General features: G+C 52.7%; 864 protein-coding genes, 3 tRNA genes, 3 rRNA genes, 2 other RNA genes, 5 pseudogenes and 2 riboswitches (1 of these 879 running past the window's edge). Of the genes and pseudogenes, 374 read left to right on the top strand and 503 right to left on the bottom strand.

What is annotated here, in order from left to right:
- On the top strand, positions 1-573 hold the 3' portion of the coding sequence (locus DDY07_RS23230; protein WP_020485763.1) for a PHB depolymerase family esterase. Its footprint begins 312 nt before the window's first position; the window shows 573 of its 885 coding nt (coding positions 313-885); its start codon lies off the left edge, out of view; its stop codon occupies positions 571-573.
- Between the two features lie 49 nt (positions 574-622).
- On the opposite strand, the gene DDY07_RS23225 is transcribed toward DDY07_RS23230, so the two are convergent.
- From DDY07_RS23225 to DDY07_RS23210, 4 genes are all read right to left on the bottom strand, one after another.
- Positions 623-970, bottom strand: a complete 348-nt coding sequence (locus DDY07_RS23225; protein ID WP_171697622.1) for an Error-prone, lesion bypass DNA polymerase V (UmuC) — start codon at positions 968-970, stop codon at positions 623-625.
- A gap of 254 nt (positions 971-1,224) precedes the next feature.
- Positions 1,225-3,024 (bottom strand): hypothetical protein, encoded by a 1,800-nt coding sequence (locus DDY07_RS23220; RefSeq protein WP_020485760.1) that lies wholly within the window; start codon positions 3,022-3,024, stop codon positions 1,225-1,227.
- A gap of 388 nt (positions 3,025-3,412) precedes the next feature.
- Positions 3,413-3,595, bottom strand: a complete 183-nt coding sequence (locus DDY07_RS23215; protein ID WP_020485759.1) for a hypothetical protein — start codon at positions 3,593-3,595, stop codon at positions 3,413-3,415.
- 147 nt (positions 3,596-3,742) lie between these two features.
- Positions 3,743-4,360: a recombinase family protein gene (locus DDY07_RS23210; RefSeq protein WP_020485758.1), complete on the bottom strand. Its 618-nt coding sequence runs from the start codon at positions 4,358-4,360 to the stop codon at positions 3,743-3,745.
- Between the two features lie 395 nt (positions 4,361-4,755).
- Here DDY07_RS23210 and DDY07_RS23205 point away from each other — a divergent pair, with 395 nt between their 5' ends.
- From DDY07_RS23205 to DDY07_RS23160, 10 genes are all read left to right on the top strand, one after another.
- Positions 4,756-5,073, top strand: a complete 318-nt coding sequence (locus DDY07_RS23205) for a hypothetical protein (protein WP_171697621.1) — start codon at positions 4,756-4,758, stop codon at positions 5,071-5,073.
- A 179-nt stretch (positions 5,074-5,252) separates the two neighbouring features.
- Positions 5,253-5,729 carry a NifB/NifX family molybdenum-iron cluster-binding protein gene (locus DDY07_RS23200; protein WP_171697620.1) on the top strand — a complete coding sequence of 159 codons (477 nt, stop codon included), beginning with the start codon at positions 5,253-5,255 and terminating at the stop codon, positions 5,727-5,729.
- Positions 5,730-6,056: 327 nt separating this feature from the next.
- The gene (locus DDY07_RS23195) at positions 6,057-7,508 is read left to right on the top strand and encodes a sensor histidine kinase KdpD (RefSeq protein WP_171697619.1); all 1,452 of its coding nucleotides are present in this window, start codon (positions 6,057-6,059) and stop codon (positions 7,506-7,508) included.
- Between the two features lie 5 nt (positions 7,509-7,513).
- Positions 7,514-8,089, top strand: coding sequence for a hypothetical protein (locus DDY07_RS23190; RefSeq protein WP_171697618.1), 576 nt, complete (start codon positions 7,514-7,516; stop codon positions 8,087-8,089).
- 5 nt (positions 8,090-8,094) lie between these two features.
- A complete protein-coding gene (locus DDY07_RS23185) occupies positions 8,095-9,681 on the top strand; it encodes a HAMP domain-containing sensor histidine kinase (protein WP_171697617.1) in 1,587 nt (528 codons plus the stop codon).
- Between the two features lie 13 nt (positions 9,682-9,694).
- On the top strand, positions 9,695-10,423 hold the full coding sequence (locus DDY07_RS23180) for a response regulator transcription factor (RefSeq protein WP_225892914.1): 729 nt from the start codon (positions 9,695-9,697) through the stop codon (positions 10,421-10,423).
- 121 nt (positions 10,424-10,544) lie between these two features.
- Positions 10,545-11,237 carry a leucyl/phenylalanyl-tRNA--protein transferase gene (gene aat / locus DDY07_RS23175; protein ID WP_171697616.1) on the top strand — a complete coding sequence of 231 codons (693 nt, stop codon included), beginning with the start codon at positions 10,545-10,547 and terminating at the stop codon, positions 11,235-11,237.
- Positions 11,234-11,956, top strand: coding sequence for an arginyltransferase (locus DDY07_RS23170; RefSeq protein WP_171697615.1), 723 nt, complete (start codon positions 11,234-11,236; stop codon positions 11,954-11,956). Before aat ends, DDY07_RS23170 begins: the two co-directional genes overlap by 4 nt.
- A gap of 3 nt (positions 11,957-11,959) precedes the next feature.
- Entirely contained in the window at positions 11,960-12,526 is a 567-nt protein-coding gene (gene yeiP, locus DDY07_RS23165) for an elongation factor P-like protein YeiP (protein ID WP_171697614.1), read from the top strand.
- Positions 12,527-12,994: 468 nt separating this feature from the next.
- Positions 12,995-15,583, top strand: a complete 2,589-nt coding sequence (locus DDY07_RS23160) for a hypothetical protein (RefSeq protein WP_171697613.1) — start codon at positions 12,995-12,997, stop codon at positions 15,581-15,583.
- A 133-nt stretch (positions 15,584-15,716) separates the two neighbouring features.
- Here the strand turns inward: DDY07_RS23160 and DDY07_RS23155 are convergent, their stop codons facing one another.
- Together DDY07_RS23155 and DDY07_RS23150 are read right to left on the bottom strand one after the other, a co-directional pair.
- Positions 15,717-16,013 carry a type II toxin-antitoxin system RelE/ParE family toxin gene (locus tag DDY07_RS23155; protein WP_171697612.1) on the bottom strand — a complete coding sequence of 99 codons (297 nt, stop codon included), beginning with the start codon at positions 16,011-16,013 and terminating at the stop codon, positions 15,717-15,719.
- Complete coding sequence (locus DDY07_RS23150; protein ID WP_171697611.1) at positions 16,013-16,261, bottom strand: type II toxin-antitoxin system ParD family antitoxin; 249 nt, start codon at positions 16,259-16,261, stop codon at positions 16,013-16,015. Before DDY07_RS23150 ends, DDY07_RS23155 begins: the two co-directional genes overlap by 1 nt.
- Before the next feature lie 373 nt (positions 16,262-16,634).
- On the opposite strand from DDY07_RS23150, the gene DDY07_RS23145 reads away from it, so the two are divergent.
- From DDY07_RS23145 to DDY07_RS23135, 3 genes are read left to right on the top strand one after another with little or no spacing between them, the layout of a single operon-like run.
- On the top strand, positions 16,635-17,360 hold the full coding sequence (locus DDY07_RS23145) for an ABC transporter ATP-binding protein (protein WP_171697610.1): 726 nt from the start codon (positions 16,635-16,637) through the stop codon (positions 17,358-17,360).
- Positions 17,357-18,769, top strand: a complete 1,413-nt coding sequence (locus DDY07_RS23140; protein ID WP_171697609.1) for a DUF3526 domain-containing protein — start codon at positions 17,357-17,359, stop codon at positions 18,767-18,769. The genes DDY07_RS23145 and DDY07_RS23140 overlap by 4 nt, the downstream gene beginning before the upstream one ends.
- A complete protein-coding gene (locus DDY07_RS23135) occupies positions 18,766-20,151 on the top strand; it encodes a DUF3526 domain-containing protein (protein WP_171697608.1) in 1,386 nt (461 codons plus the stop codon). Before DDY07_RS23140 ends, DDY07_RS23135 begins: the two co-directional genes overlap by 4 nt.
- 62 nt (positions 20,152-20,213) lie before the next feature.
- Here DDY07_RS23135 and DDY07_RS23130 read toward each other — a convergent pair whose 3' ends face one another.
- Positions 20,214-20,423, bottom strand: a complete 210-nt coding sequence (locus DDY07_RS23130; RefSeq protein ID WP_033159049.1) for a hypothetical protein — start codon at positions 20,421-20,423, stop codon at positions 20,214-20,216.
- Positions 20,424-20,783: 360 nt separating this feature from the next.
- Here DDY07_RS23130 and DDY07_RS23125 point away from each other — a divergent pair, with 360 nt between their 5' ends.
- From DDY07_RS23125 to waaC, 3 genes are read left to right on the top strand one after another with little or no spacing between them, the layout of a single operon-like run.
- On the top strand, positions 20,784-21,710 hold the full coding sequence (locus DDY07_RS23125) for a branched-chain amino acid transaminase (RefSeq protein ID WP_171697607.1): 927 nt from the start codon (positions 20,784-20,786) through the stop codon (positions 21,708-21,710).
- Positions 21,711-22,790, top strand: coding sequence for a lipopolysaccharide heptosyltransferase II (gene waaF / locus DDY07_RS23120; protein ID WP_171697606.1), 1,080 nt, complete (start codon positions 21,711-21,713; stop codon positions 22,788-22,790). It abuts the gene before it with no gap.
- Between the two features lie 3 nt (positions 22,791-22,793).
- Positions 22,794-23,804 (top strand): lipopolysaccharide heptosyltransferase I, encoded by a 1,011-nt coding sequence (waaC, locus tag DDY07_RS23115; protein WP_171697605.1) that lies wholly within the window; start codon positions 22,794-22,796, stop codon positions 23,802-23,804.
- A 12-nt stretch (positions 23,805-23,816) separates the two neighbouring features.
- Here waaC and DDY07_RS23110 read toward each other — a convergent pair whose 3' ends face one another.
- Both DDY07_RS23110 and DDY07_RS23105 read right to left on the bottom strand, forming a co-directional pair.
- Positions 23,817-24,335 (bottom strand): DUF3391 domain-containing protein, encoded by a 519-nt coding sequence (locus DDY07_RS23110; protein ID WP_171697604.1) that lies wholly within the window; start codon positions 24,333-24,335, stop codon positions 23,817-23,819.
- A gap of 45 nt (positions 24,336-24,380) precedes the next feature.
- A complete protein-coding gene (locus tag DDY07_RS23105; protein WP_171697603.1) occupies positions 24,381-25,604 on the bottom strand; it encodes an HD-GYP domain-containing protein in 1,224 nt (407 codons plus the stop codon).
- Positions 25,605-26,294: 690 nt separating this feature from the next.
- Here DDY07_RS23105 and DDY07_RS23100 point away from each other — a divergent pair.
- The 5 genes from DDY07_RS23100 to DDY07_RS23080 all read left to right on the top strand — a co-directional run bounded on the left by DDY07_RS23100 (position 26,295) and on the right by DDY07_RS23080 (position 35,618).
- A complete protein-coding gene (locus DDY07_RS23100; RefSeq protein ID WP_171697602.1) occupies positions 26,295-27,761 on the top strand; it encodes a hypothetical protein in 1,467 nt (488 codons plus the stop codon).
- Between the two features lie 62 nt (positions 27,762-27,823).
- Positions 27,824-28,099, top strand: a complete 276-nt coding sequence (locus DDY07_RS23095; RefSeq protein ID WP_033159054.1) for a cupin domain-containing protein — start codon at positions 27,824-27,826, stop codon at positions 28,097-28,099.
- 120 nt (positions 28,100-28,219) lie between these two features.
- Entirely contained in the window at positions 28,220-29,422 is a 1,203-nt protein-coding gene (locus DDY07_RS23090) for an MdtA/MuxA family multidrug efflux RND transporter periplasmic adaptor subunit (RefSeq protein ID WP_171697877.1), read from the top strand.
- A 2-nt stretch (positions 29,423-29,424) separates the two neighbouring features.
- Complete coding sequence (locus tag DDY07_RS23085) at positions 29,425-32,547, top strand: MdtB/MuxB family multidrug efflux RND transporter permease subunit (RefSeq protein ID WP_171697601.1); 3,123 nt, start codon at positions 29,425-29,427, stop codon at positions 32,545-32,547.
- On the top strand, positions 32,544-35,618 hold the full coding sequence (locus DDY07_RS23080; protein ID WP_171697600.1) for a multidrug efflux RND transporter permease subunit: 3,075 nt from the start codon (positions 32,544-32,546) through the stop codon (positions 35,616-35,618). Before DDY07_RS23085 ends, DDY07_RS23080 begins: the two co-directional genes overlap by 4 nt.
- Here DDY07_RS23080 and DDY07_RS23075 read toward each other — a convergent pair.
- From DDY07_RS23075 to DDY07_RS23065, 3 genes are all read right to left on the bottom strand, one after another.
- A complete protein-coding gene (locus tag DDY07_RS23075) occupies positions 35,605-38,484 on the bottom strand; it encodes an EAL domain-containing protein (RefSeq protein ID WP_171697599.1) in 2,880 nt (959 codons plus the stop codon). The genes DDY07_RS23080 and DDY07_RS23075 overlap by 14 nt on opposite strands.
- Positions 38,485-38,499: 15 nt before the next feature.
- The gene (locus DDY07_RS23070; protein ID WP_033159058.1) at positions 38,500-38,976 is read right to left on the bottom strand and encodes a type IV pilin protein; all 477 of its coding nucleotides are present in this window, start codon (positions 38,974-38,976) and stop codon (positions 38,500-38,502) included.
- A 157-nt stretch (positions 38,977-39,133) separates the two neighbouring features.
- Positions 39,134-40,459 carry an HD-GYP domain-containing protein gene (locus tag DDY07_RS23065; protein WP_171697598.1) on the bottom strand — a complete coding sequence of 442 codons (1,326 nt, stop codon included), beginning with the start codon at positions 40,457-40,459 and terminating at the stop codon, positions 39,134-39,136.
- Between the two features lie 477 nt (positions 40,460-40,936).
- Here DDY07_RS23065 and nifH point away from each other — a divergent pair, with 477 nt between their 5' ends.
- From nifH to DDY07_RS23015, 10 genes are all read left to right on the top strand, one after another.
- Positions 40,937-41,815 carry a nitrogenase iron protein gene (gene nifH, locus DDY07_RS23060; protein WP_033159060.1) on the top strand — a complete coding sequence of 293 codons (879 nt, stop codon included), beginning with the start codon at positions 40,937-40,939 and terminating at the stop codon, positions 41,813-41,815.
- Between the two features lie 103 nt (positions 41,816-41,918).
- The gene (gene nifD, locus DDY07_RS23055) at positions 41,919-43,400 is read left to right on the top strand and encodes a nitrogenase molybdenum-iron protein alpha chain (RefSeq protein ID WP_171697597.1); all 1,482 of its coding nucleotides are present in this window, start codon (positions 41,919-41,921) and stop codon (positions 43,398-43,400) included.
- A 149-nt stretch (positions 43,401-43,549) separates the two neighbouring features.
- A complete protein-coding gene (gene nifK, locus DDY07_RS23050; RefSeq protein ID WP_171697596.1) occupies positions 43,550-45,121 on the top strand; it encodes a nitrogenase molybdenum-iron protein subunit beta in 1,572 nt (523 codons plus the stop codon).
- A 98-nt stretch (positions 45,122-45,219) separates the two neighbouring features.
- Entirely contained in the window at positions 45,220-45,441 is a 222-nt protein-coding gene (nifT, locus tag DDY07_RS23045; RefSeq protein ID WP_020483288.1) for a putative nitrogen fixation protein NifT, read from the top strand.
- Between the two features lie 4 nt (positions 45,442-45,445).
- The gene (locus DDY07_RS23040) at positions 45,446-45,646 is read left to right on the top strand and encodes a 4Fe-4S binding protein (protein WP_020483289.1); all 201 of its coding nucleotides are present in this window, start codon (positions 45,446-45,448) and stop codon (positions 45,644-45,646) included.
- 4 nt (positions 45,647-45,650) lie between these two features.
- On the top strand, positions 45,651-46,343 hold the full coding sequence (gene nifX / locus DDY07_RS23035; RefSeq protein ID WP_033159064.1) for a nitrogen fixation protein NifX: 693 nt from the start codon (positions 45,651-45,653) through the stop codon (positions 46,341-46,343).
- 2 nt (positions 46,344-46,345) lie between these two features.
- The gene (locus tag DDY07_RS23030) at positions 46,346-46,612 is read left to right on the top strand and encodes a DUF6129 family protein (protein WP_026603355.1); all 267 of its coding nucleotides are present in this window, start codon (positions 46,346-46,348) and stop codon (positions 46,610-46,612) included.
- A 9-nt stretch (positions 46,613-46,621) separates the two neighbouring features.
- Positions 46,622-47,386 (top strand): 4Fe4S-binding leucine-rich repeat protein, encoded by a 765-nt coding sequence (locus tag DDY07_RS23025; RefSeq protein WP_171697595.1) that lies wholly within the window; start codon positions 46,622-46,624, stop codon positions 47,384-47,386.
- Positions 47,379-48,341: a hypothetical protein gene (locus tag DDY07_RS23020; RefSeq protein ID WP_171697594.1), complete on the top strand. Its 963-nt coding sequence runs from the start codon at positions 47,379-47,381 to the stop codon at positions 48,339-48,341. Before DDY07_RS23025 ends, DDY07_RS23020 begins: the two co-directional genes overlap by 8 nt.
- 34 nt (positions 48,342-48,375) lie before the next feature.
- Entirely contained in the window at positions 48,376-48,624 is a 249-nt protein-coding gene (locus DDY07_RS23015; RefSeq protein WP_171697593.1) for a hypothetical protein, read from the top strand.
- Positions 48,625-48,791: 167 nt separating this feature from the next.
- On the opposite strand, the gene DDY07_RS23010 is transcribed toward DDY07_RS23015, so the two are convergent.
- The 8 genes from DDY07_RS23010 to DDY07_RS22975 form a co-directional block, all read right to left on the bottom strand.
- Positions 48,792-49,163, bottom strand: a complete 372-nt coding sequence (locus tag DDY07_RS23010) for a hypothetical protein (RefSeq protein ID WP_171697592.1) — start codon at positions 49,161-49,163, stop codon at positions 48,792-48,794.
- 49 nt (positions 49,164-49,212) lie between these two features.
- The gene (locus DDY07_RS23005) at positions 49,213-49,584 is read right to left on the bottom strand and encodes a hypothetical protein (RefSeq protein ID WP_171697591.1); all 372 of its coding nucleotides are present in this window, start codon (positions 49,582-49,584) and stop codon (positions 49,213-49,215) included.
- Between the two features lie 795 nt (positions 49,585-50,379).
- Positions 50,380-51,909 carry a hypothetical protein gene (locus DDY07_RS23000; protein ID WP_171697590.1) on the bottom strand — a complete coding sequence of 510 codons (1,530 nt, stop codon included), beginning with the start codon at positions 51,907-51,909 and terminating at the stop codon, positions 50,380-50,382.
- 162 nt (positions 51,910-52,071) lie between these two features.
- The gene (locus tag DDY07_RS22995) at positions 52,072-52,908 is read right to left on the bottom strand and encodes an HDOD domain-containing protein (RefSeq protein ID WP_033159069.1); all 837 of its coding nucleotides are present in this window, start codon (positions 52,906-52,908) and stop codon (positions 52,072-52,074) included.
- A 22-nt stretch (positions 52,909-52,930) separates the two neighbouring features.
- Positions 52,931-54,829 carry a GspE/PulE family protein gene (locus tag DDY07_RS22990; RefSeq protein WP_033159070.1) on the bottom strand — a complete coding sequence of 633 codons (1,899 nt, stop codon included), beginning with the start codon at positions 54,827-54,829 and terminating at the stop codon, positions 52,931-52,933.
- Positions 54,830-55,055: 226 nt separating this feature from the next.
- A non-coding RNA gene (gene ssrS / locus DDY07_RS22985) (6S RNA) lies at positions 55,056-55,235 on the bottom strand.
- Positions 55,236-55,258: 23 nt separating this feature from the next.
- Complete coding sequence (locus tag DDY07_RS22980) at positions 55,259-55,558, bottom strand: cell division protein ZapA (protein WP_101054117.1); 300 nt, start codon at positions 55,556-55,558, stop codon at positions 55,259-55,261.
- Entirely contained in the window at positions 55,555-55,782 is a 228-nt protein-coding gene (locus DDY07_RS22975; protein ID WP_033159102.1) for a TIGR02449 family protein, read from the bottom strand. Before DDY07_RS22975 ends, DDY07_RS22980 begins: the two co-directional genes overlap by 4 nt.
- Before the next feature lie 103 nt (positions 55,783-55,885).
- Between DDY07_RS22975 and DDY07_RS22970 the strand changes: the two genes are divergently transcribed.
- From DDY07_RS22970 to ubiH, 5 genes are read left to right on the top strand one after another with little or no spacing between them, the layout of a single operon-like run.
- Complete coding sequence (locus DDY07_RS22970; protein ID WP_033159072.1) at positions 55,886-56,413, top strand: UPF0149 family protein; 528 nt, start codon at positions 55,886-55,888, stop codon at positions 56,411-56,413.
- A gap of 16 nt (positions 56,414-56,429) precedes the next feature.
- A complete protein-coding gene (gene pepP, locus DDY07_RS22965; protein ID WP_171697589.1) occupies positions 56,430-57,740 on the top strand; it encodes a Xaa-Pro aminopeptidase in 1,311 nt (436 codons plus the stop codon).
- Between the two features lie 19 nt (positions 57,741-57,759).
- A complete protein-coding gene (locus tag DDY07_RS22960) occupies positions 57,760-58,029 on the top strand; it encodes a DUF4160 domain-containing protein (RefSeq protein ID WP_171697588.1) in 270 nt (89 codons plus the stop codon).
- 12 nt (positions 58,030-58,041) lie between these two features.
- Positions 58,042-58,278 carry a DUF2442 domain-containing protein gene (locus DDY07_RS22955; RefSeq protein WP_101054125.1) on the top strand — a complete coding sequence of 79 codons (237 nt, stop codon included), beginning with the start codon at positions 58,042-58,044 and terminating at the stop codon, positions 58,276-58,278.
- A 5-nt stretch (positions 58,279-58,283) separates the two neighbouring features.
- The gene (ubiH, locus tag DDY07_RS22950) at positions 58,284-59,498 is read left to right on the top strand and encodes a 2-octaprenyl-6-methoxyphenyl hydroxylase (protein ID WP_171697587.1); all 1,215 of its coding nucleotides are present in this window, start codon (positions 58,284-58,286) and stop codon (positions 59,496-59,498) included.
- Between the two features lie 17 nt (positions 59,499-59,515).
- On the opposite strand, the gene DDY07_RS22945 is transcribed toward ubiH, so the two are convergent.
- From DDY07_RS22945 to DDY07_RS22900, 10 genes are all read right to left on the bottom strand, one after another.
- On the bottom strand, positions 59,516-59,671 hold the full coding sequence (locus DDY07_RS22945) for a hypothetical protein (RefSeq protein WP_171697586.1): 156 nt from the start codon (positions 59,669-59,671) through the stop codon (positions 59,516-59,518).
- A gap of 366 nt (positions 59,672-60,037) precedes the next feature.
- Positions 60,038-60,574: a GNAT family N-acetyltransferase gene (locus DDY07_RS22940; protein ID WP_171697585.1), complete on the bottom strand. Its 537-nt coding sequence runs from the start codon at positions 60,572-60,574 to the stop codon at positions 60,038-60,040.
- Positions 60,575-60,715: 141 nt separating this feature from the next.
- The gene (locus tag DDY07_RS22935; RefSeq protein ID WP_171697584.1) at positions 60,716-61,297 is read right to left on the bottom strand and encodes a cohesin domain-containing protein; all 582 of its coding nucleotides are present in this window, start codon (positions 61,295-61,297) and stop codon (positions 60,716-60,718) included.
- A gap of 118 nt (positions 61,298-61,415) precedes the next feature.
- Positions 61,416-63,194, bottom strand: a complete 1,779-nt coding sequence (locus DDY07_RS22930) for a hypothetical protein (RefSeq protein ID WP_171697583.1) — start codon at positions 63,192-63,194, stop codon at positions 61,416-61,418.
- Positions 63,194-64,054 carry a hypothetical protein gene (locus tag DDY07_RS22925; RefSeq protein WP_171697582.1) on the bottom strand — a complete coding sequence of 287 codons (861 nt, stop codon included), beginning with the start codon at positions 64,052-64,054 and terminating at the stop codon, positions 63,194-63,196. Before DDY07_RS22925 ends, DDY07_RS22930 begins: the two co-directional genes overlap by 1 nt.
- Positions 64,051-64,893 carry a hypothetical protein gene (locus DDY07_RS22920; RefSeq protein WP_171697581.1) on the bottom strand — a complete coding sequence of 281 codons (843 nt, stop codon included), beginning with the start codon at positions 64,891-64,893 and terminating at the stop codon, positions 64,051-64,053. The genes DDY07_RS22925 and DDY07_RS22920 overlap by 4 nt, the downstream gene beginning before the upstream one ends.
- Positions 64,894-65,048: 155 nt before the next feature.
- Positions 65,049-65,837 (bottom strand): hypothetical protein, encoded by a 789-nt coding sequence (locus tag DDY07_RS22915; protein ID WP_171697580.1) that lies wholly within the window; start codon positions 65,835-65,837, stop codon positions 65,049-65,051.
- Positions 65,838-65,909: 72 nt separating this feature from the next.
- A riboswitch (cyclic di-GMP riboswitch) is annotated at positions 65,910-65,988 on the bottom strand.
- A 78-nt stretch (positions 65,989-66,066) separates the two neighbouring features.
- Positions 66,067-68,601 (bottom strand): TonB-dependent receptor, encoded by a 2,535-nt coding sequence (locus DDY07_RS22910; protein ID WP_253734583.1) that lies wholly within the window; start codon positions 68,599-68,601, stop codon positions 66,067-66,069.
- Between the two features lie 301 nt (positions 68,602-68,902).
- On the bottom strand, positions 68,903-70,054 hold the full coding sequence (locus DDY07_RS22905) for a FecR domain-containing protein (RefSeq protein WP_171697578.1): 1,152 nt from the start codon (positions 70,052-70,054) through the stop codon (positions 68,903-68,905).
- Between the two features lie 137 nt (positions 70,055-70,191).
- On the bottom strand, positions 70,192-70,710 hold the full coding sequence (locus tag DDY07_RS22900; protein ID WP_171697577.1) for a sigma-70 family RNA polymerase sigma factor: 519 nt from the start codon (positions 70,708-70,710) through the stop codon (positions 70,192-70,194).
- A gap of 332 nt (positions 70,711-71,042) precedes the next feature.
- On the opposite strand from DDY07_RS22900, the gene DDY07_RS22895 reads away from it, so the two are divergent.
- The 4 genes from DDY07_RS22895 to DDY07_RS22880 all read left to right on the top strand — a co-directional run bounded on the left by DDY07_RS22895 (position 71,043) and on the right by DDY07_RS22880 (position 76,102).
- Positions 71,043-72,743: a glycosyl hydrolase family 17 protein gene (locus tag DDY07_RS22895; protein WP_171697576.1), complete on the top strand. Its 1,701-nt coding sequence runs from the start codon at positions 71,043-71,045 to the stop codon at positions 72,741-72,743.
- Positions 72,744-72,842: 99 nt separating this feature from the next.
- Positions 72,843-73,640, top strand: a complete 798-nt coding sequence (locus DDY07_RS22890) for a transglutaminase family protein (protein WP_171697575.1) — start codon at positions 72,843-72,845, stop codon at positions 73,638-73,640.
- An 89-nt stretch (positions 73,641-73,729) separates the two neighbouring features.
- Positions 73,730-75,040, top strand: a complete 1,311-nt coding sequence (locus DDY07_RS22885) for a hemolysin family protein (protein ID WP_033159087.1) — start codon at positions 73,730-73,732, stop codon at positions 75,038-75,040.
- Positions 75,041-75,172: 132 nt separating this feature from the next.
- Positions 75,173-76,102: a 2OG-Fe(II) oxygenase gene (locus tag DDY07_RS22880; protein WP_253734582.1), complete on the top strand. Its 930-nt coding sequence runs from the start codon at positions 75,173-75,175 to the stop codon at positions 76,100-76,102.
- A 57-nt stretch (positions 76,103-76,159) separates the two neighbouring features.
- Here the strand turns inward: DDY07_RS22880 and DDY07_RS22875 are convergent, their stop codons facing one another.
- The 12 genes from DDY07_RS22875 to nifV form a co-directional block, all read right to left on the bottom strand.
- The gene (locus tag DDY07_RS22875; protein ID WP_101054168.1) at positions 76,160-76,600 is read right to left on the bottom strand and encodes a SoxR reducing system RseC family protein; all 441 of its coding nucleotides are present in this window, start codon (positions 76,598-76,600) and stop codon (positions 76,160-76,162) included.
- A 10-nt stretch (positions 76,601-76,610) separates the two neighbouring features.
- The gene (locus DDY07_RS22870) at positions 76,611-77,141 is read right to left on the bottom strand and encodes a flavodoxin (protein WP_020483339.1); all 531 of its coding nucleotides are present in this window, start codon (positions 77,139-77,141) and stop codon (positions 76,611-76,613) included.
- A gap of 24 nt (positions 77,142-77,165) precedes the next feature.
- Positions 77,166-77,783, bottom strand: coding sequence for a Grx4 family monothiol glutaredoxin (gene grxD, locus DDY07_RS22865; RefSeq protein ID WP_033159089.1), 618 nt, complete (start codon positions 77,781-77,783; stop codon positions 77,166-77,168).
- Positions 77,784-77,857: 74 nt separating this feature from the next.
- Complete coding sequence (gene clpX, locus DDY07_RS22860; RefSeq protein WP_101054171.1) at positions 77,858-79,159, bottom strand: ATP-dependent Clp protease ATP-binding subunit ClpX; 1,302 nt, start codon at positions 79,157-79,159, stop codon at positions 77,858-77,860.
- A 1-nt stretch (position 79,160) separates the two neighbouring features.
- Positions 79,161-80,012 carry a nitrogen fixation protein NifM gene (nifM, locus tag DDY07_RS22855; RefSeq protein ID WP_367650901.1) on the bottom strand — a complete coding sequence of 284 codons (852 nt, stop codon included), beginning with the start codon at positions 80,010-80,012 and terminating at the stop codon, positions 79,161-79,163.
- A 2-nt stretch (positions 80,013-80,014) separates the two neighbouring features.
- On the bottom strand, positions 80,015-80,491 hold the full coding sequence (locus tag DDY07_RS22850; protein WP_033159092.1) for a nitrogen fixation protein NifZ: 477 nt from the start codon (positions 80,489-80,491) through the stop codon (positions 80,015-80,017).
- On the bottom strand, positions 80,488-80,802 hold the full coding sequence (nifW, locus tag DDY07_RS22845; protein ID WP_033159105.1) for a nitrogenase-stabilizing/protective protein NifW: 315 nt from the start codon (positions 80,800-80,802) through the stop codon (positions 80,488-80,490). The genes DDY07_RS22850 and nifW overlap by 4 nt, the downstream gene beginning before the upstream one ends.
- 5 nt (positions 80,803-80,807) lie before the next feature.
- Positions 80,808-80,930, bottom strand: coding sequence for a hypothetical protein (locus DDY07_RS24365; RefSeq protein ID WP_256438917.1), 123 nt, complete (start codon positions 80,928-80,930; stop codon positions 80,808-80,810).
- A gap of 74 nt (positions 80,931-81,004) precedes the next feature.
- Positions 81,005-81,544: a hypothetical protein gene (locus tag DDY07_RS22840; RefSeq protein ID WP_084153507.1), complete on the bottom strand. Its 540-nt coding sequence runs from the start codon at positions 81,542-81,544 to the stop codon at positions 81,005-81,007.
- Positions 81,544-82,320 carry a serine O-acetyltransferase gene (gene cysE / locus DDY07_RS22835; RefSeq protein ID WP_171697573.1) on the bottom strand — a complete coding sequence of 259 codons (777 nt, stop codon included), beginning with the start codon at positions 82,318-82,320 and terminating at the stop codon, positions 81,544-81,546. Before cysE ends, DDY07_RS22840 begins: the two co-directional genes overlap by 1 nt.
- Entirely contained in the window at positions 82,317-82,484 is a 168-nt protein-coding gene (locus tag DDY07_RS22830; protein WP_165385990.1) for a hypothetical protein, read from the bottom strand. The genes cysE and DDY07_RS22830 overlap by 4 nt, the downstream gene beginning before the upstream one ends.
- 11 nt (positions 82,485-82,495) lie before the next feature.
- A complete protein-coding gene (gene nifV / locus DDY07_RS22825; protein WP_171697572.1) occupies positions 82,496-83,620 on the bottom strand; it encodes a homocitrate synthase in 1,125 nt (374 codons plus the stop codon).
- A gap of 410 nt (positions 83,621-84,030) precedes the next feature.
- On the opposite strand from nifV, the gene DDY07_RS22820 reads away from it, so the two are divergent.
- Together DDY07_RS22820 and DDY07_RS23975 are read left to right on the top strand one after the other, a co-directional pair.
- Positions 84,031-84,780 carry a hypothetical protein gene (locus DDY07_RS22820; RefSeq protein ID WP_171697571.1) on the top strand — a complete coding sequence of 250 codons (750 nt, stop codon included), beginning with the start codon at positions 84,031-84,033 and terminating at the stop codon, positions 84,778-84,780.
- A 264-nt stretch (positions 84,781-85,044) separates the two neighbouring features.
- The gene (locus tag DDY07_RS23975) at positions 85,045-85,671 is read left to right on the top strand and encodes a hypothetical protein (RefSeq protein ID WP_216614798.1); all 627 of its coding nucleotides are present in this window, start codon (positions 85,045-85,047) and stop codon (positions 85,669-85,671) included.
- A 184-nt stretch (positions 85,672-85,855) separates the two neighbouring features.
- Here DDY07_RS23975 and DDY07_RS22810 read toward each other — a convergent pair whose 3' ends face one another.
- The 4 genes from DDY07_RS22810 to DDY07_RS22795 form a co-directional block, all read right to left on the bottom strand.
- Positions 85,856-86,116, bottom strand: a complete 261-nt coding sequence (locus DDY07_RS22810; RefSeq protein WP_033159171.1) for a hypothetical protein — start codon at positions 86,114-86,116, stop codon at positions 85,856-85,858.
- Positions 86,117-86,242: 126 nt separating this feature from the next.
- Complete coding sequence (gene nifS / locus DDY07_RS22805) at positions 86,243-87,457, bottom strand: cysteine desulfurase NifS (protein ID WP_033159170.1); 1,215 nt, start codon at positions 87,455-87,457, stop codon at positions 86,243-86,245.
- Positions 87,450-88,361 carry a Fe-S cluster assembly protein NifU gene (gene nifU, locus DDY07_RS22800; protein ID WP_171697570.1) on the bottom strand — a complete coding sequence of 304 codons (912 nt, stop codon included), beginning with the start codon at positions 88,359-88,361 and terminating at the stop codon, positions 87,450-87,452. The genes nifS and nifU overlap by 8 nt, the downstream gene beginning before the upstream one ends.
- An 18-nt stretch (positions 88,362-88,379) precedes the next feature.
- Positions 88,380-88,736 carry an iron-sulfur cluster assembly accessory protein gene (locus DDY07_RS22795; protein WP_033159169.1) on the bottom strand — a complete coding sequence of 119 codons (357 nt, stop codon included), beginning with the start codon at positions 88,734-88,736 and terminating at the stop codon, positions 88,380-88,382.
- A 195-nt stretch (positions 88,737-88,931) separates the two neighbouring features.
- On the opposite strand from DDY07_RS22795, the gene DDY07_RS22790 reads away from it, so the two are divergent.
- Positions 88,932-89,201 (top strand): nitrogen fixation protein NifZ, encoded by a 270-nt coding sequence (locus tag DDY07_RS22790; RefSeq protein WP_171697569.1) that lies wholly within the window; start codon positions 88,932-88,934, stop codon positions 89,199-89,201.
- Between the two features lie 53 nt (positions 89,202-89,254).
- On the opposite strand, the gene DDY07_RS22785 is transcribed toward DDY07_RS22790, so the two are convergent.
- Both DDY07_RS22785 and DDY07_RS22780 read right to left on the bottom strand, forming a co-directional pair.
- Positions 89,255-91,336, bottom strand: a complete 2,082-nt coding sequence (locus DDY07_RS22785; RefSeq protein WP_171697568.1) for a TonB-dependent receptor — start codon at positions 91,334-91,336, stop codon at positions 89,255-89,257.
- A 117-nt stretch (positions 91,337-91,453) separates the two neighbouring features.
- Positions 91,454-92,692, bottom strand: a complete 1,239-nt coding sequence (locus DDY07_RS22780; RefSeq protein ID WP_171697567.1) for a PepSY domain-containing protein — start codon at positions 92,690-92,692, stop codon at positions 91,454-91,456.
- A 426-nt stretch (positions 92,693-93,118) separates the two neighbouring features.
- Here DDY07_RS22780 and DDY07_RS22775 point away from each other — a divergent pair, with 426 nt between their 5' ends.
- Together DDY07_RS22775 and DDY07_RS22770 are read left to right on the top strand one after the other, a co-directional pair.
- Positions 93,119-94,726: a SagB/ThcOx family dehydrogenase gene (locus DDY07_RS22775; protein WP_171697566.1), complete on the top strand. Its 1,608-nt coding sequence runs from the start codon at positions 93,119-93,121 to the stop codon at positions 94,724-94,726.
- 110 nt (positions 94,727-94,836) lie between these two features.
- On the top strand, positions 94,837-95,232 hold the full coding sequence (locus DDY07_RS22770) for a hypothetical protein (protein WP_171697565.1): 396 nt from the start codon (positions 94,837-94,839) through the stop codon (positions 95,230-95,232).
- Positions 95,233-95,250: 18 nt separating this feature from the next.
- On the opposite strand, the gene mnmE is transcribed toward DDY07_RS22770, so the two are convergent.
- Genes mnmE through rpmH form a run of 5 tightly spaced genes read right to left on the bottom strand, consistent with a single transcriptional unit; the run spans position 95,251 to position 99,033 of the window.
- Entirely contained in the window at positions 95,251-96,591 is a 1,341-nt protein-coding gene (mnmE, locus tag DDY07_RS22765) for a tRNA uridine-5-carboxymethylaminomethyl(34) synthesis GTPase MnmE (protein ID WP_171697564.1), read from the bottom strand.
- Positions 96,591-98,321 (bottom strand): membrane protein insertase YidC, encoded by a 1,731-nt coding sequence (yidC, locus tag DDY07_RS22760; RefSeq protein WP_171697563.1) that lies wholly within the window; start codon positions 98,319-98,321, stop codon positions 96,591-96,593. The genes mnmE and yidC overlap by 1 nt, the downstream gene beginning before the upstream one ends.
- A 2-nt stretch (positions 98,322-98,323) precedes the next feature.
- Positions 98,324-98,548: a membrane protein insertion efficiency factor YidD gene (yidD, locus tag DDY07_RS22755; RefSeq protein ID WP_081733834.1), complete on the bottom strand. Its 225-nt coding sequence runs from the start codon at positions 98,546-98,548 to the stop codon at positions 98,324-98,326.
- Positions 98,530-98,898, bottom strand: coding sequence for a ribonuclease P protein component (gene rnpA / locus DDY07_RS22750; protein WP_171697562.1), 369 nt, complete (start codon positions 98,896-98,898; stop codon positions 98,530-98,532). Before rnpA ends, yidD begins: the two co-directional genes overlap by 19 nt.
- Positions 98,899-99,033 carry a 50S ribosomal protein L34 gene (gene rpmH, locus DDY07_RS22745; protein WP_020483365.1) on the bottom strand — a complete coding sequence of 45 codons (135 nt, stop codon included), beginning with the start codon at positions 99,031-99,033 and terminating at the stop codon, positions 98,899-98,901.
- 161 nt (positions 99,034-99,194) lie between these two features.
- Between rpmH and DDY07_RS22740 the strand changes: the two genes are divergently transcribed.
- From DDY07_RS22740 to DDY07_RS22690, 11 genes are all read left to right on the top strand, one after another.
- Positions 99,195-99,587: a glycine zipper family protein gene (locus DDY07_RS22740; RefSeq protein ID WP_171697561.1), complete on the top strand. Its 393-nt coding sequence runs from the start codon at positions 99,195-99,197 to the stop codon at positions 99,585-99,587.
- Positions 99,588-99,618: 31 nt separating this feature from the next.
- The gene (locus tag DDY07_RS22735) at positions 99,619-100,644 is read left to right on the top strand and encodes an inorganic phosphate transporter (RefSeq protein ID WP_171697560.1); all 1,026 of its coding nucleotides are present in this window, start codon (positions 99,619-99,621) and stop codon (positions 100,642-100,644) included.
- Positions 100,645-100,658: 14 nt separating this feature from the next.
- Positions 100,659-101,300 carry a DUF47 domain-containing protein gene (locus tag DDY07_RS22730; RefSeq protein ID WP_171697559.1) on the top strand — a complete coding sequence of 214 codons (642 nt, stop codon included), beginning with the start codon at positions 100,659-100,661 and terminating at the stop codon, positions 101,298-101,300.
- Positions 101,301-101,474: 174 nt separating this feature from the next.
- On the top strand, positions 101,475-102,083 hold the full coding sequence (locus DDY07_RS22725; RefSeq protein ID WP_211555157.1) for a glutathione S-transferase N-terminal domain-containing protein: 609 nt from the start codon (positions 101,475-101,477) through the stop codon (positions 102,081-102,083).
- The gene (locus DDY07_RS22720; protein WP_033159156.1) at positions 102,080-102,463 is read left to right on the top strand and encodes a ClpXP protease specificity-enhancing factor; all 384 of its coding nucleotides are present in this window, start codon (positions 102,080-102,082) and stop codon (positions 102,461-102,463) included. Before DDY07_RS22725 ends, DDY07_RS22720 begins: the two co-directional genes overlap by 4 nt.
- A 191-nt stretch (positions 102,464-102,654) precedes the next feature.
- The gene (locus tag DDY07_RS22715) at positions 102,655-103,032 is read left to right on the top strand and encodes a 4a-hydroxytetrahydrobiopterin dehydratase (protein WP_171697558.1); all 378 of its coding nucleotides are present in this window, start codon (positions 102,655-102,657) and stop codon (positions 103,030-103,032) included.
- 9 nt (positions 103,033-103,041) lie between these two features.
- Positions 103,042-104,301, top strand: a complete 1,260-nt coding sequence (locus DDY07_RS22710; RefSeq protein WP_171697557.1) for a formylmethanofuran dehydrogenase subunit B — start codon at positions 103,042-103,044, stop codon at positions 104,299-104,301.
- A gap of 10 nt (positions 104,302-104,311) precedes the next feature.
- Entirely contained in the window at positions 104,312-105,976 is a 1,665-nt protein-coding gene (locus tag DDY07_RS22705; protein ID WP_171697556.1) for a formylmethanofuran dehydrogenase subunit A, read from the top strand.
- Positions 105,973-106,869, top strand: coding sequence for a formylmethanofuran--tetrahydromethanopterin N-formyltransferase (fhcD, locus tag DDY07_RS22700; RefSeq protein ID WP_171697555.1), 897 nt, complete (start codon positions 105,973-105,975; stop codon positions 106,867-106,869). The genes DDY07_RS22705 and fhcD overlap by 4 nt, the downstream gene beginning before the upstream one ends.
- Positions 106,866-107,678 (top strand): formylmethanofuran dehydrogenase subunit C, encoded by an 813-nt coding sequence (locus DDY07_RS22695; RefSeq protein WP_171697554.1) that lies wholly within the window; start codon positions 106,866-106,868, stop codon positions 107,676-107,678. The genes fhcD and DDY07_RS22695 overlap by 4 nt, the downstream gene beginning before the upstream one ends.
- A 45-nt stretch (positions 107,679-107,723) precedes the next feature.
- Entirely contained in the window at positions 107,724-108,575 is an 852-nt protein-coding gene (locus DDY07_RS22690; protein WP_171697553.1) for a radical SAM protein, read from the top strand.
- Here DDY07_RS22690 and DDY07_RS22685 read toward each other — a convergent pair.
- The 3 genes from DDY07_RS22685 to DDY07_RS22675 form a co-directional block, all read right to left on the bottom strand.
- Positions 108,572-108,826 carry a hypothetical protein gene (locus DDY07_RS22685; protein WP_171697552.1) on the bottom strand — a complete coding sequence of 85 codons (255 nt, stop codon included), beginning with the start codon at positions 108,824-108,826 and terminating at the stop codon, positions 108,572-108,574. The two genes, DDY07_RS22690 and DDY07_RS22685, sit on opposite strands and share 4 nt — an antisense overlap.
- 112 nt (positions 108,827-108,938) lie before the next feature.
- Entirely contained in the window at positions 108,939-109,862 is a 924-nt protein-coding gene (locus tag DDY07_RS22680; RefSeq protein WP_033159149.1) for a hypothetical protein, read from the bottom strand.
- Between the two features lie 136 nt (positions 109,863-109,998).
- Positions 109,999-110,202, bottom strand: coding sequence for a cold-shock protein (locus DDY07_RS22675; protein WP_020483379.1), 204 nt, complete (start codon positions 110,200-110,202; stop codon positions 109,999-110,001).
- A 292-nt stretch (positions 110,203-110,494) separates the two neighbouring features.
- Between DDY07_RS22675 and clpB the strand changes: the two genes are divergently transcribed.
- Both clpB and DDY07_RS22665 read left to right on the top strand, forming a co-directional pair.
- Positions 110,495-113,068 (top strand): ATP-dependent chaperone ClpB, encoded by a 2,574-nt coding sequence (gene clpB, locus DDY07_RS22670; protein WP_171697551.1) that lies wholly within the window; start codon positions 110,495-110,497, stop codon positions 113,066-113,068.
- 355 nt (positions 113,069-113,423) lie between these two features.
- Complete coding sequence (locus DDY07_RS22665) at positions 113,424-114,320, top strand: choice-of-anchor A family protein (RefSeq protein ID WP_171697550.1); 897 nt, start codon at positions 113,424-113,426, stop codon at positions 114,318-114,320.
- A gap of 108 nt (positions 114,321-114,428) precedes the next feature.
- Here DDY07_RS22665 and DDY07_RS22660 read toward each other — a convergent pair whose 3' ends face one another.
- From DDY07_RS22660 to rpsT, 3 genes are all read right to left on the bottom strand, one after another.
- Positions 114,429-114,827 (bottom strand): ankyrin repeat domain-containing protein, encoded by a 399-nt coding sequence (locus DDY07_RS22660; RefSeq protein ID WP_171697549.1) that lies wholly within the window; start codon positions 114,825-114,827, stop codon positions 114,429-114,431.
- Between the two features lie 114 nt (positions 114,828-114,941).
- Entirely contained in the window at positions 114,942-115,958 is a 1,017-nt protein-coding gene (locus tag DDY07_RS22655; protein ID WP_171697548.1) for a Gfo/Idh/MocA family protein, read from the bottom strand.
- 229 nt (positions 115,959-116,187) lie between these two features.
- Positions 116,188-116,451, bottom strand: coding sequence for a 30S ribosomal protein S20 (gene rpsT / locus DDY07_RS22650; protein ID WP_020483383.1), 264 nt, complete (start codon positions 116,449-116,451; stop codon positions 116,188-116,190).
- A gap of 102 nt (positions 116,452-116,553) precedes the next feature.
- Here rpsT and murJ point away from each other — a divergent pair, with 102 nt between their 5' ends.
- The 4 genes from murJ (at position 116,554) to DDY07_RS22630 (ending at position 120,613) form a co-directional block, all read left to right on the top strand.
- Positions 116,554-118,101, top strand: a complete 1,548-nt coding sequence (murJ, locus tag DDY07_RS22645; RefSeq protein ID WP_171697547.1) for a murein biosynthesis integral membrane protein MurJ — start codon at positions 116,554-116,556, stop codon at positions 118,099-118,101.
- Between the two features lie 85 nt (positions 118,102-118,186).
- Positions 118,187-119,014, top strand: a complete 828-nt coding sequence (proC, locus tag DDY07_RS22640) for a pyrroline-5-carboxylate reductase (protein WP_171697546.1) — start codon at positions 118,187-118,189, stop codon at positions 119,012-119,014.
- Positions 119,014-119,589: a YggT family protein gene (locus DDY07_RS22635; RefSeq protein WP_171697545.1), complete on the top strand. Its 576-nt coding sequence runs from the start codon at positions 119,014-119,016 to the stop codon at positions 119,587-119,589. Before proC ends, DDY07_RS22635 begins: the two co-directional genes overlap by 1 nt.
- A gap of 19 nt (positions 119,590-119,608) precedes the next feature.
- On the top strand, positions 119,609-120,613 hold the full coding sequence (locus DDY07_RS22630) for a DUF4124 domain-containing protein (protein WP_253734580.1): 1,005 nt from the start codon (positions 119,609-119,611) through the stop codon (positions 120,611-120,613).
- Here DDY07_RS22630 and argB read toward each other — a convergent pair.
- From argB to coaBC, 4 genes are read right to left on the bottom strand one after another with little or no spacing between them, the layout of a single operon-like run.
- Positions 120,596-121,489 (bottom strand): acetylglutamate kinase, encoded by an 894-nt coding sequence (argB, locus tag DDY07_RS22625; protein WP_033159176.1) that lies wholly within the window; start codon positions 121,487-121,489, stop codon positions 120,596-120,598. The two genes, DDY07_RS22630 and argB, sit on opposite strands and share 18 nt — an antisense overlap.
- 12 nt (positions 121,490-121,501) lie before the next feature.
- The gene (locus DDY07_RS24215; RefSeq protein ID WP_171697544.1) at positions 121,502-124,039 is read right to left on the bottom strand and encodes a phosphomannomutase/phosphoglucomutase; all 2,538 of its coding nucleotides are present in this window, start codon (positions 124,037-124,039) and stop codon (positions 121,502-121,504) included.
- Between the two features lie 15 nt (positions 124,040-124,054).
- Positions 124,055-124,510, bottom strand: a complete 456-nt coding sequence (dut, locus tag DDY07_RS22615; RefSeq protein WP_171697543.1) for a dUTP diphosphatase — start codon at positions 124,508-124,510, stop codon at positions 124,055-124,057.
- Positions 124,482-125,693 (bottom strand): bifunctional phosphopantothenoylcysteine decarboxylase/phosphopantothenate--cysteine ligase CoaBC, encoded by a 1,212-nt coding sequence (gene coaBC, locus DDY07_RS22610; RefSeq protein WP_171697542.1) that lies wholly within the window; start codon positions 125,691-125,693, stop codon positions 124,482-124,484. The genes dut and coaBC overlap by 29 nt, the downstream gene beginning before the upstream one ends.
- Positions 125,694-125,978: 285 nt before the next feature.
- Here coaBC and DDY07_RS22605 point away from each other — a divergent pair, with 285 nt between their 5' ends.
- From DDY07_RS22605 to DDY07_RS22595, 3 genes are all read left to right on the top strand, one after another.
- Positions 125,979-126,866 carry an NF038132 family protein gene (locus DDY07_RS22605; protein ID WP_171697541.1) on the top strand — a complete coding sequence of 296 codons (888 nt, stop codon included), beginning with the start codon at positions 125,979-125,981 and terminating at the stop codon, positions 126,864-126,866.
- 461 nt (positions 126,867-127,327) lie between these two features.
- Positions 127,328-128,185, top strand: coding sequence for a transglycosylase SLT domain-containing protein (locus DDY07_RS22600; RefSeq protein ID WP_171697540.1), 858 nt, complete (start codon positions 127,328-127,330; stop codon positions 128,183-128,185).
- Positions 128,186-128,530: 345 nt separating this feature from the next.
- Positions 128,531-129,298, top strand: a complete 768-nt coding sequence (locus DDY07_RS22595; RefSeq protein WP_171697539.1) for a GGDEF domain-containing protein — start codon at positions 128,531-128,533, stop codon at positions 129,296-129,298.
- Between the two features lie 15 nt (positions 129,299-129,313).
- Here DDY07_RS22595 and ppa read toward each other — a convergent pair whose 3' ends face one another.
- The gene (gene ppa / locus DDY07_RS22590) at positions 129,314-129,859 is read right to left on the bottom strand and encodes an inorganic diphosphatase (RefSeq protein WP_033159137.1); all 546 of its coding nucleotides are present in this window, start codon (positions 129,857-129,859) and stop codon (positions 129,314-129,316) included.
- 72 nt (positions 129,860-129,931) lie between these two features.
- On the opposite strand from ppa, the gene DDY07_RS22585 reads away from it, so the two are divergent.
- The gene (locus DDY07_RS22585; protein ID WP_367650900.1) at positions 129,932-130,747 is read left to right on the top strand and encodes a DUF2797 domain-containing protein; all 816 of its coding nucleotides are present in this window, start codon (positions 129,932-129,934) and stop codon (positions 130,745-130,747) included.
- Between the two features lie 147 nt (positions 130,748-130,894).
- On the opposite strand, the gene DDY07_RS22580 is transcribed toward DDY07_RS22585, so the two are convergent.
- The 4 genes from DDY07_RS22580 to dnaB form a co-directional block, all read right to left on the bottom strand.
- A complete protein-coding gene (locus tag DDY07_RS22580) occupies positions 130,895-131,455 on the bottom strand; it encodes a hypothetical protein (protein WP_171697538.1) in 561 nt (186 codons plus the stop codon).
- The gene (locus tag DDY07_RS22575) at positions 131,448-131,987 is read right to left on the bottom strand and encodes a hypothetical protein (protein ID WP_101055312.1); all 540 of its coding nucleotides are present in this window, start codon (positions 131,985-131,987) and stop codon (positions 131,448-131,450) included. The genes DDY07_RS22580 and DDY07_RS22575 overlap by 8 nt, the downstream gene beginning before the upstream one ends.
- A gap of 231 nt (positions 131,988-132,218) precedes the next feature.
- Positions 132,219-133,331, bottom strand: a complete 1,113-nt coding sequence (gene alr, locus DDY07_RS22570; protein ID WP_171697537.1) for an alanine racemase — start codon at positions 133,329-133,331, stop codon at positions 132,219-132,221.
- Complete coding sequence (dnaB, locus tag DDY07_RS22565; RefSeq protein WP_033159133.1) at positions 133,328-134,722, bottom strand: replicative DNA helicase; 1,395 nt, start codon at positions 134,720-134,722, stop codon at positions 133,328-133,330. Before dnaB ends, alr begins: the two co-directional genes overlap by 4 nt.
- 344 nt (positions 134,723-135,066) lie before the next feature.
- Between dnaB and DDY07_RS22560 the strand changes: the two genes are divergently transcribed.
- From DDY07_RS22560 to DDY07_RS23965, 3 genes are all read left to right on the top strand, one after another.
- Positions 135,067-136,236, top strand: a complete 1,170-nt coding sequence (locus DDY07_RS22560; protein ID WP_171697536.1) for a LamG-like jellyroll fold domain-containing protein — start codon at positions 135,067-135,069, stop codon at positions 136,234-136,236.
- A 22-nt stretch (positions 136,237-136,258) separates the two neighbouring features.
- Positions 136,259-136,822, top strand: coding sequence for a VPLPA-CTERM sorting domain-containing protein (locus DDY07_RS22555; RefSeq protein ID WP_171697535.1), 564 nt, complete (start codon positions 136,259-136,261; stop codon positions 136,820-136,822).
- A 366-nt stretch (positions 136,823-137,188) separates the two neighbouring features.
- Positions 137,189-137,878, top strand: coding sequence for a VPLPA-CTERM sorting domain-containing protein (locus tag DDY07_RS23965; protein ID WP_033159130.1), 690 nt, complete (start codon positions 137,189-137,191; stop codon positions 137,876-137,878).
- A gap of 137 nt (positions 137,879-138,015) precedes the next feature.
- On the opposite strand, the gene DDY07_RS22545 is transcribed toward DDY07_RS23965, so the two are convergent.
- A complete protein-coding gene (locus DDY07_RS22545; protein WP_171697534.1) occupies positions 138,016-139,254 on the bottom strand; it encodes an HD-GYP domain-containing protein in 1,239 nt (412 codons plus the stop codon).
- A 352-nt stretch (positions 139,255-139,606) separates the two neighbouring features.
- Between DDY07_RS22545 and DDY07_RS22540 the strand changes: the two genes are divergently transcribed.
- The 5 genes from DDY07_RS22540 to DDY07_RS22520 all read left to right on the top strand — a co-directional run bounded on the left by DDY07_RS22540 (position 139,607) and on the right by DDY07_RS22520 (position 146,376).
- The gene (locus DDY07_RS22540; protein WP_171697533.1) at positions 139,607-140,257 is read left to right on the top strand and encodes a PEP-CTERM sorting domain-containing protein; all 651 of its coding nucleotides are present in this window, start codon (positions 139,607-139,609) and stop codon (positions 140,255-140,257) included.
- 58 nt (positions 140,258-140,315) lie between these two features.
- Complete coding sequence (locus DDY07_RS22535; protein ID WP_171697532.1) at positions 140,316-140,990, top strand: hypothetical protein; 675 nt, start codon at positions 140,316-140,318, stop codon at positions 140,988-140,990.
- Positions 140,991-141,180: 190 nt separating this feature from the next.
- Positions 141,181-144,279, top strand: a complete 3,099-nt coding sequence (locus DDY07_RS22530; protein WP_171697531.1) for an efflux RND transporter permease subunit — start codon at positions 141,181-141,183, stop codon at positions 144,277-144,279.
- A gap of 104 nt (positions 144,280-144,383) precedes the next feature.
- Entirely contained in the window at positions 144,384-145,757 is a 1,374-nt protein-coding gene (locus DDY07_RS22525; protein ID WP_171697530.1) for an AAA family ATPase, read from the top strand.
- On the top strand, positions 145,741-146,376 hold the full coding sequence (locus DDY07_RS22520) for a retron system putative HNH endonuclease (RefSeq protein WP_171697529.1): 636 nt from the start codon (positions 145,741-145,743) through the stop codon (positions 146,374-146,376). Before DDY07_RS22525 ends, DDY07_RS22520 begins: the two co-directional genes overlap by 17 nt.
- Here the strand turns inward: DDY07_RS22520 and hypF are convergent.
- The 3 genes from hypF to DDY07_RS22505 all read right to left on the bottom strand — a co-directional run bounded on the left by hypF (position 146,352) and on the right by DDY07_RS22505 (position 150,691).
- Positions 146,352-148,790, bottom strand: coding sequence for a carbamoyltransferase HypF (hypF, locus tag DDY07_RS22515; protein WP_171697873.1), 2,439 nt, complete (start codon positions 148,788-148,790; stop codon positions 146,352-146,354). The genes DDY07_RS22520 and hypF overlap by 25 nt on opposite strands.
- Positions 148,790-149,827: a hydrogenase expression/formation protein HypE gene (hypE, locus tag DDY07_RS22510; RefSeq protein WP_171697528.1), complete on the bottom strand. Its 1,038-nt coding sequence runs from the start codon at positions 149,825-149,827 to the stop codon at positions 148,790-148,792. The genes hypF and hypE overlap by 1 nt, the downstream gene beginning before the upstream one ends.
- 69 nt (positions 149,828-149,896) lie before the next feature.
- Positions 149,897-150,691: a hypothetical protein gene (locus DDY07_RS22505; protein ID WP_171697527.1), complete on the bottom strand. Its 795-nt coding sequence runs from the start codon at positions 150,689-150,691 to the stop codon at positions 149,897-149,899.
- Positions 150,692-150,872: 181 nt separating this feature from the next.
- Here DDY07_RS22505 and DDY07_RS24520 point away from each other — a divergent pair, with 181 nt between their 5' ends.
- From DDY07_RS24520 to DDY07_RS22490, 3 genes are all read left to right on the top strand, one after another.
- Positions 150,873-151,106, top strand: a complete 234-nt coding sequence (locus tag DDY07_RS24520) for an AbrB/MazE/SpoVT family DNA-binding domain-containing protein (RefSeq protein WP_171697526.1) — start codon at positions 150,873-150,875, stop codon at positions 151,104-151,106.
- On the top strand, positions 151,093-151,509 hold the full coding sequence (locus tag DDY07_RS22495; protein ID WP_171697525.1) for a PIN domain-containing protein: 417 nt from the start codon (positions 151,093-151,095) through the stop codon (positions 151,507-151,509). The genes DDY07_RS24520 and DDY07_RS22495 overlap by 14 nt, the downstream gene beginning before the upstream one ends.
- A gap of 244 nt (positions 151,510-151,753) precedes the next feature.
- Positions 151,754-152,011: a hypothetical protein gene (locus DDY07_RS22490; protein WP_171697524.1), complete on the top strand. Its 258-nt coding sequence runs from the start codon at positions 151,754-151,756 to the stop codon at positions 152,009-152,011.
- 63 nt (positions 152,012-152,074) lie between these two features.
- Here DDY07_RS22490 and hypD read toward each other — a convergent pair whose 3' ends face one another.
- The 20 genes from hypD to DDY07_RS22390 form a co-directional block, all read right to left on the bottom strand.
- On the bottom strand, positions 152,075-153,184 hold the full coding sequence (hypD, locus tag DDY07_RS22485) for a hydrogenase formation protein HypD (RefSeq protein WP_171697523.1): 1,110 nt from the start codon (positions 153,182-153,184) through the stop codon (positions 152,075-152,077).
- A complete protein-coding gene (locus DDY07_RS22480) occupies positions 153,181-153,408 on the bottom strand; it encodes a HypC/HybG/HupF family hydrogenase formation chaperone (RefSeq protein ID WP_020483413.1) in 228 nt (75 codons plus the stop codon). The genes hypD and DDY07_RS22480 overlap by 4 nt, the downstream gene beginning before the upstream one ends.
- 243 nt (positions 153,409-153,651) lie before the next feature.
- Positions 153,652-153,786 carry a hypothetical protein gene (locus tag DDY07_RS24355; RefSeq protein WP_301539358.1) on the bottom strand — a complete coding sequence of 45 codons (135 nt, stop codon included), beginning with the start codon at positions 153,784-153,786 and terminating at the stop codon, positions 153,652-153,654.
- On the bottom strand, positions 153,783-153,995 hold the full coding sequence (locus tag DDY07_RS22470) for an addiction module protein (protein WP_171697522.1): 213 nt from the start codon (positions 153,993-153,995) through the stop codon (positions 153,783-153,785). The genes DDY07_RS24355 and DDY07_RS22470 overlap by 4 nt, the downstream gene beginning before the upstream one ends.
- A 56-nt stretch (positions 153,996-154,051) precedes the next feature.
- A complete protein-coding gene (hypB, locus tag DDY07_RS22465) occupies positions 154,052-154,879 on the bottom strand; it encodes a hydrogenase nickel incorporation protein HypB (RefSeq protein WP_171697521.1) in 828 nt (275 codons plus the stop codon).
- Entirely contained in the window at positions 154,879-155,220 is a 342-nt protein-coding gene (hypA, locus tag DDY07_RS22460) for a hydrogenase maturation nickel metallochaperone HypA (protein ID WP_171697520.1), read from the bottom strand. Before hypA ends, hypB begins: the two co-directional genes overlap by 1 nt.
- Positions 155,221-155,239: 19 nt before the next feature.
- Positions 155,240-156,397 (bottom strand): Ni,Fe-hydrogenase I large subunit, encoded by a 1,158-nt coding sequence (locus DDY07_RS22455; RefSeq protein ID WP_171697519.1) that lies wholly within the window; start codon positions 156,395-156,397, stop codon positions 155,240-155,242.
- Complete coding sequence (gene hybE / locus DDY07_RS22450; protein WP_171697518.1) at positions 156,398-156,859, bottom strand: [NiFe]-hydrogenase assembly chaperone HybE; 462 nt, start codon at positions 156,857-156,859, stop codon at positions 156,398-156,400.
- A 2-nt stretch (positions 156,860-156,861) separates the two neighbouring features.
- A complete protein-coding gene (locus DDY07_RS22445; protein ID WP_171697517.1) occupies positions 156,862-157,083 on the bottom strand; it encodes a rubredoxin in 222 nt (73 codons plus the stop codon).
- Complete coding sequence (locus DDY07_RS22440) at positions 157,080-157,928, bottom strand: hydrogenase expression/formation protein (protein ID WP_171697516.1); 849 nt, start codon at positions 157,926-157,928, stop codon at positions 157,080-157,082. Before DDY07_RS22440 ends, DDY07_RS22445 begins: the two co-directional genes overlap by 4 nt.
- A gap of 376 nt (positions 157,929-158,304) precedes the next feature.
- The gene (locus DDY07_RS22435) at positions 158,305-159,612 is read right to left on the bottom strand and encodes an ankyrin repeat domain-containing protein (RefSeq protein WP_171697515.1); all 1,308 of its coding nucleotides are present in this window, start codon (positions 159,610-159,612) and stop codon (positions 158,305-158,307) included.
- A 409-nt stretch (positions 159,613-160,021) separates the two neighbouring features.
- A complete protein-coding gene (locus DDY07_RS22430; RefSeq protein ID WP_171697514.1) occupies positions 160,022-160,339 on the bottom strand; it encodes a CcdB family protein in 318 nt (105 codons plus the stop codon).
- Position 160,340: 1 nt separating this feature from the next.
- Positions 160,341-160,580: a type II toxin-antitoxin system CcdA family antitoxin gene (locus DDY07_RS22425; protein ID WP_171697513.1), complete on the bottom strand. Its 240-nt coding sequence runs from the start codon at positions 160,578-160,580 to the stop codon at positions 160,341-160,343.
- Between the two features lie 210 nt (positions 160,581-160,790).
- Positions 160,791-161,210, bottom strand: a complete 420-nt coding sequence (locus DDY07_RS22420; RefSeq protein ID WP_171697512.1) for a hydrogenase — start codon at positions 161,208-161,210, stop codon at positions 160,791-160,793.
- Positions 161,207-161,503 (bottom strand): HypC/HybG/HupF family hydrogenase formation chaperone, encoded by a 297-nt coding sequence (locus DDY07_RS22415; protein ID WP_033157846.1) that lies wholly within the window; start codon positions 161,501-161,503, stop codon positions 161,207-161,209. Before DDY07_RS22415 ends, DDY07_RS22420 begins: the two co-directional genes overlap by 4 nt.
- Positions 161,503-162,189, bottom strand: coding sequence for a HyaD/HybD family hydrogenase maturation endopeptidase (locus tag DDY07_RS22410; protein WP_171697511.1), 687 nt, complete (start codon positions 162,187-162,189; stop codon positions 161,503-161,505). Before DDY07_RS22410 ends, DDY07_RS22415 begins: the two co-directional genes overlap by 1 nt.
- An 89-nt stretch (positions 162,190-162,278) precedes the next feature.
- Positions 162,279-162,974 (bottom strand): Ni/Fe-hydrogenase, b-type cytochrome subunit, encoded by a 696-nt coding sequence (gene cybH, locus DDY07_RS22405; RefSeq protein WP_171697510.1) that lies wholly within the window; start codon positions 162,972-162,974, stop codon positions 162,279-162,281.
- The gene (locus DDY07_RS22400) at positions 162,971-163,195 is read right to left on the bottom strand and encodes a hypothetical protein (RefSeq protein ID WP_171697509.1); all 225 of its coding nucleotides are present in this window, start codon (positions 163,193-163,195) and stop codon (positions 162,971-162,973) included. Before DDY07_RS22400 ends, cybH begins: the two co-directional genes overlap by 4 nt.
- A gap of 94 nt (positions 163,196-163,289) precedes the next feature.
- Entirely contained in the window at positions 163,290-165,086 is a 1,797-nt protein-coding gene (locus tag DDY07_RS22395; RefSeq protein ID WP_171697508.1) for a nickel-dependent hydrogenase large subunit, read from the bottom strand.
- Positions 165,086-166,177 (bottom strand): hydrogenase small subunit, encoded by a 1,092-nt coding sequence (locus DDY07_RS22390; protein ID WP_020483432.1) that lies wholly within the window; start codon positions 166,175-166,177, stop codon positions 165,086-165,088. Before DDY07_RS22390 ends, DDY07_RS22395 begins: the two co-directional genes overlap by 1 nt.
- A 634-nt stretch (positions 166,178-166,811) precedes the next feature.
- Here DDY07_RS22390 and DDY07_RS22385 point away from each other — a divergent pair.
- Positions 166,812-166,976, top strand: coding sequence for a hypothetical protein (locus DDY07_RS22385; protein WP_171697507.1), 165 nt, complete (start codon positions 166,812-166,814; stop codon positions 166,974-166,976).
- A gap of 102 nt (positions 166,977-167,078) precedes the next feature.
- Here DDY07_RS22385 and DDY07_RS22380 read toward each other — a convergent pair whose 3' ends face one another.
- The 9 genes from DDY07_RS22380 to gcvH all read right to left on the bottom strand — a co-directional run bounded on the left by DDY07_RS22380 (position 167,079) and on the right by gcvH (position 172,902).
- A complete protein-coding gene (locus DDY07_RS22380; RefSeq protein ID WP_216614795.1) occupies positions 167,079-167,408 on the bottom strand; it encodes a hypothetical protein in 330 nt (109 codons plus the stop codon).
- A gap of 189 nt (positions 167,409-167,597) precedes the next feature.
- On the bottom strand, positions 167,598-168,113 hold the full coding sequence (locus tag DDY07_RS22375; RefSeq protein WP_171697506.1) for a hypothetical protein: 516 nt from the start codon (positions 168,111-168,113) through the stop codon (positions 167,598-167,600).
- A 41-nt stretch (positions 168,114-168,154) separates the two neighbouring features.
- A complete protein-coding gene (locus DDY07_RS22370) occupies positions 168,155-168,787 on the bottom strand; it encodes a sulfite oxidase heme-binding subunit YedZ (RefSeq protein ID WP_165786374.1) in 633 nt (210 codons plus the stop codon).
- A 2-nt stretch (positions 168,788-168,789) separates the two neighbouring features.
- The gene (msrP, locus tag DDY07_RS22365) at positions 168,790-169,719 is read right to left on the bottom strand and encodes a protein-methionine-sulfoxide reductase catalytic subunit MsrP (RefSeq protein WP_101054328.1); all 930 of its coding nucleotides are present in this window, start codon (positions 169,717-169,719) and stop codon (positions 168,790-168,792) included.
- Positions 169,720-169,823: 104 nt separating this feature from the next.
- A complete protein-coding gene (locus tag DDY07_RS22360; protein WP_133120719.1) occupies positions 169,824-170,201 on the bottom strand; it encodes a hypothetical protein in 378 nt (125 codons plus the stop codon).
- Positions 170,202-170,301: 100 nt separating this feature from the next.
- Entirely contained in the window at positions 170,302-171,117 is an 816-nt protein-coding gene (gene mazG / locus DDY07_RS22355) for a nucleoside triphosphate pyrophosphohydrolase (RefSeq protein ID WP_171697505.1), read from the bottom strand.
- Entirely contained in the window at positions 171,114-172,046 is a 933-nt protein-coding gene (locus DDY07_RS22350) for a carbohydrate kinase family protein (RefSeq protein ID WP_171697504.1), read from the bottom strand. The genes mazG and DDY07_RS22350 overlap by 4 nt, the downstream gene beginning before the upstream one ends.
- 103 nt (positions 172,047-172,149) lie before the next feature.
- Positions 172,150-172,509, bottom strand: a complete 360-nt coding sequence (locus tag DDY07_RS22345; protein ID WP_033157835.1) for a diacylglycerol kinase — start codon at positions 172,507-172,509, stop codon at positions 172,150-172,152.
- Between the two features lie 9 nt (positions 172,510-172,518).
- Positions 172,519-172,902: a glycine cleavage system protein GcvH gene (gcvH, locus tag DDY07_RS22340; protein ID WP_033157834.1), complete on the bottom strand. Its 384-nt coding sequence runs from the start codon at positions 172,900-172,902 to the stop codon at positions 172,519-172,521.
- A gap of 166 nt (positions 172,903-173,068) precedes the next feature.
- On the opposite strand from gcvH, the gene DDY07_RS22335 reads away from it, so the two are divergent.
- Positions 173,069-174,097 carry a hypothetical protein gene (locus tag DDY07_RS22335; protein ID WP_033157833.1) on the top strand — a complete coding sequence of 343 codons (1,029 nt, stop codon included), beginning with the start codon at positions 173,069-173,071 and terminating at the stop codon, positions 174,095-174,097.
- Positions 174,098-174,104: 7 nt separating this feature from the next.
- Here the strand turns inward: DDY07_RS22335 and DDY07_RS22330 are convergent, their stop codons facing one another.
- Positions 174,105-175,145 (bottom strand): MJ1255/VC2487 family glycosyltransferase, encoded by a 1,041-nt coding sequence (locus tag DDY07_RS22330; protein WP_171697871.1) that lies wholly within the window; start codon positions 175,143-175,145, stop codon positions 174,105-174,107.
- Positions 175,145-175,666 (bottom strand): phosphatase PAP2 family protein, encoded by a 522-nt coding sequence (locus tag DDY07_RS22325; RefSeq protein WP_171697503.1) that lies wholly within the window; start codon positions 175,664-175,666, stop codon positions 175,145-175,147. Before DDY07_RS22325 ends, DDY07_RS22330 begins: the two co-directional genes overlap by 1 nt.
- A 278-nt stretch (positions 175,667-175,944) precedes the next feature.
- On the opposite strand from DDY07_RS22325, the gene DDY07_RS22320 reads away from it, so the two are divergent.
- The 5 genes from DDY07_RS22320 to DDY07_RS22300 all read left to right on the top strand — a co-directional run bounded on the left by DDY07_RS22320 (position 175,945) and on the right by DDY07_RS22300 (position 184,580).
- Positions 175,945-177,402 carry a TrkH family potassium uptake protein gene (locus DDY07_RS22320; RefSeq protein WP_171697502.1) on the top strand — a complete coding sequence of 486 codons (1,458 nt, stop codon included), beginning with the start codon at positions 175,945-175,947 and terminating at the stop codon, positions 177,400-177,402.
- A gap of 98 nt (positions 177,403-177,500) precedes the next feature.
- Positions 177,501-178,430, top strand: coding sequence for a protein translocase subunit SecF (gene secF / locus DDY07_RS22315; RefSeq protein ID WP_033157829.1), 930 nt, complete (start codon positions 177,501-177,503; stop codon positions 178,428-178,430).
- 48 nt (positions 178,431-178,478) lie between these two features.
- Positions 178,479-182,126, top strand: coding sequence for a pyridine nucleotide-disulfide oxidoreductase (locus DDY07_RS22310; protein WP_171697501.1), 3,648 nt, complete (start codon positions 178,479-178,481; stop codon positions 182,124-182,126).
- A gap of 347 nt (positions 182,127-182,473) precedes the next feature.
- Positions 182,474-183,913: a sodium:proton antiporter NhaD gene (nhaD, locus tag DDY07_RS22305; RefSeq protein ID WP_367650899.1), complete on the top strand. Its 1,440-nt coding sequence runs from the start codon at positions 182,474-182,476 to the stop codon at positions 183,911-183,913.
- 457 nt (positions 183,914-184,370) lie between these two features.
- Positions 184,371-184,580 carry a cold-shock protein gene (locus DDY07_RS22300; RefSeq protein ID WP_020483452.1) on the top strand — a complete coding sequence of 70 codons (210 nt, stop codon included), beginning with the start codon at positions 184,371-184,373 and terminating at the stop codon, positions 184,578-184,580.
- A gap of 38 nt (positions 184,581-184,618) precedes the next feature.
- On the opposite strand, the gene rimO is transcribed toward DDY07_RS22300, so the two are convergent.
- Genes rimO through DDY07_RS22280 form a run of 4 tightly spaced genes read right to left on the bottom strand, consistent with a single transcriptional unit; the run spans position 184,619 to position 186,887 of the window.
- Positions 184,619-185,929, bottom strand: a complete 1,311-nt coding sequence (gene rimO / locus DDY07_RS22295; RefSeq protein ID WP_171697500.1) for a 30S ribosomal protein S12 methylthiotransferase RimO — start codon at positions 185,927-185,929, stop codon at positions 184,619-184,621.
- A gap of 21 nt (positions 185,930-185,950) precedes the next feature.
- Positions 185,951-186,283 carry a TusE/DsrC/DsvC family sulfur relay protein gene (locus DDY07_RS22290; RefSeq protein ID WP_367650898.1) on the bottom strand — a complete coding sequence of 111 codons (333 nt, stop codon included), beginning with the start codon at positions 186,281-186,283 and terminating at the stop codon, positions 185,951-185,953.
- A complete protein-coding gene (locus tag DDY07_RS22285; protein ID WP_171697499.1) occupies positions 186,274-186,567 on the bottom strand; it encodes a DsrH/TusB family sulfur relay protein in 294 nt (97 codons plus the stop codon). The genes DDY07_RS22290 and DDY07_RS22285 overlap by 10 nt, the downstream gene beginning before the upstream one ends.
- Positions 186,567-186,887, bottom strand: coding sequence for a multidrug efflux SMR transporter (locus DDY07_RS22280; RefSeq protein ID WP_020483456.1), 321 nt, complete (start codon positions 186,885-186,887; stop codon positions 186,567-186,569). The genes DDY07_RS22285 and DDY07_RS22280 overlap by 1 nt, the downstream gene beginning before the upstream one ends.
- Positions 186,888-186,966: 79 nt before the next feature.
- Here DDY07_RS22280 and DDY07_RS22275 point away from each other — a divergent pair, with 79 nt between their 5' ends.
- The 6 genes from DDY07_RS22275 (at position 186,967) to DDY07_RS22250 (ending at position 193,515) form a co-directional block, all read left to right on the top strand.
- Complete coding sequence (locus DDY07_RS22275; protein ID WP_171697498.1) at positions 186,967-187,716, top strand: flagellar brake protein; 750 nt, start codon at positions 186,967-186,969, stop codon at positions 187,714-187,716.
- A 157-nt stretch (positions 187,717-187,873) separates the two neighbouring features.
- Positions 187,874-191,317, top strand: coding sequence for a transcription-repair coupling factor (gene mfd, locus DDY07_RS22270; RefSeq protein WP_171697497.1), 3,444 nt, complete (start codon positions 187,874-187,876; stop codon positions 191,315-191,317).
- A gap of 20 nt (positions 191,318-191,337) precedes the next feature.
- The gene (locus DDY07_RS22265) at positions 191,338-191,526 is read left to right on the top strand and encodes a hypothetical protein (protein WP_171697496.1); all 189 of its coding nucleotides are present in this window, start codon (positions 191,338-191,340) and stop codon (positions 191,524-191,526) included.
- Positions 191,520-191,819 carry a type II toxin-antitoxin system RelE/ParE family toxin gene (locus tag DDY07_RS22260; RefSeq protein ID WP_171697495.1) on the top strand — a complete coding sequence of 100 codons (300 nt, stop codon included), beginning with the start codon at positions 191,520-191,522 and terminating at the stop codon, positions 191,817-191,819. The genes DDY07_RS22265 and DDY07_RS22260 overlap by 7 nt, the downstream gene beginning before the upstream one ends.
- Before the next feature lie 356 nt (positions 191,820-192,175).
- The gene (locus DDY07_RS22255; protein ID WP_171697494.1) at positions 192,176-192,781 is read left to right on the top strand and encodes a polymorphic toxin type 4 domain-containing protein; all 606 of its coding nucleotides are present in this window, start codon (positions 192,176-192,178) and stop codon (positions 192,779-192,781) included.
- Positions 192,782-192,903: 122 nt separating this feature from the next.
- Entirely contained in the window at positions 192,904-193,515 is a 612-nt protein-coding gene (locus tag DDY07_RS22250) for a hypothetical protein (protein WP_171697493.1), read from the top strand.
- A gap of 75 nt (positions 193,516-193,590) precedes the next feature.
- Here the strand turns inward: DDY07_RS22250 and DDY07_RS22245 are convergent, their stop codons facing one another.
- Positions 193,591-194,547 carry a cupin gene (locus DDY07_RS22245; protein ID WP_171697492.1) on the bottom strand — a complete coding sequence of 319 codons (957 nt, stop codon included), beginning with the start codon at positions 194,545-194,547 and terminating at the stop codon, positions 193,591-193,593.
- Positions 194,548-194,695: 148 nt separating this feature from the next.
- On the opposite strand from DDY07_RS22245, the gene DDY07_RS24350 reads away from it, so the two are divergent.
- The 4 genes from DDY07_RS24350 (at position 194,696) to DDY07_RS22230 (ending at position 198,103) form a co-directional block, all read left to right on the top strand.
- The gene (locus DDY07_RS24350) at positions 194,696-194,821 is read left to right on the top strand and encodes a hypothetical protein (RefSeq protein ID WP_301539357.1); all 126 of its coding nucleotides are present in this window, start codon (positions 194,696-194,698) and stop codon (positions 194,819-194,821) included.
- A 202-nt stretch (positions 194,822-195,023) separates the two neighbouring features.
- Positions 195,024-196,664: a 2,3-bisphosphoglycerate-independent phosphoglycerate mutase gene (gene gpmI / locus DDY07_RS22240; protein ID WP_171697491.1), complete on the top strand. Its 1,641-nt coding sequence runs from the start codon at positions 195,024-195,026 to the stop codon at positions 196,662-196,664.
- A 114-nt stretch (positions 196,665-196,778) separates the two neighbouring features.
- A complete protein-coding gene (locus DDY07_RS22235) occupies positions 196,779-197,576 on the top strand; it encodes a cobalamin-binding protein (RefSeq protein ID WP_171697490.1) in 798 nt (265 codons plus the stop codon).
- A gap of 185 nt (positions 197,577-197,761) precedes the next feature.
- Positions 197,762-198,103 (top strand): hypothetical protein, encoded by a 342-nt coding sequence (locus DDY07_RS22230; protein ID WP_171697489.1) that lies wholly within the window; start codon positions 197,762-197,764, stop codon positions 198,101-198,103.
- 92 nt (positions 198,104-198,195) lie between these two features.
- On the opposite strand, the gene DDY07_RS22225 is transcribed toward DDY07_RS22230, so the two are convergent.
- Positions 198,196-199,401: an HD-GYP domain-containing protein gene (locus tag DDY07_RS22225; RefSeq protein WP_171697488.1), complete on the bottom strand. Its 1,206-nt coding sequence runs from the start codon at positions 199,399-199,401 to the stop codon at positions 198,196-198,198.
- A gap of 305 nt (positions 199,402-199,706) precedes the next feature.
- On the opposite strand from DDY07_RS22225, the gene DDY07_RS22220 reads away from it, so the two are divergent.
- Positions 199,707-200,114 carry a DUF805 domain-containing protein gene (locus tag DDY07_RS22220; RefSeq protein ID WP_033157814.1) on the top strand — a complete coding sequence of 136 codons (408 nt, stop codon included), beginning with the start codon at positions 199,707-199,709 and terminating at the stop codon, positions 200,112-200,114.
- A 223-nt stretch (positions 200,115-200,337) separates the two neighbouring features.
- Here the strand turns inward: DDY07_RS22220 and DDY07_RS22215 are convergent, their stop codons facing one another.
- Positions 200,338-200,607, bottom strand: a complete 270-nt coding sequence (locus tag DDY07_RS22215; protein WP_033157813.1) for a hypothetical protein — start codon at positions 200,605-200,607, stop codon at positions 200,338-200,340.
- Positions 200,608-200,749: 142 nt separating this feature from the next.
- On the opposite strand from DDY07_RS22215, the gene DDY07_RS22210 reads away from it, so the two are divergent.
- Both DDY07_RS22210 and DDY07_RS22205 read left to right on the top strand, forming a co-directional pair.
- A complete protein-coding gene (locus DDY07_RS22210) occupies positions 200,750-201,058 on the top strand; it encodes a hypothetical protein (RefSeq protein ID WP_171697487.1) in 309 nt (102 codons plus the stop codon).
- A 103-nt stretch (positions 201,059-201,161) separates the two neighbouring features.
- On the top strand, positions 201,162-201,944 hold the full coding sequence (locus DDY07_RS22205; protein WP_171697486.1) for a symmetrical bis(5'-nucleosyl)-tetraphosphatase: 783 nt from the start codon (positions 201,162-201,164) through the stop codon (positions 201,942-201,944).
- Between the two features lie 41 nt (positions 201,945-201,985).
- Here DDY07_RS22205 and DDY07_RS22200 read toward each other — a convergent pair whose 3' ends face one another.
- Entirely contained in the window at positions 201,986-202,711 is a 726-nt protein-coding gene (locus DDY07_RS22200; RefSeq protein WP_171697485.1) for a pentapeptide repeat-containing protein, read from the bottom strand.
- A 194-nt stretch (positions 202,712-202,905) separates the two neighbouring features.
- On the opposite strand from DDY07_RS22200, the gene DDY07_RS22195 reads away from it, so the two are divergent.
- Together DDY07_RS22195 and DDY07_RS22190 are read left to right on the top strand one after the other, a co-directional pair.
- A complete protein-coding gene (locus DDY07_RS22195) occupies positions 202,906-203,175 on the top strand; it encodes a hypothetical protein (protein ID WP_033157811.1) in 270 nt (89 codons plus the stop codon).
- A 119-nt stretch (positions 203,176-203,294) separates the two neighbouring features.
- On the top strand, positions 203,295-205,325 hold the full coding sequence (locus DDY07_RS22190) for a methyl-accepting chemotaxis protein (RefSeq protein WP_171697484.1): 2,031 nt from the start codon (positions 203,295-203,297) through the stop codon (positions 205,323-205,325).
- A gap of 52 nt (positions 205,326-205,377) precedes the next feature.
- Here DDY07_RS22190 and DDY07_RS22185 read toward each other — a convergent pair whose 3' ends face one another.
- From DDY07_RS22185 to orn, 4 genes are all read right to left on the bottom strand, one after another.
- A complete protein-coding gene (locus tag DDY07_RS22185; protein ID WP_171697483.1) occupies positions 205,378-205,767 on the bottom strand; it encodes a group 1 truncated hemoglobin in 390 nt (129 codons plus the stop codon).
- Between the two features lie 157 nt (positions 205,768-205,924).
- A complete protein-coding gene (serS, locus tag DDY07_RS22180) occupies positions 205,925-207,196 on the bottom strand; it encodes a serine--tRNA ligase (protein ID WP_171697482.1) in 1,272 nt (423 codons plus the stop codon).
- Between the two features lie 42 nt (positions 207,197-207,238).
- Positions 207,239-207,946: a fluoride efflux transporter CrcB gene (gene crcB, locus DDY07_RS22175; RefSeq protein WP_171697481.1), complete on the bottom strand. Its 708-nt coding sequence runs from the start codon at positions 207,944-207,946 to the stop codon at positions 207,239-207,241.
- Positions 207,946-208,491: an oligoribonuclease gene (gene orn, locus DDY07_RS22170; RefSeq protein WP_171697480.1), complete on the bottom strand. Its 546-nt coding sequence runs from the start codon at positions 208,489-208,491 to the stop codon at positions 207,946-207,948. The genes crcB and orn overlap by 1 nt, the downstream gene beginning before the upstream one ends.
- Positions 208,492-208,580: 89 nt before the next feature.
- On the opposite strand from orn, the gene DDY07_RS22165 reads away from it, so the two are divergent.
- From DDY07_RS22165 to DDY07_RS22130, 8 genes are all read left to right on the top strand, one after another.
- Positions 208,581-209,831, top strand: coding sequence for a M48 family metallopeptidase (locus tag DDY07_RS22165; RefSeq protein WP_171697479.1), 1,251 nt, complete (start codon positions 208,581-208,583; stop codon positions 209,829-209,831).
- On the top strand, positions 209,831-210,742 hold the full coding sequence (gene rsgA, locus DDY07_RS22160) for a ribosome small subunit-dependent GTPase A (protein WP_171697478.1): 912 nt from the start codon (positions 209,831-209,833) through the stop codon (positions 210,740-210,742). Before DDY07_RS22165 ends, rsgA begins: the two co-directional genes overlap by 1 nt.
- 122 nt (positions 210,743-210,864) lie before the next feature.
- Positions 210,865-212,892 (top strand): thiamine pyrophosphate-dependent enzyme, encoded by a 2,028-nt coding sequence (locus tag DDY07_RS22155; protein ID WP_171697477.1) that lies wholly within the window; start codon positions 210,865-210,867, stop codon positions 212,890-212,892.
- A gap of 9 nt (positions 212,893-212,901) precedes the next feature.
- On the top strand, positions 212,902-214,005 hold the full coding sequence (locus DDY07_RS22150; RefSeq protein ID WP_171697476.1) for a 2-oxo acid dehydrogenase subunit E2: 1,104 nt from the start codon (positions 212,902-212,904) through the stop codon (positions 214,003-214,005).
- A 30-nt stretch (positions 214,006-214,035) separates the two neighbouring features.
- Positions 214,036-214,302, top strand: coding sequence for an acyl carrier protein (locus DDY07_RS22145; RefSeq protein ID WP_171697475.1), 267 nt, complete (start codon positions 214,036-214,038; stop codon positions 214,300-214,302).
- A gap of 54 nt (positions 214,303-214,356) precedes the next feature.
- Positions 214,357-215,214: a hypothetical protein gene (locus DDY07_RS22140; RefSeq protein ID WP_171697474.1), complete on the top strand. Its 858-nt coding sequence runs from the start codon at positions 214,357-214,359 to the stop codon at positions 215,212-215,214.
- Positions 215,211-216,203: a polysaccharide deacetylase family protein gene (locus DDY07_RS22135; RefSeq protein ID WP_171697473.1), complete on the top strand. Its 993-nt coding sequence runs from the start codon at positions 215,211-215,213 to the stop codon at positions 216,201-216,203. Before DDY07_RS22140 ends, DDY07_RS22135 begins: the two co-directional genes overlap by 4 nt.
- A gap of 72 nt (positions 216,204-216,275) precedes the next feature.
- The gene (locus tag DDY07_RS22130) at positions 216,276-216,887 is read left to right on the top strand and encodes a hypothetical protein (protein ID WP_171697472.1); all 612 of its coding nucleotides are present in this window, start codon (positions 216,276-216,278) and stop codon (positions 216,885-216,887) included.
- 8 nt (positions 216,888-216,895) lie between these two features.
- Here DDY07_RS22130 and DDY07_RS22125 read toward each other — a convergent pair whose 3' ends face one another.
- The 8 genes from DDY07_RS22125 to rluC all read right to left on the bottom strand — a co-directional run bounded on the left by DDY07_RS22125 (position 216,896) and on the right by rluC (position 222,608).
- Positions 216,896-217,234, bottom strand: coding sequence for a histidine triad nucleotide-binding protein (locus tag DDY07_RS22125; RefSeq protein ID WP_171697471.1), 339 nt, complete (start codon positions 217,232-217,234; stop codon positions 216,896-216,898).
- Positions 217,235-217,242: 8 nt separating this feature from the next.
- Positions 217,243-217,839, bottom strand: a complete 597-nt coding sequence (gene recR, locus DDY07_RS22120; protein WP_171697470.1) for a recombination mediator RecR — start codon at positions 217,837-217,839, stop codon at positions 217,243-217,245.
- Positions 217,840-217,841: 2 nt separating this feature from the next.
- On the bottom strand, positions 217,842-218,165 hold the full coding sequence (locus DDY07_RS22115; protein WP_026603211.1) for a YbaB/EbfC family nucleoid-associated protein: 324 nt from the start codon (positions 218,163-218,165) through the stop codon (positions 217,842-217,844).
- A 16-nt stretch (positions 218,166-218,181) separates the two neighbouring features.
- The gene (gene dnaX / locus DDY07_RS22110) at positions 218,182-219,780 is read right to left on the bottom strand and encodes a DNA polymerase III subunit gamma/tau (RefSeq protein WP_171697469.1); all 1,599 of its coding nucleotides are present in this window, start codon (positions 219,778-219,780) and stop codon (positions 218,182-218,184) included.
- Between the two features lie 33 nt (positions 219,781-219,813).
- Positions 219,814-219,910, bottom strand: an RNA gene (ffs, locus tag DDY07_RS22105) — signal recognition particle sRNA small type.
- A 116-nt stretch (positions 219,911-220,026) separates the two neighbouring features.
- Positions 220,027-221,010: a signal peptide peptidase SppA gene (gene sppA, locus DDY07_RS22100; RefSeq protein ID WP_171697468.1), complete on the bottom strand. Its 984-nt coding sequence runs from the start codon at positions 221,008-221,010 to the stop codon at positions 220,027-220,029.
- 7 nt (positions 221,011-221,017) lie between these two features.
- Positions 221,018-221,665: an HAD-IIIA family hydrolase gene (locus tag DDY07_RS22095; RefSeq protein ID WP_171697467.1), complete on the bottom strand. Its 648-nt coding sequence runs from the start codon at positions 221,663-221,665 to the stop codon at positions 221,018-221,020.
- A complete protein-coding gene (gene rluC, locus DDY07_RS22090; RefSeq protein ID WP_171697466.1) occupies positions 221,649-222,608 on the bottom strand; it encodes a 23S rRNA pseudouridine(955/2504/2580) synthase RluC in 960 nt (319 codons plus the stop codon). Before rluC ends, DDY07_RS22095 begins: the two co-directional genes overlap by 17 nt.
- Positions 222,609-223,026: 418 nt before the next feature.
- Between rluC and DDY07_RS22085 the strand changes: the two genes are divergently transcribed.
- Positions 223,027-225,261, top strand: coding sequence for an Rne/Rng family ribonuclease (locus DDY07_RS22085; protein ID WP_171697465.1), 2,235 nt, complete (start codon positions 223,027-223,029; stop codon positions 225,259-225,261).
- A 65-nt stretch (positions 225,262-225,326) separates the two neighbouring features.
- Here the strand turns inward: DDY07_RS22085 and DDY07_RS22080 are convergent, their stop codons facing one another.
- The 8 genes from DDY07_RS22080 to DDY07_RS22045 form a co-directional block, all read right to left on the bottom strand.
- A complete protein-coding gene (locus DDY07_RS22080) occupies positions 225,327-226,211 on the bottom strand; it encodes a carbon-nitrogen hydrolase (RefSeq protein ID WP_171697464.1) in 885 nt (294 codons plus the stop codon).
- Between the two features lie 15 nt (positions 226,212-226,226).
- Complete coding sequence (locus DDY07_RS22075; protein WP_171697463.1) at positions 226,227-227,258, bottom strand: agmatine/peptidylarginine deiminase; 1,032 nt, start codon at positions 227,256-227,258, stop codon at positions 226,227-226,229.
- Positions 227,259-228,129: 871 nt separating this feature from the next.
- Positions 228,130-228,915 (bottom strand): hypothetical protein, encoded by a 786-nt coding sequence (locus DDY07_RS22070; protein WP_171697462.1) that lies wholly within the window; start codon positions 228,913-228,915, stop codon positions 228,130-228,132.
- Between the two features lie 72 nt (positions 228,916-228,987).
- Positions 228,988-229,953 carry a tetratricopeptide repeat protein gene (locus tag DDY07_RS22065; RefSeq protein WP_171697461.1) on the bottom strand — a complete coding sequence of 322 codons (966 nt, stop codon included), beginning with the start codon at positions 229,951-229,953 and terminating at the stop codon, positions 228,988-228,990.
- The gene (locus DDY07_RS22060; RefSeq protein WP_171697460.1) at positions 229,953-233,774 is read right to left on the bottom strand and encodes a DUF4157 domain-containing protein; all 3,822 of its coding nucleotides are present in this window, start codon (positions 233,772-233,774) and stop codon (positions 229,953-229,955) included. Before DDY07_RS22060 ends, DDY07_RS22065 begins: the two co-directional genes overlap by 1 nt.
- Before the next feature lie 3 nt (positions 233,775-233,777).
- Positions 233,778-235,757 carry an ATP-binding protein gene (locus DDY07_RS22055; RefSeq protein ID WP_171697459.1) on the bottom strand — a complete coding sequence of 660 codons (1,980 nt, stop codon included), beginning with the start codon at positions 235,755-235,757 and terminating at the stop codon, positions 233,778-233,780.
- Entirely contained in the window at positions 235,750-237,348 is a 1,599-nt protein-coding gene (locus DDY07_RS22050) for a hypothetical protein (RefSeq protein WP_171697458.1), read from the bottom strand. The genes DDY07_RS22055 and DDY07_RS22050 overlap by 8 nt, the downstream gene beginning before the upstream one ends.
- 9 nt (positions 237,349-237,357) lie before the next feature.
- Positions 237,358-241,032 carry a hypothetical protein gene (locus tag DDY07_RS22045; RefSeq protein ID WP_171697457.1) on the bottom strand — a complete coding sequence of 1,225 codons (3,675 nt, stop codon included), beginning with the start codon at positions 241,030-241,032 and terminating at the stop codon, positions 237,358-237,360.
- On the opposite strand from DDY07_RS22045, the gene DDY07_RS22040 reads away from it, so the two are divergent.
- A complete protein-coding gene (locus DDY07_RS22040) occupies positions 241,025-241,396 on the top strand; it encodes a hypothetical protein (RefSeq protein WP_171697456.1) in 372 nt (123 codons plus the stop codon). The two genes, DDY07_RS22045 and DDY07_RS22040, sit on opposite strands and share 8 nt — an antisense overlap.
- Before the next feature lie 193 nt (positions 241,397-241,589).
- Here DDY07_RS22040 and DDY07_RS22035 read toward each other — a convergent pair whose 3' ends face one another.
- The 16 genes from DDY07_RS22035 to DDY07_RS21960 all read right to left on the bottom strand — a co-directional run bounded on the left by DDY07_RS22035 (position 241,590) and on the right by DDY07_RS21960 (position 260,810).
- The gene (locus DDY07_RS22035; RefSeq protein ID WP_171697455.1) at positions 241,590-243,281 is read right to left on the bottom strand and encodes a hypothetical protein; all 1,692 of its coding nucleotides are present in this window, start codon (positions 243,279-243,281) and stop codon (positions 241,590-241,592) included.
- Between the two features lie 13 nt (positions 243,282-243,294).
- Positions 243,295-244,197, bottom strand: coding sequence for a hypothetical protein (locus tag DDY07_RS22030; RefSeq protein ID WP_171697454.1), 903 nt, complete (start codon positions 244,195-244,197; stop codon positions 243,295-243,297).
- 291 nt (positions 244,198-244,488) lie between these two features.
- Complete coding sequence (locus DDY07_RS22025) at positions 244,489-246,915, bottom strand: phage tail protein (protein ID WP_171697453.1); 2,427 nt, start codon at positions 246,913-246,915, stop codon at positions 244,489-244,491.
- A gap of 9 nt (positions 246,916-246,924) precedes the next feature.
- On the bottom strand, positions 246,925-249,096 hold the full coding sequence (locus DDY07_RS22020; protein WP_171697452.1) for a putative baseplate assembly protein: 2,172 nt from the start codon (positions 249,094-249,096) through the stop codon (positions 246,925-246,927).
- Between the two features lie 19 nt (positions 249,097-249,115).
- The gene (locus DDY07_RS22015) at positions 249,116-249,511 is read right to left on the bottom strand and encodes a GPW/gp25 family protein (RefSeq protein WP_033157785.1); all 396 of its coding nucleotides are present in this window, start codon (positions 249,509-249,511) and stop codon (positions 249,116-249,118) included.
- 2 nt (positions 249,512-249,513) lie between these two features.
- On the bottom strand, positions 249,514-251,178 hold the full coding sequence (locus DDY07_RS22010) for a hypothetical protein (RefSeq protein WP_171697451.1): 1,665 nt from the start codon (positions 251,176-251,178) through the stop codon (positions 249,514-249,516).
- A 6-nt stretch (positions 251,179-251,184) separates the two neighbouring features.
- Positions 251,185-251,826 carry a phage baseplate assembly protein V gene (locus DDY07_RS22005; protein WP_171697450.1) on the bottom strand — a complete coding sequence of 214 codons (642 nt, stop codon included), beginning with the start codon at positions 251,824-251,826 and terminating at the stop codon, positions 251,185-251,187.
- On the bottom strand, positions 251,823-252,869 hold the full coding sequence (locus DDY07_RS22000; RefSeq protein ID WP_171697449.1) for a phage late control D family protein: 1,047 nt from the start codon (positions 252,867-252,869) through the stop codon (positions 251,823-251,825). The genes DDY07_RS22005 and DDY07_RS22000 overlap by 4 nt, the downstream gene beginning before the upstream one ends.
- Positions 252,870-253,278: 409 nt before the next feature.
- Positions 253,279-253,446, bottom strand: coding sequence for a hypothetical protein (locus DDY07_RS21995; RefSeq protein ID WP_171697448.1), 168 nt, complete (start codon positions 253,444-253,446; stop codon positions 253,279-253,281).
- Positions 253,447-253,459: 13 nt separating this feature from the next.
- Positions 253,460-254,707: a hypothetical protein gene (locus tag DDY07_RS21990; RefSeq protein WP_171697447.1), complete on the bottom strand. Its 1,248-nt coding sequence runs from the start codon at positions 254,705-254,707 to the stop codon at positions 253,460-253,462.
- The gene (locus tag DDY07_RS21985) at positions 254,704-255,216 is read right to left on the bottom strand and encodes a phage tail protein (RefSeq protein WP_171697446.1); all 513 of its coding nucleotides are present in this window, start codon (positions 255,214-255,216) and stop codon (positions 254,704-254,706) included. Before DDY07_RS21985 ends, DDY07_RS21990 begins: the two co-directional genes overlap by 4 nt.
- A complete protein-coding gene (locus DDY07_RS21980) occupies positions 255,209-256,708 on the bottom strand; it encodes a hypothetical protein (protein WP_171697445.1) in 1,500 nt (499 codons plus the stop codon). The genes DDY07_RS21985 and DDY07_RS21980 overlap by 8 nt, the downstream gene beginning before the upstream one ends.
- A 15-nt stretch (positions 256,709-256,723) precedes the next feature.
- Entirely contained in the window at positions 256,724-257,185 is a 462-nt protein-coding gene (locus tag DDY07_RS21975) for a phage tail protein (RefSeq protein ID WP_033157779.1), read from the bottom strand.
- Positions 257,186-257,206: 21 nt separating this feature from the next.
- Positions 257,207-259,387, bottom strand: a complete 2,181-nt coding sequence (locus DDY07_RS21970; RefSeq protein WP_171697444.1) for a phage tail sheath subtilisin-like domain-containing protein — start codon at positions 259,385-259,387, stop codon at positions 257,207-257,209.
- Between the two features lie 62 nt (positions 259,388-259,449).
- Positions 259,450-260,226: a carboxypeptidase regulatory-like domain-containing protein gene (locus DDY07_RS21965; RefSeq protein WP_171697443.1), complete on the bottom strand. Its 777-nt coding sequence runs from the start codon at positions 260,224-260,226 to the stop codon at positions 259,450-259,452.
- Positions 260,223-260,810 (bottom strand): DUF4255 domain-containing protein, encoded by a 588-nt coding sequence (locus tag DDY07_RS21960; RefSeq protein ID WP_171697442.1) that lies wholly within the window; start codon positions 260,808-260,810, stop codon positions 260,223-260,225. The genes DDY07_RS21965 and DDY07_RS21960 overlap by 4 nt, the downstream gene beginning before the upstream one ends.
- A gap of 351 nt (positions 260,811-261,161) precedes the next feature.
- On the opposite strand from DDY07_RS21960, the gene DDY07_RS21955 reads away from it, so the two are divergent.
- Positions 261,162-261,626, top strand: a complete 465-nt coding sequence (locus tag DDY07_RS21955) for a hypothetical protein (RefSeq protein ID WP_171697441.1) — start codon at positions 261,162-261,164, stop codon at positions 261,624-261,626.
- A 356-nt stretch (positions 261,627-261,982) separates the two neighbouring features.
- Here the strand turns inward: DDY07_RS21955 and DDY07_RS21950 are convergent, their stop codons facing one another.
- Entirely contained in the window at positions 261,983-263,017 is a 1,035-nt protein-coding gene (locus DDY07_RS21950) for a DUF4325 domain-containing protein (protein WP_171697440.1), read from the bottom strand.
- Between the two features lie 494 nt (positions 263,018-263,511).
- Here DDY07_RS21950 and DDY07_RS21945 point away from each other — a divergent pair, with 494 nt between their 5' ends.
- A complete protein-coding gene (locus DDY07_RS21945; protein WP_171697439.1) occupies positions 263,512-263,808 on the top strand; it encodes a hypothetical protein in 297 nt (98 codons plus the stop codon).
- Between the two features lie 42 nt (positions 263,809-263,850).
- Here DDY07_RS21945 and DDY07_RS21940 read toward each other — a convergent pair whose 3' ends face one another.
- Entirely contained in the window at positions 263,851-264,924 is a 1,074-nt protein-coding gene (locus DDY07_RS21940) for a transglycosylase SLT domain-containing protein (RefSeq protein WP_171697438.1), read from the bottom strand.
- A gap of 157 nt (positions 264,925-265,081) precedes the next feature.
- Between DDY07_RS21940 and DDY07_RS21935 the strand changes: the two genes are divergently transcribed.
- Positions 265,082-266,080, top strand: coding sequence for a hydrolase (locus DDY07_RS21935; protein ID WP_171697437.1), 999 nt, complete (start codon positions 265,082-265,084; stop codon positions 266,078-266,080).
- 38 nt (positions 266,081-266,118) lie between these two features.
- Here the strand turns inward: DDY07_RS21935 and DDY07_RS21930 are convergent, their stop codons facing one another.
- The 3 genes from DDY07_RS21930 to DDY07_RS21920 all read right to left on the bottom strand — a co-directional run bounded on the left by DDY07_RS21930 (position 266,119) and on the right by DDY07_RS21920 (position 267,364).
- A complete protein-coding gene (locus DDY07_RS21930; RefSeq protein ID WP_171697436.1) occupies positions 266,119-266,538 on the bottom strand; it encodes a DUF1801 domain-containing protein in 420 nt (139 codons plus the stop codon).
- Between the two features lie 179 nt (positions 266,539-266,717).
- Positions 266,718-266,954, bottom strand: coding sequence for a toxin-antitoxin system HicB family antitoxin (locus DDY07_RS21925; RefSeq protein WP_171697435.1), 237 nt, complete (start codon positions 266,952-266,954; stop codon positions 266,718-266,720).
- Positions 266,951-267,364: a putative toxin-antitoxin system toxin component, PIN family gene (locus DDY07_RS21920; RefSeq protein ID WP_171697434.1), complete on the bottom strand. Its 414-nt coding sequence runs from the start codon at positions 267,362-267,364 to the stop codon at positions 266,951-266,953. The genes DDY07_RS21925 and DDY07_RS21920 overlap by 4 nt, the downstream gene beginning before the upstream one ends.
- Before the next feature lie 86 nt (positions 267,365-267,450).
- Here DDY07_RS21920 and DDY07_RS21915 point away from each other — a divergent pair, with 86 nt between their 5' ends.
- The 11 genes from DDY07_RS21915 (at position 267,451) to DDY07_RS21865 (ending at position 277,499) form a co-directional block, all read left to right on the top strand.
- Positions 267,451-267,897, top strand: a complete 447-nt coding sequence (locus tag DDY07_RS21915; protein WP_171697433.1) for a low molecular weight phosphatase family protein — start codon at positions 267,451-267,453, stop codon at positions 267,895-267,897.
- A gap of 119 nt (positions 267,898-268,016) precedes the next feature.
- Positions 268,017-269,021 (top strand): GTP 3',8-cyclase MoaA, encoded by a 1,005-nt coding sequence (gene moaA / locus DDY07_RS21910; RefSeq protein ID WP_171697432.1) that lies wholly within the window; start codon positions 268,017-268,019, stop codon positions 269,019-269,021.
- A 15-nt stretch (positions 269,022-269,036) separates the two neighbouring features.
- The gene (locus tag DDY07_RS21905) at positions 269,037-269,396 is read left to right on the top strand and encodes a YajD family HNH nuclease (protein ID WP_033157754.1); all 360 of its coding nucleotides are present in this window, start codon (positions 269,037-269,039) and stop codon (positions 269,394-269,396) included.
- A complete protein-coding gene (locus DDY07_RS21900) occupies positions 269,396-269,974 on the top strand; it encodes a DNA-3-methyladenine glycosylase I (RefSeq protein ID WP_171697431.1) in 579 nt (192 codons plus the stop codon). Before DDY07_RS21905 ends, DDY07_RS21900 begins: the two co-directional genes overlap by 1 nt.
- Complete coding sequence (locus tag DDY07_RS21895) at positions 269,971-270,450, top strand: HugZ family protein (RefSeq protein ID WP_171697430.1); 480 nt, start codon at positions 269,971-269,973, stop codon at positions 270,448-270,450. Before DDY07_RS21900 ends, DDY07_RS21895 begins: the two co-directional genes overlap by 4 nt.
- A 51-nt stretch (positions 270,451-270,501) precedes the next feature.
- Positions 270,502-273,804, top strand: coding sequence for an EAL domain-containing protein (locus DDY07_RS21890; protein ID WP_171697429.1), 3,303 nt, complete (start codon positions 270,502-270,504; stop codon positions 273,802-273,804).
- Positions 273,805-274,151: 347 nt separating this feature from the next.
- A complete protein-coding gene (locus DDY07_RS21885) occupies positions 274,152-275,117 on the top strand; it encodes an ABC transporter substrate-binding protein (protein WP_216614794.1) in 966 nt (321 codons plus the stop codon).
- Positions 275,117-275,878, top strand: coding sequence for an ABC transporter permease (locus tag DDY07_RS21880; RefSeq protein WP_171697428.1), 762 nt, complete (start codon positions 275,117-275,119; stop codon positions 275,876-275,878). The genes DDY07_RS21885 and DDY07_RS21880 overlap by 1 nt, the downstream gene beginning before the upstream one ends.
- Positions 275,875-276,618, top strand: coding sequence for an ABC transporter ATP-binding protein (locus DDY07_RS21875; protein WP_171697867.1), 744 nt, complete (start codon positions 275,875-275,877; stop codon positions 276,616-276,618). Before DDY07_RS21880 ends, DDY07_RS21875 begins: the two co-directional genes overlap by 4 nt.
- Before the next feature lies 1 nt (position 276,619).
- Positions 276,620-277,180 carry a YigZ family protein gene (locus tag DDY07_RS21870; protein WP_171697427.1) on the top strand — a complete coding sequence of 187 codons (561 nt, stop codon included), beginning with the start codon at positions 276,620-276,622 and terminating at the stop codon, positions 277,178-277,180.
- A gap of 157 nt (positions 277,181-277,337) precedes the next feature.
- Complete coding sequence (locus DDY07_RS21865) at positions 277,338-277,499, top strand: hypothetical protein (protein ID WP_020483539.1); 162 nt, start codon at positions 277,338-277,340, stop codon at positions 277,497-277,499.
- A gap of 84 nt (positions 277,500-277,583) precedes the next feature.
- Here DDY07_RS21865 and djlA read toward each other — a convergent pair whose 3' ends face one another.
- Complete coding sequence (djlA, locus tag DDY07_RS21860; protein WP_171697426.1) at positions 277,584-278,387, bottom strand: co-chaperone DjlA; 804 nt, start codon at positions 278,385-278,387, stop codon at positions 277,584-277,586.
- 69 nt (positions 278,388-278,456) lie between these two features.
- Between djlA and DDY07_RS21855 the strand changes: the two genes are divergently transcribed.
- Positions 278,457-279,353 carry a phosphoribosylaminoimidazolesuccinocarboxamide synthase gene (locus DDY07_RS21855; protein ID WP_171697425.1) on the top strand — a complete coding sequence of 299 codons (897 nt, stop codon included), beginning with the start codon at positions 278,457-278,459 and terminating at the stop codon, positions 279,351-279,353.
- A 59-nt stretch (positions 279,354-279,412) separates the two neighbouring features.
- Here DDY07_RS21855 and DDY07_RS21850 read toward each other — a convergent pair whose 3' ends face one another.
- From DDY07_RS21850 to DDY07_RS21775, 16 genes are all read right to left on the bottom strand, one after another.
- Entirely contained in the window at positions 279,413-280,654 is a 1,242-nt protein-coding gene (locus tag DDY07_RS21850; protein WP_253734577.1) for a sialidase family protein, read from the bottom strand.
- A gap of 139 nt (positions 280,655-280,793) precedes the next feature.
- A complete protein-coding gene (locus DDY07_RS21845) occupies positions 280,794-283,157 on the bottom strand; it encodes a TonB-dependent receptor (RefSeq protein WP_171697423.1) in 2,364 nt (787 codons plus the stop codon).
- 416 nt (positions 283,158-283,573) lie between these two features.
- Positions 283,574-286,375 carry a glycosyltransferase gene (locus DDY07_RS21840; protein WP_171697422.1) on the bottom strand — a complete coding sequence of 934 codons (2,802 nt, stop codon included), beginning with the start codon at positions 286,373-286,375 and terminating at the stop codon, positions 283,574-283,576.
- 303 nt (positions 286,376-286,678) lie between these two features.
- Positions 286,679-286,876, bottom strand: coding sequence for a winged helix-turn-helix domain-containing protein (locus DDY07_RS21835; protein ID WP_020483545.1), 198 nt, complete (start codon positions 286,874-286,876; stop codon positions 286,679-286,681).
- Between the two features lie 101 nt (positions 286,877-286,977).
- Entirely contained in the window at positions 286,978-287,232 is a 255-nt protein-coding gene (gene minE, locus DDY07_RS21830; RefSeq protein WP_020483546.1) for a cell division topological specificity factor MinE, read from the bottom strand.
- Positions 287,232-288,044 (bottom strand): septum site-determining protein MinD, encoded by an 813-nt coding sequence (gene minD / locus DDY07_RS21825; protein WP_033157742.1) that lies wholly within the window; start codon positions 288,042-288,044, stop codon positions 287,232-287,234. Before minD ends, minE begins: the two co-directional genes overlap by 1 nt.
- 21 nt (positions 288,045-288,065) lie before the next feature.
- On the bottom strand, positions 288,066-288,806 hold the full coding sequence (minC, locus tag DDY07_RS21820) for a septum site-determining protein MinC (protein ID WP_101054456.1): 741 nt from the start codon (positions 288,804-288,806) through the stop codon (positions 288,066-288,068).
- Between the two features lie 68 nt (positions 288,807-288,874).
- A complete protein-coding gene (mgtE, locus tag DDY07_RS21815; RefSeq protein WP_171697421.1) occupies positions 288,875-290,233 on the bottom strand; it encodes a magnesium transporter in 1,359 nt (452 codons plus the stop codon).
- A gap of 35 nt (positions 290,234-290,268) precedes the next feature.
- Positions 290,269-291,126 (bottom strand): RNase adapter RapZ, encoded by an 858-nt coding sequence (gene rapZ / locus DDY07_RS21810; RefSeq protein WP_033157739.1) that lies wholly within the window; start codon positions 291,124-291,126, stop codon positions 290,269-290,271.
- 56 nt (positions 291,127-291,182) lie between these two features.
- A complete protein-coding gene (raiA, locus tag DDY07_RS21805) occupies positions 291,183-291,473 on the bottom strand; it encodes a ribosome-associated translation inhibitor RaiA (RefSeq protein WP_020483551.1) in 291 nt (96 codons plus the stop codon).
- 39 nt (positions 291,474-291,512) lie between these two features.
- Positions 291,513-292,949 (bottom strand): RNA polymerase factor sigma-54, encoded by a 1,437-nt coding sequence (locus tag DDY07_RS21800; RefSeq protein ID WP_171697420.1) that lies wholly within the window; start codon positions 292,947-292,949, stop codon positions 291,513-291,515.
- A gap of 13 nt (positions 292,950-292,962) precedes the next feature.
- The gene (lptB, locus tag DDY07_RS21795; RefSeq protein WP_033157737.1) at positions 292,963-293,688 is read right to left on the bottom strand and encodes an LPS export ABC transporter ATP-binding protein; all 726 of its coding nucleotides are present in this window, start codon (positions 293,686-293,688) and stop codon (positions 292,963-292,965) included.
- Positions 293,688-294,188, bottom strand: a complete 501-nt coding sequence (lptA, locus tag DDY07_RS21790; protein ID WP_171697419.1) for a lipopolysaccharide transport periplasmic protein LptA — start codon at positions 294,186-294,188, stop codon at positions 293,688-293,690. The genes lptB and lptA overlap by 1 nt, the downstream gene beginning before the upstream one ends.
- On the bottom strand, positions 294,175-294,741 hold the full coding sequence (lptC, locus tag DDY07_RS21785; protein WP_033157735.1) for an LPS export ABC transporter periplasmic protein LptC: 567 nt from the start codon (positions 294,739-294,741) through the stop codon (positions 294,175-294,177). The genes lptA and lptC overlap by 14 nt, the downstream gene beginning before the upstream one ends.
- On the bottom strand, positions 294,738-295,271 hold the full coding sequence (gene kdsC, locus DDY07_RS21780) for a 3-deoxy-manno-octulosonate-8-phosphatase KdsC (protein ID WP_171697418.1): 534 nt from the start codon (positions 295,269-295,271) through the stop codon (positions 294,738-294,740). Before kdsC ends, lptC begins: the two co-directional genes overlap by 4 nt.
- A gap of 12 nt (positions 295,272-295,283) precedes the next feature.
- The gene (locus DDY07_RS21775) at positions 295,284-296,258 is read right to left on the bottom strand and encodes an SIS domain-containing protein (protein WP_171697417.1); all 975 of its coding nucleotides are present in this window, start codon (positions 296,256-296,258) and stop codon (positions 295,284-295,286) included.
- A 144-nt stretch (positions 296,259-296,402) separates the two neighbouring features.
- Between DDY07_RS21775 and DDY07_RS21770 the strand changes: the two genes are divergently transcribed.
- From DDY07_RS21770 to hisD, 7 genes are read left to right on the top strand one after another with little or no spacing between them, the layout of a single operon-like run.
- Entirely contained in the window at positions 296,403-297,221 is an 819-nt protein-coding gene (locus DDY07_RS21770) for an ABC transporter ATP-binding protein (RefSeq protein WP_033157734.1), read from the top strand.
- 17 nt (positions 297,222-297,238) lie between these two features.
- Positions 297,239-298,021 carry a lipid asymmetry maintenance ABC transporter permease subunit MlaE gene (gene mlaE, locus DDY07_RS21765; protein WP_033157733.1) on the top strand — a complete coding sequence of 261 codons (783 nt, stop codon included), beginning with the start codon at positions 297,239-297,241 and terminating at the stop codon, positions 298,019-298,021.
- A gap of 1 nt (position 298,022) precedes the next feature.
- The gene (mlaD, locus tag DDY07_RS21760; RefSeq protein WP_033157732.1) at positions 298,023-298,487 is read left to right on the top strand and encodes an outer membrane lipid asymmetry maintenance protein MlaD; all 465 of its coding nucleotides are present in this window, start codon (positions 298,023-298,025) and stop codon (positions 298,485-298,487) included.
- The gene (locus tag DDY07_RS21755; protein WP_033157731.1) at positions 298,487-298,798 is read left to right on the top strand and encodes a lipid asymmetry maintenance protein MlaB; all 312 of its coding nucleotides are present in this window, start codon (positions 298,487-298,489) and stop codon (positions 298,796-298,798) included. Before mlaD ends, DDY07_RS21755 begins: the two co-directional genes overlap by 1 nt.
- A 33-nt stretch (positions 298,799-298,831) precedes the next feature.
- On the top strand, positions 298,832-300,097 hold the full coding sequence (gene murA, locus DDY07_RS21750; protein ID WP_171697416.1) for a UDP-N-acetylglucosamine 1-carboxyvinyltransferase: 1,266 nt from the start codon (positions 298,832-298,834) through the stop codon (positions 300,095-300,097).
- Positions 300,098-300,112: 15 nt separating this feature from the next.
- Positions 300,113-300,742, top strand: coding sequence for an ATP phosphoribosyltransferase (gene hisG, locus DDY07_RS21745; protein WP_171697415.1), 630 nt, complete (start codon positions 300,113-300,115; stop codon positions 300,740-300,742).
- 2 nt (positions 300,743-300,744) lie between these two features.
- Positions 300,745-302,046 (top strand): histidinol dehydrogenase, encoded by a 1,302-nt coding sequence (gene hisD / locus DDY07_RS21740; protein ID WP_171697414.1) that lies wholly within the window; start codon positions 300,745-300,747, stop codon positions 302,044-302,046.
- A gap of 50 nt (positions 302,047-302,096) precedes the next feature.
- Here hisD and DDY07_RS21735 read toward each other — a convergent pair whose 3' ends face one another.
- Together DDY07_RS21735 and DDY07_RS21730 are read right to left on the bottom strand one after the other, a co-directional pair.
- A complete protein-coding gene (locus DDY07_RS21735; RefSeq protein ID WP_171697413.1) occupies positions 302,097-302,393 on the bottom strand; it encodes a BrnA antitoxin family protein in 297 nt (98 codons plus the stop codon).
- Positions 302,368-302,646: a BrnT family toxin gene (locus DDY07_RS21730; protein ID WP_171697412.1), complete on the bottom strand. Its 279-nt coding sequence runs from the start codon at positions 302,644-302,646 to the stop codon at positions 302,368-302,370. The genes DDY07_RS21735 and DDY07_RS21730 overlap by 26 nt, the downstream gene beginning before the upstream one ends.
- Positions 302,647-302,901: 255 nt before the next feature.
- Here DDY07_RS21730 and DDY07_RS21725 point away from each other — a divergent pair.
- From DDY07_RS21725 to DDY07_RS21715, 3 genes and pseudogenes are all read left to right on the top strand, one after another.
- Positions 302,902-303,153, top strand: a pseudogene (locus DDY07_RS21725) (BrnT family toxin); the annotation flags it as partial.
- Positions 303,154-303,175: 22 nt separating this feature from the next.
- Positions 303,176-303,499 carry a DNA-binding transcriptional regulator gene (locus DDY07_RS21720; protein WP_036276131.1) on the top strand — a complete coding sequence of 108 codons (324 nt, stop codon included), beginning with the start codon at positions 303,176-303,178 and terminating at the stop codon, positions 303,497-303,499.
- 639 nt (positions 303,500-304,138) lie between these two features.
- Positions 304,139-305,749 (top strand): DUF1963 domain-containing protein, encoded by a 1,611-nt coding sequence (locus DDY07_RS21715; protein ID WP_171697411.1) that lies wholly within the window; start codon positions 304,139-304,141, stop codon positions 305,747-305,749.
- A 903-nt stretch (positions 305,750-306,652) separates the two neighbouring features.
- Here the strand turns inward: DDY07_RS21715 and DDY07_RS21710 are convergent.
- On the bottom strand, positions 306,653-307,330 hold the full coding sequence (locus DDY07_RS21710; RefSeq protein WP_171697410.1) for a laminin B domain-containing protein: 678 nt from the start codon (positions 307,328-307,330) through the stop codon (positions 306,653-306,655).
- 428 nt (positions 307,331-307,758) lie between these two features.
- Positions 307,759-308,661 (bottom strand): LysR substrate-binding domain-containing protein, encoded by a 903-nt coding sequence (locus tag DDY07_RS21705; protein WP_367650896.1) that lies wholly within the window; start codon positions 308,659-308,661, stop codon positions 307,759-307,761.
- Between the two features lie 327 nt (positions 308,662-308,988).
- Between DDY07_RS21705 and DDY07_RS21700 the strand changes: the two genes are divergently transcribed.
- On the top strand, positions 308,989-309,765 hold the full coding sequence (locus tag DDY07_RS21700; protein WP_171697409.1) for an ATP-binding protein: 777 nt from the start codon (positions 308,989-308,991) through the stop codon (positions 309,763-309,765).
- A gap of 108 nt (positions 309,766-309,873) precedes the next feature.
- Here the strand turns inward: DDY07_RS21700 and DDY07_RS21695 are convergent, their stop codons facing one another.
- Both DDY07_RS21695 and DDY07_RS21690 read right to left on the bottom strand, forming a co-directional pair.
- A complete protein-coding gene (locus tag DDY07_RS21695; RefSeq protein WP_033157719.1) occupies positions 309,874-310,413 on the bottom strand; it encodes a response regulator in 540 nt (179 codons plus the stop codon).
- Positions 310,414-310,507: 94 nt separating this feature from the next.
- Positions 310,508-311,797, bottom strand: coding sequence for an ATP-binding protein (locus tag DDY07_RS21690; protein WP_171697408.1), 1,290 nt, complete (start codon positions 311,795-311,797; stop codon positions 310,508-310,510).
- A 400-nt stretch (positions 311,798-312,197) separates the two neighbouring features.
- Between DDY07_RS21690 and DDY07_RS21685 the strand changes: the two genes are divergently transcribed.
- The 6 genes from DDY07_RS21685 to DDY07_RS21660 are packed head-to-tail and all read left to right on the top strand — an operon-like array spanning position 312,198 to position 319,914.
- A complete protein-coding gene (locus tag DDY07_RS21685) occupies positions 312,198-313,835 on the top strand; it encodes an ASKHA domain-containing protein (RefSeq protein WP_171697407.1) in 1,638 nt (545 codons plus the stop codon).
- Entirely contained in the window at positions 313,835-314,500 is a 666-nt protein-coding gene (locus DDY07_RS21680; RefSeq protein ID WP_171697406.1) for a B12-binding domain-containing protein, read from the top strand. The genes DDY07_RS21685 and DDY07_RS21680 overlap by 1 nt, the downstream gene beginning before the upstream one ends.
- Positions 314,497-315,525 carry a uroporphyrinogen decarboxylase family protein gene (locus DDY07_RS21675; RefSeq protein ID WP_171697405.1) on the top strand — a complete coding sequence of 343 codons (1,029 nt, stop codon included), beginning with the start codon at positions 314,497-314,499 and terminating at the stop codon, positions 315,523-315,525. The genes DDY07_RS21680 and DDY07_RS21675 overlap by 4 nt, the downstream gene beginning before the upstream one ends.
- The gene (locus DDY07_RS21670; protein ID WP_171697404.1) at positions 315,522-316,142 is read left to right on the top strand and encodes a DUF1638 domain-containing protein; all 621 of its coding nucleotides are present in this window, start codon (positions 315,522-315,524) and stop codon (positions 316,140-316,142) included. Before DDY07_RS21675 ends, DDY07_RS21670 begins: the two co-directional genes overlap by 4 nt.
- Positions 316,139-317,791 carry a HAMP domain-containing sensor histidine kinase gene (locus DDY07_RS21665; RefSeq protein ID WP_171697403.1) on the top strand — a complete coding sequence of 551 codons (1,653 nt, stop codon included), beginning with the start codon at positions 316,139-316,141 and terminating at the stop codon, positions 317,789-317,791. The genes DDY07_RS21670 and DDY07_RS21665 overlap by 4 nt, the downstream gene beginning before the upstream one ends.
- Positions 317,788-319,914 (top strand): EAL domain-containing protein, encoded by a 2,127-nt coding sequence (locus DDY07_RS21660; RefSeq protein ID WP_171697402.1) that lies wholly within the window; start codon positions 317,788-317,790, stop codon positions 319,912-319,914. Before DDY07_RS21665 ends, DDY07_RS21660 begins: the two co-directional genes overlap by 4 nt.
- On the opposite strand, the gene DDY07_RS21655 is transcribed toward DDY07_RS21660, so the two are convergent.
- The 6 genes from DDY07_RS21655 to DDY07_RS21630 form a co-directional block, all read right to left on the bottom strand.
- Entirely contained in the window at positions 319,915-320,427 is a 513-nt protein-coding gene (locus DDY07_RS21655) for an aspartate carbamoyltransferase (RefSeq protein ID WP_171697401.1), read from the bottom strand.
- Positions 320,428-320,457: 30 nt separating this feature from the next.
- Positions 320,458-320,877, bottom strand: a complete 420-nt coding sequence (locus tag DDY07_RS21650) for a phosphate-starvation-inducible protein PsiE (protein WP_171697400.1) — start codon at positions 320,875-320,877, stop codon at positions 320,458-320,460.
- Between the two features lie 9 nt (positions 320,878-320,886).
- Entirely contained in the window at positions 320,887-321,918 is a 1,032-nt protein-coding gene (locus DDY07_RS21645) for a sulfite exporter TauE/SafE family protein (RefSeq protein WP_171697399.1), read from the bottom strand.
- Positions 321,919-321,949: 31 nt separating this feature from the next.
- Positions 321,950-323,818: a multicopper oxidase family protein gene (locus DDY07_RS21640; RefSeq protein ID WP_171697398.1), complete on the bottom strand. Its 1,869-nt coding sequence runs from the start codon at positions 323,816-323,818 to the stop codon at positions 321,950-321,952.
- 102 nt (positions 323,819-323,920) lie between these two features.
- A complete protein-coding gene (locus tag DDY07_RS21635; protein ID WP_171697397.1) occupies positions 323,921-324,847 on the bottom strand; it encodes a sulfite exporter TauE/SafE family protein in 927 nt (308 codons plus the stop codon).
- A 13-nt stretch (positions 324,848-324,860) separates the two neighbouring features.
- Positions 324,861-325,553: an MBL fold metallo-hydrolase gene (locus DDY07_RS21630; protein WP_171697396.1), complete on the bottom strand. Its 693-nt coding sequence runs from the start codon at positions 325,551-325,553 to the stop codon at positions 324,861-324,863.
- Between the two features lie 297 nt (positions 325,554-325,850).
- On the opposite strand from DDY07_RS21630, the gene DDY07_RS21625 reads away from it, so the two are divergent.
- The 3 genes from DDY07_RS21625 (at position 325,851) to DDY07_RS21615 (ending at position 327,793) form a co-directional block, all read left to right on the top strand.
- A complete protein-coding gene (locus DDY07_RS21625; protein WP_171697395.1) occupies positions 325,851-327,206 on the top strand; it encodes a sigma-54-dependent Fis family transcriptional regulator in 1,356 nt (451 codons plus the stop codon).
- A 108-nt stretch (positions 327,207-327,314) separates the two neighbouring features.
- Complete coding sequence (locus DDY07_RS21620; protein ID WP_171697394.1) at positions 327,315-327,500, top strand: hypothetical protein; 186 nt, start codon at positions 327,315-327,317, stop codon at positions 327,498-327,500.
- Positions 327,494-327,793 carry a type II toxin-antitoxin system RelE/ParE family toxin gene (locus DDY07_RS21615; protein ID WP_171697393.1) on the top strand — a complete coding sequence of 100 codons (300 nt, stop codon included), beginning with the start codon at positions 327,494-327,496 and terminating at the stop codon, positions 327,791-327,793. The genes DDY07_RS21620 and DDY07_RS21615 overlap by 7 nt, the downstream gene beginning before the upstream one ends.
- 29 nt (positions 327,794-327,822) lie before the next feature.
- Here the strand turns inward: DDY07_RS21615 and DDY07_RS21610 are convergent, their stop codons facing one another.
- Genes DDY07_RS21610 through DDY07_RS21600 form a run of 3 tightly spaced genes read right to left on the bottom strand, consistent with a single transcriptional unit; the run spans position 327,823 to position 330,792 of the window.
- Positions 327,823-328,611 carry a F0F1 ATP synthase subunit gamma gene (locus DDY07_RS21610; RefSeq protein ID WP_171697392.1) on the bottom strand — a complete coding sequence of 263 codons (789 nt, stop codon included), beginning with the start codon at positions 328,609-328,611 and terminating at the stop codon, positions 327,823-327,825.
- Positions 328,608-330,077: a F0F1 ATP synthase subunit alpha gene (locus tag DDY07_RS21605; RefSeq protein ID WP_171697391.1), complete on the bottom strand. Its 1,470-nt coding sequence runs from the start codon at positions 330,075-330,077 to the stop codon at positions 328,608-328,610. Before DDY07_RS21605 ends, DDY07_RS21610 begins: the two co-directional genes overlap by 4 nt.
- Positions 330,037-330,792, bottom strand: a complete 756-nt coding sequence (locus tag DDY07_RS21600) for a F0F1 ATP synthase subunit delta (RefSeq protein ID WP_171697390.1) — start codon at positions 330,790-330,792, stop codon at positions 330,037-330,039. Before DDY07_RS21600 ends, DDY07_RS21605 begins: the two co-directional genes overlap by 41 nt.
- 267 nt (positions 330,793-331,059) lie before the next feature.
- Here DDY07_RS21600 and DDY07_RS21595 point away from each other — a divergent pair, with 267 nt between their 5' ends.
- Positions 331,060-333,168, top strand: a complete 2,109-nt coding sequence (locus DDY07_RS21595; protein WP_171697389.1) for an acyltransferase family protein — start codon at positions 331,060-331,062, stop codon at positions 333,166-333,168.
- A gap of 34 nt (positions 333,169-333,202) precedes the next feature.
- Here the strand turns inward: DDY07_RS21595 and DDY07_RS21590 are convergent, their stop codons facing one another.
- The 6 genes from DDY07_RS21590 to atpD form a co-directional block, all read right to left on the bottom strand.
- Positions 333,203-333,469 carry a F0F1 ATP synthase subunit C gene (locus DDY07_RS21590; protein ID WP_020483596.1) on the bottom strand — a complete coding sequence of 89 codons (267 nt, stop codon included), beginning with the start codon at positions 333,467-333,469 and terminating at the stop codon, positions 333,203-333,205.
- A gap of 2 nt (positions 333,470-333,471) precedes the next feature.
- Positions 333,472-334,161: a F0F1 ATP synthase subunit A gene (locus tag DDY07_RS21585; protein WP_171697388.1), complete on the bottom strand. Its 690-nt coding sequence runs from the start codon at positions 334,159-334,161 to the stop codon at positions 333,472-333,474.
- A gap of 111 nt (positions 334,162-334,272) precedes the next feature.
- Positions 334,273-335,352, bottom strand: a complete 1,080-nt coding sequence (locus DDY07_RS21580) for a lytic transglycosylase domain-containing protein (protein ID WP_253734573.1) — start codon at positions 335,350-335,352, stop codon at positions 334,273-334,275.
- A 136-nt stretch (positions 335,353-335,488) separates the two neighbouring features.
- The gene (locus DDY07_RS21575) at positions 335,489-335,764 is read right to left on the bottom strand and encodes an AtpZ/AtpI family protein (protein ID WP_033157702.1); all 276 of its coding nucleotides are present in this window, start codon (positions 335,762-335,764) and stop codon (positions 335,489-335,491) included.
- Positions 335,765-335,766: 2 nt separating this feature from the next.
- Positions 335,767-336,177 (bottom strand): F0F1 ATP synthase subunit epsilon, encoded by a 411-nt coding sequence (locus DDY07_RS21570; protein WP_171697387.1) that lies wholly within the window; start codon positions 336,175-336,177, stop codon positions 335,767-335,769.
- Positions 336,174-337,544: a F0F1 ATP synthase subunit beta gene (gene atpD, locus DDY07_RS21565; protein WP_253734572.1), complete on the bottom strand. Its 1,371-nt coding sequence runs from the start codon at positions 337,542-337,544 to the stop codon at positions 336,174-336,176. The genes DDY07_RS21570 and atpD overlap by 4 nt, the downstream gene beginning before the upstream one ends.
- 222 nt (positions 337,545-337,766) lie before the next feature.
- On the opposite strand from atpD, the gene DDY07_RS21560 reads away from it, so the two are divergent.
- Positions 337,767-338,072, top strand: a complete 306-nt coding sequence (locus tag DDY07_RS21560; protein WP_171697386.1) for a TraR/DksA C4-type zinc finger protein — start codon at positions 337,767-337,769, stop codon at positions 338,070-338,072.
- A gap of 99 nt (positions 338,073-338,171) precedes the next feature.
- On the opposite strand, the gene DDY07_RS21555 is transcribed toward DDY07_RS21560, so the two are convergent.
- The 11 genes from DDY07_RS21555 to rpsU all read right to left on the bottom strand — a co-directional run bounded on the left by DDY07_RS21555 (position 338,172) and on the right by rpsU (position 348,610).
- Entirely contained in the window at positions 338,172-338,477 is a 306-nt protein-coding gene (locus DDY07_RS21555) for a hypothetical protein (protein WP_171697385.1), read from the bottom strand.
- A gap of 101 nt (positions 338,478-338,578) precedes the next feature.
- Complete coding sequence (locus tag DDY07_RS21550; protein ID WP_171697384.1) at positions 338,579-339,475, bottom strand: CPBP family intramembrane glutamic endopeptidase; 897 nt, start codon at positions 339,473-339,475, stop codon at positions 338,579-338,581.
- Positions 339,472-340,200 (bottom strand): 16S rRNA (uracil(1498)-N(3))-methyltransferase, encoded by a 729-nt coding sequence (locus DDY07_RS21545; protein ID WP_171697383.1) that lies wholly within the window; start codon positions 340,198-340,200, stop codon positions 339,472-339,474. Before DDY07_RS21545 ends, DDY07_RS21550 begins: the two co-directional genes overlap by 4 nt.
- Entirely contained in the window at positions 340,200-341,570 is a 1,371-nt protein-coding gene (locus DDY07_RS21540) for an adenosylmethionine--8-amino-7-oxononanoate transaminase (RefSeq protein WP_171697382.1), read from the bottom strand. The genes DDY07_RS21545 and DDY07_RS21540 overlap by 1 nt, the downstream gene beginning before the upstream one ends.
- A 54-nt stretch (positions 341,571-341,624) precedes the next feature.
- On the bottom strand, positions 341,625-342,917 hold the full coding sequence (gene ahcY, locus DDY07_RS21535) for an adenosylhomocysteinase (protein WP_171697381.1): 1,293 nt from the start codon (positions 342,915-342,917) through the stop codon (positions 341,625-341,627).
- Positions 342,918-342,936: 19 nt separating this feature from the next.
- Positions 342,937-344,097 carry a methionine adenosyltransferase gene (gene metK, locus DDY07_RS21530; protein ID WP_171697380.1) on the bottom strand — a complete coding sequence of 387 codons (1,161 nt, stop codon included), beginning with the start codon at positions 344,095-344,097 and terminating at the stop codon, positions 342,937-342,939.
- 68 nt (positions 344,098-344,165) lie between these two features.
- Positions 344,166-344,242 (bottom strand) — tRNA-Ile (locus DDY07_RS21525).
- A gap of 33 nt (positions 344,243-344,275) precedes the next feature.
- A complete protein-coding gene (gene rpoD, locus DDY07_RS21520) occupies positions 344,276-346,087 on the bottom strand; it encodes an RNA polymerase sigma factor RpoD (protein WP_171697379.1) in 1,812 nt (603 codons plus the stop codon).
- A gap of 76 nt (positions 346,088-346,163) precedes the next feature.
- Positions 346,164-347,903, bottom strand: coding sequence for a DNA primase (gene dnaG / locus DDY07_RS21515; RefSeq protein WP_171697378.1), 1,740 nt, complete (start codon positions 347,901-347,903; stop codon positions 346,164-346,166).
- A 15-nt stretch (positions 347,904-347,918) separates the two neighbouring features.
- Positions 347,919-348,368: a GatB/YqeY domain-containing protein gene (locus DDY07_RS21510; protein WP_033157692.1), complete on the bottom strand. Its 450-nt coding sequence runs from the start codon at positions 348,366-348,368 to the stop codon at positions 347,919-347,921.
- 8 nt (positions 348,369-348,376) lie between these two features.
- Positions 348,377-348,610, bottom strand: coding sequence for a 30S ribosomal protein S21 (gene rpsU / locus DDY07_RS21505; RefSeq protein ID WP_020483611.1), 234 nt, complete (start codon positions 348,608-348,610; stop codon positions 348,377-348,379).
- Between the two features lie 104 nt (positions 348,611-348,714).
- On the opposite strand from rpsU, the gene tsaD reads away from it, so the two are divergent.
- Positions 348,715-349,725, top strand: a complete 1,011-nt coding sequence (gene tsaD, locus DDY07_RS21500; RefSeq protein ID WP_171697377.1) for a tRNA (adenosine(37)-N6)-threonylcarbamoyltransferase complex transferase subunit TsaD — start codon at positions 348,715-348,717, stop codon at positions 349,723-349,725.
- Here the strand turns inward: tsaD and plsY are convergent, their stop codons facing one another.
- Complete coding sequence (gene plsY, locus DDY07_RS21495) at positions 349,726-350,298, bottom strand: glycerol-3-phosphate 1-O-acyltransferase PlsY (protein WP_171697376.1); 573 nt, start codon at positions 350,296-350,298, stop codon at positions 349,726-349,728.
- Positions 350,299-350,387: 89 nt separating this feature from the next.
- On the opposite strand from plsY, the gene folB reads away from it, so the two are divergent.
- Together folB and folK (DDY07_RS21485) are read left to right on the top strand one after the other, a co-directional pair.
- Complete coding sequence (folB, locus tag DDY07_RS21490; RefSeq protein WP_033157689.1) at positions 350,388-350,741, top strand: dihydroneopterin aldolase; 354 nt, start codon at positions 350,388-350,390, stop codon at positions 350,739-350,741.
- 2 nt (positions 350,742-350,743) lie between these two features.
- Entirely contained in the window at positions 350,744-351,226 is a 483-nt protein-coding gene (folK, locus tag DDY07_RS21485; protein ID WP_101054502.1) for a 2-amino-4-hydroxy-6-hydroxymethyldihydropteridine diphosphokinase, read from the top strand.
- Between the two features lie 13 nt (positions 351,227-351,239).
- Here folK (DDY07_RS21485) and DDY07_RS21480 read toward each other — a convergent pair whose 3' ends face one another.
- The gene (locus DDY07_RS21480) at positions 351,240-351,971 is read right to left on the bottom strand and encodes a pteridine reductase (RefSeq protein WP_171697375.1); all 732 of its coding nucleotides are present in this window, start codon (positions 351,969-351,971) and stop codon (positions 351,240-351,242) included.
- On the bottom strand, positions 351,972-352,259 hold the full coding sequence (locus tag DDY07_RS21475) for a hypothetical protein (protein ID WP_033157686.1): 288 nt from the start codon (positions 352,257-352,259) through the stop codon (positions 351,972-351,974).
- A 175-nt stretch (positions 352,260-352,434) separates the two neighbouring features.
- On the opposite strand from DDY07_RS21475, the gene DDY07_RS21470 reads away from it, so the two are divergent.
- Positions 352,435-352,848 carry a hypothetical protein gene (locus DDY07_RS21470; RefSeq protein ID WP_033157685.1) on the top strand — a complete coding sequence of 138 codons (414 nt, stop codon included), beginning with the start codon at positions 352,435-352,437 and terminating at the stop codon, positions 352,846-352,848.
- 38 nt (positions 352,849-352,886) lie between these two features.
- Here DDY07_RS21470 and DDY07_RS21465 read toward each other — a convergent pair whose 3' ends face one another.
- The 8 genes from DDY07_RS21465 to DDY07_RS21430 form a co-directional block, all read right to left on the bottom strand.
- Entirely contained in the window at positions 352,887-353,213 is a 327-nt protein-coding gene (locus tag DDY07_RS21465) for a DUF2782 domain-containing protein (RefSeq protein WP_253734768.1), read from the bottom strand.
- Between the two features lie 189 nt (positions 353,214-353,402).
- Positions 353,403-354,788, bottom strand: a complete 1,386-nt coding sequence (locus tag DDY07_RS21460) for a hypothetical protein (RefSeq protein ID WP_171697373.1) — start codon at positions 354,786-354,788, stop codon at positions 353,403-353,405.
- Positions 354,789-354,867: 79 nt separating this feature from the next.
- Complete coding sequence (locus DDY07_RS21455) at positions 354,868-355,152, bottom strand: hypothetical protein (protein WP_171697372.1); 285 nt, start codon at positions 355,150-355,152, stop codon at positions 354,868-354,870.
- A gap of 77 nt (positions 355,153-355,229) precedes the next feature.
- Complete coding sequence (tkt, locus tag DDY07_RS21450; RefSeq protein ID WP_171697332.1) at positions 355,230-357,245, bottom strand: transketolase; 2,016 nt, start codon at positions 357,243-357,245, stop codon at positions 355,230-355,232.
- Between the two features lie 148 nt (positions 357,246-357,393).
- Positions 357,394-358,041 carry a 3-hexulose-6-phosphate synthase gene (hxlA, locus tag DDY07_RS21445; protein ID WP_033159367.1) on the bottom strand — a complete coding sequence of 216 codons (648 nt, stop codon included), beginning with the start codon at positions 358,039-358,041 and terminating at the stop codon, positions 357,394-357,396.
- A gap of 220 nt (positions 358,042-358,261) precedes the next feature.
- The gene (locus DDY07_RS21440) at positions 358,262-358,843 is read right to left on the bottom strand and encodes a UbiX family flavin prenyltransferase (protein WP_171697371.1); all 582 of its coding nucleotides are present in this window, start codon (positions 358,841-358,843) and stop codon (positions 358,262-358,264) included.
- Between the two features lie 11 nt (positions 358,844-358,854).
- A complete protein-coding gene (gene pip / locus DDY07_RS21435; RefSeq protein ID WP_171697370.1) occupies positions 358,855-359,799 on the bottom strand; it encodes a prolyl aminopeptidase in 945 nt (314 codons plus the stop codon).
- A gap of 67 nt (positions 359,800-359,866) precedes the next feature.
- On the bottom strand, positions 359,867-360,781 hold the full coding sequence (locus DDY07_RS21430) for a hypothetical protein (RefSeq protein ID WP_171697369.1): 915 nt from the start codon (positions 360,779-360,781) through the stop codon (positions 359,867-359,869).
- Between the two features lie 313 nt (positions 360,782-361,094).
- Here DDY07_RS21430 and DDY07_RS21425 point away from each other — a divergent pair, with 313 nt between their 5' ends.
- Both DDY07_RS21425 and DDY07_RS21420 read left to right on the top strand, forming a co-directional pair.
- Positions 361,095-362,198 (top strand): FAD-binding oxidoreductase, encoded by a 1,104-nt coding sequence (locus DDY07_RS21425; protein WP_171697368.1) that lies wholly within the window; start codon positions 361,095-361,097, stop codon positions 362,196-362,198.
- Positions 362,195-363,208 carry a quinone-dependent dihydroorotate dehydrogenase gene (locus DDY07_RS21420; protein WP_171697367.1) on the top strand — a complete coding sequence of 338 codons (1,014 nt, stop codon included), beginning with the start codon at positions 362,195-362,197 and terminating at the stop codon, positions 363,206-363,208. The genes DDY07_RS21425 and DDY07_RS21420 overlap by 4 nt, the downstream gene beginning before the upstream one ends.
- Before the next feature lie 51 nt (positions 363,209-363,259).
- On the opposite strand, the gene DDY07_RS21415 is transcribed toward DDY07_RS21420, so the two are convergent.
- From DDY07_RS21415 to DDY07_RS21385, 7 genes are all read right to left on the bottom strand, one after another.
- Positions 363,260-364,021 (bottom strand): ABC transporter permease, encoded by a 762-nt coding sequence (locus tag DDY07_RS21415; protein ID WP_171697366.1) that lies wholly within the window; start codon positions 364,019-364,021, stop codon positions 363,260-363,262.
- Positions 364,018-364,962, bottom strand: coding sequence for an ABC transporter ATP-binding protein (locus DDY07_RS21410; RefSeq protein WP_171697365.1), 945 nt, complete (start codon positions 364,960-364,962; stop codon positions 364,018-364,020). Before DDY07_RS21410 ends, DDY07_RS21415 begins: the two co-directional genes overlap by 4 nt.
- An 84-nt stretch (positions 364,963-365,046) precedes the next feature.
- Positions 365,047-366,525, bottom strand: a complete 1,479-nt coding sequence (locus DDY07_RS21405) for an efflux transporter outer membrane subunit (protein WP_171697364.1) — start codon at positions 366,523-366,525, stop codon at positions 365,047-365,049.
- Positions 366,526-366,686: 161 nt separating this feature from the next.
- Complete coding sequence (locus tag DDY07_RS21400; protein ID WP_171697363.1) at positions 366,687-369,758, bottom strand: efflux RND transporter permease subunit; 3,072 nt, start codon at positions 369,756-369,758, stop codon at positions 366,687-366,689.
- Entirely contained in the window at positions 369,755-370,933 is a 1,179-nt protein-coding gene (locus DDY07_RS21395) for an efflux RND transporter periplasmic adaptor subunit (protein ID WP_253734571.1), read from the bottom strand. The genes DDY07_RS21400 and DDY07_RS21395 overlap by 4 nt, the downstream gene beginning before the upstream one ends.
- 141 nt (positions 370,934-371,074) lie before the next feature.
- Positions 371,075-371,533, bottom strand: coding sequence for a PaaI family thioesterase (locus tag DDY07_RS21390; RefSeq protein ID WP_171697362.1), 459 nt, complete (start codon positions 371,531-371,533; stop codon positions 371,075-371,077).
- Between the two features lie 84 nt (positions 371,534-371,617).
- Positions 371,618-372,433 (bottom strand): oxidoreductase, encoded by an 816-nt coding sequence (locus tag DDY07_RS21385; protein WP_171697361.1) that lies wholly within the window; start codon positions 372,431-372,433, stop codon positions 371,618-371,620.
- A gap of 101 nt (positions 372,434-372,534) precedes the next feature.
- Between DDY07_RS21385 and DDY07_RS21380 the strand changes: the two genes are divergently transcribed.
- Both DDY07_RS21380 and DDY07_RS21375 read left to right on the top strand, forming a co-directional pair.
- Positions 372,535-372,978 (top strand): helix-turn-helix domain-containing protein, encoded by a 444-nt coding sequence (locus tag DDY07_RS21380; protein WP_101053249.1) that lies wholly within the window; start codon positions 372,535-372,537, stop codon positions 372,976-372,978.
- 171 nt (positions 372,979-373,149) lie between these two features.
- Positions 373,150-373,875, top strand: a complete 726-nt coding sequence (locus DDY07_RS21375; protein WP_171697360.1) for a glutathione S-transferase family protein — start codon at positions 373,150-373,152, stop codon at positions 373,873-373,875.
- Here DDY07_RS21375 and DDY07_RS21370 read toward each other — a convergent pair.
- Positions 373,836-374,792 (bottom strand): LysR family transcriptional regulator, encoded by a 957-nt coding sequence (locus DDY07_RS21370; RefSeq protein ID WP_171697359.1) that lies wholly within the window; start codon positions 374,790-374,792, stop codon positions 373,836-373,838. The genes DDY07_RS21375 and DDY07_RS21370 overlap by 40 nt on opposite strands.
- Positions 374,793-375,095: 303 nt before the next feature.
- Between DDY07_RS21370 and DDY07_RS21365 the strand changes: the two genes are divergently transcribed.
- Positions 375,096-375,575: a tautomerase family protein gene (locus DDY07_RS21365; protein ID WP_171697358.1), complete on the top strand. Its 480-nt coding sequence runs from the start codon at positions 375,096-375,098 to the stop codon at positions 375,573-375,575.
- 175 nt (positions 375,576-375,750) lie between these two features.
- Here the strand turns inward: DDY07_RS21365 and pmbA are convergent, their stop codons facing one another.
- Genes pmbA through DDY07_RS21335 form a run of 6 tightly spaced genes read right to left on the bottom strand, consistent with a single transcriptional unit; the run spans position 375,751 to position 381,586 of the window.
- The gene (pmbA, locus tag DDY07_RS21360; protein ID WP_171697357.1) at positions 375,751-377,082 is read right to left on the bottom strand and encodes a metalloprotease PmbA; all 1,332 of its coding nucleotides are present in this window, start codon (positions 377,080-377,082) and stop codon (positions 375,751-375,753) included.
- A 51-nt stretch (positions 377,083-377,133) separates the two neighbouring features.
- The gene (gene tldD, locus DDY07_RS21355) at positions 377,134-378,573 is read right to left on the bottom strand and encodes a metalloprotease TldD (protein ID WP_101053255.1); all 1,440 of its coding nucleotides are present in this window, start codon (positions 378,571-378,573) and stop codon (positions 377,134-377,136) included.
- A 43-nt stretch (positions 378,574-378,616) separates the two neighbouring features.
- Positions 378,617-379,081 (bottom strand): hypothetical protein, encoded by a 465-nt coding sequence (locus tag DDY07_RS21350; protein ID WP_033159385.1) that lies wholly within the window; start codon positions 379,079-379,081, stop codon positions 378,617-378,619.
- Positions 379,082-379,083: 2 nt separating this feature from the next.
- Positions 379,084-379,950 carry a 23S rRNA (adenine(2030)-N(6))-methyltransferase RlmJ gene (locus DDY07_RS21345; RefSeq protein ID WP_171697356.1) on the bottom strand — a complete coding sequence of 289 codons (867 nt, stop codon included), beginning with the start codon at positions 379,948-379,950 and terminating at the stop codon, positions 379,084-379,086.
- A 41-nt stretch (positions 379,951-379,991) separates the two neighbouring features.
- Positions 379,992-380,342 (bottom strand): DMT family protein, encoded by a 351-nt coding sequence (locus tag DDY07_RS21340; RefSeq protein ID WP_033159387.1) that lies wholly within the window; start codon positions 380,340-380,342, stop codon positions 379,992-379,994.
- Complete coding sequence (locus DDY07_RS21335) at positions 380,339-381,586, bottom strand: multifunctional CCA addition/repair protein (protein WP_171697355.1); 1,248 nt, start codon at positions 381,584-381,586, stop codon at positions 380,339-380,341. Before DDY07_RS21335 ends, DDY07_RS21340 begins: the two co-directional genes overlap by 4 nt.
- Positions 381,587-381,631: 45 nt before the next feature.
- Between DDY07_RS21335 and DDY07_RS21330 the strand changes: the two genes are divergently transcribed.
- From DDY07_RS21330 to pqqE, 7 genes are all read left to right on the top strand, one after another.
- Positions 381,632-382,468 (top strand): sulfite exporter TauE/SafE family protein, encoded by an 837-nt coding sequence (locus DDY07_RS21330; protein ID WP_367650895.1) that lies wholly within the window; start codon positions 381,632-381,634, stop codon positions 382,466-382,468.
- Between the two features lie 154 nt (positions 382,469-382,622).
- Positions 382,623-382,697, top strand: coding sequence for a pyrroloquinoline quinone precursor peptide PqqA (pqqA, locus tag DDY07_RS21325; RefSeq protein WP_054760176.1), 75 nt, complete (start codon positions 382,623-382,625; stop codon positions 382,695-382,697).
- A gap of 109 nt (positions 382,698-382,806) precedes the next feature.
- Positions 382,807-383,718, top strand: coding sequence for a pyrroloquinoline quinone biosynthesis protein PqqB (gene pqqB, locus DDY07_RS21320; protein WP_171697354.1), 912 nt, complete (start codon positions 382,807-382,809; stop codon positions 383,716-383,718).
- An 11-nt stretch (positions 383,719-383,729) separates the two neighbouring features.
- On the top strand, positions 383,730-384,458 hold the full coding sequence (pqqC, locus tag DDY07_RS21315; protein WP_033159390.1) for a pyrroloquinoline-quinone synthase PqqC: 729 nt from the start codon (positions 383,730-383,732) through the stop codon (positions 384,456-384,458).
- A gap of 2 nt (positions 384,459-384,460) precedes the next feature.
- Positions 384,461-385,024, top strand: a complete 564-nt coding sequence (locus DDY07_RS21310) for a Uma2 family endonuclease (protein WP_171697353.1) — start codon at positions 384,461-384,463, stop codon at positions 385,022-385,024.
- 33 nt (positions 385,025-385,057) lie between these two features.
- Positions 385,058-385,330 carry a pyrroloquinoline quinone biosynthesis peptide chaperone PqqD gene (gene pqqD / locus DDY07_RS21305; RefSeq protein WP_171697352.1) on the top strand — a complete coding sequence of 91 codons (273 nt, stop codon included), beginning with the start codon at positions 385,058-385,060 and terminating at the stop codon, positions 385,328-385,330.
- Complete coding sequence (gene pqqE / locus DDY07_RS21300; RefSeq protein ID WP_171697351.1) at positions 385,308-386,432, top strand: pyrroloquinoline quinone biosynthesis protein PqqE; 1,125 nt, start codon at positions 385,308-385,310, stop codon at positions 386,430-386,432. The genes pqqD and pqqE overlap by 23 nt, the downstream gene beginning before the upstream one ends.
- A 45-nt stretch (positions 386,433-386,477) precedes the next feature.
- Here pqqE and msbA read toward each other — a convergent pair whose 3' ends face one another.
- Positions 386,478-388,241 carry a lipid A export permease/ATP-binding protein MsbA gene (msbA, locus tag DDY07_RS21295; protein ID WP_171697861.1) on the bottom strand — a complete coding sequence of 588 codons (1,764 nt, stop codon included), beginning with the start codon at positions 388,239-388,241 and terminating at the stop codon, positions 386,478-386,480.
- Between the two features lie 57 nt (positions 388,242-388,298).
- Here msbA and DDY07_RS21290 point away from each other — a divergent pair, with 57 nt between their 5' ends.
- The 5 genes from DDY07_RS21290 to DDY07_RS21270 all read left to right on the top strand — a co-directional run bounded on the left by DDY07_RS21290 (position 388,299) and on the right by DDY07_RS21270 (position 393,045).
- Positions 388,299-389,423 (top strand): glycosyltransferase family 9 protein, encoded by a 1,125-nt coding sequence (locus DDY07_RS21290; RefSeq protein WP_171697350.1) that lies wholly within the window; start codon positions 388,299-388,301, stop codon positions 389,421-389,423.
- 89 nt (positions 389,424-389,512) lie between these two features.
- Positions 389,513-390,241, top strand: a complete 729-nt coding sequence (locus DDY07_RS21285; protein WP_171697349.1) for a glycosyltransferase family 25 protein — start codon at positions 389,513-389,515, stop codon at positions 390,239-390,241.
- Between the two features lie 11 nt (positions 390,242-390,252).
- Positions 390,253-391,473 carry an O-antigen ligase gene (locus tag DDY07_RS21280; protein ID WP_171697348.1) on the top strand — a complete coding sequence of 407 codons (1,221 nt, stop codon included), beginning with the start codon at positions 390,253-390,255 and terminating at the stop codon, positions 391,471-391,473.
- On the top strand, positions 391,466-392,215 hold the full coding sequence (locus DDY07_RS21275) for a glycosyltransferase family 2 protein (protein WP_171697347.1): 750 nt from the start codon (positions 391,466-391,468) through the stop codon (positions 392,213-392,215). Before DDY07_RS21280 ends, DDY07_RS21275 begins: the two co-directional genes overlap by 8 nt.
- Positions 392,212-393,045: a glycosyltransferase family 2 protein gene (locus DDY07_RS21270; RefSeq protein ID WP_171697346.1), complete on the top strand. Its 834-nt coding sequence runs from the start codon at positions 392,212-392,214 to the stop codon at positions 393,043-393,045. The genes DDY07_RS21275 and DDY07_RS21270 overlap by 4 nt, the downstream gene beginning before the upstream one ends.
- On the opposite strand, the gene DDY07_RS21265 is transcribed toward DDY07_RS21270, so the two are convergent.
- The 29 genes from DDY07_RS21265 to hxlA (DDY07_RS21125) form a co-directional block, all read right to left on the bottom strand.
- Positions 393,042-393,464, bottom strand: a complete 423-nt coding sequence (locus DDY07_RS21265) for a DUF2802 domain-containing protein (protein ID WP_171697345.1) — start codon at positions 393,462-393,464, stop codon at positions 393,042-393,044. The genes DDY07_RS21270 and DDY07_RS21265 overlap by 4 nt on opposite strands.
- Positions 393,464-393,628 carry a hypothetical protein gene (locus DDY07_RS21260; RefSeq protein WP_165385994.1) on the bottom strand — a complete coding sequence of 55 codons (165 nt, stop codon included), beginning with the start codon at positions 393,626-393,628 and terminating at the stop codon, positions 393,464-393,466. The genes DDY07_RS21265 and DDY07_RS21260 overlap by 1 nt, the downstream gene beginning before the upstream one ends.
- 28 nt (positions 393,629-393,656) lie before the next feature.
- Positions 393,657-394,130 carry a chemotaxis protein CheW gene (locus DDY07_RS21255; RefSeq protein WP_033159399.1) on the bottom strand — a complete coding sequence of 158 codons (474 nt, stop codon included), beginning with the start codon at positions 394,128-394,130 and terminating at the stop codon, positions 393,657-393,659.
- 21 nt (positions 394,131-394,151) lie between these two features.
- Complete coding sequence (locus DDY07_RS21250) at positions 394,152-394,883, bottom strand: chemotaxis protein CheW (RefSeq protein ID WP_171697344.1); 732 nt, start codon at positions 394,881-394,883, stop codon at positions 394,152-394,154.
- Complete coding sequence (locus DDY07_RS21245) at positions 394,880-395,683, bottom strand: ParA family protein (RefSeq protein ID WP_171697343.1); 804 nt, start codon at positions 395,681-395,683, stop codon at positions 394,880-394,882. The genes DDY07_RS21250 and DDY07_RS21245 overlap by 4 nt, the downstream gene beginning before the upstream one ends.
- Positions 395,680-396,561 carry a flagellar motor protein MotD gene (gene motD, locus DDY07_RS21240; protein WP_171697342.1) on the bottom strand — a complete coding sequence of 294 codons (882 nt, stop codon included), beginning with the start codon at positions 396,559-396,561 and terminating at the stop codon, positions 395,680-395,682. Before motD ends, DDY07_RS21245 begins: the two co-directional genes overlap by 4 nt.
- A gap of 10 nt (positions 396,562-396,571) precedes the next feature.
- Positions 396,572-397,318, bottom strand: coding sequence for a flagellar motor protein (locus DDY07_RS21235; protein WP_033159403.1), 747 nt, complete (start codon positions 397,316-397,318; stop codon positions 396,572-396,574).
- Positions 397,318-398,412, bottom strand: a complete 1,095-nt coding sequence (locus tag DDY07_RS21230; protein ID WP_033159404.1) for a chemotaxis response regulator protein-glutamate methylesterase — start codon at positions 398,410-398,412, stop codon at positions 397,318-397,320. Before DDY07_RS21230 ends, DDY07_RS21235 begins: the two co-directional genes overlap by 1 nt.
- A 9-nt stretch (positions 398,413-398,421) precedes the next feature.
- Positions 398,422-400,632 carry a chemotaxis protein CheA gene (locus DDY07_RS21225; RefSeq protein ID WP_171697341.1) on the bottom strand — a complete coding sequence of 737 codons (2,211 nt, stop codon included), beginning with the start codon at positions 400,630-400,632 and terminating at the stop codon, positions 398,422-398,424.
- Between the two features lie 10 nt (positions 400,633-400,642).
- Positions 400,643-401,365, bottom strand: a complete 723-nt coding sequence (locus DDY07_RS21220; protein WP_020483668.1) for a protein phosphatase CheZ — start codon at positions 401,363-401,365, stop codon at positions 400,643-400,645.
- A gap of 17 nt (positions 401,366-401,382) precedes the next feature.
- Entirely contained in the window at positions 401,383-401,769 is a 387-nt protein-coding gene (cheY, locus tag DDY07_RS21215; RefSeq protein ID WP_020483669.1) for a chemotaxis response regulator CheY, read from the bottom strand.
- Between the two features lie 87 nt (positions 401,770-401,856).
- Positions 401,857-402,603: an RNA polymerase sigma factor FliA gene (locus DDY07_RS21210; RefSeq protein WP_033159407.1), complete on the bottom strand. Its 747-nt coding sequence runs from the start codon at positions 402,601-402,603 to the stop codon at positions 401,857-401,859.
- Positions 402,600-403,433: a MinD/ParA family protein gene (locus DDY07_RS21205; RefSeq protein ID WP_216614793.1), complete on the bottom strand. Its 834-nt coding sequence runs from the start codon at positions 403,431-403,433 to the stop codon at positions 402,600-402,602. Before DDY07_RS21205 ends, DDY07_RS21210 begins: the two co-directional genes overlap by 4 nt.
- Before the next feature lie 31 nt (positions 403,434-403,464).
- Positions 403,465-404,880 carry a flagellar biosynthesis protein FlhF gene (gene flhF, locus DDY07_RS21200; protein ID WP_171697339.1) on the bottom strand — a complete coding sequence of 472 codons (1,416 nt, stop codon included), beginning with the start codon at positions 404,878-404,880 and terminating at the stop codon, positions 403,465-403,467.
- A 15-nt stretch (positions 404,881-404,895) separates the two neighbouring features.
- Positions 404,896-407,001: a flagellar biosynthesis protein FlhA gene (gene flhA, locus DDY07_RS21195; protein ID WP_033159410.1), complete on the bottom strand. Its 2,106-nt coding sequence runs from the start codon at positions 406,999-407,001 to the stop codon at positions 404,896-404,898.
- 19 nt (positions 407,002-407,020) lie between these two features.
- Complete coding sequence (gene flhB, locus DDY07_RS21190) at positions 407,021-408,148, bottom strand: flagellar biosynthesis protein FlhB (RefSeq protein WP_171697338.1); 1,128 nt, start codon at positions 408,146-408,148, stop codon at positions 407,021-407,023.
- A complete protein-coding gene (fliR, locus tag DDY07_RS21185; protein ID WP_171697337.1) occupies positions 408,149-408,925 on the bottom strand; it encodes a flagellar biosynthetic protein FliR in 777 nt (258 codons plus the stop codon).
- Positions 408,922-409,194 carry a flagellar biosynthesis protein FliQ gene (gene fliQ / locus DDY07_RS21180; RefSeq protein ID WP_020483676.1) on the bottom strand — a complete coding sequence of 91 codons (273 nt, stop codon included), beginning with the start codon at positions 409,192-409,194 and terminating at the stop codon, positions 408,922-408,924. The genes fliR and fliQ overlap by 4 nt, the downstream gene beginning before the upstream one ends.
- 9 nt (positions 409,195-409,203) lie before the next feature.
- Positions 409,204-409,950, bottom strand: a complete 747-nt coding sequence (fliP, locus tag DDY07_RS21175; RefSeq protein WP_033159413.1) for a flagellar type III secretion system pore protein FliP — start codon at positions 409,948-409,950, stop codon at positions 409,204-409,206.
- Positions 409,943-410,386 carry a flagellar biosynthetic protein FliO gene (gene fliO, locus DDY07_RS21170; RefSeq protein WP_171697336.1) on the bottom strand — a complete coding sequence of 148 codons (444 nt, stop codon included), beginning with the start codon at positions 410,384-410,386 and terminating at the stop codon, positions 409,943-409,945. The genes fliP and fliO overlap by 8 nt, the downstream gene beginning before the upstream one ends.
- Entirely contained in the window at positions 410,386-410,838 is a 453-nt protein-coding gene (gene fliN / locus DDY07_RS21165; protein ID WP_020483679.1) for a flagellar motor switch protein FliN, read from the bottom strand. Before fliN ends, fliO begins: the two co-directional genes overlap by 1 nt.
- A gap of 18 nt (positions 410,839-410,856) precedes the next feature.
- Positions 410,857-411,837, bottom strand: coding sequence for a flagellar motor switch protein FliM (gene fliM / locus DDY07_RS21160; RefSeq protein ID WP_033159415.1), 981 nt, complete (start codon positions 411,835-411,837; stop codon positions 410,857-410,859).
- Positions 411,838-412,386 carry a flagellar basal body-associated protein FliL gene (locus DDY07_RS21155; protein ID WP_171697335.1) on the bottom strand — a complete coding sequence of 183 codons (549 nt, stop codon included), beginning with the start codon at positions 412,384-412,386 and terminating at the stop codon, positions 411,838-411,840.
- A gap of 283 nt (positions 412,387-412,669) precedes the next feature.
- A complete protein-coding gene (gene fbaA / locus DDY07_RS21150; protein WP_171697334.1) occupies positions 412,670-413,749 on the bottom strand; it encodes a class II fructose-bisphosphate aldolase in 1,080 nt (359 codons plus the stop codon).
- A gap of 101 nt (positions 413,750-413,850) precedes the next feature.
- Positions 413,851-414,840 carry a transaldolase gene (locus DDY07_RS21145; protein ID WP_171697333.1) on the bottom strand — a complete coding sequence of 330 codons (990 nt, stop codon included), beginning with the start codon at positions 414,838-414,840 and terminating at the stop codon, positions 413,851-413,853.
- A gap of 284 nt (positions 414,841-415,124) precedes the next feature.
- Positions 415,125-415,808, bottom strand: a complete 684-nt coding sequence (locus DDY07_RS21140) for a hypothetical protein (protein ID WP_319962272.1) — start codon at positions 415,806-415,808, stop codon at positions 415,125-415,127.
- Positions 415,809-415,879: 71 nt separating this feature from the next.
- A complete protein-coding gene (gene tkt / locus DDY07_RS21135; protein WP_171697332.1) occupies positions 415,880-417,895 on the bottom strand; it encodes a transketolase in 2,016 nt (671 codons plus the stop codon).
- 202 nt (positions 417,896-418,097) lie between these two features.
- A complete protein-coding gene (hxlB, locus tag DDY07_RS21130; RefSeq protein WP_020483686.1) occupies positions 418,098-418,631 on the bottom strand; it encodes a 6-phospho-3-hexuloisomerase in 534 nt (177 codons plus the stop codon).
- A 3-nt stretch (positions 418,632-418,634) separates the two neighbouring features.
- Positions 418,635-419,282 carry a 3-hexulose-6-phosphate synthase gene (gene hxlA / locus DDY07_RS21125; protein WP_033159179.1) on the bottom strand — a complete coding sequence of 216 codons (648 nt, stop codon included), beginning with the start codon at positions 419,280-419,282 and terminating at the stop codon, positions 418,635-418,637.
- Positions 419,283-419,715: 433 nt separating this feature from the next.
- On the opposite strand from hxlA (DDY07_RS21125), the gene thpR reads away from it, so the two are divergent.
- Entirely contained in the window at positions 419,716-420,222 is a 507-nt protein-coding gene (gene thpR / locus DDY07_RS21120) for an RNA 2',3'-cyclic phosphodiesterase (RefSeq protein ID WP_171697331.1), read from the top strand.
- A gap of 23 nt (positions 420,223-420,245) precedes the next feature.
- Complete coding sequence (locus tag DDY07_RS21115) at positions 420,246-420,593, top strand: phenylpyruvate tautomerase MIF-related protein (protein WP_171697330.1); 348 nt, start codon at positions 420,246-420,248, stop codon at positions 420,591-420,593.
- Positions 420,594-420,688: 95 nt separating this feature from the next.
- On the opposite strand, the gene DDY07_RS21110 is transcribed toward DDY07_RS21115, so the two are convergent.
- From DDY07_RS21110 to DDY07_RS21095, 4 genes are all read right to left on the bottom strand, one after another.
- Positions 420,689-421,015 carry a helix-hairpin-helix domain-containing protein gene (locus tag DDY07_RS21110; RefSeq protein WP_171697329.1) on the bottom strand — a complete coding sequence of 109 codons (327 nt, stop codon included), beginning with the start codon at positions 421,013-421,015 and terminating at the stop codon, positions 420,689-420,691.
- Between the two features lie 129 nt (positions 421,016-421,144).
- Positions 421,145-422,116 carry a tRNA 5-methoxyuridine(34)/uridine 5-oxyacetic acid(34) synthase CmoB gene (gene cmoB, locus DDY07_RS21105; RefSeq protein WP_171697328.1) on the bottom strand — a complete coding sequence of 324 codons (972 nt, stop codon included), beginning with the start codon at positions 422,114-422,116 and terminating at the stop codon, positions 421,145-421,147.
- Entirely contained in the window at positions 422,113-422,859 is a 747-nt protein-coding gene (cmoA, locus tag DDY07_RS21100; RefSeq protein WP_253734568.1) for a carboxy-S-adenosyl-L-methionine synthase CmoA, read from the bottom strand. The genes cmoB and cmoA overlap by 4 nt, the downstream gene beginning before the upstream one ends.
- A 51-nt stretch (positions 422,860-422,910) precedes the next feature.
- Positions 422,911-423,558 carry a phospholipid-binding protein MlaC gene (locus tag DDY07_RS21095; protein ID WP_253734566.1) on the bottom strand — a complete coding sequence of 216 codons (648 nt, stop codon included), beginning with the start codon at positions 423,556-423,558 and terminating at the stop codon, positions 422,911-422,913.
- 148 nt (positions 423,559-423,706) lie between these two features.
- Between DDY07_RS21095 and hemB the strand changes: the two genes are divergently transcribed.
- The 8 genes from hemB to DDY07_RS21055 all read left to right on the top strand — a co-directional run bounded on the left by hemB (position 423,707) and on the right by DDY07_RS21055 (position 432,583).
- Positions 423,707-424,714: a porphobilinogen synthase gene (gene hemB / locus DDY07_RS21090; RefSeq protein ID WP_367650894.1), complete on the top strand. Its 1,008-nt coding sequence runs from the start codon at positions 423,707-423,709 to the stop codon at positions 424,712-424,714.
- Positions 424,715-424,736: 22 nt separating this feature from the next.
- The gene (locus DDY07_RS21085; protein ID WP_171697325.1) at positions 424,737-425,312 is read left to right on the top strand and encodes a hypothetical protein; all 576 of its coding nucleotides are present in this window, start codon (positions 424,737-424,739) and stop codon (positions 425,310-425,312) included.
- The gene (gene aroE / locus DDY07_RS21080) at positions 425,299-426,147 is read left to right on the top strand and encodes a shikimate dehydrogenase (protein WP_171697324.1); all 849 of its coding nucleotides are present in this window, start codon (positions 425,299-425,301) and stop codon (positions 426,145-426,147) included. Before DDY07_RS21085 ends, aroE begins: the two co-directional genes overlap by 14 nt.
- Before the next feature lie 73 nt (positions 426,148-426,220).
- On the top strand, positions 426,221-427,501 hold the full coding sequence (locus DDY07_RS21075; protein ID WP_171697323.1) for an HDOD domain-containing protein: 1,281 nt from the start codon (positions 426,221-426,223) through the stop codon (positions 427,499-427,501).
- 4 nt (positions 427,502-427,505) lie between these two features.
- Positions 427,506-428,795, top strand: a complete 1,290-nt coding sequence (locus tag DDY07_RS21070; protein ID WP_171697322.1) for an HDOD domain-containing protein — start codon at positions 427,506-427,508, stop codon at positions 428,793-428,795.
- 1 nt (position 428,796) lies between these two features.
- The gene (locus tag DDY07_RS21065) at positions 428,797-430,161 is read left to right on the top strand and encodes an HDOD domain-containing protein (RefSeq protein WP_171697321.1); all 1,365 of its coding nucleotides are present in this window, start codon (positions 428,797-428,799) and stop codon (positions 430,159-430,161) included.
- A 34-nt stretch (positions 430,162-430,195) separates the two neighbouring features.
- Positions 430,196-432,235 (top strand): oligopeptidase A, encoded by a 2,040-nt coding sequence (gene prlC, locus DDY07_RS21060; RefSeq protein ID WP_171697320.1) that lies wholly within the window; start codon positions 430,196-430,198, stop codon positions 432,233-432,235.
- Positions 432,236-432,295: 60 nt separating this feature from the next.
- Positions 432,296-432,583: a hypothetical protein gene (locus tag DDY07_RS21055; RefSeq protein WP_171697319.1), complete on the top strand. Its 288-nt coding sequence runs from the start codon at positions 432,296-432,298 to the stop codon at positions 432,581-432,583.
- A 58-nt stretch (positions 432,584-432,641) separates the two neighbouring features.
- Here the strand turns inward: DDY07_RS21055 and tssJ are convergent, their stop codons facing one another.
- A complete protein-coding gene (tssJ, locus tag DDY07_RS21050) occupies positions 432,642-433,148 on the bottom strand; it encodes a type VI secretion system lipoprotein TssJ (RefSeq protein ID WP_171697318.1) in 507 nt (168 codons plus the stop codon).
- Between the two features lie 441 nt (positions 433,149-433,589).
- A complete protein-coding gene (locus tag DDY07_RS21045) occupies positions 433,590-433,925 on the bottom strand; it encodes a hypothetical protein (protein WP_171697317.1) in 336 nt (111 codons plus the stop codon).
- 683 nt (positions 433,926-434,608) lie between these two features.
- Between DDY07_RS21045 and DDY07_RS21040 the strand changes: the two genes are divergently transcribed.
- Positions 434,609-435,574 carry an IS110 family transposase gene (locus DDY07_RS21040; RefSeq protein ID WP_171694354.1) on the top strand — a complete coding sequence of 322 codons (966 nt, stop codon included), beginning with the start codon at positions 434,609-434,611 and terminating at the stop codon, positions 435,572-435,574.
- A gap of 26 nt (positions 435,575-435,600) precedes the next feature.
- Here DDY07_RS21040 and DDY07_RS21035 read toward each other — a convergent pair whose 3' ends face one another.
- From DDY07_RS21035 to DDY07_RS20805, 48 genes and pseudogenes are all read right to left on the bottom strand, one after another.
- The gene (locus DDY07_RS21035; protein WP_171697316.1) at positions 435,601-435,999 is read right to left on the bottom strand and encodes a barstar family protein; all 399 of its coding nucleotides are present in this window, start codon (positions 435,997-435,999) and stop codon (positions 435,601-435,603) included.
- A gap of 162 nt (positions 436,000-436,161) precedes the next feature.
- On the bottom strand, positions 436,162-436,641 hold the full coding sequence (locus DDY07_RS21030) for a hypothetical protein (RefSeq protein WP_171697315.1): 480 nt from the start codon (positions 436,639-436,641) through the stop codon (positions 436,162-436,164).
- A gap of 77 nt (positions 436,642-436,718) precedes the next feature.
- Positions 436,719-437,090: an RHS repeat domain-containing protein gene (locus DDY07_RS21025; RefSeq protein WP_253734563.1), complete on the bottom strand. Its 372-nt coding sequence runs from the start codon at positions 437,088-437,090 to the stop codon at positions 436,719-436,721.
- Positions 437,091-437,123: 33 nt separating this feature from the next.
- A pseudogene (locus DDY07_RS24205) lies at positions 437,124-437,246 on the bottom strand (RHS repeat domain-containing protein); the annotation flags it as partial.
- A 106-nt stretch (positions 437,247-437,352) separates the two neighbouring features.
- Positions 437,353-437,892, bottom strand: coding sequence for a hypothetical protein (locus DDY07_RS21020; protein WP_171697314.1), 540 nt, complete (start codon positions 437,890-437,892; stop codon positions 437,353-437,355).
- Positions 437,893-438,061: 169 nt separating this feature from the next.
- Positions 438,062-438,589 (bottom strand): hypothetical protein, encoded by a 528-nt coding sequence (locus tag DDY07_RS21015; protein WP_171697313.1) that lies wholly within the window; start codon positions 438,587-438,589, stop codon positions 438,062-438,064.
- Between the two features lie 7 nt (positions 438,590-438,596).
- Complete coding sequence (locus DDY07_RS21010) at positions 438,597-442,979, bottom strand: RHS repeat-associated core domain-containing protein (RefSeq protein ID WP_253734562.1); 4,383 nt, start codon at positions 442,977-442,979, stop codon at positions 438,597-438,599.
- 152 nt (positions 442,980-443,131) lie between these two features.
- The gene (locus tag DDY07_RS21005) at positions 443,132-445,084 is read right to left on the bottom strand and encodes a type VI secretion system Vgr family protein (RefSeq protein ID WP_033159209.1); all 1,953 of its coding nucleotides are present in this window, start codon (positions 445,082-445,084) and stop codon (positions 443,132-443,134) included.
- Positions 445,085-445,130: 46 nt separating this feature from the next.
- A complete protein-coding gene (locus tag DDY07_RS21000; RefSeq protein WP_033159210.1) occupies positions 445,131-445,424 on the bottom strand; it encodes a PAAR domain-containing protein in 294 nt (97 codons plus the stop codon).
- A 10-nt stretch (positions 445,425-445,434) separates the two neighbouring features.
- Positions 445,435-446,028: a hypothetical protein gene (locus DDY07_RS20995; RefSeq protein WP_033159211.1), complete on the bottom strand. Its 594-nt coding sequence runs from the start codon at positions 446,026-446,028 to the stop codon at positions 445,435-445,437.
- A 70-nt stretch (positions 446,029-446,098) separates the two neighbouring features.
- A complete protein-coding gene (locus DDY07_RS20990) occupies positions 446,099-446,407 on the bottom strand; it encodes a hypothetical protein (protein ID WP_171697312.1) in 309 nt (102 codons plus the stop codon).
- Between the two features lie 203 nt (positions 446,408-446,610).
- Positions 446,611-446,871, bottom strand: coding sequence for a hypothetical protein (locus tag DDY07_RS20985; RefSeq protein ID WP_171697311.1), 261 nt, complete (start codon positions 446,869-446,871; stop codon positions 446,611-446,613).
- 196 nt (positions 446,872-447,067) lie between these two features.
- Positions 447,068-447,601 carry a papain-like cysteine protease family protein gene (locus tag DDY07_RS20980; RefSeq protein ID WP_171697310.1) on the bottom strand — a complete coding sequence of 178 codons (534 nt, stop codon included), beginning with the start codon at positions 447,599-447,601 and terminating at the stop codon, positions 447,068-447,070.
- Between the two features lie 464 nt (positions 447,602-448,065).
- The gene (locus DDY07_RS20975) at positions 448,066-448,629 is read right to left on the bottom strand and encodes a hypothetical protein (RefSeq protein ID WP_171697309.1); all 564 of its coding nucleotides are present in this window, start codon (positions 448,627-448,629) and stop codon (positions 448,066-448,068) included.
- Positions 448,630-448,665: 36 nt separating this feature from the next.
- Entirely contained in the window at positions 448,666-451,365 is a 2,700-nt protein-coding gene (tssH, locus tag DDY07_RS20970) for a type VI secretion system ATPase TssH (protein WP_171697308.1), read from the bottom strand.
- A gap of 33 nt (positions 451,366-451,398) precedes the next feature.
- The gene (gene tssG / locus DDY07_RS20965) at positions 451,399-452,454 is read right to left on the bottom strand and encodes a type VI secretion system baseplate subunit TssG (protein WP_101053073.1); all 1,056 of its coding nucleotides are present in this window, start codon (positions 452,452-452,454) and stop codon (positions 451,399-451,401) included.
- On the bottom strand, positions 452,436-454,322 hold the full coding sequence (tssF, locus tag DDY07_RS20960; protein WP_171697307.1) for a type VI secretion system baseplate subunit TssF: 1,887 nt from the start codon (positions 454,320-454,322) through the stop codon (positions 452,436-452,438). Before tssF ends, tssG begins: the two co-directional genes overlap by 19 nt.
- Before the next feature lie 2 nt (positions 454,323-454,324).
- Positions 454,325-454,828 (bottom strand): type VI secretion system baseplate subunit TssE, encoded by a 504-nt coding sequence (gene tssE, locus DDY07_RS20955; protein ID WP_033159218.1) that lies wholly within the window; start codon positions 454,826-454,828, stop codon positions 454,325-454,327.
- Entirely contained in the window at positions 454,828-455,634 is an 807-nt protein-coding gene (locus tag DDY07_RS20950) for a type VI secretion system accessory protein TagJ (protein WP_033159219.1), read from the bottom strand. The genes tssE and DDY07_RS20950 overlap by 1 nt, the downstream gene beginning before the upstream one ends.
- A gap of 60 nt (positions 455,635-455,694) precedes the next feature.
- The gene (locus tag DDY07_RS20945; protein WP_033159220.1) at positions 455,695-456,177 is read right to left on the bottom strand and encodes a type VI secretion system tube protein Hcp; all 483 of its coding nucleotides are present in this window, start codon (positions 456,175-456,177) and stop codon (positions 455,695-455,697) included.
- Positions 456,178-456,343: 166 nt separating this feature from the next.
- Complete coding sequence (gene tssC, locus DDY07_RS20940) at positions 456,344-457,831, bottom strand: type VI secretion system contractile sheath large subunit (RefSeq protein WP_026603012.1); 1,488 nt, start codon at positions 457,829-457,831, stop codon at positions 456,344-456,346.
- A 3-nt stretch (positions 457,832-457,834) separates the two neighbouring features.
- Positions 457,835-458,365, bottom strand: coding sequence for a type VI secretion system contractile sheath small subunit (tssB, locus tag DDY07_RS20935; protein ID WP_033159221.1), 531 nt, complete (start codon positions 458,363-458,365; stop codon positions 457,835-457,837).
- 45 nt (positions 458,366-458,410) lie between these two features.
- Positions 458,411-459,442, bottom strand: a complete 1,032-nt coding sequence (gene tssA, locus DDY07_RS20930; RefSeq protein WP_171697306.1) for a type VI secretion system protein TssA — start codon at positions 459,440-459,442, stop codon at positions 458,411-458,413.
- A 715-nt stretch (positions 459,443-460,157) separates the two neighbouring features.
- A complete protein-coding gene (tagF, locus tag DDY07_RS20925) occupies positions 460,158-461,705 on the bottom strand; it encodes a type VI secretion system-associated protein TagF (protein ID WP_101053063.1) in 1,548 nt (515 codons plus the stop codon).
- Positions 461,702-465,250: a type VI secretion system membrane subunit TssM gene (tssM, locus tag DDY07_RS20920; RefSeq protein ID WP_171697305.1), complete on the bottom strand. Its 3,549-nt coding sequence runs from the start codon at positions 465,248-465,250 to the stop codon at positions 461,702-461,704. The genes tagF and tssM overlap by 4 nt, the downstream gene beginning before the upstream one ends.
- A gap of 9 nt (positions 465,251-465,259) precedes the next feature.
- On the bottom strand, positions 465,260-466,570 hold the full coding sequence (gene icmH, locus DDY07_RS20915) for a type IVB secretion system protein IcmH/DotU (RefSeq protein WP_171697304.1): 1,311 nt from the start codon (positions 466,568-466,570) through the stop codon (positions 465,260-465,262).
- A 4-nt stretch (positions 466,571-466,574) separates the two neighbouring features.
- Positions 466,575-467,915, bottom strand: coding sequence for a type VI secretion system baseplate subunit TssK (tssK, locus tag DDY07_RS20910; protein WP_033159225.1), 1,341 nt, complete (start codon positions 467,913-467,915; stop codon positions 466,575-466,577).
- A gap of 79 nt (positions 467,916-467,994) precedes the next feature.
- A complete protein-coding gene (gene tagH, locus DDY07_RS20905) occupies positions 467,995-469,362 on the bottom strand; it encodes a type VI secretion system-associated FHA domain protein TagH (protein WP_171697303.1) in 1,368 nt (455 codons plus the stop codon).
- A 730-nt stretch (positions 469,363-470,092) separates the two neighbouring features.
- Positions 470,093-470,497: a hypothetical protein gene (locus tag DDY07_RS20900; protein WP_171697302.1), complete on the bottom strand. Its 405-nt coding sequence runs from the start codon at positions 470,495-470,497 to the stop codon at positions 470,093-470,095.
- Between the two features lie 116 nt (positions 470,498-470,613).
- Positions 470,614-471,858 (bottom strand): bacterial ammonia monooxygenase, subunit AmoB, encoded by a 1,245-nt coding sequence (amoB, locus tag DDY07_RS20895; RefSeq protein ID WP_033159226.1) that lies wholly within the window; start codon positions 471,856-471,858, stop codon positions 470,614-470,616.
- A 98-nt stretch (positions 471,859-471,956) separates the two neighbouring features.
- On the bottom strand, positions 471,957-472,706 hold the full coding sequence (amoA, locus tag DDY07_RS20890; protein ID WP_171697301.1) for a bacterial ammonia monooxygenase, subunit AmoA: 750 nt from the start codon (positions 472,704-472,706) through the stop codon (positions 471,957-471,959).
- Positions 472,707-472,816: 110 nt separating this feature from the next.
- Positions 472,817-473,569 carry a bacterial ammonia monooxygenase, subunit AmoC gene (amoC, locus tag DDY07_RS20885; protein ID WP_171697300.1) on the bottom strand — a complete coding sequence of 251 codons (753 nt, stop codon included), beginning with the start codon at positions 473,567-473,569 and terminating at the stop codon, positions 472,817-472,819.
- Between the two features lie 1,977 nt (positions 473,570-475,546).
- Positions 475,547-475,867 carry a Grx4 family monothiol glutaredoxin gene (gene grxD / locus DDY07_RS20880; protein ID WP_171697299.1) on the bottom strand — a complete coding sequence of 107 codons (321 nt, stop codon included), beginning with the start codon at positions 475,865-475,867 and terminating at the stop codon, positions 475,547-475,549.
- A gap of 132 nt (positions 475,868-475,999) precedes the next feature.
- Positions 476,000-476,115: ribosomal RNA gene (rrf, locus tag DDY07_RS20875) — 5S ribosomal RNA — on the bottom strand.
- 145 nt (positions 476,116-476,260) lie between these two features.
- Positions 476,261-479,155 (bottom strand): 23S ribosomal RNA (locus DDY07_RS20870).
- A 322-nt stretch (positions 479,156-479,477) separates the two neighbouring features.
- Positions 479,478-479,553 (bottom strand) — tRNA-Ala (locus DDY07_RS20865).
- A 116-nt stretch (positions 479,554-479,669) separates the two neighbouring features.
- A tRNA-Ile gene (locus DDY07_RS20860) sits at positions 479,670-479,746 on the bottom strand.
- 60 nt (positions 479,747-479,806) lie between these two features.
- Positions 479,807-481,340, bottom strand: a 16S ribosomal RNA gene (locus DDY07_RS20855).
- Together the 16S, 23S and 5S rRNA genes with 2 tRNA genes alongside form the textbook arrangement of a ribosomal RNA operon.
- A gap of 401 nt (positions 481,341-481,741) precedes the next feature.
- On the bottom strand, positions 481,742-482,635 hold the full coding sequence (gene xerC, locus DDY07_RS20850) for a tyrosine recombinase XerC (RefSeq protein ID WP_171697298.1): 894 nt from the start codon (positions 482,633-482,635) through the stop codon (positions 481,742-481,744).
- Positions 482,636-482,640: 5 nt separating this feature from the next.
- On the bottom strand, positions 482,641-483,330 hold the full coding sequence (locus tag DDY07_RS20845) for a DUF484 family protein (protein WP_171697297.1): 690 nt from the start codon (positions 483,328-483,330) through the stop codon (positions 482,641-482,643).
- Positions 483,327-484,157 carry a diaminopimelate epimerase gene (gene dapF, locus DDY07_RS20840; protein WP_367650893.1) on the bottom strand — a complete coding sequence of 277 codons (831 nt, stop codon included), beginning with the start codon at positions 484,155-484,157 and terminating at the stop codon, positions 483,327-483,329. The genes DDY07_RS20845 and dapF overlap by 4 nt, the downstream gene beginning before the upstream one ends.
- Before the next feature lie 2 nt (positions 484,158-484,159).
- Positions 484,160-485,410 (bottom strand): diaminopimelate decarboxylase, encoded by a 1,251-nt coding sequence (lysA, locus tag DDY07_RS20835; RefSeq protein ID WP_171697296.1) that lies wholly within the window; start codon positions 485,408-485,410, stop codon positions 484,160-484,162.
- A 3-nt stretch (positions 485,411-485,413) separates the two neighbouring features.
- On the bottom strand, positions 485,414-485,539 hold the full coding sequence (locus tag DDY07_RS20830) for a lipoprotein (protein WP_084153286.1): 126 nt from the start codon (positions 485,537-485,539) through the stop codon (positions 485,414-485,416).
- Between the two features lie 142 nt (positions 485,540-485,681).
- Entirely contained in the window at positions 485,682-487,925 is a 2,244-nt protein-coding gene (gene pilQ, locus DDY07_RS20825) for a type IV pilus secretin PilQ (RefSeq protein WP_171697295.1), read from the bottom strand.
- 2 nt (positions 487,926-487,927) lie between these two features.
- A complete protein-coding gene (locus tag DDY07_RS20820) occupies positions 487,928-488,485 on the bottom strand; it encodes a pilus assembly protein PilP (protein WP_101052641.1) in 558 nt (185 codons plus the stop codon).
- Positions 488,482-489,108 carry a type 4a pilus biogenesis protein PilO gene (locus DDY07_RS20815; protein WP_033156771.1) on the bottom strand — a complete coding sequence of 209 codons (627 nt, stop codon included), beginning with the start codon at positions 489,106-489,108 and terminating at the stop codon, positions 488,482-488,484. The genes DDY07_RS20820 and DDY07_RS20815 overlap by 4 nt, the downstream gene beginning before the upstream one ends.
- Positions 489,105-489,677 carry a PilN domain-containing protein gene (locus DDY07_RS20810; RefSeq protein ID WP_033156772.1) on the bottom strand — a complete coding sequence of 191 codons (573 nt, stop codon included), beginning with the start codon at positions 489,675-489,677 and terminating at the stop codon, positions 489,105-489,107. The genes DDY07_RS20815 and DDY07_RS20810 overlap by 4 nt, the downstream gene beginning before the upstream one ends.
- Complete coding sequence (locus DDY07_RS20805; RefSeq protein WP_020483743.1) at positions 489,677-490,738, bottom strand: pilus assembly protein PilM; 1,062 nt, start codon at positions 490,736-490,738, stop codon at positions 489,677-489,679. The genes DDY07_RS20810 and DDY07_RS20805 overlap by 1 nt, the downstream gene beginning before the upstream one ends.
- A gap of 210 nt (positions 490,739-490,948) precedes the next feature.
- Here DDY07_RS20805 and DDY07_RS20800 point away from each other — a divergent pair, with 210 nt between their 5' ends.
- Complete coding sequence (locus DDY07_RS20800; protein ID WP_171697294.1) at positions 490,949-493,312, top strand: PBP1A family penicillin-binding protein; 2,364 nt, start codon at positions 490,949-490,951, stop codon at positions 493,310-493,312.
- A 71-nt stretch (positions 493,313-493,383) separates the two neighbouring features.
- Here the strand turns inward: DDY07_RS20800 and rpmE are convergent, their stop codons facing one another.
- Positions 493,384-493,584, bottom strand: coding sequence for a 50S ribosomal protein L31 (gene rpmE / locus DDY07_RS20795; RefSeq protein ID WP_081607938.1), 201 nt, complete (start codon positions 493,582-493,584; stop codon positions 493,384-493,386).
- A 308-nt stretch (positions 493,585-493,892) separates the two neighbouring features.
- The gene (locus DDY07_RS20790; protein ID WP_253734561.1) at positions 493,893-495,272 is read right to left on the bottom strand and encodes an MFS transporter; all 1,380 of its coding nucleotides are present in this window, start codon (positions 495,270-495,272) and stop codon (positions 493,893-493,895) included.
- Between the two features lie 56 nt (positions 495,273-495,328).
- Between DDY07_RS20790 and DDY07_RS20785 the strand changes: the two genes are divergently transcribed.
- Positions 495,329-495,538, top strand: coding sequence for a hypothetical protein (locus tag DDY07_RS20785; RefSeq protein WP_171697293.1), 210 nt, complete (start codon positions 495,329-495,331; stop codon positions 495,536-495,538).
- Here DDY07_RS20785 and nhaD (DDY07_RS20780) read toward each other — a convergent pair.
- Complete coding sequence (gene nhaD, locus DDY07_RS20780; RefSeq protein WP_225587310.1) at positions 495,535-496,842, bottom strand: sodium:proton antiporter NhaD; 1,308 nt, start codon at positions 496,840-496,842, stop codon at positions 495,535-495,537. The two genes, DDY07_RS20785 and nhaD (DDY07_RS20780), sit on opposite strands and share 4 nt — an antisense overlap.
- 212 nt (positions 496,843-497,054) lie before the next feature.
- Between nhaD (DDY07_RS20780) and DDY07_RS20775 the strand changes: the two genes are divergently transcribed.
- Both DDY07_RS20775 and DDY07_RS20770 read left to right on the top strand, forming a co-directional pair.
- On the top strand, positions 497,055-498,707 hold the full coding sequence (locus tag DDY07_RS20775; protein WP_171697292.1) for a nitrite/sulfite reductase: 1,653 nt from the start codon (positions 497,055-497,057) through the stop codon (positions 498,705-498,707).
- Positions 498,694-499,149 carry a DUF934 domain-containing protein gene (locus tag DDY07_RS20770; RefSeq protein ID WP_171697291.1) on the top strand — a complete coding sequence of 152 codons (456 nt, stop codon included), beginning with the start codon at positions 498,694-498,696 and terminating at the stop codon, positions 499,147-499,149. Before DDY07_RS20775 ends, DDY07_RS20770 begins: the two co-directional genes overlap by 14 nt.
- A gap of 110 nt (positions 499,150-499,259) precedes the next feature.
- On the opposite strand, the gene DDY07_RS20765 is transcribed toward DDY07_RS20770, so the two are convergent.
- Both DDY07_RS20765 and DDY07_RS20760 read right to left on the bottom strand, forming a co-directional pair.
- Entirely contained in the window at positions 499,260-500,624 is a 1,365-nt protein-coding gene (locus tag DDY07_RS20765; RefSeq protein ID WP_171697290.1) for a S41 family peptidase, read from the bottom strand.
- Positions 500,625-500,661: 37 nt separating this feature from the next.
- Positions 500,662-501,894, bottom strand: coding sequence for a murein hydrolase activator EnvC (locus DDY07_RS20760; protein WP_171697289.1), 1,233 nt, complete (start codon positions 501,892-501,894; stop codon positions 500,662-500,664).
- A gap of 369 nt (positions 501,895-502,263) precedes the next feature.
- Between DDY07_RS20760 and DDY07_RS20755 the strand changes: the two genes are divergently transcribed.
- The 21 genes from DDY07_RS20755 (at position 502,264) to lpxC (ending at position 523,299) form a co-directional block, all read left to right on the top strand.
- Positions 502,264-502,575: a helix-turn-helix transcriptional regulator gene (locus tag DDY07_RS20755; RefSeq protein ID WP_033156780.1), complete on the top strand. Its 312-nt coding sequence runs from the start codon at positions 502,264-502,266 to the stop codon at positions 502,573-502,575.
- A 35-nt stretch (positions 502,576-502,610) separates the two neighbouring features.
- A complete protein-coding gene (locus DDY07_RS20750) occupies positions 502,611-503,045 on the top strand; it encodes a rhodanese-like domain-containing protein (RefSeq protein ID WP_171697288.1) in 435 nt (144 codons plus the stop codon).
- A 33-nt stretch (positions 503,046-503,078) separates the two neighbouring features.
- A complete protein-coding gene (secB, locus tag DDY07_RS20745) occupies positions 503,079-503,552 on the top strand; it encodes a protein-export chaperone SecB (RefSeq protein ID WP_171697287.1) in 474 nt (157 codons plus the stop codon).
- A 5-nt stretch (positions 503,553-503,557) separates the two neighbouring features.
- A complete protein-coding gene (gpsA, locus tag DDY07_RS20740; RefSeq protein WP_171697286.1) occupies positions 503,558-504,559 on the top strand; it encodes an NAD(P)H-dependent glycerol-3-phosphate dehydrogenase in 1,002 nt (333 codons plus the stop codon).
- A gap of 375 nt (positions 504,560-504,934) precedes the next feature.
- Positions 504,935-505,423 (top strand): division/cell wall cluster transcriptional repressor MraZ, encoded by a 489-nt coding sequence (mraZ, locus tag DDY07_RS20735; protein WP_020483755.1) that lies wholly within the window; start codon positions 504,935-504,937, stop codon positions 505,421-505,423.
- A 5-nt stretch (positions 505,424-505,428) separates the two neighbouring features.
- Positions 505,429-506,358, top strand: a complete 930-nt coding sequence (rsmH, locus tag DDY07_RS20730; protein ID WP_171697285.1) for a 16S rRNA (cytosine(1402)-N(4))-methyltransferase RsmH — start codon at positions 505,429-505,431, stop codon at positions 506,356-506,358.
- A complete protein-coding gene (gene ftsL, locus DDY07_RS20725; RefSeq protein WP_020483757.1) occupies positions 506,358-506,630 on the top strand; it encodes a cell division protein FtsL in 273 nt (90 codons plus the stop codon). Before rsmH ends, ftsL begins: the two co-directional genes overlap by 1 nt.
- Entirely contained in the window at positions 506,631-508,358 is a 1,728-nt protein-coding gene (locus DDY07_RS20720) for a penicillin-binding protein 2 (protein WP_171697284.1), read from the top strand. It begins immediately after the preceding gene.
- On the top strand, positions 508,355-509,815 hold the full coding sequence (locus DDY07_RS20715; protein WP_171697283.1) for a UDP-N-acetylmuramoyl-L-alanyl-D-glutamate--2,6-diaminopimelate ligase: 1,461 nt from the start codon (positions 508,355-508,357) through the stop codon (positions 509,813-509,815). The genes DDY07_RS20720 and DDY07_RS20715 overlap by 4 nt, the downstream gene beginning before the upstream one ends.
- On the top strand, positions 509,812-511,176 hold the full coding sequence (murF, locus tag DDY07_RS20710) for a UDP-N-acetylmuramoyl-tripeptide--D-alanyl-D-alanine ligase (protein ID WP_171697281.1): 1,365 nt from the start codon (positions 509,812-509,814) through the stop codon (positions 511,174-511,176). The genes DDY07_RS20715 and murF overlap by 4 nt, the downstream gene beginning before the upstream one ends.
- Positions 511,176-512,258: a phospho-N-acetylmuramoyl-pentapeptide-transferase gene (mraY, locus tag DDY07_RS20705; RefSeq protein ID WP_033156788.1), complete on the top strand. Its 1,083-nt coding sequence runs from the start codon at positions 511,176-511,178 to the stop codon at positions 512,256-512,258. Before murF ends, mraY begins: the two co-directional genes overlap by 1 nt.
- A 2-nt stretch (positions 512,259-512,260) precedes the next feature.
- On the top strand, positions 512,261-513,631 hold the full coding sequence (gene murD / locus DDY07_RS20700) for a UDP-N-acetylmuramoyl-L-alanine--D-glutamate ligase (protein WP_171697280.1): 1,371 nt from the start codon (positions 512,261-512,263) through the stop codon (positions 513,629-513,631).
- The gene (gene ftsW, locus DDY07_RS20695; RefSeq protein ID WP_171697278.1) at positions 513,625-514,791 is read left to right on the top strand and encodes a putative lipid II flippase FtsW; all 1,167 of its coding nucleotides are present in this window, start codon (positions 513,625-513,627) and stop codon (positions 514,789-514,791) included. The genes murD and ftsW overlap by 7 nt, the downstream gene beginning before the upstream one ends.
- Positions 514,788-515,852, top strand: coding sequence for an undecaprenyldiphospho-muramoylpentapeptide beta-N-acetylglucosaminyltransferase (gene murG, locus DDY07_RS20690; protein WP_171697277.1), 1,065 nt, complete (start codon positions 514,788-514,790; stop codon positions 515,850-515,852). The genes ftsW and murG overlap by 4 nt, the downstream gene beginning before the upstream one ends.
- Positions 515,849-517,276: a UDP-N-acetylmuramate--L-alanine ligase gene (gene murC, locus DDY07_RS20685; protein WP_171697276.1), complete on the top strand. Its 1,428-nt coding sequence runs from the start codon at positions 515,849-515,851 to the stop codon at positions 517,274-517,276. Before murG ends, murC begins: the two co-directional genes overlap by 4 nt.
- Positions 517,276-518,154, top strand: a complete 879-nt coding sequence (gene murB / locus DDY07_RS20680; protein ID WP_171697856.1) for a UDP-N-acetylmuramate dehydrogenase — start codon at positions 517,276-517,278, stop codon at positions 518,152-518,154. The genes murC and murB overlap by 1 nt, the downstream gene beginning before the upstream one ends.
- Positions 518,151-519,101 carry a D-alanine--D-alanine ligase gene (locus tag DDY07_RS20675; RefSeq protein WP_171697275.1) on the top strand — a complete coding sequence of 317 codons (951 nt, stop codon included), beginning with the start codon at positions 518,151-518,153 and terminating at the stop codon, positions 519,099-519,101. The genes murB and DDY07_RS20675 overlap by 4 nt, the downstream gene beginning before the upstream one ends.
- A complete protein-coding gene (locus tag DDY07_RS20670; RefSeq protein WP_171697274.1) occupies positions 519,088-519,831 on the top strand; it encodes a cell division protein FtsQ/DivIB in 744 nt (247 codons plus the stop codon). Before DDY07_RS20675 ends, DDY07_RS20670 begins: the two co-directional genes overlap by 14 nt.
- Before the next feature lie 20 nt (positions 519,832-519,851).
- Positions 519,852-521,078, top strand: coding sequence for a cell division protein FtsA (gene ftsA / locus DDY07_RS20665; protein WP_020483769.1), 1,227 nt, complete (start codon positions 519,852-519,854; stop codon positions 521,076-521,078).
- A gap of 23 nt (positions 521,079-521,101) precedes the next feature.
- Positions 521,102-522,262: a cell division protein FtsZ gene (ftsZ, locus tag DDY07_RS20660; protein ID WP_033156793.1), complete on the top strand. Its 1,161-nt coding sequence runs from the start codon at positions 521,102-521,104 to the stop codon at positions 522,260-522,262.
- A gap of 110 nt (positions 522,263-522,372) precedes the next feature.
- A complete protein-coding gene (gene lpxC / locus DDY07_RS20655) occupies positions 522,373-523,299 on the top strand; it encodes a UDP-3-O-acyl-N-acetylglucosamine deacetylase (protein ID WP_033156794.1) in 927 nt (308 codons plus the stop codon).
- A gap of 72 nt (positions 523,300-523,371) precedes the next feature.
- On the opposite strand, the gene DDY07_RS20650 is transcribed toward lpxC, so the two are convergent.
- Genes DDY07_RS20650 through DDY07_RS20635 form a run of 4 tightly spaced genes read right to left on the bottom strand, consistent with a single transcriptional unit; the run spans position 523,372 to position 527,310 of the window.
- Complete coding sequence (locus DDY07_RS20650) at positions 523,372-523,836, bottom strand: DciA family protein (protein ID WP_171697273.1); 465 nt, start codon at positions 523,834-523,836, stop codon at positions 523,372-523,374.
- Entirely contained in the window at positions 523,833-525,476 is a 1,644-nt protein-coding gene (locus DDY07_RS20645) for a hypothetical protein (RefSeq protein ID WP_171697272.1), read from the bottom strand. The genes DDY07_RS20650 and DDY07_RS20645 overlap by 4 nt, the downstream gene beginning before the upstream one ends.
- Before the next feature lie 25 nt (positions 525,477-525,501).
- Positions 525,502-525,867 (bottom strand): membrane protein, encoded by a 366-nt coding sequence (locus tag DDY07_RS20640; protein ID WP_033156796.1) that lies wholly within the window; start codon positions 525,865-525,867, stop codon positions 525,502-525,504.
- 3 nt (positions 525,868-525,870) lie between these two features.
- Positions 525,871-527,310: a UbiA family prenyltransferase gene (locus tag DDY07_RS20635; RefSeq protein ID WP_171697271.1), complete on the bottom strand. Its 1,440-nt coding sequence runs from the start codon at positions 527,308-527,310 to the stop codon at positions 525,871-525,873.
- Between the two features lie 290 nt (positions 527,311-527,600).
- On the opposite strand from DDY07_RS20635, the gene DDY07_RS20630 reads away from it, so the two are divergent.
- Together DDY07_RS20630 and DDY07_RS20625 are read left to right on the top strand one after the other, a co-directional pair.
- Complete coding sequence (locus DDY07_RS20630; RefSeq protein ID WP_253734560.1) at positions 527,601-528,356, top strand: pentapeptide repeat-containing protein; 756 nt, start codon at positions 527,601-527,603, stop codon at positions 528,354-528,356.
- Between the two features lie 13 nt (positions 528,357-528,369).
- Positions 528,370-529,767, top strand: a complete 1,398-nt coding sequence (locus DDY07_RS20625; RefSeq protein ID WP_171697270.1) for an amino acid permease — start codon at positions 528,370-528,372, stop codon at positions 529,765-529,767.
- A gap of 321 nt (positions 529,768-530,088) precedes the next feature.
- Here DDY07_RS20625 and DDY07_RS23955 read toward each other — a convergent pair whose 3' ends face one another.
- From DDY07_RS23955 to speA, 5 genes are all read right to left on the bottom strand, one after another.
- Positions 530,089-530,745, bottom strand: coding sequence for a hypothetical protein (locus DDY07_RS23955; protein WP_216614792.1), 657 nt, complete (start codon positions 530,743-530,745; stop codon positions 530,089-530,091).
- Between the two features lie 968 nt (positions 530,746-531,713).
- On the bottom strand, positions 531,714-533,033 hold the full coding sequence (locus tag DDY07_RS20615; RefSeq protein ID WP_171697269.1) for a UDP-glucose/GDP-mannose dehydrogenase family protein: 1,320 nt from the start codon (positions 533,031-533,033) through the stop codon (positions 531,714-531,716).
- Positions 533,034-533,049: 16 nt separating this feature from the next.
- Positions 533,050-533,916 carry an NAD(P)-dependent oxidoreductase gene (locus tag DDY07_RS20610; RefSeq protein ID WP_171697268.1) on the bottom strand — a complete coding sequence of 289 codons (867 nt, stop codon included), beginning with the start codon at positions 533,914-533,916 and terminating at the stop codon, positions 533,050-533,052.
- Positions 533,917-533,987: 71 nt separating this feature from the next.
- Positions 533,988-534,596, bottom strand: coding sequence for a GDSL-type esterase/lipase family protein (locus DDY07_RS20605; protein WP_171697267.1), 609 nt, complete (start codon positions 534,594-534,596; stop codon positions 533,988-533,990).
- 64 nt (positions 534,597-534,660) lie between these two features.
- On the bottom strand, positions 534,661-536,508 hold the full coding sequence (gene speA / locus DDY07_RS20600) for a biosynthetic arginine decarboxylase (protein WP_171697266.1): 1,848 nt from the start codon (positions 536,506-536,508) through the stop codon (positions 534,661-534,663).
- Positions 536,509-536,570: 62 nt separating this feature from the next.
- Here speA and speE point away from each other — a divergent pair, with 62 nt between their 5' ends.
- The 4 genes from speE to DDY07_RS20580 all read left to right on the top strand — a co-directional run bounded on the left by speE (position 536,571) and on the right by DDY07_RS20580 (position 539,913).
- Entirely contained in the window at positions 536,571-537,416 is an 846-nt protein-coding gene (speE, locus tag DDY07_RS20595; protein WP_171697265.1) for a polyamine aminopropyltransferase, read from the top strand.
- Positions 537,417-537,666: 250 nt separating this feature from the next.
- Positions 537,667-538,581 (top strand): GGDEF domain-containing protein, encoded by a 915-nt coding sequence (locus DDY07_RS20590; protein WP_171697264.1) that lies wholly within the window; start codon positions 537,667-537,669, stop codon positions 538,579-538,581.
- A gap of 163 nt (positions 538,582-538,744) precedes the next feature.
- Positions 538,745-539,182 (top strand): exosortase system-associated protein, TIGR04073 family, encoded by a 438-nt coding sequence (locus tag DDY07_RS20585; protein WP_033156807.1) that lies wholly within the window; start codon positions 538,745-538,747, stop codon positions 539,180-539,182.
- 35 nt (positions 539,183-539,217) lie between these two features.
- A complete protein-coding gene (locus DDY07_RS20580) occupies positions 539,218-539,913 on the top strand; it encodes an OmpA family protein (protein ID WP_171697263.1) in 696 nt (231 codons plus the stop codon).
- A gap of 84 nt (positions 539,914-539,997) precedes the next feature.
- On the opposite strand, the gene DDY07_RS20575 is transcribed toward DDY07_RS20580, so the two are convergent.
- From DDY07_RS20575 to DDY07_RS20550, 6 genes are all read right to left on the bottom strand, one after another.
- A complete protein-coding gene (locus DDY07_RS20575; RefSeq protein ID WP_171697262.1) occupies positions 539,998-540,201 on the bottom strand; it encodes a hypothetical protein in 204 nt (67 codons plus the stop codon).
- Between the two features lie 42 nt (positions 540,202-540,243).
- Entirely contained in the window at positions 540,244-540,519 is a 276-nt protein-coding gene (locus tag DDY07_RS20570) for a late competence development ComFB family protein (protein WP_171697261.1), read from the bottom strand.
- A gap of 125 nt (positions 540,520-540,644) precedes the next feature.
- Positions 540,645-541,844 carry an ABC transporter permease gene (locus DDY07_RS20565; RefSeq protein WP_171697260.1) on the bottom strand — a complete coding sequence of 400 codons (1,200 nt, stop codon included), beginning with the start codon at positions 541,842-541,844 and terminating at the stop codon, positions 540,645-540,647.
- A 1-nt stretch (position 541,845) separates the two neighbouring features.
- Positions 541,846-543,051, bottom strand: coding sequence for an ABC transporter permease (locus DDY07_RS20560; RefSeq protein WP_171697259.1), 1,206 nt, complete (start codon positions 543,049-543,051; stop codon positions 541,846-541,848).
- Between the two features lie 150 nt (positions 543,052-543,201).
- Positions 543,202-544,416 (bottom strand): amidohydrolase family protein, encoded by a 1,215-nt coding sequence (locus DDY07_RS20555; RefSeq protein WP_171697258.1) that lies wholly within the window; start codon positions 544,414-544,416, stop codon positions 543,202-543,204.
- A gap of 64 nt (positions 544,417-544,480) precedes the next feature.
- Positions 544,481-546,472, bottom strand: coding sequence for a TonB-dependent receptor (locus DDY07_RS20550; RefSeq protein WP_171697257.1), 1,992 nt, complete (start codon positions 546,470-546,472; stop codon positions 544,481-544,483).
- 299 nt (positions 546,473-546,771) lie between these two features.
- On the opposite strand from DDY07_RS20550, the gene DDY07_RS20545 reads away from it, so the two are divergent.
- Together DDY07_RS20545 and DDY07_RS20540 are read left to right on the top strand one after the other, a co-directional pair.
- Positions 546,772-547,737: an AraC family transcriptional regulator gene (locus DDY07_RS20545; protein ID WP_171697256.1), complete on the top strand. Its 966-nt coding sequence runs from the start codon at positions 546,772-546,774 to the stop codon at positions 547,735-547,737.
- 149 nt (positions 547,738-547,886) lie between these two features.
- Positions 547,887-548,801, top strand: a complete 915-nt coding sequence (locus DDY07_RS20540; protein ID WP_319961635.1) for a DMT family transporter — start codon at positions 547,887-547,889, stop codon at positions 548,799-548,801.
- 102 nt (positions 548,802-548,903) lie between these two features.
- On the opposite strand, the gene DDY07_RS20535 is transcribed toward DDY07_RS20540, so the two are convergent.
- The 6 genes from DDY07_RS20535 to DDY07_RS20510 all read right to left on the bottom strand — a co-directional run bounded on the left by DDY07_RS20535 (position 548,904) and on the right by DDY07_RS20510 (position 554,322).
- Positions 548,904-549,803, bottom strand: a complete 900-nt coding sequence (locus DDY07_RS20535) for a hypothetical protein (protein WP_171697255.1) — start codon at positions 549,801-549,803, stop codon at positions 548,904-548,906.
- Between the two features lie 36 nt (positions 549,804-549,839).
- A complete protein-coding gene (locus DDY07_RS20530) occupies positions 549,840-550,265 on the bottom strand; it encodes a hypothetical protein (RefSeq protein ID WP_171697254.1) in 426 nt (141 codons plus the stop codon).
- Between the two features lie 116 nt (positions 550,266-550,381).
- Positions 550,382-551,053: an ABC transporter ATP-binding protein gene (locus DDY07_RS20525; RefSeq protein WP_171697253.1), complete on the bottom strand. Its 672-nt coding sequence runs from the start codon at positions 551,051-551,053 to the stop codon at positions 550,382-550,384.
- Positions 551,050-552,186 (bottom strand): efflux RND transporter periplasmic adaptor subunit, encoded by a 1,137-nt coding sequence (locus tag DDY07_RS20520; protein ID WP_171697252.1) that lies wholly within the window; start codon positions 552,184-552,186, stop codon positions 551,050-551,052. The genes DDY07_RS20525 and DDY07_RS20520 overlap by 4 nt, the downstream gene beginning before the upstream one ends.
- Before the next feature lie 118 nt (positions 552,187-552,304).
- Positions 552,305-552,760 carry a DNA polymerase III subunit chi gene (locus DDY07_RS20515; protein WP_171697251.1) on the bottom strand — a complete coding sequence of 152 codons (456 nt, stop codon included), beginning with the start codon at positions 552,758-552,760 and terminating at the stop codon, positions 552,305-552,307.
- Between the two features lie 77 nt (positions 552,761-552,837).
- On the bottom strand, positions 552,838-554,322 hold the full coding sequence (locus tag DDY07_RS20510; protein WP_171697250.1) for a leucyl aminopeptidase: 1,485 nt from the start codon (positions 554,320-554,322) through the stop codon (positions 552,838-552,840).
- Positions 554,323-554,413: 91 nt separating this feature from the next.
- Between DDY07_RS20510 and lptF the strand changes: the two genes are divergently transcribed.
- Both lptF and lptG read left to right on the top strand, forming a co-directional pair.
- Positions 554,414-555,547: an LPS export ABC transporter permease LptF gene (gene lptF, locus DDY07_RS20505; RefSeq protein ID WP_171697249.1), complete on the top strand. Its 1,134-nt coding sequence runs from the start codon at positions 554,414-554,416 to the stop codon at positions 555,545-555,547.
- Complete coding sequence (lptG, locus tag DDY07_RS20500; RefSeq protein WP_171697852.1) at positions 555,547-556,614, top strand: LPS export ABC transporter permease LptG; 1,068 nt, start codon at positions 555,547-555,549, stop codon at positions 556,612-556,614. Before lptF ends, lptG begins: the two co-directional genes overlap by 1 nt.
- 68 nt (positions 556,615-556,682) lie before the next feature.
- On the opposite strand, the gene DDY07_RS20495 is transcribed toward lptG, so the two are convergent.
- The 3 genes from DDY07_RS20495 to DDY07_RS20485 are packed head-to-tail and all read right to left on the bottom strand — an operon-like array spanning position 556,683 to position 557,773.
- Positions 556,683-557,069, bottom strand: coding sequence for a hypothetical protein (locus tag DDY07_RS20495; RefSeq protein WP_171697248.1), 387 nt, complete (start codon positions 557,067-557,069; stop codon positions 556,683-556,685).
- Positions 557,070-557,128: 59 nt separating this feature from the next.
- Positions 557,129-557,593 carry an RDD family protein gene (locus DDY07_RS20490; RefSeq protein WP_171697247.1) on the bottom strand — a complete coding sequence of 155 codons (465 nt, stop codon included), beginning with the start codon at positions 557,591-557,593 and terminating at the stop codon, positions 557,129-557,131.
- Complete coding sequence (locus tag DDY07_RS20485; RefSeq protein ID WP_171697246.1) at positions 557,594-557,773, bottom strand: hypothetical protein; 180 nt, start codon at positions 557,771-557,773, stop codon at positions 557,594-557,596.
- 328 nt (positions 557,774-558,101) lie between these two features.
- Here DDY07_RS20485 and pcnB point away from each other — a divergent pair, with 328 nt between their 5' ends.
- The 5 genes from pcnB to panD all read left to right on the top strand — a co-directional run bounded on the left by pcnB (position 558,102) and on the right by panD (position 562,042).
- Positions 558,102-559,412 carry a polynucleotide adenylyltransferase PcnB gene (pcnB, locus tag DDY07_RS20480; RefSeq protein WP_367650892.1) on the top strand — a complete coding sequence of 437 codons (1,311 nt, stop codon included), beginning with the start codon at positions 558,102-558,104 and terminating at the stop codon, positions 559,410-559,412.
- Positions 559,399-559,902, top strand: a complete 504-nt coding sequence (gene folK / locus DDY07_RS20475; RefSeq protein WP_171697245.1) for a 2-amino-4-hydroxy-6-hydroxymethyldihydropteridine diphosphokinase — start codon at positions 559,399-559,401, stop codon at positions 559,900-559,902. Before pcnB ends, folK (DDY07_RS20475) begins: the two co-directional genes overlap by 14 nt.
- Positions 559,899-560,708, top strand: coding sequence for a 3-methyl-2-oxobutanoate hydroxymethyltransferase (panB, locus tag DDY07_RS20470; RefSeq protein ID WP_171697244.1), 810 nt, complete (start codon positions 559,899-559,901; stop codon positions 560,706-560,708). Before folK (DDY07_RS20475) ends, panB begins: the two co-directional genes overlap by 4 nt.
- A 4-nt stretch (positions 560,709-560,712) precedes the next feature.
- Positions 560,713-561,564 carry a pantoate--beta-alanine ligase gene (panC, locus tag DDY07_RS20465; protein ID WP_171697243.1) on the top strand — a complete coding sequence of 284 codons (852 nt, stop codon included), beginning with the start codon at positions 560,713-560,715 and terminating at the stop codon, positions 561,562-561,564.
- 97 nt (positions 561,565-561,661) lie between these two features.
- Positions 561,662-562,042: an aspartate 1-decarboxylase gene (gene panD, locus DDY07_RS20460; protein ID WP_033156827.1), complete on the top strand. Its 381-nt coding sequence runs from the start codon at positions 561,662-561,664 to the stop codon at positions 562,040-562,042.
- A 48-nt stretch (positions 562,043-562,090) separates the two neighbouring features.
- Here the strand turns inward: panD and fliW are convergent, their stop codons facing one another.
- The gene (fliW, locus tag DDY07_RS20455) at positions 562,091-562,549 is read right to left on the bottom strand and encodes a flagellar assembly protein FliW (protein WP_033156828.1); all 459 of its coding nucleotides are present in this window, start codon (positions 562,547-562,549) and stop codon (positions 562,091-562,093) included.
- 139 nt (positions 562,550-562,688) lie between these two features.
- A riboswitch (cobalamin riboswitch) is annotated at positions 562,689-562,907 on the top strand.
- Between the two features lie 118 nt (positions 562,908-563,025).
- On the opposite strand from fliW, the gene DDY07_RS20450 reads away from it, so the two are divergent.
- The 4 genes from DDY07_RS20450 (at position 563,026) to cobD (ending at position 567,489) form a co-directional block, all read left to right on the top strand.
- Complete coding sequence (locus tag DDY07_RS20450; RefSeq protein ID WP_171697242.1) at positions 563,026-564,849, top strand: TonB-dependent receptor; 1,824 nt, start codon at positions 563,026-563,028, stop codon at positions 564,847-564,849.
- 19 nt (positions 564,850-564,868) lie between these two features.
- Complete coding sequence (locus DDY07_RS20445) at positions 564,869-565,444, top strand: hypothetical protein (RefSeq protein ID WP_171697241.1); 576 nt, start codon at positions 564,869-564,871, stop codon at positions 565,442-565,444.
- Positions 565,445-565,559: 115 nt separating this feature from the next.
- A complete protein-coding gene (cbiB, locus tag DDY07_RS20440; RefSeq protein ID WP_171697240.1) occupies positions 565,560-566,477 on the top strand; it encodes an adenosylcobinamide-phosphate synthase CbiB in 918 nt (305 codons plus the stop codon).
- Entirely contained in the window at positions 566,470-567,489 is a 1,020-nt protein-coding gene (gene cobD / locus DDY07_RS20435; protein WP_171697239.1) for a threonine-phosphate decarboxylase CobD, read from the top strand. Before cbiB ends, cobD begins: the two co-directional genes overlap by 8 nt.
- Here cobD and DDY07_RS20430 read toward each other — a convergent pair.
- The gene (locus tag DDY07_RS20430; RefSeq protein ID WP_171697238.1) at positions 567,460-568,182 is read right to left on the bottom strand and encodes a hypothetical protein; all 723 of its coding nucleotides are present in this window, start codon (positions 568,180-568,182) and stop codon (positions 567,460-567,462) included. The genes cobD and DDY07_RS20430 overlap by 30 nt on opposite strands.
- A gap of 216 nt (positions 568,183-568,398) precedes the next feature.
- Positions 568,399-569,193: an RMD1 family protein gene (locus tag DDY07_RS20425; RefSeq protein WP_033156832.1), complete on the bottom strand. Its 795-nt coding sequence runs from the start codon at positions 569,191-569,193 to the stop codon at positions 568,399-568,401.
- A 106-nt stretch (positions 569,194-569,299) separates the two neighbouring features.
- On the opposite strand from DDY07_RS20425, the gene aroG reads away from it, so the two are divergent.
- The 6 genes from aroG to trmB all read left to right on the top strand — a co-directional run bounded on the left by aroG (position 569,300) and on the right by trmB (position 573,807).
- Positions 569,300-570,379 carry a 3-deoxy-7-phosphoheptulonate synthase AroG gene (gene aroG, locus DDY07_RS20420; RefSeq protein ID WP_171697237.1) on the top strand — a complete coding sequence of 360 codons (1,080 nt, stop codon included), beginning with the start codon at positions 569,300-569,302 and terminating at the stop codon, positions 570,377-570,379.
- A gap of 3 nt (positions 570,380-570,382) precedes the next feature.
- A complete protein-coding gene (thiS, locus tag DDY07_RS20415) occupies positions 570,383-571,360 on the top strand; it encodes a sulfur carrier protein ThiS (RefSeq protein WP_171697236.1) in 978 nt (325 codons plus the stop codon).
- 296 nt (positions 571,361-571,656) lie between these two features.
- Positions 571,657-571,857, top strand: a complete 201-nt coding sequence (locus DDY07_RS20410) for a bacterioferritin-associated ferredoxin (RefSeq protein WP_171697235.1) — start codon at positions 571,657-571,659, stop codon at positions 571,855-571,857.
- A 5-nt stretch (positions 571,858-571,862) separates the two neighbouring features.
- A complete protein-coding gene (locus DDY07_RS20405; RefSeq protein WP_171697234.1) occupies positions 571,863-572,180 on the top strand; it encodes a hypothetical protein in 318 nt (105 codons plus the stop codon).
- 185 nt (positions 572,181-572,365) lie between these two features.
- A complete protein-coding gene (locus DDY07_RS20400) occupies positions 572,366-572,887 on the top strand; it encodes a hypothetical protein (RefSeq protein WP_171697233.1) in 522 nt (173 codons plus the stop codon).
- A gap of 230 nt (positions 572,888-573,117) precedes the next feature.
- Positions 573,118-573,807 carry a tRNA (guanosine(46)-N7)-methyltransferase TrmB gene (gene trmB, locus DDY07_RS20395; protein ID WP_171697232.1) on the top strand — a complete coding sequence of 230 codons (690 nt, stop codon included), beginning with the start codon at positions 573,118-573,120 and terminating at the stop codon, positions 573,805-573,807.
- A gap of 4 nt (positions 573,808-573,811) precedes the next feature.
- Here trmB and DDY07_RS20390 read toward each other — a convergent pair whose 3' ends face one another.
- Genes DDY07_RS20390 through DDY07_RS20380 form a run of 3 tightly spaced genes read right to left on the bottom strand, consistent with a single transcriptional unit; the run spans position 573,812 to position 576,493 of the window.
- Positions 573,812-574,366 (bottom strand): DUF2058 domain-containing protein, encoded by a 555-nt coding sequence (locus tag DDY07_RS20390; RefSeq protein ID WP_171697231.1) that lies wholly within the window; start codon positions 574,364-574,366, stop codon positions 573,812-573,814.
- 54 nt (positions 574,367-574,420) lie between these two features.
- Positions 574,421-575,641 (bottom strand): hypothetical protein, encoded by a 1,221-nt coding sequence (locus tag DDY07_RS20385; protein ID WP_171697230.1) that lies wholly within the window; start codon positions 575,639-575,641, stop codon positions 574,421-574,423.
- A 3-nt stretch (positions 575,642-575,644) separates the two neighbouring features.
- Positions 575,645-576,493 carry an outer membrane protein assembly factor BamD gene (locus DDY07_RS20380; RefSeq protein WP_171697229.1) on the bottom strand — a complete coding sequence of 283 codons (849 nt, stop codon included), beginning with the start codon at positions 576,491-576,493 and terminating at the stop codon, positions 575,645-575,647.
- Positions 576,494-576,576: 83 nt separating this feature from the next.
- Here DDY07_RS20380 and rluD point away from each other — a divergent pair, with 83 nt between their 5' ends.
- From rluD to DDY07_RS20365, 3 genes are read left to right on the top strand one after another with little or no spacing between them, the layout of a single operon-like run.
- Positions 576,577-577,530 (top strand): 23S rRNA pseudouridine(1911/1915/1917) synthase RluD, encoded by a 954-nt coding sequence (rluD, locus tag DDY07_RS20375; protein ID WP_171697228.1) that lies wholly within the window; start codon positions 576,577-576,579, stop codon positions 577,528-577,530.
- Complete coding sequence (gene pgeF, locus DDY07_RS20370; RefSeq protein WP_171697227.1) at positions 577,511-578,236, top strand: peptidoglycan editing factor PgeF; 726 nt, start codon at positions 577,511-577,513, stop codon at positions 578,234-578,236. Before rluD ends, pgeF begins: the two co-directional genes overlap by 20 nt.
- Position 578,237: 1 nt before the next feature.
- Positions 578,238-579,113, top strand: a complete 876-nt coding sequence (locus DDY07_RS20365; protein WP_101052695.1) for a ZIP family metal transporter — start codon at positions 578,238-578,240, stop codon at positions 579,111-579,113.
- A gap of 74 nt (positions 579,114-579,187) precedes the next feature.
- Here DDY07_RS20365 and DDY07_RS20360 read toward each other — a convergent pair whose 3' ends face one another.
- Positions 579,188-579,739, bottom strand: coding sequence for a hypothetical protein (locus tag DDY07_RS20360; RefSeq protein ID WP_171697226.1), 552 nt, complete (start codon positions 579,737-579,739; stop codon positions 579,188-579,190).
- Between the two features lie 845 nt (positions 579,740-580,584).
- Here DDY07_RS20360 and DDY07_RS20355 point away from each other — a divergent pair.
- From DDY07_RS20355 to glgC, 3 genes are all read left to right on the top strand, one after another.
- Entirely contained in the window at positions 580,585-582,477 is a 1,893-nt protein-coding gene (locus DDY07_RS20355; protein WP_171697225.1) for a transketolase C-terminal domain-containing protein, read from the top strand.
- Positions 582,478-582,780: 303 nt separating this feature from the next.
- Complete coding sequence (locus DDY07_RS20350; protein ID WP_171697224.1) at positions 582,781-583,254, top strand: carbohydrate-binding protein; 474 nt, start codon at positions 582,781-582,783, stop codon at positions 583,252-583,254.
- A gap of 101 nt (positions 583,255-583,355) precedes the next feature.
- Complete coding sequence (gene glgC, locus DDY07_RS20345; protein WP_171697223.1) at positions 583,356-584,621, top strand: glucose-1-phosphate adenylyltransferase; 1,266 nt, start codon at positions 583,356-583,358, stop codon at positions 584,619-584,621.
- Between the two features lie 55 nt (positions 584,622-584,676).
- On the opposite strand, the gene DDY07_RS20340 is transcribed toward glgC, so the two are convergent.
- The 3 genes from DDY07_RS20340 to DDY07_RS20330 are packed head-to-tail and all read right to left on the bottom strand — an operon-like array spanning position 584,677 to position 587,460.
- A complete protein-coding gene (locus DDY07_RS20340) occupies positions 584,677-585,264 on the bottom strand; it encodes a phosphoheptose isomerase (RefSeq protein WP_020483819.1) in 588 nt (195 codons plus the stop codon).
- Positions 585,265-585,269: 5 nt separating this feature from the next.
- Positions 585,270-585,638 (bottom strand): YraN family protein, encoded by a 369-nt coding sequence (locus DDY07_RS20335; RefSeq protein ID WP_171697222.1) that lies wholly within the window; start codon positions 585,636-585,638, stop codon positions 585,270-585,272.
- A gap of 1 nt (position 585,639) precedes the next feature.
- Positions 585,640-587,460: a penicillin-binding protein activator gene (locus tag DDY07_RS20330; RefSeq protein WP_171697221.1), complete on the bottom strand. Its 1,821-nt coding sequence runs from the start codon at positions 587,458-587,460 to the stop codon at positions 585,640-585,642.
- 21 nt (positions 587,461-587,481) lie between these two features.
- On the opposite strand from DDY07_RS20330, the gene rsmI reads away from it, so the two are divergent.
- Positions 587,482-588,333 carry a 16S rRNA (cytidine(1402)-2'-O)-methyltransferase gene (gene rsmI, locus DDY07_RS20325; protein WP_171697220.1) on the top strand — a complete coding sequence of 284 codons (852 nt, stop codon included), beginning with the start codon at positions 587,482-587,484 and terminating at the stop codon, positions 588,331-588,333.
- Positions 588,334-588,354: 21 nt separating this feature from the next.
- Here rsmI and DDY07_RS20320 read toward each other — a convergent pair whose 3' ends face one another.
- From DDY07_RS20320 to DDY07_RS23945, 3 genes are all read right to left on the bottom strand, one after another.
- Complete coding sequence (locus DDY07_RS20320) at positions 588,355-588,540, bottom strand: YjfB family protein (protein ID WP_171697219.1); 186 nt, start codon at positions 588,538-588,540, stop codon at positions 588,355-588,357.
- Positions 588,541-588,822: 282 nt separating this feature from the next.
- Positions 588,823-589,431 carry a hypothetical protein gene (locus DDY07_RS23950; protein ID WP_216614790.1) on the bottom strand — a complete coding sequence of 203 codons (609 nt, stop codon included), beginning with the start codon at positions 589,429-589,431 and terminating at the stop codon, positions 588,823-588,825.
- A 9-nt stretch (positions 589,432-589,440) separates the two neighbouring features.
- Positions 589,441-589,650: a hypothetical protein gene (locus tag DDY07_RS23945; protein WP_216614789.1), complete on the bottom strand. Its 210-nt coding sequence runs from the start codon at positions 589,648-589,650 to the stop codon at positions 589,441-589,443.
- A 517-nt stretch (positions 589,651-590,167) separates the two neighbouring features.
- Here DDY07_RS23945 and DDY07_RS20310 point away from each other — a divergent pair.
- Both DDY07_RS20310 and DDY07_RS20305 read left to right on the top strand, forming a co-directional pair.
- Positions 590,168-591,193: an HD-GYP domain-containing protein gene (locus DDY07_RS20310; protein ID WP_101052714.1), complete on the top strand. Its 1,026-nt coding sequence runs from the start codon at positions 590,168-590,170 to the stop codon at positions 591,191-591,193.
- 316 nt (positions 591,194-591,509) lie between these two features.
- Positions 591,510-595,637 (top strand): PAS domain-containing protein, encoded by a 4,128-nt coding sequence (locus tag DDY07_RS20305; protein ID WP_171697218.1) that lies wholly within the window; start codon positions 591,510-591,512, stop codon positions 595,635-595,637.
- 67 nt (positions 595,638-595,704) lie between these two features.
- On the opposite strand, the gene DDY07_RS20300 is transcribed toward DDY07_RS20305, so the two are convergent.
- Positions 595,705-595,968 (bottom strand): glutaredoxin family protein, encoded by a 264-nt coding sequence (locus tag DDY07_RS20300; protein WP_171697217.1) that lies wholly within the window; start codon positions 595,966-595,968, stop codon positions 595,705-595,707.
- Positions 595,969-595,979: 11 nt separating this feature from the next.
- Positions 595,980-599,651 carry a methionine synthase gene (metH, locus tag DDY07_RS20295; protein ID WP_171697216.1) on the bottom strand — a complete coding sequence of 1,224 codons (3,672 nt, stop codon included), beginning with the start codon at positions 599,649-599,651 and terminating at the stop codon, positions 595,980-595,982.
- Between the two features lie 75 nt (positions 599,652-599,726).
- Here metH and DDY07_RS20290 point away from each other — a divergent pair, with 75 nt between their 5' ends.
- Positions 599,727-599,918, top strand: coding sequence for a DUF2970 domain-containing protein (locus DDY07_RS20290; RefSeq protein WP_033156854.1), 192 nt, complete (start codon positions 599,727-599,729; stop codon positions 599,916-599,918).
- Between the two features lie 54 nt (positions 599,919-599,972).
- Here the strand turns inward: DDY07_RS20290 and DDY07_RS20285 are convergent, their stop codons facing one another.
- Positions 599,973-600,392: a hypothetical protein gene (locus tag DDY07_RS20285; protein ID WP_033156855.1), complete on the bottom strand. Its 420-nt coding sequence runs from the start codon at positions 600,390-600,392 to the stop codon at positions 599,973-599,975.
- 213 nt (positions 600,393-600,605) lie between these two features.
- Here DDY07_RS20285 and DDY07_RS24345 point away from each other — a divergent pair, with 213 nt between their 5' ends.
- The 3 genes from DDY07_RS24345 (at position 600,606) to DDY07_RS20275 (ending at position 603,015) form a co-directional block, all read left to right on the top strand.
- Complete coding sequence (locus tag DDY07_RS24345) at positions 600,606-600,734, top strand: hypothetical protein (RefSeq protein WP_255189959.1); 129 nt, start codon at positions 600,606-600,608, stop codon at positions 600,732-600,734.
- 135 nt (positions 600,735-600,869) lie between these two features.
- Entirely contained in the window at positions 600,870-602,777 is a 1,908-nt protein-coding gene (locus DDY07_RS20280; RefSeq protein WP_171697215.1) for a DCC1-like thiol-disulfide oxidoreductase family protein, read from the top strand.
- A gap of 100 nt (positions 602,778-602,877) precedes the next feature.
- Positions 602,878-603,015: a hypothetical protein gene (locus tag DDY07_RS20275; protein WP_165385996.1), complete on the top strand. Its 138-nt coding sequence runs from the start codon at positions 602,878-602,880 to the stop codon at positions 603,013-603,015.
- Between the two features lie 386 nt (positions 603,016-603,401).
- Here DDY07_RS20275 and DDY07_RS20270 read toward each other — a convergent pair whose 3' ends face one another.
- Genes DDY07_RS20270 through glyQ form a run of 6 tightly spaced genes read right to left on the bottom strand, consistent with a single transcriptional unit; the run spans position 603,402 to position 609,263 of the window.
- A complete protein-coding gene (locus tag DDY07_RS20270) occupies positions 603,402-604,166 on the bottom strand; it encodes a 1-acyl-sn-glycerol-3-phosphate acyltransferase (RefSeq protein WP_171697214.1) in 765 nt (254 codons plus the stop codon).
- Positions 604,132-604,674, bottom strand: coding sequence for a D-glycero-beta-D-manno-heptose 1,7-bisphosphate 7-phosphatase (gmhB, locus tag DDY07_RS20265; protein ID WP_171697213.1), 543 nt, complete (start codon positions 604,672-604,674; stop codon positions 604,132-604,134). The genes DDY07_RS20270 and gmhB overlap by 35 nt, the downstream gene beginning before the upstream one ends.
- A complete protein-coding gene (glyS, locus tag DDY07_RS20260) occupies positions 604,671-606,740 on the bottom strand; it encodes a glycine--tRNA ligase subunit beta (RefSeq protein WP_171697212.1) in 2,070 nt (689 codons plus the stop codon). The genes gmhB and glyS overlap by 4 nt, the downstream gene beginning before the upstream one ends.
- Before the next feature lie 23 nt (positions 606,741-606,763).
- A complete protein-coding gene (locus tag DDY07_RS20255) occupies positions 606,764-607,282 on the bottom strand; it encodes a hypothetical protein (RefSeq protein ID WP_171697211.1) in 519 nt (172 codons plus the stop codon).
- The gene (locus DDY07_RS20250) at positions 607,275-608,345 is read right to left on the bottom strand and encodes an AAA family ATPase (protein ID WP_171697210.1); all 1,071 of its coding nucleotides are present in this window, start codon (positions 608,343-608,345) and stop codon (positions 607,275-607,277) included. Before DDY07_RS20250 ends, DDY07_RS20255 begins: the two co-directional genes overlap by 8 nt.
- Before the next feature lie 12 nt (positions 608,346-608,357).
- A complete protein-coding gene (gene glyQ / locus DDY07_RS20245) occupies positions 608,358-609,263 on the bottom strand; it encodes a glycine--tRNA ligase subunit alpha (RefSeq protein WP_171697209.1) in 906 nt (301 codons plus the stop codon).
- 304 nt (positions 609,264-609,567) lie between these two features.
- Between glyQ and DDY07_RS20240 the strand changes: the two genes are divergently transcribed.
- The 4 genes from DDY07_RS20240 (at position 609,568) to DDY07_RS20225 (ending at position 620,611) form a co-directional block, all read left to right on the top strand.
- Positions 609,568-611,733 carry a zeta toxin family protein gene (locus tag DDY07_RS20240; RefSeq protein WP_171697208.1) on the top strand — a complete coding sequence of 722 codons (2,166 nt, stop codon included), beginning with the start codon at positions 609,568-609,570 and terminating at the stop codon, positions 611,731-611,733.
- Between the two features lie 132 nt (positions 611,734-611,865).
- Positions 611,866-613,404 carry a DUF1175 family protein gene (locus DDY07_RS20235; protein ID WP_171697207.1) on the top strand — a complete coding sequence of 513 codons (1,539 nt, stop codon included), beginning with the start codon at positions 611,866-611,868 and terminating at the stop codon, positions 613,402-613,404.
- Positions 613,374-615,062, top strand: a complete 1,689-nt coding sequence (locus tag DDY07_RS20230; protein ID WP_171697206.1) for a hypothetical protein — start codon at positions 613,374-613,376, stop codon at positions 615,060-615,062. The genes DDY07_RS20235 and DDY07_RS20230 overlap by 31 nt, the downstream gene beginning before the upstream one ends.
- A 737-nt stretch (positions 615,063-615,799) precedes the next feature.
- Positions 615,800-620,611, top strand: a complete 4,812-nt coding sequence (locus tag DDY07_RS20225; RefSeq protein WP_253734559.1) for an alpha-2-macroglobulin family protein — start codon at positions 615,800-615,802, stop codon at positions 620,609-620,611.
- 446 nt (positions 620,612-621,057) lie between these two features.
- Here DDY07_RS20225 and DDY07_RS20220 read toward each other — a convergent pair whose 3' ends face one another.
- The 6 genes from DDY07_RS20220 to DDY07_RS20195 all read right to left on the bottom strand — a co-directional run bounded on the left by DDY07_RS20220 (position 621,058) and on the right by DDY07_RS20195 (position 628,125).
- A complete protein-coding gene (locus DDY07_RS20220; protein ID WP_171697204.1) occupies positions 621,058-621,771 on the bottom strand; it encodes a DUF3240 family protein in 714 nt (237 codons plus the stop codon).
- A gap of 98 nt (positions 621,772-621,869) precedes the next feature.
- Positions 621,870-622,175 carry a DUF3240 family protein gene (locus DDY07_RS20215; protein ID WP_033156867.1) on the bottom strand — a complete coding sequence of 102 codons (306 nt, stop codon included), beginning with the start codon at positions 622,173-622,175 and terminating at the stop codon, positions 621,870-621,872.
- Positions 622,175-625,234 carry an efflux RND transporter permease subunit gene (locus tag DDY07_RS20210; protein WP_171697203.1) on the bottom strand — a complete coding sequence of 1,020 codons (3,060 nt, stop codon included), beginning with the start codon at positions 625,232-625,234 and terminating at the stop codon, positions 622,175-622,177. Before DDY07_RS20210 ends, DDY07_RS20215 begins: the two co-directional genes overlap by 1 nt.
- Positions 625,234-626,325 carry an efflux RND transporter periplasmic adaptor subunit gene (locus tag DDY07_RS20205; RefSeq protein WP_171697202.1) on the bottom strand — a complete coding sequence of 364 codons (1,092 nt, stop codon included), beginning with the start codon at positions 626,323-626,325 and terminating at the stop codon, positions 625,234-625,236. The genes DDY07_RS20210 and DDY07_RS20205 overlap by 1 nt, the downstream gene beginning before the upstream one ends.
- Positions 626,322-627,632, bottom strand: coding sequence for a TolC family protein (locus tag DDY07_RS20200; protein ID WP_171697201.1), 1,311 nt, complete (start codon positions 627,630-627,632; stop codon positions 626,322-626,324). Before DDY07_RS20200 ends, DDY07_RS20205 begins: the two co-directional genes overlap by 4 nt.
- 127 nt (positions 627,633-627,759) lie before the next feature.
- Complete coding sequence (locus tag DDY07_RS20195) at positions 627,760-628,125, bottom strand: hypothetical protein (protein ID WP_171697200.1); 366 nt, start codon at positions 628,123-628,125, stop codon at positions 627,760-627,762.
- A gap of 170 nt (positions 628,126-628,295) precedes the next feature.
- Between DDY07_RS20195 and DDY07_RS20190 the strand changes: the two genes are divergently transcribed.
- The 4 genes from DDY07_RS20190 (at position 628,296) to DDY07_RS20175 (ending at position 632,549) form a co-directional block, all read left to right on the top strand.
- On the top strand, positions 628,296-629,267 hold the full coding sequence (locus DDY07_RS20190; protein WP_171697199.1) for a Tim44 domain-containing protein: 972 nt from the start codon (positions 628,296-628,298) through the stop codon (positions 629,265-629,267).
- A 6-nt stretch (positions 629,268-629,273) separates the two neighbouring features.
- On the top strand, positions 629,274-629,891 hold the full coding sequence (locus DDY07_RS20185) for a class I SAM-dependent methyltransferase (protein ID WP_171697198.1): 618 nt from the start codon (positions 629,274-629,276) through the stop codon (positions 629,889-629,891).
- Between the two features lie 99 nt (positions 629,892-629,990).
- Positions 629,991-631,979, top strand: coding sequence for a TonB-dependent siderophore receptor (locus DDY07_RS20180; protein ID WP_171697197.1), 1,989 nt, complete (start codon positions 629,991-629,993; stop codon positions 631,977-631,979).
- A 27-nt stretch (positions 631,980-632,006) separates the two neighbouring features.
- Positions 632,007-632,549 carry a YfiR family protein gene (locus DDY07_RS20175; RefSeq protein ID WP_171697196.1) on the top strand — a complete coding sequence of 181 codons (543 nt, stop codon included), beginning with the start codon at positions 632,007-632,009 and terminating at the stop codon, positions 632,547-632,549.
- Between the two features lie 187 nt (positions 632,550-632,736).
- Here DDY07_RS20175 and phoU read toward each other — a convergent pair whose 3' ends face one another.
- From phoU to DDY07_RS20145, 6 genes are all read right to left on the bottom strand, one after another.
- Positions 632,737-633,456, bottom strand: a complete 720-nt coding sequence (gene phoU / locus DDY07_RS20170; RefSeq protein WP_033156873.1) for a phosphate signaling complex protein PhoU — start codon at positions 633,454-633,456, stop codon at positions 632,737-632,739.
- Between the two features lie 10 nt (positions 633,457-633,466).
- Positions 633,467-634,300: a phosphate ABC transporter ATP-binding protein PstB gene (gene pstB / locus DDY07_RS20165; RefSeq protein ID WP_033156874.1), complete on the bottom strand. Its 834-nt coding sequence runs from the start codon at positions 634,298-634,300 to the stop codon at positions 633,467-633,469.
- Positions 634,301-634,336: 36 nt separating this feature from the next.
- Positions 634,337-635,992, bottom strand: a complete 1,656-nt coding sequence (pstA, locus tag DDY07_RS20160) for a phosphate ABC transporter permease PstA (protein WP_171697195.1) — start codon at positions 635,990-635,992, stop codon at positions 634,337-634,339.
- Complete coding sequence (locus tag DDY07_RS20155; protein WP_171697194.1) at positions 635,989-638,268, bottom strand: ABC transporter permease subunit; 2,280 nt, start codon at positions 638,266-638,268, stop codon at positions 635,989-635,991. Before DDY07_RS20155 ends, pstA begins: the two co-directional genes overlap by 4 nt.
- A gap of 216 nt (positions 638,269-638,484) precedes the next feature.
- Positions 638,485-639,474 carry a PstS family phosphate ABC transporter substrate-binding protein gene (locus DDY07_RS20150; protein WP_033156877.1) on the bottom strand — a complete coding sequence of 330 codons (990 nt, stop codon included), beginning with the start codon at positions 639,472-639,474 and terminating at the stop codon, positions 638,485-638,487.
- A gap of 80 nt (positions 639,475-639,554) precedes the next feature.
- Complete coding sequence (locus DDY07_RS20145) at positions 639,555-640,100, bottom strand: dihydrofolate reductase (RefSeq protein ID WP_171697193.1); 546 nt, start codon at positions 640,098-640,100, stop codon at positions 639,555-639,557.
- A gap of 56 nt (positions 640,101-640,156) precedes the next feature.
- Between DDY07_RS20145 and DDY07_RS20140 the strand changes: the two genes are divergently transcribed.
- Positions 640,157-641,179 (top strand): asparaginase, encoded by a 1,023-nt coding sequence (locus DDY07_RS20140; protein ID WP_171697192.1) that lies wholly within the window; start codon positions 640,157-640,159, stop codon positions 641,177-641,179.
- A gap of 85 nt (positions 641,180-641,264) precedes the next feature.
- On the opposite strand, the gene DDY07_RS20135 is transcribed toward DDY07_RS20140, so the two are convergent.
- The 8 genes from DDY07_RS20135 to DDY07_RS20100 all read right to left on the bottom strand — a co-directional run bounded on the left by DDY07_RS20135 (position 641,265) and on the right by DDY07_RS20100 (position 646,724).
- The gene (locus DDY07_RS20135; protein WP_033156879.1) at positions 641,265-641,825 is read right to left on the bottom strand and encodes a FlgO family outer membrane protein; all 561 of its coding nucleotides are present in this window, start codon (positions 641,823-641,825) and stop codon (positions 641,265-641,267) included.
- A 145-nt stretch (positions 641,826-641,970) separates the two neighbouring features.
- A complete protein-coding gene (locus DDY07_RS20130; RefSeq protein ID WP_171697191.1) occupies positions 641,971-642,612 on the bottom strand; it encodes an SPOR domain-containing protein in 642 nt (213 codons plus the stop codon).
- Positions 642,612-644,369, bottom strand: a complete 1,758-nt coding sequence (argS, locus tag DDY07_RS20125) for an arginine--tRNA ligase (protein ID WP_171697190.1) — start codon at positions 644,367-644,369, stop codon at positions 642,612-642,614. Before argS ends, DDY07_RS20130 begins: the two co-directional genes overlap by 1 nt.
- 57 nt (positions 644,370-644,426) lie before the next feature.
- The gene (locus DDY07_RS20120) at positions 644,427-645,110 is read right to left on the bottom strand and encodes a YggS family pyridoxal phosphate-dependent enzyme (protein ID WP_171697189.1); all 684 of its coding nucleotides are present in this window, start codon (positions 645,108-645,110) and stop codon (positions 644,427-644,429) included.
- Positions 645,103-645,858 carry a twin-arginine translocase subunit TatC gene (gene tatC / locus DDY07_RS20115; RefSeq protein ID WP_171697188.1) on the bottom strand — a complete coding sequence of 252 codons (756 nt, stop codon included), beginning with the start codon at positions 645,856-645,858 and terminating at the stop codon, positions 645,103-645,105. Before tatC ends, DDY07_RS20120 begins: the two co-directional genes overlap by 8 nt.
- Positions 645,833-646,156: a Sec-independent protein translocase protein TatB gene (gene tatB / locus DDY07_RS20110; protein ID WP_026602621.1), complete on the bottom strand. Its 324-nt coding sequence runs from the start codon at positions 646,154-646,156 to the stop codon at positions 645,833-645,835. Before tatB ends, tatC begins: the two co-directional genes overlap by 26 nt.
- Positions 646,157-646,164: 8 nt before the next feature.
- Positions 646,165-646,380 (bottom strand): Sec-independent protein translocase subunit TatA, encoded by a 216-nt coding sequence (tatA, locus tag DDY07_RS20105; RefSeq protein ID WP_033156884.1) that lies wholly within the window; start codon positions 646,378-646,380, stop codon positions 646,165-646,167.
- A gap of 23 nt (positions 646,381-646,403) precedes the next feature.
- Complete coding sequence (locus DDY07_RS20100; RefSeq protein ID WP_171697187.1) at positions 646,404-646,724, bottom strand: phosphoribosyl-ATP diphosphatase; 321 nt, start codon at positions 646,722-646,724, stop codon at positions 646,404-646,406.
- Positions 646,725-647,250: 526 nt separating this feature from the next.
- Here DDY07_RS20100 and DDY07_RS20095 point away from each other — a divergent pair.
- The 4 genes from DDY07_RS20095 to typA all read left to right on the top strand — a co-directional run bounded on the left by DDY07_RS20095 (position 647,251) and on the right by typA (position 651,040).
- The gene (locus DDY07_RS20095) at positions 647,251-648,153 is read left to right on the top strand and encodes a LysR family transcriptional regulator (RefSeq protein ID WP_020484211.1); all 903 of its coding nucleotides are present in this window, start codon (positions 647,251-647,253) and stop codon (positions 648,151-648,153) included.
- The gene (locus tag DDY07_RS20090; protein ID WP_171697186.1) at positions 648,150-648,719 is read left to right on the top strand and encodes a bifunctional 2-polyprenyl-6-hydroxyphenol methylase/3-demethylubiquinol 3-O-methyltransferase UbiG; all 570 of its coding nucleotides are present in this window, start codon (positions 648,150-648,152) and stop codon (positions 648,717-648,719) included. Before DDY07_RS20095 ends, DDY07_RS20090 begins: the two co-directional genes overlap by 4 nt.
- Positions 648,720-648,731: 12 nt before the next feature.
- Positions 648,732-649,124: a rhodanese-like domain-containing protein gene (locus tag DDY07_RS20085; RefSeq protein ID WP_171697185.1), complete on the top strand. Its 393-nt coding sequence runs from the start codon at positions 648,732-648,734 to the stop codon at positions 649,122-649,124.
- 107 nt (positions 649,125-649,231) lie between these two features.
- Positions 649,232-651,040 (top strand): translational GTPase TypA, encoded by a 1,809-nt coding sequence (gene typA, locus DDY07_RS20080; RefSeq protein ID WP_171697184.1) that lies wholly within the window; start codon positions 649,232-649,234, stop codon positions 651,038-651,040.
- Positions 651,041-651,109: 69 nt separating this feature from the next.
- Here the strand turns inward: typA and DDY07_RS20075 are convergent, their stop codons facing one another.
- A complete protein-coding gene (locus tag DDY07_RS20075) occupies positions 651,110-651,922 on the bottom strand; it encodes a sulfite exporter TauE/SafE family protein (protein ID WP_033156889.1) in 813 nt (270 codons plus the stop codon).
- 257 nt (positions 651,923-652,179) lie between these two features.
- Entirely contained in the window at positions 652,180-652,332 is a 153-nt protein-coding gene (locus DDY07_RS20070) for a hypothetical protein (RefSeq protein ID WP_171697183.1), read from the bottom strand.
- Between the two features lie 615 nt (positions 652,333-652,947).
- Here DDY07_RS20070 and DDY07_RS20065 point away from each other — a divergent pair.
- From DDY07_RS20065 to yfbR, 3 genes are all read left to right on the top strand, one after another.
- Positions 652,948-653,403: a hypothetical protein gene (locus tag DDY07_RS20065; protein ID WP_101052747.1), complete on the top strand. Its 456-nt coding sequence runs from the start codon at positions 652,948-652,950 to the stop codon at positions 653,401-653,403.
- Between the two features lie 194 nt (positions 653,404-653,597).
- Positions 653,598-654,383 (top strand): TIGR02281 family clan AA aspartic protease, encoded by a 786-nt coding sequence (locus tag DDY07_RS20060; RefSeq protein ID WP_171697182.1) that lies wholly within the window; start codon positions 653,598-653,600, stop codon positions 654,381-654,383.
- Positions 654,383-655,003 carry a 5'-deoxynucleotidase gene (yfbR, locus tag DDY07_RS20055; protein WP_171697181.1) on the top strand — a complete coding sequence of 207 codons (621 nt, stop codon included), beginning with the start codon at positions 654,383-654,385 and terminating at the stop codon, positions 655,001-655,003. Before DDY07_RS20060 ends, yfbR begins: the two co-directional genes overlap by 1 nt.
- A gap of 16 nt (positions 655,004-655,019) precedes the next feature.
- Here yfbR and DDY07_RS20050 read toward each other — a convergent pair whose 3' ends face one another.
- Positions 655,020-655,688, bottom strand: coding sequence for an NUDIX hydrolase (locus DDY07_RS20050; RefSeq protein WP_171697180.1), 669 nt, complete (start codon positions 655,686-655,688; stop codon positions 655,020-655,022).
- A gap of 157 nt (positions 655,689-655,845) precedes the next feature.
- Between DDY07_RS20050 and DDY07_RS20045 the strand changes: the two genes are divergently transcribed.
- From DDY07_RS20045 to DDY07_RS20025, 5 genes are read left to right on the top strand one after another with little or no spacing between them, the layout of a single operon-like run.
- Positions 655,846-656,694 carry an isochorismatase family protein gene (locus DDY07_RS20045; protein WP_171697179.1) on the top strand — a complete coding sequence of 283 codons (849 nt, stop codon included), beginning with the start codon at positions 655,846-655,848 and terminating at the stop codon, positions 656,692-656,694.
- Positions 656,695-656,703: 9 nt separating this feature from the next.
- Positions 656,704-657,894 (top strand): nicotinate phosphoribosyltransferase, encoded by a 1,191-nt coding sequence (pncB, locus tag DDY07_RS20040; protein ID WP_171697178.1) that lies wholly within the window; start codon positions 656,704-656,706, stop codon positions 657,892-657,894.
- Positions 657,895-657,913: 19 nt separating this feature from the next.
- Positions 657,914-659,611, top strand: coding sequence for an NAD+ synthase (locus DDY07_RS20035; protein ID WP_171697177.1), 1,698 nt, complete (start codon positions 657,914-657,916; stop codon positions 659,609-659,611).
- 10 nt (positions 659,612-659,621) lie between these two features.
- Positions 659,622-660,653 carry an NUDIX domain-containing protein gene (locus tag DDY07_RS20030; protein ID WP_171697176.1) on the top strand — a complete coding sequence of 344 codons (1,032 nt, stop codon included), beginning with the start codon at positions 659,622-659,624 and terminating at the stop codon, positions 660,651-660,653.
- 58 nt (positions 660,654-660,711) lie between these two features.
- Positions 660,712-660,930 (top strand): DUF3820 family protein, encoded by a 219-nt coding sequence (locus tag DDY07_RS20025; protein ID WP_171697175.1) that lies wholly within the window; start codon positions 660,712-660,714, stop codon positions 660,928-660,930.
- 464 nt (positions 660,931-661,394) lie between these two features.
- Here the strand turns inward: DDY07_RS20025 and DDY07_RS20020 are convergent, their stop codons facing one another.
- Positions 661,395-661,676 (bottom strand): hypothetical protein, encoded by a 282-nt coding sequence (locus DDY07_RS20020; protein WP_171697174.1) that lies wholly within the window; start codon positions 661,674-661,676, stop codon positions 661,395-661,397.
- Positions 661,677-661,881: 205 nt separating this feature from the next.
- On the opposite strand from DDY07_RS20020, the gene DDY07_RS20015 reads away from it, so the two are divergent.
- On the top strand, positions 661,882-662,958 hold the full coding sequence (locus DDY07_RS20015; RefSeq protein WP_171697173.1) for an alkene reductase: 1,077 nt from the start codon (positions 661,882-661,884) through the stop codon (positions 662,956-662,958).
- A 442-nt stretch (positions 662,959-663,400) separates the two neighbouring features.
- Here the strand turns inward: DDY07_RS20015 and DDY07_RS20010 are convergent, their stop codons facing one another.
- The 4 genes from DDY07_RS20010 to DDY07_RS19995 form a co-directional block, all read right to left on the bottom strand.
- Positions 663,401-663,982: a DUF4166 domain-containing protein gene (locus DDY07_RS20010; RefSeq protein ID WP_253734558.1), complete on the bottom strand. Its 582-nt coding sequence runs from the start codon at positions 663,980-663,982 to the stop codon at positions 663,401-663,403.
- Positions 663,983-663,985: 3 nt separating this feature from the next.
- Positions 663,986-664,459 carry a DUF2269 domain-containing protein gene (locus tag DDY07_RS20005; RefSeq protein ID WP_171697172.1) on the bottom strand — a complete coding sequence of 158 codons (474 nt, stop codon included), beginning with the start codon at positions 664,457-664,459 and terminating at the stop codon, positions 663,986-663,988.
- A complete protein-coding gene (locus tag DDY07_RS20000) occupies positions 664,456-665,745 on the bottom strand; it encodes an NAD(P)H-binding protein (protein ID WP_171697171.1) in 1,290 nt (429 codons plus the stop codon). The genes DDY07_RS20005 and DDY07_RS20000 overlap by 4 nt, the downstream gene beginning before the upstream one ends.
- Before the next feature lie 162 nt (positions 665,746-665,907).
- On the bottom strand, positions 665,908-666,912 hold the full coding sequence (locus DDY07_RS19995) for a helix-turn-helix domain-containing protein (RefSeq protein ID WP_171697170.1): 1,005 nt from the start codon (positions 666,910-666,912) through the stop codon (positions 665,908-665,910).
- A 128-nt stretch (positions 666,913-667,040) separates the two neighbouring features.
- Between DDY07_RS19995 and DDY07_RS19990 the strand changes: the two genes are divergently transcribed.
- Positions 667,041-667,610: a Uma2 family endonuclease gene (locus tag DDY07_RS19990; RefSeq protein ID WP_171697169.1), complete on the top strand. Its 570-nt coding sequence runs from the start codon at positions 667,041-667,043 to the stop codon at positions 667,608-667,610.
- Positions 667,611-667,630: 20 nt separating this feature from the next.
- Here DDY07_RS19990 and DDY07_RS19985 read toward each other — a convergent pair whose 3' ends face one another.
- Both DDY07_RS19985 and DDY07_RS19980 read right to left on the bottom strand, forming a co-directional pair.
- Positions 667,631-669,151: a fumarate hydratase gene (locus DDY07_RS19985; protein ID WP_171697168.1), complete on the bottom strand. Its 1,521-nt coding sequence runs from the start codon at positions 669,149-669,151 to the stop codon at positions 667,631-667,633.
- Between the two features lie 155 nt (positions 669,152-669,306).
- Complete coding sequence (locus DDY07_RS19980) at positions 669,307-670,101, bottom strand: chemotaxis protein CheW (protein WP_171697167.1); 795 nt, start codon at positions 670,099-670,101, stop codon at positions 669,307-669,309.
- Positions 670,102-670,678: 577 nt separating this feature from the next.
- Between DDY07_RS19980 and DDY07_RS19975 the strand changes: the two genes are divergently transcribed.
- Together DDY07_RS19975 and DDY07_RS24200 are read left to right on the top strand one after the other, a co-directional pair.
- Complete coding sequence (locus DDY07_RS19975; protein ID WP_253734555.1) at positions 670,679-671,722, top strand: IS110 family transposase; 1,044 nt, start codon at positions 670,679-670,681, stop codon at positions 671,720-671,722.
- 544 nt (positions 671,723-672,266) lie between these two features.
- Positions 672,267-672,358 (top strand): annotated as a pseudogene (locus DDY07_RS24200) (transposase); the annotation flags it as partial.
- Positions 672,359-672,499: 141 nt separating this feature from the next.
- On the opposite strand, the gene DDY07_RS19970 reads toward DDY07_RS24200, so the two are convergent.
- The 3 genes from DDY07_RS19970 to DDY07_RS19960 form a co-directional block, all read right to left on the bottom strand.
- Entirely contained in the window at positions 672,500-673,258 is a 759-nt protein-coding gene (locus DDY07_RS19970; RefSeq protein ID WP_051670022.1) for a class I SAM-dependent methyltransferase, read from the bottom strand.
- 114 nt (positions 673,259-673,372) lie between these two features.
- Complete coding sequence (locus tag DDY07_RS19965; RefSeq protein ID WP_171697166.1) at positions 673,373-673,894, bottom strand: YcxB family protein; 522 nt, start codon at positions 673,892-673,894, stop codon at positions 673,373-673,375.
- Positions 673,895-673,919: 25 nt separating this feature from the next.
- A complete protein-coding gene (locus tag DDY07_RS19960) occupies positions 673,920-675,221 on the bottom strand; it encodes an NAD(P)/FAD-dependent oxidoreductase (protein WP_171697165.1) in 1,302 nt (433 codons plus the stop codon).
- A gap of 274 nt (positions 675,222-675,495) precedes the next feature.
- Between DDY07_RS19960 and DDY07_RS19955 the strand changes: the two genes are divergently transcribed.
- A complete protein-coding gene (locus DDY07_RS19955; RefSeq protein ID WP_171697164.1) occupies positions 675,496-675,996 on the top strand; it encodes a septal ring lytic transglycosylase RlpA family protein in 501 nt (166 codons plus the stop codon).
- Between the two features lie 68 nt (positions 675,997-676,064).
- On the opposite strand, the gene DDY07_RS19950 is transcribed toward DDY07_RS19955, so the two are convergent.
- The 8 genes from DDY07_RS19950 to DDY07_RS19915 form a co-directional block, all read right to left on the bottom strand.
- Positions 676,065-676,742: a hypothetical protein gene (locus DDY07_RS19950; protein WP_171697163.1), complete on the bottom strand. Its 678-nt coding sequence runs from the start codon at positions 676,740-676,742 to the stop codon at positions 676,065-676,067.
- 393 nt (positions 676,743-677,135) lie between these two features.
- Entirely contained in the window at positions 677,136-678,080 is a 945-nt protein-coding gene (locus DDY07_RS19945; RefSeq protein ID WP_171697162.1) for a FecR family protein, read from the bottom strand.
- Positions 678,081-678,230: 150 nt separating this feature from the next.
- A complete protein-coding gene (locus DDY07_RS19940; protein WP_171697161.1) occupies positions 678,231-678,737 on the bottom strand; it encodes an RNA polymerase sigma factor in 507 nt (168 codons plus the stop codon).
- A gap of 1,366 nt (positions 678,738-680,103) precedes the next feature.
- Positions 680,104-681,690, bottom strand: coding sequence for a glutamine-hydrolyzing GMP synthase (gene guaA / locus DDY07_RS19935; RefSeq protein WP_171697160.1), 1,587 nt, complete (start codon positions 681,688-681,690; stop codon positions 680,104-680,106).
- Between the two features lie 72 nt (positions 681,691-681,762).
- The gene (locus tag DDY07_RS19930; RefSeq protein ID WP_253734554.1) at positions 681,763-682,722 is read right to left on the bottom strand and encodes a class I SAM-dependent methyltransferase; all 960 of its coding nucleotides are present in this window, start codon (positions 682,720-682,722) and stop codon (positions 681,763-681,765) included.
- Positions 682,723-682,804: 82 nt separating this feature from the next.
- Positions 682,805-684,271: an IMP dehydrogenase gene (gene guaB / locus DDY07_RS19925; protein ID WP_171697159.1), complete on the bottom strand. Its 1,467-nt coding sequence runs from the start codon at positions 684,269-684,271 to the stop codon at positions 682,805-682,807.
- Between the two features lie 76 nt (positions 684,272-684,347).
- On the bottom strand, positions 684,348-684,833 hold the full coding sequence (locus tag DDY07_RS19920; protein ID WP_253734552.1) for a hypothetical protein: 486 nt from the start codon (positions 684,831-684,833) through the stop codon (positions 684,348-684,350).
- Positions 684,834-684,842: 9 nt separating this feature from the next.
- Positions 684,843-685,433: a CPBP family intramembrane glutamic endopeptidase gene (locus DDY07_RS19915; RefSeq protein WP_171697158.1), complete on the bottom strand. Its 591-nt coding sequence runs from the start codon at positions 685,431-685,433 to the stop codon at positions 684,843-684,845.
- 87 nt (positions 685,434-685,520) lie between these two features.
- Between DDY07_RS19915 and DDY07_RS19910 the strand changes: the two genes are divergently transcribed.
- The 6 genes from DDY07_RS19910 to DDY07_RS19885 all read left to right on the top strand — a co-directional run bounded on the left by DDY07_RS19910 (position 685,521) and on the right by DDY07_RS19885 (position 690,578).
- Complete coding sequence (locus DDY07_RS19910) at positions 685,521-685,793, top strand: YcgL domain-containing protein (protein ID WP_101052774.1); 273 nt, start codon at positions 685,521-685,523, stop codon at positions 685,791-685,793.
- A gap of 108 nt (positions 685,794-685,901) precedes the next feature.
- On the top strand, positions 685,902-686,921 hold the full coding sequence (locus DDY07_RS19905; protein WP_020484171.1) for a DUF2333 family protein: 1,020 nt from the start codon (positions 685,902-685,904) through the stop codon (positions 686,919-686,921).
- Positions 686,922-686,928: 7 nt separating this feature from the next.
- Positions 686,929-687,231 carry a DUF4389 domain-containing protein gene (locus tag DDY07_RS19900; protein ID WP_171697157.1) on the top strand — a complete coding sequence of 101 codons (303 nt, stop codon included), beginning with the start codon at positions 686,929-686,931 and terminating at the stop codon, positions 687,229-687,231.
- Between the two features lie 5 nt (positions 687,232-687,236).
- Positions 687,237-688,328 (top strand): DNA polymerase IV, encoded by a 1,092-nt coding sequence (gene dinB, locus DDY07_RS19895; protein WP_171697156.1) that lies wholly within the window; start codon positions 687,237-687,239, stop codon positions 688,326-688,328.
- A gap of 167 nt (positions 688,329-688,495) precedes the next feature.
- On the top strand, positions 688,496-689,974 hold the full coding sequence (locus tag DDY07_RS19890) for a hypothetical protein (RefSeq protein ID WP_171697155.1): 1,479 nt from the start codon (positions 688,496-688,498) through the stop codon (positions 689,972-689,974).
- A gap of 46 nt (positions 689,975-690,020) precedes the next feature.
- Complete coding sequence (locus DDY07_RS19885; protein WP_253734550.1) at positions 690,021-690,578, top strand: C40 family peptidase; 558 nt, start codon at positions 690,021-690,023, stop codon at positions 690,576-690,578.
- On the opposite strand, the gene DDY07_RS19880 is transcribed toward DDY07_RS19885, so the two are convergent.
- From DDY07_RS19880 to DDY07_RS19860, 5 genes are all read right to left on the bottom strand, one after another.
- Positions 690,575-691,246: an NAD(P)H-dependent oxidoreductase gene (locus tag DDY07_RS19880; protein WP_171697154.1), complete on the bottom strand. Its 672-nt coding sequence runs from the start codon at positions 691,244-691,246 to the stop codon at positions 690,575-690,577. The two genes, DDY07_RS19885 and DDY07_RS19880, sit on opposite strands and share 4 nt — an antisense overlap.
- 1 nt (position 691,247) lies before the next feature.
- Positions 691,248-692,000: a DUF5765 domain-containing protein gene (locus tag DDY07_RS19875; RefSeq protein WP_171697153.1), complete on the bottom strand. Its 753-nt coding sequence runs from the start codon at positions 691,998-692,000 to the stop codon at positions 691,248-691,250.
- A 174-nt stretch (positions 692,001-692,174) separates the two neighbouring features.
- Entirely contained in the window at positions 692,175-694,382 is a 2,208-nt protein-coding gene (locus tag DDY07_RS19870) for a primosomal protein N' (protein WP_171697152.1), read from the bottom strand.
- Between the two features lie 400 nt (positions 694,383-694,782).
- Positions 694,783-695,280 carry a disulfide bond formation protein B gene (locus DDY07_RS19865; protein ID WP_171697151.1) on the bottom strand — a complete coding sequence of 166 codons (498 nt, stop codon included), beginning with the start codon at positions 695,278-695,280 and terminating at the stop codon, positions 694,783-694,785.
- Between the two features lie 70 nt (positions 695,281-695,350).
- Positions 695,351-696,304, bottom strand: a complete 954-nt coding sequence (locus tag DDY07_RS19860) for a universal stress protein (RefSeq protein WP_171697150.1) — start codon at positions 696,302-696,304, stop codon at positions 695,351-695,353.
- 321 nt (positions 696,305-696,625) lie between these two features.
- On the opposite strand from DDY07_RS19860, the gene DDY07_RS19855 reads away from it, so the two are divergent.
- Positions 696,626-697,846: a potassium/proton antiporter gene (locus DDY07_RS19855; protein WP_033156926.1), complete on the top strand. Its 1,221-nt coding sequence runs from the start codon at positions 696,626-696,628 to the stop codon at positions 697,844-697,846.
- A gap of 28 nt (positions 697,847-697,874) precedes the next feature.
- Here the strand turns inward: DDY07_RS19855 and DDY07_RS19850 are convergent, their stop codons facing one another.
- From DDY07_RS19850 to DDY07_RS19835, 4 genes are read right to left on the bottom strand one after another with little or no spacing between them, the layout of a single operon-like run.
- On the bottom strand, positions 697,875-698,579 hold the full coding sequence (locus tag DDY07_RS19850; RefSeq protein WP_033156927.1) for a TrkA family potassium uptake protein: 705 nt from the start codon (positions 698,577-698,579) through the stop codon (positions 697,875-697,877).
- Positions 698,576-700,180: an NAD-binding protein gene (locus DDY07_RS19845; protein WP_171697149.1), complete on the bottom strand. Its 1,605-nt coding sequence runs from the start codon at positions 700,178-700,180 to the stop codon at positions 698,576-698,578. The genes DDY07_RS19850 and DDY07_RS19845 overlap by 4 nt, the downstream gene beginning before the upstream one ends.
- A gap of 6 nt (positions 700,181-700,186) precedes the next feature.
- Positions 700,187-700,900 (bottom strand): SDR family oxidoreductase, encoded by a 714-nt coding sequence (locus DDY07_RS19840; RefSeq protein ID WP_171697148.1) that lies wholly within the window; start codon positions 700,898-700,900, stop codon positions 700,187-700,189.
- Positions 700,888-701,880 (bottom strand): spore photoproduct lyase family protein, encoded by a 993-nt coding sequence (locus DDY07_RS19835; RefSeq protein ID WP_171697845.1) that lies wholly within the window; start codon positions 701,878-701,880, stop codon positions 700,888-700,890. Before DDY07_RS19835 ends, DDY07_RS19840 begins: the two co-directional genes overlap by 13 nt.
- A 391-nt stretch (positions 701,881-702,271) precedes the next feature.
- On the opposite strand from DDY07_RS19835, the gene DDY07_RS19830 reads away from it, so the two are divergent.
- The gene (locus DDY07_RS19830) at positions 702,272-702,628 is read left to right on the top strand and encodes a hypothetical protein (RefSeq protein WP_171697147.1); all 357 of its coding nucleotides are present in this window, start codon (positions 702,272-702,274) and stop codon (positions 702,626-702,628) included.
- Positions 702,629-702,877: 249 nt separating this feature from the next.
- Here DDY07_RS19830 and DDY07_RS24340 read toward each other — a convergent pair whose 3' ends face one another.
- Positions 702,878-703,009, bottom strand: a complete 132-nt coding sequence (locus tag DDY07_RS24340) for a hypothetical protein (protein ID WP_301539355.1) — start codon at positions 703,007-703,009, stop codon at positions 702,878-702,880.
- Positions 703,010-703,096: 87 nt separating this feature from the next.
- Between DDY07_RS24340 and DDY07_RS19825 the strand changes: the two genes are divergently transcribed.
- From DDY07_RS19825 to DDY07_RS19755, 14 genes and pseudogenes are all read left to right on the top strand, one after another.
- Entirely contained in the window at positions 703,097-704,515 is a 1,419-nt protein-coding gene (locus tag DDY07_RS19825; RefSeq protein ID WP_171697146.1) for an aryl-sulfate sulfotransferase, read from the top strand.
- A gap of 56 nt (positions 704,516-704,571) precedes the next feature.
- Positions 704,572-705,993 (top strand): sulfatase, encoded by a 1,422-nt coding sequence (locus tag DDY07_RS19820; RefSeq protein WP_216614786.1) that lies wholly within the window; start codon positions 704,572-704,574, stop codon positions 705,991-705,993.
- A gap of 59 nt (positions 705,994-706,052) precedes the next feature.
- Entirely contained in the window at positions 706,053-706,460 is a 408-nt protein-coding gene (locus tag DDY07_RS19815; RefSeq protein WP_171697145.1) for a TonB family protein, read from the top strand.
- 236 nt (positions 706,461-706,696) lie between these two features.
- A complete protein-coding gene (locus DDY07_RS19810; protein WP_171697144.1) occupies positions 706,697-707,434 on the top strand; it encodes a GntR family transcriptional regulator in 738 nt (245 codons plus the stop codon).
- Between the two features lie 3 nt (positions 707,435-707,437).
- A complete protein-coding gene (locus tag DDY07_RS19805; protein WP_171697143.1) occupies positions 707,438-709,180 on the top strand; it encodes a fumarate reductase/succinate dehydrogenase flavoprotein subunit in 1,743 nt (580 codons plus the stop codon).
- Positions 709,177-709,425: a ferredoxin family protein gene (locus DDY07_RS19800; protein ID WP_171697142.1), complete on the top strand. Its 249-nt coding sequence runs from the start codon at positions 709,177-709,179 to the stop codon at positions 709,423-709,425. The genes DDY07_RS19805 and DDY07_RS19800 overlap by 4 nt, the downstream gene beginning before the upstream one ends.
- A 67-nt stretch (positions 709,426-709,492) precedes the next feature.
- The gene (locus DDY07_RS19795) at positions 709,493-710,647 is read left to right on the top strand and encodes a sulfotransferase (protein ID WP_171697141.1); all 1,155 of its coding nucleotides are present in this window, start codon (positions 709,493-709,495) and stop codon (positions 710,645-710,647) included.
- Between the two features lie 9 nt (positions 710,648-710,656).
- The gene (locus tag DDY07_RS19790; protein WP_171697140.1) at positions 710,657-711,508 is read left to right on the top strand and encodes an ABC transporter ATP-binding protein; all 852 of its coding nucleotides are present in this window, start codon (positions 710,657-710,659) and stop codon (positions 711,506-711,508) included.
- Positions 711,509-711,515: 7 nt separating this feature from the next.
- Entirely contained in the window at positions 711,516-712,334 is an 819-nt protein-coding gene (locus tag DDY07_RS19785) for an ABC transporter permease (protein WP_171697139.1), read from the top strand.
- 3 nt (positions 712,335-712,337) lie between these two features.
- Positions 712,338-713,270 carry an ABC transporter substrate-binding protein gene (locus DDY07_RS19780; RefSeq protein WP_171697138.1) on the top strand — a complete coding sequence of 311 codons (933 nt, stop codon included), beginning with the start codon at positions 712,338-712,340 and terminating at the stop codon, positions 713,268-713,270.
- 184 nt (positions 713,271-713,454) lie between these two features.
- Complete coding sequence (locus DDY07_RS19775) at positions 713,455-714,432, top strand: HEAT repeat domain-containing protein (protein WP_171697137.1); 978 nt, start codon at positions 713,455-713,457, stop codon at positions 714,430-714,432.
- Positions 714,433-715,057: 625 nt separating this feature from the next.
- Positions 715,058-715,483 (top strand): MerR family DNA-binding protein, encoded by a 426-nt coding sequence (locus DDY07_RS19770; RefSeq protein ID WP_171697136.1) that lies wholly within the window; start codon positions 715,058-715,060, stop codon positions 715,481-715,483.
- A gap of 68 nt (positions 715,484-715,551) precedes the next feature.
- Positions 715,552-716,261: pseudogene (locus tag DDY07_RS24515) on the top strand (MerT/CopZ fusion-like heavy metal transport selenoprotein).
- Positions 716,262-716,278: 17 nt separating this feature from the next.
- Complete coding sequence (locus DDY07_RS19755) at positions 716,279-716,737, top strand: hypothetical protein (RefSeq protein ID WP_171697133.1); 459 nt, start codon at positions 716,279-716,281, stop codon at positions 716,735-716,737.
- A gap of 122 nt (positions 716,738-716,859) precedes the next feature.
- Here DDY07_RS19755 and DDY07_RS19750 read toward each other — a convergent pair whose 3' ends face one another.
- The 6 genes from DDY07_RS19750 to DDY07_RS19725 form a co-directional block, all read right to left on the bottom strand.
- On the bottom strand, positions 716,860-717,636 hold the full coding sequence (locus DDY07_RS19750) for an ABC transporter ATP-binding protein (RefSeq protein WP_171697132.1): 777 nt from the start codon (positions 717,634-717,636) through the stop codon (positions 716,860-716,862).
- Positions 717,633-718,421 (bottom strand): ABC transporter permease, encoded by a 789-nt coding sequence (locus DDY07_RS19745; RefSeq protein ID WP_171697131.1) that lies wholly within the window; start codon positions 718,419-718,421, stop codon positions 717,633-717,635. Before DDY07_RS19745 ends, DDY07_RS19750 begins: the two co-directional genes overlap by 4 nt.
- Positions 718,422-718,429: 8 nt before the next feature.
- A complete protein-coding gene (locus tag DDY07_RS19740; RefSeq protein WP_171697130.1) occupies positions 718,430-719,842 on the bottom strand; it encodes an ABC transporter substrate-binding protein in 1,413 nt (470 codons plus the stop codon).
- Positions 719,843-719,877: 35 nt separating this feature from the next.
- Positions 719,878-721,263, bottom strand: coding sequence for an amidase (locus tag DDY07_RS19735; RefSeq protein ID WP_171697129.1), 1,386 nt, complete (start codon positions 721,261-721,263; stop codon positions 719,878-719,880).
- A gap of 171 nt (positions 721,264-721,434) precedes the next feature.
- The gene (locus DDY07_RS19730; RefSeq protein WP_171697128.1) at positions 721,435-722,328 is read right to left on the bottom strand and encodes a PilZ domain-containing protein; all 894 of its coding nucleotides are present in this window, start codon (positions 722,326-722,328) and stop codon (positions 721,435-721,437) included.
- 107 nt (positions 722,329-722,435) lie between these two features.
- Entirely contained in the window at positions 722,436-723,026 is a 591-nt protein-coding gene (locus tag DDY07_RS19725; protein WP_171697127.1) for a TIGR00730 family Rossman fold protein, read from the bottom strand.
- Positions 723,027-723,182: 156 nt separating this feature from the next.
- On the opposite strand from DDY07_RS19725, the gene ribF reads away from it, so the two are divergent.
- Both ribF and DDY07_RS19715 read left to right on the top strand, forming a co-directional pair.
- Positions 723,183-724,127: a bifunctional riboflavin kinase/FAD synthetase gene (gene ribF / locus DDY07_RS19720; RefSeq protein ID WP_171697126.1), complete on the top strand. Its 945-nt coding sequence runs from the start codon at positions 723,183-723,185 to the stop codon at positions 724,125-724,127.
- Complete coding sequence (locus tag DDY07_RS19715) at positions 724,124-724,354, top strand: DUF1289 domain-containing protein (RefSeq protein ID WP_171697125.1); 231 nt, start codon at positions 724,124-724,126, stop codon at positions 724,352-724,354. The genes ribF and DDY07_RS19715 overlap by 4 nt, the downstream gene beginning before the upstream one ends.
- Here DDY07_RS19715 and DDY07_RS19710 read toward each other — a convergent pair.
- Together DDY07_RS19710 and DDY07_RS19705 are read right to left on the bottom strand one after the other, a co-directional pair.
- Positions 724,351-725,832: an oligosaccharide flippase family protein gene (locus DDY07_RS19710; protein WP_171697124.1), complete on the bottom strand. Its 1,482-nt coding sequence runs from the start codon at positions 725,830-725,832 to the stop codon at positions 724,351-724,353. The genes DDY07_RS19715 and DDY07_RS19710 overlap by 4 nt on opposite strands.
- A 115-nt stretch (positions 725,833-725,947) precedes the next feature.
- Complete coding sequence (locus DDY07_RS19705) at positions 725,948-726,520, bottom strand: TetR/AcrR family transcriptional regulator (protein ID WP_171697123.1); 573 nt, start codon at positions 726,518-726,520, stop codon at positions 725,948-725,950.
- 115 nt (positions 726,521-726,635) lie between these two features.
- On the opposite strand from DDY07_RS19705, the gene DDY07_RS19700 reads away from it, so the two are divergent.
- The 9 genes from DDY07_RS19700 (at position 726,636) to DDY07_RS19660 (ending at position 734,622) form a co-directional block, all read left to right on the top strand.
- Positions 726,636-727,286, top strand: a complete 651-nt coding sequence (locus DDY07_RS19700) for a glutathione S-transferase family protein (protein ID WP_171697122.1) — start codon at positions 726,636-726,638, stop codon at positions 727,284-727,286.
- Positions 727,287-727,598: 312 nt separating this feature from the next.
- Positions 727,599-728,366, top strand: a complete 768-nt coding sequence (locus tag DDY07_RS19695; protein WP_171697121.1) for a YciC family protein — start codon at positions 727,599-727,601, stop codon at positions 728,364-728,366.
- The gene (locus tag DDY07_RS19690) at positions 728,366-728,818 is read left to right on the top strand and encodes a hypothetical protein (RefSeq protein WP_171697120.1); all 453 of its coding nucleotides are present in this window, start codon (positions 728,366-728,368) and stop codon (positions 728,816-728,818) included. Before DDY07_RS19695 ends, DDY07_RS19690 begins: the two co-directional genes overlap by 1 nt.
- Positions 728,819-729,247, top strand: a complete 429-nt coding sequence (locus DDY07_RS24510) for a DUF4129 domain-containing protein (protein WP_171697119.1) — start codon at positions 728,819-728,821, stop codon at positions 729,245-729,247.
- Positions 729,244-730,539, top strand: coding sequence for a DUF4350 domain-containing protein (locus DDY07_RS19680; protein WP_171697118.1), 1,296 nt, complete (start codon positions 729,244-729,246; stop codon positions 730,537-730,539). The genes DDY07_RS24510 and DDY07_RS19680 overlap by 4 nt, the downstream gene beginning before the upstream one ends.
- A complete protein-coding gene (locus DDY07_RS19675) occupies positions 730,536-731,504 on the top strand; it encodes a MoxR family ATPase (RefSeq protein WP_171697117.1) in 969 nt (322 codons plus the stop codon). Before DDY07_RS19680 ends, DDY07_RS19675 begins: the two co-directional genes overlap by 4 nt.
- Positions 731,504-732,802, top strand: coding sequence for a DUF58 domain-containing protein (locus DDY07_RS19670; RefSeq protein ID WP_171697116.1), 1,299 nt, complete (start codon positions 731,504-731,506; stop codon positions 732,800-732,802). Before DDY07_RS19675 ends, DDY07_RS19670 begins: the two co-directional genes overlap by 1 nt.
- 52 nt (positions 732,803-732,854) lie before the next feature.
- A complete protein-coding gene (locus DDY07_RS19665; RefSeq protein WP_171697115.1) occupies positions 732,855-733,625 on the top strand; it encodes an RDD family protein in 771 nt (256 codons plus the stop codon).
- Positions 733,626-733,632: 7 nt separating this feature from the next.
- A complete protein-coding gene (locus DDY07_RS19660) occupies positions 733,633-734,622 on the top strand; it encodes a stage II sporulation protein M (RefSeq protein ID WP_171697114.1) in 990 nt (329 codons plus the stop codon).
- A gap of 225 nt (positions 734,623-734,847) precedes the next feature.
- Here the strand turns inward: DDY07_RS19660 and sodB are convergent, their stop codons facing one another.
- Positions 734,848-735,429 carry a superoxide dismutase [Fe] gene (gene sodB / locus DDY07_RS19655; protein ID WP_033156944.1) on the bottom strand — a complete coding sequence of 194 codons (582 nt, stop codon included), beginning with the start codon at positions 735,427-735,429 and terminating at the stop codon, positions 734,848-734,850.
- 124 nt (positions 735,430-735,553) lie between these two features.
- Between sodB and DDY07_RS19650 the strand changes: the two genes are divergently transcribed.
- The 3 genes from DDY07_RS19650 to DDY07_RS19640 all read left to right on the top strand — a co-directional run bounded on the left by DDY07_RS19650 (position 735,554) and on the right by DDY07_RS19640 (position 741,652).
- On the top strand, positions 735,554-736,027 hold the full coding sequence (locus DDY07_RS19650) for a CYTH domain-containing protein (RefSeq protein ID WP_171697113.1): 474 nt from the start codon (positions 735,554-735,556) through the stop codon (positions 736,025-736,027).
- Between the two features lie 231 nt (positions 736,028-736,258).
- Complete coding sequence (locus tag DDY07_RS19645) at positions 736,259-736,948, top strand: tetratricopeptide repeat protein (RefSeq protein WP_171697112.1); 690 nt, start codon at positions 736,259-736,261, stop codon at positions 736,946-736,948.
- Positions 736,949-737,017: 69 nt separating this feature from the next.
- A complete protein-coding gene (locus DDY07_RS19640; protein ID WP_171697111.1) occupies positions 737,018-741,652 on the top strand; it encodes an EAL domain-containing protein in 4,635 nt (1,544 codons plus the stop codon).
- A 356-nt stretch (positions 741,653-742,008) separates the two neighbouring features.
- On the opposite strand, the gene DDY07_RS23940 is transcribed toward DDY07_RS19640, so the two are convergent.
- From DDY07_RS23940 to DDY07_RS19535, 8 genes are all read right to left on the bottom strand, one after another.
- Positions 742,009-742,404 (bottom strand): hypothetical protein, encoded by a 396-nt coding sequence (locus DDY07_RS23940; RefSeq protein WP_216614785.1) that lies wholly within the window; start codon positions 742,402-742,404, stop codon positions 742,009-742,011.
- A gap of 302 nt (positions 742,405-742,706) precedes the next feature.
- Positions 742,707-743,522 carry a hypothetical protein gene (locus DDY07_RS19630; RefSeq protein ID WP_253734548.1) on the bottom strand — a complete coding sequence of 272 codons (816 nt, stop codon included), beginning with the start codon at positions 743,520-743,522 and terminating at the stop codon, positions 742,707-742,709.
- A gap of 413 nt (positions 743,523-743,935) precedes the next feature.
- The gene (locus tag DDY07_RS19625; protein ID WP_171697110.1) at positions 743,936-745,369 is read right to left on the bottom strand and encodes an HlyD family type I secretion periplasmic adaptor subunit; all 1,434 of its coding nucleotides are present in this window, start codon (positions 745,367-745,369) and stop codon (positions 743,936-743,938) included.
- 4 nt (positions 745,370-745,373) lie between these two features.
- The gene (locus DDY07_RS19620; protein ID WP_171697109.1) at positions 745,374-747,521 is read right to left on the bottom strand and encodes a type I secretion system permease/ATPase; all 2,148 of its coding nucleotides are present in this window, start codon (positions 747,519-747,521) and stop codon (positions 745,374-745,376) included.
- 148 nt (positions 747,522-747,669) lie between these two features.
- A complete protein-coding gene (locus DDY07_RS24190; RefSeq protein ID WP_253734547.1) occupies positions 747,670-756,834 on the bottom strand; it encodes a carbohydrate-binding domain-containing protein in 9,165 nt (3,054 codons plus the stop codon).
- Positions 756,835-757,479: 645 nt separating this feature from the next.
- Positions 757,480-758,043, bottom strand: coding sequence for a hypothetical protein (locus DDY07_RS19545; RefSeq protein WP_171697108.1), 564 nt, complete (start codon positions 758,041-758,043; stop codon positions 757,480-757,482).
- A 720-nt stretch (positions 758,044-758,763) separates the two neighbouring features.
- Entirely contained in the window at positions 758,764-759,981 is a 1,218-nt protein-coding gene (locus tag DDY07_RS19540; RefSeq protein WP_171697107.1) for a glycosyltransferase, read from the bottom strand.
- A 917-nt stretch (positions 759,982-760,898) separates the two neighbouring features.
- Positions 760,899-761,363 carry a hypothetical protein gene (locus DDY07_RS19535; RefSeq protein WP_171697106.1) on the bottom strand — a complete coding sequence of 155 codons (465 nt, stop codon included), beginning with the start codon at positions 761,361-761,363 and terminating at the stop codon, positions 760,899-760,901.
- Between the two features lie 575 nt (positions 761,364-761,938).
- On the opposite strand from DDY07_RS19535, the gene DDY07_RS19530 reads away from it, so the two are divergent.
- Positions 761,939-762,904 carry an IS110 family transposase gene (locus DDY07_RS19530; protein WP_171694354.1) on the top strand — a complete coding sequence of 322 codons (966 nt, stop codon included), beginning with the start codon at positions 761,939-761,941 and terminating at the stop codon, positions 762,902-762,904.
- 23 nt (positions 762,905-762,927) lie between these two features.
- Here the strand turns inward: DDY07_RS19530 and DDY07_RS19525 are convergent, their stop codons facing one another.
- The 3 genes from DDY07_RS19525 to ileS form a co-directional block, all read right to left on the bottom strand.
- Positions 762,928-764,355 (bottom strand): helix-turn-helix domain-containing protein, encoded by a 1,428-nt coding sequence (locus DDY07_RS19525; protein ID WP_171697105.1) that lies wholly within the window; start codon positions 764,353-764,355, stop codon positions 762,928-762,930.
- A gap of 533 nt (positions 764,356-764,888) precedes the next feature.
- Complete coding sequence (lspA, locus tag DDY07_RS19520) at positions 764,889-765,368, bottom strand: signal peptidase II (RefSeq protein ID WP_171697104.1); 480 nt, start codon at positions 765,366-765,368, stop codon at positions 764,889-764,891.
- Positions 765,361-768,192, bottom strand: coding sequence for an isoleucine--tRNA ligase (gene ileS / locus DDY07_RS19515; RefSeq protein ID WP_171697103.1), 2,832 nt, complete (start codon positions 768,190-768,192; stop codon positions 765,361-765,363). Before ileS ends, lspA begins: the two co-directional genes overlap by 8 nt.
- Positions 768,193-768,518: 326 nt before the next feature.
- Here ileS and DDY07_RS19510 point away from each other — a divergent pair, with 326 nt between their 5' ends.
- Positions 768,519-769,121, top strand: coding sequence for a nitroreductase family protein (locus DDY07_RS19510; protein ID WP_171697102.1), 603 nt, complete (start codon positions 768,519-768,521; stop codon positions 769,119-769,121).
- A 44-nt stretch (positions 769,122-769,165) separates the two neighbouring features.
- On the top strand, positions 769,166-770,557 hold the full coding sequence (locus tag DDY07_RS19505) for a diguanylate cyclase (protein WP_171697101.1): 1,392 nt from the start codon (positions 769,166-769,168) through the stop codon (positions 770,555-770,557).
- Between the two features lie 48 nt (positions 770,558-770,605).
- On the opposite strand, the gene DDY07_RS19500 is transcribed toward DDY07_RS19505, so the two are convergent.
- Positions 770,606-771,679, bottom strand: coding sequence for a TIGR03790 family protein (locus DDY07_RS19500; RefSeq protein ID WP_171697100.1), 1,074 nt, complete (start codon positions 771,677-771,679; stop codon positions 770,606-770,608).
- A 222-nt stretch (positions 771,680-771,901) separates the two neighbouring features.
- Between DDY07_RS19500 and DDY07_RS19495 the strand changes: the two genes are divergently transcribed.
- Positions 771,902-772,333, top strand: a complete 432-nt coding sequence (locus tag DDY07_RS19495; RefSeq protein WP_171697099.1) for a DUF2721 domain-containing protein — start codon at positions 771,902-771,904, stop codon at positions 772,331-772,333.
- A 39-nt stretch (positions 772,334-772,372) separates the two neighbouring features.
- Here DDY07_RS19495 and DDY07_RS19490 read toward each other — a convergent pair whose 3' ends face one another.
- A complete protein-coding gene (locus DDY07_RS19490; RefSeq protein ID WP_033157552.1) occupies positions 772,373-772,759 on the bottom strand; it encodes an MAPEG family protein in 387 nt (128 codons plus the stop codon).
- Between the two features lie 167 nt (positions 772,760-772,926).
- Positions 772,927-773,553: a DUF998 domain-containing protein gene (locus DDY07_RS19485; RefSeq protein ID WP_171697098.1), complete on the bottom strand. Its 627-nt coding sequence runs from the start codon at positions 773,551-773,553 to the stop codon at positions 772,927-772,929.
- Between the two features lie 213 nt (positions 773,554-773,766).
- Between DDY07_RS19485 and DDY07_RS19480 the strand changes: the two genes are divergently transcribed.
- The 3 genes from DDY07_RS19480 to DDY07_RS19470 all read left to right on the top strand — a co-directional run bounded on the left by DDY07_RS19480 (position 773,767) and on the right by DDY07_RS19470 (position 776,421).
- Positions 773,767-774,447, top strand: coding sequence for an SDR family NAD(P)-dependent oxidoreductase (locus DDY07_RS19480; protein ID WP_171697097.1), 681 nt, complete (start codon positions 773,767-773,769; stop codon positions 774,445-774,447).
- Between the two features lie 46 nt (positions 774,448-774,493).
- Positions 774,494-775,753, top strand: a complete 1,260-nt coding sequence (locus DDY07_RS19475; protein ID WP_171697096.1) for an FAD-binding oxidoreductase — start codon at positions 774,494-774,496, stop codon at positions 775,751-775,753.
- A gap of 251 nt (positions 775,754-776,004) precedes the next feature.
- A complete protein-coding gene (locus tag DDY07_RS19470; protein ID WP_171697095.1) occupies positions 776,005-776,421 on the top strand; it encodes a hypothetical protein in 417 nt (138 codons plus the stop codon).
- 176 nt (positions 776,422-776,597) lie between these two features.
- Here the strand turns inward: DDY07_RS19470 and DDY07_RS19465 are convergent, their stop codons facing one another.
- Positions 776,598-777,449, bottom strand: a complete 852-nt coding sequence (locus DDY07_RS19465) for a YicC/YloC family endoribonuclease (protein WP_253734545.1) — start codon at positions 777,447-777,449, stop codon at positions 776,598-776,600.
- 54 nt (positions 777,450-777,503) lie between these two features.
- Between DDY07_RS19465 and DDY07_RS19460 the strand changes: the two genes are divergently transcribed.
- The 10 genes from DDY07_RS19460 (at position 777,504) to DDY07_RS19415 (ending at position 792,552) form a co-directional block, all read left to right on the top strand.
- Positions 777,504-778,409 carry a serine/threonine-protein kinase gene (locus DDY07_RS19460; RefSeq protein ID WP_171697093.1) on the top strand — a complete coding sequence of 302 codons (906 nt, stop codon included), beginning with the start codon at positions 777,504-777,506 and terminating at the stop codon, positions 778,407-778,409.
- A gap of 57 nt (positions 778,410-778,466) precedes the next feature.
- The gene (rph, locus tag DDY07_RS19455) at positions 778,467-779,216 is read left to right on the top strand and encodes a ribonuclease PH (RefSeq protein WP_171697841.1); all 750 of its coding nucleotides are present in this window, start codon (positions 778,467-778,469) and stop codon (positions 779,214-779,216) included.
- Positions 779,217-779,220: 4 nt separating this feature from the next.
- Positions 779,221-779,808, top strand: a complete 588-nt coding sequence (gene rdgB / locus DDY07_RS19450; RefSeq protein ID WP_171697092.1) for an RdgB/HAM1 family non-canonical purine NTP pyrophosphatase — start codon at positions 779,221-779,223, stop codon at positions 779,806-779,808.
- The gene (locus DDY07_RS19445; protein ID WP_171697091.1) at positions 779,805-780,866 is read left to right on the top strand and encodes a phosphotransferase; all 1,062 of its coding nucleotides are present in this window, start codon (positions 779,805-779,807) and stop codon (positions 780,864-780,866) included. Before rdgB ends, DDY07_RS19445 begins: the two co-directional genes overlap by 4 nt.
- Before the next feature lie 423 nt (positions 780,867-781,289).
- Positions 781,290-784,022, top strand: coding sequence for a DEAD/DEAH box helicase family protein (locus DDY07_RS19440; RefSeq protein ID WP_171697090.1), 2,733 nt, complete (start codon positions 781,290-781,292; stop codon positions 784,020-784,022).
- A gap of 21 nt (positions 784,023-784,043) precedes the next feature.
- A complete protein-coding gene (locus DDY07_RS19435) occupies positions 784,044-786,515 on the top strand; it encodes a class I SAM-dependent DNA methyltransferase (protein ID WP_171697089.1) in 2,472 nt (823 codons plus the stop codon).
- On the top strand, positions 786,512-788,224 hold the full coding sequence (locus tag DDY07_RS19430; protein WP_171697088.1) for a restriction endonuclease subunit S: 1,713 nt from the start codon (positions 786,512-786,514) through the stop codon (positions 788,222-788,224). The genes DDY07_RS19435 and DDY07_RS19430 overlap by 4 nt, the downstream gene beginning before the upstream one ends.
- Before the next feature lie 167 nt (positions 788,225-788,391).
- The gene (locus DDY07_RS19425) at positions 788,392-790,416 is read left to right on the top strand and encodes a hypothetical protein (protein ID WP_171697087.1); all 2,025 of its coding nucleotides are present in this window, start codon (positions 788,392-788,394) and stop codon (positions 790,414-790,416) included.
- Positions 790,400-791,512: a hypothetical protein gene (locus DDY07_RS19420; protein ID WP_171697086.1), complete on the top strand. Its 1,113-nt coding sequence runs from the start codon at positions 790,400-790,402 to the stop codon at positions 791,510-791,512. The genes DDY07_RS19425 and DDY07_RS19420 overlap by 17 nt, the downstream gene beginning before the upstream one ends.
- The gene (locus DDY07_RS19415; RefSeq protein WP_367650891.1) at positions 791,509-792,552 is read left to right on the top strand and encodes a YhcG family protein; all 1,044 of its coding nucleotides are present in this window, start codon (positions 791,509-791,511) and stop codon (positions 792,550-792,552) included. The genes DDY07_RS19420 and DDY07_RS19415 overlap by 4 nt, the downstream gene beginning before the upstream one ends.
- 153 nt (positions 792,553-792,705) lie before the next feature.
- Here DDY07_RS19415 and DDY07_RS19410 read toward each other — a convergent pair whose 3' ends face one another.
- The 9 genes from DDY07_RS19410 to DDY07_RS19370 all read right to left on the bottom strand — a co-directional run bounded on the left by DDY07_RS19410 (position 792,706) and on the right by DDY07_RS19370 (position 807,408).
- Positions 792,706-795,072 carry a penicillin acylase family protein gene (locus DDY07_RS19410; RefSeq protein ID WP_171697085.1) on the bottom strand — a complete coding sequence of 789 codons (2,367 nt, stop codon included), beginning with the start codon at positions 795,070-795,072 and terminating at the stop codon, positions 792,706-792,708.
- Positions 795,073-795,321: 249 nt separating this feature from the next.
- On the bottom strand, positions 795,322-796,881 hold the full coding sequence (locus tag DDY07_RS19405) for a SulP family inorganic anion transporter (RefSeq protein ID WP_171697084.1): 1,560 nt from the start codon (positions 796,879-796,881) through the stop codon (positions 795,322-795,324).
- Between the two features lie 32 nt (positions 796,882-796,913).
- Positions 796,914-797,546, bottom strand: coding sequence for a carbonate dehydratase (can, locus tag DDY07_RS19400; RefSeq protein ID WP_101053740.1), 633 nt, complete (start codon positions 797,544-797,546; stop codon positions 796,914-796,916).
- A gap of 148 nt (positions 797,547-797,694) precedes the next feature.
- Positions 797,695-799,266, bottom strand: a complete 1,572-nt coding sequence (locus DDY07_RS19395; protein WP_171697083.1) for a NuoM family protein — start codon at positions 799,264-799,266, stop codon at positions 797,695-797,697.
- The gene (locus tag DDY07_RS19390; protein ID WP_171697082.1) at positions 799,259-800,800 is read right to left on the bottom strand and encodes a NuoM family protein; all 1,542 of its coding nucleotides are present in this window, start codon (positions 800,798-800,800) and stop codon (positions 799,259-799,261) included. The genes DDY07_RS19395 and DDY07_RS19390 overlap by 8 nt, the downstream gene beginning before the upstream one ends.
- Positions 800,797-802,368 carry a proton-conducting transporter membrane subunit gene (locus tag DDY07_RS19385; RefSeq protein ID WP_171697081.1) on the bottom strand — a complete coding sequence of 524 codons (1,572 nt, stop codon included), beginning with the start codon at positions 802,366-802,368 and terminating at the stop codon, positions 800,797-800,799. The genes DDY07_RS19390 and DDY07_RS19385 overlap by 4 nt, the downstream gene beginning before the upstream one ends.
- A 2-nt stretch (positions 802,369-802,370) precedes the next feature.
- A complete protein-coding gene (locus DDY07_RS19380) occupies positions 802,371-805,571 on the bottom strand; it encodes a DUF2309 domain-containing protein (RefSeq protein WP_171697080.1) in 3,201 nt (1,066 codons plus the stop codon).
- A gap of 2 nt (positions 805,572-805,573) precedes the next feature.
- Complete coding sequence (locus DDY07_RS19375; protein WP_171697079.1) at positions 805,574-805,939, bottom strand: hypothetical protein; 366 nt, start codon at positions 805,937-805,939, stop codon at positions 805,574-805,576.
- Positions 805,936-807,408, bottom strand: a complete 1,473-nt coding sequence (locus tag DDY07_RS19370; RefSeq protein WP_171697078.1) for a NuoM family protein — start codon at positions 807,406-807,408, stop codon at positions 805,936-805,938. Before DDY07_RS19370 ends, DDY07_RS19375 begins: the two co-directional genes overlap by 4 nt.
- A gap of 324 nt (positions 807,409-807,732) precedes the next feature.
- Between DDY07_RS19370 and rlmH the strand changes: the two genes are divergently transcribed.
- The 6 genes from rlmH (at position 807,733) to DDY07_RS19340 (ending at position 815,517) form a co-directional block, all read left to right on the top strand.
- Positions 807,733-808,197 (top strand): 23S rRNA (pseudouridine(1915)-N(3))-methyltransferase RlmH, encoded by a 465-nt coding sequence (gene rlmH / locus DDY07_RS19365; RefSeq protein ID WP_033157571.1) that lies wholly within the window; start codon positions 807,733-807,735, stop codon positions 808,195-808,197.
- A 4-nt stretch (positions 808,198-808,201) separates the two neighbouring features.
- On the top strand, positions 808,202-808,777 hold the full coding sequence (locus DDY07_RS19360; RefSeq protein ID WP_171697077.1) for a nucleoside triphosphate pyrophosphatase: 576 nt from the start codon (positions 808,202-808,204) through the stop codon (positions 808,775-808,777).
- Positions 808,774-810,231, top strand: coding sequence for a ribonuclease G (rng, locus tag DDY07_RS19355; protein ID WP_033157573.1), 1,458 nt, complete (start codon positions 808,774-808,776; stop codon positions 810,229-810,231). The genes DDY07_RS19360 and rng overlap by 4 nt, the downstream gene beginning before the upstream one ends.
- A gap of 9 nt (positions 810,232-810,240) precedes the next feature.
- Positions 810,241-814,041, top strand: a complete 3,801-nt coding sequence (locus DDY07_RS19350) for a YhdP family protein (protein ID WP_171697076.1) — start codon at positions 810,241-810,243, stop codon at positions 814,039-814,041.
- A gap of 70 nt (positions 814,042-814,111) precedes the next feature.
- Complete coding sequence (locus tag DDY07_RS19345) at positions 814,112-814,930, top strand: carbon-nitrogen hydrolase family protein (protein ID WP_171697075.1); 819 nt, start codon at positions 814,112-814,114, stop codon at positions 814,928-814,930.
- Positions 814,931-814,935: 5 nt separating this feature from the next.
- Positions 814,936-815,517 (top strand): outer membrane protein assembly factor BamC, encoded by a 582-nt coding sequence (locus DDY07_RS19340; RefSeq protein ID WP_171697074.1) that lies wholly within the window; start codon positions 814,936-814,938, stop codon positions 815,515-815,517.
- 15 nt (positions 815,518-815,532) lie between these two features.
- Here DDY07_RS19340 and moaC read toward each other — a convergent pair whose 3' ends face one another.
- Positions 815,533-816,021, bottom strand: a complete 489-nt coding sequence (gene moaC / locus DDY07_RS19335; RefSeq protein WP_171697073.1) for a cyclic pyranopterin monophosphate synthase MoaC — start codon at positions 816,019-816,021, stop codon at positions 815,533-815,535.
- A gap of 53 nt (positions 816,022-816,074) precedes the next feature.
- On the opposite strand from moaC, the gene DDY07_RS19330 reads away from it, so the two are divergent.
- Positions 816,075-816,308, top strand: a complete 234-nt coding sequence (locus tag DDY07_RS19330) for a MoaD/ThiS family protein (RefSeq protein WP_171697072.1) — start codon at positions 816,075-816,077, stop codon at positions 816,306-816,308.
- Between the two features lies 1 nt (position 816,309).
- Positions 816,310-816,768, top strand: coding sequence for a molybdenum cofactor biosynthesis protein MoaE (locus tag DDY07_RS19325; RefSeq protein WP_171697071.1), 459 nt, complete (start codon positions 816,310-816,312; stop codon positions 816,766-816,768).
- Positions 816,769-816,773: 5 nt separating this feature from the next.
- Here DDY07_RS19325 and DDY07_RS19320 read toward each other — a convergent pair whose 3' ends face one another.
- The 5 genes from DDY07_RS19320 to trxA form a co-directional block, all read right to left on the bottom strand.
- The gene (locus DDY07_RS19320; protein ID WP_033157580.1) at positions 816,774-817,034 is read right to left on the bottom strand and encodes a hypothetical protein; all 261 of its coding nucleotides are present in this window, start codon (positions 817,032-817,034) and stop codon (positions 816,774-816,776) included.
- Between the two features lie 134 nt (positions 817,035-817,168).
- Positions 817,169-818,269 (bottom strand): glycoside hydrolase family 5 protein, encoded by a 1,101-nt coding sequence (locus DDY07_RS19315; RefSeq protein ID WP_171697070.1) that lies wholly within the window; start codon positions 818,267-818,269, stop codon positions 817,169-817,171.
- Between the two features lie 41 nt (positions 818,270-818,310).
- Positions 818,311-819,981, bottom strand: coding sequence for an ABC transporter ATP-binding protein/permease (locus DDY07_RS19310; protein WP_171697069.1), 1,671 nt, complete (start codon positions 819,979-819,981; stop codon positions 818,311-818,313).
- 231 nt (positions 819,982-820,212) lie between these two features.
- Positions 820,213-821,469, bottom strand: a complete 1,257-nt coding sequence (gene rho, locus DDY07_RS19305; protein ID WP_033157583.1) for a transcription termination factor Rho — start codon at positions 821,467-821,469, stop codon at positions 820,213-820,215.
- A 174-nt stretch (positions 821,470-821,643) separates the two neighbouring features.
- A complete protein-coding gene (gene trxA / locus DDY07_RS19300) occupies positions 821,644-821,982 on the bottom strand; it encodes a thioredoxin TrxA (RefSeq protein WP_171697068.1) in 339 nt (112 codons plus the stop codon).
- 89 nt (positions 821,983-822,071) lie between these two features.
- On the opposite strand from trxA, the gene rhlB reads away from it, so the two are divergent.
- A complete protein-coding gene (rhlB, locus tag DDY07_RS19295; RefSeq protein WP_171697067.1) occupies positions 822,072-823,412 on the top strand; it encodes an ATP-dependent RNA helicase RhlB in 1,341 nt (446 codons plus the stop codon).
- Here the strand turns inward: rhlB and yrfG are convergent.
- Complete coding sequence (gene yrfG, locus DDY07_RS19290) at positions 823,351-824,007, bottom strand: GMP/IMP nucleotidase (RefSeq protein WP_171697066.1); 657 nt, start codon at positions 824,005-824,007, stop codon at positions 823,351-823,353. The two genes, rhlB and yrfG, sit on opposite strands and share 62 nt — an antisense overlap.
- Before the next feature lie 177 nt (positions 824,008-824,184).
- Here yrfG and DDY07_RS19285 point away from each other — a divergent pair, with 177 nt between their 5' ends.
- On the top strand, positions 824,185-825,696 hold the full coding sequence (locus tag DDY07_RS19285) for a methyl-accepting chemotaxis protein (RefSeq protein WP_171697065.1): 1,512 nt from the start codon (positions 824,185-824,187) through the stop codon (positions 825,694-825,696).
- Between the two features lie 83 nt (positions 825,697-825,779).
- A complete protein-coding gene (gene nudE / locus DDY07_RS19280) occupies positions 825,780-826,331 on the top strand; it encodes an ADP compounds hydrolase NudE (protein ID WP_101053702.1) in 552 nt (183 codons plus the stop codon).
- 11 nt (positions 826,332-826,342) lie between these two features.
- Here nudE and DDY07_RS19275 read toward each other — a convergent pair whose 3' ends face one another.
- The 18 genes from DDY07_RS19275 to gshB form a co-directional block, all read right to left on the bottom strand.
- Entirely contained in the window at positions 826,343-828,031 is a 1,689-nt protein-coding gene (locus DDY07_RS19275; protein ID WP_253734543.1) for a BatD family protein, read from the bottom strand.
- A gap of 12 nt (positions 828,032-828,043) precedes the next feature.
- Positions 828,044-831,169 (bottom strand): efflux RND transporter permease subunit, encoded by a 3,126-nt coding sequence (locus tag DDY07_RS19270; protein WP_171697063.1) that lies wholly within the window; start codon positions 831,167-831,169, stop codon positions 828,044-828,046.
- Between the two features lie 3 nt (positions 831,170-831,172).
- The gene (locus DDY07_RS19265) at positions 831,173-832,309 is read right to left on the bottom strand and encodes an efflux RND transporter periplasmic adaptor subunit (RefSeq protein WP_253734542.1); all 1,137 of its coding nucleotides are present in this window, start codon (positions 832,307-832,309) and stop codon (positions 831,173-831,175) included.
- Between the two features lie 191 nt (positions 832,310-832,500).
- The gene (locus DDY07_RS19260; RefSeq protein WP_171697062.1) at positions 832,501-833,799 is read right to left on the bottom strand and encodes a hemolysin family protein; all 1,299 of its coding nucleotides are present in this window, start codon (positions 833,797-833,799) and stop codon (positions 832,501-832,503) included.
- 71 nt (positions 833,800-833,870) lie between these two features.
- On the bottom strand, positions 833,871-835,655 hold the full coding sequence (locus DDY07_RS19255) for a VWA domain-containing protein (protein ID WP_171697061.1): 1,785 nt from the start codon (positions 835,653-835,655) through the stop codon (positions 833,871-833,873).
- On the bottom strand, positions 835,652-836,638 hold the full coding sequence (locus DDY07_RS19250) for a VWA domain-containing protein (protein ID WP_171697060.1): 987 nt from the start codon (positions 836,636-836,638) through the stop codon (positions 835,652-835,654). Before DDY07_RS19250 ends, DDY07_RS19255 begins: the two co-directional genes overlap by 4 nt.
- Entirely contained in the window at positions 836,635-837,102 is a 468-nt protein-coding gene (locus DDY07_RS19245; protein ID WP_171697059.1) for a DUF4381 domain-containing protein, read from the bottom strand. Before DDY07_RS19245 ends, DDY07_RS19250 begins: the two co-directional genes overlap by 4 nt.
- A gap of 9 nt (positions 837,103-837,111) precedes the next feature.
- Positions 837,112-841,269, bottom strand: a complete 4,158-nt coding sequence (locus DDY07_RS19240; protein WP_171697058.1) for an EAL domain-containing protein — start codon at positions 841,267-841,269, stop codon at positions 837,112-837,114.
- A gap of 18 nt (positions 841,270-841,287) precedes the next feature.
- Positions 841,288-842,205, bottom strand: coding sequence for a DUF58 domain-containing protein (locus tag DDY07_RS19235; protein WP_171697057.1), 918 nt, complete (start codon positions 842,203-842,205; stop codon positions 841,288-841,290).
- A complete protein-coding gene (locus DDY07_RS19230) occupies positions 842,206-843,192 on the bottom strand; it encodes a MoxR family ATPase (RefSeq protein WP_171697056.1) in 987 nt (328 codons plus the stop codon).
- A gap of 66 nt (positions 843,193-843,258) precedes the next feature.
- Positions 843,259-843,963: a TIGR00730 family Rossman fold protein gene (locus tag DDY07_RS19225; protein ID WP_171697055.1), complete on the bottom strand. Its 705-nt coding sequence runs from the start codon at positions 843,961-843,963 to the stop codon at positions 843,259-843,261.
- Positions 843,964-844,018: 55 nt separating this feature from the next.
- Complete coding sequence (locus tag DDY07_RS19220) at positions 844,019-845,308, bottom strand: dihydroorotase (protein WP_171697054.1); 1,290 nt, start codon at positions 845,306-845,308, stop codon at positions 844,019-844,021.
- A 70-nt stretch (positions 845,309-845,378) separates the two neighbouring features.
- A complete protein-coding gene (locus tag DDY07_RS19215) occupies positions 845,379-846,344 on the bottom strand; it encodes an aspartate carbamoyltransferase catalytic subunit (RefSeq protein ID WP_171697053.1) in 966 nt (321 codons plus the stop codon).
- The gene (gene pyrR / locus DDY07_RS19210) at positions 846,341-846,862 is read right to left on the bottom strand and encodes a bifunctional pyr operon transcriptional regulator/uracil phosphoribosyltransferase PyrR (protein ID WP_171697052.1); all 522 of its coding nucleotides are present in this window, start codon (positions 846,860-846,862) and stop codon (positions 846,341-846,343) included. The genes DDY07_RS19215 and pyrR overlap by 4 nt, the downstream gene beginning before the upstream one ends.
- Positions 846,863-846,963: 101 nt before the next feature.
- Positions 846,964-847,410 (bottom strand): Holliday junction resolvase RuvX, encoded by a 447-nt coding sequence (gene ruvX / locus DDY07_RS19205; protein WP_171697051.1) that lies wholly within the window; start codon positions 847,408-847,410, stop codon positions 846,964-846,966.
- Positions 847,403-847,969 carry a YqgE/AlgH family protein gene (locus DDY07_RS19200; protein WP_171697050.1) on the bottom strand — a complete coding sequence of 189 codons (567 nt, stop codon included), beginning with the start codon at positions 847,967-847,969 and terminating at the stop codon, positions 847,403-847,405. Before DDY07_RS19200 ends, ruvX begins: the two co-directional genes overlap by 8 nt.
- A 16-nt stretch (positions 847,970-847,985) precedes the next feature.
- On the bottom strand, positions 847,986-848,879 hold the full coding sequence (locus tag DDY07_RS19195; protein ID WP_171697049.1) for an energy transducer TonB: 894 nt from the start codon (positions 848,877-848,879) through the stop codon (positions 847,986-847,988).
- 1 nt (position 848,880) lies between these two features.
- On the bottom strand, positions 848,881-849,831 hold the full coding sequence (gene gshB, locus DDY07_RS19190; RefSeq protein WP_171697048.1) for a glutathione synthase: 951 nt from the start codon (positions 849,829-849,831) through the stop codon (positions 848,881-848,883).
- Positions 849,832-849,970: 139 nt separating this feature from the next.
- Between gshB and rpmB the strand changes: the two genes are divergently transcribed.
- Positions 849,971-850,207 carry a 50S ribosomal protein L28 gene (rpmB, locus tag DDY07_RS19185; protein WP_033157675.1) on the top strand — a complete coding sequence of 79 codons (237 nt, stop codon included), beginning with the start codon at positions 849,971-849,973 and terminating at the stop codon, positions 850,205-850,207.
- 11 nt (positions 850,208-850,218) lie between these two features.
- A complete protein-coding gene (gene rpmG, locus DDY07_RS19180; protein ID WP_013816853.1) occupies positions 850,219-850,374 on the top strand; it encodes a 50S ribosomal protein L33 in 156 nt (51 codons plus the stop codon).
- A gap of 59 nt (positions 850,375-850,433) precedes the next feature.
- On the opposite strand, the gene DDY07_RS19175 is transcribed toward rpmG, so the two are convergent.
- Positions 850,434-851,765, bottom strand: a complete 1,332-nt coding sequence (locus tag DDY07_RS19175; RefSeq protein WP_171697047.1) for a cyclic nucleotide-binding domain-containing protein — start codon at positions 851,763-851,765, stop codon at positions 850,434-850,436.
- A gap of 152 nt (positions 851,766-851,917) precedes the next feature.
- On the opposite strand from DDY07_RS19175, the gene DDY07_RS19170 reads away from it, so the two are divergent.
- On the top strand, positions 851,918-853,258 hold the full coding sequence (locus tag DDY07_RS19170; protein ID WP_171697838.1) for a DegQ family serine endoprotease: 1,341 nt from the start codon (positions 851,918-851,920) through the stop codon (positions 853,256-853,258).
- A gap of 2 nt (positions 853,259-853,260) precedes the next feature.
- Here DDY07_RS19170 and rep read toward each other — a convergent pair whose 3' ends face one another.
- Positions 853,261-855,267, bottom strand: a complete 2,007-nt coding sequence (gene rep, locus DDY07_RS19165; protein WP_171697046.1) for a DNA helicase Rep — start codon at positions 855,265-855,267, stop codon at positions 853,261-853,263.
- 581 nt (positions 855,268-855,848) lie between these two features.
- Between rep and DDY07_RS19160 the strand changes: the two genes are divergently transcribed.
- From DDY07_RS19160 to DDY07_RS19145, 4 genes and pseudogenes are all read left to right on the top strand, one after another.
- The gene (locus DDY07_RS19160; RefSeq protein ID WP_101053667.1) at positions 855,849-856,673 is read left to right on the top strand and encodes a class I SAM-dependent methyltransferase; all 825 of its coding nucleotides are present in this window, start codon (positions 855,849-855,851) and stop codon (positions 856,671-856,673) included.
- 189 nt (positions 856,674-856,862) lie between these two features.
- A pseudogene (locus tag DDY07_RS19155) lies at positions 856,863-856,973 on the top strand (MerR family DNA-binding transcriptional regulator); the annotation flags it as partial.
- A 228-nt stretch (positions 856,974-857,201) separates the two neighbouring features.
- The gene (locus DDY07_RS19150) at positions 857,202-858,167 is read left to right on the top strand and encodes an IS110 family transposase (protein ID WP_171694354.1); all 966 of its coding nucleotides are present in this window, start codon (positions 857,202-857,204) and stop codon (positions 858,165-858,167) included.
- A gap of 1 nt (position 858,168) precedes the next feature.
- Positions 858,169-858,471 (top strand): MerR family DNA-binding protein, encoded by a 303-nt coding sequence (locus DDY07_RS19145; protein ID WP_216614782.1) that lies wholly within the window; start codon positions 858,169-858,171, stop codon positions 858,469-858,471.
- A 295-nt stretch (positions 858,472-858,766) separates the two neighbouring features.
- On the opposite strand, the gene DDY07_RS19140 is transcribed toward DDY07_RS19145, so the two are convergent.
- The 8 genes from DDY07_RS19140 to dnaA form a co-directional block, all read right to left on the bottom strand.
- On the bottom strand, positions 858,767-859,387 hold the full coding sequence (locus DDY07_RS19140) for a hypothetical protein (RefSeq protein WP_171697044.1): 621 nt from the start codon (positions 859,385-859,387) through the stop codon (positions 858,767-858,769).
- Between the two features lie 607 nt (positions 859,388-859,994).
- On the bottom strand, positions 859,995-861,488 hold the full coding sequence (locus DDY07_RS19135; protein WP_101053661.1) for an ATP-binding protein: 1,494 nt from the start codon (positions 861,486-861,488) through the stop codon (positions 859,995-859,997).
- Between the two features lie 11 nt (positions 861,489-861,499).
- Positions 861,500-863,563 carry an AAA family ATPase gene (locus DDY07_RS19130; RefSeq protein ID WP_101053659.1) on the bottom strand — a complete coding sequence of 688 codons (2,064 nt, stop codon included), beginning with the start codon at positions 863,561-863,563 and terminating at the stop codon, positions 861,500-861,502.
- Entirely contained in the window at positions 863,556-864,851 is a 1,296-nt protein-coding gene (dndC, locus tag DDY07_RS19125; RefSeq protein WP_101053657.1) for a DNA phosphorothioation system sulfurtransferase DndC, read from the bottom strand. Before dndC ends, DDY07_RS19130 begins: the two co-directional genes overlap by 8 nt.
- Positions 864,852-864,874: 23 nt before the next feature.
- Complete coding sequence (gene gyrB, locus DDY07_RS19120; protein ID WP_033157627.1) at positions 864,875-867,280, bottom strand: DNA topoisomerase (ATP-hydrolyzing) subunit B; 2,406 nt, start codon at positions 867,278-867,280, stop codon at positions 864,875-864,877.
- A gap of 120 nt (positions 867,281-867,400) precedes the next feature.
- Entirely contained in the window at positions 867,401-868,474 is a 1,074-nt protein-coding gene (gene recF / locus DDY07_RS19115) for a DNA replication/repair protein RecF (RefSeq protein ID WP_171697043.1), read from the bottom strand.
- A gap of 14 nt (positions 868,475-868,488) precedes the next feature.
- Entirely contained in the window at positions 868,489-869,592 is a 1,104-nt protein-coding gene (gene dnaN / locus DDY07_RS19110; RefSeq protein WP_171697042.1) for a DNA polymerase III subunit beta, read from the bottom strand.
- A 189-nt stretch (positions 869,593-869,781) separates the two neighbouring features.
- Entirely contained in the window at positions 869,782-871,098 is a 1,317-nt protein-coding gene (gene dnaA, locus DDY07_RS19105; RefSeq protein ID WP_171697041.1) for a chromosomal replication initiator protein DnaA, read from the bottom strand.
- Positions 871,099-871,219: 121 nt separating this feature from the next.
- Between dnaA and gmk the strand changes: the two genes are divergently transcribed.
- The 13 genes from gmk (at position 871,220) to DDY07_RS19040 (ending at position 886,557) form a co-directional block, all read left to right on the top strand.
- A complete protein-coding gene (gene gmk, locus DDY07_RS19100) occupies positions 871,220-871,834 on the top strand; it encodes a guanylate kinase (protein WP_171697040.1) in 615 nt (204 codons plus the stop codon).
- A 17-nt stretch (positions 871,835-871,851) separates the two neighbouring features.
- Positions 871,852-872,292 (top strand): hypothetical protein, encoded by a 441-nt coding sequence (locus DDY07_RS19095; protein ID WP_033157632.1) that lies wholly within the window; start codon positions 871,852-871,854, stop codon positions 872,290-872,292.
- Positions 872,293-872,438: 146 nt separating this feature from the next.
- On the top strand, positions 872,439-873,719 hold the full coding sequence (hemL, locus tag DDY07_RS19090) for a glutamate-1-semialdehyde 2,1-aminomutase (protein ID WP_171697039.1): 1,281 nt from the start codon (positions 872,439-872,441) through the stop codon (positions 873,717-873,719).
- Between the two features lie 47 nt (positions 873,720-873,766).
- On the top strand, positions 873,767-874,153 hold the full coding sequence (locus DDY07_RS19085; protein ID WP_171697038.1) for a lysozyme inhibitor LprI family protein: 387 nt from the start codon (positions 873,767-873,769) through the stop codon (positions 874,151-874,153).
- Positions 874,154-874,356: 203 nt separating this feature from the next.
- Entirely contained in the window at positions 874,357-874,629 is a 273-nt protein-coding gene (locus DDY07_RS19080) for a type II toxin-antitoxin system Phd/YefM family antitoxin (RefSeq protein WP_171697037.1), read from the top strand.
- Positions 874,610-874,879 carry a Txe/YoeB family addiction module toxin gene (locus tag DDY07_RS19075; protein ID WP_171697036.1) on the top strand — a complete coding sequence of 90 codons (270 nt, stop codon included), beginning with the start codon at positions 874,610-874,612 and terminating at the stop codon, positions 874,877-874,879. The genes DDY07_RS19080 and DDY07_RS19075 overlap by 20 nt, the downstream gene beginning before the upstream one ends.
- Before the next feature lie 187 nt (positions 874,880-875,066).
- Complete coding sequence (locus DDY07_RS19070; protein WP_171697035.1) at positions 875,067-875,714, top strand: hypothetical protein; 648 nt, start codon at positions 875,067-875,069, stop codon at positions 875,712-875,714.
- A gap of 31 nt (positions 875,715-875,745) precedes the next feature.
- Positions 875,746-877,089 carry a DNA recombination protein RmuC gene (locus tag DDY07_RS19065; RefSeq protein WP_253734541.1) on the top strand — a complete coding sequence of 448 codons (1,344 nt, stop codon included), beginning with the start codon at positions 875,746-875,748 and terminating at the stop codon, positions 877,087-877,089.
- A gap of 474 nt (positions 877,090-877,563) precedes the next feature.
- Positions 877,564-878,919: an ATP-binding protein gene (locus DDY07_RS19060; protein WP_171697034.1), complete on the top strand. Its 1,356-nt coding sequence runs from the start codon at positions 877,564-877,566 to the stop codon at positions 878,917-878,919.
- Positions 878,864-881,299 (top strand): tetratricopeptide repeat protein, encoded by a 2,436-nt coding sequence (locus DDY07_RS19055; RefSeq protein WP_171697033.1) that lies wholly within the window; start codon positions 878,864-878,866, stop codon positions 881,297-881,299. The genes DDY07_RS19060 and DDY07_RS19055 overlap by 56 nt, the downstream gene beginning before the upstream one ends.
- 109 nt (positions 881,300-881,408) lie before the next feature.
- Positions 881,409-882,335 carry a hypothetical protein gene (locus DDY07_RS19050; protein WP_171697032.1) on the top strand — a complete coding sequence of 309 codons (927 nt, stop codon included), beginning with the start codon at positions 881,409-881,411 and terminating at the stop codon, positions 882,333-882,335.
- Between the two features lie 41 nt (positions 882,336-882,376).
- Positions 882,377-883,444: an efflux RND transporter periplasmic adaptor subunit gene (locus DDY07_RS19045; RefSeq protein ID WP_171697031.1), complete on the top strand. Its 1,068-nt coding sequence runs from the start codon at positions 882,377-882,379 to the stop codon at positions 883,442-883,444.
- Positions 883,441-886,557, top strand: a complete 3,117-nt coding sequence (locus DDY07_RS19040; protein WP_171697030.1) for an efflux RND transporter permease subunit — start codon at positions 883,441-883,443, stop codon at positions 886,555-886,557. The genes DDY07_RS19045 and DDY07_RS19040 overlap by 4 nt, the downstream gene beginning before the upstream one ends.
- Positions 886,558-886,797: 240 nt before the next feature.
- Here DDY07_RS19040 and DDY07_RS19035 read toward each other — a convergent pair whose 3' ends face one another.
- The 7 genes from DDY07_RS19035 to hldE all read right to left on the bottom strand — a co-directional run bounded on the left by DDY07_RS19035 (position 886,798) and on the right by hldE (position 891,416).
- Positions 886,798-887,445 carry a glutathione S-transferase family protein gene (locus tag DDY07_RS19035; protein ID WP_171697029.1) on the bottom strand — a complete coding sequence of 216 codons (648 nt, stop codon included), beginning with the start codon at positions 887,443-887,445 and terminating at the stop codon, positions 886,798-886,800.
- A 264-nt stretch (positions 887,446-887,709) separates the two neighbouring features.
- Positions 887,710-888,159, bottom strand: a complete 450-nt coding sequence (locus DDY07_RS19030) for a nucleoside deaminase (RefSeq protein ID WP_171697028.1) — start codon at positions 888,157-888,159, stop codon at positions 887,710-887,712.
- A gap of 87 nt (positions 888,160-888,246) precedes the next feature.
- Positions 888,247-889,110, bottom strand: coding sequence for a 4-hydroxybenzoate octaprenyltransferase (gene ubiA, locus DDY07_RS19025; RefSeq protein ID WP_171697027.1), 864 nt, complete (start codon positions 889,108-889,110; stop codon positions 888,247-888,249).
- Positions 889,111-889,166: 56 nt separating this feature from the next.
- On the bottom strand, positions 889,167-889,367 hold the full coding sequence (locus DDY07_RS19020) for a hypothetical protein (RefSeq protein ID WP_171697026.1): 201 nt from the start codon (positions 889,365-889,367) through the stop codon (positions 889,167-889,169).
- 42 nt (positions 889,368-889,409) lie between these two features.
- On the bottom strand, positions 889,410-889,676 hold the full coding sequence (locus DDY07_RS19015) for a hypothetical protein (protein ID WP_171697025.1): 267 nt from the start codon (positions 889,674-889,676) through the stop codon (positions 889,410-889,412).
- Positions 889,677-889,680: 4 nt separating this feature from the next.
- Positions 889,681-889,944: a DUF4258 domain-containing protein gene (locus tag DDY07_RS19010; RefSeq protein ID WP_171697024.1), complete on the bottom strand. Its 264-nt coding sequence runs from the start codon at positions 889,942-889,944 to the stop codon at positions 889,681-889,683.
- A gap of 41 nt (positions 889,945-889,985) precedes the next feature.
- Positions 889,986-891,416 (bottom strand): bifunctional D-glycero-beta-D-manno-heptose-7-phosphate kinase/D-glycero-beta-D-manno-heptose 1-phosphate adenylyltransferase HldE, encoded by a 1,431-nt coding sequence (gene hldE, locus DDY07_RS19005; protein ID WP_171697023.1) that lies wholly within the window; start codon positions 891,414-891,416, stop codon positions 889,986-889,988.
- A 72-nt stretch (positions 891,417-891,488) separates the two neighbouring features.
- Between hldE and arsC the strand changes: the two genes are divergently transcribed.
- Both arsC and wrbA read left to right on the top strand, forming a co-directional pair.
- Positions 891,489-891,836: an arsenate reductase (glutaredoxin) gene (gene arsC, locus DDY07_RS19000; RefSeq protein WP_171697022.1), complete on the top strand. Its 348-nt coding sequence runs from the start codon at positions 891,489-891,491 to the stop codon at positions 891,834-891,836.
- Positions 891,836-892,426 carry an NAD(P)H:quinone oxidoreductase gene (wrbA, locus tag DDY07_RS18995; RefSeq protein WP_171697021.1) on the top strand — a complete coding sequence of 197 codons (591 nt, stop codon included), beginning with the start codon at positions 891,836-891,838 and terminating at the stop codon, positions 892,424-892,426. Before arsC ends, wrbA begins: the two co-directional genes overlap by 1 nt.
- 10 nt (positions 892,427-892,436) lie before the next feature.
- On the opposite strand, the gene blaOXA is transcribed toward wrbA, so the two are convergent.
- The 8 genes from blaOXA to DDY07_RS18955 form a co-directional block, all read right to left on the bottom strand.
- Positions 892,437-893,219 carry a class D beta-lactamase gene (gene blaOXA, locus DDY07_RS18990; protein WP_171697020.1) on the bottom strand — a complete coding sequence of 261 codons (783 nt, stop codon included), beginning with the start codon at positions 893,217-893,219 and terminating at the stop codon, positions 892,437-892,439.
- A 67-nt stretch (positions 893,220-893,286) separates the two neighbouring features.
- A complete protein-coding gene (locus DDY07_RS18985) occupies positions 893,287-893,703 on the bottom strand; it encodes a VOC family protein (RefSeq protein ID WP_253734539.1) in 417 nt (138 codons plus the stop codon).
- Between the two features lie 47 nt (positions 893,704-893,750).
- Positions 893,751-894,227 (bottom strand): SRPBCC family protein, encoded by a 477-nt coding sequence (locus DDY07_RS18980; protein WP_033157651.1) that lies wholly within the window; start codon positions 894,225-894,227, stop codon positions 893,751-893,753.
- Positions 894,224-894,784 (bottom strand): SRPBCC family protein, encoded by a 561-nt coding sequence (locus DDY07_RS18975; RefSeq protein WP_171697019.1) that lies wholly within the window; start codon positions 894,782-894,784, stop codon positions 894,224-894,226. The genes DDY07_RS18980 and DDY07_RS18975 overlap by 4 nt, the downstream gene beginning before the upstream one ends.
- A gap of 25 nt (positions 894,785-894,809) precedes the next feature.
- Positions 894,810-895,166 carry a YciI family protein gene (locus DDY07_RS18970; RefSeq protein WP_171697018.1) on the bottom strand — a complete coding sequence of 119 codons (357 nt, stop codon included), beginning with the start codon at positions 895,164-895,166 and terminating at the stop codon, positions 894,810-894,812.
- An 11-nt stretch (positions 895,167-895,177) separates the two neighbouring features.
- The gene (locus tag DDY07_RS18965) at positions 895,178-895,585 is read right to left on the bottom strand and encodes a VOC family protein (protein ID WP_171697017.1); all 408 of its coding nucleotides are present in this window, start codon (positions 895,583-895,585) and stop codon (positions 895,178-895,180) included.
- Between the two features lie 42 nt (positions 895,586-895,627).
- Positions 895,628-896,113 (bottom strand): VOC family protein, encoded by a 486-nt coding sequence (locus DDY07_RS18960; RefSeq protein WP_171697016.1) that lies wholly within the window; start codon positions 896,111-896,113, stop codon positions 895,628-895,630.
- 121 nt (positions 896,114-896,234) lie between these two features.
- The gene (locus tag DDY07_RS18955) at positions 896,235-896,627 is read right to left on the bottom strand and encodes a YciI family protein (protein ID WP_171697015.1); all 393 of its coding nucleotides are present in this window, start codon (positions 896,625-896,627) and stop codon (positions 896,235-896,237) included.
- Positions 896,628-896,842: 215 nt separating this feature from the next.
- Here DDY07_RS18955 and DDY07_RS23920 point away from each other — a divergent pair, with 215 nt between their 5' ends.
- The 4 genes from DDY07_RS23920 to DDY07_RS18935 all read left to right on the top strand — a co-directional run bounded on the left by DDY07_RS23920 (position 896,843) and on the right by DDY07_RS18935 (position 898,947).
- Complete coding sequence (locus DDY07_RS23920) at positions 896,843-897,010, top strand: YchJ family metal-binding protein (protein WP_216614781.1); 168 nt, start codon at positions 896,843-896,845, stop codon at positions 897,008-897,010.
- 88 nt (positions 897,011-897,098) lie between these two features.
- Entirely contained in the window at positions 897,099-897,536 is a 438-nt protein-coding gene (locus DDY07_RS23915; protein WP_216614780.1) for a hypothetical protein, read from the top strand.
- 521 nt (positions 897,537-898,057) lie between these two features.
- Entirely contained in the window at positions 898,058-898,333 is a 276-nt protein-coding gene (locus DDY07_RS18940; RefSeq protein WP_171697013.1) for a hypothetical protein, read from the top strand.
- A 71-nt stretch (positions 898,334-898,404) separates the two neighbouring features.
- Complete coding sequence (locus DDY07_RS18935) at positions 898,405-898,947, top strand: hypothetical protein (protein WP_171697012.1); 543 nt, start codon at positions 898,405-898,407, stop codon at positions 898,945-898,947.
- A gap of 381 nt (positions 898,948-899,328) precedes the next feature.
- Here the strand turns inward: DDY07_RS18935 and DDY07_RS18930 are convergent, their stop codons facing one another.
- Both DDY07_RS18930 and DDY07_RS18925 read right to left on the bottom strand, forming a co-directional pair.
- Positions 899,329-900,555, bottom strand: a complete 1,227-nt coding sequence (locus tag DDY07_RS18930) for an RNA polymerase sigma factor (protein ID WP_171697011.1) — start codon at positions 900,553-900,555, stop codon at positions 899,329-899,331.
- A 23-nt stretch (positions 900,556-900,578) separates the two neighbouring features.
- Positions 900,579-901,061, bottom strand: a complete 483-nt coding sequence (locus DDY07_RS18925; RefSeq protein ID WP_216614779.1) for a MarR family winged helix-turn-helix transcriptional regulator — start codon at positions 901,059-901,061, stop codon at positions 900,579-900,581.
- A 71-nt stretch (positions 901,062-901,132) separates the two neighbouring features.
- Here DDY07_RS18925 and DDY07_RS18920 point away from each other — a divergent pair, with 71 nt between their 5' ends.
- Entirely contained in the window at positions 901,133-902,293 is a 1,161-nt protein-coding gene (locus tag DDY07_RS18920) for a PLP-dependent aminotransferase family protein (RefSeq protein ID WP_171697010.1), read from the top strand.
- Between the two features lies 1 nt (position 902,294).
- Here DDY07_RS18920 and DDY07_RS18915 read toward each other — a convergent pair whose 3' ends face one another.
- On the bottom strand, positions 902,295-903,101 hold the full coding sequence (locus DDY07_RS18915) for an AraC family transcriptional regulator (RefSeq protein WP_171697009.1): 807 nt from the start codon (positions 903,099-903,101) through the stop codon (positions 902,295-902,297).
- Between the two features lie 147 nt (positions 903,102-903,248).
- Between DDY07_RS18915 and DDY07_RS18910 the strand changes: the two genes are divergently transcribed.
- From DDY07_RS18910 to DDY07_RS18875, 8 genes are all read left to right on the top strand, one after another.
- A complete protein-coding gene (locus DDY07_RS18910; protein WP_171697008.1) occupies positions 903,249-903,719 on the top strand; it encodes a hypothetical protein in 471 nt (156 codons plus the stop codon).
- Positions 903,720-904,066: 347 nt separating this feature from the next.
- A complete protein-coding gene (locus tag DDY07_RS18905; RefSeq protein ID WP_171697007.1) occupies positions 904,067-904,753 on the top strand; it encodes a hypothetical protein in 687 nt (228 codons plus the stop codon).
- A gap of 186 nt (positions 904,754-904,939) precedes the next feature.
- Positions 904,940-905,173, top strand: a complete 234-nt coding sequence (locus DDY07_RS18900) for an addiction module protein (RefSeq protein ID WP_171697006.1) — start codon at positions 904,940-904,942, stop codon at positions 905,171-905,173.
- A complete protein-coding gene (locus DDY07_RS18895; protein WP_171697005.1) occupies positions 905,158-905,454 on the top strand; it encodes a type II toxin-antitoxin system RelE/ParE family toxin in 297 nt (98 codons plus the stop codon). Before DDY07_RS18900 ends, DDY07_RS18895 begins: the two co-directional genes overlap by 16 nt.
- A gap of 160 nt (positions 905,455-905,614) precedes the next feature.
- Positions 905,615-906,019 (top strand): MbcA/ParS/Xre antitoxin family protein, encoded by a 405-nt coding sequence (locus tag DDY07_RS18890; protein ID WP_171697004.1) that lies wholly within the window; start codon positions 905,615-905,617, stop codon positions 906,017-906,019.
- Positions 906,019-906,717 carry an RES family NAD+ phosphorylase gene (locus DDY07_RS18885; RefSeq protein ID WP_171697003.1) on the top strand — a complete coding sequence of 233 codons (699 nt, stop codon included), beginning with the start codon at positions 906,019-906,021 and terminating at the stop codon, positions 906,715-906,717. Before DDY07_RS18890 ends, DDY07_RS18885 begins: the two co-directional genes overlap by 1 nt.
- Positions 906,718-906,726: 9 nt before the next feature.
- The gene (locus DDY07_RS18880) at positions 906,727-907,203 is read left to right on the top strand and encodes an MEKHLA domain-containing protein (RefSeq protein ID WP_171697002.1); all 477 of its coding nucleotides are present in this window, start codon (positions 906,727-906,729) and stop codon (positions 907,201-907,203) included.
- A gap of 40 nt (positions 907,204-907,243) precedes the next feature.
- Entirely contained in the window at positions 907,244-907,720 is a 477-nt protein-coding gene (locus DDY07_RS18875) for a CreA family protein (RefSeq protein ID WP_033156979.1), read from the top strand.
- Between the two features lie 14 nt (positions 907,721-907,734).
- Here the strand turns inward: DDY07_RS18875 and DDY07_RS18870 are convergent, their stop codons facing one another.
- From DDY07_RS18870 to DDY07_RS18855, 4 genes are all read right to left on the bottom strand, one after another.
- Positions 907,735-909,660 carry an ATP-binding protein gene (locus tag DDY07_RS18870; RefSeq protein ID WP_171697001.1) on the bottom strand — a complete coding sequence of 642 codons (1,926 nt, stop codon included), beginning with the start codon at positions 909,658-909,660 and terminating at the stop codon, positions 907,735-907,737.
- Complete coding sequence (locus DDY07_RS18865; RefSeq protein ID WP_171697000.1) at positions 909,657-910,166, bottom strand: YfiR family protein; 510 nt, start codon at positions 910,164-910,166, stop codon at positions 909,657-909,659. Before DDY07_RS18865 ends, DDY07_RS18870 begins: the two co-directional genes overlap by 4 nt.
- A gap of 17 nt (positions 910,167-910,183) precedes the next feature.
- Positions 910,184-912,214: a TonB-dependent siderophore receptor gene (locus tag DDY07_RS18860; protein ID WP_171696999.1), complete on the bottom strand. Its 2,031-nt coding sequence runs from the start codon at positions 912,212-912,214 to the stop codon at positions 910,184-910,186.
- A 305-nt stretch (positions 912,215-912,519) separates the two neighbouring features.
- Positions 912,520-913,368, bottom strand: a complete 849-nt coding sequence (locus tag DDY07_RS18855; protein WP_171696998.1) for an aldo/keto reductase — start codon at positions 913,366-913,368, stop codon at positions 912,520-912,522.
- 328 nt (positions 913,369-913,696) lie between these two features.
- On the opposite strand from DDY07_RS18855, the gene DDY07_RS18850 reads away from it, so the two are divergent.
- From DDY07_RS18850 to DDY07_RS18820, 7 genes are all read left to right on the top strand, one after another.
- Positions 913,697-915,256, top strand: coding sequence for a VPLPA-CTERM sorting domain-containing protein (locus tag DDY07_RS18850; protein WP_171696997.1), 1,560 nt, complete (start codon positions 913,697-913,699; stop codon positions 915,254-915,256).
- 412 nt (positions 915,257-915,668) lie between these two features.
- Complete coding sequence (locus DDY07_RS18845) at positions 915,669-918,164, top strand: hypothetical protein (protein ID WP_171696996.1); 2,496 nt, start codon at positions 915,669-915,671, stop codon at positions 918,162-918,164.
- A gap of 6 nt (positions 918,165-918,170) precedes the next feature.
- Positions 918,171-918,506: a J domain-containing protein gene (locus tag DDY07_RS18840; RefSeq protein ID WP_171696995.1), complete on the top strand. Its 336-nt coding sequence runs from the start codon at positions 918,171-918,173 to the stop codon at positions 918,504-918,506.
- Positions 918,503-919,153, top strand: a complete 651-nt coding sequence (locus DDY07_RS18835) for a nucleotide exchange factor GrpE (protein WP_171696994.1) — start codon at positions 918,503-918,505, stop codon at positions 919,151-919,153. The genes DDY07_RS18840 and DDY07_RS18835 overlap by 4 nt, the downstream gene beginning before the upstream one ends.
- A 17-nt stretch (positions 919,154-919,170) precedes the next feature.
- Entirely contained in the window at positions 919,171-920,910 is a 1,740-nt protein-coding gene (locus tag DDY07_RS18830; protein WP_171696993.1) for an Hsp70 family protein, read from the top strand.
- Positions 920,907-921,314, top strand: a complete 408-nt coding sequence (locus tag DDY07_RS18825) for a hypothetical protein (protein ID WP_171696992.1) — start codon at positions 920,907-920,909, stop codon at positions 921,312-921,314. Before DDY07_RS18830 ends, DDY07_RS18825 begins: the two co-directional genes overlap by 4 nt.
- 120 nt (positions 921,315-921,434) lie before the next feature.
- On the top strand, positions 921,435-921,905 hold the full coding sequence (locus DDY07_RS18820) for a hypothetical protein (RefSeq protein ID WP_171696991.1): 471 nt from the start codon (positions 921,435-921,437) through the stop codon (positions 921,903-921,905).
- An 11-nt stretch (positions 921,906-921,916) separates the two neighbouring features.
- Here DDY07_RS18820 and DDY07_RS18815 read toward each other — a convergent pair whose 3' ends face one another.
- Positions 921,917-922,666, bottom strand: a complete 750-nt coding sequence (locus tag DDY07_RS18815; protein WP_171696990.1) for a zinc ribbon domain-containing protein — start codon at positions 922,664-922,666, stop codon at positions 921,917-921,919.
- Positions 922,667-922,746 lie beyond the last annotated feature (80 nt).

Below are 922,746 nucleotides of genomic sequence, written 5' to 3'. Positions count from 1 at the left end.
GCGAATCGCGCCAAAACGGAGAAGATGACAGGATTCACCTTACCCGCAACCCGCTCCGGTTTTATCGTTGCTTATGCCGATCATCCCGAGCTTTCGCCGAGCACCACCGTGGAACTGGGTACGATCCCCCATGCGATGGCTAAAAAATGGTGTATCGATGAAAAACAGGTCTATGTAACCGGTCATTCCGATGGCGGCACCTCGGCAATGGCTTTAGCTTTTATGACCGGCACCCGGCACATTCCTACAGCAATCGCCCCCAGTGCCGCCGGCGTAACCTATGAGGACTTACGCGACCGCAAATGCCCGGAACCCTTGCCGGTTATGATTATACACAGCAGCAAGGACCGGCTGTTTCCGGGTTACGGACAGCAAACAGCCGGCTGGTGGGCGGCCTGTAACAAATGCGAGCCGATTCCCGATACGATCGGCAACGGTTGCGTGGCTTATTCCGGTTGCGCCAATGGCGTAAAAACCGTGTATTGCGAAGGCGACAAACCGCATGCGCAATGGCCGGAACAGCGTAGCGATGCCATCATCGATTTTTTCTTGCATCACCATACCAATATGTAACCGGCGGCTGCGAGACAATGAACACTATCAATTCTGATGGCTTACTGTATCAAAAAATCAGCTGTTGCGGGCCAATCCCCCAGACCTCGTTGACCGGTACGATACGCATTAGCTTTTCCCTGCGCAACTGGTCCGATACATCCAATACGCCGTGAGTTTTGGGCCATTTCTTGGCGGCGAAGTTAGCCAGTTTGGCCAAGGTCTTGGTCGGCCCCATGCCGACACAGACTTGAATGCCGGTCGCGCGGAACACCGCTTGCTTGATGCGCTGTCCGTAAGCAATCGGGTCGGATTGACACGGATAGACGCCGGTCAAATCAAGAAACGCTTCGTCAATTGAATAGATTTCCATGCAGGGGGTAAAGGTCCCCAGGGTCGCCATGACCCTGGTTGACATGTCCGCATTTATGTGAAATTAAAAAGCAAGCTATTTTTGAAAACAAACAGTTATCATTTTGACGAACGTCAAAAATTGGTTAAAATTTTAATAAAACCGACTTTTCAACAGAATCGGCCATTATGCCGCCAGACGAATCAAAAGCGCCAATGGCAAATGTCCAGCCAAAAGCAGCTGTAGGGGGGTGAATTTACGAGTCGCGCCAATCGCTAAAGTGCGGTGCATGCTGTTAACCGCCTACGGGCTAGAGACATTCACAAAGGGCTACGGGCAACTATTTTGTCACCTTCAACTTTGAGAAGGAATTTTGTTGCGCCGTGTTTATCCTGTACCAACGATTCTACAGAACGGATATTCGCGTCAATTTCACTTCTAGTATATGTAATTTCTTCTATCAATTTGTCTTGCCACTTTAATAAATCCAGTTTTCGTTCATTAAGCGTTTGCGCAGTATTGGTAATTGCTGAAAGGCTGCGGATTTTTTTATCCATTTCAGCAATGGTCTGCTTCACCAATTCGCCATCAACATTTAGCACTGCAAGTGATTCATCAATATTCTGTTTACGGCTTTTTGCAATTTCTTCAGTTCTAGGAAATGCAAGCAAAAGCTGCCAACCACATGCGCGTGCTCGAATGCAAAGGAACAGTTGCTGATATAGGTTGAAAAGTTCATTCTGATGCTTCTTTATCAACGCCTTCATCCCTTCCGTACCAAATATATGACCATCTTTTAGATTTTCGATTTCATGATTTTGATTTTTAATATCCTTCAACAAATGATTTCTAATAGAAAGCAACTCACCTTCATATTTTTCAATTTGGTGTTCATAAGAATCTCTTAACTCACCAGCCAAAATTGAAGGGGCTATTTGTTTGAAATAATCGACCGCTCCTGTTATATCTGTTTCTCGTTTATCTTTCTGATGCTTATGAATATCATCAACTGTTTTTTTAATTTCAGTCAATTTTTGGCTTATATCTGCCAAATGTTTTTGAGCGACAATTACAGATGCAACCTGAAATAATGCGCCCGCATTAACAATTTTCTCGAGGTTCTCTGGAGAGAGTAGTTTCGCCTGCTCTGTAATACGACCGTTAGAACCTATAACATAGCCTCTTAATTCATCGGTGCTATTTTTTACTGGTGTCAAAGAGTCCAGCCGAATATTCACCTCTACATATTGCGTCGTAGCAATATGCATCTTGGTGACCATGCTGGGAACTGCTTGCAATAGTGGATTAAAACTGCTAATTCCTGTGCCGTCAGATTCTGAAACAGGTTGCCAATTTACGGGAGAGTGTTTTGAAATTTTAGCCAAGGCAAATGTCAGAACAGGTTTATCAGCATCTTCCCCGATAATAAGCGGTGAATCACGATTTACGACTAATTGACTATTGGTTGACGCACTGACATTAGCGATTTGTAACGTTTTCTTCCTGTGGTTTTCGATGTAGTTGAGCACTTTCCACCGAAGATATGCAATGTGTAAAACACAGGGAATAGTCACTTCAAATGCCGGGTCAGCAACACCTTTAGCAATTAAGCCTACGCCAACTGGTACAGCGATTGTTCTAATAGCAGTTGCAAAAATTGTTGCAGTTCCTACACCAGTTGTAACTATGCCGCCCGTAGTTGCGTATGTATCCCTAGCCTTCTTTACAGCGGCTTGTTGATTAACCGGACTAAGAGCTTCCCAACCATAAGGAAGGCAAATTCTTAATAAATTTGATTCATTATCAAGAATTCTTCCTTTAGTTGATGGAATGCCTATCTTCTGACAAACATCAAATAAAACCTCATCATAATCAGGCCCCACCCCTCCGCGAGCTATATTGCTTACCGAATTTCCGCCATAAAGTCGAATTTCGCTCGCGATTAATTTGGTATATTTTGTGTGATCTGGACTATGCCTTTTGTAGATATCATCAGTTACAAGATAATTCGAAAGCTTATCGGTTATATAGCTAACCAGAGGAGCCAAATCCTCGTTACTGCAACTTGCTAGTAAGCTATATAAGTCGCCTGATTTGATTTTTGAAAACACGTCATTCATTGAATTTTTCTTATCCCATTTAAACCAGAAGTCGATAGCCTGCTTTGATTAGCGATAGCGTATCCGGAGGAATTGTTGGCTTCGAAATGTGCTGTTACGCAAGCTAATCTACATTTTGAAGGGCAGCTTATTTGCCTTTTCCTGTCACCGCAAATTAAATCTTATCTGACAGCTCATAGGGGTCGATCGCGACATTTCGCCACTTTCAAAAGCTATCATTCACTACTGACGTAATCGTCTCGGAATCGGTGGCTGGATTGGGGTGGAATATGCAGGGCGCCCCAGAATTCGGAAAAAATCGTCCGCCAAGGGGATGAGGTGTCCGGTTGTGCGAATAGACGTTGAGCCGGAATCGGCAAGAAATGCACGAACCCAGCTAACTCTGACGCTATTTCTCCGTTCGTACAGACACCAAGTCGATGTGTGCTCCAATCTGACACCCTCTGATTGGCGTTAGACACAGTTCGTCGAATTTGCGCATGGTACGCTTATCCATGACGCCAGCCTCATGCAAGCCTTCGGCGGTTTCATGTACGGAGACCATCAAACGGCTACGGTATTCTTTTTTCATTGCAGATCACCTCTATCAATATCTGGTTTGTCAATGCGCAGTCCAGTGCCGCTTCGTCATACTTCTGCATTGCCAGTCGCCAATTTCCGCAAAGCAACCCTTGCCTTGCAGGGGCATGAAAGCAGACCACTTGAACAGGATTATAATTTAGTGACTGCCCTTATGCTCTGCCCATATGCGCTTGACCTGGCTTTGGCTACATCCAGCCAGCTCAGCGGTCCGTTTGATAGTATGTCCTGCTCCACGCAGCGCAACGATACGCTGATGTGTCGTGGTATCAGGGATGCGACCCGCATACTTACCGGCGATCTTGGCAAGCTGAACACCTTGGCGCTGTCGCTCTCGGCGAGTCTCATAGTCATCACGTGTCATTTGCAGGGCAAGTTTAAGTAATAATTCCTGCACCGACTCCAAAACGATCTTGGCCACACCGTCGGCCTCAGCCGCAAAATCGGATAAATCGACTAGGCCCGGCACAGCCAGTCTTGCTCCCTTGGCCCGGATTGATCCAACCAGTTGCTCGGCTTCGGCCAAGGGAAGCCGACTGATGCGGTCAATTTTCTCAGCTACGACGACTTCGCCTGATTGTAGGTCTGCAATCATTCGTAGTAGCTCGGGCCGATCAGCACGGGCACCCGAAGCCTTTTCACGGTAGATGCCGGCGATGTAATACCCTTCTGCCCGAGCACTGTGGACGATTTCGGTTTGACGGGTAAGGTCTTGTTCTTCGGTACTGACGCGAAGGTAGATACGAGCAACTTTCATGGTTGGATGGCCAAAATGGGTATACTTAATTTAGCCCAGTATAAATCATATGGCCAATAATTAGAACCGCAATGTAATTTGGCCATCACCTACTTGGCTATCTATTTTGGCTACTACCGCTGTCAGAAGACGACTGCAAGAATATCAGAAGCCAACTTCATTACTTAAGATACCTTTTAATATAGGTGGGTTGGCTAGAAATCTTTCGGGGAGAGAGTGCGAACATAGGGTTCGACCTTAAAACAAAAATAACTAAAAAATAAGCCGGCATGTCGCAACTGACAGAATTACTTATTGTTGATTAATCTGCTGACATCAACTTTGACCATCCGCTGACTGCAGCTTTGAAAAGTGACAAATGCTATGTCCGGTTGTTCATCATTATCACGGCGCTTATGTCTGAGATCATCCCGTTTCCCGTTCCCAACCAACAACAAAAATCGGATCTTGATGCGGTTATCGATGCAGCGCTAAAGGCTATCCCGAGGCAAGACAGGGAAAAACTCAGGTTTGAGTTGATCAAAACGATAGACAGCTACGATGCCTTTTTTTCTGAATGGTCTTTGAGTCTGCCCGAGGATAGTAACGAAACTCTCAGAAAACAAATTTACGATATTGCCCATCAGGAACATGACCGAAAAATACAAATGTTAAAAGACATTATGCGACTGAAGATTAAAGAGCTGGTTGCGGAATACCGGCAACAAAAGTAGCGCGGTTTGTACCGAGCTCGTAAAAACCCAAGGCTGGTGTGCCCTTCGACAGGCTCTGGTCGAACGGTATTTAAGGGCGGGGTAATAAGTAAGGCACGGATTAACAACACCCAAAACCATCAATTTTAAAACCTAGCCTTAGTCGTCCTTTGGCCCAAATATTCATTACGGAGTGTCATATGAATCAACTTGCCGATGTAAACAGTGTCGCGGAGCTTGAAGTCGATGCGAATAAGCTGATCGTGGCTTTTGCCAGTTCCGATGGGGAGATGGTCAATCAGCATTTCGGGTCATCCTTGGGATTTCATGTCTACGCTATAGACGGCAGTTCCGCGACGCCTTTGGCGGCTAAGTCGTTTGGTAAGGAACAACGTGACGGGAATGAAGAGAAATTAAAGCCTAAGCTGGCCTGGTTAACCGGCTGCGATATGGTTTATTGCGGTTCTGTCGGCGGCACAGCCACCAATGAATTAATCAAATTGGGCGCTCATCCGGTCATCGTTAAAGGCGGTCCCGACATTGAAGAAATCATTGCCGAGTTACAGCAAGACCTTACCGGGGCCATGTCACCGTTGCTGGAACGTATTTTTAAACAAAAATCCGGTAAAGATCAGAGCCGTTTTGCAGAGATGGCTGACGAAGAATGGGCTGAATAATCTGCCGGGCAATTTTGCCTTAATACCCTCCAACTTTACTCCCCCTGTCCTTACATTTCCGGGTAGCGTCATCCCCGCGGCAGCGATGGTATGTGAAGGCCTGGCGCAAATAATCGCACGCTTGGGCCGGCGACCGACATTTGCGCCACCATCGCCAACGCTAAACTACCTTTTTCTAAACTCAGGGCATCCGGCCTGCGCCTCCCGGTATTTGCTGCCGCCAGCCTTGTGGCCGCTGGGCAATGCCGTTTGTGACGGATTTAGGGCCAATTTTTAGGATACCGTTTCAACTATACTATGGAGTGATTTATTGCTTCTCGCACAAGGATGAAATTTAAAAATTTTTTATCGTTAAAGTCCCTGATCATTCTGGGCTTTGTCATTGCGGTGATTCCGCTGTTTCTGGCCGTGATGTACGCTGCTTTTGGCATGCGCGAGACCTCGGCGCTGGGCCGCACCGTCAACACGCATGTCTTCGAACAAACCAAAACCATCCGCTTGGTTTTACAAAAAGCCTCCGATATAGAGCGCAAGGCCAAACTGTTTGTGTTGCTGTCCGACCCGACGCTGCGCCAACCCTACGAACGGCAATCCTACGAAACGGTGCGAGCCTCGTTTAAACAGGCTTTGGGTGATTTGCTGAAACTGCACGTCGATAACAAAATCGCGCTGCTGGTCAATGAATTATCCGAAAAAGAAAACCTGATTTACCAGCAAATCATCGGTTCGGATGACGAGAATAATCTGGAATTACCGATAGACGAGGCTTTTCAGGGCTTGCGCGAATCCGCCGCCACCCTATCGCGCGAGTTTGAAAACCACGTGGATCACGAATTCAACGAACTGCACCAATTGTCGGAATCGCTGGAGCATGGCCTACTGGTCAAAGGCGCAGTATTACTGGCGATTTCGTTCGGTGTGATTGCCGTTCTGTTGATCGTATTGTCGCGTTCGATGCGGCAACTTGATCTTTCGATCCGCCGTTTGGGCGCGGGCGAGCTGGCAGAACCGATTCTGGTGAACGGCCCGTCGGATTTACGTTACCTGGGCAACCGTTTGGAGTGGCTGCGCACTCGCTTACTGGAACTGGAAGTGTCCAAGCAACAATTTATGCAAAACGTCGCCCGCGAGATAGAACTGCCGTTGGCAAGCCTGCGTCAGGATGCCGAATTGCTGGCCGGCGAAACCGACTACGACCCCAACAGCAAGCGGCAAGCCACTGTTTTGCATTTATGCGCCAATATCGAAAAGTTAAGCGCCGTATCCGAGGAATTACTGCGCTACAGTCGGATCAATTCCCTGCCCGACATCAATCGCAAGGAAAGCGTAAACATCAAAGATTTGCTGGAAACCGTCGTTGACGATTTTCAACCGGTTTTAAGCAGTAAAGCCATCGCTATCCGCATGCTGGCAAGGCCGATGGAAATTGCCGGCATTCCCGAACAATTGCGGGCAATCATCGAACAATTGCTGACCAATGCCGTGAAATTTTCGCCGGAAGGCGGTGAAATTCGCGTCATATTACGCGACGCCGGTACTTTGATGGAACTGGAAGTGGAAGACGAAGGCCCCGGTATCGCCATCGACGAACGCGATCATATCTTCGAGCCGTTTTATCGCGGCAAGACCGGCGATACCGGTGACGGCCCCGGCCTGGGCTTGGCCATCGTCAAGGAATACGTCGCCAATCATCAAGGCAAAGTGGAAGTCATCGATGCCCGTCAAGACCAACAAGGAGCCCGCATCAGGGTTCAAATTCCGTTAACCGGGGAGAATTAAGCAACATGCAGGCACTATTCATGCGCGTATTGGCACTGGTCGCATCATTGTTGGCAATCAGCGGCTGCGCCGAGATGGATTCCAGCGTCAAGGAACATTTTCCAACCGTTTACAGCGCGCCGGTGGTGCATTCGGACATAGACGAGTTGCTGGATTTTGGCAACAATCTGGCCAACATGACCACGGCGAGCCGCACCGAGACGTGCCGGTCTTTAATGAAACGCCAAAAAGACGAACCCGAGATTGGCGTGTTACTGCATTTGATGGTAGGCCGCCTATTGTCAGATGCCTGTGGCGACATTCCCAAAATTCTCGATGAAATTGCCGGCATTCCGCCCGCAGGCCTGAGCGACGAACGGATGCGCCACCTGGTTGCCATTCACACCGAGGCATTAAAGCGCATCAACAGCGCATCACGAAAACTCGGCTCATTGGAACGCAAACACAAAACCGTGCAAAACGTGCTGGAAACGAAAGACGCCGCCGGTTCCAAGAAAGAAGAATCAAGACTGCTGCGCGAGAAACTGGAAGCCATCCGGTCGATGGAAAAGCAACTGGACGAGACTAGCGAAGGCAAATAGGGCCAATGTTTCGGTTTCGCTTGGCGATAGTCATTGTTGTTTCGTTCTGCTTTGTATTGAGTTTGGGCATTGCCTTGTATTGGGGCGCCGACGAAGTAGCGCGCTATTTTCAACACAGCCAAACCGCCTACGAAACCTTCGACGATTACGAACAGCTGTCGCAGGAAGCTTATCGCCATTTCAAGCAACGCATGGACCGGCTGATCACCGCCAACCCCAATTCGGAAACCGGCGTGGAATCTTCCAAACGCCGTCTTTACGAGGCCATGCAAACGCTACGCGACACCGCCGTCAAAGCGCCGGACACTGACAGCGCCAGCGAAGAATGGACCAATAAGCCCGCGGAATTGGAGAAAGTCGCCCATCTCACCGCTTTCCTGGAAGCCAGCGAATATCGCTTCGAAGAAGTCGAGCGGCTGCGCTTGCAAGGTAAGCTGACTACCGCGGTGCAGGCTTTAGCCAAGTTCACTGAAGAGGAAATCGACGGTAAATTCCAACCCCTAATCGACGCCGCCATCAACGCCGAACGGGAAAAGGCAAAAAAAGCCAAGCTCGAGTTGGAAATGTTGGTGGAAAAGTCGCGCTGGACGGCGATTCTGGCCTCGTTAACCGCGGCGTTATTCAGCTTGGTAGCCGGCATCATGTTGCTCCGCGCGTTTAAAAAACCTATCGAAGCGCTAATGAAAGGCACGGACGAAATCGCCTCCGGCAACCTGGATTACCGCATCGCTTTGGACAGCCGCGACGAATTTGCCTATCTGGCCAGCCACTTCAATCAAATGGCCAAGGAACTGGAAGTTCAACAAGATAAACTACGCGAAGGCCGCGCCGTGTTGGAAGAGCGAGTGACCGAGCGGACCTTTGAGCTTAATCTATTGAACGAGGAATTAAAGCGCATGGATAATGCCCGCCGTGAGTTTTTGGCGGACATCAGCCACGAACTGCGCACGCCGATCACGGTGATACGCGGCGAAGCGGAAGTGACGTTGCGCGGCCAGGACCGCGATGCCGAAGAATACAAAGACGCATTGCAACGCATCGTCGAGCTGTCGATGCAGTTGGGTAAATACGTGAACGACTTACTGTTTCTGGCCCGCGCCGACACGGCCAATCTGCAATTCGAATGGAATAAAGTGGATTTGGCGGATTTGGTAGCCAGCAGCGTCGAGGATTTTCAAGTGATGGCGCAAGAATATTCGATTTCCGTCAGCCTGGACGCGCCTTCCGGACCGTTACTGGTGCGCGGCGACAAGCAACGGCTACGGCAAGTGCTGTTCATTCTGGGCGAGAATGCCTGCCGCTATTCCAAACCGCTCGGGCATATCGCCGTGGCGTTATGGCGCGACGGGAAACAGGCCTGTTTCAGCCTGACCGATCAGGGCATAGGCATACCCTCCGAGGATCTGGATCGAATTTTCGAACGCCACTTCCGCAGCAGCAATGCCCAGCATTCCCGAGACGACGGCTCCGGCCTGGGTTTGCCGATGGCCAAATCCATCCTGCAAGCCCACGGCGGGCAAATCGCGGTACGTAGCGTCGAAAACGCCGGATCGACATTTACGGTTACACTACCCCTGCTTACGGTAGCATAGGACGGATTTTCATATGAATGATAAATACATGACAACCAATACTCTGACGGGAATAGGCTATATGCGGGTACTGATGGTTGAAGACGACGAGCGTATCATCGATTTCGTGCAACGCGGCTTAAAAGCCGAGGGCTATGCCGTGGAGGTGGCCCGTAGCGGGCAAGAGGCCATTGCCTTGGGTACCGAAGGCAGCTTTCAGGTGATCATTCTGGACTTGGGCCTGCCGGACATGAACGGCAGACAGATTTGCGAACGCTTGCGCAGCAACGGCATCGACACCCCGATTTTGATGCTGACCGCGCGCGATACCGTGCAAGACAAAGTAGCCGGCCTGCGCTCCGGTGCCGACGACTATATGACCAAGCCGTTCGCCTTTGAAGAATTGCTGGCCCGTATCGAAGTTTTACTCAGGCGGCGCGGCGGCGAAGTGAAACAGGACGACAAGGAATTGCGTATCGAAGACCTGGTACTTAATGGCGAAACTCACGAGGTAAGACGCGGCGATAACGTTATCGAGTTAACCCCCAAGGAGTTTGCCTTGCTGGAATGCTTTATGCGTATGCCGGGTAAAGTATTGAGCCGCACACGCATTCTGGAACAAGTCTGGGGCTATAGCGCCGATCCGCTGACCAACGTGGTGGATGTTTATATTCGCCAACTGCGGCGGAAGATCGACGACGATTACGAACTGAAATTGCTGAAAACCGTGCGCGGCTTTGGATACAAAATGGATGCATCTTGAGTTGGACGTGCGAAATTTTGTGTCTACGCACCGTTATCAACAGTCTGGTCGGCAGCCTACAAACCTTGGTAAGCTAGCTTACTGAACAAACCAGCGCCAACCCGGACATCAAGCGCCTCCTATGCAACTCACCCTGCTCGACCCGGATCATCCGCACCAAGCCTTTCCGCCATTGCACAAGGCCTTGAAACAACCCAACGGCTTACTGGCCTTTGGCGGTTGCCTGTCACCGCAGCGCATCGTCAACGCCTACCGGCACGGGGTATTCCCCTGGTTCAATCCCGGCGAGCCTATTCTGTGGTGGTCGCCCGATCCGCGTTTGGTATTGTTTCCGGAACAACTGAATATTTCTCGCAGCCTGGCGAAAACCCTGCGCAAACAATTGTTTGAGATTCGTTACGACAGCGCCTTTCGTCAAGTAATCGATGCGTGTGCGGCGCCGCGTCGCGACGAAGGTGGCACCTGGATTACCGACGACATCCGCCAAGCCTATACCACACTACACCACCTGGGTATCGCACACAGCTGCGAAGCCTGGCAGGACGGCCAGTTGGTAGGCGGCCTGTACGGCATTGCCATCGGCCAAGTGTTTTTCGGCGAATCGATGTTTCATCGTAAAACCGATGCCTCCAAAGTGGTGTTTGTGCATCTGGTGCAGCAGCTCAGCGCCTGGGGCTATCAACTCATCGACTGCCAGGTCAGCAGCGAACACTTACTCAGCCTTGGCGCGGCGGAAATCCCTCGCAGCCGCTTTGTAGAACTGCTGGATAGGCTCTGCGATCAAACACCGACGCCCGACGCTTGGCAAGCATGAGCTCCATCCCGATTTGGCTGGACAGCGGCCACGCCTGCGGCTATCTAGATTACCGTCTGGCCCGTTCCGGCTTCGTGCATCCGTCGGTGAATATCGACACCACGCTCTACTCGCAACTGATTGCTCAGGGCTTTCGGCGCAGCGGCGATCATGTTTACAAACCCTATTGCGAAGCCTGCCAGGCTTGCGTGCCGACGCGGCTGCCGGTGGCCTTATTCCAAGCTGACCGTAAACAAAAGCGCTGCATCAAGCGCAATGCGCAAACCCGGATAGTCGTCAAAAACGCCGAGTTCGACCCGCGGCATTTCCGGCTTTTTCGGCGTTATCTAAGTGCCCGCCACGACAAGCCCGGCGAAGATACCGAAATCACGCCGGATGACTACATCAAATTCCTCGGCAGCAGCTGGTGCGACACGCTGTTTGTGGAGTTTTTAATCGGCGGCCAATTGGCGGCGGTCGCGGTGGTCGATGTGGTAGCCGACGGGCTATCGGCGGTATATACCTTTTTCGACCCGGATTTTGCCGACTACAGCCCCGGTGTGTACGCCGTGCTCTGGCAGATTGAAACGGCCAAGCAAATGGGCCTGCCCTACGTTTATCTGGGCTACTGGATCAAAGACTGTCGTAAAATGCGCTACAAAATCGATTATCAACCGCTGACAGGCCTGATCAACGGCCAGTGGCAATTTATTTCCAATCAGACATTTAACGAGGATTAAGCCGTGCCGAAAGCCAACGAACTAAAACAGGGAACCGCCATCGAAATCAATGGCGAGCCGTATGTGGTGAAACACATCGACGTACGCAACCCTACCTCGCGCGGCGCGACCACGCTGTACAAAGTCCGCTTCACCCACATGAAAACCCGGCAAAAACTGGACGAAACCTTCAAAAGTGACGACATGCTGAAAGCCGCCGATTGTTCACGGTGCAACGTGCAGTTTTCCTACCAGGACGGCGACACCTACTATTTCATGAACAGCGAAACTTACGATCAATACGCGCTGGCGGCTGACGACCTGGAAGGCCAAACCCTGTATCTGACGGACGGCCTGGAAGGCATCATCATGCTGTTGATGGACGACGCAGCGCTAGGTATCCAGTTACCAACCACCATTACGCTGCAAATCGTCGAAACCCCGCCATCCATGAAAGGCTCCAGCGCCACCAAACGTACCAAAACTGCCAAGCTCAGTACCGGCCTGGAAGTACAAGTCCCCGAATATATGGAATCCGGCGAGATGATCAAGGTCAACACCGAAACCGGCGAATTCTCGTCGCGGGCTTAACGCCGCCCTCTCCGCCAGCCGCCGACCGATTCAGCTGTCGGCGGCAACGGCTTCACTACCCCGCCCTTTACCCAGTCAGCCCCCAAATCTCGATTGGAAGTATGTCCGAGTTCGTGTCTGAGCCGCAATGAATGACTCATGCTCGATTGATATTGAAGCGATTTTTGATTCTTTGTGGCACACATCACAATCCCGTTTTACAAAATTGCTGACAGAATTCTGGTGTTTTGCGCCAGCTTTATTGGGGTATATCGCAGGCATTCATCAGTGCTGACTGAGCAAATTCGGCCAAAATTGAGACATTCCAGCGGTTGAAAAATATCAACCAACAAAGGCAGGTTTTGAGCTGTAAGCTGACTATTCGCTCCGCCTAGTCCACTGAGAGACGTTATAGATGCTACCCTTATGCGGTGAATTGGTTTAAAGGTTTGGTGTTGGGATCAGAAAATTAAAGGGGATTGTATATTCGTGATGAAAGAAAAATATCTTGGCAACGGATGCTCGACACTAACCTCTAAAATTATTGGCAGACTCGATAGCTCCTTTGTCATGGCAATTGCATTTATTGTGTTGCAAGCATCGAACACGACGTTGGCAGCTGACACACCTACTCCGTTGAATACGTCAGCATCTGACCGGGCATCTCAATACGAAAGTCTTCCGGTAACCGCTGTTAGCTCGGTGGAAAATGCCGACTGGCCGAAAAACCGCTATGCCAAATGTCGTGCTCAACCCAGCATGGAGTGTCTATTCGAACAGGTGGCCGAAAATTTACCATATGATTCACCTGAAGGGCTTGCTCACCGTAACGGTTTTGGCCTTACGGCACTGGCATTGGGTGTTCCGGAATGGGCGCGAAAGACATATCTATTGGATACCAATAGCAACTATAACCGCTATTCCTGGCTTGCCGAACCGACCAGTCTTTTGGCACGGGCGCAATGGGCGTTGGGATTAAATTCAGAGGCTCAACGTTCGGCAACGCAGGCCTTCGACATTGCTTTTACAAAGCGAAAAGGCACCTCCAGAGCAACGTATCTGACAGACATGGAATCCGTCTTGCCGTTGTTTTTAGCTGGCGATAGCCCAGTGAGTGCAGATAAGGCCATCAGTTATTTCAAATTTGCCGAAGCCGAACACGTTCCGAATGCCTTTAGAATTCTGGAAAACGCCGGCATTGCTCAGGCAAGACACGGTAACATTCAAGAGGCAGCGCAGTTGGCGGACGTTTTATCTGCTGAGGCGAATTCGGACACCATTTCCGTTACCGGTCTGCGCGCGTTCAAAGACAAAAAGCCCGATATTTATACTTCCGTAATACTGGCCCTGGCTGAAGGCCGCCTCGATCATGGTGACGCCACCTCGGCCCGAGAAGCATTGAGCGAATTGGAACAAAGCGAACCCTATTATTTAAAGGAAAGCCAACTGGCGGCACGCGCAGGTGTTTTGTATGCGCGATTTGGCGAAACTGACAAGGCCGTTGCTGCTACGAGAAACATAACCCGCCCTATATTTCAAAGAGGGATGGACGACGTTGCGGTTGCGCTATGTAAAGCCAACAGATATGAGGCAGGACAAGCTTTAGCCAAGAAAATAATCGAACTTGAAAAAGCGATGGGATTCAAGAGAGTTTGGCCCATAACCAAAGCCAAACTGGCAAAGATTGCGTTTTTTTGTGGAAATCCGGAAAAAGCCAAAACCGATTTTGTCGAGGCATTAACCGAAGCTAATGACTTTAAATGCTCTACAGACAGTTGCACTAGAGAATACCGAGACATAAAGAATATGAAACTCGATGTTCTCGCCACCGGTTGGTTAGAACCGATTTGGCAACGTGGCCGCTTCGAAGATCCACTTATCAGCTTAAAAATTGCCGTGCAACGTGCCGAACAGGGCGACGCCCCAGCCGCACTGGCTCGCCTGGATGAGCTAGCTGCGATATACCCAGGAAACCACGGCGATGGTTTTCCTCATTTGTTCGCATTAGCCAAAGCGCAAGTATTGGCCGTACTCGGCCGCAACAATGAGATGGAAAACGAACTCGCCAACGCGCGTAGCATTGTTATCAACTACGAGCATCACCGCAGGCGTGCCCGTGGTTTGCTGGATGTAGCGGAGACACTGCTTAAATTAAAACAAACCGATAAGGCTCAGGCGTACGCCAAGGAAGCGGCTTACGAACTGGCGAATAATACTTCTACAGGCCAAGGTCAATTCGTATATAGCACGCCCGGAGATGAAGGTATCGTCAAATTACTCGCCCAAACCGGCGCTGATACCGATGCACTGGACACAGCTTGGTCATTTCTGACACCTGATCACCGTGGTCAATTGGTGGTTCAAAAGCAAGCTAGCCAGAAGGTTTTAGCCGAAATTGCTTTGGCGCAATTCAAACAAGAGCCGAATACGCAGCTTCTCGACGCGATTTCTAAAATCGAGTCGCTCAGCGATCGTCTGAGCAATTGGCGGCAGGCACAGACTATTGCGGAGAGCCTAGAAAACGATGAAGGACAAGATTTTGTCAAATCAGCCCTGAGAGGCGAGTTGCTGAATTTACCAGATTCTCTGAAGGCCAGCATGAAACCCTCGGAGCGCCGGCAAGCAATACATTCGATTGCCACGCTTTTGCAATCGGATACACTGGCACTTGACGAAGCCCAGAAATTATCAGTGATACAACTGCTTGCCGAATCGGCCCGCGCGATGACCGAAAGCCAATATGGCGCCAAAGCCTTATGCGAATTGGCGTATACCGCTCATACTATTCGACAGCCATCGTTGGCAAGTGCTTGGTTTGAAGAAACTAAAACTCGCGCGGACAAAAAATATTACTCATATAGTTATCCCATTGAAGAATCGCCGCTAGGAGCGTGCGCTTATTGGGCGAAAACTGCTGGAAATACAGAGCTGGCAAACACGTTCGGAGCGGAACTGCTCAAACCACTGCCAGAAAAGCTGGATAACATTCATTCTCAAATTCATACCTTGCTTAACGTTGCGATTGCCTATGCCGAGTACGTAAAAGGCGAGATTTTCTGGGCAGAATATGGCCGATAAATCCGCTTAACGGGATAAGGCGCGCCAAATCCCAGAACAAATAGGATGCTGCCGTTAGGCGCATCGATCACGACCGTTGCGCCTCGCCGCTGGCTCTGCAAAAACTATCCGGGTGCGCACCTTATCGCGTTAATCATTGGTCGAAATATGCTTCGAAATCCATCGTTTGGTGTGGTATCCCGATAATATCGATACCAAATGGATTGAGCATATAGAAAATCAAATGAGAACCGTGAGGAAAGCAGTAATAGCCTTCGGCAATATCCGTTCGATGTTTGCCTAGATGTGGATGCTTGGCTAACCAATTAAACCGTTTATCAAGGTCTGCTAAATAGCGGTTCCGTTGCGGCTTACCCCATTTTTCCGTTGTGTAGCGGCCAATGCTCTTTAAGTCACTAAACGCCCTAGGGGTAATCCTATAAGTTGCCATTATGCCTCGCTATCCAACTCCTGAATAATGGCTGCAACAGTATAATCCTGTACAAATTCGCCTCTACTGGCTTGCGTAGCGCCCTCGGCAAGATGCGCCCGTAACGCTGCTAGTTTATGCTTGCGTTCCTCAAGTTCCCGCAAAGCATCCCGCACAACCTCGCTAGCGGAGCCGTAGCGACCACTTGCAATTTCACTTCTAATGAAGACTTCCCAATGTTCTCCGAGACTCAAGCTGGTAGTAGCCATAGTAAAAATCCTGATATTCATAAATAACAACACCGAACATACTACATCCCATAGTCTATTTCAATGAAGAGACCTTTCCAGAAAACCATGTCATTATCTTACTGTCGGCAATACATTCAAATACGGTCATTCGCAAAACGTCAATGATTGTGTCCTGGTCGATAACGATCATTTACTATCGATTCATAAACAAATCAAATAGCGTGCAATTGGCTATCAACAATAGCCCGGATCAGTACATCCAGGAAAATATCCCATTGGCCTAACTCACCTATTGCGCCAGTCTATCGTTAAAATGCTAAGCATGCCGGGCGCGGCGGCATGCCATCCGGCTGACCGTCGCAGATCATTCACCTTAACCCAAATACCTTATATGAACGCAGAGCCCCCCGTATTGGCCGCCCAAAACCTGGTTGTCGAGTACCGACAACACCGTGCGGTCGAGAATTTAAATTTACATATTCCCAAGGGCTGCGTTTACGCGCTGCTGGGTGGCAATGGTGCCGGCAAGTCCACGACCATCAGCACGTTTTTGACCTTCAACCAGCCTAGTAGCGGACAGGTGCTGATCGAAGGCGAATCGCCGCACGCCAATCCCGATCTGGTGCGAACGAAACTGGCCTATCTGCCGGAAAACGTCGCGCTGTATGAGGTGATGAGCGGCTTGGAAAACCTGACGTATTTCTGCGCGCTGGCGAATATTCGTTTGCATGACGAGCAAGCCCGTCGTTTGTTATTGGACAGCGGCCTGCAAGCCGATGCCCACGGCAAACGGGTGGCAGCGTATTCCAAGGGCATGCGGCAAAAAGTGGGCTTGGCCATCGCCTCGGCGAAACAGGCCAAGGCCATGTTGCTGGACGAACCCACCTCCGGCCTGGACCCGAGCGCGGCCAACGACTTTGCCCAACGCATCCGCGCCGCCGCCGATCAAGGCATGGCGGTGTTGATGGCCACCCATGATTTGTTCAACGCCAAGCAAGTCGCCGACCGTATCGGCATCATGAAAAGCGGCCGTCTGGTGGAAGAATTCGACGCCCACACCGTGCAACACGACGAACTGGAGCAAAAATATCTGGCGCATGCCCGGGGACTAGCATGATCAAGACCATCATTCGCAAGGAATTTCTCGCCACACTGCGCGACGGCCGCTTGCTGACTTTGGGCATTGCCCTATTGCTATTGTTTGTCGGCTTTTTCCTGGCGTCAGCCTATGAATTGCAGCAATTGCGCGCGGAAAAACACCGCGTCGGCACCACCGCCAAGGAACAGTGGAATACTCAGAGCGTGAAAAACCCACACTCTGCCGCGCATTACGGCATCTATGTGTTTAAGCCGGACACGCCGGTGGCCGCTCTGGACCCGGGTTTGCGGCCGTATATCGGCCAGTCTTTATGGCTGGAGCCGCATAAGCGCAACCTCACTCGCTTCAGCCCGGCGGCGGATCAAGTGCTGGCCGGCCGTTTCGGTCAAGCCACGACCAGTTTTGTGCTGACTGCGCTGTTACCGCTGTTGATCGTGGCCTTGACCTTTAATGCGGTCAGCCAGGAGCGTGAATCCGGCACCTTGCGGATGCTGCACAGTTTGGGGGTGAATGCCGGCCAGTTGTTGTTCGGCAAATTGCTGGGCTTGTTAAGCGCGTTTGCCCTGGTCTTGGCACCGGCGCTGTTGGTAGCAGCCGTGATACTGCTAGGCAACTTCGCGTTTACCCTGGACGACGTGCTGCGCCTGCTGGTGTTGCTGCTGCTATTAAATCTGTACTACGGCATCTTCGCCGCAGTCGCCATCGCCGCTTCCGCGTCTTTTAACACCAGCCGCACCACCTTGTTTTGCCTGCTGGGCTTTTGGCTAGCCAGCGTGTTTATCGCTCCGCGCCTCGGCGCGGTGACTGCGGAAATGCTGGCGCCCAACCCCAGCGCCAGCGAGTTCTGGCGTGAGATCAAGGACGACATCGACCACGGCCTGGAGCACGACGGTGACCATGAGCAACGCGCCAAAGCCTTCGAAGCACAGGTGTTGGCGCAGTACGGGGTTTCCCGCAAGGAAGATTTGCCGGTCGGGTTCGTGTCCTTAAATCGTCAGCACAACGATGCTTATTCCGTTAAGGTCCATGCCCTGCATTTCGACGCCTTGCGCGACAATTTTATTAAGCAACAACACTTGAGCCATCTGGGGTCCTGGCTGGGCCCCAGCCTAGCGCTACGGTCTTTATCCATGACCTTGGCCGGTATGGATTTGAGCCATCAACGGCATTTTGAAGACGCCGCCGAACAATATCGGCAGTACTTTATCAACCTGACCGAAGACTGGGACCGCGAGCGTAGCCGCGGCACGGAGCGCAAGGCCACCGGCGCTGAGGCCGATTGGCGTAGCGTGGCGGATTTTAGCTATCAAGCCCCGGACATCGGTTTTGCCCTGCAGGCCGCCGAACTGGATCTCTTGGTGTTGTTACTGTGGTTGGGTTTATCGGTGGGCTTATTGAGCCTTTCCGCACGGAGGCTGGTGCCATGATGCAGTTAATCGCCATCGAATGGCTGCGTTTTAAACGCAACAGCTTAAATCTGTGGGTGACAGGTTTGTTTCTGCTGGTGATGCTGGCTAGCGCCGTTTGGTCGGGTTTGGCTGCGCGCGAATTCCGTCAACACGGCACCGCAGCGCCGCAGACCGTCAACGCGATGTCCAATCAAGCGGAGATGCATGACGCCCCGAAAGCGGCGGACCACACCCCCAAAGCCAATGCCTTCGCCGCCAGTGCCGCCGCGCCGCCTTTGCGGCTGCCGGCCCTGAGCGGTTTGGCCTTGAGCATCCGGCAACTGGATTTTTTAAGTACCGGCATCAAAATCTCCACTCGCAGCCGCCACACCGACGGCCGTAACAGCGATCAGTTGTTCAACCCGATGCTGCATGAGTTGGGCATGCTGGATTTTGCCACCGTGTTCGCGCTACTGACGCCGCTGATGGTGATTGCCTTGAGCTACGGCTTGGTGCAGGAAGACCGCGAGAGTGGAGTCTGGCGTTTGGTCTGCACGCAAATGTCGGCACCCTGGCGCTTGGTGTGTGCGGCGTTGAGCGTGCGCTATGGCGTGGTGGTACTGGTGGTTTTCAGCAGTTCGCTGCTGGCGCTATGGCTCGATCCGGCATTTAGCCTGGAAACGCTGGTTTATTGGCTGGCGTTCGCCGGCCTGTACACACTGGTATGGTTTGGCATCGCCGGCTTGTTCCTGCTGCTGCCCTTCTCCTCTGGGGCGGCGGCCATCGGCATGCTGGGCGTCTGGTTGATATTGACCTTCGCCGGCCCGGCCTTGCTGGGTTGGGCGGCCGACCGGCACGAGCCGATGCCATCTAGGTTGGATAGCATTATCGCCGTCCGCCAGTTTCAGGAACAAAACAATCAACAACGCCAAGCGCTGCTGGCGCAGTGGTATAGCAATCATCCCGACCTACCGCTGCCGCAAACCGGTAAAGAGCTACCGCGCGAAATCGCCGGTTTGCCGGCCGGATTGGTTTTGGATCAACAGATCAGACCGGTGATGTACCGCTTCGACAGCGCCCGCCAGGCGCAATTCGAGTTTTTGGAATCCTGGTCTTGGCTCTCACCGGCCATGGCCGCGCTGCAAATGGCCGATAGGCTGGCCGGCATCGACGCGCCGCGCTATGCCGAGTATATTCAGGCGGTGGATCACTTTGAAGATCAATGGCGCGACTATTTCGTACCGAAAATCATGAGCGATAGCGCTTGGAACGATGAACTGAGTCACGATCAACCGCGCTTTGCCTTTGCGTATCCGACAAATCCGGCTGTGTGTCTAAGTTTGATTGCCGGACAAGCGGCGTTGGCCTTGCTGTTGTTGGCGGTGCTCTTCTTCTCACGCCGGCGCTTTGCCAAAGCCTAACGACGCTATTTGGCTAAAAGACGTCCTGGACGACGCTAGTCGTCCGGGCAGGCTACGCAACATTAAGCCACTATATTTCTGACGCATTGCCTGGCAAACACATTGATAGGCACGCTGCTGCTTAAATAGCGGTTGAACAATTCGTTAATCGTCAGCGGATTGAGGTATACATAAATGCCGCAACCGGTAATGGCGATAAACTGCCTGCTTAACGTTTCGATGAATACGATACGCAGGGTGCTGATTTCGTTGACTTCATTGCTTGTTTCCATGACGCTCTCCCGAATCTGCCGATTTGACTACTAAATGACGTGCATAAGTGACGCCAACTAACGAAAGCCTTTAAAAATCATAGCACTAAGATTTTTCCAACCTTAGGCAACTTCTAAAAATTGACGCTGAGTTTAAGTTATCGCAAACCGCGCGTGCCGTCGGTAGCCTATGCCACGTGGAATCAGTGAATTATTTCACCGGCGCCCACAATCCATCTTGGGCCTGCCAAACACATCCTCACGCCAAAATCAGGACTTCTGCGCAGCCGGTATTGCCGGAGAGCGCTTTATAGTACAATTTCCGTCACTTTTAAGCCGACGCGGCGCAGCAATAATCACTAAACAAAACAGGTTCAGATAATGGCAACGATGGATGACAGAGACGGTTTGATTTGGCTAGACGGCAAATGGGTTGACTGGCGGGACGCGAAAGTCCATGTCCTTACCCACACCCTGCACTATGGCTGCGGCGTCTTCGAAGGCCTGCGCGCGTACAAAACCGATGCCGGCACCGCGATTTTCAAATTGGCCGAGCATACCGACCGCTTGTTCCGTTCCGCGCATATCATGAATATGAAAATGCCGTTTTCCAAGGAAGAGATTAATCAGGCGCACCGTGACGCCGTCGCCAAAAACAATCTGGACAGCGCCTACATTCGCAGCATGGTGTTCTTCGGTTCCGAAGGCATGGGCTTGCGCGCCGATAACCTGAAAGTCCACGTCATGGTCGCGGCCTGGACTTGGGGCGCCTATCTGGGCGCGGAAAACATGGAAAAAGGCATCCGCATCCGGACCTCTTCGTACACCCGCAACCACGTCAACAGCACGATGTGCAAAGCCAAGGCCAACGGCAACTACATCAACTCCATCCTGGCCTTGCAGGAAGCCTTGTCCACCGGTTACGACGAAGCCTTGCTGCTGGACCACGAAGGTTTCTGCGCGGAAGGTAGCGGAGAAAACTTGTTCATCGTCCGTAATGGCAAAATTTACACGCCGGAAACTACCTCAGCCTTAGAAGGCATCACCCGCGACACCCTGATCACCATCGCCCGCGAACAAGGCTACGAAGTCATCGAAAAACGCATCACCCGCGACGAAGTGTATGTGGCAGACGAAGCCTTCTTCACCGGTTCCGCCGCCGAAGTCACGCCGATTCGCCAATACGACAACCGCGACATCGGTTCCGGCAGCCGCGGCCCCATCACCGAAAAACTGCAAACCTTGTATTTCGACTACGTCCAAGGCCGCCGCGCCGACCATAAGGAATGGCTGACGCTCGTTTCTTAAGTGACGGAGCAAGCTTATAAAATCCTGGTCGTCGGCCCGTCCTGGGTCGGCGACATGGTGATGGCGCAAAGCCTGTTCATCACCCTCAAGCAACAACATCCCGACTGCCTGATCGACGTGCTGGCCCCGGCGTGGTCCTTACCTCTATTGGAGCGTATGCCGGAAGTGCACAAAGGCCTGACGATGCCGTTGGGCCACGGGCAGTTTGATTTGCGGGGGCGAATCCGCATAGGCCGAGAATTGCAAAGCCAGCATTACGATCAGGCGATTGTGCTGCCCAACTCGTGGAAATCGGCCGTTATTCCGTTCTTTGCGCACATCCCCCAACGCACCGGTTTTCTCGGCGAACTACGCCGCGGCCTATTGAACGATGTGCACACCTTGGATAAGACTGTGCTGACCATGACCGTGCAACGTTTCGTGGCGCTGGGTTTACCGAAAGAGGCGCCGCAGCCACCAACTTACCCGGTTCCGAAGCTAACGATCACAATCGAGCAACAATTAAGCGTCTGCAAAAAATTCGAGATCACAGGCGCGGATTTAATCGAAATCCCCCACCCCAGCGCTCTGCTTGAGGGCTCGGAAGAGTTGCGCCCTATTGTCAGTAAAATCCTGGCTCTGTGTCCCGGCGCGGAATACGGTCCGGCCAAGCGCTGGCCGAGCGAGCATTACGCCGCCATAGCAAGGCAAATGGAAGAACAAGGCTCGCAAGTATGGTTATTCGGTTCCGACAAAGACAAAGCCGTTGCCGAGCAAATCAATGACCTATCGGGCGGCATTTGCCGTAACTTCGCCGGCATCACCTCGCTGGCGGATGCGGTGGACTTGTTGTCCTTGGCTGACGCGGTCGTCAGCAACGATTCCGGCCTGATGCACGTCGCTGCGGCACTGGATAAAAAACTGATCGCAGTTTATGGCTCTTCCGACCCCGGCTTTACCCCGCCACTACATCCCGAGGCGAAGATTCTGGATTTAAACCTGGATTGTTCGCCTTGCTTCAAGCGTGAGTGTCCTTTGGGCCATACTCGCTGCTTAACGGAAATTCGGCCGGAGCAGGTAATGGCGGCGCTGGACTTCTGAGCGATGAAAATTGCCATCGTCAAATTGTCGGCTTTGGGCGACATCGTTCATGCGATGGCGGCCTTGCAATTCATCAAAGCCGCCTTACCGCTGGCGCAAATCGACTGGATAGTTGAAGAACGCTTCGTCGGCGTACTGGCCGATAATCCACACCTGGATAATATTTTGGGTGTGAATTTAAAAGCCCTGAAAACCGACAAATGGCGTGTCTTTGCCGAGATAAGTAAAATTCGCGCTTATGCCGAGCAGGGTTACGACTTAGTGCTGGATGCCCAAGGTTTGATTAAGTCCGCAGTGGTCGCGCGCTTGCTGTCGGCCAATTGTGTGGGTTTCGATCAAGACTCGATCCGGGAAAAATGGGCGGCTTTGTTCTATAGCCGGCACGTCGCCTACCCTTACGACGCCAATACCATTGATCGCAATGTCGCCTTACTGACCCAGCCGCTAGGTCTGCATGTAACAACTGAGCAAATTCAGGCAAAGCAGCCGTTTTTGTTTTTTCAGCCGCCGCAAACGGCCTTGGATGAATATTTTCTAGCCGATCAACCCAATATCATTCTGGTCATCGGCTCGACTTGGCCCAGCCGTAACTACCCTTTAGAAAAATTTCTACAGGTCATCTTCGGTCTGGAAGCTAATTTTCTGATCAGTTGGGGCAACGAGAAAGAACACTGGATGGCGCAATGGCTGGCAGAACGCAGCCTGGCGCGGGTATTACCGCAATTAAGCCTCAATGATTTGAAAGCGGCGCTGGCCAGGGCCGATTTAGTGATCGGTAACGATACAGGACCGACGCATATGGCCTGGGGTTTAAACCGGCCGTCGATTACCTTGTTCGGGCCAACGCCGGTCAGTCGAATTTATCAAACCGCCATCAATAAAGCCTTGAAGTCGCCTTCACCGGTCAATCCGTTCAAGCTGGATAAAAACGATTTTTCGATTGCCGAAATCGACCCGCGTGCTGTCATAGCCCTGAGTAACGAGCTATTCGGCAAAACCCAACAACGCGCCTGAGTGATTGGCCGGCTAAGTTTTTTCCAGTTCGACAAACATTTTCAGTAACTCGACAATCGGTTCGTCACTAGCCAACACCCGGACTATGTTGATCTGATTTTGCTGCTCATCTGCCAGATCAAGCAGGCGCTCTTGAAACAGCAATTGTTTCTGCGGATTGGTGATCACCTTCACTAACGGTTGCAAGGGTGATTGTGAGTTTTCCTGGACCACCACCGCCAATTCATCGGTCTGCAATTCGACGATGCAATTCACTGGGTAAGCAGAATCGCTTTCCTCGGCGCAGCAGGGCATCTCCGCAGCCACAGGGCTGGCGAAATCGATTATGTCGGTTTCAGCGGGCTTATCCACGTCGATACCTTTGCCGGTATCGATAGAAACGGTTTGGCAATACTCTTTTAAGGTATTAATTTGTTTATCAGATGAAATCAAAAATTTAGTTCTGAAAAAAGGGGTATCTAGCCACTTCCGATCGGTGCCGCAAACAAACATGCCTTTTCTGAGCTGGTTAATATTAATTTTTTTAACCATGTTGAAAAACAATATCCAAGGAAGATAATTTACAGAACTAAACCCTTAGCCAACTACCGCATATTCTTTCGTAAACTTGCCGTCTTGATAATACTTGGCTAAATCGACACCACAATCCTGCGGCCGTATCACCTGTTTGACACCATAGCGTTTACCGCTTGCATCGGCGATATTCAAGGACAAATCGAGTATCTTCTCTTCAATAAGGTTTTTATTGCCATCTTGAATCAGCAATATTTTTGGCTTAAGCCTATCGGCCTTATTTTGCTCGACTATTAAGCCGATTTCACCACTACTTAACTCCACTAAATTGCCCTGCGGATAAAATCCGATGCAATTGATAAATTGCGTCACATAATTAGCTTCAAATTGCTGTCCCATCCCTTTTACCAAAATTCCCAACGCCATAAGATGCGGCTTACCTCGCTGATACACTCGGTCACTGGTGATGGCATCGTAGGTATCGACAACCGCTACCAGCTTGGTAAATATCGATAGCGTGGTTTTGTTCAAACCTCTGGGATAACCGGTACCGGCCAAATGTTCGTGATGATCGTAGGCAACGTCAACAGCGCCGGGATAGACATTACGGGCCGACATTAACACGTTGCGTCCGTAGAGCGTGTGCTTACGCATGATGTCCATTTCATAGTCTTCTAAAGAGCCGGGTTTATTAAGGATTTCCAGCGGCACTTTCATTTTACCGACATCGTGCATCAAGCCGCAAAAACCCACTTTATTCAGATCTTCCATCGAGAAATTCAACTCCCGACCCAACAGAATAGACAATATGCAAACATTCATACTATGTTGCGCAGTATATTGATCCTGATCTTTAATTTGGGTCAGCAACAGCATCGTATCGGGGTTTTCCAATACCTTATCGACGCACTCGGAAACAGCTTGTTTAACCGCACTGACACTAAATTGATTCCCGAAACGAATATCGTCCATCACCGTTTTAATTAAATTACCGGTGCGTTGAAAAGTATTGGCGGTTTGGTTAAAAGATCGCGCAAAGCTCAGATGTTTACGCGCTTCGGTATTTCTGGTGGGAATCGCCCCGGAGAAGGACTTTTGGTATTTGACATCGATATAGACATAATCACAAATCGCCTGGATGGCTTGGATATCCGCATGACTTTCAATCACAATTCTATCCAATAAAAAAGGTGAATCCGCCGTCGGCGCTTCCAGACGGCTTACGCACATACCCACTCTCAGCTCATATACATGAATTCTGAGTATTCCATCCTCTTTATCTGCCATACCAATCCAATCGGGGATTTGTAGAAATCCAAAAATTTGAAAAATAGCCGCCAAAACGGCATCAAGGAAAATTGTGTCCGACAGGCCTCGGACGCCAGTTAGCCAGCATACCTAGTTCACCCGATCTTGTCCGAACAAAAAGCCCGCAAACCGGCGGCGGATCACAAATCCAATTGGCTTTTTAGTATAGGCGAAGCAGATTTTATCGTGGCCTAATATCTCGGATTTGAGTGACACGCCTACAACCGATTTGCCAATCGCTTTCGGTTCAAGTCACCGCCTTTGGCGCCTTCGATTATTGACCCGACATAACCTCAAACTGAAGCCCAGCCTTTATAGCCGTTGGCAAATTAAGAATTGCTTGATTTTTGTATTGGTTTAAACTGGCAGCTCGCCGATATTGACTGTTTAGGCACCAGAGCAGACCAGCCAGCGCGGATCTTGAGCTCTAAAGCCTGAAAATGGGCTATCAATTAAGTCTTGAGCAATCAAAATTCCCACTGAAGTTAGCAGTCAGTAGCGACAACAACAAAACCAGACAGTCGTTTAATCGCCCTTGACCGAAGCGGACGTGCACAGACTCGGTCCGGGCGTTAAAAATTTTCTCGACAGGGATCGCTGAGAAAATTTTCCGTAAAGCGGATTACAACAAAAACTATAACCTGCGGACTAAGCGCCAGGGAGAGAATCGTGATGTTTCCTTATCGCCATGATTTCCAGATCGTCGGAGACGACTTTTACCGTTCCCATCCAACGCCTTGGCCACGCCGTTTACGGCGCCGGACCTTATTTTTGCTGGTACTTCTGCCCTTGCTGCTGATTACCGAAACCTATGTCTTTCTCCAGCCGGCGGTTTTTGAAAGCCAAGCCTTGGTATTGACGACTGCGGCAACCGATATTGATCAAACGCATGCAGAGGCGGATCTGGAGCATGTCAACATTCAAAAGCAGGTCTTGCTCGGACAGCCGGTATTAGAAAAAACCGCCGAGACGCTAAAACAGCAGGATGGTATCGAGCATCCCAATATCAACCAGCTAAAAGAGCTGTTCCAGGTAAAACCGGTTGCGGACACCAATCTAGTGCAATTGGCGGCTGAAGGCAGTCATCCGCAATTCCTGCAAATGGCCTTAAATACCTGGATCAAAACCTACCAGCAAATTCGCGCGGAGTACATTGCCGAAATCACCGATAAAGCCAGTACCTCGATCAAATCGGAATTGACTCACCTGGAACAACAAGTGCGCGACAAACGCCAGGACATTGAATCGTTCCGCTTGCAGCATGACATCCTCTCCCTGGAGAGCACCGATAACGAGGCCCACGCCCGCTTACAAGGTTTAAATAATTCCTTGAACGCCGCCTTGGAAGAAGAAGCGAAAGCCAAGGCCAAACTGGACGCCATTCATGCCGCCGTCGCGGAAGGCAAAGCCGTGGTGCCGGAAGCCGATTCGCAAAGTCTGGCGGCGTTAACCCAGCAAGCCGAACGCCTGCGCGAACGCCTGGAAGCGCAAAGGAGCCAATACACCGACGAATACATCGAATTTCACCCCAGCTTGCGCAATTTAAAAACCCAATTGGCCGAGCTGGATGAAAAAATTGCCAGCAAAGAACAAGCTGGCTCGAGCTATGCCACGCAAGAGGCCGAAAACGCCTACGGTGCAGCGCACCGCACCGTATTGACCATTCAAAAGCAAATGGCCGAGCATAAACAAAAAGCCGCCGAATACACCAATCAATTCGCCAAACACAAAGCCATGCAGGAAGAACTGGTTAAGTTGGAAGAATTATTGCAACAAACCAAACAACGTCTAGTGGAAATCGACGTCAAACAACGGCAAAGCAATCCGCAACTGGACGTCGTGGATTGGGCCTCGCTGCCCGATAAGCCGGTGAAACCCGATTACGGCCGGGACGCCGGCATCGCCGGCGCGGCCAGCCTGGCAATCGCATTACTGGTGGTCTGGCTTAACGATTATTTGAACAAGGAGCCGACGCTGACCACGATAAATTCCGTCACCGAATTTCAAATCTACCAGCAAAGCGAGCCCAAGTTGGAGAACAATGCCGACAACCTCACGGTCGGGACGGAACGGCGTAACAGGCTGCGCCGCGCGGACGATCTGAAGCAATTACCGGACGAAACCACCGATTCATAGCTGCGGCTCGGCAACAATGCTAAAATCCGCCGCTCGATCAACTTCATTCAAACAGGAAACCCATGAGCCAAATTACCGTTGAACATAACCCCAGCGAAGAACGTTTAAAAGAGCTGGGCGTATCGAGCTGGCCGATCTGGGAAAAAGAAATTTCCAAATTCACCATCGATTTCGACGAAACCGAAACCGCTTATGTGTTGGAAGGCGAAATCATCGTCACTCCAGTGGGCGGCGAGCCGGTGCGGATTTTACCGGGCGACCTGGTGATGTTTCATGAAGGCCTGGACAGCCATTGGGAAGTGGTCAAGCCTTTGCGCAAACACTACCATTACGATTGATCGTCACGACAGCGGCAGACAATCCGAAAAAGGCATCTTCAAGATGCCTTTTTTAGTTGTGCCGGTAGACTCGGTTGGCCGGCATGACGCCGGCACCTAATTATTGATATTCGCATGGCTATGAACCAGGATCAGGATTATTCCGCATTAAAGCCGAGGTCGCGCTGGCACTGGGCGACCATTCTCCTATTAACTGTCGCGGCGGGCGGCTATTATTTGCACCACGCCGGCCAGCATCCGCAGGAAAATCAGGATGCGCGCGCCAATCCCAACGAAAACATCCCCATCAGCGTCGCAGTCGCCTCAAGCTGGCAAGGCGATTTGCCGATTTATCTGAACGGCCTGGGCACGGTCACCCCACTGCATACCGTGACAGTGCGCTCGCGCGTCGATGGCGAACTGATCCGGGTGGCGTTTAGCGAGGGCCAAGCGGTTAAACAAGGCGAACTGCTCGCCGAAATCGACCCCCGGCCTTATCAAGTGGCGGTGCAACAAGCCGAAGGCCAGTTGCTGCGCGACGAAGCGCTGCTGAAAAACGCCGAAATCGACCAAGCCCGCTACCAAACCTTGCTGGAGCAAGACTCCATCGCCGCCCAGCAAACCGCCACCCAAGCCGCGCTGGTCAAGCAATATCGCGGCAGCGTCGAAATCGACCGCGCCCAACTCGACAATGCCAAGCTGCAACTCAGTTATTCCCGCATCACCGCGCCGGTATCCGGCCGCATCGGTTTGCGGCTGGTGGATCAAGGCAACATGGTCCGCGCCAGCGACGTCAATGGCCTGGCGGTCATCACCCAAATTCAGCCGATCTCGGTGGTGTTCACGCTGCCGGAAGATGTGATACCCGAGGTGATGCGGCGCTGGCGTTCCGGCGAGACGCTGGTCATTGACGCCTACGACCGGGCCGGCCGGCAAAAACTAGCCAGCGGCAAGCTGCTGGCGGTGGACAACCAGATCGACGCCAGCACCGGCACACTGAAATTAAAAGCCCAATTTGATAACGAAGACCGCACCCTGTTCGCCAACCAGTTCGTCAATATCAAAATGCGTCTGGACACCTTGCATGCCGCCACCTTAGTCCCTAGCTCCGCCATTCAGCACGGGGCCAATGGCGCATTCGTGTACGTGGTGAAGGACGACAACACCATCAGCGTAAAGCGGATAAAAGCCGGACCGGCTGACGGCGAAACGGTCGCGATTCCGGAAGGTCTGGGCGTGAACGAAAAGCTGGTGATCGATGGCGCCGACAAACTGCGCGAAGGCAGCCAAGTCAAGGTAATCGATAAAACCCAACCCACCGCCTCCGGCAAAACCGCCAACTAAACATGGCCGCCGCGCAAAACCCGCTTCCCGGCTTTAACCCGTCGCGACACTTTATCCTGCGTCCGGTCGCCACGTCCTTGCTGATGCTGGCCCTGCTGCTGGCCGGGGTTTTGACTTACCGCTTATTGCCGATCTCAGCGCTGCCGCAAGTCGATTACCCGACCATTCAAGTCACCACGCTCTATCCCGGCGCCAGCCCGGAAGTCACGACCTCGGCGATTACCGCGCCGCTGGAGCGCCAGTTCGGGCAGATGCCCGGTCTGCGGCAGATGTCCTCGACCAGCTCCGGCGGCGCGTCCGTGGTGACGCTGCAATTCGATCTGGCCTTGGATCTGGACATTGCCGAACAAACCGTACAAGCCGCCATCAACGCCGCCGATAACTTCCTGCCCAAAGACCTGCCGCTGCCGCCGATTTACAACAAGGTCAACCCGGCGGACACGCCGATTTTGACCTTGGCGGTGACGTCATCCAGCCTGGCCTTGCCTAAAGTCCAGGATTTAGTCGACACCCGCCTGGCACAGAAAATCGCCCAATTGCCCGGCGTCGGCCTGGTCAGCATCAGCGGCGGCCAACGGCCGGCAGTCAGAATCCAGGCCAACCACCAAGCGCTGGCCGCCTATGGCCTAAGCCTGGAAGACCTGCGCAACGCCATCGCCGCCGCCAATGTCAACCAACCCAAAGGCATGTTCGACGGCCCGCAGCGCTCGGCCATCATCGACAATAACGACCAACTGCGCTCGGCCGCTGAGTATCGCGACTTGGTAGTGGCCTATCGCAACGGGGCGCCGGTACGACTATCCGCGGTCGCCGACGCGGTCGACGCCGCCGAAAACGTCAAATTGGCGGCCTGGGCCAACGACAAAGCCGCCGTCATCGTCAATATCCAACGCCAACCCGGCGCCAATGTCATCGAGGTGGTGGACCGCATCAACAAGTTGCTACCGCAACTGCGGGCGACCTTGCCGGCCGCGATTGAAGTACTGCCCTTGACCGACCGCACCGTCACCATCCGCGCCTCGGTGCACGATGTGCAGTTCGAGTTGCTGCTGGCCGTGGCGCTGGTGGTGATGGTGATTTTTCTGTTTCTGCGCAATCTGCCGGCTACCTTGATCCCGGCGGTCGCGGTACCGCTGTCGTTGGTCGGCACCTTTGCGGTGATGCACTTGGCCGGCTTTAGTATCAACAATCTGACCTTGATGGCGCTAACCATCGCCAGCGGCTTTGTGGTGGACGACGCCATCGTCGTCATCGAAAACATCTCCCGCTACCGGGAGCGCGGCGAATCGCCATTGCAGGCGGCCTTGAAAGGCTCGGAGCAAATCGGCTTCACCATCATCTCCTTGACCATCTCGTTGGTGGCGGTACTGATTCCGCTGCTGTTCATGGGCGACGTGGTGGGTCGTTTATTCCGCGAATTTGCCATCACCTTGGCGGTGGCGATACTGATCTCGGCGGTAGTGTCGCTGACTTTAACGCCGATGATGTGTGCAAGGCTGTTACGGGCCGGCGAAACAGGCCACGAACAACACAGCGGCTTGCTCGACAAAGTCATCGCTGCTTACGGCCGCAGCCTGGAGTGGGTACTCAAGCGCCAAGGCCTGACGCTACTGGTGGCTATCGCCACGCTGGCGTTGACCGTGTTGTTGTACGCGGCCATGCCCAAGGGCCTGTTCCCGATCCAGGACACCGGCCTGATTCAAGGCATTACCGAGGCGCCGCCCAGCATTTCCTTCGCGGCGATGGCCGAACGCCAGCAAGCCATGGCTCAACAGATCCTGGCCGATCCGGCCGTGGCCAGCCTGTCGTCGTTTATAGGCGTGGACGGCAGTAACCCGACCCTGAACAGTGGGCGCTTTTTAATCAACCTGAAACCGCAAGCCCAACGCGACAACGCCAGCAAAGTGATCGAACGCTTGCGGCCACGCCTAGCCGACGTGCCGGGCATCTCGGTTTATTTGCAACCGGTGCAGGACATGACCTTGGAAAACAAGGTCAGCCGAACCCAGTTTCAATTTACCTTGCAGACCGTGGATTTAACGGAACTCAACCGCTGGAGCCAACGCCTGGTCGAGCGCATGCGCGCCCTGCCTGGTATCGCCGATGCCGCCAGCGATGTGCAAGACCAGGGCCTGCAAGCTTACATCGAAATCGACCGCGCCAGCGCCAGCCGGCTGGGCGTCAGCACCGCCGACATCGATAACGCTTTATACAATGCCTACGGCCAGCGCTTGGTCTCGACCATTTTTACCCAGTCCAATCAGTACCGGGTAGTGCTGGAAGTAGACCCCGAGCAGCAGAGCGGCCCGGAAGGCTTGCAAGAACTGCGGATTCCTTCCAGCAATGGCAGCCAAGTGCCGCTGTCGGCCCTGGCCAGTATTTCCGAACGGCAGACCGCGCTGGCCATCAACCACCTGGATCAGTTTCCGTCCGCGACCATTTCCTTCAACCTGCCGGCGGGCGCCGCCTTGGGCGACGCCATTCAAGCCATCGAGCAGGCCAAGCAGGACATCGGTTTACCGTTAGCGGTGCAAAGCGATTATCAGGGCGCGGCCTTGGCATTTAACGCCTCGCTCAGCGGCACGCTGTGGTTGATCCTGGCCGCCATCGTTACGGTGTATATCGTGCTCGGCGTGCTCTACGAGAGCTATATTCATCCCATCACCATTCTGTCCACGCTGCCCTCGGCCGGGGTCGGCGCGCTGCTGGCCTTGCAGTTGTCCGGCAACGATTTGGGCATCATCGCGGTAATCGGCATCGTGCTGCTGATCGGCATCGTCAAAAAGAACGCGATCATGATGATAGACTTTGCGCTGGAAGCCGAGCGCAAGCAAGGCCTGCCGCCGCGCGAAGCGATTTTTCAGGCCTGCCTGCTGCGCTTTAGGCCGATTTTGATGACCACGCTGGCGGCTTTGCTGGGCGCGCTACCCTTGATGCTGGGTAGCGGCGTTGGCTCGGAATTACGTCATCCCTTGGGCATCAGCATGGTCGGCGGTTTATTGCTCAGCCAATTGCTGACCTTGTACACCACACCGGTGATTTACTTGAGCCTGGACCGGTTGGCCCGAAGGTTGCGCGGTGCGGCCGAATCGCCTTTAGCCGACAGCGACGACCGCCAGCCGTGAACATCTCGGTGCTGTTTATCCATCGCCCGGTTGCTACCACGCTGCTGACGCTCGGTGTGGCATTGGCCGGCATCATCGCCTTCCTGCAACTGCCGGTCGCGCCCTTGCCGCAAGTGGATTTTCCGACCATTTCGGTATCCGCCAACCTACCGGGAGCCAGTCCGGAAACCATGGCGGCCACCGTCGCCACCCCGCTGGAACGGGCGCTGGGCCGCATCGCCGGCATCAGCGAAATGACTTCGGCCAGTTCGCTGGGCTCGACCCGAATTACCTTGCAGTTTGATTTAAATCGCGACATCGACGGCGCGGCCCGCGACGTACACGCCGCGATCAACGCCGCCAGCAGTTTGCTGCCCAGCAATCTGCCCAACCGGCCCAATTACCGTAAAGTCAATCCGGCTGATTCGCCTATTCTGATTCTAGCGCTCACCTCCACCAGCCTCAGCCGCGGCCAAATGTACGACGCCGCGTCAACGATATTAGCGCAGAAAATCAGCCAGTTGCCCGGCATCGGCCAGGTCAATGTCGGCGGCAGTTCCCTGCCGGCTGTCCGGGTGGAACTGAATCCCGGCGCGTTAGCACAATACGGCATCGGCCTGGATCAGGTCGCCCAAGCCATCAACGCCAGCAATGCCAATCGCCCCAAAGGCGCGCTGGAGACTGGCGAGCGGCATTGGCAAATTCACGCCAACGACCAGGCCGAGCATGCTGCCGATTACCTGCCGCTGATCGTGGCTTACCGCAACGGCGCGCCGGTGCGCATCGCCGATCTGGGGACAGCGGTGGATTCCGTGGAAGATTTGCGCAGTACCGGCCTGAAGAACGGCCAGCCGGCGGTGTTGTTGATCATCAATAAACAACCCGGCGCCAATATCATCGACACGGTCGAACATGTCAAAGCCATGCTGCCGCAATTGCGCGCGCTGACGCCGGCGGCCATGGAATTATCGATAGTCTCGGACCGTTCGCAAACCATTCGCGCCTCGGTCGATGAAGTGGAACGCAGCTTATTGATCGCGGTGGTGCTGGTAATCCTGGTGGTATTGCTGTTTCTGCGCCGGCTGCGCTCCACGCTGATCCCGGTCGTCGCGGTGCCGGTATCGCTGATCGGTGCTTGCGCGGTGATGTATTTGTGCGATTACAGCCTGGACAATCTGTCCTTGATGGCTTTGACCATCGCCACCGGCTTTGTCGTGGATGACGCCATCGTGGTCTTGGAAAACACCAGCCGGCATATCGAAAACGGCGTGCCACCGTTCCAAGCCGCTTTACGTGGTGCCGGCGAAGTAGGCTTCACCGTGTTAGCGATGAGTTTGTCGCTGATCGCCGTCTTCACGCCGATATTATTGATGGGCGGCATCGTCGGCCGGCTGTTTCGGGAATTTGCGGTGACCTTGTCGGCGGCGGTTTTGGTGTCGCTGGTGGTATCGTTAACCGTCACGCCGATGCTGTGTGCGCGCTGGCTGGAACCGGCGGAAAATCATACGCCCGGCCAGCTGTCGGCTTGGCTGGAAGCCCAATTCCAGCGCCTGCAAAATGGCTATCGCCGCAGTTTGAGTTGGGCGCTGCACCATCCCAAACTGATGCTGGCGGTATTGCTGGCTTGTATCGGCTTGAACGTGTACTTGTACATCATGGTCCCGAAAGGGTTTTTCCCGGTGCAGGACAACGGCCGGCTCAGCGGCACCATCCAGGCCGATCAAAGCATTTCCTTCCAAGCCATGCAAAGCAAACTGCATGATTTTGTCGATATTTTGCGGCAAGATCCGGCAGTGACCAATGTGGTGGGCTTTGCCGGCGGCATGCAAAACACCAATTCCGGTTTGATGTTTGCGGTACTCAAGCCGCCCGAGCAGCGTGACGCGCCGATGGCTGAAATCAGCCGGCGCATGCGGGAAAAACTGGCCGACGAGCCCGGCGCCAGCCTGTTTTTACAGCCGGTGCAGGATTTGCGCATCGGTGGCCGCGGCTCGGCGGCGCTGTACGAGTTTGCCTTGCAATCCGAAGACTTGAACCTGCTACGCGAATGGACGCCCAAGATCGTCGCGGCGCTGCGCAAGCGGCCGGAACTGACCGATGTCAACACCAATCAGCAAGACAAGGGCCGGCAAATATCGCTGGTAGTCGATAGAGACAAAGCCGCCAGTTTGGGCGTCAGTCAGGCGGCTATCGATACCGCCTTGAACAACGCCTTTGGCCAACGCCAGGTGTCGGTGATCTATAAACCGTTGAACCAATACCGGGTGGTGCTGGAGCTGGCACCGGAATACTGGCAAAACCCGCGAACGCTGCAACAGCTTTACGTCAGCACCAACACCGGCACCCAAGTACCGCTGGCGACGCTAGCCAGTTTCCAGACCAGCAACGCGCCGCTGACCGTCAATCATCAAGGCCAGTTCGCCGCCGCCACCGTGTCCTTTAATCTGATGCCCGGCACCTCGCTGTCCACCGCCACCCAATTCATTGAACAAACCCTGCGCGACCTCGGCACGCCGGCGACGGTGCGCGGCAGTTTTCAGGGATCGGCCAAGGCTTTTCAGGAGTCGCTGCGCAACCAACCCTGGCTGATCGCCGCGGCGTTGCTGAGTATTTACATCGTGCTGGGCATGCTCTATGAAAGCTATATCCATCCACTGACGATCTTGTCCACCCTGCCCTCGGCCGGGGTCGGCGCCTTGCTGGCCTTGCTGGCTTGCGATACCGAGTTCAGCATCATCGCCTTGATCGGCGTGATTTTGCTGATCGGCATTGTGAAGAAAAACGCGATCATGATGATCGACTTTGCCTTGGACGCCGAACGCCACAAAGGGCTGAGCGCCGAGGAAGCCATCTTTCAAGCCTGCTTGCTGCGCTTTAGGCCGATCATGATGACCACGCTGGCGGCGATGTTGGGCGCGTTACCTTTGGCTTTGGGATCAGGTTACGGCGCTGAGTTGCGCCAGCCCTTGGGGATTTCCATCGTCGGCGGTTTGATTTTCAGTCAATTGCTGACCTTGTACACCACGCCGGTGGTGTATCTGTATCTGGATGGTGTCAGTGCCTGGGGTCGCCGCTGGTTTAACTGGCACTAATCGCCGGCAGTTCTGCGCCACGCTTGGCAGCATCGGCCTGCAACAAACTTAAAAATTCGTCGCTAGGCACGGGCCGGCTGAATAAATAGCCTTGAAATAAGCCACAGTGATGTTGTTTCAATATCTCAAGCTGCGCTGCGGTTTCGACGCCCTCGGCGATGGTTTCCATACCCAAGCCGTCGGCAAGTGCCAGAATGGCGCGGACGATAGCCGCGCTACTGTCGTCGCTTTCCAGCTGCCGGACAAACGATTGATCGATCTTCAGCACATCCAGCGGCAATTCTTTTAGATAGGACAGCGAGGAAAAACCGGTCCCGAAGTCGTCCATGGACAGGGTAAGCCCTAGCGCTTTCAGATGATGCATGCGTTCGACGCAAGCCTTGATATTGCCGATAGCCACCGATTCGGTGAGTTCCAATTCGATAAATTTTGGATCGGTGCCGGTTTTGCTCAACACCGCCGCGATTTTCTCGACCAATTCCGGGTGCTTAAAATCGACCGCGGAAAGATTCACGGAAATCCGTAGAGGCCCCAGGCCTTGGGCATGGCACGTATTCACCCACAAACAGGTTTGCTCCAAGACCCAATCGCTGATCTCCACGATTAAACTGGTTTGCTCGGCCAAGGGAATGAATTTGGCCGGCGAAATCATGCCGAGTTCGGTGTGCCGCCAGCGGATCAAGGCTTCGGCGCCGACGATGCGGCCATCCCAATCCACCTTGGGCTGGTAGAACACCAATAGCTCGTTTCTGCCGATCGCGCCGCGTAGTTCTTGTTCCAGCTTGATATTTTCCAATGCCGCGGCATTCAATTCCGGCGAGTAAAACCGGAAATTGGCGCGCCCCTCGCTCTTGGCGTGGTACATGGCGGCATCGGCATTCTTTAACAAATCAGGCACGTTGTCGGCATCGTCGGGAAACAATGCAATCCCGATACTGGTCGTCACGGTCATGGGCAATCCGGCCACCGTCACGGGTTGCTTCAGCGCAGCCAGAACTTTCTCGGCAACCGCGCTGACGAAGGCCGCCGGGTTATGCTGAGTATGCAATTCACCGATCACGATGACGAACTCGTCACCGCCCAGTCTGACAACCAGATCGGTCGCTCTGACGCAATTCAGAAAAATCCGCGCTGCTTGCCGCAGCAATTCGTCGCCGGCCGCGTGTCCCAGCGAGTCGTTGACGTTTTTGAAGCGATCCAAGTCCATAAAAAACACGGCAAGTTGCGCGTCATCGCGCCGGGCCCGCGCGATTTCCTGCCCCAGCCGGTCATGCAGTACCAAGCGGTTGGGCAAGCCGGTCAAGGAATCGTAATGGGCGTGCTGGTATAGCTTCTCTTCCCAGGCGGCATTGGACAGCGCGACCGCGATGCGATCGCCGAAGTTGATGGCGGCGTTGCGCGATTCCGGTGGAATCCGTTTCGGTGCTTGATAACCCAAGCAAATCAGCGAAGCCAGTGCGCCGTTAACATGAACGGGAACCAGCAAATAGCGCCAAGCACCGGACACGCCGAGCACCTGCAAATACTCGGACATCCGCTCGTCGTCGTTAGCAATCTCCAGGGCGCCATTGTGCATAGCGCGCAAATCCGCTACATCCTGTTGGTTCAGAATCACCGGCTCGGCTAATTTTTCGGCATCGTGCCCGCTGCGCCGAACCCGAATCTCGTCGGCGATACCGGTATCGGGATTGACGGCGGCGATGGAAATCAAATCGCAAAACAATATGCTGGGCAAGCGATTCAACGCCGTGTCGATAATGTCTTCGGCATTTAAGGCGGAGAGAATATTGCGGTCGATTTCCGCCATGGTGGCGAGAATATCGAACTGGCTACGCAGGCGGCGCGTCATTTCGTTGAACGAATCCGCCAACTCTTCAAATTCGTCATGGCTATCAATATCTACTCGACATTCCAGATTGCCGTCGGAAACCCGTTGGGTGCCTATTTTTAAGCGTTCGAGCGGCGTTAAATATTTAGCAATCAACCTGCTGCTCAAATACACGACAATCAGCGCGGCCAACAGGATCACCGGCGGATAAATCACGCTAAATTGCCGAATTGCCGCAAACGCCAACGATTCAGGCAGGCTTTGCACGACGATCAGGTCCGGACCGAAAAATAGCGTGGCGACCGGCAGCTTCCAATACGCGCCGAGGTAGGCTTCGCCGTCCCTTTGCCACGAGAAGCGGCCGCTATTGGCTTGCGCGACTTGCGCCCTAAGCTCCGGGGACGGATCGAAATCTTGCTCCAGCGCGAACAATATCTGTAGCGAGTCGGCAGCCATCACCCACAGCAGATTGTTGGGATCGATAGTTTCGGAATTCCATAACAAGTCGGGTTTCAATTCGGCCATCAGGATGCCGGCTTTCGGTGAGTTTTCGACCAGATTGATAGCCATCCACAAGCGATTGTCTTCAAGCCGCTGACCACTCACCGGTTTAATCAACGTTTTCCCGATCTCAATCTGCGCTTGCTCTTCCGGCGTCAGCGTCGGTATTGCCTTGTTGTTTTGGGATAACGTGGCGGGTTGACCATCGGCCCGCAGTACTGCCAACCCGGTGAACTGGCCTTGCAGCCATTGTTCGCCGGCCAGCGCCACAGGTTTATCGTCCTTGTTGGATTTATGAATTTTCAAGGCAGCCAGCCGCAGAGAATTTTCGGCAAACAACAAGCGGCTGACCAGTCCGTAGGCGTACTCTTTACAGCCTCTCTGCAATGCCTTGGCAGTCTGCGCTTGCAACTGCTGCTTCACTTGCTGGAATGACAGGACGCCCAATATAGCGATTGGGATCAACGCGGCCAACACGAAAGAAAACAGAATGCGGCGGGCAACCTTGCTATGGCTAAAAGACAGCTTGCGCTCCATTGCTAAGGGGTTCTCTCAGAAATCCGCCGCCAAACCGACGAAACCGCCATCTCGGGCCAGGATAATATCGTCCAGACTGTCCTTCTGGCTGATCTGTTTCTTGGTGACGCCATTCTTACCCAAGCTATACAAATCGTATTTGGTGTTGATGGGGTTAAGCGCATGATCTTTTCGGACTGAGCCCATGGTCCCTGGCCCCCCCTCTATGATATTGAGATAGACATAGTCTCTACCCCAGGGGTCCTTGCCGTTGTTGGGCAGAGCAGAGGTAATGTCGCTAAGTGCATTCGGGTAGTGAAATTCGCGGGTGTAATACCGTTCGATTTCTGTCTGTATGGCTAGCAGATAGCTAATAGCCAGATCGTTCTTACTTTTATCGATATAACCGTTGTAGGCAGGTATCGCTATGGCCGTCAACACCGCCATGATAGCGACCGCCAACAGCATCTCCATCAGCGTAAATCCTTGCCCTCCCCTGTTTTTTCTGTACATTTGATTCCAAAACGCCTCGAGAAATTTGCAGCCCTGGCTTGGCAAAGCTGAGCAAAAGCATACGGACGATAATCCCACGCACAAACCCTTTCGTGACCGTCGCCAGACTGCTTATTCTAGCAGAGTTGCTCTAAACGTCCGGTTTCGCCGGGGTAGCCTAGCGTTTTTCGTTCGCAAAGCCCTTTTGCAAAACGCCTTGTTGATAATATTTTTTGATGTCTATGTTGTAATCCTGGGCTTTGACAATGCCTTTGATAGTCAACACCTTGCCGTGTTCATCCAACAGCATATCCGCTAGATTGACGATTCTTTCCTGAATCCGCTGTTTCTTGGCATCGAGCAACAGGATGACTTTCGGCCGCAGCTTCTGCAATTCATTCACCTCCACCACAATGGCGATGTAACCGTTGGTCATCATGACAATGCTGCCGGGTGGATAAACCCCCAGACATTCTATAAATTTGATCACCAAACGCTCATCCAGCTGAGAGCCGGCCATATTGGCCAGGATATTGGTCGCTTCCAGATGCGTCCGGCCTTTCTGATACACCCGGTCGCTGGTGATGGCATCGTACATATCCACGATGGTGACGATTCTGGTGAAGAGCGAAATCCCTCTTTCGCCGATACGCCGGGGATAACCTTTGCCGTCCAATGTTTCGTGGTGAGAATAGGCCGTGTCTATCGCCCCTGGATACATTTGATCGCTGGACTTGAGCAGTTCGTAGCCCAGAGCGGCATGCGAGCGCATAATCGCCAGCTCCTCAGGTTCCAACTTGCCGGGCTTATTCAGAATATCCAAAGGCACCAACATTTTGCCCATGTCGTGCATCATCCCGCACAAGCCGACATTGTTGAGGTTGGCTACGGAAAAATTCAGGTAGCGGCCCAACACAATGGCTAAGGCGCAAACGTTCAAGCTATGTTGTGCGGTATATTTGTCTTTGTTCTTTAGCTGGTTCAGCCACAAAAAAGCATCCGGCGAATGCAAAATACTGTTCACGCATTGCGCGACCGCTTCTTTGGCGGCTTGAGTGTCTATCCCTTCACCATTGGCGATGCGCTCCATAAAGTTGGATACCAACTGACCCACTTCTTTATGAACGTGTTCGGCGCGCGCGAATTCTTTCTCAAAAACGCTTAATTTTGGCGGTGGCGGCGCGCCAAAATCGATATTGCTTTCGCTTAGCAAACTGTCCTGCGTGGTTTTAGCCTGGACCGGGCGCTTTCTTTTCCGGGTGGCGTCGATGTAGACGTACTGGCAGACATCTTTTACCGCGCGGATATCCGCTTCGGTTTCAAGTTCAAATCCTTGAAATAAGAACGGGCTCTCCAGCCAAGGCCGATCCAATTCGATGACATACATGCCGACGGTCAACTGGCTAACCGGCGTGTAGATGCGCTGATTGACATCGAAGGAATCATCCTTCTTCGCCTGACTTTTCAGCTTGCGGCGGAAAGGCCACCAATTCTTAAAGAACATACAAAGACAATATCATTATTAAATTCGAGAAACACCGCATGAGTAACTAAAAAATGTGGCTGCAAACCCCACATACAGGTCCCGTGATAAAACCGGATATACGCCTGCTTATGCCCGCGACCCAAGATTGGCATCAATTATAGAGTGTGTAGGCGATTATTCACCGAAGTCGTCCGGGCAAAGCGGCAAACTCCCGTTATCGGCAAGCCAAATCAAGACACAGCGTGATCGCTAAAGGACCGGGGCCAAAATCCGCGGCGAATACGCACCTAGCCCCCGCTTCAAATAAAAACCCCGCGATTTATGTTGGTTAGATAACAGGCCTTACAAAGAATGTTGCTAATCCGACCATCGAAAAAGCTAGAAATATTATTTTTAATACTTTATTTTCAATGACTTAAAACACATCAAAACTTTGGCACGGCCATTGCACTTATCAGGTTGTTATTAACAACACCTACTCAAGAGGAGAAGATCATGGCGAAATTACGTCAATGTGCTATTTACGGTAAAGGTGGTATCGGTAAATCTACCACCACGCAAAACCTGGTTGCTGGCTTGGCAGAGCTTGGCAAAAAAGTAATGATCGTCGGTTGCGACCCTAAAGCCGATTCTACTCGTTTGATCCTGCATGCGAAAGCGCAAAACTCTATCATGCAAATGGCAGCTGATGCCGGTAGCGTAGAAGATTTGGAACTGGAAGACGTATTGAAAGTGGGTTACCGCGACGTTAAATGCGTTGAATCAGGCGGTCCAGAGCCAGGTGTAGGTTGCGCCGGCCGTGGTGTTATCACCGCGATCAACTTCTTGGAAGAAGAAGGTGCTTATACCGACGACCTCGACTTCGTATTCTACGATGTATTGGGTGACGTTGTTTGCGGTGGTTTCGCGATGCCAATTCGTGAAAACAAAGCCCAAGAAATTTACATCGTATGCTCAGGCGAGATGATGGCTATGTATGCTGCCAACAACATCGCTAAAGGTATCGTGAAATACGCTAACTCAGGCGGCGTGCGTTTGGCCGGTTTGATCTGCAACAGCCGTAACACCGCTCGCGAAGATGAACTGATCATGCAATTGGCTGCCAGAATGGGCACACACATGATTCACTTCGTACCACGTGACAACGTTGTCCAACGTGCCGAAATCCGTCGTATGACAGTAATCGAGTACGAACCAACCGCGAAACAAGCACAAGAGTATCGCGACTTGGCGCAAAAAATCATCAACAACACCAACTTGGTGATCCCAACTCCAATCACTATGGACGAGTTGGAAGACTTGTTGATGGAATTCGGCGTTATGGAAGAAGTTGACGAAAGCGTTGTCGGTGTAACCGCAGCAGCCGAAGCTTAATCAGTATGTAGGTTGGGCCGGCTGTTAGCCTGTCCAACCTGCTTTCGCATAGTTCCTAACAAGTCTGTGGGGGATTACCCAGGACTACCAGGAGGATTTCATCATGGCAGCCATGACAAGAGAAGAGACCGAAGCGCTTATTCAAGAAGTGCTGGAAGTCTATCCCGAAAAAGCTAAAGCTGATCGCGCCAAACATTTGGCCATCAACGATCAAAGCTTGGAAAAATCAAACAAATGTATCACTTCCAACCGTAAATCCCTGCCCGGCGTGATGACCATTCGTGGTTGCGCCTACGCGGGTTCCAAAGGGGTGGTTTGGGGTCCTATTAAGGACATGATCCATATTTCACACGGCCCGGTTGGCTGTGGTCAATATTCCCGTGCCGGTCGCCGTAACTACTATGTAGGTACTACAGGCGTCAACACCTTCGGTACCATGAACTTTACTTCGGATTTTACCGAGAAAGACATCGTATTCGGCGGCGATAAAAAACTGGCCAAATGTATCGACGAAATCGAAACTTTATTCCCGCTCAACAAAGGTATCTCCATTCAATCCGAGTGCCCAATCGGTTTGATCGGTGACGACATCGAAGCGGTTTCTAAAGTTAAAAACAAAGAATACGGCAAAACCATCGTCCCAGTACGTTGCGAGGGTTTCCGCGGCGTATCCCAATCCCTGGGTCACCACATCGCTAACGACGCGATCCGCGACTGGGTCTTGGAAAATCGCGATGGCGACGACAGCTTCCCCACCACACCTTACGACGTAGCCGTGATCGGCGACTACAACATCGGTGGTGACGCTTGGGCATCTCGGACTCTGTTGGAAGAAATGGGGCTGCGCGTAGTCGCTCAATGGTCTGGCGACGGTACCATTGCCGAGATCGAAAAAACCCCAAAAGTAAAACTGAACTTGATTCACTGCTACCGTTCGATGAACTACATCGCGCGCCACATGGAAGAAAAGTACAACATCCCTTGGATCGAGTACAACTTCTTTGGCCCGACTAAAATCGCCGAGTCTTTGCGCAGAATCGCCGCTCACTTCGATGACACTATCAAAGAAGGTGCTGAGCGCGTCATCGAACGCTACAAAGCCGAATACGACGCCGTCATCGCTAAATACAAACCACGCCTGGAAGGCAAACGGGTGATGTTGTACATCGGCGGTCTGCGTCCTCGCCACGTGATCGGTGCCTACGAAGATTTGGGCATGGAAGTGGTGGGTACCGGTTACGAGTTCGGTCATAACGACGACTACGACCGCACCATTAAAGAAATGGGCAACGCGACCTTGTTGTATGACGACGTCACCGGCTACGAATTCGAAGAGTTCGTGAAAAAAGTCCAACCTGATCTGGTCGGCTCCGGCATCAAGGAAAAATACATTTTCCAAAAAATGGGTGTGCCTTTCCGCCAAATGCACTCCTGGGATTACTCAGGTCCTTACCACGGCTATGACGGTTTTGCCATCTTCGCCCGCGATATGGACATGACCATCAACAATCCTTGCTGGAAAAGCTTCAAAGCACCTTGGAAAACCGAGGCTACCGAGAGCGAGCCAGTCAAAGCGGTTGCGTAATCCGTAGGGTGGGCATTCGCTCACTTTAATTCCTGGGAAGGTGGGCGTTTCGCCCGCCCGACCAGGTACTAAATATCGGTCGGGATTAAAGTCCCGGCAAAATCCAATCAACGCCAGACCACAGATTAGTGGCGCGTTAGGAGATTATCATGAGCCAAAACGTCGACAACATTCAACCCAGCTATCCTTTATTCAGAACTGACGAATACAAAGAAAACCTGGCTAACAAACGTGCGCAATACGAAGAACGTCATCCGCAAGACACCATTGATGAAGTGTTCCAATGGACGACTACCAAGGAATATCAAGAACTGAACTTCCAACGTGAAGCGATCACGGTTAACCCTGCTAAAGCTTGCCAGCCTTTGGGCGCGGTACTTTGCGCACTGGGTTTTGAAAAAACCATGCCTTATGTGCACGGTTCACAAGGCTGCGTGGCTTATTTCCGTACTTACTTCAACCGTCATTTCAAAGAGCCAATCTCTTGCGTATCTGACTCGATGACAGAAGACGCAGCGGTATTTGGCGGTCAGAAAAACATGTTTGCTGGTTTGGAAAACGCGAAAGCCCTGTACAAACCCACCATGATCGCAGTATCGACCACCTGTATGGCGGAAGTGATCGGCGACGACTTAAATGCGTTCATCAACAATGCCAAAAAAGAAGGCCACGTTGATCAAGACTACCCTGTGCCATTTGCGCATACACCTAGCTTCGTCGGTAGCCACACCACAGGTTGGGACAACATGTTCGAAGGCATTGCCCGCTACTTCACGCTGAACTACATGGAAGGCAAAGAAGTTGGCTCAAACGGCAAAATCAACTTGGTACCTGGCTTTGAAACCTATTTGGGCAACTTCCGCGTCATTCACCGGATGTTGAACGAGATGGGCGTCGACCACACTTTGTTGAGCGATCCTACCGAAGTACTGGATACACCTGCTGACGGCCACTTCAACATGTATGCCGGCGGCACCACCATCGACGAAGTCAAAGATGCGCCTAACGCGATCACTACCGTGTTGCTGCAACCTTGGCAGTTGGAAAAAACCAAAAAATTCGTTGAAACTAGCTGGAAACACGACGCGCCGAAATTGAACATCCCGATGGGCTTGGAATGGACCGACCAGTTCCTGATGAAAATCTCCGAACTGACCGGCAAACCGATTCCAAAATCGCTGGAAGTGGAACGCGGCCGTTATGTGGACATGATGACCGACTCGCACGCTTGGTTACACGGCAAAAAATTTGCCCTGTACGGCGACGCAGACTTTGCTTTGGGTATGACCAAATTCCTGCTGGAAATGGGCGCCGAGGTAACAGACGTGTTAGTCAACCACGCCAACAAACGCTACAAAAAAGCGGTTGAAGAAGTGTTGAAAGCCTCGCCTTACGGCCAGGAAGCGACGGTACATATCGGCAAAGATTTGTGGCACTTCCGTTCATTGATGTTCACCAACAAACCGGACTTCATGATCGGTAACTCCTACGGCAAATTTATCCAACGTGACACCTTCTACAAAGGCGAAGAGTTCGAAGTACCGTTGATCCGTATCGGCTTCCCCATCTTCGATCGTCACCACTTGCACCGTATGACCACATTGGGCTACGAAGGCGGCATGTACATGTTGACCACCATCGTTAACGCCTTGTTGGAGCAGTTGGACAAAGAAACCAAAGGTATGGGAACCACTGACTACAACTACGACTTGATTCGTTAAGCGTAGGGTGGGCACCGCCACGGTGCCCACCAGTCAATCATATCGTGTCGGGTTACAGCGCAGGCTTAACCCGACCTACACTTGTCTGGAGAATCCCAATGCCTAGCGTCATGCTCAGGAAACGCGAAGACGGCAAATTGCTGTTCTACATCGCTAAAAAAGACCTTGAAGAAACCATCGAATCCTTAGAATTTGACAGCGCCGATAAATGGGGCGGTGAAGTGGTTTTGGGTGACGGATCCAAATATTACTTTGATCCGCTGTCACCTCCGCCTAAAATCCCAACAACTTTGCAAGCTAAACGATTATCGGAGGAATAAAGCCATGTCTCTGTATATTGTTGCCGAAGAATGCATCTCCTGCGGCGATTGCCTGCCGGTGTGCCCTACCGACTCCATCAAGGAAGGGGCAATTGTTTTTGAAATCAACAAAAAAACTTGCACGGAATGCAATGGCGATTACGACGAACCGCAATGCGTCAAGGTTTGCCCAATCGACAACTGCATTCTGCCTTTAGTGGCTTGACGCCATGAGCCAGTCTACCTTAACCCGGGAACTGGCACTGCGCATCGGGCTGGCGGCTCGCGCCCTGCCCGATACCCCTCCCAAACTGTTTATCTCCGTGCTGCGTGCCTGTATAGGCACAGCATTAAACGACAAAAACCTGGCCGAACTCGGCAAAGCCCAGTTCCAACAAGCCTTGAACAATTTCGGCATTGTCGCCAACGCCGACAGTATCCGTGAATCGTTGCGCATTCTGCAAAACAGCGAGGAACCCGCGCCGATAGCCGATCCCTGCCAGACAATTGCATCCGCCAGCTCGATCCGAATTGCCATCGGCAGCGACGATCCGCAGTTAATCAGCGGGCATTTTGGCTCGTGCCGGCAGTTTTTGATTTATCAGATTGCCGCGGACGACGCCCGGCTCGTCGATGTGCGCAGCATCGATAGCGACGCGCAACGGCAGCATGACGACAAGAATGTGTATCGCGCAGAACTGATCGCCGATTGCCGAGTGTTGTATATTGCTTCTATCGGCGGCCCGGCGGCGGCAAAACTTATCAAATACGGCATTCATCCGGTTAAAGCCGACCAGGGCGAAGCCATCACTCAAATTATCAAACAACTGCAAATCGTTTTAGCGCATGCCCCGCCGCCGTGGCTGGCTAAATCGATGGGCATCCAGCCCGTGCAGCGCGTTTGTTTCGAACAGGAATCCTAGCGATGATTAGTCCAGAGCAACTGCAAACCATAGCCGAGAAAATTAACGGCCAAGCCTTGAACGAAACCGTCGTCAGTGGACTGCGCGGCGAATACCCCGGCGTCCATTTCACCTATTGCATGGACGACGACCTGCCCAACAATGAACCGTTATTGGAAGGTGCGGGATTCAATCTGTACTTGGTCGATGGCCGCGAACATTGCTTACGCATTACCGATAATTACGAAAATGCCTCGGGCATTGTGATCGCCGAAGTTATTCCCGAATAAGACGATAATATGGCGGAACAAGACAGCCCTGTTACTCTGCCCGTCGCCGATTGCAGCCTCTGCCCGTTCCGGGGGAAAACCCTGCTGATGGGCCGGTGCATGCCCGGCGATACCTGCGTGTTCATCAATAGCGGCCGACAAATCGACCGTTTCTTTCGGGTCAATCCGGCCTACGCCACGCTTTATTTGCAAGACCCGTTCTGGGAACGCCGGGCCATCGCCGTGCGCTACGCACCGCTAAAAGCCTTGTCGGCGCTGATCACCGACGAAGACGAAGTGGTGCGCCGCGCTGTCGCGTTTCGTCTGCCGGCCCAGCAGCTACAAGCCCTGATCGACGACCCGGACCGCGAAGTACGCATGACGGTCGCGGACCGTATCGATCCGGAACACCTGGAGTTGCTGGCTGACGACCCCGACTATATCGTGCGCTTGATGGTCGCCAAACGCCTACCACCGGGCCGCTTGTTTCGTTTCATCAAAGACGAAGACTTACAAGTACGCAAGCGCGTTGCCGAACGGCTGCCGGAAGTCAGCCTGGGGCTGATGGCTAACGACCGTTCGCCGGACGTACGGCGCATCGTCGCGGAACGCATGGCGCCGGAAGACGCAGCCATGCTGTTAAACGACGAAGATTGGGTTGTGCGCTACACAGCGGCACTAAAGGTCGATCCCGCGCAACTCGCCGCTCTCGCCGACGATCCGGAACCGGATGTCCGCGAACTGGTAAGGCAACGCTTACATTCAAACTCCACACCTGAAGCCGATCATGACTGAATCAAGACTCAATCTTGCCGGACAAGACATTACCGATTGCTGTAAAAAAATCATCCCCGGCCAAACCGACGATTTGCTGCTCAGCAAACTACAGGCGCTGATTCCCGACCACCCCATCCGCCTGGCTTTGACCGGTGATGAATGGTACCGGCTGGGCGGCGTGGTGGATATGGACGGCAAACGCATCGCCAACGATTTAATCGAATGGGTGGAACGCACCTATCTGGAATGCGGGCAAAACCTGCAAACCCTGATCGATTACACGCTGGAACAAAAACTGATCGCCACCAAACAGACCGGCAAAACCCTGTATTTTGTGGTACAGACCGGCACCAAAGCCGAAGATTTTACGCTGATCGAAATTGACAAGACTCACGAAGTCTCTGATCGAATGCTTGTCGACGAAAACAATCCACCCGACGATCTGGAAGAATTCATCGACCCGCTGCAACCCTTTTGCATCGAGAGCTTCGGCTTTGGGCATTCAAGGTACACCTACCGCCGCAAGACCGATGTCAAGCTGTTCATGGAAGTGATTAACGAGCGACACCCCGGCGAACACCCGGTACAACGCTTCATGGAAGACTGGAACCGCAGCAGCGCCGGGCAAAAATACAGTATGTCGGAAGACTGGATCATCCGCCCCTACCGGCACACCGGCCGCTTCGGCGAACAAATCGTCAACGTGGAAATCGTCAACACCCACAAAAACAACCTGCCGCATCTGGAAGACTTTGCCGGCAAGAAAGGCAGTGCGTTAAGTAATGTATTGAATCGGTTTGACCGGCAAGCCGGTTATCCGTTTGCCTGGTTTTTTTATATGGTCAAAGGCAAGTTGGTATCCACTCATAGCGCTGACGCAGTCTACAAGGATATTTCCGGGGATTTTGCTTATTTGCCGGAGCGGGATGAGGCGGTGTTGAGGGATTGGATTTCTACGCCGTATAACGTTTGATTTTTTTGTGTCGCTAACGCGACGGATTAATTTAATGTCGGGTCTCGGCCCGACAGCCGAGATACTTTCTTTTGCTTGGCCAAAAGAAAGTATCCAAAGAAAAAGCCACCCGAATGCCGCTTGTTTCCTGCGCTCCTCACTTTTGAACGGGGTCGCCGAAAGGGGCTTCCTGCCCCTTCGGCAACGCGATGCATCCATGCATCGCCCCTGCGGGCTGATCCGTTCAAAAGCTCCGGTGCTCGGCGCGGCATACGGGGAAAACCACCCCAAAATTGAAAAGTAACAGCAAAAATATCGGTAGGCAGGTGTTTTCTCGCCTATCGTTTTACAAAATAAGGCGCTTTCGTTTTATTTAAAGTTATGGACGCGATAAATGAACCTTTTAATCGCTATTTAATTTATGCAGATAACCCAACTTAATTTTAATGGAGTTATTTTTTACGAATCTATTTATTTTTCTTCCCTATACAGTAATATCCATAATACCGTACCGGTAACGATAGCAAGAAAAACTGAGAGCATACTGCCTACCTTTGAAAGCCAAGGAAACGCCGCATGTACCGTACGCCATTCAACAAAAGGCATCTTACTGACTTGTCTTCCGTTTTGGCAGAAATATTCAATTCCCCCCATTTCTACTCTCCAACCTTCGTCACAGAACGGAGACAGTGGTAGTACTTCCAAAAAAGGAACTTCTTGAGTTGTAATGTAACCGCTGAAAGGGTTATGAAGAGCAATCAAAACGAGAGCAGCAGTCACCGCAACAAAAAACCCATTTTTTTGCTTCAGGCTTTTAGGTAGTAGCTGGTTCAAAATTACCAATGAAAACTCCCAAACTATATATTTACAGGATCGATACAGAAAAAAGTCATTAACGTTGGTCGACTATGACATTTCCTCCGTCATAAGGTAAAGCCACCGGCACAGAAAATTTGATTCGACTGACTGCTGAAATCTCGGCTGAAGACTGCCCTTGGGAACCCAGTGTAAAGTTCCCTACCACCACACCAATTCCCCCCTTAGTTCCCTTACCCTCCGTAGCGGTAACAGCCACATCGAACTCCACAGATTGAACCAACTCACCGTCCCTTGAAACAATCTTCCCATTCTTTTCAAGTACTCCTTGCTGCGTAGCAAGTTGGGGGTTAATGTATTTTCCATTGACTCCTAAACTATTTTGAGCGTCAAGAACTCCCTGAATCAGACCTACAAGTGCTTGACCGATAAATTCTTTAAGTTCCATTTTGTATTGTGACTATTGTTAACTGGGATAAAGAAAGGGTTCACAGCTTTTCAAGAACCTCTAACTCAAGTAGAACCTGCCGTCATTTTCCAGACCACACGGATCGTGCCAGTTTAAACTTTTCCAGCAAAGTTTTCCGCCAAAAATATCTATCAATGCTTTAAGGCGATCGGTCCGATTAGCGTGGCGGAATCGGACGCATGTTGACCAAATCTTTGGTTCGCATGCTATCTGGCAAATGGTCCAAACGATGTTTGGAATATCCCTCGTTCTTCCGAATAAGCTTCGCTATTCGGAACTACTCCACTAAATCTAAAAGAATCGTCAAAGCCTTTCAAGCTCGCGACGGGGTTTCTCCCGTATGCCGCGCCGAGCACCGGATCCCGTATGCCGCTTGATCCTGCGCGCCGGAGCTTTTATCGAGATGAGCCCGAAGGGGTGCGGCAGGGAGAGCCTGCCCCGCTTTTTCGGGCATGCCGCACGTCGGCGGAGGGGCTGGGAAGCCCCTTCTGCCGACCCTCGATAAAAGCTCCGGCGCGCAGGACAAATCGGCAGGATAGCCGATTTGCATGCACCGCACCCGAAGGGCGAGGCACAGGGATGTGCCGAGTGAGCTAAGCGGCATCCGGGCCGCCTTTTCTTCGGATATTTTCTTTTGGCGGAGCAAAAGAAAGTATCGCGGTTGTCGGTCCGCGAACCGACATATAAAACACCCGTCGCGTTAGCGACACATAATCTCCATCACCGTCTGGACACAAAACCCCGTCCCTACCCTACAAACCAACAAACCCAACATCAATCACTTGCCGTCTTAAACCGAGCCGCAGCCCCCAGCAATCCGGAAACAAAAAACGCCGTCCCCACCAAGGTAAACCGCAAATTCAGCTTCTCAATCGCCAAATCGTCCGTCGCATACAGCATGAAAATCACCGCAATCCCGCCCCAGGCCAGAAAACCCAACACCGCGGAAAGGATGGTTTTACTCAGGGCTTCGGCTTCGCTGGCCGGCGCGTCCATCCGGTAGGCGACGAAACCGCAAATCAGCGCCGGCATAATCCCCCAGCGGGCGTGATCGAGGAAACTGTCCAGGAAATTAAAATCATCCCGGCGATAAAAGGTTAACTCCAAGATAAACGTCGAGATGGTGGTACTGACCAGGAAGCAGACGAACATGATCGCCATGTAAAAGCCGTAATTCTGCTCAGCAGGTTCCTGTTGATGGCGGAATGCGATGCTCCGCAAAGCAAAAACCAGTGTAATGGGCACCACGTAAATGGCGATTGAATAGGCTATCCAGCGCAGGGTGGTATAGCTAAAGTGCGGTAACGGTTTGTCCGGAAACAGAAACACGTTGTGCAACGCCACCGACACTTCCCGCCCCAAAATCACGCCAAACGCCGTCGCTGCGGCGAATATCAGCAGGTATTTATAAGTGTGCTTCAAGCGCGCTTCGTGCACATTGCCGCCGAGTTTTCTGACCGTCTCCCACATGTCGTTTTCGCTGGGACTGCCGAATACCACCGCCGCCGCCAGCAATCGGCACAGCAGTCCGGTCAGTCGGTCCAAATCCTTCAGCAAGTTGACCGTCTTGGTGTAATGCGGCTCGGCTTCTTTCCAAATATTCACTTTTTCCGACATTGCATTATAGGAGATGCAAATCTCGCCCCATTTCAGCGAGGGTTCGCTAAACAGGCGACGATACGAAGATTGATCGGCATAGTGTTGGATTTGGTCGAACAGCAGGCTGTTATGCGCCCATTTGTATTCGACCGTGGCGCCGGATTTATCGAAATCGCCGGCGTCGATGCTTTGCACCAACAGACGATCAGCGATTTGGGCTTTTATCTTGTCGTCCGCCGCCGACAGCCGGGATTTGATCAGCGCGTTATACACTTCGACGGCTTTGGTCGGAATCGCAAAGGCGTCGTGAATGCTGTCCCGTAAAATCAACAACGGATTAAATGGGCTTTCCCAAGCGACGAAAAACAGCATGATGCCGGCAGCAATTAGCGGGAACAGTTTGTTACCATCCAGACCGTAGAGCAGATTCACCAGTTCACCGGCGCGTAAATGACTAACGATCAGCGTTACCAACGGCTCCAGCGGCAGCCATTGCCAAGTCAGCAATAAAAACAATCCAGCCATCAACGAGCAGTAAAGGACAATCCCGCTCCAGTATGTACTGCGCCGGATAAAGTACTGCGGCAAGGTCGGTTCCGCTCCGAGCTGGATCCGGCGCTTTTGAAACGAGCGATAAGCCAAAAACCCGGCGGCCAGAGTGCCGAGCAACAGAATCAGAAAATTGATCAAAAATTCGATGGTCATTGTTCCAACGTGATTATGCAAAGTTTGGGAAAGCGGCCATGCCGGCTGACGGCCATTCTAAAGCAAAGCCTCGCGTTTTAGCGAAGGCAATTAGTCGAGCCGGTTGGAATCGGTAGCAACAGGATTACCCTGCATCGCAGGTGTATGAACGGGGTTGGCGTGTCAGGCAGACAAGGCCAGCGAATCTTCCAGCGCGATTTCCAGCTCGGCCAGCATAATCTCCGACAGGCCGAGCCGACCGGCTTCCTCGCTGCTGGAGATCACCAGATCGGGCTGCGGCCGCGGCGCAATACCCAGTTTGTAGGCGACCATGTCGGCTACGCGCACCAACAGTTCCACTGTGCCGGTATGTTCGGTGGCTGGCTGATGATGATTGGCGGCAACCGTACGATAGGTTTCCGGTAAATTCCATTCTTGCAGCAACCATGCGCCTTTGCTCTCGTGCTGGCGGATGATCAGTTCTCGCTGCAAATCGGCAGGTAAATTTAGATTGAGGTCCTTGGCCGCCAGATCTTCCAAGCAGCGCAGCAGCAACAGTTCGCCAATGTCGTGAAACAGGCCGGCCATGAAAGCTTCTTCCGCTATCGTCTGGAACGACAAACGCTTGGCCAGCCATTCGGCGCCCAAGGCCACCGCAACGCTATGCTGCCAAAGTTTGACCATGTATTGCTGAGTGGCGGCATCTTTTGCCGCAAACAAGCCTTTCTGCGTGACCAAAGTGGCAATCTGGACGATGCGCGGCAAACCCAAACGGACCAGAGCATCCTTGACCGTGTTGATTGATCCCAAGCCGGCATAGAATGACGAGTTGGCAACGCGCAAAATTTGGCTGGCTAAACTGGCGTCCATCGCCAATTGTTTGGCAATCGCGTCCAGCGAGCGATTTTCGTCTTGCAAGGCCAAACGCAGCTCGGTTACCGCCCGCGGAAATACCGGTAAGGCACTGGCTCCCGAGGTAATGGCCTCGTCTATCAATTCGGAAAGCGATTTTTCACTCATAAGATTGGATTGTATTATTGGCTCATCGACTGCCCAACAAGCGGCGCAGTTCGTATAAAGGGCGGGGTTTTCCAAAACGCGGCAGATTGCGGATCACTTCCTGTAGCGAGGTAGCACCGGCGGCGGCTTTCACCAAACCATCCTCTAGCAGGGTAACCAAGCCCGCCGTCTCCAGGCTCACCCGCCGGATTTCGTAGGAGGTTTTGCGCTGCAATATCGCATCTTTGACCAATTCGTTCATCGACAAAAGCTCGAACACGCATACCCGGCCGGAGTATCCGGTAAAACGGCACTTTTCGCAGCCCTTGCCCAACAAAAATTGAGCGCCGGCAATGTCATCCGGCGTCACATTCAGCCGACGCAGCAAAGCCGGGTCAGGCTTGAACGGTTCGGCACAATGCCGGCACACTCGGCGCAACAGGCGCTGGGCGACTACCGAAACTACAGTCGAAGAAATCAGAAAAGCCTCGATTTCCATGTTCAGCAGCCGCAGCAAGCCGCCGATGCTGTCCTCGGTGTGAAATGTGGTCAACACCTTGTGGCCGGTCAGGGCCGCCTGAATTGCGGTATCCGCGGAAAACTTGTCGCGGATTTCACCGAGTACGATGATGTCCGGGTCCTGGCGCACGATGTGGCGCAGGGTTTCTTCGTAAGTCAGATTGATCTTCGGATTGATCGAACATTGTGCGACGCCGTCAATCACGTATTCGACCGGGTCTTCGGCGGTAACGATGCTGACTTCCGGAGCGTTCAGGTAATCCACTGCGCTATACAGCGTCGTGGTTTTACCCGAACCGGTCGGTCCGGTGATAATGACAACGCCGGTCGGCACGTCCAGCGAATCTTGAACAAAGCGTTCCAGCATCAAGGGCGCCATGCCCACTTCGTGTATGTCCAGCAATTCTGTCTTGCGGTTCAATAGCCGCAAGACGATTTTTTCGCCGTTGATGGTACTGAAAAACGAAGCGCGCATGTCGATCACGCGATTGCTGCTGGCCTGTTCGAACATGACCCGACCGTCTTGATGTCGGCGCTTTTCGGCAATATCGGCGCCGGCCATCACTTTAATCCTACTAATCAAGGCCTGGGCAATTTCAACCGGAAAGTCCCGGTAGTGCACCATTACGCCGTCGATCCGTTGCCGCACCCGGACCTTATGCTCCAGCGGTTCGATATGTATATCGCTGGCTCCCTGGCGTATCGCGTCTTCAAAGATCCGGTTGGCAACCGCGACGGCCGACTGCTCGCCGACGGCTACTTTTTCGGCGCCGGTATTACGCTCGTAATTGAGCAGAAAACGCATGATCTGCGAATACCGCCCCACCGCCGGAATGATCTCGGCGCCCAAGACGTGCCGGGCCATCTCGATGGCGTTTTGATCCAGCGGGTCGCCGAAAGCCACCAATACGCCGTCCATTTGTTTTTCGATAGGCAAAAAACAATGCTTGTTGGCGGACTTCAACATCGGCTTGGTCATCAGCGTCTGATCGATCACGGCAGTACTTAAATCGATAACCGAAATGCCCATCAGGTCCGCCAAAACCTCGAGCATTTTCATTTCCGATATCAGATTACGTTCCACCAGAATTTCGCCCAGGCGTTTGCGTCCTGCTTTTTGCCGTTGCTCGGCCAGCGCCAAATCCAGGTCGGTGTTGGTGATATACCCGAACTCCACCAGGAACAGGCCTAACTTGACTTTGACCGGGTGGTTACGAAACAACTCGACCAGTTGGTTGTGGGTGACATAACCCAGATCGCAAAGCACCAACAAAATCGGCTTTGGCGACTCCAGTTTGCCTTGCACCCGCAAGGCGTATTTCAGTTTTTCGGCATCGATCAGGCCCTGATCAACCAATAGGCCCAAGAAGTTTTCTGTGAAGCTTTTGCCGGAATCACCAGCGTTGCTGTTGCTTATGTTCATTGCCGCGTAATCGTCGTTGTCCAGCGGAGCGAAAAGAAAGGGGGCATGCTATCAACAGGTGTTGGAGGATGGATCATAGTCTATACAGCGCTAGCTAAACGAATTTTAAGCCGCGACTACAGTCGCCAGGCCTTACGCCACCCTGCGCGCCACCTACCAGCAGACTAACAACAAACACGAGGGGGGCTTCGAACGAAGACGAGAAACCGAGACAAGCAAAATCAAGAGATCTCCCGCCTGCGCCGTCTGATACTTTCGTCCTTGAACCGAAGGTTCAAGTGGAAACCAAATCCAGTCAATCAGGCTTCCTGAATAAACAGGCATGCGCACCATGAATGGCAAAAAGTTTCCGGGGTAAAAACAGGTTCAGGAAACACCCAGTACTGCTCGAACGCCGCAGGAGATTGGACTGATAGTCTACCGGATGATTTACGAATTTTCCAAAACGTTTTCTATTTTGCTGCGCAAATCGGCTAAGCGTTGACCAATATCCAAACTGCCGTTGGCTTCGTTCTTGTTGGATGCCGTCAAGTCGTGAGCCAAGTTCAATGCGGCCAGCACGGCGATGCGGTCGGTGCTGCTGACTTTGCCGGTGTCACGGATTTTGCGCATCTGCCTGTCAAGTTCCCGGGCAGAGTTGATCAACCCCTCTTTTTCATCGGCGGCACAGGCGATTTTATATTCCTTATCCAGGATATTCAGTGAAACGGGCTGGACGGCTTTACTCACGAATCATGCTCCATGGCTTTCAAGCGGGCAATCATCGCTTCCACCCGGGTTTTGGCCAACGTGGTTTTTTCCAGCAGCTTGGCTTTTTCCTTAACCAAGGCATCCTGTTTAACTTTCAAGGACTTATTCTCGCTTTTGACTTGATTGAACTGGGCAATGAGCGTATCCAGTTTCGCTTCCAATGCTTCCAGTTCGGTTGACGGATCTTTTTCTGTTTGAGACATAGCAAGAGTATGGGCCGATATGACGTTATAATCATCGTAGATGGTTAAGAATGTTAGCATAAGCCATGTTATTAAACAGCTTTATATAGGAAACGCAGCCCAGATGACCTACCGTTCGGTTGAAGAAATTTTAGAGCAACATGACGCCGACATCGGCGCTGCCGAGGCGCACGGTATCGCCACCGGCATGCTCTGCGTCGAAATCCGCGCCGATGCGGAAAACTGGCTACGGGAACTCATTGACGACGAGCAACAGTTGATCGACGAAGACAAAGCGCTGCTGCATGGTGTGTTCGAAAGAACCCGAGTATTGCTGGAAAATCAAAACGACGATTTCGCCTTCGATTTGCTGATGCCTGACGACGACGATCCGTTAGACGAACAAGTGGAAGCCCTTCGCTGTTGGTGCCAGGGCTTTTTGTTCGGCGTGGGTTATGCGCAAACCGGCGCCGACTGGCCGGGCGATACCGCTGAAGTGATGCGCGATATGATAGAGCTCACCAAAATCGACACCGACGTCGGCGATGAAGACGACGAAAATGCCTTGGTCGAACTGCGCGAATATGTGCGCGCCGCCGTGTTTACCGTGCGCGATCAATTTGCCGAACTCGGCCCATCGCAACCGCATTAATCTAAGTAGATCGACCATGAAACAAAGCGAATTCAAAAAACGCCGCGCCAGCCTGATGAAGCAAATCGGCAAGGGCAACATCGCCATTATTGCCAGCGCCCCGCAGCGCACCCGCAACCGCGACGTCCACTACCCGTTCCGTCAAGACAGCGACTTTTATTATCTGACCGGCTTTAACGAAGCCGAATCCATGGCCGTATTCATCCCCGGCCGTGAGCAAGGCGAATATATTTTGTTCTGCCGCGAATTCGACGAGAAAAAAGCCCAGTGGGAAGGTGCCCACGCCGGTCTGGAAGGCGCCACCAAACACTATGAAGCCGACGATTCGTTTCCGATTGACGATCTGGACGACATCCTGCCCGGCATGCTGGAAAACAAAAGCAAAGTGTTCTACCCGATGGGTAAGGACAGCGATTTAGACCACAAACTGCTGGAGTGGATCAACCACATCCGCAAGCAGTCGCGTACCGGCGTCACCGCACCGGGCGAACTGGTGTCGCTGGAACATATTGTCCACGAAATGCGCTTATTCAAAAGTGCGGAAGAACTAAAACTGATGCGCCGCGCCGGTGAAGTATCCGCGAAAGCCCATATTCGCGCCATGCAAGCCTGCAAACCCGGTTTGTACGAATACCAAATCGAAGCCGAGCTGCTCCACGAATTTATCCAGGACGGTCTGCGCGCGGTGGCTTATCCGTCCATCGTCGCCGGCGGCAAAAACGCCTGCACGCTGCATTACGTGGAAAACAAGGACAAGCTCAACAAAGGCGATTTGCTGCTGATCGACGCCGGTGTGGAATGTGACCATTATGCCGCCGACATCACCCGCACCTTCCCGGTGTCCGGCAAGTTCAGCGAACCGCAAAGGTTGTTGTACCAATTGGTGCTGGATGCCCAAGCCGCGGCGCTGGCCGAAATCAAACCCGGCAATCCCTGGAACAACGCCCACGACGCCTCGGTGGAAACCCTGACCAAAGGCCTGATCGAACTGGGCCTGTTAAAAGGCAAACCCAAAAAACTAATCAAGGATGAAAAATACAAACAGTTTTACATGCACCGCATCGGCCACTGGCTGGGCATGGATGTGCATGACGTCGGCGATTACAAGATCAAGGACGAATGGCGATTGCTGGAACCGGGCATGGTGTTAACCGTGGAACCGGGCCTGTATGTGCCGGCCTACTGCGAAACGGTGGATAAACAATGGCGCGGCATCGGCATTCGCATCGAAGACGATGTCTTGGTAACAAAAGACGGTCATGAGATACTGACTGGCGGCGTGCCAAAGTCGATAGCGGCCATCGAAGCGTTAATGCAATCGAGCTAGCGTGACGGAGAAATTCGATATGCCAACCATCAGCATGTTTTATGGCATCGTCATTTGTATGTATTTCTTCGACGATGAGCGCCATAAACTTCGGCATATCCAAGCCAAATATCAAGACTACAATGCCTCGTTCTCCATAGCCGACGGCTCATTACTTGGCGACGACCTGCCGCTTGCCAAATCCGGGCTGGTGCAGGCCTGGATTGAAATTCATCGGGAATCTTTGTTAGCCGATTGGAACTTGGCGATCAATGGCGAAAAACTCTTCCCTATCGATCCTTTACGCTAAAGGAAGGTCATTATGGAATCCGTGATTCAAGTGCAGCCTAAAGACAACTATAAACTGGAACTTTGGTTCGATAACGGCGAGCACCGCTTGTTCGACATGTCCCCTTATCTGAATAAAGGCGTTTTCATTAAACTTAAGGACCGCTCACTATTCGATCAAGCCTATGTCGGACTGGGTACCGTGTGTTGGCCGGGTGAGCTAGATGTCGCGCCGGAAACGCTTTACGATCGATCCATAGCACTGGGCTAAAGCAGATGCAACACGACTTCGACCTGATCATTGTCGGCGCCGGCCTAGCCGGTAATTGTCTGGCCCTGGCGCTGAAAAACAGCGGCTTGAAGATAGCCCTGGTCGAAGCCAATAGCCGCGAGCAACTACGCCACTCCCCCGCCGGCGACCGCGCGCTAGCCTTGGCGGCCGGTACCGTGGAACTACTCAACGACTTGGGCGCCTGGCGCGGCGCGGCCGATAAAGCCACCGCCATCAAACACATCCATGTCTCGGACCGCGGCCATTTCGGAAAAACCCGGCTGGATGCGGCTGATCAGGGCGTGGAAGCTTTGGGTTATGTGATCGTCGCCCGCGACATCGAACAACACATGGCCGATCTGGTCGAGAAAACCGACACGGTTTGCCTGTATCAAACTAGGGTCGCCGGATTGATGTCCGGCCGCGATGCGGTGAACGTCAGTTTGAAGCAGCACGACGGCAGTTCGTTAAACGTCAGTGCGCAATTGCTGGTCGGCGCGGACGGCGGCAACTCCACGGTGCGCAAGCTGTTGGAAATTCCCCAGCAAATCACCGAATACGGCCAGACCGCGCTGGTCACCACCGTGCAATCGGCGCTGCCGCACCGCAACATTGCCTTCGAACGCTTCACCGAATTCGGCCCGTTGGCCTTGCTGCCGGTGGCCGGCAAACAATCGGCCGTGGTGTGGACGCGCACTCACGAACAAGCGGAAACCCTGATTAACGTCAGCGACCGCGAATTTCTCGCCGAACTGCAAAACTGCTTCGGTTACCGCTTGGGCGAACTAAAACTGGCCGCACCGCGCCGGGCATTTCCGTTAAGCCTGATCCGCGCCGAAAGCATGGTCTCCGGCCGCACCGTGATCATCGGCAACGCCGTGCATCAACTGCACCCGGTGGCCGGCCAAGGCTTTAATTTAGGGATACGCGATGTGGCCTTATTGGCGGAAATGCTGATAGACCAACACGAACGCGATGGCGATTTGGGCGATGCCCGCCTGCTGAAAAACTACAGCCGGCAACGCCAACAAGACCACGGTAAAACCATAGGCTTCACCAATAGCGTGGTGAAACTGTTCTCCAACGACAATTTACCGCTGGCCGCCGTCCGCAACGCCGGATTGACCATGCTGGACCACCTGCCGTTTGCGAAAAAACTGCTGACGCGGCATGCGATGGGTTTGGCGGATCGGCTGCCAAAAATCGGCGAACGCAAATAAACCCAAACCGCGCTACCTCACGCAAAAAAACTTAGCCAAATCGCCGCCATCAGGCTGGCAAAAGTCAAAGCAGCGGAGATAACGCGGGCAACAGGGCTGGGACGTGTAGCCGTCCATACCAAGAGCGTCGAATACGCCACGGCCGGCAGCAAAAAGCTCAGCAAAATCATCATTAACGCCCGCCCCGGCGCACACGCTTCGTTGCAGATTAATGTCCACTGCTTCCACAAGCCGACTCCCAAAGCGACCGAGAGAATGGCACCCGCCAGGTGCAATAGCCGTCTGAAACTGATTTGAACCTCCCGGAACAAAATTTCGCGCTTGATGCCAACATGGAATGCGGCTTTCGAATTTCGTGCGAATCGTAGCCTTAGGCCACATTGCCGCGTAAGCGGTTATGTGACATTCAATACTCGCATTTGGGTATGTCAGGGAACGAACAGATAACGCGCACCCTGACATACGAGGCTAAGCTGACCTGCTATAGCAGGACTTACAAGGCCTGCCATAGCAGGTCAGCTTGAGCGAGGGCTTAGGTATCACCGTAAGTCCCCGGGTACGAGCGAGTAGACCAAAGCATTGTGCGGCTTGCCTTGAAAGTAGAGACGGTTCCTCGCTTCGCATTCCAGTTTGGCACCAAGCGACTCAGCCACCCGTTGGCTTGCTTTGTTGTGAGTAAGCACGACAATTTCAAGGCGGGTCAGGCCCAGTTGACTGAATCCAAGTTGTGCCGAATGGTGTGCTGCGAACCTAGCGACTCCCTGACCAGTATGCCGCGAGCTCACCCAGTAACCGATATTGCCAATCCGGTAGGCTCGGTTGATGTGGTTGACGCCTGTCCCGCCAATCACTGCGCCTGAGACAGCATCGAAGATGCCCAAAGGATACTCGGCATCTGCTTCCCAGAGTTGCATGGTAGTCTTGATCCAGTTTTCCGCATCCAGCGGTGTATAGTCCTTAGAGCACCATGGCATCCAGTAAACGAGTTCATCAATAGACTCGCGGACGGCTGAATAGAAGGCCCCGGCATCTGAGAGCTCGAGCCTGCGAACGATGTATTTGGGAGCGTCGGACATTGTGATGCTTAACAAGTAATTCAAAGTTCCGTATATCACCCAAACACGTGCTTAGCAATAAGTCAGAATGAAGTGCAACGAAAACTGGAGTATTTCCAAAGAGCGCCTGGATTACGCTCCGCTTCATCCAGGCTACTTTGACTAACTCCTACGCCGCCTAAGCACCACCCAAACCCCACCGATCATCGGCCAAACCATCCCCGGTAACGGCACAGCGGCGACCGGGTTGATGGTGAGCGGCGCTGTGTTTGCCGACAAGCCGTCACCCCCGGCATCCGCCAGACCGTTAATCAGTAAATCAAGCTGACTGCTACCGCTGCTCAGCACATTGAAACGGATGATCGCCAACGTAAAGCTGTCGGCTTGCAGGGCTTGTAAATCGGCCGCGTCGTCCAAGGACGACTCGAACAGATTCAACACACCGGAAGCGAGCAAATCGGCGGCGGTACTGTTGCCACCCAAGTCAAACACATCCAGTTCGTCACCCAACACCGGATCGCCGAAAACCGCGCCGGCGAAGGCCAAACGTGTTGGGTCAAACTGAATATTAAAGTCATACGTTGCTAACGCAGCGCCGCCCAAACCGGAAATGTTCAAACCGATTTCAATGGCTTCGACGGTTTGGCTACGGGGCGTGAAATGTAAATCAATGGCCGCATCGGCCACACCGCCGGCGGCGAATAATGCTATACCGACCAGGCCGGCTTTTAGTTGTTTCATCATCGTTGTTAGTCCTATATTCGGCACCCTGGATTCCCGCGTGCGCGGGAATGACGGAGTAATTTCGGTGCGTGCGTCAGATTGGAGAAATCTGACTACCAGCCGCTTGAATCAAGCTCGTTTAAATCGCACAGCGCGAGCGCGTACACAGCAAAGTCAGCTTGCGCACATCCAACACATTGATCACACCGTTTTTATCCAGATCACGGGGATCGGCTATTCCGGTAGCCGGTTGGTTGCGTGCCGCAATGACCACGTTCAAATCCAGTTGATCGACATCGCGGTCGCCGTCCAGATCGCCTTTTACCGCGATGTTCTCGCAGCTATCCGGTAGATGATTCAAATTGGTATCGCCGCTGACCCGGTTTTGAATATCCAGCACATCCGATTTGCCGTTGTTGTTACAGTCCGGAAACACGTTCAGGTAATACACATCCTGCTCGCCGTGGTAGGTGGCGGTGTAAGCAATGTGCGCGCCGTTGGCGTCGGAGACTAACTGGGTGTAATCGCCCATTTTGTCGCCTTGCCGCTCTTCGCCGTTCACGATGTTATACGGCAGATGCGTATTGAACACCGGCGTGACCGCCTGATTTTTGCTCCAGGTTACGCCGCCGTCCCAGGAGTAGGCGTAGTAAAGCTGCGAATAGCGATACGGCGCGCTGCCGCTGCCGTTGCGGGTGTCGTACCACACCGCGTCGAGGCGGGAGTTGGCCGCCACGCCCAGCATCGGGAACCATTGGTAAGCGTTGGCGGCGGGTGGATCGTCATTCACCCGCACCGGCGCCGACCAGGTAACGCCGCCGTCGCTGCTGCGCACGAAATGAATATCCTGCGGATCGCCGCCGGTTTGCCAGGCATAGGGGGAGACATGCGCCAGCAGGTAAATATTGCCGCGCAACGGCCCGGCCGATTGATCGGCGGCAATTTGCACATCGCCGTCGCCACCCAAGGGATTGGGCAACTGCAAGCTCGGCGACAGGAACATCATGCTGTTGCCGCCCATATCAACCTTTTGCGCGGTAAAGGTGGGTGAAGCGGCGGGATCTTTGGCATCAACCGATTTCAGGAAATAGTGCCCGCTACGCACTATGCCCAAGGCACTGACGGACAAAATCGTTTCATCGACGCCGAATAGATAAACCTCGCCTTCCGCGCCGATGGTCAGCCGGCCAAAGCCAAAGTTTGCCACCGGCAATGCCGCATCCGGTTCTTGATAGCTGACACCGCCGTCCGTGGATCGGATGAAATATTTGGGGACATAATTTGGATCGGGGTTACTGTCGGCCGGCCGCCGCCAGGTGCTGTACATATACCCGTCGCTGGGACCGCCGGTTTTATCGATGGCCAGCCAGTTCTTGTCGCCTTTAAACTGATACACGGGCTCCGACCAAGTCACGCCGCCGTCGCCGGATTTAAACACCGAAGTGCTATCCGATACCGCCAAAGACTGGTAATAGAAATTGCCCAAGGCATCGACCTCCAACACCGGATCGGTGCGAGTTTGCAGCGGCAAGGCCGGCAGCATGCCGGTAGTCCAACTCGCGCCGCCGTCAAAGCTATAGGCATAGCCGCCGTGTTTGACGGCAGTGGGCGGTGAATCGAACTTACGCCAGCCCACGACAATATTGGCGGGATTTAGCGGATTCAAGGCCAGCGTCGGCTCGTTGCCTTTGTCGCCGGCGATGTTTTGCCCCTCCGCATCGACATTGACTTGATGGCTACGGTACTGTCCAAAGCTTATTACCGGGGAAGGCCCTGCCTGCGCGGCTGTCGTCAATGTCAAAACGATGCCTAAGCCTGCCGCGATTTTTACCAGCCTAACGTTACGGAAAAGGGGTGTACGCCATTCGCCAGGGGCAGTTAGCGGCCGAGTCAATCCTGCAACTTCATCCCGTTTCATCACACGATCTCTCTTTTAGAACGACCATTCATAACCAATCCCGCCAAGCCACTGGCAAACAGCCATACCGCCGTCGGCAAAGGCACCGCCGCCGGCGTTTCTCCCGACACCACGGTGGTTTGCAAGCTGAAAGTACCAATGCGCGTATCGCGCAAGCGAGCGTCGCGAGCGCCCAGATGATCGAAGCCCCACCCTAACCCAAGATTGCCGTTAAGGCTTAACGTATTCCCGACTATTGCGGTGGTGACATCAAACAACTCAAAACCGCCCGCATCGAAACCGATGTGATTGGTAATCACCCAGCCGGAACGCCCGGGCGTTGCCGCTTCAAGTGTAGGATCGTATTCCAAGGTCATATCGCCCAACAACACTCGATTGGTCGGCGGATCTACGTCCACCCTAAAACGCATGACACCGCCCAGACCGATACTACCGCTGGCAGTGCTGAACAAATTGCCGGGCTCGAACGCGAAAGTGGTATTTCTGTTCTGCCGCCCGCCCGGATTGACTATCGGACTCACCCCGTTGACACTAAATTGCAACCCGGTTGCCGGAATTTCATCGGCCACCGTATCGTACAAATCCGGCGTATTGCCGTCCCGCAGCTCAACAAAGGTTTTTGATGCCGCCGAAGCGTCGTAAAACTCTTCCAGATAAATAGAAGGCCGGCAGCAAATCGGAAAGTCCGCGGTGGGCGTGTCCGGATAATCGTTCACATCAAGGCTGGCGATTAGCACATCGCGGTTTAGGTTAAGGACCAGCGCACCGCCGCTGACTGTCGCGGCGTGGGCTTGGCTGATCGACAATACACCGAAAACGGCTAATAGCCAGGTGGATGATCGATGATTATTGATTTTCATAATGTCACACTCCTTGAAAGATATGGCCTACGGCCTATGCCGATAAAGCCCAAAAAGCCGCTAGCGAATAACCAGACCGCAGCGGGTAGCGGCACCGCCGATACCTGTCCGCAACCGGCATAGGCACCCGTGCCCAAACAGAAACTGCCGACATCGACCAGTTGCGCGCCTTGCAACATGCCGGCGTTTTCCGGCGACATCAGTAAATCGCCACTCAACTGCCAGTTTCCGGGGTTGCTAAAGCTCAGGCTCAGGTTGTTTAAGTCGTACACCGCCATCGTGAAATAAATGTTATTGGCCAGGTACCAACCGGTGCGGCCCAAAGTTTGCCGGTTGGCATCGTAAAACAGCGAAAAATCGCCGTTGACCAAGCCGGCTCCAGTCGGCGGCCAGTTCGGCGCATAAAAACCCTGCACGCCGGTCATGCCCACTTGTGCCCCGGCCACGCCGGCCAGCGTGCCGGTATCGATGGCAAAATCGGCTGATGTGGCTTTGACGTAACGCTGGCTGGCTTGCGGACTGGGATCGCTACCGATAGCCGTCAACTCGAACACCTGATTGAGTCCGGAAATCTCGGTGGTATTGAGTTGGCTAAGCAAATGGTCGCCGGTATTGGCCGGATTATCAGCATTGGACGTTGCCGTACTCCAAAACGTCGACAAGTAATAGCCCCCGGCATAAGGTGCCAGCGCATTCCGGTCCAGGTTCATCGTAAACGTACCGCCGGATGGCGCATTCAATGTCGCGGCGTCGGCGCTTGCCGAGGCCATTCCCATACCGATGGCTAGCATCGCCCGTACCACCAAAGCGGGATAGCCACAGTTTTTGTTGATCTTCATAAAATCCCTATCAGCGGATGGTCAGAATAAGCCCTCTCCCTGCCTAAATACACAAGCGGCCGCAGTAGGCGGCATGCGGGCACGAAGAGGGATTTATTTTGGAAAGTCCTTGCCCGGAGCGAATCTTGGCGACCGCCCCAAGCCCACTTTGCGCGTTAAGCCGCGACCGAGGCTTTTCTACGACTTTTACCCAGCAAGCCCAGCAGCCCGCTGCCGAACATCCAGACCGCCGCCGGTACCGGTACCGCCGATGGCGCCGTACTGGGAGCCAGGCTAAAAGTACCGACCACGGCATTGGTATTGGCGCCAACCAAACCGGCCCATAAACCGGTCCATTGCAAATCGCCGCTCAGTAGTAATTCGCCATTGCTGCTTAGCGACTCGGAGACGTTGGTCAGCTTCAAGAAATTTTGGTAGCCAAAACCGGTATCGTAGGTTTTGATATTCCAGGTGCTCCCGGTTTTTACCAGGCTAAAGTCGTAGGGCGTCAAAATGCCGCTACCGCCTTGGCTGGTTAATAACCAGGCGCCGCTCAGACCGATTTGACCGACCGAGGTATTGCCGGCGTCCATCGTCGTGGCTTGTTCGGTACGGCCATAGGGGCCGGCAGCCGGATAGCTGTTGGTCGTGGTGTTGGCGTTAACCGCAAACGACATCGCTGTGTTGGCGGTTGCCGATAGCGTCGTTCCGCCGGTGGTTGCGCCGGTGATACCCAGCAAATTGTCGCTGGCACCCCAATGTTTCGCGACAATCCAGCCATTCGGATAGCCACTGCCGACATTCACCGATGCCGCCGCAAAAGCGGCATTGTTGATGGTAATGGTGGCATCGCCGCTGACTTGTGCAGCGCTGGCTGTAGCAGGCGCCAAAACGGCGGTCAATGCGCTGAAGGCGAGCAGGCCGGCGCTTACCCATTGAGTGCGGTTGTAGTGCAAGATTGTCATTTTTTATTCCTTAATAAATTACGGTTAAAGTTAATCTGCAAATCGCCAACCCGAATTTCGGGTCTTAAACTGGCAGGTAACCCGGCTGTCTTAATCTCCAAGACCCGTGGCTTTCCGGCTCCGTCTCGCGGCGGATGTGGCATGTTTGTCGCGGTCCTTACGACATCACTCTAAATCCCTGAGTGAGGTGCTCCTGAAAAACTCCTGTGGCAAATAGTTAACGACGGCATCAGTACTTGATTGAAAAACTTAGAAACCCGGCGCGGCCGGCTGCCGGCGCTACCCGGCCCTCGAAATAGCCGTAGGGCTGAAAATAATCCTCATCACTGAGATTTTTGACCGTGGCCGCCCATTGGAAACGCCCGGTTTCGTAAGCCAACGCCGCGTCGAAGCTGTGGTAGCCGGCGGTTTTAAAGCGATTGTTATTGGATAAATAAGCGCCGGCGCGGGCGTACACGCCGAAGCCCAAGCTAAAACCTTGCAACTCATCTTGCTGAAAGCGGTAATGCGCCCAGAGCCGCCCGGCATCTTCCGGAACTTGAGCCAAGCGATTGCCGGCAGCCACCCCGGCTTTGTCGTCCATGAAGCGGGCGTCGGTATGCGCATAGTTTGCCAGCACGCTGAAGCCCTCGACCGGTTGCCAGAGCAAATCCATTTCGATACCGCGCGAGCGTTGCTGCCCTGCGGCGACCGAACGCCGCAGGAAATCGCTGCTGTCGGTGACCGCGACCTGGCTGCGCTCGATTTGGTACAACGCCAGTTGGCCGCTGAATTGATTCGCAAAATTGAATTTCAGACCGGTTTCCAGATGATTCGACAATTCCGGGGCCGGCGTATCGACGAAATTGACAAACGGTTGGCCGCGCATGCCCTCGCTATAAGAAATAAACCAGGAAACCTCGTCGTTTAGGTCGATCACGCCGCCGAGGCGCGGCAACCATTTCAGCGTATCCGTGGTGACATTTACCCCGGTTTGCGCGTTATTAAAATCGATACCCACCTTGCCCAGCCTAAGACCGGACAGCCAATGCAAACGCCGGTACAGCGTGCTTTGCCACTGCAGGTAAGCGCCGTAAGTGAGGTTTTCGATGAACTGATTTTCCCGGCCCGGACCGGGTACGGCATAAGGGGAGTCAAATATCGGTGCGCGCAGATCGACCGTACCGACGCCGAATCCTAAGGCGCCGAAATCGCCCTCGATAAAGCCGGCATCTTGCAAACGGCTGTAGTCCGCGCCCAACAACAGATTGTTTTCGCTAGGACCCAACTTGAAATTGCCCTGTAAATTGCCCAATACGCTGCGTTCATGCTGTTGTTGAAACAATTCGGCGTTCACCAGGGCCCAGCGCGATGCCGACAGCAAGGGCCGATCCGCGACCAGGCCATCGCTGCCGAACAGGGTCTGAATTTTCTCGTCGAATTTAGCCTGCGCATAGCGCGCCTTCAGGTTTAAGCGCCAGCTCCCGGTGAGCTGCCGGTCCAGCGTAGCCCATACCGCATCGGCATCTGAATGGCTATCGGGCAGATTGGCCGGCCCCGGGAACAGATCGGGCCGGGTAGCAAAATCGCCAGCGATGCTGCCGGTGGCGGGCAAGCCCTGGTACTCCGGTTGCTGCCAACGCGACAGTTTGGCTTGGATCGTCAAACGGGTTTGGTCGTTATCGGTCAGCGTCAGGGCCGGGTTAAGGTTAAAACGCTGCGTTTCGATTATGTCGATGTTATCTCTGGCGTTGGTATATTCGCCCGTCATGCGCAACAAAATATTGGCGTTTAGCGGTTGATTGACATCGAAAAACGGCTGATAAAAGCTGTGGCTGCCGATTCTAAAACCCGCTTCGCCGAAGACTTTGGCCTGCGGCAATTTGGCAAGCAGATTCACCACCCCACCCACCGGCGAGCCCGAACCGCCGCTGTAAAGCAAAGCGTTGGAACCCTTCAGCACCTCGATTCTTTCGATATTAATAGTGCTTTCCCGGTCACCGGGGTTGTAGTACTGGGTAAAGCCATCCAGCAGTTGTTCGGAACGAAAACCGCGAATTAATGTGCCTTCGATAACCGGACTATAGAGCGTATTGCGCGCCACTATGCCGCTAACATTGACTAAGGATTCGCTGAGGTTGATCGTTTGCTGGTCGTCTAACAAGGGGCGGTTAAGCGCGTGCACCGACTGCGGGATTTGCTTGATTGGCGTGTCGGTTCCGGTAGCGCTGGCAATATGCCTGACGGCATAGGTCCGCGCCTCGTCAAGCATCGGCTCGGTGGCGATTTCCGCACCGGCCTCCGCTGTTTTCGAGCCCACGACAGTCATGGCATCCAAGGTAACAGGGGGCGGCAGGCTAGACACCTCTTTTGCCGCCGGACTGCGTTCCAAAGTCACCGTGTCGGTATCGATAAAACGGTAGGTAAAACCGCTGCCATGCAGCAAGTGTGTCAACGCCTGCTCTGCCGACATGTCCCCGCGCAGCTCCGGACTGGCGAGCTCACGCAACATGTCCGCTGAAAAAATCAATTCCAACTCGGCTTGCGCGGCAAATTGAATCAGCGCGTTATTCAAGGACTGGCCGCCGATATTGAAGTGGCGAACCACTTCCGCAGCGACCGCCTGGCTGCTGCTCAATTGTCCGCCGGCCGCCACCAGCCCGATCAACACCCAGGTATCGACACCGACGCGGTTGCCTTTCAGCGCATAGCACAGATATACGGCTGGCCGATGCCATACGCCCACTGCCAGCGGGTAGCGAAAATCGTTAATCCGTGCTTTCAAGATCCGTCCTGTCCGAAAAATAATGTTTCTCAACATAGAAGTCGTTTCAGCACAAAAATCGATCACAAAAATTTCCTGATTGGCAAAAAATCGTCGCTATTCCGGCAAAACCGCGTTGAAAAAATCGCAGCGCTGCGCGACTGAGGAAGTTTCCGGCGGAAGGACGACTTTGGCTTGAATGCGGGTAATGAGGGACAGCAGTTGAAGGCTTGAGCCTGTGGACTGGGCTTTTCGCCCAATATGAGCCAAACCGATTTTGGCATGCGCGCAATACCCTGAGTGGCTTGCAGCATTAAAAAAATCAGCGATGCAGTAACACCCAGGGACCGATACGGGTTTCTTGCAACGCCAGCGCTTTACGCACCGAGGACAGCGCCTCATCGGGCGCATCCAGAGAAAACACCCCGGTTACCCGCAGATTTTTAAGTGTGGCATCCGCCAGAAATATCCGTCCCAATCGATAGCGCTCCAACTCGCTGATCAAGTCAGCTAAAGGTCTATCGTTGATCACTAGGCGATGCTGCCGCCAAGCGGACTGTTCCGCGCCCACGGCCCGCGGATGCGGCAGCGGCAGTCCGGGTTGATAGACCAAGCCCTGCCCCTGGGCGACGGTAACGTCACTGTCCTGATCCGCCGTACTGACCGCTACGGCATGCTCCTGGACGCTCACCTCGGTAGGCCCGGTCGCGGTTTTATACACGTCAAACACCGTGCCCAAGGCGCGGACCGTCAAATCGTCGGCCACTACGTCGAAAGGCCGCCGGCTATCCTTTGCCACCGTAAATTGCACCTGGCCGTGGTGCAAGATGATACGTCTGGCCGCGGCGGTGAACGCTACCGAAACCGCGCTATTGGTGTTCAGCAGCAATCGGCTGCCGTCGCTGAGTTGAATCTCGCGAATTTCACCGGTTTGCGTGCGGTAGTCGCTAAAATAATCGCTAAATAAGCGCGCTTGTTGCGGCATGATCAGACTAATCGCCAACAGCCACATCGCCGCGACGGCCAGCCCGGCCGTAAACCAGGTACGGCGCGGCCTGGCCAAAGGCCGGCGGCTGGCTGGTTTATCGGCCTGGCTCTTGAATAACGTTCGCCCTGAGCCTGTCGGAGGGGTCACCAGTCTGGGCTTCGACGAGCTCGGCTGACACGGAATCCTTCTGATAGATAGGGCTGGGTCAATAATCTGGCCAGCGGCACGATTTTGTTCCGCCGCCGTGTGTCGAGACGCGGGTTGCAGCGATTCGCTCGCACTGGACAAACTGCCTGCCAGCACCATATCGCGGAACAAAGCTTCAGCCTCGGTAAATGCCTGGGCATGCAAGGGGTCGCGGCTCAACCAATCGGCGAAGGCTTCGAGTTCCGCATCGTCCAATCTGTCGTCGCGCAGACAAATCAACCAGGCGATGGCCTGATCTTGCAGACTGGTGTGAGCGGATTTGTCGGACGGCGCTGGCATGCAATCTCCCATTATGCAAGGCTGTTATTGATAAAGACGTGCGAGGCGCGAAAGCGATCATACCAAGTAAGGCAAGCGGCGGCAGTCAACGGCATCGGGATGAAGTGGGTTGCGGAAAAATAATGCGGGCTTGCTGTTTAATCGGCCAGTTGCCGGGCGCAATGCGCCATGGCTTGGGCCAGCAGCTTATTGACCTGGGACTTGGAAATCCCCAAACGTTCGGCGATTTGGGTATAGGTCAGGCCATCGACCCCATGCAGTAAAAACACAGTACGGCAGGCTTGCGGCAACTCGCCCAGCGCATGCTGCAACGCGGCCAAACGTTGTTGACCTATCAACACCTGTTCCGGCGGCGCGGCGTTACCGGGAAGAGTGTCAACCAGCGCATCAATATCTTCGTCGGCACCGTAACGGTCCCTGACCATGGTTTTGCGCTGATGATCGATGGTCAGATTAATCGCAATCCGAAACGCCATGGCCCGCGCATTATTTGGCGGCGTTTTCTCGGCTATTTGCCGCAGTCCCAAGTAGGTGTCATGGGTTAATTCGGCGGCAATGTCCGGGCATTTCAAGCGCCCGGTTAAAAAGCGCAATAACTCATCGGCCAAGGACTCGGTCCAGAACGCGGAAATATCGGTCATTGGCTGTGCACTCATGCGTATCGGAAATATCCAAAGCTTCAATCAAAAACAGCAGCCGGCCGGCACCCCGCCAAAGCCTTACCGCATAGCTGCGTCAGAGCGTTTGCAATTATCGAACCAAAGGCGAATATTGCCGGCAAGCCTCGCCCGGCGTCCTGCCCTGCTTTGCTCCATAGTGGCAGGCCGCCCGCGAATGCGGCAAATAACCTGCGGCATAACCGGCAGATAACATAGTTTTATCGAGAATCGCCGCCAGACTCAGCGACTTTGATTTTTAGCGCGCGCCAAGACTGTATAATCCCGGCAATCCCACATATTTATTCACTCAGCTTAACCATCCCCCAGTCATGCGCACCACCCATCTGTTTTTCTGCCTCATTTTCATCCTTGCCGTTCACGGCGCTATCGCCTGGAGCCTGAATCGCCCCCAGGACGCCGGTGTCGATGTGCCTTCGGGTAAATTGCGCAGTTTGTCGTTCGCCCCTTATCGCGATGGATTCAGTCCGATCGAAGAAAAGTTTCCATTGCCCGAACATATCGACGCCGACCTGGGTTTGATTGCCGATAAAACCCATACCATCCGCACTTACTCCATCCTCGGCGGCATGCAGCCGACGCCCGAATTTGCGCGCAAACACGGGGTGGAAATGATTCAAGGCGGCTGGCTAGGCGATGGGCATGCCAGCAATAAAAAGGAAATCGCCGCGCTGATCGAAGCGGTGAACGCCCATCCGGATGTGATCAAACGAGTGCTGGTCGGTAACGAAGTGCTGCTGCGTAAAGACATGGATGTAGACACGCTGATCGGCTATATCCGCCAGGTTAAACAGGCGGTGAAACAGCCGGTGTCGTATGCCGATGTCTGGTCTATATACTTGAAATATCCGCAACTGATGCAGGAAGTCGACTTTATTACCGTACACATTCTGCCCTATTGGGAAGACGAGCCGGTGGCGATTGAGGAGGCGGCCGGACATGTGGAGAAGATCGTCCAACAAATCGAAGCCAAAGCCCACAGCATGGGCCTGAACAAGCCGATTCTAATCGGCGAATCCGGCTGGCCGGCCGCCGGCCGCCAGCGCGGCCGAGCGGTGCCCAGCGTGGTCAACGAAACCCGCTTCATCCGCAGCCTGATTGACGTAGTAAACCGGCACGGTTTGGATTACAACATCGTCGAAGCCTTCAACCAGCCCTGGAAAAGCCATAACGAAGGCGTGGTCGGCGCCAACTGGGGCTTGCTGACTATCGACCGCGAACCAGTGTTTCCGCTGACCGGCCCGGTTTACGAAAATCCGGACTGGCTAGGGCATTTTGCCTGGGCGACGGGTTTGTGGCTGGTAATGGTTGCGGCCTACTTTAAAAAATTGGCCCATTTGCCTTGGCCGCGCCAGATTGTGTTTTTGACGCTGACCCAAGTATTTAGCGTTTGTCTGGTCACGCTGGCAAGTTTTGCGTGGTTTACCAGCTATAGCCTCTGGCAACAGGCTTACACCCTCTTGATTATCGCCGCCAACGGCGTGTTGAGCGCTTTGCTGCTGCAACGCAGTTATGCGATTTTAGCCGAGCAATCCGTAGCGCCGACCCTGGCCCATCGTTTGAGAAATACCTATCTATTTTTCGGGATTTTAGCGCTGTACAAAACTTACAGCCTGGCGTTCAACGGTCGGTATCTAAGCTTTCCCGTCGAACAATTCGCGATTCCGGCCCTCGGCGTCTGCGGTTTGATCGTGTGCCTATGCCTGGCCCAGCGGCGCTTTTACCGGCAGATGCTGCGCTTTGACAGCCTATCCGGCGGGGATTCGCAAACGCCACGCGACCGCTTGCTGGCCTATTTTTTAAGCGCCGGCACCTTGGCGGTAGTGATCGGCGAGACCCACGAGTTTATGGCGGCCTACGATTTCATCCAAGCGCATCCCGGCTTTAGTGAAGGTTTGCCGGTCGCGCTGGGGTATACGTTTTACAATCAGCAGCTCGTCGCGTGGTTGCTGTGTATACTGGTGCTGTCGATCCCGTTCTGGCCTCTCCGCTCAGGCAAAGCCAAGATTTAACCTGCAAGACCAAGTGGCTTAAGCGGCTGGTATCGGCATCTAACGGGCTGCGCTTGCCATCAACGCTGATTTTTCGATAATCAACACCAGGACCCTCATATGTGGCTGCGCACGAGTTGCGAAATAACCTTCGATGTCAGCATCGACACCCCTTTTATTTTGATGCTGCGGCCGCGTAGCGGCGCAAATCAATGGGTGGCGCGGGAGTCGTATACCTTGACACCGACGGTGCCGGTCTTCGAGTTTACCGACTACTACGGTAATCTTTGCCAGCGCCTGATTGCCCCACCCGGCGAGTTTGCCGTGCGCACCAGCGCCGATATTCACACCCATGAGCACATCGACGTCTGCCCCGGCGCACCGTTTACGGAAGTGCAACATTTGCCGGATAGTGTGCTGACCTATTTGACACCCACCCGCTATTGCGAATCCGACCGGTTTATCGAACTGGCCCAGGACATCGTCGCCGACGCCATCCCGGGCTATGACCAAGTCGCCACCGTGCACCGCTGGCTGCGCGAGAATATCCGCTTCAATCCGGATTCACCGCATTTCCAGCTCTCGGCGGTTGAAACCAATCTGGCCGGCGAAGGCGTCTGCCGCGAACTGGCGCATTTGGGCATCGCCCTGTGCCGGGCTTTATGCATTCCGGCGCGAATGGTGGTCGGTTATTTATACGGTTTGCAGCCCATGGATTTTCACGCCTGGTTCGAGGCTTATGTGGATGGGCGCTGGTACACCTTCGATCCCACCCAAGCCGAGCCTTGCGGCGGCCGGGTCATCGTCGCTTACGGCCACGATGCGGCGGATGTGGCCATTTTTACCCAATTCGGCCCGGCGCTGTATCCGAGCCATATGGCCGCCAATGTCGAACGCCTACCCGGTCCGCCCGATTAAGCGCGATCTGAGCTGAGCAGCATCACGTAACAAGCAAAGACCCTGATTACCGGTATAATGCTGTTTCCGCTGTAATCAATGCTTTATCTATGAGTAATCTTGTCCTGGTCGCCTGCGCCTTGCTGCTGGTATGTCTCAACGGCTTCTTTGTCGCAGTCGAGTTCAGTTTGGTTAAATTGCGACAAACCCGGATTAAAGCCATTGAACAAACCGAAGGTTGGCGAGGCAGAATACTCGCCAAAGTACACAGGCAACTCGATGCCTACTTATCCGCTTGCCAGCTCGGCATTACCCTCGCCTCCCTGGGTTTGGGCTGGATCGGCGAACCGGCTTTTGCCGACCTGTTAGTTCCGCTGTTTGCCAAAGCCGAAATCACCTCTCCGGAAATTATCCACAACATCTCGTTTGGCTTTGCGTTTTGCACCATCTCCTTTCTGCATATCGTGGTAGGCGAACAAGCGCCCAAATCGCTGGCGATCCGCAATCCGGAAGGCATAGGTTTATGGAGCGCCGGCCCGCTGTATGCGATGTATTGGTTGATGTATCCGGCGATTTGGTTGTTGAACGGCAGCGCCAATCTGGTGTTGCGCATAGCCGGCTTGAGCAACAGCCACAATCAAGACAGCCACTATTCCAACGAGGAATTGAAACTGATTTTGCGCTCCAGCCGGGCCGGTGAAAACCTGACCAGCGACGAATGCAATGTACTGGCCAAGGCCCTGGATTTCGGCAAGTTGGAAGTATCCGATTTAATGCGGCCTATCCACGAAATCACCGCGCTGTACCAAGGGCAATCTCAACAACAAATGCTGGATACGGTCTATAAAAGCTGCTTCAGCCGCTACCCGTATTTCGATGGCAACGGCATTGACGTATTGGGCGTCATCCACTTAAAAGACTTATTCCTGGCGCAACAAAACGGCCAGCAAATCGACGATTTGGAACCCTATTTACGGCCGATTCAACATATCTCCGCGCATATGCCCGCTCTGGAATTATTCCGCCGCTTTACCCAAGGTTCGCCGCACTTTGCCGTCATCGGTCAGAAAGGCCACAAGCCGCACGGCTTCATCACCTTGGACAATTTGCTGTCGGCCATGGTCGGCGAAATCCGCGACGAATTTCGGAAAACCGAAAGCGACTGGACCCGTCAGGACGACGGCAGTTTGCTGGGCAAAGGCAGCTTGCCGATTTTCTCCCTGGAACGGATTCTGGGCATCGACGTGGAAAACGAAGAACTGGATCTGGATGATGTCGATTCGGTGGGCGGCATGATTCTGGCGCAATTGCGCGACATCCCCGAAGCCGGCGAGCGCATCGCCTTTAACGACTTTGAAATCGTCGTCAAGGAAATGAACGGCCCGCGCATCGAGTGGGTACAGGTTTATCCGAAGCAATAATGTAAAAAGATCACAGTGTAGCTAGCGACTCAGCCACCCCTTGTAGCCGCGATTAGCGAAGCGTAATCGCGGGAATGATCAGTTGTAGTTGTATTGCTACCTCTCAATTTGATTCTAATAGGAGCTTAGCTGTTGCTCTCACAGCCCATCCACCACGATAGCCCGTTCCCGTTTTTTTACGACAATTCCGCATTTTCTAGGGAGCAGTGCGCGGCGCTTGAGCGTTTATTTTTGCTGGATGCCGAGTGGCAGCATCGGGATGGGGCGTTTTACCGGTGCTCGCTTAGAGACGTTACCGAGCACATTCCAGCGGCATTTCAAACCGAAGTACTCATTAGAATGCGCGAGATTACCGGATTGCCGCTGACGAATCGTCTGTTAGTCACGGCGCAACGCATGCTGCCTGGACAAGTGATTGGCAGACACAGCGACCGGCCGCTGGTGGGTTATGAGATTGCCCGGCTGGTTGTGCAACTGAATAAGCAATGGCAACCCGAGCATGGCGGGGTGCTGGAGTTATTCGCATCACCGGAGAGTGACGCGGTTTTTCGTGTCAATCCGGAATACAACAAAGCCTTTGGCTTTTTGCTGCATGCCGATTCATACCATGGCGTTACGGAGGCTATTCAGCCACGGCAAAGCCTGGTTTTCAATTTCTGGCATGCGGCAAATACTCCAGAGCTTGCCGCGCACGTGCAAACCTTGTTTGCCGACATGCATTTTTCCGAGCTGCCGGCGACACTCAATGCGGTGGCCTCGGCGGCGGAATCGCATCTGCCCGAGGAAACGACCTTTCATGCCGGCCTAGCGGCGCTGGCGTTGCATCGCTGGGGCTACGACGCGGCTAGCGTTATCACAGGCTACCACCACAGCGCCGGCCTTACCGCCTGCGACAGCAACAATGGAGAAACCTATGCCGCCGTGTTGCTGGCGGATTGGGTGGCGTGTTTGTATCGGGACTCGTTTGATCTGGCCCGTTGGCAAATCTTGCAACACGAGCTCAAAGGAATGGAAATGTTTACACGCCTGAAACCGACATGGCAGCTTTGTCTGCCGGCGTAGCGCAAGCAAACGGAAGCGGACTGACTTTACACAACCAGTGCGTCAACCAGCGAAAACTCAATCGCTGCCGAGTTTCTTGACAATTTGCGGCTTAAAACAAAGATGGAGCAGTAGCAGATTTTGACAGCGGTTTATCAACCAAAAGCCGGTCAGCAATGTGCTTAACGCCACTTCGGGCAAGTAACCCGTGTTATACGGAGCGGGTAGCCAGGCTTCGGCCAAGCCCACCCCGATCAGCATAAAAATCAACGGCACCAGATAGAGTAACAGCGACGTGAGCAGCAGTTGACCATCGTCTATCGCCACCATCACGTGGTCGCCGGCTTGCAGGTTTATGTCGCAATCGACTGGAAATTCGCGCTTGGGGAGCACTTTTGCCAGTGTCGCCGTGCCGCAGGATTGTTGTTGCAAACAGCCGCTGCAGGCATTGCTTTGCAGACTTTTAATCCAAGTACGGCCATCGCTAACGCGGGTAACGACGGCCGCTTCTTCGATCATAGCTAGCCTATCAAGCCCAGGCGGAGGAAATAGAATCCAACCAAGCGCTGAGCCGGCCTTCGCTCAGTTCTTTCTGGTTGTCTTCGTCCAAGGCCAAACCGACAAATTGGTCGCCCAGCAAGGCTTTGGATTTTTTAAAAGTGTAACCTTCGCTGCTGGTCATGCCGACGATGGTGGCACCGGCGTCGGCAAAGGCGTCATATAAAAAGCCTAAGGCATCGACGAAATTGCCGGGATAACCTTCCTGGTCGCCCAAACCGTAGATCGCCACGGTTTTGCCGGAGAAATCGGCGCCCGCCAACGTGGGCAGAAATTCTTCCCAGCTCTCGTTATCGTGTCCGGCGCTCATGCCTGGCAGTTCACCTTCGCCGTAAGTTGGCGAACCGACGATCAAGACGTCGTAGGCCAACAAATCGTCCACGGAGGCTTTATTGATATTGACCGGCTTGTCGGCCGCATCGCCCAATTTCGTCGCAATGGTCTTGGCTACTTTGCGTGTGTTGCCGGTATCGGTACCGAAAAAAATGCCTACTTTTGCCATAGTGTTGTCTCCTTGTTAACTAGATCAGATTTGAATTTGCAGTAAGCCCGGATTTGCCGCCGGTTGCTGAGCGGCCCAAGCTTCAGGCGTATGTGTCTTTAGCGTGACGGCATGCAAACGGCCGGAAGCCAGCGGCGCACTCAATGTAGCCATGACGCCCTGATGTTGTTTGATCATGGGTTGATCGGCGAACAATTCGCTGACCACGGTGATGTTCAAATCGCAACCGGCGCCTTCGATGCCGATGGTCGCCCCCGGATAGGCCGCCAGAATCAAGGCTTCCACTTCGGAATGGGTAATGGTTTGACTGGCGTCCGCACTCTCGGCGGGCTGAACGGTCGCTTGCAACAGCGGCAACAAAGTCCCCTCTTTGTACATGGCCTCGACAATGTCGGCGCCACCGATCAGTTCACCTTTGATGAACACTTGCGGGAAAGTGGGCCATTTGGAAATGGACGGCAGCTTTTCGCGGATGAACGGCGATTGCAAGACGTTGACATAAGCGTAAGGGATCTTGGTTTCGTTCAAGATGCCGACAGTCTTCGCGGAAAACCCGCATTCCGGAGCGCTAGGCACGCCTTTCATATAAATAATCACCGGATTTTCGGCAAGTTGTTGCAAGATTTTTTCTTTAACGCTCATAGTAGGTTTCTCGATTAACTAAAACTTTTCAATGCAACGACCGGGCTTCAGCTTGTGCAGCCCGGCCGCCAAACTCACTCTCCGCCCGATAACCGCTTCAAATCGTCACCGTCAGTGGGTTTGTCGCGCGGCACGACTTCAATTTCGGCTTCGCCGCGTATCACCTCGGCATTGACGATGCAGCGCTCGACGTCCGGTCTGGAGGGTAAATCGAACATGGTGCGGCGCAGTACGTGCTCCATGATGCCGCGCAAACCGCGGGCGCCGGTGTTGCGGGCGATGGCTTTTTCGGCGATTTCCACCAAGGCATCCTGGGTGAATTCCAGCTCCACATCATCGAAGGCAAACAGATGTTGGTATTGTTTAACCAAAGCGTTCTTCGGTTCGGTCAAGACTTGGATCAAGGCATCCACATCCAAGGGCTCTAACGGCGCCAACACGGGGAAGCGGCCGATAAATTCCGGGATCAAGCCGAAGCGTTTCAAATCGTCCGGCTGTGTGGCATTCAGCATCGCTTCCAGCGTCGGTTTGTCGTCCGGGTTGCTGACTTCGGCATGAAAACCGATAGCGGTTTTCGGCGGCAGCAAGCGTTTTTCCACGTGTTTTTCCAGGCCCGGAAACGCGCCGCCGGCTATGAACAGAATATTGCTGGTATCCACCATGACCGAATCATTACCGCTGTGATCCTTGCGCCGGCCCTTGGAAGGAACCTTGACATGCGAGCCCTCGACCAGCCGCAACAAGGCTTGCTGCACGCCTTCGCCGGACACATCGCGGGTACCGAACGCCTGTTCCGGGCTGCGGGCAATTTTGTCCACTTCGTCGATATACACCATACCCCATTCGGCTTTGCTTATTTGGCCGTCGGCCACATCCAGCAAGCGCACCAGGATATTTTCCACGTCGTCGCCGACATAACCGGCCTGGGTCAGCGTGGTGGCGTCAGCAACCGCAAACGGCACACCGACGATTTTCGCCAGCGTGCTAGCCAGCAAGGTTTTGCCGGTACCGGAAGGGCCTATCATCAGAATATTGGATTTACCGATTTCCACGCTGTCGTCGGACTCGCCCAAACCGCCGACTTTACGGCTGACGTTTTTCAAGCGCTTGTAGTGGTTGTATACCGCGACCGACAGAATTTCCTTAGCTAAATCCTGGCCGATCACATACTGATCCAGCATGGCTTTCATCTCGGCGGGCTTTGGCAAAGGGCCTTGCATATCGGCTAATTCTTTCTTCTTGCCCCAGCTGGATACCACCTGGCTGGCCAACATCACGCAGGCTTCACAGATGTAGCCTTCCGTGCCGGCAATCATCGGCACGGCCGCCGACGCTTCGATACCGCAAAACGAACAATGTTTGGGTTCTTTTAACATGTTAGGCACTCCTGTTGACTGCGGGCAGACTGGCCAGCCACGTGCGCTGGCAATTTCTGCGGTAACGATCCTGCATGATCTGCTGAATCTTCGGTGTCGCTTTTTTCAGCGACATGGTTTCGGCCGGGATGATTTTCAGGCATTGAATCACATGAAAACCCATCTCGGTTTCCACCACATCGCTAATGGCGTCTTCTTTCAAATTAAACAATACCGCATCCAGCTCCGGAAACAAGGTGCCTTTGGCCACTGTCCCCACTTCGCCGCCCTGCACTGCCGTCGGGCATTCCGAATACTTCAGCGCCAAATCGGCAAATTTATGCGGCTTACGTTTCAAGGTGCCGAGAATCTCGTTAATCCGCCGCCACGCCGCCTCGCGGGTATTGTCTGGGTAATCCGGATTGATACTGATCAAGATATGTCTGGCCTGGCGCGTCTCGGGTTTATGGAATTTTTCCGGGTGCGAGTGGTAGAAAATGCCGATTTCCACCTCGTTAACCTTGGGTGCGCGGGCGGCCACTCTATCCATCACCGCATCGACTTTGCACTGCCGATACAAAGCCGCTTTCAGCATATCGACATCCAGGCTGTTGGCGTTCAATGCCGCTAAAAAGGCGTCTTCATCTTCAAAGCGGCCGCGCACTTCCTTGTAAGCGCGGTCCAGCTCTGTATCGGAAATCACCACGCCGGTCGCTTCGGCGGAGTTCAGGACTCGGCCTTCGATTTCGTATTCGTTTTTGGCTTGCACTTCCACCTGGCGCAGTTGCAGTTGCTCCAATTCGGCCGGCGCTTTCTGGAACAGGCTCAAGGCGGCACGCAACAGGGTGTAAGGCTCTATCGACGTCTGGCTCATCATTATGCCTCCGGTTCTTTAAACGTGGCCGGATCCGCCGGCTCCAATACACTTTCCGGCACCTGCATGGTTTTACCCGGAAAACGCACGTGGTAGAGCAAAGGATCGCTGTCGCGCAACACTTTCAGGATTTCGCCTTGGGTGCCGGCCGGGTAATTACCGTCCTGGGTGGGGATGTCTATCGTACACACCACCTGATCGCGAAACTCGAAGCGGCTTGGATTCCAGGGTGCATCAGCCGGGATCAATTCTTCGGCGCGGCAGCCTACCATGCGTCCCGCATCCAAAAAATGCACGGTGTAAATCACTTGGTCTTGCAGAAAGGTGCCGACTTCGATGACATTGCCGACACTGCCCCGGCGCAGCAAAAAGTCGCCGACATCCATACCCGGATAGGTGCCATCGTTGCGAACGTTGCGCGTCAGCCTGACCCGTTCGCCGAATTCAAAGCGCTCTTCGTCGTAACGTTCGTCTATCATGTTTTAATATCCGCTAGGGAAACAAACACGGTTTGCGGTTCCATCATCTTAAAGACCTTAAATACTTTTTCGGTCTGTGCGTCGGAGTCCACAAAATCACTGTAAGCACGCTGCAACAGCTTTTTGTAGACTTCCCGTTGCGCATCTTCGTCTTCCGGCATGTTATCGCCAGCTTGGCTCAGATAATTGTGGAAGCGCTGCAGAATATGCAGCCGATTGACGTGGACGACGGTGGTATCGTATTCCAGCTCGAAATAGCGCAGAAAGTCTTCCGCAGCTTCCAGCTCTTCCATATCTTCTTCTAAACTCATCGTCATTACCTCATCATCAGGTGATCGAGATTGGCAGGTTGTTCTCCCAATGCGTACACCACTAATAAAACCACCAGCATCACAGCTGTTTGGGCCAAAAATGGATCGGATTTTTGTTTTTTCATCATGGCGATCACCTTTAGGTTAATAGCGCGGAACAACAAACATCACTTATCGTGGGCATCCAATTGTTGGGCGATGCCTACCCGAAAGCTTGCGGCATGCGAAAAATCCCTTCCGCCGCCTCTTGCCGACGCACAACCAGCTCCAAAAGCCCCTGCGCGCCTATCCTGTCTTTGTCATCCAAGGACACCAACTTTTCGAAAATCGCCTTGCTCAGTTCCAGATTTTCCAAGCGCATATTCAAGAAGCCGATAGATTTCAACGTAAACAGATATAGCCTGATCCGAGTCAGCAAGTCCTTTGGCGCCTCGCTGATATGCGTTCTTTCCAGCTGCCGCCAATCTTCCGGAAAATCGATGCCGGGCCGGATCAAGTTCAAGGCCCGCTCGGAGATCAATAAGGCCTCCGGTAAACGATGCTGGTAGTAATAAAACCGATTCAAAGACACCAGCACATTCAAGGATTCCGGTGCCCGCAAATACGCCTGTAATAACGGCAGCTCCGCTTCACCGGTGGCGTACAGTTCGGAAGCGTATTGGATCAAGTCCTCAACTTCCTGGCTGTCGGCTTTCTCGTAGTACAAGTCCTTGGCGTCGAATTGCAACAGATCCATTTCCATCACTTGCCACCTGCTGCTTGCTTCAGTACCACCACGTCTTCGCCGTGGCAGACACCTTCCGCTTCGCAGCTGCCGCAGGTTTCTTCCGCGACCACAAAGCGTTTTTGATTGTTTTCCAATTCGTCCAAACGGTCCACCAAGCAACTCAGCGCTTTGCCCACCGGATCCGGCACTAAATGGTGATCGAGGTCGATACCGCGCGGGTCCTGAATTTTTATACCTTTCTGCTGGATAATTCGACCGGGAATACCGATGACGGTGCAGCAAGGTGGCACGTCTTTGATCACCACCGAGTTGGCACCGACGCGCACGTTATCGCCCAGATTGATCGCGCCGAGGATCTTGGCACCCGCACCGATCAACACGTTATTGCCTAGCGTCGGATGGCGTTTTTCCTTGTTCCAGGTAGTGCCGCCCAGCGTCACGCCGTGATACATGGTCACGTCGTTGCCGATCTCAGCGGTTTCGCCGATCACTACGCCGGCACCGTGATCGATAAAAAAGCGTTTGCCAATGGTGGCACCGGGGTGAATATCGACGTTGGTCAGCCAGCGGGCGAAAGCCGCCAGTAAACGCGCCGTCAATTTCCAGTCCGCATGCCACAAGCGATTCGTTACCCGGTGCAGCAACACCGCATGCACACCGGGGTAAGCCAACAATACTTCCGGTAAGCCGCGTGCTGCCGGATCCCGGGCAAACACGCAAGCCACATCGTCGCGCCAGTCTTGCCAGAGTCCTGATGCAACGCTGGGACGCGACGGCGACAAAAACATCATTTTGCCAAGCTCCAGGTGGTTTTGCCGGGCATCGGCACGCCAGGCACCCGGAAGAACGAACCGGGGTAACGGTCATCAGGCAGTTCGTGCTGCGCCGCAGTTTGCTGTGGTACGTCGACTTTGGCGGTGCTGGGCACGGCTGGTTTTTGACGATTGCTACTCATCTGACACCTCGCTATAGGCTGTGTAAAAATTGATTCAAATCGGTCGATTGCGGTGCGCGTTTATGCAAACTGACAAACTCGCGAATCAGCGGCAGCAGGCGGCCGGCCTGCCAGCGGTTAATCTGGATGCCCAGTTGTTTGTAGGCGTGCATCACGCCTTGACTGCCGGAATGCTTGCCCAGCACCAATTGGTGACTGCGGCCGACCAAGGCAGGGTCGACGCCTTGATAATTGTTGGGATCTTTCAGCAAGCCGTCGACGTGGATGCCGGCTTCGTGACTGAACACGTCGCGGCCGATCAAACTTTTACGGCTGCCTATCGTGTCGCCGGACGCAGTCGCCACCTGATGGGACAGAGCAGGAAAATTGCGCAAATCCACACCGGTTTCAAAACCGTACAGCTGTTTCAAACCCACCACCACTTCTTCCAACGCGGCATTGCCGGCCCGTTCGCCCAAACCGTTGACGGTGGTATTGACGTGGGTAGCGCCGGCATATGCGGCGGCCAGAGTATTGGCGGTGGCCAAGCCCAGATCGTCGTGGGCGTGCATTTCGATGTCCATGTCGGTGACGGCGCGCAGCTTGCGAATTGCTTCAAATACGCCGAACGGTTCCATGATGCCGACCGTATCGGCAAAGCGAACTCTTATCGCGCCGGCGCTTTGCGCAGCCTCGGCCATTTGCGCCAGAAAGTCGCTGTCGGCGCGAGACGCATCTTCGGCCCCCACGCAAACCCGCATGCCGGCATCGACCGCGGTTTTCACACAGCGCTCAATGGTAGCCAACACCCAAGCCCGGCTTTGTTTCAGTTTATGTTGGATATGTTGATCGGAGGCGGAAATCGATAAATCCACGGTACCGACGCCCAAGCCCAGGCAGTGTTGCAAATCTTCTTCACGCATCCTGGACCATACCAATAAATTGCTAGGCAATTTCAATTGAGCAATGGCTTTGATTTCGTCGCGTTCCTGTACACCCATGGCCGGGATACCAATCTCCAACTCCGGCACACCCAGCGCGGACAACTGCTTGGCAATCGCCAACTTTTCCTCCAACGAGAACACCACGCCGGCCGACTGCTCGCCATCGCGGAGCGTGGTGTCGTCGATAATGATGGTGCGGGGATCAGAAGTCATCGCCAAGCCTCATACTGCCGGTGTCTAAAACTGAGCAACCAGATTGGCTACTCCTTTGCTAGTGATTAAGCAATTCGCTTGCCAACTGCTAAATCTGCGGAATCCTTGGGCTTTACTGTGTGATTGGCAGACTATCGACAAGACAACCTCGCAACCGCAAAGGCAAATTGTCGCAAAGCCGACAATGGTCTGTTCGCAGCCTGCGCCAGTGGTACGCAAATTCCACAATGCCCACCGTACTGGTAGTTAAAGTAAGCCGACATACATTTCTTATATTCAAAAAATTGGCCTCGAAAATATTTTGACTGATTATTTTTACTAGCTTACATTCTTGACTTGGAGGCCCGGCAGGTAGCGCCGGCGCCGCCTGTTCAGCATGTTTCCGGATACATCACTTAGGAGGAACACGTATGACTTCACGTAAAAATGGTTGGGCTTGCATGTTTGGCCTGTTGGGTATTGTCACCTTGGCACAACCGGCAGCAGCCGGCGCCATCTTGTCACCGGTGGCGGTGATCAACAACACCATAGGCAACTATTCGGGTATTGCGGGATTTCCGGCCAAAACCGACGAAAAGCCGATGTTTAACCAATCCGGTCTATCCGCCGGTTTTAGCAGTGGCGCCACCGCGTTTGCCGATTATATGAACTTAAACCCAACACATATTGGTGCCGGCCCGGAAATCGGTAACGGCTGGATCAGCCCGGCGTATTGCCCGTGCACCGGTATTCTGGATTTCGATTTGGGGGCCATTTACAAGGTACAGAAAATGGCTTTATGGAATATGGCCTCTAACAGCGGCGCCAACGTCGCGTCGATCAGTTTGTTCACATCGTTGGAAGCCGATTTTTCCACGTCCAATAAAGCCGGCGACTTCACCAACCCCGAAATGCCCAGCGATTTGGACCCCACACCACCCTACCCGGCAACGGTGTTCGACTTGATTGACAGCGAAGCGCGCTATGTGCGCTTACAAATCAACTCTTATTACGAAGCCTATCTGGTTTCGGAAATTGGCGAGATCGCCTTTGACGTAGCCGCACCGGCGGCTGTACCGATTCCGGCAGGTATTTGGTTGTTTATTTCCGGATTTGCCGGCTGGGTTGGCAGCAGTAAAAAGGCTGGCCTGACTGCTGCGGTTGCGCGAAACATCCTCTAACAGACTAAGGTATATCGAATTTGATGTCTGCGCTTGCGCAATACCGATGTCGGCATTTTTTACATCACTCAACGTTTTAAATGGCATTATCCTAATACTGCTCAATACCTGCTAACTCAACCTATTGAATTTATTGGTAAAAACAAACAACATATAAAATGGAACGTATTTTGCTTTTAATCTCGGAATCAGGAACAGCGCCTACAGTTCTTGAGTTTCTGTCAATTGATAGGCGTATTTTTACGCCGTTTGAAGGGGTCGCCGATGTTATCCAAAAAGCTTTATCCGTTAATACTGATTACCGCCGCATTCAACGCACAAGCCGCGACGATTAACTTCGATGCGCTACAGCCGTTCGACAATTACGCCCCGGTTCCAGCAGGTTACGGTTCTACCGCGGACGTGGCGGTATCGTATTCCAGCCTGAACCTCAATGGCACAACAGCTTATAACGATGCTCTATTGTGGAATGCCGGTTATGCCACTTTAAACTCAGCGGCGTTTGCTCATACATCAGGACTGCTTTTGAGCATTACGCTGACGGCAATCAATCCAAATCAGGGCGTCACCTTGGAAAGCTTCGACGTTGCTGCGTATCCAGGGCCGGGAAATTTCACTCGCAATGCGAGCGACTTGAGAGTGGTTGATGGTACCAACCCTACCAACATTTTTGTCGATTATGCACCTTATGCAGTACCCGGCGACGCACCTCATACTTTCACCCCTGGCGTTACTGCTCATTCGATTAGAATTATCCTGGGCACCGATTGGAACAACGGTATTAACAATATCAACTTCAATGTCACCGCTGTGCCTGTACCCGGTGCGGTATGGCTTTTCGGCAGTGCGTTGGTTGGTTTGGGCCTTAACCGAAAAACCAGAAAGGTTTGAGCGAACTGCTCTGCCAAAATGCAAAAAAGGCGGTTGAACAACCGCCTTTTTTGGTTCTGTGATAAAGGCTTAAGCCGGCATTGGATGCCCTTCAATGCAATAAACGGCTCAGAACTATCTCAATTTGCTGGGGGTTAACCAGGTCTTCGCTACCGATTTAATCCAAGTTGCTGGCTTACAGCGTTCAGCCTTCCGCCTCACAAACTGCTTTAAATTCTGCTATGCCGGCAGTCAAACGCGAGCGCAGAAAATTCAGTTGTCTTTGCAGTTCATCCTCGGCGTCGCCGACATTCTTGAAAACCTGGACGACTTTTTGATCATTCAGCAAACTCGAATAGTGAACATCAACAAACTCCAGCACTTCGGCGTTGAATTCGGTGATGGAACTCAATGCGGCTTCCATCTTGGATAATACCGCGCGTAAATCAGCAAGCGTTTCAGCCATAACAATCCTCAGTGAAAATTTTTGGTGTCAACACCGGTTTATGCGGCGTTGACTCAAAACCAAACTGGCCGAATTGCCCGTGGCCTCAGGGGCACCGTTGCAAACCCGACCAATCAATACACTCAATCAAGCATAAGTGGGTTGGAAAGCCTGTTCCGGATCGGCAACCGGTTCGTTGTTGATGCTGTCCCAATACGGCGACAGTTTCCGCAAGGTAGCGACGATGCTGGGCATCACCTTCAACACTTCGTCCACTTCACTCATAGTGTTGTAGCGCGAGAACGAAAAGCGGATGGTGCCGTGCGCGGCGGTGTACGGAATATCCATGGCCCGCATCACGTGCGAAGGCTCCAATGAACCCGATGTACACGCCGAACCACTGGAAGCCGCGATACCGGCTTTATTCAACAGCATCAAAATCGCTTCGCCCTCGATATACTCGAACGCAATGTCTGTGGTATTGGGCAAGCGGTTGTTTAAATCACCGGTGATAAAGCAGTGCGGCACGGCGGCAACGATGCCTTGCTCCAGACGGTCGCGCATCGCTTTGACCTGCACGTTTTCGTATTCCATGTGCTCCATCGCCAATTCGCAGGCTTTACCCAAGCCGACAATCGACGCGGTGTTTTCAGTACCGGCTCGGCGGCCGCGCTCTTGATGTCCACCGCGCAAAAGCGGGCGAAAGCGTGTGCCACGCTTTAAGTACAACACCCCAATACCTTTCGGTGCGTGCAATTTGTGCCCGGAAATCGACAACATATCGATTTTGGTGTCTTGCAGCATCATCGGAATCTTGCCGACCGCCTGCACGGCGTCGGTATGAAACATCACGCCGGCCGCATTGGCCATTTCGGCCATTTCCACCACTGGAAAGATGGTGCCGGTTTCGTTGTTTGCCCACATCACCGAGACAATTGCTACTTCATCGGATAACAGATTTTTGTAGGCTTCCAGATTCAAACGACCGCATTTATCCACCGGCATGCGGTGGATGGTGTAGCCCTCTTTCTCCAGGTTTTCGCACAAAGCCAAAATCGCCGGATGCTCCACCGAGGTGGTGATGATTTCCTTGCGATTGGGCTGAGCTTTGATCGCCGACAAGATCGCCGTGGAATCGGACTCCGTGCCGCAGGAGGTGAAAATAATCTCGGAGTCGTGCTCGGCACCGATCAACTCTTGCACCTGCGAGCGCGCTTTCTTGATGGCCTTGGCCACGCCGTCGGCGAAGCGATGGATAGACGATGGATTACCAAAGTACTCGGTAAAATACGGGATCATCACATCGACCACCGCGCTGTCCACCTTGGTGGTCGCGTTGTTATCCAGATAAATATCAGGCATGACTGGCCTCCTCTATCGTGACCAATTTCGGCATTTGCGAGGCCGGCACGACTTTAATGAATTCGCCCATCACTTCCATCAAGCGTTGCTGAATACCGGCAATGGTCATGGCGGACATTTGGCAGCCATTGCAAGCGCCGGTCATATTCACGTAAGCAGTTTTATCCACCACTTCTACCAACTCGACGTCACCGCCGTCGGCCATCAATTGCGGCCGGAAGGACATGATCACTTCTTCAATTTTCTTGATGCGTTGCAGATTGGTCAGCGGGCCTTTGGCAACCACAGGCTCGGGTTTGGCGACCGGCGCCGCATTCGGATCGAAAGTCTCGCCGCGCTCTTTCAGGACTTTTTCCAGGATCGCTTCGATGTCTTCGTGGCAGGCCGCGCAACCGCCGCCGGCTTTAGTGTAGTTGGTCACGTCTTCAACGGTGCGTAGTTTGTTTGCCCAGACCATTTCTTCGATCATCACCGCATCAATAGCAAAGCATTTGCAGACCAACGCGCCTTCTTCGTGATCGTCTTTCCATTCTTCGCCACGATAATTAGCCACCGCCGCTTGCAAGGCTTCCCGGCCCATCACTGAGCAGTGCATTTTTTCCGGCGGCAGGCCGTCCAATTCGGCGGCGATGTCCTGGTTAGTGACTTTTAAGGCTTCGTCTAAAGTCAGGCCTTTAATAATTTCGGTCAGCACTGAAGAAGACGCAATCGCCGAACCGCAACCGAAGGTTTGGAAACCGGCATCTTCAATCACTTCAGTGTCGTCGTTGACTTTCAAGGTCAAACGCAAAGCGTCGCCGCAACTGATGGAACCCACTTCGCCAATCGCGTTGGCATCCGCCACCGCGCCGGCATTTTTAGGGTTAAAGAAGTGATCTTTTACTTTATCTGAATAATCCCACATAGCTATTTCCTCGAATGCTTAAGAACAGGTTTTTGGTGTGCCGCCGCTTTCGCCGGTGGTAAATGATGATCCGCAGGCACAGCTTTTCACCGCGTTGGGATTGGTAAATTTGAAGCCGGAACCTTCCAGGCTGTCGACGAAATCGATGGACATGCCATTCAGGCTGGGCAAGCTTAGCGGGTCCACAAATACTTTGACTGCGCCGCAGTCGATGACGGTATCGTCCGCATTTTCTTTTGCTTCCAGTTTCATGCCATAAGACAAACCGGAACAACCGCCATCGGTCACTTCGATGCGCAGCCCACCGGTCGGCTTGTCGGAACTGCTGATAAAACGACCCACGGCTTGGATGGCGCTTTCGGTTAATGTAATCATCTTTAAGTCTCCTGAACGGTTTGGCATTGATCTTGTAAACAGTTAAAGCAACCTGCATGCCATACGCGAAAATTTCAGCTAAGACGCTGAAATTACTCAACCAAAAGCAGCAGGCCAACCTTAATCGGCACGCCGTTTCACAACAAACCCGAGGTTTTTGTCGGCTTTACTACAAAACTCTCACAGGAGCACAGCATGAACGTAGAAGATTTGGATTTGGGCGACGTGGTATATGCCGCGCATACGATTATTGACGATGGCAGTATGCCGGACAGCGAGGAAGGCGAAGTGCTGGCGCAAGCAGGCGCCCGCGGCGTGATCGTGATGAAAGGACATGTTGAAGAAGATCCTGGACTCACCGTGTTTTTAGTCCGCTTCGAAGACCAGGATCTAAATCTGGGCCGGCCGATTGGGTGCTGGACCGAGGACTTGGTTGTTCCGGAAAAAGAGTTGCTTACCCATTAACCGCATTTCGCCCTTATAAAATCGCCCGACAACCTATTCGCGCCGGTTCAATTTTAAAACTTGGCGCTGATACCGCCGGTAATGGTGGCGCCCGGCGCGATATACCCGATACCTTCATACTTATCGTTACCGATATTCATGAAGGTCATCCGGGCGATAACATCCTTGACTAAGGTCTTGGCCACCCCTAAATCGTAGGTTGCATAGCTTTTATACACGGCAGAGCCGCCCGGTGCGGTAGGTAAATTGGTCTCGGTAAAGTATCGGTCGCCAACGTAATTAAAAGCACCGAAAACCGAAAAGCCGTAAGGCAGGCTAACATCAGCCCGCAAACTACCTTGATCTTGCGGCACATTGGTAAGTTGCTTGCCGATCAAATTAGGATTCCTATCGTGCTTGGTGACAATCGAATCGTTCTTGGTATAACTCGCGTACAAAGTCAGGAAATCGCCTAGCTTCCACATCCCTTCGACCTCAACACCCTCGGCCCGAATGGCGCCGATATTAATTTTGTCGGTGGTGCCGACCGTCGCGCCGCTTCGTTGCACTGTGGCGATAAAATCCTCCGCAGTCGTATTATAGATCGTGGTTTTGATATATCCCTGCCGGCCAAAGTAGTAATCCAAGCCAATATCGCCGGAAACGGCTTTTTCGGGAGTCAAATACGGGTTACCGTAAGCCACGGTCGTCCCACCCCGCCTGCTATTGCCGTAGAGCTGAGAAACATCCGGGGTGTTAAACGACTGACCTATCGAGCCGCGCAGCACTAAATCATCGGTGAGCTTGTACGAAAACCCACCCTTAGGCGAGAACGAGTCCTCCGCATGATTACCCCATTGGCCTTGCCCAGGGAAACTGGTTTTGGTATCTCTGAATTGGCCGTCTGTCTGCCACAGATCCCAACGCCCGGCCAAGCTTACGTTCAACGGTCCATAATTGATTTCGTCTTGCAAAAATATGCCGCTCAGTTGAATACCGCCCTCAACAAGCTGTTCTCTGCCACGTTCCGCAGGAAACTGGTTAATCATGGTCATTTGACTGTCTGCATGTTGTCCGCCCACCGTCAATTTGTGATGGCTGCCTATGTAATGGCTATATTGCGCGCGAATACCTGCTTCCATATCGTCAAAATCGCCGCGATAGGAAATCAGACTGGCGGCCATCGTGCCGGGGCGGGCCACATCCGGACTGGTTGCATTGGCAGCGTTTGCACTATCGGTATCCATTCGGCCAATACGGCTGTATAAGACTAACGTGGCTTCAGAACGCTCCCCCAAATAGCGATAACGTGCCGAACCCAGATATTGCTCTCTATCTTGGGCTATATAATCAGGAATTCGATATAAGCCTGTTGCAACGTCGCTCAAATAGGAAAAACTCAGATCCAGCAGATTAGAGGCATCAAATTCGTGCGTAAATTTGGCGCCTACATTGGTCTTACGTGTGCCGGTTTTATCGCGTTGCGATAAGGGAATGGCAGCCACACTCGTATCCGGACGCCACATGTTATAGCCGTCGCTTTCCAAATAACTGGTTGATACCGAACCGCCGCTGTGCTCGCCGCCGTAAGAGACGATACCTGCTTCACGGATCGTTTCCATGCTGCCGTATTCGCTATCCACTTTGCCTTTCACGCCGGGCGTAATCGCTTTAGAAATAACGTTTATTACACCGCCCATCGCATGGTTGCCGTAAAGGGCCGAACCGGCGCCTCTGACAATTTCCACTCGATCCACGTCAATAGTGCCCAGTTGCGACCAATCCACCTGACTGTCGTAGGACACATTCATAGGCACATCGTCGATCAATACCAAGGTGCGGCCATTGCCCGGCAGGCCTCGGGTATAGGTCTGGGCAATCCGATTGGGAGACGAGGCATCCATGCGGCTGGCATACACACCCGGCACGCCCTTGAGTAGTTGATCGACGGTTGTCGCGTTGGATTTTTCGATACGCTCCCTATCGATCACTGTCACCGTAGCCGATACATCGCGAATACTGCGTTCGGTTTTGGTTGCGGTAATCACCATTTCATCCAGCTCATCAGGCGCTTTTTCCACAGCGGCCAAATTCAACGGCATGATCAAAGGTAATACCACAGCAATGTTTTTGGTGGTGGCACGAATAGGTAACATTGATAGCCTCAAAGTCCTTTAAAGTTTACGGAAGGGTCGGGATTGAGCACAAAAGCTCCTCAACGGCGCGCAGGCACGCGCCGGAGTTTGTTAGTTCGTCATCTTGATGGGGAAACGCTAGATAGCGGCGGCTTTCAAACCGGCTCGACGCGCACGATTAGCTTTACGCTTTTTCAACCAATGGATCAGGCCGGTGACCATCATCACTAACGGCGCAAACCCCGCCACTAGTACCGCGATGCGCCCTGGAGTACCGAGAATCTCGCCGTTATGCAAAGGCAGTTGCAAATTGATAAAAGCGTTACCGGCGTTGAATTTTTTCGGGTCACGCACCGCCAAAATCGCGCCGTCGTATTGATCGACCCAAAAGCTGGTAGAGCCTTTGCTGCGCAGTTCGTCGGACTGGCGAGCAGAGACCATGTAGCTGCCGTTCTCACCGACCGGCAGGAAAATCCGTTGAATCTGAATCCCTGGATAAGCAGCTTGAATATTAGCCTTGACTATCTCCGGTTGAATTACCGTGCCGCCATTTGCTGTTGATTTGATGCCGCGCGGCATGTCTTCGAGAGGTGAGAAAAAGTTAACCGCCGGTTTAAAGAACTGGGGAAGATTGAAATATACCCCGGAGAAGGCCACTGCCAACATAACGATAGCCGTATAGATGCCGGTGGTTTTATGTAGATCGAAATTAAAGCGCGTGGCGCTGGCGTTACGTTTAATCAGAAAAGCCTGCTTGATTTTGCCGAGTTTCGGCCACCACAAATAAATGCCGGTAACCGTCAATACCAAGGTCAACAAGGAGGTAATTCCCATGACCAGCTTACCGAAATCACCCGCCAAAAGGCTGAAATGCAGGCGCAAAATAAATGTCATCAAGGCGTCGTTTCTATCCCGGTCGCCAAGCACCTGACCGGTGTACTGATTCACCATAACTTCGTGAAAGTGATGATTGTGGCCCTTGTGGCCCGGCATCGCCGCCGCTTGATAACGCACGATGAGCGCTTCGCTCGGGTCCTCCGGCATCTGTAGATGGGAGGGTGGCTCTGGAATGGGCGAGACGCGGTTCGCGATTGCCACTAAATCCGCAATGGGTAACCAGCGTTCGCCAACTGCTACTCTCATCATCTCCGGATTCAGCCACTTATCCAGAGTATGCTCGTAAACCAAGAGGCTGCCGGTAACCCCGGCAATCACCAATAGCGTACCCAACCACAAGGAAATATACAGATGCAATTTCAACAGACACTTGCGCAGAGTGATTTTCTTGAAAGCGGTTTTGAAATTGCCTAAAAAGGACCCCGAAACTAATTTGTCGGACAATTTTTGTTCCGACACAAAAGGATAACTTGTGGACATTGCGACGCTCCCGAACCTTTTAACTACGCTGAATAAATTAGTGCTGTCTACCCAGCACCCCATTCGGACCAAAGCGCAAGCTGGATGCTTGCAAAACTATCGAACCCAACGAAAGCAAAAACAAGACCACCAAAAAAATACCTATAAAAAACAGTGCTTTATAAAATTTTTCAGCAACAACAGCCACCCCTTACTATCGAAACTATGTTAATTAGCCGAGCGTCAGACGGGTATATAGTGGAAATCCACCAACACTTGCTTACCTTGAAGAACGCGAATATTTCTGTTGCGAGCCTGAGACTTTAAACCACCGGAAGGCAGCCTATTTAATCGCGGGAGATCAGGCACGAAACATGCTGAACATTGCTAATTTTCAGAAAATACTCCGCTCCATCCACACAGCATTGAATGTATAGAGAGAACCCAATGAACAACCTTGCAGACGCTGTCATTAGCTACCACAACCGAACCAAACACCAATTGAATGCCTACGCCAAAGGCCCGGAGTCTTTGGATTGGGACGATCAGCCCAATCCGTTTCGGCGTTTTAGCGGTTGTGAAGCGGTAAAACTGCCGCCACCTGGTGCCGAACTAAGTTGTTTGTTCGCGGACTTGGATAAACCGGACCGGATAGCGCCGCAGCCGTTAAACCGGACCAATCTGGGCCTGTTATTGGAATTATCGTTCGGCTTGTCGGCCTGGAAGCAGTTTGGTCCGGACCGCTGGGCTTTGCGCTGCAATCCGTCCAGCGGCAATTTGCATCCCACCGAAGCTTATGTGCTTTGTACCGATGAGGAGTTATTACAAGCTGGCGTCTATCACTACGTCAGTCACGATCATCATCTGGAGCGGCGCAGCCGGTTTACTGCGGAAACGGCGGGTAAAGAAGTCTATATTGGCCTTTCCTCAATTCATTGGCGGGAAGCCTGGAAATACGGCGAACGGGCCTTTCGCTACTGCCAACACGACATCGGTCATGCACTGGCCGCGCTGAGTTATGCCGCTGCCTGCTTGGGTTGGTCGATAGAATTGCTGAGCGAGACTGCCGATGCCGACATCGCCGCCTGGCTGGGGCTGGATCGCAGCGAGGATTTTGTCGCGACCGAACACGAAACGCCGGATTTATTCTGCCGGCTGCATGCCAGCCAAACGGCGGGCGGCAAGTTTTCCACCGCACATTTAGCAACACTTAGCCAAAGCGCCGAATGGTTCGGGAAGGCCGAGCGCTTGAGCGGCAGGCATTTTTACCGTTGGCCAATCATAGATGAAGTCTCCGCCCAAGCCGTCAAGCCGACGACAGTTGCCGAACGCTTAACCCTGCCGAACCTGGATTTACCGGCACCCAGCCACAATCTAACTGCCAGCGCGTTGATTCGCCAACGCCGCAGCGCGCAGCACTTTAACGGCAAATCCCCGGAGCTGCCCTTGGCCGATTTTCACAGAATACTGGCCGCGCTGCTGCCCAACGCCAAACCGCCGTTTACTGCCTGGAATTGGCCGGCGCAAGTCAATATCGTGCTATTCGTGCATCGGGTAGCCGGCCTGGAACCGGGCTTATACGTGCTGCCGCGCACGGCGGATGCGGCGGCGGAATTAAAACCACTTTGTTCCGCCGATTACGAATGGCAGACCGTCGAGGCACCGTTCGAATTTTATCGGCTGACGGCCGGCAGCGTCAGGCAAGCCGCAAAAACCCTGTCCTGCCACCAACCCATCGCCAGCGACAGCGCGTTCAGCTTAGGGATGTTGGCGCGCTTTGCCGACAATGTGGACACCGAAGCTTGGCGCTATCGGCGGCTGTTCTGGGAAAGCGGCCTACTGGGGCAGATTTTATACCTGGAAGCGGAAGCCGCTGGCGTGCGCGGCACCGGCATCGGCTGTTTTTTTGACGATGCGGTACACGGTGTGTTGGGTTTAAAAGATAACGACTGGCAAAGCCTGTATCACTTTACCATCGGCGAACCGCTGGACGACAGCCGGCTGCAAACCTTTCCGGCGTACGCGCATTTGAGCGAGTCGGCCGCCAGCGCCTGATTCGCTTGAGGTTTGGCAGCCGTGCGACAATCGTTGAAATATTTACGCAACAATCCCGCCGACAATGTTTAGAATCATGGTTTTACCCAGCCAACCACTAAAGGCCCGCCATGAGTTTTAAATCCAGCTTGATCCGTTTCGTCATCAAATTAACCCCCAACGCGCTGATCATTTGGGGGGCGAACATCATCATGAAAGGCATCGCCGAGTTGACGCAGTTCAACTTCGATCTCGATGCCCGCAAAGTGTATGTGCAAACCCGGCTATACGGCGAGGAACACACCATAGAAGTGACCCTGGAAGATTTTGCGGTATTCAACGACGGCGAGTCCTACCGTTTCATCATTCACCACGCCAGCTCCGACCGGCCTTGGCTGAACAACATCCTGACCAAATTCACCGGCAAAGCCTGGAAAATTCCGACCCTGCCGCTGTTTGCCGCGCAATTGGAATTGGTTGCCGAAGTCTTTAGCGCCAAGCCGGTGGTATTGGAGCAAATCGATTGATAAGTCCGCGTCAGTCGCTTACTTACCAATGCAAAAGCTGGAAAAAATCTCCCCCAATAGGTCGTCGGAGGTAAATTCGCCGGTGATGGCGGATAAGCTGGTTTGCGCCTGGCGCAATTCTTCCGCGACCAGTTCGTGGGCTTGATGCAGCAATTGCTCGGCGGCGCGGTCCAAGGCTTGCGCGGCAAGTTGTAAGGCCTGGATGTGGCGGGTTCTGGCGACAAATACGTTATCCGCACTTTCCGTAAAACCCATGCTTTGTTTCAGGTGTTGGCGCAGTAAATCCAGACCAAGTTTATGTTTGATGGACAAATGGATTTCGGTGCTTTGCTGAGTTTCCATGACCCTGGGTTGACCGCCGATCAGATCGATTTTATTGAAAACTTTGGTGACCGCAATGTTGGCCGGCAGGCTGGCATCCAAGCTGGCGCTGTCCGGGTCGGTGCTGTCTATCAACAATAAAATCCGGTCGGCCTTGGCGATTTCCTGGCGGGCACGGCGGATACCTTCCTGCTCGACCGGGTTATCGCTGTCGTGCAAGCCGGCAGTGTCAATGATATGCAAGGGCATGCCATCCAGTTGAATGCGTTCGCGCAGCACATCGCGGGTGGTGCCGGCGATGTCGGTGACAATCGCTGCGTCGTGACCGGCTAAGGCGTTTAGCAAACTGGATTTCCCGGCATTGGGCTTGCCCGCCAATACCACGGTCATGCCGTCGTGTAACAGTCGGCCTTGCTGGGCGGTTTTGCCGATGTCGGCGAGCTTGACTTGCAAGCGTGCTATGCGCCCCGCCACCACACCGTCGCCGAGAAAGTCGATTTCTTCGTCGACAAAATCGATGGCCGCTTCGATAAACACCCGCAGCTCGATCAACTCGTCTATCAGTTCGTTGATCTGTTCGGAAAACACGCCCTGCATGGATTGTTGCGCAGAGCGCACGGCTTGTTCGGTGCCGCTGCTGATCAGGTCGGCTATCGCTTCGGCTTGCGCCAGATCAATTTTGTTGTTTAGAAAAGCTCTTTGACTAAATTCGCCGGGGTTAGCCAAACGCGCGCCCAGTTCCAGCACCCGCCGCAACAGCATATCCAGCACCACGCTGCCGCCGTGGCCTTGCAGTTCGATAACCTGTTCGCCGGTAAATGAAGCCGGTGCGGCAAAATACAGCAGCAAGCCGCTGTCGATTACCCGGCCATCGGCATCAAGGAAGCTAGCAAATTGGGCGTAGCGGGGTTTGGGTAGGGTTTTACCGGTGAGGCTTTGGGCGATGCCGGGCGCGGATGGCCCGGAGATGCGAATGACGCCGACGCCGCCGTTACCGGGCGGCGTGGCAATGGCGGCTATGGTGTCGCCGCCTAGCATTAAGGTACTACGCTATGCTTGTGCGCATCCTCTTCAAGCACGTGTTTAGTGATATACCACTGCTGGATGATCGACAAGCTGTTGTTGCAGATCCAGTACAGTACCAAACCGGACGGGAAGAACAGGAAGAACACGGTGAACACGATAGGGAACATTTTCATCACCTGGGCTTGCAGAGGATCGATAGGCGCCGGATTCAAGCTTTGCTGAATCTTCATGGTGATGCCGTACAAAATCGGCAGCAGATAGAACGGGTCTTGCGCCGACAAATCCTGAATCCACAGGGCGAAATCGGCCTGACGCACTTCGACGGTCTCAATCAATACCCAATACAAGGAGATGAATACCGGAATCTGCACCATAATCGGCAAGCAACCGCCCAAAGGATTGACCTTTTCTTTTTTGTACATCGCCATCATTTCGGTGTTGAATTTCTGGCGGTCTTCACCATAACGCTCTTGCAGTTCTTTCAGGCGCGGCTGAATCTTGCGCATTTTGGCCATCGACTGAAAGCTGGCTTTCGACAGTTTAAAGAACAAGGCCTTGATGACAAAGGTGACGCCCAGAATCGCCACGCCCCAATTTTCGACATAACCGTAGATTTGGTTAAGTAGCCAATAAATACCTTTGGCGATCGGCGTCAACCAGCTGTAATCGACGGTGAGTTCCAGACCTGGCGCCAAAGCCTCCATGATTGGCTGAATTTTCGGACCTGCAAACAACTGACTGCTAAACACGGCTTCGCCATTGGCTGGAACCGTCAAATCGGGAGATAAGGAACCCACCTGGAAACGGGCATCCTTCAGATCGTTGGTGTAAAACTGGGCGTCCTGATCGGCGGGAGGAATCCAGGCCGCGGCAAAATAATGTTGGATCATGCCACTCCAACCGCCTTTGCTGTGCACATTTTCCTTGGCTTTGACGTCGTACTTGTCATCCGCCATATCTTCAAATTTGATTTTTTGGAATTTGTCTTTTTCGGTGTAAACCACACCGCCGGAGAATGTCCGAATAAAGCTGTTGTTGCTTTTGTCGCTGTACTGGGTTCTCACCAGTTGGTTGTACTGCTTGCCTGACCAGTCCTGAGCGGAATGGTTGCTGACCTTTTGCTCCAGACCAACGGCATAATTGCCACGTTTGAAGGTGTATGTTTTGGTGACCGTCAATCCCTGTGGATTAGTCCAGGTCAGGGGGATTCTCAGCTCGTCCTGACCGTCAAGCAACTGATATTCGGTTTTTTCGGCGGTGAACAGGCTTTTATGATCGGGAGCAGCCAAGGAATTGGCATTGGCAATCAGGCCGCTTTGGGCAAGGTACAGACTGTCGGGATTGCTGTCGAACAACCGAATCGGATTTAGGTTTTTCTCCGGAGGCGTCATGCCGATCAGGGCATAAGCTTTGTCGACTACGGTGTTGATTTTCTCGTGCGGATATTTCAACAAATCCAGATTGCGTAATGTGCCGCCCTGAGGATCAATTTCCAGCTCGAAAACATCGGTTTTGACTTTGATAACATTTTCAGCAGCTACTTGGGCGACAGTCGGCACCGCAGCAACCCGGGCATCTCCCGCCGTTTGTCCGGGGGACACTGTTGCTGCATCGCCAGCCAATACGGGTTTATCAGAAACCAGGGCCTGCGGCTTGGGGCCGTAATCGATCTGCCACGATTCCCACAGCATGTAGGAGATCATCAACATCGCCATGACCAGTACAAATCTTATGTTATCCATTGTTATTTACTCAATTTTTCCGGAACAGGATCAATGCCACCCTCATGAAACGGGTGGCATTTTAATAAGCGTCGAAGCGTGAGGTAAGAGCCTTTGAAAGCACCATGAATCTGGATTGCCTCTAAGCCATAACTTGAACAGCTGGGATAAAAACGACATCTGGGTCCCAGCAAAGGACTTATGAAGTATTTGTAAACCTTGATCAGGGTTATGAGCAGGAATCGCATCGATCTACCAGTTTATGCCAATGCCTTTCCAATGACTTCCTCAATATCGGCGAGGCTGCATTTGCTGCATCACCTCTTGCCAAAACAACAATATCAATGCCGACGATATGTTGACGCTGTAATCTAAAACTTTCCCTGACAGTCCTTTTAATGCGGTTCCTTGCGACTGCTTTTTTTATAGTTTTTTTTGCGATGGCCAAACCCAACCGCGGATGCGGCAGGATGTTGCGCGTCGCCAACACCGTAAAATATTTATCTGTCGATTTTACGGGATTGGTAAATACCTTTTTATATTCAGCGGGCGTCCCTAGCCGATACTGATCGGGAAAGCCGAAATCTTCCGCCGACAATTAAACCGTCAGCGATGCGCGGCCTTTAGCTCTGCGCGCATTGATCACTTTGCGACCGCCCACAGTAGCCATTCTGGCACGAAAGCCGTGAGTTCTAGCGCGTTTGATTTTGCTGGGTTGATAAGTTCTTTTCATGTGCTACTGCCTTTGGTGATAAAAACGGATAAAAAAGGCTGCGAATCATACGTGACAGGCTTGCCAGTGTCAATTTGACTTGTAAATTTCCAAAACAGTGCAAAATGGACTACTCTCTGGAACACTAACAATGCATTCAGCATTAATGAAGGAGACTTGTCATGCATAAATTACCGCTTAAATCGATTTTAGCAACCAGCCTGTTAGTCGCCGGTTGCGCCACCACCACCGGCTGGACTCCCACGGTGGACACCTATAACGATCCCAATGCGTTCCGTTTGAATCAAGACATGCAGGAATGCGAACAACTGGCTTCGCAGTCGTCCAGCACCGTTAAAGACACTGCCACCGGCGCAGCAGTTGGCGGCTTGATAGGCGCTGCGGGCGGCGCGGCCATTGGCGCGGTAGTCGGCAACCCCGGCACCGGCGCAGCCATTGGTGCAGCGGCCGGCGGTATCGGCGGCGGCGCTCAGCAAGGCATACAAGCCAACGACCGCTACAAAAATGCCTACCGCAACTGCCTGAGACAGCGCGGCCATAACGTCGTCAATTAATCCGCATTAAGCCGTCACTATTTTGGAGGCATTGGTTTCGTTTATCGGTGTTGCGATCATCATTGTGCTGGTATTCGATTACACCAACGGTTTTCATGATGCCTCCAATATCATTGCCAGCGTCATCGCCTCCCGCGCGATGACGCCGGTGCAGGCGGTTTTGGTGGTAGCAATCTTCGAATTCCTGGGGCCGCTGCTAGGCGGAACCGCCGTCGCCAATACAGTCGGCACCCTGCTGGATCTATCCTCCATTCCGAAAGCGGATGCGTTGTTAATTGTAGTCTCCGGACTTTTCGCCGCAGTATTCTGGAATTTGTTTACTTGGTGGCGCGGCTTACCATCGTCGTCGTCACACGCGCTGATGGGCGGCTTGATCGGCGCCACGCTAATCGGCATAGGCAGCAAACCCATAGATTGGGGATTCAACGCTTTAAGTGAAGGCCGCATACATGGCTTCAGTAAAATTTTACTGGCTTTATTGCTCTCGCCCGTCCTGGGCTTTCTGGTGGGCTTTATCATTCAGCGACTGACGATGTTCTTATTGCGGTCCGCATCGCCAAGCGTTAATCGGCAGCTGCGTAACGCCCAATGGCTGACCGCCGCCGCGCTGGCCTTTTCACACGGCGCCAACGACGCGCAAAAAAGCATGGGCGTGTTGACCTTGATTTTGTTACTTAGCGGGGAAATCGACAGCTTTAAAGTGCCAGGCTGGGTGATGTTGTTTTGCGCTTGCGCCATGACCGCCGGCGTGCTGACCGGCGGCTGGCGTATCGTGCGGACCTTAGGTTTTGCCATTTATAAAATCCGCCCAATCCACGCGCTAAACGCACAGCTGAGCGCATGCCTGACTATTTTCGGCAGCTCACTACTCGGCGCCCCGGTGTCCACGACGCACGTTGTAGCATCGGCCATCATGGGTATTGGTGCATCTGATCGCCCCAGAGCGGTACGCTGGGGAAAAGCCTTGGAAATTTTGCGAACCTGGCTGATCACCATCCCCGGCGCGGCCATGATCGCCTGCATCAGTTTTCTGATATTCGACTACTCTCTCAAATAGCCGCTGTAATCTTCATGTCATCTCCCAAGCTTTCACTGGCCTCCCGGCTGTTTCAGCGAATATTCCCGAAAACCGCCGACTTCTATCTATTGCTGCACCAACAGTGCCAGCAGGTCTGCGTCACCGTCGATAATCTCGTCCGTTTCATGGCCAGCGAATCAGTCGAAGCCGGCAAGATGTTGAAAGAAGACGAGCACGAAGCCGACCGAATCCGCATGCACAATCTGCACGAACTTAACAGCTCGTTTGCCACACCGATTGATCGCGAAGACATTTATCGCGCCATCGCCTCTATGGACAGCATCGTTACCTATTGCAAAAGCACGTATAACGAGATGGAAGCCCTGGAACTGAACCCCGACAGCCATTCGCAAGCGATGGTCATCGAGTTGCAAGTGGGCATCAAAGCACTGGAGCGCGGCTTCGCCGTATTAGGCAAAGCCCCCGCCGAGGCCGAGCAACACGCCTTTGCCGCCCGCCACTCGGAGCGCCGCATCGAGAAGATGTACCGCAAGGCCATCGCCGATTTATTCCAAGGCGATGACTACTTGAATATGTTTAAACAACGCGAACTTTATCGGCATTTGTCCAATGCCGCCGACAAGGTTCATGCCACCGCGAATGTACTGGAAGACATCATCGTCAAACTGGGCTGAATAGTGCGACAAGCCGTTTAAAATAGCCGGGTGCAGCCCGTTATTTTCAACGGCCGAATGCGTCCGGCATCGCCCCCAAAAGCCCCAACATCCATGCTACAATCTGCCCCGGTTTAAATCCTGTTACTCAAAGAGGTTCACTTCGTGGCAAACATCACCAGCCGAAAATCCGCAATGACTCTTTTTTCATCACCAGCCTGCATAATGAGCCACTGCGCCAGGCTAGTTGTATACGAAAAAGGCGTGCCAGCGGAAGTTGAGTTTTTCGACCCGAATGACCCGCCGGAAGATCTGCTGGAACTGAACCCCAACGGTAATGCCCCGACTTTCGTGGAACGCGACTTAGTGCTGTACGACGCCCGCATCATCATGGAATATCTGGATGAACGCTTCCCGCACCCCGCCTTGCACCAAATGGACCCGGTCTCCCGCGCCAACGCCCGGATGCTGATCAAACGCATCGATCAGGAGTGGTATCCGCTGCTGGATGACGTTCTGGTCAACGGCGACAAAAAAGCCGCCAAGGCTAAAAAACAACTCCGGGAAAGCTTACTGGCTGCCGCACCGGTATTTGAAGCGACACCGTATTTTATGAGCGACGAGTATTCTCTGATCGATTGTGCGATGGCGCCATTCTTGTGGCGACTTCCCAGCATCGGCATTGATATTGCCGGCCTAGGCAAAGGCATCACCGCCTACGCCAACCGACTTTTCTCCAGACGGGCTTTTCAAGAAAGCCTGAGCCGCGAAGAAAAAGACATGATGCAAGCCCCAAGCAAATGACCCCACTTAAACCCTATCTGATTCGCTCCATCTACGAATGGATCGTCGACAACAGCCTGACCCCCCATCTGTTAGTCAACGCCGACTACCCCGGCGTAACGCTGCCGGGCGACTTCGTGGAAGATGGCCGAATCGTACTGAATATGCGCCCGGAAGCCATTCAAGGTTTGGTGCTCGGCAATGAAGAAATCCAATTCAACGCCCGGTTTGCCGGCAAACCCATGCGCATTATCGCGCCGTGCAAAGCGGTGTTGGCCATCTATGCCAAGGAAAATGGCAAAGGTATGATTTTCGACCCGGAAGAGAATGAGGACGAAACCCCACCGACACCGACAGAACCCAAACCTCCGCAAAAACCGCAGTTAAGAGTGGTTAAATAGCAAACGCATGCCGAAAAGAATGCCTCTGCGCTGAGGCATTCCCTTAACCCGCCTAAACAAGCCAGTTAAAAAAAGCCCCCTCCAGTTGCCGACAATTGGCACTGAAATCCAGCCAAACACCTGTACACCGTAAAGACACCGACTAAACTGTGCGATAGAATGCCGAGTCACTTCAATCCGGGGGATAAACGATGTCGCACGATACTGCCAAGGTCTATAGCGAGACCGAAATCGCCGAACGTTTAGCACAGGAACTGCCGCACTGGTATTACGAAAACGGCTGGATCCGCCGCAAAATCAAGACCAGCGGCTGGAAAGCGACTTTAATGGTGGTCAACACCGTCGGCCACTTGGCGGAAAAAGCCTGGCACCACCCGGATTTAACTGTTTCCTATGCATTCGTGATCGTCAAGTTGGTCACGCATTCGGCAAAAGGCATCACCGATAAAGATTTTCTGTTAGCCCAAAAAATTGAGGACGTGTTGATGTGGGATGCGGCGGAAACTTCCGCCGGCATCCTGGAAGGCACGCCCAACGATCCACGATTCAAATATATTAAAAAAGATTGAGGACTTTCCATGACTGAAATAACCGAGGTACCCAGCCCTTTTTGCGGCATGGGTACCGACGACCTGAGCATACAGGTGGACGGCACAACCTTGAAAGTGACCGCAAACGGTTGCTCGGTTAATACACCGGCATTCGAACAAGCCATAGCGGACACCGTGCCGCGCATTGCCGGACAGGCAGCGAGTTTGGAAGCGGCGACCACTAAAGCTGCGGAATTGCTACGAAACACCCATCAACCTGTGATCGGCGGCTGCGCCACCGACGTCAACGGCATGCGCGCATTGCTGGCTTTAGCCGACAAAAGCGGCGCGGTGGTCGATAACCTCAATTTTAATATCGCACGCCGCAATTTACTGGCTTTGCAAGACTCCGGCTGGATGAATACCACATTAGCCGAACTTAAAAACCGTTGCGATTTATTGCTGATAGTCGGCACCGATCTGGAAGCTTTTGCCCCGCGCTTTTTCGAGAAGTATTTGTGGAATGAGGAAGCCATGTTCCTCGACAACACGGCAAACCGGGAAATTATTTATCTGGGCAAAGCACCGTCGGGAAACGCCTCAACCTCTCCTACCGGCCAAAAAGCCCGCGTACTACCTTGTGCCGACGCCGACTTACCGGATGTGGCTGCCGCATTGTCGGCCCTGGTTAAAGGCCACTTGCTAAACGCACAAAGCGTCGCCGGCATTGCCATTAGCGAGCTACAGCTTATCGCCGACAAACTGAAGGCCGCACAGTATGGCGTCATTCTGTGGGGCGCGGCGGCATTGGCATTCGATCAAGCCGAGCTAACCGTGCAAACGCTGTGCAATATCGTTAAAGACCTTAACCAAGCCGGCACCCGCTGCTCCGGCTTTCCGCTGGGCGGCAAGGAAGGCGACCAAACCGCCAACCAAGTCTGCGGCTGGACCACCGGCTACCCGGCGCGCGTCAATTTTGCCCGTGGTTACCCCGAGTACGATCCTTATCTTTACGACAGCCAAACACTGCTAAGTAACGGCGAAGCCGATGCCTTGCTGTGGGTTCAGGCCTTTAACAGCAGCGCACTGCCCCCAAAAACCCACTTACCGACTATCGTTATCGCTCGCTCCGGCATGAAGTTCGAGAAAGACCCGGATGTGTTCATCCCGGTCGGCACACCCGGCATCGACCATGCCGGCCACGCTTACCGCCTAGACAATGTGGTGGCGATCCGCCTGAAAAAATTGCGTGACTCCGGCCTGCCCAGTACCGCCGAAGTCCTGTCCGCTATCGAACAAGCCCTTTAGGACCAAACACATGTTGATAAAACTTACAGGTGGAACCGTTTACGATCCGGCCAGCGGCATCGACGGCCAGCAACAAGACATTTACGTGCAGGACGGCCGCATTATCGATGCGCCTAAAGACGGCAGACCGGTTGACAAAGAATACGATTTGCGCGGCAAAGTAGTGATGTCGGGCGCCATCGACATGCACACCCACATCGGCGGCGGCAAAGGCAATATCGCCCGCACCCTGTTGCCGGAAGATCATCGCCAGGACCCAGTACACCGCACATCGATTACCCGTTCCGGTAACGGCCACGCGATGCCTAGCACCTATGTTGCGGGCTATCGCTATGCGGAAATGGGCTACACCGCCTGCTTCGAACCGGCGGTTTTACCGATCAACGCTCGCCAAGCACATATGGAAATGGGCGACACACCGATAGTCGACAAGGGCGGCTACGTGATGCTGGGCAGCGATGACTTTTTGCTGCGCATGATGACCGCCAACAAAGATCAAAAAGCCATCAATGATTACGTGGCCTGGACGCTAAACGCCGCCAAAGGCATCGGCATCAAGGTGGTCAATGCCGGCGGCATCAATGCGTTCAAATTCAACCAGCGCAAACTGGATTTGGACGAGAAGAACAGCCATTACGACGTCACGCCCCGACAAATCTTGCAAACCCTGGCCCGCGCGGTGAAAGAACTGGGTATTACCCATCCGCTGCATGTGCATGGCTGTAATCTTGGCGTACCCGGCAACCTGGAAACCACTTTGAACACCATTCAAGGCATCGACGGTTTACCAATGCACTTGACGCATATTCAATTCCACAGCTACGGCACCGAAGGCGATTTCAAATTCTCGTCCGGCGCTGCGCAAATTGCCGAAGCGATCAACAACAACAAAAATATCACCGCCGACGTCGGCCAGATTCTGTTCGGTCAAACAGTGACCGCCTCCGGCGATAACATGCGCCAACACGCCAACCACCGTTTCGCCAGCCCGAATAAATGGGTGTGCATGGACATCGAATGCGACGCCGGCTGCGGCGTGGTGCCGTTTAAATACAAGGACCAAAACTTCGTCAACGCCTTGCAATGGGCCATCGGTTTGGAAATCTTCCTGTTGGTCGAAGACCCTTGGCGAATCTTCCTGACCACCGACCACCCGAACGGCGCGCCATTCACCAGCTACCCGCATTTGATCCGCCTATTGATGGACCGCAGCTTCCGCAACGACATGCTGGCGACCATCCATCCGGAAGCGCAAAAAATGACCACGCTAGCCTCGATCGAGCGCGAATACACGTTAAACGAAATCGCCATCATGACCCGCGCCGGCGCGGCCCGCATCATCGGCCTAAAAGATCGTGGCGCCTTGAGTGCAGGCAACTGGGCCGACATCACCGTTTACACTGAAAACTCGGACCGCCAGACCATGTTCACCAAACCCGATTACGTGTTCAAGGACGGCGAACTGGTCGTTAAAGACGGCGAGGTGGTGAAAGTCACCTGGGGCACGACCCATATCGTCAAACCGGACTACGATCTATCCATCGAAAAAGACCTCAAACCTTATTTCGACAAATACCTGACCATGAAACTCGGCAACTTTAAAATCAGCGACGACGAAATTAGCGAAGACGGGCGCGGCAGTTTGACGGCACATCCGTTGCGAGGTGCAGCATGATCATTAACGGCGTAACCATCGACAAAACCTTTGCGGAAGCGTTTCCGATGAAGGCCACGCGGGCTATCATCACCGCCCAAAACGAAAAATGGGCGATGATTTCCGCACAAGCGATGACCGGCTTTGCGACTTCGGTAATTGCCTGCGGCTGCGAGGCTGGCATCGAACGGATATTGAGTCCAGACGAGACTCCGGACGGACGCCCAGGCGTGGCCATCATGATTTATGCGATGGGCGGTAAAGGCTTGGCCAAGCAATTGGAAACCCGCGCCGGGCAATGCGTATTAACTTCACCGACTTCAGCCTTATTTGCCGGCATCGGAGGCGGCAAACCGATTCCGTTGGGTAAAAACCTACGCTACTTCGGCGACGGCTTCCAAATCGCCAAGAAAATCGGCGGCAAGCGTTACTGGCGGGTACCAGTCATGGACGGCGAGTTTCTCACCGAAGCCACCACCGGCATGGTGGACGCGGTCGGCGGCGGCAATTTTCTGGTATTGGCGGAATCGCAACCACAAGCCTTGGCGGCCTGCGAGGCGGCGATTGAAGAAATGCGCAAAATCCCCAATGTGATTATGCCCTTCCCCGGCGGCGTGGTGCGCTCGGGCTCCAAAGTTGGCTCAAAATACGCGTCATTGGGCGCATCAACAAACGATGCTTTTTGCCCGACTTTAAAAGGCGTGACCAAAACCGATTTGTCACCCGAAATCGAATCGGTGATGGAAATTGTCATCGACGGTTTGAGTAAGGAAGACATAGATAAAGCCATGCGCGTGGGCATTCAAGCAGTTTGCGATCTGGGCGCGGCCAACGGCATCAAGCGTATCAGTGCCGGCAATTACGGCGGCAAATTGGGCCCGTTCCACTTTCATTTGCAGGAGATCATGGCATGAGCGCGTTAACCTTTACCCTGAAACAGCCAACTGACCAGCGTATCGACATGTCGCCGCTGGTTTGTCAAAAGCTGCAAGGTTTGGACGTCGATGCCATTGGCGCCATCGAACTACAGAACGGCAAACGCCGGTTACGGGTTGATGAACTGTTCTACATCACCGGCATGAACACCCAAGAAATCATTATCGCCTATAGCAATAACAAGCTGGACTTCATTGGCAAGGAGTTGGACGGCGGCAGCATCAGCGTACAAGGCGATACCGGCGCTTATCTGGGCATGCAACTGAAATCCGGCACGATCAACGTCAGTGGCGATGCAGGCCTGTATGCTGCATGTGAAATGAAAAACGGCTTGATTCAAATCGAAGGCGATGCCGGCGATTTTCTGGGCGGGGCCCTACCCGGTAACAAGCAAGGCATGAAAGGCGGTACGGTGTTAGTGAAAGGTAATGTCGGCCAGCGTGCCGGTGACCATATGCGCCGAGGCCAGATTTTGATCGAAGGCAATGCCGGCGATTATTGCGGCTCGCGCATGCTGGCAGGCACTATCGCGGTGATGGGTAACACCGGCCGCTATCTGGGCTATGCGATGCGGCGCGGCACTTTGTTGCTATGGAATCAGCCGCAATTATCCGCGACCTTTAACGACTGCGGCTCACATACCCTGGCCTTCCTGCCTATATTGTTCGCATCGTTCAAATCCTTCAACTCCCGTTTTGCCGACAGTGGTGCGGCGTTTAACCGCGTGCAGCGTTACGGCGGCGATATGGCGGAAACCGGACGCGGCGAAGTGCTGGTCCGAATCTAACTCATGGCCGCGTAAACCAGTTACGGTTTGCGCGGCGCATTTCAAGTGAAACCGATACTCACCACCACCAATCACAACCGTAATGTCGCTGGCCTGAAATATGTTTACCCGGTCATCTCCCGCCGTGCGGGTGGTTTATCGATAGGTGTCAATTTCAATCCGAACAATGCCTGCAACTGGCGCTGTATTTACTGCCAAGTACCGCAGTTACAGCGCGGTAATGCGCCGAAAATGGATTTTGCCTTACTGGAGCAGGAACTGCGCTTCTTTTTAAATTACGTGCAACACGGCGATTTTTTTGAGCAATTTAACGTCGAAATCGATCACCGCGTTATCAAGGATATCGCCATTTCCGGCAACGGCGAACCGACCAGCTTAATAGATTTTGATAAAGCCGTGCATCTGATCGGCAAGATCGCCACGGAATCCGGCGTATTTCCAGCCAGCAAATTTGTATTGATCAGCAATGGCAGCTTGATACACCAATCGACAGTGCAAGCGGGCTTGGCGGAATTGAGCAGACACAACGGCGAATTATGGTTCAAGCTGGATAGCGCGACCGAACAGGGCCGCAAGTTGATCAACAGCACGGGCCAAAGTCAGCAAAAGTTATTGGAACGTCTAGAAATTGCCGCCAGCCTTTGTCCAACCAAACTACAAACCTGCATGTTGCATTATCGGCAAGCGTGGTCTGACAGCGAAAAACAGGCTTATTTAGCGCTTTTGCAGGAATTACAGTTTGACCAGATTAAACTGCAAGAAATTATGCTTTACAGCGTGGCCAGGCAATCGTTTCAAATGGAAGCGGACGAACTGGAAAGAATGAGTGTTGAAGAAATGAATGCGTTTGCCGCTGACATCAAAGCGCTGGGCTATGATGTCAGCGTTAGCCATTAGGCCGTCACGTCGAGAAGAGATCCGAGCGTTTTTTCATGAACCTTGATCATTTTGGCACCAGCCGAAGTTTCAAGCTCAGCTTCTTTCAAGCTCAGCACCGGCTTGAATAAGTCAGCCGAACCGACATCTTTTGAGCCGCCGACTTCCTGAGCTTGCACCGGCAAATTTGCAATCGTTTGCGCGGCGGTACTGGCTTTTTGCTGAGCATTACTGATCAGACTGGTTGCGCTATTCATTACATTGCTAATCATGGTACACCTCCTGCAAATCGAGATTGCATCATACCGCTCCGGTTATCGGCTTGCCAAGCACGGAACTTTAACTTCTCTACAGTGTTTTGCATACCCAGTCACACTTACGTAACTATTTGTCTTTCTTGACTATTTTTACGTAGATATCTTTCAGAAATGGCAGGCCTTGGCTCTGAAATTTCGACCAGCCGTAAACACCGACTTGCTTCAGTAACTCAGCTAATTTTTTCGCCGCCGCCTCTCCGCCAACCTGCTTAAACTTGGCTTCTACTATTGTGCTCCACTGCACTCTGGGCTGACCGTCAGCGTCCAGGAATACCCTGTCAAACAGCCACATTTCCGCGACGGACACCGTCCACATAAACGCAAACGACACCGCCATACCGCCGCCCGCCACAATCACTAGCCAGGCGAACATCGGGTTCAGCTTCGTCAACCACCACGACAAAATATCCACCAGCAAAAACATATAGGGCATACCGATCGCAATACATTTGTACTTGATGGTACTGGTTTCCGAAAAACTGAAAATCAAGCCGACAAACATGAAAATAAAACTGATGCCGAACAAGTGAATATGTGACACCCGCGTCAGCGAACTGAAGGTCGCGCCTTCGTCTTCCTTGGTCAATTCCTTCAACACTTTAAAATCGCTCAAATCCGGGACCGGTGCGTCTTTGTTGTGACACATCACACACCGTTCCTGAATGATTTTTTCGATACCATCGTCGATAAAATCGTCCTTGTCGGCACCATCGCGTACCCATTGGATAATGGCGAACCGTTCCTGTTCGGATGCATTCTCCTTCATGGACCCGTTCAGCTTGGTTTCCAGCACGGTTCCCGAACGATTGCCGTAATAACTGTAAACAATGTCGTCTATCGACAGGCCAAACTTGCCGTCAGCCATACCATGAGTAAACAGAATTTGGATCAAAGCCATCAGATAGCCAACCGCCACGGTAGTCAAATAGCCGGTAAACAGCACTTTGACTGGGGTATCCATTTGTTTTAAAGAAGAAAATTCGCGTGCCATAGTCAGTTACGCCGGTTTGGAAGGGATGGCTGCATTATAGCTTGGTTATATTGTCCTCGACCGAAAAATCCATTTTGTAGCAGGCATAAAAAAGGCCCTTGCAAGCAAGAGCCTTTTTACCCGTAACCGTTAACGCTTATCTGGGCAGGACGTTCGCGGCAGTCAAACCTTTAGGACCGGATTCGATATCGAACTGAACCGACTGGCCTGGAGACAAGGTTTTAAAACCTTCGCCCTTAATTACGGAATGATGCACAAACACATCTTCCTTGCCTTCGGAAGGCTCGATAAATCCAAACCCTTTGGTGTTGTTGAACCACTTTACAGTGCCTGTTGCCATTTCTAAAACTCCTACAAAATAAAACTAATGGTTACGCAGACCGACAATATTGACAACCGGACCTGCTGACTAGCAAAGGCCATAATCCCTCAACATCTGTTATCTGAGCGCGAGCATTGTACTTTGAATCATTTATCAAGGCTACCAACGATGTCCATCTCAAGCCACCAATCAGTAGCAATAATTTCACCCGAAAAATAGTGGAATTATCCACCAGCCCTCGCTTGAAAAGCGTTACGTAGCGCCCCATCTCTGCGGCAACACAATTTATATCCCAAATGAGGTACGCAGCATGCGAATGGATAAATTAACCAGTAAATTTCAACAGGCGCTCAGCGACGCGCAAAGCATGGCCCTAGGCAAGGACCACCAGTTCATCGAGCCGGTGCACGTAATGTTGGCGTTGATCGATCAGGAAGGCGGCAGTATCAAACCGTTACTGATGCAGGTTGGCATTCAGGTCAACGCCTTGCGCAATGAGTTAAACAAAGAGATTGATCGTCTGGCCAGCGTCTCCGGCGCCGGCGGCGATGTGCAGATTTCCAACGAATTGTCGCGGATGTTGAATCTGACCGACAAACTGGCGCAGAAACGTAAAGATGCGTTCATCTCCAGCGAACTATTTTTGCTGGCAGCCCTGGAGGCCAGCGGCTCCTTACAAAAAATCCTCAAGCAAGCAGGCGTCACCGCTTCGGCCGTGGAAAAAGCCATCGAAAACATGCGCGGCGGCCAGAACGTCAACGATGCCAACGCCGAAGATCAACGCCAGGCCTTGAAAAAATACACCATCAACCTGACCGAACGTGCCGAGCAAGGCAAACTCGACCCAGTGATCGGCCGCGACGACGAAATCCGCCGCACCATCCAGGTCTTACAACGCCGCACCAAAAACAACCCGGTATTGATCGGCGAACCCGGCGTCGGTAAAACTGCCATTGTCGAGGGTCTGGCGCAGCGCATCGTTAACGGCGAAGTGCCGGAAGGTATCAAAGGTAAGCAGCTATTGTCCCTAGATATGGCTGCGCTAATCGCCGGCGCCAAGTTTCGCGGCGAGTTTGAGGAGCGTCTGAAAGCCGTACTTAATGACGTTGCCAAACAGGAAGGCCAGATCATCTTGTTTATCGACGAGCTGCACACCATGGTCGGCGCCGGCAAAGCCGAAGGTGCGATGGATGCCGGCAATATGCTGAAACCGGCGCTGGCTCGCGGCGAACTGCATTGCGTCGGCGCCACTACCCTGGACGAATATCGGCAATACATCGAGAAAGACGCCGCATTGGAACGCCGTTTTCAAAAAGTACTGGTCGACGAACCGAGCGTCGAAGACACCATCGCCATCTTGCGCGGCTTGAAAGAACGTTACGAAATCCACCACAGCGTCGACATCACCGACCCGGCCATCGTTGCCGCCGCCATGCTGTCGCACCGCTATATTTCTGATCGGCAATTGCCGGACAAAGCCATCGACTTGATCGACGAAGCCGCCAGCCGGATCCGGATGGAAATGGACTCCAAACCGGAATCGATGGATAAACTTGACAGGCGTTTGATTCAATTGAAAATCGAACGCGAGGCCATGAAAAACGAAAGCGACGCGGCCTCAAAAAAGCGCCTGGAAATCCTGCAAGTGGAAATCGCCGACTTGGAAAAAGAATATTCCGATTTGGAAGAAATCTGGAAAGCCGAGAAAGCGGCATTGCAAGGCACTGCAACGATCAAGGAACGCCTGGAACATGCCCGCCTGGAACTGGAAGCGGCCCGCCGCAGCCAGGATTACGCGCGCATGTCCGAGCTGCAATACGGCGACATACCCAAACTGGAGAAAGAACTGGACTTGGCTTCGCAAGCAGAAATGCAGGAAACCACCCTGCTGCGCAGCAAGGTCACGGAAGAAGAAATCGCCGAAGTGGTTTCGAAATGGACCGGCATTCCAGTCTCGAAAATGATGGAAGGTGAGCGCGAAAAATTGCTGCGCATGGAAGAAGAGCTGGGCAAACGGGTAATCGGCCAAACCGAAGCCCTGAAAGCCGTCAGCAACGCCATTCGCCGCTCCCGCGCGGGTCTGTCCGATCCGAACCGGCCCAACGGTTCCTTCCTGTTCCTCGGCCCAACCGGCGTGGGTAAAACCGAATTGTGCAAGGCACTGGCGGAATTCATGTTCGACACCGAGGAAGCAATGGTGCGCATCGACATGTCGGAGTTCATGGAGAAACATTCCGTGGCCCGTTTGATCGGCGCACCTCCCGGCTATGTCGGTTATGAAGAAGGCGGCTACCTAACTGAGGCCGTGCGCCGGAAACCCTACTCGGTCATCCTGCTTGACGAAATCGAGAAAGCCCATAACGACGTCTTTAACGTATTGCTGCAAGTGCTTGACGACGGCCGTTTGACGGATGGACAGGGTCGCACCGTCGACTTTAAAAACACCGTGGTGGTAATGACCTCCAACCTGGGCTCCAGCGTGATCCAGGAACTGGCGGGCGAAGACAACTATGTCGAAATGAAAGATGCGGTGATGGAGATTGTAGCTCAGCAGTTCCGGCCGGAATTCATCAATCGGGTCGATGAAGCAGTGGTCTTCCATCCGCTCGGCCAGGGCCAAATCCGCGCCATCTGTAAAATTCAGATCGAATTGTTGCGCCGTCGCCTGCAGGAAAAAGACATTGGCATGGAGGTTAGCGAAACCGCGCTGGATTTACTCGGCGAAGCCGGCTTCGATCCGGTTTATGGCGCGCGGCCTTTGAAACGGGCGATACAACGGCAATTGGAAAATCCGCTGGCTAATGAGATTTTGTCAGGACGCTTCATCCCTGGGGACTCGATCAAAATCGATGTCGCAAATGACGGATTGACATTTAGCCAATAAAAACGGCTTCGAATAAGCTGCCGGGTTAGCAGTTTGCTAACCCGGCAGTCACCTGTACCAACGGCCGTATCACCCGAAATTCAAATCAGATAGAATGGTCGCCGGAAGTGCATGGTTTATCGCCGCAATCCGGGATAAGCGACTATTAACGGCTCGTCACTTAATGTAGGTCTCGAATCGGTAAAAGCCAACTTCCCCGGTCGATCAACGGCGTGGTCACGTATTTATCGCCACGCTCTTGTTTGAACCGTCGGTTTTGCTTACGACATTTCCGCATAGGAACGGATATTGTCGACACATTATCAATTTAAGGCATCCCGCCATCATACTTATTCAAGGTTAAAGGAAAATGCGTTTGTCACACACTATAGCAACTACCAGTTTATTATTGGCTGCCGCCATCTCTCCAGCCCATGCAGCCTTGGTAGGGCCGGCCAGCGACTACAATGTTTTCGTATTCGGCAACTTCATCAGCTCAAATTCCGATACAGAGGGCAACTTGGCTGCCGGCGGCAATATTACATTGGCCAACTATTCGGTGGCCTCGCAAATCAGTGGCAACGCAGCCCGTTTGGTCGTAAACGGCACGCTAACCGCCAACAACGGCGGTGTAGGCAACGGTCAGAACGGCAGCATCTATGCAGGCGGCACCCTGCTAAGCAGCTTTACCGCCAATGGCGGCGTCTTCGCGCAAACATTGGTGGATTTTTCCGGTGCGCAAACCCAATATCAAAATATCTCGAACGCCTGGAACGCTTTGACCGCCAACGGCAGTGTCGGCAACAATTACGGCACGCTGAATTTGACCGGCAACAATAGCGAACTCAACGTGTTTGACATAGACGGCGCCGAACTGACCGCCAGCAATACGATCAACATCAGCGCTCCCAGCAACTCCACCGTGTTGATCAATGTCAGCGGCACCGGCCAAGTCTTTCAAAACGGCCAAGTCAATCTTAACGGCATAGACGCCACACACGTCATCTACAATTTCTATGACGCAACGTCGCTAACGTTAGCGGGCAGCAAGAACCCTCAAGGCTCGATTCTAGCACCCTGGGCCAACGTATTCGGCGGTTACGGGCAATTGAACGGCCAATTGGTTGCTCAGTCGTTTAACGGCAATATCGAATTCCATAACCAGTTGTTCGCCAGCAATATTGCCGCAGTGCCCGTACCAGCGGCGATTTGGTTGTTTGGCTCAGCCTTAGGTATTTTGGGAATCAACGGCCGAAAAAAACTCGCGCGTTAAGTCTCCGCGTGGCTCCCTCTAGCTATTCTGAGGGAGTCGCGCCTTTCCGTTCTTGTTGAAAAATCCTGGCATGCCCATCAATCACTCAAATCTGAGCGTACATGGCCGCTATTCCTTCGCCCCGGCTCGAAGCAGCATATTCGCAATTTCCCGATGACCTCGGGCTCTCGCAAACTGTAGCGCATTGGCTGTCGGCTTGGCGCCGTTCGCCAATAGCAGTTCCACCATTTCCGTCCGCCCTCTACCGGCCGCCAACCCCAAAGCGGCACTATCGCCAGCGTTGATATCCATTCCCGCATCCAGAAATAATCGCACCGCCGCCATATCGCCCGCTCCAGCCGAGGTCGCGAATTGCTGTTCCGTGTATTCGACACCCATTTGCTGCAAATCTTTCCGGGCTTGTACCACGTCAACGGCGCATACAGAACCCACTTGAAGAACACTCAGCATCACGCCGATACGTAAGGCATCACGCCGAACAATTTTGGATAATATTTTCTCGCTCATCGACAAGCTCCTGATGCCGCAAACTCAAATGAATTAAACGCGAACGAGGCTCAAAGACATGGCCTTTTTGCAGAGTTTGACAGCACTCGCTCAGACGTCCTCGCCTTGTTGCCATTAAATTTCGACGACCCGACCTTCCGCCGCCGATTGCAATGCGGCCACTATCGTTCTGCAATTGTCGCGGGCGTCGGCTAGGGACAACTGCGGCCCCTGACCACTCAACACGCAATTGCTGAAATGTTCAATCTCCAGACGGAAGTGATTGGAAGCCGGCAAGCGCTCTTCGGACTGGCGACCGTCCTCGGTCCACCAAGAAATCACCGGGACATCACCGGGCAATTGCCAAACCACATGACATTTGATACCCCCTTGGGTACCGATGATTTCGTATTCGCAGCGCCGAGCCCGTTCAAAGCTGAAATCGAAATGTGCGAATTTGCCTTCGCCGAAATCCAGCACGCCGCTAGTGGCGATGTCGGCGCCGCTTTCCACGTATTTGGACAACGCCGTTACCCGGCAAGGGGATTGCTGAAAAAACATTCGCAGCGAATGAATTGCATAGCAGCCAATATCCCACATCGCACCACCACCATGCGAAACATCGTCGGCTAAACGATACATCCGGGCCGGGCGCATCATGAACGAATAACTGGCACGTACTGATCGAATTTCACCTATCAGTCCGGAACCGATCAACTCCAATACTCGGGTATGTTGCGGATGGAAACGATACATAAAGCCTTCCATCACGGTCACCCCGTAACGGCGAGCTGCGGTTTCAATCGCATCTATATCGGCAACCGTCAGCGCCATCGGTTTTTCGCACAGCACATGCTTGCGATGTTCGATGGCACGTAAGGTCCATTCAGCGTGTTCATGATTCGCCATCGGCAAATAAATGGCTTGTACGTCATCGTCGTTGAGCAGAGAATCTAAATTGTCGTAACTCTGTATCTCAGGATGGCAGGGGGCATATTTAGCCAACGTTTGCGCCGCAGCCCCGGGACGGCGGCTGGCGATACCAATCAGTTCGGCATTGGATGCTTCGACTATTGCCGGCAATAAGCGTTCGTTGATGCGGGCCGCGCCGAGAATGCCCCAACGCAGTTTGGCTTGGTCTTGGTTATTCATGACAGTACCTTAGACTGATGAGCTGAAAGCTATCAGATTAGCAGCATGTCCACGCGCCGCAAGCAACTTATTCCAAATAAGTTGCTTGAAAGCTAACAACCTTTGATTATCGGAAAGATTAGGAACCAGAGCATCTGGTATCTGCGCGAGATAAAACCGCCGCGCATAAAAAAGGCCCAAGCAACATCTGTTGCATAGGCCTTGCTGATCTATCGAATTTGCGTCGAGATCAAGCCATTGCGCGCAGTCTGTCGTTTAGTCTGCTTTTGCTGCGAGCGGCTTTATTTTTGTGGATCAGGCCTTTGTTAACAGCCGAATCGATTACAGGAACAGCGGTTTTAAACGCGGCTTGAGCTTGCTCTTTATCGCCTGCTCTAACAGCGGCGATCACTTTTTTTACGAAAGTGCGTAAGTTGCTGCGCTGTCCGGCATTGCGAATACGGCTTTTCTCAGCCTGACGCGCTCTTTTTCTAGCTTGTGGTGAATTAGCCATAGTCTATCAGTTCTTTTGAGTTAATCTGGAACCGCGTATTATCATTTTGGATGTTATGATTGTCAAATTTTTAGTGTTTCCAAACTCAATCTGAGGCCTGCAGTGAGCAAGCAGCTGTTTAAATCCACCGCAATCGTTAGCAGTATGACCATGATTTCGCGGATCATGGGTTTTGTAAGAGACATGCTATTTGCCAACATTTTTGGCGTTAACGCGGCAACCGATGCGTTTTTCGTGGCCTTCAGGATTCCGAACTTTCTACGCCGCTTGTTCATGGAAGGCGCGTTCGCCCAAGCTTTTGTACCAGCCCTGTCCGATTATAACGAAAAAGACAGCGAGGAAGGTTTGCAACTGTTTATCGACCGCACCGCCGGCACCTTGGCAGTCTTGTTGGTGTTATTCACAGTGGCGGGCGTCATTGCAGCGCCGTTGCTGATCCTGCTTTTTGCACCCGGCTTTCTGTGGGAAGGCGGCCAGTACGAACTGGCTGTGCAAATGCTGCGCATCACCTTCCCGTATTTGTTCTTCGTTACGCTGGTTGCATTCTCCGGCGCGATTTTGAACGCACGTGGCAAATTCGCCATTCCGGCACTGACTCCGGTATTTCTGAACATTTGCATGATAGGCGCTGCAATCTGGATTTCGCCGTTAATGGCCGAACCGATTATGGCTTTAGCGTGGGGCGTATTTGGCGCCGGCGTAGTGCAACTGTTATTTCAAATCCCTGCACTGATAAGGCTCGGCTTGCTACCCAGGCCTCGCTGGGGCTACCAAGACCCAGCGGTGCAACACATGCTCAAGCAGATGCTCCCCGCCATTTTTGGGGTCTCCGTGGTGCAAGTCAATTTACTGTTCGGCACTCTGGTAGCCTCATTTTTAACTTCGGGTAGCGTTTCTTGGCTGTACTACTCCGATAGACTGGTGGAGTTTCCGCTCGGAATTTTGGGTGTAGCGCTGGCGACAGTCATTTTGCCGAGATTGTCCGAGAACCATGCCGCTGAAGATGCCCTGGCCTTTTCCAAAGCGTTGGACTGGGGCTTGAAACTGGTGTTACTGATCGGCCTGCCTGCTACCCTGGGCTTAACATTACTAGCCGAACCCTTGTTATCAACGCTGTTTCAATATAATGAATTCGGCAGTGACGATGTGCGGATGGCAGGCAAAAGCCTGATGGCTTATGCGCTAGGCTTACTGGCCTTTATGTTGATCAAGATCTTGGTTCCAGGCTTCACTTCCCGCCAGGATACGCAAACGCCGATGCGTTTTGGTATGCATTCCATCGTCGCGAATATCATATTGGGTGTTCTGCTGGCATTTCCCTTCGCGCATATGGGCATCGCCCTGGCAACTACCTTGTCTGCTTACCTGAACGCGCTCCTGCTATTGTTGACGTTGTTAAAAACCCGCATTTACCAGCCTAGCGAGCAATGGCTAATATTCATACTACGGGTTGTGGTGGCCAACGCAGTGATGTCGGCGTTTTTATATTATTTTGTCGACGTGACGCTTTGGCTCGATTGGAGCGCGTCGCAACGAGGCCTGCACCTGGGGATAACAATCGGCTCGGCAATCTTGATTTATAGTTCGGCGCTGATACTGTTAGGTATCCGCCCCCGGCATATCGGCTTGCAAAAATCCGTAACGACTTGAGATTCTCTGCGACGCCACCATTGTCATGTAGAATGCATCGCGAAAAGCGGTTTCCGTAACAATTCAACAGACTAATCAGTAAGCTATGAAAACAAAAACAATCGGTTTTATTGGTGGCGGCAATATGGCAACCAGTCTAATCAGCGGCTTGATTGCCAGCGGCCATTCACCGCAGCAGATCTGGGTGTCGGATACCACGCCCGCCACGTTGCAGGCTCACACCGATCAACTTCATGTCAATACTACCGCCAACAACGAGACAGTCATTAACGAAGTCGAAGTCGTGGTGCTGGCAGTTAAACCGCAAATATTGCGCGATGTTGCTTTGCAAATCGCTCCCAACCTGAAACAAAAGAATGTACTGGTCGTATCGATTGCCGCCGGCATTTCCCAACAAAGCCTGTCTAAGTGGCTAGGTAGCGAGGTCGCTATCGTGCGCTGCATGCCAAACACACCGGCACTGGTGCAAACCGGTGCAACCGCATTGCACGCCAACGCCAATGTTGATGACGAACAAAAAGATCTGGCCGAAAATATTTTACGCGCTGTCGGTTTGGCCCTGTGGGTCAACGACGAAAACCAACTTGACGCGGTGACCGCCGTCTCCGGCAGCGGACCGGCCTATTTCTTCCTGCTGATGGAAGCGATGGAAAAAGCCGCCCTGGAATTGGGCCTGGACGAACGTTCCGCCAGACTGCTGATACAACAAACCGCGCTGGGCGCCGCGAAAATTGCTTTGGAATCGGCCGAATCGCCGGCCCAATTGCGCGCCAGAGTTACCTCGCCGGGGGGCACCACTCAACAAGCCATAGAAACATTTATGCAAAACGGTTTTGTCGAACTGGTTGCCAAAGCCTTGCATGCCGCCAATGACCGTTCCATTGAAATGTCAAAACAACTAGGAGCCGACTAATGGGCAGCAATTACATGACCGACCCGATAGTGTTCCTAATCGATACGCTGTTTTCTTTGTATATTCTAGCGGTGGCATTACGCTTCTTGTTGCAATGGACCCAGGCCGATTTTTACAACCCAGTATCGCAATTTCTGGTGAAAATCACCCATCCGCCACTAAGGATCATGCGCCGTTTCATCCCGTCTATCGGCCGCATCGATAGCTCTTCTCTGGTACTGGCCTTGTTGCTGCAAATAATCGCCAACTTCTCGATACTGGCTATTAAAGGCTTGTCCGTGAGTTTTGTGGCTTTGACGTTATTGTCGTTTACCGACTTGCTGAAAATGCTGATCGATATTTTCGTTTACGCCATTTTTGCCGGCGCCATCCTCAGTTGGTTCGCCCCCGGCAGCTACGGCTCCGCCTCATCGATTTTGTACAGTTTGACTGATCCGCTGCTGAACGTGTGTCGCAAGGTTTTACCCGACCTGGGCGGGATAGATTTATCGCCGCTGGTGGCGCTGGTATTGTTGCAACTGGCAAAAATGATGATTTTGCCGCCCTTGCATCAATTGGTCAGCCTACTGGGCTAGGCCTCTAGCCAGTATTGCCATGCGACATGCCCCCTTCAAACGAACCTCATTTGTCGCTCTAGCTTTGCTATGTGCATTGGGTCAGCCGGCATATGCCAAAAAAATGTATCGTTGGGTGGATGAAAACGGTAACGTCTATTTCTCCGACCAAGTACCGCCGGATCAGGTAAAGCACAAACGGGAAACATTAAGCGAGAAAGCCCGCGTGCTCGATGTGCTTGAAAAAGCCAAAACCGCCGAACAAATAGCCCAGCAAAAGCGGCTGGATGCGCTACGCAAGGAACAGGAAAAGATCATTGCCAGGCAAAACGCCAACGACAAAGTCCTGCTGAGCACTTTTCGTAACATTGATGATATGAATAAAGCCTTGAGCAATAAAATGGCATCCTTCGATGCCGGGCAAAAAGTGATTGAAGGCAATATCGAACGCATTCAACTGCAATTGCAGCAGCAACAGCAACAAGCCGCCAATCTTGAGCGCGGCGGCAGCAAGATACCGCCGAAATTACTGGCGGATATTGCCGCCAGCAAACAACAGATAGAAGCGGGCAAACAAGAGCTTTTGCGTCACCAACAAGACAGACAAAACAGCGAAAAAGAATTCAAAGCCGACATAGCGCGCTTTCAATTCCTCACCCAAGCCAACAACAACGACGGAAAACCGGTCAACGGCGATAGTTTAGCGGCCAGTAACGCCAGCAACGAGTTAGGTCTGTTTGTTTGCCAGGACGCCGGGCAATGCGAAAAAGCCTGGAAAGTCGCCGGCGAGTTTGTCGCGACTCACTCCACCACCGGCCAAGACGTGGAAAGCGAGAAGCTGATCATGCGCGCGGCACCGCAGAAAGACGACGATTTAAGCCTGTCGGTATCGCTACTGGAGCGTAACAACACTTTGCAGATATTTCTGGATATTCGCTGCCGCCAATCCAGCCTGGGCAACGAATTATGTTCAGGAGCAAAGGCACAAAGTATTCGCCAAGCCTTTGCACCATTCATTCAATCCAGCTTAGCGGCGCAACAATAAGGTACCGACGCCCTGATCGGTGAACAGCTCCAGCAACACCGCGTGCTCGACCCGCCCGTCGATGATATGCACACTGGTCACACCGCCCTTCAACGCATCAGTGCCGCAGCGGGTTTTCGGAATCATCCCCCCGGAAATCGTGCCATCGGCAATCAGATTATCAATATCGGTCAAGGTCAGACCGGTCAGCAAATTGCCCTGTCTGTCCATAATGCCGGGGATGTTGGTCAACAGCATCAGCTTTTCAGCTTTTAACACTTCGGCAACCTTACCGGCCACCAAATCCGCATTGATATTGTAGGAATGTCCGTCCTTACCCACGCCAATCGGCGCGATCACCGGAATAAAATCGCTGTTACCCAACATTTCCACCACCGCCGGATCGATACTGCTGACTTCGCCGACATGGCCCAGATCAATGATTTCCGGAGCATCGTCCAGCGTCGCGCCGGCCTTGGTCATGTTGATTTTACGGGCATGAATGAAATTGCCGTCCTTACCGGTCAGACCTACCGCCTTGCCACCCTGCATATTGATCATATTCACGATCTCTTTGTTTACCAGACCGCCCAACACCATTTCCACCACATCCATGGTTTCGCTGTCGGTTACGCGCATGCCGTCGATAAACTCCGAGGTTTTACCCAGGCGTTTTAACAAGTCGCCGATTTGCGGCCCGCCGCCATGCACGACGATAGGATTAATACCTACCAGCTTCATCAACACGATGTCGCGGGCGAAGCTGTGTTTCAACGCATCATCGACCATCGCATTGCCGCCGAATTTAATCACAACGGTTTTGCCCTTGAATTTTTGAATATACGGCAAGGCTTCGATAAGAACGTGGGCAATCTGGTGCGCGGTTTTTTCTTTCATAATCACTAACAATTAAAAAGGTAGTTTGATATCGGGTTTGATTTGCAGCATCAGCTGCCTGAATTGAGCTTGAATACGTTGCATCGCATCCTGGCTATCCGCTTCAAAACGCACGGTTAGAACCGGTGTGGTATTAGAGGCTCTGACCAGGCCCCAGCCGTCGGCAAATTCGACGCGCATGCCGTCGATATTGATGATCTTGCCGTCCTTAAACTTGGCCTGGCTGAATAGCTGTTCCACGAAGCGGATGCCTTCGCCTTCTGCCATCGGCACATGCAGCTCCGGTGTATTGATACTATCCGGCAGTTCGGCAAATACGTCGCTACTGCTACGCATATCAGCAGACAGAATTTCAATCAGCCGCGCCGCCGCGTATAGGGCGTCGTCGAAACCAAACCAACGGTCGTTAAAGAAAATATGTCCACTCATCTCACCGGCCAGCGCCGCCGTAGTTTCCTTGAGTTTGGCTTTCATCAGCGAATGGCCGCTTTTCCACATCAACGGCCGACCGCCGCGTTTGACGATTTGATCGTGTAAATGCCGGGAGCATTTCACGTCGTAAATGATCTCCGCTCCCGGTTTATTGGCCAAGACATCGCGGGCATACAGCATCATTTGCCGATCCGGCCAAATAATTTTGCCGCCGGAATCGACCACGCCGATTCGGTCGCCGTCGCCATCAAAGGCGACGCCTATATCAGCTTCGTAATGCTGTACGGCCTTAATCAGATCGCCCAGATTTTCCGGCTTGCTGGGATCGGGATGATGATTGGGAAAATTGCCGTCAATCTCGCAATACAACTCGATCACTTCGCAACCCATGGTACGTAACAGAATGGGAGCCAACTGCCCGGCGGCACCATTGCCGCAATCGACAGCCACTTTCATCGGTCTAACCAAATGCACATCGTCGGAAATCATGCCGATATATTCGTTGCTGAATAGGCTATTCAGCTCGATGGAACCCGGCGTGCCTTCGCTAAAATCACCGGCCTCAATGCGTTTTTTTAATTGTTGAATCTTGTCGCCGGATAAAGTTTCACCGTTCAAAACCAGTTTCAGGCCATTATAGTCGGCCGGGTTGTGGCTACCGGTAATCATCACACCACTACGGCCTTCGCTGTGCTGGGTGACAAAATACAGCAGCGGCGTCGGCACCAGGCCAATGTTTAATACATCGCAACCGGCTTCGGTAATGCCTTTTGCCAACGCATCCGCCAAGCCGGGGCTGGATAGCCGGCCGTCCCTGCCCATCACAATAGTCTTGATATTTAGCTGCCTGGCTTCGCTGCCCAAAGCCCGGCCGATATTGCGCACCGTTTCCGGCGTCAAGCCGCGCCCGACAATGCCGCGAATATCATAAGTACGGAAAATATCTGCAAAAGACTCGCCTGCCGTCGGCGCAACGCTCGGCATCGCCACGGGCGCCGATTTCTCGGCGGGAGCAACCGCACTAAGCGGCGCCTGCTCGGCCATGCTGATCGGCGCCGTGCCCAAACTGACCGGCACACTGGCATAGTGTTCGGCGGTTTTAGGCGACTCTTCAATAAAATCGATGTCGAACGACTCGTCGAAAAAGTCGAATTCACCCGACTCTTCAGGTACTTTACTCGGGCTTTTTTCTTGCTCCAGGATGCGTTTAAACTGCGCCAAAGTCGAAATAATCGGCCGCATTTCATCGAGTTGCACCGGATAGTGGCCAACTTGCTTGCCGGTCATCATGTCCTTGGCGGCCTTTAAAATACTGCTTTGGTCATGATGCAGATAATCGGCCAATTTGCGATAACCGATAAAAAACGCCAAGCAACCCAATAAAGCGGGGATCAAGATAATGCAGGAAAATAAAATGATGTCGTCGGTACTGGTGCCGCCACCTATGGAAAGCTCCAACGACCACCGGCTGTTAGTCAGCGGCATCACTTGCGGCTCCTCCGCCTTCAATTCCTGCATGCCGACACTAGCCAATACCGCCTGCTCTTGCTTAATCTCCACATAACCGTTGCCGACAGTAGTCTTGCTAATCAGCTGTTGCAATAAATCCGGCTTTAAACTAACCAAAATCACGCCGATTACCTGCTGGTTTTGACTGACCGCAGCCGTCATTGCCAAATGCCGATGCTCGCCTTCACCTTGCACGAAGGGCTTTTGCTTGGCGGTCAGCGTGGCGCGCACCATTTCCAAATCGGCAAAGCCCATATTCGGCACTTGGCTAAGATCCGGCTCGCTGACCGTCGCCGGCAACAAGCGCACACGTAGCGCTTGTGGAATCGTATTCTGTAGCCTGGCAGCGACATTATCCAAGGTCGCTGGATTGTGGCTATCGCTGGCAAGTGCCGCCACCACATCCGGCGCCTGCGCCAGACCGTCGATGACCCGCTGCAAGGTTTCGATCTGGCTGACGATGCTGACTGTCATGCCGCTGGCAATGGCCGTGGTACTGGTTTGCTGGGTTTCCCTGACCTGGGCCGCGGAAAACCAATAGGCGCCGCCACCGGCCAATAACACCATCAGCGCCGCGATGCCCGCTACTATGCTAAATATGCGTCCCATCCGTCGCGACTCCGCTTAGTGCCGGCCGCTGTGTCCAAAACCGCCGCTGCCGCGATGGCTTTCGTCGAAATCGGCGACGCACTCAAACTCGGCCTGCACCACCGGCACAAACACCATTTGCGCGATGCGTTCACCTATCTCGACGGTAAATGCGCTATTGCCACGATTCCAGCAGGAGATAAACACCTGCCCCTGGTAATCAGAATCGATCAAACCCACCAAATTACCCAGCACGATGCCGTGCTTGTGCCCCAGGCCCGAGCGCGGCAGCAATACCGCCGCCAAATGCGGATCGTCGATATGAATGGCTAGGCCGGTAGGTATCAGGGCCGTTTCGCCCGGCTGCAAGGTCAAGGCCTGATCCAGACAGGCGCGCAAATCCAGCCCCGCAGAGCCTTGGGTAGCGTAGGCGGGCAAAGCAATCTCCCGGCCCAGACGCGGATCAAGAATTTTTAACTGGATTTTTTTCATGGAATTTCTCGGCTATCAGTTTAAGCAGCTGCGCGGCTAAGGTATGTTTATCGGTCATCGGCAGGATTTGTTGACCTCCCGACCAAAATACTTGCAAGGCGTTGCGATCACTCTCGAAACCGCCTTCAACCTGCCCGACCCAATTCGCGGCGATCAGGTCCAGGTGTTTGCTTTGCAGCTTGTGTTTGGCGTAATTTTCCAGATCGTCGGTTTCCGCGGCGAATCCCACAACCAAGGGTTTTGGTTGCAGTTCAGCCACCGCGGCAATGATGTCCGGATTTTTTACCAAGGCTATATTGCTGGTGTCGCCAGCCTTTTTTATCTTGCTATCAGCCAGCTGTTGCGGCCGGTAATCCGCTACCGCCGCCGCACCAATGTAAATATCTGCAATCCGGCTATGCATCATCACTGCATCATACATTTGCAAGGCGGTTTCCACTGGAATAAGTTTGGCGCCGGCCGGCGCGGCTAAGTTGACCGGGCCACTCACCAGTGTCACTTTGGCGCCGGCTGATAGGGCTGCGGTCGCCAAGGCATAACCCATTTTGCCCGAACTGCGGTTAGTGATGTACCGCACCGGATCAAGCGGCTCTCGCGTCGGTCCGGCACTGATGACTAGGTTAATGCCCGACAGAAAACCGGGCTGCTCAGGCGCCAGCAGTTGCCGGCAAATCTCGGCCGGCTCGACCATGCGCCCCAAGCCTTGCTCGCCGCAGGCCTGCTCGCCAGCGGCCGGGCCGATACAATGCACACCATGGCTTTGCAGCCTGACAACGTTCTCTTGGGTTACCGGTTTACCCCACATTGCCTGGTTCATCGCCGGCGCGACCCATACTGGGCACTCGGCCGCAAGATACAAGGTAGATAGCAAATCATCCGCCAAACCATGCGCCATTTTCGCCAAGGTATCGGCGGTCGCCGGCGCAATCAGCAATAGATCTGCCCAGCGTGCCAAATGGATATGGCTCATGGCCTGTTCCTGCTCGACATCCAGCAAATCGCCATGTACGGCATGACCGCTCAAGGCCTGAAAGGTCAGCGGCGTAACAAACTGGCGGGCTGCTGCGGTCATCACTACGCGAACTTCATGGCCTTGCTTCCGCAACAAGCGCACCAGCTCCGCCGCTTTATAAGCCGCGATACCGCCGCAAACCCCCAACAAAATTCGCTTGTTAATGTTCATGCCCCCAAAAGATCAGTTCTTGGAATTATGGCAAACTCGACCTTTGATGTATAGGAACAGCTTATTTTGCAAGCAGTCCGCGCCGCCAAAGCTTAAACCTTAGATTCTAAAGTTGCTTTGCTGAAAACCGACCTCCTGCATTGAACCTTTTTGCCGCCACATGGAATACACCGCGAAATAAGTTTCGCCGACGAACCAGGCAAACAGCACGATCTAATGAGATTGGTGCGGCTTATTCATTAAAACCCTGAGCCTTATCCATACACAGAATAAAAAGGTAAAATCATGAAAATTACGCGCACTCCCCTCATCGCCCTCAGTTTAAGCGGGGCGCTTGTGCTACCTACCGCGCAAGCTGCCAATATTTCCTTAAGCAATAACACCTGGACGGCAAGCGGCGCAGCTGGGCTGATTTACGGGGACAATACGGTCAATAACTCACCGACTGGAAACGCTCAGTTCGGTTACGTGTCGACATCCGGCGGTGTTTATGGTGTTTCGCCTTTGGTTCTGAGGGATGAAGGACGCGGCACCGAGAACCAAACCAATGGCTCGAAAATTCAATCGAATGCTTTCAGTGCCAATGCGAATGACACGCTGACTTTGCAATTCAATTACATTTCAACCGATGGCCGTGGTTATGACGACTACGCCTGGGCGCGCTTGGTCAATGCGGATACCCACAACACTGCCGCTTGGTTGTTTACAGCCCGCAGCACCAATTCCGCCACCGGTAATGTCGTGCCCGGTAACGTGTTGGATCGTCAGGTAGATAACAACTTACCGGATGAGCTCGATGCGGTATTGAATGACGGTAACACCATTGGCTTTGCTGCGGCTGGCACAAGCTGGATACCGTTGGGTGGTTCAAGCGGCATTTGCTGGGATAACGCCAACACCTGTGGCCCGACCGGCTGGATTAAGTCCGCTTACTCGTTCACCGCAACCGGATCGTATTTTCTCGAGTTTGGGGTGATCAACTGGGGCGACGAAGCGTTTGATACCGCACTTGCTTTTGATTTTGGCGGGCTACAGCAAGTGAATTTCAGCGGTGTCACAATAGTGCCGCCACCCGCGACGGTGCCTCTACCTGGCGGCTTCCTGCTGATGTCTTTGGGCATGGGCTTAGTCAGCGCAATTTCTCGTAGGAGCAAATTTGCCGGCCAATCCTGAAAATTCTGCGGCAAGTCATCTTGATAAGAAATCAGGGGATGATTTTGTCTGTTCTGTACTAATGAAAACCGCGAGCCAAACCAGGCTCCGCGCCGGCAGATCCGCCACAACCACATCAAAAACAACAGTTTAAATCGCCGTAAAATTAACCCTGTGATATATTCGCGCCAGACTTACCTGCCCATATGGGCAATATAGCCTCAGCAAAACAGGCGGTATAGTGCGGACAACCTTGAAGCAGTTCCGGTAAAGCTAACACCCTCAGCGGCCCCGGAACTATTTCAAGGTTTGCCAACATCCTGCGGGATGCAATCAAGCGCAATTGCACGGAAACTCGGCCATATGGGCGATCAAGCACTTGCAATGTATACGGTAGCTGGAAGCTTGGAGGATTGACGCTTCAATCCTTGTCCGGCCGGGTTTAGAAGAGCCTAGTCTCAGCAATACAGAACGAGAATTTTATGAACTTGAAACGCCAATCGCTACTTGCCCTGTGCTTGAGCCTCACCACCCAAATCGCTAATGCTCAGGACGTAGCGCCGGTTAATCTGGAACAAATCCGCAAGACCGCTGCCGATTTCGAACACGGCCGCACTGTCAAACAAGATTACCATCAAGCTTTTGATATGTACTGCAAGGCCGCGCTGCAAGGCGATGCCGAATCGGCTTACAGCATCGGCTTTATGTATTTCAACGGCCGCGGCGTGGCTCGTAGCATTCCGCTGGCCAGTCACTGGTTTAAACAAGCGGCGGAACACGGCGATAGTCACGCCAAGCAAATGCTGACCCGTTTCGGCGATGTCACACCCAGTGACGACCCCGCCTGCCAACCACCGACTCCGGAACCCGAAGTGAAGCTGGTCGCTGATCCCAATCCTAACCGCGAACGGGTAGAGGCTTGGGTAAAAGAAATTGCCCCCATTTACAGCATCGATCCGCAACTGATCATGGCGGTGATTCAGGCCGAATCGGCTTTCAACCCCAGCGCGCTATCCGGTAAAAATGCCCAAGGCCTGATGCAACTCATTCCGGAAACCGCCGAGCGTTTTGGGGTAAAAGACAGCTGGAATCCGATCCAAAACATCAAAGGCGGCACCGCTTATCTACACTGGCTGCTAAGACATTTCGAAGGTAAAGTCGATTTAGTGCTGGCCGCTTATAACGCCGGTGAAGGCGCGGTAGAACGTTATCAAGGTATCCCGCCCTATCAAGAAACCCGCAATTACGTAAAACAAATTTTGGCGGCATATCAAAAACCGACCCACCCAGTACCGCCGCAAGAACTGCAAAAAAACCTGGTTATCGAACAAAAAACCTAAGTTACCGTCAATTCTCCGCAGCTATCCAAGCCTGGGAATACGGTATTTCGTAATATTGACGAAATACCGTCTGCATTTAGCCCCCATATCCCGCATTATCCAGCCCCTCTTCCATTTTTTCATTCCTGCCAAACTCCTTCAACAACAGGCAGTTACCCAACAACAGCTTTAAAGCCCGCGCGTCTGGCACAAGAATTGATCCAGTTAAGCCAACAAACCTCGGTTAACGAGATTTCCGGCCACTCAATTCATATGGGTTATTGTCATGAAAGTTGATAATTCGATCTTCTCTAGCGCAGTGCTGACTGCCATCGATTCAGCCACTGACTTAATGGAGGCGCTGTGATGGATAACCGAATCAGACTCCAACACCATAGATATACTGTTGTATCGCCCATCGTCGCCCAGCACTGGCTTAACCAAACACCGGTATGCGAAAGCGACAGCGAATGCTGTCAATTGAATCAATCCCGAGCCGAGCTTGCCGCATTGGAACGCGCCCTGGCTATTAGCCAACAACAGCTGGCCGATGCCCGCCGACAAATCGAATCACTGAATGCCACCCGCAAAACCTTGGAACAACAGTTACTGGAAAGTAACGAGAATTACAGGCAAGCGCTGCATTGCGCACACCACGACGAATTAACCGGTTTACCGAATCGAGTTTTATTACTGGATAGACTGCAACAGGCCATGGCCCAAGCGGATCGTCAGCAACGGCCAGTCGCACTATTGTTTATCGATCTGGACGAATTCAAAAACATCAACGACGAACTCGGCCACGCGGCCGGCGACCAATTACTGAAAGAAGTGGCGGAACGCTTGTCGGCTTGTCTGCGCTACGGCGACACCGCTTGCCGTTACGGCGGCGACGAATTTTTGGTGTTGTTGGGTGAAGTCGATGCTGATCACAGCGTAGCGGCGGTGATAGAAAAAATTCAGTCCCAGCTGGCAGAAACTTGCAGCATTGCGGGCAAGCCGGTTGCTATCAGTGCCAGCATAGGCGCGGCCATCTATCACCACGACGGACAAAGCAGTCTTGACCTACTAAACCGAGCCGATAGCGCGATGTACCGTGCGAAAAAACTGAAATTATCCCAAACGAACAGCTAACCAAAGTACAACGGATTAGCGACGGCTGCTATGCGACGTTTTATAGCGGCCGACACTATCCAGAATTTCCTGCCGCGCATCTTCAAGGCCACCCCAACCTTCCACACAGACCCATTTGCCTTCTTCCAGATCTTTGTAGTGTTGGAAAAAATGGGTGATCTTGGCCAACTTGTCCGGTTGCAAATCCTTGTAATCGTTGACGTGATTGTAAAACGGCGTCAAGCGCGGCACAGGTACCGCCAACAGCTTGGGATCAGGGCCGGCTTCGTCTATCATTTTCAACACACCTACCGGCCGGCAATTGATCACGCAACCGCTTAGCAAAGGTGCCGGAGTGATGATCATCACGTCCACCGGATCGCCGTCTTCCGACAAAGTTTGCGGAATGTAGCCGTAATTGCAGGGATATTGCATGGCGGTGCCCATGAAGCGGTCCACCGTCAGAGCGCCGGTATGTTTATCCACCTCGTATTTGACCGGATCGCTGAATGCGGGAATCTCGACCACCACATTTATTTCAAACGGAATATTGCCACCCGCAGCAACTTGCATGAATGACATCGAATCCTCTTTGAGTACGCTGGAAACGCTGTCATTATAGCCGCCGTTATTGGGCTATCGGGATTAAATCAAGTGTTAGGCAGTCTGCAAAAAATGACCAGCGCATTGGCGGAGCCGGTGCAATACCGCTTGCCGGTCGGCGAGCAGGCAATCGAATTGAACCCGCTGTTGGGCAAAAAACTCACGCTACGTTACACCGGCCAAATCTTTTGCGTGCATTGCGCGAAAAAAACCAACAAAAGCTTCAATCAAGGCTATTGCTACCCCTGCTTTATCAAACTGGCGCAGTGCGATATGTGCATCATGAAGCCGGAAACCTGCCACTACGCCGCCGGCACCTGCCGCGAACCGAATTGGGGCGAGGAGTTTTGCTTTCAACCGCATATCGTATACCTAGCCAACTCTTCCGGTATCAAGGTCGGCATCACCCGCCAGTCGCAAACCCCAACCCGTTGGATTGATCAAGGCGCGGTGCAGGCCTTACCCATTTTTAAGGTCGCGTCTCGTCATCTGTCGGGTTTGATCGAAGTCACCTTGGCGCAACACGTCAGCGACAAAACCAGCTGGCAGCAAATGTTGAAAAACAACACCGCACCCTTGGATCTGCCGGCCATCCGCGATGGCTTGCTCACCGAATGCGCCGAACAGTTGGAAACCATCGCCGCGCAATTTCCCGACAGTCCGCTGCAGCTGCTCAGCGATGCCGAACCACTCACCCTGGACTATCCGGTGCTGCAATACCCCAGCAAGGTGAAATCGTTTAATTTCGATAAAGAGCCATTAGTTTCCGGCATTTTAGAAGGTATCAAAGGCCAATACTTGATCTTCGACAGCGGCGTGATCAATATCCGCAAATATTCGGGGTACGAAGTGGAAGTGGTGGTTTGACTGGAATAGGCTAGTTTCGGCCAATTTGAGACCTTCGTGGTTGATTTCTGAATGGCCGGTTTATATCAGAAACTGCTCATTTAACGCCGCAAATAACCCGACGCAAAAAGCGCGCAGCGGTTTTGCGGTCAGAGTTAATTTGTCTTGTTATGAATCTCTTCTGGTGTGCCAAAATTCTCTCATGCTTTTTAGGTAGTCCTTCACAGCATTCTCAACCTGTTTCTTGCCAAGCCCTTGCTGCTTAAATATTTTACTGATAGTTTTTCGTAGTATTTTATCCCATGTTGGCTCAAAACCTGTGGCTGGCACCTCAATAAGGATTCTACCTTTATCTTCCATCATTAGAGAGCTAACCTTGTCACCCGACTTGCCTTCCAAGAGATAAAACCCGTTATTCCGCAAAACGCCGTCAACTAAAGCATGGTGCTTATTTGCGCTAAACCCAATTGCGAATTCTATTTCAACAGGGCGAGAACTTCTTATGATCAGAAGAATCTTATTTTTCGAGGTTAAAGCCGTACCCCACTGAACTAAAACATCTCCCGGTGGCTGCGTTCTGTGAGCATTTATGTACTCTACAATATCTTGACGTTCTTTTGCGTCAACAATAATTGCTGGTATTGGCCTACCATTGGCCCATTCTGGATCGATAATTACGCCATCATCAATAATGGAGACTGTGGTTATAGTTACTAAACGCTCAAACAATCCGATACTCCTTTATCAAATATGAATCTACTTCGCTTACCTCACCAACAGAGTCTGAAACTCTCAGAGTATATTTATCGACACGACCAGATTGAATCAGGTGAGGGTCAAACTGAAACATACACCAGTTAGTGACGGCGGATTTTTCTGCTATTTCTACAGGTGAGACAAAGGGCGTAACCTCATGTCCTATTATTGAATTTTTCAAGGCCGGAGAATGCTGAAGAATCAAATTACCTATAGTCCCATCTTTCCGAATAAATGTAATTAATAGCTCAATTCTTTGGATGGCATTTGGCGCAGATGCCTGATTGATAACTGAAAGATTAAACCCAAAGATGTATTCATCATCCGAACATCGATAGTTGATCCCTTCAATTAGATAGAGCTTCAATTTTTCCTTTTTGGAATTAAACTCCTCTTGCGCAATTGATAGCGCTTTCTGTGCGATACGAACGCTCCTAGCGGCATATAAGGCCGAAAAAAGCGCAGCGACAAGCGAAACTACTGAAATCAAAAGTTCGTTGGTCAATTAGAAGCTCCAGTAATCTGATGCGTAACTTGTAATTAGAAAGTTCTGTATATCATCGAAACCAAGTACATATGGCTCGAAAACATCAATCGCTGACATTGAACCAATGTTAGGCGATAGACCGCAACGGGTCGATAGCGCGCTCCGAACAATGCCGTGCTCGACTCACGCGAAATTCGGCAATCGACCAAATAGTCCTTGCTTTTCACTTAGCAAGTGTGACTTTAACGCCTAATCCAACCCCTCCTCGATGACCTGCACCCGCTGCGTAATCCCGCACAGCAAGGTGTAGGGGATGGTTTCCGCGTAACGGGCGATTTCTTCGACCGGCAAGCCGTCGCCCCACAAGATCACGGGGTCGCCGGGTTGCGCATCCGGCAGTTGGTTGAGATCGACGGTGATCATGTCCATGGATACCCGGCCGATTAAGGGCACCCGTTGGCCGTTTACCAACACCGGCGCGCCGCTTTGGGTGTGGCGGTGGTAGCCGTCGCCGTAGCCGATGGAAATCACGCCCAGCCGAGTTGCGGTTTTGCATTGCCAGATGCCGCTGTAACCGACCGTTTCGCCGGCGGCCACATCCTTAACCGCGATCAGCCGTGAATGCAAACTCATCACCGGCTGCAAACCAAAATCCGCGCCAGTTTTACCGGCAAACGGCGAACAACCATAGAGCATCAATCCCGGCCTAACCCAATCGCTACTGCGGTCCTGAGCGGTGCCGAAGCGGACATTCGGCCAGCCGATAATCCCGGCCGAATTGGCGATGCTGCACGCGCCGGGGTAGTCTTTTACCGCATCGTTGAACAAATCGATTTGCCGGCGGGTTTTATCGTCCAGCAAATCGTCGGCATTGGCAAAATGGGTGATCAGATTGATCGGTTGCTCGACCCGCGCGCAGCCCAGCAATTGCTGGTACGCAGCGCTGAAATCGGCACCTTTAAAGCCCAAACGATTCATGCCGGTATCCATTTTCAGCCAGACGGCAAGTTTGCCTTCGGCGTCGGTTTGCTGTTGCAAAATGGCGATTTGCTGCGGGGTATGGATCACCGCCGCCAATTGATACTTCAATAATTGCAACAACTCATCGACGCAGACAAAGCCCTGCAGTACGGTGATGGCTTGTTTAAATCCGGCTTGCCGCAGTCTGACGCCCTCGTCCACCCGTGCAACGGCAAAGCCATCCGCCAAGTCCAAAGCAGTAGCTACCCGCGTCATGCCGTGGCCGTAGCCGTTGGCCTTGATCACCGCCATGATTTTTTTGTCCGGCGCGTAACGCTTCACTTGCGCCAAGTTGTGCCGCACGGCTTCCAAATCCAGATGCACAAAAGCCGCAGGCGTCATTCGTAATCCTCGGGGCCGTTATAAACGCCGGCAAAGTTTTCGAAGCGGGTGTATTGGCCCAGGAAAGTCAACCGCACCGTCCCCAAAGGTCCGTTCCGCTGCTTGCCGATAATCACTTCGGCGATGCCTTTGTCCGGGCTGTCTTCGTGGTAGACCTCGTCCCGGTAAACGAAGATGATTAAATCGGCGTCCTGCTCGATCGCGCCGGACTCACGCAAGTCGGACATCACCGGTCGTTTGTTAGGGCGTTGCTCCAGATTCCGATTGAGCTGAGACAGCGCGATAACCGGCACATTGAGTTCTTTGGCCAGAGCCTTCAAGCCCCTGGAAATATCGGAAATCTGCTGCACCCGGTTATCGCCACTGGCAGGCGATTGCATCAACTGCAAATAGTCCAGCACGATCAGGCCAAGCTGACCGTGCTCCCGAGTCAAACGGCGGGCGCGCGACCGCACTTCGGTCGGGGTCAAGGCCGGCGTGTCGTCGATGAACATCTTGGTTTCCGCGAGCAGATTGATCGCCGAAGTCAAACGCGGCCAATCGTCGTCGTCCAATTTGCCGGTACGGACTTTATGCTGGTCAATGCGGCCCAGCGACGACATCATCCGCATCGCCAAGGATTCGCCCGGCATCTCCATACTGAACACCGCGACCGGCATGCCGCTTTTCAGCGCCACGTTTTCAGCCATATTCATCGCAATCGTGGTTTTACCCATCGATGGCCGGCCAGCCACGATAATCAAATCGGCGGGCTGCAAACCGGAGGTTTTTTCGTCCAGATCGGTGAAGCCGGTGCTGGCGCCGGTGATGTCGCCATCGAGTTCGTAGAGAGTTTCGATTTTATCCACGGCCTTGGCCAGCAAGGATTTGATCGAGCTAAACCCGCCCTGCCCACGTTGGCGCTGCTCGGCGATTTCGAAGACCTTGCGTTCGGCATTTTCGAGCAAATCGGCAGTTTCCCGGCCCTCAGTGGTAAATGCCGAATCGGAAATCTCGGTACCGACATGAATCAATTGCCGCAAAACCGAACGATCCCGGACGATGTTGGCGTAGGCGACAATATTCGCGGCGCTGGGCGTATCGCGCGCCAGCGTACTTAAATAAGCCAAACCGCCCACATCCTGCAATTCGCCGGTCGTTTCCAGCACCTCGGACAAAGTCACCACGTCGAACGGGTCCTGCTTTTCGGCCAATTGGGCGATGGCACGGAAAATCAATCGATGGTCGCGGCGATAAAAGTCGGTCTCGACCACCTTGTCTGCCACCGAATCCCAGGTTTGGTTATCCAGCATTAAACCGCCCAGCACCGACTGCTCGGCTTGAATGGAATGCGGCGGCACTTTTAGGGATTCGACGGCTTGATCGGGGGTGAAATAGTAGTCTTCGGACATGGCGGAGAAGGGTTGTCAACAATAGCCGCGAATTATACCCGGCTATGCCCATAGCGGCAGCGCCGAGCGTTTTGCCGAATACCGGTAAATCAAACAAATCAACCCTAAATGTCATCAAGCCACAGAATTAACTCACTAGTTATCGATTGCCTAATTACCTTATATTTCGTACCATAAATTTTGCCGCCTATCCTGGCTTTTATCGGCTTGTTGCCGGCCATGGCGCTTCGCTCCATCCTCTTTTCTTACAATAATTCTAACTATTCGCCTGCCCTACCCAGCTAACCGACACCATAAACGGGTTGCGGCATATTGTATTTCTTGACTCCCTAAAGGAGGATTCTATGAACGGAATTAAACGCAAAACCCTATCTACCATCGCATGCCTGTTGGCTTTGCTCGGCTTGTTCAGCCCTGCAGCCCAAGCTGAAACCGGGAATGTGGTGTTATGGAACAAATTGGGCAGTGATGCTGAGATTGCGAATAGCGAAGTGGGGCCTGGAGGCCAAAAAACAGCTGGGCATTTCGCGCCAGGCCCTTTTGCTAATTTTGGTCAGTCTTTTGTGAATGACGCTGGGAACTCAAACGTGTTTGCCTTAACTTTTCCTGCCACATCCGTTGTGTCAAAAAGTAAGGGAACAATAGAATTCTGGGCAAAACTCAGTAATTTCCCAAGTAATTTTTTTGATGCAGTGACTATGATTTTCTACGTGCCACCACCTAATTTTCCGATATTTCACTGGAGAATTGGTTTTGGGTCTAATAACGGTTGCGGCGGCTTCGGTTTTTACGGGACAGTGGGGGTTGCGACTGACGGCTATTGTAATGGGTTAGTGGACACTGCAACCCAATCCGGAACATTAGATAGCATTCTTGGTGACCGTTCAGCCTGGCACCATTATGCGATGGTATGGAATGAAACAGGTATTGCGCAATTTGGTGGACGTAAGCTTTATCTTTATCTTGATGGAAACCTTGTTACAACACAGCGCTACCATGATGCCTCGCCATGGGGTGCCATACCTGATGGCTCACGCCTTGCTCTCGCCTACTTTTACAATATCTCAGGCGCTAGTGTTGCAATTGACAATTTAATTGTCTGGGACGATGTTAAAACGGACTTTTCTGACCGGTTTATAGAAAACCCAGTGGGTTGTGGAGTAGCTGAACTTCCTGAGTTGTTTGCATCTATAACCGCTAAATCGGGTACTCAAACTGAACGCCGATGGACTATCACCCTGTCAAACAAGAGCGGATGTATCGCCGAGAATACCCAGATCGATGACTTAACCCTTACACAAACCTCCGGAGCCGCTTGTACCCCGGTTATTACAAGTCCCTTGTCTTTTCCGCTAGGCGTCGGCAACATCCAGGCAGGAGCTAAAGTGAGCGGCACCACCACAATCAATTTTAGCGGCTGCCCGAATAGCGCCAGATTTAAAGCTGTCATCCCGTTTAGCAGCAATAACGGCGAAGTAACCGGATCGAAAACCTTGACCAACCAATTCCGCTAGCCCTTATTAAGGAGATATTCTCATGATCAAACAACTTATCCTGTTAGCCAGTTTGCTGTGTATTCTTCCCTCTAGCCAAGCAGCGACCTCATTACAATTAGAGCCGACAAACGGTTTAATCGAAGGCGATGCGGGCGATACCGTGGGCTGGGGCTTCCTGCTCACCAACACGCAAAACTACCTCGTGGTGACCGGTGCGGAATTTCAGTCCTCTACCTCCCCAGGTATATTCACGGACTTTATCAGCGCACCCGAAAATTTCTTCGTTGTGGGACCGGGCTTTGGCGCCAGCACCGTCTGGGGGCAGACATTCGATGCCGCCAGCCAAACCGGCGTAGGTAGTTTTAAAATTGCTGACAACGCCGCGCAGGGCACCGTCTTCGGCCAAATTGTACTGACTTACGATTTATTCACCCGCAGCCCGTTTAATCCCTCGTTCGATCCTGACACCGACACGCTATCCAACGGCAATGTATTAACGGCAAATGCCTCGATCAAGATCACGACCGTGCCGTTACCTGCAACCGCATGGCTGTTTGGCGCGGCATTGGCGGGATTGGGATTGATCGGACAACGCCGCATCTGAGAGAACTCAAAATAAACACCGCCTGCAAAATTGAGGCGGTGTTTTCGCAAAATATTCTCTGCCGCCTCTGCAAGCAAATGAGCGGACAATTCGCGCTTTGTGATACCGCTTTCAGATCTGTGAGTTGTTCTTATTGCCCAACAGTCGACTCGGATGGGAGGTAATCCATACCGCACCTGAGCGATCCCGCTATCCAAGCACTCCGCCCAAACCGTCCGCCATGACAAAATTGTCATGGCACGAACGGACAATTAAACGACGTTACATACCCGGATAAACTGCTCACCAGATGATTTGCCGCACACATCCTGTTCTGCGTCCAATCACCTCCGATAAATTTCCATTCATTACTTCTGGGTACTTGCTATGAAAACGCTGTTTACTGCTTCCATCCTATTATCTTCGGCCCTATTCACTTCCTCCGCCTTTGCGTCGAATGGGTTTGAACACGAACATGAACACGACAATCAGTCAGAACACGGTAGCTGCGGCAACCAGGCATCTTGCGATTTGGAAAAACTGAGCCTGACGTTATCAGGCGGCAGCAACGGCACGCTAATTTCGAAAGCCGACAACATTAGCAGCAACGATAGCTACACCCTTAACTTCAACTATCAGCTGGACACCACCTTTATCAACAGCGCTCTGCTGAAAATATGGTTGCGTGACGACTCAACATCGGCCGACGACTCCATCATCTTAAATGGCCTGTTAAAAGACAAAAACGAATACGCTCGTATAACATCGATTAACGGCTCCAACGTTTCCACGAGCTGGACCGAAGTCGATGGCTACAAACAATATATCAGCTTGGATGTTAGCGATTTTCTTTCCAAAACCGGCTTCGCTTCATTGACGGCCGTATTGGGCGTGAAGGATTATGGTAGCAAAGATTATTTTTTCAAAGCGGCAGAGCTCTATGTTGAATATTGCCTGGACAACAATGGCGGAAGCGGTCCCATTACCGCGGTCCCGGTGCCGGCAGCAGCTTGGCTGATGGGTTCCGGCTTACTCGGTTTGATAGGTTTTAATACCAGAAAACAACGCCAAGCGTAATCAGCCATTTAGCTCGCTGTCGCTAAAAGCCGGAGGCCTAAAGATGCCTCCGGCTTTTGTGTTTTCGGCTTCGAGCGAATATTTTAAAAGGCCCAGGCCTGGATGTCGCGGACAAGCATAGCCCTTTGGCCGCCGGTTTAATCCATCGAGTAATTGCCTTGCGCCAATTCGTAATAAAAGTCCGCATTCTCGATCAACTTGGCAACCACCTCGCCATCCAAAACCCCTTCCGCCACGCGCTGCCTGAGGTGCTGGATAATGTCAGCCAGTAACATGCCCTCGCGATATGGGCGGGACTGGGCCAAAGCCTGAAAAATATCGGCCACACTGATAACCCTGCACTCCAACTCCAAAGACTTGCCGATGGTCTTGAACGGATATCCTTCGCCACGCAGATTTTCATGGTGCAAACCCGCCCATTGCGGAATTTTGGAGTCGGTAAACACCCGTTGCAAAATTCGGTAAGTATCGTAACTGTGACGCTGCATGCAGGCCCGCTCTTCGGCAGTTAAGCTGCCTGGTTTGTCTATGATGTCCTCGGAAACCCGCAATTTGCCGATGTCGTGCAATAAACCGGCAATTTCCACCTGCTCCAGATCGCAGCCGGTCACACCCAAATCCAATGCCAATTGTCTGGAGATCTGCGCAACCCGTTCAGAATGCTGCTCGGTGTAGGGGCTTTTCGCATCCACCACTCGCGAAAACAGCCGCGCCATTTCCCGTAGCGAGGGATAAGTCAAGTCTACTGTCGGCAAATCACGCCCCAATTCGCGTAAATCCTCATCCAGATAATCCGGGTCCATCGCCAGCCAAAACGCCTGACTTTTCGCAAGTTCCGCAAATGCAGCCAACAGCTCGGGCGCAAACAGCGATCCCGAATAACTCAGTAAGCGTTCCACTATTTTGGGCGCGGCCACCAAAATTTGCTCGCTGGCCAAATACGGGGCTTGCAACACGTCAATCCGATCAGCCAGAAACAACAGATTGGCACGCAGCTTTATCCTGGGCACCAGCGGCAATTCAACCAATTGCTCCCAGCGCGTGTGATGATAGCGGATTTCCTCCGCCAGATAGGCCAGCGGCGGGCAGGCTTGCAAGTATTCCGCACCGCGTAAACAATGCGCCTCCGCACCGTCCCACTCCAGCGATTCGGTCAAATGCCTATGCTCGCGAACCTTTGCCACACCGCAATCGTGCAGCATGCCGGCGTATAGAATACTCAATCTATCGACAGCCGACCAATCGAGCTTGCCGGCAATGTGCCAAGCCATCATCGCGACCCGCTTACCGTGCTTCACTTCGTCGATACCGACTAAATCCAGCGCACAACTCAGGGAGATAATGGAGCGGTGCAAATCGATATGTTGGCTATCCATGAGGCTGAACTCCAGATTAAAGGTGTTAGTACGATGCTATCGCACTTTGAAAGGATCGGCAAAGTATCGGAAACATTCCCACTCACTCACCAAGACCACAAGCAGCAACTTCGCTCATTATTAAATGCCGCGCATGACAGCACCATGCCATCCTGCCAAATCTGTCGCAACCTCTGTCCCGGCTGTCAGCAGCTCAGCTGAAAAAGCGCTACCAAATCACATTTAAATAATTGATTGGATTAATCTAAATTAAGTTGGCATCACTAATGCTTAGTTAGAGTGACGCACTATGCAATCCAATGGCTTGCACGCAAATCACTTATCTTTCAGCCACTGACAAAAAGGAATCGACATGAATGCTGTAATGCCGAAAATGCCCTTATCCGGATTAATCCTGATTTTAGCCTTATTCACTCAAGCCGCCGAGTCGGCAACAGTGATCGATAATTTTACCAACCGTCAGTCCACTACAAACACCGTCAATGGCCCAGTTAATGTATCCGGATCTGATCTAAGCAATTTGCAACGAACCTTAAATTCCAGTCCTACCCCTGGCGGTACCACCAGAATTTTTGTAGAAGACGGCTTGTTAACGGTCGGTAACAGCAGCAATTCAACCGGCACCGCCAGTATCTTTTATAACTTCGCTGCGGTCGATTTCACTACTTTCGCTAACGCGATATTGCTGACGACCGAATCTAGCGACGCCAGTTACCAAATTCAAATGATCGCCAACGGTACTTCGCTGCTAAGTTTTCAGAACTTGACCAGCGTTGCAATCGGTTCACCCAGCACTATTAGATTTGATTTCTCACAATTTTCGAATCCTGCGGCTTTCAAGAACCTAAACAGTCTGGAGCTGAAATTGCGCGGCACCCATGCCGCGTGGGACGCTGACTTCAGCCAGTTATCAACGGTCCCGGAACCTTCCGTCACCGCTTTATTGATCATAGGCGCTTTGGGCATTGTCGGCGGCAAACGCCAAAAACTAGTAGCCGCTTAACGCCTACCGTCAAAATTTTCTGATTTCCAAACTTCAATTCTGCTCACGGATAACTCACATGAATGTTAAACATTTTCACAAAAACCTCGCGCCTTTGCTGCTAAGCCTGGGCTTAGCGCTATCCGGCCAAAGCCAAGCAGGCATATTGACGCTTGATAATTTCAGCCATGCTCAAACCGCATTCGACGACGGCAGTAGCGCAGGCTCTACCAGCGATACAGTGTCTACTCTTACCGGCACGGACCTGAGTAATGCCTCTAGGACCTTTATCGCTCAAGCCTCGGGAACCGCCTCAGCCAACACCACCGAAATCGTTTCCGGCGGCAACCAGCTGATCATATCGAATGACGGCCGTTCGGCCGGTGGCGCTTCCATTCTGTGGAATTTCGATCCGCTCGATTTAACCGCTCATGGCAACGGCATCCTGCTGGAGGTGTTGGCAATCGATCTGGGTGTCAACGTGGAAATGGTAGCCAACGGCAGCTCAAGTTCCGGCATCAAAACGTTTACCGCCAACAATAATTACTTGGTAAGTTTCAGCGACTTTAGCAATCCTGCGGTATTTGCCAGCCTGCATAGTTTTCGCTTGAACTTCACCGGCCCGACAAAATGGGATGGACAGTTCAGACTATTAACCACCACAACCCCAGTTCCTGTGCCGGCAGCCTTTGGCTTAATGGGTTCGGCACTATTGGGCTTCATCGCCGTGTCCCGCAAAAAATCGCTTTCCTGATTTTAAAAAATCTACAACGCTCACCTCCGCCACTAGCGCGGAGGCGATCTTTTAAGCGCCATTCCGTTCGAAAATCACCACACAGCTTAGCCTTCTTTCCATCCGCATAGCCAGGAAAGCAGCGTATCAACATGGACCAATCCTGACCGACAAGGCACAATAGCCCGCTATTTCACCCCTTTCGTCGCTCATGCTCGCACTTTTGGTCCGCTTTTCCATTCGTTATTCCGGCATCGTCGTCGCCCTGGCGCTACTTCTGTTCGTTTACGGCGGTTACCGCCTGACTAACGCCGGTCTGGATATTTTTCCGGAATTTTCGCCCAAACAAGTCATCATCCAGACCGAAGCCCCCGGTCTGGCTGCCGAGCAAGTGGAAGTGCTGGTGACTCAGCAAATCGAAAAAAGCGTTGGCGGCTTAATTGGGCTGCAAACCTTACGCTCGCAATCGATTCAAGGCCTCTCCATCGTCACCGCCACCTTCAACGAAACTAGCGACGTATACCGCAACCGGCAATTGATCAGCGAACGGCTAGACGGCCTTAGTCAGCAACTGCCGCCTGGCGTGGGAATGCCGATTGCCGTACCCTTATCTTCTTCGTCGGCAACAGTATTGACGATAGGGCTCAGTTCGGACAGCAAGACCTTGATGGAACTGCGCGGCTTGGTGGATTGGAGCTTGGTGCCACGCCTACTCGCGGTACCTGGCGTGGCCGATGTGAATGTATTCGGCGGCGACATTCAGCAACTACAAGTGCAGTTACAACCGGCAGCTTTACAGCGTTTCAATCTATCGATAGACGACATTGTCAACGCGGCGGCCGGCGCGGCGGAAATGAATGGCGCCGGCTTTATCGAAAACGCCAACCAACGCTTTACGCTGCAAATCAGCGGCCAGCCGGTCAATCCCGAGCAATTCAAGCAACTGATCGTCAAACGCCAGGAGGGTATGAATGTAACCTTGGGCGATGTCGCGCAGATCGGTTATGGGCCGGAACCGCCCATCGGCGCGGCGCAAATCATGGGTAAACCCGGCATCGTGATGATGGTGATCGGCCAGTACGGCGCCAATACCTTGTCGGTGTCGCGGCAGGTCGAGGCCGTGTTGGAAGAGTTTCAACCCATCTTCAAGCAACAGGCCGTGGATTTCTACTCGCATTTATTCCGGCCGGCCGATTACATCGAAACCTCGGTGCATAACCTGTCCGGGCATCTACTGATCGGCGGGCTGTTCGTACTGGTAGTGCTATATGTGTTCTTGTTCAATCTGCGTAGCGCCTTCATTGCCGCTACCGCCATTCCATTGTCGTTGCTGACCGCTGCGCTGGTGCTGCTGGAATCTGGCGTCAATCTGAATATCATGGTGTTGGGCGGGCTAGCGATTGCGCTGGGCGAGGTGGTGGACGACGCCATTATAGACACCGAAAACATCTTTAGACGCCTGCGCGAAAACCGCTTAAAAATCTTCCCGGATAGCGTGGAAACGGTGATTTATCAGGCTTCGCTGGAAGTTCGCAGTTCGGTGGTTTATGCCAGCTTCATCGTGGCTTTGGTGTTTGTGCCGCTGCTGACGCTGGACGGCGTCAGCGGCCGCTTGTTCGCGCCGCTGGGCGTGTCGTATATCCTGGCGATTTTGATGTCATTGCTGGTGGCGCTAACGCTGACACCGGCTCTATGCCATTTAATGTTTCGCAACAAGCTGCCGGACGACAGCGATCCACCCGTGTTGCGCCATCTTAAACCACTGTATGCCCAGCAATTACTCTGGGCTATCAAGCATTTCAAAACCGTGGCGATGATAGGCGCGCTTGCCTGCCTGATCGGCATAGCCGCCTTTCTAAGATTGGATCATAAATTTCTACCGGAATTGCGCGAGGGCCATTTCATCGTCCACACCGCCAGCGTACCGGGTACTTCGTTGCAAGAATCCATCCGCGTCGGCAACTTACTCACCGAGCAAATCATGGCAATCGACGGTGTGGAATCGGTATCGCAATGGGCCGGTCGTGCCGAACGCGGCGCCGACACTTACGGCAGCCACTACAGCGAATACGAAGTACGCTTAAAACCATCATCCGGCCAAGAACAACAGCAGATCCTGGAGCGTTTGCGCGAGGTTTTGGAACAATTCCCCGGCATCAATTACGAAGCCAACACCTTTTTAACTGAACGGGTCGATGAAACCATTTCCGGCTACACCGCGCCGGTGGTCGTCAATATTTACGGCAACGACCTGGCTGAGCTGGATCGTAAAGCCCAACAGCTCGCCGCACTGATCAATACGCTGCCCGGCGCGGAAGACGTGCAACTTCGCTCGCCGCCCGCCACCGCCATGCTGCAAGTCGAACTGAACCTGGAGCAGTTAAAATTTCGCGGCATCAGCCCGGCGCAAGTGATGACAGCCCTACAAACCGCTTACGAAGGCCGTATCGTCGGCAAGCATCTGCAAGGCAACCGGATTTTCAATGTGGCGGTAGCGCTGGCTCTGGAATGGCGCAGTCAGCCGGATTACCTGGCTCAGCTGCCCTTGAAAAACACGGAAGGCCAGCGGGTGCTACTGGGCGAAGTGGCCGAAATCCGCCACGGCGAAGGCCGCTACAACATCCTGCATCAAGGCGCACAGCGCATACAGACCGTTACTTGCAAGGTGGAAGATCGGGACATGGACGCCTTTATGATCGAATTGAAACAACGGGTGCAAAACGAGCTCAGCTGGCGCGACGGCAGTTACCCGGAGTTCATCGGCGCGGCGCTGGAACAAGCAAAGGCCCGTGAAACGTTGATCATCCACGCCCTGCTGGCCGGCGCCGGCGTGCTGATTTTCGTGTTCATCGCCCTCGGCAGTTTGCGGCACATGCTGCTGACTTTGTTGAACCTGCCATTCGCCTTATTGGGCGGCGTGGCAGCGGTAGTCATCACCGACGCCACGCTGTCGGTCGGCTCCTTCGTCGGCTTCATCACGTTGTTCGGCATCACCGTGCGCAACTGCATCATGCTGATCTCGCATTACCGGCATTTGATTGAGCTGGAAGGTCAGATCTGGTCGACGGAGACCTTGATTCGCGGCGCCCAGGAACGCCTGCCGGCCATCCTGATGACTGCGCTGGTCACCGCACTAGCCATGCTGCCGATTGCGATAGGCAGCGATAATCCGGGCCGGGAAATCATGGGGCCAATGGCGGCCATCATCATCGGCGGATTGGCGTCTTCGACCCTGTTGAATTTATTATTGTTACCGGCGATTTTGCAGCGGTATGGCCGGTTCGAGGTGGCGTTTGAGAAGCAGGTTTAGGCCAGCAACATTTACAGCCATTTTTCAACAGAAACCAAGTAGAATCAAGCCTATCGCTGCATGATAAAATCCTGAAAAGCCCAAAAATCTAACACCAATACTTCATGTACATTAAACAGCTTACTCTAAATAATTTTCGTGGCTTTACGGAGCTAGCGATTCCATTTGAGGACGAAGCTCGAGATGGACAACCAAGTAAGACAGTAGTTTTCATTGGGAACAACGGTGCAGGCAAAACCGCGATTCTGGACGCATTGAAACTCAATTTGAGTTGGCTGGTGGCTCGAATTAACCGAACTAACGGTAATGGCAGCCCAATTTCTGACAACGATATACATAATGGGCAAACCTATGCAGACATTGGTTTGCAACTGCAATATCAGGAAGACTTATATTTTTGGCGAGTTGCAAAAACCTTAAGGGGTAGCTCTAAAGTTTCCTCTAGCTTACTCCATGACGCTAGTCGCTTAGCACTTAGCTTCCAAGAACAATTAGCAGCCGCCCAAACAAGTGCTGCATTGCCTTTAATTGCTTATTATCCAGTTGAGCGGGTAGTTCTGGATATTCCACTAAAAATCATGAGCCGACATAGCTTTGGTCAGCTCGATGGTTATGATAGTGCCTTGCAGCAAGGCGTTAATTTTCGGCGATTTTTTGAATGGTTGCGTGATCGTGAAGATAGTGAAAATGAAACCTTCTCCAGAACGGTATTGCCCCTAATAGGGGACTTTCCAAAATCTCGTGAACAGTTTGGTGGAGCGGATGAGGATTTCGTAGCGCTAATCGATTTCGTAAAGGCTTTGAAAGATTCGGTCAAAGACAAACGACTTTTGGCCGTGCGTACCGCCATCGAAAACTTCATGAACGATTTCAATAATCTACGAATTCAGCGTAAGCCGCGCTTGCAAATGCTAGTGGACAAAAACGGCAAAACGTTGGATGTAGCCCAACTATCGCAGGGTGAAAAATCGGTGATGGCTTTAGTAGGAGACATCGCCAGACGTTTGGCCATTATGAATCCGACTTTGGAAAATCCACTGGAAGGCTATGGCATTGTTTTAATCGACGAAATCGATCTACATCTTCATCCTAATTGGCAACGCGCCATCATCGGCAACCTGAACAAGACCTTTCCGAACTGCCAATTCGTACTAAGCACTCATTCGCCTATCGTCATCAGCGAATCGCCTGATCTGCTGTGTTACTCACTGGATAATGGGGTATTGCAAAAACTGGATAATCTGTACGGCATGGATGTCAATCAGGTGTTGCTACAGGACATGGATGCCGACATCCGCAATGCCAATATTCAGGAGGCTTTCGACGACTTGCGTGATAACCTGCAAGACGGAAAATTAGAAGAGGCAAAAACACTATTAGCCGACCTCGAACAAAAAATTTCTATCGACAACCTGGAATTAAATAAAGCGAAACTGCTAATCAGACGCCTGGAGGCGCAACGTGCGGCTAATCGCTAAGGGACAGGAACCAATCGAACTAAACACTTGGAAAAAAGCTAACCCGCATGGACGCTACCAAGAATTAGATAACTCTGAACAAGGCAAATCTACCCGACGAGCTATCCGCCAAGCAGCGATAAAAGAACAGTTTGGTTTGTGCGCATATTGCTGCAAACGAATTAGCGCGGTTAATAGCACAAACGAACACATTGCCAGTCAGATGGCCGCCCCCAATAAAACTTTAGACTTTACCAATATCGTCGCCTCGTGCGAAACACCAAAACGTTGCAATCAGGCGCGAGGTTCAAAAGATTTACCATTAACGCCATTGATGCCGGAATGCGAAACCGAATTAAAATTTCGCCTGTCAGGCAAAGTTGAAGGAGACTCGGAACGCGCCGCCAAAGCAATTGATATTCTGGGGTTAAACTCTAAAGCGATTCGCGAAGAGCGTAAACAAATGGTGGATGGGTGGCTTTTTACCGAAGGAGCCCCGCCTAATGAATTGCAGTGCTTGGGCGACGAATTACTGAGTGATTTGATTACTGACTTGAAGAACCCTGATGATTCCGGACAATTGCCCCCTTTCAGCCCGGTGTTAATAGATGTGATTCAGGGATTATTGGTCGAGCAGTAAATCCATGTATTCTGCGCCGCCGCGATCACCGCCTGCCCCAAAGCCAACCCACCGTCGTTCATCGGATAGCGCTGCGGGGATAGCACGGTTATGCCGTTTCGGCGCAATTGCTCGCTGACTGCTTCCAGCAACAAGCGGTTTTGAAACACGCCTCCGCTGAGTACAACGCTATCCGCGCCCGCTTCTCCGCTCAATTGCATTAGCAACTCAACGGTCGCCGCGGCCAGGCCATGGTGGATCCGGGCGGCGATGCGGGCCTTGTCGATGCCGCTTTTCAGATCGGCCAACACCGCCCGCCAAAGGCCCGGCCAACTCAATACCGTCATGTCGCAGTTGCGCTCCATGGACCAAGCGTCCGCGTAAGCCTGTTCTTGGGCAAACAGCGGCGTCGCCAACACTTCCATGGCAATCGCGGCTTGGCCTTCGAAATGCACTTGCTCCGGGTGCAGGCCCAAAGCCGCGGCAAAGGCGTCGAACCAACGCCCGCAGGAACTACTCAGCGGCGAGTTGAGGTTTTTCGCCAGCATCGTATCGAGCGTTGCCAAAGGCTTGCCGGCCAACAGCCGCATGATGTCCAAATCCGGGTAATCGCGCTGTAAAATCGGCCAATCAAAATAATGCCGCAGTTGCGCATAAGTATTCCGCCAGGGTTCGCGCATCGCCTGGGCGCCGCCGAGCAAGGCGATAGGCTGGAAATATCCAAGCCGCGTGTAACCACGGTAATCGCCCAATAAGAATTCGCCGCCCCATAATTCGCCATCCTCGCCCATGCCCAAACCGTCGAAGATCGCCGCCAATACCGGCGGCGCGTCCAGATCAACGCCATGTTCGGCCAGACAAGCCGCCAGATGGGCATGGTGATGCTGGACGCGGACTAATTCGATAGATTCAGTGGCAGCCAAGGCCTGGCCGTATTGAGTCGATAGATAGCCGGCGTGCTTATCGACAGCAATCTTTACCGGCCGAAGGTCGTTAAGCTTTTTGTACAAATCAATGGTTTGCCGGTAATTCTGTTGCACGGCGGCGTTTTCTAGATCGCCGATGTGCTGGCTGACCAGCGCTTGGCCGTTTTTCAGCAAACAAACACTGTTTTTCAACTCGGCACCCAGTGCCAGAATATTGCCGGATTCCGCAAACCCCGGAGCCAATACCAAAACCTCCGGACTATAGCCACGTCCCCGGCGCAGCATGCGCATGTTGCCATCCATCAAACGCACTACCGAATCGTCCAGGCGATTAACGATGTCACGGTCGTGCAGCAGCCAATAATCCGCGATGCCCGCTAATTTTTCCCGCGCCTCGGCGTTATCTGTACATTGCGGCTCGTCGGAAATATTGCCCGAAGTCAACACGATGGGCGCCTCCAACTCTTGCATCAGCAAGCTATGCAAGGGCGTGTACGGCAGCATGAACCCCAGCTTGTCGTCGCCCGGCGCAACGCCGCTCGCTAGATATTCGCCTTGCGCTGGTAACAGCACGATAGGCGCGGCGCGGTCCTCCAAGGCTGACAGTTCCAGAGAATTGATAAGCGCATAACGGCTTACCATCGCTGCATCCCGTGCCATCAGCGCAAACGGTTTGGCGTAACGGCGCTTGCGGCGGCGCAGTTCGTCCACCGCATTGGCATTGCTTGCATCGCAAGCCAAATGAAAGCCGCCCAAACCTTTGATGGCGACGATATGGCCTTGACGAATCAGGTCCGCGGTTTGGTGGATGACATCGTTCATCACGCCTGCGTTCATGGTTCCCACGCGCCGCGTGGAAACCCCGTCTTCGACGCTCCGGCGTCCCGAACCGCGCGCCAGTTCCGGCTGCATTCCCACGCCGAACGAGGGATCGATGGCTGCCTCCAACCAGAGCTGCGGCCCGCAAACCGGGCAGCAATTGGCCTGGGCGTGAAAGCGCCGATCAGCCGGGTCGTCGTATTCGTTTTGGCATTCCGGACACATGGCAAATGCCGCCATGCTGGTATGACAGCGGTCGTAAGGCACGCTGTGGACGATGGACAGGCGCGGCCCGCAGTGCGTGCAATTGGTGAACGGGTAGCGGTAGCGGCGGTTGCAGGGATCGGCTATGTCCGCCAAACAATCCGGGCAGGTGGCGGCGTCGGCGGCGATTGCTGTTTCGACGCGGCCGGATTGGCTGGCGACGATACGAAATTCGCTGTCCGCCGCCTCCCCTGCTAAATCATTGATTTCCAAGGCATCCAAACGCGCCAGCGGCGGTAGCTGTTGGGGAATGGCTGCGGCGAAGCGTTCAAGGTCGGCCGCATTGCCATAGACATGAATCATCACGCCTTCGGCGTCGTTCCACACCGATCCCGCCAAACCAAACTCGCGCGCCAGATGCCAAATCGCCGGCCGAAAGCCGACGCCCTGCACCACGCCGCGCGCACGGATGGCCTTGCCGGGCATCAGCAGATGCGCGGCAGTTGTTCGCCAACCGGCCAATCGACGATACGCCGGCCGCCGAAAGCGGTGGTCATTTGCACAAAATGGTGCGGATCGGCGATGACTTGGCCGATGATGGCCGCGTCGCGGCCCAAGGGGTGGTTGCGCATCGCCGCCAGCAAAGTCTCGGCGGCAGCGGCGTCGCAGATGCACACCAGCTTGCCTTCGTTGGCAACATACAAAGGATCGAGACCGAGGATTTCGCAAGCGGCCTTGACCTCGGCCTTAACCGGAATCGCCGCTTCGTCGATGACCATGCCGACGCCGGACTGTCCGGCCAGCTCGTTCAAGGCCGTCGCCAAGCCGCCGCGGGTCGGGTCGCGCAGACAGCGAATCGCCGCCGGCGCTGCGGCCACCATGTCGGCCACCAAACCATACAACGCCGCCGAGTCGGAAACGATGCTGGTTTCGAATTGGAGATTCTCGCGGCTGGCCATGATCGCCACGCCGTGATCGCCGATGCTGCCGCTGAGCAAAATCGCGCAACCGGCTTCGGCGCGGTCGCCGCTTATGTTCACCCCGTCCGGCACGATGCCGACGCCGGTGGTGGTGATGAACACCCCATCGCCCTTGCCGCGCTCCACTACTTTGGTATCGCCGGTGACAATCGGCGTGCCGGCGGTCTTAGCGGCGGCGGCCATGCTGATGACGATGCGCTCCAAATCGGCCAGCGGCAAGCCCTCTTCCAAAATGAAACCGGCGCTCAGGTAAAGCGGCTTGGCGCCAGACATCGCCACGTCGTTGACCGTGCCATGCACCGCCAGCGAACCGATGTCGCCGCCCGGAAAAAACAGCGGCGAAATCACGTGACCGTCGGTGCTGATCGCCAAGCGCCCGGCCGGCACGTCGAACAAGGCCTGATCGTTTTGCCGGCGCAGTAAGTCGTTATCGAAATGCTTGACGAACAATTCATTAATCAACTGCGCCATCGCCCGACCGCCGCCGCCGTGGGTCAGATCGACTTGGCCGGATTTGAGGTTGAGGGAGTGGGAATAGGACATGGGTTTGGATTGGACGATGGATTGGTGTAGAAGCTTGCGTCCGATTACTCTTCGCCAATCGGACAAGGTCTACTTGGCTAAAGGAAATACTGAGCTAAGCATTTTTGCGATTTGCTCATCTCTCGGGGGACAATAAAGCAGCTCATCCTTGTCCTGAATAATGTATCCGCGAAGTTTAAAGTAAATAACAGTTTTCGCCAAAACCTCCTTGTTTTCCAAGCTCATTATGGAAATATCGTATTTCTTAATATTATTGTCTATGTATTCACCATCTGAAACAAATATTCCAAATTTTGCATATATTCTATCAATTTCTATTCTCTCGTTGCCATTGCGATCATTTCTCACATAATGATGCTTGCATTTGGCATCATTAATTGAATGATTACAAAGAGAATCCGACATTTTCCAGGACCATTCTACATTTCCAATGTTAGAGTGAGCACAGTTTGAGAAATCGCGTTTTAACCAGCAGACATCTTTCTCTGGATGCACTGGTTCAAAAATACGAAAACCCCAGACACTAGTAGCTTTATCATTGACCGTGAGGTCTATAGGTTTATCGTCACGGATAGCCTTGTTCAGAACCATAACATGCTGGCGATTGCATATTTCCTTGAACATCTGCGTAGAGTGCATCTCACTTTTTAAGCGTACCTCTTCGTTTATTTTGTTTAAATGGGTTTCATACAATGCATTAATATATACATATACTGGCACACTTAACAGAGAAAAAATAAAGAATATTAGCTTAACAAATGGCTTTGACTTTCTAGTAAAAAAAATAAAAGCCACAATTACAGATACCCACAACAAGGCCATTACCGCCAGCTGCATTAATATATAAAGCTCTGCACCTTTCATTGGTTAAACTAACATAGTTACTAGAAAAATTAATATATAGGACCGTAAGATGTGCGGAGCAAAAGCGAAACGCATTGATTACAAACGATGCGCCCCACGTTGTTCAGCACATCCTAAAAATGCTTCTTTAACATCCAATGATATACAATTAAAAAAAGTATACTTTATCGAGGACTCTACCGTGCAAGTCGCCAAATGGGGTAATAGTTTAGCGGTTCGTCTGCCGGCCGCCGTGGTCGAAGCCTTGCAACTGAAGGAAGGCGACGACGTCGAGATTCAGATTGCCGGCGCACGGCTGTTCGAAATCGACAAAAAAGCCAGTAATCTGGAACTGCTGGGCAGGTTACGCAAATTCCGTGGCCGCATGCCGGCGGATTTCAAGTTCGATCGCTTGGAAGCGAATGAAGACCGCTAAAGCATTTTTCGACAGCAACGTGCTGTTGTATTTGCTGTCCGCCGACGATGCCAAGGCGAACCAAGTCGAAACCTTGCTTGTTGACGGCGGCGCGATCAGCGTGCAAGTGTTGAACGAATTTACCTCGGTAGCCACCCGCAAGTTCAAAATGTCTTATCCCGAAGTCAGGGAAGCCCTGCAAATCGTCAAATCGGTCTGCCAAATCCACCCGCTTAGCGTCGCTATTCACGAACGCGGTCTGGACGTCGCCGAATGTTACGGTTTTTCCTGGTACGACAGCCTAATCGTCGCTGCGGCGTTGGTGGCCGAATGCGAGCACTTGTATTCGGAAGACCTGCAGCACGGCCAAGTCCTCGACAATCAATTGCGCATCGTCAATCCGTTTATCGATCTCGCTGTTTAGGCGACGTATTCGGCAAATTTGCCAAGTGTCATCACGATCAGACAAGGCATTAACTTTGTGGCATGACCACACTCGCCATACGCCGCGACACTGCTTATCCCCACTCCAAAACCCTTAAGCGATTGCCTGGAATTTCCGGCTATGGTAGAAAACCCATGCCGATGCCTAAAATCATCCGCACCATCGGTTTGGACGCTTGTCCTGGCCGTAGTCTAAAAATAATAATTAACACGAGGTAACGTTCATGAAAACAAATCTACTCGCTTTATTGACACTGGCAGCTGCTGCCATCACGCCTTCACTGGCCAGCGCCGATGCGGCGGCTACTTGCAAAGGTTGCCATAACGGCTCGGTCGCGCCGGCCGTGGATGCCTTGAAAGCAAAATTCAAGACCGCCGACGAGTTGGTCGCCGGCGCTAAAGCATCGACAAACCCCATGATGAAACCGATGCAAGGCGACGAAGCCAAACTGAAAGCGGCGGCAGCAGAAATCTATAAATAAGCCGCATCACTTAGTCCGCTAAACACGGGCCACCCAAGCGGGCGTTAAATAGCGCCCGCTTTTCTAACTTCGCCGCAGCCGCCCATAACTCCAGTAGGCCGCGCAAGCCCCTTCCGACGATACCATGCACGAGCCCATCGGGTTTTCCGGGGTGCAGACGGTACCCAGCAGTTTGCAATCCTGCGGCTTTTTCGCGCCACGTAAGATGGCCGGACACTCGCAACCTTTGACATCGCTGGCTTGGATGGCCGGCATACGGAAGCGCTGTTCGGCATCGAACTCGGCGTATTCGGCTTTTAACTTCAATGCGCTATTGGGGATCAAACCCAAACCGCGCCATTCAAAGTGCGGCCGTAACTCGAATATCTCGGCCATCAAGGCTTGGGCTTTGAGATTGCCTTCGCGCGTCACCGCGCGGCTGTATTCGTTTTCCACTGTATGCTGACCGGCATTGAGTTGGCGGATCAACATCAAGGCCGATTGCATCACGTCCAGCGGCTCGAAACCGGCGATGACGATGGGCTTGGCGTAATCCTGAGCAAAGGCTTCATAGGGTTTGCTGCCGATCACGCTGCTGACGTGCGACGGGCCGAGAAAGGCGTCGATTTGTACCGGCTCCGGCGCATTCAGAATGGCTTGCATCGCCGCTGGGGTTAGTACGTGGTTGCAGAACACGCTGAAATTGCCCAAGCCTTCGGCTTGAGCTTGTTTGATAGCCACCGCCGTCGGCGGCGTGGTGGTTTCGAAACCGATGGCGAAGAACACTACCTGTTTGTCTGGATTATCGCGGGCGATTTTCAAGGCATCCTGGGTCGAATAGATCATGCGAATATCGCCGCCGGCAGCTTTGGCTTTTAACAAGCTGTTCCGCTGCGAAGCGGGTACTCGCATCAGATCGGCATAGGTGCAAAGGATCACATCGTGTTGTTCTACCAGTTGAATCGCATTGTCGATGCGCCCGGTCGGCAACACACACACCGGGCAACCGGGGCCGTGAATGAACTCGACATTGCTCGGCATTAAATCCTGCACGCCGTAACGGAAAATCGCGTGGGTATGGCCGCCGCAGAACTCCATTAACCGGTAATGGCGGTCTGGATTAACGGTTTCGGCAATGACCTGCGCCAATTGCTTTGCTACATCATGCTGACGGAATTCGTCGATGTATTTCATGAGGCGGTTAGACCGGCTTCCGCAAACAAGGCCAAGGTTTTCAGGGCCTCGTCCTCGTCGATCTTGTTCAGCGCGTAACCCACATGCACCAGCACGTAATCACCGACTTTCACATCATCCACCAAAGCCAACGATACTTCGACCTTGACGCCGTCCACGCTGGCGGTCGCCATCTGTGTTGCAAAATCAATGTCGGTAATTTGGGCAGGGAGAGCTAGGCACATAAGCTGATTGTTGATGTTGTAGATTAATTCGGCGCTTGCTTTAGTATCACTTTTTACATGAGGGCTTCTGGTTGAGACCTTATTACCCAATTCTTTCCATCCAATAATCAGGTTTTCGATGCAAATGCGCTACGGCAATTACGATAACTTTGCCTTCATCAAGACCGTACAAAACACCATACGGAAAACGTTTTATCAGGCAGCGTCTTATCTCATTGCCAATCAACAAGTGTAGGATTTTGGTTACGCGGTAATTCGCCTAATCGCGGCATCGAACTCGTTTAAAAACTGCAGACCTAGATTCTTTTGCTGAATTTCATACCATTCAAAGGCCTGATCGAGCTCGGCTTGCGCGGCTTCGAGAAATTCAACCTTCATTTATATTTCTGCATAACCGCTTCATAACTGACTGTTTTTAGCTTGCCATCTTTATAGCCTTGCCAACGTTTTTGCGCCTCGTCGCGCCAGACAGCATCGATTTCCGGATTCGGCGCATCCAGATCGGCAAGCAACATCTCTGCTAAACGCAATTTCTCCAGTGGCATTAAGTGGCTGATTTGTTGGTAAATTTCTTGACTAGTCGGCATATCCTTTCCTCGAAAATGAAGGTAAACGGTCAGAAAAAATCTTACCGCATAGTGATTTAAGCATACTCAATCCGCTGCAAAGCCATCTCAGCCCGTAGCCAGGTCAGCCAGTTGTCCATGCCTTCGCCAGTCTTGGCCGATAGCGACAAGACTTTGATGCGCGGGTTAACTTGCTTCGCGTACTGGATGCATTGGGCGCTGTCAAAATCCAGGTAAGGCAGTAAATCGGTTTTGTTTAAGATCATCAAATCGGCGGCATGAAACATATCCGGATATTTGATCGGCTTGTCTTCGCCCTCGGTAACCGACAGGATCACCACTTTATGCGCTTCACCCAAGTCAAAAGCCGATGGACACACCAAATTGCCGACGTTTTCGATGAACAGCAAACTATGCTCAGGCAAATTTAGGCTTTCCAAGCCATGGCCGACCCGGTGCGCGTCCAGATGACAGCCCTTGCCGGTATTGATTTGCAGCGCCGGAACGCCGGTGGCGCGGATGCGGTCGGCATCGCGGGCGGTTTGTTGGTCGCCTTCGATCACCGCGATGCTCAACTCCTCTTTCAAACGCAGAATGGTTTCGGTCAGCAGCGTGGTTTTGCCGGAACCGGGACTGGACACCAGGTTTAAAGCCAGCATACCGCGCTCGCTAAAATAACGGCGGTTTTCGTCGGCATAACGATTGTTCTTGGCCAGAATATCCTGCTCGATCTGCACCATCCGCGCCTGGGTCAGACCGGGAGCATGTGAATGTTCTGCAGTATGTTCGTGATGATGGTGATGTCCATGCTCGTGACTGTGGTGGTGATCATGAGCATGCTCGTGCTCATGTGATTCGTCGTGCGAGTGGGTATGGCCCTCGCCGCAGCCGCATACGCCGCACATTACTCTACCTCCAGTTCTTTAATTCGCATTTGATCGCCATCGACGATCTGTAATTGATGACTGCCGCAGTGCGGGCACTCGTCGTATAACTGTTGTACCAATACCTCGCAGCCGCAGGGCATGCACCATGCCACACCCGGCACGTCGATAATTTCCAAGCGGGCCTGATCGGCCAACGAGCCTTGCATCACCACTTCAAAACTAAACTGCATCGCCTCCGGCTCCACGCCCGACAAAGCGCCGATCTCCAGCCACACGGTCTTAACCTTGGCAAATTGCTGGGCCTTGGCCTGCTGTTCGATAATCTGTAACACGCTCTCGCAGAGCGACATTTCGTGCATGATGATTGGTCTGTAAGTTTCAGTTTTCCAGCGTCAACACCAGTCGGTATTGCACACAAGGGTCCACCGCGTTAATCAGCCATTCCGCCTGCTGCCGCAAACCATCGACAGCGTCCGCTTGCAAACACTTTAAACCTTGGGCCAACACACCACCGGGATGAAAATTCCATTCGGTCGGAGCCACTATGCGGTAATCGTACACCCTGCCTTCACGCAACTCCAGGCGATGAATCAATAAGCCGCGCGCGGCTTGGACTTGCGCCAAGCCAAGGCCATCGCCGGCGTACGCCGACGTCATGCCAGCCATTGAGCTTATTCCCCGCGGGATTACTGCCACTTCCATCAACACGGCAACAAAGCGCAGCAACAAACCATTGCCGTAACGACTACGCAAATCCGCGAGCAAGGGCGACGTTTGCTGACGACTCAATGGCGTCGTCTCAAAACAGCGACCCAGCCACTGTGGCGTCCGACAGAAGACCAATAGATCCGTGTTTTGCATCTGCCTGTTCAGTTCGGCCGGCTCCAATTCCGGCAAACCCACCACTAGGCTGTTCCCCAGCGCCGGCCAATCGCGTTGATATACAACATTCAATAGCTGCGCTGCCAATCCTGTATTTACATCCAACCAGTCGCGCAAATGCGCTTCGTCCGAAATCGCCAGAAACCCGTTGCGGCCGCCCGCAAAAATCGCTTGATCGATTAAGCTGGTCAATTCATCAAGCAAAGTCTGCAAAAACGCTCCGTCGATCTGCAACAGGCTATCCAGCTTGAACGCCTCGCCATCTTTGAATAAACACGATTTGAACTGTTTATCCAATTTCAAAAGCGCCGCAAGTGCGATCTTATCGGCAGGCTGACCCAGCAAGACCGGCCAATCCAATAATATCCGCCAAGCGTGTTCGCGCACGGTTTCCAGTTGCACCAAGCATTCCCGAGCGGCATCGACTTCCGGCTCGGCGGGCATCTGCAAGGCAGCGCGGCAGGCCATTAAAGCCGCGTAAGCCTGGGCATTGCCGCATAAAGAAAACAGTAGAGGCACCATGCTCAAAACCTGCTCGGGCGCTTTGCCGACCAGCACCCGCGCCGCTTCGGGCCGAGTAGAGTCTATCTTCACCGCACCGACCTGGCCGGCGCGATGCCTCAGTTCGATAGTAATCTCGCCCGCCGGCGTCACTTAAGGTCTTACCAAATTGCCGCGCAACAAATCGCGGCGGCTGATCGCTCGTGGCGCGGGAACGGCTAGCAAAGCTTGCAATGCACTTTCCGCAGCCGCAACGGCCGCCGCTTGGTCGGCAAATTGAAACATCGGCGAAAATAGCGAACATTGCGCGTAGCGCCCCAATTGCCGTTCATCAGCGACGACGAACTCGAAACTGCCGTACGGAAAAGCCTGTTCAAACTTGGTTCCCGGCGCTTGCGCCGGCCATTGGCTATCCGGGCCTGCCAGCAGCAACAGATTCATAAACCAGGGCGTAATCAATACGCCAGCCCAATCGGCGTTGTAGCGATTAAACCCCAGGGCTCGCACCGCCAATGCCGGATTCAGTACCGGCATGTCGCGCATCCGTAGAGCCAGGATGTCGTTAAACACGGCTTCCAGCGTTTGCCGAATCTGCTCACCGTCCTGCCAGTGCATACTTAGTCGTCCAGCACCAAAAAGCCTTGTTTGGGCGCGCCGCATTGCGGGCAACTCCAATGCTCAGGCAAGTCGGCAAAGGCGGTACCGGGCGGCACCTGCCAAACGGCATCGCCTTCGGCAGGGTCATAGACGTGCCAGCAAATCTTGCATTCCAGCTTGGCCTCGGGAGGCAAGCGCGAGGCATCGCCGCCGTATGCACCAGCAAAAAAGCCTTCGCTCACAAATACACCTGCAAAATTTCCTGCAAACGCTGGTGGCTGTCGGCAATGTCTTCCGCCGACGCGCACGCCACATTCGGCACGTCGCTAACTTCCAGGGTATTGAGAATCAGCGTGTCTTGCGAATTAAAATAGCGCACCCACCAGACATTGCGGGTGGCGGTAGCGTCGATCCGACAGTTGCCGTAACCGCGCGACAAAATCGTCACCGCGCCCTTGCCCAAGCGTTGCTCCAAAAACGCCAAATCCTGCTCGGTTTGCGGCAGCAAACTCAGATTGATGATGTGCGCTTCGGCGACGGGTTGATACTCGGCGATTTTGGCATTCAACTCGGCCAGCAGCGGCGGCGCGTTCATCACCCCGTCCGGCAACGCGCTCATGTCGGTATCGATATGCTCAGCAGCATCGGCAAATGCGGTTTGCAAAATCGCTTGCGGGATAATGCCAACTTCCAATGTATCGGTGACGATCTGCTTTTGCGCATCCAGACGTTGCGAACGCCAGACACCGGCCAGCACCGATTCCTGAATCCGAAGCGTTTGCGCACCATTACTCAGCATGCTGACTTCGCCTTCGCCGAGCAGTTCGTCGACGAACTGGCGATTGGTTTGGTCCAGGGATATCAAGTCTATGGTTTGGCTGGTTGCTGGATACTTTGCCAAATTCTGTTCGAGCTGCTGCAACGCGGTTTTGGCCTGTGCCAGATCAGCCGCATTCAAGTCCACCGAAATCGTCGGCATCCGGTAGGTCGTCATTTCTTCCGGCATCGCCAGATAGTCGAGTTCGACGCCGTCTTCTTCGGCGGGTTGACTGCCTTGGCCGAAAATGGGGAGATTTATTGAGGTCATGTTTTGGCCATTGTTTCGAGTTATCTGTTGGATTTACGGGAGTTTGTTTATTTGGTGTCGCTATCGCGGTTTATTTGAAGTCGGGTCTCGGCCCGACAGCCGAAATACTTTCTTTTGCGTGGCCAAAAGAAAGTATTCAAAGAAAAGGCCACCCGACATTCCGCCTTAATCCTGCGCTTCTCGCTTTTGGCGAGGGTTTTCGGAAGGGCCATCCCTGGCCCTCCGAAAACGAGCGGCATCCCTGCCGCTCCCCTATCGGGCTAGTCTCGCCAAAAGCTGCGATGCTCGGGGCGGAATAACGGGGGAAAACCGTTGCGAAATTCAAAGGTAAATCAGGGGAACAAAATACGCATCCCGATTATCTGGTGATGCCTTATTATCTAGCTCCAAACTGAATAAGTAATTTCTCCGCTGGCTTATTGCCCATATATCTCGCAAACTCAAGTGGGGTGAGTTTCTTTTCGGCAAACGTAATTTCAGGGCCTACAGACAACGTATTTTCATTAATCCGTTTGATACCGGAAACAGGGAATTTAAAACTGTAACTCTTGTTTAAGTCCAATCCATGCGCCAGGAAAAGTTTTAGCACACTCTCCGCCGAATCATTTTCGGCCGTTCCCACCCACTGTGTAACAGACAAATCGTCGACTTCGGCGCCGTTATTAAATAAAAGCTCGATAATGTCAGGTCTTTCATAAAGAATTGCTTCAGATAATGCACTGTCACCATTTTGAGCCTTTAAGTTTTTACTACCCACGGTTTCGATGAGGACCTTCGCCAAATCGTAGGAATCTTCAGAAGAAGTGATTGCATATTCAATCGGAGTCACTGATCTATACTCGTAACCCTTTTCTGGCTCTTTCGGAAACACATTAGGCAAAGCGCCTTTTAATAGAAGTGCTTTGACTAGATCCAACCGTCTTTCATAAATGGCTACCCATAGCGGAGTCGTTGAGTTTTTCCCCGCGTAATTTATATCCCAGCCCGCGGCAAAGGCTACTTCAAAAGCAGTGAGTCCGGGCAATCGACTAATCAAATACCACGGATTATTATCAGGGGTTCGCATTTCCTTCGCTTCCCGCAGAATGCGTTCGTCATCTTCTAAAATTCGGTAATATTTTTTGCCGTCTGCTTCTTGGAATTGCTCAAGCTCGCATTCTACGGCCAGTTGAAAATCGCCCGTTAAGCGCCAAACAGCCCTAGGAGAATTCTCGTCAGTGACAAAAGCGTGGCGTCCTCGATAACCTGCATTCAATACAACGATGTACGGTACACCATCAACCTTGATCACTCTCTTCTCATATGAATCAGTCGTAATTGGATTGATGAAGTCTTGTGCCCCGCTAACCTTTATTTCATTCCCTTGGTCACGGGCCGGATTTATCAGCGCCAATTCATATTCCGAGTTGATTCCAGCAACTAACCCTTTGATAGACGCATCGACTGTAAACGAACCAAATATCTCTTCGAAGCCGTCGCCATTAAGATCTTCTTTGACGGTATAAATTGATGTTTTGAGTACTGCCGGAAATGCTTCACGCAAGGAAGGCTCATCCTTTAGCACCGAAGATTGGATTTTTCCGGCATCGGCAATTTCGATTATGGATTGGCAAGCGGAGCCTGGTCTGACATTCGTTTGACAACCGGGAAGCACAAAAAATGACAGCAACAATATTCGATACATCAAACACTCCAAAACGTTTGTGGCAGTTCGTAGGCTGGATAGAGCAAAGCGATACCCAGCAATATAGGCCAAAACTGCGTTTACACTAGCATCCCAACCCAACCCACCAAAAAACCTTTGCTACACACCATAACCGTTGGAGTGGACTATTCCCGTTATTCCGCCCCGAGCATCGCAGTTTTTGGCGAGATCAGCCCGCAGGGGAGCGGCAGGGATGCCGCTCGTTTTCGGAGGGCCAGGGATGGCTCTTCTGAAAACCCTCGCCAAAAGCGAGAAGCGCAGGATTAAGGCGGAATGTCGGGTGGCCTTTTCTTTGGATACTTTCTTTTGGCCAAGCAAAAGAAAGTATCTCGGCCGTCGGGCCGAGACCCGACTTTAAAACACCCGTCGCGACAGCGACACCGAAAACTCAAAACCCCTGAAACAAAAAATCCAACGCTGCCCCAACCTCAAACCGCTGCGCTTCCAACGACATCACGGGTGATTTCAAAATCCGCGCCGGAATAGCCGCCAATTTCGGCGTTTCCAATACACATTCAAGCCCATCGACCAGCACAATCGGGCTCAAATTAGTGGGTAACTTGACTGCCGGAAAGCGATCAAGCCGGCGCAGCGGTACGACGACTCGGCTGTCCAAAGAATTCAAGACATCGCTTTGCACATCCAGCAGATACGGTACGTCGTCGGACGTTGCACTGCTATTGCGGTAAACATCGAAACGCGCCATGTCAGAAAGACCGCCATTCGTCCAGCGGCAAACCGTCTTGCTCAATCGTTTGGTTGTAGGCTGCGATGAACTCGGCATGCTCTTGCTGCCAACGCCTTTCTCTTTCGCCGCGCACCAACTCGCGCAGGTATCGGTCGCAGGCCTGCGAAATATTGATATTCAATGCCTTGGCCTCTGCGAGCACATCGGCAGACAAGGTGATGTTGGTGGCTTTCTTTGTTGCGCTGTTCGTGGCTGCCATGATGTTGTCTCCATGAATATGGCTTTAGCATGCGCATTGTACTCCAACATAAAGACTGTTGGAGTACTGCGCAATAGTGACACCAAATTGTTAAAGAGCCGGTGAGAACTTAATCCTCGACCAAAAAGCGCGCTAGCCAGAAAACTGGCTTTTGGCTTCGAATGTTGGGTTACGCTCAATCGAGCTAACCCAACCTACATTTTTTGAAAACTAAGCGTGCCCACCACAAACCTTCCCTAGATCAAACCCCGGTGGCTGCCCCGGCTCGGCGGCCAAAATCCTGGCAAACTCCTGCCCGTATTCCGCCCAATCTTTGATCCCGGTAATCACGCCCAAATACTCGCCGCCGCGCAAAAATACCAAGGACGGCCAACTACTAAAGTGAAACTTGGCCTGCAACTCGCGTTCGATGGATTTATCAATTACCGCGCCGAATAAACGGCCGGCAAAGGCTTTTAACAACTCCGGCAAAATCACCGCCACATCGTGGCTTTCCGGAAAGATCACCGGGTCGTTGGCAAAGAACAGTACAACGGTGTCATGCCCGTGCACGAATAAATCGTAACTGTCGGCATCCAACAGCGGCAGGCCATGGCGGATGTGCAGTTGCTCCAGCAAGGGCGTGCTCATGTTCTTAAAAACTCCGGCAGTTCGGGTTCGCGGTCGACCAGATCGGCGAATAAATGATCAAAGTTGGTTTCACCTTGCATCGCCAAGCGCATGGCTTCTAAGGCATCGGCGATTTGCGCGGCGCGCTCTGCGGAGATGACTTCCCGGGCAGCATCCAGAAACACCAGCAACCAAGTGCCGGCGACTTGTTCGCCCACCAACATCATGTCGATCAGCGTGGTTTGGCCGCGATACTCACACAGCGCGGAATCGCCGCGCGGTTCAATGACTTGCATGGGAATACCGATGCACATCAGTATTTGCCCCGGTAATCGACATCGACTTGCAGGCTAGGCAGGTCGGAAGCGGGAGGCGGTTTCACTTCGAAGGCGGCGGATAACACGATACGTTCGTCACCCAACCGGCAGGCTTGTTCGGGCGACGGCCGTTCTTGTTCGTAGCGTTGGATATTCAAGATCGGATCGGCCAATACTTGCGGCGTGTCCACACATTCAGCAACGACACCGAACCTTTGCAGATAAGACAGAGCCATGTCAATCGCCGGTTGAATTTGCGCTTTGACGGCGGGCCGCAGGCTGCCGCCGTAGTCTTCCAACTCTTCCGGCTGCACGCCAATCAGCAGTAAATGCTGGGGATGTTGACCGAGCATTTGCGCCAGGGCCAATACTTCCTGAAAGCCGGTTTGGTGCAGGCTCATTTTCTTCGCGCCCAGGAAATTCGGCACCTCGTCATTTTCAACGCGCTTCATGGTGGCCGGCGGCAAGCCGTAATCCACCGCGTCGAACACCACCAACACGTCCGCCGCTTGCACATGTTCGATCAAATACACGCCCTGCGTACCACCATCCACCACTTGCACGTTATCCGGGAAACGATAGTGCTTTTGCAGATGCTCGATGACACGCACGCCAAAGCCTTCGTCGGCCCAAAGCAGGTTGCCGATGCCGAGCAACAGGATGTTGGCTGGACTACTTGCCATGGCTCGCTCAGGCAAGCGTAGGGTGGGCACAATTAAGTGCCCATTGTTCTGTTCCGCGTGGGCACCAAAACCGTGCCCACCCTACGCATTTAATGGGCATCGTCCACCGGTTTGTCGTCTTTAAAAGTGCGCCAGCCGCTAACAATCGTCGACAGCATGCTCTGCCCGGACAATTTGTCTTCACGCACCGCGACATAAACATGAATCAGCACGAAGCAGACGATGAACCACATCACCAGATGATGCCAGGTGTGCACGGTTTGACTGTCGCCGAACAACGGCAACAGCCAACTGCTGAACAGCGTGTATTGCCAACTACCCTGCCCCTCGCCTTCGCCGTACAAGGCAAAGCCGGTGAAGATCATGAACAGAGAGCCCCATACCAACACAAAATGCATTGCCAAAATCGCCAGCGGGTTGTGACCGATGTAGTGACGCGGCGCTTTGGCGATAAAGGCGTACCAAAGCACTTCCTGCAGGACGCCATCCCAAAAATGCACTTGCAGCAAAGGTGGAAAAAAGATTTGCCGGGCGTGTTCGTTGCCGGCATAGGCCCAGTACAAACGCCCCAACAAACCGATCACCAATACATAACCGGCGGCAAAATGCGCGAAGCGGATATAGCCCATCAGAAAATGTTCGCTGGCTTCGCCGACTGGGGACGGTAACGGCGATGCAATCAGATAGCCGCTAACCGCCAGCACGCTAATCGCCAAAGCATTAACCGCATGCCAGAGTCGAACCGGCAGTTCGTAAACGTAAACCGGAGCGAGTGGTGCGCTCATTGCGGTCTCCGGCCCGATGCTTTGCTGCGAAGCCAAAGGCTACGCAGCAGTGCTGCCGCCGCTATCGATAAAACTGCTGTAAACAGATGCGGCAGCCAGGCCGAGTAAGCGGTCAGCATATGTTCCAGGCTGTGCGTCAAGGCATCGATGCCGGGGTGGCTGTGGGCTTCGGCTTGGCCGAAAACCAGTAACAAGGCGATGGATGGCAATATTTTGTTCATAAGCTCTCCCGGTAGGGTGGATAAGGCAAACGCATCCACCATGGAATTTAAAAAAGGCGGATGCGCTACGCTTATCCGCCCTACATTTTTATGGTTATCGGACTTTCACCCGTGTCAATTCCGTACCGTCCGGACTCATCACATGCGTTGAGCAAGCCAGACAAGGGTCGAAACTATGCAGCGTGCGCAAAATTTCCACCGGTTCGTCCGGCACCTCGACTTTAGTGTTCATCAACGAAGCCTCGAACGCACCGATATTGCCTTGCTCGTCGCGCGGTGAACCGTTCCAGGTAGTCGGCACCACGCATTGATAGTTAGCGATCTTGGTGTCTTCGATTTTCAGCCAATGACCCAGCGCACCGCGCGGGGCTTCGGTGAAACCGACGCCTTTGACGCTGCTCGGCCAGGTTTCCGGGTCCCAGCGTTCGACGTTGGCCGTGCTTAAATCGCCGGCTTTCAGATTGATGATTAGTTTGTCCATGAAATAACGCATCTTGCCGGCGGCCCATTGCGCTTCCAGACCGCGCGCGGCGGTTCTACCCAAGGTCGAGAACAAGGCACTGACCGGGACGTCCAGGGTTTTTAGAACAAAGTTGATCTGCTCGGTAATCTCCTGGTTGCCTTGCGCGTAGCCGATGACATAGCGCGCCAACGGACCCACTTCCATGGCATGGCCGCGCCAGCGTGGGGCTTTGATCCAGGAATATTTGGCGCTTTCGTCCAGCTCTTGGATGTTAGTGCGGTCGCCCTTGGTTTTGGCACCGATTTTATAGTTCGGTTCGGTGATGCCGTCCCAGGGATGCAAGCCCAGCGCTTCATCCGGGTATTTGTACCAGGAGTGCGGCACGTATTCCTTAATTTGCTCGGGATCGGTCAAATCCACTTCATGAACTTTCGTCAGATCGCCGTTGATGATCGCGCCGCGCGGCATCAGCAAATTGGCGGCAGAATAGTCGTTGGCCTTATCCGGGATGTCACCGTAAGACAGCATGCTGGCACCGGCCAAACCACCGCCGTACATCCAGCCCTTGTAGAACTGCGCAATCGCGAGTAGATCAGGAATGTAAACCTGGTCGATAAAAGTAATGGTGCGGTCAATAATCGACGAAATCAGGTTCAAGCGCTCCATGTTCACCGCACCGACCGCGCCGACGCCGTCCAGATTGATCGCGCATGGCACGCCGCCCACCAACCAATTCGGATGCGGGTCCTTGCCGCCGAAGATGGTGCGGATTTTCATGATGTCTTTTTGAAAATCCAGCGCTTCCAGATAATGCGTCACCGCTAGCAAATCGGCTTCCGGCGGCAGCAAATAGGCCGGATTAGTCCAGTAACCGTTCTTGAACGGGCCAAGCTGACCGGATTCGACGAACTTTTTCAGGCGGTTTTGCGTGTCGCGGAAATAGCCCGGCGAAGACTTGGGGTTGCTAGGCGAAATCTGTTGCTGCAAAGCCGAGGTCGCGACCGGATCGGCCTTTAAAGCGTTGACTGGATTCACCCAATCCAACGCATGCAAATGATAGAAATGCACCAAGTGATCGTGCGCCTGCAAGCTGAGCTGCATGATGTTGCGGATCGAGTTGGCGTTTTCCGGAATCTTGATTTTCAAGGCATCCTCGACGGCCCGCACCGAGGTCAAGGCGTGGGTACCGGTGCAGACGCCGCAGATACGTTGCACGAAAGCCCAGGCGTCGCGCGGATCGCGGCCTTTTAAAATCACTTCCAGCCCGCGCCACATGGTGCCGCTGGAGATGGCATTACGGATGATGTTGTCGTCGTCGATATTGACTTCGCAGCGCATGTGGCCTTCGATTCGGGTGACCGGATCGACCACGACGCGGCGGCCGGCGTCGTTTAAATTAAAACCGTTGGGGGTGTTTCGGACTGTCATTATTGCTGCGCTCCTGGTTGTTTATCCCCGGCTTGTTTGGCGTTATTCAAAGCCGTCAAACCGGCATGCGCGGCAACACCGGCCCCGACAATCGCGGCGGCGGTGCCGCCGACCACATCGGCGTTAGCTTCGATACCAAATTGGTTGATGCCGGTGAGGCGGTCGTAAAAGCTGCCTTTATCCCAGAAACCATCCTCGGAACAACCGATACAGCCGTGGCCCGATTGAATCGGAAAGGAGGTGCCTTCGTTCCATTTCACCGTGGAGCAGGCGTTGTAAGTGGTCGGGCCTTTGCAACCCATTTTGTACAGGCAGTGACCTTGGCGGGCGGCTTCGTCGTCCCATTGCTCGACGAACTGGCCGGCGTCGAAATGCGGCCGGCGGTAGCATTTGTCGTGGATGCGCTGACTGTAGAACATTTGCGGCCGGCCTTGTTTGTCCAGGGTCGGCAGCTTGTCGAACGTTAATAGATAAGCCACCACGGCGGTCATCACTTCAGCAATCGGTGGGCAACCAGGCACCTTAATAATCGGTTTGTCAGCTAAACCGGGGACTTTGTGTACCGGTGTGGCGCGAGTCGGATTGGGCTTGGCGGCTTGTACGCAACCCCAGGAGGCACAAGAACCCCAGGAAATGATGGCCTTGCAGCTTTCTGCGGCGTATTTCAGCTGATCAACGAAGGGCTTGCCGCCAATAATGCAATACATGCCGTCTTCAGCCAGCGGCGGATTGCCTTCCACGGCCAGAATGTAATTGCCTTTGTATTTTTCGACGATCTCGGTGACGATAGCTTCGGCGTTATGGCCGGCGGCAGCCATAATGGTGTCGTCGTAATCCAGGGACAGCATCGACAGGATCACGTCTTTCGCCAACGGGTGCCCGGAGCGGATGAAGGATTCCGAACAACAGGTGCATTCCAGACCGTGCAACCACAATACCGGGATTCGGGGTTTGGTTTCCATCGCATGCGCAATTTTCGGCGCAAATGCCGGCGACAAGCCCAGCGAGGCAGCAGTTAAGCTGCAGAATTTCAGAAAACTGCGGCGGGTGATGCCTTGCCTGCGCATCACATCGTAAAAGGTTTCGATCATGGATACTCCAGTCGTCGTTATGGCTAATCAAAGTGACTGGCTTGACGAAACCACGCGATGTCGGCGTTGATTGTTGTTATCCAGTAGCTTCAACAGCAAGCTTTCAAAGCCGCCCCCGCAGCCGTGCCGCCCAAAACGCTTGCGAACACTTGAAAACCTTTGATTGTTATTATTGGAGTGCAGCACCAACAACATTTTGCTACCGGCGTTGCCCCGCCTTGCCTGAGCAACATCCATGCCGATCAGCGGACAACGCTAAAACCTTTAAGATCGTGGGACAATTAGAGTTTTACCTTGCTCTACTCCTGTCTGCAAAGCAACAAAGCTAACAAAACCATGCGGAAATTGCCGGAAATACGACATTCAGGGTGAGTTAAAAATGGATGCGAAAATCCTCTCCGCACTTGGTTGAGAGGCCTGAGGATGGGAATGGCGGCAAAAGTGAATAACTCTATGCAGACTGGATTAACCCAAAATAATTAAGTTGAAACGGCACTGCAATCCGTTCCATCCCATCGCCAGGCGCCCCTTATGAACCGCGTTATCATGCTGATGTTACTGACTTTATGTAACACCCATGTTGTGACCGATTGGACCCCGGAATTGGCAGCGCACGAACAAGCACAGCCGGAAAATGACGGACAGCAAACGCAAGAACCTAGGTGCGGCAGCCAAGGGCAACTCGGATGCGGAAGTGAATCGTTTGTACGACGCCAAGATCAAACTAACTACAGACCAGGCCAATCACCTGGCTCAGGAAGCTCGCAGTGCGCAAAGAAATACGGGCAATCAGGAATAGTGCCTCCGCCCGCCGTTCGGAGAAATTAAACTCCTCGCCTGGAATGTTTGGACTAACCCGCTCACACTCCTGGCAAAGGAACTGCCAACTACCGGTGCTGGCTTACTCGCCGTCTATTTCTTGTTCCAGCAAAGTCCGCAGACCGGCCGGCATTTCCAGGGTTTCCGGATCCCAGCCTTCCAGCTCCAGCACATCTTTCAGGCATTCTTCCATGATCAAATGGGCTTGTTGCGTGGCCTCGGCAATGCGTTGATGCACCCTGGTTTGCACCTCGCTACCGCTGCGCTCGGAGCAATTGGCCTGATAGTCGAACAGCTTGCGCAAGCTATCGATCTGTCCGCCCACTTGCGACGGGCAGGAACACATGTACAAAATCCCCTGGACGTTGATACGTTTGAGTTGTTGATTGCTAAATTGGGTTTCCAGTTTCATGATGCGAGCTCTCGATTTTCTCATTTATTATAATTATCGGGTTGGCGCCAACCCTGGCTCTAAATCTTTTCCGCCAAATACGCCGCTAAGCTTCGACCGGCGGCATAGGCTATCAAGGCCACGGCCAGTTATCAACTTTAGGCATTTTCGTTACATGCCAGATGGCGAGTTTTCGCCATCAATCCAAGATCAAGCCAGCGCTAAGCCACCGCTGATCAATTGCCGAGTACGGGCATAGGTTTCCTGAATGATTAAGGCATCGGTACTGGCTCGATGCCGCATCAAGGCCATATCCTGAATCACCTGCCGTTTGGTTTGGCTCCAGATATCCATTTGCGCTTCTTTTAATATCATTTCCAACGCGCTCAGATAAAAACCCGGCTGTACGCCGCAGCGAAAGAACAAGCGAGATAGCCACGGTTTATCGACCACCCAGCCATCGCTATACACCGTTTTACCGGCTAAAAAATCATTCAATTCGCTGGCCACCAGAGCGACGGGTTTTCCACAATTGATTAAGATCTCCCGACTGAGGCCATGTACACGCTCAGCCTGCGCATCCCAATGAGTCCAATCGCTGGCCGGCTTGATCAGCGCGCAATATTTCTGCCCGTTTCCCAATACCACGCCCACTTCGATAGGATAACTATCGAAGCCAAACCCGGAGGCTTCAAAATCGATGACATTGGGTCTGATGGTTTGCAACTGAGCATCCCTTTGCAAATCGTAAAACGTGTAAGCCTAGCCTAAATCGACGAATAAGATCGACGTAAACGGGCCGATTTAATTTTATAAAACCAGCGTAAAACCAGTAACAAAACCAGTATGCCGCCGAACAGCAAGGGCCGGCTCAGATCTTTTTTGACCAGCCAGGCAAAATGCACCACGCCGGCAACGGCAATCGGGTAAACCAAACCGTGCAAGCGTTTCCAGTTTTTGCCGCCGAGCCGGCGCTGCATGGCGTTGGTAGAGGTTACCGCCAGCGGAATCAGCAGCAAAAACGCCGCAAAACCAACAGTAATGTAAGGACGTTTCAGGATGTCTTTAGCAATAGCCGACCAATCGAAAAACTGGTCCAAAACCAAATACGTCGAAAAATGCAGGCAAGCATAAAAAAATGCAAACAAGCCCAGCATCCGCCTGAGCCGGACCAACCAGTTTGCGCCGCTTAGCTGCCGTAGCGGCGTGACACCCAGACTGATCAACAAAAACGTCAAGGTCCAATAACCGGTATTGTGGGTGATTTTTTCGATGGGATTAGCACCCAATTGGTCTTGCCAGGCCGCCGTCAGCAATAACCCCAGGGGCAGCAAAGCCGCCAAAAACACCAGCGGTTTTAGACTCCGCAGGTGACTATCGTCAAGCGCTTTCCAATTCATAGTTAAAAGTTTTTAGTCAAATCCATCCCGGTATACAAACCGGCTACTTGCTCGGCATAGCCGTTGAACGGCAAGGTCGGCCGTTTTAGAAAGTCGCCCAAGCGGCGTTCCTTGGCTTGGCTCCAGCGGGGGTGATCGACTGCCGGGTTGACGTTGGCATAAAAGCCGTATTCATTTGGACCGGCTTGCATCCAACTGGTCGTGGGCTGCTGTTTGACCAAACGAATCTTGACGATGGATTTGGCGCTTTTGAAACCGTATTTCCACGGCACGACAATACGCACCGGTGCGCCATTTTGATTGGGCAAGACTTCGCCGTACAAACCAAAAGTCAGCAAAGCCAAGGGATGCATGGCTTCATCGATCCGCAGGCCTTCGCGATACGGCCATTCCAATACCGCCCGCCGCTGGCCGGGCATTTGCTCGGGGTCGTGCAAGCTGACGAATTCCACATAACGCGCCTCGCTGGTCGGTTCCACTTGTTTCAACAGCTCCGCTAAGGGATAACCCAACCAGGGAATCACCATCGACCAGGCCTCCACGCAACGCAGGCGATAAATGCGCTCCTGCATCGGTGCCAATTTCAGCAAATCTTCGATGGCAAATTGTTTGGGTTTGCGGACCTCGCCTTCGACACTTACCGTCCAGGGCCGGGTTGTCAGACGGCCGGCCATTTTGGCCGGACCTTCCTTGCTGGTGTCGAATTCGTAAAAATTATTGTATTGGCTGACATCTTCCAAAGGCGTCAGTTTATCGGTCAAGCCGTAAGCTTCGGAGAGACTGCTTGCCAGTTTTTCTCCGCCAACAGCAGATCCTGCCAGCAAAGCGGCAGATCCGCCAAGCGCCAACTGCATGAAATGCCGGCGCTGGTAAAACAGCTCGCGCGGCGTGATTTCGGAAGCGGGAATTGCGGGGATGCCGGGAAGTTTCATGGGGACGCCTCGTGAAAAGTTTAGAACCACTCGACCGTATACCGGGCCAGCAGTTCCGCTTGCGGCAAAATCAGACCATGGGCTTTGCTGCGGTCGTCCACGCTCTATTTGTGTGGCTTTTTCTTGCTATCCGACTTTTTGGCTGCCGCCTTTTTTGTAGCAGTCTTTTTTGTAGCAGTCTTTTTTGCGGACTTGGCGACTTTTTTATGCGCGGATTTCCGTGGATTTTCCTCCGCTGTCACTTTCGCGGCGTCAGTTTGCGCAGACTGCTCTGCCAGATCCGCGCTATCCGGCGGCAAATCCGGCATCGGCAATATGGCAGCGTCGCTGCCGTCATCAACGGCTGCCCGGTCGCAGTCCGGCAAGTCTTGATCTTCAGGTGAGCAAATGACTCGATAGATAATTTTCCGGTCTTCGTTTTTACCGGTTTTAGGTTCTAGCGGCCTAACAATAGGCGCGGTGTCGTCTGAGATTGTGCCCAATAATTCGGCCGCGGCTGTTTCACTGTATGCCCAAACGCTAAAAAGCAAACTCAAATAACACGCCAGGTATATCGGGCGACTGGAATCACTACTACGCCGACTAGCCATGGGGCTGCAATTGCTTTAAGTGACGTTTGGCTTCATCCCATAAGCCGTCCAGTTCCGCCAATTCGCAATCGCGCAGCTCGCGACCGGAGGCTTCCACTTGCTTTTCGATGTAATTGAAGCGGCGGGTGAATTTTTTAGTGGCTTCGCGCAAGGCGATTTCCGGATTGACTTTCAGGTGCCGAGCCAGATTGACGACCACCAACAACAAATCGCCGATTTCCTCCTGGATATGGGCTTGATCGCCGGACTGCCAAGCTTCGTGGACTTCCTGCAACTCCTCGCGCACTTTGTCGAATACCGGCTCGGTTTCCGGCCAATCGAAACCGTGGCTAGCGGCACGATTTTGGATTTTCTCGCATTGCACTAGCGCCGGCAGGCTTTGCGCGACGCCGGCCAACACACTTTCGGTGTGCTGCGCAGGCTGTTTCAAACGGCGTTCTTGCGCTTTGGCCTCGTCCCAGGCTTGCTGGCGCTGCTCATCGGTATCGAATTTAACCTCGGCAAACACATGCGGATGCCGACTCACCAGCTTTTCGCTAATTGCCGCCGCGACTTGCTCGAAATCGAACAAACCGCGCTCATCGGCAATTTGCGAGTGAAACACGACTTGCAGCAACAGGTCACCCAATTCGCCACGTAAATCGTCGAAATCGTTACGTTCGATGGCGTCGGCCACCTCGTAAGCTTCTTCGATGGTGTAGGGAATCAGGCTATGGAAATCCTGCTTGACGTCCCAGGCGCAACCCCTCTCCGGGTCGCGCAAGCGGGCCATCAACGCCAGCAATTCCTGGGTTTTCGTCAAACTCAAAATGTCGAACCGAAGGTATCCTGATAGCGTTTTTTGAACTCCGCCATCGTGAAGGTGTGGTTCTGGGTGCCATTGTGCTCAATTTTGATCGCGCCCAACAGTGAAGCAATCCGCCCGGTAACATCCCAATCGTAATCGTTGATCAGACCATACAGCAGACCAGCCCGATAAGCGTCTCCGCAGCCGGTGGGGTCCAGCAGTTGTTTGGGCTTGGCGGGCGGAATATCGATCACTTCGCCGCGCGTGTATACCTTGGAACCGTTACCGCCCAAGGTGATGATCAAGGCGTCGACTTTTTCGGCAATTTGCTCCAACGTCAGGCCTGTGCGCTGCTGCATCAACTCCGACTCATAGTCGTTAAAGGTGGCGTAATTAGCCAGTTCCAGGAACTCCAACAATTCTTCGCCATCAAACATCGGCATGCCTTGGCCGGGATCGAAAATAAACGGAATGCCTTGCTCGGCGAATTGCTGGGCGTGCTCTTGCATGCCTTGCTTACCGTCCGGGGAGACGATACCAATGGTAATGCCCGAGTCAGACGGCACGGTATTTAAATGCGAAAAACTCATGGCACCGGGATGGAAAGCGGTAATTTGGTTATCGTCTACATCGGTGGTGATATAGGCTTGACCGGTGTAATGATCGTCCAGCACCTTGATATAACGGCTGGAAATGCCGCATTGGCTCAGCCATTGCGCGTAGGGTTCGAAATCGTGGCCGACGGTCGCCATGATAGACGGCTCTTCCTGCAACAATTTCAGGTTATAAGCAATGTTACCGGCGCAACCGCCGTATTCGCGGCGCAAGGCCGGCACCAGGAAAGACACGTTAAGCATGTGTACTTTCTCGGGGAGGATGTGATGTTTAAATTTGTCGTGAAACACCATGATGGTGTCGTAGGCCATGGAGCCACAGATCAATGCACTCATTATTATCCTTGTTTGACGATTTTAGCCGCCTTAAGGTAACGGATGTTTGAAACAGGCACAAGACGAAAGCGACAAAATCAGCCGCTCTCCTTGCCTTTATCCCTTACAAAAGAATCAACGCCCAGGTCACGCCGGCCCAAATCAAGGACAACATGACTGCCGCCGAGCCTATGTCCTTGGCGCGTCCGGATAACTCGTGATGCTCGAAACCGACCCTGTCCACGACCGCTTCTACCGCGGAATTCAGCAACTCCACCAGCAACACCAAAACCACGCTGCCGATTAACAAGACTTTTTCGATAGCGGTTTGCCCCAGCCAGATCGCCAGCGGCGTTGTGACCACGAACAAGGCCACTTCCTGACGAAACGCTTCCTCGTGCTGCCAGGTAGCCTTAAAGCCGGCGACCGAAAAAAAGCAGGCGTTAATCAGCCGCTTAAGTCCCTTTGCATTTTGATTTGCCATTACTTATTCCTACTCCTCGATCAGGGTCCGATAACCATCGGCATCCATTAATTGTTCCAGTTCCGCCGGGTTATCGGCTTTGATGCAAAACAGCCAGGTTTGATACGCGCCGTCGTTTACCAACTCCGGCTCGTCTGTCACCGCTTCGTTAACTTCAACCACGCTGCCGCTGACCGGGCTGAACAAATCGGAAGCTGTTTTGACCGATTCCACCACCGCCAGTTGTTCGCCCGCTTTTACGACCCGGCCGACATCCGGCAAGCCGATAAAAACGATGTCGCCCAATTCGGACTGCGCGAAGTCGGTGATACCGACGCGCACCAGATTGCCGTCTTCCAGCTTGGCCCATTCATGGGTTTGCGCATATTTCAAATTTTCAGGTGTTTCACTCATTTGCATTTCCCTCAAGCCGTCACAGTAATCCGAAAGGATAACCGGCTATTTTTTTAACACAACAAAAAATTACAGACGCCAGCCCAAACTTTATAATCCCGACTCTATGGGAAGCACTTACAACAAGTTCGGCCATTAAGACGTCAAACTACATTCAACAAAATTCATGCGCATAGCACTTTTCCTAGCAGGCTGGCTTGGCTTTGTTAGCCTGACTCCGACCGCCGCCAGGGCGGACGATGACGACGCCCCCGCAAGCACCGACCGAACTAAACCGGCCGACGGCAACGCCGCCGGCGACGTGTTACAGCTGAACAGCGCCGCGCAAAAGCGGGCCGGCATTCAAACCCAAACACTGGTAGTGGTTAAACAAACGCCCGAATTTGCCGCTTACGGCACGGTGGTCAATCCGGAACCACTGCTGAGCATCCGCCAGCAATTCCTGGCCGCCAGCGCCCAGCAAGACAGCGCCCAAGCCCGTTACAGCGAAGCGGCGCAAAACCTGAACCGCACCCGCGACCTGCATCAACAGGACATCGTTTCCACCCGCCGCTTGCAGGAACAGCAAGCTATCTGGCAGGCGGACAAAGCCAATCTGGCTGCCAACAGCTATCAGCAGCAACTCATAGCAGCCAACAGCCGCCTAGTGTGGGGCGACACCCTGAGCAACTGGTTTACCCATGCTCAGGATAAAAACGCCATGCAACTGCTGGAACATCGCGCCCAGTTACTGCAAATCACCCTGCCCGCGAATAGCCGGCTCGATCCCGGCGTCAAACTTATTCATATCCACGAACGCGGCCAGCGCCAAGCCGCCTTGCCCGCCGCGCTGATTTCCGCCTCGCCGCAAGTCGACCCTGTGTCGCAAGGCCCGCGTTATTTTTTCAAATGCGCGGACTGCCGCCTGCCCTTCGGCACCCATATTACCGCCTGGATTCCAGAGGGCGGCCAAGCCAGTAGCGGCGTCAATATCCCGCAACCGGCCTTGGTCTGGCATCTGGGTCAGGCTTTTGTGTTTATCAAAACCGATGCGGAGCATTTCAGCCGCCGAGCGCTCAAGCAATACAGCAGCAATAGCCAAGGTTATTTCGTCGCCGGCGATTTGCGGCCCGGCGAAGAAATAGTGACCACCGGCGCGCAAACGCTGTTATCGCAACAATTGAAAGGCCTGATACCGGACGAGGACAAGGATTAGAGCCGGCTTAGTGTTTTATCTGCAACACCTGGACCGATTCCCAAACCCGCTCAGTAAACTCCGCATCCATCGCCGGCATGCCATCCTGGAGCCACTGCACGATCACTTTAGCGATATTGGGATAGGTGACATGCACCGCATGGGGATTGTGCAGCCAGTCCTCGATCACCGCGTCATCCAAATCAAACATCGTATGGCCGTAGCCCAGTTGCTTTAATGCTTCGGCGTTGGAAATCTGCTCCATTTGCGCGTGCAATGGCTTGACCAGGATCTTCTTGCCCAATTGCAAGGACTCGCTGGCCAATTCGAAGCCCGCATTGCTGATGATGCCGGCGCAATCGTACAAATCCCTCTGGAAACCTGCTCTGGACAGTTGCTTGCAAACGATGTGCGGATATTTCGACACCGCCGGTTCCGGCGAGTACACATGAAACTCAAAATTTTCGAATGGGCACAGCAGCTTAACCACTACTTGCGGATCTTCGAAAGGCAAATACACCAATATTTTATTGGCCTGGGTGTTTTGCGGAAACGCCGGGGTTTCGATAATCGGCGGCAAAATCGGTTGGCCGAAATGGTGCCAGTGCAGACCTATGCCGATGTCCGCCGGGGCAAAATACTTCATCACCTGCTCGGCAATCGGATCGCCGCCGGCGCGGGGAATTTTGTGTCTAAACGCATATTGATGGCCGATCCCCAGCACTTTTTTCTTTTGCCGTTTGGCGGCCCAGGCGGTAACGGGTTCGAAATCGCTGATCACCAAATCGTAAGCACTTAAGTCCAGGCTGCTGATGTCTCTGATAAAGCGGATCGGACTGGCCTCCAACGCGGTTTTTACGTAACTGACCTGGCCGTTATGGGTGTTAAAGGTCAAGCCGGTTTTGACTTGGTAACCGTTAAACACCTCCATATCGAAGTATTTGTCCGCCGGCCGGCCGGTAAATTGGAAGGTCACATCAAAACCCGCCGCATACAGTTCTTTCGCCATCACTCGTGCGCGTGTGATGTGACCATTGCCCGTGCCTTGCACACCATAAAAAATTTTCATCATAAAATGTAATTGAGACTAAAAATTGCCGCGCCAACCCCCAAGACCACGCCCATCAGCGTGTCGGTGGGAAAATGCACGCCCAAAACCACTCTGGAAAAACCGACCAGCGCGGCCCAAACATAAAGAACCGGCAGCAACGCAGGCGCGAAATAGCCCACTAAAGTTGCCACCATGAATGCGGCCGAAGTATGTCCGGAGGGAAAACTGAATTGATCCGATGGCGTAATCACGCTCTGGAAATCCTGCAGCGCTTGTTGCGGACGGTTGCGTTTAAAGCCTTTTTTTAGCAGCGTATAGACCGGTCTTTCGATTAGAAACGCTAATATCATGGCCCGCAATAACGCATCGTTGATCCCTTGATCCCAATAGAGCCAGGCCGCGAGAATGACGTACAGAAAACCGTCGGCGGTGCGGGAAATCATGCGGCAAAAGCGCACTAGGTAGGCATGGATGGCAACGCTGTTCAACCAGGTAAACATCGTCACGTCGTACTTATGAATGGAGTAAATCAGCTTCATGGTCTGGCCCTCGTTGTTTGCCGCGCGCGTCGACCGCGACCTTCACGCAGCAGTTGAAAATCTTCGATTTTCCGTTTCACGTTGATCCCTGATGACGAGACCAGCTTAGAGATGCTTTGTGACAACAATATGAAGCTTTGTTTAAGCTTATGTGACAGGCCCATTTCGGCGATTGTTTGTTACAATTGCCGGCTGCGGCGCGCTTGGCTGTTTGGCGCGTTCGAGACCGGCGATCTATAACAACACGGCAAAACCTTTTCGGTTTTAATCAGGGCACTATGCAACGTTTTTGCACTATAGGTTTTGTACTCGGCCTGATCTTGATGGTCTTCGGCGTGACCTACGCGCTACCCATAGCCACTTCGCTGTATTTCGAGGATGGCATGGTCGATCACTTTGTAAACGGCATGTCACTGAATATAGGGATTGGCAGTCTGCTTTCCGGCGTGACCATGCGCTTTCGCGGCGATGTGAAAACCCGAGACGGCTACTTGCTGGTAGCTTCGTTCTGGGTATTGATGTCTTCCGCGGCCACATTGCCGCTGATTTGGGGCATACCCGGCCTGTCGTTCACGGACGCTTTTTTTGAATGCGTTTCCGGCTTTACCACCACCGGCGCCACGGTATTGGTCGGTCTGGACAATTTGGCCCCGTCACTGAACCTCTGGCGACACGAGCTAAACTGGATAGGTGGATTGGGCATCATCGTCCTGGCCGTGGCAATTTTGCCGTTGTTGGGTGTTGGTGGTATGCAGTTGTATAAAGCCGAGATCGCTGGCCCGGTCAAGGACAGCAAAATCACCCCGCGCATCACCGAAACCGCCCGCTTGCTCTGGCTAGTCTACGCCGGCGCCACCTTAGCCTGTATCCTGGCATTGAATTTGGCCGGCATGGGTTGGTTCGACGCCATCTGCCACTCATTTTCCACTCTCGGACTGGGTGGGTTTTCGACGCACGACGCCAGCATCAGCTTTTACGATTCGGCAGCTATCGAACTGGTGCTGACTATTTTCATGCTGATCGCCGCGATGAATTTCGCGACACATTACACGGTACTGCATAATCGCAGCCTTAAGCCGTATTTGTCCGACCCGGAAGCGATACCGATGCTGGGTGTCATAGCCTGTAGTACCTTACTTTGCAGCAGCTATCTTTGGCATTTCGATATTTACCCGGATTTTTTCATTTCTCTGCGTCATGTTACTTTCAACCTGGTTTCTATCGCCACCGACTGCGGCTTCGCCAGCATCGATTACGACACATGGCCACCCTTTGTCCCTTGGTGGATGCTGTATTTAAGCTGCATCACAGCCTGCACCGGCTCAACCGGCGGTGGCATCAAAATGTTCAGAACCCTACTGCTTTGGAAACAGGCAGGACGGGAAATGTTCAGCCTGCTGCATCCCCGCGCGGTCAATCCCATTCGGATTGGCGACACGCCGATTGCCAACAAAATCATCTTCGCCGTCCTGGCGTTTATTTTTCTGTACTTCATTTCGATTGTGGTGATGACTTTCACCCTGATCTTTACCGGACTGGACCCGATTTCCGCCCTTAGCGCCGTAATCGCCTGTATTAATAACGCCGGCCCCGGCCTAAACCAGCTAGGCCCATCACATAGTTACGCCAGCCTCAGTGATTTCCAAACCTGGATTTGCGCAATAACCATGTTACTCGGCCGTCTGGAAGTCTTTACGCTAATCGTGCTTTTTACACCCACTTTCTGGAGAAAATAGTACAATTCGTCGCCTTATCGTCCGCAAGCCCTCTATAAAAACAACATAGACTTAGCGTGACCGGATCGCAACACTCACCACTTATCAGGAACATTGGCATGACTTCCGCTACACATATTGATTTTCTTAGTAAAAGAAAGCTGGCCTTTTACTTTTCCGGCACGCTGTTGTTAATTTCCATTGTTTCATTTTTCGTCAAGGGTCTGGATCTGGGCATAGACTTTACCGGCGGCAGCGTCTACGAATTGCATTACAACCAAGCCGCCGATCTAGACAAGATGCGCAGCACGCTGGAGCAACAAGGCTTCGCCGATGCCAATCTGCAACATTTCGGTAGCGCGGCTGACGTGTTAATCCGCTTGAAGCCGGTAGAAAACATCAGCCAAAAAGAGCTTAGCGAAAAAGTGCTAAATGTCGCTAACAGCAGCCAAAGCCAACCCGGCGAACTGCGCCGCGTGGAATTCGTCGGCCCGCAAGTGGGCGATGACTTGGTCAACGATGGCGGCCTGGCCCTGTTCTTCGCTTTTGTCGGCATCATGTTTTACGTCAGCATTCGCTTTGAGTGGAAATTATCCTTGAGCGCGATCGCTGCCTTATTCCACGACAGTATCATCACGATGGGTTTTTTCTCGGTATTTGGCTGGGAATTCGACATGACCGTGTTATCAGCAATTTTGGCCTTGATCGGTTATTCCATCAACGACACCATCGTGGTCTACGACCGGATTCGTGAAACCGTCCGCACCAGTCGCATCAAGGAATCAATCAACGACATCGTTAACACCGCACTGAACGACACGCTGAGCCGGACCATTCTGACCTCGTTAACCGTCTTCTTAACACTGTTGGCCCTAGCTTTCCTCGGCGGCAAAACCATCCACGGCTTCGCGATTGCTATGCTGATCGGCGTCGTTAAAGGCACCTACTCGTCGATTTACATCGCCAGCTCACTCGCTTTGAGCCTGGGCTTGAGCCGCGACGACCTGATGCCGCCCGCCAAAGACAGCGTCGTCGACGACATGCCTTAACCCGAATTTTCATTTATCACTTCAAGCGAACGCTCACGGAATAACTTGATGACACAAAAGCTTAATACTCGCGACCTTACCCAACTCACCCTCGGCATCCCCGGCTTTGCCTATAAAGACTTGTACGATGCCAAACGCCTGTCTGATTTGTTGACGGTATTCGATCAGTCGGTACAGCAACACGATGCCGCCTTGTTTGCGGAAATTACTGCTTACCGCGCCTGCGGCGGCGAAGGCATGAAGCCCGAGGAAGTTTCCGAATTATTGGTAAGAATGGCACCGCTAGTCGGTACCTTCGTCGCGCGTTTATTCAATGTCAGCGATGTGCGCGACCAACAAATCGGCCATATTCGTGGCGAATTCGACGCAATATTTGTTTATCGCACAGAAATCGTTGGCAATTTGAGCAAGTTGTTCAAAGGGCAAACCATTGAAGGCTGGGATATTGCCGCATTGCGGGCGCAACTAGATGGTTTGTTGACTGCCGCCGACAAACAGGATTTATTCCGGGCCGATCCGGAATTGGCGATTAGCCAACTAGGCGCCGATTTATGGCGCTTGTCGCAACAGGCCGAAATCGCCGATGCCGAGCTTGCCGCGTTCAAAGACCAATTGACCGGCTACGACAGTGCTGCTGCCCTGGTAGCCGGCCTGCTGGACATCGTCCGTCGCTGGAGCTTTGCCGCCCAACACGACCCGGAATTACAAGCCTATGTCGCCAAATGGGTCAGTTTCAAGGTGCCGGAAAAAACCAATCTGGACAATCTGGTTGACCACGAAACAGTGGCGCAAAACGGCTATGACGTCTGGGCTTGCGACGATCACCATCATCGCCGCCGCGACGGCTTTGCCTTGACCGACAAACGCTTCAAACAGCGCCAAGTGCTGTATGAAGTCGATCATTGCATTTACTGCCACGACCGGGATAACGACTCCTGTTCGAAAGGCATCAAGAACAAAAAAGACGGTACGTTCAAAACCAATCATTTGAGCGCACTGATGACCGGCTGCCCGCTGGAAGAAAAAATCTCCGAGATGCACGTGGTCAAACGCCAAGGCGACAATATCGGCGCGCTGGCGATGATCATAATCGACAATCCGATGTGCCCCGGCACCGGCCACCGGATATGCAACGATTGCATGCGCGGTTGTATTTATCAAAAAACCGAGTCGGTGAATATTCCACAAATCGAAACCAATGTGCTGACCGACGTATTGTTCATGCCTTGGGGCTTTGAAATTTACAGCCTGTTGACCCGCTGGAACCCCCTGAACATCAAACGCTCCACCGCCCTACCGTATAACGGCAAAAACGTGCTGGTGGCCGGCATGGGTCCGGCCGGTTATACCTTGTCGCACTATTTGCTGAATGAAGGTTTTGGCGTAGTGGGTATCGATGCCTTGAAAATCGAGCCGCTCCCCCTGCATCTAACCGGCGACCGCGATAACGTGCCGATGCCCATCATGGACTTCCAAGACCTTTACGAAGACCTGGATAAACGTGTGTTGCTGGGTTTTGGCGGCGTGGCCGAATACGGCATTACCGTGCGTTGGGACAAAAACTTTTTGAAAGTCATTTACCTGACTTTGCTACGCCGCAACGCTTTCAAATGCTACGGCGGCGTGCGTTTCGGCGGCACCATCACCATCGACGAAGCCTGGGAAATGGGTTTCGACCACATCGCCATCGCCAGCGGCGCCGGCAAGCCGACCGTGATCGATCTGAAAAACAACATGACCCGTGGTATCCGCAAGGCTTCAGACTTCTTGATGGGCCTGCAATTGACCGGCGCGGCTAAAGAATCCTCGCTGGCTAATCTACAAGTTCGGCTACCGGCCGGCGTCATCGGCGGCGGCTTGACAGCCATCGATACCACCACCGAATTACTGGCTTACTATCCTGGTCAAGTCAGCAAAATTCTGCATCGCTACGAAAAACTGGTGGCCAAATACGGGGAAGCGGCGGTGCGCAGCCGTTACGATGGTGAAGAACTGGAAATTCTGGAAGAGTTCCTGGCGCATGGCCGCGTCATCGAACAGGAGCGTGAACGTGCTGCTGCTGCCGGTGAAACACCTAATTTCCTGCCGCTCCTGAAACAATGGGGCGGCGTGACGCTGTTCTACCGTAAAGGCATCAAAGACTCGCCAGCATATCGGCAAAACCACGAAGAGATCCACGAAGCGCTCTCGGAAGGCATTTACCTAGCCGAAGGCATGAGCCCATTGGAAGCGATCGAAGATCAATACGGTCATTTGCAAGCCGTACGCTTTGAGAGGCTGACCGAGCAAGACGGCAAATGGCGCAAAGCAGATGAAGTGGAAGTGAAGCTGCGCGGCCTTTTCATCGCCGCCGGCACCGCGCCCAATACAATCTACCAGTCCGAGCATCCGCGCACGTTCGCGATGGAAGGCAAATTCTACAAACGTCACGAGCCCGACTGGTTGGACGGCAAAGCGCAATTGGCGCCGATGGCCGATGAGGCGCAAGTCAAAGTAGGCAAACCGGCACCGTTTACGTCTTATGCCAGCAACGGCCGGTACATCACTTTCTATGGCGACAACCATCCGGTTTATGCCGGCAACGTGGTAAAAGCCATGGCCAGCGCCAAAGATGGTTATCCGTATATCGTTCAACTGTTTGCCAACGAAATTGCTGGATTGGATGCCTCACAGCAAGCACAACGCGATGCGCAGTTACGCGACTTACAGGACAGACTGGATGCGACTTTCCTGGCGCATGTCGTCGAAGTGAATCGTCTGACACCCACCATCATCGAAGTGGTCATCAAAGCGCCCGCCGCTGCGAAACATTTTGAGCCCGGCCAGTTCTACCGGGTGCAAAACTACGAGTCACTGGCTCCCGTGGTCGAAGGCACCACGCTGGCCGCCGAAGGCTTGGCTTTGACCGGCGCCTGGGTTGATAAAGAGAAAGGTTTGGTGTCTTTGATTGCCCTGGAAATGGGCAGCTCCAGCCGCTTGTGCGCCACCTGGAAAGTCGGCGATCCGCTGGTATTGATGGGTGTAACAGGCGCCCCGACCGAAATTCCAACCGGTAAAACCGTTTTGCTGCTGGGCGGCGGTTTGGGTAACGCGGTATTGTTCTCAATCGGTAAAGCCATGCGCAATGCCGGCAACAAGGTGCTGTATTTCGCCGGTTACCGTAACAGTGAAGACTTGTTCAAAGTCCCGGAAATTGAAGAAGCGTCCGACGTGATTGTTTGGGCTGTAGACGACAGACCCGGCAACGAAGCGATTCCGGTCACTCGGCCACAGGATAAAACCTTTGTCGGCAATATCGTCGAAGCGATGGTGTCCTATGCCACCGGAAAATTAGGTGACACCAGCATTCGTCTGCAGGACGTGGATCACCTGATCGTTATCGGCTCGGATCGAATGATGGCAGCGGTAAAAGCCGCACGCTTTGCCGCTTTAAAACCGTACTTGAAGGAAGGCCACGAGGCGGTCGGCTCAATCAACTCGCCGATGCAATGCATGATGAAAGGCGTCTGCGCCCAATGCTTATGCAAACACGTGGATCCGGAAAGCGGCGAAGAGAGCTTTATGTATTCTTGTTACAACCAGGATCAGGCACTGGATTATGTGGATTTCCCCAATCTGGCAGCCCGTCTGCGGCAAAACACGGTACAGGAAAAACTGTCCTCACTCTGGCTGACGTATTTACTCGAAGCCCAATGATAACAAGATAGGCAGACTTTAAGCCTATCCCCGGTAGACTACAGACCCGATCCATATCGTCGCTCCCGCAAAAGCCGGAGACAAAAGGCTTTAACGAATTCCCGCCTGCGCGGGAGTGACGAATATATTGGATTTAATGGCAGGGTTAAGCATATAAAACCCAAGCATTCCTAGCGGAATATCCGGGCTTTAGCGATGCTAAACTACACTCGCTGTAAAGTTACAAACTTTGTACTATCGTGATAGCCAAACCCGTAGTTAAGCGGGCACGGCAAAAGCAGTCACGGTCGAGGAACTCACTCCCTACCGTGGCTGTCCAGCACCCAGTTATTGAAAGGAGTTCACCCGTGTTTTCGCGCATCCTTCTACTCATTTTACTCACCTGCTCACCACTAATAGCTTGGGCAGACGCAGAACAAGCAGCACAAGCCCTTAATCTGACTAAGCATTGGGTGGGTTATTTGGCTATCGGCATATTTGCCGTTGCCTATCTGCTGGCAATGACCGAAGAGGTCACCGAATTAAACAAATCCAAACCCATGGTATTAGCCGCGAGCTTGATCTGGGCCTTTATCGCCGGCATTTACGTGAATAATGGCATGAGCGAGCAGGCCGGACACGCATTCCGTGCTTGTCTGGAAGGCTATGCGGAACTGTTTTTGTTCATCATGGTGTCGATGGCTTATCTGAATGCGATGGAAGATCGCGGCGTTTTCGATAATCTGAGGGTTTGGTTGCTCAGTAAAGGTTTTAGCTACAGAAAGTTATTCTGGATTACCGGCATCATGTCGTTTTTCATGTCCTCGGTTTGCAACAACCTGACCACTGCACTGCTGATGGGCGCAGTGATCGCAGCCATGGGCAAAGACAATCGCAAGTTCGTTACGTTGGCTTGCATCAACGTCGTGGTAGCCACGAATGCCGGCGGTTCGTTCAGCCCATTCGGCGACATCACCACACTATTGGTTTGGCAAAGCGGGGTTGTACCGTTCAAAGATTTCTACTCGCTTTTCATCCCGGCCATAGTCAATTTCGCACTGCCCGCGATAATCATGCATTTCTGGATACCCAAACAGCAACCTGCCGCAGTCGGTAAAGCCCCAAAAATGAAACGCGGCGCAATGACCATGATCGTGCTGTTTTTACTGACGATTATTACTGCGGTCTGCTTCGAAAACATGTTGAAACTACCACCCGCGGCCGGCATGCTGGCCGGCCTGACTTATCTAAAATTCCTGGGCTTTTATTTGCAAAAAACCGCTGATAAAGACAACGGCAAAATTAGCGATTTCGCCCACGTGTATAAATTATTTAACGTTGCGGTTCCCGACGCCAGGCCAAGCCAAAAATTCGATGTATTTAAAAGCGTCGCCACACTGGAATGGGACACCCTGCTGTTTTTTTACGGCGTCATGATCAGCGTCGGCGGCCTGAGTTTCATTGGTTATCTGACCATGGCCTCGGATGTGTTATACGTCGGCATGGACCCCACCATCGCCAACATTGTGGTCGGCATCCTGTCGGCTTTCATTGATAACGGTACCATCATGTTTGCGGTACTCACCATGCATCCCGACATCTCGCAAGGCCAATGGCTGTTAGTCACATTAACCGCAGGCGTGGGCGGCAGCTTATTGGCAATCGGCTCGGCAGCAGGCGTAGGCTTGATGGGACAAATGAAAGGCGTTTACTCCTTTAGTGCACACTTGAAATGGATGCCGGTCATTTTGATCGGTTTCTTCGGTAGTATTGCTACTCATTTCCTGATTAACGGCAACTATTTTTGACGCGATAAGCTTTATTGGGCAGTCTTTTTCGTGGCCTGCCCAATAGGTCAATTGCAAAATTCAGTATTTTTTTGTTTTTTGCGGCAATCAATTTTGCATTTACAAGTGGCCAAAAGCGGATTTTAGCAAAGCTGACCATCTATAAAATCCGGATAAAAAACCACTTCATTTCAATATCTTAGCCCACCAATAGCCACCCGCAACCTGCGTTAGCCTGGCATTAGCACCCAACAAAGACGACTGACAACCTATCGTCACAATCATTTAACACGCAAAATCTAGCTAGTTTTTGTGGATACCCGCCGATTGCGATGTATAATGGAGGCGATTTAGCTCGGTATCGTTGTCGCTTTTCAAGTCTGCAATCGGATCAACAAACATTGTTTTCCACTACCTGCTTTATTCACCAACCCTAGTTACAAACCAGCGAATAGCACTTTATTAGCAAGAGAGATTTATGTCAGTTCAAGTAGAAGGCAAAGTAAAATGGTTCAATGACGAAAAAGGCTTCGGCTTCATTGAGCAAGAAGGCGGCAAAGATGTATTCGTACACTTCAGCGCCATCAACGGCAACGGCCGCAAAACCTTGAAAGAAGGCCAAAAAGTCACGATGGAAGTGACCAATGGTCAAAAAGGCCCACAAGCGGAAAACGTAACACCGCTGTAAATTGAACTGAAAAAGCCGCCTAACCAGCGGCTTTTTCGTTAGATCAGTTTACCCCACAAGTCATACTCGTCGGCTTCCTCGATTTCGACATCGACGAAATCGCCGACTTGTAAATGACTTGCGCCATCGATAAACACCTGACCGTCAATTTCGGGTGCATCGCTTTTGCTGCGCGCCACCGCACCCTCCTCGACCACCTCATCGACCAACACCGTTTCGATCCAGCCAACCCGACGCTGCAAGCGTTCTGCGCTGATAGCCGCTTGATGTTCCATAAAGCGCGCCAAGCGTTCCTGTTTAAGCGCTTCCGGCACCGCATCGGGCAAATCGTTAGCCACCGCCCCCTTCACCGGCGAATAAGCAAAACAGCCCACCCTATCCATTTGCGCTTCGCTTAAGAATTGCAGCAACTCGTCAAAGTCTTGCTCGGTTTCGCCGGGAAAACCGACGATAAACGTACTGCGGATGGTCAAATCAGGACAAATCTTCCGCCAGGCGCGGATGCGTTCCAGATTGTTTTCCGCAGCTGCCGGACGTTTCATCAGCTTTAATATCCGACTATTGGCATGCTGAAACGGAATATCCAGATAAGGCAGGATTTTACCTTCTGCCATCAACGGCACCACCTCATCGACATGCGGGTACGGGTAGACATAATGCATCCGCGCCCAGATACCCAACTCACCCAAGGCTTCGGCCAAATCGTAAAACCGGGTTTGCATTTCCCGGCCGCGCCAGCGCCGACTTTGATATTTCAAATCCAAACCATAAGCACTGGTATCTTGCGAAACGATTAGCAGCTCCTTAACGCCGGCATCGGCCAGCCGTTCGGCTTCCCGCATCACATCGTCAATGGGACGGCTCACCAAATCGCCGCGCATCGACGGAATGATGCAAAACGTGCAGCGATGATTGCAGCCTTCGGAGATTTTTAGATAAGCGTAATGTTTAGGCGTCAGCTTGATGCCTTGCGGCGGCACTAAGTCGGTAAACGGATTATGCGCAGGCGGCAGATGCTCGTGCACCGCAGACACCACTTCATCAGTGGCGTGCGCACCGGTGATTTTTAAAACCTGCGGATGCCGAGCCAAAATCTCGTCTTGGCGCGCACCGAGACAACCGGTGACAATGACCTTGCCGTTTTCCGCCAAAGCCTCGCCGATGCTGTCCAACGACTCCTCCACCGCCGCGTCGATAAAGCCGCAGGTATTGACGATCACCAGATCGGAATCTTTGTAATTCGGCGACACCTGATAGCCCTCGCTACGCAGCTTGGTCAAAATTTGCTCGCTATCGACCAGGGCTTTTGGGCAACCTAAACTGATAAATCCAACACGGGGGTTACTCATGAAACTCTCTTGAAAACATTTTTATAAACAGGTGGGCGGCTTGGGCAAGCCGGCGATTTTACAGGCGTATTTCAGCGGCCCTTGCGGAAAGAGTTTTTGCAGATAGCGGCTATTGCCCTTGTCTTCGCCAAATTGTTTGCGGATAGCCGCTACAAACATCCGTGCATTGGGCAAGTGCTGGAATTTTTGATAGTAATCGCGAATGTACAGCAGGATTTCCCAATGCGAATCGCTAATCTCGATACCTTCTAGCCGCGCCAACTCGTCGGCCACCGCTCGATTCCATTGCCCGGCATCGCGCAAAAAGCCATCGTCGCTGGTTGGCAACGCAACACCGCCGACCATCAATTCCACGAATGCATTACCGGATTCCGCACAGTCAGCTCGACCAAGCCCGCATAATCAACCACTTCCAAGCCTGACAACAAAAATTGCGGCTGGACGCCGTGAACCGATAACATCTCTTGCAAGGCATAAACCCGACACGACCGACTCAACAATTGCCGCAACAACGCATTACCGCCATGCCCGATCCGTGCGGCACACACCGCACCATCCATCAAGACAACATCGTCACCGCTGCCAATGCGCTCGATAAGCGCCGCTTGCAACGGCAATTGCGATAACAAATGCAGCATTATTCCACATGCGTCAGCTTCAAACCGACGATGCCGACGATGATTAACAGGATGGACGCTAAGCGGAACCAGTCTGCCGATTCCTTAAACAGAAAAATCCCGATTATCGCGACACCCACCGCCCCCATACCGGTCCACACCGCATAAGCCGTACCCAGCGGTAAAGTTCTGATCGCCAGCATTAACAGGTAAAAACTGCCCGCCCCCGACACGCCAGTCACTACGCTTGGCCACAACTTAGTAAACCCGTCATTGTATTTAAGACTTATCGCAAACACGATTTCCGAGCAACCCGCGGCGAACAATAGCAACCAACCCATCAAAACTCCTTTCCTATGCACTATAATCTGCGGTATTTTACAGCAGTGATCTCACCTATCCGCAATATTTAGTAATTTAATGGAAAAAGAATCCGACTACCTTGTTAGAAGCGCGAGGCTGATTTTTGGCCACTTGAGCGATCTAGTCAAAAAGAAATGCATTATCTCTGCGCATTTTGGCGAACATAACCAATCATTTTTGACCACCATTATCGATCTCGATCAAAAAGCCAATCTGATTACACTGGATGTTGCGCCGACAGAATTACTGAATAAGCAGCTGCTAGGCTCAGCCAAAGTGCTGTTCCGCACCGAATACGAAGGCATTAAAGTTTCATTCCGCGGCAAAGCAATCAAAAAGTCGCAAAGCGACGGTCACCCGGTGTTTGCGATGCCTATCCCGGACGCCATTTTTTGGATGCAACGCCGCCAGTATTATCGCGTTAAAGTGCCTCTTTCTCATAAAAACAGCACCTGCGAACTCAACCTTGCCACAAAAAATGAAGCGGGCGAAGTCGATACGCAAGCAAAAGTGTTCAGCGTGGCAGACATCAGTATTTCCGGATTTTCGTTTTTAAATCCCGACACAAAAATTGCCGACCTTTTAACGCCGGATACCGTCATAGACGAATGCGCCTTGTATTTGCACGATGGCAGTAGGGCCCACGTGGGTTTTGTCATTAAAAGCGTGAACAATGTTCGAGCCAGCGCTACAACCTATCAACATCGCATAGGCTGCAAATTCACCCACATCCCGCAGGTGTTCGAAAACAACCTCCAACGCTACATGCAGGAAATCGAATTACAGCAAAAAAATTTAAGCATTTAAATCCCAAACAGCTGAGCATAGGTTTTAGGCCGCATAGTCGCAGCATATACTCACCAAGGCAGTTTTCCATTGCCGGCCATTGACAAAGTGCGGACGCTTAGTCCAAGTGTGACCTTACTGGTTATAATTGCGCGCTTCAAAAATCTGACTTAACGCCATGTCCTTACCAACAATCCCCGCAACTGCATTGCCGCAACAAGGCACCACAATATACTGGAGTGGTCTGAGCGGCTGCGGCGACTCGCTGACGCTGGCGCAAACGATTGCTCAGGAAAAGCGCCTGCTAGTCATAGTCACCCCAGACACGCAAACTGCGTTGCGCCTGGAGCACGAGCTGGCGTTCTTTTTGGACAATAGCCTGCCGATTCTGCATTTTCCGGATTGGGAAACCCTGCCTTACGACGTATTCTCGCCATTACCGGAGATTATCTCCGAACGCTTACGCACTCTGGCCTTGCTACCAGACACCAAGCGCGGCGCGCTGATTTTGTCGGTGGCGACGCTGATGCATCGTCTAGCCCCTCGCGAGCATATTTTGGCACATAGCTTTGCCATCGAAGTCGGCGGCACTTTGAGCCTGGAAGTCACTCGCGCCAAACTGGAAGCGGTCGGCTACCAATGCGTGTCGCAAGTCTATCAACACGGTGAATTTGCGGTGCGCGGCTCGATTTTGGATTTGTTTCCGATGGGTTCCAAGCAACCGTACCGTATCGAATTGTTTGACGACGATGTGGAATCGATCCGCAGCTTCGATCCCGACACACAAATGTCGCAAGACAAAATGCAGAAAATAGAGCTATTCCCGGCCCGCGAGTTTCCGTTTACCGACGAAGCCATCAAACGCTTCCGCCAAGCCTTCCGCGAACACTTCCCGGACGCATCGCCCAAGAACAATCTCTATCTCGACGTTTCCAAACAAATCACCCCCGCCGGCATCGAATATTACTTGCCGCTATTCGTCGAACGCACCGAATCGTTGTTCGCCTATTTGCCCAAGACTGCGCTGTTTGTGCTGCCGACCAATTTCGCCGAAAACGCCCAGCGCTTTTACAGCGAAGCCGACGAACGCTATCAACAACGCAAATACGATATAGACCGGCCGTTATTACCTCCGACTCGCCTGTTTCTGTCGGCCGAAGAAATCCAGCAACACACCGACAGTTTCAGCCGCGTGGTATTGGACAATCGAGCGGAACCCGCCCACTCATTCGGCTGTAAATTGCTGCCGGATGTCGCTATCGACAGCCGTTTGAAAGAACCCGCGCAACGCTTGCGCCAGTTCATCGAAGGCTTCGACGGCAAAATCCTGTTCGTCGCCGAAACCGCCGGCCACCGCGAAGGCCTAATCGACAAATTAAAAAGCGTCAAACTCGCCGCCAAACAAGTACAGAGCTGGCCGGAGTTTCTTCAGACTGATCATTCGCCTTGCATCGTCGTCGCGCCGATGGATCATGGCCTGTGGCTCGAAGATGCAAAACTGGCAGTCATCACCGAAAGCCAACTCAGCGGCGAGAAAGTCCAGCAACGCCGGCGCCGCGCCAAATCCGCCGCCCGGGCGCTGGAAAACATCTTCAACAACCTCGACGAATTGACTATCGGCTCGCCGGTGGTGCATCAGGAACACGGCGTCGGCCGTTATCTGGGCTTGCAGATTCTCAACGTCGGCGGCATCGACGCCGAATTTTTGATGTTGGAATACGCCAACAACGACAAGATATACGTGCCGGTGGCCTCTTTGCACATGATCGGCCGTTACAGCGGGGTCAGCGCCGAAAATGCACCACTGCACCGCCTAGGCACCGACCAATGGAGCAAGGCCAAGAAAAAAGCCATGGAGCGCGCCCGCGACGTGGCCGCCGAGTTGCTGGACATTCACGCCAAACGCGCCGCCCGCGAAGGCTTTGCCTTTAACATCGACAACAGCGATTACAACACCTTCGCCGCCGCCTTCCCGTTCGAGGAAACCCCGGATCAGCTCAGCGCCATCGAAGCCATCTTGCAAGACATGGCCGCCACCCAGCCGATGGATCGCGTGGTTTGCGGCGACGTCGGTTTCGGCAAAACCGAAGTAGCGATGCGCGCGGCCTTTGTGGCGGTGCAAAGCGGCAAACAGGTGGCGGTGCTGGTGCCCACCACCCTGCTCGCCCAGCAGCATTATCAAAATTTTCGCGACCGCTTCGCCGACTGGCCGGTGCGCATCGAAGTCACCTCGCGCTTCGTCACCCCCAAACAGCAAAAAGCCATCGCCGACGACTTGGCCGACGGCAAGGTGGACATCGTCATCGGCACCCACAAATTGCTATCCAAGGAAATGAAATACAAGGCCTTGGGCCTGGTGATCATCGACGAAGAACACCGCTTTGGCGTGACGCAAAAAGAGCATTTCAAAAAGCTGCGCCACGAACTGGACTTGCTGACGCTAACCGCGACGCCGATTCCGCGCACCTTGAACATGGCCATGGCCGGTCTGCGCGATATTTCCATCATCGCTACCCCGCCGCCAAACCGCCATGCCATCAAGACCTTCGTCACCGAATGGATAGACTCGCAAGTGCAGGAAGCCTGCCAACGGGAAATCAAACGCGGCGGCCAGGTGTTTTTCCTGCACAACGACGTGAAAAGCATGGAGAAAATGATGCGCGAGCTGAGCGAACTGGTGCCGGAGGCGCGGATTCAGATCGCCCACGGCCAGATGGCCGAACGCGAGCTGGAGCAGATCATGCTGGATTTTTATCACCAGCGTTTTAATCTGCTGATTGCCAGCACCATCATCGAAAGCGGCATCGACATCCCCAGCGCCAACACCATCGTCATCAACCGCGCCGACAAGTTGGGTCTGGCTCAATTGCATCAATTACGTGGGCGGGTCGGTCGGTCGCATCACCGCGCCTATGCTTACTGCATCGTGCCGCCTAAATCCTTAATGACCAAGGACGCGATCAAACGCCTGGAAGCCTTCGAGACCTCCGGCGAACTGGGCGCCGGCTTCATGCTGTCCTCGCACGACATGGAAATCCGCGGTGCCGGTGAATTATTGGGTGACGAACAAAGCGGCCAGATCCAGGAAATCGGCTTTACCTTGTACACCGAGTTGCTGGAACGGGCGGTCAAAGCCTTGAAATCCGGTAAACAGCCGGAATTGGACGCGCCGCTGGATACCGGCCCGGAAGTGGATTTGCAAGTCGCCGCACTGATTCCGGAAGACTATTTGCCGGACATTCACGCCCGCCTGGTTTTGTACAAACGCATCGCCAGCGCCGAAACCGAAGACGACTTGCGCAAGTTAAAAATCGAAATGATCGACCGCTTTGGTTTGTTGCCGGACCAAGTCAAAGCCTTGTTCGCAATCACCGAACTGAAACAACAAGCCGCGCATCTGGGCATCCGTAAAATCGAAGCCCACGCCACCGGCGGCCGCATCGTATTTACCGCCACCCCGCAAATCGATACCGGCGAGTTGATTTTGATGATTCAAAGCCAGTCGCAAGTCTATAAATTCGACGGCGCGGACAAATTACGCTTTACCCAAGCCTTTAAGGATATGGAGGATAAGGTGGTGTTTTTGGAGAAGTTGTTGGTACGATTGGTACCTAAATCTTGAGTTTAATTTTTGGAGGGAATATGCCGCACTGCCAAACCGCCAAGCAAGAAGCCATCGCCGCCATCAATCTATTGCCCGACACGGTAGATTTTGAAGAAATCGTGTATCGGCTCTACGTTTTGAACAAGATATATCAGGGACTAGAAGATGTAGAGCAAGGCAAGGGCATTAGCAGCGAGACCTTGCTACGCGAAATCGAGCAATGGTAATTTGGACGCCTCGCGCCAGAACAGACCTCAAAGCCATTTATGATTACATCGCGCAGGATTCACCGCTGACCGCCAAACGCATCATCCAGGAATTGATACAAAAAACCGACAGCCTGCTGGCGTCTCCTTACCTCGGTAAAAAAGTGCCCGAGTTTGACCAACAGGAATTACGGGAAATCGGCGTGCATTCTTGGAGAATCATTTACCAAATTAGACTTAACCAAGTCTATGTTGTCACGGTGGTTCATAAACGCCGCGATTTCAAAAATTCGGACTTATTGATAGACCAATAAACACGCAAATCCAAGGGAGCGGCAATTTTTCGAACGCTAATGCAATGATTGAAGATTGAAACGTAATACGACGAATCTAGCACCTTCATTCCTCCGAATACGCTTCGCTATTCGGAGCTACGCGGGCTTAGCCTGTGGTTGCAAATTAGCATCCGGCAAAAGGTAGCTCCGATTAGCGATAGCGTAATCGGAGAGAATGTGAGCAACCTCATGCGTACGATTACGCTACCGCTTATCTACGCGGGCGAAATAGATACCATGCTAAAGTTAAACATACCGAGATCTGGGTGCAATGGCTTTGAAATTGCGAAACATAGTGAACTTTTAGCGGGCATAAATCCGCTAAGGACAAAAAGATGATTGAATTCACTCCAAATCTGCTGAATGCCGAACGTAAAACTGCAAGGACAGGTGGAATAATCAGTATTGCTAAATATTCTAGCAACGTCGAAAGCGAAGGCCATATCATTGAAATCGTGGGCTGGTTGAAACCCGCTCTTGCCAAACGGAAAAACTTTCAGGGTCGTACGGATTACTTCCAACGAGGTGAACTGGGCTTAAGCGAAGATTGGGAATTAGCGCACCTTTGGGCACCTAGATTCGGTGACGAAGCCGGCGCTGGGATTATGTGGGCTCCGATTGAAATGAATCAAACCTACCAAAATCATTTACTCGAATCCTGGTTAGATTGTTTGCGACAAGCGGCACCAGGTAAGGTGAAATTAAAGGCGATCGCTATCAGTTGGAAGGGCGCTTATTTAAATATGTATTACGGCTGGAATGACCAAGCGCTTCGCGGAGCTGATTTTCTGAAACAAGTCAGCTATCAAATCATCGATTGTCCGGTCGGAATGACTTGCCCAAAATCGCGCGTATCATTACTTGGACGTAAAATTACTTTGGAACTTGAGCCGCCACGGCCAGGTACTGTGCCGAAAGTTAGGCGTCCTAGCGTCACTTAACATGAACAGTTTTGTAGGTCACGTTGACGCGATAGCGGCTACGTGACAAATCGAAGCCAAATTGTCAGGGAACGCTAGCGCGCACCCTGACCTACCTGGCTAAGCGTCATAGGAGACGACAGATGCCTTCCTTAGCTTCAAATCACCCTTCCATAAGAAGCCTACTCCACGGCGTTGGCTTGCCGGAAGACTTCTTCTTCAATCTCTCCAGGGAATCCGACTGGTCACTCATAATAAAGCTCCACGCTCTATTCGAGGCTGTTCTAGCGTCGCTGATTTTGAAGCGGCTAGGCAAGCCAGAGCTCGAAGAGTTGATCGCAAATCTCGACTTCAACAATGTAAAATCTGGGAAGGTCGCGTTTGCTAGATCCCTCGGCCTAATCGACAAAAAGGAAGTGGCCTTTCTCCGAGGCCTATCGGAACTTAGAAACAGACTAGTTCATAACATAAGTAACGTTTCATTCGAGGTTGAGACGTATGTTTCAGCACATACAGCGAGCGAGAAGAAGAAGTTTAAGACAGAATTTGGTCAAGCTATCTGTGCACTGCCTAACGGTAACCAAGAATATGAGAGCATGCTCATGAGCACGCCGCGCAATATTGTTATCATGGCTGGGTACCTCTGCCTAATGGAACTACAGTACCAAATGACAATGAGCCAGCGAAACTTGATTGTAGAGGTACTTCTCCGCCGGCAAAGCGAGAAAGATGGTAACTGGCGTATGCCCCCTTAGTTACGCTATTCCAAGCCCTTAGGATGCGGTAAACAACGTACACCGCATAGTTCGCGAACCTTGCGGTTCGAAAACTCACCCCGAAACACGCCCATCCGGCAACACAAATTTAATATCCAAACTGCGTAAATAGGTCTGCAAGCCGGCGTCCTGTAGCGGAAGCAAATGTGCTTCTTGGCCGGACTCGTTGTAATGCGCATGCCAGTAGCCGGGCGGGGTGATGAAGGCTGAATAGGGTTGCCAATCGACGCGGGTGGGATTGGCGATCTGGCCGTTTGCCGAAATCTGCGGCCCAACCAGAGTGTAGCAACCCGGCGCGCAATCCAGAATCAAATCCAAGGCCACCGATTGGTGCCGATGCGGCAATTGCACCGCGCCCTTAGGCAACACACCCAGCATCGCCCACAGCGTGTGAGTCACGGTCAAGGTTTGGTCCATGGCTTTATTGGCCAGCAAGACGCTGATGCGGTTGCGATTCACCGCCTCCGCCGCTTTTTGCGCCGCAGCCAATTCACGCAGCGAATCGGCTGCGCTATACAGCGTCGGTTTAAAGCATTGTGTTTCGGCTTTGACGCCCAGGTAAGTCAACAGCGGCTGGTCGTGCACCAAATAAAGAGCCGCATCGCTGTCGGCAAAATGCCGGGTGTCTTGGCCTATCGGTAGCACCACAAAATCGCCAGTGTGCCAGGGGATGGTCAGGTCATCGAATTCGGTGTGGCCGCTGCCGTACATCACGTAAAACAACAACGAGGTGGCATTGAAATTAGTCGCCAGCGACTCGCCGGCCAGAATTCTGACAAAGTTTGCGCACAACGCCGGGCTGGTGGCCGGACCGGGACAACGTAATTGCTCGCTGACATCCAGCGGGATAATCCGGGTGCCGCCGGTTCGATGCAATTCGCTGCCGAAATTGGCGAACGGCAGTTTAGTGATAGTGCCGGAACCAAGCGGATCGGCGGCTTGGGTATATTCAAAATATCGGCAATTTTCCAGTAAGGGTTCAAGCAGATTTTGCGGTTGGACGATGTTCATGACGGCACCTTTCTAATGTATGCAATCCAGGTAAATAGCGTGATGGTTTAAATTGTACGCTCGCTGATGTGACAAAGTGGATTTGAAATGCACGGACTTTTTTCGATCCTTAGTTCGGACGAAATACTTGGCGAGAGGGTTCCACATTGTGTCGGCAACCGTTAGAATCGTTTTGTATATCCAAGGCAAACTCAAGATGGCTCTGGCAGAGAAATTAACATTAAGCATGAAAGATTATTTGCAAGGCGAGGCGTCCACGCAGATCAATCACTAAATCACACGCCTTGCCGCACTTACATTTGCTACATGAAAGTCAACGTCACCATTGCCAGCGCCTTCTTTTATCCTGACCTGCTGCGGAACATCGCCGATCAGGTATGATGCTCGGCATTTTGACCGCGCAGCCGTCAGGCAACGCTGAATCGCCAAACCTTGTTTCTTTTAACTTCTGACGTACCACTCACTGACATAACACCATGAAATTAGAAAAATCTTCCCGTTTTCCCGCCTGCCCCGGCCCTGTCGTCACCATCGTCCTGGATGGCGTGGGCATTTCGCCGCGCGAAGACGGCGACGCGGTTAAAGCCGCGCGCACCCCGAATCTGGACCATTACATGGCCAGCTATCCGATGACCAAACTGCTGGCGCACGGCACCGCAGTGGGCATGCCCAGCGACGAAGATATGGGCAATAGCGAAGTCGGCCACAATGCCTTCGGCGCCGGCCGGGTGTTTGCCCAAGGCGCGAAATTGGTCGCCGAATCTATTTCCAGCGGCCACCTCTGGCAAGGCCACGCCTGGCATGAGGTCGTCGCCACCGCCAAACAAGGCGGCACGCTGCATTTCCTGGGTCTATTCTCCGACGGCAATGTGCATTCGCATATCGATCATTTGAAAGCGATGATCGAACGGGCCAAGCAAGAAGGCGTAGCCAAAGTACGCTTGCATATCCTGCTGGATGGCCGCGACGTTGGCGAAACGTCGGCTTTGGATTATGTCGATCCGTTCGAAGCGTATCTGGACGGTTTGCGCGGCGCGGATTTTGATGTCGCCATCGCTTCTGGCGGCGGGCGGATGCAAATCACGATGGACCGTTACGAAGCCGACTGGTCGATGGTCAAACGCGGCTGGGACATTCATGTATCGGGTTTGGGCAGACAATTCGCCAGCGCCCACGAAGCGATTGAAACCTTCCGCAACGAAGCCAACGTCATCGACCAGGATTTGCCCGGCTTCGTGATTGCCAAAGACGGCAAGCCGCTGGGTACTATTGTTGACGGCGACGCGGTGGTGTTTTTCAACTTCCGCGGGGACCGGGCGATCGAAATTTCCCGCGCCTTTACCGAAGAACAATTCAGCCCCTTCGAGCGCGGCTCGCTGCCGAAAGTCACTTACGCCGGCATGATGCAATACGACGGCGACACCAAATTGCCGGCGCGCTTTTTGGTCGAGCCGCCCACCATCGACCGCACCTTGGGCGAATATCTGGCCAAAAACGGCATCAGCCAATACGCCATCAGCGAAACCCAAAAATTCGGCCACGTGACCTATTTCTGGAACGGCAACCGTTCCGGCAAGTTCGACGAGGCCTCCGAAACGTATGTGGAAATCCCCAGCGATTTAGTGCCTTTCGAACAACGCCCCTGGATGAAATGCGCCGAGATCACCGACACCCTGATCGACGCGGTGCGTAGCGGCCAATACAAATATCTGCGGGTCAATTACGCCAACGGCGATATGGTTGGCCACACCGGCAATTTCGAGGCGGCGGTAACGGCGATGCAAGGCCTGGATCTGCAATTGGCACGTCTGATTCCGGTGATTCTGGAGATGAACGGCACGGCAATTATCACTGCCGACCACGGCAACGCCGACGAAATGTACGAATTGGATAAAAAAGGCAATGTCACCCGCAATGCAGAGGGCCGCACCAAAGCCAAAACCTCGCACACCTTGAACCCGGTGCCGTTCGTGTTGGTGTCCGGGGAGAACCCTGGCCACACACTCCGCGACGATTTACCAAAAGCCGGCTTGTCGAATGTGGCTGCGACTATTTTGAATCTGCTGGGTTTTGAAGCACCGGAAGATTACGATCCTAGCTTGATCAAAGCCAGCTAAACCGTAAAGCATTCTGAGCCGATGACACCGCCTTTCGGCTTACGCTGTTAGGCGGTTTTTATTGGCCGATAGAAATTGGTGTAAAGCCTCTGCTGACCTAATTTGGATGACCCAATGGATTACCCCGAACGCATCGTCTGTTTAACCGACGAAACCACCGAAACCTTGTATTTGCTGGGTGAGCAAGCCCGGATCGTCGGCATTTCCGGCTATACGGTCAGACCAGCGCAGGCTCGCCTGGAAAAACCCAAAATCTCGGCGTTTACTAGCGCCAAAATCGACAAAATTCTGGCGTTACAGCCGGATTTGGTGCTGGGCTTTTCGAATTTGCAAGCTGAGATTGCGGCGGAGTTAATCCGTAACGGTATTGCTGTGCATGTGTTCAATCAACGCTCAGTCAACGGTATTTTGCAGATGATAGGCTTGCTGGGCGCGATGGTCGGCGTCCCGGAAAAAGCCGCTACGCTGGTGGCGCAGTACCGGCAGCAACTGGAAACCACCCGCCTGCACAGCCTAAGTTTTGCCAGACGTCCCAAGGTCTATTTTGAAGAATGGGACGAGCCTATTATTTCCGGCATTCGCTGGGTATCAGAGTTAATTGCCATCGCCGGCGGCGACGATTGCTTCGCCGAATTGGCCGCCGAACATTCCGCCAAACAGCGCATCATCGCCGATCCTCAGGAAGTGGTGCGCCGCGCGCCGGATATTATCATTGGCTCCTGGTGCGGTAAAAAATTCCGCCCCGATCATCTGGCGGCCCGCCCCGGTTGGGACAGCATTCCGGCCGTACAACAACAACGAGTCTACGAAATTAAATCTTGCGATATTTTACAGCCAGGACCGGCGGCACTTAGCGATGGTTTGGCCCAGATATGTCAGATCATCAATGATTGGCAGCAAGATTGTGCTTAGCCTAATAGGTGTTCAAATAAATCCAATAGCGCAGGCTATAGCTGTGAATTAATCCCGCAGGGCCGGATGGAATAGTTCATATCAAAACCCGCGCCTAAATCTTAACCTCCTCTTCGAAAGGGATTCTTCATGCCACCCCAAATCCCAGGGAGCTTGATCAATGATCATCATCGAAGAGGTATCACATGAAAACGCCAAAATTATTTTTCCTAAGCACTATTTTGTTCGGCGCCAGCGCCATTGCCCATGCCCAGCCAACGGGTGGCGGCACCACACCTAAACCGGTGTGCAAAACCTTCGATATTCCCACGATTATTTGTCCCGATGGCTGGACCATTGCCGACGATCTGAGCAACGGCACCAATAAATGTACGACCGGCTTTATCAAAAGAACCTTCTGCAAAAATGTTGCTGCGCGCAGTGGTTTTCAGGGTAACGTCGAAGTGATCAATACCGGCTCCAAGTTGTTTGAATTTGTGCAGCCAGTCGATGAATCAGGCGCGCCTATCGACATAGAAGCTGAATAGCTGATTGCCAGCCAAAACAAGCATAAACCTGTATTGGGCTGCGTAATTGGCCCAATACAGCGACATGAAATCATACGACAACTTCACTGTGGCTATAAATAGCGCTGAGGATCGACCCCACACTTCGCGGGCACCTCAAACGAGGTAATCCGATCATTACAACCGGGTTTGGACAGATCAAAATCTGCGGGAGGTGTGTAGCAGCGCGTCCGGGCATTGAATACCACTCTCACCCGTGGATGCAGCAGGTTTTCATGATGTTGCTCAACTACGACGGCCAAATAACCGCTCTCCAGTCGTACTAAGGTGCCGACCGGATAAATGCCGATGCTGCGAATAAATTGATGCACCAGCGTCAGATTAAAATGATGGTCGCTCCATTCCAATAACTTTCTTAGCACTTCGGTGGGTTCGATGCCGGTGTGATAAACCCGCGTGGATGTCAGTGCATCGTATACGTCCACTACCGCAGCCATCTGCCCGTAAAGGCTGATTTCATCGCCCTTCAGGCCTAGTGGATAACCACTGCCGTTGTAGCATTCGTGGTGTTCGGCGGCGACATTGAGCGTGATGGGTGAAATACCCGGCGTTTTCTCCAACACCTGACAGCCGTAGCGCACATGATTTTTCATGATCTCAAATTCGCTTTCCGTCAGTTTTCCAGGTTTGTTCAGAATGTTATTCGGCACCTGCATTTTGCCGATGTCGTGCAATAAACCACCAAGGCCAACCTGTTCGATAAGCTTGCGGTCTATATCCAAAGCTCTGCAAAAACTAATCAGCAAGGTGCCGACCGCCACGGAATGCTGAAAAGTATATTTATCAGCCTGCTTGATTCTGAGCAGACTGACTATGGCGTCCGGGTTACGGAAAATCGAATCGATGATATTGGAAACCACCGGCTCTACCTGCTCCAATTCGACCTGCTTACCCAAGCGGCAATCCTGGAGGACGTTGTGTACGATGCGGTTGGCTTCGCGGCAGACTTGCTTGGCTTTTACCCGTTCTTTTTCGAGGCTAACCGGCGGCGGCACGCGCTTGAGCGTGCGCCCCAAGTGCTGCATATGTTCGTCAAGCTGCCGGTTTATGTCATGAACGGATGGAGCTTCCGGCATATCCGGGCCGAGCGCGGTGTCTATGTAGACCTGGCAAATGCCGTAGGCGGCGATTTTTTCGATGTCTTGAGCGGATTCGATCAAAAAGCTGTTGCGCAAGAACGGGTGGTTTATCCACGGGCAGTTGATGTCGTGGATAAACATCTTGGGCTTCAGGTCGGCTACATCGATTTTTTTTATCATTGCGCGTTTTGCCTGGCGGATTGCGACTGAATTTCTGTACGTTTATTACCCCGGCGCTTATATTCCCTGGAATCGTCATTCCCGCGAATACACGAGCGACGATATTGAAGGGCCGGATTCATAGCGGGTTAGCGGTAAGTGTATCAGCACTGGTGGTTGCCATAGCAGTAACCAATAAAGCCACTAAAACAACCCCTAATCCTAGTGACGGGATCATCAAAAAACACACAAAAATTGGCAATCGCCAGCCGCTGAGCTAACCTAGGCGGTCCGGTTAACTGCAAATTTAGGGAATAGATAGAACCATGCTGCGTTACGACCGTTCTCGATACATCGCTTTAGGCCTGCCGGCTTTGCTGAATGCTTTGGCGCTACCCCTGTATGCGCATCAGATAACGACCAGCGGGTCGTCCGACGAATATGCCGTGCCGTTCTATTTGATTATCGCCCTGGCATGCGGCTTATTCGGGGTATCCGCCATGATAAAACGCTGCCGCGACATCGGCTCTTCGGCCTGGGGAATATTGCTGGGATTTTTGTTCGCGCCGCCGCTGATGCTGTTGGTGGCTTTGGTATTAATATTCGCCCCCAGCAATCCGGCCGCCGACCAACTGGAAGCTCCGGCGTTGCGCCCTACCTTCGATATCTGGTTTACCGGCTTTCTGTTATTGGTGAGCCCGTGGATGCCTGTGTTATTAGTACGGGCTTTGTAAGCGCTTATTCCAATCAGCTGGTTTGAACCTGTTCAAGATTATCAACCACGCCCTTAGACGCGCCTAAAACCTTGGTTTCCGGGAAGATAAAATTCTTTTAGCCCGGCCCTTAATTATCCTCGCTCAATGGTAATCTTGGATTCCCGCTTTCACGAGCATTACAGCGAAGTGACTATTTGGGCAATACTGGCGAACGCCCGAAGGCGTCCGCCGTGAGTTGAGCTCATTTGGTATTTCTGGGATAGCTGTAAATAGCTTGACCATGGGCTTTATCAACATAAATCATATCTTTTTCCGCTACCACAACCGGCGCAAGCGGATTGGGATAACTGTGTATGCCGCGATTGTGCGCGGGATTGTCGTAAACCACTTCAGCAACCCAACTATTTAAAAAGCCGCCGGAGGCGATGCGATCACCCTGTGCTTGAACACTTGTCGAGACAAGAGCGGCAGTAAGGACGATAGCCAATTGGATGGTATTTAAGGTTTTCATGATAGGTCTCCTGGTAATAATGGTTATGAACCCGGCCCTATCTGTTTCTGCATCTCGTTCGATAAGAACGGTATGTCGGCCTGGGTTAATAAATCACTGGAACTCCGATTGAAACTTCAACCTATCCAGCTTGGAGACCATTGTGAACAAACTCCTGGAGCAAATAAAATTGATTGTTTTTATGGCTTCAATAGATTTTACATATAGTGAATTCCTTGCCGGCTTGTCGAATAAAGCGACAGTCTTAGTATCGCCAGCAGGAATGATGGGCTTAGTTAATCAGCGCGGCAAAACGTGTCGATTACTTTACATTTCACCGGCAAAACTGCGGATTTGGTGGGGAACGACCCAGGTTAGTCCGATCAGCATATTGGCCATTTTCATCTATTTCCAACACATAATCAGTGAGTTGGCAGGATCATCTTCCGCTGAAATCCAGCGCCAAGATTAATGGCATCAAAATTGATAGGGTTCAGGCAATATGCCGGCTTTGCGCTGACCTTCTGATCATGGCCGGAGATTTGTTCAGACCTGGCTTTGGAATTTAAATACCTATGACTACCTATGCCATCGGCAGCGTAAACGGCGATTACCGAGCACTGATGCAACGGCTGACCACCATCGGCTTTGACCCATTGGAAGATCGACTGTGGTTTGCCGGCAATCTTGTCAATCACGGGCCGGAATCTTTGCAAGTACTGCGTTACGTGAAAAGCCTGGGCAAAGCAGCTGTTGTGGTATTGGGCAAACAAGAACTCCATCTCTTGAGCGTTGCGCTGGGCTATACGCCAATGACCCCGGAAGATACCTTGCATGAAATTCTTAACGCGCCGGACCGGGACGAATTATTGAAATGGCTACGATTGCGTAGCCTGATTCATCACGATGCCAAGCTTAATTTTACGCTGGTGCATGCCGGGATTCCCGGCGAATGGAGCTTTAGCCAGGCGCTGACTTTTGCGTATGAAGTGGAATCGGTTTTATCGGGAAGCAATTACGCGGCGTTTCTGGAAAACCGAAAGCAAGACCAGTCGCGCTGGCATGCCAAACTGCGCGGCTGGAAACGGCTGAATTTTATTGCCAATGCCTATACGCAAATGGCCTATTGCAATGAACAAGGCAAGCTGGATTTCAACGCAACGGGCCCAGTCGATGCTCAACCGAGCGGTTTAATGCCTTGGTATCGTGTCCCCAACCGGCTGACATCGCAATTGAACCTAGTTTTTGCCGATGACGCGCATTTTGCCGATAGTAATTGCGCCGGCTTCTATCCGCTGCCCGCTTTGTCGGCTTTGCGATTATCCACATCCGGCGCAATGATTGCAGCAATGTCTTAATGCGCTGTTGCTTGAACTCAGACTGGCCGGAGAATTTAAGCTCATTTTTTAAAGCCCAGGGCTGTATCGGCCCCTGTCACATTAGTCAAATTTGCATCATCAAACTTGGCACTTCTAAAATCCGCGCCGGAAATGGTCGCGCCGTCTAAATTGGCGCCGGACAAGTCCGCCCAGATAAACTGACCGCCGCTCAAGTTGGCATGGCGGAGCGATGTGTTGCTCATCAGCGCGTAATTAAAATTAGCCTCGCTCAAATCCGCATTGTTCAGTATCGCATTGTTCATTTCCAACTTATCGCGCAGTTGCCGCGGACTCGCCGAATTAGGACCTAAATTGGCCTGTTTTAATTTGGCGCCGGCGAAATTAACATTGTTCAACGATCCGGTGACGCGGCTGCGGCTCAAGTCCGCGCCGGATAAGTCGGCATAATCCATCAGCACGCCATATAAGCTGGCATAGGATAAATCGGCATTCTGCAAATTCGCATTACGCATCTGCGCAAGATTGAGATTGACACCTACCATTTTAGCTGCCGTTAGCTTTGCCCCGTCAAGATTGCTGGAAAACAGGTCGGCTTTATTGAAATCGATTCCGGATAAATCCAAACCCGACAGGTCTTTCTTGATCAAGTTCGGCTGCTGACTGCCGGCCTCGGCTATAATCGCGATAACGCCTTCTCGAGTGAGTTCCGCCGCAGCGCATGGCAATAGCCAAAAACCCAAACTGAAAGCTACCAATGTTCGGCAAACACCGGAATCGTATTGCATAACTACTCCTCAAAGCGGGTTAGACGGTCAAAAAATAACCGCCATCTTGCGAGTTTCAGTGCATCATAATCCAATAAATCAGGCTTTAGGCAAATTTTCCCGCCCTATAGAAGCGCTACTTCAGGCCAGCCATGATCAAGGGTTTTCGACAAGTTATATACTTTTGGCAACACAACCACTAAAGGCTGTTTAGCGTGAACGCTTTCTATCATAAATTATTGATTTTGGGGCTGATACTAGCGCTGCCCGGTTTAGGCTGCTTCAGCTATTACACGCTTGAAGAAGCCGGCCCAAACACCGCGCTACCGGCGTTGGCGATTATGATAGCGTATCCTGCCTTACTGATTTCCCTGACAACCCTCATCATGTTGCGAGTTTCGAAGAAGCCGTCCCGTCCAGGGGCTTGGCTGGCGGGAAGCTGTTTAATCGTTTCGGCGGCGATCCTGCTGATTGCCCGCCTATAGACCATAAAACTGCTTAACAAACACGCCGCCGATTAAATTTACTAGATACTTTCCAAAAAACATAAAGCAACTATAGTTGCCCAGACACGCGCCTCCACAACATCGCCAGGATCTTAACTATGGATTTTGTCATTTCGCCCGCAATCGCCTTGATGGATAGGCTGCGCTATCCCGCAAAATTTGCGCTGCTATTCAGCATCGTGCTGATCCCGATGCTGTTCATGGCCGGCACCTTGATCAGACAATTTCAACAGGAAATCGACTCCTTGGCGCAAGAACGCCATGGCCTAAGTTACATCGCCGCCCTCAGAAAACCAATCGAACACATTCAGCAGCATCGGGGCATGACCAGCGCATTTCGCAACGGCGCAACCCAATTTAAGGAACGCATCACGAGTAAACGCGAAGAAATCGACGGCTATTTTGCGGAACTGGAAAAAACCGACCGCGAACTGCATGACGCCTTGCAAACCGACAAGATGCTTTCCAAGCTCAGCCAACAGTGGAACGTCATCAAAACACACTCCCAGGATCAAGAGTTAAGTGCTGTGATAACCGCTCATAACGTGTTGATTGCCGATGGTTTGAAGCTACTAAACCATATTTCGAACACGTCCGGCATCATTCTCGACCCCAAGCTGGATAGCTTTCATATGGGCTTCGTACTGACGTCCGATTTGCCCGCATTAATCGAAGTGATGGGGCAAACACGGGCGCTGGCGTCCGGCATCGCCGCCAAAGGCAGCCACACGCCGCAATCCTTGACCAAGTTGTTGATCTTAATGGCCAATATAGAAACCTATGCCCGCAAGGTGGATGAAGGCTTGGCCGTGGCGTTTGCGGAAAATCCCGAAGTGTCGCGAAACATGCGTGGCACCAATGAAAACTACCGAACAGCCTTACAAACCATGCTCGGTTTATTACGCCAGCAATTGGTCGAAAGCGAAACCATTTCTGTTGGTAGCGATACAGTATTCGAAACCTCCACCCAAGCCATCACCCAGTCTTACCAGCTCTACACCGGACTGATAGCCGAACTCGACCTGCTTTTTCGCACCCGCAGCGCGGCGGCTGAACAGTTTTTACAATTTACGCTGGCTGGGCTAATCGGGGTGTTGTTGGTGGTCATTGTGCTATTGCTAGGCTTAACCAAGTCGGTCAATCGCAACATAACCGCAATTAACCTCGCAACTAAGCGCGTTGCCCAAAACGACCTGAGCGCGAGAATACATATTGATGCCAACGATGAAATGCGGGAGATTGCCGAAAACTTTAACGCCATGATAGAAACCAGTTCGGCTTTGCTGAAAGAAATCATTCATACCAGTGCCGAATTGCATACGTCGGCGCAAAAAGTCTACACAGTTGCCAACCAAAGTGCGACTCATCTCGACCGGCAACGCGAAGAAATCACCTCGGTTGCGACCGCGGTGAACCAGATGAGCGCAACCATCCAGGACGTTGCCTCCACCACCAATACGGCGGCCCAAGCGGCCAGCACCGCTAACGAGCAAACAAAAAACGGTCAGAGCATAGTGGCAAGCGCCACACTATCGATCAGCCAATTGGCTAAAGACATCGAAGGTGCTGCCAATGTGATTCAAAGTCTGGAAAAAAGCAGCGAATCCATAGGTTCATTGGTGGACGTGATTAAAAGTATCGCCGAACAAACCAACTTATTGGCATTGAATGCCGCCATTGAAGCCGCCCGCGCCGGCGAACACGGCCGCGGTTTTGCGGTAGTGGCGGATGAAGTTCGCAGCCTGGCAAGCCGTACCCAAGAATCGACTGCCGTAATCGAAAATATGATAGGCGAATTACAGGCCGGATCGCGCAAAGCGGTCACCGTGATGCAGCAAAGCCGTACGCAAGCTAATGTAGGTGTGGAGAAATCTCGGGAGGCCATGCAATCCCTGGAAGCGATCAGCCAATCGGTGGAAACCATCGACGCGATGAACCTGCAAATTGCCAGCGCGGCCGAAGAGCAAACGGCTGTGACCGAGGAAATCAATCGGAATATCGTCCACATTACCAATTTGTCGGAACACACCAGTAGCGGGGCTAATCAGACTACCGCCGAAGCCCGCCAGCTGAATCAGCTAGCGGAAAACTTACAAAAACTAACCACGCAATTCAAACTGAATATCTAGCAAGAGAAGCCGCTACCCGATTTGTGCAGGCACCCAGGTAGCGGAACCCATTCTATTTACCCAGCACTTCGCCTCTAACGCTTTCTACCAGTGCCGCGGCTTCCGCGATGAGTTCGGCAGGCACATTCAGCTCTTGCATAGTCGCGCCCAGATGCTCCATGACGGCGTCGAAATGGGAGTCGTTCAAACCCATTTTTACCAAGCGAGCGTGGCCGTCGCGCAAGGAACGTCCGGTGTAGTTGTTGGGACCGCCGAAAGCCACCGTCATAAAGGTTTTTAAATGCTCGGCTTGTTTAGCCATGTCGGTTCTTTCAAAAAAGCGGTTGATTCGAAAATCCCCCATCACTTTGCCGTAAAACACATCTACTGCAGCATTCACCGCCGCTTCGCCGCCGATGCGTTCATACAAAGATGGTCCTTGCACTTCATTTGCTTCACTCATAATACCCCCTCGTTATAGTTTTTAATTTACGAGGCATCTGTTAAATCGGCAAACTATTGATTTTCGACTGATTTAACGGCCTCGGCGGCGATAATACCCGATGATAGTTTCGTATCCAAACTATTTCACTGCCGCCAAAGACCTGACTGATTGTAAGTTATTGAATCTTTTCGATACCGCCCAAATAAGGCCGTAAAGCCTCCGGCACGGTGATGGAGCCGTCTTCGTTTTGATAATTTTCCATAACCGCTATTAAGGTGCGGCCGGCTGCCAAACCGGAACCGTTCAAGGTATGCACCAACTCCGGCTTGCCGGTTTCCGGATTGCGCCAGCGCGCTTGCAGACGACGGGCCTGGAAATCCTTGAAGTTGCTGCAAGACGAAATCTCGCGGTATTTCTGCTGGCCCGGCAACCAGACTTCCAAATCGTAGGTTTTAGAGGATGAAAAGCCGGTGTCGCCCGCGCACAGCAACACTTTGCGATACGGCAAATTCAACTTTTGCAAAATAGCTTCGGCATGCGCGGTCAGCTCTTCGTGGGCTTGCGCGGAGGTTTCCGGGGTGACGATTTGCACCAGCTCGACTTTTTCGAATTGATGCTGGCGTATCATGCCGCGCACGTCGCTGCCGTAGGCACCGGCTTCACTGCGGAAACACGGCGAATGACATACGAATTTCAGCGGCATCTGCTTGGCCTCGACGATCACATCGCGGACGATATTGGTGACCGGCACTTCGGCGGTCGGGATCAGGTAAAACGTCGGATCGTTTTTGACGGTGAAAAGATCGGCTTCGAATTTGGGCAATTGGCCGGTGCCGCGCAAGCTATCGGCATTGGCCAAAAAGGGCACATAGGTTTCCTGATAGCCGTGCTCGTTGATATGCGTATTCAACATCAACTGAATGATAGCGCGCTGCAAGGTCGCAAGCTTGCCGGCCAACACCACGAAACGGGCGCTGGCGATTTTCGCGCCCAGCTCGAAATTCATGCCCAGCGGCTCACCCAAGTCGACGTGGTCTTTTGGAGTAAATGTAAATTGGCGCGGCTCGCCCCAGCGGCTCACTTCCTGGTTATCCGCATCGCTTTTACCGGCAGGTACTGCTTCATCGAGAATATTGGGGATGCCTTCCAATAGCACGCTCAATTGATTTTGAATGTCGTTTAACTCGGATTCCGCTGCTTTCAGTTGATCACCCAAATCCGCGACTTGATCCAGCAGGGGTTGCACGTCTTCGCCCTTGGCCTTAGCCTGGCCGATGGCTTTGGAACGGGTGTTGCGTTCGTTTTGCAGTTCCTGAGTTTTGACCTGCACACCTTTGCGCCGGTCTTCCAGGGCTTGATAGGCAGCGGCATCGAATTGAAAACCGCGTCTTTGCAGCTGTTGCACAACCAGTTCCAGGTCGCTTCTAAATAAACGGGGGTCTAGCATGATGTTAAAGATCCTGAATTGAAAAAAGAGATAAAACGACGGCTATACCTGCTTGCCCAGCCACAAGCCGGTCCACAGTGCGGCGGCGCAAAACACGATGTTGCTTAGAAAAACGGTCAGCATCGCACCCATGTGCGATTCGAAGGAATGACCACTTTCCAGAAGGTAGAGAATCAAATATAAGCCGGACAGCGTGATGAACAAACCAATCAGAACGGTCACCAAAATTGCCCGGTATTCTATTGAAATGGACAGTTTGTGCATCAACACCGTGGCGACGATGCCGATCAAAAACGCGCCGATGCCATTAACCAGCGTCAATGCATAGGGAAACGGCCAGTCGAACACACGAATTGTGCCCTGCGAATAGAAAAACAAGCCTTTGCCTAGCGCCAAACCGGCCCATACCGCTAACAGGCAACCGAACACGCTGGCTACAATATTCAGACCGGCCTTGCTTAGTTGTCCCTGTTCCAGCAAATAAAAGGTTTCCAGAGAAAAGCTGGAAAAAGTGGTAAATCCACCCATCACGCCGACCAGAATCGCGGTGCGGTATTCCAAGGCAATCGTCAGACGTTGCAGAATCAACGCTTCGGTCATCAGCCCGATCAAAAATGAGCCTAGCAAATTGACAGTCAAGGTGCCGTAAGGAAAGCCCCGGCCCAGCCACAGATACACGCCGCTGGAGGCCAGATAGCGCAACATGGAGCCGATGGCGCCGCCCAGAGCGACCGAGAATAATTGCAACATCAGAATTTAAAGAACGTTTCCCGGTAGTACCGTAATTCTTCGATGGACTCGATGATGTCGTCCAGGGCTTTGTGCGAGGCTTGTTTGTTAAAGCCATCCTTTAACTGCGGCGCCCAGCGCGCGGCTAGTTCCTTAACGGTGGAGACGTCCAGGTTGCGGTAATGGAAATAGGCTTCCAATTTGGGCATGTAGCGATAGAGAAATCGCCGGTCCTGACAAATGCTGTTGCCGCATATCGGTGAAGTTTTTGCAGGTACCCAGTGCTGCAAAAATTCAAGCGTACGCAATTCCGCTTCGGCCGCATCGATTTTTGAATCCTTGACCCGTTGAATCAAACCGGATTGACCGTGGTGCTTCTGATTCCAATCATCCATCGCCGCCAAGGCTGCATCGGATTGGTGTACCGCCATCACCGGCCCTTCGGCCAGGATATGCAGATTTTTATCGGTGACTACCGTGGCGATTTCGATGATCAGATCGTTATCCGGGTCTAAGCCTGTCATTTCCAGATCGATCCAGATAAGATTGTCGGCATCTTGAGCCATTTTCATTCCATGGTATTAATAATGTTGCGGCAAATTGTAGCATTAGCTAATCTGTACCGCTAATTGTTAACCCCACCTACATAGGCTTGATGAACACGTTTACTGGCATTTTTTTAGCGGCTTTAGTCCTTTCCTACGGCATCCAATTCTGGCTGGCGATGCGCCAGAAATCCTATGTTTTACAGCATCGTGAACAGGTGCCTGCAGCCTTTAAAGACCGGGTGTCGCTCAGTGCGCACCAAAAGGCCGCCGATTACACGATAGAAAAAAGCAAACTGGGCGACATCGACAGCGTGGTCGGCATGGTATTTCTGCTGGCGCTGACCTTGGGCGGCGGCATCAGCCTGGTATTCGACTTCTGGTCCACCTTCGATTTATCGCCGCTGATGTCCAGTTTGCTGTCCATGGCCAGCATTTTTCTGCTGATGACCGTGATTGAAATCCCGTTCAGTTTGTACCAAACCTTTGTCATCGAAGAAAAATACGGCTTCAATAAGAGCAAACTGCCACAGTTCGTGAAAGACCAACTGATGTCCATGGGCTTGACGCTGGCGATAGGCTTGCCGATTCTGGCGCTGATTCTGTGGGTAATGGACAGCATCGGCGGCCTCTGGTGGCTGTATGCCTGGGCCATCATCATGAGTTTCTCGCTGTTGATGAGCTGGCTGTTTCCTACGTTGATAGCGCCGCTGTTCAACAAATTCGAGCCAATGCAGGAAGGCTCGTTGAAGCAACGCATTCAGGGTTTATTGGAACGTTGCGGCTTTAACAGCCAAGGTATTTTCATCATGGACGGCTCGCGCCGTTCCGGCCATGGCAACGCCTATTTCACTGGCCTGGGCAATAACAAGCGTATCGTGTTCTTCGATACGCTGGTGAATTCATTGGACGAGGAAGAACTGGAAGCAGTGCTGGCACACGAGTTGGGCCATTTCAAATGCAAGCACACCATTAAAATGCTGGTGGCTTCGTCGGTGATGACCTTGATCAGCTTTGCAGTATTAGGCTGGCTAATCACCCAGGACTGGTTTTTCGACGGCCTGGGCGTCAGTACCCATTCCAACGCTGCAGCACTGTTGCTATTTATGCTGGTATCGCCGGTTTTCACCACGTTTATGCAGCCGATCAGCGCCTATTTTCAACGTAAATTCGAGTTCGAAGCCGACGACTTTGCCACCCGCAACGCCCAAGGCAGCAAAATGATCAGCGGCTTGGTGAAACTTTACGAAGAAAACGCCAGCACGCTGACCCCCGACCCCTTGTATTCAGCATTCCATTACAGCCACCCGCCCGCCGCGATCCGCATAGCGCATATCGAAGAAAAGATGCAGTCCGCCTGATGGCAGACTTGCACCAGGGTTTGGTCGTCGCCCATCTCGGCAAAGGCATTGCTGTCGAGGTGAACGACGATGCCGGTTTAGCCGCCGAGCAGCTCGTGCTTTGCCAAACACTGCGCAAACTGGACACCGTGGTGGTCGGCGACAGGGTGCTGCTATCGATGTCCTCACCCGAGCAAGGCCGCATAGAGCAAATACTGCCCAGGCGCTCGGTGTTGCAACGCCCCAGCCGCGGCAACGACACGCGGCCGGTAGCGGCTAACCTGGATACCATTTTCGTGGTCTTCGCCGCCGAACCGGAATGCGATTTTCTGCTGCTGGATCAATACCTGGCAATCTGCGAAAACTGTAATATCGATGCGGCGCTAGTGCTGAATAAAGTCGATCTGCCACTCTCCACCATAGTTGAAGAAGGCTTAGCCTATTATCAAAGTTTGGGCTACAGCTTACATAGAGTCAGCGCCAAACAAGCGCTTGGTATTTCGGGTCTACAACAGGCTTTGGCGCAGCAGACCAGCATGTTCGCCGGCCAATCCGGGGTTGGAAAATCGTCTTTGACAAATGCGCTATTGCCGGACCGGAATCTAAGAACCAACACTGTCTCGGAAATCACCCGCCACGGCCGCCATACCACCACGGCAGCAACGCTTTACCATTTACCGGGCGGCGGCGATCTGATCGACAGCCCAGGCGTCGCGATATTTGGCTTGGCGGGGTTGTCGGAAGGGCAACTGGCTTGGGGTTATAGAGAGTTTCAGCCGCACATCGGCAAATGTCGCTTCAACGACTGCCGGCATGTCAACGACAAGGATTGCGCGGTGCGGCTAGCGGTAGAAGCAGGCCAAATTGCCGCAGAGCGCTACCAGCGCTTCTTAAAACTCAGAGAAAAGATGCCGCCGGGCAATCGCAACTAGTCCCTTCCAACACATGATTCTGCATTCCGGACCAGCTCAATCCCATCTTGCGTGCTACAGTAGGTTCGCGTAAATTATATTCTTTTGACTAAAGCACTAGCCAAGACCGCCGGAACCAATACATGGATACACACACAGTAGCTCGCCTTCCGGACGATAAAACTTGGCAAGTGCCGGGCTTCACGCGCGACCAGCACGGCAAGCCGCAAATCGGCCTCGACCCGGAAAGTCTTTATGCATATGGCCACCTGATTCGTCTGACCGAAGAACTGGTGCTGGATCAATTTTCCCGCGGCTTGGTCTCAGGCACCACGCACACCTGCATCGGCCAGGAGCTCACCGCATTATCGGTGGTGCGCGCCTTGGATCATCCCGATGACGCCGTCCTTTCCAATCATCGTAACCACGGCCATTTCCTGTCGTACTCCGGGGACTTCGTCGGGCTGGTCGGCGAAATTATGGGCCGCGAGGCCGGCGCTTGCGGCGGCTGGGGCGGCAGTCAACATCTGGTCCATCGCAATTTTCACAGCAACGGCGTACAGGGTGGCATGCTGGGCATAGGTGCCGGCCTGGCTTTGGCGCGCAAGCTGCAAGACAGCGCCGGAATCGTGGCCGCCATCATAGGTGACGGCACGCTCGGCCAGGGCTTGGTCTACGAAGCCATGAATCTGGCATCGGTCTGGAAAGCACCGCTGTTGGTCGTGGTCGAGAACAACGGTATTTCTCAGACTACCGTCAGTCGCGACAATCTGGGCGGCGACATCCAAGCCCGTGGCGCGGCATTCGGACTACCCACCTGGCGCCTTGCCGACAATGATCCGGAATTTTGCCGTAAAGTAGCGGAAGTAGTCAGCGCAGTGCGCGCGAGTCGCGGCCCCGGCTTCCTGGTAATCGATACCCGGCGGATGGGCCCGCACAGCAAGGGCGACGATCTTCGCGATCCAAATGAACTTGCAGAAATTCACGCCCGCGATCCCTTGGCCGCATTGGCCAAGCAGTTGCCGGCAGATACGCTGGCAACTATCGACGCCCGCAATCGCGAGTTCGTGGAAATCGTACGCCAGGCCGCCAACGCCTCGCCGGAAGCCACGCTCGCCGAAACCCCGACGCACATCTTCACCGCCCAACTTGAACACCCTTTGCCCAGCTATCCGCCCATCGCGGCGGGCAGTAACGTACGGCAGGTTTTGAACACTGCCTTGCAATTCCTGCTCAAGTCTGATCGGCGCACACTGTTAATCGGCGAAGACCTGCACGATCCTTACGGCGGCGCCTTCAAAGTAACTCAAGGCTTGTCCAGCGAATTTCCCGTCCGCGTCATTTCCACGCCGATCAGCGAAGCCGGCATCACCGGTTCCGCTATAGGCTTGTCGCTTGACGGCTACCTGCCGATCGTGGAAATCATGTTCGCCGACTTCCTGTCCTTATGTCTGGATCAGCTACTCAACCATGCCGTGAAGTTTCCCGGCATGTTTGCCGACACCTCGGTGCCCATCGTCATCCGCACCCCGTGCGGCGGCCGGCGCGGCTACGGCCCCACGCATAGCCAAAGCCCGGAGCACCTGTTTACCTCGGTACCGGGCCTGACCGTGGTTTACGGCAGCCATAGACACAATGTCGCCGAACTGTTAATCGACGCGGTGCTGCGCTGGCACTACCCGGTGCTGTTTCTGGAACACAAACTGCTGTACGGCGAAAAAATGGACCCGGCGGATTATGTCGCGCTGCCGGCCACGGATGATGTGGCGACCCACTTGTTCCCTACCCTACGCCGGGGTGCGAATGAACCTGATGTAACGTTAGTAAGCTACGGCGGCATGCTGACGATGGCGGAAGCCGTGGCAGGCAGACTGGAAAGCGAAGAAGAGCTGGAAGTTGAGATCGTCTCGCCGTCCTTGCTGTCGCCGCTGCCGCGCGAATCGTTGATCAAACATCTGGCGACCCGGGAGTGCGTGGTTGTAATCGAAGAATCTCACCACGACTTCGGTGTCAGCGCCGAAATCGCCGCCGCTTTGCTCGAATCAGGATTCAAGGGCCAGTTTCTACGCATCGGCACACCGCCCGTGCCCATCGCCTCCGCCCGCAGCCTGGAGCGCAGCATTATTCCCGACGAACAATCGATTATCGAGCAAATTCTCGACCTTTTTTAAAGGACAGCCATGCCCACTTTCCAAACCGTTCCCTGCGTGAACATCAACGACGAGTTCGTGGACGTCGTCAGCATCGACGTCAAGCAAGGCGAGTTCGTCAATAGCGGCGACGTGGTCGCCACCGTCGAAACCGACAAATCCATGATAGACGTGGTCGCAGAACAGGATGGCTACGTGCTGCGAGTCGACTGCGAACCGGGACAGAAAATCCGCGTCGGTGCGGTGATGTTCTGGCTGGGTGAGACGCGCGACGAAGCAATCCCGGAAGAGACCAAGGACACTTCGTCAACAGCAAGCACCGTGCGCCAACCCACGGCAAAAGCCAGAGCCATGCTTAAGGAACTGGACATCGACCCGTCCCGCGTCCCCGTCAGCGGCGAGCGTCTGTCGGTAGCCGACATCGAGACTTGGTTGAGCAAGGGCGGTAAGCCCGGAAAAGCCGCCGCGACTACTCAAACGGTAAACCTCCGGGAAGATACACCTGCGGTTGCAGGAGACTTGCAGGAATTGTCGCCGGAAGCGGCAGGCATGCTGCATACAGTTGCCTGGCATCGAGATTTTGCGGCCTCGGCCTATCTGGAAGTCGAATACGACCCCAAACCCTGGGAAGAACGCGCCGCCGCCTATGCGGCGGAACATAAGCTGATGCTCTCGCCCTTGCTGCCATTGATGGCCTTTCGTTTGGCGGAATTGGGCCGCGAACGCCCTATAATAAACTCCACGATAGTCAACGGTCAGCGCTTTCAATACACACCCGTCAATATCGGCTTTACCGTGCAGGCTGGCGCGATGCTTTACCTAACCGTGGTGCGCGACACGCAAGACATGGACGCAGCACAATTCATCAGCGCCCTCGGCGAGGTACAACGCCACGCCATGGCACACAAGCTGCCGCCGCAGGAAGCCACCGGCGCTACCCTATCGTTTTCGAGCATGGCACGTTGGAATGTCAGCCGCCACACCCCTATTCTACCGCCGCAAACAGCGCTGATTATTGCTCACGCCGCGCCGAAAAATTCCGATAAGGCCGTACTGGGTGCCACTTACGATCACCGCGTTCTCACGGGTTTCGACGTCGCACAGGTGTTGCTGGCGTTATCCCGTCCGGCATAACCACTCACATAAACCAGAGGCCACCGATAGATGAACCTAAATCCCGACGAGATTAAAGCCGCGATACGCAACAAAGTCATAGAGCTTGCCAAAGCGCTGGACATGGACGCATCGGGCGTCACTGACGACGACATCCTGCCGGCCACCGGCCTGCTGGATTCCGGCGCCATTCTGGAACTGGTAGTCTGGTTTGAGGCCAGCTACGACTTCCGGATCAAACAGGAAGACATGAACATCGACAATCTCGGCTCGATCAATGCGATGACCGATTTTCTGCTATCCAGCAAACAAGGGTAGCCAGAACAATCATCCCGTACGCCTATTTGACGCTATTGAGCCGAAGGAATAATCATGGCTATGCCGACGCTGGAACCGATTCAAGATGGCGACCTGCTCGCTTTCTGCCAATTTCTTACGGAACACCTTAGTGCCGAGCGCAGCGCCGAACAATGGGCGCAAGCGTTCCAGCAGAACTGGGGCGTAACCAAGCCCAACAACGGGTTTCTGATCCGCGACGAAGGCAAAATTGTCGGTGGCATCGGCGCGATTTATGCGGAGCGGATCATTCACGGCAAACCGGAACAATTCTGCAACATCACCAGCTGGTGCGTGCTGGAGGCCTTCCGCTCGCAAAGCATGCGGTTGGCGATGGCTGTCGTGTCGCAGCCCGGCTTCCATTTCACCGACCTGACGCCGACGGAAGTGGTATCGAAGACGCTACAGTTCCTGAAGTTCAAGCCCATGAACGAACGCCACGCACTGTGGCCCAATCTTCCCTGGCCATTTGCCAGCCTTGGCGGCGTACGTGTAATTACTGATCACGATGCTATTGAACAGGCGCTTGCGCCCGCCGATGCCAAGGTATTCCATGACCACCGGCATCTGCCCTGGCTTAGACACTTGGCAGTTGGAAAGCCAGGCGCGTATTGTCTCGTGACCTGGAAACCGAACCGATTAAAAGGCGTCCCCGGCGCGCTGGTGTTGGGATTCAGCGATCCCGAGCTGTTTTTGATTTACCGCCGGACTATCGGCTGGCACCTGTTAAAAAGCGGCTGCTTTTACACGCGGGTCGAATCGCGCCTGCTGCCCCGGCTACCACTGCTCTGCCACGAACTGGCCGGCTACCGCAACAAAGTCTTTCGCAGCGACACCCTGGCTGAAGCCGACATCAGCAACTTTTATTCCGAGATCGTGGGGCTAAACCAGTGAGCGAACGAAAACCGATTCGCGTAAACAGCGAAACCCGCCCTATCCTCGCGGTAGTCATCCATACCGAAGAGGAGTTCGACTGGAACAAGCCGCACGACAGGCAGGCCACCGGCGTTAAACATATGCGCCACATCGACCGGGCGCAGAATGTTTTCGATAGCTTTGGTATTGTGCCGAACTACGTGGTCGACTATCCGATTGCCTCTCAAGAAGAAGCTTTCGGTCCGCTGAAAGCCTACGCCGATTCGGGACGAGCGCTGATTGGAGCGCATTTGCATCCCTGGGTGTCGCCACCGCACGATGAAGCACTCAATGCCCGCAACTCCTATCCCGGCAATTTGCCGCGCGCGTTGGAATATGAAAAACTCAGGATACTCACCGAACAAATCAAAAGCTCGTTCGGCAGCTCGCCGTTAACCTATCTGGCGGGCCGTTACGGCTTTGGCCCCAACACCGGAGAGATTCTCGAAGCACTGGGCTACGAGGTAGACATCAGCGTGGCCGCGTCTATCGATTACAGCGCCGACGGTGGCCCGGACTACTCCAGCTATACCAGCGACCCGTTTTGGTTTGGCAACCAGCGCCGCCTGCTTAGCTTGCCCGGCTCGGGCGGTTACGTGGGAACATTGCGGGCGGGTGGCACGCCTCTTTACCGGCAGCTGATGCATCCCTGGCTGCGCAAAGCCAAGATTTCGGGAGCAGTCGCCAGGCTACGGCTACTGGAACGCATCAGGCTCTCGCCCGAAGATTACAGCGAACCGGAAATGCGCCGCTTAACCAAATCCTTGCTGGCTGACGGTGTGCGAATCTTTGTATTCAGCTTTCACTCGCCGTCGGTGATGCCCGGCGGTACGCCTTACGTGAACAGCGATGCGGACCTTGAACGGTTTCTGGAAAAATGCCGGCGCTACTTCGACTTTTTTATGCGGGAATTGGGTGGCACGACCATGACCCCGCTGGAGATCAAGGACTGGCTGGAACAGCATTGATGCCCCGGCAAGCCGCACAAACACAAAAAAGCCGCGAATTACGCGGCTTTCTATATCTGAGTTATGCCAAATATGGATGAACTTCTGGCGGGAATCGATAAAGAATTCTGTGACAGCGATGGTTCGCTGAGGATTGTTGGCGCCAATTGGTTTGGCGACGAGTTACGATTTGATCTGGCGGTTCTTATGTGCGAAGAAAAAGAAACAGAACTTTGGAAAATCCATTGTGGGCAAGTATTTGATGAAAGGCTCTGCTCAGAATTTGCCGAGACTATAACATTATCCGATGATTCGCCGTTACTTATCCCATATCATGACAACGAAATACAAATAGCGTTTGCTGAAAACAACGTTTCCCCGAATGAGTTGTTCGGTTTGATCACTTCAGCTTGCTATGAAATCATGGGCCCATCGGTAGACTTATCTCGTTTTTTGAATCAGCAACTTAGCAGCAAAGGAATTTGCTCATCCAAATATGGAATACTTGGAAGATTCCCGGAGCGAATCGCCAAAAAGCTGCTAAGCGACCTCGCTGACCACGACATTAAGGCGAAGATGCTTGAGGGCTTTTCACCAAAATACTGGACGGGCAGCGTGTATATTCCTTATCCAACCAATATAAAAGCGCTTTCTATTGGAAGTTCCTATATCATAGGGACGAAATTCAGTGCAAATCAGGCATAACAAGTCCATCAACCCGGCGGCCAATGCATCTGCCTGCCGGCTAGCAGATGTAAATGTAAGTGGTGGACAGTCTGTCCTCCATCGCCGTTGCAGTTGAACACCGTCCGATAACCGCTGTCCGCATAACCCAACTGACCGGCAATTTTAGCGGCGGTTTGCAGCATTTGCCCACCTAGCAAGGCATCGTCCAAATCATTTAAATTGGCGACGTGGCGCTTAGGGATGATTAGCACATGCAAGGGCGCCTGCGGATGAATATCTCGGAACGCCAATAGTTGCTCATCTTCGTAAACCACATCCGGCTTGATTTCACCGCTGCCCATCTTGCAAAACAAACAATCGCTCATATTTCCTCCTAAAATTCCCGGCGGCCGTTGAAGGCGTGAGCCAGAGTGCCACTGTCGATAAATTCCAGCTCGCCGCCCATCGGCACGCCGTGCGCAATGCGGGTGGCGCGGATATTGAATTTGCCGGCGACTTCGCCGATGAAATGCGCGGTAGCCTGGCCTTCCACAGTGGAATTGGTCGCCAAAATGATTTCCTTGATTTGCCCACTCGCCATGCGTTGCTCAAGCAACTCGAAACCAAGCTGATCGGGACCAATGCCATCCAACGGCGACAAGCGGCCGTGCAATACAAAGTATTTGCCCTTGAAGGTGGTGGCTTGATCGATCACCCAAACGTCAGCGGGGCTTTCGACGACACACAAGGTTTCCGAATCGCGTAACGGGTTGGCACAGACCTCACACAATTCGGCTTCGGTCAAAGTCCGGCATTCGCGGCAATGGCCGATTTCGTTGACGGCTTTTGCGAGCATTTTGCTTAATTGCATGCCCCCGTCGCGGTTGCGCTGCAATAGATGAAAAGCCATGCGTTGCGCCGACTTCGGCCCCACGCCGGGCAGGCAGCACAGGCTTTGGATCAACTCTTTCAGCAGGCCCTGGTTTTGCATGTTTAAAACGGCATTTGGAAACCGGGTGGAATCGGGATGCCGGCAGTAACATCGGCCATTTTTTCTTTTTTCATTTTACCGACTTTATGTACCGCATCGTTGATCGCCGCCGCCACCAAGTCTTCCAGCATGTCCTTGTCATCACCCACCAAAGACGGGTCGATACTGACCTTGCGCACCTCGCGTTTGCCGGTCATCACTATCGTTACCAAGCCGCCGCCGGACTCGCCGTGCACTTCCATCGCACCCAATTCTTCCTGGGCTTTTTTTAAGTTGTCCTGCATTTTTTGGGCTTGTTGCATGATGCCCGCTAGCGCATTTTTCATCATCGTCTCTCCAATATTAATTCAGTGGCTCGATACTGCCAGGCATAATTCTGGCGCCGAAGGTATCTTTCAAAGCCTGCACATTTTCATCGTTATTAATGCTATCGACCGCCGCTTGCTGCCGATCTTCGCGCGCTTTTTGAATTTCCAGCGCCGGTGTCATTTGCTGCTCTACTTGCTTGCTTATCACCAGTTTTAACGGTTTACCGTAATAATTTTGCAATGCTACCCTTAGGTTGTCCTCGGCTTTAGTCCCGACTTGCTGGAAGCTCGGATCGAGCAGCAAGCGGCAACTGCTGTCGTCGATCCCGTCCAACACGCAGTTATTCGCCAGTTCTCGGGTACGCCCGCTGATATTCAACGCGGCTATAATCTCGGTCCAATTGCTCGGTTTGACGACTTGTGAGACTGATAACGGACGCGGCTCTTCGATGGATTTGGCGCTGCTCTCCACAACCGCAACCGGCGCCGGCGTACTGGCAACCGACTTAACGACCGGAGGTTTGGCCGGCTCAAGCGTTTGGGCTTCCGCAGTTTGCGGCCGGAAAGTCAGCATCCGCAACATCACCATTTCAAACCCGCTGCGCGGATCGGGCGCCAGCGGCAGATCGCGTTGGCCAAGCAAGCCAATCTGATAGTACAGTTGCACATCTTCCGGCAATAAAGTCTTGGCGAGCATATCCAACAATTGCTTATCAAATTCCTGATCGACGAAATCCGGCATTTGCTGTAACAATGCGACCCGATGCAATACCCGCAGCATTTGCTGCAAAATATCGGCGAAATCCGGCGTCAACTCGGCGACATCGGCGATTTTTGCCAGCAAGGCCCGCGCATCGCCTGCCGCCAAAGCCTGCAACATGTCGTCGATAGGCTGTTGAGCCACCGTGCCCAGCATGCCGATCACCGCTTCCGCCGTGACGCTGCCGCTACCGTAAACGATGGCCTGATCCAGCAAGCTCAAGCCATCGCGCAAGCTGCCGTCAGCGGCTCTGCCCAACATTTTTAGCGCGGCAGGCTCGAAGGCAATTTGCTCCTGGCCCAAGATGAACTGCATTTGCGCGTCGATTTGCTCCGGCAGCAACCGTTTTAGATTAAATTGCAAACAGCGCGACAATACCGTGACCGGAATTTTATGCGGATCGGTGGTAGCCAGCAGAAATTTGACGTGCGGCGGCGGCTCTTCCAGGGTCTTTAACAAGGCGTTAAAGCTATGCCCGGACAGCATGTGTACTTCGTCGATTAAATAGACTTTGTAGCGGCCTTGATTGGGTGCGTACTGGGCATTGTCGAGCAGATCGCGGGTATCTTCGACTTTGGTGCGGGAGGCGGCATCGACTTCTATCAAGTCCATGAACCGGCCTTGCTCGAAATCTCGGCAAACCCGGCATTCGCCGCAAGGGTTGAAATCTTTTAGATCTTCACAGTTGATGGCTTTGGCGAGAATCCGCGCCACCGTGGTTTTGCCGACGCCACGGGTGCCGGTGAACAGATAGGCATGATGCAATCTATCATGCTGCAAGGCGTGCATTAACGATTGACTGACATGCTCCTGACCGACAAGCTGCTTGAAGTTGCTGGGACGCCATTTTCTGGCAAGAACCTGATAAGCCATTAGCAACGCGGAAAGGCAAGAGTTGGGCGGCTACTGCGCCAGCCACATCCCGGCACACGAGTCCGCTGCTACCGTTGCTTCCTTCCGGACCTGGCGGGGTTTACAGCGTATCGTTGCGAGAGGACCGACACAGTAACCATAAAACATCAGCGAGACGCTGAGGAGTGGCGCATTATCCATAAAAGCTGATCGATAAGCAACTGTCTTGCCAAAAATTAAGTAAATAAATGGATAACACGCGCCGGACTACTGCATCGTCGGCACAGGCAAACGGCTGGCGATAGCATGACCAAATGAAGCGCCGAACTTGCCGGCCAAGCGGTCGATCAGGCGCTCTTGCGGCGTAAAGTTTACTTTCTCCTCGGTGCCGAAGTGGTCGCGGGCCACGCTATCGACGCTACCGAAATCATCCGCCAATCCCAGCCTGACGCCTTCCGCGCCGGTCCAAATCAGCCCGGAGAACATCTCGGGCGCTTCGGTTTCCTTCAAACGCTTGCCGCGTCCTTCCCGCACCGCACCTATAAATTGTTGGTGTACTTGGTCGAGCAATGACTGCATATGCTTACTTTCTTGCTGATTGACCGGCGAGAACGGATCGAGCATGGCTTTATGCGCGCCGGCGGTTAACAAACGCCGCTCCACGCCCAGTTTGTCCAATACATTAGTAAAGCCAAAGCCGTTCATGATGACGCCAATAGAGCCGATGATGCTGGCCTGATTGACGAATATTTTGTCGGTAGCCGAGGCCACATAATAACCGCCGGATGCGCACATATCGCCCACCACCGAATAAATCGGCAATTGAGGATGCTTGGCTTTCAAGCGCCTGATTTCATCGTAAATGTAAGCGGATTGCACCGGACTGCCGCCGGGTGAGTTGATATTGAGGATGATACCCTTGACATTTTTGTCCTTGGCCGCATCACGTAAGCCCTCGATCACCACATCCGCACTGGCGGCCTCACCTTCGACAATCTGCCCGAGCACATCAACGATAGCCACATGCTCGGAGGTGCCGGACTCGATATCCTCCTTGAATTTCGGATAAATCGCTATACCCAGCACAACGGCCAAATAAGCAAACGTCAGCAACTTGAAAAATATTCCCCAACGGCGCGCCGCTTTCTGCTCGTCGATCGCGGCAAACGCCAATTTCTCCAGTACCGATTTTTCCCAACCGGGACTGTTTTCAGCAATATCTCCGGGAACATCTTGTTTATTCTCCACCATTTGTCTCCTATATGATACCGATTAAGTCGGTGGGGTAGTTCACACACAACAAGGGATTGTATTTTTGCAAGGTTGCCGCGGAATGCGCCCCGCAAGTGACACCGACTGACGCGACCTGGGCATTTAGAGCCATTTGCAAATCATGCACCGAATCGCCGACCATCAAGGTGCGCTGTTTATCCACACCCAGTTCAGCCATGATTTCATCCAGCATCAGCGGATTGGGCTTGGAAGCCGTTTGGTCCGCACAGCGCGTAGTACAAAACAAATCCGCCGCACCGGTCGCATTCATTGCTGCATGCAAACCCGCGCTTTTCTTGCCGGTCGCCACAGCCAGACGATACCCTTGGTCACGAAACTGCTTCAACATTTCACGCACACCGGGAAACAAGTCGTCAGGACCGATTTGCTTGCTAAAAAAGGTTTCCGCGTAATCGGTAGCGATCTTTTGCCGGATCTCGGGCTCTTCAGTCGGAAACAGTTGCTTCATCGCATTTTCGATGCTCAAGCCGACGATGTCTCGGACCGCCTGCGCTTCCGGCACGGCACATTCACAACTCCTCGCCGCTTGTTGGATGCAATGCACGATCCAGTCCACCGAATCCATTAAAGTACCGTCCCAATCAAAAATGATTAAATCAAAGCGGTTTTTCATGATTCAGCAATTCTTGTAAATCCTCGGGTAATGGTGCGGTAAAGTGCAGCAAGTCGCCACTGACCGGATGCGCAAACTGCAATTGTTCGGCGTGTAAAAACAGACGCTTGTATCCACGCTTTTTAAAGGCTTTATTCTTATCGTCATCGCCATAACGATCATCGGCCACAATCGGATGCCCCAGCCAAGCAGCATGCACCCTAATCTGATGAGTGCGGCCCGTTTTAGGCGCGGCATGTACTAAGGTGACATCCTGAAACTGCTTCAGCCGCGTAAACAAGGTCTCGGCGGATTTACCGGCCTGGCTGACCACCACCATGCGCTCGCCGCCCTGGGCGACGTTTTTTAACAGGGGCACCTCGACTAATTGCTTCTTGCGTCGGAACTGCCCAACCAATAAAGCCAAATAGGTCTTCTGGATACCATCGCCGCGAAAAAGTTCATGCAATAGCTTCAATACTGAACGCTTCTTGGCAATCAACAAGCAACCGGAGGTTTCCTTATCCAGCCTATGCACCAATTCCAAAAACTTCTGTTGCGGCCGAACCTGTCTTAGCCCCTCGATCACGCCGGAACTGACGCCGCTACCGCCATGCACGGCAAAGCCGGCCGGCTTGTTCAGCACGATAAAGCCGTCGTCTTCGTAAAGAATGTGGTTTTCCAGGCTGAACTTCAAGGTGGGTTGGACGATGATTTCGTCTTTTTTTTCCGCGACTCTGACCGGCGGAATTCGCACAATATCGCCCAACTGCAACTTGTAACTAACGTCGATCCGGCCTTTATTGACCCGCACTTCGCCCTTTCTGACCATGCGATAGATGCGGGTTTTGGGGACGCCTTTGAGATAAGTGATCAGAAAATTATCGAGCCTTTGTTCGCTGTTTGCCTCGGTAATCTCCAGCCATTGGACTTGCGGATTGGTCTGATTTTCTGCGGTATTCATGCGGCAAATAATAACAACATATCCGCCAGCCATGTTTAAAATTGCTGCTGTCAATAAACATTGCTATATTAGGCTAGTTTATCTTTGGATAGACTTTAGCTATAAAAATTTAAAGACCGGGGTTTCAGCGTTGTGTCTTCGCGCTGACCTAAAAGAATTTTTTCGGGTTTTATCGCTCAACCCATGATGAGCGAGCTGCATCCTTAGAATAGAGTTCGGTATAACAGACCTCCCACTTTTCAAGCGCCACCCTCGGCAATGCCGATAACCCGCTGCGACAATTACTACAACTAATTGCAGTTTTCCGTCAGTCTGGCCGCTCACTTAAGTACATATGGGGAAACACGCCGCCTTTATCCGCGACAACCAAACCTGTTTAAGCTCTAAGTAGGATACAAATTACAATAAGGATAATTTAATGAAAAGAATGCTTATCAACGCCACGCAGCCCGAAGAGCTGCGAGTGGCATTGGTAGATGGTCAGAAACTCTATGATTTCGACATCGAAGTTCCTTCAAAAGAACAAAAAAAATCCAACATTTATAAAGGTATCATCACTCGGGTAGAACCCAGCCTAGAAGCCGCCTTCGTTAATTACGGCGCCGAAAAACACGGCTTCCTACCGTTTAAGGAAATCGCCCCCGAATATCGGACCGGCGACAGCGAAGAGGGTAAATCCTCCAAATCCAATATTCGCGAAGGCCAGGAAATCGTCGTTCAGATTGAAAAAGAAGAACGCGGCAACAAAGGCGCGGCGCTAACGACTTACATCAGTTTGGCCGGCACCTATTTGGTACTGATGCCGAACAACCCCAAAGCGGGCGGCATTTCCCGCCGCATCGAAGGCGACAACCGCAGCGAACTGCGCGAAACCATGGCCGCGCTGGAAATCCCGGACAGCATGGGCTTGATCATCCGTACCGCCGGCTCTGACAAAAACGTCGAAGAACTGCAGTGGGACTTAAACTACCTGCTGCAACTGTGGGAAGCCATCGACCGCTCCAGCACCGAGCAAACCGCGCCCTTCCTGATTTTCCAGGAAAGCAACGTCATCATCCGCGCCCTGCGCGATCACTTGCGCGGCGACATCGACGAAATCCTGATCGACCAGGAAGGCGCCTTCAAACTGGTGCACAATTTCCTGAAACAGGTGATGCCGCATAATCTGCATAAGGCCAAACTGTATCAGGACAGCGTGCCGCTGTTCAGCCGTTACCAGATCGAAACCCAGATCGAAATGGCCTATCGCCGCGAAGTGTCTCTGCCTTCCGGCGGTTCGATAGTCATCGATCACACCGAAGCCTTAACTTCTGTGGATATCAACTCGGCGCGCGCCACCAAGGGCAGCGACATCGAGGAAACCGCGCTGAACACCAATCTGGAAGCGGCCGACGAAATCGCCCGCCAATTGCGCTTGCGCGACTTGGGTGGTCTATTCGTCATCGACTTCATCGACATGATGTCGAACAAAAACCAGCGCGAAGTGGAAAACCGCCTGCGCGACGCCTTGAAAATCGACCGCGCCCGTATCCAGACCGGCCGCATCTCCCGCTTCGGTTTGATGGAGATGTCCAGACAGCGTCTGCGTCCCTCGTTGGGCGACTCGACGCAACTGACCTGCCCCCGCTGCAAGGGTCAAGGCACGATCCGCAATGTCGAATCGGTAACGCTGGCCGTATTGCGTTTGATCGAGGAAGAAGCGATGAAAAAAGGCACCGAGCGCGTCATCGCCCATTTGCCTATCGATTGCGCCACCTTCCTGCTCAACGAAAAACGCGCGGCGATTCAGGAAATCGAAACCAGACTGCAAGTCGGCATCATCGTGCTACCAAGCAAACACCTGGAAACCCCGTCTTACGATATCGAACGCATCAAATCCGCAGGCGAAAGCAGCGAAGAAAAAGCCAGCCATTTGCATATCAAGGAAGAAGACATCACGGTACCGGAATTTGCCAAGCAGGCCGGCCCTAAAGCCGAAAAAGCCGCGATTAAGGAGTTTTTACCGGACTCCCCCGCCCCCGTACAAAACAAAAAGACCTCTGCCGGTCTAATTCAACGTTTCTGGCAGCGTCTGATCGGGAATAGCAAAGCCGCCGAAAACGGCGAAGCCTCTGAAAAAAGCAACGAAGACAAACCCAGATCCGGCAGAAACAATCGCCGGGACCGTGGTGATCGCGGCGACAGAGGAGAGAGGGGCGAGCGCTCAGCATCAGGCCGTAACAACAACCGCCGTAACAACAATCGCCGTCCGCCCAACAACCCGGCAAATACCGAAGCTACGGGCAGCGTCCCAGTCGAGCCAAAGCAAGCCGTGGTGATTGACCAGGAAAATACCGACGACGCGACTACAACCGCAAAAAGAGAAAACGGCAACGGTGGCCAAGAACGCAGCCGCCGCAGCCGCAGCCGCAGACGTGGCCCGCGCAACGGTGGCGAGAGACGCCCCGAGCAAAGCGCCGGTGGCGAAGCGGGCGAAAATAGCTCAATAGGCAATCAAGGCGGCGAACGTCCAGCCCCAGCTCCAAGCTATTCCGAAAGCGGCGAAGCCAGCAGCCAGCCGCGCTCTTATGACAGAGAGTTCGCCGAGCGCAGCAACAATCGCCACAGCGAAACACCTCAAGAACCTGTCAGCCGCAGCGCCAGCGAAGACTGATAAAAAAGCCGGACAACAGTTCTAGCTGTTGTCCGGCTTTCTCAAAGCGCTGACATCATCAGCGTTTAATCGATAAACCGTCTCTTCAAATCCGCATACTCATCTATCCGGCGATCTCGCAGAAACGGCCAGATGCGTCTGACGTCCTCGCTGCGCTGCGCATCAAGCTCGGCGAATAACAACACATCTTGGCTTTCGTCGGCACTGGTTAAAATCTCACCTTGCGGGCCGGCGATAAAGCTATTCCCCCAGAACCGAATGCCCGGCGCCTGATCCGGCGCCGCTTCGAAACCGATACGATTGCAGGAAATCACCGGAATGCCGTTCGCCACCGCATGCGCCCGCTGCACGGTAATCCAGGCATCACATTGGCGTTGTTTTTCGGCCGCATCGTCCTCGGGATTCCAACCTATAGCGGTGGGATAAATCAACAAATCAGCACCGGCCAACGCCATGAGCCGCGCCGCTTCCGGATACCATTGATCCCAGCAGATCAACACCCCCAACTTGCCTATCGACGTTTCTATTGGCGTAAAACCCAAGTCGCCAGGCGTGAAATAAAACTTCTCGTAAAAACCCGGATCGTCAGGGATATGCATTTTCCGGAAGGTGCCGGCGATGCTGCCGTCCTTGTCAAATACCACCGCCGTGTTGTGGTACAAACCCGGCGCACGTTTCTCGAAAATGGTCGAAACGATCACCACCTTATTGGCCTTCGCCACTTCAGCCAGCGTTTCGCAAGTTGGGCCGGGAATCGGCTGCGCCAAATCAAAACACCCGGTGTCTTCGCTTTGGCAAAAATAATGGTCCAGATGCAGTTCCGGCAGAACCACTAAGTCGGCATTTTGTTGGGCGGCTGTTTCGATTTGACTAATCGAATAAGCCAGATTGGTTTCCCGGCCGCGATTGCAGGGCTGCTGCACGGCGCAGGCGATAATCGATTTTTTCATGAGTCGGACAGATGCTTAGAAATTCAATTTAACGAACGCCGGCACCTGCATGCTGGCGCAATGCAAACTACCGTATTGATGCACCAGCGACCGGCATGGCGTGGCGATGATTTCGTGATTGGGGAAGCAGCCTTTCAAGCGTTCCAGCGCCACCGCATCCATAGCATCCTCATAAACCGGCACCAATACTGCGCCGTTGATAATCAGGAAATTCGAGTAATTGGCCGGCAACTGCTGGCCTTGTTCATCGAAAATCGGTTTTGGTAATGGCAGCGCCACCAACCGATAGGCATCGCCACCTTCTGTCTTAAAGGTTTTGAGTTGCGCTTCCATATTTTTCAGGCTTTCGAAATGCGGATCTTCACTGTCGTCGCAACTGGTATAAGCAATAGTGTTGGCATCGCAAAACCGCGCCAGCGTGTCAATGTGCGCATCAGTGTCGTCGCCGGCCAGATTGCTTTGCTCGACCCACAAAATCCGCTTCGCGCCCAAATAATTTTGCAGTTGACCGGCTATCGCCGCTTCCGACAAATCCGGATTACGGTTGGGGTTGAGCAAACAATTTTTGGTCGTCATCAAGGTGCCTTGGCCGTCCGACTCCACGCTGCCGCCTTCCAAGACCAAGTCCAAGGTCGCGGTGGGATGGCCTTTAAAAATCGGATGCGCAAACAGCGCCAGATTCAAGGCATCGTCGGCCGCATGCGGATATTTCTTACCCCAGCCATTGAATCGAAAGTTAAGCAACTGCACGCTGGCTTTGGGATGCTGCCACTCCATCGTCAAAAACACCGTATCCCGCAGCCAAATATCATTGTAATCGGCCTGCACCATATGAATTTTATCGTTGTGACCCAGTTGCGTCTGAATATGCTGCTGATGCTCGCCGTCCTTGCAAATAATCACCAAGGGCTGAAACCGGCTGATGGTAGTGGCGACAAAATGATAGGTGTCTTCGACGGCGGACAGATTGGTAAAGTCGCCGCTGTGGTGCGGCCAAGCGATGATCACGGCTGATTGTGTTTCCCATTCTGCTGGAAAGCGAATCATGAGTACTCCCTGGATAATGTGGCTTTGAGAAATAATGCCTTATTGTATCAATGCTGACCGGTTAGGCCTATTCCACGGAATTTTAAATGTAATCGGTGCATGTTTGGATACGGAGGCAAGGTTCCAGAGGTTTGCCGCTAACGCCGAGAAGCAGGAAGAGAGAAATAACCGGAGTTGGATGATGATGAGCCCGCCGGCGGGGGATTCCACAGCCTAAACTGTAGTCTCCAACCCGCCAGCCTACCGCCGATGCCGTTGACGAGGTCAGACTCGAGGTCTGTAGTCAGTCAGAAATCCCGAAATTTACCGTGAGGCCGCACTAACCAAGACATCTGCCATCATTTCAGCCAATTATGAACAAAATACGAAACCACGATTGCTCGAGGGATTCGACGCCACTATGTACCAATTTGAATCTTTCCGTACCCGCTCTTTACGTGGTAATTGCCCCTAACGTTCAATCCTCAGACAGGACACGCGTTGCCGCTCATTTGTTCCACTCGTCATCGACCGCTTGCGCAGTGTTAACACCGCAGTAGCGCTCTGTGTTTCATTCTGGCCTTACGGCCGATTTTTTCAAGTGGGAATATTGATTTTGCGGGGGGTTATTGACGCAATTTAAATAATTTAGATATTAATCGCCTTGCCCGACATTTAAAGGCAACGGCTTTAATTATGCATTTGCGCGAACCCACAATGCGTCGCTGGTGGGTTTTCAGAAGCAGGCGGGGTTGGATAATGAAACCCAGCTTCGAAGCTCCTAAGTTTTTTTAATCATAAGAGCAGTTTGAATATAAATAAACTCGGTTTTCAAATCAACTGCTGGGTTTCGCGTAGTTCTATCCAGCCTACGGTCCTACCTACCGCGCTATCACCCCGTTTCCGAGGTTTTCAGCGATTGTAAGTACGCCAGATTTTTTACGAGCCGATCACTACTATAATTTAGATTAAGCTGTTGATTAGCATCATGAAAACTCAAGGCGAATAAACGTATAACGAACATCCCCGTTTCAATAGTAAATTTTGTCGTGGACATCGAAAAGTCATTCCAAATATGAAGATGCGTTATTTTTAACACGCATGCCCCGTCTTCACGATCTTCGCATTCCATGTTCGCGTAGAGAGCATTCTGATTTGGATGCGCACCTAAATCAATTGCAGTTTGGTGAAGATATTTTGCCCAGTCTTCCAAGTCCCCACTTATTCTTTCACCAAGCAATCTCGCTAACGAAGAAAACTTAAATTCCGCGTTCCAGTCCCTCAACGCCTTCCACTGGTCTGGCTCGGGTTTGTTATGCCAGTTCTGACTCGCTGTAGGATTATTTGCCAGATACCATCCGTAAAGTGCTGATTCGACAGCGGAACGCCCAGTAGGATATGCCGCTATGCAATGCCCTGCCGCAGTAGATCGGACAGAAGCAAGGTATTGGCTCTGAGCGCACACGAATAATAGGAGAGCCGGATCATTGGCTTTGGGCAAACGGTCCATAGCATAGCTAGAACAGCTATCGAGAATAGTTGCAACCTCACACAGCATACCCTGCCACTCTGGAGCATGAACAAACGTGGCAAATTCATTTTCCATGGCTGTGGACTGGAACTGAGATAAAAGATCACTCCCCCATCCCTTGGGAGGGTTAAAAGATTTATGGCTCATAAATTTAGTATCTCTACCTAAAAACTCAGGTCAAATAATAAGCCTAAACCCTAGTATTTGCGCAAATCAAACTCAACTCACCAACAACATCTTCCGCGCCTTAACCCCATAAGCATCATTCGGTAAATCGGCCAGTTGCCGCAGCAATTGCGCGCCGGATTCCTGCTCGCCGCTTTGTTGTAAGGCTAAACCCAAATAAAACTGATATTTGCTGGACGCGCGCACATGCTCATTTATCGACTCCAGATGCTCCATCGCCGCCGCCGTATGCTGGCCGGATAACAAAACCACCACCAAATCCAGGCGCGAGTCGTCATCGTCCGGGTTATGCGCCAGCAGATGCTCGAACTGGGCGATGGCGACATCGCGGTTACCCAGACTCAGATTCACCAAGGCCAGATGCCGCAAGGCGTTACTATCGTCCGGATTCAGCGCCAGTGCGGTTTCCAGCGCTTCGCGGGCGCTGCCCAGATCGTTACGCAGGAAACAGGTAATACCCAGTTGCGCCCAGGCTTCCTGATGTTTGCTGTCTAATGCCAAAGCTTGTTGATAGTGCTGCAAGGCTTCCGGCAGCCGTTGCTGAGCGGCCACGGCGATGCCCAGACGAGTATGCAACTGCGGCGCTTTGGGTTGCAGTTTCAAGGCCCGAATCGCCGCATACTCACCGCCTTGAAAGTCGCCCAACAACACTTTTATTCGAGCCAGATTGTCCCAGGCCGTGACGCTATCCGGATCGCAAGCGGTAGCCTGCTCCAGATGCGCCAGGCCCTGACTGGCCTGACCGATATTCACCAGCACCTGTCCGATATTGCAATGCGCCATCGCCATATTCGGCTTCAAACGTAGCGCGGTACGCAAATGCACCAAGGCCTCCGCCCACTCTTGCCGCTGCGCCAGCACAAAGCCCAGATTGTTATGCGCGCTGGCATTGTCAGCGTCCAATTCCAGCGCCGCCCGATACAAACGCGCCGCTTCGGCCAGGTTACCGGCCTGATGGGCGATTACTCCTTCTCGGAGCAGATCGTTAAGCGCATTCATCAGGCTATCCTGGCAATCAAACCACTCAAAATGTCACCCGGCGAAATGTCCGGCACCTCAAACTGCACGTCATCCAGCGATACATCGAAGGGTTGTCCTTCGTGATAATGCACCGGCAGGCTGATACCAAACTTGTAATCCGAACCAAATTGATACGAAGCCAGTTGCCAACGCTGATCGTACACGCTGAAGCCCAATGCAGTCACGGCTACGTAACCGGAAATATCGAAGGTAAAGCTGGGTTGAGCGGATACCGATAACTTGGCGGTCAAATCCAGACCGGTGGCCGGCGTCCAATCCACATGCACGCCCGCCTCCGCCGCACCCTCAATACCCAGTTTGCCGCCTATCTCCAGGCCGCCGGTGGCGCTGGCGCCGGTAATGCCCAGACCGATACCGGCCCGCACCGCCAAGCGCAAGCCGGCATCGGCCGGCACTTTAAGATGCGCGTCGCCGGTAATCTTGGTGTCTTGCTCGTGATCGGGATTGTAGGTCAAGCCGATTTTCAATTGATCCAGGCTGCCGGGGCCAATGCCCGCCGTCGCACTGAGATTGCCGCCCACTTCCGCGACGATGCCCGGCACAATCGGCACTTGCGTGGCGACGGCAAACAGCGATTTGTTGATCTCCTTGCGCGGAAAGATCTCCAACGAACTGGGTAAACCCAATTCGCCGGACACGGTGATCTCGCCTTTCTCGTCCAATGTCAATCCAACAGTCGCTTTCAACCACGGCGCGGCAGTGACATCGACCGTGCCGCTGCCCCACACATTGATCGGTTCGGCCTCGCCGCCACCGTCGCCGACCACGGCTTTGGCATTCAAATCGATATTACCGGCCAGCATGCTGCGTTTGTAATTGGCCGTGAGTTTGCCATTCAATAAGCCATCTTTATAATCCAGTTTGATTTTGGCGCTGGCGTCCAATCCGCTCAAATCGGGCTCAAGCTCGCCGCCGCCGCCCAATGACCAGACATCGCCCTTTCGATCAGCTGCAATATTCAGCTTGCCGGCCTTGATGCGCGGGATGGTGTCGGATAGCGTCGCCTCGCCGCCCAAGCTGATATTGCCGGTATCATCGGCATGCGCGGATAGTTTGGCGCCTTTAAAGCCGGGCACGGAAACTTCGGCATCGCCGGCAAAATCGATGGCTTTTTTAGCATCGTCGTAAGCCAGGGTAAAACTGGCTTTTTTGATGCCTTTCAGTGCCCCCGGTTTCAGGCCGAGCGTACCGGAGGCTTTGATGCCTTTAGCACTGTCATAGTCGATGCGCCCCGCACCGGTGAAGAGCTGTTTATCAAATTCCAGCTGGCCGGCCATCGCAAAGCCGCCGGCCGTGGCGCTGCCTTCCAAGGAACCTTTCGCCAGTTCGCCGATATGAAACTCCACCAAGCCGGCGGCGGCAATCGGCGTGGCCGCGCCAGCACTCAGCGTCAGCGAACTGCTATCCAGCTGGATAGGCCCTTTCATATCGAATTCATCGGTAGAAAAGGTTTTCGAGAACACCAAATCGCCGCCAACCAACGCCACGTCTACAGTCGTGCCAGCCAACAGCGGGATGCCGTCTATCGTCAGCACGCCGCCGCCGACGATATTGGCGCTGGCATCCATATCGGCATTGTTCAGCGCAATCGGACTCAAAGTCTTGGCTTTAAAAGCGTTGCGATAAGCATCCGCTACCTGGCCGGGCGGAATATGACACAGCGTCGGCGCGCCGCTGCTGACAAAATTTAGTGTAGTGTTCTGCGCATCGACTTTTTTGGTTTTGGGCATGGTCAGCGTCACCGTACCGCTGCCGGCAGTGCGGTTGAAGGTTCCGCCAACCACCGACATGCCGCCCCAACTACCGGCGTCGAAGGTTTCGCTACCGGGGTCGCCCTTCAAGGCGCTAACAAACATCACCCCGGCACCGGGACGTGGCAGCAGCCGCAATTTATCGTTGGCAAACAGATCGGGCGCATTGGATTTGGTGGCTTTTTCCAGAGGCTTCATGTGCTCCATCTTCGTGACGCGGTCAGCCTGCCAACAGATGCCCGGATTGCCGCCAACGGTCCCCTCGAACTTCACTTCGTCGAAAATCAGCTTATCCTGATAGCTGGTTTTGATCGCGTCCAGTGCAGCCGACGCCGGATCTTTGGCGGCAGTAGCCGGTGCTGCGCCGCCTACCGCGGCAGGGGCCGGAGTAGTCGCCGCGGCATTCGCAGCCGGTGCCGGTGCAGCGCCAGGGGCTGCTTTGCCGCGCCCCGGCAACGGTTTGGAGAGATTTTCCGGTAAGTCGCCACCACCTTCCACTTCGGGCGGAATGGCCGCGCGTATCGCTTTATCGATGGCGTTTTTAATCTTGCTACCCGAACTGCGATTGGCGCTGGCATCCAGTAACTGGAAGTTTTCCAGCTTGTCCGCATCACCGCCCAATTGCAGTTCCAGAATATGATCGACATCGAACAGATGCGGCGCCCCCTGACTATTCCACCACGGCAGAATGGCCTGCTCGCGAATATCGCTTTCGGAGCCGATCAGATAGCCTTGACCGCCGCCACCGGCTTTCAGCTTCAAGGCATATTGCGTGCTGGCACCGCTGGTATCCGGCAAGGTGTTGTCGCTGCCGAGATAGGGTTTTAAATCCCAGCTGCCGGACGACGGTTTGATCTGCTTTTTCCAGTCGTCGATCTGGTTGGTACGCTCGTCGGCTTGTGGCAGTTTCCAATTGGTCAGTCCGCCGTATTTAGCGCTGAATTTTTCCTGCATGCCCGGTTTTTGTGGCAAAGTCAGCAGGGGCACATGCAATTCCCCACCCTTCAGCGTACCTTTACCGGCACTTTTGGCTCCGCCCGCCGCGGGGGCGGCAGCAGGAGCCGCCGGCGGTGCGCGCATCACGCGCTGCACCCCGCCGCTTTGTTGCACCACATGGCTCAACTCGTGCGCCAACAGTTCGCGCCCGGCGTCGGCTTCCGGCGCAAACTCGCCGGGCGCGAAGTACACATCGTTACCAACGGTAAAGGCGCGGGCATTGAGTTGCTTGCACAAATCCGCCGCTTCGGCATCGTTATGAATGGTCACCCCGGCAAAATCCGCACCAAGCTGTTGCTCCATCTCGCGCCGGATATTTTCCGGCAACGGCGCCCCCTTACCCCGGCTTTCCTCGATTCGCGCCTCCACCGACTGCTCGACCGTATTTGCCGACGCGGCTGATTCAGTATCTTCAGGCTGCTCTGCTTGTTCGGCGGCAGCCCTGTGCAGGCGGGTTTGGGCGACCGTTTGCTCCTCATCCGCCAGCTTGGATTTGCGTAACAAACGCGCAGCAGTCGTTTGTTGTTCGTCTGTTTTTTCGGGTCCTGCGGCCTTACGAAATAGCCGCGCGGCCTTGGGGGTTTCTTCTTCCTTGGCTTTACGGCTCAGCCGCATGAGTTGATCCTCTTTTTTATCCTCGGTTTCCACAGAACGCTTAGCAACCGGGTTTTTGTTTTCGTCATCCGGCTTTTTCGCCCGGAGCACCGGTTTTTGCTCTTCTTCCGGTTTTGCGGCGTTTGCCGCCGCCCGGTTCAACCGCCGCAACAAGCGCTGAGCACTCGGCACCGGCTTGCTGGAAATCATCTCCTTGTCTTCCTTCACCCCCGGCTGTTCGTCAGTTTTTTTGGCGCGGCTGACTTCCTGCGCTACTTGGTCGGCTTCCTTTTCTTCGGGGTCATGCGGCTGGCTGACGGCCATCTTGCGTTGCAGATACGCCGGTTTGCGCTGCTTTTTCTCTTCATTGGGTTTGGGCGGCGCGCTGGTTTTGCGCAGCGGCGATTTTTTACGGAGTTTGGACGCCAAAGTTGCCATAAGCTAACTCCTTAACTGTTTTAACTGCGCCGGCGGATTGCGGCCCAGTTTTTGATATTCGCGCTGCAAAGCCGACAACAAGGGCTCAATGCCGATAGGCTGATCCGCCGGACTGCAACCGGCGGCGGTCAACACCACATTCCTGATCTGGCCGCCGCTGATGTCGCAATAGCTAGCCAGCGTTTTGCATAAATCGTCGCTCGGGCTGCGTTGACCAAAATGGCTGCGCCATAAATCCAGGCGCTCCTGAAACCCCGGCATGGGAAAATCCACAATCGCATCCAGCCGGCGAGTAAAGGCGTTGTCGATGCGCTCCCGGCTGTTGGTGGTCAGAATCGTGATGCCGGGGTGGTTTTCGATGCGGGTTAATAAAAAGTTGGTGAGCATATTGGCGTAACGCTCGCCGCTTTGCTGGGCGTCGGTGCGACGGCCGAATAACGAATCAGCTTCGTCGAACAACAATATCGCGTCGGCGGCGGCGGCCAAATCCAGCAAACTCCCCAAGTTTTTTTCCGACTCGCCGACGTATTTGTTCATGATCGCCGCCAGATCGACCCGGTACAAGGGCGCGCCGAGCGCGGTGGCAACATAACTGGCGGCCAGAGTTTTGCCGGTGCCGCTGTCGCCAACGAATAAGGCCCGCAGGCCGGCATTGCGCGAGGCTTGCAAGGTTACACCCAAGGCTTCCCACAACGATTCGCGGCTATGCGCGCGGGCGATAAAGTCGTGCAGGTATTGCTCCACCAGCGGCGGAAATACCACCGCTTCGCGTTCGACGCGCCGCCGCACCGGCTCGGCCAACAGCCGCAAGCGTTCCGCGCCCAAATCGCGGCGGGCTTGGGCAATGTGTTCGGCATTCAAGGCGCTGCGGCTTTGTTCCGCGCGCAACACCGCATTGCGCGCCACTTTCTGAATAACCGGCCCGCTCAGCAAGGCGCTGGCGGCACGGCGAGCCAATTCCGCATCGGCGAGATAACGCGCCCAAAGCTGGCGGCGTTCGGCTTCGTCAGGTACGCCCATTTCCAGTTCCAGCAAATCCTGACCGGACACCGCATCTGTCATCCCCAGCACAATCACATGAGCGATATTGGGCTGGATTGCCGGCAACTGCCAGCTTTCACCGGCGGCGACATTAGCAGTGATTACCGGTAGCCAGCCCGCTAATTGACAAGCCAAGGGCAAAGCCGGCTGCTGTTGCCAAAGCTCGCTAGGCACCTGGATGGCAGTCAATCCCAACAATTCGGCCAGTTCGGCGGCCAAGGCCCGCCGACCGCAACCGCTGTTGCCGCGTATTGCCAAGCCGCGCACTTCGCCTTTCGCCAATAATGTTGCCAGATGCGGCAATTGTTTGCGGACGCGCAGCGGCAACAACTCGCGATCAGTCAGCGAAATCACTCGGCATCCCGGCCAAATCGCCGGCCGGCCGCACAATACCGACCACAAGGCGGGCTCGATGCGCAATTGCCTGAGCGACAACGGCCCGCTTCCCTCCAGTAATAACACCTGTTGCTGCACCAACGGCGTAGCGTGCAAATCCAGCGCATCCAGCGTGCCGGCGCCGAATAGTTCGTCCAACATCGTTAGCGCCAGATGCACCGCCAAGCGGTTGCCGGGATTGGGCGCTTGCAACTCGCTGAGCGTCAAGGTCACTAGATAATCGGTCTCGGCGCTGCCGACCACGGCCAGCAAAAAGGCTTGCGGCAGGTCGATATGTTGTTCGCGCACCCACTGACCAAATGGGCCAGGCAAGTTAAAAAACTGCATCGCCGCTGCATCGCGCATTTGAGCCCAATTCGGCAGCACTTCCACGTTTAACTGCCGGGCGGCTTGTTGCCGCAATTGCTCGGACAGTTCGGTGTCGCCCGGCATCATCCGTTCCCAGAATTCTGCCAAACCGACCCGCACCAAGGCCGCCAACGGTTGCTGCCGGTTAGGTGCTTGCAGATTCAGCGATTCGGCAAAGGGCTGCGGCGGCTTAGTCATAATGAAAACTCACGACACGGCCCAGCCACGGCAGCCAGCCCGGATTGATGTCCAACCCGGCTAGGCGCACGGGCAATCTGATCGCAGACATCGGCGCGTACAAATCGATATGGCTGGGGCTGTAGTGAATTTGCCCGGTGAGCGCCAACAACTCAGGCTTCCAAACCCCGGTCTTGCCGTACCAACGCTGCGCCAGACTCAAAACCTGCTCGCGAACCGGCAATGGCGGCAGTCGGCCCAGTTCGCCGCTATCGTCCAGGCCCAATTGCCGCGCGATGAAATCGACCAGCGCATCGTCCTCGTACAATTGCAATTCTTGCCCAAGCCGATACAACCAGGCCCAGCCACTGGGCAATGTTTCGGCATGTTCCAGCATCAAGCCGCGCATTTCTGGCCGGTTGAGCATATTCAATAAATATAGCAAGCCGCCTTGCCGGGTATGAAATCCCGCAAACTCCAGGCCTGCGCTGGCCGGTTCTGGAGAAGAGCCCTGGGCAAGCGCCTTGGCAGGACGAGAATAGTCGGCCAATGCTAGGTTTGCAGCCATCGGCGTTTGCCGGACATCTTTGCCATCATGCTCGGCAAGGGGCTTGTGCGGTAATAGCGCCGGTATCTGCCGCTCGGTGTCGGCATCCAGTTTCGGATTGGCCTCGCCGTCTGTTTGCGCTCGGGCTTGATGGGCTTGGCTAATCGGCTGCGTTTGCAAAGGGGGTTTTGCTTGCCGGGGCTGGATCGTTTCATTCGCGCTTACGTGCTTGGGCTCACCACTCGTCTGCGCTTTTTTGACGTTCAGCATAGCCGCAAAACGGGCGGATAGAATAGCCAGCAGCCTAGCCGGCTGTTGTTGCAACAGCAGCGGTGCCAAGTCTTGGCCGATCAGCACTAAAGCCAATTGATAGCGGCCGTCGGCAACATCCAGTTCTTGCAATAGCGGTCGCCAAAGCGCCAGCAATCCGGGCCTAGGCGTCAGTTGCTCAGCCCAAGTCTGCTGACTGGCGGCTAAAGGGGTTTGCCGGTCTGCGTGATCGATTTCAGAACCATGCAGTTCGGCGATTTCCAAAACAGACGGCAAGCGAAAACCACTCATTCCGGCCAGTTCAACCGCCAATTGCCGGCCATCGCTGTCTGTCAGACTCAAGCAGACGGCGGCTAATTTTTCTCGTTGCGCCAATCGGGCACAAACCGCCGGCAGTAAAGTCAGATGTTCGGACACTATGCCGGATATGGCCCGCGACACCGGCAAATCAAACCAATGCGCCCAGCGTCGCCAATACCAATATAAGCCGGCGCGGCCGCGCAGCAGATCGGTCAGCAAAGCCGCCAACAGCTCGGCCAAGCTGGCAAAGCGCATCACCTGTTCGGGATTATTGCTTTGTGTTAAGTACTGCCGGGTTTGATCAAGCAAATGCCGAGGCAGTTGCCGCGCCGCACCGCTGACTTGCAGGCGGCGGATAAACACCCAGTTGTCCTGCCCGGCTTGCGGCCAATCCGCACTTTGCAAACTGTCGCGCACGCTTTCAGCCGCCCGTTGCTGCCCGGCCCGGACGGTCAGACGGTGTATCGCAACAGTATCGGCGGCCAGCTTGGTCACAACGGCAATTTACAAGCGCTGCTGCGTCAGCTTATTCGCCACTACGCTAAAGCGGGTGTTGATCTTCACGCCACTTTGCAGCATATCGACGATAGTGACCTGGGTGCTTTGCGGACTGTGGTCTTCCACCGCCAACACCGCCACGACGCGCTGCTCGGTATCCAGCAACTGCAGCCGGGTACCCGGCAACGGCGGCCGGTTCAACTTGACCTGCAAGCGTTCACCTATCGCTGCCAGGCGCGGCGGCACATGCACGTTGCCGCGAATGATTTCCTGCGGATCGCCCAAGGAAGCATGAATCAGCACGGCCCGAATCATATTGCGCATCGCGCTGCGGCTGGCAGCGGAGGCATCGCGGTCCAATTGCCGGAACCACCAGGCGATTAATTCCGATACGGTACGGGCAGCGTTGAAATCGTCGGCTTCCGCCCTGTCCATGCCCGGCCACCAGGATACGTCTTCGACGCGAATCTGATCGTCTTCGGCCAGTTGTCCCCACTGCAAACGTAAGGACGGCGGCAACAGATTGAGTTTTTCCAGCAAGCAAAACTGGCAGTGCTCCAACTGCTCACGCAATTCGTGGGCGGGCTTGCGTAGCGGTCCGGCTGCGCCGGCCAGGTCTGCCAAAGCCAACACTTTGGCGGCCGCCGCCTGGGTTTGCAAACTGCTGGCGGTAAAAGCCGGCAAGCTGAAGCTGGCCCACTGCTGCATGACAATCTGGGTTTGCAGATGCACGGTTTGCAGGCGGGCCTGCAAGGTATCGGTATTGGCCGGCGTCAACAGGCTGGCGGGTCTGGCTTTGAAGCGAGCCTGGCGCAATTGCCCCAAATAATCGAATTGCTGAAACGGCGGCAGCTTGGGCCGCAACGGTTTTAAGCCGGCCCAGTCGTCCATCGGAATCTCGCAGATCGCCGCGAAAAACGGGTCCAGCGCCGCGGGCAAATCCACCTCTTCTTCCCAATCGCAGCCGGGGACGATGTCCTTGCTGCTGCCGTAACGCAAGGCCAAGGGGTCGACCAAGGCAGCGCTGACCGGCGTACCGCGCACTCTGACGTAATACAAACCGCGCAAGGCCTTGGTTAAAATACGGGTGCGTTCGTTATTCAAAGTCCAGACCTGCCGCCAGTCTTCGTCCAGCAAGCGCTGCGCAACGCCGTAGTCGCCGAGTTGTTCGACGCGGAACCTGTCCATGCCTTCCAGGGTTTCCCGCGCCACCCGGATCAGCCCGGCCAGTTTATCGATCTGCGCCAGTTTATTGGCTTGTTCGCGTAACTTACCTTGCAGTTTGCGTTCGATATTGTTGTAACGCGCCTCAAAAATCGCGATCCATTGCGTCAAAATCCGTCCGGCCTTGAACAAGGCATGGTAACGATATTGGGTTTTTAACAGACTGGAACGCTGCGGATTGTTCGGGGCGTTTTTGTCGGCCAGGTTGTCCAACACCGCCGGCGACTCCAGCTTGCCGCTGCGCTCGAACGGGTTAGTGGCATTGGCACCGGCCTGATCGTCTTCCACCACGCCGATTTTTTCCATCTGCTTACGCAAGGTGGCGGCATCGGTGGGGTCGAACAAATCGGTCAGCGTGGCCAGCAATTCCTTCATCCCGTAATAAGCTTTGGCATATTCGTTGATTTCCGGACTGATATGATCGATCACCCCAAACCTATATTCCTTGGCCTCAAAAGCCGGCTTGCTGACCGCTTCCTTGGTAATGCGCGACAACATATCCAGGCGGTTTTTGTTGATGCCCAATTCAAACGCCGAATAGGTTTGCGGCTTGCTGGCCAATAAAAACGCCGACTTGGACACCGATGAGGTGGAGGCCAGCGCGTTACTCAATAAGTTGTTGCTCAAGGCACTGCTGGCGCTGATTTTCGGCGCAGCCATCTGACTGATCGCGCTATTGAATAAGCCGGCGGACGCGGTGGCAAACACGGCTTTAGGCGCATTGCTGACCACGCTTTCCGTGCTAACCACTTTTTCGACGTTATTGGGAATATCGGTGGCGTTGAGATTGGCATACGGCAACCAGCGCGCCACCTGCAAGCCGGTGCCGTCGCCGGCCACACCGCCGGCCAATGCGGCCAAGGCCACGGTTTGCGAATCCAGTTGCTGGCGTTGCAATAATAAAAAATCGCGGGTTTTCTCGACCCGGCTGCGGATGGCGCGAATCTGATTTTCGATGGCTTCCAGTTCCACCAGAGCCACCGCGTACTGCACCACCAAACCGTCGTCGCTGGGCGTGGCTATCGGCGGCGGATTGCCGTCCGCGCCCAGCCAATTGCGGTAAAAGTTAGGTAAGGTCGGCACTCCTTTGCTGTAGGGATAAGGCGTACCGGGATTTTGCGGGTCTTGTTGTTCGCTGTTGGCGCGGGCGATGACTTTCTCGAAAATCGTCAGAGGTAAGGCCGGCGGCACTTCCGGTTTAGGTAAATCCAGATTTTTGAATTGCGCGGGATCGAGCACCGCATGCTCTATCACGCCTATGCCGCCAGCCAGAGGCGGCGTATTGGACGGCTCGACGAAATACAAGGCATCGAATTGTTGGCGCCATTTGCGCCAAGCATCATAAGCACGAATGTAAAACCGGAAAATATCGCTTTCCAGCACGCTGTCGGTTTGCGGAATATCCAATAGATTGGGCCGGTAATCCGGCTCGTTCACCGCCAGCAACAATCTAATTTTATCGCCGGCCGGCTGGCGCAAATCGATCACCCGCCTGGCGATATGGCCGTTCAACAGCTCGATCACTGCTTCTTCCGGCACCGGCACCATGTCTATGCCCAGATGCGTTGGCAGCCAAAGCAGATTTGGCGCCGGCGCGGCCGGATTTTGCAGCCAGTCCAGCGGCAATTGGCCGGCGGCCGGCAGAAAATCCAGATGCAGATTGTCTTGTAAAAACTGCGGCAACGGAATCCCGGCATTAGCCGGCAAACCCGCCGCTTGCATCACCCGCCGCATCGCCGCGCCGGTTTGATTGAGCAAAACCCGGTAACCGCTGTTCGACACCGCTTCGTAGCGGCCGGCTTCCTGCGAGAGCCAGGCGACTCGGTAGCTGGCATCCTCGTTGTTCACCACCGCCAGCAAAGCCAGCGGCACGGCATGTCCCAATTTGGCCATGAAACCGGCGTCGACCCGGTCGGCGGCTACCCAGTTTTCGATGCGGTCGCGCGGCCAGGTATTTACCGCCGTGTCGCTGATATTGATGCGCTGTATAGCCAGGCTGCCGGCCAACACTCTTTGGGTGTCGCGGGTTGGATCCAATTCGGTACGTTGGCAGGCATCGACGCCCGGCCCGTCGATTTGCCGGTCGCCGCGGGCCAACAGCAAATAATAAACACCCACCGCGCTGACGACCTGGTTGCGGTTTAGGTAGGCGTCGATCAAATCCTGCCACTCGGCGCGTAGCGGATAGTACAGCCCCAGTGCCTGGCCATTGGCTGCCAGAGCTAAGCCGGCGCTGACGCTAAAGCCGGGTTCAGCTATGCCGTTCGGCCCCAATTGTAAATCCAGGCCATGGACGATGCCGGCTGTTCTGCCCTGCAACACGGTAGCCAGCCGCGCGTCGGCATACGCCTGTTCGCGGTCGAACTCTTCCTCGCCCAGATGCCGGCCGGGGAACATGTGCACCCGCTGCAAGCTGCGGGAGCTGGCGATGGGGTTATGCAGCAGAATCATGGACATGATGGCTACTCCTTACTCTTCTTTCCATATCTGTTGGGGAAATTTTGTTTGCATAAACCTTCCCCGACCTGGAACAGCTTTTATTGTGTCGCTATCGCGACAGATGTTTTTAATGTCGGTTCTCGGACCGACAGCCGAGATACTTTTCTTTGCTTGTCCAAAGAAAAGTATCCAAAAGAAAAGACACCCGAATGCCGCTTATCCCCTGTGCTCCTCGCTTTTGAACGGGGTTGCCGAAAGGGGCTTCCTGCCCCTTCGGCAACGTGCGGCATCCATGCCGCACCCCTTCGGGCTGATCCGTTCAAAAGCTCCGGTGCTCGGCGCGGCATACGGGATGAAAACCCGTCCCGAAACGAAGGCGTAGGGTGGGCAATTTTGCCCACCGTTGGCTGTGTACCTCCGCGTGGGCACTCAATCGTGCCCACCCTACAAAAACTTATCCTTCAGGAGCCTATCGTAAAAGTCCCCTCTCCCTCCGGGAGAGGGCTAGGGTGAGGGGATATAAAACCGCCAATTTCCAAGTCCTCTTCAAAATATTGCAAAGTAACTAACCCCCATCACGGCAACAACACCGTCCATTGCCCGATTAAGCCGTTATCCAAACCCAAGGCCCCGCCGCCAGCAACAACCAATTCGCTGGTCGATTGGTTAGCCGGTTTGGCGCGCAGGGCGGCCAAAAATGCTTCAAGATTGTTGGCGACGGCCAGTTGTTGCAGGGTTTGCCAGATTACCGCGTCGTATTGGCGCTCCACCAATAGCAAGATGCGTTGGCTGGTGGCGACCAATGCCGACTCACTGAAAGACTCCACCAAAGTGGCTAATGCCGCACGGCCAGCATCGTCGGTCGGAGCCCGCAGCTCGGCCAGCATCGGGTAATTCACCCGTTTCAAGAACACGTTGTCCTCGTCGTCGATCAAGCCACCGCCGTCGGCCGGACCACCCACCACTTCGGGCGGTGTCGGCAAGGACGTACCTAGCGCTAACACGATACCGCTGATCGAAGTCTCCGCCGCGCGACTGGGCCGGCGTACGTACAACGGCGCGTTGCTGCCGAAGCGGTCCCAGATGGCTTGCCAAGCGGCCTGGTCTGTATCCAGTGCATGTACCGGCCTGACCGGATATAGCTTGAGGCGCAGCAAATCCAGTTGCGGCAGCAGGCGTTTATTCGGATCGAAATTGCGCTCCAGTTGCGCGGCATAATGGCCGTAATCCAGATTGGACAAAGGCACCAGTACGACGATGTCCACCGGCTCGCCGTTGCTTAAATCAATAGGCGGCAAAGCCAGGGATTCGGCGCGAATCTGTTCCACGTCCGATTGCCGTAAAGGCGCGATAGCAACCTGGTAGTTTTCCGGAAAATAACCTTGCCGACCGTTGACCGGATCGACCGCTTCCTTGGGCAGAGTGCCGACCGGCGGTAGCAAGGAAAAATAATCGCTGGCATGAAAATCGCCGGTCAAACCGCCGCTGCGGCGATTGCTCAGAATATCGGCTAATAAGGCTTCGTACTGCCGCGACAAGTCGCTTTGCAACGAGTCTATGCCCGGCTCGGCGCGCAAAGGATGGCGCAGCAATTGCGCATCCAGCCATTGCGGCGCGCCTTCTTGAATCGCCACCAAACCCAGTGCCACCGCGTCTTCCGGCAATAAGCCGTGCAATTGATCCTCGCCGAGCAACTCCCTCATCAAACGTGCCCGAATTTGCAAAGGGCTTTGTTGCGGCAGCGGAATCGGCAAAGGCACCAGGCCCATTTGCACCGACTCGGTAATCATCGCGTACTGAAAGCCGCGTTTGGCGCTCAAATCTTTCGGAAACACTTCAGCAATGTCGGTGCCGACATCGACATAACGCAACACGACCGCGTACAAACCCCGATTTAAATTGGAGAAATTGCCGTCGTTCAGGCCGCTGATCAAGGCCCGGTCGCGCAAATTGACGATGAGCCGGCTGCCCAGCTCCAGCACCCGGCCGGCCGGCGTCATCGCCAACCCCGGTTCCAGCGTCAGCAAGCCGGTGAAGCGGTCGAAGCTCAAGGCCAAACCGGCGACGATGCCGCTGCCCAGCACCCGGCCCAGCTCGCGCAAGCGCTGATCCAGATAGATTTGATCGCGGGTCAGGTCTTCCGCGGTCAGCAAGCGGCCATCAAAATAGTGGCTACGAGTCAGACGCGGGTCGATGTCGGCAACTTGATCCAGCGCCAGCCCGGCGGCAATCGGATTACCGAGAGGTTGAAATAAAATTTCGCTCATAGTCCCTCCATGATCAGGGCTGGCGCGCCAGCCAGGCCAATTGGCTGGCGGTGGCCAGGAACGGCCGCACCAAGTTGTTGATCGAGATTAATTGCGGGTTGACCAAAATGGCGTTGATGTCGGCGACGCTGATGCTGATCCTGGCCAGCAACAAACGGGCGCCCTCCTCCAGTTCGTCATTCAATTGCTGCGGATTAACCCCACTACTGTCCAGCGCATGCAGCAAACGGGCATGCAGTGCCAGTTGAGCGCCGGCTTCGGCATTATCGGTTTGCACTTGCTGCAACCAGGCTTGTTCTGCGACCGACAAGGCCGGCATCGCCGCAGGCAAAGCTTGATGGCAGGCCCAGGGTTGGTAGGCATCGTCGCCCGCAGGTTCCGGTAATTCCGGAATCAATTCCAGACGCACGCTGTCAGCGGTACGGCTGGGTTGCACCGCATCGGTACTGAGATTGAGTTTGCGCGCCAGCACCGGCTGCATTGCCACCGGGCAATCTTTTTGCCGCACGCAGATTTTCAGCCAAAGCAGATTATCGGCGTCGCTGTATCCTTCGCGCAGATAGCTCTCGGTTTGCGCGGCCAGCCAGTCGCCGAGATTGATGCAGTAGGGTTCGTGAATCAGCACTTCGCGGCCCAGACCGTCGATGCCGATGCCGGGACTAACCAGCAAGCGCACGGTTAGATTGTCGGAGTTGTTGGGATGCGTGGCCGGCGCCATGCTCACCGCCATGCCCGCTAGCGTGCCGTAACCTTGCAGCCAGTATTGATGGCGGGTCAGGCGGCGGCGATGGTAGGCCTGCTCGTCGCGGGTTGCTTCCAGACCCAGCATCATTCCAGCCTCGTAAGCCACGCGGCGCAGGGGCTCGTCTAACGTGGCGTCCTGTTCCAGCGTAGTGAAATCATCTAGGGTATCCATGCGGCCTCCGTGTGTGGTGCCCAATAGGAAATGCCAAAATCTCGGAATCCGGCAGCATAAATCCCATCGCCCTCCGGGAGAGGATAGGGTGAGAGGCTAAAAACAGCTGGATCACATTGCTCGAGCCCCCTCACCCCAACCCTCTCCCGCGAGGAGAGGGAGCTTCTTCCCCAGCCTCTGACAGGAACCGGAATCCGCCAAGCCGGTTGCGCCGAACCAGTCGAAGGACTCAGCCCAAAGGAGATCAACGTGATAGACAGGACCGGGTTGTTAACCAACCCAGGAAAACCGCTAAGCCTGTGCATTGATGTCCTCCGGTGAAAATGCCGCCGGGTTTTTCAAAATCCCCTCGTGGCCCAGATAAGTGTCGTCCAGCGTCACGCGGCGGAACGGCGGCACGGTTTCGATGAAGGTATCCATGCCTAGCAGCGGCGCGATGCCCAGCACGAAGGGATGTTCGGTTTCGATGATCCGGTATTGCAGGTGCGCCGGTAGCTGTTCCGTCAAAATGTCTTCCACAGCAGTCCGCAAACTCACCGCCCGCCCGTGCAGCAAGATGCTGACCTGGTGCGCGTATTCTGCAAAAAACGCTTTGACCTGGGCCGCTTCGTCGGCGGTCGCGAGCTCCGGGGCGAACAAAGCCAGAAATTGCCGGGCATCGCTTTCCGACAGAATCAAGCTGTCGCCGACGATGCTGTTGCCGCTCATGCCGGTGCCCAGAGTTAAGGGGTGATCGCCGTCGTCCATGTCTATGCCCAAGATCGTCGCCATGGTCCGCCGCAAGCGGAAATTCTCTAAAACCACAATTTCGCCGCGCTGCACACCGCCGTCACTGACGATGTCCAAAGCCAGATTCAAGGCCGCCAGCGTACCCTTGTATTGTTGCATCAAGGTCAGGTCCCGTAGCCAGCGCCGCTGCCGGGCTTCCGGCCAGTGGCTCGGCAGCTGACCACCTACGGCCTCGGCCAACCAAGGCAAGTTAGCGGCAGGCGTTGCCTCGGGCGCCAGCAATTGCTCGCTGGCAGCAATCCGGCCTTCCAGCGGGGTCAATACCCCTTCGAAGGCTGCCAGCAAACGCTCGCGCACATCGGCGCCATTGGCCGGACCGATGGCTTGCACCGGGTCGTAACTGAGTTCCTGCCGGTAAAATTCCGGAAAATAAGCTTCCTGGTAGGAAAAGCGCGGGTAATAGACTCTGATGGCGTGCAAGGCCGGACTTTGCCGGCCGTCGCCGCGCAAAGTCACTTGAATTTGCAGATAGCGCCCGCGCAACTGCCGCACCCGACCGGAAGGCTGTTGCAACAAAATCTCGAATAAACCGCTAGTGCCGGCTTGCTGGCCGGCCAGGCTTGCCGCGAACGGCAGTTCGGACGGCAACGGGTTCCACAACGGCGCGGGTTGCTCGATGGGCTTGGGCCGCACCGCCTGCCGGCTGGCAAATACCCGCACCGCAATCTGAATATCGCAGCCCGGCGGGATGCAGGCGTCCAGATACAGTCGGTGCCATTGGGTATCGACTTGGCCGGAATCCAACTCATGCAATAAGGCCGTGCCTTCCAGAAAAAACTGCGGTCGGCGCAAGGCATGCAATTCTCTGGGGCGCGGAGCTATCGCCGGAAAATCCGCATCGGCCTCGGCTTGATAACGCAACTGGCCGTCGGCGCTGCTGACAAAACGCGGCACGGCTTGCGACAGCATTGGATATCGCTCGAGGAGCAAGCGGGCCTGGCCGGTGTTGGTTTCACTATCCCAATGCAGCGTCAACACCGGGCAATCGCGTTGCGTGAATTTCGCATCATCCGCCGCGCGCGGCACCAAAGCCGCCAGCCGGCCGCTGTCGGGTAAAGAGGAATCGGCCGCCAGCGCCAGGTCGATAGCAAACGGCAACTCGGCCGGGCAGGCGTAGATTTTGAATGGCTCATCGGCCAATGCCGATAGAGGCCGCGTCACTATGGCCTGCGCCCCGATACCGTCGTGGCACAAGATAAAAATCTGCTGTAAATCGCAACATAGCGCCAGCGCTTGCAGCCCATCAGGCAAGGCTTGCTGCCAGATGCGGCGTAGGGGGTGCGGATTGGCCTGCTCGGGTTCGAAGCGCACCGGTTGCGGCGTGTACGGCAAGGGCAAAGGTTCACCACTGCATAACATCAAACCGGAATTGCTGATTAGCCAGATTCGCTGCTCGCCGTCGACACACGCCCTTAGCGGCATTTGCGACGCAGCATCCTCACCCTCCGCATTGCCCCATGTACAAAAGGTTTGCCAACGGCGAGCCAGATGAAACAGCAGCAAACCATGCTGATTGATACCGTCACTGAACGGCAAAGCCAATCTGCCGTCACCGGCCGGTTGGCCGAAGCCCGGCTTGCCGCCGGCCGCGACCGACGCGAACGCCATGTCGGTAAAGCGGCCCTGTGGCGCGACAACATCCTGCAATTCATTGTCCTGCAAGCTTAGATAACCACGGCCGCTGTTAAATTCGACACGCGCACCGTCGGCACTCAAACGACCGATCTGATTAAAACTGTCCAAGGCCAGCGGCACGCTGTTCTGCCACGCCAGCAAAGCCGCCGCCGGATCGGCGGCCGGCAAGCGCAAAACCTGATTTTGCGCCAGCTTCAGCGCCTGTAAACCGGCATTCCAGTTCAAATGACTGGAACCCTGTTCGAAATCGGCTTGGCCTTTCATTAAAAAATACGGGGTGTTGTTGACGTCCATCGCTCGCCCTCAACAAATGTCCGGTATCACCGGTACCGCGACACCCAAACTATCGTCCGGGGTTTGGCCTTCCAGCAAGCCGATGCCGTCCGGCAAGGCCGGTGTGCCGGAACCGCTGTCGGCGCGCACACCCAGCAGCTCGGGCAACTGGTATTTAGTCAAGTTGACCGGCTCATCGGCGGGCAAACGTCGCCAACCCTGGCTACCGCGTTGAAACAGGCTCAAGGCATTCACGGCCTGCACCCCGGCCACCCGCGCCGCCTGGGTCAATAATTCGTTGGCGCGCACCGCGCCGCCCAAGGGCCACCCGGCACCGCGCGCGCCACCGGGTGCCAGCGGCCACAGGTATTCCAGCAGCGTCTGCTGCACGTCGCGCAGGGTTTGTTGCTCGGTTTCGATGTCGCGCACCTGCACTTTCACACTGACGGCAATCGGCACGAACTCCGGGCTTAACACATACAATTCGGTGCCGACCATGGTCCGCTGCAATAGATAGGCAAACACGTCTTTCAACAAGCCCTGGTTGGGCTTGGGCGTGTGACCCACAGCCGGTTCGGCCGGCGGCAGCACGAATACGCTGACCACTCCCGGCACGTCGTCGCGCGCCGCACGAATGCTGGCACCGGGCAGAAAACCCACCAACACTTCGGCGCGGGCCACCGGATTGACGGGATTGGCTTCGGTGATGATTTTGAAATCCTGTTGCGTCACCGCCCGGTTGCGATGGGTCAGAAATTGTGGGATGCGTTTTTCCGCCTGCTCGACCGTTTCCGCATCAATGCCGCCGCTTAACGGCCATTCGTGACGCAGCTTGTAACGCGAACTGCCGTTCACCACTTCCTTGATGCTCCCGGCGGGCAGATTACCGGCGCTGCCGCCGCCAAATAAGTAAGCCGCAATACGAATCCGGCTACCCGACGGCGGCCGTCGCCCGGTCGTGCCGTCGCCAAAGTACACGTAACCGGACTGCGGATTGAGCCGATACACCCTGGCATCGGCGGCTTGACCGGCAAGAAAAGCCACCTGTTGCCAACGCACCCAGGCACCATTTTCCTCAACATCCAGTTGCAAGGTCGCCGCATCGATATTTTGATTGGGCAAGACCACCACCTGATCCGGCTGGCCGGTACCCATACCCACCAGTAAATCCTGTTTCAAGCCTTGGGCCAGCACATCGACGGCATTCAGCGCCAGGTAGCCCAGTTGTAAGTTGGGATGTTCCGGGCAACGCAAGCGCAACCAAAACGCCACGCGGCCGGCTTCGACTTGATCAGCCAATTCCGGCGGCCTATCGCCGACACCGCTGAACATCGGATCGGTCGGTACAAACGCCTGAAACAGCGCCGGATTTTTGGGTAAGCGCAAGCGCACCACGCCGGTTTGCCGGCCGCCTTTGGAGCTGTCGGCCAGCACATCCAAGGGTAGATAAATCGTTTCGCCGGCCTCGCCGGTGGAAACCAACTCCCAAATCAGCTTGCGCGGATTCAGTTCGTTGATCGCGTCGCCGTCCAGATTGTCGGCGGGCGCGATGCCGATATTGAAGGCCACGCCGGCCAGATGGCTGCGCAGCAAGGCAATCTGGCCCTCCAGCTGCCTGGGGGCGATGCAGGCCAGGTAAAAGCTGCGATCCAGACTGCCGGTCAGATCCAGCACTTCCTTAACCGGCTGGAAGCGGCGCGGTTGAAACGGCTCGGGACGTTGGCCGTTGCGCAATCCGTACTGTTCCTGCAAATCCTGCAAGGTCAAACCCAGCGCGGCCAGATCGGCAGCCTCCAACTTCTGTTTGATCAACACTTGTAAGCTCAGGCAGGTGGGTTGCAATTCGCCGACCGCCGTCAAAATCTGTTTTCCGGCCCGCAGTTGGCTGCCGTCCGCCAATAATGCCGCCGGCAACACGCTGGTCGGTCCGGCATCGACGCAGACTATGCCCTTGGCCGGCCTAGCGGCGCGCACCGGAATTTGCAATAAATTTAAAAACACCCGGCGCTGCCGTTCCGGAATTAAGTTGGCGCGGTACAAAATGGTTTCGGTTAGCCAGGCGAATAAATCCACAAAGCTGTTGAGCGGGTCGCCGGGGGCAATCTGCGCCAGTTCCGGCAAATGGCTGGCCAGCCGGGCCTTGGCCTCGGCAACCAAATCCTCGAAGCGTCTGTCGTCTAAATTCGGTACCGGTAATGGCATAACGGCCTCTCTTGCAGCCTCAAGCCGGCAGGCTCAGGTTTAGCGTGAATCCCAGTTCCGCCGGGCGCTGACTGTTACGCAGCCGGTAGCGGATATTGATATGCACATCGGCGACGCTGGCCGGACTGGCCTGCACTTGCACTTCGTCGATTTCCACTCTAGGCTCCCAGGTCTCCAGCGATTTACGCACCACGCCGGCAATCAGATGGCGGGTGGTTTCGTTATTGGGTTGATGCACGAAGTTTAATAAACCGGCACCAAAAGTCGGGCGTTGCAAGCGTTCGCCGGGCCGAGTCAGCAGGATATTCAACATCACCTCGCGGATACTCTGATCGTCGCGGGTCCAGCTCAAGCGGCCGTCGGCATCGATATTGCCCAGCGGCCAACTCAAAATCTCGGGTACCGGCGTGCGCATGCTTAATCTCCCTTGATTTTTGGAAACGGCAGGCAAATCCGTACCCACGGCAGCCAGAAAAACACGATATTCAGCAGCGAGATCATGATCATCAACAAGATCATCGCCACCAGCGTAATCACCGGCAAGCTAAACGAACAAATCCATTGAATCCCAAAGTCCGGGCCGGACGTGTCTTTGACCGTGTCTTCGCTGGCGCCCTTATTCAATTTCAGTTTGTTCATTAAATCGAAGGTATCGGCGGGCGTGATCATCGCCGCGCCCTTGGCCAGACCACGACGCAGATCGGCCAGCGACGGCATCTGAATCAACGCCGGCCGGCTGGCGTCCGGATCGAAGGGCGCGGCGACCCGAAACGGTATGCTGCGGGTGTCTGCATTGGCCCATTGAATCTGTTCCTGGCCGAGCTGGTTTTTGGCGCGCACAAAAGCCACTACTTGATAAACATCGCCGGCATTTTGCGCGAATTTTGGCAAGGGGATTTCCTTGACCTTACTCAGTGCTTGGTCGCTAAGGCGTTGCCCCAACAGCACGCGGATTTCCTGGGCATCGGCGGCCAGCAGCAACAAAGTCAAACTCAGGTTGCCGACGCCATTGGCATTCGGCAAGGCCGGTAATGCCGCCAGTTTGTCCAGCCCGCCCACCGCGTCTATCGCTTGTTCTTGTTGAATCAACCAGCGCACCAACGGGTTATCGCCACCCATCGCAAAGCAGGCTTGCAGATAGCTAAACAAGGTTTGTTGCCGATATGGCGTAAACAAGCCCAGGCTGGTTTCGGTATAGGCTTGGCCTTGCAAACCCGCCGGCAGTTTAGCTTCGTCGTACAGCCACAACTGCTGGCATTGGTTTTCCAGCGCGGTGTTCTCGGCAATGCCGGCTTCGCCGAGGTGATAACGGTTGACCAATATTCTCAGCAATTCAAAAAAAGCTTTGCTGGCTAGGCCTTGCGCCAACGGTTTGCTGTATTCGCTTAGCCAGGTTTGATTCAGCGGTTGCCGATAACCGAACGGCCAAGGCAACATCGCCGCGGCGACGCTGGCGGTTTGCGCTTGGTCAGTACTATCGAACGCCTGACTGGCATCGCGCAGATAATAAAAACCACCCAGCGGCAAATAGCCGAACAACAGTGTGTGGGTTTTACGCTTGGCATCGCTGGTTTTTAATACATGCAAGGGGTGCACTTCCTCGCCACTATAGGCCGCCTGCTCGTCGCGTTTATGCAGCACGCCGTTGGCGCACAAGCGGCGATGCAAATCCGGGTCGCGCAGTTCGCTGGGGGCGTCTTGCCACCCCAACGCCTCGCCGTCTTCCAGCATCCAGGCCTGCTCACGGCCACCGCTGAGCCGGCGAATCACGAAACCGGCCGAGCTGATTTTTTGCGGATCCAGCGCCGGCTCGCCGAAGCGGTCGCAAACCACTTCGCAACTGACGATATGAAACGCCCGATGCAGCGGTAGTCGTAAAACAGGCTGCTGGCCGTAGCGGCTATGACGCTCCTCCTGCTGCCAGGCGCTAAACTGCGGCAAATCGAACTGGCGGCGCTGCATGTCCTGCTTGAAGCGGTTGATAAACTCCGCATCCAGATAACGATGCAAGCCGCATTGTCCGCCCTCTTGATAAAACGGCGGTTTCAATTTAATGGGATGCAGAACTTGTTCGGTTTTCATAATCCCTTACCAAATGTTGCCGGCGCCCGGCGTGTAGGAACTGCCCACCACTGAAGTGGCGATCACTGTGTCGGCTTGCACCACACCGCTGAACTTGGACATACTGGCATTCACCGTCACCATGCTGGCGTTAATGGTCACCGTACTGGCATCGACCGTGACGCTGCCGCTGCTGCGCACTGCAATGCCTGAGTTATTAAGGGTGACGCTTTGGTCGGCGCGCTCGATAACGATTTCCCCGCCACCGGCTTCGTCTATCGAAATCTTGTAACCGGAGCGGGTACGCAACTCCACTTTCGGGCCATTGCCGTCGTCGAAATCCAACACGGTTTCCTGCGGGGTGCGGATTACATAATGATCTTCCTGCGGATCGGCCTCTGCCGGCGCGCTGCCGCTACCGGCCCAGACGCTGCCCAGCACCAACGGCATTTCCGGGGTGATGAAAGCCAGCACCACAATTTCTTCCAAGCGCGGCACAAAACTGGCGCCATAACCCTGGCCGGCTGACGGTGCGACGACGCTGGCCCATAATTCCATTTGCGTCGCCAGCAAACGCACCTTGATGCGGCCACGGCTGTCCGGGTCCGCGTTATCAGTGACTTGCCCAAGTTGCAAACTGTGCAGATTACCCAAGGCGTGACTGTTCATGACTGCCACCCGCCTTTGTTGACTTTCAGGTGTGTCTCGAAGCCGCTGTTGTTATCGAAGCGGTGCACGCAATGCACAATCTGGTAGCGGCCTTTCAGGCGCGGCGACACGCCGTCCAACTCGATCTCCCGGCCAGGTTTTAAAGTCGCTTCGCCTTGGCAAACAATTTCACCTTGAATAAAGCGTTTGGCTTGGCGTTTGAATGCGGCCTTGGCATAGGCTTCGGCTTCGCTGCTGGTGCCGGGAAAGGGCTGCGGGACGATTTCCGGGCCGGGCCAGCTCAGATTGCCTAAAGCCGCCGCCGCGCTGGTGCCGGTGGGCGCCGGCGTCATTGCGTCGGCCGTAAAATCCACCGGGTCGGCGCTAGCTAGGTTATAGCCATTGACTTGGCTGCTGAGCGGTTGATGATTCAAATCGGCGATTAAGCGCACTTTCAGGGCGCTGTCCTGGGCGCTGAGCTCGACCGGGTTGGGATCGGCTTCTTCGGCCTTGGCCCGTAAGGTATTGCCTGCCAAGCGCACGGCTATGTCAAAGCGATTGCCGATGCGCAGCAGAAAGGCCAAATCACTTTCGTTGAGTTGATGCCAGGTGGCGGTGATGCCGGACAGTGACGCATCGGTTTGCAGGCCCGCCTCGCCGGCGATGGCTTGCACTAGTTCGTCCGGGCTTTGATCTTCAAAGCTGCGGTTATGCCGGCTGCGGGCCAGCCTATGCAATTTGTCTTGTAATAGCAGCGCGATGTTGGGCGCGCCTTCGCCGTAGCTTTCTTCAATGGCGGTAATCTCGCCGCTGAACAGATTTTGCGGAGTGTCGCTGCCCATTTCGATTTCCACGCCGGCACCCAAGGCTATGTCGTTCAAAGTAAAGTCGGGGTCTTGCCCGCCTTCCGGTCTACCCCAATTGGACAACTGCAATTCGGCATGCGCGCAGCCGTGCAAGGGCAGATTGACCTGCATCGCCAGCAAGGCCTGTTGCAGGTCTTCGCGTTGTTCGCCGTCGATTTTGATCGTCGGGCGGGAGCTGGTGAAGGCGGAATCGGGCATAGTGTTGTTCTTGTTTATTGTCGTTTAATTATTATGTGTCGCTATCGCGACGGTTTTTCTAATGTCGGTTCGCGGACCGACAACCGCGATACTTTCTTTTGCGTCGCCAAAAGAAAGTATCCAAAGAAAAGGCGACCCGGATGCCGCTTATTCCCTGCGCTCCGAAGCTTTTGAACGGGGTTGCCGAAAGGGGCTCCTGCCCCTTCGGCAACGCGCCGCATCCATGCGGCGCCCCTACGGGCGGATCCGTTCAAAAGCTCCGGTGCTCGGCGCGGCATACGGGAAGGAAACCCTTCCACCACTCAAAGCCTCCTAAAACCCTTCGACACATCCCCTCTCCCTCCGGGAGAGGGCTAGGGTGAGGGTATATAAAACTTCATTACCAAATCTCTCACTCACCCACATCTATTCAATCAATCCTCAACCGCTCCTGCCGCTGCCTGATCAATTCCAGCATTTGCGTCAACTCGATTTCCGCCGGCGACAACGGCGTCTGCTGCGCGGCCGGTTGTTGCTCGGCGGCTTCGGTGACGCCGTCTTGCACGTCCAATATCACTTCGTCTATCAATACCGGCATTTGTAATTCCCACTCAATCGAAACCAACGCCACTGTCGGCGGCAGCTTTTAATAAACTGCTTACCGATACGCCACTGCTTTTGCGAGTCACAGTTGCCGAACCGGCTTGGTTAGCTGCGGCTGTTGATAAGGGTCTCCCACCGGTCGCCGCAGTTACCGCTTGTCCGTTTTGCACGCCACCAATCCAGGTTTGCGCAGTATCGAATCTTAGCGGCACACTGCCTGTCTGAATGTTGGCTGCATTCAGACTGCCCTTTTTCCCAGCCGGGTTAAACGCACCTTCGATGCCGGTGCCCAGGCTGGCGGAGTTGCCGAATTTAAACGCCGGACTTGGCGATGGCGCCGCTGGTAGTGCCGCTTTTGCCCCCCCTGCACTATTGACTGAACCAGCACCAACATTCACCGAGGCTGACAAGCTTGCCGAAACATTGGCGCTGATACCGCCGCTGATGTTGACACCGGCACTTACCCCAAATCCCACGCCGCCGCTAATCCCTACCGAAGCACTCAAGCTCAGGCTAGGCACCGCCACCACCGATAGCGACGGCATTCTGGGCGACTCTATGCCGTTAAACAGCGAGGTATCGCGCCAATTGCCCGCGCCTTCGCCACTAGTGCCCGGCACCGGCGCGGCCGTTTGCCCGGAACCGCCTTGCGGCCCGGCACCGGTGGAACTCAGGCTGGGCGTATTGCGGGCGGCTTGTTCGACAGCGCGGTTACGGAATTGGTAGCGGTCCTCGCTGAGCTTTAAGGACACAGTAGCCCGCAACGGCCGGCCTTCCGGGGAAAAGAAATCCAGAGTTTCGTCAAAGCTTTGCACCAAACCCAAAAACTCGAACGCGCCCCATTGAAACAAGCAGCGTTTGGGCGCTTTCATTTTTTTGCCGTCTTCTATTGGCTTGATAAAAGTATCGGCAATTTTTTTGGTCTCCAAACGCACATCCGAACCCTGCTCGATGGCTTTCTTGGCGCTGCTGTTGCTGCCGGCACTGCTGGCCGTCTGCCCGCTACCCTGGCCCGCGCCGCCGGGCGCTTCGATATACGTGGTATCAAAAATCAACTCTATAGTCAGATTGGACGAGCTTTTATCGACGAACTGCGCCGAGCGGCTGTTGCCGTTGCGGGCGTTTTCTTTCAAGGTGTTAGACAGGCTGACTTTCAGGCTGGACGGGTTGAATTGCACGTCAATGGCGTTATCCAAATCAGGACTATCGTTGTCGCCGTTGACCGGAATCAGTTTGCCGCGTTCGATGGCTATCATGCCGCCCCCCTGCCTTGGGTGCCGGCAGACGCCGGCCGCTGCAATTCCAGGCCTTGATGCACCAGCTGCAATTCTTCGATGGCTACCTGGCTGGCGGTGGCCGACAAATCCGGGCCTTTGAATTTGGTCGGCAGCACGCCGCTGAGCTTCCAGACCAACACCGCGTTATCGGTGACGTTGCCGCCGCTGACGCTGGGATTGCCGAACGCGATGATCTCGCCGCTCAGCCGGTAGCCGTAGTTGGCCAGACGGGTGGTGATGTCGAACCAGGACCATAAATCGTTGATGTCGGTAACGCCGCGTTTCAAAATAATCGGCGCGAATTTGGTCGGCCCGGAGCGGTGATGCTCGCCCCAATTGTGGCCGCCCTCGTTGATGACCTTAGGTTCCATCGTCGCTTCGAAGCCGGTCACTTCGCTGAAGTAACCGCTGCACAACAAGCTGCTCTGATCACTGTTGTACAGATTGACCTTGAAGCGAAAGGCGACGAATTCGCTGACTTCAGCCATCGACCACCTCCGAGCGCCACTCGCCGTTGAGATTGGCAAAGGTCAGAAACAGCCTGTCTATCGGAAACGCCGGGGCCAGCATGATTTCGTAAAGCATCGCGCCTTCCTGCGGCGTCGATTCGCGAATCGAAAAGGCTTGCTCGGCGGACGCACCGCGCAAGGCGCCCTGGCTGTACAAGCGGCGGAAAAACTGTTCCAGTAGCAAACGCGGGCGGGGATCGCGATAATCCAGATTAAAGATCAATTGCTCGCCCAAGGCCTGCAATTGCCGGCGCAAAAAACCCAGGAAACGCATCACTTCCGCCGAGCGAAAACCATCGTAACGCTGGCGGTCGAACGGATAATCGGCGACCGGCAAGGCCGGCACCACCAGACGCTCGTCATCAAGGCTAAGTTGCGCGCCGCCGCTAACTGCGTTGCGGTAGTTGAGCACACTGATGCCGGGTTTATCGCGCAAGCCCATCGTTTGGGCGATGGACAAACGCGGATAGGGCAAGGCATCAGTGTTTAAGGGCTTGGCCGCCATCGAGCGCCAAGGGCCGTCGCGACGGGCCACCGCCGCCTGCTGCCCGGCGATCAATCCTACCGGACTATGCAAGGCAAAACGCGGCCCGCGCAAGTAGGGGAACAAAAACTGCACATAGCGCAATGCTTGCGCGGTATCCGGATTGCCTTGATACCCGGCCAGTGCGCTCAACGCCGCCGGGTCGAGCACCGGGCTGTCCAGCTCGCCGGAATAGGCCAGCGGCAAGGTAAACAGACATTGCAGATCGGGCCGATGGCTACTGACGAATTGCAGCATGCCGCGCAACACCTGCGGCAATTGCCAAGGCGGCGGCATATCGCTTAATTCGCTGCTGTACCGGCGTTCGCGGTGATCGTCATCGGTATTTTGCGTGCAAGGCAGAAACTGCGGGTCGTTGTTTTCCAGACGTACCCTGGGAATATCCGGCAGACGCGGCGGTATTTGCAGCCGTTCCAAATCCGGAAAACCGACGACGCCCAAGGCCGGAATGACCAGCACACAAGCCAAGCCCTGAAGAGTAGTAACATCGTGCAATTGCGTGTTGTCGGCAGGCAGGAAACCGGCTTGCCCGGTGCTTTCGGGTATCCGCACCACCCAGAGTTTTTCGCCGCCGTTGGCAAAAAAATCGTCAACCGCCAGGCCCAGCCAGGCTTTATTACCAGCCAGCAGGCTGACATATTGGGTGGTGGCGCTAAGCGCATCCGGGAAAATATCGTGAAATTCGGCGCTGGACTGCAAGGGTATCGGTAGATGGTAAAGCTCGCTGGCAGCGCCCAACAGCAAGTCATCGACTGTCTTACCGTATCCGACCGCGCGCATGTCCGCCAGTGCTGCCGGCAATTGCAGCAGGCGCTCAAGCCGGACCCGACCTGGACAATGCCCAAGCATGGCCGCCTCCAACGCCGCAATCCGGCGTTCAACCGGCCTCGGAGTCAAGGCGATGCGCGCTCCCGCTAGCCATTCCATCCGCTGTCGCTCCGCTTAGCTTTGGATGATGGTTTCGACGGAGAGCACCAGTTCTTCCATAGCCACATCGCTGCCGCCCTTGGCTGTTAGCGTCGGCCCGGTCCATTTGATCGGCATGGCCCTGACCAGTTTCCAGGTGACCACGGCGCTGGCGCTAGTGGGGTCTTCGTTTTTAAGCTTGATCACCACATCGCGTTTGGCGGTCACATCGCCGCCGCGAATTTGCTCCAGCCAACTGTAAATGTTGTCCGCACCAATCACACCACGCTTCAGCGTCACATCGCCGGCTTTGTTGATGGCCGGAATCTTGCGCACGTAATTGACCGCGTCGTTGCCGTTACGGTATTCCGCCACCGTCACTTCCGCATTCAAACCCGACACTTCCGAAAAGCCGCCCTGCACTTCGCCTTCGCTGCCGTCGCCCAGGTTGACCAGATAATTGAACACCCCATAGGGTGTTTCGCGATATGTAGCCATGGTTTATCTCCAGTCCAGGGTTCAGGCGTCGGCGGTTTTTTGGCCGATACGGAAAATCACAAATTCGGCCGGCTTCAAGGCCGCCACGCCGATTTCGCAAACCAAGCGGCCGTTGTCCAGATCGTTTTGGGTCATCGTGCTACGGTCGCAACGCACGAAATAAGCGGTTTTGGCGCTACCACCCAACAGTCGGCCGTTGACCCACTCGTTGTATAAAAAGCTTTCCACGGTCTGGCGAATGTTGTCCCACAAGCGCTCGCCGTTCGGTTCGAACACCGCCCATTGTGTGGATTTGTCGATGGAACGCTCCAGGTACAAAAAGTAACGGCGGACGTTGACGTATTTCCATTCCGGATCGCTGGACAAGGTGCGACCGCCCCATACCCGATGCCCGCGTCCTGGAAACGAGCGCAAACAGTTGATGCCGTTGGGATTCAGCAATTCCTGCTGGAAGCGGTTGATTTCCTGAGCAAAGCGCAAAGCGCCGATCACCGGTTCGTTGGCCGGCGGCTTGTGCACGCCGCGCTGCACGTCGGTATTGGCGTAGACGCCGGCAATAAAGCCGGACGGTGGCACGGTGATAGTGCTGAGCAGGCCGCGCGGATCGGCGATGACCACCCAGGGGTAATAAAGCGCCAGCCTGGAATCGTCGAAGTTGGAACGAAACTCGCGCACTTCCGACAGCGCCATGCCGTCGCGGCTATCGACGATGCCGACCCGGTAACGCATTTTTAGACAGTGTTTTTGCACCTCGGCGACGATGGCTTGATGATTAGTGGCGTCAGCCGCCGCTGCCGGAGTCATCACGATGGACACATCCTCGATATTTTCCAAGGCCACGAAACCGCTGCTGCCGTTGACCTCGTCTTCCACACCGCCGTATTGCACGGCGCCGGGCACGTTGCCGTCGCTGCCACCGGACAGATTAATCAAATAACGCGGACCTTGAACCGACATGGGGCCGGGATTTAAGCCATCCGACTCGAACAAGCTGTACAAGGCTGCCACCACATCGGCGCCGCTGATACCGGGGCTGAGGGTGCAACTGACCGGACTGGTCAATTGGTCGTAACGCTTGTCCGGCGTCACGGGCATTATGGCGCTGAGGCTGTTTTTTGCATCGGGGGCGCTGGAAATGTCGCCGTAACTGTAAATTACCGGGCCGTCACGGCCGCCGGCATGTACGGCAATATCGAAGTTGCGCTGCACCACCACCGCCCGCACCGTATTCGGTGCAGCAGCCAAAGCCGCCAACGGCAAGGTGATGTCGGCATTGACGCCCACATTCAAACCGCCGCCGTCCACCACAAACTCGCTGCCGGCCGCATTTAACGTGCCGCGCAGCGCAGTCAGGGTGCCCCAATGCGCCGCGCCGGTATACACCGACAAGTTGGTTTCCGCGCTCAGGGTCAAGACCGCCGACGTACCGTTAGCCAAGGACCCGCTGCTGGGGTTTTTCGCAAACACCCGTGTGTAGCTGACTGCAACGCCCGGACCGTTTACCAAACCGGCCGTCATCAATACGCCCTGACTGCCGTCGGCTTGGCCGTTGGGACGCAAGGCGGTACCGCCCGCTGCGACATCGTCGGCGGTATCCAGTTCGCAGCGGTTATTGACGATGACGAAATGATCGCCTTCGCGGCGCACCAGGGCACGGACATTTAAAGGAAAGCGTTCGTCGGGGAATTGCGCGGCGATACCGGCCGAGCGCACCGCATTGGTCAGGCCGGTGGCATTCAAAAACACCACCTCGCCTTCGGCGGGCGCCGAGGTAGCCTCGGTCTTTAACAGATTTTCGCTATCGCGCCACAGGAGTTCCAGCGTGAAATCGCCCATCGCTCCGGGAAAGCGGCTGCTGAAACTCAACACATTCGGCACGGACCGCGTTGATATGCCCGGCGCGTTTTGCGGAAAATTGCCGACCCGCGACACATAGAGTTGTTTGCCGCCGCCGTCGAAAAAGGCTTTCGCGGCAATCGCAGTATGGTTAAGCACCGATGCGCCGGCCAGCGTCAGATTTTGGATGTCGCCGTAGATGCGGGTGAATTCGCCAAAGCTAGTCACTACCTCGGGATTGCCCCGCAACGGCCCGAAACGGGTAGGACCGACCACCGCCGTGACGCTGGTCCCCACCCCTTCGATCGATTTGGCGCGAAAGCTAACTTCTTCTACAAACACACCCGGTGCAAGATATTCAGGCATGCTCCCCTCCTTAATTTTTATGTGGACCAGCGTTTAAAGGACGAACTCAACTCATGGATGACTCAATTGGGTTGAACGGCAAAATGATCCCGATTAAAGGACCGGATTAAACTCAAATCGCCCGGCACCAAGGTCAGGGCCAGTGCGGCGGCAAAACTGTTAGCGTTAATAGCGCCGAGCAACATCGGCTGCAAGTCGGCCGGGTCGACCGGTAGCGCAGCGCTGGCCGCAGCCGAGGCCGCAATGCTCAGTGTCGCGTTGTATTCGGTTACGCCTTCCGGCAAGGGCGGCAGGCGATGCATCGCGATAATGAAATCGCCATTGGCGTCGGCTTGGGCACGGCAGATCAAATTGCCGCCGACGCCCAGATTGACCGTCAGCGTCAGCAATGCCCAGACGGCCGGTGCATTACTGCCGGTAAACCTTAGCGTGCCGCGCAAACCACCGCCGCGGCCGAGCTTGGTACCGAAAGGGGTCGGATAAAGCACCAAGCTGTGCCCGGCGGCATTGCCGGCTTGAACTGCAAAACGGCGCGGGATATAGCGGCTTTGACTATCCGCCACCGAACCGGCGATGGTGTATGCCGCTTCAGCCGGGCGCAGCTTATCCGCCTCGCTGGGCGCGCCTTGCACCGTTTTGCCTGCCGAGCGCCGCCACAAGGCTGTTTTGCCTGGCGTGTGTAAAAATTGCAGATCGGCGGGGCGGGTATCGAGTTGCAACACAACGGCGTCACTGAGCCGCCGCATATCGGCTTGCTGCGGGGCGCTGCTGCCGTCCAGCCAATAGATCACGTCGCTGGCGTAGAGGATATTGGTTTCCAGAACCTTGACGGCTTTCATACCGTGCCTCCCGGAAATACCCGCGTCGAAACCGGCGGACCTTCCGTACGCGGCCGACGCAGCCGCAAGCGCACGGTGCGGGCGACATAGGGTACGGTGCTGGTGTAAGGCGATTTGAACACGTCCCAGATGCGCATCAAATCTTCAGTGCTCATCTCGTCCGGGGCGATATTCAGCACTTCCGCCTGGCCCCATTCGTCGTCGATGTCTTGAATATGCGAGATGTCGAGCTGACATTCGTTGGCGAGCTCGACCATGGCCCAACTCAAAAGATCGGCTTCGATGGTGGCGCTGGCAGCGTTGGCGATTAACAGGAAATGCAGATTGACCGGCAGTTCGGCTTGCGGGGCGTTTTGGTCGGAACCGCGCGGCGCAAAGGTGCGCTGCCGGCCGTGCGGATCGATGGTGATGCGATGCAGGTAAATACCCAGCAGATTGCCGGTGAGGATATTGGCAATATCGGCGCTACCCAGCAATTTTGCTTGGGCATTGGTGGGCTCGCTGCTCAGCTCGGCAGGTAATCTGCTGGTCAAGAACGATTCCAACGCCAACAGCGCGCCGGTCACTCCCCGGTACGAAGCCATTTCTCCTCCCCCACTTGAGCGGTAGCATAGCCTAGTACATAGGTCTACTGTACGCAAGTCGATTTTGTGAAGCTATCCGCCGATAAAAATCGAAAAAAGCGATCTACAGCAAACTGGCCGGCTAAATTCCGTGCCTCGATCAAATAATGGTATTAATTTTTAGCAGAGCTTTTGGAAATTGCTGGTGCAGAAGTCATTAAAATCGGATTAAAAATGGAACACCATTTGGAAAATGGTAAGAGCTGGAACCAAAAGTACACGACCAAAGCAGCAGGAATAAAACAACTATGCCGAGCACGGCAAACCGGGTGAAGATAATCCCCACTACAAACCATTAGCCCCAGCCGAACCATGATCTCAGTGAGCCTACAATTTTTACTAGCCATTCTGTACGCCAATCTGGGCGAATGGCTGCTGCACAAATTCATCTTGCATCGCTTTGGCAAACAGCCAGGCAGCATTTGGGCCTACCATTGGTATGAACACCATGCGATCTGCGCTAAACACCAGATGCTGGATCCCGGCTATCGCCATTTGGACTTATCGACCTGGAATGCGCAAACCAAGGAGTTGGCGGTATTGGCCGCCATTGTCATGGTGCATCTGCCGCTATTTTGGTATTGGCCGATTTTCGTGATGGGTTTATACGGCTCGTTGACGCTTTATTACATTCTGCACCGCAAAGCCCATCTCAACCCTGACTGGGCTAAACAGCATTTACCCTGGCATTACCAACATCACACCCAGCCAGGCTCCGGCAACTGGTGCGTCACCTGGCCGGGATTTGATTATCTGCTGGGCAGTAGACATAAATGATGCGCGCATACGCGGAGAAAAAATTGCTTGCGGGTTTGAATGCTTGTACTTGTGTTGGGTGACAAGCGGCCAATACCTGCCGGACGAGTTTGATTTTGGAACGGCAGCTTTATGTCATAACGAGCTTATTTTTGGGCAGAACTAACTTGGCGAGAAACACAAAACCGATCTACAAACCGACTGCGGCGGCGTTAGGTCAAGAAAACATACCCAAACCCAAGTATGCGCACGAAACAAACAATCCATGTTGAAAAGACACAGTAGCAATTATTGATGTGATTCTGAAATGCCCTAACCCAACGTCATTTCCGCTTAACTTGGGTAATAGTATCTGCTTGGCTTACGGGTTAATTGACTTATCTCGATGCAATAGCCCTAGAAACCATCTTTTCAACGTTGGGCTCCATGTTGTCGGGCAGTAATGTTATTTCTGGATGAGCTTGCGCATAGACACGGAAAATTTCATCGGCAAAAGCTTGGCCGATAGCCAATACACCCTCAAAGTCAAAAATAACGTAATGAAAGCGTTCTACCCGTGCCAGTAATCGTTTCGCTTGAGACCTGGATACAAGTTTTTCATTACCGTATTGGGCTAAGCGCACAGGAATGATGGTTTTGTTGAATTGAAACTCGTCTGGTCCAGCATAGTCGTCGAACACCGCTTGAATCTGGCGGGTTGAATCCCGCCTAATAAGCATATAGACCACCGTACCGTCTTTATCAAAAGAAATAGACGACTCGAGAATAACATCGAAATCGAATGTGTCGTCGTGACTAAACCTGATTCCACACGATTCGATTTCAAACTCGTCGAATACTCTCGATGTAAAGAAAATACCTTCGCCGGTATGATTCTCGGGATCGGTGGTCAGCTTGCCTTTGGACAACTCGAATAGGGCTTGTCGTTCGTCACTTAAATCGCACAGCCGTTTAATTTTCCTAAAAATACCTTCGCCGTCGTCAACGACAGCGATGACTATTTTTTCTTTGTCCCGTACAACGGATATATAAACTTGTTCTCCGCCCGAGTGGTCGATGACGTTATTGACCATTTCGGTAAAACCGTAATGGCATATGTCGACGATGTTTTCAGGCAAACCGTCAAATACGAAAGCGTAATAATCTCGCCAGACGCTGTCCTCTGCGAAGCCTTCGGCCAGAGGAAATAGAGACTTATAGTGTCTTAAGTCGCCAAGAAAATATCTTTTTCCTTTACCAGTGCCACTCGAGTTTAACCAGCCTTCGGTTTCTAAGCGTTTAATGTGGTTGTTAACTGCTTGTACGCTTATCGAGAAGATAGTTGCAATATGTTTTGCAATATCAATGGGATGATGCCTGACGTCCCTAATAATTTGGCGTCGAATTTGCTCACCGCGTTCTTTGTTGCTCATACTTTATCCTTTAAGAAAAACTTCTTTCTTAAAGGATAAATCTATTGTTCTTAAAGGACAAGAGCCCGATATAGACGGATGTCACGTTTTCTTGTTACCCAGCGAACGCCTGCTGCTTGCCAACCACCAGTCAACCAAACAATTTCTGTCAAATACGGCTTAAGGTCCAGGCTGTGTAAAAACGTCAAAAACCGGGGAGTCGCTATTTTTGTCGAAAGATTTTTTCGAGCGTCCCAGCAGGAAAAAAGATGAAATACCGGACAGGTATCTACCAATTCTGTTGAGCTCACATCAACCCGTGTCACAAGTTTGTCTCAAAGCGCAGGAACAACAAGAACACCGAGCGTGCTGTAAAGCGTCACGCCACTCCCTGCCATCGACTATTTTCTCGATGCTGTAGGCAGCATGTCGCTCAATCGTCATTTATTAAGTTTAATTTAAGGACCTGAGGAGATAGTAGCCGCCAACACAAACTGAAAACCGGAGAAATAATCATGAGACAGGCCACATCATTCGATGCCAATAATGCCCTTGCTCAAGTTAAGTACGCCATAAAAGATTTGATACACTCGGATTATGACGATAACGAAGACGATGTGATTTACACCGCCAATAAATTGAATGCTGTACTGCGTATGGTGCATGACAACCATCAGAGCTGGAACGATGAGGCGATTCGGGAATTTGTGATGCGCCAGCATGATCCATTGCGACATATCCCGGTTAAATCGGACAAACTCCATCACCGGGTGCGCCATATTCAGCAAGATATTATCGTTAAATTTTCCTGACTGTAAGGGCTACCCAGTAGGGACCAAAACCAGGCAGCGAATCTACAACCCCGGTATCCCCATCTGCTGAATCCGCATGGCGTTATCGCCCTCTTCATAGGCCAGCAGCTTGCCGTCCTTCTGATATAGCTTGAAAGCCAAGGCATAAGACAATACCCGGATCGGGTAGTCACGCGGCAGGGTTTGCAGGTAGGGTTGCATGGTCACAAAATCGGTAGCGCCGTATTGCTGCATGATAAAACGCAAGCCGCCGTTGCGCGGCCCAATGTTGTAAGCCAGCAGGCCTAAAAACAAATCGCCGTTCATTTCTTGCAGATAATGTTTAAAGGTAGCGGCGGCGACAAAGGCGTTATGCCTGGGATCGTTGACTTGCAACTCCTCCACATCCAGCTCGTCGGCGGCCTCGCGGGTAATGGCTTTGGGCACGGCGGTAATCTGAAACAAGCCTTTGCCGCCATCAAAACTGTCGCGTGGCATAAACGAGGACTCAGTCGCGGCGATGCCTTGCAGCAAATTGACATCGACATCAAAAGCCTTGGCCGCATCCTCGATTGCCGGATTGAAGGCATCGGCGCGCATCATCATTTTTTGCAACCCGCCTATGCCGTGGCGCCGATAAGCCGCGTAGACTTGATGCGCCAGGGTGACTTTTTCAGCCTCCTGCTTGCCGCCGACCAAGGTGCGAAAATGCGTAAAAACTTGGGTGTAGCCACCGTGCATCACAAACCAACCGATCGAAGCGGCCAGCACCACGGCCAAGGCGGCGGGTAAATAATCCAATCGGCCATGCAGCCAGCCGCGCAAGCGCGACCAAGCCAGCAACAGCGCCGCCGCCGCCAACATCAAGATCACCACGCCAATTGCGAACGGCAGCAAACTGGTAAAAAAACCGGGGCCGGATAGCCAACTGGCCGAGTAACCGAGTACAAACATCGTCGCCAATACTGCGGCGATCATCAGCGCCAAGCCTTCCACAACCATCAACCACCACTTTGGTTTGCGCAGAGATTTGGCTTTGCGGCGCGGTTTACCCGGCTTACGCCCCGCACCTGCTTTTGCCCGGCTAGGCGGGACCGCTTTAGCCAGCGATTTGGCAATAGGAATGGGCCGACTCATCAAGAACAGGGAAACTGGGTTGGAAATAATTTGGAAAATCTCCGACGGATAAGAGCTATACATCCGCCGCAAAGGCGCGCTGGCGTTTGGCGGTACAAAAGGTATATTCCTCTTTCAAACCATCGCCCAACCACTACTATAAAGCAGGTCCACAACCATGCACAACGCCTTCCGCCCGGCCTGGTGGCTGAATAGCCCGCATTTGCAGACGATCTACCCGGCGTTATTGCGGAGTATCTCGCCACCGGCCGGCATCCGCCGCGAACGGTTGGACACGCCTGACGGCGACTTTCTGGACATCGATTGGGTGGATAACGGCGACCGACCGCTGGTGATTCTGTTGCATGGTCTGGCCGGCAGCAGCCGTTCCGGTTATATCCAGGGCTTGCAACACAGTTTGCTGGCAGCCGGCTTTGCCAGCGTGGCGCTGAATTTTCGCGGGTGCAGCGGGGAAATGAACCGGCTGGCGCGCTGCTATCACTCCGGCGAAACCGAGGATATCGAGTTTTTTTACCAAACCTTACGCCAGCGTTTTCTGGACCGGGCTATGGCGGCGATAGGTTTTTCCCTGGGCGGCAACGTGTTATTAAAATGGCTGGGTGAACAAGGCGATAAGATTGGGTTATCGGCGGCAGTGGCGGTATCCGTGCCGTTGTTGTTAAACGAATGCGCCGACAAGCTTGATCGTGGTTTCTCAAAACTCTATCGCGACTATCTGCTGCGCGAGCTGAAACAGTACATGCGCGTCAAGCTCAAGCATTTGCAAGGCATCGGCCAGCACGAACAAGCCGAACGGATCGCAGAATTAGGCGATCTATCCGGCATCAAATCCTTCTGGCAATACGACGACAAGGTCGTGGCCGGCCTGCACGGTTTTAAAGACGCCCATGATTACTACCGGCGCAGCAGTTCCAGGCAATTTTTAAAGCATATCCGCGTCCCAACTTTGATTTTGCAAGCTAACGACGATCCGTTCATGACCGAACGAGTATTGCCGACCGCCGCGGAATTATCCGACCAGGTGCAACTGGAAGTGTGCGCCGGCGGCGGGCATGTGGGATTTGTGAGTGGAGGATGGTTCAGGCCGGCGTATTGGCTGGAGGCGCGGATTGGTGGATTTCTAAGGCAACACCTACCTTCGCTAACGGCAAGTTGAAATACTCTTGGCGAAGAAACCTGAAGCCAGCTCCGCACCTAAGGTTGCTTTCGTCGCTTGTTCCGATGATAGGTCAAAGCCATAGCGATACAAATTGACAGGCTATCCATGTCGACGTCTTCGGTTTCTTGAAAGACAATCGCCCGATTGCCTTCGTATTTAAACTGGTGCGGAAAAAGCGTCCGAAAGGTTTCAACCAAATTCGTCGTACAGATGAAATACATGGCGTATTGGCTAGGTTTCTCTTTCTTCCATGCCATTCTGATCGTACTGCCACATCCGGTTTCGGCGGTTATGTAAGCAGGCTCGCCCCACTTTAAAGTTTCCTCAAGTTGTCCGACACCCTCGCTAGCCGCCACAGCAAAGATCGCTTCGCGAAGCACCAGCATTTTCCAGCGAATTTCCGGAGGATACTCGTCGAAGACTGCCTTGACGGTCGTATTTAGAAATTGCTTCATAAAGGGTAAAGACTCTCGGAATTGTTGGGTTAAATCAGCGCTAGACGAATGCCGTCAACTTAAGCTAAGTATAAAAGCTTAGTCATTCAGCAGATTTAAGTCATCGATCCAATCAATCAGCCCCAGCTCGTAGTATTTTCTACAGAAACAGCTCTATCTGCCTATGCTGCCCGCCAACGCTAAAACTCATCCCCCACCAACGGCTCACGTTTAGGCACCTTGGTCAAAACGGCCTGGAAAGCGGCTTTGTCGGCTCGTTCGGCTCGGGCCTGCAGGTAGTCTTCGGTGGCGATGGCCGAGACTTTTTCGGCAACGGCGCTGGCAATAAATTGATTGATCGATACACCTTCCTTACTCGCCAGTTCCTTGATGTGGCGGTGTATGGAATCGGGCAATCTCAGACTTAATGCACTCATGGCAGACGCTCCAGCAAGGTTTTTGGCGTAATGGCTTCGACACCGAATTTTTCGATACGGGCAAAATCTTTTAAATTATGGGTAACAATGGTGTTTACTCGGGCAGCAACGGCCAACTCCAAAACTAAATCATCTTTCGGGTCCGGCAAATAGGGTCGCCATAAAAAGTACACCTTTTGATGACGGCTAAACGCGCACAAGTTATCGAGTACTATGTCTACTTCAGCATCGGTCAGTTGCAGCATGGAACGGTTGCGTTTCAAAACGTCCTCATACTCGAACAAAAGCGGTGTCGATATGGCTGTTTCCAACTGCCCACCGGCTAAAAGCTCCAGCAATTTAAAGGATGCGCCGTTAGCGGAATACAAGCCGGCGAACAGAACATTGGTATCCAGTACAATCTCAAACATACCACATACGGTATCACCATTATAATGACTCAAACAAATTCTTTACTGCCTGCTCTCATGCAAACAGCCTCGCCAAAAGGAGTTTTATGACAAACACTCACTCCCAAGTCCTATTCCTCTGCACCGGCAACTACTACCGCAGCCGGTTTGCCGAGTATTTATTCAATCATCATGCGCCAGGTTATGCCCTGCCGTGGCGGGCGTTTTCGCGCGGCTTGGCCATCGAGTTGCTTAAGGACGATGCCGGGCCGATTTCGCCGCATACCCGGCATGGCTTGGCTTTGCGGGAGATCCCCATCGAGCCCGTCCGCGCGCCCATTGCGCTGACCGAGCAAGATTTGACATCAGCCCGACATATCGTTGCCTTGAAGCAAACCGAGCACAAACCCTTGCTGCATAGCCGCTTTCCGGACTGGGTGGATCGAGTGGAATACTGGCAGGTAGACGACATAGAAGACGCGCACCCGAGCGAGGCCTTGCCGCAGATAGAAGCGGCGGTATTGGCTTTGCTGCGGCGCTTGGGCAAGCAATAGTCAGGCAAAAAACCGTCAGAGGAACTTACCCGCTCAACGCCGATCTTTTAGCAAGCGGTAATAACACAGCGCGGTGCTGTGTTACTATTTTCTTCCTTTATTTTTTCTGTTCGAATGTAATGGCGCCTAGCAAACCGTTGCAACTGATAGACCGCTTTGGCAGAGTGGTCAACTACCTGCGGGTATCGATTACCGACCGCTGCGATTTTCGTTGCGTTTACTGTATGGCCGAGGACATGACGTTTCTGCCGCGCAGCCATATTCTTAGCCTAGAGGAAATCCGCTTTATCTGCGAAACCTTCGTCGAACTAGGTGTCGGCAAAATCAGGATTACCGGCGGCGAACCGCTAGTGCGTAAAGGTGCGTTAGGCTTAATGCAAGACTTGGGGCGCGTACCGGGTTTGAATGAACTGGTAATGACCAGCAACGGCTCGCATCTGGCCGAAATGGCCGATGACTTGAAAGCCGCTGGCGTGAAACGCATCAACATCAGCCTGGACACCCTGGACCCGGTCAAATTCAGGGAGCTAACCCGAACCGGCGATTTGCAGCAAGTGCTGAAAGGCATAGAAAAAGCCCGAACCGCCGGCTTTCAGCGCATCAAACTCAACGCGGTGATACTGAAAAACCGCAACCACCAGGAAGTCTGCGATCTGGTGCAGTTTGCCGTCGTGCGTGGCATAGACATCAGTTTTATCGAGGAAATGCCGCTGGGTGCGGTGGACAACCATCATCGCGGCGACGCTTTTTATCCCAGCGATTTGATCAGGCAGGATTTGCAACAGCGCTTTACGCTGGAAGCCGTCGCCGACTCGACCGGCGGGCCATCGGCTTATTACCGGGTGGCGGGCAGCGCTAGTAAAGTGGGTTTTATCTCGCCGCACAGCGCCAATTTCTGCGGTAGTTGCAACAGGGTGCGCCTGACCGCCGAGGGCCGTTTATTGCTCTGCTTGGGCAACGAACATTCGGTGGATCTGAAACAGGTTGTGAGAGACCACCCCGGCGACAAAGCGATGTTGAAACAAGCCATCGTCGAGGCCATGCAAATCAAACCGGAAAAACACGAATTCAATATTCACGAACAGCCGGTTATTTTGCGGCACATGAACGCCACCGGCGGCTGACAAACGGAGGACCTCATGTCGGATAACAAAGCCTATCACATCGTCGCCGAAGCCCGGCGCTACAAGGAAGAGCGGGAAAAAGGCTACCGCGAGCAAGCCTTAAAACTCTATCCCTGGATTTGCGGACGCTGCTCAAGAGAATTCGATCATAAAAACCTGCGCGAATTGACGGTCCACCACATCAATCACGATCACGACCACAATCCGCCCGACGGCAGCAATTGGGAGTTGCTGTGCCTGTATTGCCACGACAACGAACATCAACGTTTTGAAGAGCACGTGCGTTACGGCGGCAAAGCTACTTCAGAAGGCAAAGCGCCTGCCGCCACCTTCAATCCTTTCGCCGATTTGAAAAACCTGATGAAAAAAGACTGATGTCAGGCAAATGCGTGTGGGCGCTGAATAGTACCAACGAAGAACATTATCACGATCACGAATGGGGCGTACCGCTGCACGACGAGCAAAAGCTGTTCGAGTTTCTGGTGCTGGAAGGCGCACAAGCCGGCCTCAGTTGGCGAACCATTCTCGATAAACGCGAGGCTTATCGCGCCGCTTTCGATCATTTTGATCCGCTTAAGGTCGCCGCTTACGATCACAAAAAACTGGCGTCATTGCTGCAAAATCCCGGCATCGTCAAGAACCGCCTGAAAATTGAATCCGCGGTAAGCAACGCCCAGGCTTTTTTACGGGTACAACAGGAATTCGGCGGTTTCGATCAGTACATTTGGCGCTTTGTGGATGGCAAAACCCGGCAAAATAGTTGGCTGAGCCATAGTCAAATACCGGCCTATTCCCCGGAATCGGCCAGCATGTGCAAAGACCTGCAAAAACGCGGCTTTAAATTCGTCGGCAAAACCATCTGCTATGCTTATATGCAGGCGGTGGGCATGGTCAACGATCACACCGTCGATTGCTTCCGCCACGCGCAACTGACTGCTACCACAACACCATGAGTTCCGAACCGCTAGCCGCCGATTACCGGACTTTAATTGCCAACAGCCAAAGCCTGATAATCGCCAGCAGTTCCGAGCTCGGAACAGCCGAAGTAAGTTATGCGCCGTTTCTGGATTACCAAAACACTTTTTACATTTATGTCAGCCAATTGGCCCGGCATACCGGCAATATGCTGCGCCAACGTCAAGCATCCATCATGTTTATCGAACCCGAGGCCGAAGCGGTCAACCCGTTTGCCAGACGCCGGCTGGTATTAGAATGTACTGTCGAAGAAATCGACAAACGCCACGCAGCATATACCCAGTTGTTAGATAAGCTGCAACAGCGGTTCGGCGAAACAGTCGCGGTTTTACGCGCACTCGCGGATTTTCATTTACTGGCGCTGACGCCTTTGCGCGGCCAATATGTCGCCGGCTTTGGCAAAGCATTTAGCATGGATGTCGAGAATGGCGTTCTGTTGCCCGCAACTCACTAAAGCGATTGCTTCGCCCCGCCTCGGCGAGAACCAGAGTCCGCCTGTTTAATCATGCCGACAGCTTTTAGATTTTTTCTGCTGAACAGCGCCTTGGCCCTGGCCTATTTTATCGGCGGCTATCTCGGGCATATGCTGGCGATGCAGCCCAGCCATGCCAGCCCAATATGGCCGTCAGCGGGTATCGCTTTAGCCGCGCTGCTTGGTTATGGCCCCAAATTATTGCCGGGTCTGATCATCGGCAGCTTGGGCACGCAAATTTACGCTTTTGGCGATCTGGCCACCCCGGAAGATTGGTTTACACCGATTTGGGTAGGCGCCGCCGCCAGCGTCGGCGCCATCGCCCAGCCCTTGCTCGGAGCGTCCCTGATCAACCGCTGGATAGGCAAACACAATCCGTTGATGGAAGATCGGCATGTCGTCTGGTTTTTCTTGCTGGCAATTGCCAGTTGCTTAATATCGGCTAGCGTCGGCACCAGTTTTCTGTACATTTTCGACACCATTGATGCGGAAGAAATCGGCCTGAACTGGTGTACCTGGTGGATAGGCGATGCCATAGGTACGGTGATCTTCGCGCCCTTGCTACTGTTGTTTATCGGTACCCCGCGGCATATCTGGCGGCAACGGCAAAAATTCGTGGCCTATCCGTTATCGATTTCGCTATTGTTGGTGGTCATCGCCTTCGTCTACAGCCGCAATCTGGAAAATCAACGCCTCAATGGGCTATTCGACAACCAGATTAATCTGACCCATACCAACCTCCAGGAACATTTCAGCGACGATATTCTGAATAATCAGTTATTGAAAGCCTTATTCGACAGCTCGGAATCGGTCAATCCCAACGAGTTCAGGCTATTTGCCCATACCATTTTCAGCAAACATCCCGAGCTGGAGGCACTGGAATGGATACCCAGAGTCAATGCCGAAGACCGTAGCGCATTCGAACAACAGACAGAAACCACCATTCACGAGCACAACCGCAATCAGCAATTGATACCGGCTGGTAAGCGGAATGTTTATTTACCCATTGCTTACGCCTTCGGCAACCAGCAAAAGATTGGTTTCGACGTTGCCAGCAACCCACAACTATTAGCGGCAATCCAAAAAGCGATTAATTCCGGCGAAACGGTGGTGACGGACGGCATGGTCTGCGACGACAAACAGCCCTGCTTCGCCATCTACTCCCCGATTTATCTCAAAGGAAAATCGCTAAACACCAGCGCCCAGCGTCAACAGTTTTTTGTCGGATTGGTCTCGAATGTTTTTAAATTAAGCCACGAGATTCAGGAACTGTCCGGACGCTTACAAAGCACACGTTTGTCGGTAGCGATCTATGATCAAGACCAGCTGTTATACCGCAGCACTCCCGAAGGCATTGAATCGAAAACGCATTACTTCCTTCCAAGCAAGCGGCAAGCGCTGGCGGTCGCCGACCGGAATTGGACGCTCGAATATAAACCGCTGCCGGAGTTTTATACGCAACAAAATCCCTGGACGGTTTGGTGGCTGTTGTCCGGAAGCTTTTTGCTCTGCGGCCTGACCAGCTTCGGTTTAATGCTGATGAGCGGACGCACCGCCCGCATCGAAGATTTAGTGGCCCTAAAAACCCGCGATTTGCTGCGTAGCAACCAAGCGCTGAATACCGAGATCGAACGCCGTAAACAGCAGGAAAACGAACTCCGCATCGCGGCAACCACATTCCAGTCGCACGAGGCCATTATCGTCACCGATGCCAATGGGGCAATTTTGCGCGTCAACAATGCTTTCAACAAAATCACCGGTTACAGCGCGGAAGAAGTGATTGGCCGGCAACCGGATTTTCTGTCGTCGACCCATCAAGCTCCCGGATTTATTCAAACTTTGACCCAAGCCTTGGCCAAGGATAACCAATGGCAGGGCGAAATTTTTAATCGGCGCAAAAACGGCGACGTGTTTCCGGAATGGCTGACGGTGACCGGCGTGAGGGACGAACAGGATCGCCTGCTCAATTATGTGGCGATTTTTTCCGACATCAGCGAGAAAAAAGCCGCCGAGCGGGAAATCCATGAACTGGCATTTTACGACCCGCTGACCGGCTTGCCGAACCGACGTTTGCTGCTGGACCGCCTGAAACAGGAGATCGCTGCCGCCAAACGCCAAAGTTATTACGGTTCGCTGTTTTTTCTGGATTTGGATCACTTCAAAACCCTTAACGATTCGCGCGGCCATCAAGTGGGCGACGAATTGCTGATCCAGGTTGCCCAACGCCTCAAATCGATTATCCGCGACGAAGACACCGCTTGCCGGCTGGGTGGCGACGAATTTATCGTGATGGTGCCGGGCCGCTACTCGCAACTGTCGCAAGCGACCAGTCACGCGGCGATGCTGGCGGAAAAAATCCTGCACACCATCAATCAACCTTTCACGGTTCAGGGCAGCGAACATCACTTTTCCACCAGCATAGGCGTGACCCTGTTTCCCGAGGTGGCCGAGCAGCCGGAAGCGGTCATACAGCAGGCGGATACGGCGATGTACCGGGCCAAGGAAAGCGGCCGTAACGGCATCAGTTTTTACCGTCCGTCGATGCAGGAAACGGCCGACCGCCGTTTAACCTTGGAAAAAGAGATTCGTCAGGCGCTGAAACAGCGGCAGTTTTTACTGCACTATCAGGCGCAGGTCGATCACCTCGGCAAAGTAATCAGCGCCGAAGCGCTAATCCGCTGGCAACATCCGGAAAAGGGCATGATCTCCCCTGCGGAATTTATCCCCATTGCCGAAGATACCCAGCTGATTTTGCCGATAGGCGAATGGGTGATGCGCGAGGCCTGCCGGCAAATCAAGGTGTGGGACGCGCAGAACCTGCCTATCCATCATGTAGCGGTTAACGTCAGTTCCCGGCAATTCCGCCAGGCCGATTTTGTCGACCAAGTAAAACGCATTTTGATCGACGCCGAACTGCCGGCTGAGCGTCTGGTCATCGAACTGACCGAAGGCTGCGTCATCAGCGACATAGACGACACCGTGGAAAAAATGCGCGATTTGCAAACCCTGGGCGTAAAAACCTCCATCGACGATTTCGGTATCGGCTATTCCTCACTGTCTTATTTAAAAAAATTGCCCATCAGCCAATTAAAGATCGATCAGAGTTTCGTCCGCGACATCGCCAGCGACCCCAACGACGCGGTAATTGTGGAGACCATTATCAATATGGCTAAAAACTTAGGTTTACACGTGATTGCCGAGGGCGTGGAAAACCAGGAACAAATGATCTTCTTACGTGATAAAGGCTGCCTATCCTACCAAGGCTATTACACCGGCCGGCCGGTGGCCGCCGGCAGATTTGAGCGAGAAGACAGATTACTTCCCACTGCATCCTAGGCTGTTAAGCCACGGAAAATGTCTACGCCACAGCTTTTAATATTCCCGAATCGGTAAGCCCAGCGCTATCCGCATGCCTTGCCGAAAGGCCGATTTTGCGGCGGTAGCGCAGCTTGCTAATCAGCTTTTTTAACCTAGGCCGTGAATTCCTCCCTACCCCGCCATGCCGGAACCCCTGGTTACTCGTGTGGTCTAGTGGGCTCGGGCTTTTGGGAATATCGGTCAAACGGTTTGCCCTTAAACCTTGGACAACGCATTCCGCTCCAAACAAATCCGACAAACATTCTCGTATTGGGGGCGGCTGCGTTAAAATCGTTGCGTTAACCATCCGACTAGGGACTTTGCAGATGAATATAAAAACTTGCCTGTTTGCCATTGCTGCTTTATTGCCGCAATTTGCCAACGCCGATGAAAAACCCACTATCCGCATAGGCGCTATGGCCGCCGGCACCTTAAACTGGGAGCTGGCGGCGATGCGCAACCAAGGACTACTAGACAATGCGGAATTCAACGTGGAAAACATCGCGGTTGCCAATCAGCAAGCCGGTAAGGTTGCGCTGCAAGCTGGCTCAGTCGATGTGATCGTCTCCGACTGGATCTGGACGTCCAGCATGCGCAGCACCGGCACCAATTTGAGTTTTTACCCGTTTTCCGATACCTCCGGCGTATTGCTGGTACCTGCCGATAGCCCGATCAAGTCGCTGGCCGATTTAAAAGGTAAAAAACTGGGCATAGCCGGCGGCGAACTGGATAAGAACTGGCTGCTGTTACAAGCGTTGGGACAGCAACAGCAAGTGGACCTGAATACCGGCGTGGAAAAAATCTACGGCGCGCCGCCATTACTGAGCCAGCAACTACTGGAAAAGCGCGTCGATGCCTTGCTGACCTTCTGGCAATTTGCCGCGCATTTGGAAGCGCAAGGCTACCGGGCGCAGTTGAGCGGCGAGGAGATAATCCGCCAACTCGGCATCAACGAAACAGTACCCAGCATCGGCTATGTGTTCAAACAGGACTGGGCCGATCAACATAAAGCAGCGTTCAAACAATTCTTGAGTCTCGGCAAGCAAGCTCACGACACCCTGTGCAGTTCCGATGCGGAATGGCAGAAAATTTTGCCGCTCACCGACGCGACCAGTCCGAAAGAACAACAAAAACTCCGGGAGCGTTACTGCCAAGGCCGCGTGGAACAATGGGGCGCCACTCAGCAAAGCGCCGCCGCAAAAATCTACGCCATGCTGCATCAACTCAGCAATAACAAGCTAACCGGCCAATCGGCACAAATACAAGCGGGGACGTTCTGGTCGGCTGACTAATGTTGACGGGCACTTTTAAACTTAACCAGTCTGCCGTCACACTGCTATCGCTGTTAGCGCTGCTAGGCATCTGGCAGCTGGCGGCTGGCTTGGTCCACAGTCCAACATTACCCTATCCGCTCCAGGTCGCCCAGGTATTTTGGCAAGCAACTCAATCCGGCGAACTACCCTACCATTTAGGGCTTACGCTACTGCGGCTGCTGGTCAGCTTCTCGATTGCGATGGTATTGGGCTGCGCGATAGGGGTGACGCTGGGTAACAACAAAACCCTGGATGCGTTCTTCGATCACTGGTTGGTAATCTTCCTGAACATTCCTGCGCTGGTCACCATCATCCTTTGCTACGTCTGGTTCGGATTGGCCGAATCGGCGGCGATTCTGGCCGTGGTCATCAATAAACTGCCGAATGTGATTGTCACCATCCGTGAAGGCACGCGGGCACTGGACAAGGATTTATTGGAAATGGCTGCAAGCTACCGTTTCGACCGCAGAAAAACCTTGGCGCATGTGATCTGGCCGCAATTGCATCCGTTCGTGATGGCGGCCACGCGCTCCGGTCTGGCGCTGATCTGGAAAATCATTTTGGTCGTGGAGTTGCTCGGCCGCAGCAACGGCATGGGCTATCAGTTGCATCTGTTTTTTCAATTGTTCGATGTCGCCAGCCTGCTGGCTTATACCTTTGCCTTCGTTGCAGTCATCCAACTGATCGAATGGCTGTTGCTGCGACCGCTGGACCGCAAGGCTTTACGGTGGCGGCGATGAACGATATTACCATCAGCATCCAGGATAAAACTTATCGCTCTGGGCATGCCGAAGACCGCCAACACCAAGCGATTGCCGATTTACAACTCGGCGTAGGCCGTAACGAATTCGTCTGTCTACTCGGCCCATCCGGCTGCGGTAAAACCACTTTGTTGAATATGATTGCCGGCCTGGATAGCCACTATCAGGGCCAAATTCAAATAGGCCGCCAAGCCACAACCGCCAGGATCGGTTATGTGTTTCAGAATCCCAGATTACTGCCCTGGTATACCGTCCGGCAAAATATCGAAGTGGTATTCGAGCAAACGCCGCCCGCCGCCTTGATCGACTCGTTATTGGCAGACATGCAACTGAGCGACGTGCAGCAGGTTTATCCGGAGCGCTTGTCGCTGGGCATGCAGCGGCGGGTAGCCATCATCCGTGCCTTCGCCATCAATCCGGACATTCTGCTAATGGACGAACCCTTCGTCTCGCTGGACGCGCCCAGCGCCCGGCAGGTGAGAAATCTGTTGTATTCACTGTGGCAACAACGGCCGCATACGGTACTATTCGTCAGCCACGACCTGCGCGAGGCGATTGCGCTGGCAGACCGCCTGATTTTTCTGTCACCGCCACCAATGCGGATTGTCAGCGATATTTCAGTGGACATTCCGCGCGAACGGCGTAACGACGAAGCGCAAATCGAAGCGTTTCGCGAGCACTTGCTGAACCGGCACCCGGCTATCAACGGACTTTTGTAAGGTGCAAATCGTCGTCAAGACTTGTGAAGTCGAGGAAATCATCAAGAAATCCCGCTTCATCGGTATCATCAGCCCCTGCCAGACCGAGCGCGAAGCTTTGTTGTTATTAAAGGATTTGCATCAACGCTTCCCCGACGCCAGCCATATCGTTTACGCCTACCGTATCCAGTCGCCGGACGGTCTGATTTGCCGTTTTCACGATGCCGGCGAACCCAGCGGCACCGCCGGCAAGCCGATCTTTCAGCATCTGGAAGGCAAGCAATTAATCAATCTGGTGGTGGCGGTGATTCGCTATTTTGGTGGGGTGAAGCTGGGCGCGGGCGGCTTGACCCGCGCCTACGGCAATGTCGCCAAGCAAGTCATAGAAGCTGCCGACATTGTCGAATACATTGAATTCGCCGAGCTGACATTGAATCTGGATTACCACCGACTACAAGCGCTGGAATACCAGTTAAAAAAACTGGACGGCAGCATTATCGGTCAGGATTTTTCCGATTCGGTAAGACTGACCGTCAAACTCCCCAAGCGCAATCTGTCCGCGCTTAGCGTATTCCTGGATTAAAAACAGCTTATAGCAAGCCTAGATGACAACTTTATTTCAATATTGTTTCTAAAAAAGAAACAAGCAATCCACTATCGCCGGTATTGTAAATAAAAAAATAAAGCTTATATTAAAGTCGTCTTCATTGGTATCGACTGTATTCAGTCTAGGAGCAAAAATGAACAAATCGAACAATCTGTATAAAGACGTACTCACCGGCCTGTTTTTCACCACCGGCGTGTTTGGCTTCATGTCTGGCGAGTTCATCATCTCCACCATGCTATTCGGCGCTGCAACCATCGCTAGCAATCTGGATTTTAGCGACTCGTTTCGCGCTTAAGTTTTGTTGTACCTCCCTCGTTGTTAAGCAGTTAATCTGTTTATTTCAAGCCCGTCAGCCGCCTCCGTGGCAGGCGGGCTCTTTTTAAAAACCTCTTGTTTCCCGTATCGTTTCGTAAGCTTTCCTGATTTGCTGAGTCTTTTGCTTGGCCATCTGCATCATTTCCTCGGGTAACCCCTTGGCCACCAATTTGTCCGGATGGTGCTGACTCATCAGGCGCCGATAGGCTTTTTTCACCTCCGCATCGTCGGCCGTTGAGGCTATGCCCAACACGGCGTACGCATCTTCCAATTTCGACAAACCTGCTTTAGCCGTATGAAACTGTTCACCGGACTGCTGAAAACGATGTTGCGCCTGTACTTGCCCCTTGATGATCTGATATTCGAAACGCGATACACCCAGTTGCGCGCAAATATCCAGTAACAGCTTTTCTTCCTTGGCATCGTAAACACCGTCGGCAAACGCCGCTTGAATCTGGATTTCCACGAACATGCGCACTAGATTAGTCCGGCGATGACATTCCACCCGAAATTGCCGCAGCACTTCCGTCAACGGAAAATCGACCTGCTTGCCCTGCTGAAACAGTTGAATAGCGGCTTCGCGCAGCTCGGCACTGAGTTCCATATTGTCCATCACCCGTTTAGCCAGCCCGATTTCCTCATTGGAAACCCGGCCATCCGCCTTGGCGACATGGCCCATCACCGCGAAAGTGGCGGTGAAAAACGCCATTTGCACGCGCTGCTGATCGCCGGGATTAAATGACTCGCCGGCCATCCCGTCCAGTCCGGCATCGAACTGATGCCCTACCGACGCACCGAAAATCGCCCCCAACGGCCCACCCAACATAAATCCAAACGCCCCACCTACCAACTTGCCCAGCCAACTCATGCGTTTCCTACCCTCAACAGGTTTAATGATAAAATTGCAGCCACTTTTCACTGACTCCACACACGTATTATGAATGCCCCCGCCGCACTTTACGAATCTTCCCTGCCGCATTTGAAATTGCTCGGCCGCGGCAAAGTCCGCGACATGTACGAGATCGACGACAAACATCTATTGATCGTCACTTCCGACCGGATGTCGGCGTTCGATGTGATCATGCCCGATCCGATTCCCGGTAAAGGCCGCGTGTTGACCCGGGTGAGTAATTTTTGGTTCGAAAAAATGCGCGATATTATTCCCAATCATTTAAGTGATGACTTGACGCTGGCTGATGTAATTCCCGATTCCGATTTAAGGGCGCAAGTGGAAGGCCGGGCCATCATCGTCAAACGCCTGAAACCGCTGCCGGTGGAAGCTATCGTGCGCGGCTATTTGATAGGCTCGGGTTGGAAGGATTATCAAAACAGCGGCTCGGTGTGCGGTATCGAATTGCCGGCCGGCTTGCAACAGGCGCAACAATTGCCGCAGCCGATTTACACGCCGTCCAGCAAGGCCGAAATGGGCACCCATGACGAAAACATCAGCTTCGCCGATACGGTAGCGTTAATGGGAGAGGAACTGGCCGACAAAGTGCGCGACGCCAGCTTGCGGCTCTACACCACGGCCGCCGATTACGCTCGCGAACGCGGCATCATCATCGCCGACACCAAATTCGAATTTGGCCTGGACGAAGACGGCACACTGTACTTGATCGACGAAGCCTTGACCCCCGATTCCTCGCGCTTTTGGCCGGTCGAGCAATATCAAGTCGGCATCAGCCCGCCTAGCTTCGACAAACAATATCTACGCGATTACCTGGAAACCTTGGATTGGAATAAGACCGCGCCCGGTCCGAAATTGCCGGAAGAAGTTAGCAGAAAATGCGCGGAAAAATATCGGGAAGCCGAATTGAAACTGATTGGAAATTGAAACTATCATCCACGCCGCCATCCCGCGCCACTAGCGGGATGGCTTTGGATCACTAAAACCTAAATCGGCTTGAATTGATAACCCTGCGCGGTTTGCCAAGATAGAAAAACACTCTCACCATCGCTCAACAGAAAAGCATCGTCCGCGCTTTCCGCCGTTTTACCGACGACTTCGGGTTGCGACCAACTCAGTCCGCCATCATTAGACTTAATCAACTGCAACAGATTATGGCTGCCGTCGAATTCCGACCAAACCACCACTACCTGCTCACCCTTGGCAAACACGTTGGGATGTTTGGCGCCTTGATTGCCGAAATGGTAGGCCGGCGAATAACTTAGGCCCCCATCCTGGGAGTGACCGTAAAACAAGCCTTGTTTATCAGCGGCTCCGCTGAACCATACCGAATGGTAAACGCCATTGTCGGCAATCGATAAGGCCGGGCCATGATGCGGACAAGCATCGATTTTCCAGTTTTCTTGGCTGACGCGCTGCACCGCTCCAGGGGTGTGCCAATCCTTAAATTTAACCAGCGCATGATCGCGGATATTGCCTTCATAAACATGCCGCCACAGCACCACCGGCAAATTGTCTGCATCTATTTCCACACCCAAACGGCAGCATTCACAGCTATGCGGTGCCACGGTTTTGTTGGGATAGAAGCTTTTGCCGCCATTGTCCGACCAGGCGTAATACACGGCAGTACCTGCAAACTCTTGCTTAGCGGCCTTGGCTTTTTCCTTGTCGCGCGCATCCAGCCAAGCCACAAAAATCTCGCCATTCTTCCCCACCGCCAACGCATCGAAGCGGTGACCGATCACGTCCAGATTGTCATTGACCGTCACCGGCTTGGAAAAACTCTTGCCGCCGTCCGTCGAGCGACTGAAGCGAATGTTGCCAGTATGGCGTTTTTCCAGATTCTGGGTCCAAGTCAGATAGAGATTGCCTTGCGCATCGAGTTTGATTTTTGGCCGGTATTCACCGCGCGCAGCAATAGCTTCCGGCTCGGCGTTTACCGCAACCGGTGCGGAAAAGCTCCGACCTTTATCGGTAGACGATTGCACATAGATATGATCGCGAACCACCCAAGCCAACCACAGCACACCGCTATTGTCGAAAGTCGCGGTCACCGTCTCGGAACATCCGATCGCCGGGCTTGCTTGCAGATCGGCGCACAATGCTTTTTGGTCGGTACGCTGTTCAAGCTTAGCCGCCTCAGCGCCTTGCTTACTTGTGATCGGCTCGTTGGCACATGCAGTCAAAATCAACGAGGCAACCATTGCCAAAGGGAGTTGAAATTTCATCATCGTCTTTTAGTAAGTGTCCGGAAAGTTACGAACATTTTTACCCGCTTGACCGGGCAAAATTAAACTGCGTCATTTAACGCACAACCAGGATTAGATGAGCTCTGCCCTATCCTGGTTGAATACATTTATTAACCGCTTAATAGTTAAATTTCAATTCCGCGATATAGGTGCGCTGCGGAAACACGTGGAACAGCCAATATTTTTCGTTGGTAATATTGTCGATACCCGCTGAAAGCGTCAGTTGCTTGGTCAGTTGATATTTGGCACGGGTATCCACAACGAAAAACGCACTACCGGTGCCGGTATAAGTATCCGGATTGACATCGCTGTTATCGATTTGCCCATATTGTTGACTGCTATAGCGTCCACTGATTGAAGACGTAAAGTCTTTCGTCACATGGTATGTAGCCGTGGCACTGGCGCGCCACTCCGGCACTCTGGGCTGATACTTGCCGACAGACGCAGGCAGGGCCGCATTTTTATCGATGCGCGAATTCGCCCAGGTCACGTTACCCGACAAATCCAGGCCATCGATAACGACATTACTGTGCTCGCCGGAAAACTCCCAACCGTAGGTGCTGATCTGGTCGATGTTCTGCGCATATGATAATGTCGAGTTAGTGACAGGACTGAAAGTCGTTTGACTGTAGATGGCATCGTAGACTTTTTCGTGGAATAAGCTCAAACGCAACGAACCTTCGCTCAGAAAATATTGCGCGGAAAGCTCGGAAGACAATGCCTCTTCAGGCTTTAGCGTTGGATTGGGATTCACAATATTTGAGGTGCCGCTGACGGTGATATTGGTACCCTGGAACAGTTCCGTCACCGTTGGGAAACGGTAAGCCTGAGCAATAGAGCTGGTAAATTTCCAGCTATCAGTCGGCTTCCAGGCCAGCGAGGCTTTTGGCGAAAACCTTAAATCGCTACGGTTAGACTGATTGATCGTTCTGCCGTTTGAACCGGTGTTAGTGCCATCGAAGGCGTTCCAGTTCTCCATACGTCCGCCCAAGGTCAACGTCCAATCCGGATCAAATGTCCATGCGTCTTGAATCCAGACCGCGTTGGTTTCGGTCTTGCCTTGCGAATTGGTATTTAAGCGGACTGGTGCACCGTAGATCCAATTGGAGGTTACATATTGTTGGTTGTTTAATTCGTAAAGATCATGATGAAACCCAAAGCTGACATGATGCGGTCCCCATGCGGAATCCGGACGCCATATACCTTTAGCATCCACAGTATGCCAACCGGTGTCGTTTAGGCTGGTAAGAGTTCCCGCACCGCCTGCTGCGGCGAGATTGGGCGCAACCGTGGGCGCGCGTTGCTCATCCTGACCATAATTGATCACACTGCCGGTCAGTTCCCAATCGAAAATACCGCCGGTGTTCGATTTTAGCGCCATACCGTGCGACCAATGCATCTGCTGGTAATCGTTCTCGGCAAACGTCGAACCCAGATTATAGTTTCGACCGTTCATATTGATTAGGCCGCTATTAACCGGCGCTCCGGTAGTGGCACTGCGCAAGTAGCTATTGAAGCCCCCGCTTTCGTCGTTTTGCCACAAACCCAATGTGTAGGAGGCTTTTAGCGTGGGCGTAATGTCGTAAGCCAGTTTCCACTTAAAATTATCCTGCACCGTATGCCTGATATTGCCTTCGCCTATGGCAAAGATTCTTTGGGAGCCGCTTCTATCGACATCGCCGACGGCGCCGGTAACGGGTACGCCACCCGTGCCGGAACTAGTGGGAAGATATGTATAACTGATAGGCTGGCTGTGCGCATCCAAATGACTGACATCGAAACGCCAGGAAAAGTCGCCGTGTCGGCTACCCAGATTGGCCGTGTACTGCTGGGAGTCGTAGACATCGGTATGGCCGTAAACATCGTATTCTTGCCAAGTAGACTGCACGCCGCCGCCGGCCTCGAATTTCTCAGGCATCCGCGTCGTAATATCAACGACACCGCCTATCGAGTTACCGCCGTAGGCTGCGGAAAACGGTCCGTACATCACATCAACCCGCTCGATTTCTGACGGTGAGACCATATTCCAGCGCGGCGAACCGGTCATGCCGTTGTTATTGCCCAGCAACGACGATAGCAAAATGCCGTCCGCATAAATCAAGCTGCGCGCACTGGAACCGGTCCCGGAGGTACGCATAGACACCGGCATTTCCTTGTCGCCGATATAACGTTTGCGCACCAGAATATTAGGCAAATACTTTATGGCATCCTCGGTGTTCATTACGTTGATGGTATCTTCCATCTTCTCGCGGGTAACGCTTTCGGTCACAGCAGGCAATTTGTATTTTTCGGTAGCTGTTTGCGTAGCGGCTTTTCCGCTTTCGGCAGTAACCGTCATTTCCGGCAATATTGCGGTTTGATTGCTACCAGTTTTGTTGTCTGTCTTGCCATCTTCGGTCGCCGAGACTCCCGGCAACACAGTAAGCAGCATCGCCCCCATTAAATAGGGCTTGGCGCTAAGTTTGATTTTTGCGTGTTTCATAGGTTTAAAAATTGCGAAGGTATGCGGTTTGTTCTTGCTAAGGACTAATTGTCGGCAAAAGCGCTATTTAAAACACCAACGGTTTCCGGTGATTTCACACACTTTAAAACAGCCATTCGTAGATATAAGCAATTTATAACCCTAATTACAATTGTGCTTTTTTATCAATCAATTAATACAACACATCATCAAATACGCCACTACAACCACCAATTTATACGGCAAATGACTCACTAGAAATAAGTCATATAACACAGTTTATTTTATTCGCCGCCACATCCATTGTTTTGATGCTGACACTCAAAACAGCGACAACAGCTCAGGTAGCAACTGGAACCGGTCCTCGCCCGCTAAACAAAAAAACCCTTGCCAGCTTTTCAGCCGACAAGGGTTTTCAGAGACCAAGCAAGCGGTACTTATTCGTCCGCGTCTAACTCATCGGCAGAGAGCTTTTTGCCAGGAAAGTAGTTGGGCGCAACGCTGATCAGAATCGTCAGCAGTGTGGCGACATAAGGCACTGACTGCACCGCCAATACCGCCATCCACAACCTGCCGCTCAAGTTATCGAAATGTTCGATAGAGCGCATCGCCAGGATGCCGGCCACCAGCAAGGTCAGTAGTAACAACTCCTGCCAAATGATCAGCAAACCAGCGACCAACGGCCCTTGCTGCTCGTATTTCGGTGTCCGCATGAAGGGTTTGCCGGAGGTAAACAAACCTTGCAAGGTACCCCGTGCCACGGTATGCGTCAGCGATAACCCGGCCAGCGCCGCACCCAATGCATGCAGCATTGAACAAGCCACCCGCGCTTTGTACAACCACAAACCGCGCAAAATCTTGAATGCAAACAGGCCTATGGTCGGCAGCAGAAAGGCATTTACCGGCAATTCGCTATGAATAGGATCCGACACGATCAGCGCGGTCAATATCAAGCTGGTGCCGGTAAACAACAGGGCCAAGGCATCTGAAAACCAAGGCAACCAACCTGCCACAAAATAGTAACGCTGTGCCGACGTAAGCGAAGACTTTTTGTTGGGCAAGAAATGCCGCCAATGCTTTTTGATGATCTGCATCGCGCCGTATACCCAGCGGAAACGCTGCGTCATATAGCCGGAGAACGTATCCGGCATCAGGCCGCGACCGAAAGACTCCTTGCAGTACACCGAGTCGTAACCCGCTTCATAAAGACGCAAGCCCAATTCGCTATCCTCGCAGATACACCATTCACCCCAAGGACCAACTTTGTCGAACGCCGACTTGCGGACCATGGTCATCGTGCCGTGTTGGATAATGGCGTTGAATTCGTTACGTTGCACCATGCCGATATTAAAAAAGCCTGCATACTCCCAGTAGCAAATATCTTTGAACGTGCTTTGACCAGAATCGCGATAATCCTGCGGCGACTGCACAAAGCCGACATTTTCCTGGTCGAAATACGGCACCATCGCTTTCAGCCAATCGGGGTTCAGAATGTAGTCGCTGTCGATAACCGCGATGATTTCGGCGTCTTCAGCGGTATTGGTCAACGCATAGTTGATCGCGCCGGCCTTGTAACCGGGCCAGTTGTCCAGATGGAAGAAGCGGAACTTCGCCCCGAGGCGGTCGCAATCTTCACGCACCGGCTGCCAAACTGTCGGATCTTTGGTGTTGTTATCCATCACCAATACTTCGTAGTTCGGATAATCGACCTTAGCCAGCGCATTCAAGGTCTTGCGCACCATTTCCGGCGGCTCGTTGTGGATGGGCAAATGGATCGAAACTTTCGGATAACGGAAACCGGCCGGCGGCGTCAACGGCTGGAAAGTACGGCGGCCCTTGCGGTGCCAGATGACCTCAGAAATCTCCAGGCTCTCAGTCAGCAACACCAAGATGGCCATGGCCTGCATCATCAGCAAAATCGCCCAGAACACCACCGAAAAACTGGTTTGGTATTGAGCGGCGGCAATCGATGCCGACCAAAACAATACCGACGCCGCCAAGTTGGCGACGATACCGAAGAAAAATTTACCCGGCAGCTTCAAGCTCTTACGGGTAAACAAGAAGGCCGCCATCAAGATAATACTGAGTACTGCAGCGCCACTAGCCCAGTTACGCCAGGTTGGATTGGCCAGTACGTCACCTTCCATCGGGAACTTAGGCTGACGATCAGCATTGAATAAGCCCCAGTAAGCACCGGCCGTACCTTCCAGCTTGATCTTCCATGGCTGGTCAAACGCTTCGACCACATAGTAAATAATGTTTTCGGCAGTCGCGCGATTCAGGAACTCACGCAAAAACTTGGCTTGATTCGCCAACGAAGCAGTGGCGGCTTTTTGCGGAGGACCGTCGGATGGCCAACCCACCTCGGTAATCACGATGGTTTTGTTGGGGTACAACTGCTGCAATTCGTAATAACGCTTGAACACATATTCGACTGCGTTATCGCCTTCCGCACCTTTGGGTAAATCGACCGGCACACCTTCCCAATAGGGCAGAATGTGCACAGCGATGTAATCGACTTCCGCCGCCAAGGCCGGGTTTGCTACCCATATATCCCAGGTTTCAGCCGTACTCACCGGTTTCCAGGTGCGTTTTTTTACTTCGCGAACGTACTCTATCAGTTCGTTGGCTTTGCCGGCCACCTCCGCCTTAACATCCGCCTCGATTTTCAGCTGCAAATCTTGTTCGCTCATCGAACCGGAAAATTCTTGACGGACTTTCTGTGCGATAGGTCCACTAACCTTGTTTCTGTAACGCAATAAGGATTCGTTACCCACCAGCGTGCGAACAATGGTTTTTGGATATTGATTGGTTAGATTGATTAGACTTTCGACTTCGCGCTGATTTTTATCCAGCCGTTTCTGCGTGTTCTCTAACTTTTTTTGCGGATCGTCCTCGGCGCTATCGTCATCAACCAAATCCACCCAGCAGCCCATCGCCAGATTGATCGCATTCTTGGCGGTCAACTCAGGCACAACCTCCATGCCCTCCAACGCGGTATAGGTTCTTATCGAATGGGCTTTACCGGACAATAACTCCAGATCGGATTGAATTTGTTCTCTGGTGGGAAATACCCCGTCAGCAGGATTGAAATCGCGCCCCTTGGGGTTAAAGGTCACCCCCATCATGGTATCGCTCCAGGATGGCAGTTTTAACGGATTATTGACGTAAGACCAGATACCCAGGTTGATGACAACCAGTAGCACCAAGGTGAAAAATGTGGCAATTTTGGCTTTCATTTCGACAGAAAGACTCCGCAATAGAGGGTTATTAGAATCAGTATTTTTTAATTTTCACGGCATTACGCAGCCATTCCGTCGGCAAATTTAAATGCGTTTGCTACGGTATCTGATTTCGACAGAGCGACTGGCGCGTGTCTAAGCGGGCCACGCATTCCTGTCAGGTAACAGATTTACCAACAAAACACAGCGGCATTTAGGAATCCGCCCAAGGTCAAACCCCGGCGACGCTCAAACCGGCAAAGAGCCGGTATTGAATGTCGCCACGCTTAGCTCAACCTTAAGCAGGTTGCGGGAAAACTTTTATTTCAATGAAAGGGTTTCTACGCGGCCTTTCATTTCAATATTCAGTTTGTCTTCTTTAGCCAGCCAACCGATCGCTCGCTGAACGTCGTTCTTACCCAAGCCGGTTTCGGTCGTGACTTTATTAACGCTAGCTTCGCCATGCGTATGCAAGTATTGCCAGACTGCTCCAGCTGCTTCGCCAATTGTATCCACCATTTCAACTCCTCATCATTTAAACAACAAAAAAAATCGGGGGGTTTTAGTCGTGCTATCCAGCCTCACGCGGCACAAGCCGCAGCAAAAGCCAGTCAGCACAACTAACGCTCATCAGGTAGCACAATATTAAGTTCCAGGGTTTCCTGGTTTCCATCCTGTTCAAAATTAACGGTAATGGCATCCTGCCCGACATTGACATATTTACGGATCACCGCCAGCAATTCTTGCTGCAACTCGGGCAAATAGGACGGTTGATTTCTGGATGCACGCTCATGGGCGACCAGAATTTGCAATCTCTCCTTGGCCAGCGATGCCGTATTGGTTTTCGAGGATCTGAAATAATCTAAGAGACTCATCACTTGCTCCCGAATAGCTTACTGAATAAGCCTTTTTTCTCTTCCTCGATAAAACGATGTGGTTTGGTTTCGCCCAAATAACGCGCCACGATGTCTGCATAAGCCTGACCTGCATCGCTTTGCTCGTCGAGAATGACCGGTGTGCCTGAGTTTGACGCATTCAACACCGACTTGGACTCCGGGATAACGCCCAACAAATGTAGCGACAAAATTTCCTGTACATCGTCAACGCTGAGCATCTCCCCCAATTTCACCCGATCCGGCGAATAACGCGACAACAACAAATACTCCTTGATCGGCTCTTCGCCATTCTCGGCGCGGCGCGATTTGCTGGACAAGATACCCAGCATACGATCCGAATCCCTAACGGAGGAGACTTCCGGGTTGGTTACCACAAATGCATCATCAGCAAAGTACATGGCAAGTGTAGCACCGCGCTCTATTCCTGCCGGCGAGTCACAAACGATGTATTTAAAGTCTTTGGACAATTCTTCCAGAATTTTGCCGACGCCTTCCGTTGTTAAAGCATCTTTATCACGGGTTTGCGATGCCGGCAATATAAATAACTGGTCGCAACGCTTGTCCTTGATCAGGGCCTGATTTAGGGTGGCTTCGTTGTTGATCACATTGACCAAATCATAAACCACGCGACGCTCGCATCCCATGATCAAGTCGAGATTACGCAGCCCCACATCAAAATCGATCACAGCGGTTTTATGTCCGCGCTTCGCTAAGCCCATCGCGATAGCGGCGCTGGTTGTGGTCTTGCCCACACCACCTTTTCCCGATGTTACTACGATAATTCTGGCCAATGTTGTTCCTCCAAGAAAAGCTTAAATATCTTTGATAATCAGCGTCTGGTTATCCAGACTGATCTGTACGGGCTTGTGTGCTGGATACTTGCTCAAATCGTCGCTGAGCTGGTAAATGCCGGCTATCGAAATCAGTTCGGCTTGCAAATCCGAACAAAAAATACGGCTATTGACATTACCCAGCACGCCGGCGAGCGCTCGTCCGCGCAGGGATCCGTATATATGAATATTACCTTCCGCCATGATTTCCGCGCCGGCACTAACGGTTGCGGTGACGATCAAATCGCCTTTGGCATAAACCCGCTGGCCCGAGCGTATCGGCTGTGTCACCAACTTATTTTCAATTGACTGATTAGCTTGCTTTTGCTCTTCCGCAGCCGGTGTCGGCAAGGTTTTTGCCGGTGCTTTATTGACTAAGGGCACATTGCTGCCGTGCAGGGAATGCTGGGGCAAATTCATAGCCAAGGCGTCACCGTTCTGATGTTCGTTACCGCCGCGCACCCCTATCGGCATGAAGCCGTGCTGACGGACGATAGTGACTATTTCGGTGAAATCAATTGGCAGATTTTGCGCGTTAAGTTTTTGCAGATCGATCAGCAAGGGCGAGTTTTTAAAAAACTCGGGAGCTTGAACCACTTTTTCCTTGAGCTGCTGATCGATCAGAGAGATGTCGTTACTGGCTAGCAGCAACACCGGCACGGTCAGTGACGTGCTTTTAAACTCCAAAGCTATTTTTTGCGAAGTAGGTGCGCCGGTTGACATCGAGTTTGGAAAATCCGCTACTGAATGCCCGAAATACTATCATTTTCCGTGACAAAAAGCACAGTTCCTTACAGTAAAAACAAGGTTGCTAAGCCCAAAAAGGCCATGAATCCAACCACATCGGTAACTGTGGTCAGCAACACACCGCCAGCCAGCGCAGGGTCTACACCGATCTTATCCAACAACACCGGAATCGCCACGCCGGACAAAGCCGCGCACACTAAATTGATCATCATCGCCACGCCGAGCAACATACCGATATGCGGATTGTGGAACCACAGCCCAGCCACTACCGCCACCACAGCAGCCCAAACCAAGCCGTTTAGCAGGCCGACCGAGACCTCTTTAAACAATAAACTCACGGCGTTACCGGTGGTGACTTGTCGCAAGGCCAAGCCCCTGACAACCAGTGTCAAAGTCTGACTGCCGGCTATACCCCCCATAGACGCTACAATCGGCATCAATACCGCCAATGCGACGATCTGTTGAATAGTAGCCTCAAACAAATCGATGACTGAAGCCGCCAAGAATGCGGTAAGCAAATTCACGCCCAACCAAAGCGCACGACGCTTGGCACTACTAAATACCGGCGCAAACATATCCTGCTCTTCGCTCAAGCCGGCCATGCTCATTAAGGAGTGATTGGCTTCTTCCCGAATCAAACCCACGACATCGTCGATAGTGACGCGCCCCAAAACCTTACCGTCATTGGCTAACACGGGCGCGGACAACAATTTTCGGCGCTCGAACAAACCAGCCACATCCCGGCTAGGCATACCGTAGGGAATACCTGAGCTACGGGTATCCATAATCGACTCAACTTTGGTATGCGGGTCGTGGGTCAACAATTGATTAATCGGCAACAAGCCCTGAAACTGCTCTTTGCGATCCACCACGATTAGACTGTCTGTTGCAGTCGGCATATTACCGCGCAAGCGTAAATATCGCGTTACCACGTCCAGCGTTACATCGGCGCGAATGGTTAACACATCGTCAGACATCAAGCCGCCGGCGGTATGCTCGTCATAGCTAAGCGCCTTTTCGATGCGATTGCGGTTATGTACACCGATAGATTCCATCACTTGCGACAGCAAAGGCTCAGGCAATACATGCAGCAGATCGACCATACCGTCATGGCCCATGGATTCAGTCGCGGCAATCAAATCTTTCCTGTCGGTAATTTTCAGCAAGCTGCTACCCACTTCGACATTTATCTCGACCAGAATTTCGCCGATCACGCTGGGCGGAATCAACGTCCACAGCTTGGCTCGCAGTTCCGGCTCCAATGACTCGAGAATATGCGCCGCTTCCGCCGGGTATAAGGAACGCACTAGGTTCCTAATCTCGATCAGAGAGTCTTTTGTCAGCACTTCGATGGCGCGATCTAAAAGATGCTCGGTATTTTCAAGCTTTGCTGCTGATGTCATGGGTAAAAACCAAGAAATTGGGCTAGGGAATTGCGTTAACGCAATTCCCGATGCCTGACGATAACGTTAGGAGTAATAGTTTGAAAGTGCTTACTCAATGCCTCGACCAGATAAACCGAACGATGTTGCCCGCCGGTACAACCGATCGCTATGGTTAAATAACTGCGATTATCCGATTCGAAGCGCGGCGCCCAGCGACCGATGAAATAACCTATATCATGCAGAAACTCTTTGACGATCACTTCATTCTGCAAAAAATCGATGACCTCGGCGTGTTTACCGGTCAATCCTCGCAGTTCCGGCGCCCAATAGGGATTGGGCAAACTGCGGGCATCGAACACGAAGTCGGCATCCAACGGGATACCGTATTTAAAACCGAAAGACTGAAACAAAATCGACAAAGAACTTTTACCTTTTTCGCCCAAACGGTTTTTCAGCAAATCCCGTAACTGATGATAGTGAGTGAAACTGGTATCTATAAGTATATCGGCTCGAGCTGCCAGGGGTCGCAGCATTTCCCGTTCGATTTCCAAAGCCTCGCGCAGTGGCCTACTTTCGGTGGTCAACGGATGGCGGCGGCGCGTTTCACTGTAGCGCTTCAGAATGATGTTCTCATCCGCTTCCATGAAAACCAGTTCGCAATCAATACCTTTGCTGCGAATAAAAGTCAGGCTATCCGGGAAATCGGCTAACTTCTGGTTACGGTTTCTGGCATCGATACCGATAGCGGTTTTACTATAAGTCGCCGGGTCTTTCAGCATCACATGATCGACAAAATCCTCAAGCAAGGTCACGGGAAGATTGTCGATACAGTAATAGCCGCAATCTTCCAAAGTATCCAACGCGATACTTTTACCCGATCCCGATAAGCCGCTGACGATGACTAGTTTCATATGCAAAACGATACAGAGCGAAAATCGCGTTCACCCTGTACCGCGCAAGCCCATAATTAACGATGGTTCTGATTTTTTTCTTTATGTTTGACGATTTGTCTGTCGAGTTTGTCGACCATGTTGTCGATAGCCGCGTACATATCTTCTTGTACGTCTTCGGCATACAGTTTGGCACCGCTGATTTGTACCGCCGCTTCGGCTTTTTGCTCCAATTTCTCAACGGTCAAAATGACGTGAACATCAACGACATTGTCGAAATGACGTTTGATTTTGCTGATTTTTTCATCCACGTAGGCTTTTAATGCTTCGGTGACTTCTACGTGATGACCTGTGATACTGACTTGCATGGAATACTCCTGTTTTTAAAAATTATTCTTCCAGATTGATCAAATATGCCTTTTCCGCTGGCTGGTTGAAGGAATGGACATCGCTTCCCGATATTTGGCAATGGTGCGGCGCGCGACGTTAATGCCCTTCTCATTCAATAAGTCCGATATTTTACTATCGCTCAATGGCTTGGCCGGGTTTTCACTGCCGACCAACTCTTTTATCAGCGCCCGAATTGCGGTCGCCGAACACTCTCCCCCGCCATCGGTACTGACATGGCTGGAGAAAAAATATTTAAATTCGATCACACCGTGCGGGGTGTGCATGTATTTTTGCGTGGTGACCCGAGAGATCGTCGATTCGTGCAACTCCAATTCCTCGGCAATATCGCGCAACACCATCGGCTTCATCGCAATCGCACCGTGCTCGAAAAAATCGCCTTGTTTTTCGACGATGCTTCTCGCCACTCTCAACAAAGTGTCGTTGCGGCTATGCAAGCTTTTGATAAACCAGCGCGCTTCCTGCAGATGGTTTTTCATGCTGACATTGTCATGACTATTGTCGGCGCGTTTGATCATCCCGGAATAAAAAGGATTGACGCGCAATTTGGGCGCTATCTCCGGGTTCAGATTAACCAGCCACTGTCCGTTGACTTTGGCGACGAACACATCAGGCACCACGTATTCGACATCAGAATCCTGCAAGCGAGCGCCAGGCTTGGGATCCAGGGTTCTGATTAACGCCAGCACCCCCTTTAATACATCCTCGGTCATCCCTATCCGCTTCATCAAGCGCGCTTGATCGCAACTGGCCAACAAATCCAAATGCCTGTGCACAAACTCCAAAGCCTCCGACCGATAAGGCGTCGTAGCCGGTAACTGTTGCAGTTGCAAACCCAGGCAGTCAGCCAAATCCAACGCCGCCACACCGACGGGATCAAAGTTTTGCACCCTATGCAACACGGCCAGGACTTCATCCATTTCCAAGCCTTCCAGTTGATCCTGGAGTCCCTGAAAAATATCCGCCAATTCGCTGGTCACATAACCGTCATCGTTAATCGCGTCGATGATAGCGGTAGCTATCGCATAATCGCGGTCAGAAATCGGAATCAGCTCCAGCTGCCAAACCAGATGATCGCGTAAAGACTCGGATTTGCCGCGAAAGGCCTCGAATTCCGGACTATCGCCCTCATCGCCACCGCTGGGCAAAGAGCTTTCGTAGACATCGTCCCAACTGACATCGACCGGTAATTCGTCCGGCATATCGGTTTGCGAGCCTTCGCTGGTTTGCTGATCGGTGTTTTCGAGTTTTTTATCGCGAAACTCCAGATTAGGCAGTTCCTCTTCGTCGATCTCCAACATCATGTTGGATTCCAAGGCTTGCTGAATTTCCTGTTGTAAGTCCAAAGTCGACATCTGCAACAGCTTAATAGCCTGTTGCAATTGCGGCGTCATGGTCAGACTCTGACCGATACGGAGTTGTAGAGATTGCTTCATGACTATTCGAATTTCATAAACTAAATTTCTCGCCCAGATACACTCTACGCACCTCTTCGTTATCCACCAACTGGCGCGACTGGCCTTCGGCGATAACCTTCCCATTGTTCAAAATATAAGCGCGATCGCAAATCTCCAAAGTCTCCCGCACTTTGTGCTCGGTAATCAAAATCCCGATACCGCGATGCTTCAAGTGCGCAATGATTTTTTGCAACTCCAGCACCGAAATAGGATCGACACCGGCAAACGGTTCGTCGAGCAGAATAAATTGCGGCTCACTAGCCAACGCCCTGGCGATTTCCACCCTGCGCCGCTCCCCACCTGACAAACCAAGCGCCACCTGATTACGTAAGTGGTTGATATTAAACTCTGTCAATAACTCATCGATCAACAACTCGATTTGCCCATCGGTCAAATCGGCCCGAATCTGCAATACCGCGCGTAAATTGTCGGCTACACTCAATTTACGAAAGACCGAAGCCTCTTGCGCCAGATAACCGATTCCCAAGCGCGCGCGCCGGTGCATCGGATGATGCGTGATGCGCTGCTCGTCAAAAAAAATCTCGCCGCTATCGGCTTTGACCAAGCCCACCATCATGTAAAAGCTGGTGGTTTTCCCGGCTCCGTTCGGACCCAACAAACCTACGACTTCCCCGGTGTCCACCCTCAGGCTGACCCCATCGACCACATTTCGATTGTTGTAGCGTTTAAACAGCTGTTCCGCAACCAATCGCGCCATTATTGCGCCTGCTTAGGCTTGGGTTTAATCACTGAGTGTACGCGCTTGCCGTCGGATTGCGCTTCACCCGCCTTCAGCAAGGAGTTTTTGGTATCGTACTCGATATACTCACTGGATTGTTTGGCGTCACCCTGCCAAACCGAAGCATTTTTCATAAATTTCAGCAAATTCTGGTCGGGGTAAAATTCGTTGATCAAGCCCTCCCCGTGCATTTCTTCCTTGCCCACCGCCGGCAACTGTTTGAATCGCGACGGTTTACCTGTAGCAATCAATTTGATAATCGCGCCATCTTTCAGATAAACCACCAATTTGTCGCCATCGATTCTGATCGTTCCCTGCGTAGCAACCACATTGCCGGTATAGGTGCTGATCTGCGCCTTTTCGTCGTAAACCGCATTATCCGAGTCGATGTAGATGGGTTGTTCGGAATCCGACTCCAGACCAAACGCCATCCGCGCCGAGAATAACAGGCCTACACCGACCATTTTACTTAATTTCATAGCGACCTTTCACTTTGGACAACAATTTCAGGTGAATCGGACTAACAAAAGTCGCTTCCATTCCTACTCCCGCCGTTTTGTTGGGTGGGCTGATGATCTCCGTCCACGCCTGTGTCTCCGCATAATGGCTGGCGAGTTTTACTCGCAGATCCGATGTATTGATGGTCAGCGCCGAATTGGTTTTCGAGGCCTCCCGATTGATATAAGCACTACCGTTAAGCTGCAAATTATCGCCGTCCGCAGCCATCACGCCGCTGTCGGCCTTGATTAGCCAAGGCATCTGGTTGGGGTTATACAAAGTCATTACCGGCTTTTCCAGATGCGTACTGCCGTCGGCTTTAAAGTGCTGCATTTTTTCCGCGGCTAATTCGCTTTTCGGCACACCGTCGATATTCATTTCCTTTTTGAAATAACCCAAGCTAAAAAAATCCGGGCTATTTTCGACAATTTTCATTTCGGCGTCACGCTGTTCATTCAGTTGAACCAGCCACCATGACAACAATGCTGCCAAGCCGACATAAATAAAAATCTGTAGATTTTTCAGTACGGTCATAAATAGGTTTGCAGCACGCTGTCAAAGTTACCTTGGACTTGCATGATTAAATCGCATACTTCTCGCACCGCGCCCAAACCGCCAGCTGTCTGTGTTTGCCAATGAGCATAATTCTTTAGCACGAAATTGGCATCTTGCACCGCAACGGCAAATCCAACTTGACGCATCACCGGCAAATCCAGAATGTCGTCGCCGATATACGCCACTTGTTCCGGCGTTAGGACCAGACGCTGCAAAATTTCCGCGAATGCCGCGCGCTTGTTCTCGTGACCTTGGTAGACAAGCTCGACTCCAAGACTCTGCATGCGTAGCGCGACCGAATTGGATTTGCGGCCGGAAATTACCGCTACTTCCACTCCGGTCTGACGCAACAATTTAATGCCATGCCCGTCGCGCGCGTGAAAACATTTGTATTCTTTGCCGTTATCGTCGAAAAACAAACGACCGTCGGTCAGCACGCCATCCACATCCAGAATCAACAGCTTTAGCCGCTTAACAGCACTCAGTAATTGGGGGGTTAAATCGAACATCACTCGTCACTCTCAGACTATGCCGGCCCGCAGCAAGTCGTGCATATTCAAGGCGCCCAACAATTTTTGTTGGCTGTCGACGACCAGCAGGGCATTGATTTTTTTACTTTCCATGATTTGCATGGCTTCCGCCGCCAACATATTCACATCGATCACTTTACAAGGACCCGTCATGACTTCGGCGATGCGTGTCGCATGCACATCCAGATTTTTTTCCAACATGCGCCGCAAATCACCGTCGGTAAATATCCCGGCGACCCTGCCTTCGCCATCGACCACTGCGGTCATGCCCAGCTTCTTGCCGGTCATTTCCAGCAAGGCATCGCTCACTAAAACACTATCCGTCACCACCGGCACTTCACTGCCGCGGTGCATGATGTCGTTAACCTGCAACAACAAGCGCTTACCCAAGCTACCGCCTGGATGCGACAAAGCAAAATCGTCGCGGGTAAAACCCTTGGTTTCCAATAGCGACACGGCTAACGCATCGCCCATGACCAATGCCGCCGTAGTGCTGGCAGTCGGCGCCAAACCCAACGGGCAAGCCTCATGCTCGACAGCTACATTGATGTGCACACTAGCAAACCTGGCCAAGGCCGATTCGGGATTACCCGTCAACGCAATCAGCGGCACGCCGAGTCGCTTAATAATAGGCAATATCGTCAGGATTTCTTCGGTTTCGCCGGAATTGGACAAGGCCAGCACCACATCCTGGCGGGTAATCATGCCCAGATCGCCGTGACTGGCTTCTCCGGGGTGCACAAAGAAAGCCGGGGTGCCGGTGCTGGCCAGCGTGGCGGCAATTTTACCGGCTATATGCCCGGATTTGCCCATACCGGTAACCACCACCCGGCCTTTACAAGCCAGCAGCAACCGGCAGGCACTAACAAATTGCTCATCGATGCGTGCAGCCAAGCCGGCAACCGCCTGCATTTCGGTCTGAATCACCGCCAACGCCAACGCCTGAATGTCTTGATCACAACCCACGGAAATTAACTCCACGCACCCAAACAAAAAGGAACCATTATTGCATGTTATTAACCGACTTTTCACCCCAAGTCATTGACTTATTCTCAGCCAGTCATAGAAAATAGCCTGTTCCCAATCCAAAAACTCTTTTGATTCCGGTAAATGGCCAATAGCGCAAGTCCTGAAGACAATATCGTTTCGATTAGCAACTTGAGCTTTTCCAGAGGCCCCAGGAAAATTTTCGACGCTGTCAGCCTGGAGATTCAGCGCGGCAAAGTCACGGCCATCATGGGCCCCAGCGGCACCGGCAAAACCACGCTTTTGAAATTGATCGGCGGCCAGTTGGCCCCGGATCGCGGCCAAATCCACGTGGACGGGCAAAATGTTCACCGCCTGAAACCTCGGGAACTCTACGAATTGCGCAAACGCATGGGCATGTTGTTTCAAAGCGGCGCGCTGCTCACGGATATGAGCGTCTATGACAATGTGGCGTTTCCGATGCGCGAACATACCCACTTGCCGGAATCGATGATTCGCACCTTGGTATTGATGAAACTGCACGCCGTCGGTTTGCGCGGTGCCCGCCATTTGATGCCCAACGAGTTGTCCGGCGGCATGGCTCGACGGGTAGCTTTAGCACGTGCCATCGCCCTCGATCCGCTAATGATCATGTACGACGAACCGTTTACCGGCCAAGACCCCATTTCCAAGGGCGCACTGGTACACTTGATCAAGGCGCTGAACACCACTCTAGGCCTGACCAGCATCATCGTTTCGCACGACGTACAAGAAACTGCCGCCATCGCCGATTACATCTATGTCTTGTCGGGAGGCAAAATCATCGGCCAAGGCACCCCGCAAGAATTACAACAATCCGATTCGGAGTGGGTGCAACAGTTTATGCACGGTGATGCCGACGGCCCTGTACACTTTCACTATTCGGCGCCTGATTACCTAGACGATCTGCTGGCGAGCAAATAACCACCTTGTATTCAACCATGTTTCAATTTCTGCAAAATCTGGGAAAAGCCACGCGCAGCAGCTTTGCCAAGCTCGGCCGCGCTTCGTTTTTTCTGAGCCACACGCTGACCGGCATCAGCGACGTGCTGCCACGCCCCAACCTGCTGATCAAACAGGTGTATTCGGTAGGCGTTTTGTCATTTCTAATCATCACCATCTCCGGCCTGTTCGTCGGCATGGTGTTAGGTTTACAAGGCTTTAATATTCTGTCCGACTTCGGCGCTGAGGAATCGCTGGGCGTGATGGTGGCTGCCTCATTGGTACGCGAATTAGGCCCTGTAGTGTCGGCACTATTGTTTGCCGGCCGGGCAGGCTCGGCATTGACCGCCGAAATCGGCTTGATGAAGGCCACCGAACAATTGTCAGGCATGGAAATGATGGCCGTTGACCCGATCAAACGCATCATTTCGCCACGTTTTTTGGCAGGCTTTCTGTCCATGCCCTTGCTTGCCGCCTTGTTTAGCGCCATTGGCATCATGGGCGGCCACCTGGTCGGCGTGGGCATGCTCGGCGTTGATGACGGCGCGTTTTGGGCGCAGATGCAGGCCAGTATCGATTTTCAAGAAGATATTGTTAATGGCGTAATCAAGAGCGTGGTGTTCGGCTTCGTAGTGTCCTGGATTGCCTTGTTCGAAGGCTACGATGCGATCCCCACTTCAGAAGGCGTCAGCCGCGCCACCACCCGCACCGTGGTCAATTCGGCCTTCTCGGTGCTGGCACTCGATTTCATTTTAACCGCACTCATGTTTGGAGACATTTAACATGCAGCATTCCAAAACCCAGGATACTCTGGTCGGTTTTTTTGTCGCCAGCGGCATCGCCGCCTTGTTTTATATGGCGCTGCAAGTCAGTAATCTAGGCAGCTACAGCAGCGACGACAGCTACACGGTCATCGCCCATTTTCAGAATAGCGGCGGTCTAAAAGTCAAATCCCCGGTGTCGGTCGCCGGCGTGCGCATCGGCCGGGTATCCGCAATCAGGCTGGACAAGGACAGCCACGAATCGGTCGTAGAAATGCGCATCGAATCGCAATACAACAATCTACCGAGCGATTCCGGCGTCAGTATTTATACCGCCGGCCTGCTGGGTGAACAGTACGTCAGCCTGGACCCCGGCTCGTCGGACGAATATTTAAAGGATAAAAGTACCATCGACATCACCAGCTCCGCCATCGTGCTGGAAGAAATGATAGGCAAATTCATGTTGAACAAAGCGGAAGGCAAATAATGTCCAAGCTGACATTAACCGAACAGTCTCCCGGCCACTTTACCGTGGAAGGCAGCCTGACTTTTGCCAGCATCGACAAACAAACCTTGCAATCCTTTAAGTTTCTGAAAGGCATGGACAGCATGTGCATCGATCTAGCCAAAGTCCAGACCACCGATAGCGCTGGCCTGGCCTTGATGATCGAATGGATCAGGCTCAGCCGGATGGGCCGGGTCAAGCTGTCCTTCAAGAACATTCCGGCTCAGCTGCTGGCATTGGCCAAACTCAGCGGCTTGGACGAAACCGAATATTTTGCAACCCACACGCATTAAGCTGCATTCCAATTTACAAACCAATAAAAATCCATGGATAAATTACTGATTACCGGCGGCCAACCGCTACACGGCGAACTGAGAATCTCCGGTGCCAAAAACGCCGCCCTGCCCATTCTGGCCGCCACGCTGTTGTCTGATGTGCCGGTCAGCGTCGGCAACATTCCGCATTTGCACGACATTACCACCACTATGGAATTGCTCGGCCAAATGGGCGTGGGCCTGACCGTTGACGAGAAAATGAACATCGAAGTCGATACCAGCACCATTCACAAATACGAAGCGCCTTATGAACTGGTGAAAACCATGCGCGCCTCGATTCTGGTATTGGGCCCCTTGCTGGCGCGTTTCGGCGAAGCCTATGTCTCGTTGCCCGGCGGTTGCGCCATCGGCACACGACCGGTGGATATTCACATCGACTCGCTGCTCAAAATGGGCGCCGACATTACCGTCGAAGCCGGCTATATACACGCCAAGGTCAAACGCTTGCAAGGCTGCCATCTGGTGCTGGATAAAGTCACCGTCACCGGCACAGAAAACATTCTAATGGCCGCCACACTGGCCGAAGGCGTGACCATCATCGAAAACGCCGCGAAAGAACCGGAAGTCACCGACCTGGCGCATTTTCTAAATAAAATGGGTGCCAAAATCACCGGCGTTGGCACCGATATTCTGACCGTGGAAGGCGTGGAAAGACTGGGTGTAGAAGGCTTGCATTACGACATCCTGCCCGACCGCATCGAAACCGGCACCTATCTGGTAGCAGGCGCAATTAGCCGCGGCCACGTCAAACTGAAAAACACCGACCCCAATACCCTAGACGCGGTATTGGTTAAATTAAAAGAAGCCGGGGCCGACATCACCTGCGGCGAAAACTGGATCGAACTGAACATGCACGGCAAGCGCCCAAAAGCCGTCACCGTACGTACGGCTCCGTATCCGGCCTTCCCGACCGATATGCAGGCACAATTTACCGCGCTGAATTCCGTCGCTGAAGGCGTGGGCTTAATCACCGAAACCGTATTCGAAAACCGCTTCATGCACGTACAGGAATTGCAACGCATGGGCGCGCAAATCAAGCTGGAATCCAACACCGCCATTTGTACCGGCAGCGGCCAACTAAAAGCCGCGCCGGTCATGGCTACCGACCTGCGGGCATCCGCCAGCTTGGTATTGGCTGGACTGGTTGCGGAAGGCGAAACTTTGGTAGATCGGATTTACCATATCGACCGTGGCTACGATCATATCGAAGAAAAATTGTCACAACTGGGCGCTACCATTCGCCGCGTTCCTAACTAAATCACTCGCAAAATCATGTTGACCATTGCCGTATCCAAAGGCCGTATTTACGAAGAAGCCCTGCCGTTTCTGGAACAAGCCGGCATCACGCCGATTGACGATCCGGACAAGAGCCGGAAACTGATTCTGCAAACCACCCGCCCCGACGTGCAGTTGGTGATCATCCGCGCCACCGACGTGCCGACCTTTGTGGAGTACGGCGCGGCGGACTTGGGCATCGCCGGCAAGGACGTGCTGATGGAACACGGTGCGGAGAGTCTTTACGAGCCGCTGGATTTAGGCATCGCCGGTTGCCGCTTGATGACCGCCGGCCCGGTTAATGCCCCGGAAGTGAAAGGCCGCTTGCGGGTCGCCACCAAATACGTGAAAACCGCTCAGAGCTATTACGCCAATTTGGGCATTCAAGCCGAAATCATCAAGCTCTACGGTTCGATGGAACTGGCGCCGCTAGTAGGTTTGGCCGATTGCATCGTCGATTTGGTCGATACCGGCAATACGCTAAAAGCTAACGGCCTGGAGCCACGGGAACTAATCGCCAACATCACCTCTCGACTGGTGGTGAATAAAGCGGCGATGAAAATGAAACACCAAGCCATTCAAGCACTCATCGATCAGTTCGAAACCACGTTGGCCCAGAGGGTGTAATCATGACTGCGATCAAGATGCTGCGCCTAGATAGCGCGGCAATCGACTTTGACAAACAACTGCAAGCCCGTTTGGCCTGGGATGCCAGCGATGATTTAGAGATACACAAACGGGTATTGGACATCATCGCCGACGTAAAAAAGCGCGGCGACAAAGCCTTGCTGGAATACACCAACCGCTTCGACGGCACCGCGTTTAAAGCCGCCTCCGAACTGGAACTGGACCGAGCTGCATTACAACAGGCCTGGGATACTTTACCCAGCACCCAAGCCATTGCTTTGCAAACCGCCGCCGACCGCGTCCGTGCATATGCCGAGCATCAGAAGCTGCAATCCTGGCAATACACCGAGCTAGACGGCACCGTACTGGGCCAAAAAGTCACCGCATTGGATAAAGCCGGCCTGTATGTGCCGGGCGGTAAAGCCGCTTATCCGTCTTCGGTATTGATGAACGCGATTCCGGCGAAAGTCGCCGGCGTCGGCGAATTGATCATGGTCGTCCCCACCCCGCGCGGCGAAACCAATGCCTTGGTATTAGCGGCGGCGCATGTAGCCGGCGTGGACCGGGTATTCACCATTGGCGGCGCCCAAGCCGTAGCTGCATTGGCTTACGGCACCGAATCGATTCCGGCGGTGGATAAAATCGTCGGCCCCGGCAATATCTATGTCGCTACGGCCAAGAAACTGGTATTCGGCCAAGTCGGTATCGACATGATTGCCGGACCTTCCGAAATTTTGATCATCTGCGACGGCCAGACCAACCCGGACTGGATCGCGATGGATATGTTCTCGCAAGCCGAACACGACGAAAACGCCCAAGCCATTTTAATCAGCAACGACGCCGGTTTTCTGCAGCAAGTGGAAGCCAGCATCAACAAATTGCTGCCGGAAATGGAACGCGCGGACATCATCCGCGCCTCACTAAGCGGACGTGGCGCGTTTATCAAAGTAGGCAACTTATCTGAAGCCGCGCAAGTCGCCAATCGCATCGCCCCGGAACATTTGGAATTGTCCGTAGCGGAACCGGAAGCATTGTGCGAGCAAATTCATAATGCCGGCGCCATCTTCATGGGCCGTTTCACAGCCGAAGCGCTGGGCGATTATTGCGCCGGACCGAACCATGTCCTACCGACTTCCAGCACGGCCCGGTATTCGTCGCCTTTAGGGGTTTACGATTTCCAAAAGCGCAGCAGTTTGATCAATTGCTCAGCGGTTGGCGCGCAGAACTTGGGCAAGATTGCTTCAGTGTTGGCGCGGGGCGAGAGTCTTACTGCGCATGCTCGGTCGGCGGAATTTAGGATTTAATCAACAAACTCGCGGAGGCCGGATAAGCGAAAGTATTTCCGGCCTGCAAATTATGCTGGCGAATGATCCTTCAGCCATTCTTTCAAGGCATCGTTCATCCTAGTCTGCCAGCCTTTGCCGGTAGCACGAAACGCCTCCAGCACCTCTGCATCCAACCTAATCCCGGTAAATACTTTCGGTGAATCCTTACGTGGCCGGCCACCTTTAGGCCTAAGCATTTCAACCGCCTGCTCCGTCCCAAATAACTCGGCAAACACCTCGCCGGCGGGGCGCATTTGTTTAAAATCGGTTTCGGTCAATTCGCGGACTTCGCCGTCAGCATCAGTTAACGGTAATGGTTCTGTCATATTTGCGGATCTCTCTTGAATTTGCTTTTCGGAAACTAATGACGCGGATTCCACCAGTCACGGGAGTGAAACATAGGACATGCAGCCGCTCATCCAGATAACCAAACGCAACAAAACGTCGCTCTGGATAATCTTTACGAACATCTTCCGTTGCAATCGCGCTAGACCAATCGAAATCGGCCACTCGCTCGGAGCTTAAGCCACGTTCGAGGATATTTCTGGCGCTTTTTGCAGGGTCGAACTCGATGATCATGAGGCATTAACGTATAAACAAAAACTGGTTAGAGCAAGTTTTTGTTTATACGAAAAGTGATTTTGTGTCGCTATCGCAACGGGGTTCTTTAGAAGTCGGGGCTGGGCCCGACAGCCAACATACTTTCTTTTGCGAGGCCACAAGCTTCGATGCTCAGTGCGAAATAACGGTACAAACCCTTCGCAAAATCATAAACCAGCAAGCCAATTTTAGAGTTTCTACCTAAAACACATCGACCTTGCTCTCACTAGGCCAATGAACTACACTGATCCCATGCACTTTGAATGGGACGACACCAAAAGCGAAACCTGTTTTCGGGAACGCGGATTCGATTTTGCCTATGCGGCCAAGGCGTTTTTTGACCCCAATCGACTGGTTCGAGCCGATAACCGCCGCGTTTACGGCGAAGACAGGTATCAACTGATGGGAATGATTCACCAGCGCCTATTTGTCGTGGTCTACACCCCACGCCCAGGGTCCCTTCGGATTATCTCGGCCCGCAAAGCCAATCAACGAGAGATCAAATTCTATGAAAATAGTACGCATGACAATCGAACCGGATTCAGAAGTTGGCCGCGTCGATCCGGCTCGTATCGATACCACCACGGAAGCCGATATAGCCCAACAAATTGCCCAGGACGAAACCAATGCGATGCTGGATTCCGCGCGCTTCGCCCGTAGAGTCCGCAATCGACTGGGTTTGAGCCAAGCCGAATTCTCCAAACGCATTGACGTATCGCTTGAGACGATTCGTAACTGGGAACAAGGCAAACGCTCACCCACCGGAGCGGCCAAGGCGTTGCTGAAAGTATTGGACAGAGCACCGGAAGCGGCTTTGGCGGCATTGGATTGAGATTTTGTTGCGTCCCTGACGCGGTGGTTGAATGTCGGTTCGCGAACCGACAGCCGCAGTACTTTCTTTTGCGTCGCCAAAAGAAATTACCCAAAGAAAAGGCCACCCGACATTCCGCCTTTATCCTGCGCGTCTTGCTTTTGCCAAGGGTTTTCGGAAGAGGCTCCCAGCCCCTCCGAGAAAACGAGCGGCATCCCTGCCGCCCCCCTATTCGGCTAATCACTCGATACATCCATGTATCTCGCCCTTCGGGTGCTACGCATGCAAATCGGCAATCCTGCCGATTTGTCTCGCCAAAAGCTCCGACGCTCAGGGCGGAATAACGAGAGAAAAACCAACCCGTAATTCGGCAAAACGCCAATATGAAAAATACCACTCTATAATGTAGGATGAGCCGACGCAAGGAGGCGCATCAATCGCGAACGATGCGATGCGCTTCACTTCCGTTCAATACTCCTACGGCCCTCCAATCATAACCACATGTTCAAAAATCTCTTGCAGTTGGCAACTCGACTCTTAACGCATAAGGCACACAAAACGGAACACAATAATCACGAAAACGATGCTGATATTGTCTCCATTCTTGAGTCGCAAGCCAGCGTAGCCTCGATAGTAAAACAACTCAGCAACGAGAAGGAGGTGATCGAGCCGGCCATCCGCTTCTTCTCCGAAAGAAGGCCAGGCATATGGCTGGAGAGAAGGCTTCCGCGCGATTTCGAGCATCCGTCCAACACCTACCTTGGCGGAATTCCCGGCCTTGGCTCGCATTCGGATTGGCCTTACGACAATAAGGGCCTGCGCGCCTTTTTTGTCGGCCAACTCGATTGCCGGGAAATCAACGATTTGCTGCCCGGCTATCTGCCGGACACCGGCATGCTTTGCTTCTTCATCGATCAGGATATGGAAAACTTCTGCGAAGCCGACGACATACGGAAATGTTATGTCATCCACGTGGCGGACGATGGCAAACCCATAATCAACTCTGTTCCCGACGACTATCCCAAAACCGGCAATTGGATGAGCGCTTTGGACGGGTTAAGCTTTCGACGCCATTCGCTTGAAGACAGGGAGTTACAACCCAGGATTTGGCCGAAAGCCGATTTGAAACCGCATAAGATAGCGGCCTTTGTCAGCTCGTACGAATATTGTCTATCCTTATTTCCTTCCGCCGAGCGGAGTCCCAAACAGCCAGCGTTGTGGGAGCCCATTTACTCGGTCGTCCACAAAATCGTGGACGATTATTTGAGCGTCAAACGGGATGCCATCCTGGGGCCGAAAGTTTGCGACGATTCCCACTTCTACACGTTGTTCCCCAAAACCGTTCCGGCGTATTTTCATGAATACAAAGAGAAATCTTATTCGAGCTACGGCCTGGGGTTTCCGTGGACTCGCCTCCACATCTCCCGTACCGTGCAGAGCGCGCTGCGTGCGGCTTGCTACGAATTCAACAAGCTAAAAATGTGGAATGTTTCCGAACTCTTAGGAATTTTGAAGCCGGACGGGCATTACGGCAACAAATACACATGGGGGTTCGCCGGATCAAAAAATAATCCCGGTTTCATTAGCGACGCGGAAGAGCTTCAGGCATTATCGGCCTCTATCAAAGACGGTCACCCTGAATTATGGGACAGATTTCGTTACGCTCTGGAATTGGAGCGGTTTTATCAGGAGGCGAGTTCTTTATTTGAAGCGTATGTGGAGAATCCCTTCGCCGAACCCTCCGCTGATGAAAAAGAACGGTTTGTCGACTGGCTGGCGGGATGGATCAACCACGGCTGCGCGAGAAGCGAGAAGCGATTGGCCGAAGCGCTTGAGGAGAAATCTTTCCCGGTTTTCGATACCGGTTTTGATCTTCCCAGAGAGGATGCAGGGAACAAAGACCTTTGCTTTACTTACTTTTTCGCCAGTAGTTTACAGAGCGCCTGTCATTCGGCATTTTGCGACGCCACCATCATGTGCCTAAGCCATTCCGCCGCCGTATCAGCACTTATCCCGAAGGAGACTTTCGAGTCCCTATTGCGATTACCCGCTTACGACAAACGCTACGGTTTTCATCGCTGCCTTGGATACGGTTATTGCGTTCAACACGCGGCATACCAACATAGAGACAAGGTGTTGCTGCTCGAAGTGCAATCCGACCCGGCCCTGTTTACCAACTTCGGCGACGGGGCGCTGCAGTTCTGGATAAGGCCGGAAGATTTAGCCGCAAGGCGGTTCGATCAAGCATTCGTGACTTCGGAGTGTACATGATAGAACCCACGTGCTGAATGCCGTGAAGCGCATTTCCATGGTTCCCACGCTCCAGCGCAAGAATGCAAGACCGTAACTCGCAATCGTAGGGCGTCAATCGGCGCAGCCGAATTGCGCCGTATGCTGCCCTTCAAACATTCGGCGCATTACGCTAACACTAATGCGCCCTACAAAAACTTCGCAAATATTAAACGGTTTCAAATTTCGCGGCGGGGTTTTCCCGTATGCAGCGCCGAGCACCGGAGCTTTTGAACGGAACAGCCCGTAGGGGGGCGGCATGGATGCCGCACGTTGCCGAAGGGGCAGGAAGCCCCTTTCGGCGACCCCGTTCAAAAGCGAGGAGCACAGGGAACAAGCGGCATCCGGGCCGCCTTTTCTTTGGATACTTTCTTTTGGCGGAGCAAAAGAAAGTATCTCGGCTATCGGGCCGAGAACCGACATTAAAACAAGCCGTCGCGCTAGCGACACAAGCACTTAACAACTTAAGACCGTAACTCGCAATCGTAGGGCGTCAATCGGCGCAGCCGAATTGCGCCGTATGCTGCCCTTCAAACATTCGGCGCATTACGCTATCACTAATGCGCCCTACAAAAACTTCGCAAATATTAAACGGTTTCAAATTTCTCGGCGGGGTTTTCTCCCGTTTGCCGCGCCGAGCACCGGAGCTTTTGAACGGATTAGCCCGAAGGGGTGCGGCATGGATGCCGCACGTTGCCGAAGGGGCAGGAAGCCCCTTTCGGCAACCCCGTTCAAAAGCTTCGGAGCGCAGGGAACAAGCGGCATCCGGGCCGCCTTTTCTTTGGGTACTTTCTTTTGGCGGAGCAAAAGAAAGTACCTCGGCTGTCGGGCCGAGACCCGACTCCAAAACAAACCGTCGCGCCAGCGACACAAGCACTTAACAACTTAGCGCAATATCCCATTGCGATTGCATGACCAAAATCCCGCAACCCCCACCCCAAACAACCAAAACGCTCCCGGCAACGGCACCGTTTGCAAAACCACATTATCCAGGCCGGCGGTTTCGATGATACCGTTGGTAAATTCGCCGTGAATGTACAACCCACTCAAATTGGATAGGACATTTTGAAAATCACTTTGACTGGCGAACACCCCGCCTGTGCTGCCCAACCGCCATTCCGAGGAGGGCGCCAAAGTCAGACTGATATGAGTCCAGCTACTATCCGGCACGATATTCGGGTCGCGTTTCCAGAGTAGGCGTTGGCCGTTGCCAACCAACATGACGTCGGTGGTTTGCCAATTGACAGCACCATCGCGATACGTCAAATCGTAGGACAGCCCGGTAGCGCCGAGCTGCGAGCCCAGGAAAGCCGAGGGAGCGGAGAAGGTAAAATCGCCGGCGTCAGGGTCGGAGGCGGCGAGATAATTGCCGGGATTGCCACCACCTGATACATGACTGGGTTGGTATTGGCCGATGATCGAATAATTGTTCTGGCTGAAATCGGCAAAACTGACGATTTGCCAGTTCTCGCTGTCGACATCGAACGAACTGGACACGCTGGCGAGAATCGGCTGCGACGTCAACAATGCGATAGCAACAGGTAATAACTGTTTTTTGTTCATGAGGGGTACTCCCAAGGTAAAAGCCCGGCACGTGCAACGTGCTTGCTTGGCCACAAGGCCCAAGGCATTAGTGAAAATAGTCGCAATTTTTGTCGAGCCTCGTATCTCCGCCTTCAAATATTCCAAGCATCGGGCTGTTACCAGGCGCAATAAGGCTTAAGGACCTTGCAAATATTAGACGATTTGTAATTTCCCGGCGGGGATTACTCCAGTATCCCACAGTAAGTACCTATCTCAGCTTTTAAACGGACATACGAGACAAGGCCCGCCTTTTTGTCGGCTAAATACAAATTAACTTCTAGCGAACACCCGCAGCCGACAGGCTGCCATACAGAGCAAAAGAACATCAAAGGTTTTCGTGGAAAATATCATTTGGCCGTCAGTTCACGAACTGCCAATAAAATAGTTGCCACGCCAGCGGTGTATACCTAAATGTCCTTAGCGGCATCCTGCACCAAGCCGCTCAAGCACCGAATCAGCTCCCCTCTGGCACTGGTTTTGCGCCAAACCATGCCTATGGTCCGGCTAGGTGCCGGCTCAGCGAATGGCAGATAACGTAGCCCCGGTTCGTCGCGCACCGCGATACGTGGCATGAAGGTGATGCCGGTACCGGCGCGAACCATTTGCCGCAAGGTTTCCAGGCTGGTGGCGCGAAGATCCTGTTCTTCGTCGGCGCCGATTGTTTGGCAGATTTGCAAGGCATGCCCACGCAGGCAATGGCCTTCGTCAAGCAACAGCAAATGTTCGCCGTTTAGATCGTCTGACTCGACTTGCGGCTTGGCCGCCAACGGATGACCGTCCGCCACGGCCAGCAAAAACTCATCGTCGAACAAGGCCTGACTTTCCAGGAAATCCTCGTAAATCGGCAGGGCCAGCAAAGCACAATCCATCTGCCCGCTGCGGAGCTGTTGTAACAATTGTTCGGTTTTTTCCTCCACCAGAATCAGCCGGATGCGCGGTAAATCTCTCTTGATTAGGGGGACCAATGGCGGAAATAAATAGGTAGCCAGGGTGGGAAAAGCACCGAAGCGCAAATTGCCGGCCAACGGGTCTTGGGCCGTCGCAGCCAGTTCCTTGATATTGTCTTGCTCCTTCAAGATGCGCCTTGCCGACGCCACGATCTGCTCGCCTAGCTCGGTAGGCAGCACTTTTTTATTGGTGCGCTCGAAAATCTGGATACCCAATTCATCTTCCAACTTTTTAATCTGGGTACTCAAAGTCGGCTGGCTGATGCAACAACGGTCGGCAGCCTGCACAAAACTGCGCAAGTCGGCAACGGCGATTAAATAATGTAAATCCCGCAGATTCATAGCCACCCCGTAAATAGCCAATAGCTATCGTTTAAATAATAACAATCGATTATAAGTCGATCATCGCGCAGAAACGCGCCTCGGCCGCCAAAGCCGCGACTTAAAATAAAGTCTAAGCAGTCCTTGGTTACCCAAGCAAGCGGCGCATACTGGCTACAGTGGGTAGTCACATTTCCACAACCGCTATAACTTGCCCACAAAATCTGTGGATAAGTCTGTTGGCAACCCGTTAAAAGCCGCGCTAAGTTGTTGCTGTGCTTAGAGTGGTGTTAAATTGTCTAAAATTTATACAATATTCATTTCTTTACACAAACCGGCACTTTGACCGGCCCCAGCCAAGGATCACAGATGATAGATTGGAACCACACCTATGCGGCAATTTGGCGTCAGCGCCAGGCGTTTCTGCGTCCTGTTCGGCAAATCGATCCGATCCGGCTGGATCAACTGCTGGGCATAGAGCCGCAAAAACAGCAAATGATAGACAACACCCTGCGTTTCCTGGCGGGATTGCCGGCGAATAACGCCTTGTTGTGGGGGGCGCGCGGCACTGGCAAATCCTCGCTGGTGAAAGCATTGTTGAACGAATATTTGCACGAAGGTTTACGAGTCATCGAAGTGGATAAACAAGATTTACTGTATCTGCCGGAAATCGTCGACGACATCCGCGAACACAATCAGCGCTTCATTATTTATTGCGACGACCTGTCTTTCGAAAACGGCGACGCACTATACAAGCCGCTGAAAAGCGTGCTGGAAGGCTCTATTGAAATGCCGCCGGAGAATGTGCTGTTTTACGCCACGTCCAATCGCCGCCATTTGCTGCCGGAACATATGCGCGACAATCTGGATACGCTGCTGACTGACAACGAGGTGCATTATTCCGACACCATCGAGGAAAAAATCTCACTGTCCGACCGCTTCGGTTTGCGGCTGGCGTTTTACCCGCAGCATACTCAGACATACCTGGATATTGTCGACAGCTATTTCGTCGATTATCGCGGCAACCGCGAGGCTTTACACAAATCGGCGCTGGATTTTGCCCATCAGAATGCCGCCAAAAACGGCAGAACCGCGAAGCAATTTTTCAATGCCTTTAGTAATGACGAACGTACCGAACAGCTGTAAATGTGCTCTGAACAACACAGCTCCGGCATAGAGCGAGAACCTTTAATACCTAGACCCCCCTGGTTTCGCAGGGGTAACGGTATCGCGGAAAGAATTACCTATAACTGTCTATTTAAAATCTTCGTCGTCGAGAATAATCGAGCCGTCCTGCGCCCAATTCACTTGGGTGATACCCGGCTCCTCGGCTTCCAGCGCTTTAATAATCGCTTCTTTTTCATTCAGGAGTATTTGCTGCGCCCGCACCTGATCGGCCAAGGCCCGGTTTTCCAACAACATCCGTTTGTGCGCCAGACCGTTCTCGACCACATTGACAATTTCCAGATTGCTCCAGGGCTTGTTGATAAAGCGAAATACTTCCGCCTCATTGATGGCGTGCTGGGCGCCTTCCAGATCGGCAAAGCCGGTCAAAACAATGCGCACAGCATCCGGCTGCATGCGCTTGAATAAAATCAAAAAATCGATACCGTTAATACCCGGCATTCGGTAATCGGAAATCACCAAATCAAAGCTATGTTCCTCAGCTAACAACAGCGCTTCCTCGCCGCTGGTTGCGGTAACGGGTTCGTACTGTTTCAGCAACCGCGTCAGCGCTTTCAGCACGTTCGGCTCGTCGTCGACGATGAGTATTTTAATATCTGCCTGGTTCATGATTTTGCACTAACAGTGGTCTATTGATGACATAGTCTGGCAGGTAAAGCCCCTTCTGCAAGTTTAGTATTCAAAAACCGCCAGACGCACCGGACTATTCGGCAGACGCCGATTCCGGCGGCCGAATCGGCAGCCAGACTCGAAACCGGCTACCCTGCCCAAGCTGGCTGCTTACTTCGATTTTACCGCCATGCTTACGGACGATATTCTGCGAAACCGACAACCCTAGCCCGGTGCCCTTGCCGACCGGCTTGGTGGTGAAGAACGGCTCAAACAAACGCGGCAGGTTCTCCGGGGCAATACCTTTGCCGTTATCGCGGATTTCCACCCAGACATTCGGCTCCGTGCAACCGGTACTGATATGAATATCGCCTTTGGTGTCGATAGCGTGCGCGGCGTTAATCAGTAAATTCATAAACACCTGATTCAATTGCGAAGGCAGGCAATAAATCTCGGGCATCTCGCCGTATTGCTTGTGCACGGTGCAATGGTACTTCAGCTCGTTGTTGATAATATTCAGCGTGGAATCCAATCCTTTATGCAAATCGGCCAGTTCCCAATCGTTTTTATCGGCATGCGCAAAATCCTTCAAATCCTGAATAATGTCACGCACCCGCGACAAACCTTCCATGGACTCAGCAATCAATTCCGGAATATCGCCGCGCAAATAGTCAAGCTGCTTGGTTTGTTTCAGCGTGCGCAAATTTTGCAGCGCCTCCTCCGAAAAGTTTTTTTCGGCTAAAGCGGCGTTGTAAGCATCCATCACGCAAAAAACGTCGCGCAAATAGCCGTTAAGCGTATTCAAATTGGAATTGACGAAACCAATCGGATTATTGATTTCGTGGGCAATGCCGGCCGCCAGTTGCCCTATCGCCGCCAATTTTTCCGATTGCAATAGTTGCAAATGTACAGACTGATTCTCCTGATGCCGGCGTTGCACTTCGGCTTCCAGATAGGTATTTTGGTTTTTTAGCCAATCCCGGGCATGCTTCAGTTCCAGCTGGGTTTTGATTCTGGCCAATAGAATCGACAAATGACACGGCTTGTAAAGATAATCCACCGCACCCAGTGACAAACCCCGCTCTTCCTCCAGATCAGAAGTCAAGGCGGTCACGAATATCACGGGAATATCGCCGGTTTTGGGATCAGCTTTTAGCTGGCCGATGACTTCATACCCATCCATATCGGGCATCATCACATCCAACAAAATCAAATCCGGCTTTGGCGCACCACCCGCCAATTGCAACGCACGCTGCCCGTTGGTCGCTACCAAAATCTGGTAATACGGGGCGAGAAACTGCCCGAAAACCGACAGGTTGATAGACTCGTCATCGACTAACAAAATGGTGGCTTGGCGCTCTGTCGATTGTTTATCGGATTCCATCTAAATTCCGTTGGCTTGGGTGAACCATGATCTGGATTGACTGCAAGCGTCTCAGGCAAGCCGATTCCGGTCACGAACCCGCTTTTTGGCGCATCGGCAAAGTTTACCCGATTGTTGATGACATTCCAGCATGAACAGTGTGCCGATAGCCTAAAGTGCCTTTTGGCACTGCTTATAACCGCATATCACGGAGTTTATGCCGTAAAAGCCGATCTGATAAAGACAAATCGCTTACGCCACAAGATTGGATCAGCGAAACCACCAATACACACTAAAATAAAAGGGGAAAACCACTGGCTGTTTTGCCCATGCCGAATAGATCAAACCCCATCATGCCAGGCCTCAACGAAAGCGAAAGCGAAAGCGCAATTGCTACTACTCCTACAGGTTTCCATCGCCTATGACCATCATCCCTCCCGATACCGGACTGCCGGCACACCCAGCTGGCGATATGCTGGCAACGGTCGGCAGTAACGATCAGACGTTACGCATACTGCTCAAATCCGATCTGTCGGTACGCCAAGTCCTCGACACCACCGATTTGCGCGTACGCGCTGCCTGCGGCGGTTTGGGCACCTGTGGCGCGTGTCTGATTCAAACCGTCGACGGCGAATTTAACCCACCGACGCTGGCGGAACGGCAAAAGCTGCTTCCTGAAGATTTGGCTGGCGGCATACGTTTAGCCTGCCAGTTGCGGGCACGCAGCGACTGCACGCTTTATCTGGACAATCCGGCGCCGCATTCCGCCTGGAAAAGTCTGGACCCCACCCCGCTTTATCAAGCCCACGCTAATCCTACCGTTTCCGAGTATGTCTACGGCGTGGCGGTCGATCTGGGGACGACACACATCCGCCTGTCATTGTGGAATCGGCAATCCGGCCGACGCATCGGCACCCGCTACAGCATCAATCCACAAGTCGCGCATGGCGCGGACATTCTGACCCGGCTGGATGCCGAGCGCCTGGACGATCAAGATTGCCGGCGCATAGGCCGGGAAGCGCGCGCGGCCATCATCGACGGCATACGCGATATTCTCAGCCGCGATATGGGCGAAATAACGCCGATACTGGCGGAACTGGGCAAAGTATTAATAGTGGGCAATACCGCGATGTTGACGCTGATTTGCGGCAATAGCGGCGACTGCCTCTACCAGCCCGAGAACTGGCAAAGCCCTATCGAATGTCTGCCCGCCGATGCCGATGCCTGGCGGCAGATATGGCGCACACCGCATGCCGACATCGACATCGCCCAACCGCTGGCTGGTTTTATCGGCTCAGATTTACTGGCCGACCTGCTCGCAACCGGGATTACTGAACAATCGCAACCGATGCTGTTGGCCGACTTCGGCACTAATACCGAAATCGCCGTGTGGGACGGCAGCAACCTGTGGGTCAGTTCCGTGCCGGGCGGCCCCGCTTTCGAAGGTGTAGGTATGCGCAACGGTTTAACCGCAGAAGCCGGTGCGATTTGCAAAGTGTCGGCAAGCGGCTTACGGACGATAGGAGATGTCCAGGCGCGCGGCTACTGCGCCAGCGGCTTCATTGATGCCATTGCCTTGCTACTGGACCAAAAGCATCTAAAACCGTCCGGACGCTTCGCCGAACCGCAGTCCGAACAAGGCTTTTTATTGCAAGCCGACATTCCCAAAAGTGCCATTTTTGCGAGCGACATCGATATTTTCCAGCGTGCCAAGGCATCGACAGCCGCTGCCATGTCACAATTGATGTCGTACGCAGGCTTGGCAATAAGCGATTTGAATCGTCTGTGGATTTGCGGAAGTTTTGGTCAACATTTGGACCTAAACAGCGGGTTTCGGGTTGGCTTACTGCCTCCTATACCCCCCGAACGGGTCAGCCTGCTGGCCAATGCCAGTCTGGCCGGCTGCGAACAACTGCTGTTGAATCCGGCCGGGCCAAGTCTGTTAAACAATATTGTGCAACGGGCGCGCGTGGTCAATCTTGGCGGGGTTTTCGAATATGAAAACCGCTTTATCGACAATTTACGCTTGCAGCCCATGTCCATCGAGGAATTCGAATAATGCTCGACGCTTATATTCAATCCTATAACCAGGCGGTATTCGAAACCGATAAGCCGGCCGCCCTGGAGGTCGTCAATCACGCCTTAAACGACGGATTCAGCCCCGAGGATATCGTCTTCAAATTAGTTATCCCGGCCATCGAGTTGATGATGACCTTAATCGAAAAAGATCCGGATGCCAATCTGGCCCAGCATTTCATGACCGCGCAAATTGCGGCCGACGTCACCGAAAAAATGCTGGAAAAATTCAGTAAACCGCCGGAAATGATAGGCCGGGTCGTCATCGGTGCCGCCTACGGCGACTTGCATTCCTTGGGCAAACGGATCGTTAGCGGCTGCTTGAAATCGCTGATGGTGGATGTGGTCGACCTGGGCACCAACGTCACTGCCGAAAAATTCGTCGATACCGCGGTAGCCGAGAACGCCCAAGTCATCGCGGTTTCCGCGATGATGGTCCACACCGCCACCAGCGAAAAAGGCAGCCTGGGTGTGCGCAGTTTGTTACAAGAACGTGGTCTGGAACAACAAATCAAACTGGCGGTAGGCGGCGCTCCCTACCGTTTCGATCCGGAGTTGTACACCAAGGTCGGTGCGGATGCCTGGGCGCCGGATGGCGTCACCGCCGCCAAAGTCATCGTCGATCTGATTCGCGAGGTCAAGCCATGACACCTATGGAAATCCTCACCGCGGCGGCGACCGGCAACCCCGCGCCGCGCATTCCGGTTTTTTGCAATATGTCCGATCACGGCGCCCGAGAATTGGGCATGCCCGCCAAGCAATACTTCAGCAGGGGCGAATATGTGGCCGACGGCCAATTACGCCTGTTGCGGCGCTACGGCTACGACAACATCTGGAGCCTGCATTATGTTGGCAAGGAAGCGGAGTTGCTGGGTTGCCGGGAAATCCTGTTTGCCGACGACGGCGTTCCAAATGTCGCGGACTTCGTCATCAAAAACCTGGACGACATTGCCAAACTCGACATTCCCACCGACATTACACAGCATCCGGCCTGGCAATCGGTTGCCGACTGTCTAAAGATTTTGTGCTGCGAAGTCGGCACCACGCATCCGATTTGCGCCTACGTCACGGCCTCGACCACCTTGCCGGCCATCTTGATGGGTATGGATAAATGGATGGAGTTATTCCTGCTCGGCCCGTTTGATGTCCGCGACGAACTGCTGCGCAAATGCTCGGATTTCTGCCGGCAGGAAATCGCCGCCTTACGGGCCTTGGGCGCCAATGTGTTGATTTACTCCACGCCGTTTGGCTCGCCCTACTTCGTCAGCCGCAAGCAAATTGAGCAAAAGGTGATGCCCTGGATGCGCCGGGACTTGCTGCCGGGCGGAAATGAGGACATCGTTTATTACTGCGGCATGGCGGGTTTTAACGATGTGATCGATTTGGTTTTCGATGAACTTCACATCAAAACTCACTACATCAGCCCACTTGCCGACTTAGCCGAAGCCAAACGCCTGATCGGTAATCGCGGCCTGACCTGCGGGGTGATCGACGATATTAAAATGATTCACTGGAGCACCGAGCAAACCCGCGCCGAAGTGCAGCGTATTATCGAAATCGGCAAAACCGGCGGCCATTTTTTGTTCGGTAACGGCGTCATGCCAATGGCTGTGCCCGAGGCCAATATTCGGACTATGGTCGATGCAGCATTCGAATACGGGAGACTGCCATGAAAACCTTCGCGATACATCCGGAAAATCAAACTCCGCTGACCATGGTGGGCTGCGGCATTTTGCGTAAGGAAGTGGACGGACTAATCGCGAAAAATCACTGGAACGTGCATACCCATTATCTGGATTCGGCCTTGCACAATTACCTGAATCGTTTGTCGACCGAGCTGAATCAGGCGCTGGAAGAACGCGAGAAACTCGGCGAAAAAACCGTGGTGTTTTACGGCGGCTGCCACCCGTTGATGGAGAAATATCTGGAGGGCCACCACACTTGCCGCACCCACGGCCAAAACTGTATCGTCATGCTGCTCGGCTACGAGTTATTCATGCAGGAACTGGAAAAAGGCGCGTATTTTTTACTGGAAGACTGGGCCTTGACCTGGGAACCCATGATCACCGCCTGCTTCGGCGCAAACATGACGGTGATCAGGGAGATATTTCACAGTAGTCATAAATATATTCTGGCGCTGCGTACCCCCTGTAACGGCGATTTCAGCGCCGCCGCCGAAACCGCCGCGCGCTTCGTGGATTTGCCGCTGGCATGGATGGATGTCAGCCTGGAGCATTTGGAAACCGTTTTGGCCGATGCCATCCAACGCCGGCTTGCTGCGGAACAATGACCCAAGCGCCCTCCCATCAAGAGTTGCAGGACCAAATCAAGCAATTGGAAACCCGCGTCCGCAAGCTTTCGGAAGAAAAAGCGAATCTATATTTGATTCTGCACATGCTGGAGTTGTTAAACCCCATCGCCGGCGTCGAAGGGTTGTTAGAGAGCTTAATGACTGCTTTGTGCGGCAGTTTGGGCGGCAGCAATGTCGAAATTTATTATCTGGACGCAGGGGCAATCCATTACGCCAATTTAGCCGGCGAACGCCAAATTATTGATCATATCGACGATCCCTTAATCAACGAAGTTTTTCAGCAGCGCCGCTTTGTCGAACAAACCTCGGATTCTGAGCACACGCTACTGCGCGGCATGACGCCGGCCATTGCCTGCACCTGGGTCATGCCCTTGCAGGTGGGCAAAGAATTAATCGGCGCCATCAAAATGACCGACATGTTGGGCTCCGCGCAAATGCGCGATTATCTATCGCCGTTTTTCTCGCACATGGCGCTGATATTGAGCAATGAAATCAAAACCCGCATCGCGGAAAGCGCGAACCAGGCCAAAAGTAATTTCCTGGCCACCATGTCGCACGAAATCCGCACCCCGTTGAACGGTATCTTGGGAATGGCGCAACTGCTGAGTCTACCTGACTGCGACCCAAGCAAGCATCAAGAATGCGCCCGCACTATCCTCGCATCCGGACAGACTCTATTAACCCTGTTAAACGATGTGTTGGATTTGTCTAAAATCGAAGCCAATCGGCTGGAGCTGGTTTACTCTGCCGCGCAGCCTCGGCAAATCATCACCGAAGTCCAGTCGCTGTTTGGGGAAAGCGCACATCAGAAAAACCTGCAAATCGAAACCGTCTGGCTCGGCCCAAGCGAGCAATGCTATCTACTGGATCAAATCAGAGTCAGGCAAATGCTGTCAAATCTGGTCAGCAATGCCATCAAATTTACCCATCATGGCGTAATCCAAATCCAGGTAACCGAGTTGCGGCGGCAAGACTCGCAAGCACAACTGGAATTTTCCGTGTCCGATCAAGGCATCGGCATTGCCGCCGACCAACAGAGCCTACTTTTCAAACCCTTTACCCAAATCGACGCCAGTTCGACGCGGCGTTACGCCGGCACCGGTCTGGGCTTATCCATCGTCCAACGCTTTGCCGGGCTGATGCAGGGCGAAGCCGGCGTGGAGAGTAGTCCGGGCAGGGGCGCCCGGTTCTGGTTCAGAATTCGCTGCGACCTGGTTGACTATCAACTGCATAACCACAATTCCGCACAACAACGCTTACCCGTCCCGTGCGCGGAGCTGTATTCCGCAGCAGTCAATGCCGAACATTATCAAGATGCGCCAGCCCATCCGGAGCAACCCTTCTTTGCGGCAGCCGACCCGGCAATCAGTGCGGAAGACATCGCCTTGCTGCACCACAACCAAGAATTACGGCCGCTAATGGACGAACTCGATAACTTATTGGCCAAAAACATGTTCCATGCCATTAATCACGTTAAAGCATTGCAAAATTTACTGCGCGCTAGTGCGCTAGAACCACGGTTTTCCGAAATAGCTCAGTCGGTTAACGAAATGAAATTCGACCAGGCACGCCAGCTGTTGCGGCAGCTTTATTCAGCCTTGGGTTGGAATGGAGTACAAACCGAATGAACAGCAAACAATTGAAAATTCTCGCCATCGACGACACCCCCGCCAACCTGGCCTTGTTGGGTTTGGCTTTGCAGGACGATTACCAAATTCAAATCGCCACCTCCGGCGCTAAAGGCTTGGAACTGGCGCAGGATGAGCCGCCTGATCTGATTCTGCTCGACATCATGATGCCGGATATGGACGGCTACGAAACCTGTCGGCGGATCAAGGCCAGTCCGCTGTTAAAAGACATTCCGATTGTGTTCGTGACCGCTTTGAACGAAATTCAAGCCGAGGCCTTGGGCTTTTCTCTGGGCGCCGCGGACTATTTGACCAAACCCATCAGCATCGAAATCGCCCGCTTGCGGATTCGCAATCTGTTGCAACGCGAACAATTTCGTCAAGAACTGCAACGCCGCGAGGCTGGGCAACGCCTGGCGGCCAGTGTATTTGCCCACACTCACGACAGCGTCGTTATTACCGACAGCGAGAACCGCATCATTGATGTCAACGCGGCTTTTAGTCGAATTACCGGCTACGCGCGCGAGGAAGTGCTGGGTAAAAATCCCAGTATTCTCAAATCCGGCCGGCAATCCGCGGAATTTTACAAAGCCATATGGCAAGCACTGAACGCACACGATCATTGGAGTGGCGAACTCTGGAACCGCAATAAAAAAGGCGAGGTTTTTGCTGCGCTGACCTCGATTTCGGTAGTGCGGGACGACGACGGCAAAATTCATCATTACATCGGTTTGTCGGCCGACATTACCCCGCTGAAGAACCATGAATACGATCTGGAACGCATCGCCCATTTTGATCCGCTGACCGGCATCCCCAACCGCGTATTACTGGCAGACCGCCTCGCCCAAGCGCTGGCCCACACACACCGCGCCGGCAACCATATGGCGGTATGCTATCTGGATCTCGACGGTTTTAAGCCGGTCAACGACCAATTCGGCCACGAAGCGGGGGATCAGTTACTGATAGAAATTTCCCTACGCATCCGCGACTGCCTCAGAGCCGGCGATACCGTCGCCCGCATCGGCGGCGACGAATTTGTGCTGCTCTTGCTGGATTTTAACGACACCCGCGAATGCGAGGCGGTATTGGAGCGCATGCTCTGCAAAGTCGCGGAACCGTTGAGCATAGATGATAACCAGGTCTGCGTATCGGCCAGCGTGGGCCTTACCCTATACCCTGATGACCTGGCAAGCGCGGACACGCTGCTGCGGCATGCCGACCAAGCCATGTATGTCGCCAAACAGCGCGGCAAAAATCGCTACCACCTGTTTGATCAGGAACTGGACAGAATAGCGCTGGTCCGCGGCGAGACCTTAACGCAAATCGAAGCCGCGCTGCTCAACAACCAGTTCGAATTGTATTTCCAACCCAAGGTCAATATGCGCCTGGGTAAAGTGCTGGGTGCGGAGGCTTTGATTCGCTGGCGGCATCCCGAGCGCGGCTTATTGTCGCCTGCGGCGTTTTTACCCGACATAGAAGGCACCGAACTGGTCATCGCCCTGGGCAATTGGGTATTGGCCCGCGCCCTGGACCACCTGCAAACGTGGCAAGACATGGGCTTGAACATTGCCATCAGCATCAATATCGCCCCGCGCCACTTACTGCACCAGGATTTCGTCGACACCTTGAAAACCGGCTTCGCTGCGCACCCGCAACTGCGCCCCCACTGCCTGGAACTGGAGATACTGGAAACAGCCGCACTGGAGGATATTGGCCGCGTCACCGCCGTGATGAAGGAATGCCAAAAACTGGGCGTCGGCTTTGCATTGGACGATTTCGGTACCGGCTATTCGTCGCTAACTTACCTGAAAGCCTTACCTGCCGACACCTTAAAAATCGACCAATCCTTTATTCGCGACATTCTCGGCGACCCGGAAGATCTAGCCATCGTCGCCGGCATTATCAATCTCACCGCCGCCTTTCATCGGCAAGTAATAGCCGAAGGCGTCGAAACCGATGAACATGGCTTGCTATTGCTGAAACTGGGCTGCGACAACGCTCAGGGCTACGGCATTGCGCGGCCGATGCCTGCTGCAGATTTGCCCGCCTGGATCAGCCACTGGCATCCTAATCGAGAGTGGTTGGAAAAATCACATCCCCAAGCCGGAGCCGCCGAAAAGTAACTATGGCTGATGACCACCATGATGCATAGCATGTCCACCGGGCACAGCATGGCGAGCGTGGTCGCTGAGTTGGGCATCGAAGTAGCTGTGCACTGCCTCAATCAGCTGCTTATCTTCACTCCGATACTCGATCTCGGCACCGTTCGGCAATTCCCGATAGGCAAAACTGACTTTCCCGGCTGCCGACGCCAAGGCGTTTAGCCCCGGCATGTCATCCCCATGAATGCGCCGCGGCCCTGAAAAATCGCCAGCCGCAAAATGTGTAGCCAGTTGCGACAGATGACTGCGCACTAAGCCAATTTGTTGGCTGTCAGCAGCATCCTTAGCGATCACTTGTTGAATACCACCAGTATCAGTCTTATTGAAAATATGCAGGGTTTTTTCCAGCGCAAACGGCATGACATGGCTGCCGCGCTCTTGCACTGCGTCTAAGCGCGATGGATCGACAGGTGGAATAGCCTGGACAATAGGAGCCGTTAGCACCAACGCCGCAATCAGTAATGATTTGTTCATTTTAATCTTCCTTTATCTGTAACTGCCGGTTCAGGTATCGTCACTTGGCTTGCGAATAATCACGGTCGACAAGGCCAACAATAAAATGCCGCCGGACACCAACAAAATGCCCATATCGGCCTGATGATGGGCTTGAATATCCGCGATCAACAACCTAGCCAACGCGGTGATGGCAATGTAAATCAGACAACGCACCGGCATTAGGTTGGTTTTGAAATAGATGCCGACCATCGCACCCAGCTCTAAATAGATAAACAACAGCAAAATGTCACCAATGGTGGCGTGGCCTTGCAGCATCATGCCGCCGTAAGCCACCACCGCCGACCAGACAATACTGGCACCAATGACAAACAAGGCCAAATAATGAAATATTTCGATCAGCAAATTGCCTATTTCGTCCGCCAGCAATTTGGCCTGCTCGTTCAATTGTCTGAAACGCTGAATATCCAAAATTTTACCTCACTGAACGGGCTGAGTATGCGCAGGCATCGCTGCGGGCATCTGGCCTGCCTGGACGATTTTCAAGCCGCGTTGCGCCATCATCACGCCCATCGCGATCACCAATATTGCGGAAACCTTTACCAACTGGCGCATGAAAATCGGCGACAACAGGCTGGCGAAGAACCCAAATCCGAGCAAGGGCGCTAACGTACCGAGACCAAACCAGAACAGCATCGACGCGCCCTGTAGCGGGTCGCCGCTGCCTGCAGCCATCACATACATGGCTTGTAACGGTCCACAACCCAGCAAAAAACCGGTCAACAAGCCGGTACGCAAAGCACTGCGCGGTTTGCGCATTTCATCTGCAAGCTGGCGATTGACGGCCTTGGGCATGCGCAAGGTAAAGCGGCGCAAGACGGCAAAGACGTTGAGCATCTTCAGACCGTACAGCAACAAAAACAGGCTGGCAGCTAAAGCCAGTCCGCCGCGCATCGGCGGGGTAATCGCAATGGCGGCGCCCAACAAGCCAAATCCGGCGCCGAGTGCGCTGTAGGACAAGGTTTTGCCGACTGCGTAACGTAAATGCGCCAGCAGCTGGCGAGATTTGGCTTGACGGGGATCGGTGTAACCCACCACAAAACCACCGCACATACCGATGCAATGAAAACCGGTGAGAAAACCGATGCCCAACAACACCGCTTGGTCCATGTGCGGTGATATTTGTTGCATCACGCCGGGCATCAAACTCTTGCCCCAGAACGTCACGCCGCCGACCGCTAACAATAACAACAGAAAAATCAACAGGCCTTTCAGCTTACCGCCGGCAGGCCGCGGCGTCAGTGCCACAGCGTAACCCTTGGCACGAATGGCTTGGTCTATCACCGCTTCGTCGGCAAGCTGGTCGTCGAATTGCACATCCACCGTCGCTCGCGCGTAGCTGACATCCAGCGTTATCACACCCGGCAAATCGGCCAGCGCTAGGCGAATGGTGTCTTCGCAACCAGGGCAGTGCATGCCTTCGACTGTTAAATGCCTGTTGATCATCGTCATATCCCGCTCCCTGACAATTGGCGCTTTCCGGTTAGACCACCAGGAAATCGCGCATCATGCCCATATCTTCATGTTCCAGGTTATGGCAGTGGTACATGAATAAACCTTTGAAATCCTGGAAGGGCTTGATGATTTTGACCCGCTCGCCCGGCATCACCAACACCGTGTCTTTCCAGCCGCCTTCGATAAAACCCTCTTTAACCGTGGCGTAATCTGCGCTTTCGTTATTGGCGATAGTTCGGCTCAGGATTTGAAAATATTGGCCGTGCAAATGAATCGGATGGGCCATGGACATCATCATACCCATTCCGCCTCCCATACCGCTCATACCGCTCATACCGCCCATGCCGCCCATCTGATGCCCACCGGCTTCTGCGTTCTCGCCGCCGTGGCGCATGCCCATCATACCCATGCGCCGGTGCTCACCTTCGCCCTGGTTGTTATCACCATGCCGCATACCACCCATCATGCCCATACCGCCCATTTTGTGGGAACCGGCATCGGCCTTCTCGGCACTGCTGTGCTCGCCACCGGCTTTATCGCCGTGTCCGCCACCGCCATGCGCATGAAAAATTTCCAGCAATTGCACGGTATTTACGGGAATGCGCTCGCTCGGCAAAATATCGTTATAAGCATAAGGCCGGCCATTTAAAACCATGCGCATCGGCCCTTCCGAAATAGCGATGGGCACCGGTTTACCGGGATTGGCTGTGTCGTTTACGCTGTAATGGTTAATTTTCGCCAGGCTGTTAGGTAATTTCGGACTATCACTTTGCTGCCGGGTGACTTTCACCGTAAAAATCGGATAGTCGCTACCCACCGGTATGGCGCTGGCATGCATACCCATGCCGCCACCCATACGGCCATGATCGCCTTGACCACCGCTCATCATCCGTTCGGCCATGCCCGGCAATACGCCGGAAAAAGAACGGCTGCGCAACACCAACTGAGAGCCAACTTTACGCCCGCTGAAATCCGCCCAAATATCCAAACGCTCGCCGGGGGCCAGCATCACGTATGGTTTATTGACCGGTGCTTCCAACAAACCGCCATCGGTGCCGATGACGGTGATAGGCGATTTGTCGTCCCAAGCCAGTTTGTAGATGCGCGCCGTTGAGCCGTTGAGGACGCGGAAACGATAAGCTCGACTGGCGACGTCGAGCTGAAAATTGGCCAGACCGTTCACTAAAATCCGGTCGCCGTAAAAACCCATCATTCTGTCGTGCATGGCATGCACATATTGCAATTGATTATTCGCGTCGAACTTGCGGTCCTGAATCACGATCGGCACTTCGTATTCGCCGCCGGGCAGTTCCAGGCGCCGTTCTTCCTCGTCGTTCACCAAAATCGCACCCGCCAAACCGTGATAAACCTGCTTGGCTGTGGTGTTGTGCGGATGCGGATGGTAAATATTCATGCTGGCGCGGTTGAGCATTTCAAATTCGTACACAAACACTTGGCCGCTGTCTATCGTGTACAGCGGATGCCCGTCCACTTCCGCAGGTACATGCAAACCATGCCAGTGGGTAATACTCGGTTCGTTAAGCTGATTATGCAGATTGATTCTGATCTTTTGGCCCTTTTCGAAGCGCAGTATCGGCCCCAAATAAGAGCCGGGAATTTCCGTTAAAGTCTGCGCCGGTCCCTTCACCAATTTCGCAAAATACTGCTGCACGCGCGTGGGCTGGCCGGGCAAAATAGCCACCGCGTTTGGTTTGCAGATCAAGTCCAATTCCACGTCCGGGTGAAAATTGGCCGAGGCTTTGCGCGGCGGCATCGTCGGCATCTCGGCCATGTTTTCCATCGCTCTCAGCCATGCGGGCGCCGCAGCCCACGCCATTAATCCCGCTCCACTTTGTGCAAAAAAGCGCCGACGTGACGTATTGATTGAATAAGACATATACCCTCCTCAAACGATTTTTTATAGTTATACGCCAGGCGGTTGGCACCGGATGGCGGAATCAACGGCGTAGCACAACCGTCAATATTAGTCTAGCCTAATTCAAAGGTGATGGCGGGGCGACATTGGCAACGCTTCTCTGCGCGGCGTATGGCTATGAATGCGGTTGCCTATCAAACCGAGCGCCAACAAGGCGGCCAATCCTGCCAAGCCTCGTCGCCAGGCACGTTCGTCATCCTGCCACAGCTCTAACGATGCCAATAGTTGCCAGCTCAGCGCGTTAAACAATACATAAACCGCCACCAGTATCACGAACCAACCAAACCCGCGGCGTAACGCCGTCGCGCTGATGAAGTTGGATAACCAGCCACCCAGAAAACTGCCCATTACCGCACCCGCCGTCACCAGCGCCATCAACGGAATATCCAGTTGGGCGTGATTCGCGTAGCCGCTCAAGCCGGCGCTGGCGTTCATGACAATAACCAGTAAAGACGTACCGATAGCCGCCGGCATCGGCAACCCCACCAGCAAGGTCAATGCCGGCACGATCAAAAATCCGCCACCGACCCCCACCAAGCCGGTCAGCCCACCGACCAAAACCCCGTCGAATAACAATCGCAATACCGGTGTTTGTAAAGGACACATCGGTAACGTCTGCTCAACAGCCGGCTGGCTTGGCGTTTTCTTGAAAATCATCGCCAGACCCGTCAACAAGGTAATCGCTCCAAAAAACACCATGAGCCAGTCCCCGGAAAAATGCCCGGCCAAACGGCCACCGCCGAATGCGCCGAGCATCCCGGCCAAACCGAATACCAGCGCGCTTTTCCAGCAGACATGGCCGCGCCGCGCATGTGGGATCAACGCCATCAGGCTGGAGACGCCTACCACCACAAATGAGGTGACGATAGCGGTCTTGGGCGGTACATGCAGCACGTAAACCAGCATCGGCACTGTCAAAATCGAGCCACCGCCGCCCAGCAAGCCCAGCAGCAGGCCGATACAGATTGCCAAGATTAGCGTCAGGATCATCGGCTAACTCCGCCTATTCGGCCGGCGTCCCACAGGACTGATTGGCCGGCAGCGCCTGATCAATGAACTTGGGATACGCCAGCTTCAACTCGCTCATGATGCCGATGAACTCGTCACGTGTGCGCCCCTGGCCCAAGCGGGTGTTTTTTGCCATTTCCTGTTTGATGGTTGACACGGTATTACCCTGGTAATCATGCCCCGGATACACCAGCGTATCAGGCGGTAATGTGAATAACTTGCCGGTGATGCTGTCATACAGCTGGCCGGCATCGCCTTGCTGGAAATCGGTGCGCCCGCTACCGCCGATCAACAAGGCATCGCCGGTAAACACCCGATCAGCCATCACATAACTGACGCAACCACCCGTATGGCCGGGGGTATGCCGGACCTGAATATCCAGATCGCCCACTTGCAATAACACCCCGTCGGTGACCAGCAAATCGGCACACAGCGCGCCGGCATCCCGATGCACCACACTCTTGCTGTCCAGTTTTTCCCGCAACAAACCGGCGCCGGTGATGTGGTCGGCATGCACATGGGTTTCAAATGTGTAAATCAGCTTCAAGTTCAGGCTTTGCAGCAAATCGATATAAATCGGCAGCTCCGAAGCCACCGGATCGATCAGGCAGGCGCGACGGCTGCGTTCACATCCCAACAAATAACTGTAGGTGGAGGTTTCTGTTTCGAAGAGTTGTCTGAAAATCATGACCCGCCTCATTAAGCGCAAAGTAAAAAGAATATAAGTGCTGTATATCAATACTCGTGCCAGTTTACCGGCAGTATTTATATCCGCACGGCCCACAAATCCAGCGCTATCCAGCATGGGATAAATAGATATATACCTTTGTTTTAACTGATTATTTTAGTTTTCTTACCTTAAAGAATTAAGTCGATAGGTTTGATGAAGCGGTCTGGCGCCGGCCACGCCTGGCGTTTCAATATGAAATATTGAAACGATGCTGATACACTTGAAACATCACTGAAACAAAACGAGCTTGAACGCATGGCATCTTCTTCCCCCCTATTCAAACGCTGGCTCGGCCAAATCGGCGCCGATCAAGTCGTAGAAGTGTTGACCGATTTATTCGAAAGCGGCGCAGCCTTTATCGTAGACAGCAATAGCGACATTTTGCTGTGGAGCAAAGGCGCCGAACAATTGTTCGGCCTGAACGCAACCGAGACCGTAGGCAAGCCTTGCAAAACCGCACTGAATTGCGACAGCGGCAACGATCCCTGCAATCTGGCCGAACTCGGCATCGTCAAGTCGCAAGCGGTGCGGATACATCGCCCGGATGGCCGGACGCTGAATTGTTATCGAACCGCGCGCGCCTTCTACGACAACAACGGCGGCTTCGCCGGGGCGATTGAATTTCTGCAACCGCAAAGCGACATAGCGCCCGAGCAAAAACCGGACGACAGCGACAGCTTTCACGGCATTCTGTCGCGCGACCCGGCCATGAAAGAAGCCATCAAAATCATCCGCAACGTCGCCGAAACCGAAGCCACCGTGTTAATCCGCGGCGAATCCGGCACCGGCAAGGAAATGGTGGCGCATGCCTTGCACCTGGAAAGCCCACGACACTATCAGCCGTTTCTGGCGATCAACTGCGCGGCCTTGACTCCCAGCCTGTTGGAAAGCGAGCTATTTGGCCATGTGAAGGGCGCGTTCACCGGCGCGGTGCGTAATCATGCCGGCTTGTTTCAACGTGCCAACGGCGGTACTTTATTTTTGGACGAAATAGCGGAGTTGCCGCTGGAGCTGCAAGCCAAGTTGCTGCGGGTGATACAGGAGCGTAATTTCACGCCGGTGGGCGGCGATAGCGCGGTCAGCGTGGATGTGCGGATTATTGCCGCCACGCACAGATCGCTGCGCGAAGAGGTTAAGGCCGGGCGGTTTCGGGAAGACTTGATGTATCGCTTACGAGTGGTGCCGATTTTTCTGCCACCGCTGCGCGAACGTCGCCAGGACATCAGCCTGTTGCTGCAACACCTGATAGACCGGCATAACACCCAAGGCCATCGCCATATCGACCGCATCGCGCCGGAAGCGATGCGCCTGTTGCTGGATTACCGCTGGCCGGGTAATGTCCGGGAACTGAATAATGTCGTCGAATACGCCTATGCGGTAGGCCGCGGCAGCGAACTCGGCATAGACGATTTGCCACCCGAGTTTCGTGAGCCGCTTAGACCGGCAGCAACGCTTGAACAAAACTCTGCCCCGCGTCCAAAAAGTCAAAACGAAGCGGAATTGATCCGCGAAGCCTTGGCAAATAACCCGGACAATCTGGAGCAGGCCGCGCAATTTGCGGGGATGAGCCGGGCGACTTTTTGGCGAAAACGGCGGAAGTATGGGCTATAGGCTCGCTCAATTGGCAGGTTAATCACGTCAACGCCGCGCAAATATCGTATTGACGTCCCATTGATTGCGTTTTATGGTGTAGCTCCAGTCATCAATGGGACTCTATTCATGCAAGCACCCACTCTAAAACAGGAAGCGCTGGAATCGATTGACCGTTTGCCTGACAACGCAGACATGGACGAAATCATGTATCAGCTGTACGTCGTCGACAAGTTACGCAAAAGCCGCAAAGCTATCGCTGAAGACCAATTCATTCACCACGAAGAGTTAAAGCGCGAAATCGAACAATGGTGATTGTTTGGTCAAAACCCGCACGCGAAGACCTCCACTCGATACATCAATTTATTGCTCGTGATTCCAAACTCTACGCAAACCGCGTAACGCAAGACATTCTCGCTAAAGTGGATGTACTGGCGATCATGCCAAAGCTGGGCAGGACAGTTTCCGAAATTGGCGAGGAAAATGTGCGCGAAATCGGCGTATATTCATACCGGATACTTTACGAAATAATCGGCGAAACCTTATATATCCATGGTGTGATTCATAAGCGGCGAGACTTCAAACAGGAAGATCTGCAACGGGAATGAATAAGCACTGAATGGCTAAACGCAGACTGCTAATGCCGCCCCACCATCAACTCGATTTCCTCGACGATTTCTTCCTGGCGCAGCCGGTTGCGTTGCCGTTGTAATTCTTCGCCGCCGCGCTCCAGATGCCGCAACGCGGTTTCCATCTGCATCAGCCGCATGTGGTTTTCGACCCGAATCGAGCGTAACAATAAGGCCAGCAAGGTATGAAACAGATAATGTTCGGCAACGCCTTGAGCCACTTCCGCTGCCGGCGCGAAAGTCAGCGGCGGGTTTAGCCGGGCGTGGCTGGCAACATTCGCCAAAGGCCAAAGACGTTGGCTGCGCGCCCCTTGTTCGTCACGAATACAAGCTATCAACCCAAATTCGACGCCGCGCAGCTCTGCCACCGCCGCCAGAATACTATCTATCGCCGCCGGCGCATCCAGACCACCTTCGGCACCGCGCAGCCGTTGCAATGCGGCGTGCTCCTTAACCATTGGGTGCAGGCGCTCGCCAAGCAGAATTAACGGACCTTGCTGATCGGCATTTTGGCGCCAGTAGCGGATCACGTCTTCGTTAAAGCTGCCGCAAAAGCCGCGCACGGAACCGAATAACAGCCAAATGTCTTTCGCGGGCGCGCTTAAAGCCGGCTCCGGCAAGCTGTCGGCTAAATCGGCCAAGGCCATTTCCAGCGATTGCACGACTTGTTGTTGCGCGGCTTCGCGCTTGCCCACTTTCCGCAGCTCGGCCAAGGCAAAACTGCGCATCGCACCGAGAATGCCGGACAAATCGTCGAACAAGGCTAAGCGCGCCTCGACTTCCCGGCGCTGGCTCATGTTTTATCCGCCAAGAGTTGCCGCAACACTGACAACCATTGCTTTTTCGGCGAATCCAAAGTCAACGTATCCGGCAATTTTGCCAGTAGCCCGGCCAATACGCCCGCTGCATGTTCCGGTTTGAGGTTTTCCAGTAAACCCTCGCCATAGGCCAGCAACCAGGCCAGATGCGCGCGTTCGGACAAAGGTTGCAAACGGTCCTGTTTCAATATTTCCCGCAGCAAACGGCCGCGTTGCAGTTTTTCCTCGACACCGGCTTCCAAACGGGTGCCGAAGCGGGCGAACAACTCCAGCTCCAGAAACTGCAAATAATCCAACCGAATATGCGCGGAAGCGGTTTTGATTGCCGGATGCTGGGCCTTGCCGCCAATACGCGACACCGATCGGCCGATGTCGATGGCCGGCAGCATGCCTGCCGCGAACAGCTTGCTCTCCAGATATATCTGGCCGTCGGTGATCGAGATCAAGTTGGTGGGGATATACGCCGACAGCTCGCCCTGGCGGGTTTCGATAATCGGCAAAGCAGTCATACTGCCGCCGCCATAGGCCGACGACAATACGGTAGAGCGCTCCAGCAGCCGGGAATGCAGATAAAAAATATCGCCCGGATAGGCTTCCCGGCCTGGTGGCCGTTGCAATAGCAGCGATAGCTCGCGATAGGACTGAGCGTGGCGCGTCAAATCGTCATAGACCACCAAGGTGTCGCGGCCCATGCGCATCCAGTGCTCGGCAATCGCGCAGCCGGCAAACGGCGCCAGATAGCGAAAACCCGGTAAAGCGTTGGCTTCGGCGACCACCACCACAGTATAGGCCAGCGCGTCGGCCTGACGTAGCGCTTCTAGGGTACCGGCGACGGAAGAACGCGGCTGGCCGATCAACACCATCACGCACAATACATTGCGGCCGCGTTGATTCAGAACCGCATCCAGAGCCAGCGCACTTTTGCCAATGCCGTCGTCGCCGATGATCAACTGGCGCTGGCCCTTACCGATGGGAATCAGCGTATCGACGATCTTACAGCCGGTGTATAAAGGTTCGGAGACGAAATCGCGCTCGATGATGGGCGGCGCGGCAGCTTCCAGTGAGCGAAACTGGCGCAATTCCGGCGGCGGTAAACCGTCCAGCGGACTGCCGAGCGGATCAACCACCCGTCCCATTAAAGTATCGCCAACGCCAATTTCCAGCTTACGCCCAATGTGTTGCACCGCCATGCCGGCGGTGACGCCACGGTTTTGCGACAACAGAATCGCCCCCAGCACTTCCCTGCCCAACTGAAACACCAGACCGGTACTGCCGTCGTCGAAACCGATCAATTCATCAAGCCGGGCAGTGGGTAAACCGCGTATCCAGGCGATGCCGTCACCGATGCCGGCCACGCAACCGCGCTCGGATAGACGCAGGCCAAATTGGTAGGCTTTAACCGGCTCAACCATGATTGGCTTGGCGCCGGAAAAACGCCAGCTCATCGGCCAGATTAGCGTGCAATTGGCATTCGCCGACTATGGCGCGCAGGCCGGCAATCAGAGCCGGGTCTTCCTTGAACGTGAGTTGCAAGGTTTGTCCGGCAGCATTCGACAGGGTTTCCGTCACTCGCGCTTGATCGGCTTCGCTCAACGGGTGCGCGCTAAGCACCTCGACCGCAGAAGCGGCAATCAGCATCGCCGCCGCTTTGCGCAGTGCAGTTTGTTCGCTATCCGGCATGTTAAGCAGATCCTGCAAAAATACCTCGACAATAGTCTGCGTCAATTGCGGCGAAGCCAGCCGTTGCAACATCGCCGCCGCCTGTCCATAAGCCGCGCCCGCAGCTTCCCTTATCAAAGCGGCTTCCCTTGCCGCAATCAGCGTCTGGTTGCGGACCCGCAATTTAGCTTCTTCATCAGCTAGGGTTTGTTTCAGATTCTCTGTTGCAGTATTGCGCAACTGAGTTAACTCTTCGTCTAGTTGGCGGCGACTGGCTTCTTGTTGTTGATTCCAATCGGTTAGCCGTTGTTCGTATTGTTGGCGCAGGGCTTCCGCTTGGTTGCGCAACTGTGCGGCCTGCTCGGTTTCATCTTTGATGCGCCGCTGCCGGGCATCGAGCATTGCCAGCACCGGGCGATACAGGAAGCGTTGCAGTATCCACACCAGGACCAGGAAATTGAGGATTTCCAGGATAAAGGTTGTCCAGTCGAATTGCATCATGGATGGGTAACCCGTTTTGTTGGATATGAACTTGCGGCGTTGTTCCGAAAAAACCGCCGATTTTTTGTTTCTCCGCTATCTTAAACCCCGCAATGGCTTTGATGTCTGAAAATTTAGCCCGCGTAGCTTGCCATTTAGGCACGTCTTGAGGCTCGAATACTTACGGCTTAGAATACCGCCCGACTTTCCGGATTCGAGCCTGCCCGACCACCTAAGCCAGGGCAAATAAGACGGGAAGCCCGAACCAACTCAGCATTTCGTTACCCTATGACCTCTTTGCAAGAACATCTGTCACACCCCAAGTATCGGCCCGATATTGACGGCTTGAGAGCCATTGCCGTTCTCTCGGTTATCGCCTTTCACGCCTTTCCCAAGAGCTTGCAAGGTGGATTTATAGGTGTAGACATTTTCTTTGTGATTTCAGGTTATCTCATCTCCACCATCATTTTTCAGAACCTGGAAAAGGGTACTTTCAGCTTCACCGAGTTTTATGCCCGCAGGGTTAAGCGGATCTTCCCGGCACTGATTCTGGTGTTAGTCGCCTGTTACGTCTTCGGTTGGTTCGCGCTGTTTGCCGACGAGTACAAGCAGTTGAGCAAGCATATTGCCGCCGGCGCGGGATTCGTTTCCAACATTGTGTTGTGGAGCGAGGCCGGCTATTTCGACAACTCCGGCGAGACTAAACCCTTGCTGCATCTTTGGAGCTTGGGCATTGAGGAACAGTTTTACATCGTCTGGCCCTTGTTGCTTTGGTTTGCCTGGGAGCGGAACTTCAATCTGTTGACCATTACGGTTCTGATTGCCGTCGTCTCATTCAGCCTGAATATCACAGGCGTCATCGCCCATCCTGTCGCGACGTTTTACTCGCCGCAAACCCGGTTTTGGGAACTGTTATGCGGTAGTTTGCTGGCCTGGATGACGCTCTACAAGAAGGACTCGTTCTCTGCTATCAAGCTCAAGCTCGACGGCTGGCTGGCTGGCGCGGTTTATCGAAACTCTCACGCCGCCGACGGCAAAACGCTGGCCAACGCGCTTTCCATTCTGGGCATGCTGCTGCTGGCCTTCGGTTTTTTCATCATCAATAAAGATCTCAATTTCCCTGGCCGATGGGCGGTAATCCCGATGTTGGCTGCGGTCATGATCATATCGGCCGGGCCGAATGCCTGGGTTAATCGCATCGTTTTATCCCACCCGCTGGCGGTATGGTTCGGCTTGATCAGTTTTCCATTGTATTTGTGGCACTGGCCTTTGCTGTCTTTTGCGCAAATCATCGAGACCGACGTGCCCAGTATGAATATCCGCGCCATTGCGGTGTTGTTGGCTGTGGCATTGGCTTGGCTGACCTACAAACTGGTGGAAAAACCGATACGTTTGGGCAGTCACAGCAGAGCCAAGACGGCGGTACTGCTACTGTTGATGCTCGGTATCGGCTATGTCGGCTACGCTTCATATTCTCGGGATGGCCTGGAGTTTCGTAAAGCCGATGCGCAGACCAAAACCAAGATGTATGCCGATGTGAACGGCACAGTACTCTACAACACGCCGGAGGACTGGGTCGATGAGCGCTGTAAGGGGGTATTGGGAGGGGCCAGTTACAATTATTTGATGTGCCGCTTTACCACCGCCACCCCAAAAACGCTGGTAGTCGGCGACAGTCACGCCGCGCAATTTGTCTACGATTCCATTTCCAAGGGCTCGAACGATCTGGCATTGGTAGGTGTGAATGGCTGCCTACCATTTATCGATCTGGTGAGTATTAATCCGACGGAAGAATTTGCAGAAAAGTCGACAAGATGCCGGGTGGTCGTTCCCATCGTACTGAAGCTGCTGAAGGAATTCCCGTCAATTCAGCGAGTGGTGTTTGCGACCAGAGGTGCGATGTATATTGAAGGCTCCGGGTTCGGCAATACGGAAACGAAAAACGTCTATCGGATTATTAAAAGTCCGGATGATGTATTGACGGAAAATTACAACCAGTTTGTTTCCGGCTATGTCGCAACCATCAATGAGATTTTAAAGCTGGGCAAAGCGGTGGTTTTTATTGAAGACGTACCGGAAATTGGTGTAAGCGCTAAAAACTGTGTGGACGAGCGCCCAGTGCGCATTACCGAAAGAGCCCTGCCCGAGTGCGATGTTTCCAGAAAGTCTTTTGAAGAGCGGAATATAAACTATAGAAGAGCGGTCGATGCTATCAATGCCGCCACGCATAAGCAGATTAAGATTTTTCCCGCCTACGAATATTTATGCGATGAATCAACTTGCGGCGGCATGCACGATGACATGTCTTATTTTTACGATGACGATCATCTTTCCATGCGCGGCAGTAAATTTATTTTCGACAAATTTACCGAATGGTTGGACAAAGAGTCCAAGTAAACGATTGGAGCGCCATATAGCAAACTGGGTTGAGTTATTTTAAAAAATATTCAAGCAGCGGATTTCTAAACAACACAATCAGGGCCACCACCAAACAATAAATCGCCAAAGACTCTATCATCGCCAAACCAATAAATAAGGTTCGGGTGATGGTTTTCTCGGCTTCCGGCTGGCGAGCCAGAGCTTCTAGCGCGGCGGCGATGGCTTTGCCCATTGCCAGAGCCGGCAACATAGTGCCGAGAGCAATGACCAGACCGGCCACGCCGGTGGAAATCATGCTGAATAAATGGATGTCATTCATGGCTATTCCTCGGGAATGGCGAATGTATCGGATTCGCCAGGTTCCAACGCACCGGCGATGTAGATTAGCGCCAGCATACCAAAGATATAGGCCTGCACCACCGCTTCGATTACATGCAGCATCAATAATGGCACCGGCACCAGAAAGCCGGCAATCAACAATACCAGCAAGGCCGCCATTTCCAGACTCATGATGTTGCCGAATAGGCGGATGGCTAAAGCCAGGGTGCGGGTAAATTCGCTGATGATGTGAAACGGTAACAGGATGATACTGGGTTCGGCGTAATGGCGAAAATGCTGACGCCAGCCGCAGTCGCGAATCCCGAACCAGTGAGTAGACCCGAACACCAGCACCGCCAATGCGCCGGTAGCGGACAAGTCGCGGGTGGGCGCGTGGAGTTCCGGAATTAAACCCACCAGATTAGCCACCAACACAAACAGCCACAAGCTGGCCACGAACGGCAGCACCCGCCGTACCGATGCTGCCGGTAACACTTCGGCAATTGCACCTTCTATGGCCACGACTACCGCTTCGAGTAAGTTATGCAATGGGGATGACTGGCTACTGAAGCGCAGCGACAAGATTAACACCATAAAAACCAGCATCACGCCCCAGGTAGTCACGACCGTGTTACTGATCGCCAGTGGGCCGAGTTGAAAAACAGTATCGGCTGCCGACTCGGCGTTATTCATGTCCGCACCTCGAATTAAACAAACAGAACAGCAATGTAGGTTGGGCTTCATTGCGTTCAGCCTAGCCTACCCTTTACGACAGCCTCGCTGGAATAAGCTTTAAGCGCTGATTTATTCAACGGCCAAGTATTGACCGGGAGCCAACGGACTTTCGTAGCGGACGCCTTCCCGGAAAAACTGCTCGGGGTTGGAAGCAATTTCGCGGGCGGCCAGGAATTGCGCATAGTAGTTACGGGAGGCGAAACCGAAGGCCGGACCGTCATAGGTATCTACGATACGCACGAAGTCACTGCCGACTTGGTTTTGGGCACGCTTCATCCCGCCGATGCCGTGGTTGTATGAAGTTACCGCCGCCGGCCAATCACCAAGCTTACCGTAAGCGTAACTCAGATACCGGGCCGCGCCGTTGGCGGACACGAAAGGATCGTAACGTTGATCGACGCGATCACCGCCGGGCATGAAGGTTTTGGCGGCAGCCTTGGTAAATTGCCACATACCGACCGCGCCGGCGGAGGATTTGGCGGACGGTTGAAACGAGGACTCTACGTGCGGCAGATAAGCCAAGTCCTCAGGCAAGCCGGCATCGCGGAAGGTTTTTCTAAACTGCAAATCATAGCGACCGCTGATCTCCAAGCCGCGTTTAAAACGCTCGCGAGTACCGCGTTGCGAACGCAATCTGTCGCTAAGTCCAGGCAATACGCTATTGAGCGATCTGCCGTTATTTTCCAGTTTGGCGATCAATTGCCGGTCGTTGGCATTCAACGCCGCGCCGTAACGCACTTTACTTTCCAATTCCGCCAATTGGGCTTTCCAATACTCGCGGCGCTGGCTGATCATGTCTTTTTGTTCTGCCGTCAGGCCTTCCGCGACATAGCCCGGTAAGGTCATCACTTCGTAGACGACATCCAAATAACGGTCGTCATGAAAAGCCACTTCGGAACGCTGCCAGACCGCATAGGTTTTTCGCCAGAAATCCACGGCCGGCTCCAACGCTGCCGGTTTTGGGAAAGTCCCTGTATAAAACGCCGGTTTATACGGCGTCGGTTGCGGTTGATAAGACGGTCGCTGTTGGACGATATTCGGCCTTACCGACGCCATTTTCTCTCGCTTTACCGGCGAACTGCTGGTGCAAGCATTTAATAAAAATAAGGCTAATAAGGGAAGAGCTAAACGCAGCAAGGGTGGTTTCATTTTAGTCTGGTTATTGAGTGCAACGTTGATCGATGTAAAGTTTGCTACGCCGAAGAGCCGTAAAATATTCCTCGTGTATTTTCAACAAATAATAGCGCTCATTTCGAATTTTCGTGAAGAATAAATCCGAAAAAAATCAGCTTTTTTCCTGCAAAAATCGAAAAACATTATAAGCGCCAACCCCAATACCCAACACGATCAAACTGACAGTCCAGCGCACCGAATAACCGGTGGCCAATGTATCCAACCACCGCCCCAAATACGCACCGGCGACGATAGGCACTACAAACAACAAACCCAGCGTACCGCCATAAAACAACATGCCTACCCAAGTCGCCGGGCGGCGGGTTTTATCTTCCAAGCGGCGCAGATCGCGGCGGGTGTGTTCGATTAATTTGTTGCGAAAACTCATGGCTATATTCCCGCTGATCCGCGACTACTCAATTCGGCTAGGCGCCGCACCAAAGAATGTTCAATTTCCGACAACGTCGCCCGCGCGGTATGTACTTCTGAATCGGCCTGGGCCATTTCCGCGGCGAGTCGTTCGCAGATGCTATCGCGGTCTTTGCCGAGAAAATAGCGCACCGTCGTCACAGTCAGTTGATTGTCGGCAAAGCGCAGCACGCCGCTGGGCAAGGCCAAATAATGCCAGACATCGGCTTGATCGCAGAAACGGGCCAGCCCGTATCTCAACAAAGCCACGCAGTGAATATGCCCCGCCAAAATCCCGAAACTGCCGTCGGTATCGGCACCGATAAACTGAGTAACGGTATCGAAATGCTCGGCGCCACGACTATCCAGCAAAGTTAACGCAAACCCGTTCATGCCGACATTGCGCCTTTCATATAGCAATCGGCTTCGCTGAGCTGGTCATATTGGCCGTCCATGAATGCTTCGCAGTCGGCAATAGTTTGCGCCAGCGGCACGCGCACGCCCGGCATGCCGGTATGGTCGGCAACGGTGGTAAACGGTTGAGTCAGATAGCGTTGCAAGCGGCGCGCCCGTTCGACGATGCGGCGGTCCTCTTGGGAGAGCTCTTCGATACCGAGCATGGCGATAATATCTTCCAATTCTCGATAGCGCGACAAATGCTCGCGCACGGCACGCGCCACCTGGTAGTGCCGGTCGCCCAGGATATGGTGATCCATGATCCGGCTGCTGGAGCGTAAAGGATCGATGGCCGGATATATTCCTTTGGCGGCCTGTTGCCGCGATAAGATGACCACGCTATCCAGATGCCCAAGGATGGTCGCCACTGCCGGATCAGACATGTCATCGGCCGGCACATACACAGCCTGCACCGAGGTGATGGAGCCGGATTTGGTGGAGACGATACGTTCTTCCAGCGACGCAACTTCGGTCAGTAGAGTGGGTTGATAGCCGACCGTGGCGGGCATCCGCCCCAGCAAACCGGAAATTTCGCTACCGGCCTGGACGAAGCGAAAAATATTGTCCATCAAAAACAACACTTCGGTATCCAGCGTGTCGCGCAAATACTCGGCATAGGCCAAGGCGGTGTAACCGACATGAAAGCGCACGCCGGGTGACTCGTCCATTTGCCCGTAGACCAGCAGTGCTTTGGGTAATACGCCGGCATCGGCCATTTCATGCCAGAGTTCGTGGCCTTCGCGCATGCGTTCGCCAACGCCGGCGTAAACCGATACACCTTGCATCGCCACACTCACCGCGTGCATGAACTCCATCATCAGCACGGTTTTGCCGACGCCGGCACCGCCAAACAAGCCGGTTTTACCGCCACGCACGAACGGGCAAAGCAGGTCGATGACCTTGATGCCGGTTTCCAAGATTTGCGAGGCAGGCAGCGTATCGGACAGTAAGGGCGGAGAGGAGAGAATATTGCGGAAATTAATGTTAGGTAAAGGCTGGCCGCCATCAAGCGGATCGCCGAACACATTAAGTATGCGCCCCAAACAACTGGGATCGACCGGCACATTTAAAGCGTCGCCACGATCAAACACCGGCATGCCGCGAAATAAGCCCGAAACCGAATGCAAAGCAATCGCCCGAATCAGCGTAGGCTCCAGATGCTGAAACACGACCAGCACATAGCGACCGCCACCGTTCACAACATCAAGCGCCTGACCGATTGGCGGCAGATATTCGCAACGCACATCGACCACCGGCCCCTGCGCGGCCTCAATCCGGCCCACCTGCTTCATCTCATCTGTCATAGCTGCTTGCTCCGACGCATAATCCCCCTAAAGCACTTGGAGTAGCATATTTTTAAAATTCTTGCGCCCCACAGCGAAAAAAGCTTGCTACGGAATCGTCAGTGCTTGGATAATCGCATTAGATATTTCGCATATTTGCACTATGTCGCAAGCACCGATTAGCGCCGGTACACGGGGTTAGTTCAGGAACTTTGGACTTTATCACATTGCCCTAACAACGGAGTGTTGAAAAATGCCGGCGTTCCAACAGAAGGCAAGAAATATTCCGTTTATCCTCAGCAGCGATTTTTACGGGAAAGAGGGGGAAACATGAAACCAAAGGCAACGCAGTTAAGCTTTTGCTCAAGGTGCGGGGATGAAATTCCGCCAGACGAATTGCAATTTCTGCCAAATGCTTCGCTATGCGCTTTTTGCTACAACACGCAGCTGGAATATCGGGATATCCATCACTCAGGCGTTAAAATATCCAAAACCGTCTTAACCTTAGTGCCGCAAACCCCAAAGACTCAAGACAGCAACGCGGCCTAACCGCTTCAATCCGGTAGCAAAACGCTGGTAGCCACCGGACTTAAACCCCTATCATCGCTAAACTTTATAAAAAGCATCCTGTAACGGTATACGGGTTGCCTACTGTTTTATGTTTTTATAACCTTCTTCACTTTCACGCATGATTTTTTGGCCTTCCTCAACCAGATTGCGGCCTTCGTCAATCTTTATCTGACCCTCACGTTGTATCACTTGTCCGCGTTCGACCATTTGCTTACCTTCCTGCCAACGGCTACCCAACTGCGCAATGCCCTGACTATCCCGCAACATTTGTTCACCGGACAGAATTTTGTCCGCCTGCTTGGTCGGGGCGGCTGGCTCGCTAGCACAACCGGCGACCAGTAAAGTTAACAGAAGAACGGAAGTATTCGGTCTGTCTCTGCGCATAAATATGTCCTCTTATGATGCACTGGAAATGATGGAGAGAAATATTGCAAAACACCATGGTATCTGGCAATCATTTTTTCAAGTTGGTATGGCGTTTTGATCTAATTGCCGCGTGCGGCTTTAGCAGGCCACTGGGTCCACACCCCATAAACAATTAGCGCGAATACCAACCAGCTACTGACCAAAGGGCCCACCACACCGTCGTAATAGGTGTTGACCAGAAACAGTGAATCGGCTTGCAAATTAACGTTGAACAAATCTCTGCTCACTTTAATCTGCCAGACCCACGCGGCGTGACAACCGATACATAGACCCAGGCTTTGCGGCACCCGACTTCTGAGGATTGCTAAAAATAAGCCAACCACAAATAAAGCCAGCAAGGCGCTGATTATCTGCGGATTCAACCAGTTGGCAAACGCTTCCGCCATTAATTTTAAACCACTGCCCGGCGTTAAATCGGCGTAAACCAGTTGCGACTTACTTTTTAAAAAATGTAGCGCCGCATAGTAGATGGAGCTGATGGTCACGGCTGCCATCATTGACATTTTCCGGCCTAAAGCCCCCAGCAGCAGGCCGCGAAATAGCATTTCTTCGCCGACCGCAATCAGCATCGCAAAAAACAAACCCAATCCGATTTTTTCCGCTATTTTGCCCACCGTCCAATGCCGGGTATCGTCCCAGATATGAACATCCAGCCAATACAGCGTCAACAGCACCGGCAGCAAGGTCAATAAGCCCAAGGCCAGACCTTGGCGCATTTGTTTGAAAAATATCGCTTTGGGCGCAAATCCCAAATCGGCCCAACTGAATTGCAGATAGTTCTTTAACGGAAAAATACTCAGCAGCAACAGCACCAAGGTAATTTTGCTGATAACTTTTGCCAACGGTAAAATATCGCCGGCAAGCCACAGCAAACCGTACCCCAGCATGCTCGCAGTCGTGGCGGCAATGACCAATATAAGCAACGGCAGCAACGCATAGACAATCCAGCGGATCAACGAAAATCTCCCCATAAGGTTTGCACAGCGGTCAATGCCGATAACACCGCGGTCTCGGTACGCAAGATCCGGGCACCCATCCGCACCGGAACGAATCCTGCCGCCTTGGCAGCTTGTCGTTCTTGCTCGCTAAATCCTCCTTCCGGTCCGGAGAGCAAGGTAACACAGGGATTTTCCGGCTTTAGGTCCGCCAGGGATTGCTCGGCATAGGGATCGAGAAACACTCTTAAGCCTTGCTGGCTGGCAACCCAATCAGCTAAATTCGTTATCTCGCCAATTGGCGGACAATAAGTTCTTCCGGATTGTTCGGCCGCGTGCTGGACAATATGCTGCCAATGCTGTAAACGTTGCTGCTTTTTATCGTCGTTGAATTTGATCACGCAACGCTCGGTTGCCAAGGGCGTTAAGCAGGTGACACCCAGTTCGACGGCTTTTTGTACCGCCCAGTCCATCCGGTCACCGCGAGAAATACCCAAACCCAAATTGATCGCCAGCGGCGATTCGACGTTACGATCAACGAACTGCTCGATTTCTACCCGCACGGTCTTACGGCTGACCTCAGAGAAACGGCCCAGATATTCTCCGCCGTGGCCGTTAAACAGCACGATGCTCTGATCCTGCTTTAAGCGCAGCACACTGCGCACGTAATGGGCCGCATCGTCATCCAATTCGACACGTCCGCCCACATTGAGCGACTCAGCAACATATAAGCGCGACACTCGCATTAGTCCTGCACCGCCAGTTGGATGCCCTGCCAGGCCACGTCTGCCATCAGTTGTATCTCCTGCTCGTTGATCACATAAGGCGGCATAAAATAAATCACATTCCCCAAGGGCCGCAGCAACACGCCCCGACTCAAAGCATAGCGATAAACGGCCAATCCGCGCCGTTGCTGCCAAGGATAGGCCTCGCGCGTATGCTTATTTTTGACCATTTCGATAGCGACGATCATGCCGGTTTGCCGAACTTCCGCAACGTTGGGATGCTCCTTAAATCGCTCTACGGCTTTAGTCATTAGTCCCGCCAAATAGCGATTGTTGGCAATCACATTTTGCTGCTCAAATATCCCCAGCGTCGCCAAAGCCGCCCGGCAACCCAATGCGTTGCCGGTATAGCTATGCGAGTGTAAAAAAGCAGTGAGATTCTGATAGTCGTCGTAAAAAGCTTGATAGACCTGATTGCTGGTCAAGACCGCAGACAAGGGTAAATAACCGCCGGTCAGCCCTTTGGATAGGCAAATAAAATCCGGGCTGATTGCCGCTTGTTCGCAGGCAAATAAGGTGCCGGTACGGCCAAAGCCCACGGCAATTTCGTCGGCGATCAAATGTACTTGGTATTTGTCGCACGCTTCACGTAGTAATTTTAGGTACACCGGATGATACATGCGCATACTGCCGGCGCACTGCACCAGCGGTTCGATAATTACCGCACAAACTTCATCAGCGTGTCGCGCCAAGGCTTGCTCCATGGCCGCGAAACGGCGGGTGGAATAGGCTTCCCAACTTTCGCCATCTTCGCGATAGTAGCAATCGGGTCCAGCTACCGTGATCACATCCATCAACAACGGCGCGTAGGTGTCCTTGTATAAAGCCACGTTGCCAACCGCCAAAGCCCCCAGGGTTTCGCCGTGATAGCTGTTTTCCAGTGTGATGAATTTGGTTTTTTGCGTTTGTCCGAGATTGCGCCAATAATGAAAACTCATCTTTAACGCAATTTCGACCGCCGATGAACCGTTATCCGCGTAGAAGCACTTATCCAAACCCGGCGGCGTAATTTCCACCAACTTTTCCGCCAGTGTTAACGCCGCCTCATGGGTAAATCCACCGAGGATGACATGCTCAAGCGTCTCAAGCTGATCACGAAGCGCTTGATTGATAATGGGATTGGCGTGACCGAATAGATTGACCCACCAGGAACTGACTGCGTCCAGATAGCGATTACCGTCGAAATCTTCCAGCCAGACGCCTTGGCCCGATTTAATCGGAATCAACGGCAACGCATCCGCCGCAGATGCCCGAGCATCGTGGTCTTTCATCTGACTACACGGGTGCCAGAGCACGGCAAGATCGCGCTGAGCGATAGTTTGATTATTCATAGCTTGCATAAAAAAGGGGCTTGCGCCCCCTTTCCGGTTAGATTGATCTGAGCCTTAATAACGATAATGATCCGGTTTGTAAGGACCTTCCACCGGTACATTAATATACGCCGCCTGTTCTTTGGTCAGTTCGGTTAGTTTTACGCCGATTTGCGCCAAATGCGAACGCGCGACTTTCTCGTCAAGTTTCTTCGGCAATACGTAAACTTTGTTTTCATAGCTGGATGCGTTGGTCCAAAGCTCGATCTGCGCCAATACTTGGTTACAAAACGAGTTGGACATGACGAAGCTAGGATGACCAGTAGCGCAGCCCAAATTCACCAGACGACCTTCTGCCAACACGATAATGCGCTTACCATCAGGGAAGATCACATGATCGACCTGCGGCTTGATGTTTTCCCAGGTGTAGTGGCGTAAGGACGCAATATCGATTTCCGAATCGAAATGGCCGATATTGCAGACGATAGCCTGATCACGCATCGCTTTCATGTGATCGTGAGTAATGACCCCGACGTTGCCCGTAGCCGTAACAAAGATGTTGGCAATAGGCGCCGCTTCGTCCATTGTTACTACACGATAACCTTCCATTGCTGCCTGTAATGCGCAGATCGGATCAATTTCGGTAATCAGAACAGTTGCACCCAATCCACGTAGAGATTGCGCGCAACCTTTACCTACATCGCCATAACCGCAGACTACGGCAATTTTGCCGGCCACCATCACGTCAGTAGCGCGTTTGATACCGTCGACCAAAGACTCGCGGCAACCGTAAAGGTTATCGAATTTGGATTTAGTAACCGAATCGTTGACATTGAATGCCGGTACTTTTAGCGTACCTTTCGCCACCATTTCGGTCAGACGCAGCACGCCGGTGGTAGTTTCTTCGGACAAGCCTTTCACATCCGCCATCAATTCGGGGAAGTTATTGTGCATCATGGTTGTCAGGTCGCCACCATCGTCCAGAATCATATTCGGACGCCAGCCGTCAGGGCCAAGAATGGTTTGTTCGATACACCATTCCGCTTCCGCCTCGGTTTCACCTTTCCAGGCAAAAACAGGAATACCGGCAGCGGCTATCGCAGCCGCTGCATGATCCTGAGTGGAGAAAATATTGCAGGAGGACCAGCGGACTTCCGCACCCAATGCCGTCAGTGTTTCGATTAATACCGCAGTTTGAATGGTCATATGCAAACAACCGGCGATACGCGCGCCCTTCAGTGGCTGTTGAGAGCCGAACTCGGCGCGCAAAGCCATCAAACCCGGCATTTCGGTTTCGGCGATATTAATTTCTTTACGACCCCATTCAGCTAGGGCTAAATCGGCAACTTTGTAATCGGCTTGGCTCATAATATTTTCCTGATCCGGATTAAATGCCCGCAGCATCTTTCAATGCTTCGGCTTTGTCGGTTTTTTCCCAGCTGAAGCTGGCTTCGTTACGACCAAAATGGCCGTAAGAGGCAGTTGGACGATAAATCGGTTTTAATAAATCCAATTGGGCAATCAAGCCTTTCGGCCGCAAATCGAAGTGCTCGCGCACGATTTGCACCAAGCGTTCTTCTTCGATTTTGCCAGTACCGAAGGTTTCGATGCTTATGGAAGTAGGCTCAGCGACGCCGATCGCGTAGGAGACCTGAATTTCGCAACGCTCTGCCAAGCCGGCGGCAACGATATTTTTTGCTACATAGCGCCCCATATAGGCCGCGGATCTATCCACTTTTGACGGATCTTTACCGGAAAACGCGCCGCCACCATGGCGAGCCATGCCACCGTAGGTATCGACGATGATTTTACGGCCGGTCAAGCCGCAGTCGCCCACGGGACCGCCGATGATGAACTGGCCGGTAGGATTGATGAAATACTTAGTATCTTTGTGCAGCCACTCTTTCGGCAAGGTCGGCAGGATGATTTCATCCATTACCGCTTCTTCCAGTTGTTTACCACCTATTTCCGGGGAGTGCTGGGTAGATAGAACGACCGCATCAATGGCGACCGGCTTGTTGTTTTCGTAACGGAAAGTCACCTGGCTTTTTGCATCCGGACGCAGCCATGTCAGGGTTTTATTCTTCCGCACCAAGGCTTGTCTCTCAACCAAACGATGCGCGTAGGTAATAGGGGCCGGCATTAACACGTCGGTTTCGTTGCTGGCATAACCAAACATTAAACCTTGGTCGCCGGCACCTTGTTCGTGATTTTCGGATTCATCAACACCCATAGCGATGTCGGCTGACTGTTTACCAATGGCATTCAATACCGCGCAGCTGTTACCGTCAAAGCCGATTTCGCCGTTGTCGTAACCAATCTCGCAAACTACTTTTCTGACCAACTCTTCGGTATCCACCCAAGCATTGGTGGTAATTTCGCCGGCCAAAACCACCATACCGGTCTTGACCAGTGTTTCGCAGGCTACCCTGGAACGAGGGTCTTGAGCCAGCAAGGCATCAACGACAGCATCTGAAATTTGGTCAGCAACTTTGTCCGGATGACCTTCCGAAACAGACTCTGAGGTAAAAAGGTAGTTTTTATTCACGGTTACACCCTCGCCAAAATTAAAACTTGCGCGTATAAAAAAAGGCCGCGCAAACGGCCTGTTATCTGTGGTGGGCCCTGTAGGACTTGAACCTACGACCTGCCGATTATGAGTCGGAAGCTCTAACCAACTGAGCTAAGGGCCCTTAATTATCTAGCTTAAGAACACTAAAAACGCCTTACTCGCCATCAAGAAAACATCTTAACTGCTCTGATCTGGAAGGATGCCTTAGTTTCCGCAGCGCTTTTGCTTCGATCTGACGAATCCGCTCACGGGTCACGTCAAACTGTTTGCCAACCTCTTCCAGTGTATGGTCGGTATTCATGTTGATACCGAAACGCATCCGGAGCACCTTGGCCTCTCTAGCTGTTAAGCCCGCCAATACATTTTGAGTGGACTCGCGAAGGCCGGCGATTGTAGCAGACTCTACCGGCGAAAGCATCTTGGAATCTTCAATAAAATCACCCAAATGCGAATCTTCGTCGTCACCAATCGGTGTTTCCATTGAAATCGGCTCTTTGGCAATCTTCAACACTTTGCGAATTTTGTCCTCGGGCATTTCCATACGCTCAGCCAATTCTTCCGGTGTAGCCTCGCGACCCAGCTCCTGCAAAATCTGTCTGGAGACGCGATTCAGCTTGTTAATGGTTTCGATCATGTGTACCGGAATACGAATAGTTCTGGCCTGATCAGCGATGGAACGGGTAATCGCCTGACGGATCCACCATGTTGCGTAGGTAGAAAATTTGTAACCGCGTCGATATTCAAATTTATCGACAGCCTTCATCAGACCAATATTGCCTTCCTGAATCAAATCCAGAAACTGCAAGCCGCGATTGGTGTATTTTTTGGCAATAGAAATAACCAAGCGCAAATTGGCTTCGATCATTTCCTTTTTAGCGCGCCTGGCTTTAGCTTCCCCTAAGGAGATGCTACGACAAATACTTTTCAGAACAGCAATGCTCAAGCCGTAGCGAGACTCGATATCGGCCAATCGCTGCTGTGCAGCCCTAATATTCTCACGGTGACTACTGAAAACCTCAGAAAAATTAGGCCTTGCAGCGATAAATTGATCCAACCACTCAAGGTTAGCCTCATTCTCGGCAAACGCATTGATAAAGTCCTTACGCGGCATTTTTGCTTTCTTGACGCAAACATCCAGTATGAAACGCTCTTCTTCGCGAATAGCTGAAATCAACTCTTCAGAAATGGATACCATTTTTTTCAAATACTGCGGCGTCCATTTAAACTCGCAAAATATTTCGTCTATCGCATCAAACAGTTTTTCGGTTTTATCATGGCCGTAACCATGTTTTTTAACCGAGGTCGTCGCGGCTTTTAAAGCTTTTCTGAGCAACTCGACTTTTTGCTTAACCTCTTCGTAATCAACGGTTTTGCTCTCTTCTTCAGCATCCTCAGCAGGCTCTTCAATCTCGATACCGCTGACGTCAATATCCTCAACCTCAGTGAGATCGACAAAACCCAACACCAAATCGTTGAGTCGTACGCCGGAGTCTTCAACCTGAACGGAATCAAATGCTTCGATAAAAGTTTCGACAATAAACCCGGATCGGGCAATGGCCCCCACTACTTGGCGTTGCCCTTCCTCAATCCGTTTCGCAATTTTTAATTCTTCCTCGCGAGTCAATAACTCAACCGAACCCATTTCACGCATATATAAGCGCACGGGATCGGTGGTTCGGCCGAACTCGCTATCGACAGACGCCAAGGCTGCGACTTCAGCCACTTCCTCGTCGTCATCTGCAGTAACGACGGCATCTGAGGTTATCAGCGAGTCATCGTCATCCGGCGCCACCTCATAAACCTGAATCCCCATATCATTGATCATGCCGATAATATCGTCGATTTGCTCGGGATCGATAATATCGCTAGGCAAATGGTCGTTGACTTCCGCATAAGTCAAATAACCCTGCGCCTTGCCTTTTGCTATCAGTTGTTTCAGTTGGGATTGCTGTTGTTCTTGATTCATTCTTTACTCACAATACGTTTTCAGCACCAAGCGCCGCAGAACAGGAAATTATAACGGCAAAAATTAATGCGGTCACCTAGGCCTTATCCCTTAAAAGCTTCCGCAGTATCTCTTTTTCTTCAATCATTAAGCCTTCTCGACCCTCCTTTTCGATCAATCGGGTTAGCATAGCTTCCTTGGCCTGTTTACAAAGCTGACGCAACGCACCGCAAAACTCGGACTCTTCCCCGCCCACCGGTACATCGAGATCTAAACTAGCTAAAGCTTTTACAGCTTTTTCCTGGGATGTTCCTCGGAAAGACTCCAACAAGATGGCGCTGTTTTCCGGCTTTTCAAGGGCGATCCGCTGCAAAACCTCTCTTAATAACTCTACCCCGGCAAAACTCAGATCGTCGAGCATAACCCCCTCACGCTCAATCAAACTTGCAAAATGCGGATGTTGGAGCAACAACCCTAAGACCTTGCGAGCCAAACTGATTCTTGGCGACGGAATGATTTTTTTGCCGACATTAAATTTAGACTTAAGTCTAGCCTGATTTTCGACAACATCCACGGCAATTCGGGAACCGGACAACTCCTGCAAACGGGTAAACATCATTTCCCTAAAAAACCCGGCAGGAACTTTTTCCAGCAAAGGCGTTGCCGTCGCCAGCAACTGAGACCGCCCCTCAACGGTTGTCAACTCCAATTGACCGACAATATTCTCGAAAAAGTAATCCGACAAGACCTGCGCATTGTCAATTCGTTCCATAAATGCGGATGAATTTTCAGCTCGCAACAGAGAATCCGGATCCTGCCCCTGCGGCAACAGCATTATTTTGATTTGTCTGCCATCACGCAAACAAGGCAAAGCAGCGTCGGCAGCCTTCCAGGCCGCCTGCCTGCCGGCATTGTCACCATCGAAACAAAACACCAATTCGGAGGCAAATCGGAACAATAAATCGATTTGCGCTTTGGAAGTTGCAGTACCCAGCGCAGCGACCGCATTAGAAATACCAAACTGAGCCAGGGCAATCACATCCATATAACCCTCTACCACCAGTATCCGACCGGGCTTGCTATTCTTTTCTAAAAGCTCACAAAGCCCATAAAGCTCCTTACTTTTAGAAAAAACCGCAGTCTCCGGCGAATTCAGGTATTTGGGCAAAGAATCATCCAATACTCGGCCACCAAACCCCACCACTCGCTTCCGTTTGTCCCTGATCGGAAACATCAATCTACCGCGAAAGCGGTCGTAAACCTTGCCATCATCCCTGACCACCAGCATACCAGCCTCGATCAAATCCGCTTGATCGAAACGCGCCAACAGGGCGTCCCACTTATTTGGCGCATACCCCAGAGAAAAATCCCGCGCCACCTCACCACTGACACCACGGGCTTTCAAATAATCTACAGCGATCCTACCCTCGGCATTTCCGCGCAATTGCTCGGCGTAAAACCCAGCAACTCCCGCCAACACCTCGTAAATGTGCGACACAGTTTTTTTATCCGGCCGCCCAGATTCGCCATCGATCAACTCCCTAGGCACATCCACGCCGGCAAAGGCTGCCAAATCCTCGACCGCCTCAACAAAACCCAGATGGTTAAATTCCATCAAAAAGCCGATTGCATTACCGCTGGCTCCGCAACCGAAGCAATGATATATCTGCCGACCGCGATTGACTGAAAAGCTGGGAGTTTTTTCGGTATGGAACGGGCAGCGCGCCGTAAAATTGCTGCCGGACTTTTTAAGAGGGACGCGCGAATCGATTAGATCGACAATATCGACCCGCACCAAAAGATCATCTATGAACTGACGAGGTATCCTGCCGGACATCTTACCGACAAGATATTAAGCGATAAAACAGGCCTTGATTCTCGCACTGACATTCGCCATGTCAGCTCTACCTTGCATTTGCGGCTTAAGCAAAGCCATCACACCACCCATGTCCTTTACCGATGTGGCGCCCACTTTAGCGATAGCGTCGGCGACCATACCATCGATTTCAGCATCACTGAGCGGTTGTGGTAGAAAATCTTGAATAACCAGCACTTCAGCTTCCTCGATTTCGGCCAAATCGTTGCGACTAGCGTCTCGGAACTGCTTGATGGACTCGCGCCGCTGCTTCAGCATTTTATCGAGCACAAGGATGATTCGCTCATCACTTAGCTCGATACGCTCGTCGACTTCAACCTGCTTGATAGCAGCCAAAATCATACGGATTACACCCAGCCTGCCTTTTTCGCCGCCTTTCATCGCGGCTTTCATATCGTCCGTGATACGCTTTTTTAACGCATCCATTGTCTGCCTTAAATTTGTGGACGACCGCGACGCAGATTTTTCAGCGCATAGCGTTCACGAGCCAGCTTTTTCAAATGACGCTTAACTGCCGCAGCACCTTTGCGTTTACGCTCGGTGGTTGGCTTCTCATAAAACTCGCGGCGGCGCACTTCAGCCAATACACCGGCTTTTTCGCACGCACGTTTGAAGCGACGAATCGCGATGTCAAAATGTTCGTTCTCTTTAACTTTAACTGATGGCATTATCAATAATCCGATTTATGTTAGTATCTTTTGACGCTATCGGCGATAGCAAGCCCGCCGAAAACGGCCGATTATACTCATAAAATTCTTTAATTCAAAAACTAATGTATGTTTTAGGCATAGAAAGTTCTTGCGACGAAACGGCTGTCGCCGTCTATCAGCCCAGTAAGGGCTTAATTGCGCACACCTTATACAGCCAAATTGCCACGCACGCCGAGTATGGCGGCGTCGTTCCTGAACTAGCCTCAAGAGACCATATCCGCAAACTGGTTCCGCTAATCAAAACGGTATTAAAAAAAGCCGAATTAAGAGCCAAGGACATCGAGGGCATTGCCTATACCGCCGGCCCCGGTTTGATGGGATCCTTACTAGTCGGAGCCGCCACCGCGCAAAGCCTGGCCTGGACCTGGCAAATACCGGCTATTGCTGTGCATCATATGGAAGGACATTTATTGGCGCCAATGCTGGAAGATAATCCGCCCGCCTACCCTTTCGTCGCGTTACTCATTTCAGGCGGCCATACCCTGCTTATCGAAGTCCGCGCGATTGGCGAATACCGCTTACTCGGAGAATCGCTGGACGATGCCGCGGGCGAAGCGTTCGACAAAACCGCAAAGCTATTAGGCCTGGACTATCCCGGCGGCCCGAAATTGGCTGAGTTAGCGCGCAACGGTCAAAATCGCTTTAAATTTCCCCGACCGATGACCGACAGACCAGGATTGGAATTTAGTTTTAGCGGCCTGAAAACCTTCACAATGAACGCGCTGTATGCCACCGAGCAAACCGAGCAGGACAAAGCGGATATCGCTTTCGCATTTCAACAAGCCGTCGCGGAAACACTAAGCATCAAATGTAAACGGGCGTTACAACAGACGCAGTTAAAAACACTGGTAGTAGCTGGGGGCGTGAGCGCCAACCACGAAATTCGGAAACAATTACAACAGATGGCCGCAAAAGAAGGGGCGGAAATTCGCTTCCCCCGTCCGGAATTCTGTACCGATAACGGCGCGATGATTGCCTATGCGGGATGCCAACGCTTAATGGCAGGGCAAACCCAAAACCTGGAAATTTTCGCCCGTCCGCGCTGGCCAATGGAGCAGCTAATCAGCCTATGATCAAGACTCTTGCCCAGCCAATAATCTCTGAATATTGCTTTTATGCCGCCACAGCAAAATCAGAGAAATAACGGTAAAGGTAATGATCAATTTGACATCGCCGACAATCAGCCAAACATAAAGGGGTGTTAATGTTGCAGCTACCAAAGCAGCTAGCGACGAAATTCTGCCCATTTTGTAAACGACAAACCAAGTGGCAGCAACCACCAACCCCAGCAGCCAAGCAACGCCGAGCGTCACGCCCAGCGACGTTGCCACCCCTTTGCCACCTTTAAATTCAAAAAAAATCGGATAAAGGTGTCCCAAAAAAGCGGCAAACACGACCAAGGACAACACCAGACTATCGACAGCCAACGCCTTCGCCAACAACACTGGTAATAGCCCTTTTAAAGCGTCACCGAGCAAAGTAATCGCCGCAGCCTTTTTGCCGCCGATACGCATAACATTGGTTGCCCCCGGATTACCGGAGCCGTTTTCCCGAGGATCCGCCAAACCCATCATCTTACAGACGATAATTGCACTAGACACCGACCCTGTTAAATAGGCCAAAGGCACCAACAACCAATCCATCATTTAATCAACCTCTCGTCAATACTTGTACAGCGGCGCCATTTACTCGATACTGCCGCCTCTTCAAGAAATATAATAACCGGAAAGCAACGATGGACATCATCTTTTTAGGCGGGCTTGAAATCGATACCGTGATAGGTATTTACGAATGGGAAAGGAAGATTAAACAAAAAATCATCCTGGACATTGAAATGGGCTTTGACATCCAAAAAGCCGCCGCCAGCGACGATATTGCCCACACACTGGACTATAAAGCCGTTTCGGATCGCGTTGTCAGCTTTGTCGAGCACAGCGAATTTTATTTAGTGGAAAAGCTGATAGAAGAAATTGCCGGCATTTTACGCAGCGAATTTGCGATTCCCTGGGTAAAAATCACCCTAAACAAGAAAGGCGCCATTAGCCGCGCACGTGACGTCGGCATCATCATCGAACGTGGCGAAAGATAGTCATGCCTACCGGATATATCAGCATCGGCAGCAATATTGATAAGGAAATTCACATTCCAGCCAGCCTGCTCACGCTACGCGAATTGTTCGGAGAGCTGACCATTTCCAGTATCTTCGAAAGCGAGCCGGTAGGCTTTGTCGGCGACAGCTTTCATAACCTCGTCGTGCAATTCGAATCGGCGTTATCCGCGAAAGAAGTCGCCAAATTGCTGAAGCAAATTGAACTGGACCACGGCCGTAGCAGGGAAAGTCAAAAATTCTCCGCCCGAACTCTGGATTTGGACTTGATTTTATACGGCGACCAAATCATCAGTGACGGCAGACTGCAAATTCCGCGCGATGAAATAGAACACTATGCCTTCGTACTGGAGCCTTTAGCGGAAATTGCGCCAAACGCCACCCACCCGATAAGCAAGCGTTGTTACAAAGATCTGTGGCACGATTTCGACAAACGCGATTTACGCCAAACCAAACTTGAGAAATAACGCTCTGTAAACTTCAGCGAAACAGTGTCCGTCCACCATCTACCGTCAGTACTTGACCGGTAATATAATCGGCGCTGCCAACCAAAAACCTTACTGCTTTGGCAATATCGCCTGCTTCGCCGCGACGCTGCAAGGCAATTTTTTTTAAGATTTCCACTCGCTCCGCTTCATCTACATCTTGCTCCGGCCATAAAATAGCGCCCGGAGCCACCGCGTTAACGCGGACTTCCGGCGCCATTTCCCTGGCCAATATCCGCGTCATCGCCACCAAACCGGCTTTAGCCATGCTGTAAACCGGAAAGCCCGGCAAACCTGTCTCGGCGTGAATATCGGCGATATTGACTACACAGCCGTGTTTAACTTTTAGTGACGACCACAACGCTTGTGTCAAAAAAAACGGCGCTTTCAGATTACTAGCCATGGCCAAATCCCAGTCCTGTTCCGTGACTTGCCCAAAGGGTACGGATTGAAACAAGGACGCGTTATTCACCAAAACATCGACACCATCCCACTGAGCTACTGCATTTTCGGCCAACTTCTGGATGCTGCTAAACACCGACAAATCGCCGCTTAATACCCGTGCCGATTCGGCTCGCACGGCGTTCAACTCGGCAGCTAAACCTAAAGCGTCTGCATCGGAGCGGTTGTAATGCAAAATCACATTACAACCCTCACCGTGCAGTAAGCGGGCACACGCCGCACCAATGCGTCTTGCCGCACCGGTTATCAGCACATTTTTGGGCATTTATTGCCCAGCGGCCGGCAAACTGGCGATCAATTTTTTTCTAATCAGATAGCAAGCTGCCAATGCGACGAATACGGGTAATTGGGTAAGTAAAAACTCAGTCACCGAATGCTTGGTTACCATGCCGGCCAATGGCACCACAATCAGCATTTTAGATAACCACCAAGTCAGCCAATACCCTATCAGACCGATCACAGACCAATTAATTAACGGGCCGCCATGATTTTTCGCCGCCATATAAAACCAAACCAAGGTCAAAATACCGCATAACTTAGCCAGAAATAACATCTTCTCCCCCATTTTATTGTTGTTAATATGCAAACTAAACCGTAACGCAATGTAAACCAATCCCGGCAGAAAGATCAAATCAATACCGTCAGACCCTTTATAGCTTGTGCTTCAAACTTGCAGGCTTAAAACATATAATCGCAGCCATCCTAAAACAAGAACATGAGGAACACCCATGCACGCACGTCTTTTTACCATCGCATTGCTAACTATCGGTTTCGGCAATTCTGCTTGGTCGCAATCCACACCCAGCCATGGCGGTCACGGCGGAACCAGCGGCGGCGCAGAGGGCAGCGGCTGCATCAACGCTAAAATTAGCCGCTACACGCCGGAACATTTAGCCACAGTCAAACCGGGTTCGGAGTTTTCATTTGCGGTTTCCGGCAGCAATGGGCCGGGCCACATTCATGTCAGCATTAAACAGCAACCTGTCGCGGTTCAAATTGAAGACAAGGACACGTTCTATTTGGTGAAAGGTAAACTGCCTGACGACCTTAAAAACACGGTCGTCAGAATCTCGGTGAAAGCCAAAGCAAAAGTCAGTAAATGCGATGCGGACGGCGGCTGGCTGCTAAAAATTGCCGAGTAATCTTAGGGCGTCATATTGGGAGGATACATTCAATAAGCTCAATTGAAATCCCACTCGAACAACGTCCACTTGTTGATATTGGTGTTTTCGTCCAAATCATTTTTTTTTACATCCATCTGCTCGTCGCCGTTGGTATCCAGCATGTAGTAAGCAGGGCCAACCTGGGGCTGAATTTTCACCATGTATAGCTTGCCGTTGCGGCGAAACTCCTGAATAGTATCTTTGCCTTTACGAATAATGGTAATGTCGGGCTCCATCTCTTCCCCTGACTGCACCGGAGCCGGTAAATCAGGCGGTTCCGGAACTGGCGCCAATTCGTTGGCATCAGGGCCTGCGGCAAAAGCAACGATCGGCAAAAACAGCATCAAGCTAAAACCCAATAAACAAGACATCAAGATCCCTGCAAAAAATTTGAATGTGGGTAGTCATGATAATACAGATTCGGTAAAGCCGTATAAATCCATGGCTTGCCGGCTCCCTTAAACACACTAAAACCAGCAGGCATAAAAAAACCGGCACTTCCAAAAGAAAGTGCCGGCTTCTTCAGGCAGGTACTAAGCCTGTTTACGTAAGTATTTCTCTACCCCGGTAGTTCTAGCCACGACCTCATCCTTGGACTGCAAGGCTTGCTTTGCCATGTAACGCGCCACACCCGACACGCCAGGCGCATCCTTTGCTAGTGCGTCCTGTTTGGACATGTATCTGGCTACACCAGTGAGTTCTTTCGAATCCTTATCCAGCAACTCATGCTTAGTGACATATCGGCTAACCGAGCTCACTTCGGCAACAGGTTTTTGCGCTAATATTTGCTTGGCTAAATACTTGCTGACACCAGTAGGCGGCGGCAACTGTCTGGTCAATATTGCCTGCTTGGCAAGGTAACGGGCAACGCCGGTTAAAGGCTCTGCCTGACTTTGCAATTGCAACTGCTTAGCCAGATATTTGGCAACACCGGTTGGCTTTGGCGCCTGCTGGGCAGACGCAGCCTGCCTAGCAAGGTAACGCTCTACAGCGGAACCCTCAAATGCCAATTCCTCCGCCAATTCTTGCTGGGCATTTTGTTCTTGATTCAACTGAGCCTCCGCCTTTTCCTGTTGAGCTAGCGCTTCCGCTGCAACATATCGCGCAATCAAAGCCGCAGCGGCCGCTTTTTTGTCCGCCGCCGCCTGCTCCGCCAAAAACTTAGCAACGCCGGTTAAAGGCGCCTGTTCTTTCAATAAGCGCTCCTGTTGAGCGACATACTTAGCAACACCGGTTACTATTGGTGTATCTTTTGCCAACAAAGCTTGCTTAGTGACATATTTGCTCACCCCGGTTGCGATTGGCGCTTCTTTTGCCAATACATCTTGCTTCAAAACATATTTGGCAACGCCGGTAATCAATGGTGTCGAACCGGTCTGCATATTTTGCCGAATGACGTACTTAGCGACATTAGTCACCACATGGTCTTCGCGATCATTTTTGGTAATGTATTTAGAAACTCCAGTTACCGGCGCTTCTTTAGACAAAATCGACTGCTTGATCAGATATTTCGCTACCCGAGTAACCGGATTTGCCTGTTGTTGAATCAAATATTTATCAACACCCGTCGCAACCGGCTCGCTCTCGGTCAGTTCTTCAACAACCTCTTCAACTAGTTCAGCAACTTCTTCCGCTGCTTCCTCGACAACCGGCTCCACAACAACCACCTCTTCGACGGGTTGCCGGGCTTTTTCCAATTCTGCTTGCAAGGCAAGATATTTCGCCACCCCGGTTAACGGCTGGCCGTTTTCGTCCAGCTCCGGCTTAGGCGGCTCAAGTTTTTGCAGATAACGAGCTACACCGGTCAATTGCGCGTCTTCGCTGTCGACACGAGAATAAGCTTCCGACCGACTATTACTACTGCTCGAATTGTCGAACAAAAAGCCGAATAAGCTATTCATCAAACTGTTTGTTGCCATTTGAGAATACTCCTGAATGTAATAATTGTTATGTGTCTAGACGACGAGTTCATCAAATTCACGGTATAGCCTAAAAATACTAGGAGCCCGCTGCGCTGAATACTACTTTAGGCTGAAAATTGGCTGCCGGAAACTTGGCGTCAACTTCTGAGGTCTGCTCCTGTTTTGCTTCGGCGCAAGGCGCACTAGCATTACTGGTAGCGGCGACCGGAGAACTGGCCTTGGCTACCTCCGCAATAGCAGGATCTCTGTAGAGAACCTTAGGTTGAAAATCCGCGGCAGGATATTCCTGGGCACTGACAGCAGCCGATGCAGCAAACAGCAAGCCCGTTAAAAACTTCTTAATCAATTGCGTGTTTATCATGATTCCACCTTACTCTATTGATTAAAGACGGGCCTGCCGGCAAACTCGTCACCGACAGGCCTTTCACTTAGCGCCTATTAAAGCACAGCTTCCACATTAGCGACGACATTGTCCACGGTAAAGCCGAACTCTTTGAAGAGCTGACCTGCCGGGGCCGATTCGCCGAAACGGTCCAATCCTACGACTCTACCCGCGCTGCCGGCGTATTTCCACCAGCTGTCGGTTACTCCCGCTTCTACTACCACGCGCTGAGTCACGCTTGGCGGCAATACGCTGTCTTTGTAAGCTTGGTCTTGCGCTTCGAAGACGTTGGTAGACGGTAATGACACCACGCGGATTTTTTTGCCTTTCGCAGCCAGTGCATCGGCCGCTTTCAATGCCAATTCCACTTCGGATCCGGTGGCAATGATGATCGCGTCCGGTGTGCCATCGCTGTCTTTCAGGATGTAGCCCCCTTTGCTGATCGCGTCAATTTGTGCGTTGGTACGGGGCACGTGCGGCAGGTTTTGACGAGAGAAGATCAGAGTGCTCGGTCCGTCTTGACGTTCGATGGCGGCTTTCCAGCACACGGCCGACTCGACCGCGTCGCAAGGGCGCCAGACGTGCATGTTGGGGATCATGCGCAGGGTGGCGGTTTGTTCGACCGGTTGATGGGTGGGGCCGTCTTCGCCCAGACCAATGGAGTCGTGGGTGTAAACGAAGATGGTCGGGATTTTCATCAACGCGGCCATGCGCAGGGCGTTACGGGCGTATTCGCTGAACATCAGGAAGGTGGCGCCGTAGGGTTTGAAGCCGCCGTGCAGGGTGATGCCGTTCATGATGGCGGACATACCGAATTCACGCACACCGTAGTAGGCGTAGTTGCCATCGAAGCCCGGTTGGTTGACGTCTTTGCAGCCGGACCACAGGGTCAGGTTGGAGCCCGCCAAGTCGGCAGAGCCGCCCAGTAATTCGGGCAACAAGGGGCCAAAGCCGTTCAGGGTGTTTTGTGAGGCTTTGCGGCTGGCGATGGTTTCGCCTTTGGCATCCACCGCAGCGATAAACGCTTTGGATTTTTCAGCCCAATCGGCAGGCAGTTCGTTTTTGATCACGCGACGTTCAAATTCGGCCGCGAGTTCAGGGTGTGCGGCTTTGTAGGCCGCAAATTTGTCGTTCCAGGCGCTTTCCAGTTTGGCGCCTTTGGCATTGGCGTCCCAACCGGCTTTGATGTCGGCAGGGATTTCGAACGGCGCATGCGGCCAGCCCAGGTTTTCACGGGTCAGGGCGATTTCCGCTTCACCCAAGGCCGCACCGTGACATTCTTCTTTGCCTTGTTTGTTCGGCGAGCCAAAACCGATGGTGGTTTGGCAACAGATGATGGTCGGTTTGTCGGTGACTTTTTTCGCGGCTTCGATAGCGGCTTTCACAGCATCGGCATCGTGGCCGTCGACTTTAGGAATGACGTGCCAGCCGTAGGCTTCAAAGCGTTTTGGGGTGTCATCCAGGAACCAGCCGGCAACGTTGCCGTGACCACGGACTTCACCATCGATGGAGATGTTGTTGTCGTCGTAGAAGGCGATCAGTTTACCCAGTTTCATGGAGCCGGCCAGGGAGCAGGCTTCGTGGGAGATACCTTCCATCAAGCAACCGTCACCCAGGAATACGTAGGTGTGGTGGTCGACGATGTCGTGACCGGGACGGTTGAATTGACCGGCCAGGGTGCGCTCGGCTAAAGCGAAACCGACGGCATTGGTGATGCCTTGCCCCAAAGGACCGGTGGTGGTTTCGACGCCCTCGGTGTAGCCATATTCAGGATGACCCGGGGTTTGCGAGTGCAGTTGGCGGAACTGTTTCAGTTCTTCGATCGGCAGGTTGTAGCCGGCCAAGTGCAGCAAGGAATAAATCAGCATGGAGCCGTGACCGTTGGACAAAATGAAGCGGTCGCGGTTGGGCCATTTAGGGTTGCTGGGGTTGTGTTGCAGAAAATCGTTCCACAATACTTCTGCGATGTCGGCCATCCCCATCGGGGCACCGGGGTGCCCGGAGTTGGCTTTCTGTACGGCGTCCATGCTAAGTGCGCGGATGGCGTTCGCTAAGTCTCGGCGCGAAGGCATGTTTAATTCTCCTTTGAATCTGGTAGTGCGAGCCGGCTCGTAATCGGCCGTGCCCGGTAAAAACTGGGGGTTATAACGAACGAAAGGACGAGTGGCGCTAACCACCCGTCCTTATATTTCCTAACAAATAGGAATTGACAAAGCTGGTTTATGCAGCAGCAGCGTCAACCAGTTCGCGGATTTCGCGAGCAGCTGTTGCTGGGCATGGTGCGCCATAGATAGCAGCACCAACCACGATGATGTTAGCGCCAGCTTCAACGACTTGTTGAACAGTCGCTTGTTTGATACCGCCGGCAACAGAAATACGTACGCCCAAGCCCAAACGAGCGATGTCGTTCAAGTCGCCAAATGGGGTTTGGCCTGCCGCTTGTGCATCCAAACCGGTGTGAATACCGACGATTTGCGCGCCCAATTTAACAGACTCTCTCGCGCACTCGGCTTTGTCAGCCACGTTGATCAAGTCGATTTGGGTTTCGGCAGCGTGTTTTTTTGCTGCCTTGATAACGCCAGCGATAGTAGCCAAACCGGATACGCCCAACACGGTGCAGATGTCTGCGCCTGCAGCGTAGAAAGCGCCTGCTTCGTATTCGCCTGCGTCCATAGTTTTCAAGTCAACCAACAACAATTTGTCTGGGTAACGTTGTCTCAGTTCTTTGACTAGGTTGATACCGTTGTATTTAATGCAAGGAGTGCCGATTTCAAAAATATCGACATAAGGCGCCACTTTATCAGCCAATTCGACAGTTTGGTTGAAATCCAGTGAATCCAACGCCATTTGAATTAATGGTCTTGCCATATTTATGTGCTCCGATTGTTATAGTTACAGTTATTGTTTTAAGACCCACCCCCCAACCAAACACCATTTTCAGGTCTTTAAGTCGAGAGCGCCGCAAGCCTTTGTCGATGGGCATTTTTCGCGAGTGCGGCAACTCTAAATCAGAATAAGGCACCCTGTCAATTGAAGACCGACTATTTACCCGGCAAAAACCCCGTATTTAGTCGAGACCGATAAAAACTTAACCGCCCAGACCCGTCCAAGGCTTGAATAGCCCCGTCGCGTCAACCCCAAACATATCCAGAATTCGCCCCACCCCCTCATCAACCATTGCCCGCACGGAATCGGTCTTGTTGTAAAAAGCCGGCATTGGCGGATAGATAATCCCGCCCATTTCCGTGACGCTGGCCATATTGCGGATATGCGCCAAATTTAACGGGGTCTCGCGGGGCACCAGCACCGTTTTGCGGCGCTCTTTCAACGCCACGTCCGCCGCTCTGGAAATCAAGTTATCGCCAAACCCATGCGCTACCGCCGCCAGCGTCTTCATCGAACACGGGGCAATCACCACGCCTTCGGTCTTGAAAGAGCCGCTGGCAATACAGGAAGCAATATCGTTTATGCCATGCGTAACATCCGCCAGCTCATACAAAGCAGCCCGATCCATATCCAGTTCGTATTTCAGGTTAACCAAGCCGGCGGACGATACCACCAGATGCGTTTCCCATTCGTCTTGCTCTCGCAATATTTGCAGCATCCTGACGCCGTAAATAGCCCCGGTTGCGCCGGTCATGCCGATGACCAGTCGTTTTTTATTGCTCATAATGCCCTTGTCTACGCTAAAAGCCTGGCCATCTCATCGGTCGCGGATACTAACGCATCGATCATTTCGTCGCCCCGCGCAATGTGGCCGGCATTAGGCAGCACGACGTAACGCGATTGCGGCAACGCTTGATGCAGGCGCCAACCGGCTTCTATAGGACAGGTCAAATCGTTTCTGCCGTGAATGATGATAGTTGGTATCGACTGAAACGCCGCACAGTTTTCCAGGATTTGATTTTCGCGGATGAAATAATCATGGATGGCATAAGACAATTCCATTTTTACTTGCCGTAGCATTTGCTCGCTAACCGACTCCATACTCTCCAAATAGTCATTTCCCAGAGCCACTTGTCCGCTCCAGGCCTGCCATTGTTGAGCAGCACGTTTAGCTACATCCTGATCGGCACCAAAAATCGCCTCCACCAATCGCTCCAGGACATTCGCATCCGGCAAATTGGGCAAAGCATCCAGCAAGATCTGCCAGCGTTCGGGGTAGATTTTATTGACGCCGTTACCCAGAAACCACTCCATATCGGCCTGCCTCGCTAAAAACACTCCGCGCAAAATCATTGCTAATACCTGTTGCGGATACTGCTGCGCATAAAGCAAAGCCAAGGTGCCGCCCCAGGAACCGCCGAATAACAACCACTTTTCGATGCGTAACTGTTGGCGGATGCGCTCCATATCGGCCAGCAAATCCTGAGTGGTATTGCCTTGCAATTCACCAAACGGCTCGGATAATCCGCAGCCACGCTGGTCCATCAGGATAATGTGGTAGCGCTCGGGATCGAAAAACCGCCGATGATCCGGCTTGGTGCCGGAACACGGCCCGCCATGCAAAAAAATCGCCGGAATACCGGCCGGATTGCCGGATTGCTCGACATAGACGCGATGCTCGCTATCAGTTTCCAGAAAAAAGGTATGGAACGGCGCAATATCCGGATAGAGGGTTTTCATTGTTTTCATCCATAAAAAAAGGGAAGGCTGTGACACCTTCCCTTTTGCGTGCTAACTAAGGGTCAACTTAGAATTTGAAACCCACGTAACCGCCAGCATTGAAACCGTCGGTTGGTGTGCCGTCGAGGCTGCTGGTTGCATAGTGGTAACGCACGTCAGTACCCAGAACAATGCCTCTGTAGAGGTCATATTCTGCACCGGCGCCGAAGTTCATGCCGGCGTTCAACACGGAAACCGCGTTGGATGGAACACCCAGGATGTTGATATCCAAACCAACAGGGATAATCCATGGACGCAGTTTGCTGTCATGCATGAATTTGATTTTTGGTGAGGCGTTGATTCTCAGGCGGGCATCGGTTGATGTCGGTGACCCAGCATTAATTGCCACAGCACCGGTTCCACCAACCGCTACTGGCACAACAGCAGTACCATTTGTGATTGTGTTTGTGCCTGTGCCGTATTGAGCATATTCAATACCCAACTCGATAGCGAAAGACGTATCATCCATCAAGCCGAACAAGTCGTTATTGACATTGAAGTCGAACGCACCACCAAAGTAAAAGCCGTCGTTATTTGAGTTATTGGACAACAACGAACCTTTTTCATTTAAGGCACCGCCACGATCTTGATCCAGAGAAGCCCAACCGCCACGAACCGCTACCAAGTTATCTTTTGCAGACGCTTGCGCAGGAGTTGATTTAACAGACGCCATCCATTGATCCAACTCTTGCACTTTCGCGTTAGCGGCAGTGGAGCTGGCGGATGAAGATTTAACGCGACTCAATTCCGCTTGCATGGCTTGCATTTGCTCGGCCATTTGTTGCATTTGTGCTTCCAGAGCTTCGGTTTTTCTGGCAGCAGCGTCAGCGACGCGCTCAGCACTTGAACCCGCTGCTTGGACTTGTGGGGCAATGAATGCTCCAGCCATTGTTAAAGACGCTGCGGCAACACCCAGCGCTAATTTGCTTTTAGTAAAACTCATTGTTGTTCCCCCCAAGGGTAATTATTGTTAAGACTGAATAGCTTTAAAGCAACACAGGATTTCTTCACGTGGGCAATAATAGCAGCAAAACACTAGCCTTACAAGTTTTAAGTCTATTTTTTTTACTCAAAAAATTTGTTTTATATCAATAAGATACAAATACTTTGTAAACTATAATCCATATTTGTCAAAAATTAACAACAGCCATTTGCTTTTTCACACACCCATGGACAATCGGCAAACCCTATCAAAATAAACCGCCTTCGTGTTACCTTAAAAAAGCCTTCTTACACCCGTTTTCCTCGGCATTTGCATGACCACACACCTGGATATTCTGATCATCGGCGGCGGTATCAGCGGCCTATTAGCCGCTCGCGAACTGCGCCTGGCCGGCCGCGACGTCACCATCCTCGACAAATCCAAACCGGGCCAGGAATCCTCATGGGCCGGCGGCGGCATTTTGTTGCCGATTTATCCCTGGCGCCAAGCCGCAGCGATCTCTGATTTGGCGGTCAACAGCTTAAAAAAATACCCGGCCTTAAGCCGGGACCTGCTCGCCGCGACCGGTATCGACCCTGAATGGTATGACTGCGGCATGCTGATCTGCAAAAACCCGGACTACGCACAAGCCATAGAATGGTGCGAGCATTACTGCATCGACTACCAGCCGGCAGCAACGTCATTGACCGAGCCGTTTACCAGCGATCTCGACCAACCGCTATGGCTGCCAGGAATTGCCCAAGCCCGTAACCCCAGATTGTTAAAATCACTCCACGCTTACTTAATACAATCCGGCGCGAAATTTCTGGATAGTACCGAAATTCGCAAGATCGGCATCGCCAACCACCGAGTTGAACGCATTGACACCAACAACGGCACCTACTCCGCTCGGCACCTGATCGTCAGCGCCGGCGCCTGGACCACCGATTTAATGCGGGATTTATTGCCGGATTGGCCGGTAGACCTGCAAATCAAGCCGGTCAGAGGGCAGATGCTGCTGTTCGACGCCACACCAACAACCTTGCCTTATATGGTGCTGGATGGCGATCAATATTTGATCCCGCGCCGCGATGGCAAAATCCTGGCGGGCAGCACCGTGGAGCAAGCCGGCTTTCACAAAGTCACCACCGAAGACGCCAAACAACAGCTTTACCAATTCGCCACCGAATTACTGCCGACCTTGAAAAACTATCCGGTTTGCCATCATTGGGCCGGTTTGCGTCCCGGCAGCCCGCAAGGCATACCTACGGTTGGACAACATCCCGAAATTGAGAATCTCAGCATCAACGCCGGCCATTTTAGAAATGGTTTGGTGATGGGGCCCGCTTCCGCAAAGCTGTTGGCGGACCTGATTCTGCAGCGCCCCACCGAAATTGACCCGACCCCGTATTCGCTAACTCGAGCAACCGCGCCATGAACCTTTATCCCTTGCTACGCCCTCTACTGTTCTCCCTGAACCCGGAAACCGCGCATCATGTCACGCTGGATTTGTTAAAACTGGCCCAGCACAGCGGCTTGTCGGTTTTGAGCAAACCCAAAGTCAGCGACAAGCCGGTCGAAGTAATGGGCTTGAACTTTAAAAACCCGCTGGGACTAGCGGCCGGTCTGGACAAAAACGGCGACTACATCGACGCATTGGCCGATCTGGGTTTTGGCTTTATCGAAATCGGCACCGTCACGCCGCGCCCGCAACCCGGCAACCCCAAACCGCGCCTGTTCCGTTTGCCGGAACACCAGGCCATCATCAACCGGATGGGCTTTAACAACCAGGGTATCGATCATTTATTGGCGCAAGTCGGCACCTGCCGGTATCGCGGCATTTTGGGCATCAATATTGGTAAGAACGCCAATACGCCTTTGGAAAACGCGACTGAAGATTATTTGATCGGTCTAAGGAAAAGTTACGCAGCGGCGAGCTATATCACCATCAACATTTCCTCGCCCAACACCAAGAATTTGCGCCAACTGCAGCAAGGCGACGAGATCAAGCAATTGCTCAGTGCTTTGAAGGAAGAACAACTGAAATTGCAAGCGGCGCAGGGCAAATACACGCCCATCGCGGTAAAAATCGCGCCGGATTTAACGGATGAAGAAATCAGCCACATCGCGGCATTGCTGGGGGAATTTGGCATGGACGGAGTGATTGCCACCAACACCACCATCGCCCGCGATAAAATCCAGGGCCATATCCATGCCAATGAAGCCGGCGGCTTGAGCGGCGCCCCGGTTAAAGACAGTTCGACTCGGGTCGTGAAAGGTTTGGCAGCGGAATTGAACGGCAAACTGCCGATTATCGCGGCCGGCGGCATATTGAGCGGCACAGACGCCCAGGAAAAACTCGCCGCAGGCGCCAGTCTGGTGCAAATTTATAGCGGCTTGATCTATAAAGGCCCGGCTTTGATCGAAGAGATACTGAGCACTATCTGATAAGCCAAAAGGTACGCGGTGCGTACCCTACCAAGCTGCGTTGAGTCCGACTTAATTTCTAATCTTGTACCCGGTCTTAAATACCCACCAGACAAAAATCAAACACACGGTCAGAAAGCCAAAGGTCATGCCTATGCTCATCGCCACATCCACGTCGGCCATGCCGTAAAAGCTCCAGCGAAAGCCGCTGATCAAATACACCACCGGATTGAACAAGGTAACTTTCTGCCACAAGGGCGGCAGCATATTGATGGAATAGAACGCGCCGCCCAAGAAAGTTAGCGGCGTCACAACTAACATCGGCACCACCTGCAGCTTCTGAAAACTGTCGGCCCACAGGCCGATAATGAAACCGAACAGGCTGAAGGTCACGGCCGTCAGTAACAAAAAGCCTATCATCCACAGCGGATGGGCGATCTGGTAAGGCACGAAAATCCGGGCCGTACCCAGAATCAGCAGCCCCAACAGCACCGACTTGGTCGCCGCCGCGCCCACATAACCCAGCAGCACTTCGATCCAAGACACCGGCGCCGACAGCAGTTCGTAAATCGTGCCTGCCCACTTCGGCATATAGATGCCGAACGAAGCGTTGGAGATGCTTTCGTTGAGCAGATTCAGCATCACCAATCCGGGGATGATGAAGGCACCGTAGCTGACGCTATCGATGTCGCCCATCCGTGAACCGATGGCTTTGCCGAAGACGATGAAATACAGCGAGGTGGTCAGCACTGGCGCGGCGATGCTTTGCGCCAGCGTGCGAAAGGTGCGGGCCATTTCGAAGCGGTAAATGGCGCGAATGCCGTATATGTTCATGATTGCACCCCTTGTGATTGGTGAACCAGGCTGACGAAAATGTCTTCCAACGAGCTTTCGCTGGAGCTAAGGTCTTTGAAATCGATCCCGTGTTCGCTCAGCCGGCGCAGTAGCTCGGCAATACCGGTCTCCTCTTCCTGGGTATCGAAGCTGTAGACCAAGCGTTCGCCGTCTGCTGTCAGCGTCAACGCCCAGGCGTCAAGCTCGGCCGGAATCTCGGACATGGGCTGGCGCAAAGTCAACGTCAGCTGCTTCTTGCCGAGCTTGCGCATCAGCACGGCTTTGTCTTCCACGATGATCAATTCGCCCTTGTTGATGACGCCAATCCGGTCCGCCATGTCTTCGGCTTCCTCGATGTAATGGGTAGTCAAAATGATGGTGGTGCCGTTGGCCCGCAGTTCGCGCACCATGCGCCACATGTCGTGGCGCAGTTCCACATCGACACCGGCGCTCGGCTCATCCAAAAACAATATCGTCGGCTCATGTGCCAGGGCTTTGGCGATCAGGACCCGGCGTTTCATACCACCGGACAGCGACATGATTTTCGCGTCGCGCTTGTCCCACAACGATAAATCCCGCAGCACTTTTTCCACATAGTCAGGGTTGGGCGGCTTGCCGAACAGCCCGCGGCTGAAATTGACCGTGGCCCACACCGACTCGAAGGCGTCTGTGTGCAATTCCTGTGGCACCAAGCCGATGGCGGCGCGCACGGCGCGGTAGTCTCGGACGGTGTCGTGGCCGTCGGCGATGATGGTGCCGGCACTGGCGTTGACGATGCCACAGATGACGCCGATTAACGTGGTTTTGCCGGCGCCATTGGCGCCGAGCAAAGCAAATATCTCACCGCGCTTTATGTCCAGGTTGATGTTTTTCAATGCCTGGAAACCACCGGCGTAGGTCTTGCTGACCCCGCGTATGGAAATAATAGGGTCGTTATTCATGGACAATACGCGGTTAAGGGTTGCCGATAAGGTTTCGTCATGTGGTTTCCTGTATGCAAAATGATATGACTTTCGTTGATTTTGCTATTGCTTGTCGCGGCTAACGATCAATTTATTGTCGATCCCGCTCACCGATGAATCAACTATCCAGCCGCCACCAAACGCCCGGTACAACGACACCATCGCCACCCCGACTGCCGTTTCGGCTTTGGCGCGTTCGTCGCTGACAGACAGCTTGCTGCGTTGGGCATCCAAAACAGCCAAATAATTCCCTGCGCCGCGACTATACAAGGTATCGACCAGCCGGTAGGCTTTTTCCGCCGAGGCTTCCGCTTCGGTCAGTTTTCCTAAGCTATCGTTCGCGGAACGGTGCGCGACGAAGGCGTTTTCGACATCTTCCAAAGCCAGCAAAAAAGTCTTCTCGTAATTAGCCGCAACTTGCTCCAGCCGCGCATCGGCGGCGGTAATCTGGGCGCGGATGCGTCCGGCATTGAAGATGGGTGCGGAAAGACCCGAGCCCAGCGCGTAAACGCTATCGGCCAGACTCGGAAAACCGCCGACCGCAATCGCGCCTAGACCGCCACTCGCCGACAAAACTATCTTGGGATAAAGATCGGCCCGCGCCGAACCCAGGCTGGCCGCCGCCGCGCTGACTTCGGTTTGCGCCAGACGCAAATCGGGCCGTTGTGCCAGTAAATCAGCCGGTAGCAGGTGCGGCATGGCCGGCGCTTGCTTCGGCAACGGGCCGGCGGCGGCCAGCCGCGTTCCCAGGTTTTCCGGCGGCTCGCCCAGCAATACGCCTAAGCGATGGATCAGGTTTTGCTCGGCGTTGGTCATTCCCGGCAGCGTCGCTTCCGTACCCTGCAACAGCGTTTGCTGACGGGCAAGGTCAGCCTCGTTAGCCAGCCCGGCTTTAACAAATACCTGTACCGTCCGCAAGCGTTCGCGCTGCAAGGCGATATTGTTTTGCAGAATGCCGGTGCGTTGCTGCACGCCGCGCAGCTCCAGATAATTGGTCGCCACCTGGGCCAGCAAACCGACTTGCGCCGCATGCAAGCCTTCCTGGCTGCCTTGGGCTTGCGCGGCGGCGGCTTCCGCTTCCAATTGCCGGCCGCCGAACAAGTCGATTTCCCAGCGCGCCGCCAGTCCGCCGCTGACGGCGTCGGCGGTCGGCGTAATCAATTTGATGCCTTGCCCGCTCGGCACGCCGACGATACGGTCGATACGTTTTTCCCTGCCGCCGGAGACTGAGAAATCGAGGCTGGGATACATCGCCGCTTCGGCAACGGTGACCATCGCGTTGGCTTCGCGAACGCGAGCGGAAGCGATCTTCAAATCGTGGTTAGCGCTTAAGGCCTTGTCTATCAATTCATTCAGCAAGGGGTCGTTGAAACCTTGCCACCACGTCTTTAGATCAACCGCTTCGGTGGTTTGAGCATTGGGCGCGTGTTGCCAGTTTGCCGGGCTATTCAGCGCTACTTGGTCGCCGACGCGGGTTGGCGTACAGGCGATTAGGCTGACCAGTAATAGAAGGGGCAGCGCTGCTAAATATCGTTTATTCATCGTAAAACTCCGTGGGTGCCGCGTAGGGTACGCACTGCGTACCCTACAGCTATTTTTTCTCCCCTCTTTGAAAAAGAGGGGCTGGGGGAGATTTTTTTAATAAATCCCCCTCGATCCCCCTTTTTCAAAGGGGGAAGAATTGTTGGCTTGATGAAAAGCCATTAGGTGAGGGCTTTATGACCTTCGTTCGCACGCTCCACCCTAAACCAAGCCGCATACAGCGCAGGCAGGAAGAACACCGTCAACGCGGTCGCCACCGTCAGCCCGCCCATGATGGCGATGGCCTGCGGGCCGAAGAAATCGTTGCGCGACAGCGGTATCATCGCCAGAATGGCCGCTGCGGCGGTCAGCATGATTGGCCGGAAACGCCGCACCGTCGATTCGACGATGGCCGACCAGGTGTCGAGGCCCGATTTTTCATCCTGATCGATCTGATCCACCAAAATCACCGAGTTGCGCATGATCATGCCGGCCAGCGCCAGGATGCCGAGCAAGGCCACGAAGCCGAACGGCGCCCGGAACAGCAGCAAGCCGAAGGCGGCGCCGATCACGCCCAGCGGCGCGGTGCTGAACACCAGGAATGTCCTGGACAGGTTATGCAACTGCATCATCAACAAGATCAGCGTGACGATCAGCACCAGCGGAATCCAGATCAGAATCGACTTTTGCGCATTCACCGCGTCTTCCTTGGAACCGCCGGTTTCGATGAAATAACCGGCCGGCAGGCTGTCCTGGATCGGTTTAAGTTTCGGGACGATTTCCGCCGCGACGTCCGGGGCCATCTTGCCGTCGGCCACGTCGGCGCGCACCGAGATGGTCGGGAAGCGGTTGCGCCGCCAGCGCACGCCGTCCTCGAACACGGTCTCGAACTTGACGAACTGCGACAGCGCTACCGCCTTGCCATTGGCGGTGCGAACCGCGACATCCGGCAATTCGTCGGCAGCGGTGCGCAATTCAGGGCTGGCCCGCCAGACGATGTCGATCAATTTATCCTGCTCGCGCAATTGCCCGACCGGGATGCCGGTGTAATGCGCCTGCAAGGCTTGCGACAGGCTGGCCGTCGACACGCCGAGGGCGCGGGCCTTGTCCTGATCCAACATCAATCGGAACGACGGCATGCGGTCATGCCAGTCGTCGTTGACGTCCACGGTGCCGGGATGGTTGCGCACGACCTCAGCCACCCGCTCGGCGATGCCGCGCACGATATTGGGGTTTTCGCCGAGCACCCGGAACGCCAGCGGATAATCCATAGGCGGCCCGACATTCAGGCGCTTCACCCGGCCCCTGACATTCGGGAAATCCGTCTCCAGAATCTGCCGGACGCGCTGCATCACCCGTTCGCGGGCCTGGTTATCCTTGGTCATCACCACCAATTCGGCCAGATTGGTATTCGCCAATTGCTGCACAATCAACATGAAAAACCTCGGTGTGCCACTGCCGACATAGCTGGCGACGTGTTCCACGTCTTCGTCCTTAGCCAGCAAAGCCTCCATGCGCTTGGCGGCGGCTTCGGTTTGCTCGAAGGCACTGCCCTCCGGCAACCACAGGTTGACGATGACTTCCGGCCGATTGGACAGCGGGAAGAACTGTTCGGGAACGTGGGTTAACGCCACGACACCGAGACCGAACAAGGCCAGCGTGGCGACAATGACTTTGTTGCGGTGCGCCACGCAGGCATCCACCCAACGCCGCAATCGGTTGTAGAACGGCGTATCGAACAGGTCGTGGATAGGGCCTTCGGCGTTGGCATGCACCTTGAGGATCAGAAATCCCAAATACGGGGTGAACACCACCGCGCCTATCCAGGACAATATCAGCGATATGCCGACCACCTGAAAAATCGCCACGGTATATTCGCCGGCCGAGGATTGCGCCAGCCCCACCGGCAGGAAACCGGCGATGGTGATCAAGGTACCGGTCAGCATCGGGAAAGCCGTGGCAGTATAGGCATAGGTCGCGGCACGCATTCGGTCCCAACCTTCCTCCAGCTTGCGGGCCATCATCTCGACGGCAATCATCGCATCGTCCACCAGCAGGCCCAGCGCCAGAATCAACGCGCCCAAGGAAATACGTTGCAGATCGATGCCGCACAGCAGCATGACCAGCAAGGTAGCGGCCAGCACCAGCGGCACGGTCAGCGCCACCACGGAACCGGTGCGCCAACCCAGGCTCAAAAAGCTCACCACCAACACGGTCGCCAAGGCTTCTAAGAAGGTTTGGCCAAATTCCGCCATCTGGTTTTTCACCACATGCGCTTGATTGGCGACCGGCTCCACGTCCATGCCTAACGGCAATTCGTTTTTGATGCCGGCCAGCGTGTCTTCCAAGGTTTTGCCCAGGGCGATCACGTTGCCTTGCTTGTTCATCGTCACGCCGAGGCCGAGGGCCGGCTTGCCGTTGAAACGCATCTTGAATTCGGCGGGATCGGTAAACCCTCGCGTCACCTTGGCAAAATCGCTGACCTTGAAGGTGCGATCAGCGATGCGCACCGCCATATTGGCGACGCTAGCTTCCGAGTCGAACGCGCCGGTCAGGCGTATCGGCAGGTTGCGTTGCGGAGAAAATACCGTGCCGGCCGGCGCCATGCCGTTCTGTGCCTGCAAAGCCTCAGCAACCGCCGCCGTATCCAGGCCCAGTTCGGCCAGCTTTTTGTCGGAAAACTCGACGAAAATCTTTTCGTCCTGGACGCCGATCAGATCGACCTTCTCGACATCCTTGACCCGCAACAGTTGCTGCCGGACCGAATCGGCCGCCAGTTTCAGATCGGCATAACTAAAACCCTCGCCGGAAAAGGCGTAGATCAGGCTATAGGTATCGCCGAATTCGTCGTTGAAAAACGGCCCTATGCTGTCGGGTGGTAGCGTCATACGGATGTCATCGACCTTCTTGCGCACCTGATACCAAAGTTCGGGAATCTCCTTGGGCGACGTATCCTCGCGCGGGGTGACGAAAATCACCGATTCGCCGGGTTTGGAGTAACTGCGCAGATAATCCAGATTAGGTAACTCCTGGATTTTCTTTTCCAGTCTGTCGGTCAACTGTTGCTCGACTTCCAGCGCGGTGGCGCCGGGGTAGAGGGTTTTGACCACCATGATACGGAAGGTGAACGGCGGATCTTCTTGCTGGCCCAACATGTGATAGGCAAACACCCCACCGAGCACCACCAATGCCAGCATGAAGCCGGTGAAGGAGCGATGTTTGAGCACCCATTCGCTGAGGTTGAATGCTTTCATAGCTGTTCCTCTTTTGCAGCATGCTTAGCCGATGCATTTTCTTCCGGTAAGCGGACAGCCTGGCCTTCGGCGAGACGCTGGACGCCGGCGCTGACCAGCAATTGGCCAGCGCTTACTCCCTCAACGGCAATGCGTTCGCCTCGCTGCGTTTCGCCCAAGCGAACCGGTACGGATTTGACGGTGGCGGCCTGCTCGTCGACCACCCAGACCAAGCGATGATCGGGCTGGTTTTGCGGGGTATAGACGGCGGAAAGCGGGATGGCGATACCGGAAGCGGTGTTCGCCGCGATATGAACGGTCGCCGTCATGCCCAATTGCACGGCGTCCAGGCCTTCGAGCAAGCTGGCCTTGACGCGGTAGGTGCGGCTGGCCGGGTCGGCGGCCGAGGCGATTTCGCGAATTCTGGCCTTGAGTAGCCTATCTTCGTCGGCCCACAACGAAACATTAACTTCTTGTTGGCGCTGGATTTCCGCCAGTCTATGCTCGGGCACGTCGAAATGGATTTCCTTTTCGTCGAGCTGGGCCAGCGTCACCACGGCTTGGCCGGCCGCCAGCACCTGCCCGGCCTCGACAGCCAAGGCCGTGACCACGCCGTCGCGGTCGGCATGCAGCTCGGTATAGCTCAGCTGGTTAAGCGCCTGAGCCAATTGCGCTGCCAGCGCCGCGGTCCGCTCCCGCGCCGTGTTATAAGCGGTTTCGTGGCGCTCGAACTCCGGCGGACTGATGACTTGCTGAGCCAACAGCTCGCGGTATCTCACCAGATCGTCGCGCAAGAACGTGCTGTCGGCCTGGGCGGAAGCCAGCTGAGCCTTAAGGCCCTGCACGGCGAGGCGGTAATCGTTGCCGTCCAGTATTGCCAGCAGTTGGCCTTTGCGCACCGGGTCGCCGACGTCCACTTTGCGCTCCAGCAGTTTACCGGCCACCCGGAAGGATAAGGGCGTCTCAAATCTTGCCCGGACTTCCCCGGCAAAACTTCTGGCGCCGGCGACGACGTTTTGTTCGATGCGAAACACCTTAACCGGGCGGACAACCGATTGTGTGGGTTTGTCCTGGCCGCTGCAGCCGACATTCATCATAAGCGGCAACAACCCAGCCAGCAGCCAGCCTTTGTTGGTGAATTGGAATTGCAGCCGGTCACGGGCAATCGGTGTAAACGGCGTTTTTGGTTTCGGCATGTGGCTGCCTCCTTCGGTAAAAGGTTGGGTGATATTCGAAATAATCATTCGCTGCTGTTATTGATCAGGATGTCGGCGGCCAACTTGGCATCGACGGCTGCACGGGAATTACGCTGCAATGGTTCGGCAAAGCAATGGCCATCAATTAGCCTCTCGCCCGAAAATCAATAATGTCGATGACGCCGAGGCATAGAGCTGGTCTTCTGCATCAATCAGACGGGCTTCGGCAAAAGCGACTCGCTTCCCTAACGACAAAACCCTACCTTCCGCTCTTACCAAGCCCGTGTGCTTGGTCATGGCCTGATGATAGGCAATTTTCAATTCCAAGGTGGTATAGGCCTGCTTTCCGGTTAGTCTGGAATGAACGGCACAGCCGCAGGCGGAATCCAGCAAAGTGGCCGCATAGCCGCCGTGAACGGTGCCCAGGGGGTTATAGGCATGTTCGCCAGGTTTGCCGGCAAACACGGCTTTGCCCAGATCGACTTCCACCAGCTCGAAATCCAGCGACATCAACATTCCCGGCTTACGCTCAGAGGCCATCAGGGCACGCAACTGGTTTAAGCCATTGAGCCCGGCGCCGGTTTCGTTCACAAGACTCATATCGCTACCGTTCCTTCTCGGATATGCTTACCCACTGTCATGGCATTCTTCGATGAATAGATCATGTGCTTATCTTCCAATCATTCAGACTATCGGCAGCTGGTTAAACTGGCGCAAGCTCTTGTCCACCAAGGCTTCCGGCATGAAACGGCGCAGGAAACGCACTTGGGTTGCCTGTTTTCCGGCGGTATAGCGCCTTTTGGGAGCCACGGCAGTCGCGGCTTTCAACACCGTGTCGGCGACCACCTGCGGAGCGTCGCCCGCATTCACGCCATTGCGCATGACCACTTCCATACCGGCACGCACCGAGTCGTAGACGGCCAGCGGTTGATCGGGCTTGGTTAGGCTGGCTTCGAACGCGGTGCGGGTATATCCCGGTTCAACCAGTACCACCCGGATGCCGAAGCTGCGCAGTTCGTGGTCCAGCGATTCGGAATAGCCTTCGACCGCGTGCTTGGTCGCGGCATACAGCGCGTTATAAGGCGCTGGGATAAAACCAAGGGCGGAGCTGATATTGACGATTCTGCCTTTACCTTGGCTGCGCATGGCCGGCAACACGGCATTGGTCACGCGAGTAATGCCAAAGACGTTGACGTCAAACAAAGCCTGGGCTTGCGCGGTGGACGATTCTTCCGCGCCTCCTAGCAAGCCGACGCCGGCATTGTTGACCAGCAGATCGATGCGTCCGGCCTGTTTCAAGACCTCGGCTACCGTGTCGTTTACCGAGGCTTCATCGGTGACGTCGCAGCTCAGCATCGTGATGCCGTCGACGCTTGCCGCTGCCTTGCGGCTGGTGCCGAATACGCGGTAACCCGCGCGTTGCAGGGCCTTGGCCGTTACCAACCCAATGCCAGAGGATGCACCGGTGATCAAGGCTACGGCTTGGTCTTTATTGTTCATATCAAGTCTCCCGTGAGGTGGATTGTCTATCGCTTAAGTGTTACTATCATTTTGAAATCAATGTTACTATCAATTTAATATTAAGTCACTACTAAAAACGTATGAACGATAAAAATATTTGTGCTGATCCTTGCCCTATCGCGCGCAGCCTGGCTTTTCTCGGCGACGCCTGGAGTCTATTGATTCTGCGGGACGCGCATTTTGGCCTGACGCGCTTCGACCAATTTCGGAAAAGCCTGGGTATCGCGCCGACGATGTTGACCCGGCGCTTGGCTACGCTGACAGAGGAAGGTATCTTGGAAAAGCGGCTTTACTCGGAGCGTCCGCCGCGCGAAGAGTATGTGTTGACGGCCGCCGGCCGCGATTTTCTGCCGGTGTTGATCATGATAGGTGCATGGGGTAGCCAACACCGTAGTGGCGGCAAACTGGTGTATATCGAGGACGCCGAAACCGGGCAGGCAATTAAACCGGTGGCCATCGACGAGGTGACGGGCGCAAAGATTGGTTCACGGCCGATTCGCTTTGTGTTGCCGGATGGGGGCTAATCTTTGGCCCATTTCTGCGTATAGACCAACCGCATGTCAAGAGCCGGATTCAGCCAAACACTGCATGGTACTATTCGATCACGACACCGTTTGTTTCATAGAGGATGCAATGACCAGCTATTTCTACGGAGCCTGTCGCCAGTGTTTACAGAGACATAAACAAAGTTCCGCATGATTACGTTGTATCAATTTCCCAGAGCCTGGAACATCCCCAATCCGGGCCAGTTTTGCGTAAAGCTGGAAACCTATCTGCGCATGGCCGGCATCGAATACCGGATTGCCGAAACTTTGCCCCTCTATGCGCCCTTCGGCAAGCTACCGTTCATAGAAGACAACGGCCAAAAGCTTGCTGATAGCCGGGTGATTATCCGCTACCTGCAACACCATTATGGCGACAGCCTGGATGAGCATCTATCGACCGAGCAAAAGGCCATAGCTCTGGCTTGGCAACGCTTATTGGAAGAACATTTGTATTGGGTGTGCATGTATAGCCGTTGGCAATACGGGGCGAAGAATTGGCAAATCAATAAGCAGGCGATCTTCCAAGGTTTACAGCAACCCTTGGCGGATGTGGTGGCCGCACTTTATCGGTTGCGGATTCGGGGGCAACTACGCGGTCAGGGCATTGGTCGGCTACCCACCGCACATATTTTCGAATTGGGTCGGCGCGATGTGGCGGCTGTGTCCGCCGCGCTTCAAGGCAAAACTTTTTTGTTGGGAGACCGGCCCAGCGGCGTCGATGCCTCGGCCTTCGGCGTATTGATCAATCTATTGGCCTGTCCCGTCAGCTCGCCAGTCAAGGATTACGCCTTAACGCAATCCGCGTTAGTCGATTACTGTCGACGCATTCAAGACCGCTATTTTCCCGAGCTGGGCGAACCGACGTTTGGGGAGTGATGGTCCAGCATGGCGCAAGCGGCGCGAATTTCATCCCTTAGCCAGCGGTTGGCAAGATCCTGGTCTTGCAGCGGATGCCAAACCATGACCGTGTCGTAATGCGGTAAATCCAGCGGCAAGGGCACCCATTGCAATGGCAAGTTCCGGACGAATTGCTCGGCCGTTCGTTTGGGAAAAGCCATGACCATGTCCGTTTGTGCCACGATCAACGATGCGGACAGAAAATGCGACACGGTCAGCGCCACTCGCCGCTCGCGGCCGTGTTCCGCCAACCAGCTGTCAACTTGCCCGGTACTGGCGCCGGTTCTGGACACCAGAATATGCGGCAGCTCTATATAGTCTTCTAGCGTCAATGCCCCATTCACTCGCGGATGGCCGATGCGCGCCACACAGACAAAAAAATCGTCGAACAGGCGTTCGCAATGTAGATGCTTGGGGGGAGTTAACATCACCTCAAAACCCAATATCAGGTCTATCTCGCTTTGCTCCAAGGCATTAATAGGAAAGCGGCTGCTGGTACGTTTGAAATGAATATCCACGCCCGGTGCCTGGCGGGCGATGCGCGGCGCCAGTATCGGCAACAGCAAGGCTTCCACGTAATCCGTTGCCGCAATGGTAAAAGCGCGCCGGCAGGTGGCGGGATCGAACGGCGTCGGCGCGCGAATCAAGTTTTCCACATCTTTAATGACCGCCGCTACGGGAGCCACCAGTGACAGGGCGCGTAGCGTCGGTGTCATACCCTCCGGGGTTTTCACCAGCAAGGGGTCTTCCAATTGTTGCCGCAAGCGTTGCAGCACGTGGCTCATTGCCGATTGGCTAATGAACATTTTTTCCGCCGCCCTCGATACATTGCGTTCCTTCATTAGCAGATCGAAGGCGATCAATAGATTCAAATCAAACGTTCTTAAGTCGGCCATGGCTGAGTTTCCGGAATGTAAACGCGGGCTATGTTACCGAAAATGCCTGGGGCGTTTGGCATTAAATATTTTCATAGGCGCATGAATTCTAAGCATTTTACCGTTTGCCGTCTCAGATATAGATTACTCGCCGACGCAGCCGCCGACGATTAGTTCCCCCCAAGGAATTTGCAAGTTAACGCGGTGGCGCGTCGCCTGACTCTCAATCGTGCATCAAGCGCCGGGTTTTGGCGGGATGCTGATTGAGAACAACAAGGTGGTCAGTGGATCACCAAAACTTACTCAATTATCAGGAGAATCATCATGCCTTTGTGGAAAGTCTATCATCCCAGCGGAGCCTTCAGCGCAGAAGACAAACAGGAACTGGCTGAACAAATCACCAACGTCTATGCGGCTGTACCAATCCCAAGATTTTACGCCGTCGTTATTTTCGAAGAAGTGGTTAAAGGTAATTGCTTCGTGGGCGGCGTGCGGAATGACAAGTTTATTCGCTTTAAGGTTGACCAAATCGCCCGGACATTGCCGGGGCCAATCATACGAGAATGGTGGATGCGAACGCTTGACGACGTGATTGCGCCTTTTGTCAAAGCGCGCGGTTTCGATTGGGAGATTTCGATTGACGAAACCCCATTCGATCTTTGGTCGCTACAGGGCGAATTGCCACCGCCGTTCGAGTCGATAGCGGAAAAGCGCTGGGTTGCGGAAAATAAGGCTAGCCCTTACACATACCCAGAAAAACTCCCCGCAGGCCACTTTTTACTGACCCCTGGCGTAACGGGTTGATTGACTATTAACCCGGTCCTACTTATCACCGGTATTCCGTTCGGGCTGAGCGGAAGCCCTGGCTGGCTTGCCTTTCGACAGGGCAAACAGGATTTAAGGGCCGGGTTAATAATGCCGAAGTCGTCTGAGACGCTTAGACTTATATTAGCGGCTGATCAGACAACCTAGCGGGCATTTACTCGCCCGCAATCGCCATCTGTTCCAGCAAAATCGAGCCAACCCGGATATTACCGCGCAAATCCACATCGTTGCCGATGGCGACGATGTTACGCAGCATGGACTTTAAATTTCCGGCGATCGTGATTTCTTGCACCGGATACTGGACCACGCCGTTTTCCACCCAAAACCCCGAGGCGCCGCGCGAATAATCGCCGGTCACCCGGTTCACGCCCTGCCCCATCAATTCGGTGACCAGCAAACCGGTGTCCAGCAATTTCAGCATGCCGGCAAAATCGTTGCTGCCGGGTTCGACGGTCAGATTGTGCACGCCGCCGGCATTGCCGGTGGTTTGCATGCCCAACTTGCGGGCCGAGTAGGTGCTGAGCACGTACGATCTTAAAATACCGTCGCTGACAATATCCCTGGCCTTAGTCGCGACACCTTCCGAGTCGTAACTGGCGCTGCCCAGCGCACCGCGCAGGAAGGGTTGCTCATGAATGCGCACGAAATCCGGCAAAATTTGCGTATCCAGCGTATCCAGCAAAAACGAAGATTTGCGATATAAACTGCCGCCGCTGATCGCACCGATCAACGCCCCGATCAAACCGGACGCCATTTCGGATGCAAACAATACCGGGCATTGCCGCGTACTCAGACTACGGGCGTTCAAGCGAGCTATGGTGCGTTGCGCGGTTTTTTCGCCGACTTGTCTGGCCGATTCCAGAGCTGCCGCATCACGCGCCACGCTGTACCAATAATCGCGCTGCATCCCGTCGCCGCTGCCGGCCAGCACCGAACAACTCAACGAATGTCGGCTGGATTGGTAACCTTGCAAAAAGCCCAGCGAATTGCCGAATACCCGCGTACCTTGATGCGTATTCACCGACGCGCCTTCGGAATTGCTTATCGCTTTATCGTAGCCGCGGGCGATGTTTTCGCATTCGATGGCGATATTGATGGCTTGTTCGGCGTTAATATCCCAGGGATGGTTCAGATCCAGATCCGGAAACTCGGTTGCCAATAACTCGGCATCCGGCAAGCCGGAATAGGCGTCGTCGCTGGCGTAACGGGCGATACTGCAGGCGGCCTTGACGGTTTCTTTTAGCGAATCACTGGAAATATCGTTGGTACTGGCCGAGCCCTTTTTCTGGCCGAAATAAACGGTAACCCCGATGCCTTGATCGCAGTGATACTCGACGGTTTCCACTTCCCCTAGCCGCGCCGACACCGACAGCCCGTTGTCTACGCTGAACGCCGCTTCGGCGCCACTGGCGCCTTGTTGTTTGGCTTCGTCCAATAACTGTTGAACGACATTTTTTAAGCGATTAATTTCTTCCTGATTTTGCACGGTAAGTCTCTTAGAATTCGATTGCAGGTGTGGGCCGAGCGGCCCGAGGCATTAAACGCTGGTACCGCCGACGGTTAGCCCATCGATTTTCAAGGTGGGCTGACCGACGCCGACCGGTACGCTTTGCCCGTCCTTGCCGCAAGTGCCGACACCGCTATCCAGGGCCATGTCGTTGCCGACCATGGATACTTTGGTCAACACGTCCGGACCATTACCAATTAGCGTGGCACCTTTCACTGGGCGGGTAATTTTGCCGTCCTCGATCAAGTAGGCTTCGCTGGTGGAAAACACAAATTTGCCGGAGGTAATATCCACTTGGCCGCCGCCAAAGTTACGGGCGTACAAGCCTTTCTTAACCGAACGGATAATTTCTTCCGGATCGCTCTGCCCCGGCAGCATGTAGGTATTGGTCATGCGCGGCATCGGCAAATGCGCGTATGATTCGCGGCGGCCGTTGCCGGTGGGTTTTACGCCCATCAAGCGCGCATTGAGCTTGTCTTGCATATAGCCTTTTAAAATACCTTTTTCGATGAGCACGGTGTTCTCGGTGGGCGTGCCTTCGTCGTCGATATTCAAGGAACCGCGCCGACCAACCAAAGTGCCGTCATCCACCACGGTGCATAAATCCGACGCCACCCGCTCGCCGACTCTACCACTAAACGCCGAAGTGCCTTTGCGGTTGAAGTCGCCTTCCAAACCGTGGCCGATCGCTTCGTGCAACAAAATCCCCGGCCAGCCCGGCCCCAACACCACGGTCATATTGCCGGCCGGTGCTTCCTGGGCCTGCAAATTAACCTGGGCCAAACGCACCGCTTCGCGGCCGTATTCGAACGCCCGGTCATTTTCCAGAAAAAAGCTGTAATCGCTACGCCCGCCGCCGCCCATGCTGCCCTGCTCGCGGCGACCGTTTTCGACCATAATCACCGTCACGTTCATCCGCACCAAGGGCCGCACATCGGCCGCCAACGAGCCATCCTGATTGGCAATCAGCACGCTGTCATAAGCCGCAATCAAGCTGACCATCACTTCTTCGATACGACTGTCCAACTTGCGGGTTTCGCTATCGACACGTTTTAGTAAGTCGATTTTTGCCTGATCGTCCAGAGACTTCAACGGATTAACCGGTTGGTATAACTGCGGCCAACTCTTGGCGACTTCGATCTGGCGCCGCGCCTGCTGACCGTGTCTGACAATGGCTTTGACGTTATTGGCGGCCTCCAGCAGAATCGGCAATTCGATGCGGTCGCTGTAAGCAAAGCCGGTCTTATCGCCGCTCACCACACGTACCCCGGCGCCGTGTTCTATGGAATGACTACCTTCCTTGATAATGCCGCCCTCCATGGACCAGGACTCGAAATGACTGGACTGAAAATAAATATCGGCGGCGTCGACCGGCGCACTGAGCAGCGCCGCCATCACCCGGTCGACGTCCTGGGTTTGCAGGCCGTTGCCGGCCAGAATGGATTGGGTAACTTGTTCTAGTAATGGCATAAGAAAATTAAAAATAAAACGGTTTCGTCAACTGTGCACGCCATCACATCACGAAAAATGACGCGATATAAGCAACAGCCACGGCAGTAAAAGCGATAGTCACCTTGTCCCTTATCGTCAGCGACAGCCAATACAACTCTAATTCGGTCTTCCGCCGTACCCAGGTATTCAAAAGCATTTGCTTAAAAGAGGCCCAAAGCCGGGGAACTAATTTCGAAAGTCGATAAAAACCGAACCAGGCAATGGTGACCAAAATATAAAAGGTCACTACCTGGCTACCGTGGCGGTCGGACTCGAATAGATACTCGATGATTTCACCGACATCCAAAACGTGGAATACCAATTCGACGGCTTCTTCAATACCTAATTCGACATACTCGAAGGCCACATGAAATCCTTCGAACACCAGATGCATCAATTCACCCAGCAGCTCCAGCGTCACATCGTACATGACGATAGCGAGTACCACAAAACCGACGATGATCAAGTCGAGATTCTTTCTAATCATGGCTAATTCCTTACCGCGCTCGCCACTGTCGCTTCGGGCACCTGCCACTCTACCCGCCAATGCCCCCGGCCATCCGCCAACGCTTGATTCAAGCAAGGCAACAAGGCTTCGGCTTGACTATCCAGTTGCCACGGCGGATTGATGAATAACATGCCGGAACCGGTCATGCCGCGCCCCGGCCCATCATCGGCTATACAATGCTCGATGCGCAGTTGGCGAGGAATACCGCTTTGCTCTAGTTGCCGCATGAAGTTTTCAGTGGCCGTGCGGTCGATGACCGGATACCACAGCGCATAAACACCGGTAGCGAAGTGTTTATATGAGGTCGTCAGCGCTGCGATGATTTTTTTGTATTCGTCGCGCATTTCGTAACTGGGATCGATCAGAATCAAGCCGCGCTTTTGGATGGGTGGTAATTTTTTGCTCAAGGTTTGCAAGCCGTCTTCCTTGGAGACGCTGACCTGCTTGTCGCCGGCGAACAATTGCTGAAGGGCTTCAACATCGCTGCTATGCAATTCGGACAATACCAAGCGATCTTGTTGCCTGACCAAACGCTTGACCAATTGCGGCGAGCCGGGGTAGCGCACCAGTTGCCGTCCGGTGTTTTCCGCACGTACTGCGGATAGATAATCTTTTAATTCCGGCGGCGCGTCCTGGCTGTCCCAAAGTTTGGCGATGCCTTGCTGGTATTCGCCGGTTTTTTGGGCAAACTCGGATTTAAAAGAATATTTACCGGCTCCGGCGTGGGTATCGATGTAAACAAACGGTTTGTCTTTCTGTTTCAAAGCGTTGATCGCCAGCGTCAGCAGACTGTGCTTTAAAACATCGGCAAAATTGCCGGCGTGGAAGCCGTGGCGGTAACTAAGCATGCTGTTCACCCATTATTATTGTTATTCCATTCCGTTCAATTTCAGCTTAATTTGGCTCTGAACATAAAAAACACCGCGCCCAGCAAACATAGCCCGGCCCAGAGATAATCCAGTTTCAACGGTTCTTTCATGTAATACACCGAGAACGGTACAAAGACGCTCAGCGCTATCACTTCCTGCATAATTTTCAGTTGGGCAACACTGCACTGCGTGTATCCGATACGATTGGCGGGCACTTGTAACAGATATTCGAATAGGGCGATGCCCCAACTGACGAATGCGGCCAGCAACCAGGGCTTGTTATTCAATTCCTTCAGATGTGCGTACCAGGCAAAGGTCATAAAGACGTTGCTGCATATCAATAAGCCGGCGGAGACCAGGATGGCATTCATGCTGATTCAATTGTTAGTTGCTGATAGCGTTGTTTGTAATCGTTGACGGCTTGGGCCCGCAATTTGCGGATAGCGATACCAATCTGCTCGCCTTGCAAGCCTTTCAGCAAAGCCGCCGAGGTATCGACAGCCGTGGCCGCCAGTGCCGCCGAGCGAATGTAGTCGGCTTGCGGGTAGGGCCGGTCTTCGAATCCGGTCCGGCCGCGCGCGTCGGCTTCGCACGCCTGGAGAAATTCAGCCAAATGGCTATCGGGCTTGAATGCGCCCAGGGTTTGCAACATATCGGTCAAGGTATCCGCCCGCAATTCCAAAGCCCGGTGGCAATGGGTGTGGTATTGCATGACCTGCGCACACAGCGATTTAAAATGATTCGGCACCCGCAATCTTTGGCACAGTTTGGCAAGCACCGGCAAACCTTTTTGCTCATGCCCATGATGGCTGGGCCAATGCTGGCTGGGGGTCAAGGCCTTACCTAGATCATGTAACAAGGCCGCCAGGCGTACCTCTGGCTTTTCGGAAAGCCGCGCCGCCTGCTCCAGCACCATCAAGGCATGCACGCCGGTATCGATTTCCGGATGATATTTCTCCGGCTGCGGTACGCCGAATAAAGCGTCGAGCTCGGGAAAAACCACTCGCAAAGCGCCACAGTCTTTCAATACCTGAAAAAACGCCGCCGGCGTTCGCTCCAATAAGGCTTTGTGCAACTCGGCCCACACCCGCTCGGCAACCAGAAAATCCGCTTCGCCGGCCACCACCATCTTGCGCATCAATTCCAGCGTTTCCTCGGCGACAGTAAAGCCCAAATGGGCATAACGGGCAGCGAAACGAGCCACACGCAAGATCCGCACCGGGTCTTCACTAAAAGCGGGTGACACATGGCGCAAGATGCGGTTTTCCAAATCGCGCCGTCCATGAAACGGATCAATCAATTCGCCGTCATCCGTCATTGCCATTGCATTGACGGTTAAATCCCGTCGCAATAAATCCTCTTCCAGCGTCACATCCGGTGAGGCATGCACCGCAAATCCCTTGTAACCCGGGGCCGTTTTACGCTCGGTACGCGCCAAGGCATATTCTTCGTGATCGATAGGATGCAAAAATACCGGGAAGTCTTTGCCGACCGGCCGAAAACCGGCGGCCAGCATACTGTCCGCAGTCTCACCTACCACCAGCCAGTCACGCTCCTTAACCGGAAAATCCAGCAAACGGTCGCGAACTGCGCCGCCGACCAGATACGTTTTCATGCCTTAGCCACTCGCCTACTTAATGGATCAAAAGACACAGTATAAATGAGTCGCTATCATAGTGCTTTGCTTATTCCCCAGCCATTAATCATCATGACGGAAATTTTTTTAGCCAGCTTTTTACTGGGCATTCTAGCCGGCGTCGCCGCCGGTTTGTTCGGTATAGGCGGCGGCGCATTGATTGTGCCGGTGCTAGTGTGGGTGTTTCAAACTCAGCGCTTTGATCCGGAACAAATTATGTTGATTGCCGTTGCCACATCACTGGCGACTGCGGTACTTACGTCGGCTGCTTCAGTGCGCACGCACCACAAATTGGGTAACATCGATTGGCGACGAGCAAGGCATTTAGCCCCGAGCATGCTGCTGGGCGCCGTTGGCGGTGCAGTGTTGGCCGAATATATCAGCGCCGACTCACTCCGTTGGTTTTTTGTTGCTTATCTAATTTATACCAGCGCACAAATGGCGATACCCAAGCCCAACAAAGCGTCATCACACCCAGCCAAATTCTCCCTGGATTACCCGATGGGTCTGTTGATCGGCGTACTATCAGCCATTTTAGGCATCGGCGGCGGCACCATGACCGTACCTTATCTGGCGAGCAACGGCCTGCCGATGAAAAACGCGGTCGCCACCTCCAGCACCTGCGCAATCCCTATTGCCCTGGCGGCTGCGACCAGTTACGCGGTATTGGGTTGGCAAGTTAGCCAATTGCCCGTTGGCAGCCTAGGCTATCTTTATCTACCCGCTTTTGCCGGCATAGTCTTAACCAGCATATTTACCGCACCGTTAGGCGCCAAATTGGCGCACAGTTTGCCGGCACAAAAATTGAAGCGTTACTTTGCGATTGTGCTGTTGGCGCTTGCGCTGAAAATGGCCTGGTAAGGCAGGGAACTTAAGCGCAGAGACATCGCTCCAAATGCTGTTAGTTCCGGTTTGATTGCTCTGTTGCGCAAAGAAAAACTTCATCGTATACTTCGGCGCAGCTTTCTCGATCAAGCTATCGCACACAACAACAAAACCTCTGGAGGGTATATAAATGAAATGGGAAACACCAGCTTACAATGACATGCGTTTCGGTTTTGAAGTTACCATGTACATCTACAACCGTTAATCCTTAGGGATGACGATAAAAAAGGGGCATTTTCCTGCCCCTTTTTTTTGCCTGGCGTTTTTTAATCCCGTATCATGCGGCGCTCATTCATCATTCCCCTTAGGCAAACATGAAGATTAGAGTTCTCGGCGCCGGCGCCGGCGGCGGCTTTCCGCAATGGAACTGCAACTGCGACAATTGCCGACGCCTGCGTAACGGCCAATTCAACGGCAAAGCCCGCACCCAATCGTCGATAGCGATCAGTACCGACAACCGCAACTGGCTGCTGTTTAACACCTCGCCGGACATTCGCGCCCAATTGGAAGCGTTTCCCGCCATTCAGCCTAAAGAAGGCATCCGCGATACCGGCATTAAGGCCGTGCTCTTGATCGACAGCCAGATCGACCATACCACCGGCATGCTGATGCTGCGCGAAGGCAAACCGTTGAACGTGTATTGCACCGAGATGGTCAAGCAGGATTTGACTAGCGGCTTTCCGCTATTCAACATGTTGAAAGACTATTGCACCGTCAATCATCATCCGATTGCCTGTGACGAAACGCCGTTCGAGATTCCGGGCATAGACGACATCCGGATTTACGCCCACGCCCTGAAAAGCAAGGCACCGCCCTATTCGCCGCACCGCCACGATCCGCACGACGGCGACAACATCGGCGTCATTGTCGAGCAAATTTCCACCGGTAAAAAACTGTATTACTCACCCGGCCTCGGTGAGATCGAGCCGCACGTCCTGCAAGCAATGCTGAACGTTGACTGTCTAATGGTAGACGGTACATTCTGGACCGATGACGAAATGGTGACACGCGGCATTAGCCAAAAACGTGCTCGCGACATTGGCCACTTGCCGCAGTCCGGGCCTGGTGGCATGATTGAAGTATTGAATGGCGTGCCAAACGCTCGCAAGATTTTGATTCATATCAACAACACCAACCCGATTCTCGACGAAGATTCGCCGGAGCGTAAAACCCTGGATGCCAACGGCATCGAAGTGGCTTACGACGGACTGGAAATTGACTTATAAAAAGGTGTGACATGACTGCTGATAATCAACCCTGGAGCCGCGAAGAATTCGAAGCCAAATTACGCGGCATGGAAAAGTTCTACCACATTCATCATCCGATGCACACGCTGATGAATGAGGGCAAGCTGACCAAACAGCAATTGCAAGGCTGGGTCGCCAACCGCTTTTACTATCAGGTGATGATTCCGATCAAGGACGCCAATATCATGGCCAACTGCCCGGACCGGGAAACCCGCGCCAAATGGGTACAACGCATTCTTGATCACGACGGCCACCCCGGCGATCCCGGCGGCATCGAAGCCTGGATCCGTTTGGGCATCGCGGTTGGCCTGAGCCGCGAAGAAATTACTTCGCTGGAACACGTGCTGCCCGGCGTGCGTTTTGCAGTCGATGCCTATGTCAACTTCGCCCGCCGCGCCGAGTGGCACGAAGCCGCCAGTTCGTCGCTGACGGAACTCTTCGCCCCGAAAATACATCAACAGCGCTTGGACAATTGGCCGGACGTCTATCCATGGGTCGAGCAAGAAGGTTACACTTACTTCCGCAAACGCCTGACCGAAGCCCGCCGCGATGTGGAACACGGCTTGGAACTGACGCTAGACTGGTACAAAACCCGCGAACAGCAGGAACGCATGGTGCAAATTCTGAAATTTAAACTGGATGTGCTGTGGAGCATGGCCGATGCGATGTATCTGGCTTATGTTGCCGATATGCCGCCGTATTTCAATATCGAAAAATAACCATGCAAACCGCCGAGCGACTTCATTTTAGTGCCGAGGATTATCTGGCTTGGGAAGCAACCCAGGCTGAGAAGCACGAGTTCGTCGCCGGCGAAGTTTTTGCGATGGTCGGGGCAAGACAGAATCACGTGATCGTCTCCGGCAACATTTTTGCAGGCCTGAAACAACGCTTACGCGGCACGCCTTGCCGGCCTTATATCGCCGACTTGAAATTGAAAGTCGAAGCAGCCGACGCCTTTTTTTACCCTGACGTGATGGTGTCGTGCCATCCCGGTGACTTGGGCAACCAGCAATATATTTCCAACCCAACGCTGATCGTCGAAGTTCTATCCGACTCGACCGCTGCTTATGACCGCGGCGGCAAATTCGCTGCCTACCGCAAACTCGCGTCGCTACAGGAATACCTGATCGTCGACATCGACGCGCGCCGCGTCGAGTGCTTCCGCCGCACAGCCGAAAACGATTGGCTACTACACGACTACCTAGGCGAAGTCGATTGCCAGCTACACAGCTTGAGTCTCAGCCTGCCGCTAGCGGAAATATTTGAAGACATTGAAGCGGCTTAATGCGCTAGCCGTTTGCTTAAACACCGGAACCTCATGACCATCACCCCAGACCAACTTATCCAATTCTCGCCGCTGCATAGACTGCAATGGGAAGAAGCCCAGCAAAAATACGTGATTCTCTATCCCGAAGGCATGGTCGAGTTAAACCAAAGTTCGGCAGAAATCCTCAAGCTATGCGACGGTAGCCGGATGCTGGCGCAAATCGTCGCCGAATTGGAAGAAAAATTCGCTACCTCCGACCTGACCAACGACATCACTAACTTTTTGAACGTAGCATTGCAAAATGGCTGGATCAAACAAGCTTAATATTACCCCACCACGCTGGCTGTTGGCCGAGCTGAGCTACAAGTGCCCGCTGCAATGCCCTTATTGCTCCAACCCCTTGGATTACGCTAAATATCCGAACGAATTAAGTACCGAGGATTGGAAGCGCGTATTAAGCCAGGCGCGCAAAATGGGTGCGGTACAGTTGGGATTTTCCGGCGGCGAACCGCTAACCCGCCAGGACTTGACAGAATTGGTAGCATACGCGCGCGAACTGGGTTATTACTCCAACCTGATCACTTCGGGTTATGGCTTGAGCGAAGAAAAAATCGTCGAATTAAAACAAGCCGGTTTGGACCATATCCAGATCAGTATTCAGGCCAGCACCCAGGAACTGAACGATCACATCGCCGGCACCGCCACCTACCAGCACAAACAGGACGTGGCGAGACTGATTAAAAAACACGGTTATCCGATGGTGCTCTGCGTGGTGATCCACCGCGAAAACATTCACCAAATGCCGCAAATTCTGGAGATGGCCGATAACCTCGGCGCCGATTATCTGGAATTAGCCAACACCCAATATTACGGCTGGGCGCATTTGAATAGGGACGCCTTGCTGCCCACCCGCGAGCAATTCCAGGAAGCGGAGAAAATTGCCCAGGCTTACAAGGAAAAAGTCGCCGGCAAGATGAAGATTTATTACGTGGTGCCGGATTACTACGAAGACCGGCCGAAAGCCTGCATGAACGGCTGGGGCACCACCTTCTTGACCATCGCACCGGACGGCACCGCGCTACCCTGTCATTCTGCACGCGAACTGCCCGGCCTGGATTGCCCGAACGTCAAGGATTTCAGCATAGCCGAAATCTGGAACGAATCAAAAACCTTCAACTTCTTCCGCGGTACGGAATGGATGCAGGAGCCTTGCCGCAGTTGCGACGAGAAAGGCAAGGACTTCGGCGGTTGCCGCTGTCAAGCCTTCCTGTTTAACGGCGACATGTACAGTACTGACCCGGTATGCAGCAAATCGCCGGAGCGACACAGAATCGACGCCGCGATTGATTCGGCGCGCGAACTCGCCTTGTCCGACAGTGAAAAGCCGCTGATATTCCGCAACAGCAAAAACTCCAAACAATTTTAAACACCTATCCCAGCCGGCGAATCATCTGAGCCGCCGGCTGACTCTTCACTCCTGCGCGACAGCAGTGTCCGGCTGCTCTGTTTGACCGCCATCCTGAAACTGCATCTTATGCAATTTGGCATACGCCCCATCGCGAGCCAACAGTTCGCGATGCGAACCTTGTTCGACAATCCGGCCTTTGTCCATTACCAAGATCACATCCGCACTCTCGATGGTGGACAAGCGATGCGCCACCACCAAGGTCGTGCGGCCTTGCATCACCCGCTTCAATGCCGCCTGAATGTAGCGCTCCGATTCGGTATCCAGCGCCGAAGTGGCTTCATCCAGAATCAAAATGGGTGCATCCTTCAATAGGGCCCGAGCCAGGGCCAAGCGCTGGCGCTGGCCACCGGACAGCTTGACACCATTCTCACCAATCTCGGTCTCCAATCCTTGCGGCATTTTGCTGATAAAGTCCATCGCATAGGCATCGACCGCGGCCTGCTCTATCTGCTCTCTGGCCGCACCTTGTAACGCACCATAGGCAATATTATTCGCAACGGAAGCGTTGAACAAGGTGACGTTTTGGGTAACCAAGGCGATCTGCCGGCGCAAACTATCCAAGCGGTAGCGTTTTAACGGCACGCCATCGATCAAAATCTCGCCCTGCTCGTAGTCGTAAAAACGCGGCAACAGGTTAATCATCGTGCTTTTGCCGCCACCCGAAGCCCCGACCAAGGCTACAGTCTGGCCGGGTTCGATCGTCACATTGATGTTATTCAAGGCCGGGGTTTCACTGCCGGGATAGCTAAAACTGAGATTTTTGAATTCGATGCGGCCCTGGCTGCGCTCAACCTGATAGTCGCCACCATCGATTTCCGCCGGCTCGTCCAATACTTCGAATAAAGATTCCGCCGCCGCGATACCGCGCAGGATCTCGGAATTGGCATCGCTCAATTGCCGAATCGGTTTGGGCAACAAGAATGCCGCGGTAAAAAAGCCGACGAATTCCCCCGGGCTGGACGATTTCATCATGATCAAGGCCAGATACATCATGCCGGCCAAGGCAAAAGAAATGACCAGTTGCATCAACGGATTATTCAGCGATACGGTCATGATCAGCTTGCGATGTTGGCCGCGATTTTCCAGACTGGCTTTCTTAAAGCGTTGCCGCTCGTAATCTTCCCCGCCGAAACTCTTTACGATACGGTTTCCGGAGACCATTTCCGAGGTGATATGCGTCAAATCGCCCACGGTATCTTGCATGTTGCGGCTTAAGCGTTTTAAACGTTTGCCGACATAACGCACCATGATCGCTACCACCGGGGCTATCGCCAAAAACACCAAGGAGAGCTGCCAGTTGGTATAAGCCAGATAACCCAGCAAGCCAACCGCAGTAAAACCTTCGCGCACGAAAGAACGAATCGAATCGGACGTCGCCCGCGTGACTTCGCCGATATTATTGGTAATCCGCGAAATCATGTAGCCGCTGTTATGCGCATCGAAATATTGCACCGACAAGCGGGTGTACTGATTAAAAATTTCGCAACGCAGCTTGTGAATTAAATTGCCGGAAATTCGCGCCAGGTAATAATTACCCAAAAACGAGCCTATGCCGCGTACCAGAAACAACACCACGAAGGCCAGCGGCAGATATTGAATATCTCCCCGATCCGGCGCCCCAAAGCTGTCGATGATGCGCTGAATAATCATCACCACCGCCGGCTCGGTCGCGGCATAGATCGCAAAACCGATGGCAGTTACCAAAAATAAACGCCAATACGGCAACACAAACGCTAACAAGCGTTTGTACACCTGCCCGTCCGTCATGGTTTTGCGCGAATTTTGTAACGTGTTCAATACTGTTTACCTTTAAAATGTACAGCCATGTTGATCAGCCAGCGTTCCATGCCCAACCAAAAACCGCTCAATATACAACCTAAACGCATTCTGGTGATAACCCTGCGTTATCTGGGCGATACGTTGCTGGTTACCCCACTCATCTCGTCGCTGAAGCAAGCCTATCCAAACGCCGACATTGACGTTTTACTGCCGGCCAGCAACGCCGGTATGCTGGAAGGCAATCCCGACATCCGGCGCTTATTAACCGTAGCGGGCAAGCCCGGCGGTTTGGCATTCGGCAAATTGTTATTCAGCCTGTTTCGCCGTTACGATTTAGCCATTTCCACGCAAGCCGGCGACCGGCCAACTTTGTGCGCAGCGATAGCCGGCAAAACCAGCATCGGCTTTGTGCCTGGCGATGCTACTAAGGCTTGGTGGAAAAAAGCGCTACTCAAGCGCTGGCTGGTATTTAGCAGCGATTACGGTCACGCCGTCTTGGAAAACTTGCGCTTCTGCAAGTTACTGGGAATAGCGCCTTGCTATCGCCTGACTCCGCCGCAAAGCTCGACGCCGATACCCAGCATAACTGATCCCTACGTCGTTCTACATATTATGCCGCAATGGCGCTATAAACAGTGGCACGCCGAGGGCTGGTGCGAGCTCATCGCCTTTTTAGACCGGCAAGGTTTTAAAGTCGTATTAACCGGCAGCGGCAATCCCGCCGAGTTGGCAGCCTTGCGAGAAATACAGCAACAACTGCCAACAGATGTCATCAATCTTGCCGGTCATCTGTCGCTGGCGCAATTGTCCGCCTTGATTGGCAAAGCCGCATTCTTCGTCGGCCCAGACACCGGCATCACCCACTTGGCGGCGGCCACCGGCACACTGACTTTTGCCTTATTCGGACCCACCGATCCGGAAAAATGGGCACCCTGGCCGTGCGGATACGGCGAAGATAAAACGCCATTCGTGTCTCGTGGTTCAAGCCAAGTAAATAACGTGTATCTGCTGCAAGGCCAAACCGAACAAAACTGCCTACCCTGCCAACTGGAAGGTTGTGACCGGCACCGCGAGAGCTATAGTGCCTGCCTCGATCAGCTATCCAGTGGCAGGGTAATCGACGCTATCGCGCAAACATTGCGAGCCAAACGGTCACCTGCATCGCGTTGATTAATTGACAACGGCCATAACGATGATGTTATTTTCCACAAAACCGTCGATAATCGCCGCTTTTGTCAGCAGCCTAACTACAATTTCGCATGATGCAATCGCCTAGCCTTGACCGCATTTTGGTTTTGAATGTCAAAGCGTTCAGTCAACGCCGTATGTTCATGGAACAACAACTGCGCGATTTCGGACTATCGGCGGAATTTATTTTCGACTGGGATATAGGCGATTTGACAGACAGCGTGGTGGCCGAGTATTTCCGTGACGACCATCATCTGACTACGGCTCAGCAATCCTGCGCATTAAAGCATGTGGCAGCCTTACAGAGAATTGCGGACGGTAATGGCCAAGGTTTCTGTTTGGTACTGGAAGACGATGCCGTGTTCAGTAAGGATATTCAGCTCGGTTTGCAACGCGCACTCAGTCAGAGCGGGCAATTTCCCGGCAACAAAGTCATCTACGTCGGCTCCGGCGGTAATTTTTTTACGCCCAAGAGTCAGCGCAAACCGGATCAATACCTGTATCTCGGGCATCGCGGTCGCTTTGCCGATTCCTATCTTATTGATTCCAGCACCGCCCGCCAGAGACTAGACTGGATTAAAACTCACAAAATCGCCGAACCGATTGACAATCAGTTCGAAAAAATCGACAAACAGCTCGGCATTCAAATGATTTGGCTGGAAGATCCTGTCATCGAACAAGGCAGTAAAAACGGCATGTTCAAAAGTGCTTTGGAAGCCGATCCGCCCACCTGGCTGAAAGGACTGTTTTTCCGCTGGGAAAAACTCAAGCGTAAATACATTTATCAGTTATGGCGCTAAGGCTACAAAATATGCTTGCATCCCCCCTGACATCCGAGACATCGCTCAACATCTGTCGCTGCCTCACTATTGCCGCTGCTATCGCCGCCCCCGTTTCCACGGCGGTTGCCAGCATAGCCAGCGTGGCATTACTGATATTCTGGCTACTTTCCGGCCAGGCAGTGCAGACCCTTAAGTTATCCTGGCAACAGCCTGTCGGAAAAATGATCGTGCTTTTCTTTGCCTGGTTAATCATCGGCACGCTTTACGCCGAAACAGACTGGCACAGCAAATTGGAAACCTTATCCAGCTGGAAAAAACTACTTTACGTGTTTCTGCTACTCGGTGTTTTTCAGCAATCGCAGTGGCAAAAACGTTTTGTCTACAGCTATTTTGTCGCCATGGTGGTGGCTGGCATGATTGCGATGCCGCTTTGGGCGTTGGATCTTATCGTTAGAGACGGCCGGGAAGCCGGTATTTTCATGACCAATCACGCCACCCAGAGCACTGCTTTTGTGGCGGCCCTGCTATGCGCTATCTTCCTGGTGCAGGAACCGCTAACCCCTCGTTGGAAATATGCCGTGTGGGCGGGAATTGCCATATTTTTATTCAATATTTTCTTCATCAGTACCGGTAGGAGTGGCTATTTGGCCGTACCCATCGCCGCGGTTTTTGCATTGGGCTCGATATATGGCTACAGCAAACTACCACAAATTATTGGGATAGCCGCCATCGTGCTGGTGGCCTTTGGCCTGAGCTCCAACACCTTGCAAGACCGATTCAGACTGGCCTGGGACGAACAAGCAAGCTATCAAAGCAGCCAGGATTTAACATCGGTAGGCATTCGGGTGGTCTTTTACAAAAACACCGTGGAACTCATCGAGAAAGCGCCTTGGTTTGGCTATGGCACGTCATCGTTCAAGCCGACCTACAGTAATTATGCCTTGGCCAAAAGCCAGGGATGGCAAGGCACCAGCACTAGCGACCCGCATAATCAATACCTGTTTATTTGGCTGGAAAACGGCTTGGTCGGCTTGCTGTTGTTCTTTGCTTATATTGTCGTCGCATTGCGCCAGGGCATGAATAACAAGCCCTACGGGCCGATTGCCGCCAGTTTTTTGGTGGCAATTTGTGCTTCAAGCCTGTTCAACTCGCATTTCAAAACTTTTGCTGAAGGCTATTTGCTGGCGTTTTTTCTCGGTGCCTTACTCAGTCATCCTGCCGACTCCACCCTTCGTCAGGCCAATGCTTAGCGTTATCGTCATCACCAAAAACGAGGCGCAACATATCGGCCGCTGCCTGGCATCGGTTGCTTGGGCCGATGAAATCATTGTTCTCGACTCGGGTAGTAGCGATGAGACTGTCGCGATTTGCCGACAATTTACCAACAAAGTCTTCATCACCGACTGGCCCGGATTTGGGCCGCAAAAGCAAAGAGCACTGGATAAAGCCCTCGGCGACTGGGTGTTGTCTATCGATGCCGACGAGGAAATCGGGCCGGCGTTAAAAGCCGAAATCCTGCAAGCCATGCAGCAAAACGAGGTGCAGGGCTTCGAAATCCCCCGCTTATCCAGCTACTGCGGCAAGCCAATCAAGCATGGCGGCTGGTGGCCGGATTACGTGCTTAGGCTGTTTCGCCGCGATGTCGGACGCTTCAGCAGCGAAGTCGTGCATGAGCGTATTGAGGTTAAAGGGGTTATCGGTCGGCTCAAAAACCCGCTTTGGCACGAAGCCTTCGTCGATCCCGCCGAGGTGCTGCATAAGATCAACGCTTATTCCTCGCTGGGCGCCGAGAAAATGTTCAATCACGGTAAGCGCTCCAGCTTGGGCAAAGCTATCGGCAAGGGCCTGTGGACCTTCATCCGCACCTACTTCGTCCAGGCAGCCATTTTGGATGGCGCGGAAGGCTTAATGTTGGCCATATCCAACGCCGAGGGCAGTTATTACAAATACCTGAAACTACGCGAGCTTTGCCGCAACCCGGCAAACAAATGAAGGGCTTGATTTCTGTCATCGTCACCACCTATAACTGGCCGGAAGCGCTTTCCGCCTGTTTGCGCGCACTGATGGCTCAACAAGATCGCCGGTTTGAAATCATCATCGCCGATGACGGTTCCGGTACTGCAACGCAGGAATTGATCAAAGGCTTTATCGAAACCAGCGAAATTCCACTAGGGCACGTTTGGCATGAGGATAAGGGATTTCGGGCCGGCACCATCCGTAACAAAGCGGTTGCAGCCAGTCGCGGCGATTATCTGCTGTTTATGGACGGCGATTGCGTCGCGCTACCGGATTTTATTAGAAATCATCGGCAATTGGCCGAAACCGGTTATTTCGTTCCGGGCAACCGGCTGTTATTGAACGAAGCTTACACATCACTGGTACTAAAGCAAAAAATCCCGCTACATGAGCAGTCGTTTGGCTTTTTTTTATGGCAACGGCTGCGAGGTCGCATCAATCGTCTACTGCCTTTACTGTATTTACCGCTTTACGGCTGGCGTTATTGGCAATCGCAGAATTGGCAAAAAGCCATGACCTGCAATCTGGCAGTCTGGAAAGACGATTTCCTGGCAACAAATGGTTTTGATGAAGTCTTCGAAGGCTGGGGATATGAAGATTCGGACTTGGTGATCCGCCTGATTCATCAAGGCATCAAACGGAAAGAAGGCCGCTTTGCGGCACCGGTATTACATCTTTGGCACCGGCATAACGATAGAAGTCAACACGATGAAAATTACCGGCGTTTGTTACAGAGGGTAGCGGATATATCGATAACTCGTGCGGAACGGGGCGTGGACCAGTATCTGGAAACGACCAGCGCCTAACCCAAACCGGAACGTTTGCCGCCGCCATGCAAACGCATTAATAAAACCGCTTCATCACGGGTCAAGCCGCAATCCCGGACCAGCGCCTCAATGCCAACCCCACTACGGATTTTTTGAATCACATCTTCATAGCCGCCTGCGGGGATAGGTTCAGCGGGCGCCACCTCAGCAACGGTTTGCCGTTGCGTGTTGACTTGATCGACAATGCTATTCAATCGCGAGTCGTTCGCCGCCAGCCGCCGATCAACAGCCACAGCGGCAGAGCAAAGGCCGGCCACATCCTCGTTGCTACGCTGCACCCGCTCTTCAAGACGCTGAAATTGTTGTTTTAGTGTTTGCTGCTGGCGCAACAGCCGAACTAACACCGCTAGCATAAATACGACTACCCCCGCCAAAACCAGCACTAAATATTCGCTCATCACACTATTTCGTCAACATGCTCGGCAGGCTGTTTATCGTCTTTGTTTGGGTCGGGTTTGGTCTGCGGTTGTTTTTGCGGCTGGCGCTTTTCACGCTCTTCGCGCTCGACCTTGTATATCGTGTGTACTGGGGAAAAAGGCGTGATCGGTGTTATTTCGGTCATGTTGCACCTCGCATGCCTAGTCAGGCAATCAAAACATATCCAGCTCGGCTTTTTCGTCGTCGCTGAGGAATTTATTCAAATCCACCAGAATTAACAACTGATTATCGCGGCTGGTGACACCTTGAATGTATTTTGAGCTTTCTTCGTTCCCGACATTGGGCGCAGTCTCAATTTCAGAAGCCCGCATCTCGACCACTTCAGCGACGCTATCAACCAAAATGCCGATGATATGCCGGTCGGTTTCGATGATCACTACCCGTGACGCATCATCGGTGTCTTTGGAAGGTAAGCCGAAACGGTTACGGGTATCGATGACCGTCACCACATTACCGCGTAAATTGATAATCCCCAATACATAGGACGGCGCGCCGGGCACCGGGGCAATTTCGGTAATCCGCAACACCTCTTGCACTTGCATGACATTGATACCGTACTTTTCGTCACCTAGACAAAAAGTCACCCATTGCATGATAGGGTCGCCTTGTTTTTTATCTTCGCTCATTTTGCTGTATCCAGATGGTGTTTAACTATTTTTTCTATGCGGTACCAGCTGTTTAACATCGATAATCGCTGTCAACTCGTCTATTACCGTGCCGATTAACCAAGGTTTTTTTTGTCTGGCCGTTCGCCATCTGACCCCATCGGGCTTTACTTTACCGATGGAGAGAATTTCATCACACACCAAACCCCATTTTTTATCCTGGGTGATTAAAATGCGCTCGAACGGATATTCTTCACTATCCGGTTGCAGGCCACGGCTTTTGCCAAAAATGAGCTGCCGAGTATCAAGCACGCCGATACGGCTATCATGCTCGTCCAGCAACCCCAGAAACCAAGAGGGTTGTCCGGGAATTTTCGTGGGCTTGCGGTCGATTTTGATCGTTCTCGACAACTCGATCAGCGGCGTTGCCAATATCAGCTTATCAACCTTAAAAAACAAAGCCTGAAACTCGTACTGCGACCAATCCGGCATGATAGACAGTGCCTGTAGTTTAGCCGGGATTTCCGGCTCTACAAGCTTGGATTGTCGGTTCCTGACCAGTGCTTTGGAGCTTGCTTTTGGACTGCCGGTCACGACCGGAGCAGGATCCGGCAATTTGATAGGCTCCTCAACAACAAGCTGTTCCAGCAATATTGCCGACTTTACGTTAACAGCTTCCTCAGCCTCGGGCACCTCATCCAATAGCGTCTGCAGATACGCATCAAGCGCTAACTGTTGATGAACGATACTGGGGGGTGGTTTTGCCTGAGTCATTTATGCGGTGCCAAGTTTTTGTCTGGACTCTTATCAAGCAATAACAGTTCCAACAATTCGGCATAGGCTTCGGCCGCACGCGCGCTTTTGTCGTAAAGGGGTAAGGGAATACCGGCCTGGCTGGCATCCCGCACTTTAGTATCCACCGGGACGACCGAACTCCAGGCATTGTCTGGATACTGTTGATGTAAGGCCGCTAAGCTGTCGCGAGCCGCCTTGGTGCGTTTGTCAAACATGGTCGGCACGATAGTGAATTTGGGCGGCGTTTTCCGGGAATGGAACACCATTTTTATGGTGTGCACCATGCGATCCAGGCCTTTTAAGGCCAGAAATTCGGCTAAAACCGGAATGATTAAATGATCGCAGGCCGCCAGTGCATTGATCATTAATACTCCCAACATCGGCGGGCTATCGATAATCACATAGTCGTATTGGTCGGCCACTTTGTGTAATGCGGTAGCAACCACCAAGCCCATGCCGCCGATTGCGGCGACCTGCCTATCCAAGGTGGCTATAGCAGTGGATGCGGGCAAGACATCGATACCGTCGAAGTCTGTTTTGGCGATATAGACCTGAGGATCGACGTTTTTCTTTTTCTCGCTGGCGTCGAGAAATAAATTGTAAACGCCAAGCTCGATCTCATCCGGATTCATCTTGAAATAGCTGGTCAACGAACCATGCGGATCTAAATCGACCAGCAAAGTCCTGAACCCCCAGGACGACAATAAGCCACCCAGTGTCACCACGGTAGTCGTTTTACCGACGCCGCCTTTTTGATTGGAAACTGACCATATTTTCATAACTGAGCCGGCGTTTCCGGCGTTTTTTCAACTGCGGTTTCAGGTGGCGAACTGGGCTGCGACGGCGCCAAATTCAGCACTTTCGCGCGTTCGTCGTCAGTCATGCCGTAACGAGCAAAGGCTTGCGACATCAGCACCAATACAACTCGCCGATTTTTAAAACGCCCCTCCTCGTCTTTGTTATCGGCGATCGGATGAAATTCTCCATAGCCCACCGCCGATAATCGTGTCGCCGGAATATTGTTTTTCACCAATTCTTTGACCACGCTGGTCGCCCTGGCTGAGGACAAGTCCCAATTGGATGGATAAAAGCCGGTGGAAATCGGTACGTTGTCGGTATATCCCTCGACATTGATCACATTGGGTACGTCGCGCACGGCCTCTGCAACTTTCTGCAACACCGGAACGGCCTTGCTCGAAAGCTCGGCCTTACCGCTGGCAAACAGTAACTCGCTATTCATTTCCAGTTCCACCCAGAAATCGTGCTGTTTGATACCCACCAACTGGCTTTCCACAAAAGGCTGCAAGGCTCGTTGAAACTCCTGCGACACTTCATCCAGCCGGCGTTTTTCCTGCATGATTTCTTCGCTCAGCTCTCTTTCCTCGGCCGTCATCAAATTTGGCAATTCAATCGGCTGGATCGTGGTGGGAATCGTGCCAACCTGAATCGGCTCGGCTTCTTTTTGAATCTTCTCGTTGTGAAACAGAGCCTGGTCCAGCGATTCGGAGAATGTTTCGTACTTACCCTTATTTACCGAGGAAATCGAATACATCACCACAAAAAACGCAAACAGCAAGGTCACGAAATCCGCGTAAGACACCATCCAGCGGTCGTGATTATCGGCCTGTTGCAATGGTCTACGTCTGCGCCGACTCATAAGGCCTCCCTTATTTTTCCAATAAAAAGCCGGATAATTTCAACTCGATATTACGCGGGTTTTCGCCCTCGGCTATCGACGAAATGCCTTCTATCACCATTTCCCTGGCTTGCGATGCTTCGAAAATCAGACTCTTCAGCTTATTGGCGATAGGAATAAACAACAGATTGGCCAAGCCGACACCGTAAATAGTCGCCACGAAAGCTGTCGCGATGCCGCTGCCCAATAACTCCGGCTTGGCGAGGTTCTGCATCACATGAATCAAGCCTATTACCGCGCCGATAATGCCGATCGTCGGCGCATACCCACCCATCGCCTCGAAAACCCTGGCCGCTTGAGTATCCAAATGCTCCTTTGTAGTCAGTTCAACCTCAAGGCAATCGCGTATCACTTCCGGCTCGTTGCCATCGACCAGCAACTGCAAACCTTTTTTGGCAAAACTGTCTTTTTCGGTTTCGATAACCGATTCCAAGCCCAGCAAGCCTTCCTTACGGGCCAGAGAGCTCCAGCGCACAATCTTGTCGATTTGCTTTTTAAGCTGCAAATTTTGCGGCACAAAAATCCAACTCAAAATACGTAAGCTGCGCAGAAATACCTTGGGCGGAAATTGCAACAGTGTCGCTCCCAGCGTACCACCCACCACAATAATGAAGGCATGAAAATTGATCAGTGACCCGAGTTCTCCTCCGCCCATTAGGTTACCGCCGATAATCGCGGCAAAGCCTATCAACACACCCAAAATACTGAGAATATCCATCAATGTAATTTTTTAAATTGGTTGGCAATCTCTTCCAGAGAATAAATATGATCCGCCAGACCGGCTTCTGCGATGGCTTTCGGCATGCCGTAGATAGTACTTGTCGCCTCGTCCTGCGCCCAGATTTGCGCGCCGCGCTGCCTTAACTTCATAGCGCCAGCCTTGCCGTCTGCGCCCATGCCGGTCAACACCACCGCCAACACATGCCCGGCGAATACCTCGGCAAGCGAGTCAAAAGTAATATCTACACAGGGACTATAAATTTCCCCACTTTGCTTGGCCCGCAACACAATCCGCCGCTCACCGGCTACTTGCTTAACTTGCATCTGCATTGCACCTGGCCCCAATAACGCGGTCCCCGGCTGCAATACGTCACCATCCCGCGCCTCCCTGACATTAATATTGCAAAGCAAATTCAAGCGTTCGGCAAAGCTTTTGGTGAAATTAGGCGGCATGTGTTGCACCAGCAATATGGGTATCGAACACTCAGCCGGAATTTTGCTCAGCACGTATTGCATGGCGACCGGCCCGCCAGTCGAGGCAGCAACCACCAAAAGCTCGATTTTGCTGCTGGTTGCAGTTTTGGGCCACGCGGACGCAGCGCGTATCGGCTTAACTACGGGGTTTTCGGCGGTTGAGCTCTGATGTTCTTCTTGATTCACGCGCGGCAGAGGTCGTGGGGAAGACATCCTAGTCGCCTGAGAAGCCACCATCCTCACCCGATACCTCAGCAAGTAGCGGGCCGTTTCACGATTAGCATCAATGTCTTCCAACTGCTTGGGCAAAAAGTCGATAGCGCCGGCATTCAACGCATCCAGAGTGGCTTGAGCGCCGACTTGCGTCATTGCCGAAAACATTAGTATCGGACAGGGCCGGGTGCCCATGATTTTTTTGACTGCCGTGATACCATCCATGATTGGCATCTCCACATCCATGGTGATAACGTCCGGCTGCAGACTTGCCGCAAGTTCTATGGCTTCGCGACCGTCGTGAGCGACGCCAATCACTTTAAACTCTTGATCCTCTTCTAAAATTTCCCGAATTCTTTTACAGATAAAACTGGAGTCGTCGACGATCAGCACCCGAATGGTCATATTGCCGCGTCACATCGCATACTTCTTCATCAGACCAGGCACATCGAGTATCAGCGCTATCTTGCCGTCACCGGTGATGGTTGCTCCCGCCAATCCTTCCAATCCATGTAACTTGGCACCCAGCGCTTTAATCACCACTTCTTCCTGACCGATTAATTGATCCACCACGAATCCAACATGCCTGCCGCCAGCGTTGACGACCACCACATGATTGGTCGGCTGCGTTTCGCCTGTGAAATAAGAACCTCTGACCAGCCATTCACTTAAATAAAACAGCGGTAAGGCCTTATTTCTGACCATTACCACCAATTGACCATCTACCTTATTGGTTTTGCTCAAATCCAGATCGAGTATTTCCAAGACGCTGGCCAAGGGTAACGCGAAAGCCTGCCCGCGCAACTTCACCATAAGGGTCGGCATAATAGCCAAAGTCAACGGCACCTTAATGATAATGGTGCTGCCCTTGCCTTCGACCGAATCAATTTCCACCACGCCGTTCATTTGCGCGATCCGTGTTTTCACCACGTCCATGCCGACACCGCGACCGGACACGTCGGAAATTTCAGTTTTGGTGGAAAATCCGGGCAGAAAAATCAGGTTGTAACACTCTTTATCGTCAAGACGGGCGGCGCTTTCTTCATCCATCAAGCCTTTTTCCACTACTTTGGCGCGCAGTATGTCGGGGTTCATGCCCTTGCCGTCGTCTTTGATGGACAACTGGATATGATCGCCTTCCTGGGAGGCCTTCAATATCACCACGCCTTCCCGAGGTTTGCCGTTGGCTTCGCGCTCATCCGGCGATTCGATTCCGTGATCTACCGCGTTTCTGACCAAATGCACTAAAGGATCCGCCAGGGCCTCGACCAGGTTTTTATCGAGATCGGTTTCTTCACCCACCAACTCCAGCCTGATTTCTTTTTTCAGACTTCTAGCCAAATCACGTACCACACGCGGAAAACGCCCAAAGACTTTTTTGATTGGCTGCATCCGGGTTTTCATGACCGCCAATTGCAAATCGGCAGTCACCACGTCCAGATTGGATATCGCCTTGGACAACTGCTCTCCGGCTTCAGCATTGGCTTTAAGCGTCTGGAAACGGTTACGCACCAGAACCAGCTCGCCGACCATATTCATAATATCGTCCAAAATCTGGGTATCTACCCTGACGGTGGTATCGGCTTGGGGCGTGGCGGCTTTACTCTTGTCGGAAACGGAATCTACTACCGACGCTACTTTACCTAAGCTATTTTCCGGATCCACATCGAAGGACGGTTTCGCGACCGGCTCGGGTTTAGCAGCCACGAACGGTTTCTCGACAGGCAACTCTACATTTTTAATTGGTGGGTTTTTTTCACCCGCAGCCGGCTCATCAATCTTGCCCAAATTGGCAGCATCGAATTTACCTTTGCCGTGCAAAGCATCAAGTACCTTATCGAACTCCTCATCGGTAATATCGCCGGAATCGCTGGCGGGCACAGACGGCTCGGCTTTTACTGAAAATTTGCCTTTGCCATGCAACTCGTCCAGCAGGTTTTCAAACTCGTCTTCGCTAATTTCGTCATCCGCCGCAGACACTGCCGATTGCGCCGCGATGTTCGCGGTCGGAGAACCGCCCTTACCATGCAGAGCATCCAGCAAATCTTCGAATTCCTGCTCGGTAATTTCATCGCCATCTTCCGAGCCAGATTCGCTGGCCAATAACTCCTCTGGATCGAGCATTGCGTCATAGGCTTGCGCTGCGGATTCTTGAGGGGATAGCGGCAGGGTGGATTCGACGGTTTCGTTGATGACAGCGGCTTCAACCGCTATCTCAGCAGGCGCGGCAGCTTCGGCCGGCCCCGCGTAAGATTTCAAGCGTTTTAATAGACCTTGATCGGCCGATTTTGGCGTATTACCGGAACGGACTTGCCCGAACATCTCGTTGACGATGTCCACGACTTGCAAAATCACGTCCATCAAATCCGGCGTGACTTGGCGATCACCCTGTCTGAGCACGTTAAAAACGTCTTCGGCGTTGTGACAGACATCGACTAAGGCGCTAATAGCCAAAAAACCGGCGCCGCCCTTTATGGTGTGGAACCCGCGAAATATGGAATTCAGAAGATCGAGATCGCCAGGCGATTGCTCCAGTTCCACCAGCTGCTCACCCAGAGAATCGAGAATCTCCCCGGCCTCGACCAGGAAGTCTTGCAATATTTCGTCGTCCAGATCGATCGCCATGTTGTTTTCCTCAGAAACCTAGACTAGACAGTAAATCGTCAACATCGACCTGACTGGTAGCCACATCACCGGCTCTGTCATCTACTCCGGGAACAACCGGCCCGGGCACTTCGGGCTGCAACGCGGCCCCACTGCTTGGCGTAATTTTGCGACTGGAAATTTTGATCAGATTAACCATGCTGCCTTCAAGATCCTGCACCAAATCGATAACCCGGCGGATAATCTGCCCGGTAATATCTTGAAACCCTTGAGCCATCAATATATCGTTTAAACCCGCCTGGATTTTCTCCAGAGACACTTGCGACTGCTCAAAATACTGACTGAGATCGGCGCTCATGGCCTTAAACTCGTCGAACGGCATTTCCCGATCCAAAAAGCGATTCCATTGCGCCGACAATTGTTTAACCTGGCCGTTTAGCTCATCCGATACCGGCAATAACTCTTCAACGGCGGTTAAGGTTTGATCTGCGGCTTGCTCCGTCATCGCGATCACATAATGCAGACGCTCCTTGGCATCCGGTATATCGTGCTCAGCCATGGCTGCTATTTTTGAGTCGACGGAAAAACTCACCATGGTGTCGTGCAATTGGCGAGTTAGGCGGCCAATTTCTTTAAACAATTGTGTTTCTCTTAATCCAGCTACTTGATCAAGAATTTCATCGGCAGCCGCTTCGTCGCACTTTTCTAATGCTGCGACCAAATCTCGGGCCAAACTCAGCAGGTCAGTATTCATGGTAATCTCCCTGTGCTTCAGCCGTCGATGCGTTCAAAAATCTTTTCGATTTTCTCTTTAAGCGTAGCAGCCGTAAAAGGCTTGATGACATAACCATTTACACCGGCCTGTGCAGCCATAATGATTTGCTCGCGCTTGGCTTCGGCTGTGACCATCAACACCGGCAGATTGGCCAAACTGGGAGTAGACCTGACGGCCTTCAATAAATCGATGCCGGTCATGCCCGGCATATTCCAGTCAGTAATCAAAAAATCGATACCGCCTTTTTCCAGAATAGGCAGTGCTGTTTTACCGTCGTCCGCTTCCACGGTGTTGGTAAAACCCAGATCTTTCAACAGGTTTTTTACTATTCTCCGCATTGTCGAAAAGTCATCGACAACCAGAATACGCATATTTTTATCCAAGGATAATCTCCACCCAGATTACTTTATTGTTAAGAAACCGCTAAATTGTGACCAATAATTGCGAAAAATTCCTGCAATAACCACACATTAGCTGCACTTTTCATTATCTTTCCCTTCCACCCAATCCGCAAGTCTAGCGCGTAAGCGCAACATCGCCTGACTACAAATTTGGCTAACCCGCGATTCGCTGACATCAAGCACCTTGCCTATCTCACGCAAATTCAGCTCTTCGTCGTAATACAGCGATATGACTAAGCGCTCCCGTTCCGGTAATTCCGAGATGGCCTTGGCCAGGGCTTTTTGAAAATTCTGTTGGATCAGCACATCTTCCGGCTGCTGATTGCCGTGCACATCATCTATAACACTGTCTTCGCCTTGCACCAATTCTTCGACGCTAAAGGTCTTACAAGACACCGCGTCCTGCAAAATATGATGGTATTCAGTCAGGTCGATACCCATATGCCCGGCCACTTCGGTATCTTTGGCATCACGTCCCAGTTGATTCTCAACCTCGCGTATCGCCTCCGCTACCATCCGGGCTTTCTTATGCACGGAACGCGGCGTCCAATCCGAACGGCGCAATTCGTCCAGCATAGCCCCGCGAATCCGGATGCCGGCATAGGTATCGAAACTAGCACCCTGCCCAGCATCATAATGTTTCAGCGCTTCCAGCAAGCCCAGCATGCCGGATTGAATCAAATCATCGAGCTGCACCGTATCGGGCAGTCGTCCCATTAAGTGGTAGGCAATGCGTTTTACCAGCGGCGCATGTTGAATGACTAAGGCATCAACATTTCCAGCCTGCACAGCAGCATACATTGCCGCTCCACTCATGCAACATCCTCTTTCGCGCTGTACTGAATCATCCGTTCGACAAAAAACTCCAGGTAGCCGCCCGCTTTGGGCTTGATCGGCCAGCTGTCGATTTTCCGCGCCAAATTCTTGATCGCCAGTGCCGCTTTACTTTGCGGAAATGCCTCTACCACCGGGGTTTGTTTTTGCACGGATTTTTTCAAATATTCATCTTGCGGCACTGCGCCGACAAACTGCAAGGCCACATCCAAATAACGGTCCGTCACTTTACTCAGCTTATTGAACAAAGCCTGGCCATGCTCAGCCGACTGCACCATATTCGTAATGATATGAAAGCTGTTCAACCCGTAATCTCTGTTCAACAGCTTGATATACGCATAAGCATCAGCCAACGAGGTGGGTTCGTCACAAACCACCACGATGATTTCCTGGCAGGCGCGAGCAAAGTTCACCACACTTGCCGAAATACCGGCAGCGGTATCGACGATCAACACATCCAACTCTCGGTCGATTTCGCTAAAGGCCCGAATGACGCCAGCTTGCTCGATACTCGATAAATCGGACATCCGCTGTATGCCTGACGAAGCCGGAATAATTTTCAGCCCGGCGGGCCCGGTCATCATGATGTCCTTCAAGCTTTTTTCGCCGCTCAATACATGCGACAAATTGAATTCGGGAAACATGCCCAGCAAAATATCGACATTAGCCAAGCCCATATCGGCATCGAGTATAGCCACCCGCCTACCCATTTTAGACAGCGCCACGCCGATATTCACGGAAAGGTTGGTTTTGCCAACCCCGCCCTTGCCACTTGTTACCGCGATTACTCGCACCGGTTTCATATGTCTCATTTGTCTAATTCCAGCTGCCTGATCGAATGACTTATGCATGGCTTTCCGCCAGCCAGTCTTCAACATTCACATCGTCGCCATAGCCATGGTCCTGATCGACACTTTCCATACACTGCCGAATCAAAGCATCGGCATCGGGCAAGTAAATATCTTCCGGAACCTGCTGACCGTCAGTGATAAATGACAATGGCATACGCCGCTCGATAATCGCCGACAACGCGGTACCTTTGCTAACTGCCTCATCAAACTTGGTTAGTATAGTCGCTTGTGGTTCGAGTATTCGGAACGCATCCATAATTTCCAGCATTGCTTTGTATTGCGTGGTGGCGGACATCACCAGATAAGAGCGTATAGGCAAATCGCCGTGTTGCAAGGTTTTCAGCTGCTCGGCCAAACGCATATCGCGCTGACTCATGCCGGCGGTGTCGATCAAAATCAGGCGTTTATCGGAAAAACTATTGATATGCCTGCGCAACTCTTCCGCATCCCCAGCCACTCTAACCGGTACATCCAAAATTCTGCCGTAAGTATTGATTTGCTCGTGCGCGCCTATCCGATAATTGTCGGTAGTAATCAGCGCAATCTGCCGGGAGCCGTGTTTTAAAATAAACTGCGCGGCCAATTTAGCGACTGTCGTGGTTTTACCGACCCCGGTGGAGCCAACCAACGCGGCGATACCGCCTTGATCCAACAAGTTGTCGTCGGCTATCGGCACCAGTCTGGCCAACATTTCTTGAGCTTTGCCGATGGCCAAATCGAATTGCTTGTGGCTACCCAGCCGGTTGGCTATCTTGCCCGCCAGATTTTTCGAGAAACCACACTCCAACATCCGATCGCGCAAATCATCGTGTAAAGGTAGCCCGTGTTGCGGCATTTGCATGACGATATTCGACAGTTTGCTGTCCAACATCGTCCGCAGTTCTTTCATTTCCGCACGCATTTCGTCGAGGAATTTATCGCCGTTGTGCGATTGCACCGGCCGTGGCTCGGTCAACGGTTTGATTTTGGGATCGGCACTTGCCCAGGCTGGTTTTTCAGTTTTTTCAACTTGGCGAACTTTTTCGGCGATTTTCTGCGCGTTGTTATGCCCAACCTGCAATTTTTCGGCATAACCGACGTATTGATCCAGGTTGCGACGAATCGGATTTTCCGGAATGCTGCCTTCCGCGCCGCGTTTTCTGGCGCTGCTTAAAACATGCAACGATTTTTTTTCGACTTCCAGATCAGGCAAATCGACTTTTTTAACTTCATTGGGCGGCGATTTTTCGTCTTCGCGTTGCTTGAGATTTTTATGAATGACCTGTTCGTCAAAGTCGCGGGCCGCCACGATTTCCACGCCGCCATCCACAGAACGGTTGGACATAATCACTGCATCGGCGCCCAATTCTTCTTTGACCATGCGCATGGCCTGCCGTATGTCTGCTGCAAAAAAGCGTTTAATTTTCATCGCGCAACCTCTGTTTTATTGTCCCCGCTGTCCCACTGTGGAAACCACCCTGATCTGCCGATCTTGCGGGATTTCATTATAGGCCAGCACATGTAAGCCGGATATCGAATGACGAACGAAGCGAGCCAACCAAGGACGAATATAAGAAGACACCAACAACACTGCGGTTTGTCCTTCCATTTCCATCCTTTGCGCACTTTCCTCAAGGGATTTGTGCATCTGCTCGGCCAAGCCAGGCTCTAAACCTGCACCACCTTCGCCCGCCGTCTGCAATGACCTATGCAATATCTGTTCCAATCCTGGATCGAGGGTAATAACCGGGATTTCCGTCTGTACACCATTGATTTCATGGACAATTGAGCGCCCCAAGGCCGCCCGTACCGCCGAGGTCAAGATGTCCGGATCTTGACTCTTCACCCCGTACTCCGCCAAAGTTTCGGCGATGGTTCGTAAATCGCGAATTGAAACCCGCTCTTGCAGCAGATTTTGCAGAACCTTGACCAAAATACCCAAGGGCAAGGTTTTCGGCACCAGATCCTCGACCAGCTTCGGTGCCACTTTGGACAAATTATCCAGCAACTGCTGCGCCTCCTCGTAACCGAACAATTCATGCGCATTACTTTGCAAAATATGACTGAGATGCGTGGCCACCACGGTGCTGGGATCGACGACCGTATAACCCAAAGTTTGCGCTTGGTCTTTTTGATTGGCGTCGATCCAGATCGCATCCAAACCAAACGCCGGATCCTTACAAGGCGCGCCTTGCAAAGTACCGAACACCCGACCGGGATTAATCGCCATTTCTTTCTCGGGCATGATATTGGCCTCGCCAACGCTCACGCCCATCAAGGAAATGCGGTATTCGGTAGGCGACAAATCCAGGTTATCCCGGATATGCACCGACGGAATCAGAAAGCCCAGTTCTTGCGATAACTTCTTGCGCACACCTTTGATGCGCATCATCAATTGGCCGCCCTGATTTCTATCCACTAGCGGAATCAAGCGATACCCCACCTCCAGACCAATGGCATCGACCGGCATCACATCGTCCCAGCCCAATTCCTTGATCTCGGTTTTGGCCAGTTGCTGCGGCGAAACGATACGTTCCATTTCCAGGGCTTTTTCTTCCTCCAACTTACGGCGTCTGTCGATCAAATAAGCGCCACCGACCAATGTCAGCGCTAACAGGATAAACACCAGATTCGGCATGCCGGGAATGATACCCAGGATACCCATCACCGCCGCCGTCACCAGCAGCGTGCGCGGATCTTCGAACAGCTGTGAACTTAACTGTTTACCAATATCCTGCTTGCTGCCGCGAACCCGCGTCACCACCATCGCCGCGGCCACCGACAACAACAGCGATGGAATCTGCGCCACCAAACCGTCACCGATGGTCAGCAACACATAAATATTGGCGGCGTCGGCAAAGCTCATGCCGTGTTGGCCCACGCCTATCGCCAAGCCGCCTATCATATTCACGAACAGAATGATGATGCCGGCTACCGCGTCACCCCGCACGAATTTACTGGCACCATCCATGGAACCGTAGAAATCGGCTTCGGCGGCCACTTCTTCGCGGCGGGCACGCGCTTCATCCTGATTGATCAACCCCGAATTCAAATCGGCGTCGATAGCCATCTGCTTACCCGGCATCGCATCCAAGGTAAAACGGGCGCTCACTTCCGCGACCCGTCCGGCACCTTTGGTGACCACCATAAAATTAATGACCACCAAAATCGCAAACACCACGATACCGACCGCGAAATTGCCGCCGATGACGAACGAACCGAAGGCTTCGATGACTTTGCCGGCGGCATCTCCGCCCTCATGTCCGCGAATCAATACGACCCGGGTGGACGCCACGTTCAGGGATAGCCGCAACAAGGTTGCGACCAGAATGACGGTAGGAAATGAGGCAAACTCCAGCGGCTTGAGGGTGTAAATCACCACCAACAAGATGATCAGCGAAAACGCGATATTGAAGGTAAAAAACAGATCCAGCACAAACGGCGGCAGCGGCAAAATCAACAATGCCAGCAACATCACGATCAATAGTGGCGCGCCCAAGCCCAAGCCGGTCAGCGCCTTAAGTGAGTTGAGTATTTTCGTAAAATCCATAATTCAGCTCGATACCGGGCTATTGCTTAAAGTCGTCGGGTACTTGCACATCGGTAGGCGGAACCGGTTTGTTCCAGCCGTATTGCGTCGAAGCCCGTAATTGAAAAACATAGGCCAATACTTGAGCGACGGCTAAGAATAAGCCGCGCGGTATTTCCTGATTCAGGTCTGTGGAATAGTATAAAGCCCTGGCCAGCGACGGCGCTGCCACCAAGGGTACTTGCGAGGCCATGGCCAGCTGACGAATCTGCGCGGCAACTAAATCGGTACCTTTGGCAACCAGCAAAGGTGCGCCATTGCCGTTCTGATCGTATTTTAAGGCTACCGCGAAATGAGTAGGATTGGTGACGATGACGTCGGCACTAGGCACCGCGTCCATCATCCGCCGCTGCGCGGCCTCCATCTGCATCCTGCGGATTTTGCCTTTAACTTCCGGATTACCCTCTTGATCCTTGGCCTCGTCCCGAACTTCCTGCTTGGTCATTTTCAGTTGGCGCTGGTGATTCCACAACTGATAGGGCGCATCCAGCATCACCAACAATAAGAAGGTAGCGCTCAAAATCACCAAACAGAAGGAAATAATATCGCCGACATGATGGATGGCTTGATCGAGCGGCAAGCGGCTCAAGCCCATGAAATCGTCGAAGTACAGTTTGAATAAATTCCAGGAGACAATCGCAACCAGTATGGTTTTGATGATGGCCTTGACCAATTCGACCAAGCCTTGAATTCCGATGATTTTTTTTATCCCAGTCAGCGGATTGAGCTTGGAAAACTTCATTTCGAAGGCTTCGCTGGTAAAGTTCCATCCACCCAACATCATCGCCGCCGCCAAATCGGCAACCACCAATACCACCAAAAACGGCAGGATCACCCACAAACCTTCGGCAAACGCTACCTTCAGATAAATCAGCGGAGTCGCCGGATCGAACACAGCCTCCCGCGACAACTGCAAGGGATGCTTCATCATCTCCAGCATACTGCGCCACATGCCTTGCCCGAAATAGAAAAACAGCGCCGAACTGGTAATCAACGTTACAAAAGTGTTGAGTTCCTTGGAACGGGGAATCTGGCCTTTTTTACGCGACTCGCTAAGTCGCTTGCCGGTGGGGTCTTCGGTTTTATCTTGACCGGAATCTTCCGCCATTTATTGCAACCTCAATAATGCATGGACCAGCGCGAAGCCGTTGTGCAGCATATCGCTAAAACCTTCCAGCATGGTCGGCAGGCCAATCCAGATTAAGCCCATACCCAGCATGATGGTGATAGGGAAGCCGACGCCGAATATCTGTAGCTGCGGCGCGGCTTTTGACGCCACACCGAAGCTGATGTTGACGAATAACAAGGTCGCCATCACCGGCATAGCCAGTAGCAGACCGTCAGCAAATATCAGACTGCTCCAACTGATTACTCGCCACACATCGCTCTTATCCATACCCATACTGCCGACCGGTAATGTATGGAAGCTTTGCGCCAACATCTCGATCAGCAATAAATGGCCATCCACCGCTAAAAACAACAAGCTGCCGCTAATCACAAATAGTTGGGCGATCACCGGCACCTGCACACCGGTTGCCGGATCGACCATGGAGGCAAAGCCCAGGCCCATGCTGTAAGCGATAGTCTGTCCGGCAAACAACATGATGGAAAACACCATTTGCAGGATGAAGCCTGTGGTCAGCCCCAAGGCGACTTGCTGTACCGCTACCATAAACCCTTGGTAGCCAAATATTTCAATATCCGGCATCGCCGGCAAAGTTGGCATAATGACCCAGGTAATCAATAGGCTGGCGATCAATCTTACTTTGGCCGGCACCGCTTTCACGCTAAAAACCGGCACGGTGATGAACATGGAACTGATGCGAAAGAATGGCCAGACAAACGAAGCAACATACCGCAGCAGCTCGTCTTCGCCGAAGTTCATCCTATTAGCGTAGGAATATCGCGCATCAAATCTTGGAAATAATCGATGAGCATTTGCAGCATGCCGGGACCGGCTATCATCAATACCGCGATAATAGTCGCCAGCTTGGGGATAAAGGTCAGAGTCTGTTCTTGAATCGAAGTCGCCGCCTGGAACATGGACACCAGCAAACCCACAACCAAGGAGGCAATCAGGATAGGACCCATTAATTTCAGGGAAATCAATACGGTGTCCTGGGCAATTGCCGAGATGGTTTCCGGTGTCATCATCGGCTTGGCCTATACGTAAAAGCTGGCCGCCAACATTTCCATCACCATGGTCCAACCGTCCGCCAGCACAAACAACATAATCTTGAACGGCAACGACACGATCATCGGTGACAGCATCATCATACCCATAGACATCAATACACTGGCTACCACTAGATCAATGACCAGGAACGGCAGAAAAATTAGAAAGCCTATCTGAAACGCGGTTTTCAATTCGCTAGTCACATAAGCCGGCACCAACAAGGAAAACGGCACATCTTCCGGTTTGTCAATTTGCTCACGGCCAGAGATACGTACAAAGGTATCCAAATCCGCCTCGCGGGTTTGCTTGAGCATGAACTGCTTGAATGGCTCGGAGGCATTTTGTAAGGCAGTCACTGCGTCAATTTTTTCTTCCATGTACGGCTGCACGGCGGTTTCGTTAACTTTTTCCAACACCGGCATCATAATGAAAATAGTTAGAAATAGAGATAGCCCCAATAATACTTGGTTACTTGGCGCTTGTGCGGCACCTATGGCTTGGCGTAGCAAGCCTAGTACAATCATGATGCGAGTAAACGAAGTCATCGATAACAACAATGCCGGCAATAAGGTCAGCATAGTCATCAACGCTAAAATCTGGATGGTAACCGTATAGGTTTCGCCGCCTTTGGGGTTGCTAGTTACCGTAATAGCATCTATGCCTACTGCGGCGTAAACAGCTTCCGGCAAAAACAGTAAGCCTATTATCAGGCAAGAAAAAATCAACTTAATCATGGTGCTTACCTTGCATGACCTGCAGCAATTTCTTGGCAAATACGCTGGTTTCCTGCCCGTCTGCGCTATTCATAAACAAGCGCTGGTCGCCTTCAAGCTCAAGCAGTTTATCGATACGCCCGCTACTAACGCCTAACAGTAGCTGTTTTTCACCGACTTTAACCAACACCAATTTTTCACGCATACCCAATGACAATCCGGCCAGCACTGCCAACTGACTTTTACCGACAAAAGCCAAACTGCCGCTTTTACGTAATAGCCACACCGACAGAAAAAATAGCGCCAACACCAATATCAACGCCAACAGCCATTGTGCGACATCCCCGGAAGTCACCACTTTGGCGGTCTGCCTGGGCAACGTAGCCGCTTCGTCAGCCCATGCAACAGGTGCAATCAATACCGAAATAATTTGGGTAGTCAGGCGAGATACAGTCATCAGCCGAGCTTTCTGACTCGCTCCGACGGACTGATAATATCGGTCAGCCGAATACCAAATTTGTCGTTAACCACCACAACTTCGCCGTGAGCAACTAAAGTACCATTCACCAATACATCCATCGGTTCGCCGGCAAAACGATCCAGCTCTACAACCGAGCCCTGGTTTAGCTGCAATAAATTGCGGATATTAATTTTGGTTCGACCGATCTCCAGCGACACGGTCACCGGCACATCGAGAATGACGTCCAGCTTGACTTCATCACTGCTGGGACCGTTATTTCTGGATTTTTGCTCGCTAAATTCGGGAAACTCCGCTGCGGCAAAACCTTGCTGAGAGCTCTTTGCCGCGTTTGCTTGTTCCTTCAGTGCATCGCCCCAATCAGCTTCAGCATCAGCTTGCTCATTCATCGCTGCGGCCCAGTCGTCACCGATTTCGTCGTTTTCACTCATGCTTATCCTTCCCTGCTGTCAAATATTATCCAGCGTCATTTTTTCTGTAATTTCGATGGCGTAGTTACCATCGGAAAGCCCTAATTTGCCCCGAAAAACCGGCACATCCTCAACTTCGAGTAATACGGTTTCCGGCATTTCTATAGGAATCACATCGCCTTTTTTAAGCTCAATCACTTCGCTGATAGACATTTCTTTTTCTATCAGTTTACTGTTGACGACCACTTCGCTACGCATAATTTCAACTCTTAGCGAATCTTGCCAACGGCCATCCACCTCACCCCGGTCGCTGGTTACCGCATCCAGCAATTCTCTGATAGGTTCAATCATGGAGTAAGGCATTGCAATATTGATATCGCCACCGCCGCCCTCCAACTCCACATGGATAGTGGAAATCACCACGATTTCCGAAGGACTGACAATGTTGGCGAACTGCGGATTGACTTCTGAATTGATGTATTCAAAGTCAATATCCATCACGGGTTTCCAGGCTTCGGCTAAATCCTTGAAAATCATGTCGATGATCAGCCGAATAATGCGCATTTCGGTCGGCGTGAACTCCCTGCCCTCAACCTTGTTATAAAACTGACCGCCACCGCCGAAAAAGTTATCGACAGCGGTAAACACCAATCGCGGCTCCATCACGATCAATGCCCGCCCGCGTAAAGGCGACATCCGAATCACATTCAAATTAGTCGGTACGAATAAGCCCTGAATGAATTCAGAAAACTTCTGTACTTGAATCCCGGAAACAGATATTTCCGCAGCACGCCTTAAAAAGTTAAATAACGCTATCCGAAAATGGCGAGCGAAGCGCTCGTTGACCATTTCCAAGGTGGGCATTCGCCCCCGAACAATCCGTTCCTGACTGTTAAAATCATAGACTCTGGCTGTACCTCGACTGTAATCTTCATCAGCCCCTGTATCGACGTCGCCGTCGTCCACGCCATGCAGTAGCGCATCGATTTCGTCTTGTGATAATAGATCGGCGGTTGACATTTATTGCATTACAAATTCAGTGAAGTACACATCTTTAACGGTGTTTTTACCGGCCATTTTTTCCAAAACTTTACCAATTTCGGCTTGCATCATGGCTTTTAACTCTTGTTTTCCTTCCAAGGTTTTCGCCTTTTCCGCACCCACTGCACTGATGGCCATCAACAAATTGTTGCGTATCATCGGCTCATGCTTTTTCATCGCATCCTTACTCGCCTCACCTTTCATCAATATTGTCAGGGATATTCTGATCACTTTTGCGCCGGAGCCGGCGGGAAAATTAACCAATAAGGGGCTTGGTAAATCATAATAAACATCAGGCTCAGCGACTTTTTCGTGGCCGGCCTCTTCTTCATGCGCGGCTTCATCCTTGTGCTCCGCCTTGTCATGCTTGGCATCGCCTTCTTCCTTATGCTCGGCGTCGGCCGGCTTATTCAGAAAGAAATAAGCCCAACCTCCCGCGCCAGCCAAAACCAAGACAACCGCGACGATTATTATGATTATTTTCTTGGAAGACTTCTTACCTTCTTCTTTCCCATGGGCTTCTGCCATTTTCCACCTTTTAAATTTTTACAGCACAATACGCGCCAAAATATTCAAGCTCAATCAGACCACTGTACGAAAATCAGCTGGATTTGATCATACAAGAAAAAACATCGTTTTAGAATAATAGTATAGCCGTCACTGGAAAGCAGTTAGGCAAAAAGCGGAGCTCAGGTATGCGAAAAATACCTGGAGGAATTGTAGCTGTTAAGTCAAATTTTTGACTCAGCTTGTGGATGTTTTGCAGAAAGAACTGCAAAGACCTCACGGCCTTTGCAGCTTTATCAAGATATTACAGCGAATTAACTGCGTTTAATTCTTGGAAGGCTTGCTCTAAACGAGTCACCATGCCAACTTGGCCGGCGCGTTGCCAGACACGTGGGTCATAGTATTTTTTGTTCGGTTTATCGGCACCTTCTGGATTGCCTATTTGACTTTGCAAATAGCCTTCGTTCTTTTTGTAAAACTCCATCACACCGGCCCAGCTAGCCCATTGGGTGTCGGTATCGATGTTCATTTTAATAACGCCGTAGCTGATAGATTCTTTAATTTCTTCAGGAGAAGAACCTGAACCGCCATGGAACACGAAGTTCAAACTGTTATGCGGCAGACCGAATTTCTCTGAAACATACTTTTGTGAGTTGTCCAAAATTTTCGGCGTCAATTTGACGTTGCCTGGAGAGTAAACACCATGCACGTTACCGAACGATGCGGCAATTGTGAAACGATGGCTGATTTTGCTCAGGTGCTCGTAAGCGTAAGCAACATCTTCCGGCTGGGTATACAAAGCAGAATGATCCATACCGCTGTTGTCGACGCCGTCTTCCTCGCCGCCGGTACAACCCAGTTCGATTTCCAGAGTCATACCCATTTTGGACATGCGCTCCAGATACTTACCGCAGATTTCAATGTTTTCTTGCAAACTTTCTTCGGAAAGATCCAGCATGTGCGAGCTGAACAAAGGCTTGCCGGTTTCAGCGAAGAATTTTTCACCTTCATCCAGCATGCCGTCTACCCATGGCAGCAATTTTTTTGCCGCGTGATCTGTATGCAAAATAACAGGTACGCCATACAGCTCCGCCATGCGGTGAACATGGTGAGCACCGGAAATGGCGCCAACGATAGAACAGCCTTGGCCTTCCAGTTTCAGACCTTTACCAGCAACGAATGCGGCGCCGCCATTAGAAAATTGAATGACGACAGGTGACTTGGCTTTTGCTGCCGCTTCCAATACCGAGTTAATGGTATCGGTGCTGATGACGTTTACAGCCGGCAACGCAAAATTATTTTCTTTGCAGATAGCAAAGATTTTTTGTACATCTTCACCGGTGACAACACCCGGCTTAACAACATCAAATATTTTTTGTGGCATAAATTTTATCCTGTTAATAACAAATCAAGGCCGCGTACTCGATTCGGCGGCCTTGCAAATCTTAAACAACCGAGCGCCTGCACTCGGCGGCTAGACCAAGATTAGGCTTCCAAGGCAGCCAAACGGTCCGACAACAATTTTTCCAGTGCTTCCAGCGCTTTGGCGAAACCATCGATACCTTCGGCCAATTTTTCTTTAGCCATCCGGTTTTCTTCATGCATGCGGTCAAAAGTGGCTTTGTCGACTGAAATTTTTTCGATTGAAGAAGCTGTTGCTGCTTTGGCAGGATCCAGTTTGCGCGGCAAGTCACCCTCAACGGATTGCAACTCTGCCAATAAAGACGGCGCGATGGTCAACAAATCGCAGCCCGCCAATTCGGTGATCTCGCCGATGTTACGGAAGCTGGCGCCCATGACTTCGGTTTTGTAGCCGAATTTTTTGTAGTAGTTATAGACTTCGGTCACTGACAATACACCTGGATCTTCAGCAGGCGCATAAGAATCACGGCCTGTGTCTTTTTTATACCAGTCTAAGATACGGCCAACGAATGGTGAAATCAGTGTGATACCGTTTTCCGCACAAGCAATCGCTTGGTGCAAACCGAACAACAATGTCAGGTTGGTGTGAATACCTTCTTTTTCCAATACGGCGGCAGCTTGAATGCCTTCCCAGGTAGCAGCGATTTTAATTAAAACGCGCTCTTTGGAAATGCCTGCAGCTTCGTATTGAGCGATCAAGTCGCGACCTTTAGCGATGGTGGCTTCGGTATCGTAAGACAAACGCGCATCAACTTCAGTCGATACACGCCCTTCGACGATTTCCAGAATTTTCAAGCCAAAAGACACGGCCAAACGATCAAATGCCAGGGTCACAACTTCTGCAGCCGAAGCAGCGGCACCCAATGTTGCTCTCGCACCTTTCAAAGTATCGTCAACAATTCCTTGATATTGCGGCATTTGTGCAGCAGCGGTGATCAAAGAGGGATTGGTGGTTGCATCGCGCGGTTTGAAAGTTTCGATCGCTTGAATATCACCGGTATCGGCGACAACCACAGTTATTTCACGGAGTTGTTCGAGTAAATTTTTTGCCATAGGATTATCCTCAGATGTGTTGTTAATTCTTCCCCCTCGTTTGAACTGAGCTTTACAAGCAAAAGATGTTCAGCAATTCTTGCAGGAGATTGATTGCAAAAGAGTCCCTGGTGATGAAACTCTATTTTTAGCTATATTGATAAGACTGAATCGCCACTTGGCATATATTCAAAGCCGAAACACACGCTTTAAAAAATACGAAGTGGCGATCATTTAAATCTGCCGGTTCAGAGTTAACGTTTAACCCTTAAGTTCCAGCAATCCGCATCAGAAATCAGATGCTATTAAGCTTTATCACGTAAATACTTTTCCACGCCAGTCGCTTTCGCAGCGGCCGCTTCCCGATCTCTTACGATTTGCTTTGCCATGTATTTGGCAACACCGGTAGCAGGATTGGAATCTTGTTTTTCCAAGTATTTGGCAACGCCGGTTTTATTCGCACCCATTTTTTCCAGATACTTTTCAACGCCGGTTGCGCCAGATGCAACTTGGTAATCATCAGCTGAAGAACCTTTGGCACTTTTAGGCGATTTTTTGTTGTAGATAAAAAATCCGGCTACAGCCAACAAAATTAAACCAATGTAGGAAAAATCAGAGGAGGCAGCCTTTTCTGTTTGTATCACATCTACCGCTGCTTCCGCAGAAGTTGTGGAGGCAGATGACGAGCTTGACGATTTAGCCGCACTTGGTGCTGCAGAGCTGTGCTTGTAGTCAGCATCGCTGTATAACACTTTAGGTTGAAAATTCGTCGCTGGGAAAGCTGGATCCGCTTCAACTTCTTTTACAGCTGGTTTCGCTGCAGGTGCTGTGGCAGCCGCAGGGGCAGCTTTGCTGTCGTTATATTCAGGATTGGTATAGAGCACCTTTGGCTGATAATCAGCCGCCGGATAATCCGATCCCGCCATAGCTAAGGAACTGGTCAGCATTAGAGCTGCCATCACGCCTTTCGTTAATTCATTTCTTTTCACGTCTATCACCTATGCTGTTAGAAACGTGAGGCTTCGATCATTTAATCCAAACCTCACCTAAGTTTACAAAATTAAAGAACGGCTTCCACATTAGCGACGACATTGTCCACGGTAAAGCCGAACTCTTTGAAGAGCTGACCTGCCGGGGCCGATTCGCCGAAACGGTCCAATCCTACGACTCTACCCGCGCTGCCGGCGTATTTCCACCAGCTGTCGGTTACTCCCGCTTCTACTACCACGCGCTGAGTCACGCTTGGCGGCAATACGCTGTCTTTGTAAGCTTGGTCTTGCGCTTCGAAGACGTTGGTAGACGGTAATGACACCACGCGGATTTTTTTGCCTTTCGCAGCCAGTGCATCGGCCGCTTTCAATGCCAATTCCACTTCGGATCCGGTGGCAATGATGATCGCGTCCGGTGTGCCATCGCTGTCTTTCAGGATGTAGCCCCCTTTGCTGATCGCGTCAATTTGTGCGTTGGTACGGGGCACGTGCGGCAGGTTTTGACGAGAGAAGATCAGAGTGCTCGGTCCGTCTTGACGTTCGATGGCGGCTTTCCAGCACACGGCCGACTCGACCGCGTCGCAAGGGCGCCAGACGTGCATGTTGGGGATCATGCGCAGGGTGGCGGTTTGTTCGACCGGTTGATGGGTGGGGCCGTCTTCGCCCAGACCAATGGAGTCGTGGGTGTAAACGAAGATGGTCGGGATTTTCATCAACGCGGCCATGCGCAGGGCGTTACGGGCGTATTCGCTGAACATCAGGAAGGTGGCGCCGTAGGGTTTGAAGCCGCCGTGCAGGGTGATGCCGTTCATGATGGCGGACATACCGAATTCACGCACACCGTAGTAGGCGTAGTTGCCATCGAAGCCCGGTTGGTTGACGTCTTTGCAGCCGGACCACAGGGTCAGGTTGGAGCCCGCCAAGTCGGCAGAGCCGCCCAGTAATTCGGGCAACAAGGGGCCAAAGCCGTTCAGGGTGTTTTGTGAGGCTTTGCGGCTGGCGATGGTTTCGCCTTTGGCATCCACCGCAGCGATAAACGCTTTGGATTTTTCAGCCCAATCGGCAGGCAGTTCGTTTTTGATCACGCGACGTTCAAATTCGGCCGCGAGTTCAGGGTGTGCGGCTTTGTAGGCCGCAAATTTGTCGTTCCAGGCGCTTTCCAGTTTGGCGCCTTTGGCATTGGCGTCCCAACCGGCTTTGATGTCGGCAGGGATTTCGAACGGCGCATGCGGCCAGCCCAGGTTTTCACGGGTCAGGGCGATTTCCGCTTCACCCAAGGCCGCACCGTGACATTCTTCTTTGCCTTGTTTGTTCGGCGAGCCAAAACCGATGGTGGTTTGGCAACAGATGATGGTCGGTTTGTCGGTGACTTTTTTCGCGGCTTCGATAGCGGCTTTCACAGCATCGGCATCGTGGCCGTCGACTTTAGGAATGACGTGCCAGCCGTAGGCTTCAAAGCGTTTTGGGGTGTCATCCAGGAACCAGCCGGCAACGTTGCCGTGACCACGGACTTCACCATCGATGGAGATGTTGTTGTCGTCGTAGAAGGCGATCAGTTTACCCAGTTTCATGGAGCCGGCCAGAGAGCAGGCTTCGTGGGAGATACCTTCCATCAAGCAGCCATCACCCAGGAACACGTAGGTGTGGTGGTCGACGATGTCGTGACCGGGACGGTTGAATTGACCGGCCAAGGTACGTTCGGCCAAAGCAAAGCCTACCGCGTTGGTAATGCCTTGTCCCAAGGGACCTGTGGTGGTTTCCACACCTTCGGTGTAGCCGTATTCAGGATGACCCGGGGTTTGCGAGTGCAGTTGGCGGAACTGTTTCAGTTCTTCGATCGGCAGGTTGTAGCCGGCCAAGTGCAGCAAGGAATAAATCAGCATGGAGCCGTGGCCGTTGGACAGGATGAAGCGGTCGCGGTTCGGCCATTTAGGGTTGCTGGGATTATGTTGCAGAAAATCGTTCCACAATACTTCTGCGATGTCGGCCATCCCCATCGGGGCACCGGGGTGCCCGGAGTTGGCTTTCTGTACGGCGTCCATGCTAAGTGCGCGGATGGCGTTCGCTAAGTCTCGGCGCGAAGGCATGTTGGTCTCCTTTTTATTTTGTTATTTTAGTTGCGACATTCAATTACTCAAATATCACTCTGGCTGAGGCTGGTAAATACAAGGAAGACCAAAACCACACTCTCGTTCATTCAGACTGCTGGAATCGGTATCGCCTTGACACCCGAATGTAATGTAAAAAACCTGTGACCGAAATGCTCCGGCCACAGGTTTGCACGCTAAGTTATTCCAAATTGGCGTGTCTTGATCTCATTTCTTCTTCTGCAATACCTTTGTCATGGATTACATGCGAAATTGTCGCTTCCAGGAAAAACAAGGTAGATAATTCAAACACAGTACCCATAGGCATTCCTTTGACTTTACCGTATTGTTCGGATCTGCCGATTTGCAAAGTGACATCAGCCATATCGCCAATCGTTGAATCGTCCTTAGCCGAAATCAACACAATCTTTGCGCCGACTTCTTTGGCTTTTTTGGTAAAGGCAATCAACTGCTCGGTTTCACCGGAGCCGGAAATAATGATCAACAAATCGCCAGCTTTGATGCTTGGCGTAACAATTTCACCGACAACGCTAACGTCGTAGCCGCCATGCATCAAACGCATTGCAAAGAAATTGCCGACCAGCTTTGAACGGCCAGCGCCCGATATAAAAATACGCTTAGCCTGATCCAGCATGTCCACCAAGGTCTTGTCATGCGAGTCGGGTGTCGCTTCCAGAATCCCTGAGATTTTGTCAATAATTAACTGCTGATGCATGACTTATACCGCCGCCGCGTCAACCAATTCACGGATTTCACGAGCCGCTTCAGCAGGTGAAGGCGCGCCGTAGATAGCTGCACCAACAACGATGATGTTAGCGCCAGCTTCAACGACTTGTTGTACAGTCGCTTGTTTGATACCGCCTGCAACAGAGATACGCACATTCAAGCCCAAACGAGCGATGTCGTTCAGATCGGTAAACGGTGTGTGACCGGCTGCTTGCGCGTCCAGACCAGTGTGAATACCAACGATTTGCGCGCCCAATTTGACAGACTCTCTCGCGCAATCGGCTTTGTCGGCCACGTTGATCAAGTCAATTTGAGTTTCAGCGCCGTGTTTTTTTGCAGCTTTGATAACGCCAGCGATAGTGGCCAAACCGGATACGCCCAATACAGTGCAGATGTCCGCGCCAGCAGCATAGAAAGCGCCCGCTTCGTATTCGCCAGCGTCCATGGTTTTCAGGTCAACCAACAACAATTTGTCAGGGTAACGTTGTCTCAGTTCTTTAACCAGGTTGATACCGTTGTATTTAATGCAAGGAGTGCCGATTTCAAAAATATCGACATAGGGTGCTACTTGATCTGCCAACGCAACGGTTTGGTTGAAATCCAGTGAATCCAACGCCATTTGAATTAATGGTCTTGCCATGTGATGTGCTCCGAAAGTTTTAATTTTTAGTAATAGCCGATTCTTGCAAATTGCCACAACCCGCTAGGCTTGTCACGTACGTGTGATGCATTTGTAACTGTAAGGTAGAAATGGGATATATGTCAATGCTTAGCAACTGCGCGCAGCCTACAGGTTATGCGAACAAATTGTTACTAGACAAGTCCGCGGCGTAAGCTTAGGCTGAACAAAACCGCAGGCAAACCGAGCAAAATTCAATTTCAATTTTAGGATTCATCGCTTACGAACTGATAAATCTGGATATTTTTTTGGCTAATTGTCTATCCTCGCCGCAATAACACAACATCCTTTAGCCTGATCACCAGCTTTCGACACCCAAATCGCAGCTTTTTGCCTGCCATCGAAAAGATGAAAAAGTCATAGCTCGATCTCACAACAACCGGAGAGGAACAGCTTGAAACGTCTCTTTTTTGCCTTATGGCCGGAACAAAACGCCAGGCAACAATGCGCGGCTTTAATCAGCCAACTAAACCGAACCGGAAAACCTGTTAAGGAAGCAAACTTACATGTCACCGTGTTGTTTTTAGGGAGAATTTCTGCAGAACAACAGGCCATAATCACCAAGGAGGCAGGAAAAATGCCAACATCGCTGATAATGTTAAATTTTGACCGCCTGAGTTTCTGGAAAAAACCTGCCGTGCTATGCCTGACCGCCAGCCAATTCGATCAAAGCGTGTCGACATTAAACGAAAACTTGGCCCGCATAGCCAAACAACAAGGGATACCCATCGAAAACAGACTATTCAAGCCGCATGTCACTTTAGTTAAAAAGGCTAGTTCGGCAATCGATTTCGATTTCGCCCCCATACTTTGGCAATCAATAGGATTCTGCTTGGTAGAATCCTGCTCAGGTCCGGATGGCGTTGAATATCGAATTATCCAACGCTGGCCGGCAATTTAGCACCCCAAAACAGGAGACTGATCATGCCCTTTTTAAAATTGAACACCAACTCAGTGCTCGATACCGAACTGAAATCAAAATTGTTAGGCGAACTGTCGCAATTGGCGTCCAAAGAGACCGGCAAACCGGAGCGCTACGTCATGATTAGCATTGAGCAAAACGACGCCATGCTGTTTGCCGGTAGCACTACCCCTTTGGCATATCTGGAATGCAAGAGCATTGGCCTGAGCAGTAGCCAAGCCAAAAACTTGTCTGCATCGATATGCCAATTGCTCAATACCCGGCTTTCAATCCCTCAGGATCGGATCTATATCGAATTCAGTAACTGTCAGGCTGATTTTTGGGGCTGGAACGGCTCGACATTTGGCTAAACGACCCGGACGTCGAATAAATACGACCGTGTATTTCAGACAAAACAGACTCAATGAGTTGGCGCACCAAGTCCAAGCGCGCCAACTCAGTCGCCTTATTTGGGCTTTTTAGTTTCTTGAGGCTTTTCCGGCTTCTCTGGCTTAGCAATTTTTTCAGCCGTAGCGGGAGCAGAATCCCCAAACAAAATATTCTTCTCATTCTGTTGCGCGGTTTTCTCCCCAATTCCAGATACATTTTCCAGATCTTTCAATGTCTTAAAATCGCCATGTTCCTTACGGTATTGAACCACCGCCTCGGCCTTCTTCGGGCCTATCCCGGTCAAGGCCTTGGAAATGGTTTCGGCATCCGCTTGGTTGATATTGATTGGTTCAGCAAATACGGCAAAAGAATACAGCATAAAAAGTACAAATAACTTTTTCATGGATTTTCTCCGATTGGATTTTAGGGCTGCCTGGACTAATCAGCACACACTTAATCAGCTGACTTTTCAAGCTAGCCAATCTTAGTCTGTTCTTTAAATTTTACAATTCAAAAACAAAAATCCACTGAATTAATCGACGTTAGCCACAATCACCGCGCGAACGGGCGCCGGCAAGCCTTCGCAAGTTAAATCCGGAGAATGCGGATCGAGAAAATCCGCCAAGGAATGAAACCGCATCCATTCGGTACTGCACTGCTCTTCGACGGAAGTTTTGGAAACATCCACCAAGCGGACATTTTTAAACCCACAGCGGCGCATCCATAACATCAAAGCTGCGCCGCTCGGCAAAAACCAAACATTACGCATTTGCGCATAACGCCCCTCAGGCACCAACACTTGCGCGGCATCGCCCTCCACCACCAGAGTCTCCAAAATCAATTCGCCGCCCGAACGCAAACAGCCCTTTAATTCCAGCAAATGATCGATAGGCGAGCGACGGTGATACAACACCCCCATCGAAAACACCGTATCGAACAAGCCCATGTTGGGCGGCACATCTTCTATCCCCAGCGGCAACAGATAAATCGGCGCTTCGCCGTGTATTTTACGGATAGCCTGAAACTGCATCACGCTGAGCAAAGTGGGGTCAATGCCAACCACCAGTCTCGCTCCCGCACCGAGCATGCGCCAACAATGATAACCATTGCCACACCCGACATCCAAAACCAGTCGATTCCTTAGCGGTGCAATCTGTTCTTTCACCCTATCCCATTTCCAATCCGAGCGCCATTCGGTATCGATGTCGATGCCAAATATCCGATAAGGCCCTTTCCGCCAAGGATGCAGCTGCATCAATTGTTCGCGCAAACCGGCCCGCACCTCTTCGGAAATATCCTCTGCCTGACCTATTCTGACACTCTCCAACAAGTCGACACTGGACGGCATCAAGTCCGGCAAATCCTCTACCGCCTGTTGCCAGCGCCTTAGATCGCCATGCGACGAATCCGCAAAAGCCGCCGCCAATTGCTCAGGCAAACGGTTTACCCAGATTTCGTCGCCGGCCGCCGCCAATGCTTGATAAAGACCTTCGTAAAGCGTCATTTCAATGCAATCATCGAAGCGAAGTTGAAATACTGAAACCAGACTTCCGCGCTGGCGAAACCCGCTGCTTTCAAGCGCTGTTGATGCGCAGCAAAGGTTTCCGGTATCAACACATTCTCGAGGGCGCTGCGCTTTTGGCTGATTTCCAGCTCGCTATAGCCTTGGGCTTTTTTGAATAAATGATGCATATCGATCTGCAAAGCCTGCTGTCTAACATCATCGAACGCCAGTTTTTCGGACAAAATCAAAATCCCGCCCGGCAACAAACCTTGATAGATCGTGGTCAAAAAAGCCTGCCGATCAGCCAGCGGAATAAACTGAAGCGTAAAATTCAGCACCACTACAGAGGCATTGCTAATCGCAATATCGCGAACATCGGCACATAAAATTTCTATCTCGGCCCCACCACCGGATGCAACCGCCAGATTTTGCCGGCATTGCTCGACCATTGCAGCCGAACAATCCACAGCAAAGATCCGACAATTTTTAGCCGTGATTTGCTGGTGCATAGCCAAGGTCGCCGCCCCCAACGAGCAGCCCAAGTCGTAGCAAACGCTGTCTTCCTTGGCAAAACGTGCCGCCAATAAACCGATCGCCGAGATAATAGTGTTGTAACCGGGAACAGAGCGCTGGATCATGTCCGGAAAGACTTTGACGACAGTTTCGTCGAAAGCAAATGCGTTGATTTCGCCTAGCGGACTGGCGTATAGAGAGTCTTTAGCGGATTGCATACTGATGGTCATTCCCGGCTGCCCCTAAACGGCACACCCGGGAACACTAAGAGAGGGAAAAGCTTATGAATTATTTTTGCTGTTTAATGCTTCGGTATTGCGTTTAGCCAATTGGTTGATGACCTCTTGCAACGAACCGGTGCGCTCCACTTCGTTTTTGAAGCTAGTACGATAGTTGGTCACCAAACTGACGCCTTCGATCATGATGTCGTAAGCTTTCCATTGGCCTTTGACGTTCAGCATCCGATAGTTAACAGCGATAGGCTGCAAACCGGGTTGCAGCACTTCAGTTTTAATCAGGACTTTTCTTTCGTCTTCTTCCGGGGTGATCGGCAAAAACCGTACAGACCAGTCTTTAAACTCAAAGAAGGCTCGAGAGTAGGTTCTGATCAACAACACTTGAAACTCCTTTTTAAAGCTCTCCTTTTCCGCCGGCGAAGCATCCTTCCACATTTTCCCCAACACCAGGGAAGAAATCAGATCGAAATCCACATTCGGATAAATGACTTCCTGGACGAAGGCATTGATTTTTTGGAAATCATGCGGAAAGGCAGGATCCTGTAAGCGTTGCTTCAACTTGTTGGACGCATCCTCAATGGTGCGTTGCGGCTCGCTCAAATCGGCCGCGCTAGCGGGCAAGGACAAAAACACGCCGGCAAACAAGCTAAAAACCACAACAAATATAAAATGCATATGACGTTTGATATTCATAAAAACCATCTCAAAAAGGTATCGCCGGCTAATTTCAACCGCCTTCATTCGATACACTGCTAAAATAAAGGCCGAAGCGCTAACCCGGCTCCAGATTCCAGCCAGCCCATCGGGCCAGCGAGTACCCTATTATATTACTATGGAAGAGATGTCACACCCTAACGACTTTTTCCCGGCCACCCGGATGCGTCGCATGCGTTATCAGGCCTTTTCAAGGCGGCTGATGCGGGAAAATCGCTTAAGCAGCGACGACTTAATCTGCCCGCTATTTGTTATCGAGGGCAATAACAAACAAGAAGCCGTCGCTTCCATGCCGGGCGTCAACCGATTATCCATCGACCTGGTGCTGCGCGAAGCCGAAAGCTTATTAAATCTGGGCGTACCCGCCATTGCTCTATTCCCGGTAACGGATCCGAACAAAAAATCCTTAAGCGCGGAAGAAGCTTATAACCCTGACGGCTTGGCACAACGCTGCGTTCGGGCCTTGAAAGACGCCCTGCCGGAACTCGGGATCATCACCGACGTTGCCTTGGATCCTTTTACCTCGCACGGTCAAGACGGATTGTTGAATAGTCAAGGTTATGTCGTCAACGACGAAACCGTCGAAGTCCTGTGCAAACAGGCCTTGTCGCATGCCGAAGCCGGCGCCGACATCGTCGCCCCTTCCGACATGATGGACGGCCGCATCGGTGCGATCAGAGCCGTGTTGGAATCTCATGGCCATACCAACACCCGAATATTGGCCTATTCCGCCAAATACGCCTCCAGTTTCTATGGCCCTTTCCGCGATGCGGTCGGCTCGGCCGGTAATCTGGGCGGCGGGAATAAATACAGCTATCAAATGGACCCGGCCAATTCAGATGAAGCCTTGCGGGAAATTGCGCTGGATTTACGCGAAGGCGCCGATATGATCATGGTCAAACCCGGCATGCCCTATCTGGACATCATCCGCCGCGCCAAGGAACAATTCGGTGTACCGACCTTTGCTTATCAGGTCAGCGGCGAATATGCGATGCTGAAAGCCACGTCGCAAAACGGCTGGCTGAACGAACAACAAGTGGTGATGGAATCCCTGCTGGCATTCAAGCGCGCCGGCTGCGACGCGATACTGACTTATTACGCTAAATCCGCTGCCCAGTGGCTAAAACAACTATAACAACCAGACAAACGGACCCGGCATGAGCGAAGACTTTGATTTTGATGACAGTCATTCGACTGACGATCCACCCCAACAGCGCCGACGTTACTTCGGCCTGGAACAGGCGGTATTTATCCTGCTGGTCGTTTTATCGCTGACCGGCATCGCGATTACCGAATTCAACCCGCACGATGGCTATGGTTATTGGCTATTCATGGTGATCGTGTTTGGCATGCTGTCGATTTTCGTCTCCTGGTTACAAACCCGAACCAACGACAACGACTTTGGCGACATCGTCAAGGCCCAAGGGCTGCATTGGCTGCATACGCTGGTTGTGGTGATAGCCGCCGCATTGCTTAACAAATCCGAGCAGTTATCCGACAGAAGCGCCAGCCTGGTTATCTTGCTGATCCTGGCCTTAGCCACCCTGCTGGATGGCATTCGCATCGGCTGGCAGTACAGCTTACTCGGCTTTTTCCTGGCAGCCTGCGCGCTGATCGTGGCTTATTTCGAGAACTTTATGCCCATCAGTATAGGGCTGGGAGTGCTGGTGATAGCCTGCACTTTCCTCTGGGAATATTGGCGCAGCAAATACAGTACCGATGATGAAAATTGATAATTACGCGGTATTCGGCCAACCGATCAGCCACAGTAAATCACCGCGTATCCATAAATTATTTGCCGAGCAAACAGGTCAACTGATGGACTATAGGGCCCAAGAGGTGCCTGCGGAAACTTTTGCCGCGGCTACCAGCCGTTTTTTTGCCGATGGCGGCAAAGGCCTGAATTGCACCGTCCCGCTCAAGGAACTGGCTTGGCAATATGCCGACCAACTGACGGAACGCGCTCGTCAAGCAAAAGCCGTCAACACCTTATTGCGCCAAGCGGACGACAGCATTTTGGGCGACAACACCGATGGCATCGGCTTGCTTAACGACTTAACCATAAACCATGGCATCACGCTGAAGGACGCCGAGATTTTGATTCTAGGGGCAGGAGGAGCCACACGCGGCATCGTCCCTCCCCTACTGGAACAGCAGCCGTCGGGATTGGTCATCGTCAATCGCAATGTGAGCAAAGCCCACGCAATTGCCGAGGATTTCGCGGCACTAGGCGCGGTGCATGCTTGCGATTACGCTAATCTTATGGGTCGCCAATTTGATTTGATCATCAACGCCACGTCGGCCAGCCTCAGCGGCGATTTGCCGCCCTTGCCCGAAGCATTGTTGAAAACCGGCGGCAGTTGCTACGACTTGGCTTACGCCAACCAAGCCACCGCATTTGTGAAATGGGGCTTGGCAAATAGCGCCGCGCACAGCCTGGACGGCTTGGGCATGTTGGTAGAGCAGGCCGCCGAAGCGTTCTTTATTTGGCGAGGCGTGCGTCCGCAAACCTCGCCGGTGATTAGCCTGCTAAACGCTGAAAGAGCATTAAACAACACGAACGGATGAAATTATTGACCGGGGCGATGTCCATGGTAACAATCTCCCCAAACCGCCCGCTATTAACGTTTACTGGAATACTATGAGTGGAATTAGAGCTTTTTTTGAAAAATCCCATGCTAAAGGCAAACCGCAGCGCGGTGGGCAACGCATTACCCCGGAAACTCTAAAACAGTTATTCCCCATCAGGAATTTAAGCGACGAGATATTACAAACTTTCGCCACTGAAAATCACGTCGAAACCCTGGCAGCCGGCAGCACTTTGTTCAGCGTCAATCAACAGGCGACTTGCGCAATGTATTTGTTGCGCGGCACGGTGATTTTGGCCGATCACAACGGCAAAAGCTATGAAATATCGGCAGGCAGCGCACAAGCGAAATTCCCGATATGCAGCGGTATTAAGCACACCGCCACCGCCACCGCAAAAACCGAGATAGACCTGTTGCGGGTATCCCTGAAAATCATGCTGACGCCCAGCCGCCAAGACCACGGCAAATTATCTATTCCGGAAGAATTGCACCACAACCGGCTATTGAGCTTATTCGTAGAACATTTCGAAAATAACGACCACGAGATAGAAATCCCCTCATTACCCGAAGTGGCGATCAATTTGCGCAAAGCCATCCAAAGAGATGTCAACATCGACGAAGCCGTCAAGATCATCCAATTGGACCCTGCCATCTCCGCAAAATTGATAGAAGTCGCCAATTGCCCGTTATATCTAACCAACGTGCCAGCGAAAAACTGCAAAGACGCGGTGGTGCGTATCGGCTTAAACGCCACACGCAACCTGGTAACGGCGCTGAGTATGAAGCAGATTTTCAAAAGCAAATCGCCGCTGATTAAAAATCATTTGGAAGATCTGTGGAAACAAAGCCTTTATCTGTCCGGCCTCTGCCATGTGCTGGCCAGCCACAGCATGCAGCAAAATCCGGAAAATGCCTTACTGGCCGGACTGGTCTGCGACATCGGCGTAATTCCCTTTCTAAGTTTTACCGCCAACTTACCACCCGAATACCATAATGACGCCGAAATCCTGGAAGCCATGCCCATCATCAAAGGCCCGGTCGGCGCCGTAGTGTTGAAGGAATGGGATTTTGCCGAAGAGTTCATCGACGTAGCCAAATCGTCCAGCGACTGGTTTCAAAACAGCGGCGATACCTTGACGGTGACCGATATAGTGGTCCTGTCCAGGCTCCACGCCCTGATCGGCAAAACAGCGACCGCCGATCTACCAGCGATTACCGCCATTCCGGCGGCGGCCAAATTGAAAAACTTCTCTTTGTCTCCGGAAAATACGCTGGCCATCCTGCACGATGCCAAAACTAAAATTCACGAAGCTTTGAGCATCTTTTCTTCCTAGCCGCATGATCTGGAAATTTTTAAAAAAATCCCCGGACAAAACGCCGACAGAGAGCAGCCCCACTCCAGCAGCCGTCAACCAATTGCCCTTGAGCTATCTGCAAAAGCTCATCCCGCTGGGGGACTTACCGGCGGCGGACTTGCTGGCGATACCGGTGACCATGCGAAACTTTAACCCCGGCGACATCATATTTAACCGCGGCGCCGAGGCGGAACAACTAAGCTATCTCTACACCGGCAACGTCTATCTGGAAGCGAATAATGGCGCCGGTTATACGGTCGAAGCCGACACCTTTAAAGCCTGTTATCCTCTGGCAACATCCGGCGAACACGCCTTCAGCGCGATAGCCAAATCGCCTACCCAAATCATCTACATGCCGCTGTCCAACTTGCAGCACAGCAGCAAACCCGTCAACAATCCGCTGATCAACCCAAAGAGCATTCCGCCCCAGCTGCGAAACAGCTTTTTTTTCGATAGCTTTTGCGATGCGTTCAGAGCCGACAACCTGCATGTTCCCAGCCTGCCGGATGTTGCCTTGCGTTTGCGTAGCGCCTTGCAAAAGGACATCAGCATCGCCGATGCGGTGAAGATTTTAAACCTGGACCCGGTTATATCCTCCAAACTGATTCAAGTCGCAAATAGCCCGATCTACCGCGGCAGCAACCCCATCACCAGCAGCCATGATGCCGTGAATCGGCTAGGATTTAAAACCACGCAAAACCTGGTTACCAGCATCAGCCTGCACCAGCTGTTCAGAAGCCGCAACCGGCAACTGAACAACATTATTCAGACACTTTGGAAACAAAGCATCCAGATTGCCAGCCTCAGCCACACGCTGGCCGGGCTTACCCGAAAAGTAAACGCCGACGAAGCTTTACTGGCTGGGCTAATTCACAACATCGGCGCCTTACCGATTGTCACTTTTGCCGAAAGCATGGACATGTCGCGCTATACCGAAGAAGAGTTACAGGCCAGCATCGTCTGCCTGCAAGGTTTGTTGGGCACCCATATTTTGAAAAAATGGCATTTCCCCGATAGTTTCCAGCAAATTCCCGTCAATACCACAAATTGGTACTTTGACGACGGCCAGGGCCTGCAACTCTATGACGTTGTGCTGTTAGCTAAATTTCACAGCCAACTCGGCGGCACCAATACCCAGAAACTGCCGCCGCTAAACACCTTGCCTGCCTTTCAAAAACTGGACGATAGCGCACTGACGCCGGATATGTCTCTGAAGGCATTACAGGACGCAAAACAACAAATTGCCGAGGCCATCAACTTTTTCAGGACATAAGATGAATTGGTTTTCCAAGCTACTGGAAAAAAACACCACCGCCAACAAACCAAGCCGGAAAGCCTTGCCGCCTGGTGCAGAACACCGGGGTAGCCTACCAACCGACAACACAGTATCCAAACCCAGCAGCACTCATCGGCAAGCGCTTAGCGTCGCACAGCTGAAAAAATTCGCACCCTTACGCGATCTCGATGACGCAGCCCTAAGCTCGCTGCCGCATCTCAGTTTGGCCTACGCCAAAGGGGCGATTATTTTTACCCTGGGGCAACCGACCAGCAGTGTTCTGTATTTGTTGGCCGGCCAACTATCGATGCAACCGGATAGCGATAGCCACTATCAAATCGACGCCGATTCCACGCTAGCCAATCTGCCGCTGAACAGCGGTAGCCGCTGCGGCGCTACCGCCACGGCGCTCAGCGATGTGCGTATTTTGGAAATCCCTATCCAACTCAACCGCTTATGGACAGATAAAAGTCAGGAAAGCGCCAATTGCGTGGAACTGGTCGACATTCAACTACCGGAGCCGATCAACGGCAGCCGCTTTTTCAACAGCTTCGCCCAAGCCTATCGGGAAAACAAACTGCGCCTGCCTTCTTTGCCGGATGTCGCCCTGAAACTAAAAGATGCGGTGCAAAAAGACATCGGTATCCGCGGGGCCGCTGAGATTATTCAGCTGGACCCGCCTATCGTGGCAAAATTAATCCAGGTGGCGAACAGCCCTTTGTACGCCACAGAAATACCGATCAACAATTGCCATGACGCGGTAGCTCGCATCGGCCTGAATGCGACGCGGAATCTGGTGATGGGCATCAGTATGAAACAATTATTCAGTTGCACCGACCCGGAACTCATGAAAGGCATGCAGGCCTTATGGAAAAACAGCCTGTATGTCTCAAGTTTAAGCTTTGTCTTGGCCCAGGAGTGCAGCAACATCAACCCGGAGGACGCCCTGCTGGGCGGCTTGATTGCCGACATCGGCGCGATTCCCTTACTGCATTTTGCCGAACAATTTCCCGACGGCGGCCCCAGCTTTCAGGAACTAAAAACCGCACTGCCCTATTTACGCGGCCCGGTCGGCGTACTGATGCTGCACACGCTGGGTTTTCCCGAACAACTGGGCAACGTTCCGCATCAAGCAGAAAACTGGCTGTACGACAGCGGCCCTGAACTAACGATGACCGACATCGTCATCCTCGCCAAATTACACAGCTATTTCGGTTCCGGCAATGCCCGAGATCTGCCTTATATCAACTCGATTCCGTCTTACAGCAAACTAAATCACGGTAAACTCAACCCTGATTTTTCCTTGATGGTGTTGAAAAAAGCCCAAAATCGGGTCAACGCCGCCATGCATTTATTATCCTAATTTTCCCGATATTCATATCAGACTGGCTACCGACATGACCAATCCTTTGCTCGAAAACACCGAACTACCGCAATTTTCTAAAATCCTGCCCGAACACGTGGAGCCGGCCATCAGCCAGTTACTCACCGAAGCCCGGCAAACCATAGACCGGCAACTGCAAGCCGGCGGTCCCTACACCTGGCAAAACCTGATCGAACCGATCGAAGCCGCCGAAGACCGCTTGAACAAGGCTTGGTCGCCGGTCAGCCACATGAATTCGGTAGTCAACAGCGAAGCGATGCGCGATGCCTACAATGCCTGCCTCGGCAAACTCAGCGAATATGCCACAGAAACCGGCCAAAACCGCGCCTTGTACGAGGCCTACCAAGCCATACACGACAGCGCGGACTTTGCCAAGCTCGACCGCGCCCAACAAAAAATCGTCAACAACGCCCTGCGCGACTTTCATTTGTCCGGCGTGGATTTGCCGCCCGAACAACAGGCGCGTTATAAAGAAATCAACCAGCAATTATCGAAACTAGCCAGTCAATACGAAGAACATTTACTGGACGCCACCAACGCCTGGCACAAACAGATTACCCATCTCGACGATTTGGCCGGCCTGCCGGAATCGGCTCTGGCCCAAGCCAAACAAGCCGCCGAAGCGGAAGGCAAAGACGGCTGGTTGATCAACCTGCAATTCCCGTCGTATCTGGCGGTGATGACCTACGCTGACAACCGCGAACTGCGCCGCGAACATTATGAGGCCTTCTGCACCCGAGCCTCCGATCAAGGCCCGCATGCCGGACAATGGGATAATTCCGAATTGATGGAACAAATCCTGGCGCTGCGCCACGAGAAAGCCCAATTGCTGGGCTTTAACAACTACGCCGAATATTCGCTGGCTACTAAAATGGCCAAATCCACCGAAGATGTGGTGAAGTTTCTGGAAGATTTGGCCGACAAATCCTGGCGCCAAGCCCGCCGGGATTTGACTGAATTGAAAGAGTTTGCTGCCGCCGAGCACGGCCTAAACGACTTGCAAGCCTGGGACATCGGCTATTACTCGGAAAAAATGCGCCAGCATTTCTACCAACTGTCGCAAGAAGAAGTGAAAGCCTATTTCCCCGACAACAAAGTCGTGCCCGGCCTGTTTGCCATCGTCGAAAAACTCTATGGTCTGCAAATCAGCGAAATCAAAGACTTCGATACCTGGCACCCCGACGCCCGCTTTTATCAAATCCTGGATAAACACGGCCAGTTGCGCGGACGTTTCTTCCTGGACCTTTACGCCCGCGCCAAAAAACGCGGCGGCGCCTGGATGGACGACTGCGTCTGCCGTAAAAAAGTCGGCGATACACTACAAACACCGGTGGCGTATCTGACCTGCAACTTTACGCCACCAACAGGTAAGGATCCGGCCCTGCTGACCCACGACGAAGTGGAAACCTTGTTCCACGAGTTCGGCCACGGCCTACACCATATGCTGACCCAAATCGACCACCTCGGTGTCTCGGGCATTAACGGCGTCGAGTGGGATGCGGTGGAATTGCCTAGCCAATTCATGGAAAACTGGTGCTGGGAAAAAGAAGCGCTGGGCCTGATCTCGGGCCATTATCAAACCGGCGAACCGCTGCCCGATACGTTGTACGACAAAATGTTGGCGGCGAAGAACTTCCAAGCCGGCATGATGATGGTGCGGCAACTTGAATTCAGCCTATTCGATTTCAAGATGCATCGGGATTACGACCCTGCCAAGGGTGGCCAGATTTACAGCATCCTCAAACAGGTGCGCGATCAGGTAGCCGTAGTCAAGGTACCGGAATTCAACCGTTTCGCCCATAGCTTCTCGCATATTTTCGCCGGCGGTTATGCGGCCGGTTATTACAGCTACAAATGGGCGGAAGTGTTGTCGGCGGATGCTTTTTCCTTATTCGAGGAAAAAGGCATCTTCGACCGAGCCACTGGCGAAGCATTCTTGCATAACATTTTGGAACAAGGCGGCAGTAGCGACGCGATGACGCTGTTCAAAAACTTCCGCGGCCGCGAACCCAATATCGACGCCCTGCTCAGACATAACGGTATCGCCGCGTAAATGTTTCCTGGATTGCCTTGATGCTCGTCATCAAGGCAATCGAGTTTTTCAGGAGCGAAAATGAAAAACTGCCCACAATGCGGCCAGCCCAGGTTGGGCGAGGCATTTAAATGTCCGAGTTACGACGTGTTTTATTCCCAGCTCGACGAATTGCTGTACGCAGAACAGCAAAAACAGGAAAGCCAAACACTAAAAGGCACGCTTAAACGCATTCGCGCCGCCGAAGACCGCTCACAAGCCCTGAGAGCCGCGTTGAAAACCCTGGGGCTCAACACGCCCTTAAAAACCAAGATCGTGATTTGGACCTTAATCGCGTTCGTGTTTGTGCTGGTGGTGCCGGTTTTTTAATTGCTTAAAACGCTCAGGGACTAAAAGCTAACCCATAGTCCCTGTCGTTATTCCCCACTTAATCTTCTTTAGGTGCTGCGGGTGCGGGTTCCGTTGGCGTATTGGTCACGGTTAGACTATTGGCATCCAGCTTCAGTAACACCGCATTGTTCTGATGAGCCTTCAACTCGGTCAAAGTGCGCCAGCCGGCATTATCCAATTTACGAAAAGCCGCAAAAAACCCCAATACCCGGGTATCCGCAGCCGGCTCGATCCGCAAGGATTTATTCTCGCCGGGCTTTATCACCAACTCTTGTTTGCGTACCAAATCGGCGGCCAAAGTAGCCTGCTCTTTATCGAATATGGCAAAAAAATCGGCACCGTTAAAACCACTTTGCTCCCGCAATTCGTAAATTCTTAACACCACCGGCGAGGCTTTACCGTCGGCGTCGGGGTTAATTGAGGCGGTGCTGTTTAGCGTAAGCTCAACGACTGTTGGCGGTGGCGGAGCCGGTTGCTCAGGCACCTCTGCACACGCAGCCAACAACGAGGCAAAAAAAACTGGCAGTAATCTGGCTAACAACATACGACTATCCCTTTAAAAATTAGTTAACGCCATTCTGCCATAGGCACACAGTCACAGTACAAGGATTCATTTCCGGTAATTACTCGCCCAGCGTCGGCTAGTTTTTCAACTTGGTTAGATGCGGTTGCGCTGGCTCAAGGGCGCCCTAGCGGTATTGCGTCGTGCCATTCGGTATTTCGGCGTGAATGAGGCGGTTGTCGCTATCGTATTGGTAGCGGCTGACAATGAGGCCGGCCTTGCCGCGCTTTTCTTAAATCACGTGCCCGCCGAAAGAGGGCTAAGCCATCTAATTCAGGACTTCACAGCGAATCAGTGCATTTCCAGGCTTACGATTGCGCTGAAGTAACAGTATCTACGCAGGCTTTATTAGTTACCACTGCAAATCATAGGCTATTGTGGGCTTAATATTGGAAGTTACCCTATTCATACTTGCACCATTCACTAGTCTATAAATGCATCATTTTCTAAATACAAAAAAACAGCCTCTATAAATTCCTGCAATGTTGCATTTGGCACATGCTCAACCTTATGTAAAATAATATCACTGAAATTTGGAGACTCAAGCCAGGAGTAATACCCCTGCCCAGCAAGTTGACTGGGAATAAGCCCACCACTTTCTTTGGAATAACCTTCAACTTCGTCACTTGAAATAACAACAAACTCAGCCGCGACAATATTATCTTTATTGATCTTTGGCTTGGTATAGATCCTACCCGCCATGGGAAACTCGTTAATTTCATTTTTTAAAGTTTCAAATCCTAAATAGCTTTTTAACATAACCACTCCTCTAAATAATTTTCTACTTGAAATCGGTGACGCCGCCCCATTTGTTTCGCCCCCCTTCCAACGGGATGATATATTTTGCAGCACTTGGCATGGTGCGCCTTACCAACAAGCTGTCAAGAGCCAGGTTCATCACCATGATGCCAAGTCATTCTAGGAGGAGAATCACCACTGAATGCGCCGCTGGCTTTAGGAGGATGGTTAGGGTGGTAGTGGTAGGTGTTGCGGCTGCGCAGGCTGTCAGTTTCCGCCAGCAGGAGCGGGCAGTTGTATTGAAGCGGGTTTCGCCTTACGCGGTGCGTTTGGTGATGCACCGCCCCACGGAGTCGTAGCGGTATTCGCCGATTCCTTGACGCGCTATTCTTCGATCAGGTTATCGGCCGTAAGCGGGAGAAGCGTTTTGAATCAACACTTGGCAACACGTCACCGTGTACGATTACGCTAACAGTATCTTGTATTATCCACCCGTGTTTTTCAGGAGATAATGAAATCTCGCAAAACATGCCTGAGGGGCACCTCAGGTTTGGGTCACTGGATGCCGTATCGGACCTTGGACTATTGAAGCCCGAGACGTAGACCCCTGCAGCAGTGACCCACCCTCGATCAACGATCGGACAGTCTCTTCGGCCCGGATTCCGGCAGCCTGCATTCACAAGGTAGATCATTTGAGGTTTTCAATGTCCCATTTTTATCTCGGTATCGATGTTTCAAAAGCCAAGCTGGATTGCTCATTACGCTTGTCCAACGGTAAGTTTCGCGCCAAAGTGGTTCCCAATTCGCTTGAAGGCTTTACAGCTTTGTTGACGTGGCTAAACGCCCAAAAAGCTGAATCCGTGCAGGTCTGCATGGAAGCGACCGGCATTTATTGGGAAGACGTTGCTCAGCATCTGGCAACCAACGGCTTAACTGTCAGCGTCGTCAATCCGGCACAAATCAAAGCTTATGGCGCTTCACGGCTCACCCGCAGCAAGACCGATACGGTCGATGCTAAACTCATTGCCGATTTCTGCGCCGAACGCAAACCATCCGCTTGGCAACCCCGTTGCGAGGCGGAAGTCACGTTACGCGCACTAGTGCTGCGCCTGGACGCCCTGCAAACCATGCGCACCCAAGAAAGCAACCGTTTGCAGGTGGCTCGCGAAGCGGTGCGCGAGGACATTCAGCAGCATCTGAATTGGCTGGATACCGCTATCCAACAATTGATCGACGCCATCAATGATCACATTGATCGCCATCCCGATCTCAAGCAACAGCGCGAATTACTCGACAGCATCCCCGGCATTGGCGAGCGCACCAGCGCTATTATCCTAGCGTTCTACGCCGATACCTCGCGCTTCGCCAATAGCCGACAAGCCGCAGCCTTTGCCGGACTCGATCCTAGGCAATACGAATCGGGTAGTAGTATTAAGGGCAAACCCAGACTCTCCAAAATAGGCCACTCGTTCTTGCGAAAAGCCATGTATATGCCAGCCATGGTCACATTGTATAAAACCGCCTGGGGGAAACAATTCAGGAACCGATTAGCCTGCGCCGGTAAGCCCAATAAACTCATTATCGGCGCCATGATGCGAAAATTGATTCATGTGGCGTTCGGCGTCTTAAAATCCGCCAAACCCTTCGATTCGGCTATTCATTTGGCTTGACTTGGATAACAGTATCTACGCGGACTTCAAAGCACGCATAATATTAAGAGATTTTTTGTTTTTCCTAAAGTTAGTTTTGCGTTCGCGAGGGAATGCGGCAGATCCACCAATATCTCCATTGCAATATCAAAATCTTCAGGAGCTTTTGTTTTAATGGTTGTGGTGTCCGGCCATATGATAAGAATATTACTATCCGGTAGGCTATCTAGCCCCGACCACAATGAATCAGCGAGCGCATCCCAGCTCTTCTTGTTTTGTAGTGGAGGTTCCAATGGCAAATTGTCGCGGACCGCTTTAAAGAACTGATCTTTAGAGCAAATGTTGGAAGGAAGTGTGTAAATCAGCCACCCATTTTGCTGACACTCGTAAACTATTAATTCGGCGTTTATTGAATCAGCAGTAATAAATCCTTGATTATCTGACATCGTAATTATCTGATTTGCACAAACGCTGGATTTCCAGCCTCTCCATAGCGAGCCCACGTGTAGTAATTTCTCCTGCTTGACTGTTTACGACTCGCGTTCATGCTTACTATTACTCAAGAGCTGCATCGCGCATAAGTAGGTTTTCTTCAGCCTACAACTTATTCATAGCTCTTTATAGAAAAGCAATATGCCCCCTATTTCACATTCGTTTAAGTTTCTAAGCTTAATACCCAGTCCGTGCTCGGGGTCCCAATAACAATCAAAGGACAAGCCTATGTTACTGGGACAATCGGCTTCCAGATCAATATATATCTTAACAAGCCTTATAAGCCGTCCCACCTCTTCTGCCAAGCTTAAAGGATCAATTGTAATTTCGAATACTTGTTCGTACAGCGACTTCTTAGTTAAAATATTATCACAATAGTATTCAAAAGCCTTATCTATAACTAATTTTTCAATTCCTTCTTTATGGCTTATAAAATAATTAACAGCATCCAAGAATCTAGAGACTTCGGCATCAATATTATCAAACCTTTCTGCTTCGATAAAAATATCTATTTTTTTAGAGTCAGATAAGAATGTTTCATTGATTACCGACGACAGAACATCATCATCCACGCGAATTTGATTTATCTCGAGCATACACATACCCCTAAAATTTTTCTTTAAGACAACCAGAGGATTTTGATCTAGAAAAATTGAGTCGCTTCGCCAAAGCCTTATAGATTGCTCCCGCCCAACAGTCCAATCGGATCCTGATGAATAAGCTGCCCTGCATTAGGATCGTAATACCGGTTCAGGTTGTAATGCAAACCGGTTTCTTGGTCGTAATACTGACCTTGAAAGCGCAGGGGGTTGTCGATGGCTTCCACGTCGGCCAGGGCCAGGTTGCAGTAGGCGCGGTAGCGGGCGGACCAGACGATTTTACCTTGGCTGTCGGTCAGCTCCCTGGGCGTGCCGAGATGGTCCAGGTGGTAGAGGTAGGTGGTGCCGCTGGCTTGGGTGTTGTCCTGTTCGTGCAGCGCCAAGGGCCGGAAGCTGCCGGGTTCGAATAAGTAGGTACGGCTACGCTGGCTATCGGTTTCCGCCAACAGGCGTGGGCCGTCGTATTGAAAGCGGGTTTCGCCTTGCGCGGTGTGTTTGGCGATGCGCCGGCCTAGGGCGTCGTAGCGGTATTGCGTCGTGCCATTCGGCGTTTCGGCGCGGACTAGGCGGTTGTCGCTATTGTATTGGTGGCGGGTGACGATTTGGTCGTTCGTGAAAGCTTTCTGATTTAGGATTTGGCGGCGAATCAGTGTGCTTACATGAGTACGATTACGCTGCCACTACGGGGGCTTGACTTAAAAAGCCTCCCTAAGCTCTGTATCCAGGAAAGACTTCTTTTTTTAACAAATCCAAATCTTCACCCTTATCAAAAAAATGAATAAGACGATCCCTCACGTCATTATCGCCCCACATATTCGTCAATTCATATTTCTCTATAATTTCCTTATCGGCTGGAAGCGATAGGTCTTCTTCCACCACTCGCCCCGCCGTTGTGCTGATATTTCCTTCCGTACCAATATCGATAAGGTTGCCTCCCTTGAAGGGGTAACCTCCATCAAAATTAAGTTTCGGCTTAATCCAGTAGGGTTCACAGGACGCGGCGCTCGGCTTTACATCTTTATCTGAAACTTTTTTGTCAGCCAAATTATGTAACACGATATTTCCAATAAATAACGTAAATATTGGATCGACTTGATTTAAATCTATACCGTGCCAATTTCCGTCGCGACTAGTAATATTGAAAAACCGCATGGCAGCTCGACCCAACATTTGCCCCAACGAGTAAAGGTCCTCGCGAAGCTTAAGGCTTACAACATTATTGTGCTTCCACACGATTCTTTTGGCCATTTCTCGGTCTAATTGTTTCCGGGCCGGTTGGCGATTTGGCTGGCCTTCCGGCGCTTTTCTTCGATCAGGTTACCTGCAGCAAGTCGGCAAAGCTTTGCTAATTCAGGGTTTCGTTACGAATCAGCTTCCCTCTGTACCATTACACTTCCGCAAATCCTAACTACGCAGACTATTTAGCATTTCCAAGTTGGATACGAACAATACCACCTACTGGTAACATATCAACACCTGATTGGAATAATCTCAGCGCACCATCTGTATATCGATGACTCTTCATTACCGACGTTTCTCCGCTTTGCGGATTTATTGCGACAGCACCACACTTTGTTTTTTTCTTAATGATTGTGGCAAATTCTTTCCATTTCGACAACGAAGCTTCATCGTCAGTTTTGCATGATAACCATGATCGTTTGAGCCCGTCTTTCGTCAACTGTCCAACATCGAGAACTAACGCGTTTGGGTTGTGGATTACAAAGTCGTAGCGACTTACACAATTTAAGTCGACGGGATAAAGTGTAAAACCCAAGCTGATTTCGCCTGCATTTTCAAATGCGAGACTTCTACCATCCCAAGCTTCGGCGCGAAAAGGCGTTCCCCCCATCAACGTTATATTTAAACCTTCCAGAGACCTTATTGCCATAACCATGTCGTTGACCTCTTCTGGTAACGCATGGAACTGTATAGATAAGCTTCCCATATACCACCTAATCGTATGGAACAAAATTGGTTGGAATCCCTGCTTTATCGGTCAAATCTTTCATCGCGTCTATCTCCCGAGAAACCGGGCTACCATCAGCTTTGGTTCTACCAACATTTGTAGCACGTATTTCACCTTCTGGTGTTCTATACAAAATATCTGGACGCCTCCCAGACTTAATACCTCCGGGGGTTGCAATTAACTCTTCCTTACCGCCTCCACCTGAGAGAATTGTATTCCCCTCGTCTTGAAGTCGAGCTGCTTCAGCTCGAATTTTGGCATTGTGCGGCGCGTTAGGATCAGTTTTGGGACCTCTTTTCGCCCCACAATCCTTTCCAGTCAGACCCAAAGGATCAATCCAATTCAAAGGATTAGGCGCATACCGGTAAACGTTACTTCCGCCTTCCAACCCAATCGGATCCTGATGAATAAACCGCCCCGCATTCGGATCGTAATACCGGTTAAGGTTGTAATGCAAACCGGTTTCTTGGTCGTAATACTGGCCTTGGAAACGTAGCGGGTTGTCGATGGTTTCGACGTCGGCCAGGGCCAGGTTGCCGTAGGCGCGGTAGCGGGCGGACCAGACGATTCTGCCATCGGTATCGGTCAGCTCCCTGGGCGTGCCGAGATGGTCCAGGTGGTAGTGGTAGGTGCTGCCGCTGGCTTGGGTGTTGTCTTGTTCGTGCAGCGCCAAGGGCCGGAAACTGCCGGGCTCAAACAGGTAGGTACGGCTGCGCTGGCTATCGGTTTCCGCCAGCAACCGCGGGCCGTCGTATTGAAAGCGGGTTTCGCCTTGCGCGGTGTGTTTGGCGATGCGCCGGCCCAGGGCGTCGTAGCGGTATTCACTGATTCCTTGCGGGGTTTCGGCGCGAATCAGGCGGTTGTCGCTATCGTACTGGTAGCGGGTGACGATTTGGCCGGCCTTGCCGCGTTTTTCTTCGATCAGGTTGCCGGCGGCGTCGTAGCTGTAGTGGCGGTCGCCCATCATCAGCAAGCGGTCGCCTTCGACGCGGCCGGCTTCGGCACTAGCGCCCAGCAGGTTGCCGGCCGGGTCGTGGACGAAGCTTTCCGGGCTGAGGCCTTCGCTGCGGATCAGGCGGGCGGCGGGATCGTAGTGGTATTGGCTGCGGCCCTGGCGCAGGTCGTCCAGTTCGCGGAGCTTGCCGGCCGCATCGTAGCTGTACTGGCGACCGATGAGCACCGCTTGGCCTTTGAGCGCGGCGCGTTGCCGCAACAAGCGCCCCAGCGGATCGTAGTCGTAGTCGGTGTTGAGTTGGCCTTGGCTACGGCCGATTTCCCGGCCCAGTTCGTCGTAACGGTGGCTGGTCAGGGTTTGGCCGTCGAATTCGATGCTGTCCAGGTAGCGCTCGCCGAAACGGTAGTCGATGCGATGCCGGTCCGGGGTTTCGGTGTGGATGCGCCGGCCCAGCAGGTCGTATTTGTGGCGGACGATGGTGCCGTTCTGGTTTTCCTGGTTGATCTGGCCCAGGGCGTTGTAACCCAAAAGCACCAGGCTGTCGGCATTTTTGGCTAGTTGCAAGCGGCCCAGCGGATCGTAGCCGTATTGGCTCAGACTGCCGTCGGCGGCGTGTTTTTTCAGCAGCCGGCCGAGGCGGTCGCGTTCGAAGCGGGTGACGCTCCAATCGCCGTCGGCGCCGGGTTGCAGGTAGGCTTCCAGCGCGCCGGCGGCGTTGTAGCGGTAGCGTTGGATGCGGCCGTCGAAGCCGATTTCTTCGACGAGGTTTTCGTCGTGGTCGTAGTTAAGGCTGTAGGTTTCGCCTTTGGGGTTGATCAGGCCGATCAGGTTGCGTTCGCTGTCGTAGCGATAACGCATTTCGTGGCCCAGCGGATCGATGCGGGCGGTGGGTTGGGACAGGCCGTCGTCGTAGCGGTATTCGGTGGTGTGGCCCAGGCCGTCGATGTAATGGGTCAATAAACCGGCGGCGTTGTAGCGCAGTTGCACGGTGCTGCCGTCCGCGTGTTGCACTGCGATAACGCGGCCGGCCGCGTCGTAGCCGTAACGGGTGGTGCGTTTGTCTTGATCGACGATGGCGACGATACGATCATCATCATCGTATTGGTAGCGGGTCTTGATGCCCTCAAAGCCGATCTCGCCGACCAGGCGCAACTGTTCGTCCCACAACAGCGAGCGGGTGCGGCCCAGTGCATCGGTGATACGCACCGGCACGCCTTGGGCGTTGTATTGGTAGTGGGTGACCGCGCCGTTGGCGGCGACGGTTTCTTCCAGGCGGCCGCTAGCGTCGTAGCGGCGCAGCCAGCGCTGATCCAAGGCATCGATCAGTTCGACCGGACGGCCTTGTTTGTCGTATTTGACGCGCTGACTAAAACCCAGCGCATCGGAGACGCCGATCAGACGGCCTTCGTTATCGTAGTTAAAGCGGGTGACGCCGCCGTCCGGTGCCACGGTTTGCGCCAGTTGATTGTCGGCGTTGTAGCTATGGCGGGTTTCCCGGCCTTCCGGGCTGCGCTCCAGGAGCAACAAACCTTGCGGATCGTGGCGATACACCGCGACGCCACCGCGCGAGTCGATGGCATGGCTGACGCCGTCCGGCAACCATTCGAAACGGTAATCGTAAACGCCGTTATCGCCCCAGTTGTGCAGGCATTTGCCTTGCGGCGTGTCTTGATCCCATTCGAAATAAAAGTTAAAGCCGCTGGGCAGGATGCGGCGGGCGATAACGTGGTTGCGATAGGCGTAGGTTTCGCCTTGCTCAAGCCGGTCGCGAGCACCGATTAAATCGCCTTCTTCGCTATAAAGATAATTTACCAGCGGCACGCCGGCCGCTTCGAATCCGCTTCCGACACGTTTGCCGGGACGAATAGAAACGATGCGCCGGCCTTGGCGTTCCAACAGTAAATGCTTGTTCCAGCTGGCGGAGATGCGCTCGACGTCGCCGTTGGCGTCGCGGTGAAAATACAGGCTTTGGCCCTGGCTGTTGTGCCAGGCCCGCAGAGGGCAACGGCCAGAACGACCGGTGAAGGTTCTTGCTAAGCCGCTAGGATCGACGATGCGATACTGGCCGTTTTCCCGGTACAAGCGAACCTGTTCCGGCAGATTAATGCTATGGGCTCCTGGCTTGGGCAAGGGCAAATCGATACGCTGACCATCGGCATTGCAGAACGTCACGCGCTCGCCGATTTCCAGCCACTCGTCCAAAGGCGTCAGCCAGCCGTAACCCAATTGATGATCGACATCGGATTGGCTGCTACGGTAATAACGCCGCCAAGCCAAGGGCAATGGGCCATCCCAAGTAAAGTCGATTTTTTCCAGCATTTCCTCGCCGGTGAGCATGCTGATCGGCTCGCCGGCGGTTTTGCAATCCTTGCCCGGACATGCGGTTTGTTTAGAGGTGGAGGCCCCGCCGGCGGCTTCTCCCTCCGCCGCCGCACCCGCGCGAGCCGGCGCTTTACCGGATGCCGATTTGCCGGTTGCTTGCGATGGCGTTACTGCTTCCGAGGCGGCTCCCGATTCGCGGGCCAAGCCTTTTTTTCCGCGTAAAGAACGCACTTTTGCCAACAGCGCGACGAAGGCCGCAACACCGATCACCGCGATGGCGTCTGCCAGATGCGTGGCAGCTTCGTCTAGATCTTGTTCGTTTCCGGCAGTGGCGGTGATCGCCAAAAATTCGCCCAGGTCGCGGGCGACGCCGAATACCGCGAGCCCGAACATCAGGATGCCGCCGACCAGCATCAGAATATCGACGATTTCGCCAACGCCAAACACGTGGGCGCCAGCCCAAATAACCAATGTTGCGGCCATGATCGCCAAGCTTTCCGGACTGAGCAGCGCTTCAAACTCGCGGCGCATACTGCCGGGCAGTTTGGGTGCGGTTAAACGCAAGGCTTCGGAGAATTTGCGCTCCAGCGTCCAGCTCCCCACCGTTTCCACCGGTATCGGCATAGGCATATTAGGTGCAGGAGCCGGTTGGACTGCGCTACTACTGGCAGTTGCGGGTGGCGATGGAGGCATCGGCGCAGCGACTTTCGCTTTGTCCCCCTTCAGCAGATAAAACCAGGTGTCTTTACCGACGATACCGTCAGCGTTAATGCCGACGCTTTGTTGATACTGGCGCACGGCATTCGCGGTAGCCTGAGCAAACCGCCCATCAAGGACCAAGTTTGGCGATGGACTAAGACAGGCGTTAAGTAAGCCTTGCAACTGCCGAACCTCAGCACCTTGCGAGCCCGGCTTTAATGTCGGTAAACCGCTACGAGTCGGTACTATGCGCGGTGCTGCCTTGGCCGGTTGTCCGGGTAATACGCCTATGGGTGTCGGCCGTGGCGTAGCATCGCGGATCGTCGTGCCGGCATCGATGTTGCGCGGCCGGATCTCGGAGCCCGTTGGCCTGGGATCTTTCCATCCGGCCATCTATACCTCCATCCAGGCACACGCTGTAGTCTGGATGGACGCATTGTCGTCGCGACCCAGCTCGACGCCGGCCCGGCGTCCCTTATCCCTGTAGTATTCCAGCATTATCCTTACTCTATCCGGTTGGTTTCGCGCGGCGGAAAAAATGATCATCAGTTGATCATCACCATCCCGCCTTTAAGGGTCAGCATGCCATCGCCACTCACCGTGGTCTGCAAGCCCTTCAATTCGGCCTGGGTGTCTGCCTGGATTTTAACGGTCATGCCTTTGATCGTGACGCCACTATTGTCGATTTTAATGCTGTTGGAGCCCACTTTAAGCTCTATGGACTGCCCGGCTTCTTCGGAAATGCTGCCGGCGTTGACTTTGACGGTCCGGTTCCCTTGGGTGACGGTCAAACTGTCGTTGCCTTTGTCGATTTCCACGGTGTGATTGCCGGTCTTGACCGTCAATTTGTCGTTGCCTTGATCCAGCGTGATGGTGCGGTGATTGTAGATGTCCACGGTTTGGTCGCCGGCATCTTTTTTCTCAAAGCCGATTTTTTGCACGTCGTTGTTTTCAACAATGCGCGTAAAGTTTTTCTCGGCGTGCATGTAGAGCTCTTCGTTACCTTTCTTGTCTTCGAAGCGAATTTCGTTGAAATTTTCAGCCGCCCCATTAGGCGTGCTGCGGGTTTTGATCCCGCTTTGGGTTTTGTTGGCATCCAAGCTATAAGGCGGCATTTGTTGGGCGTTATACACGCGCCCGGTGATGATGGGATTGTCCGGATTGCCTTCCAGAAAATCGACGATCACTTCCTGGCCGACGCGCGGAATAAACATCGATCCCCAATTATTGCCGGCCCAAATCTGCGCAACCCGCACCCAAAATGAGCTATTTTCATTTTTTGTGCCAAGCCGATCCCAGTGAAATTGCACCTTAACCCGGCCATATTGATCGGTCAGGATTTCGTCGCCGCTGCCGCCGACGACTATGGCGGTTTGCACACCCTGCACTACCGGCACACGGGTACGCCGAGGCGGACGGTAGGCGTATTCGGTACTGATAACGGAATAGGTACATTGAAACTCGTCCATGCCGCCCGCTTCGGCAATACCGTAGTCGTTGTTTTGGATCTGGAATTGGGTGGATACCGTCAGATATTCACGGTTTTGATCGGCGCGCGGAAATTCCGACAAGGTGAATTTTTGTCCTACCGCCAGCGTGCGCAAATTGCCGAGCGCAACGGTTTGCTCGTGCTCCGCGCGTAGCTCTTCCATGCGCAGGCGCGAGTATCGCTCACCCTCGCTGTCTACTTTGAACTCCCCCGGATAGTCGTAGACGGTTTTGCTGGCTTGAGCATGTTCGCCAGGCAAATCTTTGACTTTGTCCAAAGGCGCGGTTGTCGCCTCGAAATCGAAATCCTTTAAGCGGTAACTGCCGGAACGAATTTGCCGTCCAAGCCGCCATTCATAAAAATGCTCCTCGTCGCGCCCGCCCTGGTTTGCGGCAGGGTAGTATTTGACCGTGGCCGGTGTCGCTGCCGCCAACTTGGTAATGTCATCGCACAACACTAGCGAATGAATGCTGTCGGTATGCGTGAAGTAATAGTAGATACCTTCTTCTTCTAGCAGCCGGCTAATAAAATTGAAGTCGGTCTCCCGATACTGTACGCAAAAATCGCGGGGCTGGTAGGTGGTGGAAAATTTTGTCGTTACGTCGGTATAACCATGCTCGGCGAGGACAGCCTTGACCATGTCCGGTACATTTTTGGTTGCCGGCGCCGGCGATAAAACCCGGCAGTTACTGGCTTGCGTCAGTAACCACACTTTCGGATGCACAATAGCTCGGTAGAAATACAGGTCGCCGAGCATACCGAATTGGTTAATCTGCGTGACAATGCCGTTGAACGGGCGTAGCGCACCGTTATCCAGTTGCAATTTAACGGTAATGCTGGTGCCCAACACCGTTTGCAGATCAATATCGCCGTTCTCGCTCAGCAATTCCAACTCGTACTCGAACAAACTGCTCAATTGTTCTTTACCAGTCATCCGATACAGCACAAAGGTATCCGCACCGGCGGCTGTCACCACCGAAGCGGTGCGAGATTCTTGAGAAAGTGGCATGGTGAAATCCTAACGCTAAAACGATAATTTTGAGATAAAGCCGGCGTCAGCCACCGATCAGTACCGTAGGGTAACCGAGGATAATGGTGCCGCCATGGGCGCACATATCACCCATCCTGGCGGCCGGCATGTTGGCTATCATCACGGTTGTCGACCCTTTTGCGATGGTATCTGGCGGCCCGACGCATGTCGCCATGTCGGTAGCGCGTGCGGCCGGCATTTTGCCTATCATTACCGTGGGCGCACCAGGAGGCAAAATCGGGCCACCGACATGCGGGACCGGTCCCGTAAACATTGGACAAACATGCATGTCAGTTATACGTGCAGCCGGCTGTCCCATCGTAATCTCCTTAAGCCGCCTGCCAAAGTCGGCCGTTACCGCCGTTGGCAATATCAATAGCCTGATCGATAAAAAATTGGTATTTCTCATAGGCCTTTTCCGGCTGAGTCAATACCGCCGCCAACATTACCGCCCCTGCCACCGCCTTGGCCGTCAGATTATCCGCAGGAGGAACCGATGGTGCGTCTTCCGGCGCCATACTGCCATCACTCCAAAACGCGGCCATGGCTGCCCATGCGGCAGGGTTTTCGAAAGATGCGCTGTGAGCGGCAGCATTAGCGGCCCGGCGATTCGGCTCGGTTGGCTTAAATACCCACAACTCTGCGGCATCGAGCGCTTTAACGACTTCAGGGGGCGTTTGCGGGCTCACCACACTGCGCGCAGAAAGGCAGGCCCACCAGGTCGCTTCGCGCTTGGGTAACGCTCTGGCCATAAAACGCACGGCATCGGGATAAAGTTGCTGTTCGAGCAATTTATTCAAAAAATCAACCGGCGCAGGGTCGGCAAGTAGGCCTGCAGTTGCCTGCTGATCCAGTTGAATATCCTGGCAAATCGCCGAGGCTTTAGGTATCGATACTTTAGTTAATGACACTGCGCCAGCCATGTATTCCCCACTTTCCGTTCACCTTTCAAATATAAATCGAAAAACCGTTCAGCTTATTATGCAGTTTCTCTCACTGCGCAGACCCATCATCGTCACTCCATTCTTTTTCATATCCGGCGTTAACCAGATAAGATCTTAGTGTGTTCATGATGTACTCATCATAGGCTTGAAGATCGCGATGACCCGCGGCATCCACACCTTGCTCAGCATCTTTAACCGACTCGTCGACCATCTGCCAGAAAAATGCCGTCAGCAGTTTGGCCTCGTGGGCGTTTTTTACATATCCTTTGTCAATAATCTCGATGATGCCATTTGCTTGTAGTTTATGAGCATAGTGCATGAGTATTTCTTTTTCCTCAGGATACTTGTAGGCAATCATTTCAAGAACCTTTCCACATGCGGATATACTGCCATTCTATCGGCAATCATCAATAATTTTGCCACTAAGGCGTCGATGGTCATACGCTCGGTAACTGTTAACAAATAGTGCTGATTATCCCGAGTATCTTGTACAAACTTTAGCCCTGCCGGCAATTCAAAGCTCGCCAATAACCAGTTAATATCAATCGACTTATCTTTATTCTATTTACGTTTTAATGTGATCCGATCTTTTAAATGATTCCATTCAGCCGAAAATAAAAGCCCCATTTGTTCATGCGGTTCCACCCAGTTTTTGCACGGCGAAAAAAGATAATCTTTTTCTCGTATGCCTTTAATTATAGCTCCTTGACTTTGATCCAAATACAAAGTCGGATGCTGTCCGGCAACAATAGGCCGAGCCCGAAACTCCCCCAGCCCCTTAATATATTCCCGCAAATCATTGACTGAATTTAAATGTGTCATCTTTAGTACAAAGGGAATTTACGTAGAAAACCAAAGGGCACTACTTATCACCAAGTTTTCAAAGATGCGACGCACCTACTCATACTCCAAAAAAATCCAAACTTCGGCATTGCTAATTTGACAGCCCGCGGAGCTCCGAATAATGAAGACTCTAAATTCGTCAGAATATGTATCACTATTCGAACCTACGGCACTTTTACCTTTTTTGGTGTGGCTGACCTTTCCTACGTATCAATGCTCGATTTCCCCACATTAACTTAGTGTTGAAATCATTTAACGACATCCGAGAGTTTGGCGCATTTTCTGGATCGTGATAGATGACTTGATTCTTATCAGTGTCCACACCGATGACAACGGAAACATGCGCCCCAGGAGCTCTCCACGACATCATCAATGGTCCATATTCCTTAAGCAGTGTAGCAAGCTGCCAACCTTTCCATTTTTTGTCAGCGGGCTCAGGAACTTCTTCCAACCCTTCGTTCTGCATCATTTTCAATTCAGCAGCGCCGCCAATAGGAAAATGACCAACATCTGTGCCGTGAATATTTTTATCAAGTGGCTTCTTGAATAACTCAGGATTTCCTAAACGAGGGCCTGCTTCAAAGTAATAACCCACCATACATAAACTAGCATACCAGCACCCAGTAGGGTCATCTCTAGCTGTGGCGGGATCGACATGTGCGCCAATGCCGAGTTGCGTTACAAAAGGTACATCTAAATAAAAAGACATGGCAGTTCTCCAAATTTATAACAAACTAATGGGGGTGCCCCAGTTGGTTTAGCCCCAAAAATAGCCTTATCGGCTACCAATAAAAAACGGATTTAATCCGTAAGGCAGTTTCACGACAGCAAATCGCTATCCAATCTAAAAATAAATCCATACGGTTTGAGAAAACAGCCTGAACAAATTGCAGCCAGCCTATCCTCTGGCGGATTCTCGTTCGGCAAAACCACTTTACGAACGTTTTAAAAAACTTGCAGCCAGTTCGCGCACTTTCCATGTATGTTCAGTTTTCGTGCCTGAAACACACTCTCCAAACATAAGCAGAAAACCTCATGTTATCTGCCTTTGTTTCGGAGCATGCCTAATCCATTTATCCAAAAACATGTACAAACTCATACACATAAAGCCTGATGAGCAAGAACGGCTCGCCAATCAGCCCAATACGCAACCTTTAGAAGAAGACCGAGCTGTTATTTCAATACGGCTTTGCCGTCTATGTAGTTTTTGGATGCGGGAAAGTGCGTCACTATTTGCGCGTTGGCCGCTCCGCCGCCTGTTTCAATCACTACGGCGATATAATCACAAGGCGTGTCCCCTCTTTCATCATTGTAAAGGGTCCACCCCCCGTATCCCTCAGGAAACTCCGTAGCAACAACAACTCGTGTGCCGGCATCTCCCTCCCTGAATTCACCATTACTTATCGAAGCCTGCCCCAAGGCATGGCTAAGGAGCCTCCAGCAATCGTTTATCCCGACAGCGTGGAAGGATATTTCCTTCGCCTGTGTATACAGCTTGAGCTTCTTGGGCGTGGGCTTTTCATACGTTGAATCGCTTTGATCTCCCTTTTTGGTCCACTTTTCCTTGACCTCTTTTCTCCAGTAGTAGCCACACACCGGTTTGTAATTCAAGGCAGCAATCGCGTTCTGCTTGCTCCAATGACTCTTGTCATGGTACTTAGCATTATTGACTACAGCATTGACAGAGCCGTTAAGCGCCTTGGCTGCCGCGATTGCATCACTTTTAGATACTGGCATCTCAACCTCCCTTATAAAAAATTCTTAGTATTCGCATTACAAAGATTCAAAGTCATAGCCAAACTCCCCACCAATAACCTGCACATGTACCCGCCCAATCTCGCGGCCCTCCATCATCCTTGTTAAAAACTCCTCGCTAATCTTCGGCAACACGGTATTGGTCAAAATGGCGTCTATCATCCGTCCGCCGCTTTCCAACTCAGTGCAGCGACTGGCAATCAGTTTGATGACTTCGTCGTCGTAACTGAACGGGACTTTGTGCGATTCTTCGACGCGCTTTTTGATTCGGCCCAATTGCAACCGGGCGATTGCGCCTATCATTTCGTCGTTGAGCGGGTAGTACGGAATCACTACCAAACGACCCAGCAACGCAGGCGGAAACACTTTTAACAAGGGTTCGCGCAAAGCCTTGGCAATGCCTTCCGGCTCCGGCATTAAATCCGGGTCTTTGCACAAGTTGGCAATCAGGTCGGTGCCGGCATTGGTGGTCAGCAAGATCAAGGTATTTTTGAAATCTATCACCCGACCTTCGCCGTCTTCCATCCAGCCTTTGTCGAACACCTGGAAGAATATCTCGTGCACATCGGGGTGGGCTTTTTCCACTTCGTCCAGCAATACCACGCTGTAGGGGCGGCGCCTTACCGCTTCGGTCAACACCCCACCTTCGCCGTAACCGACATAGCCCGGAGGCGCGCCTTTCAGGGTGGAAACGGTATGCGCTTCCTGGTATTCGCTCATGTTGATGGTGATGACGTTTTGCTCGCCGCCATATAAGGTTTCGGCTAGCGCCAACGCGGTTTCGGTCTTACCCACACCGGAAGTACCGGCCAGCATGAATACGCCGATGGGCTTGTTCGGATTATCCAGCCCGGCGCGCGAAGTCTGGATGCGCTTGGCTATCATCTCCAGTGCGTGGCGTTGGCCGATGATGCGCTGCTCCAGCAAATCCGGCAGCTTCAGTACCGTTTCGATTTCATTTTTGACCATCCGGCCAACCGGAATGCCGGTCCAATCTTGCACAACAGCGCCTACAGCCTGCTGATCGACGGTTGGCAAAATTAGCGGCGACTCGCCTTGTTGTGCGTGGAGTTGAGCCTGCAAGGCTTTTAATTCGGTCAGCCAGGCGTCGCGATCATTGGCTTCGCTACCAGCATCGCCTTCCGCCGGTTCGGCTGTATCGACAGCGTGTCCAGCCGATCTGAGTTTGCCGCGCAATTCCAAAATCTTGCCGACCAATTCCTTCTCGGCATTCCAACGCTGTTCCAGACCAGCCAGCCGTTCCTGTTCGGCAGCCAATTTTTCGTTAGCCACTTGCTCCCGCGCAGCCACTTCGACACCGACGGCTTTTTCCCGGCCGATAATCGCCAACTCAGTTTCCAAAGCTTCTATGCGTTTACGGCAGTCGTCCACTTCGGCGGGCACCGCGTGTTGGCTGATGCCGACCCGGGCACAGGCGGTGTCCAGTAAACTGACGGCCTTGTCCGGTAATTGTCGGGCCGGGATATAGCGATGGGATAGTTTGACGGCCGCTTCCAGCGCTTCATCCAGAATCAACACCTGGTGATGTTTTTCCTGCACCGAGACCACGCCGCGCATCATGCCGATGGCTTTAGCTTCGCTAGGCTCCAACACTTGCACGACCTGAAAACGTCGGGTCAAGGCCGGGTCTTTTTCGATATGTTTTTTATATTCCGCCCAGGTAGTGGCCGCCACGGTACGCAATTGACCGCGTGCCAGCGCCGGTTTTAATAGATTGGCCGCATCGCCGGTACCTGCCGCGCCGCCCGCACCGACCAAGGTATGGGCTTCGTCGATAAACAGAATAATGGGTTTTGGCGAGGCTTGCACTTCTTCGATGACTTGCCGCAGGCGGTTTTCGAATTCGCCTTTCATACTGGCGCCGGCTTGCAACAAGCCGACATCCAAAGTCCGCAAGCTCACATCGCGTAATGACGGCGGCACGTCGCCGGCGACGATCTTCAGCGCAAAGCCTTCGACGACTGCGGTTTTGCCGACACCGGCCTCACCGGTCAGAATCGGATTGTTCTGCCGGCGGCGCATCAGAATATCGATGACCTGCCGAATCTCTTCCTCACGGCCCACGATAGGATCTATTTTGCCGTTACGCGCCTGCTCGGTCAGGTCAACGGTAAATTGTTTCAGCGCCTCCTGCTTGCCCATCGCTGCCGGTGCAATCGCACCGCTGGCTTCGCCGGGCGTAGCGCCAACCAGCGAACCATCATTGGCAACCAATCCATCTTCGGGTGAACCGGACACAATCTTCGGCAACTCGTCGGAAACCGTATCCGGTTTGAGTTTTTCGAACTCTTTGGAAATTCCCAGCAACTCGTTGCGCAAGGATTTGGTTTTCAACATACCGACCAATAAATGGCCGCTGCGCACCTGAGACTCACCGAACAACAATGTGCCGAAGACCCAGCCGCGTTCGACACTATCCTCGATATGCGGCGAAAAATCGGAAATAGCCGTAGAACCGCGCGGCAAGCGGTCCAGCGCGTTAGTCACGTCCTTGGCAATCACCGAGGCATCCAAACCGTAATGCTTCACCAAGCGGTGCAAATCGGAGTCTTGCAGTTGTAGCAGTTGGCTTAACCAATGCACCAACTCGACATAGGGGTTGCCTCTTAGTTTGCAAAACACCGTCGCACCCTCGACGGCTTTGTAACAAACCTTGTTCAATTTCCCAAACAACTTGACTCGGCTAATTTCCGCCATGGTGTTTATTCCTCGCTAAAGTTTAAGTGTGGTTCAGCAGGCAGCATCAGCCTGTATAAACGGATTAAGCGTTAAATCATCGGCATCGCCTGCACCGCGGCGCGGTCCCAACCAAGTACTCCAACCCAATTGCGCATCGCCGTTCATACTATTCGCGCCGGTCGTTTCGGGTTTTCCTAAGGCCAGCTCTTCCGGTACTTCGGCTTTTTCCAAAATCAATTGTGCGTCCCAGACCATTTCGTCGCCGACATAATTGCGGACGATGGCCACCAACTTGGGCAATAACGCCCCACCCGGCAGCAAGGCCAAATATAGGCTGCGACGCAACGGCCCGATAACGACACGAAACTTATGCTGGCAACCCCAAACGCTAGCGCCGATCACAACAGAGCTCCCCAGAGAACAGGTGTCTTTGCTCCAGCCCAAACGAGTTTGCTCACGGGGTTGAATGTCCATCCATTCGCCAACAAATTCGGCGACGCGGACCGGCACTTTAAAAATATCCGAGACAATGGCCTGTAAACCCCCTGGATGTTTGGTCTGCGCGGCAAAATGCCCGGCATAAAACAATTTGCCTCGGTCGGTCAGTGCGTCCCGGTTCTGAAACGGCGCCCCGGAAATACCCAGCATGGCACCCACGTAAAAACCAAAGCGGTCTGTATCCGGCCGGTCGTAATGCACTTCCGGGCGGGCATTGGCCCAGGCCCGGTAAAACAAACTAATCATGCGATGATGAAAAACATCGGCAAAACGAGCAAAGGTCGGATCGTGATGGTGGCGCTGCCGTTCTCGGGCATACTCGGTCAAATGCAGCGGCAGCGGGCCGTTGGGACCGAACAAACCCATAAAATTCACCGCCAATCTCGGTTTACCCAGCCCCGTCCCGCCCGGCGAATAGTAATCGACAGCGGTAGCAGGAAATTCCAGTTCCGGCTCCTGGGAAAAACGCACGGCATCGTCAGCCGCTTTTACACTGGTACCGAAACGCGGCTTATCGCTATTCAGACATTCGATTAACCGCACCGCCTCGAAAAAATCGAAGCGCGACGCATCCTTCGTCAATTCACCGATTAAATCGTGTGGCGACATCCCATCCTCGCAGGCCAACGCGCCACTTCACCGCGGTCGCTGGTACGTATCACCGTCTCGACGAAAGAATTGATCGATACATACCGAGCGAAAAACCGCTCCAATACCGTTGCCAACAGAAAATAGCCGCCACCTTCAAACGCCGACTCGTCCAGCATGACGGTAATTTCCAAGCCGCGCCCAAACACCATCGGCCCCTTGGCATCAATTCGTCTGACCACATTTTTCGCAGCAACGGAAAGCACGCCCTCAACCTGTTTCTTGATGGCCGGTTCGCGCTGGTCGGCATACAGGCCCAACAATTCACGCAATGCCGCCGCACCGCTCTTGGCATCGGTATCCAGCAGCGACAGATAGTTCAGTGACAAATGATTGATCAGGCGCCACACAGTATCCGCCTCATACGCAGCCGGCAGCGGCCGGGTCGGGCCGGCGATACAACGCACCGATTTCACCGGCGCACTAACTTGCAAGGTAAAATCGGTATCACCTTGGCCTACCGGCATCACCAGCGGCAAATCACGATTGGTACATAAGGTATCCAGCCCCAATTGCGCCAACTTGCCGGAATACGGCGCCTGGGCCGCATCGACCAAGGACACAAAAACTTCGCTGCCGATATAACTGGAACGCACGCCCTTGCGACGTTGATTTGAAGACAGCACGCGATTCAATCGCCGTAAGCTGAAAAACGCAGTTTCCCCGGCGTGCTGGTAGGACGCTTTAGAACCGTAAAAAGGCAGAAAGGCCTGTTCGCTCTCCTGATCGGCACCGAAACCGGTGGCTTCATTGACGCTATGCACTTCATAATCCATCGGCCTACTGCGATCCACCACGATGTGATATTCAGACTGACGCTGGTCGATATGGATCCGGTCGGCACGTTTAGGGAACAAATTGATAGCCGGCACGCAGAACAAGGCCAAATTGTTCTGATCCAACACATTAATCAGTTGCGGTTCGCTGCGGTCGAATAGCACGAACAACTCAATCTGTTCACTGTCACAGTTACTTGCTAGCTCTCCCAGTCCACCGAGTTCGACAAACAGGTAACGGTCCGGGAATGCGAAATATTCCTGCAATATTCGATAACCGTCGAACGAGCGCGGCGTCTGTCTGAGTAAAGCCTCGTCCGGTTCGAACCCCAGACCGCGTACCCCCCCAGCAGACAGCGTGCGAATTTCCGTCGAGACCCCGTTATGGAAACTGCCGACGATGCCGCTTACATTTGCCAACAGTTGTTCGTACAAGCGATACGGGATATTGCCGACACCGCGCAGAAACAACGGCAGCCGGTCCAGGGCGATTTCGTTGAACTTTAAACCGCCCACACTATTCAAGACGATACGTAAGGCCGCTTTGACCGGTCCGCGAAAATGTTTGGCCGTCAAGCCGCGACTGGACACGGCAGCCAGACTCGGCAGATATTCAATTTGGCCTATCTGCAACGGTAACAGTTGCAAGTCTTGCGCAGTACGGTACTCGCAGGCCGTTTGTTCGCCTCTGGCGATCTGGCTGCGCAACACCGTATCCTTGGCTATCGTGATCCCGTCTGCCAGAGCCGCTTCGGCAAAATCGGGTCTCATCTCCACCACCGTCATCGATGGCGTAGCCGACAAATAGTGCGGATAGATAATCTGCAATAATTGCTGGGTAAAGTTGGGAAACTCGGAGTCGACCTTCAATTGCACCCGAGCCGCCATAAAAGCGAAGCCTTCGAATAAGCGCTCTACATACGGGTCGGAACATTCGAAAGTATCCAAGCCCAAGCGATTGGCTATTTTCGGAAACTCTGCGGCAAACTCCGCGCCTACTTCACGGACGTATTGCAACTCGCGGTTATAGTATTTAAGCAGCCGGGGATCCATGGTTAACCGTCCAGTTCCTTGACGCTGATTTCGCCGGTTTCCAGATCCAGGTCGCTGCGAATGTATAAATGTATCGGCAACGGCTGCGCCCACAAATCGCCTTCGATACGAAACGACAGTGCCTTGTGATTCATTTGATCATCGGCTTTTGCCAATTCTACCGACAGCGAGTCCGCCAAGATTCTGGGCTCGAAATCGTTAATTGCCTGCCGGACTTTACGTTCGATCTTTTTAACGTCAATCCCGGTCAGCGATACGCCGGACAAGACCGGTGTCCCGTAATTCAATACGGAACGAGCCACAAACGGATAGTCGGTCAAATTGACCATGCTCTCGAACGCTGCGGTATTCAGCAGCCAGCTTAAATCGCGCAATACGCTCTGCCGCAACTGGCGCAGAGACATGACACGTTGCTCGCGGGTTTCCGCGCGTTTGTCGGGAGCTTCGTCGGTCAACCGATCCAGCAAGGACGGTTGGAGACGTTCCGCGTGCAGTAAATCGGCCATTATTCCAGCCCTGCCGGCGCATTGAATTCAATAGTACGGACATCTAACAGCGCGTAATCGTCGACGTCGGTGGCCAATAGGCGCTGCCCCTTGCCATGCATTAAACCGTCTGCGACTTCATTCCATTCGGTTAAACGGGACAGGCGGATGCGAGCGTCCGAGTCGGCTTCCGAACCCGGATAACGGCAAGGTATCAAGCCGCTGGCTTCGCCACCATTGATCCAGGTAAATTGCGCCGGTATCCATACCAAATCGCGTAAATCGGTGGGTTTTTCCAGCTGTATTTTGCTGATCTGCATAAACGGCACCCAGTAATAGCGGCCATTGACGACAGCCTCCAACACCGGTCCCAAACGGCTATCAGCGTCTGCTAACCATTCAAACGGCGTACCGTCCAACGCTCCAGCGGTAGCCGGCGCCTGCTGTAAGGCCTCAGTTCGTAATGCCACGGCCTGCTGAAAATCGCCGCTGTTTTCCCGTATTAGCGCTTCTAACAGTAAAGCCAACCATGCTGGCGGCTCGCCAAAAATCAAAGGCGTTTTGCGTGCGGCAAACACGTCCTTACGTAAGGCTTCACAGAGTAAAACTTGTTCGTAAGTACTAACCATCAACAAGGTGGAGGCATCCAAGTCGCGCAACACATTAAGTTGATTTAGCGCCTTATCCCAAAGGCCCTGCACGCAATACAGCTGAAACAGCAGGATCCGCGATTTAGGATCGGCCGGATTTTGCCTGATGTACTGCTGGGTTTGCTGCAATGCCGCATCCAGCTCGCCTTCGGCGATAAGACGTGAAACATCCTGCATACGATTCTCCGATGAGTGCAAAAATAACCCCAGTGGTGTTGATTCCACCGGGGTCGGGGATTACACGGTTTCGTTTTTCATCAAGTTCCAACCTTTGAATGCGCCGGCGGCTGGTGCTTCGCCTTCGCCGAAAGTGTTGTACTTCATTTTAACTTCGTTGAAGTTGATGGATATGCTCTCGTGAGGGCGGTCACCGCCGCTGGATTGGCTGTAGCCGCTGATGATAGCGTCGGCCAGTTCGATTTCCAGATACACTTGACCCTTGGCATCCGCGCCGCCGGTTTGGATGAAATGGAATGTTGCTGTACCCAAGCTTTTGCCGCAGATGGACTGCATCCACAGGTCGACGGACGCGATGTCCATGCTTTTAGTCAGGGTGACTTCGGAAAACGAAGGATTGCTGGTATCGCGGTCTTTGCCGACGCCGCTGGTCGAAATGGCACGACCTACGCCCATTTGCAAACTGTCTACGGTAATCCAGTCCGTATGGCTGGCTACGGTGCTATCGCCTTTAATTTCGGTCGCGAATTTTAATAAGATCATAGTGCTCTCCTTTCGAAGTTAGTGATAAAAATACAAACGGGCATCCACCCACAGATTTACAGCTCCGGCAAGCCGGGATATAAAACGACTAACCGCCACCGCCGGGAATTTCGTATTGCTGCCCCGGCAAATAGCGTACTTCCTAGCCTTATTCAACGAATAGGACTTAACCTTTTTGCGACGGTAATTTAGATGTCAGTCGCAAGGAAACCGTCAACCCTTCCAACTGATAGTGCGGTCTAAGGAAAAACTTAGATTGATAATATCCAGGATTACCCTCGACTTCCTCGACCACCACTTCCGCACCGGCCAATGGCCGACGCGCTTTGTCTTTTTCGGTGGCCACTGCTGGATTGGTCAACACGTATTGGCTGATCCAGGTGTTCAACCACGCCTGCATGTCTTGGCGCTCCTTGAACGATCCGATTTTGTCTCGAACGATGCATTTCAGATAGTGCGCAAACCGGCAGGTAGCAAACAAATACGGCAGGCGCGCAGCCAAGTTGGCGTTGGCGGTGGCATCCGGATCGGTGTATTCAGCCGGTTTTTGCAGCGATTGCGCACCGATGAACGCGGCGAAATCGGTATTTTTTTTGTGCAACAAGGGCATGAAACCGCTTTTGGCCAATTCCGCTTCACGGCGGTCGGTAATGGCGATCTCGGTCGGGCACTTCATGTCGACGCCGCCTTCATCGGTCGGAAACGAATGCACCGGTAATCCTTCCACTGCGCCACCGGATTCAATACCGCGAATCTGCGAACACCAGCCGTAATATTTGAACGAGCGATTGATGTTGACTGCCATCGCGTAAGCCGCGTTAGACCACGTATATTTACTGCTATCAGCGCCCGAGGTATCTTCCTCGAAATCAAACTCTTCGACCGGATCGGTTTTCGAGCCATAAGGTAAACGGCTCAGGAAGCGCGGCATAGCCAAACCGAGGTAACGGGAATCTTCGGACTCGCGCAACGAGCGCCAAGCCGCGTATTCCGGCGTTTGAAAAATTTTGGTCAAATCACGCGGATTGGCCAATTCGGACCAACTTTCCATTTGCAGCACCGATGGCGCCACGCCGGAAATGAACGGGGTATGCGCGGAGGCACTGATTTTTGCCATCTCGCCCAACAATTCCACATCTTGCGGACTGTGATCGAAATGGTAGTCGCCCACCAAGCAACCGAAGGGTTCGCCGCCAAACGTGCCGTATTCTTCTTCGTACAGTTTTTTGAACAGCGGGCTTTGGTCCCAGGCGGTACCTTTGAACTTTTTCAGGGTTTTACCCAACTCGTTTTTGGTGATATTCAACACGCGAATTTTCAACATTTCGTCGGTTTCGGTGTTGTTGACCAAGTAATGCAAGCCGCGCCAGGCGCCTTCCAGTTTTTGAAAATCGGGATGGTGTATGACGAGATTCAATTGTTCGGTGATTTTCTGATCCAGGCTGGCGATAATCGACTGGATCGTTTTAATGGCATCGTCGGATACTTTGGAAACATCCTGTAACGCATATTGCGCCAACGTTGTTACTGCGGTATTGACCTGATTGGCTGCCTCGGTGCCTGGCTTGAACTCCTTGGACAATAATGCGGAAAAATCGTCCAACTCCAGGGTTTGTGTTGCGCCTTGTCCGCCTTGGGTTTCTAATTCGGCCATGGCTTACTCCCCTTTTCCTTCAGCGGCATCACCGCCTGCTTCCGCCGGTTTCGCTGACGCCGCCAAGGTTTGTAGCAACGCGGGGTCGTTAACTAACTTCGCGATTAATTCCTCCGCGCCGGTTTTACCGTCCATATAGGTAATCAAATTGGACAACTGGGTTCTGGCTTCCAAGACTTTATCCAAGCCCGCCACTTTTTTGGCAACCGCTGCGGGAGAAAAGTCATCCATACTTTCAAAGGTGATATCGACATTCAAATTACCTTCGCCGGTCAAGGTATTGGGAACTTGGAATGCGACCCGTGGTTTCATCGATTTCAATCGATCATTGAAATTATCGACATCGATTTCCAACAATTTGCGATCCGCCACTGGTGCTAAAGGTTCGGCTGGCTTACCCGACAAATCCGACATGACGCCCATCACGAACGGCAACTGCACCTTTTTCTCGGAACCGTAGAGTTCAACATCGTATTCAATCTGTACCCGGGGTGCCCGGTTTCGTTGTATAAACTTCTGACTACTTTCAGCCATTGTATTCTCCGCTTGACATTAAGAAGGACTACCAAAAATCAGTTTCTAACTTGGGTCGGGACCCTTTATCGCACTTATTTGGGAAAGCGCATCCGGCATTAAGTTTTGGACGATTTCCAAGAAATCTGCAGTTGCCAGATGCTTGGCCCGACGCAACAAAATGGGCACGGGGCTAGACGGCTCGTAGTCCGCATAATATTTACAAAGCGCATCCAACGTTCTCACCACATCTTGGCGCGACTCAATGGCGCCGCTCACCGCTTTGGATTTAACGGGCTTTACCTCATCACCCGCCTCAGCGCTGCTGCCATCGTCGCCTGCCTCAGTCTCGGCGTCGCTGGACAACCGCGACCCCGCGTAATGATCGAAATCATCCCTGACTTCCTTCAGTAAAGCTTTCAACGGCGTCAATACCGCGCCTTGGCTGGCTCCGACTTTTTCGTTGACGAAAGCATCGATCCGCTCGACGATCTTGATACTGTCGACCAATGCCTGATAATTATCAGCTAACGCCGCGTCATCCATATCCAGAAAAGCCGCGTTGATAGCGCCGTTGTCTGGCTTTGTCATGCCCTTGGGCACTTCCAGCCGGTCGGTTGCGTACTGAATGTCACGCAAACAAAACCTGCCGATGGCTTTCGACTCGACCAGCACCGCCAAACTTAGAGGCCTGATTATCAGGTCGAAGCTGGCAAGCTCTTCCAAAATATTGATTCGCGACGTCGGATCCATGCCGTCGTCGGGATCGAGTTGAGGGTGTATGGAATCCCAATAACGGGTCAAGGACTCTTCCAGAAAGCTCAGTCCATCGCGAAAACCTCTCCAACCTTCAACATTGATCAGTGTCCGGATCAAGTACAAAATGACTTGCAAATCTTTGGAACGCTGCAATAACGCCAAAGCCTCCTTGTAGACCTCGCGCCAGTTAGGCGGCAACGCCTTCTCGCCAGAAAACTGATTTTCCGGGGTCCCTAAGATATTGGTGTCCAATGCCACCCTGGCATTGTCATACTCAAGGTTATCACCACAAGGCTGCTCCGCCGAAACGGGTTCTAGTAATCCGGACAAATCCGCCATTTTTAAGCCTCTATGGTAATCCAATTGTTAACATCAACCGATTGAAAAGCGGTAACGAAACCTTGTGCCTTGCGCCCCGTTTCTTACAATCGACCCAATTCTATAGTGCCCCGGACTTGTTACGCCTATATTAAGCCCAAAACCAATTCGCATTAGTCTAGTCGGTTTTTCATGTCACGCTTTAAACTAAAAAACCCTAAATGTCGCGGAATCTTATACCTATCAAGTTGCATTTGCTCATCAATAGATAAGGCATCGGGATCATTTAACATGCCAACTCATGAACCCTACGCCTACAAAACCGTAAGACATTGATATAACATAATTAAAAATTCAAACGGCGTGCTAAATCACAACATGCACACACCATTGCAGCGCCAAGTCGGCACGATATTTCGTAACGGATACGATATTCGGTACTTGCGGTGCCTGGCTACCGCGAGGGGAAATACCGTTTTCCATTCAAAAAATCCGTCCATTGTTTCGTGGTGCAAAAGCCTCTCGCGTTCTAGCGTCGCCGAATGCTCACATCGGCTGCTTCACATCTTGGGTCTATCTATACTAAGCGCACGTTGACAGCCATTCCCCAAAGACACTACCGACCACAGCCGTCCATCTGAGAATCTACGCGCTTATAAGATTGTTGAAGCGTATTTCTTCCAAAAGATACCGAGACCCAAGAATCCGGACGTAAGGGCAGCATCCTGATTTCGGCTTAACCACTAAATTCGGCGACTAATACGGTAATATTATCTCGACCGCTTCTGCTCAAAGCTTGGTTAATCAGGGCTTCAGCGGCCGACTGGCAACTGCCTGAGCCCATCAATTCCGCAATTTCGGCTTCCGATAATTCTTTATCCAAGCCGTCGCTACAGAGCAGATAACGATCACCGCCGGCAGCCTGAAAGCGCAGCACATCCAACGCCAGCGTCAATTGCCCACCCACCGCGCGGGTAATCACATTCGCTCCCACTTGCTGGGCCGCCACTTCCCGGGTCATCACACCAGAATCCATCAATTCGTCGATCAAGGTATGGTCGCGGGTAATCTGCGTAAACTCGCCTTGGCGTAATTGGTATAAACGGCTATCTCCCGCCCAAATGGCCGCGCACTGGTCGCCCTTGGCCAGCAAGGCGACTACAGTGGTTCCGACAATACTGCCTTGCTGAATGCCCGAAGCAAAACGGCATAAATCGTCGTTAATCTTATGTAATTTGCGGGAAACGGCTTCGACCTGATTATCCAGGTTTTCGGTAAATTCCAAGGTCGATAAAGAATCCACCACCAAGCGGCTGGCAACATCGCCGGATTGATGCCCACCCATGCCATCAGCAACCACCCACAGTCCCAGTGACGGGCAATCGAGCAAGGCATCCTCATTGTGCTTACGCTTATTGCCGACCACCGTAACCCCGTAGGAAGCCCACTTTGTCGAGTTTGGAAGCGTTATGTCCTGGCTCGCCGTTGCGCCTACCGCAGAGGCGCTCGGCTCTCTCTCGATTTTTTTGACGCTTTGGTCTTGGCGATAGCTCTGCACCTGCCAAGATCTGCCAGCCTGCGGCATACCCTGCAAAAAACTCGCGTAAGCATCGATAGGCGGCAAGCCTTCGCAAATCAGCAGATTGGGGCGATTCGACTGGCCGCCTTCACTCGCCCAAATGCTGTAACCCGGCATAAAGCGATCCAACAAACGCTGACTCAAGTGCGGAAACACTACATCCGTCTGATCCAGGCCCTCCAAATCGAAACGAAATGCGAGCTTGCCGTTAGATACCCCTAATCCGCCGCTAGAATCAGCTTGAAAATACTGCGGTGTCAGGCTGTCAGCCGAACCGATTTCCATCAGCCCCTTATCAAACCGGTCCAGATCGCAGGAGTCATTCAACACTGATAGCGCAGCGTCTTCCAATTGTGCAAACCATGCCGATTCCGGCGAAAACAATGACAACAAAGACTCCGCACTGACGGCTTGCGCCAACGTCAACGGATAATAGCGACCGACCCTATCCACACTGGGCATCATGACACCGGCCCAAGCACTCGCACCGCACACACCAGGTCTCAAAGCAAAGCGCCAAAGCGGGCTAACCAAAAACAAGGATAACCAACTCTCTCCCAATGTTTCCTGACTGGAACGCATCGACGCCTGTAACCACTGGTCCCATGGCTCGATAAAGTGCCTGGGCAGCCGCCGACTGACAAAATCGCCAAGGCCCGGCACTTTTCCGAAAAAGCCGACGCTCAACCCATCCATAGAACTCATAGTGACTCCGGACAACGAAAGCTTTGATATTCGCTGATGCCAAATGGATTATTGACACTGGCCGCGCGCAACTCAAATTTCGCGGTATAACCTTCCAGTTGTACGGTCAAATTAAAGCGGTCCGGCAGGCCAGTGGGTTGGATGTTGAATTCGTCGAACATCCTGAACAATGCCCAGGCCCCTTCCTTAGATTTGCTGACTTGTTTGCCGTCCAAACCTTCGAACACCACTCTGACCCCGGCACTATTATTGGTGCCGGGCCACTGAAACTTGGTGAGTTGCTCAGGACCGTGGCGGTAAACCAACTCCTGGCCTTCGACATTTAATCTGAAGGTGCTGACTTTGTCGTCCAAGGCCAAGGGTTTTAACTCGAATTGCACTTGCGGCACCGCGCCGCCACCAGGAAAAAATGCGTCACGAATTTTCGATGCAATCTGAAACTGGCGAATACTAGCCGCCGATAAGCCTAAAGCCTTATCCGAATTAAGCTCCTGCCACTGCACCGCCGCAGTATCAACAAATGCCTTGAGGTTAGCGTTAAAAAACTGATCGACAATCCCGTTAGCGGCAAAAACTTTGCCGAAATCAGCCATCAACACGTCCTGCTGAGTATTTTTTGCAAACGGATAACGGCCGGCCAAAGCGCTTTTGCAGGGCATCGTCACCGCGGTTTTCAACATTTCGTTGAGTTGCCCTTTCGCGCCGGTTTTGATTTGTTGCCCGCCCGTGCTGGTCAACGCATTCAGCGAGGCTGCAACCGGACCGGGCAAACGGGCAAATTCCATTTTGGCTGCTTGCAGAGGGTCAACACCGCCGCCGGCAAATCGCGCCGCTTCGGTAGACAAGGCTTGACCGCCACTATTAGGTGCCGACCCAATCTGCATCAGATAATCGTGCAGATTTTTGATACTCGCCATCGTCGCATTGATCGGAGCAGGCCTGTCGGCAGCGCCCCGCACTTGCATATTGTAAGGTTCGAAGTAAGTTTCCAATGCCTTGACCGGATCGACGCCACCGTCGCTTTGTTTAGCCATCGCCAGCAGTTTTTGGGTAGCGGCCTCCGGAACCGCCAAAGCACCGCCGGTGGATTTTGCCAACGCATCGGCCAATTCGGACGAGAGCTTACTTAACGCGGTATTTTTTTCGACCAACTCCAACAAGAGCTTCAATGGCGAATCGGGTCGCGACAGCAGATCCAGCGTATCTACCAACTGATTATTGCTGGGCTGCGGGCGGAACTTAACCGCCGTCAGCACGCTATCCCAGGTCTTTTGGTAATCTCCCAAATACAGGCGTTTGAAATCGCTATATAAACGATCAATTTCGACAGGCGTACTTGCGCCGTTTACGCCAAGTACCCAATTTTGTTCGCTGGCTTCCTTGACGTAAACCATGCCTTTTTTCAGAAACAACTCCGTATAACCGTAACTGCTAAACAAGCCGGGGACCACCAATGTATCCAATTCCTTGCCGTTCGCGGTAAACACTCGGCCGCCATTCGGCGCTAATTGTCCGGCAACCGAAATGTCGTGGCTGCGATCAAACAGCGCCTCACTTTTAAAACGGCTATAAAGTTGATTGACCAGAGGAATTTGCGTCAATTTATTACGCACTGCGTCGACAAAACTGTTATCGATAGCAGCTGGATCCAAATTCAAAGCCAACAAATTATCCAGATGTAACTGTAATTTGGCTTGGGTCTCCGGGTCGGTGGCAAACATTTGCTCCCAATCCAATTTCACCCAAGGCTGGGCAACCTTGGCATCCATCCGTTGCGGCTCGCCGAACATCAGATAAACACGCAATAATTGGTAAAGTACATCCAGATTTTTGCCTTCATCGCTTTGCATACGCTCTTTCAAGCGCAGCGTAATCAAGGCCTGAAAATTTTCACGAAGCAAGCGCTGATAGGCAATATCGATGGCTGAATCGATTTTGTCGCCTTGGTATAAACCAAAACCACTGCTCCAGCCGGTTTGTGCATACACGTCTTTGGCGGCTTGTAAGGCATTAAGCTTGGGCAACAAGGCCAAAAAACCGGAGCGCGAATCGGTGGGAACAAGATTACTGGCTCGGTAAATTTCTACCTGTTTTTCGACATCGGCAATCGCCGACTTATTCGTGGCAAAACTGACCATCCACACCACTACCGCTATCGCCACAAGCGCAAAGGTGGCGGCAAAGCCGGCGAGGTTCATCAAACGAAAACGCCGCTCTACCTTTGGGTCCACGCCAACCAATTCGGCTTCGGGAAACACGACTTGCTTCAGAAGCTTAGTCAAAAAATAGCTTTTACCGCGCCCGCTCATTAACGGTGTTGCTTGCCTTTCCAATCTAAAGCTTGAGGCCAACGCCGCCATCACTCTATCTATCGGCGTACCCTCTTGGGTGCCGCTGCTGAAATAAACGCCGCGTAACAGGAAAGGCTCTTCGTAGCGATTGGTGGCAAATGCAGCGTCCAGAAACCCGGTTGCCACGGATTTGAACAGCATCATTTGTTGAGGAAAATCGAAAATAGCCGTACGCCGCTGCACATCGCGCTCTTCCTGGATACGCTTCAAACGGCGTTGTACCAACCTCTCGGTCAATTCGTCATAGGCCTTTTCAAATTGCACCAAGTGAGCGGCCAGATCTTCTTTATCGTTGTCGGCACGAATAAACGTCTCACCCCACACCTGGCTTCGCTCGTCTTCGGTTAAATTGGCAAAAAAATCGCTAAATCCCGCCACGAGGTCTACTTTCGTGAACAGCACGTAGACTGGCAATTGCACACCCAATTGCGCATTAAGTTCCGTAATCCGCCGCCTGATTGCTGCGGCATGTTGGCGTAATTCTTCCTCGGTCTGCTGAATTAAATCACTGACACTCACCGCCACAAATACCCCGTTCAGAGGGCGGCGTGGTCGATATTTTTTTAACAACTGCAAGAAACCATGCCAGGCGGTAGCATCCACTTCTTGATGGCTATCTTGGGTGGTATAGCGACCGGCAGTATCCAATAACACCGCTTCGTCGGCGAACCACCAATCACAATCTCGCGTGCCGCTGACGCCTTTTACCGAATGCTTGCCCAAGCGTTCGGCCAAGGGGAAATGTAATCCGGAATTGATTAATGCTGTGGTTTTGCCGGAGCCTGGCGCACCGATAATGGCGTACCAAGGTAATTCGTAAAGATACTGCTTCCGACCGTGTTGTTTAGCACTGGTAGTTTTCAGTAAAGCCAAAGCCTCATCGAAGCCGCGATTCAATACATCCAACTCGGCTGCGGAGGCCGTTTGCGCATCGTTTGCATCGGCGCCGCCAGCCAAATCGGCCATCAAACGCTGCTCGCGCTTACGCGATAACAGCCACGCGGCCAAGCGGTAAAGCAACCAACATCCGACTATGACGCTTATCGTTATAATCCGGCTTAAATCGGTTTCCAACGGCACACTGCCGGCAATTGCGATTAAAGGCCCGATAAACCAAATCAGTACCGACAAAATCACGATACCGATCAGTTCAAGTACCCACTTTGTTTTAAAAAAACTGATTATCCGTTCCACGCGGTATTCTCACTTAATCAAGATGTCGACGCGCCGATTTAAGGCTCGATGTTCAGGCGTATCATTGGGTTCCAGAGGCTCGCCGTCAGCCCTGCCTTCCGCTCTGGCCGAACCTTTTAGTTGGGCGGACGCAGTCAAAATTGCCAAGACGTTTTTAGCGCGTGCCGCAGACAAATGCCAATTGGACGGAAAGCGGGCCGACACAATGGGCTTGTCGTCGGTATGCCCGGTTACCAAAATCGAGTCTTGTTCATTCTCAAGTTCTTTGGCGATTTTTTTCAACATCGGTAAAAACTCCGGTTTGACTTGATCGCTACCGGAGGGGAAGGAATTACGAACGCGAATGATGCTATCGTCGACCGCTTCGACCATATTCTGGGCGATTTCATCGCGTAATAACGGTTTAAAGCGTTCCAATCTGTTGGCGATAACCGGTGCAGACGGAGTGATCGTAGCGGCCGCTGCCGCTTGTACCGGCTCCTTGGCCAATTTCAGTAATTCCCGATAGGCAGGATCGGATACCGAATTAATAAAAAACGCAAACCCCAGATAACAAAGCAGCAACAGGCCACCAGCTACGCTGGCAAAAACCCATAAGGGCACTTGCGTTATCAACGAGCTATTACCACTTTTTTGCCCGTGCCAGCGCGGCGACAGCTCCGTTGGGAAATCCCCTCTTACTCGCTGAATCAGTTGATACAACTCAAGACGTTGTTTTTCCAATTCGTTGGCACCATTGGCCATGACCCGATATTTACCTTCGAACCCAAAACTTAACAACACATAGCAAAGCTCGATGAGCGGTAAATTTTGCGCGGGTTGTTTCACCAGATGTTCGAGTATTTGGAAAAAGCGTTCGCCGCCCCAGGCTTCTTTATGAAATAGGATAAGCAGGCTTTGATGCCCCCAATTACTTTGTGAGCCCCAAGGCGTGTTTTGGATAATTTCATCCAGAAAAGTACACAAATCGTAGCTCGCCATACGCATGGTTTCTTGCTGAAACCCTGCATTCAAGCCACGGTTCTCGAATTCTCTGACTTCTTTAGCCAACTTTTGCTTTAGTTCATCAACTCCAGAATAGCTAACGGTTGTTCTGAGCCTAGCCGCCAAGGACAGAATGCCGGCTGATAAAGTCAATAATGAACCGCTATCCGCTCCGGAAAGCACACTGAGCGACGGAATGTTGATATTTGAGGTCTGCTGCTGGGGCGGCGGAGATGGCGGTATTTGTGTCACTGATGGCTGCTGCGGCATCCGTCCACCTGGCGAAGGCCGCAACACTGTTTTGTCGTCATCGCCGAAAGGTCCTTGTTGCACCATGTCATCACCCTTTTTTTATTGCCCAGAATTCCAACTCCAATCCCGGAAAATTACCACCAATATGAAAGGCAAAACCGCCGGAATCCATCATCTTCTTCCAGTATGGGCTTTGCTTATCCAATTCGAAATAAGAACATCCGGCGTGATACGGCAATTGCCTTGGGGCAACGGGCAAAGGATGAATTGAAATACCGGGCAGGGCAGCAGTGACCAATTGCGTGATCTCTTCCACCGGGCCAATTTTCACCTGCGGAGGGAAATGCGTGCGCAACATCTCCGAAGATACTTGCGCACTGGCAGCCAATACGTAGATTGCCTGCTCCAATAATTTCACATCGGGGCGACCCGAGTAATAAACCGACTGGCTATGTTTGGTTAACGGAATTTGAATCGCATTTTGTTCAAGCACCATGCTTAACAGGCGCCGTAGCTCATCAATTAACGGGATAAAGCAAATACGCAAGTCGTCATGCCTATATTCGGGCAACACTGCGGGTCGCTTATTTTGACGGTAGAAGGTTGCTAGATCTCCCATCAACTGCAGGCCCAAGGAAAACAAAGTTTCCGGATGTAGCAGCGCATCCCCCGCCAAATGTGCCAGCAAGGGTTCGTAACGATTGATGGTTTGCAGCAACATAAAGTCTGCAACCTCTGCGACGCCTGCACCTTGAGACGTTCCCGCCACGCGGGCTGCCAACGCCTCCCCTCTGGTATGCAGCAGACCTTGCAACTCCCGGACGAAGCCGTTCAAAATACTACTGGCTGAAGACTGCAGCACCACGGGAATGTATTTCTCATCCAGTACGACTGTTTTGTCGGCGCGCACCTCAACGATATTGGCGACCCCTAAGCACAGATAGCCTGATCTTTCTTGGTTGCCAAGCATAAGTCTCGGACGAATACTGCCTATTTGCACGGGATAACGAGCGTCGTACCCTGCATTGTTGTCTCTGACATCCCTATGAGTGATGCGGTATCTCGCCAATCCATCGGGGTTATTGTCGCTATCAACTTCAACAGAGTCAGGACGACTCAGCGGCAATGCTAAATACACTACTTCATTTGCAACGTCTTCAGAGACATCAAGTGGTAGCGGTAGTTCGTCCTCGTTTGGCAAATGGAATGGGGTACCATCCTGGAAAATCCCTCTAGCAGCTGCCAGAGTGATTTTTCCTATCGCCAATTGTCCTGCATCTAGTTTTAGCGACGAAAATCCCCAATCATAAGCCCTGATTCCATAGCAACGACCATCAATACGACTTTCAAGATAACGATCATGTTGTTGAAAGTGCTGAGGTCTAAGGAACATGCCTTCTGACCAAACAATCCGGTTATTGATTGACATACTCTATTCGGTACCGTTTATTATTTATTAACAATGACTTATGAAATTTTCGCTACCAATTCAATTGAGTTGCAAACTTTCACCGCCTCGCAAATAGACGCATCTGCTTTTCATAAGCTTCAGCGAACTCTTCCCCAAAAAATCCTTCAATTGCTTGTGTTTTCAGTTCCGGATATTTTTCGCAAAAAAGCTCCCAACACTTGGCTTTTCGCTGAAAAACAATCCCTTCGCCCAACACCTTTTCGAAGGTGTCTGGGTCGAAACGATGCAAAATCTCCCCTAGTGCAGCCTGAATACCTGCCGTCATCGCCAATTGATGAAACTTAACATCCCTGAACGCTTCAGTTACCGCATCATTTGAATTTATAAACGCGGGATTATTCGGTGCGAGCATCAGCTTCAGTACGCTTTCCACATCTGGGTTGAATTTTAGCGGGTTATTGTCAAATGAGCGGATTGTGGTGACGGAAACTCGAAATTCACTTTTCATTTCCGCGCGTGCGCGTAGAACGTCCATCAAGCCTTCGATCAAATTTCGGAATAACACACCAGTCGCTTTCATCGCCTCCGGCCACTGCTCTTCCGTCAAAAACGATTGATCTTTTATTCCCGCACCATCCAGAAACATCTTCATGAGCGTCGCATCACCCGATTTGGACCCAATAAATGGTTCCGTATTGGGTGCTAGCGTAATCTCTACACTGGCTCGCGAAGCCGCCTGCCCATCTTCACGCTCAATATTAGGCGTATTTTGGAATACGTCTTTAGAATCTAACGCTATGCTCGAAGGGATAGGCTCGGATAAATTTATTGCTTCCAAACTCGGGAACTCTAACCCGGAAGACTCGCTGAGGGGTGCATCCAACGCACCTAAGGAATCTAAGCCTTTTAAGAATTCGGCAATATCTTTACCATCTCTCTGGGGAGGTAGCACCTCAGGCGCGGTAAAGCTATCGTGAAAAGGGGAAGCAGGAGGACGCTCTCCGAAGGGAGAACTCGCTACGTTGTGCGGAATCGAGAAATTCAGAGGTTCGTTGACTATTGACTGTTGATCATTTTGAAACGGTTGGGCAAATGGTGAAGGCGAAATACTCTCGACGCTAATGGGTGAAGCTGGTGATATTTCGGCTGATGGCAGTTCTACAATAATCTCATATTCTCCGATCCGCAAAATTTCACTATCTAATAACCTTGCTTGTGCATCGTTTATATTCAGTCCGGCATTTGATAAATATGTACCATTTTTACTTGTGTCTTTTATTAAGTAAGCACCGTCCTCATAAATGATTTCAGCATGGTGGCCTGATACAAAGTTTTCCGCATCAGGCAATACCAAGGTATTTCCTGCTTTTCTGCCTATTGTTCCGCCTAACTGACCGAATTCGGCACTCAATTCAGTAGATAGTGGTAAACCTTTGTAAGAAAGTACTTTTAAGATAATTGGCACGATTGTCGTCCTACCGTTAACATTAGTTAAATAGCTTAGCAACTTACGTCAGCTTTTATCTAAAAACTTAGTCATTTTATAGCAGTCTAATCTTATCAATTGCGCGATTCTCAATCAGAAGAACAGTCATCGCAAATTGTTAGTTGTCGAAATTATAGTTATGTGATGAACGGAAAACTCGTGCTTTTGTAGCTTCTAGAATATGTCGCCTTTCAAACGAGGAATGCAAACTCAATCCGCCGACTTTGCCACTTTAATCTCATTGTAGGAACGCATTTCTATATAAAGAGATTCCTGTCGTTACTTAATATCCCGGCGAGTTGAGCCGGGATATTACAGGATCAGATTATCTTATGCGCTTGAGAAGCACCCAAACATCAAAGTAAGTAATTTACAGTTCTGTAAGATTAAGGATAACAACGGCGGTGATGCATTAAACTAGCGGCAGTTTCGGTAACGTTTCGAGCCATTAGTTACCTTTCTGATGTCGTCGCTTTGGGAGTCTCTGATTAATTCGTAACATCGAATTTCAGCGTAAATTAAATCAATGATGGGCACCTAGTTGTCTTGCAAAACCGAAGTAATCAGAGGTTCTTTGCAACATAAACTCCTTTTTATTTCATTTTTTCCTGAATATACCAACAACCCTCCTAAGACTCGCCTTGCTCATATTTGGGTTTGCATTTCACTTTTGAGTAATAACCAAAATAGCTTTCGTTAAAACGTCATCCTATTTTTTATTTTTTAACTTTTCCTCTCCGCCAGTCACTAAACCAGACATACATTCGACTACGCTTTCGACATAATTTGAATGTGCTTCTGCAAGCTCTTTGGCTGCACCGAAACTTTCTCGTAATTCGATTAATGTTTTTTGTGGGTCCGTTGACTTATTAATATCCAACATTTTCGCGTAATTTTTATATGCTTTACGCCTTTCAGGATCTAATATGAATAACCCTGGCATAGCATTCGACGAAGTATCGACGACACATTTTGTCATTAATTCCGGCTCAATTCCGTAGTCCTTAATATCTTTATCTTGCTTCATCTGTTCCAATACTACGGACTGATATTCTTCTTTTTCCGAGCAACCGCTCAGCACTAAAACCCCCAAAATTACTAGCACTTTTTTCATTTTTAACATTTTCCTGCGGTTTCCTAGCATATTACCTAAAAAAAACCCCCGCTATCTTTCAATAGCGAGGGCTTTCAATTTCTTCCTAAGTATTTCGACTTAGAACACTTTCACTATTAGATGAAAGTTGGGATCAGAGGAGCATCAACTGTTACCAATTGACGGTTACCTTTTTCATCCCAGAAGAACAACAGACCTGCGAAACGGCTGTCTGGATCGTAGATCAAGTCAGCTAAACGATATACTTCCCATGCAGCGTCAGAAGCAGTAACTTCGATTGTGCGTGTTTCGCCTGGAGCCAGAGGGCTGTTATCGCTAACAGTTAAACCTTCTTCAGCCAGCAAATCGTCTGGGTAAGCTGTATCATCTTCATGAACAGCTGGATCCAAGAAACGTACACCTGCAGTGTTGAACTCGCCCAAACGTACAGCTGAGTCGCCGTTGTTTGTGATGGTCAAGGTCATTTGCATTGCACGACCTGGTACACGGTATGTAGCGTCATCAACTTTAACTGAAACGTTAGCTTCAGGCATTTGATAAGTTTTCATGCCGCGCAACAAACCAGCTTGCAAAGGAGTTGTTACAGGGTATTTTTCGTTGGTTGCACCCATAGAGGCAGCAACGATTACCATCGTACCGACAGCGAAGATCATACCAACTTTTTTGTCGCCAGCTGAGATCAGAGAATCTGCTTTGCCTGTGCTAACAGCGATATGACGTGGAACGAACAATGGACGTTTGATCCAGAACAACAACCATGCGAACGCGATAGCAAACCATACTGCGTGCCAGAAATAAACGTTGTCCAGAGCATAGTTTTCCAAGTTGATTGTTTGACCAGTCAAAGTAGTAACTGGGTTAACAAACTCGCTCATAGAACCAGTAATGGTTACCCATTTACCTGGACCGATGATAGGGCCACCGCCTTGTACGTTCATCATAGAGTGAACGTGCCAGTCACCTGGACGACGAGCTTTCAACAGAACTTTAAACTCATAAACTTCGCCCAATTCCAGAGACACTGAACGAGGAACCAATTGACCGCCGATCCAAGAACCTGCACGGATAAATACAGGACCAGGAATACCAACGTTCAAAAATGAAACTTCTGGTTTATCAACAGTTTCCGGCCAGCCTGCGAATACCAGGAATTTACCGGAAATTGTCATAGTTTCATTAACAGGCACTTCTTCTTTTGACCAGTTCAGGTCAAACCAGTGAATCGTCCGCATACGCATGAACGCAGCCTGTGATTTTTCACCGTGAGCAGATGCTGTTGGAGCATAGAACATCGCTGCTGTCATTGCGACCAACAGTGCGACAAAGGACAGTTTTGCAACTTTGTCTTTAATTATTTTCATATTTCCTCCTCTATTACTAGAGAATCTTGTAATTAAGATCTACTGACAAACTTGTTAATTCAAATTCGTCAGATGTCATTTTCAATCAAAACTTCAGATTAGGATGCGTCGTCAGCGATGAAGTCGGTTTTAGCGAACCATCTGCCGAAGAAGTGCCACAAGAAGTAAATGATGATAGAAACGAATCCAGAGAAGAACGCTGATACAGGAGCAACGTCTTTACCGAAGGTTCTTAATGTACCTTTCTCTACCATACGGATGTACTCAGGTGTACCGGTACGTACATAGTGATAACCTTGCAAGTCAGCCAAAGTCATCATCATGCCATTGTACTCTACAGGAACGTGCAGAGGAGCAATGATTGGCCAGTTACCTGGGTAGAACAACAAGCCATAAGCCAAACCACCAACAACAGCAGTTAATGTCATGCTGTTACCCAACATCAGGACAACGTCAAGAACGATTGCGCCTGGCAGCAGGTTAGATGGGAAGCAGATGTTTACTGGGAAGTAAGTCCAACCCCAGAAGTTCATGTAACGGTTGATCCACTCACCAACCATCAGAGCAACAACAGAAATAGTTGCGCCGATTGGCAAACGGTATCTCCACCACAAGCACGCTTGAACAGCCGCAGGGAATGTAATAGAAACGATAGGTGCTACGGTTACCCACAGACGTCTATCTTTCCAGTCGGTCCAGAAGTCCCAGTCACCACCAGTCAACATATAGTGAATGTGATAACCGCCCAGAACCGTTACGAACAGTGTAAAAAGAATCATCCAGTCAAACGTACGGGAAACTTGTACCGCTTCCGCACGAGAACGTACAGCTGATTGAGATGCGCTCATTAGCTTACCTCCTAAAGAATTAAAATTATATTTTTTTTACTTTCCCTTATCCTGCCCCACCTAAGCGGGGCAAGAAAGGAGATAGTATTTACTTTTACAGACTTGACTTATTAAGCCAGATCTTTTTTCAGCAATTTGGTAATTGCCATTACTTCGGTATTCACCACACCCAGAATACCCAGAGCAGCCCAACCAAAGAATACGAAACCGTAATGCAATGGTGCAACGAACAACTCTTCCATAAACCAGAATGTGTGACCCCATTCATTCAAACCAACATTAGGCAAAATCATGAATGGACCGACAACAACAACCATATACATCAGGTGAAGACCTTCATGGTATGTAGGCAATCTTGTTTTTGCATACATGAAAGAAGCAGTACCAGTGATGATATAGATTGGGTAAGACAGATAAAATTCGATGATGTGACTTGGTGTAAAGTCAGTATCACGAACGATGGTTTGGTGCCAAGTACCGTCTTGCTCTGTGAAGTAAGAAGCGCCCCAGTAGATAGCCCAACCGTAGCAAACCAACCAGATCCAGTGTGTGAAATGACGACGCAGTTCTTCACGTGGAGTGATTGACATTACTTTACGATCACGAGTTTTCCATAGATAGCCGTTGATACCTGCGAACAGGACAACTTCACAAACGATCTCGATGTACAGCATGTTCATCCAGTAAGTTTCAAACTCTGGAGCAAACGAGTCAAGACCAGCTGACCAGCCGTAGACGCCTTCGTACCAACGAATGAAAGAATAAAAAACCAAGTACAGGGTGATACCTGCCCACAGGTTTTTTTGATTTAAAAGCGGTGCTTCCGCAGCATCAGCCTTAACTGATTCAGTTGTAGCAGCCATTTCTACCTCCTAAAAGATTATCTAAATCCCCGATCAAATCGGGAGTTCTTTGTTTTTCCATGTTATTAGCCTTCATTTCGAAGACACCCCGGTCCCTTGAGGTGCGTGGCAGTCTACCACTTGCCAAATCCTTGTCAAGATAAATTAAGCTAATTTAGCTGGGTGCGCGCTGTCACCCATTTGCAATTTTACTGTTAACAAAACTCGAACACCTATTTAAGCGACGTTTCGATAAAATTCCCGTTCGAATTCAATTAGGATAGATAGGTTACCAAATACTGTGCATGTGATAAGTCGCAGCCTAATTGATTGGATCCAAACTCCGCCATCTATCGCCTCGCATTTTTTCTTACCCCCCCACTTGTGTTTCAGGCACCAAAAAAACATCTAGCTCAAAACGTAGCGATCCAGTAAAAATTCACACCCAAGTAGTTTAATAAACCTTCACTTTGCGAAATGGATGAAACAGAATGACGGCATTATGAAGCTGTATTCAAACTGCAATTAGGGAAAACGATTCAGGAGCAACGGCTGAACGGTGACCCAGATTTGCCTGGACCTCTAGCAGAATGAGAAGATAGGGGGCGATGGGGCAAGCAGGTGTAAGCCGAGCAATCGGACCAACCGCGAATCAGCAATTGCGGACGGATAATAAATTACTAAAATAGATCTCGGCTTCTTATGCATTGTAGCGGCCGCCGACAGCAAGAATAGCCTACCACTGTAAGATGTTGCACAGCGCGACAACTACCAATCACGCCGAGACTATCCGAGACGCAACCGACTATATCGTCAATTTCTAGAACAACCAGACTTGCATTCGTTATCGGATTAACTGCTCCCTTAGCGCCTCTCAGAAAAAAGGCGCCCGAAGGATCAAAGTTATATCCTCACATTAGATCTAACCTGAGCTTTTGAAAAAATCAGTTTCAAAAATTGCTCAAAGGCGAGCTAGTAACGGGATTGCGCTTGACGTGATGCTCCCAAAGATGCTGTTGGATGGATTCCGGAATGTCGAGTTGATCGCGGATGCGCTTGTAAGGCCGTTGCGGGGCGTAGTATTTTTATTGATTTTGACTCCGTCGTGGCGTTTTTCTCTGTAGTGGCTGAGGACAGGGTGTCGAGGGTGGTCGGTAAGATAGCGAACCGAGTGATGATTGAGAAATTCAGAACCATTGCTCGAGTCCGGGTATCGCAATCGAAGCCCTTCAACGGGAACAGCTACAAACCGGATCTACTCCAGAACACCTTGAGAGCTCTTATTCCAAGTGCCCATACTTCGGTTCAGCCAGCTAAAAACCCAGTCATGGCTAAGGTCCAGACGAAATCCCAGGCCACCAAATTGCCGCAGTGAGCAACCGTACCGACCTCTACTAAGCTTGGCGGAGCTTCGTCTAAATGATGCTTGCGAATGGGATTTTGAGCGGTTAACAGCTAGCCAGGCTTAATGCCGGACAAACCCTTGGGATGTAGGACGCGCAAATGATTGGGTAAGCGCCCAGGATCGCCGCCTTCAAGCGCCTGCCAAACGGTTGACGCTGTTGAACCCGATGCACTTCAACGGTCCTGGCAACACCTCGGCTTGATATTTTCGCTTGGGTCCAGGCCGTTTGGCTGGCGAAGCGGCTGGTTTGGCATTTCGATTCAGCAAACGAACGCCGCGAAACCGTGGAAACGAAACATTATCAAACGCAGGTTGAATAGCCCCCAGAAGCCGCAGGCCGGGCAGGTTTTCGCAGCAAAATGTAAAAAACTTGCATGGCATCGCGACACCACTTCAAGTCATGCGACAGTGAACATCCTACCTCGTGCTGGGTCGGAACGAGGTGACGTGGACAAAATCGGAGCACTGAAGGCATAAACGGTCGCGTCATTTTTGCCGATTTTTCTAACAAGATGCCTAAAAAAACTGCCGGCAAAATAGCGACTCTCCTGTAGCGTTTTCTTTAATTGGCACACAGAACCAAGACTGCAGACCTATAGCTTTGCGGTCACGCTCGCCAGCATATTATTAAGCTCACCTTTATTAAAGAGATCGATGACGATGTCGCAGCCACCGATTAATTCGCCGTTGATATACAGTTGGGGATAGGTAGGCCAGTGCGAGTATTCTTTTAAGGCTTCACGCACTTCAGGGTCTTCGAAGATATTGATGTGGGCATAATCCGCATTGCAAGCCTGCAAGACTTGCACCACCCGGCTGGAAAATCCACACTGAGGGAAGTCCGGGGTGCCTTTCATGTATAAGACCACAGGATGGCTGGCTAATTGGGCTTGGATTCTGTCTATTGCACTCATGCGTTTTCTCGTTAAACATTGATGAGAGGGGATTCTAACAACCCCGTCCGCAAAAGAGAAGAGAGCAGCAGTGGGGTGATTTTGGGTCAAAAAAAAGCCCTGCTATGGGTAAGCAGGGCTTTTGGTTTAAGAGCTTGGCGATGACCTACTTTCACATGGCAACCTGCCACACTATCATCGGCGCTAAGCGGTTTCACTTCCGAGTTCGGGATGGGATCGGGTGGTTCACGCTTGCTATGTTCACCAAGCAAACTGGTTAGGCTGTTGTAGCAGCCGTCATGCGCAGGTTTTAAGCGTTTCGCTTTGACCTGCTTTCATGGAAATCTGTATCGAGTGTGTCGTTATCTTGCGTTTATCAGCGTGTCAGTGACACCCAAACGCATTGGGTGTTATATGGTCAAGCCTCACGGGCAATTAGTACACGTTAGCTACGCCCATTACTGGACTTCCACACCGTGCCTATCAACGTCGTAGTCTCCGACGGCCCTTCAGGGGACTTAAAGTCCCAGTGAGATCTCATCTTGGGAGGGGCTTCCCGCTTAGATGCTTTCAGCGGTTATCCTGTCCGAACGTGGCTACCCGGCAATGCCATTGGCATGACAACCGGAACACCAGAGGTTCGTCCACTTCGGTCCTCTCGTACTAGAAGCAGCTTCCCTCAAATCTCAAACGCCCACGGCAGATAGGGACCGAACTGTCTCACGACGTTCTGAACCCAGCTCGCGTACCACTTTAAATGGCGAACAGCCATACCCTTGGGACCTGCTTCAGCCCCAGGATGTGATGAGCCGACATCGAGGTGCCAAACACCGCCGTCGATATGAACTCTTGGGCGGTATCAGCCTGTTATCCCCGGCGTACCTTTTATCCGTTGAGCGATGGCCCTTCCATACAGAACCACCGGATCACTAAGACCTACTTTCGTACCTGCTCGACTTGTCCGTCTCGCAGTCAAGCACCCTTATGCCTTTGCACTCATTGCCTGATTTCCGACCAGGCTGAGGGTACCTTCGTGCTCCTCCGTTACTCTTTAGGAGGAGACCGCCCCAGTCAAACTACCCACCAGACACTGTCCCTAATCCAGATAATGGATCGAGGTTAGAACTCCAAACATACCAGGGTGGTATTTCAAGGTTGGCTCCACGAGAACTGGCGTTCCCGCTTCAAAGCCTCCCACCTATCCTACACAAGTAGGTTCAAAGTCCAGTGTCAAGCTATAGTAAAGGTGCACGGGGTCTTTCCGTCTAGCCGCGGGTACACTGCATCTTCACAGCGATTTCAATTTCACTGAGTCCCAGGTGGAGACAGTGTGGCCATCGTTACGCCATTCGTGCAGGTCGGAACTTACCCGACAAGGAATTTCGCTACCTTAGGACCGTTATAGTTACGGCCGCCGTTTACTGGGGCTTCGATCAAGAGCTTCTCCGAAGATAACCCCATCAATTAACCTTCCAGCACCGGGCAGGCGTCACACCCTATACGTCCACTTTCGTGTTTGCAGAGTGCTATGTTTTTGCTAAACAGTCGCAGCCACCGATTTTTTGCAACCCCCTTCCGCTCCAGTCGCGAGGACCTTCACGTAATGAGGGCATACCTTCTCCCGAAGTTACGGTATCATTTTGCCTAGTTCCTTCACCTGGGTTCTCTCAAGCGCCTTAGAATTTTCATCCCACCCACCTGTGTCGGTTTAGGGTACGGCCACTAGTAACCTGAAGCTTAGAGGTTTTTCCTGGAAGCAGGGCATCTATCACTTCGCTGTTCTTTCGAACCGCTCGTCATCACGTCTCGGCATAGAGCACCCCGGATTTGCCTAAGATGCATGCCTACCTGCTTAAACGGCCACTTCCAACCGACCGCTGATATAGCCTTCTCCGTCACCCCATCGCAGTTACTACTGGTACAGGAATATTAACCTGTTTTCCATCGACTACGCTTTTCAGCCTCGCCTTAGGTGCCGACTAACCCTGCGTCGATTAACGTTGCGCAGGAAACCTTGGGTTTTCGGCGAGGGGGTTTTTCACCCCCTTTATCGTTACTTATGTCAGCATTCGCACTTCCGATACCTCCAGCCGACTTCTCAATCGACCTTCGCAGGCGTACGGAACGCTCCTCTACCACTCACACTTACGTGTAAATCCGTAGCTTCGGTACTATGCTTAGCCCCGGTAAATCTTCCGCGCAGACCGACTCGACCAGTGAGCTATTACGCTTTCTTTAAAGGATGGCTGCTTCTAAGCCAACCTCCTGGCTGTCTGTGCCTTTCCACATCGTTTCCCACTGAGCATAGATTTGGGGACCTTAGCTGACGGTCTGGGCTGTTTCCCTTTTCACGACGGACCTTATCACCCGCCGTGTGTCTCCCGTGCTGGCACTTGCTGGTATTCGGAGTTTGCATCGGGTTGGTAAGTCGGGATGACCCCCTAGCCGAAACAGTGCTCTACCCCCAGCAGTGATACACGAGGCGCTACCTAAATAGCTTTCGAGGAGAACCAGCTATCTCCGAGCTTGATTAGCCTTTCACTCCGATCCACAGCTCATCCCCGTCTTTTTCAACAGACGTGGGTTCGGCCCTCCAGTTAGTATTACCCAACCTTCAGCCTGGCCATGGATAGATCGCCCGGTTTCGGGTCTACACCTTGCGACTAAACGCCCTATTAAGACTCGCTTTCGCTACGCCTCCCCTATTCGGTTAAGCTTGCCACAAAATGTAAGTCGCTGACCCATTATACAAAAGGTACGCAGTCACCCCACGAAGGGGCTCCCACTGCTTGTACGCATACGGTTTCAGGTTCTATTTCACTCCGCTCTCCGCGGTTCTTTTCGCCTTTCCCTCACGGTACTAGTTCACTATCGGTCAGTAAGGAGTATTTAGCCTTGGAGGATGGTCCCCCCATATTCAGTCAAAGTTTCACGTGCTCCGACCTACTCGATTTCACTAGAAAAAGGTTTTCGTGTACGGGGCTATCACCCTGTATCGCCGGACTTTCCAGACCGTTCCACTAACCTTATCCTAGCTTAAGGGCTAGTCCCCGTTCGCTCGCCACTACTTAGGGAATCTCGGTTGATTTCTTTTCCTCCGGGTACTTAGATGTTTCAGTTCTCCGGGTTCGCTTCAGTGAGCTATGTATTCACTCAAAGATGACGCGCTTATGCACGCCGGGTTTCCCCATTCGGACATCTCTGGATCACAGCCGGTTTGCAGGCTCCCCAAAGCTTTTCGCATGCTACAACGTCCTTCATCGCCTCTTACTGCCTAGGCATTCACCGTATGCGCTTATTCACTTGACCATATAACCCGAATACGTCTGTACTTTGGCTATACTGTCAGCTGACATTTTCGCTGATTTTTTCTGCTTGAGAACGACATGCTGTTTGCTTTCCGCCTTTCCCTTTCGAGACAGACCTCATTCAAACCGCAACTCGTTTTAGTGTTGATCATTGCTGATCATTACTATAGTTACAGATTTCCATATTGTTAAAGAGCTATCGGTACGAGTACCAATGCTATAAAGTCTTTATCTGCTACCACCGAAAAACCCTATAGCGTTGATGTTCACCCACTATTTTTCTTACATTTGACGAACTGGTTAACCCTCAGCGTTCAGCATGATGGTGGAGCCAGGGAGGATCGAACTCCCGACCTCCTGCGTGCAAGGCAGGCGCTCTCCCAGCTGAGCTATGGCCCCTAAAGCAGACTAAAGCCAAGACTCAAGCCGAAACGTGACTAAGCACAGCGCCAGTTATTCTAACCAGGCGTGTGGTCTGATTGTGTTTCGCCTTATTGCTTTCGCCTTTTATGCGTTGGTGGGTCTGGGAGGAGTTGAACCTCCGACCTCACCCTTATCAGGGGTGCGCTCTAACCAACTGAGCTACAGACCCAGGTGCGTCTTTCAATCGAAATAATTTGTTGTGAGTACGTGTAACGGTGTGCCGTCTTTGTAAGGAGGTGATCCAGCCCCAGGTTCCCCTAGGGCTACCTTGTTACGACTTCACCCCAGTCATGAATCACAAAGTGGTAAGCGCCCTCCCGAAGGTTAAACTACCTACTTCTTTTGCAACCCACTCCCATGGTGTGACGGGCGGTGTGTACAAGGCCCGGGAACGTATTCACCGCGGCATTCTGATCCGCGATTACTAGCGATTCCGACTTCACGCAGTCGAGTTGCAGACTGCGATCCGGACTGGGACCGGCTTTTTGGGATTCGCTTACTCTCGCGAGTTCGCAGCCCTCTGTACCGGCCATTGTAGCACGTGTGTAGCCCTACCCATAAGGGCCATGATGACTTGACGTCGTCCCCACCTTCCTCCGGTTTATCACCGGCAGTCTCCCTAGAGTTCCCGGCATGACCCGCTGGCAACTAAGGATAAGGGTTGCGCTCGTTACGGGACTTAACCCAACATTTCACAACACGAGCTGACGACAGCCATGCAGCACCTGTCTCAGAGTTCCCGAAGGCACTCCGCTATCTCTAACAGATTCTCTGGATGTCAAGGGTAGGTAAGGTTCTTCGCGTTGCATCGAATTAAACCACATGCTCCACCGCTTGTGCGGGCCCCCGTCAATTCATTTGAGTTTTAGCCTTGCGGCCGTACTCCCCAGGCGGTCAACTTAATACGTTAGCTCCACTACTAAGTTCTTTAAGAACCCAACAGTTAGTTGACATCGTTTACGGCGTGGACTACCAGGGTATCTAATCCTGTTTGCTACCCACGCTTTCGTACCTCAGCGTCAGTTTTAGTCCAGGGAGCCGCCTTCGCCACTGGTGTTCCTTCAGATCTCTACGCATTTCACCGCTACACCTGAAATTCCACTCCCCTCTACTAAACTCTAGTTGCCCAGTATCAAATGCAGTTCCCAGGTTAAGCCCAGGGCTTTCACATCTGACTTAAACAACCGCCTACGCACGCTTTACGCCCAGTAATTCCGATTAACGCTTGCACCCTCCGTATTACCGCGGCTGCTGGCACGGAGTTAGCCGGTGCTTCTTGTATAGGTAATGTCAGTCTACCGGGTATTAACCGATAGGTATTCCTTCCTATTGAAAGTGCTTTACAACCCTCAGGCCTTCTTCACACACGCGGTATTGCTGGATCAGGCTTTCGCCCATTGTCCAATATTCCCCACTGCTGCCTCCCGTAGGAGTCTGGGCCGTGTCTCAGTCCCAGTGTGGCTGATCATCCTCTCAGACCAGCTACGGATCGTCGCCTTGGTAGGCCTTTACCCCACCAACTAGCTAATCCGACATAGGCTCATCTATTAGCGCCAGGCCCGAAGGTCCCCAGCTTTCCCCCGTAGGGCGTATGCGGTATTAGCGTGAGTTTCCCCACGTTGTCCCCCACTAATAGGCAGATTCCTATGCATTACTCACCCGTCCGCCACTCGTCAGCGCCCGAAGGCCTGCTACCGTTCGACTTGCATGTGTTAAGCATACCGCCAGCGTTCAATCTGAGCCATGATCAAACTCTTCAGTTTAATTTTAACTTGTCACTAAATAAGATTAGTGACCAATCTTGACTCGACTACAGAACATCTTTTCTTGCGAATTGACGTGGTGTCTGTGTCGACTATTTTTAAACAGCACATAGTCGCTACACATACCCACACAAATTATTTCGATTTCGTTTGTTAAAGAGCCAGAGCATTTCGCCCTGTTGAGCCGACATATTTTACAGCGTTTTCAGTGTTTGTCAAATTTATTTTTAAGTCGCTTCAAAAACCGAAACCAAAAAAACAAACCCGCCAATCAACAACCTCAAACCCGCCGAACTAAGCCGACCGCTTCACCACCAAAACTTAAAAGCCAGAGCAGTGAAGAGCCGCTCATTCTAATCACACAACATACTCGCGTCAAGAACTTTTTTATTCAACAGCCTTCAACCCTTGCGCGAGCGCGGATGTGCTTGATCATAAACAGCCGCTAAATGTTGAAAATCCAGGTGCGTGTATATCTGAGTAGTCGATATATTGCTATGCCCTAACAACTCTTGCACAGCCCTAATATCTTTACTGGCTTCAAGCAAATGGCTTGCGAACGAATGCCTCAACATATGAGGATGAAGGTGCTCGGCTATTCCGTTTTTTTTGCCCCAACGATCCAATCTAAGTTGCACGCTTCTTTGAGATAATCGAAGCCCCTTCAGGGAAACAAACACTGCCTGCCACTCCCCATCAGGCCGACTTGCCAGCCAAACCTTAAGCGCATCAAGTGCTTTACTACCAACCGGCAATTGCCTTTGCTTGCCGCCTTTACCAAACCGCACCCTCAAAAAGCCTTCGCTAAGATTGATGTCTGACAAATCAAGCATTACCAACTCGCTCAGTCGCAACCCAGATGAGTAAAACAATTCAAACATCGCCAAATCGCGGATTTCCAAAATCGAATCCGGCGTCGCATTTAACATCCCCACAACCTGATCGACATCCAAAACATGTGGCAGCCTTTTTGAAACTTTGGGCGCTTGCACATGCTGGGCAGGGTTATGCTCCACTTGCTTGGCTTTAAGTAAAAATCGATAAAAACTGCGTAAAGCAGCGAGTTCGCGCTGAATCGTCTTGCTACCGATACCGTTTTTATGACGCCCGGCAATATAATTCCGTACATCACGATCCTGAACTTGCTGCCAAAACATGAGCTCTTGCCCAGAGCAAAAACTTTGAAAACGTTTTAAATCCCTTTGGTAGTTTGTTGACGTATGATCTGCAACGCGCTTTTCCGAAACCAAATAGCGAAAATACCGCAGCAAGGCCTCATCCGCTTCGGCATGCATGACAATCAATCCGTTTGGTGTAGCAATGATATAAGACGAGTCCCGATAATCTCACTCATTTGAGTAAGAAATATGCTGCCCATACTATAGTGAAAGCGCGACTCATCGCGACTGCCGATCGCCAACAACCCATCAAGCTGCGTAAACACCATAGGAATGATCGCACACGAGCGAACTTCCGCGGCCACGTCGCCAAACAAAAACCTCGCTTGCGCTAAGGTCGGCCGACCGCATTTCGGCTGGTTTGTGGTTAATTCATTGGAAAAATGCTTCAAGTTAGCATCATCAGCCCCAACGAATAAATTACTGATAGGCGAGAGCGGTTGTTCTTTGATGATTTTAATGGATACGAAATCAGTGAAAAAACATTCAGCCAACACCTCACTTAAATTTGCTACCGCGTCCTCCAGGGTATTTGCTTCCAACATGGCCAGAGTCAACTCATGCATGCGATTGAACGAAGCGTCATTTTCCCGGGCAATATCGATCAACGCGGTCAATTGATTTTCTTGCTCCTGATGCTTCGCCCGAAAAATTTCAAGTTGCTTGGATATTAGCGATATTGCATTACCACTGGGATGTGGGATATGCATCTTCTCCAGCAAATCCAAATGATTTTGGAAAAACTCGGGATGTTCTTGCAGATAGGCCTTAACGAGGGCTTCGGTCAATAAGACTTTTGGTTCACTGCTCATAACTTTATTTGTCCTTCGAATACCGTAGTCGCGGCCCCCGTCATCATGACAGGATGACCACTACCAAGCCAGCTAACGATTAATTCCCCGCCAGGCAGTTGAACCTGAACATCCTGCTCCAACAAACCTTGCTCGATACCGGCCACAACAGCAGCGCAAGCCCCGCTGCCACAAGCCAGCGTTTCGGCTGCGCCACGCTCGTAAACTCGCAACTTGATTTGTCGACGATTAACAATTTGCATGAAACCAATATTAGCTCGCTCCGGAAACAGCTCATGACTCTCCAACCTAGCGCCGATAGATGAAACGGGCGCGCTGATCACATCATCAACCTGGATAACCGCATGAGGATTCCCCATAGAAACAGCTGCGAATGCAACTTCTGTGTCCGCCAAAGTCACTTTATATAACGTGGACTGTTCGGAAACCTTTAGCGGTATTTGCTCAGGCTCCAGTGCGGGAACTCCCATGTCAACGGTGATCAAACCGCCCGCATCGAATCGAAGCGTCAGTTGTCTCGCGTCTGTATCAACAATAATTTCGTCTTTATTACTTAATCCTTTGTCGCGCACAAAGCGTGCGAAGCAACGCGCACCGTTTCCACATTGCGCAACCTCGCTACCGTCAGCATTGAAAATCCGGTATTTAAACTCGGCGTTATCGCTAACCGGCTTTTCCACCAATAACAATTGATCGCAGCCCACGCCAAAATGGCGATCCGCCAAAAATCGAATCTGTGATGTCGTCAATTGTATTGGCTGGTTTATAGCGTCGATCACGACAAAATCATTGCCCAAGCCCTGCATTTTGGTGAAATTAATCATCATCGCTACTCAGGTAAAAGCTGCTCGCCAACCCATAGTTGCTCCAGAGTTTCTCGGGATCGAATAAGATGCGTTTTATCGCCATCCACCATTACCTCCGCCGCTCGTGGCCTCGAGTTATAGTTTGAACTCATCGTAAACCCGTAGGCTCCCGCTGAACGAACCGCCAATAAGTCGCCTTGTTTCAATTTTAACGACCGCGCCTTGCCCAGAAAGTCACCGGTCTCGCAAACCGGCCCCACGATGTCCCAATCCAACTCGACCTGATCGCTTTCGGCATTCGCCGGAATGATTGCCTGCCACGCCCCGTATAAAGCCGGCCTAACCAGATCATTCATCGCCGCATCGACAATGGCAAAGTTTTTATTGTCTGTTGGCTTAAGGTACTCCACTCTGGTTAACAATATTCCCGCATTGCCGACGATGGCGCGCCCCGGCTCCAATAGAATTTCAAAGCTCCGTCCCGCCAAACGCTGCAGCAGAGCTGAAATATATTCAGAAGGTTGCGGTGGGTGCTCATCGCGATAACAAATACCCAGCCCGCCTCCTAAATCGAGATGGTGCAATTCAATACCTTCCTCTTGCAGCTCATCGACTAACGCCAACACCCTATCCAATGCATCCAAAAACGGCACTGTTTCAGTTAATTGAGAGCCAATATGGCAATCGATACCGACTATTTGGATATTCGGCATCTGCGCGGCGCGCCGATATTCATGAATGGCTTGCTTGATATCGATCCCGAATTTATTTTCTTTCAAGCCGGTGGAAATATAGGGATGCGTCTTAGCATCAACATCCGGATTGACCCGGAAAGACACGGGAGCAATAACACCCAGCTCACCGGCTAAACGGTTGATCCGATCAAGTTCGCCACTGACTTCAACATTAAAACAGCGTATACCTATTTTCAGCGCCGCTAAGATTTCGTCCTCGCGTTTACCGACACCGGAAAACACAATTTTGTCAGGACTGCCGCCCGCAGCTAGCACGCGCTGCATTTCGCCAAGCGACACGATGTCGAACCCAGACCCAAGTCGCGCCAGCACGTTGAGAATCGCAATATTTGAATTGGCTTTTACGGCATAACAAATAAGGTGCGGGTGCCCGGCAAAGCCTTGATCGAAGGCTTGCCAATGCCTCTCCAAGGTCGCACGCGAATAGACATAGCAGGGAGTACCGTAGTTTTCGGCAATTTTGTCAACAGGAATGCTTTCGGCAAACAGCTCGTGTTGCCGATAATTAAAAAAATCCATGGTTTATTTATCTTGTTTCGGTACGTAAATTGGCGGCGGGCTATCCGGCATATATAAGGGCCCGGTTTGACCGCAGGCTTGCAACAACAGCGCCCAAAGAACTAGAGTTAAAATTTTGTTTGTCGTCATGTTCGTAACGATTATCGGGTGAATGCGGAATATAGCATAGCCGACAGCTTAAAAGAACGAACGCAAGACAGCCAACCAATCTCGGCAAGCCACAAAAAAAAGGGGCATGAAGCCCCTTTTTGTCGCTAGGCCAGACGAAGACTCACTTTATCGTCATCGACTCTTTCACCACTTTAGGCGTAATAAACACCAACAACTCTTTTTTGGTATCGTTTTTTACACTTTTCTTGAACATCCAGCCAATCACCGGCAAATCCGACACCCAAGGCACAGTATTATAAGATTCCTGAACAGTCGACTCATAGATGCCGCCCAACACTACCGTCTCGCCATCTTCAACTTGAACTTTGGTTTTCAACTGCCGGGTATCGATAGGTACCGTTGCGTTACCGCCTGTAGCCAAAGGTGTTCCCGGCGAATCTTTTTTGATGTCGAGCAGCATGATAACACTGCCGCTTGGCGTAATCTGCGGCGTGACATTCAGCTCCAACACCGCATCGACCAGCTCCGTCACCGGACCAGTCGCCTGACTTTGGGTTTGATACGGAATCTGCACACCTTGTTTGATTGAGGCTTGTACCATGTCGCTAGTCATTACCCGCGGATTGGATACCAACTCGCCTTTACCATCGTCTTGCAATGCACTGATCTCTAGGTTCAAAAGATAATCCGCTCCGCGTGCCAAGGTCAAGGCCAAAGCACCTCCGCTGGAAGCTGCCAATGCAGATCCCAAATCCGACAGAATTTGCGAATTTTCGCTGGTTTCCGCACCACTGGCCGTCATTCCGTATTGCGTTCCGCTATTTACGTCGGCTTTATGAGCCACCCCAAATTTGGTACCCAAGTTCTGCGCAAACGAAGTATCCGCTATGACGATTCGCGATTCGATCAACACTTGGCGCACAGGCACGTCCAATAGTTTGATCATTCTGCGTACATCTTCCATAGCCTTTGCCGTATCCTTGACAATCAGCGTATTGGTTCTGGCATCGACAATCGCCGTACCGCGTGGCGATAGCAATCGCATACTTGCTGGACCGCCACCTTGGCTATTCTGGCCGGAACCGGCCTGTTGCGACGCGACGGAACTACCACTACCACCGCCGCAACCACCACCTCCGCCACTGCTTGCACCTGCACCGGACTGACCACCTTGCGAGCTATTCCCCACCCCCATTAATACACCGCAAATCTCCCCTGCTTTTGCGTAATTGATCTGAATATTTTCGGTTTTTAACGGTTCCAACTCTTCGAATATTTTTTTCGAATCCAGCTCCTCCTGCTCGATTTTCATGATCTCAGCAACCGGCGCCACCATCACCACATTGCCGTTCTGTCTTTTTGCCAAACCTTTGGATTTTAAAATCAACTCCAACGCCTGATCCCAAGGTACATCGTTCAATCTAAGCGTGACATTGCCCGCCACCGAATCAGCAGCAATGATATTCAGCTCGGTAAAGTCGGCCAGAATTTGCAACACCGAACGCACTTCAATATCTTGAAAATTCAATGACAACTTATTGCCGATATACGGGAATTTTTCTTTTTGCTGCGCTTCTTTTTCCGCCGGTGTCAACGGCCGAAACTCAACCGTCAATAAATTATCGGACTGATAGGACGAGTAATCGTAATTACCATTGTTGGGTGTTATGACAATGTTGACGCTATCGCCTCTGGGAGAGGCTTCGATTTTTTGTACAGGTGTCGCAAAATCGGATACGTCAAAACTTTTAACTAAAGACTCCGGCAACTTGGTGTTTAGGAAACTTAAAACCACTTTACCGGCATTTTGTTTAGCGTCCACGACAGTATTTGCCGCAGATAAACCCAGTAGCAAACGTCCCTCACCGTTTGGCCCGCGTCGAAAATCAATACTTTTTATGTTTTGTTCCGGCAAAAATTTACTAATCACCGAATCCTTCGCGACAGGCGCTTGCTGTACGGCTCGGTTTACCGCAGCAACGGTCCCGCTGGACTTCAACACCACATAAAATTTATTGCCCTCGATTTTGGTTTCGTAAGGCACTTTTTCTACCAAATTGATAATAACCCGAGTCCGCCCCGAAGCCTCAACCACATATACCGTGCCTGCAGCACCTTGATTGATCGGAAAGCTTTTTTTTGCCAGATTACTTTTTACGCCGGCAAAGTCCAATGCGATTCTGGAAGGTTTATCGGTCTGAAAGATTTTCGGCTCCACTACCGGAGCATCCATTTCCAGTTGCACTTGCACTTGGTTTCCGGCCAAGGTGGAAAACTCTAAGTTGTTTATCGCTCGGTCGTCGGCGTGCACCAGCGCAACATGCACAAAACAACTCAGCAACACTGAACACCAGAAACCGAAGCCGGCCACTTTCCATCCGTTTTTATTTTGTTTAATACTCATTTCTATAACCCTTTTTCATCGGCCAATGCTAGTGAAGACTGTTGTTCGCGCCAAGTGCCCGGTTTATCAGGTACGATTTCCATTAGCTCTATTTTGTCGTCAAGAATACGCAGTATCTTGCCGTAATTTTGCCCCATGTGATGCCCAACCTGTACGCGGTGGATAGTCCCATCTCTAGCTCTTACCAAACCCCAATAGCCTTTGTCGTTACGTAGCGTTCCAACCATGCGCAGACTGTCCAGAGGGTAGGCTTCCAACTCTTCCTTCCGGCGTTCTATATCAGGTCTAATACCGTTGATACCGGAGACGTCGACATTGCTATCGTCATCTTTTCTTTCAATTGACCTAAACGGATCCCTCAATCCATCGGGCTTGAATATAAACGATTCAACCACTTTAATTTCAGGCAAGGGTTCGATAGCAGACTTGGGACGAGCTTTTACCTCTTCAATATATTTGGTCAAATCGCTGACATCGTCGCCACCGCATCCGACCATCCCAACCAAAAGCAAACTCAACATCGGCAGGGTCGGAAAAACTTTCACACCGACGCACCTCATTGTCCTCTCCTTTTCTTAGCAGCCGGTCCGCCGGCGGCTTGCGCTGTTTCGCCCTCGTTATAGGTTTTTATCGTTGCCGTCATGCTCATACCATCTTTGCCTTCTTTACCCATCGGCGTCATGACCACATCGTGCACCGTCACAATCCGGGGTAGGGAAGCTAAACCGCTGACAAATAGTCCCAGCTCTTCATACTTCCCGACGACATGGATACCAATTGGTAATTCGGAATAAAACTCTCTGTTAATTTCGGTACTGGGTTGGAACAATTTAAACTCTAGGCCACTTGCCAATCCGGTTTGGGAAATATCAACCAACAAGCTGGCAACTTCAGCTTTGGTAGGCATCTGCTTCAGCATCTCACCTAGCGACGCTTCGATTTGATCCAGCTGATCGCGGTAATCCTGGAGATTGACAGCCTTTTTTTGCTTAACTTCAAACGCACTTTTCAAACTCTCTTCTTGTTTTTCAAGCACATCCAATTCATCCAACTGCGGCACCGTCACAAAGTAAATGCCAGCCGCCGCTGTTAATACCGCAAACATAAGAATGACGATGATTTTTAGTGGCGTTGGCCAGCTGCCCGCCGAATTAATGTCCCAATTGATTTCAGACAAATTCATTTGACGGCTCCTGGTTGAGGCTTATCGACCTTCTTACCTTGCTTGGCAGTTAGGGTGAAGTCATTCATCTGCCCATCCTTCTTACCCTCGCCCTTGATAACAGTCAGTACCGAGGTATTCATCCACGGCGAGTTATCGATAGCCCGCATATAAGCGGACACCCGCGCATTCGATTCCGCCTTCCCATCCAGCGTCAAAACCGCTCCTGCCTGGGCAAACTTCGTCAGGTAAATACCATCCGGCGTGGTTTTGGCCAATTCATCGAATAAATGCACCACCTCGGGACGGCTTTCCTGCAACTTTTGGATGACTTCAATTTTGGTCAATAACCGGTTTTTCTTATCTTCAATTTCTTTGATTTCTTGAATTCGCTTATCCAAGATGGCTATTTCGTTTTGTAGTAGCGTGTTTCTGCGGGTCTGATACTCTTTGATCCCTTCGATATACATATAGACCACGACCAAAATCAGTGCTGTCACCAAAATACCGGCACCAATACCCGCCACAAAATCCTGCTGCTTTTTTTTACGCAGCTCTTCTCGCCAGGGGAGTAAATTAATTCTTGCCATTAATCGAAACTCCTTAGCGCTAAACCGCACGCTATCATCATCGCAGGCGTATCGTTGCTCAGACTTTGCGGTTTGACCCGATTAGAAAGCGCCATATTGATAAATGGATTGGCAATGTAAGAAGGGATGCCGAGGTCGCGTTCCACCAATTTGTCCAAACCCGCGATTGACGCGCAACCACCGGCAAGTACCAAGGCATCGACGCCGCGATTGGCGCTAGAGGAAACAAAGAATTGCAACGATCTGGCGATTTGCTGCAACATGGCTTTTTTGAAGGGCTCCAGCACATCCGTGACGTAATTGTCCGGCAAGCCGCCGTGCTTCTTGGCCAAACCGGCTTCTTCATACGACAGGCCATAGCGGCGCTGAATCTCTTCAGTTAGCTGTTTTCCGCCAAAGCCCTGCTCCCGGGTATAAACAGTTTTACCTTCATGCAGAATGTTCAGAGAGGTCATGGTTGCGCCAATATCGGCAATGGCGACAGTCATATTGCCGGCACCTTCCGGCAACTGATCGGCCAACAAGGAAAACGCATTTTCCATCGCGAAAGCTTCCACATCGACGACGACAGCCTTAAGGCCGGCATAGGCCAGCGCAGCCACCCTGTCTTCAATGTTTTCCCGTCGAGAAGCCGCCAGCAACACATCAACCATATCCGGGTTATTTTTGGTGATACCCTGAACTTCGAAATCGAGATTAACCTCGTCCAGCGAATAAGGAATGTATTGATCCGCTTCCACCATGATCTGCTCCTCCATGTCCCTGTCGGACAAGGAGGCGGGCATCGAAATGATTTTGGTCATCACCGAGGAACCGGCAACCGCAACGCTCGCCTGCTTTGCCCGAGTACCGGATTGCTTGACCGCCGCTTTTATTACCGCGCCGATTTGCTCTATATTGGTGATGTTCTTATCGACTATCGCATCTTGAGGTAAGGGCGCCACCGAGTAACTTTCTACCCGGTAACGAGCACCGACCCGGCTCAATTCCAACAATTTAACCGCAGCTGTACTAATATCCACACCCAGCACAGCCGACGGATTCCTGCTCAACCAGCTCATGAATGAACCCTTTTTAGATCGAATATGATTGAATTTGGCTCAAGCATGCTCAGACGAGGTGCAGAACCCACATGGGTCAGAAGTATAGTAGGTTTTTTTAATTTCATCCTCTTAGATAAACCACTTTATAAGTAACTTTAGGTTGTTCCTATTATCAAAAGGGTTTATTTTGACCGGCAATTTGTATTTTAGCAGTGCGTTTGAATTTCAGTGCCCATTAAGAAAGCTCCCAAACCCAAGTCTCTGATCAAGACACTTTTTAAGTGGCTGGCCTTCTTCTTTTTCGCTTTTATCGGCACATTTCTGATCGCCACTTATTTTTTCCTAATCGAACTCGATAAGGAACTGCCGGACATCGACCAGTTACAACATGTTCAATATCAAATGCCGTTGAACATCTACAGCCAAGACAAGCTATTGATAGCTCAGTTTGGCGAGAAGCGCCGAATCCCGATCAACATTGAGCAAGTACCGCCGCAATTGATCAAAGCGTTTATCGCTGCGGAAGACGACCGCTTTTACAAACACAACGGCGTGGATTTCAAAGGCCTGCTGCGAGCGGTAAGCCAATTAGCCCTCACCGGCAAGAAGCGCCAAGGCGGCAGCACCATCACCATGCAAGTTGCCCGCAATTTCCTGCTGAGTAACGAAAGAACCTATTTACGTAAGCTCAAGGAGATCATTCTTGCCCTGAAAATAGAGCGGCAATATTCCAAAGATCAGATTATGGATCTTTATTTGAACAAAATTTATATGGGTCAACGTGCCTATGGCGTCGCAGCAGCCGCACAAACCTACTACGGTAAAGATATTTCCGAGTTAACTCTGCATCAACAAGCGATGATTGCCGGCCTGCCGAAAGCGCCGTCCATTTACAATCCCATAGCCAATCCTCAGCGCGCTATAGAGCGACGGAACTACGTGTTGCGCCGAATGCTGGATTTAAACTATATAAGCCAGAGCGATTACGAAATTGCCGTGCAAGCAGTTGATAATGCGGAGATTCAGCCGATAAATGTCGAGCTACAGGCGCCATACATCGCGGAAATGGTTAGGCAAGAAGTTATGTCCAAGTATGGCGAGACAGCCTATACCTTGGGTTTGAAAATTTTCACCACCGTCCCTAGCCAATTTCAGTTAGCCGCAGAAGACGCTTTGCAAAAAACCTTGCATGAATATGACGAGCGCCACGGCTATCGCGGTTTTCCACATAAAAATACACAAAAAGGCGGCGCTCAACTGACCGACAACGTTATCGGAGACACTCGGCAAGCCCTGATAACAGCAGTGGCCGATTCCGGGGTTACCGCAAGACTTTATGACAACACACAGATTGTCATCGCCTGGAAAAATATTGAATGGGCAAGACCTTATCCGGAAAAAAATATTGGCTCCGCCAAGGCTTTTCTTAAACCGAACGACATCATCTGGGTTAGAGAATTAGCAAAAGACGAATGGGCGCTGACGCAGATTCCGGGAGCTGAGGCTGCTTTCGTAGCACTCAATCCTAACAATGGCGCGATTCTGGCACTATGCGGCGGCTTTGATTTTTATCACAGCAAATATAACAGGGCTACGCAGTCCAAACGCCAGCCTGGCTCGGGATTCAAGCCTATTATTTATACTGCCGCCTTGGAGAAAGGCTTCACTGCGGCCAGCATCATTAATGACGCCCCCATCGTAATCGAGGACCCTTCGCAAGAAAACGATTGGCGTCCGGAAAACTATAGCCGCCGCTTTCTGGGGCCGACATCATTGCGGGTTGCGCTCCGGGAATCGATCAATCTGGTCTCAGTGCGATTGCTGCAGGAAATCGGAATACCTCAGGCAATCGATACAGCTATGCGCTTTGGTTTCGATAAAGAACAATTACCCGGCACACTGTCTCTGGCTTTGGGTAGCGGCTATGCATCACCGTTGCGTATGGCGTCGGCCTACGCGGTCTTTGCCAATGGCGGTTTTTTGGTAAAACCCTACCTCATCGAACGCATCGAAGATCACAAAGGTAACCTGTTGTTCCAGGCCAACCCACCCCTGGCATGCGCCGATTGCCCAGACCAAGACCCACCGTCACCAAACCGCGCGCCGCTCGCTATTTCAGCAAAAATTAATTTCCTGGCAAACAGCCTGCTGAGAGATGTTGTACAGCGCGGCACGGCAACTCAGGCCAAACAATTGGGCCGTAACGATTTGGCGGGTAAAACAGGCACCACGAACGAACAGAGAGACGCTTGGTTTAACGGTTTTGCTACCGATATAGTGGCATCTGCATGGATAGGCTTCGATAATTCATTACCACTTGGACATGGTGAGACTGGCGGCAAAGCCGCCTTACCGATGTGGATTAAATTCATGAAAGCCGTACAAGAAAATTTCCCTGAAAAACCATTAACCCAACCGAATGGGATAGTCCAGGCTTACATCAACCCAGCAGACGGGTTATTGCTAGATCAAGAAGCGAGAGGAGGCATTTGGGAATATTTCAGCGAAGAAACCGTACCAACGGCAAAATCGGCACCAAAAACTGAAGAACCCGAAGAGGATGAATTATTTGCAGAAGAAGCGTTATTTTAAAACACTTCGTATAACGGGGAAGAATCTGGCCGCCAGTTGACCGACGGCCGAACAAGACTTCTCGAAAACTATTATTTTCCGAATTTTTTGCGGAATTTATCAACACGGCCCGACGTATCAACGACGCGTTGTTTACCGGTATAAAACGGATGGCAAGAAGAACACACCTCAATGTGTAAATCAGAAGCCAGCACAGAACCGGTTTGAAAAGTATTGCCGCACCCGCAAGTAACGGTAATTTGTTTATATTCTGGATGTATTTCTGGTTTCATAGCGCTCACATACCCGTTCCGGGCTACATACTTGATAGAGAACTGCTTATGATACGATCTCGGCAAGCAATCTGCAACACAAAAACAAAGTTAAACACTAACTTAGCGCCTCAGACCATCACCACCACTCACCAGTCCGTGTCAATAACATTACTAAAACCCTACAGTCCACCTGAGCCTTGAAATCTCCCTCAATAACGGCATCACGAACAGACGCTCAGAACAAGGATAGCGCTTTTAAAAACCTACTTACTATTTCGTGTAATTTGCTATCAAATCAGGCGCTATCGATACTTTGGTCACAAGAACTATCGCTTGATGTTCTGCACGCGCCAAAGCAGCAGCAACAGCAGCAGCGGCGGTAATGCGGTCAGGCCAGTAGCCACAAACGCAGTAGCATAGGCTCCGGGTAACCCGTATATGGGCGTGAGCGTTTCGACCGCAACCCCGGAGAATCCTTTCAGGAATTTGCCAAGCAAGGCGTAAGTTGACGACAGCATGGCGTACTGAGTGGCGGTGTAGCCCAAACTGGTCAGGCTCGACATATAAATTACCAAGGCGACGCCCGCGAAGGACTGGGCAAAAGCGTCGAGCGTCATGACTGCGGCGAAAATCGCTGTGTCAGCGTTGACGCTGAGCAAGGCGAATGCCGCCGTGCCACACCCCTCGAACACAAGCCCCGCGATCAGCGTTGGTAACAGGCCGAATCGCACGGCACTGAGACCCGCCGAGGCAATACCGAAAAAGGTTGCAACCAGCCCGAATGAGCCTCGCACCCAGGCCACCGTGTCCTTGGAAAGCCCGAGATCATGATAATACGGGTTGTACATTGGCCCCATCACGAAATCAGGCAGGCGATAGAGCGCCACCATCAGCAGCATAAGCAGTCCTGCAACCTTGTGATTGACGAAAAAGTCGATAAACGGGCCGATGATCGCATCGGCGAGGCCGCGCAAGGTCCATAGCGGAGACTTCTGGCGCCGCACCACATCAGCGCGGGCTGGCTCAGAGGCACACAGGGTTGCTACGGTGCAAAGTGCCATCAATACCGCCATGGCAACATACGACATGCTCCACCCGACACGGGCCGCCGCAGCAATGATTAAGGCGTCAGTAATAATGAGAGCGACACGGTATCCGACCTGCGCTGCCGAAGTCATCAACCCCGCGTCGGCGTCGTCGGACGCGGATTCGATTCGCCAAGCGTCGATGGCGATGTCCTGCGTAGCTGACGCGAAGGCCGTCAACAACGCAAAGACTCCAATAGCCGCCAGCCCGCCTGCTGTCCCGACAGCGGCCATACCCAGCAGACCGATGGCGATCAAAATTTGGCACAGCAGTATCCAACCGCGACGACGCCCCAGACGGCCCAGCAGCGGCACATCGATATGATCCACCAGCGGCGACCAGTACACCTTAAAGGCGTAAGCAAAGCCAACCCAGGACATGAAACCGATGGCAACCAGGCTCGTGCCGTCATCCCGCAACCAGTAGCCAAAGGTGTTGGCTGTCAGCAGGAAGGGCAAGCCCGAGGCAAAGCCCAGCGCCAACATGACGGCCACCTTAGGCTGCTTGAGCTCATGAAACACTTCCAAAGCGGAGCGCTTGCGGCGCACAACGAGGGTTGATTGGATTGTCGGCGACGGCTTATCTGCCGAATTAGGGGGGACGGGCGTCGGTGTGCTCATGCAGGAATAGTACTCTAATCGAGTAAGGCCCTACGCCCACCAGAATGAAAAAGCTTATGACCGATAGAGAAACCTGTCCATCGACCAGCCAAACCGATACAGGCGAAGAAACCAACGAGAAAGGAAGTCCGGCTGAAACCGAGAAATACCACACTCAGAACACGCCACTGCGTAAAAGTAGAGAAAGCGCTACGCCAACTATCAATAGTCTTTGTCACGCGCTTTCCCTTACTTTATTGCAGTTTTATCAAAAATCGACGAATTAACCGTTGATCAGATAGTGGGTAACGATACTCGCCGCATAGCCTGCAGCAATAACCGGCGTCCACTTCAAGTGACTGAAGAAGGTGTATTTGTGATTGGATTGCCCCATCAACGCTACGCCTGCCGCAGAACCCACCGAGAACAATGAACCACCCACACCGGCAGTCAATGTCACCAACAACCATTGATACAAATCCATATCCAGATTCATATTCAGTACCGCGAACATCACCGGGATGTTATCAACTATTGCTGAAATTATACCGACCAGGATGTTGGCGGTGGTTTGACCCAAGCCGTCGTACATCGCGCCGGACAACAATTCGAGGTACCCGATATAACCTAAACCACCTACCGCGAAGACCACACCAAAGAAGAACAGCAACGTATCCCATTCAGCTTCCTTTACGCGATCAAATACATCAAGATGCACCGCATCAGCTGAGGCGAAGCGCATCTTTATGTAGTAGATGAATAACATCAATATGGACAACCCTGCCATCATGCCCATGAACGGTGGCAAATGCAGAAATTGTTTGAAGCTGACCGCCAAACCGATGGTAACGCCGAACAAACCGCAAACCACCCAACCACCGGGCTTCAATTCAACAGCAGCCTCGTTGGTTGCTTTCGGCTGACCACTTGGAATCGCTTGCGCCATGAAGAAGGCGGGCACGACGAAATTGACGACAGATGGAATGAACAACTTGAAGAAATCGAAAAACTCAGCATAACCGGCTTGCCACACCATTAATGTAGTGATGTCACCGAATGGGCAAAACGCGCCACCGGCATTTGCCGCGATCACCAAGTTGACGAAACCGATAGAAACGAATTTTTCGTTATCCGCGCCCACCGCCATCACCACGGCGCCAACCAGCAGAGCAGAAGTCAGGTTGTCAGCTACCGAAGACAGGAAGAAGGTAATGATGCCGGTGATCCAGAACAATTGCTTGTAGCCAAATTGTTTACGAATCAACCAGGAGCGCAGCGCTTCAAACACATTACGTTCCGCCATGGTGTTGATATAGGTCATCGCCACCAGCAAGAACAACATCAACTCTGCGTACTCTTTCAAATCATGTTCGAAAGCTTTATGCAGTTCTTCACCGGAAACACCGGCCTCTTGAGCCAATATCGCCACATGCCCCCAAATGACGGCAGCGGCAAAGATAACCGGCTTGGATTTACGCAAATGCGTAAATTCTTCTGCCATCACAAATCCATAGGCCACCAAAAAGATCAGAACGGTATAAATGCCCCGCTCCGTTCCGGTTAAGCCGAGATTGTGAAACTCTTCAGCCATGGCGATTTCCGGCAAAAACAGCAAGCCGGCCAAAATTAACAGTAAGCGCAACAAGATAGCCCCCTTTATCCTCTATGTTTTAGTCATTATTGAAAGCGGAAAAAACTAACCGGGCATGTTATCACCATACAATATTCTTTGTCATTTAATCCCGGCCAGTATATTATTCAGATACCTAGCAAAATAGTATGTAAACCAAGCATCGCCCTTAAATGTATCAATATAACAAGCAAGATCAAACACTTATAGAAGAGCGCGTTAACGAGTTTCGCGGACAAACCCAACGTTTTTTAAACGGCGAACTCGGCCCGGACCAATTCAGAGCCTTGCGACTGATGAATGGTTTGTACGTGCAAACCCATGCCCCCATGCTCCGTGTTGCAGTGCCGTATGGATTGCTTTCGTCCAAGCAATTACGCAAACTGGCTTCCGTCGCCCGAGACTATGACAAGGGCTATTGTCATTTCACAACCCGCCAAAACGTGCAATACAACTGGCCGGAACTTAGTCGGGTGCCCGACCTGCTTGCCGAACTGGCGACCGTGCAAATGCACGCCATTCAAACCAGCGGCAACTGCCTGAGAAATACAACCTCAGACCCCTTAGCTGGCGTCTGCAAAGACGAAATCGAAGATCCGCGCCCCTACTGCGAAATCATCAGACAGTGGACGACACTGCATCCGGAATTTGCTTTTCTGCCGCGCAAATTCAAGATCGCCGTTAGCGGCGCGGCGCATGATCGCGCCGCCGTGCAATTTCATGACATTGGCGTCTATTTGGTTAAAAACGAAGTTGGTGAAATCGGCTTCAGAATTTTGGCCGGCGGCGGCCTGGGCAGAACTCCCATCATTGGTCAAACCGTTAGACCTTTTCTTGAAAAACAACATCTATTGTCGTATTTGGAAGCGATCTTACGGATCTACAACCTATTCGGCAGGCGCGACAACAAATATAAAGCGCGCATCAAAATCCTGGTCAAGGAAACCGGATTGGAGAAATTTACCGCCATGGTCGAAAAGGAATGGCTACGCATTAAGGAAGATATGATCCTGAGCAATGAACGCATTGAGGAAATCAAAGCGCAGTTTTTACCACCCGCTTACGATCCTAGCGCTGCCAATGACACCGCCCTGACCGCGCAGTTGGCCGACAACACCGATTTTGCAAAATGGTTTAAATACAATACCGTCGAACACAAAATCGCCGGCTATCGCGGCGTCTACGTTTCACTAAAAGCCCCGGATTCTCCTCCTGGCGACATGACTGATAAACAGCTTGAAGCGGTAGCAGATTTGGCCGACCAATTCAGCTTTGGCGAAATTAGAAGCACTCATAGACAGAATTTGGTCTTGGCTGACGTGAAACAAGCCGACCTGTTGACAGTATGGCAGCAACTAAACGTCATTAAATTGGCTACACCCAACATCGGCACCGTCACCGACATGATCTGTTGCCCGGGCCTGGATTTTTGCTCGCTGGCCAATGCCGGCTCTATTGGCGTAGCAAAGGAACTCAACGAAGCATTGGATGATTTGGATTACATCCACGACATCGGCGACATCAAAATTAATATGTCTGGCTGCATGAACGGCTGCGCCCATCAAAGTGTCGGCCACATCGGCATTCTGGGCGTCGATAAACATGGTGAGGAGTGGTATCAAATCACCTTGGGCGGCTCTTCTGAAAACGAAGCAGCGATAGGCGAACGCCTGGGACCATCAGTTCCCAAAGACCAAATCACCTCGACCATCACAACGATATTAGACGTTTACATCAAGCAACGCCTTGAAGACGAAGCATTTTTAGAGACCGTCAAGCGTGTTGGCCTGGAACCATTCAAAGAAAGAGTTTATGCAAATCATTAAAGATCGACAGTTGGTAGAAAACACCTGGACTTTTGTTGCCGACGACAATCCGTTACCAGAAAATGGTGACATTACAGTCACATTAGCGCGTTGGCTGACAGATAGAGAACAACTACTCAAACGCTCCAGCCAAACCGGCGTTCGGCTCATTCCCAGCGATCAAATTGAACCGCTGACTAACGACTTAAGCAAAATTGGCGTGATAGAACTTAATTTTCCGATATTCGGCGATGGCAGGCTTTTTTCGCAAGCACGCTTACTAAGGAGCCGCGACGGCTATCAAGGGGAAATTAGAGCCGTCGGCGATTATCTGCCTGATCAGGTATTTTATTTGGCGCGGGTGGGCGTGAATGCGTTTGAGTTTTCTGACCCAAACCATATTCAAGAGGCTCTGGCAGCCATGAACAATTTCTCAGTACGCTATCAGGCATCGACAAACTAAGCCAAAACCGGCGACTTGTCTTAAGTACCTGACAAGAAACAAAAGCCACACAATAAAAAACCCGCTTGACGAATATCGTCAAGCGGGTTTTTCTTTGCCCTATATCTGAGCTACTTTTTCATAATGCTGATACCTTTCAGCAGATTCAACGCTTCATGCAAAGGATAGTCGCGAATTTCCGCTTCTGAAGATTCGTTGGTATCGCCATCTTTTTCAGACGGGTCTTTCGCATCATCTTTATCCTCTTCTTCGGATTTTTTCTCCGGCTTCGCGTTACCGTTAGTCAAGTGGTGCGTCAGATCGGCTTCTTTAATCGACTCGATCTTAGCTTTTTCCAATGATTCCAGCTTAACTCTCGCCAAAGTCACATCAGGCTCGATGCCCTGCGCCTGAATTGAGCGACCGGAAGGCGTGAAGTAGCGGGCTGTAGTCAATTTCACCGCGGCACCGTTGCTGGTCGGCAGAATGGTTTGCACCGAACCCTTCCCGAAAGATTTTTCACCCATGATGATGGCTCGTTTGTGATCTTGCAACGCACCAGCAACAATTTCGGATGCCGATGCCGAACCGCCATTAATCAACACCACAATCGGCGCACCATTAATAATGTCATCCGGTGTTGCACTAAAACGCATTTCTGAGTTTTTGATTCTGCCTTCGGTGTAAACGATCAAACCGGACTCGATAAACGCATCACTGACATCAACAGCAGCATTCAATACACCGCCGGGGTTATTACGCAAATCCAGCACAATACCTTTCAGTGGGCCTTCGTTTTCTTTTTTCAGCTCCTCGACCGCATCCAACAAACCTTGACCGGTACCGGATTGAAAACTACTGATCCTCAAGTAACCGTAATTTTTTTCCAGCAGTTTGTTTTTAACACTTTTGACTTTGATGATGTCGCGGGTCAAGGTAAATTTCAGCGGCGCTTCTTCGCCTTCCCGAACAACAGTCAACACGATGTCGCTACCTGGCTCGCCACGCATAATTTTCACTGCGTCAGCCAGAGTCATGCCTTTAACCGGCTTGTCATCCAAGCGTACAATCAAATCGCCCGCCTTGATGCCGGCGCGCTGAGCAGGTGTATCATCAATCGGCGAAACGACTTTAACAAAGCCATTTTCCATACCCACCTCAATTCCCAAACCGCCGAACTGACCAGTGGTGCCTTCTTGCAACTCTTTATATTCTTCGCTAGCCAAATAAGCCGAGTGCGGATCAAGGCCGGACAACATACCGCGAATCGCATCTTCCAACAGTTTTTTGTCGGATACAGGCTCGACATAATCCTGTTTGATACGCCCGAATATCTCGGTAAATGTCCGCAACTCATCAAACGGCAAAGCCTGTAAATCATCTACCTTGGTCGAAACAGGTGCTTCCTTTTCCGCCAGGACACTGCTGCACAAACTCAGCGTCGCACCCAAAATAAACCCGACCAATAAAATCACTATATTTCTGTTTTTTAGCATGTGTTTTAAAACTCCAACAACCTGTTCCTGTAAATGATTAACCCTTGCCCGGCTTACGGCACCATTGCTCGGGATCTATGGGCCGACCTTGTTTCCTAATGCCGAAGTACAATGCCGCATCAGCACGCCCCCCGCTACGCCCAACCGAAGCCAATATCTCACCGGCTCTAACATGCTCTCCCACGCTTTTATGCAAGCTTTGATTGAATGCATACAAACTCATATAACCCTTACCGTGATCAACAATGATCATCAAACCATAACCCCGCAACCAATCGGCGTAAACAACTCTCCCGGCATTGACCGCATGAATATCGGCACCTTCGCGAGCGCTAATCACCACGCCGTCCCAGGTTGTTTCGTAGCGGCGACTGCCGAAACGATCGGTTATCGCCCCTTGCACCGGCCAAGGCAGCTTTCCTTGCAACTCGGAAAAAGAAAGACCCGCCGGTTCGCGAACAGGATTGACTTCGGATTTTTTTGGCGGCTCGGGTTGTTCGACAGGCTTTTCGTGCTTATCAAGCACGCGCTCCGGTGCAACCGCTGGTTCATTATCATCAGTTTTCTGCAATGATGCTACCAAGGCTTGCAATTTTTTCTCGTCACGCATCAAGCCAGCCAGCAGGGCACTTTTCGACGCATAGTCTTGCTGAATGTCGGCAAGCAAGGCTTCTCGCTGTTTTTTCAGCGTCTGCATCGCCTCGGTTTCTTGTTGTTTCTTGTCGAGAGACACTTGCAATAACTGAGTTTCCGTGTCTTTTTGGGCTTCCAACTGCCGCAAAACCTTGAAATCCTCAGCCATGGCCTGAAGCTTTTGTAAGCGGGCCTTACTAATGTAATCGTAGTAAACCAACATGCGACTCGATAACGCGGGATTACGTTGGTTAAGAATAACTTTCAGCCCTTCTTTATCGCCACCCATCGCATAAACCGACTTAATCAGCCCCTCAAGTTCCTTCTCCTGACTACGCATGTCTTTTTGCGTGGCAACGCTTTTATTCCGAACTTCCTGCAATGCCTGTTCTTGCTGCCTGATTTCAGCTTTGATAGCTCGCAGACTATTCGCAAGCTCCCCGTATTGCCGCTCCAGCTTTTGCAACTGCTCTAACAACCGAGACTTTTCAACCCCCAGGCTTTTGACGTCATCGCCAACTTGCTGGATTTGCGATTTCACTTCTCCCAAGCTACGGGCATTTACGGGGTCGCCCTTAGCCGGCAATGCGCAGACAATCGCAATCCAAGCGATCAAAAAATATTGGTAAACACGCATCAACTAGGCTACCAGCAATAACCGTCCAATCATTTCCGCGGGGAGCAGCGATAACGGTTTTGCTAGACTGACCATTTATTACAGACTCCAAACATTAGTTTTGCGGGCGTTAAGGCAGATAAAATTTGGCCTAGTCAAAAAACGAGCCAACCCAAGCAGCTCCGAGCTATTTTCCCAAGCCTCTAGCCGAGGGTATTGAACAATAAAGCCCACTCTGTTAGATTTGCTCACCTTTTATTGCGTTAGCGCAAGCGATTAAACCCACTTGCGCCGTAGCGACATTATACCAGCACAAGGGTGTCGTCATAGTTCGAAAAGTGCCATTGCTCTCTCACTGCTCTTAACTTTTGCCACAATCATCGTTATTAAATGGAAGACAAAAACGATACCATCCTCTACGACGACAACGATATTAATCGGGCCGCGCGCTGCTTGAAAGCGATGTCTCATCCGTTGCGCCTGAAAATCCTTTGCGTACTCGGCAATAACTCGATTAGCGTACAAGAGATCGTTGAGCAAGTTGGCACGAGTCAAAGCAATATTTCCCAGCACTTGGCAATACTGCGAGACAAGGGCATTCTCGATTACAAAAAAGAAGCCAATCGGGTTTACTATTTTATCGACGATGAGCGTGTAACACACCTGATTCAAATGATGCGCAGCGTTTTTTGCGGCACGTAAACAGCATTCAATAACCACTAAAATAAACCCACGCGATGGACCAATATATAGAATTTGCCACCAATCACTATTTGCTAGCATTCTCGCTGGTATGCGTTATTTTTTTGCTAATCCAGGATTTGCTCGCGAACTCATTCAATAAGTACGAAAGCATTTCTCCGTTGATTGCAGTCACCAAAATGAACAGTGACGATGTCGTTGTGCTTGACGTGCGAGAAACCAACGAATTCGCCAAAAGCCACATCGAAAACGCGATCAACATTCCCTTAGGCAAAGTAGAAGAACAACTGGGCTCTCTGGAAAAGCATAAAAATCATCCTATGATCGTGACCTGCCAGACTGGTGCCCGCTCGGTAGCCGCTTGCAAAACACTGACCAAAGCAGGGTTTGAGCATGTATTCAATATGACGGGCGGCATGCAATCCTGGGAAGATAACAAGCTCCCCATCAAAGTCAGCAGTAAAAACTAAAGATTAATCAACCAACCTTAACAAGTAATCATCATGGCCGAAATCAACGCATCCAGCGAAAAGCAGTTCGCGATTCAAAAGATCTATACCAAAGACATTTCTTTTGAAACCCCCAATGCTCCAAAAATATTCACGCAAAAGTGGGAACCCGCGCTGGATCTTAATCTCGGCACGCACGTTCAACCCATCGAAAACTCGATGTACGAAGTATCGCTGACATTAACTGTCACCGTAAAAATTGCCGACACAACGGCCTATTTAGTTGAAGTCAATCAATCCGGAATTTTTTCAATAGCCGGTTTCAGCGAACAAGAAATGGGACCAATGCTAGGCAGCTTTTGCCCCAACGTCTTGTTCCCTTATGCGAGAGAGGTCATTTCCGACCTAGTGAATAAAGGCGGTTTTCCACAGTTAATCTTGGCGCCGGTCAATTTCGACGCATTGTATATGCAGCACCTGCAACAAGCGCAAACTCAACAGGAACCTGAAGCGAAGACGCTAAATTAAGCGGGATGCCACCATCTATCAGTATCCTTGGCGCCGGCTCATGGGGAACCGCTTTAGCGGTACAGGCAGCCAGAAATGGCTGCAACACCCTGTTGTGGGGCCATAATCCCAAACACATAGCCGCATTAAAGCAAACCGGCGAAAATGCACGCTACTTACCCGGCGTCCATTTTCCAGAAAACCTGCAATTCACCGACAATCTTGCGGAAGCCGTGGAGTTCAGCGCGGTATTGCTTATTTCGGTCCCCAGCCACGCCTTTAGGGACTTATTGGCGCAAATCAAACCCACGCTCAGTGAAAGCTCCCGCATCGCATGGGCCACCAAGGGTTTCGATTCCCAAAACGGCGCCTTGTTAAGCGAGGTGGCAGCACAAATACTGGGGGCGAATATCGAATGCGCCGCACTCTCCGGCCCGACATTTGCCCAAGAAGTAGCTGCCGACCTTCCGACCGCGCTCACTATCGCCTCTAACTCGGAAGGCTTCGCCGCCCAACTTAGCGAACGATTGCATAACCAACGATTTAGGATCTACACCAGCAACGATATTATTGGCGTTCAAGTAGGCGGAGCCTGCAAAAATGTTCTGGCGATCGCGGCAGGCATAGCCGACGGCCTTGGCTTTGGCGCGAACACAAGGGCAGCACTAATCACGCGCGGCCTAACGGAAATCATGAGACTGGGCATCAAGCTTGGCGGCCAAGCCGACACTTTTATGGGCCTAGCCGGTCTGGGCGACCTGATTTTGACTTGTACCGACAATCAATCCAGAAACCGCCGCTTTGGCTTGGCATTAGGCCAAGGCAAAGACCAAAGGTACGCATTAAGCGAAATCAATCAGGAAGTCGAAGGCGTATCCGCAGCCCGAGAAGCGCACCGTTTATCGCAAAAATACGGTGTCGAAATGCCAATCACCGAACAAGTTTACAAAGTCTTATTCGAACAACTCTCCCCCAAACAAGCCGTCCAAAACCTGCTGACACGCGATCAAAAGCCGGAAAGTCTGTAAGCTTTGCCTTACTATTCAACGATATTACGATCCAAGCGGCACAATAGCCACTACCCAGAACCCGCTGGCCACCAGGCTTATACTAAGCAAAGCCAGTCTCGCGCCAAGCGATTCAATCTGCTCACTACAACAAATCGCCTTCAAAAAAGTGAGAATTAGCACTTAATAATTCCAATCCACATCAAAAACCATCATTAACTTTTTGATAAAAATCATTTTTACCCAAAACCCTTACCCCTAGCACCCAACACACCTCAACCCTGCGTAAGTCCTTGTAGAAAAAGAAAGAATTTAATTTAAATGCCTCTTGACTAAGCCCCCTTTGAAAACTATAGTGGTGCAAAAGTGATGTAAAGTGGTTAGAAATGGATTTTTTTGGAATTTTTGAGGTTCATCTTGTTTCGAGGCATAAGTTCAATCAGTTTGGATGCGAAAGGGCGCATTGCAATTCCTACCCGCTATCGGGAGGAGTTACAGGAGTCCTGCGACCGCCAAATGGTTGTGACTGTTGCAGTTGACGACAAATGCGTCGGCGAACCGGGTTGCCTATGGCTATACCCCTTACCCGAATGGGAAAAGCTCGAACAAACCATCAGCAAACTACCGACATTAAACAAAATGGCCGGCAAGCTGCGGCGTTTTGTGATCGGCAATGCCTCGGAATGTGAAATGGACAGCCAAGGACGCCTGCTGCTACCGGAAACCCTTCGGGAGTTTGCCGGCATGGAAAAACACATCATGCTGGTGGGCCAGCTCAACAAATTTGAAATATGGAACGAAGCAGCCTGGAAGGCCAAAGAACAGGAATGGATGGACGGTAACGACACAGAGGGCCTTGAAGAACTTGGCTCGCTGTCGTTTTGACGGAGATGACCGCCCATCAGACGGTTTTGTACGAAGAGGCCTTAGAGCAGCTCAACATAAAACCGAACGGTATTTATCTGGACTGCACCTTCGGGCGTGGCGGACACAGCAGCGGCATTCTGAAAGCACTGAATAGCTCCGGCAGGTTGCTGGCGCTTGACAGAGACATGGATGCGATTGCTAGCAACGAAGCCAAGCGCTTGCTGGAAGACAGCCGTTTTAGTTTGCATCACGCCAGTTTTTTGGAACTGAGCTCCATTATTGAACAACAAGGCTATAAGGGTAAAGTCGACGGCATTCTGATGGACCTGGGCGTATCGTCCCCGCAACTAGACAATGCGGAGCGTGGCTTCAGTTTTTTGCGTGACGGTCCTTTGGACATGCGCATGGATAGCAATCACGGCCTGTCGGCTGCAGAGTATTTGGCGCAAGTCGACGAAAAAGAATTGGTTCGCGTACTGTTTGAATATGGCGAAGAGCGTTTTGCCAGGCGAATTGCCAACGCGGTTATCTGTCAACGCCAACAGCAACCGTTGCAGACAACCTTACAGTTGGCAAAACTGATCGAAAACAGTGTGCCGTTTCGCGACAAGCACAAACATCCTGCAACCCGCAGTTTTCAGGCGATCAGGATAGAGATTAACCAAGAACTCGAACAGATTAAAACCGGATTGAAACAAGCCGTGGACATATTGGCACCGAGCGGACGTTTAGTCGTGATCGCCTTTCACTCATTGGAAGACCGCATCGTCAAACGCTTCATTCGCGACCAAGCCGGCCCGAAAACCAATCCAGGCAAGTTGCCGATTAAAGAGCAAGACATAGAACAAGGCCAATTACGCAAAATAGGCAAGTCGATAAGGGCGCAACAACAGGAATTGCAACAAAACCCACGCGCACGTAGCGCGGTCATGCGAGTTGGGGAGAAACGTTAATGGCGATTGCAAGAAATATCCTGCTGACACTGTTGGTGGCGATGCTGATGATCTCCGGCATTGCCGTGATCTACAGCAAATACCAATCGCGCCTGCTGTTTATCGACATTCAGAAAAAAGAAAAAGAGCTCGACGACTACGAAGTGGAATGGGGCCGATTACAACTCGAATTGACCACGCTGACCGAAGAAAACCGGGTTGAAATCGAAGCAAGAACGCGGCTGATGCTGACTTTGCCGGCCCAAGACAAAATTATTTATATAAAGCCGTAAATGCGAATTGCCTCCGGCGCGGGCACGATACCGCGCCACAATACAGATTTTGTGATCCGCCGCAGAGTGCTGCTGTCGGTAATGTTGTTGGCCATGCTCGGATTGGTTGCGCGCGCGGTTTACCTGCAAATTCTCGATAAAGAGTTCCTGCAGGACAAAGGCGATATGCAGCACGTCGGCGTAGTGTCGGTATCGGCTTATCGTGGGCAGATCAAGGACCGCAACGGTGAGCCTTTGGCGATCAGCACCCCGGTACAATCGATTTGGGTCAATCCGCGTCAACTAAGAGATGCTGAACAGGACAAATTGACACCGATGGCGAAAATCCTCGGTTTCCCGGAAAAGGAACTGCGGTCGCTGTTAAAAAAGGAAAAAGACGCCAATAAGCGTTTCGTCTATTTGCGCCGGCAGATTAACCCGGATATAGCCGAAAAGGTCAAAGCACTGGAAATTACCGGTGTGTATTTCGAGCGGGAGTTCAAGCGTTACTATCCAGCCGGCGCGGTATCGGGCCATTTATTGGGCTTTACCAATATCGACGACATTGGCCAGGAAGGCATAGAACACGGCTACGAACACATTCTGCGCGGCCAGCCCGGCAAAAAGCGCGTGATCAAGGACGGCAAGGGCCAGATCATCAAGGACGTAGAAAATATTGAGGAAGCCATCCCGGGCCGCGACCTGGTGTTGACTATCGATGAACGCCTGCAATACCTGGCTTATCGGGAATTGCAGAATGCAATGATCCAGAACAAAGCACATTCGGCATCCTTGGTGGTACTGGATGCCAAGAACGGTGATGTATTGGCGACGGTCAGCCAACCGGCTTTCAATCCCAACAACCGTAAGGAATTGAGCAGTAACCGCTATCGGAATCGGGCTATGGTGGATAGCTTCGAACCCGGCTCGACGGTCAAGCCCTTCGTGGTAGCGGCGGCACTGGATGGTGGCTATATCAAACCCAACGTGTTGATAGAAACCCATGGTGTCTATCACTTGGGTCGCAACGTCGTTAAGGACGTGCATAACTACGGCACAATGGATTTGACCCACGTACTGCAAAAATCCAGCAATATCGCGGTCACGCAAATCGCGATGAGCATGCCGCCGGAGTATTTTTGGGGCGTATACAGCAGGCTGGGGTTCGGAACCTCCGCCGGTGTTGGCTTTCCGGGAGAAGCCAGCGGCTCTTTGCTGGATTATCAGGGCTGGCACGAATTCGACCAGGCGATTTTATCGTTCGGTTACGGGGTTTCCACCTCGATTTTACAATTGGCCAGAGCGTATACCGCTTTGGCGGACGACGGCATCATTCATTCCGTGACTTTACTCAAGCGCGATGAAGATCCCGATGCCCAACGGATTTTCAAACCCGAAACCGCCAGAAAGGTCAGGGAAATGCTGGAGCACGTGATCAGCAAAGAAGGTACGGCATACCAAGCCAGAGTCGAAGGTTACCGGGTAGCAGGTAAAACCGGCACCGTGAAAAAAGCCGCAGCCGGCGGTTACAGCGAAGACAAATATTTATCGGTATTTGTGGGCATGGCGCCGGCCAGCAATCCGCGTTTCATTATCGCGATTGTGGTGGACGAACCTACCACCGGCCAATATTACGGCGGCCTGGTGGCGGCACCGGCTTTCTCGAAAGTGATGGCGGGCGCATTACGAGTATACGGCGTTGAGCCGGACGGCATGGACAACATGCATTTATTGTTGAGCAAACAATGAAGCTAGCCCAATTGCTACACGGAATGACCGTAAATCCGCCGGATTTGGCAATCAGCGGATTGTGTTTGGACAGCCGAAACATCCAAGCTGGCGACGCATTCATTGCGTTGAACGGTGCCGTCCAGCATGGTATTGCGCATGCGGAACAAGCTGTTGCGAACGGCGCGGTCGCGGTGATTTACGACCCAAGCGGCGCGGAGACGCAGATCGTCAGCAAAGTAACAGTGCCAAGCAGGGCAATAACCGATTTAGCGCAAAAACTGGGAGAGATCGCCGCAAGATTTTACGGCAACCCGTCGCAACTATTGAATGTAATCGGTGTAACAGGCACCAATGGCAAGACCACCTGCAGCCAATTAATTGCACAGGCTTTGCCGGCTTGCGGCGTGATAGGCACACTGGGTTGGGGCGATGTCGGCAATTTGCAGCCGACCGCCAACACCACGCCGGATGCATTGGCCGTGCAGCGGATGCTGAACGAATTTGTAAAGCAGGATAAGCGTAACGCGGCCATGGAAGTGTCCTCGCACGGCTTACACCAAGGCCGGGTTAACGGGGTTAGCTTTAAAGGCGCGGTTTTTACCAATTTGAGCAGGGACCACTTGGATTATCACGGCAGTATGGCGGAATACCTGCAAGCCAAACTGACGTTATTTAAAACACCGGGCCTGCAGTTTGCCGTGGTCAACCTGGACGACGCCAGCAGCGCCGAGGTATTGCAAAGCCTGCCGGACGCCGTGCAAAGCTGGACCTATAGCGCGACCGGCCAACGCGGAACTGCTAAGGAAGCCGTAAGTGCCGAGCAAGTAAAACATAGCGCCGCCGGCATCGAATTCGATGTGATATGGCGCGAGCAAAGACGCCGGGCAACGACAACGCTGGTTGGCGGCTTTAACCTGGATAACGTGCTGGCCGTGCTTTGTGTGCTGCTGGCGACCGGCAGCGAATTCGACGCCGCCGTCGCGCAACTGGCCAAATTAAACGCCATTGCCGGCCGCATGGAAAAATTCGGCGGCAACGGCAAACCCACGATATTTGTGGATTATGCGCATAGCCCGGACGCGCTGGAGAAAGTGCTGAAAGCCGCCAAAGGCGCGAACCGACTGAGAGTCGTATTCGGCTGCGGCGGCGACCGGGACAAGGGCAAGCGTCCGCAGATGGGCAAAATTGCCGAAACCTGGGCGGATCAAGTCATCGTCACCGACGACAATCCGCGCAGCGAAGCATCGGCAGCGATTATTAAAGACATTTTGAGCGGCTGCCAAAGCCAAAAAATAACGGTCATTAACGATAGAACCACGGCCATAAACACAGTGATACGACAAGCAGACCCAGACGATTGCGTGGTGATAGCCGGCAAGGGCCACGAGGACTACCAAGAAATCGGCGGCGTAAAGCAGCCGTTCAGCGATAGCGCTGTCGTCAAGCAAGCACTGGCGGCGTGGAGCAAACCATGAAGCTGCAACTCAGCGAAATAGCCCAAGCCGTCAACGGCAAGCTAATCGGGGAAGACAAAGAAATTCGCGCCACCGGCATCGATACCCGCACCTTACAAGCCAGCGCGCTGTACATCGCAATAAAAGGCAAAAACTTCGACGGCCACAGCTTTATCGATAAAGCCGAGCAAGCCGGTGCGGCAGCGCTGTTACTCGAGCGAGCCGCGCCATCCGCTTTACCGCAAATCATCGTCGCCGATACGCATTTGGCGTTGGCGGAATTGGCTGGATACTGGCGCAAAACCTTGTCGGTCAAAGTAGCCGGCGTCACCGGCAGCAACGGCAAAACCACCGTCAAGGAAATGATTGCGGCGATTTTCGCCACCCAAGGCCACACCCTATCGACCCAAGGCAATCTGAACAACGACATCGGCGTGCCGCTGACACTGCTCAAACTGGATGACTCTCATCGCTACGCAGTCATTGAAATGGGCGCCAATCATCCCGGTGAAATTGCCTATACCAGCCGCTACGCGCAAGCCGATGTCAGCGTCATCACCAATATTGGCGCCGCCCATATCGAAGGTTTCGGCAGCATCGAAGGCGTGGCTAAAACCAAAAGCGAAATCGTCAAAAGCCTCGGTGAGGGCGGCGTGGCGGTATTAAATCGCGATGACGCTTTTTACGATTTCTTGCTGACCATGGCCGGCAACCATCGCAGCGTATCCTTCGGCTTGCACCCCGCAGCCGACGTCACGGCGTTAAATATTGCCACAGCTTTGGACGCACAAGGCTTTAACACCTATTTCGAATTAAAAACGGCGACCGACACCTTACCAATCCGCTTGCATCTGGCCGGCGCTCACAATGTGAAAAACGCTTTGGCCGCAGCGGCAGTAGCGTTGCAATTCGGTATCAGCCTGTCAGACATTAAACAAGGCCTGGAACAACTCCAACCGGTCACCGGCCGCATGCAACCTTTATTAGGCCGCAAGGGCAACATCGTCATCGACGACACCTACAACGCCAACCCCAACTCCTTGAAAGCCGCGCTGGACGTACTGAGCGATTGCGGCAGCGAAGCGTGGGTAGCATTGGGCGCTTTCGGCGAACTCGGCCCGGACAGCCCGGCGATACACCAGGAAATGGGCGAATTAATCAAAGCAAAATCAGTGAAGCGTTTGTTCGCGACCGGCGCATTGGCAAAACATGCCGTTGAAGCCTTTGGCGACGGCGGCCAGTTTTTCGACGATCAGGAACAATTAATAGACACACTGACAACAGCCGTCACAGGTAAGGAAACCCTATTGGTTAAAGGCTCGCGCGCCCAAAAAATGGAAAACGTGGTGGCGGCGATGGTCAACAATTTCAGAGCAGCCTAATGTTACTTTTACTCGCGGATTATTTAAGCAATATCGACAGCGGCTTCAGGGTGCTACATTACCTGACCTTTCGCGCCATCTTAGGCGTGCTGACCGCGCTCATTATTTCCCTGATGGTCGGCCCGGCCATGATCGAAAAATTGACTCGCAAAAAAATCGGCCAAAGCGTGCGCGACGACGGCCCGCAAAGCCATTTCTCCAAGTCCGGCACACCAACCATGGGCGGTGCGATGATTTTGTTCGCCGTAGCGATCAGCACCCTGCTCTGCGCGGATTTGAGCAATCGTTATGTCTGGGTGGTGTTGCTGGTGACACTGGCCCACGGCGTAATCGGCTTTATCGACGACTATAAAAAAGTCCTGCTCGGCAATAGCGACGGCCTATCCGCCCGCGCCAAATATTTCTGGCAATCGCTGGTGGCACTGAGCGCCGCCTTGTATTTGTACAACACCGCTCAAGTAGCGGCGGAAACCCAATTCATCGTGCCGTTTTTCAAAAACGTCACCGTGGACATCGGCTGGGGCTACGTCGTACTGACCTATTTCGTCATCGTCGGCTCCAGCAATGCCGTCAACTTGACTGACGGCCTGGATGGCCTGGCCATCATGCCGACCGTGATGATCGCCGCCGCCTTGGCGATTTTTGCTTATTTGTCCGGCCACGTGAATTTCTCGCAATACCTGGCTATTCCGCACATCCCCAAAGCCGGCGAGCTGGTGGTGTTCTGCGCGGCCCTGGTCGGTTCCGGCTTGGGCTTTTTGTGGTTCAACACTTATCCTGCCATGGTGTTCATGGGCGACGTCGGCGCACTGGCCCTGGGTGCTGCGCTGGGCATCGTCGCGGTATTGGTTAGACAAGAAATCGTGCTGGTGATTATGGGCGGTATTTTCGTGATGGAAACCATCTCGGTGATTATCCAGGTTGCCTCCTTCAAAACCCGTAAAAAGCGGGTGTTTCTGATGGCGCCGATTCACCATCATTACGAATTGAAAGGCTGGCCGGAGCCGCGCATCATCGTGCGTTTCTGGATTATCTCGGTCATCTTGGTGTTGATCGGTCTGGCCACTTTGAAACTGAGATAAGCATGAACACCACCGCCCTACTCAGCAATCTGGAAACCCATTTCAACTTAAATCCGGATAACGCTCGCCTATTGATCGTCGGTCTAGGCGCTACCGGCTATTCGGCTGCTCAATTTTTGCAAAAGACCCCGATTAAATTCGCCGTAATCGACAGCCGGAAAAATCCGCCGCTGATCGATAATTTGCGCGAACAAATGCCGGACGTACCGGTGTTTTCCGGCGGTTTCGACCAATCCGCGCTGGATGTCGCCACTCACTTGCTGGTCAGCCCTGGCGTGTCTTTACACGAAGCGGCCATCCAAAAAGCCGTACAGGCGGGCGTTACCGTACTCAGCGACATCGACTTATTCGCTTGCGCCACTGATAAACCGGTTATCGCCATCACCGGCTCCAACGGTAAAAGCACGGTTACCACCATGCTGGGCGAAATGGCTAACGCCGCTGGCGTCAAAACCGCCATCGGCGGCAACCTCGGCACACCGGCGCTGGATTTGCTGCAACAAGACGCCGAACTTTACGTATTGGAACTGTCTAGCTTCCAATTGGAGCGCACCACCGCTTTAAACGCCAAAGTCGCCACGGTATTAAACGTCAGTCCGGACCATCTGGATCGCCATGACGGCATGGCCGGTTATGCGGCGGAAAAGCAGCGGGTGTTTCGGGGTGACGGCGTGATGATCTTGAATGCCGACGACCCGATGGTCATGGACATGCGCGATCCCGCCCGGCAAACATTGACTTTTTCCACCCAAACTCAAGCCGATTTTTATCTGCGTCGCGGCGAAATCGATACTTTAATGCAAGGCGAACAAGCCTTGATGGCAGCCAGTAAATTGCGCCTGGAAGGTAGCCACAACATCGCCAATGCGTTGGCGGCGCTGGCCCTGGGCACGGCTGCCGGTCTAAGCATCACCAAAATGTGCGATGCGCTCAGAAAATTCAAAGGTCTTCCGCACCGCATGCAAAAAGTCGCGGAAAAAGGCGGCATCAATTGGGTTAACGATTCCAAAGCCACCAACATCGGTGCGTGTATCGCCGCGCTAAACGGCTACGAGCATAAAGTTGTTTTAATTGCCGGCGGCGAAACTAAAGGCGCAGACATGACTGAACTAGTGCCTGCCGTCACCGAAAAAACCAAGGCCGTGGTCCTGATAGGCAAAGATGCGCCATTGATTGCGCAGGCTTTGAATAACTGTGTGCCTGTCCATTTCGCCGGCAACATGAAAGAAGCGGTCACCATCGCCGCCAGTTTGGCCAGCGAAGGCGACAGCGTGCTGCTGTCACCGGCCTGCGCCAGCCTGGATCAATACCGCAGCTATGTTGACCGCGGCAATAAGTTCGCGGAAGCCGTGATGAGTCTGCCCTTATGTTGAAACCGACGCCCAAGCCCCGCGCGCAAAACCGCCTGCACGTCGACCCGGTGTTGATGTTGGCGTGCTTCAGCCTGCTGGGCATCGGTTTTATGCTGGTCACGTCGTCCTCTTTGCATCTGGGCGTCAAAATGGCCGACGACATTTCGCACTATCCCTTCAAGCAACTCATTCATATTGCTTTTGGCTTGGGCTTTTCCGCGATCATTTTGAACATCCCGATGCAAAGCTGGGAAAGAATGGGCCAAACCCTGTTCATCGCCGGCCTGGCCTTGCTGCTGGTGGTATTGATTCCCGGCGTCGGCATCAGGGTTAACGGCAGTATCCGCTGGCTATCGATTCTGGGCTTACGGATCCAGGTATCGGAAGTCGTGAAATTCATCTCGGTGATTTATATGGCCGGTTACGTCACCCGTCATGCCGACCACGTCCGCCGCTCCGCGTTCGGCTTGGTCAAGCCGTTGATGCTGTTTTCGGTAGCTTGCGTACTGTTATTGCTCGAGCCCGACTTCGGCTCGGCGGTGGTGATTCTGATCATTGCCATGGGCATGATGTTTCTGGGCGGCGCCCGAATTTCTCAATTCATTATATTATTGGGTTTGGTCGCCAGTTTAGCGGTGATCTTGGTCATTGAATCGCCCTATCGACTGGCGCGGGTCACCAGCTTCATGGATCCGTGGGCCGATGCCAGAGATACCGGCTTTCAGCTCACCCAGGCTTTGATTTCTTTCGGTCGCGGCGAATTTTTCGGCGTTGGCTTGGGCAACGGTCTGCAAAAACTGTTTTACCTGCCGGAAGCGCATACCGACTTTTTGTTCTCCGTATTGGGTGAAGAACTCGGCCTGCTCGGCGTGCTGCTGATCATCGGCCTATTCGCCGCCCTGGTCGTGCGCGCCTTTGCGATTGGCGAGCAAGCCGAGCAAGCCGGTCTGAAATTTTCTGCCTTGGCGGCTTATGGCTTGGGTATCTGGTTTGGCTTCCAATCCTTCGTGAATATGGGCGTCAACATGGGCATGCTGCCCACCAAAGGTTTGACCTTGCCACTGATGAGCTACGGTGGCGGCAGTATGATCGTGATGTGCGGCGCGATGGCGGTATTGTTTCGGATTCACTACGAAGTGACCGAAAACAATAAAAGCAATGTGAAGGGGAAACACGCATGAGCGGCCGCATCGTCATCATGGCAGGCGGCACCGGCGGACACGTGTTTCCAGCACTGGCGGTCGCCCAGGAAATGCGCGAGCGTGGCTGGCAAGTCAGCTGGCTGGGTACCGAGAAAGGCCTGGAAAGCCGGGTGGTGCCCGCCAACAACATCGACATCGACTGGCTGGCAGTAGCGGGTATGCGCGGCAAGGGACTACTGTCCAAACTCGGCGCAGGTTTTAAATTGATTCAAGCCTGTCTGCAGGCCAGGCACATACTGAAACAGCGTCAACCGAATGTGGTATTGGGCATGGGCGGCTTTGTGGCTGGTCCGGGCGGCCTGATGGCGAAATGGCTGGGTATCCCGTTGGTAATACACGAGCAAAACCGGGTACCCGGCACCACCAACCGCTTGTTGGTAAAGCTCGCTGCCCGCAAAGTATTGGAAGCATTTCCGGACAGCTTCGCCAAGTCGGTACAAGCGATCTGCACCGGCAACCCGTTAAGAGATGCGTTCATTAATCTGCCGGAAAAATCCGAATGGCACCCGCAAGCCGGACGCAATTTAAGGGTTTTGATCCTGGGTGGTAGCCAGGGCGCAAAAGTCCTAAACGAAACTGTGCCCGAGGCATTGGCCGGATTGAGCAATCTTGACGTAAAGCACCAGACCGGCAGCGCCATGCAAGCTGAAGTGGCCGAGCGCTACCGCAAGCTGGGTCTGAACGCCGAAGCCCTGGCCTTTATCGAGGATATGGCCGGTGCTTACCAATGGGCCGATTTGATCATCTGCAGAGCCGGCGCGATGACAGTCAGCGAAGTAGCGGCCTGCGGTTTACCGGCGATTTTTGTGCCCTTGCTGCACGCCATCGACGATCATCAAACCGCCAATGCCAAATATTTAAGCGAAGCCGGTGCAGCCATCTTGCTGCCGCAACCCGAATTAAACGCGGACAATCTGCGTAAAACCCTAGAACAAGCCATGACATCATTGACATCCATGAGCCGGGCCGCCAAAGCCAAGGCCAGACTCGCCGCCACTCAGACCGTGGCCGATATTTGCGTTGCGGAGGCTGCCGTATGAACCGCCCCCACATCGACAACCAAGCGCTGGGCGACATCGACAAAATCCATTTTGTCGGCATCGGCGGCACCGGCATGAGCGGCATCGCCGAAGTGCTATCCAACTTGGGCTATAGCGTGTCCGGCTCGGATATTAAAGGCTCGGCGGTTACCGATCGCCTGCAAGCGATGGGCGTCAAGGTTTATTTTGGCCATCACGCCGACAATGTGACTGATGTCGATGTGGTCGTCACCTCCACCGCTGTCGATAGAACCAACCCGGAAATCGTCACCGCCTATGAGAACCGTATCCCGGTGATTCCGCGCGCGGAAATGCTGGCGGAACTGATGCGTTTTCGCTTCGGCATCGCTGTAGCCGGTACCCACGGTAAAACCACCACAACCAGCCTGACCACGATGATGCTGGCCGAAGGCGGCCTGGACCCCACTTTTGTGATCGGCGGCCGTTTGAATAGCGCCGGCGCCAACGCCAAACTGGGTTTGGGTAAATATTTGGTGGCTGAGGCCGACGAAAGCGATGCGTCGTTCTTGTTCCTGCAGCCAATGATGGCGATTGTCACCAACATCGACCAAGACCATATGGAGACCTATGGCGGCAGCTACAGCAAACTCAAGGACACTTTCCTGAAATTCCTGCATCAATTGCCGTTCTACGGTTTGGCGGTGATGTGCATAGACGATCCGGGCGTCTGCGACGTGCTGCCTAATGTATCCAAGCCGGTGAAGACCTACGGCGTCAGTAGTTACGCCGACGTACGCGCTGTGGATATTCGCCAGGACGGCTTACGCACTCATTTCACGGTGTTGCGCTGGGGTGATTTACCGCCCTTGCAAGTCACGCTGAACCTGCCCGGCTGGCACAACATGCTGAACGCCTTAGCTGCGACGACTATCGCCACCGCCCTGGGTGTGGACGATGCGGCTATTGTAAAGAGTCTGGCGGAATTCAAAGGTGTGGGCAGGCGTTTTCAAATCAACGGCGACGTGGATTTCCAAGGCGGCAAGCTGACCTTGGTTGACGATTATGGCCACCATCCGCGCGAATTGGCCGCCACGCTGGAAGCCTTGCGCCAAGCCTGGCCGAGCCGCCGTAAAGTCGTCGTGTTTCAACCGCACCGCTACACCCGCACCCGCGACTTATTCGAAGATTTCGTCGAAGTATTGTCCAGCGTCGATGTACTGATTTTGCTGGACGTGTATTCGGCCGGCGAAGCGCCGATTACCGGTGCTGATGGCAAAGCCTTGAGCCGCTCGATCAGGGTGCGCGGCCAGGTTGACCCGGTATTCGTGCAAAACCGTGAAGACTTGGCGACCATCCTGGCCGGCATCGTCGAAAAAGACGACGTGGTATTGACCATGGGCGCCGGCAACGTCGGCCAGATCGCTGCCGAATTGCCGCAACAATTGGCCGAGGCCCTAAAGTGATGGTGGCTAGAGGCACTTTATTAAATAACGAGCCACTGGCGAAATACACCAGCTGGCGGGTCGGCGGTCCGGCCCAGCACCTGTACATCCCGGAAAACAAGGCCGATCTGATCGAATTTATCGCCAGCCTGCCGGCCGGCGAACCGCTGTACTGGATGGGTTTGGGTAGCAATTTATTGGTGCGCGACGGCGGCATTCGCGGCACTGTGATCAACACCCGCGGCCGACTGAAGGAAATGTATCTCGCCGACTCCGAACGGGTTTACGTGGAAGCCGGCGTACCTTGCGCCCATGTCGCCCGCTTTTGCGCGGACTTAGGCTTGACCGGCGCCGAGTTTTTAGCCGGCATCCCCGGCACGATGGGCGGCGCACTGAAAATGAATGCCGGCGCGTTTGGCGGCGAGACCTGGAGCATTGTGGAACGGGTTGAAATGATCAACCCGCGCGGTGAAGTCATTCTGCGCGACCATCACGAATTTGAAGTGGCCTACCGTTCAGTCAAAGGTCTGGCTGACGAATGGTTTTTGTCAGCCCAGTTGAAATTGAGCAAAGGCAACAGCGAAGCCAGCCAACAACACATCAAAGCGCTGTTGGAAAAACGTAACGCCTCGCAACCGACCAATAAGCCGACTTGCGGCTCGGTATTCAAGAATCCGCCCGGCGATTACGCGGCGCGCTTGATCGAAGCCTGCGGCCTGAAAGGCTTTGCTATCGGCGGCGCGGTGGTGTCGGAAAAACACGCCAATTTTATCGAAAATCGCGGCAACGCCAGCTCGGAAGATATAGAAGCCTTGATCGAACATATTCAAACCCAAGTACGAACGCAATTCGGCATCAGTCTGCAAACTGAAGTCTGCCGGGTAGGTGAAAAAGCATGAAGCCATTACGCATCAAAAATGCCGCCGATTTCGGCAAAGTCGCCGTGCTGTTGGGCGGCTCCGCTGCCGAACGCGAAATATCCTTGAACAGCGGCAACGCGGTATATCAAGCCTTGAAAGCGCAAGGCATCGACGCGGTAGCGATAGACGTGACCGGCAGCCCGATTGAGGCTTTAACCAATCTCAAAGTCGACAGAGTATTCAACGTGATCCACGGCCGCGGCGGCGAAGACGGCGTACTGCAAGCGGTTTTGCAAGTTTTGGACTTGCCGTATACCGGTTCCGGGGTGATGGCTTCGGCATTGAGCATGGATAAATTGCGTACCAAGTTGTGCTGGCAAGGTTTAGGCTTGAGTACGCCGCTATGGTTTGTACTGAAAAGCGAAACCGATATTGAAGCCTGCATCGCCAAACTGGGTTTTCCGGTGATCGTCAAACCTGCGCAGGAAGGCTCCAGCATCGGCATGAGCAAAGCCACTAACCGCGATGAACTGGCGGCCGCTTTGGAGCTCGCCAGCCAATTTCGTTGCGACGTGTATGCCGAGCAATGGGTACAGGGCCAGGAATACACCGTCGGTGTGCTGGACGGTGAAGCGCTGCCAGCCATCCGTTTGGAAACGCCGAATACCTTTTACGATTTCGACGCCAAGTACCGGGCCAATACCACGAAATACCATTGCCCCTGCGGCTTGAGCGCGGAGCGCGAACAACAATTGCAAGCCTTGGCGGTACAAGCCTGCCAGGCCTTGAACGTAAAAGGCTGGGCGCGGGTGGATGTGTTTATCGACAGCAATGGCCAATCGCAACTGATCGAAGTGAATACCGTACCCGGCATGACCGACCACAGTTTGGTGCCGATGGCTGCAAAAGCGGTGGGCATCAGTTTCGAGGAATTGGTCTGGCGGATTTTGGAAACCAGCATGGCGGGTACAGGTGAGCCGGTTTAGTGTGATTTTAATGACCGCGCTGTTGATCGGCGGCGGCTGGTGGACTTGGCAGCAATTCGGTGTCAGCGCACTGAGCAGCAAGCCGATCCGCTACGTCAAGATTGAAGGCGCGTTCCAATACACCAGCAAGGATAGGCTGAAAGAAGTATTGGCGCCGCAAATGAAACAGGGCTATTACCAGGCCGACATGAACGCGATTCATCAAGCGATCAAAGCGCTGCCATTGGTGGATAAGGTCGATGTGAAGCGGGTGTGGCCGGATGCGGTGCATATCAAAATCACCGAGCAAAAGCCGGTGGTACGCTGGGGCAAATCGGCGCTGCTGAACAAACAAGGCGATTTATTGGTGCCGGACAATATCGACGAATTTAAAAATTTGCCGCTGATTACCGGCCCGGACGGCCAGGAAAAGAAGCTGCTGGAGATCATGAAAGGCGTCTACATCGTGCTGAAGGATAAATCGATGCAGCTCGCGGAATTTCATGTCAACGAACGGCGAGCCTGGCGGATTAAGTTAGCCAGCGGCATGGAAATGCAATTGGGTAGAAAAGCACCGCTGGAAAATATGCAACGCTTTTTAAAAACCATGGATTTATTGGGCGAGGAACAGCTGGCGCAAATAGCCAGCGTGGATACCCGGTACCCGAACGGCTTTGCAGTGACCTGGAAACCGGAAGTCACCAACATCGATTGGAAAGCAATCGTGGAAAAAAATAAAAACCTGATTTAAACGCTTACTGAGCATAAACAATGGCCAAAAAGACAGATCGAAATTTATTAGTGGGGCTGGATATAGGCACGTCGAAAGTGGCTGCTATCGTTGGTGAATACCGCGGTGGCGACGAAATCGAAGTGATTGGCATCGGCACCGCACCGTCCAAGGGCTTGAAAAAAGGCATCGTGGTCAATCTGGAATCGACCGTGCACTCCATCCAGCGGGCGATAGAAGAAGCCGAATTGATGGCGGGCTGCCAGATCAAATCGGTATTTGCCGGGATTGCCGGCAGCCATATCAAAAGCCTGAATTCGCACGGCATCGTCGCCATCAAGGAAAAGGAAGTGACCCAGCACGACATCGATAGAGTGATCGATTCGGCGCGGGCAGTGGCGATTCCGGCCGATCAGAAAATCCTGCACATCCTGCCGCAGGAGTTTGTGATCGACCAGCAGGAAGGCATCAAGGAGCCCATCGGCATGTCCGGCATTCGTTTGGAAGCCAAGGTGCACATGGTCACCAGCAGCGTCAGTGCCGAACAGAACATCGTCAAATGTATCCGTAAATGCGGGCTGGATGTGGACGACATCGTGTTGGAGCAACTGGCCTCCTGCGCGGCGGTATTGACTGACGATGAAAAAGATCTGGGCGTCTGCCTGATCGACATCGGCGGCGGCACGACCGATATTGCGATTTTCTCGGAAGGCGCGATCAAGCACACGGCGGTGATTCCCATCGCCGGCGATCAGGTGACCAACGACATCGCCGTGGCGCTGCGCACACCGACCAAAAACGCGGAGGAGATCAAACGCCAATACGCTTGCGCGTTGACGCAATTGGCCGATCCGCAACAAACCATCGCGGTGCCCAGCATCGGCGACCGCGAGCCGCGCAAAATTTCCGCGCAGAATCTGGCGGAAATCGTCGAGCCGCGTTATGAAGAATTGATGTTGTTGGTGCAAGCAGAGTTAAGAAGAAGTGGTTATGAAGATTTAATTGCCGCCGGCATGGTGATTACCGGTGGCAGTTCGCAAGTGAGGGGATTGGTCGAATTGGCGGAGGAAATCTTCCATATGCCGGTTCGCATGGGGGTACCGCTGCATGTATCCGGATTGACCGATGTAGCGGAAAACCCGATTTATTCGACCGCGGTGGGTTTGTTGCTGTACGGCAAGGATCATCACGGCCGGGCGTTAGGCATGAACGATGATGGCGCGGATCTGTTGTCAAAAATCAAAAGCTGGTTTCAAGGAAATTTTTAATTTTTTGTCTGGAGGGTGTGAAAATGAAATATGAATTATTGGATAGTAGCGGCACCGCGGTTATCAAAGTCATCGGCGTGGGTGGCGGTGGCGGCAACGCGGTTAACCACATGGTGGAAGACGGTATCGACGGCGTGCAGTTTATCTGCGCCAACACCGATGCCCAAGCCCTGCGGGAAATGAATGTAGAGTCCATCGTGCAATTGGGTGTTGAACTCACCAAAGGCCTGGGAGCGGGCACTCGCCCTGAAGTCGGTAGAGCGGCGGCTGAAGAAAATCGCGACCGCATCCGCGAAGTCATTGCCGGCGCCGACATGGTGTTTCTGACCGCTGGTATGGGCGGCGGTACCGGTACCGGTGCCATCGCGGTATTTGCCGAAGTGGCGAAAGAACTGGGCGTGTTGACAGTCGCTGTCGTATCCAAACCTTTTGATTTTGAAGGTTCCAAGAAAAAAGGCGTGGCCGATGCCGGTTTACGCGAACTGGAAAAACTGGTCGATTCCTTGATCATCATTCCTAACCAAAAACTGCTGCCGACTTTGGGCAACAATAAATCGCTGGTAGAAGCCTTCCGCGCCGCTAACGACGTGTTGCGCGACGCGGTACAAGGCATTACCGAGCTAATCACTCACCCCGGCCTGATGAACGTCGACTTTGCCGACGTCAAGACTGTGATGTCCAATATGGGCAGCGCCATCATGGGCACCGGCGTCGCCAGCGGCGAAAATCGCGCCCGTTTAGCGGCGGAAAAAGCCATTGCCTGCCCATTGTTGGATGACAACAATCTGCAAGGCGCGCGCGGCATTTTGGTGAACGTCACCTCCAACGGCGACTTGGGCTTGAACGAGTTCGACGAAATCGGCAGCATCATGCACGCCTTCGCTTCCGAAGACGCCGACATGAAAATCGGTATGGCAGTTAATCCAGCGATGGGGCAGGAAATTAAAGTCACCGTCGTCGCCACCGGTATGGGTGAAAAAGCCAAGCAAGCGGCTTCGCCTATCAGTCTGGTGAAAAAAGTCGCGGCCGGCGAGATCAATTACGATCAATTGGACAAACCGACCATCGTCCGCCAGCAAAAACAGGAATCGACTCGGGAATCCCGCTTCGGCGCGCAACCTAGAAACGACGTCGATTTGGATTACTTGGATGTACCGGCTTTCTTGAGACGTCAAGCAGACTAAGGTCCGCTTGCGACGAGTCCTTATGAGGCTGCACAACCAAGTTCGGGGGGAGCTATCGCATAATCTGTGATAGACTCCCCGGCTTTGTTTTACCTATTTGTCGGCATTTCATGATTAAACAGCGTACTTTAAAAAACACCATCAGAGCCACCGGCGTTGGTTTGCATACCGGCGATAAAGTGTATCTGACCTTGCACCCCTCCGAGCCCGATACCGGCATCCGTTTTCGCCGCGTGGATTTGGAAACCCCGGTGATGATAGCCGCGCGCCCTGAAAATGTCGGCGAAACCAAGCTGTCCACGACTTTGGTCCGCGACGGCGTTAAGGTGTCCACCGTCGAACATTTGCTGTCAGCTTTGGCCGGTTTGGGCATAGACAATGCGATTGTCGATGTCAGCGCCGCCGAAGTGCCTATCATGGACGGCAGCGCCGGTCCGTTTGTGTTTCTGTTGCAATCGGCCGGCGTGGTCGAACAGGACGTCCCCAAACAATATATCCGTATCAAGCGCGCAATCCGCGTGGAAGACGGCGACAAGTGGGCCGCGTTCGAACCCTTCGAGGGTTTTAAAGTGACCTTTACCATCGATTTCGAACATCCGGCGTTTTCCGAGCATTTGAAAACAGCGGTGATGGATTTCTCTTCGACGACCTTCGTTAAAGAAGTCAGCCGAGCCCGTACTTTCGGCTTTATGAAGGACATCGAGTTTTTACGCGAGAACAATCTGGCGCTGGGCGGCAGTCTGGATAACGCCATCGTGGTGGACGACGATAAAGTGTTGAACGAAGACGGTCTGCGTTATGCCGACGAATTCGTGAAACACAAAATTCTCGACGCCATCGGCGACTTGTATTTGTTGGGTTACAGCCTGATTGGCGAATACCAGGGTTTTAAATCCGGCCACGCGCTGAACAACAAGTTGCTGCTGAGCCTGATGAACGACAAAGACGCCTGGGAAATGGTGACTTTCGAAAATGCCGAGGACGCACCGATTTCCTTTATGCATTCCGCGCAAACATCAGCACGCGCGACAGGATAATCCCGCATCACACAGACATTAAGCTGTGCCGTGGCCGGTCAACTTGATCGGCCACAATCCTGCCAAAACCTACTAATCTTCCCGCAAGCGTTTCGCCAACGTAGCACCCAAACGCGCCAAAGCCGCCGCCAAAACATCCTGTTCATCCGCCTGCTTAATCTGCTGTGCGATCAAACCGACATTTTCCGCTGACGGCAAGCGCGGTGTGCGTTTTGGCCGAATCGGCTCGCCTGTCGGCGGGACAATCCGTACTTGCAAGCGGACAATATAGGGATGCCCCGCATCATGCAATTTGTCTAAAATCGCTCGATTGAAAAACCGAATTTGCGATGCCCAGCTGGCCGAATCGCAGTACAACAGTATCTGCGCACCTGACGCCACGCAATGTTGAGCATGCGGAGCAATCTCAGCCGGTAACGCCGTCCTGACAATGGTCAGCAAGGCCTGTTGCGCGTTAATTTTGGCCACACACAGATTCAACTGCTTGTTGTCAAAATCCAGCGCGGTCTTAAACACATTTTTGCGATAACGAGTCATTGCAAATTCATTTGCTCTGAGCCGACTTTTGGATATTCCAGAATCAGGCCCTGTTGATCGTTTTTAATAATATGCCAGCCATTTGCCACTATTTGCCGTTCATCAACGGCTGACAAAGGCAAATTTTCAGATTCCACACCGAATCGGCCCGGAAATAAACCGACGCGAATTGGTCTGCTGCCGGCTTGCTGTTTTATGTCACTGACAGCTTCGAGCACTGACATATACCCATCACCTGCGGACATGAACGCTCGCATTTCACCACCCTTTGTCCCTGCGGCAATGGCTTCAATCTGGCGGACTCGTGCGCCGCACTCTATCCGAAACACATGCGCCCAGTTCGATACCAAGTAAGTATCTGCCTGATTGCCGCACAAATAGGCTTTTCCAATTGAAAATGCCTGCGCCAATTTCGGGTAGTCGTTATCGCTGTTGCGGAAACTCTCCGAATTGACCGCATAGCTAGCATGGAAAAACACCAAGCAAACAGAAATCGCCAATTTGGCCTGCTTCCAGGCAATAATAGCGGGCTGCCTGCCATGATCAGCCAACAGCGCAAACATTCCAGCCCATAAAAAAGGCGAATATTGCAGGGTGTGGCGAAGATTAATCACCTCGCCCCATTGATAGCGGGTACGGGCAGCAACGACCACACAGGACCCCATGACCAGATAAATAGTTGAAATAGCCAAGGTTTTTTTACCGAAAGTCGGTAGATTGGAGCAACGGTATTTATAAGCCGCGTAGGCAGAGGCAACAATCAAAACCCCGAATCCCAGTAAACCAGGCAGCGACCAAGCCACATACCGGGCACATTCGCTACAAGCCGTTGCATCCTTTAGCAAAGCCTCGATATAGGTGCGTAAATTCTCGACAAAACCTATCGTGCTTGGCCCCATCACATAGGGATTCAGCGACCCAAACATCACTATATTTCTGAGCAGCAGCGGCGCTACGACCACGGCCATGCCAAACATCGCCGCAATAGCGCGCAGCAAAACAACGCGCCGTTCCCCAGCGGCACTGCTTAACCAGCAGTAGCAAAAATAACAAATAACGCTAGCCAGCAGCGCTAAATGCGCATTTCTGATTGCGTAAGCCATACCGGCAAGCAAACCAGCGAAGATAAAGCCGACGATGGACCGCGAGTTAAGCGTCAACCCAATAACAGCCACCGCTAACCATAAACCGAATACATCGGTCAGCCCCATCAGCGAATGCTTGAGCACACCGGGTGATAATGCTGCTAATCCGGCCAGCAGCAAAGCATAAAGAGGTCCAAGGCTCTGCCGAAAACTAAAAAATAATAACCACGGCAATGTAATGGCAGAAAAATGCGCCAAACCTATCGCGGCATCTTTCGCATCGATACCGAAACTGGAAACGGCCGCCAGAACGACAGCAAAACCCACGGGAAACAAACGATTCTCGACCTGATCCTGATCTCCCGGCGCCAAGCCATACGGAGTAATCAGCAAGCTGCCTGAATTGAGAAAATTTCTGGCTTGTTCGATATAGCTGGCGCTGTCAGGCGTAAACGGAAAACTCGGCGACCGGTAGTGCATATGCACCATCATCACTAGCGATATCGCCGACAGAATGCATAATTGATGTAAAAGAGCTCTGAGTTGCCAAGTCATACTTATTAGTTATCTCGTAATAGGGTCAGGAATTGGCTACCAGCCAAACGCCCTCGCAAATCAGCAAAATGCCCAAGACGCGGAAAGCAGTGACAGTCTCGCCGAGCAGCATGCCGATCAGCACAGTTAATGCGAAACCCAGTCCTACCAAGGGATAGGCTTTACTGACATCCCAGGATGCCAAAACCTTCAACCAAACTATGGCGCCGACACCGTATAAGGTAAACCCGGCAAACACAAATTTGTTGGTAAATACGATCCAAGGCAGGCGTGGTGTCAGCGGCCCGGCCATCGCCTGCTTGACATCCACACTGGACATGCCGAGTTTCAGCATAAACTGCGCGGCGACAGACAGGACGATGCTAAAAATAGCGATCAGTAGAATTTGCATGGCTTATTCCCAATGTGAAAAATGAGCGGCTAATGTGGCGAACAGCATCAAGAGCACTGTGATCCGGCTACCGAAGTCGCGAACCGCAAACACCAGCGGGTCGTCGTGCATTTCCCCGCGAGCGGTTTTAATCCACAGGCGTGCTAACCAATAAATCAAGCCTATCGCCACAAACCATAACAGCTGCGGATTTAGGTAACGTATCTGAGTCTCCGCCGAGGTAATAAATAAACCAAACACCACCACCGCGCACAACGCGGAACTGACACCCAAGGGCCAAAGCACTACCAGATCCACCGCCCGATAATCGCGGCCGTGTGTGGTTTCCCGGCCTTTTTGTTGCAAAGCGACCAGTTCGGAACAACGCTTGACTAAAGCCAGACTGAAAAAGATAAACACCGAAAAAGCCAACAGCCAGGAACTGGTCGCTACCGACGCGGCCACGGAACCGGCAATAATCCTGAGCGTATACAGCAGAGATAGCACCATTACATCGATCAATACATAGGATTTCAATAGCCATGTATAAGTAGTGGTGACGAATAAATACAGCAGCAACATACCCAAAAAGGCCTGCGACACGGCGAGCGCTAACACCAGGCCGGTCAGCAATAACCCGCAAGCGGCTGCCAGACCTTTCAGAATGGGCAATTCAGCGCTGGCAAACGGCCTAAATTTCTTACGCGGATGATTACGGTCGCTGTCCAGGTCCCACAAATCGTTACCCATATACGTGGCGGACGCGGCCAAGGAAAACCCGAAGAAGCCCAGTACAACGGTACCCAACTTATCCAAATCATCAAACGAAAAAGCCGTTAGCAGCGGCACGAATATCAACAAATTTTTCAGCCATTGGTGCACCCGCAGCGCGCGCAACCACAACCGGATTTGGTTCAGGTTGGCAGTAAATTCCTGTTCTATCGGTGTATGTTCCCGCACAAATTTCGCGACCGGCTTTGAGGTATTAACCAGGATTGCGGCTTGCGCGGCTCGCCAAATCGGCAAATCGGCCTTGCTGTCGCCGGCGTAAATGAAATTCGGCCCCACTGCCTGGCGGATGGCCTCCAGCTTGTTGACACCTTTTAAATTTCGGCTTTCGTCGCTGCCTAACACCTTATCGAACAAATCCAAATGCTTGGCAACCGCATCGGCAATATCGGTATGCGCCGCGGTAGCCAACACCAACTGTCTACCTTTGCGTTTTTCCGCGCGCAGATAGTCCAGCAAATCGGTTCGATAAGGCAAATTCTCGACATCAAGGGCCGATGCTTGCGCCACGCGCGCTTTAAACGCCGCTCGCCCCTTCGCTAACCAAAACGGCAATTTGAATATAGCGTGCGGCTGCCGTTTACAGACCTGTAATACCGATTCGACCAAGGTGTCGGTGGGCGTCAGCGTGCCATCCAAATCAACGACAAGCGCGGCTAGCGAAGTTTCTGTCATGTTATGTTTCTTTTAGAGTGATTGGTGCAACGCTGAAAAAATCGAAAATATCTGGCTCATCGAAGGCATTGTAATGTAACAGCAATTCCGCAAGCTACGTTTAACTGGGGCCGCGCGGCCACCCACAACCTCCCTTGGCCGCGTCCCGCTTAATCCCCAGAAAAATCCAAGTACAATCCCGGCAGCATTTTTCTCGTTGAGTCTGTCTGTGACCCTGTTACTATCAACGACAATACGGTCCTGCCAAGCGGATTATCCGAATCAACAATGACAATATTGCGGAGGTTTTAATGACAAACTTATCGATCAAAACATTTCTAGCGCTATTTCTGGCGAGTCAAAGCATAGCCCATGCCGCCGATCTCACCCGCGCCCAAGTCGAGCAAATGCTGGCCAAGGCCGACAAGCAACACCCCGCCGACCTGCGCCGTAAGGATCTAACCGACCTGGACTTGTCGAATCTGGATTTTCGCAATGCCGACTTATGGGGCGCCGACCTGCGACGCTCCAATCTGAATAAAAGCAATCTGCAAGGCCTGACGCTGGATTTGACGGTGATGACCAATATCAAGCTGAGCGCCGCTAATCTAGCCAACACCAGCATCTTCGGCGTCAGCCTGATGCACGCCGACCTGAGCAACGCCGATATGAGCGGCAGCCGGGTAGTGGCGATCATGGATGGCGCGAATTTAAGCCACGCCAATCTCAGCAATGTGCAATGGGCGGCGGACATGAAGAATCAATCGATGGGCCTGATGCGCGCCAGCTTGAAAGGCGCCAATTTGACCGGTGCCAATCTCAGCAACGCCCAGCTTGGCCGGGCCATGTTAAAACACGCCAAACTGAATAACGCCAACTTACAAAACGCCGATCTGTATTCCGCCGAAATGGACGGCGCCAATCTGACCGGTGCCAATCTGACCAACGCCAATTTCTCGCAAGCCAAATTGCACGACGCGATTTTTACCGAGGCCGTGACGACCGGAACGCGCTTCGACGGCGCCCAAAACCTGCCCGATTCCGTCAAGCCCACCTCTTCCAAATAATCGAGACCACTTCATGCAAATCCCCAAGCAATTACTGCAACGCAAATCCGTCGAAGCCCTAACCGACGTGGAACACGGCTTAAAGCAAACCCTCACCGCCAAGGACTTGACCATCCTGGGCATCGGCGCGGTCATCGGCGCCGGCATCTTTGTGCTGACCGGCATCGCCGCCGCCAAATATGCCGGACCTGCCATCGTAGTGTCGTTCATTTTGGCCGGCATCGCCTGCGGCCTGGCGGCCATGTGTTACAGCGAACTGGCGGCGATGATTCCGGTTTCCGGCAGTGCCTACAGTTACGCTTACGCGACGATGGGCGAACTGATGGCCTGGATCATAGGCTGGGATTTAATCCTGGAATACGCCCTGGCCAGCAGCACGGTGGCAATAGGCTGGGCCGGCTACCTCACCAGTTTTCTGGAAAACTTTGGCGTGCATTTACCCACCTATCTCACCACCGCCTATCTGGCCAACCCCGCAGCCGGCTTCATCAATCTGCCGGCGGTGGCAATTATTTTATTGCTGACCGGCCTGTTGGTGATCGGCATCCGCCAATCGGCCATCTTCAATTTCGTCATGGTGTTAATCAAACTGTCGGTAATTGTCGTCTTCATCATCGCCGGCTCCCAACACATAGAAACAGGAGAAAATTGGTCGAACTTCATGCCTTTCGGCTTCGGTGGCGTATTGACCGGGGCCGGGGTAATTTTCTTTGCGTACATCGGCTTCGACGCCGTTTCCACCGCCGCCCAGGAAGCCATCAACCCGCAGCGCGACGTACCTATCGGCATCATAGGTTCGCTGGCAGTCTGCACCTTGCTTTACATTCTGGTGGCAGGCGTATTGACCGGCATCATTTCCTACACCGAACTCAACGTCCCAGCACCCATTGCGCTGGCGGTCGACCATGTCGGCATGGGCTGGCTGTCACCGATCATTAAAATAGCCGCCATCGCCGGCTTGACTTCGGTGATGTTGGTGCTGTTGATGGGGCAGAGCCGGATTTTCTTCTCAATGGCCAAGGATCAATTGTTACCGCCGCTATTCGCGCAGGTGCATCCGAAATACCAAACACCGCATTTATCGACCATCCTGGTCGGCGTCGCGGTCTCCTTACTCGCCGGTTTCATGCCTATCGAGAAGCTTGGCGAGTTGGTCAGTATCGGCACTTTGTTCGCGTTCGTGTTGGTGTGCGGCGGCGTCTGGATTTTACGTAACAGCCATCCGGAAATGGAACGCCACTTCAAATGCCCAGCCGTGCCTTACGTGCCGATTGGCGGGATTTTGGTGTGTTTGAGTTTGATGGCGGGATTGCCGGTGGATACCTGGATTCGCTTGTTTGTTTGGCTGCTGATTGGGTTTTTGATTTATTTTGGGTATGGGGTGAAGCATAGTCAGCTTCGGTCTTCCTAACTTTTTGGACTGAACTGGTCCGTTCGAACTGATCTGGTCTAAGGACTAATGTGATGTGTCGCTGGCGCGACGGGTTGTTTGTAAGTCGGGTCTCGGCCCGACAGCCGAGATACTTTCTTTTGCGTGGCCAAAAGAAAGTATCCAAAGAAAAGGCCACCCGGATGCCGCTCATTCCCTGCGCTCCTTGCTTTTGAACGGGGTTGCCAAAAGGGGCTTCCTGCCCCTTCGGCAACGCGATGCATCCCTGCATCGCCCCTAACGGGCTAATCCGTTCAAAAGCTCCGGTGCTCGGCGCGGCATACGGGAGAGAACCACGCTGCGTTAGCCATGGCTGAACTTTGACAGCAGGAATTGTTCCACGAAACCCAATACGCTGCTTACATCTGGTTCGGCGATTTTGTCCCACTCAGCATGCATAGAAAGGTTTCTAATTCTAGGCATCGCGTCCAGCAGAGTCTTCTGAGCACCCACAACAAGGCCTGCCGACTTCAATGCATTTACTACTTCTTGCATGGTCTTGTCTCCGACAACAAGTCCATTGGCATCAGCAAATCGCTTAAGGGCATCTTCGAGTGCAGCACAGGCAAGAACGGCTGCAACGTCTTTGTGTCCTTCAGTAAGAGATTTGCGGGCGAGCGCTATAAAGTCGCCGAATACCTCACCGGAAACCCTTAACTCAACATCGAATACATAACCGCCCTCAAAGTCCTCTTTTGCGCTGAGAAATAGTGCATTCAAAGTTCTTACACTGTGTTCTGCTCCACGGCAGTTCCCATATGCCTTGAGAAAGTTTTGATAGTGAGGAGATGGCTCCCCAAATACTGCACGAATTAGGCTTTGTGCGCTTGTCGCCCATTTTTCCCATTGCCCGTCGGCAACCCGCCTGTCAGACCTTCCCGCGCCATAAGGCGTGAAAATGATGGAAGAAAAGCTCGCCTCCAATTCAGTAAAACGGCGTGCAAAGGTTTCTCTAAGCATAATTTATGGCTAACAATTAGTTAAAAGAACAAGCAATAAAAGCGGAACCGCATAAGCCTCAATGCATAGGATATGATAGGCGTTAGCCGTATGACACCGAATATTGGCCTTCAAATGAGTGCAATACGTTGGCGCTATGTACCCTATAGCTTCCAATTCTACACAACCTCCAAATCAATGGATGGTTTTCTCCCGTATGCCGCGCCGAGCACCGGAGCTTTCGGCGGGAATAGCCCGAAGGGGTGCGGCAAGGCCATAAGGCGCAATTCGTAGGGCGTCAATAGGCGCAGCCGTATTGCGCCGTATGTTGGCCTTAAAGCATTCGGATCGGCTCGGGATGACGGGATTGCGCCCGTCACCTCTGCCACACCACCGGACATGCGGTTTTCCGCATCCGGCGGTTGAATCCAACAGCCCAAGCTGTTGAGAGTTCTGATGGCACAACTAAACCATAACGCCTCAACGTGCCATTGCCCAGGACTTTGTGTAGGACAATGCTTTTCGCAACACCCCAAGCTCCGCCTGTACGATTGACCTCGTTTGATAGCTTGGTCTAATGTTACCGCTGGCGCGGATAGTCTGCATTCCCACGCGGCGCGTGGGAACGAGGGAATCAACCGACTTTCAATTCCGGGACGGTTTTTTCCCGTATGCCGCGCCGAGCACCGGAGCTTTTGAACGGAACAGCCCGTAGGGGCGATGCAGGGATGCATCGCGTTGCCGAAGGGGCAGGAAGCCCCTTTCGGCGACCCCGTTCAAAAGCGAGGAGCGCAGGGAATAAGCGGCATCCGGGCCGCCTTTTCTTTGGGTACTTTCTTTTGGCGGAGCAAAAGAAAGTACCTCGGCTGTCGGGCCGAGACCCGACATTAAATTAAAGCCGTCGCGCCAGCGACACCTTCCAAGAAAAACAATGAGGCATGATTTTAATTCTCCTCACCCCGCCCCTCTCCTGCAAGAGAGGGAGAGAGTTACCGTCCAATCGCGTAATACTGCAACCCAAACTGCTTAACCAACCTCGGCTCATACATATTCCGCCCATCGAATATCACCTTGTCTTTCAACAAGCGACCCAAATCGTCGAAATCCGGGCTGCGGAACTGCTTCCATTCGGTGACGATGATCAATGCATCCACGTCGCTTAGAGTGTCCGCCTGCTTGGCGCAGTACACCAATCCGGCTTTATCGCCGTAAATACGGTGCGCTTCTTCCATTGCTTCCGGGTCGTAGGCTCGGACTGTGGCACCGGCATCAATCAAGGCTTCCAGCAATACCCGGCTGGGTGCTTCGCGCATGTCGTCGGTGTTGGGTTTAAACGCCAGGCCCCACAAGGCAAAGGTTTTGCCTTTCACTCCGTTCGGATAATGCGTGGAAACTTTTTCAAACAGACGGTGCTTTTGCCGGTCATTGACGTTTTCCACCGCACTGAGCAATTCGGCTTGATAACCGTAATCGCGCGCGGTGCGTTCCAACGCTTTCACATCTTTCGGAAAACAGGAGCCGCCATAGCCGCAGCCAGGATAAATAAAGCTATAACCGATACGACTGTCGGAGCCTATGCCGTGCCGGACGTTTTCAATATCCGCACCCAATCGCTCCGCAAGGTTGGCCAATTCGTTCATGAAACTGATTTTGGTGGCCAGCATCGCGTTAGCGGCGTATTTGGTGAGTTCAGCGGAACGGATGTCCATGGTGATGACCCGCTCCCGGCTGCGGTTGAACGGTGCGTACAGCGCTTTCAACAATTCGGCGGTTCTAGGGTTGTCGGTGCCGATGATAATGCGGTCCGGTTTCATGAAATCGTCCAGTGCCGAGCCTTCTTTCAAAAACTCCGGATTGGAGACGACGTCAAACTCCAATTCCTGACTGCGCTCGGCCAATACATCCTTGATGGCCTGTTTGACTTTGTCGGCAGTGCCGACCGGCACGGTGGATTTATCGACGACGATTTTGTAATCGCTCATGTGTTCGGCGATGCTTTTCGCCACTGCCAACACATATTTCAAGTCGGCCGAACCGTCCTCGTCCGGTGGCGTACCAACGGCGATGAATTGAAACAAGCCAAAATCCACGGCCTCTTTAACATCAGTGGTAAAGCTCAAGCGGCCGGCGGCGACATTATCCTTGACCATTTCATCCAAACCCGGTTCGTAAATCGGGATGATGCCTTGTTTAAGTTGGTCGATTTTGCGCTGGTCGACATCCATGCACAGCACTTGATTACCCACTTCGGCCAGACAGGCGCCCGTCACCAAACCCACATATCCACTGCCAAACACCGTAATTTTCATCGTTACACCTTGTAAACTAATTGGAAGATCGTTTCTGTTTTAATCGATACAACGCGGAAATATCCTCGTCGCCATAACCTTTGGCCATCAGTTTGGCATAATCCGCCAGCGTGGCGACGGTTAGCGGACAACCTACGCCGGCATGCTGCGCCATATGCTGGGCTATTTTTAAGTCTTTATGATGAAGCGCCAGTTTAAATCCTGGCGGGAATTGGTGTTGCGTCATGCTCTTGCCGCGATGCTGTAAAAACCAGTTACCAGCCGCCCCGCCGCTGACGACCTCAATGACTTTGTCCATCGGCAAACCTTGCGCTTCCGCAAACGCCAAAGCTTCGGTCACCGCTTGGTTAATCCCCGCACACATAATCTGGTTCACTGCCTTGCAGGCTTGCCCGGCACCGACATCGCCCAGGTGTTCGATACGTGCGGTCATGGCCGCCAACACGGGCCGAACCAGCTCCAAGGTTTGCGCACTGCCACCGACCATCATGGCCAACGTGCCTTTGTTGGCGCCTTCCACGCCGCCGGACACTGGCGCATCCAGAAATGCGGCATTCTTCTCCGCAAGTTTTTGCGCCGCGACAATCGCTGTTTCACTGCTGACCGTGGACATATCCACCACCACACTACCAGGGCGAACGGTTTTAGCGACTGCATCCACCACCATCAATACGTCTTTATCCGCCGACACACAGATCAACACGACGTCGACTTGACCGGCCAGTTGTTCGATAGTCTCGCAAGCCTGGACTTGCAATTCCGCCGCCAATGCCTCGGCTTTACTAAAGGTCCGGTTATAAATCGCGGTTAAGTAGCCGGCCTTGGCAAGATTACGCGCCATGCCTAGGCCCATTGCCCCCAATCCGATCAAGCCTACCCGCATGTTATATCCCCCGTAATATTGTCTGGGCCATTATAGCGTCTTAGTTGGGTCCTAACAGACCGTGCGGGCGATTATAACGCTCCGTGTTTTTGTAATAACGCGACAACATTTTCCGCCAAAAGCCGATACCCCCTATCATTAGGATGGACGGTATCCGACTTAAGCTCGTTATTTGCCAGAATCTTAGGCAAACTATCCAGATCGCTCGGCACGCCTTCAGATGCAGCCAGCTCTTCATAAACTTTCGCACTGTGCAAAAACACGATCCCAAACGCCGGCACACCCAACATTACGACCGGAATATGGCGTTGCCTGGCTTCGGCTATCATGGCTTTCAGATTATCGCGGGTTTGCTCCGCCGCGATTTGTTGCAAAATATCGTTGCCGCCGTGTATCAAAATTAATAGATCGGGCCGATGTTCATCCAGCAATGCCGGTAAACGCTGCCGGCCTGCACTGCTGATTTCTCCAGGAACGCCTTCATTAATGACCTCGCGGCCGGTCAGTTGCGTGAGTATGCTGGGGTAATCATGCTGGGCCGAAGCACCGGTTCCATAAGTCAAGCTATCGCCAAAGGCCAGAATGACGGCGTTATCCGGCAGCTTGCTTAAGGCTGGCTTTGATTTATTACAAGCCATACCACCGAATAGCAATGCCACAACCATCAGAACTATTTTCATGCTCGCCCTCAATCCTTTAAGCGCCTGGGGCGCAGCACCCTTATCTATCCTTCTATCGCCTTAGCTATTTTTCCAGGTAGGTATAAGCATTCAATCCGGCCAACAGTTCCTGCTCGAAAGCCTGCTTTTGCGCAGCCGTTAATCCGCTGACGCCCAACTTTTGCCGGTAGGCGGTTTTTAACGCTTCGGTATTGATATGCACATAATCCAGCAGTTCGCTGACATCCTCGCCTTCCATGAAGTCGCCGAAAATATAGCCTTGCTCGTCCAACTGCACGTTAATCGAATGCGTGTCGCCGAATAGATTGTGCATATCACCCAAAATTTCCTGATAGGCGCCGACCATGAAAAAGCCGATCAGATAGTCCTGATCTTCGGCAATGCTATGCAGCGGCATGGTGTTGGCGATGTTCTGATGATCGACGTATTGATCGATACGGCCATCCGAATCGCAGGTTAAGTCTTGCAGGACCGCACGCCGGTTGGGTTGCTGCTGCAGATTATGAATAGGCATGATCGGGAAAATCTGATCGATACCCCAAATGTCCGGCATCGATTGAAACAAGGAGAAATTGCAGAACACCTTGTCCGCCAGTTTTTCATCCAGCTCCTGCAAAATTTCGCGGTGATGGTGATTATCCAGGTTCAACTTGCGCTGAATTTGCTGACACAAACTGACATAGTGCTTTTCGGCTTCGGCCAGTTCGGTCAAAGACAAATCGCCTTGCACGAACTGGGCACGGGCTTCAGCCATGTTGAATTGGGCATTGTGATAAGCCTCGGCGATATTTTGCCCGCTGATGGTCACCGCCGTCGCCGCACCTTGCAGGCTTTCAACTTCGGTAACATTAGTAATCAACACCGCATGATGCGCGGTGATGGCCCGGCCGGATTCGGTGATGATATTGGGCTGCGGCAGACCGTGCTGCTGAGCCACGTCCGCAAAGGCGCGGACGATGTTTTCCGCGTACTCGTTGACGCTGTAGTTGATCGAACATTCCCGCCGCGAACCGCTGCCGTCGTAATCCACGCCCAGGCCGCCGCCGGCATCGACCGTGGTAATGTTTGCGCCAAGCTGATGCAATTGCAGGTAAAACTGGCCGGCTTCTTTCAAGGCCAATTTGATGTCGTGGATATTGGCAATCTGCGAACCCATATGAAAGTGCATCAACTGCAAACAGTGCAGCATGTCCACTTGTTGCAAACGGGCAATCAGTTGCAACACTTCGCTGGCGTGCAAACCAAACTTGGATTTCTCGCCGCCGCTGTTCTGCCATTTGCCGGCGCTGATAGTCGATAAACGCACCCGCAAACCGATCAACGGTGTGACTTGTAGCTTAGCGGCTTCTTCGATGATCATCTCCAGCTCGGACGGCTTTTCGATGACAATGAACACCGACAAGCCCATTAATTGGCCCATCAACGCCATGCGGATATAAGCCCGGTCCTTGTAACCGTTGCAGACGATGGTGCCGCCAGGTTTGGCCAAGCCTAAAATCGCCAATAACTCTGGTTTGCTGCCGGCCTCCAGGCCGATATGCTCGGCGGCAACGATGCTTTCCACCACATTACCTTGCTGATTGACCTTGATCGGATAGACCGGCGTGTAATGGCCGCTGTAATGGTTCGCGGCTCTGGCTTGGTCGAAGGCCTGCTGCAGCTGGCGGATGCGGTCGCACAAAATATCGGTAAACCGCACCAGCACCGGGAAGTTCAAGCCCTTGCCCCGCAAGGCCTGGGCAATATCGAACAGATCGATTTCGGTCGCGCAATCGGCTTGCGGCTTCACGCAGACATGGCCTTGGTCGTTAATTGAAAAATAACCGTTACCCCATTGCTGGATAGCGTAAAGCTGTTTGGATTGTTCAATCGACCAGGGTTGTGTCGGCACGCGCGGTATCCTAACTGTCATAAAGAGGTAGAAATTCTAAAGTATAATGATGAACGTTATATGACTTTTTATAGGACTTTCCCATGCTCGACGATCAATGGTTTAGCGAAGCCCAAGAGCCTTCCGGTTCGGCCTTCTCGTTAAAAATCAAACGCAAACTGCACGAGGAGCAATCCGAATTTCAGTTTCTGGAAATCTACGAAACCGAACAGTTCGGCAATCTGATGGTAATCGACGGCTGCACCATGGTCTCGACTCGGGATAATTTCTTTTATCACGAAATGATCAGCCATCCGGTGTTGTTCACCCATCCCAACCCGAAAAACGTGTTGATCATCGGCGGCGGCGACTGCGGCACCCTGCGTGAGGTATTGAAACATCCCAGCGTTGAATCGGCCGTGCAAATCGACATCGACGAGCGCGTCACCCGCTTGGCGGAAATCTATTTTCCGGAGTTGTGCGAATCCAACAACGATCCGCGCGCCGACCTGAAATTCATCGACGGCATCAAATGGGTAAAGGAAGCCGCGCCGAATAGCGTGGACATCATCATCGTCGACAGCACCGATCCTGTCGGCCCTGCTGAGGGCTTGTTCTGCGCCGATTTTTACAAGGATTGCTTCAGAGCGTTGAGTGAGAGCGGTATCGTCGTGCAACAAAGCGAATCAGCCCTGCTACATATGAAAATTCTCAAGGAAATGCGCGATGAAATGAAAGCAGGCGGATTTGCAAACTTCCAAACCGTATTCTTCCCGCAATGCATTTATCCATCCGGCTGGTGGAGCGCGACGATGGCCAGCAAAGCCGACTTGTCGAAGTTCCGCGAGCAGGACGCGGTCAACAAGGGTTTTGAGACTGTTTATTACAACAGCGACATCCACAAAGCCAGTCTGGCAATGCCGGAGTTTTTCAAAAAAGCCTTCGCTTAACCATTGCTCGAGCCGAAGCCACGCGCTTCGGCTCTGCTGAGCAGTTCTTACCGCACCACGCTGAACATGGCATCAAATCGTTTGGCCACGTGCTCACATCCCTTGCTAGCCATCCGCCTATCTGCGAAACTGACCCCTGTAGGAGGTTTCTTACAGCGCGCCTGATCGACAAGATAATCTCGCAATTGCCCGAGTAACCCCCAAAAACATATTTCATTACCCAAGCCAGGAGATGATTAGGACTCGCCCGATGACCACGCCTCCCGACAAAACTCAGTTAATCTTGTCCAACACCTTAATCGGCAAATTATCCGAAAACAGTCGTGACACTTCGGAGCTTGAGCCGTATTTGGTGGTGTTATCCGGTAGCGATCAAGGCAAGCAATACAAATTGCACCATCATCAGCATGTGTTGGGCCGCGAACCGGCCGTGGACATTCTGATTCCCGATCCTAAGGTCTCCCGGCGCCACGGCCGGCTCTGGGTACAAAACCGGCATATCCTGCTGGAAGACTTAAACTCCACCAACGGCACCTACGTCAATGGCAAGCGGGTCGCAAAACATAAACTCGAATTACTCGACCGAATCCTGTTGGGCGACACTTACTTAAAAATCGATTACAAACGCGCCAACGAAGCCAAATCCGAACAGGCGCTATACGCGGCGGCGAATCTGGATGCGATGACCAACATTCTGAACCGCAACGCCTTCATGCTGCGCGCGCAACAGGAATTGTCGTTTTGTAAACGCAACGAAACCCGATTAACGGTGATGATGTGCGACGCCGACCATTTCAAGCGCACCAACGACAATTTCGGCCATCTCGCCGGCGATCAGGTCCTTAAAGAACTGGCGAAAATCCTGAATGCGGAAATGCGCCAGGAGGATTTCCTGGCCCGCTACGGCGGCGAAGAATTCATCATGTTGTTGCGGGATATTTCCAGCGATGCTGCAACCACCTTGGCGGAGCGCATCAGACTGACGGTGATGCGGCATGCGTTTCAACACCAAAATCAGCCCATACCGACCACCCTGTCGATTGGCGTCTGCTCGTGCCGGATAATGGCCGACACCTCCCTGGAAGCCATTATTCAAGCAGCCGACGACGCCCTTTACCGCGCCAAGAAAAACGGCCGAAATCGCGTAGAAATCGACGCCCGATAACTTTAGCTTGCCAGCCGGCCAATACAAACACCTGGCTTCATAAGGTATTTGCATTTATCCGCGCCGTGCGTTACTGTCCAACTTCCAGTGTTTTCGGCGTTCTGCTGCTATGCTTAGGCATGCTACGTAGAATTAAATTTGTAACACCACGGGAGTATCTAACATGAATAAAAATAAATTCCTCACCACCTGTTTGCTGTCAGGTGCATTATTGGCCAGCCAAATGGCAAATGCGGACGAAAACCATCCGGGTTATCTGGCAGGTTTCACTTCCAGAGTTAGCCAAGGCTTTGCTAACACCACCTTCAGTTTTATTGAAATCCCTAAAAACGTGGTCAACATCACTCACGACCAAAACATTCTGCTGGGTTCAAGTTGGGGTCTGCTGCGTGGCGTAGCTCACACCGTCAGCCGCACCGTAATAGGCGTAGCGGAGCTGATTGCCTCGCCGATTCCCACCGATGAATTTATCTCTCCGCCCTACGTCTGGGATCGTTTTAGCGAAGATACCCGTTACTTCGGTCTGCATTACCCCGGCTACTGGACTCATTTCGGCCCGCTGGATCACGGCTATACCGACACGCTGGATCATGGCAAGTAACGCGGACGATACCGCTCGATATTGAGGATAAGATCATGACAAAAAAATACGTATACATCCCGCTTGCCGTTATGGCTCTGTCGCTGGCCGCCTGTTCCACTCCGAAAAAGGATGTGGCCGGGCTCAGCGCTGAGATTGATGCTGCATCCAAAGGTCATTACGGCCAAGCTTTGCTCCATGCTTCAGCGGCTGAACAGGACTTGAAAACCGCCAATCATGTGTTGAAACATTGGCAAAACGATTATTACTGGAACATCGACGAGACTCTGAAAGCGCAAGAGGCCGCAAAGTCGGCCGCGGCACACGTTTTGGCCTCGGAAAAAGAGTATTGCCAATGGCTGACCGAAGTCCATTCGCAAAACCACCATCACGTGGAAACCATTCACGAAACCGTGGCCTACTTTAAAACCGGCAGCCATGTGCCGTTTAAAACCAAGGAAGACACCATCAGCCATATCGGTCACTTTTTACACGACCATCCCGATGCGACAGCGACGGTCACTGCTTCCACCGACACAGTGGGTAAACCTGCGGCTAACCAAGCCTTATCGGAAAGAAGGGCCAAATCCGTTACCGAACTGCTGATTAAAAACGGTGCCAGAGCCTCGCAACTGGTCTCCAAAGCAATCGGCGAAGCGGGTGGCCCCGATAACACGGCGGATCAGAATCACCGGGTTGCCGTGGTTATTTCCGCACATCCCGACTATCTCGACTGCCCTAAATTTAAGTAAGCCCAACCCACCCTGCTCGCGCCAGCGGCAGGGTAATTGGCGGCAGAGATTCAATAACATCGGTTATCGAATCTCTGCCCCACCTTACATCTCGTCTGCCTGCTGTTTCTGCCGATCCGCGCTTTCAAAAATTTGCTTTTCCGCATCCCTGGCCTGATCCATGGGTTGCTTGATTGCATCAGCCAGCGGCGGCTGGACTGCTGTAGGCTGGCTGGATTTACCGACGGGTGTCGAGTCGCAAGCCTGTAAACCGCCAGCTATTAGTAAAAAAATCAAAGCGTTTTTCATGGCTTTACCGAATCGGCGACGTCAAAGGTTAAGGGCAAAAACTCAATCATTGCGGTGTTCGCGAGGCCGGCGCAAAACCTGCTGTATCGCCTGCTCCACCGCCAGATCGACAGCACCGGCCATCTCCTGATATTGCTGCTCGCTGACATTAATACCCTTATCGATGGTGTTCCGCACATAACACGGCGGTAATTGGTTCAGCGCCAGACAGGCCACGTCTTCCTGAAACGCTTGACTGAAAGGCTCGTCGGCCTGCTCAGCAAGCTTCCAAAGCCGGTCTATCACCAATCGCTCGTAATAATTACTAATATTCAGCATAAAGGCCTCTTGAAAAACATTGGCTACCAATGCTGATAAGCATAGCCCAGAATCCAACTTGGCCGAATCCATTCGCCACGCTGACAGAGGCCCTGATTACCCTCATTTTTTACAGCGGGCATAGCTCATTCCGCCCGCAACGCTTCCAGCGGGTTCAATCTAGCGGCCTTGATGGCCGGCACCACACCGGCCGCAACGCCGATAAACAAGGAAATCGCAAAAGCGGCAACGATGTAATTCCAGGCCAATTGCACCGGTAATGCCGGCACGAAAGCAGCGGCGAGTTTTACCAGTGCCACGCCCAATAAAACGCCGCCGAAACCGCCGACCAGACTCAACAACATCGCTTCGCCGAGAAACAGCTTAAACACCATGCCACGCTCGGCACCAATAGCCCGCAACAAACCAATCTCCGATACCCGTTCCGACACGGCGATGGTCATGATGGTAAGAATACCGACCGAGCCCACCAGTAACGAGATACTACCCAGCGCCGCCACCGCCAAGGTCAATACACTCAATACCGAATCCATTTTTTCCAACATTTGGTTTTGGGTAACTATCGTAAAATCCTCGGCACCGTGCCGCGCTATCAAGCGGCGTTTGATGGCTTGCTCCACCGTTTCCGCGCTGGTCTCACTGCTGTATAGCAGATCGATTTCCATCAAACTCTGCCGATCAAACATCTCCATGGCCTTGCCGGCGGCAACGAACACCGTATCGTCCAGGTCAAAACCCAGCATCTGCCCTTTAGCCTGCATCACCCCGATCACCCGAAACCGGTCACTACCGATGCGAATCCGTTGCCCCAGCGGATGGGTATTGCCGAATAATTCCGTGCGCATCTTACTGCCCAACACCGCGAACGCGCGCGGATTATCCAAACCGTCGTCGGGTAAAAAGCGGCCGCTATCGACTTTTAATTGCCATACTTGCGGCAAGGCGGCGCCGACGCCAAACACATTGGCCCGGCGCTGTTTGTTGCCGGCCTCGATCCGAGCATTGCCCTGTACCATGGGCATGGCGGCCAACACGTGATCGAGATTTTCCAGGCTGGCGGCATCGGCCGTGGACAAAGGCCGCACCGTGCTGATGGTGGCGCCGGACAAGCCAAAGGTGGTGGTTTTACCGGGATAAACCGCGATCAGATGCGTGCCGAACTGGGTAAATTCCGCCAACACGAAACTATGAATGCCGCGGCCGATGGAGGTCAAAATCACCACTGCGGCGATGCCGATGATCAGGCCCAAGGCAGTGAGTAAAGAGCGCTGCTTATGGCTGCTGATGCTGCGTAACGCCAGCTTGGCTAAATCCAGCCAGATCATCTCAGCGCCTCGCCAAAGCCGCGACTGGGTCGAGTCGCGCAGCCTTGCGAGCCGGCAACACCCCAAAAACCAGCCCCGTTACTAAAGCGACGGCCAAGGCCGACACTCTGGCCCAAATCGGTAGAGCAACTGGAAAGTTCGGATACAACCACTGCAAGATCAAAATACCGAACTGACCGAGTACGCTGCCGACCAGCGCGCCGGCCAGCGACAACAAGGCCGCTTCGCATAAAAACCAGCGTTGCAGTTGGCTTTGCGTGGCGCCCAAGGCTTTCAGCAAGCCAATTTCGGCAGTGCGTTGACTGACGCTGACCAACATCACATTCATCACCAACACCCCGGCCACCGCCAGACTGACCGCGGCGATACCGGCCACGGTAAAAGTCAACGCGGTGAGGATTTTATCGAAGGTATTGACCACGCTGTCCTGGGTAATCACCGTCACATCGTCCTCGCCTTCGTGTCGCAATTTGATGATATTGCGGACCTCGTCGACGGCCTTATACATGGCCGCTTCAGAGTGGGCTTCAATTAAAATCCGAAACAAGGAATGGCTGTCGAACAAGGCTTGCGCGGAAGCCACCGGTACGATGACTAGTTCATCAAAGCCGGTGCCTATCGATTGGCCTTCCTTAGCCAACACACCAATCACCCGAAACCGCCGGTCGTTGATGCGCAGCCATTGCCCGACCGCTTGCTGATGGGCAAACAATTCCTCGCTGATTTTTTTGCCGATCACGCACACCGAGATTTCCTTATCCGCGTCGGCCTCCGGCAGAAACTGGCCTTGGGCCATGGTGAGATGCCGCACGCGCAGCAAGGCATGCGTGGAGCCCATGATATTGGTTTCCCGCTCCAGACCGCCAACCGATACCGGCGCGGAGCCGATACTGACCGGGGCAATCGCCGCGACGTGCTTGCTGCGGAATAAGGCAGCGGCATCGTCCAGCGTCAAATCGCGCGGGGTTTCGCCGAACAGGGGCGGGTGGCCGCCAGTGGTTTCGGTGCGGCCGGGCAAGACGATAAGCAGATGGGTGCCCAACGATTCGAATTCGTGGACCACATAATTGCGGGCGCTGTCGCCCAATGCAGTCAACACGTTCACGGCAGCCACGCCTATGCTCATCGCCAAAATAATCAGTGCGGCGCGCAGGGGTTGAGTCTGGATGGCTTTGCCGGCCTGAAGAAGTAAGTCTTTACTGAGCATGGCGATTGGGTAGCAAGCTTAGCCGGCAGTTTAGCCGGAACCGCCAACAAATACCCAGCTAAAACGCACGCACTCCATAGACCTCGGGGTTAGAGCCTTGAACTTTGGTTTTCCAGAGGCTGAGCAGAGCCACTATAGAACCGGGACCGATCAATTTTCGAAGTAATTGATTATCAGCTTGCCGCCGGACATCACTAAATCAGGGTATTCCAACAATTTAAGCTTTTGCGTCGGATCACCTCTTACCGCGATCAGATCGGCCGGTGCGCCAGGTAATAAGCTGCCAAGTAAAGGCACATTTAGGTATTGGCCGGCTTTGGCGGTTGCGGTCCGCAGTACGTCCAACGGCGCCATACCTGCCAGATGTTGTAAGTACAGTAATTCCTGCCCATCTATGCCCCAGGGAATGTCAGGGTGGGCGATTTCCGCGCCATATAAAAACTCCGCGCCCAACTCGGCCAAGCGCCTGACATTGCTGCTCACGCCCGGACATTTCGACAAGGTATCGATGGTACCGACGATTCTGACTTGTTGCGCCGCGGCCCGTTGCAATTGCGCGTCCGGCAAGCTGTCGCAGGGCGCGTGCGCCCATTCGTCGACACCGGCATCCAAGGCCAATTGCGCACCTTTGGGCTCGGCAAGATGCGCCGCCACCCGGCGACCTAGTAGATGGGCTTCATCGACAATGGCCGCCAACACCGCCGGTGCTAACATCGGCCAACTACGGGGCTTATCGTGGGTTTTACTGTGAGGGGCGTGGGAATGTGCATGCGTGTGTCCGCCAGACCAAGGCGCGCCCGCTTCGCCGCCGGGCTCCAGCGCCACTTTAATCACTACCGCGCCGCCGGCCACTAGTTTACGCACCGCTTGCCGCGCTTGCTGCGCGTCGGCTACCGGCATGGCAATGTCGGTTTCGCCCAAGTTAGAGATCGGATAGCCTGCCGGGGCGGTGATAATCGGCCCGGACGTCATCAGTCTTAAGCTGCCGTCGCCGCCGTAAGGCTGATGCAGCGGCCCGCCGACATCGCGCACTGTGGTAATGCCATGGCGCAGCACGGTATCAGCCGGTACGTGTTGGTAGCTAAGATGCGCGTGCAATTCGATAAAGCCCGGCAATAAGGTGGCATCGCCTAGCTCAAGCCGAGACGCATCGCTATCGTTAAACGCTTCCCGGCTGTCTATCCTGACGACCTTACCTTCGCTTATCAGCACCGCAGCATCGCTTCTGAGCGTATAGCCATCGAAAACCCGCGCTGCCGCGATGAGCAAATTTCGGTCATGGGCGTAGGCGACGCTGCCCGGCAACGTCAACAGCAAAACCAAGAGTAATCGGTAGCAGTGCTTTAAACTAGATTGAGATTTCATGGCTATTTCAAAAAAGCAGCGCCGGCAAAAGCCGGCGCTGTCGAGTGGATATGGATTAACTCGCCTAGAAGCTGGCGGCAATACCGATTTGCCCCCAAATACCCGGCATTTGATAACCAGGGCGATAGACATAGCGCTTGTCGAACAAATTTTCCACACTGACAAACACTTCGCCTTTTTTGCCTAACTCGGCAATCGGATAGGCCAGCCGGGTATTCGCCACAGTAAAGGCTTCAACACGTTGGTTATTCACCTCGGCGACATTCCGGGCGCGGTTCAACGCCCAGGTTCTTGATTGATATTGCAGATCGAAGGAAAAACGTAACGGGCCAATCGGACCGTTGATGCCGGCGGTCACCGCTTGTTCCGGGGTGTAGGGCAAATTTGGGATACTGGGGTTGAGTAGCGTCAATCCGGCAAATAGACTCCAGTCGGCGATCAAGTCTTGTTTTACCGACGCTTCCAAGCCACGCATCCAGTACGAGCCGTAATTGATATAAGCGCCTTGGGTTAAATCGAACACGTAGCGATTCTTGACGTTATCGATGAAAAAGCTCAGATCGATTTGCGTACTTTTAAAGGGCGAAGCTTTCAAACCCACTTCAGCATGATCGACGTTTTCCGGCGACAAGTTTTGCCAACCATCGGCTGAAAAATTCGGCAAAAAGCCGCCGGAAAATAGATTTAACGGCACGTTCGACAAGGCGCCTGAGTTAGCCGCCGCGTCAATACCGGGATAGTTGACGCCGTTTGAGACGTTGCCGAACACGGTTAAATCATCGGAGACAAATGACAAGCCGGCATGCGGCGAGGCTTTGGATTGGTAATGGCTATGGTCGTAAAAGCGCACACCTATAGACGGCACCATCACCCAGTCTTTGCTCAGCACCATGTCGTGACTCAAGGCCAGGTAAGGACTGGTGAGTCTAAAAGTGGGGGTAGCGAATTGATAGACTTGGTTGCCGGTCTGGCTGCCCAAGTTAGTCACTTTACCGTTCAGCCACTCGTTATCTATCCCAGCCGTTAAGGTGCCGCCCTGCCAGGGCGAAAACTGTTCTTTCCAGCGAAAGCCGTCCATGCTGTATTGACTGAGCAGATTCGAGCGGTTGTCGGCAAAGCCGGTGAAGTAGGTATTTTGTCTCAACCAGTTACCGTCGCCGCCGTTATGGTAGAGAGTAAATTTGCCCTGCCAATCGCCGTGCGCGTGGCTGACGCTGGCGGCGACCATACCCGCAACCGTATCGTACTCGCCGATAGGCGGCGTTACCCCGTATTGTCCCGGATCGCCGGCTCGGTTATCCGCGTAGAGAAACGTCACATCCGAGCGCCATTGCGGATTTAGCTGATAGCCGGCTTTTCCCATCACATTGCGTAACTCGCCGTAGCCGTTTTGGCGGTGGCCGTCTGATTTGGCGTAGCCTTGCGCCAACGAGAAATCGAAATCGCCGTACTTGCCTTGCACATCGGCTTGCTCGGTAATCGTGCCGAAAAAGCCGCCGGACAATCGGCCGCTACCGTGCAAACCGTCCTCCGCCGCAGCCTTGGTTTGCAGATTGATAGAACCGAAATTGTTGCCGTTGATAGCTGGCTGCGGGCCCTTGTAAACCGTAATCGATTGCATGCCGTTGACGGGCAACAAATCCAGCAAAGGATGGTTCCAGGTAGCCATATACATAGGAATATCGTCGATATAGGTCTTGATCTCGCTACCAGGCCGGCCGGCACCCTGGCCACGAATCGCCACCGCACCGCCCTGGTCGCCGCCGAACGCACCGACGGGGTTGTAACGCGAGATCTGCACGCCCGGCGTTCTTTTCAGGACCGACGCCAGATCCAATGCATTTTGGTCGCGGATTTGTTCTTCAGTGACGACCGCAGATACGCCGGAGAACTCGTCAACGTGGTTTTCTTCGATAACAGGGTTGGCGACTACCTCGGTGGAATCGAGCTGGTCAGTCTTTTCCCCTGCCAGGACGGCAGTACCGGCTTGCAGTAGCGCAAAAAAAACCAGCAAGGATTTGGGTAAATTCAGTAAGGGCGGCACGGCGTATTTCATGATCATTCCAGTCAACATTCGGCAAATATAAAACCCTATCCACTGAACATTTATCGCTGAATGTTCGAATATGGAAAGCGTTTATCACAATGCTGATTTTAACGAATCACTCGCAACCGCCTGAGTTACTTTCATATGCTAAAAGTAATATTTTTTATGCTATAAGTAGCAGCCGGTAATATCCGAATTTTCGACTACTTCATCCAAAAAAACTCAGCGGCCTATTTAGCAACCATTAATTAAGCCAAATAACATAGTTTAAATAAAAATTGCTTATTAGTACCAACACAGGGATTTCCATGACGAAGAAAACGGCGGGACGCTGGCGCATCAAAAACGACGAATTGCAATCCCGCCAGCAAGGCAACTGCCTGACTGAGTATCTGCCGGATGACATAGGCAAAGGCTACTCGACATTATTTCCTCTCGACCCAGACTTGAACTATATCGAAACCCATTATCAGCCCAGTCAGGATCTAGCTATTCTGACCCGAATGGATCAGCACAACCCTCGCCTGGTGGTGACTTTGGGCATGCAAGGGCAATCGCGATTCGTTGATGCGCAGGGCCAGGAAATTACTTTTAATGAAGGCTATACGTCGATCACCGCATTCAGCTCCAGTATTGGCGAGCGCCAATATCAAGCCAATAATCCAATGGCCCAAGTGCGGTTCTCGATGAGTAAATCTTGGTTGAGTCGATACTTCGGCGAAAATACCGCAACGCGATTTTTTAATAAGAACGGCATTAGTTTAATAAGTTATAAACCCATTTCAAATACGGCATTAATAGCCACGCGACAGCTATTAAATTGCGACCCGAATAATCCGGCAAGACATGTATTTATGCACGGTCAAGCCTTGTCGATATTAGCCGCGGAAATGACCCATCTATGGCAAGATAATCGAAAGACATCGCCGATCTTTTCAAAAAAAGACCAATCCATTGCCCAAGCCGCGCATAACATTCTGTTAAATGAATATAAAAACCCGCCATCGGTTGCCGAATTATCCAAACGTGTCGGCACCAATCAATTTAAATTAAAACAATTGTTTCATCACTTTTTTAATACGACGCCGTATGGCTTATTATTAGATATTCGCATGAAAACCGCCTATCAGTTATTAGAATCCAGCCGCTGTCAAATCGATGTTGCCGCCGCCTATGTCGGCTACAATCACGCCAGCAATTTCAGCACTGCTTTTAGCAAATATTTCGGCATATCCCCCCGCAGTATCGCCAAAAACCACACATCTAAACCTTAAGAGGTTAATATACCCGCGACGCTGACCATCCATGCGTCGGTAGCCGGCGCAATGATGTGCATTTTGGACTCGCAAGCCGTCAGGCCGAACCGATACGGCCCTATCCTCAACCTATTCGCCCTTACCGACGCTCTTAAGCCAAGCCACCAGTGCCCGCCGACACTAATCAGCCGCAAACCATCCAAACTCCCACGCCTATCTTGCCGCTGCCTAACAGCCGCCTCGGTCTGAGTTATATGCTGGTCGCTTGTGTCTTGTTTTCGGTCATGAACGCCGGCGCATACGCCATCGGCCTATTCGATACCGGCTTGCCGCCCAGCATGATCAGCTTTATCCGCATCCTGGCCAATTTCTTGATCCTGACAATTCCGGCGCTGATCGGCGGCCGACTGCTCGGCCTGTTCGGCGACGCCCGCCCCTCGCTGTGGTTGCGCGGCTTGTTCGGCAGCACGGCCTTGATGCTGTCGTTTGCGGCCATCGTCCGCATCGGCCCCGGCGAGAGCGCATTTCTGACCGCCAGCAGCGGTGTGTTCGTCATGTTGTTAGGGCCACTGGTTTTGGGCCAAAAAAACTCGCTATTGGTTTGGCTGGCCATTATCGGCTCGTTCAGTGGGGTATCGCTGCTATTTGATTTCGAAAATAGCCACAACTTATTCGGACAAGCCATGGCCTTGCTGGCCGGCCTGTTGTCGGCGCTGGCCTATTTGATGGTGGCGCGTGCCGGGCGCAGCAATACCCCGCAAACGGTAATTTTCTATTTTTGCCTGGTGGGCTTGGCGTTACACGGCATTTATTTTGCGCGGTATGGCTATCGCCTGCCGGGCTCGGCGGAAAGCTGGGGCTTATTGCTCCTGGTAGGCGTGTCGGGCAGCGGCGCGCAACATTATATGACTCGGGCTTATCAAGCCGCGCCAGCAGCCTTGGTGAGCTCCATAGGGTATTTGGCCCCGGTATTAAGCTTAGCCTGGAGCGTCTTGCTATTCGAACAAATTCCCGGCCAAACGGCCCTGATCGGCACTACGCTGATTTTGGTGTTTGGGGTGATGTTGCCGTTTCTGCGTTAAGCCAAACTGGCTAAACGCCTGTTCTTCAGATACCGAGTTGCTTGCAACGCTTGACCAAAGGTATGTCATTGCTGAATTGGCAGTCGCTTTCGAGACCCGTTTTTAAGCGGCAACCTTGCAATAAGAAGGAACCCAACTGCGGGCGACCATGTAGTCCGGCAATTGATTAAAATCAAACGCTTCGCCGTGAGCGATCATTTGCTTGACATCGAATAATTCGCCCACTTCCGGAATGTCCTGATAAAACAGTATGTAAAACGGCTTAACCAGATAGCGGGCAATCTTAATACCCAACGGCCCGATGAAATTACGGCGTTGCCCGACGTGCGCGACTTCGTCGATGGTGATTTCGTCCAGCAAGGCTTTCAGACGATCTCTAACTTCCGGCTCGTCGGCCAATAACTCGTCGAATAACGGATACAAATGGCAATAGAAGCTGACGCCCATTAACTCGGTGACGAAGGCCGGCGTATCCATCAATACCCCCGGCAACTTCGGAAATTGTTCGTAGATCATTTCCTTAAACGGGGTCAACGGTTCCCATACCACCCGCTCTAATCCGCAGGTTTTCAGCATTTCATCAAACAAACGCCAATGGCAAAACTCTTCGGCCAGATGCACTCGGGAAATTTTGTCTTCCACGCTATGCGAATTAGCCATATCCGGCACCACATCCCAAGCACCTTTAATACCCACCCACTCGTGACGTGCAAATTTATAGATACCGCAGAGTAACAAAGTCAGCTTGTCCAGGGACTTGGGGTCATCCACCATCTTCACATAATTGCGATAAAACGCCTCCGGGTCTGCCAAAGGCTTGTGCAAGTGCACCGGATTATTTTGAAAATACGCCAATCGTTCGCGTTTTTTTGCCAAATCCCGGTCCGCTTCCAATAACTCACCGCCATGTTGTTGGGTAAACAGCCAATAATCAGCAAAATTTTCCTGCCGTTGCACGTCGCTGGCTGGCGTAAAAATAGAACGATATTTGAGCTGAGTCACAAAAAATTTCCCAATCTGTGGCTAAAGACACAGATTCTAACGAATTAATGACTTGGAGGTGGATTTTAAAATTTTTCCGTCGTGATCGTTCGATTCCCGCTGCATTCCCAACCACATCAACGCATCGTCACGATTATTGAAAATCCGATAAACCCAATCGGCATCCCGCGGCATTGACAGCATAACTTGGGTGGTTAGCTGACTGATATGGGTATACACCACAAATGCCGCCGCTTTAATACCAAGCAAAGTACCCATAGCAGTTTGCGAGGCAAAGTCATAGTGGTAGGCGTTTACTTTGTGCACCAGCAGCAGATAGGGCCTCTGCAAATGCGCCACGATCCAAGCATGATATTCGTCCACCAGCGCCAAGTTGAGCTCCACTCCCTCATCGACAATAAACTCCGCCAAGTCCTCATCCAGCTTGATGGCATTACAAAAACTTAATCTATATCGCTCCATCATCCCTCCTCAGCCTACTGGCGTGTCAACTCTGTTGACAGTATCGCACAACCAGGAAAACTCTAACGACAAAGTTATCGCCGCCAAGCTTTTTTAGCACCGTTCTAAATGAAAAACTAAACCGCGCCGTCCGCCAAACGGCCGTCCACAATGCGCAACTGCCGCTTGGCTCTACCGCCGATATTTTGATCGTGAGTGATGATGATTAACGTCACACCTTGCTGATTTAAATTCTCCAGCAGCTCGATGATGTCCCGACCGGATTGGCTGTCCAGATTGCCGGTCGGCTCGTCGGCCAGCAAAATACCGGGTTGCATGATCATCGCCCTGGCAATGGCAATGCGCTGCAACTGGCCGCCGGACAATTGATTGGGCTTGTGCTCGGCACGCTCCAGCAAACTCACGGACGTCAGCGCCTGTAACACCCGCCGCTTGCGCTGCTTACTATCGACCCCGGCCAAAATCATCGGCATTTCGATGTTTTCGGCTGCGGTGAGCCTGGGGATCAAATGAAAAAACTGAAACACAAAGCCGATATTGTCGCGGCGAATCCGCGCCAACTCGTCATCGCTTTGCCGGGTGACATCGGTGCCGTTTAATAAGTATTGACCGGCCGAGGGCTGATCAAGCAGCGCAACAATGTTTAACAGCGTCGATTTGCCCGATCCTGACGGCCCCATCACCGACACATATTCGCCGGGCCCGATAGACAGGTCTATCCCGTTCAAAGCCTGTACGGTCTGCTCGCCGACCTGAAATACCCGGCGAATGCCACTGAGCTGAATCATGGCTTGACACGGACCGTTACGCCGGCCGCCACGCCTTCCTTGCCAACCGACGTCACTACCTGATCGCCCGCTTTCAGCCCGGACAGTACTTCCGTAAAACTCCAGTTGGATAAACCAGGCTGGAAGCTCTGTTCATGCAATACATGGTCTGCGTCTATCAACAATACGCGATGATTCTCCAGAATCGCCTCGGCCGGCAAACGCAGTGTGCGTTCTTTTTGACTGAGCAACACTTCAATGTCGGCGCTGTAACCCGGCAACAGCTCCGCGAGATCTTTGGGATCGCGCAAGGTCACTTCCACTTCCACCGTGCGCGCCTGTTTTTCCTTTTCCAACACGTAGGGCGCGACGCGGGTGACAATGCCGGAACAACGCTTATCTGGAAACGCATCCAGCGACACACAAGCACTCATGCCGGTCTTGATGCTGGCAGCATCCACTTCATCGATAGGCGCGGAAACGGTCAAACAGCTGACATCCAGCAAGTCAATGGGCGGCAAGGTTGGAATCCCCGGCGGCGATGGCGTGACAAACTCGCCTAATTCGGCATTCACTTCCGCCACCGTGCCGTCGAACGGCGCTTTCACCAAGGTACGCAGCACCGCCGCTTCCGCCACGCCCAATTGCGCCTCCGCCACCTCAATGGCTTGCAGCGCGGCCCGGCATGCCGCGCGCTGCGACTTGCCGCCCGTCACTGATTTATCGACTTGCTCCACAGACACCACGTTTTTGTGTTTTTGCAATTGCGTCATCCTGGCCGCTTCCCGCTCCGCACCACCGGCCAATTGGCAAGCTTGTTCGGCGCTGGCTCGGCTGGCATTGATCTGGGCTTTTTGCAGTTCAACCTGGGCTTTTAAGTCCTGGTTCCACACCTCCAATAACACCTGACCCTGCTTGACTTTGTCGCCCTCCTTAACCCGCAGCTGCGCCACTTGCCCGCCGGTTGCCGGCGCCAGATAGGCCCGCCGACACGCTTTGACCGTACCCACCCGGGTATTCGCTACCGTCGCCCGCACCTCGCCTTCCGCCAAAGTGTAAGCCTCCACTGCCACCGGCTGCGGGCGGCGGCCATAGAGAAATAGTGCGGTGACAGCTATAAGCAAGGCGGCAACAATCAGCGTTTTACTTTTCATGGCGCGAGAGGGCGGATGCGTTGTACAAATTGGGATTCCACTTTTCTAAGCTTTGCTTTGGTTGGCGATAACCGGGGCGAAGTCCTCGTTGCATTTTCTAGTTCGCCACGTGACCACCCTACATTTTGTGGGTAGTAATCGCCAGTTGGGCTTGCTGGTAATGCCGGTAACGCTGGCGGCCGGCCTGTTTGCACGCTTCGCTGTTGTCCAATATTTCCAGGATACGCTCGGTCGGGGCGGTGGTCGGCGGGTACAAACTAGACAGGTTGACGACGATTTTCTGCCAGCCCTCAGGAATGTTTTCGCCACCAATTAGGATGGTGCTGGTAAATGCCGGGATTTCTCCGCGATAGGTTTGGTGCGGAATAAAACTGCCGGCCCGGAAGGTCCACAAGGCTTTATCGATTTGCTCGGCTTGCTCCGCCGAGTCGGTCAGCACATAGGGAAAATGGCCGCTGCGGTAGATTTTCTCGATCAGCTTGCAGGCGAAATCCTGGCGTTGTTGCTGGTCATGGGTCGCCAGCACGTAGAAGCCGACTTCGGGGAGGGATGGCGAATGACTGGGGGCGGTCATGTCGTTTTAAGCCTGCGGAAAGTAGCAGGGACTTTCGCGACACCGGATCACCGCGAAAGCCTCTGTTACGCTCGGTCTTAAGCCGAGGCGCGGTTTAGCAAATACTGGCTTACCAGCGGGACCGGCCGGCCAGTGGCGCCTTTGTTGGCGCCGGTGCGCCAAGCGGTGCCGGCGATGTCGATATGCGCCCAGCGGTATTCTTCGGCAAATTTGGATAAAAACACCGCTGCCGTGATGCTGCCGCCATCCGGGCCGCCGATGTTGGCCAGATCGGCGAAGTTGGATTTTAGTTGCTCCTGATATTCTTCCCAGATCGGCATGCGCCACACCAAGTCGCAGGCGGCATCGCCGGCGCTCAGCAAATCGTTGCAGAGTTTGTCGTCGTTGCCGAACAAGCCGCTCGGTACCCGGCCCAAGGCGACGATACAGGCGCCGGTCAAGGTCGCCATATCAATGACCACATCCGGGTTATATTTCTTTGCGTAGGTGAGCGTGTCGCACAAAATCAAGCGGCCTTCGGCGTCGGTGTTCAGGATTTCGATGGTTTTGCCGGCCATGCTGGTCCAGATGTCGCCGGGTTTGTTGGCCGCGCCATCCGGCAGGTTTTCCGAGGCAGGAATCAAGCCGACGATGTTTAGTTTTAGATTCAACAATGTCGCCATGCGCACCAGACCCAACACGCTGGCGCCGCCGCACATGTCGTATTTCATTTCGTCCATGCCCAGGCCGGGTTTCAAGGAAATACCGCCGGCATCGAAAGTTAGACCTTTACCGATCAAGACAATGGGTTTGGCGTTGCTGTCGCCGCCTTGGTAATCCAGACAAATCAATTTAGCAGGCTGGCGGCTGCCGCGCGATACCGACAGAAAGGAGCCCATGCCCAGGGCTTCCATGTCGCTTTCTTCCAAAATCTCGCAGGTGAGTTTGTCGTGCTCGCCGGCCAGAGCCAGGGCTTGTTCGGCCAGGTGAGTAGGCGTACAGATATTGCCGGGCAGGTCGGCCAAGTGTTTAGCCAGTTCCATGCCTCTGGCGATGGCGATGCCTTGTTGCAGACCCGATTCGGCCAAACCTTGTTGACTATCGTCGGCCACTACAGCCAGCTTTTGCAGCGGATTTTTGTCGTCGACTTTTTTGGTGGCGCTGTATTGGTACAGGCCATCGTTAAATACTTCCACCACTTGGCGGGCTTTCCATTGGCTATCCGCACCGTTGACGTCTATATCCAGCAGTGCGCAGCTGGCGGCGCTGACTTTGCTGTCCTTGACGATTTTAATCGCAGCCGCCAAAGCTTTACGGTATTGCTTGCGCGTGACCTTGCCGCGCTCACCAAACCCGAGCAGCACGATGCGGGCGATATTGCCGTCGGGCAGGTTATTGATCATTAGGGTTTCGGCGTTTTTGCCCCTGATGTCGCCGCGGCCGATTAATTTGCTCAACAAACCGCCGAATTGGCTGTCCAGTTGGGTTGCCGCCGGGCTGAGTTGTTGATTTTCGTAGATTCCGACCAGCAGACAGTCGCTTTGCAGTTTGTCTAAGGGTGAGCTTTCTATAGAATAGTCCATGAGAGTAGTCTGTAAGTATCTGGGATTGAGGGGTTGCGCCGGATGCAGCGGTCTGTGGTTCGATTATACCTTAGAAATTAGGAGTGAGTTGTTGAGCATTGAGCGAGGATTACCCAGCGCGGGCCGGCCTTTCCGGCTGTTGACGGTGCTGGATAAAATGATAATCAAGGAGCTGTTTCACACCGTCAGCGCCGTGTTGGTCGTGTTGGTGGTGATCATCGTCAGCCGTAAATTTATCAAGGTATTGGCGCAAGCTATCGAGGGCAATATCGCCAACGATACGGTGATGACCTTATTGGGTTTGAAAATCGTCGTCGCCACGACCACCTTCCTGCCCGCCGCGCTGTTCATGGCGGTATTGATGGTATTGGGCCGCATGTACCGCGAGCAGGAGATGGCGGCAATTTCCTCGGCCGGCGGCAGCGTGTTTACCATTTATCGGGCGATATTCATGCTGGTCATACCGTTAAGTCTGGCGGGTATGGCGCTATCGATGCTGGCTTCGCCGTGGGCGGAGGCCAAAACCGAGCAGTTGATGCATCAGGATAAACAAAATGCCGATATTCGCGGCATCGCTGCCGGCCGCTTCAGCGAGTACAGCGACGGCGAGTTGATTTTTTACACCGAAAACGTCGATGACGAAGGCCGCATGCACAAGGTGTTCGTGCAAAACAAACAAGGCGACAAAGCCGGCGTGGTAAACGCCGAATACGGTTGGTTGAAAAATTTGCCCGGCGGCTTGTATCTGGTGTTGGAAAATGGCGAACGGATTCAAGGCGTACCGGGTAACAAGGACTTCACCATTGAGACATTTAAAGAATATGCCGTGCTGATCGAAAAAAAGGTCACCATTTTGAATTTGGGCCGCGAGGCTACTACTACCGAGAATTTATGGCTGTCTCCGGAACTGCGCGATGTCGCCGAGTTACAGGATCGTTTCAGCACGCCGTTAGGGGTTATTTTATTGGCTTTTCTGGCAGTGCCCTTAGCTAAGCTGTCGCCGCGCGGCGGTATATACGGCAGTATGCTGGTAGCTTTTGGGATTTATTTCGTTTACGGCAATTTGCAGCGGGTCAATCACAGTTGGGTAATCAGCGGGGCGCTGCCGTCCTGGCTGGGCTATTTCTGGGTGGACGCCTTATTACTGGTCTTGGGTTTGTTAATGTTGATGCGTTTGTACGGCTGGCAATGGTTGTCGCAAAGTCTTAAGGAGAAGCTGTCATGATCAACGTATTGACCATTTACATCGTCAAAGAAGTCGTCAAGGGCTCCTTAATTGCGGTGATATTGTTATTGACGCTGTTCAATCTGTTCAGCTTCAGCGACGAGTTAAAAGATTTGGGGCAAGGCGGTTACGGCTTGAAACAGATTTTATGGTTTTTGACCTTAACCTCACCACGGGTATTTTACGAATTGGTACCGTCGGCGGCGTTGCTGGGTAGCTTGTTCGTCGTGGGCTCGATGGCGAATAACCGCGAGATTGTGGCGATGCGCGGCGCCGGTTTATCCATCGCCTGGATTATCAGAACGATTATGCTGGCAGGCTTGCTGTTGGTAAGCGTTGCCGTACTGGTGGGCGAGTTCGTCGCGCCGTCTTGCGAACGCGCCGCGCAAGTGCTGAAAACCACGGCGCTGCACGACGGCGTGGTGATGCGCTCGCAATACGGGATGTGGCTGAGAGAAGGCAACAGCTTTATCAACGTCCGCAAAATTCTCGACGACGGCTCGCTGGCCGATGTACGCATTTACGATGTCGACGATGCACATAAACTCAACCGCATCACTCAGGCCGAGCATGCGCAGTTTTTAGGCGACAAACAATGGCGCTTGGAAAGCGTCAAACAATCCGAAATCAATCGGCAGCAAATTTATGCCGGCACTCAAGCAGAACAAAACTGGAAATCCAGTATCGACTCGGATTTGTTGAAAGTGGCCGTCGTTAAATCCGACAACCTGTCACTTTACGATTTGTTCATGTACATCGACTTCCTGAAGCAGAACAATCAAAAGTCGCAAAGTTACGAGTTGGCATTTTGGAGCCGTTTAATCAACCCGTTTGTGACCTTTGTGATGTTGATGGTGTCGGCGCCGTTTGTGATTGGCATCGGTCGCGGCACCAGCACCGGCGCGCGGATCATGATGGGCATCGTGATCGGGATGACATTTAACATTTTCGACAAGATTGCCGGCCATGTCGGTTTGGTTTACGACATGAATCCGATGTTGATGGCGATATTGCCGAGTGCTTTGGTGTTTTTAGGCGCGCTGATCGCGGTTAAGCGGGTCAGCTAGGCGGCATAGTTGCCTCTCCACGGAACGGAAAACCCTTGCTTCCGTTCCGTGGAGCGTTATGACGGCGGTTATTTGCGCGTCATGAACAAATAAAGAAACTTACATTTCAAAATCGCATCTTTTTCGTCCATTTCCACCACCGCGCAATCTTCGTATTTTTCCCGGCCAGGTGTGACTTGCTTTTTTATCACGCCGTCGGCGACGCTATATTTGATTGGGATAGTCATTTCACCGATGCCGCTACGCGCATCTTCGCCGGTGGTTATCAACGTACCGTCTTTCTGAAATTCCCAAGTGACGTGCAAGGGCTTTTTTTCGCGATCAAGTGCGAGAGCTTCGTGTGTCACCTGCCATTTACCCAGCAGTTTGGAATTGTCTTGCAGCTTAATTTCGGCACTGGCTGTGGAGACGCCCAATGCTGCAAACAGGGATAAAAGTATTGTTATTGTTTTCATTGTATGCTCCCGGGTGAGAGATTAATCGAGCGGCGAATATAGCATATCCGCTTTTGCCGTCAGCGCTTTTCTTCCTGAAAAACCAGCCGGGTTTTTGATAGATAATCGTGCCAGCATTGTCCGTTTTTATCGAACAGGCACCAGACAAATCCCAGCCCCAAGCAAGCCCAGGATAATAAGCCGCCAAGGAAGCGGATGCCGGCTTGCCGCCAATCGGGAGGCCGGCCATCCAAGGCGCTGACTTTAACTTTCCAGGCGCGCAAACCCAGGGTCTGGCCGCCGTGGGTCCAAAACCAGCCGTAAAAAACAAAGCTGATGCCGAGCAGATAAAGTGGATAAAAAAACTGATCGCTAGCGAATGCCTGGCCGGCGTTAAAAGGCAGAGCGATGGCCGTGGCGAAAAACCATATCGCCAGCAGTAAGAAAGCATCGTAACCAGCAGCGGCCAGCCGACGCAAAAAACCCGGCGCGGAGGGTAAATCCACGCCGGGCTTTGGGGTGTTTGCTTTAGCAGATTGTCGCAATTATTTGTCGAAAATCGCCAGTTTTTGCCCCATGTACATGCTCATGGCCACCAGCGCGCCCATCATGACAATTGAAAATAAAAAGGGCGGTCTATGGAAAACCAATAATGCGAAATCGGCGACGAATAGACTAGTAAATACAGGCTGGTCTACAAAACCCAGTAAAATTTTTTTAAACATACGCTCCACTCTCCGATATAAATTCCCCGTCACCGGCCTAAGGGCGACAAGTACAGCCAATTTTTATGTTATTACACCAAAAATATTCGGCGAATGGCGAAATTCTACATTTAACCCAAGGGAATGTAAAAGAATGTGCTGGATTGAGCTTAAATCTGGCGAGGTGTTATGATAAGACCGCTAGGACGTTCGCGCCCGAAGCCTCGAAAAAGCTGGCACACGTCATTCTAAATTAAGGGATAAAGTCATTTTTAGTTTCTTCAAAAAAATCTTTTCACCGGTTGAGCAAATTGCCGAATCGGTTAATGAATCGGCGGGGTCGAGTGCCGTGAAGATTTATCCGCGATCAGAGCATTGCATTTCTCGTGCACAAATCAGCGAAAACGCCCTGAAAGTGCTGCAGCGCTTGAAAAAAGCCGATTACGAGGCCTATTTGGTGGGCGGCTGCGTCAGGGATTTGCTGCTGGGGCGGGAGCCTAAGGATTTCGACGTGGCCACTAACGCCAGCCCGGAGCAAATCAAGCAAGTATTTCGTAATTGCCGAATTATTGGCCGGCGCTTTCGACTGGCGCATGTTTTTTTCGGCCGCGAAATTATCGAGGTGGCGACGTTTCGCGGCTCGGAAACGGAAGAATCCGACCAGCAAGTCGTGCATGAAGACGGCCGATTATTGCGCGATAACGTGTTCGGCACACTGGAACAGGATGTCTGGCGCCGAGATTTCACCGTCAACGCTCTTTATTACAACATCCGCGATTTTTCCGTGGTGGATTATACCGGCGGCATGCAGGATCACGCGGCGGCGGTCATGCGTCTCATCGGCGACCCGGAAGTACGCTATAGAGAAGACCCGGTGCGGATGCTGCGCGCCATCCGTTTTGCCGTGAAGCTGGGTTTTACGTTGCATCCAGATACCGAAAAACCGATTTACGCCCAAGCCGATTTATTGAAGAGCATCCCCTCGGCGCGTCTTTACGATGAAGTCATTAAATTGTTTTTGTCCGGTTACGGTCTGCAATCCTTCGAAATGCTCAGACATTACGGTTTGTTTGCGATTTTGTTTCCGGAAACCGACCGCTGCCTCGCCAGCGAAGACCACGATTTTCCGCGATTGTTCTTGATCCGGGCCTTGGAAAACTCCGACACCCGCTTCAACGACGGCAAAACGCTGACACCTTATTTTTTATTAGCCGCCCTGTTGTGGGAGCCGCTGCAATTAGCCGCGCAAAGACGCATCGCCCACGGCGAAAACGAAACGCTGGCCTATCAGAACGCCGCCAACGAAGTGCTGACCAGACAAATCAAGGTCACTGCGCTACCGCGCCACATCACGCAATCGATGCGCGAAGTTTGGTTCTTGCAAAACAAATTCTCCAGAACGGTTGGGCCAAGGCCTTATCGTTTGCTGGAGCAGCCTAAATTCAGAGCAGCGTACGACTTTTTGCGGCTACGCGCGGAAACCGGCGGCGCCGATCCGGAACTGGTCGAATGGTGGACACGTTTTCAGGAAGCCGACGATGCGGAGCGGGAAAGAATGACCGCGCCGCCAAAATCCGGTGGCGGTAAACCCCGTAACCGTAAAACCGGCCGTTACCGTTCTCGAGGCAAACCCTCCCCCGTCGGCAATGACGCTAGCTAAGTCAGCTGTCGAGGCCTATGTAGGCTTTGGCAGCAATCTCGAAGACTCTGTCGATCATGTCAATCGGGCCAGACAGGAAATCGCGGCCTTGCCGGGTGTGGTCGAAATTGCCTTCTCGCCCTTGTACCGCAGCTTGCCGGTTGGGCCGCAAGATCAGCCCGATTACGTGAATGCGGTGCTGCGAATTTCGACCGAGCTGGAACCTTTGGTTTTGCTCAGACAATTACAGAAAATCGAAAACCAGCATGGCCGGCTGCGCAACGTGCGTTGGGGAGCCAGAACCCTGGATTTGGATGTATTGCTTTACGCACAACAGCGCATTAACGAACCGGACTTGATTGTGCCGCATCCGGAGCTGCCCAAGCGGGCATTTGTGTTGTATCCCTTGGCCGATGTGGCAAGCAGCGATTTGCAAATTCCGGGCCTGGATTCATTGTCGCAACTCTTAGCGGCTTGTCCGCCCGACGGCTTGCGGGAAATAACAGTATGAACTTATATGCCGATGCCTTAAAGGCGCTGACGATCAGTGATCTGGCGGCAATGAAACGAGCCGGCGAGAAAATCAGTTGTCTGACGGCTTACGATGCCAGCTTCAGCGCGCTGTTGGACAGAGCGGGTATCGACGTACTGCTGATCGGCGATTCGTTGGGCATGGTGATTCAAGGACACGGCAGCACCTTGCCGGTCACACTGAGCGATATGGTGTATCACAGCCGTAGCGTGGCAATGGCCAGGAAGCGAGCTTTTGTGGTTACCGACTTGCCGTTTGCCAGTTACGCTACACAGGAGCAGGCATTGCTGAATGCGGCAAGCTTGATGCAGTTGGGTGGCGCGCAAATGGTCAAGCTGGAAGGCGCCAAGCTCGACGTCATTCGCTTTCTGGTGGATCAAGGCATTCCGGTCTGCGGCCATCTAGGTCTGTTACCGCAATCCGTAAATCGCTTAGGCGGTTATAAAGTGCAGGGTCGTGAAGAACAGCAAGCCCGGCAAATTGTGGCGGATGCGGAAAAAATCGAACAAGCCGGCGCCGGTCTTTTAGTGCTGGAATGCGTGCCAGCGCAGCTAGCCGCCGAAATAAGTCAGCGCCTAAGTATTCCGACTATCGGCATCGGCGCTGGTGTTGATTGCGATGGCCAGGTGTTGGTGCTGTACGATATGTTGAATATCAGCACCGGCAAGCGCCCACGCTTTTCCAAAGACTTTATGGCCGACGCCTCCAGCATAGAAGAGGCGGTACGCCTGTATCATCAAGCGGTTAAATCCGTGCAGTTTCCAGCGTCCGAACACAGTTATTAAGCGTATGCAAATAGTCACCAGCATCGCCGCCTTGCGAGAGGTAATCCGCCAATGGCGGCAAAACGGGCAAAGCGTCGGTTTCGTGCCGACCATGGGCAATCTGCATGCCGGGCATATCAAACTGGTTAGCACGGCCAAGCAACAGACCGATAAAGCGGTGGTCAGTATTTTCGTCAATCCCACCCAATTTGGGCCAAACGAAGATTTTGCCAGTTACCCGCGCACCGAGCAGCAGGATCAGGAAAAGCTGATAGCCAGCGACGCCGATTTACTATTCTTGCCGTCGGTGACGGAAATGTATCCGCAAGCCACGCAAACCGGCATTTCAGTTAGCGGCTTGTCGGCCCTGCATTGCGGGGCCAGCCGGCCCGGACATTTTGACGGCGTAGCCTTGGTTGTTTGCAAGCTGTTGAACATGGTCCAGCCCGACCTGTTGTTGTTGGGCGAGAAGGATTTTCAACAACTGACGCTGATTCGGCAAATGGTCGCCGATTTGAATATACCCGTTGCAGTCCAGGGCGTGGCAACGGTTAGGGAGGACGATGGCTTGGCGATGAGTTCCCGCAACGGCTATCTGACCGACCAACAAAGACAGCACGCGCCCAAGCTCTATCAAGCCTTGATCGCTGCACGCGACGAGATTTTAGCGGGACATGTCGATTATCCAGCCGTGACAGAACGGCAGCGCCAAAATCTGCAGCAAGCCGGTTTTGCCGTCGACTATTTCAGCATTTGCCGTAGCAAGGATTTATTGCCGGCCAGCACCTGCGACGCTAATCTGCTGATTTTGGCTGCTGCCAAGCTGGGCACTACACGCCTGATCGATAACCTGTATTTTTCTACAATAAACAACTGACTGCATTGGTTTTTACCTTTAAAAGCTAATGCTTAAATTTGATAGCAGAGTCAATTTCAGGCATAATCGCCGGCCCTAGTATTCGACCTTGTTTACCATGAACATAAACATGCTTAAAGCTAAGTTACACCGTGCGCGGGTAACGCATTCCGAGCTGGATTACGAAGGATCGTGTGCTATAGACGGTAAAATTTTGGATTTTTCCGGCATCAGGGAGTACGAGCAAATCCATATTTACAATATTAACAATGGTCAACGCTTTACCACCTATGCGATTCGCGCCGAAGAAGATTCCGGCGTATTTTCGATTAACGGTGCAGCTGCAAGGTTGGCGTGCCCTGGCGATTTGATTATCGTTTGTGCGTTCGCCAGCTTAGATGAGAAGGAACTGACGAACTACAAGCCGACTTTGGTGTATTTCGACGGCAACAATCGTATTAGCCATTCCAGTCATTCCATTCCTGTTCAGGCCGCCTGATTTAAACATCCGCCGGCGAACTCAATCGCCGGCGGATGTTTGCATTTTTTAAGCTTCAGATACATCTATCTCACTGACCTTCTCGGTCAGGGTGATGCTTTGTTCGATTGCCACCAATACTTTTTGCATGCCGATGCGTTTGTTGGCGTTGATTAAGATTGGCGATTTGATCGAGCCTTTAATGGTCGGCTTGCCATTATCCTGCTCGTTGTCTTTGTGCAGCAGAATTAATATCACCAGTTCGTCGCCCGGCTCTAGTTGCAGCAGCGCTTCTTCGGGGTCGGTTACCGTAAAGTTATAATTGATGTTGAAGTGCGACGGATGAGCCGCGGAAAAAGTCAGCTCCGCGTTATCGACCGATTGCAGCCAATAGACAATCTCGCTGCCTTCCTGATGAAATAATTTAAAGCGGGTCTGATCTTCAAAACCGGGTAGGCCGCGCGGAAAATTGATGATAGTGTCCGGATTGATGTCTTGGTTGCCTAACAATTTCGATTGAATTTCCATGATCCCGCCCGCATTTGTTGAAGTCTAAGTTAACAGCATTAATCAATGCACCAATGTATAGCACGGAAAGGGGTATTTGCAATGCCGATTGTGGGTGACCCGCTCGGACACTCTTGCTTTATCATGCCCGACTCCCTAAAATTGCACGCTTCTTTCAGGTGTTTGCGCCGCTTTCTCGGCCAAGCTTAAACAGGAAGTCGGTGCGGCGGTTTTATCCGCTCATGCCGGCGCTGCCCCCGCAACGGTAGATAAGTAAAGAGCTGCGTTTTTGCCACTGTGCGCTTTGCATGGGAAGGTCGCAGATCAGGCGTCAAGCCACTTATAAGCCCGGAGACTGGCCCGGAAGATCATTCGAGACAGCGGAGGGCTGTTGACGGAATGGTCTGAGTCCATGCCTAGCCTGCCTCCGTCTTTTTCGTTTTCCGTTTTTCCTCTGTCCTTTTTCACCCGGATGCGCGGCGGGCGCAGAGGACAATATGCAAACAATTCTATACAGATCTTTATTGCTGGCGAGTACGCCTTTTACCGTGTGGGCGGCAACCGGCGATGAGGCTATCAACCTTGCCGAAACAGTCGTGACGGCTACCCGAACCGAGACTAGACAGAACGAATTAGCCACGGCGATGACGGTTTATAATCGCCAGGACATCGAGAAACTTCAGGTTAGAACCCTTCCTGAGTTACTAAAAGGCACGCCGGGCGTTGATATGGTGCAAAGCGGCGGTTACGGCAAGGATACCAATGTCTATCTGCGCGGCACTAACTCCGATCATGTACTGGTTTTAATCGACGGCATCAAGGCCGGCTCGGTGACCACCGGCACCAGCGCATTTCAGTTTATTCCTATCGATCAAATCGAACGTGTGGAAATCACTCGAGGCCCGCAGTCCAGCCTGTATGGCTCGGAAGCGATCGGCGGGGTGATTCAGATATTTACTCGCAAGGGCGGCACCAGTGAACGGCCGAACATTGCGCTGGAAGCCGGCGGCGGCTCATACGACACCTATAACGGCTCGGCGGCCGTCAACGGTAAATGGGGCAAGGCTTGGTATAGCTTGAGCGCCGCTCAACTCGGTAGCCAGGGCATCAATGCGCTGAGCGGTGTCAGCGTCGCGAGCGGCTATAATCCGGACCGCGACGGCTATAACAACACCAGTCTGAATGCCAAAGCCGGTTACCGCTTCGACAACGGCGCGGAACTGGAAGCATTTTTCCTGCGAGCCGAAGGCGAAACCGAGATCGACAATTCCATCAGTAGCACCACTGAGTTTGTCAATCAGACGCTGGGAGCCACAGCCAGCGCAAATTTCAGCGATAGGTGGAAATCCACTTTGCGGGTGGGACAAAGCATGGACGATGCCGATCAGTTTCGGCATAACGGTCGGTTTACCAGTCGTTTCAACACCACACGCTGGAACGCCAGTTGGCTGAACGAACTGGCCTTGCATAAGGATCACCAGTTGACAGTGGGTGCCGATTACCGCTTCGACGAAGTCGACAGCACCACACGCTATGTCGAAACCTCGCGTTACGATGTCGGAGTGTTCGCTGATTTGCACAGCCGGATTTTCGACAAGCATTTTTTGAACGCTTCCTTGCGGTGGGACGAAAACCAGGCTTTCGGCGATAGTGTCACCGGCAATTTCGGCTGGCGGTTTAATTGGGATTACGGTCTCAGCGCTTTTGCCAGTTTCGGCAATGCGTTTAAGGCGCCGACCTTTAACCAGTTATACTTCCCAGGCTTCGGCAACCCCGGCTTGCGTCCGGAAAAGTCCACCAGCTTCGAAGCCGGTTTTGCCGGCCATCACGATTGGGCCAACTGGGAACTGCGCGCTTATCACACCAATATCGAGGATTTGATTGTATTTAGCGGCACGCCGTCCACCGCCAGAAATATCGGCAAGGCGCAGATAGATGGCATAGAAGCCGAAGTGTCCACGCAAATTCTCGGCTGGAACAACAAACTAAGCATTAACCTGATGACACCGAAGGACAGGCAGACCAATTTGCGTCTGCCGCGTCGAGTGACGGAAAGCTTGTCCTATGATGTCTCGCGCTCGTTCGGTGACATTGATATTGGTGCCTCCGTGTTGGCTCAGGGCGAACGATTCGACGACGCCGCGAACCGGGTCCGTCTGGGCAGCTTTATGACCGCCGATCTGCGTACCGCTTATCGCATCGACAAAAATTGGATGTTAAGCGCCAAACTGAATAATATGTTCGACAAACGCTATCAAACGGTTAACACCTATAACAGCTTCGGTAGAAATTTCTATTTTTCTATCCATTACAATTACTAAACCTTTTTTGGAGAACCCTATGAGTTTGAATCAAACCTTGGCTGTTAAACCCGGCGCGGTCGCGTTGATGGCCCTGATGGCCGCCACCCGCTTTCACCATTTCGGTACGCCGTTTGCGTTGCCGGACGCTTCGCTGGCGGTGTTTTTTTTCGCCGGCTTATGGCTGGGCGGACGCTATTTGTTCGCCTTACTGCTGGCGGAAGCGGTGCTGATTGATTACTTGGCGATCACTAAACTTGGTGTCAGCGATTTTTGCGTCTCCAAAGCCTACGTATTTCTGGTCGGCTCTTACGGCGCGATGTGGTTGGGTGGCAAATGGTGCCGACAATTCACTGGGTTGTCGATAGCCACCGCCGCGCAACGCCTGATGGCTCTAGTAGCGGCTACATCCATCGCGTTTCTGTTTTCCAACGGCAGCTTTTACTGGCTATCCGGACGCTATCCCAACGGCTCATTCACACAATATATTGAGCGCGTTGCCATGTATTACCCGCCTTACCTGACGAATACCTTGATCTATGGCGTGGTCATTTTTGGCTTGGTAACTGTCGTAAAATCCTTACTGGCTGCCAAAGCCACTCGCGAAGCCCTCTAACAGCATTCCAGAATCCAGCGCGGTGATTCTCATCGCCGCGCTGGTCAGGACTATGTCGGCAAGCATGCCCTTCCGCTCTCCCAGATTTGCAATACCTGTTTATCCAACGTAAATCATGATTCTCACCCTCAGCATTTTGCTGGCTGTAGCCATCGATTTTTGGCTGGGCGAGCCGCGCAATACTTATCACCCGCTAGTGATGTTCGGCAAATGGGCTAGCGCTATAGAAATGCGGCTGTTAAACAACGAGCAATCGGTTTTTCGTCAACGAGTCAGCGGCTTTTTGGCGGTGACGATAGTCTTAATTCCCTGCCTGCTCTGGTTGTGGCTTGTACCGAGTTGGCCACCGCTGCAAACTACAATCGATGTAATGGTTTTGTATTTTTGTATCGCGGCCCGCAGTTTGCAGCAACATGCGCTGGCCGTTCATTCCGCCTTATCGGATAGCGATTTACCGTTAGCGCGGCAACAGGTGGGTAAAATCGTCAGTCGTCAAACCGAAGCGATGTCCGAGGCCGACGTACGCCGTGCAACTATCGAATCGGTGCTGGAAAACGGTGCCGACGCGGTGTTTGCGCCCTTGTTCTGGTTCGTCGTATTGGGGCCGTTCGGCGCCTTGCTCTACCGTTTCAGTAATACCCTGGATGCGATGTGGGGCTATAAAAATCAACGCTATTTATACTTCGGCTGGGCCGCCGCGCGCTTCGACGACCTGCTGAATTGGTTGCCGGCACGCTTGACGGCCTTGAGCTATGCCCTGCTCGGCAACACTGCACAGGCTATCAAGTCTTGGCGGACGCAAGCCCATCTACTGGACAGCCCTAACGCCGGACCGGTGATGACAGCTGGCGGTGGCGCACTGCAGCTGCAGCTGGGCGGGCCGGCTTGTTATCACGGCCAACTGAAACAAAAACCTTGGTTCGGCGGCCCACAACTACCGGAAAACGGCGATATTGAACGCGCCAGCGCATTGATGTACCGGACTCTACTGTTGTGGTTGATCGTGATCGCTGCGGGAGATGCCCTTGCTTGAACACGGCGGACGCTTGCGGCAAGCCGCAAGCCAATACGACATTCCTTTGGCCGACTGGCTGGATTTGTCCACCGGCATCAACCCTAACGGCTGGCCGGTACCTGCCATTCCTGCCGAATGCTGGCAACGCCTACCGGAAGATGATGACGACTTATTAGCAGCAGCGCGGGTCTACTATCAAAACGATTCCTTGCTGGCGGTGGCCGGCTCGCAAGCGGCGATTCAAGCGTTACCTTTGTTACGGCCGAAATCACGAGTGGGCTTGCTGCACCCTGCCTATGCCGAGCATGCCGGCAGTTGGCAAAAAGCCGGGCATCACGTTACCAGAGTCGAAGCGGAGGCAATTGATGACCGGCTGGATGAGTTGGATGTGTTGATTTTGGTCAATCCCAATAATCCCACTGGCCGGCTGTGGAACCGGCAACAGCTATTGAATTGGCATGAAAGTCTTAGCCGGCGTGGCGGCTGGCTACTAGTCGACGAAGCATTTATCGATAGTTTGCCCGCCGAATACAGTCTGGCACCACTACCTGTGCGGCCGGGTTTGATAATATTACGGTCTGTCGGTAAATTTTTTGGCTTGGCCGGCATCCGTTGCGGCTTCGTGATTACCCAGTCGGACTTATTGGCGAAACTTGCTGAGCGGCTTGGGCCCTGGGCTATCAGCCATCCCGGCCGTTATGTCGCGGCACTGGCCTTGGCTGATCAAAGCTGGCAATCCGCCGCTGCTGCATCGTTAGCGAAGCAGGGGCAACGACTACAGCAGCTATTGACCGACAGCGGTTGGCCACCCAGCGGTGGATGCGATTTATTTCAATGGGTGAAGTGCGAGCAGGCAGCTAAGCTGCACGATTTATTGGCTGGGCAGGGTATTCTGACCCGCTTGTTTCAGGAGCCGGCGAGCGTGCGTTTCGGTTTGCCGAAAGACGAGTCAGCCTGGCAACGCTTGCCCCAGGCAATGACTCATCCTGATATCAGGCAATTAAGCGTGTTTGCGCATCCGCAAACCTAATCCGGCGATAACGCTTGCAAATAACCACGCCGCGCCAGGTAGCGGCACAGGAGTAAACACGTGAGTGTCGACTATGTCACTGGCGGTAATGACACCAGCGCCACGAAAATCTTCGCTGTCGCCTAATTTTCGGTTAACTTCAAAAACCAAAAACTTCAAATTATCGGCAAATGCTAAGCCAAACAGGCTGGGCAGTTTAGTCGGATCAAGGTCTACCCCGCCCAGTAATAGCTGATCAAAAAAAGCTGTCACCGAAAATTCCGCACCGGATACCAACATTCCACTGTCATCGTATTGGTTGCTAGCCGATTCCATATGAAGGGTCAGGATGTCATAAGTGCCCGGCATTACTTGGGTACTGGTAAACCCCTGACTGTTTATCTGAGTTTCGCTGACGGTGGTGTTGTCGACGATATTTAGCACAGCGTGGTCGTTATCTATCGCCAACGCTTGTCCATTAGCTAATATGGAAAGCGGAGCGCTTAGCGAGTAGCCCAAACGTAAACTGGCGGATTCGCTGCCTGACGCCGGAAAAACGTCGCTGGAGCTCGGTGACAAAGCATCGACCGTTACTTGTCCTGAAAAATTGCCGGTGCTGAAATTGACGAAATCGCCTGAAAAAGTAAATTCAAGAGCCGCAATCGCGTTAGCCGAATACAAAAACGTCGCTAATAGGGCAGATAGTATTTTCATGGTTTGTCCTTAAAGTAAATTTAGTGATGCGACTTCTTATACTTAGCAGCAAGACTAAGTGGAGACGCAGGGGATACCAATATTTTTGTGAGCGAGTTCAATCTCTGAACCGATTATCGCGGCAGCCGGTCGATACCGTCAACCCTTGATTTTCCTGGGCAAGCGTTAGCTTGCTGCAAACCCGGTGCCGAATTGGGCCGCTGAGAGTTGGGCTCACTAAAAAAGCTTGTCCAAAATCGACATCACAATCTCCACGGCAATCAGCCAGATAATGATCCACTCCAAGGCCGAGGAATGCTGGTGTTTTTGTTCATCTGCCAGCATTTCCAGCAGCTCGTGTATCGTCTCAAGCTTTTTTGACAATACGTCGGTGCGTTGCTGAATTTCCAGATAATTGGCCGCCATTGAATAAATATGCTGGTATTCGGGATGTTCCCAAAAAAATTCCGGTGTATCCAGCAGATCGTAATTAAGGATGATGTCGCTCTTGGTAAGAAACAACTGGCCGCGGATCATCGCCATGGTTTTGCGATTGAGCTTGATTTTGCCTTCCCGCGCCAGCGACTGCGGCAAATGGCTGGTGGCGCGGATGGTGTCGATGGCGTGGCCTTCGAACGCCGCTAATTTGATCGATTGCGCCATCGCGTGCGAAAGAGCCAACAGCACTTTGAAGTCGGCAGATTGCAATTCGATATGATCGTGCTGAATCCGGTCCTGCTCGCAACCTATTTCATAGCTGAAGTTATCTTCCTGCGGTTCGGCATCGGGTTTGATTGCATAATCCAGCAATAAGTCCTGCAAGGCGCGGCGGTCGTCGAGATTCAGGTTCCAGCAGACCATCACGCCATAAGCAAACACAATCGCGCAGCCGGTTTTGTAATCCACCACCAGAGCGTTTCTAAACAGCTGGGCGCGGGTAGTATCCAGCAGTTTTTCCCGCAATTGCGCGAATTCGAACGATTGCGCCAGGCACACCGTCAAGCAGCGTTTAATGGGTCTGTCGTCTGTCATGTCCGTATTTTCTCAAGTCGGTTTCGGCATTAGTTTGTAACACCGACAGGCAAAACGGTTAAAATAGCCAATTAATTCCTCTACTGAAAGCGTATTGCTGAGTGTCATGCCAACTAACTATAACACCGATGATTTAAGAATTTGTGAAACCAAGGACGTGGTGGCGCCGATTCAGGTTCACGAAGAAATCCCGATGACCGAGCAAGCCGCAGCCACCATTCTGCATGCCAGGGCAGCGATTCACAACATTCTGACCGGTGCCGACGACAGATTGTTGGTGATTATCGGTCCTTGCTCCATCCACGATCCGGCAGCGGCAGTGGAATATGCAGGGCGCTTGAAACTGATCATGGACGAGTTGAAAGACGACCTGGTGATCGTGATGCGGGTTTACTTCGAAAAGCCGCGAACCACGGTAGGTTGGAAAGGCTTGATCAACGATCCGGATTTAAACTCCAGCTTCAACATCAACAAAGGCCTACGGATGGCCCGTCAAGTATTGTTGGATGTGAATAATCTTGGTGTGCCGGCCGCCACCGAGTATCTGGACTTGATCACACCGCAATACGTCTCGGACTTGATTTCCTGGGGCGCCATCGGTGCCAGAACTACTGAAAGCCAGGTGCATCGCGAGTTGGCATCCGGCTTGTCTTGTCCGGTCGGCTTCAAAAACGCCACTGATGGCGGGATACAAATTGCGATTGACGCGATCAATGCGGCAATGAGTCCGCATCATTTCTTGTCGCTCACCAAAGAAGGTCGCTCGGCGATTTTCTCGACGCGCGGCAACGAAGATGCCCACATCATTCTGCGCGGCGGCAACAGCCGGCCGAACTATGACGAAGTCAGCGTCGATCAAGTCGCCGAAGGTCTGGAGAAAGCCGGGTTACGCCCAAACATCATGATTGATTTCAGTCACGCCAACAGCCTGAAAAAATACCAGCGGCAAATGTTGGTGTCCGAGGATGTGGCCAGCCAAATTCGCGGCGGCGACAACCGCATCATCGGCGCAATGGTGGAGAGCCACTTGGTGGGCGGCCGTCAGGATGTCGAAGAAGGTAAACCGCTGACTTACGGCCAAAGCATCACCGACGCCTGCCTGGGTTGGGACGATAGCGCCGAATTGTTACATCATCTGGCCGGCGCCGTGGAACGCCGCCGTGCCGCCAAAACACACAAGGTTTAACGCATGAAAATACAGGTCAATGGCGATCATCGCGAGTATGGCGAAAACGCCACCGTTGCCGACGTAATTGCTGATTTGGGCTTGACCGGCAAACGCATCGCCGTGGAATTGAACAAGGAAATTTTGCCGTTTACCCAGCACGCCAGCCAACGCTTGCAAGCTGACGATAGATTGGAAATCGTACAGGCTATCGGCGGCGGCGAAGACGATTATTTCACGCTGGCCGGCAAACAATACCGCTCGCGTTTGTTGGTCGGTAGCGGCAAATACAAGGACCTGGAAGAAACCCGCCTGGCCACCGAAGCCAGCGGCGCCGAGATTATCACTGTCGCGATTCGCCGCACCAACATCGGCCAGAACCCCGGCGAACCCAGCTTGCTGGACGTGATTTCGCCGGACAAATACACCATCCTTCCCAACACCGCCGGCTGCTACACCGCAGACGATGCGGTACGCACCTGCCGCTTGGCGCGCGAATTGTTGGGCGGCCACAAACTGGTCAAACTGGAAGTATTGGCTGATCAACTGACCTTGTTTCCGGACGTTGCCGAAACTTATGTCGCCGCCGAATTGCTGGTCAAGGAAGGCTTTGATGTGATGGTTTACACCAACGACGACCCTATCGCCGCCAAACGACTGGAAGAGATCGGCTGCGTGGCCGTGATGCCGCTGGCTGCGCCGATAGGTTCCGGTTTGGGCATCCGCAACCCCTACAACATTTTGACCATCGTCGAAAACGCCAAGGTACCTATCTTGGTCGATGCTGGCGTCGGCACCGCCTCCGATGCAGCCATCGCCATGGAACTGGGCTGCGACGGTGTGTTGATGAACACCGCGATAGCCGCTGCGAAAAATCCTGTATTGATGGCTTCGGCGATGAAAAAAGGCATCGAAGCCGGCCGCGAAGCCTTCCTGGCTGGACGGATGCCGCGTAAACGTTTTGCTTCGGCCTCTTCGCCGATTGATGGGTTGTTTTTGTAATCTCGTATTAGATTAGGTAATGGAGGAAACTGTAAAATTTGTTTTAAAGTTGATCCATTTAGCTTTTACTGTTTTTTGCAGAAACCAGGCTATTCCGAAAACGATGCTGAAAAAATCGCCAACCGAATTGGTTGGGCCATTTTCGGTGTTTTTATCGCATTATCATTTGTGACAATCAAATACGGAACGTAGAACGCAGGTTGGGTTAGCCCGATAGGGCGTAACCCAACGAATGGGCCAACATACCAGTTTACGCACCGTTAACACGATCATCTGATACGCTTAAACCTTTCATCATGAACGCCACGAAGCTTGACACCGAAAACGAAGTAATTTGCTACTGCAGCGGCACCACCGAGCAGCAAATCAAACAACTACTTGACGAGGGCGTCACCGATCCGGAACGAATCTCCCGCATTACCGGCGCGGCATCCGGCTGCGGTGGCTGCGAATTCGAATTTCAGCAGCTAATCTCCGAGCATAATCAAGACACGTAACGCCGATGGCTTGCTGCGACGATCCCACCGAACCGAAAAAACTCGACCGCCGGGAGTTGATCCGACTCCAAGAGCAATATGGCGAATTGGTGAGGGATTTGTTTACCGAAGATCCGGAAAAAGTCGTTTTGAAGCTGTTAAACGACGCCAATACTTATTTGACAGAGTTGGCGGCCTTGCATGCCCATCATCCTTCTGTGCGCTTAAAAGCTATTGAGTTGTTGGCAAAACCTAGCATTCCTGTGTTGCAACAAATTTTAGAAAACGAGCCGGATTCCCCGTTCGGCATGGCTGCGCAAACCCGGTTGGCACAATTACGATAGATCATTCGCTTACAAGCGCGTTGAATAGCTTGATACTTGTATTATCTCAACTACATTAGTGAAGCGCTCAACGTAGACTGGTCAAAATCTTGGTAGCATTCTATCGAGTAGTTCGCGCACGGCTTGTGGTGATACCGGCAAAAGATCAGTCGCCTCTCCCATCTTAAAGTCTTAAGGATTTCATCATGAAATTGTCGACAGTTACAATTGCGGTGCTAACGTCTCTAGTATCCGGAAATTTATATGCAGACCAATATATATGCAAAAATATTAGCGGGACAATACAGCCGTCCACCGCTGACCCGGATTGCAATATTCTAAAATTCAAGGATCGCCAGTTTCCCGATTTAACTTTTTTGGGACCACTACCTCCCGGCGCACCACCGGTGTGTTTCATCGGCACCTTAACCGCCACACTTGGTAAAAACCTGAAGCTGACCGGAACGGCGTTCTCCGGGCTGTTTGCAAATGGGCTTGGTCAATTAACCGGGGCGTCGGCAATTAAGCTGAGTGCCGGGGCAGTTGACCTGGGGCGGGTTTTTACTAAGGATCTGATTTTTAACCCTGAAGGTGCGACGACAGAATTATTAACGGTAGTTGGTGGCAGCAAAACTTTTAAAGACGGTAGGGGACAATTTGAAATTGCCGGCAACATTCTTTACGAGAGCGCACCATTTACCGGCCAGTTGTGTATAGAGGACGACTGATTCGGTTTGTACAATTTAGATAAATGCGTTTTTAATTTGTGTTTTTCGGCGACTTATCGTTGACGAAAAACACACTCTTTTGCTATCGGAATACAGCACTAATTTGATGGTCAAACTGAAATAGTTACAGGAAATCCTTCTCGCTTACATGGGCAGACTGATGTTTAAACTTCAGCTGATATACTCAGCTACCATTATTTAGCTTCACCTGATTAATCTTCGCTATTCCAATGATTGAACCCCAAAAAATCGACCCCGCCCGCATCAAAAGCTTCATCCGCCGCCAAGGCCGGGCTACCGCCGGCCAGAAACAGGCACTGGAAAGCCATTGGGATAAATATTGCCTGTCGCCGCAAGCCAGCTTTGATACCGAGCAAGCCTTCGGCCGGCAAGCGCCGTTGATTGTCGAGATCGGTTTCGGCAACGGTGACAGCCTGGCGGCGATGGCGGCGGCCAATCCGGATTTGAATTATCTGGGAATTGAAGTGCATCGGCCCGGCGTCGGCCATTTGATGATGTTGCTGGAGCAGCGCGGCATTAACAACGTGCGGATTTACCATCACGACGCGATCGAGATTCTAGAGCAAAAAATTGCCGATCACAGCCTGGCCGGCGTACATCTATTCTTCCCCGATCCTTGGCAAAAGCGCCGCCATCACAAACGCCGCATCGTCCGCCCCAGTTTCGTGGAATTGCTGAACAAAAAATTGATGGCCGGCGGCTATTTTCACGCTGCTACCGATTGGGAGCATTACGCCAAGGACATGCTGGGGATTTTGTCTGCGGGCAACGGTTTGCAAAACAGCAGCGCCAGCAACGATTTCTGCGAACGCCCGACTTATCGGCCTTTAACCAAGTTCGAAAATCGCGGCCTGGGTTTGGGGCACGGAGTTTGGGATTTGATTTTCCGGAAGATCTAGCGCTTTACCACATCAAATCGTCCGGAATCTGAAACTCGGCATACGGGTCGTCGGCGGCAGAGACATCTTGCGTCGCTTCGTTCAATACCACGATACTGGCAGCGTCCCGAGCCTGCACTTTGCGGGCAACCTCCGCCGGCACTATCTCGTAATGTCCGTCTACTTTGGCGATGCCGGCCCGACCGTTGATCAAGGCCTCTCGCACCTTTTCCGCCACGTATAAGGTTTTGACCTTGCTATCGTCGGTGAAATTATAAGCCAGGCCGTTCGGGTCCTGAGCGATAAGGTTCATTTCGACGATTTGCTTGATTTGCGCGCCCAAGGCTTTTTGTTCCTCGGCCAGCTTGCGTTGCCGATTCAGTTCTCGGTCGCGCTCCACCTGTTCCTGGCGCAATTGCTCCGCACTGAGCTTCACCTCATCGACGATCTCAACGCCGTTATTGCGTTCCAGTTTGGTTTGTTTACGCTTCTCGGCTTTGACTTGCTTGAGCTTGGCGTCGTTGCTCAGACCGGATTTAAGCAGTTGTTCTTGCAGGGATAGATTTTGCGGTTTTTTCATGGCTAGACAATGGTTTAGCAAGGTTAAAATTCGCGGTCAGCATAGCATAAAGCGTTACTGGCCCAGCATCTTGCCGGTAGCGTATTGCCACCAGCTTAGCAGCTTGGTCAGCGGCACCTCGCAGCGGTCGTAACCTTGGTATTCAATGCCGCGGAAGATGTCCTCGCGTAGCCATTGATAAGCGGCCGGCGCGCTTTGTTGCAAACGTTCCGGAATTAAAATGTATTGCGCCACCAGTTCGGCCAACTTTTCCTGGGTGGTGCCATCGTAACGGCCTTCATTGACTTCGCCTAAAGCCTCAAAGGCCTCGAACCATTTCGACGGCCACAACGCTAATTTAGACTCAGCGATGATTTTCATAATGTCTTCGTCGTTGGAAATTTTGTGGTACTTGTAGAAAAAATACAGATCGTCCTGGCCATTCCAGAAATGAAAATTATCGATGGTGTGGGCGATTTCATGCACGACGATAGGCAGCCGAAAATCCACCAGGTACTGCACGCCGATGTCCCGGTAAGTGCCGCCTTCCTTGCCTTTGTCGAAAGCCTTGACGGTAAACACGATCAGGTTCTGACCGCTGAACACTTGTGCCACGGTCTGCGAGCGAAAGCCTATGCCCGGCACCAGCGTCAACGGATGAGTGTGATCTTGCCAGATGCTGTTTTTGTAATCTTCTTGAAAAGCATCGCGAATCAACTCTTGCATCACCGTGGGCTTATCGGCGATTTCCTGTTCCAGATTATCAACCGGCTTGGCTTTGCTGATGCTTTGTCTTAAAAAGGCCGGGATTTTACGAATGGCTTTTTCGAACAGACGCAGATGGTCTACGTTGAAGCGCCGTACTTCGTAGCGATAGTCATCGCTGTGTTTGACCACGGTTTTGGTATCGTAGAACAAGGCCAAGGCCCGCCAGGCGGCTTCACGGTCGTCCCAATATTTTTCCAATACGCAGAGTTCGCCGGCGATATTGTTGGCGCAGTCTTCGCGGTAATCGGCCAAGTCGTCGAGATGGTCCTGGTTTTTATGATCGGTCAGTACCGCCACAGCCTGTTTGCGCAAACCGGGATGGTTTGTTTCGTAAAAGCGGATGATGTCCGCCAGTACCGGTGTGGGTGTAAATTGTTGTTGGCTGGTGGCGCAAACCAATTCGGTGTTTTGCGACAGCGTGAAAAAGCGGTTTTGAAACAGCGTTACCGGCTCGGCTGCGTATCCAAAGCCGACATTTAACAGCAGCCAGCCTAAGCAAGCAGGCCGCAACAAGGTCAAACGGCGCAAATTTTATTTATCCAGGCCCATGGCGTCCCACACTTTTTGAATGGCGCCTTCATCCTTGTAATTGGCTTGCGGTGCGCCGGCCGGGTAATTCAAGGTATAAATCCGTTCGGCGTCTGCGGCCAACTCGTCCATCCCCAACTGCCGGTACCCGTCCTGCATGATTTGCAAGGCAAACGGCACCGCCGGGGTGCGCTGATATTCCTTGATGATGTAGTTGGCGCGGTTAACGGCGGCGACATAGGCTTTACGGCGCATGTAAAAGTCGGCGACATGGACTTCGTACATCGCCATATTGTTGCGGAGAGCGATCATCCGCAGTTTGGCGTCGGCGACATATTGGCTATTGGGATAGCGGCGGATCAATTCCTGGAAATTATCATAAGAATCTTTGGCCGGACCGGGATCGCGTTGCGAAGAGTCCGTGGGCAGAAAGCGGTCTATAAAGCCGATGCCGCGGTTGTAATTGATCAGGCCTTTTAGATAATAGGCATAATCGACATTGGGGTTGCGTGGATGGATTTTAATGAAGCGGTCTGCGGCGGCTAAGCCGGCTTCCGGATCGTCGTTTTTATAGTAAGCGTAAGCAACATTTAATTGCGCCTGAGCCGCATAGTCGCCGAACGGATAACGCGATTCCAGCGCTTCGTAAAGAGTCACCGCTTTTTGATAGTTTTTATTGTCCAGCGCTTCCTTGGCTTTTTCATGGAACATCTTATCGTCCCAGCCGGCGTATTCTTCATCTTTATTATTAGCCGAAGAATCCTTGCTCATAAAGGCATCCAGGGTCTCGCAGCCTTGCAGCGTCCAAGCCAGACAGGCGATAAAAACGGTTTTTACTAAAACTAATCGCATACGTTTATCAACACGTTGTAATATTGCGGGTTTTTTGCAGCTTTTGGCGGCATTCTGGCCGCGAGTATAACTTAAAAACGACTATGACGATATTGACGGCAAGGGTTCCCGAGGAACTGGCGGGTATGCGACTGGACCAGTGTCTGGCCGAAGTGTTTCCGGATTATTCGCGCAGCAAACTGCAAACCTGGATCAAAGCCGGCCGGGTATTGGTGGATGGTGAGGTTATGAAAGGCCGCGAGAAATTGGACGGCGGCGAGGAAATCGAGCTGGATGCCGAAGCTGAGCGCGTCATCGAATATGCGCCTCAGGAAATCCCGCTAGATATTATTTATGAAGACAATGCCTTATTGATCGTCAACAAACCGGCGGGCCTGGTGGTACATCCGGCGGTGGGCAACTGGGATGGCACCTTAGTTAATGCCTTGCTCAATCACGCCCCCAATCTGGATACTCTGCCCCGCGCCGGCATAGTGCACCGCATCGACAAGGATACCAGCGGCTTGCTGATGATCGCCAAAACCTTGCAGGCTCATAACAGCCTGGTCGAGCAGCTACAGGCACGCAGCATCCATCGTGAATATCTGGCGCTGGTAAAAGGCTGGATGACGGCTGGCGGCACCGTCGACGAACCAATCGGCCGGCATCCGGTGGATCGTAAACGCAATGCCGTAGTGCGGCGCGGCGGTAAAGAAGCGATTACCCATTACCGGCTGGAACAACGCTTTAAGCGCCATACGCTGATTCGCGTCAAGCTGGAAACCGGCCGGACGCATCAAATTAGAGTACATATGTCGCATATCAATTATCCGCTGGTCGGCGATCAAGTCTACGGCGGCCGCTTCCAAATGCCGGCTGACTGTAATCCCGCGTTGGCAGAGGCCTTGCGCAACTTTAAGCGTCAAGCCCTGCATGCCGCGAAATTGGGTTTGGAGCATCCGGAAACCGGCGAATACTGCGAATGGGAACAACCCATCCCCGAAGACATGCAAAATCTGTTGAAATTATTGGCCGAAAATGAATTGGATCAAGCCTGATTGGCCGCTGCCGGCGCATGTGCATGCCGCCGTCACCTTGCGCACCGGCGGTGTCAGTACCGGCCCTTACGCCAGTTTGAATCCGGCCAGTCACGTTAATGACAACCCGCAGCACGTCAAAACCAACCGCTACATCATCAAGGACATGCTGCAACTGCCGTCCGAACCGGTCTGGCTGCAACAAGTGCACGGGACGCGCGTGGTGAACGCCGACGAAACCGAGGGCCAGGTGGAAGCCGACGCCAGCTTTGCCGATCAATCCGGCACGGTATGCGCGATTCTGACGGCGGATTGCCTGCCAGTGCTGTTCTGCGGAGACGACGGCGAAGTGGTTGCCGCCGCCCACGCCGGCTGGCGCGGCTTGCAGGCCGGCATCATCGCCGAAACCCTGTATGCGATGAGTTGTGAAGATGTGCATGTTTGGCTGGGGCCGGCGATAGGTCCTGATAATTTCGAAGTCGGCGACGAGGTACGCGATGCGTTTATTAAGGACAATCCGATTACGTCCGTAGCGTTTCGTGCCGGCCAGCCTGGCAAATGGCTGGCGGATATTTACCGGCTGGCGCGTATTAAACTGGCGGAACTGGGTGTGGAACACGTTTATGGCGGTGACCTATGCACCGTCGCCGATCCTCAACGTTTTTACTCGTATCGCCGTGACGGCGCGAATACTGGCCGCATGGCCAGTTTGATCTGGAGAGACTAATTTGACTGTATTGTTGTCGATTATCTTGTTTACCGCGCTGGGTGGCGTGCTTAGTGTTCTGGCTGCTGCGGTGTTTTTATTACTGCCGGAACACAAACAAAAGCATGTACTGCCGCACGGCATCAGTTTTGCAATTGGCGCGTTGTTGACCGGCGCATTTTGCGGCTTGATCCCGCACGCTTTCGAAGAAGTACCGGTCGAGGATATGTCAGCACTCTCGGCTACAATTCTGGCGGGCATTCTGTTGTTTTTTGTCTTGGAAAAACTGCTGGTCTGGCGCCATTGTCATTCCCACGCCTGCGAAGCCCACGGCGAAGAATCGCATGAAGACCATCACCACGAACACGGCCATACGCATGCAATCCAAGCGGCCGGCCACCGCCCCGCCGGGATGTTTATTATCCTCGGCGACAGCATCCATAATTTTGTCGATGGCGTGTTAATCGGCGCAGCGTTTTTAACCGACGTGCAACTGGGTATCGTCACCAGCTTGGCGGTGGCCGCGCATGAAATTCCGCAAGAAGTCGGTGACTTCGCGATTTTGCTGCATAGCGGTTACAAGCGCGGCGAGGCTTTGTTTTACAACATTCTTGCCAGCTTGAGCACGGTAGTTGGCGGCGTTTTGGCGTATTTCAGTCTTGGCGACCTACATCACATCTTGCCCTACTTTTTAACCCTAGCGGCTTCCAGTTTTATTTATATCGCGGTTGCCGATTTAATCCCGTCTTTGCATCAGAAGACCGATATTAAAACTTCATTACAACAGATTGGTTTTATTTTGGCTGGGGTGGTGTTGATTTTGGTGATGCAAGGCATAGCGCATCGGTTTGAAGGGAAAATTGACGGGGATAGAGTCGAGCAAACTGGCATCGTTTGATCCAGTCTTTATAAGGTCACAAGTCAACTGTCTCTTCGCCATGCGAACGAAATTTAGGTCGCCGGCACCGCGACTCAGTAATCATAAGCGTCATCTCGTAATCGGCGGCTAATTTGATAGATGTTTTCGGTATCGAATACATTCGTGTAAGCGGCGGCTTGCCCTTCATGCTTGATATTGCAACGCCGTTCGCCTTTACGCTTTTCCAGTATGTCTGTCGATACCGGCTGCTGCGTTAAGCGTCTGTCGTTTTTATGCGAACGAATAAAATATTCTCTGACCTCGACGATTTTATTTTTGAAGCGCTTGCCATGCAGTTTTTTGATGGCAAGCTTACCGGCTTTGTCATCATCAATAAAAATACGGCCATGAAACGACAGTACATTGGTCTTGATATTTTTAAGACAAAAGATGTCGGTTTTTAGAATATTGCCAAGCTTGAAGGGAAGTAACAGGCAAAACCTGAGAGCGGGGGCGACAAAGTCTCCCAACTCACTTTCTTGCGTAATCGACGGGATATTTTTAATAATCAATATCATAGAGACACTCTGGTAGTACTTAGCTGTATACCAAGGCTGGTTAATACGGTTTGGGCCAACGCTCACCAACCTTGATGCTGAAACCATGAAAATCAAGTCTCCAGACTGCCGGTAAATTGATTGGCTTTGACCATCTTGCTTACCCTATATAGCGTCAACCAGTTGCTTTACTTTAGGTGTTGGAAACATAGTCCACGTTGCAGATAAATACAACTAACGCGACCTTTCCCTTTGGACAGACCACTTACACCGTTTTGCGATGTCTTGCCGACTCTCCCCCCAGGCTGTTTGAAACGCGATGGTTTTGGTCACCGCACCGGAAAGCTTAACTAATCGGCCTCCCTTCTCCTCTGCCGAAGCCATCCTTTATCCCATTGTTTAGAGCTAGAACGAAACTAATGGTTCCAAGCCCGCGTTCTGATCCCGTCGGTGAACTGTTTGAGATATTTCCGCTGGCGATTTGGGATTGTGTATAGACCAGGCGTGTTTCGGCAACACACTACCATTCAATCAATTCGTCCCGCAAAGCTGCACTGCCGCGAAAAATAAAATAAATTTTTTTGCTGCTTATAATCCTTTGATAGTAGAAGCGACTTGAATAACTAATTGATTTTCCATAGAACGTATTCTGTTATTTGTCTCAGGGCTATACAGGCTATCCGTTTCAATTTATATACAAATTAGTAGGTATTTAATAAGTCTTGCAAAGCCCATTTTAATGGGTGTAAGGTTCGATACGACGGCATGAAAAAACAAATTTAAGACTACAAAATTGCAACGGCTTGTGTAAAAAAGCAGCGTTATTGTAGTTAATTAGCAACGAATATTTGCCGGAGCTAAATATTATCTTTGTTCTATGTCGCGTTTAAAAATGACAGCGTAACAACTAGCTGCGCGTCTATAAAAATAATGTCCTCACCATGAGATTAGTTATGTCCAAATTTCCAATCGATCTTGGCGCTTATCAGCGCATCAACTTAGATCCAAAAAACCCAACTTTAACCGATGCACAACGTGCCAGCCTGAAAGCCAACATTCAGTTGTGCCGTGATGCTATTGTCTATTTCACAGCCAACGGCGCAGCCCGTGGTGTGGGCGGCCATACCGGCGGTCCATACGATACCGTGCCGGAAGTCATGATCATGGATGCGCTGTTCCACAGCTCCAATGATTTTGTACCCATCTTTTTTGACGAAGCCGGCCACCGCGTCGCCACCCAGTATCTGATGTCCACCCTGAACGGCGATTTGCCGGCAGAACGCTTGATCGAGTACCGTGCCGCGCATTCACATTTGCCCGGCCATCCTGAATTGGATTTCACCCCCGGCGTGAAATTCAGCTCCGGCCGTTTGGGCCACATGTGGCCGTATGTCAACGGCGTAGCCATCGCCAACCCGGCCAAAACTGTGTTCTGCCTGGGATCGGACGGCTCGCAGCAGGAAGGTAACGATGCCGAAGCGGCCCGTCTGGCTGTGGCGCAAGGCCTGAACGTTAAACTGATCATCGACGACAACAACGTCACCATCGCCGGCCACCCATCCGAGTACTTAAAAGGCTGCAGCACCGCCAAAACCTTGGCTGGTCAAGGTGTCACCGTACTGGAAGGCGACGGCGAAGATCTGGACGATTTGTACAAACGCATCATTACCGCCATTAACACCCCTGGCCCGGTTGCGGTTATCAACCACCGCCCGATGTGCCCTGGCATTGTCGGCCTGGAAGGCTCAACCCACGGCCACGACGTTGTGTCGGTGAAAGTGGCATTGGAATACCTGGAGTCACATGGCCAACAAGCCGCTGCCGATGCATTGCGCGAAGTCAAAGCACCGAAAAACGACGCGGTATTTTTGGGTTCCAGCGACAAATGGGATGCCAACCGCAACGTCTTCGGCGATGCGTGCGTGGAAGTCTTGGGCCGTTTGAGCGAAGCAGAACGGGTTGCCAAAGTGCGGGTTGTGGATAGTGACTTGGAAGGCTCTTGTGGTCTGTTCAAAATCCACAAAGCTTTCCCGGAAGTGTTTATCTCCTCCGGCATCATGGAGCGCGGTAACTTCTCCGCGGCAGCCGGTTTTGGTATGGAAGCAGGCAAACAAGGTATTTTCGGTACCTTCAGCGCGTTCTTAGAAATGCTGATGTCCGAAATCACCATGGCCCGGTTGAACAAATCCAACGTGCTCAGTCACTTCTCGCATTCCGGTATCGACGACATGGCCGACAACACCTGCCATTTCGGTCTGAACAACATGTTCGCCGATAACGGTTTGAGCGACGGTTACGAAACCAAACTGTATTTCCCTGCAGATCCTCTGCAAATGAAAGCCTGCGTAGAAAAAGTCTTCTTCGATCCAGGCTTGCGTTTCATCTTCTCCACTCGTTCCAAAGTGCCGACCATTCTGGACAGTAACGGCAACGAGTTTTTTGGTGGCGACTATAAGTTCGTGCCCGGCAAAGACGAAGTCATTCGCGAAGGCACGGCCGGTTATATCGTCAGCTTCGGTGAAGCCTTGTACCGAGCACTGGATGCAGTCGAACGCCTGAAACAACAAGGCGTGGATGTAGGCTTGATCAACAAACCGACCTTGAACGTCATCGATGAAGACATGCTGGCCAAAATCGGTAAGTCACCGAAAGTGCTGGTGGTTGAGTCCTTCAACCGTAAAACCGGTTTGGGTAGCCGCATGGGCACATGGTTGTTGGAACGCGGTTACACACCAAAATACAACTATATTGCCACGCATAAAGAAGGTTGCGGCGGCCTGTGGGAGCAATTCCCGCATCAAGGTATTGACCCGGCTGGCATCATGGCCAGCTTTTTAAAGGGTTAAGCCTCCCTCTCGACCTGGGGCGCAGGGAAGCGCCCATATTTTTCGGCTGGGGTTTGGGAGCAACAGCCATTTGTAATCAGCAATTGCCATCAGGCAATTTCGCAGTAAAACACTCAGCTCTCACCGGGACCTAGCCATGCCGACATTCCTTGTTTCCAAACAGCCGGACGCTAGGCATGCGGTGCCTGCCTATCCAATTACGGAGCAATCGCACTCAAGTTAAAGATTTCAATCAGTCCCGACAAACAAAAACCGGATTCAAACCATTTCGACCGATTAATACAGTCCTACGCCAGGTAAACCATGCAAAAACGAATTATCGGTGACAGTCGGCCCAACAAAGCCAGCTCAATGACAGAGCCGTTAAATCTGGAAGCGCTTGCTGACGTTGAAGTGTCATCCGAGGCTAAGGAGCACACTATCGAAGCCGCGCTACTGCCTGGTTTTAGCGGCGGGTGGCGAGCGGGCATGCCCGGCCCGCAAGTTATCCGCTTACTGTTTAAGCAGGCCCAGCCTGTGCAATCTATTCAACTGGATTTTTTGGAATCGGCTATAGCCAGAACACAAGAATACGTCCTTCGTATTTCTGCGGATAACGGACAGCCGTTTCGCGAAATCGTCCGCCAACAATGGCATTTTAATCCGCAAGGGTGCACAGCGGAGTCGGAACTACACGTTGTCGACTTGCCCGCGGTAAGTATTATCGAACTACATATCACTCCGGATATTAACAACTCAAGCGCGTTTGCTTCGCTTGAAACAATGCGTGTATTTTGAGTTTTCGCCGTTAATTTTTAGGTTTGAAAAAGCCTTGGGAAAACTTGATATGCCCTATAAAACCTATTCGGCCAACAGTTTATTTTTCTAAAGATTTAACCATGTCAGCGCCCACACACAATATCCATCAATTAACCAAAAATACTATTGCTTTAATTCTTGCCGGCGGACGCGGTTCGCGCTTAATGAATATGACGGATTGGCGCGCCAAGCCCGCCGTGCCTTTTGGCGGCAAGTTTCGGATTATCGATTTTCCGTTATCCAATTGCGTGAATTCCGGTATCCGTAAAATCGGCGTGATGACGCAATATAAGGCCGATTCGCTGATTCGGCATATCCAAAAAGGCTGGGGATTCATGCGCGGCGAATTTGGCGAATACGTCGACATCATGCCGGCACAACAACGGATAGACGAGACCTCCTGGTATAAAGGCACCGCCGACGCCGTGTTGCAGAATATCGATATTCTGCGGGCTCGTAAACCGGATCATATTTTAATCCTGGCCGGCGACCATATTTATAAAATGGATTACGCGGCCATGTTAATCGACCACGTCGAAAAAAACGCCGACCTAACCATAGGTTGTCTGGAAGTATCCTTAAAAGACGCCTCCGCTTTTGGCGTAATGGACGTGGATAGCAATCGCCGGGTCAGGGCTTTTGTCGAAAAACCCGCCAACCCACCCGTGATGCCGGGTAGAACCAATACCGCATTGGCCTCGATGGGTATTTATATCTTTAACGCCGATTTTTTATGGGAGCAATTAATTAAAGATTCTCTCACTGAAAATTCTACCAACGACTTTGGCAAAGATATTATTCCCGCCGTCATTGACGATCATATTGTTAATGCCTATCCGTTTTTGGATTTACAAAGCGGCCAGCAAAGTTATTGGCGCGATGTCGGGACCATAGACGCCTACTGGGCTTCCAATTTGGAGTTAATCGGCGTCAAGCCGGATTTGAATTTATACGATGCGTCCTGGCCGATATGGACCTATCAGGAACAAACACCGCCGGCCAAGTTTGTGTTCGACGACAACGGCCGGCGTGGTCTGGCCGTCGATTCGATGATTGCCGGCGGCTCTATTATTTCCGGCGCAACCATTCAGCATTCCATGGTGTTTTCCAATGTCACCGTAAACGAGTCAGCGCTTATCAAAGACAGCATTCTGTTGCCGCAAGTCTGCATAGGCCAAAATTGCCGAATTACCAAAGCCATCGTTGAAAAAGGTTGCGAGGTGCCGACAGGCACGGTGATTGGCGAGAATCTTAACGACGACAAAAACAGATTTTATGTCAGCGAGGGCGGGGTAGTGCTGGTAACTGCCGAAATGTTGGGGCAAAAACTACATTACGTCAGGTAATTAAGTATGCAAACGCCCGTTTATCCGATTGAATGATAACGGGCGCCTGAGCGCGTTAGCCGCCAAATAATTGATGATCGATTAAATCGCATAGGCAATGCGAGATCAACAAATGCACTTCCTGAATGCGGGCGGTGGAATAAGACGGTACGCGGATTTCAATATCGGCTTCGTTCAACGCGCCGGCCAGCACACCGCCGTCTTTACCGCTTAGCGCGATAACCGTCATATCCCGGTCATGCGCCACTTTCACGGCTTTAATGATATTGCCGGAGTTACCGCTACTGGTGTAGACCAGCAAAATATCGCCAGCCTGCCCCAAAGCGCGCAATTGCTTGGCAAAGATTTCGTCGTAGTGGTAGTCGTTGGCGATAGAGGTGATGGTTGAGGTATCGGTGCTCAAGGCAATCGCCGGCAACGCGGGGCGTTCCCGTTCGAAACGGTTGAGCATTTCCGAAGAAAAATGCTGCGCATCACCCGCCGAACCGCCGTTGCCGCAAGTCAGCACTTTTTTGTCGTTCACCAAAGCCTCGACAATTTTTTGCGAGGCGAACTCAATCAGCTCGCACAAGCTGGCCATCGCATCCTGTTTGGTTTGAATGCTGTCGGAAAAGTGGGCGATGATGCGGTCTTGTAAACTCATAATACTCAGGTTTGAAATGCGTTTTTAATCCAGTCCAGGCGGTTGTCGCCGGATACAGCAACCACGTCGAAACGAATCGAGAGCTGGCTCAGGTTGTTGATTATGACATAGTGTTGGGTAGCGGCGACGATGCGCGCCTGTTTTTGCCGGGTGACGCTGGCCACGGCGCCGCCAAATTGCTCGGATTTGCGAAAGCGTACTTCCACAATCACCAGCGCCGCGCCGTCTTTCATCACCAGATCCAACTCACCCATTTTGCAGCGGAAGTTGCTGCACACCCATTCCAAACCTTGTTTTTGCAAATAAGCCAAAGCTAATTGTTCGGCGCTATCGCCCTTTTGCAAATGCAGCGGCTTGGTTTTGCCGAATAACATGCTATTCGACAAAGCCGGAGGCGACCGGCACGCCGCCTTTAAACTGGGCACAGACTAGTTTGCGGGTAATGCGATTTTCATCGTTCACTGACAAGCGGCCGGTGGCGCCGGCGTAAGACGCTCCGGCCAACTGCGGTAATTGACCAATGATGTTGTAAGCATCTATGCCTAACGCGACCAGCTTAACCTGGCTGTCGCTGAGGCCTTGCCAGGTATTCTGCACGGCTTGCTGGCTGAGTGCGCCGGTGTAGGCGTCGCCGAACACCCAAGGAAGATCGCAGAAATTAATCTTGCCCAACTCGCTATCCCGCACCGGATTTTGCCGGCCGCTGTAGATATTCGGCATCGCATAAACCGACAACTCGCTGCTTTGCGAGTACTTGAGTTGCGGCGCCAACTCTCTGGCCAATTCCGAGCTGGCGCTAACGAATAAGGCCAAGGGTTGCTTCTGGCCATTCGCGCTGACGCTGTTGCTGAGCAAGGTTTTTACAATGGCGGCGAAATCGTGTTGTTTCGGGTCGTAGCTTTCCACACCCACCACGGCGCCGCCGACCGCTTGCCAAGCCGACATTAGATAATGGCGCACCCGCTCACCTTGCGTGGTATTCGGCGTCAGCAATACGGCATTCTGTTGGCCATCGCGCTTGGCTTTTTGTACCAATTGTTCCGCGTCGTCTATCGGGCTGAGGCCGAATTGATAGAGATTGGGGTTGCTGAGGTTTTCCACATGATTCAACGCCAGTACCGGTACGCTTAATTCGGCGGATTGCGCCAAATTTTGGATCTGTTCCTTCACCAAGGGCCCTATCACCTGTTTGGCGCCGTCGCTGACAGCTTGCTTATATATGTTGGCTATATCGTCTTTTTCACTGTCGTAATACTTTAGTGGCATTTGCGGCGCGGCGCTGGCGGCCAGTCGATGGGCTACCGTCAACCCTTCCCTGATGGCTTTAGCCGCGCTGGCGTAAGAGCCCGAGCCAGGCAGCAACACGGCAATGGTTGCACCCGGAGCAGGTGGTTGCGCAGCTTGCTCCGGTTCTTGAACGGTTTGCTGACTGACGGGCGGCGGATTCAGATAGGCTTGCAGGTAATCGGCGTTGGCCGGATGGCCGGGAAACATTTGCCGCCATTGCATGATTTGACCGGCTGTGTCGAAACCGGCCACGTTGCGTTGCTTAAGAACTTTAGCCAAGGCCATCCAGCCGCTCAGTTCGTCAACGATGGGGGACGGGCCGCTAAGGGTTTCCAGCGGCAACACGCTAAGCGCATCCAGGATGGCGATAATGTTTTGCTTTTGCTGCTCGGGTTTTTGCAACAGTCGGCCCAGTTTCAGGCGCGCCCTGACGCTGGGTACAACATCGCCCAACAAAGCATGCACAAAGGCCACGGATTGGTAATAAGCAATTTGATCGGCGTCGGCCAGTATGGCGGGCCGCACACCCTCCAGCTTTTTCAAGGCTTGTTCCGCATCGCCCATGCTCAACGCTACTTGAGCTTGGAGCAATTTGTATTTGCTGAACAACTCCGGCGGCAACTGTTCGGCGTTGATTTTATCCAGGGCTTTTTGCGCGGCCTGACTATCGCCGGCTTGCAGGCGGGTGTCGGCATCCAGCAGATGCAGGCTGTTTTGATTGTCGGCCATCCGGTAACTGCGCGGCGGCTCGGCCGGTTTGGCTTTGCGGGCGCTGGTCTGCGGACGCACTTCCAGCTGGGTTTTATTTTTGACCGGTTGTTCGCTGCACGCAGCCAGCAGCAACAGGCCGAAAAACCAGCGGTTTAAAACACGACGCGGCATAATGGCGGCAAATTTGCGATGAGACATAGCACGGGGACCGAAGAATAAATGTACGGAAAATTATACGTGGTTGCCACGCCAATCGGTAATCTGGCCGATTTCAGTTTTCGGGCGGTGGACATATTGAAACAAGTGGACTTGATCGCCGCCGAAGATACCCGCCACGTCAAGATGTTGCTGCAACATTACGGCATCAATAAGCCGCTGCAATCACTGCATCAACATAACGAAGAACATGCTTCGCAAGGCCTAATCGATAAAATCCGCGAAGGATTATCGGTGGCGCTGGTATCCGATGCCGGCACGCCGATGATCAGCGATCCCGGCTTTCCTCTGGTCAAATTGGCCAGACAGCAAGGCGTAGATGTGTGTCCGATACCCGGCGCCTGCGCGCTGATCGCCGCCTTGTCGGTGGCGGGTTTACCGACCAGCCGTTTCAGTTTCGAAGGCTTTTTGCCACGCACCGGCTCGGCGCGGCGCAGCTTCTTCGAACATAAACTGGCTGACTGCTCGACTTGGGCTTTTTACGAATCCAGCCATCGTATCCAGGCCGCCTTGGAAGATATGCTGACGGTATTTCCGGCTAATCACCAAATTGTCGTTGCTCGGGAGCTCACGAAATTGCATGAAACGATTGTCGGCGACAAACTGGTCAAGGTGTTGGAGAAAGTGCAGACCGACGAAAACATGCGCAAGGGCGAATTCGTGGTATTGGTAGCCGGCCGCGAAGCTGGTGAGCAAGACGATGAATTAACCGACGAACAACGGCGGATTTTGGGTATATTGCTGGCGGAATGTTCTACCAAAACCGCCGCGGCACTGGCGGCCGAAATTACCGGCCAGCGTAAAAAGACCTTGTATCAGGCTGCGCTGGCGATGCAGGACAAGCAAGGCAGCTAAGTTCCAGCAATCTTCCGCCGCTCAAACCCGGACATCGATACCGTTCGCCGGTACGCTGGCCGACTCCAATAACTTTAAGGCGTTTTGGCCTTGTTGTTCCTGCATCTCCTTGGCTTTTACCAGCATCGCAACTTCGACTTGTTGCGCGGTTTTTTGGGTGGACATTTGTGTCGCCAGCGCGGCGACGGAAGAGACGGAATCAAGCATGGCGAGGCCTCGTCGGGTTGGTTTTGGAAAGCGGTTGCCGTAACGGCTAAAAAGGTTATCGAACCGCAAGCCGATAACTTTAGGCTATCGATAAAAATAACTGCTTAACTGCGTTCCGCCTACGCCTTGGGGCATACACTATAATGTCCTGCGGCATCAGCTATGCGGCCCCTTCAAAATCGAACGGCGTCCGAATGGTTTCGAACGACCTAGCGCTCCGGCGCATCGCAACCGATATGAGCCAGCCCCCGTATTGCCTCATAGAAAAAGGTAACCGAAGGATCAGAGTCGTTGCCTCACATTAGAGGTAACCTGGATTTGTGAAAAAATGAGTTTCAATTGTTGCTCAATGGCGGCCTTAAGAGCAAATGGATTGAGTTTGGCATGATGTTCCTGGAGAGTCTGTTTGGTGGTTTCCGGAATGTCAGGATGATTGATCACCCGTTGGTAAGGGGTTTGCGGGGCATGGTATTTTTTCACGACTTTGGCGCCGTCTCGGTGTTTTTTCTGAAGTTTCAGACTGGGGCAGAAATGATTCTGCAAAGGACACCCAAGCGTGCTGTAGACCTCGTTCATCAACGGCACCAGCGCGGCATTATCCAGCCGGTCGTAGCCGAATAATTGCCTGGCGTGAGTCCAGTTTTTCTGCTCGACGTGGGCATTGTCGTTTTTCTTGTAAGGCCTGGAGCGGGTAAACGCAGGCTTTTGCGGGTGGTCGGTGAAATAGCGAACCAGGTGATGATTGAGAAATTCAGAACCATTGTCGCAATCGAAGCCTTTCAAAGGGAATGGCAACAGGTTCTCGATGGCCTGAATCTGTTCCAGGATACCTTGCGAGCCTTTATTCCAGGTGGCCCGGCATTCGGTCCAGCCGGTGACAATGTCCGTCATCGTCAGGCTCTAGACGAAATCGCCGGCCAGCGAATTGCCACAGTGAGCGACAGTATCGGCTTCGACAAAACCGGGCTGGGTCTCGTCCCAGTGATGAGTTCGGATGGGAATCTGGGTTTTCAACAGAGACCCGGGTTTGGTGCCGGACAAGCCTTTGGGGTGCTGGACGCGCAAGGGTTTGAGCAAGCGATCCAAGGTCGCCGCCGAAACCTTTAGCAAGTCGGCACGAACCTGAGCCGTACTGCGTTTCGTAGTGCGGCAGCCAGATCGGTATCGCTGCTTTCAGGCGCTTGCCGCACAGTTGATCGCTAGCGAACCAGATGCGCTTCAATGGCTCCAGCAACACCTCGGCTTGATATTTCCGCTTGGGGCCGGGCCGTTTGCTAGGCGAAGCGGTTGGCTTGGCTTTTCGATTCAGCAAACGAATCGCGTACTTACGGGCGTAGCCGCAGACTTCGCAAAACTCGTTTAGGATCGTTTGTTTCGTTGCCCTATCGCTTTGTCGATAGCGCTTTTGGATAGCCTGTAAATAGGCTCGTCGTTCGTGTTTTCCCATGGTGGCAACCCGCTTGATTTCGGTTACACACAATGTGAGGCAACGACCCGTTTTTAATGACCCCTTGGGTTACTTTTAATTTGAGGCAATTCGGCCCCGGAAAACCTTGGCATATTTTGCTGAAAACTGCGTTTGGCAGGGTATCCTGGCAGCATTCAGGCAAACCGATTAAAGAGTTTTATGACATATAAAGGCAACATTCTCGCCGTTGACGACACCCCTGCCTCCTTAAAGTTGTTAACGGATATTCTGAAGGACGAAGGCTACGAAGTCCGTTCTGCTATTAGCGGCGAATTAGCCTTAAATTCCGCTTTCAAACACCCGCCGGAACTGGTGCTGTTGGATATTCGCATGCCGGAGATGGATGGCTTCGAAGTTTGCCGGCAACTCAAAGCTAACCCGAATACATGCGATGTGCCGGTCATCTTCGTCAGCGCGATCATGGATACCGACGAAAAAGTGCGCGGCTTTGACTTGGGTGCAGTGGATTTCGTCACCAAGCCCTATCAGCGCGATGAATTGCTGGTTAGGGTGCGTACTCATTTGGAGTTTGACCGCCTGCGCAACCATCTGGAAGAACAGGTGGAAGAGCGAACCCGTAAACTGATGGAAAGCGAGAGAAATTTGCGCGCCGGCATGCTGGATTTCGTGACCGCGATTGCGGCCACTATCGAAGCGCGCGATCCCTACACCGCCGGCCATCAACGCCGCGTCGCCCACCTCGCCACGGCTATCGCCCGCGGCTTGCAATTGCCGGAAGAGCGGATAGAGGGGCTGACGTTGGCGAGCGTGGTACACGATATAGGCAAAATTCGGATCCCCGCCGAAATACTGTGCAAGCCCGGTCGGTTGGACGATTTGGAGTTCAGCCTGATCAAGCGGCACGCCGAAACCGGCTACGACATCCTCAAATCCATCAACTTCCCTTGGCCTATCGCGCAAATCGTCTTGCAACATCACGAACGCCCCAACGGTAGTGGCTACCCGTGCGGCCTAAAGAAGGGAGAGATATTGCTGGAAGCGGAGATTCTGGCGGTTGCCGATGTGGTGGAAGCGATGAAGTCTCATCGCCCTTACCGCGCCGGTTTAGGGCTGGATGCAGCACTGCAGGAGATTTCCGACAATCGCGGTGTGCTGTATAACGCCGAAGTAGTCGAGATTTGTTTAAAGCTTTTTCGGGAACGGGATTATTGCTTGCCCGCTTGAGCGGCTCCTTAGAATTCCGCTAAAAATAACTTCCCGAAATGACTATTCCCGGCAAACCGTTCGTGCTCGACTGGCCTGGATGCCTGAGCAATTGCCGAGAGCGCATTCGAAGCATGAACGGTTAAGGGCTATGAAGGCCCGGATTTCCCCTGCGATCCTTCGACAAGCACGGGAAAGTTCCGCTAATCCGCACTAGAAAAGTTACTTAACCCTATCCTTAGGTGTTTAGCAGCGCATTTAAGGAATACGAAGGGACCGTTTGCCCGCGCACACTTACGGGCCGCCAATACACCACAACAGTCTTGTGAGTTCAGCTATGCCAGGTCAGCTTGATTTTCCAAACAATGTCTCGAGGCGGCTGATTGCCGGGGCGGTAATCCTTAACCTGTTGGTTATCGCCACCGTGGGGTTTGCGCTGTATCGCAGCTTCGACAAATATCAACAGCGCGCCGAAATCACGACGCAGAATCTGGCCAAGGTTATCGCGCAAAACTTAGATAGCCTTATCGAAAAGGTCGACTTAGGCGTGTTGGTGGCCGTGGAGGAAATCCAGCGGCAACAGGCTTTGGGGAGCGTTGACGCCGAGGCGCTGTCGGTTTTTATGCAGCGCTTACAAGCGCGTTTGCCATGGGTTATCGGACTTAGAGCTACCGACGCGCAAGGTTGGCTAGCCTATGGCGTGGATGTACCAAAAGATAAGCCGCTCAGCATGGCGGATCGGCTCTATTTTTCTAGTTTGCGGGATAATCCGGCGCTTGGGCTATTTATCAACAAACCGGTGATGTCTCATATCAATAAGGTTTGGGTGCTAAATTTTGCGCGCCGCCTTAACCGCGCCGACGGCAGTTTTGCCGGCGTGGTTTTTGCCAATGTTTCACTGGATAACTTGAGTAAAGCGATTTCCAACGTTGATATTGGCAGTCGCGGGGCGATTAACCTAAGAGATGCCGATATGGGCTTGATCGTTCGCTATCCCGCCCATGCCGAGCCCGGCAACATGATTGGCGATAAAACCATTTCGCCGGAATTTCGCCGGATGCTCGCATCCGGACACACCTCGGGTGTGTTCCACACGCCTTTCAGCTTCGACAATACCGCCAGGGTGGTATCTTTTCGCAAACTGGACACCTACCCGTTATGGGTCAGCGTCGGCCTGGCTCGGGACGACTTTCTGGCGGAGTGGTGGAATGAAGTCCTGGAAATGGCCGGACTGGTCCTGCTGTTTGCTTTGATTTCGGCTAGCAGCGCCCGGTTCATCATCGGTGCGTGGCGAAAGCAATTGCAGGTTGCCGCCAAGTTGGCGGCAGAGGAGGAAAAGTTCCATACCGTCGCGGACTACACCTTCGACTGGGAATATTGGGAAGGCGATGATCAGCAGATTTTGTATATGACGCCTTCCAGCTTGCGGGTTACCGGTTATGCGGCCGAGGAGTTTATGGCCGATGCCGGGCTGTTGCCGCGCATCATACATGCCGACGACCGGCACTTAATGACCGATCATCGCCACGATGTCGAGCATTTACGCCTGGCTGAAGTGGATTTCCGGATTGTCCGCCGCGATGGTGAAATACGCTGGATCTCGCATTGTTGCCAGGCCGTGTTCGGGGCGGACAATAACTACCGAGGCCGGCGCATCACTAACCGCGACATTACAGAACGCCATCTATTCGCCACCGAAATCAATCGGCTGGCGCAAGCGGCGGATCAGAATCCGACCGGCATCCAGATTACCGACCTGCAGGGCGTATTGACCTATACCAACCACGCTTATACGCGGATTACCGGGTATACGTTCGGCGAGGCTTACAAAATGACGCCTCGCGCATTATTGTCCAGTGAAATAACTGCCGATACGTACCAAGCCTGCCAGGCACAATTGGCAGCAGGCAAACTATGGAAATCTTCGCTGACCAATCGCCACAAAAACGGCGAGTTGCGCTGGGAACAGATCACCGCCTCACCGATTTACGACGAAGCTTATCAGGTTTGCAATTATCTATATTTACGCACGGACATCACCGAAGCCAAGCAAACGGAAGCGGCCTTATATAAGCTCAATCGCGAATTGCGCGCGATCAGCAATTGCAATCAGGCCTTGCTGCGACATGACAACGAACCAAGCCTGCTCAAAGAAATCTGCCGTATCGTCTGCGATGAAGCCGAATATCGCATGGCTTGGGTCGGCTACTTGGAAAACGGCCCTCCCAAAACAATACGCCCGGTGGCCTGGGCCGGTTTTGAAAACGGCTATCTGGCCGTCACCGATCACAGCGGCGGGGATGCGGCGGGCGCCCACAGTCCCGCTGCCGCCGCCATTTGCAGCGGCGAAAAAGTCTATGTTCAGGATGTCTGCACCGATGCACTGATGGCTTTGGCACGAGACGCAGCGTTAGCGCGCGGCTATCGCTCGGTTATTGCCTTGCCTTTGGCCGATCAGAACGCGGATATTTTCGGTGCGCTGACGATTTATTCCGCAGAACCCAATGCGATCACGGCAGCAGAGATTCGTTTGCTAGAGGAGCTGGCCGGAGATTTGGCCTTTGGCATTTCCGTGCTCCGCGATAAGGCTGAGCGCTTACGCACGGAAGAGCATTTACGCGACTCGGAGGAGCGCTTGCGGTTGACGTTGGAAGCCGCGCAGGTCGGCGTTTGGGACTGGGATGTAAAAAACGACCAATGGTACGCTTCGCCCACCTATTACACGATGCTCGGCTATCCAGTTCGGACCGGCATGGCTGATCGGCGCGCATGGTTCGAAAGCGTTCATCCGGATGATCAAACGGAAGTCAGCGACAAAATGAGCGACGTGTTGTCCAGGGATTTCACGGAATATCAATATCAAGCGCGCATGCGCCACGCCGACGGCTGTTATCGTTGGCAATATGTGCGCGGTTTCGGTATTCAGCGCGATTCGGACGGCAAGGTCATACGCATGTTGGGTATTCGTATGGACATCCATGATCGCAAGCAAAACGAGGAAGAATTACGGCGCTATAAAGAACACCTCGAAGATGAAATCCAGCAACGTACCGCCGACTTGATAATAGCGCGCGATGCGGCGGAAGCGGCCAATAGGGCCAAGAGCGTATTCCTGGCCAATATGAGCCACGAATTGCGTACCCCGCTGAACGCCATTCTCGGTTTCTCGAAATTGATGCGGAAAAACCCCCAACTGTCGGAGGAGCAAAGGCAAAACCTGGATATTATCAATCGCAGCGGCGAGCATCTGTTGATGTTGATTAACGATGTATTGGAAATGGCTAAAATCGAAGTAGGCCGGCTACACTTGGAAAACGCGCCTTTCGATTTGGGCAATATGGTGCGCGATATTACCGATATGATGAGTGTCCGCGCCGCCGAAAAAGGCCTGAGGTTGTTGGTCGATCAGGCATCGCAGTTTCCGCGCTTCATTGTCGGCGACGAAGCCCGCTTGCGGCAAGTGCTGATTAATCTGGTGGGCAATGCTATTAAATTTACGCAGCAAGGCGGTGTTACCTTGCGCCTAGGCACTCGCAAAAATCGCATTTCGCATCTACAGATCGAGGTCGAAGATTCCGGTGTGGGGATCCCGCTGGCCGATCAGCAACGTATATTCGAACCATTCGTACAGCTAGGCGAGCAAAGGGATAGCCAAGGCACCGGCTTGGGATTAACCATTACCCGCCAGTTTGTGGAATTGATGGGCGGTACGCTTACCTTGGAAAGCCACCCGAATCAAGGCGCTTTATTTAGAATAGACCTGCCGCTCGCGGAGGTGAATCAGGCGGATATTACCGACCGCAGTGTCGACAAAGCGGAAGCCGGTGCCGTCATCGGCTTAGTGGAAGGGCAAAGCGACTACCGCATATTAATCGTTGAAGATCAGCTGGAAAATCAGTTATTGCTGGCAAAATTGATGGAATCGGTCGGTTTCTCCTGCAAAGTGGCCGGCAACGGCGCAGAAGGCATAGCGCTATTTCAAACCTGGCGACCGCAATTTATCTGGATGGATAGGCAAATGCCGGTAATGGATGGTTTGGAAGCCACGAAAAGAATTCGGGAGTTGCCTGGCGGGCAGGAGGTCGTCATTGTTGCCGTCACAGCCTCGGCATTCCTGGAGCAGCGTAGCGAGCTTCTGGAAGCCGGTATGAACGATTTTGTACGCAAGCCTTATCGCTTCAACGAAATCTACGAATGTCTGGCCAAGCACTTGGGGGTGCGTTATGTTTACGAGGGTGTTCCAGAACAAACCCCGCCAATCGCGCCATTAACGCCGAACATGTTAGCCGGCTTGCCGGCATCGGCACGGGATGAATTGAAAAATGCACTGGAGAGTCTGGAGCCGGAACGTATAGCAAATGCCATAGTTCTGGCAACGGCGCAGGATCCTCAATTGCGCAAAACCCTGGCCTATCTGGCTGATAACTTTGACTATCCTGCCATTCTGAGGGCTTTGCCTAGCTGATTTTATAGTTCGCCGTTTTGAGTTGCACTGTTCCGGCACGTGCGATTCGGCGACCGCCAAACCGATACTAGGTCCGGCGTGCTGACTGGCATTCGCTTGGATCGATGGCGATGCTGAATGCTTTTAATTGCAGGCTGTCGAACGGCCAATTAAGTTGCTTTTGGCTTGGGGCATGCCACAACACCGGGATCAATAAGCCGTAGTCGGCCTGCCATTGTTCATTAGCCATAATGTCCCGGCTCGTAAAATCCAACCCGGCGGCGACCAATAGCTCCTCAGCTTCTTCGCACAAATGACAGCCTTCGGTGCCGAACAGGATAAAATCAGCCACGGTTGAATCGATCAATGATTCAAATGCGCAGCCAACCAACGTTCGGCCACTTCAAGCTTTAGGCCTTTACGCCGCGCGTAGTCTTCTAACTGGTCCTGATCGATCTTGCCGACATTGAAATACTGCGAGTCCGGATGCGAGAAATACCAGCCGCTAACCGCCGCAGTCGGATACATCGCGAAGTTTTCGGTTAGTTCGATCGTGGTGTTTTCAGTGACATTCAGCAATTCGAACAACTTGGCTTTTTCGGTGTGGTCCGGGCAGGCTGGATAGCCTGGCGCTGGACGGATGCCTTGATAGGCCTCTTCGATCAATGCGTGATTGTCGTAATTTTCCTCTTCGGCATAGCCCCAGTATTCGCGGCGTACGGCTTGATGCATGTATTCCGCAAACGCTTCGGCCAGCCGGTCGGCCAGAGCTTTCAGCATGATGGCGCTGTAGTCGTCGTGATCTTTTTCGAACTCTGCTAACTTGGTTTCGATACCGATACCGGACGTGACCGCAAAGCCGCCCAGATAATCGGCAATGCCGCTACCGACCGGGGCAATGAAGTCGGACAAACAGTAGTTGGGCCGGCCCGGCGCCTTGACGTTTTGCTGGCGCAAATGATGCAGCGTTTCGCGTGGCTGGCTGCGACTGTCGTCGGTATACAACACGATGTCATCGCCATCGCTGTTGGCAGGAAAGAAACCGATGACGGCCTTGGCTGTCAGCCATTGTTCGCGAATCAAGTGTTTCAACATCTCTTGCGCATCTTCGAACAATTTAGTCGCTTCGACACCAACCACATGGTCGCTAAGAATGGCCGGATAGCTGCCGGACAATTCCCACGTTTGGAAGAACGGCGTCCAGTCGATATACCAAACCAGCGTATCCAGCGGGAAATTATCGATGACTTTGATACCGAGAAATTTAGGCTTAACCGGCTGATGGCTGGCGTAATCGAATTTGTTAAGCCGGGCTTTTTCCAGATTATGCTGCGGATTCTTGGCGTGCCGCCCCTTGTGACGTTCACGTACCACTTCATACTCGGCGCGGGTTTTCTCCACGAAATCGGCTTTTAACTCGTCGCTGAGCAGGGCGCTGACCACGCCGACACTGCGCGATGCATCCGTGACATAGACGGTCGGCGATTGATAGTGCGGCTCGATTTTCACGGCAGTATGGGCGCGCGAAGTAGTCGCACCGCCTATCATCAACGGGATCGTAAAGCCTTGCCGCTGCATTTCCTTGGCGACATGCACCATTTCATCCAGCGACGGCGTGATCAAGCCGCTCAGGCCAATCACATCGACGTTTTGTTCGCGGGCGGTTTTCAAAATAGTTTCGGCCGGCACCATCACGCCCAGATCAATGACTTCGTAGTTGTTGCATTGCAGTACCACGCCGACGATATTTTTGCCGATGTCGTGCACGTCGCCCTTCACAGTGGCCATCAGCACTTTGCCGTTGGTTTGCCGCTCGCTGCCGTCTATTTCGGCATCCATGAACGGCATCAGATAGGCCACGGCTTTTTTCATGACCCGCGCCGATTTCACGACTTGCGGCAGGAACATCTTGCCTTCGCCGAACAAGTCGCCAACAACGTTCATACCGTCCATCAACGGCCCTTCGATGACGTGCAGCGTTTTTTCCGCTTCCAGCCGCGCGGCTTCGGTGTCTTCTTCGATGTAATCGGCGATGCCTTTCACCAGCGCATGTTCCAGGCGCTTGCTGACCGGCCATTCACGCCATTCCAAGGTTTCCTGTTTCGCTGTCTGACCGCTACCACGATATTTCTCGGCGATTTCCAGCAGCTTTTCGGTGCCTTCCGGGGTGCGATTCAAAATCACGTCTTCGACGGAATTGCGCAGTTCTTCCGGAATATCGGCGTAAATCGCCAACTGCCCGGCGTTGACGATACCCATGTCCATGCCGGCATGTACGGCGTGGTACAGAAATACGGCGTGGATCGCTTCGCGCACCGGATTGTTGCCGCGGAACGAGAACGATACATTCGATACGCCGCCGGAAATCAAGGCATGCGGCAAGGTCTGCTTGATGATACGGGTGGCTTCGATGAAATCGACACCGTAGTTGTTGTGTTCCTCGATGCCAGTGGCGACCGCGAAAATGTTGGGGTCGAAGATGATGTCTTCTGGCGGGAAGCCGATTTGTTCGGTCAATATTTTGTAGGCGCGGGTGCAGATTTCCACCTTGCGCGCCATCGTGTCGGCCTGGCCTTGTTCGTCGAAGGCCATCACGATCACGGCAGCGCCATAACGGCGCACCAGCTTGGCGTGTTCGATGAACAGTTCTTCGCCTTCCTTGATCGAAATCGAGTTGACGACGCCCTTGCCTTGGATGCATTTCAGGCCGGCTTCCAGAATCTCCCATTTTGAGGAGTCCAGCATGATCGGTACTTTGGCAATATCCGGCTCGGCGGCCAGCAGATTCAAAAAGCGCACCATCGCCGCTTTCGAATCCAGCATGCCTTCGTCCATGTTGATGTCGATAATCTGCGCGCCGTTTTCGACCTGTTGCTTGGCCACTTCCAGGGCTTCTTCGTAACGTTCTTCGACGATCATTTTCTTGAAGATCGCCGAACCGGTAACGTTGGTACGTTCGCCGACGTTCACGAACAAAGTTTCCGGACCGATGCTCATCGCTTCCAGGCCGGCCAGGTGACAGCGTTTTTCCAACTCGGGTATCTTACGCGGCGGATATTTTTCCAGCGCGGCAACGATGGCGCGGATGGTGTCCGGTGAAGTGCCGCAGCAACCGCCGATGATATTCAAATAGCCGCTGGCGGCCCAGTCAGCCAATTCGGCGGCCATCATTTCCGGGGTTTCGTCGTATTCGCCGAATTCGTTGGGCAGGCCAGCGTTCGGGTGGGCGGAAACGTAGGTGTCGGCGATGTTGGATAATTCTTCAATGTATTGGCGCAGTTCCTGCGCACCGAGCGCGCAGTTGAAGCCGATCGAGACGGGTTGCACGTGTTTCAACGAATACCAGAACGCGGCGGCGGTTTGACCTGAAAGCGTGCGGCCGGAGGCGTCGGTAATGGTGCCGGAAATCATTACCGGCAGTTTGTAACCTAGTTTGTCGAAAGTCTGTTCGACCGCGAAAATCGCCGCTTTGGCGTTCAGCGTATCGAACACCGTTTCGATCAGGATGATGTCGGCGCCGCCGTCGATCAAGCCTTGAGTGGCTTCGCTGTAGGCGCTTACCAAATCGTCGAACGTGATGTTACGGAAGCCGGGATCGTTGACATCCGGCGACATTGATGACGTGCGATTGGTGGGGCCCAAGACGCCGGCGACGAAACGCGGCTTGTCCGGCGTTAACGCGCTGACTTCGTTGGCCGCCTGTTTAGCGACGCGAGCCGAAGCGACGTTGATCTCGTAAGCCAGGTCTTCCATCCGATAATCGGCCATCGCGATACGGGTGGAATTGAAGGTATTGGTTTCCAGAATATCCGAGCCGGCATCCAGATAGGCGCGATGAATCGCCTTGATTACCTCGGGCTGGGTAATCGATAATAAATCGTTGTTGCCCTTAAGATCGACAGGCCAGTCGGCAAAGCGTACGCCGCGATAATCCTTCTCCTCCAGTTTGTAGCTCTGAATCATGGTGCCCATCGCACCGTCCAGAAACAAAATCCGTTGAGATAATAACTGGTGTAATCTTTGTGTGCTGTTCATACTGCCTGAGGGTCGTAAGGGTGAATATCGGTGGGCTAGTCCGCTTTATTATCAAACCAAATTTTGAGGGAAATCATGTCTAAACCCAGTCTATTGCATGTCATAAAAAGCGTGTTTGCCGCCGTGATCGGCGTGCAAAGCAATAAGAATAGAGAGCTTGATTTTCAGCACGGCTCTTTGCCTGCCTATATTGTCGTCGGGCTGATTGCGACTGTGCTGTTTATTTTAACGATAGTCAGCATCGTATCCGCAGTTACCGGCGGCTGAGGAATTTCGACGGTAACGAAGCCCAAGCGGCCTTGGGCTTCGGAGCCAGCCAAGTTAGTTGCTGGAGGTTTTGAAGCTGTTTTTGATGCTGACAAACAACTCTTTGATGCCGCTGAACAGGTTGGCTGGTGTCAGCGCTTGTTTCAAAATAAACTGACAGCGAATCAGAGCGACAGCCAACACACCGGCAAACGGCGGTAGTAATTCGAAGAAAACCGGCATGAACCAGCCGCCGGCGCCTTCCTGGGTTTTTCTATCGCCGACGCTGGTCAGGTCGCGATCATATTCGCCGCCGACATCTTTACCGTCTAAGCCGTCGATGATCATAATGTTGATGTTGTAGAACAACACCTGAATGACCAAGAACACTATGGCACAGCCGGCAACCCACATCAGCACATTACCCGTTTTGGCTTTTATCAGGGTTTGATATACCCAGATTGCCGTCAAAATCATTATTACGCCACCAATCATCTCTATTCCCCTTGTTGAAACTGTTTTTATAATTCTCAAAATTCAGGTTGAGAAAGCATACTACCATAATCCACCTGGATGGCAATTGCGGTCGGATGTTTCCGCGATAGCCATGAATCGCTTGACTTTGAAGGTAGCTAAAGTAACATATGAAGCTCGACCGCCAAAGACATGGCAAATTTTATAACAACTAACTAAAGGTAGGAGGCACCCATGGGAGCGATCTTAGATTTAACAGAAATGCTGAAAGAACCGTCGGGCATGATTGGAGCGGTAGTTATCATCGCTGCAGGATACTTCTTTGTAAAATGGGTTTTTGCTGAGCCTAAAGACGAAGAGTAAGCTACACCCCCTCGCTTACAAAGCTTTTCTGGAAAAAGCGGCTACGGATAGATCCCGTAGCCGCTTTTTTTTTGCCTGACGCATACCATTTTCAAATCCCTTATAATCTGTGGACTTTTAGCCTGCCGACCCGCCATGTACAAACTGTTAGTTCAGAAAGTCAATGCTCTTTATTCTAAAAAAGTACCCGCTACCGGCGTAGGCCTTTTCAGGCTTTTGTTTGGGGTGGTGACACTGCAGGAAGTTTTTTTTCTGCTGTATTTCAACCACTTGATATTCGACCCCATCCCATTCATGGATGTCGAATTTCCGATGATTCCGTTCTTCCTTTGGCTATGGGCCGCGGTGGCGTTTTGTCTAGCCATCGGTTACCGCTGCCAGGTGGCCAGTGTTGCTAACTACGTTTTTTGGCTGCTATTCGTTAATTTCACGCCTATGCAGCGCGATTTCGACGGCGGCTTCGATTTGTTCATGATTGGCGCCAATTTCTTTCTGATCTTCATGCCTATGGACCAAGCCTTTTCTATTGATGGCCTTAGGAAAAAATTGCTGCGCCCCTTCACGCATTATTCTCAATACCAGGCTCCGGAAGTGTCTGCACTGACTTATTATCTACCGGTCGCGATTTGTCTGGGCTTTTTGTATTTCGATTCGGCGATACACAAGATGTTTGCCGAGCATTGGCGCAACGGCTTGGGTGCTTGGTTGCCGTCTTCGATTCCGTATTACATGTCCGCGCTGGATTTGTCCTGGCTGCTGAATATCGAGATTTTGCAAAAAATCATCGGCTACACCATCATCGCATTCCAGTTTACTTTCCTGTTGTTTTTTCATCGCCGCCAGTTCAGATGGCTGTACTTTCTGATCGGGATTTCCTTGCATTTGGGCATTACCCTGTCCTTCAATATTTACCCGTTCGGAATGGGAATGCTGATTTTCTATGCATTGGTGATGCCATTTGCCTGGTATAGAAAAATCGGGGCACTTCTACGGATCAAACAACCACTATTGACGGTGTTTTACGACCAACAATGCCCATTGTGCAATCGTACGGTTTTGACACTGAATCATTTCGACGTTTTGCGCGGTGTTGATTTCAAGCCCGCACAAGTGTTTGCAATCGATTATCCAGCTCTAGCCGAATTGGGCGAAAAGCAATTGCTGACCGATTTGTACGCGGTGGATGGTGATGGGCGGGTTTATGCCGGCGTTGATACTTACGCGCAAATTTTAATCTCGATGCGCTACACCGCGATGATAGGTTGGGCCATGAAACTGCCGCTGCTTTATCAATGGATATGCGGGCGCTATCGGGCGATTGCCGATTCGCGCACGCGATTGGCGTGCGATGTGAGCTGTCTGCCGGCATCAGCTGAAAACCTGCCGCCGAGTTTGTATGAGCGAATTTTCGAAGCGGAGCATGCCTTAGTGGCTAGAAGTCGCGTACACAAAATCAGCAAAGTGTTGCTGGTGTTGATCTTGTTTCAGTTCAACTGCAGTTTTCACTATGGTTTGCTGTACCGCCTGCATGTCGATACCCGCCAGTCGCCGATAACCAGCATGCTGGCGGATATGAGCAACGCGGTTTTGATGATGTCTCACACGTTTTTGGGCATCACCCCCCACGCGCTGTATCTTCACGACCATTTCGAAGGCTATGACCGTTTACTGGCTATTACCTATTTGGATGCCAACGGCGAAGAGCAATGGTTACCGTTTGTTAATCGCCAAGGCCGCCTGTTGGCGCCGAATTGGGGGCGGGTGCATTCCATGTGGGCCAACATTGCGGTAACCCCAAATATCGACGAGCTCCGCTTGAAAAAATTCATCATGAAAGTCACGGCGTTCTGGGGAAAAAAGAGTGGTTTAGAGCTCGATAGCACGCAATTTATCGTCAAAATGAAGAGAATTCGAGCACCGTTTGTGTGGGAAAAAGACCTCAGGAACAGCAACTTGACCGGAGAATGGCAAGCAATAGGCTCCGCACAATGGACTGGAAAGGACATAAAGATCAACTTGCCGAAAGACATCGATATTTTGTAAACATCTAGGGTATTGCATACTCGGTTTTGTCATGCTATAAATTTTGCGTGCTTGAATTTGAGTACACACAAAAATAAAAACCTTTAAATCGGAGGATGTTATGAAAAAAGTATTTTCTGTCTTGGCTATGGTAATGATGATTGTAAGCTTGAGCGGTTGCATGGACGACCCAGACCAAGGCAACCCAAAACCAAAAGGCTATGGCTCACCTAACCAACAAGGTTCAGGGGTTAAATAATCCTAGCCCTGGCAGGATATTCCTTCCTGAGTAAGGCCCACCCTGTGGGCCTTATATCCCGATTTCTTTTCCTCCAAACAGATTTAGTTTGCGCCAAACTGGTTCGGCATGTTTAAATCTCGCTGTGCTTAATTTTTTGTTTAGATTCAGCACACGCAAAAATATAAAAAACTTTTATTTGGAGGATGTTATGAAAAAAGTATTATCTCTTTTAGCTATGACCCTGATGATTGCTGGCCTGAGCGGTTGCATGGACGATCCAGATGCATCAAAGCAAAAAGTTTCTAGCTCTACTTCTGTAGCGCTTTAATCTTTAAGCTTGAAGAAAAAGGCCCGCGAATGCGGGCCTTTTTTTTGCAGCTTAAATTTTAGCTCCCTAATTCGAATTACCCTGCTATTCGTTCTGCATCGATTTGCAACATCGCTTTATTAATCCAGGCTTCGGCCTCTGCGTTAATATCCTTCGATTTTTTATCAATGCTACTGATAACCGGCCCAATTTTGACCTTAATCACGCCCGGATATTTCAAAAAACTGTTACGCGGCCAATATTCTCCTGCATTGTGCGCCAGCGGAATCACCGGAAAACCGGATTTTTGCGCCAGCATTGCACCGCCCGCATTAAATTTTTTATGCGCTCCCGGCGCCACTCGGGTTCCCTCCGGAAACACCACCACGAACAAGCCTTCCTGCAAACGCTGGATGCCCTGATCGATCAACATCTTTAGTGCTTCTTTCTGATTTTGCCGGTCTATCGCGATGGGTTTTAATGTCGCCAGCGCCCAACCGCCAAACGGGATTTGCAGCAACGATTTTTTCAAAACCGCGGTTTGCGGCGAGATAAACTGTCTTAAAGCCACGGTTTCCCAGGCCGACTGATGTTTGCTGAGAATAATCGCCGCTTGATCGCGCGGAATGTTCTCCAGCCCGTCCACCTCATAACTTAAACCGCAACACAGCTTCAACATGAACAGCAGGCAATCGATCCAAATATCGGCAATTTTATAGCGCATCGGAAACGGCAGGAAATAACCGCCCAAGATGGCTACACCAACAATCAGCGTCGAAAACACGATGTAGATGAATAACAATGTCGAGCCCAAATAGACTCTGAAATCAGCTTGTCGAAACGATGTGCGTGGCTGCGTCATAAAGATTATCGAAAATAGGAACGTTAAGTTGTGGATTATTAATAGCGGTTTTTTTGCCTTTGCCGGTTTTGACCAGAATCGGTTTGGCACCGGCCGATTCGGCGGCCCGAATATCGCGCAAGGAATCGCCAATCGCATAAGTCCGGCTCAAATTGGCTTGCGTATCGGCGGCAAAACGCCGAAACAGACCGTCCAGAGGTTTGCGGCAGTCACAAGTGTCGTTTGGGCCGTGAGGGCAAAAATAAATGGCTTCTATGTGTCCGTCGGCCAGGGACGCCAATTGCAGCATTTTGGCATGTATCGCCGCCAGCGTTGCCAAATCGAATAAGCCCCTGGCAATCCCGGACTGATTGGTGATCACCACGACTTTGTAGCCATGCCGATTTAACAGCGCAATGGCTTCCAGGCTGCCGGCCAGCGGCAGCCATTCTTCCGGTGATTTGATAAAGTCGTCGGAATCGACATTGATGGTGCCGTCGCGATCGAGAATAACGTAACGCTCGGTCACGATTGCAGTTTGGAAATATCGGCGATTTTCAGGAATTGATTGGACAATTTGGCCAGCAATGCCAAACGACTGTTGCGTAAAACTTCGTCGTCGGTATTGACCATCACGTTATCGAAAAACGCATCGACGCTATCGCGTAACTGCGCCAGCCGGCTCAAGGCCAGCGGGTAATTCTGTTCGGCCAACAACGGCAAAATATCGGTTTCCGATTGCTCAGCGACAGCCAACAAGTTTTTCTCGGCGATCTCAACCAAAGTGCCAATGATCTCCTTAGGCGCTTGATCCGATTTTTTCAGGATGTTGATAATGCGTTTGTTTGCAGCCGCCAGACTTTCTGCTTCCGGCAAGGCTCTAAAACCTTGCACAGCGCGAATACGCAGCATGAAATCCAACGGACTAGTCGGATTAACCGCCAATACCGCTTCGAACTCGTGGCTGGTATAGCCTTGATCCAGACAATAGCCTTTTAGACGGTCAAACAGAAAACCTATCACTTTTTGCCGGATTTCGGCTTTATTAAAGTCGTGACTGAACTGATCCAGCGCAGCATCCAGCAGTTCGACGACATCCAATGCAATACCGTTTTCGATCAGCACCCGCAAAATGCCCAGCGTGGCTCGACGCAAGGCGTATGGGTCTTTGTCGCCGGTTGGAATCAAGCCTGCGCTGAAAATACCGGCCAGGGTGTCGATTTTTTCCGCCAGCGCCAACGCCTGCCCGATTTGACCACTCGGGGTCGCACCGCCAGACTGCTTGGGATAATAATGTTCTTCCAAGGCTAAAGCCACGTCGGCATGTTCGCCGTCCGCAGCGGCGTAATAGCGGCCCATCGTGCCTTGCAGATTGGCGAATTCGCCGACCATATTGGTCATCAAATCGGTTTTGGCCAACAGTGCGGCTCGCCTGGCAAGCTCCACGTCGGCGCCCAATTTTTCGGCAACCAAAGCCGCAAGCTTGGCTACGCGCTCGGTTTTATCGAACAAGGTACCCAAGTCTTTTTGGAAAACGATGCTTTTCAGGCTCTCGACCCGATCGGCCAGCGATTGTTTTCTATCTTGTTTCCAGAAAAACTCCGCGTCGACCAAGCGTGGCAACACCACGCGCTCATTGCCTTGCCGGATGGAATCGGGGTTGGAGCTTTCGATATTAGCGAAAGTAATGAAATGCGGCAACAATCGGCCTGCAGCATTTTTAACCGGAAAATATTTCTGGTTGGCCTGCATGGTGGTGATCAGCACTTCTTGCGGCAATTCCAGAAAACGCGCGTCAAAATTACCCACGACCGGCACCGGCCACTCGTTTAATGCCGCCACTTCTTCCAGCAAATCGTCTTCGATATGGGCAATGCCGCCAACATTGCTGGCCGCCTGATTGGCAGCATCGCGGATGATGGTCATGCGTTCTTCGAAGTCGGCCAGCACCTTGCCGTGTTGTTTGAGAATATCCAGATATTCGTGCGGACTGCCGATGCTCAAATCCAGTGGTGAATGAAAGCGGTGACCACGGGTGACGCGACCGGTCGTGCGGCCGAGAATATCGGTAATCAGAATTTCAGAACCCAACAGCAAAACCGCCCAATGTACCGGCCGGGCAAATTCGGCATCGAAACTTCCCCAGCGCATCCGTTTGGCAATCGGTAAATTGGCCAGACTTTTGCGGATAATGTCGGGGATCAACTCGGCAGTGGCTTGGCCTTTTACCGCTTGTTTGAAAATCAACCAAGAACCTTTGTCGGTTTCCAATTTTTCAAGTTGATCAAAGCCGACACCGCAACTGGCCGCAAAACCCAGTGCGGCCTTGCTCGGTGAACCGTCGGGACCATAAGCCGCCTGAATGGCCGGTCCGCGCTTTTCCAAGACTTTATCAGCCTGAAAGGTTTGCAGATCGTCTATCAATACCGCCAAGCGGCGCGGCGTGGCATAAGCGCGGGTTTGGTCGTAGCTCAAGCCGGCTTCTTGCAAGCCGGCCGAAATGTTGTCCAGCAAGGCCTGGCTGAGTTTTTTCAAAGACTTCGGCGGCAATTCCTCGCAGCCCAGTTCGAACAGTAAATTTTGTGTCATAGTCACAGCGTTTGCCTATATTGCAAGGTTTATAAATGTTGTAAATGTTCGATACAGGCATCGTAAGGATGCCGTTTTAAATAACTTAGCCAATTCGACAAACGGCTAAAGCTTTCGCGACTTTTTAGGTCGCGGAATAATCTTTTAAAGCGTGGATCGTGTTTGCTGGTAGTCGTTTTGGTTTGTTTTTGCAAGGCGCTACGCTCGCCGGGTAATTGGTAGTTACTCAAGTCGATATTGGCTGTGTTCGCTTCATCTAATAGCCATTGCTCAATCGGCGGATGCAAAATCAGATAATGGTGTTTATCTGGATGCTTGTACAGTTTTAAACCGGACTTATCTGAAATTAAGTTCAATTCATTTAAATAAGGTGTTTGTTTTTTGTCATCATCTAACACGCCTACCGCAAAACTGTCGGCAAAACGTTCGCGCATGACTTTGGTTACTGTGCTGCAACCATATTGATGATTGGATTTGAAAATGTCTTGCACCAAAGCTTCGGTCAACATAGTGTCGATAAAACACTCAGGCAAAATATGATTATCCATGTTGCGTGAATCGCTCGTAGTTAAAAAATACGTCAATACCATAATCGTAGACTTCGTTTAATTCGGTATCGGTTAAACGGTTTATAACGGTTTGGCCATCACGATAATCGACAATAAATATGGCTAATTCCTCGCGACTTTGCTCCAAAAACGCATTCAGCACATAAGGACTATGAGTGGCGATAAAGAACTGGTTGGTTTGCGCGGCAATCACTTCCTGAGTGATATGGGTAATATAAGGCGGAAAACAATGCGCTTCAGGTTCTTCGAATAACAGAATCGAATCGGTGTTCGAGGCGATCGCGGCTTTGAAAAAGACAATACGCTGTAATGTGTCGGCCATTGAATTGAATGGTAGAGATACAAGCGAATTGTCATCCAGTTCTTTAACGATTCTTAATGTGTGACTGGTTTTATCGAAAAGAAGTTTTAAACGATACTCTTGGAATAGCTTGGACAGTTCTTGTTTGAGCGGATCTTTTTGTGCCATGTCAAACAAGTTAATGCCATGGGGCGGTATTAACCCAGCAATTTTGATTAAAGGATCTTGTTCCTTTGTTGAAAAAGAATGCGGAAATTTAAAACATCTTACTTTAGGCGAAGGATAATCACGTTTTTTATATGGATGAAAAATGCTTAGCTTATTATCTATATTGAGTGTGTGTCCTTCAGAGGTCGGCATTTCAACAGAAGGAAGGTTTCCATAAAGCTCATAAGTGACTTTTTGGTTTTCTAAATTAATTTCAATTTCAGTAAGATTGGTTTCTTGGTTATATTTAGCAATACAGTAGCTGCCATCATCAACATCTATTTGTATGTCTGTATGAATGCTTGCATCAAAAAACATTTCCTCAATATTTTCCAACTTAACGAATTGAGTGAGCTTCTTACCTTTGTTGTACTTGACATAAGGCAGTGAAAATAACCCAATCGCCTCCAATATATTCGATTTACCGACATTAGGTTTTCCAATCAGTACATTAATTCGCTTACAATCCGGCAATGTCACGTCTTTCAGTGACTTGAAATTACGAATTCTTACTGAATTGAAAAATACGCTCACGCTAAGTTCCGCTTAATTGCCGCACATCGGAAAGCCCAAGCTTTCGCGCCGCGCGTAATAGGCTTCGGCGACCGATTTGGCCATGTTGCGTACCCGTAAGATGTAGCGTTGCCGCTCGGTGACCGAAATGGCGTGGCGGGCATCGAGTAGATTAAAGGAGTGGGAGGCTTTCAAGACCATTTCGTAAGCCGGCAGCGGCAGGTTTTTCTCCAGCAGCATCAGGCATTCGCGCTCGTAGGTGTCGAAGCACTGGAACAGGAAATCGACATTAGCGTGATCGAAGTTGAATTCGGACATTTCTACTTCGTTTTGATGGAACACGTCGCCATAGGTCACAACGCCTTGCGGACCGCGGGTCCAGACCAAATCGTAAACGCTTTCCACGCCTTGTAGATACATCGCAATCCGCTCCAGGCCGTAAGTAATTTCACCGCTTACCGGCCGACATTCCAGGCCGCCGACTTGTTGGAAATAGGTAAACTGGGTGACTTCCATGCCGTTCAACCACACTTCCCAGCCCAATCCCCAGGCACCCAGCGTTGGCGACTCCCAGTTGTCTTCCACAAAACGGATGTCGTGTTCCAGCAAATCCAGGCCCAGATGCCGCAATGATCCCAGGTACAACTCCTGAATATTGTCCGGCGACGGCTTCATGATTACCTGAAATTGGTAATAATGCTGCAAGCGGTTGGGATTTTCCCCGAAACGGCCGTCGGTCGGGCGCCGCGAAGGTTGTACGTAAGCGCTGTTCCAAGGCTCTGGACCAATGGCGCGCAAGAACGTGGCGGGGTGGAAAGTGCCGGCACCGACTTCCTGATCCAAAGGCTGCAACAACACACAACCTTGATTCGACCAGTATTCCTGCAAGGTCAGAATCAAGCCCTGAAAAGTAGAGACATCGTTTTTGCTAATCGACACGTCGGGAGCCACTTGATAGATAAAAAATGAGTTTATTGTACCTGAAAAGTACTCGCTAGACAGGCGCCAAGGGGGCTTTAAAGAATCCCGCTCAAGCCTGCTAACATCGCTCCAGGCAAGCGGAATCTGTGCGCTCTGGCTCCCCACTAGCGTCCTCACAAGCCGGAATGCCATACCGACTTACTCAACCGCCAATAATAGTAGTTTTCCGTTGCAAGACATTCAGCCAATATTCCTTCTCCGCCAATAACCGGTTAAGATCAGCCCCAGAAAATAATAACTATAAAAAATAAGAGGGTGGATTATGCAAAACCCCAGCCGGAATCTTCCGGGTTACAGGCCGCTAAAACGCCTACGCACCGCGCTGGCTATTGCCCAAGGCGCCGGACTGTTGTCGACCTTGTTGCAAGAGCTGGAAATCACCGTCTCGCACGACCAGACCAAGCGCGTCACTTATATGACCGGCTTGTACTCGCGCATTCATCGCGAAATGTTCAGCGATTGGAAGGAGCAGCCCACGGTCATGCACCGGCCCGGCACGATGCCGGATGCCGATAAGCGCAAACAGTTTCGCGTCGCCATCGAGCGCTTGGTGCTGGATGGCGACAGCAATAGCGATACGGCGATTTTCGATAACAACGGCTTTGTGATCCACAGCGAGGACATCGCCGAGCGACTGGCCAACTTTTATCATTCCTTGCGGATCATTCGGCCGTATGGCTACGGCAATCGGATGACGCTGGATTTTTTCATTACCGCGCTGGGTAACCTGCCGGCCTTCAAGGCCGTCTACGAACAAGGCATCGATTTTCGCCGCCTAGCTGCCGAAGACGCTTTGGTGCTGCACGATCATAATAGTCAACACCGGGCGCTGAGCCGCGCCTTTACGCACGCCCTCGATCCCAGGCGGATTAAAAGCCTGCACAACCAAGCCAACCGCTACGGCAAATGGCCGGAGAACAAACGCTTTTTGCTGGGGATACCGTTTCTGTCGCATACCACCGGCGACGGTGTGGAATGCTTGATCACCGTGACCGGCGGCCTGGTGCCCTTGAACAGCATTACCGCTGAACAACTCATTGCCGGCCAGCATTTTGCCGATAATCCGTTAAGCGTGTCCGAACACATCATCGGCTATCTGCCGGGTACTGAAGATTTGCGCGCCCCCGGCAAATTCGAGATCGATGCGATCCCGATTCGTGAAGACGGCGTTGCGCCGCTGTTTTGCCTGGACGTGAATATGCTCACCGGCTTGCGCTCCCCCAGCCAGGCCGAATTGATGGATTTGTTGAAGCAGTGCGCCGGCGAGCAAGCCAATCTGTTTTTATTGGCGGACAACGAAGCCCTAAAACAAAAAATGCTGGTCGCCGCCCGTCACGAAGTGCGCTTGCGCCGTACCGTGGAAATTGCCTACGAGCGTTTAGCCAAGATTAGCCGCATTTTAATCGCCGCCCGAGACGCGATTTTTGCGGGCAAAACTCCGGTGGACCAACCGCATTTTCTGATGAGCATGGGCGGCGCCGGTGCCGGCAAAACCGCAGTCGAAGAAATTGCCACGGCGCAGTGTGGCGACAATTTCGTGATCGCTTCCCTGGACGAATTCAGAAAGCTCAGCGATCTGTACCGTTTGCTGACCGCCGCCAATCATCATAGCGACGACTACGTGTACGTCGAACCGTTCGCCAACCGCCTGCGCGACCTGGTAGCGCAACAGGCCCGCGAGCTGCGGATCAATATCCTCTACGACGGCACAGGTATTCCCTATTCGCCGCGCTATTCAACTGCAATTAAACAATTTCAAGCTGCCGGCTTTCGCACTCAGATTGCCGCGGTCGATGCCTTTTTAGTTAAGCCAGTCGGGCGCGAGCTGGAGTTGTCGCGCTCCGGCGTGATCGGCAGCGTCAAATCGCGCTTTGAAGCGACGGGGCGGGCTTTACCCTGGGTAGTCACCATCGACAAACACATCCGTTCGCCGCAAGAATTTCTAAATGCCCTTGAAGACACAGCGCTGGCGAAAATTTCGCTGTTTGCCAACGACGGTGAGCGGGATAAGCATTATTTGGTGGCGGAAAGTGTTTTGCTTAGCGATGCCGAGCTGGAGCAATTGCAACAGCAACAGTTGGCCGGCCACTTGGTCGGGCATCTACTTGAGTTTATCCGCCGGCATCCGGATTCGGTGTTGAAAAGCCTGGCCGGCGATTGCGAAACCCGATTGACCGCGCTGATCGCCCGGAACCCGGACTTGAGTGAAGACAACGTCGGCTATTTAATCTACAAAGGCAGCGAAAGCAATCGGGTATTACTGGTTTACCATCTGCGGCGCTTGATCGATTTTATCGAGAAACGCCAGCTCAACCCCAATGCGTCCGGCGAGGACGGCCTGCTTCACAAACCGGTGGCGCTGGCGTTTCATGTTGACCCGAATGCGAAAGACGCTTGGATTACCCGTTTGCAGGGCAGCGTCGAGTGACTAAATAGATTCGCAAAATGTTGGGCCACGACCAATCTGATGCTGAAACGCGGTCCAGCAGATTTGCCGTTAGCCGATTTGCTTGCTACATTTCCAGCACTGATTAAATCCCCTAGCCCAATGGAGGCCTGGATGCGGAAACCTCAATTGTTCGATGCCCGCCGGCTGGGAAGCCATGTTGTCTTGTGGCTATCTTTATCGGCTCAAAGCCTTGCCGCGCCCAGCGATGACCCGGATATTCTGGCCCGCCGCGGCCAGCAGCATCCCGTGGCAACCGGACCAGCCACTGCGCCAACCTTAACACTGAACAAGCCGGCCGGCGGCTGGACCAGCGGCTTGCAAATCACCGTGGCCGGCAGCTGTTCCGATCCGACTGCCGATCCGATTGTGGTAAATATCAATGGCGTGCGTTACTACGTCCGCAACGCTAACGGCAGCTTCTCCCGCGCCTTCCCGGCTGCCAAGGGCAAGAATACCGTGATCGCCGAATGCGCCAACAGCGCCGGTGTCGCCAAGGCTTCTACCACCGTCGATGCGGTGATTGCTTCGATAGGTTTGAAAGTGGTGCTCACCAGCGATAGCGACGGCGTGTATACCGATTTGCACATTTACGAGCCGGACAACAGCCATGTGTATTGGGCCGACACCAATTCCAACAGCGGCGGCATCTTCTTTTTAAATCAAAACGGCGACAACTTCGACCAGCCTGGCTACGGGCCTTATTTGTATGTGCATCCGGCCCCGCCGCTCGGCGTGTTCCGCATCGACACTAATTATTGGCCGGGCGGTGCGGTGCAACATACTCTAGCCAATCTGGATATTATCCTCGACGAAGGTTTGCCCACAGAAAGTCGGCGCCGCGTGCAAAAACCGCTGGCGCGACCGGGCGAAACCAAAACCCTGGCGTATTTGGTGGTCCAAGGCAACCGCCAGCCGGCAAAAATCTATGTGCCCGGACAGGATGCCGAGCGCGACATGCCAGCAGAAGTAAGGGAATACATCAAGCACGAGCCCAAGCGCGAAGGCGAGGCGGAGGATAGTGCGGAAGAATTGGGCTATCTGCCGCCGCAAGACGCCAGCGCGCTGCGCCAGGTCGTCACCGACGTCGCCTTGCTGCAAGCCCGCAAACTCAGTCCACTCTGGGAACCCAAACAACGCGACTGCGCCGGCCTGGTACGTTTTGCGTACCGCACCGCTCTGGAGCCGCGCGACGCGGCCCGCACCGCCAAACTCGGTGTGCCGGCCAAACTAATGCTGCCGCCTTTATCCGAACAGGCCCGCAAAGCCATTCCGGACTATCCGCAAATCTGGCAAACCGGCCTGAGCAACGGCCAACCGCGCTACGGCCATTTTGCCGATGCCGAAACCCTGATCGGCTACAACTTTCGTTTGAAATCCCGTGACCTGGCGGCGGCGCAAAGCGGCGATTTGCTGGTCTACCAAAAACCCTTAGTCAACGACGAGCCCTACCACTTGATGCTGTTCGCCGCCGGTCATCCAGAAAATCTGGCTGTGTACCACAACGGCGCTCAGGGCGACGAAGCCCAAGTGCGCGTGGTTAGCGTCGCCGAGTTATTGCAATCGCCCGATCCGGTGTGGGTCCCCCGCGCTGAAAACCCCTATTTCCTTGGAGTGTACGAATGGAACCGCTTAGCCCCGCAAAACGCCTGACCGTGATTGCCTCGGCGGCGGTGCTGACCGCTACCGCCGGCATCGTCGCTTATCAGGATTATTCCCGGCAGCCGATAAGCCGCTTGATGCGCGCCGGTCTGCCGCTGTTGGATTTGACCGTAAAATTGCGCGATTCCGCCAACAACAATTTGGACGCCAGCACTTCGCTGGTGGGCAGCAACGACGAGGTGCCGGCCGGTGACGACCATTGCCCGGCCTTGACCGGTGGCGATGTTGGCTCTGGTACTACGATGGACGTGACTGTGCAGCGCCCGGCCGATTGTCCGAAGCAAGCGACCTGGTATGTAAAGAAACATCCGGTGGCTTTTACCCTTAACTTCAATCAGGGCGAAGCGTTTTTAAACTGGTGGGACGCGCAGCCGCAGTTGCAAAATTTGGTGGGTAACCGTTTCGTGCAAGGCCTGTTTTTCGGCTTGCTGCAAAGCCTGAAAGTCAAAGCCGAGCAACTCAACCTGGAAGGGCTGCAAGGCGAGTTTCTGGCGCAACTGCTGCGCGATGCCGTCGCTGCCAACGCCGAGCTGCATTACGACATGGCCCATGCCAGCCAGGGTTGGGTGATCAGTTATTCGCGTAGCGATAGCCAGTTTGCCGATCAAGCCATCCGGGCCTTGGCCGGCATTTTGGCAACTAGTGGTTACCGTCTCAACAAACTGCCGGAGCCTATCCTGGAAACCCGCATCGGTTTGCAAAAGCTGTTTTTCACCCAATTCCGCGAGCGGATCTATCTGGCGCAAAGTCTGGAAGCCCTACTGAATGTGATCGACAGCATTCCCCCGCAAAGCCGCCGCAGCGCTGCGCCCTTGAGTTTAACGCTGCGATCCGAAGCCTTTATCGATAATTTGTTGCCGGTGCTGACCGGCGCGCCGACCTATCCGCTGCAATGGGATTTTGCGTTGAAAGACGGCGAACTGGGTACGCTGAATCTGCCGACCGCAGTCTGGCAAAGCCAATTGCACGGACAATTATTCGAAGGTGTGTTAGCCAGCATCCCGCATGATGCCTTTGCCGGCGTGGCTGCCAGCCTGGCCTTATCGCCTGATTTAACCACAGCCGACTGGCAAACACTGGCTTCAAACGGCCCGTCTACCAATCCCCCCGGTGCCGAGCCGGCTGGCGTGGGTTTAGTTTGGGATTTCACCGCCGACAGCCCGAGCGGCGCGGTCGGCATCATCGTCGCCAACCCCCAGCAGCCGCAAGCCAGCGCCGCTTATGCGCAATATTTAAAAGACCCGGACTTGGGCGCGGAATGCGCGGGCGGCAGTTTATTCCTGGCTGCCAGTTCGGAGAGCTTGCTGACGAGGATGAAGGATGCTTGCAACAAACAGTCCTTAAGTCCGCTGGATTGGCAACGCGGCATCGAAAAACAACGCTGGCAAGCCGCGCAACTGACGGCTTTCGTCAGCCCCGGCGCGGCAGTGCGCGAACTGTTTCTAGCAGGCGGCGCGGGGAATGCGCCGGAAGCCAATGAGTTTGCCCCGCGCTGGCAGCAAGACTATGAAGCCGCCAAGGCGGCGATGCGGCAGGAGGGGGATAAGTTGTTTTATGGTTTGCCGATATTGAGTTATGCGGGGCGGGTTGAGGGGGGGTCTGGGGCTGTTTTGGAAGGTAAGTTGGTAGCTCAGGAAGGTGGGAAATGAGTGGGTTTTTGATCTTGTTGTGTAGTTGGGTTTGGCGTGTTTTTGAGTTGTTTGGGAGAGGTGTCGCTAACGCGACGGGTGTTTTAATGTCGGTTTTCGGACCGACAGCCGAGGTACTTTTCTTTGTTTGGCCAAAGAAAAGTACCCAAAAGAAAAGCCACCCGAATGCCGCTTATCCCCTGCGCTCCTCACTTTTGGCGGGGGTTCCCGAAAGGGGCTTCCTGCCCCTTCGGCAACTCGATGCATCCCTGCATCGCCCCTTCGGGCTATTCCCACCAAAAGCTCCGGTGCTCGGCGCGGCATACGGGGTGAACCCCACCCGTTTTTACAGCTATTGTAATTTTGTTACGTTACGCTCCGCTAACCCAAGCTACGCTTTTGACTTATCGAAAGGTCGCACCAATTCCATTCAATCTTCTTTCATGGAGAGGTTTTTGTCCCATATGCCGCGCCGAGCACCGGAGGCTTGGAACGGATCAGCCCGGCAGGGGCGATGCAGGGATGCATCGCGTTTTACGCAGGGGCTGGGAAGCCCCTTCGGAAAACCCCGTTCCAAGCCTTCGGCGCGCAGGAAAAAAGCGGCGTCCGGGTGGCCTTTTCTTTGGATACTTTCTTTTGGCGATGCAAAAGAAAGTATCTCGGCTGTCGGTCCGAGAACCGACGTTAAAACACCCGTCGCGGTAGCGACACCAAATCTATTTGCTGTGATTGTTAGCTATCTACTTCTGCTAGCTTCATTGCTGAGTCCAACATGTGCCTTGGCCGGCAGCCCATTCTATTTAACCGCCGAACGCAGCTTCTCCAACACCGAAGCCCCCAATATCCGCCTGGATTACACCCTCACCGACCAGCCCATGCTGATCCGAGTGCTGAAAGCCAACAACCTGGAAACCTTCCTGGACGGCCAGTTCAACGTCAGCCGTAGTTACGAACAGCCGGTCAGCGAGCTGAATCCCGGCCATTATTTCGCGAAGGGCCTGAACAATGCGCAATCGCCGTTCAAGTTGTTGCGCAGGATGCTGGATGTCGAGTTTCGTAAATCCTTAAAGGGAACCAATTTCAGCGGCTCGGTGCTGACCGTGACCGAAAAACCGCTGGTGTCTGTGCCGCAGCAGGTATTGGTGGCGCCGCCGAAGGGTTTTACGGTGGTGAAGGAAAGCTATCTGGATCTACTGCGCAACGGTCAGCAAACCCATGATTTGGGTTGGTGGTTTAACGAAGACACCTGGAGCGAGCATCGTTATAAAGTTCGGCAAATTGCGCTTGATCCGTTGCCGGACGGCATTTATTTGCTACAAGCGGTGCAAGGCAAGAACGAAGCGCAGTGCTTGATTCAGGTCAGCAGCCTGGCGGTGCAGGTCAAGCAATCCAGCGAGCAGTTGCTGGTGCGGGCGATGAACCGCGATTTGCAACCGCTGGCTGGAGCCAAAGTCAGTTATCGCGATGGCCGTGGCCATTGGCAAACCTTGCCGGCCAGCACCAATGCCGCCGGCGAACTGAGCTTTAATAATCCCGACGGCGTGCTGGACGGCAAATTGCTGGTGAGGGTAGACGCGCCAGCCGCCAAACCCGGCGAAGCGGCGCGCACCGCGCTGACCGCCACCGACTTCTTGCCGACGCAAGCCAAGGACGACGCGGTATTCGTGATGACCGACCGGCCGATATTCAAACCGGGCGAGACTTTTTTCTACAAAGGCATCGTCCGCAATTTGCAGGACGGCCAGTTGCGGATTCCGGCTTTTCAATCCAAGCAAACCGATGTGTCGTTGATTCGCGCCGACGGCAACGCCACCGGTTTGCAAGGCCAAACTCAGCTTACCGATTTTGGCTCGTTTTCCGGCAGTTTCGATCTCGATCCCAGCCAGACGCCAGGCTTGTATCGCTTACTGGCCGAGATAGATCACAAAGCCTACGGCGGCGAATTTCGGGTGCGCGATTACATTAAACCGACGTTTTATCTGGAATGGCTGGATCGGAGTCCGGTGGTGCAAGCAGGTCAACCGTTTAAACTAAAATTCCGCGCCAAACGCTACAGCGGCGGCGTGCCGCAGAACGTCAAATTCGAAGTGTTTCTGTACCGGAAAAAATTTGAAGCCCCGCAATTTGTCACGGAAGCCGGCGCGGGCTTAGCCGCCGGCAACGACTATTTCGGCCAGGTTAAATCCGCCGCGCCATTAACTCAGCCGCAACGCTTGTACAGCTCCATCGAAGAACGCCAGGCGGTCGATGCCAGCAACCCTTGGGAAACCGCCGCCAAGCTGGACGAAAGCGGCGACGGCAGTTTTGAATTTACCGTGCCGGCCTCAGACAAAGAAACGCCGGATCAGGAATGGATTTATTCCCTGATGGTGCGCGCTCAGGACGCGGCGGGTGGCAATGCGATTTTGACCGACAGCATTTACGCCACCTTGTCCGAGGCGCAACCGGCCGTGCGTTTTAACAAAACCGTGGCGGCGGTTGGCGATCAAGATTTGCAATTGCTGTTGCAATCCAGCTATGCCGACGGCAAACCGGCTGCTAAAGCCGGCGGGGTGGTCGATGTGATGTTGGAGCAGCCCGGCAGCGGCAAGCGCAGCCTGGTGAAACTGGATTTTGCTACCGACGAGCGCGGTCAGCAAAAACTCACCATCCCGGCTCTGAAGGAATTCGGCCGGCTCACCGCCGTGGCTCGCTTGGAAAGCCTGGATGGCCGTAACTTGAACCATCCGGCCAGTTCTCAACCCAGCACCTTAATCGTGGCCGGCAGCGGCGGCGAAGCGGTGGCTGATAATCCGGAATTGGAACTGTACACACCCACCACCATCCTCAGCCCTGGCGAGCAAGCCAAGGTGTTTGCCTTATTACCCAAGGCCTGGGGCAATAACGAGAGCGGCGCGATTTGGGAAACCGTGGCCGGCGCGCGTTTGTTCGATAGCCGCAGCGCTCAGGCTCAAGGTCGCAGCCGCTGGTTTGAAGTGACCGCCAAACCCGAATACGGCACCGGCTTTTACCACACCGTGACGGTGCCGGTGGCCGGCGGCAAATACAAGGAACAGACGCTGGGTTTTAGAATCGTGCCGTGGGAAAAGCGTCTGCAGATTGCCATTGAGCCGGAAAAAGCCGAAACCGAGCCGCTAAAACCCACCAAAATCAAACTGCAAGTCAAACGCGCCGATGGCAGCCCGGCAGCGAACACCGAAATCGCCGTGTCCATCGTCGACCGCGCCGTGTACGCTGTGCAAGCCGAATTCCGTCCCGGCATTTTCGATTTTTTCTATCCGCTGCAACGCAGCAATTTAGCGACTTTCTATTCCGACGATCTGCAAGGCTACGGTTACGCCGACTTGCTGCGTAAACCCAATTTCTCGCTCAGCGCCTTGAAAAGCCAAAGCAAGTTGGCGAAAAAAGCCATGCGCGACACGGCCGGCTGGTTTCCGCATGTGGTTACCGACGCCAAAGGCAATGCCACTATCGACGTCGATATGCCGGCCAACGTCACCGAATGGCTGGTGACAGCGGTCGCCAGCGACAAGGATGGCCGTATCGGCGAAACCACCGGCCAATTCCGCAGCGTCACCGATGTGGCAGTGGACATGGTTGGGCCACAATTTTTGCGGCAGGGCGACGAAGTGGACGTAGCGGTGAAACTGACCAATCACTTGGCCCAGCCGGTGAAACTTGCCGGCAGCATCAGCCTGCCGGACACCCTGCCTTTGCAAAGCGGCGAACCAGAACCGCAAGCTGAACTGGCGGCCAAAGCCGAGCAACTATGGCCGTTGCGCTTGAGCGCCAACGACCGGCAAGGTGCGCCGGCATTGAAGGTGGCATTGACTGCGCCAGCTGGGGTGCGGGTAGGTGGTGCCGAGGAATTTGAGATTCCCTTAAAAGCCGCCGCGCTGCCGCAGGTGTTTAGCAGCGTGCAACAGGACAATCTGCTGCGAGTCGATTTACCGGCGCAATCTCAGCCACGGCAAGTAACGGTGCGAGTCAATTCCGGCCTGCTGGGGGCCGCGCTGCAAGCGGCGGCCATGCTGGTGCAATATCCTTACGGCTGCACCGAGCAGCTGGCGCACAGCACCGTGCCGAACCTGGTATTGCTGGATTTGATCGAGCGCGCCGGTCTGAAACCCGAGCAATTGGGACCGCTGGAAAAGACTTTGCAACGTGCCAAACAGAATGCGGCATTGGGTGTGCGCAAATTGATTCAAAATCAAAAATCCGACGGCGGTTTTGCCTTGTGGTCCAGCGACAGCGAAGCCACCGTGCCGGTGACTTTGATCGCATTACAAGCCTTGAAATATGCCAACGAACTGCAACTGGAGGGGGTGAATAACGCCTACTACAAAGGCATGGAATGGCTGAATCTGCACGGCGAAGGCAATACCCTACTGGATGGGTTTGTGTTGAGCGGTTTCGCGACGGTGGGTTATGCCTACAACGCGCCTTGGCAACAGCAAGCCGATTTTGTCGAAAAAGTCCTGTCTAATGCGCACGCTGGGGCCGGCGACTTGGTCGCTGCGTTGCGTACGGTCAAGGCCTACGAAAATCAAAACTGGCACAGTTTTAATCAACAGTTCAAAGACCGGCCGCAGCTGAAAAACGACTTGGTCAAACGCTTACAAATTGCGTTGGATGCCATTGAGCCGGCCAGTTATCAGCAGCAGCGCGGCGAGTTGTATAACAGCTTGGGTTTTGGTTTTGGGCTGCCCAGTCTGGTGGCGTCTGGCTTAGGTACGTTAAACGATGTGCAGGCCTTGCCGCCGGCACTGGAAGCCAAGCTGAAACGCCTACTGCTGCAAACCCAGCAAAACGACTATTGGCAATCCACTTACGACACCGCGCAGGTGATTTTCAACAGCCGCGAATTGTTGTCTAAGGAAGCGGCTGCAGCGGCCAAACAGAGCGCCCGCAGTATTTCGGTCAGCAGTAAAGACGGTTTTGCCTTGGGTGCCTTGCAGCGCATACCCGGCGGCTATCTGGGCAACTTCAACCGCTTTGGCGACACGCCCGATCTCAGCGAAATCCGGCTCGCCGAGCTGAATGCGGACGAGGTCGCCAGCGCCACTGTCGCTGTTGAAGTGCCCTATCCAGCCGTCGCCGCCCGCGCCGCCGGTCTGGAGGTGCAGCGCAACTTCCGCCGCATCACCGCCAAAGGCAGCGAGTTTATCGACATGAGCCAGGCCTTGAAACCCGGCGATGTGGTGGTCAGCGAAGTGCGCGTCAAACGCAGCGCCGATGCCGGTCGGCCAGCGCCTGGTAGCGAATTTGTGGTCATCGAAGACGGTATCCCCAGCTTGGCGGAAGGCCAGGAAAACGATGAAACCTATTTAGCCGACGCCAAAATCCAGCCCAAAGATGACAGCTATTGGGCCAGTATCAAGGAAACCCAACGCTACCCGGACCGCATCGTCCGCGTCGCCAAACTGCAAGCCGGCGGCGAATTGACCTTGTATCAGGTTTGGCGCGTCGCCAGAGCCGGTAGTGCGTCGATCCCCCCTGCTAGCGGGTTTGATATGTATAACGAGGCGGTGCAAGGGAATAGTTTGGCGGGGAGGGTGAGTGTTCAGTAGTCTCGTTCGGCGGAACGGCTTTGGTTTTGCGCGTTAAGGTTACGGGTTGGGCGCCCCCAAAGCTTAACTGCGTCCTCGTCGTTGCTGTACGCAAATATACCGGTACGGCACGGATAATCTGAAAAAGTGGAATTGCCTTAAAAAACTTAACTATATCACCCAAAGAAAATTGAAAATCTCTTTTCAGTTCTTCCTAAAAAAGGTAGATATTCATGAATTCCAAATACAAAAAAAGCGCCGCTTAGGCGCTGCCTTTGCCATTGCGAGCATCGCGTCAACAGGGCTGGCCTCTACTAGAGTTTAGGTCAGCGCTACCGGTATCAATGATAGCGGTAACGTGGTCGGTTATTAGACAATTCGCAGCAATTACAGGCATGGCTTCAGACCATTCGCTTAATACTTACACCATACTCGACCATCCTAGCGCTTGCTTGCATTATTAAGCGCTAAATTTCGCCTTTCTCGACCACCGGCATGATCCAGTAATGGATACCGGATCCGGCAAATTCGGACTTCAATTTTTCCAGCAAGGCGGAAATAGCCATTTTCTCGGCGTAAATCTGAAAGCGCGCTGTTTGCTGATCGGCATCGTCGGCTTCGGTGAGAAATTTGGTGATCTTATGCTCACCGGTATCGCTATGAAGCAGCTCTTCCTCAAAACTGGTCAGGCACTCCATCATCGGCCCCTCCATGACAGGCGGCACGATAAATGAAATGGAGAACTGTTGATGATGCACGGTTCGAAAAAAATCATCTTCACTGTTAAAACGATCAGACGCATTTTTGATCACTTGCAGATACTTACCGCGCCTGCGATCACACTTGCGCTTTTCGATAATATCCGCAGACACAGGCGTCTGATTTTGGCGAGGGTCGTTGTACCAACTACGGTGGTAATAAGGCCTAACCACCACCATTCTGCCGTTAAACCGCCGATTTTTTAAACCTTTAACAACTCTTTGCACGGAAAGCTCAGAATCCAGCGTTACCACACCGTGATATTCGATAGTGCCTATGCGGGTATCCTGTAAGGCCAGAATCTGCACATCGACTATACGGCCGGATTTTCTGAACAAGCCGCGTTTCAAAGCAGGGGCCACAAATTCGGAAATTTCAGTATGCCTGGTATTAGCAGGAATGCGACGCAAAAAGATATTCATAGGGCTATGTGTGGCAAGGAAAATAGCTCATTCAAAAATGTTTAACCGCTGTTCGTCCGAACTGTAGCATCCCCAGTCGCTTTCTGCATGCTTTATGCTTAGATGATGCCTTGTTCGATAGCCGGTACCAGCCAATAATGCAGGCCGGAACCGGTAAAATCCGCCTTTAGCTTAGTCAATAATGCAGAAATGTTTTGTCTTTCGACATACATTTGAAAACGAATTTTGCGTTGATGTCCGGCAACCTGCTCTGCCAGCGACAAACCCTGCTGATTGTGATCGTGAACATTGGCCGGAAAACTGGTGAAACCCTGCGACCATTCCAATGACAGCAAACAATCGACCAGTGCCTCCTCCAAGCTGGGAGGCGCATTGACAGTTAATAAAAACGCTTCGTGACTCATCAGCAACGCTCCGGGTGGCGGCCAAACAGTTGGTAAAGTATCGGCAGCAAAATCAGTGTTAACAAGGTTGATGACAATAGACCGCCGGTAACCACAATAGCCAATGGCCGTTGAATTTCCGAGCCGGGGCCCGACGCAAACAATAACGGAATCAAGCCGAAGGCGGCGATGCTGGCCGTCATCAGTACCGGCCGCAACCGCCGCCCGGAACCGATAATCACCACCCGTGACAATTCCATACCGGTTGCGCACAGCTGATTAAAATAGCTGACCATCACCACCCCATTCAATACCGCAATGCCGAGCAGGGCGATGAAACCCACCGAAGCCGGCACCGACAGATATTCACCGGACAACCACAGCGCGAACACCCCACCTATCATGGCCAGCGGGATATTGGACAGCACCAGCACCGCCTGCCGCACCGAGCCGAAGGTGGAAAACAGCAACAAAAATATCAAACCTAAAGATAATGGAATCACTAGAGAAAGACGCGCGGAAGCGCGTTGTTGATTTTCAAACTGACCGCCGAACGCCACATGAAAACCGCTGGGTAATTGAACACGCTCGGCCACCGCCTTGCGCGCCTCGTCAACAAAACCAACCAAATCGCGGCCCTCAACATTACAGCGGATCACCACGAAACGCTGGCCTTTTTCCCGGTCTATAGACACCACGCCTTCCACCGCTTGAATTTTCGCCACTGCGGTAATCGGCACATGCTCGCCATTCGGCAAACTGATTTGTAAATTCTCGAAGTTGGCGGTGTTACTGTCGCCGCGCAGCAGCAGAGGCGTACGTTTCACCCCCTCTTGGACAATACCCAGTTGCACGCCTTCAATCTGCGCGCGCAACATATCTTCGATGCTATTACTATCCAACCCGAACCGGCCGACCGCTTCTCGATCAATGCTCAACTGCAGAAACTGCATGCCTTCATTTTTACGGGTAAACACATCACTGGCACCGGGGATGGTCTTCAGCACCGCTTCGATTTGCTCGGCTTTATGATTTAAAGTATCCAGCTCAGCGCCGAATAATTTGATCGCCACGTCACCGCGCGTTCCCGTCAACATCTCCGAAACCCGCATCTCGATGGGCTGAGTAAAACCAAAGGCTATGCCCGGGGTGTGGTCCATAATCTTGCGAATCTCCTCGATCAGCGCTTCCTTGGTTTCCATCCGCCATTCCGCTTTAGGCTTCAGGATCAAAAACGTGTCGGTATCGTTCAAGCTCATCGGGTCCAGGCCCAATTCGTCGGTACCCACCCTGGACACCACGGTCTGCACTTCCGGGATATGCTCGAGGATGTTTTTCTGCACACGGCCGTCCAAGGCCACCGAATCCAGCAAGGTAATCGACGGCAATTTTTCCAACTGCACGATGATGTCACCTTCGTCCATCGTCGGCATAAAAGTGCTGCCGATCTGGGTAAACACCAATACGCTTGCCGCCAACATCGCACCGGCGCCGATAAAAACTTTTGTGCTATTAGCCAGACACCAGGCCAGAATAGGCTGATACCACTGCAACAGTTTGCGCGGCAACCAAGGCTCCTCATGCGACACCTGTTTCAGCAACAGCGATGCCAGTACCGGAATCACCGTCAATGACAAAATCAAGGAGCCCGTTAATGCAAACACGATAGTCATCGCCACCGGCCCGAACAACTTGCCTTCCAGCCCTTGCAAGGTCAGCAGCGGTAAGAACACGATGACAATGATCAAGATGCCCGACGTCACCGGCACCGCTACTTCGCGGGTAGCGCGATAAATTAGATGCAGCCGCGGTAACCTCTCGGCCTTTTGATGATCGGCCAGTTGCGTAATCACGTTTTCCACGACCACCACCGCACCATCCACCAACATCCCGATAGCGATAGCCAGACCGCCCAGACTCATCAAGTTGGCGGACATACCGAAAGCGTGCATCAGGATGAAGGTCACCAGCGCCGCCAACGGCAAAGCCAATGCGACGGTCAAAGCCGCGCGCAAATCGCCTAAAAACAGAATCAGCAGCACCACTACCAAAACAATGGCTTCCAGCAGGGCTTTGGAAACGGTGTTCACCGCCTTGCCCACCAACACCCCCCGGTTGTAGAACACATTCAGGCGCACGCCTTCCGGCAAGCTTGGTTGCAATTCCGCCATCTTACTTTCCAGTTGCTCGATAGTTTGCCGAGCATTGGCGCCGCGCAAACTGAGCACAACCGCTGTCACGGCTTCGCCGTCACCGTCCTTGCTGACCGCGCCATAACGTGTCAACGCGCCGATTCTGACCTCGGCTATATCGTCCACTCGCGTCGGCAGGCCCTCGTGCTGCGCCACTACAATGGCTTTCACATCCTGCTCGTTCTTGATCCGGCCTTCGGCGCGCACAATCAACGCTTCCTCGCCTTCGCTCAACCGACCGGCACCGTCGTTGCGGTTATTATTTTGCAAAGCCGCTTTTAATTGCTCTGTATCGATATTGCGAGACGCCATGCGGATATTGTCGGGCACCACTTCAAAGCTGCGCACCAGTCCGCCCAGCGCATTCACATCCGCCACGCCGCTGACGGTACGCAGAGCAGGGCGGATGGTCCAATCCAGTAATTCTCGCCGTTGCATCAGCGTTAAATCGCCACCCTCGATGGCGAACATGAACATCTCCCCCAGCGGCGTGGTCATCGGCGCGATACCGCCCTGCACACCCTCCGGCAAACTACTCCACAAAGCGTTCAACCGTTCCGCGACTTGTTGCCTGGCCCAATAAATATCGGTGCCTTCTTCAAAGTCCAGCGTAATATCGGTAATGGCATATTTAGCCAGCGAGCGCAGCATGGTTTGATGCGGAATGCCCAGTAACTCAACTTCAATCGGCGCGGTAATTCTGGCTTCCACTTCTTCCGGCGTCATGCCGTTGGCCTTGACGATGATCTTGACCTGCGTCGGCGATACCTCGGGAAAGGCATCGATAGGAATGTGTTTAACGGCATAATAGCCGCCGCCCACCAGCAACAATACGCCGAGTAAAATCAGTAGCCGCTGGGTCAACGCAAAGCGAATTAACCCCGCCATTACTCGTCGCCTCCCAAACCTAACCAATTGGCTTTCAAGGCCACCGCGCCTTTTATGGCGATTTGCTCGTTGCCGGACAACGGTCCGCTAATCAAGGAATTGGATTCTTGTTTACCGGTAATAGTCACTTCGGTCACCACAAAACCGTCTTGATTGCGCACAAACACATAGGCGTGCCCTTCGTTCTGCGCAATGGCGGTATTGGGTACGACGAAGCCGGTCTCTGCGCTATTTTGCATGATCTGCACATTGACGTTCTGTCCCACGCGCAAGCCCTCGGCTTTGCCGTCAATCACCGCCCTGGCCAATACCGTCTGATTGTCGCGGTTGACGCTTTGGCCCAGCAGACTAATTTTGGCAGTGGTCTCGCTGCCTTTCAGCCGCACCGAATCGCCTAACCTGATGCCGCTCAAGCGCTCCTGCGGAATATTGATTTCCAGCCACAGTTCAGACAAATCGGCAATCCGATACAGCGGTGCCTGCACATCCAAGCGGGCGCCCAAATTGGCCACACGCTCCAATACCACCCCATCGATGGGTGCGCGAATAGTCAAACGGTTGTCCAGCTTATGGCTTTGCCCCAAACTTTTAATCTCGGCGGCCGACATGCCGGCCAACAATAACAACTGCCGGGCCTCGTCGGCCTTGGCCGATTTGCTGCTGTGCAGCATTTGGGTTTCCTGCCAGCGCCGCTGCGCAATTACACCTTCCTGCAATAATTTTTGATCGCGGTTGCGCTCTTGGCCGGATAAATTCAGTTCGCCGACAGCGGTTAAAAATGCTTGTTGTAATCCGACGAGTTCCGGGCTGTTCAACTGCGCCAATAGCTGGCCTTTATGGATCTTGTCGCCGATATTGACCGGCAATTGGGTAACCAGACCGGGCTGGCTGCTACTGATCAACACTTCCCGATCAGCCGGCACCACCACTTTGCCCGGCGCGTAAAACAACGGAATCTGCTGGCTAGCGGTAAGCGGCGCGACTTTTATATCCAAATTGTCGATCTGCTGCTGGGTAATTTTGATCTGGGTATCTTGAGCAAACGCGCTTAAGGCCTGTGTCAAAAACAGGCCGAAGATTAACCGCCTCATGGCTGTATGCCTACCGCTTGATTGTAGAAAGCGATGTTGCGCTGTAATTTAACCTCCTGCAATTTGGCGTTGCGAATCGCTTCCAGACTACGGGCCTGGATTTTTAAGAGGTCTAACAGGTTAATTTCGCCGGCCGAGAAGCTGATTTCGGTCATTTTTAGATGGGTTTCGGCGATTTGTTTCAGCTCGTTGGCGATTGCCAGCTCGGCTCGCGTTACTTCCAGAGCATGCTCGGCTTCGTGCAGATTTTTCTCCAATTGCCGGTAAAGATGCTCGCGTTGGGCTTTGGCATTGTTCAGTTCCAGATTAACTTTGGCGATTTCCGGCGCGTTATAGGCCTCGCCGCCGAATAGCATCACCACACCGACACCGACACTCTCAATGTCTTGCCCGCTGCGGCCATCCCGCTGGCTTTTCGCACCTACACTGAGCTTCGGTTGATTGATGGGATCAGTGGTTTTGGTCCATTCAATTTCCGCCTGTTTCCGGTCAATAATGGCGTTGATAGCTTCCAGCATCGGATGGTTGCCGCTCACCGAGGTAATATCGCTTAGTTTTTCCTGATAATTGCCCGGCACCCGCGACAAGGTAGTCAAGCTGGCATAGGCTTTACGGCTATGCATCACTTCCGCTTCGGCTTGGGTGACCAACCCCCGGTTTTGCAGATATTCACCCTTGGCCAGCAACAAATCCGCACGTGGCAAATCGCCCAATTCCACCCGGCGCTCGACTTTCTTCATCAATTGCTCGGAAATCGACAAGGCATTTTGCGCTTGTTGCAAACCGATATTGGCGATTTCCATATTCCACAAAGCGTCTCTGATCAAGCGCGTGACTTCCAGCTTAACCGCCGCCGACTGCTTTTGCGCGGCGACGCCGGCCCGTTCCGCTACCGCCTGACCGGCATCGCGTTGCCCCCATTTCCAGGTAGTGATTTCGACTTGAGCAGAGGCTTCGCGCGAACCCAGGTCGTCGGCAATTCGGTCATCCATGTAATTCAATCCAACAGCCGTAGAGCCGGCCACCCAAGCGTCACTGCGTTCGGCTAAGGCATTGGCTTCCTGGGCCAAGGCTTCGCCGACCAGGCGATCCGGATATTTTTCCACGGTTATTTCGACTAATTGCGACAAACTTAGCGACGGATCGGTTTCGATAGGATCCATGTGTTCGACAATCAAATTCTCCGAAAACATTTCGCCGCGAGTCGCCGCCAAACTCTCTCCGACAGGATTCATTTCGGCCAGGCAAGGCGCCGTAACCAGCAGTAATACAGGTAAACCGCATTTTAGATAACGGTATCCATTCATGGAGCACTCCAAAGCAGTAATTGAATAGAACTAGCAGCCAAACGCCTAACGGGCTGTTGGCCAATTTTTGGGACGAGGGGCTGCCAGGTGTTGACCAAGCCTGCTGCGACAGCGAAGCCAGCCCCTTTCAGAGCGGCGGCGCGCGGGATGGATTGTGACTAAGTACGGGGTCGGGCGCGAACAGCGGTATGTGCGGAGAAAACTTAACGGCTTGGATTTGCCGCGTAACCGCCAAATCGGCAACCACGCTGACCAGCAGGTAGAAAACCGGCGCCAGCCTGTCCAGCCATTGCTGCTGTTTAATCGCAGAGCCCAGATTGACAATGCTATTTTGGGTTTGCAGGTCGTGCTCGACAGCCATCAAGGCGGGGTCGCCATCATGATCGATATGCAGCACTTCGAATTCGTGCAAATGCAGGCCGCCCTGCATGGCATCTCTACCGATATGGGCATGCACCAGCGGCGCTGCCACTTGCAAAAGCAGCAAAAACATAACTAGAAATTGACGCAAATATGCAACCATTTATGTTTTCAGAATGTCTGTGGGGTGTCGTTAATCAGTAGACGGCGGTTGTATAGGACCATGCGAAAGGCTATTCTACTTGAATTACGCGATTTTACCCCGAATATCGGCATACATTTATTCACTTTAGGCAAACACCTATGAACAGAAAGATCGGTACCTTGGCAACATTATTCATTGCGCTGGCCTTACTGCTAGGCAGTGTCCAGGAAGCGCAGGCTAAACGCATGGGCGGCGGCAAGTCTTTCGGTAGCAAGCCGAGCTACAGCACACCGTTTCAACGTTCTACCTCTCCCAGTGGAGCCAGCAGCCAGCCGACCCGTTCGGCCAGCCAGCAACAAGCGGCTGCACAAAATCAAACAGCCAGACAAAACTGGGCTGGTCGCGGCGGCCTGATGGGCATGCTGGGCGGCTTGGCTTTAGGCGGATTATTGGGCTCATTGTTCTTCGGCGGCGCATTCGAAAACATCAATCTGATGGACATGCTGCTGTTTGCCGGCGTCGCTTATCTGCTGTATCGCTTGTTTGCGGCCAGATCACGTCAGCAACCCGCCGCGCCGGCCGGTTATGGGCCCGCGCACTCGCAACCAGCGGAATCGCAAAATTATTATCGCGAGAACCAGCAACCGGCAGCCGGCGGCTCGGGTTTCGATACCGATGTGCTGTTCAAAAAAGGCAGAACAGCAGGATCAAGCAACAATGACTATCAACAAGCGGCCAGTTTCGATGCAAACAAGCTGCCGGCGGGATTCGATCAGCGCGCCTTTTTAAGCGGTGCTGAAAGTGCCTACCGCTACCTGCAAGCAGCTTGGGATAGACGCGACTTGGCGGAAATCCGCGGCTTAACTACCGACAAGGTATTTGTCGAAATTCAAGAGCAACTACGTGCATCGAATGATATTAATAAAACCGATGTACTCAAACTGAGCGCCGAATTAATTGATGTCCGCGAAGCCGGCACCGAACTCGAAGCGGTGGTCTTGTTCGACGCGCTGATCAGCGAAGACGGTGGCAAGGCAGAAGCCATTAAAGAAGTATGGCATTTCGTCAAACCCATCAACAGCAATCAAACCCGCTGGTTCCTGGACGGCATTCAGCAATTTGCAGAATAATCCGGCATGACGGCGGACAGCACAAAAGTCAGACAGCGCTACGATAGGCTTGCGCCTTATTTCGATGGCCTGGAAGGCTTTCTGGAAGGCTTGCTGTTCCGCCGTTTACGTAAAAAGCTCTGGTCGCAAGCTAGCGGCGCCCACATTTTGGAAGTTGGGGTAGGAACGGGGAAAAACTTCCCGTTCTATCCTGATGACGCCCGAATTACCGCTATCGATTTCAGCCCGAACATGCTGGAAATGGCCCGCCGCAAACAACAGCGTAAACAGATTGCGGTTGATCTGGCTTTGATGGACGTGCAAGCGCTGGATTATGCCGATAACAGTTTTGACACGGTCATCGCCAGTTTTGTGTTTTGTTCGGTACCGAAACCCAGAAAAGGCCTGAAAGAGCTCTATCGCGTTTGCAAACCCGGCGGTCAAGTGCTGCTGTTGGAACACGTTTTAAGTTCCAACAAAGCTTTGGCGATGATGATGAATTTGTTCAACCCGCTGATTTTGAATGCTTTTGGCGCCAATATTAACCGACAGACGTTAAAAAGCGTGCAAGCTTGCCCGTTCCAAAAAATATTCGTCGATCCCGCCAGCAGCGACATGATCAAACTGATCCGCGCCATCAAATAAACCCTTCGTCGCAGCGCCGTTAATTGGGGCTGTTTTTACTATTCAATCGCCGGCGTCTACAATGCGCGCGTGCTTAATCGGGCGTAATAGACGGAAGTTATGGCAAACAAGTTAAAATTGACGGGCAACACTCAGCGCTTGACGCTTATCTGTATTGCACTGCAAGCAGCCGCCCCAGCCGGGGCGGACGACACCCTATCCCATTTAAAGGCCTTATCTCTCCAAGAGCTGAGTGCGACCACCGTTTCCATCGCCTCGAAAAATCAACAACCTATCAGCGAAACCCCATCGGCGGTATTCGTCATCAGCCACGAAGAAATCAGGCGTTCCGGGATGCAGTCCATTCCGGAACTGCTGCGCAAAGTGCCCGGCCTGGAAGTCGCGCGGGTGGATGGCAATCAATGGGCGATCAGTAGCCGCGGCTTTAACGGGATAAATGCCAACAAGCTGTTGGTGATGATGGACGGCCGCACCGTTTACGACCCACTGAACTCCGGCGTTTACTGGAACGAGCAAGACTACCCGCTGGAAGACATCGACCGCATCGAGGTGATTCGCGGCCCCGGCGCAACGCTGTGGGGCTCCAACGCCGTCAATGGCGTCATCAACATCGTTACTCGTTCCGCCCAGGAATCACAAGGCGTATTGCTGTCAGGCGGCACCAGCAAGGAAGAACCCGGATTCGGCACCTTTCGTTATGGCGGCCAACTCAGTCCGGATTTTAATTATCGCGTCTACGGCAAATACAATCATCGCGAGGATTTTCATTTCGGTAACGGCGAAAAAGCCAACGACAGCCTGGATATGGGCCGCGCGGGTTTTCGCAGCGATTGGACCCCGGACGCCCGCAAAAACCTGATCGTGCAGGGCGATTATTTCAATGGCGACATGCAGCAATCGCTGAATAGCCTCGACCCGGCATCGCCCATTAGCCCCGACAGCACCAAAAAATATGGCGGTAACCTGCTGTTACGTTGGCAACAAACCCTGGAAAACGATAGCCGCCTACAAATCCGCAGTTATTTCGATCATGCCGTCCGCAACCAAAGCCGACTGGATTATCGGCGCAGCACTTTCGACCTGGATTTACAGCATGATTTCAATTGGCACGCTCATCACGTAACATGGGGAGCAGGTTATCGCTTCAATAGCGATCAACTTCAGCAAAAACAGGTGCTACTTCACTTCGATCCGTCCGAACGCGATGTGCACTTGTTCAACGTCTTTGCTCAGGACGAATGGCGATTTCTGGCAGACGAACTGCGTTTGATATACGGCAGTAAAGTCGAGCATAACGATTTTACCGGTTTTGAGATCCAGCCTTCCGCTCGGCTGTTGTGGGTGCCCAATCAACAACACAGCCTGTGGGGCGCGGTGTCCAGAGCAGTTCGCGTACCGGCCAGGGCCGACCACGACGTCAATGTCTTATTCAACGTAGGCCCCGGAACCACAGCCAACGTCTTGGGCGACGATAATTTCGACTCGGAGAGCGCAATCACTTACGAATTGGGCTACCGCTTTTTCCCCAACGACATCTTTAACCTGGATACAACGCTGTTTTATAGCGATTACGGCCGACTAAGCACCACAGAACCGCAAACACCGCTGGTAAACGGCGATAACATCACTATCCCGTTTCTGATTGCCAACAAGGCAAAAGGTGAAGCCTACGGCTGGGAAACCGCATTGAATTGGCGGATGTCCGAACGCTGGCGCGTGCAAGGTAGTTACAGTCTGTTTGCAATTGCCTTGCACCAGCGCGACGGCAGCCTGGATAGCGCAGCAACAGTTGCTGAAGGCAATAGCGCCCGCAACCGTTTCAACCTCAGTTCCTACTTCAATCTGCCGTATCAATTGGAATTTGATGCGCATTGGTATTACACCGACCACCTAATCAATCAGGTGCCGGCCTATCATCGGCTGGATCTGCGCCTGGGCTGGCAGCCGAATCTGCATTTTGAATTGGCTGTCGGCGCGCAGAATTTGCTGGACAACCGGCACCTGGAATTCAGCCCAAATATAGATAACGCGGTGATCAGTAGCGAATTCGAACGCAATTATTACCTTAAAGCCACGGTACGCTACTAGATGCGGCGTCCAAGCCTACACAGCGTTTTGACAAGCAGCGGCGTCGTTGCGCGGCGGTGCCTGTTAATGCTGCTGTTGGCCTGTTTACCGCCGCTGCAATCATCGGGCACAGCGGGTGAACCGCGCTTTAACGAGACGGAACTTAAAGCGGCGTACTTATATAACTTTGCCTATTTCGTTACTTGGCCGACCACCCACAAGGAATTTTTGTTTTGCAGTTACGCCAATTCGCCGGTCACTGGCGTACTGGCCAAGCTGATCGAAGGTGAGCGGGTAAACGATCTACCGATGCAGATGGTTATCGACCCAATACCCGAACAATTGCACGAATGCCAGGTGATTTATATTCCGGCACAGCAGGAAAGAATTCTCGCGGCGACCCTGGAGTTTGTCAGGCCGTTTCCGGTGTTGACGGTCAGCGATATTACCGATTTCGAACACCGGGGCGGCATGATCCGACTGGCTAACGACGGCCTCCGTGTTCAACCGGTCATACAACTGAAAAATGTAACGCGAACAGGTTTGACGATTAGTTCCAAGCTATTGCGCAGTTCGCGACTGATTGAGTAGTTGCCGGCAGCAATTTTCCGGGCAATTTTGAACATGGCTTGATGAGTTACTGAACTCGCCACTGCGCAAGGATCTGCATCGGCGCCGTCGAATGATTTTGAAACTGGTGGGCGGCACCCCCAAGCATCCAAACCAGTAAAGCAGGGTAAAGGATTAACCGTTACCCTGAATCAAATTGACCTTATCGCTAGCGAGCCGAATTAACAGTACGCTCCAATTCTTCACGGCTAAGATGACGCACATCCTTGCCTTTCACCATGTATATTACCTGCTCGCAGACATTGCAGGAGTGGTCGCCTATCCGTTCCAGCGCGCGCGCAGCCCATAACATATCCAGAGCTCGGGTGATGTTACGCGGGTTTTCCATCATCTGTGTGATCAACTGCCGGGTGATACTGGTGTATTCCCGGTCAACCTTGGCGTCCTGCTCGGTGATCGCAATCACCTCTTCGACATCGTTTCTGGCATAGGCATCCAGCGCGCCGTTCAGCATGTCCTTGACCAAGTTCAGCAGATGTTCGATTTCGTAGTACTTGTCTTGATAATAATCGGCGCCTTCCAGACGCATGGTCATTTTGGCGATACGCGCCGCTTCGTCGCCAATCCGCTCCAGGTCGGTGATGATTTTGATGGTGGCGATCAACATGCGTAAATCAAAAGCCGCCGGCTGACGCTTGGCCATGATTTCAGTGCATTCGTGGTCGATGTCTTTTTCCATCTCGTTGACATACTGATCCTGCAGCACCACTTTTTCGGCATTTTCCATGTCGTTACCCATGAAAGCCTTGGTCGCCAGATCGACTTGCTGTTCCACCAGACCGCCCATGGTCAGCACCTTGTTGCGAATATCTTCCATCTCCTCGTTGAATTGGCGGGAAATGTGCGATTTGATTTTGCTGTTATCCATTGTTTACCTCCTAGCCGTACCTGCCGGTAATGTAATCTTCAGTTTGTTTTTTTGCCGGATTGGTAAACAACTCGCTGGTTTCACCAAATTCGATTAATTCGCCCATGTACATAAAAGCGGTGAAATCGGATACCCGCGCCGCCTGTTGCATATTGTGGGTAACGATCACTATCGTATATTTTTCTTTCAATTCGTTAATCAATTCTTCAATTTTTAGCGTCGAGATCGGGTCCAGCGCCGAGGCAGGTTCGTCCAGCAGAATCACTTCCGGCTCGATAGCAATGGCGCGGGCGATGACCAGCCGCTGTTGCTGCCCCCCCGACATGCCCAAGGCATTATCGTTCAAGCGGTCTTTCATCTCGTCCCATAACGCGGCGCCACGTAGGGACTTTTCCACAACTTCATCAAGGATGCGCCGGTCATTAATCCCCTGAATCCGCAGCCCGTACGCCACATTTTCGTAAATGGTCTTCGGAAACGGATTGGGTTTTTGAAACACCATGCCCACGCGCCGGCGCAAAGCCGCGACGTTTACCGATTTATCGTAAATATCCTCGCCATCCAGCAGAATCTTGCCTTTGATGCTGACGCCGTCGACCAAATCGTTCATCCGGTTGATGCAGCGTAATAAGGTGGATTTACCGCAGCCGCTGGGACCAATATAGGCCGTCACTTTCTTACGCGGCATTTCCATGTTCACGCCATGCAAGGCCTGCTTCTGGCCGTAAAACAAATCCAGATTTTCAACTTTGATGCAGGTTTCCAATTGCTCAACGCTCTTTCTGTCTTCCCTTTTCAACGCGCTAATGTCAATGGCGTGGGTATTCTTTTGGGCTGTTGTCATGATATAGGGTCCAGTCTTCCGGATGGATATGCGAATTTAATTTTCCAGGGCGCGGTATTTTTCCCGCAAATTGTTACGTATCGAGATAGCGAACATATTCAGACCGATAATAACCATCACCAGTAACAGCGACGTCGCGTAAACCAAAGGTCTGGCCGCTTCGACATTCGGGCTCTGGAAGCCGACGTCGTAAATATGAAATCCCAAATGCATAAACTTTCTGTCCAGATGCAGATAAGGAAAGTTGCCGTCCAAAGGCAAGGTCGGCGCCAATTTCACCACACCAACCAGCATCAAGGGCGCCACTTCACCGGCGGCGCGCGCCACCGCTAGAATCAAGCCGGTCATGATCGCCGGACTAGCCATCGGCAATACCGTGCGCCACAGCGTTTCGGCTTTAGTCGCGCCTAGCGCTAAACTGCCTTCACGTATCGATTTGGGAATCCGCGACAAACCTTCCTCGGTAGCAACAATCACAACCGGCAAGGTCATCAAAGCCAGCGTCAATGAGGCCCACAGCAAGCCCGGCGTACCGAACACCGGTGCCGGGGCCGCTTCCGGGAAAAACAGGCGGTCGATGTTGCCGCCGATGATATACACGAAAAAGCCCAAACCAAACACGCCGTAAACGATGGACGGCACGCCGGCCAGATTATTCACGGCAATGCGGATCACTCGGGTGATAAAGCCCTGCTTGGCATATTCCCGTAGATAAACCGCCGCGATCACTCCAAACGGCGTCACCACTACGGCCATCAGCATCACCATCAACACGGTACCGAAAATAGCCGGAAAGATACCGCCCTCGGTATTGGCTTCACGCGGTTCGTCGCTGACAAACGTGGCGAAATTACCGACATATTCGATACATTTGTCCAGCACGCTCATCGTGTTGGGGCGGGTCATTTTCACCACCCGATTCAAGGGCAGGCTAATTTCTTTTTGTCCGGCTTCCGCCACCACCAGGCTGTAGCGTTTGCTTTCCTTGCTCAACTTGCCGATTTGTTGCTGGATGGCTTGGTATTGTTTTTCGTATGTCTGCTTTTGCGCGGCAAACTCCTGCTTGGCCGCATCGTTCCAGGCATTTTTCAGTTCCAGCGCGCGTTGCTTCAAGCGCAAGCGCTCCAATTCATAGTTGATCGCCCCAACTTCGTGGTCTTGTAAGCTATCGATTTCGTCGTGCTGCTCCAACACTGTCGCCAGTTTCTGTTGCGCCACCTGCCAGGCTTGCTCGCCTTGGGCAATCACCGCGCCGTCTTCCTTAACCGCCAGCAAGCGGCCGTAGAAATTACCCCACTCGCGGCGTTCGACCATGATCAAATCATCCGGCGTGGATTGGCTGTGAATATATTGCTGCTGAATCCAGCGAAAATCGCTACCGAGAATATCGCGGTTACCGGTTTTTACCAGATGCTGCACCAGGTATTCGCCGTTATCCAACAACTCATGGCCGGCAGCCCTGGCTTGCGCGGCCGGTAATAAGGAGGTAGCTACTGCTTCACCGATAATGGAACTCTCCGGGCCATCGCGATCTTGATAGCGATATTCGATAATGTCGGCCGGCCAAAAATGCCCCAAGCCCCGGACCGCAATCAGCAGCAGCAAGCCCACCACCAATATCAGATTCAAACTGACCGCGCCGGCGGTCATCCATATCCAGGGCGAACCGCTCTTAAACCATGCTTTAATCATAATGAGCTGTATTTTTGTCTTAGATTCTGCCGAATGACTTCAGCCAGCGTGTTGACTACAAAAGTAAACATGAACAATACCAAGGCCGCCAGGAACAACACCCGATAGTGGGTGCTGTTGACTTCCGATTCCGGCATTTCCACCGCGATGTTAGCCGACAGTGTGCGCAGACCCTGGAAAATACTCAAATCCATAACAGCGGTATTACCGGTGGCCATCAACACGATCATCGTCTCCCCAACCGCGCGGCCGAAACCGATCATGATCGCTGAGAAAATACCGGGGCTGGCAGTCAGCAACACCACCTTGGTCATGGTTTGCCAAGGCGTGGCACCCAGCGCCAAAGAGCCGGTAGTCAAATGCTTGGGCACACTGAAAATCGCGTCTTCGGCGATGGAAAAAATCATCGGAATGACCGCAAAACCCATGGCCAAACCAACAACCAAGGTGTTGCGCTGGTCGTAACCGATACCAAATTCCTCGCGCATCCAGGTGCGCAGATCGCCTTTAAAACACAAGGCTTCGATAGTCGGACTTAACTGAAAAGCCAGCCAGGCGCCGAATATCACCACAGGGATCAGCACTACCGCATCCCAGCCGTCGGGGATTTTGTGGCGGGTTTGTTCCGGTACGAATTGCCAGAAATAGGCAAAAATCATCACGGACAGCGGCACAACCATCAATAATGCAAAAATCCCGGTGAGATTGGCTTCCACGAAAGGCGCCAGCCACAAGCCGGCTAAAAAGCCCAAAATCACAGTCGGCAAGGCACCCATGATTTCCACGCCCGGCTTTACGTACTGCCGCACGCTGGGCGCCATGAAATAGCCGGTATAAATCGCTCCAAATAAGGCCAACGGCACGCCCATCAGCATCGCGTAGAACGAAGCTTTTAAGGTGCCGAACACCAGCGGCGTCAAGCTCATTTTCGGCTCGAAATCGTTGCTGGCCGCCGAGGATTGCCAAATGTAATCCGGTTTTGGATAGCTTTCGTACCAGACTTTGTTCCATAACGAACGCCACGATACTTCCGGATGTTCGTTTTCGATAGTCCAGTGATTGATTTTGCCGTCTTCGGTTTGCAGTAACATGGCATTGGCGCGCGGCGATAAGGTGACGGCAACAGGTTTTCCGCCAGCGATTTTTTCCTTGATCAATTCCCGCTCGGCGGTGGAACTGTAAATGCCGATCTCGCCGTTGGCGTCAGCCGCCAGCATACCTTTGCGGCGTTGTTCCGGATTGATGGTAATAATCGGCGCGTCGGATACTTTAAACGCCCGTAGCTTCTCGATACTGAAATGGTTTTGCTGGTCGCGGACCATGGACCACTGAGCCATCACGCCGCTAGTATCGCCGATCAGCAGAGAAATATCGCCGTTCAAAAACTCCATGCTGCTGATTTGCACGCCTTGGTTTAGCACATTCAATTTATGTTTGATCTCGGGTTTGCTCTTGTCGAGAATATCAACGACAGTCAAATCCCCTGCGCGGCTGGCCAGGTAGAGGTTGCGCAACTCTTTATCCAACAGGATGAAATCCACGTCATCCGCGGCCAGCTCAACCAGTGAATCGGTGGCTTCCCACGTGCCTTCGTCGTCGAACAGCGATTCTTTCTTACTGAGACTGCTCAGCACCATGCGGTTATCAGCAGTTTTAGCCAGCAAAGTACTGTTTTTATCGCCTAACTTCACCGCCAGCTTGGTTAGCGCCTGGCCCTGCTTATCTACCACCAGCGGTTCGACACCCAGCGGATATTGAATAGCCGGGGTAATGACCCGCTTGCCGCCGGGATAAGACAATTTGTAATCATGCTTGACGACCACGGCACGGCCATCGGATAAACCAAAGGCGATTACCCCTTTATCGACACCGCCGTGCGCGTAACTGGTGATTTGTACTTGCTCGGGGATAGGTAGGGTATCCACGCGAATCAGTTGACCCGTGGCAACGCTAAAAAATATCGCTTTGCCGGTGTCGGTAAACCGCACTGCCACTTCGTTCTGTTCTTCCATCGACAGGAAAACGGTATTGCCCAGCACCTGCTCGGGCACGTCGTAACGGCCGACCACTTCCGCGTGGGAGGGCATCAGTATAGGGAAAACCACATACAGCAGATAGAAAAAGATTAACACCACCGCCAGGATAATACTCAACCCGCCGGCTACGACGCCACGAGCCACCATTTTGTCCTTTACTAGCCGCCAACGCTGATAGCGCTCACTGGTCGCCGTCTGAAACAGCGTGGCTTTCGCTTGAGTGGAATGGACTTCAGTCATAACTAGGTATCGTGAGTTAACAAAAAGCGGCGCCGAACAATCGCAACGCCTTCAGAGACAAAAAAGCCGATAAAACTACAGAATTATCGGCTTGATAGTATACAAGATCATCCACCATTACTTGGCGAGAGGGGCAATGACATTGTTGGTATTAGCCAATCCCTTGCTGCATCCATGCAGAATTGTCCCTTTATCAGGCATCCTTGGCTGATGTAATTACTGAATCAGAGTTAGAGCTTTTTCGACTGCCTTGGCTGGCAGCGGAATGTAGCCGTCCTTGATCACGACTTGTTGGCCGGTTTTAGACAACACCATTTTGATGAACTCTTTTTCCATGGGGGCCAGCGGCTCATTAGGTTTTTTGTTGACGTAAACGTACAAGAAACGAGACAGCGGGTACGCGCCGGATGTGGCATTTTCCGGAGTGGCCTCAACAAACGGCTGGCCATCCTTCAATGCCAAAGGCACGGCTTTTACGCCCGAGGTGGAATAACCGATACCGGAATAACCGATGCCGTTTGCCGACGTCGTAACCGATTGCACGACCGACGCGGAACCGGGCTGTTCGTTGACGTTACTTTTGAAATCACCTTTGCACAGTGCTTCGTCTTTGAAGAAACCGTAAGTACCGGACACTGAGTTACGGCCATACAGCTGAATAGGTTTGTTTGCCCAGCCGCCCGTCAGGCCAGCTTGACCCCAAGTGGTGATGTCAGTGGCATAACCGCATTTACGGGTTGAAGACAAAATCGCATCCACTTGCGGAAGGCTCAAGCCTTTAACCGGATTGTCCTTGTTGACGAAAACCGCCAGCGCATCGATAGCAACCGGAATCGCAGTGGGTTTGTATCCGTATTTGCTTTCGAAATCGTCGATTTCATTGTCTTTCATTTTCCGACTCATCGGACCCAGGTTAGCGGTACCTTCGGTCAAAGCTGGCGGCGCGGTTGAAGAACCGGCTGCTTGAATCTGAATGTTGACGTTGGGGTAAATCTTGCCGAATTCTTCGGCCCACAAGGTCATCAAGTTAGCTAAAGTATCCGAGCCAACGCTGGAGATATTGCCGGACACGCCGCTAGCTGCCGCGTATTCGGGCAAAGCGGGGTCCAAAGTCGCGGGAGCCGCCACAGCTTCGCCGCCGACTAAAGCGGCCGATGCAAAACCAAATCCTAAAACCAGCGATTTCAGCTTGAATGTATTTTTCATATATTTTCTCGAAATGTTTAAAACTTAAGATTCATATTGCCAACCTAGCGTGACAATAGTATGAAGCAAATGTGACAGTTTTATGACAACGCGCCTAATCCTGAGCGGCCGCGCAAATCCAGCACGCCACTAAGGCCAGCCCGGACGTTTTCCAACTTTAAAAAACTGTAACTGAAATCAACGGCTTGATCATTTTCAACATCCTCTCTGGCAAGCTCCCGCCATTGCCTGGCATCAATCTCCGGGAAAAAAGTGTCACCCTCGAAGGTTTTGTGGATTTCGGTCAGATACAAATAATCGGCATACGCCAGCATGGCTTCATATAAGGTGGCGCCGCCAATCACGAATAGCTCCGGGTGATCGGCATAGCATTGCAACACGCTATCGATGTCGCCAAACACTCGGCAACCGGGTTGTTGATAACTCGGATCGCGGCTGATAATGATATTCTCCCGTCCCGGCAAGGGCCGACCGATGGCCTCAAACGTCTTACGCCCCATCAATATCGGCGCGCCCATGGTGATTTGTTTGAAGCGTTTCAAGTCGGCCGAGAGATGCCAAGGCATTTGGCCGTTCAGGCCAATGGCGCGATTACTGGCCATCGCCACGATCAGTGATATTTTCATGCGGAGTGTTTAAGATGGGCTTTGTGAGCAAAACATCATACTAGAAACCATCGTTTATGAAGAAAAACATCCTGCTGGTATTTACCGGCGGCACCATCGGTTCGCAGCTCAGCGGCGACACCATCAATACCGACGGCAGCGCCGGTTTTAAGTTATTGCAACGCTTTGCGGAACACGACGCCAAGCCGGATTCGGTAAGCTTCAAAACCTTGCAGCCCTTGCAGATTCTCAGCGAAAACCTGCATCCCAGCCACTGGCCCCAGATCATCACTGCGATTGAAGCCGAGGACTTAAGCCAATTCGCCGGCATCATCGTCACCCACGGTACCGACAGCCTGGCCTTTAGTGCTGCCGCACTAAGCCTGTATTTCAATGGATTGTCGATTCCGCTGCTGCTGGTTTCCAGCGATTTGCCGCTGAACAACCCGCAAGCCAACGGCGTGGCGAACTTTCTATGTGCGGTGGAATTTATCCGCCAAATTGGTCTGGCCGGCGTGTTTGTGCCTTACCGCAATCCAGGCCAAACGACGCTGATTCATCTCGGCAGTCGACTATCGTCCTGCCTGCCCTTAAGTAGCAATTTTATCAGCGTGCAGTCGCAGGCCTGGATGCGCTTCGAGAACGGATGCTTCTACTCTCTGCAAAATTTGGCGCCCAGCGTGCGCTCGCCGATTACGCTTAAACCCGACTTTTCCAAACGCATTTTACTGATCAGACCTTACCCAGGCCTGGATTACGCTGCTTACAGTCTCGATAAGGTCGATGCAGTACTGCACGACCTCTACCACTCCGGGACGGCTTGCGCCTCTGCCGCAGCAGGAGAGCAATACAGCTTGGTGGAATTCGTCAAACGCTGCACCGGGCAAGGCATCAAAATTTATCTGGCACCGGCGCTATATTCGGAAAGCGCATACGCCTCGACTCGCGAGCTACTGGATGTGGGCGCGGAAATGATCTGGAATACGTCGTTGGAAGCGGCTTACGCTAAATTGTTATTGGCTTACGGCAATTTCGATACGCCGCAGGCAATTTCTGGGTATTTGGCACAGAACTTGGCCCACGAGCAACTGGGTAATTAGAGGGGGACTTTAGTGCGTCGAGCCTGATGGCTAAACTATAGCGAGGAGCGGATTGCCTAAAGGCAATCCGCTTAATATCTGAGTGCTATGGCTTAGCTGGCGCGGGTGCTGGCGGCTTTTTAACCAAAACTTTGGCATCCGGCCCCATCGACACGGAATAGTCGGTGGAAGAAATCACGTTCTGACTGGCGATGTCCACAACTCTTAGCGACACATAGACATTGTTGTAGCCAGGAGCAAACGATCCTACAACGACCGCTTTAGCCCCGACGTTATTTAAAGCTTCCTTGGTTTTATCAGGCAGTTGCAGGATACCGGCTTCGTTTTTAGCAAAAATTTCGGTAGGCAGTTCCATACCCATCACCCGGTAACCGGAACGATGAAAGGCCGAGGAAATTTGATCGGAGACAATTCGGCCAAACGCCAGTGTTTGCTCCAGTTCTCCGAGATTAACCAGCGAATTGATAACCACCAGACTACCTCTGGGCAAAGGCTCGCGCAAATCGAGAAGGAGCTGATCGACAGCCTCGTAGCTTACCTCGACCAAATCGTCATCTTTGACTTCGCTAGCCCGAAAACCCCGGCTACAACCGCTCAGCATGATCAGCGCCAAAGCCATCAGCGCCATCGTCTTTTTGTTAACCATAAGACCTCTCCTCTCGTAATTGTTGAAGTTATCAGAGCTTAAAACAGCAAGCCAGTCAATCTAATTTACTACCGCAGTATACACAGCATTGCGCTGGAGAATTGCTTGAACAATGCCAGGCAAATCCCTGGATTTTTTTGAACGCTTATTGACCGCTTTCGGTAACAATCACACCGATGCCGTTTTTCTGCAGCAATTCCTTAATCGTGGAAACGCTGGCGGGATTATCGTAGGGACCGACCTTAACCCGATGCCAGATAACATTGCCGACTTTAGCCTTTTCGACCCGGGACTCTATGCCGAGCGATGCCAGCTTGGCCTTATGGCGATCAGCCTCCGCTGCCTCCCGGAAGGAACCTGCCTGCATAATGTATTTGGCCGCCTTGGTTTTACCAACTAGCTGCTCGCGCACCCGGGTTTTGATTTCGTAGTCGGGCACCACTACTTCCGCTTGTGGCAGTATGGTATAAAAATCGTAACGCGGTTCTTCCGGCTCCGCTGGTTGCGGCGGCTCCGCCGGTTTTTCCGGCTCAACGACCGCTTGAGTTTGCGGTTTGACCGGTAACTCTTGCTTTAACTTCTCCACTACTTGCGGGATATCAGCCTCCGACTTGCCCGCCACCAACTCAGGTACCATTTTGCGGATCATGTTCAAAAACACCCCAAAAGCTACAATCAGCGCGATGACCAGCAACCAGCGCCAAGGTGCGACCGAGGACTTTTTCGGCTTTCTGCGACTGTTAGCGTAACTGGGACTTTGAACGCGGTGCTTATAGTCTCTGGCCATTACATCGCTTCAGGTGCATTGATTTTCAATAGGGATAGGGCGTTGACCAATACCTGCTTGACGGCGCAAATCAAATTAATGCGCGCGTTGCAAAGCTTGTCGTCGTCTACCAGGAACTGATGTGCGTTGTAATAACTGTGGAACTGATTGGCCAGTTCACGCAAGTAATGAATCAATTGATGAGGTTCGTAATTCACAGCAGCACGTTCCAAAGTTTCCGGGTACTTGGAAAGTGTAGTCAGTAACGCGGCTTCCTGCTCTTCGGTCAACAGATTCAGATGCTCCATACCTAACTGCGGATTGCGTTGCCGGCCTTTTTCGTCGAGCTGGCGCAACACGCTGCACACCCTGGCATGCGCATACTGCACATAATAAACCGGATTTTCGTTACTTCTGGAAGTAGCCAATTTCAAGTCGAAATCCATATGTTGTTCGGATTTACGCATCACATAAAAGAAGCGGCACGCATCTCTACCCACTTCGCTGCGCAGTTGTCTTAGGGTGACAAATTCGCCGGAGCGGGTCGACATTTGTACTTTTTCGTCGCCGCGATACAAGATCGCAAATTGCACCAGCAATACTTTCAGTTTGGATTCGTCGGCGCCCAAGGCTTGCATCGCCGCTTTTACGCGCGGAATATAGCCGTGGTGATCAGCGCCCCAGATGTTAACAATCTGATCGAAGCCCCGATCCAATTTGTGCATGTGATAGGCAATATCAGAAGCAAAATAGGTGGTCTGGCCGTTATCTCGCACCACGACTCTATCTTTTTCGTCGCCCAAACGGCTGGAAGCAAACCAAGTGGCGCCTTCCTGCTGGTAAAGATAGCCGACCGCATCCAGACGCTGCAAAGCCTGCTCAACGGAATGATCGTCCATCAGCGAACGCTCGGAAAACCACTGTTGATAACTCACGCCGAATTCAGCCAAGTCGTCTTTGATGTCGTCCAGAATTTCGTCCAGACCGGCTTGAAATACCTCTTTATAAGCGTCGCCGAGCAAGGCTTTGGCACGGTCGATCAACGCATCAATGTGTTTTTCCTTATCGCCGCCTTGCGGTTCGTCGGCGGGCAAATCCGCCATCACTAGCGCGGCAGCTCTGCGGTAAGCGTCGCCGGCTTTCTTATGCAACTTCGCGGAAATATCTCGGACATACTCGCCGCGATAGCCATTGCTAGGGAAAGGCAGAACTTCGCCACAGGCTTCCAGATAACGCAACCAGACGCTGGTGGCGAGAATATCCATCTGCCGGCCGGCATCGTTCACATAGTATTCGCGTTCGACTTCAAAACCGGCTGCCGCCAGCAAATCCGCCACCGCAGAACCATAAGCTGCGCCGCGGCCGTGGCCGACATGTAAAGGCCCGGTGGGATTAGCGGAAACGAATTCGACTTGCACTCGCTTGCCAACGCCGATCTTGCTCAAACCGTATTCCGACCCAGTATCGAGTATCTGTTTGACGACCTGAAATTGGCTATCGGGATTGATGAAGAAATTGATAAATCCGGGGCCGGCGATATCAACCTTGGTGATCAGCGCATCGCTCGGCAGCGCCGCGACGATTTTTTCGGCCAGCTGTCTAGGATTAAGTTTGGCCGGCTTGGCCAGCAACATCGCCAGATTGGTGGCGAAATCGCCGTGTTGCACATCGCGGGTGCGCTCCAAATTGATTTGCGCAATAAAATCGTTTTCGAGAATACCTTGATTTTTAAGGGCTGTAACGGCTTGTTGTAACAGGGATTCCAGCTTTTGTTTCATCGCGTTGAAAAATGGGGATTTATCGGAAAATACCCTGCATTATCCATGAAAAACAAATTATTGGCTAGGACGCTCGCCGAACAGCGCCGTGCCGATCCGCACCAGCGTTGAGCCTTCGGCAACCGCCGCCTGTAAATCGCCACTCATGCCAAACGAAAAAGTATCGAGATCGTGACGATCAAGTTGCCGCACTGCCTGATAGAGCCGCCGATACGGCAGGCATTGCGCCTGATAATCCTGTTGCGGCTCCGGAATCGCCATCACGCCGCGTAAACGCAAATTGGGCAGCTTACCGACTTGTTCGATCAGCACCGGCAAATCCGCCAATTCAATGCCGGATTTGCTCGCTTCATCGCTGATATTGACCTGCAAGCAGATATTCAAAGGCGGCAAATAGTCCGGACGCTGCTCGCTGAGGCGTTCGGCTATTTTTAGGCGATCAACACTGTGCACCCAGGCAAAGTGCTGGGCAATAGGCTTGGTTTTATTGGATTGAATCGGCCCGATGAAATGCCAGCTAATATTGAATGCCGCCAATTCCTGCTGTTTTTTCAGCGCTTCCTGTAAATAATTTTCGCCAAAATGGCGCTGACCGAAACGGTAGGCTGCAGCAATATCGGCGGCGGGCTTGGTCTTGCTGACCGCCAATAACTGCACACTCCCCGGTGAACGCTGCGCATCGATTTCGGCCTGGCGGAGCTGCTTGCGTACCGTGGTGAATCGCTGAGCAATACTATTCACGATCCTCAGCCGCCGACTCTTTTTTGACGAACAATCGTGAAAACAGCAATCCGGATTCAAACAACAACCACATCGGCACCGCTAACAGAGTTTGCGACAAAGCGTCGGGCGGCGTCAAAAACATCGCGATGACAAACACCCCAACGATGACATACGGCCTTTTTTCAGACAGCGTTTCCGGGGTGATGATGCCGGTCCAGACCAATACAATAGTGAAAATCGGAATTTCGAACGATAAGCCGAAGGCAAAAAACATTGCCAATACAAAATCCAGATAAGTGGCTATATCTGTCATCACCGCCACGCCGGCCGGCGCCGCCGACGTGAGATAGCCGAATACCAGAGGAAATACCAAAAAATAGGCGAAGGCCGCACCACTGTAAAACAACAGCGTACTAGCCAATAACAGTGGCGCCACCATCAGTTTTTCATGGCGATATAAGCCGGGCGCCACAAAACCCCAGAACTGGTAAAGAATGAAAGGAATGGAAACGAACACCGCCACCACAAACGCAAGCTTGAACGGCGTGAAAAACGGCGAGGCCACATCGATGGCAATCATCGTACTGTTTTTCGGCATGTGCACTAACAGCGGCTCGGCCAGATAGGCGTAAATCTCGTTGGCGTAGCTTGCGGTACCAACAAATACCAGCAGCACGCATAACACGACCTTTAACAGGCGGTCGCGCAGCTCGACTAAATGGCTAAAAAATGACTGCTCGTTATCCAGCGGCGCTTGGCTTGTCATCGTCCTGATTGATTTCTGTCGCTGCCTGAGCATTGAAGTTAATATCGTCGAGAGCTGACTGAGTATCCTGCACCACTTTCTGCAATTCGCCGGCTATGGACTGCTGCTGGATTAACTGGCGCATTTCCTCAGCGTGCAATTCCTGTTTAATTTCCGCCTTAGCAGTGGCCAACACAGTACGGGCTTTTCCCACCCAAAACCCAGCCAAGCGGGCCGCTTTCGGCAATTTTTCCGGGCCCAGCACCAATAGTGCCACCAAACCCACCATCAACAATTCTGAAAAACCGACGTCGAACATATCGCAGACTAAGCTCGGTCTTTTTCTTTATTAGTGACTTCGCCTTCCAAAGGCTCCTCTTCCTTGCTTGCAATCGCCTTATCTTCACTGCCTTCCTTAACGGCAGAACGAAAGCCCTTAATCGCTTCGCCAAGATCGGCGCCGATATTTTTCAGGCGCTTGGTGCCAAACACCAAGATCACGATAACCAAAACCACTAATAAATGAGGGATGCTTAAACCCATTGTTCACTCCTTAATTTTTACTATCAGGAAATATCGCGCTGCGCTTTTTCCTGTAAACCGGACAATCCGAAGCGCCTTTGCAACTCACTGATCACATGTTCCGGGCCGAGTTCCTGATGCGCCAACATCACCATGCAATGAAACCAAAGATCGGCAGTTTCATACACAATTTTATCCTTATCGCCATCTTTGGCGGCAATCACCGTCTCGGTAGCCTCTTCGCCGATTTTTTTCAAAATATGATCCAAGCCCTTGGCGTATAAACTGGCTACGTAGGACTGATCGGCGGTTTGCAACTTGCGCTGCTCAAGAACCTCGGCCAATTGCTGTAAAACTTCGCTCATTAGCTTTTGTTTGGATTGAAAATTGCAAAATCATAGCACGTTGCCGAGGCAGCCCAAAAAAATCTATCGGCAAAAAAAAGCCTCCCTATGCTTGCGCAGAGGAAGGCAAAAAAACCAGCGGAGTGCTTAGAAGGAGGTTCCGCTCGTTATTACAACACCAGGAGGTAGTTACAAATTCTTGGATCAGCTATTCAGCAGCGCCTTAGTCGACATATTGCTAAATATGGAGGTGACAGCGAACAGCATAGTAGAGATGACGAACAAGCCGGAAATAAAGCTCCAAACACCGACAATAAAAAGAGCGCCTATTAAGATGTCTTTTTTAAAGTCGTTCATTGTGCTCAAATTCTCTATTTTTAAATCTTGCGCTTGACAAGACTTCATGTGCTTGCTCTTCAGTTGCAGCGCACTATACAGGATAGAAAAAAGTTTACAATTAGGCTTTTACTAAATAAATTGTATACAATTTAGAAACAATAAAAATGTCAACGCTTTTTGGTGAATTTTTTACTTTCCAGGAGATACCATGGACAAACTAACCAGCATGAATGTCTTTGTCCGCGTCGCCAAAGCAGGCAGCTTTGCCGGGGCCGCCAAGGATCTCGACATTTCCAGGGCCATGGCGACCAAACATATCATGCAATTGGAAAGCGAGCTGAATACGCGACTGTTCAACCGTACGACCCGCAGCTTAAGTTTAACCGAAGCCGGCGAGGCATACCTCGAGCGTTGTCAGCAGGTTTTACTCGATGTGGCCGAGATGGAATCGGCAATCACGCACTTGCAAACGGAACCTCGCGGCACCCTAAAAATTCTCGCACCGCCGGTCATTGGCGCCAGCCATATTTCGCCGGGCTTGACCGAATACCTAAAAAACTACCCCGACCTGTCTGTGGAGATGGTGTTGAAAGGTGGGCAGGTCGATTTGATCGATGAGGGCGTGGACTTAGCGATTTATCTGGGACAGTTGAACGATACCAGCCTGGTGGCCCGAAAGCTGGCCAGCTCGTCACTGGTCGTTTGCGCGTCCCCGGAATATCTTAAAGCACATGGCACTCCACAAGACCCTGAAGACCTGGAAGACCACAGCTGCCTGATTAACTGGGCGATTCCACCCCGTAACAAGTGGCGATTCAAGGGCATTCTGGGGGAACGCACCGTTACCGTCACGGGCAGGATGCAAGCCAACATGGCCGATCCGATCCGCAACGCTGCGGTGAATGGCTTAGGCCTGATCATGTTGCCGCGCTACATCGTCGGTCGCGACATCGAACAAGGCCGTTTACAAGTGGTCATGGAGCAATACGGCATCGCGCCGTTGGAGATTTATGCGGTTTACCCACACCGCAAATATTTGTCCGCCAAAGTCCGTTCGTTTCTGGAGTTTATTCAAGCCTGGCTACCGCATCGGATCGGCATGAACCCATGACCGATCTACAAAGTAAGTGGGACGCCATTTATCGAGATTCTGCCGCCTCACCTGCGCCAGCCGAGGTGTTGGTGCAGCATCGATATTTGCTACCCAAGCAAGGCAAAGCGCTGGATTTGGCCTGCGGCCTGGGCGGCAACGCCGTCCTCCTCGCCGAATCCGGCCTTGATGTGGATGCCTGGGATATTTCCTCGGTCGCTTTACAAATATTGCAACAACAAGCTGCCGAAAAAGGCTTGCCAATCGCCACTCGGCAATGCCATATCAGTGCAGAAACGCTGGTGCAGCAGACTTACGATGTGATTGTCATCTGTCGTTTTCTTGACCGAACCCTGTGTAATGCGATAATGGCGGCCTTGAAACCGGGCGGCCTGCTGTTTTATCAAACATTTACCCGCAACAAACTTGACCAACAAGGCCCCAGCAATCCCGAGTATTTACTGGCAAACAACGAATTATTGCGGCTATTCAGCCCCTTAAGCGTGGTTTTTTACCAAGAATACGCAAAACTCGGTGATGCGCGATTCGGCAATAGAAACGAAGCCTGTTTTATTGGGCAAAAATAAAGCGGTAAATTAATGATAGAAAATCTCGACCCCAAACAATCCTGGGCGGTATTACAAAGCAATCCGGCAGCGGTACTGATCGATGTCAGGACAGCCATTGAGCACAGCTTTGTCGGCCACCCGCCGCAAGCCATTCATGTGGCCTGGAAAGAATTTCCCGGCATGCAGTTAAATACGGGTTTTGTGGAGCAAGTACAACAGTACGCCCCAGATAAAGCCGCGCCGATACTGCTCTTATGCCGCAGCGGACAACGCTCTGTAGACGCCGCCAAAGCCCTGGAAGCGGCAGGTTATCAGCATCTGATCAACATTCTAGAAGGCTTCGAAGGCCCGCTGGATGAAAACAAACACCGCGGCAATACCGGTGGCTGGCGTTTTCACGGCTTGCCTTGGCAACAAAGTTAATCCCTCAGCCAACCGGTCCGCGCCCGCGCGCGAACCAAAACTAAATCCCGCTGGGCGGCTTGTCCGTTCGGCCTATCTGTTCCTTAAAAATCATCTAGTAAATTATTGTGATAGAAAAACTCAGAAACATCGCGATCATCGCCCACGTCGACCACGGCAAAACCACCCTGGTTGACCAACTTTTACAGCAATCCGGCACCTTCGACGCGCACACCAAAGTCGACGAACGGGTGATGGACTCCAACGCGCTGGAAAAAGAACGCGGCATTACCATTCTGGCGAAAAACACCGCGATCGACTGGAACGGCTATCACATCAACATCGTCGACACCCCAGGACACGCCGACTTCGGCGGCGAAGTTGAACGGGTTTTATCGATGGTGGATTCAGTTTTATTGTTAGTTGACGCGGTCGACGGCCCGATGCCGCAAACCCGCTTTGTTACCAAAAAAGCCTTTGCCTTGGGTTTAAAACCGATTGTGGTGATCAATAAAGTAGACCGTCCCGGCGCGCGCCCTGATTGGGTCGTCGACCAAACTTTCGACTTGTTCGATAACCTCGGCGCCACCGATGAACAATTGGATTTCCCAATTGTTTATGCCTCCGCGTTAAATGGTTTCGCCGGCCTGGAAGCCGACGTATCCGGCGGCGATATGACACCGCTGTTCCAAACTATTGTCGATAAAGTAGCGCCGCCGCCGGTTGATGTGGACGCACCGTTCCAAATGCAAGTCATCAGTCTGGATTACAACTCCTACGTCGGCGTAATCGGCATCGGTCGTATCAAGCAAGGCAAAGTCTCGCGCAACATGCCATTGACCATTATCGATAACGAAGGCAAAACCCGTAGTGGCCGCATGCTGAAACTGTATGGTTTCCATGGCTTGGAGCGCGTCGAAGTGGAAACCGCGCAAGCGGGCGACATCATTGCCTTCTGCGGTATCGAGAATCTGAAAATCTCGGAAACCTTGTGCGACCCTAACAATGTAGTTGCCTTGCCGCCGCTATCGGTCGACGAACCGACCGTGAGCATGACCTTTCAGGTCAACAATTCGCCGTTTGCCGGTAGAGAAGGCAAATTCATTACCACTCGCCAAATTTACGACCGCTTACAAAAAGAGCTGCAGCACAACGTGGCCCTGCGTGTTGAAACCACCGACGATCCGGATAAATTTAAAGTGTCCGGTCGTGGCGAGTTGCACTTGTCGGTATTGATCGAAAATATGCGTCGCGAAGGGTTCGAGCTGGGCGTTTCGCGCCCGCAAGTGATCATCAAGGAAATCGACGGCATCAAACAAGAACCGTTTGAAAATGTCACGATTGAAGTGGAAGAGCAGCACCAAGGCACCATCATGGAAAAATTGGGTGACCGTAAAGGCGACCTGAAAGACATGGTGCCGGACGGTAAAGGCCGCATCCGTCTGGAATATGTCGTGCCTTCCCGCGGTTTGTTGGGCTTTCAAACGGAATTCCTGACCGCAACCTCCGGATCGGGCCTGTTCTATCACGTATTCGACCATTATGGCCCTGTGAAAGAAGGCGCGGTCGGCAATCGTGTGCGTGGCGTATTGATCTCCATGGCTAAAGGTAAAGCGGTCGATTATTCGCTGTATCCGCTGCAAGCTCGCGGTGAGTTGCTGGTGGTTAATGGCGATGAAATCTACGAAGGTCAATTGGTCGGTATCCATTCTCGCGGTAACGATTTAGTGGTTAACCCGACCAAGCCCAAACCTTTAACCAACATCCGCGCGGCGGGCTCTGACGACAGCTTGACCTGCGCCAAAATTCAAAAAATGACGCTGGAACAAGCTTTGGAATTTATCAGTGATGACGAGTTGGTCGAAGTGACACCTAAATCAATTCGTCTACGTAAAATCTTATTGACTGAAAACGAACGCAAACGCGCACCGAAATAGGCAAACAAAAAAAGCCGTGCTCGTCGCAAAGACGAGCACGGCTTTTTTATTCAGAAAACCAGATTGGGCTTATTGCAATACGAATTTTAAGCCTATCACCAGCAGTAAAGTCGCTAACACCGGACGCAAAAAATATTCGGGAATCTTCGCACTTAGATGACTGCCGACCCAAATACCCGGCACCGACCCCAGCAGCAAGCTGATCAGTAAATCCAGATCGAAATTCCCCAGGCTCAAATGTCCCAAACCGGCCACGGCGGTCAAAGGAATCGCGTGCGCCAAATCGGTACCGACAATTTTCAAGGTCGTCATTCTTGGATAAAGAAATAGCAAAGCAACGGTTCCCAAAGCTCCGGCACCAACCGACGACAATGTCACCAACACCCCCAGCACAGCACCAGTAAAAACCGTGGCAACTTTTTCCCAACGTGGTGAAAATCGGCCGCTATTTCCCTGGTTGCTGTGTTCGTCATCAATCTCCGCACTCTTGGACGCTTTGCGTAACAGAATACTGCGAACCAGCAAGGCCAGAGCGGTCAGCAACAAAGCCACACCCAAGGTAAAGGTAATTGCACCGGTCACTTCCTTGCCAACCTCCATCAGATTTTTCAACACATAAAGTGTTACACCTGCAAAAGGCAAGCTACCCAACGCCAACCAGCCGACGATTTTCCAATCTACCGAACCGTGCTTACCGTGATGAACAAACACCCCTGCGGTTTTCGTAATCGACGCATACAGTAAATCCGTGCCTACCGCGACGGCGGGTTTAAAGCCAAACAAAAACACCAGAAGCGGTGTCATCAACGAACCGCCGCCAACCCCGGTAACACCCACCAACATACCCACGGCAAAACCGGATGCCGTATACATTAAATTCATAGACAATCACCTTAAACTTCATAATATTCGATAAGTGACTTCATTATGCCAGCGCAATCACTCAGCTTATTAATGATTAAATTGCATATGTATATTTAATTTTTAGATATTTATCGGTCTGAGCGCACAATTGCTCAACACCTAAATGACTGAGTCCGACGCCATCTTTTAGTAAACTGACGAGTATTCACTAAAATCCAACTTTAGGAGGATTTATGGTTAGGCAGGCGATAGTTTTGGTATTTGGCTGGCTTTTGTCAGGCACGGCCTTCGGCGATCAAGATGACTGGGTCTACACGCCACGTCAGCAACCGCAGCAACGACAATACCGGCAGCAACCAGAACAGCGGCAATACAATCGCCGAGACGATTACAGCAATGACTATGATGACCAGGATCGTGATTTTCAAAACTATCAAAGAAATCAAGGCAATCAAGGTTTTCAGGGCTATCGAGGTGGCTATCGCGGCTACGTTCCTCAGCCTCCGACCGGCTATCAGGCTCCTGCCGACTATTATGGGTTACCGCCAGTAAGGGGTTTCGTCTACCCACCGCAACCTCAGCAAATGCCGGGATTCGAGAATCACCAACGCGGACGCTGGTAGCCGCAAAACGAATTATTGATCTTTAGCATGAAAAGGGGCATCAGGCTTTCGACATCTCTTCACTCAGATTGACCTTACGATACTGAGCGTTTTTGTCGGGAATTCGATAAATTGTCGGACAGCTGGCAAGCGTTTCCGAAGATAGCGCTTTTTGCGAGCTTTGAGATAGCGATGAAAGGGCTGGGTTTGTATTTACAAGGAAACTCTTAACACATTGATTGCACTGGCGGCCCGACAAATTTACCACGAACGGAATCAATAACATATGCTTCGCCTTGAGCCTGCCGGAAGACTTACTCGAAGCGGCCTTAAGTTTTAAAAACAAACAGTTATTGCCGAATTTTGGCGCCGGCGGAAATTGGTCATGATTTTGCTTGGCGGTTAATGCCTGTCCAAATCAAATCGACTAAGGGGAATAAAATGTTTGAACACAAAAATCTTGACGGCACGTGGAACCGCGTTGTTTCAACAAGCGATGCGTATCTGAGTGGTGATATTCTGGAAACGCGGGATATGGTCGGCACCGAACCCGAGAAAATAGCGCGCATGCAATTTGCTGTGATCGGCCAGCGCCTGGTCGAACGTTGCCTGCCGCCGGAAGCCTTAAGTGAAACTTGGGCGCAGGATGCCGGCAAACTGCCTTGGTGGGATTCGGTAAAAAACCCGCCGCATATGGGTATTATCGCCGACTTCAACAGCCACAACGGCGGTTTGCATCGTATTCCTTTCGACGCCAATCATAACGTCGTTGGCTTTGCCAGTGATGGCGAGGAAATCGTTCTCGGTAAAGGCGTGTACACAGTCACCCGCAAAAGCGATGGCAAAGAGTTGAGCGCTGCATCGCAAAGTGAGCTGCGCGCGTTGTATTTCGCATAAGCGGTGGATTGATCGGCACTGGACCCGGTTAACCCGGTTTTATTAACCCGGCCCTCAAACATCGTTGCTCCCGCTTAAGCGGGAGCCCCGTTTTCTCACTCCCGCTCACCGGTATGCTAAGTTTTAGGTAATAATCGGCGCTAGCTGAGAATGCTACGAGTTTTTTCGCTGAACGCAGATTGTCGGAACGGAACATGGGCATACAGGATCGCGACTACTACCGGGAAAAATATCAACCAGGGTCTAATATTGCCGGCCCTGATGTGGTCGCTCATCGGACGACGCAGCGGGATCGCGGAAAATCCGGTCACAGCGGCATTCGCTATCTTTTGTTTCCGGTCTTAACCATTGCCGCCCTGTGGTACGGCGCCGATGCCTTTTTGAGGTTCCAACAGTCCAAAAGGCAGACGGAGATACCGCTTCCGGTGGCTATGGCTCCGCAAGCCCAACCGCAATCTAATCTGATTACTCCCAAAGCCGGCGGCGTGGTTTTAAAAACCGACCCGCAAGGCCATTTTCGCGGTACGGTGTTAGTCAATAATGTGCCTATGCCTTTTCTAATCGACACCGGAGCGACCAAAACCGTGATTCCGAGCAGTATGGCAATCCAAGCCGGTTTGCCCTTCGGCGGCGTGGTGCAATCCAATACTGCCGGCGGCAAAGTAGCGGATCGCGCGACTCAAATCACCAGCTTGGTTCTGGGTAGTGCTGTCATTAAAAATCTTGATGCGCACATCAACGACCACCTGGATGAAGTGTTGATTGGCATGAATACTTTAAAATATTTCCAGATCACGCAAACCGGCAATACGCTGACTTTGTTAGCCAATAACCAAGCCGGCATCAGACCGGCGAGCCAATACGTGGACAGCCCGGAGAACTTGGCCGCCAATCAATCTGCCAAAAAGCCCACGACCATCAAAAAAACCGTGCATTGCGATGAACGCAAAGTCTGCACCACAACCTATAGCGATCATTAATGCCAGCCATTAGCAGCAGCTTCTATGCGTACCTATCGCGCTTGCGCTGGATCAAGCGCTGGGGTTTGAAGCGCAACGCCCATGAAGAAAATGTCATGGAGCATAGCTGGGAAGTGGCGGTGATTGCCCACACGCTGGCCTTAATCAAAAATCGCTATTTTGACGGCCAACTCGACGCCAATGTGGTTGCCACCGCCGCGCTGTATCATGATGTGACGGAAGTGATTACCGGCGATTTGCCGACACCGATCAAATACCACTCACCGGCGATACTCGGCGCTTACAAGCAAATCGAACAACAGGCCGAAACCGAGCTGTTGAACTTGTTGCCGGACGCATTGCGCGAGGATTTTCGCTCGTTTATTCAACACGAAAGCCTGCCTGAGACTCATCAGCACATCATCAAAGCAGCCGACAAGATTTCCGCTTATCTAAAATGCCAGGCCGAACTCAAAGCCGGCAACACCGAGTTTGAAATGGCCGCCGCGCAGTTGGCTCAGAATATTCATGAATTGCAACAGCCGGAAGTAGTGTTTTTTATGCAGGCGTTTGCGCCGAGTTGCGGCTTGACGCTGGATGGCTTAATGCAAAAAAGCGATGCCGAAACAGGTCGGCACTAAGCTACAAGATCGGGCGCTATAATCCGCGCACCAATAGTTTTAACTGATTTTTAAATTCGCTTTTCAACCGATAAAGCTGCGCGGGTCTGTGTGCACCGGCGGCTTCGGTTTGCCCTTCTACTGTTTCCAGCACTCCCAGTTCCTCCATTTTTCGTCGAAAACTGACTTTGTTCAACGTTTCGCCTAAGCAAGCCTCGTAAATTTTCTGCAATCTCGGCAGGCTAAAGGTTTCACCGGCCAAGTAACAAGGCAAGGAGGAATACTGCGACTTGTTACGAATCCGCTCCACCGCCGTGGCAATGATGTCGTTATGGTCAAACGGTAAACGCCGCAAGGCATCCACTGCACAAACGGTCAGGCCGGGATTATTTGCGGACAGGATCAAATCGGCATCGACCAAAGCAAAATACGCCACCGAGATTGACCAGCCGCGCGGGTCCCGCGCTGCGCCGGCAAAGGTTTTCAGTTGCTCTAAATAGGGCGGCAGCAAACCGGTTTTTTGTTGCAGGATGCGTACCGCGGCGTCCAGGCAATCCCTATCGTCTTGCGCGTGAATATACCCGCCGGGCAAGGCTTCCTGGTTTGCGTAAGGTTCTTTGTCGCGTTTGGACAGCGTGACGCACAAGCGATCTTCTTGGATGATCAGCAAGACAATATCAACAGTTGAAATAATGGGTTCGAGCATAGCAATATTGAGTTGGGCGATGGGAGGCAACTTACTTAGTAAATAATTATAACTATACCTGCATAAAAATAGCGCACGATAAATTTCTGTTAGTTGCATTATGCAACTAACAGGGTTAAGCTAAGCCCATCTCAAATATCGTCGCAGGTTAAAGCTCATGGCAAATATTCAATTAATGATCATTGATGCGCAAAACGACTTTTGCGATCACGCGACCGAAGGCTATGCTCCGGCCCTGCCCGTGCCGGGCGCCTATCAGGATTGCCTGAGACTGGCGCAGCTGATTGAGCAGGCCGGACTTGCCATTGCCAACGTTATCGCCACGCTCGACACCCATCACATGATCGATCTGGCACACAACAGCTCTTGGCTAACTGAAGAGGGTGTAGCCCCACCCCCATTTTCCCGGGTGACCGCCGCTGACTTTTTAGCAGGCCGTTATCGCCTGGCCGTCACACCGGTGTCACCGGCGCAAAACGATTATGTTCTAAACTACCTGCAACAACTGGAGCAGATGCAGCGGCCTTTTATCCTTTGGCCGCCGCATTGTTTAATCGGGACGCCGGGACACAAGCTTAACCCCGAGTTGGCGCAAGCCTTAAGCCATTGGGAAACGCGAACCTGCAAACCCGTTACGCTGGTGCAAAAAGGCGAAAACATTTGGACGGAAAGCTTTTCCGCACTGAAAGCCGTCATTCCTGATCCCGCCGATCCGGCAACGCAGTTGAATCGGGCCATACTGGAAATGCTCGCTCAGTCGGATCGTTTGTTAATCGCCGGCCAAGCCAGCAGCCATTGCGTCAAAGAAACGATTAACGACATTTTGCAGTTCGGCGCCGCCGGGCTAAAAGGCAAGCTGGTGATCCTGACTGACTGCATGAGTCCTGTCAGTGGATTCGAAGCGGCGGTCGAACAATTTTTTACCGAACTGCGCGCACAAGGCGTTCGTCTGGCAACCAGCGCCGAAATGGCTTTGGAACTGGTCCCCGAAAATAACCCATACTAAGGAATGCACATGACTCCCATCGTCAAAAGCCTGCTTGAAAACGACTTGTACAAATTTCCGATGTGGCAAACCATGCTGCATAAACGGCCGGAAGCCAGCGCCGAATACGATTTTATCTGCCGGAGCACGCCGGAATATCCGCTGGCCGACTTGCTGGATGATGTCAAACAAGAACTGGATCACCTGTGTTCCCTGCAATTTGCCGATGACGAACTGGCCTATTTAGCCGGGCTGCGGTACTTAAAGCCGGATTTCATCGAGTTCCTGTCCTTGTTTCGGTTTAGAAGCAAATACATCAAGGCATTTGCCGAAGGCGACACCCTGAGAATTCAAGCCCAGGGTCCGCAAGTGCATGTGATGAATTTCGAGATATTTTGTTTGTACATCGTCTCGGAACTGTATTTTCGCCGCTTCGACCAGGCGGCGTTATTGGCGGAAGGCCGCCGCCGCTTGCAGGCAAAATTGGCCACTCTTAAAGCCTTTGCCGAGCAACCCGCAAAAACCCATGCCTTTGAAATTTTCGATTTTGGTTTGCGCCGGCGCGCCTGGGGTAGCTGGCAAGAAGAAGTGGTGCGGACCTTTCAAGCCGAAGTGCCGAGCTTGTTCAAAGGCACATCCAATGTGTATCTGGCCAAAAAATTCGGTTTAACGCCGATCGGCACGATGGCGCACGAGTATCTGCAATCTTACCAAGCGCACGTGGTAAGGCTGCGCGAGTTTCAACGCATGGCTTTGGAAGATTGGGCGCAGGAGTTTCGCGGCGATTTGGGTGTGGCGTTGACCGACACCATTGGCATGGATGCCTTTCTGCGCGATTTTGATTTGTATTTTGCCAAATTGTTTGACGGCCTGCGCCATGACTCCGGCGACCCGGTGGTTTGGGGCGAAAAAGCCATCGGCCATTATCAAAAACTACGCATCAATCCGCACGGCAAACGCTTGGTGTTCTCGGATGGACTGGATATTCCCAAGGCAATCAGTCTTTATCAGCACTTTGCTGACCGCATTCAGTTGGGCTTTGGGATAGGCACAAATTTAACCAACGATCTTGGCGGCCCCAAGCCTTTGAATATTGTGATGAAGCTGGTGCGCTGCAACGGCGATCCGGTGGCGAAATTGTCCGATGCCCCCGGCAAAACTTTATGCAACGACCAAACCTTTATTGCCTATTTGCGACAGATTTTTAATCACTACGCCTAAATTCTGCATAGGAATTGTTATGTCTACACGTCCCTTGACCGTCGCCATCGCCCAAATCAATCCCATGGTCGGCGATTTTGCCGGCAACTTGGCGATTGCCAAAGATGCTTATCGCCAAGCCGCCGCGCAGCAGGCGCAATTGTTAGTGTTCCCGGAGTTGTCCTTGTGCGGGTATTACCCTGGCGACCTGTTAAACGAATCGACCTTTATTCGCAAAGCCTACGAAGCGCTGGCAGAGCTGACTGCTTTTTCAACGCAGTTTCCGGACCTCGTTGCGATTGTCGGCACGCCGATAAAAGCAAACGGCCCCGGTAAGCCGCTGTATAACGCGCTGATCGCCATCCGTAACGGCGAGACTATTGCGGAATATCACAAGCAACTGTTGCCCACCTACAATATTTTCGATGAGCGCCGTCATTTCGAGCCGGGTCAACAGGGCGCGGTGAGTATAGATGTCGGGGGTTATAAAGTAGGGCTGATGATTTGCGAGGACGGTTGGAACGACAATGCCGACGATTATCCGGTTAATCCTTACGAAGCACTTGCCCGGATGCGCCCGGACTTGGTGGTCAGCATCAATGCCAGCCCGTCCAATATCGGCAAACGCGCGCAACGCCAACAAGTGATTTGCGGCGCCGCCCGCCGGCATGGCTTACCGATACTGTATGTCAATCAAGTCGGCGGACAAGACAGCATTGTGTTTGACGGGGCTTCCTTTGCCGTGAATGCCGATGGTGAGATTGCGCGGGAATGGCCGGCTTTCCAAACGGTGATAGATACGCTGCGTTTTGCAGAAGGCGGATTTCAAACCATTGCGCAATCGGCCCAGCCCCAAATTGATAATGATCAGGAATTCATTCTGCAACATATCCTGCTGGGCTTACGCGATTATGTGCGGCGCTGCGGCTTCAAAAAAGTGGTGGTGGGTTCGTCGGGCGGTATTGATTCGGCGTTGACGATTGCGATTGCCGCCGAGGCCTTGGGACCGGAAAATGTCATCGCCATCACGATGCCGTCGGCATTTTCCAGCAGCGGTTCGGTGAGCGACTCGCAACTGCTCTGCGATGCCTTGGGCGTACCGCTTTACAGCTATCCGATCAAGACGCTGGTGAATGATTTTGGCGAGCAATTTCACAGCAGTTTTTCCGAGGAATTACGCGGTTTGAGCTTGGAAAATTTGCAGGCTCGTCTACGCGGCACCATCCTGATGGCATATTCCAATCAGTCCGGTGCGATGGTTCTTACCACCGGTAACAAAAGCGAAATATCGGTGGGTTATTGCACGCTGTACGGCGACACCAACGGCGGCCTGGGCCTAATTGGTGACTTGTACAAAACCGAGGTGTATCGCCTGTCCGCTTACATTAACCAACGCGCCAATCGTGAGATTATTCCAGCGGCGATTTTAACAAAACCGCCTTCCGCCGAATTGGCGCCCGATCAGAAAGATACCGATAGTTTGCCGCCTTACGAGGTGTTGGATGAAATCTTGAAACTGTTGATCGAAGGCAAGCAGCTGGCTGATCGGGAATATCAACAAGCCCAAGAGTTTGTGGCTGGCTTTCGAGCCACCACTGCCGGTGAAGCGGTGTACCAACGCATCGTCGGCATGATAGCGCGCAATGAATACAAACGCCGGCAAGCGCCGCCCATCATTCGGGTGCGGCCCAGAGCGTTTGGCGCCGGCCGGCAAATGCCGATAGCGGCCAAACATTAAGGCTAGAGCGATGACTAAATATCAAAAAGCCATTGTGATTGGCCGTTACCAAATTTATCACAAAGGACACGAGCAATTAACCCGCAGAGCCTTGGAGATTGCTGACGAGGTGCTGGTGATTGTCGGTTCGTCCTTTCAGTCCAGAAATATCCGCAATCCGTTTAAATGGACCGAGCGGGCGGCCATGATCGCCGCCACGCTGCAGGAGAGCGAGCAAACCCGCCTGACATTTTTACCGGTGCGGGATTATTACGACGATACGCTGTGGAATGCCGATGTCCGGCGGCAAGTTGGTGCATGTATCTCCGACCATGATCGGGTTGCGCTGGTGGGTTTTAACAAAGACGAGTCCACGTATTATCTGGATAATTTTCCCGATTGGGCGATGGAGGCGATAGAGTCCGAGCTGGATATTGATGCTACGGCACTGCGCCACCAGCTGTTTGCAGCAGAAAACACGGAGACCGCGTTGGCAAATATCGCCAGCCGGATTTCTGTGCCGGTACGGGATTTTTTAAACGATTGGGCAAAGAATCCCGAGTACGCGGTATTAAAAGCGGAATACGCCAAAATCCATGCAGAGAATCAAGTCTATGCTGGTATTCCCTGGGATGTTATTGCCACCACCGTCGATGCGGTAGTCACTGTCAACGATCATGTGTTGCTGGGCAAGCGCAAACATTATCCCGGCAAAGGCCTGTGGGCCATACCGGGCGGCTTTCTGGAGAAACGCGAATCCTTGCTGCAAGGCGCGATCCGCGAATTGAAGGAAGAAACCAGCCTGAACCTGCCGGATGCCGCTTTGCGAGACTGCCTGCAACAGGTTAAAGTGTTTTCCCACCCCAGAAGATCGTGCCGTGGCCGCGTCATCACGCATGCGCATCACTTTGCTTTGGCAACACCTTGGCCGGAGATAAAAGCAGCGGACGATCTTGAAAGCGTGGCCTGGATACCGATCACGCAGCTGCCGGCACTGGAAGAAGCGCTGTTTGAGGACCATTTCGCTATCTTGTGCAACTTCCTGTCATTTCAAACTAAGTAGGACGATGCACGTTATTTAAGCTTAACAGGGCAGAGGGAATAGCCAGGGAAACTTATCCATGAAACCCGAAGATTTACCAAAACTGGTCAGCGTTACTATGCCTTACGGCAAATACAAGGGCCGCGTTATCGCCGATTTGCCCGGCCACTACCTCAATTGGTTCGCGCGCGAGGGATTTCCTGCCGGTGAATTAGGCAGACTATTGGCATTGATGCAGGAAATGGATCACAACGGCCTAAAACTTTTGCTCGAGCCGCTCAGACAAATAAAGTCCTGACTATTAAGCTGGTCCTTAATATGACTGGTCTTTATTTGCCCGGTATCAGACGGCTGTATTTTAGGCAAAAAAATTCCGACACGAGGCCGGATTAAGGGAGGAAGTTATTGCGCTGAACATCTCTGCAATGGCGAGTATAGTATCAGTGTTTCCTAATGCCTGGAATGCGACATAATGTCACGCGCTACCTGGCTGAAACGCAGTTTAATGATGCCCGTGGTGACCAAAATGTCCGTGACCGTGATGCCCGCCATAGCCCCTATGGCCTCCGTATCCCCACCCACCGCGAAACATTGGCACAGGGACCGGCACAACAGGCGCCGAATAGCCGTAACTATAGCTACCGTAACCATACGGCGTATATGTCGCGGGATAAGACTCCGCATAGGGTGCGTAAGCCACACAACCGCTCAACGTCGTCAGACTCAAAAACATCAGGGCGAGGCGTATTCGCGTGTTCACGACTACCAACCTTGCCGTATATTCCGATCACACCGCGGTGCGGGGATGGGTTGTTGATAGACAAACCCTCTCACTGGCGGCAACCCGTAATAATCTGCCGGCGCCTGGTAATAGCCGACTGCGGGCGGCGGCACGTATGCGCGGTGATACGGATTGTTATAGTGATACCCGTAGTGCTCGCGCTGGTAACTATGATGATGTCTACCGCCCCAGTTGCCGTCATGCGCAAATGTTGCGCTCGAAAATAGCAAGATGGTTGCCAATAGTGTGGTAAGCCTGAACATAAATCCTCCTTATCCGGGATCTTCAGTTGCGGCTCATTGTTCACCCGCAGGCTTAAACATCTCTTAACTGACGACAATTCTTAATAAGACTTTTCCGCGCACAGCATGAACGGTGCCGCCTGATTGCATATTTCCATAAAATACCTGGCTGGATGGTATGTTGTCAGGTAAAACCGCTAAAAATTGCATTTAACATGGAGACGATATGAGCAACCTGTTTGAGCCCATCAAAGTGGGGGAAATCAATTTACCTAACCGCATCGTGCTGGCACCTTTGACACGCTGCCGAGCCAGCGCCGGCCGGGTGCCTAACGAGTTGATGGCCGAATACTACGCACAGCGAGCGGATGCCGGGCTGATTTTAAGCGAAGCCACCAGCGTGTCCGCGCAAGGTGTGGGCTATCCGAACACGCCCGGCATTTGGTCGGATGAGCAAGTGGCGGGCTGGACCAAGGTAACCCAAGCAGTACATGCCGCCGGCGGACGAATTTTCCTGCAACTCTGGCACGTCGGCCGAGTATCGCATCCGGACTACCTAAACGGCGAGTTGCCCGTCGCGCCCAGTGCGATTGCGCCCTTGGGGCATGTCAGCCTGCTCCGCCCGATTCGGGATTACGTGACTCCTAGAGCCTTGGACATCAGCGAAATCCCCGGGATTGTCGAGACTTACCGTAAAGGCGCGGAGAACGCCAAACTTGCCGGTTTTGACGGCGTGGAGATTCACGGCGCCAATGGCTATCTGTTAGACCAATTTTTGCAGGACAGCACCAATAAAAGAACCGATGCTTACGGCGGTTCGGTGGAAAACCGCGCCCGTCTGATGCTGGAAGTGACGGATGCGGCTATTTCGGTATGGGGACCGGGTCGCGTGGGCGTGCATCTTGCGCCCAGAGGCGACTCGCATTCGATGGGTGATTCCGATCCCTTAAATACCTTTGGCTATCTCGCCGAGCAATTGGGCAAACGCGGCATTGCGTTCATTTTTACCCGAGAATCGCTCGGAGAAAATCGTATCAGCCCGGCGTTGAAAAAGCGTTTTGGCGGCGTGCTGATTGCCAACGAAGGCTTTAATCGAGAAACCGCTCAGCAAGTCATTGCAGCCGGCGAAGCGGATGCCGTTTCGTTTGGTAAGGATTATATCGCCAATCCCGATTTAGTCCGGCGTCTGCAACTAAATGTGGCCCTTAACCCCTATCATGCTGAAACCTTTTATGGGGCCGCGGGGCAGGATCCGAGAGTTGGCTATACCGACTACCCGAGTTTGGTAGCGGAAGTGGGCTAAAAATCTTGTGGTTCCCGCGCAAGCGGGAACCACACATGTTACACGCCAGAGTTTTGCTAGGCCCACAGAGAAAGCTTAATCGCCACGCGGAACTTCAGACAACGCCATATCCTGCAATAATTCCAGCCAAATCTGGCGATATTTTAGACATCCAGCTTGGCAAACACAGTTGGTCAAGACGCGCCAACCAGCCATGCTGGGTTTCTTCAGCCAAAACGTCGCAGCTGTTCGCCCTCAACCGGATGGTGCCTGGACTAACCAGGCTCAAACCCACTCCGGTTGCACCGCCATGCAAGAGCTCACCCCACAATATTCGAACTTATCCGCGATTATTCCGGGTCGTTTTGAAAACCGGAACACAGCGGTATAGCGGGCATGCATGCTTGGGAAGAGCCACGTTTGGATCCCGCTCTGTAGCCGCCCTTCCCATTGATAAACCCTATCAGCCATAGCGAAAGTTTCCCCGGTAGTAATAACTCACACCCCACCAGGGATGGCGGATGCAAAAATCCAGATAGAACTCGTCTTCTGAAACAGCACGTTCGCTGATGCTGGCCGAACCTAGCAATAAGTAATCCGGAATATTCAGGCGTAGCGACCCGCATTGCCAGAAATGGCCGTTACTGCGATACAGCAATTCGCCGTTTTCGACGCTGACGTGCAAGCGCAAGCCAAAACCAAAGCCTATGAGTTCGACCAACTCGTGGTCAGCCGCATAACTCATCCTGGAACTAAAGCAATCAGTTTTACCATCGGCGTAAGTCATCGTCCTATGCCAATGCAATAGTTCGCCGTCGGCGGTCTTGTCCACTTCGGCTTGTGCCGCCTGCCCGCGCCACAGTAACAAGCCGCCGAACAAATGAATCAGCCAAATCAACGGAAACAGGTAAATTGGATAGCCAATTTCCATCGTTCCGACCAGGCGGCTTTGTTGGCCATTGCTAATTCGGTAATGTCTTTGAATAACCTCAGGCAATTGTTGCCAATCGGCGCCCAACACTTTTTGCATTAATGACACAGACATGGCTCAGCTCCAGAGTGAATTATGAAACACCATCAAGGTGGTGACGCCTATCATGCCGAAGAAAGCCGGCACGCCCAACCATAGCCAAATCTTGGAATAATAGTGATACAGGTACGGCAAAGTCCGGCCTTGAGCCAGTGATTCGGCGGCAATGTCGCGCATGCGGATCTGCAAAATTACCACCGGCAACCAGCACAGTCCGGTGATTAAATACAGCACCACTGTCCACCACAGCCAGCCGTCGCCGAACGAAGCCGACAATTGATCGGCCAATAACACGCCGGTTAACGGCTGGATAATCACAGTCGGCGTGGTGAACCACCAATCGGCCAGCACTACATGTTTGCTGGTCGAGGCGATTGCCGCGTGATCGCCGCTTTTATCGGCCATCACTTTGTAAAACACCGTACCGGAACCCAAGCCAAACAATACGATGGCGCTGAGGATATGGATCAATTTTAACGATAAATACATCATGACGGCTCTCCTTCCAATATTCTGACAAGCAACAAGCACATTAAAAACGGCAGGTTTTTCAACAGCGGACCGAACGGGTGGAATACAAATTCCGGTAAACAAACAGCCACTGTCAGGCTATAGCCGAGGACGATCCAGAACTGCCAAAGCATTAGCATGTTGATCCTAAACCGCGCCAAGGTCGCCAATCCCAAGCCCATATCCATGGCTGCCAAGCCGTATAAGGCAATTGGCGCGCCCATGCCGGTGATGCCAAGCGCTGCCAATAGCTGATAACTCAGTTGATGCGGGTAGAAAAACAGCGAGGTGATGCCGCTCCATAACCAGACGAAGGCAATCACGTATCGCAATAAAGGCTTGAGAAAATACAAACCCGCATGCCAACGCTCGGCTGGGCAGGCCGCTTGTTCGAACCATTGCTCGTTCACGTTGATGGGCGCTCGGCCCAAAAACTGAGTGAGGGGTTCTGGATCTGCGCAATTGCCGCGATTCAGCATCGCTACGTTGTCTTTGCTTAAAATCGGCTCGCCCAGCCATTTGCCCATCCCCGCCATGCTCAGCGCAAATGGGTAAGGCACAGAGCAAGTTCTGGCTGTTGGTTTGCCCAGTCGCCGCCTAAGCCCCCGAAGCCAGTCCGCATAACTTATCGGACTGGGGCCGACCAAAGCCAAGGTTTTACGACCGGAGACAGCCGGCTCAAGACAAGGGCAGACGATGGCGGCCACATCGGCAATATGAATGGGTTGCAAAAGCTGGCGGCCACCATCCGGCAGCAAATGCACGGGTAATGCCGCCAACGCATGAAACAAGCCGCTACTTTGCCCGCCGGGGCCATAAACCAGCGAGGGCTGCAATACAAACCAGTCCAGGGCCAATTCACGCAAGGCATCGTCGGCAGCTTTTTTGCTGAGATGGTAATTCGATTCGGCACCCGCGTCGGCACCCAAAGCCGAAACTTGCACGATCTTTTTTACCCCAGCACGTGCACCGGCTTGAAACAAGGCTATCGGTGCCTGACTATGCAACTGGGCAAAGCTTTGGTTATTGTTCTCGGCAATGATGCCCACGCAATTGACGATTGCGTCGGCAGCTTGCAGGTGCGGTAGCCAGTAGTCAATTACGCCGGCTTGGGCAAAATCCAAGTTTAATCGGGTCAGGTTTGGATTATCGATGAGTAGGCGTTCGGGGTGGCGGCAACAGGCCGTGACCTGATGACCCCGTCGCAGCAACTCGTGTAATACGGCGCTGCCGATAAAACCGGTCGCGCCGGTTAATAGAATGTTCATGGTTTTGCTCCAAATGTTGAGAGGCAGGAGCAGATTAACGACCGCGAAACGGCGGAACTTCCGAATTGATAGGACAGGAATAGAAATAATTTACGCGGGATATAACCCGATAAACTTCAAAGCGTTACGGATTTACAAAATGATAAAACTGGAGTTTTTTGTTTAGCCGGCGTGTGTTTTTCGATACTGTCCGGGCGCGACGCCGACGATGTCGCGAAACGCCGCGTAGAAATTGGACTGGGTGCTAAAGCCCACCGTCAAGCCTATCGACAACACCGACGCATTGGGTTCCGCCAATAGCAATTTTTTGGCGGCGGCGATACGTTGTTCGCGAATGTAGCGGGAAAAACCTTGTTGAAACTCGGTATTGATCAGTTCGGACAACTGATGCTGACTCAGCTCCAATTGCTCGGCCAGCAAACCTAGATTCAGGGTTTCCAGCGCATATAACTTGTCCTGTGTCATCAATGTATCCAGTTTGGCCAGCACTGCCGGCTTATCGATATTTTTTAAAGTCGATTCCGCATAAGCCGCCTGCACCGCTTCCGACACGTCGGCGGCGATGCCGGGAAAACGCAATAAGGTCAACGCCACCGCGAAAAAGGCCAAACCGATCAAGATGCTGTAAACAGCAATAAAGTCTGCTTCATCCAGTAGCGGCCAGATGAAGCCCAACACCAAAACCGCCACCGCTATGGCAAACAAAACCCCCAGCGCCAATAACTCCCAATGAAAGCGCTGCCTTTGTCCGCGTAGCGCATAGACTGTTTTCGCCAACCACAGCAAATAGCCGCCGCCAACCAAAAAAGCGCCGGGCAGGGCCAACCGATAAGGCAAAATCAGGCACAGCGCGAACGGCAGGACATGCAATACAACGTGCCGGCTATAACCGGCTGCATTACGCAACAGTTGCCGGCTGTAAAAATAGAAGCTGGGAGCAATCCCGTACAGCAGAAACAGGTACAGCGCGGAATGTACCAGCTCGTATCGATTCAGCAAGTAGCCTAAATGCAGGCTTTGGATGCCGGCCAAGCCGGCTATCAACAGAAAACCGGCCAATTTCGACGTAAAGCGTACGGGTTCCCTGGCTTGCAAGATATTGCCGGCCAGCAACAGCAAGGCCGCACCGAGCGAAAAACCGATAAATAACAGCGCAACGATAGACATGGATGACCAGGCGAAAAAGAGATTTGAGTTTAGCCCGTGTTTTTAGGCCGGCCAAGGTTTGGGCCGGCACTATCTATTGACGACTCTAGCCGTTAAAATCGCTGGCGGGTAAACACGAGGACATGCACATGGCTTTAGCGGAAAAATTATCGATCAGCGTCGCGGATTATCTGCAAGGCGAATTAGTCAGCGACATCAAGCATGAATATATTAATGGCGAGGTGTATGCGATGGTCGGCGTGAAACGGGCACACGACACCGTCACAACCAATTTAATCGCTTTTTTGCATACTTACCTGCGCGGAACACCTTGCCGGGTTCATTCCGGAGAAATGAAAGTTCGCGTGCAAACCGCCCACGACGACTGTTTCTTCTACCCGGATTTACACGTCACCTGCTCGGCAGCCGACACCGCCGAGCACTACAACAGCCAGCCGAAACTGATTATTGAAGTGTTATCGGACGCTACTGAGCGCTATGACCGAGCCGAAAAGTTTCATCACTACCGCAAGTTGCCCAGTTTGGAAGAGTATGTGCTGATCGCTCAGGACACGCAGCGCGTGGAGTGTTACCGCCGCGCCGAGCAATGGGATTTACGGCTATATCAAGCCGGGGAGCGGGCGTTGTTGCAATCCATCGGCCTGGAACTGCCGGTCGCCGAGATTTATGAAGGCATCGTGTTTGAAGGCCCGGCGTAAACTCCCTCTCGCACTAAAGCCTAAGCCAGCACCACCGGAATCTTCCCAATTTTTGATTGCCACTCTTTCGGCGCGGTCGCATGAATCGACTCGCCGCGACTATCCACCGCCACCGTTACCGGCATATCTTCCACCACAAACTCGTGAATCGCTTCCATGCCCAATTCCGGAAACGCCACGACCCGCGCTTGTTTGATGGCTTTTGACACCAAGTAAGCCGCGCCGCCGACCGCGATCAAATACACTGCTTTATGCTTGGCGATGGCTGCTATCGCTATCGGGCCGCGTTCGGATTTGCCTATCATGCCCAGCAGGCCTGTTTTTTCCAGTACCGTGTCGGTGAAACTGTCCATTCGCGTGGCGGTGGTGGGGCCGGCCGGGCCGACCACTTCATCGCGCACCGCATCGACCGGTCCGACGTAGTAAATGAATTTGTCTTTTAAGTCCACGCCATCCGGCAAGGGTTCTCCCTTGTTCAAAAGATCAACGATACGCTTGTGGGCGGCATCGCGGCCGGTCAATAAGGTGCCGCTCAGCAGCAAGGTTTCGCCGGGCTTCCAGTCGGCAACGTCTTGCTTGGTCAAACCATCGATATTGACCCGGCGAGCGCTACTGGCCGATTGGGTGATTGCCGGCCAGTCGCTTAGTTTGGGCTGCGTCAGCAACGCTGGACCGGAACCGTCTAACACGAAATGGGCGTGACGGGTGGCAGCGCAGTTGGGAATCATCGCCACCGGCTTGTTGGCGGCGTGAGTCGGGTAATCCAGGATTTTCACGTCCAACACCGTGGTCAGGCCGCCCAAGCCTTGCGCGCCGATGCCCAGCGCGTTGACCTTGTCGTATAGCTCCAGGCGCAACTCTTCAATAGCATTCGATGGGCCGCGGGCGATCAGCTCCTGAATGTCGATCGAGCCCATGCACGCCTGCTTAGCCAAAATCATGGCTTTCTCGGCGGTGCCGCCGATGCCGATGCCCAAAATGCCGGGCGGACACCAACCCGCGCCCATGGTCGGCACGGTTTTCATCACCCAATCGACGATGTTGTCGGCCGGGTTCAACATCACGAATTTGGACTTGGCTTCCGAACCCCCGCCCTTCGCGGCGACTTCCACGTCCACTTTGTCGCCAGGCACCAGTTCCATATGCACCACCGCCGGTGTGTTATCTTTGGTATTGATACGCTTGCCGGCCGGATCGGCCAGGATGGACGCCCGCAACACGTTGTCCGGATGCAGATAAGCCTGGCGCACACCTTCGTTAACCATCTCGGTCACGCTCAATGCCGCATCCCAGCGCACGTCCATACCAATTTTTAAAAAAACGGTGACAATGCCGGTATCCTGACAAATCGGCCGCTGGCCCTCGGCGCACATCCGCGAATTGATCAAAATCTGCGCCATCGCATCTTTCGCCGCCGGGCTTTCCTCCTTTTGGTAAGCCACATACAAGGCATCGATGAAATCCTTGGGGTGGTAATAGGAAATGAACTGCAAGGCATCAGCGATGCTTTGGATGAAATCGGCTTGGCGAATGGTGGTCATGGTGGTCATCGGGCTACGAAGAAGAATGTATGGAAATTTATCACGAACCGCTGCCGTCCTGAATCAAAAACTGGTAGCCCAAGCCGTCGGTATTGAAATATAGAACCACAACTTGGAAGTCAGGAGATTTCATCATCCACCCAGCACTGCGGGCGCTAAATTACCGGATTATCTGATTTACCCGTCAACCCCGGCGCATTGTTGGCTAAGGATGCAAGATTAATAATCGGCACAGCCTGTCCATTCTCAAAAGAGACGAACTCAGAAAAATGCTCGGACCTTGCAATAGGGTTGTCACGACGCATCGACGCCTTCACTTTAACGATGTCAGACACCTCATCAATGCCGATAGCTAGGTAATTGGCATCATGTTTGGCAAGCAGGACTAGGCGTCTTTGCAGGTCGACAACCAATTCAATCGTTGAGTCGAAAATATTCAAAAGCTCCGTTAACGTGCCGTGTTTAGCCTGATTCAAAGCCGACAAGGCTTCATCGACACGGCCGGTTTCCGCCATATTCAGCAATTTATCGGCTAGTTCATGTATGGCGGCGTGCGGCCTTTCGAAACAAGACAACAGCAAATGCAGCCTTTTGTGCCGGGGTGTGTAAGCGTAATACCACTTACCGAATGCGCATTCTCTGGGGTTTCTGGCCTTGCTGAAGGTGCCGTGGTTGCGGACCGAGTATTCCAGCTCGGCAATCCATTCCAGGTGATCCTTTCTGCGAATTTCCAAAAAAGACTTTAATTCCTCGTATTCAAAGTATTTCGACTTGATATCCAACAAATCCCAAAGCGACACATAAGGAAAAACCTCGCCATCGATACCGTAGAAGGGGTCGGAGTTCTGCCCGCTGTAGGGATAAACCGGGGAAATGGGCACAATCCGTTTGACGCTGGATAGCGGTAGGCAAAAATATTTTTCACCGATAAGAAAAAGTAACAGTTCCATGCTTGCTCCTCCCACCCGATGAACCGGTGGGCTTCGTTAATTTCCCAATAATTTGCAGGTCCTCTGCTTTCGAACGACATTACGGCGAATGCCCTTATAGATGCTGAGTCTCCCTGTGGGTGAGACGGGCCGGCCCATCGCCTTGGCGTAGATAGCGGATGCGTCTTTTGTCGTGGCTTAACCGTCAGCATAAGCACATGCAACCAGAGTCTAACCTAATTCGCCATTGTCTAACATCCAAAGCAAGTATAGATTAGCACGCACTAATATTTTGTGGGGATCATTGCGTCGCGGAGAGCAATCCGCGTGGGCACAAAAACCGTGCCCACCCTTGTATGATGAATTTTAACAACCGACAGCGCAGAAAAACCGATTAAGCTGTGATTGTTCATTGGGAGGCTGTCGCATCCTGAGGACGGGTCGTTGGCCCGAGCCTGTTCCGTAGATTGGCCCCCGCCCTATTCACCCATACCGTGGAGTATCCGAGGCTGAGAGCCTGCATACGCAAGGAAGGTAGGTGCATGCACAGGGTCGGGAACCGGTGAATAGTGTACTTCCCTTTAAACTGTATTTAAAAATGATGATGACGAACCGCTCGCTCAACACCCCCGCTGAATCTATCCCTCGCCTGTTTGCCGGCGTGGATGTCGGCGCCGACGAATTGGTTTTAGTGATCCGCAAGAACGGCAAGCCGTTCGACCCGCAAAAATTTGCCAATACCCGCGCTGACCGTGCGCGTTTGGTCAATAAACTGATCAAATTACCCGGCATCAAGGTATGCCTGGAAGCGACCGGTATTTACCACTTCGATCTGGCGATTGCGGTGCATGACGCCGGCATTCCGGTGATGGTGGTCAATCCCAAGGCCTCTCATAACTTCGCCAAGGTCTTGATGAAAAACAGTAAAACCGACGCCGTCGATGCCAACACCTTGGCCGAATATGTCGAGCGCATGGATTTCGTCGCCTGGACTCGTCCTTCGAATCAAGCGCTGGCTTTGCGCGGCTATGCTCGCCGTATCGACGCGCTAACCGGTCAGAAGGCCGCCGCGAAAAATCATCTACATGCGCTGAGTGCGACCGAGGAAACGCCGAAGGCCCTACTACGCGATGCCAAATTGGCGATTAGTCAGCTGGAAAAACGCATCGATACGTTGGCTGGCGAGGCGCTGGCGTTGATCGACCAGCATCCGGAACTGCAACGAATATTCGACCTGTTGACCGGCATCAAAGGCATTGCCCAAACCAGCGCCATTGCCTTGATGGGCGAACTACTGCTATTGCCGCCCAACCTGTCGCATCGCGAATGGGTCAAGTTTGCCGGACTCGATCCCAAGGCCTTTGAGTCGGGCAAAAGCGTACACAAGAAAATGCGGTTATCCAAGGCCGGTAACCGGCATATTCGTTCGGCGTTGTATATGCCGGCCTTGAGTGCCAAACAGCACGATCCGCATGTGCGAGCGTATTTCCAGCATTTGATCGACAATGGCAAGAAACCGTTACAAGCCGTCTGCTCCGTGATGCGTAAATTACTGCATGCGATCCATGGCATGTTGAAGCACGATCAGCCGTTCGATAACACGCGGTTTTATGCCATCCCTGAATCCATCATCGCCGAGTAAAAGATGATGAAATTTGTTGCTTTTGAACAGAGTATCTAAGAGACTACAGTGAAATCGGGATAGTTTTATTCCCGTATGCCGCGCCGAGCACCGGAACTTTTGAACGGAATAGCCCGAAGGGGTGCGGCATGGATGCCGCACGTTGACGAAGGGGCAGGAAGCCCCTTTCGGCAACCCCGTTCAAAAGCGAGGAGCACAGGGAATAAGCGGCATCCGGGTGTCTTTTCTTTTGGATACTTTTCTTTGGACAAGCAAAGAAAAGTATCTCGGCTGTCGGGCCGAGACCCGACATTAAAACCAGCCGTCGCGTTAGCGACACCAAACACAAAGGCCTATTGACAGCGTGGGTAAAAAACCGTGTCAACACTTCCCGGTTTCGTGGAAGCGAGACATTGTTTTCGCAGGACGACGCAGAGCGTCTAGGGATGCGTTACCACGCTGGAGCGTGGGAACGATAAATAGCGTAATGCGCCGAATGATTTAAGGCCAACATACGGCACAACACGGCAACGCCTATTGACGCCCTACCAATTGCGCCTTGGCCTTGGATTATATCCACCTGAATCCGGTAAATGCGGTTATGTTGATTTACCGGAGCATTGGCGTTATTCAAGTGCCTGGATTTATGCCGGGTAGGATGGAATCGGGATTGGTTTTAGCTCACCGCAGCGCGGTTGGTTTGCATTACCACGCGGCGCGTGGGAACGATGAAAAATCCGCAAAACCCTTCGACTCGGTTATTCATTTGGCTTGACTTGGATAACAGTGTCTACGGAACTAAGGCTTTGGCAAGCGTCGAGCAAGTAATAGAATGCTCGTAAATCCGTCCATGTCTGGTTCGTTACAACATACCGGCGTTTCAAAGTTTCGTTCCTTCAGATCGAGAATAATTTTGCCAGTATTATAAATGTGCAATTGCATGGCTGGCTCGAATAGTGGACGGCGTTTTGTTAAGTTCCTCAACCAATTTAGCGGGGGGAACACATATCGAAGACGAACTGCTGCTCTAATAAGCTTAGGGGCACTAGACGATGTTAAAAAGTGAACAGCTAAATAGCCGCCTGGCTCTACTCTATCTGCGAGTTGTTGTAATATTAGTCGACCACGTGCCCATGGGATATGTTGTAACACTATGCAAGAATGGACAAAACTGAATTCACCGACAACATTCGTAAGCGCGTCATCAGACAATACGAAACTGACATTGGTGATGCCGGCATACTTAGTATTATCGAGAGCCTCGGCAATCATGGAAGGCGAAATATCAATGCCGACAGTCCGTTCAGTGCGCTCAGCCAATGTTAAGACGAGCCGACCCACTCCACAGCCAAAATCAAGTGCTGTATTTGGAAAAAATGCGTGACCGAAGTTTTCGCTGATTAGTTGGAAGACACGTTCAATATGCCTCCTCCCTGAAGCAAAAAACTCGTCCTTTGCTCTGGCGTCGAGCCTGTCCTTACGAAATTCGTCGCTGCTAAGGACGCCAAAGTATGGGTCAGCCGCCCCCCATTGTTCCCAATCTTTATCAGTGCCCATGAATACTCCGAAAATTTGACATGCTACTAAACAACTTATTAGCTAGTCTGCACATAACTCTTAATTCGCAGGATATACAACATAAGTGCCTATAACTGCCACGGCACAAAAACCTCATCCTGCCCTCTCAATCATCCCCTCAGCCTGCTTGGCAAACGCCTTCAAATCGCCTTTCTTGACCGTAGCGCGCGGAATCACAATCGCTGCATCAATATCCACATAGATGTAAACGTAATCTTTATGTTTTTCCACCCGCAACATGTCTTTCCACGGAGTTTTGCTCTTACCGCCGGGAGCGCGTTCTTGCAGGAATTCCGGCTCGATGCTCAGCCAATGAATACCGAATAAAGCCTTTTTCTCCGCTTCGGTGTATTTGTTGAAAAACTGGCGGCGTAAATCCATCTTCATGATATACGGCGAAGCGAACGACCAGGCCAGCGCCAGGATGGTAATGTAGGCGGTGGTGGTCATATCCACGTAGTACACGTAATAAAACAAGCCGATGGCCATCATCACGCCGGGCGCGAAGATGCGGTTTTGGCGGATTTTTTTCTGCATTTCCGGGTCTTTTTTCAGCCTTTCCTCATTAAAGTGGACCAGGTCTTCTTCGCGGAATTCGTATTCGATTTCTAACATGTGTATCGCTCAATGGAGTTGTGGGTTAGTGCATTTTCATTTTGGCGTGGGTACTGCGCCGGAACAGATTGGATAAGGTCAGCATCGCGGTGCGGAAGTAACCGTGGATAGCCACTTGGTGCATTTTGTACAAGGACAAATACACGCCATAGGCAATCAAGCCGCCGACGCTGACCGTGCCCATCAAGCTACCCATCAAGCTGCCGACCGTGCTGAATTTACCCAGCGACACCAGCGAGCCGTAATCGCGATAAACAAATTTCGCCGCCGGTTTGCCTTTCAAGCGGTTGATGATGGTTTTGGCCACGGTAGAGGCCATTTGGTGGGCGGACTGAGCGCGCGGTGGTACGTTGCCGCCGTGGCCGACCCATTCGCAAGCGGCGCAATCGCCGATAGCAAAAATGTCGGGGTCGCTGGTTTGCAAAGTTTGATCGACCACTAATTGGTTGATGTGATTGGACTCCAAACCATCCAGGTCTTTCATCCAATCCGGGGCTTTGATGCCGGCGGCCCAGACTTTTAAGTCCGCATCGAATACTTCGCCATCGTAAGTGTGTACTTCGGTTTCGGTCACTTCCGTGACCTTGCGACCCAGCTTTAACTGGATGCCCAGCTTGATCAATTGCTCCTGGGTGGCTTGCGACAGCCGTGGCGGCAGGGCTGGCAACAATTTAGTCGCGGCTTCAATGATGGTAATGTTGACGTCTATCGAACCTTCCAGCCCGTAGGTGGCCAGCAATTTGGTCACTTCGTGTAACTCGGCTGACAATTCCACGCCCGTGGCGCCGGCGCCGATGATCACAATCGACAGCGGCTTGTCACGTTGATGGCTCTGGTTGGCGTAAGACTGAATGTAATAGGTTTCCACCAGTTGTTTTTGAAAGCGGAAGGCTTCCTTAGTGGTATCGATAAACCGGCAATATTTATCCACGCCCTTGATGCCGAAGGTGTTGCTGACACTGCCGACCGCCATCACCAGCGTGTCGTACTTGAAGCGGCGTTGCGGAATGATCTCTTCGCCTTTCTTGTTGGTAATCGCGCTGACGATAATTTCTTTATTGGCCCGATCCAAACCTTCCATTCTGCCGAACAAGAAGCGGAAGTGATTGCTGTGCGCTTGGGCCAAGTATTCGATTTCCTCGGCTTCTGCTAAGGTGCCGGACGCCACTTCGTGCAGCAAAGGTTTCCAGATATGGGTGGACGCGGCATCCAGCAATGTAATTTGCGCCTTGCCGGCTTTGCCAAGTTTTTGCCCCAATTCGCTGGCCAACTCCAATCCCGCCGCGCCGCCGCCAACAATCAAGATTTTATGTAATTCACCCGCCATGTATCTTTCCCCCTCAAGTGGCGTTTGCCGCGTCGGCAAACAAAGAAATCGCTATCCCGGCCCTAGTTGTCTATTTCCTGATGCCGGCATTATAACCAAACCGGTCAGGGCTGACCGATTTTGACGGGATGAACTCGCGGCGGCAACGGTCTGCCTGCGCGAAGACCGGAAAGGTGCGACCCAAGCGAACGGAGTTTAACGAGTGCTTTAAATTATGCTTAGATTATTGCCAGTGCATGCGCGCCAAATAAATTACGCCCTGTGGAGTTATCGAATGCCGCGAAACCAACTAATCCAGGCACTTGCCCATCCAGGTTTTTTATTGATTTTACTCAGCCTGCTGGCGGGTTGCGCATCCGAGCCGCCGCAGCCTTCCATGCCGGCCCGGTTGCCGGCGTATCAAAACAACGCCGCTTACAACAAGCCTTACACCGTCAAAGGCATCACGTATTACCCTTTGGCATCAGGAAATGGTTACCGGGAAACCGGTCTGGCTTCCTGGTACGGTGCGGAATCGGGCAATCGCACGGCCGACGGCAGCCGGTTCGATCCGCAAGGCTTTTCGGCAGCGCATAAAACCTTGCCGATTCCGTCGAAAGTGCGGGTTACCAATTTACGCAATGGCCGTTATGTGGATGTGCTGATTAATGATAGAGGTCCGTTCAGCCCGAATCGGTTGATCGATTTATCGCAAGGCGCGGCCAAGCAAATCGGCATCAGCGGCTTGACGGAGGTAGAGGTAAGTTATCTGGCAGCGCCGTCCGGCGAGGAATGAAGTCGCAAACCCGCTCAAGCCTCTATAAAACAACAGGAACGGGTTTGCCAGCTTTCAATGTGCTGCTATCAAATGGATTTTACTGTTACCGCAAAACGCTGCTTGCTGTTGCCGGCTAACTTGAACATAGCAAACACCGAACCAAACAGCCAAAACGCCCCGGGGAGCGGTACGACTTGCACGGTGGCGTTGATGGCATCGGGAGCGAAATCGGAGATTTGTCCAAAACCCGCCGGCAGAGCTCCGTCGCGCGGCCAGAGATTCCAGGTGTAGCTCGATTTGGCAAGACCATTCGAGGGCAGCAAGCTCGCGGCAATGTCGGCAATCAACTGGTTGTCTTTAATTTTGGCGGTCCCCGCGGCGAAGGCCGTAGTGGAAGAAGTCGGTGTCAACAGGCTTACCACGCCGCTGCCGTCCATGTTGAAACGCACGACCGAATCGAACAGTACTTGCGGCAAGCCGTTTGCGGTAAACCGCCCGGTACCGGCGCCCCGATCGAAGCCCCAAATGTAGAAACCGGACGGCGAGCCGCCGAGGTTACCGGCAAAGGTACTTTCGAAATGAAAAAGATCGCTGGCCGGATTGTAAGTAACCGAGGCACTGATCACATCCAGATCGCCGGTCTTACTGCCGAAATAAGTTGCCAGATAATCGCCGGCGGCATCATGCACGGCACTGGCATTCGCTGGCGCCGCACCGATTAACAAAACGGCGGCAATTACTGTTTTAGCAATGTTTAATCTCATACTTCTATCCTCTGTCGATAAGATCATTAAGGTACAGCTAACCAGCGGCAAGCCTCAGGTTGGCTGCGATTTTTGTTCCATGGGAACGATGCTGCGTCGGCATTGACCAACTGCCGAGGGTGAATGCGGCTCTGCCTTGAGGCAACTTAGGGGACTTGCTCAAAGCGAACTGCATTCCGAGGTTAATTCCGCTAAGTAGTTGCCAAGTTCAATGCGTTTGAAATTTATTTTTCGGATAATTGGTAGAGGGATAATTTCAGCAATGCGCTGACAACAACTATCGAGTAGGTCAAAACGGTAATTTGCCGGGAGCGTTATTAACCCGGCCCTTAAATAGCATTCGCCTGAATGCCTTTGCCCGGTCAATAAACGCCACCGATGCCGTAAACTCGTTTAGCGGTGCAGCACGATCAAATAATCACCAAACCGCGTTGAGCGCAGTTGCAGCGAGGTTTCCAAGGCCGCCAGCACCGATAGGGCTTGGTCGGTACGAAACACACCATTGACGCGGCGTTGGGCCAGTTCAGGATCGTTGATCAGCAAAAAGCCGCGATGATAGCGATTCAGCTCGGCAAGCACCTCGCCCAAGGGCCGGTTTTCGAACACCAGTTTGCCGCGTTGCCAGGCGGTAACGGCCTGGCTATCGATGTGTTGCAAATTGCCCAGTCCCGATTCGGCGCTATAGGCTATTTGCTGACCTTCGGCAACCACGGTGTGCAGCGTTTTGCCGTCGGCTTGTTGCAAGTCCACCGCCACGCTGTGTTCCGTGACACTGACTTCGGTTTTATCGTGATGCAGCCGCACATTAAAGGCCGTACCCAGCGCGGTCACGCTGCCGTGCGCGGTACCTACCCGGAAAGGCCTGGCTTTGTCGGGGCTGACTTCAAACCAGGCTTCGCCTTGTAGCAGGGTCAATTGCCGCTGTGCGCCGTCGATATGTACTTCCAATGCGCTGTTGCTGTTCAGATGCACCGTCGAGCCGTCGCTAAGATGCACGTCGCGCCGCTCGCCAAAGCCGGTATGAAAATCGGCGCGCAATATAAGCCATAGCGGATTGAACAACCACAAGGCCAGGCAGCCGCCGGCTAAAGCAGGCAGCGCCCACTGCCATCGCCAAGCAAGCTGCTTGGGTTTGCTGGCGGCCGGAATCGTTATTCTCGGCGCGATAGCGTCCAGCGCCCCCCATATCTCGCGTAATTGCTCGTAAGCCTGACGATGCAAAGGATCGGCAGCCAACCAGCGGGTAAATTCGGCGTGCTCATTAGGGCTAAGTTTGCCGCTATCCAGCCTGACCCACCAGTCGCGGGCAGCGGCTTTAATCTCGGCAGAGATTTTCATTGCCTATGTCCGTTTACAGCCGGCAGGCGGCAATGCATCCTGCTGCTTAGCGGTGAGCGATAAAGGCTGAAGTTTTTCATCGGGCGCAATTCAGGGTTGGTGGCTCGCCATTATAGGACGCATAACCCTGTGAAAACAGGAGCGAATCAGCTAAAAATCGTCGTGTTCTTGCAAGGCGGCCAAGGCATTGCGTAGATGCTTTTCCACCATATTGCGGGATATGCCTAGGCGCTGGGCGATTTCGGCGTGGCTCAGTTCCTCGAACTTGCGCAGCACGAAAACCGTCCGGCATTTGGCGGGGAGTCTATCTATCGCCGCGACCAAGCGGTCCAAGCGCTCGCACGCCAGACTGATTTGCTCCGGATCGATACCATCGCTAACCTGCAAGGCCGCGTCGCCGGTATCGTCATGCTCTACATGTTGATTGCGAGTATTGCGGCGGCGCTCGTAATCAGTGGCCAGATTGGCGGCGATGCGATGCAGCAAGGCGCGCGGGTTATCCGCTTGCTGCCACAAATTGCCGGTAAACATGCGCTGGTAGGTCTCCTGTACGATGTCGGCGGCGGTATCCAGGCAGCCACAGCGTCTAAACATCACCCGGCGTAATTCCTCGTCGTAAGCCTCAATCAGGCGGGAGATGTGGAGAGCGTTGCTCATGGTTAGGATATGCGGATTTTGGTGTCGTTAATTGGGCGAACAACCAAGATTCATGCCATAGCACTAAAATAGCGATATTTAGGGCATTTGGCGGCAAATTGCCCGGCATTACCGGAGCAACACGCTACAAATAATGCGGGATATGACCTAATTGGAAAAGTTATTTAACATAGTTAATTTCTATCCAGCGCAGTTGGAGCCGATAGCTTATTAACCCGGCAGTATTTTATCTCGGGTAATCCGTCCGGGCTGAGCTCGTCTGAGCCCAGGTGAGTGCGTCCATCGACAGGCTGAGTTCGCTCAAGAGCATAAGGCGAACGGTTTTTAAGAGCCCTGTCATAACACTAGAAGCAGCACCGCAAGGAACTCCGCATTTAAAATACTGTAATCAAATGCCTCCGCCAATGTAGCCATCCGCTGACATTCCTTTGCAAAATCCCAGGCAGGCCAAGTTGCAACCGTGTCGGAAATAAGACAAAAACCTGCACGGGAATATAGCTTTTAGCGCTAACTGACTGACAGGCAACTAAGTTATGGTGTTATCCACAAAAGCTGTGGATAACCTTGGGGATAAAAAGTTTTTTCGCGCTCTAAATGCCTAATTTTTGGGGCCTTTGCTTAAATTGACTCAATTTTAGACAACAGTTTATACAATTTAAAATCAATAACTTACATGCAATATACGAACATTAGAGCCCAAGACCAGGCAGTCTTTGGCCGCCGACAGTGTCAAGTAATTTTTTGTGCATAATTAAAATTAATCCCTTGCATTTTTGCCCAAATAATCTAACCGTTTTCCACCTGAAACCATTCTAAATGTGCCTGGGAGCATTCATCTTACTGTCATCAAATACCCAACAATTGCCGTATCGGACACAGGCTGTTATTCAATGGCTTTGACCAACGTCAATATCGTCAACAAATCGAGAATGACTGGTTGATTTGGCAAACCGTTACCAGCCACAAAGGAAATGATTTGGACAAACCCTCAACTTAAGGTTTTTTTCGCAACGTACAGCATAAACAGCCCAGTTACGAAACATCCAATACTCAAGAAAAGAAGCTGCCGGCATCGACATGACCCAGCCTATACCTACTAAGACCGGGGGGCGCCAATGATGGGTTGTTAGGCGAATGACGGACGTTTGCCTGTAAGAACCGGCGCAGGTTAAGCTGCGTTTTATTAACTTTAATTCGGCATGGCGACCGAGACTGCTCATTCATCGCAAAAAAAACCGGTAGTCAAAACAATTGACTACCGGCTTGGGAGAAACAATGAATAAGCTATTGCGCGGAGCAAATTTTCACACCCCGCGCTTGCGTTGACCGGAAGTCATTTTCAAAGTTCCATTTTAATTTGAGGCTATTACTCCCACTCTATCGTCGCGGGCGGCTTGCCGGAGATGTCGTAGGTGACGCGGGAAATGCCCGGCACTTCGTTGATGATGCGGCGTGAGATCAAATCGAGGAAATCGTAAGGCAGATGCGCCCAGCGCGCGGTCATGAAATCTATGGTTTCGACAGCGCGGATCGCGATGACATAGTCGTATTTTCGGCCGTCTCCCATCACACCCACCGATTTCACCGGCAAGAACACCGCGAAGGCCTGGCTGACTTTATGATACAGGTCGTGGCGATACAGCTCTTCGATGAAAATCGCATCGGCTTGGCGCAATAAGTCTGCATATTGCTTTTTGACTTCACCGAGGATACGTACGCCTAGGCCGGGGCCGGGGAAGGGGTGACGATGAATCATATCGGCCGGTAAGCCCAGCTCCAAGCCCAGCTTGCGTACTTCGTCCTTGAACAATTCGCGCAAGGGTTCGACCAGTTTCAACTTCATATTTTCCGGCAGGCCGCCGACATTGTGATGCGATTTGATCAAATGCGCCTTGCCGCTTTTCGCACCGGCCGATTCGATGACGTCCGGGTAAATGGTGCCTTGCGCCAGCCATTTAGCGTCGGTGAGTTTGCCGGCTTCTTCGTCGAAGATTTCCACGAACAGGCCGCCGATGATTTTGCGTTTTTGTTCAGGGTCGTTAACGCCGGCTAGTGCCGCCATGTAACGGGCTTCGGCATCGACACGGATTACCTTGATGCCCATATGTTGGGCGAACATCGCCATAACCTGATCGCCTTCGTGCAGACGCAGCAAGCCGGTATCTACGAACACGCAAGTCAGTTGCTCGCCGATGGCGCGGTGCAGCAGTGCGGCTACCACCGATGAGTCGACGCCGCCGGATAGGCCCAAAATAACTTGGTCGTTGCCGACTTTTTCGCGCACGGCAGTAATGCTGTCTTCAATGATATTGCTGGCATTCCACAACGCTTGGCAGCCGCAAATTTCCAACACAAACCGACTCAATATCCGGCCACCCTGCTTGGTGTGCGTCACTTCCGGATGAAATTGCAGAGCATAGAAGTGTTTGTCTTCATCGGCGATGCCGGCAATTGGCGCGCCGTCGGAGCTGGCGATCAATTTGAAGCCGGTCGGCAATTCGACGACACGGTCGCCGTGGCTCATCCAGACATCCAATAAGCCGAAACCTTCCGGTGAAGCGTGATCTTCGATGTTCAACAACAATTTGGAATGGCCGCGAGCGCGAATCTGCGCGTAGCCGAATTCGCGGTGATCGGAGGATTCCACTCTGCCGCCCAGCTGCTCGGCCATGGTTTGCATGCCGTAGCAAATACCCAAGACCGGTACGCCCAACTCAAAAACAATTTGCGGCGCGCGAGGGGTGTCGCTGCTGGTGACGGTTTCCGGGCCGCCGGAGAGGATGATGCCGTTGGGTGCGAAGTTTTTGACTTCATCGGCGCTGCAATCGCAGGAATATATCTCACAGTACACACCAATTTCACGGATGCGGCGGGCAATCAATTGCGTGTATTGCGAACCGAAATCGAGAATCAGGATCTTGTCGGAATGGATGTTGGCGGCGTGGGATGACATGACGGGAAACCTTTCAAAAATGTGGGGTGGGCCGACTAGCGTACCCACCGGAAAATCTAAGTGACGAGCGTACTATAAGCCCCGATACAATTGGTCAAGCAGGCTTTTATTGTTATCGAAACCTTTGACGTCCCGATTTTCGAACAGCGAACGACTCATGCGTTTGATAAACCGTAAATAGGGCGCCGCGCGCATGTAATGCCTTAAATTGGTGTGGCCGCGTACAATCGCGGAGATTCGTTCGGCATTTTCTGGGATTCCCCAACCCATAGCTTGGTCGGCCGGGTGTTCGGCTTTTTTGAAAAACAGCGTGACATTGCCGCCGTCTTCGGAAAACAAATGCATGTCTTCAACTAAGCCGGCTTTTTCACCCATGCGCCGCAGTGTCGCCAAATTGAAATTGTACAGATGCGCCTCATGAAAAGTGCTGCTGGGTGATTGACAGGTGGCCTCGATATTCGGTACTTCCACTACTAACACGCCGTCCGGTTTCAACAAGCTGCGCAACTTGCCCAATACAAAAAACGGGTCTTCGGTGTGTTCCAGTACATGCCAAATGGTGATCACATCAAAACTGTTTTCTGCAAACTGTGCATCTTGAATAAAGCCGAACTGTAAATTCAGATCGTATTGCGCAGCGGAATATTGGCCGTAACCCTTGTTCGGTTCGATGCCGTGCAAATCGTGGCCCAGCGATTTGATTAAATAAGCAAACTCGCCGCCGCCGGTGCCTACGTCCAGTAGGGTTTGCGGTTTATGCAGTAAGTGTTTGATTTTTTCATGCCTGGTCAGCGCAACTCGGCCGGCACGCAGGATGTGTTTGGCTTTGGGGGCATAGGTGTTTTTGTATGCCAGCCGATAATCTTCTTCGTAAAACTGGCGAGGATCGTGCGGAAACGGATCGCTCCAGACCAGTCCGCAGTCCTTGCAGATGACGCTGCGTAACTCTGCGCCGCTGCGGCTGCGCATGGATAACACGGCAACGTGGTTGCCGCCGCAAAGATTGCATGGAGTTGAAGACGTTTCGGACATTAAGCTACTTCTGTGATTTGTGTTCGATTAAAGCGGGTCGACGCGAAAGCGCAGACCCGAGAGCAACAGCCTGAGGGCCGGTTTAGTTCATATGGTAATTCGGCGCTTCCTTGGTAATCGTCACGTCATGCACATGGCTTTCACGCATGCCTGCACTGGTGACGCGCACAAACTGGGCATTCTCATGCATCGCCGCAATCGTGCTGTTGCCGGTGTAACCCATGCTGGAGCGGATACCACCTAACAATTGATGCACAATCGCCAGCACGCTGCCTTTATAGGGCACCCGGCCTTCAATACCTTCCGGCACCAATTTTTCGACTTGCTCGGTATCTTCCTGGAAATAGCGGTCACTGGAGCCCTGCTGCTGCGACATCGCACCCAAAGAGCCCATGCCGCGATAAGATTTGTAGGATCGGCCTTGGAACAATTCCACTTCACCCGGCGCCTCTTCAGTGCCGGCAAACAAGCCACCCAACATCACCGCATGCGCGCCGGCCGCCAAGGCTTTGGCAACGTCGCCGGAATAGCGGATGCCGCCGTCGGCAATCAGAGGTACGCCTGTTCCTCTTAACGCATCTGCGACATTGCTAACGGCAGTGATTTGCGGCACGCCGACACCGGCGACAATCCGCGTGGTACAGATAGAGCCCGGACCGATACCCACTTTGACGCCATCAGCGCCGGCTTCGACCAATGCCAAGGCGGCCGCAGCGGTGGCGATATTGCCGCCGATCACCTGGACTTGCGGGAAGTTTTGTTTTACCCAGCGCACTTTATCCAGCACGCCTTGCGAATGACCGTGAGCAGTATCGACGATGATGACATCGACGCCAGCTTCCACCAACGCGCCAACCCGTTCGCCGGTATCGGCACCGGTGCCAACCGCCGCACCGACGATCAGTCTTTCCTGTTCGTCCTTGCAGGCTTGCGGGTTGTCTTTGGCTTTTTGAATGTCTTTGACGGTGATCATGCCGCGCAAATGAAAGGCATCGTTGACGACCAGCACTTTCTCGATGCGGTGCTTGTGCAGCAAGTCTATGACTTCCTTGTGCTTAAACGACTCATGAACCGTTACCAGCTTGTCTTTCGGCGTCATGATGGAACGGATGGATTCGTCCAACCGAGTTTCGAAGCGCAGATCGCGGCTGGTGACGATGCCGACCAATTCTTCGCCATCCACCACCGGAACGCCGGAGATGTTTTTAGCGCGGGTTAATTCCATTACCTCGCGAACCGTCACGTTGGGAGAGACGGTAATCGGGTCTTTGATCACGCCGCTTTCGTATTTTTTAACCCTTCTGACTTCCGCTGCCTGCTGCTCGACAGTCATGTTTTTATGGATGATACCGATGCCGCCTTCCTGAGCAATCGCGATAGCCAGGCGGGCTTCGGTTACCGTATCCATTGCCGCGGACACCAGCGGGATGTTCAGCTTAATCTTGCGAGTCAGCTGGGTTTTTAGTTCGACTTCGCGCGGCAGTACGCTGGAGTGGGCGGGCACCAATAAAACATCGTCAAAGGTGAGAGCTTCTTGAATGATTTGCATAATCACACCGGGTGGCTAATCGTAAATAAGCCAGCCATTGTACAACTTAACCTGCAATCCGAAAAATCGGAAATAGTCAATGGTATTTAGGTCCGTGCTGGTTTTCGCTTGAGAGTGCCGCCGCAATCGCTAAATATTCGCTGGTATTGGGCTTATGCAGGAAAACTCCCAGCACGCCCATCGCACTGAAAATATACAAGGTGTTAAATCCATCGCCGAGAAAGAACATCGCGAAGCCGAACAAACTTACGAGTTCGATCAGAAACTGCGTGACTATTATCGTAGACAAGTAGCGCTGCTTAGCTGTTTTCGGTCCCGGCATGGTTTGATTCAGACGCAGCAGGATGTGCCGCAGCAGTTTAGTAACAGGAAACAACAAAATCGCTAAGCCGTAGAGCACACTCCTAATCAACACTCGTTGCGCTTCGTCAACGCCTAGTTGCAGTTCGCTGGCCCAGAAATGGCAAGCCAGATTGTAGCCCAATACCGTTAGCAACGCGCCTGCACAGATAAGCCAGTGCGGACGCAGATCTTCGGCTGATGGCTGGGTTTGAACGGACATCGATAACTCCTAACGAGCGCGGTTGCGGTAGTCGCGGAGGATAACAACAAACGCCACAAAGTCATAAACGGCATGAATCACCATGGGCATCAGCAGATTGCGTTCGCCGCCGTAATCCAGCATTACCCCCATATACAAGCCCATCAACATCGCTAAAACCGCGTAAAGCGGCGTAACCGCATGCACCAAGGCAAACAGCACATTGCTAACCCACAAGCCTACACTCGCACCCCAGCCATTTTCCAGCCAAGGCTGTAAAAACCCGCGAAACAGCGCTTCTTCGGCAAAGCCGGCAATCGCAGCCAGTATCAGCAAATCGGTCCAATGCCGATATGCCAGCCTAGCGCCCAAGGTTTCCAGCAGTAAATCGCGAATCTTTTGGATGGGCGGATAGCTAAGCTGTTGCATCGCAAAAAACAATACCAGTAGCGGCCCGGTTGCGAATAAGCCAATCCCTAATGCTGCCTCGGAAAACGCCAGATTGGCGAACGGATCGAGGTCGGCAAGCCAGCCCAAAGCCAGCGCCAATACCGCTAAAGAACCCTCGAAATAACAGGCAATTCTGAAAAAAGCGTTTGAAGCGGCGGACTGGTTTTCCATGATGTTGGGCTTTAGGCAAACGGGGGACTGAAAATTCTAAACAAAAACCATTAGAATTGGCAGCATTAGCGATCACTGGTCATCATCATGCAATGTTTCATCTATAAAAGCCTGAAAAAAGACGAACTCTATTTATATCTGGACAAAAAGGACGACTTTTCCGCGGTGCCGGAAGCCTTGTTCAAAAGCCTTGGCCGCTTAACATTTGTGATGGAGTTGCAGTTGAGCCCGGATCGCAAATTAGCCCGGGAAAATCCGGAAAAAGTCATTGCCAGCCTGCAAAGCAAAGGCTTTTTCGTGCAATTACCACCGACATTGATCAGTGCCATGCCGGCGTCGCTGGACAAGCAACTGCACTGAAATCGGGCGCGCCATATTGGTATATCCGTGCTAACATGGTCACAAAAAATCTTTATCGGAAAGCACGGTTTTTGCTCACTTATTTAGTCAGACCAGGATACGCACCACATGTCAGATAATCCATTAGCTTACGAAGACGCAAAGTCTAAGGGCATACTTTGGGGTTTTGGTTCGCTGTTAGGCGTTGTTCTGATTGTCATGCTGGTGTTAGGCGAATGGTGGAGCCGCGAGCCCGAGCAATTCAGCGTTCAGGACGAAGCGATCGAACGGATGAATGTCACGCATACCGATCAAATGCCGATTGGCTACGTGTATGCCAACACGCTGGCGCATATCGCCGACGTGATTCTGTTCAAATCCGGCGGTTACCTGTCCAACGACGTGGCGCCTCCCGGTCTGTTTTGCGATAACATTCAAAACTTCGAATACGGTGCACTGGTCATGTTGCGCGACGGCACCACCGCATTACGTAACCATTTCGCCCGCGACCAATCGCAATCCGCGGAAGACCCTGATTTGGCAAAAGCCGAACCTTATTTTTACTACGAACGCAATTCCTGGGCTTTGCCGTCCACCGAATCCGAATACGTAAAAGGTATCGAAGCACTGCACGCTTACATGGTTCGCCTGCAAAATCCGTCTTCCACTTCAAAGGCCGCGCAGTTTCACTCCAGAGCCGATAACCTTTGGCAATATACCGAAGTGGTGATTAAACGGCTGGGTGGTCTCTCGACCCGCTTGGCGGCCAGTACCGACAAATTTTCCGGCGCAACCCACGGCGATCCATCCAATCCGATCGACATCAATATGCCGACCATCGGCCAAACGCCCTGGATGGAAATCGATAACGTATTCTACGAAGCGCGCGGCTCCTGCTGGGCGTTATTACATATTCTGAAAGCCATCAAGCATGACTTTTCCGACATTTTGTTGGACAAGCGGGCGATGAATACCTTGGACAATATGATCCAGGCCCTGGAAAATGCCTTGTCGCCAACCCTGAGTCCGGTGGTCTTGAACGGCGACGGTTTTGGTATCTTCGCCAACTATTCGCTGGCGATGGCTAACTACATTGCTCGCGCCAATGCCGCTGCGCTGGACTTGCGGGACGTGATGAACAGAGGTTAATGCCATCATGCAGGAACAAATTAACGAAAACCTGAAAAAAATCGAGACGTGGAAACGCATCATTTTCATGCTGGTGTTCGCGGCCATCGACAGCTTGGTTAAACTGTTGTTGTGGCTGGTAATCTTGTTGCAGGTCGGTTCCGTGCTGTTTACCGGCGAAGCTAATGCCAACATCCTTAACTTCGGCCGTAGCCTGTCCACTTACCATTATCATATTCTGCTGTTTTTGACGTTCAACACCGAGCAACTGCCGTTCCCATTTTCCGATTGGAATGAAACCGCCAAACTGGAATTGCTCGGCAAGCAGTAAGCTCCATGGAGTCAGCGCCGCGCAAAATCATCCACATCGACATGGATGCATTTTATGCGGCGGTTGAACAACGCGACCATCCCCACTATCGAAATAAACCCATCATCGTCGGCGGCAAGCCCGATTCACGCGGTGTAGTCGCCACCTGTAGTTACGAAGCCCGCCAATTTGGCGTGCGATCCGCCATGCCTTCCTCGCATGCTTACCGGATTTGCCCGCAAGCCATTTTCGTTAAGCCGCGTTTTGATGTTTACCGGGAGGCCTCCGAGATTATCAGGGGTATTTTTGCTCGTTACTGTGAGCGTTTCGAACCCTTGTCGCTGGACGAAGCCTATCTGGATGTTAGTGATAGCGAACTATACCAAGGCTCCGCGACCTTGCTGGCCAAGCACATCAAGCAGGAGATACGCCGACAAACCGAGTTAGTGGCATCCGCCGGCATTTCCTACAATAAATTTCTCGCGAAAATCGCCTCGGATCTGGGCAAACCGGACGGCTTGTATCTGATTACGCCCGAACAAGGTCCGGAGTTTGTGGAAAATCTGGCTATCGGCAAGTTTCATGGCATCGGCCGCGCTACCGAACAGAAAATGTACGACTTGGGCATCGTGACCGGCAAAGATCTAAAGCAACTGCCGCTAATGGAATTGCAACGGCATTTCGGCAAAGCCGGCCAACATTATTACAATATCGCCCGGGGTATTGATCCGCGCCAGGTCAATGCCAATCGAGCCCGCAAATCGGTGGGTATCGAAACCACGTTCGACCACGATATAGCCGACTTGACCACCATTCTGCGCTATTTACAGGATTTGCTGGAAAAAGCCCTAATCAGATTGGCGGAAAAACAGCTGACAGCTTATACGCTAACTGTGAAAATCAAATATCAAAACTTTGTGCAAATTACCCGAGGACGCACCTTGGCGGAACCGATCAGCGATAGCCCGAACACTAGACTGCTATTGACCGAATTACTGAAAAATACCGGCATCGGCACCGCCAAAGTTCGATTACTGGGTGTGACCTTATCCGGGTTGGAAAATGGCGATAAGCGCTTGGGTCAGTATAGGCAGATGGATTTGTTCGACCTGGGCTGAAGCGGATTTGCCATAATACGAGGCTATCATCGGGGCAGTTCCTTTCTTCAAGATAGTGGCTTTCACGACAGTCTTAATCGGGGTGGGGATTGTTCGGCTCAACAAGCTTTGAACCCACCGGAAATACTTCGGTTTCAACATTGCGGTTTCAAATATTGTCAAACTTAATGTCATTGGCTCGAAAAATTAGCGCGGTGTCGGAAATGCGGCAGGCCGAATGGATTTTTATCTGCGGATTCCTTATCCATTTCGGCATCATGTATCCGGGCTTCATGTGTTATGACGCGGTCAATCAAATCCTCGAAGCTCGCGAAGGCGTCTATTCCGACTGGCATCCGCCGTTAATGGCTACTATCTGGCGCTTCACCGACAACATCGCACCAGGCCCTGCGGGCATGCTGTTTCTGCAACTTGGGTTGGTGTGGACCGGCGCCTACTTGACCTTTCAAGCCTTTTTTAAGCCCTATGGCGACAAGGCCTTAGCGCCATTGCTTTGCGCACTATTATTTTTGCCGCCGTTGTTCGGTATCAGCGGCGCGATTTTGAAAGACATGCTGATGTGGGGCGCGCTATTCACGGCTTTTGGCATGGCGGGACAGATAAAAACTCATGACGAACAACTCCCGCGCATTGCGTTTGTATTGTTCGCGCTGACAATTTTGGTTTTATGGTTAGCCATCCTGATCAGACACAATGCATTGTTCGCTGCAATACCCATACTCAGCTTTGCTTTATATCGCCTATATCCAAAAAATAGCCTATTCGGCTTGGTGCGCGCAGCCGTTCCCGGTGCGGCGCTTACGCTGATCTTATTTGTAGCGACCGGAGCGATAAACAACCGGCTTGCCGACCGACATACCTATCCCTGGGTCGCTAACGCCTCATTTGATATTGCCGGTGTCATCAAACGGCTTGAAGATAAAAGCAGGCAACAAGCTATTTTCGATCAATTGGCTGGTAGCCTAAATTCAACGGGCTCTGTCGAGCCATTGCTAAACGCCTATACGCCGATGTATTGGCGGGAGGTTTTCCGCACCAAGCCGCCCACCTTGCAACTGCCAAAAAATTCGATGGAATCGCAGATCCATGGCTTTGAAAGTATCTCCGACCAGCAACGGCAAACGCTGCATACGCTGTGGATAAACACCATACTCGCAGAGCCGGTTTTATGGGCGCGTCACCGCTTGGCTGTATCGAAGTATGTGCTGGGTTTGGTGCCGGATAGCAGTTGGAGCCCGGTGATGATGGCTAAAGATTTTCCCAGCGACTTAGAACGCTTTTATGGATCTCATCCAAAAGCGACCAAATTGCAAGAGTGGCTTGAGGCAGGTATGACCAAATATGTCGAATACTGGTTTTTTCAACCCTGGCCTTATTTTATGCTGACAATTTGTCTATTTTTTGCCGCTGTGTTTCTTGGCGTGACGGCTAATATCGAAGTCATTTGCCTAACTTCCAGCGCCATCCTGCATGAGCTGGGCTTGATGCTGGCAGCCCCATCGCCCGATTTTCGTTACTCACACTACATGGTTTTTTGCAGCCTGCTTAGTTTGCTATTGCTGGCGCGCCCCTGGTTGGCAAAACGGGAGTCTGTTCACTGGCAAGCGTTTAATGTTGTTGATAAACGGCGAGCGCGCGTTGAATAGCCTGTCTATAATATGCAAATTGATGATTTTATTGCCGATAAATCCGATGTCCATCTGCCTATCTTACCGCCGCGCTTTATTACTGTTGGTTCAGATAGTGGCGGTTGCCATGCTGAGTCAGCTGACCGGCTGCGCCAGTAAGGAAAAAGCACCGCTGACCGTGTTGCCGGCGCCCGAAGGCGGCAACCGGATCGCAGCGAATGATGCGCTGCAATTACAAGGTGCGCCTTATGTTTACGGAGGGGAGTCTCCCAGCCAGGGCTTTGACTGCAGCGGTTTGGTGTATTACGTGTATAACCGTCAGGGGGTGCGTCTGCCGCGCGATACCCAATCCTTAGCCAGACAATTGCCGGCTGTGCAACCGGAACAAAGACAGCCGGGTGATTTGTTGTTTTTTACTACCGACCGGCCGTTTTCGCATGTGGGGATTTATATCGGCGATGAAAGGTTCGTGCATGCACCGAGTAGCCGGACCGGGCAGGTGATGGTTTCCGACTTAAGGCAGCCGTATTGGCGGGAACGCTTTATCGGGGTGCGCCGTCCTGTGGCGCGTTATTCCTTGTCGCTGAACGACAGCGATTACAGCGGCTGTCGTCTGAATTAATCCAGCCAGCGCACCACTGCATCGCGCGATTGCCGGGTCTTCGGCCGCGCCGGCGGATTTTTCCGGTAGCCGAAGGCCACCATATACGCCGCGGACCAGTGTTCTAAATTTACGTTGGCGTCTTCCGCCAAGATCCGTTCTACTTCCAAGCGCTCGAAACCTTCTATCGGACAGGAATCGATACCAATCAGCGCCGCCGCCGTCATCATATTCGCCAGTGGCAGGTAGGTTTGCCGGGTGGCCCAGTCGGTGAGGGTGCGTTCGGAACCCAGCAAATCAAAATCGCTGCGCTGGAATTTTTCGATCAAACCGCTACGCAAGCTGATGATGTCTTCCGGAAACTGCTGCACCTCGCGCATGATGTGTTGCAGATAAGCGCTGTCGTAGCGCATGAAATGGCTTTTCCGCACCAGCGTCAACACCACATGACTGGCGGTAGGCAGTTGCTTTTGCCCACCCCAGGTAAACGCCCGCAGTTTTTCCCGCAAGTCCGGGTTTTGCACGACTAGAAACTGCCAAGGCTCCAGTCCAAACGAACTGGGCGAGAGTCTGGCAACTTCCAAAATAAAATCGAAATCCGCGCCGGCGATCTTGCGCTCGGCGTCGAATTCCTTACAGGCGTGACGAAATTGAAATGCGTCGAGAATATCCTGTTTACTGATAGTCATGTTACAAGCTGTCGCCTACTTCACGTTGATAGAACGGCCATTTCTTCACATGCAAATGTTTTCTGATCGGGGTTTTGATTACCGATACGCACAACGCAATCGAGAACAAACACCATACCGCACAATACTCGTTCGGATCGTTGGTGGTCACGTCGGAAATCCAGGGTCCGATCAAGTAGTGGAACCCTACAAAGCGCCACGAACCATAAATGATCGGCAAATAGAACGCCGCCAAAATATACGAAAACGCATGCAAGCCCCAATTAAACCCAAACAACCAAGTCACGGGTTGCGACATCAAACCGTTCAAAGGCATTTGCCAGGCAATGTGCCACTCGCCGGAGACTGAGCAGGTCTGTACTCCGCAAAAGCCTTCAGTACCGGGCACGCAGTCGCCGGCCCAGGCGAACGGATACATCTTGATCAGCATCGCCAACGAACTGATGGCACATAAGGTGTAAACCGTGGTTCTAATCTTTAATTTGACGCTTTCCGGAATGAAGTACATCGCCACCATATTCACGAAAAACGGCTGGAAGGCGATATGCAGATAACCGAGCAGGGTGAGCACCTGATTATTGGGGTTATCGCACAAATTGATATACACATACGTTGCCGCCTGCAGCAGTTCCATCAAGGCAAAATACGTTAATGGAATCCATAATTCCTTGGATTCGCCTTTGTAAGCCACGTAAACGGCGGTCGTTAAACCTGCGGCAGCCAGAACGCCTGACGCTTCTCCACTCCAACACATTGAAAAATACCTTCTTTATTTTAGTTATAGGCATAGACACCTAGTTTGTAAGCGTGCAATCCGACGGCGCTTAATTTAGTGATTCAGATGTCTATGGGTTTTGCTACGGTCCGTCGTAAAGGGCGGGAATTATTACATAAACCGGACTAAATCGCCGGATTTTGGCGGATCAGGCTAGTACAAATCCACCGGATCGACATCCAGCGACCAACGTACCTTTTTGGCTTCCTTCAACCCATAAATGGCGGGTAACAAATTGTCCAGCAACTGATGCAATTCTTTGCGCTGCGGACTCTGCAACAGCAACTGGTAACGGAATAAACCTGCGCGCCTAGCCATCGGTGCCGCCACCGGCCCCAGAACCTGCACTTTGCCGGGATTTAGCTCGCTGATTTTCTGACAAACCGCCTGTAAAAACTGTTGCGGTTCCTCGGCCTTGCCAGCTTGCACCCGCAGCAAGGCCTGATGGCCGAACGGTGGCAAACCAGCCTGCCGCCGCTCCTGCAGCGCACTTTGTGCGAAAGCCCGATAGCCTTTGCTTAGCAGGGTCTCCAGCAAGGGATGTTGCGGATGCCGAGTTTGCAATACCACCTTGCCGGGTTGATCGGCTCGCCCGGCCCGGCCCGCGACCTGCACGATCAATTGCGCCAGTCTTTCGCTACCGTGGTAATCGATACTGAACAGGCCGCTGTCTATATCCAGAATGGCGACCAGCGTCACCCCCGGAAAATGGTGGCCCTTGGCGAGCATTTGCGTCCCGAGAATTATATCGACCTGGCCATCGTTAATTCGCTCCAGATATTGTTCCAGGGAACCCTTGCGTTGTGTGGTGTCCCGGTCCAAACGCACCACCACCTTGTCCGGAAACAAGCTTGCCAGGGTCTGTTCGATACGTTCGGTACCCAAACCTAGCGCCTGTAGTTCGCCGGTTTTACAGGCCGGACACTGTTTGAGCAAGGGTTGTTCGCTGCCGCAGTGATGGCAGCGCAGCAAGCGGTCGGCGGCGTGAATCACCAGATTGGCATCGCAACGCCGGCAGCGCGACACCCAGCCGCAGCCATGGCAAATCTGCACCGGCGCGTAGCCGCGGCGGTTGAGAAAAATCAGCGCTTGTTGTTTTTTGGCCAGCGTGGCTTGGATTTCCGCCAGCAGCGGTTCGGACAGACCGGCTTGCATTCTTTTATTGCGCATGTCCAATAACTGAAAGCTCGGTACCGTGGCATTGCCGGCCCGATTGGGCAAATGCAGTAATTGGTAGCGGCGCTGGGCAACGTTCGCCATGCTCTCCAGCGACGGCGTCGCCGAACCCAATAACACCGGGATACCCAATCCCTTGGCTCTGGCAATGGCAACGTCCCGCGCGGAAAAGCGAAAACCTTCCTGTTGTTTGAACGAGCTGTCGTGCTCTTCATCGAGAATGATCAGGCCGGGGCGCGGCAGCGGCGTAAACAACGCGGACCGGGTACCGAGCATGATGGCGGCATGGCCTTGCTGCATACTCAGCCAGGCCTGCAAACGCTGGTTATCGGTTAATTTGGAATGGGTGGACACCATGTTCACGGCAAAACGCTTTAGAAAACGCTGCTCCAATTGCGGCGTCAGGCTGATCTCCGGCAGTAAAACCAGCACCTGTTTGCCCTGCGCCAACACCTCGGCGATGATCTGCATATACACTTCGGTTTTGCCGCTACCGGTCACGCCTTCCAGCAAGGATACGGCAAAGCGGCCCAGATTGGCGATGACCGCATCGATAGCCGCCTGCTGTTCGGGGTTGGCCGGTAACACGCTCTCAGTGAGGGCTAATCCGGTGCCCGGAACGGGTTCTTGCGCCGTGACCAAGCCCTTGTCGAGCAAGGCTTTCAACGCCGGCTTGTAGGCGCTAAGCGCGGCAGCTGTCATCGCACTCCCGGTGGACTGCAACAAAGCCAATAGTGCTTGTTGCTTGGGTGCGCGGCGTAATTGTTCCGGGGAAACCAGCCGACCCTGCGGGCTGAGGCCGAAACAGGGTTGGTGTTGCAGTAAAGCCGGCCGGCCTTGGCGCAAGGCCACCGGAAACGCCGCGGCCAGCACTTCACCAATCGGGTGGTGATAATAGCGGCTGGCCCAGCGTAATAACTGAATGTCTGTGTCCGCCAATAGCGGCTGGGTATCCAGAACGGCGATAGCCGGTTTGAGTTTATCCATCCGGACGCTGGAATTGTCCGCGACAGCCAGCAAAATCCCTACCTGCTGGCGCTTACCGAAAGGCACCAACACTCTGACACCTGCTTGCAATTCCGACACATTAACGCCAAGTGGCGGCAAATAATCGAATAAGCGGTCCAGCGGAACTGGCACGGCAACTTTCAAAATTAAATTGCCGGAAGTATCACAGTTAGGCATGTCTCGTGATGTTTTTTTGATATTAGATCGCTAAGTGGTTAACAGGATTGAGGAATCTGAGTTACCCACAAAAGCTGTGGATAACTCTGTGGATAGGCTTTTGAGAGAATCGCTTAGTGTCGGTTTTTATTACACATTTGTTAAATTGTGCAAATTTAAGCCAGCTGATTTGCCAATTATAAATCAATGACTTACGTAAAAAATTAATCTGTGTTAAATATCGCAGGCGCTATCGCAATGCCGCGCAGGCTATGCGCCGTTTTTGTGCATAACCTGTTGCGAAGCTGTGTCGATTCGACGCGGTAACTGCTGCAGTTGCAACAATTCGGTGCCTCGAAAAAATCAGGGGGCCGACACCGGCGACTTTTGACATAGCTGAACCAATTTGCGAATCCCGAAGCTAGACGGCATCGGCATCGTTAAAAAATTGCAGGCATGCCCAACCCGCCAACAACAAAAACGCGAATAAGGTCCAGGCCGGAATACTCAGGCCCAGCAAGGTCCAATCGACTTTCGCGCATTCGCCGGTACCGGTCAGCATTAATTTGATCGTATCCGCCAGCGGGAAATGCTGAAACACGTATTCCAGCCCCGGACTGCATTCCGGCACCTCTTCGGGCGGCAGATGTTGCAACCAGACATGCCGGGCCGAGACGCTGGCGCCAATCAGCGCCGCGGCGGCACTGCACAGCGCGTAAATTTTGCGGCCGCGATTATGCAAACCAGCGATTAAAAAAATCACGCCTGTCGCCAAAATGGCCAAGCGCTGCGAAATACACAGCGGGCAAGGCTCCAGCTCTTCGACAAATTGCAAATACGCGCCAACCGCCAATAGCCCAGCGCAAGCGGCAAAGCCCAGGAAAAAACAAATACGCGGATTAAATTTTAAAAAATTCATTTTCTATGTCTTGGATTAATACGGAAACTGCAAAACTTCGGTTTAGGGTAAAAGCTGGCTCCAACCCTGTTCATGCCAAAGGAGAAACAAAACCGTCCGGCTTGACTGCGAGCACTGAACAGTGGATACCGTTAAGGATGACTTCGGCAGTGTTGCCAATGATCAAACCTTTGATGCCGGTACGCGCCACCGTTCCCATCACCAGTAAATTGACGTCCAATCTTGCCGCCAAAGCCGGAATATCGTCCCGCGCACTCCCCCTGACCAAGTGCAGCCTCGGCGATAAGTAATTGTAAGCCTCATCGCCTATCCAATGCCGTAATTTAGCAGCCAAGCCATCGAGCCCGGCCTGATAGCGGGCTCTTTCGGCTTCAATCTGCATTTCGACGGTTTTACTCGGAATTTCGCCTGCCCACGCGCTCAACATCGAGTCCCAAACGTGTACCAGATGCAGTTCGGCGAAATCGGCGAGCGCGAGAGAACTGGCGAGCTCCAAAATTCTGCGGTTCAAACCGTCGTCCGTCACCTCCGCGGACCACGGATCGAAATCGACGGCGGCCATGATTTTGGCATAATTGTTCGTTTCTTCAGACCGCATCAACCAGACCGGACGCGGACACTTGCGTAACAAATGCATATCCGTACTGCCGAACAAATGGTCATGGATACCATGGTCGCCGGCGGCCAATTTAATGACCAAATCATGGTCGCCATCCAGGGTCTGGCGCACGATTTCGATAAACGGGCTGCCAACCCGGATTTGCACATCAACGGGGTTCACGCTGCTGTAGCCAAGCAGTAAGGCTTCCAGCTTCTGGCGCTCCTGCTCGCGCAGCTGATTGTCGATTTGCTCCGGCGTATAAAGCTCAAGCAACGCGCCCAGACGCGGTTGTTCGACGACCTGTAAAAACGTCAATCTGGCTTGATTGTTTGCCGCCAACGCGATCACCCGCTCGATAGCCTGCCGCTGGTCGACGGCAAATTCGGCGACATACAGGATGTTTTTGAATCGGTTCATAGCCATGGTGTTGAGATCGTATAAATAGCCGAAATGCTTAGATTCCGGCTATATTGTCCGGGCAATCGAAAGCCACTTTGGCGGCGGATGCGCGTCCAGTACCAAAAAATTCCGTTTTCAGCGGGGCCATGCGCTTACACTCCGGCCTCAGACTTTACCGCGTCACGGCAAGTGAGGCAATCGCCGCTGTTCATCGGCACGGCACAAATCGACGTGGGAAGTAAGACACGATTTGCTTGGACCGAACATGCCGGCTCAAGCTTGCAAGACCGCTCATTTGCCCATACATCTTAACTACCGTAAATTCCTGATCACAGAGAATCGCCCATGCCCTCCATTGAATTGGTCAGTCTAGTTAGCGCCAGCCTGCTATTAATCAGCGTGTTTTCCAGCAAACTGGCCAGCAAAGTGGGCATTCCTTCGCTGCTGTTTTTTCTCTTGACCGGCTGGCTGATCGGCGAGTTCGGCGGACCGGAACTGCATAGCCCGGAAATTGCAAAATTTATCGGCGATTTTGCATTGATTTTTATTTTATTTACCGGCGGCCTGGACTCGCATTGGCCCAATATTCGCCCGGTGTTATGGCAGGGGTTATGCCTTTCCACACTGGGCGTGTTTATCACGATGCTGCTGTTAGGCAGCTTTGCTTGGTTTATCCTCGGCTCATTCAGCACCTTTTCGCTGGGCGTTCATGGCATTACGCTGACTCAAGGCCTGTTGCTGGCCGCTATTGTCTCTTCCACGGATGCTGCCGCGGTGTTTTCCGTGCTGCGCTCCAGTCACATTGTTTTGAAGGGCAAGTTGCAACCTTTGCTTGAGTTGGAATCCAGCAGCAACGATCCGATGGCCGTGCTACTGACTGTTACCTTGCTGAATTATGCGACCGGGGCCGAATCGGCTTTTCTGGAAGGCGGCATGTTTTTGGTTATGCAACTGTTGATCGGTGTGGCCGTGGGTTATGGCGGCGGGCGTTTCATGGTCTGGTTGCTGAATCACATGGGCTTAAGCTCGGCCGGCTTGTATGCCATAGCCTCCATAGCATTGGTGTTGCTGACGTATAGCGGCGCTACGTTTATGCATGGCAATGGCTTTTTGGCCGTTTACGTGGCCGGCATTGTGGCCGGAAACCGGGAAGTTACCCACCACCATTACATCAATGCCTTCCATGACAGCTTCGCCTGGCTGATGCAGATCATTATGTTTTTAACCTTGGGCATGCTGTCGGTACCCTATCGCGCCGAATTGTCGTCCTTGGCCAGTGTGGCCGTGGCGATTAGTTTGTTTCTGATGTTTGTAGCCCGCCCGGTCAGCGTCTTCATCAGTTTGCTGTGGGCCAAGATCAGTTTTAAGGAAAAGCTGCTGGTTTCCTGGGTGGGTTTGCGCGGTTCCGTACCTATCGTACTGGCAACGTTCCCGTTGGCGGCCGGCATCAAAGAAGCCGGGGAGATTTTTGTCCTGATCAGTTTTATTGTGGTGATGTCGGTGTTGATTCAGGGGTTTTCGCTAGCAGCTTTGGCGCGTTGGCTGGGATTGGCAGAGAAAAAATAAAATCGGCAGGGCGCAGTCCAAGTGCCGGCTAGATTTTACAAAACTCATTTTCAACGTCTTTCTTAAACGCTCTAATCTCCCGCGAGGGCCCCAAAATCACCAATATATCGCCAACACTCAAACGGCGATCAAATTCCTCCGCCACAAAATGCAGGCGTTCGCTGACTTGTTTATTGACGATACCGATCAGTATCAAATTGTACTGCGAACTTAAATGCAGCTGGCTGACATGGGCATTCTCCAGATAGCTGTTTTCCGGAATCGCCACCTCGGCCAGATGTAAATCGTGTCTGCCGAATACAGTGTGATCGAAAATATCATTAATGTCCGGCCGCTTCAGCATATCGTGAATTTTGCGCCCGCAGATTTCATACGGGTCGATAATTTTGTTGGCACCGGCCGCTATGAGTTTTTCCGCCGACTCCGGACTGTCGACAATCGCCACGATATTCAAGGCCTTATCGAGTGCCCGCGCTGATAGCGTCAGAAATACATTTTCCGAGTCCGTGTCGAAAAAGCAAAACAGCGTATCGATATGCGCCCCAATGCCGATCAGCTTCAAATCGTCGTCGCTACGGAAATCGATATTGGCGGTTTCGAAGCCGTTTTCCCGCGCCAGCGCCGCTTTGGCCGGATCGTGATCGATCACGGTGATTTGATATAGCTCTTTGTCCAGCCGGCTAATGGCCTCGAACGACAGCCGGTTGTAACCGAATACGGCGATGTTTTTCATTTGGGATGCCTGCTGAATAAACGGCGCTGTTCCACCTGATCCCGAAAATGATCGATACCGTACTTACGGCCCAATAACACCAGCATGTCGCCGTGCCGCAGGATAAAGTCCACTTCCGGATTGAAATAAAAATGTTGCTGGTTCACCTGGTATTTATTTTTATGTTTCAGATGAATCGGATTGTCGCTGATCACCCCCAACAAGGTGAGCTTGCGCTGCTGTAAATCCAGTTGGCCGATTTTTTGATTATCCAGCGGCGACTTTTCGCTGACCAATACCGACTCCATCACCGTCTCGGTTTGATTATGCAAAATACCGGAGATGGCCTCGAAAGCAACGGGCTGACCGACAAATTCCGCCGCCAGCAACCCGGCAATCTCAAACGGCCTGATGACATTATCAGCACCGGCCTGGTAGAGCTTATTGACGTTGTCATGCCGATTGGCACGGGAAATTATGCGCAGGTTTTTATTTAAGTGTCGGCTGGTTAAGGTCACATAAACGTTAATCACATCGTCGCCAGTGATGCACAGAATGGCGCTGGCACCGCGGCAAATACCGGCGTTGATCAACACTTCATTGTTACTGGCATCGCTTTCTATCGCCAAATAACCCCGTTTCTTAGCCAAATCAATCCGCGCCGGCACCCTATCGATGATTAAAAATTTTTGTCTGTCGTTGTGTAAATGCCGGGCAATTTCCTGCCCTACCCGGCCAAAACCGCAAATGATGATGAAATTGTCATAGCGGTCCAGTTCGGCGTAGGTTCTGGATTCACGCACCGATAGCATTTTCTCGCTGAAGGCGGCAATCAGGATGGAGGTGAAGAACGACAACACACCCAAACTGGCCAGTATCAAAAAAATTGTCACCCAGCGGCCGCCGGTGGTTTGCGGGGTAATGTCGCCAAAGCCCACCGTCGCCAAAGTCACGATGGTCCAATAAAAGGCGTCGAATAAATTATGGATGCCGCTATCGGTGGCCTGATACTCGAACATGTAAATCGACACGCTGGCGATAAACACCAAAAAGCAGGTGAATATCAACAAAGTCATCAATTCGAAGCGTTTGCTGGCCAAGGCGTCGGCGAACAACTTGGCGCTATTGGAGTAACGAAATAGCTTGAACAGCCGGAATATGATGAAGATACGCAGGATCGCCAACGGCCGGTAGCTGGGCAAAATGGCCAGAATATCGATAATCGCAAACGGCGAGGTGATGTACTCAATATCCCTGACGAAGGCTTTGCGAAACACCCCGAGCAGATTGAAATCCAGATTCAAATACAGCGCTTTCTCGTATTCCTCGATAATGACTTTATAGGTGTCCGAGTAAATCCAACCCCTGATCAGATATTCGATGATGAATATCATCAAAATCGCCAGCTCGAAATACCCCCCCATTTTGCTGTCTTCGTGCTCTATATCGTAAATCAGAAAAATCACGCTCAAAATCAGCAAGCCGATCATTGTCGCGTCGAAATATTTCTTTTTGCGGCTATGGCTGTTTTCTAACAAATCGTAAAAAAACAGCTTGGCTCTGCGATACCCGTCGGCGGATTTGAGGTAATAAGCGCAATAAACGATGAGTTTGGCTAGCATGTGGGGTTATTTCTTAAATTCGATCACTTTGCTGGAGGGGTTTAAATTGATTTCGTCGATGACGCAGTGCGGGCCGGCTTGCAGGATATAAGACACCGCGTCGGCAATATCCTCCGCCAGCAAGGCTTGGCCGGACTGTTTGCCGGGGGCGAATGACAAGGTAGCAAAAAATGCGGTATCGACCATGCCCGGATTAACCAAGGACACCCGCACCGAACTTTTACCGCACTCGTCACGCAAGGCCTGACTAAAGCCGCGTAAGGCAAATTTGCTGGCGCAATAGATGCTGCCGTTGCGGCTGCCTTTTAACGCGGCTTCCGAACCGATATACACCAGGTTGGCGTGTGCTTTTTGCTTCAATTTCGGTAACAACGCCCGCGTCAGATAGGCTTGGGCGGTAAAGTTGACGGTCATCAGCGTCTCAATTTGCGCGTAGGAAAACTGCTCCAAACCGCCGAATTGACCGTAACCGGCGGCAAATACCACCGCATCCAGTGCCGGGAAATCGCTTTGCAGTTGTTTGGCAAACGGCGGCAGGTCGGCCAATTGCGCTAAATCCAGCTCGCGGCCGATAAAATGGGGGTGATGTTTGGAAAACTTCCGGCAGTCGCGCGATGTGCCAATCACTTGATGACCTTGCGCCAGCAATTGCCTGGCTATCGCCCGACCAATTCCGGAACTGGCGCCGGTCACCAGTACCGTGCGCTTTACAGTGTGCATGGGAAATAAGCGCTGTGCGGGATGTATTCCAGCAACATTTGCGCGCAATCGGCCATCATCGCCTGCTCCAGGTCGGCGCGGTAAGACACCATGCCGGACGCGGTTTGCAGCGGGCTGGCGAACAATCTTTCATCCGGATATAGCTTATGCATTTTTTTGAAATATTGTTCCGGCAAACGAAACACCCCCAGACTGACAGAGTGCAGGGCTTGGGCATCGATGGCCGCAAAGACTTGCTCGAACAAGGCCCGGTATTGCTGCCGATAGTCGTGCTGATAAATCAACGGGTCGAAACGCAAACCGATTTGCCAGCCCTGTTGCTGCAATTTGGCAGCGGCTTCGATGCGCTTGGCTACGTTTGGCGCCTTGGCTTCCACTTTATCGGCCACCGCATCCGGCGACAGGCTAAACGCCACCACGCAGCGCGGCACCACCTCACGGTTTAATAGGCTTCTGATCTGTGTGCTCTTGGTACGCAGCTCCAGCCAGGCATTGGGCAAGTCCGCGAACACCGGCAAAAACTGTTCGGCAAAGTCGGTGACCGGCTCAAAAGCCAAGCTGTCGCAATCGTAACCCGAGAAAAAATACACATCCTGATTGGGCGTTTCTCGGCAGATTTGGCGAATCTGTTCCTGAAAGTCCTCGTAATTCACAAACAGCACATAGTTGGCCGACTGGTACATGCCCTGTAAAAAACAGTAGCGGCAGTCGTACAAGCAATTGAGCATGTGCGAAAAATAATAATTTTGCTGGCCGCCGATACCGTAACCGGCCGGCGCGGGCAACACGAACTTTTGGTATTTTTCCGCCAGAATCAGCGCCGGATGTTGCTTTTGTAAGCGAAAGTTTTGCGCCTTTGGATTAAACACCTCACCGTATCGCTCACAAACCACCGTCCGCGCTTGCGGAAAACGCCGCCGAATCGTCGCTACGCGCGGGTGCTGCTCGATAGCGGATTCGATGTATAGCGTGTCTATCATGATGGCTGAATGCGGCAAAAGGCGGGAGAGCATTATAAATGATTGCCGGCGACGGGGCGCCAGCTTGCGCCCGATAAATCTGCAAATCGGCGCGTTGCGGCCACTTGTCGCAACTGCCCGGCGCAAATGGTCCGTTGCCGGCACGCTAAATCCGTTATGATGGCGCTTGAAAAGCAATAACGTTTTTCAATTGGACCCAGTAGGAAAAAAGATACTTCCCATCAGCATGGATTTGCTTCAAGCCTTTTGCCGGCTATATGGCAAAGGGTGCTGTACCGGTGCTACTTCACGACGAACTTAGACCTATAAGTTGCCGGTGCAAAAAATCTATTCTGTGATGACGTGTTTTTTAGGGCATTGGACCTATTAACCATCACACGAAATCTACTTAATGAAATTATTTACAAAAGCAGTGTTAACTCTGTCATTGGCAACATCTTTGAGCCTGGTCAACGTTTGTGCCTTTGCTGCTGAAGAAGCGCCAGTTGCAGCAGCACAATCAGGCGCCGCAGGCATTATCGCTCACATCGAAAAAGCGCTGGTTGAAGTCAGCAAAAGCGATTTCTCCGCTGCGCAGATTCATCTGAAAGCCGCCAGAACCAGTTCCGAAGCGATTGCCGGCAACTCCGAAGCCGCGAAAAAAGCTCACGCCTCTTTGATGCAAGGACAGATCCAGTCTAAAGCCGGTAACGTAGCTAAAGCCACTGAAGAATTGACCAAGACTATCGAACTGTATAAAGCACTGTAAGGCTTGAATAGTGCTGGGCTGTTTCGCTAAAGCCCAGCGATTTTTTACAAACTTCGCCGTCCCCTAAACATAGGCATCAATTTCAGCCTATCCTGCAAAATCCAAAGCGACCACTTTATTCCAGGCTAATCGATCACGATGGCCGTGCCCAGAACATAAAAGTCCCCTGACTCCAGACAGCTTCTCCCGAGACTGATATTGCTGCAACACTGTTGACCAGTCATCACTTTCAAGGTCATCGATAGCCAGTCATTGGTACATTCGCCGCCTATGCGCTTTATATAAATCAATAAAAATCAATTGCTTGAAGTAAATAAAGCCTAGGCCATCCCGCTTGCGCACCAGAGTTTGCAGATGGTATGGAAGTTGCTGAATACTCATGATTAACGCGGTGGGGATGGCGAGTGCATAGCCCCTCACTGTTCGCCCCTTGGATTTTGCCGACTTTAATTAAGAGGAATAGGCTTCATGCTTAAAAAACACCCCCATTTCGCACTAATACCTCTGGTTTTGGCCTCGGCCACCGCGAATCTCTCCTTCGCAGCGCCGAGCATTTATCCCACCGGCGTTACCCGCTACGATCCAGGTAAAAGCTATAACAGTTATGTGTTGTTTTCCGGCGCGGACAAAAAGACCCATCTGATCGACTTGAACGGTAACGAGGTGCATCAATGGGCGAATACCGGTCAACCGCCTCTATTCCTTGACCCGCAATTGATCAACGGCCAGCAAGGCCATGTGTTGTTGCAGTTTTCCGGCCCTACCGGTGGCGGTAACAATAGCAAAGAGCCGCAATCGATAGGTGAAGTGGATTGGGATGGCAAGGTGGTTTGGCAGTGGGGCGGCGCCAAAGCCCAGGATTCCTATGCGGCGTCCGGTAACAGTAACGACACCAACGGTTACGGCACTGCCATCAGACAGCATCACGACTGGCACCGATTACCCAACGGCAATACCGTAATTTTGATTAACTACGAAAAGCCGGTCAAAGGCTTCAAGGCCGATAAATTGCTGGACGACGGTATTTACGAAGTCGACCCCAAAGGCCAGGCGGTCTGGAAATGGCATGCCTACGATCACTTGAACGAGTTTGGCTTTAGCAAGGCCTCACTTAAATATCTGCACGAAACTCTGGGCCGGGGCAACGATAAAACCAAGCCGTTCGACTATTTGCATTTCAACAATATGTCCGTCGTCGGCCCCAACAAATGGTTCGATGCCGGCGATCAGCGTTTTCATCCCGATAATTTATTGATCGATTCGCGCGAAGCCAACTTCATCGCCATCATCGAGAAAAAGACCGGCAAGGTCGTCTGGCGCATCGGTCCGGATTTTACGCCAGCAAGTTTCGAGAACAAAGTGCCTCGGCCGGTTGACCAGATCAGCGGTCAGCATGATGCGCACATCATTCCCAAAGGCCTGCCCGGCGAGGGCAATTTACTAGTGTTCGATAATCAAGGCGCCGCCGGCTATCCACCGGTAACATTGGGCGTTGGCGGCCAACTCGGTTCGCGGGTATTGGAGATAGACCCGGTCAAGAAGGAAATCGTCTGGCAATATACCGGTGCCGACTCCGGCCGGCCCAATTACAGCTTTTATAGCTCGTACATCAGCAGCGCGCGTCGTTTGCCCAACGGCAATACCCTGATCGATGAAGGCATGAATGGCCGCTTCTTGCAGGTAACCGCCAAGGGCGAAATCGTCTGGGAATATATCAGTCCCTATTTCAGCCAACTGCGTGCCGACGATCCTCAGCCAATATCCAGCAACACCGTGTACCGCGCGCAGCCGGTACCGTACGATTGGGCGCCAACCGGCACACCGCATTCCGAGAAGCCGGTTAAAGCTCAGGACGTCACCCACTATCGCGTTCCGGCCAATCCTTGAATTTAACTACGTAGAGCTTCCAAACCGTCACTTTGAACCATACATTGGAATAAGCTTTGAGCTCATTTAACAACAATCGTCGCCGCGTGCTGAAAGGGCTCTCGGCGCTCTCGCTGGCATCCATTGCCACTAGCTGGAATTTTCCGTTTGCCGCCGATAAAAAAGGCCAGCCCAATATCATTTTCATCCTGGCCGACGATCTGGGTTACGGCGACCTGAGCGTCTACGGTCAAACCGATTTTCAAACGCCGCAACTCGATAGGCTTGCCCAGCAAGGGCTGCGCTTTACTCAGGCCTACTCCAACTCGGCGGTGTGCTCGGCGACGCGCTTTGGTTTGATAACCGGCCGCTATCAATATCGTTTGCGCGGCGGTTTGGAAGAACCCATCGCCGGCGCATCGGACACCATCGGCCTGCCGCCGGAACATCCAACCCTACCTTCGTTACTAAAGAAAACCGGCTACACCACGGCTTTGTTCGGCAAATGGCATCTGGGTTCGTTGCCGAAATTCGGCCCGTTAAAAAGCGGCTACGATGTGTTTTTTGGCAACTACGGCGGCGCCATCGATTATTTCACCCACAAAGCCGGCAGCGGTGAAAATGCCAGGGAAGATTTGTTCGAAGGCGAAGTGCCGGTACATCAGGTGGGTTATTACACCGATCTGCTTGCCAACCGCGCCGTAGACTACATCGGCAAACAGGATGGCAACAAACCGTTTTTTCTGTCCCTGCATTTCACCGCGCCGCACTGGCCTTGGGAAGGGCCGCAAGACGAAGCTACTTCCCGGGAAATCAAAAGCCTATTTCATTACGACGGCGGCAATCTGGCAACCTACGCCAAGATGGTGACCACACTGGATGCCGCGATTGGCCGGGTTTTGCAAACCCTGGAACAACGCGGTCTGGATCAAAACACCATCGTGGTGTTCACCAGCGATAACGGCGGCGAGCGCTTCTCCAAGACCTGGCCATTTTCCGGCCAAAAAACCGAGTTACTCGAAGGCGGTATCCGGGTGCCGGCGCTGGTGCGCTGGCCGGAAAAAATCAAACCGGCTCAGGTGACGGAGCAAGTGGCGATTAGCATGGATTGGCTGCCCACTTTGCTGGCCGCCGCCAGTGGCACACCGGATGCCGCCTACAAGCCGGACGGTGAAAACCTGCTGCCGGTGATTTTAGGAGCCGAGAATCCGTATCCGCGCACTCTGTTCTGGCGCTACAAGGCCAACAAACAGCGCGCCGTGCGTTTGGGTAACTGGAAATATCTGAAAATCGCCGACAACGAATTTCTGTTCGATGTCGTCGCGGATCAGCGCGAACGCGCCAATCTGGCGGAAAAAAATCCCGAGGTGTTTACCCGGCTCAAACAACAATGGGATGAGTGGAATGCGTCGATGCTGCCCATTACTGACGATGTGGGCAGCCATGCCGTGGACGGCAAAGTCCAGGCGGATCGTTACCGTTCTTTGGTGGGAGATTAGCGACTGAGTGTACATTTACCTTTCAAACCAGCCTCCCTGTATACGGCAACAAAAATCGAATGCTGATCAAGAAAAATCCAGGATTTCCCTGCGGATTTTGGCGCAACGGGATCATCGTGCTGATGACAATACTGCTGTTGGGTTGTTCCTCAAATGGTGCTCGGTTGGTCGATAATTCCGGTGGTTTTGCGCGAGGACCTCAAGGAACGAAGTTAAAAGTACTAAAAATGGTGGCCCCTGAATTTCCTAGCAAATTTCAAATACCTGGTTCTAAAGACGTAGTCGTTATTCAACTATGCATTAAACCAAACGGAACTACATGTGGGACCAAAGTCTTAAAATCATCTCGCGAAGCGCTGAACCAGTATGCGGTGAAAGCCGTATCGCAATGGCAGTTTGAACCTTATGACGCATCGATAGCCCCGTTCCATTGGGTAGCAGTACCGCTGACCTTTTCCCTAGAATGAGCCTAGGAGCCATATCGATGGTCTGCTTGTATTCGATCAATGCACCAGCAATCGCTGTTCCCTGATCAGCACTTGGCAACGTTTTGCAGTCGCCAAAGTCGTTACGCCGCTCGACGTCAACTCACAACTTATTTCATAAAATCATTTGGTTAGCGGCATATAAGCAATGCGTCTCTAGCGCTGGCATGTCATTTGCGTTGACGAGTCATAACCCGTAATGACCAGTTATGACTTAAATGCTTGCCGACAAAGCCCACATCACACCGCCCGGTTCCTTATACGCCCGCATCCGCGATGAATTGCGGACGCGCATCGTGGCCGGCGTCTATAAACCTCACGCACGCCTACCGTCGGAAAGCGAGTTGATGAGCCGCTACGGCGTTAGCCGTATCACGGTACGCCAGGCCTTGGGCGAGTTGGAAAAGGAGGGTGTGTTGTTCAAGGTGGCCGGCAAAGGCATGTTCGTTTCCTTGCCCAAGCCATTTCAATCCTTGGCCCGTCTACAAGGGTTTGCCGAAGCTTTCTCGAAGCAAGGCCACGAAATCTACAACCGCGTGGTCGGCATCAAACATCTGCCGGCAGGCCCGGCTGTTGCGCAAAAGCTGGGTCTGGCGGAAGGCGAACCGGTTACCGAACTAAAGCGGGTCCGCCATCTGAATCGCCAGCCGGTATCTTTGGATGTGACTTATGTGACCGCTCCCCTCGGCAAGCGGCTAGCGCAGGAAAACCTCGCCACGCGCGACATCTTCCTGATTCTGGAAAACGACTACGCCATTGCATTGGGTTATGCCGATCTGAGCATAGACGCCGTGCTGGCCGATGCAGAACTCGCGGCCTTGCTGCAAATTGCGGACGGCTCGCCCGTTTTGCGTATCGAACGGCTGACGCACACCAAGGACGGGGCGCCGCTGGATTTCGAATACCTGTATTGCCGGGCGGATAACTTTCAACTACGCGCACGCATCGAGCGATAAACCATGAATACCATCGAACACGCAGTGGACGTACTAGTCATCGGCGGCGGCACGGCCGGGCCGATGGCGGCGGTCAAAGCCAAGCAAGCCAATCCGAATTTAAAGGTTTTGCTGCTGGAAAAAGCCAACGTCAAACGTAGTGGTGCCATCTCCATGGGCATGGACGGCCTGAACAACGCCGTGGTACCCGGTCATGCCACGCCGGAACAATACGTGCGGGAAATCACCGTCGCCAACGACGGCATCGTCAATCAGAAAACCGTGCTGGCCTATGCTCGCAACAGCTTTGCGATGATCGAAGAACTTGACCGCTGGGGCGTGAAATTCGAAAAGGACGAAACCGGCGATTATGCCGTAAAAAAAGTGCATCACATGGGCACCTACGTACTGCCGATGCCGGAAGGCCACGATATTAAAAAGATTCTATACCGGCAGTTAAAACGCAACCGCGTCGAAATCACTAATCGCCTGGTAGCCACGCGCTTGATTGTCGGCGCGGACGGCCGGATTGCCGGCGCGTTTGCATTCGACTGCCGCACGGCGGATTTTCATGTGATCAAGGCCAAATCGGTCGTGCTGGCCACCGGCGCCGCCGGCCGTTTGGGCTTACCGGCCTCCGGTTACTTGTTCGGCACCTACGAAAACCCGACCAACGCCGGCGACGGTTACAGCATGGCCTATCACGCCGGCGCGGAACTGTCCGGCATCGAATGCTTCCAGATCAACCCATTAATCAAGGATTACAACGGCCCGGCCTGCGCCTATGTTACCGGCCCATTCGGCGGCTATACCGCCAACAGCAAAGGCCAGCGTTTTATCGAATGCGATTACTGGTCCGGACAGATGATGCAGGAGTTTTATAACGAACTGGAAAGCGGCAACGGTCCGGTATTCCTGAAATTGGATCATCTGGCTGAGGAAACCATAGACACCATCGAAACCATCTTGCACGGCAACGAACGTCCCAGCCGCGGCCGCTTTCATGCCGGGCGCGGCACCAATTACCGCGAACGCATGGTCGAAATGCACATCTCCGAAATTGGCTTATGCAGCGGCCATTCGGCTTCCGGTGTCTGGGTGGACGAACACGCAGCCACCACCGTGCCGGGCCTGTATGCCGCCGGCGATCTGGCATGCGTACCGCACAATTACATGCTTGGCGCCTTTGTTTATGGCGGCTTTGCCGGCGAATCGGCGGCGCGCCATGCCAACGAACACGGGCAGGCGGAGGTCGATTCGGCGCAACTGGACGCCGAACGGCAACGGGTGTGGGCACCGTTAAAACGCGAATCCGGATTGCCGCCGGCCCAAGTCGAATACAAATTAAGGCGTATGGTCAACGATTATCTGCAGCCGCCTAAAGTCACCCGCAAGATGGAAATCGGCTTGGAACGCTTCGACAGCATCCGCGACGACCTGGAGGTATTGCACGCCAACCATCCCCACGAATTGATGCGGGCCATGGAAGTGCACGCGATCCGCGATTGCGCGGAAATGGCGGCGCGCGCCTCTCTATATCGCACCGAAAGCCGTTGGGGGCTTTACCACGCCAGAGTCGATTACCCGGCGCGCAACGACGCTGACTGGCTGGTGCACGTGCAATTGCACAAAAATGCCGGCGGCGACATGGCCTGTTTCAAACGACCGTTGGAACCTTACGTCATCCCGGTCGACGACCAGGAAAAAACCGCTTATCAGCGTTTACGCATCAATCCAACCCAAACATCGGAGGCGGTTGCACCATGAGCAAATCCTCATTCCCCAGCGCGATTCAGCGCAGCAATGTGCCGGTCACTATCGACGAGAACAAATGCATCGCCGACAAGGGTTGCACCGTGTGTGTGGAAGCCTGCCCGCTCGATGTGTTGGCGATCAATCCCCTGACGGGCAAGGCCCAGATGACCTTCGACGAGTGTTGGTACTGCTTGCCGTGTGAGAAGGATTGCCCAACCGGCGCGGTCAGCGTGGAAATTCCGTATTTGCTGCGTTAACACAAAACAGAGCCATTCAACCCTGCCGATTCTTGCGGCGTAGTGATAAAGATCGAGAGAAAACCTTATGGCAATTACATTGAAGGAACGACCGCTATTCATCATCGGCTCGGAGCGCTCCGGCACCACGCTGTTGATGGCCATGCTGGGCAATCACCCGCGCATCGCCGTGCCGGAAGTGGCCTGGTATTACCCGCGTTTCCGGCCTTATCTGTTCAGCTACGGCGATCTGTCACAAATCCAAAACCTACGTACTCTGGCCGATGAAATGGTGTTTGGTTTAAAGACACCGTTCTGGGATATGCCGGTTAATCCGGCGACTATCGTTGACGAGATTTTAGCCAGCGCGCCGCAGCCCAGCTTCGCCGGCATCTATACCGCGATGTTCGAACGCTATGCCCGCCTGCAAAACAAGCCGCGCTGGGGCGAAAAGACCCCGCACAACCTGTTTTATGTCGGGCAGATTCTGGAGGACTTTCCAAATGCGCAATTTGTGTTTCTGACCCGCGACGGCCGTGATGCCAGCGCCGAATATCTGCGTTCCGCATTCGGCCCCACCAATATTTACGCGGCGGCACGCACCTGGAAGCTTTGCCAGAACGCAGTAAAACCGTGGCGGGAAAAACTCGACAGCGGGCAATGGCTGGATGTCAGCTACGAACAGTTGGCCCGGGACCCGCTGCCGGTATTGCGGACGGTCTGCGAGTTTCTCGGCGAAGCGTTTTCTCCGGCCTTGCTGGACTTTCATCAAGGCACCATCGCCCAGCGCCGCGGCCAAACCCGCGATCACGCGCCATTGGGCCAGCCGGTCAGCACCCAATGGATAGGCCGCTATCGGCGCGAATTAAGCCTGGAAGAACAAGCCATTTTCGCCGCCATCGCCGGCCAAGAGTTAACGGAAGCCGGCTATTCAGTGGAGGTAGAACCGGCTCAGATCGACGACAAGGAATTAAACCTGTATTTGGAACGCGACCAACGCACCCGCGCGGCCTTGCTCGGCGCGCCGGACGGCCATCTGGTGCACGAAAGCTACAACGACTGGCTGATCGATCAGCGCCTGGAACGCAAACGGCTTGGCCTATGGTCGGATAGCGACGTACCCGCCGAGTTTCCGCACGGCCATACCCAGGAAGAGGAAATCGCCGGCTACCGCGCGCAACGGCGTTGGAAAGAGCACTTCGGCGTGAAGCGCGTCTATACCAGCAGCGAAGTCGTATTGTAAGGCCGGACGATGTTGAATTCCGCTTTAAGCCAACCCAATCCGGCGATAAACACAGCGCTTGCCGACAGCGCTTCGTCGCCGCGAAGCGGCCGGGGACGGATTGCTTTACGCGATGTGTCTATGGTGTTTCGCGGCTCGGAACGCGAGCATACCGCTCTGGACCGTGTCGATCTGGACTTGCACGCCGGCGCCTTTACAGCCTTGCTCGGCCCGTCCGGCTGCGGCAAATCGACATTGCTGAATATCGTCTCCGGCATGCTCAAGCCCACCACCGGCACGGTAAGTATCGATGGCGTGCCGGTCAAGGAACCGACGCCGTTATGTAACGTGGTTTTTCAACAGCACTCGCTGTTTCCCTGGCTGACCGCGTTGCAAAACGTAGCGTTCGGGCCGCGCATGCTGGGCCTGCCGGACCCGGAAAACATCGCCTTGGAACTGTTGCGAATGGTCGGACTGGAACGCTTCGCCAAAGCCTACCCCAAAGCGCTGTCCGGCGGCATGCAGCAGCGCGTGGCAATTGCCCGCGCCTTGGCGACAAAGCCGACTCTGCTGTTGATGGACGAACCCTTCGGCGCGCTGGATGCGCAAACCCGCAGCGTGATGCAGGAAGAACTGTTGAAAATATGGGACCGCTTCGGCACCAGCGTGGTGTTTATCACGCACGACGTCGACGAAGCAATCTATCTCGCCGACCGGGTGATCGTGATGCGTACGGAACCGGGCGGTGTCAAAGCCGACATCGCCATTGACCTCCCGCGTCCGCGCTCCCCGGAAACCCTAAGTTCGCCCGGATTCGAACGGCTGCGCAAAACCATCCACCGCGCGGTCAGGGAAGAAAGCCTGAAAGTGTTTAACCGTTGAGCTAAGCATGTCGGCAATCGAAGCAAACATCGCATTACACCAAGGTTATCGTAAAGCCAAGCGACTGCTTGCCGCCCTGGGCTGGCCGCTGGTCAGCTATGGCTTGTTCCTGCTGGTTTGGCTGCTGGCCGCCAAAATGGTCGCTAACCCGGTATTGCTGCCGGATTTGACCACGGTGATGGCCAGCCTCTGGCAGCTAATTGACGACAATAGTCTGGCCAAAGACATATTAGCCAGCCTGGAGCGGGTGCTGATCGGCTTCTTTTTAGCGGTGATATTGGCGGTGCCGCTAGCTCTGACCATGGCCTATTTCGCTACCTTGCGGCGCTTGCTCCTGCCCATCGTCACGCTGCTGCGGCCGATTCCGCCCATCGCCTGGATTCCGCTGGCGATTTTATGGTTTGGCATCAAGAACGGTTCCAGCTTTTTTATCACCGCGCTGGCGGCTTTTTTTCCGATTTTTCTGAATGCTTTCGCCGGCGGCCTGGGCGTCGAACCGCACTATATCCATGCCGCCCGTTTCATGGGCGCGGGCAAAACCGATTTATTGCTGCGGGTGTTCCTGCCGGCTGCTTTCCCACAGATCTGGACCGGTTTGAAGATTGGCCTGGGCCAATCCTGGATGGCCGTGGTGACTGCGGAACTGGTCGCTGCCCAGTCCGGCTTGGGTTACATGATTCAAATTCATCGCATCAATCTCGACACCGGCGCAGTGCTGGTGGGTATGGTCACCATCGGCGTGTTGGGATCGCTGATGAATTTCGCGCTGGTCCGCATCGAGCGGATCGTCTTGCCTTGGCAGGCTAATCACCCACACAAAACGTGAATCATGTCATTTTATACGCTGCGAATTCTTTCCACTCTGCTGCTGTTCACGGCCTCCTTGGGTGCTTCAGCTCAGGATGCAATCAAGATCAGAATCGGCTATCCATCCGGCATGAACGGCGTTTACCCGGTGGTAATGGAAATGGCCGGTATCGCCAATAAGCACGGGCTGGCTGCAGAATTTCAGGTATTCCAGAACGGTCCGCCGATGATGGAGGCGCTGGCCGCCGGCCAACTCGATGCGGTGGTGAGCAGTCCGTTACCGATCGCCACCTTCCTGGATAAACAGCCCAACAAAGCCGTGGTAGTCGGCCAGCTTGGCTACTCCAGTCATTCCTTGCTGGTGCCGGCAGCCAGCAATAGCAAATCCTTCCAGGACTTGAAAGGCAAGAAAATCGCGGCATCTTTCGGCTCCGATTCCTATGCCGACCTGCTACTCGCGCTCCAGCAAAATGGTCTGAAACCAGCCGACGTGGAACTGATCAACACGCCGCCCGCCGAGCTGCCGGCGTTGATCGCCCAAGCGCAGGTCGATGCGGCCGTGATCCGCGAACCGCAGGCGACAAGGGTTAAAGAACAATTCGGCGCCCGCCCGATTCAGCGCTGGCCGTTTCCTTTTCTGACCGTTTTGCGCAGCGAGTTTTTGCAAAAGCAGCCTAATGCCCGCGAGCTTTATCTGGCCGCGCTGCGGGAATCAGTGGTTTATACCGCGCAAAACCCGGAACAAGCCAGCCAATGGTTTGCCGAGAAGTTACGTATCGACGCCAAGTTTGTCCGGCAGACTTCGAACGAAGATCCGACCTTTACCAAAGCCGAGCAGGCCAATGCCGAACTGCTGGCTTTAACACCGGAACTGCGCCAGTTCTATCAAGCGCGCTGGCGACAATTTCATGAGTTGGGTTTGATAAAGCAGGCCCAAGATTTTCCAAAACAATAATCGATTTTTAGCCTAACGATCATGAAGTCACCTACCACTCCGGAAAATGAACGATAAGTAGGATGTGCTGAACAACGTGAAGCGCATCAATCGCGAAAGATGCGCTTCGTACCTCAGCACATCCTACACATTGTATTTTCACCGTAACCTTGCCAACTCTCTTAAAGTCCAATTCGAGCCGACCATGACCGATGTTTTTACTAATAACGCCAAGCTGACCGAGCTTTTACCCCGGCTTACCAGCACTGATGCCACGGTACGCCGACTCGCCTTGATCGAACTGGCGGATGCGGAAGACGAAAGCCAATTACCTTGGCTGATCCAAGCGACCAGCGATCCGGAAGCGAAAATTCGCGCCGAAGCTGCGACGCTGCTGGCCGGTTGGGAAGACGCCCCGGTGATTACCGCGTTGGCCGATTTGCTGCTCGATACCGATGATGCGGTGCGAGTGGCTGCGGCGCAAAGCCTATCAGGCATAAAGACCCGCGCCGCTGGTTTGCAGTTACTACCTTGGCTGGAACATAACGACGGTTTCGTACGCGCCGCCGCATTACGCGCGGTACGCGAGTTGCGTTTGTCTGAAGCGGCATTGCTGGCTTTGTCCGCGCTTGCCGATGGCGATGCCTCGGTACGGCGCGAGGCGGTGGGCGTTTTGGGGTGGTTGAAATTTGCTCAGGCCCTGCCGGAACTGGCGGATTTGGCCGAGCGCGACCGGGACATCGAAGTAAGACGCGCCGCGACCGGCGCGCTGGGCATGGCCAGCGATCAAACTGTACTGCCGGCCCTGCTTGCAGCCTTGCGGGATACCTCCTGGGTGGTGCGCGAAGAAGCCGCCACGACCTTGGGTAAATTGAAATTCAACGACGCCGTGCCGGAATTGATTACCGCATTAAACGACGACTACTGGCAGGTACGCCTGCGCGCGGCCCGCGCCCTGGGCCGCATCGGTCATACAGACGCGCTGCCGGCATTGATAGAAACGCTAACGCATCCGGTCAGCAATCTGCGCAAGGAGGCGGCCATCGCGCTCGGCGAAATCGGCGCCGATACCGCAATACCGGCACTGACCGCCGCCGAAGCCGATCCCGACCCGGAGGTTAGGAAACTGGCACGCATAGCCCTGACCCGTATCGATACCTTACTTGCTGCCAAGGGCGGATAAGCGCAGCGTCACCCGCCGAATCGATTTTGCCGACAATTGAAAGGTTATGGCTGGAAATAGCCAGGCATCAGCATATTTTCTACGTCATTCCAGAAAATTTCCGCAGCATTGCAGCTCTGAGCTGCATCAATGGCGTAATTTGCTAAAACAATTCAGCGCCAAGCTCGAACAACCGAGAAATTTTCTCGAATGACCGAGCTTTTAACTACATTAATCGAGAAAGTTTCTTGAAAATTGCAGTTCAGAACTAAACCATTCAAGCTTTTTTCTCGAACGATCCGGTTCAGAGCCGCAACGCCGGTGTTCGCCGTTAGAATGTCGGAGCTATTTTGGAGAATGATCGGGAAATGAGCTCGGTCGCCCGAGAAAATAAGGACAATGGTCGAGTTTGGCAACTCGACACACAGCATGTAAAGTGACATCAGCTGACATTCAATTTGGGTGAATTCAAAAAGCGTCAAAGTCTCTGGTCGACCCTAAGCTGTCCATGTGACCCCAATTACCTCATAGGCAGGCATCTGACAATTAGCCGCCATTCAAGATAATATTCATAGTTATTTGTTAATAGCTGGTAAGTGGTAAAACTGAGGGACAATAAAATCCCTTTAACATTGGGTTCAATGAAATGTCGCCTTTAACCATAGGCAAACTTGCCAAACATACCGAAGTCACCATTGAAACCATCCGTCACTATCAACGCATTGGCTTACTGACAGAGCCAGCGAAACCCCATGGCGGTTATCGCGTTTATTCAGCTGATTCGATTAAGCGAGTACGCTTTATCAAACGCGCTCAACAGGCCGGGTTTACCTTGAAGGAAATTGCCACCTTGTTATCGCTGGATGGGGCGCACTGTACTGATGTTCGACAACTCGCCGAGCACAAATGCCAGCAAATCGATCAGCAAATCAGGGATTTAACGGCTCTTCGCCAGGCGTTGGAAGGCCTGGTCAACGACTGTCAGAAAACCGCTCCCGCCGCTCATTGCGCTATCCTCGATGCGTTTAGCGATGATGCATCGCCTTTAGGTAAGACACCACCACCCACTTGACTCTGTTCTAAACAACAGGGTTTAGACTCCTTAGCCACATTGAGCATGGTTTGGCTTAGGAGAATGCTATGAATTCAGACCCTGAAACCCCCACCAAAAACCCGGCATGGTTGAGTATCGGTGCCCTTTTGGCCGCTGTCGGGGCTTCGGCCTGTTGTGTCGGGCCTTTTTTGCTGTTGTCGTTGGGTATTGGCGGCGCATGGATTAGCACCTTGACGGCGCTGGAGCCGGCCCGGCCATTTTTCATGATCCTGACCCTGATTTTTATAGGACTCGGCTATCGAAAACTCTATCTAACGCCTGATCGATGTGCGGTAGGTGAAATCTGCTTCCCATCTAACAACCAACGCCGACAGCGCCTACTGTTTTGGTTGGGTTCCGCATTCATTTTGATCCTGCTGGCCTTTCCCTGGTTGGCGCCATTTTTCATCGCTTGAGAGAAATCGATATGACCATTAAATCCGGGTTATTACTGATAAGTTTGTTGTTACCGGCCACTTTGTGGATGCCAGCGGCACAGGCTGAAACGACAGTTACACAGCCAAACCGGCAGCAAACGGTCACGCTGAACATAGAGAACATGACCTGCGCGATGTGCACCGTTACCATCAAGAAAGCTTTGCAGCAAGTCGAAGGCGTGCAAGCAGTGACGGTCGATTACGATACCAAAACGGCGGCGGTCACTTTCGATAGTATGAAAACCGATAGTGCAGCTTTGATCAAAGCCACGACGGATGCGGGTTATCCGGGTTCGCTCGCCACACCTGTTGCTCGATAAAGCCAAGGATACAGTCTATGTCCGATTGCTGCTGCCCCAATACATCCGCCAAAACCAAACAGATTTGTCCTGAATGTGGCACCACGTGCAAAAGCATCGGCATGCCGACGCTATACCATCAGGTACGGTTTCCTGAGAATCAGGTACTCATTATTGACCACTATTATTTTTGTCCGGCAAAAACATGCTCAATGGCTTACTTCTCCAAAGCGGGCAACAGTATTCCCAAACAACATTTACGCAGCTATCAAGCGATTCAGAACGACGCGCTTTGTTACTGCTTTGACATAGACGCCGAGCAGTATTTATCGGCGTTAAAAGTTCAACGGGCAGAACCGATCAAAGCTTTCGTCATGCAACGTACCCAAGCCAAAGAATGTGCCTGTGAAATCAGGAACCCGTCAGGCCAATGTTGCTTGGCGAATTTCAAGCGTTTGGAAAATGAGCACAATACAGTTCTCAAATGTTCGCTATAAACAACCAGCCATTCGGAAAACTGATTTTTTGTATTTTCCATAGGCCGCTTTTGGCCGGACTGGAGCATTCAAAATCTAATTTGTTCGTTGGTCGGCCATCACCAAAATCACCGCAACGGCAACTAGACACCCTGCAGATGCAATAACTGCAAACAATGCCGCTTCAAGTGCATGAAAGCCTGGGACGTAAGCAGTTCCGCATCGCGCGGCCGCTGAAAATCCAAAGCAAGGTCTTCGATGATCCGGCCCGGCCGGGCGCTCATCACCAGAATTCGGTCGGCCAGAAACAAGGCCTCGTCGATGTCGTGGGTGACGAAGACGATGGTGGTGTTGAAGCGTTCCCAAACCCGCAGCAGCAATTGTTGCATCATGATGCGGGTTTGCGCGTCCAGCGCGCCGAAGGGTTCGTCCATCAATATTACCTTGGGCGAATTGATTAATACCCTGGCGATTTCGACCCGCTGCTGCATGCCGCCGGATAATTGGGATGGATAGTGTTCTTCGAAACCGGCCAGTCCCACCAGTTTTAATAACTCGCGCGCTTGTTCACGGCGGGCGTCGCGCGGGATGCCTTGCATTTTCAAACCAAAAGCCACGTTGTCGATTACCGATTTCCATGGAAACAGTGTGTGTTGCTGAAACACGATGCCACGCTCCGCAGCGGGGCCGTTGATCGGTCGGGCATCGACCCGGATGCTGCCGCTACTGGCCGGCAAGTGGCCGGCCAATGCGCCCAGCATGGTCGATTTGCCGCAGCCCGACGGCCCCAACAGACAAATAAATTCGCCGGGGGCTATCGAGACACTGACGTTCTGTACCGCTGCAAAGGCTTGCTTGCCGTTGCCTAAAGTAATCGACAGGTTTTCGATGTCGACTCGGCCTAGTTCGGTGTGGCTCATAAGGGTTTTGCTTGGGGCCGATGCCAGGGGGTCAAGGCCTGGCCGAGCCTTTTGACTAACTGGCTGCTGAGCAGGCCCAAACCGCCGATCAGCAGCATGCCGACGACGATGCCGGCATAATTTTGAATGGTGTAAGCCGACCAGGTGTAGTAGCCGATACCGAATTGCCCGGCGATCATTTCTGCGGTGACCAGGCAAAACCAGGCGGTGCCCATGCCTATCGATAAGCCGGTGAAGATATTCGGCGCCGCGCCCGGCAATATCACTTCGTAAAATATCGCCGGTTGCTTGGCGCCCAGGCTGCGCGCCGAAGCCAGCAGCCTGGCATCGACACCGGCGACACCGTGGATGGTGTTGAGCAGGATCGGAAACAAGGCGCCGGTGAAGGTGATGTAGGCCATCGACAATTCGGTGGAGGGAAACATCAAAATCGCCAACGGTATCCAGGCCACGGCCGGAATGGGCCGCAGAATTTCCAGCGGCGGCAGCAATAGGTCGGCGGCCAAGTGGTAACTGCCTACGCACAGCCCCAAAGCAATGCCGACGATGCCGGCCAGCACAAAACCGCCAAACACCCGCGACAGGCTGGCCGTCAAATGCGCCAGGGTTTTCTTGGACTGCAGCAAATGCCAGCCTTCTGCAAGCACCTCGGTCGGCGTGGGCACGTTTTGAAAAGTGACGACGCCCAAATCAATATGCAATGTGGACAGCAAGTGCCAGGCGATCAGGCAAACCCCAAGCGAAACGGCGCGCAGTAACGGGCGTTTAAAGCTTGGATATTTCAACGCTTTTGTTACCGAACCGCAGTTGCTAACGCCGACGGGTTGGCAAAGGCTGTTTGCGCGCCGGCAAAATCCAAAACCCGACCGCCGCGTTGGCTGGCTTGGGCATCCGCTTGTGCCTTCGATAGGAAAGCGCTGAGGCGGTTTTGCTCCAGCACGAACCAGGCGTCGTTTGCCAGCAACTTGATGCCGCTGGCGCTATCCTGCAAATACACTGCGCGCGCCGTTTTGCCGGCTTTATGCAATTCATTCAGCGCGGTAAAAGCCGAGGCGGCGGAGGAGTAGCTGCGAACGGTCGGTTCGTCGTTAACCCAGATCTGCGCGGCTTGCTTGGCGTCGCTTATCGCTTGGCCGTTGGAAATAGGTGCCTGTGAATAATCCTTGAGCTGGGCATCGTAATCCAGCCCGGCTTGCTTGAAAGCGGTCCTCAGGTAACGGTCGTCGATGTATTGTTCGACATCCAAGTCAGTGCTGGTACGCTTCAGCAGTTTTAAGGTTTCGAAGGCGGTTTTCACAGCTTGCCGGTATTCCGGCTTCCAGGTGAAATCGCGGGTTTGCACGCCCAGCGGGCCGTGGAATAGGTAAGCCACTTCCGCTTCGATGCCGGTGTGTTTGGCGATCAACTCGCTGTATTTTTCCGGTTCCGCCGCCAGCAATTGGTTGGCTTCCAGCGCGGCGCGCAAAAAGGCCACGATCAGTTCGGGATACTTTTCCGCAAAATCGGCATCGGCCAGCGTACCGTGGAAGGTGGGGGTGTTGGATTGCGCGCCGTCGTAGATTTTTCTGGCAAAACCGCGGTACGGAAATAACTCGGCGAACGGCACGAAATCGGCATGGGCATCGACTTTATGCGTCAACAGCGCGGAACCGGCGATTTCCGGCGCTTGGGTAATGATGTTGACGTCTTCGTCCGGATTCCAACCCTGTTGGGCGACGGCTCTGAGCAGCATACCATGGGCGGTGGAGGCGAACGGTACCGAAATGGTTTTGCCTTTTAACTCAGCCAGCGACTGTACCGGCGAATCCTTGGGCACCACCACACCGTTACCGCTGCCGGCCGTGCTGCCGGATAGCACATTGATAAACAGACTTTTCTTGCCGGCTTTACGAAATGCTTCGATATTGAACGCGCCCGGAAAATCGGCCATCGAGCCAATATCCAGTTTGCCGGCCACCATTTCGTTGGTCAACGGCGCGCCGGAAGTAAAGTTGTGCCATTGGATGTCGTATTCGGCGTTTTGATATTTGCCGTCGTGCGGCAGATATTTTTCCAACAATTGCAATTCGCGGATCACTAGGCCGCCGGCGGCGCAGTTGATGGTGGTGTCCTGGGTGCCAATGGCGATGCGGATTTTTTCGGCAACAGCCCAATCGCTGGATAGCAGGCTGAGGAATAGAAGCAGATTGCGTAGTGCTACTTTCATAGATTGTTGAGTGCGAATGACGTTTGTCGGTAGTTTTATGCAGGTGTTTTAGCGGCGGCACTGTCGAAAGGTCGGGTCGCGAAGGGATGCGCGGCTTCGTATGCCCGCGAAGCTCGGAGCACCAGCGCGTCATTAAATTGAGCGCCGACGATATGCAAAGCGACCGGCAGGCCATGACTATCGAAGCCGATAGGCACCGATGCTGCTGGTTGTTGAGTTAGATTAAACGGCGACAAAAACGGCGCTTCCGGCGCGGTGCCCAGGGCTGGCACCGGTTTTGACGTGACCGGCGTAACCAGTAAATCGTAGCGCTGGTGAAAACGGCGCAGCGCTGCTCCCAGCGCGGCGCGGCGTTCATGCGCTTCCACCACTTCGGCCAGCGTGTGCTTCTCGGCTTTTGCTATGGAGGCCTGAATGGCCGGATCGAGCAGCGCCAAGCCGGCGTCGCCGATGTCGCGCCGCAGACGGATGGCGCGTTCCGCCGCCAGCGCCTCCAAGATGGGCGCCGGATTTTCGAAGCCGGGGTCGACGTTTTCGATGATCGCCCCCAGCTTGGCGAGCTCGGATACGGCTTTGTCGACCAAGGTTTGAATTTCCGGATCGACCGTCAGATAACCCAGCGTCCGGCTGTAGGCGATACGTAAGCCTTTGATGCCATTGTTCAGCTTATCGGTCCAGTTGCGGCCGTCGCTGGGGAGACTACTCCAGTCGCGAACATCCGGCGCGGCAATCACATTTAATAACAACGCCGCATCGGTGACGGTACGGGTCAGCGGGCCGATATGGAACAAGCTGCCGTTATGCGCGGCTGGAAAGCCTGCCACGCGGCCGTATGAGGGTTTAAAACCGTACACGCCATTCACGGCCGCGGGTTGGCGAATCGAGCCGCCGCCATCGGTCCCTACTTGCAAGGGTCCCAGGCCCAATGCAGCGGCTACCGCTGCGCCGCCGCTACTGCCGCCGCTGGCGTGTTGCCGATCCCAGGCATTGGGTGTGACGCCGGCCAGCTTGGTTTCGGTAAGACCTTTCCAACCGAATTCGGCGGTCTGGGTTTTTCCGAGCAGAATCGCTCCCGATTCGCGTAGCCGGGCAGCGGCAGGACTATCTTCGGTTTGCGGTTTGTCCGACGTCGCCAAGCTGCCTTTGCGGGTGGGGAAACCTTGTACGTTTAGTAAATCCTTAAAACCAACCGGCACACCGTCCAGCAAGCCTTGGGGCTTGCCTTTATGCCAGCGCGCTTCGGAGGCTTTGGCTTGCGCCAGCGCATTGTCCGGGTCTACTGCCCGATAAGCATTGAAGTAGGGCTGTAAGGTGTCGATGTGGCTGAGTACCGCTTTGCTTACTTCAACCGGCGAAGCGGCTTTGCGCTTATACAAGTTGAGCAATTCGTTGGCGCTAACTTGTGTTAAATCAGTTGGCATATGGCTATCCCTATTTCCGAGGCGAGAGAGCCTTTGTCAGTCAATTAACATGCCATAGCCTAAGGTGTTGTTTTAACAACAAAGCCGGGAGTTTGTTGGCGCAATATTGTTGATAGACAAACAGATGCTGTTGCCGGTGTGGTGGCTTGGCAGCTTTAGCAGTGCACAGATTCAAATAGCGAAATATCCGTAACAACCCACAGCGGCTAGCGTTATTCCGACAAACTTGATCTTGTCGGCCAAACTTTGCTCGCCCCAATAATAAAGACAACTGGCTTTTTTGCGGCACCAGAAGGCTATCAGGCTATTGCCGGCCCGCCGACAATGACGGGGAATAATGCGCCAAATGAAGTACAAGCCAACCAGGCCTAGCGTACACAGAATGTAAAAAACGATGACTTGGGTAGTATGCGTATCGGTATGGAATGCGTGTTCGATGACATGATCCAGATTATATTCGGCATACTCGAACATCAAGTGTGCCACATGCAAAACCACTTCGAGAACATGATGGATCAAGCCCATCAGCAGCCCGAATGCTGCATCCGGCATGGCCAGAATTAATAAGACCAGGCTTAACAGCAGGCCGTTCACGGCCCGCTGTTGTGTTTTGGTTTTGTCGATATGCTTGTTTAACAGCGCCGTGTCTTCAGGCGTCAAATTGACGAATTGGGCGCCGATTAAATACGGATAACGGTCGTTTTCGTAAGGGTTGCTGGGCTTGCAATACACCACCTTACAGCAGGTCATGATTGCGGTCATATTGGATAACAGCAATATTCGCAGCATTAGATAATCGCCGGCTTGCAGCGGCTCTTGCGCAGTAAAGGCGATACCGCTGGCGCTGATACTGACGTTGAGCGTGTCGTTTTCCCTGCTTTGCGAATCGGGTAGCGCTTGAGGCGAGACGGTATCGGGCGGATTGCTGTTGCCGAGTAAATCATGGAAATTTTCCGGCGCTTGCATTTGTCCATCATGATCAAGCTTGCGATAGAACAGATTGGCTTGCTCGTGGATGCGAAAAGCCACTCTGCGATTTAATTTCTTGCCGTTTACCTTAGCCATATTCATCAAACCCTAAAAATCGCCTGTTACGTACTGTCGATGATAGTCCAAGACCGTAAACTCTCAATCTGCATAAAAATAGCCCTGACGCAGACTGGCGCGATTGCTCAGGTGTCGTCTTTACTGACCCACTGTTTTACGGCGGGCGGCTGGTAATTGACATAGCGGTCCAGTAACAAATTTGGATCGGACTCGACCATCAACATGTCGCGATGATGCGGTTTGACGAATTGTTCCGCCGCGACGTGGTCCAGGAAATTAATCAAGGCATCGTAATAGCCCGCCACATTTAATACGCCGCAGGGCTTTTGATGAAAACCCAGCTGCGCCCAGGTCCAAATCTCGAATAATTCTTCAAGCGTGCCGATGCCGCCGGGTAGAGCGATAAAGCCGTCCGCCAGTTCGGCCATCAGCATTTTTCGCTCGTGCATGGATTGGGTAACGTGTAATTCGGTGAGATTGGGATGGGCGACCTCCTTGTGCGCCAAGGCTTTGGGAATAACACCAATGGCTTGGCCGCCGAGCTTTAACACCTGATCCGCCACCGTGCCCATGATGCCAATCCCGGCGCCGCCATAAATCAAGCGGATGTTGCGGCTGACCAGGGCTTGGGCCAGCGCCCGCGCGGCCTCGCTATACGCATCAAGCCGGCCGGGACTGGAGCCGCAATAGATGCAAATGCTGTTTATCGTTGTCATGTCGGGTATGCCGGAGAATTAGGGTGGCTTATATTCGGTGGAAAACCATGACGCGGCAAGACGAAATTTACTGCCGCCCCATGCACGGGCAACTGCCGGCATGTTCGCTCAAGGGCTGTTACTGATAGAATTAGGCTTTTTAGTCAGACAGCCATCATGCGCTTAATTAGGGGTTTGAATCATCTTGAGCCGTTACGTGACGGCTGCGTGTTGACCATAGGCAACTTCGACGGTCTGCATCTTGGGCACAAGTTGGTCATCGAAAAGCTGGCCGAGCATGGCCGGCGGTTGAATTTGCCAACGGTGGCAATGGTCTTTGAACCTCAACCGTTGGAGTATTTCCTCGGCGACCATGCGCCATCCAGACTGACCCGGTTGCGCGAAAAAACCATTCAGTTTGCTAAATTACCGGTCGACGAATTACTGGTTTTACCCTTTAACCGCAGCCTGGCCGATTGCGATGCGGAGCATTTCATTCGCGATATTTTGGTCGAGCGCTTGCGCGTCAAGCATTTGGTGGTTGGGGACGATTTTCACTTTGGCAAGGCGCGGCGCGGCAATTTTGCGCTGTTGCAGCATCGCGGTCAGGAGTATGGTTTTGCGGTGGAAGATAGCCATTCTTTCGAGCTGGCCGGTTTGCGAGTCAGCAGCACGCTGATTCGCGATGCCCTGGGCGAAGGCCAATTGGAGCAGGCCAAGCTGATGCTGGGCCGGGATTATTCTGTCTGCGGCCGGGTAGCACACGGCGATAAGCGCGGCCGGGAACTGGGCTTTCCGACGGCCAATGTGCGGATGTTTCGGAAAAATACGCCGGTCGTGGGCGTATTCGCGGTGACGATGACTGGTTTGAATGGCAACGAGTATCAAGGGGTCGCCAATGTCGGCACCCGCCCCACCTTCGACGGTGGCGCTAAAGTGGTCTTGGAAACGCATTTATTCAACTTCAATCAAGACATTTATGGGCATTACGTGGAAGTGCATTTTAAAAAGAAGCTGCGCGACGAAATCCGTTTTGCCTCGCTGAGCGAATTGAAACTGCAAATCAGCCGGGATGTCGAACAAGCTCAGCAGTTTTTCAGTGAAACATTGGATATGAAATGATTAACTCCGCAAACTTCCCGGCATCGCCTTGTGTCCGTAACTGTTGTCTGAACGATGACGATATTTGCTTGGGCTGTTACCGCTCACTGGATGAAATCCGCCTGTGGTCTAGCGCGGACACGCAGACTCGCGAACTGTTTTTGCAGCAGGCTGCCGAGCGGCGTAGCAAGATTTTGCAAGCCACTCGGTTGAGGTCTGTTTATGTCGAACAGTTGCCGAAAGCTTAAGCGCTACGCCGCCTTTGTAATATCGGCCTGACATCCAGCCAAGCCGCAATGCCTATGTAAGTAGCCAAGCCCAGGCTACCGGCCAGCCAGACATTCACCTGATAAATATCCAACACGTAGCGATTGGCAAAATATAGCGCCAGACCCAATGCAAAATAACCGGTGATCTTCATGAGCGGATAGCTCACCGGATAATAGTACCGGCCCAAAGCCCAAGAGCAAACCACCATAAACAAATAACAAGCCAGCGTTGCCCACGCCGAGCCGACATAGCCCCAAACCGGTATCCAACAGATATTCAAAACAATCGTCAGACCTGCTCCTGCCAGCGATACCCAGGCGCCCAGGCCGGTGCGGTCGCTCAGTTTGTACCAGACTGACAGATTGACATAAATCCCCAGCAGCAAATTAGCCATCAGTAATATCGGCACCACGTCCAGGCCGGCGCGGTACTCCTCGCCGATAAAATACTTGAACAGGTCGATGAACAGCGTCACCACTAAAAAGATAAACACCCCGGCGATGACGAAATACTGCATCACCAACGCATAAGCCCGCTTGGCATCGGCGCGGCCGGCATAGGAAAAGAAAAACGGTTCGCCGGCGTAGCGAAAGGCCTGCACGAACAAACTCATCAAAATCGACAGCTTGTAGCAGGCACCGTAGATGCCCAGCATCTTCAGGTTGGTGGGTAAATCGTAGGGCAACAAGACTTTCAGAATCGCCCTATCCAGCATTTCGTTGACCATGCCGGCAAAGCCGATGATGACCATGGGCAGAGAGTAACGCAGCATGGGCCTGAGCACGCACGGGGCTAGCTGGAAGCGCACCGCGCGAAATTGCGGCAGTAACAGCAGCAGCTTGCATACGCTGGCGGCCAGATTGGCCAGAAAGATATAGCCGACACCAAGCTCGGGTTGGTAATAAGCGACCAGAGCGCTATCCGGCCAGTAGCTTTTCAGCTTGGGCCAAACCAGCAAAAACAGCAGATTCAAGCCGATGGCGATGAATATCTCGGTCATTTTGATACCGGCAAAACGCCAGGCCCGGTTCTCGGCGCGCAATCGGGCAAACGGCAATGCCGACAGGGCATCCAGCGCCAGAATCCAACCGAACCACAGCAAATACTCCGGATGTCGCGGATATTGCAACCAGTCGGCCAATGGCTGTTGCCAATAGTAGATTGCCGCGATGAAGCCGAGATTGGCGATCAGCAAAAAGCTTAAAGCGCCGCGGTAAACCTCGTCGCCGCTAAACTCCGGCCGCTGCCGAAAGCGGAAATAACCGGTCTCCAAACCTAGCACCAACAACACCGCAAAAAATCCGGCATAGGCGTAAAACTCGGAGACCACGCCGTATTCACCGGCGCTGAAGGTGTAGGTGTACAGCGGCACCAGCAGATAATTCAAAAAACGGCCGACGATGCTGCTGAGACCGTAGATGGCGGTTTGGGAGACGAGTTGGCGTAGTGAGCTCAAAAGCAGTTGGATCCAAAGAATGATGAGACCTCTCGCTGAGGTCTAAGGTAGCCATATTGTAAGGTAGTTGCCGGCTTACCGCTCTAGACGACACAGCCAGCTGCCCGGGTTACGTTTATTCTGCGCAGGCTAAACTTTGTTCGATCAGGACTTTCGCCGCGGCGGCGGCGGTGCGCATTGCCCCGGATTCTCGGCGTCTCTGTTCGCTAACGATGGCCCCGGAAATCAGCATTGCCAATTGTTGGGACAGAGCTTCCGGATCCCGTGCGCCGGCTTGTCGGGCTAAATCTGTCAATACTTGTTGAAAGGTGTCGGAAAACTCTGCGGCGGCCCGTTGAACAGGATTGGCGGCCTCGGCAAATTCGGCAGCGGCATTGATAAACGGGCAGCCACGAAACTCCGGGCTGGATGATAATTCATCGAATACCGCAAACACCGCCAGCAACTTTTGCTTGGGTTCGCTGGCGCGCTGTTCCATACCGATAAGGATACGATTCAGCATGGCCTCTCTGCTTTTGCTTAGATGCGCCAAGACTAGATCGTCTTTTGACGGAAAGTACTTATACAGACTCATTTTGGTGGTGCCGGCGGCTTTTACTATTGCATCGACGCCGGTGGCCTTGATGCCTTGGCTGTAAAACAACGCAGAGGCAGTTTGCAAAATGTGATCTTGGAGATTACGGGCCATAATTTAAGTACCTGGAAAAAACAGCTTGCAACTATACAGACCGGTATGTATTATTTCAATAGACTGACCGGTCTGTTATAGCGCAGTCTTTAATTCAACTACTGGAGATTATTCGATGATTACTTTGTACGGCGTGGCAATCAGCAACTATTACAACAAAGTCAAATTTGCGTTGATGGAAAAGGATATAGCATTCATCGAAGAGTTTACGCCACCCAGCCAGAGCGAAGAGTTGTTACTGCGTTCGCCGCTGGGAAAAGTCCCGTTCATCAAAACCAGCGACGGTTATCTATCCGAATCGCAAGCGATACTGGAGTATCTGGAAGATGCATTTCCAGAACATCCGCTGTATCCGGCCGATGCTTATGAGCGCGGCAAATGCCGGGAGTTTATCCAACATCTTGAATTGAACGTTGAACTGATTGCGCGCCGCCTGTATGGGGAGTTTCTGTTCGGCAACACCGTATCGGCAGAAACCAAGGACGAAGTCAGAGCCAAGCTCGATACCGGATTAAAGGGCTTAGCCAAACTGCTGAAATTATCGCCCTATGCCCTGGGCGACCGTTTCAGTACGGCAGACATCGTGGCTTGGCCGCATCTGCAATTGGTGGGCTTTGCCACCCAAAAAATCTACGGCGAGAACTTAGTGAATACGCATATTCCGGGCATTGAAGCTTATATACAACTGATCGAAAGCCGGCCGCACGCGCAAATCGTCGGTGCCGACCGGGCAAAGGCGTTAGAAGCATTTTTTCGGAATAAATAGTCCCCGCTCTGCTATTCCTCAGGTGATTTAGCACAATACCCTCTCATAACTTTCTGGCATTAAGCCGTCGGCGTAGTGATGCCGGCGGCCATTCCCATAGTGATTTGCGTATACCGATCAAATCAGTCAAGGCGGACCGACCGAGTGGAGTCCCTGCTGTGCTAGGGCTTCGGCGCCTGCTATTCAGGACATTTACGCATAGACCAATTCAGAACTAATTGTCTATACTTCGCTTCCTAACGGCTATCACAATTTGTTTTCGAACATTTAGCGGGAGCCAAGCTCCGCAACCTTCAATTTAGGAATTTACTCATGCGACTATTAGCCACTGAACCCGCCAGTATTGCGAAAATTTTGGATGCCAGTATCAAACTGTACTCGGCCTGCTTCAGCAGACTATGGGGCATTCTTTCAATACTTGCCGTGCTGTATATCGCCATGGGTTTGCTGACTGCAACTTTGCAGCCCGATCCGGCCGCACCACAGACTGCGGCGCTGGAATTATTGTCTGAGAACCTGTTACTGATATTAGCGTTTGTCATTGTCTTCTCCTTGGTGTCTTTCGTGCTCTATGCCGCGCTTATTTACCGCTTGGATAATGTGACCAATAAACGGGAAGACAGTTTTTCCGAAGCGATAACGGCCGGATTCAGAGCCTTTCCCTCGATGTTGTTTGCCGCGCTCCTGTATATGGTTGCGATAATCGTGGGCTATATCCTGCTGCTGATACCGGGCTTGATCTTGACCTTATCGCTGATGTTTTATCTCTATTTCATCGTCATCGACGGCCTTGGCGGCTATAGAGCTCTTAGAGCCAGCCACTCTTTAGTTTGGGGACATTGGTGGCGGACTGCGACAATCTTTACCGTACCGATGATCATCTGGATGGCAGTGATGTTTGCGCTGGGGTTTTTGATGGCGTTTCTGGCGCCGGCAGACAATCAAGTCTTGATGCAGATTTTGATGAATTTATTGTCGGTGTTTTTCATGCCCTATTTTTTCGCGCTGGGTTACGTGCAGTTTCACGACTTGAAGTTGCGTAAATCGGGCAGCGACCTTGCCTCTCGCCTAGGCAGATAATGCGGTTTGCTGCTTTATTGCTGTTGTGTCTAGCCGGCTCATCCCAGGCGCAAGACAACAGCTTACAAGCCTGCCTGAACCTTGCCCGGCAACAATCCGGGCAACAGCTAGATATTAAAAAACACTGTCCGGCTCTGTTCAAGGAATTGGCAAACCAGGGCCTGTTGACCAGTTTCGATCCACCATTAACTGCCGACGTTAGTGCCACGCAACTGGCGCTTTTAGCCGACAGCCTGAATAATTCTGGGACCATCCGCCAGGAAGGCCTGACGCTATTGTTAGCTGAAATTTTGATCACGCCAACCGACGACTCGCAAGCGAATTGGTGGCAAGCCGTCCTGAACTGGCTGAATAGCCTCAAGCCGGCGGACCATGAAGACCAATACCAGCAGTTGCAGCGCTGGCTCGCGGCCTTGAAGCCATCGCAACAAGCGGCAGAGATTATCATCTAAGTGTCGATTGCCTTATTGCTGGCGCTATCGGCCTGGCTGGTGATTAGCGAGTTGTATCAGGCCGGGGTTTTTCGCAAATTTTCCGGCAAGCGCCAGCCCGTCACTCCCGCCGATAAGCTCGCTGAAACGCAGTCAGTAGCTTCGCATCCGGCGATTAAGACCGTAACCCCGCAAGCTCAAATCGGCGCATTGCTGACGCAACTGATAAACGCACTAATCCAGCGCCAACTGCTTCCGGCCGACCCCAGCCTGACCCATCGGCAACTCGTTAGTCATTTTCAACAACAAGCCCGACAAGCGGACTCGGCATTTTCCCGTTTGGTCCGCCAAGCCGAACCCTTGCTTTACGGCCATCGCCCTGTAGATGCGGACTTGGTCGGCAATTACCGGCGCGAGGTGCACGCGCTATTGGGCAATTTGCGCTCATGAAAGAACGCTTGATTACTCTTCTAACCGCACTGGCGGCATTGGGGCTGGTGATTTTGTTGTTGTCGCCGCACCATCCTGAAGCGCAAAAGCCGCTATCGCTACCGACCAGCGAAGACCGCGGAGCAGATGGTCTGAAAGGGCTTTTTACCTGGCTACAACGCGAAGGACTGAATGTCGTCAGTTTTCGCAAACGCTACAGCGATCTGCATAAGGACAAAACCCTTCCGGAGCGCGGCAATGTGCTGATTGCCAGCATGCCCGCTTCCAAAGAAATCCGAGAAACGGAGTGGCCGGCGCTGGCGGACTGGCTGGAGCAAGGCAACACGCTGATCGTTCTAGGCGCCGTGTATCAACACCCGGGCTGGGCCGCTGCCGAGGATTGCTTTTGCGATGTTAAGGAACTTTTGTCACGCTACGACTGGATCCTGGATTCCGCAGATCAACAAGACGAGCCAAACACCCCGGAAACACAGACGAATCAAACCCTGCAAAGCACCCTAAACACCCTACAAAACAGCCTCAAAGGCGCTCTCCCTCAAGACAGCCAGTTGCTTGCTCAATCCTCGCACCCCCTGCTGCAGGGCGTAACCAGCCTACAGACCCAAACCTCGGCAGACTTGTTAAAAGCCGCATGGACGCTAACCGGCAGCGAACCAGAGAATCTCTCGCTGCGCTTGCTGTCCGAGCGCGATAGCCATCTCACCACCGCCTGGTGGATGAATGCTGGCGACGGCCGGATCGTGTTGCTGCTGACCCCGGATTTGTTTAGTAACCAGCGGCTGGGGCAAGCAGACAACGCCCGGTTTATCGGCAATCTACTCAAGCAATCGCTGGCGCCGGCAGGCCGATTGTTGTTCGACGATTACCATTTCGGCTTGTCCGAACTATACGATCCCGAGCACTTTTTTAAAGACCAACGGCTACATCAAACCTTGTGGTGCTTTGGCATATTCTGGCTGCTTTACGTGGCCGGCTACACCAGCCGCCTGGCGCCGGTGCGCCAAGCCCGCAGTCAACTATCCACCCGGGATTTCATCAAGGTTACCGCCGAATTTTTCGCGCGCCGCCTGAACCAGCCTTTATTGGCCGAGGCCCTGGTCAAGCATCTGCTGGCGGATATTCATGCTCGGCGGGGAATGCGCAGCGAAGCGGAAGTCTGGCTTTGGCTGGAACAGCATAGCCGGGTAAGCAACGATCAGATCACACTATTAAAACGGGCGTTAGCCAAACAACGTCTTTCATTACTGCGTTTATCCAACACTATTACTTACATCAGGACAGTCACGCTATGAGCAACAACGCGGCGCAAAATTTGAATCTCCACCTGCGGCAACAAATAGGCAAGGTGGTATTCGGCATGGATGAGGTGCTGCACGGCTTGGTCATCGCCTGGATTGCCGACGGCCATGTGCTGTTGGAGGGTGCGCCGGGCCTGGGGAAAACCCTGTTGGCCAAATCACTGGCGCAATTGATGAGCGGCAGTTTCGGGCGCATCCAAGGTACCGCCGACCTGATGCCGTCCGACATTACCGGCCTGCATATCTTCAACACCGAGGCTAACATTTTCGAATTCGTCCCCGGCCCCTTGTTTAATGAAGTGGTACTGGTTGATGAAATCAACCGCGCCGGCCCCAAGACCCAATCGGCATTGTTGCAGGCGATGGAAGAAAAACTGGTGACGCTGGATAGAAAAACCTATCCGCTGGCGGAAAACTTTTTTCTGATTGCCGCTCAAAACCCCTTCGATTTCGAGGGCGTTTATCCCTTGCTGGAATCGCAACTGGATCGCTTTTTGGTGCGTCTGGACATTAACTATCCGCAACTGCCGGCGGAGGTGGCGGTGCTCAGGCACTACGATAAACCGGGCGGCGGGCACAGCACGGCGTTGCAACAAATCCAAGCCCTGCCCGATACGCTACTGCAGCAAGCGCGCCAAGAAGCCGCCGCTGTTCACGTTGAAGACTGTTTGTACCAATATGCCATCATGCTGGCGGAAGCCAGCCGTAACCATCCGCGTTTAAGCCTGGGCCTGTCCACCCGCGGCGCACTTGCCGTGATGCGCTGCGCACGGGTGGAAGCGGTTCTGGACGGCCGCGATTTTCTGATCCCCGATGACATCAAAGCGGTCGCGCCGCTGGTAGTCGGGCATCGTTTACTGCTCAGTTCCGAAGCCATGCTGGAAGGTTACTCCGCCATCCAAATCTACCGGGAAATCGAAAATCAGGTCGCCGTTCCCCGCAGTGCGGAAGCGAAATAATGTCGATATCGCGTTTGACACTGCTGCTGGCCGGCTTGATTGTTCTGCTGGCCATCATCGGAATCTGGAGCGGCGAACCGCTGCAAGGGTTCTGGCGATGGCTGGCGGCCTTGCTGATAACGCTGATGGCTTGGGAACGCTTCAGGTTGATGGACAATATTGAGTTGCATAGACAAGTTCCGGCCACTTTGGCACTGGGCGAGTCAGTCGGCTACAGCATTCAAGTCTGCAATCGGGCCGGCGCCAAGGTCCGCTTCGAAACCCAAAGCGACTACCCTGCCGCGATTGTCGGCGACAACTCGCTGCAGCGTTGGCTACTGGGCGCACATGAAACCCAAAGCCGGCAGTTTTCGATTACGCCCACCCGCTTGGGCGGCACGTCCTTGGGCAGTTTGTATTTAAAGCAGCTGGGCGCGTTCGGCTTGTGCTGGTGGACGCGACGGATAGACGACGATATCGCCATGCGGATAGAACCCGCCCGGCTGAACAACTTTGTAGACCTGTCCGGCATGCAGCAGCTTGGTAGCCGCGGCAGTGCCCAGGCTCGCAGTAGCGGCGTCGAGTTTTTGGATTTAAGCGAGTATCGGCGCGGCGATTCCTTGCGCAGCATAGACTGGAAGGCCACAGCCCGGCGCGGCAAGCCCATGGTGCGGCACTTCGAGCGCGAACATTTGCTGGAAATTGCGGTGCTGATCGATTGCGGCTTGAGCAGCCGCCTGCAAAGCGAACACATGGACCGCTTGCATCATTACATCAACGTCGCCGGCAAATTGACGGAATTTGCCAGCTACCAAGGCGACCGGATCGCTTGTCTGGCCTACGCCCAACAAACTGTCGATAAAACGCCGATGGCCGGCGGCATGAACTCGGTCCGGGCCATACGTCAGCTGTTGAGCCGGCTCACAGTGTTTAACGAGAACGCCAATGCCCTGAATGCCGCACTGGAGGTCAAGCAACTGCTGAAACGGCGCGGTCTGGTAATTTTTCTGACCGAACTGGAACAGCCGGAAGCCGCTTTGCAGCTGGTTCAGGCCGGGAAATTACTTTCCACCAAACATCAAGTCCTGGTCGCCACACTGGATGAACCGGCGATTGGCGACGATCTGAAACAAAACGGGGTCTACTGGCAGGACCCTTATCGGAAATTCGCCATTCTCGAATACCTGCGCGGCCGCGAGTTGACCCGCAAGCGTTTACAGGGCAGTGGGGTTGCGGTAACCAGCGCCACCGCCCAGAATCTGGACCGGCGGATACTGGCTTATTACCGGAACAAGCGCGACACCATCGCTGCGGCCTGATGGCGGATGTCCTGTTTCAATCTGTATAAACAACTGACCTGTTTTTAATAAGATGATGAATAGCACCCTGAATAAACCCGGTTCGTTCCAGGATTATCTGCACATACAATCGGCAGACGGTATGGATTACCAGTTGGAAATTGCCGGAATGGGCGCACGTACCTATGCCTTCGTCATCGATTGGCATATACGGCTGTTGTTGGCGATCAGTTGGGTAGCGATCTGCGGCGTGGCGTTTTTTAACTGGGAAGAACTGCGCAACGTGTTTAAACCGGGACATCCCGGCTACACTGGCCTGGTTTTAATCTTGCCGACCCTGCTGATATATTTTTTGTATCACCCGGTGCTGGAAATCCTGATGGCCGGACGAACGCCCGGCAAGCGCATGACCGGGGTTCGCCTGGTGGATTTACAAGGGCATACCCCCGGCATCGGCGCGCTGTTGTTGCGCAATGTGTTTCGCCTGATCGACTCGCTACCCGGCTTTTATTTTCTTGGCTTGGTGGCTGTCGCCTTCACCGGCAAACACCAGCGGATCGGCGATTTGGCGGCGGGCCTGGTACTGGTGTATGACAACGTCGACAAGACCCATTCCTTGCAGCAAATTTCCACGTTAACCCTGCATTCCCGTTTAAGCGGCGACGATCAGACCCTGCTGCTGGATCTGTTGAAACGCTGGGACGAACTGGCCTCCGAACGCCGGATCTTGTTCGCCACACAATTTTTAAGCCGAATCGGCCGCGACATTCCTGAAGCAAGTGACAAACAGACGCAAGAACAGGCCTTAAAACGGGCTCTGAAAAGCTTGTTAAGTGAACCCTGAGCCGACGATGCAGCAGTTAAACAACCAATCTCAAGCATTGTCTCACTGGTTAAATGCCCGGAAAAGCCAATGGGAAAGCCTGGAAAACACTCTTAAACCGACGGCTAGCCGCCGCGCCCAGGAAATCAGTGATGCCCGCCAGCTGCTGTCAGGCTATCGCGCCCTGTTGAGCGATTTGTCCTTGTCGCGCCGGGTAAACGGCAAAGCCATGATTACCCGTTACCTGGAAAACCTATTCTTAAAAGCCCACGAAGAAATCTACCGTCCCGCCAATCATCCTTTGGCGCGTTTGATCGATTTATATCATTGGGAAATACCGCGGCTGATGCGAGAATTGAAAACCGCAATCTTCAGCGCCTTTGCGCTGTTCGCGCTGGGTATTGCCGCCGGCTGGTGGCTGATTGGCAGCTATCCCGATTTGATCGGTCTGCTGGGCTCGCCGAAGATGATAGACCACGTTCAGAAAGGCGAATTATGGACCGACGGCCTGCTCAACGTCGCGCCGTCCTCGGTATTGTCCCTTAGCATTGCCGCCAACAACATCACGGTGACACTGTTCGCTTTTGGCTTAGGGGCATTCTACGGCGTCGGCACCCTCTACATCATCGGCTTCAACGGTTTCATGCTGGGCGGAATCTTTGCCTTTACCGCCGCTTACCAGCTGGACGGGCGGTTGTTTGCCTTCATCATTGGCCATGGTGTAGTCGAATTGAGCGTCATCATCATCGCCGGCGCGATGGGCTTGCAACTCGGCGAAGCCCTGATACGGCCCGGCGCCCGCAATCGACTGCAAGCGTTTCAGGAAACCAGCATCAGTGCCGGCAAAGTACTGCTTGCGGTAACCCCATTTCTGATTTTTGCCGGTTTGATCGAAGGCTTTGTCTCTCCCGATCAAGCCTTCAATTTGCCGCAAAGAGCGGTAATCGGCTGCTGCAGCGGCATGATATTCTGGCTGATTCTGTTGTTCGGCGTGCCGGGAAAATCCAGACAGCCGTGACATTACTTCGCTGCTATTCGGTATAGGCTAATACTGCTAAGGTATTGCCTTGCCGATAATAGCGATGGCTTGGTTGTCGAAACGATAGGTGGAGAGGTCGAGGTAGAGGCTTGCGGCTTTTTAAGCTCGGCTAGCGCCAGTCTTGTATTGAAAAGCCCGAGTAATAAGTCTGGCAAAAGCGGCGCGGACGGGCCTGTGAGGACGCCGGCCCGCGCCTTCTAAGGCTTAAGCTTCGTAATTGGCGCTGGCGAATTCCCAGTTAACCAAGGCCCAGAAAGCTTCCAGATATTTAGGACGCAGATTGCGGAAATCGATGTAATAAGCGTGTTCCCAAACATCGCAAGTCAACAACGGCGTTTGGCCGGCAGTTAACGGGCAACCGGCGTTGCTGGTGCTGACCAGTTCCAGACCACCCTTATCGTTTTTCACCAACCACGCCCAACCTGAGCCGAAAGTGGTGACCGCGCATTTGGTGAATTCTTCTTTGAATTTCTCGAAAGAACCGAAAGTTCTGTCAATGGCATTTGCCAAACCACCGGTAGGTTCGCCGCCGCCGTTGGGAGACAGGCTGTTCCAATAAAAGGTGTGGTTCCAGATTTGCGCTGCGTTGTTGAATACGCCGCCAGAGGATTTTTTCACGATCTCTTCCAGGGACAAGCCTTCAAACTCGGTGCCGGGAACCAGATTATTCAGGTTGGTGACATAAGTTTGGTGATGTTTGCCGTAGTGAAATTCGATCGTTTCTGCGGAAATGTGCGGCGCCAATGCGTCTTTTGCGTACGGTAATGCAGGTAATTCAAAAGCCATCTTTATTCTCCAGATTGATTGAACAGCAGCAGTGATTAGGCGCGGGCTTACCGCCCAAACCTAATTACCCAGCATTATAATAAAGAATTATTGCTTAACACTACCTAATCAAAGGAAAACAACGATGGCACTTGAGGTTGAACATAAGTTTTTGCTGGCGAACGACGACTGGCGCGGCGAAATCGATCATTCCGTACACTACAAACAAGGCTATTTAAGCAGCAGTCCGCTCAGTTCGGTTCGTGTGCGTATTTCCGACAAGCAAGCTTGGCTGAATATCAAGAGCGCCACTATCGGTAGTCATCGCCAGGAATTTGAGTATGAAATCCCGTTGAATGACGCCAACAGTATTCTCGACGAGCTATGCCATAAGCCGTTAGTGGAAAAAATCCGTCATTTTGTCTATCGCGACCGGCATGTTTGGGAAATTGACGAATTCATGGGCGATAACCAAGGTTTGATTGTCGCTGAAATCGAATTGTCGACAGTAGGAGAGGCCTTTGTTAGGCCGGACTGGGTCGGTATGGAAGTTACCGACGACATACGCTATTACAACAATAATCTCTGCAAGTATCCGTTCAAGGATTGGGATAAATAAGCGGCAACAATCCAAATAGGCGATAAAAACTGCCGTTTTCTGAGGTTTGCGGCGCTTGTTGCAAAACTGGGACAAGATATTTGCAGAGTCGCTACAGCGCTACAAACATAGACCTAAGCCGCCTCTCTAAAGCCTGGCGCTTAGCGAATTTTTGCGATAGGTAATACTTTGTTAAAACAATAATTTAAAGGACGTATTGAAATCCAAAATGCAATGCTCTATATTGAGTGTATGAGCAAAGCTACTTTTGTTGTTTTATTGATACTTTTCGCCGGCCCGCTGCATGCATCGGAGCTGGCGACCGCTATTGCCCGCTTGGAAAGCGAGTGGGCCAGCGTTTATTATCAAAGCGACGAAACCCGGCAAAGACAAACTTATCCGCAATTGCTGGAAACAGCCGCGGAATTAACCAAACGCTACCCGAATGCCGCCGAGCCGAAAATCTGGCAAGCGACGATTATCGCCACCAATGCGGCGTTTCAATCTTCGTTGAGCGCCTTGTCCAGCCTGCAAACCGCCAAGACACTGTTGGAAGAAGCCATCGCCCAAAATCCCAATGCGCTGGATGGCGCGGCCTATGTCACGCTGGGCACGCTGTATTACATGGTGCCTGGCTGGCCGGTATCTTTTGGGGATAATCAGCTTGCGGAGCAAATGTTGAAAGCCAGCCTGAAAATCAACCCTAACGGTATCGACGCCAATTACTTCTACGCCGATTATTTGCTGCAACAGGATCGCAGCGCGGAAGCTGAGGAATATTTGCACAAGGCCGTCCAGGCCCCGCTGCGCAAACAGCAAGTATTTGCCGATACCCAGTTGCAAAACGAAGCCAAAATGGCGCTGGCACATACCCAGCAACGTAAATCCAACGCCGGCAAAAATAAATTTCAATCGTTGTTCACTTCCGCGACAGCCGACTAAATCCGCCTGGCCAGTTTGCCTTTGGCTGTAGAATAACCCTACTTTCAAAACAGGCCACGACTGGCATTTATGAAAAAAACCATTTTCGGACTGTCCTCGGTATTTTTTTTACTGTTTTGTACGTCCAGCACCGCTGGCACACCCGCAGCAAATCAGCCGCTGGAACCAGTAGGGCTACAATTGAAATGGTTTCACCAATTCCAATTTGCCGGTTATTACGCAGCTATCGAGCAAGGCTATTATGCCGAGGAAGGTTTGCAGGTAGAAATACGCGAGCGCAATCCTGACCAAGACTACGTAGAACAGGTCGCATCCGGGGAAGCCGAATACGGCATCGGCGATTCCGGCATCATTGCCCAGTATGCCAACGGCAAGCCCATAGCGGCTCTAGCCGCCCTATTTCAGCACGATGCGCTGGCGCTGTTCAGCAAACAAGCTTCCGGCATCGTCAGCCCCTACGAAATGGCCGGCAAGCGCATCATGTACGATGTGGTGGGCGAGAATAATGCGCAGATTCGCGCCTTACTCGCCGAAGCCAATCTAAACGAAAGCCGCTATCAAAAAGTTGCCGAGACCTTTAACAACGCCGATTTTATCGCGGATAAAGTCGATGTGATGTCCGGCTATATCACCGACATGCCATTCAGCTTTCGCACAGCCGGCATCAAATTCAATATTATCAATCCGCAAAATTACGGTATCGACTTTTACGGCGACTTGCTTTTCACCAGCCGCAAAGAGCTACAACAACATCCCGGCCGCGCCGAGCGCTTCCTCCGGGCCAGCCTGAAAGGCTGGGAATATGCGCTGTCTCACCCCGATGTACTGATCGAACTTATCCAACGCAAATATCCAAGCAAACTTAGTCCGGAACAACTGCGCTACGAAGCCGAGGAAACCCGTAAGCTGATCATGCCGGACTACATCCCGCTGGGCCAGATAGAAGCTGCCCGCTTACGCCGGGTAGCCGACATTTATGCCAACCTGAAATTAGCGCGTCCTTTAAGCGACGGCCAACTCAATGAGTTTGTCTATGGCAACAGACAATCCGCCGATTTGCCATTGAACGACGCGGAACGGCAGTGGCTGGCCGAGCATCCAGAAATTCGGGTGGGCATAGACAGGAATTTTCCGCCATACGAATGGCTGGATGCCACCGGCCTGCATCAAGGCATGGTTGCAGAACACCTCAAGCTAATCGAGCAGAGATTGGGCGTGAAGTTCGTGCTGATCATGGACAAATCCTGGCAGGAAGTGCTGGACATGGCCAAACGCGGCGAACTGGACATGCTCGCCGGGGTGACCAAAACCCCGGATCGCGAGCAATATTTAAGCTTTACCCAGCCTTATATCAGCACACCGACGGTGATCATCGGCGACAAAAGCAGTGCTTATATCGATTCCCTGCCACTACTGACGGGGAGACGGGTCGCTATCGAGCAAGGGTATTTTGTGCAGGAATTGCTGAGCAGAGACTACCCAGGGATACGACTGCTGACCGCCCCCTCGGTACAAGAAGCGCTGAATCTGCTGGCCGAAGGCAAGGTGGATGCTTATATCGGCGATGCGGCTTCGGCCAGTTACGCCATCAAACAACAAGGCTTATTGAATCTGCATATTGCCGGCCAACCTGGCTACGTCAACGAAACCCGGATGGCCGCACTCACATCTCAGCCGCACTTGCGGTCGCTACTGGAGAAAGCTCTGTCCAGTATCAGCCAAGCCGAACACGATGCCATTATTAACCGCTGGATGGCTTTGAAGGTCGAGCAAGGCATTCAACTGGACGCGCTATTGCGATCCGCTACCGTTGCGCTGCTGGCCCTGTTGTTTTTCGTCTATTGGGTGTTCAGGCTGCGTAAGGAAATCAAGGCTCGCAAACGTAGCGAGGCCGACCTGGCGCGGCTTTACACCAATATGTCGCTGGGCTTTGCGCTACATCAGGTAATACGCGACGACAGCGGCAAAATCGTCGATTATCGCTATCTGGATATCAACCCGGCCTTTGAAAAAATGACCGGCATTGCCCGCGAAAACTGGATAGGCAAAACCGTGAAGCAGGTTTTGCCGAATACCGCGGGAGCCTGGATCGCCAGTTTTGACGGGCTGGATACCAGTGGCGAGCCGCAACATTTTGAAAACTGTGTGACCGATCTGGGCCGCTGGTATGCCATCGATAGCTATAAAGCCGGCCCCGACCGTTTCGTCGTGTTAGTCCAGGATATTACCGAGCGCAAACAGACCGAACTGGCACTAAAAGAGAGCGAAGAACGCTTTCGGATCAGCCAAATCTATGGCGGCGTCGGTATTTGGGAAGCAGATTTGTTGAAAAACCGCCAGTTCTGGTCGGAAATCGTCACAACTGAATTGGGTTTTCCGCATAAGCCACTCAATACCTGGAATGATTTCCTGGAAGTGGTTTGTCCGGAGGATAGGCCTTTAATTTTGGAAGCGACCCGCGAGCACCTAGAACGCGGCGCCAATTACGATGTGGAATACCGTATCCAAACCCCTAACGGCGAAAAGCGCTGGATGCGCTCGGTGGGCCAGGTCGAGCGCGACGGTAACGGCAAACCGGTGCGGATGCGCGGGATTGTCCATGATGTTAGTAAACGCAAAGCGGCCGAGGAAAAACTACGGCTATCGGCGCGGGTCTTTTCGGACGCCCACGAAGGCATCATCATTACCGACCTCAACGCCTGTATCATCGATGTCAACGCCGCCTTCACCGACATAACAGGCTACAGCCGCGAGGAAGCATTGGGACAAAATCCCAGCTTTTTGAAATCCGGCCGCCAAGCGCCGGAGTTTTATGAAGCTATGTGGGCGATCATAAACCAGACCGGGCATTGGCAAGGCGAAGTCTGGAATCGGCGGAAAAATGGGGATTTGTATGCCGAACTGTTAACGGTTTCGGCTTTGCGCGATGACGCCGGCAATATCATCAATTATCTGGGTTTGTTCTCGGACATCACCGAGAGTAAACAACAGCAGCAGGCGCTGGAAGTGCTGGCGCATTTCGATCCGCTTACCCAATTGCCCAATCGCGCCCTATTTGCCGACCGCTTTGCCCAGGCTATCGCCCACAGCAAACGCGCCGAATCGCTGTTGGCGGTGTGTTATCTGGATTTGGACGGATTCAAGCAGGTTAACGATAACTTCGGCCACGAAACCGGCGACCAGTTATTGGTAGAAGTCGCCAAACGCATCAAGTTAAAGCTGCGCGAAGGCGATACGGTTTGCCGGCTGGGCGGCGACGAATTTGCGTTGTTATTTGAAAATTTGCAATCGGTGCAGCAATGCGAAGATGCCTTGACCCGCATTCATCAGGCCATGGCCGAACCGTTCGAGTTGGAAAACCGCCATGTGCGGATTGCCGCCAGTAGCGGCGTGACCATCTATCCGCTGGATTTGGAAGATCCGGATATTCTATTGCGCCACGCCGACCAAGCCATGTATCAGGCCAAATTGGATGGCCGCAACCGCTATCGGATTTACGATCATTTGCCGGGACAATCGAGCAGCATCAATCATCGCCCCAGCCGTTTGGAGCAAGCTTTGGCCGAAGTCGGCCAGGCGCTGATGGATAACCAGTTTTGCATGTATTACCAGCCCAGAGTCAATATCAAAACCGGCGAAGTGGTCGGCGCAGAAGCGCTGATCCGCTGGCACCATCCGCAACGCGGCGTGTTGCCGCCGGCCGAATTTCTGCCCATAGTGGAAAACACTACCTTGGAAATTGACCTGAGCAACTGGGTGCTACGGCAAGCCTTTAAACAATTGCAGGTCTGGCACGATCTCGGCCTGAATCTACAAGTGAGCGTAAACATATCCCCGCGCCATCTGCAATGGCCGGATTTCATCAAAACCCTGGAAACCTTACTAACGGAATACCCGCAAATTCCTTCCTGGCAATTGGAATTGGAAGTGCTGGAGAGTAGCGTACTGGAGGATTTGATCTCGGTGGGGGAGACGCTGAAACAATGCTATCACGACCTGGGCGTACCCTGTGCGCTCGACGATTTCGGCACCGGTTATTCGTCGCTGGCGCATTTGCGGCATTTGACCATCAATACGGTAAAGATCGATCAGAGTTTTGTCCGCAACATGATAGACGACCCGGATGACATGGCCATCGTCGAAAGTGTGATTGCGCTGGCCAAAGCCTTCAAACGCGAAGCAGTTGCCGAAGGCGTGGAAGATATAGAACACGGGATTTTTCTGATCGATTTGGGATGCAGCATCGCCCAAGGTTCCGCCATCGCCGAAGCGATGCCGGCTGACGCGGTGTTGGCTTGGGTTAACAGCTATCGCAACCCTCAGGCCTGGACCGATTGCGCCAGACTTTCCCTGACTAATTGGCAAAACCAATTGGAATTACTGAAACTTCAGCAGCAGTATTGGCTGCGCCGTCTGGAACAATGTCTGCATCCCCCAACCGGCACGAGTCCGCGCTGGCCTATCCTGAACTCGAAAAAATCGCACCTGGGTAGATGGCTGGAACGGCTCAAACACGAACGCGGCATTGATGCGCGTTTACTGGAACAACTGGAGCGGGCGCAAGCCCGCCAACAAATTCTGGCGGAACAACTCCAACGTCATCGGCTGGACGGCAGAAGCGGCGACAGCGCAGATTTCAGCCAATTACGCGAGGCCAATCTGCAAATAGTGCAGCTACTGGAGCGCCTAGAACCCGCGGCCTAAGCCTATTCTGATCACGTCCAGCAAACTGCCGATACAAGCCCAGCCGGATTTGAACCCGTTAGACCAGCCACAATCCGCCTGACGAAACAAACACTTGACGGACCACCTCCACATGCTTAAGGGCAAAGCCACAAGCCTCGCGCGAATCGCTTATTAGCCTGCACACGAGGCTTTCAGGTTTGGGGTTGCGCCCATTTGGTTTAGCCGAATCGCTTTTTACCTGGCCCGCAACGTTATCGTGGTTTGCGATTAAAGCGATTTGCTATCGGCGAACACTGTTTCTGCTTACGCGCTTGCCCGGGCAGGTTTGCGATGGAAGCTCTTTGTACATTGAGGCTACTTGCTCATGGTTATTTTCATGAGAGCCACCCTGCTACTAGTCTTTCGACGTCCTCAATCATGGACCGTACATCTTTGTCATCAAAGTCGGTAAGCTTTCCATGCGCCGCACTATTTCGTATGGCAGCCAGCGTGGTAATTCGCTTCTGGACAAGCGAATTATAACGCCCAGCCTTAGCCAAATCTTCGTTCATCTTGTTGAGCTTCCCCACGCCCAAACCACACGCTTCACACAGAGCGCGCAGATTAGTCTCTAAAACAACGCCGCAGATGACTGCCGCCGGCATTCGATAGCCAGCGGCAAGAAGCTCATTTGCCTGTTCAAGTTCTGTTGAGAACACCTCTGCCTGAACCAAATTGCGAACAGACGAGAGGTAGCCGCCCTCAAAGTCTTCTTGTGCCGCGTGAAACACCGCCCGGAGGCGACTAAGCCGTACGGGATTTTCCTCAAAAGGCCCTGGTTTCTCAGCCTCCACGAAGGACTTGAAATACTCTGACTCTCGGCCGCAGGCGCTAGCGAGCAAATTACGTGCTTTGACGCACCAAGCAAGAGGTCTGGCTCAACTTGTTCATAAGAACCATAGACCTCACTGTGCTTTCGTTGTTTGGTGGCCGTTACTGCATCGGATTGGGAAAGCAACTCGTCAAAACGTTTCTTCAAATGCTCGGTCATCAAGAGGCTCCTAATAATAGGGCATGAGGCCGCTGCGCGGCTTTATTGCACAGCGCCCGTGTGGACTGACGGGTTTGACTTCGTTTCTTCATGGAATAGTAGTTTCACGAGATTGTTATTGATGTGTCCCCACGATGTCTTACGCTCATTTGTGTTATACGCCCTAACATTATTGGCATGTGAAATTTCCACGCCGTTTATGGCATATATCAAGGTGTTTTCAGCATGACTGATCTTGGCTTTACCCTTCGATATGACGAGGCTTCCATTACCTAAACTTCCGTCGTGACTGATATCTACATCACTGCCACAAACAACAACGCTATTACTGCTGTGAGCGATATGCACGGCACCGGTTGAAATGATGATGGAATTGGTTGCGAAAGCGATATTTGTATCTGCCCCTACAACTACAAGCTGATTATCTACTTGAGTCAATTTGAGAGGCTCGCTGTCACGAATAACGCTCTTTGGGGAAATGTTCCGAAGCGAGTTGTTTGCTTCTTCGGAAATTCCAAGGTTATCGAATATGTCAGACACGTCGCTTTTAGCTTTCGAAATAATGCTGCTCTGATCATAAACGCTCGCTTGCTCGGGGAGATTCAACAAACTATCTCCACTGTACTTTGTGCATGCGGTAACTGATGCGAGAGCAAAGGTTGCCGCAATGATCCGAAATGAAATATTCATACTTCTCCAAATTTGGCGTCCAACGTCTGCATAACCGATAAATGCCGATGGCAAAGCCAGGGCGTAGGCTGAGTAGAGCAATGCAAAACCCAGCAAATGCTTTAAATTCTTAACATTCCAACGGCTCTTTGGAGTAGTAAACTTATCAGCTTCTAAGCTGGGTTTCATTATCATTCAACCCAGCCTACTTCTGCTGTTGACCAACTAACTGCCTGATGGTGCTCGCTCATAAAGGCCTGCAATCGGATGATTCCGCACTTCCCTTTATTTCAATCCCGAACAAAGCTAATCGGCTCCAAATCGACAAAAAAGGGTTTACCGAGCAAGCCCGACACCCCCTTAACTTCCAACCTCAACGCCTCGGAATTGTGGGAAGGCACTTTATTACTCTCCCACAGGAATTGTAGGAAGGCAATAAAGTTTCATACCGATCCGAATAGCACTTAGACGGCATGGGAATCGACTATTGCATTTCATACCGCCCCGGAGCTCCCATAGTCAACGATGCATATTCAGATACCAAACAGCTGGTGACACCGATGATGAAGTGGGCTGTGCCAATGCTAACGTACCATTCAAACTTATCGCTCCCGCAAACTTTCTCCCACATGCTCAATCAATGGAGACAGGAAATATTCAATGACTCGTCTTTGCCCGGTTTTGACTTCCACCGTCACCGCCATGCCCGGCGTCAGGTTGACGGTTTTGTTTTCGACTTGCATCGTGGTGCGCGGCAGTTTGACGCGGGATGAGTAAATCAAACCGCGCTTCTCGTCGTTGATGGCGTCGCTGGACACATGCGTCACTTCGCCGTGCAGGGTGCCATATTTTGTGTAAGGGAAGGTTTCGATTTTGATTTCGGCTTCCTGGCCGGGATTCACAAAGCCGATGTCTTTGTTTTCGACGAAGGCTTCGATTTCCATCGCTTGATCGGCCGGGACTACGATCAGCAGCGGTTGCGCCGGGGTGACGACGCCGCCGACGGTGTGAATCGCCAGTTGCTGGACGATGCCGTCCACCGGCGCGGTCAGGGTCAGCAGTTGGCCGCGCTGGCGGGCCTTGATGCCGGCCTGGGTGTAGGTTTCGATTTTCTGTTCGCTGTCGTGCAGCCTATCCAATGCGGTGCGGCGGGCGGCGGCTAACAGTTCGCTTTGTTGTTTGGCGGCTTCCTGAATCGCGGCGCCAAGCTCCTGTTGCTTTTCCCGTTGCGTGGCCAATTCGCCTTCTTGCTCGATGCGTGCCTGTTCGCGTTCCAGGTAGTTGTGGCTGGAGACGAATTTCTTGGCTTGTAATTGTTGGTAATCCTCGGCCAAGCGGCGGGCAATCGGTGCGGACTGCGCCAGTTTAGCCACGGTGGCCTGTACCGAACGCAAAGCCGCCTGACGGCTGGATTTATCCGCTTCCAGCCGTTCCAGTTTGCTGGTCAGTTCCTGCCATTCGCCATCCAGCAAACGTTGTTCGTGTTGGACTTGCTCAGAAGGCATCGCGTCCGGCGCCTGGAGTTGCGGCTTGAGCGATTTACCGGTTTGTAGCGCTGCCAGACTCTGCAAAAAGGCGCCGTCTCGGGCCGCCGTCAGTTGCGCGGTGCGCAAATCGTTGGCGATGCTGGCGGTATCGGCATCGGCGGCGGTCGCATCCAGTTCGATCAGCACATCGCCAGCCTTAACCGATTGGCCGTCGTTGACGTGGATGGCTTTGACCGTGGCGGTTTCCAAGGGCTGTATGGTCTTGACCCTGTCGTTGGGGACGATCTTGCCTTGGGCGGTAGCGACGATGTCGATCCGGCCGAAACCGGCCCACAGCACTGCCAACAGCGCAAAGCCGATCAATAACCAGATCGCCACGCGCGGTGCCGGCGAAACCGGGGTTTCCTGTAAGGCCAGCGCGGCAGGCAGAAAAGCGCTTTCGTGCGCCAAACGAGGAACGCTGTCCAGTTCAGCCCGACGAGCCCAGGCGTGCCGAAAGGCTTGTCGGTAACGGTGTAACAGTTCTAAGATTGCTTGAAGTTTCAACATCGTATTATCCCATCTGCAGCCGATGCAGCCGGCTGTAATGGCCCAACTCGTGGGTCAACAATTCACTATGACTGCCGGCCTCAACGACCTGGCCGCGCTCCATGACGATAATACGGTTGGCATCGCGTACCGCGCTCAAGCGGTGGGCGATGATGATGACGGTTCTGCCTTGGCAGATGGCTTTCATATTGTTCTGGATGATGCGCTCGGATTCGTAGTCCAGCGCACTGGTGGCTTCGTCGAAGATCAGGATACGCGGATTGCTGATTAGGGCTCTGGCAATCGCGATACGCTGACGCTGACCGCCGGACAGGGTGGAGCCGTGTTCGCCGACCATGGTGTCGTAGGCTTCCGGCAGTTCCAGGATAAAGTCGTGGGCGCCGGCCAGTTTGGCGGCGGCAATAATTTGCGGTAAGGGTGCGCCGGGATCGGTCAAGGCAATGTTGTCGCGAATGCTGCGATTGAACAACACGTTTTCCTGCAATACCACGCCGATCTGCCGGCGCAGGGACGAGACGTCGGCCAAGGCCAAATCCATGCCGTCCACCAGCACCCGCCCGCGTTCGGGGACATAGAGGCGTTGCAGCAACTTGGTCAAGGTACTCTTGCCGGAACCTGAGCGGCCGACGATGCCGATCACTTCGCCGGCGGCGATGTCCAGACTGATGCCTTTCAGCACTTCCGAGCCGTCCGGGTTATAGCGGAACACCACTTGGTCGAACTCGATTTTGCCTTGAATCGGCGGCAGACTGCTCTTGTTGCCGGCCGCTTCGCCACGGCTATTGAGGATGTCGCCCAGCCGTTGCATGGAGATGCCGGTCTGCTGAAAGTCGGTCCACAGCTGCGACAAACGCATCACCGGTTGCGCCACATGGCCGGCCAGCATATTAAAGGCGATCAACTGACCGACGCTGAGTTCGCCATCAATGACCAGACGGGCGCCCAGCCACATGGTGGCGACGGTAACCAGTTTGCCTATCAAGGTGACGCCGGCATTGGCGAACAGGCCAACGCTGGCGGTACGAAACCCGGCCGAAACATAACCGGCCAATTGCTTGTCCCAATGCCGGGTCAGTTGCGGCTCCACCGCCATGGCCTTGACGATACCGATGCCGGAAATCGCCTCGACTAAAAATGCCTGATTCTCGGCGCCGCGATTGAATTTCTCGTGCAAGCGGCCCCGTAATAGCGGGGTGTACAATACCGACAGCAAGACATAACACGGTAAAGACACCAAGACGATCAAGGTCAGGTCCACGCTGTAATAGGCCATCACCGCCAGAAACACCACCGAGAACAGCAAGTCCAACACCACCGTTACCGCATTGCCGGTCAAAAAGGCCCGAATGTTTTCCAATTCGCGGACCCGCGCCACCGAATCACCGACTCGACGGGCTTCGAAGTAAGCCATCGGCAGATTCAACAGATGCCGGAATAGCCGGGCCCCCAGCTCGACATCAATCCGGCTGGTGGTGTGGGCAAACACATAGCCGCGTAAGCCGGTCAGCAGCACCTCGAACAAGGTTACTACCAGCAGACCGACGGCGATCACGTCCAGCGTGGTAAAACCTCTATGCACCAGGACCTTGTCCATCACCACCTGAAAGAACAAAGGCGTGACTAGGGCAAACAACTGCAAGACCAGACTGACCAACAACACTTCCAGTAACAGCTTGCGGTATTTGACGATGGCCGGGATAAACCAGGTGAAATCGAACTTGCCCAGCTCGGCGGCCAACGAGGCGCGCGAGGTGAATAAGATCAGTGCGCCGGACCAGCGCTCGGCGAGAGCCTCTAACGGCATTTGTTCGGGGCGAGCGGCAGCGGGGTCGTGAATTAACACTTGGCCGTTATCGACGCGGGCCAGGACGAAAAATGTTCCATCGCCACTGATCGCCACCGCAGGCAGCGGCGTCTTGTCCAAGCGGGCCAGCGAGGTCTTGACCCGTTTGGCCTGCAAACCCAGCGTTTTGGCGGCCAGCAGAATATCGTCACAGCCCAATAGCTTGCCGCTAGGCCGAAACTGGTGAGCTAGTTGGTCGGGATCGACGGCAACGCCGTGCAGACGGGCCAACATCGCCAGGCAGGCCAGGCCGGTATCGAGGGTAGCGGCGGGGGCAGCACTAGCGGGAGAGGGAGAAGAATTGGTCATTGCACGCAAAAACAGCTTGAAAGGAAAATGAGAGTAAAAATATTAAATGGGTAGGGACCCGGAGCACCAAACCAAGACCAAAGCCGCATCGAATCAGACTCGCCAATTCGCGCCGCTTTGGCCTTTAGCCGGTACCTCGAAAGGTCCTTTAGTGCCAATTAGCCGCAATCACCGGTGCCAATGCCGTCTGGTAATTAGTCGGCAACGTGGTTTGACCGGCAACCGGCGGCGCGAACGCGGCCATCGCCGACACCAGGTTTTCCACTTGGCTATCCAGCAGGGTCAATGCACCGTCGGTAGTTTTGAACTGCTCGACGTGGTTGGCGGTGCCGGTATACCAGTCCTTCATCACTAATTTATCGGAAGTACCAATAACGCTCGCTTCCAGATTGTTACCGACATGCTGGAACCAGAGCTGGTCGGCGGTGATACCGGACAGAAATTGCGCGATGTCGGTGTTACCCACTGTGGCATCGTTCTCAATAACGGTATCCGCAGCGTAACCCCGACCCAGGACGTAGGTATCATTACCGGTGCCGCCGGTCAGCGTATCCGCGCCGCCCAGACCATCCAAGGTATCATTGCCTGCCGCGCCGGATAAGCTGTTGACGGCGCTATTGCCCTTCAGCACGTTGTTCAAGGCATTGCCCGTGCCATTGATGGCGGTTGAGCCGGTCAAGGTCAGGTTTTCCAGTTCGGCGCCCAACGTCCATGAAACGGAAGATTCGACCGCATCGGTACCGCTATTGGCGTTTTCCGCTATCACATCGCTGCTGTTATCGACGACGTAGGTGTCATTACCTAAGCCGCCGGCCAATCGGTCGATGCCCAAGCCGCCATCCAGCCGGTTGTCCGCTATATTGCCCAGTAAGGTGTTGTCCAGCGCATTGCCGATGGCGTTGATGGTGGCCGAACCGGTCAAGGTCAGATTTTCCACGTTCGCCGCCTGGTTCAGGTCGTAGCTGATGCTGCTCTGAGTTAGGTCAATGCCGGCGTTTGCCGCTTCGATCACGCTATCGCCGGTTTCACCAACGATGTAGATGTCGTTGCCTAACCCACCCGCCATCGTATCCGCGCCGGTTCCACCGTCCAATCGGTCATTGCCATCCAGATTGAAACGTAGCGCGCCGTTCCACGGCATGACCCCTTGGCCGGCGATCAGGTTTTTACCGTCCAAAGCCGCAGCACCCGCACCAATATCGTAATAAACGCCGTCGGCTGAATTTGCAATACTCTGCCCGTTGACTCTGATGGTATTGATATACAGATTACGATCTTGAGGTGGAGAGGCAATCGCCGCGTCGTTGCTAAAGGCAATATCGATAAGATGCGCGCCGATGCCTAGCAAACCGGGATCAACGATGTAATCTTGATAAGCAGTGGTATTGGTGACGCTGAAGGTGGTTTTCAGCACGCCATCGATATACACGTCCATCCGAACACCGGCGCCGTCATTCAACAAATTGGCCTTGGCGTTAATCACCAATTGGTTAACAAGCGTGGCCGGTACGGCATCGATGACATCGCCGCCGTAGAGCATATCGTTGCCGGCTCCACCATTAACGCTGTCATTACCGGCTTGACCTTTCAGGGTGTCGTCACCGGCATCGCCATTCAGGGTGTTATTGGCGGCGTTACCTTCCAAGATATTATTCAGCGTATTACCGGTGGCATTAATTACGGCAGTACCGGTCAAGGAAAGATTTTCGACGTTGGCGGACAAGCTGTAACTCACCTCCGACAACACGGTATCGATGCCCTCGCCGCTGTTTTCCACGACGATATCGCCAATGTTGTCGACCAAATAGACGTCGTTGCCTTGGCCACCGGCCATACGATCCTTTCCAAGGCCACCGTCCAGCCAATTATCAACCAAATTGCCAAATAGAGTGTTGTTTAACGCATTGCCGACACCATCGTATGCCTCTGTTCCGATCAGCATAAGGTTTTCAACATTAGCAGCGTTTTTTAGGTCGTAGTCTATGCTGCTCTGCACCATGTCAATACCGCTATCGATATACTCGTCGATTACATCGGCAACATCGTCCACGATGTATAAATCGTTCCCTAATCCTCCTATCAGTGTGTCCGCGCCGATGCCTCCATCCAGCCAATCATTGCCATCCAGGTTAAAACGCAAGGCTCCGTTCCAGGGCATCGTCACTTGGCCGACAAGCAAATTTTGATAATCCAGCGCCGCAGCCCCAGCGCCAATATCATAATAAACACCACTAGCGCTAGAGGCGATAACCACGCCATTCAGAACGATACCGCTCACAAACAGATTGCGGTCTTGCCCCGGTTGGCCGGCAATTGCACTATCGTTGCTGAAAGCCACCTCAATTCGGTGCCCACCAATACCCAGCAATGCCGGATCGACCGTGTACGCCTGATAGTTTTGGGTATTGGTGACACTGAAGGTAGTTTTAAGAAGACCGTCTATATAAACATCCATTCGCGCGCCGACCGCGTCGTTTAACAGACTCGCCTTGGCATTGATCACTAACTGAGTAATCGGCGTGGCCACTGCGCTGTCTTCTAAAGCACCGCCATAGAGCAAATCATCACCAGCTCCACCGTTTAATATATCGTCACCCAAACCGCCGATCAGCTTATCCGTGCCGGCCCCACCCGCCAACATGTCAGAACCGACCAGACCGATTAGCTCATCGGCTAATGCGGTACCCGACAAAATATCTGCATTCTCAGTTCCCGTGATCTTATTAATAGGATTTGCAGTCAACATAAAACTATTACTGATCGAAGCACCGAATCGATCAGTGGCCGTAACTGTGACGTTCCACCAATTACTCGGTGAGTAAAGATCCGTAGCACCACTAAAAGGCGGTGTTCCGCTAAAAGTCCGGGTATCCGGATTAAAACTTAACCAATTTGGCCATTCATCGTAGCTATAACGCAAGCTGTCTCCGGCATCGAGATCGACAAATGCATCCTGTGGAATAGTGTAAGAAAAAGGCATATCTTCCGTGACCACTTGATCGATCAACGGTTTATTAATAACAGGACTATGCTCAGGTGATGGCCCAGCCAACAACAACATTTGTCCCATCGTCATCTGACTGCCATCGGCAAATTTGAAGTATTCAATGCCTATCTTCTCGGCGTCGTTTCTATCGGCGCGTGGCATGACGATTCTGACGGTAGAATTCGGTTGCCAGGTAATATCCAAGGTTTGATACCACTGAGTACTGCCATCAGCTGCTGAGGTCAGCGCTTCCTCGTTCCAAGCAAAATTGAAGTTAGATAGACTGATACCGTCACCGAACACGACAGTGTCGTTATTTCCGCCATAACCTCCGCCATAGTTTCCAGCATATCCCAAGTCATACAGCAAATCTGTCCCGACTTCATCCGCTAGAAAATAATAACTGTCATCACCCATCCCACCTTCCAGGCGATCATCACCGGCTCCGCCAAACAGCCAATCGTCGCCAGCGTTGCCAATCAGCGTATCCGCGCCAAAGCCACCATACAAATCGTCGGCCCCTGATAATCCTAGCAACTCGTCAGCGCCCACCGTACCAGCCACCATATTGTCACCTGGACGGCCCAGAGCAGGCCGAACCGGCACATTGGCCGATGCCAGCATCTCCGACATTCTCATGCGACTGCCATCGGCAAATTCAAAATACTCGATGCCGGTTTGCTCCCAATCGTTGCTGACGACGGTTGTTCCATTACTATTTACAAACGGTGTGGGCATGACAACTCTAGCAACAGAACCCGGCTGCCAAGTGATGTCCAGGGTTTGAAACATCCGGACGCGCGATTCGTCATATCCGCCGTAAGTGTAGCCGGGCAACATCTCGTTACTCCACGAGAAGCTAAGATCGGCCAGCGTTATACCTTCACCGAATACCACCGTATCATTGTCAACCGGTCCACCATAGCCCACGTCATACACTAAATCGGTGCCTGTATCGCCTGCCAGAAAGTAGTAACGATCATCCCCCGTTTCACCGCGTAGCATGTCGTCACCTCTACCGCCGACGATGGTATCGCTACCGAAACCACCGACGATCAAATCGTTACCGACACCACCATCCAAGAAAAGTTGGCTAGCGAACGACTGATTACCAACCGAGACACCATAACCATATACCCGAATGACATCATTGCCGGCCCCGCCTTGCACAATGCCTAAGTCGCCCGAATAACGAATGGTGTTATCGCTGTCGCCTGCCGTGACTTGGTCGATGATGATAGCCGAGTTCGCTACGGACATGGACAGCGTCGTCGGATAGCTGCCCAGTTGGAAAAAGTTTTGCGCCTGAACATTGTCTACGCTGTAACCAGTGCCATCCGCAGACGTCATAGACCGCACCGTGCCTGTATAGTGGGTTGTCGTGGTGGTGGCGGTATACAGCGGGGTTTCGGTAAACACATAAGGATTTTCCATACCGCTAACCCCTAGCGATAGAATAATATTAACTAATTGTTCCGTCGTGTACAGATAGTGTCCCGTTGTCGAGGAGTATAGGCGTGAGCTTGACGCCACTTCCGGCCCGCTCCAGTCCACAACTACGTTCTTAAGAATGGAGCCGGATGAATCGACTTCATAGGTGATATTAGCGTTGTCGCTCGCGTAAGGTATAAAACTGACGCCACCAATCGCCACTACCGGCTGATTAAACGTGTAGCTAGCCCCATTCGACGGAACCCACCCACCGTAACCATTGGCCCGAGTGTAACTGGTCGCCGTTTGGCTAATATCAAATTGAAAAGACATCTCTCCGGCGGTGCTTACCATGCCTGCCGCTTTTTGCGCCTGAGTGACGCTATCTCGAACACCCGCGAGCCAATGATCCCGCAAGCCTGTCAGCTCGCTACGACTGGCCAAATACGCTGCATTGTTGGATAGCAGCTCGGCAACGCTAAGCGAAGTACCTGACGGTGTTTTAACTTGCCAATTGTGACTTTGCGTATAAAAACCCGTCAAAGTCATGCTGTCACTAGCACCGCTGACACTCAGCAATAAATCGTCGCCGACGCGGGTACCGGTCAAGCGCGATAAATCGTAATCGTTAAGTTCGATGATAGAGGTTTCGCCGGCCACTTCGAATATTTGATCGGCGCCGCTGTTCATAGCAAACACATACCTATCGGTGCCAGCCTCGCCATACAAGTCGTCGTTGCCGCCATTTCCGCTCAACAGGTCGTTGCCGTTGCCGCCTCGCAGAATGTCGCGAAACGCGCTCCCGATCAAATTATCATCGCCGGCACCACCAAGCTGTGGCGCCAAAGGCAGTCCTAGCAGACTATCGGCGCTAATTTGTTGGCCATTGGCAAACACAAAATTTTCCACACGCTGAGCCGGATCCGCGTACCAGCCGACCACGGTGATTGCATCGGCCAGACCGGCGACGCTGAGCGACAGATCACCGTTGGCTCGATGATTAAAGACCACGTCGCTTACCTCGATGCCGGGACCGAACACGACGCGGTCTTGCGAGCTTTGGCTGGCATTGGCGCCATCGGTTTCTTGAATGATGTCGTGGCCGTCGCCCAGTCGATAGTGGTAGTCGTCGGCCCCCAAGCCGCCGAAAAGCAGGTCGTTGCCGCCACCGCCCCACAGCGTGTCGTTGCCGGCATTGCCGGAAAGACTGTCGGCGGCGCGTCCGCCGAATAAATTGTTGTCGCTGTCATTGCCGGTTTGGGTGACGACATCGGTGCGAAAATTCAACATGAATTCGTCCGCGCTCATCTGGCTACCGTCGGCCAATTCAAAGCGGTAAGTTGTCAGCCCTTGGGTGATAGTGGCCAGTTCGACGCCGGCTAGTTTCAAGGTGAGCGCGGTTTGGCCGGCAATGGTTAGAACCGAAACAGTCAGCGCGGCCTGATCGAGGTCGGCACCGAAACGGATCAGGTTTTGGCCTTGGCTATCGGTAATCAGATCGGGACCGGCATTGGCATCCAGTTGATACACGTCATTCCCGGCGCCGCCCAACAACAAATCCTGGCCGACACCGCCGATCAGAGTATCGTCACCGGCGCCGGCATCCAGGATGTCGTTACCGGCTCCGCCGTTCAGGGTGTCGTTGCCCGCATAGCCATAGAGTTTGTCAGCACCCAAGGCACCGCTAAGTGCGTCATTGCCCGCACCGCCGTATAAGTTATCCGCCCCGGCACCACCGTACAAGCGCCCGCCGTTGTCGTCCAGCCCCAGGGAAACGGCAGTAGTGAGGGTGTTGCCGATCATGGCCTCAAGGTCGATGATCGAACTATTGGCAAATTTTAGGTTGTAATGGGTGCCATAAAATGCATTGATCAGGTTTAGTGTGTCGCCGTTATCCAACGTGACGGCCACGCTTGAATTGCCGGTTTTGCTAAGGGCGCCAGTTCCAGCCAGCCCATTGACACCTAACAATTCGATAGTGTCGCTGCCTTGGTTGTCAAAAATTACGTCTTCCGCAGTGAGATCCAGGTAGGTGTCGTCACCGGCGCCACCATTGAAGAAATCCGCACCTGCGCCGCCGGTGAGCGTGTCGTTGCCTTCTCCGCCGCTCAGTTTATCGTCACCATCCCCACCTAATAGTCGATCATTGCCGGCTTCGCCAAACAGCAGATCGTCTTCCGTGCCGCCGTCGAGCAGGTCTTGGCCGTCTCCACCCACCAGTTCATCTTTCCCCGCACGACCATACATCGTATCATCACCGGCCCCACCCGAAAGACCGCCGTCAAACAGTGCGTTACCATTTTGGGTGCTAAGGTCATCGCCATCCCCGCCGTCAAGGTAATCATCCCCATCGTCACCCTGCAAATAATCCGCGCCGACGCCACCCAAAAGGGTGTCGTTGCCGGCGCCGCCAACCAACTGGTCATTGCCGTCCAACCCGTTGATGCGGTCGGTGGTATTGGTACCGAGAACGGTATCGTTCTGATCGGTACCGTCCAGGTCGAAGCCGCGCGCTAGGAGTTGGTCTATGCTGAGCGTGGTACCGTCGGCGAACTCAAAACTACTGACCGATGAGGTGTTGAACACGTCGGTCTGGTCAAAGTTTTCGATGTGCACGGCGTTGCCGTTGCCCAGATCGAGCATCAGCGAACCCAAACGCAATTTAACATCGCTCGACTTCACGCCATTACCGAAGATGATCTTGCTGTTTTTCTCGGAATCGCTATCGATGATGTGGTCGATACCGTCGCCGGCATTGATGATGTAGGTATCAAAACCCGAGCCGCCGTAGAGATCGTCATTTCCGGTTCCACCGATCAGAGTATCGTTGCCACCGTCGCCGTAGAGCTGGTCATTGCCTGCACCGCCGTCCAGCAAATCGTCGCCTTGTTCTTGGCTAATGGTTCCATTGCCATCCCCTTGCAGCCCATCATTTCCAGAGCCTCCCAGCAGCACATCATCGCCGCCGTCTCCCCATAACCTATCATCGCCGTCACCCCCATCAAGGTAGTCTGAACCATCGCCGAGTTGGCTGCTGATACCATGGTTGCCCAAGAGCAAATCATTGCCGTCCCGACCGAAAATAGTGTCCTGACCCAATCCGCCAAACACCACGTCATCGTCTATCCCCGCATCGACAACATCATCGCCCTGATTGCTAAAAATCCAGTCTTTACCAGCGCCACCGTAAATAGTGTCAGCAGAACCAATCCCTAGGTCTGTCGCATCCGCATTCGAGAATTGCACGCTTGCGGTCGTGGTAGTACCGACCGTGGTCAATTCGCGTATCACCGCCCAATTGCTGTTGGCGTAGCCGCTGGCATCACCGTAAAGGGTGTCGTCACCGCCGCCGCCATCGACCCAGTCCTGCCCATCGCCACCCAGCATCAAGTCGTTGCCGCCGGATTCCCCCGTGGAGGCATTGGATAGGGTGACACCGATCAACATGTCGTCGCCAAGACCGCCCGACAAAAAGTCGCCGCTCAGATTGGCCTGATCCGTCCCATTGGCGGCCTCGCTGTTTTGTTCGTCAGAGTAGAGAACGTCGTTGCCGTCGCCGCCTTGCAAAATATCGCGCCCGGCACCGCCATCCAGCACGTCGCTACCTTGGCCGCCGTTCAGGATATCGTTACCGGTACCGCCGTAAAGAATGTCATTGCCGCCCAGGGTTGAGGCCTGATAGTTGGCTCCGCTAAGTTGTACACTGGCATTGACACTCCATCCGCTGCCGACCCCGACGAAGCCGCCATCGCCGTAGAGCAAATCGTCGTCGCCGCCACCGAGCAAAATATCCGCACCATCGCCACCGGCCAGGGCGTCTCGGCCATTGCTGCCGTAGAGTTGATCGCTACCTGCACCGCTACTCAACAAGTCGCCGCGTTGTCCAGTTCCCGTTGTGGTTTGGCCTTGGCTATAGAGAGCTTGAAAGTCTTGTTGTTGGTCGGCGTAAAGCAGATTGTCGCCACCGCGATTCGCCAGCAGAATATCGCTGCCGGCATAGCCTTCCAACCGGTCGTTGCCGATGTCGTCGTAGAGAGTATCTTCATGGCCCGGATCGGCTTCTGTACCGACGATGACGTTGCCCAAGGCGTCCGTGCCAATCTGGATACCGTCGGTGTTGGGGTCTTGGTCGAGGGGTTTGATGTCACCGTGGGGAATAAGACTACCCGAAATATTGATTGCTGTTTCTTGCAGATGAAAGCCGAAGTCGTTATCTGCAAATGCACTAGCGCTAGTTTGGTTTAGAAAGGTTATGCTATCTTCGGCACTTAGCGTCAGATGGCCGGGTGAATGGAACTGTATAATCTCGCCGTCAAGAGAAGTAAAGGTTGTTCCACTACCGTTACCGACAAACAAACCGGAAATAAGTTTTCCCTGGTAAATAATCCTGTTTAGACCGCTGTCAACGATAATGTCGTCGCCTTCAATTACGTAGGTATCGATCCCGTCGCCGCCGATTAATGTATCGGCACCGGCGCCGCCCTCAAGCCGGTTGTCGCCAGCATTGCCGATCAAATGGTCGTCTTTGGAACCGCCGATAGCGTTTTCGATCCAGTTGTTTTCTTGGCCTGCAACTTGGTAGGCAATAGCTATTTGCTGTTGACTGCTGCCTTCGTCAGTGCCAACAAAACTAAAATGTCCGGGTCGCAGATCGATTGTGACAGAGTCGGTTTGCTCATGGGCATCAATGGTATCAGTGCCACCACTATCCCATATTGCTTGGATGGCATCCGCACCGGTTTTGAATTTGTAAGCTTTGTCCCCGGTATTATCAAGTTTTGGCTCAGTTGTATTTACACCATACAAGGTTTGTATCGCTAATATATCGTAGAGCATGGGTTTAGAAGCCCACCATTCCAAAAAGCCCGATATTCCCGTCACTGGTTTGTATGACATAACGGTGTAGCGTTGGCCCGGATCAGATGGCAGAAAAGGCAGTGACGAAGGTAAGCCCTTATCTAATGCGTCGTAATCTACAGGATGATTCAAACCTAATGCATGGCCCAATTCATGGAGAATCGTATTGAAACCAGTTTGGCCGGGCTGAAGGAGATTGTTTTTGTAAATTGCCGACCCGGTATTGCCAATAACAATATCTCCAGCGGAATCAGCAGATCGAGTACTTGTTGCTGATATAGTAGAACCTAAAATATTGTCTTTTAGCTCGCCGCCTACGACGACTATATCGCCAAACGATAATGTAGTTGATCCGTTGGTAACGGTATACGCGGTGTCAGGTTTTGTTGGTATTAGATTAATGTTTGCCACATTCATCCATAGCTTAACTGCAGTTTCAAAAGTAGCTTTTTGACCCGGTGATAGGCTACCAAATGTACCAGGCACAACTTCACCAATTGCATAATCAAGTCCATTCCAATAGGGAATCTTCTTTTCGCCAAAACTATAAGTCAGTTTTAGAGGGGTATTCAATTTTCCGCCGCCATTCCAGCCGTTGCTTCTAATAAGTGCAGCTTTTATTTGATCTTCGTTAACATCAGCCATGTGTTTGATCCAGATGAAAATTGTAAAAATTAAAATGAGTTACTTGAAAAAAGATTCGATAGTATCTGGGGCATCATCGCGAAGTAAACAAGTCTTGTATTCTGGATGATCTTTCGGAAAGCATACCCACTGTCGGATATTGATCAATTTATCTAATCTTTTTGTTAATACGGCGTAAAACACAGGGTCATTCATGTAGATGCTCATGTAAAAATCTTTGTAATTTATTCTGTGCCCAGTAATTTCATTACCTCTTTTCATTTCATATTTTTTAGAAAGCTCGAAGGGCATCGATAAAAAGTATACGATTAATTCATTTTGCTGCGTTTGTGTTAATTCGGCATAACGGTCACCGATAACACCAACCGATTGGGTTGATTTACCTCGTGCTAAGACCATATCACCATGGTAATAGACTTTACCATCACGATAAATTTTGATGACGTAATAAGGTTGTCCCATAAATGATTCTGTTAGCTCAAAAACAGGTATAGGTTCATCATTTGCTGATATTTTCTGATAAATAAATAGTCCTATTACCAAGGCCGTAAGGCGCAATAACCAGCGGGCATTGCGCCGTATTTTCAAACTATTCAAATTCATATCAATCTCAGTTATTCCCGTGATCGTCAAAATGGTTACCGTTTCCTAAAAGACCTGAAGGCATCAAATCGATTTATCGTACAAAAGGTTGTTGGTATACATATGGTAAGAACGTCCCCTATTAATAATCGGTTCCATAAAATGTAGTTAGAGGCTGTAAGTGAGTGGCTGTTGCGTTTTATTGCATCCGACTGATGTAGCCGATAACAATCCGCGTTAGCGCATTATCACGGAAAGCTTTTTAGGCTACGCCTGTCCAAAAGTCCAATCGGCAGCCATTTATTTAAATTATCTTTGAGCTAAGTCTCGGTTTTTGGCCTAGCGAACCGCTCTTGTGTGATTGGTTTTGCTTTTTTATTTGGCGTGTTCGGCTAGGGATATGAGTCGCATCTCAAAACGATAGGTGTGTGGAATCCACTAAAAGGCGCTTTACCGAGACGAATCCCTCAACGCCGAACATTAAATGCGCGGCATATGGCAATCGGATTAGGTTAGATGTCGAAACAGGCTGAATGCGATTCCTGACCCGTTGCTTCTAAAAAGTTGGGTAAACCAACATTGCGCCGATTTTTAGCAGAAAAGGGGGCGGCTGTGGGTAAAAATATCTAGCCTATAAATTCAGCAGCCAATGAGCTTTTGCTTGAAAAACAGCCGGAGATCACCCGTTATTTCGACAAGAAATCCATATCGACGCTTATCTGCAAGTTGAGTTGCACTGCCTTAGCTAGCATTCATGTCACTGCACGCCGACGTTTTTAAGGTGTTGTCGATCAACTGAATGACTTTATCTATGGTGCAGCCGGGCTCATAGCCGGCGTATTGTTGGGCAAACGCTTGTGCGGATTGCCGGTAACGCGATTTATTTAATACGTCTTCCAATAGCCAAGCGAAATCGTGTTCCTGACGGTTGTTCCTTACCGCTATGCCGGCGCCCAACGCCTCGACGCGCAGGCCCATCAGAAACTGCTCGACATTTTGCGGCAAAAGCAACAACGGGATGCCTGCCAATAGGCATTGACTCACGGTGCCCGCACCACCGGTGGTCACGGCGCAGTCTGTCATTTTAAAAAGTTGTTCGGTTTGGACGGGTTGTGTGAGGATGCGCAAGTTTGGCTTGGCAAATGCCTGAATGTGAGCGGGTTTGGTCCCAGGCGCAACCACAATGATTTCCGCCGAAAGTTTTGATAGGGCTTCAAGCAGGTTTTCAAAACCAGGCGCGTCAGGCCGCAAATAGGCGAAAACGTGGGGTTTGTCGATTAGGTGCCAAGTGATGGCGTGGCCTGTGCTACCTGTATATATTGGGCCAACGTAATTTTCGCCCTCGCGTATGCCGTAATGGTCCAATTCGGCGAAGGTTGCCAATACTTTGCGAGCGCCTTGGAATAAATCGGTGATGCGTTCGAGAGTACCGCCATGTAATGGGGTTGCAAGGGCATTCAGCCGCTCCAGGACGTATTGTTCGGCTCGTAGCAACCGATCCGTTGGGATGAATTCCCACGGACGGATGGACGGCAGTGGCAAATGACCGGGCGGTATTTCAAAACCGGTGCCGATGGTGATGGCGGGCAAACCGGTCAGGCGGGCGGCAACGAGGGCAGTGGGCGCGTGGTCTACAACTATGATATCTGCCTTGAACAACCGGATTAAACTAATCCAGCCCTGCACCAAGCCCAACAAAACCGCCGGGTCGGCATAGCCCGACGCAATCAGGATTTCGGCGTAGTTGACCGGGTGGGGAAGCCGCTTCTTGTCGACATTGACGGGGGCTTGGGCGTAAGCAAATCCCTCGGGCGTGAGTAGTTGGGCCGCCGCGGCGGTGTCCCGCACCACAAAGAAGACTTGGTGTCCCATTCGCCGCAGTTGCCGGGCTATCGGCAATTGGCGGGTAATATGCCCAAGGTTACCGCCCAATTCCCAGGCGAACAGGATACGGCTCATGTCAGTTTTACCTACTCTGTCAATATGCTAGTGGGCCAGGGGCGCGGTCGTAGCTAAAGTTGATGCCATAAAACTCGCATTACCCGGTTATATCGGCGATGACACGGCACTATAAACGAGTTCTTGAAAATTGCGAGCCCCCGTCCCTATGCACGATTAGGCAGATAGGTGTGGAAAACAGACTGCCTTAAACATGGTGACATCTCCAATATTTGTAGTCTCATCTACAAAGAGCGATGGGCGACAACAAGAATGCCACGGCTTGCCAGACTGCGTTAGCTTTCGCAGCATCATCAATCCAACAATCAGGTGACCGTTCTGTTGAAGGCTTTACGCCCCTAACACCTTGCGCACACACTGTTTTGAAATTGGGGCGACACCGAAAGCCCTGCAGCTAACGGTCGGACAGCTATTGGCTGCAGCGATTTGCCGTGTGCAAATGGCTCGGTGGCCAACGCGCAAGTACTGGAGGCTAGAATTTCAATCGATTTGGCTTACCCGATTAGCTTTTTACCCTGCGCGCAAGCGTTTCGTGGCTTGCGGCTAAGGTAATTTGCTATTGGCGAACACCGTTTCTGCCTGCGCGTTTGCTTAGTCCGGTTTGCGATTGACGCTATTTGCCGTGTACGAACGGCTTGTTGGCCTGCGCGCAAGGTCGTCGAGATTTGGGGTTGCACCAATGTGGCTTGCCCGAATCGCTTTTTACCTGGCGAACACGCTTATCTTGGCTTGCGCTTGAAGCTATTTGCCTTGCACGACCGGCTTTTTGGCTCGCCGCTCTACCGCAACGCTCGGCACTTAAAGATAAAAGGTATTGGGGTGGAGCGAACAGCCTGGCAACGGTAGCGTTGAAGCTAAGCGGCCTAGTATGACGGCTGGCCGTCCCCCACGGCCAGCTGTCAATTCCAGCGAAAAGCTTAGCCGGCGGCTGACTCGACTTTGCTCTTGGCACCGCGATTGAAGCGCACCGCCATCGCTTGCCGCAACGTTTCCACCGCGGCGCCCTTGCCGGCAATTTTCAGCGAGGCGTAGGCATCCAGGCAGAAGCTGTAAATATCGCTGCCCAGCGCCATATCGGTATCGTCCCCGCGCGCCTGCAAATCCCGCAGCCGATGTAACCTGGGCCGCAGTTGGTCAAGGCTGGTCATGTCCGCTTGCGCCTCTGCCATGTTCAAATTGGGCGGAATCGCTTGAGCGTTTTGTCCTGCCAACAGCATGGTCTGCCGACAGAACGCTTCGGTTTTATCGCCCATCTTCAGAATATTGCGGCGCTGGTCGGGCGACAGCGACGCGAAGCTGGCGCGAAACTTACCGCTGTGCAGACGCAATGCGCAATCCAACTTGGCTTTAGCAACATCGATACCGAGATAAAAATGGGACATGAAAACCTCAAATGATCTACCTTGTGAATGCAGGCTGCCGGAAACCGGGCCGAAGAGACTGTCCGATCGTTGATCGAGGGTGGGTCGCTGCTGCAAAGATCTACGCCGGGGATTTCGAAATCCAAGCTCCGATACGGCATCCAGCGACCCAAACCTGAGGTGCCCCTCAGGTGTGTTTTCACGAATTACTATTCTTTGAAAAGCACGCTTGGATAATACAAGCTCCGAATAGCAAAGCGTATTCGGAGGAATGAAGGGGACTTTCGATTATTGTTTGCCTTATTTGCGGGAGCGCATATTCCTAAAGTTTTTATTCAACATACGTCCGATTACGCTGCGCTAATCGGACCTTGTATTATCCACCCGTGTTTTTCAGGAGATAATGAAATCTCGCAAAACATGCCTGAGGGGCACCTCAGGTTTGGGTCACTGGATGCCGTATCGGACCTTGGACTATTGAAGCCCGAGACGTAGACCCCTGCAGCAGTGACCCACCCTCGATCAACGATCGGACAGTCTCTTCGGCCCGGATTCCGGCAGCCTGCATTCACAAGGTAGATCATTTGAGGTTTTCAATGTCCCATTTTTATCTCGGTATCGATGTTTCAAAAGCCAAGCTGGATTGCTCATTACGCTTGTCCAACGGTAAGTTTCGCGCCAAAGTGGTTCCCAATTCGCTTGAAGGCTTTACAGCTTTGTTGACGTGGCTAAACGCCCAAAAAGCTGAATCCGTGCAGGTCTGCATGGAAGCGACCGGCATTTATTGGGAAGACGTTGCTCAGCATCTGGCAACCAACGGCTTAACTGTCAGCGTCGTCAATCCGGCACAAATCAAAGCTTATGGCGCTTCACGGCTCACCCGCAGCAAGACCGATACGGTCGATGCTAAACTCATTGCCGATTTCTGCGCCGAACGCAAACCATCCGCTTGGCAACCCCGTTGCGAGGCGGAAGTCACGTTACGCGCACTAGTGCTGCGCCTGGACGCCCTGCAAACCATGCGCACCCAAGAAAGCAACCGTTTGCAGGTGGCTCGCGAAGCGGTGCGCGAGGACATTCAGCAGCATCTGAATTGGCTGGATACCGCTATCCAACAATTGATCGACGCCATCAATGATCACATTGATCGCCATCCCGATCTCAAGCAACAGCGCGAATTACTCGACAGCATCCCCGGCATTGGCGAGCGCACCAGCGCTATTATCCTAGCGTTCTACGCCGATACCTCGCGCTTCGCCAATAGCCGACAAGCCGCAGCCTTTGCCGGACTCGATCCTAGGCAATACGAATCGGGTAGTAGTATTAAGGGCAAACCCAGACTCTCCAAAATAGGCCACTCGTTCTTGCGAAAAGCCATGTATATGCCAGCCATGGTCACATTGTATAAAACCGCCTGGGGGAAACAATTCAGGAACCGATTAGCCTGCGCCGGTAAGCCCAATAAACTCATTATCGGCGCCATGATGCGAAAATTGATTCATGTGGCGTTCGGCGTCTTAAAATCCGCCAAACCCTTCGATTCGGCTATTCATTTGGCTTGACTTGGATAACAGTATCTACCGCGCTAGAACCACGCTACCGCGCTAGAACCACGCTCATTCCGACGACGCTGTACTTCAATGGCTCGCAATCCAGCCTTCTCCAGCTCTTGATGAAATGGAGATACTTCCACACCCTCTTCGCATGGAATCCATCGCGGAATACCTAAGCTCAATGCCAAATTTGAGAACATTGTAAATGCTTGCAACAACACCCTAGCCTTGGCTCTCTCACTCTCATCGATTTCAATATCTCGGAATCTCGACACCTCCGTATAACTTTCAGGTTGAGAACCTTGTGGTAGAGATATAACTGAATCAAGACACATCGGAGGGCCGTTTTTTTCAAAGCGCTCAACTACAGGCAAAATATCCAAGAACGGAACTGTCCTCCAAGCGTTGAGTATTTTTACTTTGACGTAATAGGCATCTGTCCATTTTGCGATTTTGCAAAGACGTTCCTGAATCTCCGCTACTCCTCTCAACACGTTAAAGAGATAGTTTAGGTCAACAATTCGGTACTTTTTAGCGGCATATTTATTCAAGATACCTATGAAGCGGTCGGTGTAATCGTAACCATCCAATTCAGTTTTCAAGCTTTGTATTGTCTCAACTTCATACAGAGGTAGCGGGATAATAATATCGCTTACAAGATCAAGGCCTAGCCTCCACGTAAGAGAAAGATTATTCGGGTCATTTCCATTTAGTTGTCGTCCAATGAACCCTTCAGCAGAGGTATGAACAGTGTCGAACGGGATAGTGCTTGCTCCGTCGAGAGTCGCTAAAACGGATCTTATTTCGTCCTCATTGGCATCTATCCATATACCCTGCTCAGCCCATCGGTCCGCTACAAGCATGACTCGAACATAAGGTTTCAACTTTTCATAGTCGGAGAACTCAGGGTCACGGTCATACCATTTTTTGTGCTGCTGTTTAATGTCGTCAGCACGTCGCCAGAGTTGATCTAATACGAACCTATCATTTTCGGGCTTTGGTTCTGAAGCATCAGAAACACGCCTGTAAATGACCCCGCTTTTGTGGACATGCGGAGCAGTGACGCTTTGAGGCACCCACGTGCAAATAACGCAACGGTCCTTTTCTAATCCAATTTTTTCGACCGGCCCCCACAGAACCTTTGTCTCAAAATACGGGGTTGGATTAATGTGATCTGCTGCGGACTTCCTCATGCGTTGTAGAACAGCATCAACTTCATTTCTTTCTACTCCTGGAAAAGCTCCAGCAACTGGATTTTCCTTAGAGTCTTCGTCGATACCAACAAAAAACCAACCACCATATGTATTTGCTAATGCGGACAGTGACTTGGCAATATTTGTCGAGGTTGGTGCTTCTCGCTTGTACTCTATGTACCAACCCTCGAATGTATGCTTGAGATTCAACAAGTCCGAACTTTCTAAATCGCGAATTGGTTTATTAAAGGGCGAGTATGTTTGCATAGCTATCGGTTTTGGGGGGTAATCCTAACATTTGGAAACCAAACTATATGAAGACCGGCAGAATCAGGGATCATCGCAGCCATCAATCCATTTTGCAGTTGCCCGGTATTTTCGAAAACAGGGATGGTTTTCTCCCGTATGCCGCGCCGAGCACCGGAGCTTTTGGTGAGAATTGCCCGAAGGGGTGCGGCAAGGATGCCGCACGTCGGCGGAGGGGCTGGGAAGCCCCTTCTGCCGACCCTCAGCAAAAGCGAGGAGCGCAGGGATTAAGCGGCGTCCGGGTAGCCTTTTCTTTGGATACTTTCTTTTGGCCACGCAAAAGAAAGTATCTCGGCTGTCGGGCCGAGACCCGACATTAAAAACCAGCCGTCGCGCTAGCGACACCTGATTGGAAAATCTCCCCTAGCCCCTCGGCAACCGTTCCGGACGTTGCCCTACCTCCTGAGTCCATGCAGTCGTCTTTTCCAAAGAGGGGAAATAAGCAGAATTCACAGTTTTTGGCTAACGTTTGATCAAAAAGTAATTCGAAAAGCCTATTCCAAAACATCCGCGGTTTTGCGCCCAACCCCAAAACTCTCCAACAACATTAACCCCACGCCAACACAAATCGCCGAATCGGCAATGTTAAACGCCGGCCAGTGCCAGTTTTGGTAATAAACATCCAGAAAATCGATGACATAGCCATAAGCCACCCGGTCGATCAGATTGCCGATAGCACCGCCCAATACCAGAGACAAGGCTACCGCCATCAGGGTTTCGTGTTTTTGCAGGCGATGCAGCCAAACCGCAATGATGCCGCTCATCACCACGGCTAAGCCGGCGAACAGCCAGCGCTGCCAGCCGCCGGCCTGGGCTAGAAAGCTGAATGCCGCACCGGTGTTATGCACGTAGGTCAGATTGAAATACGGAAGCAAGGGGATCGACTCAAATAGCTGCATCGAACCGTCCACCGCAAGCTTACTGGCTTGGTCCAACACCAGTGTGACTGCGGAAATCCACAACCACTTAAGCATAACGACGGGTCTCGCCATTGCCGGCGACGTTTTCCACGCAGCGGCCGCACAGTTCCGGATGCTCGGGGTTTTCGCCGATGTCGTAGCGTTGGTGCCAGCAGCGGACGCATTTTGGATGCTCGGACACCGTTACTTTCAGTTTCACGCCGTCCAGTTCGGTCGTTACCGCATCGTCCGGGCAGAATTGCATGTCGGCGACGCCGGCGTTGGAGGTGATAAAGACAAAATGCAGCTCGCTCGCCAGTTTGTTTAGCTCCGCGCCATAAGTCTCGTCGCAATACAATTCCACTTCCGCATTTAAAGAGGCACCGATGGCGCCTTTGCCACGCAACTGCTCCAGTTCTTTGGAGACCACGGTGCGCACCGCCATGACTTTGTCCCAAGTATCGCGACTGATCGTAGCGTTGGCGTCCAGCGGAAACAGGCCTTCGTACCAGGTTTCCAGAAACACCGACTCGCCGCGTTGACCGGGAATGACTTGCCAGATTTCGTCGGCGGTGTAACTGGTGATGGGCGCCAGCCAGCGGGTCAGTGCTTCAATGACATGGTACATCGCGGTTTGCGCGGAGCGGCGGGCCAGGCAATCTTCCTTGGCGGTGTATTGTCGGTCCTTGATGATGTCTAGATAAAAGCCGCCCAAGTCGATGCTGCAGAAAGTCAGCACTTTTTGGTAAATGCTTTGGAATTGATAGGCGCTGTAAGCGGCTTTGATCTCTTCCTGTAATTGCCAGGCTTTATCGACCGCCCAGCGGTCTAGGGCCAGCAAATCGTCCTTGGCCACCAAGTGATGGGCCGGGTCGAAGCCGTCCAAATTGGAGAGCAGGAAGCGCGCGGTGTTACGCAAACGGCGGTAGCCGTCGGAGGTGCGTTTCAGAATCTCGTCGGACACCGACATTTCGCCGCGATAATCGGTGCCGGCCACCCACAAGCGCAACACGTCCGCGCCCAGCGATTTCATCACAGTTTGTGGCAGTACCACGTTGCCTTTGGATTTGGACATTTTCTTGCCTTCGGCATCGACGGTAAAGCCGTGGGTCAAGACTTGTTTGTAAGGCGCGACATCGTTCATCGCTACCGATGCCAACAGGGAGGACTGGAACCAGCCGCGATGTTGATCCGAGCCTTCCAAATACAGGTCAGCCGGGAAGCGCAGTTGCTCGCGGCGCTCCAAAACCGCCGCATGGGTCACGCCGGAATCGAACCAGACATCCAGCGTGTCGGTCATTTTTTGGTAGTGCTCGGCATCGGCGCCGATCAGTTCCGCCGCGTCCAGTTCAAACCAGGCGTCTATGCCTTGTTGTTCGATGCGTTTGGCCACTTGTTCGATCAATTCGCCGGTACGTGGATGCAGTTCGCCGGTTTCTTTATGCACGAAAAAGGCAATTGGCACGCCCCAGGTACGCTGGCGAGAGATACACCAGTCCGGACGGTTATTCAGCATGGCTTCGATACGGGCCTGGCCCCAATCCGGTATCCACTCTACCCGCTTCACTTCATTCAAGGCGGTATCGCGCAGGCCGTTTTTCTCCATGGAGATGAACCATTGCGGGGTGGCGCGGAAAATGATCGGGGTTTTGTGGCGCCAGCAATGCGGATAGCTGTGCAGCAAGGCGTGGTGATGCAGCAGTTTGCCGCGTTCGCGCAACACTTCCAGCACTTTTTCGTTGGCGGTAAACACATGCAGGCCGGCGAACAATTCGGTGCTAGGCAAAAACACGCCGTTGCTGCCGACCGGATTGTCCACCGGCAAGCCGTATTTCATCCCTACCACATAGTCTTCCTGACCGTGGCCGGGAGCGGTGTGGACCGCGCCGGTACCGGCATCGGTGGTGACGTGGTCGCCCAAGATGACGGGCACTTGCCGGTCGTAAAACGGGTGTTGCAGCAGTTGATTTTCCAATGCTGCGCCTTTGCAGTAGCCAACGATGTGATGCTCGCCGATACCGTAACGGAGTACCGCGTCTTTCAACAACGCTTCGGCGATGACCAAGCGCTCGGTTTGGCCGTCGATCTCGCATTGCACGACCGCGTATTCCAGATCCGGATTCAAAGCCACGGCCTGGTTGGCTGGCAGTGTCCAGGGCGTGGTGGTCCAGATCACCACCGACAGCGGGCCTTTGCCTTCGCGGTCACCGGCGTGATGGCACTTGGCCATGAAAGCGTGTTCATCAACGACGGCGAAGCGCACATCAATGGCCGGCGAATGTTTGTCTTCATATTCCACTTCCGCCTCGGCGAGCGCCGAGCCGCAATCGGTACACCAATGCACCGGTTTGGCGCCCTTGCTAAGATGGCCGTTGGCGGCGATTTTGCCCAAAGCGCGGACGATGTCGGCTTCGAAGGCAAAATCCATGGTTAAGTAAGGGTTGTCCCAATCGCCCAAGACACCCAGGCGGATGAATTCTTCTTTCTGGATATTGACTTGTTTCTTGGCGTAGGCTCGGCACTCTTTACGGAATTCGGCCGGAGTGACTTTGACGCCGGCCTTGCCGACCGATTTTTCCACCATCAACTCAATCGGCAAGCCGTGGCAATCCCAGCCCGGCACATAAGGCGCATCGAAACCGCTGAGGGTTTTGGATTTGACGATGATGTCCTTCAACACTTTGTTGACGGCGTGGCCGATGTGAATCGCACCGTTGGCGTAGGGAGGGCCGTCATGCAGCACAAATTTAGGTCGGCCGGCGCAAACCTCGCGAATTTTTTGGTACAGCTGATTTTCGTTCCATTTTTTCAGCATCTCCGGTTCGCGTTGCGCCAGATTGGCTTTCATCGCAAACTCGGTCTTGGGGAGGTTCAGGGTTTGTTTGTAATCCATGGTCATGATGTTGTCTGCGTTGCATTCCAGCGGCTGGGTGCGGACTTAGGCCGCTGAAAATAACGGTTGCGCCGATTAGCCGAATGAGTCTAAGGATGATAGTAAACGCGCGATTTTAGCACCAAGTGCCAAGTGGCATAAAGCCTACTCGGCGCTGGACCTTGAACCGTGCTAAAAATAGACGGGACGGCGTCGGCGAGTTACCATCGGCTAGCGTATCCGGTTTGCTGATTTAGGAAATTTACCGACGGGTTTATGCGTGGCACAGAGCCGGCAAACTACTGGTCCGGCACGCGCAAAAAGTTACTTAAGCACACACAAGGGGCTCAACCATGCAACATAAACGCGCCACCACCCAGGTTCAGATTCACGACTTGATCGCCAGCCGTTGGAGCCCGCGGGCTTTTGCCGTGGATAAAATGGTCAGCCACCCGGATTTAACCGCGTGCCTGGAAGCGGCGCGCTGGGCGCCGTCTTGTTTTAACGACCAACCTTGGCGCTTTGTGGTTTGCGACAAATCCAGCAATCTCGCAGCCTGGGAAACCGCGCTATCGGTGATTGTCGAAAAAAACCAGCTCTGGGCCAAAAACGCCCCAGTGTTCATCTTGACGGTGGCGATGCAGAATTTTAATCACAACGGCAAAACCAACCGCTTTGCCGCTTACGACACCGGCGCCGCCACGCTGAGCTTATGCTTGCAAGCCAACGCCTTAGGTTTGATTACCCATCAAATGGGCGGGTTCGATGCCGATAAAGCCCGGCAAGTGCTGAATTTACCGGACGACAGCACGCCGATGGCGATGTTGGCGTTAGGCTATCAAGCCGAGGCGGATAACTTAGCCGAAGAGTTTCAAGCCGGCGAACAGGCGGAACGCAGCCGTGCGGCCCTGGAGCAACGGTTTTATCTCGGACAATGGGGCGAGGCATTTAAATAAGCGTCGCCGATATTCATGAACTGCGATTGCCTTGAGTCGCGCCAATGAAAAATCTTAAAACCTCCTATGCGCGCAGCCTGATCGAGGCCAGTCTCGATCCGCTGGTGACTATCAGCGCGGAAGGGAAGATCATGGACGTGAACAGCGCTACCGAAAAAGTCACCGGCGTACCGCGGCAGCAATTGATCGGCAGCGATTTTTCCACTTACTTTACCGATCCGCAAAAAGCCCGCGACGGTTATCGCCTGGCGTTTTCGCAAGGCAAAGTCACGGATTATCCGCTGGCTATCTGCCATACCTCCGGCCAGATCACCGAGGTGATGTACAACGCCTCGGTTTATCGGGATGAAAAAGGCGACGTCGCCGGGATTTTTGCTGCCGCGCGGGACGTTACCGCCTTAAAAAAAGCCCAAACCGAATTGGAAGCCGCGATTTTGCATATGCAATTAATCCGCGAGATGACTGATCTTTTACAGAGCTGCCAAAAAATGGACGAAGCTTATCCGATTATCAAAGCGGCATTGGTACGTTTGTTTGCCGATTCCGTCGGCGGTCTGTATATGCTGGACGCCGCTGGCAATTCACTGGTGCTGGCTGATGCTTGGGGAAGCGGCGAAAGCGAACTGGAAGCCGTGTTTACCCCGGACGAATGCTGGGGCATGCGGCGCGGCTGCATTCATATGGCGCGCGTCGGCCAGAGTATCAATCCGGTTTGCAGCCACGTAAAACCGGGAACCAGCCCTTATCTGTGCATTCCGTTGCTAGCGCATTCGCGCGCTTTGGGTTTGATTTACATCGAACACCGGTTTACCAGTGGCCACCCGGAAGATATTCAGCGCGAGCTGTCGATAGCCGAAGCCGCCGCCGATAGCGCCCGGCTGGCCTTGGCGAATTTGAGCTTGCGCGAGGAATTGCACGAGTTATCGATCCGCGATCCGCTCACCGGCTTGTTCAATCGGCGTTTTCTGGAAGAAGTGTTGGACCGGGAATTATTGCGGATGAGCCGTTGCGGCAAAATGCTGGCCGTGGCGATGGTAGACATCGATCATTTTAAAATTTTTAACGATAACTACGGCCATGACGCCGGTGACGAAGTTTTGAAAAAAACCGCGCAATTGATGAACGGCTTTCGGGAAGGCAGCGATATGGTTTGCCGCTTCGGCGGTGAAGAATTCGTGGTGGTCACGACTGAAATCCAGCCGGACAAAATCTTGCAACGTCTGGACGCTTTGCGTGTGGCTATCGAAAGCTTATCGCTGAAGTTTGGTAATCATCAGTTACCGCAGGTGACGGTATCGATAGGTGTGGCGATTTATCCGGTGCATGGCGGCACCCGGCTCGATCTGTTAACTCGTGCCGACCAAGCGCTTTACGTCGCCAAGGAAGCCGGCCGCAATCGGCTTGTCGTCGCGGATGAAGAGGCAGATGTGGGGTGACTGCTAAAATCCCACCTTCTAGGGGGAAAGGGTTTTTATGGATGCCTACTAAGGCGCCGGCGTTTGGCGCGGTTGATAAGCAAACGGTTTAGCCAGCGGTTCGCCGACAAAAATCCCCTGGCCGGGTTGGGCGACGCTTTTCCAGTAAGCTTCAATCACAGTGCTGCCGCGCAAGTAGAAATACATCAATACGCCCGGATTGGGAAACTTGGCCGGGAAATTACAGGGTTCCACCACCGCGCCATAACTGGCGGTAGCGCCGGCACGCAGCCATTCGGTGATGTTCATCTGGTCGCTGCCCGACATCACGCCGCCCGTGGACGTGAGATGGTCGGCAACAGCGCCCGGTAAATAGCGGTTATCCGCCAGATGCGGCACTTTGGTCAGTCCGGTGAAATAAAACATCACATCCTGTCGTCCCTCAATATACTCTTGCTCCAGATAATGCACAGGCCAAAAACTGGCCAGTGATTCGGCCACTTTCGGAAACATTACCGCTCGAGAACTGCGCGCCTGGTCCGAGGTTTTTAACAAGTATGCTGAGCCTTGCGGATGCGAATAATCCGAGGCGACACCGGTATCGATCAGTTTTTTCGCTTCCGCGAAGGTCTTGCCGGCCACGGCCATGGTGGGCCGCCAGCCGTGGGTTTTAAACGGTTTATCGGTTTCGGAGGTGAAATAAGGGCTGTTATGGGTTTGTACGCAGCCTTTGGCACAAAAGGATTCGCTAAAACCCGCTGCGAAGGCTGTGGTGATGGACATGCAATCGACGCGAAACGGTTGCAGCCAGGTCAGCGCGTAGGCCTGCACATGTGCCGGCGTTTTTTGATCGACTTCCTGCTTCACTTGCTCAAATTGTTGTTTGGACAACACGGCCTGATTCGGTGCAAAACGCACATGTATCATCTGCTCGGCTGGGATTTGCCGCTGCTTTTGGTAATACTCGGCAATTTGTACGCTCAAGGGATCGGCGTCGTTGACGATGACGGCCAGATCTTGGCCGGTCAGCGCCGAGGAAGGCCGGTACATCGGCGAGACCGGGGCGGCCAATGTGGGCGAGCAAAGCAGCTGGCTGAGGATAAGCCCGAGCAGGGCAAATTTGCATGACTTAACGGGAAACACACGTTACTCCGTGAGGTTGGCGGTCGAATTTATCGGATCGGTCACTTTAACCGGACACACATTAAATGCAACACTCATTGTAAAATTTTTCGACAGTGGGCAAGGTGCGAGTTTAACTTGTCCGATTAAACCCGGCCTTTGAATGTCGCGGGAATCAGGAATCCGGGGCATTTAAAGCTTGGATGGATAAATACGTTAATTTTAATTTTGCGGATAGTCATTATGGATGCCATAGCCAACATACCGACAGTTGCTCATGTGATTCAACAAGCGGTCGCTCCGGTTTTTCTGCTGTCCGGCGTTGCCGGTATTTTGGCGGTATTGACCAACCGCCTGGGACGCACCGTGGACCGGTTTCGTTTGCTCAGTGAGCTTGATGGCGCGCAAGCCGAGCAACATCATCCGGAATTGCAAATCTTGACGCGGCGGGCACGTTGGAACCAATGGTCCATCATCCTGTGCACCAGCTGCGCCTTGCTGGTTTGCCTGTCCATCGTCGTCATGTTTGTTGGCGTGGAATTGGCCATCGATCTCTCGGATGCCGTCTCTCTTTTGTTTGTGGCATCAATGATGGCGCTAATAGCCGGTCTTTTGTGTTTTCTTAGAGAAATCATCTTGGCAACGGGCATTTTAGCCCTGCTCAAACGGCCTTAAGCTATCCAGCCATTCCGCAGATTATTGCCCAAGCATCAGCTAACCGAATGCGGCATAAGCGGCGTAGCCCAAATTAGCGACGGCTAGGCCTATCAGGGTGAAAATAGTGATTTGCATGCCAAGCACTCGTTGATCCAGATTCGCGCGCAGCAAGCCCCGGGCGTGGACTATTCGACCCAGGATGATCGCAAAACCGCCGATATGCAGCAGCGCGGCATGTCCGCCGCTTAATTCCAGCAGCGCCAATAAAATCAACAATATCGGTATGTATTCCGTAGCGTTGCCTTGGGCGCGGATGGCGATTTGCAAATCGGTCTCGCCGCCATCGCCGAAAATCACTTTTTTTGCCCGGCGCAATTTGATAACTCTCTGTGACAACCCGGCTATTAGCAAGGCCGCCAAAGCGGCATATACGGCACTGATCACATTATTCTCCCGCGGTTTTGCTGTTGAAATTTCAGTAGTTGAAATCCTGGAAAGTTCCTGCCATCAAACGAACCTTTAAATCTCACTCCACTGCTAACTGGACAATCGCCTGTGCCGGAGTGTCGTTATCAAGGGCAGGGCAATAACTAAAGTTTTTAGCAAGAACATTATTCATCCGTCACAGCCGACGTTTGCTGTAAACGCACCGCAAGCACCAGCGTCCAGATGGAAAGCACGCCGGTTGCCCAGTGTTCGAACAGGCCGGGGGTTTGGATAGGATTGGCCTCCCAAGTCATCAGCAGCAGCAAAGTCGTCGCCAGCAAGCCGCTACCAATCGAGTAAGCGCTAAGTATGCCCAGCCACGCATGGCGTCGGAATACCACACCGCAAACAAGCGTTGCCAGAATAGCCGCGGAAAACCCGGTCATCGCAAACAGCCGATGTAATTCCTGGCTGGACGACAAGCCATCGCAGCCGGGGTCGCAGGCGAATACGCCGGCCCCAATCCGCCCAATTCCGTCCAGACCAATCAGCGTGGCGAGCAGCGCCGACCGCCAACCTTCGCGCAAAGTGGTCGGGACGACGAATGCAAAGCACACATACAAAAAACCGGCGAACCCGAAGCCGATGTAGCGCATCGGTATTTCCGTAATACTGCCGCGTTCGCCCAATTCGCTGATGTACTGATAGCTGTGGCTGAACTCCGGGCGCATGGCACCCGCCAAACCAATCAGCGCTAGCCAAATGACCGGTGCCGCGATGCCGCTAAAGATGCCAAATCGGCCTGGATTCATCCGCAAATCTCGTCACGTAAAAATACTAGTTTATCCCGTCCAGCTTAGCCGTGCGTAGTGCATTGACTAACTGCATCTCTAAGGTAGCCTTCAGATCACGGGGGGCTAGTGGTGCAAAACTCAGTCTGTTACGGCGCATACAAGAAGAAATCATTAGCACCCCCACCGCAAACGACAGATTTTGTTTGGATTGATCGGCTGACAGAGGACAACATGGGTAATGTTTTGATTGTAGGAGCCAGTAGCGGGATTGGTGCCGCACTTGCGGGTTTGGCTCAGCCGCACTGTCAAATTTACTCGTTAAGCCGTTCTGCTGCGGTGCCGAACGTGTTCAAACATTTTAGTTGCGATGTAGCAAGCGACGCATTGCCGACCATTGATGAACCCTTGCAAGGCTTGGTGTATTGCCCCGGCAGTATCAACTTAAAGCCTTTCGTCAGGATCAAGCCCGAGGAATTTATCGCGGATTTTCAACTTAACTTGATCGGCGCCGTGCGCTGCTTGCAGCACTATCAGCGCAATCTGCAAGCGGCGGAGGGTGCTTCGGTCGTGCTGTTCAGCACGGTGGCCGTGCAAACCGGGTTTCCTTTCCATGCCACGGTCTCGGCATCCAAGGGCGCGATAGAGGGTTTGACCCGTGCCTTGGCGGCGGAATGGGCGCCAAAAATCCGAGTAAACGCAATTGCGCCGTCATTGACCGACACGCCGTTAGCGGAAAGTCTCTTGCGCGAAGACAGCAAAAAGCAGGCTGCTGCGGCGCGACACCCGCTGAAACGTCTGGGTGCAGCGGAGGATATTGCCCAGATGGCCTGGTTTTTACTGTCCGAAAATGCCGCCTGGATTACCGGGCAAGTCATGCATGTCGATGGGGGAATGTCTGCTATCAAGACTTGATAGCCGCTGAAAATTGCTTTGCAGCGCCAGGCTGCGCGGAGACTTGATGAATAAGCTCTATCATACCGTGGTGATTGGTGGTGGCTGCCTCGGCGCGGCATGCGCTTTTTCGGTACAACGCCGGCTGGGCAATAACAGACATAAAGTCGCCATTATCGAGAAAAAAGTTTTGGGTGCCGGTCTTAGCTCCCGGCATAGCGCCATCGTCCGCTCCGCCAATGCGTCGCCGATGGCGGCCAGGATGGCTAAAATGGCCACCCAATATTGGAAAAATCTCAAACCTCTTTGGGGCGTCAACATCCCCTACGAGCAACCGGGCGCTATCTGGATTGCAGAAAATACCCCCGACAGCCGTGCCGAAAGTTGGACGGCGCTGGAGCAAATGCTGCAACAGGAAGGCATAGGCTTTGCGATGCTTGCTCATCGCGACGTGATGGATCTGAGCCGCCAAGCCCTAAAAACCGTGCCGGACGAAATTTATTACTACGAACCGGACGTTCTGCAGTTGGACTCGCCGCAGATATTAAATGCCATGCAAACGGCGGCTAAAAAGAACCGCATCGATGTGCTGGAGCATTGCGAAGTCATAGACTTTGAACGTGCCGGGCAAGGTATCAGCGCCATTAATACTAGCCAGGGCAAAATATTTGCCGAACATGTGATCAACGCCGCCGGGGCTTGGAGCGCGGAATTATTTGCCGGTATCGGCTTAAGTATCCCGGTGGCTTTGGAACCGGTGTATGCCGCCAATTTTTTAGTGAGCGCCGATGACATTCCCGAAGGTATGCCCATCATTGCCGATTATGTCAATCAAGCCTATTTTCGGCGCTGGCGCGGCAGCATTTTGCACATGCACCAACCTCGTAGCCGCAACGGCAAGGATATTGCCCGCTCGTTTAGCAGAGCGGTGATGAATCCGGAGGGCGCCAACGTTTTTTATGACGCGCTGAGTTTCAATGTTACCCATCAACAGCTCGACAATTATCTGGGTAAAGTGATTAATCGTTTCCCGAAAATCGGCAAGCCGGTTTATGCCGGCGGCTATCATTCGTTTTTCGATATTACCCCGGATTTGAAGTTTATCTTAGGCCAAGACACCCAATTGACTAATTTGTACCACTGCTTGGGCGCCGGTCAGGCTTTGAAATATGCGCCAATTTTCGGAGAGCTCATTGCCGATTTAATTATTGAAGGCAATGTGACGGCAAAGTCTATTGATATTGCAGAATTTTCCATAGACAGGTTTTCGAATAACGATATATCCCAGTTTTGGCAGTCCAATGCACTGAAGAAAAACAGCTTGTAAATTCTAGTTATTATTAATCGAGGAGTTAATCCATAGAAGGGATTTATTTTGCCCATTATTTTTATTGAGTTTTTATAAATTTGCAGTTGATTTGTAAATATTCGACAAACCTATTTTTTATGGAATAGTGAGTGAGCGTAAGCTGGTAACTAAATACTCTAAAAGTCGAGTAATTTATTAGCGAGCCAAAAATATAGTTTTTAGTGATTAAATTATATTAAACATAAATATTAATTAGTGGGGATTGACTCATGAAAACATCAAGTAGTATTTACCGTTTTATCCGCACCTCAATTGCCATCGGCTCAATTGCATTGTTTTTTAATCCTGTGACAGTTCAAGCCTCCGACCATGAATCAGAATGCTTTAACTCGGTGCAAGGCAAAATCCCCTGGAATGACGAGAAAAATATGAATTGGGAGCCCAAAAACGTCAAGCAACTCTGTGCCGGAACGACTAAACCCGCAGAGCCTGGCGCATGCTTTCTAAGCGTACTGGACGGCCGAGTGAACTGGGGAAAGGGTATCAGTTGGGATTGGCAAAATATTATTAATCTCTGCGCCGGCACCAATAATGCCAAAAACACAGTAGAGTGCTTCCAGAATGCCACAGGAAAAGGTTTGGATTGGCGAGACGCAATATTGTTTTGTCAGCGCGCTGATAAGTAGTGCTTTAATTTACGCTATCAGTGTTGTTTAGCTTTATTACGGGTCTTGAGCTTGTCGGATAATAGTGAGCCGCTAACGCCGACAAGCTCAGTTTGAACTTTAAATTAGAGGGATCACAAAATATATGCGGTACGGGAAGTAAGATAAAAGTCTAAGCGCCTATATTGGTTGAGACTTCATTCAATATTTTGTATCTGCTCACGCATCTGTTCGATAAGCACTTTTAAATCGATAGAAATCTGCGTCATTTCCCGGTCAGCGGACTTGGAGCCCAGGGTGTTGGCTTCGCGGTTCATTTCCTGCATTAAGAAATCCAGGCGGCGGCCGGTGGGTTCCGGTTGTTTTAGGGTGCGCAGTACTTCGGCGACATGGGTTTCCAAGCGATCCAGCTCTTCGGCTACGTCAAGCTTTTGCGCCAGCAACACCAATTCCTGCTCCAAGCGATCAAAATTAGGTTCGGCGACCATTTCCAGCACCCGGCTGGTAAGCTTGCTACGCAGGTTATGCAGCACATCCGGCATGCGTTTGTGAGCCGCTTCCACCAGCAAATTAATCTTCTGACAGCGGTCTTCCAGAAGTTGCGCCAGTTGCGCACCTTCGCGGGCGCGGGTTTCCAGCATTTTGTCCAGGGTTGAGTCCAGCAACTGGACGATTTTATCGCGTAGCGCGTCCTTGTCGGTTTCGGTTTCTTGTTGCACCCCCGGAAACGCCAACACCTCCAGCGCGGAAAACGGCTGCGGGTTGTTCATCAACGCTTCGATACCGACTGTAGCGGACAACAGTTTTTCGACTATTTCCCGATTGATATTGAAGCTGTTGTCACTGGCTTGTTTTTTGTAACTCAAGGCGCATTCGATTTTGCCGCGCTTAAGTTTATCGGCAATCAGGCGGCGGGCGTCGGCTTCGACAAAGCGCAGTCGCTCCGGCAACTTGACGCTAACATCGCTGTAACGATGGTTGACCGAACGTAATTCGCAAAGGATGGTCAGATTGTCGGCGCTTATTTCGCCGTCCGCGAAAGCGGTCATGCTTCTTATCATTTTTCACCTATAATCGTTACGCTTAACCCGCGCAGCTTGCACATGGCCGAATACTACGATCCAGAAACTTATCCCAAGGAATGGAATTACCTTCAATCGGGAACCATTATAGATCAGTACATGATCGAGCGGGAATTGGCGCACGGCGGCTTCAGCTCGGTGTATCTGGCCAGACAACTGGCCGATCAAATTCAGGTGGCGATTAAAGAATATCTACCGCGCAAACTGGCGCACCGCACCTGGAACAACCTAGTCGTACCCAATAATGAGGAGGCCAAGACGCTGTTCATGCGCGGCCGCTCCTTATTCTTTGAAGAAGCCAAAGTACTGGCGATGCTCAAGCATCACAATATTGTCGATGTGATTAATTTCTTCCAGGCCAACGACACCGTGTATATGGTGATGACTTACGACTATGGCATCACGCTGGACAAAATCCTGCACAAACGCAGCCTGCCGATTAACGAAGCCTTCCTGCTGACGGTATTCAAGCTGTTGCTGACTGGTGTGGAAGCGGTGCATCAAAAAGGTCTGGTGCATCTGGACATCAAACCCGCCAATATTCTGATCCGCAGTGAAAACGACCCCTTGCTGCTGGATTTTGGGGCCATCCGCAAAATCACGCTGGACCCGCAACGTAACCGCGCCAAGGTGCTGACCAATGGTTATTCGCCTATCGAGCAATACGATAACAATGGCAATCTCGGGCCGTGGTCGGACATTTATGCGGTGGGCGCCAGCATGCGCGCCTGTCTGGATTATAAAATCCCGCAGCCCTCGCCGGACCGCATCAAACAGGACGATTTGGCGCCGGCTGTGAAAGCGCATAAACGGCATTTTCCGGAGTATTTACTCAAAGCGATCGATTGGGCCATGGCGGTTTTTCCGGAGAACAGACCGCAAAGCGTGGCGGAGTTACAGCAGGCTCTCAAGCCTGGCAATAGTTAAAAATCCGCCCGCTAAAGCCAGTATAATGCCCGCAATTTATATACCAGCGAGATGAATATGAGACCAAGCGGACGCAACCCCGATCAACTGCGCGAAATACGCTTTACCTGCAATTACACCAAACACGCCGAAGGTTCAGTGTTAGTGGAATTTGGCGATACTCGGGTTTTGTGCACCGCCAGCGTCGACAATAGCGTCCCGCGTTTTCTAAAAGGTAAAGGCGAAGGTTGGGTTACCGCTGAATACGGCATGCTGCCGCGCTCCACCCACAGCCGAATGGACCGCGAAGCCGGTCGCGGCAAACAAGGCGGCCGTACTTTGGAAATCCAACGTCTGATCGGCCGTTCCTTGCGCGCCGCCATCGACTTAAAAGCCCTCGGCGAAAACACCATCACTATCGATTGCGATGTGATCCAGGCCGACGGCGGCACTCGCACCGCATCCATCACCGGCGGTTTTGTCGCGCTGTCGATTGCGATCGAACACCTGTTAAAAACCCACAAGATCAAGAAAAACCCGCTACACGGCCAGGTCGCGTCGGTGTCGGTCGGCATTTATAACGGCGTGCCGGTGTTGGACTTGGACTATGCCGAAGACCACCAAGCCGAAACCGATATGAACGTGGTGATGAACGAAGCCGGCCACTTCATCGAAGTGCAAGGCACTGCGGAAGGCCATGCCTTTAGAAAAGACGAATTAAACGCCATGCTAGAGCTGGCTGAGTTGGGCATCAACCAATTGATCGAAAAACAGCAAGCCGCATTGCGGGAAGCCAAAAAGCCCGCGCCGCTGCGAGTCGTGCTGTAAAAAAATGAGTTCGATCGTTTTAGCCAGCGGTAATGCCGGCAAAATTCGGGAAATTCAGGCCATCCTGCAAAACGACCAGATCCTGCCGCAATCGCAATTCAAGGTGGTAGAGCCGGACGAAACCGGCGCGACCTTCATCGAAAACGCCATCATCAAGGCCCGCAACGCTGCATTACACTGCAACTTGCCGGCCATCGCCGACGATTCCGGTTTGGCGGTGGATGCGCTGGGCGGCTCGCCAGGAGTAATTTCGGCGCGTTATGCCGGCATCGGCGCTTCCGATCAAGCGAATCTGGACAAGTTAATAGAAGAAATGCGCGACGTGCCGGACGCAGAACGCAGCGCGCGTTTCATCTGCGTGATGGTTTATCTACGCCATGCGTTGGACCCGACGCCTATCATCGCTCAAGGCGTCTGGGAAGGCCGGATTCTGCGGCAAGCGGTGGGTGAAAACGGCTTTGGCTACGACCCGGTGTTCTGGGTCGAGCAATATCAATGCTCGTCGGCGCAGCTGGCCCCGGAATTAAAAAACGCCCTCAGCCATCGCGGCCAGGCTTTGCGGGCGCTTAGTCAACAACTTGCCGGGCTGTGAATCGGCTACAGCAGATAGCCGAACAATTTTCCGGCCTCGGCAGCAACCCGCAGATCAGCCCGCTGGGTAACGGCCTGATCAACGATACCTATCTCGTTACCCCGCACGACGGCAACCGCTTTGTGTTGCAAGGCCTGAACGGCCGGGTATTTCCGCAACCGGAACGGGTCATCGCCAATCTGCAACGGCTGAATCGGCACATCGGCTCTCAGCGTGCCGCCGATCTGCATCTGCAAATCCCCGCCATGCTTTCCACGGTGGCTGGAGCAGCGAGTTACCGCGACGACAGCGGCCAAGTCTGGCGAGCGTTGCAGTTAATTGAGCCCGCCGAAAGCCGCGAGCACATCAGCAATCCGGCGGAAGCCAGCCAAGTCGGTTTTGCCCTGGCGCACTTCCACAAGCTATGCGCCAATCTGCCCGCCGCTGAACTACACGACACTCTGCCGGGCTTTCATATCACGCCAAGCTATTTTGAAACTTATCGGCAACGGCTGGCGCAGCCGTTGCAAGTCACCGTCGATGCGGCATTTAACCAATGCCGGGATTTTATCGACCGGATGCAGCAACAAATCCCCGTCCTGGAACAGGCCAAGCAGCGCGGCGAACTGCGCGAACGGGTGATCCACGGCGACCCGAAACTGAACAACTTTCTATTCGAACCCGGCAGCGACCGCATCGTCAGCCTGATCGATCTGGACACCGTCAAACCCGGCCTAGTGCACTACGACATCGGCGACTGCCTGCGCTCCTGCTGCCACAACCCCAGCAACAACGAATTCGACCTGGCCCGCTGCCAGACCCTACTGGAAAGCTACCTGCAAGAAGCCGGCGAGTTTTTCAGCGCCGACGACTACGACTATCTCTACCCGGCCATCTGGCTGATTCCGTTCGAACTGGGCCTACGCTTTTTCAGCGATTACCTGGACGGCAACCAATACTTCAAAGTTAGCGCGCCCCGGCAAAACTTAGAACGGGCGCAGGCGCTATTTGAATTGTGCGGGAGTATCGAGCGGCAAAAAGGGGATTTACAGCAATTGTTAGCCAAGCGTATAGGCTAATTGCATAACTGCCTTGAGTTTTAAAACTTCTAAGGACAAATTTCCGTCGAAGGCTTGTTGCTGAACAATCAAAGTCACTAGGCCATTTCAATTTGCAACCCAACATAAGGATGTCAGAATTGAGTGGCTGAATTCAGCAACTTCGATTCGCCCGTCATCTGGTTGTGACTATTTTATCTCCAGTGTAAGTCATGATTTGGCTGGCGAAGAGGCCGTGTCAACATGCTGGTTTAAATTAGGAACTGCATGGTCTGGCGCTGGAAGAAGATTACCGTGAGCTATCCATTATCTGAGAACAGAGTTATAAAGTTATCTGGCGTTTGCTACGTATCTGATTGAGTGAAAAAATCAGGCGAGAGCCTCCGCTAAGGTCGAAATTAATCGATCATGAAATCTCCGTGCAACGGAAGAAAAAAGGATCTTGTGACAGCAACAAACCCCAACGAGACATTAACCCGAACCGAGTTGATTGATTCCCAGCTCGCCCGTGCCGGTTGGTCCAAGCAGCGCAAAATGCTGCTTGAAGAAGTGTTGTTGCAAATCGCCACGCCGGACCAACCTTACGGCAAAGACCAATTCGCCGATTACGTCTTGCTTGGTTCCGACGGTAAGCCGTTGGCAGTCGTTGAAGCCAAACGCACTTCGCGTGACGAGTTGGCAGGCAAACGCCAAGCGGCCGACTACGCCGAAGCCATAAAAGCCAAAACCGGCACCGACCCGTTTGTATTCTTGACCAACGGCAAGGAAATCCAGTTTTGGGATCGAGACCGCTACCCGCCGCGTAAGATCGCCGGTTTTTACACCCGCGATGATCTGGAACGTCTAAGGCACCAAAAGCAATACGCGCTGCCGGTGAGCGAAGTCGCTATCAGTGCCGAGATTGCCGGCCGCGATTATCAAAACGAAGCGATCCGTCGAGTGACCGAAGGCATCGATGCCGCCAAACGAAAATTTTTGTTGGTCATGGCAACCGGGACCGGTAAAACCCGCACCACCATTGCCTTGGTCGATACCCTGCTACGGGCCAAGCGTGTGCAAAAAGTGTTGTTTCTGGCAGACCGCCGGGAATTGGTTCGCCAAGCCATGTCCGAATTCAAAACCCATCTGCCTAACGAAAGCTTGAGCCGAATCGAAGGCGGAGCAACGTCCGGTGCGCGCATTCAATTCGCCACCTATCCCAGCATGATGCAGGTTTATCAACGTCTGTCGGTGGGGTGTTACGACCTAATCGTCGCCGACGAAAGCCATCGCTCCATCTATCAACGCTATAAAGCCATCTTCGATCATTTCGATGCTATCCAGCTGGGTCTTACCGCCACACCGACCGACTACATCGACCACAATACCTTCGAACTGTTCGACTGCGGTGACGGCCTGCCGTCCTATTACTACAGCTACGAACAAGCGGTCGCAGATAAGAATTTGGTTAATTACCGGGTATTGGATGCGCAAACCAATTTCCAGTTGCAAGGCATTCAGGGCGATGCGTTGCCCGAGCCGCTGCAACAAATGGCTCGCGACCAAGGCGTCGAACTCGACGAACTCAACTTCGACGGCAGCGACATTGAAAAAGGCGTCATCAACCAAGGCACTAACGACGCCATCGTCCGCGAATTCATGGACAAATGCCGAAAAGATGCGCGCGGCTTACCGCATAAAACCATCATCTTCGCCGTCAGCCATGCCCACGCCAAACGCTTGTACGAGAGCTTCAACCGCCTCTATCCGGAGTTACAACGCCAGGGCATGGCGGAAATCATCGACAGCCACATGGAACGCGCCGATGCCACGCTGGACGATTTCAAATACAAAACCATGCCGCGTGTTGCCATCTCGGTGGACATGCTCGATACCGGCGTTGACGTGCCGGCCATCCAAAATCTGGTGTTCGCCAAACCGGTATTCAGCCGGGTCAAGTTTTGGCAGATGATCGGACGCGGTACCCGGCTCCACATCGACAAAGCCACCGGAGAAGTTAAAAAAGACTTTCTGATCATCGATCATTGGAAAAACTTCGCCTATTTCAAACTCAAGCCGGACGGTGAGTTGGACCATCCCAGCGAACCGTTGCCGGTACGTTTATTCCGTTTGCGTTTGGAAAAATGGAGCACCTTGCACGCCCAACAGCTCGATACCCAGTCCGCCATTGATGAACTGCAAGCCATGCTGGCCGTGTTACCTCGGCAAAGCATCAACGTGCGGCCGCACTGGGACGAACTGGACCAACTACTCGCGCAGTGGCCGCAGCCCGATCATTTAGCGATCGAGCATCTCAGCAAAACCATCGCTCCACTGCTGCGCTTGGTATCGCTCTGCGGGCTCGACGAACTGCAATTTCGCGTTTGGTGCGAGCGTCTAACCGTGGCCTGGTTAAAATCGGATGAGACCGAACAGCTGACTGTAAAACAGCGCATTCAAGAGGCCATTGCCAGCTTGGCCGACAACATTCCGGAAGTCCGCAAAGTGCAGGAACAACGGGCTTGGATTGCTACCGCCGGATTTTGGGAGCATTTGGATTTGGCGCGCCTAAATAGTTTGCAAGCGACTTTCGCGCCATTGATGCGTTACCGCACGGCCGTGCCCAAAAATACCGTGGAAATTAACCTGCCGGATGCCATCAGCCAACGCAGTTGGATCATTTACGGCCCCAGCGGCGAAGGTGCCTTCGCGGAAAGCTACCGCGAGCAGGTCGAAGCCTGGGTCAAACGTCTGGCTGATGAACTCCCTGCTTTGGACAAACTAAAAAGCGGCGAAATCCTCAGCGACGACGAACTCGACAGCATCGCCGCCACCCTGAATCAAGCGGATTTGTTCGTCACCGAAGACACCTTGCGCAAAGCCTTTGAAAACCAAACCGCCGCGTTGCCGGATTTCCTGCGCCACATTCTGTGCGAAGATGCCCGCTTGCCGGACCGCGAACAGCGCATCAATCAAGCTTTCGATGCCTACATTGCCCAACACGGCTATTTGCGCGCCAACCAGCTTAACTATTTGCGCGCGGTCAAAGCCGCCGTATTACGCCACGGCCGGATCAGCCGAGCCGCCCTCAGCGAACCGCCGTTATCCCGCGTCGGCCGGGTGGAAGCTCTGTTTCCGCCGCAAGACATCGAAGAACTCGTCGCCTTCGCCAACCAATGGGTTGACGATGCGGCTTAACCCACCAGGAATAAACCGTTAATGCTAGCCCCGCATATCAAGAAAAAAGTCGATGAACTTTGGAACCGCTTTTGGGCGGCCGGCCTGACCAATCCCTTGGTCGCCGTCGAACAGATCACCTATCTGTTGTTTTTAAAACGTTTGGAAGACATCGACCGCAAGCGCGTCGAACGTAATCTGCCGTCCATCTATCAGCGCCGGGATAGCGATCCTGAGGACATGAATCCGGAAACCTGCCGCTGGAGTTACATCCGCCAGTCGGAAAAAACCAATCCGCGCCATCTCGCCGAGGTGGTGTTTCCCTGGTTGAGAACCATAGACAGCCGTTTGACCGATCAGGAAACCGATTCCGAATTGGGCGGTTTAGACAAACGCATGGCCGATGCCTATTTCCAGCTCGACCCCAACAAGGGCCAGGTGCTCGGTGACGCCATCGATAAAATCGACCAGCTGTTTGCCCGCGCCGGCGACGGTTCCGCCGCCCAGGACATCATGGGCGACACCTTCGAATACCTGCTTAGCGAAATGGCGACCGCCGGTAAAAACGGCCAGTTCCGCACCCCGCGGCATTTGATCCGCTTCATGGTCGAACTGCTCGATCCCGAACCCGGCGACAAAATCATCGACCCGGCGGCGGGAACCGGCGGCTTCCTGTTCAGCGCCCAGCAATACCTGATGCGCAAATTCACAATACCCGACACTGTCCGCTTGGAATGGGACGGCACGCCGCACCGTTTGGACGGCGCCGGCACCACCACGCGCGAATATGCCGAAATCCATAACGGAGCCAATTTCGTCGGCTTGGATAATGACCGCACCATGACCCGCATCGGCTGGATGAACCTGATCCTGCACGATATCGTCGACCCGCAACTGGTGCAAGGCGACTCTTTGAGCAAGCGCGAAGGCAAACCTAAGTTGGCCGAATTGCTGACGCCGGAAAGCTACCGCTTCGTACTCGCCAATCCGCCGTTTACCGGCACCGTCGATACCGCCGACCTGGAAAAAGACAGCATCTTATTCCCGCGCATCGGTGGCGGCGGTAAGAAAAAAGACGACTCCCTCACCAACAAAAGTGAATTGCTGTTTTTGTGGCTGATGCTGGATTTGCTGCAAATCGGCGGCCGTTGCGCGGTGATCATTCCCGAGGGCGTGCTATCCGGCAACACCGACGCCCACAAACGCCTGCGCCGCGAACTGCTAACCGAGCATGTGGTTGAGGGCGTTATTTCCCTGCCGGGCGGCGTATTTCAGCCTTATACCGGCGTCAAAACCTCGATCCTGATTTTCCGCAAGGAAACCCGCCGCGACGACAAACAAAATCTGACCGGGCAAGAGCCGCGCAGCAAATATGTCTGGTTCTACGAAATCGAAAACGACGGCTTTACGCTGGATGCCAAGCGCAACACCCGCCCCGGTCAAGCGAACGATTTGTGGGACGCCTTGGTGAAATTCAAAACTTGGCTGAACGAAGGCCGCGCCGGTTCGGTGAGATTGGAAAAAATCTATTTGCAACCGGCTTTCCACACCGAACGCTGGCGGCAAGCCCAGCTCCGCGATAGCGCCGACCAGTTGACGGCGGCCGGTCATGCCTTTGCCAACCAATCCGATAGCGGCATGTGGGACGGTCAGATTTGGGACATACACGAACTGTTTTCGGAAATGCCCAGCGATCCAAAAGCCGCCGAAGAACAGATCAAAGCCAAGATTCAACCCGCTTTATTAGATTTGGCGAAACGCTATTTGGCACCGGCAACCCGCGAAATTTGGGCTAAATGGCATCCGGCAATAGTTCAGGCCCCGCAACAAACTTTGGACGATTGGCAAAAAGCCATTAAAAATTTGCCCCAAGAATTTCGTCGGGCCGTAAGCGATGTCCAGCGCTTTTTCGAAAGTGAAGATTCCCCGGCTTTGCCGCTCTGGAAAGATTGGAGCAAAGCGGCGCTAAGTACCGCGCTAGCCGAATTTGAAACCATCCTTACCCAGGCCAACCGTAGCAGCTTCGGCGAATATCAGCCGGTCAATGATTTAACGCAGGAAATGGAAGCCTTGGCGCGCGAAGTCGCCAAACTGGACGGCTTCGACGTGGTGCTGCGCAGTCTTGCCATCGATCAGCAAACGGCTATAGCCACTGCCAAGCATTGGGTCATTCCGGTACGCCATTGGCTGCCAAAAGAAGATTGGCAATCGACGGACGGCAAACTGCTAGGTTCGCACGATGCCAACGGTTTGGTCAGGCCGGAATATGTCCGGACCATGCTGGACCAAGGGCTTTACGACGACAAAGGCAACCTGAAAGACGATTTGCTCGACCCGGATTGCATCGAAGCCCGCGACTGGAACCTGTCGGCTGGGCAATACAAACCCTTCGATTTCAGCCCGCTCAAGAGCGACAAGAGTGTCGTCGAGTTGATCGGTGAGCTTAGAGAGACCGAGCAGAAAATCATGAGTGGTTTGGATAAGTTGCTGACAATGGTTGAGGGGCAGGAATGAAATTGCCGGAAAGCTGGGTGGAGACAAGGCTGGGTGACGTCTTGGAACATGTCGATACCAAAATCGATCCTCAAACCTCCTCAATTTCATCGCACTTCTACATCGGACTGGAACACATCGAGAGTCATACGGGGCGCCTGCTTCTAGAAGCCGGGGACAAAACCGAAGGCGGTGACATATTAAGCATTAAAACCCAATTCAAAGCAGGAGATATTCTTTACGGCAAACTCCGTCCCAATCTCAATAAAGTATATTTGTCTGAACAGGACGGCATTTGCAGTACTGATATTTGGGCATTGCGCTCGACAGGCGCAATTCTTCCTGAATTTGCAGCTCATTATTTAAGAGCGCCAGCGGTTCATGTTCGCGCTTCCCAATTGGCTACCGGTGCAAATTTGCCTCGTGTACCGGCAAGTTCTTTTAATCGGATTCCAATTGTTCTTCCTACAATTCTTGAGCAACAACGCATCGTAGATATCTTAAGACTTCTTGACGATCTGGTTACCGCACGTAACACCCAAATAGCAAAGCTACATAGCTTAATATTCCTTTTGTTCGACGAGTATTTTCAAGATCCAGAAGTTAGTCGAGGAAATGAAAAATACGGATTGTTGGCAGATTTGGCATGGATCAATCCCCCTCTGGATAGTCCAGTAGATTTGCGACAAGACGTATCTTTTCTTCCGATGGCTGCGGTCGACGAGGTTTCTGGCAGAGTAACCAAATACGAAACCAAACTTTTTCAGGAAGTAAAAACTGGTTATACACGGTTTATAGAAAATGACGTGCTTTTTGCCAAAATCAGCCCTTGTATGGAAAACGGGAAAATTGCAATTGCCCTAGGGTTGGAAAATGGCATCGGCGCTGGATCGACGGAATTCCATGTATTGCGTCCGAAGCCAAATGCAACCGCTGAGTTTCTATGGGCGCTAACGAGAAGAACTGTATTTCGAAAAATGGCTGCGAGAGCATTTATTGGTACCAGCGGTCATCAACGTGTACCCGAAAGTTTTTTAAAGACATACAAGCTTAAAATTCCAACTTTCGAAGAACAATTGGCATTTTCAGAAAATGTTCGAAATATTTTTCAAGAGTTAGATCGACAAGAAAATCAGCAAATCCTGCTAAAAGAATCAAGCCAAGCACTGGTTATTTCTGCATTCAACGGGGAGCTTACTAAAGCATGGAGAGTTGCTCACATCAGAGAGATAACAACGTCAGCCATGGAACGCAAAGAAAGTTTGTTCGAACGAGGTTCAAAAGCCGCGCAATTTTATGCTGAGTCCAAATCAACTCCACTGCTCCAAAAAGATTTAGATCGCCCAGCCCGCCATTGGCTGATCAACGAACTCAGCGAATTTCAAGGTGCAGTTTGGACCATGTTGCGTCACGAATGGCCTCAAAAACTGGTGATCGTCGACGATCCCGAAGCGTTTAACGACTTCTGCACCAACCCGCAAACCACTGGGCCTATCGAACATTTCAACGCTTCGCCCAACCGCATCCGCCGTACGCTGGAACAACTGGCGGCCTTGGGCTTGATCGCCAAAGTCAGTGTGCCGCGCCAGAATGCGGCTACACAACAAACCGAATATTTAACTGCCTTTCGCTCGCTACGCGACGACGAAAACAGCCGCTTGCGTGATGCGGCGATGTTGAAAAACGCGCTAAATGGCGACGGGCCATTGGCCGGTCATTTAGCGGAGTAAGCGAGCTTAAGACATGACAATAAAGCACTTGCCGGAACATGGATTGTTCCGAATCACAAGATTGTTGCCCCCCTCTTTGAAAAAGAGGGGTTGGGGGAGATTTTTTAAATAAATCCCCCTTAATCCCCCTTTTTCAAAGGGGGAAGTTATTTGTAGCGAGATCCTCAATGAAACTGCGTTATCTACATCTGCGAGACTACCCACCGATCAACGACATCAAAGTGTTGTTCGCCAGCGGTTCGCCGCTGCAACGCGATTGCGCGATTCGTTTTGTAGTCGGCGTCAACGGCAGCGGTAAATCCAATTTGCTGCGCGCCTTGGCCGAGGTGTTTTTAGCGTTGTCAGAACAGCGCGTGCCGCCCTTTCCGGTCAGTTTGGTTTACGAATTGGGTCAAAAAGATACGGCCAATCACCGGACATTGTTTCTGCATTGTCCGGGTAAACGCACGGAATCGAGTCTTTGGATACGTGAGCGATTTGCTTTTGAAGACAATAGCCCAATTGAGTTATTTGAAGGATTAATTGAGCACTGTTCGTTTAAAATTTTTGGCGAAACATTCGTACCCAATATGTCACCGCTAATTGCGCCGGGAGGATGGCCTAGTCAAGCAAGCACCCCGCCATTGATGGCTCTGCCTAATGCCGTTTTGGCCTATACCACCGGCGCGATAGCGCCCTGGCAAGCGATTTGGAACCGAAGTTCAGTCGGCCAAGATAGCGAGGAATCCTTCAGCTTGAATGACGAACCTAACGATATGGAACGGCCGCCGGGTTGGAATACGACTTTGGAGTTGGCTAGTCAAAATCTGACTGGCCCGATCAGCGCAGTTGATAGTGGTCTAGGCGACATCTCGCCAGCAAGCGATCTATTCCGCCGGCCGATTCTGTTGACGCCGGCATTATTGAAGTGCGCTTTGTTGGTCGTCGCTTTGCCTCAAGCGTTTGTCGATACCGATGATAATCCTAACTTGCCGGTGCTTAATGGCTTGCTGGCCAAGATCGGTGGCCGGGATGGCGAATATCGTTCAGCGTTACAAGAAATGCTGAGACGCGGCGGTTGGCATCATTTGGTTTCGGTGGCTTTCCGTTGTCGCTTGCAACCCGAAGTTTGGCGGCGCAATCGTGTGCTGGAAATTGCCCACGATTGGCTGATGTGTGCCGGCGAGGTGATTACCGAGCCGCACCCGACCGAAGCTAGGCGAACGCTGCATTTCGATTTGCGGGGGGAGTTCAGCGGTTATGGCGAGACTTTCAATGACGATTTACAAAACAGCGGCACGCAAGGCGGCGCTTTAACTGGATTATTGGGCGGCGAAAACGCCACTGATTTCGAGTCGTTCAGCAAGCTGGTGGAGCTACACCAAGCCGGTTTGTTCGATGATGTCGAATTGCGCTTGCGCCGCTCCCCCAAGCCGGATGAATCGGCGGATCGTGACGTCGTTGAAAACGATGTCGGCGTATTACGTTACGAAGAATTATCCGACGGCGAGCAAATGGTTTTGGGCCGGATGGCCTTGTTTCATTTATTGGAAGGCCAGCACGATTCATTGCTGTTATTGGACGAGCCGGAGACGCATTTTAACGACCTGTGGAAGCGCGATGTGGTGTCCGTGGTTGATGCTGCATTGGGTAAAACTTCATGCGAGGTGATAGTCGCCACGCATGCCGCCTTGGTATTGACGGATGCCTTGAAAGACGAATTGGTGGTTTTGGAGCGCGCGGTTGACGACAATTCCGCGACTGCATCGCATTCGGTGATCCGCATATTGGACAACGATATTCATACCTTCGGCGCCACCGGCGATCATCCGTTGCGCGATATTTTCGGTGCGCCCGATACCGTGGGCCGCCGTGCGAGCCGGATTTTGGAAGTTTTGATTGCGGCCGCGACGCTGGCTGACCGGATTGAACCGAGTTGGGCCGGCGAAAATACCAGCCTTAACAACGATATTGTCGATCAGGTTTGGAAAGTTGTTTCGGTCACCGAACCAGCCATGACTAAAGTCGGTGTCCGCCAGACGCTAGATAGCATCGTCCATTTTGCCGAACATTTCGGCGCCGAGTGGCCTTTGACGATGCAAGCGGTGCTGGAAGCCTTCATCCGGCAAACCGGCCCCGGCTATTTTCAGGTGGAGCTAAAGCGTGCGTGGCGGCGCTTATTGAAAGAGGACGGCAATGTTGCACAAGCGTGAGTTGCCTGCTTCCGAGTTCGAGGATTTGAACAAGGTTTATCAAGTCAAGTTGAAATTACTGTTTTGGCTGTTGCGCACGCCGCCGGCAGGTCAAGTGACCAAAGAGGATTTGGAAACCTTATTCGGTAAAAACTCCAAACTGCTGAGTTGGTTTGGCGCTCGCCGTCTGGGAAAACCGGATAAGCGCACTCAATTTGGCAATTCCCTGGACGTCTTGGCAGACAAAGCCCGATCTGAGCCGTTGCAAGCAAATCAAGTCGCTAACGCTATAGAGCATGACGCGGCATTTCATCAACATTGGCACGATTCGAGCTTGGAATTGAAATTTCCGGGCGTTTTTACAGCGTGGCTTGACCCGGTTAAGGCGGTTGCCGAACCGTTTTACGACTGGTTGGCTTCGGAAAAGGGGTTCCCTAAAGACACTTTCGGCTTGAGCCATGGCGATATGACCCGTGCCAAAATTATGCAGGCATACCGCCCTCAAAGTCTTGGCATTTGTGGTTACTGCGACGGTCCTTTAGGCGAAATCGGCACCAAAGCCGACGCCAACGATTGCGAGCACTTCTTCCCAAAATCCAAATGGCCGCATTTGGCGATTCATCCAGCCAATTTGTTTGCTTCCTGCAAGGGTTGTAATGAAACCTGGAAGCTGGATAAAACCCCCATGGGTAACGCCGACGAGGCCGGAATTCGCGGAACCTATCATCCTTCTTTACTTAGCGGCGCTTCGTTAATTTCCGTTGTCGCCAAGCAGTCGCCAGAGCATCCGATGCGGGTGTCTATCGAAATTCGTGATGGAGCGGTGCCGAAACGCGCTCAAACGTTAGTTAATACACTTGATCTCGAAGCGCGTTGGTCAAACGACGTGAATGAAAAAATGGATGGTAGAGGTGTATCGGTATTCGTTTCCAAAGCGTTTCAGGATAGATTTCGGGGACAAACACCCGATGAAGCCGAGATTGGTGAGTTGCTCGACGATTCAATTATTTGGGCCAGGAAGAATATAGGTCAAGAAGAACGCTCGATTCGTCAGGCTGCCGCCTTGCAATATCAGAAAGATTGCCAATTGGCGCAAATCATTCAGGAGTTGCTGTGAACGAGCAAATCAAACCAGCATCGCTAATCGACACACCCACCGGCTACACCGACTGGCTAACCGAACTCAAAACTCGCATTCATTCCGCCCAGCAACGCGCGGCCTTATCCGTCAATCGCGAATTGATTTTGCTGTATTGGCAAATCGGTCGCGACATATTGGAACGGCAAGCGCAACAAGGTTGGGGAGCTAAAGTAATCGAACGGCTATCGCACGATTTGCGCACCGCGTTTCCGGACATGAAAGGCTTTTCGCGCGCCAACTTGATGTATATGCGCGCTTTCGCTGAAGCTTGGCCCGATGCCGAAATTGTCCAACAGCTTGTTGGACGATTGCCCTGGGGTCATAACTTGGTGTTACTCAGCAAACTAAAAGACGCTGAAAACCGTAAGCGCTACGCCGAGCGGGCTATCGAATACGCTTGGTCGCGCAATGTGTTGAACATCCACATCGAAACCCGTTTATTGGAACGGGAAGGAAATGCTGTCACCAATTTCGAAGCCAATTTACCAAAGCCCCATTCGGATTTGGCCCGCGAATCCTTGAAAGACCCTTACTTGTTCGATTTTCTCGGCATCGGCCAGGAAGCCGACGAGCGGGAGATCGAAAACGCGCTGGTTCAGCATATCACCCGTTTTCTGATCGAACTTGGCGCCGGCTTTGCTTTCGTCGGCCGGCAGTATCATCTGGAAGTAGGTGGCGACGATTTTTTCATCGACTTGTTGTTTTACCACCTGAAGCTGCGCTGCTACGTGGTGGTGGAACTCAAGACCGGTGCTTTCAAGCCGGAACACACCGGACAATTGAGCTTTTACCTGACGGCGGTAGATGCGCAACTGAAATCCGAGCACGACCAGCCAACCATCGGCTTATTGTTATGCAAAACCCAAAACCGGATCGTCGCCGAATATGCTTTGCGCGATACCAACAGGCCGATTGGCGTGGCTGAGTATCAATTAGTTGAAGCTTTGCCAGCCGAATTGCAAACCAGTTTGCCTAGTATTGAGGAAATTGAACAGGAGTTGGGTGATTTGTCGTGACGACGTTCAATGTCCAGGAAGCAACAACTCCGACACACTTTTTACAGATTTTTGAGAAAGCCGTTCATCAATGCTTGAGCATCAGAGAACACCAGTGACAGGGGCAACCAGGTTAATAGTGTAAGTATGAGGGACAGAGCACCCACATTGGCTCTATAACCGTGGCACGAAACGCAACACATCCCCAGCCGCCGCCGACTTCATTGGCAAGGCCACGCCATCCCGCCAATAATCCTGCTGGTCGCGGTAATGTGCCGATAGAGGGTGGCCGGACTGGCCGCCCGGCATGTGGAACAGGGCGTTTTCCGGGTGCGACGGCGACAGCACCAGCCGTTCGCTGGCGCCATGGGCGTTGTCCATGACCTTGACGCAAACGCTGGCGCAGCCGTCGCTGTCGAAGGCGGGCATGTCCAGCACGCCGCTCAAAGCAGACGCCACTTTGCTGAACGGGTGGCGTAAATTAACCGGGTGGGTCATGCCCCAGGTCAGTTGATTGGGCTCGACAGCAGGATATTTCTCACGCAGCGCTTGCACGGTTTGCCGCAAGGTTGCCACGATCATCGCCTGCCAATCGTCTTGATAACGCGGGTTCAGCACGCCTTTGGGCCGTTGCGTCAATAATTGCCGCAGCGGCGTTTCCATTTCCCGCCAGGCGTAACGAAATTGCGGGTCCAGCCTTTGGCCGGCCGCCACCACTTTTTCAAACACTGCGCCGGCCAGGCGGGTGCGGAATTCACTCAAGATTGGCGCGCCTATGCTGCCGGTTTTCATGTAACCGTCCCATGCGGCGATGGCGTTGCGGGCTTTTTGCAAGCTGTCGTCCGCCGCGCTCGGATTGCTCAGAGCGTCCAGCGCCAATTGCTGGTAAAACGCCAGAATTTCACTGCGGGTATCCAATTGGATTGCCAGCAAATCCGGCTCGGTCAGGCCGTCGCGATTTTTCAGCAACTCTTCAATCCGGTGCGCCCGATAGCTCAAGGACCAGTTATGGCCGATCACATAGGGGTAATCCCGCCCCAGAGTACGATTGTTGGCTGTGACGATAAAACCGTCCGCCGGATCGAACAGGCGCGGCAATTCATCGGGAGGGATAGAACCATCCCAAGCAAGCTTGCCGTCGGCCCACGACTGGCTGATCAGGCCGTCGAATCCGCGGCGTTTGGGGAAGCGGCCCATGTAAGTCCAGGCGATATGGCCGTCACGATCAGCAATCACTACGTTCTGCGGCGGTCCGCCGAATCGATTCATCACCGCCATGGCTTGCTGGGTATTGCGGGCTTGGTCCATATCCATCAGGCCCAGGTCCACAAAGTGCGGTTCCAGCGCAGTCCATTTGATCACCACGGGTTGGCCCAGCAAGTCCTGATCGGACACCGGTCCCCACTCGCTGTCGCGTAAGGTCAGCGTCACGTCAGGTTCGCCTTTAATCCGAATGGTTTCCTGGTGTTCGGTAAACGCTTGCCAGCCGTGCGGCGTGCGATATTGGCCGGGATGGGCGGGATCAGTTTCCAGGCGGATCAAATCCAGAAAGTCGCCGGTGACATTGGTAAAGCCCCAGGCCACATCATCGTTGCCACCCAGGATTACGGCAGGAGCACCAGGTAAGGTCACGCCGTAAATATGGCGATTGCCATAACTCAGATCGGCGCGGTACCAGATGTTGGGCACATTTAGCGCCAAGTGCATATCGCTGGCGATCATCGCCCGGCCATCGCGGGTTTTGCTGCCGGCAACCACCCAGTTGTTGGACCCGGATACCACGTTTTCGGCATCGACCGCTTGATTGAGGGCCAACGTTGAATCGGTGCCGGGCAGGCTGGCCAGTGCGGCAAGCGGGATTGACGGATTAAAGCGGCGCGGTAGGCTGCCGCCGATTAATGCCTTGGCATAGGGATCGGTATCCGGCGTCAAGAAGGTCACCAGCTCCTGAGGCAGCGCGCGGGCCATGACGCTGACCATGCGCTCGTCCTGTTCCTGGCCGTTCAGGGTTTGAAACATTGCCAACTCGACGAGGATGCTGTCTTCAGGGCGCCAAGGCTCGGGACGGTGGCGCAGCGCCAGAAATTCCGGCGGTAGAACACGGGCAGTGCCGATGAATTGATTCACGCCGTCGACATAAGCTTGCAGCGTCAAACGCTGAGCCGGGGGCAAATCGGCAACGATGCGTTGCGCGGCGCGATCCATTTGATAGACACGTTGCTTGCGGTCCGCGTCCAGTGCCTTGGCGCCGAACAATTCGGCCAGGCGTCCGGCGCTTTTGCTGCGCATCAATTCCATCTGAAACAATCGGTCGCGGGCATGCAAGTAGCCCAGCACGCGATAGGCGTCTTCCCGCTGGGTTGCTTCGATTTCCGGCACACCGAATGTATCGCTTTTGGCGGTGGCTTGACTGGAAAGGCCGGGTAAAACTACTTCGCCATTTTCGGCGGGTAGCGATGCCAGCAACAGCCCTGTTACCAAAGCAATTCCACCGACAATAACACCGGCAATCGACAGGGAGGCAACGCGCTTTTTGGACATGGTTGATATAGCCTCGGGGAGATTGGAAAAATTGGCGCGGAGAAAGTCGCCAACTGCCCCGGCTATTATAGGGCTAAGATTTCAAAAGGTGATTGAACGGATTTTTAGCAAAGCGGAGTTTAGCAATTAGACTCCGCTAGCAAAAATATTCGAAATTCATGCGTCAAAAAATCGGTTTCGCGGCACGGCGTTTTCCGAAACCGATTAGCAACTTTCCATTTGTAGCGGTTTAAAGAAATTGACTTTGTATCAGTGAGCGGACGAAGACACGTCGCACGAGACGCTAAAGCCCTGGATTTCCACATTAATACCGCGGTCCGGCGCGGCCAGCAGAAAATCCGCGATGGTTTCAATGATGTCTTGATCGATGAACAACGCTTTGGAGCCGTCAATCAGCAATTCGCAGTCATCGGTTACGGCAGATAGATGCTTACGTAGCAAGGCTTTATTCAAGAAGGAGACATCTTTATGTAAGCGCAACAAATAATGATCGCCGTGCTGAGTCAAGGTAATCGCCGCGTGGAAGTTGGCTTTCAAGACGAAGTAGAATCCAGCCGCCATACCAATCGCGATACCCAACAACAGGTCAGTGAATAAAATCGCCACCACGGTAATCGCAAAAGGCGCGAACTGATTCCAGCCCTTGCGATAAAACTCCACGAACAACGCCGGCTTCGCCAGTTTGTAGCCGGTTTGCAGCAGAATTGCCGCCAAACAGGCCAACGGAATCATATTCAAATATTTCGCAAAAAACAGCACACTGACCAATAGCAAAACGCCGTGTAAGAATGACGCGATTCTGGTCTGGCCCCCGGCATTGATATTGGCCGAACTACGTACGATCACGGCGGTAATCGGTAGGCCGCCCATCAAGCCGCTGACCATGTTGCCCAGGCCCTGCGCTTTCAGCTCCCGATTGGTCGGCGCAACCCGTTTGTGCGGGTCCAATTTATCGACCGCCTCTATGCTCAGCAAGGTTTCCAGGCTGGCGATAATCGCAATGGTCACCGCCACGCTGTAAATTTTCGGGTTACTGAAATAACTGAAATCCGGTAGACGCAATTGGTTGATAAAGTTGGCGGCACTGCCCAACTCGGGAAGCGACACCAAGTGCTTTTCGCCAATCATCATTTCCGGGGCAAAACGCACTGCCAGAGCGTTGAAACCGACACCCCAAATCACCGCCAGCAACGGACCGGGAATTAACTTTAAAAGCTTGAACTGCTTGATAAACCCGGAATCCCAGACCACCAAAATCAATAGTGCCACGGCACTGACGATGGTAACGCCGGGGGTAATCGCTTCCAAGGCTTCGGACAATTCGAAGAAGCTGGATTCAGCGCTCTCCTGCATATAACTTTCATCGCCTTCGAAGCTGGTATCGTAACCGGTGGCATGCGGCGTTTGCTTGATAATCAAAATCAAACCAATCGCCGCCAGCATGCCTTTAATCACCGAAGCCGGAAAAAATGCGCCAATTACCCCAGCTTTTAAATAGCCCAGAATTATTTGCAAGCCGCCGGCCAGCACCACGCTGAGTAAAAAACCACCAAAGCCGCCCAAGGTTTCGATGGCTTCGAAGACGATAACCGTCAATCCGGCTGCCGGTCCGGAAACGCTTAATTGCGAGCCGCTCGCCCAGGAAACCAGAATGCCGCCCACCAAGCCGGCGATAATGCCGGAGAACAACGGCGCACCGGAGGCTAGCGCAACCCCCAGGCATAACGGTAAAGCCACCAGAAAGACCACGATACCGGCCGGTAAGTCCTGGTGCAGATGTTTCATATAAGAATTCAATTGCGATGTCATTGGTTTACCCAGTCGTTGCGAAAATCCGGATGCTAGTCGGCATAGCGGTAAATCGGATTGATTTGCGTGTTATGGTCGAGCTTGATCAGTTCATTGATCAAGCCGTCGTTCAGGCCGTATACCCAGCCGTGTAAAGTGGGTTTGTGCCCATGTTTCCAGGCCGACTGAATAATCGAGGTATGCGCCAGACGATAAACTTGCTCGATGATATTCAGCTCGATCAGGCGATCGGTTTTTTTCTCCGGCGCAATAGACTCAAGCTCTTCCTGATGCAAACGGTAGACATCTTTAATATGCAGCAGCCATTTATTGGTGATAACCAGATCGGATTTTTGCGGCTGCAAGGCCGCTTTCACGCCACCGCAGCCGTAATGGCCGCAAACGATAACATGCTTAACTTTTAAGACGGAAATGGCGTATTGCAAGACGCTCAGGCAATTGAAATCGGTGACGATGACCTGATTGGCAATATTGCGATGCACAAAAATCTCGCCGGGCTTGGCGTTGACGACGGTCTCCGCGGGCACCCGGCTATCCGAGCAGCCTATCCATAAAAAGTCGGGCCTTTGCTCTTTGGCCAACTGGACAAAAAAATCAGGATCTTTCCTACTGACTTCTTCCGACCAGGCTTTGTTTTCCAGCAGTAATTTCGTGGGTGTAATCATAATGGGTGTCCTTATTTTCTATCACTATGCGTTCTGGAGCGGATCCGGAACGGGTTGTTCAAAAGAATGTGTCTTTACTGGCAATACTATATCGAATCGAAACTACATGGCAATTGCTTTACGCTTTAAATCTGGGTTAAAGCAAAATTTATATTGAACCATCGCTCAGCGCGCCTGAAATTGTGGTTCTCTGCGTGAGTATGGATGTTGGTGCCGCCCGCGGAGCCACCACGCTTAAGCGCTGCCACCAGGACTGCACACTGGTTTCTTGCCAGGACAACAGCCATTGCGGATACAGACCTATCACCAATACCAGCAGCGCCGGCACGACCAGCAATGCCAACTCGCGTGGGCGCAGATCCTGTACTTTGACTACGCTGTTGTGCACAAGCGGGCCGAAGAATGCCCGTCTGACAAAACCCAACAGATACGCCGCGCCCAAAACCGCGCCAAACAAAGCCACCATCGCCAGTGCCGGATAAGCCTGCAATGCGCCGAGTATCATCAGCAATTCCGCGGGGAAGCCATTGGTGCCGGGCACGCCGATACTGGATAGCGCAAACACGAAAAATAGCGTAGTTAAGCGCGGCATGGGTTTGGCCAAGCCGCCGAGATGAACCAGATCGTTGCTACCCAAGCGTTGCTGGATCATGCCGGCGATCAACATCAGGCTGCCGGCGACTATACCGAAATTCAGCAACTGCATGACCGCACCTTGTAAACCTTGCAAATTAAAAGCGGCGATACCAACGATGACCAGGCCGACATGGCTAATGCTGGAATAAGCCAGCAAACGGCGCAGATTGGTTTGCTGCAACGCGATCAAGGCGCCGTAAATCAGCGTCACCGCACCCAGTATCGCCAACAGCCAGCGATGTTCCAAGGCGGCTTGCGGCGCCAGCGGTATCGCAAAACGAATGATGCCGTAAACGCCCAGTTTCAAACCGACCAGCAAGGCGCTCAGAAAAGTCGGCGCCTCAATGGCAGTGGTCGGCAGCCAGGTATGAAACGGCAGCAGCGGCGCTTTCACCGCAAACCCCAAAAACAGCAGCAGAAAGATCAGACCCTGCGCCGACTCGGATATCGGCGTGTTGAGTAAAACCGGCAAACTGAACGTCAAGTCCTGCGGAATGGTCCCGCCGTTAGCCTGCGCGTGATTCATCGCCAGTAAAATGATCCCGAACAACAGCGGTACGCCGCCGAATAACATATACAAGGTATATTTCATCGCCGCGTACCGTCGCTCCGCGCCTACGCCCCATAAACCGATCAAGAAAAAAATCGGCGGCAAGGTCAGCTCCCAAAACAGGAAGAATAAGGCCAAGTCCAATGCAGTAAATACACCGATAGTTACGCTCTCCAGCGCCAGCATCAATGCCAACTGAAAGCGGTTTAATTGCCGCACGCTGTTCCAGCCGGCCAACAAAGCCATCAGGGTCAGCAAGGCCGTCATCGGCAGAAACAGTATGGAGATACCGTCTACACCGAGTTGATAGTGAATATTCAAGCCGGGTATCCAGGGATAGTTTTCCAGCAACTGAAAATCGCCGCGCGCGGTATCGAAAACCCAAGCCGCGGCAACGGTAAACAGCAATTCGACAACGGCTACCAGCAATGCGCCGCGCTTGGCTAACTGGCCATCCCGGATGAATACCAGCGACAGGGCTCCCAGCAGCGGCCAAGCCAGACACAAGGACAGCCAAGGGAAATTATCAATCATGGTGCGGGCCGTTCATATGGTGGCTGTGATGTTCCGGATAATGTTCGCCGATTTCCTTGGCTTCCTGATCGATATATTTCAGCCAGGGGGTGGTGTAAAAACCGGTGCCGATCAGCAAGCCGCAAATAGTCACAGCGATAATCCGTTCTTTTAACACCGGGTGATGAATGCTGCCGTAGGGCTGCACGAAGCGTTTGGGGTGCGCAATGAACAGCCGTTGAAACGCCCAGAGCAAAAAAGCCGCGCCCAGCACGTTACCCAGCAAAATCGCAATCGCGATATACCAACCGTGTTCCTCGATAGTGCCTTCGATCAACAAATGCGCCGCGTCGAACCCCGGCGTGCCCGGCATGACCATGGTGCTGAGCGCGGAAATCAAAAACAGCAAGGCGATAGTCGAATTGGTCTCGAACAAACCGCCCAAGCGCGGCAGGAACGAGGTACGAGTACGTTCGTAAATCAAACCGATACTGAACAGCATGCCGGCCGTCGCCAGACCGTAAGCTATCGACAGCAGAATACTGCCTTCCAGCGCAAAATCGTTGAAGGAAAACACGCCTATCACCAACATGCCGGTATGACTGATTACCGCAAACGCCAACAGTCGGCGCATATTGATCTGCATCAACGCCAGCAAGGCGCCATAAAAAATGCCGATCAAGCCCAGATCGACGACAAAATGCACCCACTGCTCGGCGGCGCCGGGCACTAGCGGCAGAATGAAGCGGATCAAGGCGTAAATGCCCAGTTTCAAGCCGGTCAAAAAAATCGCCGCGCTGGCAGCCGTGCCATGCTCGGCCAGCAAGGGCAGCCAGGCGTGAAACGGAAACAGAGGCATGCGAATGGCAAAGCCGAAAAACAGCAGGATAAAGATCAGGGTTTCGTTGGGAATCGCCAGGTTGTGATGTTTCAAGGTTAACCAATCAAAACTTAGATCCAGCCCGTTTTGCGCCAAACCAAAGCTCAACAGCACAAAACCGGCCAGACTCATCGCCAGACCGGACAGCCAGTATTGCAATACCGTTTTAACCACCTGGTTGCGCTGTTTGCCGGTACCGGCGAACACCGTCAATAACACCACCGGCACCAGTTCCAGCAAACACCAAAACCAGAATTGCAGGGTATTTAGCGCGGCAAACGCGCCGATTAAAATGCCTTGATAGGCCAGTAAGCAGGCGATAAACAGACGATCCTTGCGATGCCGGGTGATCAAGGTATACACCAGCGCCAGCAAGCCTAAAATCGCCGTTAGCGGAATAAACAGAATATTGGTGCCGTCCACGCCAACCCGATAGTTCATCCCCAGCAATTGAAAATGTTCGGCAAGATGGATGCCGGGCGTTTCCGAATCGAATATCAGCAACAGATAAATACTCAACAACACGTTCAGCAGCGCGCCGCCAAAGGCCAGCCGTACGCTATAAATCGGCTTGGCAGATACTACCACCAACATGGTCAGCAACGGCACCAACGTCAACACCGTTAACAGCGGCACCGCCGCCACTGCATGCCAGAAAACAATAGGGGTATTCATCGGTATCCCAGCGCTACCATCAAGGTAATCAACACAAACAAGGCCAGATAGCGCGGCTGTAACAATAATTGTTCGAAACGGTTGGCAGCCTGACCCAGGCGCCGGCCAAATCGAATCGAATCGCGGCCGATGCCGCGCAGAATGAAGTGATATTCAAACCAGTTCAGCAAGGCTGCGGTCCATTCCGCCAGTTTGCCGGCCAGACCGCTGCCTTGAGCGAAGCTGTCTTCCTGGCTATCCAGGTTGGCGCCCATTTTTTGCTCTTCCCATTGCGCCAAGGACGACACCGCTTTGATAGCCGGTGCCGGCGCGCCCAAGGCAGGATCGACGATGTGCTCGTCGATGTAGCGCGCATCCTTGGCCAGGCGCATAACCGGTTTCACCAACAACCAATCCATGGCCGGCTCCAGCCAGCCGCGCTGCAAGGAAGCGATAAAGGCCCAGCGGCAATTTGCCAGCGCCGGCGCCACCGGTCGAATCGGTTGTCCGTGGGTGTTGTGCAAGATGGACGGCGCGGTTAGCAGCAAATAGCACCGCACTACCGCATGCGCACCCAGATGCCAGGCCGCCAAAGTCCAAAATCCCAAACCGCATTCGACAAACATCAAGCCCAGTTGCGCGGAAGTGGCAAAGATTTGCGAGCTTTTAATATCGGTCTGGCTCAAGCCTACCCAATAACTGTAAATTGCCGTCAGTGCGCCAACCACCGTCAACACCAGCATGGCCAGCGGTACCTGCATGAACAGGGGCTGCAATTGAATCATCAAAAACACGCCGGCATGGATCATCGCCCCGCCGTAGAAAATAGCGCTGGACGGCGTTGGCCCTTCCATTGCCCGCGCCAGCCAGGGCGTGAACGGAATCTGCGCAGATTTGGCGCATGCCGCCACGGCAAAACTCAGGGCCAGCAAGGTAGCATCGCCCGCTTCCAGATCGGCCGCGCTGCTGTTGATGGTTTGCCAATCGGCGTTTTCCAACCAGGCCAGGGCCAGACCGATTGCCAAAATAAAACCGCCGTCGCCGATGCGGTTGGTCACAAATACGCGGGTGGCGTTATGCGCGGCGATGGGCCGGTCATAGGCGTAAGCAATCAGCCAATACGAGCAAACCCCGGCCATCTCCCAGGCGATAAAGGTAAACACCGCGTTGCCGGACAACACCAACAGCAGCATGGCCGCCGCGAATAAATTCAGGATGAAAAAAAAGCGGTGGAAGCCGGCCTCGCGGTGCAGGTAATTCACCGAAAAGCGCAACGCAACCAGCAATAGCAAGGAAAACAGACTCGCCAAAGCCAGATTGAAACCGCCGGTAGTCAGTTTGTAATCTATGATCAGCGAACCGCTTCGCAGCCAGGTACCGTATGAGACTGAGTCGGGAAGCTGGCCGGATAAATCAGCTATCAATAAGCTTAAGGCGGTCAACACCGATAGGCTAATAGCCGTTAAAGCCAGCCGGGCCGTAGTTTTCTCGCCGGCCTCGCCATCGATAATCCGGCAAAAATGCAGGCTGCCGATCAGCAGCGCGGCCAGCAACGGAAACAAGGGAATCAGGGTTGCGTAGGCCGCCATACTCAGACAACTCCCATTGGACCGGGCTGTTTGATCAGCATCGGCGCCACCGGCTGGGTTTCGTCGCGATAACAATCCGGCGAGTTGTCCCGTAGCGGCAGTTCGATGTTGTCCGGTTGCCAGCGCACGAAGCCGACACCGCGCTGAAACACAAATATCTCGCCGCTATCCTGGTCTTTGGCGCAGAGATGCACCCAACCGCCGCCGATCAATTCCCGCAGGCTTTCTTGCCTTCCGTAAATCTGCTCCAACACTGTGGTTTTCGCCTCGACAATAATTTGCAAACGCATGGCCTCGTGAATCTCGATCATTTGCCGGGGTAAGCCGGTGCGCAAGTCGCTGCTGGCACCTTCCATCACCGCACAGAAGCCAGTCAAATTGTGCGGCACTTTCGAACCGCAACCCAGCCGTTCGTTATTCACGGTGGAAAAATAATATTCCAGGTTGATGCCGGCCCCGACCGGACCGACCGCCAGCAAAATGCCTTCCAACACTGTCCCCTCCGGGTCCTGGCTCGGATCGTAGGAAATCAAAAACAGGCGACGGTCAAAAAATGCACCTTGCGTTAAAGAGCGTCTACCGACCAGTGCCGCAGCGTTGGTGGCATGGCCCAACTCCGGCCGAGCCTGGGAAAAATCGGCAGCGCGATTTAGAAAATGCCGTAACGCCTGCTGCGGTTCCGGCCGGCGCGGCGCGGACGCCAAACGCCGGCAGCGCTCGTGAGCCGACATGCACTGCGCGTGTTGCATCTGCTGCATAAATTTGTTGAAGGCCGGTTGGCGCTCCGGCGGCACGGCGCTGCTGTCATACCAAGTGATGTCTTCGTCGCAGGTATTGTGTTCGGCGCCGATGAACCAGGTGTCGGCTGGAATGACGATCCCGCGCTCGGCCAGTAATTGCCTGACCTCGGGCCGGTTTGCCATTGCCGCGAACAACCGGGCGTTCGGTCCGCCGTGCCGGCCGCTGCAAGCGCCGCAATCGTACGCGGATAAATGCGGATTGTTCTGACTCATCGAACCATGGCCCATCAATACGACCAATTCGGCAAAGCCGTAAGTCAGGCCGGTATTACGCAAAAATCCGGCAATTCGGTCGGCTTGCTCCTGGTCGGTAAAGCCTAATCTGGGCTGTTGGGGCGAGGCCGGTGTCTCAGGGTTACCAGCGGTAAAATGCAATTGCGATGGCACGTCGGGTGCGATGCCTTTCGCCACCGCAGCCAGCAACTGCTGCTGCGTTTTGGGAATGAAGCTTTTCGCTAGCAAACCGAGCAAAGTAAACGGCGCCATGGCATTGATCATCGGATAGGCCAGCAGCGCATCCCGGCGCAAACCGTGCTGAAGCAAATCGGCAAGCCGTTGCTTTAGATTGCGGCCTTGCCGGCGCCGGGCCAAGGCTTTTTCCTGGCCGGGTTGACTGCATTCCTGAACGTTATGTGCCGGTACGACCACCACCGGACAAAGGGCCGTCAATTTGCTATCGTCAAGGCCTTGATAATTCATCGGTACGCCAAAAAAACCGGCGGCTCCCAGCGTTTCGATAGCCGGATTGAGTTCTTCCAAGTGACGGCGGATGCCTTCCTCGCGATCATCCATGCAAAACACGATTTGTGCTGCGGGGCGATTGTCTCGTTGCGCCCAGCGCCCGCGATTATGATTGGCGTGCAGGGCTTGCAGCAGCGCTTGTTGATAGTGGCGTTCGTAGGCGTTCAGCCAAATAGTGCTGCGATCCGTTTCGCTGAAAGCGTCGATGCTGGCCAAGCAATCCAACAGCGGGGCCGGCTCTGATCGCTGCACGTCACTGGCGGTTAATCCAAGCAATTGGCAAAGGCGAAACAAGCGCCAACCCTGGTTATAAATACTGAGGGCTGAGGGAGCCAACGGACTAAGTTGCCAGGTCCAGATCCGTTCGGCCACGGTCTGCCAGACCTGTTTGTCCCGCGCCGAATCTTTCAGTAAAGCCTGTGACGCAAGCGCCAGATACTCCGGCAATTGGCCTTGAAACAAAGTATGCCTGACCGAAAACTCGGCCAGGTTTTTCGAAAAATAACCGCGGAGTTTGTCCAGTTGCGCCTCGCAACCCCATTGCTGCCTGCATAGCTGTTCTGCGTACAGCCGATCCAGAATCAAGCGTATCGCCAGATAATCGGCCAATAGGGGCTGGGTGGCGTCATCCGCTTGATAATCGGGATGAGTTTGCCGCCAGTTGATCAAACCCGACCAACCCGGTAGTTCAAGGGCTAGCCTTTGCAGATAGCCAACCCAGCGGGATTCTGGGATTTTCAGTGCTACCAGCTCTTGCGCAATCGCATCTATGGGTTCCGCAGGTAATGCTCCCGTAACCGTTTGCCAATTATGTAGTTCCTGAAAAACCGGCTGGGCATCGTAGATCAAACTCTCGCGCCAGGCTTCGTACAAACCCAGTTCTTGGCGCTTAGGCAATCGCCAGGCCGCCAGACCTTCATCCAACAATGATGCACATAAGCGAATCAATTGCGGGCGTACCGAGTCCAGAATATCCTCGCCGGTCAACGCCAACAGCAAGCCGCGCAAGGTCAAACGGTCGCCGACCCGTGCAAAAAGGCTTTCCAGGCTCTCCATACAAGATTGGCGCATCTGCTGTTCCGCACCGGCATTCGCCGCATCCGGCAGCCATTGCCGGATTTGCTCGGCGGACAAATCCAGCAAATCTTCCGGATGCAAATTCGGCATTTGCAAACCAAGCTTGGCGAGCAAACCATCCCATAAATCGGCAGCCTTTTCGCCGTTGCTTAACATATTCTCCAACACCCGGAGTTCGCGCACTTGCCAATCGAATTGCGCAGGCTTCAGGGCCGCCAAATCGTGCAGCAAGGCCAGTCGGTAAAGCATGTGTTGCGTGATGGTTTTGCCATTGACCTTGAAAATCTCGGTGTCCAGCGCATCAGCAAACTGCCGCGCCAACGCAGCATCAATATCGTCATCGGCTATCCGGCCTTGCGCATAAAACTCGCGAAACTGTTCGGCCGGCAGGTAGCAACTGATACCCGTCAATTCGGTAAAGTCCGCCAGCGCTTGTTCGAACGGCAGGTGTTGAAAACCATGCAAGGTATTGTGATGCACAAAATCGTGAATCGGCGCCTGTCCCGGCAGCACATGATCCAGGTGATGGATCGCGTCTATGATGATGTCGCGCTGGGAAGCGATATTTGATAAGGAATCGTGCATGGTCAAATCAATTCCATATTCATTGACACGCCAAACGATTGGGGTCGTCCCTTGAAGTTGGTAACGGTGTTTATCCCGTATGCCGCGCCGAGCACCGGAGCGTTCGCCGAGAATAGCCCGATAGGGGCGGCGCATGGATGCGAAGCGTTGCCGAAGGGCCAAGGATGGCCCTTTCGGCAACCCTCGGCGAACGCTCTGGAGCGCAGGATAAAAGCGGCGTCCGGGCCGCCTTTTCTTTGGCTACTTTCTTTTGGCGGAGCAAAAGAAAGTAGCTCGGCTGTCGGTCCGAGAACCGACGTTAAAATGCCGTCGCGATAGCGACACATCATTATCCAAGCAACCGCACGTTCAACAAAAAACAACATCACGGCAACCTCTCCCCCATCACCAACAACATCTTCCCCACCGTCGCGGTAGACAAATCAATCAAAGGCGCCGGCAACAAACCGAACAACACGATACCCGCCACCAATACGCCGGACGCCATCAGTTCAAGCGGTTTCAGATCGGCAATATTAAGCATTTGCGACTTCACCGGACCGGTAAACAGCAAGCCGATGGTGCGCATCGCATAGGCGGCGCTGATCAGAATACTGAGGCTAAAAAACACCATCAAACCGCCCCATTCCTGAAAGCCGCCGATTAGGGTATGCAGTTCCGCGATAAAACCCACGGAGCCGGGCAAGCCCATGGCCGCCAGCAAGGTCAAGGTGGTTAAGGTGGCGAAGCGCGGCATGACCTGCACCAGCGAACTGTAATCTTGAATGTTACGGGTATGCGTGCGTTCGTAAAGCAGACCCACCAATAAAAACAACGCGCCGGCGATCAGGCCGTGCGCGGTCATTTGTAATATCGCACCGGTGAAGCCGGTTTGATTCAGCGCGGCGATGCCCAGCAGGACCACACCCATATGACTCAAAGAGGAGTAGGCCACCATGGCTTTCAGATCGCGTTGCCGCCAGGCCAGCAAGCCGCCGTAAAGCATGCCGAACAGGGCCAGAAATACCAGCAGCGGTTGAATCAATTTGGCGGCGACCGGCAGCATCACCACGCAGCGCAGCAAGCCGTAGGCGCCCATTTTTAAGAGAATGCCCGAGAGTAAAATGCTGATTGGACTAGGCGCTTCGACGTGAGCCAACGGTAGCCAGCCATGCAGCGGAAAAATCGGCATTTTCACGCCAAAGCCGATCAGGAAGCCCAGCAGAACCAAAACCTGTTCGATCTCCGGCATGTTTTGCGCGGCTTGGCCCATCGATGCCATCAAAGAGCCCTGGTTTTCCAGATCGTATTGACTGATCGCCAGCAAACTCAGCAACATAAACACCGAGCCGCCCATGGTATACAGCACGAAATTCAAACTGGCGGCATGCCGGCGTTTGCCGCCCCAGCGGTCGATCAGGAAAAACAGCGGGATCAAGGTCACTTCCCAGAAGATGTAAAACAGCGCCCAGTCTTGCGCCATAAACACGCCGAGCATGCCGAATTCCAACAATAGCACGGAAATATGATAGCCCTTGATGCTATCGGCCAAAGAAAAGGAAGCCAGCAGGGCAATGCAAGTCAACAGCGCAGCCAGCACCAGCATCGGCATGGACAGGCCGTCCACACCCAAAGCATAAGCACTGCCCAGTTTGGGGTTAAGCGGATAGAACTCGCTAAATTGCAGCGCGGTGTCGTCGGCGTCAAACTGGAGCAATAGCAAACCAGCCAGCAACAAAGCCGCCAAGCTGAATACATTAGCTACAATTCTGATCAATCGGCTATTCCGGCCGGAGACCAGTACCAGCAATATTGCCCCCAGCGCCGGGGTCCATAACAGCGCGCTTAGCATCACCATTGTTATCGTCTAAGTCCAATACAGCAAACATTCTAACGACATTTGGTTGAAAAAAGCCAATCCGACCAAGAATTGGTTTAAATAAACCAGACGGCCGTTTAGGGCTTGCACTATCGGACGGTAGAGCCGATTTCGCAAAGCCCGGCGCTTCGTGTAACCTAAGCGCAGCAAAAAATATCGGGATTTGGGGATCCTGCGCATGCCAAACATGGTCACGCTAGCGATTAGCGCCAATAGCTCGGCGACGTTTGTAAACGCTGTGCGTATGAATGCCACCCGAGTTCTTCACCCCGTTTTCCCGCGAATTGATAGCCTGTAACAACTATGCAAATCCACATGATAGCCGTCGGCAACAAAATGCCGGACTGGGTACAGCAAGGTTATAATGAATATGCCAAGCGGCTGCCGCGCGAATGCGAGTTGCTGCTAAAGGAAATTGCCCCGGACAAACGCCGTAGCGGCGACATTGCCCGAATCACCAAGGACGAAGGAGAACGCATGATAGCGGCATTGCCCAGCCGGGCGCACGTGGTGACGCTGGACATACCCGGCAAACCCTGGACCACGCCGAATTTGGCGCAAGCCTTGCAACGCTGGCTGGGCAACGGTCAGCCGGTCGCATTAATGATAGGCGGACCGGAAGGTTTATCCCAGCAAGTGCGCGACTTGGCACAGGAATCCTGGAGTTTATCGCCGCTGACCTTCCCGCATCCCTTGGTTCGAGTGATTGTCGCTGAACAAATCTACCGGGCCTGGAGTCTGTTGAATAACCACCCTTACCATCGTTAAGCGCATGCACCCACAACTGATCCTGGCCTCCGCCTCGCCGCGCCGCAGCGAATTGCTCAAGCAAATCGGCATCCGTCACAGTATCATGGCGGTCGATATTGACGAAACGCCGCGGCCGGGCGAAACACCGACTGCTTACGTCGAACGGGTAGCCGCAGAAAAATCGGCGCTCTGTCTGGCAACGGTCGACACTGATTTACCGGTACTGGCCGCGGATACCAGCGTGATTTGCGACGGCCGCATCCTCGGCAAACCGGACGATTTGCAGCACGCCATTGAAATGCTCAGTCATCTGTCCGGTCGCAGCCATCAAGTCTATAGCGCGGTATCCTTACGCGGTGAGCAACACTGGCAAGCGCTTAGCGTCAGCGAAGTACGCTTCCGATACTTGAGTCATCAGGAAATCGTCGCCTATTGGCAAACCGGGGAACCGTGCGACAAGGCTGGCGCCTATGCGATTCAAGGCTTGGCCAGCGTATTTATCGAATCGATCACCGGCAGTTTTTCCGGCGTAATGGGCTTACCGCTCTTCGAAACCGCGCAATTATTAAGCCTAGCAGGCATAGACATCATCCAATGAGCGAAGAAATATTAATCAACGTCACGCCGCCGGAAACCCGAGTCGCGGTGATCGAAAACGGCGTCCTGCAAGAGCTGATTATCGAACGGGTCCGGCAAAAAGGTTTGGTCGGTAACATTTACAAAGGCGAAGTGTGCCGGGTGTTGCCGGGCATGCAGGCGGCTTTTGTGGATATTGGTTTGGAAAAGGCGGCGTTTTTGCATCTCTCCGATTTCAGCAGCAAGGAACTGGCCGAAAGAGCCTCGGAAAATATCGAACACTATTTAAAGGAAGGCCAAAAATTGGTGGTGCAAGTCACCAAAGATCCGCTCGGCAACAAAGGGGCGCGGTTGACCACCGATATTTCCATCCCGTCCCGCTACCAAGTTTACATGCCCTATGCCGGTAACTCCGGCGTCTCGCAACGTATCGAATGCGAATCCGAACGCACCCGCTTGCGGGCTTGCATCGAAGCCTATCAGCTGAAACACCAGGTGCCGGGCGGCTTCATCGCTCGCACCGCCGCCGAATGTGTGGAAGACGTGATTTTGTATTCCGACATGACTTTTTTGCACAAACTCTGGGAATCCATCCTGGAAAAAAGCAGCAAGGCCAAAGTCAAAACCCTGATCCATGAAGACCTGCCGCTCAGCATCCGCACCTTGCGGGATTTGTACAAGGACGGCATCGAAAAAATCCGCGTCGATTCCAAGGAAACCTTTCTACGCTTGGTCGAATTCGCCGAAACCTTCGTGCCGGAAATCGTTTCTGTGATCGAGCATTATTCGGGCGAGCGGCCGGTGTTCGATATTTACAACGTGGAAGACGAAATCAGCAAGGCCCTGGACCGCAAGGTTAAACTCAAATCCGGCGGCCATCTGGTATTCGATCAGACCGAGTCGATGACTACTGTCGACGTCAATACCGGCGGCTACGTCGGCGGTCGCAATCTGGAAGAAACCATCTTCAAGACCAATCTGGAAGCGGCGCAGACCATTTCCCGGCAATTGCGGCTACGGAATTTGGGCGGCATCATCATCATCGATTTCATCGATATGCAGAGCGAAGACCATAAAAAGCAGGTGTTGCAGGCCTTGCAGCGCAACCTGGACAAGGACCACGCCAAGACCAAGATCACCGAAGTATCCGCGCTGGGCCTGGTGGAAATGACCCGCAAACGTACCCGCGAAAGTTTGGAACACATTCTCTGCGAGCCTTGCTCGACCTGCGGCGGCCGCGGCGTCTTGAAAACCGCCGAATCAATCTGCCTGGAAATATTTCGGGAAATTATTCGCGTGGTCAGGCAATACAATGTCCAGCAAATCCTGGTACTGGCTTCCGAACAAGTCGTGGAAATGTTGCTCGACGAAGAAGCCGATATGCTGGCGGAGCTGGAAATGTTCTTGAAAGTCGGCATTAAAATCCGCGCCGAAGCCGAATATAACCAGGAGCACTACGACGTGGTGTTGTTATAGGCGGCTATTTTGGTTATTCACCACGTTACCCGGGCTACCCGACACCTGTTGTTCTGGTCGCTGATCACGATTGCCCTCGTCTTGAGCGCGGTACGGGTTTTTTTGATCGACATTGCCGATTACCGCATCACGCTGGAACAAAAAGTCCGCGAGACCACCGGCATTCCGCTGCATATCGGCAAACTGGGCGCGAATATGCGCGGCTTCAGCCCGGAATTATTGTTGCGGGAAATCGCTATCGAAGGCGCCGAAGCCGGGGCGAAGCCGGCTATCCGTTTGCAAGAAGTTCGGATCGGTATCGATTTACTGGAATGGCTATTGACCCAGGACCCCATGGCCGCCAGTTGGGTGACACTGGTGGGCGCCAAACTGGATATTCTGCGTAATGAGGACGGCAGCCTCAGCATCAAAGGCCTGCAAAGCAGCGACGGGCAACCGCTGTGGCTGTTACAGGGCGGCAAATACGAGATCCTGCAAAGCCAGGTGACGTGGCAGGATCTGAAGCGGCATCGGCCGCCGGTAACGGTCGAACACTTCGATTTGCTGATCAAAAACCACTATCTGGATCAAAGCCACGAGATCCATCTAGTTAGCAGTTTACCGGAGCAATACGGCGATAACTTGCGCATTTCCGCCCAACTTGACGGCAATATCTTTCAGGCCAATGGCATCAACGGCCAAATTTATGTGGAAGGCAGCAATCTGCAAGGGCCGGCTTGGCTGATCGAGGATTTACCGCTGGGTTTGCATTTGGAATCCGGCTCGGGCGATATGCGGATCTGGAGCCAATGGCGCGACTCGATGCCTTACCAAGTTAGCGGTTATCTGCAAGGCCAACAGATTAAACTCGGCAGACAGCAAGGCAAACCGCTGCAACTCGACACCTTTGAAGGCAATCTGGCCTGGACCGAACAAAACGGCCGGCAACGTTGGAGTGCCTACGACGTCAACGTTTTCGCCAATCATCAGCGCTGGCGGGATGCCGAGCTCTATCTACAGCAGGATGCGCAAGGCAACCTCAGCGGCGTGATCAAACAGTTGAATCTGCAAGCCTTGATGCATTTGATACCGCCGTTTTTAACGGCAGAGCAAACGGATTGGGCTAAATGGCTGTCACTCAATCCACGCGGCACTTTGCGCGATCTGTCGTTTTACGCTGAGAGCAATCAGCAACGCTATGCGCTCAACGGCCATTTCAGCCAACTGGGCAACGATGCGCAAGGCGACGTGCCGCAATTACAAGAGCTAAGCGGCTCTATCATTGCCGGCGACCAGGGCGGGCAACTGATATTCGACAGTACCAACGCCAAATTCAATGCGCCGCAAATGTTTAGGAGTAGCCTGGACGTCCCGCGTTTACAAGGCCGAATCAACTGGCGGCAAACCGACAGCGACTGGCAAATCGCTAGCGAAAATCTGCAACTGGACAGCGCGGCCTTCCACACGCAGACCCATCTGCAACTCAGCATCCCCAAGAATGACGACAGCGCTGTCATCGATATGCGCACCCGTTTCGACAATTTCAAAGACATCAGTAATGTACCGCAATACCTGCCGGCCAAAATCATGGGTAAGGATGCGGTCGCCTGGCTGGACGATGCTTTTATCGGCGGGCATATCGACAAGGGCGAAATGCGCTTGAACGGAAGGTTAGCGGACTTCCCGTTCACTAACGGTCCCGGCCTATTTGAAGTAGTGTTTGAGATAGACGACGGCGAAATTCAGTTCAACGCCCTGTGGCCGCATTTGCGTGCGGTGCATGCCGATGTGCAATTCCTCGGCGCGGATCTGAACGTGGCGATTAACGGCGGCCATAGCGAAAACGTCGACATCAATCAAGCCGTGGTTTCGATTCCTGATCTGGCCAATAGCGATTATGTTTACGTGTTGGGCCAGGTGCAGAGTAAGCTGCCGCAAAGCTTGCAGTATCTGCAAAAAACCACGCTACGCGCCAAAATCGATCCGCTGGCTAAAGTGTTGGCCCCGGATGGTCATACCCAAGTCGACCTGGATCTGAAAATTGCTTACTACGAGACGTTGCCGACCACCGTCAAAGTCGATGCGCATCTGGATAAGGCTCGCTTGCTGGTCAAACCCGTCGATCTGGCCGTCAACGACATCAGCGGTGTGCTGCGCTTTACCGAAGACCGGGTCAGCAGCAACCGCCTGGAAGGCAGTACCCTGGGTTATCCGATACATGCCATCCTGCAAAGCGATGCCAGTGCCACGCAAATCCTGATAGACGGCACCACCGACATCAAGCGCTTGGAAAAACAATTCAGTTTCCTGAAAAACCAGGTTGCCGACGGCAGCTTGAATTATCAAACCGTATTGACGCTGCCTTACGATGCGGCTAAGCCGTCCACCCTGAGCATTAACAGCAACTTACAGGGCGTAACGATCAACACCCAGGATGCTCTGGCCAAATCGGCCGATCAAGAGCAAGCATTGAATCTAAGCTTTATTTTTAACAACAGCCCATACTTGCCACTAAAAATTACTTACGGTAAGGAGTTGAACGCTGCGCTGTTGATCGACGGCAAACAAAATCAACTGCATTCCGGGCATATAGTGTTCGGCCGGAACTCGGCGGACTTTTACGAACCGGTGGGGTTGAAGCTGGAAATCAAGCAGCCGCAATTCAAATTGTCCGACGCGCTTGCCGCATTCTCCGACAACGAAACCCAGCAACGTTTGCCGGCGTTAAAAGAAGTTATTCTGGATACCGAGCAACTGATCTGGCAAGGCCAGAACATCGGCGCGCTAAAATGCCGGTTGCAGCATATCAATCAAGCTTGGCAAGCCACGTTGGACAGCGCGATGGCACGCGGCAAATTGACGATCCCCGACCAGCGCGGCGGCACCAACATCATCAAGCTGCAAATGGATTATCTGAATTTGTCGGCGATGGATAGCCTGAATTTCGACGCGGCAGAAGAAGTCGTTACCGACTTGCCCTTGATCGACATCGACAGCAAGCAACTGCTATGGCGCGGCGTGGATTTGGGTAGCTTGAAGCTGAATACCGAGCGGCTGATCAACGGCATTCATTTCAAACACGTGCAACTGGCCAGCGTGGCCGGTACGATAGATTTCAGTGCGGACTGGATCAAACTGGTCGGCGGCAGTTCGACGCAATTAACCGGCAAGCTGAACATGAACGGTTTCGGCTTGTTTCTGTCGCAGCTAGGTTTTACCGACGATTTAAGAGGCACACACGCCGAAATCAATTTTAACGGCGGCTGGCGCGGCGCCCCGCAGCAATTTTCAGCGGCCAACCTGACCGGGCAAATGCAGTTGAAGTTCAGTGACGGCCGCATTTCCAGCATAGAGCCCGGCTTCGGCCGCTTGCTGGGTTTGATCGCCATGGAACAATGGGCTAAACGCTTGAGCCTGGATTTTACCGACGTCTACCGCCAGGGCTTGGCCTTTGATCAGATTACCGGCGACTTCAAAATCAGCAACGGCTTGGCATATACCGACAATTTATTGATAGACGCGGTATCGGCGAAACTCAGTATAGCCGGCACCGCCGACCTGGTAAAAAAGACCATGGACCACCGCGTTGCCGTCGTGCCCAAGAGTTCCGGGGCAGTGCCGATTGCTGGTACAATCGTGGGCGGTATCGCTGCCGTCATTACCCAAGTGGTGACTGACGATTACAAAGAAGGTTATTTTTTCGGCTCGCAATACAAGCTCGCCGGGCCCTGGGGCAATGTCGAGGTCACGCCGTTACACGATCAAGACGGCTTGGTGCAAAAGGCTTGGCGCGGCTTAACCGGCGGCTGGCTGGAGTCGCTGAGCAAATGAACGGCTCTGCCGAATAAACGGCTCCCCAACAGTTAAAACTATTGAAAACAATTAAAATCAGGGACACCTCATGACCATATGTGCCGCCATCCAGATGGCCTCCGGACCGCAAGTCAGCGCCAATTTGCTTGAAGCCGAGAAACAGATCGCCGAAGCCGTGAAAGCCGGCGCGAAACTGGTAGCCTTGCCGGAAAACTTTGCCATCATGGGTATGAACGAATACGACAAGGTTAAAGTCAGCGAGCAGGATGGAAACGGCCCGATTCAGGATTTTCTGGCCGCCACCGCCAAAAAATACGGCATATGGGTGATAGGCGGCACGATGCCCATGCAAGCCACTGCTCCCAATAAAGTCCGCGCGGCTTGTTTGATCTACAACGAGCAGGGCGAGCGAGTCGCCCGTTACGACAAAGTGCATTTATTCGACGTCAGCGTACCGGATACCGCCGAGGAATACCGCGAATCCGACTCCGTTGAAGCCGGCGACGCCTCCTGCGTGATCGATACGCCGTTCGGCCGGCTGGGTGTGGCGGTTTGCTACGACTTACGCTTTCCGGAATTTTTCCGGCCGATGACCCGGCAAGGCCTGGATATATTGGTGATACCTTCCGCGTTTACCGCCAAAACCGGCGCCGCGCACTGGGAAGTATTGTTGCGGGCCCGCGCCATCGAAAACCTCTGCTACGTCATCGCGCCAAACCAAGGCGGCTTTCATATGAACGGCCGGCAAACCTACGGCCACAGCATGGTAATCGATCCTTGGGGCGTGGTACTGGATTGTTACAAAACCGGCCCGGGCTTTGTCAGCGCCGAAGTCGATAAAAGCCGCCTGGAAAAAACCCGCCTGTCTTTCCCGGTGCTGGAACATAGACGCTTTTTTTGCGAGTGAGCCTTATGTTGTTGAGAACGCTGACTTACAGCCTGCCTTGCCTGTTGCTGGTAGCTTGCGCGGATGCGCCGGACAAATACCGCGACACCCACCACCTGGAACTACCGCCGGTTTTACCGATAGAACACGCCAATCCGCAACCGGCAGTGGCTGCCGACGATTTAAAGCCCAAGTCGGCTTTGGCCGATTTGATGGCGTTTACCGACGAAGGGGGCAAGCCTCTGCTTACCTTGAAAACCCGCCCCGACCGGGCTTGGGAAATGGTCGCCACGGCGCTGAAAATCAGCAATATCGAAGTGCTGGATAAAAGCCAGGAAGATCAACGCTTTCAGGTGCGTTATGACCCCGACACCAGCGGCAAAGATGTCGGCTTGTTGCGCGCTTTATTGAATAATGATTACGACGAAGCCGAATACACCATCAAGTTGAAAGAAGAGCGGCGTGGCTTAACCGTCAACGCCAGCCTGACAAAACCGGAAGATTTGGAGTTTGGCGAAGATGGCTCGGCGGAACTGATTCGTTTGCTACACAAAGCCATAGACGAAAAAATCATCAACCGTCCGCCTGACAAGAAGGCCGACGAGTAAGCGGCAAGGCTTGATTTAAGCGTCGTCCCGTCGCCAGTGCCCGGATTTGCCGCCGCTTTTTTCCAGCAAGCGCACCCCTTGAATCGTCATACCGCGATCCACGGCTTTGCACATATCGTAAATAGTCAGCAAAGCAATCTGGGTCGCGGTGAGGGCTTCCATTTCCACGCCGGTTTGGCCGGTAGTCTTGACGGTGGTTTGACAATACACGCGATGCAGGTCGGTTTGGGCCTGCAGGCTAAGCTCGACATGGCTGATCGGCAATGGGTGGCATAAGGGAATCAGGTCGGCGGTTTTTTTACTGGCCATGATGCCGGCAATGCGGGCGATGCCCAGCACGTCGCCCTTCTTGTGGGTGCCGGCCACAATCAGTGCCAAGGTTTCCGGCTGCATCTCGATGTACCCCTCGCAAACCGCCTGACGCTGGGTGATGGCCTTATCCCCGACATCCACCATATGGGCTTCTCCGGCGGCATTAAAATGAGTGAGCGGCGAATGGGACATGGCATACTAGGCAAGTGGAATCAGCCAAGCATTGTATTACCGGGTGAATAAAGATGTCGATTAAAGTGCTTTACTTTGCAAGCTTGAAGGATCGCGTCGGCCGCAGCTACGACGAGCTAACAATCGATGCGCCGTTGACAGTGCTCGAGGTCTGGCACCGCGCTAATCCAGACATGGACATACCCGATACGCTATTGGCGGCGGTGAATATGGAGTACGTCGGTCTGGATGCCAAGGTTAGCGACGGCGACGACGTGGCGTTTTTTCCACCGGTGACCGGAGGTTGAAATGAATACCATCAAACTCAGCGGCGAGATTTTCGACCCCTGGCAAGAACTGGCCGATTTTCAAACCCAGGCTGTCGACATGGCCGGCAAATACGGCGCCACCGGTGTCTTTGTCGGCACCATGCGTGACTTTAATCAAGGCGACGAGGTACGCGGTATGTACCTGGAGCATTATCCAGGGATGACCGAAAAACAATTACAGCGTATTGTCGAACAAGCCCAAAGTCAGTGGCAATTGTTGGAGGTGTTGCTGATTCATCGCATCGGCCAGGTATGGCCCAACGATACGCTGGTGCTGGTGGCAGTGTGGTCCGCGCATCGCGGTGACGCTTTTGACGCCAGCCGCTTCATTATGGAAAACTTGAAAAGCCAGGCACCGTTCTGGAAACGGGAAACCTTGGAATCCGGGCAAACACGCTGGGTCGAAAAGAACAGTGACGGCTATCTAAAGCAACCTTAGGTCTGTTAAGACTGACGCAAATTACCCGTGGACTTTGTCTCGGCAGCATAATTTACCGTTGGCATTTCGGCCAACGACTGGGCTTGTAGCTGCTGTTGCAGTTCGGCAATTTGCTGGTTGGACTGAGTAAGCTGCTGTTTCAGTTCATTGATGGTTTCATGCAGATATTCGAAGTGAACTTGAAAATAGCGCGCCGACGGGAAGCAGGCATCCAAGGCTTCCGGCGACATTTTGTCCAATTTGGTTCGAGATCGTCTTGTTTTCATATTACACCTAATCATCATTATCGGCTAAAGCATACCCATTCGGCATGATTGCTATGATGCTGTTAATAGTAAGACGTTCCAGAACGCAAATCCCCCACTTAAAATACCAAATATTTTAGCAATAGCCCCAAGCGTCAAGCATACTTACCCGGTAACCAGCCACGCTCGACGCATTCCCGAAAATTCCATTGCGGCATATTCTCGGTTTTATAACTCCAGAAAAACCAGCCCAGATACTTTTCGAACACGGCCAGTTGGGCGGCCGCGTAGCCGCGACAAGCGATATCGAACTGCATGTCGTCCATCTGCGTATGGACATGATCGAAAGGCCCCTCGGCCCAAAGCGCCGCCAGTTTTGCATCCAACCCCAAACTCCATTCGCCGACGTAGGTCGGCAAACCCAGGCCGCTGATAATCTCGTCAGCTTCTGCTTTCCAATCGCAAACCACTTTTTGCAGATGCCGATAAATATCCCTGTCGATATCGTCCTGTACAAAACATTGATAACGGTGTATGTCAAAGATCACATTACCATGCTCGGGCGACTGTAAAAAACCGGCGTATTCGCGAAACGACCGGAAACCATCATGAAATATCACCGCCACCTGTTCGGCCGGACAATGGCGGCGAATGCGCCAATAAGCGGCTTCGGTGTAACGTTTCAACAGTTCAGTATCCACATCCCAGCGCGGCTCGTTTAAGATCTCAATTCCGTGCAAAGCCGCGTGTTTGCCGTAACGCTGGGCCAATCTCTCGAGGGTCTCCAGGGAATAGTCGATATAGCTGTTTTGAGTATGCCACTCGCAAACGTCCTGGATGCCGCCATTATCGAAACCGTTCTGACAGCCGGGAGCGGCATGGAGATCGACAACGACCTTTAAGCCAAATTCTTCAGCCCAATCGAAAGCCCGGTCAAGCACCTGTATGCCGCCGCCGACAAAAGGAAATCGCACGGCGCCGAAACTATGATGATAGGGATAATCGGCTGCGAACAGCCAATAGCCAACCGGGATGCGTACCGCATTGATCCCGACTTGCGCCAACCAGGCAAAGTCGGCGCGGGTGATGAAGGTTTGCCAATGTTGCTGCAAACGGGTTTCGGCTTCGCGGCCCAATTCGACGCACCAACTGGTCTCGTCCCTGGCATTCAACCCGGCAAACAAACTGGGCGTCATCCATTTTTCTAAAACCAACCAACCGCCCAGATTGACCCCGCGCAGTTTATTGGCAGACATCCGGATAACCTCGGTAGTGCGGACGGCTTAGCGCGTTTTTTTTAGCAGAGCGTAATCCGCCGCTTGTACAAGGCCTGTATATTGGGCACCTTGGTGATGGTCAGGACAGCGGAATCCGTGAGCCTTTTATGGATTAGATTGACCATGTCCACTTCGCTGTCAGGGTCGAGCGAATCAAAGGCTTCCTGCATCAATATCCATTTGGGTTTGTGCAACAACAGCCGCACCAAGCCCAAGCGTTGTTGTTGTTCGCGCTCAAGATTCTTTTCCCAATCCGCAACCTGGTCGAGCTGTTCCTCCAACTCTTTCACTCCGGCCAGTTGAAGGGCATTTTCAAGTATCTGTTGATCGAAAGTGGAGGGATTGGATGGGTAGCAAATTGATGCGCGCAAGGTGCCGGTAGGCAGATAAGGACGCGGCGGCATAAAAAACATGGTTTCATCATCCGGCAATTCAATTATGCCTTCGCCCCATGGCCACAGACCTGCTATGGCTTTGAACAGCTTGTTACCGGAAAACGCATTGCCGGCAATCAACACCCGCTCTCCGGCCTTGATTTCTTCATTGAGAGTGGACACGCAGACGATTCTGTCCAACCGCGAAATGCATAAATCGCGAAACGCCAATACGGATTTGTCGCTTTTCACCAAGCGAATCCGATAGGGGTCGGGCTTGGCTATTTCGCGTTCCAATTGCTCCAGGGCCTTGCTCAATCCCAAAACTCGCTCGACAGAGGCCCGCCATTCCGCCACTTTACCCATATTGTCAACCGGCCAGGACAAAGCCGCGACCATTTGCTGGAACGCCTGCGCGGATTGCATCAACGCTCCCAGGCTGATCGTACCGAGAATAAAGCGCGGCGCCGACACCAAGATAGGAAATGCCATAGACAATATCGAATAACCGGAACTGAACATGGTGATCCGCTGCCAGGCATGGGTTTGTTGATTCCAGGCATCGACAATGTTTCCGAATAAATGATGAAAATGCGGATTCTCATGGCGCTCACCGTGGATCAAGGCAATGGCTTGCGCATTCTCCCGGGCTTTGACCAGCGCGAAGCGGAAATTGGCTTCCACGGTCTGTCTATTGTCGGTAGCCATGGTGAGCGGCTTACCTATCCACCAACCCAGCGTGGATGCGCTAGCGGCGTAAATCAGCGCCAACCAGACCAAATGGCCTTGAACCGGGATTTCGACCAAACCTAGATTTACCGTAACGGTCCCCGACAAGGTCCAAAGGATCTCGGTAAAACTGGTCAACAACAGCACGCAGTAAAAGAAAGTGTGTAACAGATCGATTGCGTATTCAGTGGAAATGCGGACATCTTCGGCGATGCGTCCGTCAGGATTATCGTGCTGACCCGGTAAGTGGGTAACCAGATAATGCCGGCCGTCGCGCATCCATTGCCCGATCAATTTATCGGTTAGCCACCCCCTCCAGCTCAGTTGCAAGCGACGTTTGACGACCAAATGGGTTGCCGTGATTGCCATATTCGCGATAAAAATCAAGACGATCAGCCCAACTTGGGTAAACAGCCTCGACATAGAGCGCTGCTCCAAGGCATCGAATAAATCCGCGCTCCATTCGGTAATAATGACCGACACCGCAATTTGCGCCACTGTTAACGCGACCAAAAACGCCGATAAGGTCCGAATGGTCGTCTTATTTTCCGAGCACCAGAAGGGGCCGGCTAATCGGACGAATTGCATAAAAAATTTGCTGGTTGTTCGCAAGGCCATACTCCTCGTTTAAGGTCGTCGCGCAATATAACAAAATTAATCGCATCGACAACCATCAAATGTGCTGGCGCGCTGCTGGCTGCGCATCAGAATGAGTCTAGGCTTCTGTGTTTTATGACAAAAAAGAGAAAAACAGCGGTGGGGATGTTTGACGAGTTTGTGACGAGCGCTGTAGCGCTCGTCGGTACAGAGGTTTTGCGCTCAGCGCTTCATCGAATCGAAAAATGCGGCGTTGGTTTTAAAGTCCTTGAGTTTGCCCAGCAAAAACTCGGATGCCGCCAATTCGTCCATTGGCTGTAGGATTTTGCGCAAAATCCAGGTTTTTTGCAGTTCGTCCGGATCGACCAGATATTCTTCGCGGCGCGTGCCGGAGCGGTTGATGTTAATGGCCGGATAGATACGTTTTTCAGCGATTTTCCGCTCAAGGTGCAACTCCATGTTACCGGTGCCTTTGAATTCCTCAAAGATCACCTCGTCCATCCTCGAGCCGGTTTCCACCAGCGCGGTTGCGATGATGGTCAAGCTGCCGCCTTCTTCGATATTCCGCGCCGCACCGAAAAAACGTTTAGGTTTTTCCAGCGCGTTGGCGTCGACACCACCGGACAACAGTTTGCCGGAAGACGGTACCACCATGTTGTAAGCGCGGGCCAGACGGGTAATCGAGTCTAACAGGATAACCACGTCGTGCTTGTGTTCAACCATGCGCCGGGCTTTTTCGATGACCATATCCGCCACTTGTACGTGGCGGGTAGCCGGCTCGTCGAAAGTACTGGACACTACTTCGCCGCGCACGCACCGTTCCATCTCAGTCACCTCTTCCGGGCGCTCGTCGATCAGTAGTACGATCAGATAACACTCGGGATTGTTCTCGGCAATCGCATGGGCGATGCTTTGCATAATCATGGTTTTACCGGCTTTCGGCGGCGAAACGATCAGGCCGCGCTGACCTTTACCGATAGGGGCAATCAAGTCGATGATACGGGCGGTTAAATCTTCACTGGTGCCGTTGCCTTGCTCCAGGCGGAAACGTTTATTGGCAAACAGCGGTGTCAGGTTGGAAAAGGAGATTTTGTTTTTGGATTGTTCTGGCGATTCGAAGTTGATGCTTTCGACCTTCAACATCGCGAAGTAGCGTTCGCCTTCCTTCGGCGGGCGGATTTTGCCGCTAACGGTGTCACCGGTGCGTAAACCGAAACGTCTGATCTGGCTGGGCGATACATAAATGTCGTCGGGGCCCGCCAAATAGGAGCACCCCGGTGTTCTTAAAAAACCGAATCCATCCGCCAATATCTCCAAAACCCCATCGCCAAAAATATCTTCCCCACTCTTCGCCTGTTTCTTCAAAATCGCAAAAATCAATTCCTGCTTTCGGGCTCTGTCGATGTTTTCGAGACCCAAGGATTCAGCGATTGCAATAATTTCAGTGGCTTGTTTAAGTTTTAACTCGGTAAGATTCATGTTGATTAAGGGAAATGAAAGAAATGCAAAACAGCAGAGTGCTGTTTACAGCGGCAGGTAGTTGTTGGATTTGTTAAGGACGTTCAGAATGCGAAGAAGCAAGCGGGGAAAATTCTAGCGCAATAACCGGACTTATCAAAAACATTTTTAATAAATCCGGTGATTCGGCTTGATTTATATGTTGCTATCGATAAACGCAGCCAATTGGGATTTGGTTAAGGCGCCGACTTTAGTCGCTTCCACTTCACCGCCTTTAAAAAGCATCAAGGTCGGGATGCCGCGCACACCATAGTGCTGCGGGGTTTTGGGGTTTTCGTCTATATTCAGCTTGGCAACGGTGAGTTTGCCTTGATATTCGGATGCAATTTCATCCAAAACCGGGGCAATCATTTTGCATGGACCACACCATTCTGCCCAATAATCGACCAACACCGGCGCACCGGCTTTCAACACAGTTTCATTAAAATCAGCGTCTGATACATGAAGGACTAGGTCGCTCACGCCATTCTCCATTAGTTTACAAAGTCAAGACTATAGTTTCGCGGCGCTTTAATTGTCAATCGATTTCAACCGCGCGGCTTTTTAGTTTATTCTATCGGGCTATGAAGAAAACACATTTGACGGAAACACGTTTTAGCAATTTGGAGCTGTCCGACTCCATCATTAAAGGTCTGAAAGAAGCAGGATTCATCAACTGCACACCCATTCAGGATAAATCCCTACCGCTGTCGCTAAGAGGCAAGGACATTGCCGGCCAAGCCCAAACCGGCACCGGTAAAACCGCTACGTTTCTATTGGCGACCTTTCAGCACCTGATCAACGACGAAAGCGAAAAAATCAAGAACCCGCGCGCGCTGATTCTCGCTCCAACCCGCGAGCTGGCGATCCAGATTCACAAAGACGCGGTGGCTCTGAGCAAATATCTGAATCTGAAATTTGCATTGATCTACGGCGGTACCGACTATCAAAAGCAGTTGGATAAAATCAAAGGCAATGTCGACATCATTATCGGCACACCGGGCCGCATTATCGATTTCTACCGGCAAGGCGCCTTCACTTTGGATAACATCCAGGTCACCGTGATGGACGAAGCCGACCGCATGTTCGATTTGGGCTTTATTAAAGACATCCGCTTCCTGCTGCGCCGCATGCCGCCAGCGGAAAAACGCTTGAACATGCTGTTTTCGGCCACACTGTCTTATAAAGTCACCGAACTGGCTTACGAACACATGAACAACCCGGTGCTGATTCGCATCGAATCCGAGGAAGTGACTTCCAAAGCCATCAATCAGGTGGCGTATTGCCCGGCCAATGAGCAAAAAATCCCGCTCTTACTGGGCTTGCTGAAACATCACCAACCGCAGCGCAGCATCGTTTTCGTCAACACCAAACGCTGCGCCGAGCAGCTCGACGATTACCTGGCTGCCAACGGCCACAAAGTGGCCATGCTTAGCGGTGATGTGCCGCAGGAAAAGCGCCAGCGCTTGCTAAATGATTTCCAGGAAAATCGGGTCACATTATTGATCGCGACCGACGTAGCGGCCCGCGGCCTGCACATTCCGGACGTCTCGCACGTGTTCAACTACGACTTGCCGCAAGACGTCGAAGATTATGTACATCGGATTGGCCGTACTGCCCGTTTCGGCGCCAGCGGCGAGGCGATCAGTTTTATTTGCGAGGAATACGCTTACTCGATGCCGGACATTGAGGATTACATTGGCGAGAAGGTGCCGGTGCAAAGCATCACGCCGGAATTGATGGTGGAAGAAGTGATCAAGCCCCACCGCCGCGAGCCGCGCGAACGGGTCATGCCGCGCGACAAACGCCCGCCGCGTTCAGAGCACAAACCCAGAGAGCACCGGCCGGTGCGTCCAGCACCCGCTACAAACCAGGCATCAACGCCCGAAAATCCTCCACCGCCGCAAACTCAGCAACCTGCTTAACCGGCCGTTGACTATCCGGCTTGCTGATCGACACCAGATGAGCAATGCCGAACGTCCGGGCGGACGCCAGCACCGCAACGCTATCGTCTACCAGTAGCGTTCTATCCTTTGCAAACAGATGCTGGTCTTGCAGGATTTGCCAAAAACCTTGCTGCTCCTTGGCAAAGCCAAAATCGTGCGACGAAACGATTTCGTCGAAAAACCCATGCAGACAGGTTTTTTCCATTTTCAGATTCAAGCTGTCGCGGTGCGCGTTCGTCACCAACAATAGCCGCTTGCCGCTGGCTCGCACCGCATCCAAAAACTCGGTGACATGTGGATGCACCGCAATCAAACCGGCCAACTCCTGCTTCAATCCGGCGATATTCAAAGCCAATTCCTGGGTCCAATAGTCCAGGCAATACCATTCCAACTTGCCTTCCATGGCCTTGAAACGCGGCGCCAACTGCTGTTTGGCGTCCTCAAGCGTTAGACTATGCAGTTCTGCAAAGCGCAAGGGTACAAACTCCTGCCAAAAATGATTATCGAAATTCAAATCCAGCAAAGTGCCGTCCATGTCCAGCAGTACGGTATCGATTTGTTTCCAGTCGAGCATTTCAGTTTATCCCTATCATTCAATAGCGCTTGTCATTCCCAAACACGGCCTAAATTAGTTTTTTATTCTAACCGGAAAATCCCTAAGTTCAGCTAGGCTTGATGTCTATTAGAAAAAGGATTAAAAGCTTTTATATCTGTTCTGTCACGGCATCAACCGTCGAAAGGAGTTAAATTCATGAGCACCATGAAAGTGAGAACCCGTTTAGGCTTGGGTTTTAGCGGGGTCTTGCTGCTGCTGGCCATGATTGCCGGCATCAGCATCAACAGCATGAACGACCTATTGTCCAACATCGACAACATGGTCAACGATAAATTTCCGAAAACAGTCTGGGCCAATGACGTCATCGGCAACATCAACGTTATTGCCCGCTCGATGCGCAATACCCTGATTATCAAAGACCGAGCCACCATCGATAAGGAACTCGCCCGCATTCAAGACGCACGGCGAGCTATCAAGGAAAACCTGGATAAACTCGACGAGACTATTAGCAGCGCGGAAGGTAAAGCCGCACTCAAAAAAGTGTTGGATGCCCGGACACCTTACGTAAATGCCCAGGATCAGTTCATCAAATTGGCCGGCGAGGGCAAGCAAGCGGAAGCGGCGGATTTTCTGCTGTCCCAAGTCAGGAAGTTGCAAACCGAGTATATAGATTCGGTAGACGCGCTAATTGATTTCCAAACCAAGCTAATGAAACAATCCGGATTAGAAGCCAAGGAAACGGTCAATCAAAGCGTGAATTTGATTACCACGCTGGCGCTAATTTCAGTGCTGATTGGTGGCGTTGCCGGCTATCTGATCACTAAAAGCTTAATGACCCAGCTTGGCGGAGAACCCGGCTATGCCGCCGAAGCGGTCAATACCATGGCCGCCGGCGACCTTTCCGTGGCGATAGAGCTGCGGGAAGGCGACACCAACAGTTTGTTGTACGATTTAAAAGGCATGCGCGATCAGCTTAGTAACGTTGTCCAGCAAGTTCTGGGTAATGCCGACGTGTTAAGTTCGGCCTCCAAGGAAGTCAGCGCAACCGCGCAATCGATCAGCCAAGCCACCACCGAGCAGGCGGCCAGTGTCGAAGAAACCACCAGTTCCATCGAACAACTCAGCGCCTCGGTGCAACAAAATACCGAAAATGCTCATGTCACCGAACAGATGGCCGGCAAATCCGCCAGCGAGGCCAAGCAAGGCGGCGAAGCGGTAATCGAAACCGTCAATGCTATGAAACATATCGCCAAAAAAATTGGGCTGATCGAAGACATTGCCTACAAAACCAATTTGTTGTCCTTAAATGCGGCAATCGAGGCCGCCTCGGCCGGCGAACACGGTAAAGGTTTTGCGGTGGTGGCGGCGGAAGTCCGTAAATTGGCGGAGAGTAGCCGCACGACGGCGGCGGAAATCAACGAATTGGCGTCCAACAGCGTCTCGATTGCCGAAAAAGCCGGGGTGCTCATCGGCCATGTGCTGCCGGACATTGTGAAAACAGCGGACTTGGTCCAAGAGATCAATGCCGCGTCAGCAGAACAAGCCAGCGGTATCAAACAAATCAGCGAGGCCATGCGGCAGCTGGATAGAGTGACGCAACAAAACGCAGCCGCCTCGGAAGAAATGGCCGCAACCGCCGAGGAATTGAACGGCCAAGCCGAACAACTGCAAAGCGTGGTGGGTTTTTTTAAGTTAGCGAACAGTTGAAAGTACTTTCACGCCGATCTTGGCATAGAAAGCAAACCCGCGTCAGCAACCCAACCAACAACCAAGCTGTAGACCCTGAGCCGATGCCCAACAGACCAAAAATCCTCAAACAAACCGTCATCGCCCAAACCCGACAATTCTGCATCGAAGCGCTGGACCTGGAGTTTAGTAACGGCGAGCGCCGCCAATACGAACGACTGGCCCGTAGCGCCTCGCACGGCGCGGTGCTGGTGGTGCCGATGCTGGATGCAGATACTGTGCTGCTGGTTCGGGAATACGCCGCCGGCATCCATCGTTACGAGCTGGGGTTACCGAAAGGCAAGCTGGATGCCGGCGAGGATATGCTGGACGCCGCCAACCGTGAGTTGAAAGAAGAAATCGGTTACGGCGCGGCCAAATTACACCATTTGCATCGTGTATCGCTGGCGCCGGCCTATCTGGAACACACGATAGATATTATTCTCGCTGAAGACCTGTATCCGGAAAAACTAGTCGGCGACGAACCCGAAGAGCTGCAAGTGGTGCCTTGGCCCTTGAATAGTATCGATACCTTGCTAGCCAGCGGCGAATGCAGTGAAGCCCGCTCGATTGCTGCCTTGTACATGGCGTTGGCGCATCTGAGCGGGCGCGGCTGAGGAATCGAACCTTAAATCTTGAACAAGGGCTCCAAACCGTCGTCGCTTTTCCCTTTGCCGCTGACCGCTGCCGGTTTAGTGGAAAACACCTGCCAAAGAGTCTGGCCTTGCCAGTCCTGACTTTGGCCGGAATATAACAAGCGATTCAGCGCCAAAATCTCTTCACGCAGCGCCTCGTGACAATGCGCCGCAATTGCCCCCAAACTTTCCGCGCCGAACTCGGCCTTACCCCATTGCAACAAGGCCTGTTTGGCGGCCTGCGGGTTATTTTCCCAACAAGCGCGTTTCAGCGTCTTTTCCATGGCAGTTTCCGGCACTCGTTCAACAGGCTTATTCGTTGGCACTTTGCCGGAAGGACGGCGATAAAGTACAACAATAGTCAGCAGCCAGCCCAGCGCCAAGGTCGCCGATACCGCTTGCCAAAAGCGGGTGTCGCTAGTGTTGGTGACGGTAATCGGTGACGTGGTCATCGGGCTAGTTACCGGCTCTTGAGGTGCATTTGATGTAGCGGGCAATGCGGAATTTTGGGTATCCGTGCTGCCGGCTAAGGCCGTGAGCTTGACGCTAGGCAGGTGCGCGGTTTCCATTTTTTGGGTTTTGGTGTTGAACCAAACGATGTCCAGCGCCGGCAAGGTATAGTCGCCGGGTTTGGAAGGGATGAAGGCGATTTTTTCCTCGCGCAGCGCGGTTAAGCCGTCGCTGTCTTTATCTTCCTTCAGCAGCGGTTGGTCGGGATAGGTTTTGATGCCGTCGATAGCGGTTTTATCGAGCAGCTCCGGCAACTGGCCGACCGTGGTGCCTTTCGCGCTCAGTGTGAGGGTGCGGGTCAAGGGTTCGCCCACTTTGGTTTGCAAGCCGGCGTCGGACCAAGCTTCGCTGAATGTTAATGACTCGGCACTCAACCAGTTCGGGCCTTTAAAGCCGGCCGGCACCGCTTGCACGTTCAACGTGATGGCTTTGGAAGCCACCCGCCGAGTTTCGGTATCCGGCCGATTGAAGAAGCCGTTGAAACGCGGTTGGCGTTGATTGCTCAGGTATTCGGCATTCAGAATCAGCGGCGCAATGGTAAATACCCCGCTCTGTTGCGGAAAAATGGCATATTTGCGCTCGGTCACCCAATAATCCACGCCCTTGACTTGGGTAGCGTAGGTGCTGTCCTCGCCCAGTTTTTCGACCAAGGCATCCTTAATTTCCGGCTCGCTAAGGCTGGCCTGGGTAATCTGTACTTTGCGGAACAACTTCAGCGTGTACAGCACCTGCGACTGCACATAAGGTTGCTCGGGCGTAGCGGTCACGTCCAGAAATATGTCGTCGTTGCCTTGCGGAGCCGCGGTATTTTCATTCACCAGCAGTTTTAACGGCTTGCTGCTATCGGCACCGAAGGCAATCGGCGGGATAAACAACTCGCCGGCTTGTTTGGCCATCGCCCGGACTATCCATTGTTCAGTCCGGCTACTTTTGCCGTTGACCCAAGAGGAACTGGTGCTGCGCTGCTGACTGAGAATTTCAAAATTCTCCTGCAAGGGCGCAAACTCCGGATTGCCGTCCGGCTCTTCGCTGGCGGTAAAGGTGATTTGAAACGATTCGTTAAGGCCGACCGGGTTGCGGTCAACCGCTACTTGAATCTCCGCCGCCTGTATCGCGACGCTGAGCAGCATTAACAGGCCATACAGCGGCCATGAGTAACTATGTCTATGCATACAAGGGATCATTTACTTCATTGAAAATGGTTTATGAACGTCAGGGCGGTCATCGAACCAGCCGTATAACACCGGCAATACCACCAAGGTCAGCAGCGTGGAACTAATCAAGCCGCCTATCACCACGATAGCCAAGGGCTTTTGCACTTCCGAACCTGGGCCGATGGCGAATAAAAACGGCACCAGACCCAGCAAGGCTACCGTGGCGGTCATCATCACCGGCCGAAAACGCTGTTCGCAACCGCGGCGTATCGCATACTCCAGACTCAGACCGCTTTCGCGCTGGGAGCGAATATACGAGACCAACACCACTCCGTTCAGCACCGCGATGCCCCACAAGGCGATGAATCCCACCGACGCTGGCACCGAAAGATACTCGCCACTGAGAAACAGCGTGATGATGCCGCCTATCGATGCAAACGGCAGCACTAGAATAATCAACGCGGCAAAGCGCAGCGATTTAAACAACATAAACAGCAAAAAGAAAATCGCCGCGATGGTGACCGGAATGATCATTTGCAAATGCCCCAAAGCCCGTTCCATATTCTGAAATTGGCCGCCCCATTGCAGATAATAACCTTCCGGCAATTGCACTTTGTCGGCCACGGCTTTTTGCAGCTCGGCGACGAAACCGCCCAAATCCCGGTCGCGCACGTTAATCCCTACCACGATGCGGCGCTTACCCATTTCCCGACTGATCAAGGCCGGGCCGTCGTTTAAAGTGATATTGCTGACATCGCCGAGTGGCACGCGCGCGCCGTTCGCGGAGGTCAGCATCAACGCATCAATGGCACCGATATTGTTCCGAAATTGCTCCGGCAAGCGCACCGCCGCCGAAAAGCGCCGCTCGCCTTGATAAATCTCGGTAGCCACTTTGCCGGCTATCGCGGTTTCTATGACATCGTGAATGTCCGAGGCATTCAAACCGTGGCGGGCAATGGCCTGCCTATCGACGGTAATATTCAAATATTGCTGACCGGTGAGGCGTTCGACCCGAATATCGCGGGCACCGTTCACGTCGTTCGCCACCCCGGCAATGGCGTCTGCCAGGCGTTTCAGTTCAGCCAGATCGTCACCGAAGACTTTCACCGCCACGTCCGAGCGCACGCCGGTGACCATTTCATCCACCCGGTCGGAAATCGGCTGGGCCATCACCACCTGCATGCCAGGCAAGTTTTCGGTGAGTTTCGCGCTCATCGCATCGGCAATGTCGTCCTGAGTCCAGCCTTTCGGCCATTCTTCCCGCGGTTTCAATGTAACGATAGGCGTGGACTCGTTTTGCGCTTGCGGATCGGCGGGACTTTCGCCGCGCCCCACACCGCTGACCACGGTTTTTACGCCGGGGATTGCCATCACCATTTTCATCGCCTGCATCTCCACATTGATGCTTTCCTCAAGCGAAATGTTCGGCATCCGGTTAATGCCCGGCACGATGGAGCCTTCCTTCATTTCCGGAATGAACGATGTGCCCAGCAAGGGTAATAAGGCCAAGGTCGCGGCGAACACGCCAACCGCACCGCCCACCACCTTGAGCCGATTGGCCATCGCCCAATCCAGCATCCGTAAATAAATCCGCTTGATGAAAGCGATCAGCCGGGTGTCATGTTCGCCGTCGTGACCTTCCAGTAAAAAGGCACAGAGTACCGGGGATAAGGTCAGAGACACGATCAGTGAAATCAGCAAGGCAATCGCAATGGTATAAGCCAGCGGCGCGAACATCTTGCCCTCCATGCCTTGCAGCGTCATCAGCGGCAAAAATACCAGCACGATGATGCCGACACCGAACAATACCGGCGTCGCCACTTCCTGTGCCGCGGTCTGCACCACGCGCACCCGGCTGGTAGCACGGCCCTTGCGTTCGCCGAGCAAACGAAAAGCGTTTTCCACCACGACCACCGAGCCGTCGACCATTAAACCGATGGCAATCGCCAAGCCGCCCAGCGACATCAAATTGGCGGACAGACCCAGCTGATTCATCGCGATAAACGTCACCAAAGGCGTGACGATCAAGGTGCTGACCACGATCAGACTGGAGCGCACATCGCCCAGAAACAGGAACAATACGATCACCACCAGCACTATGCCTTCCAGCAGCACTTTGGTCACGGTATGCAAAGCCGCATCAACCAAATCGCTACGGTCGTAATAGGAGACAATTTTCAGGTCATGCGGCAGCATGCCTTTCGCGTTGATTTCCGCCACTCGCGCCTTGATCCGGCTGACGACTTCCTTGGCGTTGCCGCCGCGCAGCATCATGACAATGCCACCTACGGATTCGGTGTAGCCGTCCTTGAGTACTGCGCCCGCCCGAACTTCGTGGCCGATTTTGACTTCGGCAACGTCATGCATATGCACCGGTACCGAGTCTTCTTCCTTCAAGACGATATTGCCGATGTCTTTGACGTCGTTGATCAAACCGACGCCGCGAATCAGATATTGTTCGGCATAATGCGGCAGTACACCGCCGCCGCTGTTGGCGTTATTTCTGGCCAGCGCCTCGAATACTTCAGTTAATGAAATCCGGTAATGATGCAAGCGGTTGGGGTCAACCAACACCTGGTATTGCTTGACATAGCCGCCCTGGGAGTTGATTTCCGCGACGCCGGGAATTCCACGTAGCAACGGCCGCACCACCCAATCCTGGGCTTCGCGGCGCTGTTGCAATTCCTCCTGGGTCAAGGCGCGTTTCCCGTCGTCGTCGCGTTCCAAGGTATATTGATAGACCTCGCCCAAACCGGTGGACACCGGCCCCAGGACCGGATTGATGCCTTCCGGCATCTGCTGCTTCACCTCTATCAGCCGTTCCATCACCAACTGCCGGGCAAAGTAAACCTCGGTCTTATCGGTAAAGATTAAGGTGATCAAGGATAAGCCGTTCTTATTCATCGAACGCATTTCTTCCAGACCCGGCAGGCCGGCCATCGCTATTTCTAAGGGCACGGTGACCAATCGCTCCACTTCGTCCGGCGATTTGCCGGTCGCTTCGGTGGCGATTTGAACCTGGATATTGGTGACATCCGGAAATGCATCCACCGACAACTGCTGCACGGCGCGCACGCCGAACAGCGTGACCGCCACTGCCAGCACCGCCACCAGAACACGTTGATGCAGAGCGGCTGCTATTAGGCTATTAATCATGCTCTACTCCAATGTGCTGCGCAGGCGTTCGTTATTTAAATGAAACGCGCCGCCCACGACAATTTTTTCACCCGCTTTCAAGCCTTCCAGTAAGGGCCGTTTCTGCGCTTCTTCGCGGCCCAAACGTACCGGGCGCAATTCGAACCGGGCGGCCGCGGTTTCCACGAACACGAAATCCTTATCATTTTCTCTGACCACCGCCTGGCTGGGTACGATCAAAGATTGCGAACCGGGCTTGCTGATTTTTAAGGTGGCCAGCATTTGCGGCTTAAACAGACGCTGCGGATTGGCTAGGGCCATGCGCACCGTCACCGTGCGGGTGTCCGAATCGACCATATCGGCCACGTAAATCAACTTACCGCTAACTTCCTGCCCCGGCAGTGCAGGCACTTCGGCGAAGGCTTGATCGCCTTGCCGCGCCCAATGCGCTTGTTGCTCGGGAATTTCCGCCACCAGCCACAGCTGTGACAAGTCCGCAACGGTATACAAGGCGTCTGCCGGCTGTACCACCTGGCCGATGGCGACGTTACGTTCGATGACGACGCCGTCTATGCTGGCGGTAACCGGCGAAAAGGAGTGAATGCTGCGTTGTTTGTCTATGCGCTGCAAATCGGCATCCCTCATGCCCATGACCCGCAACTGGTCGGCGGCGGCGCGTAAATCCACATCCGCTTCAGTCAACACGCTCTGCCGCTCCTGAAACTCGGCTTCCGAGATCACGCCGCTTTCCAGTAGACGCTCGGCACGTTTGACGGTAATCCGCCGCAAATTGACTTGTGACGCGGCTTTTAGATAGTCGGACTGGGCTTTACCCAGCTCGGTGCTGTTCAGTAGCGCCAGACGTTCGCCTTTTTTTACCGCTTGGCCGAGCATGGCATCGATTTCGGTAATCCGCCCGGTTACCGAGGCGCCGATGCGTGCGACCCTATGTTGATCCAACTCCACCCGAGCCGAAAGATTCAACGACTCGCCGACTTCGCCGGGTTTGACTTCGGCGATGCTTAGCAGCTTTAACAGGGCGGGCGAGGCTTCCAATAAGGGTTTATGATCCGCGCCAAGGGCGGGCAAGGCAAAACTCAGCAAAAACAGCGTTGCCATAAGCGGCGAGGAGCGGAATGACGTATGGAGCTTGGCTTTCATGGTATGTCCTTTAAGCAAAAAATCTTTTCAAACAACTAACAAATCACGGGCTACTTCTACGTTGCCAGGTGATTTTCTAGGTCGTCAGGTAATCTAACGATGCAAAGCGAATGCCGATGCAAGCAATGTTGGCGTATAACTCAGGTGTCGCCTATTGCGCTTTAGGCCGACAAACCCAATTTGGCAAAGCGTTAAATTGCGGCCTCGGGCGGCTTGGCGCTGACCAACACCTTGTCGATACGGGTACCGTCGATATCGACGATTTCGAAACGCCACTGCCGATATTCGAAGTTGTCCGTTACTTGGGGAATTTTTTCCAGGTAAAACAAAATAAAGCCGCCGACGGTGTGGTAGGCGTTGTCGGCTTCGCCGGGCAAATTGCCGTCTATACCGATCACCGTCTTCAAACGCTGAATCGATAAGCCGCCATCCACCAACCATGAGCCGTCGCTACGTTGCACCACATCGACGTCCAGATTGGTGCGGCTGGGTAGATGGCCGACGATGGCTTTCAGCACATCACTCAGCGTGACCAAGCCTTCAATATCGCCATATTCGTCGACGACCAGCGCCAGATCGGCTCGCTTTTCCTGGAAAAACTCCAGTAATTGCCTTAGCGTCATGGCTTCCGGCACGTATAGCGGTGTATGCAGGATCGGCGCTATATCCAAGGTCTCGCCGGCCATCGCCAGTTTCAGCAGATCGCTTCTCTGCAAGATTCCGACCACATTTTCCAGACCGTCCCGGCAAATTACTGCCCGGGCGTAAGGACAGTCGGCGATTTCCGCGCGCACTGTCGCTTCCGGATCGCTTAAATCAATAGCGTATATTTGTTGCCGGGGCGTCATGGCCGCACCCAGCATTTGTTCATCCAGTTGCAAGACGTTACCGACCAAATGGCTTTCGCTGGCATGAAATACCCCTGACTCCGCACCGATTTCCATCAGCAGTTTAATTTCTTCGTTGGTGACACTGGTCTGCGGCGGCCGATGCGCGCCAAATACCCGCAGTATCAGCGTACTGGATGAAGACAGCAGCCAGACGATAGGGCTGGCAACCAGTGACAGGGTGTGCATGGGCCGGGCGATAAACACCGCAATCCGCTCCGGATGTAGCAAGGCCAGTCGCTTAGGCACCAGTTCACCTATGACTACCGAACAATAAGTAATCAGAAATACCGTGGCGATTAATGCAATGCTCTGGGCATAGGGCGCCAGCAGGGGAATGTTCAGCAGTTGCCGATACAGCGGCTCGGTCAAGGCATCCTCGCCCAGCGCGCCGCTGAGAATGCCGACCGAGGTAATGCCAACCTGCACGGTAGACAAAAACCGCGACGGATCCTGGTGCAATTTCAGCGCGGTGCGCGCCCCCCCGCGTTTTTCGCCGGCCAATTTCTGCAAGCGCGCCAGTCCGGAAGAGACCAGCGACATTTCCGACATTGCAAACACACCGTTGATCAGGATTAAAATCAGTATCAGGCCAATATCCATCGTTTCATCGCGTCCAAAATTAAAATGTGTCGGTCTTAGGCTAATTCATTCCGGATTCCCGATCCGTCAATTTACCAGGCCGGACCGGTCGGGTTAGCTCGATTGCGCTGACCGTATTGATATTTGAATTTACGCTTTAGTAAGCCCGTCGGCTCGTCGGGTATGCGCTTCAACAATTGCTCGTTGGCGCGCTCGGTTTCGTTTTTTTCCGTGGCTTGCGCGGCTTGTTCATGGTCTGTCGGCTCTTGCTTGGGCGGCTGCGGCTCAGCTTGCTGTTTGGCCTCGGCTTCGGATTGTTGGTCTTCTTTCGCCTTATTTTGTTCCGCGTCCTGCTTGGCGTCGGCTTTTTGCTGGTCTTGCGGTTTTTGCTCCTGCTGCGCATCTTTGTCGGCTTGATCGGACTTGCCATCCTGTTGTTGCTGTTCTTGCTGTTGCTCGGACGAATCCTGTTTGTCCTGCTTTTGCTGGTCTTGCTGTTGATTCTCCTGCTGCTGTTCCTGTTCTTTCAGCTTCTTCTCGACCAGCTCCTTATTGTATTTCGCATCCTGATGCTTAGGATCAAGTTGCAGCGCCTGCTGATAGGCTTGCACGGCTTCTTGCAACTGGCCGGCCTGAGCCAAGGCATTGCCGCGGTTGTAATGGCCTTCCGCGCTTTGGGTGTTTTTCAAGGTCTCGGCGGCTTCTTGGAATTTACCGGCCTTGTATTGGGCGGCGGCGCGCCAATCCGGATTGTCGAACTGCTCGGCGGCTTGTTGATATTGCTGTTGCTCGAAAGCCTGCTTGGCGCGTTGATCCGGCGTTTGCCACAAGCTCTGCCAGTCCAGCGCGTAGCTGTTTTTCGGCAACGGCAACAGGCACAGCAAGGCCAATAACAAACCTTTTCTAAATTGCAAAGCCGCCCACGGTAACACAAGCAATAACAGCCAGGGCCCCTTTTCATCCCATTGTTGCAGCAACAGATTGCTATCCAAATTTTCGTTACCGGTTTCGGCGCTATTGAATAAACGCCCCAAATTCTCGACATCCGCATCGTTTGCCGTCACCGGCTGATAAATGCCGCGACCGTGTTGCGCCAGCGTGTTCAGCGCGGCTTCGTCCAACTTGGCGACCACGATGGCGCCATTGCTATCTTTTAAAAATCCTGCGCCTTGTAGCTGGATAGGCGCACCTTCCGGCGTGCCCATCGCCAGTACCGAGAGCCGGTAATCGCCCAACCAGTGTTCGGCCTGCTCGGCGACATCGCTATCAACGCCGTCGGTGACCAGCAGGATATGGCCCTTGACCAAGCCAGCCTGACGCAGCAATGCCACCGCCGCATTCAATGCCGCACTGGTGTTGCTGCCCGGACTGGGCATGATGTCGGTGGTCAGCGCGCTTAGCTGGCTATCAATGGTCGCGGTATCGTTGGTCAACGGTGTGACGGTAAACGCATCGCCGCCGTAGACCAGCAGTGCGGTTTGGCCGTCTTTGCGCTGTTTTAATAAATCGGCAATTTTGTAACGGGCCTTGCCGATACGGCTGGGCTTGATGTCGGCGGCATCCATGGACTTGGACAAATCCAACGCAATCACCAGCGCGGCATCGTTTCTAAAGGCCGGGCCGGGCAAGCGCTGCCAAGTGGGGCCAGCCAAGGCGATTATGGTTAGCAACGCGGCAAAGCCGGCACCAAACAAAGGGCCACGCGATGCTTGCAACGGTTTGTCTTGCAAAATAAAGGGCAGCAACTCGGCATCGCATACCTCGCTCCAGTTACCGCGCCCTTGCCGATGCCGCACCAGCAAAATCAAAAACAGCGCGGCCGGCAATAATGCCAGCAACCACCAGGGCCGCAGGAAATGAAACTCGGCAAAATTCATGACCACCTCAAGCGCGCCAAGGTTAAGCATCCCGTCAATAACAAAGCCAATCCCAGCGGCCAATAAAACAGCTCACTGCGCGGCCGAAAATATTGTTTGTCTTTTTCAACCGGCTCCAGCTGATCCAGCATCCGGTAGATTTTTTCCAGTTCTTCGGTATTACGCGCCCGGAAATAATGGCCGCCGGTGGTATCGGCAATCGCAGTCAGGGTTTTTTCGTCCAGATCGGCGGACGGATTGACCCGGCGGGTACCGAACAGGCTGCGCACCAATACTTCATCGGCACCTATGCCTATCGTGTAGATTTTCAGCTTATGTTCGGCGGCCAGTTCAGCGGCTTTTATCGGCGTTAATTCACCGGCGGTATTGGCGCCGTCGGTTAATAAAATCAACACGCGGCTGGCATCTTGCTGTTGTTGCAGGCGCTTGATCGCCAAGCCGATGGCGTCGCCGATGGAGGTTTTCGGGTCATCCTCGGTGATGCCGATAAACGCCTCGTGCAACAAGGTTTGCACGGTCTTGCGATCAAAGGTTAACGGCACGTGCAAGTAAGCTTGCGTGCCGAACAGGATTAAGCCCAGGCGGTCGCCGACCCGGCGTTGTATAAAATCGCCGGCCACTTGCTTGATGGCGGTTAAGCGGTCCACGCGCTGCTTGCCGATGATGAAATCTTCTTCCTGCATGCTGCCGGAAACGTCCACCGCCAGCATCAAGTCGCGGCCGCTGACCGCTTGCTCAATGGGTTCGCCGAGCCATTGCGGACGCGCGGCGGCCAACAGTAAACAGGCCCAGGCAAAAGCTGCCAGCCATAAAGGCCAACGCCGTTCGCTGCTGACCACCCGCGTTTCGCTGGGACCAAGATCATCCAGAAACGGTACTTTCAATGCTGCCTGCTGGGCGATGGCGCGCGCGGGCAACAGCCAACGCAATAGCAGCGGTAGTGGCAATAGAGATAGCAACCAGGGCCAATACAATTCGATCATCGTTTTTTCGCCTGTTGTTTCAACCAGCGTTCGCACAATTCAAACAAGGCCTCCAGTTCGGTATCGGCGGGCGGCGTTTGCCGGTAATGGCCGTCGGCCAGGCAACGGCCGGGGCCTTGGCTAAACGGTGCATCCGGCAATGACTGATCCAAATAGCTAAGCCAGGCCTCGCCGCGTAAGCTGGCCGCATCGCTGCGCGGCGCAGTACTGATGGCTACGCGCCGCAACAGAGCCGATAAAGCTACCAAGGTCTGTCTGGCGTCGGCACCGCCATCCCGGCGAAGCGCGGATAACAATTTGCCGGCGGTTTTCACCGCTGTCTGCCGGCGGATACGTTTATAAAAATACCGGCACAAAAAAATCAACAACGGCAGCAATACCGCTAACAACCACCAGCCCGGCGCCGGCGGCCAAAAAGCCACCGAATCGGGCAAATGAATATCTTTTAAAGGCAATGGTTCCATATTGAATATCTACATCGCGTCCAAATTGGGGAGTGGGGTATACAAAATCAACATGTCGTCGATTTGCTGCTGAATAGCCCGCAGATCGTTAAAACCCGCCTGCGCGGCATCGCGCTGGCCGGTCTCGCAGCGTTTCAGCAAACTTTCGGCCAGGACATGCAATTGCCGCTGTAATTGTTCGATATGTTCCAGCCAATCCTGGGCATACTGTCGGTCGTGTTGTACTTGCTTCAGCCAGCGGCCCAGATGGGTACGACGCTGGTCCATGATGGGCCAACTTTTGACGGCAGCTTGCGGCTCTGCGAACAGGCAGGCCTGGACCCGCTGCAACCACTGCCGGGTGTCGAAGCGGCGAATCGCTATGTCAACCTGTTCCGCCGACAGCTCGGCATCCGCATAAATTTGCCAGTCGTCGAAAGGCCGGTAAGCAATCACCCAGTCGGCAATCGCCGAGGCAGGCATGGGCCGGGCAATGGCATAGCCTTGCAGCAGATGGCAGCCCAGCAGCAACAGCACGATACCTTGTTCCTGACTTTCCACGCCTTCCGCCACGACTTCCCGGCTAAAAGCCTGGCTGAGATTGATCACGCTGTCGATGATGGCGTAGTCGTCGGGATCGTCGAGCATGTCACGGACAAAGGTCTGATCGATTTTCACGGTATCTACCGACAGATGCCGCAAATGCGTCAACGAGGAGTAGCCGGTGCCGAAGTCGTCCAGGGCCACGCTGATGCCCAGTTGCTCGCGGCAGCTGGTGATAATTCGGTTTACTGCCGACAAATCATCCAATGCGGTACTTTCCAGAATTTCCAATTGCAGGTAGCGGGCATCCAGTTCCGGATGAAGGCGTAAAGTGTCTTCGATATAAGCGCCTATCCCGGACCACAGTAAATGATAGGAGGAGATGTTGACGCTGACCTCCAACGGCAAGCCGCGCGCATGCCAGCCCGCCAACTGCTCGCAAGCTTGCGCGATCACCCAATTGCCGATGCGGATTTCCAGATCGGTGGAGGCAATCACCGGTAGAAACTCCAACGGCGGCACCATGCCGCGCTGCGGATGCAGCCAACGGATCAAGGCCTCCACGCCTTTAACCTGGCCGGATTTAATATCCACCTTGGGCTGGTAATACATGCACAACTCGTTGTTTAAAAACGCCGCTTCGATGTCGCGCAGTTGTTGGTGGCGATGCATGATTTGTTGGTCGTGGCTGGCATCGAACAACTGGCAACGGTTTTTGCCGGCCAATTTAGCCTGGTACATCGCGTAGTCGGCATGCCGCAATAAGGCGTCGGCGTCGGCATCATCCAGCGGATATACGGTAAAACCGCTGCTGGCGCCGACCGAAATCGGCTGATCGTCGATGACATACGGCTGGGCAATCGCCCGGTGAATGCGCATGATGGCTTGCTCGCATTGTTCAATCGAGTCTATATCGCCCAGTAGTAGCGCGAATTCGTCGCCACCGTGGCGGGATACGCTGTCTTCCTCGCGAATCGCGCTTTTGATCCGTTCCGCCACTTCCACCAACACCCGGTCGCCGATGTCGTGGCCGAATTGGTCGTTGACCGGCTTGAAGCCGTCCAGGTCCAGGAAGCAAATCGCCAGCAAGGTGTTTTCCCGCTTGCTGTGGGCGATGGCCTGATTCAAGCGATCAGCGAATAAAATCCGGTTCGGCAGGCGGGTGAGCGGATCGTAATGGGCAAACAATTCCAGCATCTGTTGCTGCTGCTTGGCCTGGGTGACATCGGAAAATAGCCCGATATAGTGAGTGACCTTGCCGTCGGCATCACACAAAGCAGAAACCGTCAGCCACTCAGCATACAACTCGCCGTTTTTTTTGCGGTTCCACAATTCGCCTTGCCAATGTTGCGCTTCATGCAAGGCTTGCCACATATCCCGGTAAAAATCCGCACCGTATTTACCGGATTGCAAGAGGCTCGGGTTTCGGCATATCACTTCAGCGCGGCTATAGCCGGTAATCTCGGAAAAAGTCGGATTCACATCGACGATGATCCCGCCAGGATCGGTAATTAAAATACCTTCGTGCGCCTCGCTGAATACCCGCGCGGCCAGTTTCAGATGTTCCTCGGCCTGCTTGCGTTCGGTAATGTCTCGGGTCAAACCCAGCAGGGCTACGATATTGCCTTCCGCATCGCGCATTGGCACAGCGTGGGTATCGAACCAGCGTTGCCGGCCTTTCAGGCCGACGATTTCAAATTCCAGTGTGCCTGATGCGCCGGCAAACACCCGCCGAGTCAATTTTTTAAAGGCTGCCCGGTACTTAGGCAATACCAGATCCTCCATGCGTCCTTGTTGGGCTTGCTCCAGCGTCTCGGCTTCTATCATGTCCAGACCGGCGCGGTTCATTTGCACTAAACTGCCGTCCCGCCCCAGCAGTTTCACGCACTCCGGTTCGGAATCGACGATAGTGCGCAGCTTTAACTCCGATTCCTTGGCGATATTGGCGGCGGTTTCCAATTCCGCAACCGCGTCAGCCAATGCCTGGGTGCGCTCTTCCACCAAAGCTTGCACGGAGGCGGTTCTGCCGCTGATGATCAACAATAAAATACTCAGCAAGCTGGTAAAACAGAGCCCGCCGATCAAAGTAATCAAAGGTAGCGATGAACCTTGTTCGTTGACGAAATCGCTGTCCGGCGTGACGGTAATCTGCCAATTACGATCCACAAACGCAAAATTATGCTGCCATTTTTTTAAGTCGTAGTTTAACGACACCGGTTTGCGTACCGGTTTTACATACAAAGCCGTTTGTCCGGCGGGCGCGCTGAGGTCATCAATGCTGATACCCAGCGTATCGGTGTTGAGCCCCCTGGTGACTGTTTCCACCATTTTGGCCAGCAGTAAGATTGCCGAGACATAGCCGGTAATATCCAAGACGTCGCCGCCGGTGCTATGCCGGCGAACCGGAATGGACACCAAAATACCGGGATCGGTATCGTCACGCTGCATTAGCGTCAGTTTTTGCGAGGCGGTGGGTTTACCGCTGGCGCGGGCCAGGATTTTTGCTTGCCGGCTAAGAGGATTTGTCATGGAATCGAAGCCGAAGGCTTTTTCGTTGCCGGCCATCGGCTCCACAAACATGATCGGAAAATACTCCTGCCGGGCACTTGCATGCACCAATTGACCGGCACTATCCCGTTCGATGACGCGAAAATCAGGAAATCCTTCGGCGCGTACCGCTTGTTCGAAGGCCGGTAAATCGGCTTGAGTGATCAGCGGTAGCCATTCCAGGGCCTGGATTTCCGGATGACGTTGCAGGATACCCTGGGAAAACACGCTAAATTCGGCTCTGCTTACCTGCCCGGATGCCAGAAATACATCTCTTAGCGCCAACGTACTATCGATTACATCGATTGCATATTCCGCCAGCAGCCGGTCTAACTCGGCAGCCCGACTGTCGAAAGCTTGTTGAATGCGTGCGCGTTCCGCTTGAAAGGCTTGCAAAAATACCAGCACCAAGCCCAGCAGCGTGCCCAGTAACGGGAGCGCGACACTCAAACGCCGCGCCTGCCAAAGCGCACGGGGGCGTCCGAAATAACAAAACAAAAGCGGCGTCACAATCATCACGCCCAAACTGTCGCCAACCCACCAGTTTCGCCAGGACGACCAGAGTTGTGCCTGACTCATCAAGTCCAATGAATAAAGTACGGCTCCGCCTACGCTGGGCGCGATCAGACAGGCTACCGGCCCGGCCAGGACAAAAAACTTGAGGATGGCGGCCGGACTATCCAATTTGGGCAAACCCGGTTCTACGTAGGCTTTGGATAAAGCCAGAGCCGCCAACGCCTGCAAGGCGCTGCCGCCGCCAATGGCAAAAGACGACATCGCGGTTTGAGCGGTCAATTGACCGGAAAAATCAATAGTCACCAGAAAATTGCTGAACGCCGCACCCAGCCAGATTCCGGGCCAAAGCCTGCGGCCACCCATAAATAGCGCAGCCAGTGCGATGCCGGCTGGCGGCCATAGCGGACTGGCATAGCCGGGCGGAATGATCATTTTGCCGCCCAGCCAGCCGCCGGCAAACATCAGCAAACTCAGTACGCCGATTTGTATCAGTAAAACCAACGGGCTGACGAGCGTGATACTTTGTGTCTCGTTATCCGGCACCGGAAAATCTGTTGAATGAGACAAATTGGGGATGCGCATGGCCAGATTGAGAAGGTCTTAGGCCGCCGGACGCGCGCGGGTGCCGTTCAATGCGTCCAAAGGCATTTGCTGAGTCGTGCAGGGTATCAAGGTGAGACGCAGCTTATTGGCCAGCTTTTGCAGATACGCCTGCCGGTCTTGGAAGCGCTGCCGATAAGCTTGCAGGCGCTGTTTGTCACCGCTATCGAACAGCACTTCGCGCCAGCCGTCGGTAAAGCGGTAGCGGCCTTGGGTCGGTAAACTGCTTTCCAGCGGATCGGCGATGTGTACCAACACCACCTCGCAATGCCGGGCCAGATTGGCCAGATGATTTTCGGCCGCGCTATTCATCCCGCGAAAATCGCTGAGAATATACACCCGGCTGCCGGGCCGGGCATGATGCAGTAATCTGCCCAGAGGCTGCGCCAGATTGACCACGGCCGCGCCGTTGTAATCCGGATTGACCAGGGCGTTTAAGAAGCGTAACAGTGCCGGTTTGCCGGTTTGCGGTTTTACTTCCTGGCAACCGTCATCGCTGAAAATCTGCCCGCCGATGCGGTCGCCTTGCTTCAGTGCCGCCCAAGCCAGTAAACCGGCCAAGCGGGCAGCCTGCACGGATTTGAACACGCCGCGCGTAGCAAATGCCATGGTGGCGCGGTAATCCACGGCAATGAACATGGGCCTTTCCCGTTCTTCCTTGAAAATCTTGCTGTGGGGCTTATCGGTGCGGGCCGTGACGCGCCAATCGATGCGCCGAACGTCATCGCCGGGTTGGTAGAGCCGGGTTTCGTCGAAGGCCATGCCGCGGCCCTTCAGATGCGAGAGATAATTACCGCTTTGCGCGGCGCGGATATTGGCGTGCCCCAGACTGAGCATGCCGGCCGGCTTGGCCAGATCCACCAAGGCTTTTAGAGTGACCGTCACCCGGTGGTTGTCGGTCGCTGGCGATTTATTCATTTAGGGTACGGCAATTCTGGCTATCAATTCTTTGATCACATAATCGCTGCTAATGCCCTCGGCTTCAGCCTCGTAGGACAGAATCAGGCGGTGGCGCAACACGTCATAAGCCATATCTTGAATGTCGCCGGGATCAACAAAATCGCGTTGTTGCAGCCAGGCCTTGGCACGCGCGCAGCGGTCCAGGGCAATGCTGGCGCGCGGGCTGGCGCCGTATTGAATCCAGCCGGCCAAATCCTGACCATAAGCGCCGGGATTACGGGTCGCCAGCACGATTTGCAGCAGATATTGCTCCAAGCTGTCGGCCAGATACAAATCCAACACTTCGCCGCGCGCGGCGAATAAGGCTTGCTGGCTCACTTTAGGCGGTGCGCTGTCCTGGTTTTGCAAAGCACCCTTGGCCTCGGCACGGGCCAGATGCAGGATGGCTTGCTCGTGTTCGGCATTGGGATAATCGATTTTTACATGCAATAAAAATCTATCCAGTTGCGCTTCCGGTAAGGGGTAAGTGCCTTCCTGCTCAATAGGATTTTGCGTCGCCATCACCATGAACAAGGGCGGTAGCGGATACGTGGCTTTACCGACCGTGATCTGCCGTTCCGCCATGGCTTCCAGTAACGCGGCCTGGACTTTAGCCGGTGCGCGGTTGATTTCGTCGGCCAGGATTAAGTTATGAAACAACGGACCTTTCTGAAACTCGAAACTGCCTTGCTGCGGCCGGTAAATCTCGGTGCCGGTCAAATCGGCCGGTAATAAGTCCGGGGTAAATTGCACGCGATGAAAGTCGGCTTCTATGCCTTGGCTGAGTACGTTGATGGCGCGGGTTTTCGCTAGACCTGGTGCGCCTTCCACCAGCAAATGACCATCGGCCAGCAGGGCAATCAACATCCTTTCAACCAGCACTTCCTGGCCGATGATCTGGGTGTTGATGTGAGTTTTGAGATTTTGTAAGGCGGCTTGGCTGGGGCTGAGACTTGTCGCAGTCATGTGTGTAAAAAATCCTTATGTTTAACGAGGTTGTGACCGAGTTGAGTCCTGAAAGTTGCGCGGCGCTTAATTTTTGCGCTGCAAATCTTTCCACTCGCGATGCGCGACCATAATGTCGACCACTTCTTGCGGATCGTCGGTGACGGTAATCAGCTTTAAATCTTCCGCGGAAATGGTGCCGTATTCCATCATTTTGGCTTTCATCCAATCCATCAGACCGCTCCAGAAATCGCTCCCGAACAGTACCAATGGAATCGGATAGATCTTGTGGGTTTGCATCAAGGTCAATGCTTCGAAAAACTCATCCAGCGTGCCGAAACCGCCCGGCATACATACGTAACCGATCGAGTAGCGCACGAACATCACTTTGCGCACGAAAAAATAACGGAAATTCAGCGAAATGTTTTGGTAAGGATTGGGGGTTTGTTCCATCGGCAATTCGATGTTCAAGCCGATAGACGGTTGATCGTGCAGGATGGCGCCTTTGTTGGCGGCTTCCATCACGCCGGGCCCGCCACCGCTGATCACGGCAAAGCCTTCCTTGCTGAGCATTTCCGCCAGTTCCACGGTTTTTTGATAATAAAAATGCTCGGGCGGCAAGCGGGCGGAACCGAAAATCGAAATCGCGTCGCACAATCCGGACAGTTCGTCGAAGCCCTCGGTAAATTCGCTGATAATGCGAAAAATCCGCCAAGATTGATCGCCTTTCAGGTCGTCGATGATGCTGGACGAGGTCGAGCCGTCGGTGCGGCGGTTTTTGATGCAACTCATGATTTATTCCTTAATGAGCACGCTGTGCTACTTACAATGGGACGAAATAACCTGTTCACGGCAGCTCAACCAAGCGATACACCGGCTTACCGGCCAGCAAGGTATGGGTCACGCGCCCAGTCAAGGTCTGCTGCCAATACGGCGTATTGCAACCGGCGCTAAGCCAGTTGTCGCGATTAACCGGCCAATTGGCTTGCGGATCGAAAATACACACATCGGCCGCAGAACCCGGCGTTAATGTGCCGCTAGCCAGGCCTAAAATGTGTGCAGGTTTGCAGGTTAGATTGGCGATAGCTTGCGACAAACCGATGCGATGTTGTTGGGTCAGTGCCAGCGTCAATGGCAACAGGGTTTCCAGTGCAGCCACGCCCGCTTCGGTTTCCGGAAAAGCGCCGAGTTTGGCATCCAAGTCGTGCGGTTGGTGATCGGAGCAGATCGCGTCGATGGTGCCATTAACCAGACCCTCGCGCAGATATTGGCGGTCGATGGCGTTACGTAGCGGCGGCAACACATGGTAGTTGCTGTCGAATGGGGTGATGTGGTCTTCGGTTAAATGTAACTGGTGAATCGCCACATCGGCCGTCACATTCAGGCCGTATTTTTTGGCCTGCTGCAATTTGATCACCGATTGTTTGCAGCTGATTTGACTAATATGCACCCGGCAGCCGGTCAACTCCGCCAACTCCAGGCATTGGGCCAACGCAATCGATTCGGCCGCCTCCGGGATGCCAGGTAAACCGTAGCGGCTGGCCACCGCACCCTCGTGCGCGCAGCCCTTGCCGGACAGGGCGGGTTCATTGGCGCGATACATCAATAATAAATCGTGGGTGGCGGCATATTCCATCGCCCGCCGTAATATCAATAAATTGCCGAGCGGCTCGCTGGCGTTGCTGACGGCAATGCAGCCGGCCTGTTTCAACGCGAACATCGCACTGAGTTCGCTGCCCGCCAAGCGCTGCGTCAATGCACCGATGCTATAGATTTGCGGGTAGTCGGCCTTTTCCGCTTTGTCTTTGATGAACTCGACCACCGCCGGACTATCGATGCAGGGTTTGGTATCCGGCGGCAAGCACAATGAGGTGACGCCTGCGCTAAGCGCGGCGCGAGTTTCGCTGAGGATATTACCTTTTTGGGTATGGCCGGGTTCGCGCAAGCGCACACTTAGATCGACGAAGCCGGGGCAGACGATTTGACCGTTGGCATCGATAATCTGATCTGGCATGAAATCGGCGGATTGCTCCAACACCGAGACAATTTTGCCGTCAGCAATACAGACCGAGCCGATGGCGTCGATGTTGTTGGCCGGATCGATGATGCGGCCGTTTTGAATCAAAATCTTGGTCATGACGCACCTCCCTGTGCGTCACCCTTACGGGCCGCCGTAGGCGGTGCAAAAATCCTGTCCTGTATTTTTGTCATGCCGCACCTCCCTGACTGTGCATCGCCATCGACATAATCGCCATCCGCACAGCCACACCATTGCTGACTTGCTGCAAGATCACCGATTGCGGGCCGTCGGCGACGCTGGAGGCAATTTCCACACCCCGATTGATCGGTCCGGGATGCATCACAATGGCATCGGCTTTGGCGCGTTTAAGCTTGGCTTCGGTCAAACCAAAACAGCGGAAAAACTCGCTTTCGCTAGGCAAAAACGCCGAATTCATGCGTTCTTTTTGCAAACGCAGCATGATGACCACATCCACATCATCCAGGCCCTCGTCCATGTCATGCATGGGTATCACGCCCATAGTTTTGACTTGCGCCGGTAACAGCGTTTTGGGAGCTATTACCCGCACTTCTGATACCCCTAAGGTATTCAAAGCCAAAATCTGCGAACGCGCCACCCGCGAATGCAGGATGTCGCCAACGATGGCGACTTTCAGACCTTCGAATTGTTTCTTATGTTGGCGAATCGTAAACATATCCAGCATCGCCTGGGTGGGATGGGCGTGCTGGCCGTCGCCGGCGTTGATCACGCTGATATGCGGGGCGGTGTGTTGAGCGATAAAATGCGCCGCCCCGCTCAGGGCATGGCGAACCACGAACATGTCCACGTGCATCGCTTCCAGATTATGAATGGTATCCAGCAGGCTCTCGCCCTTGGAAGTCGCGGACGTGGCGATATTCATGCTCAGCACGTCCGCCGACAGCCGGGTGGCGGCTAATTCGAAGGTGGTGCGGGTGCGGGTGCTGTTTTCGAAAAACAGGTTGACGATGGTTTTGCCGCGCAGCAAGGGCACTTTTTTGACTTGATGTTCGGACATGCCGGCAAATGATTCGGCGGTATCCAGAATTTCGGTCAGCAGCTCCTTATCCAGGCCTTCGATCGTCAGAAAATGCTTGAGCTTGCCTTGTTCGGTAAGCTGGATGTGTCGGGTCATGCCACCACCACTTGCGGGGATTGAATCTCGATGCCCAGTGGGTCCGGACCGGTTAATTTAATGCGTTGATCGCCGGCCAGATCGATGCGGATACCGTAACAGTCCGGTTGCAGCGGAATTTGCCGGCCATTACGCTCTATCAATACGGCCAACACCACCTGGTTAGGGCGGCCATAATCAAATATTTCGTTCAGCGCGGCACGGATGGTGCGTCCGGTGTAAAACACGTCGTCGATCAAGATGATGTCGCGGCCTTCCAAGTGCGGCGGCAATTGGCTGGTCTTGACCTTGGGATGCATGCCGATTTGCGAAAAATCGTCGCGATAAAAGGTGATGTCCAGCATGCCCAAGGGTTCGCTCAAACCCAAACGCTGATGCATATGCCGGGCGATCCAAGCGCCACCGCTGTGTATGCCGATTAGCAAAGGATTATGCAGGTTACGCTCGCTAATCTGCCGGCGAATCGCGGCTTCCAGAGTGTCGAGCAGGTTATCGATATTCAGCGTGGTGATGGGCATGACGGTTACAGGGGGAATCTTGTTATTGTTATGAAATTCGGGAAAAAGCTGAAAGCGACGGGATAATAAGGCTGCATGGGCGTAAAACCGTTTTCGTCTTTTTACTGATCAAACCAGCTTTGCAGAATGATCTGTGCGGCCAGTTGATCTTGCACGGCCCATAGTTTAGCAGCGCTAACCTTCAAGTCGTCGAACAGCATTTGTTTAGCGGCGAACGTGGTCAGTGTTTCGTCGATTTGGTGCACCGGCAGATTGTAACGACCATTCAGCTGCCGACAGAATTTTTGCATGCGCGGGGTAATCACATTATCCGAGCCGTCTTGTTGCCGGGAAATGCCGACCACCAAGCCTATGGGCCGCCATTCGGCGATCAACTGACCGATTTTATGCCAGTCCGGCACTTGATTAAGCGACTGGATGGTTTGCAGCGGACTGGCAATGCCGGTATCGGCATGTCCCACCGCGACCCCAATTTTTTTGTTGCCGAAATCAAACCCTAAATACGCATCGCTGCTGAATTTTGCCGCCAGCGGATCGAGCTTAACCATGACCTGCCGGCGTGGTCAGGCGATTAATGTCGATACCTAATTGTCCCGCCGCCGCATTCCAGCGCTGGCTGATCGGCGTTTCGTAGAGTATCTCTTCACCGCATGGCGTGTTCAGCCAGGCGTTGTCGACCATTTCTTTTTCTAGTTGGCCGCTACCCCAGCCGGCGTAACCTAAGGCGATCAAATAGTGGTTGGGGCCTTTACCTTCGGCAATGGCCTCGAGAATGTCGCGAGAGCTGGTGAGGGTAATATTCTCGGCGGTACTGATACTGGAATCCCAGCGCTGTTCGCAGGCATCGTGGATGACAAAGCCGCGTTCCTGCTGTACCGGACCGCCGGCAAACACCGGGGTTTCCAATACATTTTCCAGCTCGGTTTTGATCCCCATTTGCTCGAAAATGTCGCGTAATTTCATGCCGGTCGGTCGGTTGATGACGATGCCGAGCGCGCCTTCTTCATTGTGCTGGCAAAGGTATGTCACCGTGTGAAAAAAATGCGGGTCGGCTAAGCCGGGCATCGCAATCAAAAACTGGTTATTTAAATAAGTAACGTCTGTCATTGGAGTGCTGTATGGGCTAGCGGGCAGTCATGCCGGTTTCGTCTGAGAATTTCCAGACCCTGGTAATCACCAAAACGTTCACTTCTCTCAACAAATCATCGGGTAAAGCGGCAAAGGGCGCACTCATCTTCACAATCCGTTTCGCGGCGTCGTCCAGTGCGGAATTGCCGGATGACCGGACAATCCGCATGCTGTAAATGCTGCCGTCGGCGTTAATCCCCACGTCCATGGTCAAGGATTGCGAAACGCCTTTTTTGCGCGCCGCCTCAGGATAATTCAGATTGCCGGTGCGCTCAACCTTGTCCTCCCAATCCTTGACATATTGCGCCGCGAGATACTTGTGCGTGCTAACCGCGTTGACGAATTTAATCTTAGTATCTTGTGCGCTTTGTTGGGTATTTCTGATGCGCTCGCCGAGTTGGGCGATTTGTTGCTGAAGCGCTTCCGGGGATAATTTGGGGGCGGACTCCGGAACTTCAACGGCTTCAGGTAATTCTACCGGTTGCTCGGGTTCCGTCACCACCTTAACCGGCGCTTTGGCTTGGGTAAGCAGTCTCTCGGTGACCGGTTTGACTTGTGTAACCACCGGATGCGGCGAGACTTTCTTTGCCGGCGGACTGATCGATTGTTCCTGAGTGGCTATTTTTTGCTGCGGCGGCTCCGGTTTGCGGGTTTCCTCGCCGGCACCTATTTGATGCTCCGTTGCCAGATGTTTCGCATCCTTGGGCGCCTTTTTCACCGGAGCATGGGCCACGGTGATTTCAATCGAGCGGTTGATCTTAGGTGGCTGCGGCGCGGTGAAATTAACGCCCAACAACACGATCACATGCAGTACCGCCGCCACAAACAACGCCGTCAGCAGCGAATCACCTTGCGACAACGGCGTGGGAGTCAAGTCCGGCGCATACATATCAGGCCTGGCATTGAGCCGCGATGTGGTCCATTAATTGAGCGCTGATATTAATGCCGAACTGTTTATCCAGCTCCTGCACGCAGGTTGGACTGGTGACGTTGACTTCGGTCAGATAGTCGCCGATGACATCCAGGCCGACAAATATCAGGCCTTTTTCGCGTAAGGTTGGCCCGACCTGTTCGGCAATCCAGCGATCACGGTCACTCAATGGTCGGCCTTCGCCGCGTCCGCCGGCTGCCAGATTGCCCCGACTTTCGCCGCTGGCCGGAATCCGTGCCAGACAATAAGGCACCGGTTCGCCATTGACCACCAAGATCCGTTTGTCGCCGTCTTTCACGGCAGGCAGGTATTTTTGCGCCATGATGTAACTGCTGCCATGTTGAGTCATGGTTTCCAGAATCACGCTAAGATTGTGGTCGTGTTCTTTGACGTAAAAGATCGAGGCTCCACCCATGCCGTCCAAGGGCTTCAGAATGATTTCCCGGTGCTCTTTTAAAAAGTCGCGGATTTTTTGCGGGTCTCGGGCTACCAAAGTATCGGTGCAACATTGCGGAAACCAGGCGGTGAACATTTTTTCGTTGGCGTCGCGCAGCGATTGCGGCTTGTTGACCACATAAACACCCTGGCGCTCAGCCTGTTCCAGCATATACGTGGCGTAGATATATTCCTGATTAAAGGGCGGGTCCTTACGCATGATGATCGCGTCCAATTCGGACAAGGCTATTTGCTGTTCACCGAGAAACCTATGCCACTGCTTGTCATCGCGTTCGACTTCCAGCACGCGGGAACGGGCATAAGCGTCGCCGTTGCGCATGTACAGGTCGGACAGTTCCATGTAATGCAACTCCCAACCGCGAGACTGGGCTTCCAGCAACATCGCGAAACTGGTGTCCTTTTTAATATTGATCTGGCCGATGGGGTCCATGACCATGCCGAGTTTAATAGCCATTAAAGTCCTGTAAATTCCGAAGCGAGGGGAAATAAAACCGATTTTATCAAATTTATTTTGCAGGCTGTTGTTTACCAACAAAAGTTTTTTTGTTATAAAGCGCGGCTATTTTGAATTAAAAGCTCGCATTGAGGTAGTCATGTCCAGAGTATGCCAAGTAACAGGTAAACGCCCAGTAACAGGGCACAACGTTTCACACGCGATGAACAGAACCAAAAGACGTTTTACGCCTAATCTGCATCACCACAGATTTTGGGTTGAAAGCGAAAACCGTTGGGTTCGTTTGAGAGTATCTTCCAAAGGTATGCGTATCATCGACAAAAACGGCATCGATGCTGTTCTGGCCGATATGCGTAAACGCGGCGAACAATATTAAGGAGACTGACAATGCGCGACAAAATCAAATTGGTATCTAGCGAAGGCACCGGCCATTTCTACACCACCACCAAAAACAAAAAAACCATGCCTGAAAAAATGGAGATCAAAAAATTTGATCCCGTGGTTCGTAAGCATGTGATGTACAAAGAAGCCAAGATCAAATAAACAGCGTTTTATTGATCCGCTTTCAGGCGTTGGCGGGCTAGTAGCAGGGTTTTTTCCGACTAGCCACCGCCACCGGCTTTCTTCATCGCTTCCAGCTCGGCTTTCAGCGATTCCGTAAATTTGGCAAGTGCCAAATATTTCATCTCCAAAGCTTTCTTCTCGGCTTCCAAAATATTATATTTGGTTTTAAGTTGCTGCAGAAAACGCCGCAAACGCTCCATATCATCTTGTATTGAGGATTGCTCGGTGAACGAGTGACTCGTCTCGCTCTCGCCGCTGCTCCCTCTAAAATTACTGGTCTCAATACCGTCGTCGATCGGAAACGATGAAGGTGCTTTCAGTTCGTCCGGGTTAATACTGTCGATACCACCGCTGAGAATCAGCGCATTGAATTTGTGCCGCATCAGGATAAAAGCCGCCGTTTCGCTAATCTTGCCGTTCTGGCAAACCACGACGATGGGATGCTGCCTATTCAAGGTTTTTAGCTGCATGCGCAAGGAAAAAAACGGCAGATTGATGCTGAACGGCAAATGCTTTGGCTTGTATTCATCGGGCTCGCGCACATCGATCAAATCCGCACCCTTGGTCACCAAGTCTTGAGCGTCTTTATAGCTGATATATTTAAGCGTCGGCTGTTTGATCAAGTTCAGAAACTGCTCCTTACCCAATCGCAACAGGCAAACATCTGTCAACGCACTGACCGTAACGTTGCGAGGCTCGCCTGAAATCAATGCATCCTCACCAAAAGTATCCTGATCGCTGAGTTGCGCCAGCTTAATCTCCTTGGCGTTGGGTGCAGGTTTCCTGCTCACCAAGCATTGCCCTCGTTTGATGATGTAGTAAAAGTCGCCCTGCTCACCTTGATTGACAATGACAGTGCCTGCATTCACGCGCACTTCCTCCATGCCCATCAAAATTTTTTGCAAATTAGCCGGAGGCAACGCTCGAAATACCGGCGACTTCAACAATGTCGTCATCCAGTCGTCATTATCCTCCACCTCTTCAGCTACCATAAAACTCTCTGCTTCTTCATACGGGACGTCTTGAACCGATTTCATCATATCAGCATTCAAACGCAAAAAACGAATTCGGCTATTGGCAACGGCATGCACTTTCCTGGGGATTTGATGCGCCAGCGCAAAGCGCGCCGAGGGGCTATCGGACTTGATCGTTTCGATCTTTAACAGATCGGTCTGTAAGGTCACGCTGCCATCGATCAAATACACCAGATCGTTAGGTTCATCCCCGCATTTGAACAAAAATTGGCCTTCTTCAGCATCCTCGACCTTGATTTGTGCGCACAGCGCCTCAAATTTACTGAAGGGCAAGGTGGATAGCGGAATTAATTGCCGAATCACACGGCCTTCAGCGGAATGGATGTCGACAGCCACGTATTCGTCGCGAATAAAAAGTGAAGGGAAACCAACAAGAAAACTTAATCTATGATAGTCGATTATTAAGTAAACTCTCAGTGAAACATTTTCCCGCCCAGCGAGTCCATGCTGGCAACTTAACTGCCTGGAATGCAAAAACCATGACGAACATGAACAAACTATTCCTGATTATCTTGTTTGGCCTGAGCAGCTGGCGAGCCAGCGCAGAATTGCCCGGACAAGTCGACGGCGCACCTTTGCCGTCCCTGGCGCCGATGCTGGAGCAAAGCATGCCCGCCGTCGTTAACATTTCCACCTCGACCAATGTGCGGGTGCAGGAAAATCCGTTAATGAACGATCCGATGTTTCGGCGTTTTTTCAACATCCCCAAAAACCAGCGGCAACAGCAAAAAAATAGCTTGGGTTCGGGTGTGATTATCGATAAAGATCAAGGCTATGTGCTGACCAATAATCATGTCATCGACAAAGCGGACAAAATCACCGTTACCCTTAGCGACGGCCGGCAGCTCAACGCCAAACTGCTGGGCACCGATCCGGAAGCCGACGTGGCGGTGATCCAAATCCCCGCCGACAACCTGAGTGCCTTGAAAATTGCCGACTCCAACCAACTGAAAGTCGGCGACTTCGTGGTTGCCATCGGCAACCCGTTCGGCTTGGGCCAAACCGTCACCTCTGGCATCGTTAGCGCGCTGGGCCGTTCCGGCTTGGGTATTGAAGGTTACGAAGATTTTATTCAGACCGACGCCTCGATCAACCCCGGCAATTCGGGCGGTGCCTTAGTGAATTTACGCGGCGAGTTTGTTGGCATGAATACCGCAATCCTCGCACCAAGCGGCGGTAACGTCGGCATCGGTTTTGCGATTCCCTCGAATATGGCGGTTCGCTTGATGGAATCCTTAGTGCAGCATGGGGAAGTGCGCCGCGGATTACTAGGGGTGACCACCCAGGATTTGACGCCGGAACTGGTGAAAGCCTTTGCTTTGAAAAGCCAGCACGGCGCGGTGGTTAGCCGAGTCGAAGCAGGATCGCCCGCCGAAAAAGCCGGTCTGGAACCGGGCGATATTATTCTGAACATCAACGGTCAGGACGTGAAAGGCGGCAGCGCCCAAATTCGTAACGCGGTGGGTTTGCTGCAAATCGGCGATACTGCCAGCCTGGAAATCATGCGCGGCGAAGAACGCAAGTCGCTGCAAGCTACCATCGGCAAACCGAAGCGGCCGGAGCTGGACGGCAGTAAACTGCATCCGACTTTAAGCGGCGCGGTGCTAGGCGTAACGCCCAAGGATCAAGTGGAAGGGGTGATGATAGAAAAAGTCGAACAAAACTCCAAAGCCTGGAAAACCGGCTTGCGGCCCGGTGACATCATCGTCACCGCCAACCGCTACCGGGTCAGAAATCTGGATGAGATCAAGCAGGTGGTCAATCCCAATGCACCGCTGTTAGTCAATCTGCAACGCGGCGGCGAAGGCTTTTTCGTGGTGTTGCAATAAACTCAATTCAGCATCGTTTTCAGCGCGGCCAGGCTGGCCTTGCCGCGCTGTTTAATTTCTTCCGGCGGCAACTGTTTTTTGTTGGCCCACTCCAAATCTTCTTCCGGCAACTCGTTTAAAAACCGGCTGGGTTCGCACTCGGTCAAGTCACCAAAACGCTTGCGGTGCGTGCAATAGCTAAAAGTCAAGGTCTGCTGGGCGCGGGTGATGCCCACATACGCCAAACGCCGCTCTTCTTCGATATTGTCAGTTTCGATGCTGTTCTGATGCGGCAACAGGTTTTCTTCCATGCCGATCAAAAACACGTGTGGAAACTCCAGGCCCTTGGCGGCGTGTAAGGTCATCAAGCTGACCTGGTCGCCGGCTTCGTCTTCTTGATTGCGGTCCAAAATATCCAGCAGCATCACCTTGGCAATCACATCGGCCAGCGACTGTTCACTGCCTTGCTCCTTGGTGGCGATACGCTGCAGCCATTCGATTAACTCATACACATTTTTCAGTTTACGCTCGGCCGAAGCGGGGGTTTTGCTGTTTTCCTGTAACCAAGCCGAATAGTTGATCTCGTCTATCATCCGGTTGATCACGACAAAGGTATCCTCGCGCTCGACCTTGATCGCCGTCTCTTTCAACCAATCGCAAAACTTGCTCAAGCGTTGTACCGACTTTTCCGGCAGCCGTTGTTGCAGGCCTAACTCGTTGCAGGCTGCAAAAAGACTGATATGCCGCTCGTTGGCGTAAGCTCCCAGCTTTTCCAGCGTGGTCGGTCCAATCTCCCGGCGCGGCGTGTTGATCACCCGCAAAAACGCCGCGTCGTCATCCCGATTAACCAATAACCGTAAATAGGCCAGTACGTCCTTGATTTCCGCATAGGAAAAAAATGAGGCACTGCCGCTGATGAAATAGGGCACGTTGTTCTCGCGCAATTCCTTCTCGAACAAGCGTGACTGGTGATTGCCGCGATACAGAATCGCATAGTCGCCGTAGCTGCCGCCGGTCTTGAAGCGATGATGCACAATCTCGGCAGTCACTTGCTTAGCTTCGGCCACGTCGTTTTTATGGCTCAGCACCCGTAGCGGGTCGCCATAGCCCAACTCGCTCCAGAGTTTTTTCTCGAAGGCGTGTGGATTATTGGCGATCAACTGGTTGGCCACTTTCAAAATCCGCCCGGCGGAACGGTAATTTTGTTCCAGCTTGATAACTTGCAAGCGGCTGTAATCTTTTTGCAACTGGCTGAGGTTTTCCGGCTGGGCGCCGCGCCAGGCGTAGATAGATTGGTCGTCGTCGCCCACCACGGTAAAGCGCCCCAAATTACCAGCGAGTAATTTCACGAGTTGATACTGAGTAATATTGGTGTCCTGATATTCGTCCACCAGCAGATAGCGAATCTTGTTCTGCCATTTCTCCAGCACTTCGGGATGTTGTTGAAACAGCAATACCGGCAACAAAATCAAATCGTCGAAGTCGGTGGCGTTATAGGCCTTTAAACTGCGGGTAAAAGCCTCGTAAAGCAGCGCAGCAGGCAAACTGTTGGCATCGGCTTGGCTCAAAGCCTGTATCGGCGTGACAAAGGCGTTTTTCCACTGGCCGATTTGCCAGTTGTACTGCTCCACATTATCAATGTCGCAGCCGCCCACGCCGTGACTGACCAGATTGCGCAGCAAGGTCAGCCGGTCCTGTTCGTCGAACAAGGTGATCGCCGCTTTGTAGCCCAGGGCCTTGTGTTCCTTGCGCAGAATATCCAAGCCCAGGGAATGAAAAGTCGATACCCGCAAGCCGCGACTGGCTTTGTCATCAATCAGCCTGCCGACCCGGCTCTTCATTTCCCGCGCCGCCTTGTTGGTAAAAGTCACCGCCGCGATATGTCGCGCAGGCGTACCTTGCTGCACCAGATAAGCGATTTTCTCGGTAATCACCCGCGTCTTGCCGCTACCGGCGCCAGCCAGCACCAACAAGGGATGATCGATGGTTTTAACGGCAGCGAGTTGTTGGGGGTTGAGTTTGGGGGACACGAAAACAAAGGGGTTATTGACAGGCCGGCCATTATCGCAGGGCTAGCTGAAATTGTGTGAACTTGGGCGAATGGGCGTTGGCTTAATGGGAGCTCGCGGAGCACATTGTCTTTTTGGAAATCGGAGACATAGCAACGAGAGTCGCGCAGCCTCAATGCAGCGTCAGCGAAATCGAGGACGTCGGCTTACCGACTACCAATTCTAAAGCGCATGATGAGAAAAGACGGTGCCTAACATGGCAGTCAAACGGACGGGCAAAAAGCTTCGCTTTGCTCTACGTGGCGCAACAAACAAATGAACATGACACACATCAATCTTGTTGCCATACTTTTTACTTGGCGCCGTTACGGCCTTATTCCCTGGGGCAACGCTGATTAAATCCCCCGCCAGGCTTTGAATCTGGTGTTCAGTAGTTGATCTGGCGACGATCCGAGCAGATTATTCATCTAGCGATCATAGTTAAGCCTTAATTTTGCTTGACCTTCCCATTATGTAAACCTTTAGATTGATGCCTCCGGATGGTCTCCGAGGTAAGGTGACTATCCATGACTAAAATTTGAATATTTTTTCAGGAGGTTGAAATGGAATCACATGGGGTAGCCAATCAGAAAACCGCACATGCTTATAACACAGCCGCCGATTTATTCGATCACCCGGCCAACACGTTTTGGAACCGTTTCGGTCATAGCACCATTGAGCGAATAGGTTTGAGGCAAGGTGACCAAGTATTGGATGTTTGTTCCGGAACCGGCGCTTCAGCCTTACCGGCCGCGCGGATGGTCGGCTCGGATGGCCGGGTGGTTGCGGTCGATTTGGCAGAAAAACTATTGACTCGGGCAGCCGATAAAGCCCAAGCCGATGGTCTTGAGAATCTGGAATTTCGGGTCCATGATATGCTTGCTCTAGGTTATCCCGATGGTTATTTCGACGCCGTCGTTTGCGTGTTTGGGATCTTTTTCGTACCTGATATGGCCGCCGCCGTCAAAGAATTATGGCGCCAGGTCCGGCCAGGCGGGCGATTGGCTATTACGACCTGGGGACCGGATTTATTCGAGCCAGCCAACACCTCGCTTTGGCAAGCCATCCGCCAACAACGCCCCGAACTCTATAAAGACTTTAATCCTTGGGATCGTATTTCCACACCGAAAGGACTGTTGGACATGCTGGCCGAAGCCGGTTTAACCGAAGTGCACATTTCTGCCGAAACCGCGACTCATGCTCTGTCTGAGCCTGAGGATTGGTGGACCCTGGCGATGGGTAGCGGTTATCGGGGAACCTTGGATCAGCTCAATAGCGAACAGCTACAGAAGGTGAAGCAGGCCAATCTCGACCAATTAGTGAGCCAATCGGTTACTGAGATTTCAGCCAATGTGATTTATGCCGTCGCCGATAAACCTGTCGTTTAGAGCCTTGCGTTTTTTTCATGAGCGATTTTTTCAAAAAATACCAGGGACTAAAAAAGCAAAAAAATCGCTTGTCCTTCCCATCGCGGTAACCCGCCGGCTTATTGCAATCCGTCAGGCATTAACCGAACCCGCTAGCGGGCAGCGAACTGGCCGCCCGCAACGCCGAGTCCCCCTATTGGAGAGTGAGCGATGAATATCAGCCAAGCTGCGAAAATGACCGGCGTATCCGCCAAAATGATTCGTCACTACGAAGGTATCGGACTGATCAGAAAATGCGTGCGCACCGCATCGGGCTACCGGACCTTGTATTATCCACCCGTGTTTTTCAGGAGATAATGAAATCTCGCAAAACATGCCTGAGGGGCACCTCAGGTTTGGGTCACTGGATGCCGTATCGGACCTTGGACTATTGAAGCCCGAGACGTAGACCCCTGCAGCAGTGACCCACCCTCGATCAACGATCGGACAGTCTCTTCGGCCCGGATTCCGGCAGCCTGCATTCACAAGGTAGATCATTTGAGGTTTTCAATGTCCCATTTTTATCTCGGTATCGATGTTTCAAAAGCCAAGCTGGATTGCTCATTACGCTTGTCCAACGGTAAGTTTCGCGCCAAAGTGGTTCCCAATTCGCTTGAAGGCTTTACAGCTTTGTTGACGTGGCTAAACGCCCAAAAAGCTGAATCCGTGCAGGTCTGCATGGAAGCGACCGGCATTTATTGGGAAGACGTTGCTCAGCATCTGGCAACCAACGGCTTAACTGTCAGCGTCGTCAATCCGGCACAAATCAAAGCTTATGGCGCTTCACGGCTCACCCGCAGCAAGACCGATACGGTCGATGCTAAACTCATTGCCGATTTCTGCGCCGAACGCAAACCATCCGCTTGGCAACCCCGTTGCGAGGCGGAAGTCACGTTACGCGCACTAGTGCTGCGCCTGGACGCCCTGCAAACCATGCGCACCCAAGAAAGCAACCGTTTGCAGGTGGCTCGCGAAGCGGTGCGCGAGGACATTCAGCAGCATCTGAATTGGCTGGATACCGCTATCCAACAATTGATCGACGCCATCAATGATCACATTGATCGCCATCCCGATCTCAAGCAACAGCGCGAATTACTCGACAGCATCCCCGGCATTGGCGAGCGCACCAGCGCTATTATCCTAGCGTTCTACGCCGATACCTCGCGCTTCGCCAATAGCCGACAAGCCGCAGCCTTTGCCGGACTCGATCCTAGGCAATACGAATCGGGTAGTAGTATTAAGGGCAAACCCAGACTCTCCAAAATAGGCCACTCGTTCTTGCGAAAAGCCATGTATATGCCAGCCATGGTCACATTGTATAAAACCGCCTGGGGGAAACAATTCAGGAACCGATTAGCCTGCGCCGGTAAGCCCAATAAACTCATTATCGGCGCCATGATGCGAAAATTGATTCATGTGGCGTTCGGCGTCTTAAAATCCGCCAAACCCTTCGATTCGGCTATTCATTTGGCTTGACTTGGATAACAGTATCTACAACGACACCGATTTGCAAGTGTTGCGGATGATCAAACGAGCTAGGGGGCTGGGGTTTTCGCTGGAGCAAATCCGCGATCTGGTTTCGCTGTGGCAAGACCCGGTAAGAGCCAGTGCCGATGTCAAAGCGCTGGCCCAATCCCATGTCGACGATTTGAATCGACGCATTGCCGAATTAACCGAAATGCGCGACATTCTGGCCCGGTTGGCTCAGACCTGTAGCGGGGACAATAAACCGGATTGCCCGATTATCGATACATTGGTACTCGGCCAGCAGCTGGTTTAAGACTACATAATCCAGCGATTATTCTCCCTTGGTTGCCTCCCCGTTTTGCTGGTTCCGGATCTGCAAATACGCGGAAATGACGAATGTTTAAGGATAATCAGTCCAAGTTATTTACCCGGCCCTCAAATATCGTCGCTCCCGCTTAGGCGGTAATGATGGAACCAGGGAATTTAACAGTCTGATTAATAAGGACAAAAATAGACGTTGTCGAATATGAGGTGTCTAAACCGGGGAAACCAGCGAAGGCTGAATCACGCATCCCCTAAAATCGAACACACTTGGAATCGAAGCACACTTACGGCGCACAACTAACGACCAGTTCATCGCTGTATTGGCCCACTTCCAAATCTTTCACCACATAAACCGCCGTATAACGGCGCAGCTCAGGCTTGCCGGCCACCAATAGCGGGCGGTTATCGACATAACGGGTTTGAGTGTCACGGGCAAGAAACACAAATTCGCTTTCATTCTCGCGCTGGGAATAGATATTGATGCCGTCGCTTTTGAATTTTTGAAAACTCAGTACCACATTACCACCGGTCTGATCGGCAGCCTTCAGCACCGGTTTGGCATCGGTGAGATCCGTATTGATTTCCGCACCGACGATACCCAACAGACTACCCAATGCCTCTGTATAACCAGGGTGAGCCTTGATGCGCCGCGCCAATGCTCTTACCTTATTCTCGAATTGGCCGCGATAAGCCTGCTTATCGGCGGTCGCATGATGCGCGGCCGCAGCGGCAATATTGGCGGCCGACACTTTGCCATGCAGTTCTTGGTTCTCGGTATTGCAGGCGGCAATGTCCTCGTCGGATAAACCCAGCTGGGTTTTCAACGCGGCGAGGTTGAGGATAAACCGGTCATGCCATATCAATAACTCGCCATCGGGACGGGGGAAATAATCTGATTTAGCCATCAGTGTGCTCCTTATAGATAAACGATAAGCAAGCCAGGCAACGGCCAACAGGCCGAATCGCCGGCGGAAGTATTGGAATAAATCGAAGGGAATAACTAGCGTTAAAACTATGTCGCCCAAGAGTATAGATAAGCTATCAACTTACACAAGTGCGGCTAAATGTCGCGCGTTTGGATTTTAAAATTACCCGAAGGCGTAGCTATAGGTTTTAAGGTAACTTCCAAAGCACCCGTGCGGGTTGCCGACCACTGCGAAGACATTCCCAACAATCCCGGCGGCATATAAAAATCCCCGGAAGGCATATCCCAATGTCCGGAATGCACCTACGCAAACCTGGAAGGCGCATCCACCGGACTCGAAGGTGCAGCCATGAAACGCGAAGGCACCACCGGACCTCTCGGGGATGCCGCCGGGAGATTTTTATATGCCAACGGGTTGGGTTTATATGCGGTCGGGGCTGAAGGGAGTGCGTTCGAAGCACTTTTTGAATCGTTACCACACGCCGTGTAGTAACGCCGGGCTTTTCCGCGTCGCGGACCATGCACCGTGACGCAGTTGAACTGTAATCCATATCTTAAGCGCAATTTCTATGTCGCCTAGTTATTAATTACACCTCTATATCGCCATCGTCACGCCAAATTTGGCGTGCCAATCCTGTGTAAAGCTTACCAGACAACCGAAGAACAGCTTCACCTTTCTGCAAAGGTTTATTTAGAGACTGCCCGAGTACTTTCTTCTGTTCATTGTCCGACAGCGTTTGAGGCGAAAAATGTATTCCACATTCTGCCAACTCAGCAAAATCTGTTGCGTTAGCTCCTTTTGTCAAAAAGGCATCCGCATCTTGAGACGCTAGCCAAACAGGAAAGCCCCATGAACGGCCCTGCCGAGCCAAAGAACCCAAAAGACCAGATTTCCCCTCCTTTGGTAGTAACAAATGCGCTTCGTCAACAAACAATACCATTTGCAAAGGCTGAACGCCTTCTTTAACCGCTAGGGCACGATTTAACTGCCGCATGATGCAGTTTAAAATGAAAGCGACAGCCAATACTTTAGTATCGTTGTCGTTACCGAGAGGCTTGAAGTCTATGACTTGTGACGAACTTAACCAGCGCTCAATCGGCTGCGCCCTGTTTGCGTTTGAAAACAGGTTGAATTTGGAAATTTTCTCCAATATTGAGAGCGCAACCCCTTCTTCTCCCCGTTGCTCCAATTCTGCTGCAAGCCCTTGAAAATCTGGACGTTCCAGACTTTCGAACGCATCGCGAATGGCTCTTTCCTGATTTGCACCAAGTTGCGGCGCAAATGCGCCCACCAGAGAAGCAACCTCAGAGGCAATCTGGGCATTTTCCGCCTCGGACTTCCCTCTAAACAAAGGATTGATGGGCAAACCCTCTGAAATGAGACGAATATAATGTGCCCCCGTAATTTGAAGAAAATTATTTCGGGTTTGCGTTTGTTGCGGGTTTGAAGGGTCCTCTTCCAACTCACCTTTCAAGTCGAAAAACAAAAATCTGACACCTTGGCGCGATATTTGGGCCAACAGGTCCAGAGCAAGTTGGCTTTTGCCTGAGCCGGGTTTACCTGAAATTACGGTAAGGCAGTTCCCGCCCGCCGCATTGATTGTCCAAGATTCAACGTCATCAAGTAACTTGATTCGAACCGGATGGTCCACAATCGCCAAAGGCGTTATTGCGGAGCCTTCTTTGGATTGAATAAGTTCAGGACCGGTTTTTGCCGTTTTGATCAACGCTGATGTGAACATGATTTGGTCGCCATTGTATTCGTCCCACAATTGCATGAGACGATGGCAACCGTACTCGAAATAAAGGCGAAACGCTTGCTTGTAGGCAGTTTCATCTAGGGTCGAACCATTGCGATAATTTAGAGCTGCTCTCACTACTGGAGCCAAGTCGTCGCCAACGATAGTTTCTTCAGCTAACTCAATACCCTGGGAATCGGCCACCTTAAATCCATTTGGTAAGCCTTCTCCCAAAGCCAGGAACATTCCAGCTCTGCCCAAGACTGCTTTATTTGGAGCATGGACGCGGCTCCAAACCAATTCCAAGAAATCACCTACAGCGGCACTTGTTTTTATTCTCATGGCAATAATCTCTAAAGCACTCGTTTGAAGTAGTCATTGCTGACTCTAACTTGGTACGAGTTCGATTCTGGATCACCTTGGGGATTTAAGGTGTAGACCCTGGATAAGTGGGGTGCGATTCGGTCAAAAAGATCGCTTTTGGGATCGATTTCTGCGTTAGTAGTCAGAATGATGCTTTGATGACCCGAAAGATATAGTCGTTCCAATACGTTTTCACGGACTTCTTTATCCAGACGCCCCAATGGCGTATCAACTACAAGCGGTGTTACGAAGCGGCCCAAACGACGCAACGCTTCGGTGAATGCCAAAATTCGAACTTGGCGCTGACCAGCCGAGGTATTGGCGCTTTCCCAGGATACGCGACTGCCATCAGACTTTTTCAGGAAGCAATTCCAGTGTTGATCAAACTCCATGCCGACGTATTCTAAGCCTCGGTCGGTTATATCGAGCCACAATCCTCCAACGATGTCAGCAATCTTCTCTCGAAGTGATATGGCTGCGCTGGACTTAATTTGGCTTACAGCGTCCCGATAGCGATGCGCCAAGCTATTGAGATCCCGTCCTTTCTGTACTTTTTGCACTTGCTCCGACAGATTGGTTTCCTCCTTACGAAGCTCGTGGAGTTTATTATTGATTAGGATGCGTTCGGCCTGAATATTGGAAATCTTTTCGTCGATCTGTTCTTTATGTTTTAGAAGGGAGCCTCTGCGCTCACGTAACTCATTGCCGAGAGCGATAGCAGTGCTGTCCGAGTTCAGTACTTTTAACGTTTGATCAAGCTCTCTGAGTTCAGATGTCTTGCGCTCTAATTCAGCACACAAGTTAGCAAGACCTTGTATCGCTGTAGCCTGAGTTCGTAGTTTTGATCTGATCTGAATGCTAAGCTCGTTACGTTCAGGAACAACAAAGATTGTCTCTGACATACCCTCAGGCGGGGGATTGAACAAACTTTGAAGTGCAACATCTATTTGGGCTTCATAGAAACTTCGAAGTAAATCATCCAGCACAAAGTTAGGCGGGACGTTTTCAAACACAGCTTGCTTTACTTGAGGGATTTTTGGCTCTACGCTAGCTTTTCGATTTTCGAAATCTCTTCGGCGTTCCTCCTTCAGTAAATATTCATGAAGCTCTGCGCGGAATCCACCTAACAGAGAAATGGGTAATGTCGATTCCCAGGCCGTGCCAAGATTGGCTTCCAGCTTGTCCTTGGTTGATTTTATTTCCTCGCGCTGTTTGGTCGCTTTAGTCAGTTGTTCAGGATCTACGGCCCCGATAGATTTGAGCTGATCTTCTACATCATCAAGTTCCGATATGTTGTCCCGAAGTTCTTGTTTTTGGTCTGACTCATCAATCGAAAGCGTTTTGAGATTGGACTCATGGCGAAGTATTTCAGCCGTGATGTCGTTTAAGCGACGTTCCGCCTCGGAGCCACTACCGTATATTTTGGGAATTTTATTGGCAGTCAGTTGGCGTAAGTCTTCCTCTAGTTCCGAATAGGAGTAAAGGCCAAGCACTCGGCTGATGCCTTCAGTTATTTCCCGCTCATTTAGCTGGATGCTTTGGCTACGCTCCGCGTCGAAAAAGAAAAAGCGTGTCAAATGGCGTGGCAAAAAAGCGTCGCGCAACTTTTGAACCTTGTCTTCGTCCTCTATCCATTGAGAATCTCCAGATAGATTGGCTTTAGAACTAAAAACCGGAGGTGAATTGGGTCGCCACCTCACCTGACGAACCAATGTCAATGTTCGACCAATACTGCCGGTTTCATCGCGCTGGCTTAATTGTAACGTCATTGAGCAACTGTCTTCGCCCTCGGATTTTGCTCGACGATTCAATGATTCAGCCAAATCAAATCGAGTCGCATCTGAACCCGATTCAACTTTTTTAAGATCAATAGCGCCACTTTCTCCGACAGTGGCTAGATATAGTGCTCGAAGCAGATGGGTTTTACCCGCACCATTCTTGCCACCGATAAGCGTGGCTCGACGGTATCCCTCAGTTCCAAGCTCGAAGGTATGCTCTCCGTAATATGGCCCGAAATTCTTGATAGACAGCGAATCAATATACACCTCAGGCATTCGTTTGTTCCTTTTCCAGTTGGCGCTCTCTCAAATCATCTTGCAATATCTGCAACAGTTCGTCTGGCAAGCCTACAGCACGGTGGCTTTCACCATATTCTTCGACCTTCGAAACAAGCCGTCGCAATGTTTCTATCGATATTTCCTTTTCCGTTGCTACGCGCTCCTCGATTTCTCGCAACTCAGCTTCATCCTTTCTGTCTGGCATGGCGTCACCCTTTTGCTGGAAGATAATATTGACGACCCCCGTACCGTCATCTGGATTGCGAGCGCTATTCCAAAAGGTTTGAATCCAATGCAGCTCTTCTTCACTGATGACAGGGAGACCCGATTCGTCTTGCAAAGCTAACAGTTTAGTTAAAAGCTCTTTCCGAGCCTCAATTTTCAGCGGTCCCGGTCCTTCTTGACCGTTTTTCCGCACCATATCGCGGTAACCGTTCTCTGGATCACGAAAATGCAATAGTGTTTCGCGAAACCGGAGCAGTGATTCCATACGCTGATCTCCAGTGGCTAGCAAACCCTCGCTGGCTTTATCTTTCTCTACTACCGTGCAAGTCCAGCAGCCAAATCTACTATTGCCACATGAGGGTGTAGATTGGTCAACCACCAGCGGGCACTCGCCGCCAGATGCATCCCTATAAAGCTGAAAAAGAGTTTGATTGTCGCCATCCCATGGACAAGGACGTTCCATCAAGTAATCCCAAACCTCGAAAGTAGAGATATGTTCAATCGGGGTCGAAATCCAACAACGAGGTAAGTCGTCATGGCGTCGCAAACCGAATTCGCTCTTAGCCCGAGCATCCAATGTTTGTGCACGTGAGCCGCTCTCGCTTCGACGGGCTCCCAACACAATAATGGCTTCCCCCCAATGCCCGAGCTTACCGCGAATGAATTCGCTGACGGGATCAATCTTTAACCGCTGAGTACACCAACGAAAGGTTCGATTAGGCGGCGGATACCCACGGCCAATAATATTTACCCAAAATGACTGTTGCGCCGTTGGTTTTAATAGATGTGAAGAAATGTTTAATCCATGTGTATCTGAGCAGGCTTGCATAAGGTCCAATTCGCTTTGAACCCTCGCTACAACAGCGGGAATTTCCACACGAGTGTCGGTACAAACAATACAAATCTCTTTATTACGTTGTTCAAGCGGTAGAGCCATCACTACCTCAAAGACCAGGGAAGCAATCATGGAGCTATCTTTGCCACCACTATAGCCCACAATCCATGGCCTAGAGTCCATAGAGTAAAGTCTATGGAGGTTTTCCAGTATTTTTTGAATCATTGCTTTTTAAATATAAGTATTAGTCAAACATCCAAATTCGCCACATCCAGCGCATTCTTCACAATAAAATCCCGACGCGGTTCCACCACATCGCCCATTAGGGTGGTGAAGATTTCGTCGGCGGCAACTACGTCGTTGATGGTGACTTGCAGCATGCGGCGGCCGTTGGCGTCGAGAGTGGTTTCCCAAAGCTGTTCCGGGTTCATTTCGCCCAAACCTTTGTAGCGCTGGATATGCTGGCCTTTTTTGACTTCTTTCATCATCCATTCGAATGCTTGCTTGAAGTTATCCACTTGCTGTTCGCGTTCGCCCATGCGCATGACAGAGGTTTCGCCGAACATGCTGAGGGTTTTTTCTACATAGCGGGCGATTTTTTGATAATCGTTGCCGGCGAAGAACGGCGCGTGCAAGACAAAGCTTTTGGTAATGCCGTGCAGACGCTTACTGACTTCCACATCGAAGTCGTCGCTGCCGCGATATTTTAACTCGGTGCTGAATATGGCTTTATGACCACCCTCGTTCAGATTTTTTTGCAGCAAATCCAACCAGGCTTGCAGCTTTTGCTGATCGGCTTTGATTTCGTCGCTTAACACCTGCATGTAGGTCATTTGCTCCAGATACAGGTCGTCGTAGCGTCTGGACAGGCGATTGATGATGCTCATCACGTCGGCAAATTCAGTCGCCAATTTTTCCAGACCTTGGCCTTGGATGACCGGGGTGTCGGCATCGGTTTGTAGTTGCGCTTTGTCCAAAGCCAATTGGATCAAGTATTGATTTAAGGCGTTGTCGTCTTTGACGTAATGCTCTTGTTTGCCTTTTTTGACTTTGTATAAGGGCGGTTGGGCGATGTAGATGTGGCCGCGCTCGACCAACTCCGGCAATTGCCGATAGAAAAACGTCAGTAACAGGGTGCGAATGTGCGAGCCGTCGACGTCCGCGTCGGTCATGATGATGATGCGGTGGTAGCGGAGTTTATCGATGTTGTATTCGTCTTTACCAATCCCGCAGCCCAAGGCGGTGATCAGGGTGCCGACTTCTTCCGATGAAATCATACGGTCGAAGCGGGCGCGTTCCACGTTAAGGATTTTACCTTTCAACGGCAGGATGGCTTGGGTGCGGCGATCACGGCCCTGTTTTGCGGAGCCGCCCGCCGAGTCCCCTTCCACGATGAACAGTTCGGACAAGGCCGGGTCTTTTTCCTGGCAATCGGCGAGTTTGCCGGGTAAACCGGCAATATCCAGGGTGGTTTTGCGGCGGGTCATTTCCCGAGCTTTTCTAGCCGCTTCACGTGCTCTGGCTGCATCGATAATTTTGGCGGCGATGGCTTTGGCGACTTGCGGTTGTTCCAGCAGGAACTCTTGCAGTTTTTCGTTCATGGTCGATTCGACCAAGGGTTTGACTTCCGATGACACTAATTTGTCTTTGGTCTGCGAGGAGAACTTGGGATCGGGGACTTTTACCGACAACACAGCGGTTAGACCTTCGCGGGCATCGTCACCGGTGGTGGCGACCTTTTCTTTTTTAGCCAGGCCGTTAGTTTCGATGTATTGGTTGATGGTGCGAGTCAAGGCGCCTCTAAAACCGGCCAAATGCGTACCGCCGTCGCGTTGTGGGATGTTGTTGGTATAGCAGAACACGTTCTCTTGGTAGGAGTCGTTCCATTGCATCGCCACTTCCACCGTTACGCCTTCTTTTTCGGCGATAAAGTGAAAGACTTTTTCAAACAACGGGGTTTTGTTTTTGTTCAGATGCTGCACAAAGGCGCTGATACCGCCCTCGAATTCGAATACATCTTCCTTGCCGGATCTTTCGTCGCGCAAGGAGATGCGCACACCGGAATTTAAAAACGACAGTTCCCGCAAACGTTTGGCAAGGATGTCGTAATGAAATTCGATATTGGTGAAGATAGTTGGGCTGGGCTTGAAGTTGATGTAGGTACCGCTACCTTCACAATCACCTATCACCGCTAAAGGCGCTACGGGTTCGCCGAGCACGTATTTTTGCATGTGTAGCTTACCGTTCTTACGAATCTTTAGGGTCAACTCTTCAGACAAGGCGTTTACTACCGAGACACCTACGCCGTGTAAACCGCCGGAGACTTTGTAGGCGTTATCGTCGAATTTACCGCCAGCATGCAGGATGGTCATGATGACTTCGGCGGCGGAACGGCCTTCTTCCTTGTGTATATCCACCGGAATACCGCGACCATCGTCGTAGACAGATACTGAACCGTTTTCATGGATCACGACATCGACGCCTTTGCAATAACCAGCCAATGCTTCGTCGATGGAGTTATCGACCACTTCGAACACCATGTGATGCAAGCCGGAACCGTCATCGGTGTCGCCAATGTACATGCCTGGACGTTTTCTGACCGCATCCAAGCCTTTAAGTACTGTGATATTCGAACTGTCGTAATTTTCACTCATGGGTATATCCATTGTGTTGTGTTTTACCGCAACGATGCCCGGCCTTCATGTCACTCATGAATCGGTTGTATCGTGTGTGATGGGAGTTGTTAATTTTTATTATTTGTTCCACGTGAAACATCAAAATTGTTTTACATCGCCGTGTTCCACGTGAAACCATTTATAGTTTTCTACCGAACTTAAGTCGCCAAAATCAGCTATATCGGTACTGCTGATAAAAACCTGGCAACTCAATCCAACGAGGTATTTTATCAATTTTGCCCGGTTTTCTGTATCCAATTCGGACGCTAGATCGTCAATGAGAATGCAGCACGAGTATGGGCTTTCCTGGTTTAATAAAGTCACTTGCGCTAACAACAAAGCCAAGACCAAAAGCTTTTGTTGTCCGCGTGACAGATAGTCTCTAGCCAGTCTTTTGTTTTGATACGTTTGAAAATCCGCTCGGTGCGGGCCGCTATGTGTAAAGCCATAGCGCATATCTCGGTCTAGATCGTTTTTCAAAATAAAGTCTAAGGCTTGTCTATCGTCCCAGCCTGGCAAGAAGCGTAAATCGACATCATCCCTATCCAAGAAATGGCCAGCCATTTCTAAAAACACCGGTTGCAGGCTGGCTACATAGGCCAAACGAAAATCGTTAATCACCTGCCCGTATTCCACAAGTTCTTTGTCCCAGGCAGGCAGCTGCTTGATTTGCCGGGTTTTCAACAAAGCGTTGCGTTGCTGCAAAGCCTTATTAAACTTGCGCCAACAGGGCAGAAAGTTTTTGTGCTGATTAAAAATCCCCCAGTCTAAAAACTCTCTACGGATTTGCGGCCCGGAGTCCAGCAAGCGATAACTCTTGGGATGAATCAATTGCACCGGCAATGCGTAAGCCAAATCCGCTTTTTGCCGATCTTCCTGATCGATGCGGATATGGCATTGTTTATTGTCAATCTGTATCCCCAGCGTACTGACCGAACCGGAGTGTTGCCGATTTTGCGCCGACACGGTCAATTGCGACTGTTCGAAAGAAATTGCCTGCTTGGTATGGGTCGTTCTAAACGAACGGGATCTACCCAAAATAAAAATAGCTTCCAGCAGCGAACTCTTGCCGCTGGCATTGGCGCCGGTGATGAAATTAATGGCAGGAGACGGCGAGATACTTGCGGAATGGATGTTTCTGACCGACAGCACATCCAGCTTTAATAAGGTCATAATCCCTGGACAACCTACATCCGCATCGGCATCACAATAAATTTAAATAAAGGCTGTTCGGGTTCTTCAATAAAACAACTGCTGGCATTGCCGGCTATGGTCAGCACCGCCATTTCGGAATCCAAATTGGACACAGCATCCAACATGTACTGCGAGTTAAACGAAATACTCAAGGGCTCACCTTGATAATCGATGATCAACTCTTCCTCGGCCTCGTCATGCTCGGGATTATGCGTACTGAGTTTCAGCAAATCGCCGGATATATCGAAAGTCACGCCCTTGTACTTTTCATTAGACAGAATCGCCACCCGCGTTAACGCATCTCGCAAGACTTGTTTTTGGATTAGCAAAGGACTCATAAAGCTTTGATTAAACACTTTACTGAAATCCGGAAACTTGGCATCGATCAGTTTGGAAGAAAACACCACATCCTTGTAATAAATTCGGATGTTGTTGCTGGAAAACTGGATGTTTAGTTCAGCGTCTGCATCGTCCAGCAAGCGGCTAAGTTCCTGCACCGCTTTTCTGGGCATGATGATGCGGGATTCATAACCGGTCGCCTGTCCAATATCGTCTTCATAAATCGACAAACGATGACCATCGGAAGCCACCAACTTCAGCCTGGAATTACTCACGTTCAACAACAAACCGTTCAGGTAATAGCGTACGTCCTGATTAGCCATGCAAAATACGGTTTTATCCAACGCCTTCTTAAATTTGCCGGCATTCAGCAAAAAGCTGTGCTCAAACTCTGACTCATTGAATTCAGGGTAATGCTCGGCCGGAAGGGTGCTCAACGAAAATCGGCTACGCCCGGCGACAATCTTGACTTTGTCATCTTGTAATTCGAAGTGAATTTCCGCGCCATTGGGTAATAAGCGGCAAATATCCAGAAATTTTCTGGCAGGAACCGTGATTTCTCCAGAATGTGCTATTGATTCGATATTTAACTTAGCAACGATCTGGATTTCCGTATCCGTACCGGTCATCACCAGCTGCTCGTCGCTGGCCTGCAACAACACATTGGACAGAATCGGCATGGTTTGCCGTTTCTCGATAACGCTGACGATTTGCTGCAACGGCGGCAAAATTTGATCTTTGCTAATAATAAATTTCATATAAATATCTTTTATATATTGTTACTACTATGTAAACAAAAAGCTGTGGAAAACAGGTTTTATCTAATTTAAATCAAAATCTTAGCATGTATCAAACATTGTTGTCGGATACCGTTATAGCTTGTATGGGGTTTGTGGATAAGCTGGATAGGCTATTTCCGGCACACTTTATCCACAACTTAAGCGCAATTAATGCGATAAGGTTCTCAACAGGTTTTTGTAATCTTCCGCCATCTTCACATCGTCATCTTTCAACTCAGCCACCCGCTTGCAGGCGTTGATGACTGTCGTGTGATCGCGTCCGCCAAACGCATCACCAATTTCCGGATAACTGTGAGAGGTCAACTCTCTAGCCAAACACATAGCCACCTGTCGTGGCCGAGTGATGGATTGTTTGCGATTTTTTGAGGATAAATCAGCCACCCTAATCTTGAAATATTCGGCCACGGTCTTTTGAATGTTATCGATACTGATCAACTTGTCTTGCAAGCTGATCAAATCGTGCAACGCTTCCTTGGTAAATTCCAGAGTGATGTCGCGGCCGGTAAATTGCGAGTTGGCTACCACCCGCCGTAACGCACCTTCCAAATCTCTAACATTGGAAGGTATGCGTTTAGCAATGAAAAAGGCAATGTCTTGATCCAGATCCACACCGACTTGCATGGCCTTTTTAATCAAGATAGCGGCACGGGTTTCCAGATCCGGCGGTTCGATAGCCACTGGCAAACCCCAACCGAAGCGCGATTTCAAACGATCTTCCAAACCATCGATTTCTTTCGGATATTTATCGCAGGTCAAAACCACCTGATGTTTGTTATCCAGCAGATTGTTAAAGGTGTGGAAAAACTCTTCTTGTGAGCGCTCCTTACCCGCCAGAAACTGGATGTCGTCCATCAATAAAATATCAATGCTGCGGTAGTACTCTTTAAATTGGTTGATGCTGTTTTGTTGCAGCGCCTTGACCATGTCCTGCACAAACTTCTCGGAATGCAGATAAACAATATTGGCGTCGGGTTTTTTCAACAACACCGCGTTGCCTATGGCATGCATCAAGTGGGTTTTACCCAAACCGGAACTGCCGTAGATAAACAGCGGGTTGTAAACTTTGCCGATATTGTCGGAAACTGTTACCGAAGCAGCTCTGGCCAATTGGTTGGATTTACCCTCCACAAAGCTCTCGAAAGTGAAAGCTTTGTTTAAAAAATTGGGTTGATTCTTCTTTTGCGTCGGACTCTTGCTGAGTGCCGGTGCTTTGATAGCCGGCGATTTTTTACTGCCTATTTCAAACTGCACCGCCAAGGTCGCATTGGAAAACTCGTTGACGGCGTCTTCGATGATCGCGAAAAAATGTTGTTTGATGTGGTCGATAATAAACCGGTTGGGAGCAAGCAATTTTAACTGGCTGTCGGTTTCCACTGCTTGCAGCGGCCTGATCCAGGTGCTGAAATCGGTACTGGGAATTTCATGTTCAAGCTTGGCCAGGCAGTTGTTCCAAATCACACTCATCGGCATTCAAGAAGGGGCTTAGAAAGGCCTTGCATGATACCACAGTGACCGCTTAGGGCTTGACTCTATGGACGTTATCAGAAAAGAATGACGGCCGCATGGATTACCCTCATTACTACACATGATTTCGGGCAAACTTTATATTATTTCCGCACCGTCCGGGGCAGGCAAAACCAGTCTTGTTAAACAACTGATTGCCGAGATGGACGATCTGGCTGTGTCGGTATCACACACGACGCGGGCGATGCGCAGCGGCGAACAGGATGGTGTCGATTATTTTTTCGTCTCGGTCGAGACTTTTAAAGCCATGATCGAGCGGCAATCCTTTTTAGAGCATGCACAAGTGTTCGACAACTTTTATGGCACCGCACAACAGACCGTAGAAGATAATCTGGCTAAAGGGCTGGATGTGATCTTGGAAATTGATTGGCAAGGCGCCCAGCAGGTCAGAAGGATGTTGCCGGAAAGCCTGTCGATCTTCATCCTGCCGCCGTCTATCGAGGTATTGAGCCAGCGTTTGCAAAACCGCGGCCAGGATAATCCGGAGGTGATTGCCCGGCGCATGAGCGATGCGGTGACGGAAATGAGCCATTATCCGGAGTACGATTATTTGATCGTTAACGACGATTTCAGTCTGGCTTTGCAGCAACTAAAAAGCATCGTGACCGCAAACCGCTTAACCCAAAATCAACAACAAAAAACCTTGGCAACATTGCTGCAAGATTTACTTAACTAATAGAACTAACAACACTTATGAAAACTAGAAAAACGTCTTATCTGTTTGCCACGCTGATTGTTTCGGCGTTGACCCTTGCCGGCTGCTCCAGCGATGAAGCGGAAACACCCAAAGCCAGTGCCCCGTCTGCAAGTAAAAAAGCTGTCCATCGCGTGGATAGCGGCGAAGCGACCGAACCTGAGAAACGCCAATTCGAAAAAGAGTTTTCGGCCAAATGCGTCGCGCGGGAACTGAAAAATTCGAATAACAAAGACGTCGACGAAAAACGCTTCCAAGAAAGCTGTGACTGTATCGCCGAACACATCATGAAAGATCTATCGGAAATTGATGCCGAGAAATATCTGGAAGACCACGAAGACACCCACACCTTGCAGATCAAATTCGATGCTGCGGCGTATTTCTGTTTGCAAAACAAACCGCAGCCCAAAGGGCCGCATTTGTTTGGCAAACCACAATAAGATCGTAGGTTGGGTTTGCCCGAAAGGGCATAAAAGGCGTTAGCCGTAACCCAACACGTCGGCCTCATATGTTGGGTTACCCGCTATCGAGCTTTTGTGTTTGAAGGGTAACCCAACCTACCGTTTTACCCAATCTATCATTCCCCATGACACTATCTTCCGAATTATTTTCTAAAGCCAAACAATACATTCCCGGCGGCGTCAACTCGCCGGTGCGTTCCTTCAGCGGTGTTGGCGGCACGCCGGTATATTTCGACCGCGCGGCCGGCGCTTACGTTTACGACAGCGAAGGTAAGCGCTACATCGATTATGTCGGTTCCTGGGGGCCAATGATTTTGGGGCATGCGCATCCGGCCGTGATCGAAGCCGTTAAGCACAGCGCCGAAAAAGGCTTGAGCTTCGGTGCCCCCACCGCGATAGAAACGCTGATGGCGCAAACAGTCTGCAAACTGTTGCCGTCCATAGAAATGGTGCGCATGGTCAGCTCCGGCACCGAAGCCACCATGAGCGCATTGCGCCTGGCGCGCGGTTATACCGGCCGCGACAAGATCGTTAAATTCGAAGGCTGCTACCACGGCCATTCTGATTCCTTGTTGGTCAAAGCCGGTTCCGGTGCGTTGACCTTTGGTGTACCCAGTTCACCCGGCGTGCCGGCCTCCGTCGCTGCCGACACCCTAACCCTGACTTACAATGACAGCGATGCGGTGCGCAGCACCTTCGCCGAATTTGGCGACAAAATCGCCTGCATCATCGTCGAACCGGTAGCCGGCAACATGAACTGCATTCCGCCCGAGCCGGGATTTCTGCAAACTTTGCGCGAGGTTTGCGATCAATACGGCAGCGTGTTGATTTTTGATGAAGTAATGACCGGCTTCCGCGTTGGTTTGCAAGGCGCGCAAGGCCTGTACGGCGTTAAACCGGATTTGACCACACTGGGTAAAATCATCGGCGGCGGCCTGCCGGTCGGCGCTTTCGGCGGCAGCCGCAAGATTATGGAATATCTGGCGCCGCTGGGTCCGGTTTATCAAGCCGGCACTTTGTCCGGCTGCCCGGTGGCGATGGCCGCTGGCTTGAAAACCCTGGAACTGATCAACCAGCCCGGCTTCTACGAGGCTTTGACCGCCCAAACCGCAAAATTATTGGCCGGCCTACAAACCGCTGCCGATCAGGCCGGCATCGCCTTCACTACCAACCAAGTCGGCGGCATGTTCGGTTTGTTCTTTAGCAATGAAAAATCGGTCAGCCGTTTTTCCCAGGTTATGGCTTGCGATGTAAATCGCTTTAAGCAATTTTTCCATGCGATGTTGGATAAAGGTGTGTACCTAGCGCCGTCGGCTTTTGAAGCTGGTTTTGTGTCTGCTGCGCATTCGGATCAGGATTTGCAGGCGACGGTGGATGCGGCAGCTGAGGTTTTTAACGGGTTGTGAGGTTGAGCAGAGTCAGCATGCAGAACCTTTTAATTTTGTTAGGCTAAATGGCAATACCCACTCTATTATTGGTTGTTCTGTTTGCTGGAACAGCCAGCGCAGCTAGCCTTCCAACTGATGTCGAAGGTTCGTTTCAGTGTAACTATGAAGGGAATCAGCAAGAAATGAATGCGTGTGCTTTGCGTGATTACAAGATGGCAGACGTTACTTTGAATAAGGTATACAAAGCTACCATATCCAAGTTGACTCTCGAGAAGCAAAAGGTACTTCGTCAGCAGCAACGATTTTGGCTTAAGGATCGGGATCCGCATTGCAAAGAAGAAGTAAAACAATCCGAAGGTGGTTCCATATGGCAGTTGGACTATTTCAGTTGTCTGAAAACAGCAACGGAACTCCGAACCAAAACTCTGGAAAACTGGACATCCAACCGGTGAGTCCGCTCCAGTTGGCGAAGCATAATCGGAGGCATGAAAGCCTTCCATTCGTGCGGTTACGCTCCGCTAACCGCACCTACCAAATCTTGTTTTTACAGTCTGACGCAGAGAATAGCAGAGTGGCTAGCATCGTTCATAACCGTAGCCCAATAACGACTTTCATCCTATAATGGTACGGAACTTCCGTACAGGAGAAAGCCATTATGGAAACCGTCAGCGTCAATCAATTTCGGGACAATTTAAAAAGCTACGTCGAGCAAGTGGTCGATAATCACGAGCCGCTGAAAGTCACGCGCCGAGCTGGAGAAGCGTTTGTGGTTATCAGCGCCGACGATTGGGAACGGGAGCAGGAAACGCTTTATGTGCTGCAAAACGCCAACCTGATGGCACAAATCGCTGCTTCCGCCGCCACACACACTCAACAGCAAGGCTACCGACCAAGCGAAGAGCAATTCATTGAGATCGCTGGCATTTGAAGGTAACACTTGGGTTGTCTACGAAGCGCTGAGAGACAAAGACAAAGTTTTACACAAAGCGCTTTGCAAACTGTTCAAGGAAATGCTGCGCGGTGATCCCGCAACTGGTTTGGGCAAACCGGAACCCTTACGTCACAATCTTTCCGGACTTTGGTCCAAGCGAATTTCGCATAAAGACCGGCTGATTTATAAGTTCGACGATAACTGCATTTATATTTTTGCTATCGGCGGACATTACGACCAACATTGAAAGTCAGTATCTGAGCGTCGCCATCGCTCGGCGGTACAATTTTGATTTTCGCCATTCCCACCCGCTAATCCCAAGCCTACAATCTCTCCTGATAACTCAAAGCAGGCTTTCCCAGCTTTGAAAACCAACGATTTGTGCTCTCTGGCCAAATCGTATATTCCGTGTCTAACTGATTTGGACGAAATAGATGAATAAACAGCCAACCCACTTGCCAACTCCAAAGAAACAGGGTTATAGCCTAATCCTGATTAACTCAGCCAAGTATAAGATTTCTGGTCGGATACTACTTTACGTTGCTTGTCTACTTGTCGGGTTTTCCAATATAAGCCACGCCGATTTTGTTACCCATCCGCTAACCGACGCACCGTCTCCAAAGCCATCGGAACCGGCAACACCGGCCGCGCCGGAAACCACTGATACCGGCCAGCCTAACCAGGCCGAGATTGACTTTAACGAGCAGTTTGGCGAAAAGAAACTGGGTACCTGCAGCATGACCTACAAGATGGAGGGCTTTTCGCTGGCTTATAAGCAATACGACGGTACTGGCGAAATCACCTGCCGTAATGGCCAAAAGGCAGCGGTAAAGCTGTCCTCAAAAAGCATAGGTTTTACGATTGGCTATTCGGTTATTGAAGGCGAAGGCCATTTCACCGATGTGAAATATATCAGCGAAATTTTTGGCGATTACATTTCGCTGGGTAATCACTTTGGGATTAAAAACTCGGTGGATAGGCAAGTATTGACCCGTGGCGAAATTTCCCTGGTGTTGATGGGTAAAGGCAAGGGCTTTGACATTGGTTTTACGATTGGGGATTTGTCGATCAAGCCGCGGTAAACCGTCTGCTTGATTTATTAAGAGGATTTCGATGGAAACAGAAATAGGGATGGCACTGGCGGCAATACCGTTGGCGGCTTTGCTTGGTTACCTGACTTGCGCCTGGCTGAGCGGTAAGCGGCAGCGCGAATTGCAAAGTCAGTTAGAGCATCAGCAACAGCAAGTCCAGCAACAAGCCGTTAAATTGGCCGTGGCGGAAGAGCGGGTTTTGCTGTTGGCGCAAAAAGAATCCGAGTTGCAGTTGCTACAGCAACAATTGTTGGAGTTGAAAACCGAAAACGCGGATCTCAACGCGCGTCAGCAAGAACAACACAAAAGCAACGCCGAGAAAATCCGCCTACTGCAAGATGCGGAAAATCAGTTAAAAACCCAGTTCGAGAATCTGGCGCATAAGATCTTCGAAGAACGCGGCAAGCAATTTACCGAACACAATAAAGTCAGTATCGAAAGTTTGGTTGCACCACTTAAGCAACAACTCGGTGAATTCAAAAGCCGCGTCGAAAGCGTTTACGATAACGAAACCAAAGACCGCATTTCCTTACGCGAGGAAATCGTCTCGCTACGCCGCGATACCGCGAAGATGAATCAGGACGCGCTGAACCTAACTCGCGCCTTGAAAGGCGATCATAAAACCCAGGGTAATTGGGGGGAGATGATCCTAGAAAAAGTCTTGGAACAATCCGGTTTACGCAAAGGTATCGAATACGAAACCCAAGGCGCGTTTCGCGATGAAGACAACCGCCTGTTCAAACCGGATGTCATCGTCCGCTTACCGGAAAACAAGGATGTCATCATCGATTCCAAAGTTTCATTGGTGGCCTACGAGCGCTATTGCTCGGCGGAAGACGATAACCAACGCATCGAAGCCCTGAAACAACACACCGAAGCGGTCAGAAATCACATCAAAGGTTTAAGCAATAAAGACTATTCCAGTTTGAAAGGTTTACGTTCACTGGATTTTGTATTGCTGTTCATGCCCATCGAAGCCGCCTTTATGGCAGCGTTCCAGGCCGACGAAAAATTATTCAACGATGCTTTCGAACACAAAATCGTCGTCGTCACCCCGACTACCTTGTTGGCAACTTTGCGCACCGTGCAAAACATCTGGCGTTACGAACAACAAAACGAAAACGCCCGCTTGATCGCTGATAAAGCCGGCAGCCTGTACGACAAGATCAGAGGTTTTGTCGAAGACATTGAAAAACTGGGTAACCAACTCAGCACGGTACAAAAAACCTACGACGGCATCGTCAACAAGCTCAGTAGCGGTAGCGGTAATTTGCTGCGTCAGGCCGGCGCATTAGAAGAATTGGGAGTGAAAGTTAAGAAGAAGTTGCCTAAAAGCCTAACCGAACAAATGTCATCGGAGGATTGATGTTTCCGTGATCTGAAATACTCAGGTCCAATTATCGTAGTAATAATAACTTTATATATATCTTTAGATTGTTATTACTACTAAGGCGGAAAAATCTGTGGAAAACACTGTTTATATGAATTTATTCATAGCCTTATTAAAAATTAACGCTGTTATACAGCGGCGTTTTAGCTTGTTTACAGTCTGGGGATAACTAGAATCCGGGTTTTTACAGACAACTTATCCACAAACTCCTAGCTGTTCGACCAACAAGTTTTCAACAGAAACCGTGTTTTTTGGCAGGCTTTTTCCGGCGATACTTGCAACAGCTCAATAGATAGGGGTAGCACTACAAGCGCCATCTCTTAACATCGCCCGTTGAAATACACTTATCCGGACACTATCTCCGGGTAGACTCAAGAAAACCATGTAGCGTGCTAACATGACTAAAATTTCCAAAAGCGGAATGTTTACTGAATTAGGCTAGAGATACTCATGGTCAACCCGGCAGAATTACGCCCCAAAATAAAAGCTTGTCTCAATGCACTGGATGCCACCCGACCGGTGGTATTCGGCAAGCATCCCTTGATTGCGGACGGCGTCAGCGAAGACCTTTACGTAGAAGGTTTACACGGGCCTGATCGGCCTCTGGTTAGGGTGTTGGCTGATCGCATAGATTTCGACGAAGGCGGCGGCACTTACTTATTTTCCGGTAACCGTGGCACCGGAAAAACCACCGAATTGATGCGTCTGGCGGAAATGCTGCGCGAGCAGGGCTGCGAAGTGTTTTATGTCGATATGGCCGAATACCTGAATTTAACCATGGCCGTGGAAATCACCGATTTTCTGATTAGCATGCTCGGCGGCTTATCGGAAAAAATCGAAGAACGCTACGGCCACGATCCCGCCAACATCGGCTTTTTCGAACGGGTTTGGAATTTTCTGCAAAGCGAAGTCAAAATCGAGGAACTTGGTTTGGAAGCCGGCGAGGATCTCAAAGCCAGCTTGAAAATGTCGCTGCGGGAAAACCCCACCTTCAAGAAAAAGCTCCAGGAAGGCACCCGCGGTCACGTCGCCAGATTGGTTCAAGAAGCGCGTAAATTCGTCGAAAACGTTGTGGCTGTCGCCCGCCGGAAAGCCGGTCAGCCGGATAAAAAAGTAGTGTTACTGTTGGATTCGGTGGAACGCTTGCGCGGGGTCGGCGACAGCGAAGACATAGGTAAAGTGTTCAAGAGCGTGGAAACCATTTTTTCCGGGCATGCCGACAAATTGCGTTTTCCGCCGTTGTATTTGGTTTGCACCATTCCACCGTATTTGACGGCCTTGGCCGGTAGCCTGGGGGCTTTGTATTCCGGCGGCAAAATCTATATGCTGCCCAGCGTGCATGTTTACGAAAGCCGTCCGCAAGACGGCGCTGCGCCGGTACCTTCCGAAACCGGCCTGAATGCGATGGTGGATATTGTCGGCCGGCGTTTTCCTGAATGGAGCACATTTTTTACCAGGGAGCAATTGCTACGTTTAGCCGCCAACTCCGGTGGCGATTTACGCGATTTTTTCCGGTTGGTGGGTTTATGCATCACCGAAGCGCTGTATCAGGAATCGCTACCGCTACCCGATACGGTATTAGCCAGCGCGGAAAGCGCCTTGCGTAACGATATGCCGCTGGCTCGCGACGACAAACAGGTGTTGGCGCGGGTGTTGGAAAAGCACGACCGGCAATTGGAAAGCCTGGACAAACTCCCGGACTTTGCCCGTCTGACCGAAGGCAAATACATCCTCAACTACCGCAACGGCGATGACTGGTTTGACGTGCATCCCCTGTTGCGCGACATCGTTGCCAAAGGTGATTGACACCGATTATCAAACCGAGCTGGACAGCATTTGGCGTAAGCTGCGCCCGCATCTGGAATGGGCGCGCGGCTTTGCGTTGGCGGTGTTGTTTAGTCGGCATCCCGCGCCGGTCCAGGCTTTGAAACAGCGCCTGCAAGACTTGCTGAGTATCAATACCCTGCCGTTACGGCAATTTGTTTTACAACATCCCGAACAACTGGACGCCACCTTGGCGGCGATACTCGCTGCCCGGCCTCTGGGCGACAAGCGCCCGCCCTTGTGGTTGGAGTTAAGGCTGGATGGCGATAGCCAGCGCCGGGCGGTCTGGCAATTGCTGGCCCGCCTTAACGAAAGACGCTTCTTATTGGAGCGCGACGTTGCCTGCCCGCTGATAGTGCTGCTGCCGGCCGAGTTTCGTATCGATGTGCCTAGCATGCTGCCGGATTTATGGAGTATTCGCAGTTATACCGCCGATTTACCGACGCCAGAACCTATAGTACTGGCCGGTTGCCCGGAGAATTTACCTGCTCCGGCCGGCTTGGCAGCCAGCCGGGAATTGTCAGCCGCTGAACTGGAATGGCGGCGCTTGTGGGAACACACTACCGACAAACAGCGGCTGTCGGCGGATGCGGCTTTCGCCGCGCTCGACGCGGCTATTGAGAGAACGGATTATGCCGCCGCCGGGCAAGTTGTCGAGCAAATATCGCCGGTGTTGCGGCGGTTGGCTAATAAACCTGATGCACCCGATGCCGTGCGTAATTTCAGCATAATTCTGGATTACACCGGCGATATAGGCCAAGCCCTGGGCCGCCTGGAAGCCGCGCGGGCGGCCTATGCCGAAAGCCTGAGTTTGTGCCGGCAACTGCGGGAGGTGCTGGGCGACAGTCCGCAAGTGCTGCGCGATTTGAGTGTGTCGCTGGATAACGTCGGCGAAGTGGATAATGCCCTGGGCCGTCTGGAAGCCGCGCGGGCGGCCTATGCCGAAAGCTTGGGCTTGCGCCGGCAACTACGGGGGGCGCTGGGCGACAGTCCGCAAGCGCTGCGCGGTTTGAGTATATCGCTGAACAACATCGGCGATGTGGATAAGGCTCTGGGTCGCTTGGAAGCCGCGCGGGCGGCCTATGCCGAAAGCCTGAGCTTGCGCCGGCAACTGCGGGAGGCGCTGGGCGACAGTCCGCAAGCGCTACGCGATTTGAGTGTGTCGCTGAACAAAGTCGGCGCGGTGGATCAAATCCTGGGCCGCCTGGAAGCCGCGCGGGCGGCCTATGCCGAAAGCTTGGGCTTGCGCCGGCAACTACGGGAGGCGCTGGGCGACAGTCCGCAAGCGCTACGCGATTTGAGTATATCGCTGGATAACGTCGGCGATGTGGATAATGCCCTGGGCCGCCTGGAACAGGCGCGGGCAGCCTATGCCGAAAGCCTGAGCTTGCGCCGGCAACTGCGGGAGGTGCTGGGCGACAGTCCGCAAGCGCTACGCGATTTGAGTGTGTCGCTGAACAAAGTCGGCGCGGTGGCTCAAATCCTGGGTCGCCTGGAAGAAGCGCGGGCGGCCTATGCCGAAAGCCTGAGCTTGCGCCGGCAACTGCGGGAGGTGCTGGGCGACAGTCCGCAAGCGCTACGCGATTTGAGTATATCGCTGGATAACGTCGGCAATGTGGAAAATGCCCTGGGCCGCCTGGAAGAGGCGCGGGCGGCTTATGCCGAAAGTCTGGGCTTGCGCCGGCAACTGCGGGAGGCGCTGGGCGACAGTCCGCAAGCGCTGCGCGATTTGAGTGTGTCGCTGGATAACGTCGGCAATCTGGAAAATGCCCTGAGCCGCCTGGAAGCCGCGAGGGCGGCCTATATCGAGAGCCTGGGCTTGCGCCGGCAACTGCGGGAAGCGCTGGGCGACAGTCCGCAAGCGCTGCGCGATTTGAGTGTGTCGCTGGATAACGTCGGCAATGTGGAAAATGCCCTGAGCCGTCTGGAAGAAGCGCGGGTGGCCTATGCCGAAAGCTTGGGCTTGCGCCGACAACTGCGGGAGGCGCTGGGCGACAGTCCGCAAGCGCTGCGCGACTTGAGTATTTCGCTGGACAACATCGGCGATGTGGGTAAAGCCCTGGGCCGCCCAGAAGAAGCGCGAGCGGCCTATGCCGAAAGCCTGAGCTTGCGCCGGCAACTGCGGGAGGCGCTGGGCGATAGTCCGCAAGCGCTAAGTGATTTGAATGTTTCGCTGAACAATGTCGGCATGGTGGAGCAAGTCCTCGGACGTTTGCCCCAGGCCATAGGTTGTTTTAAGGAAAGTAAGGAGTTAGCGGCGAAATTGGCTGAAGCTTTTCCCAATGTTCCGCAATACGCCAACGATCTGGCCTGGGTAAGCGCCCGTCTGAAAGCCCTGGATAGCGGCGATCAGCTAGACTAAGCTGCAAACGCAGTATGCCGCCTTTGCCAAGTTTGTGATGCCGATGATAGGTGGTAGCATGCGGCGAGTTGAATTGCCTTGTATCCAAAGCCCAGCGGAGGCCGCTTCTATGAATCCAATCAATCCGGACGCTTTCAGTCAGCTACATATCGACATCGCCCGCAATTCCACCGACGATTTCAATCTGTTCCACGATAGCCGGAAGTGGCAGAACATTAACGGCAATCCGTTTAATGGCCCGATTACCTTGGGGTTTCAGCTAGAGTCCTTGATCGAAGGCAAGATCGCCGACTATCGCCGGCAACATGACGAAGAAAAATTGCTGGCCGAACATAGCTTGAACTTCAGCAACTACCAGTTTGCCTTTGCCAATGCCATTAAGCCGAACCAGGCGATTGAAGTGGATATTAAAGAATCGGTATTTAAAAAAGAACCGTCGCCAAGCTTGAGCAATCGGATTATCGTCAAGGCCGACGGCAAACTGGCCCTGACCGGCTATAAAAAAGAAACCGCCGAACCGCTGTTTTTAGATCAGCCGGATTTGTCTCGGGTCGGCGAATTAAAAATCCAGCCTGACCGTTGTTTTTTGAGCAATGGTTTTTTTCTCAAACGCAAGTTCATGATGACCAGCAATGCCAAGAATTTTTTGTGTGCATCGCTACGTGATCAAACCCAGTATTTCGACGAGCTACAGGATAAGGTGATTTTCCCGGAGATGTTTCCGTGCGCATTGCTGTCCAGTGCCTTACTGGAAAAGGCCTTGAAATGGCTGCACGATTTCGAGCGTAACCCCATGGTCTATACTTCGCACAAAATTTCCATCGACAGACGTTGTTTGTCGCAGCTTAAAAGTAACGACGCGGTGCATATTTTGATCAAACCCGCAGCGGATTGTGCCGCGCACGATTTCGGCGATTTGAACGCCACACCCTTGGATTACGAATGTTACGGCCTAGTCAACAATCATAACGCCTTGTTGTTTAGAGCATTGATTTCGCTGGTGCCGCTGGAGTTAATCCGCAAGGCCATGGCATAAATAACTCTGGATGCAGCTAGTGCCATTTTTTAGGGGATAAGATGAAATATTTGTTGTTGACGTTGCCGCTATTGCTGGCCGCTTGCGAAAAACCAGCGCCCACAGCATCAGCGCCCAGACCGGCTTTAGTGGTGACAGTAGGCGAACAAACCACAGCCGCTCCTATCATATTGATAGGCGAAATTCGCTCCCGCTACGAAAGTGCTCAAGGTTTTCGCATCAACGGCAAAATTATCGAACGCAATGTCGATACAGGCGCAGTGGTGACTAAGGGTCAGCTGTTGGCCAAACTGGATAGTATGGATACCGGTTTATCCACCCAAGCGGCGCAGGCGGAAGTCCGGGCGGCGGAAGCCGATTTGGCCTTGGCCCAAGCTGAGCTGGACAGACAACGCCAATTACACGCCAGCAAATTCATTTCCAACCAGGCTTTGGATATTCAGGAAGCGCAATTCAAGGCGGCGGCGGCCAGGGTAAAGCAAACCCGCGCGCAAGCGGCGGTAACCGGCAATCAGTCGCGCTACACGCAGTTACTGGCGGAGCGGGATGGCGTGGTTACCCGCATTCAGGCCGAACCGGGCCAAGTGGTTGCCGCCGGCGAGCCTATTGTTCGTGTTGCCGTGCCGGAGAATAAGGAAGTTGAAATAGCCGTTCCCGAGTCGCGCATGCTGGGCATCGCTGTCGATGTGCCGGCGGAAATCAGATTGTGGGCCAACCCCACTACCGTATATCAAGGTAAAGTCCGGGAAGTGGCACCGGCGGCCGATAATCTCACACGTACTTTTCAAGTACGTGTGGTTTTCCTGGATGCCGACGATTCGGTGCGTTTGGGCATGACGGCCGGCGTCCGTTTTTATCATCAGGACACCAAGGATTTTTTATTACCCACCACAGCGCTTACTCAGCGCGATGGTCAATCCGTCGTCTGGGTGGTGAATCCGGCGAACGGTGAAGTTCAGCCTAGAACCGTTCAGGCCGGCGCGTTTCGCGAAGATGGTGTGTTGATTGCCGGCGGTATCCAAAAAGGCGAACAAGTAGTAGTGGCGGGGGTGCAAACTTTGATACCCGGCCAGAAAGTCCGGGCAACGCCGCTGCGGAGCCAACCATGAAATCGGGCTTCAATCTCTCCGAGTGGGCTTTGCGGCACCCGGCATTGGTGTTATATGCCATGTTGATGCTGACCTTGGTAGGCATGCTTTCGTATACCAGGCTGGGCCAGTCTGAAGATCCGCCGTTCACTTTCAAAGTGATGGTTATCCGCACCGGTTGGCCCGGTGCCAGCGCGCAGGAAGTGGAACAACAAGTCACCGATAAACTGGAGAAAAAGCTCCAGGAAGTACCCTGGCTGGATAATTTACGCAGCTATTCCAGGCCGGGCGAATCCTTAATTTTTCTGTCGGCCAAGGACTCCACACCCGCGGCGCAAGTCCCGGACATTTTTTATCAGGTTCGTAAAAAAATCGGCGATATTGCTTACACCCTGCCGGCCGGTGTTGAAGGGCCGACGTTCAACGATGAGTTTGGGGATGTATACGGAAACTTGTATGCCTTGACCGGCGACGGCTACGACTATGCGGAACTGAAGCGTCACGCGGAAACGTTGCGCGCCGAACTGCTCAGAGTGAACGATGTCGCCAAGGTTGACTTTTTCGGCGAGCAGAAACAACGCATTTACGTCGAATTGTCCAATGCCAAATTAGCGACCATCGGCATCGACGTTGCCACCTTGCTCCGCACCTTGCAAGCGCAAAATCTGGTGACGGGCAGCGGTAGTTTCGATTCTGAAAACGAGCATATTCGGATTGCGGTAACCGGTCGTTACGATAGATTGGAAGAACTGCGGGATGTACGTTTTCGCGCCAATAACAACGAATTTCGGTTGGGCGATGTCGCCAAAGTCAGCCGCGGCTTTGAAGATCCCCCCAAGGACCGGGTGCGTTATAAAGGTCATGACGCGCTGTTGATTGGCGTGGCGATGCGTGCTGGCGGCGATATCATCAAGCTGGGCCGCGATTTGGACCAGGCCGTGGTAACTACCCAAGCCCAATTGCCGGTGGGTTTGGAATTGCATACTGTGTCTTCGCAGCCGAAAGCGGTGCAGCGCTCGGTTAACGAGTTTGCCAAATCGCTGACCGAAGCGGTCGTCATAGTGCTGGGCGTTAGCTTGCTGTCGTTGGGTTTACGCACCGGCATCGTGGTCGCGATCACGATTCCGGTGGTGTTGGCAGTCACTTTTTGGCTGATGCATCTGTTTGGCGTTGGTTTGCACAAAATTTCTCTGGGTGCGTTGATTTTGGCTTTGGGTTTGTTGGTGGACGATGCCATTATTGCCGTGGAAATGATGGCGTCTAAGATGGAACAGGGTTGGGATAGAACCCGTGCTGCCGCATTTGCCTATACATCCACCGCGATGCCGATGCTGAGCGGCACATTGGTAACCGCGGCCGGCTTTTTGCCGATTGCCACGGCGGCGTCTTCTACCGGCGAATACACCCGCTCGATCTTTCAAGTGGTGGTTATCGCCTTGTTGGTCTCCTGGTTCGCGGCGGTAGTGTTTGTACCGTATTTGGGCCATCGCTTATTGCCTGACTTGAGCAAGGGACAAGAGCAAGCGTCGAGCTGGGCGCGGATTTGGGCCAAATTGCGGAACAAACCACATGCCGAACAGCCCAAGAACCACGCCCACGAGCTATATCAAACGCCGTTTTATCTGCGCTTCCGAAAACTGGTGGCTGCTTGCGTTATCCACCGCTGGCTGGTGATTGTTTTAACCATAGCCATGTTTATTACCGCGATCTTCGGTTTTAAGTTTGTTCAGCAACAGTTTTTTCCGGATTCCACTCGGCCGGAGTTAATTGTCGACTTGCGCTTGGCGGAAGGTGTGTCGTATGCCGCTACTGAAGCCGATGTGAAAAAACTGGAGGCCTGGCTGGATGACCAAAGCGGCATCGATAATTACGTGGCTTATGTCGGCAACGGCAGTCCGCGTTTTTATTTACCTTTGGATCAGCAATTACCGCAACGCAGCTTTGCGCAGTTTGTGGTGTTGACCAATGGCCCAGCGGAACGAGAACAACTGCGCGATAAACTCATACATTTGTTCGAACAGGATTTTCCGGATATGCGCGGCAGCGTATTACGTTTGGAGAACGGCCCGCCGGTAGGTTTTCCCGTGCAATTCAGAGTCTCCGGGCCGGATTTATCAACGCTACGCACGATTGCCCGCCAGGTGGCGGATGTGATGCGCGCCAACCCTTATCCGTCCAACGTGCAGTTGGATTGGGAAGAACCGGTGAAAGTCGTGCGCGTGAATGTTGACCAATCGAAAGCCAGACTGCTGGGGATTAGCTCCAGTGATATTGCCAATATTGTCAACGGTGCGCTACAAGGCTTGTATGTGACCGAATTTCGTGAAGGCATCGAGCGCATCGACTTATTGGTGCGTGGCGCCGAAATCGAACGTAAGCATTTATCGCGTCTGCAAAATTTGATGATACCTATCCCCGGCGGACGCAGTGTGCCCCTGTCGCAAGTCGCGGAACTGGAATACGGTTTTGAGGAAGGTTTGATTTGGCGGCGTAATCGCATTCCTACCGTCACGGTGCGCGCGAATTTGTATGGCAATATGCAGGCGCCGATGGTGTCGGCTCAGATAGAAGAACAACTGGTCGACATAAAGCGGCAATTACCGCCCGGCTACCGCCTGGAGACCGGCGGCGCGGTGGAAGAATCGGCCAAAGGCGGCGATTCGGTCGCGGCCGGTATGCCTTTGTTCTTTCTAACGGTATTGACTGTGCTGATGATTCAGTTGCAAAGCTTTTCGCGGATGGCCTTGGTGTTATTAACAGCGCCGCTGGGACTAATCGGCGTGACCTTGTTTTTGTTGATTTTTCAACAACCGTTCGGTTTTGTGGCGATGTTGGGTACCATCGCACTTTCCGGCATGATCATGCGCAACTCGGTAATTCTGGTCGATCAAATCGATCAGGATAAGCAGGCCGGGCGTTCGGATTTTGATGCGATTGTCGATTCGACGGTGCGCCGGTTTCGCCCCATCGTATTAACGGCGGCGGCGGCAATATTGGCTATGATTCCCCTCACCCACAGCGCGTTTTTCGGCCCGATGGCGGTGGCGATTATGGGAGGTTTGACCGTCGCGACTGCGTTGACGCTACTGTTTTTGCCGGCTTTATATGCAGCTTGGTTCAGAATCACTGTTTAATTTTTAAGGTTTAGAAACCGGTGTTTTCGGGTGGGTGAAATTCAGGTTTCGAATGCCCCGGTATGAACTGGAGAAAAGCATTACAGGAACGACCGATTAATGGCTGGTCAATGAGTTGATGTTTCCAGTTGTCTTTTACATATGCACTGGCATATCGGCAAAACTCAGTTTTGAAAATATCGATCATTTCAGTAGAGCAGTGACCATTTTATTTTGGTTATAAGCAACGTTGTAAACCGCTTATTCAAACGCGGTGATTACCTCGCTTTCCAACTTGCCGGCTTCCATCCAGGCGCTTACAGCCGGGCAAGCCAGCACCCAGTCCACATAGGCCTGAGCCTCTTTATTGGTTGCCAGTTGATAGCTGTGAAATCGCAAGGCGACGGGGGCGAACATCGCATCGACTATCGTAAAACGGCCGAATAACCACGGACCGTCGTGGCGGTGCAGTTGCCGGTAGTGTTGCCAAATTTCACCGATACGTTCGATGTCCGGATGCACCGCTTCCGGCAAGGGTTTGGCTGAGGGTGTTCGCTTGCAATTCATCCCGCAATAGGTTCGTAGCGCCGTAAATCCGGAATGCATTTCGGCAGCCAAGGAGCGGGCCGCAGCGCGTTCGGCAAAATCCTCCGGCCAGCCTTGGGTTTGCGGAAAGCGTTCCGCCAGATATTCCAATATTGCCAGCGAATCCCAAACCTTAAGCTCAGCATCCAGCAAAACCGGTACTTTACCGGTCGGCGAGTATTGCAGCAGTTTGTCTTTCGAATCCTCTCGATACAGCGGGATGCGGATTTCCGTGAAGTCGATGTCGTGATATTTCAAAAACAACCAAGGCCGTAACGACCAAGATGAGTAATTTTTGTTACCGATGACTAAGGACAGACTCATAAACGAAAACTCCTTTGCAGATTATGGATCGAGAATTTATTAAATCGGATATCGTCGTCCCAGAGAATGTGTGAACCCAGGGAAATGAGAAGTCCTGTTCCACTCTCGAAGGCTTGACAGCGAAGAACGCCTTTAGGTATCAGCGCATCATTCTCGCCGTTTTATAATAAATAACCGCATAGAGCAATGCCATTTTGTAAGGGATTTTTAGTTGGGTTCTACGGCTGTGCTATTCAACGGATAGAATCAGCGGCAAATCTCGGTTTAACAACAGTCCTCACCGATGTCTTCAAACCAAATCTTTGGCGATTGAGCAATAAAACGGCTCATCAACTCGATGCAGACGGGGTCGTTCAATTCCACAATCTTGACGCCGGCTTCTTTTAGCCAGTCCAGATGCCCGGAAAAGTTGCTTGATTCGCCGACAACCACCGTGCCGATATTGAATTGCCGAATCAATCCCGAGCAATACCAGCACGGTGCCAAGGTGGTGACCAAAATTTTGTCGCGGTAACTGGTCTGCCGGCCGGCATTGCGGAAGGCATCGGTTTCGCCGTGCACGGACGGATCGTTATCTTGCACGCGGCGGTTGCGGCCCCGGCCCAGCAAGCTGCCATCAGCATCGAACAAGGCCGCGCCGACCGGCACGCCGCCTTCGTCAAAACCGGCTTTTGCTTCGGCAAACGCCACGGCGAGCATCTCCTGATAGTTCATCGCAACTCCTAAAATCAATTGGGGTATGTTTGAAAATCCGTTCTACAAAGGCTGGGTAGATTTTCCAAACCTAAGCGCCTCGATCCGCTATTGCCAGTAAGCCAACACAATGCCAACAAACACTGCCAGACCGAACCAGTTATTGTTCAAAAACGCCTTGAAACAACTGGGTTTATCGAAATGAAAAATCAATTTTTGCTGGTAAACCGCCAGACCGCTGGCGACCAACAAGCCGGCGTAATAGGGCCAACTGAGCTGTTGCATCGTGCCCACTGTAAGCAACAAGCCGATAATCACAACTTGTAGACCAGCGGTAATTTCCCGCACCCGTTTGCCGAACAAAATGGCCGTCGATTTCACGCCGATTTTCAAATCGTCGTCAATGTCCACCATGGCGTACATGGTGTCGTACACCAGCGCCCAGAGCAGCACCGCTAAATATAAAATCCAGCCCACCAAGGGGATTTCGTTGATTTGCGCGGCAAACGCCATCGGCACAGCAAACCCAAACGCCGCGCCCAGGTAAGCCTGGGGCAAATGGGTAAAGCGCTTCATGAACGGATAACTGGCCGCCAGAAACGCGCCGATGAAGGACAAGCCAATCGTGTACCCATTCAGCAGCAGCACCAAACCGAACGCGGTCAGACACAATACCGCAAATACAATCAAAGCTTCCTTCGGGCTAACCTTGCCGGCTGCGATAGGCCGTAGCTTGCAACGATCCACATGCGGATCGAAATCCTTGTCGGCGTAATCGTTAATCACGCAACCCGCCGCTCGCATCAACACCACGCCCGCGACGAACACGGTCAGCACCAAACCGTCCGGCCTACCGTCACCGGCAATCCACAAGGCCCATAATGTCGGCCACAGCAAAATGAAAATGCCGATGGGTTTATCAAAGCGGGCCAGTAGCCAGTATTGGTGGAGGCGGTCTTTTAGGTTAATCATTCGAAAAGCAATTCTTTTGGGAGAGCGATTGTCTGTTATTGAAGTTCGCGGCAAATTCAGGAAAATTGTTCCCAATCCCGCTGAGCTAGGGCAGATAAAGATTCTACAGACTCGTTCGGCCAGAGTTGTTTTTGCCACTGAGTGTAATCGAATTTGTCGCGCTTAATCAGCATGATAAACCGCTCGGCATCAACCATGCCTAAGGTTGAAAAAATCGATTCGAATCCGCTATGGATGATTTCGGCGTCAGTTTTCATGAGTTGCCTTCAGCACATGATTTATTGATGTCGCGACACTTCTTAAGTTTCCAATCGTATTTTGCCCGTTGCATATTGATGTACCAGCGAAGAAATTAGCGTTTGATACGGGATACCAACATCTTGAGCCCGGTTTTTAATTAATGTCACATCGCCCAAACTAAGGCGAATAGTGACGTTTTTTGATTTTGATAGATATTCTTTAGCGGCCTGTTTTGCCAAAGCAATTTCTTCATCGGCATTGATGCTACGTACCAATTGGTCATTTTCCAATGCGTTTAATATCGACATCTCTTCATCATCGAACATGGCTTTACCCTTTGTAACGTTTTTTGGCTTTGCGACTTGGAATGATGGTTTTAAGAAAGATGCCGTCTTCGTTCCGCAAAAATGGCACCAAATACACATAATCAAGCGCTTCAACGACATAAATTTTTTGTTGCGGATAGCGTATTTGATCGGGATGCTCAAATACATCGAGTATTTTTCCTGCATTGATTGCCGCGATAATCTCCTCAAAGCCGATGCCTCGACTTTGCTTGAGCAATTCATTTTTCTCTTGCCCAAATGAAATCATAGAACGCCAGTCTTATACATACATTGTATTGACGGCATGGCCTAGTTGCCAGTTTTATCTCTAATCGTCTGAATAATCGAAGTCGTCGAATGCCCCTCAATAAACGACAAGATCTTCACCTCGCCGCCATTCGCCAATACACTTTCGTGGCCGGCGATGCTGGTGATGTCGGTGTAGTCGCCGCCTTTGACCAGAATGTCCGGCAGTAATTGGTCGATGACTTCCTTGGGGGTGTCTTGCTCAAATTCCACCACCCAGTCCACGCATTCCAGCGCGGCCAACATTTCCATGCGATGATCCAGTTTGTTGACCGGGCGCTCCGGGCCTTTCAGGCGTTGCACCGAGGCGTCACTGTTGACCAACACCACCAAGCGGTCGCCCAGGGTTTTAGCTTGTTGCAGGTAACGGACGTGGCCGGGATGCAGGATGTCGAAGCAGCCGTTGGTGGCGACGACTTTTTCGCCGTTTTGTTTGGCGGCGGCGCGCTCAGCCAGCAGGTCCGGTAGGCTGCAGACGCCTTTGTGATGGGCGCGTGGGCCTTGCAAAGCGGCATGCAATTCGTCAGTGTTGACGGTGGCGGTGCCCATTTTGCCGACGACGATGCCGGCGCCGATATTAGCCAGTTGCGTGGCTTCGGCCAGCGGTTTTTTCGCGGCCAGGCTGGCGGCCAGCACGGAAATGACGGTGTCGCCGGCGCCGGTGACATCGAAAACCTCGCGGGCGTGAGTCGGTAGGTGTAAGGGTTCGGCGTCCTTGCTGAGCAGGGTCATGCCATTTTCGCCGCGCGTGACCAACAGCGCTTGTAAATCCAACTCGGTCAACAAATTCATGCCGCGCTCGACGATTTGCTGCTGGTCGGCGCAGCGGCCCACCACCGCTTCAAATTCGCTGAGGTTGGGCGTAATCAGCGTGGCTTGCCGGTAAATCGAAAAATCGCTGCCTTTCGGATCGACCAATACCGGCTTGTGCAACTGCTTAGCCAATTTGATGAATTGTTGCACTTGGCTTAGGGTGCCTTTACCGTAATCGGAAAGCACGATCACTTGCGATTGCATCATCTCGGCATGGTATAGATGCAGTAACGCATCGCTATCGACATTGTTAAAACCGTCTTCAAAATCCAGCCGGATCAACTGCTGATGCCGGCTCATCACCCGCAATTTAGTAATGGTCGGATAGCCCGGCACCGCCTGAAACATACACAAGACCTTGGCTTGTTGCAGCAAAGCCTTCAACGCCATTGCCGCTTCGTCTTCGCCGGTAAAACCCAGCAGCGATACTTTTGCACCCAGCGCGGCGATATTTAGCGCCACGTTACCGGCGCCGCCCGCCCGTTGTTCGTCTTGTTTGACGTGCACCACCGGCACCGGCGCTTCCGGGGAAATCCGTGAAGTGGCGCCGTGCCAGTAACGATCCAGCATCAGGTCGCCGACCACCAGCACGCGGGCGGTTGAATAGTTGGGTAATTGCATGGCTTTGGGAGCTTATCCGTGATTCGAAGGGTGCTATTATAGCCGCAACCCGTCATGATTAAGGTGCAAACCATGAGCGTCAAAATCTACCATAACCCGCGTTGCGGCAAATCCCGCGACACTTTGAAACTACTGGAAGCGCAAGGCGTCACGCCGGAGGTTGTGGAATATCTTAAATCGCCGCCTACCGCCGCTGAATTGCAGGACATTCTGACCAAGCTCAACATCAAGCCGCGCGATTTGATGCGTACCAAAGAGCCGGAATATAAAGAGAACGGTTTGGACGACAAATCCCTCAGCGATGCGGACTTGATCGAAGCGATGATTAGAATCCCCAAATTGATCGAACGGCCTATCGTGCTGAAAGACGGTAAAGCCGCCGTCGGCCGGCCGCCGGAAAACGTGTTGGCGATACTCTGATGGCGAAAATCCTGATTGTTTATTACAGCCGCGACGGCAGCACCATGCGGATGGCGCAACAGATCGGCCGGGGCGTGGAATCGGTGCCCGGCGCGGCAGCGGTGTTGCGCACGGTGCCGGAAGTGTCGGCGGTGTGCGAGAAAATCGCTGACAGCATTCCCGATGCCGGCGCACCCTATGCAACTCTGCAGGATCTGGAAACCTGCGACGGTTTGGCGCTGGGCAGCCCAACGCACTTCGGCAATATGGCGGCGTCCTTAAAGCATTTTCTGGATGGCACGACCGCGTTATGGTTCTCCGGCGCCTTGTCCGGCAAACCGGCCGGCGTGTTTACGTCCACCGGCAGCATGCACGGCGGTCAGGAGACCACGCTGTTATCGATGATGCTGCCCTTGATGCATCACGGCATGTTGCTGATGAGCCTACCGTGCAACGAGATTGCGCTGCGCGAAACGGTCAGCGGCGGCACGCCTTACGGGCCCAGCCATGTCGCCGATACTGATGCCGAACTCACCGAGCATGAAAAACGCTTGTGCTGGGTGCTGGGGGAACGTCTGGCAAAAACCGCATTGGCGTTGCGAGCCAAATAAGACCCTGCGATTACAATATTCCCAAGGCCTTGAGACAGGCCTTGCCCAACTCTACCCGCTTGGGTGCGTCGGCGGCTTGAGTGATGTCGATGTTCAATGCAAAGCTGTACAGACGATTTCCGTGCATGATCCAGCCCACCCACCAGCCGATACCGGTATTGGGCGCGTTTAACCAGCCGGTTTTGCCGTATAAAACCCGTTCGCCGCTTTGCTCGAGCATGATGATTTCCCGGACTTTGCTCTGAACATCGGCAGAGAGCGGTAATTGATCCCGCGCCAAGCGGGCCAAAAATGCTGTCTGTTCCACCGCGCTGATTTGCAGCGGACCATCCAGCCAAAACCGATCAACCGTATCTCCTATATCGGCGTTACCGTAGCCCAGGTTGGCAACTCTCTCGCGCATCCGCTCATGGCCGATGCGCCGGGCCAGTGCTTGATAAATCGGCACGTTGGATAGTTTGATCGCCTCGCGCAAGCCCATATCCCGTTCCCAGTCTTTGATCATTTGTGCTTGGCCGCCGTATGGCAACGGTTCGTCTACGCTACTGACCGCGCCTACCGACAAGCCGATCAAACTATTGGCAATCTTGAACGTCGAGGCCGGGATGAAGCGGGTTTCCGCGCGAATTTGGTCGTGGCCGATTAGCCTATCCGCATCGACATCGTAGGCTACGAAAGTGCCATGCACGCCCGCTTCGCTGAACAGTGTGGCGAGCGCAGGACTATCCACCCATTCGATGGCGTTAACCCGGCCGGCAAGTAGTAATAGTAGAGTGGCGAATAGCGGTTTCATCAGGATTGTGCGTAGGCTAGTTTTAAGGTGTCTATGTCTATTTTGGTCATTTTCAGCATGGCCTGCATCACCCGTCCGGCTTTTTTACCGGGTCGGGATCGCTGATCAATTCAAGCAGCACATTCGGCACGATCTGCCAGGTTACGCCGAATTTGTCTTCCAGCCAGGCGCATTGATTCTGCTTGCCGCCCGCGGATAGTTTTTCCCAATAGTGGTCCACTTCTGCTTGAGTTTCGCAGTGTACGACAAAGGAAATTGCTGGGGAAAACGCTTGCATCGGGTACGTCGGGCCGCCGTTGAGCGCGGTAAATACCTGTCCGTCCAGCTCGAAATTGGCAGTCATCACGCTGCCCTTCGGTCCCGGCCCGCCATCGCCGTAGCGAGTAACGCTCAAGACTTTCGAATTTTTGAAAATGGATACGTAAAAATTCATCGCCTCTTCGGCTTGGTCGTCGAACCATAAAAATGGGGTGATTTTGGGCATGGTGTTTACTCGGTTAGTGTTAAAAAGTAATGACCGGTTTTCCCGTCTTAAAAGCCGGCTACCAGCTCGGCCAGTTGGTCGGTGGCCTTGCCCCAGCCTTCATGAAAGCCCATTTCCTCGTGGGCTTTCCGGTCTGCCGCGGTCCAATGCAACACGCGCGCGGTGTAGCGGGTTTTTCCGGCTTCAGGTGTAAACGTGATGATGCCGGTCATGAAGGGTTTGGCGGAGGGTTCCCAGGCGCTGGTATAGGCGTCGGTAAACACCAAACGCTCGTTTGGCACGACTTCAAGATAGATTCCTTGGTTTGGAAACTCCTCGCCGTCCGGGCCACGCATCACGATGATGCTGGTGCCGCCGGCTCTGACATCGAGTTCGGCTTCAGCCACGGTCCAGGGCTTCGGACAAAACCACTGCTTGAGCAGTGCCGGTTCGGTCCAGGCTTTATAGAGTTTCTCGGGTGGCGCATCGATCAGGCGCGTCAGCATTAATTCACGCGATTCAGCTGTTTGTTCTGTTGGCTTCATGGCTTGTCCTCTGAAATTGAAATAGATGATGACTTTTCGGCGATGGTCTTTAGCTCGGCTAAACCTTCCTCGAATTTGCCGCCTATCATTTTGTCCATGCTGAACACCAGGCTCATCACTTTAGAGAGGAAGGGGCTGGGGCCGTATATGGCCTGAGTGACATGAGTAACAACGCCTTCGGTTTGTAGCGTAAATTCCACGGTGTTTTCGGCTGGAAATGGCTTAATGAAAGTCAGCCGCAGCATCAGCTTTACCGGTGGATTGGTTTCCAGAATCTCCATGCGGCCCTGGCCTATCTCCTTGTTGCCTTCCCATTCGTAGACCGCGCCGGGACCGCTGGCTGCGCCGCTGTATGAGCGCTTCATGCCCGGATCGACTTTCTCCCAAGCCGACCAGGTTTGCATATTGTGCAAATCGCTGATCAACGGAAAAATCTTATCCGGGGCCGCTTTGATGGTGATCGAGCGTTGTACGCGGAAGGTATCGGGTTTGCTTGCCGCATAGATCAGTAGCGCGACGACTATGACGACGAGAACGATAAGGATGGTTTTGATCACGGTCTTCTCCTAAAGCATGGTAAGTTCAATCGCCGGGCAAACCCGGAATCTCAATCAGCGGCCGCACTTCGACGGTACCCTTGCGCGCCATCGGAATCTGTTCGGCGATAGCGAGAGCCGCGTCCAGATCCGGGACGTCGACCAGATAATAGCCGCCCAGTTGTTCGCGGGTTTCCGCGAACGGGCCATCGGTGATAAAGCGTTTGCCGTCGCGCACCCGCACGCTGGTAGCCATGGCTGTGGGTTGCAACGGACTGGCGGCCAGATATTGGCTGTTGGCTTTCAATTGGTGCGCGAGCTGGGTGGATTCGGCATAACAGGCCTGCCGGTCGGCTTCGTCCAGGCTGTGTTCTTCGAGATAAATCAGTAGCATATATTTCATCGCGTTCTCCGTTAGTTTTGGGATACCGCATCCGGTGCCATGTAGACCAGTTCCCAGATATGGCCATCCAAATCCTGAAAACCGTGCGCATACATAAAGCCATGGTCTTGCGGCTGGTTATAGGTGCTGCCGCCAGCGGCGACCGCCTTGCTTACCATGCCGTCCACCTCGTCGCGGCTTTGGCAGGATAAGCAGATCAGTACTTCCGTGCTTTTGGTGGCGTCGCAAATGCTATTAGGCGTAAACGTGCGGAACTTGTCTTCCGTCAACAGCATGACGAAGATGTTCTCGCTGACGATCATGCAGGTCGCGGTCTCATCGGTAAATTGCGCGTTAAAGGTGTAGCCGAGCGCGGTAAAAAACGCCACGGATTGATCGAGATGTTTTACCGCCAGATTGATGAATATTTGTTTGTTCATATTGCTTCCTTTAAAGGTGCGAGGATGCCGAAATCGGCCGATTTAAGGTTTACCGGCTGTTGCCTGAGCGGCGAAGAAAGCCTCCATTCTGCCCTGAAATTCGCTGGGGTCGACATCTTCGATGTGCGTGGCGATCAGCCATTTATGGCCGAATGGGTCGGTCACTGCGCCCATTCGGTCGCCCCAGAACTGGTTGGTGGGCGGCATGATTTCCGCCGCACCGGCTTGTATGGCGGCGGCGAACACCGCGTCGGTATCAGTGACGTAGAGATGCAATTTTACCGGCGTATCGCCCAGCGCCTGTGGCGATATGTCGCCGCAATTGGGACTTTCGTCGGCCAGCATGAAATGCGAATCGCCGATTTTGAATTCGGCGTGGGCAATCGCGCCGCCGGGTGCGTGCAGACGCAACAGCTCGGTGGCAGAAAAGGCTTTTGCATAAAATTCCAGTGCCGCCGCCGCGCCGCGCACTACCAGGTAAGGAGTTAAGGTGTGGTGACCGTCGGGGATAGGTTTGATGTTGTTCATGACTGTGCTCCTGGTTTTAGGTTTGTTGTGGAAAAAGACTGCTTACGCCTGTTGTCGAACCGCGAATGCCGAAATCGACAAGCCGCAGAAATTTTTTTCCACTAGTTGGCAAGCTTGCCGGCTAACGCAAATTGTCCGGTTCCAAAAAACCCAACGCTTGCAGCGTTTGCCGGTCTTCGGCTATCGGCCGAACTTCCACGCAACCGTGTTTTGCCCCTGGAATCCGCGCGGCCACCTGGATAGCCTCGTTTAAATCACTAGCCTCGATCAGATAATAGCCGCCGAGTTGTTCCTTGGTTTCCGCGAACGGGCCGTCGGTGATGCTGACTTTACCGCCGCGCACCCGCAACGTGATGGCCGCATTGGCCGGCAGCAGCCGATTGCAGCTCAGGTAATGGCCGCTGTTGCGGATAGCTTGGGTAAATTCGGCGTATTCGTCAAAGTGTTTGGCTGAATCATCGTCGGTCATCTGTTCCATCACGGTTTCGGCGCAAATCAGGCATAGGTATTTCATGGTCAACTCCTGGGTTAAAAATAATGTTCGCACTGAGTAGTCGTTCGGCGCCGGGCATATTCGACAATTGGAACGTTTTTATCGTTGAAACGAGCTATCGAAAGTGGTGTCGATGCATGGCGACAATTTCCAGTGCTTGCCCTGAGCCGAAGCCGGCTGTCGCTTACCATTGAAAGATCGACCTCAATTTTTCGCAACCTAACCGGAGATGAACTATGACGCTTTGCCCTTGCGGCTCCAAACTGGATTATGCCGAATGCTGCGGCCCGATTATCGACGGTGCGCCGGCGCCCACCACCGAAGCTTTGATGCGTTCGCGCTACACGGCTTTCGTGCAACGCATGCTGGACCATGTCGAACGCACCCATGCCCCTGAAATTTAGGAGGACTTCAATCGAGCGGAAGCCGAGCGGATGGCGGATGAATGCGAGTGGCGCAGCCTGGAAATTCGTAATGCCACGGAAATGGCGAATGGCTATATGTCACCAGCGGGGCGCCACGATAAAACTAGCCGACAGGAAAGAGTCGGCGGCATTGATAGTACCCACCGCCTATATTCCGCCATCCTTTCCGTGTCGGGCGCTGGCGCCTGATAATCCGTGCAGCATTCACCCCGATAAACCCTCGCGCTGCCTCACCATGCCGTTTTACCCTTATCGGGACGAGCAATTTCAAGCCGAGCTATTAAAACCGCAACCCGGTTGGGCCTGCGATACTTCCGAGTCGGCGCCGCTGGTATTTGCCGACAAGAAAATCGTGTTTCGTGAGGATTTTGATGCGGAACGTAAGGACTTAGAGGAACAGATTCCGCTGATTCGCCGCTATGCCGACTATATGTTGAAGTACACGCCGCAGCTGGTCGGTAACCTCGCCAAAGTGTCGCTTAAACCCAAAGGTGGCAAGTGGTGACTAGCCTTTCGTCGTTTCTGACCGCGTTCGCCACCCTAATGCCCAACAGATTGCCGAACAGCAACTAGCGGTTTTGAACGGTTATTTAGAAAAAACCGCATCGGAACCTGGCCTGGCGGAATTTCATCGGCATTACATTTCCGGCGTCAAAGAAATGCAGTATTTAGCTAGGCAAGTTAGATAGTTATCCACGGGTATCGGGCGACACAAACAATGAAAAAACCGATTAGGTTTGGTTCGTAGAGCTCGAATGGCAGACTAACTACGCAACTGTGTTGGTATGAAACCTACAAGGCCTGGACACTGGAGTTTTGAAAGCCAAAGTTCCGGAATGACTGTTTTCAGGTGCTCTGCATAACTGCTGCCGTCCCGTTGCGGACTGTCTCTCGATCTGATTAAATGGCAACAGTCTGGCCGTTACTGGTCATGAATGATATACAGAAAGAGCACATGCAGATCAATAAATTATCGTGTCGAAGATCATTTTTCGGTAGATATACAGGCCTATCTAATAACTAGTTATGGTCAATAAAAACTTGGATGAAGAGTTCGTTACTATCCACGGGGATAGCTGGAAGAAATCAGATATAAAAGAACCTGTTGATTGGGCTAAAGGCGAAGGATGGCAGAAGGAAGTATGGTCAGGTAAGAAAAACTGGGATCACGACCACTGCCAAATATGCTGGTGGAAGCTGTACGACAGTAAAGACACAGACCATGGCGTCGGTTATAGAAGCCAAAAAGACAATTGGATTTGCACAGAATGCTATGAGCAGTTTATTGAACAAAAACCATAATTTGTCGCTCCACCCGACCAAAAAACCGCTTCGCGGTTTTCGTCGGGTGAGCTAGGCGTTAGCGCTCACAAATGACCATTCCAGACGCATCACTCGGGCCAATGATTGCCGCTACGGTGGCGGGTGCAATTTCGTTGGTTAGCCTAATCATTAGCAAAGAAAACAAGACATCGGAATTCCGGCAACAATGGATTGATGCCCTTCGCCTAGAGCTTTCCACGTATATATCCCACTCGATGGAAATACATCGCCATCGCATTTGGGGAAGAGAAACCACCGATGAAAAATGGGACGCCATCAGCGAGAGCTATCAGAAGGTAAACGAGTCAATCACGAAAATTCGACTTCGGCTAAATCCAAAGGAAGATCAGTCAAAGAAGATTTTGGCGCTATTGAAGGAGTATGAAAGATTCTTTTCGAACAACGGCGTCCCAAGTCAAGAAGACTTTAGCAAACTCAATCACGAGTTCGTTGAAGCATCCCAAACGCTACTAAAGTTGGAATGGAACCGCGTTAGAAACGGGGAGGTAGTATTTCAGGTTGTTCGGGCTACATCCTTCGCTACCCTTCTTGCCGGACTCATCGCTCTCTTTTATCACCTCTGTCTCCAATGAGTGCTAACCCTTCCGTCAACCGGACGTCCTGCAGGCCATGCCGGCAGGTTCCCTCCGTGCTGCCTGCTCCAGTCGCCGGTTACGTTGAACGTTAGCAAGTAGCGTCGATGGAATCGAGGTTTCGAAGGCCAGCTTCTTTTAATTGCCGATGTGGGTTTGATGGCCGACAGGCCGACGCCCTCTACAATGGCCTGACTTCAATCAACGCAATTTCGTGGCGGTTGGAACCTATTTTTTACGTCGGGTGGGCTTTGGCCGAACTTGCTCTATCAAAATCAAGGGGCGCGAATCTTTTCATTTATTGCGTCAAAAGCGGGTATGTTGCGTGACTCAAATAATGAATATCACACTAAAATCAACCGCCCATGTTTCCGATTTCTGTCACTCGACACGGATTTCCCGCAGTCTACGCGCCAAAAAACGCCGCTCAGGTTCCTGCCGCGCTAAAGCCAGAGCTTGCTGGTAAGCCGCGACGGCTTCGTCGATTCTGCCCAAGCGTCGGTACAAGTCTGCCCGTGCCGCGTGCGCCAGATGATAATCGGTAAGGTTGCCATTCTGTAAAAGCGCATCGATCAAACCCAGCCCGGCTGCCGGTCCATCGCGCATCGCTACCGCGACGGCCCGGTTTAATTCGATCACCGGCGAGGCTTCGATGCGTAGCAAGACGTCATAGAGTGCGACGATTTGCGGCCAATCCGTGGCGGCGGCGTGGCTGGCGTTGGCGTGCAGCCCAGCGATGGCGGCTTGCAACGCATAAGGGCCGAAGCGCCGCGACCCTAAGGCCCGTTGTACCAGCGCCGAGCCTTCGGCGATGCGGTCGCTGTCCCACAAGCTGCGGTCTTGGTCGTCCAACAAAATCAGTTCGCCGTCGGCGCCGGCTCTGGCGGCGCGGCGCGATTCGTGCAGCAGCATCAGCGCTAATAAGCCTTGCGCTTCCGGTTCCGGCAGCAACTCGACCAACAAACGCCCCAAGCGTATCGCTTCTTCCGACAAATCGTGCCGGGTTAACGCAGCACCAGACGACGCGGAGTAACCTTCATTGAACACCAGATAAATTACCCGTAACACGGAATCCAAGCGTTGTGGTAGCTCGGCCGGCGCCGGCACTTGATAGGGAATCTTGGCATCACGGATCTTGGTTTTGGCGCGGACGATGCGTTGCGCCAGCGTCGGTGTCGGCGTCAGGAAGGCCCGGGCGATTTCCTCGGTGGCCAGGCCGCAGACCTCGCGCAACGTCAACGCCACTTGAGCATCCGGGGACAATGCTGGGTGGCAACAAGTAAAGATCAGCCGCAGGCGGTCGTCTTCCAGGCCTTCGTCATCCGTGTCGCCGGGTTCGCTGGCTGGATCCGCCAAGGTATCGGCATCTTCCAGCACGTCGAAGCGGGCTTGCCGGCGCAGGCCGTCTATGGCCTTGAAGCGACCGGCCGACACCAACCAGGCGCGCGGATTGGCCGGTAAGCCGTCGCGCGGCCATTGTTCGAGCGCGGCGCGAAAGGCATCGTGCAACGCTTCCTCGGCCACATCGAAATCGCCGAGCAGCCGAATCAAGGTGGCCAGCACATGGCGGGATTCGCTTTGGTAGATGGCGTCGATTTTTTCGCGCACTGTCGTTTCGCCTCCGTCGGCTTTCAGCCTTGTGCACTCAAGCTGCGCATCACTTCATGCCAGCCGGCTTCGGCTTCGGCGCCGACTTGCGCGAATACCGTTTGCAGTTGTTGCATTTGCGTGCCGGTCAGTTGCGCTTCCAATTCTGCGCCGTCCGGCGTTAAGCTGAGTTCGCGTACCCGTTTGTCGTGCACGGCCGTGTCTATCATGACCAACTGCATGTCCATTAACTGCCGCAATGGCGCGTTCAGAGCTTGTTTGCTGACGCTGAGCATGCCCAGCAGCGCGTTCACGGAAATCCGCGGATTGCGGCCGACGAAATACAAGATCCGGTGATGCACTCTCCCAAGCCCGCGCTCGGCCAGGATGCGGTCCGGCTGTACGGTAAAGGCGCGATAGCCGAAGTAAAATTGTTCGATCGCCAGACGTAACGCGGCTTCGCGCCTTTCCGGCGTCGGCATTTCATCAAGCGGGGAATTATCGATAGCGGCTATTTGGTCAACCATATTGACATTATAGGCAGGCAGCCGTTAGCATGGCTATAGGTCAACTTTATTGACATTTATCAATGCCCACCATGAACTCATTATCGCCGCAGCACCCTATCCGCTTTTCCGCCCGTACCCAAGACCTGCATCCGTCACCAATCCGCGAAATTCTGGCCGTTGTCGACAGACCGGGCATGATTTCCTTTGCCGGCGGATTGCCGTCGTTGGACAGCTTCCCGCAATTCACGCTAGAGGCCATGCCGCAGCACATGTTGCAATACGGCGCCAGCGAAGGCGAAGCGGAGTTGCGCGAGCGTATCGCCGCCGACATGCAAGGCCTGGGTGTTAAGTGCACGGCTGAACAAGTGTTGATCCTGTCCGGTTCGCAGCAAGGCATCGATCTGGTTGCCAAACTGTTCATCGATCCCGGCACGCCGGTGGCCGTGGAAGCGCCGACCTACCTGGCGGCTTTGCAGGTGTTCCGCTTTTTCGGCGCCCGCTTCGTGGCTTACGATGCCGGGGCGCCCGACCTGGATACGTTGCAACAGGAAAAGCCAGCGTTTGCCTATGCGATCCCCACGTTCCAGAATCCCAGTGGCCGCTGCCTGGATGCCGGGGAACGGGCCGCTCTGGCCGCCGCTTGCGATGCCGGCAATATTCCCCTATTCGAAGACGATCCCTATCGTGATCTGGTGTACGACGATTGCGAACGCACGCCGGTATGCGCCAGGTTGCAACAAGCGCCGTGGATTTATCAAGGCTCGTTTTCCAAAAGCCTGGCGCCGGGCTTGCGCTTGGGTTACCTGGTGGCGTCGCAGGAACTCATGCCTTTTTTGATCCGCTTGAAACAGGCGGCAGATTTGCACAGCAATCGCCTTAGCCAATGGCTGGTACTACAACAACTGAACAATCCTGAGCGCAGCCGGCAATTAGTGGCGCTGGCCGAACATTACCGCCAGCGCCGCGATGCGTTCGAAGCCGCGCTTCGTCGGCACTTTTCGGATTTGGCGGTTTGGCAAACCCCGCCCGGCGGCTTGTTTTTCTGGCTGACGCTGAATCGTCGCATCGATACCCGCCTGCTGTTGCCTAAGGCTATCGAAGCCGGCGTGGCGTTTATGCCCGGCGAACCCTTTCTACCGATGGCGGTGGACGCTTGCGGTCAGTTGCGTTTAAATTTCAGCCACGCCAGTAGCGAGGATGCCGAATCAGGCTTGCGGATTTTGGCTGATTTGGTGCGGGAGTTTAAGTAAGCTAAGGTTGCCGCCGCGCCAGATTATGCAAGCCCACCGTCGGCGCGGCACCGAAGGTCTTACGGAATTCATGGCTGAAATGGGAGGAATCGGAAAACCCGGTAGCGTGCGCGGCAGTCGTGAAGTTGTGGCCCTTGATCACCTCTTGTATCGCCTGCCGCATCCGGTTCCAGCTGCGATAACGGCGAAACGGCACGCCGATCTGCTGGCTGAACAGATGTTGTAGCCGGGACGCGGATAGGCCCACATTCGCGGCCAGCGTAATCACCGACGTTAGGTCGTCGCCTTGCGCGAATAAAAATTCGACGATTTGGCTGATGCGTGGATCTATCCTGTCGGCTTGAGACCGGCGTTTCGAAAAATCCAGCAAATCGGCCAGGGGCTGCGCGGTCCAATTTGGTTGATAGCGGTCTTCGTAAAGCTCACGCATGAAGTTGATTTCTCCGCCATTGCCGACCAAGGCACCGTTCACCGAGCGGGTATCGCGGATTAAAGGTAACAGCGCCTCGGTGCCGGCGATGGTCGGTTCAATGTAAAAGACCGCCACTGGGTCGCCGCCCACATCCAATTCGTGCCACACGCCTGCAGGAATCACCGCAGTGCGGCAAGACAGCCAATCGCTACCCGCCACTTTCAAACGAAATTTCCCATACAGACCGGCTAGAAACACCGGGGCGCCGTGTTGGTGGTTGGCGTTGTAAAACAGCGGGCCGCAAAAAAACGTGCGGCCGCCGCTGATGTCCCACAACGCATCGAACGGGGTGTCGATTGTCGCAGCACGTTCATACAAGCGTGGTGTATTGGTCATCGTTTATGCTTCCTGTCGCGTCCGGCTCGCCGGCAGTTTGCCAGGCAGTCTAGTCAATGCACAGGTTGTTGGCAACGGGCTTGGGGCGTTTGCCTTAACCGGCATTCAATCAGCGGGGCTAAGCTCCCCATCACTTTGAGGATAATCATGAGCAAGCAAACATTTCCACCCGAACCGATGACCAACGTATTCCTACTGGCGTTTGCCATATTTTGCCTGGCGATAGCCTTGAGCATTGCCTGGGTATTGGGCTTTACGCTGTTTTTTCCCGACGGCGCGTTGGCCGGCCATTTGGTCGAAAGGGCGGACATTATCCGCGCTCACATCGATTACCTGATGATGGCCCAGTTTCTGTTCATTTTCTTTTTGCTGTTTCGGCAGTATGCGGTCACGCCGCCGGTTTGGATGGTGAGTGCTTGCTGCTTTGGGGCGTTTTTCAACCCGCTGTCGTTTTTACTAAGGGGATTGTCGGCCAAGCCGGCGGCCTCCGCTTTACCGGTCGAACCGCACTTCCCGATTCAGGCCGGCGTCAGTTTTACCCTGACCACGGTCGGTTTTCTAACGGCGGCGATTCTGGTGGCCCGAGCGGCCTGGAAGTCGAGATCGGAACAGGATTAACTCAAATTGTATGGAGGCGCTTGGACAGCTAGGCAAACCGATTTGACAGAGGTTGAGCGTTGGAATGTACTTTGATTAGTTTGGGTCTTGGGTTATCTTTGCAAAAAACAAGGAACCAAAATGTTTATTTCCGTGAAAGTGATAGTTTGGGGTGGTTCTTAAGGTCCTTGACTGAATGTTGTATTTCTTGGGAAAGCCTAGTTTTTAATTTATAAATCAATGATTTAATTGTTTTAATATGAGGTTTGTACGACAGATGGCTGGGATTGTAAGACAAACGATGTCTTATGCATTACGTTGGGGTTCATGACGCTATGCCAGTTCCGGCGCCACCAGCAAATTGGGAAGTGAACGAGATTTCGAAATTCTTCGATGCCGCTCGTAACAACGAAATTGCGACGTTTGCGAATCACACGGAGTGGGTTGCTCGTCTGTCCGACGTTGATCTTGGGTATCGGAAATCAATCGACGGGTTTAATCACTCCCAGGATTGGTTTGCGGGTATCTTTTTGGTTCGGGCGCACTCCAACTTTCTTGCTGCGTGTCGGCTGTGTTGGAGCGTTCAACTTCCTGAGGGTTACGCGCTTCTTAGATCCTGTTTGGAAAACGCACTCTATGGGCTCTATCTGTCCAAACACCCAGATTCCTGCGAGACATGGTTGCGGCGTGGCGAAGACCCCATTGCGAAACAGAAGGTCAAGGATGAATTCACAGTCGGAGCACTGCTAAGGTTTGCTATTGCCCAAGATGCGGCAGAGGGTGCGGTGGCGAAAGCTCTGTATGAACGAACAATCGATTCCGGCGCGCACCCAAATGAGTTGGCCTTTATGCAGACACTCAAGATGGACAAGAACGCAGACCGCATCCAGTCCATGCAATACCTTGGCTCCGACTCTGTAGCACTATTGGCCGCGTTAAAGACCACGGCGCAGGTCGGCGCTTGCACGCTCTCGCTGTTTCGGGTGGTACATCCTGAGCGCTTCGACATCATGGGCGTGTCCGATTTGTTGCGCCATGTGAAGGTGGGCCTATGAGGTCCTCAGGTCCGATTATGCAACGCTAATCGGACCTAGGCGGGCTTTCGTCACCCCAATCCACGCTATGAATGCCGGCCACACCGAATAATCAAGTTGATGAGTTAGTCGTGCAAAAACTTAAATCGTCGGGCCGCTTATAAGTGTCGCTTTTGATTTTTACCAAAAATGGATACAGTATCCGCCATGAACAATATCTCTATTGCCGATATTTTGGAACTTCCGTTGCAGGAACGCATTCAGCTGGTTGAGCTTATTTGGGACAGCGTCGCCGCAGTGCCTGAAGCTGTGGAAGTATCGCCGGAGCTTAAAGCCGAACTGGAACGACGCATGACTGAGTTTGAGTGGAATCCGGAGTCCGGCTATTCCTGGGATCAAGTAAAATCGCGCCTTAAAGATGGCTCATGGCGTACCGCCTAAAGTTTTCCGCACGCGCTTTACGTGAAACGGGCGAAGCCCAAGAATGGTACGAGTCGCAAAGTTCCGGTCTCGGAGATGAATTTATTGCCGCTTTAGAACTGCAGCTAAAAAGGCTGGAACAAGCACCGTTGCTCTATGCCGAGGTAATTCCAAGCGTTCGCCGCGCACTCCTCCCGCGTTTTCCATTCGGCGTGTTTTATGTGGTGCGCGGCGATTTAGTACATGTGTTGGCTGTAGTGCATGATGCTCGAAATCCGAATCGATGGCCTAAAAAGCGCTAACCAAACGTTCCGCAGATACCCCGCGAATTTTCAGTTTTGCCCAAATAAAAGCCCGCCCCACGCAAACGCCTTTTCCGAAAATAAAACCAAACCCCCTTTGACAAAGTCCATAAATAGACTTATTTTAAGTTAAAGTTTAGGTAAGTTGTTTGGAGGACTTATGTTGTCTACCGCTCAAGTGTCATTACCGGCCGACAGTGCACTGGTGGCTGGTGCGGCATTACGGACCTTTTTCAATATTGCCGATGCTTGGGGTTTGAATGTCGAGCAGGCCATGGTTTTACTGGGGTTGGATTCGCGCAGCACTTATTTTAAATGGAAGAAAAACCCGGAAAGTGCCAGCCTTAACGCCGATAAACTGGAAAGGCTGTCTTACATCTTCGGGATTTATAAAGCCTTGCAGATTTTACTGCCCAAACCCGAAGCGGCGGACGGCTGGCTGCATCAAGCCAATCAGGCGGCGCTGTTTTCCGGGCAATCCGCGTTGCAACGCATGCTGTCCGGGCGGGTGGCGGATTTATATGTGGTGCGCCAATATCTCGATGCGCAGTGCGGTTGGGCCTAATGGTGGTAGCGAAAATCAGTCGGATAGATTGGCGGCCCTGCTGGCGCTTGGTACCCAGCAGGTTTCCGCCGACGGGTTTGTTCGATAGGGTGGCAGACCCGGCTGATCTGGAGGTGGTGTTCGCCATCGAAGCGCTGACTAACGATAGGCTGCGCGACGAAGCCGGTGAAATTAGCTTGGTCGCCTCGGCAGACCGGATTGCCGGGTCGGGGACTACGCCTATCATGGCGGCGTTCACCCATCTCAATCCGGAAGGCAGCCGGTTTTGCGACGGCAGTTACGGTGTCTATTACGCCGCCAAAGACATAGATACCGCGATTGCCGAGACCCGCTTTCATCGCAGCCGGTTTCTGGCCGCGACCCAACAGGCGCCGATTGACATAGACATGCGCAGTTATGCCTCCGATCTGGATGCCGATCTGCACGACATTCGCGGCCGGCAAACCGAATTGCCGGAAATTTACGACGCCGACACCGGCAATTACGCCGCCGCGCAGGCCTGGGCCAGGCAGTTACGCGCGGACGGTGCGGATGGTATCGTCTATTCCAGCGTGCGGGCGGCGGGCGGCGAATGCGTGGCGGTGTTTAAACCGCGTTTGCTGGCGCCGGTCAAACAAGGCGCGCATTATTGCTATGTGTGGGACGGCCGGCAAATCAGCGCGGTTTATAAAAAAGAACTTTACCAGCCCGGTGTGTAACGGATAGCCATGCTCGATTTGCCAGTACCCAGCCAAGAAAACGATTTTTACGAAACCCATATCCAATTGCTGCTCCAAAGCTATCAGCAATTGCTGGGCAAGCCGCTGTTGGAACAGTCCGCAAACATGGCGCTGGGCCGGCAAGTCTATGAAGCCGATTTTGCCTTGCTATCTCACGACACCACCGCCGATCCGGTTTTCAATTATGCCAACCTCACCGCGCAGGATTTATTCGAGCTAAGTTGGCCGGAATTTATCGGCATGCCGTCGCGCTTTTCGGCGGAACCGGTGAATCGAGAGGAACGCGAACGCTTGCTGAATCAAGTGACCAACCAGGGTTATATCGACAACTACAGCGGGGTGCGGATCGCCAAATCCGGCCAGCGTTTTTTGATCGAGCGCGCGGTGGTGTGGAATGTCTACGATAGCGCGCAACGGTATCTCGGCCAGGCGGCTTGTTTTAGCGACTGGCGCTTGTTACCCTGAGTCTAACTCTTTCGATCCACTCACTGTCTGCGAGAAATTTATGCTGAAAATATCCTTAAAACATAGCGGCCGCTTATGCTGCGGCTTGTTGCTCATGCTGGCCGGCGCGGCGCAGGCCGATGAAGTGGGTTGCGTGACTACGGCCTGGAAACTAATCGGTGCCAATCACAAGGTCTGTGTCGATGCGTTTGAAGATCCGAAAATCCCTAACGTGATTTGCCATATCAGCCAGGCCAGATCGGGGGGGATTTCCGGCGGCTTGGGTCTGTCGGAAGATCCGTCGGAATTTTCGCTGGCTTGCCGGCAAACCGGGCCGATCACATTGCCGGCTAAACTGAGCACGGAAGAAACCGTATTTTCGGAAAGCACCTCGCTGTTTTTCAAGTCCACCAACATTACCCGTTTATGGGATGCCAAACACAACACCCTGGTTTATCTGGCGATCAGCCGCAAAGTGATCGAGGGTGCGCCGGCCAACAGTGTATCGACGGTCCCGGTGATGCCTTGGGGTAAATAGGGCGTTGATTAATGCTATCCCAGGTCCAAAGGCTGGTCGGCAACCGGTTTAATCCATTTCAATAAGGTTTCGTAAAGCGTGGCCGGCAGAATCGGTTTGCCGATGAAGTCGTTCATGCCGGCGGCCAGACAGTGCTGATGATCGCCGTGCATCACGTTGGCGGTCATCGCAATGACGGGTAGGTCGCGGCAAGCCGGGATTTGCCGTAACAGCCGGGTGGCTTGATAGCCGTCCATCACCGGCATTTGTACATCCATCAGCACACAGTCGTAGTCGTGATGCCGCAACTTTTCCAAGGCCAGTTCGCCGTTTTCGGCAATATCCACCGCTAATTGCGCTTGTTCCAACAGCTCGATGGCGACGATGCGATTGATTTCATTATCTTCCACCAGCAACACCCGCCGCCCCTGCAGCCGCGCCAATTTACCGATGTCTATGCTGGTACGGTGACGGCGGATTTGGAAATTACGGATGGTATTCAAATCGGTGGCGCCCAGCAGCACATTAAAGGTAAAGGTGGAACCGATACCGGGTTCGCTGCTGACCTCTATCGTCCCTCCCATTTGTTCGATCAGCTGCTTGGAGATAATCAAGCCCAGGCCGGTACCGCCGTAGTTGCGGGTCACGCTGCTGTCGCCCTGGCTAAAAGCCTGGAACAATTTGGTTTGCTGTTCGGCGGTGATGCCGATGCCGGTGTCGCTGATGGCAAATTGCAGACGCACCGAGTGCGCATCGCGGCTGATTTCGTTGAAACTGACGGTTATCTCGCCGTGCTCGGTAAACTTGATGGCATTGCCGATCAGATTGATTAAAACCTGCCGCAGCCGTTGCGGATCGCCGATTACCGCATGATACTCGCCGACTGGCGGCCTGATTAGTTGAATCCCCTTGTTCGCGCTGAGTTGCAGCATGGTGGAAAACACATGCTCCAGCATCTCTTCCAGCAGAAAGGGTATGGTCTCCATCTGCATTTTGCCGGCTTCCATTTTGGAGAAATCCAGAATGTCGCCGATCAGTGTCATCAAGGACTGCGCGGACGACTCCACCCGTTTCAGATATTCGCGTTGTTTAAAGCTCAGTTCGCTATTCAGGCACAGCTCCACCAAGCCGACAATCGCGTTCATCGGCGTGCGAATTTCGTGGCTCATATTGGCCAGGAACTGGCCCTTGGCCTGATTGGCGGATTCCGCCTCCCGTTTGGCGAGCTCAAGCTCCTGCGTGCGGCTTCGCACCTGGCTTTCCAAGTCGGTCTCGTGCGCCTGGATTTGCGCCAGCATATTGTTAAAGGCTTCGGCCAAATCGCTGATTTCGTCGTTACCGGCATAATCCGAGCGCCGGCTGTAATCGTGGTCTTTTTCGATTTGCCGCGCGGTATTGGCCAATTTCAACAGCGGGCCTAAAAACGAACGTTGCAAGCGCTGCACATACAAGGCCACCACGCTAAAGGCGATCAAAATAATGCCGGTGTTAATCAGGGTATTGAACAGCAAGGAGTGGTAGGCGCGTTTCAGGTCGGCAACCAGGGTAATGTGGCCGACGATCTGTTTATTTTTATGCAAAATCGGCTGCGTGATCTGCCGGGTTTTCGACAGCCAGGCCGGCCACCAGCCGTGCCAATTGCTTGCCGGTTTTGCGTAACGGACCAGCGTGACCCCGCTGGGAGTTTGGATTTGCCCGGCGATGATGTCCGGATCGTGGGCCAGCGCATCCAATATTTCCTGGGCGGTTTGATTGTCGTCGAACAACAAGGCAAAGCTGCTGTTTTGACCGATCATATTCGCGGTCAAGGTTAGTTTTTGGCCGATGTTCTGCTGCAAAGCCGAATATTCCCGAATCGACAGCGACACCGTCGCCACCATCAGGCTTAACATCACCATCACTCGCAGGATTTTACCCAGCTTGCGGCTGATGGAAATGCGAGGATTTGTTGACGCTGTCATTCTATTATTTCGGCCATCCGCAGTAATTTCGAACTCAGCTTTAAATCGGCTGATTTCACCGCGGCTAAATTTACCACCAGTTTTAACCTGTTGTCGCGCAACGTAAATTGCACCATACCCCCGTGGTTAGCAAAGTTTTCCACGTCGCCGACCAACAACACATGATGCTGGCGGGCTTGCTCGGCTAATACCGGTGTTAAGCCGGCCAAGTCGCTTAGAAACAAGATGCTGCATTGGGTGATGTCGGGGGCGTCGGCCAAATTGACATGAACCGCGTTACCGTTGATTTGCTGGCCTTCCAAAACCGGCAAGTAGGCGCGTAACAGGCTGCGGCCTTGCAAACAAATCGTCACCGGCGCAGCGCTGGGCCACTGCGCCAGCTCGGCGAAATGAAACAGATAGGCAGTCTTTAATTGAAACTCCCGGCTTTGGCTATTTTCCTGTGCACGCGCGAAACCGGCGAACCAAACGCAGACACTGAGTAGCAAAAGGGTGTGCAGACGCATCGGCGCAATAACCTGTCTTAAAAATGCCAGGAGATTTGCGCCAGATAGCCGCGTTGAATCTGGCTGGCGACCGGTATGTACAGCACGTCGCTGAATTCAGGATGTTGATCATCCAGCAGATTTTGCCCGCTTATCGATAACTCCAGATTTTTGTGCGGATGCCAACCCAGCCGCAAGTCCAAGGAGATATAGGCCGGAATGCTGCGTCTATCGATATACACTTCATCGACATAGCGGGCCCAGGCATCCAGTTCGATTTCGCTGGTCAGGTTGTACAAAGAGCGCAGTGAGAGATTGTGTTGCGGATTGAAATGTTCTTCGGTGAGCGGATCGCGAAACCAGGGCTGGTTTTTATCGTAATTGACCGAGAATTGGTTGGCGCTGTAAGAGGCTTGTAGCCGCCAATCGTGGTTTACCCGGTAATTGAGCGCCAACTCCAGGCCGTAACTGTCCACTTGCCGGTAATTGGCCACAGTGGCCTGCTTGATGTTGCCGTACGTTGGGTTGTTATAGGTCACACTGGTAAATTTAGTGCCTTGCATCCGGTCATAGATGTTGTAAAACAAGGCGCTGTCGATATCCAGACTAGTGGAAACTTGCCAACGCCAGCCCAATTCGTAGGCCAGCAAGTTTTCCGTGAGCATGTCCGGGTTGGCTTTGGCTTCGAAAAATCGGTTGGTATCCGGGATTTGTTTGAATAAACGAATGCTGTGTTGCGCCCTATTCGGCAAGACTACGGCGCGCGACACCGCGGCCCACAGGCTGTGCTGTTTATTGGGTGTCCACAGTAGCCGGGCGTTGGGCTCGGTTTCCCAGCCGGTAAAGGTGAAATGCTCCACCCGGTTGCCCAGTGTTAGGGTCAGGTCGTCGGTCAAGCCGATTTGATCCTGTAAAAATACCCCGACATTGTGCTGCGTTAATTGCTCGGGTTCAAAACCCAGGGTCAGCGTGTTATCGAAACTATCGGAGATATTTTGATAGTTCACCCCCCACATCAGTTTGTGGTTGTCGATGATGGCCGGCAGGGTGTGTTGAAAGTCCAAATCGTAATGCGAGCGGCTCATCCGATTCACCGCCAGTTGCCATTCGGTTTGGGTAAACGCCATATTCAGTCGCCAGTCGTGGCCGCTGTCGGTGCGATGAGACCAATTGCCCTGCAAACTGCCCGTCACGCCGTCCCTGCCGAAATCATCGTTTTGCCACAGCGGCGCGTTCGTCGAGGTTTTGCCGATATAGTAACCGCCCAGCCGGTAACGGGAGACATTGGCTTCCAGCATCAATTTATCCTGGGCGCTGAGCTGGCTGTCCAGGCGGAAATTAGCGGTTTCGGTATCGCCGGTGTCGTGAGTGTCTTGCTGGCCGGCCAGATCGATACTGGCGTCGCGCACCATCGTGCTGATCGTACCGCGCAGGAAAGTGGATTCCGACAATTTCTGGCCGTAACGAATCCCGCCGAAACCGCGTTCCTCGGTGCCGCCGCCGGCATTGAGCAAGCCACCCTGGGTATCGCGGGCCGAACGGGTGATGATGTTGATAGTGCCGTTCACGGCATTGGCGCCCCACAAACTGCCGCTTGGGCCGCGCAATACTTCGATGCGCTCTATATCCGGCAGCGACGGGTTTTGCTGGCCCCAATACACGCCGCTGATCAACGGATCGTAGATGCTGCGGCCGTCTATCATCACTTGCAGTTTGTTGGCGTATAAATCGTTAAAGCCGCGCGCGCTGACCGCCCAATTCCAAGCATTGATTTTCGCTACATTCATGCCTGGCACCATGCGCAGCACTTCCGGGAGGCTGGTGGCGCCGGAGCGGCGGATGTCTTCCGAGGTAATCACGAACGCGGCGGCCGGGCTGTCTTTAACCGTTTGTTCTTGCCGCGCCAGGCTGGATACTTCCAGTTCGGTGAGTTCCTCCCAACTTAGCGGCAGCAATTCGTTGGTCGCTTCGATGTCGGCCGGGTTTCCTTGAGCAAGCACGTTGGCATGCACCAGGCAAAGCCCGCTGCATAGGTAGGCAAATTGACGCAGATAACGGTTAATCAGCATGACATTTGGGCTTGAAGAGGCAAGGTTCCCGTTATTATAAAAGCCTTAACCGTTAACTGGGCAAATCAGTTGATGATGGGTCAGGTCAATAGAGATCCATTACAAACTTGGCAGCTTGTGGGCTTTAAGAAAAGCTTCTCTCCTCGGGGGTATCGTAAAAGAGGGGTTTTGTTCCTTCTCCCTTCGGGAGAAGGTTAGGATGAGGGTTATAAATCAGTGGCTTACCGCCGTTCTATAAGCCTCTGCCGGGGGAGAGGCTTTTTTTTGGGAATTGGCTATTGATTCTTAGCGACGTCGAACCACGCTTAAAGCAAGGCTTCCACCGCCGCGCATTCCGCGCTAGTCAATTCAAACTCGAAAATAGCCAAATCCTCGCGGATATGCTCGGCGGATGTGGTGCCGGTTAAAGGCACGATGCCTATCTGCGTTAAATAGCGGAAGAATATTTGCGCCGGGCCACGCTGGTATTTTTCCGCCAGCGTTTTTACAGCCGTGTCAGCCAGGACTTTGGGGTTGGCCGTCAGCGTCCAAAAGCTTTGATAGACGATCTGCCGCTGCCGGCAAAACGCCCGCAGCTGTTTGTCGTAGCCGGTATCGGCATAAAACCGGTTCTGCAACACAGCGGGTTTAACCGTGGCGTTATCGTACAAAAATTCGAATAATTTAGGATCATAGCAATTGCTGATGCCCAGTTGCTTGGCACCGCCGCTTTGCTGAATCGCTTCCAATGCTTGCCAAACCTCCAGCAATTGCTTGCGGTCCGCCAGCGGCGAATGCAGCACCAGACCATCCAGATGATCGGTTTGCAGATTGTTTAACGAAACCTGGAAGGATTGCGCGACTTGCTCGGGCAGACTGGCTTTGGGGTCGTAAGGGATGCGTAACGGATCGTGGCCGTTCAGCGGCGTGAACTTGGTTTGCAAATATAGCTCGGACCGCGCCAAGCCCAACGTCCGGCAAGCCGCCAGTACACCTTCGCCAACCCCGGCCTCGTGGTAATGCTTGGGCTGGCAAGCCGTGTCGATGCCGCGAAACCCCAGCGTTAGCGCCTGTTCCACCAGCGCGGCGGTACGCTCCTGCTTCCAGGCCGTGCCGTAAATAATCCCCGGCATGCGCACCCCGGCGGCGGAGAGAATAAAGTCGTTGTCACTCATCACAGCTCCCGAAAAAGCCTTGATCTTCGGCGATCGCGGCCTAGGCGTCAATTACTGAGGTTTCTAAAAATACGTTCAGGTATCATCTGTGTTTGTTCAAAGGCATAACTTATTATGGTAGATTTATATGGCTTATAAATGCACGAGATTGAAGGCTATTCGATTGCCTACCTTTACTAGTTTAGATTGCCGGTTTGGTGTCAGATCGGCTTTTGGTTACATATTACTGTAATTTTTCTTTACCATCTGAAGGCTCCCTGAGGATAGTTTTATCCTCTGTTACCAAGGATTATCAGATACAAAATTTAATAAAGGACATGAAGAAATTATGTTGATCAAACATATCAATTTTAGCTTAATTCTATTAGCTTCCCTTGGTTCATCCGTTCAAGCTAGAGACTTGAGCTGGCAGTGTGAAAGTGGTAGTTGGGACAACGCTGAATGTTGGGCTCCCAATAATATACCGAATGCGGACGATAATATATTGATTTCCTCCGGGGCTAATATTTCAAGTAATTCGGTATATGTAAGTCATCCGGGGGCTATCTCCCATACCGGCGGGTATAATTCTATAGCTCATAACTTAATAAATACCGGGCGATATGCCTTAAGTGGTAATGCTGAGTTGCTGGCGGAACAGGAAATTATCGGTTATTTAGAAAGTGGTATATTCACTCAGCATGGTGGAACAAATAGAGTTACAAATCAACTTGATGTAGGCCTTTATACTAGCAATTCCACTCCTGGTTATTACACGCTTAACGATGGAAATCTGATAGTTTCTCAGGAAAATATTGGTATAGTAGGTTTTGGTGAGTTTACCCAAAATGGTGGTGTACATGACGTTGAGCATTTCCTTACTTTAGGATCTTACTATGGTAACAATGGCATCTATATTCAAAATTCCGGCCTTCTTAAGGCTGATTTTGAAAATATAGGCGACGCTGGGACAGGAAGGTTTGAACAAAACGGTGGTGTGAATACAGTAGGAGTATTAGGGATTGCGCAAAGTGGTGGTGGTTCAGGTAGCTATTTGCTAAATGGTCCAGGTCAATTATTGGCTAATAATGAATATATTGGTAACACCGGCGTTAGCGGCACATTTATCCAAAACGGTGGTTTAAATACTGTGAATGAACGTCTTGTAGTGGGGTTTCATACAAGCGGTAGTTATACTTTGAATGATGGATTAGTTTCAGCCTCCAATGAATATATCGGTATTTTTGGGGATGGTGTTTTTACACAACTTGGTGGGACTCACATTGTGAGCAACCAACTTATACTCGGTCTAAACGTCGGTAGCTCTGGGACCTACAACTTACAAGGCGGCTTACTGGATGTTTCTACTATTAATGCGGCGAATGAAGGAAATGCCAATTTCAACTTTACTGGTGGAAGGCTCGCAGTGGATACTTTCATTGGTAACCTAGTAAACAATGGAGGTGTGCTAGGACCGGGAAACTCCCCTGGAATCACGACGGTTCAAGGTGATTTTAGCCAATCTATCGATGGTACCTATGCCGTAGAGATAGGAGGGTTGCAGGCAGGCTCTGAATATGATGTTTTGAATGTTAGCGGTCGTGCAAGCCTGGGTGGTAGGCTGAGATTAAGTCTATTCGGTTTGGAAAATGGCTATGTATTGCAGGCTGGTCACAGCTTTGACATATTGACAGCGGTGGCTATTAGTGGGGCCTTTGACGACGTCACTTTTGATGATTTATCATCGAATCTCAGATGGAATATTGCCTATCTCGCCGATTTTGATGGTGATTTAGATGTCGTACGGTTAAATATTGCCGCAGTACCATTGCCACAATCTTGGCTAATGCTGTTGAGTGGTCTCGGCGTTTTTGTAGCATTAAAGCGCCGATCTGCTGGGGTGGCCTGAGTTAAGAGCCATAGGCTGGATATAGCAACGAGAAACCCAGTGAACTCTTTGAAATAACCGAGTTTATTTCCATCGTCACAGCTATTTGCATTAGAAAAATTTATCCGCTTCTCAGCTGGGTTTATTTGTCATTGAGCCCAGCAGCGGTAATGCAAACTCGCACCAGACTATATCAATTTGTGGAACTCGGCAAAGCTGGAGGCAATGCCGATTTTCGATTATGACTGATGTCGGCTAGGCCAATAGTCGACTTTCCGCCTCTCTAAAAGGCGCAAATCCGCGCCAGGTATCCTCTGAAAAGTCGATAATTATAGCTCATACAGAAGACTGGAAACAAAAGCATAACCGGTCACCTCATGCCCCCGCTGTTTTATAATGCCATTTTGAAGCATGGGCTATTGCCTGTACAGCCATGAAAAAAATCATCCAGAAAATTTCCGCCGGGCTCTCGGAATTGTCGTTACCGGAAAAAGCGCAGGCGCACTATGCCGCCGGGCGCTATAAGGAGGCAGGCGATTTATTCAAGGAACTGCTGAAGCAATCGGCCGACGCCGAAACCAAACGCTGCTTGGCCGATTGTTATCTGCAACGTGCTTGGGGAATGGCGGCCAAGGCCATGTTCAAGGAAGCCTGCGTGCTTTGGGAAAATTACGCGGCTAACGCGCAACCGCCGCTGCAAGCGCAAGACGCTTACCTGTTGTGGCTGTTGGCCGGCAAAAACGAGCGCAAAGCTTACGCCATATTGGATGGGTTGAATGCTCGGCAGTTGGACGAAGAGTTTCCAGTGCTTTCGGCATATCTGGGGATGCTACTGGTCTCCGGGGACACGGAGCTGTTGCCGCATTTGCCCGAGGATTCCGCGCTACGCAAACATTGGGAATGGGTCAGCGCGGCGCTGGCGGCTTATCGCAACGGCGAGCGGGAACCTTGCGAGCAGGCCTTGAAACCATTGCCGTTTCGTTCGGCGTTTCGCGATTTGCGCACCGTGCTGAAAGCCCAATTGCTGGAGGGCTCGGACATCGAACAAGCCCCGGCCCTGTTAGCCAAAATCCCCGATGAATCGCCTTATCAACCGCTGGCTAAGGCCTGCTTGGCTTATCGGCAATCCGGCGCGGATTTCGTCGCCAGCCTGTCGAGTCTGGAACACAATCAGCGCCGCATCGTTGCTCAGGCCAAAAGTCTCAATGCCCGTCAAAGCCAGTTATTGGAAGCGCTGGTCAAACTCAACGGCCAGCCGGACACCAAGACCCGCTTCAATCTGGTCCTGCAATATCGCGACGTATTCGGCAACGACGCCGCGCAAGTCTATTGCCTGGGCGCGTTGGCCGAGTATCCGGGCGGTGAAAAAGACTATTTCAAACACTTCGCCAGCAAGGACCCGTTCGAGGAAAACCGCTTGCAGGCCTTGTTGCACGAGCAAGCCGAAAACGCCTACGACGCCGGTTTTTTTTGGCAACGCTGCATCGATATTCTGAAACAAGACCGGCCGGCCAATGACCGAAAAATTGCGTTGATCCTCAGGCGCATGGCCGACAAGACTTATTCCGGCGAAGCGGCCGCAATGTTGGCCGACAGCCTGGAGTACGACCCCGACGACCGGCAAAGCTATCTAAAACTGTTAACGGTTTACCAGGAACAGCGGCCGAATGCGGCTCAGTACGAGCACTGGTTGGAACGTGGCCTGCAACGTTTTCCCGCCGATACCGACTTGTTGGTGCGGGCAGCCAAATCGGCCGCCGCCCGAAAAGCCTTTAAAAAGGCGGCGGCCTATGCCAAAGCCTTGTTGCAGATAGACCCCGTTAATACCTTGGCTAAACAGCTATTGTTTGCCAATCATATGGCCCATGCCCGCCGCTTGCTGAAAGCCGAAAAATTTCATTTGGTGGAAAAGGAGATTCAAGCAGCGGAACAATTAACCATCGATAAAAGCCTGCGCCGCCAAGCCGAGTTGTTACGCGGTTTTTATCTGTGGCAGGCCGAGGACAAAGCCCAAGGCTTGCAACGCATCGCCGATACGCTGGCAAGCCTGTATGACGATCCGGTCAATATGCATGTGCAGGCGCAGATCGAAGCCGGATTGCTGGAACTGCCGACACAGGGGCTTAGCCGCGCGCTGCCGGCGTTTAAGGACTATCTGCTGTCCGCCCCGCAATTGCAGCGGCTGATCGGCTTGCTGAATTATTACGACGAGCAATTGGACGATAACAGCCTCGTGCTGAAAGCCTTGGACAAAGTCAAAGCGCCGCTGAAAAAGTCGGTGGAATGGCTACTGGACCATGAAGCGCTGTTGCTCGCTTGGTGCGAGGCTTTAGAGAAGGTCGGTCATTTCGAGCTATTGAAGCACTGCGCCAAAATGGCTCAGGCTCGCCGACATACGCCGGCCTTGATGTATTACCGGACGCTGGCCGAATGCCAAGGCGATGCCAGCCATTTAGACTTAATGAGCTTATACCGCTTGGAAATCGGGTTGGCAGATGCGCGGGCGGATAACGACAACAGGACCGCCGGGTTGATCGCGCGCCTGCTCGAACGGGCCAGAGGCGTGCCTGAGTATTTGCCGATGCAGGATGAAGCGGACGACTTCGACCAGCCGCCGCTTAGCGACGATCCGATTGAAGATTTGTTCGGCCACATTCCGGACGCCGTGTTCAAGCGTATCGAAAAGAAAATCGAGGAACTGGTGCGAAAACGCGGTCCCGAGCAGTTCGTCGCCCAAATCATGCGTCAATACGGCAACGGCCGCGATGAGCAAAACCTGGCGATCTTGTTCATGAATCAAGACTTCCTATGGTGTGTGACGGTATGCGCCGCCGCAGAGGAGCTGAAACTCGAGATCGGCGTCGGTTTCGACGACATCGTCGCCCGCTTCAACCACGACTCACCGCAGTATTCGCTGCCTTTTAATTAACTGCTTATGATTTCACCGTATGACATTCTGGGCGTGCCCGAACAAACTAGCGACGCCGACATCAAACAAGCCTATTTGCAGCGGGTCAAGGACAATCCGCCCGACCGCGATCCCGCGCGCTTTCGCGAAATCCAGGAGGCTTTCGAAGCGATCAAGGACCAAGACAGTCGGCTACGCCACGCATTGTTTGCCGTGCCGCGTGTCGAATTCGACACGTTGCTGGCGCAAGCCTTCGGCCAATCGGCTACTGGCGAGACTATGCCCGCGGACGATTTCCTAAAGCTGGCGAGCACGCTGACCATCGAAAAATCGCTCGCTCAATTGACTAAAATGCCATCATGACCACAGAAACCCCGCAAGGCGAGTTGCTGACAGCCTTGCAGCACTATCTACAGGAAACCGACTTCGCCCATCTGACCGCAATCGACCAACCGGATTTGACTGCCCTATTCAGCGATTTGGCCGGCTTGAAAACCGAAGTCAAGGCCGAGTCGCGGCAATTCAAGGCTACGCTGGACAGCTTGAGCGATGCCGTCGAAACCTTGAAAGCCGACAATCGAGCCCTGGCGGACGAATTGGCGAAAGCCAACGAACGCCTGCAGCAACAACGCCGGGAGGACGAGCGAGCCCTGCTGCTGGAATGGCTGGATATTTACGACCGGCTCGATGCCGGCAATCGGGCCGTGCGGCAGTATCGGCCGGTCGATGGCTTGTTCCGGCATTCCAAACCACAGGACGTGCGCTTTATCGCCAGCGTCGGCGAAGGCCAGGAAATTACATTGAAGCGCTTGGAACAGATGCTGCAACGCCGGCGGGTGTTTGCCATCGATTGCGTCGGTCAGCCCTTCGACGCACGGACCATGGCGACCATCGCCATCGGCAACGATCCCGCGCAGGCAAACGCCGTCGTGCTGGAAGAACTGCGCAAGGGCTTTTTAATCGACGATCAAGTGCTGCGCTTGGCGGAAGTCAAGGTCAATAAACTTTAAGCATTCAGGGAACACATATGAACGACATCATCATCGGCATCGATCTAGGGACCACCAACTCGGAAGTCGCCATCGTCGAAAACGGCAAGGTCACCGTGATCGCCGACAGCGGCACAAAAATATTGCCGTCTTTCGTCGGGCTGGACGATAACGGCGAGATTCTGGTCGGCGCCAGCGCCCGCAATCAATACCTGATTTATCCGGAGCGCACCGTCAAGTCGATCAAGCGCCTGATGGGCCAGGATACCCGAGTCACGATGGCCGGTCAGGCCTACACGCCGCAGGAAATTTCCGCGATCATCCTGAAGCGCTTGAAAAGCATCGCAGAAGCCTATGTCGGCCGGCCTATAGCCAAGGCAGTGATTACCGTACCGGCCTATTTTTCCGATGCTCAGCGCCAGGCGACCCGCGAAGCCGGGGAAATCGCCGGATTGCAGGTGGTGCGGATGATCAACGAGCCGACCGCCGCCGCGCTGGTTTACGGCGCCGGCCAGCTCGAAGCCAAACGCATGCTGGTTTACGACTTGGGCGGCGGTACCTTCGATGTGTCGGCGGTCAGCGTGCAGAGCGGTGTCGTCGAGGTGCTGGCTAGCCATGGCGACAATCACCTGGGCGGCGACGATTTCGATCAACTGATCGTCGATCGCATCCTGGCGCATATTCGCCAGCAATTCGGCCTCGAAGTCGAGCCACACGGCAAGGCGATGGCGCGCATCGTAAGGGCGGCGGAGCAGGCAAAATTACAATTATCCGACGAACCCTACGCGATGATAGAGGAAGAATATTTGCTGGAGCGCCAAGGCACGCCGCTGCATTTGACGCTGGAACTGGCGCGTTCGGAATACGAAGACCTAATTGCCGACCACATAAATGCCACGCTGGACGCTACCCACATCGCGCTGAAGGGCGCGAAACTGATCGCCTCCGACATCGACGAAATCATACTGGTCGGCGGCTCGACGCGCATGCCGTGCATCCGCGAGCGCTTGTTCGACGAATTCGGTTTCGAGCCGCACGGCGAAGTCGATCCCGATCTGTGCGTGGCAATGGGCGCTGCAATGCAGGCGGCGATGATCAACGGCGAGGACATCGGCACGGTCTTGGTCGATGTGACGCCCTATACCTTCGGCACCTGCGCAGTTGGTAATCTTGACGGCATGCCGTATCCGTATCAGTACATCCCCATCGTGCATAAAAACAGCGTGTTGCCGGTGCGCAAGTCCGAAGCTTTCGAAACCTTTACCGACAATCAACGCGAAGTGAACGTGCGGATTTTTCAAGGCGAGGACCCGGATGCGTTGAACAACGTCGAAATCGGCGAATTTTTGGTCGAAGGCTTGTTGGACGTGCCGGCCGGCAACATCATCACCTTGACGCTGGACCTGGATTTGAACGGCATCTTGCATGTGTCGGCCCGGGAAAAAGCCTCCGGCAAGGAAAAAGCCATTACCATCAACAACGCGATTTCCCGCTTCGATAGCGGCGAACTGAGCAGCGCCAAACAGCGTATCGACGGCTTGTTCGGCGATTCGGCCGGTGGCGAGGCGGATTCGGTTCCGGAAAGCCCGGCCGTGGCTGCCGCGCGGCAAGTCATCAAGAAGGCCGAAGCCTTATTCGAAACCGTTTCCGCCGAAGACAAGGAAGACATGGTCGATTTGATCGAAACCATCTCGACTTGCCTGGAAAACGGCGACGAAGCAGGGCTAAGTGAGCCGGTCGAGCGCTTGAACGACATCATTTATTACCTGGAATCGTGATACCGCGCTGCCCGGCTTGCAACGCCCGGCTCGGTGCTGACACGCTGTGTCCTCGCTGCGGCGCCGAGTTGCAGTACATCTTCCGTAGCCAACGCTTGGCCGAGCAGTGGCTAGGCGTCGCATTACAAACCACGCGGGCCGGACGCTTGGCTATCGCGGTGCCGGCGGTGCTGCGCTCCTTGAGTTTCAAGCAAACGCCGGCAGCCAAGCTATTAAATGGCTTCTTGGTCCAGCAGTTGTATCGGGCGCTGTACGAAAATTTGGGCCGGCAGGATTGGCAAGAAGCGCGTGGCATGCTCAGTCTGTTACAAATGTTGCAAGCTGACAATGAAACCTTGCGCCGATTTGCCGAGATGATTGCCCAGTTGTCGGCGCAAACGGAATCAAATCATACTGTTGCTTAGGCTGTTAGCGGATTGCCGCTAAGCTACGCTTCCGGCTATTCAAATCCTTTAAGACTTAAATTGGCGACAAGCGCAAGTGCGCTTGGGTATAGTGTCTGCGTCTACTATCGGGAAATCACCATGAAAAAACTCCTGCTTACGCTGCTGGCCATCCTGCTGATCATCGAGGAATGGTTGTGGGATTTTCTGTCGGCTTGCGGGCACTATCTGGCGCTAATACTGAGGCTGGAAAGTGTTGAGCGTTGGTTGGCGCAAACTTCGCCGGCCATGGCTTTGCTGGCATTTACGATTCCGGTATTGATCGTCACTCCGCTGAATCTGGCTGCGCTGTCTTTGATAGTACATGGCCTGTTGTTGCAAGGCATTTTATTAGAGGTGTTCGCCAAGTTACTCGGTACCTTGCTGGTGTCGCGGGTGTTTAAATTGACCAAGCCGCAGTTGCTGACCTTCGGGCTTATCGCTTTTGTTTATCACGCCGTGATGGGTTGGCTGCAATGGGCGCACGCCAAGATTGTCGATACCGAGATTTACCGTTGGTCGCGGCAGGTAAAAGCGCAGGTGAAGGCGAAAGTGAAAGCGTGGTTGGGCTAAATTCTTGGTGGCTAATCGGGTTTCGGGCTCGTCAGCTTTTGCCGCTGTTTGAACAACACATAACCGCAGCTGATCAGCGCCGCTATCATCAACATTGCACCGAGTAACTGCGCGAGTTTAGCCAGCGCATGATCCTGGGCCAATAGGCCGGATTCGGTCAGTAAATATTCCCAATCGTGAAAACCGTAAGGGGCGGAATGGCCGAAATTGCCGCCCAGCAAGGGCAGTTGCCCGGCGCGAGCGTCATTGATATATGGGGCAATGTCCAAGAAGTTCTCGCCCACCCACCATAAACACAAGCCGGCGCCGAATGGATCGCGGGTTTTTAGCAGCAAGGTCAACATGCAAATCGTCGGCATCAGAATTTGGCCGAGGGTGCCGCCCAGCGAGGTGATAAATTGCCCGAACGGCCGGAAAATCACATGGCCGGCTTCGTGAAACGGCAGGTTGACCAGATGCAGAAACGATGCGCCGACCGCGTTGCTGGTCAGGCCCGGCGTAATCAGCAACCAGCTCCACAGCAAAAATCCTGGTAATAATAGGCAACGGCCCAGAAAAACGGCTTCGTTGTCCCGGTAGGCGTCGTCGCCAAATAGCGTGTCTGCGGGGTCTTCAAGAATAATGACAACTTGCGAGCGTTCCGCCGCCGGCATAGGTGTATCGCCGTGGTATTTGTAATATTTGGCAAAGACGATGCCGCAGTGCGGGCAGGTTTCCTCCGCGGGCAGCACATCCCGATGACACTTGGGGCATGGCTTCATGTTGGGGCTCCAGGCTTGGTGGGGGAAGATGAACGCAGCTTAGTGCCCATAAACCTTAGCAGCAAGGCTGGGTTTTTTCT

The sequence above is a fragment of the Methylomonas sp. ZR1 genome (assembly GCF_013141865.1).
GTDB lineage: Bacteria > Pseudomonadota > Gammaproteobacteria > Methylococcales > Methylomonadaceae > Methylomonas.
The sequence above is the reverse complement of the archived record's forward strand: the minus strand, read 5'-3'. Positions and strand labels throughout refer to the sequence as shown.

What these genes read in the sequence shown, in the direction of transcription:
- DDY07_RS23225 (WP_171697622.1), bottom strand. Translation starts at nt 970, where the DNA reads ATGTCAACCAGGGTCATGGCGACCCTGGGGACCTTTACCCCCTGCATG.
- DDY07_RS23220 (WP_020485760.1), bottom strand. Translation starts at nt 3,024, where the DNA reads ATGAATGACGTGTTTTCAAAAATCAAATCAGGCGACTTATATAGCTTA.
- DDY07_RS23215 (WP_020485759.1), bottom strand. Translation starts at nt 3,595, where the DNA reads ATGAAAAAAGAATACCGTAGCCGTTTGATGGTCTCCGTACATGAAACC.
- DDY07_RS23210 (WP_020485758.1), bottom strand. Translation starts at nt 4,360, where the DNA reads ATGAAAGTTGCTCGTATCTACCTTCGCGTCAGTACCGAAGAACAAGAC.
- DDY07_RS23205 (WP_171697621.1), top strand. Translation starts at nt 4,756, where the DNA reads ATGTCTGAGATCATCCCGTTTCCCGTTCCCAACCAACAACAAAAATCG.
- DDY07_RS23200 (WP_171697620.1), top strand. Translation starts at nt 5,253, where the DNA reads ATGAATCAACTTGCCGATGTAAACAGTGTCGCGGAGCTTGAAGTCGAT.
- DDY07_RS23195 (WP_171697619.1), top strand. Translation starts at nt 6,057, where the DNA reads ATGAAATTTAAAAATTTTTTATCGTTAAAGTCCCTGATCATTCTGGGC.
- DDY07_RS23190 (WP_171697618.1), top strand. Translation starts at nt 7,514, where the DNA reads ATGCAGGCACTATTCATGCGCGTATTGGCACTGGTCGCATCATTGTTG.
- DDY07_RS23185 (WP_171697617.1), top strand. Translation starts at nt 8,095, where the DNA reads ATGTTTCGGTTTCGCTTGGCGATAGTCATTGTTGTTTCGTTCTGCTTT.
- DDY07_RS23180 (WP_225892914.1), top strand. Translation starts at nt 9,695, where the DNA reads ATGAATGATAAATACATGACAACCAATACTCTGACGGGAATAGGCTAT.
- aat (WP_171697616.1), top strand. Translation starts at nt 10,545, where the DNA reads ATGCAACTCACCCTGCTCGACCCGGATCATCCGCACCAAGCCTTTCCG.
- DDY07_RS23170 (WP_171697615.1), top strand. Translation starts at nt 11,234, where the DNA reads ATGAGCTCCATCCCGATTTGGCTGGACAGCGGCCACGCCTGCGGCTAT.
- DDY07_RS23155 (WP_171697612.1), bottom strand. Translation starts at nt 16,013, where the DNA reads ATGGCAACTTATAGGATTACCCCTAGGGCGTTTAGTGACTTAAAGAGC.
- DDY07_RS23150 (WP_171697611.1), bottom strand. Translation starts at nt 16,261, where the DNA reads ATGGCTACTACCAGCTTGAGTCTCGGAGAACATTGGGAAGTCTTCATT.
- DDY07_RS23145 (WP_171697610.1), top strand. Translation starts at nt 16,635, where the DNA reads ATGAACGCAGAGCCCCCCGTATTGGCCGCCCAAAACCTGGTTGTCGAG.
- DDY07_RS23140 (WP_171697609.1), top strand. Translation starts at nt 17,357, where the DNA reads ATGATCAAGACCATCATTCGCAAGGAATTTCTCGCCACACTGCGCGAC.
- DDY07_RS23135 (WP_171697608.1), top strand. Translation starts at nt 18,766, where the DNA reads ATGATGCAGTTAATCGCCATCGAATGGCTGCGTTTTAAACGCAACAGC.
- DDY07_RS23130 (WP_033159049.1), bottom strand. Translation starts at nt 20,423, where the DNA reads ATGGAAACAAGCAATGAAGTCAACGAAATCAGCACCCTGCGTATCGTA.
- DDY07_RS23125 (WP_171697607.1), top strand. Translation starts at nt 20,784, where the DNA reads ATGGCAACGATGGATGACAGAGACGGTTTGATTTGGCTAGACGGCAAA.
- waaC (WP_171697605.1), top strand. Translation starts at nt 22,794, where the DNA reads ATGAAAATTGCCATCGTCAAATTGTCGGCTTTGGGCGACATCGTTCAT.
- DDY07_RS23110 (WP_171697604.1), bottom strand. Translation starts at nt 24,335, where the DNA reads ATGGTTAAAAAAATTAATATTAACCAGCTCAGAAAAGGCATGTTTGTT.
- DDY07_RS23105 (WP_171697603.1), bottom strand. Translation starts at nt 25,604, where the DNA reads ATGGCAGATAAAGAGGATGGAATACTCAGAATTCATGTATATGAGCTG.
- DDY07_RS23095 (WP_033159054.1), top strand. Translation starts at nt 27,824, where the DNA reads ATGAGCCAAATTACCGTTGAACATAACCCCAGCGAAGAACGTTTAAAA.
- DDY07_RS23090 (WP_171697877.1), top strand. Translation starts at nt 28,220, where the DNA reads ATGAACCAGGATCAGGATTATTCCGCATTAAAGCCGAGGTCGCGCTGG.
- DDY07_RS23085 (WP_171697601.1), top strand. Translation starts at nt 29,425, where the DNA reads ATGGCCGCCGCGCAAAACCCGCTTCCCGGCTTTAACCCGTCGCGACAC.
- DDY07_RS23075 (WP_171697599.1), bottom strand. Translation starts at nt 38,484, where the DNA reads ATGGAGCGCAAGCTGTCTTTTAGCCATAGCAAGGTTGCCCGCCGCATT.
- DDY07_RS23070 (WP_033159058.1), bottom strand. Translation starts at nt 38,976, where the DNA reads ATGTACAGAAAAAACAGGGGAGGGCAAGGATTTACGCTGATGGAGATG.
- DDY07_RS23065 (WP_171697598.1), bottom strand. Translation starts at nt 40,459, where the DNA reads ATGTTCTTTAAGAATTGGTGGCCTTTCCGCCGCAAGCTGAAAAGTCAG.
- nifH (WP_033159060.1), top strand. Translation starts at nt 40,937, where the DNA reads ATGGCGAAATTACGTCAATGTGCTATTTACGGTAAAGGTGGTATCGGT.
- nifD (WP_171697597.1), top strand. Translation starts at nt 41,919, where the DNA reads ATGGCAGCCATGACAAGAGAAGAGACCGAAGCGCTTATTCAAGAAGTG.
- nifK (WP_171697596.1), top strand. Translation starts at nt 43,550, where the DNA reads ATGAGCCAAAACGTCGACAACATTCAACCCAGCTATCCTTTATTCAGA.
- nifT (WP_020483288.1), top strand. Translation starts at nt 45,220, where the DNA reads ATGCCTAGCGTCATGCTCAGGAAACGCGAAGACGGCAAATTGCTGTTC.
- DDY07_RS23040 (WP_020483289.1), top strand. Translation starts at nt 45,446, where the DNA reads ATGTCTCTGTATATTGTTGCCGAAGAATGCATCTCCTGCGGCGATTGC.
- nifX (WP_033159064.1), top strand. Translation starts at nt 45,651, where the DNA reads ATGAGCCAGTCTACCTTAACCCGGGAACTGGCACTGCGCATCGGGCTG.
- DDY07_RS23030 (WP_026603355.1), top strand. Translation starts at nt 46,346, where the DNA reads ATGATTAGTCCAGAGCAACTGCAAACCATAGCCGAGAAAATTAACGGC.
- DDY07_RS23025 (WP_171697595.1), top strand. Translation starts at nt 46,622, where the DNA reads ATGGCGGAACAAGACAGCCCTGTTACTCTGCCCGTCGCCGATTGCAGC.
- DDY07_RS23020 (WP_171697594.1), top strand. Translation starts at nt 47,379, where the DNA reads ATGACTGAATCAAGACTCAATCTTGCCGGACAAGACATTACCGATTGC.
- DDY07_RS23015 (WP_171697593.1), top strand. Translation starts at nt 48,376, where the DNA reads ATGTCGGGTCTCGGCCCGACAGCCGAGATACTTTCTTTTGCTTGGCCA.
- DDY07_RS23005 (WP_171697591.1), bottom strand. Translation starts at nt 49,584, where the DNA reads ATGGAACTTAAAGAATTTATCGGTCAAGCACTTGTAGGTCTGATTCAG.
- DDY07_RS23000 (WP_171697590.1), bottom strand. Translation starts at nt 51,909, where the DNA reads ATGACCATCGAATTTTTGATCAATTTTCTGATTCTGTTGCTCGGCACT.
- DDY07_RS22995 (WP_033159069.1), bottom strand. Translation starts at nt 52,908, where the DNA reads ATGAGTGAAAAATCGCTTTCCGAATTGATAGACGAGGCCATTACCTCG.
- DDY07_RS22990 (WP_033159070.1), bottom strand. Translation starts at nt 54,829, where the DNA reads ATGAACATAAGCAACAGCAACGCTGGTGATTCCGGCAAAAGCTTCACA.
- DDY07_RS22975 (WP_033159102.1), bottom strand. Translation starts at nt 55,782, where the DNA reads ATGTCTCAAACAGAAAAAGATCCGTCAACCGAACTGGAAGCATTGGAA.
- DDY07_RS22970 (WP_033159072.1), top strand. Translation starts at nt 55,886, where the DNA reads ATGACCTACCGTTCGGTTGAAGAAATTTTAGAGCAACATGACGCCGAC.
- pepP (WP_171697589.1), top strand. Translation starts at nt 56,430, where the DNA reads ATGAAACAAAGCGAATTCAAAAAACGCCGCGCCAGCCTGATGAAGCAA.
- DDY07_RS22960 (WP_171697588.1), top strand. Translation starts at nt 57,760, where the DNA reads ATGCCAACCATCAGCATGTTTTATGGCATCGTCATTTGTATGTATTTC.
- DDY07_RS22955 (WP_101054125.1), top strand. Translation starts at nt 58,042, where the DNA reads ATGGAATCCGTGATTCAAGTGCAGCCTAAAGACAACTATAAACTGGAA.
- ubiH (WP_171697587.1), top strand. Translation starts at nt 58,284, where the DNA reads ATGCAACACGACTTCGACCTGATCATTGTCGGCGCCGGCCTAGCCGGT.
- DDY07_RS22945 (WP_171697586.1), bottom strand. Translation starts at nt 59,671, where the DNA reads ATGATGATTTTGCTGAGCTTTTTGCTGCCGGCCGTGGCGTATTCGACG.
- DDY07_RS22940 (WP_171697585.1), bottom strand. Translation starts at nt 60,574, where the DNA reads ATGTCCGACGCTCCCAAATACATCGTTCGCAGGCTCGAGCTCTCAGAT.
- DDY07_RS22935 (WP_171697584.1), bottom strand. Translation starts at nt 61,297, where the DNA reads ATGATGAAACAACTAAAAGCCGGCCTGGTCGGTATAGCATTATTCGCC.
- DDY07_RS22930 (WP_171697583.1), bottom strand. Translation starts at nt 63,194, where the DNA reads ATGAAACGGGATGAAGTTGCAGGATTGACTCGGCCGCTAACTGCCCCT.
- DDY07_RS22925 (WP_171697582.1), bottom strand. Translation starts at nt 64,054, where the DNA reads ATGAAAATCAATAATCATCGATCATCCACCTGGCTATTAGCCGTTTTC.
- DDY07_RS22920 (WP_171697581.1), bottom strand. Translation starts at nt 64,893, where the DNA reads ATGAAGATCAACAAAAACTGTGGCTATCCCGCTTTGGTGGTACGGGCG.
- DDY07_RS22915 (WP_171697580.1), bottom strand. Translation starts at nt 65,837, where the DNA reads ATGACAATCTTGCACTACAACCGCACTCAATGGGTAAGCGCCGGCCTG.
- DDY07_RS22905 (WP_171697578.1), bottom strand. Translation starts at nt 70,054, where the DNA reads ATGCCAGCGCCGTCCGACAAATCCGCTCACACCAGTCTGCAAGATCAG.
- DDY07_RS22900 (WP_171697577.1), bottom strand. Translation starts at nt 70,710, where the DNA reads ATGAGTGCACAGCCAATGACCGATATTTCCGCGTTCTGGACCGAGTCC.
- DDY07_RS22895 (WP_171697576.1), top strand. Translation starts at nt 71,043, where the DNA reads ATGCGCACCACCCATCTGTTTTTCTGCCTCATTTTCATCCTTGCCGTT.
- DDY07_RS22890 (WP_171697575.1), top strand. Translation starts at nt 72,843, where the DNA reads ATGTGGCTGCGCACGAGTTGCGAAATAACCTTCGATGTCAGCATCGAC.
- DDY07_RS22885 (WP_033159087.1), top strand. Translation starts at nt 73,730, where the DNA reads ATGAGTAATCTTGTCCTGGTCGCCTGCGCCTTGCTGCTGGTATGTCTC.
- DDY07_RS22875 (WP_101054168.1), bottom strand. Translation starts at nt 76,600, where the DNA reads ATGATCGAAGAAGCGGCCGTCGTTACCCGCGTTAGCGATGGCCGTACT.
- DDY07_RS22870 (WP_020483339.1), bottom strand. Translation starts at nt 77,141, where the DNA reads ATGGCAAAAGTAGGCATTTTTTTCGGTACCGATACCGGCAACACACGC.
- grxD (WP_033159089.1), bottom strand. Translation starts at nt 77,783, where the DNA reads ATGAGCGTTAAAGAAAAAATCTTGCAACAACTTGCCGAAAATCCGGTG.
- clpX (WP_101054171.1), bottom strand. Translation starts at nt 79,159, where the DNA reads ATGTTAAAAGAACCCAAACATTGTTCGTTTTGCGGTATCGAAGCGTCG.
- nifM (WP_367650901.1), bottom strand. Translation starts at nt 80,012, where the DNA reads ATGAGCCAGACGTCGATAGAGCCTTACACCCTGTTGCGTGCCGCCTTG.
- DDY07_RS22850 (WP_033159092.1), bottom strand. Translation starts at nt 80,491, where the DNA reads ATGATAGACGAACGTTACGACGAAGAGCGCTTTGAATTCGGCGAACGG.
- nifW (WP_033159105.1), bottom strand. Translation starts at nt 80,802, where the DNA reads ATGAGTTTAGAAGAAGATATGGAAGAGCTGGAAGCTGCGGAAGACTTT.
- DDY07_RS24365 (WP_256438917.1), bottom strand. Translation starts at nt 80,930, where the DNA reads ATGATGAAAAAACAAAAATCCGATCCATTTTTGGCCCAAACAGCTGTG.
- DDY07_RS22840 (WP_084153507.1), bottom strand. Translation starts at nt 81,544, where the DNA reads ATGGAAATGGATCTGTTGCAATTCGACGCCAAGGACTTGTACTACGAG.
- cysE (WP_171697573.1), bottom strand. Translation starts at nt 82,320, where the DNA reads ATGATGTTTTTGTCGCCGTCGCGTCCCAGCGTTGCATCAGGACTCTGG.
- DDY07_RS22830 (WP_165385990.1), bottom strand. Translation starts at nt 82,484, where the DNA reads ATGAGTAGCAATCGTCAAAAACCAGCCGTGCCCAGCACCGCCAAAGTC.
- nifV (WP_171697572.1), bottom strand. Translation starts at nt 83,620, where the DNA reads ATGACTTCTGATCCCCGCACCATCATTATCGACGACACCACGCTCCGC.
- DDY07_RS22820 (WP_171697571.1), top strand. Translation starts at nt 84,031, where the DNA reads ATGACTTCACGTAAAAATGGTTGGGCTTGCATGTTTGGCCTGTTGGGT.
- DDY07_RS23975 (WP_216614798.1), top strand. Translation starts at nt 85,045, where the DNA reads ATGTTATCCAAAAAGCTTTATCCGTTAATACTGATTACCGCCGCATTC.
- DDY07_RS22810 (WP_033159171.1), bottom strand. Translation starts at nt 86,116, where the DNA reads ATGGCTGAAACGCTTGCTGATTTACGCGCGGTATTATCCAAGATGGAA.
- nifS (WP_033159170.1), bottom strand. Translation starts at nt 87,457, where the DNA reads ATGCCTGATATTTATCTGGATAACAACGCGACCACCAAGGTGGACAGC.
- nifU (WP_171697570.1), bottom strand. Translation starts at nt 88,361, where the DNA reads ATGTGGGATTATTCAGATAAAGTAAAAGATCACTTCTTTAACCCTAAA.
- DDY07_RS22795 (WP_033159169.1), bottom strand. Translation starts at nt 88,736, where the DNA reads ATGATTACATTAACCGAAAGCGCCATCCAAGCCGTGGGTCGTTTTATC.
- DDY07_RS22790 (WP_171697569.1), top strand. Translation starts at nt 88,932, where the DNA reads ATGAACGTAGAAGATTTGGATTTGGGCGACGTGGTATATGCCGCGCAT.
- DDY07_RS22785 (WP_171697568.1), bottom strand. Translation starts at nt 91,336, where the DNA reads ATGTTACCTATTCGTGCCACCACCAAAAACATTGCTGTGGTATTACCT.
- DDY07_RS22780 (WP_171697567.1), bottom strand. Translation starts at nt 92,692, where the DNA reads ATGTCCACAAGTTATCCTTTTGTGTCGGAACAAAAATTGTCCGACAAA.
- DDY07_RS22775 (WP_171697566.1), top strand. Translation starts at nt 93,119, where the DNA reads ATGAACAACCTTGCAGACGCTGTCATTAGCTACCACAACCGAACCAAA.
- DDY07_RS22770 (WP_171697565.1), top strand. Translation starts at nt 94,837, where the DNA reads ATGAGTTTTAAATCCAGCTTGATCCGTTTCGTCATCAAATTAACCCCC.
- mnmE (WP_171697564.1), bottom strand. Translation starts at nt 96,591, where the DNA reads ATGCTAGGCGGCGACACCATAGCCGCCATTGCCACGCCGCCCGGTAAC.
- yidC (WP_171697563.1), bottom strand. Translation starts at nt 98,321, where the DNA reads ATGGATAACATAAGATTTGTACTGGTCATGGCGATGTTGATGATCTCC.
- yidD (WP_081733834.1), bottom strand. Translation starts at nt 98,548, where the DNA reads ATGCGATTCCTGCTCATAACCCTGATCAAGGTTTACAAATACTTCATA.
- rpmH (WP_020483365.1), bottom strand. Translation starts at nt 99,033, where the DNA reads ATGAAAAGAACTTATCAACCCAGCAAAATCAAACGCGCTAGAACTCAC.
- DDY07_RS22740 (WP_171697561.1), top strand. Translation starts at nt 99,195, where the DNA reads ATGCATAAATTACCGCTTAAATCGATTTTAGCAACCAGCCTGTTAGTC.
- DDY07_RS22730 (WP_171697559.1), top strand. Translation starts at nt 100,659, where the DNA reads ATGTCATCTCCCAAGCTTTCACTGGCCTCCCGGCTGTTTCAGCGAATA.
- DDY07_RS22725 (WP_211555157.1), top strand. Translation starts at nt 101,475, where the DNA reads ATGACTCTTTTTTCATCACCAGCCTGCATAATGAGCCACTGCGCCAGG.
- DDY07_RS22720 (WP_033159156.1), top strand. Translation starts at nt 102,080, where the DNA reads ATGACCCCACTTAAACCCTATCTGATTCGCTCCATCTACGAATGGATC.
- DDY07_RS22715 (WP_171697558.1), top strand. Translation starts at nt 102,655, where the DNA reads ATGTCGCACGATACTGCCAAGGTCTATAGCGAGACCGAAATCGCCGAA.
- DDY07_RS22710 (WP_171697557.1), top strand. Translation starts at nt 103,042, where the DNA reads ATGACTGAAATAACCGAGGTACCCAGCCCTTTTTGCGGCATGGGTACC.
- DDY07_RS22705 (WP_171697556.1), top strand. Translation starts at nt 104,312, where the DNA reads ATGTTGATAAAACTTACAGGTGGAACCGTTTACGATCCGGCCAGCGGC.
- fhcD (WP_171697555.1), top strand. Translation starts at nt 105,973, where the DNA reads ATGATCATTAACGGCGTAACCATCGACAAAACCTTTGCGGAAGCGTTT.
- DDY07_RS22695 (WP_171697554.1), top strand. Translation starts at nt 106,866, where the DNA reads ATGAGCGCGTTAACCTTTACCCTGAAACAGCCAACTGACCAGCGTATC.
- DDY07_RS22685 (WP_171697552.1), bottom strand. Translation starts at nt 108,826, where the DNA reads ATGATTAGCAATGTAATGAATAGCGCAACCAGTCTGATCAGTAATGCT.
- DDY07_RS22680 (WP_033159149.1), bottom strand. Translation starts at nt 109,862, where the DNA reads ATGGCACGCGAATTTTCTTCTTTAAAACAAATGGATACCCCAGTCAAA.
- DDY07_RS22675 (WP_020483379.1), bottom strand. Translation starts at nt 110,202, where the DNA reads ATGGCAACAGGCACTGTAAAGTGGTTCAACAACACCAAAGGGTTTGGA.
- clpB (WP_171697551.1), top strand. Translation starts at nt 110,495, where the DNA reads ATGCGAATGGATAAATTAACCAGTAAATTTCAACAGGCGCTCAGCGAC.
- DDY07_RS22660 (WP_171697549.1), bottom strand. Translation starts at nt 114,827, where the DNA reads ATGAGCGAGAAAATATTATCCAAAATTGTTCGGCGTGATGCCTTACGT.
- DDY07_RS22655 (WP_171697548.1), bottom strand. Translation starts at nt 115,958, where the DNA reads ATGAATAACCAAGACCAAGCCAAACTGCGTTGGGGCATTCTCGGCGCG.
- rpsT (WP_020483383.1), bottom strand. Translation starts at nt 116,451, where the DNA reads ATGGCTAATTCACCACAAGCTAGAAAAAGAGCGCGTCAGGCTGAGAAA.
- proC (WP_171697546.1), top strand. Translation starts at nt 118,187, where the DNA reads ATGAAAACAAAAACAATCGGTTTTATTGGTGGCGGCAATATGGCAACC.
- DDY07_RS22635 (WP_171697545.1), top strand. Translation starts at nt 119,014, where the DNA reads ATGGGCAGCAATTACATGACCGACCCGATAGTGTTCCTAATCGATACG.
- DDY07_RS22630 (WP_253734580.1), top strand. Translation starts at nt 119,609, where the DNA reads ATGCGACATGCCCCCTTCAAACGAACCTCATTTGTCGCTCTAGCTTTG.
- argB (WP_033159176.1), bottom strand. Translation starts at nt 121,489, where the DNA reads ATGAAAGAAAAAACCGCGCACCAGATTGCCCACGTTCTTATCGAAGCC.
- DDY07_RS24215 (WP_171697544.1), bottom strand. Translation starts at nt 124,039, where the DNA reads ATGGGACGCATATTTAGCATAGTAGCGGGCATCGCGGCGCTGATGGTG.
- dut (WP_171697543.1), bottom strand. Translation starts at nt 124,510, where the DNA reads ATGAAAAAAATCCAGTTAAAAATTCTTGATCCGCGTCTGGGCCGGGAG.
- coaBC (WP_171697542.1), bottom strand. Translation starts at nt 125,693, where the DNA reads ATGAACATTAACAAGCGAATTTTGTTGGGGGTTTGCGGCGGTATCGCG.
- DDY07_RS22605 (WP_171697541.1), top strand. Translation starts at nt 125,979, where the DNA reads ATGAAAATTACGCGCACTCCCCTCATCGCCCTCAGTTTAAGCGGGGCG.
- DDY07_RS22600 (WP_171697540.1), top strand. Translation starts at nt 127,328, where the DNA reads ATGAACTTGAAACGCCAATCGCTACTTGCCCTGTGCTTGAGCCTCACC.
- DDY07_RS22595 (WP_171697539.1), top strand. Translation starts at nt 128,531, where the DNA reads ATGGATAACCGAATCAGACTCCAACACCATAGATATACTGTTGTATCG.
- ppa (WP_033159137.1), bottom strand. Translation starts at nt 129,859, where the DNA reads ATGTCATTCATGCAAGTTGCTGCGGGTGGCAATATTCCGTTTGAAATA.
- alr (WP_171697537.1), bottom strand. Translation starts at nt 133,331, where the DNA reads ATGACGCCTGCGGCTTTTGTGCATCTGGATTTGGAAGCCGTGCGGCAC.
- dnaB (WP_033159133.1), bottom strand. Translation starts at nt 134,722, where the DNA reads ATGTCCGAAGACTACTATTTCACCCCCGATCAAGCCGTCGAATCCCTA.
- DDY07_RS22560 (WP_171697536.1), top strand. Translation starts at nt 135,067, where the DNA reads ATGAACGGAATTAAACGCAAAACCCTATCTACCATCGCATGCCTGTTG.
- DDY07_RS22555 (WP_171697535.1), top strand. Translation starts at nt 136,259, where the DNA reads ATGATCAAACAACTTATCCTGTTAGCCAGTTTGCTGTGTATTCTTCCC.
- DDY07_RS23965 (WP_033159130.1), top strand. Translation starts at nt 137,189, where the DNA reads ATGAAAACGCTGTTTACTGCTTCCATCCTATTATCTTCGGCCCTATTC.
- DDY07_RS22545 (WP_171697534.1), bottom strand. Translation starts at nt 139,254, where the DNA reads ATGGATAGCCAACATATCGATTTGCACCGCTCCATTATCTCCCTGAGT.
- DDY07_RS22540 (WP_171697533.1), top strand. Translation starts at nt 139,607, where the DNA reads ATGAATGCTGTAATGCCGAAAATGCCCTTATCCGGATTAATCCTGATT.
- DDY07_RS22535 (WP_171697532.1), top strand. Translation starts at nt 140,316, where the DNA reads ATGAATGTTAAACATTTTCACAAAAACCTCGCGCCTTTGCTGCTAAGC.
- DDY07_RS22530 (WP_171697531.1), top strand. Translation starts at nt 141,181, where the DNA reads ATGCTCGCACTTTTGGTCCGCTTTTCCATTCGTTATTCCGGCATCGTC.
- DDY07_RS22525 (WP_171697530.1), top strand. Translation starts at nt 144,384, where the DNA reads ATGTACATTAAACAGCTTACTCTAAATAATTTTCGTGGCTTTACGGAG.
- hypF (WP_171697873.1), bottom strand. Translation starts at nt 148,790, where the DNA reads ATGCCCGGCAAGGCCATCCGTGCGCGCGGCGTGGTGCAGGGCGTCGGC.
- hypE (WP_171697528.1), bottom strand. Translation starts at nt 149,827, where the DNA reads ATGTCCTATTCCCACTCCCTCAACCTCAAATCCGGCCAAGTCGATCTG.
- DDY07_RS22505 (WP_171697527.1), bottom strand. Translation starts at nt 150,691, where the DNA reads ATGAAAGGTGCAGAGCTTTATATATTAATGCAGCTGGCGGTAATGGCC.
- DDY07_RS22495 (WP_171697525.1), top strand. Translation starts at nt 151,093, where the DNA reads ATGAAGACCGCTAAAGCATTTTTCGACAGCAACGTGCTGTTGTATTTG.
- DDY07_RS22490 (WP_171697524.1), top strand. Translation starts at nt 151,754, where the DNA reads ATGAAAACAAATCTACTCGCTTTATTGACACTGGCAGCTGCTGCCATC.
- hypD (WP_171697523.1), bottom strand. Translation starts at nt 153,184, where the DNA reads ATGAAATACATCGACGAATTCCGTCAGCATGATGTAGCAAAGCAATTG.
- DDY07_RS22480 (WP_020483413.1), bottom strand. Translation starts at nt 153,408, where the DNA reads ATGTGCCTAGCTCTCCCTGCCCAAATTACCGACATTGATTTTGCAACA.
- DDY07_RS24355 (WP_301539358.1), bottom strand. Translation starts at nt 153,786, where the DNA reads ATGAAGGTTGAATTTCTCGAAGCCGCGCAAGCCGAGCTCGATCAGGCC.
- DDY07_RS22470 (WP_171697522.1), bottom strand. Translation starts at nt 153,995, where the DNA reads ATGCCGACTAGTCAAGAAATTTACCAACAAATCAGCCACTTAATGCCA.
- hypB (WP_171697521.1), bottom strand. Translation starts at nt 154,879, where the DNA reads ATGTGCGGCGTATGCGGCTGCGGCGAGGGCCATACCCACTCGCACGAC.
- hypA (WP_171697520.1), bottom strand. Translation starts at nt 155,220, where the DNA reads ATGCACGAAATGTCGCTCTGCGAGAGCGTGTTACAGATTATCGAACAG.
- hybE (WP_171697518.1), bottom strand. Translation starts at nt 156,859, where the DNA reads ATGCACTGGCAGGACGGTGAGCAGATTCGGCAAACGCTGGAAGCCGTG.
- DDY07_RS22440 (WP_171697516.1), bottom strand. Translation starts at nt 157,928, where the DNA reads ATGACCTCAATAAATCTCCCCATTTTCGGCCAAGGCAGTCAACCCGCC.
- DDY07_RS22435 (WP_171697515.1), bottom strand. Translation starts at nt 159,612, where the DNA reads ATGTATCGAATATTGTTGCTGTCATTTTTTGTGCTTCCCGGTTGTCAA.
- DDY07_RS22430 (WP_171697514.1), bottom strand. Translation starts at nt 160,339, where the DNA reads ATGGCGCGTTTCGATGTTTACCGCAATAGCAGTGCAACGTCCGACGAC.
- DDY07_RS22425 (WP_171697513.1), bottom strand. Translation starts at nt 160,580, where the DNA reads ATGGCAGCCACGAACAGCGCAACAAAGAAAGCCACCAACATCACCTTG.
- DDY07_RS22420 (WP_171697512.1), bottom strand. Translation starts at nt 161,210, where the DNA reads ATGAGCACGCCCTTGCTGGAGCAACTGCACATCCGCCATGGCCTGCCG.
- DDY07_RS22415 (WP_033157846.1), bottom strand. Translation starts at nt 161,503, where the DNA reads ATGTGCATCGGTATTCCCATGCAAGTCATTGAACCGCGCGGCGATTCC.
- DDY07_RS22410 (WP_171697511.1), bottom strand. Translation starts at nt 162,189, where the DNA reads ATGGCAAGTAGTCCAGCCAACATCCTGTTGCTCGGCATCGGCAACCTG.
- cybH (WP_171697510.1), bottom strand. Translation starts at nt 162,974, where the DNA reads ATGAGCGCACCACTCGCTCCGGTTTACGTTTACGAACTGCCGGTTCGA.
- DDY07_RS22400 (WP_171697509.1), bottom strand. Translation starts at nt 163,195, where the DNA reads ATGAACAAAATATTGCCATCCATCGCCTTGTTACTGGTTTTCGGCCAA.
- DDY07_RS22395 (WP_171697508.1), bottom strand. Translation starts at nt 165,086, where the DNA reads ATGACAGTCCGAAACACCCCCAACGGTTTTAATTTAAACGACGCCGGC.
- DDY07_RS22390 (WP_020483432.1), bottom strand. Translation starts at nt 166,177, where the DNA reads ATGATCGAAACCTTTTACGATGTGATGCGCAGGCAAGGCATCACCCGC.
- DDY07_RS22385 (WP_171697507.1), top strand. Translation starts at nt 166,812, where the DNA reads ATGACGGACAGCAAACGCAAGAACCTAGGTGCGGCAGCCAAGGGCAAC.
- DDY07_RS22380 (WP_216614795.1), bottom strand. Translation starts at nt 167,408, where the DNA reads ATGAAACTGGAAACCCAATTTAGCAATCAACAACTCAAACGTATCAAC.
- DDY07_RS22370 (WP_165786374.1), bottom strand. Translation starts at nt 168,787, where the DNA reads ATGAATTGGAAAGCGCTTGACGATAGTCACCTGCGGAGTCTAAAACCG.
- msrP (WP_101054328.1), bottom strand. Translation starts at nt 169,719, where the DNA reads ATGAAACTTCCCGGCATCCCCGCAATTCCCGCTTCCGAAATCACGCCG.
- DDY07_RS22350 (WP_171697504.1), bottom strand. Translation starts at nt 172,046, where the DNA reads ATGAGTGCATTGATCTGTGGCTCCATGGCCTACGACACCATCATGGTG.
- DDY07_RS22345 (WP_033157835.1), bottom strand. Translation starts at nt 172,509, where the DNA reads ATGGCAAATCAAAATGCAAAGGGACTTAAGCGGCTGATTAACGCCTGC.
- gcvH (WP_033157834.1), bottom strand. Translation starts at nt 172,902, where the DNA reads ATGAGTGAAACACCTGAAAATTTGAAATATGCGCAAACCCATGAATGG.
- DDY07_RS22335 (WP_033157833.1), top strand. Translation starts at nt 173,069, where the DNA reads ATGCGCATAGCACTTTTCCTAGCAGGCTGGCTTGGCTTTGTTAGCCTG.
- DDY07_RS22330 (WP_171697871.1), bottom strand. Translation starts at nt 175,145, where the DNA reads ATGAAAATTTTTTATGGTGTGCAAGGCACGGGCAATGGTCACATCACA.
- DDY07_RS22325 (WP_171697503.1), bottom strand. Translation starts at nt 175,666, where the DNA reads ATGAAGCTGATTTACTCCATTCATAAGTACGACGTGACGATGTTTACC.
- DDY07_RS22320 (WP_171697502.1), top strand. Translation starts at nt 175,945, where the DNA reads ATGCAACGTTTTTGCACTATAGGTTTTGTACTCGGCCTGATCTTGATG.
- secF (WP_033157829.1), top strand. Translation starts at nt 177,501, where the DNA reads ATGACTTCCGCTACACATATTGATTTTCTTAGTAAAAGAAAGCTGGCC.
- DDY07_RS22310 (WP_171697501.1), top strand. Translation starts at nt 178,479, where the DNA reads ATGACACAAAAGCTTAATACTCGCGACCTTACCCAACTCACCCTCGGC.
- DDY07_RS22300 (WP_020483452.1), top strand. Translation starts at nt 184,371, where the DNA reads ATGTCAGTTCAAGTAGAAGGCAAAGTAAAATGGTTCAATGACGAAAAA.
- rimO (WP_171697500.1), bottom strand. Translation starts at nt 185,929, where the DNA reads ATGAGTAACCCCCGTGTTGGATTTATCAGTTTAGGTTGCCCAAAAGCC.
- DDY07_RS22285 (WP_171697499.1), bottom strand. Translation starts at nt 186,567, where the DNA reads ATGCTGCATTTGTTATCGCAATTGCCGTTGCAAGCGGCGCTTATCGAG.
- DDY07_RS22280 (WP_020483456.1), bottom strand. Translation starts at nt 186,887, where the DNA reads ATGGGTTGGTTGCTATTGTTCGCCGCGGGTTGCTCGGAAATCGTGTTT.
- DDY07_RS22275 (WP_171697498.1), top strand. Translation starts at nt 186,967, where the DNA reads ATGGAAAAAGAATCCGACTACCTTGTTAGAAGCGCGAGGCTGATTTTT.
- mfd (WP_171697497.1), top strand. Translation starts at nt 187,874, where the DNA reads ATGTCCTTACCAACAATCCCCGCAACTGCATTGCCGCAACAAGGCACC.
- DDY07_RS22265 (WP_171697496.1), top strand. Translation starts at nt 191,338, where the DNA reads ATGCCGCACTGCCAAACCGCCAAGCAAGAAGCCATCGCCGCCATCAAT.
- DDY07_RS22260 (WP_171697495.1), top strand. Translation starts at nt 191,520, where the DNA reads ATGGTAATTTGGACGCCTCGCGCCAGAACAGACCTCAAAGCCATTTAT.
- DDY07_RS22255 (WP_171697494.1), top strand. Translation starts at nt 192,176, where the DNA reads ATGATTGAATTCACTCCAAATCTGCTGAATGCCGAACGTAAAACTGCA.
- DDY07_RS22250 (WP_171697493.1), top strand. Translation starts at nt 192,904, where the DNA reads ATGCCTTCCTTAGCTTCAAATCACCCTTCCATAAGAAGCCTACTCCAC.
- DDY07_RS22245 (WP_171697492.1), bottom strand. Translation starts at nt 194,547, where the DNA reads ATGAACATCGTCCAACCGCAAAATCTGCTTGAACCCTTACTGGAAAAT.
- gpmI (WP_171697491.1), top strand. Translation starts at nt 195,024, where the DNA reads ATGAAATTAGAAAAATCTTCCCGTTTTCCCGCCTGCCCCGGCCCTGTC.
- DDY07_RS22235 (WP_171697490.1), top strand. Translation starts at nt 196,779, where the DNA reads ATGGATTACCCCGAACGCATCGTCTGTTTAACCGACGAAACCACCGAA.
- DDY07_RS22230 (WP_171697489.1), top strand. Translation starts at nt 197,762, where the DNA reads ATGAAAACGCCAAAATTATTTTTCCTAAGCACTATTTTGTTCGGCGCC.
- DDY07_RS22225 (WP_171697488.1), bottom strand. Translation starts at nt 199,401, where the DNA reads ATGATAAAAAAAATCGATGTAGCCGACCTGAAGCCCAAGATGTTTATC.
- DDY07_RS22220 (WP_033157814.1), top strand. Translation starts at nt 199,707, where the DNA reads ATGCTGCGTTACGACCGTTCTCGATACATCGCTTTAGGCCTGCCGGCT.
- DDY07_RS22215 (WP_033157813.1), bottom strand. Translation starts at nt 200,607, where the DNA reads ATGAAAACCTTAAATACCATCCAATTGGCTATCGTCCTTACTGCCGCT.
- DDY07_RS22205 (WP_171697486.1), top strand. Translation starts at nt 201,162, where the DNA reads ATGACTACCTATGCCATCGGCAGCGTAAACGGCGATTACCGAGCACTG.
- DDY07_RS22200 (WP_171697485.1), bottom strand. Translation starts at nt 202,711, where the DNA reads ATGCAATACGATTCCGGTGTTTGCCGAACATTGGTAGCTTTCAGTTTG.
- DDY07_RS22190 (WP_171697484.1), top strand. Translation starts at nt 203,295, where the DNA reads ATGGATTTTGTCATTTCGCCCGCAATCGCCTTGATGGATAGGCTGCGC.
- DDY07_RS22185 (WP_171697483.1), bottom strand. Translation starts at nt 205,767, where the DNA reads ATGAGTGAAGCAAATGAAGTGCAAGGACCATCTTTGTATGAACGCATC.
- serS (WP_171697482.1), bottom strand. Translation starts at nt 207,196, where the DNA reads ATGCTAGACCCCCGTTTATTTAGAAGCGACCTGGAACTGGTTGTGCAA.
- crcB (WP_171697481.1), bottom strand. Translation starts at nt 207,946, where the DNA reads ATGTTGCAATTATTCTCGGTCGCTCTGGGCGGCGCCATCGGCTCCATG.
- orn (WP_171697480.1), bottom strand. Translation starts at nt 208,491, where the DNA reads ATGGCTCAAGATGCCGACAATCTTATCTGGATCGATCTGGAAATGACA.
- DDY07_RS22165 (WP_171697479.1), top strand. Translation starts at nt 208,581, where the DNA reads ATGAACACGTTTACTGGCATTTTTTTAGCGGCTTTAGTCCTTTCCTAC.
- rsgA (WP_171697478.1), top strand. Translation starts at nt 209,831, where the DNA reads ATGGCAGACTTGCACCAGGGTTTGGTCGTCGCCCATCTCGGCAAAGGC.
- DDY07_RS22155 (WP_171697477.1), top strand. Translation starts at nt 210,865, where the DNA reads ATGGATACACACACAGTAGCTCGCCTTCCGGACGATAAAACTTGGCAA.
- DDY07_RS22150 (WP_171697476.1), top strand. Translation starts at nt 212,902, where the DNA reads ATGCCCACTTTCCAAACCGTTCCCTGCGTGAACATCAACGACGAGTTC.
- DDY07_RS22145 (WP_171697475.1), top strand. Translation starts at nt 214,036, where the DNA reads ATGAACCTAAATCCCGACGAGATTAAAGCCGCGATACGCAACAAAGTC.
- DDY07_RS22140 (WP_171697474.1), top strand. Translation starts at nt 214,357, where the DNA reads ATGGCTATGCCGACGCTGGAACCGATTCAAGATGGCGACCTGCTCGCT.
- DDY07_RS22130 (WP_171697472.1), top strand. Translation starts at nt 216,276, where the DNA reads ATGGATGAACTTCTGGCGGGAATCGATAAAGAATTCTGTGACAGCGAT.
- DDY07_RS22125 (WP_171697471.1), bottom strand. Translation starts at nt 217,234, where the DNA reads ATGAGCGATTGTTTGTTTTGCAAGATGGGCAGCGGTGAAATCAAGCCG.
- recR (WP_171697470.1), bottom strand. Translation starts at nt 217,839, where the DNA reads ATGCAAAACCAGGGCCTGCTGAAAGAGTTGATCCAAAGCCTGTGCTGC.
- DDY07_RS22115 (WP_026603211.1), bottom strand. Translation starts at nt 218,165, where the DNA reads ATGAAAAATGCGCTAGCGGGCATCATGCAACAAGCCCAAAAAATGCAG.
- dnaX (WP_171697469.1), bottom strand. Translation starts at nt 219,780, where the DNA reads ATGGCTTATCAGGTTCTTGCCAGAAAATGGCGTCCCAGCAACTTCAAG.
- sppA (WP_171697468.1), bottom strand. Translation starts at nt 221,010, where the DNA reads ATGGTGGAGAATAAACAAGATGTTCCCGGAGATATTGCTGAAAACAGT.
- DDY07_RS22095 (WP_171697467.1), bottom strand. Translation starts at nt 221,665, where the DNA reads ATGAAAAACCGCTTTGATTTAATCATTTTTGATTGGGACGGTACTTTA.
- rluC (WP_171697466.1), bottom strand. Translation starts at nt 222,608, where the DNA reads ATGAATACCGCAGAAAATCAGACCAATCCGCAAGTCCAATGGCTGGAG.
- DDY07_RS22085 (WP_171697465.1), top strand. Translation starts at nt 223,027, where the DNA reads ATGAAAAGAATGCTTATCAACGCCACGCAGCCCGAAGAGCTGCGAGTG.
- DDY07_RS22080 (WP_171697464.1), bottom strand. Translation starts at nt 226,211, where the DNA reads ATGAAAAAATCGATTATCGCCTGCGCCGTGCAGCAGCCCTGCAATCGC.
- DDY07_RS22075 (WP_171697463.1), bottom strand. Translation starts at nt 227,258, where the DNA reads ATGATTCGCTTTCCAGCAGAATGGGAAACACAATCAGCCGTGATCATC.
- DDY07_RS22070 (WP_171697462.1), bottom strand. Translation starts at nt 228,915, where the DNA reads ATGAGCCATAAATCTTTTAACCCTCCCAAGGGATGGGGGAGTGATCTT.
- DDY07_RS22065 (WP_171697461.1), bottom strand. Translation starts at nt 229,953, where the DNA reads ATGAATGCGCTTAACGATCTGCTCCGAGAAGGAGTAATCGCCCATCAG.
- DDY07_RS22060 (WP_171697460.1), bottom strand. Translation starts at nt 233,774, where the DNA reads ATGGCAACTTTGGCGTCCAAACTCCGTAAAAAATCGCCGCTGCGCAAA.
- DDY07_RS22055 (WP_171697459.1), bottom strand. Translation starts at nt 235,757, where the DNA reads ATGACTAAGCCGCCGCAGCCCTTTGCCGAATCGCTGAATCTGCAAGCA.
- DDY07_RS22040 (WP_171697456.1), top strand. Translation starts at nt 241,025, where the DNA reads ATGGACATGATGGCTACTCCTTACTCTTCTTTCCATATCTGTTGGGGA.
- DDY07_RS22045 (WP_171697457.1), bottom strand. Translation starts at nt 241,032, where the DNA reads ATGTCCATGATTCTGCTGCATAACCCCATCGCCAGCTCCCGCAGCTTG.
- DDY07_RS22035 (WP_171697455.1), bottom strand. Translation starts at nt 243,281, where the DNA reads ATGAGCGAAATTTTATTTCAACCTCTCGGTAATCCGATTGCCGCCGGG.
- DDY07_RS22030 (WP_171697454.1), bottom strand. Translation starts at nt 244,197, where the DNA reads ATGGATACCCTAGATGATTTCACTACGCTGGAACAGGACGCCACGTTA.
- DDY07_RS22025 (WP_171697453.1), bottom strand. Translation starts at nt 246,915, where the DNA reads ATGGACGTCAACAACACCCCGTATTTTTTAATGAAAGGCCAAGCCGAT.
- DDY07_RS22020 (WP_171697452.1), bottom strand. Translation starts at nt 249,096, where the DNA reads ATGCCATTACCGGTACCGAATTTAGACGACAGACGCTTCGAGGATTTG.
- DDY07_RS22015 (WP_033157785.1), bottom strand. Translation starts at nt 249,511, where the DNA reads ATGCGCACGCCGGTACCCGAGATTTTGAGTTGGCCGCTGGGCAATATC.
- DDY07_RS22010 (WP_171697451.1), bottom strand. Translation starts at nt 251,178, where the DNA reads ATGAAAACCGAACAAGTTCTGCATCCCATTAAATTGAAACCGCCGTTT.
- DDY07_RS22005 (WP_171697450.1), bottom strand. Translation starts at nt 251,826, where the DNA reads ATGAACAGTCACGCCTTGGGTAATCTGCACAGTTTGCAACTTGGGCAA.
- DDY07_RS22000 (WP_171697449.1), bottom strand. Translation starts at nt 252,869, where the DNA reads ATGCCCGATTCCGCCTTCACCAGCTCCCGCCCGACGATCAAAATCGAC.
- DDY07_RS21995 (WP_171697448.1), bottom strand. Translation starts at nt 253,446, where the DNA reads ATGCCGGTATTGATAGACGAAGTGATATTGGACGTGCAAGACGGCGTC.
- DDY07_RS21990 (WP_171697447.1), bottom strand. Translation starts at nt 254,707, where the DNA reads ATGATAGCCATCGAACGCGGCAAACTGATTCCGGTCAACGGCGACAAC.
- DDY07_RS21985 (WP_171697446.1), bottom strand. Translation starts at nt 255,216, where the DNA reads ATGGCTGAAGTCAGCGAATTCGTCGCCTTTCGCTTCAAGGTCAATCTG.
- DDY07_RS21980 (WP_171697445.1), bottom strand. Translation starts at nt 256,708, where the DNA reads ATGGAATGGCTAGCGGGAGCGCGCATCGCCTTGACTCCGAGGCCGGTT.
- DDY07_RS21975 (WP_033157779.1), bottom strand. Translation starts at nt 257,185, where the DNA reads ATGGCTACATATCGCGAAACACCCTATGGGGTGTTCAATTATCTGGTC.
- DDY07_RS21970 (WP_171697444.1), bottom strand. Translation starts at nt 259,387, where the DNA reads ATGCCTGAATATCTTGCACCGGGTGTGTTTGTAGAAGAAGTTAGCTTT.
- DDY07_RS21965 (WP_171697443.1), bottom strand. Translation starts at nt 260,226, where the DNA reads ATGAAAGCCGTCAAGGTTCTGGAAACCAATATCCTCTACGCCAGCGAC.
- DDY07_RS21960 (WP_171697442.1), bottom strand. Translation starts at nt 260,810, where the DNA reads ATGGCTTCGTACCGGGGAGTGACCGGCGCGCTGTTGGCGTTGGAATCG.
- DDY07_RS21955 (WP_171697441.1), top strand. Translation starts at nt 261,162, where the DNA reads ATGATCTCAGTGAGCCTACAATTTTTACTAGCCATTCTGTACGCCAAT.
- DDY07_RS21950 (WP_171697440.1), bottom strand. Translation starts at nt 263,017, where the DNA reads ATGAGCAACAAAGAACGCGGTGAGCAAATTCGACGCCAAATTATTAGG.
- DDY07_RS21945 (WP_171697439.1), top strand. Translation starts at nt 263,512, where the DNA reads ATGAGACAGGCCACATCATTCGATGCCAATAATGCCCTTGCTCAAGTT.
- DDY07_RS21940 (WP_171697438.1), bottom strand. Translation starts at nt 264,924, where the DNA reads ATGAGTCGGCCCATTCCTATTGCCAAATCGCTGGCTAAAGCGGTCCCG.
- DDY07_RS21935 (WP_171697437.1), top strand. Translation starts at nt 265,082, where the DNA reads ATGCACAACGCCTTCCGCCCGGCCTGGTGGCTGAATAGCCCGCATTTG.
- DDY07_RS21930 (WP_171697436.1), bottom strand. Translation starts at nt 266,538, where the DNA reads ATGAAGCAATTTCTAAATACGACCGTCAAGGCAGTCTTCGACGAGTAT.
- DDY07_RS21925 (WP_171697435.1), bottom strand. Translation starts at nt 266,954, where the DNA reads ATGAGTGCATTAAGTCTGAGATTGCCCGATTCCATACACCGCCACATC.
- DDY07_RS21920 (WP_171697434.1), bottom strand. Translation starts at nt 267,364, where the DNA reads ATGTTTGAGATTGTACTGGATACCAATGTTCTGTTCGCCGGCTTGTAT.
- DDY07_RS21915 (WP_171697433.1), top strand. Translation starts at nt 267,451, where the DNA reads ATGACAAACACTCACTCCCAAGTCCTATTCCTCTGCACCGGCAACTAC.
- moaA (WP_171697432.1), top strand. Translation starts at nt 268,017, where the DNA reads ATGGCGCCTAGCAAACCGTTGCAACTGATAGACCGCTTTGGCAGAGTG.
- DDY07_RS21905 (WP_033157754.1), top strand. Translation starts at nt 269,037, where the DNA reads ATGTCGGATAACAAAGCCTATCACATCGTCGCCGAAGCCCGGCGCTAC.
- DDY07_RS21900 (WP_171697431.1), top strand. Translation starts at nt 269,396, where the DNA reads ATGTCAGGCAAATGCGTGTGGGCGCTGAATAGTACCAACGAAGAACAT.
- DDY07_RS21895 (WP_171697430.1), top strand. Translation starts at nt 269,971, where the DNA reads ATGAGTTCCGAACCGCTAGCCGCCGATTACCGGACTTTAATTGCCAAC.
- DDY07_RS21890 (WP_171697429.1), top strand. Translation starts at nt 270,502, where the DNA reads ATGCCGACAGCTTTTAGATTTTTTCTGCTGAACAGCGCCTTGGCCCTG.
- DDY07_RS21885 (WP_216614794.1), top strand. Translation starts at nt 274,152, where the DNA reads ATGAATATAAAAACTTGCCTGTTTGCCATTGCTGCTTTATTGCCGCAA.
- DDY07_RS21880 (WP_171697428.1), top strand. Translation starts at nt 275,117, where the DNA reads ATGTTGACGGGCACTTTTAAACTTAACCAGTCTGCCGTCACACTGCTA.
- DDY07_RS21875 (WP_171697867.1), top strand. Translation starts at nt 275,875, where the DNA reads ATGAACGATATTACCATCAGCATCCAGGATAAAACTTATCGCTCTGGG.
- DDY07_RS21865 (WP_020483539.1), top strand. Translation starts at nt 277,338, where the DNA reads ATGAACAAATCGAACAATCTGTATAAAGACGTACTCACCGGCCTGTTT.
- djlA (WP_171697426.1), bottom strand. Translation starts at nt 278,387, where the DNA reads ATGAGTTGGCTGGGCAAGTTGGTAGGTGGGGCGTTTGGATTTATGTTG.
- DDY07_RS21855 (WP_171697425.1), top strand. Translation starts at nt 278,457, where the DNA reads ATGAATGCCCCCGCCGCACTTTACGAATCTTCCCTGCCGCATTTGAAA.
- DDY07_RS21850 (WP_253734577.1), bottom strand. Translation starts at nt 280,654, where the DNA reads ATGAAATTTCAACTCCCTTTGGCAATGGTTGCCTCGTTGATTTTGACT.
- DDY07_RS21845 (WP_171697423.1), bottom strand. Translation starts at nt 283,157, where the DNA reads ATGAAACACGCAAAAATCAAACTTAGCGCCAAGCCCTATTTAATGGGG.
- DDY07_RS21840 (WP_171697422.1), bottom strand. Translation starts at nt 286,375, where the DNA reads ATGAAAGCCAAAATTGCCACATTTTTCACCTTGGTGCTACTGGTTGTC.
- DDY07_RS21835 (WP_020483545.1), bottom strand. Translation starts at nt 286,876, where the DNA reads ATGGTGGATACAATTGGCGAAGCAGCTGGAGCAGTCTGGCAATACTTG.
- minE (WP_020483546.1), bottom strand. Translation starts at nt 287,232, where the DNA reads ATGAGTCTCTTAGATTATTTCAGATCCTCGAAAACCAATACGGCATCG.
- minC (WP_101054456.1), bottom strand. Translation starts at nt 288,806, where the DNA reads ATGTCAACCGGCGCACCTACTTCGCAAAAAATAGCTTTGGAGTTTAAA.
- mgtE (WP_171697421.1), bottom strand. Translation starts at nt 290,233, where the DNA reads ATGACATCAGCAGCAAAGCTTGAAAATACCGAGCATCTTTTAGATCGC.
- rapZ (WP_033157739.1), bottom strand. Translation starts at nt 291,126, where the DNA reads ATGAAACTAGTCATCGTCAGCGGCTTATCGGGATCGGGTAAAAGTATC.
- raiA (WP_020483551.1), bottom strand. Translation starts at nt 291,473, where the DNA reads ATGCAAGTCAGTATCACAGGTCATCACGTAGAAGTCACCGAAGCATTA.
- DDY07_RS21800 (WP_171697420.1), bottom strand. Translation starts at nt 292,949, where the DNA reads ATGAAGCAATCTCTACAACTCCGTATCGGTCAGAGTCTGACCATGACG.
- lptB (WP_033157737.1), bottom strand. Translation starts at nt 293,688, where the DNA reads ATGGCGCGATTGGTTGCGGAACAGCTGTTTAAACGCTACAACAATCGA.
- lptA (WP_171697419.1), bottom strand. Translation starts at nt 294,188, where the DNA reads ATGAAATTAAGTAAAATGGTCGGTGTAGGCCTGTTATTCTCGGCGCGG.
- lptC (WP_033157735.1), bottom strand. Translation starts at nt 294,741, where the DNA reads ATGACCGTACTGAAAAATCTACAGATTTTTATTTATGTCGGCTTGGCA.
- kdsC (WP_171697418.1), bottom strand. Translation starts at nt 295,271, where the DNA reads ATGTTCGATTTAACCCCCCAATTACTGAGTGCTGTTAAGCGGCTAAAG.
- DDY07_RS21770 (WP_033157734.1), top strand. Translation starts at nt 296,403, where the DNA reads ATGGCCAATAGCGCAAGTCCTGAAGACAATATCGTTTCGATTAGCAAC.
- mlaE (WP_033157733.1), top strand. Translation starts at nt 297,239, where the DNA reads ATGTTTCAATTTCTGCAAAATCTGGGAAAAGCCACGCGCAGCAGCTTT.
- mlaD (WP_033157732.1), top strand. Translation starts at nt 298,023, where the DNA reads ATGCAGCATTCCAAAACCCAGGATACTCTGGTCGGTTTTTTTGTCGCC.
- DDY07_RS21755 (WP_033157731.1), top strand. Translation starts at nt 298,487, where the DNA reads ATGTCCAAGCTGACATTAACCGAACAGTCTCCCGGCCACTTTACCGTG.
- murA (WP_171697416.1), top strand. Translation starts at nt 298,832, where the DNA reads ATGGATAAATTACTGATTACCGGCGGCCAACCGCTACACGGCGAACTG.
- hisG (WP_171697415.1), top strand. Translation starts at nt 300,113, where the DNA reads ATGTTGACCATTGCCGTATCCAAAGGCCGTATTTACGAAGAAGCCCTG.
- hisD (WP_171697414.1), top strand. Translation starts at nt 300,745, where the DNA reads ATGACTGCGATCAAGATGCTGCGCCTAGATAGCGCGGCAATCGACTTT.
- DDY07_RS21735 (WP_171697413.1), bottom strand. Translation starts at nt 302,393, where the DNA reads ATGACAGAACCATTACCGTTAACTGATGCTGACGGCGAAGTCCGCGAA.
- DDY07_RS21730 (WP_171697412.1), bottom strand. Translation starts at nt 302,646, where the DNA reads ATGATCATCGAGTTCGACCCTGCAAAAAGCGCCAGAAATATCCTCGAA.
- DDY07_RS21720 (WP_036276131.1), top strand. Translation starts at nt 303,176, where the DNA reads ATGAAAATAGTACGCATGACAATCGAACCGGATTCAGAAGTTGGCCGC.
- DDY07_RS21710 (WP_171697410.1), bottom strand. Translation starts at nt 307,330, where the DNA reads ATGAACAAAAAACAGTTATTACCTGTTGCTATCGCATTGTTGACGTCG.
- DDY07_RS21700 (WP_171697409.1), top strand. Translation starts at nt 308,989, where the DNA reads ATGATAGATTGGAACCACACCTATGCGGCAATTTGGCGTCAGCGCCAG.
- DDY07_RS21695 (WP_033157719.1), bottom strand. Translation starts at nt 310,413, where the DNA reads ATGAACCAGGCAGATATTAAAATACTCATCGTCGACGACGAGCCGAAC.
- DDY07_RS21690 (WP_171697408.1), bottom strand. Translation starts at nt 311,797, where the DNA reads ATGGAATCCGATAAACAATCGACAGAGCGCCAAGCCACCATTTTGTTA.
- DDY07_RS21685 (WP_171697407.1), top strand. Translation starts at nt 312,198, where the DNA reads ATGACCATCATCCCTCCCGATACCGGACTGCCGGCACACCCAGCTGGC.
- DDY07_RS21680 (WP_171697406.1), top strand. Translation starts at nt 313,835, where the DNA reads ATGCTCGACGCTTATATTCAATCCTATAACCAGGCGGTATTCGAAACC.
- DDY07_RS21675 (WP_171697405.1), top strand. Translation starts at nt 314,497, where the DNA reads ATGACACCTATGGAAATCCTCACCGCGGCGGCGACCGGCAACCCCGCG.
- DDY07_RS21670 (WP_171697404.1), top strand. Translation starts at nt 315,522, where the DNA reads ATGAAAACCTTCGCGATACATCCGGAAAATCAAACTCCGCTGACCATG.
- DDY07_RS21665 (WP_171697403.1), top strand. Translation starts at nt 316,139, where the DNA reads ATGACCCAAGCGCCCTCCCATCAAGAGTTGCAGGACCAAATCAAGCAA.
- DDY07_RS21660 (WP_171697402.1), top strand. Translation starts at nt 317,788, where the DNA reads ATGAACAGCAAACAATTGAAAATTCTCGCCATCGACGACACCCCCGCC.
- DDY07_RS21655 (WP_171697401.1), bottom strand. Translation starts at nt 320,427, where the DNA reads ATGAACAAATCATTACTGATTGCGGCGTTGGTGCTAACGGCTCCTATT.
- DDY07_RS21645 (WP_171697399.1), bottom strand. Translation starts at nt 321,918, where the DNA reads ATGACGATGATCAACAGGCATTTAACAGTCGAAGGCATGCACTGCCCT.
- DDY07_RS21640 (WP_171697398.1), bottom strand. Translation starts at nt 323,818, where the DNA reads ATGTCTTATTCAATCAATACGTCACGTCGGCGCTTTTTTGCACAAAGT.
- DDY07_RS21635 (WP_171697397.1), bottom strand. Translation starts at nt 324,847, where the DNA reads ATGATCCTGACGCTAATCTTGGCAATCTGTATCGGCCTGCTGCTGGGC.
- DDY07_RS21630 (WP_171697396.1), bottom strand. Translation starts at nt 325,553, where the DNA reads ATGATTTTCAGACAACTCTTCGAAACAGAAACCTCCACCTACAGTTAT.
- DDY07_RS21625 (WP_171697395.1), top strand. Translation starts at nt 325,851, where the DNA reads ATGGCATCTTCTTCCCCCCTATTCAAACGCTGGCTCGGCCAAATCGGC.
- DDY07_RS21620 (WP_171697394.1), top strand. Translation starts at nt 327,315, where the DNA reads ATGCAAGCACCCACTCTAAAACAGGAAGCGCTGGAATCGATTGACCGT.
- DDY07_RS21615 (WP_171697393.1), top strand. Translation starts at nt 327,494, where the DNA reads ATGGTGATTGTTTGGTCAAAACCCGCACGCGAAGACCTCCACTCGATA.
- DDY07_RS21610 (WP_171697392.1), bottom strand. Translation starts at nt 328,611, where the DNA reads ATGAGCCAGCGCCGGGAAGTCGAGGCGCGCTTAGCCTTGTTCGACGAT.
- DDY07_RS21605 (WP_171697391.1), bottom strand. Translation starts at nt 330,077, where the DNA reads ATGAGCTGGCGTTTTTCCGGCGCCAAGCCAATCATGGTTGAGCCGGTT.
- DDY07_RS21600 (WP_171697390.1), bottom strand. Translation starts at nt 330,792, where the DNA reads ATGATGCAATTCGACTGGACAACCTTTATCCTGGAAATCCTCAATTTC.
- DDY07_RS21595 (WP_171697389.1), top strand. Translation starts at nt 331,060, where the DNA reads ATGACCTCTTTGCAAGAACATCTGTCACACCCCAAGTATCGGCCCGAT.
- DDY07_RS21590 (WP_020483596.1), bottom strand. Translation starts at nt 333,469, where the DNA reads ATGAATGACATCCATTTATTCAGCATGATTTCCACCGGCGTGGCCGGT.
- DDY07_RS21585 (WP_171697388.1), bottom strand. Translation starts at nt 334,161, where the DNA reads ATGAATAACGCCGAGTCGGCAGCCGATACTGTTTTTCAACTCGGCCCA.
- DDY07_RS21580 (WP_253734573.1), bottom strand. Translation starts at nt 335,352, where the DNA reads ATGAAACCACCCTTGCTGCGTTTAGCTCTTCCCTTATTAGCCTTATTT.
- DDY07_RS21575 (WP_033157702.1), bottom strand. Translation starts at nt 335,764, where the DNA reads ATGAGTTTTCGCAACAAATTAATCGAACACACCCGCCGCGATCTGCGC.
- DDY07_RS21570 (WP_171697387.1), bottom strand. Translation starts at nt 336,177, where the DNA reads ATGAACGGGTTTGCGTTAACTTTGCTGGATAGTCGTGGCGCCGAGCAT.
- atpD (WP_253734572.1), bottom strand. Translation starts at nt 337,544, where the DNA reads ATGACAGATGAGATGAAGCAGGTGGGCCGGATTGAGGCCGCGCAGGGG.
- DDY07_RS21555 (WP_171697385.1), bottom strand. Translation starts at nt 338,477, where the DNA reads ATGCGCAGAGACAGACCGAATACTTCCGTTCTTCTGTTAACTTTACTG.
- DDY07_RS21545 (WP_171697383.1), bottom strand. Translation starts at nt 340,200, where the DNA reads ATGCGAGTGTCGCGCTTATATGTTGCTGAGTCGCTCAATGTGGGCGGA.
- DDY07_RS21540 (WP_171697382.1), bottom strand. Translation starts at nt 341,570, where the DNA reads ATGAATAATCAAACTATCGCTCAGCGCGATCTTGCCGTGCTCTGGCAC.
- ahcY (WP_171697381.1), bottom strand. Translation starts at nt 342,917, where the DNA reads ATGAGCCAAGCCGATTACAAAGTTGCCGATTTAGCCCTAGCTGAATGG.
- rpoD (WP_171697379.1), bottom strand. Translation starts at nt 346,087, where the DNA reads ATGAATCAAGAACAACAGCAATCCCAACTGAAACAACTGATAGCAAAA.
- dnaG (WP_171697378.1), bottom strand. Translation starts at nt 347,903, where the DNA reads ATGTCCGGCAGGATACCTCGTCAGTTCATAGATGATCTTTTGGTGCGG.
- DDY07_RS21510 (WP_033157692.1), bottom strand. Translation starts at nt 348,368, where the DNA reads ATGGATGCGTTAAAAAAGCGTATCACGGACGATATGAAAGCCGCGATG.
- rpsU (WP_020483611.1), bottom strand. Translation starts at nt 348,610, where the DNA reads ATGCCATCAGTTAAAGTTAAAGAGAACGAACATTTTGACATCGCGATT.
- tsaD (WP_171697377.1), top strand. Translation starts at nt 348,715, where the DNA reads ATGTATGTTTTAGGCATAGAAAGTTCTTGCGACGAAACGGCTGTCGCC.
- plsY (WP_171697376.1), bottom strand. Translation starts at nt 350,298, where the DNA reads ATGATGGATTGGTTGTTGGTGCCTTTGGCCTATTTAACAGGGTCGGTG.
- folB (WP_033157689.1), top strand. Translation starts at nt 350,388, where the DNA reads ATGGACATCATCTTTTTAGGCGGGCTTGAAATCGATACCGTGATAGGT.
- folK (WP_101054502.1), top strand. Translation starts at nt 350,744, where the DNA reads ATGCCTACCGGATATATCAGCATCGGCAGCAATATTGATAAGGAAATT.
- DDY07_RS21480 (WP_171697375.1), bottom strand. Translation starts at nt 351,971, where the DNA reads ATGCCCAAAAATGTGCTGATAACCGGTGCGGCAAGACGCATTGGTGCG.
- DDY07_RS21475 (WP_033157686.1), bottom strand. Translation starts at nt 352,259, where the DNA reads ATGTTATTTCTGGCTAAGTTATGCGGTATTTTGACCTTGGTTTGGTTT.
- DDY07_RS21470 (WP_033157685.1), top strand. Translation starts at nt 352,435, where the DNA reads ATGCACGCACGTCTTTTTACCATCGCATTGCTAACTATCGGTTTCGGC.
- DDY07_RS21465 (WP_253734768.1), bottom strand. Translation starts at nt 353,213, where the DNA reads ATGCTGTTTTTGCCGATCGTTGCTTTTGCCGCAGGCCCTGATGCCAAC.
- DDY07_RS21460 (WP_171697373.1), bottom strand. Translation starts at nt 354,788, where the DNA reads ATGGCAACAAACAGTTTGATGAATAGCTTATTCGGCTTTTTGTTCGAC.
- DDY07_RS21455 (WP_171697372.1), bottom strand. Translation starts at nt 355,152, where the DNA reads ATGATAAACACGCAATTGATTAAGAAGTTTTTAACGGGCTTGCTGTTT.
- tkt (WP_171697332.1), bottom strand. Translation starts at nt 357,245, where the DNA reads ATGCCTTCGCGCCGAGACTTAGCGAACGCCATCCGCGCACTTAGCATG.
- hxlA (WP_033159367.1), bottom strand. Translation starts at nt 358,041, where the DNA reads ATGGCAAGACCATTAATTCAAATGGCGTTGGATTCACTGGATTTCAAC.
- DDY07_RS21440 (WP_171697371.1), bottom strand. Translation starts at nt 358,843, where the DNA reads ATGAGCAATAAAAAACGACTGGTCATCGGCATGACCGGCGCAACCGGG.
- pip (WP_171697370.1), bottom strand. Translation starts at nt 359,799, where the DNA reads ATGAAAACCCTCTATCCGGATATTGCGCCGTTCCATACCTTTTTTCTG.
- DDY07_RS21430 (WP_171697369.1), bottom strand. Translation starts at nt 360,781, where the DNA reads ATGAGTTTTACTAAAAGCAAATTAGCGCTGGGTGTTGCCGCAGCGTCT.
- DDY07_RS21425 (WP_171697368.1), top strand. Translation starts at nt 361,095, where the DNA reads ATGACCACACACCTGGATATTCTGATCATCGGCGGCGGTATCAGCGGC.
- DDY07_RS21420 (WP_171697367.1), top strand. Translation starts at nt 362,195, where the DNA reads ATGAACCTTTATCCCTTGCTACGCCCTCTACTGTTCTCCCTGAACCCG.
- DDY07_RS21415 (WP_171697366.1), bottom strand. Translation starts at nt 364,021, where the DNA reads ATGAACATATACGGCATTCGCGCCATTTACCGCTTCGAAATGGCCCGC.
- DDY07_RS21410 (WP_171697365.1), bottom strand. Translation starts at nt 364,962, where the DNA reads ATGAATAACGACCCTATTATTTCCATACGCGGGGTCAGCAAGACCTAC.
- DDY07_RS21405 (WP_171697364.1), bottom strand. Translation starts at nt 366,525, where the DNA reads ATGAATAAACGATATTTAGCAGCGCTGCCCCTTCTATTACTGGTCAGC.
- DDY07_RS21400 (WP_171697363.1), bottom strand. Translation starts at nt 369,758, where the DNA reads ATGAAAGCATTCAACCTCAGCGAATGGGTGCTCAAACATCGCTCCTTC.
- DDY07_RS21395 (WP_253734571.1), bottom strand. Translation starts at nt 370,933, where the DNA reads ATGCCGAAACCAAAAACGCCGTTTACACCGATTGCCCGTGACCGGCTG.
- DDY07_RS21390 (WP_171697362.1), bottom strand. Translation starts at nt 371,533, where the DNA reads ATGAGTCTTGTGAACGAAACCGGCGCCGGGCTCAATGGCTTAAACCAG.
- DDY07_RS21385 (WP_171697361.1), bottom strand. Translation starts at nt 372,433, where the DNA reads ATGAACAATAAAGACCAAGCCGTAGCCTTGATCACCGGTGCATCCTCT.
- DDY07_RS21380 (WP_101053249.1), top strand. Translation starts at nt 372,535, where the DNA reads ATGAACGATAAAAATATTTGTGCTGATCCTTGCCCTATCGCGCGCAGC.
- DDY07_RS21375 (WP_171697360.1), top strand. Translation starts at nt 373,150, where the DNA reads ATGATTACGTTGTATCAATTTCCCAGAGCCTGGAACATCCCCAATCCG.
- DDY07_RS21370 (WP_171697359.1), bottom strand. Translation starts at nt 374,792, where the DNA reads ATGGCCGACTTAAGAACGTTTGATTTGAATCTATTGATCGCCTTCGAT.
- DDY07_RS21365 (WP_171697358.1), top strand. Translation starts at nt 375,096, where the DNA reads ATGCCTTTGTGGAAAGTCTATCATCCCAGCGGAGCCTTCAGCGCAGAA.
- tldD (WP_101053255.1), bottom strand. Translation starts at nt 378,573, where the DNA reads ATGCCATTACTAGAACAAGTTACCCAATCCATTCTGGCCGGCAACGGC.
- DDY07_RS21350 (WP_033159385.1), bottom strand. Translation starts at nt 379,081, where the DNA reads ATGATTAGAAAGAATCTCGACTTGATCATCGTCGGTTTTGTGGTACTC.
- DDY07_RS21345 (WP_171697356.1), bottom strand. Translation starts at nt 379,950, where the DNA reads ATGCTTAGTTACCGCCACGGCTTCCACGCCGGCAATTTTGCCGATGTT.
- DDY07_RS21340 (WP_033159387.1), bottom strand. Translation starts at nt 380,342, where the DNA reads ATGAATGCCATCCTGGTCTCCGCCGGCTTATTGATATGCAGCAACGTC.
- DDY07_RS21335 (WP_171697355.1), bottom strand. Translation starts at nt 381,586, where the DNA reads ATGAAAACGTATCTGGTCGGCGGCGCAGTTCGCGACCGTTTGCTGGAT.
- DDY07_RS21330 (WP_367650895.1), top strand. Translation starts at nt 381,632, where the DNA reads ATGAGTCGCTATCATAGTGCTTTGCTTATTCCCCAGCCATTAATCATC.
- pqqB (WP_171697354.1), top strand. Translation starts at nt 382,807, where the DNA reads ATGAAGATTAGAGTTCTCGGCGCCGGCGCCGGCGGCGGCTTTCCGCAA.
- pqqC (WP_033159390.1), top strand. Translation starts at nt 383,730, where the DNA reads ATGACTGCTGATAATCAACCCTGGAGCCGCGAAGAATTCGAAGCCAAA.
- DDY07_RS21310 (WP_171697353.1), top strand. Translation starts at nt 384,461, where the DNA reads ATGCAAACCGCCGAGCGACTTCATTTTAGTGCCGAGGATTATCTGGCT.
- pqqD (WP_171697352.1), top strand. Translation starts at nt 385,058, where the DNA reads ATGACCATCACCCCAGACCAACTTATCCAATTCTCGCCGCTGCATAGA.
- pqqE (WP_171697351.1), top strand. Translation starts at nt 385,308, where the DNA reads ATGGCTGGATCAAACAAGCTTAATATTACCCCACCACGCTGGCTGTTG.
- msbA (WP_171697861.1), bottom strand. Translation starts at nt 388,241, where the DNA reads ATGACGGACGGGCAGGTGTACAAACGCTTGTTAGCGTTTGTGTTGCCG.
- DDY07_RS21290 (WP_171697350.1), top strand. Translation starts at nt 388,299, where the DNA reads ATGTTGATCAGCCAGCGTTCCATGCCCAACCAAAAACCGCTCAATATA.
- DDY07_RS21285 (WP_171697349.1), top strand. Translation starts at nt 389,513, where the DNA reads ATGATGCAATCGCCTAGCCTTGACCGCATTTTGGTTTTGAATGTCAAA.
- DDY07_RS21280 (WP_171697348.1), top strand. Translation starts at nt 390,253, where the DNA reads ATGCTTGCATCCCCCCTGACATCCGAGACATCGCTCAACATCTGTCGC.
- DDY07_RS21275 (WP_171697347.1), top strand. Translation starts at nt 391,466, where the DNA reads ATGCTTAGCGTTATCGTCATCACCAAAAACGAGGCGCAACATATCGGC.
- DDY07_RS21270 (WP_171697346.1), top strand. Translation starts at nt 392,212, where the DNA reads ATGAAGGGCTTGATTTCTGTCATCGTCACCACCTATAACTGGCCGGAA.
- DDY07_RS21265 (WP_171697345.1), bottom strand. Translation starts at nt 393,464, where the DNA reads ATGAGCGAATATTTAGTGCTGGTTTTGGCGGGGGTAGTCGTATTTATG.
- DDY07_RS21260 (WP_165385994.1), bottom strand. Translation starts at nt 393,628, where the DNA reads ATGACCGAAATAACACCGATCACGCCTTTTTCCCCAGTACACACGATA.
- DDY07_RS21255 (WP_033159399.1), bottom strand. Translation starts at nt 394,130, where the DNA reads ATGAGCGAAGATAAAAAACAAGGCGACCCTATCATGCAATGGGTGACT.
- DDY07_RS21250 (WP_171697344.1), bottom strand. Translation starts at nt 394,883, where the DNA reads ATGACTCAGGCAAAACCACCCCCCAGTATCGTTCATCAACAGTTAGCG.
- DDY07_RS21245 (WP_171697343.1), bottom strand. Translation starts at nt 395,683, where the DNA reads ATGAAAATATGGTCAGTTTCCAATCAAAAAGGCGGCGTCGGTAAAACG.
- motD (WP_171697342.1), bottom strand. Translation starts at nt 396,561, where the DNA reads ATGAGTCGGCGCAGACGTAGACCATTGCAACAGGCCGATAATCACGAC.
- DDY07_RS21235 (WP_033159403.1), bottom strand. Translation starts at nt 397,318, where the DNA reads ATGGATATTCTCAGTATTTTGGGTGTGTTGATAGGCTTTGCCGCGATT.
- DDY07_RS21230 (WP_033159404.1), bottom strand. Translation starts at nt 398,412, where the DNA reads ATGACCATTCGGGTGCTGATCGTCGACGACTCCAGTTTTATCTGTAAA.
- DDY07_RS21225 (WP_171697341.1), bottom strand. Translation starts at nt 400,632, where the DNA reads ATGGCGATCGATCTGGACGACGAAATATTGCAAGACTTCCTGGTCGAG.
- DDY07_RS21220 (WP_020483668.1), bottom strand. Translation starts at nt 401,365, where the DNA reads ATGAATACTGACCTGCTGAGTTTGGCCCGAGATTTGGTCGCAGCATTA.
- DDY07_RS21210 (WP_033159407.1), bottom strand. Translation starts at nt 402,603, where the DNA reads ATGAGTGGAGCGGCAATGTATGCTGCTGTGCAGGCTGGAAATGTTGAT.
- DDY07_RS21205 (WP_216614793.1), bottom strand. Translation starts at nt 403,433, where the DNA reads ATGAGACATATGAAACCGGTGCGAGTAATCGCGGTAACAAGTGGCAAG.
- flhF (WP_171697339.1), bottom strand. Translation starts at nt 404,880, where the DNA reads ATGAAAATTAAACGCTTTTTTGCAGCAGACATACGGCAGGCCATGCGC.
- flhA (WP_033159410.1), bottom strand. Translation starts at nt 407,001, where the DNA reads ATGGATTTTACGAAAATACTCAACTCACTTAAGGCGCTGACCGGCTTG.
- flhB (WP_171697338.1), bottom strand. Translation starts at nt 408,148, where the DNA reads ATGGCGGAAGATTCCGGTCAAGATAAAACCGAAGACCCCACCGGCAAG.
- fliR (WP_171697337.1), bottom strand. Translation starts at nt 408,925, where the DNA reads ATGAACTTCGGCGAAGACGAGCTGCTGCGGTATGTTGCTTCGTTTGTC.
- fliQ (WP_020483676.1), bottom strand. Translation starts at nt 409,194, where the DNA reads ATGATGACACCGGAAACCATCTCGGCAATTGCCCAGGACACCGTATTG.
- fliP (WP_033159413.1), bottom strand. Translation starts at nt 409,950, where the DNA reads ATGATTAAGTTGATTTTTTCTTGCCTGATAATAGGCTTACTGTTTTTG.
- fliO (WP_171697336.1), bottom strand. Translation starts at nt 410,386, where the DNA reads ATGACTGTATCTCGCCTGACTACCCAAATTATTTCGGTATTGATTGCA.
- fliN (WP_020483679.1), bottom strand. Translation starts at nt 410,838, where the DNA reads ATGAGTGAAAACGACGAAATCGGTGACGACTGGGCCGCAGCGATGAAT.
- fliM (WP_033159415.1), bottom strand. Translation starts at nt 411,837, where the DNA reads ATGTCAACCGCCGATCTATTATCACAAGACGAAATCGATGCGCTACTG.
- DDY07_RS21155 (WP_171697335.1), bottom strand. Translation starts at nt 412,386, where the DNA reads ATGGCAGAAGCCCATGGGAAAGAAGAAGGTAAGAAGTCTTCCAAGAAA.
- fbaA (WP_171697334.1), bottom strand. Translation starts at nt 413,749, where the DNA reads ATGCCACAAAAAATATTTGATGTTGTTAAGCCGGGTGTTGTCACCGGT.
- DDY07_RS21145 (WP_171697333.1), bottom strand. Translation starts at nt 414,840, where the DNA reads ATGGCAAAAAATTTACTCGAACAACTCCGTGAAATAACTGTGGTTGTC.
- tkt (WP_171697332.1), bottom strand. Translation starts at nt 417,895, where the DNA reads ATGCCTTCGCGCCGAGACTTAGCGAACGCCATCCGCGCACTTAGCATG.
- hxlB (WP_020483686.1), bottom strand. Translation starts at nt 418,631, where the DNA reads ATGCATCAGCAGTTAATTATTGACAAAATCTCAGGGATTCTGGAAGCG.
- hxlA (WP_033159179.1), bottom strand. Translation starts at nt 419,282, where the DNA reads ATGGCAAGACCATTAATTCAAATGGCGTTGGATTCACTGGATTTCAAC.
- DDY07_RS21115 (WP_171697330.1), top strand. Translation starts at nt 420,246, where the DNA reads ATGCCCTTTTTAAAATTGAACACCAACTCAGTGCTCGATACCGAACTG.
- DDY07_RS21110 (WP_171697329.1), bottom strand. Translation starts at nt 421,015, where the DNA reads ATGAAAAAGTTATTTGTACTTTTTATGCTGTATTCTTTTGCCGTATTT.
- cmoB (WP_171697328.1), bottom strand. Translation starts at nt 422,116, where the DNA reads ATGACGCTTTACGAAGGTCTTTATCAAGCATTGGCGGCGGCCGGCGAC.
- cmoA (WP_253734568.1), bottom strand. Translation starts at nt 422,859, where the DNA reads ATGACCATCAGTATGCAATCCGCTAAAGACTCTCTATACGCCAGTCCG.
- DDY07_RS21095 (WP_253734566.1), bottom strand. Translation starts at nt 423,558, where the DNA reads ATGAATATCAAACGTCATATGCATTTTATATTTGTTGTGGTTTTTAGC.
- hemB (WP_367650894.1), top strand. Translation starts at nt 423,707, where the DNA reads ATGTCACACCCTAACGACTTTTTCCCGGCCACCCGGATGCGTCGCATG.
- DDY07_RS21085 (WP_171697325.1), top strand. Translation starts at nt 424,737, where the DNA reads ATGAGCGAAGACTTTGATTTTGATGACAGTCATTCGACTGACGATCCA.
- aroE (WP_171697324.1), top strand. Translation starts at nt 425,299, where the DNA reads ATGATGAAAATTGATAATTACGCGGTATTCGGCCAACCGATCAGCCAC.
- DDY07_RS21075 (WP_171697323.1), top strand. Translation starts at nt 426,221, where the DNA reads ATGAGTGGAATTAGAGCTTTTTTTGAAAAATCCCATGCTAAAGGCAAA.
- DDY07_RS21070 (WP_171697322.1), top strand. Translation starts at nt 427,506, where the DNA reads ATGATCTGGAAATTTTTAAAAAAATCCCCGGACAAAACGCCGACAGAG.
- DDY07_RS21065 (WP_171697321.1), top strand. Translation starts at nt 428,797, where the DNA reads ATGAATTGGTTTTCCAAGCTACTGGAAAAAAACACCACCGCCAACAAA.
- prlC (WP_171697320.1), top strand. Translation starts at nt 430,196, where the DNA reads ATGACCAATCCTTTGCTCGAAAACACCGAACTACCGCAATTTTCTAAA.
- DDY07_RS21055 (WP_171697319.1), top strand. Translation starts at nt 432,296, where the DNA reads ATGAAAAACTGCCCACAATGCGGCCAGCCCAGGTTGGGCGAGGCATTT.
- tssJ (WP_171697318.1), bottom strand. Translation starts at nt 433,148, where the DNA reads ATGTTGTTAGCCAGATTACTGCCAGTTTTTTTTGCCTCGTTGTTGGCT.
- DDY07_RS21045 (WP_171697317.1), bottom strand. Translation starts at nt 433,925, where the DNA reads ATGTTAAAAAGCTATTTAGGATTTGAAACTTTAAAAAATGAAATTAAC.
- DDY07_RS21040 (WP_171694354.1), top strand. Translation starts at nt 434,609, where the DNA reads ATGTCCCATTTTTATCTCGGTATCGATGTTTCAAAAGCCAAGCTGGAT.
- DDY07_RS21035 (WP_171697316.1), bottom strand. Translation starts at nt 435,999, where the DNA reads ATGTCAGATAATCAAGGATTTATTACTGCTGATTCAATAAACGCCGAA.
- DDY07_RS21030 (WP_171697315.1), bottom strand. Translation starts at nt 436,641, where the DNA reads ATGCTCGAGATAAATCAAATTCGCGTGGATGATGATGTTCTGTCGTCG.
- DDY07_RS21020 (WP_171697314.1), bottom strand. Translation starts at nt 437,892, where the DNA reads ATGGCCAAAAGAATCGTGTGGAAGCACAATAATGTTGTAAGCCTTAAG.
- DDY07_RS21015 (WP_171697313.1), bottom strand. Translation starts at nt 438,589, where the DNA reads ATGGGAAGCTTATCTATACAGTTCCATGCGTTACCAGAAGAGGTCAAC.
- DDY07_RS21010 (WP_253734562.1), bottom strand. Translation starts at nt 442,979, where the DNA reads ATGGCCGGATGGAAAGATCCCAGGCCAACGGGCTCCGAGATCCGGCCG.
- DDY07_RS21005 (WP_033159209.1), bottom strand. Translation starts at nt 445,084, where the DNA reads ATGCCACTTTCTCAAGAATCTCGCACCGCTTCGGTGGTGACAGCCGCC.
- DDY07_RS21000 (WP_033159210.1), bottom strand. Translation starts at nt 445,424, where the DNA reads ATGGGACAGCCGGCTGCACGTATAACTGACATGCATGTTTGTCCAATG.
- DDY07_RS20995 (WP_033159211.1), bottom strand. Translation starts at nt 446,028, where the DNA reads ATGGCTGGCGCAGTGTCATTAACTAAAGTATCGATACCTAAAGCCTCG.
- DDY07_RS20990 (WP_171697312.1), bottom strand. Translation starts at nt 446,407, where the DNA reads ATGATTGCCTACAAGTATCCTGAGGAAAAAGAAATACTCATGCACTAT.
- DDY07_RS20985 (WP_171697311.1), bottom strand. Translation starts at nt 446,871, where the DNA reads ATGACACATTTAAATTCAGTCAATGATTTGCGGGAATATATTAAGGGG.
- DDY07_RS20980 (WP_171697310.1), bottom strand. Translation starts at nt 447,601, where the DNA reads ATGTCTTTTTATTTAGATGTACCTTTTGTAACGCAACTCGGCATTGGC.
- DDY07_RS20975 (WP_171697309.1), bottom strand. Translation starts at nt 448,629, where the DNA reads ATGCCAGTATCTAAAAGTGATGCAATCGCGGCAGCCAAGGCGCTTAAC.
- tssH (WP_171697308.1), bottom strand. Translation starts at nt 451,365, where the DNA reads ATGGCGGAAATTAGCCGAGTCAAGTTGTTTGGGAAATTGAACAAGGTT.
- tssG (WP_101053073.1), bottom strand. Translation starts at nt 452,454, where the DNA reads ATGTCGCCACACGATTTAATCGGTGAATTGACGAAGGATGCGTCGCGC.
- tssF (WP_171697307.1), bottom strand. Translation starts at nt 454,322, where the DNA reads ATGGATCCCCGGCTGCTTAAATACTATAACCGCGAGTTGCAATACGTC.
- tssE (WP_033159218.1), bottom strand. Translation starts at nt 454,828, where the DNA reads ATGGCCGATTTACTGCACGCGGAACGTCTCCAACCGTCCTTGCTGGAT.
- DDY07_RS20950 (WP_033159219.1), bottom strand. Translation starts at nt 455,634, where the DNA reads ATGCAGGATGTTTCACGTCTTATCGCCGAAGGCGAGCTGGATGCGGCA.
- DDY07_RS20945 (WP_033159220.1), bottom strand. Translation starts at nt 456,177, where the DNA reads ATGATCTTATTAAAATTCGCGACCGAAATTAAAGGCGATAGCACCGTA.
- tssC (WP_026603012.1), bottom strand. Translation starts at nt 457,831, where the DNA reads ATGGCCGAATTAGAAACCCAAGGCGGACAAGGCGCAACACAAACCCTG.
- tssB (WP_033159221.1), bottom strand. Translation starts at nt 458,365, where the DNA reads ATGGCTGAAAGTAGTCAGAAGTTTATACAACGAAACCGGGCACCCCGG.
- tssA (WP_171697306.1), bottom strand. Translation starts at nt 459,442, where the DNA reads ATGGCGGATTTGTCCGGATTACTAGAACCCGTTTCGGCGGAGCAGCCT.
- tagF (WP_101053063.1), bottom strand. Translation starts at nt 461,705, where the DNA reads ATGAGTTCTATGGATGGGTTGAGCGTCGGCTTTTTCGGAAAAGTGCCG.
- icmH (WP_171697304.1), bottom strand. Translation starts at nt 466,570, where the DNA reads ATGGTGCAACAAGGACCTTTCGGCGATGACGACAAAACAGTGTTGCGG.
- tssK (WP_033159225.1), bottom strand. Translation starts at nt 467,915, where the DNA reads ATGTCAATCAATAACCGGATTGTTTGGTCAGAAGGCATGTTCCTTAGA.
- DDY07_RS20900 (WP_171697302.1), bottom strand. Translation starts at nt 470,497, where the DNA reads ATGAAAAAAGTGCTAGTAATTTTGGGGGTTTTAGTGCTGAGCGGTTGC.
- amoB (WP_033159226.1), bottom strand. Translation starts at nt 471,858, where the DNA reads ATGAAAATAATTAAAGACAAAGTTGCAAAACTGTCCTTTGTCGCACTG.
- amoA (WP_171697301.1), bottom strand. Translation starts at nt 472,706, where the DNA reads ATGAGCGCATCTCAATCAGCTGTACGTTCTCGTGCGGAAGCGGTACAA.
- amoC (WP_171697300.1), bottom strand. Translation starts at nt 473,569, where the DNA reads ATGGCTGCTACAACTGAATCAGTTAAGGCTGATGCTGCGGAAGCACCG.
- grxD (WP_171697299.1), bottom strand. Translation starts at nt 475,867, where the DNA reads ATGAGTGCAATAGACAGAATCCAAGCCCAATTAGCCAGCCATCCTGTG.
- xerC (WP_171697298.1), bottom strand. Translation starts at nt 482,635, where the DNA reads ATGCATGCCGAAGCGGATGAGGCCTTGCTGCGGTATTTTCGCTATTTG.
- DDY07_RS20845 (WP_171697297.1), bottom strand. Translation starts at nt 483,330, where the DNA reads ATGAGCAGTGAACCAAAAGTCTTATTGACCGAAGCCCTCGTTAAGGCC.
- dapF (WP_367650893.1), bottom strand. Translation starts at nt 484,157, where the DNA reads ATGATGATTAATTTCACCAAAATGCAGGGCTTGGGCAATGATTTTGTC.
- lysA (WP_171697296.1), bottom strand. Translation starts at nt 485,410, where the DNA reads ATGGATTTTTTTAATTATCGGCAACACGAGCTGTTTGCCGAAAGCATT.
- DDY07_RS20830 (WP_084153286.1), bottom strand. Translation starts at nt 485,539, where the DNA reads ATGACGACAAACAAAATTTTAACTCTAGTTCTTTGGGCGCTGTTGTTG.
- pilQ (WP_171697295.1), bottom strand. Translation starts at nt 487,925, where the DNA reads ATGAGTATTAAACAAAATAAAAACGGATGGAAAGTGGCCGGCTTCGGT.
- DDY07_RS20820 (WP_101052641.1), bottom strand. Translation starts at nt 488,485, where the DNA reads ATGAGGTGCGTCGGTGTGAAAGTTTTTCCGACCCTGCCGATGTTGAGT.
- DDY07_RS20815 (WP_033156771.1), bottom strand. Translation starts at nt 489,108, where the DNA reads ATGAATTTGTCTGAAATCAATTGGGACATTAATTCGGCGGGCAGCTGG.
- DDY07_RS20810 (WP_033156772.1), bottom strand. Translation starts at nt 489,677, where the DNA reads ATGGCAAGAATTAATTTACTCCCCTGGCGAGAAGAGCTGCGTAAAAAA.
- DDY07_RS20805 (WP_020483743.1), bottom strand. Translation starts at nt 490,738, where the DNA reads ATGAGCTGGTTGAGCAGGAATCCGTCGGCTGTGCTGGGTGTGGATATT.
- rpmE (WP_081607938.1), bottom strand. Translation starts at nt 493,584, where the DNA reads ATGAAACCAGAAATACATCCAGAATATAAACAAATTACCGTTACTTGC.
- DDY07_RS20790 (WP_253734561.1), bottom strand. Translation starts at nt 495,272, where the DNA reads ATGAGCACACCGACGCCCGTCCCCCCTAATTCGGCAGATAAGCCGTCG.
- DDY07_RS20785 (WP_171697293.1), top strand. Translation starts at nt 495,329, where the DNA reads ATGACCGATAGAGAAACCTGTCCATCGACCAGCCAAACCGATACAGGC.
- nhaD (WP_225587310.1), bottom strand. Translation starts at nt 496,842, where the DNA reads ATGGCTGAAGAGTTTCACAATCTCGGCTTAACCGGAACGGAGCGGGGC.
- DDY07_RS20775 (WP_171697292.1), top strand. Translation starts at nt 497,055, where the DNA reads ATGTATCAATATAACAAGCAAGATCAAACACTTATAGAAGAGCGCGTT.
- DDY07_RS20770 (WP_171697291.1), top strand. Translation starts at nt 498,694, where the DNA reads ATGCAAATCATTAAAGATCGACAGTTGGTAGAAAACACCTGGACTTTT.
- DDY07_RS20765 (WP_171697290.1), bottom strand. Translation starts at nt 500,624, where the DNA reads ATGCTAAAAAACAGAAATATAGTGATTTTATTGGTCGGGTTTATTTTG.
- DDY07_RS20760 (WP_171697289.1), bottom strand. Translation starts at nt 501,894, where the DNA reads ATGCGTGTTTACCAATATTTTTTGATCGCTTGGATTGCGATTGTCTGC.
- DDY07_RS20755 (WP_033156780.1), top strand. Translation starts at nt 502,264, where the DNA reads ATGGAAGACAAAAACGATACCATCCTCTACGACGACAACGATATTAAT.
- DDY07_RS20750 (WP_171697288.1), top strand. Translation starts at nt 502,611, where the DNA reads ATGGACCAATATATAGAATTTGCCACCAATCACTATTTGCTAGCATTC.
- secB (WP_171697287.1), top strand. Translation starts at nt 503,079, where the DNA reads ATGGCCGAAATCAACGCATCCAGCGAAAAGCAGTTCGCGATTCAAAAG.
- gpsA (WP_171697286.1), top strand. Translation starts at nt 503,558, where the DNA reads ATGCCACCATCTATCAGTATCCTTGGCGCCGGCTCATGGGGAACCGCT.
- rsmH (WP_171697285.1), top strand. Translation starts at nt 505,429, where the DNA reads ATGACCGCCCATCAGACGGTTTTGTACGAAGAGGCCTTAGAGCAGCTC.
- ftsL (WP_020483757.1), top strand. Translation starts at nt 506,358, where the DNA reads ATGGCGATTGCAAGAAATATCCTGCTGACACTGTTGGTGGCGATGCTG.
- DDY07_RS20720 (WP_171697284.1), top strand. Translation starts at nt 506,631, where the DNA reads ATGCGAATTGCCTCCGGCGCGGGCACGATACCGCGCCACAATACAGAT.
- DDY07_RS20715 (WP_171697283.1), top strand. Translation starts at nt 508,355, where the DNA reads ATGAAGCTAGCCCAATTGCTACACGGAATGACCGTAAATCCGCCGGAT.
- murF (WP_171697281.1), top strand. Translation starts at nt 509,812, where the DNA reads ATGAAGCTGCAACTCAGCGAAATAGCCCAAGCCGTCAACGGCAAGCTA.
- mraY (WP_033156788.1), top strand. Translation starts at nt 511,176, where the DNA reads ATGTTACTTTTACTCGCGGATTATTTAAGCAATATCGACAGCGGCTTC.
- murD (WP_171697280.1), top strand. Translation starts at nt 512,261, where the DNA reads ATGAACACCACCGCCCTACTCAGCAATCTGGAAACCCATTTCAACTTA.
- ftsW (WP_171697278.1), top strand. Translation starts at nt 513,625, where the DNA reads ATGTTGAAACCGACGCCCAAGCCCCGCGCGCAAAACCGCCTGCACGTC.
- murG (WP_171697277.1), top strand. Translation starts at nt 514,788, where the DNA reads ATGAGCGGCCGCATCGTCATCATGGCAGGCGGCACCGGCGGACACGTG.
- murC (WP_171697276.1), top strand. Translation starts at nt 515,849, where the DNA reads ATGAACCGCCCCCACATCGACAACCAAGCGCTGGGCGACATCGACAAA.
- murB (WP_171697856.1), top strand. Translation starts at nt 517,276, where the DNA reads ATGGTGGCTAGAGGCACTTTATTAAATAACGAGCCACTGGCGAAATAC.
- DDY07_RS20675 (WP_171697275.1), top strand. Translation starts at nt 518,151, where the DNA reads ATGAAGCCATTACGCATCAAAAATGCCGCCGATTTCGGCAAAGTCGCC.
- ftsA (WP_020483769.1), top strand. Translation starts at nt 519,852, where the DNA reads ATGGCCAAAAAGACAGATCGAAATTTATTAGTGGGGCTGGATATAGGC.
- ftsZ (WP_033156793.1), top strand. Translation starts at nt 521,102, where the DNA reads ATGAAATATGAATTATTGGATAGTAGCGGCACCGCGGTTATCAAAGTC.
- lpxC (WP_033156794.1), top strand. Translation starts at nt 522,373, where the DNA reads ATGATTAAACAGCGTACTTTAAAAAACACCATCAGAGCCACCGGCGTT.
- DDY07_RS20650 (WP_171697273.1), bottom strand. Translation starts at nt 523,836, where the DNA reads ATGACTCGTTATCGCAAAAATGTGTTTAAGACCGCGCTGGATTTTGAC.
- DDY07_RS20645 (WP_171697272.1), bottom strand. Translation starts at nt 525,476, where the DNA reads ATGACTTGGCAACTCAGAGCTCTTTTACATCAATTATGCATTCTGTCG.
- DDY07_RS20640 (WP_033156796.1), bottom strand. Translation starts at nt 525,867, where the DNA reads ATGCAAATTCTACTGATCGCTATTTTTAGCATCGTCCTGTCTGTCGCC.
- DDY07_RS20635 (WP_171697271.1), bottom strand. Translation starts at nt 527,310, where the DNA reads ATGACAGAAACTTCGCTAGCCGCGCTTGTCGTTGATTTGGATGGCACG.
- DDY07_RS20630 (WP_253734560.1), top strand. Translation starts at nt 527,601, where the DNA reads ATGACAAACTTATCGATCAAAACATTTCTAGCGCTATTTCTGGCGAGT.
- DDY07_RS20625 (WP_171697270.1), top strand. Translation starts at nt 528,370, where the DNA reads ATGCAAATCCCCAAGCAATTACTGCAACGCAAATCCGTCGAAGCCCTA.
- DDY07_RS23955 (WP_216614792.1), bottom strand. Translation starts at nt 530,745, where the DNA reads ATGCTTAGAGAAACCTTTGCACGCCGTTTTACTGAATTGGAGGCGAGC.
- DDY07_RS20615 (WP_171697269.1), bottom strand. Translation starts at nt 533,033, where the DNA reads ATGAAAATTACGGTGTTTGGCAGTGGATATGTGGGTTTGGTGACGGGC.
- DDY07_RS20610 (WP_171697268.1), bottom strand. Translation starts at nt 533,916, where the DNA reads ATGCGGGTAGGCTTGATCGGATTGGGGGCAATGGGCCTAGGCATGGCG.
- DDY07_RS20605 (WP_171697267.1), bottom strand. Translation starts at nt 534,596, where the DNA reads ATGAAAATAGTTCTGATGGTTGTGGCATTGCTATTCGGTGGTATGGCT.
- speA (WP_171697266.1), bottom strand. Translation starts at nt 536,508, where the DNA reads ATGACAGTTAGGATACCGCGCGTGCCGACACAACCCTGGTCGATTGAA.
- speE (WP_171697265.1), top strand. Translation starts at nt 536,571, where the DNA reads ATGCTCGACGATCAATGGTTTAGCGAAGCCCAAGAGCCTTCCGGTTCG.
- DDY07_RS20590 (WP_171697264.1), top strand. Translation starts at nt 537,667, where the DNA reads ATGACCACGCCTCCCGACAAAACTCAGTTAATCTTGTCCAACACCTTA.
- DDY07_RS20585 (WP_033156807.1), top strand. Translation starts at nt 538,745, where the DNA reads ATGAATAAAAATAAATTCCTCACCACCTGTTTGCTGTCAGGTGCATTA.
- DDY07_RS20580 (WP_171697263.1), top strand. Translation starts at nt 539,218, where the DNA reads ATGACAAAAAAATACGTATACATCCCGCTTGCCGTTATGGCTCTGTCG.
- DDY07_RS20575 (WP_171697262.1), bottom strand. Translation starts at nt 540,201, where the DNA reads ATGAAAAACGCTTTGATTTTTTTACTAATAGCTGGCGGTTTACAGGCT.
- DDY07_RS20570 (WP_171697261.1), bottom strand. Translation starts at nt 540,519, where the DNA reads ATGCTGAATATTAGTAATTATTACGAGCGATTGGTGATAGACCGGCTT.
- DDY07_RS20565 (WP_171697260.1), bottom strand. Translation starts at nt 541,844, where the DNA reads ATGATCTGGCTGGATTTAGCCAAGCTGGCGTTACGCAGCATCAGCAGC.
- DDY07_RS20560 (WP_171697259.1), bottom strand. Translation starts at nt 543,051, where the DNA reads ATGCTCAGTAAAGACTTACTTCTTCAGGCCGGCAAAGCCATCCAGACT.
- DDY07_RS20555 (WP_171697258.1), bottom strand. Translation starts at nt 544,416, where the DNA reads ATGAAATCTCAATCTAGTTTAAAGCACTGCTACCGATTACTCTTGGTT.
- DDY07_RS20550 (WP_171697257.1), bottom strand. Translation starts at nt 546,472, where the DNA reads ATGAAATACGCCGTGCCGCCCTTACTGAATTTACCCAAATCCTTGCTG.
- DDY07_RS20545 (WP_171697256.1), top strand. Translation starts at nt 546,772, where the DNA reads ATGACGAAGAAAACGGCGGGACGCTGGCGCATCAAAAACGACGAATTG.
- DDY07_RS20530 (WP_171697254.1), bottom strand. Translation starts at nt 550,265, where the DNA reads ATGGAGCGATATAGATTAAGTTTTTGTAATGCCATCAAGCTGGATGAG.
- DDY07_RS20525 (WP_171697253.1), bottom strand. Translation starts at nt 551,053, where the DNA reads ATGATTCAGCTCAGTGGCATTCGCCGGGTATTTCAGGTCGGCGAGCAG.
- DDY07_RS20520 (WP_171697252.1), bottom strand. Translation starts at nt 552,186, where the DNA reads ATGAAAAGTAAAACGCTGATTGTTGCCGCCTTGCTTATAGCTGTCACC.
- DDY07_RS20515 (WP_171697251.1), bottom strand. Translation starts at nt 552,760, where the DNA reads ATGACCGCCCCCAGTCATTCGCCATCCCTCCCCGAAGTCGGCTTCTAC.
- DDY07_RS20510 (WP_171697250.1), bottom strand. Translation starts at nt 554,322, where the DNA reads ATGGACTATTCTATAGAAAGCTCACCCTTAGACAAACTGCAAAGCGAC.
- DDY07_RS20495 (WP_171697248.1), bottom strand. Translation starts at nt 557,069, where the DNA reads ATGAAAACAATAACAATACTTTTATCCCTGTTTGCAGCATTGGGCGTC.
- DDY07_RS20485 (WP_171697246.1), bottom strand. Translation starts at nt 557,773, where the DNA reads ATGTTTAAAAAAATTTTACTGGGTTTTGTAGACCAGCCTGTATTTACT.
- folK (WP_171697245.1), top strand. Translation starts at nt 559,399, where the DNA reads ATGACGCTAGCTAAGTCAGCTGTCGAGGCCTATGTAGGCTTTGGCAGC.
- panB (WP_171697244.1), top strand. Translation starts at nt 559,899, where the DNA reads ATGAACTTATATGCCGATGCCTTAAAGGCGCTGACGATCAGTGATCTG.
- panC (WP_171697243.1), top strand. Translation starts at nt 560,713, where the DNA reads ATGCAAATAGTCACCAGCATCGCCGCCTTGCGAGAGGTAATCCGCCAA.
- panD (WP_033156827.1), top strand. Translation starts at nt 561,662, where the DNA reads ATGAACATAAACATGCTTAAAGCTAAGTTACACCGTGCGCGGGTAACG.
- fliW (WP_033156828.1), bottom strand. Translation starts at nt 562,549, where the DNA reads ATGGAAATTCAATCGAAATTGTTAGGCAACCAAGACATCAATCCGGAC.
- DDY07_RS20450 (WP_171697242.1), top strand. Translation starts at nt 563,026, where the DNA reads ATGCAAACAATTCTATACAGATCTTTATTGCTGGCGAGTACGCCTTTT.
- DDY07_RS20445 (WP_171697241.1), top strand. Translation starts at nt 564,869, where the DNA reads ATGAGTTTGAATCAAACCTTGGCTGTTAAACCCGGCGCGGTCGCGTTG.
- cbiB (WP_171697240.1), top strand. Translation starts at nt 565,560, where the DNA reads ATGATTCTCACCCTCAGCATTTTGCTGGCTGTAGCCATCGATTTTTGG.
- DDY07_RS20430 (WP_171697238.1), bottom strand. Translation starts at nt 568,182, where the DNA reads ATGAAAATACTATCTGCCCTATTAGCGACGTTTTTGTATTCGGCTAAC.
- DDY07_RS20425 (WP_033156832.1), bottom strand. Translation starts at nt 569,193, where the DNA reads ATGACAGACGACAGACCCATTAAACGCTGCTTGACGGTGTGCCTGGCG.
- aroG (WP_171697237.1), top strand. Translation starts at nt 569,300, where the DNA reads ATGCCAACTAACTATAACACCGATGATTTAAGAATTTGTGAAACCAAG.
- thiS (WP_171697236.1), top strand. Translation starts at nt 570,383, where the DNA reads ATGAAAATACAGGTCAATGGCGATCATCGCGAGTATGGCGAAAACGCC.
- DDY07_RS20410 (WP_171697235.1), top strand. Translation starts at nt 571,657, where the DNA reads ATGAACGCCACGAAGCTTGACACCGAAAACGAAGTAATTTGCTACTGC.
- DDY07_RS20405 (WP_171697234.1), top strand. Translation starts at nt 571,863, where the DNA reads ATGGCTTGCTGCGACGATCCCACCGAACCGAAAAAACTCGACCGCCGG.
- DDY07_RS20400 (WP_171697233.1), top strand. Translation starts at nt 572,366, where the DNA reads ATGAAATTGTCGACAGTTACAATTGCGGTGCTAACGTCTCTAGTATCC.
- trmB (WP_171697232.1), top strand. Translation starts at nt 573,118, where the DNA reads ATGATTGAACCCCAAAAAATCGACCCCGCCCGCATCAAAAGCTTCATC.
- DDY07_RS20390 (WP_171697231.1), bottom strand. Translation starts at nt 574,366, where the DNA reads ATGAAAAAACCGCAAAATCTATCCCTGCAAGAACAACTGCTTAAATCC.
- DDY07_RS20380 (WP_171697229.1), bottom strand. Translation starts at nt 576,493, where the DNA reads ATGCGATTAGTTTTAGTAAAAACCGTTTTTATCGCCTGTCTGGCTTGG.
- rluD (WP_171697228.1), top strand. Translation starts at nt 576,577, where the DNA reads ATGACGATATTGACGGCAAGGGTTCCCGAGGAACTGGCGGGTATGCGA.
- pgeF (WP_171697227.1), top strand. Translation starts at nt 577,511, where the DNA reads ATGAATTGGATCAAGCCTGATTGGCCGCTGCCGGCGCATGTGCATGCC.
- DDY07_RS20360 (WP_171697226.1), bottom strand. Translation starts at nt 579,739, where the DNA reads ATGGTTTCAGCATCAAGGTTGGTGAGCGTTGGCCCAAACCGTATTAAC.
- DDY07_RS20355 (WP_171697225.1), top strand. Translation starts at nt 580,585, where the DNA reads ATGTCCAAATTTCCAATCGATCTTGGCGCTTATCAGCGCATCAACTTA.
- DDY07_RS20350 (WP_171697224.1), top strand. Translation starts at nt 582,781, where the DNA reads ATGCAAAAACGAATTATCGGTGACAGTCGGCCCAACAAAGCCAGCTCA.
- glgC (WP_171697223.1), top strand. Translation starts at nt 583,356, where the DNA reads ATGTCAGCGCCCACACACAATATCCATCAATTAACCAAAAATACTATT.
- DDY07_RS20340 (WP_020483819.1), bottom strand. Translation starts at nt 585,264, where the DNA reads ATGAGTTTACAAGACCGCATCATCGCCCACTTTTCCGACAGCATTCAA.
- DDY07_RS20335 (WP_171697222.1), bottom strand. Translation starts at nt 585,638, where the DNA reads ATGTTATTCGGCAAAACCAAGCCGCTGCATTTGCAAAAGGGCGATAGC.
- DDY07_RS20330 (WP_171697221.1), bottom strand. Translation starts at nt 587,460, where the DNA reads ATGTCTCATCGCAAATTTGCCGCCATTATGCCGCGTCGTGTTTTAAAC.
- rsmI (WP_171697220.1), top strand. Translation starts at nt 587,482, where the DNA reads ATGTACGGAAAATTATACGTGGTTGCCACGCCAATCGGTAATCTGGCC.
- DDY07_RS20320 (WP_171697219.1), bottom strand. Translation starts at nt 588,540, where the DNA reads ATGCTTGATTCCGTCTCTTCCGTCGCCGCGCTGGCGACACAAATGTCC.
- DDY07_RS23950 (WP_216614790.1), bottom strand. Translation starts at nt 589,431, where the DNA reads ATGACGGACATTGTCACCGGCTGGACCGAATGCCGGGCCACCTGGAAT.
- DDY07_RS20310 (WP_101052714.1), top strand. Translation starts at nt 590,168, where the DNA reads ATGACATATAAAGGCAACATTCTCGCCGTTGACGACACCCCTGCCTCC.
- DDY07_RS20305 (WP_171697218.1), top strand. Translation starts at nt 591,510, where the DNA reads ATGCCAGGTCAGCTTGATTTTCCAAACAATGTCTCGAGGCGGCTGATT.
- metH (WP_171697216.1), bottom strand. Translation starts at nt 599,651, where the DNA reads ATGAACAGCACACAAAGATTACACCAGTTATTATCTCAACGGATTTTG.
- DDY07_RS20290 (WP_033156854.1), top strand. Translation starts at nt 599,727, where the DNA reads ATGTCTAAACCCAGTCTATTGCATGTCATAAAAAGCGTGTTTGCCGCC.
- DDY07_RS20285 (WP_033156855.1), bottom strand. Translation starts at nt 600,392, where the DNA reads ATGATTGGTGGCGTAATAATGATTTTGACGGCAATCTGGGTATATCAA.
- DDY07_RS24345 (WP_255189959.1), top strand. Translation starts at nt 600,606, where the DNA reads ATGGGAGCGATCTTAGATTTAACAGAAATGCTGAAAGAACCGTCGGGC.
- DDY07_RS20280 (WP_171697215.1), top strand. Translation starts at nt 600,870, where the DNA reads ATGTACAAACTGTTAGTTCAGAAAGTCAATGCTCTTTATTCTAAAAAA.
- DDY07_RS20275 (WP_165385996.1), top strand. Translation starts at nt 602,878, where the DNA reads ATGAAAAAAGTATTTTCTGTCTTGGCTATGGTAATGATGATTGTAAGC.
- DDY07_RS20270 (WP_171697214.1), bottom strand. Translation starts at nt 604,166, where the DNA reads ATGACGCAGCCACGCACATCGTTTCGACAAGCTGATTTCAGAGTCTAT.
- DDY07_RS20255 (WP_171697211.1), bottom strand. Translation starts at nt 607,282, where the DNA reads ATGGATAATCATATTTTGCCTGAGTGTTTTATCGACACTATGTTGACC.
- DDY07_RS20240 (WP_171697208.1), top strand. Translation starts at nt 609,568, where the DNA reads ATGCAAAACCCCAGCCGGAATCTTCCGGGTTACAGGCCGCTAAAACGC.
- DDY07_RS20235 (WP_171697207.1), top strand. Translation starts at nt 611,866, where the DNA reads ATGCGGAAACCTCAATTGTTCGATGCCCGCCGGCTGGGAAGCCATGTT.
- DDY07_RS20230 (WP_171697206.1), top strand. Translation starts at nt 613,374, where the DNA reads ATGGAACCGCTTAGCCCCGCAAAACGCCTGACCGTGATTGCCTCGGCG.
- DDY07_RS20220 (WP_171697204.1), bottom strand. Translation starts at nt 621,771, where the DNA reads ATGAATATCTTTTTGCGTCGCATTCCTGCTAATACCAGGCATACTGAA.
- DDY07_RS20215 (WP_033156867.1), bottom strand. Translation starts at nt 622,175, where the DNA reads ATGAGTCACGAAGCGTTTTTATTAACTGTCAATGCGCCTCCCAGCTTG.
- DDY07_RS20210 (WP_171697203.1), bottom strand. Translation starts at nt 625,234, where the DNA reads ATGGCGGGGTTAATTCGCTTTGCGTTGACCCAGCGGCTACTGATTTTA.
- DDY07_RS20205 (WP_171697202.1), bottom strand. Translation starts at nt 626,325, where the DNA reads ATGAGGCGGTTAATCTTCGGCCTGTTTTTGACACAGGCCTTAAGCGCG.
- DDY07_RS20200 (WP_171697201.1), bottom strand. Translation starts at nt 627,632, where the DNA reads ATGAATGGATACCGTTATCTAAAATGCGGTTTACCTGTATTACTGCTG.
- DDY07_RS20195 (WP_171697200.1), bottom strand. Translation starts at nt 628,125, where the DNA reads ATGTTTTTGCTGCTTTTGCAAGTGGCAGCGCCGCTGGTGCATGCCCAT.
- DDY07_RS20190 (WP_171697199.1), top strand. Translation starts at nt 628,296, where the DNA reads ATGAACAGAAAGATCGGTACCTTGGCAACATTATTCATTGCGCTGGCC.
- DDY07_RS20185 (WP_171697198.1), top strand. Translation starts at nt 629,274, where the DNA reads ATGACGGCGGACAGCACAAAAGTCAGACAGCGCTACGATAGGCTTGCG.
- DDY07_RS20180 (WP_171697197.1), top strand. Translation starts at nt 629,991, where the DNA reads ATGGCAAACAAGTTAAAATTGACGGGCAACACTCAGCGCTTGACGCTT.
- phoU (WP_033156873.1), bottom strand. Translation starts at nt 633,456, where the DNA reads ATGGATAACAGCAAAATCAAATCGCACATTTCCCGCCAATTCAACGAG.
- pstB (WP_033156874.1), bottom strand. Translation starts at nt 634,300, where the DNA reads ATGACAACAGCCCAAAAGAATACCCACGCCATTGACATTAGCGCGTTG.
- pstA (WP_171697195.1), bottom strand. Translation starts at nt 635,992, where the DNA reads ATGATTAAAGCATGGTTTAAGAGCGGTTCGCCCTGGATATGGATGACC.
- DDY07_RS20155 (WP_171697194.1), bottom strand. Translation starts at nt 638,268, where the DNA reads ATGACTGAAGTCCATTCCACTCAAGCGAAAGCCACGCTGTTTCAGACG.
- DDY07_RS20150 (WP_033156877.1), bottom strand. Translation starts at nt 639,474, where the DNA reads ATGAAAAATACATTCAAGCTGAAATCGCTGGTTTTAGGATTTGGTTTT.
- DDY07_RS20145 (WP_171697193.1), bottom strand. Translation starts at nt 640,100, where the DNA reads ATGAAAATATCACTGATCGTGGCGATGGCCAGTAATCGCGCCATTGGC.
- DDY07_RS20140 (WP_171697192.1), top strand. Translation starts at nt 640,157, where the DNA reads ATGAAGAAAAACATCCTGCTGGTATTTACCGGCGGCACCATCGGTTCG.
- DDY07_RS20135 (WP_033156879.1), bottom strand. Translation starts at nt 641,825, where the DNA reads ATGGTTAACAAAAAGACGATGGCGCTGATGGCTTTGGCGCTGATCATG.
- DDY07_RS20130 (WP_171697191.1), bottom strand. Translation starts at nt 642,612, where the DNA reads ATGGCCAGAGACTATAAGCACCGCGTTCAAAGTCCCAGTTACGCTAAC.
- argS (WP_171697190.1), bottom strand. Translation starts at nt 644,369, where the DNA reads ATGAAACAAAAGCTGGAATCCCTGTTACAACAAGCCGTTACAGCCCTT.
- tatC (WP_171697188.1), bottom strand. Translation starts at nt 645,858, where the DNA reads ATGACAAGCCAAGCGCCGCTGGATAACGAGCAGTCATTTTTTAGCCAT.
- tatB (WP_026602621.1), bottom strand. Translation starts at nt 646,156, where the DNA reads ATGTTCGACGTCGGTTTTTCAGAATTGTTGATGGTGGGTTTGGTGGCA.
- tatA (WP_033156884.1), bottom strand. Translation starts at nt 646,380, where the DNA reads ATGGGTTTAAGCATCCCTCATTTATTAGTGGTTTTGGTTATCGTGATC.
- DDY07_RS20100 (WP_171697187.1), bottom strand. Translation starts at nt 646,724, where the DNA reads ATGAGCGAAGTTTTACAGCAATTGGCCGAGGTTCTTGAGCAGCGCAAG.
- DDY07_RS20095 (WP_020484211.1), top strand. Translation starts at nt 647,251, where the DNA reads ATGGACAAACTAACCAGCATGAATGTCTTTGTCCGCGTCGCCAAAGCA.
- DDY07_RS20090 (WP_171697186.1), top strand. Translation starts at nt 648,150, where the DNA reads ATGACCGATCTACAAAGTAAGTGGGACGCCATTTATCGAGATTCTGCC.
- DDY07_RS20085 (WP_171697185.1), top strand. Translation starts at nt 648,732, where the DNA reads ATGATAGAAAATCTCGACCCCAAACAATCCTGGGCGGTATTACAAAGC.
- DDY07_RS20075 (WP_033156889.1), bottom strand. Translation starts at nt 651,922, where the DNA reads ATGAATTTAATGTATACGGCATCCGGTTTTGCCGTGGGTATGTTGGTG.
- DDY07_RS20065 (WP_101052747.1), top strand. Translation starts at nt 652,948, where the DNA reads ATGTTTGAACACAAAAATCTTGACGGCACGTGGAACCGCGTTGTTTCA.
- DDY07_RS20060 (WP_171697182.1), top strand. Translation starts at nt 653,598, where the DNA reads ATGGGCATACAGGATCGCGACTACTACCGGGAAAAATATCAACCAGGG.
- yfbR (WP_171697181.1), top strand. Translation starts at nt 654,383, where the DNA reads ATGCCAGCCATTAGCAGCAGCTTCTATGCGTACCTATCGCGCTTGCGC.
- DDY07_RS20050 (WP_171697180.1), bottom strand. Translation starts at nt 655,688, where the DNA reads ATGCTCGAACCCATTATTTCAACTGTTGATATTGTCTTGCTGATCATC.
- DDY07_RS20045 (WP_171697179.1), top strand. Translation starts at nt 655,846, where the DNA reads ATGGCAAATATTCAATTAATGATCATTGATGCGCAAAACGACTTTTGC.
- pncB (WP_171697178.1), top strand. Translation starts at nt 656,704, where the DNA reads ATGACTCCCATCGTCAAAAGCCTGCTTGAAAACGACTTGTACAAATTT.
- DDY07_RS20035 (WP_171697177.1), top strand. Translation starts at nt 657,914, where the DNA reads ATGTCTACACGTCCCTTGACCGTCGCCATCGCCCAAATCAATCCCATG.
- DDY07_RS20030 (WP_171697176.1), top strand. Translation starts at nt 659,622, where the DNA reads ATGACTAAATATCAAAAAGCCATTGTGATTGGCCGTTACCAAATTTAT.
- DDY07_RS20025 (WP_171697175.1), top strand. Translation starts at nt 660,712, where the DNA reads ATGAAACCCGAAGATTTACCAAAACTGGTCAGCGTTACTATGCCTTAC.
- DDY07_RS20020 (WP_171697174.1), bottom strand. Translation starts at nt 661,676, where the DNA reads ATGTTCAGGCTTACCACACTATTGGCAACCATCTTGCTATTTTCGAGC.
- DDY07_RS20015 (WP_171697173.1), top strand. Translation starts at nt 661,882, where the DNA reads ATGAGCAACCTGTTTGAGCCCATCAAAGTGGGGGAAATCAATTTACCT.
- DDY07_RS20010 (WP_253734558.1), bottom strand. Translation starts at nt 663,982, where the DNA reads ATGTCTGTGTCATTAATGCAAAAAGTGTTGGGCGCCGATTGGCAACAA.
- DDY07_RS20005 (WP_171697172.1), bottom strand. Translation starts at nt 664,459, where the DNA reads ATGATGTATTTATCGTTAAAATTGATCCATATCCTCAGCGCCATCGTA.
- DDY07_RS20000 (WP_171697171.1), bottom strand. Translation starts at nt 665,745, where the DNA reads ATGAACATTCTATTAACCGGCGCGACCGGTTTTATCGGCAGCGCCGTA.
- DDY07_RS19995 (WP_171697170.1), bottom strand. Translation starts at nt 666,912, where the DNA reads ATGTCTATCGTTGCGCTGTTATTTATCGGTTTTTCGCTCGGTGCGGCC.
- DDY07_RS19990 (WP_171697169.1), top strand. Translation starts at nt 667,041, where the DNA reads ATGGCTTTAGCGGAAAAATTATCGATCAGCGTCGCGGATTATCTGCAA.
- DDY07_RS19985 (WP_171697168.1), bottom strand. Translation starts at nt 669,151, where the DNA reads ATGACCACCATTCGCCAAGCCGATTTCATCCAAAGCATCGCTGATGCC.
- DDY07_RS19980 (WP_171697167.1), bottom strand. Translation starts at nt 670,101, where the DNA reads ATGGAACTGTTACTTTTTCTTATCGGTGAAAAATATTTTTGCCTACCG.
- DDY07_RS19975 (WP_253734555.1), top strand. Translation starts at nt 670,679, where the DNA reads ATGATGATGACGAACCGCTCGCTCAACACCCCCGCTGAATCTATCCCT.
- DDY07_RS19970 (WP_051670022.1), bottom strand. Translation starts at nt 673,258, where the DNA reads ATGGGCACTGATAAAGATTGGGAACAATGGGGGGCGGCTGACCCATAC.
- DDY07_RS19965 (WP_171697166.1), bottom strand. Translation starts at nt 673,894, where the DNA reads ATGTTAGAAATCGAATACGAATTCCGCGAAGAAGACCTGGTCCACTTT.
- DDY07_RS19960 (WP_171697165.1), bottom strand. Translation starts at nt 675,221, where the DNA reads ATGGCGGGTGAATTACATAAAATCTTGATTGTTGGCGGCGGCGCGGCG.
- DDY07_RS19955 (WP_171697164.1), top strand. Translation starts at nt 675,496, where the DNA reads ATGCCGCGAAACCAACTAATCCAGGCACTTGCCCATCCAGGTTTTTTA.
- DDY07_RS19950 (WP_171697163.1), bottom strand. Translation starts at nt 676,742, where the DNA reads ATGAGATTAAACATTGCTAAAACAGTAATTGCCGCCGTTTTGTTAATC.
- DDY07_RS19945 (WP_171697162.1), bottom strand. Translation starts at nt 678,080, where the DNA reads ATGAAAATCTCTGCCGAGATTAAAGCCGCTGCCCGCGACTGGTGGGTC.
- DDY07_RS19940 (WP_171697161.1), bottom strand. Translation starts at nt 678,737, where the DNA reads ATGAGCAACGCTCTCCACATCTCCCGCCTGATTGAGGCTTACGACGAG.
- guaA (WP_171697160.1), bottom strand. Translation starts at nt 681,690, where the DNA reads ATGTCATCCCACGCCGCCAACATCCATTCCGACAAGATCCTGATTCTC.
- DDY07_RS19930 (WP_253734554.1), bottom strand. Translation starts at nt 682,722, where the DNA reads ATGTCCGAAACGTCTTCAACTCCATGCAATCTTTGCGGCGGCAACCAC.
- guaB (WP_171697159.1), bottom strand. Translation starts at nt 684,271, where the DNA reads ATGCAAATCATTCAAGAAGCTCTCACCTTTGACGATGTTTTATTGGTG.
- DDY07_RS19920 (WP_253734552.1), bottom strand. Translation starts at nt 684,833, where the DNA reads ATGTCCGTTCAAACCCAGCCATCAGCCGAAGATCTGCGTCCGCACTGG.
- DDY07_RS19915 (WP_171697158.1), bottom strand. Translation starts at nt 685,433, where the DNA reads ATGGAAAACCAGTCCGCCGCTTCAAACGCTTTTTTCAGAATTGCCTGT.
- DDY07_RS19910 (WP_101052774.1), top strand. Translation starts at nt 685,521, where the DNA reads ATGCAATGTTTCATCTATAAAAGCCTGAAAAAAGACGAACTCTATTTA.
- DDY07_RS19905 (WP_020484171.1), top strand. Translation starts at nt 685,902, where the DNA reads ATGTCAGATAATCCATTAGCTTACGAAGACGCAAAGTCTAAGGGCATA.
- DDY07_RS19900 (WP_171697157.1), top strand. Translation starts at nt 686,929, where the DNA reads ATGCAGGAACAAATTAACGAAAACCTGAAAAAAATCGAGACGTGGAAA.
- dinB (WP_171697156.1), top strand. Translation starts at nt 687,237, where the DNA reads ATGGAGTCAGCGCCGCGCAAAATCATCCACATCGACATGGATGCATTT.
- DDY07_RS19890 (WP_171697155.1), top strand. Translation starts at nt 688,496, where the DNA reads ATGTCATTGGCTCGAAAAATTAGCGCGGTGTCGGAAATGCGGCAGGCC.
- DDY07_RS19885 (WP_253734550.1), top strand. Translation starts at nt 690,021, where the DNA reads ATGTCCATCTGCCTATCTTACCGCCGCGCTTTATTACTGTTGGTTCAG.
- DDY07_RS19880 (WP_171697154.1), bottom strand. Translation starts at nt 691,246, where the DNA reads ATGACTATCAGTAAACAGGATATTCTCGACGCATTTCAATTTCGTCAC.
- DDY07_RS19875 (WP_171697153.1), bottom strand. Translation starts at nt 692,000, where the DNA reads ATGTGTTGGAGTGGAGAAGCGTCAGGCGTTCTGGCTGCCGCAGGTTTA.
- DDY07_RS19870 (WP_171697152.1), bottom strand. Translation starts at nt 694,382, where the DNA reads ATGCCTAACTGTGATACTTCCGGCAATTTAATTTTGAAAGTTGCCGTG.
- DDY07_RS19865 (WP_171697151.1), bottom strand. Translation starts at nt 695,280, where the DNA reads ATGAATTTTTTAAAATTTAATCCGCGTATTTGTTTTTTCCTGGGCTTT.
- DDY07_RS19860 (WP_171697150.1), bottom strand. Translation starts at nt 696,304, where the DNA reads ATGGCTATGAACCGATTCAAAAACATCCTGTATGTCGCCGAATTTGCC.
- DDY07_RS19855 (WP_033156926.1), top strand. Translation starts at nt 696,626, where the DNA reads ATGCCCTCCATTGAATTGGTCAGTCTAGTTAGCGCCAGCCTGCTATTA.
- DDY07_RS19850 (WP_033156927.1), bottom strand. Translation starts at nt 698,579, where the DNA reads ATGAAAAACATCGCCGTATTCGGTTACAACCGGCTGTCGTTCGAGGCC.
- DDY07_RS19845 (WP_171697149.1), bottom strand. Translation starts at nt 700,180, where the DNA reads ATGCTAGCCAAACTCATCGTTTATTGCGCTTATTACCTCAAATCCGCC.
- DDY07_RS19840 (WP_171697148.1), bottom strand. Translation starts at nt 700,900, where the DNA reads ATGCACACTGTAAAGCGCACGGTACTGGTGACCGGCGCCAGTTCCGGA.
- DDY07_RS19835 (WP_171697845.1), bottom strand. Translation starts at nt 701,880, where the DNA reads ATGATAGACACGCTATACATCGAATCCGCTATCGAGCAGCACCCGCGC.
- DDY07_RS19830 (WP_171697147.1), top strand. Translation starts at nt 702,272, where the DNA reads ATGAAATTATTTACAAAAGCAGTGTTAACTCTGTCATTGGCAACATCT.
- DDY07_RS24340 (WP_301539355.1), bottom strand. Translation starts at nt 703,009, where the DNA reads ATGAGTATTCAGCAACTTCCATACCATCTGCAAACTCTGGTGCGCAAG.
- DDY07_RS19825 (WP_171697146.1), top strand. Translation starts at nt 703,097, where the DNA reads ATGCTTAAAAAACACCCCCATTTCGCACTAATACCTCTGGTTTTGGCC.
- DDY07_RS19815 (WP_171697145.1), top strand. Translation starts at nt 706,053, where the DNA reads ATGCTGATCAAGAAAAATCCAGGATTTCCCTGCGGATTTTGGCGCAAC.
- DDY07_RS19810 (WP_171697144.1), top strand. Translation starts at nt 706,697, where the DNA reads ATGCTTGCCGACAAAGCCCACATCACACCGCCCGGTTCCTTATACGCC.
- DDY07_RS19805 (WP_171697143.1), top strand. Translation starts at nt 707,438, where the DNA reads ATGAATACCATCGAACACGCAGTGGACGTACTAGTCATCGGCGGCGGC.
- DDY07_RS19800 (WP_171697142.1), top strand. Translation starts at nt 709,177, where the DNA reads ATGAGCAAATCCTCATTCCCCAGCGCGATTCAGCGCAGCAATGTGCCG.
- DDY07_RS19795 (WP_171697141.1), top strand. Translation starts at nt 709,493, where the DNA reads ATGGCAATTACATTGAAGGAACGACCGCTATTCATCATCGGCTCGGAG.
- DDY07_RS19790 (WP_171697140.1), top strand. Translation starts at nt 710,657, where the DNA reads ATGTTGAATTCCGCTTTAAGCCAACCCAATCCGGCGATAAACACAGCG.
- DDY07_RS19785 (WP_171697139.1), top strand. Translation starts at nt 711,516, where the DNA reads ATGTCGGCAATCGAAGCAAACATCGCATTACACCAAGGTTATCGTAAA.
- DDY07_RS19780 (WP_171697138.1), top strand. Translation starts at nt 712,338, where the DNA reads ATGTCATTTTATACGCTGCGAATTCTTTCCACTCTGCTGCTGTTCACG.
- DDY07_RS19775 (WP_171697137.1), top strand. Translation starts at nt 713,455, where the DNA reads ATGACCGATGTTTTTACTAATAACGCCAAGCTGACCGAGCTTTTACCC.
- DDY07_RS19770 (WP_171697136.1), top strand. Translation starts at nt 715,058, where the DNA reads ATGTCGCCTTTAACCATAGGCAAACTTGCCAAACATACCGAAGTCACC.
- DDY07_RS19755 (WP_171697133.1), top strand. Translation starts at nt 716,279, where the DNA reads ATGTCCGATTGCTGCTGCCCCAATACATCCGCCAAAACCAAACAGATT.
- DDY07_RS19750 (WP_171697132.1), bottom strand. Translation starts at nt 717,636, where the DNA reads ATGAGCCACACCGAACTAGGCCGAGTCGACATCGAAAACCTGTCGATT.
- DDY07_RS19740 (WP_171697130.1), bottom strand. Translation starts at nt 719,842, where the DNA reads ATGAAAGTAGCACTACGCAATCTGCTTCTATTCCTCAGCCTGCTATCC.
- DDY07_RS19735 (WP_171697129.1), bottom strand. Translation starts at nt 721,263, where the DNA reads ATGCCAACTGATTTAACACAAGTTAGCGCCAACGAATTGCTCAACTTG.
- DDY07_RS19730 (WP_171697128.1), bottom strand. Translation starts at nt 722,328, where the DNA reads ATGGCTAAGGTAAACGGCAAGAAATTAAATCGCAGAGTGGCTTTTCGC.
- DDY07_RS19725 (WP_171697127.1), bottom strand. Translation starts at nt 723,026, where the DNA reads ATGACAACGATAAACAGCATTTGCATCTATTGCGGCTCCAGTCCCGGC.
- ribF (WP_171697126.1), top strand. Translation starts at nt 723,183, where the DNA reads ATGCGCTTAATTAGGGGTTTGAATCATCTTGAGCCGTTACGTGACGGC.
- DDY07_RS19715 (WP_171697125.1), top strand. Translation starts at nt 724,124, where the DNA reads ATGATTAACTCCGCAAACTTCCCGGCATCGCCTTGTGTCCGTAACTGT.
- DDY07_RS19705 (WP_171697123.1), bottom strand. Translation starts at nt 726,520, where the DNA reads ATGGCCCGTAATCTCCAAGATCACATTTTGCAAACTGCCTCTGCGTTG.
- DDY07_RS19700 (WP_171697122.1), top strand. Translation starts at nt 726,636, where the DNA reads ATGATTACTTTGTACGGCGTGGCAATCAGCAACTATTACAACAAAGTC.
- DDY07_RS19695 (WP_171697121.1), top strand. Translation starts at nt 727,599, where the DNA reads ATGCGACTATTAGCCACTGAACCCGCCAGTATTGCGAAAATTTTGGAT.
- DDY07_RS19690 (WP_171697120.1), top strand. Translation starts at nt 728,366, where the DNA reads ATGCGGTTTGCTGCTTTATTGCTGTTGTGTCTAGCCGGCTCATCCCAG.
- DDY07_RS19680 (WP_171697118.1), top strand. Translation starts at nt 729,244, where the DNA reads ATGAAAGAACGCTTGATTACTCTTCTAACCGCACTGGCGGCATTGGGG.
- DDY07_RS19675 (WP_171697117.1), top strand. Translation starts at nt 730,536, where the DNA reads ATGAGCAACAACGCGGCGCAAAATTTGAATCTCCACCTGCGGCAACAA.
- DDY07_RS19670 (WP_171697116.1), top strand. Translation starts at nt 731,504, where the DNA reads ATGTCGATATCGCGTTTGACACTGCTGCTGGCCGGCTTGATTGTTCTG.
- DDY07_RS19665 (WP_171697115.1), top strand. Translation starts at nt 732,855, where the DNA reads ATGATGAATAGCACCCTGAATAAACCCGGTTCGTTCCAGGATTATCTG.
- DDY07_RS19660 (WP_171697114.1), top strand. Translation starts at nt 733,633, where the DNA reads ATGCAGCAGTTAAACAACCAATCTCAAGCATTGTCTCACTGGTTAAAT.
- sodB (WP_033156944.1), bottom strand. Translation starts at nt 735,429, where the DNA reads ATGGCTTTTGAATTACCTGCATTACCGTACGCAAAAGACGCATTGGCG.
- DDY07_RS19650 (WP_171697113.1), top strand. Translation starts at nt 735,554, where the DNA reads ATGGCACTTGAGGTTGAACATAAGTTTTTGCTGGCGAACGACGACTGG.
- DDY07_RS19645 (WP_171697112.1), top strand. Translation starts at nt 736,259, where the DNA reads ATGAGCAAAGCTACTTTTGTTGTTTTATTGATACTTTTCGCCGGCCCG.
- DDY07_RS19640 (WP_171697111.1), top strand. Translation starts at nt 737,018, where the DNA reads ATGAAAAAAACCATTTTCGGACTGTCCTCGGTATTTTTTTTACTGTTT.
- DDY07_RS19630 (WP_253734548.1), bottom strand. Translation starts at nt 743,522, where the DNA reads ATGAAACCCAGCTTAGAAGCTGATAAGTTTACTACTCCAAAGAGCCGT.
- DDY07_RS19625 (WP_171697110.1), bottom strand. Translation starts at nt 745,369, where the DNA reads ATGTTGAAACTTCAAGCAATCTTAGAACTGTTACACCGTTACCGACAA.
- DDY07_RS19620 (WP_171697109.1), bottom strand. Translation starts at nt 747,521, where the DNA reads ATGACCAATTCTTCTCCCTCTCCCGCTAGTGCTGCCCCCGCCGCTACC.
- DDY07_RS24190 (WP_253734547.1), bottom strand. Translation starts at nt 756,834, where the DNA reads ATGTCATACAAACCAGTGACGGGAATATCGGGCTTTTTGGAATGGTGG.
- DDY07_RS19545 (WP_171697108.1), bottom strand. Translation starts at nt 758,043, where the DNA reads ATGAATTTGAATAGTTTGAAAATACGGCGCAATGCCCGCTGGTTATTG.
- DDY07_RS19540 (WP_171697107.1), bottom strand. Translation starts at nt 759,981, where the DNA reads ATGAGCCGTATCCTGTTCGCCTGGGAATTGGGCGGTAACCTTGGGCAT.
- DDY07_RS19535 (WP_171697106.1), bottom strand. Translation starts at nt 761,363, where the DNA reads ATGTCCCATTTTTATCTCGGTATCGATGTTGCTAAAGCCAAGTTGGAT.
- DDY07_RS19530 (WP_171694354.1), top strand. Translation starts at nt 761,939, where the DNA reads ATGTCCCATTTTTATCTCGGTATCGATGTTTCAAAAGCCAAGCTGGAT.
- DDY07_RS19525 (WP_171697105.1), bottom strand. Translation starts at nt 764,355, where the DNA reads ATGCAAACATACTCGCCCTTTAATAAACCAATTCGCGATTTAGAAAGT.
- lspA (WP_171697104.1), bottom strand. Translation starts at nt 765,368, where the DNA reads ATGCTTAAGTGGTTGTGGATTTCCGCAGTCACACTGGTGTTGGACCAA.
- ileS (WP_171697103.1), bottom strand. Translation starts at nt 768,192, where the DNA reads ATGACCATGGATTACAAACAAACCCTGAACCTCCCCAAGACCGAGTTT.
- DDY07_RS19510 (WP_171697102.1), top strand. Translation starts at nt 768,519, where the DNA reads ATGCAACATAAACGCGCCACCACCCAGGTTCAGATTCACGACTTGATC.
- DDY07_RS19505 (WP_171697101.1), top strand. Translation starts at nt 769,166, where the DNA reads ATGAAAAATCTTAAAACCTCCTATGCGCGCAGCCTGATCGAGGCCAGT.
- DDY07_RS19495 (WP_171697099.1), top strand. Translation starts at nt 771,902, where the DNA reads ATGGATGCCATAGCCAACATACCGACAGTTGCTCATGTGATTCAACAA.
- DDY07_RS19485 (WP_171697098.1), bottom strand. Translation starts at nt 773,553, where the DNA reads ATGAATCCAGGCCGATTTGGCATCTTTAGCGGCATCGCGGCACCGGTC.
- DDY07_RS19480 (WP_171697097.1), top strand. Translation starts at nt 773,767, where the DNA reads ATGGGTAATGTTTTGATTGTAGGAGCCAGTAGCGGGATTGGTGCCGCA.
- DDY07_RS19475 (WP_171697096.1), top strand. Translation starts at nt 774,494, where the DNA reads ATGAATAAGCTCTATCATACCGTGGTGATTGGTGGTGGCTGCCTCGGC.
- DDY07_RS19470 (WP_171697095.1), top strand. Translation starts at nt 776,005, where the DNA reads ATGAAAACATCAAGTAGTATTTACCGTTTTATCCGCACCTCAATTGCC.
- DDY07_RS19465 (WP_253734545.1), bottom strand. Translation starts at nt 777,449, where the DNA reads ATGACCGCTTTCGCGGACGGCGAAATAAGCGCCGACAATCTGACCATC.
- DDY07_RS19460 (WP_171697093.1), top strand. Translation starts at nt 777,504, where the DNA reads ATGGCCGAATACTACGATCCAGAAACTTATCCCAAGGAATGGAATTAC.
- rph (WP_171697841.1), top strand. Translation starts at nt 778,467, where the DNA reads ATGAGACCAAGCGGACGCAACCCCGATCAACTGCGCGAAATACGCTTT.
- rdgB (WP_171697092.1), top strand. Translation starts at nt 779,221, where the DNA reads ATGAGTTCGATCGTTTTAGCCAGCGGTAATGCCGGCAAAATTCGGGAA.
- DDY07_RS19435 (WP_171697089.1), top strand. Translation starts at nt 784,044, where the DNA reads ATGCTAGCCCCGCATATCAAGAAAAAAGTCGATGAACTTTGGAACCGC.
- DDY07_RS19430 (WP_171697088.1), top strand. Translation starts at nt 786,512, where the DNA reads ATGAAATTGCCGGAAAGCTGGGTGGAGACAAGGCTGGGTGACGTCTTG.
- DDY07_RS19425 (WP_171697087.1), top strand. Translation starts at nt 788,392, where the DNA reads ATGAAACTGCGTTATCTACATCTGCGAGACTACCCACCGATCAACGAC.
- DDY07_RS19420 (WP_171697086.1), top strand. Translation starts at nt 790,400, where the DNA reads ATGTTGCACAAGCGTGAGTTGCCTGCTTCCGAGTTCGAGGATTTGAAC.
- DDY07_RS19410 (WP_171697085.1), bottom strand. Translation starts at nt 795,072, where the DNA reads ATGTCCAAAAAGCGCGTTGCCTCCCTGTCGATTGCCGGTGTTATTGTC.
- DDY07_RS19405 (WP_171697084.1), bottom strand. Translation starts at nt 796,881, where the DNA reads ATGACATCGCAATTGAATTCTTATATGAAACATCTGCACCAGGACTTA.
- can (WP_101053740.1), bottom strand. Translation starts at nt 797,546, where the DNA reads ATGATTACACCCACGAAATTACTGCTGGAAAACAAAGCCTGGTCGGAA.
- DDY07_RS19395 (WP_171697083.1), bottom strand. Translation starts at nt 799,266, where the DNA reads ATGATTGATAATTTCCCTTGGCTGTCCTTGTGTCTGGCTTGGCCGCTG.
- DDY07_RS19390 (WP_171697082.1), bottom strand. Translation starts at nt 800,800, where the DNA reads ATGAATACCCCTATTGTTTTCTGGCATGCAGTGGCGGCGGTGCCGCTG.
- DDY07_RS19385 (WP_171697081.1), bottom strand. Translation starts at nt 802,368, where the DNA reads ATGGCGGCCTACGCAACCCTGATTCCCTTGTTTCCGTTGCTGGCCGCG.
- DDY07_RS19380 (WP_171697080.1), bottom strand. Translation starts at nt 805,571, where the DNA reads ATGCACGATTCCTTATCAAATATCGCTTCCCAGCGCGACATCATCATA.
- DDY07_RS19370 (WP_171697078.1), bottom strand. Translation starts at nt 807,408, where the DNA reads ATGGTGATGCTAAGCGCGCTGTTATGGACCCCGGCGCTGGGGGCAATA.
- rlmH (WP_033157571.1), top strand. Translation starts at nt 807,733, where the DNA reads ATGCAAATCCACATGATAGCCGTCGGCAACAAAATGCCGGACTGGGTA.
- DDY07_RS19360 (WP_171697077.1), top strand. Translation starts at nt 808,202, where the DNA reads ATGCACCCACAACTGATCCTGGCCTCCGCCTCGCCGCGCCGCAGCGAA.
- rng (WP_033157573.1), top strand. Translation starts at nt 808,774, where the DNA reads ATGAGCGAAGAAATATTAATCAACGTCACGCCGCCGGAAACCCGAGTC.
- DDY07_RS19345 (WP_171697075.1), top strand. Translation starts at nt 814,112, where the DNA reads ATGACCATATGTGCCGCCATCCAGATGGCCTCCGGACCGCAAGTCAGC.
- DDY07_RS19340 (WP_171697074.1), top strand. Translation starts at nt 814,936, where the DNA reads ATGTTGTTGAGAACGCTGACTTACAGCCTGCCTTGCCTGTTGCTGGTA.
- moaC (WP_171697073.1), bottom strand. Translation starts at nt 816,021, where the DNA reads ATGTCCCATTCGCCGCTCACTCATTTTAATGCCGCCGGAGAAGCCCAT.
- DDY07_RS19330 (WP_171697072.1), top strand. Translation starts at nt 816,075, where the DNA reads ATGTCGATTAAAGTGCTTTACTTTGCAAGCTTGAAGGATCGCGTCGGC.
- DDY07_RS19325 (WP_171697071.1), top strand. Translation starts at nt 816,310, where the DNA reads ATGAATACCATCAAACTCAGCGGCGAGATTTTCGACCCCTGGCAAGAA.
- DDY07_RS19320 (WP_033157580.1), bottom strand. Translation starts at nt 817,034, where the DNA reads ATGAAAACAAGACGATCTCGAACCAAATTGGACAAAATGTCGCCGGAA.
- DDY07_RS19315 (WP_171697070.1), bottom strand. Translation starts at nt 818,269, where the DNA reads ATGTCTGCCAATAAACTGCGCGGGGTCAATCTGGGCGGTTGGTTGGTT.
- DDY07_RS19310 (WP_171697069.1), bottom strand. Translation starts at nt 819,981, where the DNA reads ATGCAATTCGTCCGATTAGCCGGCCCCTTCTGGTGCTCGGAAAATAAG.
- rho (WP_033157583.1), bottom strand. Translation starts at nt 821,469, where the DNA reads ATGAATCTTACCGAGTTAAAACTTAAACAAGCCACTGAAATTATTGCA.
- trxA (WP_171697068.1), bottom strand. Translation starts at nt 821,982, where the DNA reads ATGGAGAATGGCGTGAGCGACCTAGTCCTTCATGTATCAGACGCTGAT.
- rhlB (WP_171697067.1), top strand. Translation starts at nt 822,072, where the DNA reads ATGAAGAAAACACATTTGACGGAAACACGTTTTAGCAATTTGGAGCTG.
- yrfG (WP_171697066.1), bottom strand. Translation starts at nt 824,007, where the DNA reads ATGCTCGACTGGAAACAAATCGATACCGTACTGCTGGACATGGACGGC.
- DDY07_RS19285 (WP_171697065.1), top strand. Translation starts at nt 824,185, where the DNA reads ATGAGCACCATGAAAGTGAGAACCCGTTTAGGCTTGGGTTTTAGCGGG.
- nudE (WP_101053702.1), top strand. Translation starts at nt 825,780, where the DNA reads ATGCCCAACAGACCAAAAATCCTCAAACAAACCGTCATCGCCCAAACC.
- DDY07_RS19275 (WP_253734543.1), bottom strand. Translation starts at nt 828,031, where the DNA reads ATGCATAGACATAGTTACTCATGGCCGCTGTATGGCCTGTTAATGCTG.
- DDY07_RS19270 (WP_171697063.1), bottom strand. Translation starts at nt 831,169, where the DNA reads ATGATTAATAGCCTAATAGCAGCCGCTCTGCATCAACGTGTTCTGGTG.
- DDY07_RS19265 (WP_253734542.1), bottom strand. Translation starts at nt 832,309, where the DNA reads ATGAAAGCCAAGCTCCATACGTCATTCCGCTCCTCGCCGCTTATGGCA.
- DDY07_RS19260 (WP_171697062.1), bottom strand. Translation starts at nt 833,799, where the DNA reads ATGGATATTGGCCTGATACTGATTTTAATCCTGATCAACGGTGTGTTT.
- DDY07_RS19255 (WP_171697061.1), bottom strand. Translation starts at nt 835,655, where the DNA reads ATGAATTTTGCCGAGTTTCATTTCCTGCGGCCCTGGTGGTTGCTGGCA.
- DDY07_RS19250 (WP_171697060.1), bottom strand. Translation starts at nt 836,638, where the DNA reads ATGATCGAATTGTATTGGCCCTGGTTGCTATCTCTATTGCCACTACCG.
- DDY07_RS19245 (WP_171697059.1), bottom strand. Translation starts at nt 837,102, where the DNA reads ATGGAACCATTGCCTTTAAAAGATATTCATTTGCCCGATTCGGTGGCT.
- DDY07_RS19240 (WP_171697058.1), bottom strand. Translation starts at nt 841,269, where the DNA reads ATGCGCATCCCCAATTTGTCTCATTCAACAGATTTTCCGGTGCCGGAT.
- DDY07_RS19235 (WP_171697057.1), bottom strand. Translation starts at nt 842,205, where the DNA reads ATGAATAAATCGCCAGCGACCGACAACCACCGGGTGACGGTCACTCTA.
- DDY07_RS19230 (WP_171697056.1), bottom strand. Translation starts at nt 843,192, where the DNA reads ATGACTGCGACAAGTCTCAGCCCCAGCCAAGCCGCCTTACAAAATCTC.
- DDY07_RS19225 (WP_171697055.1), bottom strand. Translation starts at nt 843,963, where the DNA reads ATGAGTTGCATCAAAAACCGCCGCACCGACGGCTCGACCTCGTCCAGC.
- DDY07_RS19220 (WP_171697054.1), bottom strand. Translation starts at nt 845,308, where the DNA reads ATGACCAAGATTTTGATTCAAAACGGCCGCATCATCGATCCGGCCAAC.
- DDY07_RS19215 (WP_171697053.1), bottom strand. Translation starts at nt 846,344, where the DNA reads ATGACCCGACACATCCAGCTTACCGAACAAGGCAAGCTCAAGCATTTT.
- pyrR (WP_171697052.1), bottom strand. Translation starts at nt 846,862, where the DNA reads ATGCCCATCACCACGCTGAATATCGATAACCTGCTCGACACTCTGGAA.
- ruvX (WP_171697051.1), bottom strand. Translation starts at nt 847,410, where the DNA reads ATGGTTAAGCTCGATCCGCTGGCGGCAAAATTCAGCAGCGATGCGTAT.
- DDY07_RS19200 (WP_171697050.1), bottom strand. Translation starts at nt 847,969, where the DNA reads ATGACAGACGTTACTTATTTAAATAACCAGTTTTTGATTGCGATGCCC.
- DDY07_RS19195 (WP_171697049.1), bottom strand. Translation starts at nt 848,879, where the DNA reads ATGTATGCGCCGGACTTGACTCCCACGCCGTTGTCGCAAGGTGATTCG.
- gshB (WP_171697048.1), bottom strand. Translation starts at nt 849,831, where the DNA reads ATGGCTATTAAACTCGGCATGGTCATGGACCCCATCGGCCAGATCAAT.
- rpmB (WP_033157675.1), top strand. Translation starts at nt 849,971, where the DNA reads ATGTCCAGAGTATGCCAAGTAACAGGTAAACGCCCAGTAACAGGGCAC.
- rpmG (WP_013816853.1), top strand. Translation starts at nt 850,219, where the DNA reads ATGCGCGACAAAATCAAATTGGTATCTAGCGAAGGCACCGGCCATTTC.
- DDY07_RS19170 (WP_171697838.1), top strand. Translation starts at nt 851,918, where the DNA reads ATGAACAAACTATTCCTGATTATCTTGTTTGGCCTGAGCAGCTGGCGA.
- DDY07_RS19160 (WP_101053667.1), top strand. Translation starts at nt 855,849, where the DNA reads ATGGAATCACATGGGGTAGCCAATCAGAAAACCGCACATGCTTATAAC.
- DDY07_RS19150 (WP_171694354.1), top strand. Translation starts at nt 857,202, where the DNA reads ATGTCCCATTTTTATCTCGGTATCGATGTTTCAAAAGCCAAGCTGGAT.
- DDY07_RS19140 (WP_171697044.1), bottom strand. Translation starts at nt 859,387, where the DNA reads ATGGCTAAATCAGATTATTTCCCCCGTCCCGATGGCGAGTTATTGATA.
- DDY07_RS19135 (WP_101053661.1), bottom strand. Translation starts at nt 861,488, where the DNA reads ATGAGAATAAAAACAAGTGCCGCTGTAGGTGATTTCTTGGAATTGGTT.
- DDY07_RS19130 (WP_101053659.1), bottom strand. Translation starts at nt 863,563, where the DNA reads ATGCCTGAGGTGTATATTGATTCGCTGTCTATCAAGAATTTCGGGCCA.
- dndC (WP_101053657.1), bottom strand. Translation starts at nt 864,851, where the DNA reads ATGATTCAAAAAATACTGGAAAACCTCCATAGACTTTACTCTATGGAC.
- gyrB (WP_033157627.1), bottom strand. Translation starts at nt 867,280, where the DNA reads ATGAGTGAAAATTACGACAGTTCGAATATCACAGTACTTAAAGGCTTG.
- recF (WP_171697043.1), bottom strand. Translation starts at nt 868,474, where the DNA reads ATGACCTTATTAAAGCTGGATGTGCTGTCGGTCAGAAACATCCATTCC.
- dnaN (WP_171697042.1), bottom strand. Translation starts at nt 869,592, where the DNA reads ATGAAATTTATTATTAGCAAAGATCAAATTTTGCCGCCGTTGCAGCAA.
- dnaA (WP_171697041.1), bottom strand. Translation starts at nt 871,098, where the DNA reads ATGAGTGTGATTTGGAACAACTGCCTGGCCAAGCTTGAACATGAAATT.
- gmk (WP_171697040.1), top strand. Translation starts at nt 871,220, where the DNA reads ATGATTTCGGGCAAACTTTATATTATTTCCGCACCGTCCGGGGCAGGC.
- DDY07_RS19095 (WP_033157632.1), top strand. Translation starts at nt 871,852, where the DNA reads ATGAAAACTAGAAAAACGTCTTATCTGTTTGCCACGCTGATTGTTTCG.
- hemL (WP_171697039.1), top strand. Translation starts at nt 872,439, where the DNA reads ATGACACTATCTTCCGAATTATTTTCTAAAGCCAAACAATACATTCCC.
- DDY07_RS19085 (WP_171697038.1), top strand. Translation starts at nt 873,767, where the DNA reads ATGGCAATACCCACTCTATTATTGGTTGTTCTGTTTGCTGGAACAGCC.
- DDY07_RS19080 (WP_171697037.1), top strand. Translation starts at nt 874,357, where the DNA reads ATGGAAACCGTCAGCGTCAATCAATTTCGGGACAATTTAAAAAGCTAC.
- DDY07_RS19070 (WP_171697035.1), top strand. Translation starts at nt 875,067, where the DNA reads ATGAATAAACAGCCAACCCACTTGCCAACTCCAAAGAAACAGGGTTAT.
- DDY07_RS19065 (WP_253734541.1), top strand. Translation starts at nt 875,746, where the DNA reads ATGGAAACAGAAATAGGGATGGCACTGGCGGCAATACCGTTGGCGGCT.
- DDY07_RS19060 (WP_171697034.1), top strand. Translation starts at nt 877,564, where the DNA reads ATGGTCAACCCGGCAGAATTACGCCCCAAAATAAAAGCTTGTCTCAAT.
- DDY07_RS19055 (WP_171697033.1), top strand. Translation starts at nt 878,864, where the DNA reads ATGACTGGTTTGACGTGCATCCCCTGTTGCGCGACATCGTTGCCAAAG.
- DDY07_RS19050 (WP_171697032.1), top strand. Translation starts at nt 881,409, where the DNA reads ATGAATCCAATCAATCCGGACGCTTTCAGTCAGCTACATATCGACATC.
- DDY07_RS19045 (WP_171697031.1), top strand. Translation starts at nt 882,377, where the DNA reads ATGAAATATTTGTTGTTGACGTTGCCGCTATTGCTGGCCGCTTGCGAA.
- DDY07_RS19040 (WP_171697030.1), top strand. Translation starts at nt 883,441, where the DNA reads ATGAAATCGGGCTTCAATCTCTCCGAGTGGGCTTTGCGGCACCCGGCA.
- DDY07_RS19035 (WP_171697029.1), bottom strand. Translation starts at nt 887,445, where the DNA reads ATGAGTCTGTCCTTAGTCATCGGTAACAAAAATTACTCATCTTGGTCG.
- DDY07_RS19030 (WP_171697028.1), bottom strand. Translation starts at nt 888,159, where the DNA reads ATGAACTATCAGGAGATGCTCGCCGTGGCGTTTGCCGAAGCAAAAGCC.
- ubiA (WP_171697027.1), bottom strand. Translation starts at nt 889,110, where the DNA reads ATGATTAACCTAAAAGACCGCCTCCACCAATACTGGCTACTGGCCCGC.
- DDY07_RS19020 (WP_171697026.1), bottom strand. Translation starts at nt 889,367, where the DNA reads ATGAAAACTGACGCCGAAATCATCCATAGCGGATTCGAATCGATTTTT.
- DDY07_RS19015 (WP_171697025.1), bottom strand. Translation starts at nt 889,676, where the DNA reads ATGTTCGATGATGAAGAGATGTCGATATTAAACGCATTGGAAAATGAC.
- DDY07_RS19010 (WP_171697024.1), bottom strand. Translation starts at nt 889,944, where the DNA reads ATGATTTCATTTGGGCAAGAGAAAAATGAATTGCTCAAGCAAAGTCGA.
- hldE (WP_171697023.1), bottom strand. Translation starts at nt 891,416, where the DNA reads ATGCAATTACCCAACTATTCAACCGCCCGCGTGCTGGTGGTCGGCGAC.
- arsC (WP_171697022.1), top strand. Translation starts at nt 891,489, where the DNA reads ATGAGCGTCAAAATCTACCATAACCCGCGTTGCGGCAAATCCCGCGAC.
- wrbA (WP_171697021.1), top strand. Translation starts at nt 891,836, where the DNA reads ATGGCGAAAATCCTGATTGTTTATTACAGCCGCGACGGCAGCACCATG.
- blaOXA (WP_171697020.1), bottom strand. Translation starts at nt 893,219, where the DNA reads ATGAAACCGCTATTCGCCACTCTACTATTACTACTTGCCGGCCGGGTT.
- DDY07_RS18985 (WP_253734539.1), bottom strand. Translation starts at nt 893,703, where the DNA reads ATGCCCAAAATCACCCCATTTTTATGGTTCGACGACCAAGCCGAAGAG.
- DDY07_RS18980 (WP_033157651.1), bottom strand. Translation starts at nt 894,227, where the DNA reads ATGAAGCCAACAGAACAAACAGCTGAATCGCGTGAATTAATGCTGACG.
- DDY07_RS18970 (WP_171697018.1), bottom strand. Translation starts at nt 895,166, where the DNA reads ATGAAATATATGCTACTGATTTATCTCGAAGAACACAGCCTGGACGAA.
- DDY07_RS18965 (WP_171697017.1), bottom strand. Translation starts at nt 895,585, where the DNA reads ATGAACAAACAAATATTCATCAATCTGGCGGTAAAACATCTCGATCAA.
- DDY07_RS18960 (WP_171697016.1), bottom strand. Translation starts at nt 896,113, where the DNA reads ATGAACAACATCAAACCTATCCCCGACGGTCACCACACCTTAACTCCT.
- DDY07_RS18955 (WP_171697015.1), bottom strand. Translation starts at nt 896,627, where the DNA reads ATGAAATACCTATGCCTGATTTGCGCCGAAACCGTGATGGAACAGATG.
- DDY07_RS23920 (WP_216614781.1), top strand. Translation starts at nt 896,843, where the DNA reads ATGACGCTTTGCCCTTGCGGCTCCAAACTGGATTATGCCGAATGCTGC.
- DDY07_RS23915 (WP_216614780.1), top strand. Translation starts at nt 897,099, where the DNA reads ATGGCTATATGTCACCAGCGGGGCGCCACGATAAAACTAGCCGACAGG.
- DDY07_RS18940 (WP_171697013.1), top strand. Translation starts at nt 898,058, where the DNA reads ATGGTCAATAAAAACTTGGATGAAGAGTTCGTTACTATCCACGGGGAT.
- DDY07_RS18935 (WP_171697012.1), top strand. Translation starts at nt 898,405, where the DNA reads ATGACCATTCCAGACGCATCACTCGGGCCAATGATTGCCGCTACGGTG.
- DDY07_RS18925 (WP_216614779.1), bottom strand. Translation starts at nt 901,061, where the DNA reads ATGGTTGACCAAATAGCCGCTATCGATAATTCCCCGCTTGATGAAATG.
- DDY07_RS18920 (WP_171697010.1), top strand. Translation starts at nt 901,133, where the DNA reads ATGAACTCATTATCGCCGCAGCACCCTATCCGCTTTTCCGCCCGTACC.
- DDY07_RS18915 (WP_171697009.1), bottom strand. Translation starts at nt 903,101, where the DNA reads ATGACCAATACACCACGCTTGTATGAACGTGCTGCGACAATCGACACC.
- DDY07_RS18910 (WP_171697008.1), top strand. Translation starts at nt 903,249, where the DNA reads ATGAGCAAGCAAACATTTCCACCCGAACCGATGACCAACGTATTCCTA.
- DDY07_RS18900 (WP_171697006.1), top strand. Translation starts at nt 904,940, where the DNA reads ATGAACAATATCTCTATTGCCGATATTTTGGAACTTCCGTTGCAGGAA.
- DDY07_RS18895 (WP_171697005.1), top strand. Translation starts at nt 905,158, where the DNA reads ATGGCGTACCGCCTAAAGTTTTCCGCACGCGCTTTACGTGAAACGGGC.
- DDY07_RS18890 (WP_171697004.1), top strand. Translation starts at nt 905,615, where the DNA reads ATGTTGTCTACCGCTCAAGTGTCATTACCGGCCGACAGTGCACTGGTG.
- DDY07_RS18885 (WP_171697003.1), top strand. Translation starts at nt 906,019, where the DNA reads ATGGTGGTAGCGAAAATCAGTCGGATAGATTGGCGGCCCTGCTGGCGC.
- DDY07_RS18880 (WP_171697002.1), top strand. Translation starts at nt 906,727, where the DNA reads ATGCTCGATTTGCCAGTACCCAGCCAAGAAAACGATTTTTACGAAACC.
- DDY07_RS18875 (WP_033156979.1), top strand. Translation starts at nt 907,244, where the DNA reads ATGCTGAAAATATCCTTAAAACATAGCGGCCGCTTATGCTGCGGCTTG.
- DDY07_RS18870 (WP_171697001.1), bottom strand. Translation starts at nt 909,660, where the DNA reads ATGACAGCGTCAACAAATCCTCGCATTTCCATCAGCCGCAAGCTGGGT.
- DDY07_RS18865 (WP_171697000.1), bottom strand. Translation starts at nt 910,166, where the DNA reads ATGCGTCTGCACACCCTTTTGCTACTCAGTGTCTGCGTTTGGTTCGCC.
- DDY07_RS18860 (WP_171696999.1), bottom strand. Translation starts at nt 912,214, where the DNA reads ATGCTGATTAACCGTTATCTGCGTCAATTTGCCTACCTATGCAGCGGG.
- DDY07_RS18855 (WP_171696998.1), bottom strand. Translation starts at nt 913,368, where the DNA reads ATGAGTGACAACGACTTTATTCTCTCCGCCGCCGGGGTGCGCATGCCG.
- DDY07_RS18850 (WP_171696997.1), top strand. Translation starts at nt 913,697, where the DNA reads ATGTTGATCAAACATATCAATTTTAGCTTAATTCTATTAGCTTCCCTT.
- DDY07_RS18845 (WP_171696996.1), top strand. Translation starts at nt 915,669, where the DNA reads ATGAAAAAAATCATCCAGAAAATTTCCGCCGGGCTCTCGGAATTGTCG.
- DDY07_RS18840 (WP_171696995.1), top strand. Translation starts at nt 918,171, where the DNA reads ATGATTTCACCGTATGACATTCTGGGCGTGCCCGAACAAACTAGCGAC.
- DDY07_RS18835 (WP_171696994.1), top strand. Translation starts at nt 918,503, where the DNA reads ATGACCACAGAAACCCCGCAAGGCGAGTTGCTGACAGCCTTGCAGCAC.
- DDY07_RS18830 (WP_171696993.1), top strand. Translation starts at nt 919,171, where the DNA reads ATGAACGACATCATCATCGGCATCGATCTAGGGACCACCAACTCGGAA.
- DDY07_RS18820 (WP_171696991.1), top strand. Translation starts at nt 921,435, where the DNA reads ATGAAAAAACTCCTGCTTACGCTGCTGGCCATCCTGCTGATCATCGAG.
- DDY07_RS18815 (WP_171696990.1), bottom strand. Translation starts at nt 922,666, where the DNA reads ATGAAGCCATGCCCCAAGTGTCATCGGGATGTGCTGCCCGCGGAGGAA.